This is a genomic window from Pseudomonas sp. GT1P32, from assembly GCF_054897805.1.
This window is the reverse complement of record NZ_CM142704.1, coordinates 973786-1752500: the sequence shown is the minus strand read 5'-3', so window position 1 is coordinate 1752500 and position 778715 is coordinate 973786. Positions and strand designations below refer to the sequence as shown.

At 59.7% G+C, this 778715-nt stretch carries 651 protein-coding genes, 3 rRNA genes, 4 pseudogenes and 2 riboswitches (2 of these 660 only partly in view); of the genes and pseudogenes, 303 read left to right on the top strand and 355 right to left on the bottom strand.

Features of this window, described 5'->3' with window-relative positions; all coding sequences use genetic code 11:
- The 5 genes from ACYZUC_RS07885 to ACYZUC_RS07865 form a co-directional block, all read left to right on the top strand.
- Nucleotides 1-119: ribosomal RNA gene (locus tag ACYZUC_RS07885) — 16S ribosomal RNA — on the top strand (it extends 1418 nt beyond the left edge of the window).
- Between the two features lie 302 nt (nucleotides 120-421).
- A 23S ribosomal RNA gene (locus ACYZUC_RS07880) occupies nucleotides 422-3313 on the top strand.
- A 145-nt stretch (nucleotides 3314-3458) separates the two neighbouring features.
- Nucleotides 3459-3574: ribosomal RNA gene (gene rrf, locus ACYZUC_RS07875) — 5S ribosomal RNA — on the top strand.
- The 16S, 23S and 5S rRNA genes sit together here, the layout of an rRNA operon.
- Nucleotides 3575-3727: 153 nt before the next feature.
- On the top strand, nucleotides 3728-4324 hold the full coding sequence (locus tag ACYZUC_RS07870) for an eCIS core domain-containing protein (RefSeq protein ID WP_461994848.1): 597 nt from the start codon (nucleotides 3728-3730) through the stop codon (nucleotides 4322-4324).
- 106 nt (nucleotides 4325-4430) lie between these two features.
- The gene (locus ACYZUC_RS07865; RefSeq protein WP_461994845.1) at nucleotides 4431-5357 is read left to right on the top strand and encodes a Gfo/Idh/MocA family protein; all 927 of its coding nucleotides are present in this window, start codon (nucleotides 4431-4433) and stop codon (nucleotides 5355-5357) included.
- 39 nt (nucleotides 5358-5396) lie between these two features.
- Here ACYZUC_RS07865 and ACYZUC_RS07860 read toward each other — a convergent pair whose 3' ends face one another.
- From ACYZUC_RS07860 to ACYZUC_RS07850, 3 genes are read right to left on the bottom strand one after another with little or no spacing between them, the layout of a single operon-like run.
- Nucleotides 5397-6725, bottom strand: coding sequence for a TolC family outer membrane protein (locus ACYZUC_RS07860; RefSeq protein ID WP_461994843.1), 1329 nt, complete (start codon nucleotides 6723-6725; stop codon nucleotides 5397-5399).
- Nucleotide 6726: 1 nt separating this feature from the next.
- On the bottom strand, nucleotides 6727-8067 hold the full coding sequence (locus tag ACYZUC_RS07855) for an HlyD family type I secretion periplasmic adaptor subunit (RefSeq protein WP_461994842.1): 1341 nt from the start codon (nucleotides 8065-8067) through the stop codon (nucleotides 6727-6729).
- Nucleotides 8068-8073: 6 nt separating this feature from the next.
- Nucleotides 8074-9810 (bottom strand): type I secretion system permease/ATPase, encoded by a 1737-nt coding sequence (locus ACYZUC_RS07850; protein ID WP_461994840.1) that lies wholly within the window; start codon nucleotides 9808-9810, stop codon nucleotides 8074-8076.
- Nucleotides 9811-10494: 684 nt separating this feature from the next.
- Between ACYZUC_RS07850 and ACYZUC_RS07845 the strand changes: the two genes are divergently transcribed.
- The gene (locus ACYZUC_RS07845) at nucleotides 10495-21327 is read left to right on the top strand and encodes a peroxidase family protein (protein ID WP_461994838.1); all 10833 of its coding nucleotides are present in this window, start codon (nucleotides 10495-10497) and stop codon (nucleotides 21325-21327) included.
- Nucleotides 21328-22222: 895 nt separating this feature from the next.
- On the opposite strand, the gene ACYZUC_RS07840 is transcribed toward ACYZUC_RS07845, so the two are convergent.
- Both ACYZUC_RS07840 and ACYZUC_RS07835 read right to left on the bottom strand, forming a co-directional pair.
- Complete coding sequence (locus ACYZUC_RS07840; RefSeq protein ID WP_461994836.1) at nucleotides 22223-22585, bottom strand: DUF6463 family protein; 363 nt, start codon at nucleotides 22583-22585, stop codon at nucleotides 22223-22225.
- Between the two features lie 108 nt (nucleotides 22586-22693).
- Nucleotides 22694-23734: an alpha/beta hydrolase family protein gene (locus ACYZUC_RS07835; RefSeq protein ID WP_461996681.1), complete on the bottom strand. Its 1041-nt coding sequence runs from the start codon at nucleotides 23732-23734 to the stop codon at nucleotides 22694-22696.
- A gap of 367 nt (nucleotides 23735-24101) precedes the next feature.
- Here ACYZUC_RS07835 and ACYZUC_RS07830 point away from each other — a divergent pair, with 367 nt between their 5' ends.
- Entirely contained in the window at nucleotides 24102-24800 is a 699-nt protein-coding gene (locus tag ACYZUC_RS07830; protein ID WP_461994834.1) for an ion channel, read from the top strand.
- Between the two features lie 96 nt (nucleotides 24801-24896).
- Here the strand turns inward: ACYZUC_RS07830 and ACYZUC_RS07825 are convergent, their stop codons facing one another.
- Together ACYZUC_RS07825 and ACYZUC_RS07820 are read right to left on the bottom strand one after the other, a co-directional pair.
- Nucleotides 24897-25616, bottom strand: a complete 720-nt coding sequence (locus tag ACYZUC_RS07825) for an SDR family oxidoreductase (RefSeq protein ID WP_461994832.1) — start codon at nucleotides 25614-25616, stop codon at nucleotides 24897-24899.
- 117 nt (nucleotides 25617-25733) lie between these two features.
- A complete protein-coding gene (locus ACYZUC_RS07820; protein ID WP_008039554.1) occupies nucleotides 25734-25868 on the bottom strand; it encodes a hypothetical protein in 135 nt (44 codons plus the stop codon).
- Nucleotides 25869-26070: 202 nt separating this feature from the next.
- Between ACYZUC_RS07820 and ACYZUC_RS07815 the strand changes: the two genes are divergently transcribed.
- Nucleotides 26071-26520 carry an anti-virulence regulator CigR family protein gene (locus ACYZUC_RS07815; RefSeq protein ID WP_461994830.1) on the top strand — a complete coding sequence of 150 codons (450 nt, stop codon included), beginning with the start codon at nucleotides 26071-26073 and terminating at the stop codon, nucleotides 26518-26520.
- A 132-nt stretch (nucleotides 26521-26652) separates the two neighbouring features.
- Nucleotides 26653-27144, top strand: a complete 492-nt coding sequence (locus ACYZUC_RS07810; RefSeq protein WP_461994828.1) for a hypothetical protein — start codon at nucleotides 26653-26655, stop codon at nucleotides 27142-27144.
- Nucleotides 27145-27225: 81 nt separating this feature from the next.
- Here ACYZUC_RS07810 and ACYZUC_RS07805 read toward each other — a convergent pair whose 3' ends face one another.
- Both ACYZUC_RS07805 and ACYZUC_RS07800 read right to left on the bottom strand, forming a co-directional pair.
- A complete protein-coding gene (locus tag ACYZUC_RS07805; protein WP_461994826.1) occupies nucleotides 27226-27660 on the bottom strand; it encodes a GFA family protein in 435 nt (144 codons plus the stop codon).
- Between the two features lie 27 nt (nucleotides 27661-27687).
- Entirely contained in the window at nucleotides 27688-28629 is a 942-nt protein-coding gene (locus ACYZUC_RS07800; RefSeq protein WP_461994824.1) for a carbon-nitrogen hydrolase family protein, read from the bottom strand.
- A gap of 103 nt (nucleotides 28630-28732) precedes the next feature.
- Here ACYZUC_RS07800 and ACYZUC_RS07795 point away from each other — a divergent pair, with 103 nt between their 5' ends.
- From ACYZUC_RS07795 to ACYZUC_RS07780, 4 genes are all read left to right on the top strand, one after another.
- A complete protein-coding gene (locus ACYZUC_RS07795; RefSeq protein ID WP_461994823.1) occupies nucleotides 28733-29422 on the top strand; it encodes a winged helix-turn-helix transcriptional regulator in 690 nt (229 codons plus the stop codon).
- Between the two features lie 42 nt (nucleotides 29423-29464).
- Nucleotides 29465-29791: a low molecular weight protein tyrosine phosphatase family protein gene (locus ACYZUC_RS07790; protein ID WP_461994821.1), complete on the top strand. Its 327-nt coding sequence runs from the start codon at nucleotides 29465-29467 to the stop codon at nucleotides 29789-29791.
- Between the two features lie 84 nt (nucleotides 29792-29875).
- Nucleotides 29876-30361, top strand: a complete 486-nt coding sequence (locus tag ACYZUC_RS07785) for a DUF6130 family protein (RefSeq protein ID WP_461994819.1) — start codon at nucleotides 29876-29878, stop codon at nucleotides 30359-30361.
- Between the two features lie 133 nt (nucleotides 30362-30494).
- On the top strand, nucleotides 30495-30707 hold the full coding sequence (locus ACYZUC_RS07780) for a DUF1059 domain-containing protein (RefSeq protein WP_461994817.1): 213 nt from the start codon (nucleotides 30495-30497) through the stop codon (nucleotides 30705-30707).
- A gap of 110 nt (nucleotides 30708-30817) precedes the next feature.
- Here ACYZUC_RS07780 and ACYZUC_RS07775 read toward each other — a convergent pair whose 3' ends face one another.
- The 3 genes from ACYZUC_RS07775 to ACYZUC_RS07765 form a co-directional block, all read right to left on the bottom strand.
- Entirely contained in the window at nucleotides 30818-31705 is an 888-nt protein-coding gene (locus ACYZUC_RS07775; RefSeq protein ID WP_461994815.1) for a DUF2950 domain-containing protein, read from the bottom strand.
- A 26-nt stretch (nucleotides 31706-31731) separates the two neighbouring features.
- Nucleotides 31732-33228, bottom strand: a complete 1497-nt coding sequence (locus tag ACYZUC_RS07770) for a DUF3300 domain-containing protein (protein ID WP_461994813.1) — start codon at nucleotides 33226-33228, stop codon at nucleotides 31732-31734.
- 502 nt (nucleotides 33229-33730) lie between these two features.
- Nucleotides 33731-34210 (bottom strand): phage infection protein, encoded by a 480-nt coding sequence (locus ACYZUC_RS07765; protein WP_223437472.1) that lies wholly within the window; start codon nucleotides 34208-34210, stop codon nucleotides 33731-33733.
- A 340-nt stretch (nucleotides 34211-34550) separates the two neighbouring features.
- Here ACYZUC_RS07765 and ACYZUC_RS07760 point away from each other — a divergent pair, with 340 nt between their 5' ends.
- Nucleotides 34551-35045 (top strand): cupin domain-containing protein, encoded by a 495-nt coding sequence (locus ACYZUC_RS07760; RefSeq protein ID WP_461994811.1) that lies wholly within the window; start codon nucleotides 34551-34553, stop codon nucleotides 35043-35045.
- A 1080-nt stretch (nucleotides 35046-36125) separates the two neighbouring features.
- Nucleotides 36126-36401: a hypothetical protein gene (locus tag ACYZUC_RS07755; protein WP_461996680.1), complete on the top strand. Its 276-nt coding sequence runs from the start codon at nucleotides 36126-36128 to the stop codon at nucleotides 36399-36401.
- 71 nt (nucleotides 36402-36472) lie between these two features.
- Here the strand turns inward: ACYZUC_RS07755 and ACYZUC_RS07750 are convergent, their stop codons facing one another.
- The 4 genes from ACYZUC_RS07750 to ACYZUC_RS07735 all read right to left on the bottom strand — a co-directional run bounded on the left by ACYZUC_RS07750 (nucleotide 36473) and on the right by ACYZUC_RS07735 (nucleotide 39787).
- The gene (locus tag ACYZUC_RS07750) at nucleotides 36473-36745 is read right to left on the bottom strand and encodes a hypothetical protein (RefSeq protein WP_461994809.1); all 273 of its coding nucleotides are present in this window, start codon (nucleotides 36743-36745) and stop codon (nucleotides 36473-36475) included.
- Nucleotides 36746-37217: 472 nt separating this feature from the next.
- Nucleotides 37218-37838 carry an NADPH-dependent F420 reductase gene (locus ACYZUC_RS07745; protein WP_461994807.1) on the bottom strand — a complete coding sequence of 207 codons (621 nt, stop codon included), beginning with the start codon at nucleotides 37836-37838 and terminating at the stop codon, nucleotides 37218-37220.
- Nucleotides 37839-37949: 111 nt separating this feature from the next.
- Nucleotides 37950-38891 (bottom strand): SDR family oxidoreductase, encoded by a 942-nt coding sequence (locus ACYZUC_RS07740; RefSeq protein WP_461994805.1) that lies wholly within the window; start codon nucleotides 38889-38891, stop codon nucleotides 37950-37952.
- 260 nt (nucleotides 38892-39151) lie between these two features.
- Complete coding sequence (locus tag ACYZUC_RS07735; protein ID WP_461994803.1) at nucleotides 39152-39787, bottom strand: NADPH-dependent F420 reductase; 636 nt, start codon at nucleotides 39785-39787, stop codon at nucleotides 39152-39154.
- Nucleotides 39788-39941: 154 nt separating this feature from the next.
- On the opposite strand from ACYZUC_RS07735, the gene ACYZUC_RS07730 reads away from it, so the two are divergent.
- Nucleotides 39942-40394, top strand: coding sequence for a winged helix-turn-helix transcriptional regulator (locus tag ACYZUC_RS07730; RefSeq protein ID WP_461994801.1), 453 nt, complete (start codon nucleotides 39942-39944; stop codon nucleotides 40392-40394).
- 174 nt (nucleotides 40395-40568) lie between these two features.
- Here the strand turns inward: ACYZUC_RS07730 and ACYZUC_RS07725 are convergent, their stop codons facing one another.
- Nucleotides 40569-41168: an NADPH-dependent F420 reductase gene (locus ACYZUC_RS07725; RefSeq protein WP_461994800.1), complete on the bottom strand. Its 600-nt coding sequence runs from the start codon at nucleotides 41166-41168 to the stop codon at nucleotides 40569-40571.
- A gap of 72 nt (nucleotides 41169-41240) precedes the next feature.
- Entirely contained in the window at nucleotides 41241-41975 is a 735-nt protein-coding gene (locus tag ACYZUC_RS07720; protein ID WP_461994799.1) for an SDR family NAD(P)-dependent oxidoreductase, read from the bottom strand.
- Between the two features lie 112 nt (nucleotides 41976-42087).
- Between ACYZUC_RS07720 and ACYZUC_RS07715 the strand changes: the two genes are divergently transcribed.
- Complete coding sequence (locus tag ACYZUC_RS07715; protein ID WP_461994797.1) at nucleotides 42088-42453, top strand: winged helix-turn-helix transcriptional regulator; 366 nt, start codon at nucleotides 42088-42090, stop codon at nucleotides 42451-42453.
- A gap of 208 nt (nucleotides 42454-42661) precedes the next feature.
- On the opposite strand, the gene ACYZUC_RS07710 is transcribed toward ACYZUC_RS07715, so the two are convergent.
- A complete protein-coding gene (locus ACYZUC_RS07710; protein ID WP_461994795.1) occupies nucleotides 42662-43255 on the bottom strand; it encodes an Sbal_3080 family lipoprotein in 594 nt (197 codons plus the stop codon).
- Nucleotides 43256-43487: 232 nt separating this feature from the next.
- On the opposite strand from ACYZUC_RS07710, the gene ACYZUC_RS07705 reads away from it, so the two are divergent.
- The 5 genes from ACYZUC_RS07705 to ACYZUC_RS07685 all read left to right on the top strand — a co-directional run bounded on the left by ACYZUC_RS07705 (nucleotide 43488) and on the right by ACYZUC_RS07685 (nucleotide 48220).
- Nucleotides 43488-44846, top strand: a complete 1359-nt coding sequence (locus ACYZUC_RS07705; RefSeq protein ID WP_461994793.1) for an MATE family efflux transporter — start codon at nucleotides 43488-43490, stop codon at nucleotides 44844-44846.
- Between the two features lie 555 nt (nucleotides 44847-45401).
- Entirely contained in the window at nucleotides 45402-46049 is a 648-nt protein-coding gene (locus ACYZUC_RS07700; protein ID WP_461994791.1) for a hypothetical protein, read from the top strand.
- Between the two features lie 213 nt (nucleotides 46050-46262).
- On the top strand, nucleotides 46263-46922 hold the full coding sequence (locus ACYZUC_RS07695; protein ID WP_461994789.1) for a phosphoribosyltransferase: 660 nt from the start codon (nucleotides 46263-46265) through the stop codon (nucleotides 46920-46922).
- 323 nt (nucleotides 46923-47245) lie between these two features.
- A complete protein-coding gene (locus ACYZUC_RS07690) occupies nucleotides 47246-47698 on the top strand; it encodes an Ohr family peroxiredoxin (protein ID WP_461994787.1) in 453 nt (150 codons plus the stop codon).
- A gap of 69 nt (nucleotides 47699-47767) precedes the next feature.
- Nucleotides 47768-48220 carry an Ohr family peroxiredoxin gene (locus ACYZUC_RS07685; RefSeq protein WP_461994785.1) on the top strand — a complete coding sequence of 151 codons (453 nt, stop codon included), beginning with the start codon at nucleotides 47768-47770 and terminating at the stop codon, nucleotides 48218-48220.
- Between the two features lie 72 nt (nucleotides 48221-48292).
- Here the strand turns inward: ACYZUC_RS07685 and ACYZUC_RS07680 are convergent, their stop codons facing one another.
- Nucleotides 48293-49051, bottom strand: coding sequence for an SDR family oxidoreductase (locus tag ACYZUC_RS07680; protein WP_461994783.1), 759 nt, complete (start codon nucleotides 49049-49051; stop codon nucleotides 48293-48295).
- A 203-nt stretch (nucleotides 49052-49254) separates the two neighbouring features.
- On the opposite strand from ACYZUC_RS07680, the gene ACYZUC_RS07675 reads away from it, so the two are divergent.
- Nucleotides 49255-49824 carry a YceI family protein gene (locus tag ACYZUC_RS07675; protein ID WP_461994781.1) on the top strand — a complete coding sequence of 190 codons (570 nt, stop codon included), beginning with the start codon at nucleotides 49255-49257 and terminating at the stop codon, nucleotides 49822-49824.
- A 362-nt stretch (nucleotides 49825-50186) separates the two neighbouring features.
- On the opposite strand, the gene ACYZUC_RS07670 is transcribed toward ACYZUC_RS07675, so the two are convergent.
- Complete coding sequence (locus ACYZUC_RS07670) at nucleotides 50187-53573, bottom strand: Ig-like domain-containing protein (RefSeq protein WP_461994780.1); 3387 nt, start codon at nucleotides 53571-53573, stop codon at nucleotides 50187-50189.
- A 353-nt stretch (nucleotides 53574-53926) separates the two neighbouring features.
- Between ACYZUC_RS07670 and ACYZUC_RS07665 the strand changes: the two genes are divergently transcribed.
- Nucleotides 53927-54619 (top strand): GNAT family N-acetyltransferase, encoded by a 693-nt coding sequence (locus ACYZUC_RS07665; protein WP_461994778.1) that lies wholly within the window; start codon nucleotides 53927-53929, stop codon nucleotides 54617-54619.
- Between the two features lie 69 nt (nucleotides 54620-54688).
- Here the strand turns inward: ACYZUC_RS07665 and ACYZUC_RS07660 are convergent, their stop codons facing one another.
- The gene (locus tag ACYZUC_RS07660) at nucleotides 54689-55129 is read right to left on the bottom strand and encodes a hotdog fold domain-containing protein (protein WP_461994777.1); all 441 of its coding nucleotides are present in this window, start codon (nucleotides 55127-55129) and stop codon (nucleotides 54689-54691) included.
- Between the two features lie 163 nt (nucleotides 55130-55292).
- Between ACYZUC_RS07660 and ACYZUC_RS07655 the strand changes: the two genes are divergently transcribed.
- Complete coding sequence (locus ACYZUC_RS07655) at nucleotides 55293-55910, top strand: TetR/AcrR family transcriptional regulator (RefSeq protein ID WP_461996679.1); 618 nt, start codon at nucleotides 55293-55295, stop codon at nucleotides 55908-55910.
- A gap of 1260 nt (nucleotides 55911-57170) precedes the next feature.
- On the opposite strand, the gene ACYZUC_RS07650 is transcribed toward ACYZUC_RS07655, so the two are convergent.
- Entirely contained in the window at nucleotides 57171-58286 is a 1116-nt protein-coding gene (locus tag ACYZUC_RS07650; protein ID WP_461994775.1) for a DmpA family aminopeptidase, read from the bottom strand.
- A 127-nt stretch (nucleotides 58287-58413) separates the two neighbouring features.
- Nucleotides 58414-59517 (bottom strand): polyamine ABC transporter substrate-binding protein, encoded by a 1104-nt coding sequence (locus ACYZUC_RS07645; protein WP_461994773.1) that lies wholly within the window; start codon nucleotides 59515-59517, stop codon nucleotides 58414-58416.
- 111 nt (nucleotides 59518-59628) lie between these two features.
- Between ACYZUC_RS07645 and ACYZUC_RS07640 the strand changes: the two genes are divergently transcribed.
- On the top strand, nucleotides 59629-60402 hold the full coding sequence (locus ACYZUC_RS07640; protein WP_461994771.1) for a helix-turn-helix transcriptional regulator: 774 nt from the start codon (nucleotides 59629-59631) through the stop codon (nucleotides 60400-60402).
- A 116-nt stretch (nucleotides 60403-60518) separates the two neighbouring features.
- On the opposite strand, the gene ACYZUC_RS07635 is transcribed toward ACYZUC_RS07640, so the two are convergent.
- Complete coding sequence (locus ACYZUC_RS07635; protein ID WP_461994769.1) at nucleotides 60519-61454, bottom strand: class I SAM-dependent methyltransferase; 936 nt, start codon at nucleotides 61452-61454, stop codon at nucleotides 60519-60521.
- A 269-nt stretch (nucleotides 61455-61723) separates the two neighbouring features.
- Here ACYZUC_RS07635 and ACYZUC_RS07630 point away from each other — a divergent pair, with 269 nt between their 5' ends.
- From ACYZUC_RS07630 to ACYZUC_RS07600, 7 genes are all read left to right on the top strand, one after another.
- Entirely contained in the window at nucleotides 61724-62332 is a 609-nt protein-coding gene (locus tag ACYZUC_RS07630) for a cytochrome b/b6 domain-containing protein (protein ID WP_461994767.1), read from the top strand.
- Nucleotides 62329-63108, top strand: a complete 780-nt coding sequence (locus tag ACYZUC_RS07625; RefSeq protein ID WP_223413950.1) for a molybdopterin-dependent oxidoreductase — start codon at nucleotides 62329-62331, stop codon at nucleotides 63106-63108. The genes ACYZUC_RS07630 and ACYZUC_RS07625 overlap by 4 nt, the downstream gene beginning before the upstream one ends.
- A gap of 71 nt (nucleotides 63109-63179) precedes the next feature.
- Nucleotides 63180-63464 carry a pentapeptide MXKDX repeat protein gene (locus ACYZUC_RS07620; RefSeq protein ID WP_461994765.1) on the top strand — a complete coding sequence of 95 codons (285 nt, stop codon included), beginning with the start codon at nucleotides 63180-63182 and terminating at the stop codon, nucleotides 63462-63464.
- Nucleotides 63465-63821: 357 nt separating this feature from the next.
- A complete protein-coding gene (gene fae, locus ACYZUC_RS07615; RefSeq protein WP_008043405.1) occupies nucleotides 63822-64334 on the top strand; it encodes a formaldehyde-activating enzyme in 513 nt (170 codons plus the stop codon).
- Nucleotides 64335-64344: 10 nt separating this feature from the next.
- A complete protein-coding gene (locus tag ACYZUC_RS07610) occupies nucleotides 64345-65379 on the top strand; it encodes an aldo/keto reductase (RefSeq protein WP_392887898.1) in 1035 nt (344 codons plus the stop codon).
- Entirely contained in the window at nucleotides 65376-66809 is a 1434-nt protein-coding gene (locus ACYZUC_RS07605) for an NAD-dependent succinate-semialdehyde dehydrogenase (protein WP_461994763.1), read from the top strand. Before ACYZUC_RS07610 ends, ACYZUC_RS07605 begins: the two co-directional genes overlap by 4 nt.
- 215 nt (nucleotides 66810-67024) lie before the next feature.
- Complete coding sequence (locus ACYZUC_RS07600; protein ID WP_461994762.1) at nucleotides 67025-68566, top strand: hypothetical protein; 1542 nt, start codon at nucleotides 67025-67027, stop codon at nucleotides 68564-68566.
- Nucleotides 68567-68624: 58 nt separating this feature from the next.
- On the opposite strand, the gene ACYZUC_RS07595 is transcribed toward ACYZUC_RS07600, so the two are convergent.
- The 6 genes from ACYZUC_RS07595 to ACYZUC_RS07570 all read right to left on the bottom strand — a co-directional run bounded on the left by ACYZUC_RS07595 (nucleotide 68625) and on the right by ACYZUC_RS07570 (nucleotide 76141).
- Nucleotides 68625-69500, bottom strand: coding sequence for a LysR substrate-binding domain-containing protein (locus tag ACYZUC_RS07595; protein WP_461994760.1), 876 nt, complete (start codon nucleotides 69498-69500; stop codon nucleotides 68625-68627).
- A gap of 218 nt (nucleotides 69501-69718) precedes the next feature.
- Nucleotides 69719-70900: a hypothetical protein gene (locus ACYZUC_RS07590; RefSeq protein ID WP_461994758.1), complete on the bottom strand. Its 1182-nt coding sequence runs from the start codon at nucleotides 70898-70900 to the stop codon at nucleotides 69719-69721.
- An 86-nt stretch (nucleotides 70901-70986) separates the two neighbouring features.
- Nucleotides 70987-72633, bottom strand: coding sequence for a dipeptide ABC transporter ATP-binding protein (locus ACYZUC_RS07585; protein ID WP_461994756.1), 1647 nt, complete (start codon nucleotides 72631-72633; stop codon nucleotides 70987-70989).
- Nucleotides 72634-72635: 2 nt separating this feature from the next.
- Entirely contained in the window at nucleotides 72636-73472 is an 837-nt protein-coding gene (locus tag ACYZUC_RS07580) for an ABC transporter permease (RefSeq protein WP_008043419.1), read from the bottom strand.
- Entirely contained in the window at nucleotides 73469-74422 is a 954-nt protein-coding gene (locus tag ACYZUC_RS07575) for an ABC transporter permease (RefSeq protein ID WP_461994754.1), read from the bottom strand. The genes ACYZUC_RS07580 and ACYZUC_RS07575 overlap by 4 nt, the downstream gene beginning before the upstream one ends.
- 75 nt (nucleotides 74423-74497) lie before the next feature.
- Nucleotides 74498-76141 (bottom strand): ABC transporter substrate-binding protein, encoded by a 1644-nt coding sequence (locus ACYZUC_RS07570; protein ID WP_461994752.1) that lies wholly within the window; start codon nucleotides 76139-76141, stop codon nucleotides 74498-74500.
- A 370-nt stretch (nucleotides 76142-76511) separates the two neighbouring features.
- Between ACYZUC_RS07570 and ACYZUC_RS07565 the strand changes: the two genes are divergently transcribed.
- From ACYZUC_RS07565 to ACYZUC_RS07535, 7 genes are all read left to right on the top strand, one after another.
- Nucleotides 76512-77444, top strand: coding sequence for a LysR substrate-binding domain-containing protein (locus ACYZUC_RS07565; RefSeq protein ID WP_461994750.1), 933 nt, complete (start codon nucleotides 76512-76514; stop codon nucleotides 77442-77444).
- Nucleotides 77445-77679: 235 nt separating this feature from the next.
- Nucleotides 77680-79104: an aldehyde dehydrogenase gene (gene aldA, locus ACYZUC_RS07560; protein WP_461996678.1), complete on the top strand. Its 1425-nt coding sequence runs from the start codon at nucleotides 77680-77682 to the stop codon at nucleotides 79102-79104.
- Nucleotides 79105-79188: 84 nt separating this feature from the next.
- Entirely contained in the window at nucleotides 79189-80523 is a 1335-nt protein-coding gene (locus tag ACYZUC_RS07555) for an MFS transporter (protein WP_461994748.1), read from the top strand.
- Nucleotide 80524: 1 nt separating this feature from the next.
- Complete coding sequence (locus ACYZUC_RS07550; protein WP_461994746.1) at nucleotides 80525-81742, top strand: mandelate racemase/muconate lactonizing enzyme family protein; 1218 nt, start codon at nucleotides 80525-80527, stop codon at nucleotides 81740-81742.
- A 162-nt stretch (nucleotides 81743-81904) separates the two neighbouring features.
- Nucleotides 81905-83512 carry a GMC family oxidoreductase gene (locus tag ACYZUC_RS07545; protein ID WP_461994744.1) on the top strand — a complete coding sequence of 536 codons (1608 nt, stop codon included), beginning with the start codon at nucleotides 81905-81907 and terminating at the stop codon, nucleotides 83510-83512.
- 112 nt (nucleotides 83513-83624) lie between these two features.
- Nucleotides 83625-84032: a response regulator gene (locus ACYZUC_RS07540; protein ID WP_461994742.1), complete on the top strand. Its 408-nt coding sequence runs from the start codon at nucleotides 83625-83627 to the stop codon at nucleotides 84030-84032.
- Nucleotides 84033-84162: 130 nt separating this feature from the next.
- Nucleotides 84163-84831 (top strand): HAD-IA family hydrolase, encoded by a 669-nt coding sequence (locus ACYZUC_RS07535; protein WP_461994740.1) that lies wholly within the window; start codon nucleotides 84163-84165, stop codon nucleotides 84829-84831.
- Nucleotides 84832-84939: 108 nt separating this feature from the next.
- On the opposite strand, the gene ACYZUC_RS07530 is transcribed toward ACYZUC_RS07535, so the two are convergent.
- Both ACYZUC_RS07530 and ACYZUC_RS07525 read right to left on the bottom strand, forming a co-directional pair.
- Nucleotides 84940-85599 (bottom strand): methyltransferase family protein, encoded by a 660-nt coding sequence (locus ACYZUC_RS07530; RefSeq protein WP_461996677.1) that lies wholly within the window; start codon nucleotides 85597-85599, stop codon nucleotides 84940-84942.
- Between the two features lie 522 nt (nucleotides 85600-86121).
- Nucleotides 86122-87066 carry a GlxA family transcriptional regulator gene (locus tag ACYZUC_RS07525; protein WP_461994738.1) on the bottom strand — a complete coding sequence of 315 codons (945 nt, stop codon included), beginning with the start codon at nucleotides 87064-87066 and terminating at the stop codon, nucleotides 86122-86124.
- 124 nt (nucleotides 87067-87190) lie between these two features.
- Between ACYZUC_RS07525 and ACYZUC_RS07520 the strand changes: the two genes are divergently transcribed.
- Nucleotides 87191-87982 carry an SDR family NAD(P)-dependent oxidoreductase gene (locus ACYZUC_RS07520; protein WP_461994736.1) on the top strand — a complete coding sequence of 264 codons (792 nt, stop codon included), beginning with the start codon at nucleotides 87191-87193 and terminating at the stop codon, nucleotides 87980-87982.
- A 102-nt stretch (nucleotides 87983-88084) separates the two neighbouring features.
- Entirely contained in the window at nucleotides 88085-89014 is a 930-nt protein-coding gene (locus ACYZUC_RS07515; protein WP_461994734.1) for a pyridoxal-phosphate dependent enzyme, read from the top strand.
- Between the two features lie 69 nt (nucleotides 89015-89083).
- On the opposite strand, the gene ACYZUC_RS07510 is transcribed toward ACYZUC_RS07515, so the two are convergent.
- Entirely contained in the window at nucleotides 89084-89401 is a 318-nt protein-coding gene (locus ACYZUC_RS07510; RefSeq protein WP_008043507.1) for a DUF2388 domain-containing protein, read from the bottom strand.
- A gap of 192 nt (nucleotides 89402-89593) precedes the next feature.
- Here ACYZUC_RS07510 and ACYZUC_RS07505 point away from each other — a divergent pair, with 192 nt between their 5' ends.
- Nucleotides 89594-92284, top strand: coding sequence for a C2H2-type zinc finger protein (locus tag ACYZUC_RS07505; RefSeq protein WP_461994732.1), 2691 nt, complete (start codon nucleotides 89594-89596; stop codon nucleotides 92282-92284).
- On the opposite strand, the gene ACYZUC_RS07500 is transcribed toward ACYZUC_RS07505, so the two are convergent.
- Nucleotides 92228-92554: a hypothetical protein gene (locus ACYZUC_RS07500; protein ID WP_461994730.1), complete on the bottom strand. Its 327-nt coding sequence runs from the start codon at nucleotides 92552-92554 to the stop codon at nucleotides 92228-92230. The genes ACYZUC_RS07505 and ACYZUC_RS07500 overlap by 57 nt on opposite strands.
- Before the next feature lie 72 nt (nucleotides 92555-92626).
- On the opposite strand from ACYZUC_RS07500, the gene ACYZUC_RS07495 reads away from it, so the two are divergent.
- From ACYZUC_RS07495 to ACYZUC_RS07485, 3 genes are all read left to right on the top strand, one after another.
- Entirely contained in the window at nucleotides 92627-93415 is a 789-nt protein-coding gene (locus ACYZUC_RS07495) for an SDR family oxidoreductase (protein ID WP_461994728.1), read from the top strand.
- A gap of 24 nt (nucleotides 93416-93439) precedes the next feature.
- The gene (locus tag ACYZUC_RS07490; protein WP_461994726.1) at nucleotides 93440-94549 is read left to right on the top strand and encodes an NAD(P)/FAD-dependent oxidoreductase; all 1110 of its coding nucleotides are present in this window, start codon (nucleotides 93440-93442) and stop codon (nucleotides 94547-94549) included.
- Nucleotides 94550-94620: 71 nt separating this feature from the next.
- Entirely contained in the window at nucleotides 94621-95214 is a 594-nt protein-coding gene (locus ACYZUC_RS07485) for a DinB family protein (protein ID WP_461994724.1), read from the top strand.
- Here ACYZUC_RS07485 and ACYZUC_RS07480 read toward each other — a convergent pair.
- Nucleotides 95135-96055 (bottom strand): LysR substrate-binding domain-containing protein, encoded by a 921-nt coding sequence (locus ACYZUC_RS07480; RefSeq protein WP_461994722.1) that lies wholly within the window; start codon nucleotides 96053-96055, stop codon nucleotides 95135-95137. The genes ACYZUC_RS07485 and ACYZUC_RS07480 overlap by 80 nt on opposite strands.
- A gap of 288 nt (nucleotides 96056-96343) precedes the next feature.
- Nucleotides 96344-97231: a LysR substrate-binding domain-containing protein gene (locus ACYZUC_RS07475; RefSeq protein WP_461994721.1), complete on the bottom strand. Its 888-nt coding sequence runs from the start codon at nucleotides 97229-97231 to the stop codon at nucleotides 96344-96346.
- Between the two features lie 228 nt (nucleotides 97232-97459).
- Between ACYZUC_RS07475 and ACYZUC_RS07470 the strand changes: the two genes are divergently transcribed.
- From ACYZUC_RS07470 to ACYZUC_RS07460, 3 genes are read left to right on the top strand one after another with little or no spacing between them, the layout of a single operon-like run.
- Entirely contained in the window at nucleotides 97460-98476 is a 1017-nt protein-coding gene (locus ACYZUC_RS07470) for an aldo/keto reductase (RefSeq protein WP_461994719.1), read from the top strand.
- 2 nt (nucleotides 98477-98478) lie between these two features.
- The gene (locus ACYZUC_RS07465) at nucleotides 98479-99276 is read left to right on the top strand and encodes an SDR family NAD(P)-dependent oxidoreductase (protein WP_461994718.1); all 798 of its coding nucleotides are present in this window, start codon (nucleotides 98479-98481) and stop codon (nucleotides 99274-99276) included.
- A gap of 27 nt (nucleotides 99277-99303) precedes the next feature.
- Nucleotides 99304-99714 carry an SRPBCC family protein gene (locus ACYZUC_RS07460; protein ID WP_008027266.1) on the top strand — a complete coding sequence of 137 codons (411 nt, stop codon included), beginning with the start codon at nucleotides 99304-99306 and terminating at the stop codon, nucleotides 99712-99714.
- A 641-nt stretch (nucleotides 99715-100355) separates the two neighbouring features.
- Here the strand turns inward: ACYZUC_RS07460 and ACYZUC_RS07455 are convergent.
- Both ACYZUC_RS07455 and ACYZUC_RS07450 read right to left on the bottom strand, forming a co-directional pair.
- Nucleotides 100356-101750, bottom strand: coding sequence for a sensor histidine kinase (locus ACYZUC_RS07455; RefSeq protein ID WP_461994715.1), 1395 nt, complete (start codon nucleotides 101748-101750; stop codon nucleotides 100356-100358).
- Nucleotides 101728-102411: a response regulator transcription factor gene (locus ACYZUC_RS07450; RefSeq protein WP_008028105.1), complete on the bottom strand. Its 684-nt coding sequence runs from the start codon at nucleotides 102409-102411 to the stop codon at nucleotides 101728-101730. The genes ACYZUC_RS07455 and ACYZUC_RS07450 overlap by 23 nt, the downstream gene beginning before the upstream one ends.
- A 174-nt stretch (nucleotides 102412-102585) precedes the next feature.
- Between ACYZUC_RS07450 and ACYZUC_RS07445 the strand changes: the two genes are divergently transcribed.
- Nucleotides 102586-102894 carry a YdcA family protein gene (locus tag ACYZUC_RS07445; protein WP_461996676.1) on the top strand — a complete coding sequence of 103 codons (309 nt, stop codon included), beginning with the start codon at nucleotides 102586-102588 and terminating at the stop codon, nucleotides 102892-102894.
- Nucleotides 102895-103081: 187 nt separating this feature from the next.
- On the top strand, nucleotides 103082-104014 hold the full coding sequence (locus ACYZUC_RS07440) for a hypothetical protein (protein WP_461994713.1): 933 nt from the start codon (nucleotides 103082-103084) through the stop codon (nucleotides 104012-104014).
- Nucleotides 104015-104246: 232 nt separating this feature from the next.
- Here ACYZUC_RS07440 and ACYZUC_RS07435 read toward each other — a convergent pair whose 3' ends face one another.
- Entirely contained in the window at nucleotides 104247-104858 is a 612-nt protein-coding gene (locus ACYZUC_RS07435) for a glutathione S-transferase (RefSeq protein ID WP_461994711.1), read from the bottom strand.
- A 372-nt stretch (nucleotides 104859-105230) separates the two neighbouring features.
- Between ACYZUC_RS07435 and ACYZUC_RS07430 the strand changes: the two genes are divergently transcribed.
- From ACYZUC_RS07430 to ACYZUC_RS07420, 3 genes are all read left to right on the top strand, one after another.
- Nucleotides 105231-105635, top strand: coding sequence for a TraR/DksA family transcriptional regulator (locus tag ACYZUC_RS07430; RefSeq protein WP_007907888.1), 405 nt, complete (start codon nucleotides 105231-105233; stop codon nucleotides 105633-105635).
- Between the two features lie 200 nt (nucleotides 105636-105835).
- Entirely contained in the window at nucleotides 105836-107440 is a 1605-nt protein-coding gene (locus ACYZUC_RS07425; protein WP_461994709.1) for a methyl-accepting chemotaxis protein, read from the top strand.
- A 1096-nt stretch (nucleotides 107441-108536) separates the two neighbouring features.
- Nucleotides 108537-108740, top strand: a complete 204-nt coding sequence (locus ACYZUC_RS07420; protein WP_407015212.1) for a hypothetical protein — start codon at nucleotides 108537-108539, stop codon at nucleotides 108738-108740.
- Here the strand turns inward: ACYZUC_RS07420 and ACYZUC_RS07415 are convergent, their stop codons facing one another.
- The gene (locus tag ACYZUC_RS07415; RefSeq protein WP_192417524.1) at nucleotides 108741-108980 is read right to left on the bottom strand and encodes a DUF2789 domain-containing protein; all 240 of its coding nucleotides are present in this window, start codon (nucleotides 108978-108980) and stop codon (nucleotides 108741-108743) included.
- A 341-nt stretch (nucleotides 108981-109321) separates the two neighbouring features.
- Between ACYZUC_RS07415 and ACYZUC_RS07410 the strand changes: the two genes are divergently transcribed.
- The gene (locus tag ACYZUC_RS07410; RefSeq protein ID WP_461994707.1) at nucleotides 109322-109954 is read left to right on the top strand and encodes a hypothetical protein; all 633 of its coding nucleotides are present in this window, start codon (nucleotides 109322-109324) and stop codon (nucleotides 109952-109954) included.
- Nucleotides 109947-110525, top strand: coding sequence for a hypothetical protein (locus ACYZUC_RS07405; RefSeq protein ID WP_461994705.1), 579 nt, complete (start codon nucleotides 109947-109949; stop codon nucleotides 110523-110525). Before ACYZUC_RS07410 ends, ACYZUC_RS07405 begins: the two co-directional genes overlap by 8 nt.
- Before the next feature lie 177 nt (nucleotides 110526-110702).
- On the opposite strand, the gene ACYZUC_RS07400 is transcribed toward ACYZUC_RS07405, so the two are convergent.
- Nucleotides 110703-110933 carry a hypothetical protein gene (locus tag ACYZUC_RS07400; RefSeq protein ID WP_461996675.1) on the bottom strand — a complete coding sequence of 77 codons (231 nt, stop codon included), beginning with the start codon at nucleotides 110931-110933 and terminating at the stop codon, nucleotides 110703-110705.
- A 158-nt stretch (nucleotides 110934-111091) separates the two neighbouring features.
- On the bottom strand, nucleotides 111092-111340 hold the full coding sequence (locus ACYZUC_RS07395) for a hypothetical protein (protein WP_461994703.1): 249 nt from the start codon (nucleotides 111338-111340) through the stop codon (nucleotides 111092-111094).
- Between the two features lie 413 nt (nucleotides 111341-111753).
- Between ACYZUC_RS07395 and ACYZUC_RS07390 the strand changes: the two genes are divergently transcribed.
- The 3 genes from ACYZUC_RS07390 to ACYZUC_RS07380 all read left to right on the top strand — a co-directional run bounded on the left by ACYZUC_RS07390 (nucleotide 111754) and on the right by ACYZUC_RS07380 (nucleotide 113557).
- Nucleotides 111754-112224 carry a hypothetical protein gene (locus tag ACYZUC_RS07390; protein WP_008035847.1) on the top strand — a complete coding sequence of 157 codons (471 nt, stop codon included), beginning with the start codon at nucleotides 111754-111756 and terminating at the stop codon, nucleotides 112222-112224.
- Nucleotides 112224-112427 carry a hypothetical protein gene (locus ACYZUC_RS07385; protein WP_461994702.1) on the top strand — a complete coding sequence of 68 codons (204 nt, stop codon included), beginning with the start codon at nucleotides 112224-112226 and terminating at the stop codon, nucleotides 112425-112427. Before ACYZUC_RS07390 ends, ACYZUC_RS07385 begins: the two co-directional genes overlap by 1 nt.
- A gap of 116 nt (nucleotides 112428-112543) precedes the next feature.
- A complete protein-coding gene (locus ACYZUC_RS07380; protein WP_461994700.1) occupies nucleotides 112544-113557 on the top strand; it encodes an ABC transporter substrate-binding protein in 1014 nt (337 codons plus the stop codon).
- Nucleotides 113558-114069: 512 nt separating this feature from the next.
- Here the strand turns inward: ACYZUC_RS07380 and ACYZUC_RS07375 are convergent.
- Both ACYZUC_RS07375 and ACYZUC_RS07370 read right to left on the bottom strand, forming a co-directional pair.
- Nucleotides 114070-116202: a TonB-dependent receptor gene (locus tag ACYZUC_RS07375; RefSeq protein WP_461994698.1), complete on the bottom strand. Its 2133-nt coding sequence runs from the start codon at nucleotides 116200-116202 to the stop codon at nucleotides 114070-114072.
- A gap of 85 nt (nucleotides 116203-116287) precedes the next feature.
- Complete coding sequence (locus tag ACYZUC_RS07370; protein ID WP_008029173.1) at nucleotides 116288-116674, bottom strand: DUF2946 domain-containing protein; 387 nt, start codon at nucleotides 116672-116674, stop codon at nucleotides 116288-116290.
- A gap of 91 nt (nucleotides 116675-116765) precedes the next feature.
- On the opposite strand from ACYZUC_RS07370, the gene ACYZUC_RS07365 reads away from it, so the two are divergent.
- Entirely contained in the window at nucleotides 116766-117203 is a 438-nt protein-coding gene (locus ACYZUC_RS07365; RefSeq protein ID WP_461994696.1) for a DUF3995 domain-containing protein, read from the top strand.
- Between the two features lie 101 nt (nucleotides 117204-117304).
- Here ACYZUC_RS07365 and ACYZUC_RS07360 read toward each other — a convergent pair whose 3' ends face one another.
- The 7 genes from ACYZUC_RS07360 to ACYZUC_RS07330 all read right to left on the bottom strand — a co-directional run bounded on the left by ACYZUC_RS07360 (nucleotide 117305) and on the right by ACYZUC_RS07330 (nucleotide 125339).
- A complete protein-coding gene (locus ACYZUC_RS07360; RefSeq protein ID WP_008029177.1) occupies nucleotides 117305-117667 on the bottom strand; it encodes a Na+/H+ antiporter subunit G in 363 nt (120 codons plus the stop codon).
- The gene (locus ACYZUC_RS07355; RefSeq protein ID WP_008029179.1) at nucleotides 117664-117942 is read right to left on the bottom strand and encodes a K+/H+ antiporter subunit F; all 279 of its coding nucleotides are present in this window, start codon (nucleotides 117940-117942) and stop codon (nucleotides 117664-117666) included. Before ACYZUC_RS07355 ends, ACYZUC_RS07360 begins: the two co-directional genes overlap by 4 nt.
- Nucleotides 117939-118427 (bottom strand): Na+/H+ antiporter subunit E, encoded by a 489-nt coding sequence (locus ACYZUC_RS07350; protein ID WP_461994693.1) that lies wholly within the window; start codon nucleotides 118425-118427, stop codon nucleotides 117939-117941. Before ACYZUC_RS07350 ends, ACYZUC_RS07355 begins: the two co-directional genes overlap by 4 nt.
- A complete protein-coding gene (locus ACYZUC_RS07345) occupies nucleotides 118424-120109 on the bottom strand; it encodes a monovalent cation/H+ antiporter subunit D (RefSeq protein ID WP_461994691.1) in 1686 nt (561 codons plus the stop codon). Before ACYZUC_RS07345 ends, ACYZUC_RS07350 begins: the two co-directional genes overlap by 4 nt.
- Nucleotides 120106-120450, bottom strand: coding sequence for a Na+/H+ antiporter subunit C (locus ACYZUC_RS07340; protein WP_008029186.1), 345 nt, complete (start codon nucleotides 120448-120450; stop codon nucleotides 120106-120108). Before ACYZUC_RS07340 ends, ACYZUC_RS07345 begins: the two co-directional genes overlap by 4 nt.
- Nucleotides 120450-123368 (bottom strand): monovalent cation/H+ antiporter subunit A, encoded by a 2919-nt coding sequence (locus ACYZUC_RS07335; RefSeq protein WP_461994690.1) that lies wholly within the window; start codon nucleotides 123366-123368, stop codon nucleotides 120450-120452. The genes ACYZUC_RS07340 and ACYZUC_RS07335 overlap by 1 nt, the downstream gene beginning before the upstream one ends.
- A gap of 951 nt (nucleotides 123369-124319) precedes the next feature.
- Entirely contained in the window at nucleotides 124320-125339 is a 1020-nt protein-coding gene (locus ACYZUC_RS07330) for a DMT family transporter (protein ID WP_461994688.1), read from the bottom strand.
- Between ACYZUC_RS07330 and ACYZUC_RS07325 the strand changes: the two genes are divergently transcribed.
- The 13 genes from ACYZUC_RS07325 to ACYZUC_RS07265 all read left to right on the top strand — a co-directional run bounded on the left by ACYZUC_RS07325 (nucleotide 125334) and on the right by ACYZUC_RS07265 (nucleotide 138324).
- Complete coding sequence (locus ACYZUC_RS07325) at nucleotides 125334-125897, top strand: helix-turn-helix domain-containing protein (RefSeq protein ID WP_008043180.1); 564 nt, start codon at nucleotides 125334-125336, stop codon at nucleotides 125895-125897. The two genes, ACYZUC_RS07330 and ACYZUC_RS07325, sit on opposite strands and share 6 nt — an antisense overlap.
- Nucleotides 125898-126058: 161 nt before the next feature.
- Nucleotides 126059-126379, top strand: coding sequence for a hypothetical protein (locus tag ACYZUC_RS07320; RefSeq protein ID WP_461994687.1), 321 nt, complete (start codon nucleotides 126059-126061; stop codon nucleotides 126377-126379).
- 216 nt (nucleotides 126380-126595) lie between these two features.
- Nucleotides 126596-127798 (top strand): SfnB family sulfur acquisition oxidoreductase, encoded by a 1203-nt coding sequence (locus tag ACYZUC_RS07315; protein WP_461994685.1) that lies wholly within the window; start codon nucleotides 126596-126598, stop codon nucleotides 127796-127798.
- A 10-nt stretch (nucleotides 127799-127808) separates the two neighbouring features.
- The gene (locus ACYZUC_RS07310) at nucleotides 127809-128237 is read left to right on the top strand and encodes an acyl-CoA dehydrogenase (RefSeq protein WP_461994683.1); all 429 of its coding nucleotides are present in this window, start codon (nucleotides 127809-127811) and stop codon (nucleotides 128235-128237) included.
- Between the two features lie 260 nt (nucleotides 128238-128497).
- Nucleotides 128498-128803, top strand: a complete 306-nt coding sequence (locus ACYZUC_RS07305; RefSeq protein WP_461994682.1) for a hypothetical protein — start codon at nucleotides 128498-128500, stop codon at nucleotides 128801-128803.
- A 289-nt stretch (nucleotides 128804-129092) separates the two neighbouring features.
- Nucleotides 129093-130496: an LLM class flavin-dependent oxidoreductase gene (locus ACYZUC_RS07300; protein ID WP_461994680.1), complete on the top strand. Its 1404-nt coding sequence runs from the start codon at nucleotides 129093-129095 to the stop codon at nucleotides 130494-130496.
- Between the two features lie 634 nt (nucleotides 130497-131130).
- A complete protein-coding gene (locus ACYZUC_RS07295) occupies nucleotides 131131-132036 on the top strand; it encodes an AMP-binding protein (protein WP_461994678.1) in 906 nt (301 codons plus the stop codon).
- Nucleotides 132033-132809, top strand: a complete 777-nt coding sequence (locus tag ACYZUC_RS07290) for an ABC transporter ATP-binding protein (RefSeq protein ID WP_192417544.1) — start codon at nucleotides 132033-132035, stop codon at nucleotides 132807-132809. The genes ACYZUC_RS07295 and ACYZUC_RS07290 overlap by 4 nt, the downstream gene beginning before the upstream one ends.
- A complete protein-coding gene (locus ACYZUC_RS07285) occupies nucleotides 132809-133690 on the top strand; it encodes a branched-chain amino acid ABC transporter permease (protein WP_461994676.1) in 882 nt (293 codons plus the stop codon). Before ACYZUC_RS07290 ends, ACYZUC_RS07285 begins: the two co-directional genes overlap by 1 nt.
- Nucleotides 133691-133694: 4 nt before the next feature.
- Nucleotides 133695-134744, top strand: coding sequence for a branched-chain amino acid ABC transporter permease (locus ACYZUC_RS07280; RefSeq protein ID WP_461994674.1), 1050 nt, complete (start codon nucleotides 133695-133697; stop codon nucleotides 134742-134744).
- A 26-nt stretch (nucleotides 134745-134770) separates the two neighbouring features.
- Nucleotides 134771-136111 carry an ABC transporter substrate-binding protein gene (locus ACYZUC_RS07275; RefSeq protein WP_192496355.1) on the top strand — a complete coding sequence of 447 codons (1341 nt, stop codon included), beginning with the start codon at nucleotides 134771-134773 and terminating at the stop codon, nucleotides 136109-136111.
- A 3-nt stretch (nucleotides 136112-136114) separates the two neighbouring features.
- On the top strand, nucleotides 136115-136882 hold the full coding sequence (locus tag ACYZUC_RS07270) for an ABC transporter ATP-binding protein (RefSeq protein WP_461994672.1): 768 nt from the start codon (nucleotides 136115-136117) through the stop codon (nucleotides 136880-136882).
- Nucleotides 136883-136896: 14 nt separating this feature from the next.
- Nucleotides 136897-138324, top strand: coding sequence for an FAD/NAD(P)-binding protein (locus tag ACYZUC_RS07265; protein WP_461994670.1), 1428 nt, complete (start codon nucleotides 136897-136899; stop codon nucleotides 138322-138324).
- Nucleotides 138325-138793: 469 nt separating this feature from the next.
- Here the strand turns inward: ACYZUC_RS07265 and ACYZUC_RS07260 are convergent, their stop codons facing one another.
- The 5 genes from ACYZUC_RS07260 to ACYZUC_RS07240 all read right to left on the bottom strand — a co-directional run bounded on the left by ACYZUC_RS07260 (nucleotide 138794) and on the right by ACYZUC_RS07240 (nucleotide 141972).
- Nucleotides 138794-138928, bottom strand: a complete 135-nt coding sequence (locus ACYZUC_RS07260; RefSeq protein ID WP_461994668.1) for a hypothetical protein — start codon at nucleotides 138926-138928, stop codon at nucleotides 138794-138796.
- A 507-nt stretch (nucleotides 138929-139435) separates the two neighbouring features.
- Nucleotides 139436-139660: a hypothetical protein gene (locus ACYZUC_RS07255; RefSeq protein WP_461994666.1), complete on the bottom strand. Its 225-nt coding sequence runs from the start codon at nucleotides 139658-139660 to the stop codon at nucleotides 139436-139438.
- A gap of 110 nt (nucleotides 139661-139770) precedes the next feature.
- Nucleotides 139771-140505: a substrate-binding periplasmic protein gene (locus ACYZUC_RS07250; protein WP_461994665.1), complete on the bottom strand. Its 735-nt coding sequence runs from the start codon at nucleotides 140503-140505 to the stop codon at nucleotides 139771-139773.
- Nucleotides 140506-140639: 134 nt separating this feature from the next.
- A complete protein-coding gene (locus ACYZUC_RS07245) occupies nucleotides 140640-141032 on the bottom strand; it encodes a hypothetical protein (protein WP_461994663.1) in 393 nt (130 codons plus the stop codon).
- 199 nt (nucleotides 141033-141231) lie between these two features.
- Nucleotides 141232-141972, bottom strand: coding sequence for a response regulator (locus tag ACYZUC_RS07240; RefSeq protein WP_461994661.1), 741 nt, complete (start codon nucleotides 141970-141972; stop codon nucleotides 141232-141234).
- A 228-nt stretch (nucleotides 141973-142200) separates the two neighbouring features.
- On the opposite strand from ACYZUC_RS07240, the gene ACYZUC_RS07235 reads away from it, so the two are divergent.
- Nucleotides 142201-142464 carry a DUF2790 domain-containing protein gene (locus ACYZUC_RS07235; protein WP_461994660.1) on the top strand — a complete coding sequence of 88 codons (264 nt, stop codon included), beginning with the start codon at nucleotides 142201-142203 and terminating at the stop codon, nucleotides 142462-142464.
- Between the two features lie 116 nt (nucleotides 142465-142580).
- Nucleotides 142581-143645, top strand: a complete 1065-nt coding sequence (locus ACYZUC_RS07230; protein WP_461994658.1) for an alpha/beta fold hydrolase — start codon at nucleotides 142581-142583, stop codon at nucleotides 143643-143645.
- Between the two features lie 198 nt (nucleotides 143646-143843).
- On the opposite strand, the gene ppnN is transcribed toward ACYZUC_RS07230, so the two are convergent.
- Nucleotides 143844-145217: a nucleotide 5'-monophosphate nucleosidase PpnN gene (gene ppnN, locus ACYZUC_RS07225; protein WP_461994656.1), complete on the bottom strand. Its 1374-nt coding sequence runs from the start codon at nucleotides 145215-145217 to the stop codon at nucleotides 143844-143846.
- 213 nt (nucleotides 145218-145430) lie between these two features.
- On the opposite strand from ppnN, the gene ACYZUC_RS07220 reads away from it, so the two are divergent.
- Together ACYZUC_RS07220 and ACYZUC_RS07215 are read left to right on the top strand one after the other, a co-directional pair.
- On the top strand, nucleotides 145431-145958 hold the full coding sequence (locus tag ACYZUC_RS07220) for a DUF3087 domain-containing protein (RefSeq protein WP_461994654.1): 528 nt from the start codon (nucleotides 145431-145433) through the stop codon (nucleotides 145956-145958).
- Nucleotides 145959-146036: 78 nt separating this feature from the next.
- Nucleotides 146037-147614, top strand: a complete 1578-nt coding sequence (locus ACYZUC_RS07215) for a sensor domain-containing diguanylate cyclase (protein ID WP_461994652.1) — start codon at nucleotides 146037-146039, stop codon at nucleotides 147612-147614.
- A gap of 2 nt (nucleotides 147615-147616) precedes the next feature.
- On the opposite strand, the gene ACYZUC_RS07210 is transcribed toward ACYZUC_RS07215, so the two are convergent.
- The 4 genes from ACYZUC_RS07210 to ACYZUC_RS07195 all read right to left on the bottom strand — a co-directional run bounded on the left by ACYZUC_RS07210 (nucleotide 147617) and on the right by ACYZUC_RS07195 (nucleotide 151713).
- Nucleotides 147617-148534, bottom strand: coding sequence for a LysR family transcriptional regulator (locus tag ACYZUC_RS07210; RefSeq protein ID WP_461994651.1), 918 nt, complete (start codon nucleotides 148532-148534; stop codon nucleotides 147617-147619).
- A gap of 622 nt (nucleotides 148535-149156) precedes the next feature.
- On the bottom strand, nucleotides 149157-149558 hold the full coding sequence (locus ACYZUC_RS07205; RefSeq protein ID WP_461994649.1) for a DUF2784 domain-containing protein: 402 nt from the start codon (nucleotides 149556-149558) through the stop codon (nucleotides 149157-149159).
- A 60-nt stretch (nucleotides 149559-149618) separates the two neighbouring features.
- Entirely contained in the window at nucleotides 149619-150494 is an 876-nt protein-coding gene (gene dapA, locus ACYZUC_RS07200) for a 4-hydroxy-tetrahydrodipicolinate synthase (RefSeq protein ID WP_461994647.1), read from the bottom strand.
- A gap of 283 nt (nucleotides 150495-150777) precedes the next feature.
- Complete coding sequence (locus ACYZUC_RS07195; protein WP_461994645.1) at nucleotides 150778-151713, bottom strand: GGDEF domain-containing protein; 936 nt, start codon at nucleotides 151711-151713, stop codon at nucleotides 150778-150780.
- Nucleotides 151714-151896: 183 nt separating this feature from the next.
- Here ACYZUC_RS07195 and ACYZUC_RS07190 point away from each other — a divergent pair, with 183 nt between their 5' ends.
- The 3 genes from ACYZUC_RS07190 to ACYZUC_RS07180 all read left to right on the top strand — a co-directional run bounded on the left by ACYZUC_RS07190 (nucleotide 151897) and on the right by ACYZUC_RS07180 (nucleotide 153121).
- On the top strand, nucleotides 151897-152595 hold the full coding sequence (locus ACYZUC_RS07190) for an AzlC family ABC transporter permease (RefSeq protein ID WP_032828797.1): 699 nt from the start codon (nucleotides 151897-151899) through the stop codon (nucleotides 152593-152595).
- The gene (locus tag ACYZUC_RS07185; RefSeq protein WP_167362959.1) at nucleotides 152595-152906 is read left to right on the top strand and encodes an AzlD domain-containing protein; all 312 of its coding nucleotides are present in this window, start codon (nucleotides 152595-152597) and stop codon (nucleotides 152904-152906) included. The genes ACYZUC_RS07190 and ACYZUC_RS07185 overlap by 1 nt, the downstream gene beginning before the upstream one ends.
- Nucleotides 152907-152971: 65 nt before the next feature.
- Nucleotides 152972-153121 carry a hypothetical protein gene (locus ACYZUC_RS07180; RefSeq protein WP_008030251.1) on the top strand — a complete coding sequence of 50 codons (150 nt, stop codon included), beginning with the start codon at nucleotides 152972-152974 and terminating at the stop codon, nucleotides 153119-153121.
- Nucleotides 153122-153191: 70 nt separating this feature from the next.
- Here ACYZUC_RS07180 and ACYZUC_RS07175 read toward each other — a convergent pair whose 3' ends face one another.
- The 6 genes from ACYZUC_RS07175 to ACYZUC_RS07150 all read right to left on the bottom strand — a co-directional run bounded on the left by ACYZUC_RS07175 (nucleotide 153192) and on the right by ACYZUC_RS07150 (nucleotide 158220).
- The gene (locus tag ACYZUC_RS07175; protein WP_461994644.1) at nucleotides 153192-153419 is read right to left on the bottom strand and encodes a DUF6555 family protein; all 228 of its coding nucleotides are present in this window, start codon (nucleotides 153417-153419) and stop codon (nucleotides 153192-153194) included.
- Between the two features lie 191 nt (nucleotides 153420-153610).
- Nucleotides 153611-153883, bottom strand: a complete 273-nt coding sequence (locus ACYZUC_RS07170; RefSeq protein WP_461994643.1) for a hypothetical protein — start codon at nucleotides 153881-153883, stop codon at nucleotides 153611-153613.
- A gap of 274 nt (nucleotides 153884-154157) precedes the next feature.
- Nucleotides 154158-154838 carry an SOS response-associated peptidase gene (locus ACYZUC_RS07165; protein WP_461994641.1) on the bottom strand — a complete coding sequence of 227 codons (681 nt, stop codon included), beginning with the start codon at nucleotides 154836-154838 and terminating at the stop codon, nucleotides 154158-154160.
- Between the two features lie 771 nt (nucleotides 154839-155609).
- Nucleotides 155610-156323 carry an ABC transporter ATP-binding protein gene (locus ACYZUC_RS07160; RefSeq protein WP_461994639.1) on the bottom strand — a complete coding sequence of 238 codons (714 nt, stop codon included), beginning with the start codon at nucleotides 156321-156323 and terminating at the stop codon, nucleotides 155610-155612.
- Nucleotides 156324-156326: 3 nt separating this feature from the next.
- A complete protein-coding gene (locus tag ACYZUC_RS07155; protein ID WP_461994637.1) occupies nucleotides 156327-157169 on the bottom strand; it encodes an ABC transporter permease in 843 nt (280 codons plus the stop codon).
- 64 nt (nucleotides 157170-157233) lie between these two features.
- A complete protein-coding gene (locus tag ACYZUC_RS07150) occupies nucleotides 157234-158220 on the bottom strand; it encodes an aliphatic sulfonate ABC transporter substrate-binding protein (protein ID WP_461994635.1) in 987 nt (328 codons plus the stop codon).
- 354 nt (nucleotides 158221-158574) lie between these two features.
- Here ACYZUC_RS07150 and ACYZUC_RS07145 point away from each other — a divergent pair, with 354 nt between their 5' ends.
- Together ACYZUC_RS07145 and ACYZUC_RS07140 are read left to right on the top strand one after the other, a co-directional pair.
- Nucleotides 158575-159465 carry an ABC transporter substrate-binding protein gene (locus tag ACYZUC_RS07145; protein ID WP_461996674.1) on the top strand — a complete coding sequence of 297 codons (891 nt, stop codon included), beginning with the start codon at nucleotides 158575-158577 and terminating at the stop codon, nucleotides 159463-159465.
- Between the two features lie 100 nt (nucleotides 159466-159565).
- The gene (locus tag ACYZUC_RS07140) at nucleotides 159566-160465 is read left to right on the top strand and encodes a polysaccharide deacetylase family protein (RefSeq protein ID WP_461994633.1); all 900 of its coding nucleotides are present in this window, start codon (nucleotides 159566-159568) and stop codon (nucleotides 160463-160465) included.
- Nucleotides 160466-161137: 672 nt separating this feature from the next.
- On the opposite strand, the gene ACYZUC_RS07135 is transcribed toward ACYZUC_RS07140, so the two are convergent.
- Nucleotides 161138-162034 (bottom strand): LysR family transcriptional regulator, encoded by an 897-nt coding sequence (locus ACYZUC_RS07135; RefSeq protein ID WP_223557094.1) that lies wholly within the window; start codon nucleotides 162032-162034, stop codon nucleotides 161138-161140.
- A gap of 124 nt (nucleotides 162035-162158) precedes the next feature.
- On the opposite strand from ACYZUC_RS07135, the gene ACYZUC_RS07130 reads away from it, so the two are divergent.
- From ACYZUC_RS07130 to ACYZUC_RS07090, 9 genes are all read left to right on the top strand, one after another.
- Nucleotides 162159-163307: a muconate cycloisomerase family protein gene (locus ACYZUC_RS07130; RefSeq protein WP_192229235.1), complete on the top strand. Its 1149-nt coding sequence runs from the start codon at nucleotides 162159-162161 to the stop codon at nucleotides 163305-163307.
- Between the two features lie 10 nt (nucleotides 163308-163317).
- On the top strand, nucleotides 163318-163608 hold the full coding sequence (catC, locus tag ACYZUC_RS07125) for a muconolactone Delta-isomerase (RefSeq protein ID WP_008029082.1): 291 nt from the start codon (nucleotides 163318-163320) through the stop codon (nucleotides 163606-163608).
- A 54-nt stretch (nucleotides 163609-163662) separates the two neighbouring features.
- The gene (gene catA / locus ACYZUC_RS07120; RefSeq protein WP_192417572.1) at nucleotides 163663-164592 is read left to right on the top strand and encodes a catechol 1,2-dioxygenase; all 930 of its coding nucleotides are present in this window, start codon (nucleotides 163663-163665) and stop codon (nucleotides 164590-164592) included.
- Between the two features lie 213 nt (nucleotides 164593-164805).
- Complete coding sequence (locus ACYZUC_RS07115) at nucleotides 164806-165765, top strand: AraC family transcriptional regulator (protein ID WP_461994630.1); 960 nt, start codon at nucleotides 164806-164808, stop codon at nucleotides 165763-165765.
- Between the two features lie 273 nt (nucleotides 165766-166038).
- Nucleotides 166039-167403 carry a benzoate 1,2-dioxygenase large subunit gene (gene benA / locus ACYZUC_RS07110; protein WP_461994628.1) on the top strand — a complete coding sequence of 455 codons (1365 nt, stop codon included), beginning with the start codon at nucleotides 166039-166041 and terminating at the stop codon, nucleotides 167401-167403.
- The gene (benB, locus tag ACYZUC_RS07105; protein ID WP_008029093.1) at nucleotides 167400-167888 is read left to right on the top strand and encodes a benzoate 1,2-dioxygenase small subunit; all 489 of its coding nucleotides are present in this window, start codon (nucleotides 167400-167402) and stop codon (nucleotides 167886-167888) included. Before benA ends, benB begins: the two co-directional genes overlap by 4 nt.
- A gap of 10 nt (nucleotides 167889-167898) precedes the next feature.
- A complete protein-coding gene (benC, locus tag ACYZUC_RS07100; RefSeq protein ID WP_461994627.1) occupies nucleotides 167899-168912 on the top strand; it encodes a benzoate 1,2-dioxygenase electron transfer component BenC in 1014 nt (337 codons plus the stop codon).
- Between the two features lie 152 nt (nucleotides 168913-169064).
- On the top strand, nucleotides 169065-169838 hold the full coding sequence (locus ACYZUC_RS07095; RefSeq protein ID WP_461994625.1) for a 1,6-dihydroxycyclohexa-2,4-diene-1-carboxylate dehydrogenase: 774 nt from the start codon (nucleotides 169065-169067) through the stop codon (nucleotides 169836-169838).
- A gap of 39 nt (nucleotides 169839-169877) precedes the next feature.
- A complete protein-coding gene (locus tag ACYZUC_RS07090) occupies nucleotides 169878-170576 on the top strand; it encodes an alpha/beta hydrolase (protein ID WP_461994624.1) in 699 nt (232 codons plus the stop codon).
- A gap of 6 nt (nucleotides 170577-170582) precedes the next feature.
- Here ACYZUC_RS07090 and ACYZUC_RS07085 read toward each other — a convergent pair whose 3' ends face one another.
- On the bottom strand, nucleotides 170583-170945 hold the full coding sequence (locus ACYZUC_RS07085) for an NUDIX hydrolase (RefSeq protein ID WP_461994622.1): 363 nt from the start codon (nucleotides 170943-170945) through the stop codon (nucleotides 170583-170585).
- Nucleotides 170946-171168: 223 nt separating this feature from the next.
- On the opposite strand from ACYZUC_RS07085, the gene ACYZUC_RS07080 reads away from it, so the two are divergent.
- Nucleotides 171169-171372, top strand: coding sequence for a DUF2188 domain-containing protein (locus ACYZUC_RS07080; protein ID WP_461994620.1), 204 nt, complete (start codon nucleotides 171169-171171; stop codon nucleotides 171370-171372).
- 43 nt (nucleotides 171373-171415) lie between these two features.
- Here the strand turns inward: ACYZUC_RS07080 and osmE are convergent, their stop codons facing one another.
- Both osmE and ACYZUC_RS07070 read right to left on the bottom strand, forming a co-directional pair.
- Nucleotides 171416-171775 carry an osmotically-inducible lipoprotein OsmE gene (gene osmE, locus ACYZUC_RS07075; RefSeq protein WP_461994619.1) on the bottom strand — a complete coding sequence of 120 codons (360 nt, stop codon included), beginning with the start codon at nucleotides 171773-171775 and terminating at the stop codon, nucleotides 171416-171418.
- Nucleotides 171776-171789: 14 nt separating this feature from the next.
- Nucleotides 171790-172029 carry a hypothetical protein gene (locus ACYZUC_RS07070; protein WP_008029106.1) on the bottom strand — a complete coding sequence of 80 codons (240 nt, stop codon included), beginning with the start codon at nucleotides 172027-172029 and terminating at the stop codon, nucleotides 171790-171792.
- 170 nt (nucleotides 172030-172199) lie between these two features.
- On the opposite strand from ACYZUC_RS07070, the gene ACYZUC_RS07065 reads away from it, so the two are divergent.
- Complete coding sequence (locus tag ACYZUC_RS07065) at nucleotides 172200-172418, top strand: hypothetical protein (protein WP_461994617.1); 219 nt, start codon at nucleotides 172200-172202, stop codon at nucleotides 172416-172418.
- Between the two features lie 70 nt (nucleotides 172419-172488).
- Complete coding sequence (locus ACYZUC_RS07060) at nucleotides 172489-172824, top strand: hypothetical protein (RefSeq protein WP_461994616.1); 336 nt, start codon at nucleotides 172489-172491, stop codon at nucleotides 172822-172824.
- A gap of 108 nt (nucleotides 172825-172932) precedes the next feature.
- Here the strand turns inward: ACYZUC_RS07060 and ACYZUC_RS07055 are convergent, their stop codons facing one another.
- The gene (locus tag ACYZUC_RS07055; protein ID WP_461994614.1) at nucleotides 172933-173490 is read right to left on the bottom strand and encodes an RrF2 family transcriptional regulator; all 558 of its coding nucleotides are present in this window, start codon (nucleotides 173488-173490) and stop codon (nucleotides 172933-172935) included.
- 267 nt (nucleotides 173491-173757) lie between these two features.
- Between ACYZUC_RS07055 and ACYZUC_RS07050 the strand changes: the two genes are divergently transcribed.
- The 6 genes from ACYZUC_RS07050 (at nucleotide 173758) to ACYZUC_RS07025 (ending at nucleotide 179350) form a co-directional block, all read left to right on the top strand.
- Nucleotides 173758-174960 (top strand): NAD(P)/FAD-dependent oxidoreductase, encoded by a 1203-nt coding sequence (locus ACYZUC_RS07050; protein WP_461994612.1) that lies wholly within the window; start codon nucleotides 173758-173760, stop codon nucleotides 174958-174960.
- Between the two features lie 146 nt (nucleotides 174961-175106).
- Nucleotides 175107-176396 (top strand): NAD(P)/FAD-dependent oxidoreductase, encoded by a 1290-nt coding sequence (locus tag ACYZUC_RS07045; RefSeq protein ID WP_461994610.1) that lies wholly within the window; start codon nucleotides 175107-175109, stop codon nucleotides 176394-176396.
- 26 nt (nucleotides 176397-176422) lie between these two features.
- Entirely contained in the window at nucleotides 176423-176977 is a 555-nt protein-coding gene (locus tag ACYZUC_RS07040; protein ID WP_192417587.1) for a helix-turn-helix domain-containing protein, read from the top strand.
- 23 nt (nucleotides 176978-177000) lie between these two features.
- Nucleotides 177001-178347: a glutamine synthetase family protein gene (locus tag ACYZUC_RS07035; protein WP_207286238.1), complete on the top strand. Its 1347-nt coding sequence runs from the start codon at nucleotides 177001-177003 to the stop codon at nucleotides 178345-178347.
- Nucleotides 178348-178421: 74 nt separating this feature from the next.
- Nucleotides 178422-178703 (top strand): hypothetical protein, encoded by a 282-nt coding sequence (locus ACYZUC_RS07030; protein ID WP_461994608.1) that lies wholly within the window; start codon nucleotides 178422-178424, stop codon nucleotides 178701-178703.
- 137 nt (nucleotides 178704-178840) lie between these two features.
- On the top strand, nucleotides 178841-179350 hold the full coding sequence (locus tag ACYZUC_RS07025) for a hypothetical protein (RefSeq protein WP_461994606.1): 510 nt from the start codon (nucleotides 178841-178843) through the stop codon (nucleotides 179348-179350).
- A gap of 562 nt (nucleotides 179351-179912) precedes the next feature.
- Here the strand turns inward: ACYZUC_RS07025 and ACYZUC_RS07020 are convergent.
- The 13 genes from ACYZUC_RS07020 to ACYZUC_RS06960 all read right to left on the bottom strand — a co-directional run bounded on the left by ACYZUC_RS07020 (nucleotide 179913) and on the right by ACYZUC_RS06960 (nucleotide 198138).
- Complete coding sequence (locus ACYZUC_RS07020) at nucleotides 179913-180503, bottom strand: helix-turn-helix domain-containing protein (RefSeq protein WP_162130711.1); 591 nt, start codon at nucleotides 180501-180503, stop codon at nucleotides 179913-179915.
- A 53-nt stretch (nucleotides 180504-180556) separates the two neighbouring features.
- A complete protein-coding gene (locus tag ACYZUC_RS07015) occupies nucleotides 180557-180715 on the bottom strand; it encodes a hypothetical protein (protein WP_461994604.1) in 159 nt (52 codons plus the stop codon).
- 341 nt (nucleotides 180716-181056) lie between these two features.
- Complete coding sequence (locus tag ACYZUC_RS07010) at nucleotides 181057-181851, bottom strand: ABC transporter ATP-binding protein (RefSeq protein ID WP_461994602.1); 795 nt, start codon at nucleotides 181849-181851, stop codon at nucleotides 181057-181059.
- Nucleotides 181852-181864: 13 nt separating this feature from the next.
- Nucleotides 181865-182626: an ABC transporter permease gene (locus ACYZUC_RS07005; protein ID WP_461994600.1), complete on the bottom strand. Its 762-nt coding sequence runs from the start codon at nucleotides 182624-182626 to the stop codon at nucleotides 181865-181867.
- Between the two features lie 9 nt (nucleotides 182627-182635).
- On the bottom strand, nucleotides 182636-183397 hold the full coding sequence (locus ACYZUC_RS07000; protein ID WP_461994598.1) for an ABC transporter permease: 762 nt from the start codon (nucleotides 183395-183397) through the stop codon (nucleotides 182636-182638).
- A 228-nt stretch (nucleotides 183398-183625) separates the two neighbouring features.
- A complete protein-coding gene (locus ACYZUC_RS06995; protein ID WP_461994596.1) occupies nucleotides 183626-186088 on the bottom strand; it encodes a TonB-dependent receptor plug domain-containing protein in 2463 nt (820 codons plus the stop codon).
- A gap of 497 nt (nucleotides 186089-186585) precedes the next feature.
- A complete protein-coding gene (locus ACYZUC_RS06990) occupies nucleotides 186586-188856 on the bottom strand; it encodes a TonB-dependent receptor (RefSeq protein WP_461994594.1) in 2271 nt (756 codons plus the stop codon).
- A 491-nt stretch (nucleotides 188857-189347) separates the two neighbouring features.
- On the bottom strand, nucleotides 189348-190406 hold the full coding sequence (locus ACYZUC_RS06985; RefSeq protein WP_008029136.1) for an ABC transporter substrate-binding protein: 1059 nt from the start codon (nucleotides 190404-190406) through the stop codon (nucleotides 189348-189350).
- Between the two features lie 36 nt (nucleotides 190407-190442).
- Nucleotides 190443-191495 carry an ABC transporter substrate-binding protein gene (locus tag ACYZUC_RS06980; protein WP_008029138.1) on the bottom strand — a complete coding sequence of 351 codons (1053 nt, stop codon included), beginning with the start codon at nucleotides 191493-191495 and terminating at the stop codon, nucleotides 190443-190445.
- A gap of 20 nt (nucleotides 191496-191515) precedes the next feature.
- Entirely contained in the window at nucleotides 191516-192676 is a 1161-nt protein-coding gene (locus ACYZUC_RS06975; protein WP_461994591.1) for an LLM class flavin-dependent oxidoreductase, read from the bottom strand.
- Nucleotides 192677-192982: 306 nt separating this feature from the next.
- Complete coding sequence (locus ACYZUC_RS06970) at nucleotides 192983-194851, bottom strand: ABC transporter ATP-binding protein (RefSeq protein WP_461994589.1); 1869 nt, start codon at nucleotides 194849-194851, stop codon at nucleotides 192983-192985.
- Complete coding sequence (locus tag ACYZUC_RS06965) at nucleotides 194844-196625, bottom strand: ABC transporter ATP-binding protein (RefSeq protein ID WP_461994587.1); 1782 nt, start codon at nucleotides 196623-196625, stop codon at nucleotides 194844-194846. Before ACYZUC_RS06965 ends, ACYZUC_RS06970 begins: the two co-directional genes overlap by 8 nt.
- 244 nt (nucleotides 196626-196869) lie before the next feature.
- Nucleotides 196870-198138: an acyl-CoA dehydrogenase family protein gene (locus ACYZUC_RS06960; protein WP_461994585.1), complete on the bottom strand. Its 1269-nt coding sequence runs from the start codon at nucleotides 198136-198138 to the stop codon at nucleotides 196870-196872.
- A gap of 436 nt (nucleotides 198139-198574) precedes the next feature.
- Here ACYZUC_RS06960 and ACYZUC_RS06955 point away from each other — a divergent pair, with 436 nt between their 5' ends.
- The 8 genes from ACYZUC_RS06955 to ACYZUC_RS06920 all read left to right on the top strand — a co-directional run bounded on the left by ACYZUC_RS06955 (nucleotide 198575) and on the right by ACYZUC_RS06920 (nucleotide 207721).
- Nucleotides 198575-199630: an ABC transporter substrate-binding protein gene (locus ACYZUC_RS06955; RefSeq protein WP_192229260.1), complete on the top strand. Its 1056-nt coding sequence runs from the start codon at nucleotides 198575-198577 to the stop codon at nucleotides 199628-199630.
- Between the two features lie 15 nt (nucleotides 199631-199645).
- Nucleotides 199646-200377 (top strand): class II aldolase/adducin family protein, encoded by a 732-nt coding sequence (locus ACYZUC_RS06950; protein WP_207286626.1) that lies wholly within the window; start codon nucleotides 199646-199648, stop codon nucleotides 200375-200377.
- A 167-nt stretch (nucleotides 200378-200544) separates the two neighbouring features.
- Nucleotides 200545-201744, top strand: coding sequence for an LLM class flavin-dependent oxidoreductase (locus ACYZUC_RS06945; RefSeq protein WP_461994583.1), 1200 nt, complete (start codon nucleotides 200545-200547; stop codon nucleotides 201742-201744).
- 10 nt (nucleotides 201745-201754) lie between these two features.
- A complete protein-coding gene (locus ACYZUC_RS06940) occupies nucleotides 201755-203323 on the top strand; it encodes an ABC transporter substrate-binding protein (RefSeq protein WP_461994581.1) in 1569 nt (522 codons plus the stop codon).
- Nucleotides 203316-204377: an ABC transporter permease gene (locus ACYZUC_RS06935; RefSeq protein WP_461994579.1), complete on the top strand. Its 1062-nt coding sequence runs from the start codon at nucleotides 203316-203318 to the stop codon at nucleotides 204375-204377. Before ACYZUC_RS06940 ends, ACYZUC_RS06935 begins: the two co-directional genes overlap by 8 nt.
- A gap of 10 nt (nucleotides 204378-204387) precedes the next feature.
- Nucleotides 204388-205233, top strand: a complete 846-nt coding sequence (locus ACYZUC_RS06930) for an ABC transporter permease (RefSeq protein WP_461994577.1) — start codon at nucleotides 204388-204390, stop codon at nucleotides 205231-205233.
- The gene (locus ACYZUC_RS06925; protein ID WP_461994575.1) at nucleotides 205230-207035 is read left to right on the top strand and encodes a dipeptide ABC transporter ATP-binding protein; all 1806 of its coding nucleotides are present in this window, start codon (nucleotides 205230-205232) and stop codon (nucleotides 207033-207035) included. Before ACYZUC_RS06930 ends, ACYZUC_RS06925 begins: the two co-directional genes overlap by 4 nt.
- A gap of 227 nt (nucleotides 207036-207262) precedes the next feature.
- On the top strand, nucleotides 207263-207721 hold the full coding sequence (locus ACYZUC_RS06920; protein WP_461994573.1) for an REP-associated tyrosine transposase: 459 nt from the start codon (nucleotides 207263-207265) through the stop codon (nucleotides 207719-207721).
- 135 nt (nucleotides 207722-207856) lie between these two features.
- Here ACYZUC_RS06920 and ACYZUC_RS06915 read toward each other — a convergent pair whose 3' ends face one another.
- From ACYZUC_RS06915 to ACYZUC_RS06885, 7 genes are all read right to left on the bottom strand, one after another.
- Nucleotides 207857-208942, bottom strand: a complete 1086-nt coding sequence (locus ACYZUC_RS06915; RefSeq protein WP_461994571.1) for an LLM class flavin-dependent oxidoreductase — start codon at nucleotides 208940-208942, stop codon at nucleotides 207857-207859.
- 33 nt (nucleotides 208943-208975) lie between these two features.
- Nucleotides 208976-211558, bottom strand: a complete 2583-nt coding sequence (locus ACYZUC_RS06910) for a TonB-dependent receptor plug domain-containing protein (RefSeq protein WP_461994569.1) — start codon at nucleotides 211556-211558, stop codon at nucleotides 208976-208978.
- Nucleotides 211559-211766: 208 nt separating this feature from the next.
- Nucleotides 211767-213356 (bottom strand): ABC transporter substrate-binding protein, encoded by a 1590-nt coding sequence (locus ACYZUC_RS06905; protein ID WP_461994567.1) that lies wholly within the window; start codon nucleotides 213354-213356, stop codon nucleotides 211767-211769.
- A 4-nt stretch (nucleotides 213357-213360) separates the two neighbouring features.
- Nucleotides 213361-214569 (bottom strand): LLM class flavin-dependent oxidoreductase, encoded by a 1209-nt coding sequence (locus ACYZUC_RS06900; RefSeq protein ID WP_461994565.1) that lies wholly within the window; start codon nucleotides 214567-214569, stop codon nucleotides 213361-213363.
- 15 nt (nucleotides 214570-214584) lie between these two features.
- Nucleotides 214585-215808 (bottom strand): lipase family protein, encoded by a 1224-nt coding sequence (locus tag ACYZUC_RS06895; protein ID WP_461994563.1) that lies wholly within the window; start codon nucleotides 215806-215808, stop codon nucleotides 214585-214587.
- A gap of 14 nt (nucleotides 215809-215822) precedes the next feature.
- Entirely contained in the window at nucleotides 215823-216896 is a 1074-nt protein-coding gene (locus ACYZUC_RS06890) for an ABC transporter substrate-binding protein (protein WP_008028127.1), read from the bottom strand.
- Between the two features lie 126 nt (nucleotides 216897-217022).
- Nucleotides 217023-217685, bottom strand: a complete 663-nt coding sequence (locus tag ACYZUC_RS06885) for a hypothetical protein (protein WP_461994561.1) — start codon at nucleotides 217683-217685, stop codon at nucleotides 217023-217025.
- 137 nt (nucleotides 217686-217822) lie between these two features.
- On the opposite strand from ACYZUC_RS06885, the gene ACYZUC_RS06880 reads away from it, so the two are divergent.
- From ACYZUC_RS06880 to ACYZUC_RS06870, 3 genes are all read left to right on the top strand, one after another.
- Nucleotides 217823-218896, top strand: coding sequence for a sigma-54 interaction domain-containing protein (locus ACYZUC_RS06880; RefSeq protein WP_008028129.1), 1074 nt, complete (start codon nucleotides 217823-217825; stop codon nucleotides 218894-218896).
- A 49-nt stretch (nucleotides 218897-218945) separates the two neighbouring features.
- The gene (locus ACYZUC_RS06875) at nucleotides 218946-219965 is read left to right on the top strand and encodes an ABC transporter substrate-binding protein (RefSeq protein ID WP_207286617.1); all 1020 of its coding nucleotides are present in this window, start codon (nucleotides 218946-218948) and stop codon (nucleotides 219963-219965) included.
- Between the two features lie 430 nt (nucleotides 219966-220395).
- Entirely contained in the window at nucleotides 220396-221436 is a 1041-nt protein-coding gene (locus ACYZUC_RS06870) for a GGDEF domain-containing protein (protein ID WP_461994558.1), read from the top strand.
- Nucleotides 221437-221451: 15 nt separating this feature from the next.
- Here ACYZUC_RS06870 and ACYZUC_RS06865 read toward each other — a convergent pair whose 3' ends face one another.
- From ACYZUC_RS06865 to ACYZUC_RS06855, 3 genes are all read right to left on the bottom strand, one after another.
- The gene (locus ACYZUC_RS06865; RefSeq protein ID WP_461994556.1) at nucleotides 221452-222048 is read right to left on the bottom strand and encodes an LOG family protein; all 597 of its coding nucleotides are present in this window, start codon (nucleotides 222046-222048) and stop codon (nucleotides 221452-221454) included.
- Nucleotides 222049-222247: 199 nt separating this feature from the next.
- Nucleotides 222248-223666, bottom strand: a complete 1419-nt coding sequence (pdxR, locus tag ACYZUC_RS06860) for a MocR-like pyridoxine biosynthesis transcription factor PdxR (RefSeq protein WP_461994554.1) — start codon at nucleotides 223664-223666, stop codon at nucleotides 222248-222250.
- Complete coding sequence (locus tag ACYZUC_RS06855) at nucleotides 223632-224285, bottom strand: FMN-dependent NADH-azoreductase (protein WP_461994552.1); 654 nt, start codon at nucleotides 224283-224285, stop codon at nucleotides 223632-223634. The genes pdxR (ACYZUC_RS06860) and ACYZUC_RS06855 overlap by 35 nt, the downstream gene beginning before the upstream one ends.
- 199 nt (nucleotides 224286-224484) lie before the next feature.
- Here ACYZUC_RS06855 and ACYZUC_RS06850 point away from each other — a divergent pair, with 199 nt between their 5' ends.
- The 3 genes from ACYZUC_RS06850 (at nucleotide 224485) to ACYZUC_RS06840 (ending at nucleotide 225752) form a co-directional block, all read left to right on the top strand.
- The gene (locus ACYZUC_RS06850) at nucleotides 224485-224940 is read left to right on the top strand and encodes a carboxymuconolactone decarboxylase family protein (protein WP_461994550.1); all 456 of its coding nucleotides are present in this window, start codon (nucleotides 224485-224487) and stop codon (nucleotides 224938-224940) included.
- A 70-nt stretch (nucleotides 224941-225010) separates the two neighbouring features.
- Nucleotides 225011-225331 carry a DMT family transporter gene (locus tag ACYZUC_RS06845; RefSeq protein ID WP_008041149.1) on the top strand — a complete coding sequence of 107 codons (321 nt, stop codon included), beginning with the start codon at nucleotides 225011-225013 and terminating at the stop codon, nucleotides 225329-225331.
- A 91-nt stretch (nucleotides 225332-225422) separates the two neighbouring features.
- On the top strand, nucleotides 225423-225752 hold the full coding sequence (locus tag ACYZUC_RS06840) for a hypothetical protein (RefSeq protein WP_008041150.1): 330 nt from the start codon (nucleotides 225423-225425) through the stop codon (nucleotides 225750-225752).
- Between the two features lie 9 nt (nucleotides 225753-225761).
- On the opposite strand, the gene ACYZUC_RS06835 is transcribed toward ACYZUC_RS06840, so the two are convergent.
- Nucleotides 225762-226550 carry an alpha/beta hydrolase gene (locus ACYZUC_RS06835; protein WP_461994548.1) on the bottom strand — a complete coding sequence of 263 codons (789 nt, stop codon included), beginning with the start codon at nucleotides 226548-226550 and terminating at the stop codon, nucleotides 225762-225764.
- Between the two features lie 1055 nt (nucleotides 226551-227605).
- Between ACYZUC_RS06835 and ACYZUC_RS06830 the strand changes: the two genes are divergently transcribed.
- Nucleotides 227606-228550 (top strand): aldo/keto reductase, encoded by a 945-nt coding sequence (locus ACYZUC_RS06830; RefSeq protein WP_461994547.1) that lies wholly within the window; start codon nucleotides 227606-227608, stop codon nucleotides 228548-228550.
- A 12-nt stretch (nucleotides 228551-228562) separates the two neighbouring features.
- Here ACYZUC_RS06830 and ACYZUC_RS06825 read toward each other — a convergent pair whose 3' ends face one another.
- The 8 genes from ACYZUC_RS06825 to ACYZUC_RS06790 all read right to left on the bottom strand — a co-directional run bounded on the left by ACYZUC_RS06825 (nucleotide 228563) and on the right by ACYZUC_RS06790 (nucleotide 238191).
- Nucleotides 228563-229366 carry a 2OG-Fe(II) oxygenase gene (locus tag ACYZUC_RS06825; RefSeq protein WP_461994545.1) on the bottom strand — a complete coding sequence of 268 codons (804 nt, stop codon included), beginning with the start codon at nucleotides 229364-229366 and terminating at the stop codon, nucleotides 228563-228565.
- Between the two features lie 59 nt (nucleotides 229367-229425).
- Nucleotides 229426-230253 carry a glycosyltransferase gene (locus ACYZUC_RS06820; RefSeq protein WP_461994543.1) on the bottom strand — a complete coding sequence of 276 codons (828 nt, stop codon included), beginning with the start codon at nucleotides 230251-230253 and terminating at the stop codon, nucleotides 229426-229428.
- A gap of 67 nt (nucleotides 230254-230320) precedes the next feature.
- Complete coding sequence (gene yghX / locus ACYZUC_RS06815; protein ID WP_461994541.1) at nucleotides 230321-231208, bottom strand: YghX family hydrolase; 888 nt, start codon at nucleotides 231206-231208, stop codon at nucleotides 230321-230323.
- A 136-nt stretch (nucleotides 231209-231344) separates the two neighbouring features.
- Nucleotides 231345-231746, bottom strand: coding sequence for a heme-binding protein (locus tag ACYZUC_RS06810; protein ID WP_461994539.1), 402 nt, complete (start codon nucleotides 231744-231746; stop codon nucleotides 231345-231347).
- The gene (gene glcF / locus ACYZUC_RS06805; RefSeq protein ID WP_461994537.1) at nucleotides 231743-232984 is read right to left on the bottom strand and encodes a glycolate oxidase subunit GlcF; all 1242 of its coding nucleotides are present in this window, start codon (nucleotides 232982-232984) and stop codon (nucleotides 231743-231745) included. Before glcF ends, ACYZUC_RS06810 begins: the two co-directional genes overlap by 4 nt.
- A 3-nt stretch (nucleotides 232985-232987) precedes the next feature.
- Entirely contained in the window at nucleotides 232988-234052 is a 1065-nt protein-coding gene (glcE, locus tag ACYZUC_RS06800) for a glycolate oxidase subunit GlcE (RefSeq protein ID WP_461994535.1), read from the bottom strand.
- Nucleotides 234052-235551 carry a glycolate oxidase subunit GlcD gene (gene glcD / locus ACYZUC_RS06795; RefSeq protein WP_008043914.1) on the bottom strand — a complete coding sequence of 500 codons (1500 nt, stop codon included), beginning with the start codon at nucleotides 235549-235551 and terminating at the stop codon, nucleotides 234052-234054. The genes glcE and glcD overlap by 1 nt, the downstream gene beginning before the upstream one ends.
- A gap of 876 nt (nucleotides 235552-236427) precedes the next feature.
- Nucleotides 236428-238191 (bottom strand): L-lactate permease, encoded by a 1764-nt coding sequence (locus tag ACYZUC_RS06790; RefSeq protein ID WP_461994533.1) that lies wholly within the window; start codon nucleotides 238189-238191, stop codon nucleotides 236428-236430.
- Between the two features lie 193 nt (nucleotides 238192-238384).
- Here ACYZUC_RS06790 and ACYZUC_RS06785 point away from each other — a divergent pair, with 193 nt between their 5' ends.
- From ACYZUC_RS06785 to ACYZUC_RS06765, 5 genes are all read left to right on the top strand, one after another.
- Nucleotides 238385-238621, top strand: a complete 237-nt coding sequence (locus tag ACYZUC_RS06785; RefSeq protein WP_461994532.1) for a hypothetical protein — start codon at nucleotides 238385-238387, stop codon at nucleotides 238619-238621.
- A 129-nt stretch (nucleotides 238622-238750) separates the two neighbouring features.
- Nucleotides 238751-239368: a transcriptional repressor LexA gene (lexA, locus tag ACYZUC_RS06780; protein ID WP_461994530.1), complete on the top strand. Its 618-nt coding sequence runs from the start codon at nucleotides 238751-238753 to the stop codon at nucleotides 239366-239368.
- Nucleotides 239368-239985, top strand: a complete 618-nt coding sequence (gene imuA / locus ACYZUC_RS06775; protein WP_461994528.1) for a translesion DNA synthesis-associated protein ImuA — start codon at nucleotides 239368-239370, stop codon at nucleotides 239983-239985. The genes lexA and imuA overlap by 1 nt, the downstream gene beginning before the upstream one ends.
- A gap of 7 nt (nucleotides 239986-239992) precedes the next feature.
- Entirely contained in the window at nucleotides 239993-241408 is a 1416-nt protein-coding gene (locus ACYZUC_RS06770; protein WP_461994526.1) for a Y-family DNA polymerase, read from the top strand.
- Nucleotides 241384-244482, top strand: coding sequence for an error-prone DNA polymerase (locus ACYZUC_RS06765; protein ID WP_461994524.1), 3099 nt, complete (start codon nucleotides 241384-241386; stop codon nucleotides 244480-244482). Before ACYZUC_RS06770 ends, ACYZUC_RS06765 begins: the two co-directional genes overlap by 25 nt.
- 702 nt (nucleotides 244483-245184) lie before the next feature.
- On the opposite strand, the gene ACYZUC_RS06760 is transcribed toward ACYZUC_RS06765, so the two are convergent.
- The 7 genes from ACYZUC_RS06760 to ACYZUC_RS06730 all read right to left on the bottom strand — a co-directional run bounded on the left by ACYZUC_RS06760 (nucleotide 245185) and on the right by ACYZUC_RS06730 (nucleotide 252534).
- Nucleotides 245185-245847 carry a flavin reductase family protein gene (locus ACYZUC_RS06760; protein WP_008031517.1) on the bottom strand — a complete coding sequence of 221 codons (663 nt, stop codon included), beginning with the start codon at nucleotides 245845-245847 and terminating at the stop codon, nucleotides 245185-245187.
- A gap of 12 nt (nucleotides 245848-245859) precedes the next feature.
- Nucleotides 245860-247347 carry an amidohydrolase family protein gene (locus ACYZUC_RS06755; RefSeq protein WP_461994522.1) on the bottom strand — a complete coding sequence of 496 codons (1488 nt, stop codon included), beginning with the start codon at nucleotides 247345-247347 and terminating at the stop codon, nucleotides 245860-245862.
- Entirely contained in the window at nucleotides 247344-248540 is a 1197-nt protein-coding gene (locus ACYZUC_RS06750) for an amidohydrolase family protein (protein WP_461994520.1), read from the bottom strand. Before ACYZUC_RS06750 ends, ACYZUC_RS06755 begins: the two co-directional genes overlap by 4 nt.
- Before the next feature lie 131 nt (nucleotides 248541-248671).
- Nucleotides 248672-249724, bottom strand: coding sequence for an extracellular solute-binding protein (locus ACYZUC_RS06745; RefSeq protein ID WP_461994518.1), 1053 nt, complete (start codon nucleotides 249722-249724; stop codon nucleotides 248672-248674).
- 20 nt (nucleotides 249725-249744) lie between these two features.
- Entirely contained in the window at nucleotides 249745-250533 is a 789-nt protein-coding gene (locus tag ACYZUC_RS06740) for an ABC transporter permease (RefSeq protein ID WP_092269384.1), read from the bottom strand.
- Nucleotides 250530-251447, bottom strand: a complete 918-nt coding sequence (locus tag ACYZUC_RS06735) for an ABC transporter permease (RefSeq protein WP_280163778.1) — start codon at nucleotides 251445-251447, stop codon at nucleotides 250530-250532. The genes ACYZUC_RS06740 and ACYZUC_RS06735 overlap by 4 nt, the downstream gene beginning before the upstream one ends.
- Nucleotide 251448: 1 nt before the next feature.
- Nucleotides 251449-252534 (bottom strand): ABC transporter ATP-binding protein, encoded by a 1086-nt coding sequence (locus ACYZUC_RS06730; protein ID WP_461994515.1) that lies wholly within the window; start codon nucleotides 252532-252534, stop codon nucleotides 251449-251451.
- Nucleotides 252535-252674: 140 nt separating this feature from the next.
- On the opposite strand from ACYZUC_RS06730, the gene ACYZUC_RS06725 reads away from it, so the two are divergent.
- The 4 genes from ACYZUC_RS06725 to ACYZUC_RS06710 all read left to right on the top strand — a co-directional run bounded on the left by ACYZUC_RS06725 (nucleotide 252675) and on the right by ACYZUC_RS06710 (nucleotide 258938).
- A complete protein-coding gene (locus ACYZUC_RS06725; protein ID WP_461994513.1) occupies nucleotides 252675-253364 on the top strand; it encodes a GntR family transcriptional regulator in 690 nt (229 codons plus the stop codon).
- Nucleotides 253365-253594: 230 nt separating this feature from the next.
- Complete coding sequence (locus ACYZUC_RS06720) at nucleotides 253595-255706, top strand: hybrid sensor histidine kinase/response regulator (RefSeq protein WP_461994512.1); 2112 nt, start codon at nucleotides 253595-253597, stop codon at nucleotides 255704-255706.
- Between the two features lie 190 nt (nucleotides 255707-255896).
- The gene (locus ACYZUC_RS06715) at nucleotides 255897-258530 is read left to right on the top strand and encodes an excinuclease ABC subunit UvrA (protein WP_461994509.1); all 2634 of its coding nucleotides are present in this window, start codon (nucleotides 255897-255899) and stop codon (nucleotides 258528-258530) included.
- Nucleotides 258531-258704: 174 nt separating this feature from the next.
- Entirely contained in the window at nucleotides 258705-258938 is a 234-nt protein-coding gene (locus tag ACYZUC_RS06710; protein WP_461994508.1) for a DUF465 domain-containing protein, read from the top strand.
- Nucleotides 258939-259093: 155 nt separating this feature from the next.
- Here ACYZUC_RS06710 and ACYZUC_RS06705 read toward each other — a convergent pair whose 3' ends face one another.
- The 6 genes from ACYZUC_RS06705 to ACYZUC_RS06680 all read right to left on the bottom strand — a co-directional run bounded on the left by ACYZUC_RS06705 (nucleotide 259094) and on the right by ACYZUC_RS06680 (nucleotide 266576).
- Nucleotides 259094-260185, bottom strand: a complete 1092-nt coding sequence (locus ACYZUC_RS06705) for an SMP-30/gluconolactonase/LRE family protein (RefSeq protein ID WP_461994506.1) — start codon at nucleotides 260183-260185, stop codon at nucleotides 259094-259096.
- Nucleotides 260182-261321: an SRPBCC family protein gene (locus tag ACYZUC_RS06700; protein ID WP_461994504.1), complete on the bottom strand. Its 1140-nt coding sequence runs from the start codon at nucleotides 261319-261321 to the stop codon at nucleotides 260182-260184. Before ACYZUC_RS06700 ends, ACYZUC_RS06705 begins: the two co-directional genes overlap by 4 nt.
- Before the next feature lie 105 nt (nucleotides 261322-261426).
- Nucleotides 261427-262290 carry a LysR family transcriptional regulator gene (locus ACYZUC_RS06695; RefSeq protein ID WP_461994502.1) on the bottom strand — a complete coding sequence of 288 codons (864 nt, stop codon included), beginning with the start codon at nucleotides 262288-262290 and terminating at the stop codon, nucleotides 261427-261429.
- Between the two features lie 1041 nt (nucleotides 262291-263331).
- Nucleotides 263332-265179, bottom strand: coding sequence for an amidohydrolase (locus tag ACYZUC_RS06690; RefSeq protein WP_461996673.1), 1848 nt, complete (start codon nucleotides 265177-265179; stop codon nucleotides 263332-263334).
- A gap of 307 nt (nucleotides 265180-265486) precedes the next feature.
- Entirely contained in the window at nucleotides 265487-265801 is a 315-nt protein-coding gene (locus tag ACYZUC_RS06685) for an SCP2 sterol-binding domain-containing protein (RefSeq protein ID WP_007976511.1), read from the bottom strand.
- Nucleotides 265802-265865: 64 nt separating this feature from the next.
- Nucleotides 265866-266576, bottom strand: coding sequence for a histidine phosphatase family protein (locus ACYZUC_RS06680; protein WP_461994500.1), 711 nt, complete (start codon nucleotides 266574-266576; stop codon nucleotides 265866-265868).
- A 203-nt stretch (nucleotides 266577-266779) separates the two neighbouring features.
- On the opposite strand from ACYZUC_RS06680, the gene sohB reads away from it, so the two are divergent.
- Nucleotides 266780-267802: a protease SohB gene (gene sohB / locus ACYZUC_RS06675; RefSeq protein WP_192416602.1), complete on the top strand. Its 1023-nt coding sequence runs from the start codon at nucleotides 266780-266782 to the stop codon at nucleotides 267800-267802.
- Between the two features lie 192 nt (nucleotides 267803-267994).
- The gene (locus tag ACYZUC_RS06670) at nucleotides 267995-271840 is read left to right on the top strand and encodes a dermonecrotic toxin domain-containing protein (protein ID WP_461994498.1); all 3846 of its coding nucleotides are present in this window, start codon (nucleotides 267995-267997) and stop codon (nucleotides 271838-271840) included.
- Between the two features lie 54 nt (nucleotides 271841-271894).
- On the opposite strand, the gene ACYZUC_RS06665 is transcribed toward ACYZUC_RS06670, so the two are convergent.
- A complete protein-coding gene (locus ACYZUC_RS06665) occupies nucleotides 271895-272389 on the bottom strand; it encodes a DUF934 domain-containing protein (RefSeq protein ID WP_461994497.1) in 495 nt (164 codons plus the stop codon).
- Nucleotides 272373-274031 (bottom strand): nitrite/sulfite reductase, encoded by a 1659-nt coding sequence (locus ACYZUC_RS06660; RefSeq protein WP_008035698.1) that lies wholly within the window; start codon nucleotides 274029-274031, stop codon nucleotides 272373-272375. Before ACYZUC_RS06660 ends, ACYZUC_RS06665 begins: the two co-directional genes overlap by 17 nt.
- Before the next feature lie 523 nt (nucleotides 274032-274554).
- Here ACYZUC_RS06660 and ACYZUC_RS06655 point away from each other — a divergent pair.
- Nucleotides 274555-275628: an ABC transporter substrate-binding protein gene (locus ACYZUC_RS06655; RefSeq protein ID WP_461994495.1), complete on the top strand. Its 1074-nt coding sequence runs from the start codon at nucleotides 274555-274557 to the stop codon at nucleotides 275626-275628.
- Here ACYZUC_RS06655 and ACYZUC_RS06650 read toward each other — a convergent pair.
- Both ACYZUC_RS06650 and metH read right to left on the bottom strand, forming a co-directional pair.
- On the bottom strand, nucleotides 275625-275843 hold the full coding sequence (locus ACYZUC_RS06650; RefSeq protein ID WP_461994493.1) for a DUF2970 domain-containing protein: 219 nt from the start codon (nucleotides 275841-275843) through the stop codon (nucleotides 275625-275627). The genes ACYZUC_RS06655 and ACYZUC_RS06650 overlap by 4 nt on opposite strands.
- A gap of 170 nt (nucleotides 275844-276013) precedes the next feature.
- Nucleotides 276014-279724 (bottom strand): methionine synthase, encoded by a 3711-nt coding sequence (gene metH / locus ACYZUC_RS06645; protein ID WP_461994491.1) that lies wholly within the window; start codon nucleotides 279722-279724, stop codon nucleotides 276014-276016.
- A gap of 156 nt (nucleotides 279725-279880) precedes the next feature.
- On the opposite strand from metH, the gene ACYZUC_RS06640 reads away from it, so the two are divergent.
- Both ACYZUC_RS06640 and nfuA read left to right on the top strand, forming a co-directional pair.
- Nucleotides 279881-282178 (top strand): fatty acid cis/trans isomerase, encoded by a 2298-nt coding sequence (locus tag ACYZUC_RS06640; RefSeq protein ID WP_461994489.1) that lies wholly within the window; start codon nucleotides 279881-279883, stop codon nucleotides 282176-282178.
- 200 nt (nucleotides 282179-282378) lie between these two features.
- A complete protein-coding gene (gene nfuA / locus ACYZUC_RS06635) occupies nucleotides 282379-282963 on the top strand; it encodes a Fe-S biogenesis protein NfuA (RefSeq protein WP_008035804.1) in 585 nt (194 codons plus the stop codon).
- 159 nt (nucleotides 282964-283122) lie between these two features.
- Here the strand turns inward: nfuA and cobM are convergent, their stop codons facing one another.
- The 4 genes from cobM to ACYZUC_RS06615 all read right to left on the bottom strand — a co-directional run bounded on the left by cobM (nucleotide 283123) and on the right by ACYZUC_RS06615 (nucleotide 285272).
- Nucleotides 283123-283869, bottom strand: a complete 747-nt coding sequence (gene cobM / locus ACYZUC_RS06630; RefSeq protein WP_461994487.1) for a precorrin-4 C(11)-methyltransferase — start codon at nucleotides 283867-283869, stop codon at nucleotides 283123-283125.
- Nucleotides 283870-283939: 70 nt separating this feature from the next.
- Nucleotides 283940-284365: a cobalamin biosynthesis protein gene (locus tag ACYZUC_RS06625; protein WP_461994485.1), complete on the bottom strand. Its 426-nt coding sequence runs from the start codon at nucleotides 284363-284365 to the stop codon at nucleotides 283940-283942.
- On the bottom strand, nucleotides 284362-285066 hold the full coding sequence (locus ACYZUC_RS06620) for a CbtA family protein (RefSeq protein WP_461994483.1): 705 nt from the start codon (nucleotides 285064-285066) through the stop codon (nucleotides 284362-284364). The genes ACYZUC_RS06625 and ACYZUC_RS06620 overlap by 4 nt, the downstream gene beginning before the upstream one ends.
- Before the next feature lie 11 nt (nucleotides 285067-285077).
- On the bottom strand, nucleotides 285078-285272 hold the full coding sequence (locus ACYZUC_RS06615; protein WP_192416590.1) for a CbtB domain-containing protein: 195 nt from the start codon (nucleotides 285270-285272) through the stop codon (nucleotides 285078-285080).
- A gap of 120 nt (nucleotides 285273-285392) precedes the next feature.
- Nucleotides 285393-285620: riboswitch (cobalamin riboswitch) on the bottom strand.
- 178 nt (nucleotides 285621-285798) lie between these two features.
- Nucleotides 285799-286010, top strand: a riboswitch (cobalamin riboswitch).
- Nucleotides 286011-286106: 96 nt separating this feature from the next.
- Here ACYZUC_RS06615 and cobW point away from each other — a divergent pair.
- The 5 genes from cobW to ACYZUC_RS06590 all read left to right on the top strand — a co-directional run bounded on the left by cobW (nucleotide 286107) and on the right by ACYZUC_RS06590 (nucleotide 294658).
- Nucleotides 286107-287174, top strand: a complete 1068-nt coding sequence (gene cobW, locus ACYZUC_RS06610) for a cobalamin biosynthesis protein CobW (RefSeq protein ID WP_192416589.1) — start codon at nucleotides 286107-286109, stop codon at nucleotides 287172-287174.
- Nucleotides 287175-287177: 3 nt separating this feature from the next.
- Complete coding sequence (gene cobN, locus ACYZUC_RS06605; protein WP_461994481.1) at nucleotides 287178-291035, top strand: cobaltochelatase subunit CobN; 3858 nt, start codon at nucleotides 287178-287180, stop codon at nucleotides 291033-291035.
- Between the two features lie 138 nt (nucleotides 291036-291173).
- Nucleotides 291174-292172, top strand: coding sequence for an ATP-binding protein (locus tag ACYZUC_RS06600; protein WP_192416587.1), 999 nt, complete (start codon nucleotides 291174-291176; stop codon nucleotides 292170-292172).
- Nucleotides 292173-292225: 53 nt separating this feature from the next.
- Nucleotides 292226-292837, top strand: coding sequence for a vWA domain-containing protein (locus ACYZUC_RS06595; protein ID WP_461996826.1), 612 nt, complete (start codon nucleotides 292226-292228; stop codon nucleotides 292835-292837).
- 174 nt (nucleotides 292838-293011) lie between these two features.
- Nucleotides 293012-294658 carry a phospholipase D-like domain-containing protein gene (locus ACYZUC_RS06590; protein ID WP_461994479.1) on the top strand — a complete coding sequence of 549 codons (1647 nt, stop codon included), beginning with the start codon at nucleotides 293012-293014 and terminating at the stop codon, nucleotides 294656-294658.
- A 167-nt stretch (nucleotides 294659-294825) separates the two neighbouring features.
- Here ACYZUC_RS06590 and ACYZUC_RS06585 read toward each other — a convergent pair whose 3' ends face one another.
- On the bottom strand, nucleotides 294826-296049 hold the full coding sequence (locus tag ACYZUC_RS06585; protein ID WP_461994477.1) for an NADH:flavin oxidoreductase/NADH oxidase family protein: 1224 nt from the start codon (nucleotides 296047-296049) through the stop codon (nucleotides 294826-294828).
- Between the two features lie 77 nt (nucleotides 296050-296126).
- Between ACYZUC_RS06585 and ACYZUC_RS06580 the strand changes: the two genes are divergently transcribed.
- Complete coding sequence (locus tag ACYZUC_RS06580) at nucleotides 296127-296537, top strand: MerR family transcriptional regulator (protein ID WP_461994475.1); 411 nt, start codon at nucleotides 296127-296129, stop codon at nucleotides 296535-296537.
- On the opposite strand, the gene ACYZUC_RS06575 is transcribed toward ACYZUC_RS06580, so the two are convergent.
- Nucleotides 296521-298062, bottom strand: a complete 1542-nt coding sequence (locus ACYZUC_RS06575) for an MFS transporter (RefSeq protein ID WP_461994473.1) — start codon at nucleotides 298060-298062, stop codon at nucleotides 296521-296523. The two genes, ACYZUC_RS06580 and ACYZUC_RS06575, sit on opposite strands and share 17 nt — an antisense overlap.
- A gap of 165 nt (nucleotides 298063-298227) precedes the next feature.
- Here ACYZUC_RS06575 and ACYZUC_RS06570 point away from each other — a divergent pair, with 165 nt between their 5' ends.
- A complete protein-coding gene (locus tag ACYZUC_RS06570) occupies nucleotides 298228-299094 on the top strand; it encodes a LysR family transcriptional regulator (protein ID WP_461994472.1) in 867 nt (288 codons plus the stop codon).
- Nucleotides 299095-299442: 348 nt separating this feature from the next.
- A complete protein-coding gene (locus ACYZUC_RS06565; RefSeq protein WP_461994470.1) occupies nucleotides 299443-301002 on the top strand; it encodes a TerC family protein in 1560 nt (519 codons plus the stop codon).
- A 50-nt stretch (nucleotides 301003-301052) separates the two neighbouring features.
- Here the strand turns inward: ACYZUC_RS06565 and ACYZUC_RS06560 are convergent, their stop codons facing one another.
- The 4 genes from ACYZUC_RS06560 to ACYZUC_RS06545 form a co-directional block, all read right to left on the bottom strand.
- Nucleotides 301053-302861, bottom strand: coding sequence for a monovalent cation:proton antiporter-2 (CPA2) family protein (locus ACYZUC_RS06560; protein WP_461994468.1), 1809 nt, complete (start codon nucleotides 302859-302861; stop codon nucleotides 301053-301055).
- Between the two features lie 151 nt (nucleotides 302862-303012).
- The gene (locus ACYZUC_RS06555; protein WP_461994466.1) at nucleotides 303013-304032 is read right to left on the bottom strand and encodes a M48 family metallopeptidase; all 1020 of its coding nucleotides are present in this window, start codon (nucleotides 304030-304032) and stop codon (nucleotides 303013-303015) included.
- A 24-nt stretch (nucleotides 304033-304056) separates the two neighbouring features.
- Nucleotides 304057-304662, bottom strand: coding sequence for a LemA family protein (locus ACYZUC_RS06550; RefSeq protein ID WP_461994464.1), 606 nt, complete (start codon nucleotides 304660-304662; stop codon nucleotides 304057-304059).
- Nucleotides 304663-304788: 126 nt separating this feature from the next.
- A complete protein-coding gene (locus ACYZUC_RS06545) occupies nucleotides 304789-305862 on the bottom strand; it encodes a diguanylate cyclase domain-containing protein (RefSeq protein WP_461994462.1) in 1074 nt (357 codons plus the stop codon).
- Nucleotides 305863-306026: 164 nt separating this feature from the next.
- Between ACYZUC_RS06545 and ACYZUC_RS06540 the strand changes: the two genes are divergently transcribed.
- Nucleotides 306027-306365: an FKBP-type peptidyl-prolyl cis-trans isomerase gene (locus tag ACYZUC_RS06540; protein ID WP_461994460.1), complete on the top strand. Its 339-nt coding sequence runs from the start codon at nucleotides 306027-306029 to the stop codon at nucleotides 306363-306365.
- A 124-nt stretch (nucleotides 306366-306489) separates the two neighbouring features.
- On the opposite strand, the gene ACYZUC_RS06535 is transcribed toward ACYZUC_RS06540, so the two are convergent.
- A complete protein-coding gene (locus ACYZUC_RS06535; RefSeq protein ID WP_461994458.1) occupies nucleotides 306490-307521 on the bottom strand; it encodes a D-cysteine desulfhydrase family protein in 1032 nt (343 codons plus the stop codon).
- Between the two features lie 116 nt (nucleotides 307522-307637).
- Complete coding sequence (locus tag ACYZUC_RS06530) at nucleotides 307638-308750, bottom strand: cytochrome P450 (protein WP_461994457.1); 1113 nt, start codon at nucleotides 308748-308750, stop codon at nucleotides 307638-307640.
- Between the two features lie 82 nt (nucleotides 308751-308832).
- Here ACYZUC_RS06530 and ACYZUC_RS06525 point away from each other — a divergent pair, with 82 nt between their 5' ends.
- On the top strand, nucleotides 308833-309663 hold the full coding sequence (locus tag ACYZUC_RS06525; RefSeq protein WP_461994455.1) for an ArsR/SmtB family transcription factor: 831 nt from the start codon (nucleotides 308833-308835) through the stop codon (nucleotides 309661-309663).
- Between the two features lie 181 nt (nucleotides 309664-309844).
- Here the strand turns inward: ACYZUC_RS06525 and ACYZUC_RS06520 are convergent, their stop codons facing one another.
- The 5 genes from ACYZUC_RS06520 to ACYZUC_RS06500 all read right to left on the bottom strand — a co-directional run bounded on the left by ACYZUC_RS06520 (nucleotide 309845) and on the right by ACYZUC_RS06500 (nucleotide 316031).
- A complete protein-coding gene (locus ACYZUC_RS06520) occupies nucleotides 309845-310864 on the bottom strand; it encodes a branched-chain amino acid aminotransferase (RefSeq protein ID WP_461994453.1) in 1020 nt (339 codons plus the stop codon).
- Between the two features lie 213 nt (nucleotides 310865-311077).
- The gene (lpdA, locus tag ACYZUC_RS06515; protein WP_461994451.1) at nucleotides 311078-312460 is read right to left on the bottom strand and encodes a dihydrolipoyl dehydrogenase; all 1383 of its coding nucleotides are present in this window, start codon (nucleotides 312458-312460) and stop codon (nucleotides 311078-311080) included.
- Nucleotides 312461-312463: 3 nt separating this feature from the next.
- Nucleotides 312464-313735 (bottom strand): dihydrolipoamide acetyltransferase family protein, encoded by a 1272-nt coding sequence (locus ACYZUC_RS06510; RefSeq protein WP_461994450.1) that lies wholly within the window; start codon nucleotides 313733-313735, stop codon nucleotides 312464-312466.
- Nucleotides 313736-314794 (bottom strand): alpha-ketoacid dehydrogenase subunit beta, encoded by a 1059-nt coding sequence (locus tag ACYZUC_RS06505; protein ID WP_461994448.1) that lies wholly within the window; start codon nucleotides 314792-314794, stop codon nucleotides 313736-313738.
- A 1-nt stretch (nucleotide 314795) separates the two neighbouring features.
- The gene (locus ACYZUC_RS06500; protein ID WP_461994446.1) at nucleotides 314796-316031 is read right to left on the bottom strand and encodes a thiamine pyrophosphate-dependent enzyme; all 1236 of its coding nucleotides are present in this window, start codon (nucleotides 316029-316031) and stop codon (nucleotides 314796-314798) included.
- Between the two features lie 186 nt (nucleotides 316032-316217).
- On the opposite strand from ACYZUC_RS06500, the gene bkdR reads away from it, so the two are divergent.
- On the top strand, nucleotides 316218-316706 hold the full coding sequence (gene bkdR, locus ACYZUC_RS06495) for a Bkd operon transcriptional regulator BkdR (RefSeq protein WP_008034067.1): 489 nt from the start codon (nucleotides 316218-316220) through the stop codon (nucleotides 316704-316706).
- Between the two features lie 418 nt (nucleotides 316707-317124).
- Here bkdR and ACYZUC_RS06490 read toward each other — a convergent pair whose 3' ends face one another.
- Nucleotides 317125-317988, bottom strand: coding sequence for an MBL fold metallo-hydrolase (locus ACYZUC_RS06490; RefSeq protein WP_461994444.1), 864 nt, complete (start codon nucleotides 317986-317988; stop codon nucleotides 317125-317127).
- A gap of 160 nt (nucleotides 317989-318148) precedes the next feature.
- Between ACYZUC_RS06490 and ACYZUC_RS06485 the strand changes: the two genes are divergently transcribed.
- The 4 genes from ACYZUC_RS06485 to nahK all read left to right on the top strand — a co-directional run bounded on the left by ACYZUC_RS06485 (nucleotide 318149) and on the right by nahK (nucleotide 324533).
- Nucleotides 318149-318955: a sulfite exporter TauE/SafE family protein gene (locus ACYZUC_RS06485; protein ID WP_461994442.1), complete on the top strand. Its 807-nt coding sequence runs from the start codon at nucleotides 318149-318151 to the stop codon at nucleotides 318953-318955.
- A gap of 175 nt (nucleotides 318956-319130) precedes the next feature.
- Nucleotides 319131-320315, top strand: a complete 1185-nt coding sequence (locus ACYZUC_RS06480) for a porin (RefSeq protein ID WP_461994440.1) — start codon at nucleotides 319131-319133, stop codon at nucleotides 320313-320315.
- A gap of 491 nt (nucleotides 320316-320806) precedes the next feature.
- Nucleotides 320807-321970 carry a nitric oxide-sensing protein NosP gene (gene nosP, locus ACYZUC_RS06475; protein ID WP_008024902.1) on the top strand — a complete coding sequence of 388 codons (1164 nt, stop codon included), beginning with the start codon at nucleotides 320807-320809 and terminating at the stop codon, nucleotides 321968-321970.
- Complete coding sequence (gene nahK, locus ACYZUC_RS06470) at nucleotides 321900-324533, top strand: hybrid sensor histidine kinase/response regulator NahK/ErcS' (protein WP_461994438.1); 2634 nt, start codon at nucleotides 321900-321902, stop codon at nucleotides 324531-324533. The genes nosP and nahK overlap by 71 nt, the downstream gene beginning before the upstream one ends.
- 213 nt (nucleotides 324534-324746) lie before the next feature.
- On the opposite strand, the gene ACYZUC_RS06465 is transcribed toward nahK, so the two are convergent.
- The 6 genes from ACYZUC_RS06465 to ACYZUC_RS06440 all read right to left on the bottom strand — a co-directional run bounded on the left by ACYZUC_RS06465 (nucleotide 324747) and on the right by ACYZUC_RS06440 (nucleotide 329940).
- Nucleotides 324747-325412, bottom strand: a complete 666-nt coding sequence (locus ACYZUC_RS06465; RefSeq protein ID WP_084320911.1) for a response regulator transcription factor — start codon at nucleotides 325410-325412, stop codon at nucleotides 324747-324749.
- Between the two features lie 56 nt (nucleotides 325413-325468).
- The gene (locus ACYZUC_RS06460) at nucleotides 325469-326026 is read right to left on the bottom strand and encodes a PQQ-dependent catabolism-associated CXXCW motif protein (protein WP_461994436.1); all 558 of its coding nucleotides are present in this window, start codon (nucleotides 326024-326026) and stop codon (nucleotides 325469-325471) included.
- Nucleotides 326027-326250: 224 nt separating this feature from the next.
- Entirely contained in the window at nucleotides 326251-327042 is a 792-nt protein-coding gene (locus ACYZUC_RS06455; protein ID WP_008024895.1) for an ABC transporter permease, read from the bottom strand.
- Entirely contained in the window at nucleotides 327039-327770 is a 732-nt protein-coding gene (locus tag ACYZUC_RS06450) for an ABC transporter ATP-binding protein (protein ID WP_461994434.1), read from the bottom strand. The genes ACYZUC_RS06455 and ACYZUC_RS06450 overlap by 4 nt, the downstream gene beginning before the upstream one ends.
- Nucleotides 327767-328726: a YVTN family beta-propeller repeat protein gene (locus ACYZUC_RS06445; protein ID WP_461994433.1), complete on the bottom strand. Its 960-nt coding sequence runs from the start codon at nucleotides 328724-328726 to the stop codon at nucleotides 327767-327769. Before ACYZUC_RS06445 ends, ACYZUC_RS06450 begins: the two co-directional genes overlap by 4 nt.
- Before the next feature lie 29 nt (nucleotides 328727-328755).
- A complete protein-coding gene (locus ACYZUC_RS06440; protein WP_461994431.1) occupies nucleotides 328756-329940 on the bottom strand; it encodes an ABC transporter substrate-binding protein in 1185 nt (394 codons plus the stop codon).
- A gap of 157 nt (nucleotides 329941-330097) precedes the next feature.
- Between ACYZUC_RS06440 and ACYZUC_RS06435 the strand changes: the two genes are divergently transcribed.
- Genes ACYZUC_RS06435 through ACYZUC_RS06425 form a run of 3 tightly spaced genes read left to right on the top strand, consistent with a single transcriptional unit; the run spans nucleotide 330098 to nucleotide 332144 of the window.
- The gene (locus ACYZUC_RS06435; RefSeq protein WP_461994429.1) at nucleotides 330098-330220 is read left to right on the top strand and encodes a hypothetical protein; all 123 of its coding nucleotides are present in this window, start codon (nucleotides 330098-330100) and stop codon (nucleotides 330218-330220) included.
- Between the two features lie 2 nt (nucleotides 330221-330222).
- Nucleotides 330223-331485: a sensor histidine kinase gene (locus ACYZUC_RS06430; protein WP_461994427.1), complete on the top strand. Its 1263-nt coding sequence runs from the start codon at nucleotides 330223-330225 to the stop codon at nucleotides 331483-331485.
- Nucleotides 331482-332144 (top strand): response regulator, encoded by a 663-nt coding sequence (locus ACYZUC_RS06425; RefSeq protein ID WP_461994425.1) that lies wholly within the window; start codon nucleotides 331482-331484, stop codon nucleotides 332142-332144. Before ACYZUC_RS06430 ends, ACYZUC_RS06425 begins: the two co-directional genes overlap by 4 nt.
- On the opposite strand, the gene ACYZUC_RS06420 is transcribed toward ACYZUC_RS06425, so the two are convergent.
- The 5 genes from ACYZUC_RS06420 to exaA all read right to left on the bottom strand — a co-directional run bounded on the left by ACYZUC_RS06420 (nucleotide 332125) and on the right by exaA (nucleotide 338821).
- Entirely contained in the window at nucleotides 332125-333552 is a 1428-nt protein-coding gene (locus tag ACYZUC_RS06420; protein WP_461994423.1) for a hypothetical protein, read from the bottom strand. The genes ACYZUC_RS06425 and ACYZUC_RS06420 overlap by 20 nt on opposite strands.
- Before the next feature lie 7 nt (nucleotides 333553-333559).
- A complete protein-coding gene (locus tag ACYZUC_RS06415; protein WP_461994421.1) occupies nucleotides 333560-334747 on the bottom strand; it encodes a caspase family protein in 1188 nt (395 codons plus the stop codon).
- A gap of 1 nt (nucleotide 334748) precedes the next feature.
- A complete protein-coding gene (locus ACYZUC_RS06410) occupies nucleotides 334749-335963 on the bottom strand; it encodes a hypothetical protein (RefSeq protein ID WP_461994420.1) in 1215 nt (404 codons plus the stop codon).
- Nucleotides 335964-336142: 179 nt separating this feature from the next.
- Nucleotides 336143-336790: a pentapeptide repeat-containing protein gene (locus ACYZUC_RS06405; RefSeq protein ID WP_461994418.1), complete on the bottom strand. Its 648-nt coding sequence runs from the start codon at nucleotides 336788-336790 to the stop codon at nucleotides 336143-336145.
- Between the two features lie 138 nt (nucleotides 336791-336928).
- The gene (gene exaA / locus ACYZUC_RS06400; protein WP_461994416.1) at nucleotides 336929-338821 is read right to left on the bottom strand and encodes a quinoprotein ethanol dehydrogenase; all 1893 of its coding nucleotides are present in this window, start codon (nucleotides 338819-338821) and stop codon (nucleotides 336929-336931) included.
- 254 nt (nucleotides 338822-339075) lie between these two features.
- Here exaA and pedF point away from each other — a divergent pair, with 254 nt between their 5' ends.
- The 13 genes from pedF to ACYZUC_RS06335 all read left to right on the top strand — a co-directional run bounded on the left by pedF (nucleotide 339076) and on the right by ACYZUC_RS06335 (nucleotide 352702).
- Nucleotides 339076-339537, top strand: a complete 462-nt coding sequence (pedF, locus tag ACYZUC_RS06395) for a cytochrome c-550 PedF (protein ID WP_150639990.1) — start codon at nucleotides 339076-339078, stop codon at nucleotides 339535-339537.
- 3 nt (nucleotides 339538-339540) lie between these two features.
- Nucleotides 339541-340419: a substrate-binding periplasmic protein gene (locus ACYZUC_RS06390; RefSeq protein WP_461994414.1), complete on the top strand. Its 879-nt coding sequence runs from the start codon at nucleotides 339541-339543 to the stop codon at nucleotides 340417-340419.
- Nucleotides 340416-341177: a quinoprotein dehydrogenase-associated SoxYZ-like carrier gene (locus ACYZUC_RS06385; RefSeq protein ID WP_461994413.1), complete on the top strand. Its 762-nt coding sequence runs from the start codon at nucleotides 340416-340418 to the stop codon at nucleotides 341175-341177. Before ACYZUC_RS06390 ends, ACYZUC_RS06385 begins: the two co-directional genes overlap by 4 nt.
- A 16-nt stretch (nucleotides 341178-341193) precedes the next feature.
- Nucleotides 341194-342126, top strand: a complete 933-nt coding sequence (locus ACYZUC_RS06380; RefSeq protein ID WP_461994411.1) for a quinoprotein relay system zinc metallohydrolase 1 — start codon at nucleotides 341194-341196, stop codon at nucleotides 342124-342126.
- 343 nt (nucleotides 342127-342469) lie between these two features.
- Nucleotides 342470-344245, top strand: a complete 1776-nt coding sequence (locus tag ACYZUC_RS06375; RefSeq protein WP_461994410.1) for a PQQ-dependent methanol/ethanol family dehydrogenase — start codon at nucleotides 342470-342472, stop codon at nucleotides 344243-344245.
- 270 nt (nucleotides 344246-344515) lie between these two features.
- Entirely contained in the window at nucleotides 344516-346036 is a 1521-nt protein-coding gene (exaC, locus tag ACYZUC_RS06370) for an acetaldehyde dehydrogenase ExaC (RefSeq protein WP_461994409.1), read from the top strand.
- A gap of 259 nt (nucleotides 346037-346295) precedes the next feature.
- Nucleotides 346296-346367 carry a pyrroloquinoline quinone precursor peptide PqqA gene (gene pqqA, locus ACYZUC_RS06365; RefSeq protein WP_003253598.1) on the top strand — a complete coding sequence of 24 codons (72 nt, stop codon included), beginning with the start codon at nucleotides 346296-346298 and terminating at the stop codon, nucleotides 346365-346367.
- 55 nt (nucleotides 346368-346422) lie between these two features.
- Nucleotides 346423-347337, top strand: a complete 915-nt coding sequence (gene pqqB, locus ACYZUC_RS06360) for a pyrroloquinoline quinone biosynthesis protein PqqB (protein ID WP_461994407.1) — start codon at nucleotides 346423-346425, stop codon at nucleotides 347335-347337.
- A 133-nt stretch (nucleotides 347338-347470) separates the two neighbouring features.
- Entirely contained in the window at nucleotides 347471-348223 is a 753-nt protein-coding gene (pqqC, locus tag ACYZUC_RS06355; RefSeq protein WP_461994406.1) for a pyrroloquinoline-quinone synthase PqqC, read from the top strand.
- Nucleotides 348220-348492 carry a pyrroloquinoline quinone biosynthesis peptide chaperone PqqD gene (gene pqqD, locus ACYZUC_RS06350; protein ID WP_461994404.1) on the top strand — a complete coding sequence of 91 codons (273 nt, stop codon included), beginning with the start codon at nucleotides 348220-348222 and terminating at the stop codon, nucleotides 348490-348492. The genes pqqC and pqqD overlap by 4 nt, the downstream gene beginning before the upstream one ends.
- A complete protein-coding gene (gene pqqE, locus ACYZUC_RS06345; RefSeq protein ID WP_461994402.1) occupies nucleotides 348470-349612 on the top strand; it encodes a pyrroloquinoline quinone biosynthesis protein PqqE in 1143 nt (380 codons plus the stop codon). The genes pqqD and pqqE overlap by 23 nt, the downstream gene beginning before the upstream one ends.
- 215 nt (nucleotides 349613-349827) lie before the next feature.
- Nucleotides 349828-350991, top strand: a complete 1164-nt coding sequence (gene ercA / locus ACYZUC_RS06340; RefSeq protein ID WP_461994401.1) for an alcohol dehydrogenase-like regulatory protein ErcA — start codon at nucleotides 349828-349830, stop codon at nucleotides 350989-350991.
- Complete coding sequence (locus ACYZUC_RS06335) at nucleotides 350975-352702, top strand: PAS domain-containing hybrid sensor histidine kinase/response regulator (RefSeq protein ID WP_461994399.1); 1728 nt, start codon at nucleotides 350975-350977, stop codon at nucleotides 352700-352702. Before ercA ends, ACYZUC_RS06335 begins: the two co-directional genes overlap by 17 nt.
- Here the strand turns inward: ACYZUC_RS06335 and ACYZUC_RS06330 are convergent.
- The 6 genes from ACYZUC_RS06330 to copC all read right to left on the bottom strand — a co-directional run bounded on the left by ACYZUC_RS06330 (nucleotide 352687) and on the right by copC (nucleotide 358462).
- The gene (locus ACYZUC_RS06330; RefSeq protein ID WP_461994397.1) at nucleotides 352687-353565 is read right to left on the bottom strand and encodes an aldose 1-epimerase; all 879 of its coding nucleotides are present in this window, start codon (nucleotides 353563-353565) and stop codon (nucleotides 352687-352689) included. The two genes, ACYZUC_RS06335 and ACYZUC_RS06330, sit on opposite strands and share 16 nt — an antisense overlap.
- Before the next feature lie 129 nt (nucleotides 353566-353694).
- A complete protein-coding gene (locus ACYZUC_RS06325; protein WP_461994395.1) occupies nucleotides 353695-354582 on the bottom strand; it encodes an SMP-30/gluconolactonase/LRE family protein in 888 nt (295 codons plus the stop codon).
- 52 nt (nucleotides 354583-354634) lie between these two features.
- Nucleotides 354635-355453: an NAD-dependent epimerase/dehydratase family protein gene (locus ACYZUC_RS06320; protein WP_461994393.1), complete on the bottom strand. Its 819-nt coding sequence runs from the start codon at nucleotides 355451-355453 to the stop codon at nucleotides 354635-354637.
- Nucleotides 355454-355702: 249 nt separating this feature from the next.
- Nucleotides 355703-357001, bottom strand: a complete 1299-nt coding sequence (locus ACYZUC_RS06315; RefSeq protein ID WP_461994392.1) for an OprD family porin — start codon at nucleotides 356999-357001, stop codon at nucleotides 355703-355705.
- A gap of 234 nt (nucleotides 357002-357235) precedes the next feature.
- Nucleotides 357236-358093, bottom strand: coding sequence for a copper homeostasis membrane protein CopD (copD, locus tag ACYZUC_RS06310; protein WP_461994391.1), 858 nt, complete (start codon nucleotides 358091-358093; stop codon nucleotides 357236-357238).
- 3 nt (nucleotides 358094-358096) lie between these two features.
- Complete coding sequence (copC, locus tag ACYZUC_RS06305; protein ID WP_008036774.1) at nucleotides 358097-358462, bottom strand: copper homeostasis periplasmic binding protein CopC; 366 nt, start codon at nucleotides 358460-358462, stop codon at nucleotides 358097-358099.
- Nucleotides 358463-358608: 146 nt separating this feature from the next.
- On the opposite strand from copC, the gene ACYZUC_RS06300 reads away from it, so the two are divergent.
- Nucleotides 358609-359229: a TetR/AcrR family transcriptional regulator gene (locus tag ACYZUC_RS06300; RefSeq protein ID WP_008024841.1), complete on the top strand. Its 621-nt coding sequence runs from the start codon at nucleotides 358609-358611 to the stop codon at nucleotides 359227-359229.
- Nucleotides 359230-359337: 108 nt separating this feature from the next.
- Here the strand turns inward: ACYZUC_RS06300 and preA are convergent, their stop codons facing one another.
- From preA to hydA, 3 genes are all read right to left on the bottom strand, one after another.
- The gene (gene preA / locus ACYZUC_RS06295) at nucleotides 359338-360612 is read right to left on the bottom strand and encodes an NAD-dependent dihydropyrimidine dehydrogenase subunit PreA (protein WP_461994390.1); all 1275 of its coding nucleotides are present in this window, start codon (nucleotides 360610-360612) and stop codon (nucleotides 359338-359340) included.
- Nucleotides 360613-361980: an NAD(P)-dependent oxidoreductase gene (locus ACYZUC_RS06290; protein WP_461994389.1), complete on the bottom strand. Its 1368-nt coding sequence runs from the start codon at nucleotides 361978-361980 to the stop codon at nucleotides 360613-360615.
- 158 nt (nucleotides 361981-362138) lie between these two features.
- Nucleotides 362139-363578 (bottom strand): dihydropyrimidinase, encoded by a 1440-nt coding sequence (gene hydA, locus ACYZUC_RS06285; protein ID WP_008036777.1) that lies wholly within the window; start codon nucleotides 363576-363578, stop codon nucleotides 362139-362141.
- Nucleotides 363579-364130: 552 nt separating this feature from the next.
- Between hydA and ACYZUC_RS06280 the strand changes: the two genes are divergently transcribed.
- From ACYZUC_RS06280 to ACYZUC_RS06260, 5 genes are all read left to right on the top strand, one after another.
- Nucleotides 364131-365615 carry an NCS1 family nucleobase:cation symporter-1 gene (locus ACYZUC_RS06280; RefSeq protein ID WP_461994387.1) on the top strand — a complete coding sequence of 495 codons (1485 nt, stop codon included), beginning with the start codon at nucleotides 364131-364133 and terminating at the stop codon, nucleotides 365613-365615.
- Nucleotides 365616-365756: 141 nt separating this feature from the next.
- Nucleotides 365757-367040, top strand: a complete 1284-nt coding sequence (locus ACYZUC_RS06275) for a Zn-dependent hydrolase (RefSeq protein ID WP_008036779.1) — start codon at nucleotides 365757-365759, stop codon at nucleotides 367038-367040.
- 208 nt (nucleotides 367041-367248) lie between these two features.
- Nucleotides 367249-368745, top strand: coding sequence for a helix-turn-helix transcriptional regulator (locus ACYZUC_RS06270; protein WP_461994386.1), 1497 nt, complete (start codon nucleotides 367249-367251; stop codon nucleotides 368743-368745).
- Between the two features lie 176 nt (nucleotides 368746-368921).
- Nucleotides 368922-369173: a DUF1652 domain-containing protein gene (locus tag ACYZUC_RS06265; RefSeq protein WP_461994384.1), complete on the top strand. Its 252-nt coding sequence runs from the start codon at nucleotides 368922-368924 to the stop codon at nucleotides 369171-369173.
- 134 nt (nucleotides 369174-369307) lie between these two features.
- Nucleotides 369308-370024 (top strand): hypothetical protein, encoded by a 717-nt coding sequence (locus ACYZUC_RS06260; RefSeq protein WP_461994382.1) that lies wholly within the window; start codon nucleotides 369308-369310, stop codon nucleotides 370022-370024.
- A 637-nt stretch (nucleotides 370025-370661) separates the two neighbouring features.
- Here ACYZUC_RS06260 and ACYZUC_RS06255 read toward each other — a convergent pair.
- From ACYZUC_RS06255 to ACYZUC_RS06235, 5 genes are all read right to left on the bottom strand, one after another.
- Nucleotides 370662-371429, bottom strand: coding sequence for an SDR family oxidoreductase (locus tag ACYZUC_RS06255; protein ID WP_008036792.1), 768 nt, complete (start codon nucleotides 371427-371429; stop codon nucleotides 370662-370664).
- Nucleotides 371430-371596: 167 nt separating this feature from the next.
- Nucleotides 371597-372664 carry a phosphotransferase family protein gene (locus tag ACYZUC_RS06250; RefSeq protein WP_461994380.1) on the bottom strand — a complete coding sequence of 356 codons (1068 nt, stop codon included), beginning with the start codon at nucleotides 372662-372664 and terminating at the stop codon, nucleotides 371597-371599.
- Nucleotides 372665-372807: 143 nt separating this feature from the next.
- Nucleotides 372808-373773 carry a 2-hydroxyacid dehydrogenase gene (locus ACYZUC_RS06245; protein WP_461994378.1) on the bottom strand — a complete coding sequence of 322 codons (966 nt, stop codon included), beginning with the start codon at nucleotides 373771-373773 and terminating at the stop codon, nucleotides 372808-372810.
- Nucleotides 373774-373884: 111 nt separating this feature from the next.
- On the bottom strand, nucleotides 373885-374469 hold the full coding sequence (locus tag ACYZUC_RS06240; protein WP_461994377.1) for a TetR/AcrR family transcriptional regulator: 585 nt from the start codon (nucleotides 374467-374469) through the stop codon (nucleotides 373885-373887).
- A 29-nt stretch (nucleotides 374470-374498) separates the two neighbouring features.
- Nucleotides 374499-374882 carry a tautomerase family protein gene (locus ACYZUC_RS06235; protein WP_461994375.1) on the bottom strand — a complete coding sequence of 128 codons (384 nt, stop codon included), beginning with the start codon at nucleotides 374880-374882 and terminating at the stop codon, nucleotides 374499-374501.
- 374 nt (nucleotides 374883-375256) lie between these two features.
- Between ACYZUC_RS06235 and ACYZUC_RS06230 the strand changes: the two genes are divergently transcribed.
- Both ACYZUC_RS06230 and ACYZUC_RS06225 read left to right on the top strand, forming a co-directional pair.
- Nucleotides 375257-376537, top strand: a complete 1281-nt coding sequence (locus tag ACYZUC_RS06230; protein ID WP_223414476.1) for a serine/threonine transporter — start codon at nucleotides 375257-375259, stop codon at nucleotides 376535-376537.
- A gap of 1129 nt (nucleotides 376538-377666) precedes the next feature.
- Nucleotides 377667-379328, top strand: a complete 1662-nt coding sequence (locus tag ACYZUC_RS06225) for a SulP family inorganic anion transporter (protein WP_461994373.1) — start codon at nucleotides 377667-377669, stop codon at nucleotides 379326-379328.
- 177 nt (nucleotides 379329-379505) lie between these two features.
- Here ACYZUC_RS06225 and acnB read toward each other — a convergent pair whose 3' ends face one another.
- A complete protein-coding gene (gene acnB / locus ACYZUC_RS06220) occupies nucleotides 379506-382115 on the bottom strand; it encodes a bifunctional aconitate hydratase 2/2-methylisocitrate dehydratase (RefSeq protein ID WP_461996825.1) in 2610 nt (869 codons plus the stop codon).
- 408 nt (nucleotides 382116-382523) lie between these two features.
- Here acnB and ACYZUC_RS06215 point away from each other — a divergent pair, with 408 nt between their 5' ends.
- Entirely contained in the window at nucleotides 382524-382994 is a 471-nt protein-coding gene (locus ACYZUC_RS06215) for a DUF1289 domain-containing protein (protein ID WP_461994371.1), read from the top strand.
- Between the two features lie 102 nt (nucleotides 382995-383096).
- Here ACYZUC_RS06215 and ACYZUC_RS06210 read toward each other — a convergent pair whose 3' ends face one another.
- Entirely contained in the window at nucleotides 383097-383960 is an 864-nt protein-coding gene (locus ACYZUC_RS06210) for a universal stress protein (RefSeq protein WP_461994369.1), read from the bottom strand.
- Nucleotides 383961-384120: 160 nt separating this feature from the next.
- Between ACYZUC_RS06210 and ACYZUC_RS06205 the strand changes: the two genes are divergently transcribed.
- The 3 genes from ACYZUC_RS06205 to ACYZUC_RS06195 all read left to right on the top strand — a co-directional run bounded on the left by ACYZUC_RS06205 (nucleotide 384121) and on the right by ACYZUC_RS06195 (nucleotide 386953).
- Entirely contained in the window at nucleotides 384121-384729 is a 609-nt protein-coding gene (locus tag ACYZUC_RS06205; RefSeq protein WP_008028695.1) for a MiaE family protein, read from the top strand.
- 229 nt (nucleotides 384730-384958) lie between these two features.
- A complete protein-coding gene (locus ACYZUC_RS06200) occupies nucleotides 384959-385666 on the top strand; it encodes a winged helix-turn-helix domain-containing protein (protein ID WP_032828732.1) in 708 nt (235 codons plus the stop codon).
- Complete coding sequence (locus ACYZUC_RS06195; protein ID WP_461994367.1) at nucleotides 385667-386953, top strand: ATP-binding protein; 1287 nt, start codon at nucleotides 385667-385669, stop codon at nucleotides 386951-386953.
- 145 nt (nucleotides 386954-387098) lie between these two features.
- On the opposite strand, the gene ACYZUC_RS06190 is transcribed toward ACYZUC_RS06195, so the two are convergent.
- Both ACYZUC_RS06190 and ACYZUC_RS06185 read right to left on the bottom strand, forming a co-directional pair.
- Nucleotides 387099-387887, bottom strand: coding sequence for a MipA/OmpV family protein (locus ACYZUC_RS06190; RefSeq protein WP_461994365.1), 789 nt, complete (start codon nucleotides 387885-387887; stop codon nucleotides 387099-387101).
- A gap of 158 nt (nucleotides 387888-388045) precedes the next feature.
- Entirely contained in the window at nucleotides 388046-390295 is a 2250-nt protein-coding gene (locus tag ACYZUC_RS06185) for a TonB-dependent siderophore receptor (protein ID WP_461994364.1), read from the bottom strand.
- 377 nt (nucleotides 390296-390672) lie between these two features.
- Between ACYZUC_RS06185 and ACYZUC_RS06180 the strand changes: the two genes are divergently transcribed.
- From ACYZUC_RS06180 to ACYZUC_RS06170, 3 genes are all read left to right on the top strand, one after another.
- Nucleotides 390673-391557 carry a LysR substrate-binding domain-containing protein gene (locus ACYZUC_RS06180; protein WP_008028679.1) on the top strand — a complete coding sequence of 295 codons (885 nt, stop codon included), beginning with the start codon at nucleotides 390673-390675 and terminating at the stop codon, nucleotides 391555-391557.
- Between the two features lie 100 nt (nucleotides 391558-391657).
- Nucleotides 391658-392767 (top strand): agmatine deiminase, encoded by a 1110-nt coding sequence (aguA, locus tag ACYZUC_RS06175; RefSeq protein WP_461994362.1) that lies wholly within the window; start codon nucleotides 391658-391660, stop codon nucleotides 392765-392767.
- Nucleotides 392768-392769: 2 nt separating this feature from the next.
- Nucleotides 392770-393867, top strand: a complete 1098-nt coding sequence (locus ACYZUC_RS06170; RefSeq protein ID WP_461994360.1) for an extracellular solute-binding protein — start codon at nucleotides 392770-392772, stop codon at nucleotides 393865-393867.
- Nucleotides 393868-393997: 130 nt separating this feature from the next.
- Here the strand turns inward: ACYZUC_RS06170 and ACYZUC_RS06165 are convergent, their stop codons facing one another.
- From ACYZUC_RS06165 to ACYZUC_RS06135, 7 genes are all read right to left on the bottom strand, one after another.
- Nucleotides 393998-394615: a DNA-3-methyladenine glycosylase family protein gene (locus tag ACYZUC_RS06165; protein WP_461994358.1), complete on the bottom strand. Its 618-nt coding sequence runs from the start codon at nucleotides 394613-394615 to the stop codon at nucleotides 393998-394000.
- Between the two features lie 5 nt (nucleotides 394616-394620).
- Nucleotides 394621-395433 carry an isocitrate lyase/PEP mutase family protein gene (locus tag ACYZUC_RS06160; protein WP_461994357.1) on the bottom strand — a complete coding sequence of 271 codons (813 nt, stop codon included), beginning with the start codon at nucleotides 395431-395433 and terminating at the stop codon, nucleotides 394621-394623.
- A gap of 31 nt (nucleotides 395434-395464) precedes the next feature.
- On the bottom strand, nucleotides 395465-396547 hold the full coding sequence (locus ACYZUC_RS06155) for a bifunctional transcriptional activator/DNA repair enzyme AdaA (RefSeq protein ID WP_192227382.1): 1083 nt from the start codon (nucleotides 396545-396547) through the stop codon (nucleotides 395465-395467).
- 74 nt (nucleotides 396548-396621) lie between these two features.
- Nucleotides 396622-398283 carry an O-antigen ligase family protein gene (locus tag ACYZUC_RS06150; protein ID WP_461994355.1) on the bottom strand — a complete coding sequence of 554 codons (1662 nt, stop codon included), beginning with the start codon at nucleotides 398281-398283 and terminating at the stop codon, nucleotides 396622-396624.
- 535 nt (nucleotides 398284-398818) lie between these two features.
- The gene (locus tag ACYZUC_RS06145) at nucleotides 398819-400324 is read right to left on the bottom strand and encodes an O-antigen ligase family protein (protein ID WP_461994353.1); all 1506 of its coding nucleotides are present in this window, start codon (nucleotides 400322-400324) and stop codon (nucleotides 398819-398821) included.
- A 473-nt stretch (nucleotides 400325-400797) separates the two neighbouring features.
- Nucleotides 400798-401418 carry a LysE family translocator gene (locus tag ACYZUC_RS06140; protein WP_461994351.1) on the bottom strand — a complete coding sequence of 207 codons (621 nt, stop codon included), beginning with the start codon at nucleotides 401416-401418 and terminating at the stop codon, nucleotides 400798-400800.
- A gap of 91 nt (nucleotides 401419-401509) precedes the next feature.
- On the bottom strand, nucleotides 401510-402406 hold the full coding sequence (locus tag ACYZUC_RS06135) for a DMT family transporter (RefSeq protein WP_461994349.1): 897 nt from the start codon (nucleotides 402404-402406) through the stop codon (nucleotides 401510-401512).
- 101 nt (nucleotides 402407-402507) lie between these two features.
- Here ACYZUC_RS06135 and ACYZUC_RS06130 point away from each other — a divergent pair, with 101 nt between their 5' ends.
- Together ACYZUC_RS06130 and ACYZUC_RS06125 are read left to right on the top strand one after the other, a co-directional pair.
- The gene (locus ACYZUC_RS06130; protein WP_461996824.1) at nucleotides 402508-403839 is read left to right on the top strand and encodes an aminotransferase-like domain-containing protein; all 1332 of its coding nucleotides are present in this window, start codon (nucleotides 402508-402510) and stop codon (nucleotides 403837-403839) included.
- An 85-nt stretch (nucleotides 403840-403924) separates the two neighbouring features.
- The gene (locus ACYZUC_RS06125; protein WP_461994347.1) at nucleotides 403925-404512 is read left to right on the top strand and encodes a LysE family translocator; all 588 of its coding nucleotides are present in this window, start codon (nucleotides 403925-403927) and stop codon (nucleotides 404510-404512) included.
- Between the two features lie 8 nt (nucleotides 404513-404520).
- Here the strand turns inward: ACYZUC_RS06125 and ACYZUC_RS06120 are convergent, their stop codons facing one another.
- The 5 genes from ACYZUC_RS06120 to ACYZUC_RS06100 form a co-directional block, all read right to left on the bottom strand.
- A complete protein-coding gene (locus ACYZUC_RS06120; protein ID WP_461994345.1) occupies nucleotides 404521-405354 on the bottom strand; it encodes an AraC family ligand binding domain-containing protein in 834 nt (277 codons plus the stop codon).
- 35 nt (nucleotides 405355-405389) lie between these two features.
- Nucleotides 405390-405893, bottom strand: coding sequence for a VOC family protein (locus ACYZUC_RS06115; protein ID WP_461994343.1), 504 nt, complete (start codon nucleotides 405891-405893; stop codon nucleotides 405390-405392).
- 93 nt (nucleotides 405894-405986) lie between these two features.
- The gene (locus tag ACYZUC_RS06110) at nucleotides 405987-408473 is read right to left on the bottom strand and encodes a TonB-dependent siderophore receptor (RefSeq protein ID WP_461994341.1); all 2487 of its coding nucleotides are present in this window, start codon (nucleotides 408471-408473) and stop codon (nucleotides 405987-405989) included.
- 103 nt (nucleotides 408474-408576) lie between these two features.
- Complete coding sequence (locus ACYZUC_RS06105) at nucleotides 408577-409560, bottom strand: FecR domain-containing protein (protein ID WP_461994339.1); 984 nt, start codon at nucleotides 409558-409560, stop codon at nucleotides 408577-408579.
- 4 nt (nucleotides 409561-409564) lie between these two features.
- Nucleotides 409565-410089: a sigma-70 family RNA polymerase sigma factor gene (locus tag ACYZUC_RS06100; protein WP_192227371.1), complete on the bottom strand. Its 525-nt coding sequence runs from the start codon at nucleotides 410087-410089 to the stop codon at nucleotides 409565-409567.
- Nucleotides 410090-410382: 293 nt separating this feature from the next.
- On the opposite strand from ACYZUC_RS06100, the gene ACYZUC_RS06095 reads away from it, so the two are divergent.
- Nucleotides 410383-410631 carry a transmembrane sensor/regulator PpyR gene (locus ACYZUC_RS06095; RefSeq protein WP_461994337.1) on the top strand — a complete coding sequence of 83 codons (249 nt, stop codon included), beginning with the start codon at nucleotides 410383-410385 and terminating at the stop codon, nucleotides 410629-410631.
- A 34-nt stretch (nucleotides 410632-410665) separates the two neighbouring features.
- On the opposite strand, the gene ACYZUC_RS06090 is transcribed toward ACYZUC_RS06095, so the two are convergent.
- Complete coding sequence (locus ACYZUC_RS06090; RefSeq protein ID WP_461994335.1) at nucleotides 410666-411586, bottom strand: LysR family transcriptional regulator; 921 nt, start codon at nucleotides 411584-411586, stop codon at nucleotides 410666-410668.
- Nucleotides 411587-411699: 113 nt separating this feature from the next.
- Between ACYZUC_RS06090 and ACYZUC_RS06085 the strand changes: the two genes are divergently transcribed.
- From ACYZUC_RS06085 to ACYZUC_RS06065, 5 genes are all read left to right on the top strand, one after another.
- Nucleotides 411700-412545 carry an oxidoreductase gene (locus ACYZUC_RS06085; RefSeq protein WP_461994334.1) on the top strand — a complete coding sequence of 282 codons (846 nt, stop codon included), beginning with the start codon at nucleotides 411700-411702 and terminating at the stop codon, nucleotides 412543-412545.
- 297 nt (nucleotides 412546-412842) lie between these two features.
- The gene (locus tag ACYZUC_RS06080) at nucleotides 412843-413298 is read left to right on the top strand and encodes a (2Fe-2S)-binding protein (protein WP_461994332.1); all 456 of its coding nucleotides are present in this window, start codon (nucleotides 412843-412845) and stop codon (nucleotides 413296-413298) included.
- Nucleotides 413299-413313: 15 nt separating this feature from the next.
- On the top strand, nucleotides 413314-415482 hold the full coding sequence (locus ACYZUC_RS06075) for a xanthine dehydrogenase family protein molybdopterin-binding subunit (protein WP_461994330.1): 2169 nt from the start codon (nucleotides 413314-413316) through the stop codon (nucleotides 415480-415482).
- 1 nt (nucleotide 415483) lies between these two features.
- A complete protein-coding gene (locus ACYZUC_RS06070; RefSeq protein WP_461994328.1) occupies nucleotides 415484-416062 on the top strand; it encodes a hypothetical protein in 579 nt (192 codons plus the stop codon).
- A gap of 74 nt (nucleotides 416063-416136) precedes the next feature.
- Nucleotides 416137-416718 carry a GGDEF domain-containing protein gene (locus ACYZUC_RS06065; RefSeq protein WP_461994327.1) on the top strand — a complete coding sequence of 194 codons (582 nt, stop codon included), beginning with the start codon at nucleotides 416137-416139 and terminating at the stop codon, nucleotides 416716-416718.
- 154 nt (nucleotides 416719-416872) lie between these two features.
- Here the strand turns inward: ACYZUC_RS06065 and ACYZUC_RS06060 are convergent, their stop codons facing one another.
- On the bottom strand, nucleotides 416873-417298 hold the full coding sequence (locus tag ACYZUC_RS06060) for a VOC family protein (RefSeq protein WP_461994325.1): 426 nt from the start codon (nucleotides 417296-417298) through the stop codon (nucleotides 416873-416875).
- A gap of 114 nt (nucleotides 417299-417412) precedes the next feature.
- On the opposite strand from ACYZUC_RS06060, the gene ACYZUC_RS06055 reads away from it, so the two are divergent.
- Nucleotides 417413-418270 (top strand): LysR family transcriptional regulator, encoded by an 858-nt coding sequence (locus tag ACYZUC_RS06055; RefSeq protein ID WP_461994323.1) that lies wholly within the window; start codon nucleotides 417413-417415, stop codon nucleotides 418268-418270.
- Nucleotides 418271-418447: 177 nt separating this feature from the next.
- Here the strand turns inward: ACYZUC_RS06055 and fabI are convergent, their stop codons facing one another.
- The 8 genes from fabI to gloB all read right to left on the bottom strand — a co-directional run bounded on the left by fabI (nucleotide 418448) and on the right by gloB (nucleotide 429255).
- Nucleotides 418448-419242, bottom strand: a complete 795-nt coding sequence (gene fabI, locus ACYZUC_RS06050; RefSeq protein ID WP_008152082.1) for an enoyl-ACP reductase FabI — start codon at nucleotides 419240-419242, stop codon at nucleotides 418448-418450.
- 21 nt (nucleotides 419243-419263) lie between these two features.
- Nucleotides 419264-420874 carry an ABC transporter ATP-binding protein gene (locus tag ACYZUC_RS06045; RefSeq protein ID WP_461994321.1) on the bottom strand — a complete coding sequence of 537 codons (1611 nt, stop codon included), beginning with the start codon at nucleotides 420872-420874 and terminating at the stop codon, nucleotides 419264-419266.
- Between the two features lies 1 nt (nucleotide 420875).
- Nucleotides 420876-421895 (bottom strand): ABC transporter permease, encoded by a 1020-nt coding sequence (locus tag ACYZUC_RS06040; RefSeq protein WP_008028637.1) that lies wholly within the window; start codon nucleotides 421893-421895, stop codon nucleotides 420876-420878.
- A gap of 1 nt (nucleotide 421896) precedes the next feature.
- Nucleotides 421897-422970, bottom strand: a complete 1074-nt coding sequence (locus ACYZUC_RS06035) for a microcin C ABC transporter permease YejB (RefSeq protein WP_008028636.1) — start codon at nucleotides 422968-422970, stop codon at nucleotides 421897-421899.
- A gap of 3 nt (nucleotides 422971-422973) precedes the next feature.
- Nucleotides 422974-424815, bottom strand: a complete 1842-nt coding sequence (locus ACYZUC_RS06030; RefSeq protein ID WP_461994319.1) for an extracellular solute-binding protein — start codon at nucleotides 424813-424815, stop codon at nucleotides 422974-422976.
- Entirely contained in the window at nucleotides 424812-426626 is a 1815-nt protein-coding gene (locus ACYZUC_RS06025; RefSeq protein ID WP_461996823.1) for an extracellular solute-binding protein, read from the bottom strand. Before ACYZUC_RS06025 ends, ACYZUC_RS06030 begins: the two co-directional genes overlap by 4 nt.
- A 304-nt stretch (nucleotides 426627-426930) precedes the next feature.
- Nucleotides 426931-428388: a transglycosylase SLT domain-containing protein gene (locus ACYZUC_RS06020; RefSeq protein WP_461994317.1), complete on the bottom strand. Its 1458-nt coding sequence runs from the start codon at nucleotides 428386-428388 to the stop codon at nucleotides 426931-426933.
- A 99-nt stretch (nucleotides 428389-428487) separates the two neighbouring features.
- The gene (gene gloB / locus ACYZUC_RS06015; RefSeq protein WP_461996822.1) at nucleotides 428488-429255 is read right to left on the bottom strand and encodes a hydroxyacylglutathione hydrolase; all 768 of its coding nucleotides are present in this window, start codon (nucleotides 429253-429255) and stop codon (nucleotides 428488-428490) included.
- Between the two features lie 65 nt (nucleotides 429256-429320).
- Between gloB and ACYZUC_RS06010 the strand changes: the two genes are divergently transcribed.
- Together ACYZUC_RS06010 and rnhA are read left to right on the top strand one after the other, a co-directional pair.
- Nucleotides 429321-430079, top strand: coding sequence for a methyltransferase domain-containing protein (locus ACYZUC_RS06010; protein ID WP_008038260.1), 759 nt, complete (start codon nucleotides 429321-429323; stop codon nucleotides 430077-430079).
- A gap of 90 nt (nucleotides 430080-430169) precedes the next feature.
- A complete protein-coding gene (rnhA, locus tag ACYZUC_RS06005) occupies nucleotides 430170-430622 on the top strand; it encodes a ribonuclease HI (protein ID WP_008028618.1) in 453 nt (150 codons plus the stop codon).
- A 136-nt stretch (nucleotides 430623-430758) separates the two neighbouring features.
- On the opposite strand, the gene ACYZUC_RS06000 is transcribed toward rnhA, so the two are convergent.
- Nucleotides 430759-431070, bottom strand: coding sequence for a DUF2388 domain-containing protein (locus ACYZUC_RS06000; protein WP_008038263.1), 312 nt, complete (start codon nucleotides 431068-431070; stop codon nucleotides 430759-430761).
- A gap of 190 nt (nucleotides 431071-431260) precedes the next feature.
- Here ACYZUC_RS06000 and dnaQ point away from each other — a divergent pair, with 190 nt between their 5' ends.
- From dnaQ to ACYZUC_RS05985, 3 genes are all read left to right on the top strand, one after another.
- Nucleotides 431261-432019, top strand: coding sequence for a DNA polymerase III subunit epsilon (dnaQ, locus tag ACYZUC_RS05995; RefSeq protein ID WP_461994314.1), 759 nt, complete (start codon nucleotides 431261-431263; stop codon nucleotides 432017-432019).
- A gap of 230 nt (nucleotides 432020-432249) precedes the next feature.
- Nucleotides 432250-434505 (top strand): Orn/Lys/Arg family decarboxylase, encoded by a 2256-nt coding sequence (locus tag ACYZUC_RS05990; RefSeq protein WP_461994313.1) that lies wholly within the window; start codon nucleotides 432250-432252, stop codon nucleotides 434503-434505.
- A gap of 14 nt (nucleotides 434506-434519) precedes the next feature.
- Nucleotides 434520-435134 (top strand): GNAT family N-acetyltransferase, encoded by a 615-nt coding sequence (locus tag ACYZUC_RS05985; RefSeq protein WP_461994311.1) that lies wholly within the window; start codon nucleotides 434520-434522, stop codon nucleotides 435132-435134.
- Here the strand turns inward: ACYZUC_RS05985 and ACYZUC_RS05980 are convergent.
- Both ACYZUC_RS05980 and ACYZUC_RS05975 read right to left on the bottom strand, forming a co-directional pair.
- Nucleotides 435100-435993: a LysR family transcriptional regulator gene (locus ACYZUC_RS05980; RefSeq protein WP_461994309.1), complete on the bottom strand. Its 894-nt coding sequence runs from the start codon at nucleotides 435991-435993 to the stop codon at nucleotides 435100-435102. The genes ACYZUC_RS05985 and ACYZUC_RS05980 overlap by 35 nt on opposite strands.
- A gap of 88 nt (nucleotides 435994-436081) precedes the next feature.
- A complete protein-coding gene (locus ACYZUC_RS05975) occupies nucleotides 436082-436333 on the bottom strand; it encodes a hypothetical protein (protein WP_461994308.1) in 252 nt (83 codons plus the stop codon).
- A gap of 176 nt (nucleotides 436334-436509) precedes the next feature.
- Here ACYZUC_RS05975 and ACYZUC_RS05970 point away from each other — a divergent pair, with 176 nt between their 5' ends.
- The 3 genes from ACYZUC_RS05970 (at nucleotide 436510) to ACYZUC_RS05960 (ending at nucleotide 438868) form a co-directional block, all read left to right on the top strand.
- Nucleotides 436510-437070, top strand: a complete 561-nt coding sequence (locus ACYZUC_RS05970) for an NADPH-dependent FMN reductase (RefSeq protein WP_008028605.1) — start codon at nucleotides 436510-436512, stop codon at nucleotides 437068-437070.
- Between the two features lie 137 nt (nucleotides 437071-437207).
- Nucleotides 437208-437555: a metalloregulator ArsR/SmtB family transcription factor gene (locus ACYZUC_RS05965; RefSeq protein WP_461994306.1), complete on the top strand. Its 348-nt coding sequence runs from the start codon at nucleotides 437208-437210 to the stop codon at nucleotides 437553-437555.
- A gap of 29 nt (nucleotides 437556-437584) precedes the next feature.
- On the top strand, nucleotides 437585-438868 hold the full coding sequence (locus ACYZUC_RS05960; RefSeq protein ID WP_008028602.1) for an arsenic transporter: 1284 nt from the start codon (nucleotides 437585-437587) through the stop codon (nucleotides 438866-438868).
- A 114-nt stretch (nucleotides 438869-438982) separates the two neighbouring features.
- On the opposite strand, the gene ACYZUC_RS05955 is transcribed toward ACYZUC_RS05960, so the two are convergent.
- Nucleotides 438983-439933 (bottom strand): DUF1853 family protein, encoded by a 951-nt coding sequence (locus tag ACYZUC_RS05955; RefSeq protein WP_461994304.1) that lies wholly within the window; start codon nucleotides 439931-439933, stop codon nucleotides 438983-438985.
- A gap of 112 nt (nucleotides 439934-440045) precedes the next feature.
- Here ACYZUC_RS05955 and ACYZUC_RS05950 point away from each other — a divergent pair, with 112 nt between their 5' ends.
- The 8 genes from ACYZUC_RS05950 to ACYZUC_RS05915 all read left to right on the top strand — a co-directional run bounded on the left by ACYZUC_RS05950 (nucleotide 440046) and on the right by ACYZUC_RS05915 (nucleotide 451290).
- Nucleotides 440046-440936, top strand: coding sequence for an NAD(+) kinase (locus tag ACYZUC_RS05950; protein ID WP_007988608.1), 891 nt, complete (start codon nucleotides 440046-440048; stop codon nucleotides 440934-440936).
- Entirely contained in the window at nucleotides 440933-441907 is a 975-nt protein-coding gene (locus ACYZUC_RS05945) for a metallophosphoesterase (protein ID WP_223450454.1), read from the top strand. The genes ACYZUC_RS05950 and ACYZUC_RS05945 overlap by 4 nt, the downstream gene beginning before the upstream one ends.
- On the top strand, nucleotides 441904-442773 hold the full coding sequence (locus ACYZUC_RS05940) for a rhomboid family intramembrane serine protease (RefSeq protein WP_461994301.1): 870 nt from the start codon (nucleotides 441904-441906) through the stop codon (nucleotides 442771-442773). The genes ACYZUC_RS05945 and ACYZUC_RS05940 overlap by 4 nt, the downstream gene beginning before the upstream one ends.
- Before the next feature lie 27 nt (nucleotides 442774-442800).
- Nucleotides 442801-443061: a YeaC family protein gene (locus tag ACYZUC_RS05935; RefSeq protein ID WP_008028592.1), complete on the top strand. Its 261-nt coding sequence runs from the start codon at nucleotides 442801-442803 to the stop codon at nucleotides 443059-443061.
- On the top strand, nucleotides 443058-443888 hold the full coding sequence (locus tag ACYZUC_RS05930) for a DUF2797 domain-containing protein (protein ID WP_461994299.1): 831 nt from the start codon (nucleotides 443058-443060) through the stop codon (nucleotides 443886-443888). The genes ACYZUC_RS05935 and ACYZUC_RS05930 overlap by 4 nt, the downstream gene beginning before the upstream one ends.
- Before the next feature lie 10 nt (nucleotides 443889-443898).
- A complete protein-coding gene (gene pepN, locus ACYZUC_RS05925; protein ID WP_461994298.1) occupies nucleotides 443899-446556 on the top strand; it encodes an aminopeptidase N in 2658 nt (885 codons plus the stop codon).
- A 1247-nt stretch (nucleotides 446557-447803) separates the two neighbouring features.
- Nucleotides 447804-448877: a WD40/YVTN/BNR-like repeat-containing protein gene (locus ACYZUC_RS05920; RefSeq protein WP_461994296.1), complete on the top strand. Its 1074-nt coding sequence runs from the start codon at nucleotides 447804-447806 to the stop codon at nucleotides 448875-448877.
- 28 nt (nucleotides 448878-448905) lie between these two features.
- Nucleotides 448906-451290, top strand: a complete 2385-nt coding sequence (locus ACYZUC_RS05915; RefSeq protein ID WP_461994294.1) for an efflux RND transporter permease subunit — start codon at nucleotides 448906-448908, stop codon at nucleotides 451288-451290.
- 64 nt (nucleotides 451291-451354) lie between these two features.
- Here ACYZUC_RS05915 and ACYZUC_RS05910 read toward each other — a convergent pair whose 3' ends face one another.
- The 3 genes from ACYZUC_RS05910 to ACYZUC_RS05900 all read right to left on the bottom strand — a co-directional run bounded on the left by ACYZUC_RS05910 (nucleotide 451355) and on the right by ACYZUC_RS05900 (nucleotide 458987).
- Nucleotides 451355-456052: a dermonecrotic toxin domain-containing protein gene (locus ACYZUC_RS05910; protein ID WP_461994292.1), complete on the bottom strand. Its 4698-nt coding sequence runs from the start codon at nucleotides 456050-456052 to the stop codon at nucleotides 451355-451357.
- Nucleotides 456053-456330: 278 nt separating this feature from the next.
- The gene (locus ACYZUC_RS05905; protein WP_008030085.1) at nucleotides 456331-457050 is read right to left on the bottom strand and encodes a FadR/GntR family transcriptional regulator; all 720 of its coding nucleotides are present in this window, start codon (nucleotides 457048-457050) and stop codon (nucleotides 456331-456333) included.
- Nucleotides 457051-457250: 200 nt separating this feature from the next.
- The gene (locus tag ACYZUC_RS05900; RefSeq protein ID WP_461994290.1) at nucleotides 457251-458987 is read right to left on the bottom strand and encodes an IlvD/Edd family dehydratase; all 1737 of its coding nucleotides are present in this window, start codon (nucleotides 458985-458987) and stop codon (nucleotides 457251-457253) included.
- Nucleotides 458988-459180: 193 nt separating this feature from the next.
- Between ACYZUC_RS05900 and ACYZUC_RS05895 the strand changes: the two genes are divergently transcribed.
- From ACYZUC_RS05895 to ACYZUC_RS05855, 9 genes are all read left to right on the top strand, one after another.
- Nucleotides 459181-460503 (top strand): MFS transporter, encoded by a 1323-nt coding sequence (locus ACYZUC_RS05895; protein WP_223416617.1) that lies wholly within the window; start codon nucleotides 459181-459183, stop codon nucleotides 460501-460503.
- 142 nt (nucleotides 460504-460645) lie between these two features.
- The gene (gene araD1 / locus ACYZUC_RS05890) at nucleotides 460646-461638 is read left to right on the top strand and encodes an AraD1 family protein (protein ID WP_461994288.1); all 993 of its coding nucleotides are present in this window, start codon (nucleotides 460646-460648) and stop codon (nucleotides 461636-461638) included.
- Between the two features lie 10 nt (nucleotides 461639-461648).
- Nucleotides 461649-463223, top strand: a complete 1575-nt coding sequence (locus tag ACYZUC_RS05885) for an aldehyde dehydrogenase (NADP(+)) (RefSeq protein ID WP_461994287.1) — start codon at nucleotides 461649-461651, stop codon at nucleotides 463221-463223.
- 199 nt (nucleotides 463224-463422) lie between these two features.
- Nucleotides 463423-463719, top strand: coding sequence for a DUF5629 family protein (locus tag ACYZUC_RS05880; protein ID WP_461994285.1), 297 nt, complete (start codon nucleotides 463423-463425; stop codon nucleotides 463717-463719).
- A complete protein-coding gene (locus ACYZUC_RS05875) occupies nucleotides 463712-464881 on the top strand; it encodes a lactonase family protein (protein WP_461994283.1) in 1170 nt (389 codons plus the stop codon). Before ACYZUC_RS05880 ends, ACYZUC_RS05875 begins: the two co-directional genes overlap by 8 nt.
- 155 nt (nucleotides 464882-465036) lie before the next feature.
- Nucleotides 465037-465216, top strand: coding sequence for a hypothetical protein (locus ACYZUC_RS05870; protein ID WP_461994281.1), 180 nt, complete (start codon nucleotides 465037-465039; stop codon nucleotides 465214-465216).
- Nucleotides 465217-465427: 211 nt separating this feature from the next.
- Nucleotides 465428-465553 (top strand): hypothetical protein, encoded by a 126-nt coding sequence (locus tag ACYZUC_RS05865; RefSeq protein WP_262167585.1) that lies wholly within the window; start codon nucleotides 465428-465430, stop codon nucleotides 465551-465553.
- A 115-nt stretch (nucleotides 465554-465668) separates the two neighbouring features.
- On the top strand, nucleotides 465669-465881 hold the full coding sequence (locus tag ACYZUC_RS05860; RefSeq protein WP_461994278.1) for a hypothetical protein: 213 nt from the start codon (nucleotides 465669-465671) through the stop codon (nucleotides 465879-465881).
- Entirely contained in the window at nucleotides 465878-466135 is a 258-nt protein-coding gene (locus ACYZUC_RS05855) for a hypothetical protein (protein WP_008030107.1), read from the top strand. Before ACYZUC_RS05860 ends, ACYZUC_RS05855 begins: the two co-directional genes overlap by 4 nt.
- Before the next feature lie 109 nt (nucleotides 466136-466244).
- Here ACYZUC_RS05855 and ACYZUC_RS05850 read toward each other — a convergent pair whose 3' ends face one another.
- From ACYZUC_RS05850 to ACYZUC_RS05840, 3 genes are read right to left on the bottom strand one after another with little or no spacing between them, the layout of a single operon-like run.
- A complete protein-coding gene (locus ACYZUC_RS05850; RefSeq protein WP_461994276.1) occupies nucleotides 466245-466841 on the bottom strand; it encodes a glutathione S-transferase in 597 nt (198 codons plus the stop codon).
- Nucleotides 466838-470479: an SbcC/MukB-like Walker B domain-containing protein gene (locus tag ACYZUC_RS05845; protein ID WP_461994274.1), complete on the bottom strand. Its 3642-nt coding sequence runs from the start codon at nucleotides 470477-470479 to the stop codon at nucleotides 466838-466840. Before ACYZUC_RS05845 ends, ACYZUC_RS05850 begins: the two co-directional genes overlap by 4 nt.
- Nucleotides 470476-471720 (bottom strand): exonuclease SbcCD subunit D C-terminal domain-containing protein, encoded by a 1245-nt coding sequence (locus ACYZUC_RS05840; protein WP_461994272.1) that lies wholly within the window; start codon nucleotides 471718-471720, stop codon nucleotides 470476-470478. The genes ACYZUC_RS05845 and ACYZUC_RS05840 overlap by 4 nt, the downstream gene beginning before the upstream one ends.
- Nucleotides 471721-471962: 242 nt before the next feature.
- Here ACYZUC_RS05840 and ACYZUC_RS05835 point away from each other — a divergent pair, with 242 nt between their 5' ends.
- Nucleotides 471963-474716: an RHS repeat domain-containing protein gene (locus ACYZUC_RS05835; RefSeq protein WP_461994271.1), complete on the top strand. Its 2754-nt coding sequence runs from the start codon at nucleotides 471963-471965 to the stop codon at nucleotides 474714-474716.
- A 251-nt stretch (nucleotides 474717-474967) separates the two neighbouring features.
- On the opposite strand, the gene ACYZUC_RS05830 is transcribed toward ACYZUC_RS05835, so the two are convergent.
- The 7 genes from ACYZUC_RS05830 to ACYZUC_RS05800 all read right to left on the bottom strand — a co-directional run bounded on the left by ACYZUC_RS05830 (nucleotide 474968) and on the right by ACYZUC_RS05800 (nucleotide 482440).
- Nucleotides 474968-476608, bottom strand: coding sequence for a BatD family protein (locus ACYZUC_RS05830; protein ID WP_461994269.1), 1641 nt, complete (start codon nucleotides 476606-476608; stop codon nucleotides 474968-474970).
- A complete protein-coding gene (locus tag ACYZUC_RS05825) occupies nucleotides 476605-478341 on the bottom strand; it encodes a vWA domain-containing protein (protein ID WP_461994267.1) in 1737 nt (578 codons plus the stop codon). Before ACYZUC_RS05825 ends, ACYZUC_RS05830 begins: the two co-directional genes overlap by 4 nt.
- Nucleotides 478338-479417 (bottom strand): vWA domain-containing protein, encoded by a 1080-nt coding sequence (locus tag ACYZUC_RS05820; protein WP_008042895.1) that lies wholly within the window; start codon nucleotides 479415-479417, stop codon nucleotides 478338-478340. The genes ACYZUC_RS05825 and ACYZUC_RS05820 overlap by 4 nt, the downstream gene beginning before the upstream one ends.
- Nucleotides 479410-479904: a DUF4381 domain-containing protein gene (locus ACYZUC_RS05815; protein ID WP_461994265.1), complete on the bottom strand. Its 495-nt coding sequence runs from the start codon at nucleotides 479902-479904 to the stop codon at nucleotides 479410-479412. Before ACYZUC_RS05815 ends, ACYZUC_RS05820 begins: the two co-directional genes overlap by 8 nt.
- Nucleotides 479901-480845, bottom strand: coding sequence for a DUF58 domain-containing protein (locus ACYZUC_RS05810; RefSeq protein WP_461994264.1), 945 nt, complete (start codon nucleotides 480843-480845; stop codon nucleotides 479901-479903). The genes ACYZUC_RS05815 and ACYZUC_RS05810 overlap by 4 nt, the downstream gene beginning before the upstream one ends.
- A 5-nt stretch (nucleotides 480846-480850) precedes the next feature.
- Nucleotides 480851-481810, bottom strand: a complete 960-nt coding sequence (locus ACYZUC_RS05805; RefSeq protein WP_008030123.1) for an AAA family ATPase — start codon at nucleotides 481808-481810, stop codon at nucleotides 480851-480853.
- A 276-nt stretch (nucleotides 481811-482086) separates the two neighbouring features.
- Nucleotides 482087-482440 (bottom strand): hypothetical protein, encoded by a 354-nt coding sequence (locus tag ACYZUC_RS05800; protein WP_461994262.1) that lies wholly within the window; start codon nucleotides 482438-482440, stop codon nucleotides 482087-482089.
- 503 nt (nucleotides 482441-482943) lie between these two features.
- On the opposite strand from ACYZUC_RS05800, the gene ACYZUC_RS05795 reads away from it, so the two are divergent.
- On the top strand, nucleotides 482944-487848 hold the full coding sequence (locus ACYZUC_RS05795) for an NAD-glutamate dehydrogenase (RefSeq protein WP_461994260.1): 4905 nt from the start codon (nucleotides 482944-482946) through the stop codon (nucleotides 487846-487848).
- A gap of 161 nt (nucleotides 487849-488009) precedes the next feature.
- Here ACYZUC_RS05795 and ACYZUC_RS05790 read toward each other — a convergent pair whose 3' ends face one another.
- The 4 genes from ACYZUC_RS05790 to pdxR (ACYZUC_RS05775) form a co-directional block, all read right to left on the bottom strand.
- Nucleotides 488010-488720 (bottom strand): ATPase, encoded by a 711-nt coding sequence (locus ACYZUC_RS05790; protein ID WP_461994258.1) that lies wholly within the window; start codon nucleotides 488718-488720, stop codon nucleotides 488010-488012.
- 225 nt (nucleotides 488721-488945) lie between these two features.
- Nucleotides 488946-489356 carry a cupin domain-containing protein gene (locus ACYZUC_RS05785; RefSeq protein WP_008030133.1) on the bottom strand — a complete coding sequence of 137 codons (411 nt, stop codon included), beginning with the start codon at nucleotides 489354-489356 and terminating at the stop codon, nucleotides 488946-488948.
- 429 nt (nucleotides 489357-489785) lie between these two features.
- Nucleotides 489786-490079 (bottom strand): putative quinol monooxygenase, encoded by a 294-nt coding sequence (locus ACYZUC_RS05780; protein WP_461994256.1) that lies wholly within the window; start codon nucleotides 490077-490079, stop codon nucleotides 489786-489788.
- A 123-nt stretch (nucleotides 490080-490202) separates the two neighbouring features.
- On the bottom strand, nucleotides 490203-491636 hold the full coding sequence (pdxR, locus tag ACYZUC_RS05775) for a MocR-like pyridoxine biosynthesis transcription factor PdxR (RefSeq protein ID WP_461994254.1): 1434 nt from the start codon (nucleotides 491634-491636) through the stop codon (nucleotides 490203-490205).
- A gap of 202 nt (nucleotides 491637-491838) precedes the next feature.
- Between pdxR (ACYZUC_RS05775) and ACYZUC_RS05770 the strand changes: the two genes are divergently transcribed.
- The 3 genes from ACYZUC_RS05770 to ACYZUC_RS05760 all read left to right on the top strand — a co-directional run bounded on the left by ACYZUC_RS05770 (nucleotide 491839) and on the right by ACYZUC_RS05760 (nucleotide 494023).
- Nucleotides 491839-492279, top strand: a complete 441-nt coding sequence (locus tag ACYZUC_RS05770; protein ID WP_008030139.1) for a carboxymuconolactone decarboxylase family protein — start codon at nucleotides 491839-491841, stop codon at nucleotides 492277-492279.
- Between the two features lie 75 nt (nucleotides 492280-492354).
- A complete protein-coding gene (locus ACYZUC_RS05765; RefSeq protein WP_461994252.1) occupies nucleotides 492355-493335 on the top strand; it encodes a LysR substrate-binding domain-containing protein in 981 nt (326 codons plus the stop codon).
- A gap of 166 nt (nucleotides 493336-493501) precedes the next feature.
- Nucleotides 493502-494023, top strand: a complete 522-nt coding sequence (locus ACYZUC_RS05760; RefSeq protein WP_461994250.1) for a GNAT family N-acetyltransferase — start codon at nucleotides 493502-493504, stop codon at nucleotides 494021-494023.
- Nucleotide 494024: 1 nt separating this feature from the next.
- Here the strand turns inward: ACYZUC_RS05760 and ACYZUC_RS05755 are convergent, their stop codons facing one another.
- Complete coding sequence (locus ACYZUC_RS05755; protein ID WP_461994249.1) at nucleotides 494025-494717, bottom strand: aspartate/glutamate racemase family protein; 693 nt, start codon at nucleotides 494715-494717, stop codon at nucleotides 494025-494027.
- A gap of 78 nt (nucleotides 494718-494795) precedes the next feature.
- Here ACYZUC_RS05755 and ACYZUC_RS05750 point away from each other — a divergent pair, with 78 nt between their 5' ends.
- On the top strand, nucleotides 494796-495563 hold the full coding sequence (locus ACYZUC_RS05750; protein ID WP_461994247.1) for an AraC family transcriptional regulator: 768 nt from the start codon (nucleotides 494796-494798) through the stop codon (nucleotides 495561-495563).
- Nucleotides 495564-495633: 70 nt separating this feature from the next.
- Nucleotides 495634-496128 (top strand): hypothetical protein, encoded by a 495-nt coding sequence (locus tag ACYZUC_RS05745; protein ID WP_461994245.1) that lies wholly within the window; start codon nucleotides 495634-495636, stop codon nucleotides 496126-496128.
- A gap of 94 nt (nucleotides 496129-496222) precedes the next feature.
- Here ACYZUC_RS05745 and ACYZUC_RS05740 read toward each other — a convergent pair whose 3' ends face one another.
- Together ACYZUC_RS05740 and ccoN are read right to left on the bottom strand one after the other, a co-directional pair.
- Nucleotides 496223-496444: a cbb3-type cytochrome c oxidase subunit 3 gene (locus tag ACYZUC_RS05740; protein ID WP_461994244.1), complete on the bottom strand. Its 222-nt coding sequence runs from the start codon at nucleotides 496442-496444 to the stop codon at nucleotides 496223-496225.
- A 14-nt stretch (nucleotides 496445-496458) separates the two neighbouring features.
- Nucleotides 496459-497886 carry a cytochrome-c oxidase, cbb3-type subunit I gene (ccoN, locus tag ACYZUC_RS05735; RefSeq protein ID WP_461994242.1) on the bottom strand — a complete coding sequence of 476 codons (1428 nt, stop codon included), beginning with the start codon at nucleotides 497884-497886 and terminating at the stop codon, nucleotides 496459-496461.
- A gap of 304 nt (nucleotides 497887-498190) precedes the next feature.
- On the opposite strand from ccoN, the gene ACYZUC_RS05730 reads away from it, so the two are divergent.
- The 4 genes from ACYZUC_RS05730 to ACYZUC_RS05715 all read left to right on the top strand — a co-directional run bounded on the left by ACYZUC_RS05730 (nucleotide 498191) and on the right by ACYZUC_RS05715 (nucleotide 502686).
- On the top strand, nucleotides 498191-499186 hold the full coding sequence (locus tag ACYZUC_RS05730) for a glycosyl hydrolase family 18 protein (protein WP_461994240.1): 996 nt from the start codon (nucleotides 498191-498193) through the stop codon (nucleotides 499184-499186).
- A 138-nt stretch (nucleotides 499187-499324) separates the two neighbouring features.
- Nucleotides 499325-500998: a nitrite/sulfite reductase gene (locus ACYZUC_RS05725; protein ID WP_461994238.1), complete on the top strand. Its 1674-nt coding sequence runs from the start codon at nucleotides 499325-499327 to the stop codon at nucleotides 500996-500998.
- Entirely contained in the window at nucleotides 500995-501474 is a 480-nt protein-coding gene (locus ACYZUC_RS05720) for a DUF934 domain-containing protein (RefSeq protein WP_461994236.1), read from the top strand. Before ACYZUC_RS05725 ends, ACYZUC_RS05720 begins: the two co-directional genes overlap by 4 nt.
- Nucleotides 501475-501717: 243 nt before the next feature.
- A complete protein-coding gene (locus tag ACYZUC_RS05715) occupies nucleotides 501718-502686 on the top strand; it encodes a hypothetical protein (protein ID WP_461994234.1) in 969 nt (322 codons plus the stop codon).
- Nucleotides 502687-502801: 115 nt separating this feature from the next.
- On the opposite strand, the gene ACYZUC_RS05710 is transcribed toward ACYZUC_RS05715, so the two are convergent.
- Entirely contained in the window at nucleotides 502802-505156 is a 2355-nt protein-coding gene (locus ACYZUC_RS05710) for a tetratricopeptide repeat protein (RefSeq protein ID WP_461994233.1), read from the bottom strand.
- 214 nt (nucleotides 505157-505370) lie between these two features.
- Between ACYZUC_RS05710 and ACYZUC_RS05705 the strand changes: the two genes are divergently transcribed.
- The gene (locus ACYZUC_RS05705) at nucleotides 505371-506042 is read left to right on the top strand and encodes a DUF3313 domain-containing protein (RefSeq protein ID WP_461994231.1); all 672 of its coding nucleotides are present in this window, start codon (nucleotides 505371-505373) and stop codon (nucleotides 506040-506042) included.
- 117 nt (nucleotides 506043-506159) lie between these two features.
- Here ACYZUC_RS05705 and ACYZUC_RS05700 read toward each other — a convergent pair whose 3' ends face one another.
- From ACYZUC_RS05700 to ACYZUC_RS05630, 15 genes are all read right to left on the bottom strand, one after another.
- Complete coding sequence (locus ACYZUC_RS05700) at nucleotides 506160-507155, bottom strand: DUF3829 domain-containing protein (protein WP_461994229.1); 996 nt, start codon at nucleotides 507153-507155, stop codon at nucleotides 506160-506162.
- Complete coding sequence (locus ACYZUC_RS05695; protein ID WP_461994227.1) at nucleotides 507152-508525, bottom strand: J domain-containing protein; 1374 nt, start codon at nucleotides 508523-508525, stop codon at nucleotides 507152-507154. Before ACYZUC_RS05695 ends, ACYZUC_RS05700 begins: the two co-directional genes overlap by 4 nt.
- Before the next feature lie 121 nt (nucleotides 508526-508646).
- The gene (locus tag ACYZUC_RS05690) at nucleotides 508647-511160 is read right to left on the bottom strand and encodes a spermidine synthase (RefSeq protein ID WP_461994225.1); all 2514 of its coding nucleotides are present in this window, start codon (nucleotides 511158-511160) and stop codon (nucleotides 508647-508649) included.
- A gap of 212 nt (nucleotides 511161-511372) precedes the next feature.
- The gene (locus ACYZUC_RS05685) at nucleotides 511373-512959 is read right to left on the bottom strand and encodes an arylsulfatase (RefSeq protein WP_461994223.1); all 1587 of its coding nucleotides are present in this window, start codon (nucleotides 512957-512959) and stop codon (nucleotides 511373-511375) included.
- A gap of 70 nt (nucleotides 512960-513029) precedes the next feature.
- Nucleotides 513030-514055 carry an HAD family hydrolase gene (locus ACYZUC_RS05680; protein WP_461994221.1) on the bottom strand — a complete coding sequence of 342 codons (1026 nt, stop codon included), beginning with the start codon at nucleotides 514053-514055 and terminating at the stop codon, nucleotides 513030-513032.
- Nucleotides 514052-515455, bottom strand: a complete 1404-nt coding sequence (locus tag ACYZUC_RS05675; RefSeq protein ID WP_461994219.1) for a hypothetical protein — start codon at nucleotides 515453-515455, stop codon at nucleotides 514052-514054. The genes ACYZUC_RS05680 and ACYZUC_RS05675 overlap by 4 nt, the downstream gene beginning before the upstream one ends.
- Nucleotides 515452-517032: a VWA domain-containing protein gene (locus ACYZUC_RS05670; protein WP_461994217.1), complete on the bottom strand. Its 1581-nt coding sequence runs from the start codon at nucleotides 517030-517032 to the stop codon at nucleotides 515452-515454. The genes ACYZUC_RS05675 and ACYZUC_RS05670 overlap by 4 nt, the downstream gene beginning before the upstream one ends.
- 1 nt (nucleotide 517033) lies before the next feature.
- Nucleotides 517034-518026, bottom strand: coding sequence for a vWA domain-containing protein (locus ACYZUC_RS05665; protein ID WP_461994215.1), 993 nt, complete (start codon nucleotides 518024-518026; stop codon nucleotides 517034-517036).
- Nucleotides 518013-518678, bottom strand: a complete 666-nt coding sequence (locus ACYZUC_RS05660) for a DUF4381 domain-containing protein (RefSeq protein ID WP_461994213.1) — start codon at nucleotides 518676-518678, stop codon at nucleotides 518013-518015. The genes ACYZUC_RS05665 and ACYZUC_RS05660 overlap by 14 nt, the downstream gene beginning before the upstream one ends.
- Nucleotides 518675-519622 (bottom strand): DUF58 domain-containing protein, encoded by a 948-nt coding sequence (locus ACYZUC_RS05655; protein WP_461994211.1) that lies wholly within the window; start codon nucleotides 519620-519622, stop codon nucleotides 518675-518677. Before ACYZUC_RS05655 ends, ACYZUC_RS05660 begins: the two co-directional genes overlap by 4 nt.
- Complete coding sequence (locus ACYZUC_RS05650; protein ID WP_461994209.1) at nucleotides 519622-520602, bottom strand: AAA family ATPase; 981 nt, start codon at nucleotides 520600-520602, stop codon at nucleotides 519622-519624. The genes ACYZUC_RS05655 and ACYZUC_RS05650 overlap by 1 nt, the downstream gene beginning before the upstream one ends.
- Nucleotides 520603-520616: 14 nt before the next feature.
- On the bottom strand, nucleotides 520617-521660 hold the full coding sequence (locus ACYZUC_RS05645) for a hypothetical protein (RefSeq protein ID WP_461994207.1): 1044 nt from the start codon (nucleotides 521658-521660) through the stop codon (nucleotides 520617-520619).
- Between the two features lie 12 nt (nucleotides 521661-521672).
- Nucleotides 521673-522620: a SphA family protein gene (locus ACYZUC_RS05640; protein WP_461994205.1), complete on the bottom strand. Its 948-nt coding sequence runs from the start codon at nucleotides 522618-522620 to the stop codon at nucleotides 521673-521675.
- 12 nt (nucleotides 522621-522632) lie between these two features.
- Complete coding sequence (locus ACYZUC_RS05635; protein WP_461994203.1) at nucleotides 522633-524072, bottom strand: DUF1254 domain-containing protein; 1440 nt, start codon at nucleotides 524070-524072, stop codon at nucleotides 522633-522635.
- A gap of 11 nt (nucleotides 524073-524083) precedes the next feature.
- Entirely contained in the window at nucleotides 524084-524875 is a 792-nt protein-coding gene (locus tag ACYZUC_RS05630) for a hypothetical protein (RefSeq protein ID WP_461994201.1), read from the bottom strand.
- Nucleotides 524876-524969: 94 nt separating this feature from the next.
- Between ACYZUC_RS05630 and ACYZUC_RS05625 the strand changes: the two genes are divergently transcribed.
- Both ACYZUC_RS05625 and ACYZUC_RS05620 read left to right on the top strand, forming a co-directional pair.
- Nucleotides 524970-525170, top strand: coding sequence for a hypothetical protein (locus ACYZUC_RS05625; protein WP_461994199.1), 201 nt, complete (start codon nucleotides 524970-524972; stop codon nucleotides 525168-525170).
- 48 nt (nucleotides 525171-525218) lie between these two features.
- Nucleotides 525219-526187, top strand: a complete 969-nt coding sequence (locus ACYZUC_RS05620) for a hypothetical protein (protein WP_461994198.1) — start codon at nucleotides 525219-525221, stop codon at nucleotides 526185-526187.
- Between the two features lie 164 nt (nucleotides 526188-526351).
- On the opposite strand, the gene ACYZUC_RS05615 is transcribed toward ACYZUC_RS05620, so the two are convergent.
- On the bottom strand, nucleotides 526352-526777 hold the full coding sequence (locus ACYZUC_RS05615) for a YciI family protein (protein WP_461994196.1): 426 nt from the start codon (nucleotides 526775-526777) through the stop codon (nucleotides 526352-526354).
- Nucleotides 526778-527036: 259 nt separating this feature from the next.
- Here ACYZUC_RS05615 and ACYZUC_RS05610 point away from each other — a divergent pair, with 259 nt between their 5' ends.
- The 10 genes from ACYZUC_RS05610 (at nucleotide 527037) to ACYZUC_RS05565 (ending at nucleotide 545787) form a co-directional block, all read left to right on the top strand.
- Nucleotides 527037-530318, top strand: coding sequence for a hypothetical protein (locus ACYZUC_RS05610; RefSeq protein WP_461994194.1), 3282 nt, complete (start codon nucleotides 527037-527039; stop codon nucleotides 530316-530318).
- Nucleotides 530319-530421: 103 nt separating this feature from the next.
- Nucleotides 530422-531261 (top strand): hypothetical protein, encoded by an 840-nt coding sequence (locus tag ACYZUC_RS05605; protein ID WP_461994192.1) that lies wholly within the window; start codon nucleotides 530422-530424, stop codon nucleotides 531259-531261.
- A 104-nt stretch (nucleotides 531262-531365) separates the two neighbouring features.
- Entirely contained in the window at nucleotides 531366-532085 is a 720-nt protein-coding gene (locus ACYZUC_RS05600; protein WP_461994190.1) for a hypothetical protein, read from the top strand.
- Nucleotides 532086-532400: 315 nt separating this feature from the next.
- Entirely contained in the window at nucleotides 532401-532901 is a 501-nt protein-coding gene (gene tpx / locus ACYZUC_RS05595; protein ID WP_008030203.1) for a thiol peroxidase, read from the top strand.
- Between the two features lie 441 nt (nucleotides 532902-533342).
- Entirely contained in the window at nucleotides 533343-534659 is a 1317-nt protein-coding gene (locus ACYZUC_RS05590; protein ID WP_461994188.1) for an MdtA/MuxA family multidrug efflux RND transporter periplasmic adaptor subunit, read from the top strand.
- On the top strand, nucleotides 534656-537751 hold the full coding sequence (locus tag ACYZUC_RS05585; protein ID WP_461994186.1) for an MdtB/MuxB family multidrug efflux RND transporter permease subunit: 3096 nt from the start codon (nucleotides 534656-534658) through the stop codon (nucleotides 537749-537751). Before ACYZUC_RS05590 ends, ACYZUC_RS05585 begins: the two co-directional genes overlap by 4 nt.
- Before the next feature lie 169 nt (nucleotides 537752-537920).
- Complete coding sequence (locus tag ACYZUC_RS05580; protein ID WP_253403377.1) at nucleotides 537921-541028, top strand: efflux RND transporter permease subunit; 3108 nt, start codon at nucleotides 537921-537923, stop codon at nucleotides 541026-541028.
- Nucleotides 541025-542500, top strand: a complete 1476-nt coding sequence (locus ACYZUC_RS05575) for an efflux transporter outer membrane subunit (protein ID WP_461994184.1) — start codon at nucleotides 541025-541027, stop codon at nucleotides 542498-542500. The genes ACYZUC_RS05580 and ACYZUC_RS05575 overlap by 4 nt, the downstream gene beginning before the upstream one ends.
- Nucleotides 542501-542817: 317 nt before the next feature.
- A complete protein-coding gene (locus tag ACYZUC_RS05570; RefSeq protein WP_461994182.1) occupies nucleotides 542818-544926 on the top strand; it encodes a putative bifunctional diguanylate cyclase/phosphodiesterase in 2109 nt (702 codons plus the stop codon).
- A gap of 114 nt (nucleotides 544927-545040) precedes the next feature.
- On the top strand, nucleotides 545041-545787 hold the full coding sequence (locus ACYZUC_RS05565) for an SDR family oxidoreductase (protein ID WP_008035597.1): 747 nt from the start codon (nucleotides 545041-545043) through the stop codon (nucleotides 545785-545787).
- A 123-nt stretch (nucleotides 545788-545910) separates the two neighbouring features.
- Here the strand turns inward: ACYZUC_RS05565 and mapR are convergent, their stop codons facing one another.
- The 3 genes from mapR to ACYZUC_RS05550 form a co-directional block, all read right to left on the bottom strand.
- Complete coding sequence (mapR, locus tag ACYZUC_RS05560; RefSeq protein WP_008041055.1) at nucleotides 545911-547320, bottom strand: GntR family transcriptional regulator MpaR; 1410 nt, start codon at nucleotides 547318-547320, stop codon at nucleotides 545911-545913.
- Nucleotides 547321-547440: 120 nt separating this feature from the next.
- Nucleotides 547441-548853 carry a cytochrome c oxidase accessory protein CcoG gene (ccoG, locus tag ACYZUC_RS05555; protein WP_461994179.1) on the bottom strand — a complete coding sequence of 471 codons (1413 nt, stop codon included), beginning with the start codon at nucleotides 548851-548853 and terminating at the stop codon, nucleotides 547441-547443.
- A 195-nt stretch (nucleotides 548854-549048) separates the two neighbouring features.
- The gene (locus ACYZUC_RS05550) at nucleotides 549049-549282 is read right to left on the bottom strand and encodes a DUF3203 family protein (protein ID WP_461994177.1); all 234 of its coding nucleotides are present in this window, start codon (nucleotides 549280-549282) and stop codon (nucleotides 549049-549051) included.
- A gap of 122 nt (nucleotides 549283-549404) precedes the next feature.
- Here ACYZUC_RS05550 and ACYZUC_RS05545 point away from each other — a divergent pair, with 122 nt between their 5' ends.
- Nucleotides 549405-549899 (top strand): MgtC/SapB family protein, encoded by a 495-nt coding sequence (locus ACYZUC_RS05545; protein ID WP_207284273.1) that lies wholly within the window; start codon nucleotides 549405-549407, stop codon nucleotides 549897-549899.
- 242 nt (nucleotides 549900-550141) lie between these two features.
- On the opposite strand, the gene ACYZUC_RS05540 is transcribed toward ACYZUC_RS05545, so the two are convergent.
- From ACYZUC_RS05540 to ACYZUC_RS05515, 6 genes are all read right to left on the bottom strand, one after another.
- Complete coding sequence (locus tag ACYZUC_RS05540; protein WP_461994175.1) at nucleotides 550142-550855, bottom strand: ATP-binding cassette domain-containing protein; 714 nt, start codon at nucleotides 550853-550855, stop codon at nucleotides 550142-550144.
- Nucleotides 550856-551613: 758 nt separating this feature from the next.
- Nucleotides 551614-552813 carry a YcaO-like family protein gene (locus ACYZUC_RS05535; protein ID WP_461994173.1) on the bottom strand — a complete coding sequence of 400 codons (1200 nt, stop codon included), beginning with the start codon at nucleotides 552811-552813 and terminating at the stop codon, nucleotides 551614-551616.
- On the bottom strand, nucleotides 552810-553601 hold the full coding sequence (locus ACYZUC_RS05530; RefSeq protein ID WP_461994171.1) for a SagB/ThcOx family dehydrogenase: 792 nt from the start codon (nucleotides 553599-553601) through the stop codon (nucleotides 552810-552812). Before ACYZUC_RS05530 ends, ACYZUC_RS05535 begins: the two co-directional genes overlap by 4 nt.
- Nucleotides 553598-554458, bottom strand: coding sequence for an McbB family protein (locus tag ACYZUC_RS05525; protein ID WP_461994169.1), 861 nt, complete (start codon nucleotides 554456-554458; stop codon nucleotides 553598-553600). Before ACYZUC_RS05525 ends, ACYZUC_RS05530 begins: the two co-directional genes overlap by 4 nt.
- Before the next feature lie 66 nt (nucleotides 554459-554524).
- Nucleotides 554525-554842: a hypothetical protein gene (locus ACYZUC_RS05520; RefSeq protein WP_461994167.1), complete on the bottom strand. Its 318-nt coding sequence runs from the start codon at nucleotides 554840-554842 to the stop codon at nucleotides 554525-554527.
- Between the two features lie 376 nt (nucleotides 554843-555218).
- Nucleotides 555219-555389: a hypothetical protein gene (locus ACYZUC_RS05515; protein WP_461994165.1), complete on the bottom strand. Its 171-nt coding sequence runs from the start codon at nucleotides 555387-555389 to the stop codon at nucleotides 555219-555221.
- A 217-nt stretch (nucleotides 555390-555606) separates the two neighbouring features.
- On the opposite strand from ACYZUC_RS05515, the gene ACYZUC_RS05510 reads away from it, so the two are divergent.
- The 3 genes from ACYZUC_RS05510 to glgB all read left to right on the top strand — a co-directional run bounded on the left by ACYZUC_RS05510 (nucleotide 555607) and on the right by glgB (nucleotide 563344).
- Nucleotides 555607-557601, top strand: coding sequence for an alpha-1,4-glucan--maltose-1-phosphate maltosyltransferase (locus ACYZUC_RS05510; RefSeq protein WP_461994163.1), 1995 nt, complete (start codon nucleotides 555607-555609; stop codon nucleotides 557599-557601).
- Nucleotides 557602-557768: 167 nt separating this feature from the next.
- Nucleotides 557769-561110 carry a maltose alpha-D-glucosyltransferase gene (treS, locus tag ACYZUC_RS05505; RefSeq protein ID WP_461994161.1) on the top strand — a complete coding sequence of 1114 codons (3342 nt, stop codon included), beginning with the start codon at nucleotides 557769-557771 and terminating at the stop codon, nucleotides 561108-561110.
- A 2-nt stretch (nucleotides 561111-561112) separates the two neighbouring features.
- Entirely contained in the window at nucleotides 561113-563344 is a 2232-nt protein-coding gene (glgB, locus tag ACYZUC_RS05500; RefSeq protein ID WP_008035616.1) for a 1,4-alpha-glucan branching protein GlgB, read from the top strand.
- Nucleotides 563345-563420: 76 nt separating this feature from the next.
- Here the strand turns inward: glgB and ACYZUC_RS05495 are convergent, their stop codons facing one another.
- From ACYZUC_RS05495 to glgA, 10 genes are all read right to left on the bottom strand, one after another.
- A complete protein-coding gene (locus ACYZUC_RS05495; protein WP_461994159.1) occupies nucleotides 563421-566198 on the bottom strand; it encodes an RHS repeat domain-containing protein in 2778 nt (925 codons plus the stop codon).
- A 94-nt stretch (nucleotides 566199-566292) separates the two neighbouring features.
- A complete protein-coding gene (locus tag ACYZUC_RS05490; RefSeq protein WP_461994157.1) occupies nucleotides 566293-567360 on the bottom strand; it encodes an autotransporter domain-containing protein in 1068 nt (355 codons plus the stop codon).
- 418 nt (nucleotides 567361-567778) lie between these two features.
- A complete protein-coding gene (locus ACYZUC_RS05485) occupies nucleotides 567779-568579 on the bottom strand; it encodes an endonuclease/exonuclease/phosphatase family protein (protein ID WP_461994155.1) in 801 nt (266 codons plus the stop codon).
- 414 nt (nucleotides 568580-568993) lie between these two features.
- Entirely contained in the window at nucleotides 568994-569752 is a 759-nt protein-coding gene (locus ACYZUC_RS05480; RefSeq protein WP_461994153.1) for a PIG-L deacetylase family protein, read from the bottom strand.
- 215 nt (nucleotides 569753-569967) lie between these two features.
- A complete protein-coding gene (glgX, locus tag ACYZUC_RS05475; RefSeq protein ID WP_461994151.1) occupies nucleotides 569968-572127 on the bottom strand; it encodes a glycogen debranching protein GlgX in 2160 nt (719 codons plus the stop codon).
- Between the two features lie 198 nt (nucleotides 572128-572325).
- Nucleotides 572326-572652: a DUF2934 domain-containing protein gene (locus ACYZUC_RS05470; RefSeq protein WP_461994149.1), complete on the bottom strand. Its 327-nt coding sequence runs from the start codon at nucleotides 572650-572652 to the stop codon at nucleotides 572326-572328.
- Nucleotides 572653-572654: 2 nt separating this feature from the next.
- Nucleotides 572655-575426, bottom strand: a complete 2772-nt coding sequence (locus ACYZUC_RS05465; RefSeq protein ID WP_461994147.1) for a malto-oligosyltrehalose synthase — start codon at nucleotides 575424-575426, stop codon at nucleotides 572655-572657.
- A complete protein-coding gene (gene malQ / locus ACYZUC_RS05460) occupies nucleotides 575423-577501 on the bottom strand; it encodes a 4-alpha-glucanotransferase (protein ID WP_461994145.1) in 2079 nt (692 codons plus the stop codon). Before malQ ends, ACYZUC_RS05465 begins: the two co-directional genes overlap by 4 nt.
- A complete protein-coding gene (gene treZ / locus ACYZUC_RS05455) occupies nucleotides 577498-579294 on the bottom strand; it encodes a malto-oligosyltrehalose trehalohydrolase (protein WP_461994143.1) in 1797 nt (598 codons plus the stop codon). Before treZ ends, malQ begins: the two co-directional genes overlap by 4 nt.
- Nucleotides 579295-579307: 13 nt before the next feature.
- Entirely contained in the window at nucleotides 579308-580894 is a 1587-nt protein-coding gene (gene glgA / locus ACYZUC_RS05450; protein ID WP_461994141.1) for a glycogen synthase GlgA, read from the bottom strand.
- A gap of 555 nt (nucleotides 580895-581449) precedes the next feature.
- Between glgA and ACYZUC_RS05445 the strand changes: the two genes are divergently transcribed.
- Nucleotides 581450-582262, top strand: coding sequence for a crotonase/enoyl-CoA hydratase family protein (locus tag ACYZUC_RS05445; protein WP_461994139.1), 813 nt, complete (start codon nucleotides 581450-581452; stop codon nucleotides 582260-582262).
- A gap of 7 nt (nucleotides 582263-582269) precedes the next feature.
- Nucleotides 582270-583100, top strand: coding sequence for an NAD(+) diphosphatase (gene nudC, locus ACYZUC_RS05440; protein ID WP_008026265.1), 831 nt, complete (start codon nucleotides 582270-582272; stop codon nucleotides 583098-583100).
- Here the strand turns inward: nudC and ACYZUC_RS05435 are convergent.
- On the bottom strand, nucleotides 583068-583847 hold the full coding sequence (locus tag ACYZUC_RS05435) for a TSUP family transporter (protein ID WP_407013482.1): 780 nt from the start codon (nucleotides 583845-583847) through the stop codon (nucleotides 583068-583070). The two genes, nudC and ACYZUC_RS05435, sit on opposite strands and share 33 nt — an antisense overlap.
- 197 nt (nucleotides 583848-584044) lie before the next feature.
- Nucleotides 584045-585283, bottom strand: coding sequence for an acyl-CoA dehydrogenase family protein (locus tag ACYZUC_RS05430; RefSeq protein ID WP_461994136.1), 1239 nt, complete (start codon nucleotides 585281-585283; stop codon nucleotides 584045-584047).
- Nucleotides 585284-585615: 332 nt separating this feature from the next.
- Between ACYZUC_RS05430 and sfnG the strand changes: the two genes are divergently transcribed.
- Entirely contained in the window at nucleotides 585616-586707 is a 1092-nt protein-coding gene (gene sfnG, locus ACYZUC_RS05425; RefSeq protein ID WP_461994134.1) for a dimethylsulfone monooxygenase SfnG, read from the top strand.
- 120 nt (nucleotides 586708-586827) lie between these two features.
- Here sfnG and ACYZUC_RS05420 read toward each other — a convergent pair whose 3' ends face one another.
- Entirely contained in the window at nucleotides 586828-587304 is a 477-nt protein-coding gene (locus tag ACYZUC_RS05420; RefSeq protein WP_461994132.1) for a nuclear transport factor 2 family protein, read from the bottom strand.
- 56 nt (nucleotides 587305-587360) lie between these two features.
- Entirely contained in the window at nucleotides 587361-587924 is a 564-nt protein-coding gene (locus tag ACYZUC_RS05415; protein ID WP_192227246.1) for a TetR/AcrR family transcriptional regulator, read from the bottom strand.
- Nucleotides 587925-588127: 203 nt separating this feature from the next.
- On the opposite strand from ACYZUC_RS05415, the gene pssA reads away from it, so the two are divergent.
- On the top strand, nucleotides 588128-589471 hold the full coding sequence (pssA, locus tag ACYZUC_RS05410; RefSeq protein WP_461994130.1) for a CDP-diacylglycerol--serine O-phosphatidyltransferase: 1344 nt from the start codon (nucleotides 588128-588130) through the stop codon (nucleotides 589469-589471).
- On the opposite strand, the gene ACYZUC_RS05405 is transcribed toward pssA, so the two are convergent.
- From ACYZUC_RS05405 to ACYZUC_RS05370, 8 genes are all read right to left on the bottom strand, one after another.
- Nucleotides 589466-590644, bottom strand: coding sequence for an MFS transporter (locus tag ACYZUC_RS05405; RefSeq protein ID WP_461994128.1), 1179 nt, complete (start codon nucleotides 590642-590644; stop codon nucleotides 589466-589468). The two genes, pssA and ACYZUC_RS05405, sit on opposite strands and share 6 nt — an antisense overlap.
- A gap of 193 nt (nucleotides 590645-590837) precedes the next feature.
- Nucleotides 590838-591662: an iron uptake system protein EfeO gene (gene efeO / locus ACYZUC_RS05400; RefSeq protein WP_461994126.1), complete on the bottom strand. Its 825-nt coding sequence runs from the start codon at nucleotides 591660-591662 to the stop codon at nucleotides 590838-590840.
- Between the two features lie 25 nt (nucleotides 591663-591687).
- Nucleotides 591688-592986, bottom strand: coding sequence for an iron uptake transporter deferrochelatase/peroxidase subunit (gene efeB, locus ACYZUC_RS05395; RefSeq protein ID WP_461994124.1), 1299 nt, complete (start codon nucleotides 592984-592986; stop codon nucleotides 591688-591690).
- 18 nt (nucleotides 592987-593004) lie between these two features.
- Nucleotides 593005-594204 (bottom strand): iron uptake system protein EfeO, encoded by a 1200-nt coding sequence (gene efeO, locus ACYZUC_RS05390; RefSeq protein ID WP_461994122.1) that lies wholly within the window; start codon nucleotides 594202-594204, stop codon nucleotides 593005-593007.
- A gap of 146 nt (nucleotides 594205-594350) precedes the next feature.
- Nucleotides 594351-595187, bottom strand: coding sequence for an iron uptake transporter permease EfeU (gene efeU, locus ACYZUC_RS05385; protein ID WP_461994120.1), 837 nt, complete (start codon nucleotides 595185-595187; stop codon nucleotides 594351-594353).
- 105 nt (nucleotides 595188-595292) lie between these two features.
- Nucleotides 595293-596294 carry a hypothetical protein gene (locus ACYZUC_RS05380; protein ID WP_461994118.1) on the bottom strand — a complete coding sequence of 334 codons (1002 nt, stop codon included), beginning with the start codon at nucleotides 596292-596294 and terminating at the stop codon, nucleotides 595293-595295.
- Nucleotides 596291-598009, bottom strand: a complete 1719-nt coding sequence (locus ACYZUC_RS05375) for a J domain-containing protein (protein ID WP_461994116.1) — start codon at nucleotides 598007-598009, stop codon at nucleotides 596291-596293. The genes ACYZUC_RS05380 and ACYZUC_RS05375 overlap by 4 nt, the downstream gene beginning before the upstream one ends.
- The gene (locus ACYZUC_RS05370; protein WP_461994114.1) at nucleotides 598006-599709 is read right to left on the bottom strand and encodes a molecular chaperone HscC; all 1704 of its coding nucleotides are present in this window, start codon (nucleotides 599707-599709) and stop codon (nucleotides 598006-598008) included. The genes ACYZUC_RS05375 and ACYZUC_RS05370 overlap by 4 nt, the downstream gene beginning before the upstream one ends.
- 153 nt (nucleotides 599710-599862) lie before the next feature.
- On the opposite strand from ACYZUC_RS05370, the gene ACYZUC_RS05365 reads away from it, so the two are divergent.
- The 7 genes from ACYZUC_RS05365 to ACYZUC_RS05335 all read left to right on the top strand — a co-directional run bounded on the left by ACYZUC_RS05365 (nucleotide 599863) and on the right by ACYZUC_RS05335 (nucleotide 607337).
- The gene (locus ACYZUC_RS05365; RefSeq protein WP_461994112.1) at nucleotides 599863-600879 is read left to right on the top strand and encodes an AraC family transcriptional regulator; all 1017 of its coding nucleotides are present in this window, start codon (nucleotides 599863-599865) and stop codon (nucleotides 600877-600879) included.
- Nucleotides 600880-601130: 251 nt separating this feature from the next.
- Complete coding sequence (locus tag ACYZUC_RS05360) at nucleotides 601131-602795, top strand: AMP-binding protein (RefSeq protein WP_461994110.1); 1665 nt, start codon at nucleotides 601131-601133, stop codon at nucleotides 602793-602795.
- 16 nt (nucleotides 602796-602811) lie between these two features.
- Nucleotides 602812-603573, top strand: a complete 762-nt coding sequence (locus ACYZUC_RS05355; RefSeq protein ID WP_461996821.1) for an SDR family NAD(P)-dependent oxidoreductase — start codon at nucleotides 602812-602814, stop codon at nucleotides 603571-603573.
- A 12-nt stretch (nucleotides 603574-603585) separates the two neighbouring features.
- Nucleotides 603586-604779, top strand: coding sequence for an acetyl-CoA C-acyltransferase (locus tag ACYZUC_RS05350; RefSeq protein ID WP_008038365.1), 1194 nt, complete (start codon nucleotides 603586-603588; stop codon nucleotides 604777-604779).
- Nucleotides 604780-604881: 102 nt separating this feature from the next.
- The gene (locus ACYZUC_RS05345; RefSeq protein ID WP_008026517.1) at nucleotides 604882-606009 is read left to right on the top strand and encodes an acyl-CoA dehydrogenase; all 1128 of its coding nucleotides are present in this window, start codon (nucleotides 604882-604884) and stop codon (nucleotides 606007-606009) included.
- A gap of 13 nt (nucleotides 606010-606022) precedes the next feature.
- Nucleotides 606023-606796, top strand: a complete 774-nt coding sequence (locus ACYZUC_RS05340) for an enoyl-CoA hydratase (protein WP_461994107.1) — start codon at nucleotides 606023-606025, stop codon at nucleotides 606794-606796.
- 271 nt (nucleotides 606797-607067) lie between these two features.
- Nucleotides 607068-607337, top strand: a complete 270-nt coding sequence (locus tag ACYZUC_RS05335) for a hypothetical protein (RefSeq protein WP_008038369.1) — start codon at nucleotides 607068-607070, stop codon at nucleotides 607335-607337.
- A 120-nt stretch (nucleotides 607338-607457) separates the two neighbouring features.
- Here the strand turns inward: ACYZUC_RS05335 and ACYZUC_RS05330 are convergent, their stop codons facing one another.
- Together ACYZUC_RS05330 and ACYZUC_RS05325 are read right to left on the bottom strand one after the other, a co-directional pair.
- Complete coding sequence (locus ACYZUC_RS05330; RefSeq protein WP_461994105.1) at nucleotides 607458-608609, bottom strand: acyl-CoA dehydrogenase family protein; 1152 nt, start codon at nucleotides 608607-608609, stop codon at nucleotides 607458-607460.
- 3 nt (nucleotides 608610-608612) lie between these two features.
- Nucleotides 608613-609719, bottom strand: a complete 1107-nt coding sequence (locus ACYZUC_RS05325; RefSeq protein ID WP_461994103.1) for an enoyl-CoA hydratase/isomerase family protein — start codon at nucleotides 609717-609719, stop codon at nucleotides 608613-608615.
- A gap of 448 nt (nucleotides 609720-610167) precedes the next feature.
- Between ACYZUC_RS05325 and ACYZUC_RS05320 the strand changes: the two genes are divergently transcribed.
- From ACYZUC_RS05320 to astA, 7 genes are all read left to right on the top strand, one after another.
- Nucleotides 610168-610947: a transporter substrate-binding domain-containing protein gene (locus tag ACYZUC_RS05320; protein WP_461994101.1), complete on the top strand. Its 780-nt coding sequence runs from the start codon at nucleotides 610168-610170 to the stop codon at nucleotides 610945-610947.
- Between the two features lie 75 nt (nucleotides 610948-611022).
- Entirely contained in the window at nucleotides 611023-611748 is a 726-nt protein-coding gene (locus ACYZUC_RS05315) for an ABC transporter permease (protein ID WP_008026506.1), read from the top strand.
- Nucleotides 611745-612455 (top strand): ABC transporter permease, encoded by a 711-nt coding sequence (locus ACYZUC_RS05310; RefSeq protein WP_008026504.1) that lies wholly within the window; start codon nucleotides 611745-611747, stop codon nucleotides 612453-612455. Before ACYZUC_RS05315 ends, ACYZUC_RS05310 begins: the two co-directional genes overlap by 4 nt.
- A 51-nt stretch (nucleotides 612456-612506) precedes the next feature.
- Nucleotides 612507-613268, top strand: a complete 762-nt coding sequence (locus ACYZUC_RS05305) for an ABC transporter ATP-binding protein (protein WP_253403408.1) — start codon at nucleotides 612507-612509, stop codon at nucleotides 613266-613268.
- Nucleotides 613269-613280: 12 nt separating this feature from the next.
- Nucleotides 613281-613760 (top strand): Lrp/AsnC family transcriptional regulator, encoded by a 480-nt coding sequence (locus ACYZUC_RS05300; protein ID WP_461994098.1) that lies wholly within the window; start codon nucleotides 613281-613283, stop codon nucleotides 613758-613760.
- A 248-nt stretch (nucleotides 613761-614008) separates the two neighbouring features.
- Complete coding sequence (gene ctlX, locus ACYZUC_RS05295) at nucleotides 614009-614947, top strand: citrulline utilization hydrolase CtlX (protein WP_461994096.1); 939 nt, start codon at nucleotides 614009-614011, stop codon at nucleotides 614945-614947.
- A complete protein-coding gene (gene astA / locus ACYZUC_RS05290) occupies nucleotides 614944-615978 on the top strand; it encodes an arginine N-succinyltransferase (RefSeq protein WP_461994094.1) in 1035 nt (344 codons plus the stop codon). The genes ctlX and astA overlap by 4 nt, the downstream gene beginning before the upstream one ends.
- A 117-nt stretch (nucleotides 615979-616095) precedes the next feature.
- Here the strand turns inward: astA and ACYZUC_RS05285 are convergent, their stop codons facing one another.
- The 9 genes from ACYZUC_RS05285 to argH all read right to left on the bottom strand — a co-directional run bounded on the left by ACYZUC_RS05285 (nucleotide 616096) and on the right by argH (nucleotide 625585).
- On the bottom strand, nucleotides 616096-616803 hold the full coding sequence (locus tag ACYZUC_RS05285; protein ID WP_461994092.1) for an HPP family protein: 708 nt from the start codon (nucleotides 616801-616803) through the stop codon (nucleotides 616096-616098).
- A gap of 159 nt (nucleotides 616804-616962) precedes the next feature.
- Nucleotides 616963-618141, bottom strand: coding sequence for an MFS transporter (locus ACYZUC_RS05280; protein WP_461994090.1), 1179 nt, complete (start codon nucleotides 618139-618141; stop codon nucleotides 616963-616965).
- A gap of 150 nt (nucleotides 618142-618291) precedes the next feature.
- Nucleotides 618292-619641 (bottom strand): MmgE/PrpD family protein, encoded by a 1350-nt coding sequence (locus ACYZUC_RS05275; RefSeq protein ID WP_461994088.1) that lies wholly within the window; start codon nucleotides 619639-619641, stop codon nucleotides 618292-618294.
- Nucleotides 619638-620525: a polysaccharide deacetylase family protein gene (locus tag ACYZUC_RS05270; RefSeq protein WP_461994086.1), complete on the bottom strand. Its 888-nt coding sequence runs from the start codon at nucleotides 620523-620525 to the stop codon at nucleotides 619638-619640. Before ACYZUC_RS05270 ends, ACYZUC_RS05275 begins: the two co-directional genes overlap by 4 nt.
- Complete coding sequence (locus ACYZUC_RS05265) at nucleotides 620518-621366, bottom strand: polysaccharide deacetylase family protein (protein WP_192227227.1); 849 nt, start codon at nucleotides 621364-621366, stop codon at nucleotides 620518-620520. The genes ACYZUC_RS05270 and ACYZUC_RS05265 overlap by 8 nt, the downstream gene beginning before the upstream one ends.
- Before the next feature lie 141 nt (nucleotides 621367-621507).
- Nucleotides 621508-622332, bottom strand: a complete 825-nt coding sequence (locus ACYZUC_RS05260; RefSeq protein WP_461994084.1) for an ABC transporter substrate-binding protein — start codon at nucleotides 622330-622332, stop codon at nucleotides 621508-621510.
- A 38-nt stretch (nucleotides 622333-622370) separates the two neighbouring features.
- The gene (locus ACYZUC_RS05255) at nucleotides 622371-623135 is read right to left on the bottom strand and encodes an amino acid ABC transporter ATP-binding protein (protein WP_461994082.1); all 765 of its coding nucleotides are present in this window, start codon (nucleotides 623133-623135) and stop codon (nucleotides 622371-622373) included.
- Nucleotides 623136-623145: 10 nt separating this feature from the next.
- A complete protein-coding gene (locus ACYZUC_RS05250) occupies nucleotides 623146-624024 on the bottom strand; it encodes an amino acid ABC transporter permease (protein WP_461994080.1) in 879 nt (292 codons plus the stop codon).
- A gap of 133 nt (nucleotides 624025-624157) precedes the next feature.
- On the bottom strand, nucleotides 624158-625585 hold the full coding sequence (argH, locus tag ACYZUC_RS05245; protein WP_461994078.1) for an argininosuccinate lyase: 1428 nt from the start codon (nucleotides 625583-625585) through the stop codon (nucleotides 624158-624160).
- Between the two features lie 296 nt (nucleotides 625586-625881).
- Between argH and ACYZUC_RS05240 the strand changes: the two genes are divergently transcribed.
- The gene (locus ACYZUC_RS05240) at nucleotides 625882-626847 is read left to right on the top strand and encodes a LysR family transcriptional regulator (RefSeq protein WP_461994076.1); all 966 of its coding nucleotides are present in this window, start codon (nucleotides 625882-625884) and stop codon (nucleotides 626845-626847) included.
- A 135-nt stretch (nucleotides 626848-626982) separates the two neighbouring features.
- Here the strand turns inward: ACYZUC_RS05240 and ACYZUC_RS05235 are convergent, their stop codons facing one another.
- The 4 genes and pseudogenes from ACYZUC_RS05235 to ACYZUC_RS05220 all read right to left on the bottom strand — a co-directional run.
- Nucleotides 626983-628362, bottom strand: coding sequence for a UDP-glucose dehydrogenase family protein (locus tag ACYZUC_RS05235; protein ID WP_461994074.1), 1380 nt, complete (start codon nucleotides 628360-628362; stop codon nucleotides 626983-626985).
- Nucleotides 628359-628760 carry a 4-amino-4-deoxy-L-arabinose-phosphoundecaprenol flippase subunit ArnF gene (gene arnF / locus ACYZUC_RS05230; RefSeq protein ID WP_461994072.1) on the bottom strand — a complete coding sequence of 134 codons (402 nt, stop codon included), beginning with the start codon at nucleotides 628758-628760 and terminating at the stop codon, nucleotides 628359-628361. Before arnF ends, ACYZUC_RS05235 begins: the two co-directional genes overlap by 4 nt.
- Nucleotides 628757-629101, bottom strand: coding sequence for a 4-amino-4-deoxy-L-arabinose-phosphoundecaprenol flippase subunit ArnE (gene arnE, locus ACYZUC_RS05225; protein WP_461994070.1), 345 nt, complete (start codon nucleotides 629099-629101; stop codon nucleotides 628757-628759). The genes arnF and arnE overlap by 4 nt, the downstream gene beginning before the upstream one ends.
- Nucleotides 629098-629351 (bottom strand): annotated as a pseudogene (locus ACYZUC_RS05220) (lipid IV(A) 4-amino-4-deoxy-L-arabinosyltransferase); the annotation flags it as partial. The pseudogene ACYZUC_RS05220 and the gene arnE, both read right to left, overlap by 4 nt.
- Before the next feature lie 488 nt (nucleotides 629352-629839).
- Between ACYZUC_RS05220 and ACYZUC_RS05215 the strand changes: the two are divergent.
- Entirely contained in the window at nucleotides 629840-630730 is an 891-nt protein-coding gene (locus ACYZUC_RS05215) for a site-specific integrase (RefSeq protein ID WP_008038408.1), read from the top strand.
- Here the strand turns inward: ACYZUC_RS05215 and ACYZUC_RS05210 are convergent.
- From ACYZUC_RS05210 to ACYZUC_RS05130, 17 genes are all read right to left on the bottom strand, one after another.
- Nucleotides 630727-631797, bottom strand: a complete 1071-nt coding sequence (locus ACYZUC_RS05210) for an ABC transporter ATP-binding protein (RefSeq protein ID WP_461994068.1) — start codon at nucleotides 631795-631797, stop codon at nucleotides 630727-630729. The two genes, ACYZUC_RS05215 and ACYZUC_RS05210, sit on opposite strands and share 4 nt — an antisense overlap.
- Nucleotides 631794-633392: an ABC transporter permease gene (locus tag ACYZUC_RS05205; protein ID WP_461996820.1), complete on the bottom strand. Its 1599-nt coding sequence runs from the start codon at nucleotides 633390-633392 to the stop codon at nucleotides 631794-631796. Before ACYZUC_RS05205 ends, ACYZUC_RS05210 begins: the two co-directional genes overlap by 4 nt.
- A 3-nt stretch (nucleotides 633393-633395) precedes the next feature.
- On the bottom strand, nucleotides 633396-634409 hold the full coding sequence (locus tag ACYZUC_RS05200) for an iron ABC transporter substrate-binding protein (RefSeq protein ID WP_461994066.1): 1014 nt from the start codon (nucleotides 634407-634409) through the stop codon (nucleotides 633396-633398).
- Nucleotides 634410-634600: 191 nt separating this feature from the next.
- The gene (locus ACYZUC_RS05195; RefSeq protein WP_461994064.1) at nucleotides 634601-635356 is read right to left on the bottom strand and encodes an ABC transporter ATP-binding protein; all 756 of its coding nucleotides are present in this window, start codon (nucleotides 635354-635356) and stop codon (nucleotides 634601-634603) included.
- Nucleotides 635350-636411 (bottom strand): FecCD family ABC transporter permease, encoded by a 1062-nt coding sequence (locus ACYZUC_RS05190; protein WP_461994062.1) that lies wholly within the window; start codon nucleotides 636409-636411, stop codon nucleotides 635350-635352. Before ACYZUC_RS05190 ends, ACYZUC_RS05195 begins: the two co-directional genes overlap by 7 nt.
- Nucleotides 636408-637595: an ABC transporter substrate-binding protein gene (locus ACYZUC_RS05185; RefSeq protein ID WP_461994060.1), complete on the bottom strand. Its 1188-nt coding sequence runs from the start codon at nucleotides 637593-637595 to the stop codon at nucleotides 636408-636410. The genes ACYZUC_RS05190 and ACYZUC_RS05185 overlap by 4 nt, the downstream gene beginning before the upstream one ends.
- A gap of 65 nt (nucleotides 637596-637660) precedes the next feature.
- On the bottom strand, nucleotides 637661-640090 hold the full coding sequence (locus ACYZUC_RS05180; RefSeq protein WP_461994058.1) for a TonB-dependent siderophore receptor: 2430 nt from the start codon (nucleotides 640088-640090) through the stop codon (nucleotides 637661-637663).
- Between the two features lie 97 nt (nucleotides 640091-640187).
- Nucleotides 640188-641165, bottom strand: a complete 978-nt coding sequence (locus ACYZUC_RS05175) for a FecR domain-containing protein (protein ID WP_461994056.1) — start codon at nucleotides 641163-641165, stop codon at nucleotides 640188-640190.
- Nucleotides 641166-641681 (bottom strand): sigma-70 family RNA polymerase sigma factor, encoded by a 516-nt coding sequence (locus ACYZUC_RS05170; protein ID WP_008026436.1) that lies wholly within the window; start codon nucleotides 641679-641681, stop codon nucleotides 641166-641168.
- 77 nt (nucleotides 641682-641758) lie between these two features.
- Nucleotides 641759-643003: an MFS transporter gene (locus ACYZUC_RS05165; RefSeq protein ID WP_461994054.1), complete on the bottom strand. Its 1245-nt coding sequence runs from the start codon at nucleotides 643001-643003 to the stop codon at nucleotides 641759-641761.
- Between the two features lie 79 nt (nucleotides 643004-643082).
- On the bottom strand, nucleotides 643083-643643 hold the full coding sequence (locus ACYZUC_RS05160; protein WP_461994053.1) for a PqiC family protein: 561 nt from the start codon (nucleotides 643641-643643) through the stop codon (nucleotides 643083-643085).
- A 17-nt stretch (nucleotides 643644-643660) separates the two neighbouring features.
- On the bottom strand, nucleotides 643661-645316 hold the full coding sequence (locus ACYZUC_RS05155) for a PqiB family protein (RefSeq protein WP_461994051.1): 1656 nt from the start codon (nucleotides 645314-645316) through the stop codon (nucleotides 643661-643663).
- Complete coding sequence (locus ACYZUC_RS05150; RefSeq protein ID WP_461994049.1) at nucleotides 645297-645947, bottom strand: paraquat-inducible protein A; 651 nt, start codon at nucleotides 645945-645947, stop codon at nucleotides 645297-645299. The genes ACYZUC_RS05155 and ACYZUC_RS05150 overlap by 20 nt, the downstream gene beginning before the upstream one ends.
- Complete coding sequence (locus tag ACYZUC_RS05145; protein WP_461994047.1) at nucleotides 645944-646540, bottom strand: paraquat-inducible protein A; 597 nt, start codon at nucleotides 646538-646540, stop codon at nucleotides 645944-645946. Before ACYZUC_RS05145 ends, ACYZUC_RS05150 begins: the two co-directional genes overlap by 4 nt.
- 537 nt (nucleotides 646541-647077) lie before the next feature.
- Nucleotides 647078-648379 carry an NAD(P)/FAD-dependent oxidoreductase gene (locus ACYZUC_RS05140; RefSeq protein ID WP_461994046.1) on the bottom strand — a complete coding sequence of 434 codons (1302 nt, stop codon included), beginning with the start codon at nucleotides 648377-648379 and terminating at the stop codon, nucleotides 647078-647080.
- Complete coding sequence (locus tag ACYZUC_RS05135; RefSeq protein ID WP_008026423.1) at nucleotides 648376-649464, bottom strand: polyamine ABC transporter substrate-binding protein; 1089 nt, start codon at nucleotides 649462-649464, stop codon at nucleotides 648376-648378. The genes ACYZUC_RS05140 and ACYZUC_RS05135 overlap by 4 nt, the downstream gene beginning before the upstream one ends.
- Nucleotides 649465-649651: 187 nt before the next feature.
- Nucleotides 649652-651010, bottom strand: coding sequence for a glutamine synthetase family protein (locus tag ACYZUC_RS05130; protein WP_008026421.1), 1359 nt, complete (start codon nucleotides 651008-651010; stop codon nucleotides 649652-649654).
- Nucleotides 651011-651171: 161 nt separating this feature from the next.
- Between ACYZUC_RS05130 and ACYZUC_RS05125 the strand changes: the two genes are divergently transcribed.
- Complete coding sequence (locus ACYZUC_RS05125; protein ID WP_461994044.1) at nucleotides 651172-652092, top strand: helix-turn-helix domain-containing protein; 921 nt, start codon at nucleotides 651172-651174, stop codon at nucleotides 652090-652092.
- Nucleotides 652093-652104: 12 nt separating this feature from the next.
- Here the strand turns inward: ACYZUC_RS05125 and ACYZUC_RS05120 are convergent, their stop codons facing one another.
- From ACYZUC_RS05120 to ACYZUC_RS05095, 6 genes are all read right to left on the bottom strand, one after another.
- A complete protein-coding gene (locus ACYZUC_RS05120) occupies nucleotides 652105-653025 on the bottom strand; it encodes a MurR/RpiR family transcriptional regulator (RefSeq protein WP_008041565.1) in 921 nt (306 codons plus the stop codon).
- Nucleotides 653026-653145: 120 nt separating this feature from the next.
- Nucleotides 653146-653910 carry an ABC transporter ATP-binding protein gene (locus ACYZUC_RS05115; RefSeq protein WP_008026415.1) on the bottom strand — a complete coding sequence of 255 codons (765 nt, stop codon included), beginning with the start codon at nucleotides 653908-653910 and terminating at the stop codon, nucleotides 653146-653148.
- 18 nt (nucleotides 653911-653928) lie between these two features.
- A complete protein-coding gene (locus ACYZUC_RS05110; protein ID WP_461994041.1) occupies nucleotides 653929-655041 on the bottom strand; it encodes a succinylglutamate desuccinylase/aspartoacylase family protein in 1113 nt (370 codons plus the stop codon).
- A gap of 9 nt (nucleotides 655042-655050) precedes the next feature.
- Complete coding sequence (locus ACYZUC_RS05105; RefSeq protein ID WP_008026413.1) at nucleotides 655051-655749, bottom strand: ABC transporter permease; 699 nt, start codon at nucleotides 655747-655749, stop codon at nucleotides 655051-655053.
- 13 nt (nucleotides 655750-655762) lie between these two features.
- A complete protein-coding gene (locus ACYZUC_RS05100) occupies nucleotides 655763-656452 on the bottom strand; it encodes an ABC transporter permease (protein WP_461994039.1) in 690 nt (229 codons plus the stop codon).
- A 92-nt stretch (nucleotides 656453-656544) separates the two neighbouring features.
- Nucleotides 656545-657321, bottom strand: coding sequence for an ABC transporter substrate-binding protein (locus tag ACYZUC_RS05095; protein ID WP_008026411.1), 777 nt, complete (start codon nucleotides 657319-657321; stop codon nucleotides 656545-656547).
- 275 nt (nucleotides 657322-657596) lie between these two features.
- On the opposite strand from ACYZUC_RS05095, the gene ACYZUC_RS05090 reads away from it, so the two are divergent.
- Entirely contained in the window at nucleotides 657597-658049 is a 453-nt protein-coding gene (locus ACYZUC_RS05090; RefSeq protein ID WP_461994038.1) for a hypothetical protein, read from the top strand.
- Here the strand turns inward: ACYZUC_RS05090 and ACYZUC_RS05085 are convergent.
- Genes ACYZUC_RS05085 through ACYZUC_RS05075 form a run of 3 tightly spaced genes read right to left on the bottom strand, consistent with a single transcriptional unit; the run spans nucleotide 658034 to nucleotide 661702 of the window.
- Nucleotides 658034-659059, bottom strand: a complete 1026-nt coding sequence (locus ACYZUC_RS05085; protein WP_461994037.1) for a DUF2955 domain-containing protein — start codon at nucleotides 659057-659059, stop codon at nucleotides 658034-658036. The genes ACYZUC_RS05090 and ACYZUC_RS05085 overlap by 16 nt on opposite strands.
- Nucleotides 659049-660188 (bottom strand): HlyD family secretion protein, encoded by a 1140-nt coding sequence (locus tag ACYZUC_RS05080; protein ID WP_461994036.1) that lies wholly within the window; start codon nucleotides 660186-660188, stop codon nucleotides 659049-659051. The genes ACYZUC_RS05085 and ACYZUC_RS05080 overlap by 11 nt, the downstream gene beginning before the upstream one ends.
- On the bottom strand, nucleotides 660185-661702 hold the full coding sequence (locus ACYZUC_RS05075; RefSeq protein ID WP_461994035.1) for an efflux transporter outer membrane subunit: 1518 nt from the start codon (nucleotides 661700-661702) through the stop codon (nucleotides 660185-660187). The genes ACYZUC_RS05080 and ACYZUC_RS05075 overlap by 4 nt, the downstream gene beginning before the upstream one ends.
- A 105-nt stretch (nucleotides 661703-661807) precedes the next feature.
- Between ACYZUC_RS05075 and ACYZUC_RS05070 the strand changes: the two genes are divergently transcribed.
- Together ACYZUC_RS05070 and ACYZUC_RS05065 are read left to right on the top strand one after the other, a co-directional pair.
- Entirely contained in the window at nucleotides 661808-662314 is a 507-nt protein-coding gene (locus ACYZUC_RS05070) for a transporter suffix domain-containing protein (RefSeq protein ID WP_461994034.1), read from the top strand.
- Between the two features lie 68 nt (nucleotides 662315-662382).
- A complete protein-coding gene (locus tag ACYZUC_RS05065) occupies nucleotides 662383-662883 on the top strand; it encodes a cupin domain-containing protein (RefSeq protein ID WP_461994033.1) in 501 nt (166 codons plus the stop codon).
- A 111-nt stretch (nucleotides 662884-662994) separates the two neighbouring features.
- On the opposite strand, the gene ACYZUC_RS05060 is transcribed toward ACYZUC_RS05065, so the two are convergent.
- Nucleotides 662995-663606 carry a dTMP kinase gene (locus tag ACYZUC_RS05060; RefSeq protein WP_461994032.1) on the bottom strand — a complete coding sequence of 204 codons (612 nt, stop codon included), beginning with the start codon at nucleotides 663604-663606 and terminating at the stop codon, nucleotides 662995-662997.
- A 513-nt stretch (nucleotides 663607-664119) separates the two neighbouring features.
- On the opposite strand from ACYZUC_RS05060, the gene ACYZUC_RS05055 reads away from it, so the two are divergent.
- Both ACYZUC_RS05055 and ACYZUC_RS05050 read left to right on the top strand, forming a co-directional pair.
- Nucleotides 664120-665490, top strand: a complete 1371-nt coding sequence (locus ACYZUC_RS05055) for a hypothetical protein (protein WP_461994031.1) — start codon at nucleotides 664120-664122, stop codon at nucleotides 665488-665490.
- A 166-nt stretch (nucleotides 665491-665656) separates the two neighbouring features.
- Complete coding sequence (locus tag ACYZUC_RS05050; RefSeq protein ID WP_461994030.1) at nucleotides 665657-666523, top strand: patatin-like phospholipase family protein; 867 nt, start codon at nucleotides 665657-665659, stop codon at nucleotides 666521-666523.
- Nucleotides 666524-666596: 73 nt separating this feature from the next.
- Here the strand turns inward: ACYZUC_RS05050 and ACYZUC_RS05045 are convergent.
- The 6 genes and pseudogenes from ACYZUC_RS05045 to ACYZUC_RS05020 all read right to left on the bottom strand — a co-directional run.
- Nucleotides 666597-667112 (bottom strand): annotated as a pseudogene (locus ACYZUC_RS05045) (methyl-accepting chemotaxis protein); the annotation flags it as partial.
- 342 nt (nucleotides 667113-667454) lie between these two features.
- Nucleotides 667455-668225 (bottom strand): annotated as a pseudogene (locus ACYZUC_RS05040) (cache domain-containing protein); the annotation flags it as partial.
- Between the two features lie 125 nt (nucleotides 668226-668350).
- Nucleotides 668351-669604, bottom strand: coding sequence for an OprD family porin (locus ACYZUC_RS05035; protein ID WP_461994028.1), 1254 nt, complete (start codon nucleotides 669602-669604; stop codon nucleotides 668351-668353).
- Nucleotides 669605-669695: 91 nt separating this feature from the next.
- Nucleotides 669696-671000 carry a CitMHS family transporter gene (locus ACYZUC_RS05030; RefSeq protein ID WP_008041516.1) on the bottom strand — a complete coding sequence of 435 codons (1305 nt, stop codon included), beginning with the start codon at nucleotides 670998-671000 and terminating at the stop codon, nucleotides 669696-669698.
- Between the two features lie 140 nt (nucleotides 671001-671140).
- Nucleotides 671141-672472, bottom strand: a complete 1332-nt coding sequence (locus ACYZUC_RS05025; protein ID WP_461994026.1) for a dicarboxylate/amino acid:cation symporter — start codon at nucleotides 672470-672472, stop codon at nucleotides 671141-671143.
- 44 nt (nucleotides 672473-672516) lie between these two features.
- Nucleotides 672517-673599, bottom strand: a complete 1083-nt coding sequence (locus ACYZUC_RS05020) for a 4-oxalomesaconate tautomerase (RefSeq protein WP_223480008.1) — start codon at nucleotides 673597-673599, stop codon at nucleotides 672517-672519.
- A 167-nt stretch (nucleotides 673600-673766) separates the two neighbouring features.
- On the opposite strand from ACYZUC_RS05020, the gene ACYZUC_RS05015 reads away from it, so the two are divergent.
- Together ACYZUC_RS05015 and ACYZUC_RS05010 are read left to right on the top strand one after the other, a co-directional pair.
- Nucleotides 673767-674657 carry a LysR family transcriptional regulator gene (locus tag ACYZUC_RS05015; RefSeq protein WP_032828620.1) on the top strand — a complete coding sequence of 297 codons (891 nt, stop codon included), beginning with the start codon at nucleotides 673767-673769 and terminating at the stop codon, nucleotides 674655-674657.
- Nucleotides 674658-674838: 181 nt separating this feature from the next.
- Entirely contained in the window at nucleotides 674839-675741 is a 903-nt protein-coding gene (locus ACYZUC_RS05010) for a universal stress protein (protein ID WP_461994024.1), read from the top strand.
- A gap of 50 nt (nucleotides 675742-675791) precedes the next feature.
- Here ACYZUC_RS05010 and ACYZUC_RS05005 read toward each other — a convergent pair whose 3' ends face one another.
- Nucleotides 675792-677579 carry a SulP family inorganic anion transporter gene (locus tag ACYZUC_RS05005; RefSeq protein WP_461994022.1) on the bottom strand — a complete coding sequence of 596 codons (1788 nt, stop codon included), beginning with the start codon at nucleotides 677577-677579 and terminating at the stop codon, nucleotides 675792-675794.
- A 296-nt stretch (nucleotides 677580-677875) separates the two neighbouring features.
- On the opposite strand from ACYZUC_RS05005, the gene ACYZUC_RS05000 reads away from it, so the two are divergent.
- Nucleotides 677876-679498: a methyl-accepting chemotaxis protein gene (locus ACYZUC_RS05000; protein ID WP_461994021.1), complete on the top strand. Its 1623-nt coding sequence runs from the start codon at nucleotides 677876-677878 to the stop codon at nucleotides 679496-679498.
- Nucleotides 679499-679731: 233 nt separating this feature from the next.
- The gene (gene gfa / locus ACYZUC_RS04995) at nucleotides 679732-680310 is read left to right on the top strand and encodes an S-(hydroxymethyl)glutathione synthase (protein ID WP_461994019.1); all 579 of its coding nucleotides are present in this window, start codon (nucleotides 679732-679734) and stop codon (nucleotides 680308-680310) included.
- A 108-nt stretch (nucleotides 680311-680418) separates the two neighbouring features.
- Here the strand turns inward: gfa and ACYZUC_RS04990 are convergent, their stop codons facing one another.
- The 5 genes from ACYZUC_RS04990 to ACYZUC_RS04970 form a co-directional block, all read right to left on the bottom strand.
- Nucleotides 680419-680883 (bottom strand): MaoC family dehydratase, encoded by a 465-nt coding sequence (locus ACYZUC_RS04990; RefSeq protein ID WP_461994017.1) that lies wholly within the window; start codon nucleotides 680881-680883, stop codon nucleotides 680419-680421.
- Nucleotides 680884-680904: 21 nt separating this feature from the next.
- Complete coding sequence (locus ACYZUC_RS04985; protein WP_461994015.1) at nucleotides 680905-681636, bottom strand: hypothetical protein; 732 nt, start codon at nucleotides 681634-681636, stop codon at nucleotides 680905-680907.
- Entirely contained in the window at nucleotides 681633-682727 is a 1095-nt protein-coding gene (locus ACYZUC_RS04980; RefSeq protein WP_461994013.1) for an AI-2E family transporter, read from the bottom strand. Before ACYZUC_RS04980 ends, ACYZUC_RS04985 begins: the two co-directional genes overlap by 4 nt.
- A 74-nt stretch (nucleotides 682728-682801) precedes the next feature.
- A complete protein-coding gene (locus tag ACYZUC_RS04975) occupies nucleotides 682802-683437 on the bottom strand; it encodes a response regulator transcription factor (RefSeq protein ID WP_084323405.1) in 636 nt (211 codons plus the stop codon).
- A gap of 4 nt (nucleotides 683438-683441) precedes the next feature.
- Complete coding sequence (locus ACYZUC_RS04970) at nucleotides 683442-685718, bottom strand: PAS domain-containing sensor histidine kinase (RefSeq protein ID WP_461994011.1); 2277 nt, start codon at nucleotides 685716-685718, stop codon at nucleotides 683442-683444.
- A gap of 230 nt (nucleotides 685719-685948) precedes the next feature.
- Between ACYZUC_RS04970 and ACYZUC_RS04965 the strand changes: the two genes are divergently transcribed.
- The 8 genes from ACYZUC_RS04965 (at nucleotide 685949) to ACYZUC_RS04930 (ending at nucleotide 696395) form a co-directional block, all read left to right on the top strand.
- Nucleotides 685949-687571: an acyl-CoA synthetase gene (locus ACYZUC_RS04965; protein WP_461994009.1), complete on the top strand. Its 1623-nt coding sequence runs from the start codon at nucleotides 685949-685951 to the stop codon at nucleotides 687569-687571.
- Nucleotides 687572-687693: 122 nt separating this feature from the next.
- On the top strand, nucleotides 687694-688020 hold the full coding sequence (locus ACYZUC_RS04960) for a DUF485 domain-containing protein (protein ID WP_008026350.1): 327 nt from the start codon (nucleotides 687694-687696) through the stop codon (nucleotides 688018-688020).
- Entirely contained in the window at nucleotides 688020-689681 is a 1662-nt protein-coding gene (locus tag ACYZUC_RS04955; RefSeq protein ID WP_461994007.1) for a cation acetate symporter, read from the top strand. The genes ACYZUC_RS04960 and ACYZUC_RS04955 overlap by 1 nt, the downstream gene beginning before the upstream one ends.
- A 60-nt stretch (nucleotides 689682-689741) precedes the next feature.
- Nucleotides 689742-691514 (top strand): acyl-CoA dehydrogenase C-terminal domain-containing protein, encoded by a 1773-nt coding sequence (locus ACYZUC_RS04950; protein ID WP_461994005.1) that lies wholly within the window; start codon nucleotides 689742-689744, stop codon nucleotides 691512-691514.
- Between the two features lie 127 nt (nucleotides 691515-691641).
- A complete protein-coding gene (locus tag ACYZUC_RS04945) occupies nucleotides 691642-692910 on the top strand; it encodes an OprD family porin (RefSeq protein ID WP_461994003.1) in 1269 nt (422 codons plus the stop codon).
- A 203-nt stretch (nucleotides 692911-693113) separates the two neighbouring features.
- A complete protein-coding gene (locus tag ACYZUC_RS04940; protein WP_008041483.1) occupies nucleotides 693114-693767 on the top strand; it encodes a hydrolase in 654 nt (217 codons plus the stop codon).
- A 55-nt stretch (nucleotides 693768-693822) separates the two neighbouring features.
- The gene (locus ACYZUC_RS04935) at nucleotides 693823-695142 is read left to right on the top strand and encodes an OprD family porin (protein ID WP_461994001.1); all 1320 of its coding nucleotides are present in this window, start codon (nucleotides 693823-693825) and stop codon (nucleotides 695140-695142) included.
- Nucleotides 695143-695246: 104 nt separating this feature from the next.
- Nucleotides 695247-696395 carry a MalY/PatB family protein gene (locus ACYZUC_RS04930; protein WP_461993999.1) on the top strand — a complete coding sequence of 383 codons (1149 nt, stop codon included), beginning with the start codon at nucleotides 695247-695249 and terminating at the stop codon, nucleotides 696393-696395.
- Nucleotides 696396-697076: 681 nt separating this feature from the next.
- On the opposite strand, the gene ACYZUC_RS04925 is transcribed toward ACYZUC_RS04930, so the two are convergent.
- From ACYZUC_RS04925 to ACYZUC_RS04910, 4 genes are all read right to left on the bottom strand, one after another.
- Nucleotides 697077-698996 (bottom strand): hybrid sensor histidine kinase/response regulator, encoded by a 1920-nt coding sequence (locus tag ACYZUC_RS04925; protein WP_461993998.1) that lies wholly within the window; start codon nucleotides 698994-698996, stop codon nucleotides 697077-697079.
- An 87-nt stretch (nucleotides 698997-699083) separates the two neighbouring features.
- Nucleotides 699084-699992 carry a zeta toxin family protein gene (locus ACYZUC_RS04920; RefSeq protein WP_461993996.1) on the bottom strand — a complete coding sequence of 303 codons (909 nt, stop codon included), beginning with the start codon at nucleotides 699990-699992 and terminating at the stop codon, nucleotides 699084-699086.
- Nucleotides 699993-700120: 128 nt separating this feature from the next.
- The gene (locus tag ACYZUC_RS04915) at nucleotides 700121-702400 is read right to left on the bottom strand and encodes an ATP-dependent DNA helicase (RefSeq protein WP_461993995.1); all 2280 of its coding nucleotides are present in this window, start codon (nucleotides 702398-702400) and stop codon (nucleotides 700121-700123) included.
- A complete protein-coding gene (locus tag ACYZUC_RS04910; protein WP_461993993.1) occupies nucleotides 702397-704049 on the bottom strand; it encodes a VRR-NUC domain-containing protein in 1653 nt (550 codons plus the stop codon). The genes ACYZUC_RS04915 and ACYZUC_RS04910 overlap by 4 nt, the downstream gene beginning before the upstream one ends.
- Before the next feature lie 14 nt (nucleotides 704050-704063).
- Between ACYZUC_RS04910 and ACYZUC_RS04905 the strand changes: the two genes are divergently transcribed.
- Together ACYZUC_RS04905 and ACYZUC_RS04900 are read left to right on the top strand one after the other, a co-directional pair.
- Complete coding sequence (locus ACYZUC_RS04905; protein ID WP_461993991.1) at nucleotides 704064-704261, top strand: hypothetical protein; 198 nt, start codon at nucleotides 704064-704066, stop codon at nucleotides 704259-704261.
- 9 nt (nucleotides 704262-704270) lie between these two features.
- On the top strand, nucleotides 704271-704495 hold the full coding sequence (locus ACYZUC_RS04900) for a YgdI/YgdR family lipoprotein (RefSeq protein ID WP_008026328.1): 225 nt from the start codon (nucleotides 704271-704273) through the stop codon (nucleotides 704493-704495).
- 99 nt (nucleotides 704496-704594) lie between these two features.
- Here the strand turns inward: ACYZUC_RS04900 and ACYZUC_RS04895 are convergent, their stop codons facing one another.
- The 6 genes from ACYZUC_RS04895 to ACYZUC_RS04870 form a co-directional block, all read right to left on the bottom strand.
- A complete protein-coding gene (locus ACYZUC_RS04895) occupies nucleotides 704595-706442 on the bottom strand; it encodes a polyurethane esterase (RefSeq protein ID WP_461993989.1) in 1848 nt (615 codons plus the stop codon).
- 27 nt (nucleotides 706443-706469) lie between these two features.
- Entirely contained in the window at nucleotides 706470-707846 is a 1377-nt protein-coding gene (locus ACYZUC_RS04890; protein ID WP_461993988.1) for a TolC family outer membrane protein, read from the bottom strand.
- 2 nt (nucleotides 707847-707848) lie between these two features.
- A complete protein-coding gene (locus ACYZUC_RS04885; RefSeq protein ID WP_461993986.1) occupies nucleotides 707849-709183 on the bottom strand; it encodes an HlyD family type I secretion periplasmic adaptor subunit in 1335 nt (444 codons plus the stop codon).
- Nucleotides 709180-710946, bottom strand: a complete 1767-nt coding sequence (locus ACYZUC_RS04880; protein ID WP_461993984.1) for a type I secretion system permease/ATPase — start codon at nucleotides 710944-710946, stop codon at nucleotides 709180-709182. The genes ACYZUC_RS04885 and ACYZUC_RS04880 overlap by 4 nt, the downstream gene beginning before the upstream one ends.
- Nucleotides 710947-711026: 80 nt before the next feature.
- Complete coding sequence (locus ACYZUC_RS04875; protein ID WP_461993982.1) at nucleotides 711027-711413, bottom strand: AprI/Inh family metalloprotease inhibitor; 387 nt, start codon at nucleotides 711411-711413, stop codon at nucleotides 711027-711029.
- Between the two features lie 73 nt (nucleotides 711414-711486).
- Complete coding sequence (locus ACYZUC_RS04870; RefSeq protein WP_461993981.1) at nucleotides 711487-712944, bottom strand: serralysin family metalloprotease; 1458 nt, start codon at nucleotides 712942-712944, stop codon at nucleotides 711487-711489.
- 410 nt (nucleotides 712945-713354) lie between these two features.
- Here ACYZUC_RS04870 and ACYZUC_RS04865 point away from each other — a divergent pair, with 410 nt between their 5' ends.
- Nucleotides 713355-714011 carry a hypothetical protein gene (locus ACYZUC_RS04865; protein ID WP_461993979.1) on the top strand — a complete coding sequence of 219 codons (657 nt, stop codon included), beginning with the start codon at nucleotides 713355-713357 and terminating at the stop codon, nucleotides 714009-714011.
- 43 nt (nucleotides 714012-714054) lie between these two features.
- Here ACYZUC_RS04865 and ACYZUC_RS04860 read toward each other — a convergent pair whose 3' ends face one another.
- Genes ACYZUC_RS04860 through ACYZUC_RS04845 form a run of 4 tightly spaced genes read right to left on the bottom strand, consistent with a single transcriptional unit; the run spans nucleotide 714055 to nucleotide 717829 of the window.
- Nucleotides 714055-715140, bottom strand: coding sequence for a polyamine ABC transporter substrate-binding protein (locus tag ACYZUC_RS04860; protein WP_461993977.1), 1086 nt, complete (start codon nucleotides 715138-715140; stop codon nucleotides 714055-714057).
- Between the two features lie 44 nt (nucleotides 715141-715184).
- On the bottom strand, nucleotides 715185-715526 hold the full coding sequence (locus ACYZUC_RS04855; protein ID WP_008026311.1) for a cupin domain-containing protein: 342 nt from the start codon (nucleotides 715524-715526) through the stop codon (nucleotides 715185-715187).
- A gap of 30 nt (nucleotides 715527-715556) precedes the next feature.
- Nucleotides 715557-716963: an NAD(P)/FAD-dependent oxidoreductase gene (locus tag ACYZUC_RS04850; RefSeq protein WP_461993974.1), complete on the bottom strand. Its 1407-nt coding sequence runs from the start codon at nucleotides 716961-716963 to the stop codon at nucleotides 715557-715559.
- A 50-nt stretch (nucleotides 716964-717013) separates the two neighbouring features.
- A complete protein-coding gene (locus ACYZUC_RS04845; protein WP_461993972.1) occupies nucleotides 717014-717829 on the bottom strand; it encodes a helix-turn-helix transcriptional regulator in 816 nt (271 codons plus the stop codon).
- A gap of 262 nt (nucleotides 717830-718091) precedes the next feature.
- On the opposite strand from ACYZUC_RS04845, the gene ACYZUC_RS04840 reads away from it, so the two are divergent.
- A complete protein-coding gene (locus tag ACYZUC_RS04840; RefSeq protein WP_192227150.1) occupies nucleotides 718092-718364 on the top strand; it encodes a DUF1652 domain-containing protein in 273 nt (90 codons plus the stop codon).
- 63 nt (nucleotides 718365-718427) lie between these two features.
- Here the strand turns inward: ACYZUC_RS04840 and ACYZUC_RS04835 are convergent, their stop codons facing one another.
- Entirely contained in the window at nucleotides 718428-720899 is a 2472-nt protein-coding gene (locus ACYZUC_RS04835) for a UvrD-helicase domain-containing protein (RefSeq protein ID WP_461993969.1), read from the bottom strand.
- Between the two features lie 238 nt (nucleotides 720900-721137).
- On the opposite strand from ACYZUC_RS04835, the gene ACYZUC_RS04830 reads away from it, so the two are divergent.
- A complete protein-coding gene (locus ACYZUC_RS04830) occupies nucleotides 721138-721833 on the top strand; it encodes a pirin family protein (RefSeq protein WP_461993967.1) in 696 nt (231 codons plus the stop codon).
- Between the two features lie 142 nt (nucleotides 721834-721975).
- Here ACYZUC_RS04830 and pgm read toward each other — a convergent pair whose 3' ends face one another.
- From pgm to ACYZUC_RS04810, 4 genes are all read right to left on the bottom strand, one after another.
- A complete protein-coding gene (gene pgm / locus ACYZUC_RS04825) occupies nucleotides 721976-723622 on the bottom strand; it encodes a phosphoglucomutase (alpha-D-glucose-1,6-bisphosphate-dependent) (RefSeq protein WP_192416332.1) in 1647 nt (548 codons plus the stop codon).
- Nucleotides 723623-723732: 110 nt separating this feature from the next.
- Nucleotides 723733-725133, bottom strand: coding sequence for an aminotransferase-like domain-containing protein (locus ACYZUC_RS04820; RefSeq protein WP_461993965.1), 1401 nt, complete (start codon nucleotides 725131-725133; stop codon nucleotides 723733-723735).
- The gene (locus ACYZUC_RS04815; RefSeq protein ID WP_461993964.1) at nucleotides 725130-726620 is read right to left on the bottom strand and encodes a hypothetical protein; all 1491 of its coding nucleotides are present in this window, start codon (nucleotides 726618-726620) and stop codon (nucleotides 725130-725132) included. Before ACYZUC_RS04815 ends, ACYZUC_RS04820 begins: the two co-directional genes overlap by 4 nt.
- Nucleotides 726621-727183: 563 nt before the next feature.
- Nucleotides 727184-728206 (bottom strand): zinc-dependent alcohol dehydrogenase family protein, encoded by a 1023-nt coding sequence (locus tag ACYZUC_RS04810; protein ID WP_461993962.1) that lies wholly within the window; start codon nucleotides 728204-728206, stop codon nucleotides 727184-727186.
- A 269-nt stretch (nucleotides 728207-728475) separates the two neighbouring features.
- Here ACYZUC_RS04810 and ACYZUC_RS04805 point away from each other — a divergent pair, with 269 nt between their 5' ends.
- From ACYZUC_RS04805 to ACYZUC_RS04790, 4 genes are all read left to right on the top strand, one after another.
- The gene (locus ACYZUC_RS04805) at nucleotides 728476-729393 is read left to right on the top strand and encodes a LysR family transcriptional regulator (RefSeq protein ID WP_008026287.1); all 918 of its coding nucleotides are present in this window, start codon (nucleotides 728476-728478) and stop codon (nucleotides 729391-729393) included.
- Between the two features lie 326 nt (nucleotides 729394-729719).
- Complete coding sequence (gene mexE, locus ACYZUC_RS04800; RefSeq protein ID WP_461993959.1) at nucleotides 729720-730973, top strand: multidrug efflux RND transporter periplasmic adaptor subunit MexE; 1254 nt, start codon at nucleotides 729720-729722, stop codon at nucleotides 730971-730973.
- A gap of 15 nt (nucleotides 730974-730988) precedes the next feature.
- On the top strand, nucleotides 730989-734171 hold the full coding sequence (locus tag ACYZUC_RS04795) for an efflux RND transporter permease subunit (RefSeq protein ID WP_461993958.1): 3183 nt from the start codon (nucleotides 730989-730991) through the stop codon (nucleotides 734169-734171).
- The gene (locus ACYZUC_RS04790; RefSeq protein WP_461993957.1) at nucleotides 734168-735589 is read left to right on the top strand and encodes an efflux transporter outer membrane subunit; all 1422 of its coding nucleotides are present in this window, start codon (nucleotides 734168-734170) and stop codon (nucleotides 735587-735589) included. The genes ACYZUC_RS04795 and ACYZUC_RS04790 overlap by 4 nt, the downstream gene beginning before the upstream one ends.
- 208 nt (nucleotides 735590-735797) lie before the next feature.
- Here the strand turns inward: ACYZUC_RS04790 and ACYZUC_RS04785 are convergent, their stop codons facing one another.
- Genes ACYZUC_RS04785 through ACYZUC_RS04775 form a run of 3 tightly spaced genes read right to left on the bottom strand, consistent with a single transcriptional unit; the run spans nucleotide 735798 to nucleotide 739105 of the window.
- Nucleotides 735798-736763: an HlyD family efflux transporter periplasmic adaptor subunit gene (locus tag ACYZUC_RS04785; protein ID WP_461993955.1), complete on the bottom strand. Its 966-nt coding sequence runs from the start codon at nucleotides 736761-736763 to the stop codon at nucleotides 735798-735800.
- A gap of 4 nt (nucleotides 736764-736767) precedes the next feature.
- Nucleotides 736768-736968, bottom strand: a complete 201-nt coding sequence (locus ACYZUC_RS04780; RefSeq protein WP_008026537.1) for a DUF1656 domain-containing protein — start codon at nucleotides 736966-736968, stop codon at nucleotides 736768-736770.
- Nucleotides 736958-739105 carry an FUSC family protein gene (locus ACYZUC_RS04775; RefSeq protein ID WP_461993953.1) on the bottom strand — a complete coding sequence of 716 codons (2148 nt, stop codon included), beginning with the start codon at nucleotides 739103-739105 and terminating at the stop codon, nucleotides 736958-736960. The genes ACYZUC_RS04780 and ACYZUC_RS04775 overlap by 11 nt, the downstream gene beginning before the upstream one ends.
- Nucleotides 739106-739284: 179 nt before the next feature.
- Here ACYZUC_RS04775 and ACYZUC_RS04770 point away from each other — a divergent pair, with 179 nt between their 5' ends.
- A complete protein-coding gene (locus ACYZUC_RS04770; protein ID WP_461993951.1) occupies nucleotides 739285-740340 on the top strand; it encodes a tetratricopeptide repeat protein in 1056 nt (351 codons plus the stop codon).
- 196 nt (nucleotides 740341-740536) lie between these two features.
- Here the strand turns inward: ACYZUC_RS04770 and ACYZUC_RS04765 are convergent, their stop codons facing one another.
- The 5 genes from ACYZUC_RS04765 to ACYZUC_RS04745 all read right to left on the bottom strand — a co-directional run bounded on the left by ACYZUC_RS04765 (nucleotide 740537) and on the right by ACYZUC_RS04745 (nucleotide 747081).
- Nucleotides 740537-740914 carry a response regulator gene (locus ACYZUC_RS04765; protein WP_461993950.1) on the bottom strand — a complete coding sequence of 126 codons (378 nt, stop codon included), beginning with the start codon at nucleotides 740912-740914 and terminating at the stop codon, nucleotides 740537-740539.
- Nucleotides 740915-740991: 77 nt separating this feature from the next.
- Complete coding sequence (locus ACYZUC_RS04760; protein ID WP_461993948.1) at nucleotides 740992-742173, bottom strand: hybrid sensor histidine kinase/response regulator; 1182 nt, start codon at nucleotides 742171-742173, stop codon at nucleotides 740992-740994.
- On the bottom strand, nucleotides 742167-742760 hold the full coding sequence (locus ACYZUC_RS04755) for a chemotaxis protein CheB (protein WP_461993946.1): 594 nt from the start codon (nucleotides 742758-742760) through the stop codon (nucleotides 742167-742169). The genes ACYZUC_RS04760 and ACYZUC_RS04755 overlap by 7 nt, the downstream gene beginning before the upstream one ends.
- Entirely contained in the window at nucleotides 742757-743590 is an 834-nt protein-coding gene (locus ACYZUC_RS04750) for a CheR family methyltransferase (RefSeq protein ID WP_461993945.1), read from the bottom strand. The genes ACYZUC_RS04755 and ACYZUC_RS04750 overlap by 4 nt, the downstream gene beginning before the upstream one ends.
- Nucleotides 743590-747081, bottom strand: a complete 3492-nt coding sequence (locus ACYZUC_RS04745; RefSeq protein WP_461993943.1) for a response regulator — start codon at nucleotides 747079-747081, stop codon at nucleotides 743590-743592. The genes ACYZUC_RS04750 and ACYZUC_RS04745 overlap by 1 nt, the downstream gene beginning before the upstream one ends.
- Before the next feature lie 263 nt (nucleotides 747082-747344).
- Here ACYZUC_RS04745 and ACYZUC_RS04740 point away from each other — a divergent pair, with 263 nt between their 5' ends.
- From ACYZUC_RS04740 to ACYZUC_RS04685, 12 genes are all read left to right on the top strand, one after another.
- Nucleotides 747345-747710 carry a response regulator gene (locus tag ACYZUC_RS04740; RefSeq protein WP_461993942.1) on the top strand — a complete coding sequence of 122 codons (366 nt, stop codon included), beginning with the start codon at nucleotides 747345-747347 and terminating at the stop codon, nucleotides 747708-747710.
- A 91-nt stretch (nucleotides 747711-747801) separates the two neighbouring features.
- Complete coding sequence (locus ACYZUC_RS04735; RefSeq protein WP_461993941.1) at nucleotides 747802-749103, top strand: glycosyltransferase; 1302 nt, start codon at nucleotides 747802-747804, stop codon at nucleotides 749101-749103.
- A 50-nt stretch (nucleotides 749104-749153) separates the two neighbouring features.
- Entirely contained in the window at nucleotides 749154-750047 is an 894-nt protein-coding gene (locus tag ACYZUC_RS04730) for a PI-PLC domain-containing protein (protein WP_461993940.1), read from the top strand.
- 119 nt (nucleotides 750048-750166) lie between these two features.
- On the top strand, nucleotides 750167-751042 hold the full coding sequence (locus ACYZUC_RS04725; protein ID WP_461993939.1) for a phospholipase: 876 nt from the start codon (nucleotides 750167-750169) through the stop codon (nucleotides 751040-751042).
- A 95-nt stretch (nucleotides 751043-751137) separates the two neighbouring features.
- Nucleotides 751138-752043, top strand: coding sequence for a helix-turn-helix domain-containing protein (locus ACYZUC_RS04720; RefSeq protein ID WP_461993937.1), 906 nt, complete (start codon nucleotides 751138-751140; stop codon nucleotides 752041-752043).
- Nucleotides 752044-752369: 326 nt separating this feature from the next.
- Nucleotides 752370-753680 (top strand): ABC transporter substrate-binding protein, encoded by a 1311-nt coding sequence (locus ACYZUC_RS04715; RefSeq protein ID WP_461993935.1) that lies wholly within the window; start codon nucleotides 752370-752372, stop codon nucleotides 753678-753680.
- Nucleotides 753681-753834: 154 nt separating this feature from the next.
- Nucleotides 753835-754761, top strand: coding sequence for a carbohydrate ABC transporter permease (locus ACYZUC_RS04710; RefSeq protein ID WP_032828623.1), 927 nt, complete (start codon nucleotides 753835-753837; stop codon nucleotides 754759-754761).
- Between the two features lie 10 nt (nucleotides 754762-754771).
- A complete protein-coding gene (locus ACYZUC_RS04705; protein ID WP_007936731.1) occupies nucleotides 754772-755602 on the top strand; it encodes a carbohydrate ABC transporter permease in 831 nt (276 codons plus the stop codon).
- Nucleotides 755603-755739: 137 nt separating this feature from the next.
- Nucleotides 755740-756843 (top strand): ABC transporter ATP-binding protein, encoded by a 1104-nt coding sequence (locus ACYZUC_RS04700; protein WP_461993933.1) that lies wholly within the window; start codon nucleotides 755740-755742, stop codon nucleotides 756841-756843.
- 16 nt (nucleotides 756844-756859) lie between these two features.
- Nucleotides 756860-758332 (top strand): mannitol dehydrogenase family protein, encoded by a 1473-nt coding sequence (locus tag ACYZUC_RS04695; RefSeq protein WP_461993931.1) that lies wholly within the window; start codon nucleotides 756860-756862, stop codon nucleotides 758330-758332.
- A 155-nt stretch (nucleotides 758333-758487) separates the two neighbouring features.
- Complete coding sequence (gene xylB / locus ACYZUC_RS04690) at nucleotides 758488-759984, top strand: xylulokinase (protein ID WP_461993929.1); 1497 nt, start codon at nucleotides 758488-758490, stop codon at nucleotides 759982-759984.
- A gap of 13 nt (nucleotides 759985-759997) precedes the next feature.
- Nucleotides 759998-760942, top strand: coding sequence for a carbohydrate kinase family protein (locus ACYZUC_RS04685; protein ID WP_461993928.1), 945 nt, complete (start codon nucleotides 759998-760000; stop codon nucleotides 760940-760942).
- Between the two features lie 132 nt (nucleotides 760943-761074).
- Here ACYZUC_RS04685 and ACYZUC_RS04680 read toward each other — a convergent pair whose 3' ends face one another.
- Nucleotides 761075-762376 carry an OprD family porin gene (locus ACYZUC_RS04680; RefSeq protein WP_461993926.1) on the bottom strand — a complete coding sequence of 434 codons (1302 nt, stop codon included), beginning with the start codon at nucleotides 762374-762376 and terminating at the stop codon, nucleotides 761075-761077.
- Between the two features lie 373 nt (nucleotides 762377-762749).
- On the opposite strand from ACYZUC_RS04680, the gene ACYZUC_RS04675 reads away from it, so the two are divergent.
- Nucleotides 762750-764726, top strand: a complete 1977-nt coding sequence (locus ACYZUC_RS04675; protein WP_461993924.1) for a type VI secretion system Vgr family protein — start codon at nucleotides 762750-762752, stop codon at nucleotides 764724-764726.
- Nucleotides 764727-764820: 94 nt separating this feature from the next.
- On the opposite strand, the gene ACYZUC_RS04670 is transcribed toward ACYZUC_RS04675, so the two are convergent.
- From ACYZUC_RS04670 to ACYZUC_RS04660, 3 genes are all read right to left on the bottom strand, one after another.
- Nucleotides 764821-765117 (bottom strand): hypothetical protein, encoded by a 297-nt coding sequence (locus tag ACYZUC_RS04670; protein ID WP_008026572.1) that lies wholly within the window; start codon nucleotides 765115-765117, stop codon nucleotides 764821-764823.
- Between the two features lie 504 nt (nucleotides 765118-765621).
- Complete coding sequence (locus ACYZUC_RS04665; protein ID WP_461993922.1) at nucleotides 765622-765840, bottom strand: hypothetical protein; 219 nt, start codon at nucleotides 765838-765840, stop codon at nucleotides 765622-765624.
- A gap of 187 nt (nucleotides 765841-766027) precedes the next feature.
- Nucleotides 766028-767056, bottom strand: a complete 1029-nt coding sequence (locus tag ACYZUC_RS04660) for a polymorphic toxin type 44 domain-containing protein (protein WP_461993920.1) — start codon at nucleotides 767054-767056, stop codon at nucleotides 766028-766030.
- 444 nt (nucleotides 767057-767500) lie between these two features.
- Here ACYZUC_RS04660 and ACYZUC_RS04655 point away from each other — a divergent pair, with 444 nt between their 5' ends.
- Nucleotides 767501-767767, top strand: coding sequence for a DUF2790 domain-containing protein (locus ACYZUC_RS04655; RefSeq protein ID WP_461993919.1), 267 nt, complete (start codon nucleotides 767501-767503; stop codon nucleotides 767765-767767).
- 129 nt (nucleotides 767768-767896) lie between these two features.
- Here ACYZUC_RS04655 and ACYZUC_RS04650 read toward each other — a convergent pair whose 3' ends face one another.
- Complete coding sequence (locus tag ACYZUC_RS04650; protein WP_461993918.1) at nucleotides 767897-768166, bottom strand: DUF1652 domain-containing protein; 270 nt, start codon at nucleotides 768164-768166, stop codon at nucleotides 767897-767899.
- Between the two features lie 304 nt (nucleotides 768167-768470).
- On the opposite strand from ACYZUC_RS04650, the gene eco reads away from it, so the two are divergent.
- Complete coding sequence (gene eco, locus ACYZUC_RS04645; RefSeq protein ID WP_461993917.1) at nucleotides 768471-768953, top strand: serine protease inhibitor ecotin; 483 nt, start codon at nucleotides 768471-768473, stop codon at nucleotides 768951-768953.
- A gap of 147 nt (nucleotides 768954-769100) precedes the next feature.
- Here the strand turns inward: eco and ilvA are convergent.
- A pseudogene (gene ilvA / locus ACYZUC_RS04640) lies at nucleotides 769101-770102 on the bottom strand (threonine ammonia-lyase, biosynthetic); the annotation flags it as partial.
- Nucleotides 770103-770349: 247 nt separating this feature from the next.
- On the opposite strand from ilvA, the gene ACYZUC_RS04635 reads away from it, so the two are divergent.
- The gene (locus ACYZUC_RS04635; protein WP_461993916.1) at nucleotides 770350-770685 is read left to right on the top strand and encodes a DUF2834 domain-containing protein; all 336 of its coding nucleotides are present in this window, start codon (nucleotides 770350-770352) and stop codon (nucleotides 770683-770685) included.
- A gap of 114 nt (nucleotides 770686-770799) precedes the next feature.
- Here the strand turns inward: ACYZUC_RS04635 and ACYZUC_RS04630 are convergent, their stop codons facing one another.
- Complete coding sequence (locus ACYZUC_RS04630; RefSeq protein ID WP_461993915.1) at nucleotides 770800-771723, bottom strand: magnesium transporter CorA family protein; 924 nt, start codon at nucleotides 771721-771723, stop codon at nucleotides 770800-770802.
- Between the two features lie 7 nt (nucleotides 771724-771730).
- Entirely contained in the window at nucleotides 771731-773305 is a 1575-nt protein-coding gene (locus ACYZUC_RS04625) for a RimK family protein (protein WP_223434350.1), read from the bottom strand.
- A 92-nt stretch (nucleotides 773306-773397) separates the two neighbouring features.
- On the opposite strand from ACYZUC_RS04625, the gene rimI reads away from it, so the two are divergent.
- The gene (rimI, locus tag ACYZUC_RS04620) at nucleotides 773398-774495 is read left to right on the top strand and encodes a ribosomal protein S18-alanine N-acetyltransferase (RefSeq protein WP_461993914.1); all 1098 of its coding nucleotides are present in this window, start codon (nucleotides 773398-773400) and stop codon (nucleotides 774493-774495) included.
- A gap of 115 nt (nucleotides 774496-774610) precedes the next feature.
- Here rimI and ACYZUC_RS04615 read toward each other — a convergent pair whose 3' ends face one another.
- The 3 genes from ACYZUC_RS04615 to lpxO form a co-directional block, all read right to left on the bottom strand.
- On the bottom strand, nucleotides 774611-775762 hold the full coding sequence (locus ACYZUC_RS04615) for a PQQ-dependent sugar dehydrogenase (protein ID WP_461993912.1): 1152 nt from the start codon (nucleotides 775760-775762) through the stop codon (nucleotides 774611-774613).
- A gap of 51 nt (nucleotides 775763-775813) precedes the next feature.
- The gene (locus ACYZUC_RS04610) at nucleotides 775814-776170 is read right to left on the bottom strand and encodes a hypothetical protein (protein WP_280161245.1); all 357 of its coding nucleotides are present in this window, start codon (nucleotides 776168-776170) and stop codon (nucleotides 775814-775816) included.
- A gap of 160 nt (nucleotides 776171-776330) precedes the next feature.
- A complete protein-coding gene (gene lpxO, locus ACYZUC_RS04605) occupies nucleotides 776331-777230 on the bottom strand; it encodes a lipid A hydroxylase LpxO (protein ID WP_461993910.1) in 900 nt (299 codons plus the stop codon).
- 494 nt (nucleotides 777231-777724) lie between these two features.
- On the opposite strand from lpxO, the gene ACYZUC_RS04600 reads away from it, so the two are divergent.
- Nucleotides 777725-778715, top strand: the 5' portion of a protein-coding gene (locus ACYZUC_RS04600) for an ABC-F family ATPase (protein ID WP_084321611.1). Its footprint extends 599 nt past the window's final position; only the first 991 of its 1590 coding nucleotides appear in the window; it begins with the start codon at nucleotides 777725-777727; its stop codon lies beyond the right edge, outside the window.

Sequence of the window (778715 nt, the reverse complement as noted above, 5' to 3'; positions counted from 1 at the left end):
TTGCACCAGAAGTAGCTAGTCTAACCTTCGGGAGGACGGTTACCACGGTGTGATTCATGACTGGGGTGAAGTCGTAACAAGGTAGCCGTAGGGGAACCTGCGGCTGGATCACCTCCTTAATCGACGACATCAGCTGCTCCATAAGTTCCCACACGAATTGCTTGATTCATTGAAGAAGACGAGAGGCCAGCCTTTAAGGTGGTTTGTTTTGTTAGAGTTTAGAAATGAATATTCCAGTGCGAATATTGATTTCTAGTCTTTGGCTAGATCGTTCTTTAAAAATTTGGGTATGTGATAGAAAGATAGACTGGATAGCACTTTCACTGGTGTTTATTCAGGCTAAGGTAAAATTTGTGAGTTTAATCGCGAATTTTCGGCGAATGTCGTCTTCACAGTATAACCAGATTGCTTGGGGTTATATGGTCAAGTGAAGAAGCGCATACGGTGGATGCCTTGGCAGTCAGAGGCGATGAAAGACGTGGTAGCCTGCGAAAAGCTTCGGGGAGTCGGCAAACAGACTTTGATCCGGAGATGTCTGAATGGGGGAACCCACCTAACATAAGTTAGGTATCTTAAGCTGAATACATAGGCTTAAGAAGCGAACCAGGGGAACTGAAACATCTAAGTACCCTGAGGAAAAGAAATCAACCGAGATTCCCTTAGTAGTGGCGAGCGAACGGGGACTAGCCCTTAAGTGGCTTTGAGATTAGCGGAACGCTCTGGAAAGTGCGGCCATAGTGGGTGATAGCCCTGTACGCGAAAATCTCTTAGTCATGAAATCGAGTAGGACGGAGCACGAGAAACTTTGTCTGAATATGGGGGGACCATCCTCCAAGGCTAAATACTACTGACTGACCGATAGTGAACTAGTACCGTGAGGGAAAGGCGAAAAGAACCCCGGAGAGGGGAGTGAAATAGATCCTGAAACCGTATGCGTACAAGCAGTGGGAGCCCACTTTGTTGGGTGACTGCGTACCTTTTGTATAATGGGTCAGCGACTTATTTTCAGTGGCGAGCTTAACCGAATAGGGGAGGCGTAGCGAAAGCGAGTCTTAATAGGGCGTCTAGTCGCTGGGAATAGACCCGAAACCGGGCGATCTATCCATGGGCAGGTTGAAGGTTGGGTAACACTAACTGGAGGACCGAACCGACTACCGTTGAAAAGTTAGCGGATGACCTGTGGATCGGAGTGAAAGGCTAATCAAGCTCGGAGATAGCTGGTTCTCCTCGAAAGCTATTTAGGTAGCGCCTCATGTATCACTGTAGGGGGTAGAGCACTGTTTCGGCTAGGGGGTCATCCCGACTTACCAAACCGATGCAAACTCCGAATACCTACAAGTGCCGAGCATGGGAGACACACGGCGGGTGCTAACGTCCGTCGTGAAAAGGGAAACAACCCAGACCGTCAGCTAAGGTCCCAAAGTTATGGTTAAGTGGGAAACGATGTGGGAAGGCTTAGACAGCTAGGAGGTTGGCTTAGAAGCAGCCACCCTTTAAAGAAAGCGTAATAGCTCACTAGTCGAGTCGGCCTGCGCGGAAGATGTAACGGGGCTCAAACCATACACCGAAGCTACGGGTATCACTTAGGTGATGCGGTAGAGGAGCGTTCTGTAAGCCTGTGAAGGTGAGTTGAGAAGCTTGCTGGAGGTATCAGAAGTGCGAATGCTGACATGAGTAACGACAATGGGTGTGAAAAACACCCACGCCGAAAGACCAAGGTTTCCTGCGCAACGTTAATCGACGCAGGGTTAGTCGGTCCCTAAGGCGAGGCTGAAAAGCGTAGTCGATGGAAAACAGGTTAATATTCCTGTACTTCTGGTTATTGCGATGGAGGGACGGAGAAGGCTAGGCCAGCTTGGCGTTGGTTGTCCAAGTTTAAGGTGGTAGGCTGGAATCTTAGGTAAATCCGGGATTCTAAGGCCGAGAGCTGATGACGAGTGTTCTTTTAGAACACGAAGTGGTTGATGCCATGCTTCCAAGAAAAGCTTCTAAGCTTCAGGTAACCAGGAACCGTACCCCAAACCGACACAGGTGGTTGGGTAGAGAATACCAAGGCGCTTGAGAGAACTCGGGTGAAGGAACTAGGCAAAATGGCACCGTAACTTCGGGAGAAGGTGCGCCGGTGAGGGTGAAGGACTTGCTCCGTAAGCTCATGCCGGTCGAAGATACCAGGCCGCTGCGACTGTTTATTAAAAACACAGCACTCTGCAAACACGAAAGTGGACGTATAGGGTGTGACGCCTGCCCGGTGCCGGAAGGTTAATTGATGGGGTTAGCTAACGCGAAGCTCTTGATCGAAGCCCCGGTAAACGGCGGCCGTAACTATAACGGTCCTAAGGTAGCGAAATTCCTTGTCGGGTAAGTTCCGACCTGCACGAATGGCGTAACGATGGCGGCGCTGTCTCCACCCGAGACTCAGTGAAATTGAAATCGCTGTGAAGATGCAGTGTATCCGCGGCTAGACGGAAAGACCCCGTGAACCTTTACTATAGCTTTGCACTGGACTTTGAATTTGCTTGTGTAGGATAGGTGGGAGGCTTTGAAGCGTGGACGCCAGTTCGCGTGGAGCCAACCTTGAAATACCACCCTGGCAACTTTGAGGTTCTAACTCAGGTCCGTTATCCGGATCGAGGACAGTGTATGGTGGGTAGTTTGACTGGGGCGGTCTCCTCCTAAAGAGTAACGGAGGAGTACGAAGGTGCGCTCAGACCGGTCGGAAATCGGTCGTAGAGTATAAAGGCAAAAGCGCGCTTGACTGCGAGACAGACACGTCGAGCAGGTACGAAAGTAGGTCTTAGTGATCCGGTGGTTCTGTATGGAAGGGCCATCGCTCAACGGATAAAAGGTACTCCGGGGATAACAGGCTGATACCGCCCAAGAGTTCATATCGACGGCGGTGTTTGGCACCTCGATGTCGGCTCATCACATCCTGGGGCTGAAGCCGGTCCCAAGGGTATGGCTGTTCGCCATTTAAAGTGGTACGCGAGCTGGGTTTAGAACGTCGTGAGACAGTTCGGTCCCTATCTGCCGTGGACGTTTGAGATTTGAGAGGGGCTGCTCCTAGTACGAGAGGACCGGAGTGGACGAACCTCTGGTGTTCCGGTTGTCACGCCAGTGGCATTGCCGGGTAGCTATGTTCGGAATAGATAACCGCTGAAAGCATCTAAGCGGGAAACTAGCCTCAAGATGAGATCTCACTGGGACCTTGAGTCCCCTGAAGGGCCGTCGAAGACTACGACGTTGATAGGTTGGGTGTGTAAGCGCTGTGAGGCGTTGAGCTAACCAATACTAATTGCCCGTGAGGCTTGACCATATAACACCCAAGCAATTTGACTACTCGAAAGAGCATCAGATTGCGGTGTGTGAAGACGCAATGAACCGAAAGTTCGAGAGCAACACACAAACTATCGCATACCCAATTCGCTGGAACGTCGCAAGACGCGTCAGCTCAAGAATTTCTTGACGACCATAGAGCATTGGAACCACCTGATCCCATCCCGAACTCAGCAGTGAAACGATGCATCGCCGATGGTAGTGTGGGGTTTCCCCATGTGAGAGTAGGTCATCGTCAAGATTAAATTCCGAAACCCCAATTGCGAAAGCAGTTGGGGTTTTGTTTTGTCCGCAGGAAAGTGGCGTAAAGAAATTTAGGGATACGCAAAAGCTTTGCAGGTTGTCGATCAATTATGGCCCACTGTTCGCGCTGCTTCCGTCCCTGGAGGTCACAATGCCGCCCATCATCACGCGCCTGGTGGCGCTGTTTGTTCTTTGTCTGACGCTTGAAGTGCCAGCCCAGCCCGGCGCCTGCCCAGCTGGCGAGAAACAAGTTTGCCTGGATGGCTGCATCTGCCTGCCAGACCTGGGACAGGTGCTCGGCCCCGTGCCTGATGGTGTCTACCAGCTCGCTGCACCTGCCTTGGCGCTGTGGCTGACCCAGGCCCACGCTGAAGTAGTCAACACCAGCATCCAGCCCATCCCACCGCACATCCGCGAGCAACTGCTGCGTTGGTACGCCCCCGGTGTCCTCGATGCCGCGGGCTATAAAGTCAGCGACAACGGTCAGTTCAGTGCCGCCACTGCCATGCTGCAAAACCCCGATGTCGGAGCCGTGACGCTGATCGACATCATTCTCTTCCGGGACGCTCAAGACGCAGAACAGGATGTCGCGCTCTGGGCTCACGAACTCAAGCATGTGCAGCAGTTTCAGGAGTGGGGAGTTGATGGATTTACCCAGCGGTATACACAGGATTTCAATGCGGTGGAGGCGCCGGCTTATGCCATACAAGCCGAGGTCAGGCGGTTTGTGCGGGGAGGGGCTGACTGAAAGGTAGCGTTCATGAGGCGTCAGCACGTCATCAATGACTTCCCCGCTGTACAAACGTAGTCTTGTCGATTCGCTTCCCAAGACAAGAAAAAAACAGGAGTCATGAATGCAACCGATCCGTCTCGGTCTGGTGGGCTACGGCAAGATTGCCCAGGATCAACACGTTCCAGCGATCAACGCCAACCCCGCGTTCCAGCTGGTCGCTGTCGCAACGCAAGGGAAACCCTGTGCCGGGGTAGAGAACTTTCAGTCCCTGGGAGAGCTGCTCGAAAACGGCCCGCCTGTGGATGCGATTGCGTTTTGCACACCGCCGCAAGGACGTTTCGCGCTGGTGCAACAAGCGCTGGCTGCAGGCAAACACGTACTGGTCGAAAAACCTCCGTGCGCCACGTTGGGCGAAGCGATGGCGTTGGTGCATCAGGTTGCAGAGCAAGGCGTCAGCGGTCTGTTCGCCTGGCATTCACGCTACGCGCCCGGCATTGAAGCGGCTCGTGACTGGTTGGCCACCCGCACCCTGCAAAGCGTACAGATCGACTGGAAGGAAGACGTGCGCAAGTGGCACCCCGGCCAGACATGGATCTGGCAACCCGGCGGCCTGGGCGTCTTCGATCCCGGCATCAATGCCTTGTCGATTGCAACTCATCTGCTGCCACTGTCGCTGTTTGTCGAGTCCGCCGAGCTGCGCGTCCCTGACAACTGCCAGTCGCCTATCGCCGCGTCCATCAAAATGTCCGACGCGCGCCACCTCGATGTCCGTGCGGAGTTCGATTTCGACCACGGCCATGATGAGCTCTGGAGCATCGAGATTCGCTGCGCCGAAGGCATCCTGCGACTGGACAACGGCGGTGCACTGTTGAGTATCGACGGCGTGCGCCAGGCCGTATCGGAGGAGGGCGAGTACGCGGCGGTGTATCGACATTTTCAACAGCTGATTGGCGACAAGGCCAGTGATCTGGATCTCCAGCCGCTGCGACTGGTTGCAGACAGCTTTTTTGTCGGCAGTCGGACGTTGGTTGAGCCGTTCTACGATTAGCGACGGCTCAGGAATGACGCTGTTCATCTGAGCGCCAATTCAATTGGTGACCAACAGCTCCGGGCCGAGGTAGTCGTTGATGTGGTCGATGTCGTCGTCGCCCAGGCTGCCCACCGAAGAGGCCAGGCGCAGACGTGACATCAAGTAGCGCAGCTTCGCTTCGAACAGGTCGTGGCGCGCAACGAAGAGCAGCTCTTCGGCATTGAGGACGTCCGAGTTGGTGCTGGTGCCTCCTTCCTTGAAACCCTTGCGTGTCGACATCAGTGAACGTTCGTTGGACTCTACGGCCCGCTCCAGGGCGTGAATACGTTTGGCGCCGCTCTGTACGCCGGCATATTCGCGGGTGGTGCCGGAGATGACTTCCTGTCGCGTGGCGTCGAGTTCGTCCAGGGCCTTGGAACTATTGGAACTGGCCTGGCGTGCCAGCGCGCTCGTGCCGCCACCGTTGTACAGCGGGAAATTGACTTCCAGCCCGATTGAGCCGTAACGGTTGCGTTGATTCAGCTCGGAGATGGATTGGCTCTCGCCTGCGGTGTAGCCGGCAACGAAATCCAGTGTCGGCCAGTGGCCCGCCTTGACGCGCTTCACTTCTTCTTCAGCAAGGTCGCTGCTATGACGGCGCGCATGGATCAGCGGACTGTCGGTCTGAGCCTTGACCAACCAGTCCTGCAGGTTGCTGGGCAGCAGCGGTGGCGTATCGAAAGTCGGACGCAAAGTGGTCAGCGAATCGGGGGTTTCTCCGATGTACTCCTCAAGCTTGCGGCGCGCATTGATCATGTTGTCCTGCGCTTCGATCAGCTCGGCATCGGCGAGGTCGCGGCGAGCGACCGACTCGTCGATGTCGGTGACGGTGCCGGCCCCCAGCTCCATGCGCCGTTTCGCCGAAGCGAGTTGCTCCTCGAAGGCGTTCAGCTTGGACTTGGCGAGGACGATGGTTTCGCTGGCCAACAGCACGTCGAAATAGCTTTCGGCGAGGCGCACCGCGGCGTCCTGGCTCTTGGCATCGAACACCGCGACGCTGTAGTCGGCACGCTGTTTACCCTGGCGGTACTCGGCCATTTTCTGTTTGTTGAACAGCGGCTGACGCAAACGCACGTTGGCGCCCTTGGAGTCGTAGTCGAGATCCCTGTCGATGCCGCTCTGGCGCTGGGTGCCATTGACCTTGTTGTCGTAGGCCGAGGCACTGATCTGCGGCAGCAGACCGGCCTGGCCGATGGCGCGGTTTTCCAGGCCGGCCTCCTTTTCATGCACGGCGGCGCGATAGATGGGGCCTTGGTACTGCAACAGATCCCACGCTTGTTTGAGGTCAATGGCGCTGGCAGGCAGAGACAGCGATATCAGGCAGGCGAACAGGCAATGACGGTCCATTTCATTGTTCCTTGAAAGAGCTGTCAACACGATCGAGCATTGGTTTCAGAAGATAGCTCATCATGTTGCGCTCGCCAGTTTTGATGGTGACGCTGGCGGGCATGCCGGGACGAATGTGATTGCTGCCAAGCAGGTTCATGCCATCGGGCGTGACTTCTACCTGAGCCAGATAGAACGGTTGCTTGCTTTCCTCGTCCATCAGGCGGTCGGCGGAAATCGTCTTCACGCGGCCGGGGATGTTGGGCGTCTGGGCATGGTTGAAGGCCGGGAAGGCAATGTCCACGGCCAGGCCGGGGACCATCTTGTCGATGGCCTGCACGGGAATCATCGCGTCGACCTGCAGCGGCTCGTTGTCCGGAACGATTTCCATGATCTTGAAGCCGGGCTGGATGATCCCGCCGACAGTCGCAATGCTCAGGGACTGGACCATGCCATCGATGGGCGATCGAATCACCGTGTGGGTCACTTCATAGTCCAGCGCACGCAAGCGGTCGGCCAGGGTGGTGTTTTCCTTGGCTGTGTCGGTGAGCTGCGATTCGACTTCCTTCAGGTAATCGTGCTGGCGCTGCAGGATGCGCAGCTTGATTTCGGTGGTCTGGCTGCGCACGCGAGCGATGTTGTTGAGGTTCTCGGCCTGGCCGGCGGAGAGGTCGGCATTGCTGCGTTCCAGCTCCAGCAGGCGGTTGCGCGGCACATAGCCTTCGGCCGCCAGCACGCGGGTGCCTTTCAGTTCCTGGTTGAGGAAGTTGATCTGCGAGGCGCGGGCGCCATAGACCTGTTGCAGGCCCTTGAGCTGCACCGCCGACGCTGCGAGGTTTTCCTGCAGGATGCTGATTTCGCCAGCGAGGCCGGCGCGCCGCGTGTCCAGCAGGCGTTGTTGCAGATCCATGGCAGCCAGCAGGCGGTGGTCATTCCCGAAGCGCTGGAACAATTCGGGATCGAAGTTCACTACGTCGCGGTCGTCACGTTCCGCCTCCAGGCGGTTTTCCACGGTCTTGCTGACGATGTACTGAGCGCTGACCGCACCCTGTTCGGAAAGGGCGCGCAGCGAATCGAGGCGGACCACCTCCTGGCCTTTTTTCACGGAATCGCCTTCGCGGACAAGAATGGCCTCCACGGTGCCGCCGCTCAGGTGCTGCACGGCTTTGCGATTACTGGTGACTTTTACCGTGCCTGTCGCTACCACGCCGGCATCCAGCGGTGCCAGCCACGACCACAGGAGGAAGCCGCCGAAGCCGGCGAGTACCAGCCACAGGCCCCTGCGCACAGGTTTGGCGACGTCCAGATCTACATCGTTCCTGGGATCGACGTGAATCATCTCGGTGTGTTGGCTCATTTGCATGATCGGTCACTCCCGCGTTTTGACGGAGGCCAGCGGAGTCGACGCGCCTGCAGGCATCACACTGGCCTTGCGCAGCGCTGCGAATACTTCGTCGCGGGTGCCGAGCATCTGCACGCCGCCATCACGCAGCATCAACACCTTGTCGACGGCGCAGAGCACATTGGGACGGTGGGAAATCAGAATGACGGTGGCGCCACGGTCTTTGAGTTGGGCCAGCGCATCGACCAGCGCCTTTTCACCGACGTCGTCGAGGTTGGCGTTCGGCTCATCGAGCACAATCAGATTGGGGTCTCCATACAGCGCGCGGGCCAAGGCGATGCGTTGCTTCTGGCCACCGGAAAGCGGGCTGCCATCGGTGCCCAGGCGGGTCTCATAACCTTGCGCAAAACGCAGGATCATCTCGTGCACGCCCGTCGTTCTGGCGGCGCGGATGACCGCGTCGCTGTCCACTTCGCCAAAGCGCGCAATGTTGTCGGCGATGGTGCCTTCGAACAGCTCCACATCCTGTGGCAGGTAGCCGAGCCAGGGGCCAAGTTCGCCCTTGTTCCAGGTGAATATGTCCGCGCCGTCGAGGCGTACCTTGCCGGCCTGTGCCGGCCAGACGCCGACCAGCAGGCGGGCGAGGGTGGATTTGCCCGAGGCGGATGGGCCGATAATGCCAAGGCTTTCGCCGGGGGAAAGGTTGAAGCTCACCCCGCGCAGAATCGTGTTGTTGGTGCCGGGGGAGCCGGCGTACACATTCTCCACCGCCAGCATGCCCAGCGGCCGTTGCAGCGACATGCTCGGTGGCCGGCGCGGATAGTCGTTGAGCATTTCATTCAACCGGCCCCAGGCCGAACGGCAGCCAAGCAGTTGCTTCCACGACGCGATGACTTGTTCCACCGGGCCCAGCGCGCGGCCGGTAAGGATCGAGCAGGCAATCATCATCCCGGGGGTGATCTTGCCTTCGATCGCCAGCAGCGCACCGGCACCGAGGATCAGCGATTGCAAGGTGATACGCACGAAGCGCCCGGTGCTGCTGATCAGGGCCGCACGGTCTGAGGCCAGGGTCTGCATTTCCAGAATGCGCAAATGGCTTTGGTACCAGCGCTTGCCGATTGACGGCAACATGCCCATGGCCTCGATGACCTCGGCGTTGCGCAGGTTGTTGTTGGCGTAGGTGGCGGAGGAGAGGGCGGCCTGATTGGCTTCGGCCAGCGGCTTTTGCGTCGCCTTCTCGGTGAGGTAAGCCAGGCCCATCAGAATCAGCGAGCCAATGAGCGTGACCAGTCCGAGCAGCGGGTGGATCAGGTAGGCGACCAGCAGGTAGATCGGTGTCCATGGCGCATCAAAGAACGCGAACAGGCTATTGCCGGTGAGAAATTGACGCACCTGCGCGAGATCCTGCAGGGCCTGGGCCGGATTGCCTCCGGCGCGGTTCAGGTTGCGCTCGAATGCGGCGGTGAAAATGCGTCGATTGAGGTCCATGTCGAGGCAGTTGCCGACCCGGATCAGTACGCGGGTGCGGAACATTTCGAGCGTGGACATCAGCAAGAACAGGCCTATCACCAGGATGGTCAACATCGTCAACGTTGTGACGTTGCGACTGACCAAGGCTCGATCATAGACCTGCAACATGTAAACGGCTGGCGTCAACATCATGACGTTAATCACGCCGCTGAAACCCGCCAGTGAGTAAAAACTGCGACGAAGTCGGAAGAGAGCGTCGGCCAGTTCGGATCGAGAGTTCGACTGCTTGTGCATTTGGCTGACCCCCTCTTCAAAAAGCCGTTTGCCCTTGCGGAGCAGCAGCTAACAGATTTAGTCCCACGGGTAGCCGTCGATACTTAGGTTCGCTCTCGGGCGAATCCCATGCTGATTTCTGCGTTGCTCCCGTAGTCAGCAGCGTAGGTGGCGGTGAAACAATCTGAAATAACATTTCGCTCTAATGGTGCATCAAACTTCCTATAAGTCTATTAAAAACAGCTAGTTGAGAGGTTTGGCACCGGTCGTCCGGTTTGTCCGTCGTAAAATTGACAATTTTTTGCTATCCAACTTTAGTCTTACTCATTGACGACAACCGTCCGCCTGAAGTCTGTCAACTCTTTGGCAGCGAAAAGCGCGGTGGTTCTCCGAAGGAGCACAGCATGTCGATCACGTCGTTCTACTGCAGAGGGAAGGGGCTGTTCAGCAAGTTCGCCTTGACCTCAAGTTTCCATGGCCCGCCAAGGGCCCGGGCTCGCTCTGCCTGATCGCTCAGCGAGCCATTCTTTCGCGAGTTCCGCGAATTCCAGGCGCGCATACCGGGGGCCGTATAACGGCTTGCCTTCCCGTGTCAGCTCTCGCCAAAAAAATGAACCAACACACTGCGCAAGCCAGCACCTGACTGGGCGCGGGAGGATTCTTGTCGTCCCGTGCCCTTCACCAAAGAGATCGAGGGCAAGCAAAATGGCCAATTTCAACAAGTCCGACCTGGAGTTCATCCTCAAACAAATTTTCATCGCAGAAGCGCATGCCAGCGGTGCCAGCCTCAGTGATTTGCTACCCAACAGTCAGGTGCCTTTCGGCCTGCGCACTGTCGATGGCAGCTACAACAACTTGGTCACCGGGCAAAGTGAGTTTGGCGCCGCGGACAATGCTTTCCCGCGCCTGCTGGATCCCTCGTTTCTGGCGTCATACTCCGCGTCAGGGACGGTGATCGACCCGCAGCCACGGATTATCAGTAACCTGATCGTTGATCAGACCGCCAACAACCCGGCCGCGGTAGCGGCGAACGGCGGTGCCGACCCGGTCATCAGCCCAGGTCCCGACGGTGTCTTCGGTACGGATGACGACAAGCAAGTGTTCTTCATCCCTAACCAGTCGGCGGACGCCGGCCTGACTGCGGGCTTCAACTCGTGGATGACTTTCTTCGGCCAGTTCTTCGACCACGGCCTCGACCTGGTCAGCAAGAGCGCTACCGATTTCGTGTTTATTCCGTTGCAGCCGGACGATCCGTTGTTCGTGCCGGGCAGTCCGACCAACTTCATGGTGCTGCCACGTGCCATACATACGGCCGGCGCGGACGGAATTCTTGGCACGACGGACGATGGGCAGCCCAACACCACCTCGCCGTTCGTAGACCAGAGCCAGACTTACAGCTCACACCCTTCGCATCAGGTATTTCTGCGCGAGTACGTCGTCAACGCGGCAGGTGACCCTATTGCAACAGGGCGCTTGATTACCAATCGCGATCTGGGCGCCGATGGCAAGTTCGGCACTGCCGATGATGGCGGCGCCGAAAATGGCGGCATGGCGACCTGGGCAGTGGTAAAGGCCCAGGCCCGTGACATTCTCGGCATCAACCTGACCGACGCCGATGTGCACAACGTGCCGCTGCTGGCGACCGACGCTTATGGCAACTTCATCCGTGGCCCGGGCGGTATGCCGCAAGTGGTGATGCGCATCAGCAACGGCGCTGACGGTATCGCCGGTACGGCGGATGACATCACGCAGCTGGTCGAAGGCAACCGGGATGCTCCGATCAGCCTGGCCAACGCCGTGAGCACCGGGCATGGCTTCCTCGACGACATCGCCCACAATGCCGCGCCGGTCCTCGTCGGCGGGGTTTTGCAGGCGGATGGTGACACCGATATCGGCAATGCGCAGCCAGTGGGCGCGGGTGGCAACAACCTGACCTACGACAACGAACTGCTCGACGCCCACTACATTGCCGGCGATGGCCGGGCGAATGAAAACATCGGCCTGACCACTGTGCACCATGTGTTCCATTCCGAGCACAACCGCCTGGTCCAGCAATCCAAGGAAACCATCCTGGCTTCTGGCGATCTGGCGTTCCTCAATGAGTGGCTGGCAAACGACGTCGCGGCAATACCGACTACTCCCGCTGAAATTGCAGGATTGGTGTGGGATGGCGAACGGCTGTTCCAGGCTGCCAAGTTCGGCACCGAGATGCAGTATCAGCACCTGGTGTTCGAGGAATTTGCGCGGACCGTTCAGCCGCAGGTCGACGAGTTCCTTGCCCCCAACGGCTATGACACCTCGATCAACCCGGCCATCCTCGCCGAGTTCGCCCACGTGGTGTATCGCTTCGGTCACTCGATGTTGACCGAGACAGTCGATCGCTTCGACCCCGAGTTCAATCCGGTCCTCTCTGACCCGAACAACCCTGACGCGCAGCTCGGTCTGATCGCGGCCTTCCTCAATCCGCTGGCATTCGCCGGCAGCGGGGCTACCGCGGACGAAGCGGCAGGTGCGATCATTCGCGGCGTGACCCGTCAGCTCGGCAACGAGATCGACGAGTTCGTCACCGAAGCGTTGCGCAACAATCTGCTGGGTCTGCCCCTCGATTTGCCGGCCCTGAACCTGGCGCGTGGTCGCGACACTGGCATCCCTACATTGAATGAGGCGCGGCGTGAGTTTTACCAGGCAACCGGCGACAGCCAACTCAAGCCGTACATCAGTTGGGCTGACTTGGCGGAAAACCTCAAACACCCCGAATCCTTGGTCAACTTCATCGCGGCCTTCGGTACTCACGGTGCATTGACTGCGGCCGATGTGGATACGCTGGTCGAGATGCGTGCGGTCGCTGCTGCCCTGGTGTTTGGCGGCAGCGCGGTGATCAACGCCGGCACTGCCGGTGAGCGTACTTTTACCGCCACTGAAGCGGATCGCCTGGCATTCCTTAACAGCACGGGCACCTACGCCATGATCAATGGCGTCACCACCACCGGCGTCGACGACATCGACTTCTGGGTCGGCGGCCTCGCCGAAGAGAAGATGCCGTTCGGCGGTATGCTCGGCTCGACGTTTAACTTCGTGTTTGAAACCCAGTTGGAGGCGTTGCAGAACGGCGACCGTTTCTACTACCTGTCGCGTACGGCGGGCCTGAACTTCGGCACCGAGCTTGAGAACAACTCCTTCGCCAAGCTGATCATGCTCAACACCGATGTCACCCACCTGTCGAACACCGTGTTCCTGACGCCGACATTCACTCTCGAAGTGACCCAGGCCAATCAGTTCACTGGCCTTGGCGCCGGCGGTCGCGCCGACCCGACGGGCGGCATCATGATCAACGGCGTGGAAATCGTGCCGCTGGTGATCCGCGACAATCCCGACACCGTGGGCACGGACAGTAATTTTCTGCATTACACCGGTGAAGATCATGTCGTCCTCGGCGGCACCGCCGGCAATGACATCATCATCTCCGGTGACGGCGATGACACCGTTTACGGCGACGGCGGCAACGATGTCCTCGAAGGCGGCGCCGGGAACGATGCGGTTCTGGGCGGCGCGGGCGATGACATCATCACCGACTTGTTCGGCGATAACCGCCTGGAAGGCAATGCCGGTAACGATGTGATCGTGGCCGGCAGGATGTCGGTTTTGGGCAACCTGATCCTTGGCGGCGATGGCCAGGACTTCATCGTCACCACCGAGGACATCACCACGACCTTCGGCGGTCAGGGTGACGACTTCATCCTCGGCGCCAAGACCAACCTGCCACCGACCGGCAACGAAGGCGATGACTGGATCGAGAAGGGCACCCAGGACGGTGCGCCTGGCGATAACGCTGCGCCGTTGCTCACTGACGATGTGGTCGGCAACGACATCTTTGTCGGTGGCGGTGGCTTCGACGAAATGATCGGCGAGGGTGGCGATGACATCTTTGTCGGCAGCGATGCCCAGGACAAGATGGACGGCATGTCCGGGTTCGACTGGGTGACCTACAAAAATGACCAGGTCGGCGTGACCGTCGACCTGTCCCTGGCCGCGCTGGCGCAGCCACATGGCAACGCGCCAAACCAGAACACCGGGGTGTTCAATCCGGTGGGCGCTTCGCCGGCCTCGATTCTTGACCGCTTCGCAGAAGTGGAAGGCCTGTCCGGTTCGAAGTTCGGCGACATACTCAAAGGCGATGATGTTGATGCGGTCACTATCGTCAACCACGGTGGTGCCACAGGCAGTGCGCTGACCAACGTGGCGTTGATCCGTGGACTGGAGCAGTTCCTGTCCGATGCCGGCTTGCCGACCACTGGCTTTGCCACGGGCAACATCATCCTCGGTGGCAATGGCAGTGACTTGATCGAGGGTCGCGGTGGCGATGATCTGATCGATGGCGACAAATGGATCAACGTCAGAATTGCAGTTTATGCCCCTGGCGATGTCAACCATACCGGCCCCGAGATCGCCAGCTTCGACAGCATGGTCGACATGATTCCGTTCATGCTGGACCGCACGTATAACCCTGGCCAGCTCAAGGCCGTGCGGGAAATCCTGCCCGGCACCTCGACGGGCGGGGCGGCGTTCGACACCGCGATTTTCTCCGGGCTTCAGTCCGAGTACACGGTGACCCAGGACACCCGTGGCACGGCCAGCCTGGCGGACGATGTCTGGACGGTTGCGGATACCGTTGCGGGTCGCGACGGCACCGATACCCTGCTGCATATCGAGCGTCTGCAATTCGCCGACACCCAGCGGGTGCTGGTACCGGGGCAGAACGCACAACCGACGGGCAGGCCGACTGTCACGGATGGCAACGGCGGCGACATTACAGTGGGCGACACACTGACCGTGAGCATGGCCGGGGTGCGCGATGCCAACAACATCACCGTGGGTAACCTGCAGGGTCTCGTCAACAACACTTCGGTTTCCTACTATTGGCAGTTCGAAGCCAACCCCGGCACCGGTGTGTTCGAAGACATCATCCTGTTGCCTGCGGGTGACCTGGCGTTCCAGAGTGCCGATGGCACTTCCTTCAAGGTCTCTCCGGATCTTGCCGGGCTGTCACTGCGGGTCAAGGCGATCTACCAGGATGGCCATGGCACGACAGAAGTGGTGTTCTCGCAACCAACCGCCGTGGTGGTTCCCGGCGCACCGGTCGTGCCGACGGCACCGACACCGGTAGTCAATGCCACCGAGGGTGGCCCGGGCCTTAATATGGTCCGCTCCGACCTCAACTTCATCCTTGATCAGATCAAGATTGCCGAGGCTGACGCGCATGGTCAGGACATCCTTTCGCTGATCCCGAACATCCGCGCGCCACTGGGCCTGCGTGCGGTCGATGGCTCGAACAACAACCTGATGAACCTCAACGGCATCAATAACACCGAGTTTGGTGCTGCGGATAACACCTTCCCGCGTTTGACCGATCCGGTCTTCAATCCGGCGGAAGGTGCTCCTGCCGGGTTCTTTGGCCCCGGTTCACCGGCCATCCCAGGATCGTCGTATCAGCAGACCAGCGGCAATGTGTTTGACTCGCAGCCGCGCACGATCAGTAATCTGATCGTGGACCAGACGTCGCACAACCCTGCGGCCTACGCCACGGCTTACGACCCGGGTGCGGACGGTGTGCTCAACTTCGGCACGGCGGGTAACGACGACGTCCTCAAGGATGGGGTGCGGATAGTCACCAGTCCGGGCATGGACGGCCAGTTCGGTACGGCCGATGATAAAGACGTGTACATGTTTGAGAACACCGCGCCGGATGCAGGGTTGTCCGCGCCGTTCAACTCGTGGATGACCTTCTTCGGGCAGTTCTTCGATCATGGTCTGGACCTGGTCACCAAAGGCGGGTCGGGGACCGTTTTCATCCCGCTGCAACCGGATGATCCGCTGTATGTACCAGGCGGCAACGCTAACTTCATGGTGCTGACCCGCGCGACCAACCAGCCAGGTGCGGATGGTATTCTCGGCACGGCCGACGACATCCATGAGCACTCCAACACCACCACGCCGTTCGTGGATCAAAACCAGACCTACAGCTCGCACCCATCGCATCAGGTGTTCCTGCGCGGGTATTTGCTGACCGATGACGGACCCATCGCTACGGGCCGGCTGATCACCAACCGTGACCTTGGGACGGATGGCAAGTACGGTACCTCAGACGACAGCGAAATCGGTGGCATGGCCACCTGGAAAGTGGTCAAGGCGCAAGCCAACGACATTCTGGGTATCCACCTGACCGATGCCGACGTCGATAACGCCCCGCTGTTGGCGACCGATGCCTATGGCAATTTCATCAAGGGGCCGAACGGCTTCCCGATGGTCGTGATGAAAGGCGCTGACGGTCTTGGCGGCACGGCGGATGACGTGCTTGTCGAAGGCAATCCGCTTTCCCCGATTAGCCTGACCAATGCTGTGCGTACCGGTCACCAGTTCCTCGTCGACATTGCCCACAATGCCGCGCCGGTGTTCATCGGTGGCGTGCTTGCGCCTGACGTGGGTACCGAGATTGGCAACGCCGTGCCGGTCAATCCGCAGACCGGGGCCAACCTGGCTTACGACAACGAGTTGCTGGATGCGCACTACATCGCTGGCGACGGTCGGGTCAACGAAAACATCGGCCTGACGGCGGTGCATGCGATCTTCCACTCCGAGCACAACCGGCTGGTTGCGCAAACCAAAGACACCGTGCTCGATTCGGGTGACGTGGCTTTCCTGAACGAGTGGCTGCTCAATCCAGTGAGCGCGTTGCCGGTCAATCAGGCGGAGATCGATGCGCTGGTGTGGAATGGCGAGCGCTTGTTCCAAGCGGCCAAGTTCGGCACCGAGATGCAGTATCAGCATCTGGTGTTCGAGGAATTTGCCCGGACCATCCAGCCTAACGTCGATCTGTTTTTCGCACCGACCCAGGTCTATGACGTGGACCTCGATGCCTCGATCGTCGCCGAGTTCGCCCACACCGTGTACCGGTTTGGCCACTCGATGCTGACCGAGACTGTCGATCGCTTCGACGTTGATTTCAACGTGGTGGGCGATCCCAACAGTGCTGATCCCGATCAGCAAATGGGCTTGATCGCGGCGTTCCTCAACCCATTGGCGTACGCCGCCAGCGGTGTGACGCCAGAGGAGGCGACCAGTGCGATCGTGCGGGGGGTGACTCGGCAAGCCGGTAACGAAATCGACGAGTTCGTCACCGAGGCGCTGCGTAACAACCTGCTAGGCCTGCCACTTGACCTGCCGGCGCTCAATATTGCCCGTGGGCGCGACGTGGGCATTCCCTCGTTCAACGCGGTGCGCCGCGAAATCTACAGCCAGACGGGTGATGCCATCCTCAAACCGTACACCAGCTGGGTCGATCTGGTGCAGCACCTCAAGCATCCGGAGTCGTTGATCAACTTCATCGCGGCTTATGGCACGCATGGAACGATCACCGCGGCGACCACGATGGAAGGCAAGCGCGATGCAGCCATGGCGCTGGTATTCGGTGGCGCGGGGGCACCGATTGATCGCCTGGACTTCCTCAACGGTACCGGTGACTGGACCAACGTAACGCGGGCCGGCAAGGATGGAGTGCTGGGAACTGCCGACGACCTGAAGGGTGTGACTATCACGGGGGTCGATGCCATCGACCTGTGGATCGGCGGCCTGGCTGAAGCGAAAACGCCGTTCGGCGGCATGCTCGGCTCGACCTTCAACTTCGTGTTCGAGAACCAGCTGGAAAAACTGCAGGACGGCGACCGCTTCTACTACCTGGAACGTACCGCTGGCCTGTCGATGAATGCCGAGCTTGAAAGCAACTCGTTCGCCAAGCTGATCATGGCCAACACCTCGGCCACGCACTTGCCGGGCCTGGTGTTCTCGGACCCTGCGTTCTATCTGGAAAGGGACCAGAGCAAGCAGTACAACGATGGCCTGGGCAACGCCGATCCGCTTGGCGAAAACGGCGAGAAGGTGGTGTTCCGCGACAATCCGCTGACCGCGGGGCCGGACGCCAACTACGTCAAATACACCGGTGATGAGCACATCGTGATGGGCGGCACCAATGGTGCAGACATTCTCATCGCGGGTGGTGGTGATGACACGGTCTGGGGCGATGCGGGCAATGATCGCATTGAAGGTGGTAACGGCAACGACCAACTGCGCGGTGGCACCGGCGACGACATCATCACCGACCTCGGCGGTGACGATAACATCCAGGGTGGCGACGGCAACGACGTGCTGCACGGAGGTAATGGCGTCAACCTGATCATCGGCGGGTTCGGCAATGACTTCATCGTGACCGGTGAGGATGCTTCCGAAGCCATTGGTGGCCAGGGTAATGACTTCATCCTGGGCAGCAAGGCCAACGAACAGGACATGGGTAACGAAGGCGACGACTGGATCGAGAAGGGCACTTCGGACGGTGCACCTGGCGACAACTTCGACCCGCTTGGTAACGACCCTATCATCGGCCACGACGTGTTCATCGGCGGTAACGAGAACGATAAGTTCAACGGCGAAGGCGGCGATGACATCATGGTCGGCAGTCTCGGTATGGGTGACCGCTACATCGGCGGCTCCGGCTACGACTGGGCAACCTTCAAGGGGCTCGCCCAAGGCGTGACCATCGATTACACGGACCGTTTCTTCGATGTTCCGCCAGTACCGGGTTCGGGTGCTTCGGCACTGGTGCGTTTCGACATCATGGAAGGTCTGTCGGGTTCGTCGCACGGTGACTTCCTGCGCGGTGATAACGAAGACGCCACATCACTGCCCACTGCGGGTGCAACCGGCAGTGTGCTGACCCACATCGACCTGATCAATGGCCTGGCTGCTCTGCTACCTGCGGGAGCGACGTTCTTCGATGGTGGCAACATCATCCTCGGCGGTAGCGGCAGCGACCTGATTGAAGGTCGCGGCGGTGACGACATCCTCGATGGTGACAAGTGGCTGAACGTACGCATCAGCGTACGGGCGAACGCTGACGGCACTGGCCCGGAAATCGCCACGTTCGACAGCATGGAGCCGATGGTGCCGCTGATGCTCAACGGTACTTACAACCCAGGCCAGTTGGTCATCGTTCGGGAAATTCTGAACGGCGATAACAGCTTCGATACGGCGTTGTTCTCCGGCAATTTGGGGGAATACGGTATCGAGATCGATGGCAACACGGTCATTGTGACCGACTCGGTGGCTGGGCGTGATGGCGTCGATCGCCTGACGGGCATAGAGCGTCTGCAGTTTGCTGACGTTGCGGTATCGTCCGGAGTCGGCACCGCGCAAAACAGCGACCCATCGGGTCATCTGGCAATCCTCGATGCGGGTACCGGTGTGCGTGAAGATACGCCTGTCGCCGGCCAGTTGTTGCGCGTCAGTGGTTCGGCGGTACACGACGCAGACAACCAGAGTGCGACCAATCCGACCGGCGCGGTAACCGGTGGGGTAGCTTACTACTGGCAGGTCGAAACCATTCCCGGTACGGGCGTCTATGAAGACATCACCTTCATCGCCGCTGGCGAGGTCGCTCGGGCGACTGGCAGCACCTTCCGGGTGGGACCCGATGAGGCGGGTCTGAACATCCGCGTCCGGGCGGTGTACCAGGATGCCAAGGGTACGCTGGAGATTGTCGATTCCTCCGGGAACAGTGCACCGACCGACGGGGCGACCGTTACCGGGCTTGCCGTGCAGAACCAGCTGTTGACCGCCGACACGTCGACCATCGTCGACGCCGATGGTCTGAGCAGCAATCCGCAGTTCACCTACCAGTGGCAGGCGAACGACGGGCTTGGCTTCGTCAATATCGCCGGCGCTACCGGTAGCACGTTCGCGCTTGGTCAGGCTCAGGTCGACAAGGAAGTGCGCGTGGTGATCGGTTACGTGGATAACTTCGGTGTGGCCGAAAGCGTTTCGTCCAACATCCTGGGGCCGGTGGCAAACGTCAACGATGCACCGACAGGCGCGTTGCTGATCAGCGACACGACACCGGACCAAGGGCAGGTGTTGACCGCGCTGACGGGCGGGATTGCCGATGTGGACGGGCTGGGCACCTTCAGCTACCAATGGCAGCAAGGTATCGGTGCCTCCTTCACCAACATCAACGGCGCGACCGCCTCAACCTTCACCCCAGGTGTGGCGCAGGGCAACCTGCAACTGCGGGTGATCGTGCGCTACACCGACGGCTTCGGCACGCTGGAGTCGCTGACCTCTGCGGCAACGGCAGCGGTTGCGGTACTGAGTGGCGTGGTGCTGCAGGGTAACGCACAGGCGAACACCCTTACCGGCGGCGCCGGTAACGATGTGCTGCTTGGCCTGGGCGGGAACGATACGTTGAATGGCCTGGCCGGTATCGACCAGCTGTTTGGCGGCACTGGCAACGACATCCTCAACGGCGGAGACGACAACGACATCCTCAATGGCGAGGACGGTAATGACACCCTCAACGGCGGGCTCGGCGCGGATGCCATGAACGGCGGTGCCGGCAACGACACCTTTGTGGTCGACAACGTCGGTGACCTTGTCACCGAGGCGCTGGGTGGTGGTATCGATCTGGTGCAAACCAGCCTCACGAGCTACCAGCTCGGTGCCAACGTCGAGAACCTGACCTATACCGGTGCCGGTAACTTCACCGGTGTCGGTAACGCACTGGCCAACACTATCACTGGCGGGGTGGGTAACGATCTCCTCGATGGCGGTGCGGGTGCTGACCGGATGGTGGGGGGCGCGGGCAACGATACCTACATCGTCGATGCAGCCACAGACGTGGTGGTCGAGGTAGGGGGTGGCGGTACGGACACCGTGCAGACTTCGTTGGCTACCTACACGCTGGGCGGTAATGTCGAGAACCTGACCTACACCGGAGTCGGCAATTTCGCCGGCAACGGCAACGGGTTGAACAACGTCATCACCGCCGGGGCGGGTAACGACACCCTCAATGGTGGCGGCGGCAACGACATCCTCACCGGCAACGGTGGTAACGACACACTGAATGGCGACGCCGGTAACGACCAACTGTTCGGTGGCATTGGCACCGATACCCTGAACGGCGGCAATGGCGATGACACCCTCGACGGAGGTGACGGGGCGGATACATTGAATGGCGGGGCAGGCAGCGACACACTGCTCGGCGGGCTGGGTGATGACAGCCTGGATGGCGGTACCGGCAGCGATCTGCTCCAGGGCGGCGATGGCAATGACACGCTGCTCGGTGGAGACGCTAACGACACCTTGCTGGGTGGTATCGGCAATGACTTTATCGATGGCGGTGCAGGCAACGATACGGTCACGGGTGGTGCCGGCAACGACATGATGGTTGCCAGCAATGGCAACGATATCTTCATGTTCGCAGCGGGCTTCGGGGTCGATCAGATCATTGGCTTCGATGCCATCGCGGGAGGAGGGCAGGACCGCCTCGATATCTCCGCGATGAACATCACGGCTGCGACCTTTGCCGGCAGCGTCACCATCGCCGATGTCGGTGCGGATACCCTGGTCAGCTTCGCTGGTGCTGACTCCATCCGCCTGGTCGGTGTGGCCGATGCGACAACCGTCACTGCCACGGACTTCATTCTCGCCACTTGAGGTACTGATCACCACGTTTGAAAAAAAGCGTGGAAAGCGGAAGGGAGGGCAGCGATGCCCTCCCTTTTTTTATGAGAAGCGCCTGGCCGTTTGTTCAACTGACAATGTGTGAACCTACCTGGCACGTCGGTCTGTCAGACAGTGGGAAACACTCAATCAACAAATGACCTGGGAATGGGGAATGGGGAGTGGGGGAGTGGGGGGGTGGGGGAACCAGGCCTGAACATTTCAGCGAACTGCGCGATGAGCAGCCTGTTGGTTTCGCTTGCCGCTTCTGCTATCGGGGGTATTCCCGACTTCAACCGGGACTTCACCCGATCCGCAACACAAACAACGCTTAACTGCTGAACCAGCTGAAGAGACTCCAGAATGCCCCTATGGCAAAGATGAAAAGCATGAGTGCCAACGTGCGGATTAGCGGCTCACTTCGCATGAAGGTAACTCCTCAGAAGGGTTGTGCAGCACAGGTGGAAATCTGTTATCCAGTGATAACAACTTCAAACTTTCAATTAATACGCTAGTGAACGCACAGCATTCTCTGTGCCAAAAACTTAACAGCCAATAATTCCCTGCTGGCGACGCAACTTGATTCCCTGGCCAATGAAAGTTGGCACAGGATTCGGGTAATACAGCCCGTTTATGGGGGATTTCTCTCATCGTGGGGGGAGATATTGCCGGGAGCTTTCAGTGGGGGGGCTCTGAATGCGCCGCTCTCCGACTAGGGGCGCGTAGGTGAAGTAGAGGCAAGCGTCAGCGGATAGGGACCGAATTCACCTGGCGAGCCAGGCTTACTCACTGGCTCGCTGCAGCAAAGCTGGTTTGCTTCAGAGCTTGCGTAGCGGTTAGAAGAGCTTCTAAAGCCTGCAGATCTTCATCAAACGACTTGAACCATTTGTCAGGCGTACAAGCCATACCCTGCCGCGATGAGCAGTGGAGAAACCAGCAGCGTTGCCCAGAACCCCGATTTTGGAACAGCAATGACGCAAATGATCGAGATCATCAGCACATAGATGCCGACTATTTTAAGTAGCGCGAGATCCCCAACGGCTACGGCGTGAATCGCTGTGTGCCCTGCGAGCATAAAAAGCGGACCCAGCAGGGTAAACCAGAGGGCGGTACGCCGATCTTCGTGGGCTCTGAACTGGTCAATGAAGCCCGCGTCTAATGCGGCGGCGAATGCTGTTTTGAACTTGAAAATACCTAACGGAATATGGAGGACGCCCAAGGCGAACAGGGTCCATGCGACGATGTTGGACATATCGTTAATGCTCCGTAACGGTAAGGTTGGATAAAAGAAAAGGGCGGATTAATTTTTGCGTAATCAATCCGTCCCCTTTTGACCTCGCAGTTAATAACATCGTCCTCATTAGTTGCGAGGTGGCTGCGACAGAAACTCTGCTATCAGCGAAGTAACCTGCTGCTGGATCAAATCCCGTGAGCGAGTGCCATCGCCATCCCGGCAAATGATGCCATCGCCTGGTACTTCTTCTTCGAGCATCGCTTCTGCGCCAGGTTTGCACACTGACAAGAAGCTGAAATGGCTTGCGTCGCTGATTTCGACGTAACGGCTTGACGCCGGAGGCAGGCGTTTGGCCAGGTTGGCAGACTCCAGCTCAGCGGGAAGATCGTGCGACGGTACGCCGGCAGCGATCACCAGCGTTGGTACCGGCAGCGCGGCCAGGCTTTCATCGGTCATGCCCCGTGAAAGGCCCAGGTCCAGTGTGACCACCGCCGTGACACGTTCATCGCGCAAATCGGCGGCCAACGCGGTCTTTGATTCTGAGGTGCTGGCGGGATTCATCTTTCCATAGACGGCGCAACTTGCTAACTGCGGGTGGGCTTTGCAGTCTTGAGCGAAGCGGTCTGGATCGAAACGAGCACCGGCGATCTCCAGGGCGGTCCAGCCGCCGAGTGAATGGCCCACTACTGCAATTAGGTCATTGGCGACCAAGCCGAATTTTTCAGGTTGAGCCGTGACCCCATCGATGGCGCGGCTCACATCAACGGGCCGTTGCCCTAACTGCGCTGCTGCTTGAGGGCTACGGTCATGAGTGGTGCTGCCAGGGTGATTGATTGCAGCGACAATGTAACCCCTGTGAGCCAGAGCACTGGCAAGCCAGATCTGGTTGCTCCAGTTTCCCCTGTACCCGTGGGAGAGCACCAATAGTGGATGCTTACCAGCAGCGGGCGGCGCGTCACGAACGGCAGAAGCCCCGACGAACACCACATCGTCGCCAATCAATTGCGTGGCTGCGGTAGTTGCACTGGGGTACCAGACGACCATTTCCAGTGTACGGTCATTGTGCGCGTCCGCCAGTGTGGAAGAGTGGAAGCCGACAGGGTTCTCGCCAGCGAGCGCGATAGTCGTCAGGCAGGTCAATAACAGGGCGCTAAAAGCTATTTTCAATGTCGTTTCTTCCTTGATTGGACAAGTACATGGCAACCGGAGCCCGCCGTCGGGCGCATCCATCTTCGTACGGAGTCGAAGCTCATGGGGTTGCCTATAAGCACGGACATTAAAGCCCACATTCGAACCGCCGCGCACAACTTTCATCATTAACGCTGTTCGCGGTCTTTAGTGAGAAGGCTGAACGTCAACGTTTGGCCGATTGCTCTCAGCCGAGCAGGGTAGAAATTGCCCGATAGCTGTCCGGCTGAATCCTCTCACATGCAATCGCGACTAGAATTCCACTGCCGACACTTCTAAAACCAGGCCAGATTTAAAACCTGTAGCGCCAGGTTTCGAACGTTGTTTCGGCCTATGGGATACCGGTATGACAAACCCGCAAAATAAAACCGAATCCGACGAGGATTTAGGTCAGATGGTCATAGGGCGAGGGCCCTGCACCTATCTGTTGCTGCTCTTACTAGGTTTGATCCTCCTGTTTCCCTTTCTTGAGGAAGGTATATTTGCCCGCACGTTGCTCGGCATTCTGTTTTCAATCGTGCTGCTCGTGGGCGCTTTCGCCACCCGGCAGACTCGGTGGGGGTTCATCCTCAAACTGGGCCTGGCGTTGCTTGGGGTTGGCCTTCAATGGACGGCGTTGTGGGTTGGGAGTATCGCGATTCTTAATCTTGCAGGGATAGCTTATGCGGCATCTCTTGCAGTCTCGTTCACCGGAGTGCTTCGCTATATTCTCCAACGCGGGCCGATTACGGCCGACAAGCTGCATGGCGCGCTTGCGGGTTACATTCTGCTGGCCTTCGTCTGGTCCTTCGTCTATGCCTTGCTCGAGATATCCAGCGCTGGCTCATTCGGCCCAAACCACCTCGACTTTGGACAGCCCGGCACGTTCTTCAAACTGATCTATTTCAGCCTCACGACGCTCACGACCACCGGTTACGGTGATGTTCTCCCGTTGACCAACCATGCCCGCTCACTTGTGATGGTCGAAGAATTTTCAGGCGTCTTTTATGTGGGGGTTGTGATAGCGCGGCTTGCCGGTCTGTATCCGTCTAATCAAACCAAGTGACTCTCCACCGCAAGTAATGCTGAAGTGGCGCGGTAGTGGTATACCCCCGACTTTCGACCCGATGCCGTCAGCCGGGGGAGGGTGAATGACCCCCAATCAGAAGCGCTCGTCGAATATCGCAGGCAAGGTGAGTTCCTTGACGAAGCTTGCCGAAGACAGACTCAAGGCCATGCGTACGACGTGCACGACGTCATGGACGGGGATCAGATGGCCTTCGCCTCTCTGCTCGGCAAGTGCTCGCGACGTGGTCAGCGGATCCTCGGTATTCAGATTGCCCAGGTTCAGGCAGGTCACCCCCAATCGCTGATCCCGGTACCCCTCGCGCAACGCATCGGCAATACCGCGCAGGGCAAACTTGGAGGCGCCGAAGGCAACTTCGGGCCGTCCGCTTTGTGGCAAGCCTGAAGTCGACCCCGTCAGGATGATCCTTGGGTTGGCGCTTTTCAGCAGCACCGGGAGTAGTCGTTTGATCAGCAAAATGGTCGAGGTGATGTTGCAGTTGACGATGGCCTGTAGCTGATCGTCGTGGTCAGCCAGAAAGTCGTACACCGGATCAAAGGCAAACTCTTCCCATATGCCCAGGTTGTAGATCAGCGTATCCAACCCGTCATCGACCACCGCCTGCTCGATGACTTGCGCAGCCTTTGCCGATTCACCCAGGTTGGCTTCAACCCAACGCACATGAACCCCGGCTTTTTGCACCAGGTTTTCGGGGCGGGTACGGGAGATACCAATCAGTGTGTCCCCAGCCTCACCCAGCCCCTCGATCAACGCTCTGCCCAAACCTTTGCTTGCACCTACCACCATGGTTTTCATCGATTGTCTCCTTGACGTGCGTGCTGATCAGGAGCGCTATGCAAGCAGATGACTCACGGAATGACAATCATTCGGCTGTTTCCGGATGTTCCGGAGTTCGCGGATGATCGCTTTTCATCACGACTTCTTCGACGGGTAGTTGCCACGCAAGCCCCCGGACTTGTTGCCGGTTTTGCTGGGCAGATTGGGCACCACCGGGCGGGATCTGGGTTGAGGGTTGGAGCGGCTGCGGGGTTGAGGTTGTTTGCTCATTGTTCACCTCCTGAAAACGCCTGGCCACTTGGCGCTCTGCGTTGACACTTGGCTAGTGTGCAACGAGTTACCAAAATCCGCAGCACTCAAACGCAGACAAAACGGGCGTGGGGCCTGGCCATAAATAAGCGGAACAGGAACTCACATCGTCAATAACGTCTAAATTTCAGAGAGACAACCCGCCACTCTGAGGGAACGACTCATGCGCAGATCACGCTCATTGGTTGCCGCAATGACATGCCTTGCGCTGGTCTGCGGCTCAGCGACCGCATTAGCTGATCCTGGTAATGGAAAGGGCCAGGGAAAACCGCAAAACGATCAAGTCCATGGCAATCAAGGCGGCAAAGGCAAAAACGCCGGAGGCGGCGATTGGAGTCATGGCCCCAGTATCAATCAGGGGAGCATTCTCGGGATCGTTGGCGAATACAGGGACTACTGGAGTCCCGGCCCTGCGTTGCCACCCGGTATTCAGAAAAACCTCGCTCGAGGAAAGCCGCTTCCACCCGGCATTGCGAAAAAGCTGGATGGACGCCTGATTGGCAGGCTGCCGCATTATGATGGATACGAATGGCAGCAAGCAGGCACCGATTTGATACTGGTCGCGCTGGCAACCGGGCTCATCTATGAAGTCCTCAACGGGGCCTTTGACTGATACTTGAACCCCGCGACTGCGGTGCTTTTTCGGGTGGTGAGCGCACCGCTCTCCGTCTGTCGCAGGAGTTGAACTGTCGCCGGGCAATTGCGTCTTAACGCATGCGATATCAACCACCCTACGGAAGCAATCATGCTTTTAAAAAACAAGAGTTTCGTTGCTGTCATGTCATGCGCCCTCATGCTTGCGGCCGCCCCATTGCTCCCTGCTGACCTCTCTGTCATGAACGCCGCCTATGCGAAGGACGGTAACGGAGGCGGTAATGGCGGTGGCGGTGGTAACGGCGGCGGAAACGGTGGTGGTAATGGCGGTGGCCACGGCGGCGGTACAGGTGGCGGTCACAGCGGTTCCGATCACGGCAACGCCAACAGCAACGGCCATGGTAATGGACTGAGCAGCGATCATGCCGGGAAGGCTGTTCGCGACCGTGGCGAAAGCGGAAACCACTACGGCAGTGACCGCAATGGTGAGCGCGGTCATGGCACAACGACGTCTGGCATCGCCCATTCCAAAGACACTCGCGGCGTGGCCAAAGCCTCTGCAATCTCGGCCTCGACACCCGGGGATCACAACACGAAAGGGTTGAGCAAAGCCGGGACGTCGGTTTCAAAGAAATCGCACTGATCAGCGTCACCCGTAGCACGAAACCTTGAACAAAACGGGCGCCCGACAAGGCGCCCGTTTTCTTTTACTCCGGTGTCAGCGCTATTCGTCCACGCTGATACCCGATCCTCCCAGTTCGCTGGGAACATCCTTCAGCTTGGGCAATCCATCCTTGATGCGCAGCACGCTCTCCTGATAGTGCACGTGAACGCCTGGCGAGTACGCGAGATCAGGAATGATCGCGGCATACACGTCGACGAGCCCCATGCCCGGGTGTTCAGTGAAGAGATGCCCGCCACACGTCTTGCACCACTTGCGGTAACTCTGCGGTGTCTTGTTGTAGGTACCGATGTTGTCAGCCCCGCGAGTCACCTGCACCGCCTCGTGTTTCCACAGCGTGAAGGCGTTGACCGGTCCTGCTGACCAATGCCGACACGACTCGCAATGGCAATAACCCATCCCGACCGGCTCGCCACTGACGGTGAGCTCGACTGCGCCGCAAAAACAACTGCCCTTGTAAGACCGTTCACTGTTCATGACACAACTCCCATCAATGGTTTGCCTTCACCCGTCGATATAGCGCACCGCAGTCGCCGGTGTGCGCCGCACCTGCAATTCGAAAATGTCAGGGCGCGCGTAATGCCCGGTGACGTCGAGCGCTCGCCGCGCTGGCGCCACCAGTGCGACGTCGATGTCCGCATACAAAATGCCGGCCTCCCGGTGCAGTGGACCGGCGACGATCCGGCCTTGCGGGTTGACCACCACCGAGTCGCCGTCGTTGATCCATTCCTGCGGATCGGGAAACAGTTGCGCACGCGCCGGAAAGTCTTCGGGGATGTCGCTGCCACGCAACGCGGTGCCACTGCCGAGCACCCAACAGCGTCCTTCGAGTGCAATGTGACGCATCGTGCTGATCCAGCCATCGCCCGTGTCGTACGTGGGGGCAACGTAGATTTCCACCCCTTGGGCATAGAGTGAATAGCGTGCCAGCGGCATGTAGTTTTCCCAGCAGATGAGCGCCCCCACGCGACCGACCGGTGTCTCGACCGTGCGCAGGCCGCAGGCATCACCGAAGCCATGCACCATGCGCTCGGGATTCGTTGGCATCAGCTTGCGGTGTCGGTTGAGCACTGCGCCGTTCGCGCCGATAACGACTACGCTGTTATAGAGCGTGCCGCCGCCATTGCACCGGTCACATTCATTGATGCCGCACACGATCGTCACGGCGTGAGCCCTCGCGGCCTCGCACAAAGGGCTCAGGTCACCGTTCGTAATATCAACGGCGTTGGCCAGCAGCTGCGTGTGCAGCTGGCCCATTACAGCCCCGTCCTTTCCCGCCGCCAGCCGCCAGATCCACGACGGATAACCTGGAATGAACGATTCGGGCAAAACGACCAGCGAAGCTCCCGCCGCCGCAGCTTCGGCGACCGATTGCACGGCCCGGGCGATCGTTGCGCCGCGGTCGAGCAGCACGGGCGGGCGCTGAATAATGGCAACCTTGGTCATGGCGTTCACCTTTGGTACTTGGCTTCGAAGGCTTGAGCGTGCGCGTGGCGAAGTGACGGGGCTAGTTCAAAATCTGAAGCGTTGCAGTCGCGGAGCCCAGGCAATGGAAGAAAGCTACGGTCAGTTCTGCACGGTCGCACGCGGTGCCGAAGCACTGTGCGAGCGCTGGACACCGTTGGTCGTGCGCGAACTGTTGTGCGGCAGCAAACGCTTCAACGAACTGCACCGCGGCGTCCCCCGGATGTCCACCAACCTGCTGACACAGCGGCTGCGTCATCTGGAAGAAATCGGCGTCGTGCACCGCACGGCCACGGGCAAAGTCTGGGAGTACAGCCTGACCGAGGCGGGCAAGGAGTTGCGCCCCATCATCATGGCGCTGGGTCATTGGGGCGCGCGCTGGATCGGCAGCCGCCTTCGCGATGACGAACTCGACGCGGGCTTGCTGATGTGGGACGTGCGTCGGTTCGTGCGCATCGAAACGTTCCCGCCTCGACCGGTGGTCATCCACTTCACGTTCCGCGACGCACGGCCCGGCGAGCAAGCGTGGTGGCTCGTGGTCGAGGAGGGCGTGGCCGATCTGTGCCGTGACGACCCTGGCCGCGAACTGACCCTCGTCGTGGACTCCAGCGTGCGCGCATTGACCGAGGTGTGGACGGGCGACCGCACACCGCGGGACGTTCTTCAGTCGCGAGAGCTGCGTGTGGATGGCGCCGTACAAGACGCGCAAAGCCTGTGGCGCTGGCTTGGCACGAGTGCGTTCGCGGGCACCCGGAGTGCGGCAGTGACCCGGTAATTCGCCTGAGTCCCAGGCGCGTTAACTGTCTGGAGTCATACGATGTTGAACGTACTTTTCATTTGCAGCCAAAACCGCCTGCGTAGCCCCACGGCCGAACGACATTTTGCTGACTGGCCGGGTGTGAAAACCGCGTCGGCGGGCATCAGCAACGATGCGTATGTTTCGGTCAACCTGGAACTGCTGCAGTGGGCTGATCTGATCGTTGTCATGGAGCCCATTCATCGCAACAAACTGATGGCTCGATTTGGTTCGGAACTGGCGGACAAGCGCGTCGTTTGTTTGGACATACCGGATGCTTATCAGTACATGGAGCCGGCGCTGATCAAGCTATTGGATGAGAGGGTTGCGCGGTATTTGCCTTCCTGAAGTGAGAGGCGAAAGACGCCCCGTCAGGCCTGCGATGCCTTCAATAGACTAGTCTTGAGTTACATCACGCGGGAGTAAAACTCCATGTCCATCGCGCTCAGAAATCTGTTTGTCCTGGCCTTGGGGGGCTTTTTTTGCGTGGCCGCATTCGGTGAAGGAGAAGCAGATACCGATCACCCACCGGCAATACTCCCGCTGGAATCCGAGACGCTGCCAAAACTCATTGCCTATCCGCCGCTTGCCGAGCCGTTGGCCCGCGGAGTTGTCATCATCCAGTATCGAACAGAACACGCCAGGATCATGCCGGTTTTTGGCAAGACAGCGGGTGAAGTCTCACCTCGTCTCGGCCACCTCCACGTAACGGTCGATGACTGGAAAGGTACGTGGGCGCATACCAGTGACGGCCCGATTATCCTGGTTGGACTGACGCCCGGTGCTCACAAGGTTCTTCTGGAAGTGGCCGACCCGACTCACAAGATCCTCACCGCTACGACAGTGAGTTTTACCGTTCCCGAGAAGACATCATCGAACGTCACCAACATGGACGCTGGTCACGCGGTAAAACCATGATCGTTGAGTCTCCATCGCTGGAAACTGCGTCTTGTGGCGGGCCTATACTTCAAACGTCAGCACACTCGATGCGACATACGTCGAGTGATCTTTCACGCAGGTCACGACCTGCCTTCATCGAGAGGAGAGGATCATGGCGCGTAAATACATCGACTGCCGAGAGTTTCCAAGCGATACCAAATGCTCGGTCGCGCTCTGCGCAGACTCTGAAAGCGAACTGCTCGAGGCTGCCGCACAGCATGCGGTCAGTGTTCACAAACACACCGATTCACCGGATCTGCGTGCTCAACTGAAAACGATGTTTCACGACGGCACCCCTCCCGTTGAAGCACCGCGTTCGGTTTAGCAAAAAAAAAGGGACAGGCTGCGATTAAAAGAGAATCGTCGTCTGTCCCGTTTTTCTATGGGCGCCCCAAAAGGTACTACCCGGTAACGAACCGGCGGGGCGGATAAATATTACTGCTTCTGATCTTCCACCTCCTTCCAACTGTCGTCTGGATCAAACCGTTTCATCGACTGCGCCAGTTTGTAACCGTCAGGTCCCAAGTCTTTCTCGAACACTTGGCCTTCATGACTGATCATGAAACTCATCACCCCGGTGTCTTTATATTTCGTCGGCCAGGCGATCAGTGCAAAACCCCGACTCATCTTGTCACCGATAAGGTAACTGTAGGCGCCACCCGGTGCCGAAGGGCCCTGGCCTTCAAGGATGCGAAAGTGATAACCGTGCCAGTCTTCGTCGGCAATGCGTTGGCCGAACAAGGGGCCCAGCGGGCTGATCTGACCGCTGTCGTCGTCCGGCCAATAGAGCCCGTCGTGCTTGCCGGCGGTGCTGAAAAATTTCTGCGCATACTCAAGGGCGCCATCACCGTCACGGTCCTCTGACGCATAGTCCATCTGGGCGTCGTGGTACGTCAGCGCCGATTGCAACGCAGCCAGTTCGTTGCGACCAATACGACGGACACGGATTTCTGCGCTGCCGGCCTTGATGTCAAAGCGCCAACCTTTCTCCACTTTTGTCATGGGGATCGGCAATGTCCAGTGGTCACTGCCCACCGACAGGATCGCCTTGCGGTCGCTGGCTTTTTCAATGGCATGCTGCTCGTGGTATTGCTTGATGAACGCATCCACATCACTGCGCTCCACGCCTTCGCGCGGGATGAAACTGCGCCATTCACTGCCCAGCAACTCTGTCAGGCGTGCCTGATCGGCGTGTTCCGTGCCCAATGCGTCGACGAACGCTTGAGCGGCTTTTTCTGGCGTGGGAAATACCTCCTGTGCCGTGACAACGCACGACCATGCCAAGCCAGCAGCGATCACCAAGGCCTGAGCGGGCAGGCCCATGAGCGTATTCATTCGAGGATAGTGTTTCAACGACGGCCCCCCCCCCTTTGACGCGCAGGCGGACTGGATGGCCGACTGACTTGATGGCCCGCTGATCGCGCCGCACTGGGACGTTGCGCGGATGCCTGGCTGGCCCGTCCACGATTGACCTGCGCGTTGGTTTGGGACGGTGCGCGGGCGCCGGCGAATGCATTGTTGCGGGCGCCGCCCTGACTGGCGGCGGGTCGTTGTGGCGCCGTTTGGCGCGCCTGGGCACGCTGATTGGCGTCGGCTGTCTGTCTTCTGGGTTGCTGACTTTCACGAGTGTTTCGGTCTGTGCCTTGGCCCCTGTCAGCCGCCTTCGGTCTGTCTGCGCCTTGGCTCCTGTCAGCCACCTTTGGTCTGTCTGTACCGGCTTGCTTGCGATTGAGGCCCGCAGTCTGGGCGGCACTCGCTCGATCACGGGCTTCGCGGTTACTGGTCGCAGGTCGTTCGATACCGTGCCTGTCCATGGAGCTTCGGGCTTTTTCACGGGCCTCGGCGCGCTGGGCATTGTCCCCGCGATAGGCATCACGCTGGTTGGCACCATCCAGTTGGCGACCGTACTGTTGGCGGCTCCTGTTGTCGCGATAAGGCACGCCATCGCGATGAATGGAGTTGTGCTGCCAATTGTTATTGGTGATCTGGTTATTACGGTTGATGTTGTTGTAGCGGTCGATGTCGATGTCGACATCGTTGTTGCCCCAGTCACATTCACCCCACAAGGAAGCGACGATCGCGACGCCGGTCCCAAACGCCAGCCCGGCCATCAAGGCCGAACCGGGGTAATAGGCGGGCGGCGGAGGGTAGTAAACAGGAGGTGAAGCCGGGTAGGCCCAAGTGCCGTAGGTTGTTGTCGGGTTGTAGGTGGGGACGTACACCACCTGCGGATCGGAGGGCTCAATGATAATGGTGGTGTTGTTGGCTGGGAGCTGAGCCGGCGCTGGCGCAGAGGGTGCTGGTGCGGGTGCGGGTGGCGCCGCTGCCTGAACCGTCACGTTCTGATACTGGTTGCTCTGCAGGTTACCGGCTGCTTGCGCCTGATGACGCAAGCGTTGCACACCCTCCATGACATCGTCGGGCTGCGCCAGGAATGCATCACCCAGGCGTTGTACCCAAACGGGATCCTGTCCCAGCGTTGCAAGGACCTGCGGAAAGGCCACCAACGCCTGCACGCTCGGATCCCACGGCTGGCTAGCCACTTGTTTGACCGCATCATCACCCTTGGCATCGGGGTGCGCCTTGGACCAGGTCACCGCCTCGGTGACTTCCCCAGGGTAAGTGGTGGCCATCAGCACCTGAGCCAGCAACGGGTCCGGGTAAAGCGCAATGGGCGCCAACATTTGATCCAGCTGCTCTTCGGTAAACACCGCGTCTTTGGCCGCCGCCGCCGCGACGGGCGCCGGCTCGGCAGCGTTTGCGGCCGCCTCCACTGGCTGCGCGAGAAGGGCAGGGCTGCTCAGAAACAGTACGGCTGACATCGCGAAAAACAACGGAATGCTCATCGCGCGGCCTCCATGTGGCCAGGCAGGTTTGAAACGACTGGATCAATGTCGGGAAGGTGAAAGCAGGTAGCCTCAATGCCTCAGGCTAAGGGTAGTAGCTGAGATATTTTTCGCCATGAGTTTTGTGTGGTGGTTTTTGAGTTGTCCTTTGCGTAGCGATTTGGAAGCGCATGACCCACGCCTTGCTGACCTGAGCCGATGCACAAACTGTAGGAGCGAGCCTGCTCGCGATGGACCTGAGGATGACGCGTTTATCCAGCAAACACGCGTTTTCGTTAACGTCCATCGCGAGCAGGCTCACTCCTACAAGGGGACGGTCCGAGTTTGACCCTTTGTCGCTTCCCAGATGATCACACCTTTAAGTGTGTTTGTTTCTTGTCAGACCTTGTCTGTACAGAGAAGAGCGCGATGAGGGGAAGCTCGCTGACTGTGTTTTGCGCCCGCACGAAAAAGCCCGGCTGATCAGGCCGGGCTTTTTGGGTATTGCGTTGACGCGATTTGTTTATACAGCGCGGCTTTCGATCAGACGATCCGAGCCACCTTCGGCCACACGATTCTCGATCAGGCGATCAGAGCCACCTTCAGCAACGCGGTTTTCGATCAGGCGGTCGGAGCCACCTTCAGCAACGCGGTTTTCGATCAGGCGATCCGAACCACCTTCAGCAACGCGGTTTTCGATCAAGCGGTCGGAGCCACCTTCGGCTACACGATTTTCGATCAAGCGGTCGGAGCCACCTTCAGCAACGCGGTTTTCGATCAAGCGGTCGGAGCCACCTTCGGCTACACGGTTTTCGATCAAACGATCCGAACCACCTTCGGCCACACGATTCTCGATCAAACGATCCGAACCACCTTCAGCCACACGACTTTCAATCAGACGATCCGAGCCGCCTTCAGCGACAACCGGGTGAGTCGAGGTAGCGGCGAAAGCGTTAACTGCAAAAACCGAGAAAGCGATGCTGAGAATGGTTTGGCGTTTCATGATCGTGTGCTCCGGGGTGTTGTTGGTTGGTATGGAGCAGATGTTACGCCGCGGATTTTTTAAGAGAACTTCATTGACGTGATGGTGACCATTGACGGCATTGATAGGGCGAGCGGCCTACCCCTGGTGAGTGTGATGATGGGTACAGCCCCGGCAGCCGAAACATGACAGCGCATTGATTACATTGCGTATCAACTGTAATGCGCGACAACGCCATTCTCATCACCGCCAGTGACAAATACAGTAAGCCGCACGCGACTCACCTCGAATTGCCCACCAAATTTACTAGTGGCGTAGGTGACGACATCAATTTTTTTACTGCGAAATCAAGGTGCCTTTCATGATTAAGAACATTATGAAAACTGCTTCTCTGGCTGCACTTATTGTCACCAGCGCCACAATGCCGTTCGTCCAGGCACAACCATTGCCACTGGATAAGGTCGGTGCTTTACATAGTGAAGACGTTGAATGGCGCAGCTTTCCAGCATTCCCGAAAGAAGTGAAACTGGCCGTGTTGGCCGGCGACCCGAGCAAGCCAGCACCCTACGTTGTAAGAGTCAAAGTGCCGAATGGCACAAAATTAATGCCCCATACGCATCCTGAGGATCGTATCTATACCGTCATGTCCGGTGTTTTCTATATTGGCTTCGGTACTGTTTTCGATCCGGCCAAGCTGGTTGCTTATGGCCCTGGAAGCGTAGTGATACTTCCGGCCAAAACGCCACACTTTCACTGGGCTAAATCAGGAGAGTACATTTCACAAGTTTACGGAACGGGTCCGCTAGGCCTTGAGTATGTTGATAGCCATGATGATCCTCGTAAGGCGTCGAAGTGAGAAAGGTCTGTAGGTGTCGTCATCAAAAAAAACGGGTGCCATCGCCACCCGTTTTCAGTCATTCCAGTTACTGAATCCGTCGATGCCAATACGGGAAAATATCTTGGGCAGACTAGGCTGGCAGGCTAGGTATGACGATTCGGGATTTGGGCGTTTTGGGCGTACTTAGCGGCTTGTACCGTATGAGAGGCTTCACATTTTATTTCACATATCGACTGGATGAAAAAGCGCTAATTTATTGGCCTTCAGAGGTTTTTTGGGTTTTTTTACGAGATTTATCTTCACATTTTATTTCACATATTTTTTTGTGAAACGGCTTCGCTCAACGGGCTCGAAAATGGATCCCTTCGCCTCAAGGCACAGATTGAAACAGTAGAAAAACGGGTGCTTGTGGGCAATCATCTCAGTCAGCTGCACAAACTGTAGGAGCGAGCTTGCTCGCGATGGACCAAAGAACCCCGCGTTACTCCAGGAACCCCGCGGCTACGTTCAAGACCATCGCGAGCAAGCCCCGGCAACTGAGTCGGCCTGTGCGGCGGGATGGGTAGTGTTAGTCATGGTGACTATGCTGTTGCTGGACCAGTTCACGGTTGAATAGACTGTCTTCTTTGGCGTCTAGCGAGAAGCGCAATGTCTACTTCTTGAATGTTTTTTGCCCCGAGGAATATCTGACCTGTCGTATGGCCGCCCTCAGGTACCACTATGAACCGCCGCCACGTTATCAGCTGATTAGAAAGATGGAGCTTCTGTGATCCCAGGATATCGCACCCGCATTTACCGTTTCATCGGTGCACTGTTATTACTACTCGTTGCTTTGGTGTTGGCTGTGGAACTATATGACGCTCTGACCACTTGGCAATTAGACGCATTGACAGGGCCTCGTCGAAACACGATTAACGAACACCTTGTATTCGACGAACAACCAGAGCGCTTCGTTTTGTATCTGCTGCAAAAAGTCATGTTTTTCATTTTGTCCGTCGTAGTAGGGCTCGTTATGCTATGGGAGGCTCTGTCGGGGCGACGGGCGTACGAGCACCGGCAATAACGGCAGTTTGCTCACCGTTTGCGGTCCGAGCCTTTTTGATTGTAGCGGTGCTTTTAGTGCTTGCCGTTCTCTACATCGGGTACTACGAAGCGCTTGAAGATGGTGACATCGAGACCATCCTGTTTATCAAGAAGCACCCGACTGTTCAGATGAAGTTCTACAACATCCACGCCAATGATGGAGAGATCAGAAGAGTAGAGCGCCTTACGGAGGAGGAGCGGAAGTGGATTATCGACTACTGCAGATACAGATTAGGAATCGACACGGCGTTAAGGACTCAGGACGACGTTGAAGTTTGCAGGAAGAAATAACCAGCGGTTGGGCAACACGGGTGGTCAGATCCAGAGACAAAAAAACGGGCGCTTGTAGCGCCCGTTTTCATTCACTCCTTCGCTTGCGCCCGGAGTCGCCGACCAATCACATCCATCAAGTCACAACCATCGCGCAACGGAATGGCCAGCAATTTGGAGAAGTCCGACAACACCACCGTGTCGCAACCAATCTCGGCGCGAAAGGCAATGTTCTCCAGTACCTGAGTAACTGCGCGAATGCGGTAGTCAGCTGCTGCTTGCAGTACGTCGAGTGGGGCTTGGGTGTCGATTAGCAGGGAGGCCGGGACCAGGTCGATTCCGGTGAGGGGCATGTATCTTTCCATAGGTGAAACTCCGATCAAGGCAAAGTTTGACTGCCCCTCAATCGTCGCCAAACGAATGGGTGACAGCTGTACGCAGGTTGGCGAACCGGGATCGGGATACCGGCAGACCCGAAGGTCTCCCGCGCACAGCTGCCATAAAGACAGCTTTGCGGGCATGCAAAAGCGACTGCATTAAAGCACAGCGCTTTTGCATCCGACCGATCAGGTCGCCAAACCCGAATCGCCATTTTGGGCGACGGGTCGGACTATAGGCTTCATCAGAACGGCGGGGAAGGTGACGCATTCCGAGGTTTGTGTAGGAATTTTTATAGCGTCCTAGGACCTTTACGCCCCTTCCGTGGGCGACTGCTATCGACCCGAAGTGGACATTGGCAGACGCTCATCGAAGTCTCTCCATTTCCTTTACCTGGGATTGTGCCCGATCTAGTCGGACACGTTGTGAACCTGCGGTTGAGGACGTGGTGTCGATGACTCACCCGATATCGACATTCATGGCGATGTCCCAAGTTCCGGCGCCGTTTTTAGCGAGGCCGATCATCATCAGGCCGAGCCACTCTAGCGTCTGGGCCATCTGTAGGCCGCCGACGTCTAACGGACGCAGGCCGAGACTCTCAAGGAAGATCGAGACGCGCGCTTTCGCGTCCGCATCGTCCGCCGCGATGAATGCGTCCAGACGTGCATCTTTGGCAAGCACGTGGCCGAAGAGGGTATTGAACGCCTTGACGACATGCGCGCTAGCGGGGGCGCCCTTGGCGATCTCCTGCGCGCCAGAGCTGCCGTAGGGGGTAACGAGGCCTGAGAGATCGGGAGCGACCGGGTTGGTGATATCGATGATCACCTTGCCGTCGAGCGCTTTCCCAAAGTCGGCCAGCACCGCCACCGCACTGGTGTACGGTACAGCGAGAATGACGATGTCGCCCGCCGGAGCGGCGCCGTAAGTCCCTGTGATTGCTCCGGATGCGAGTTTTTCGGCAAGCGCCTGCGCCTTGGCGGGATCGCGGCTGACCACCTCGATGGTGTGTCCGGCCTTGGCTATTCGGCCGGCGACCGCCGTGGCCATGCCTCCCGAACCTATGATGCTGATAGTGCTCATGAGCAATCTCCGTTCTGAAATTTGGTATTTCTGTCTTTTCTGGAAGGGTTACAGCGTCGCGGCTGTGCCACCCGCCGGGCGCAGTGCGCGCCGACGTGTGACGTCACCTCATCAGTCGGCCGGGAAGTAATGACCGTTATCAAGATCGGCGAAGAGTCCGGGCTGGGTCGGTTCCCAGCCAAGAAGCTGGCGCGTGATGGCGTTCGATGTCGGGGTATCCAGCGTGACCAGATTCGCAAGGAACCCGAAATAGCCAGGCAGCATCAGCACGTCCGCGGGAATAGGCACGGCTGGCAGATTCAACCGGCTGGCAATGGCTTCGGCGATCTGGCGGTACGGGACAGCCACATCGGCGATGGCATGCCAGCTTCTGCCCGCGGGACCTTTCTCCAGCGCAAGGCGAAACACGGTGGCGAGGTCACGGGCGTGCACGGCACCCCAACGGTTGGCGCCTTCTCCGGGGTAGCCGACGACACCCTTTTCCTTGGCCAGCCCGATCAACAGCGGAAGGAAGCCAGCGTTATCGGTGGCGCTGTGCATGATCTCAGGAATCCGCACGATCGAAGACCGTATGCCCTTTTCGGCGAGACCGATTACCGTGGTTTCTACGATGTTCCTAACTCGCAGGGTATTCTTGTACGGGTCGCCGCCGGGAAGGGGCAGATCCTCTTCGGTGGCCGGCCGGCCCAGGCCCTCCCACCCGGGCGAGCCGACGCTTCCAGACACGACCAACGGCTTTCCGCTTCCGGCTAGTGCTTCGCCATAAGCAAGCATGATCTCAAGCTCTGCGGCCGCAACAGCGTTGATCCCGCCGGTTGGTATCAGATCCTGCCGGTGCGCGACGTGGATGACGCCGTCCGAAGCTGCGGCCGCCTCTTTGAGCCCGTCGAGATCCTCAAGATTGCCGCGACGTACTTTGGCGCCAAGTGCAGTAGCCGCCGCTGCGGCCGTATCGGACCGGGCCAGCGCAGTGACCTCATGGCCGGCGGCGATAAGGTCGGTGATGATGTACGGACCGGAATGGCCGGTGCCGCCGGTAACAAAAACGTGCATATGCGCGCTCCTTGTGGGTGATGGGGTGCGGGGAAAAATGCTATGTGATGGTGTTGGTCGCATTTGCGATCCAGGGGCCCGTCGTCAGCTCAAGTCAGTCGGCGCAAAGTAATGGCCGTTGTCCAGGTCCTAGATCAGGCAGGGCTGGACGTGTGATGGTGTTCGCCGCGGGGAGGTCTAGCGTGCCGCCAGTGACGAAAACGAGCATGTTATTGGCCCCTCTGAGCAGTGTGATACGAGACGTGCGGGCCCGCGTGCACTCAACCGGGAAGGCTGATGCCGATCGCGAAATTGGTGTTTTTGACCGAGTGGGTCATTAGGCCCAGCGACAGTAGGCAGACGTGTTCAAGGGTGCGGGCCATGGAAAGTGGCCCTATGTCCATCGGGCGCATTTCGAGGCTCTCGATGAAAGCCGCGACTTGGGCCTTGGCAGTTGCGTCGTCTGCGGCGATGAAAACATCTAGTGGCCGCCCCTTAAGTGAGCCAGCAGCCAGGACGTGGGAGAACTGAGTGTTGAACGCTTTGACGACGTGCGCATTGGTTGGGGCAACGTTGGCGATCTCCCTGGCGCCGAAACTGTCGTCAGGGGTCACAAAACTTTTCAGGTCGGAGCTGACGGGATTGGTGATGTCGATGAGAATCTTGCCAGCAAGCCCCTCCCCATAACGTTTCATCACGTCCAGAACAGCGGAGTAAGGGACCGCCAGGATCACCACGTCCCCAACTGGAGTCGCGCCAAATGTCCCGCTGATCGCTCCGGTGCCGATGTCCTGTACCAGTCCATGTGCTTTGGCCAAGTCGCGACTCATGATCTCCACGGTATGACCGGCTTTGGCGGCAACGCTTGCGATAGCGGCGGCCATGCCGCCTGAGCCGATGATGCTGATAGTGCTCATACGCTGAATCCTCACTGGTAGGGCGTGGAACGATCGACCAAACGATTGGACGGGAGTGTTCGGTGTGGAAATCATGCTGGACTTTTCACTTGCAAAATACAAGTGAAATGCTGAAATTTTACTTGTTATGTGCAATCGATGCTAAAATCCGCCGATGAAAACGACACCTAAAGAGGCCTTCCGGTCTCACTGCGCAGTGAATTACGGGGTGGAGGTGTTCGGTGACCGGTGGTCGCTGTTGATCATCCGCGACATCGTATTTACTGGGAAAAAGACCTATGGCCAATTCCTCAAGTCGGAAGAGAGAATTGCGACCAATGTCCTGGCTTCTCGTCTTGCTTTTCTTGAGGCGCAGGGAGTTCTCTCGAAGGAGCCCAACCCAGATGACCGGCGCAAGGATTTTTATGGGTTGACCGAGAAGGGTATAGACCTCATCCCGATCCTGCTAAATATCGTCCTGTGGAGTGCGAAGTACGATTCGCAATCGTACGTGCGTCCGGGCTCGAAGCTCTTTGAACAACTAAGCCAAAACCCTGCACAAATGATCGAAGAGGTGAAAGCGCTATTGCGTGGGGGCGGATGTATCTTTCCAGCGGGTAGCGAATGAGCAGAAGGCAATCGGGTGTGGTCACCTTGTTTTGATGACTAGGCATCAAAACCCGTGCGCCGCGATTGTCTACCTTGATCGATAGCAGTCAATCGCAGCGCATACATCGCCCATCAAGCTGCGGCAACTCTTTGTCCAAGAGATGCGGTCGAATCGAAATCGGCAATCACGATCTCAGCCGAACTTGACGAGATCCTTGAAGATCAATTGACCCCAGCTTTGCCCGCGCGCTTGTACGAGCAGCCCTCCCTCGGAAAGCCCGCCGAGTTTGATTGGCGCGAAGCCGAGACTTTCTGCGAGCGAACCGATGTCATCAGCGGCAGCGTCATCATCGCTCGCTAAAAACACGACTCTTCTCCCACCCTGTACGGCCGGATCCTGATCCAGGACTGTCGAGCCCAAATGGTTGAAGCCCTTGACCAATCTTGCCCCCATAAACGCCTGAGCAACAACCTTGGACGATGGCTCCCCGCCCAGATTCTCAGGGGATACACCGTATGCATTGGTCACATCGATGATGGTCTTTCCCTTCCAGCTTGGCAGTGCCTTCGCGACCTCAAGGTGTGACTCAAAGCGGACGGCCAAAAAGATGACATCTGCCTTGGCGGCATCCTTCAGCGTTGTTGGAATGATCGAGGGTCCGATGACGGCGGCATCAGCGGTAAAGCTTTCCGGACCGCGAGTGGTTGCAACGGATACCTCAATACCTTTGCGGGCAAACGCTTTGGCAAGCGCGTGCCCGATCTTGCCGAAGCCGATAATTGCATAGCTCATAACTGATGTTCCTTGAGTTTTTCGCGCCCGACCGCGCTCCAAATAATCGAATGACGTGACGGGCTTAGCGGATCAGAGTTGCGCCAGGCCGCCGTCGACGGCAACCTCGCTGGCGGTCATGAAGCTGCTATCTGACGACGCGAGGAAAGCTGCCGCCGCCGCAATTTCGGATGGATCGGCCATACGCTGGAGTGGAGTCATCGCGCCGTAGGCCTTCTGTCCCTCTTCACCCAACGCCTCTTTGGCGAGTTCGGTCGCGGTCGCCCCAGGAGACAGCACGTTGACCCGGATGCCTGTGCCTTTCAGGTCCTCAGCCCAGGTCCGTGCGAGGTTGCGCACTGCGGCCTTGCTCGCGCTGTAGGCTGTGAATGCTGGCGCACCCGTGGTGCCGGCGCTCGATCCTGTGAGGATGATCGAGCCGCCTGGGCCCATCAGCGGCAGCGCCTGCTGGACCGTGAAGATTGTCCCCTTCACGTTGGTGTCAAAGGTTTCATCAATGTGTTCGGCGGTGATCTGGCCAAGTGCAAGCGGGCTCCCCGCCCCGGCATTGGCGAAGACGATGTCGAGGGTTCCGCGTTCGGCTTTAACAGCTGCGTAGAGCCGACCGAGGTCGGCTTCACTGGAGACCGAGCCTTTCACTGCGCGGGCATTGGGCCCAAGTTCTGCCACTGCGGCGTCCAGCGCTTGCTGTCGGCGGCCAAAGATGAAGACGAAAGCGCCTTCTTCGATGAAACGCTTAGCTGCCGCGCGGCCGATGCCGGTAGCGCCACCGGTGATCACGGCGGTCTTGCCATTCAATCTGGTCATGTTGTGCATCCTTGGTTGTAGGTTGGCACAAGCAGAATTGCTTGCTTGAGGGCAAGGATGCATCTCTGGTAACCTAAGGACAAGTATGCACCTTTTGGTAAGTAGGCAAGGTATGACCACATCTGATGAAGTTTGCGGTACTGGTTGCGGGCTCAATGCGACGCTGCGCGTCATTTCGGGTAAGTGGAAACCGCTGATCCTTTTCTTTCTGCGCGACGGTCCCAAGCGCTATGGCGAGTTGAAACGCCTGATCCCAGGAGTGAGTGACAAAGTGCTGATCCAGCAGCTAAAGGATCTTGAATGTGATCGCGTGTTGGCACGCAATGACTACCGGGAAGTACCGCCGCGCGTGGACTACACCTTGACGACGCTGGGTAGCAGCTTGTCTGAGGCAATTCTCCCCCTGTGCGTCTGGGGAACACAGAACGCGGCTGAAATGGCGAGCATCTTTGCCGAGCGCGAGGCGCTGACTGAGTAGTACGCGGAAGAGCTGATGAGTGGGTCCAGCGCGCCATGCATTAGAGCGGAGTAGGTCCAACTCCTAAGCCCGGCAGATCCGGTCGAACGTATTAGGGGTCGAGTGGCTTACTATTCATCAAATGGTCCAATGACAGCTTCTGGCCGTTTTCTGCCTGTGGTGACCGGCTGAAAACGACCCTCAACTGCCGTCAGGACCGGTACGGAGCCTACTCAGCCATGATCAGCTTGTAGCGCTTCTGGTACTCATCATAGGGGAGGCCCTGTTGTTCAAGCTGTTTGAGCTGTCGCTGTTGGTACGCGTCTTTTGTCATGAGTGCGACACCGGTCCCGGAATTTGACTCCTTAACTCCCTTCAAACTTGCGGCACCGTTTGGAAACAGCTGATTGGTCAGCTCTGTGATTTTTTTCTCAGCATTAATGAATTTATCAATGACCCGACCGCCCCCCCAACGCGAGTCATATTCAGCTTGGCCCACCTGCTGGCCGTACTGATAAACGCGGATATCTGCATAGCTCATGTAAATAGCTAAGTCCCACGACCAGGTACCGATATAAGTCGTTGAAAGAGGACAGCTGGACGGGCTACTGCCTGGCGGAAGCTGACGCGTATGGAATCCTTTGTTTTTGAGCTGGTTTTCATAGGCAGTGTTGAATCCTTCTCGCAGTCCTTCGGCGGGGATCAGACAGATCTCTGGCGTCATCTCGGAAGACAGCTCAGCAGGCGTCACGGTTTGCTTGATACTGCAGCCAGATGCCAAAAAAGTTGCCGCCAGGATGATCGGGATATAAAGAGTGCGCATGGCGACCTCCGTGTCATGAATGGGCTTGGGAAGGTATCACAGGCCTTTCCGGTCAAGCTGAGTTGTTTGTGGTTGTGCGTTCACGACCCATAGCTGCCCTTCGTGGAGGGCAGCCAGAGCCGATAGCGGACATTACGCATGCAATCCAAATCTGCGAAATCGAATCGGAAGGTACCCAGCTCCCTAGCGTAGAATTTCCAAAACACGAGCCCCCACCCGAGACGGACCCTCAATGCAAACCGCCACCACCCCAAACCCCCTCTGGAAAACCTACCTCCTTTTCCTCACCCCCATGGTCCTCTCCAACTTCCTCCAATCCATGTCGGGCACCGTCAACAGCATCTATATCGGCCAAATGCTCGGCACCCAAGCCCTGGCCGCCGTCTCCGGGATGTTCCCCATCGTGTTCTTCTTCATCGCCCTGGTCATCGGCCTCGGCGCAGGTGCGAGCGTGCTCATCGGCCAAGCCTGGGGCGCGCGGGAACCGCATCTGGTGAAAACCATCGCCGCTACCACGTTGCTGTTGGGAGCAATCATCGGCCTGACAGCGGCAGTGCTGGGCAGCGTGTTCGCAAGGCCAGCCTTGCAAGGCTTGGGCACTCCGGCCGACGTGCTGGACGACGCCGTGTCCTACGCCCACGTAATGATGTGGATCATGCCGTCGCTTCTGGTCTACGTGCTCTTCACCCAACTGCTGCGCGGGGTGAGCGATACGGTGTCGCCGCTGATCGCATTGGTGGTGTCGACGTGTATCGGGTTGGCGCTGACGCCGGCGTTGATTCGGGGGTGGTTCGGGTTGCCGATGTTGGGGATTCAGAGTGCAGCGTATGCGGGCTTGGTGGGTAACCTGTCAGCAATGGGATGGCTGGCGTGGCGGTTGATTCGGCGGGGGCATCCGTTGGCGCCGGATCGGGAGATGTTTGCGGCGATGCGCCTGGATCGGGTGATTCTCGGCAAGGTGTTGCGCATTGGCTTGCCGACCGGGTTGCAGATGGTGGTGTTGTCGGTGTCGGAGCTGGTGATTCTGGCGTTGGTGAATCAGCACGGTTCGCAGGCGACGGCGGCGTATGGGGCGGTGACGCAGATCGTCAATTATGTGCAGTTTCCGGCGCTGTCGATTGCGATCACGGCGTCGATTCTCGGGGCGCAGGCGATTGGGGCAGGGCGCATTGAGCGGATGGGGCCGATTCTGCGCACGGGGTTGTTGATCAATGTGTGCCTGACCGGTGGGTTGGTGGTGTTGGGTTACCTGTTGTCGCACTGGTTGCTGGGGTTGTTTCTGACGGACGATTTGACTCAGGCGAAGGCCGAGCACTTGTTGCACATCATGCTCTGGAGCCTGTTGGTGTTCGGCTTTCAGGCGATTGTCGGCGGGATCATGCGGGCCAGCGGAACGGTGTTGGTGCCGATGGCGATTTCGATTGTGTGCGTGCTTGGCGTGCAGTTGCCGATGGCGTATGTGCTGGACGGGCAGTTCGGGTTGCAGGGTGTGTGGATGGCGTTTCCGGTGGCGTATTTGGGGATGTTGATGTCGCAGACGCTGTATTACAAACTAGTGTGGCAACATCAGAAGATTGAGCGCTTGGTGTAGATTGGATCCTTTATTTCAATCTTGGCCCTAATAAGTATGACTGTTTTAGTTGGAGAGGCCCTGAATGCGAGTTGGTCTCTGTTGCAGATTTCGTTAGTGAGGTAACAACTAATGGATCCAATAGAAGGATCTAAGGCCCCATGTAATTTACCAGGCCAGTTGTCACGTAGCTTTCAGGGAAGTTGGGTCTTCTCCAACGAGGCGAGTTGTTTCTTCTTAACTAACCGTTTGTCGGTGGTTTGCTTGAAAAATGAACATTTGGGCTTCAAGGCCCTCTGATACTTCAGCGCGTCGCCATGACCTGCTCCTGCAGCCGCAGAAAGAGAAGTGGATCCCGAACCTCATATGCATTGAATGCAAGTGAGGATTTTTTTACCTGAAATTCAGGAGCCAACAAATAACCGATCTTGATTTGCCGGGCAAATTAATCGGTTCAGCCGCGCCAAATCACTGATTTGGCTTGTCTTTTATCAGTCGGATCTCGTAGGGCCTGTAACTCGATTAGAGCCCCGCTGAACTAATGATTCGCACTGTATAATCAGTTGGAGAAGTACCGTGTCTATAAATACAATTATGAGTCTGGTCGAAAACAAAGAGTGTATGGAATTTGTGCGGTTGGGTGTTGTTTATGCTCACTTGGTCGCCTGTTGTGTTGCCATTGGTTTGGTGTTGACCAGTGATATAGCCATGGTTAAGAACTTGTTGAAGGGCAAGGTGTTTTCGGAGCACGATAATGCGCATCTGGAAAGTCTCCAGACGTCTGTCGTCGTAGCATTGATTGCGTTGTGGGTCACCGGTATTGCAATTGTGGGTATTGATTACCTGGACAAAGGAATCGAATACTTCAAGAACCCGAAACTTCAAGCCAAAGTGATCATTGTCATGTTGCTGACGTACAACGGCATCTTGTTGCATCGCCTGGTGTTGCCGGCCATGCAAAAGGCCGGATCGCTGCTCAAGCTCGAGTTTAGCGCACGGATGCTGGCGCTGTTCTGCGGTTCGCTGTCGGCGGTGTCCTGGATGTATGCGGCCCTGCTGGGCGTCGGACGGCCGTTGGCCTGGAAGTATTCACTCTCTGAACTGTTGATGGCGTATCCGCTGTTGATTGCACTGGGTTTCCTGGCAATGCTGGCATTGACTCAACGAGTGATAAAACAGAACGACGATGTGGTGCCGCTGCGGACTGTTGCGAGTGCTTGCTAGGTTGTAACGTTCGCTGAACTTCCCGGACATCTCCGGTTTTAAAAAGAGGGCCACCCGTAACAGGGTGGCTTTTTTTATTTGCGTCAAAAGTTGCTCCAGAAAGTCGAGTCGTCGGTGTAGGCCGGCGGGCTTGCTGTCGTCCACCTTCGGACTGACAATCCAGAGTGACGGTGATGCAAACCGACAGGCCGATCGCCTGGGGAGGTTTTCCACATGAGTCCTTCATCGACAACCATTCTGCAAGACCGCACCGATGCCGGTCGGCGGCTGGTGGCGCCGTTGCTCAAGTACGCGCATCGCCCCGATGTCATCGTCCTCGCCTTGCCCCGTGGCGGTGTGCCGGTGGCGTATGAAGTGGCGACCGCGCTGGACGTTCGCCTCGACCTGATGCTGGTGCGCAAACTGGGCGTCCCGACCCATCAGGAGCTGGCGATGGGCGCGATTGCCAGCGGCGGTATTCAAATCCTCAATGAGCATGCGCTGCGGGCACACCCGATTGATCAGACGACGTTCGAGGCCGTGGTCGCACGGGAAACCCGCGAGCTGCTGCGGCGTGAGCAGGCGTATCGCGGAACGCGCGCGCCGGTGCAGCTCAAGGATCAGGTGGTGATTCTGATCGACGATGGCCTGGCGACGGGCGCTTCGATGAGGGCGGCGATTCACGCGGTGCGCGCACAGGCGCCGGCGCACATTGTCGTCGCGGTACCGGTGGCGCCGGTTGAAACGGCGGAGGCGCTGCGCGGTGAGGTGGATGAATTGGTGTGCCCGATCACTGCTGATTGGTTTATGTCGATCGGGCATTGGTACGTGGATTTTTCTCAGACTGCGGATGCCGAGGTCATCAGGTTGTTGACGCGGGCGTGGCAGCGGTAGGGGAGTGGGGCGGCGTAAACATTTTGGGTTTTAGAGATGGGTCATCCGTTGCAGGGTGGCTCATTTTTTTTGGCTGGAAGTTGCGTTGATCTCGAGGGAGCCATCGCCAGCAAGCCGGCTCCTACAAGGATCGGGTTTGCACGCGCACATTGTAGGAGCCGGCTTGCTGGCGATGGCGGCCTCACGGTTTAAACCGTTCGTCGCACAACACTTAAACGACCTATTGACACCCATCCACATCTGCGTGAATATTCATCCATCGCATACGACACAATCGAATGCGACACTAAATCAAACCTATCGCAATATCGAGGATTCACCCCATGAGCAAGATCGAAAAAGTCCTGGCCACCGGCAAAACCCACACCACCGCCAGCGCTGCCGGCAACACCTCCGGCGGCCACAACGGCAGCCTCGACATCACCCTGTCGACACCCGGCAGCGCCAAACCTGCTCATGTGTTCGCCGGCACCCAGCCGCACCCGGCTGCCGAGCAACTGTTCGCCGGTGCATGGTCGGCGTGCTACACCGCTGCCATCGGTCTGGTGGCCAATGATTTGAACGTGGTGCTGCCAGCGGACTTTTCCGTCGACATCGAAGTCGATCTGGGGCAAACCGGCCCGGCCTACTTCCTTCAGGCTCGTTTGACCCTGCGCGTACCTGGCCTGCCACACGACATCGCCACCACTCTGGCGCACACCGCTGATCAGATCTGCCCATACTCGAAAGCAACACGCGGCAATATTGATGTGGCACTGAACGTCCTCACCGTTTAATTATTGTAAAAACATCGCGTGCGATAAAAGCGCACGCGAAAAACAAATCCCCAATTGAGAGCATTCATCATGAGCAAGATCGAAAAAGTCCTGGCCACCGGCAAAACCCACACCACCCCTAGCGCAGCCGGTAACACGTCGCGCGGCCACAACGGCAACCTCGACATCGTGCTGTCCTCGCCCGGCAGCGCAAAACCGGCACACCAGTTTTCGAACGCTCTGCCGCACCCGACCGCCGAGCAATTGTTCGCCGGCGCATGGTCGGCCTGCTATAGCGCTGCCGTCGGCCTGGTGGCCAAGGAGCTGAACGTGACACTGCCAGCCGACACGGCGGTAGACATCGAAATTGATTTGGGCCAGACCGGCCAGGCGTACTTCATCCAGGGGCGATTGACCCTGTGCGTACCGGGCCTGTCGAACGAGGTCGCAACGAAACTGGCGCATGGCGCCCATGAAATCTGCCCGTACTCCAAAGCCACCCGCGGCAACATCGACGTGACGCTGAACGTCGTCACCGAGTGATGCACCGTACGACCGGTTCGACTTCGCCAGGCGAGTCGAACCGGCCGCCGGCCCGGGCAACATCGATTTGCGTCAAGAGGGCGCCGATCTGCTTTTCAGCCAACTTTCAAAACGTGTCGTGCCCACGATCGGATTCGCTCCCGGCGTCAGCGATTGATCGTTGATGGGCGCACCGAAGTAAGGAACCGTGTCATCCGCGACGACCTCTCGCGGGTCTTTGATGTGCCGCAGGTATTGGCTCACGAATTCAACGATTGGCTTGCGATCCGGCCCGGCAACTTCCAGGGTCTGGTTGTCTGGCGCTTTCAAGGCGATATCCGTCAGGGCCGTGGCGACATCGAGCGAGGCAATCGGTTGCAGCGCAGCGGGGGTCAGGTGGATGGTGTTGCCGTCTTCGCGCCCCGAGTAGGCAATGGCACCGATGAACTCGAAGAACTGCGTGGCGCGCAGGATCGTGTAAGGAATGCCCGAGTGTTTGATGAGTTTTTCCTGAGCCATTTTCGCCCGGAAGTAACCGCTTTCGAGCATGCGCTCGGTGCCGACCACGGACAGCGCAACATGATGTTTGACGCCGTCGGCTTTCTCCGCCGCGAACAGGTTTTTCCCGGCCGTTTCGAAAAAATGCAACGCCGCGTGATCCTCGAATGAGGGCGAGTTCGCCACGTCCACTACCACATCTGCGCCTTTCAAGGCTTCCTTCAGTCCTTCGCCACTGATGACGTTGACGCCGGTACTCGGTGACGCTGCCAGGGCTTCATGTCCCAGTGCCCGCAGGTTTTTGCACAGTTGACTGCCGATCAGCCCAGTCCCTCCGATGACGACGATTTTCATGACCCGTCTCCTGTTGCGGTGAATGGGACACCCATTAAACACCTGCATGACTCAGGCATCCGGTGCGCAATGGGGTTGCGCGACAGGTGGTCGGCCCGCCGGTGCACCCATGGCGGAAACGGCGATTTTTTGCTTTAGTCCACCTGTGGCTGGCCTCTGTGTGCAGCACTTCACTGCACCAGGGCGACCAGCCGGAGAATCCCATGAACCTTCGTTTCCCGCGTTCCGCCGCCGTATTTGTCGCGCTCACGCTCGGCGCGTTGCCGTGCGCCGATGCCATCGAATACAAACAGGTGAATGAGACCGCAAGCACGATCTCTTTCACGTACAAACAGTTCAGCTCTCGGGTCTACGGCACGTTCGGCAAGTTCGAAGGCACGCTCGATTTCGACACGGCGAACCCCTCGGCAGCCCACGCCATGCTCACGATCGAGCTCGACAGCATCGATGCCGGAAGCAGTGACGCCAACGAAGAGCTGAAAAAGCCCGCGTGGTTCGACACGGCCACCTATCCGCAGGCGACGTTTGAATCGACCGCTGTAAAAGCGTTGAGCAACAACCGTTACTTGATCACCGGCAATCTCACCCTCAAGAAAATAACGCGCACGGTGCAAGTGCCGGTCCTGCTGAAGTCCCAGAAAGGCATCGGCATATTCGATGGCCAGCTGACGCTCAAGCGCAGCGACTTCAAAATCGGAGAAGGTGAGTGGGCTGATACGGTGGTTTCCGACGATATCAACATCAGGTTCCGGATGGTTGCGCCGGAGCAATAGCTGTTTAGCGTGCTGCGCAGTGTTCTGATTCACCGCGTCGCCTGAATCGCCAGCAAGCCGGCTCCTACAGGTTCGGTGGTGTGTCAGGTGAATGCAGATCCTTGTAGGAGCCGGCTTGCCGGCGATGGCGGCGTATCTGACACACCGCGTAAACCCTATCGCCAGCAAGCCGGCTCCTACAGGTTCGGTGGTGTGTCAGGTGGACGCAGGTCCTTGTAGGAGCCGGCTTGCTGGCGATTCAGGCGGCGCGATGTGACTGGCCAGGCGCCTTCGCTGGTAAACCGGCTTGCGAAAAATTGACTCCGCAATCGATTGACGCCCGGTCCACAAAAACATGGACCGGGCGTCAAGGCGTGGCCGTTTTAATGCACGGCAACAGGCGCTGTAACGGTCTTCCCGAGCGCTGAGCGAACGGTGATGGTCGGGCTCGGTGTCGGGCCGTTGCCGGTGGTGCTGACGGACAGTCTCCAGCGTGCGCCCGCACCGTTCGGCGTGAGCGTCGCGGTTCCCAGATTGAGCTGGCCGCCCGTGGTCGATGCACTGACGGTGATGCTGTTGCCCGCCGCCCGCGAGGTCGTCCCGGACACGTCCCAGGTGTAGCGATTGTTGCTGCGCACGCTGACGGAAGCGCTGGTGACCAACAACGTTTCATTCACCGCCGCCGCAGCGCTGACCGCCACGGACACCGTCGCCGGTTTGGCCGAGACGGCGCCAAGGTTGTCGCTGGCCTCGTAGGTAAACGTCGCGGTGAACGGCGCCGCAACAATGGTCGGTGGCATATAGAACACTCGAATGCCGTCGGTGCTGACGGAGCCCTGGCCCGAATCCGGCTGGGTCAGGCCGACAACCTTGAGCGGCAGGTTACCGTCCGGGTCGGTGTCGTTGGCCAGCACGCTGATGGTCACTGGCAGGCCGTTACTACTCGTGGCGCTGTCATTGTTGGCCACGGGTTTTTTGTTCTTGCCTTCATTATCATCGCCGTCAACGCCAGTGCGGAAAGTCGGCAGTGCCACGGAGTTGACGAAGGTGACGCCGTCCCAACCCGGAATTGGCGTTGGCATCAACTGGAACTGCCCCGGATGCTCGACATCCCAGCGCAGCAGCATCGACGTGTCCTCGTGCTGAGTGTTGTGACAGTGCTCCATGTAGGTGCCGGCGAACTCGCGGAAGTGGAGCGCCACGTCGACATCCACCGAACTGTCGATGCCTTCGCCGATACGATAGACGTCCTTGCGTGCCCATTTTTCCCATTCCGGCGGTGCCTTGCCGTCGCGACTGAGAATGACGCCTTCTTCGAAATGCACATGTACCGGGTGGTTCCAGCCATTGCCGCCGTTCTTGATTTTCCAGACTTCGAGGGTGCCGTCACCGGAGAACCCGGCGTCCGTGGGGCCGTTGGCCAGTTGCGGTGCGGCACTGATGCGGCGCGGGTCCATATTAAAGCCGGGGCCGCCATCAGTCTTGATCGTCCATGGCGCTTCATCGGTGCCATCGGAACGACCGAAAATGAACTCCCGATGCCGCGCCACTTTGAGCCTGGCCTGGTCGTTCGGGTTGTCGCGGTCGATGGTCAGCGGGATCATTGTCTTGCCGCCAGGCACAAAGGCTGCCGGGTCCATGGCCAGGTCCTGACCGCTGTAGGGCTGAACCAGCAGTTGCAGGAATTTGCCTACACCCGGGTCGCCCCTGTCCCATTTCGGGCCTTTGCTGGTTTGCTTGATGACCGCCTTGTACTTCTCGGACAACACGTCGGCCAGCGACAGCGGGTTTTTCTCAGGCCCTTTGCCGGTTCTGTGTTCCAGCAGGTTGACGAAGTACAGTTTGTCGCCGGCCTTGATCCCGTTTTTCGAGAAGTTGACGATGATGTCGAAGCGTTCGGCGATGCCTTGAACAGGCAGGATTGCATTGTGATTTTGCCGGTCGCCGTCACCATCCAGGTCCATGCTGCCGTCGAACGGCACGGTGTGCTCCAGGATGTTGCCGTCGTTGGCAATCAGGTAGAACGGCACCCGATTATAGGAAACCCCAGAGCCGGCGGGCCCCGGAAATTCACCGCCATTGCCGCTGATTTCCCGTACCAGCGCCAGCTTGAAGTAGCGCGACACCGAGCCGTTGAGAATGCGGAAACGGTAGCTGCGCGCGCGGACTTTCAGGCGCGGCTGGTACTGCCAGTTGACCAGAACCTGATCCCCGAGAAAGCCGTCGGTGTTGAACGGGTTGAACCACAACTGGCCGTTCTCGTCCCAGGCCTTGTCGGCGATCAGCAGGTTCACGTCGTAGTCGCGGTTGCCCCAAGGCATGGCCGAACCGCTGGGAAAACGCAGGTTGACGCCGTCCTCGATCGCTTCGTTGCCGCGATCCAGAGCGCTGTAGTAGTTCATCATTGCCGCATTGCCCTTGTAGACGTTCTGTGCGGTGAAATCGAGCATGTGGTCGTGGAACCAGTGGGTGCTCATGGTCTCGCGCCAGTCGCCACGGATTTTTATGCTGCCGTTTTCGCAGGTCTTGAGGCCCGGACTGACATCGTTGACGAAGAGTTTTTCGCCCGGTGAGCAGGGGAAGGCTGCACGCCGATCCAGCGCCTTGGTGTTGATCGTGTCGTAGCCGGCCAGTTGCAGCGGCCAGCGATAATCGTAGAACTGCCCCGGAAAGAAAAATGCATTGGTAAAGCCATCGCTTTCAGCCGGCGAGTGCCCATTGTGTTCGTGGGTGCTGAGGGTGTGCAGGCCAAAACCGGCGTTGGCTGCGGGGTCGATTGGCAGGGCGTTGTAATGGCGCATCAGCAACGCTTGGCCGTAGCGGACCATGAGCAATTTGGGCGGCACGGTGCCGTCGAACGTCCACAGCGAGTTGTGATTCTGCACCGGCATTCTTGAATGAAAACGCACGTCGATGCCGCTAGTGGTGCCCGCGGTTGCCGGGATGTCCGAGGTTTGGTAGTAGAGCCCGCCGGGGGCGAATTCACCCTTGTTGTAGTGGTGCAATTGTTGGGCGTCACGCAGGCCCAGGTTGGTTCTGGCACCGGCTTGAACCGTCTTGAACTGAACCTGCGGGAAGAACTCGTTCCAGCGTTGATGCGACCAGCCTTTTCCCGGTGGCCGACCCTCCGCCGGCGAGCCCACCGGATGCCGGTTGAGGAAGGCTTCGATCTGCGCCTTCCACGGGTTGCGGTCCAGTACATTGGAAAACTGCGAGGGAAACGGGGACAACCCCGGCTGGCGCAGGAAGGCTTCGAGCGCTGCACTCGATGGGCCGCTGCGAGCGACGTTGTTTGGATCCTGCTGGGGCGCCTGACCGAGGGTTGGCACGGGGAATGTTATCGTCTGCGGCGGGGTAGTCGGGTCGAGTTTTTCCGAACCGAACTCTTCGAACAGCAGCAGTTGCTGAGTGAACGGCTCGGCGCCGAACAAGGGGCTGGGTTTGCCGTTGGTGGGGAAGTTGAACGACGTCTGCGCGGCGGGCGGCAGTACGTTGTCGGCACGCGGCGTGTTTCGGTCGCCGAACACGCCGTTGGGCAAGGCCAGGGCACCTTGATTGGCCGGGGGCAAGTTTTTCAGTGCTTCCAGGGCTGCCGCAGGGTCGGCAGGCGGGTTATGGAAGGCTGACGGATCGGTCGGAGGCGGTGGCCCGAAATCATCGAGCGGAGCGGCATTCACCACAGACAGGCTGAACGTCATCAACAGTAGCGAAGTAATGCCCTGCGCCCGGAAAAAGCCGGGCGACTTGTTCACAGGAACTGAGCTTTTCATGGTGGTTCTCTGGGGGCGTGTCGTGGTGTCGACACTTGCGCCAAAAAACGACGCAAAAGCTGAGCCACTAACGAAATTTTTAGATAAATCATCGTGTTAGGTTCAGTTTGATGCGTGGGCAGTGTTAACGAGAGCTAACAGTTGGGGGATATTCCTCAGTCTTGGGGGAGGGGCATGTTCCCCCATTGCCCTGTCCGGACGGGAGGTGTTGTCGCTGGTCCCATCGCCGGCAAGCCGGCTCCTACAGTTGATCTCCATACCCACTCGGCATGGCTGCCAACTGACACGCCACCCTGGTCTCGTCGGCGCGTTATGATAGGCGCGTCCGCCGCCAGAGTCAGAGCAGAGCCTCAATGCCCCAGATCACCCATTTCAAAACCCCGTGCCCCGAGCACCTCACCAGCCAGATTCTGCAGATGGTGGTCGATAACCTGACCGACATCAGCATGGTCGCCATCCCGCCGAGCAACCTGTTGTACAACGTTTACCAGTACGCGATCGGCTATGAGGTTCACCTCTATCTGGAGGCGCTGAACGGGACGAAAGGGGTGGCGGTGGAGTTGCTGGTCGCGACCGATGTGGACGATCCGGAACAGGTCATCGGCTTCTTGCTGTACCTGCCGATCAAGGACGATCCCGAGGCGTGCGGCGTCGCGTACATGGCGGTGCAGGCCGGCCATCGGCGTCAGGGCGTGGCGCGGCGGATGCTGCGGGAAATGGTCGGCCGCTACCCGCATGCCGAGCTGACCTGCGCGGTGGCCAAGGTGCCGTGGTTTGAATCGATGGGCTTTCAGGTGCTGGGCGCGCGCGGTACGCAGGTGTTGATGAACACCCGCGATCATCGCTCTGACGGGTTGATGGGGCTGCTCGACGTGGCGTCGATCTACAGCTCGCTGGAGGTGCGGCAGATTCATACGTACCTGCTGCAAAAACACGGCAAGCGGGCGATGCTCGATGCGGAAAAACAGCGTGACCGGCATCTGGATCAATTGACGCACAAAGCCAATGAATTTGTCCGCGAGCGGTTGGGCGAGTCGCTGCGCTGACCTCGGCCCACCAGACAACTCAATCAACTGTGGGAGCAAGCCCGCTCCCACATTGGGCCATGGCAAATTTCAGGAAAGCTTCACGTTCATGGTGATCCGCGCCGTGAACACCTTCTTGCCCTCGACGTCGTGAATGTCCACCGGCACGAGCTTGTCGCCTTCCGTGGTCCAGTCCACGGAGCCCCCATCGGCCACCGCCGTCACGTCGGTTTTTGCCTTCGCCAGGTACTCCACTGTCATGCCTTTTGGAATCCAGCGTGCGCCTTCGGGAATCGACACGTCGGTCATCATTCCCGCCGCCAATTCAGCCGCATTGCACATCGCGATCGCGTGCACGGTGCCCAAGTGGTTGGTGATTTCCTTGGCGAACGGCACCTGCACCGTCGCGCAGCCTTTGCGCAACTCTGTGACCAGCGGGTTGATGGTGCTGAAGTAGGGCGCAACCTGACAGGCCATTTTGCTGAATGCTTGCGGGCCGGCGCTGTTGAACATGCTGAGAAACTGACTCATTTTGAAACCTCACTGAGGGGCTGAAAGCAGAATGATGTTCCGTAACAGAATAATGTTCTGTGACGGAACAGTATTCTGTCGGCGGGAAATCTGTCAACCTGTCGCCACGTGTCCGATGGCAGTCATCTGCCTTCTCCATCGATTTTTTGGGACTGTGTTGAGCATGGAAACGTCAGATTTACTCGAGCGCTGCTACCCCGGAAGACGCGCCGAACTCAAGCGCGATATTTTTCGAAAGGCCCTCGCCCTGTTCAACGAGCAGGGGATCGAGGCCACGACCATTGAAATGATCCGCGCCGAATGCGACACCAGCGTGGGCGCGATTTATCACCACTTCGGGAACAAGGAAGGGTTGGTGGCCGCGCTGTTTTTCACCGCCCTGGATGATCAGGCCAGGCTGCGCGACAGCTATTTGAGCGAGGCGAAAACCACGCAAGAGGGCGTGCATGCGTTGGTACACAGTTACGTGGATTGGGTCGACAGCCAACCCGAATGGGCGCGGTTTCAGTACCACGCGCGATTCGCTGTCACGAAGGGGCCTTTCAAGGACGAACTGGCTACCCGTAACAAGATGCGCAACAAGCAATTGCTGGAATGGCTGTCGGATTCGGCCAGAGGCGATGAATTGAAAGGTTTTCCGGGCGAATTGATGCTGTCGCTGATCATTGGTCAGGCAGACAACTATTGCAGGACGTGGTTATCGGGCAGGGTGAAGGGCAGTCCGAAGGTGTACAGGGACGAGCTTGCACAAGCGGCGTGGCGATCGATTTCCGGCGGTTGACCAGCAAAAAGCCTGGTCTGATGCGGCAATGGCGTTCACTTGGGCTCAGGGGGATGCGCTAACGGGAGGCTTTGAATGGGGGCATATCCGTTGCTGCGGTAACGGCGGCTATTGGTTTCGCTTTTACAGCGAGTCACTTGGAAGAGCCCCAAGTAACCAAGGGCTCTTGCCCCTTTCGTTCGGTGCCTCGCCTAGGCTCGGCATGCCCTCGCTCCGGTCCTGCTCCGTGGGCCCGCCGCGATCGGCCATCCCTGGCCGTGCGCGGCTAACCCGGCATCCATGCCGGGTTGCCTACTGCGCAGAACCTGCGCTCGGCCTCTCGAGGGGGCGTGTACCGCCAGATCAAAAGCTGAAGGCGAGCTAACGCTCGGCCTGATGAGTGGTGAAAAGCAAAAGCGCACTCGATTCCCTGTAGGAGCGAGGCTTGCCCGCGAAAAACGACCGGACAACGCGTTCATTCAGACAGCCCGCGTTATCGTTGACCTCCATCGCCGGCAAGCCAGCTCCTACAATTTTGAATCGTGTGAACCCAATCCCCGTGTAGGAGCCGGCTTGCTGGCGATAGCGGTGGGTCAGTCAACGTATGTATTGGCTGAACAGGCGCCATCGCCAGCAAGCCGGCTCCTACAGGGGGAATGTGCAAACATCCAAAATTAGCGGGGCCACCACAGTGTAGGAGCGCACGCACGACTGAACAGCCAGGTCGGCTTTCAGGCCGCCTCGGCGGCTGTGGCGGTAGTCGCCCCCTCGAGAGGCCGAGTGGAGGTTCTGCGCAGTGGGCAACCCGGCATGGATGCCGGGTTAGCCGCCCCCGGCCATGGATGGCCGATGGCGGCGGGCCCACGGAGCAGGACCGGAGCGAGGGCATGGCGAGCCTTAGCGAGGCACCGAACGAAAGGGGCAAGAGCCCTTGGTTACTTGGGGCTTTTCCAAGTGACTCGCTGTAAAAGCGAAACCGCCAGCAGCCGTTACCGCAGCAACGGATATGCCCCCCCATCCAATCCCCCAAACTTCTTAACTAAACAGCATTACGATCAGATGCCGGGCTTTTTCTGATCTTTCACCCGTGCAAAAAAAAAGAGCCTCAAGGCTCTTTGATGGGGAAAAAGTAGAGCCTTTGAGGCTCAAGATGCACGTGAAACAGGCGGTGAGCTTGGTAGGGGTTCAGATCACTCACCACCTACGCAACCGCTCGAGTTGAGCAAACAAACGGCTGCGTAGAATCATCGTAGGAAGATGGCGTTTGGCACTCAAGTACCGCTAGTCGCGTCCCGGCCAGCCGGCACGATGCAAGGCGTTGAGCAGTGTTTCGGCGTCCAGCCCCGGCACCGCATGGCCATTGCCCTCGGCGGTGTCGCAGGCCAGCAGGGCGTTGATGATTGCCTCTTCCACGGCTTCGGTAGCGGCAAGGAACAACTCGCTGATGTGGTCGTTGTTGACCATGCTCAGGTTCTCGGTTGTCGGCGCCTTCTTGCTCTCATAAGCAGCGGGCGGCACATCGTTGCCGGTCGCAAAGGCAATGAAGATATCGCCGCTGTGGTCTTCGTTGCCGCCACCGGTCCGCGCCAGACCGAGGCTGGCGCGCTGGGCGAGGCGGGTGCATTGATGTGGCAGCAACGGTGCATCGGTGGCCAGGCACACCACAATCGAACCCATGCCCGGATGCGGCAGCGATGCCTTGAGGAATGGTGAGTCAGCCTTTTCCATATAGCGCCCGACCGGGTAACCGTCGACGCGTAATTCGTTGCGGATGCCGTGGTTGGCCTGGACGATGGCACCCACCGTCCAGCCACCCTGAGCGGCATTCAAACGCCGCGAAGCGGTGCCGATGCCGCCCTTGAACTCGTGACAGATCATGCCGCTGCCGCCACCCACCGCACCTTCTTTCACCGGCCCGCTTGCCGCCGTGCGCAGGGCTTGGGCCACGTGCTCGGGTTTGACGTGGAAACCGTTGATGTCGTTGAGCAAGCCGTCGAAGGTTTCCAGCACCACCGGCATGTTCCAGTAAAGTCGCCCGTCATCCGGTTGCTGTTCGCGGTCCAGCACAATCAACGCATCGCGCACCACGCCCAGGCTGTGGGTGTTGGTGAAGGCGATCGGGCTGGTGAGCAGACCCGCTTCGCGGATCCATTCCAGACCTGTGGCGTCGCCGTTGCCGTTGAGCACATGGACGCCGGCAAAACACGGTTGCTGGCTGGTGGAACCGGCACGCGGCTCGATCACGGTGACGCCGGTCAGGATGTCGCGACCGTTGGCGGTGCGACCTCGCACATTGCTGTGGCCGACCCGCACGCCGGGTACATCGGTGATAGCGTTGAGTGGGCCGGGTTGCAGTTGGCCGAACTGGAGGTTCAGGTCGCGGGCACGTGGTTTCATTGTTTCTCTCATCTTCAATTCGTGGCAGAAAAATAACTGGAGGCATTCGAACCTGTAGGAGCCAGCTTGCTGGCGAAGCACTCTTGAGGACGCCATCGCCAGCAAGCTGGCTCCTACAAAAGCGGGTTCACTGACCGTTTTTGACCTTGCTCCAGATCCGCGTACGCACGCGCTCGGTAGCCGGCGGCAGTGGCTGGAGGGTGAATAACGTGGCCAAGGCTTGCGCGGACGGGTACACCGCCGGGTTATTGCGAGTCGCTTCGGCCACCAGCACCGTGGCGCTGCGGTTACCGTTGGGGTAGTTGAGGTGATCACTGACCGGGGCAATCACTTCAGGGCGCATCAGGTAGTCGATGAAGGCCAGACCCTGCTGCGGGTGCGGCGCGTCCTTGAGCAACACGAGGGTGTCGAACCACACCGGCGCGCCTTCCTTCGGCAGGCTGTAGGCGATCTTCACGCCGTTGTTGGCCTGCTCGGCGTTGGTCTTGGCTTCCAGCATCGCGCCGGACCAACCCACCGCGACGCAGATGTTGCCGTTGGCCAGGTCGCTGATGAATTTCGATGAGTTGAAATAGGCGATGTGCGGACGCAGTTTGAGCAGCAGCGCTTCGGCCTTCTTGTAGTCCTCGGGATTGGTGCTGTTGGGCGGCAGGCCGAGGTAGTGCAGGGCCACCGGCAGCATCTCCGACGGCGAGTCGAGCATGGCCACGCCGCACTGACCGAGTTTGGCCAGGTTGGCTTCGTTGAACACCAGCTCCCAGGAATCCACCGGTGCCTTGTCGCCCAGCGCGGCGCGGACTTTATCGACGTTGTAGCCGATGCCGTTGGTGCCCCACAGGTACGGCACGGCGTACTGATTGCCCGGATCGTTGTTGGCCAGTTTCGCCAGCAGGTCGGTGTCCATGTTCTTGAAATCAGGCATCTGCGCGTGGGGCAACGGCGCCAGGGCGCCGGCCTTGATCAGCGTCGGCAGGCTGAAGTTGCTGGCCACCACCACGTCGTAGCCGCTGCGGCTGGTGAGCAGTTTTCCTTCCAGCACTTCGGCGCTGTCGAAGGTGTCGTAAACCGGCTCGATCCCAGTGTCGCGCTTAAAGTCGTGCAGGGTGTTGGGGCCGATATAGTCGTACCAGTTGTAAACGTGAACCGTCGGGCCTTCGGCAGCCAACGCCGACAGCGAAACGCACAAACAGGCGCTCAGCCCGAGATTGATCTGTTGATGGCGACGACTCATGATGCGGCACTCCTGGCCTGCTGCAGGCCGGTGATGAACAGGTGCTTGCAGCGTATCGGCAGGCCGGGGACTCACCCATTCCCATCATGGGTTACTCGAAAGGGGTAGAGCGTGGACGCGTTGCTGAAAGAGTTGCCAGTGCACCTGGGCCTGGCACGTGTGTTTGGCGCGTTGGGCCAGGACGGTTTCTGGCGCGCACTGGTCGACATGCTGCGGTTGCTGGTGCCGCTGGACAACGCACTGGTTGCGGTGATGAGGCCGGGGCGAGTGCCGCGCCTGCTGATCGATTTCGACGCCAAGGGCAGCGCCGACGAGCATGAGGAATTGGCCGGTTACAGCGCGGGCATGTACCTGCTTGATCCGTTTTATCAGGCCGCGTGTGCAGGCATTGCCGATGGCTTGCACAGCCTCGAATCGCTGGCGCCAGACCAGTTTCAGCAGAGCGAGTACTACCTGAGTTACTTCCGCTCGGTGGTGGGCGATGATGAGTTGCAGTTCATGATCAACATCGACGATGCCGTGCTCGGTTTGTCACTCGGTCGTTCGACGCGTTTCACCCTGGAAGAGCAAGGCCGTCTGCTCTGTGTGCGTGACTGGGTGTTGGCGGCGATGCGCCGTCACCTGCAATTGATGCCGCCAGAAGGCCCGGTTGCCGAAGCTGTGGCCGGGGATCTGGCGACGTTGCTGGATCGTTTCGATGCGCGTTTGACGGTGCGCGAAATCGAAACGGCGCGCCTGATTCTTCAAGGCTTTTCAAGCAAGGCGATTGCCCAGCAATTGGGGATCTCGCCGGAAACGGTGAAAGTGCATCGACGCAACGTCTATCACAAGCTCAACGTGAACGGGCATGGGGAGTTGTTTGCGTTGGTGTTGCAGCCGCGATAGATGCGTTGGATGTTCAATCGCCTTCGCGAGCAGGTCGAATCGTCGCACCGTCACTCCCACATTGGAACGCGGTCAACTGTGGGAGCGAGCCTGCTCGCGATGGGGGCGACTCGGTATTACTGCCGGAACACCAACGCCTTCAACCCGCACTCGACATCCGCATCCGGAAACTCCGGCGGATTCTCCAGCCGGTGCTCGAACCGCAGGCTCGGTGCCTCGCGCATGACGCCATCAATCAGGAAATCCGCGCCAAACGCCGGGTCGTTCATGCAAGCCAGCACCGTGCCCTGTGGCGTGAGCAATTCCGGTAACCGACGCAGCACGCGCTGGTAATCCTTGGTCAGCAGAAAACTGCCTTTCTGGAAGGACGGCGGATCGATGATCACCAGGTCATAAGGGCCTTTACCGATCACTTTGCCCCAGGACTTGAACAGGTCGTGGCCGAGGAAACTCACCTTGCTCATGTCGTGGCCGTTGAGCCGGTGATTGTCGCGGCCACGGTTCAGGGCCGGGCTGGACATGTCCAGGTTGACCACGTGCTCGGCACCGCCCTCGATGGCCGCCACGGAAAAACCGCAGGTGTAGGCAAACAGGTTCAACACGCGCTTGCCCTCGGCATTGGCGCGCACCCAATCGCGGCCGTAACGCATGTCGAGGAACAGCCCGGTGTTCTGCTTGCGCCCTAGGTCCACGCGATAACGCAGGCCGCCTTCGGTGATGGTCATGTCATCGATGACTTCCCCGACCAGCCATTCAGTGGTGCTTTGCAGCAGATAGCGATGTTGCAGCGCCAGGGTATGCGCACCGGATTGCGTCCACTCGGGTGACTGGGTGATTTCCATAAGCCGTAGTTTCAGCTCATCGAGTTGCACCGCTTCGGGCTCTTTGAACAGCGACACCAGCACCACGCCTTGCAGCCAGTCGACGGTCAATTGCTCCAGCCCCGGCCAGCACCGTCCGCGACCGTGGAACAGTCGGCGGGTTTCTGCGGGTGCCGCGGCCAGGGCGGTCAGCAGATGGTCGTGGAGGATGGTGAGCGCGTCTGAATTCATCGGGCGGTGTCGGTCATTTGAGGGGGCGGCATTTTAACCACAAATGCACAAAAACTGTGGGAGCGGCGGTGCGGCGATCCGACTTGCTCGCGAAAGCGGTGTACCAGGAAACAATGATGTCGACTGACACTCCGCTTTCGCGAGCAGGCTCGCTCCCACAGGTTTTCGGGTTAGTTATCACGATTAATTTAACTTTACGTGAGGATTTGGCGATCTGTCGGCTCCCATACTCGGCTCCAACGAATAACAACAACCGCCGGGAGCCGATCATGTCGCCGATACCTGCTTCATCCCATCCGCGCTGGCTGCGCCTGACCCATTGGCTGAACGCCCTGGCGGTGCTGGTCATGGTCACCAGCGGTTGGCGCATCTACAACGCATCGCCGCTTTACGACTTCAGTTTTCCCAAGGGCATCACGCTGGGCGGCTGGCTCGGCGGGGCGTTGCAATGGCATTTCGCGGCGATGTGGTTCCTCGCCATCAACGGCCTTGTCTACCTGATCATCAACCTCGCCAGCGGTCGTCTCTCTCGACGTTTTTTCCCGGTGTCACCCAAAGGTGTTCTGCAGGACCTGTGGGCTGCATTGCGCGGGCGGCTGGGGCATGCCGACCTGAGTCATTACAACCAGGTGCAACGGCTGGCTTACCTGTTCGTGATGCTCGATATCACGCTGTTGGTGGTCTCCGGACTGGTGTTGTGGAAGTCCGTCCAGTTTCCGCTGTTGCGTGAATTACTCGGCGGTTACGACGCGGCGCGGCATGTGCATTTCATCGCGATGGCGCTGTTGGTGGCGTTTGTCGCGGTGCATCTGGTGATGGTCGCGCTCGTTCCAAAAACGCTGCTGGCCATGATTATCGGTCGCAAGGAGCCCGTATGAAAAAGCCCATCGAAGGCCTGGATGAGTCATCCATCCTCAAAGACGCCCGGAAAATCATTGCGCCGCAGATCGAAGACCGCTCGCGCCGCTCGTTCCTGATGCGTGGGCTGACCCTCGGCGGCGTGGCCATGTTGTCGGGCTGCAACCTGACCGACAACGAAAGCGTCGAGACCGCGTTGTCATCCATGTCGCGGTTCAACGATCGGGTGCAGGGCTGGCTGTTCAATCCCAATGCACTGGCACCGACCTATCCGGCATCGATGATCACCCGGCCGTTTCCCTTCAACGCTTTCTATGGCATCGACGAGGCGCCGACCGTCGAGGAAGAAAGCTATCGACTGGAAGTCACCGGCCTGGTCGCCGACAAGCGCAGCTGGCGCCTCGAAGAGTTGCGCGCGATGGCGCAGAACGAGCAGATCACCCGGCATATCTGCGTCGAAGGCTGGAGCGCGATCGGGCGCTGGGGCGGCGTGCGGTTCAGCGATTTCCTCAAACGGGTCGGAGCCGACACCGATGCCAAATATGTCGGTTTCAAATGCGCCGACGATTACTACACCAGCATCGACATGGCCACCGCGCTGCACTCGCAGACCTTGCTGGCGCTGACCTATGACGGCGCGGTGCTGCCGCGCGAATACGGCTTCCCGATGAAGCTGCGCATGCCCACCAAGCTCGGCTACAAGAACCCCAAACACATTCAGGCGATTTTCGTCAGCAACACCTACAGCGGCGGCTACTGGGAAGACCAGGGCTACAACTGGTTCGGTGGCAGCTGACGGCGCTCGCCAACTTCACCGCGCGGCTCACGCTGCGTTCAATCGCAACCTGTGCTTCAAGGAGTTTCATCATGAAAAAGTTGACCACCGTCGTATTGTCCATGTGCCTCGCCGTAGGCGCCGCTAGCGTGTTTGCCGCCGAGACGACAACCAGTGATGGCATGAGCAAGGACAGCATGAGCAAAGATTCGATGTCCAAGGACGCCATGAAAAAAGACTCGATGATGAAAAAGGATTCGATGTCCAACGACACGATGAAGAAAGACACCATGTCCAAGGACCCCATGAGCAAGGACGGGATGAAAAAAGACGCGATGTCCAAGGACGCCATGAAAAAAGACGCCATGTCGCAATAATCCATTACAACGCGATCCCTGTAGGAGCAGAGCTTGCTCGCGAAAGCGGTGTATCAGGCAACGATGATGTCGGCTGACACTCCGTCTTCGCGAGCAAGCTCTGCTCCTACAGTGTTATGCATTTCAGGGTATGACTTTTAGTCATGGCCCCATGACTTTTAATGGTTACAGCCCTACCAACCCCCAGTGTTAAAAAATCGCAAACACAGCTCATCAACAACAAAAAAGAGCGTTTGCACCCATGACTGATTCCCTCCGCCACGTCCTGCGCTCTTCAACCCCCGACCAACCCCACGCGACTTCCTCAGTCTGCGTGCACTTCTGATCATCCAGAAAATCACTGAAGAGTAACGACCCATGAAAGAACTCGACCTGTACATCGGTGAAGGTTTCGAAGGCCCAGGCGTGAACGCCGCGCACATCAACATTTTGATCGGCCCGCGCAACGGCCCGGCAGGGCAGGCGTTTGCCAACAGCCTGGCATCGCCAAGCCAGGGCCATTGCCCGTTCATGGTGATCGCTCAGCCGAACATCCCGGTCAAGCCGATGACCCTTTACGTGAACAAAGCCGCGATCAGCAGTGACCTGCACGGCAACGCCACCTGGGGCGCGTCGCAGGCCGGCATCGCCAAAGCGGTGCTTGAAGCGCTGCTCGACGGCACCTTGCCGCCGGAAGCCGAAGACGAGTGGGCCATCGTCACCGCGAACTGGGTCAACCCGGCGTGCGACGACCTCGATGCGGTCTACCTGAACAACTACAACGCCTGCCGCACGGCGATCCGTGCCGCGCTGACCGGCAAACCGGAAACCGCGCAACTGGCGGATGTGGTCAATCACATCAGCAACCCTTTCTACACGCCAAAAGCCTGAGGTCCGAGCCATGCAATACATTCGTTTGGGCAACTCCGGCCTTGAAGTCTCCCGCCTGTGCCTGGGTACCATGAACATGGGCACCCCGGATTGGAAACCGTGGATCTTCGACGAGAAGAAAAGCGAACCGATCGTCGCGCACGCGCTGGACAACGGCGTGAACTTCATCGACCTCGCGGACTTCTATTCCGCCGGTGTCGGCGAGGAAGTGGTGGGGCGCATCGTCAAGCGCCTGGCCCGTCGCGAAGACCTGGTGATCACCACCAAAGTCGGCTATGGCACCCGCTCCGGGATCAACGCCAGCGGCCATTCGCGCAAGCACATCATGGACAGCATCGATGCGTCGCTTAAGCGTCTGAACATGGATTATGTCGACGTGTTCATGCTGCATTACTTCGACGTGAACACCCCGGTCGAAGAAACCATGAGCGCGATGAATGACATCGTGCGTTCCGGCAAGGCGCGTTACATTGGCGTGTCGACCATGCTCACCGGGCAGCTGGCGAAAATCCTCATGGCCTGCGAGCGCAACGGTTGGGTCAAACCGATCAACATGCAGCTGCAACTGAACTGCGCCTACCGCGAAGAAGAACGCGAGATGATTCCGTTCTGCCGCGACCAGGGTTTGGGCGTCTCGGTATTCAGCCCGCTGGCCCGTGGCTTGCTGACTGGTGATGCGCAGTCGACCCGCAACCAGACCGACTTCTTCACTCAGCAGATGTACAGCGACGAAGCCTCGTTCGAAATCGCCCATTCGGTACAACGCGTGGCCCGTGCCCGTGGTGTGTCCAACGCACAGATCGCTCAGGCCTGGGTCGCCAACCATCCCGGTGTGGATTGCATGCTCGTCGGCGCTGACACCACCGAGCAGTTCGACAGCGCCCTGGCCGCGCTGGAAACCAAACTCGATGCCGAAGAGCTGCACGAGCTGGAACGCAATTACACCCCGTGCGACGTGATCAACGATTACACCGCCGGCAAACGAATCTTGCGTTCGGCCCGTCCGGGTCTTGAGCGCTTCAACCTGACCGAGGCTGTGGCATGAGCGCGTTGATCCGTCACGGCAATTTCATCGACGGCCAATGGTCCAGCGGTGGTGCCACTTACCCGGTGCTGAACCCAGCCAATGGCGAGTTGATCACCGACGTACAAAAGGCCGGCGCTGAAGAAACCAACCGCGCCATCGACGCCGCCAACCGTGCGTTGCCGGCCTGGCGCAAGTTGACCGCTAAGGAACGCAGCCAGAAGCTCAAGCGCTGGAGCGAGCTGATGCTGAGCAACCAGAAGGATTTGGCCACCTTGCTCAGCCGCGAGCAGGGCAAACCGCTTGCCGAAGCCATGGGTGAAGTGGTCTACGCCGCAAGCTTTCTGGAGTGGTTTGCCGAAGAAGCCAAGCGCGCTTACGGCGACGTGATCCCGAGCCACAAGGCTGACGCGCGGATCATCGTGGTCAAGGAAGCCATCGGCGTGGTCGCTGCGATCACCCCGTGGAACTTCCCGCTCGCGATGGTCACCCGCAAGGTCGGCCCGGCGCTGGCGGCCGGTTGCACGATGATTCTCAAACCCTCGGAAGAGACGCCGTTGTCGGCATTCGCTCTGGCGGTACTGGCCGAGCAGGCAGGCATTCCGGCCGGTGTGTTCAACGTTGTTTCCGGCGATGCCGTGGCGATTGGCGGGGCGCTGCAAGCCTCGGGCATCGTGCGCAAACTGTCGTTCACCGGCTCCACCCGCACCGGCAAATTGCTGATGCGTCAGGCCGCCGACACCCTGAAAAAAGTCTCGCTGGAACTGGGCGGCAATGCGCCGTTCATTGTCTTCGACGACGCCGATCTGGACGCCGCCGTCAAAGGTGCGATGGCCTCGAAATTCCGCAACACCGGGCAAACCTGTGTCTGCGTGAACCGCTTCTTCATTCAGGACGGCGTCTACGAAGCCTTCACCGGCAAACTCGCTGAAGCCGTGGCGGCGATGCGCGTCGGCAGTGCGCTGGACGGCGAAACGGAGCAAGGTCCGCTGATCAACGCGGCGGCGCTGGCCAAGGTTGAACTGCACGTCGGCGACGCGCTGGAGAAGGGCGCCAAACTGTTGTGCGGCGGCCGTCGCCACGCACTCGGCGGGACTTTTTACGAGCCGACCATCCTCGCCGAAGCCAACAGCGAAATGCTGATTGCCCAGGACGAAACCTTCGGCCCGGTGGCCGCTTGTTTCCGCTTCAAGGACGAAGCCGAAGTGCTGCAAAAGGCCAACGACACGCCGTACGGTTTGTCGGCGTATTTCTACAGCCGCGACATTGGCCGCGTGTGGCGCATGGCCGAAGGCCTCGAAGCTGGCATGGTCGGGATCAACGAAGGGATCATTTCCACGGAAGTGGCGCCGTTCGGCGGCATCAAGGAATCGGGCCTCGGTCGCGAGGGGTCGAAGTACGGTCTGGATGACTACCTGGAACTCAAATACCTGCTGATGGGCGGTCTGTAACAGCACGACCCACGCTGTGGGAGCGAGCCTGCTCGCACCCACAGGATTTTGTGTCGTCTCGGATGTCAGGTTTGCAGCTGAGTTTGTGCAATGCCAGTGGATGGCACTGAACGAAAATTTCCGTTGGCAGAATTCACCTGCATCGTGTCGTGAGAGTGGCGTACTGTGTACGCCGCCACATCTCACTTCGCAGCCACTGTCAATGGAGCCATGTTTTGGACGAGACCATCGCTCGAATCAAAACCTCGCGGGAAGCAAAAATTTTTGCCAGCAATGCCAAGCGTCTTGGTGATCTTGACGCCGAGACCAAGGCACTTGATCGGGCGCTGGATCTTCAAGCGAAAGAAGAGGGGTACACGACCCCTGCAGAGATTGCCATTGCCAAGGCACTTTACATTTATGAGGATCTGCAAGGAACAGTTGCCGGCAAAGCGTATCGAGCTAACCGGACCCGAAAGATGATACGAGAACATGGTGCCCTGCTTGCCGCCGAACGAATGGTCATTGCCCAGCGACCCTCTCGTGGATATACCGAACTCGCTCAAGCAGGTCTGGGGGCACACAGTTTCGAGGCGATTATCAATCAGTACCCGGAGGAGTTTTCCAATCAGGCGGTCATGGCGGCGCAAGCCCGTCTCACTGGTGTCAAACACGAAAGCGTTGTTTCAAACAAGGATGTCAGTTTTCGCGAGTTCTATTCTCCGCCCCCCATTCCTGACGCTGAGGCATTACTGCTTATTGAGCGGTTCAAAAACCCGGAAAACAGATTCCAAAGTACTTGGAAGCCTCACTACACCGAGACGATAAACAAGATCCGTCTGGGACTGGAAAGTGGTCGAGTTGTCGATGTTATGGATCTGGTTTGGAGTGAGCGGGATAACGGTGTGAGCAATGCGGCACAGGGTGTGCTGGGAATGGCGAAGATCGACTCCTTGCGAGCTCAATTCGAGGCACTGACGGCGGAAATTTCCGTGGATGGCAGCCCTGAAACCTTTCAGACCATCGTGCGTCGACTAGCGGAGTGGCGTGATGAGGGTTTAATAACAAAGCTGCCTATGCTGTTGATCGCCCGCGCGTTTGCGGCGATTCATCCAGAGCGATATCACACGTTGGTTGTGGAGGAAAAACACGAGCAGGTACTTCCATGGTTCTGTGCTCATACCGGGTTTTCCGTGCCGAGTGGAAACTGGGCGCAGAAGGCTCAGGCATTGATGGCGCATATGGATTCCATTGATGCCTTTGAAGGCGAGAATGTTTTTCGCAGTATGTTTCCATGGTTCGTGTTTGAGCATTTACGTACGGCCGATCGGCGTATTCCTTTTATTCCAGGACATGCGGAGCGCTCCCCAGATACGGTTGTTGATTTGCCCGCGACATCCCGTCAAGTGTTGCTGCGTCATAACAGGCTTCAAACTCACTTGTATGGTTTGTTGTGCGATCAATATGGTAAACAACACGTTAAAACGGAGCACGCGACTGGTTCGGGAGGGTATGCGGACGCTCTGGTTCGACTAGCTGATAACCGTTGTTTTCTATATGAGATCAAGGTGACATTGACGGCGGCGAGCGCTGTTAGAGAAGCTTTAGGGCAGCTGCTTGAATATGCATATCGTCCAGGCGGGTTCGAGCCCGAAAGACTAATTATCGTTGCGGAGCCAGTCCTTGACGAGATTACTGAGCAATTTTTGGCGAGGCTGAATGAAGAGTTTCGATTCAGGCTTGAGTATTTTCAGATCAAGCTGCCAAATGATGACTAAGTTTGACCGGATCCGCAGATTTTCAGATCGATCTTGTTGTGACGGAGTAGTAATGACATCAGGGATTGCTGACCACCCCTAGCCACTCCGTAAACAACCGCACTTTCGACAACCCTTGCTTGTCATTCGCCACATCCAGCCAATAGCCATACGGCCCGATCACTTCCACCGGAGTGATCGGTAACAAACTGCCATTCGCCAATTCCTTCTCGATCATCTGCCGGTCAATCACGGCTAGTCCGCCACCCGCCAGTGCGGTGTGGATCACCTGATCCAGCGTGCTGAATTCCAGCCCTTGCCCCGCATCGACATCGTCCCGGCCCATTGCCGCGAGCCAGTTCTCCCAGACCTTCAACCGTTTGCCGTCATGCAGGATGTGCAGCAAGGGAAACCGCCGCAAGTCCGGCGGTTGGCCGTTGACGAACAACTCCGGACTGGCCACCGCCATGTGCCGTTCCATCACCAGTAACTGGCTGCTGCAGTGGCTGGCCGCTTCGAGGCCGAAGCGAATGTGGCAGTCGATTTCCGCAAGGTTTTCGTGGCCGCTTTGGTTGGTCACGCTCAGGCTGATGTCCGGGTAGCGTTGGCAAAAGGCGCGCAGGTGCGCCGACAACCAGCGCGTGGCCCAGGTCGGCGGTGCGACGATGCGCAGGCGTTGGCGCAGGTTGGGCACGCGCACGGCTTGCAGGGCACGTTCGACGTGGTCGAAGGCGTCGCTCAGTTGCGGGGAGAGGGCGAGACCGGTTTCGGTCAGGGACAGGCCTTGTGGGGTGCGGATGAACAGCGCCACGCCGAGGTAGTCTTCGAGTTGCTTGATCTGACGACTCACCGCGCCCTGGGTGACGTTCAACCCCAAGGCTGCCTGGCTGAAACTACGATGCCGCGCGACCTCTTCGAAGACGCGCAGCATGTTGAGCGAGGGGAGTTGACGCATGGAAGGAGGGCTCCGCACCGGCCTCGGATGCTGCGTTGGGCCGGTTTGTTGTTTTTGGATGGTTTTGTGGTGCCTATCTGACTATCTGGAAGGAGGGGATGCAAGTGTTGTTTGGGCTGACGCTTTCGCGGGCAAGCCTCGCTCCTACAGGTTCGGTGATCCCTGTAGGAGCGAGGCTTGCCCGCGAAGGCGTCCTCAAGGACGCCAAAAATCCCGGATCAGAAGTAATACCCGATGTTCATGTACAGCTGATTCTCCCAATGATCCGTCCCGCCAGCGCCCAGGCTCTGGGTGTAGCTGCTGCCACCGATGTACGGGTCATTCTTGCCGTACAGCCACTCGGTCGCGATCCACAATTTGCTGAAGGAAAACGAGGTGCCGAGAATCATCCGTTGTGAGGTCTTGAACTCATCGGCGGATTTGTCGAAGGCGCTGTAGTTGGCGTACAGCTTCACGCCGCTGACCAGATCGAACAAGTATTTGCCGCTGACGTCGTAGCTCAGGTCCGCCACGTACAAATTGCCGCGACTGGCGACGTTGTAAGTGCCGTCGTAACCGCCCAGCGTCACCAATTCATCGGTGCCGGCGTTGCGCGGCGACATCTGTTGCCGCGCCGCTTGCAGTTGCACACCCCACGGACCGTTCTTGCCCAGGTAGTGCACGGCCACGGCGTTGCGTCGGCCGTCGTTGTCGGTGTCCTTGTTCTCCAGGGTCGAGGTCAGGCCAGAGATCCCGACTTCGGATTTCCACGGCCCCAGGTCTAGCGCCTTGGCCACCCGAAGTACGATGGTGTTGCGTTCCTGGTTGTCGCTGCCGTCGCCCACGTAGCTGTCCGCCCCGGACACCACGCTGGAATACGTCACGCCTTTACTGGTGCCTTTGCCTTGCCACGCCGGGCGCAGGTAGTAGCCGGCCTGGACGTTCCAGTCGCCGCTTTGCTGGATGTACTTGGCGCCGATCTGTTGCACATCTTCCAGGCCGATGACGTTGCCGAGGGTTTCGTAGAAGGTGCTGCCGAAGTACGGCTGCAAACCGAACGGCACGGTGTTCAAACCCACCTGCACTTGCTGGTCCGGGTTGAACTTGTAGCCGGCCCACGCGTACTTGGCGAACTGGATGTCGCCGTAGTCCTTGGTGTACTGGTAAGGGTAGGAGCGTCCGTAGAAACGGTACTGCGCCTCACCGATCCAAGTGTCGGAGTTGTACTTGGCGCTGAGGAACACGGTGTCCAGGCCGAATTTCTGGATGTCGCGGTCCGGGTCATAGTCCCAACGGGCGCGCACGGCGCCGCCGAGGTCGAGGTTGTCGGTCACTTGAACCGCCATGGCCGGGGCGGCGAAGGCGCCGAACACCGGAATCAAAGCAATGGAACGGATAGCACGAGGGGTGATTGCGCGCACTGTGATACTCCCGATTTTCTGATTATTGTTGGCAACAGCAACCCATGCCGCAGCGAACGCTGCGACCTGGGGAAAGGGTTATGGGCTTAGTTGGCTTGAGGCCGGATCAGCCTCAGCGCGGGCTCCGCGACAGGCAACACCGGTATCGCCGAAGCGCCGGGGGCCGCCGCCAGCAAGGTCTGGGTGTAGCTGTTTTGCGGACGCAGCAACACCTGTTCCGCCGTGCCGTATTCCACCACTTCGCCCTGACGCATCACCGCGATGTAGTCACTGATCTGCGCCGCCACGCGCAGGTCGTGGGTGATGAACAAAATGCTCAGGTTCAGTCGCTGTTGCAGCTCGGCGAGCAACTCCAGCACCTGTTTCTGCACCGACACGTCCAGCGCCGAGACGCTTTCGTCGGCGATCAATACTTCCGGGCGCATCGCCAGTGCCCTGGCAATGCCGATGCGTTGGCGTTGACCTCCGGAAAACTGCCGGGGCTTGCGCTTGAGCGCATCACGTTTGAGCCCGACCTGCTCCAGCAAGTCGCCAGCCTCGGTCCACGCATCCTTGGCCGACAACCCGCGCAGTTGCGCGGCGCGGGCAATGATGTCGCCGACCCGGTGACGCGGATTGAGTGAGCCGTAAGGGTCCTGGAAAATCATCTGGATGCGCCGCCGATTGGCCGCCAGTGCCGAGCCGCGCAAGGCGAGGAAATCCGTGTCACCGACCCACACGTGGCCGCTGTCGCTGTCCACCAGACGAATCGCCGCTTTGACCAACGTGCTTTTGCCCGAGCCGGATTCGCCGACGATGGCCAGGGTTTTGCCCCGTGGCAGTTGCAGGGAGACATCCCTGAGCGCCGCCACCGAGCGGCCGCCGACGTTGTAGGTTTTGTTCAGGTGCTCGATGCGCAGCGCCAGTTCACCGTCGGCGCTGGGCACGTGCAGTTCCGGGTGAAGGGCCGGCACGGCGGCGATCAGTTTGCGGGTGTAAGGATGCGCCGGGGCGTTGAGCACCTGATCGCGCTCACCGATTTCCACCAGGCGCCCACCTTCCATCACTGCGATGCGGTCGGCGATTTCCGCGACCACGCCGAAGTCGTGGGTGATGAACAGGATGCCGTGCTGGCCACGCCCGCGCAGTTCGCGCACCAGTTTCAGGACTTGCGCCTGGGTGGTGACGTCGAGGGCCGTGGTCGGTTCGTCGGCGATCAACAGGTCGGGATTCATCGCCAAAGCCATGGCAATCACCACCCGCTGGCATTGGCCGCCGGAGAGTTGATGGGGAAAGCTGTTGGCGATCCGTGGTGGGTCCGGCAAGTGAGTGGAGTCGAGCAGCGCGAGCATGCGTTCGCGGCGCTCGGCGGCGGGCATCTGCGGGGCGTGGATGTCGAAGATTTCCTCGACTTGCTGGCCGATACGGATCGCCGGATTCAACGCGGCCATGGGCTCCTGGAAGATCATCGCGATGCGATTGCCACGCAACTGACGCAGGGCGTTTTCTTCCATGCGGCAGATGTCATTGCCGAGAAAATCGATCACGCCTTCGCTGTGGCGCAGGCCTTTGGCGTAGTCGCCCATGATCGCTGCCGAGAGCACCGATTTGCCGGAGCCGGACTCGCCGATCACACAGAGGATTTCGCCCTTGCGCACATCCAGGCTGATGCCTTGCACGGCGTGGCTGCGGTCGGCGCCGGCCGGCAATTCAATGGAGAGATTCTCCACCTTCAATACTTGTTGTTGACTCATGCTCAGCTCCTTGCGCCTTTCTGGGCGTGTTCGTCCAGACCGTCCGCCAACAGGCTCAGGCCCAGCATCAGGGTGGAGATGGCAATGCACGGGAAGATCACCAGGTGCGGAAACGCGATGGCCATGCTGCGGCCTTCGTTGATCATGCCGCCCCAGTCCGGGGTGGGCGGTGGCAGGCCGAGGCCGAGGAAACCGAGGGCGCCGATCATGATCGCGGTGTAGCCGATGCGCAGGCAGAAATCGACGATCAGCGGGCCGCCGCAGTTGGGCAGGATTTCCACCAGCATGATGCGCAACGACCCTTCACCCTGGGTGATCGCGCTGAGCACGTAGTCCCGGGAGCGGATGTCGATGGTCAGGGCGCGCATGATGCGGAAGATCGCCGGGGCGCTGGTGAAGGTCACCGCAATCAGGATGTTCAGCGCCGAAGCGCCGAGGGCGATGATGATCACGATGTACAGCACCAGCACCGGGAACGACAACACAGTGTCGGCGACGTACGACAGAAAGGCATCGACCTTGCCGTTGAAGTAACCGGCGCACAGGCCCATGGCAATGCCCACGGCAAACGCGGTCAGCGTCGCCAGGATCGACCAGAACAACACGGTGCGCGTGCCCCAGACCAGCCGCGAAAGAATGTCCCGGCCAATCATGTCGGTGCCCAGCAGAAAGCTCTGACCATTGCCGTCGGCGCTCATCGGCGTCAACAGCGGGCTGAAGCTTTCCAGCGGGTCATGGGGTGCCAGCCACGGGGCAAACGTGGCGGTCAGCACCCAGCCGCCCACGAGCAGCAAACCGAGCAGGGCCAGGGGATGTTTGAACGATTGCAGGAAGCTCATTGGCCACCTCCGCCAAGACTGCGCAGGGTGATGCGCGGGTTGAGCCAGGTGTAGGCCAGGTCGGAAAAGATTTTCGTCGCGCCGACTACTGCGCCGCTGATCATCGCGCAGGCTTCGATCAGGTAAACGTCGTGGTTCAGCGAAGCGGTGTACAGCAACGAGCCGAAGCCTTTGTAGGCGAAGAACACTTCGACCACGATCACGTTCGACAGCAACCACGGGATGTACAGCATGATCACCGTGATCGGGGCGATGAGGACGTTGCGCAAGGCATGGCGCAGCACGATGCGCGAGGTCGATGCGCCTTTGAGGCGAGCGGTGCGGATGTACGGCGCCTGCATGACTTCAACCATCGACGCACGGGTGATGCGGGCCAGGTAGCCGATGCCGAACAGGCACAACACCATCAGCGGCAGGGCCAGCTCGGCGGCGTTGAAGCCATCGCTCATGCTGCTCACGCCTGGCAGCCAGTTGAGCCAGAACACGAAGATTGCCGAGACGAACACCGCACTGGCAAAGTCCGGAATCGAGGTGGTGACGATCGACAGGAATGACACCAGGCGGTCTATCGCCGAACCCTGGCGAATGCCGGCCAGAATGCCCAGGGTCAGGGCCACCGGCACCATCACCAACAGGGCCAGCCCGGCCAGGATCAATGTTTGCCCGAGGTTGGGCAGCAGCAGGTTGATCACCGGTTCGCGAAAGTGCACCGAGGTGCCCCAGTCGCCGCTGACGAAATCTTTCAGCCACACCAGGTAACGCCACAGGAACGGCTGGTTGTAGCCATGTTCCACCAGCCACGCGGCGCGCTGGTCGGCGGCGGAGTAGGGGCCGAGGACGTTGATGGCGACGTCTTCGATGTTCAGTTCAAGGGCGACAAACACGATCAGCGACACCGACAACAGGGTCGCGATCAGCGCCATCAATTTGCGTATCAGAAATTCAGCCATGCTGCAGGCTCCGGCTAATCAAGGGATGCCGGCCCGCCGCACCGGTCGGTGGGCGGGCACGTTTGGGGCTGCGCGTCAGGCGCTCAACCAGACTTCATCCATTGGGTAGAAGTCGGAAGGGTGAACCTGGAACCCCTGGACCTTCTTGCTGGTGGCGGTGAACTTGTCACCCCAGAACGGCTGCACCATCACCGCGGCGTCCTGCAAGATGCGCTCGACGTCTTGCATGGCCAGGGCACGTTGTTTCGGATCGATGATGCCCATGGCCTTGTCCAGCGCGGCGTCGAAGGCCGGGTCGCTGTAGTGGCTTTCGTTCCAGGCCGCACCGCTGCGGTAGGCCAGTTCCAGCGACATCACGCCCAGCGGGCGATGCGCCCAATAGGTCAGGCTGAACGCCGCCTTGTCCCAGATCGGCCAGTATTGGGTGGCCGGAATGACTTTCAGGTTGATGCGGATGCCGGCCTCCAGGCAGTTCTGCTGCAGGATCTGTGCGCAGTCCTGTTCGTAGCGGCCCTGGGTGTTGCCGACAATCAGGTCGATGTCGATGCCATTCGGGTAACCGGCGTCGGCCAGCAGTTTTTTCGCCCCGGCGACATCCCGCTCACGCTTGGGCAACGGCGCATATTCCGGATGGGAAGGCGCGACGTGGTGGTCTTCGCCCAGGGTCCCCATGCCGCGATAAGCGATTTTCAGCATCTGCGCATTGTCGGCGCAGAGCACCACGGCTTGGCGGATCCGCACATCGGTGAACGGCTTCTGGTCGCAGGCCATGCGCATGACCACGGTCTGTGCCGACTTGCAACTGAGCAACTGCGCGCCCGGCAAACGCTTGGCCAGGTCCAGTTCGGCCACGGTCACGCGGTACAGCACGTCCACTTGCCCGGCTTGCAGCGCCGCGAGATGGGTGGAAATGTCGGTGCCCATGTCGACGTAGCGCAGCTCGTCGAGGTTGGCCGGTTTGCGCCAGTAATCTGCGCGTTTGGCGAAGGTGGCTTGCTTGTTCACCGCAAACGACACCAGCTTGAATGGCCCGGTGCCAATCGGGTTTTTCGCCCAGTCGTCACCGTTTTTGAAGCTGCGGTGAACCAGAGTGCAGGTGAAGGCGCTGAGCATTTCCGGGATGGCCAGAATCGGCCGCTTGAGCACCAGGCGGAACTGGTACGGGCTGACTTTCTCGAATGCAGCGATGTCCTGGAACGCGGTGCGGTTGACCGACTTGGAATCGGCGGCGATCCAGCGATGGATGTTGTGTTCGACATCGTCGCTGGTGAACTCGTCGCCGTTGCTCCACTTGACGCCCTGGCGCAGGTTGAAGGTCCAGGTCTTGAGGTCTTCGGACGGGCTCCAGCTCTCGGCCAGGTAGGGGTGGGTGATGTTGTCGGCGTCTACCCAGGTCAGGAATTCGAGGGAGTTGCGCAGCAGGTTCGAGGCTTCGATCCAGGTGATCAGCATCGGGTCCTGGATTTCCTGGATGGCGCAGGCAAAACGCAGAGTACCGCCCTGGCGTGGCGGGATGGCCTCGGCGGCGTGGGCGGAATTACCGAGCAGGGCGGAACCGAGGAAGGTGCTGGCGCTGGCGACGGTGATGCCGAGGAGGGTGGCGGTGCGCAAGAATTGCCGGCGGTTGATCTCGCCACTTTTGACTTGGGTGCACAGGTCGTTGACTGCTGGATGCGGCAGGGCGCCGTCCAGAGTTGTTAGCTCGTCGAGATGGGGCATGGGGCAGCTCTCATGTTGTTTTTATTTGAGATGGCCGCAGTTTTGTCATCGGCGCAAAGATCGACAAACGATAAATTCAACGCGCAAACGTTCGATAAATGCATGTTACTGGCGCAGGGCTATGTCAGAGCTTGAAATAGACAGGCTGGACGCAGTCAATGTGGGAGCGGGCTTGCTCGCGAAAGCAGTGTGTCATTCAACATTGATGCGTCCTGATACACCGCTTTCGCGAGCAAGCCCGCTCCCACAGAAAAGCAGTCTGCGGTGCTGCTGGATTGTCCTACACAACACAAAAATGCATGTTACTGGGGAAATTTCCTACAAGGCGTGGGATGCTTAATACCTCGTCAGCCTTCCACGAGTGCCTTTCATGAAACGCAAAATGCCTGGTCTGAATGCCCTCAAAGCCTTCGAAGTGGCCGGCAGCACCGGCAGCTTCACCCGGGCCGCCGAGTTGCTCAATGTCACCCAGAGCGCCGTCAGCCGGCAGGTGCGCCAACTCGAAGAGCAATTGGGCGAAAACCTGCTGGAGCGGCGCCATCATCACCTCGACCTGACCAGCGCCGGGCGGGTGCTGTTACGGGCGCTGCATCAATCCTTCGACAAGATCGAGCTGACGGTGCGCAGCATCCAGCAGAAAACCCATTCCAATCGCCTGCACATCAACGCGCCGCCGACCTTCACCAACCGCTGGCTGATGCCGCGTCTGGGGCGGCTGCGCGAGAAGCATCCGGAACTGGAGTTGAGCATCACCACACGCTTGCAGGACAGCCTCGCGGAAACCAGTACGCTGGATTGCGCGATTCGTTTCGGTGACGGTGAATGGGATGGGCTGGACAGTTCGCTGCTGATCCAGGAACGGCACATCGCGGTGTGCGCGCCGACCTTGTATGCGCGGGAGTGGAGCGAGCAGGGCATCGACCTCAATCGCCTGACCTTGCTGCATGTGCTGGCCCGGGAAGACCAGCGTTACCTGACCTGGAAACACTGGCTGGACGCCGCACGCATCACCGGCGTCGATACCCAGGGCGGCTACGAGTTCGACCTGCTGGACCTGGCCATCCGCGCGGCCGTCGACGGTTTGGGCATCACCATCGCCGATTGGCATATGGTCGCTTCGGAACTGGCCAGCGGGCAGTTGACCCAGGTGCTCAACGTGCACGTGGAAGGGCATCAATCCTACTGGCTGGTGACCCGGCCGGAACAGACGGAGATGCCGCAATTGCAGCTGTTCAGCGAGTGGTTGCAGGAAGAGATCTGGCTGGCGCAACGCAAGCTCGAACCCTCTACCGCCGCCACCTGAACACCACAACCCCTTGTAGGAGCGAGGCTTGCCCGCGAAGGCGGAGTGTCAGGCAACATCAATGTTGACTGACACTCCGCCTTCGCGGGCAAGCCTCGCTCCTACAGGGGCGCGTACCGTTCACATGGGTAACCTGCATTTTTCGAATGTTGCACCGCTCAATAAATCGTTTGTTCAACCCGCGTCCGATGCCAAGACTGCAAGCACTGGATAAAAACAACGATGGGCGATGCACATGCGACTCGAGCGAAATTTTGTTAACGGCCACTTCATTGAACCTGCCAGCGAAGCGCTGATCGCGGTGTACAACCCCGCGACTGAAGTGCTTTTAGGTCATGTTTCAGCGGCCACTGCCAATGAAGCGACCCAGGCGGTCGACGCCGCCGCCGTGGCCCAGAAAGTCTGGGGCAAGCTCACCAGCATCGAACGCGCCGAACACCTGCGCTCGTTTGCCGATGCACTTGAAGCCTGTGCCGAAAATATCGGTGCAGCGCTGGCCGCCGAATCCGGCAAAAGCGTCGCCGACGCCAGCAACGAAGCTCGCTACGCAGCGCAAATCACCCGTTATCACGCCGAATGGGCGCGCCGTATCGAAGGCGAGATCATTCCCAGCGACACCCCGAACGAAAACCTGTTCCTGCACCGCGAGCCGATTGGCGTGGTCGCGTGCCTGATCCCGTTCAACTACCCGGTTTACACCTTGCTGCGCAAAATCGCCCCGGCGCTGATTGCCGGCAACACCGTGGTGGTGCGCCCGAGCAACAACACGCCGATCTCGGCGTTCGAAATCGCCAAGGCTGTGCAGCAATCCGCAATGCCTGCGGGGGTGATCAACATCCTGACCATGGATCACGCCACCGCTGCTGCCGTTTGCACGCACAAGGCCGTCGGCTTGATCACCCTGACCGGCAGCGTCAACGCCGGGCGTATCGTGCTCGACTACTGCAAGGCCAACATCGCCAAACCGTCGCTGGAGCTGGGCGGCAAGACCCCGGCGATCATCGAGGCCGACGCCGATCTTGAAGCCGCCGCCACCGCGATTGTTGCGTCCAAGACCACCCACTGCGGCCAGTTGTGCACGGCGGTAGAGCGGGTCTATGTGCAGGAAAGCGTCTACGAGAAATTCCTTGGCCTGCTGAAAGAAAAAATCAGCGCTGTGGAGTTCGGCGATCGCGCCATGGATCCCGCCTTTATGGGGCCACTGGTCAACGCCAGTTCGCAGCAGAACATCCACGCCATGGTCGAGCGCGCTGTCGCCGACGGTGCTGTACTGGAAACAGGCGGTTTTATCCCGCAAGGCAAAGGCCATTTCTACCCGCCGACCCTGCTCAGCGGTTGCCGTCAGGACATGGAAATCATCCAGGAAGAAATCTTCGGCCCGGTGCTGCCGGTGCTCAAGTACCGCGACATCGACGAAGCGCTGGCCATGGCCAACGACCATCAGTTCGGCCTGTCCTCGGTGCTGTACACCGAGAACTACCGCACCACGATGAAAGTCGCCAACGCCATCGAGGCCGGCGAGTTGTACGTCAATCGCACCCCGGCGGACCCGTACCAGGGCTTCCACGCCGGCTGGAAACGCTCGGGCCTGGGCGGCGACGACGGCAAGCACGGCATGCTCGAATTTACCCAGACACGTTTGGTGGTCATGAAGTATTGATCCACCCGCAACACGCCTCACGCCACACCCATAAAAACAATTATTTGGGGCGCCCGGACCACCGGGCTGCCCGAGGTCTCACAGATGTCCAAGCCTGCAACCACTGTTGCCGCTGTTCAGGGTTCGAACGCGGGTTCAAAAAGCCACAGTGACAAGGGAAGTCGTTACGTCCAGTTGATGCTGTTGGTGCTGGCCGCCGGGGCGATCTACCCGATCCTCTATCTGCGCCAGGTCTACCAGACCACCATGCTCGAAGTGTTCCAGATCAACCACAGCGAACTGGGTTATCTGTACTCGATGCTCGGCACGATTTTCCTCCTGAGTTACTTGCCCAGCGGCTGGCTGGCCGACCGCATTGCCCCGCGTTTTCTGATTTTCTTCTCGCTGGTCGCCACCGGTGCCTTGGGCCTGTGGTATTCCACTGCGCCATCGTTGACCGGGTTGATGATCATCTTCGGTTGCTGGGGCCTGACCACCGGCCTGACGTTCTGGGCCTCGGTGCTCAAACGCGTGAAGATGATTGCCCATCACACTGAGCAAGGCCGGTTCTTTGGCATCCTCGATGGCGGTCGCGGCCTGGTCGAAGCGTTGCTGGCGACCGTTGCGCTGGGGCTGTTTGCCTTCGCCACCGAAACCCGTGGCGAGTCCGCCGCTGAAGGCTTCAAACACGTGGTTTACCTCTACGCCTTCACCTGTATCGCCATCGGTTGTGTGCTGGTGTTGATCAAGGACCCGAAGTCGATGGAAGACACGGCAGCGGTGGAGAAGGGCAAGTACAACCTGCTCACTGACTTGACCACGCTGGTGAAAATCCCCGAGCTGTGGCTGGTGACGGCCATCGTGTTCTGCGGTTATCACATCTTCTGGGCCACCTACAGCTTCTCCGATTACCTGCAGGGCGGCGGCATGACGGCGGTCATGGCCGGCACCATCACCACCATCAAACTGTGGATGCGCCCGATTGGCGGCATCGGCGGTGGCTGGCTGGGTGACAAGTTTTCGAACATTTCGGTGCTGATCGTGGCGTTGTTCTTCGCGACGTTGGCAATGGTCGGCCTGATCGTGTTCCCGGCGCTCAACAGCATGGGCCTGCTGATCGGCACGGTGATCTTCATCGGCCTGATGACCTACGCCATTCGCGGTTTGTACTGGGCGATCCTCGACACCTGCAACATTCCACTGCGCATCACTGGCCTGGCGATTGGGATTGTCTCGGTGGTCGGTTACTTGCCCGACGCCTTCATTCCCTTGATCAACGGCTACCTCACCGAACATTTCCCCGGTGCCTTTGGTTACAAGCTGTATTTCGGCTACATCGCGTTCGTCGGCCTGCTCGGGACCCTGGCGGCCCTGACCCTGCGTGCCCGAATCAATCGTCAATCTTTGAACAAGACTTCTTTGAACAAGACAGGTGCCTGAGATGAAAATCGTCGCCCTTGAAACCCACATTGTTGCCGTACCGCCACCGCACATCGGCGGCATGTACTGGCTGTTCGTCAAGCTCAAGACCGATTGCGGCATCGAAGGCGTGGGCGAAATCTACGCCGCAACCTTCGGCCCGAAAGCCATGCTGCCGATCATCGAAGACGTGTTCGAACGTTACCTGCTCAACCACGACCCGCACCACATCGAACGCTTCTTCCGCCAGGCCTATTCGAGCGGTTTCACCCAGCGTCCGGACCTGACCATGATGGGTGTGGTCAGCGGCCTGGAGATGGCGTGCTGGGACATCATCGGCAAAGCGGCGAACAAGCCGGTCTACGAATTGCTCGGCGGCAAGGTCCACGAACGCCTGCGCTCGTACACCTATTTGTACCCGGTCAACAGCAAGGGCGAGTACGACTACGACGACCCGGACCTGGCGGCCGAATGCGCCATCGAGAACATGAACAAAGGCTTCACCGCCGTTAAGTTCGACCCTGCCGGGCCGTACACCGCGTACTCCGGGCACCAGATTTCCCTGGAAGTGCTGGATCGCTGCGAAACCTTCTGCCGCAAGATCCGCGAAGCGGTGGGGGACAAGTGCGATTTGCTGTTTGGCACTCACGGGCAGATGGTGCCGTCCTCGGCGATTCGCCTGGCTAAACGCCTGGAGAAATACGACCCGCTGTGGTTCGAAGAACCGGTGCCGCCGGGTCAGGAAGAGGCCATGGCGCAAGTTGCGGCCAAGACCAGCATCCCGATTGCCACCGGTGAACGGCTGACCACCAAGTACGAATTTTTCAAGTTGCTGCAGGCTGGCGGTGCATCGATTCTGCAGATGAACGTTGCCCGTTGCGGCGGTCTGCTGGAGGCGAAAAAGATCGCCAGCATGGCCGAGGCCTACTACGCGCAGATCGCGCCGCACCTCTACAACGGGCCGATTGGCGCGGCGGCGAGTTTCCAGCTGGCCACCTGTACGCCGAACTTCCTGATCCAGGAAAGCATCATGACCTGGGGCGGTTTCCATGCCGAAGTCCTGACCAAACCGCTGCAATGGGAGGACGGCTACATCATTCCGTCCACCGAGCCGGGCCTGGGTGTCGAGCTGAACATGGACGTGGTGCGCAAGCATTCGCCGTACACCGGTGAGCGTCTGCACCTGCAAATGGCGCCGACCCCGGCAGACGTCAAAGACACATCGCCAGCCAGGGGCTGACAGGAGAGGGCGCAGTTCTCCTGTAGGAGCGAAGCTTGCTCGCGAAAGCGGCGGGCCAGCCAATACCAATGTTGACTGACTCGACGCCTTCGCGAGCAAGCTTCGCTCCTACAAGGGGGCGGCGCGCGGTTTTTTGTACAACGACTTACGCGGTAACCGTGCATGACTTATGACTACATCATCGCTGGCGCTGGCGCCGCGGGCTGCATCCTCGCCAATCGGCTCTCGGCTTCGGGCGAACATTCGGTGCTGCTGCTGGAAGCGGGCGGCAAGGACAGTTCCCTGTGGTTCAAGATCCCGGTCGGCTTCGCGAAAATGTATTACAACCCGACCTTCAACTGGATGTACTACAGCCAGCCGCAAAAGCAGCTGAACAACCGCGAAATCTATGCCCCGCGCGGCAAGGTCCAGGGCGGTTCGGGTTCGATCAACGCGATGATCTACGTTCGCGGCCAGGCCCATGACTTTGACGATTGGGCGGCCAACGGTAACGAAGGCTGGGGCTTCAAGGACGTGCTGCCGTACTTCCGCAAACTGGAAAACCATCCGCTGGGCGACAGCGAATACCACGGCGGCAGCGGCCCGATCAGCATCACGCCGATGAAGGGCCAGACCCATCCGATCTGCGATGTGTTCCTCAAGGGCTGCGACGAACTCGGTTACCCACACAGCGACGACTTCAACGGGCCGAAGTTCGAAGGCTCGGGCATCTACGACGTCAACACTCGCAACGGCCAGCGTTGTTCCAGCAGCTTCGCGCATTTGCACCCGGCATTGAGCCGGCCGAACCTGACGGTCGAGCATTTCGCCCTGGTGGATCGTGTGGTGTTCGATAACGGCCGGGCGACCGGCATTTCCGTGACCCAGCACGGCGTTGCGCGCACCTTCACCGCCAACAAGGAAGTGATCCTGTGCGCCGGTGCCGTGGACACGCCGAAGATTCTGCAACTGTCCGGTGTCGCCGATCAGGCGCTGCTGGCCAGGCACAATATCCCGTTGGTCAAACACCTGCCGGCGGTGGGGCAGAACCTGCAAGACCACTTGTGCGCCAGTTACTACTACAAGGCCAACATCGAGACGCTTAACGATCAACTGAGCTCGCTGTTCGGTCAGTTCAAACTGGGCCTCAAGTACCTGTTTACCCGCAAGGGTGCTCTGGCCATGAGCGTCAATCAGGCCGGCGGTTTTTTCCGGGGTAACGAGCAACAGGCCAACCCGAACCTGCAGTTGTACTTCAACCCGCTGTCGTACCAGATCCCGAAAAACAACAAGGCCAGCCTCAAGCCTGAACCGTATTCGGGTTTCTTGCTGTGCTTCAATCCGTGCCGGCCGACCAGTCGCGGGCACATTGAAATCGCTTCGAAAAATCCCCGTGACGCGGCGTTGATCGACCCGAATTACCTGAGCACGCAAAAGGACATCGACGAGGTCATTCAGGGCAGCCGCCTGATGCGCAAGATCATGCAGGCGCCGGCACTCAAAAACATCACCGTGGAAGAAGTGCTGCCGGGGCCGGTCGTCGAAACCGACGAACAGATGCTGCAGTACTTCCGCGAAAACAGCGGTTCGATTTATCACCTGTGCGGTTCCTGCGCGATGGGCGCGGACGACCAGCGGTCGGTGGTGGACAAACGGTTGAAGGTGCATGGTCTTGAGGGATTGCGCATTGTCGATGCGTCGATTTTCCCTAACGTGACGTCGGGCAATACCCACGCCGCCGTGTTGATGGTGGCGGAGAAGGGCGCCGATCTGATTTTGCAGGACGCCTGATTTCGTCGACTCCCTGTATCAAAAATGAATTTCCGCCGAGTCCGCTGCTCATACCTGTAGGCAGCGGATTTGAGCCCGCGAATTCATTCGGCAATCAGGGAGTGGCAAAGTCATGTGTCCAGTATCGACGGCGGGCAGGAACCTTCCAGGCGGGTTGATTCTTGTGGTTGAAGATGACCCGCTGATCCTGGAGTTTCTCTGCGAAATTCTTCAGGAGGAAGGTTTCACCGTCGAACCGCAGATCAGCGCGGATGCGGCGGCGGGTTACCTGGAGCAGCACGCAGACAAGGTGGTGTTGCTGCTGACGGACATCACCATGCCCGGCAAACTCAACGGTGCCGATCTGGCCAATCAGTTCGGCGACCGCTGGCCGGGCAAGCCGATCATGATCATGTCCGGCTTCGAAACACCGCAAACGTCTGGCGTGCGGCATGAGGTGTTCTTCATCAAGAAACCCTGGGCGCTGGGGCAGTTGCTCGATTGCGTGGAAGGCGCGTTGAAGTCGCACCGCACTCTGTAGGAGCTGCCGCAGGCTGCGATCTTTTGACCTTAAAAGCAAAGATCAAAAGATCGCAGCCTGCGGCAGCTCCTACCAGTGTCGTGTACATTGCTGACAAACTCGCCCGGCTCTTGCAAAAGGACGCTCATCCTTGTCAGCTCAACCATCGGTTTTCAACAAGCCTTATCGCGCTTTTCTGTTCGATATGGACGGCACCGTCCTCAATTCCATCGCCGCCGCCGAGCGCATCTGGACCGACTGGGCCTTGCGCCACGGTGTGGATGTCGAATCTTTTCTGTCGACCATTCACGGCGCCCGGGCCATCGACACCGTGAATCGCCAGGCATTGCCGGGTGTCGATGCCGAGGCTGAAGCGGCGTGGATTACCCAAGCGGAAATTGATGATGTCGAGGGAATTGTCGAGGTGCGCCGGGCGGCGGATTTCCTGACGTCGCTGCCGGCCAGCCAGTGGGCCATCGTGACATCTGCGCCCAAAGCGCTCGCGCTTCGCCGGATGGCGGCGGCGGGGATTCCCGAACCTGCGGTGATGGTCACGGCGGAAGACGTCAGCGCCGGCAAACCCGATCCGGCGGGTTATCGATTGGCGGCCAGGCGCTTAGGTGTCGAAGTGACCGATTGTCTGATCTTCGAAGATGCCACCGTCGGCATTCTCGCCGCGCAAGCCGCAGGGGCAGACCTTTTGATCATTACCTCGACTCACGATCATCCGATCGAAACGCCGCATGCGACGATGGTCGACTATGGCTCGGTCACCGTCCAGGTAGACCCCGACGGCCAGGTCCTTCTACTTCCTTTGTAACAACACCATCCCCTGTAGGAGCCAGCTTGCTGGCGATGGTCTATCAGCCACATCGATGTCGACTGACACACCATCGCCAGCAAGCTGGCTCCTACAGGGGCGATGTCGTTAGTAGAGACCGGGAATCAACCGCCAGCTACGGCTGCAATACGCCTCATATTCACTGCCAAACTGCGCCCGCAGCAGCGACTCTTCCGCGTGAATGCGGGCAATCAGCGGGATCACCGTCAACGCTGCCAGCAACAGGCCAACGCCCGAACGAAACGCCAGCGCCCAACCCACCGCAATCACCAACATCCCCAAATAGCTGGGGTTACGCAAACGGCGATAAATCCCCTCTGTGACGAGGCTATGCCCCGGCTGAATCGCCACCAGTCCGCTGAAGCGCTTGCCCAGCACAAACACCGGCCACATGCGCAACGCACCGCCGATGATGAACACCAACGCCCCGAGCCAACGCACGCCTTCGCCGCCAAAGGTCCAGAAGTCGATCCGGTCGGTGTAGGCGGGTAGAAAACCGCTCACTATCCCGATCACCCCGAAGGCCGGCAACACCCAGCGATTGGCCCGGTCTTCGCGTTCGCCGGAGCTGAGGTTGACCTCGGTGAACAGCGCTGCGACCGTCATCAGCAGCGTCGCCAAAACAACGACGACAAGCGCCCCATGAGAGAAAAACGCCGACCACCCGCCCAAGCCCCATACGGCGAGCCCGAGGTAGGCGAGGGTGCTGACAATGGCGAAAAACGCCAGCCTGGCCGAGATTTTCATAGTCACCCCGCACATTGAACGAATACACCATTCATTGTAGGAGCCGGCTTGCCGGCGATGGCGTTCTCAAAATCACCACCTGCCTCAAGGGCCAATCGCCAGCAAGCTGGCTCCTACAAGATTTGTGTGTGACCGAGGATCGCGAGAGTTGCCCCGAATCCTGTAGGAGCCGGCTTGCCGGCGATGGCGTTCTCAAAAACACTACCTGCCTCGAGGGCCAATCGCCAGCAAGCTGGCTCCTACAAAATGTGTATGTGACGGAGGTTCGCGAGAGTGCCCCGAATCCTGTAGGAGCTGGCTTGCTAGCGATGGCATTCTCAAAATCCCCCAATTCCTCAAGGGCCAATCGCCAGCAAGCCGGCTCCTACAAGATTTGTGTGTGACTGAGGATCGCGAGAGTTGCCCCGAATCCTGTAGGAGCCGGCTTGCCGGCGATGGCGTTCTCAAAATAACTACCTGCCTCAAGGGCCAATCGCCAGCAAGCCGGTTCCTACAAATGGTGTGCGGGACGAAGAACGGTTCCTACAGGATCTCGGCTCGGGCGTTGCGGCGAATTACTTGTGGCGGTTGGCCGAAGGCTCTGAGGAAGGCTTCACGCATGCGCCGGCGGTCGCTAAAACCGGTTTCGGTGGCGATCTGATCGAGGGTCAACCGCCCGCGTTCCAGCATCTGCCGAGCCGCTTCCAGGCGCAGGTTTTCGATGGCTTTGGCTGGCGACTGCCCGGTTTCGGCGCGAAACGCCCGGCTGAACTGGCGCGGGCTGAGGCTCGCCACGTCCGCCAGGTGTTCCACCGACAACGTTTCGGCGAGGTGTTCACGGGCATAACCGAGCACGGTCTGGATGCGGTCGGATTTCGGCTCCAGCTCCAGCAGCGCCGAGTGCTGGGACTGGCCGCCCGCGCGCCGGTGGTACATCACCAGTTTCTGCGCCACGGCGCGGGCGAGTTCGGCGCCGTGATCCTTCTCAACCATGGCCAGCGCCAGGTCGATACCGGCGGTCATCCCGGCGGACGTCCAGATCGAACCGTCAACCACGTAGATGCGATCCTCTTCCACTTTGATCGACGGAAACCGCGCCTGCAGTTCCCGTGCGTACGCCCAATGCGTGGTCGCCCGCCGTCCTTCCAGCAAACCCGCCTGGGCCAACACAAAGGCACCGGAACAGATCGACGCCGTGCGCCGTGCGGTCTTGATGCTGGCGCGCAGGTAATTCAATACCCCCTCGGGCGCCTGCTCGAGAATGGAATCACCGCCGACCACGATGACCGTGTCGAACTCCCGTTCACCGAACGCCTCGGTGCCAACGCTCAAACCACCGGAGGCGCGCAAGGTGCGGCCGTCTTCGGACACCACACTCACCGTATAAAGCGTCTCGCCAGCGCTGAAGTTGGCGTATTCGAACACTGGCATCGCCGCCAGCGCCATGGACTGGAAGCCGTCAAACACCACAAACGCTACGGAAGTCATTGCCAGCCCCTCAAAAGGAAATGTCCTGAAAACGTACTTTAAACGTCATTTGAGACAAGCGTCAGTCAATTTATAACTGTTCACACCCGGCGAACACCTCGCCTCACTGTGAAGGAAACAGAACATGGCTCTCTCGTCCAAAGGCACCGCCCTGATCACGGGCGCTTCTTCCGGCATCGGCGCGGTCTACGCCGACCGTCTCGCCCGTCAGGGGTATGACTTGATTCTGGTCGCCCGCAGCCAGGCCAAACTGAACGCCCTGGCCAATCACCTGAGCAACGAAACCGGGCGTGCCGTGGAAGTGGTCGCCGCCGACCTGAAAAACCAGGCCGATCTGCGCCGGGTTGAAGGCATTCTGCGGAACGACGCCAGCATTACATTGCTGGTCAACAACGCCGGGGTTGGCGCTGTCATGCCGCTGCTGGGCAGCCCGGTGGATGACATGGAAGACATGATCACCCTCAACGTCACCGCGCTGATGCGCCTGGCCTACGCGGTTGTGCCAGGCTTCGTCGCCCGTGGCACCGGAACCGTGATCAACATCTCCTCGATCGTCGCAATTGCGCCGGAAATTCTCAACGGCGTGTACGGCGGGACCAAGGCATTTGTGTTGGGCCTGAGCCAATCGCTGCACCACGAACTGGCGGATAAAGGCATCCGTATCCAGGCCGTGCTGCCCGGCGCCACTGCGACTGACTTCTGGAGCGAGGCCGGTAACCCGGTGGAAAACCTGCCGCAGGAGATCGTGATGTCCGCTGAGGACATGGTCGATGCCGCACTGGTGGGGCTTGCGAGCGGAGAAGTGGTGACCATTCCGGGCCTGCACGATGGCGAGCAGTGGGATCGTTACGAAGCCCAGCGCAAAACCCTTTCAGGGTTGTTCGGCAACTCCACGGCGGCACCGCGTTATCGTTGAAACCGCAAGCTCGGGCCAGGGTGATCTAAGCTTGGATAAGGATCGTTCGACACCGGCTGGTTGAAAAACTCGACTGGTCGGTGCGCGCCCGAGGAACCCAACATGCTTCACATCAGAACCCCCCTGATCCTGCACCCGGGTTTGTCGACCCCCACTCGGCGGATCTGGCTCAAGCTGGAAAACCTGCAACCCAGCGGCTCGTTCAAGCTGCGCGGCATGGGGCTGTTGTGCAGCCAGGCAAAGGCCGAGGGCAAGCGCAAGGTGGTCTGTCCTTCCGGTGGCAACGCCGGTTTCGCCACCGCTGTCGCGGCGGCCAGCCTGGGGTTGCAAGCGTGCATCGTGGTGCCACACACCACCCCGGAAAGCACGCGCGCGAGGATTCGCAAAACCGGTGCCGAAGTGATCGTTCACGGCAAGGTCTGGGACGACGCCAATCAGCGGGCGAAGGAGCTTTCACAAGGGGCGGACACCGAATACGTACCGGCCTTCGATCATCCGGTGTTGTGGGAAGGGCACAGCACGATGATCGATGAGATTCTCGAGGATTGCCCTCAAGTCGATACGCTGGTGACGTCGGTGGGGGGCGGTGGTTTACTGGCAGGCCTTCTCACGGGATTGATTCGGCATGGCCGTATGGATTGCCGCATCGTCGCCTGCGAAACCGTGGGCGCGGCGTCTTTTTCGGCCGCGATCAAGGCCGGGCATCCCGTCAGGCTTTCGCGCATCGACACCGTTGCCACCTCCCTCGGCGCGGCTCAAGTGGCCGCCTGGCCGGTGCAACACATCCTCGATTTTCCTCACCAATGCGTGGTGCTCGGCGATGACGAAGCGATCATGGGCGTGGTGCGTTACGCCAACGATTTGCGCCAGCTGGTTGAACCGGCGTGCGGTGTTTCGTTGGCAATCGGCTATCTGGACCACCCGGCAATTGCCGATGCCCATGACGTGGTGATCGTGGTGTGCGGTGGCGTCAGCATCAACGCACAACTCGTTGCCGGATGGGCGCGTACATCCACTGAAAGCGCAAAGTAGACGGCAAGCGAAGCAGGGCCGTAAACGCCTGGTCAGGTGTCACAAGCCCCACCGCGAATGTTTCAGCCTTCATTGCCCGGCAGCGGCACCGTCCTGGATCAGAATCGCTCTGGCCAGGTCTTCATCGCTGGCGTTCAGTCCGGGGTTGTCCTGACGGATCTGCTGCATGACCGACTCCAGATACACCCCACGAATCGCACCGCCACTGGCCACAAAGCTGGAGGCATCATCCCGGGCGGGGATCATGAGTTTGTCGTCCTTGAACGTCGAGTACAGCGAAGCGGAAACCCCGGCCGAGGTGGCCACATCGCCCGCATCCACATCCGCGAAAGCCGAGCCGAAGGGTACGCACAACACAAGGGAAGAAATGATGATCAGACGGCGCATGACGGTGTCCTCTGAAAGCGTAATGGAAGTACCACATAATTTAGGATGCGCGGCGGTCGTCAGGAGTTCCTTGCCGCACACATAATCACTTCAATGCGCGGGTTTGGATCCGCTCCGCTGTTGGCATCGGTATGGATTGACCTGTTATTTCTGTCAGTAGTCGCCGTTCGTGTCGCATGTTATTCAACCTGAATGAACAGCCTTGGCGTGGACACCCACACTCCCGATCTCGCGGTCTTTGACCCGCGTAGCCTGGCTGTGCGCGCGGTGGCTTACTGCCGTTCTGCGGCGGGACAACCGGCGCAGCCGCAGATCACCCGGCAGGTGTTTGATCCGTTGGGGCGGGAAGTGGCGTGCTTTGATCCGCGAATGGGGGCTGCGGGGCGTGGGCCGAATCGAACCTCCCTTCGTGGGTTGTCCGGCACCGAGTTGTTGAACGTCAGTGTCGATTCAGGTTGGACCCTGTCGTTGTTTGGCCAGGCGGGGCAAATGCTGCAACGCTGGGACAGTCGCAGCACCGAGCAGCGCGCCTACGACCAACACTTGCGCCCCATCGCGGTGACCGAGCAACTTGAGGACGAAACACCACGGGTGGTCGAACGCTTTCAGTACGGCGACCCCGACGGCATCCCCAAAAATCAATGCGGACAACTGATCCGCCACGACGACCCGAGCACCACCCGGTACATGCCCGACTACAACCTGCGCGGCCTGCCGCTGCTGGAAAGCAGTCACTTTCTGGCGTCGCTCGATCCCGTGCACTGGCCGCTGGAAATCGAAGGCCGCAACGCCTTGCTCGAACCGGCGCCTGGCCTCGAAAGTCGCTGGACCTACGACGCCTTGGGCGAGGTCGCGACGCAAACTGATGCCATGCTCAACCGCCGACGGTTCAGCCGAACCTGCGCCGGGCAATTGCGCGCCGTTTCCTTGCAGCGTCAGGGCGAGGCCGAGGTGACGCTGGTCAGCGAGATCCGCTACAACGCTGGCGGTCTGGTCGAGCAGGAAACGGCGGGCAACGGCGTGGTCACCCGTGCCGAGTTCAACCCGGAAGACGCGCGGCTGGTGCACTTGAGTGCCGGCCTGCCCAATCAACCGCTGCTGCAAAACCTGCATTACACCTACGACCCGGTCGGCAATCCGGTGCGGATCGATGACCAGGCCAAAACCACCACCTATTTCAAAAATCAGCGTGTCGACCCCGTCAGTACCTACGCCTACGACAGCCTGTACCGGTTGATTTGCGCCACCGGCCGAGAGGTCCACCGCGCCGCCAACGACCCGAACGCGCTGGTCAACTACCGCGAAGAATACGACTACGACGCTGGCGGCAACCTGCTGGAATTGCGGCACCTTGGCGCGCAACCGTTCACTCGGCGTTGGGCGGTGGATGTGAACAGCAATCGTCGCGTGATCCAGCACGACGGTGATCCACCGCCGGATTTCACCCGTGAGTTCGACGGCAACGGCAATCAGCTTCACTTGCTGCGCGGGCAAACGCTACGCTGGGATGCGCGCAATCAGTTGAGTCAGGTGTCGCCAGTCACCCGCGAAGACGGTCCGGACGATATCGAGTTGTATCGCTACGGTGGCGGGGGCAAGCGCCTGTGCAAAGTACGCAGCGAACTGACCTCACGCCGCACCTTGATCGCCGACGTGCGTTACCTGCCGGGTCTGGAAATCCACCGCACCGCCGATGGCGCCGAGCGGCATGTGCTGGAGATCGAAGCCGGGCGCAACACGGTGCGGCTGCGGCATTGGGTCGGCTCACCGCCTACCGGGGTCGACAATGATCATTTGAGTTACAGCGTCACCGATCACCTGCGCTCCAGCCAACTGGAGCTGGACGAACAGGGGGCGGTGATCAGTGACGAAGGCTATCTGCCGTTTGGTGACCGCGCCTGGTGGGTGGTGCATCACGCCGCCAAGGCCTCGTACAAAACCAAGGGTTACTCGGGCAAGGAGCGTGACGCGAGCGGGTTGTATTACTACGGTTATCGCTATTACGCGCCCTGGCAACATAGCTGGCTCAACCCTGATCCGGCGGGGGAGGTGGACGGGTTGAATCGGTATGGGTTTGTCGGGAATTCGCCGATGCGCTATTTCGACAGAGATGGGCGGGTAAAAGGTAATGACCAACCGTTTGATCAGAGCGCGCTGCTTGAGTTTTTTAAGGCCTTGGAAGACGACCCCGATACCCTTGAAGTCTTTGCTGCGCTGGTTGGCGAGGGTATGGCGTCAGATCCGGATGATTTGCCAGCCAACGAAATTCATGAACCTCCCCCATCACCACAGCCCGTCATGTCTATGCCACCTGCTTCTACGCCTGTTACGGATTTGGCTCCGGTGTCGCCGATACCCGGAACCAGTCAACCGGCGCCAGTCCTGAGTCAGGCAGAACCCCAGCCCTCGACCTCTGCTTCGGGTGATAGGGGGGAGCACGCGCACGGCAAGAAGATGCGGTTTAGCTGTCCGCGTTGCGCCAAAGGATTTGCGGGTAAAAGTAATTTAGATAATCACCTGCGAACCCACACCGGTGAAAAGCCGTACAGCTGCGCGTTATGCAAAGAACGCTTTGCACAAAAGGGTGGTTTGAAGGCGCATATGCGCATACATACCGGAGAAAAGCCTTATAAGTGCCGGATTTGTGAAACAGGTTTTGCGCAATCGTCTCATTTGAAGACACACATGCGCATTCATACCGAAGAAAAGCCTTATAAATGCTCGACTTGTGACGCAAGTTTTGCCCGGAAAAATGTTTTTGATATTCACATGCGCACCCATACCGGAGAAAAGCCCTACGCTTGCCCGACTTGCGACACACGTTTTTCACATCGCAACGTAATGCTTCGCCATCAGCGGAGCAAACATAGTGCAGTGATCTAGCCATATCCGAACGAAGGAAGTTTGCTCCAGACTTCCCTCATCACCGCGAAAACCGCCTCCGATATTCCCTCGGCGAACCCCCGAATTGCGCTGAAACGTAATCCGCATCCCCAACCCGCCCCCCCAGGCAATCTGCTCAATATTGCGCTCGGACTCTTCCAGCAACCGCCGGGCCACTTCCAGCCTCAGCACTTCAACCGTGAGGTTTTCGTGGCTGAGGTTCTGGGCGATCCACTCGTGATAATCCGGAACAATTGAATTGCCGAACACGCCTGATTCCCTGGGGTATCCCGACGGCGCACGGTGGTAACGTAAGGCTTTCGAACCGTCGGGAGCATCGTCATGGAATTGGGCATATCGGGTCGCTGGGCGATTGTCTGCGCCGCCAGCAAGGGCTTGGGGCTGGCCTGTGCGCGAGCCTTGGCGAAGGAGGGCGTGAACCTGGTGATCAACGCCCGTGGCGACGAAACGTTGCAAGCCGCCGCCGCAGAATTGCGTGGCCTGGCACCGAGCATCGAAGTGCGTACTGTGGCCGGCGACATCAGCGAACCGGTGGTGCGCGAACAAGTATTGGCGGCCTGCCCGCAGGTGGACATCCTGATCAATAACGCCGGTGGCCCGCCGCCGGGTGACTTTCGCGACTGGCAGCGCGAAGACTGGTTGAAGGCGCTGGATGCCAACATGCTCACACCCATCGAGCTGATCAAGGCTTGTGTCGATGGCATGGCCGAGCGCGGTTTCGGACGCGTCGTCAACATCACCTCCGGCGCGGTGAAGGCGCCGATCGATGTGCTGGGCCTGTCCAATGGCGCCCGCAGCGGCCTGACCGGTTTTATCGCCGGGCTCGCGCGGCAGTCGCGGCTGGCCGGGCACAACGTCACGATCAACAATCTGTTGCCCGGCCCGTTCGAGACCGAGCGTCTGCACAAAACCCTGAGCGCTGCCGCCGAGGCCAATGGCTCCAGCGTCGAGAGCATCAGCGCACAGCGGCGCAAAAACGTGCCGGCCCAGCGCTTTGGCCAGCCCGATGAGTTCGGCGCTTATTGCGCCTTTATCTGCAGCGCCCACGCTGGTTTCCTGACAGGGCAAAATCTGTTGCTGGACGGCGGCAGTTATCCCGGCACGTTTTGATCGTTTAAAAGGAGCGCAGGGCAGGTGAGCGTCGATATCGAATGCGTGGTGGTCGGGGCCGGCGTGGTCGGGCTGGCGGTGGCCAGAGCGTTGGCCCGCAGCGGGCGAGAAGTGATTCTGGTCGAAGCCGGCGAGGGCATTGGCGTGGGCATCAGCTCACGCAACTCGGAAGTGATCCACGCCGGCATCTATTACCCGAGCGGTAGCCTCAAGGCGCAATTATGTGTGGAGGGCAAACAGCGCCTTTACGCCTTTTGTGATGAGCGTGGCGTCGGTTATCAGCGACTGGGCAAGCTCATCGTCGCCACTGATGATGACCAGCGCGGGGCGTTGCAGAAGTTGTTGGAACAGGGCGCCCGCAACGGTGTCGATGACTTGCAATGGCTGGACGCCAACCAGGCCCGTGACCTTGAACCGGCGCTGTCCTGCGTTGCCGCGCTCTGGTCGCCTTCCACCGGGATTATAGATTCCCATGCCCTGATGCTGGCGCTTCAGGCGGACGCCGAGGCCGCCGGAGCGTCGATGGCGTTTCATACGCCACTGATATCGGCCCGATGCAGCGAACACGGTTTCGAATTGCAGATGGGCGGCGTCCAGCCGATGACCCTGAGCTGCCGCGAGTTGATCAATTGCGCCGGGTTGTCCGCCCCTGAGGTGGCGAGCCGCATTGAGGGGCTGTCGGCGCGGCACGTGCCAACGGCTCGTTTGTGCAAGGGCAGCTATTTCAGTTTCAGCGGCCGCGCGCCGTTCCGGCATCTGGTTTATCCGGCACCGGAGAGTGCCGGGCTGGGGGTGCACATGACCCTCGATCTGGGTGGTCAGGCGCGTTTCGGACCAGATGTGGAGTGGGTTGATCACGTCGATTACCGCGTCGATCCGCGCCGTGCCGATGGTTTCTACGAGGCCATCCGGCGTTACTGGCCCGCCTTGCCCGATGACAGTCTGCAACCGGCCTACAGCGGCATCCGCCCGAAAATCACCGGCCCGACAGAACCCGCCGCCGACTTCATCATCAGCAGCCCCGCCACGCATGGCGTGCCCGGACTGGTCAATCTGTTCGGTATCGAATCGCCGGGGCTGACCAGTTGCCTGGCGCTGGCCGAGCGGGTAACGCAGGCTCTGGGCGACCGATGATCAGCGTTTGAGCTGCCACGCCCCACGAGGACTATGCTTTGCAGTGCGCCCATCACAATGGGAGACCTCTGATGATTAACGTACGCACAGCCCGCATGCTGGCCGATTACAAACGCTGGGCCGATCAGCGTCTCTTTGACAGCCTGGCCGATTTACCGCCAGGCGAGGTCAACAAAGAACGGGTCTCGGTGTTCAAGAACATGATTGGCACGCTGAACCACATCTATGTAGTGGACTGCATCTGGCAGGCCCACCTCGAAGGCCGGGGGCACGGCTTCAAGACTTCGCACGATCTGCTGCATCCCGACCTCGCCGATCTGCGCATGGCACAAAAAGACGTCGATCACTGGTACTGCGACTGGAGCGAACGCCAGACCGATGCCTCGCTGGATAAACCCCTGGAGTTCACATTCGTCTCGGGCGAAAGCGGGACCATGAGCGCCGGCGCGATGCTGCTGCACGTGGTCAACCACGCCAGTTATCACCGTGGCTGGGTGATTCAGATGTACTTCGACATTCCGGCCATGCCGCCGATGACGGACCTGCCGATCTTCCTGCGCGAAACCGATCCGGATTTCAATTCGTTCAACACCCCGGCAGTGGAGCGGACATGTGTTGGGCAATTCGCGCGCGCAACCAACGTTCTGCCGGATCGTTATCGTTGACCCCGTTCCAGACCATCGACAGTTCGGACAGGTTGATGTCAAACGGTGGGTCATCGGCGCGTAACTGGCTGCTGCCTTCGATCAGCGCACACGCGGCGTAATCCGGCACCGTGGCGAGCATGTCGGTGCCGGCCAGCAAGGCGCGCAGCCCGGCAAACTGCGGCACCGCCAACACCACGCGGCGTGAACGGCCGATGCGCGCCAGGTCATTGTCGATGGCCCCGGTCAGGTCCCCGGAAAACGACACCAGCGCGTGCGGTCGCTCGCAGTAATCATCCAGCGTCAGGACACCGGGCCGACTGTCGCCGCGCAAGATCTTCACGCTCAGGTCGCGCAGTTTTTTGCGCTTGGCGTTGGCCGGCAATTCGGTGGTGTAGCTGATCCCGACGGAAATCTCACCGCTGGCGAGCATCGACGACATCAGCAGGAAATTCACCCGCCGCACCACCACCACGACGTTCTGCGCCTCTTCGCGAATCTGCTTGAGCAGTGGTGGAAACAGGCCGAACTCGGCGTCGTCGGACAGGCCGATGCGGAACACGTCGCGGCTGGTGGCCGGGTCGAAATCCTTGGCCCGGCTGACTGCGCCGGAAATGGTGTCCATGGCTGGCTGCAACTCTTTCAGAATCTGCAGCGCGCGCTGGGTCGGCTCCAGCGCACGACCGTTGCGCACCAGCAGCGGGTCATCGAACAGATCACGCAACTTGGCCAGTGAAGCGCTGACGGCAGGCTGGCCGAGGAACAGCTTTTCCCCGGCCCGGGTCAGGTTCTTTTCGAACATCAGGGTTTCGAAAATCACCAGCAGATTCATGTCCACGCGGCGCAGGTCGTTGCGGTTCATGGCGGGGCTACTCGCAGAGGGCGGGGTCTTTCCAGTAAAGCACCAAACCTTGGCCCTGCGATGATCCCTGTAGGAGCTGGCTTGCCAGCGATGGCGTCCGTGAAATCGCTATCGCCGGAACGCCGGCTCCTACAGGTTTGGCGTGCCTCCCAATCTCGAACACCCCCGCGATTCTGTAGGAGCCAGGCTTGCCGGCGAAGGCGTCTGTGAGATTGCCTTCGCCGGCAAGCCTGGCACCTACATGGGTCGCGTTTGGCGGACGGGTATTCTGATCATCCCCCCCTTTGCTTATGGCTCAGTCAGCACCTTCCTGAACGTCTCCACCAACGGCCGCAAATTCACCCGATGCCACGCCGCCCAAAGCGGCGTGGTAAATGAAATCCACGGCACCTCCCGCAGCACCACGCCCGGCGGTGCATTGCGGCTCAAACCTTTCTGAATCATCGCGATCCCCAGCCCCGACGCCACCAGCCCCAGCGCAGTGAAGGGCTCAGTCGCCTCCATGCGGATGTCCGGGGTGAAACCGGCGCGGATGCAGGCGCTGATGAAGTCGTCGCGGCTCGCGCAGTTCTGGCGGTGTTGCACGCCGATCCATTCCTGATCGGCCAGGTCTGTCGGGGTCAGTTCCGCTTGCAGTGCCAGTGGATGATGCTCGGGCAAGGCCAGCAGCATCGGGTCGTCCAGCACTTGAAAACCCAGCAGGTCTGGATCGTCGGCGACGGGCGGTTCGCTGACCAGTGCGATATCGAGACTACGCTGACGCAGGCCTTCGAGTTGTTCGGTGGAGCTGAGGTTGTACAGCGCGACGTGCACGTTCGGCCGGTCGACCCGCAGCACGCGCAGGGCATTGGGCAGGACGCCAGCGTGCATGGCGTTTTCGATGTAGCCGATGCACAGGCCGCCTTCTTCACCGCGACCCAGGCGTTTGCCGAGGGATTCCAGGCGATTGGCGTGGGTCAGCAGGGCGCGGGTTTCAGCGAGAAACGTCTGGCCGTCGCGGGTCAGGCGGATGCGTTGCTGGCTGCGCTCGAACAGGGTCAGGCCCAGGCGTTCCTCAAGCTGGGCGATCTGTCGGCTAAGTGGCGATTGGGAAATGTGCAGGCGTTCGGCGGCGCGACCGACGTGTTCTTCTTCGGCGACGGCGACGAAGTAGCGCAATTGGCGGATGTCGATCATGTCAGACCTATAGGGACTCAAGTGCTGCGCATTATGTCTTGGACGGTCCGATCCTCGCAATCTAGGATTGGCTCAACGGTAAAGCAAACACCGCTCTTTGTAGGAGCCGGCTTGCCGGCGAAAAGCGTCTAGGCGACGCGTTCATTCAGACAGCCCGCGTTATCGTTGACGTCCATCGCCAGCAAGCCGGCTCCTACAGGTTTACGAGACATTCGAGAGGATTTTTTCATGAGCTTGAAAGACAAACTGCCCGGCGCGCTGGGTTTCGGTACCGCCCCCTTGGGCAACATGTTCCGCGCCATCCCTGAAGAAGAAGCGCTGGCCACCGTGCACGCGGCTTGGGATGCCGGCGTGCGTTACTTCGACACCGCACCGTTTTACGGTTCGGGCCTGTCGGAAATTCGTCTGGGCGCCGCGTTGTCCCAGTACAACCGCGACGATTATGTGCTGAGCAGCAAGGTCGGGCGGGTGATTCTGGATGAAGTCGAAGACGCGGCGGCCCGTGATCTGGGTGAGAAGAGCGGCGTGTTCGAACACGGCCGCCCGAACAAGATAGTCAACGACTACAGCGCCGACGCGACGATGCGTTCCATCGAAGACAGCCTCAAGCGTCTGCAAACCGATCGCCTGGACATCGTTTGGGTGCACGACATCGCGCAGGACTTCTACGGCGATCAGTGGCTGGAATACTTCAATCAGGCCCGCACTGGCGCGTTCAAAGTGCTGACCCGTTTGCGCGAAGAAGGCGTGATCAAGGGTTGGGGGCTGGGCGTGAACAAGGTCGAGCCGTGCGAATTGACCCTTGATCTGACCGAAGCCCAGCCGGACGGCTTTCTGCTGGCGGGGCGCTACACGCTGCTTGACCATGACCGTGCCTTGCAACGCCTGATGGACGCCGCGCTGGCGCAGAACGTCGAGATCGTGGTCGGTGGACCCTACAGCTCGGGGATTCTGGCCGGCGGCGCGCATTTCGAATACCAGAAAGCCAGCCCGGCGATCATCCATAAAGTCGAGCAGATCAAACGTATCGCGGCGGCTTACGGCGTCGACATCAAGGCCGCTGCATTGCAGTTCTCCCTCGCTAACCCGGCCGTTGCCGCCGTGATTCCAGGTTCCAGCCGTCCGGACCGGATTGCTGAAGATGTGGCTGCGTTGTCAGCCGTCATTCCCGCTGCGTTCTGGCAAGCCATGCGCGACGCGAAACTGGTGTCCGAACGCGCTCCATTACCCCTCGCAGGAGTTTGAGCATGAAGATCGATCTGACTGGAAAACTCGCCATTGTCAGCGGAAGCACCGCCGGCATTGGCCTGGGCATCAGCAAGGCACTGGCCGAGTCCGGTGCGACGGTGGTGGTGATCGGCCGCGAGACGTCCAAGGTCGAGCAGGCGCTGGCGAGCATCCGCCAGAGCGTGCCGGGCGCGCAACTGCGTGGCCTGACCGCGGACCTCGGCACCGCCGAAGGCGCCGAGCAATTGTTCGCCGCCGAGCCGCGAGCGGACATTCTGGTGAACAACCTCGGGATCTTTAACGAGGTGGATTTCTTCGACACGCCGGACAGCGAGTGGACGCGGTTCTATGAGGTCAACGTGATTTCCGGTGTGCGCCTGTCGCGGCATTACGTGCCGGACATGGTCAAGCAGGGTTGGGGCCGGGTGATTTTCCTGTCCTCGGAATCCGGGATCGCGATCCCGGCAGACATGCTCAACTACGGCGTGACCAAAAGCGCCAACCTCGCGGTGTCTCATGGCCTGGCCAAACGGCTGGCGGGCACGGGCGTGACGGTGAATGCGATCCTGCCAGGCCCGACGTTGACCGACGGTCTGGAGCAGATGCTCAAGGACGCCACGGCCGAATCGGGGCGCAGTGTGCGCGAAGAAGCCGATGCGTTCGTGCGCAAGGCCCGGCCGACGTCGATCATCCAGCGCGTGGCGGACGTCGAGGAAGTCGCCAACCTGGTGGCTTACATCGCTTCGCCGCTGTCATCGGCCACGACTGGCGCCGCCCTTCGAGTCGACGGCGGCGTCGTCGACAGCCTGGCGATCTGAAATTTTTGATTGAGGAGAGAGGACTACATGGCAACTGCATCAGCGTTTATCGACATCCCGGCTTCGGCCGACAAGGTTTGGCAATTGATCGGCGGTTTCAACTCGCTGCCGGACTGGCTGCCGTTCATTCCCAAAAGCGAACTGAGCGAAGGCGGGCGCGTGCGCAGTCTGCAAACCGCCGATGGCGCGGTAGTGGTGGAACGGCTTGAGTCGTTTGATAACGCCGGGAAGACGTATAGCTACTCGATTTTGCAGGCACCGTTTCCGGCGACTGATTACCTGGCGACGATCCGCGTTGAAGCGCAGGGCGAGGGCGCTCGGGTGACCTGGTCGGGGCGGTTTGCACCGGTCGGTGTGACCGAGGAAGAAGTGGCGGCGCTGTTTGCCGGGATTTACCAGGGTGGCCTCGAAGCCCTGCGGGCCAACTACCCCGTGTAAACCGATCCTCTGTAGGAGCCAGGCTTGCCGGCGAAGGCGTCTGTGAAATCGCCATCGCCAGCAAGCCGGCTCCTACAGGTTTCGCGTCAATCCTAACTCTCGAACATCCCCCAATCCTGTAGGAGCCAGGCTTGCCGGCGAAGGCGTCCGCGAAATCGCCATCGCCAGCAAGCCGGCTCCTACAGGTTTTGTGTTAATCCCAACTCTCGAACATCCCCAAATCCTGTAGGAGCCAGCCTGCTGGCGATGGCGCCCTCAAAATCGCCATCGCTGGCAAGCCAGCTCCTACAGGTTTCGCGTCAATCCCAACTCTCGAACATCCCCCGATCCTGTAGGAGCCGGCTTGCTGGCGATGGCGTCCGCAAGATCGCCATCGCCGGCAAGCCAGCTCCTACAGGTTTCGCGTTAATCCAAAATCTTGAACATCCCCCGATCCTGTAGGAGCCAGGCTTGCCGGCGAAGGCGTCCGCAAGATCGCCATCGCTGGCAAGCCGGCTCCTACAGGTTTCGCGTTAATCCCAACATCTCGAACATCCCCCAATCCTGTAGGAGCCAGGCTTGCCGGCGATGGCGTCCGTGAGATCGCCATCGCCAGCAAGCCGGCTCCTACAGGGAGGCGGTGTCTGTTCAGGGAAATCGTGTCAGCTCTGGGCAATCAGGCTCTGCCGGCAATCGAGCACCAACCGTGCGCCGCCCGATTCGCTGTCACCCACTTCAAGCGTAAACCCATGCAGGCTGACAATCGCCGCGACGATCGACAAGCCCAGCCCGAAGCCGCTTTGCTGATTGCCGCCCTCAGCGCGATAGAAACGCTGAAACACTGCCTCGCGCTCGGCCAGCGCAATGCCGGGGCCGGAGTCGAGCACTTCGATCCGCGTATGCCCACCTTCGTTGATCCCGCGCAAAATCACCTCGCCCCCCGGCGGCGTGAATTTGATCGAGTTACTCAACAGGTTGGCCACCGCCTCGAACAACAACGCCCGGTCGCCGTTCAGCGGCGGCAGGGTGCCAGGCAATTGCAGCTTGAACGTCAGCTCGCCTTCTTCCGCCAACGGCAGATAAAAGTCGTGCAGCTCCTGCAACAAGGGCACCGGATCCAGCTGCACAAAACCGGAACGCCGTTGACGATCCTCCAGCTCGGAGATCCGCAGCAACCCACGAAAACGCGCCATCAGCGTATCCGCTTCGGCAAGCACCGAATCGAGTTGCGTCGCTTCTGCCGACCCTTCGCCGGCCTGTTGCTGCATGCGGTACAACTGCGCCCGCAAGCGGGTCAGCGGCGTGCGCAAGTCGTGGGCAATGTTGTCGCACACGCCCTTGACCTCGTTCATCAAGCGCTCGATGCGTTCGAGCATGGCGTTGACGATGGCGGCGAGCATGTCCAGTTCGTCGCGGCGATTGGACAGCGGCAAGCGTCGGGTCAGGTCACCGGCGACGATGGCCTCGGCGCTGGCCTGAATCCCGCGAATGCGTCGCAACGGTCGACGGCGCAACAGGTGCCATCCGACGATGCCCGGCAAAATAGTCAGGGTCACCCCCCAGAACAGCGCGTGCAGAATGATGCGGGTCACGGCGAACAGCGAACCGTTGTCACGCACCAGAATCAGCCAGCCACCGTCCCGTGTCTGGGTCGCCACGGCGTCGCAGCTGTCGGCGGGCAGCGTCGGGTCATCGGAGTCGGCGCAGTCGCTGAGCATGTGAATCTTGCCGTCCAGCGGCAAACCTTTAGGAATGTGGCGCAGGGCACCGTTGAGGTAGCGATGCTCGGCATCGAACAGACCGTAGGCGTCGATGCCGCGAATATCGAAAGTCATGCTGACGGCGAGGGCGTCCACCAGTTGTTCGCCGGAAAAGCGTGAAAACAAATGCTGACGTTGCATCAGCGAGTGCTTGGCCAGGTTGTCCAGGTAGGCGGACACCTCGTAATACATGACCCCCATGAGAATCCCGCTCCAGAGCACGAACAGCGAACTGTAGAGCGCCAGCAACCGGCTGCTGGAAGAGCGCCAGCCTTTAGAGGGGTTCGGCAATGACATAACCCGAGCCTCGCACGGTCCGAATCAGTGGGACATTGCCGGGCGGGTCGATCTTCTTGCGCAGGCGGCCGATGTGCACGTCGATCAGGTTGGTGCCGGGGTCGAAGTGATAACCCCAGACCTCTTCGAAAATCATCATCCGCGACAGAATCTGCCCGGTGTTGCGCATCAGGAATTCCAGCAACTTGTACTCGGTGGGCAACAGCGTCAGCAACTGGCCGTCGCGGCTGGCTTCGTGGCTGATCAGGTTCAACTCAAGATCTGCCACCCGCAGCGTGGTGGCCTGGGCGGTCACGGTGTTTTGCCGGCGCAGCAGCACTTCGACGCGGGCGGCCATTTCATCGGTGGCAAACGGTTTGGTCAGGTAATCGTCACCGCCGGCACGCAAACCGCGCACGCGTTCATCGACATCGGAGAGGGCGCTGATCATCAGGATCGGCGTCGCCACGCCCATGGTCCGCAGCGTCGTGACGATCGCCAGGCCATCGAGCTCGGGCAACATGCGGTCGAGGGTGATCAAGTCATAGTTGCCATTGACCGCGCGCTCCAGACCTTCACGGCCATTGTCGACCCAATCCACGTCGAGCCCGTGGCTGCTCAGTTCGGCGACGATCTCCCGGGCGGTCACGGCGTCGTCTTCGATGGTCAAGATGCGGGTCATAGGGCGGACCTGATAGTCAGTTCAAGGCAAGTGTGTGGGCATTCTGCCAAGAAATGCCGGCGACTTTTTAAATTAACTTTCATGTGGCTCATGGGACGGCCCGGAACATTGATATCATCTGGCCATACTTTGAGAGGGAGTTCGACTGTGCGCACTTTGATTCGCCGTGGCGGGATGTCGATTGTTGTGTTGTTGCTGTGTGTCATCTGCGGCAGTGCCTTGGCGGGAAACACTCCGTGTTCGGGGAAGAAGGGCGGTATCGATCGCTGTGATGGCGACCTGTTCCTGTGTAATGACGGCTCTATCAGCGCCTCGAAGAAAAGTTGTTCGGCACTCTATGGCGGTTCAAGCCAGGCTCGCCCACAAACCTTAATGCAGAGCTCCGATGGCTGTACTTGCGGCTCAGGTTCGTTTTGCACCGGCCCACGAGGCGGGGTGTATTGCCTGACACCCAGCGGCAACAAGAGCTACAAACGCAAGTAGCTCATCTGCAATGCATAAAACCCGTTGCATCGGTCCGTTCCTTGCAAATTGCATGGGCAGGAGAAGTTCAAACTTTATAAGCCGCTGAAATATATCTATTTATTGAAATCAGGCGACTGGCACGTTGACTGCAATTCCTCTCAAGACGAGTTGTAACAACATCTTTCCTGCCTGGAGCGACATAACAATGAATAGATCCTCCGATGGTTTCTATCCTGCCGCAGAAGAGTCAAGCACGCTGTCGGGTGTTTCCTGGGGGGCGATTTTCGCCGGGGCCGCTGCTGCGGCGGCGTTGTCGCTGATCCTGGTGTTGCTCGGTTTCGGGCTGGGCTTCTCGGCGGTTTCCCCTTGGGCCCATGAAGGCGTCAGCGCCAAGGGCCTGGGCATTTCAACGATCGTCTGGCTGGCCGTCACCCAAATCGTCGCTTCCGGGCTCGGTGGTTACATCGCCGGTCGCCTGCGGGTGAAATGGGCGAACATGCATGGCGATGAAGTCTACTTTCGCGACACGGCTCATGGCTTTTTGGCTTGGTGCGTGGCGACGCTGGTGACCGCGACGCTGGTCGTCGGCTCGGTCAGCAGCATTGTCAGCGGTGGTGTGCAGGCCGGGGCGAGCGTGGTCGGTGGTGCCGCAAGTGTGGCCACGCAAGCGGCGGGCACTGCCGCCGGAAATGTCGACAGCGATCAATACGGCTATTTCGTCGACAGCCTGTTCCGCGATGATCGTCCCGCAGCCATCAGCGATGACGCTGCGCGTGGCACCGTGACCCGCATCTTCGTTCGCTCACTGAGCAACGACGGTCAACTGGCGGCCGAAGACCGCACGTATCTGGCGCAACTGGTGGCTCAACGGACCAACCTGACGCAAGCGGACGCAGAGCGTCGTGTCGACGAAGTCTATGCCCGCGCGCAAAAAGCCGTCGCCGACACCAAACAGGCTGCCCAACAAGCGGCAGACACGGCCGCCAAAGTCGCTGCGTGGACTTCGATGTGGATGTTTATCGCACTGCTGATCGGTGCGTTTTTCGCCAGCCTCGCCGCTACTTACGGCGGCCGTCGTCGGGATGCGGTGGTGTATCTGGAATCCGACGCCTATGTGACCACCGTACCTGTTCGCTAACCCTGGAGAATTATCATGCGCTCATTACTGCTGTTCTTTCTCGGTGTACCGATCCCGATCATTATCCTGATCGCTCTGTTCATGCATTGATTTTCCGAGGCTGATGCCTCTGCCGCTTCTGCCTTGGGTAGAAGCGGCGTTTTTGCGAAGGCCATCGCGAGCAAGTTGACCGCGTTCTCCTGTAGGACCGAGCCTGCTCGCGAAGACGGCAAGTCAGGCGCAACACAACTATCTATTCAATCGGTGTACTCACAAACACCTCAAGCCCCTCGGCATAATCGGTAAACGCACTGATCCGCGGAAATTGCCACGCATCTACCTGATCCGGCACCACCAGACGGGTAAAGCTCCAGGCCACCGCCAATGTAATCCCGTCCTGATCAATCGAACCGTCAGTCTTCAACGGTTGCAGTTCCAGCTCCCGCTCCAGTGCCGAATACGCGGCCGCCAATTGCCCCTCGACCCGTTCCACCCACGGCTCGAATTGAATTTCCGCGGGCCGCAGGTTGCGTTCGTAATAAAGCTGCACCGACTTCTCGCAGGCTGCCAACGCCAGGCCGATCAAGCGCAACGAACGCAGGCGTTGGTTCAGGTCCTCAGGCATCAGGCTGTTACCGGGTCCGGCCAGTGCCTCCAGGTAATCGATGATCAACGTCGAGTCGATCAACACCTCGCCGTCATCCAGCACCAGCGTCGGCGCCTTGACCACCGGGTTGATCTGTTGGAACTGCTCGAAGTGCCGAAACACCGAAACCGACTGATGATCGAGGTCGATGCCCAGGCGTTTGGCAGAAATGGCAACGCGTCGCACGTAGGGCGAATCCAGCATGCCGATCAGCTTCATTGAACCTCTCCTCAAGATTTGCCATTTCGGGAGGACAACCTTAGCTGAGGTTCATTGCCCTGCAAATGTGCTCGGTAAACACCACCGTTGAGGCCATTTGTCTTCTATATACAGCCGCTCGGTTGAATTTCTTGCTATAAACGCACTCCGATAACCACCGTAAAGGCTGACATAGAGCACTTTCGGGGCTTTGTCGGACAAATTCGCTGTCTTTTCAGTTGCTGAGGCCTCAAGTCGGCCTTAGACTGCCGCCCCTCGTAAATTGAGTGCCGGGTGGCGCTTGGAATAAACGGCGCCTTTCCGATGGCCAGACCAGGTCCGCCGGAACGCTCCCTAATTCGCCTTAATGCACGTTTTTTTATAGAGATATCAATGACAAAGGACAAGTTGCTGGCCATGCCGGCGGATGACTACATGAATGCCGAGCAACATGCTTTTTTCTCTGAGCTGTTGCAGAACATGAAAGTCGAAACCCATGAGCGCATCGAACAGAACCGCATCGCCATCGAGAGCCTGGATACCCCGGCCGATCCGGCTGACGCAGCTTCTGTCGAAGAAGAGCGCACCTGGCTGGTGAACGCGATCGATCGCGACCAGCGCATGCTGCCTCAGTTGGAACAGGCGCTGGAGCGCATCAAGGAAGACAGCTTCGGCTGGTGCGACGACAGCGGCGAGGCCATTGGCCTGAAGCGTCTGCTGATCAGTCCGACCACCAAGTACTGCATCGAAGCGCAAGAGCGTCACGAACAGATCGACAAGCACCAGCGTCAGGCCTGATTTCGTAGCGCCCCGCATCGCGGGCAAGCCTCACTCCTGAAGGAGCAAGGCTTGCCCGCGATGCTTTTTTTCGTCTGCGAAAAACCTCGCGCACTTCTATTGATCTGCTGCAACGACCACTACTAATGGACCATGGATAATGGCCCTCTAGTGGCGTTTAATGCAGTCACAACAATTAGAAGACGCATGGGGTGACGAAGATGACGAGAGACGGATCTCTGGTTGGGGCATTGCCTGCACCAGTGTTTGCACCGAAGACCCGCTGGCTGACGCCGACGTTGCAAAGCATCGCCCTGATGCTCTTGCTGTGCGGCATGACGCTGGGTGGCTGGCCGCTTTACGTTGGCTTGCCGTTGGCCGTCCTGATTGTCTGGCTGCCCCGGCTACGTTCTCGTGCCATTCCCGAAGAACCATCTGCCGACAACTCCAGCACCATCGCCGAGCTGACTCGCGATCTTTCCTACACCACCAGTCATAACGCCTTGTCGGCCGCCGGCGTGGCCTTTTCGGTCAAGCAACTGGCCGACAAACTGCAATCGCAACTCGGTGCCGCGGCACAGATTGTCAGCAACGCCGAAGTGATGATCGCCACCGAACAAGCCACCTCGACACTCAGTCGAACGGCCCTCAGTGCCGCCAGCGAAGCGCATCAGAGCAGCGCGGCAGGGCGCACGGAGCTGGTCGAATCCATCACCCGCATGCATCAACTCAGTCAGCGCGCGAGCAACAGCCGTGAACTGATCGAAGCCCTGAGCCTGCGCAGCGACGATATCCAGCGGGTCACGCTGGTGATCCAGTCCATTGCCAGCCAGACCAATCTGCTGGCATTGAACGCGGCCATTGAAGCAGCACGGGCCGGGGAGCACGGTCGCGGGTTCGCAGTGGTCGCCGACGAAGTTCGCGGTCTGGCCGCGCGTACAGCGACGGCGACCGGCGAAGTCGGCGAGATGGTTGCCGATATTCAGCAACGCACCGCGCAAGTGGTGGAGCAGATCCGACAGCTGTCCAGCGACCTCGACATCGGTGTCGAGCAGGTCGAGCACACCGGCCAGCACCTGGAAAACATTGCCCGCCTGGCGGCTGGCGTCGAAAGTCAGGTCGGCGAAATCGCCAAGGGCGCCGACACCAACCGCGAACAACTCGACAGCCTGTTTCACGCCATCGAGCAGATGCGCAGCGATCTGGCGATCAGCGATCAACAGACTCAGCGCCTGGCGCAAGCTGCGGTGCAAATGGAAGGTCAGGCCGAAACCATCAGCGAGCGTCTTGCCGAGGTTGGACTGGATGACTATCACCAGCGGATTTATGACCTGGCCCGTGAAGGCGCGCGTCAGATTACGGCCCGCTTTGAGGCGGATATCGACCAGGGTCTTGTCAGTCTCGACGATTTGTTCGACCGCAGTTATCAGGCCATTCCTGACACCAGTCCGGCTAAATTCAAGACCCGTTTCGACCGCTACACGGATCAGGTCTTGCCAGCGATTCAGGAACCGTTGCTGCCGCGCCATGAAGGCCTGGTGTTTGCCATCGCCTGCACGCAGCAAGGTTATGTGCCGACCCATAACAAGGTTTTCAGTCAGCCACTGACCGGTGATGCGCAGGTCGATACGCTGCAAAACCGCACCAAACGCAAATTTGCCGACCGCACCGGGATTCGTTGTGGCAGTCATCAACAGGCTGTTCTGTTGCAAACCTATACGCGGGACACGGGGGAGTTGATGCACGATCTTTCGGTGCCGATCATGCTCAAGGGGCGGCATTGGGGTGGTTTGCGGTTGGGGTATAAGCCGCAGGGGGCTCGTTGATAGGCATTGTTTTAGCGGCGTGTGTATATCCGTTGCTGCGGTAATGGCTTCTATTGGTTCCGCTCTTACAGCGGGTCACTTGGAAAAGCGCCAAGTAACCAAGGGCTCTTGCCCCTTTCGTTCGCTGCCTCGCTAATGCTCGCCATGCCCTCGCTCCGGTCCTGCTCCGTGGGCCCGCCGCGATCGGCCATCCCTGGCCGTGCGCGGCTAACCCGGCATTCATGCCGGGTTGCCCACTACGCAGAACCTGCGCTCGGCCTCTCGAGGGGGCGACCACCGCCACAGCCGCCGAGGCGGCCTGAAAGCCGGCCTGGCTCTTCAGTCGTGCGCGTGCTCCCGCATTGTGGTGGCCCCACTAATTTTGGATGTTTGCACATTCCCCTGTAGGAGCCGGCTTGCTGGCGATAGCGTCCGTCCAGCCAATACAAACGTCGACTGACCCACCGCCATCGCCAGCAAGCCGGCTCCTACAATGGATTGGGTTCACACGATTCAAAATTGTAGGAGCTGGCTTGCCGGCGATGGACGTCAACGATAACGCGGGCTGTCTGAATGAACGCGTTGTCCGGTCGTTTTTCGCGGGCAAGCCTCGCTCCTACAGGGAATCGCGTTTGCTTTTGATTTCCACCACTCATCAGGCCGAGCGTTAGCTCGCCTTCCGCTTTTGATCTGAGCGCCCCCTCGAGAGGCCGAGCGCAGGTTCTGCGCAGTGGGCAACCCGGCATGGATGCCGGGTTAGCCGCCCCCGGCCATGGATGGCCGATGGCGGCGGGCCCACGGAGCAGGACCGGAGCGAGGGCATGGCGAGCATTAGCGAGCCACCGAACGAAAGGGGCAAGAGCCCTTGGTTACTTGGGGCTTTTCCAAGTGACTCGCCGTAAGGGCGAAACCAATAGCCGCCGTTACCGCAGAAACGGATATGCACCCCAACCCCAACCCCAACCCCAACCCCAACCCCAACCCCAACCCCAACCCCAACCCCAACATTGTTGCGATTCCAGCAATTAATCAATGCAACACAGTTGCTGTTTCCTCACACATGAACTCATTACCATACCCATATAGTTAGGTTGCTAATGAAGTGAAAGAGGTCAGCATGCAAAGCAAAGTCGATGTCGCCGTCATGATCGGCAGCGGTGTGCCCGCCAGTTTGCGAGCGCAGGGGCAAAGCGTCTGCTGGGTCGTGCTGCTGAACGGCGAACGCCGGGGGACGGCGTTCTCCCGTCGCGATGAAGCGGAGGAGTGCAGGGCTGCCTGGTTGGCCCAATTAAGTGCCGAAGCCCCCGACAGCCTGCATTGACTAGTGAACCTGATGCATACGCAGATTCAGGTCATCAACCACCCGTGACCAATCAGCGTCCTCACGCAATTGTTCTTTCAGAAAACCAGCTTGTTGCGGCGTCCAGAACTCGGCATCGATGAGTTTTTTATCATCGGGCATAGGCGAATGACTGGCGATGAAGTCATCGATGGCCTTCTCGCTGGAGTCCAGGCCGAGTTGGTCGAACAAGCCTTTCAAGTCGTGTGTAGGTGAATCCATCTGCATCTCCTTGAGGTTATTCAGTCGCATCGAGTGTGCAACCCACAGTGCAGTGTCATTGCATCTGAGGGAGCCGCGCACCAAGAGTTCGATAGGGGTTTAGCAGCTTTCTCCGGAATCGCTACAATGATGGCAATGGGCTATTGTCTGTCAGGGCATCAACGATTACGATGCTGTCGCGTTTTTGGCGTCACTGAGCCGCCATTCAAAGAGTTCGAACAAGGATGTAGGCGACACTCGCTCCCCAGGATTTCCGCCTTTCAGTGCTGAATTGCCCATCCCTTGCGCGATTTTCTTTCGAGTCGACGCGTCCCCGATCCCGCATGAAAAGGATGTAAGCAGTGAAGCGTCTTGTTTATCTGATGGCCATCGCGCTTGGCCTGTCATTGACTGGTTGTGTGTCGTTCACACCGCTGGGCCCCATTGGCGAACCCTTGAACCCCGCGCCATCCACCCTTGATCGTAGTGCCGAGATCAGCGACGTCGTGATTTCCGCCCCCGATCTGGACGACAAGGTGCGTGTCGCCGGCAGCCGGCAGTTGACCGAGCAGATCAGCGTCTATGTCGACAAAAGCGATTACTTCAAGCGAATCGTGGCGTTCCCGGCCAAGGTCGGTGAGGACGACGTGGTGCTCAAGTTCAACCTGACCTCGCTGGCAGGCAAACGCACCATGCACCCGGCTTACCTTCCTGGTGCGCTGTTGACCTTGACCCTCTGGATCTGGGTCGACGGTCCGATTTACGTCGACAAATACGACCTCGCGGGTGAACTGATCATCGAAGACCGCCAGGGCAAGCAACTGGCCAGGTCGGTCGAGAAGGTGAAACTCGACAAGAATGTCGGCATGTGGAATGCCGATTATCTCAATCCCCGCCTGGGCGGTACTCAGCTGCGCGAATTGATCGCTCAATTGCTGGCCGGTGCCACCCCTCAACTGCGTCCACTGTCAAAGGAATTGGCTGCACATGAATAAGTACCTTTTGGTTTTGCTGTTGATGGCCAGCAGCGCCCTGACGGGCTGCATTTCCTACTCCCAGCAGAACTTGCCACCGGTGGATCAATGGCCACCGGCCCAGGCCAGGCAAGACAAGCCCAGTGCTTATCTGCACGTGACCACTCAGCAGAAGTTCAACGGCGAACTGTCGGGCGACGGGGGCAATGCGGCGGTGGTAGAAAAGAACATGCTGGAAACCTTCAAGGAATCCGGACAGTTCAAAAGCGTGACCACGGACAAAGTTGACTCGAACTTGTACGTCACGAGTACGTTGACCAACAACGAACAAGGCAATATCGCCAGTGCCTGGCTGACGGGGTTCACGTTTTTCGTGATCCCGACTACGTTCAGTAATACCTTCACGCTGGAAACGGTGTTCAAGGATCAGGAAGGCAACGTGCTGGGTAAAATCGTCAAACAGGAGAGCACCCGCACCTGGTTGCAGATTCTGCTGATTGTCGGGGTGCCGTTCAATGAACGAGGGGACGTGTTGCTCAAGCACTTGACCCAAAGCACGCTGGATGAAGCGGTCAAGCGCAAGCTGATCTGATCTGATCGATTGTCTATATGACGGCGTGCAACCTGTGCAAGGTTGGCTCGCCGCTGACACCTCTCGGGCCGAGGTGCCGACCTTGTCGGCGAGGCCCGCTCTGGCCTAATAAAGTGCGCTGGCGGTCATGAATATCTCGCTGTCCAGCGCCGGCTCCCGGACTTGCTTACCCCCACTTCAGGCTTTCAATGCCCCATCATCGACCGCAAGCTTCAGTGCCTTGGCGGCTTCCTTTGCGGCGATATCGGCGACGTCCGAGGTTTTGAACCAGCGATCTTTCTCGACCTGGTGATACGTCACCGTGGTCAGCGGCGGTTTGGCGCGCATGACAATGACCGCCTGGAATTCGCCTTCGACTTCTCTGGCTTCGCCCCGGATAAAAAATTCACCGATATCAAATTCCGTCACGTAGCAGCCTTCCCCTGGAAATGTCCTGTTGTGTTGAACGCCGTCCGACTTGGGAACGGGTTTCATTGGTTCGGCAGTATGGCAGTAGTTGCCTGCCGACGGCTGAGTTAAGTCGTCGGCATGACGAAACGTCTATGAGAAGGGACTGAGCGTAGCGTTTAGCGATGTAATTCGAGCTTGCGGGCGAGTGCACATGCTTCGTTGTGGTCGCTGCGGAAACCTCTGACATGGCCAGTGGAAATTTCTTTGATGTGGAAGAACGCATTACCGGCCAGAACGACCTGAAAACGCGGTGTGGCAAGCGTTTCAGGGGCAAGTTCAGGGTCTTGAAACCGCGCCGCGTACAGCGCCGACGGGTTGCTTGAGTAAGGCGCCAGGGGGCGGGCGAAGTGTGTCAGGGTGCACATATGAAGTCCTTTTCGTTATTTTGCCGACGTGTGTACGTCGTTTTGGGTAGTCTCGATGAGCATCGCTGCTCTAGAATCACCGTCACTGGTGGGCGATTGATGGTTATCTAAAGCAATTTTTTGCCGGCGATATGTCGGAAAAGTGCTTTTTTTAAAGAGTTTTTTCCCTAAGGTTGGTAATCCGTTTTTTCTGGCAGTCAGAAGGGCTTTTTCCTTCAACCTCTGACGAACTCCAGGCAAGACGACGCGAGTGACTTTCCATTAGTCTTCTTACGCCTCGCGATGAATGAGCCCTCTGCTCGTTTCAGGATTTCAACTCGGGTCATTTGGCGACACCTTCGGCATTGCCGCTTTTTTCTGCTGTGCGCTGTTTGCAGGCGTGCAGCATCATTTTCAGATGTGGGGATGTTTCCTTGGCAGTAAGTAATCTCGATATGCATGCTTTGTTCGTGCTGGGTGATTTGCGCGCAAAGCTGGTCAAGCAGTTCCAGTCACGTTTTGTTTACATCACCGAACAGAACGCCGAAGGCATTTACATTGCCGAGATCGACACCGAATCAGCACTGGTGGTGGACGACAAGCCAGGCCTGAAACTTAAAGTCGGCGATCATTTCAGCGCTTCGGTTTTGCCCAGTCGCGAAGGCGGCAAGCTGGACATCAAGTTCCGCGAAATCAAACTGACGGTGTATGGCCTGGGCGATTACGCGTTCGTGACCACCGCCGACGGTCACGGGATCGTGTTCAAGGAAGGTCACAGCGTGGTGATGGTGTTTGCCGCCCACCAACAATTGCAGGAAGGCCTGACCAAAACCCTGAAAGCCGTGACGGCCAAGGCCGCCAAGTGGCGCAAGGGTGAACTGGTGACCTTCAAGGCCAGCGAGTAATGCCCCTGACCCGCGCCGATTTCCACATACAGAACCAGGCCAGCGCTCAAGTGGAGGCCCAGCGGCTGTTCGAGCAGAAGGCCATCCTGCAGGGGGGCTGGCTGGGGTGGGTGGCGTCGCAGATCTACACCTTGCGCCCGGCGGAATACGCCAGCATGGTCAGAAGAGAGCTGGCGCGCTTGCAGGAAATTTCCGAAAAATAATCCTCGCCCCTCGAAAGCAGGAACCTCTACTACAGTCAGTTGACTGAGTATTTTGAGGCTTGCGGTCTTTATCAGGCCATCCTGCTATTGCTGTGAACAGCACGAGGTGCAAAAGCATGTACGGATTTCGACGGTTGCTGGCCACTGTTCTGGTCACTTTCGGTCTGGCTTCGCCCATTCCGGTATTTGCCGCCCAGGCGCCGATCCACTTTGCTGACCTGAACTGGGAAAGCGGCAGTCTGATCACCGATATCCTGCGGATCATTGTCGAGAAGGGCTACGGGCTGCAGACCGATACCTTGCCGGGAACGACCATCACCCTGGAAACCGCCCTGGCCAACAATGACATTCAGGTCATTGGCGAAGAATGGGCTGGTCGCAGCCCGGTCTGGGTCAAGGCTGAAGCCGAAGGTAAAGTCGCGAGCCTCGGCGATACGGTCAAGGGCGCCACCGAGGGCTGGTGGGTGCCCGAATACGTGATCAAGGGCGATCCGGCCAAGGGCATCAAGCCGCTGGCCCCCGGCTTGCGCAGTGTCAGTGACCTGCCGAAATACAAGGACGTGTTCAGTGACCCGGAAAGCCCGGGCAAGGGGCGCTTCCTCAACAGCCCGATCGGCTGGACCTCGGAGGTGGTCAACAAGCAGAAGCTCACGGCCTATGGTCTGAACGACAGCTATGTGAATTTCCGCAGCGGCTCCGGGGCGGCGCTGGATGCGGAAATCAGTTCGTCGATCCGTCGTGGCAAGCCGGTCCTGTTCTATTACTGGTCGCCGACACCCTTGCTCGGGCGCTTCAAACTGGTTCAGCTGGAAGAACCGCCGTTCGACGCCGAAGCCTGGAAAACCCTGACCGACGCTGACAACCCCAATCCGAAACCGACGCGCTCACTGCCCTCGAAGCTGTCGATTGGCGTGTCCGCACCGTTCCAGAAACAGTATCCGCAGATTGCCGAATTCTTCAGCAAGGTCGATTTCCCGATCGGCCCGTTGAACAAGGCGCTGGCTGAAATGAGCGAAAAACACACTCCGCCACGGCAAGCGGCGGAGGCGTTCATGAAGGCGCACCCGGATGTATGGCAGGCGTGGGTGCCGAAGGATGTGGCGGATAAAGTCTCCGCCGAATTGAAATGATGAGGTGCCGCTGATATCACCGGACTGTAGGAGCCGGCTTGCTGGCGATGGCGACCTCCAATTCGATGCAGAACGCTCGGTCCTCATCGCCGGCAAGCCGGCTCCTACAGTGGACGTGTTGTTCACCTTATTCAGGTCTGCAACAAAACCCCTTGTAGGAGCCGGCTTGCTGGCGATGGCGGCCTCCAATTCGATGCAGAACACTCGGGCCTCATCGCCGGCAAGCCGGCTCCTACAGTGGACGTGTTGTTCACATTATTCAGGCCTGCCACAAGATCCCTTGTAGGAGCCGGCTTGCTGGCGATGGCGGCCTCCAATTCGATGCAAAACGCTCGGGCCTCATCGCCGGCAAGCCGGCTCCTACAGTGGGTCGTGTTGTTCATCTTATTCAGGCCTGCCACAAGATCCCTTGTAGGAGCCAGCTTGCTGGCGATGGCGGCCTCCAAATCGATGCAGAACTCTCGGGCCTCATCGCCGGCAAGCCGGCTCCTACAGGGAGTGTGGATCGAGCACTAAAACCGGGTTTGCACCGCCAGCTCGAAAGTCCGCGGTGTACCCAGGTAATACGCCGGCGACACGTGCGCAAACTCGGCATACACCTCGTTGGTCAGGTTGCGTACCCGGCCAGTGACGGTGGTGTGTTGATCGACCTTGTAGCTGAGAAATGTGCCGTAAAGCGTATAAGACGGCACGGTCATCGTGTTGGCGCTGTCGGCAAACACCGAGGCGACGTACCGTGCGTCAACGCCCCCTTGCCATTGCGGCGCAAAATCATAGGTCAGCCACAGATTGCCGACCCGGTCCGGCACGTTGGTCGGTGTGTTGCCCTTGCGTGATACCACCACACCCGCTGCATTCTTCTCGGTGAACTCATCGTACTTAGCGTCAACCCAGGCAAAGTTACCTTCGGCCAACAGCTTGTCGGTGATCCGCAGCGAACTGGCCAGCTCGATGCCTTTGGACGTCTGCTGGCCCACGGGAATGCTAAGCGTCGGGTCCTGCGGATCGGTCACCGCGAAGTCTTTGCGCTCAATTGTGTACGCCGCCAGCGTCGCCGAACCGCGACCGTCCAGGTAGTCGAACTTGCTGCCGACTTCCCATTGTTTGCCGGTCGAGACATCAAAATCCTGTGTGCCGTTGGGTTGTTCGGCGGCGGTGCTGTATTGCACGTAGACGTTGGCGTCAGGGATGAACTGGTAGGTCAGGCCGACGCGACCGGTCACGGGTTCCCAGCTACGTTTGAGATGACGTGGATTGCTGGCAGTCACTACTCGGTGGTTAGTCACGTCCAGATCGATGTCGTCGTAACGCAGGCCGGTCAGCAACGACAATTTATCGGTCAGCGCCAGGCGGTTCTCGGCGAACAGCGCCTTGGTGGTGACTTCGTTGGTCTTGTCGCTGACAAACCCCGGTCGGGTGCCCGGGATGTCGTAGAAATGCCCCGGCTGAAAGTTGTTCGGGTCGACCGTGCTCGCGCCTTTGACGTTCAGCGGCGAATTGGTGGTCTGGTTGACCTTGTACTCGAAACCGCCGGACCAGGTGGTGTCCAGGCCAAACAGCGTGTTGTCGTGACGCAGTTCGAACTGGTTGCCGTTCTGCTCGCCCTGATGGCGCACTTGGTACGCCGTGGAGCGGTTTACCGCGCGGTTGTTGGCGCTGTACTGATAGGTTTCCAGGTTGCGGTAATCACGCTGACTGTCGAGGTGATAAAGGGTGTTGCGCAGGGTGGTGCTGTCGTTGATCCGGTAGTCGATGATCGAGCGTACCCAGATCGTGCGCTGCTCGTAACGGCCGTCCTCGACGTTGTAGTTGTTGAAGCGGTTGTGCTTGTCGATCTTCAATTCACCGGCCTTGGGATTCAGCACTGGCGTGCCCCAGTACGGACTGTCTTCGTGTTCATCCTGGTATTCCAGGGCCAGGGTGTGGGACAGGTTGGGCGTCAGGTCACTGAGCAGCGAAAACGCCACGCTCCACGCATCGCGTTCCTGGCGATCGATGTAGCCATTGCCGGTGTTGTGGCTGACATCCAGCCGCGCGTAATGCTGCACGTCCGCACCGGCTTCACTGAGCGCGTGATTAAGGCCTAAAGCGGTTTCGCTGGTGTCGTAACTACCGTAGCTGACCCGGCCTTCGACCGCTTGCTCTTCACGCGTCGCCATTTTGGTTACGTAGTTCAGCGAACCGCCCACGGAGCCGGCGCCATTGATCAGCGATGACGGGCCGCCCACCAGTTCGACCCGATCATAGATCCACGCATCCACGGGCCGGGCAAGGCCGCCGGAGACGTTGACGCCATTGAACATCTGGGTGATCTGGCTGCTGGTGAAACCACGGTAGGAGACGAACCCGCCGAAACCCGGCGGCGCACTGGTATTCACGCCGGGCAAGGTGTTGGCGGCGTCCTGGAAGTTCTGCGCGCCGTGGCGTTCGATGTCGTTGCGGTTGGCAATCGCCACCGACGCCGGAGTTTCACGCATGCTCAGCCCCAGGCGCGAGGCCATGCCGCTGGATTGGTCCAGGCTCAGACCCGGCTCGGCGGGGGCTTCGCCATCAATGGTGATCGGTGCGAGGTCCACTGTGGATTGTGCCCAGGCGTTAACGGACAGGCAGCCGAACAGGCTGGCCAGCAAAGGAATGGTTTTCATCGATGAATCCTGAATGCTTGCTAGGAAACAGCGCACAGGCGAACGCCTCGCGTTGGCGAAGTGAGCTGATTGAATGGCGAAGGATTCAGGCGAACGGCGGGGCGCGGGGGTTGGCCGAGGGCCAGGTGAAGCGGGCAGGGAGGTCAGCGTTGGCGACGACCGCCAAGGGTGGACTGTGTGTTTGCGGGAGGATCGCCAGGGTCAGGCTGGAATTGAGCGCCGGGCCCATGCCGCCGGTGGAGCACAACGGGCAGCCGAAGGCTTTCGACAGTGTCGGCAGTTGCTCTTCGGACGTGTTTGAGGACGCAGGTGCCTGAGTGCGCGGGTCAACCGTACAGAACTGGCCACCGAGGCCGTTGAGTTGCGCCCCGACCATTTGCCCGTGACCGATGCTGCAGGCGAACACATTGAACAGGACGCAGCAATAAAGCATCCATGCAATGAGTGAGCGATCGGTCCGGGCGAGTTTCATGGGGTGGCACTTTACCACCGTTGATCAGCCGCGCACTTCTAAAAATGCCGACTAGGATGATTCTGTTAATTCACTATCAAGGATCCTCGACATGACGTTTGTGTTGGCTCAATGGCTGGTGACGATCTTCGCGGTGATCAGCCTGATACATGTCTACTGGGCGCTGGGTGGCCAGTGGGCTTTCGTGGCTGCGGTGCCACAAGTGCCGGGGGAGGACGGCGCGCAATCGCGACCCGCATTCAAGCCTTCGAGGTGGCTGACGTTATTGGTGGCTTTCGGATTGCTGCTGATTGCAGCGCTGGTGTGTTTGCGCGTTGGCTGGTGGGTGCCGGCGGTGAACCATCAATCGCTGCAATGGGTGATCAGCGCCATCGCGATGCTGATGTTTGCCCGGGCGATTGGCGATTCGAACCTGGTGGGGTTTTTCAAGCAGGTCAAGGGATCGGAATTTGCCCGGCTGGATACGTGGGTGTATTCGCCGTTGTGTGTGGTGTTGGGGGCAGGGTTGTTGGTCGTTGCGTGGATTTGAAAAGCATCGCCAGCAAGCCGGCTCCTACAGGTGAACACAAACCCCTTGTAGGAGCCGGCTTGCTGGCGATGAGGCCCGAATAATCAACACAAACTCGGGGACTAACTCCCACTCTCAGTCCGCCGACTACTCACCTCCGCCGGAACATCATCCCCCGCCATGCGCTTGCGGAACAACGCCGCCCGCGCCAGCAGCAACGTGGTCACCGGCACCGTAATCGCCAACAGGATCGGGATCAGCCAGGCATGCAGCACCGGCCCGGACTTGAGCGCCGAAAAGTAGATGATCGACCCCAGCGCCACGCACCACGCACCCAATGTCGAGGCCAGTGCCGGCGGGTGCATGCGCTGGAAGTAATCCTTCATCCGCACCAGCCCGATCGCCCCGATCAGCGCAAAAACACTGCTGAGTACCAGCAGGATCGCCACCGGGATTTCCACCCACAGAGACAGTTCAGCGTTCATTCGATCACCTCGCCACGCAGCAGGAATTTCGCCAGCGCAAACGAGCCGACGAAGCCGAACAGCGCGATCAGCAGCGCCGCTTCGAAGTAGGTGTCACTGGCATAACGAATACCCAGTGTCAGCATCATCAGCATCGCGATAATGTATAGGTAATCCAGCGCCAGAACCCGGTCCTGCGCCGACGGGCCTTTGAACAGGCGGATCAGGGTCAGGACCATCGCCAGCGAAAAAATGAACAGGCTCAGCAGAACCGCATTCGACAGCAACGGGCTCATTCGAAAATCTCCATCAACGGGCGTTCGTAGGTCACCTTGAAATGCTCGATGAACAGCGCTTCGTCATCCAGATCGAAGACGTGCAGCAACAAAATGCTGCGGTCCAGCGCCAGTTCGGACCAGACCGTACCGGGCACCACCGTGCAGATCATCGCCAGTGCTGCCAGGCCGTTGGCGTCGCGCAAATCCAGCGGAACCTTGATGAACTGCGAGCGCGGCGGGCGCCGACCGGCGTTCAAAACACCCCAGGCCACAGCAAGGTTGGAGACCAGCACGTCGCGACCGACGATGAAGAACAAACGCAGAATCACGCCGGGACGCCGAATGCGGATCGGCAGGGGGCGCAACTTGCGCATCATCAACGGCGCGCAAAATCCGAGCACTGCGCCCAGCAGCAGGTTGCCGGGGCTTATCGACAGGTTCAGCACCAGCCACAACAACCACAGCGCCAGCGACAACCAAGGTGCAGGAAACAGACGCCTCATGGTTGCACCTCCGCGACGGCCGCTTTGGCTTCCGGACTCGGAACTGCCCGGGTGCCAAGCACCGCCATCACGTATTGCTGCGGATTGTTCAAGGTCTGTGCGGCGGCCTGGGTGTAACGCAGCAGCGGCTCGGCCTTGAAGGTCAGCAGAATGCTCAGGCCCAACAGCGCGATGATCGGCACGCATTCGAGCCGTCGCAGCATGGGTGATGGCCGTTCTTCAGGCGTCCAGAAACGCTGGATGCCCAGACGCGAGAAGGCAATCAACGACGCCAGCCCGGAGAGAATCAGCAACGCCAACAAACCCCACGCGGCGTTCGACACCGGTTCATCCGCGCCATTGCCCAGGCCCAGGGGGTTGAGCAGAGCGTGCAGTAAACCGAGCTTGCCGATAAAACCGGACAGCGGCGGCATGCCGATGATCAGCAACGCGCAGGCAATGAAGCTCAAGCCGAGAAACGCCATGGTCCAGGGAATCACCTGGCCGACCACGGCTTTCTGTTCATCGTCGAGGTTGATGCCTTTGGGTGGTTGCAGGGATTCCACCGGGCGCGCAATCAGGTCGGCGTCATCGAACAGCGGCATTTCGTTGGCCGAACGCGAACGTTCGATCAACTCGGCCAGCAAGAACAACGCGCTCAACGCCAGGGTCGAGCTGACGAGATAGAACAGCGCCGCGCCGATCAGGTTCGGCTGGGCGAAACCGATGGCCGACAGCAGAATCCCCGCCGACACCAGAATGCTCAGGCTGGCCATGCGCTCCAGACGTTGCGCGGCGAGGATCGCCACAGCGGCGCAGACGATGGTCGCCATGCCGCCGTAGATCAACCAGTCGCCGCCAAAATACGCCGACGCGCCGGCCTGACCGGAGAACAGCAAGGTCCACAAGCGCAGCAAGGTGTAGACGCCGACCTTGGTCATGATCGCGAACATCGCCGCCACCGGCGCGCTGGCCGAGGAATAGGCCGGCACCAGCCAGAAATTCAGCGGCCACATCCCGGCCTTGGCCAGGAACGCCACGGCGAGAATCGCCGCGCCGGCATGCAGCAAGCCGCGATCGGCTTCCGGCACCAGCGGGATTTTCAGCGCCAGGTCGGCCATGTTCAACGTGCCGGTGACGCCGTAGATCAGCGCCGCGCCGATCAGGAACAGCGACGAGGCCAGCAGATTGATCGAGATGTAATGCAACCCCGACGACACCCGCGCCCGGCCCGAACCGTGGAGCATCAGGCCGTAAGATGCCGCCAGCAGCACCTCGAAAAACACGAACAGGTTGAACAGGTCCGCCGTCAGGAAGGCGCCATACAGGCCCATCATCTGAATCTGGAACAGTGCATGGAAACTCGAACCGGCGCCGTCCCATCTGGCCATCGCGAACAGCAGGGCGCTGACGCCGATGATCCCGGTCAACACCAGCATCAGCGCGGACAGGCGATCGACCACCAGCACGATCCCGAACGGTACTTGCCAGTTGCCCGGCAGGTAGACGCCGATGGAGCCAGGCACGTCAGTGGTTTGCGTCCATTGCAGCAACAGCACGGCGATGCCCAGCCCCAAGAGGCTGGAGAGCAGGTTGATTTTGGCCTTCAACGGGCGGTGTTTCTCGCCCAGCATCAGCATGATGGCGGCGGTCAGCAGCGGCAACAGAATCGGTGCGGCGATCAGGTGCGTCATCGCATTCATTCTTTAGGCTCCCGGCCATCCACATGGTCGGTGCCGGTCAAGCCACGCGAAGCCAGCAGCACGACGAGAAACAGCGCGGTCATGGCGAAGCTGATCACGATGGCGGTCAGCACCAGCGCTTGTGGCAGCGGGTCGGTGTAATGCAACAGATCTTGCGGCACGCCGTCCTTAATGTTCGGCTCCTTGCCGATGAACAGACTGCCCATGCTGAAGATGAACAGATTGACGCCGTACGACAGCAAACACAGGCCCATGACCACCTGGAACGTCCGTGGCCGCAGCACCAGCCAGACGCCGGACGCGGCCAGTACGCCGATGGCGATTGCGATGACTTCTTCCATCAGACGGCCTCCTTCATGGCGACGGGTTTGGTCTGGGCAGCGGTCTTGTGACCCCGGACCGATTGGTGGGCGAGGGCGGTGAGGATCAACAGCGTCGAGCCGACCACCACCGAGTACACGCCGATGTCGAAGAACAGTGCGCTGGCGATGTGAATGGCGCCCAGCAGCGGCAGTTCGAAATGCCAGGTGTGGGTGGTCAGGAACGGATAACCGACCGCCATCGCCCCGAGCCCGGTGACCGTGGCGAACAGCAAACCGGTGCCCATCCAGCGCAGTGGGCGCAGGCTCATTTGCGCCTCGACCCACTGCGTGCCGGCGACCATGTATTGCAGGATGAACGCCACCGACATCACCAGCCCCGCGACAAACCCGCCGCCCGGCTGGTTGTGGCCGCGCATGAACAGGTAGATCGAAACCACGAACGCAATCGGCAACAGCATGCGCACCAGCACCGCCGGCACCATCATGAAGCCGAGTGCGGTGTCGCTGGCGTGACGCGGGTTGACCAGATCGGTGACCACGTCGGGCGCGAGCAAGCGCTGTTGCGCCGGCAGTTGCAGGCTTTCTTTCGGCGGGCGGAAGCGTCGCAACAGTGCGAACACGGTCAGTGCCACGGCCACCAGCACGGTGATTTCGCCGAGGGTATCGAAGCCGCGGAAATCCACCAGCATCACGTTGACCACGTTACTGCCACCGCCTTCCGGCAGGGCGCGGCTGAGGTAGAACGAGGAAATATCGTTAGGCGTCTGGCGCGTCAGCATCGCGTACGACAGCACCGCCATGCCGCCGCCGACCGCGATCGACAGCAACAAGTCGCGCAGGCGACGAATGCGCGCTTTGCGCAAGCTGCTCGGTAGCGGGGAAACCTCTTCGATCCGTCGTGGCAACCAGCGCAGGCCCAGCAGGATCAGCACCGTGGTCACCACTTCAACCACCAGTTGCGTCAGCGCCAGGTCCGGGGCCGAGAACCAGACAAACGTGATGCAGGTCATCAAGCCGCAAACACTGACCATGGTCAGGGCCGCGAGCCGGTGATACTTGGCTTGCCACGCCGCGCCGAGGGCACAGGCAATCGCCAGGAGCCACAAGGTGACGAACACGATCGAGCCCGGAATCTTCGGCCGGTCACCCCAGCTCAGGCTGCTGTGCAGCATCGGGATCAACCCGGCCAGCACGGCGGCGAGCACCATCAGGAACAATTGGGTTTGCAGGCGTCTGGTGCTGATCCGCCGCTCCAGGCGACGGGCCAGGCGCATCATGATCACCAGGCTGCGCTCGAACAGGCGCTTGCCGTTGAACAGGCCAATCACCGGCGGGTATTTGAAACGTCCGTGCTTGAACTGGTTGCGCAGCAGCAGGTAGAGCACGATGCCGCCGGACATGGCGATCAGGCTCATGATCATCGGCGCGTTCCAGCCGTGCCAGATTGCCAGGCTGTATTCCGGCAGCGTGCCGCCGACGACGGGCAGGGCAGCGGCAGCCAGTAATGAGCCGACCACTTGCGCCGGGAAAATCCCCACGATCAGGCAAGTGAACACCAGCAATTCCACCGGCGCACGCATCCAGCGTGGCGGTTCGTGCGGGGTGTGCGGCAGGTCGGTGGCGGTCGGGCCGAAGAACACGTCAACCGTGAAACGCAGCGAATAGGCAACACTGAACGTACCGGCGATGGTCGCGACGATGGGCAGGGTCATCTCGATCCAGGCGGTCGCGTTGATGAACACGGTTTCGGCGAAGAACATCTCTTTCGACAGGAAACCGTTGAGCAACGGCACGCCAGCCATCGAGGCACTGGCGACCATGGCCAACGTCGCGGTGAACGGAATCAGTTTGATCAGGCCGCTGAGCTTGCGAATGTCTCGGGTGCCGCTTTCGTGGTCGATGATCCCGGCTGCCATGAACAGCGACGCCTTGAAGGTGGCGTGGTTGAGGATGTGGAACACCGCAGCCACGGCGGCCAGCGGACTGTTCAGGCCCAGTAGCAGGGTGATCAGGCCGAGGTGGCTGATGGTCGAGTAGGCGAGCAGGCCTTTGAGGTCGTTCTGGAACATCGCGCAGTACGCGCCGAGTAACAGGGTGCAGGCACCGGCGCCGCTGACGATGTAGAACCATTCCTCACTGCCGGACAACGATGGCCACAGCCGCGCCAGCAGAAACACCCCGGCCTTGACCATGGTCGCCGAGTGCAGATACGCCGAAACCGGTGTCGGCGCCGCCATCGCGTGGGGCAGCCAGAAGTGGAAGGGGAATTGCGCGCTTTTACTCAGGGCGCCGATCAGGATCAGGGGTAGCAGAACAGGGTAGAGGGCATGTGCGCGAATCAGATCGCCGGCGGCCAGGACCTTATCCAGGTCATAGCTGCCGACCACATGGCCAAGCAGCATGACCCCCGCCAGCAGGCACAAACCGCCCGCGCCAGTGACCATCAGCGCCATGTAAGCGCCGCGTCGCGCATCGGCGCGATGGTGCCAATAGCCGATCAACAGGAATGAAAAGAGACTGGTCAGCTCCCAGAAAAACACGATCTGGATCAGGTTGCCGGAAATCACCAGGCCGAGCATGGCGCCCATGAACGCCAGGAAAAACGCGAAGAACCGCGGCACCGGATCATCCGGCGACATGTAATAGCGGGCATACAACGACACCAGCGTGCCGATGCCCAGCACCAGCATCGAGAACAGCCAGGCAAACCCGTCCATGCGCAGAACGAAGTTCAGGCCGAGGCTGGGTAGCCAGAAAAACTCTTCGCGAATGACGCCACCATGGGCGATCTGCGGGTACAGGAGTGCGACCTGGACGGTGCCTATGAGGGCAACGACGCCAGCCAACAAAGATTCAGTGTTACGCGCGTTGTGCGGCAGCACGGCTGCCAGACAGCTGCCGACAAAGGGCAGAAGCAGTAGAACTATCAGGGACATAGGCTTCTAATCTGCGGAAGTTTGTGAAGCATCATACGTGCCAGTCCCCGGATCACCAAACGGCAAGCTGTGGCAGAATCCTACAAGGTAGACGGAAAATGCCTGATTCACATTGTTTCAGAGGGCTGTGTTCAACGGGTATGGCCCCTTCGCGAGCAGGCTCGCTCCCACAGGTTAAGGGGATGTGTCGAGGTCTCTGTAGGAGCCGGCTTGCCGGCGATGGCGTCCTAATGGCTGGCGTGTTTCTTTGATGGTGTACATATCCATTGCTGCGGTAACGGCCGCTAATGGTTTCGCTCTTACAGCGAGTCACTTGGAGAAGCGCCAAGTAACCAAGCGCTCTTGCCCCTTTCGTTCGGTGCCTCGCTGTGGCTCGGCATGCCCTCGCTCCGGTCCTGCTCCGTGGGCCCGCCGCCATCGGCCATCCATGGCCGGGGGCGGCTAACCCGGCATCCATGCCGGGTTGCCCACTGCGCAGAACCTCCACTCGGCCTCTCGAGGGGGCGCTCAGATCAAAAGCGAAAGGCGAGCTAACGCTCGGCCTGATGAGTGGTGAAAATCAAAAGCGTACGCAGATCTCCTGTAGGAGCCGGCTTGCTGGCGATGGCGGTAGGTCAGTCGAGAAATCAGTTGACTGACCCACCGCCATCGCCAGCAAGCCGGCTCCTACAGTAGGGATGTGTACATGGCAACCAGCAGCACCGGAATATCGCAATCATTGTTGGTCATCGGTATGTGCGGGTTCATGCGTCACCTTCCGCTTGAACCGCGTGAATACCGTCAATAGAGGCCTGTACCAGTGAGTGCGCGGTGCCGATCATATGTTTGCTAGCCCAACGCAGGGTAGCGATGTGCCCCGGTAGCGTTGCGTTGGGGGTACGGCATAGAGGTGAAGGTCGACGTGGTCGCAAGGGGCGAAGACGATTTATCAGGCGCTTCAAATCTTGAGGTTTACCCCTGAGTTTCCTGCTCCAACTCTTCCTCGACCGCAGCAGCCTTACCCTTGGTCTTCAACTCACTCACAATCACCGCCGCCACAATCAACCCCGCGCCCACCAACGCAATCGCCGGCAACCGCTCGCCGGCGATCCTTCCGACGATCCCGGCCCATACGGGCTCACCCGCGTAAATCAACGTCGCCCGCGTCGGCGAAACACTTTTCTGCGCCCAGTTCATCGCCACTTGAATGGCCGCGCTCGCCGCGCCGAGGCCCAGCGCGCTGCACAGCAGGAGCCATGAGAAGTCGGGAATCATTTCTTGGGTCGGCACCACCAGCAAGAACGACAACACCGAAGTGGTCGCCAATTGCACCACCGTCACCCGGCGTACATCGACCTGGCCGGCGTAGGTGCTGATCAGAATGATTTCCGCGGCAATCGCGATGGCGCTGATCAGCGTGGCGATTTCACCCGGACTGAAATTGAACGATGCACCCGCTGGCCCCGACAGCAACATCAACCCGGTAAACGCCAGCATGATCCCGATGCTCGGCATCAACCCCGGACGCCGCCCCAGCACCAGCCATTGCAGCAACGGCACGAAGGGTACGTACAGCGCGGTAATAAAGGCCGACTGACTGCTTGGAATGCTCTGCAGCCCGACGGTCTGCAAGCCGTAGCCGAGCATGATCGCCACGCCGATAAAGGCGCCGGCCTTGAGTTCGAACAGGCTCATTTCCCGCAGATGACGCCAGGAGAACAGAGCGACGATGGACGCGGCGGCGGCAAAGCGCAGACCGACGAAGAACATCGGGCCGCTGACCGTCATCGCATGCTGCACCAGCAAGAAGGTCCCGCCCCAGACCATGGTGATCAGCACCAGCACGCACTCGGCCTTGCTGAACTTGCGGGAAGAAGCCGGGGAGGAGTTCAACGACGTCATGACCTTGCACGCTACCTGAGGGCGACGCACAATGCGCCGAATGTTGCGCAGTATACTGCCCAACCCCACCAAGTGAGCAATATAGTGCACAAAGATTCAACGCAGCGGGCTTCGGTCCTTCAGCACGTCAGCCTGAACGTCCGGCGCCTGCGCCACGCCGCCGACATGAGCCAGACCGCGCTCGCGGAAAAGTCCGGGGTCAGCCGCCGGATGCTAGTGGCCATCGAGGCCGGCGAGAAGAACGTTAGCTTGACCACCCTCGACCGCGTGGCCGAAGCGCTGGACGTAGCCTTCAGCGATCTGATCCAGGCACCGGACGCCCGCGACCCGAGCCGCATCAACGAAGTGGCCTGGGCCGGAGTGATTCCGGGCAGCAAAGCCGTGTTGTTGTCCAAAGCCACTGCCACCCGCGAAGTGGAACAGTGGGAATGGTGCCTGCAACCGGGGGAGATTTATCCGTCGCAACCGGATGCAGAGGGTTGGAGCGAACAGATCTACGTGTTCGAAGGTTGCCTGACGCTGATGGTGCGCGACACGCCGCATAACATCGGCGCGGGGGAGTTTTTCATGTTCGCCAGCAACCAGCCTCATTCCTATCGCAACGATGGGGACGTGGCGACGCGATTTGTGCGAAATGTAGTGATCTGATGGCGGATACCGTTTATCTGAAATGATGCGCTACCTGTTACTTATGACAGTAGGCGTGCGGGGTGATTGTTCTTTAAATATCGTTCAGTACGTTGTACTCGTGACTTGGCCTGACTGCCGGGTAGGGTTTGCCCGACCGTCCACTGAACGGAATTGGATAAATGGCTTTATTACCAGCGCTCCAAATGAAAGAGGCTGTAGGTGGGGTGATTAAACTTACAGATGTTCCCGTGGATGGCGCTACGGCCCTCATTCCTAAACCCGACAATAATTTTCCCCGTGACGATGTCAGCGTGTTTGTTGAGCGTCAGGAGTATCTGCTGAAGCTCGGCGAGTCGGCCGATGGCTATTATCGAGTGAAAGTACCAAAAAGTACTTTGCTTGATCATATAGGGCCGAACAAACAGTTCAAATACATCATCTGGTATGCCGGGGCCGGAGACCTCTCTGATTCAATAAATTACGATATCTTGCGTTCTTGATTGAGTGGAATAACAACGCGCTCGACCTCTACGAAAGGGTCGAGCGTTTTGCTGGCAGAAGTGTTTGTCGAGCAACAGTAAATCCACAGATTGTCTCGCTTCATTTAGTTAAGTAATTTAAGTTTTGTCAGTAACATACTGATTAATAAAGATTAAAAATATTGGCACGACTTCTGTAGAGGTGATTGGGTATTCACCTGACGCTGGAGTCGCGTAATGACAATCTCAGCCCAACCCACTCGCACCGTCCACGTCATCCAATCGGATGCCGAGGCAATCGCCGTCGCTCACAAACTCGCTGCACGCTTCGCCGTCGAGGCCAGCGTGCGTGATCGCGAGCGACGTTTGCCGGTCGCCGAGCTCGACGAGTTTTCCGCCAGCGGCCTCTGGGGCATCACCGTTCCCAAGGCATACGGTGGCGCCGGCGTTTCCTACGTGACCGTCGCCGAAGTGATCAAGATCATTTCCGCCGCCGACTCTTCCCTTGGCCAGATCCCGCAAAACCACCTCGGCGTGCTCGACATCCTGCTGCAAACCGCCACCGAAGAGCAGAAGCGTTACTACTTCGGCAAAGTCCTGCAGGGTTACCGCTTCGGCAACGCTTTCTCCGAGTCCAAAAGCAAAAACGCCGGGGCCTTCGAAACCCGCATTCGTTTCGACAAAGACACCGCGCAGATCGACGGCGAGAAGTTCTACTGCACCGGCGCGCTGTTCGCGCACATCGTCCCGGCGGTGGCGGTCAACGAGCAGAACCAGGCGTTCATCGCGCTCATTGAACGCGACAATCCCGGCCTGACCGTGATCGATAGCTGGGACGGTTTTGGCCAGCGCACCACTGCCAGCGGCGGCGTTACTTTGAATGCGGTGAAGGTGCCGTTGAATGCGGTGATCCCGGCTCACAAAGCGTTCGATGAACCCACCGCCGACGGCCCGATTTCACAGATCATTCAAGCCGCAGTGGACACCGGCATCGCCGTCGGCGCGCTGGAAGAAACCAAGCGCTACGCCCGCGAATCCCGGCCATGGATCGACAGCGGACAGGATCACGGTTGGCAGGACCCGTTCAGCATCGCCGCGATTGGTGATCTCGAATGGCGAGTCCACGGCACCGAAGCGATCCTCAAGAAAGCCGGGCAAGCCATCGACGCGGCGTTGCTCAATCCCAATGAAGACACGGTGGCCCACGCCTCGGTGGTGGTCGCCCAGGCCAAAGTTCTCTCGGCCGAAATCGCGCTGCTCGCCAGCAGCAAACTCTTCGAACTGGCGGGCACTCGCTCGGTGCTCGGCAAATACAACCTCGACCGCCACTGGCGCAACGCCCGCACTCATACGCTGCACGACCCGGCACGCTGGAAATACCACCTGATCGGCAACTACCTGCTCAACGGCGTCAAGCCTGCGCGCCACGCCTGGAACTGAGGAGTCCACCATGAATGCCTTGACCCAACCGATCAATGCCGGGCAACCCCTGGCCAAAAGTCAGCACGACTTGCACAACGCGCGCAGTTTGCTTGATGCGACCCTGCGCTTCGTTCGTCAGCAGAGCAAAACCACGGACGATCCGTTTGTCATCAGCCGTTTCGGCGATGTGCACATCCGCATCGAAGTTGCCGCCGCGCTGCTCGAACGTGCGGAAGAGTCTTTGAATCGCCATGAAGACGCCACTGAGGTCAGCATCGCCATTGCCGAGTCTCACCTTGCCAGTGCAGAGGCGCTGAGCACGGTCAGCGATGCTGAATTCGAACTGACTGGGCAACGCACTGTGTTGCCTGGATCGCTGCAAGATCCGTTGCGCTGGAAGCTTCACCTTATTGGTAATTTCCGCCTGAACGGCATTCACCCAGTCACGCTTGCGTAAACAGCATTTGCTGGTCGTTAGTAACTCGATTGTTATTCCTGTACCCGATCTAATGCCTGTCGCAATGACAGGCATTAGATCGGGATTTGTACTTTGCCCACCTTTGCCATTCGTCGAATTTCCTGTCTGACCTGTTACTTTTGACAGTAGATATCTGCTTCAAAAGAATCTTATATAAGCCCTGTGCATTGGCGCACTACAGAGATTGGTTTGCGGCGGAGTCATATGAATTTAATCTGAATGGGCTAAAGGAGCTGCATATGTCTACTAAAAAACCTAGTTTTGCGTTGGAGATTCAACCAGTAAATGGAAATTATAAAGAAGGGTTTAAAGCAGTAGCCAAAATTGGCGCCGGTGACTTTACAGAGCTAGTGCTCCGATACAGGCTCGATGGAGATCAATTTAACTTCAAGGCGTTTGATTCAGACGGGGCGTCGACTACCTGTACTGCTTCGGCGAAGGAAGTGAAACTCCTCGATGGGAAAAAGCCGAAATTTTACGCCGTTGCATCTTTCGCTGCGGGGGGTAAAGAAGAGTCTAATGAAGTGGAGGTTGATCTTAGCTAAATGTATAGAAGATAGAAGCAAGTGCTTCTTTCTTTAGGTTTTTAAAGATTGTGAGCACTTGGTGTTCAAGTGTTGCTCCACAAACAGTGCTTTGACAGTTTGCGCATGTTGCGCTGACTGATTCCCTGTATCGCTTTGTTTTGTCCGCGAAAACTCTACTGTTTAGTATTTGGCCTGACTTGTGCATTAGGACTCTATATCCATCCGGAGTCCAATAACATCATGAACGCCAATACCATCCGAGATTCCTTTCTCTTCAAGTTCTACACGATTTCAGGAGTGCATCCCCATGCCTCGTGAAATCCGCCTCAACGCTTTCGACATGAACTGCGTCGGTCACCAGTCGCCCGGCTTATGGGCGCACCCACGGGACCGCTCGTGGCAGTACAAAGACCTCGAATACTGGACCGACCTGGCGAAAATCCTCGAGCGCGGCAAGTTCGACGGGTTGTTCATCGCCGACGTGCTGGGTATCTACGATGTCTATAACGGCAACGGTGAGGCGGCGATCCGTCAGGCGGCGCAGGTGCCGGTAAACGATCCGCTGCAACTGATTCCGCCGATGGCGCTGGTCACCGAGCATCTGGGTTTTGGCCTGACTGCATCGCTGTCGTTTGAACACCCGTATCCGTTCGCCCGACGCCTGTCGACCCTCGATCACCTGACCAAGGGCCGCGCGGGCTGGAACATTGTCACCTCGTACCTGGAGAGTGGCGCAAAGAACCTTGGCCAGAAAAACCAGACCGAACACGACGCCCGCTACGATTTCGCCGAAGAGTACCTGGAGGTTTGCTACAAACTCTGGGAAGGCAGTTGGGAAGAGGGCGCGATCCTGCGGGATCGCGAGCGTCGGATTTTCAGTGACCCGAGCAAAATCCACGAGATCCGGCACGTCGGCAAACACTTCCAGGTGCCGGGCATTCACCTCTGCGAACCGTCACCGCAACGCACACCCGTGCTGTACCAGGCCGGTGCATCGAGTCGTGGCAAACAGTTCGCCGCTGAACATGCCGAATGCGTGTTTGTGGCGGCGCCGTCGAAAGTGCTGCTGAAAAAGACCGTGGCCGACATCCGTCGTCGCGCCGCCGAGGCCGGGCGCGATCCGTCGAAGATTCTGATCTTCAACCTGCAAACGGTGATCCTCGGCGAGACCGACGCCAAGGCCAAAGCCAAGTTCGAGGAATACAAAACCTGGGTCAGCTACGAAGGTGCGATGGCATTGATTTCGGGCTGGACCGGGATCGATTTCAGTCAGTTCAAGCCAGATGAGCCGCTCAAGCATGTGCACACCAACGCCATCCAGTCGGCGGTGGAAGCGTTCTCCACGGCCGATCCGAACAAGGTCTGGACGCCGAATGAACTGGCCGACTGGGTCGGGATTGGCGGGTTTGGTCCGCTGTTTGTCGGCAGTCCCGAGACGGTTGCCGATCTTTTGCAGGAGTGGGTTGAAGAGACCGATGTGGACGGCTTCAACCTGGCCTATGCGCTGACGCACGAAACCTTTATCGACGCCGTGGAACTGCTGGTGCCGGAGTTGCAGAAGCGTGGCGTCTACAAGACCGAGTACGCACCGGGGACCTTGCGCGAGAAGTTGTTCGGGGAGGGCGCGCGGTTGCCGGAGATTCATCCGGGCGCGGGGTATCGGGATTTGGCGGGGGTGCGGCAGCAGGAGAAGAAAGTGGTGTCGGCGTAGACGCCATCGCCGGCAAGCCGGCTCCTACAGGATTCGTGTTGCCGGTGATTTCCGTGGACGACACAAAACCCTGTAGGAGCGAGGCTTGCCCGCGAAGAGGCCGGTACATCCAGCATTGATGTCGGCTGTCACACCGCCATCGCCAGCAAGCCGGCTCCTACAGGGTTTTGTGTCGTGCACAAATATCGCTGGCGACACGAAACCTGTGGGAGCGGGCTTGCCCGCGAAGAGGCCGGTACATCCAGCATTGATGTCGGCTGTCACACCGCCAACGCCAGCAAGCCGGCTCCTACAGGGTTTTGTGTCGTGCACAAATATCGCTGGCGACACGAAACCTGTGGGAGCGGGCTTGCCCGCGAAGAGGCCGGTACATCCAGCATTGATGTCGGCTGTCACACCGCCATCGCCAGCAAGCCGGCTCCTACAGGGTTTTGTGTCGTGCACAAATATCGCTGGCGACATGAAACCTGTGGGAGCGAGGCTTGCCCGCGAAGGGGCCGGTACATCCAGCATTGATGTCGGCTGTCACACCGCCATCGCCAGCAAGCCGGCTCCTACAGGGGATGGTGGTGTTTTAGAGATTTTGGCCCAGCGGACCACCGCACGCTTTTGCCCATGAACAGGAGGTCAACCCATGAGCGTGCATGAACTCAAACGTCCGCCCTTTGCGGACACCGCCGAGTGGCGGGTCGAGCTGCCCACGGCGCTGGAGCAATTGCGCCACTGGGCGCAGGTCAGTCCGTTGCAGCCGGCGCTGCGGCACAAGCGCCATGGCCAGTGGTTTGTCTGGCGCTGGATCGATGCCCTGCGCGATGTCGAGCGCTTGGCCGACGGCTTGCGCCAACAAGGTTTTACCGAAGATTCGCGCCTGGCCCTCAGCGGTGCGTTCGAACCGAATCTGTTGCTGCTGGCCCTGGCCGCACAACACATCGGCGGGCAGTTGCTGACGCTGCCGGACAACCTCGACCCCGAATCCCTGCACAAAATTCTCTGGCGCAGCGGGCCCACGCACGCCTTCGTTCAAGGCCGGCAGACCCGGCAACTGTGGCTCAATCAGGGCCAAACGCTGCTCAACTTCAACGACCTGCTTGGCCCGGTGGACACTCCGCAGCGCCTCAACCGTTGGCGCCAGAACGCGCAACTCTGGAGCGAAGAGGGCACGCAATGGCAGGCCGGCCTGACGGTGTTGCTTGAGCAATGGCTGAGCAGCGGCCAATCCCTGGCTTTCCCGGAAAGCCCCGGCAGTGCCAGTCGCGACCGTCGTGAAGTCGCGCCTTCGGGGCTGCTGCTGTCGGCCGAACGCCTGCAACTGCTGGCCGAGGAAATCGACAGTCGCCTCGCCGCGCAAGGCACCTGGCGTCGACGTCTTTGCGAGTGGGCCATCGCTCACCCGGAAAAAGGCCTGCAACGGCTGATCAAGAACCGCGTTCGGCGACTGCTCGGTTTTCACAACCTGCATTACATCTGGCAGGCCACACGCACGCCTGAGGTGAAAGCCGCGCCAACCTGGCTCACTGAATTCAAACGGGGCATCGCATGACTTCGACCGATTCCATCCTGCAAGTCAGCGGCATTTCCCTGTCCTTCAAAGGCGTGAAAGCGATCAACGAGTTGTCCTTCGACGTGCGTCGGGGCGAGATCTGCGCGCTGATCGGCCCCAACGGCGCGGGCAAGAGTTCGCTGCTCAACGTGCTGAACGGCGTGTACCGCTTCGATGCCGGTTCGATTGTCTTCGAGCAACAGCCGTTCAAACGCATCGACCCGTTGACCGCTGCGCGCCGAGGCATTGGCCGCACGTTCCAGAACAACGCGTTGTTCAAGAAAATGAGCGTGATCGACAACATCCTCACCGGTCTGTCGCGGCACTTGCGCAGCAGCTTCATCGAACAGGCACTCAACCTGCCGCGAGCACGCCGCGAAGCCGAAGCCTTCCGCCAACAGGCCCAGGGCATTCTCGAATTCCTTGAGCTGCAAGCGCATCGCGATGTGCCGGTGGGCAATCTGTCCTATGGCCTGCAAAAACGCGTAGAACTCGGCCGCGCCTTGATCGCCGGCCCGCGCCTGTTGCTGCTGGATGAGCCGATGGCCGGGATGAACGCTGAAGAGAAACAGGAAATGGCCCGTTTCATCGCCGACATCAACCGCGACCTCGGCACCACGGTGGTGTTGATCGAGCACGATATGAGCGTGGTCATGGGCCTGTCCGACCACGTCGTGGTCCTCGATTACGGGCGCAAGGTCGGTGACGGTACGCCGGCCGAAGTGCAGGCCGATCCCGAAGTGATCGCGGCGTATCTGGGAGTGGTGCACTGATGACGTTCTTCTTCGAAACCCTGCTCGGCGGCTTGCTCGCCGGGACCATGTATTCGCTGGTCGCCATCGGCTTCGTGCTGATCTACAAGGCCAGCGGCGTGTTCAATTTTGCCCAGGGCGCGATGCTGTTGTTCGCCGCGCTGACCTTCGTCAGCCTGCACGATCAGGGCGTGCCGTTTGCCCTGGCGCTGTTGCTGACCGTGGTGGTGATGATCATCGGCGCGTTGCTGATCGAACGGCTGGTGCTGCGGCCACTGGTCAATCGCTCGCAGATCACCTTGTTCATGGCCACGCTCGGGCTGTCCTTCATCATCGAAGGCCTGGCACAAGGCTTGATGGGCTCGCAAGTGCGGGCGCTGGACTTAGGGATAGACGACGTGCCGGTGTTCATCGGCGGAATGATGGTCAGCCAGTTCGACCTGATCGCGGCGGCGGCGGCCATTGTGCTGGTGACGGTGTTGGCGTTGTTGTTCAACAAGACCCGCATCGGCGTGTCGTTGCGGGCGGTGGCGGATGACACCACCGCCGCGTTGTCGATTGGCATCAACCTCAACCGGATCTGGCAGATCGTCTGGGCCGTCGCGGGCATTGTCGGATTAGTCGCGGGTTTGCTCTGGGGCGCACGCCAAGGTGTGCAGTTTTCCTTGTCGCTGGTGGTGCTCAAGGCTCTGCCAGTCTTGATCATCGGCGGCTTCACTTCGATTGGCGGGGCGATTGTCGGCGGGCTGATTGTCGGCGCGGCGGAGAACCTCGCCGAGGTCTACGTCGGTCCGCTGATCGGCGGCGGCATCACCCCGTGGTTCGCCTATGTCCTGGCTTTGGCCTTCCTGTACATCCGTCCCGCCGGCCTGTTTGGCGAGCGCGACATCGAGCGAGTCTGAACCCATGACCAGTTCCCTTACCCGCGAAACCGCGCCGTCGGTGTTGATCCAGCGTCGTATCCCGTTTGGACTGCTTGGCCTGTTATTGATCGCCTTCGTGGTCGTGCCGCTGACCGGCAATGACTATTGGCTGAACGCGATTCTGATCCCGTTTCTGGTGCTGTCCCTGGCCGGGCTCGGCCTGAATCTGCTCACCGGTTACACCGGCCAGACCTCGGTCGGCGCCGCCGGATTCATGGCGGTCGGGGCGTTTGCCACGTATGGGTTTTTGCTGCGTTTGCCGGAGCTGGGCTTGCCCGTCGCGTTGCTCGGCGGCGGGCTGATCAGCGCGGTGGTGGGATTTGTTTTCGGCCTGCCGAGTTCGCGGATCAAAGGCTTTTACCTGATGGTCACCACGCTGGCGGCGCAGTTTTTCCTGGAGTGGCTGTTCGTCAAATTCCCCTGGTTCTACAACTACGGATCGTCCGGGACCATTTCTGCACCGAAACTGGCGCTGTTCGGCCACGACCTGAACACGCCGCTCGGTCGTTATCTGCTGACCCTGACCACCGTATTGTTGCTGACCTGGGTGGCGGTGAACCTGGTGAAAAGCCAGATCGGCCGCAACTGGATGGCGATCCGCGACATGGACACCGCCGCAGCGGTAATCGGCATTCCGGTGGTGCGCTACAAACACCTGGCGTTCGCCGTCAGCTCGTTCTACCTCGGCATCGCTGGCGCGCTGTGGGCCTTCGCCTATCTGGGCACCGCCAGCGCCAGTAGCTTCGATATCAATCGATCGTTCCAGATCCTGTTCATCATCATTATCGGCGGCATGGGCAGCATCGCCGGCAACTTCGTCGGCGCGGCGTTCATCAGCTTGTTGCCGATCCTGCTCAGCCACGCCGGGCAAGCCTTGTTCGGTGGTTCGGTGGACGCCGGGCAGTTGCAGAACCTGCAAAAAATCATCTTCGGCGTGCTGATCATCCTGTTCCTGATCAAGGAGCCGGAAGGCCTGATCCGCCTGCTGGGCAACCTTCGTGAACGGCTGAGTCACTGGCCGCTGCGCTTCTGAATCCTTCCTACTATTAGAGAGACAACATGCGTGCATCCTTGAAACGTTCGTTGGTCGGCGCCGCTTTGACGCTGGCCGTTTTCAGCAGTGCAGTGCCGGTGGTCCAGGCCTCGGCGGACCAGCAATTCTTCCCGTTGGCTACCTATCGCGTCGGCGCCTACGCGTCCAGCGGCGTGCAGGTGTGGGCCGGCATGCTCGATTACCTGAACTACATCAACGATGTGGAAGGCGGAATCAACGGCGTCAAACTGGTGTGGCAGGAATGCGAAACCGAGTGGACGGCGGAGAAGGGCATCGAGTGCTATGAGCGCTTCAAGAAAGGCCTGGATGGCGCGCCGGTGGCGATCTATTCTCCCAACGGCGCACCGGCGGCCTATGCGTTGAGCGAGCGCGCGGAAGTCGACAAGATCCCGCTGATTACCCTCGGCTACGGGCGCACCGAAGCCACCGACGGCACGGTGTTCCCGTACAACTTCCCGGTGATGCTGACCTTCTACAGCGAGGCATCGAGCCTGATCAATTACATCGCTCAGCGCGAGGGCGGTTTCGACAAACTCAAGGGCAAGAAGATTGCCACGGTCTATCACGACTCGGCGTATGGCCGGGAAACCCTCGGCCCGCTGAAACTGTTGGCGGAGAAATACGGCTTCGAGAACATCCAGATTCCGGTGGCCGATCCGGGTAACGAGCAATCGGCGCAATGGCGACAGATTCGCCAGGTCAACCCGGACTGGGTGTTCCTGCGCACCTGGGGCGTGTCGACGCCGGTCGCCGTGAAAACCGCCGCGCGTTTCGGCTTCCCGGTGGACCACATCGTCGGCGACATCTGGGCCAGTTCCAGCGAAGACGTCTTGCCCGCAGGCGCTGCCGCCAAGGGTTATCTGGCGCTGACGCCATACCCCGCAGGCGCTGATTTCGAGATCCACAAACGCCTCAAGCAATTCATCCTCGACAAGGGCAAAAGCGACCTCAAGGACCTGAAGAATTTCGGCAGCGTCTACTACAACTCCGGGCTGGTGAATGCCGCAGTGATGGTGGAAGCAATCCGCACGGCCCAAGGCAAATTCGGCAAGCGTCCGTTGAACGGCGAAGAAGGTCGCTGGGGTCTGGAACACCTGAACATCGATGATGCGCGGCTCAAGGACATGGGCTATTTCGGCTTGATGCAAAACCTCAAATTGTCCTGCAAGGACCACGAAGGTGGCGGTTCGGCGCGGGTTCAGCAGTGGGACGGCGCGAACTGGACGCTGATCAGCGACTGGATCGCCGCCGACCGCGCCTTGTTGCGGCCCTTGATCGATGAAAAATCCGCTGCGTTCGCCAAGGAAAAAGGCCTGACGCCACGCACCTGCACCGGGGATGAATAAACCATGAGCCAAGCCGCCAGCGACATTGCCGCCAATGACCTGTTGCGAGTCAACGACATCGAGGTGATCTACGACGGGGCGATCCTGGCCGTGGCCGGGGTTTCGCTGACGGTGCCCAAGGGCGGCATCGTCGCGTTGCTGGGTGCCAACGGCGCCGGTAAAAGCACCACGCTGAAGGCGATTTCCGGGCTGGTGCGGGCCGAGCGGGCGGAGGTCAGTCGCGGCACGATCGAGTTTCTCGGTCGCGATACGGCGGGTGTCGATCCCAGTCTGCGGGTGCGCCAAGGGATGGTGCACGTGCTGGAGGGTCGCCACGTGTTCCCGCAGTTGACGGTCGAAGACAACCTGCGCAGTGGCGGCTTCGTGCGCGGCTTGAACCGCCAGGAGCTGGCCCGGGACCTGGAGCGGATTTACGCCTGGTTCCCGCGCCTGAAAACCAAGCGCAAGACCCAGGCCGGGCTGACGTCCGGTGGCGAGCAGCAGATGGTCGCCATCGGCCGGGCATTGATGACACGTCCTACTTTGGTACTGCTTGATGAACCTTCCATGGGTTTGGCGCCTATTATCGTCCAGGAGATTTTCGAGATCGTCGCCCAGCTCAATCGCGACGAGCAGGTGAGCTTTCTGATTGCCGAGCAAAACATTAATGTGGCGCTCAAGTACGCTTCACAGGCCTATGTCCTCGACACCGGCCGGGTGGTGTTGTCGGGCAGCAGCGAGGCGCTGTTGGCGCGGGGCGATCTGCATGACTTTTATCTAGGTAAACACTGAGCAGTGAGAACGCCATGACTGAAACCCTACGCGGACAGGCGACCGACGCCATCCGCCACGCGGACATCCTGATCGTCGGCGGTGGCCTTAGCTGCGCGATGCTGGCGGCGCAGTTGTTGCGCCTGCCCGGTAAACGCTCGTTGCTGGTGATCGAACCCCGAGCGGAACTTGGAAGGGGCGAGGCCTACAGCGCGGTTGAGTTGGGCCATACGCTCAACGGCAACGCGGCGCGCATGAGCGTCGACCCGGACAACGCCGACGACCTGACGCAATGGCTGACCGGGTACATCGCCGGCGGTGGCTGGCCGGAGTCCGATGAGCAGCATGTGCCGGTCAGCGAACTGTTTCCGCCCCGGGGGATTTTCGGGTTGTACGTGCAGCAACGGTTGGCCGAAGCGCAAGCGCTGGGCGCGTTGAATGGCTCGACGGTCGAGCATGTGCGGGCCGAGGTGGTGGACTTGCAGACGCTGGATGATTCGGTGTGGCTGAGCTTGAGTGACGGCCAGCGGTTGCAGGGCGCTTATGCGGTGCTGGCCACGGGAATGTTCCCCGCTGCGCGGACGCCGCAGACCGAGTCCAGTGGCTTGAACGCTGCGGCGCTTGATCCTTGGGATGTTGCCGCGATGCGTGAGCTGGATCCGCAATCGACAGTGTTGATCATCGGTTCGGGCCTGACCATGGTCGATGCCGTGGTGTCGCTGGAACAGGCCGGGCATCGCGGGCCGATTGAAGTGTTTTCCCGGCATGGCTTGCTGCCGCACGTGCGTCGACAACCACCGGCGTGGGTGGATTTTCTTGCCGAGGATCACAGCATTCGTACGCCGCGACAGTTGGTGCGAGAACTGCGTCGGCATTGCCGGGATGCCATTGAACAGGGTATCGATTGGCAGGCGCCACTGGATACGGTGCGGGCGCATATCGGTCGGTTGTGGAGTCAGGCGACGGATGGGCAGCGTCGGCAGTTTGTGCGGCATGTGCGGCCGTGGTGGGAAAGTCATCATCACCGGTCGCCGCCGTTGAGTGCGCAGTTGGTTGCTCGCTTGCACGGGGAAGGGCGGTTGCGGATTCAGGCGGCTTCGTTCAAAGGGCTGGAGCCGGCTTCGGGCGGTGTCAGTATCCGTATTCGTCGACGTGGTGAAGCGCAATCGGTTGTCGTCAGTGGCGCGGCGTTGATCAATTCCAGTGGCATCGAGTATGACTGGCGACGGGTGGCGCGACCGTTGCCGCGGCAGCTGTTGGCCCGTGGGTTGGTGCGGCCGGGGCCGTTGGCGTTGGGGATTGCGGCGGCGGTTGATGGCGCGGTGCTGGGTGGTGATGGGCAGGTTGCGAGTCGACTGTTTGCCATGGGGCCGCCGTTGCGGGGGATGTGGTGGGAGAGTACGGCGGTGACTGACGTGGCTAGTCAGGCCAAGGCTTTGGCTTTGCGCTTGGTTGGGGGTTAGGTTGGGGGTATATCCGTTTTTTTTGTGATGGCTGATATTGGTTTCGCCCTTACGGCGAGTCACTTGGAGAAGCGCCAAGTAACCAAGCGCTCTTGCCCCTTTCGTTCGGCCCTTCGCTTAGGCTCAGGGTTCCCTCGCTCCGGTCCTGCTCCGTGGGCCCGCCGCGATCGGCCATCCTTGGCCGTGCGCGGCTAACCCGGCATCCATGCCGGGTTGCCCACTACGCAGAACCTCCACTCAGCCTCTCGAGGGGGCGTGTACCGCAAAAGCCAGATCAAAAGCGGAAGGCGAGCTAACGCTCGGCCTGATGAGTGGTGAAAATCAAAAGCAAACGCGATTCCCTGTAGGAGCCGGCTTGCTGACGATGGCAGTGGGTCAGTCAACCTGTTTATTGACTGGACGGACGCTATCGTCGGAACGCCGCCCGCAGCAAGCCGGCTCCTACAGGGGAATGCGTAAGTGTCCGAAATTAGTGGGCCACCACAAGATCAAATGCCAAAGCCAAAGCCAAAGCCAAAGCCAAAGCCAAAGCCAAAGCCAAAGCCAAAGCCAAAGCCAAAGCGAGGCGGCCAGCCAACCGACCTGTCTCTTTGATCGTACGCATTCCCCTGTAGGAGCCAGCTTGCTGGCGATGGACGCCAACGATAACGCGGGCTGTCTGAATGAACGCGTTGCCCAGACGCTTTTCGCGGGCAAGCCTCGCTCCTACAGGGGGCACGTACGCTTTTGATTTCCACCACTCCTCAGGCCGAGCGTTAGCTCGCCTTCAGCTTTTGATCTGAGCGCCCCCTCGAGAGGCCGAGTGGAGGTTCTGCGCAGTGGGCAACCCGGCATGGATGCCGGGTTAGCCGCCCCCGGCCATGGATGGCCGATGGCGGCGGGCCCACGGAGCAGGACCGGAGCGAGGGCATGCCGAGCCTAGGCGAGGCACCGAACGAAAGGGGCAAAAGCCCTTGGTTACTTGGGGCTCTTCCAAGTGACCCGCTGTAAGAGCGGAACCAATAGCCGCCGTTAAAGAGGAAACGGATATGTACCCAATCAAAAACAAAGAAACCCCGAAAAGACCAAATCCTCTCGGGGTTTCCTATTCACAACCACACAAACCAGCCAATCAATAACGCTGATACTTCGAACCAAACTCAGGACGGTTATCAGCCACATAGAGTTTGCTCGCCTGAGTGTCTTTACGATCAACACCGACCGTATTCACATTCAACGTAGCCGGCTGACTGACCTTCGCCGCCGCCACTACGGGCAACGTAGCATGCGGGGCAGCGATGGCCGATGTAGCACCAAGAACCGAAAGGACGAAACCAAGACCAATAATGCTTTTCATGATGTTGCTCCAGAACCGTGGGAAGAAGATGGGCCCACAGTAGTCCTGGAACATCACGATGAAAAAACACCCTGACGCATAGTCTGTATCGAGAACGTTGATCCACACCGTCAGCGGGGTATGCGGTCCCCCAACCAGCGCTGCTTGAGCTGTTCAAGACGTCCGTCCTGGCGCATCGTGTCCAGCGCCTGTTGCCAGCGCGCAATCTGACGCGGGTCGGTCAACGGCGAAAAAGCGATATACGTGGCTTCCTTCATCAGCGGTATCTGGTAGTGCAACTGCTCGGGTGGCACTCCTTCTTCACGGGCCATGGTGGCGACGGAAAGGGTGTCGGCCACCACGAACTCCGCGCGACCCAGGCGGGCCAGACGCATCATTTGTTCGGGGGTTTCCACGCCGTACAGATTGTTCACATCCTGCTTCTGCAAGTAGCTGTAGACCAGCCATTTTCGCGGAACAACAATGCGGCCCTGATGACCGGCCTCCAGCAGACTGCGCACCGGTTGCCGGGTACTTTCAGTGGAATACAGAGCGGTTTCCACCTCCATCAGCGGACCGACCCACTGATACTGGCCATCACGCTCGGCAGTGCGCATCACGGTGAACACCCCCGTGGCGGGCTCGGTGCTGGCCACGTGCAAGGCGCGCAGCAGCGGGACTTGTTGAAAGTGCACCTTGTCGCCAGCCATGTCGGCCAGTGCCTGCACCACATCCACGCCAAACCCCACCAGCTGTTTACCCTGCTGGAAATGCAGGGGCGGGTGGTTGTCAGTCAGCATGTTCAGGTCTGCCGCGACCGCAGTGAACGTCAAAAGAGACAGCAGGCAAACGGCGATGCGCTTCATGAATCGTCCTTGATCAAATGTGACACAAAGCTTAGTACGAGCGTGCAGTCACTGTCCCGCGCAATTGAGCGGGCTTTTGCGTCAGACCTGAGGATTTATGGGTATCACTCACCCCTGTGTGAGCGAAACCGTGATCAATACCGCTGATATTTCGAACCGAACTCTGCACGGTTATCCGCCACGATCACGCCACCGCGTACGGCGTTGTCCGGGCTGATCAGAGCGACACGTTCACGCAGTTCCTGCAGGCGATCGGCACCGCCTTCGGCGACACGTTCGCGCAGCTCTTGCAGGCGATCGGCACCGCCTTCAGCGACACGTTCGCGCAGCTCTTGCAAACGATCGGCGCCACCTTCAGCCACGCGATTCTGTTGCAGGCGATCCGAGCCACCTTCCACCAGCAGCTGCTGGATCTGGCCGTGGGACAGCGTGCTCACGGTGCTGGCCGAGGCCAGATTCGACAGGCCGAGACCACCGACCAATGCCAGACCGAGTGCCAGGGAAGAAACTTTCGAGAAGTTGATCATGGTAATTCTCCGTGCGTTTAGTTTGAGTGGGTCGGTAGCTGCTGCTATCCGGTGATCACAGTTAAACGCCCGGGTGTATCGGTGATGTGTGCTCGAACCCGGCGAAATCGCTATCTGCGTATCTGCCGCGGGTTCTTATACAGACGGATACAAAACCCTTCGGATGTGAAGGGCGATCGTGTTCAGTGCCAGACACGCTTCATGATTCTGCGCCGAGCATTTCCACCGGGTAGGAGAATACATAGCCTTCGCTGCGCACGGTCTTGATGTAGGTCGACTCGCGCGAGTCATCCATCAAGCGTTGGCGCAAACGGCTCACCAGCAAATCGATTGAGCGATCGAACAGGTCGGCATCGCGTCCCTGGGTCAGGTTGAGCAACTGGTCGCGGCTGAGTACCCGTTGCGGGTGATCGAGGAATACGCGCAACAAGCGGTACTCGGCACCACTGAGGGCGACCATCGTGTTGTCTTCGTCGAGTAGATGGCGGGCAGTCGTGTCGAGGCGCCAGCGGCCAAAACCCAACAGTCGGCCACTTTCGCTGATCAGCAGGTTGGGCGGCAGCATGCGCGTACGGCGCAATACGGCGTTGATCCGCGCCAGCAACTCGCGGGCGGCGAAGGGTTTGGTCAGGTAGTCGTCGGCGCCCATTTCCAGGCCGAGGATGCGATCGGTTTCGTCGTTGCGGGCGGTGAGCATCAGGATCGGCGTCGCTTTATGTTTACCCGAGCGCAACTCGCGGCACAGCACCAGGCCGTCATCGCCGGGCATCATGATGTCCAGCACGATCAGGTCCACCTGATTGGCTTCCAGAAAACTGCGCATCTGCCGGCCGTCGGCAACCACCGTGGTGCGCAGGCCGTTCTTCTTCAGGTAATTGCCGACCAGCTCGCGAATCTCCCGGTCGTCGTCGACGATCAGGATGTGGTTTACATGTTCCATTGCTCAACCCTCTTGTTATTCGCACGTTGGGCATTCTAGGCAGCCACGGTGCACCTGCCCACAGGCTTTGTATCACAGTGTATCCGCTGCCCTGTTTGACACCTTACGCCTTAATTCCGCGGGTTCTAAGACACATGGCAGATACCTCGGGTCGATTAAATGGGCTCCATCGAGACAACACGATCTGTCTCCCGATCATTACCCATTGCACCCCCTGAGGAATTCATCATGAACTGGAACAAACTGATTGCCGCCAGCTTCTTCGCAGTCTTGAACGTTGCCGCATTTTCGGCCCATGCCGATGCTCAAGCACCGGCTCAGACCACGGCGTACGGCACGCACCTGGATATCAAGAAAGTCGTGTCCATCGTCGACAACGGCGGCGGCACCTGCGGCATTGTCGATGCCCGCCTGACCTATCTCGATTCCAATGGCGCGCAGAAAGTCGCCGGTTACAGCAAATTCGCAGACTGCGCAAATCAGGGCGGCTGATCTTTCCACTACGCTCATCGCTGTCGATGTCGAGCAACGCACCGTCTGCTCAGCGCCCCGCGATGGCTGATTCATGTCGTCCAAACCCCCGATCAATGACTTGCAGGGAGATCACCATGAAGATCAATGTGTTGAGCAGTACCTCCGCCTCGCGTCGTCGCCGTTTCCTTGGCCCCTCGGTCCTCGCGTTCGCGCTGACGCAGCTCGGTGCTCTCGGGGCTGCCAGTGCGCAAGCCGCGACTGCCGAGCCCGTGGCGGCCAGTGCTGCGACCCTCAAGGCGGACACGTTCGGCCCGCTCAAGCATGTCAATGCCGGGTTGCTGAGTGTGGCTTATGCCGAAGTCGGCCCCGCCGATGGGCCGGTGGTGATTCTTCTGCACGGCTGGCCTTACGACATTCACAGCTACAGCGAAGTGGCGCCGTTGTTGGCAGCCAAGGGTTACCGGGTGTTGATCCCGTACGCACGTGGCTACGGTGACACGCATTTCCTGTCCGACAAGACTGTTCGCAACGGCCAGCCTGCGGCGTTGGCCGGTGATGTCATCGACTTCATGGATGCACTGAAGATCAAGAAAGCGGTGCTGGGTGGCTACGACTGGGGTGCGCGCTCGGCGGACATCGTTGCCGCACTTTGGCCGGAGCGGGTCGAGGCGCTGGTCGCCGTCAGCGGCTATCTGATCGGCAATCAGGCCGCAGGCAAGAACCCGTTGCCGCCCAAGGCCGAGTTGCAATGGTGGTACCAGTTCTATTTCGCAACCGAGCGCGGTCAGGCCGGCTACGAAAAGAATCGTCACGACTTCGCCAAGTTGATCTGGGAGCTGGCATCGCCAAAATGGCACTTTGACGACGCAACGTTCGACCGCAGCGCGGCGGCCCTGGACAACCCGGATCACGTCGCTATCACGATTTTCAACTATCGCTGGCGGTTGGGCATGGTGCAGGGCGAACCCCAGTATGAAGCGCTGGAGCAGCAACTGGCCAAGGCCCCGGTGATTACGGTGCCGACCATCACCATGGAAGGCGATGCCAATGGCGCGCCGCATCCGGCCGCCGAGGATTACGCCAAGCGTTTTACCGGCAAATACGAATACCGCCTCATCAGCGGCGGCATCGGCCACAACTTGCCGCAGGAAGATCCGCAAGCCTTTGCCAAGGCTGTGATCGACGCGGATCACCTGTAAAACGGAACCGGCTTGATGCGCTGCGCAAGGCTTTAGGGCCCCATCGCCAGCAAGCCGGCTCCTACAGGAATCGCGGCTGTTTGAAGTTTATGGGTCAACCCCAACTCTGTAGGAGCGAGGCTTGCCCGCGAAGAGGCCCTCGACCATTGCTTTGATGCAAGGCTTCATCGCCAGCAAGCTGGCTCCTACAGGGTTTGGTTACGCAACCACCCGATAACACGGCACATACGCCGCGCCGCCCGGCAGTTTCATCCGGTGCTGGGCCACGAAAGCCTTGAGCAACAGATCCAGCGGCTGCATCACCGCCGCATCGCCACGGATCTGGTACGGCCCGTGTTCTTCGATCAGGCGGATACCCTTGTCCTTGACGTTGCCGGCGACGATGCCGGAGAACGCGCGACGCAAGTTGGCGGCCAGTTCATGGGCCGGCAGGCTGCGGCTCAGTTTCAGGTTGGCCATGTTTTCGTGGGTCGGGTCGAACGGGCGCTGGAAGCCCTCGTCGATCTTCAGCAGCCAGTTGAAATGGAACGCGTCGTTGCGCTCGCGGCGGAACTGTTTCACCGCTTTGAGGCCAGCAGTCATCTGCCGCGCGACTTCAGCCGGGTCGTCGATGATGATCTCGTAATGCTGCTTCGCCGCGTCACCCAGGGTGGCGCCGACGAACGCGTCCAGTTGTTCCAGATACGGCGCCGCGTGTTTCGGCCCGGTGAGAATGACCGGGAAGGGCAGGCCCTTGTTGTCCGGGTGCATCAGGATACCGAGCAGGTACAGGAACTCTTCGGCCGTGCCCGCGCCGCCGGGGAAAATGATGATGCCATGGCCGACACGCACGAACGCTTCCAGGCGTTTTTCGATGTCCGGCAGAATCACCAGCTCATTGACGATCGGGTTCGGCGCTTCGGCGGCGATGATGCCGGGTTCGGTCAAACCGAGGTAACGACCACCGTGAATGCGTTGTTTGGCATGGGCGATGGTCGCGCCTTTCATCGGGCCTTTCATCACGCCGGGGCCGCAACCGGTGCAGATGTCGAGGCTGCGCAGGCCCAGTTCGTGGCCGACTTTCTTGGTGTATTTGTATTCTTCGGTGTTGATCGAGTGGCCACCCCAGCACACTACGATTTTCGGCTCGACGCCGGGGCGCAGGGTGCGGGCGTTGCGCAGCAGGTGGAACACGTAGTCGCTGATGCCCTGGGAATTGCTCAGGTCGATGCGCTGGCTGTCGAGTTCGTTTTCGGTGTAGACGATGTCGCGCAGGGCGCTGAACAGCATTTCCCGAGTGCTGGCGATCATTTCGCCGTCGACGAATGCGTCGGCCGGGGCGTTCAGCAGCTCCAGGCGTACACCACGGTCTTGCTGGTGAATGCGGATTTCGAAGTCCTTGTAGGCTTCGAGAATGGTCTTGGCGTTATCGACATGGGCGCCGGTATTCAGAATGGCCAGGGCGCACTGGCGGAAGAGGGTATAGGTGCTGCCGGATCCGGCTTCGCTCAGTTGCTGTACTTCACGTTGAGAGAGGGTTTCCAGGCTGCCTTTGGGGCTGACCGAAGCGTTGATTACTTGTCGTTGGGACATTCAATGATCCTTAAAACGATGTCACCCGCCGAGGACGCATGACATCCGAATAGTATGTATCCACGAAAGAAGATGGCACGAACTGCGCAGTATCGCCATGTTCCCCTTTGACGATGAAAAGATGAAAAGGAGCCCCAGCATAGCTAAATCCCTCACAGAGGCGATAATGCCTCGCAGTCTTTTTGCTCACGCCGCCTGAGGAACCCCGTCGCGATGTTTGAAATCCAGCCACAGAACCCAGAAATCTATCGTAGCCAGACGCGCCGCAGCACGATCATCATCGCCCTGGTTTTCCTCGCCCTGGCGATGGTTTTGTCCACCGCGGCGGTGGCGATGTTCGGCGAACCGGGGGGCGACAACCTACGCTTCAACGTCGGCGGCGTGTTTGTCGCGGTGCTGTTGATGGCGGTGCTGATGCGCGGCAAATTCTGGACCCAGGAATGGATGGCGCCGGCGGTCTATGGCTGGCGGCTCAAACGCAGCCTGATGAGCATCACCAACGTCATGCACCAGGTGACGGCGGCGGTGGACGCGGGTGATCCGAGCGCCATGAAGCTGCTGCGTTTCTATCACCTGGGGCTGAGCCAGATGCACCAACTGGACGGTAACTCCAGTGATCACGGCCAATTGATACGTGAAATGGAGCTGCACAAGGCACGAATGGAAGCGCTGGGCATCGAGACCGAACAGACGCAATTGAACCCGGCGTGGCTTGAGGCCTTGAAGCAGACGCCACGCTAACCGGTACAGGGTCAATGCACATTGATAATAAAAAGGCGAACGGGATCAGTCGCCATTCATCAGGAGTCAGGGAGCGTCATGGGTAACCCGTCTGTCAAAGACCGAATTGAACAATTGCGCCACAGCGTGCCTTTGGTCACCGAACAGGCCGGTGCCAGGATCAAGGTGCGCTCCGCGGTGGTACTGCTTGTTGCGGTGTGCCTGTCCATGATTGTCATTGTGATCTGGGAAACCTGGAGTTCGCGCCAGTACCATCTGCATGACAAGGAAGTGGCGATGTCCAACCTTGCGCAGACCCTGGCCTCGCAAGCGCAGGCGACGATCAAGCAGGCCGATACGCTGCTGTTTACGCTGGTGGAACGCCTCGAAAGCGACGGCTTCGACCCGGCCGGGCTGCCACATCTGGAGCGCTTGCTCAGCGCCCAGCGCAGTGAGTTGAGTCAGTTGCATGGCCTGTTCGTCTATGACGAAACGGGGCGCTGGATTGCCAATTCCAACGGCGCCGCCCTGACCGATGCCAACAATGCCGACCGTGAATATTTCATCTTCCATCGCGATCATCCTGACCGTGGGCCTCATATCGGCCCGTCGATCAAAAGCCGCTCCAGCGGCGAATGGATCATGACGGTGTCGCGCCGGATCAATCATGCCGATGGGAGTTTTGCCGGTGTGGCGCTGGCGACGGTTTATCTCAATCATTTCCTGTCCCTGTACGACAGCATCGACATGGGCCACAACGGCGTGATCAACCTGATCGCCGACGATGCCACCATCATCGTTCGCCGGCCGTTCAAAGAAGCGGATATTGGCACCAGCCTCGCCAACAGCCCGCTGTTCAAGCAGTTGTTGCCCTCGGGTAGTTCAGGGACGGCAACATTCAAATCCATGGTAGATGGCGTTGTGCGGGTGGTGGGATTTCGCCGGGTCGAGGGGTATCCGCTGGTCATTTTTGCTGCGCTCGACAAGCAGGAAGTCCTGGCCGGCTGGCGTGAGGAGTCTTTGCTCAGTGCTGGCATCGTTACGCTTTTGCTGGGTTTTGTCGGTGTACTGGGTTATCGCCTGATCAATCTGATGAAGCAGCAGAACCGCATTCAGAACCAGCTGCTGGACGCTCAGGACAAACTGCTCGAGGTCAATCGCGGCCTGGAATTGCTGGCCCTGGAAGACGCGTTGACGGGGCTGTCCAACCGGCGTCAGTTCGATCTGTTCATCCACTCGGAAATGGGCCGCGCCCGGCGCAGCCTGAGCGGCCTCGCGCTGCTGATGATCGATGTCGATCACTTCAAACTGTTCAACGACCACTACGGTCATGTGGCCGGCGACGAATGTTTGCGCAACATCAGCGCGATCATCACCGACAACATCAAGCGGCCCGGGGATCTGGCGGCGCGCTACGGCGGTGAAGAGTTTGCGGTGGTGTTGCCCGGGACTGACTATGTGGGGGCGTTTCTGGTGGCGGAAAAAATCCGTCGTGCGGTGTTGCACGCCGGTATTCGCCACAGTGAAGGCGCGGAAGGCATGGTGACGGTCAGTATCGGTGTCGCCGCTTACGATCCGGCATCACAGGCCCAGCCGAACGACCTGGTGGGCGCTGCGGACAAGGCGCTTTACGTGGCCAAGGCCAGCGGCAGGAACATGAGCGTCATCGCCAACTGAACTCAAACAAACCCACCGCTGCCCTGAACCAGTTGGGTCGCCAGGTACGATTGCTTGAGTTTTTCCAGCCACCAACCCAGGGCGCGACCGTCATGGTCGCCACGCCAGCCGGCATACAGGATGTTCGGCTCGCGTGGATCGGCCATCTGCTTTTCGACCAGCGTGCCGTTTTTCAGTAACGAGCCGACCCGATGTTTGGGCAGCCACCCCACGCCCAGACCGTCGCACTGAGCGAGGATTTTGGCGCGCATGGTCGGCACGGCGAGCACGGGTTGTCCGCCGGAGACGCCATAAGTGCTGCCTTCGGTGACTTTGGATGAGTCGGCCACGACAATCGCCCGGTGTTGCGTCACCGTTGCCCGTGAGATCGGTTCCTTGGCCTTGGCCAGCGGGTGCTTCGGTGAGACTGCAAACACCCATTCCATTTCCCCCAACTGCATCCAGCGCAAGGACGGGATGGCCGGCGGTTCGTTGGTGGCGCCGATGATCAGGTCCGCCCGGCCTTCGCGCAGGGCTTCCCAAACACCTTTGAGCACTTCCTGGGTGATGCGCAGCGGTACGCCGGATTCCAGCGCGTCGAACTCGTGAATCACCGGGATCAGGGTTTCGAACTCCAGCAGTTCGTCGGTGACGATCCACAGACGACTCTCCCAGCCATTGGCCACTTGCTGCACCCGTTGGGTCAGGCGCGAGACGTCCAGCATCAGCCGCGCCGCCTCGTTCACCAGCAACTCCCCGGCCGGGGTGAGCTGCAAGCGGTAACGGCGGCGATCGAAGAGCAAGGCGTCGAAACGCTCTTCCAGTTGCCGCGCCGCATACGACACGGTCGATGGCGCCTTGCCCAGGTGCACCGCCGCGCGCGACAGGCTGCCGGTTTCCCGAATGGCCTCCAGCAACGCCAGGTCCTCAATCGACAACATGTTCTGAATCCTCGAACGAACGGCCTGGAAATGAATGTCTGGCGCAACGAGAACAAAATCGCGGCCACCTGAAATGTATAGGCCAACCCAGCCCCTGTAGGAGCGAGGCTTGCCCGCGAAGAGGCCCTCGAACACCGCGTTGAATTTGAGGCCGCCATCGCCAGCAAGCCGGCTCCTACAAAATCGCGGGCTGTTTGAAATTTATCGGCAACCCCAACCCCTGTAGGAGCGAGGCTTGCCCGCGAAGAGGCCCTCGAACACTGCGTTGAATGTGAGGCCGCCATCGCCAGCAAGCCGGCTCCTACAAAATCGCGGGCTGTTTGAAATTTATCGGCAACCCCAACCCCTGTAGGAGCGAGGCTTGCCCGCGAAGAGGCCCTCGAACGCTGCGTTATATTTGAGGCCGCCATCGCCAGCAAGCCGGCTCCTACAAAATCGCGGCTGCCTGAAATCTATGGGCCAACCCCAACCCCTGTAGGAGCTGGCTTGCCAGCGATGAGGCCCTCGAACGCTGCGTTGAATTTGAGGCCGCCATCGCCGGCAAGCCGGCTCCTACAAAATCGCGGGTTGTTTGACATTTATCGGCCAGCCCAAACCCCTGTAGGAGCCGGCAAGCCGGCTCCTACAAGGATCGTGTGGTATTTGAAAGGGTGGACGTTCGGCGTGACTTGCGTTGCCTGAACACTCGAACGTAGACCAACACGTTGATCACCAGCACCACGCCGCCGAGTCCCAGCTGAATACTCGGGGTCAACCCGGCGGGATAAATCACCGGCCACACATAATGTTCGATGAAACCACCGCCATAGCCGGTTTGCCCGGCCGCGTTGCGCATGAGGTTTTCCCACTGTGTCAGCGGGCAGGTCAGGTGGAACACCTCGACCGCAACCCCCCACGTTGCGGCCGGCAGGTGCCACCAGGCCAAGTGGCGCCATTTCAGCACCAGCAACCCGCCAAACAGCACGAACAGAATGAACAACAGATGAAACAGCACCAGCCCATCGGCGGCGATCCGGTAAAGCATGTCGACTCCCTGACGCGTGATGCGAATCACTCCATGGTACTCGGACGGGGCGTCGGCGCTCTATCGATTGTTGCTGCCCAGCCCGGCGAGCACGGCCTTCAGACGCAGCACCATGGCCTCACTGCTGCGTTGCATCGGCGCGCGCAGTTCGTCGTCGATCAAGCCTTCAAGGGCCAGTGCGGTTTTCACCGGGGCAGGATTGGGTTCAATGAACAGGCTTTGAATCAGCGGCAGCAACTGGAAAAACGTCGCCCGTCCTTCCGCCAACCGCTGGTCGCGGATCTGTTGATACAGCGTCACGAACAACTCCGGATGCACATGCGCCGAGGCGGCAATCGCCCCTTTGGCGCCGAGGCACAGGGCGCTGAAGATCTGGTTGTCTTCGCCGCACAACACGTCGACCTTGCCGCTGGTCAGCAGCGCCAGGGTGTTGGCCTGATTGCCGCCGCAATCCTTGATCGCGACGATTCGCTCGTGGGCGACAATGTTGAGCAATGTTGCCTGTTCGAAGGCGATGCCGGTGCGATACGGGATGTCGTACAGAATGATCGGCACAGTGGACGCATCGGCAATCGTTTTGAAAAACGCTTCAAGGCCCGCCTGGGACGGGCGAATGTAGTACGGCGGCGGCACCAGCAACCCGGCCAGTGGCCGCTTGAGGATTTCGCTCTGCAATTGCAGCAGTTCGGTCAGGTTGTTGCCGGCCAGCCCCATGACCACCTGATCCGCAGGCACTAACTCAAGCACGGCATCCAGCACCGCCAGTTGTTCATGTTTGCTCAGCGCCGCCGCTTCAGCGGTAGTGCCGCAGACCACCAGGCCATCGACGCCTTTGTCCAGCAAATGGCTGACGAGCCGGCGCAACCCGACGAAATCGATCGCACCGTGTTGAAACGGCGTAACGAGCGGGACCCAGATACCTTGAAACGATGACATGCACTTACTCCTGAAAGTTGACCGATTTCGTCACCGTCAGAAGCGTAGAAGGAAGTAAGCAGGGGGAGGGTGCCCGTCGCGCTCAATGTCCTGTCAGCTCATCTGACGGGACAGCGCGCCCCGGTCACATGAGCGACTGTTTCTTCGATTTGAGGGCGTGCGCAACGCAACCTTGCGCCTTGGCAATCAAGCCAATGACGTCAATGTTGAGGTTGAAGGTTGCGGACATGTTTGCTTACACCCTGAATGAGGCGCTCAGTTTTAAGAGTCGGCGGGAATTTTGTCAATCACGAAAATCGGCGAACTCGGCGCGCATTCTGCCGTTGTGCTTGGCTTTGTAGAGTAATTTGTCGACCAGCTCGACGAACTCCAGCGCTGTTGCCTGCAACGGTGCGCTGGTGGTGCCGATGCCGAGATTCAGGCTCAGCCGTTTCGATACCGCCGAAAATTCGTGAGGGATCTGCTGCTGCCACATCAGGTGCAGGCATTTGTTGGCCACCAGCCTTGCCGATTCGGCGTCGCTTTCCGGCAGCAGCCAGACGAACTCTTCGCCGCCGATCCGCGCGATGAAATCCCGTGGTCGATTGGCCGCCAGCGACAGGATCTGGGCCACCTGGCGCAAGCATTCGTCGCCCTTGATGTGCCCGTAGTGATCGTTGTACTGCTTGAAGTAATCGATATCCAGAATGATCAGCGACAGCGGCAAACCGCCGCGTTGGGCGTTGCCCCATTCGCGCTCCAGCACCGTGTCGAACATGCGCCGGTTGGCGATGCCGGTCAGGCCGTCCTGGAAGGAATACTCTTCGAGTTGCTTCTGCAGGCGAATCAAGTGTTCTTCGGTTTTCTTGCGCTCGCTGATGTCGAACATGAAACCCACCAGCGCTTCGACTTCGCCGTCCTTGCGCACCACATGCACCACATCACGAATCCACACGTAATCGCCGGTATGGGTCAGCGCCCGGTAATCCGCCTCGTGATCCACCCCCGCGCGTGACTGCGAGACGCAGAACTCCACCACGTAATCACGATCATCCGGGTGCATGCGCTCGACCCAATCGTTGACCGACAGCCAACTGTCCTGCTTCCAGCCCAGAAGACGCTCGATCTGCGGCCCGATGTAGCTGAATGTCATGGTTTTCCAGTCGATTCGCCACGGAATCGCCTTGGTCGATTCAAGCAGGGTTTTGTAGACGTCGCTGTCGGTATCGATTGCGCTCATGACGGGCCGATCTCGAGGAAAACAGGCGCCATCATGTTGATATCATTGTGCCGAATCAAGCAGGCAGTCGATGAACGGTATGAATGCGCGGCACCGGTGCGAGGCACAAGTGCGCAAGATTGTTCAAGCCATCGGGCGCGACTGCTGGCACAGTCAGGCGTCTTTTCCTGTTTGTAGAGCGTTATGACTCACTCACTCATGCCGCGCAGCGCCTTTCTTCGCGGCGCCGCGGCGATCATGCCGTTGTCCCTGGCGACCGCGCCGTGGGGATTGCTGGCCGGCTCCATGGCCATCGAAGCCAACCTCACGCCGCTGCAAGGCCAGGGGTTGTCGAGCATAGTGTTTGCCGGGGCGGCGCAATTGGTGGCCATCGGCATGCTCAAGGGCGGTGCCGGAATCTTTTCGATTCTGCTGACCACGTTACTGCTGACGTCGCAGCATTTGCTCTACGGCATGAGCATGCGCTCGGTGATTTCGCCGCTGCCGGGTCGCTGGCGTGCAGGGTTGGGCTTTTTGCTCACCGACGAGCTGTTCGCCTTGACCAGCCAGCATGACAAACAGCAATTCAACCGCTGGTATGCCCTGGGCGTCGGCCTGACGTTTTACATCGCCTGGAACCTCTTCACGCTGGCGGGCATCGTGCTGGGCAGCAGCATTCCCGGCCTGGAACATCTGGGCCTGGATTTCTCCATCGCCGCGACCTTCATTGCCCTGATCACCCCGGTGGTGCGCAACGTACCGACCGTGGTCTGCGTGGCGGTTTCGCTGTTTTGCTCGGTGTTGTTCAGTTACTGGCAATGGGGCTCAGCGCTGGTGCTGTCGGGGTTGGCGGGCATGACGGCGGGCTTCATCTGCAATAAATTCTACGGTGGACGCACATGATGGTCTGGGCGGTGATTGTCGGTATGGGGATTCTGGTGTTCCTCAACCGTTATGTATTTCTCGAGCCACGGCTGCCGCTGCGCCTGAGCAGCAACGCCCGGCAATTCCTCGGCTTTGCGGTGCCGGGCATGTTGACCGCAATCTGCGGCCCGATTGTGTTCATGCCGGATAAACAGCTGAACCTGCAATGGGACAACCCGTACCTGATCAGTTCGCTGGTGGCGGTGGGGCTGGTGCTGTACACCCGCAACACCTTGCTCAGCATGTTGTTGAGCATGGGCTTTTTCTTTTTGCTGCGCTGGTGGCTCTGAGCCGGGAGCCCGAAACTGTTCTACGCTTAAAGTTGATGACTGATCCCTTAGGGAGAGAGGTGAGCATGGCAACTGAACAAAAGCGTCCGGATCCGGAAGATGAAGACATGGATGAACCGACGGAAGAGGAGATCGAGCAGCAGAAACGTTCGACGCCTGACTGGAAGCATCCCGACGACGGGAAGGAACTGTCAGAACTTGATAAAAAGTTTTAGCAGGCGCCCTGACCGATCTGCGCATACAACAAAGCCCCGCCAATGCGCGGGGCTTTTTTTTGCCAGTCAATCAGATCGACACGTTCCAGCGAATCTGGGTAATGCCCAATTGCTGCGCTTTGATGCGTGCCGCTTCGAGGGTGGCGTGTTCGGCGATCTTGCGGCCGGATTCAGGGTAAGCATGCGCGGATGCCGAATGAATCGCTTCGACATCGGAAAAATGCACAGCCAGCTTGAAAAAGTGCTGTCGCACGCCGTCGAACAAGTAATGCACGGCATAGGGAACGAGTTCACTCATACATCTCTCGTGGAGCCAGCCAGGTCAGTGGCTTAGTCGTCGAATAAAAATTCAGAGAGATCTGCGGTGAAAGTGTGATGCAGAAATAGGACTGCTGAAAAAGGAGGAGGCTCAGTGAGCCTCTACCGTTCAGAGTGCGGCGACGACAGGTTCGTTCAGTTCTTTTGCCAAACGTAGGCCTGCGCGTCGTTTCAAGCGTCGTCGAGCTGCAATTCGTCGGGATGTGAGGCCCGATAGCCCAGGGTCTTGTCGATCCATGCGTTCACTTCGTTGACCATGACCGGCGGTTTGCCGGGGTAGTGTTTGAGCGTTGAACGCAAGGTGCCGTCAATCCCCGGAACCGATTGCAGGTTACGGGTCTTTATGTATTGCTCTATGAAACAGTCCAGCCGATAGTGTTCTGTCGTCGAAAGATAAACGCACTCCAGACCAACGACTGGATTGATTGCAAAATCGTCGCGCATTTAATTCTCTGCAAGGCTTGTTGTAGTAGGGATTTCCTTAGTTGTTGACTCTTTGGTCAACTGGGGCGATGCCAATGGAAATGCGGCGCGCATGCTATCCGTAGTTATTCTAAATGTATGTATGACGATCAAATTGTCGGACAAGCGGTTGATACAGCAAAGCGCCCTCTATCCGTAAGTGTTACTTGGGTGAAACAGTCTGTGTAACGTTTAAGTTATTGGTCTGGATAGCTAGCTGTTATTGGCTCCCGTCATGCTGTTGGTATTGATAAGTTCATGCACTCTCGTCAATCAGCGACGCGTCTTGATTCCTCACGTTGCCTACAGCCTTGCCAACCTTGTACCACTCGAAAACTTCGCTGCCTTCGCCTTGAAACAAGGCCATCTGTTCGGCGCGTTCCGGGGGCGTGGCGGGATCGAGCCATTCCCGCGCCAGTTCCGGCGACAACACCACCGGCCGCCGGTCGTGAATGTCGAGCATGCCTCCGGCGCTGTCTGCGGTAATGATCACGAAACCGTTGTCGTCTCTCGGTTCCTCGCCATCTGTGGGAAACCGGCCTATCGCGGCACAGAAAATCGGTTCGCGGTCCTGCCGCCGGATGAGCCATGGCTGTCTCGTTGAGTCCGGCGTATCGACCCATTCGAACCAGTTGTCGATCGGCACAATCGCGCGGTGCGGCCAGATTGCGCGGAAGAACGGACCATGGGCGACTTTCTCCACCCGTGCATTGATCGGCGCCGCACGATCCTTCGCCCAGTGCGGCCGCCATCCCCAGCGCACCTTGTCGGCCTGGAGCCCATTGCTTTGCCGATGAAACAACGCGAGTTGATTCGTCGGCGCGGCGTTGTATCTGGCCAGCGGTTCATCGCCTACATGGTTGATCAGCGCGTCAGGAATACTCAGCACTGCCACGAAGTCATGAATGCCCCGGTATTGCGAGAGTCTTCCGCACATCGAAAGAAACCTCCGACTGGAACCTTCAGCTTAGACGCTTCACCTGCAGGAGCCCGACTTGCCGGCGATGGCGATCTTCCGGACGCCATCGCCGGCAAGCCTGGCTCCTACGGATTGGGGGGTGTTCGGGATTGGGGATTCACGCGAACCCTGTAGGAGCCCGGCTTGCTGGCGATGGCGATTTCACGGGCGCCTTCGCCGGCAAGCCTGGCTCCTACGGATTGGGGGATGTTCGGGATTGGGGTTCACGCAAACCCTTTAGGAGCCGGCTTGCCGGCGATGGCGATTTCACGGACGCCTTCGCCGGCAAGCCTGGCTCCTACGAATTGGGGGATGTTCGGGATTGGGGGTTCACGCGAACCCTGTAGGAGCCGGCTTGCCGGCGATGGCGATTTCACGGACGCCTTCGCCGGCAAGCCTGGCTCCTACGGATTGGGGGATGTTCGGGATTGGGGGTCACGCAAAACCTGTAGGAGCCTGGCTTGCTGGCGATGGCGATCTTACGGACGCCTTCGCCGGCAAGCCTGGCTCCTACGGATTGGGGGATGTTCGGGATTGGGGGGTCACGCAAAACCTGTAGGAGCCTGGCTTGCTGGCGATGGCGATCTTCCGGACGCCTTCGCCGGCAAGCCTGGCTCCTACGGATTGGGGGATGTTCGGGATTGGGGGTTCACGCGAACCCTGTAGGAGCCCGGCTTGCCGGCGATGGCGATCTTACGGACGCCTTCGCCGGCAAGCCTGGCTCCTACGGATCGGGGAACGCTGGGCGATTCAAATGACGTGCGCCCGTTGCAGTTCGGTCAACGACAGGGCCTTCAATTGTGCCAGCAGCGGATCTCGCCGATCACGCGGATGGGGCAGTTGCACCGCCAGTTCCTGGCGAATGCTGCTGGGGCGATTGTCCATGACCAGGACGCGGTCGCTGAGGTACAGCGCTTCATCGACATCGTGGGTCACCAGCAGCAGGGCGATGGCGTGGCGCTCGGCCAGTTGCAGCAACAGATCTTGCAGTTTCATCCGGGTGAAGGCGTCCACCGCGCTGAACGGTTCGTCGAGCAACAGCACGTCGGGCCGTGAGTAGAGGCCGCGAGCGATGGCGACCCGCTGCGCCATGCCGCCGGAAAGTGCCTTGGGTAACGCTTTAGCGAACCCGCTGAGGCCGACTTCATCGATCAGTTGTGCGACCCAGGCCTTGTCATATCGGTTGTCGGCGCTGAAGCCGATGTTTTGCTCGACCGTTAACCAGGGCATCAATCGAGGTTCCTGAAACACGAACGCAACCTCACCGGCGCTGCGATTCAATTCACCCTGAAAATCCTTTTCCAGACCGGCAACGATCCGCAACAACGTGCTTTTACCGCACCCGCTGGGGCCCAGCAGGCTGACGGTTTCCCGGGGCTGCAATTGCAGGTGGATATCCCTCAGCACGGTGGTGGTGGCGAAGGTTTTGCGCTCGACGCGAATGTCCAGCAGGTAATCGGTCATGACTCAGTCCTCCTTGCTTTGGCCGTTGAACGTGTCGCGCCACGCCAGGAAGCGCTTCTCCAGGCCGGCGAGAATGCCATCGCTGAGTTTGCCCAGCAGCGCCAGCACAATGATTGCCGCGAGCACGATGTCCGGGCGGGACGTCTCGCGCCCGTCACTGAGCAGATAACCCAACCCTTTGGTCGCGGCGATCAGCTCGGCGGCCACCAGAAACATCCACGCCAGGCTCATGCCGCTGCGCAACCCGGTAAACAGGCCGGGCAGGGCGGCGGGCAACAAAATCCTCCGGGCCAGCCGTGTGCGACCGAAGCCATACATTTGCCCGACTTCCACCAGTTTGCGGTCGATGTCGCGAATCGCCGCGACGCCGTTGAGGTACACCGGGAAGAACGCGCCGATGGCAATCAGGACGATTTTCGAGGTTTCGTCGATGCCCAGCCACAGCAACAACAAGGGCACCCAGGCCAGGCTCGGAATCGAACGCAGGCCGGCGAAGGTCGGTTCAAGCCAGGCTTCGGCTTCGCGGCTCAAACCGACCCAGGCGGCAAACACCAGTGCCAGACCGGCGCCGATGGCGAAACCGAGCAACACGCGCAACAGGCTGGCGCTGATGTGTTTCCACAGCGCGCCTTCGGCGAGGTCTCTCAAGGTCAGGGCGATTTCGCTGGGCGCCGGCATTTGGTAGGACGGCAACCAGCCGATGCGTACGACAAATTCCAGCACCAGGAGGATCAGCACCGGCAACGCCAGACCCTTGAGACGCAAACGCCAGGCATTGTTCAAGGAAAGAGCGGCACGACGTGGCGTCGGCAGTTCGAGGGGCAGGTCTTTGCTTTTGCTGGTCATGAGATTCTCCGGTCACGACGAATCCGCGACTGGCGCGGATTCGTTGTGACCCGTTGGCGGTTATTTACTGACGAGCCACGGTTTCCTTGAAGCCGGTGTCGATCAACTGATCGATGACCTGATCGACATTCACCCCACGACGCACCAGTTCCTCGGACACCAGAATCGGCGCGGCAGCCTTGGAGGCGATCACATCCTTGGCGGTCAATTGCGGGCTGCTCAGGTCAGTGCGGGACAGTTGCAGCTTGGCCACTTCCAGCGGCAGACCGGATTCGGTAGCGAGCAGTTTCGCCAGTTCGTCAGGGTTTTTTACCGCCCAGTCACGGGCCTTTTCGTACGCGTTCAGTACGGTTTCGATGGTCTGCGGGTGCTCTTTCGCATAAGTGTCAGTAACGCTGACTACGCCATAACTGTTGAAGTTGGTGTTGCGATACAACAGGCGCGAACCGGCCTGGACCTGGCTGGCGGCCATGTGCGGATCGAGGCCGGCCCAGGCGTCGACGTCACCTTTTTCCAGGGCCGTGCGGCCATCCGGGTGCTGCAAGTGCACCAGTTCCACATCGTCCTTGCTCAGGCCGGCCTGTTGCAGGCTGCGCAGGGTGAACAGGTACGGGTCGGTGCCTTTGGTAGCGGCGATTTTCTTGCCTTTCAGGTCGGCGACGGTCTGGTAGGGCGAATCCTTGCGCACCACCAATGCGGTCCATTCAGCGCGGCTGTAGACGTAAACCGATTTGATCGGGCTGCCATTGGCGCGGCTGAGCACGGCGGCGAGGCTGGCGGAGGAGGCGAAATCGACGCCGCCGCTGTTGAGGTACTCCAGCGAGCGGTTGCTGCCCTGACTCAGCACCCAACTGACTTTGGTCTGCGGCAGGGCCTTTTCCAGAAATCCAAAGTGTTTAAGCACCAGGCTCACTGGCGAGTAGTAGGCGTAATCCAGATGCACTTCGGCCGGCGCTGTTTCAGCGGCCTGCGCTACGGGTTGCAGGCTCAAGGCCAGGGCGCAGGCGCTGAGCAGATACCTGACTTTGGGAAAGCGGAAGGTGGATTTCATGGGATCGGCTCCGGACAAGGCGTTGAGTTTCTTATGTCTAAAAATTCATTTTTTATAAATGTTTCCTGCGTAAAAGGAATATTGCAGGCTCTGTGCCATGTCTTGGATATCAGGCGTTTTCAAGGCGTTGAGGCGAGGAATGAAGCAGAAGGGTGTTGCAGGGAAAACAGTCTGTCGGCTCACTGTTGCCGGGCGAACAGTGTTGGCTGACAGTCATGAGCTTATGCGTAAATCGAATTTAAAAAGCGTCCTGTAAGAGCGTTATGGTCTATGCCATTCACTCTCGAGGAGCCCCCGATGAACCTGTCCAGATTCGTTCGCAGTTTGCTGACCAGCGCGTTGTTTGCTGCGCCAATGGCCTACGCCGCTGAGCCCGTTGTCCTGCATGTCGGTGATCAGAACTACTACAATGTGCGCGCTTCGGTGGAGGCTTCGGGGGCGCTGGAAGGGGCGCCTTACACCGTTGACTGGAAGCATTTTCAGGCCGCTGCACCGCTGGCCGAAGCGTTGAACACCGGGGCGCTGGACGTGGGCTTTCTGGGCGATTCAGGCTTCCTGTTCCTCGCCTCAAAGCAGGCACCGGTGAAGCTGATCGGCGTCTCGCGGCAGAACCCGGACACCATTGCACTGCTGGTGCCCAAGGATTCGCCGGTCAAAAGCATCGCCGACCTCAAGGGCAAGAAAGTCGCCTACTGGCCCGGCGCCTGGAGCCAGCAATTGACCCTGCGCGCCTTGCAACAAGCTGACCTGCCGGAGGACTACGTCGACTTCATCAAGCTGATGCCGATCGATGCTGCCGCCGCGCTGCCTCAGGGCAGCATTGATGCATTCCCGGTCTGGGAACCCTACATTTCCCAGCAGATTCTGTTCTCCGGCGCGCGACCGATTCTCACCGCCAAGAACCTCATGCCAGGCCTCAGCGCCATCGCCGCTTCGACACCGTCAATCGACAGCAAGCGCGAAGCCATCGCCGACTTCCTGGTTCGCCTGAAAAAGGCACGGGCCTGGGTCGACAATCACACCGACGAATATGCCGATCTGTGGGCGAAGAAGGCCAATCTTGACCAGAACGTCTCGCGTCACTGGTTACGCCAGGCTCACATGACCGTAGGTCCGGTGGATGCGCAGGCTGCGAAGGACCTGCAAAGCACCGCGGATTTTCTGTTCAAGGTCAAAGCACTGCCGACGGCACTGGCGACCGCGCCGATTATCGACAGCTCGTTCGAGCGGGCGTTTACCCAGTAACCGACAATGCCGGGCAGCACCGGAACCAAACACTGTGTACCCTGATCCAAACCGCGCCCGCACATCTGTGCGGGCTTAACGGTCGGGCTCAAGGCACAACATGAAACAGCTGTTCAAGATTCTCAGCGCACTCGCCATTGCCGTCGGGCTGGCGGGTTGCATCGCTGCTCCCATCGAAATGACGCCGCAAACTGAACAGCGTCTGCACGCGCAAGCCCCGATCCGGTTTCTGCTGACGTTCGACGACGGTCCCAGCGCGTCGAGTTTCTGGAACCCGACGATGACAATCCTCGACAGTCTCGCCACCAACCCGGTGCAGCCGAACCTCAAAGCGGTGTTCTTCGTGCAGACTGGCGCGCCACGGGCGGGCGACAGCGACATCGGCCGCGAGGTCATGCGCCGCGAGCATGCGGACGGGCAGATTCTCGGTTTCCATACGGCCACCCACTGGCACACCAATCACCGGTCCCTGAGTCCGGAAGAACTGGAACAGTCATTGACCAAAGGCAGTGCCGACATCGCCGCCATCACCGGTGCGCCGCCGACCCTGGTACGGCCGCCGTTCTGGAACTACGACAAACGGGTCTTCGCCGCTTATCAAAAGCACGGCATGCACGTGTTGCTGACCGACCTGAGCGCCAACGACGGCAAGATCTGGGGTTTCAACGCCAGCCCCCGGCGCCGGGCCAACATGCTGCGGCAGATGTCGGAGGTGCGCGAGCGCATCGCATTGGGTGAGTTGCCGACGGTGGACGGGGTGATCCCGGTGGTGGTGACCTTCCACGACCTCAATCGCTACACGGCCCGACATGCCCGCGAATACCTGCAAATCCTTCTCGATAGTGCACAGGCGACCGGAGTGAAAACGGCGCAGAAGCCGTTTTACGATGATCAGGCCGAACTGCAACGGGCGGCCATGGCGCGCACCGTTCGCGACAGTGCGCAACCGGTGAAATTGCCTGGGGTCTGGAACTGGATCTGGGACGGAGACGCTCACTGAGTGTTGATCAAAGTAAGTGACGGATAACGTTTGCCGGCAGATGAATATCCGCAAATCCCGAACACCCCACGACCTGTAGGAGCCCGGCTTGCCGGCGATGGCGATCTCACGGACGCCATCGCCAGCAAGCCGGGCTCCTACAGGTTTTGCGTGAGCCCTCAATCCCGAACACCCCCACGATCTGTAGGAGCCGGCTTGCTGGCGATGGCGATCTCACGGGCGTCATCGCCGGCAAGCCGGGCTCCTACAGGTTTTGCGTGAACCCTCCATCCCGAACACCCCCACGATCTGTAGGAGCCGGCTTGCCGGCGATGGCGATCTCACGGGCGCCATCGCCAGCAAGCCGGGCTCCTACAGGTTTTGCGTGACCCCTCAATCCCGAACACCCCCACGATCTGTAGGAGCCGGCTTGCCGGCGATGGCGATCTCACGGGCGCCATCGCCAGCAAGCCGGGCTCCTACAGGTTTTGCGTGACCCCTCAATCCCGAACACCCCCACCATCTGTAGGAGCCGGCTTGCCGGCGATGGCGATCTCACGGACGCCATCGCCGGCAAGCCGGGCTCCTACAGGTTTTGCGTGAACCCTCAATCCCGAACACCCCCACGATCTGTAGGAGCCGACTTGCCGGCGATGGCGATCTCACGGACGCCATCGCCAGCAAGCCAGGCTCCTACAAAGCGTTCAGCTGTTGCGGCAATAATTCATCGATCATCCGCAAGCAATGATTCAACCCCGGCGACACGTCGCCCACGCGTCGGCTGAGGATGATCGGCGAGGTCGCGTTGTCTTCCAGCAGCGGCGTGAAGCCGATGTCGTCGCGGTGCAGCAATTGCACCGAGGCCGGCACCAGGGTGACGCCGATTCCTGCGCCCACCAGGCCGATGGCGGTTTGCAGTTCGTTGGTCCACTGCGCCACGTGAATGCTCACGCCATAGGACTCGAACAACCCGATTACATGGTCGGCGTAGCTGGGGCGCGGGTTGCCGGGGTACAGCACGAAAGGTTCCTTCGCCAGTTCGCGCAGGCTGATCGGCCCGGCCAGTAGCGGATGGCCGGCGGGCAGGGCGGCGACGAGCCGGTCTTCGGTCAACACCGTCTGGATGATGGCCGGGTCGTCGATGCGGATGCGGCCGAAACCGATATCGATCCGCCCGGCCTTGAGCGCCTGCACCTGTTGCAGCGTGGTCATTTCCGAGAGCCCCAGTTCCAACTCCAGAGGCTCGCCGCTGCGCAAGCGGCGGATCAGTTCCGGCAGCACGCCATAGAGTGTCGACGGCGCAAAACCAATCCCCAGCCAGGTTTTTTCCCCCAGACCGATGCGTCGCGTGTTGTCGCAGACCTTGCCCAGTTGCTCCAGCAGGGCAGTGCTGTGTTCATGGAAAAACCGCCCGGCGTCGGTCAGCTTCAGCGGCCGTCCGCGATCCAGCAACAACACCCCGAGTTCATCCTCCAGTTGTTGAATCTGTCGGCTCAGCGGCGGTTGGGCAATGTGCAGCAGTTCGGCGGCGCGGGTGAAATTGAGGGTTTGAGCCAACACCTGAAAATACCGCAGGTGACGCAGTTCCATGAGGCCTCCGCTTAGCAGGTTGCATACCTTAAAGGTATCAAGTCAGACCAATTCTATATTGGCTTCCCGAAAAAAGCCGTACCAGAATCGGTTCCAGAACTTTAAGAACCTGACGGGTATCGACATGCTTGCAACTGCCATTGAATCGATCGAGACGATCATCGTCGATCTGCCGACCATCCGCCCGCACAAGCTGGCGATGCACACCATGCAGAACCAGACGCTGGTGATCATTCGTGTGCGCTGCGCCGATGGCATTGAAGGCATTGGCGAATCCACCACCATCGGTGGCCTGGCGTATGGCAATGAAAGCCCGGACAGCATCAAGACCAACATCGACCGGCACTTCGCGCCGCTGCTGCTGGGTCAGGACAGCGCCAACGTCAACGCTGCGATGTTGCGCCTGGAGCGCAGCATCCGTGGCAACACTTTCGCCAAGTCAGGTATCGAAACCGCGTTGCTCGATGCCCAGGGCAAACGCCTCGGCCTGCCGGTCAGCGAACTGCTGGGCGGCCGCGTTCGGGATGCGCTGCCAGTGGCCTGGACCCTGGCCAGCGGTGACACCGACAAGGACATCGCCGAAGCGGAAAAAATGCTCGACCTGCGCCGCCACCGCATCTTCAAACTGAAAATCGGTGCCGGCGAAGTCAACCGCGATCTGGCCCACGTCATCGCGATCAAGAAAGCCCTCGGCGATCGCGCCAGCGTTCGGGTCGACGTCAATCAGGCCTGGGACGAAGCCGTCGCATTACGCGCCTGCCGGATTCTCGGCAGCAACGGCATCGACCTGATCGAGCAGCCGATCTCGCGCAATAACCGCTCGGGCATGGCGCGCCTGAACGCCATCAGCCCGGCGCCGATCATGGCCGACGAATCCATCGAATGCGTGGAAGATGCGTTCAATCTGGCCCGTGAAGGCGCGGCTTCGGTGTTCGCCCTGAAGATCGCCAAGAACGGCGGCCCACGCGCCGTGCTGCGGACCGCCGCGATTGCCGAAGCGGCGGGCATCGGCCTGTACGGCGGCACCATGCTCGAAGGCGGCATCGGCACGCTGGCTTCGGCCCATGCCTTCGTCACGCTGAACAAACTGGCGTGGGACACCGAGCTGTTCGGCCCGCTGCTGTTGACCGAAGACATTCTCAGCGAGCCGCTGGTCTATCGCGATTTCGAGCTGCACGTGCCGAAAACCCCTGGGCTGGGCCTGAACCTCGATGAAGAACGCCTGGCGTTTTTCCGTCGCGACAAGACATCCACTGCCATTCATCAAGCCTGAGGAGAGCATTATGCTGTTCCACGTAAAGATGACCGTGAATTTGCCGGTCGACATGAACCCCGAACGCGCCGCGCAGCTCAAGGCTGACGAAAAAGCCCTGGCCCAGCGTCTGCAGGATCAAGGCAAGTGGCGTCACCTGTGGCGCATTGCCGGGCTCTATGCCAATTACAGCGTGTTCGATGTCGACAGCGTTCAAGAGCTGCACGACTTGCTCATGCAATTGCCGCTGTACCCGTACATGGCGATCGAAGTCACCGCGATGTGCCGGCATCCTTCTTCCATCCGCGAGGATGACCGCTGAACCCAGCCTGTTCAGTTCGCCACGCTAATAATTACAAGATGAGGAACCCATAAAATGAACGTAAAAATTTCCCACACTGCCAAAGCCCAGAAGTTTCTCGAAGAGGCCAGCGGCCTGCACAACGATGCCGGCAATCCACGCACCAAAGCCCTGATCTACCGCATCCTGCGTGATTCGGTGAACATCATCGAAGACCTCGCCGTGACCCCGGAAGAGTTCTGGAAAGCCGTCAATTATCTCAACGTGCTGGGTGCGCGCCAGGAGGCTGGACTGGTGGTGGCCGGGTTGGGCCTGGAACATTACCTCGACCTGCTGATGGACGCCGAAGACGAACAGGCCGGCAAGGCTGGCGGCACGCCGCGCACCATCGAAGGCCCGCTGTACGTGGCCGGTGCGCCGTTGTCGCAAGGTGAAGCGCGTCTGGATGATGGCGTCGATCCGGGTGTGACGCTGTTCATGCAGGGCCGTGTGTTCAACACCGCCGGCGAACCGTTGGCCGGTGCGATTGTGGATGTCTGGCACGCCAATACCGGCGGCACTTATTCGTACTTCGATACCACGCAATCTGAATTCAACTTGCGTCGGCGCATCGTCACTGACGCCGAAGGTCGCTACCGCTTCCGCAGCATCGTGCCGTCGGGTTACGGCTGCCCGCCGGACGGTCCGACCCAGCAACTGCTCGATCAACTGGGCCGTCACGGCCAGCGTCCGGCGCACGTGCACTTCTTCATCTCGGCGGCGGATCATCGTCACCTGACCACCCAGATCAACCTCGACGGCGATCAATACCTGCACGACGATTTCGCCTACGCCACCCGTGACGAGCTGATCGCGAAAATTACCTTCAGCGATGATCAACAACGCGCAGCGGCGCATGGCGTCAGCGGTCGTTTTGCCGAGATCGAATTCGATTTCACCTTGCAGTCGTCCGCCCAGCCGCAAGAGCAGCAGCGTCACGAGCGGGTTCGCGCGCTGGAGGACTGATTCCAGCTTGGCGATGACTGACACACCGCTTTCGCGAGCAGGCTCGCTCCCACATTCGACCGTGTTTCTTCAGTGGGACTACGGTCAAAATGTGGGAGCGGGCTTGCTCGCGAAGGGGCCAGAATATTCCACATGTCGATCAACTGACACACCGCTGCAAGCACTGCCTTAGAATGACCTGTCGCACCCCATAAAAACAACGAGAGTGACCCGATGATGCAAGCGCAACTGTTGAGTCAGCGCAGCTCCGTATTCGACCATGCCGACCCGTACGCGGTGTCGGGCTACGTCAATCAGCATGTCGGTAATCATTGCATCCTCATGCCGCGCGCCGGGCAACCCCTGGCCAGTCTCAATCATCGCAAGTTTGCCAGCCTCGACCTGTGCCGCATCAGCTATGGCGGCAGCGTGCGGGTCACCTCGGGCGCGCTGGAAAGCATCTATCACCTGCAAGTATTGCTGCGTGGCAACTGCCTGTGGCGCGGGCACGGTCAGGAACATTACTTCGCGCCCGGCGAGTTGCTGCTGATCAATCCCGATGATCCGGTAGACCTGACGTACTCTGACGATTGCGAAAAATTCATCCTCAAAGTTCCCACGACGTTGCTTGAGTCCGTGTGCGACGAGCAGCGCTGGCGCTATCCGGGGCAGGGCGTGCGGTTTCTGGAGAACCGTTACCAGCTCAATGAACTCGAAGGGTTTGTCGGGCTGCTGGCGATGATTTGCCAGGAAGCCGAGGCCACCGAGCAGATTCCCAAAGTGCAGGAGCATTACGCGCAGATCATCGTCAGCAAGATGCTCAGCCTGATGCAGACCAACGTCAGCCGCATCAGCCTCGGCTCACAGACGGCCACGTTCGAGGTGATTGCCGACTACATCGCACGCCACCTCAAGCAGGACATCGACAGTGAAGAACTGGCGCGTCAGGCACGGATGAGCCTGCGCTCGTTGTACGGTCTGTTCGAGCGCAACGCGGGCACCACGCCGAAAAACTACATCCGGCAGAAACGCCTTGAGCGCATCAACGCCTGCCTGAGCGACCCGACCTGTAATGTGCGTAATGTCACGGAAGTGGCGATGGATTATGGGTTCCTGCATTTGGGACGGTTCTCCGACAACTACCGCAAACAGTTCGGCGAGTTACCGTCGGACACCCTCAAACGCCGCGACTGATCGCAGGTACAACACGAACTGTAGGAGCCGGCTTGCTGGCGATTCAAACGACGCGGTCTATCTGACACACCGCATCGCCTGAATCGCCAGCAAGCCGGCTCCTACAGAATGGTGGTGTATCTGGCACACCGCGTTGCGTCGATCGCCGGCAAGCCGGCTCCTACAGTGACCTTTGCACTAAACGGATAAAGGTCTGCACCCAGCGGATAGTCCACCCCATTGCCCCGTCCTAGCATGAGCCTTGCCTGAACAATAACAATGGAGGCGGCGGCCATGACCCTGCGACCCGAATATCTTCAATCCCTGCTTGAGGACGATCCAGAACAAGGCATCTATCGCTGCAAGCGCGAGATGTTCACCGATCCGCGGCTGTTCGATCTTGAGATGGAACACATCTTTGAAGGCAACTGGCTGTACCTGGCGCACGAAAGCCAGATCCCCAACAAAAACGATTTCTACACCACCACCATGGGGCGCCAGTCGATCTTCATCGCGCGCAACAAGGACGGTGAGCTGAACGCCTTTATCAACGCCTGCAGTCACCGTGGCGCGATGCTTTGCCGACACAAGTCCGGCAACAAAAGCTCGTACACCTGCCCGTTTCATGGCTGGACCTTTAACAACTCCGGCAAACTGCTGAAGGTCAAAGACCCGGCAGCGGCCGGCTACCCGGCGAGCTTCAACTGCGAAGGCTCCCACGACCTGACCAAAGTCGCCCGCTTCGAATCCTATCGCGGCTTCCTGTTCGGCAGCCTCAAGGCTGATGTGGTGCCGCTGGTTGAGCATTTGGGCGAGTCGGCGAAGATCATCGACATGATCGTCGACCAGTCCGCCGACGGCCTGGAAGTGCTGCGCGGTTCCTCCAGCTACATCTACGAAGGCAACTGGAAACTCACCGCCGAAAACGGCGCCGACGGTTACCACGTCAGTTCGGTGCACTGGAACTACGCCGCCACCCAGAACCAGCGCAAACAGCGCGAGGCCGGCGACACCAACCCGACCATGAGCGCTGGTAGCTGGGCCAAGCAGGGCGGTGGTTTCTACTCGTTCGACAAAGGCCACATGCTGCTCTGGACCCGTTGGGCCAACCCTGAGGACCGCCCGCTGTACGAGCGTCGCGATGAGCTGGCCAAGGACTTCGGCAAGGCCCGCGCCGACTGGATGATCGAAAACTCGCGCAACCTGTGCCTGTACCCGAACGTGTACCTGATGGACCAGTTCAGCTCGCAGATCCGCATCGCCCGGCCGATCTCGGTCAACCGTACGGAAATCACCATTTACTGCATCGCCCCCAAAGGCGAAAGCGATCACGCCCGTTCGAGCCGGATTCGTCAGTACGAGGATTTCTTCAACGTCAGCGGCATGGCCACCCCGGACGATCTGGAAGAGTTTCGCTCCTGCCAGACCGGTTACCAGGGCAGCGTGACCGCCTGGAACGACATGTCCCGTGGCGCCGAGCACTGGGTCGAAGGTGCCGATGACGCGGCAAAGGAAATTGACCTGCATCCGTTGCTCAGCGGTGTGCGCACCGAGGACGAAGGCCTGTTCGTGTTGCAGCACAAGTATTGGCAGCAAACCATGCTCAAGGCCCTGGCTGCCGAGCAATCGAAGCTGATTGCCGTGGAGACCGTGCAATGACCATCACCTATGAAACCGTGCGCGACTTCCTCTACCGGGAAGCGCGTTACCTCGATGATCGGCAATGGGACGAATGGCTGGAGTTGTACGCCACGGATGCGACGTTCTGGATGCCATCCTGGGATGACAACGACGAACTGACTGAAGACCCGCAACGGGAAATCTCGCTGATCTGGTACGGCAACCGTACGGGGCTGGAAGACCGCATCTTCCGCATCAAGACCGAGCGTTCCAGCGCCACCGTGCCGGACACCCGCACCTCGCACAACATCAGCAACATCGAGCTGCTGGAACAGGCGGACGGCCTGTGCAAGGTGCGCTTCAACTGGCACACCTTGAGCTTTCGCTACAAGACCGTCGACAGCTATTTCGGCAGCAGTTTCTACACCCTCGATATGCGCGGCGAAAACCCGCTGATCAAGGCCAAGAAAGTGATCCTGAAGAACGACTACGTTCGCCAGGTCATCGATGTTTACCACCTGTGAGGCGGCCGTCATGACTCATTCCATCGCATTTAATTTCGAAGACGGCGTCACCCGGTTCATCGACGCCAACGCCGGCGAAACCGTGGCCGACGCCGCGTACCGCCAAGGCATCAACATTCCGCTGGATTGCCGCGACGGCGCTTGCGGCACGTGCAAGTGTTTTGCCGAGGCCGGCCGCTACGACCTGGGCGAGGAATACATTGAGGACGCGCTCACGGCGGAGGAAGCCGAACAGGGTTTTGTCCTGACCTGCCAGATGCGCGCCCAGAGCGATTGCGTGGTGCGGGTACCGGCCTCTTCGGAAGTCTGCCGCACCCAGCAGGCCAGTTTTGAAGCGACCATCAGCGCCGTGCGTCAGTTGTCCGACAGCACCATCGCGCTGTCGATCAAGGGCGATGCGCTGAGCAAACTGGCGTTCTTGCCGGGGCAGTACGTGAACCTCGGGATTCCCGGCAGCGAGCAGACCCGCGCTTATTCGTTCAGCTCGTTGCAGCGCGACGGCGAGGTCAGTTTCCTGATTCGCAATGTGCCTGGCGGTTTGATGAGCAGCTTCCTCACCGGCATGGCCAAGGCCGGCGACAGCATGAGCCTGGCCGGGCCGCTGGGCAGCTTTTATCTGCGCGACATCCGTCGGCCGTTGTTGCTGCTGGCCGGTGGTACGGGGCTTGCGCCATTCACCGCGATGCTTGAAAAAATCGCCGAGCAGGGCAGTGAACATCCGCTGCATCTGATCTACGGCGTGACCAACGATTTCGACCTGGTGGAAATGGACCGGCTGGAAGCCTTCGCGGCGCGAATCCCGAATTTCAGCTTCAGCGCCTGCGTGGCCAGCCCCGATAGCCAGCACCCGCTCAAGGGCTACGTGACCCAGCACATCGAGCCCAAACACTTGAACGAGGGCGACGTCGATGTGTACCTGTGCGGCCCGCCGCCGATGGTAGAGGCAGTCAGCCAATACATCCGCGAGCAAGGCATTGCGCCGGTGAATTTCTACTACGAAAAATTCGCTGCCAGCGCGGCATAAAAATTTGTGGCGACGCAGTTCTGTAGGAGCTGGCTTGCCAGCGATGATCGTTAACGATGACGCGTGTTTACAAAGTGAGCGCGGCGCCTTTGAGTCCATCGCTGGCAAGCCAGCTCCTACAGGTCGAGAGCGATTTTCGATTCGAGGTAGGTATGAACAGATTTCACGAAAAAGTCGCGTTGATCACCGGTGCCGCCCAAGGCATCGGCCGGCGTGTCGCCGAGCGCATGGCGGCGGAAGGGGCGCGGTTGATTCTGGTTGACCGCTCCGAGCTGGTGTTCGAAGTGCAGCAGCAATTGGGGAAGGACAGCCAGGTGCTCGCGCTGACCGCCGATCTTGAGCAATACGGCGAATGCAACCGTGTGATGCAAACCGCCGTTGAGCGCTTTGGTCGTCTCGACATCCTCATCAACAATGTCGGCGGGACGATCTGGGCCAAGCCGTTCGAACACTACGAAGCCGACCAGATCGAGGCCGAAGTCCGCCGTTCGCTGTTCCCGACGTTATGGTGCTGCCATGCGGCGCTGCCGTTCATGCTGGAGCAGGGCAGCGGCGCCATCGTCAACGTCTCCTCCATCGCCACGCGCAGCATCAATCGTGTGCCGTACGGTGCGGCGAAGGGCGGGGTGAATGCGCTGACCGCGTGCCTGGCGTTCGAAACCGCCGGTCGTGGCGTGCGGGTCAACGCCACGGCGCCCGGTGGCACTGAAGCGCCGCCGCGGGTGATTCCGCGCAACAGCGCCGAACAGAGCGCCGAGGAAAAAGTGTGGTACCAGCAGATCGTCGACCAGACGCTCGACAGCAGTTTGATGAAACGCTATGGCACGCTGGATGAGCAGGCAGGCGCTATTCTGTTTCTGGCCAGCGACGAAGCGTCCTACATCACCGGCATGATCATGCCGGTGGGTGGTGGCGACCAGGGCTGACAGCGTTCGCCAACAACCCCATCAAACGGAGTCAACGTGATGAGTGAAAAACCCACGATCGTGCTGGTCCATGGTTTTTGGGGCGGTGCCGCCCACTGGAACAAGGTTATCGCCGAACTGTTGAACAAGGGCTACACCCGCATCCGCGCGGTCGAGATGCCGCTCACGTCGTTGGCCGATGATGCCGAGCGCACGCGCAAAATGGTCGCGCAAGAGGCGGGGCCGGTGTTGCTGGTGGGGCATTCCTATGGCGGTGCGGTCATCACTGAGGCCGGCGATCAAGCGAATGTCGTGGGTCTGGTGTACATCGCCGCGTTCGCGCCGGACGCAGGTGAAAGTCCCGGCGCCATCACTCAACGGCATCCACCCGCTGCCGCCGCGAACCTGGCCCCCGACAGTGATGGTTATTTGTGGGTCAGACCGGAGCTTTACCACGAAAGCTTCTGCCAGGACCTGCCCGCAACCGAAGGACTGGTGATGGGCATCACCCAAAAAGCCCCCTTGGCCGGCACGTTTGGCGATGCGATCACTACGGTGGCGTGGAAGAACAAACCGTCGTGGTATCAGGTGTCGACCGACGACCGGATGATCGCGCCGCAAAACCAGCAGTGGATGGCGGGACGGTTGAACGCCAAAGAGGTCCTGACGTTGCACGCCAGCCACGCGTCCCTTGCCTCGATGCCGGTCGAAGTGGCGGCGTTTATCGACAAGGCGGCAACGGCAGTGGCCAAGGCCTGACCCACCTTACAGGCGACGCTGAAACGCTCTGACGATTCGCAGCGTGGCGTCGCTGGTGTTCAGGTTCTGCACGGCGTCCAGCGGATACCACAGGCAGTCGAAGATTTCATTTTGCGGTCGGGCCTTAGACGAATTGAGCACCGACGCCTCGTAAACGTGGTGTCGGGTGCCGCCGGTTTCCAGTTGCATCAGGTACAGCATGTCGTCGACCCCAAGCCCGGTCTCTTCCTGAAGTTCACGCATGGCGGCGCCTGCCGCGGTTTCTCCGGGCTCGACCTTTCCGCCGGGCAGCGTCCAGCGACACCTTGGCTTGCGCACCAGGAGAACGTGCCGGTCCTGCTCGCAAATGACGGTTGCGCGTACTTTCATGTGTTACCTGATTGATCGCTGTCACAAAAGAGAAATAAAAATGCAATATTCAGGCCGATCAAGGCTGCACGGGGCTCTTCGTTGATTGGAGGTGTCTCAGGGTCTGAAAGTGCAACCGAATGGCGGAATCCTGTCGCGACGTCTGGTCGGCACCCCGGCAAAGGGTGGGTGTAAGGTGGGCAGGTCAATCCTGGACATCAGTACCGAAAAATGGAGGTAGCTTATGAGCGTTACGATGCTGAATAAGATGCACATGAACGGTTATGACGTACTCAGCGTGAGCAATGGCCCCTGGCGGGTGTGCACCCAAGGTGACCAACTGGGCGCTTTTGCCAGCCGGGAAGAGGCACTGGCCTTTGCCGCCGCGCTTCCCGGTTACAAACCCCGGGCCAAAAGGCCGGCAAGCAACCAGACGACGGTTAAGTAAAACGCTTCTAGCCCCGGTTTTTTCCGGGGCTTTTCATTCGGGTTCAGTAACCGCCACCACCGCCGCCGGAGCTATGGGAAGACTCCCTGGCTTTTGTTTGCAGGCGGCTCCATTCCGCACAGGTAATGAAGCTGGTGTGGTCGACCTTGCCCCGGTCATCGAAACTGACGTTGTACGCTTGTTGATGGCCGGCTTTCGTCAGCTTGTAGTCAAAGCACGTGCCGGGCACAGCCGTGCGATCGGTGATGGTATGAGGCGGCCCGCCGATTTGCTCGACCTGATCCTTGCTCATTCCGGTCTCGACTTTGGCGACCAACGGGAGGTCGCCATAGAGGCGTGATTCAGTGCTGCAGCCTGCCAGCGCTGCCAGTACGACAACCAGCGCGAATTGAGGCTTGTTCATGGCTGCGCTCCTGTTCAGTGAGCTTTGTTGCGACTGATGGCCTTGGCTTTCACTTCTTCGGCATAGCCTGCCAATCGCTGTTCGTCGCCCTGAAACAGGTCGCACAGCCTCAGCACCGCCTGCGCATCGACATCATTGCCAGACAGCTTTAACTGATCTGCCAGGCGTAGAAGCTCCACCGCCGACCACCTCAGGTCCGACGCAACGCTTTGCAGGTCACGTCGAAGTTCGTTTTCAGATTCGTTGAGCCACATGACGATCTCCAAAAAAACTCTGCTACGAAATTTTAGTCGCATTTCTCTGGACGGGGCGTTTTGTTCGTCCGAACTGCCAATGCTGCCTTTGGTCGGGAAGATGCACGCGAACGAAAAGATTTGCTGTCGTATTGAAGTGGCGAATTTCCGCCGGGGCGAGGCAATTTCAAATGACGACGACCGATGACTTCAGGTTTCACGCGCATGAGCTGATGGTCGATCTGGACGCGGCGACCACGGAGATGATGAAGCTGATTTCCGCTCATCAACTCAGCGGTCCGGAATGGGAGCGGGTCACTCAATGGCAGCACGAAGCGTATGAGCGATGGATGACTTTCCTGAACGAGCGGCCCGCTGCACATCCCGGCCAGAGCAACGATAAACATTGAGAAAGGCTCAATGAATGGATGTCTGCAAGACGACGCGCTACATTTCCTGTTTTCAGAATACGGGGGCGTCATGCGGACGTTGATTGCGGGAGTCGTGGTGGCGTTACTGGCGGGGTGCTCCTTGCCTGCGTCACTGGTGCCGGGTGAGCCGAATTTCAGCAAATTCAGTGAGAAAGCGCCGAAGGAGTATGCCGCCTGCGTATTGCCGGCGTGGCAGAAAGAGATTTCCAATACGACTCAAACGCCGATTTCCAATGGCTACCGGATCAAGGCGCCGAGCATCATCACGGCCGACGAGATTCTGGATATCGTGAAATCGAAAGAGGGCAGCCGGGTTTCGCTGTATCAAGGGCCGCCATGGGCCAAGTCAGGCGCACTGCGTCAGACGGTTCGGGACTGTTTGTAAGGCTTGGCCGTGAGTGACTGCGGTGTTTGATAGATCGCCATCGCCGGCAAGCCGGCTCCTACAGGGGATTACGGTGCCCTTGTAGGAGCCGGCTTGCCGGCGATGGCGTCAAATGTTGGTAACCACAATGGTCTGTTCGTCAGCGGCCGAGGCAGCGCTTTTCTTGTCCCGGCGATCACTCATCCAGTTATCAACCTGAGCGCTGAACTCCGAGGGCGCCTTTCGTCCGACTTTCCTGGCGAGATCCAGGATGGTCTGCTGGGCGAGGGCGTCTTCCATGCGTTTCTGCGCCGTCATCATGACCGCATGGACCGAGCAATGGCCTGACACCGCCCAATCCGGGGCGGAACCTTCGAACAGGGCGCAACGCCCGCGAATTTCCCGGCAATCGAAAATCAGCTTTTGGCCGTCGATGGCATTGACGATATCGAGCACGCTGATTTCGTCGGAGGGTCGGGCCAGTTTGAACCCGCCGCGCACGCCTTCAGTGGCGACCACCAGTTTTGCCTTGGCCAGTTTGGTGAAAATTTTCGCCAGGTAGTCCAGTGGCACGCCTTGCAGCTCTGCGAGGTCACGCACGCTTGCCTCACGGGTGTCGCCGCAATTGCCCACCAGGAAAATCAGGCAATGAATGCCGTACTCAACGCCAGCGCTGTAAAGAGACATTTGGATCTCCGACTAATCTTGTCGTAAATGTTAGCAGCTGAAGGTTAGGCAGGCAACGAATCCCGTCGGCGCATCTCTCTGTGCATTACGCCTTGTGCATAGGTAAAGGCTCTTTCGGTCGAGCCATCGAACCTGTCGATGGCAACCATCAGAAAAAACCGATTGCGTTAATTAACTAGGATCAATACAGTCGTAGTTGTTCGGTCGGCACTGGCAAACGCACGACCTCTGACGAATTCATTGATCGGCCTTCTCACGGAGTTAAAGATGAAACAGCACATTCTGGTAATCGGCGCAGGTTTCGGTGGCACGTGGACGGCTTTGAGCGCCACGCGGCTGTTCGACATTCATGGTCACAACGACGTAGAAGTCACCGTCCTGGCCCCGCAGGCCGAGCTGCGCGTGCGTCCGCGATTCTATGAACCGAACGCGCACCAACTGGCCGCGCCGATTGGCGAGTTGTTCGATGCGGTGGGCGTGAAGTTCATCAAGGGCGCTGCGGAAACCATCGACGTTGTGCAAAAACGCGTGGGTTATGTCGACGCCTCGGGTGCGAAACAGGTGTGCAGCTACGACAAACTCGTTCTGGCCACCGGCAGCCGTCTGGCGATTCCGGCGACCGCCGGCGTGGCTGAGCACGCGTTCGATGTCGACCAGATCGAAGAAGCCGTGCGCCTGGAAAACCATCTGAAATCCCTGGCCAGCCTGCCAGAAAGCAAAGCCCGCAACACCGTGGTGGTGGCCGGCGGCGGCTTCACCGGGATTGAAACGGCGACCGAGATGACCGCACGTCTGCGTACCATTTTGGGTGATCAGGCCGACGTCGAGGTGATCATCGTCGATCGCGGCGAGAAAATTGGCGGGTCGATGGGGGCTGAAATCGCCAAGTCGATCGAAGAGGCCAGTATTGAAACCGGCGTGAAATGGCACTTGAAAGCTTCGGTACTTTCCGTCGATGCCAACGGTGTCACTTTGAGTGATGGCCAGCGTATCGAAGCCAAAACCGTGGTCTGGACCACCGGCGTGCGCGCCAGTTCGCTGACCGAGCAGATCCCGGCCGAACGCGATCACCTGGGCCGTCTGCACGTGGACAGCCACCTGAAAGTCATCGGTCAGGACGATATCTTTGCCACCGGCGATGTGGCTTACGCGGCCTCGGACGACATCGGCAACTACGCCTTGATGACCTGCCAACACGCCATCGTATTGGGTCGTCACGCCGGCAATAACGTTGCCGCGCAGATCCTGGGCGTGGACCCGACGCCGTACAGCCAACCCAAATACGTCACCTGCCTGGACCTGGGTGCCTGGGGCGCGGTGTACACCGAGGGCTGGGACCGTCAGGTCAAACTGGTGAAACAGGAAGGCAAGAACCTGAAGACGCAGATCAACACCGTGTGGATCTACCCGCCGGCGGCTGACCGCACAACCGCATGGGCCGCAGCGGATCCGCTGATCCCGATCGCTTGAGTCGCTGAGGCGTTCAGCGGACTAAAAATCCCCCGATTCCTTCTGGATCGGGGGATTTTCGTTGTGGAGGATTCACACCTTGCGTTCGTGAAATAACATGTGTATTTTTTCATGAAATTTAAATAATAAAATTTCATGAGGCTCGCATGTTCCAGCAATCCACCCGCCATGTCGCCAGTTACTACGCTCACTCTTGCGCAGATCGCTTGGTGGAACGTGCGGCGTTGGAGGGCGAGCACGACACCGAAGTGTTGATCATCGGCGCCGGCTTCAGTGGTTTGCACACAGCATTGCGCCTGGCCCTGGCGGGCAAGCGCGTGACGCTGCTGGAAGCCAGTCGAGTGGCCTGGGCGGCGTCGGGGCGTAATGGCGGTCAGGCCATTCTCGGTTGGTCGTGCGATATGCCGCCGCTGGAGGCCGCGCTGGGTTATGAGCGCGCACGGCGCTTGTGGGACGGCATGCGCTGGGCTGCGCAGGAGTTGCGCGCGCTGCCTGCCCGGCATGAATTCGATTGTGATTATCGGCCCGGCCACCTCTGGACATCGGTGATGCCGCGACGGGTGAGCCTGCTGACCGAGTGGCAACACGAGGCGAGCCACAAATGGGGCCACGATGGATTGCAATTCATTCCCCGTGAGCAGTTGCCGCAATGGGTCGCCAGCGAGCGCTACCAGGCGGGCCTGTTTGATCCTGAAGGCGGGCACCTGAACCCGTTGAAACTGGCACTCGGCCTGGCGGCTGCCATCGAGCGCGCCGGTGGTCGTATTCATGAACAAAGCAAGGCGCTGAATTACCGCGAGGAGGGTGGCCGGTACGTGGTCACCACTGAGCGCGGGCGCATCCGGGCCGATGTGCTGGTGCTGGCGTGCAACGCCTATCTGGACCGGCTCGATCCGCAGCTATCGAGTTGTGTGTTGCCGGTCGGCACCTATCAGGTGGCCACCGCGCCGCTCTCGCAAGCACAGGCGACCGCGCTCCTGCCGAGCAATGTCTGCGTCACTGACAATCAGTTCGTTCTCGATTATTTCCGTCGTACACCGGATAACCGCTTGCTGTTCGGCGGCGGTTGCACCTACCTGGGGGGCATGCCGAAGGACATCGCCGCCGCGACCCGGCCGTTCCTGCAACGGGTATTTCCTCAGCTCAAGGGCGTCGAACTGGAATTCGCCTGGGGCGGCCATATCGACCTCACGCTCAAACGCACGCCTGACATTGGCCGACGCGGCGATCTCTATTGGTTGCAGGGTTATTCTGGCCACGGTGTGCTGCCGACCCTGGCCGGGGCCCGCGCCGTGTCCGACGCGATACTCGGTCAGGCAGATGAGCTGGGCTTGTATCAGGGCCTGGTCAACGGCAGCTTCCCCGGCGGCAAATACATGGCCGCGCCCCTGGAAGCCATCGGCAAGGCCTGGTATCGGTTGCGCGACAGCCTTTGAAACGCACATTTTCTGGAAGCTTTCAGATGGACATGCAAGAAGAGATTTCGGCGCTGGCGATCCTGATTCAGGACCTGCGCAAACACAAAAAATACACGCTCAAGGAACTGGCGGACAAGATCGGTCGCTCCGTCGGTTTCCTCTCGCAAGTCGAGCGTGGATTGTCACGTCCGACCGTGGCGGACTTGACCGCGATCAGCGAAACCCTCGGCGTGCCGACCACCTATTTCTACAGCCTGCCCAAACCCATGGCCTTGCCGTGGGTGACCCGGCCGGACGAGCGCCGCACGCTGTATTACGCCGACGGCATCACCGACATTCTGGTCTCGCCGAAAATGCGCGCCTCGTTCTCGATGCTCGAAAGCCGTCTCGAACCCGGCGCCAGCAGCGGTGACCGGCACATGAATGACAGCTCGGAGCAGGGCGGTTACGTGCTCGAAGGGCAACTGACACTTTGGCTGGATGACAATCAACCGGTCACTCTGGGGGCCGGGGACAGTTTTCAGCTCGCCAGCCATACCCATTGCCGCTACGGCAATCTCACCGATCAACTCACCCGGGTGCTCTGGGTTTACACCTGATAAAAACAACAAGGAACAACATGATGGATGCTGTCTGCTCTGATCTGGTTGCTGAAGTGCGCGCATTTCGGCAGCGCTTTCCGGATGTGCGCTACGTCGACCTGATTTCCCTGGACATCCCGGGGCATTTCTACGGCAAGCGCTATCCGATCGAGATGCTCGAAAAGGTCGCCGCCGGCAGCGCGCTCAAGCTGCCGCAGAATTGTGTATTGCTCGGCACTCAAGGCGGGCTGTTCAAAATCGGCGACTACTGTTTCAACGACGGCGACCCGGATGCGCCCCGTCGGTTGGTGCCGGGCACGCTGAAAATTGTCGACTGGGAAAAACAGCCGCTGGGGCAGATGTTGATCACCTCCAGCGGCACTGAAAAACCGATCGTCTTCGAGCCTCGGGAAGTACTGGCGCAAGTGCTGGAACGCCTCGCTGGCAAAGGGATCTTCCCAGTGGTGGCTTTCGAACTGGAGTTCTACCTGTTCGATCGCCAGTTGCGTGACGGCTTGCCGCAGTTTGCGCGTGATCCGCTGACCGACGATGCGGACGATCAGCCGAACATGCACATCGAGCGGCTGTCGCGGTTTGCGCCGGTGCTCGATGAAATGGTCGAGACGGCGCGGGCGCAAGGTATCGACACCACGGTGATTACTGCCGAGCTGGGCCCGGGTCAGTTCGAGATCAACTTCGGTCACCTGGATGACGGCCTGCGGGCTGCCGACTGGGCGGCGCTGTTTTGCCGCAGCACCCGTGGCGTGGCGCTCAAGCACAACTACCGCGCCAGCTTCATGGCCAAGCCTTACTTGCAACACCCCGGCAGCGGCATGCATGTTCATGTGAGCCTGTACGACGAGGCGGGCAATAACCTTTTAGCGGCCAATGACCAACAGCCGCTGCGCCATGCCGTGGCCGGTTGCCTTGAACTGTTGCCGCATTGCATGCCGATCTTCGCACCGAACCACAATGCGCTGCGTCGCTTGAGCGGCACCGTGAATGTCGCGACGCGTGCCAGTTGGGGCTTCGAAGATCGGGACGCCTGCCTGCGGGTTCCTGAGTCGGACGCGAAGAATCTGCGCATCGAACATCGCCTCGCCGGTGCCGATGCCAACCCGTATCTGGTATTGGCGGCAATTCTGGTCGGGTTGGAACAAGGACTTGAAACCGGTCGTCAACCGATAGCACCGTTGAATGAAGATCGCAGCAGTGGCATCAACTTCCCGCTGGAGATGCTGGAGGCCGTTCAATCCATGCAACACAACGCGCAGTTACGCGAAGGATTGGGTGCGGAGTTTGTAAATGTCTACTGCGAAAACAAGCGTCAGGACCATTTGGCATTTATGCAGGACATCAATGCGCGTGAATATCGCTGGTACTTGTAGTTGACCGCTTGTCGTCACTCGACCTTAAAAAAAGTGTGGATATTTAAGGACTTGGAAAGATTAGTAACCGGGTGATGAGTCAAAATATCTTGTTACACGGTGAAATATTCCGTAATATTCGCACCGCGTTCACCACCACGGTTTATGCATTTTTAAATCCCAGGCGTCCATCAGCTGCCTGGGATTTTTTTTTGCCTGAAATAAGCGGTGCTTCAAAAATTATTCGTTCAGTTAGAACGATTATTTCTTTCGGTTATTTAAATAGACCTCTTCTGCATATCCATAACCGTGAAATCCGCGTTGTTGATTGGGTTGTGTCTGCAATCAAATCCGAATGGTGGTCATGGCAGAAATAGACGTTCCATCCACCTCGTTAAAGCTGCCCCAGCATCAAATCCCGCTGTTCGATGGTCATCTTGTCGCCCCCGGCCCAATCCTTAGAATCGGCCCCATCAGCTTCGTCCAACTATTCAAACCTTTGGGGAACAACACCATGATGAACGCCATGCAGATGCAAATGCCGATGAACACCAACATGCCGATGATGCCGATGATGGGCATGCCGATGATGATGGCGACCATGACGTGCGAAATGATGGACGACGGCATGATGTGCAAAATGATGCCGGCCGCTGGCATGGACATGGCGATGTTCAAGAACAGCGCAGAAATGATGCAGATGATGATGAACTGCGGCATGCCGATGATGATGCACTGCGGCAACATGAGCATGATGTGCATGTCCCAGGCGGCCATGGCCATGCCGATGATGAACATGATGATGCCAATGCCGATGATGGGCATGCCGATGCCGTCGATGAAGTGCGTGATGGAATGCACCATGATGGCTGACGGCATGATGTGCAAAATCATGCCGATGGCGGGCATGAACATGGACATGATGAAAAACTGCTGCACCCTGATGATGAAAATGATGAACGATTGCAGCATGCCGATGATGATGAGCTGCAATGGCATGCCGCTGATGTGCTGCACCTGCTGATCCCGAGCGACAGCCATTAAAAAGCCCGGCCAATGCAGATTGGCCGGGCTTTTTAATGTCCTGTTTTTGTAGGAGCCAGGCTTGCCGGCGAAGGCGTACTTGAGATCGCCATCGCCAGCAAGCCGGCTCCTACAGTTTGATGTTGTCCGAAAAATTAGCGGTATCCACGACCCTGTAGGAGCCAGGCTTGCCGGCGAAGGCGTATTTGGGATCGCCATCGCCGGCAAGCCGGCTCCTACAGTTTGATGTTGTCCGAAAAATTAGCGGTAACCACTACCCTGTAGGAGCCAGGCTTGCCGGCGAAGGCGTATTTGGGATCGCTATCGCCAGCAAGCCGGCTCCTACAGTTTGATGTCGTTCGAAAAACTGGTGGTATCCACGACCCTGTAGGAGCCAGGCTTGCCGGCGAAGGCGTATTTGAGATCGCCATCGCCAGCAAGCCGGCTCCTACAATGTTTGCGTCGTTCGATGAGTTGGAGTTGGCCACCCACCCTGTAGGAGCCGGCTTGCTGGCGATGACGTCATCAAAAACGCCATCGCGTTCGCCAGCAAGCCGGTTCTGTCAGTCGAGGCGTTCCGGGTAAGTCACCACCAGATACGCCACCGCTTCACTGTCCGCCGGGTTGCGATAGCGGTGGGGCTGGTCGGCGTAAAACAGGATCGAATCGCCGGTGGAAAGCAGGTAGCGTTCGTCGTTGACGCTGATTTCCAGTACGCCCTGGGAAACCACCAGGTTCTCCTGGACGCCGGGGCCATGGCCCTCGGAGACGTCCTCTCCCAATGGGCTCAGGCGCAGTTCGTAAAACTCCGATTGGCGCGCCACGTCAAACGGGAACAGCGCACGGCTGACAAAGGCACCGCTGGCGCTGACCAGGCGTTTGCTCTGGCTCGCCGATAACACGGCCACGCCTTCAAAGGCCCGATGTTCGAGAAACGCGGCCACCGAGACCTTCAAGCCTTTGGCGATTTTGCACAGCACTTTGATCGACGGCACACTACGTCCGGATTCGATCTGCGCAAGCATCGCCCGGCTCACACCGCATTGTCGCGCGAGGGCGTCGAGGGACAGGTGACGCTTGCCCCGTAGGCGTTGCAGGTTTTGCGCGACCCGCTCGCAGATCGGGTCCTCTTCCAGTGATTCGAGGTTGTTCAGGTCCAGCACGGGTTCGTCAGCGCTCGCCAGAAAGCGCGAGGGGTTTTGTGTATTCACGCCTGACGAGTCTCGGTCGAACGCGAAGCCTGAACCCACTGAAAGGCCTGCAGGCCAGCATTGCGTGCGTACATTTCCCACATGGCCCGTGCCCGTTGCTGCGCTTGTTTGCGTTTGCGGTAGCTGGCGAAGTCGATGATGTTGGTCGGATTCATAGGGCTCTTCACTGTCGTGGTGAATGACGGGATGGTCTGAGACTACGCGGATATTTTTATAACGATAAATACTGTTTTTGTATTTATTAATTCATTTTGGTTCTTTTAAAAGCCAGCTGCCAGAAGGGCTCTGGATGCCCCCTGATCCCGTAGGAGCCGGCTTGCTGGCGATCGGATCGACGCGGTGTATCAAGCCAGACGCCATCGCCGGCAAGCCCGCTCCTACAGGATTCTGTGTTTATCTAATGACCTTGTAGGAGCCGGCTTGCCGGCGATGGCGGCGCATCGGACACACCGCGTCGCTTCAATCGCCAGCAAGCCGGCTCCTACAGGTCCAACGTTTAATGCCCCACCAATTCCTCAAGCAATTGTTCCTTGTACCCCTGCAAAACCGTTGAAGCCCGGTCCCGTGGGTGGGGCAGGTCGACCTTGATTTCGTGCTTGATCCGGCCCGGGTGGGCGTCCATCACGATGACCCGGTCGCCCAGGTACAGCGCTTCTTCGATGTCGTGGGTGACCATGATCACCGTGCAGCGCTGTTGCACCCAGATCCGTTGCAACTCGTGTTGCAGGCGCACCCGGGTCAAGGCGTCGAGGGCGCCGAGGGGTTCGTCGAGCAGCAGCACTTTCGGTTGGTTGATCAGTGCACGGGCGATGGCCGCGCGCTGCGCCATGCCGCCGGACAACTGGTGAGGGTAGGCGTTTTCAAAGCCTTCGAGGTTGACCAGCGCAATGTGCTCGGCCACCAAACGGTCCTTTTCTGCCTTGGACAACGGATGGTTTTTCAGCGCCAGGGCAATGTTCTGGCTCAGGGTCATCCACGGAAACAGTCGATGGTCCTGAAACACGATCCCGCGTTCCAGGCTCGTGCCGACCACCCGTTTGCCATCCAGCAGAATATCGCCTTCATAGTCGTCCTCCAGCCCTACGACCAGCCGCAGCAGCGTCGACTTACCGCAACCGCTGGCACCGACGATGCTGACGAACTCACCGGGACGCACGTCGAGATTGATCTGCTGCAGCACCGGCAAAGGCTGGCCTTCGATCCGGTAGGCCTTGCTCAGGCCGCGAATCTGCAGCGCACCAGTGTGTAATGAGGTGCTGTGTGGCACAGCGTGTTGGGCAATTGCGTTCATGGTTATCGGCCTTTCAGCGAATGTTGCGCCAGCGCAGCAGATGGCGGCTAAGAAGAGTGAACAGCAGGGTCATCAGGTAACCGCAGAGGCCGATGCACAGGACGCTGAGGACGATGACTTCCATGCGTGAGCCGGCTTCGGCGTTCATCATCAGGTTGCCCAGGCCGGCCCCCGAAGACAGGAACAGTTCGCTGCCCACCGCAGTGACCCAGGCAAACGCCAGCGCATGCAGCACGCCGGTGGCAATGCTCGGCAGCGCCGCCGGCAGCAGCACATGTCGAAAGCGTTGCCAGCGGCTCAGCACCAGCACCTGGCCGACCTCGCGATAGCGCTTCTCGACATGGCTGAAACCCTGGTACGTGTTGAGGACCATCGGATAGAACGCCGCGAGACTGACGATCAACACTTTGGAAAACTCGCCATTGCCGAACCACATGGCGATCAATGGAATCCAGCCGAGCATTGGCACCTGGCGGATCGAATGAAACAGCGGCCCGGCCAGCCGATTGGCCACCGCCGACAGCGCCATCAGCACCCCCAGCAGCACGCCGAAGACAATGCCCAGTGCCAGGCCGGTACTGGTGCGCGCCAGACTGGCCAGCAGGTTCACCAGCAACTCGCCGTTGGCCAACAGTTCAATCAACGCCGCGCCGATCGCCGACAACGGCACAAAGGCATACGCGCCGGCGGCACCCTGGCGCGACAGGTATTCCCAGCCGCCGATCAACAACAGCGGCAGCAGCAGGCCGCGGGATTTGGCAAGCAATCGAATCATCATCGGCTCCTAGCGGGTCTGCCAGCGGAACAGCCGCTGTTCCAGTTGGCGAAAGGTGAAGTCCAGGGCGAAACCGATAACGCCGGTCACCACAATCCCGACCATCACCACATCAATGCGCAACATCTGACGGCTCATTTCGATCATCTGTCCCAGACCGCTGTCGGCGGCCAGCAACTCGGTGGCCACCAACACCACCCAGGCGCGGGTCAGGCTGATGCGAAAACCGGTGATGATCGGCGGCGCGGCAGCGGGCAGGGCGATGGCGCGAACAAACGTCGGCCAGCGCAGGCGATACACATCGGCGACTTCGAAGTAGCTGCGCGGAATGGCCTTGACCCCTTCGCTGGCGGCCAGCGCCACCGGGAAGAACGCGGTTTTGGCGACGATGATGATCTTGAAGGTTTCATCGATGCCGAACAGCAGCACAAACATCGGGATCAGCGCGATGCTGGGGATCTGGCGCAGGGTATGGAACAGCGGCGAGCAGTAGATCTCGACGTTCTTCGACAACGCCATCAGCACCCCGAACGCGAGGCCCAGCAGCGAGCCGATGCCGAAGCCCAGCCCCAGCCGTGACAGGCTGTTGAGCAAGTGTTCGAGCAGCTCACCACTGGCCGACAGTTCCTCGAAGGTCTGCCACACCTGAGCGGGCGGGACGAGCAGGTTGCGCGGGAAAATCCCGGCCTCGGCCACCACCGCCCAAAGCAACAGCAGGGCGGTAGGGGAGATGAGCCAGGTCAGGGAAAACAACAGACGTCGGGTACGCATGGCGGGTCTTATTTCGGCGAAGTACCGCAGGGGTATCGCAAGAGCTGTGCCATCGCTCAGAGAGTGATTGATCGCACTGACGCCTTCGCGGGCAAGCCTCGCTCCTACAGGGACAATGCGTAACCTGTAGGAGCGAGGCTTGCCCGCGAAGGCGTCAGCCTATGCACCGCACATTGATGCCATGCCAACACCCATTGCTGCCCCAGCAACACCCCATCAGCACCCGCGTCAGAACTCGTAACTGACGCTGGTGTAATAGAACGCACCCTGCGCACCTTCAGGGCTGGTGATCGAGTATTTCGGTACGCCGTACAACTGCGCGCCTTCCGCCTTGTCCGGGTGTGTGTCGAACAGGTTGATCGCGCCCACCGACAGCTTCAGCGCCTTGTTGAAGGTGTACGACACATCCAGGTCCGTGACCCATTGCGGACTGTAGGTCTGGTCCAGGGTCGGGTTGGTGGCGTTGAGGCTTTTCCATTCACCGTAACGGCGCTGAGCCACGGTCACACCCCACTCATCAAACAGCCAGTTGGCGCTCAGCACCAGTTTGGTTTCCGGTGTGCCGTCCTCGATCAGGCCCTGAGTGGTGCGGCCGACAATCTGCGAGCCCTTGATGTTGCCGACATCGCGCAACGCCGTGATTTTCGTGTTGTTCTGGCTGATGCCGCTGCTCAGGTTCAGACGTCCCCATTGCTGCAGGTCGAGCTGATAGTTGCCGGTCAGCTCGACACCGTCGGTGCGCGTATCCGCCACGTTGGTGTAGAAGGCCGCGCTCTGAATGTTCGCGTACGGCGTGCCGGCGAAGATCGGCGACACCACCGATGCCGGCAACTGATCAGAGAGGGTAATGCGGTTGTCGATGTCGATCCGGTAAGCGTCCAGCGTCACCGACGCGTTGGCCAACGGGCGCCAGACCAGGCCCAGGGAGTAACTGGTGGACTCTTCCGGTTTCAGCGACTTGCCGCCCAGCAGCGCCGCTTCCGGGCTGTCGGCGCGCAATGTGCGTTGCTGCACCTCGACAAAGTTGCCGCTGCCCGGCGGCTGCTCGACCACCTGCACGCTGAACGAAGACAAGCCGCTCTGCACCAGCGACGGCGCGCGATAACCGGTACTGGCCGTGGCCCGTGCGGCAATCTGCGGAGTGAAGTCATAGCGCAGCGACAGTTTGCCGTTGGTGGTGTCGCCGAAGTCCGAATAGTGCTCGGTGCGCACCGCGACGCCGGCCTGGAATTTCTCGGTGATCTGCCCTTCGACGTCGACGTAGGCGCCCAGCACGTTGCGGTCCAGGGACGCCGCATCGACCTGGGTGATGCCCGAGTAATAACCTGGAATGCGCCGGCCGGTGATCGGGTCGACGGTGTTAAACAACGGGCCGTTCTGCCAGCCTGCCGCTTCGCCGGCGCTCAGCTCGTAATTCTCCTGACGCCAGGCCAGGCCGGCCGAGAGAGTCAGCGGCTTGAACAGCAGGTCGGTGGGGAAGTCCCGCACCCAGTCCAGCGTGACGTTGGTCTGATCGGCCTCCCGTTCGCCGGTGAAGATTTTTTCCGGGCTGGTGGCGCCCCAGCTGGGGTTGATCGCGTTACGGTCGGTGGACTTCAGGGTGTTGTTGCCATGGTTCACCGCGAAGTCGAATTTGCCCAGAAGGTCGTCTTCGTATCGCAGGCCGCCGGTCAGCGCATAGTCTTCCAGCGAATAGCGCGTGATCGGCAGGCGCCCGTCCGGGAAGCGGCGCAAAGCAGTACTGCCGTAGTTGTTGCGCAGGGTGGTGGGCGGGTCGAAGAAACCTTCGGCATCGGTGTTTTTGTGCGAGTAGGTGGCGAAACCGTAGGCCGTCAGACCGTCGCCGATGCCGACTTCGCTGTTCGCGGCGAAGTTGTACTGGTCCGAGACATTGCCCGAGCCCCAGCGCCAGGTGCGGTAGCGGTTGTTCTGCTCGCGCGGCGTGTTGATGCTGGTGGAGCCGGGGTAGAAGATCCGGTTGTCAGGGTTGGTGTCGCTGGCCGGGTCCTGGCTGCCGGCGTCGAAACTCAGGGTCAGGAAGCCGTCGTTGGGCAGGGCGAAGCCTTTCCAGCCGCTGAGTTTGCGCTGGATGCCGTCACCCTTGTCGTAGCCACCGAAGCGGTAGCCGAGGTTGCCGCCGTCGTCCTTTTCCTTGAGCACGATGTTGATCACCCCGGCGATGGCGTCTGAGCCGTATTGAGCGGCGGCGCCGTCGCGCAGGATTTCGACGCGCTGGATCGAGCTCAAGGGAATCAGACTCAGGTCGACCGCGGCGGCGCCACGGCCATTGACCAGGCTTTGCCGCGTGACGTTGGCGCTGGTGTGGCGACGCTTGCCGTTGACCAGCACCAGCACCTGATCGGAAGCGAGGCCTCGCAACGAAGCGCCCTGAGCGATGGAACCGGCGAACGCGCCCTGGGGTGATTGCGGATAGCTGAACGAAGGCGACAGGGCCGTGAGCGCGCCAGACAAGTCGCTGGCACCGGTCTGCTGCAATTGCTCGCCGGTCAAGACGTCTACCGGCGCGGCGCTTTCCAGTGCGGTGACATCACTGCGCCGGGTGCCGAGCACCACGACAGTGTCCAGGTGATCGCCGCTGGCGGTGGGTTTGGTTTCGGCAGCCGCGACAGGCACGGCAAGGCTGCCAATGACCAGCGCAATAGCGCCGGCCAACGGAGTGCGATGGAACATAAAAGAGTCCTTCCAAAAGTACGCGGACCTTGTAGGAGCCGGCTTGCTGGCGATGGCGTCCTAACCGGCGATGCGCGCCTTCAGGGCCCAATCGCCGGCAAGCCAGCTCCTACAGGGGTAGCGGTGTCACGGAAATTGAAAACAACACCATCTCTGTAGGAGCCGGCTTGCTGGCGATAGCGTCCTCACCGGCGACGCAAGGCTTAAAGGCCCCATCGCCAGCAAGCCAGCTCCTACAGGGGTAGCGGTGTCACGGAAATCGAGAACAACACCATCTCTGTAGGAGCCGGCTTGCCGGCGATAGTGTCCTCACCGGCGACGCAAGGCTTGAAGGCCCCATCGCCAGCAAGCCAGCTCCTACAGGGGGAGCGGTGTCACGGAAATTGAAAACAACACAATCCTTGTAGGAGCCGGCTTGCCGGCGATAGCGTCCTCACTGGCGACGCAAGGCTTGAAGGCCCCATCGCCAGCAAGCCGGCTCCTACAGAGGGGGGGCGTCAGAAACGGCTGGTCACGCTCAGGCCGACGGTGCGCGGGTCGCCGTAGGTGATGACGTACTGACCCAGGGTGCCGTTGGGCCGGCCATGGACCTGGTAGCGACGGTCGGTGAGGTTGTTGACGAAACCGGTGACGCTGAGTTTTTCATCCGGGCTGAACCAGGTCAGGCGGGAGTTGGCCAGGGTGTAATGGGGTTGGCTGAGCGTCTTGTCGGCGCTGCTCTGGCGATCGGCGAGGAAGTATTCCTTGTCGCGGAAACTCACGTCACCACCGGCCACCAGCTTGCCGCCGATTTCCAGCGGGAAGGTGTAATCGGCACCGAGCGACACCACGTTGCGTGGCGAACGTACGAAGCTGTTGCCGCTGTAGTCACCGGTGACGGCGCCTGTGTTCGGGTTGGTGTTTTTGAAGTCGGTGTACTCGGTGTCGAGGAACGACACCGCCGCCCGCAAGTGCAGGTAGTCAGTCGGCTGGCCTTCGAGCTCCAATTCGGCGCCCTTGACCTTTCCCTTGGCGCCGTTGGTCAGCGCGGTGGTCAACACCCCGTTGTTGACCGTCAGCAGGTTCACCTGAATGTCCGAGTAGTCGTAGTAGAAGATGTTGGCGTTGGCCGTCAGGCGATGGTCGAACCACTCGGACTTGAGGCCGATTTCGTAGGCGTCGAGTTGTTCCGGATCAACCGTAGTCAGCTGCGCGAGGCTGGTCGACAACCCGGTGTTGAAGCCGCCGGAACGGAAGCCGTGGGCGTAGCGGAAGAACACGCGCACGTTGTCGTTGATCCGGTATTCCGGCGTCAGGTCGTACGTCCAGGCTTCCCAGGTCTTGTCTTCCTCTCGATTGCCGTTGGTGCCGGCGCCGCCCAGCGGCACCAGCGGACCGTTGGCGGTGGTGCGGGTCAGTTGGGTCAGGTTGAGGTCGATGTCTTTCTTTTCCTGGGTCCAGCGCAGGCCACCGGTGACGCTGAAGTTGTCGGTGAAGTCGTAGGTCAGGTTGCCGAACAACGCATAGCTGTCGGTGGTGTGGTCGAAGTTGAGGTCACGAAAATCGGTGGCGCCGCCGGTCTGGTTCGAACCGGTACCGTTGGGTGTCGGGCCGGGCGTGATGATGCGCTGGGCCGAGCTGTCGAGGTCTTCGTGGAAGTAATGCGCACCGGCGAGCCAGCGCAGGGTTTCCTGCTGCGGCGAGGCCAGGCGGATTTCTTGCGAGTACTGGGTGTATTTGTTATCGGAAATCGCCGCGCCGTTCACCTCAAAAGGTGTGTAGTCGGCATCGCTGGTGGACTGGCCGCGGATGTAGTCATAAGCGCTGATCGACGTCAGGGTGTAATCACCCAAATTCCAGTTCAGGGTCAGCGACGTGCCGTCGTGATCAAGCTTGGAGTCCTCGTTGACGTTCAGCGCGGTGTCGCGTCCGTTGGGTCGTTGATAACCGACGTTGTAGTAACGCCCGACGGCCAGCGAGCCGTTGCTGCCATCGCCTTTGAATTCGCGGCTGTGGATCTTCAGCAGGGCCTCCAGGTCCGGGTTCAGTTGCGCGAGGAATTGCAGGCGTACGGCTTTCTTGTTGACGTCGCCGTAGGTGTTGTCGTCGACGAGGTTTTTCTGGAAACCGTCGCGCTCTTCGGAATACAGCGACACCCGTGCGGCGAGTTTTTCATCCACCAACGCGCCGCCGAGGGCACCGCTGACGATGCGTTCGTTCTTGCTGCCGAAGCCGATGGTGCCGAAACCGTCAGTGTCGAAGGTCGGCTTTTTGGAAATGATGTTCACCGCGCCGGCGGTGGTGTTCTTGCCGTACAGCGTGCCTTGCGGACCGCGCAGAATTTCCACGCGTTCCAGGTCGAACAACGGCCCGCCACCGGCAATCGGCGCGTTCAGGTACACGTCATCGGCGTAGATCCCCACCGGGAACACCGTGGCCGCGCCCGTATCACCGGTGCCGAGGCCGCGAATGTACCAACGCGGCCGGCCATCGCCGTCGGGGTTCTTCGCCGCTACGTTGGGAACGAATGTGGTGATGTCGCCGATATTGCGCACGCCATCGGCCACCAGGCTGGTGCCCTGTACCGCCGACACGGCCACCGGAACCTCTTGCAGGGTTTCTTCCCGGTGTTGAGCGGTGACGGTGATAGTCTTGAGTGAAGGCTCCGTGGTGGTCTTGTCGCTGTCTGCGTCCTTGGATTGCGCCGCCAGCAGCCCCTCGCTGACAGTCCCCCCGGCCAGCAGCAAGGTTAACCAGATACTCTTGGTGATTGGATTAAGCTTATGCATGTGAATCTCCCCCGTTAAAGTTTCGCTAATAGGGGTAGAGCAGAGATCGTGCCAGATTCTTTTGTACGAATATTAGTTTTATTAAGATATTGAAATATAAGGATTAAATTGTACTTAGAAGTTTGGTTTTAAAGCACTTTTTAATGAGCGTGTTAGTTGGATCCAGTCTGGCGCTTAGTGCCTGTCGAGGATTCAGCAGAAAGTTGCTTGGCGGGTGTTGCTGGAGCAGCAGGAGTGGGGCGGGGATGTGTTGCCAGGCGAGCAATGCGGTGATGTTGAATACGCCATCGTCGGAACGCCGTCCGCAGGAAGCCGGCTCCTACACGGGATCGCGGCGCACGCAGATCAATGGTTGGAATCGTGAGACGCCTTCGCGGGCAAGCCTCGCTCCTACGGGGTTTGTGTGTCGTTCAAGTTTATTGTGGCCGACACACATCCCCTGTAGGAGCGAGGCTTGCCCGCGAAGGCGCCCTCACAAACGACAAAAAACCTCAAACCGCCAATCGCGACGTCGAACCAATCACCTTTTCCAACACGCTGAAATCAATCCACTCGCGCACATCGAACCGGCGTGGAATGAAATCCCAGCGATGCAGGAAATCGGTGAAATCCTGCAACGCTTCAATCGAGCGCGCATCCAGGGTCGTGCGCAAACGCCGATGCGCATCTTCACCATACGCAGCGGCGACCCAGTACTCGCTGGTATTGAGCTCCCGCGCCAAAAACCGTCGGGTTTCTTCCGGATTGGCCCACGCCCATTGCTCGGTGCGCAGCACGGTGTCGACGATTTTCACGCTGGCATCGAAATGTTCGTGCAGCAGGTGCGTGTCCACGGTCAGAGTCCGAGGCGTACCGTTGTTCGAGCGAATCAACGGGTCAGGGTGCGAGCCGGTATCGACCACCACCTGCAAGCCGAACTCGTTCGCCAGGTGCACGGCGTGCGCACCCTTGAGGAAAATCGCGTCGATGTCGCCGCGCAGCAGCCCGATCAGTTCGTTGTTGCGCTTGCTGAAACGCGTGACACCGAGGCTGACTTCCGAGCCGAAGACATGCTGTTTTTGATCGTCGCTGTAAGTGCCGCCGTAGGGGTAATCCACCAGCTCGACGTCGGACACCTCCAGGCCTTCAAGCTTGAGGGCGTTTTCCAGTCCGCGCAGGGCCTGGGCGCGGGTGAAATCGATCTGCACGTTGGCCCATTTTGGCAGGCCGAAGCGGCGGTTCTTCAGGTCGCGAATGCTTTTCACGCCGCTTTCCGCGGTGGTCAGGATCAACTGCACCTCGTCGCTCCAGGACAACCCCAATACCCGGGTTTGCACGCCGCTGGCGTAGGCCCAGATCGCTGGAATATTGCCGCCGTGGCGCACCGAATTTTTCAGGTGATGGTCGTAATGAGCTTCGCGAACTTCCCGCTCACTGGACTCGCGCAAGGACTGGATATTGGTGCCGAACGGCAGAAAGGCTTCCGCCAGGCGTCCGGACTGCACGGCGATGCCAAGCCCGGTGGGCACCGGGCTGTGGGTGTACCAAAGGGTATCGAGTGGTTTGCTCATAAGGGTCTTCAGTTCCAATCCATGAAATCCGGCGGGTTAGCCAGCCAGTGCGGTGGGTGTTGCCAGCAGCGCTTGCAGCGGCCGTGGATCGATCCAGTCGCGCACGTCGAAGCTTTTCGGGATAAAGCGCCAGCGATGCAGGAAGTGGGTGAAATCCTGCAACGCGGCGATGGCCTGTTCGTCGAGTTCGGTGCGCAGGCGCAGGTGCGCGTCGTCGCCATACGCGGCGCTGACCCAGTACTCGCTGCTGTTGGTTTCCCGAGCCAGGTAGCGACGTGTTTCTTCCGGGTGGGTGTGCGCCCATTGTTCGGCGCGCAGCACCGAATCAAGAATGCCGGTGGCCACATCGAAATGCTGGTCCAGCAGGTTCAGGTCCACGGCCAGTGTGCGCGGGGTGCCGTTGTTGCTGCGAATCAGCGGTTCCGGGTGCGAGCCGGTGTCGATCACCGTGTGCAGGCCGAACTCGTGGGCCTGCCGGGCGGCACTCGCGCCCTTGAGGAAAATCGCATCGACCTCACCGCGCAGCAGGCCCACCAGTTCCAGATTACGGCCCTCGACCCGCTGCGCGCTGACCGGTGTGCCGTTGACGGTTTGCACCTGCGGGTCGCTGAACGTGCCGTCATAACGGAAGTTCACCAATTGCACGTCGCCGACTTGCAGGCCTTCGAGTTTCAGAGCGTTTTCCAGGCCGCGCAGGGCCTGGGCGCGGGTGAAGTCGATCTGCGCGCCGGCCCAGTCCGGCAGACCGAAACGACGGTCCTTGAGGTCCTTGACGGTTTTGATGCCGCTGTCGGCGCGGGTCAGGATCAGTTGCACTTCATCAGCCCAGGACAGGCCGATGACCCGGGTTTCCCGGCCCTGCGCACGGGCCCAGATCGCCGGGATGTTGCCGCCGTGGCGTACCGAGTTACGCAAGGTGTGATCGAAGTGCGATTCGCGAACCGCTTTGTCAGTGGACTCGCGCAGCGATTGAACCTCGGTGCCGAGTGCGCCGACGGTGTCTTGCAGCCAGCCTTTTTGCACGGCGATACCGAGCCCGGTCGGGACCGGGCAGCGGGTGTACCAGAGGGTGTCGAGGGCTTGCGTCATGAATGATTCTCCCGCCGCGCTCAGGCGCTGGCCTTCAAGTGAGTTTGCGGTTGGGCGACAGGGCGCTGGTGCACCAGCGGCAGCACTTCCTGCCCTATGCGCAGGGCTTCTTCCAGGTGCGGATTGCCGGCGAGGATGAAGGTCGAGAAACCGGCGTCGCGGTATTCCGACAGGCGTTCGGCGATGTTCTGGTGACTGCCCACCAGGCCCACGGTCGGCCCGGGTTTGGCCTTGGCGAAACCGGCCCACAGGTTCGGGCCAATGATCAGGTCATCAAAGCGATCGACGTTCTGGTGGTAAGCCGTTTGCCGTGCGCCGCCGACCGAGTCGGAACCGCTGGTAAAGCCTTTGGCTACTACGCTGCTCTTGCCTTCGAGCTTGTCGAACTGGCGGCGCAGATCTTTCCAGGCCTGCTCTTCGGTTTCGCGGGCGAAGAGGTCGACGCGCAGTCCGAAGCGCACGCTGCGACCTTGTTTGTCCGCCAGTTCGCGGACCCGCTCGATGTGCGGCTTGAGTTTGTCGATCGGCTCGGCCCAGTTCAGGTAAACGTCGGCATGTTTGGCGGCGACATCCAGCGCGGCATCGGAAAAACCGGAGAAATACACGCCGGGTTTGCGTTCGTTTTGCAAACCATGGGGCAGGGCGCCGTTCTCCAGTTGGTAGATATCGCCGTCGTAGGAGAAGCGTTCGTTCTGCCAAAGACCCTGGATGATGTCGAGGAATTCACCGGTGCGCTTGTAGCGCAGGTCGTGTTCGAGGAAGTCACCGTTGGCCCGCTGACTGGCCGGGTTACCGCCGGTGATGATGTTCCACTCCAGACGGCCGCGACTGAGGTTTTGCAGGATGGCCGCTTGTTGCGCGGCATAGGCAGGCAAGGTCCAGGTGGCCTGGAAGGCGATCAGGAATTTGATCCGGCGGGTTTCCCGGGCGAGGGCCGCTGCGGCAATCCACGGCTCCGGGCCGGTGGGCAGCAGGGCGCCTTCAAACCCGGCCAGTTCTGCCGCTTTCGCGACCTGGGCGATGTAGTCGATGTAAGTGAAATCATCCGGTTCGCCGTTGGGCAAGCGCCCCGGTGCGATGTTGCCCGGTCGATACTCCGGATTGCCACGATTGTGTTTGTCGGTGGTCAGTTGCGGACCATCGGTGCCCAGCGGCAGACGCCAGAAAAATTCAGTGCTCATGGGATGCTCCTGATTCAAGTACGCGTTGCGTCGCGCAGGTGCGAGGACGCCTTGGCAGGGGTGGTTGCAACGGACATGCCATGGTCGGCGGGGTGGGTTAGGGTCAGCGGGGGCGGGCGTTTGACGGGGGGAGAAGCGGTATTGGCGGTGGGAGGTGCTGCTGTAGCAGCAGTCTGTCAGCAATGGTTGTTCGGGGTGCAGCAGAGGGTTTTGTGGTGTTTTACAGATCGCCATCGCTGGCAAGCCAGCTCCTACAAGGTCAGCGATAACCTGTAGGAGCCGGCTTGCCGGCGATGGCGGTCTTGATCATGCCGGTGCGATGGCGACGATATCGTCAATCGATGCACCCGCTTCGGCGCTGCGCAGATAGGTCTGGTACAACGCCGCATAGGCGCCGCCCTGATCGATCAATTGGCTGTGCGGCCCTTGTTCGACCAGGCGGCCATGGCGGATCACCGCAATGCGGTCGGCATCGCGAATGGTTGCCAGGCGGTGGGCGATGATGATCGCGGTGCGGCCCTCGCACAGGCGGCGGAACGCGCGCTGAATGCGCCGCTCGGTGTGGATGTCGACCGCCGAAGTCGCTTCGTCCAGCACCAGCACTGCCGGGTCCGCGAGGTAGGCGCGCACCAGGCACACCAATTGCCGCTGGCCGTGGCTCAAGTGCCCGCCCAGCGGCCCGACTTCGGTCTGGTACTGATGCGGCAGGCGTTCCAGCACTTCGTCCGCTCCCAGCTCCCGGGCAGCAGCAATCAGCCGGGCATCGTCCGCCTGGGGCGCGGCGAGGCGCAGGTTGTCGAGGATGCTGCCGCTGAACAGCACATTGTCCTGCAGCACCACGCCAACGTTGCGCCGCAGTTCATGCTGGGTGAGGTCGCGGATGTCTACGCCATCGAGTTTCACCGACCCCGACTGCACCTCATAAAAGCGTGTCAGCAATTGCACCAGCGTGCTCTTGCCATGGCCCGAGGGGCCGACGATCGCCAGCACTTCTCCGGCCGGAATCTGCAGGTCGAGGTCGTTGATCACCGGTGAAGAACTGCCGGCATCGTAGGCAAACCGCACCCGCTCAAAACTGACTTCGCCGCGGGCCTTGTCCAGGCGTTGCGGGGTGGTGCTGTCGCTGATCTCCGGGCGCGTGTCCAGCAGCAAAAAGATCCGCTGCGCCGAGGCCGAGCCTGTGGCGTAACGCTCGAACAGGTCCGACAGTTCCTGCAACGGCCCTAGAAACAGAAACACATAAAACAGGCTTTCCGCGACCTGGCCCACGGTGACATCCGCCTGCGCTAGACCATAGGCGCCCACCAGCAACAGCACCGCCATACCGGCGGAACTGAGCAGCGCGGTGAACGGCGCAAACCAGCTGGATCGCAGGCTGCCGCGAATCAGCGCCTGATTGAAATCATCCAGCAAGCCGCGATAGCGCCGCAGGTTGGGCGCTTGCTGGGCGCATTGCTGCAACATGCGTGCGCCGCTGACGCTCTCCACCAGATGCGCGGTGAAACGGCTGCGGTTTTCCGCGACTTTGGCCCAGTTGCGTTGGGAAATGCGTTTGAAACTCCAGGTCGCCAACACCAGCAACGGCACCGTGGCGGCGAGACTGAGAAAGAATCGCGGGTCGATCCGCCACAACATCACCGAAGCCAGGCCACAGCGTAGCAACGCGCCCAGCAGTTCGGGCGGGCCTTGAATCAGCAGCGGTTCGAGGGCGTCGACATCGCGGTCGGCGCGAGAAATGATCCGCCCGGCCTTGGTCCGGTCGAAGTAGCTGACACTCAAACTCTGCACGTGGGCAAATACGCGCACCCGCAGGTCATTGAGCACGCGAATCGCCGCGCTGCCCGCGACAAACTGCGAGACACCGGCGAGCAGGAAACGCCCGAGCCAACTGGCCGCCAATCCGAGGCCTAGCCACAGCACCAGGCGTTCGTCCAGCAGCCAGTGATCGTTCTGTTGAATCAGCCCGCGGTCGAGCAATTCACGGACAAACCACGGCCGCAGAAACACCGTGAACACCAGCAGCAGTTCAATGCCGATGACGCCGACAATGTGCCGGCGAATCGGTTTCAGCAGCGGCAACAGCCGACTGAACATGCTGCGGTCGAGGGCCTTGCGGGCGAGCATTTCTTCGATTTCGATATCGCTCAAGGCCTTGCCGGCGATTGGGTTAGCCATGGTCGATCCCTAGCAGGTCGCGGTAGTCCGGATGGGTTTTGAGTAAGGCTTCGTGGGTGCCGTTGGCGGCGATTTTTCCGTCCTGCAGCATCAGCACGCGGTCCGCCAGGAGGATGGTCGAGAGTTTGCTGGAGATCACCAGCAATGTGGTGGCCCGGCCCTGATCGCGGCGCAGCTGGCGAATGTTGTTCAGCACCTGGCGCTCACTGATCGCATCCAGCGCGCTGGTGGCGTCGTCCAGGCACAGAATGTCCGGTTCGCCAAGTAGTGCGCGAGCCAGGCTCAGACGCTGGCGCTGGCCGCCGGACAAAGTCACGCCGCGATCCCCCAGTGGCGTGGCCAGGCCGTGCGGCAGGCGTTCCAGCACGTCTTCGGCGGCGGCCAGGCGCAAACCGTGACGCAGTTGTTGATCGCTGGCGTCGGGTGCGGTCAGGCGCAGGTTAGCCGCCAGGGTGTCGGAAAACAGGAAGCTTTCCTGTGGCACTACGTGCACCCGGCGCCGCAATTCGTCGAGGTTCAACTGGCGAATGTCTTGCCAGCCGGCGCTGTCCGAACCGATCAGCAGACGCCCGGAACTGATGTCGCTGAGGCGTGGCAGCAGACTCGCCAACAGGCTCTTGCCAGTGCCGGTGGCGCCGACGAGCGCGACGATTTCGCCGGGCTGCACGGTCAGCGAGCATTCATGAAGAATGTCCAGGCCGCCACCCGGTGCGCTGACGTTGACGTGTTCCAGTTTCAGCCCCAGCGGCGTATCGGGCAGGGTGGCGTTGCCGCTGCGGATCGCCGCAGGCTCATCCAGCAGTTGCCAGATCCGTTCGGCGCTGGAGCGTGCGTCGGCGAAGGTCTGCATCACCCGGCCAATGCCTTCGATGCGAAACACCAGGGTGGTAGCGATCAGCAGCGAGGTCACCAGTTCACCGATGCCCAATTGCGCGGTGGCCACCAGGTGCGCGCCGTACACCAGGATCCACACATGCCCCAGCGCGACGACCGCTTGAGGCAACGGAATCCGCGAACTGGAATAGGCGAGGGCCTGGCGGGCGTGCTCGGCGAACACCGCCACCTGCCCGGCGAAACGCTGGATGCGGCTGTGTTCCAGACCAAACGATTTGATCACCCTCACGCCGCCGATGCCTTCACTGAGGTCCTGATTGACCCGGTCGTAGGCCTCGCCGACGGCGCGGTCGAGGCTGACCAGACGTTCGGTCTGACGCACGAAAATCCACAGGCCGAACACTGTCAGCAACAGCGGCACCAACCCCAGCAGCGGGTTGTACCAGCTCAGCAGGCCGACGGTGGCCAGCACCACCAGCGGGGTTTCCACCACCTGGCGCCAGAAGCTGATCAGCGCATCGCGTACCTTGTCGGCATCGCGGGTGGTGCGGGTGATCATTTCACCCATACCGTGCTGCCAGTGATAACCCAGGTGCAGGGTTTGCACCTGCTGCAGGATGCGCTCGCGCAGGCGCGTCAGCAGTTCCTGGCTGAGCACCAGCGACAGCACGCTGGCGGCGTATTGCAAGACGCCACGGCCGAACGCCACGGCGAGCATCAGCCACAACCAGTACCAGCCCAGGCTGGCGTCGAGACTGCCATCGGCTTGCCGGACAACCGCGCGGCCGGGGCTGACGTCGTTGACGGCGTGGCCGATCAGCCATTGCTGCCAGACCAGCCCGAGGTTCACCGCGATGTACAACGCCGCCACCAGGGCGAAGCGCCAGGGCATTTCCCGGTAAATCGCCAGGCTGCGCAAGAGAGGATGTTTTTCGATCATGAAAAAGCTCTGTGTGGTGTGCGGACACGATCAGGTTGCCGGCGATGGGGCCTTTGAATTTGCATCGATTTCGAGGACGCCATCGCCGGCAAGCCAGCTCCTACAGGGTTTCGTATTTGTTCAGGTGGAACGCCGAACCTGTAGGAGCCGGCTTGCTGGCGATGAGGCCATTGGATTTGCATCGATTTCGAGGACGCCATCGCCAGCAAGCCGGCTCCTACAAGGGGAGGCGGTGTCTGGGGGATCACCGTCCGGGGCTGGTCGCGCCCTGTTTTTCCTTGACGTTGAGAATCGCGGTGTATTCGCCGGGGTCGACGCCGTTGAGGTAGTAGTTGCCGACGTGGTGCAGGCGCCAGCGGATCGGGTCGTGGGTGGTGTGGACCCTTGCGTTGCGCCAGAAGCGGTCGAGGTTCCATTTGCTCAGTGAGGAACTGGCGCCGAGCAGGGAGAAGATGTCGCTGGAGATTTTCAGCGACGCTGCATCGGAGTGGGCGCGGGCGGTGGCCACCGACAGAATCAGCTCGTCCTGCAGTTCCTTGTTGTCCGGGTCCAGTTCGTGCTGATCGAACACCCGCGCCGCGTCGCGCAGCAGCGATTGCGCACCGCGCAGGGCCACGGCGTATTCGCCGATCTGCTTGATGATGTGCGGCTCCTGATTGGCGTGATCGACGCCGCTTTCCACCCACGGCCGCGCATTGTGATTCAGGTAGTCCACCGCAGCCGACAGCGCACCTTCGGCAATGCCGGTATCGATGGCCGCGTGGAGGATCTGCGGGAAGGTCAACCCGGTGCGTTTCATCGGCCCTTTGCGCTGGGAGACAAAACCTTCGTCGAGTTCGATGTTGTCGAAAATCACTGTGCCGCTGACCGAGTTTTTCTGGCCGAACGCTTCCCAGTCATCCACCAGCGTCAGGCCCGGTGTGTTGCGATTGAGCAGCACCCCGGCACCGCCGTCATCGCTGGCGGCGGTCAGGGAAATCCACTCGGCCAGGTAAGAACCCGTGGAGTAGAACTTGCTGCCATTGAGGATCAACTTGCCGTCGGCGCGGCGTTCGACGCGGGTCTTGAGGGCGAATTTGTTCTTGCCGCCGACTTCCGCCAGGGCATTGCCGAAACGCTTGCCGGCTAGTACATCGCGAATCAGTCGGTCGCGAATCTCGTCGGAATACCCGGTAAAAATCCCTCGCAGCATGACGTTGTGGATTTGCAGCAACTGACCGACGCCGCCGTCGGCTACCGAGATGAGGCGCACGGTTTCGACGATGGTTTCCACCGAGGCGCCGAGGCCGCCAAACGCCTTGGGCACGCCAATGGCGGTCAAGCCGCTCTCCGACAACAATTGCGCCTGACGCCGTGGCAGTTGGCCGTTCTGACTGGCGTCGGCGGCGATCTCGGCAATCTCCCGGGCGATGTCCCTGGCCACGGCGATGGCTTGAGCCTCGCTGTCCAGCAGGCGGATCGGCGCCTGTTCTTGTATCAGTTGTCCGGCGGGGTTGTGTTCGACCTTGCTCATTGCTGTACCTCTGATCATTGATCTGATGATGGCCGTGAAACCTGCGCCCCCCTGTAGGAGCCGGCTTGCTGGCGATGGCGGCGGATCAAACAACATTGATGTCGCCTGATGCACCGCCATCGCCAGCAAGCCGGCTCCTACAAGGGGGATCGGTGTTTCACGGGCGTTGAAGGGCCTTGAGCAAGTTCTGCGCCAAGGGCTGGAACGCCCGTCCGGCAAGGGGTTGGGCGGGGTGGTGTTGCTGGGGAAGCAATGCCGGGGAGGCGACTGCTCGGCCAGCAGCAGTCACCGCGCAATGCTGCTGGCAGGCCAGCAATCAACGTCGGTTGTTTGCTCGGTGCCCGGCGTAAAGCCCCGTAACCCGGGCGTTTCAGCTCTTGGCACGGGCGCTGCAATAGCTCTGGCAACAGACACTTGCCCAACCACGGAGCTGCCCATGACGCTTGCTGCCAAACAATCCCGACCCGCTGCCCCGGCTGAACTGGAGCAGATCTGGTTCACCCGTTGCCCGGTGCCGACCGCTTCCGGCATCGCCTACAAACTCGGTTGGCTCAGCGAAGAATTCGCCGCTGACGGCCTGCCGGTGTCGACCTTGCAGGAGGCCCGGCAGCTTGGGCATCACCACTACGATCACGAGTTGCCGGGCCTGTTTCGCGAAGGCGGCAACGTACCGGCCCTGGCGGCACGCGCCGCTGGTGCGCCGAGCCGCCTGATCGGCCTGACCTGGATCGAAGAGTGGCAAACCATCCTGGTTCGCCCGGACTCCGGCATTCGTCGTCCGCAAGACCTCAAAGGCAAGCGTCTGGCGCTGCCGGCCTGGGGTGAAACCCGCCCCGGCAGTATCGCTCGGGCCATGAGCCTGCACGGCTACAAAGGCGCGTTGAGCTTGGCGGGGCTGGGCTTCGATGACGTCGAACTGGTGGAAGTGGCGCTGCAAAACCAGGAGCAGGCGGCGAATCCTCAGGAAGGTTTACAGCGCCTGTGGTCGGGCCTCGATTACCTGGTGCGCGGTGAAGTCGACGCGGTGTACGTCAAAGGCGCGTCCGCCGCCGATGCTGCACGGCGTCTCGGGCTGGTGGTGGGCATTGACCTCGACCTGATCGCCGAGCCGCGTTATCGCATCAACAATGGCACGCCGCGCCCGATCACGGTCCACCAGAGCCTGCTGGACAACCATTTCGACCTGGTCGTGCGCTTTCTCGCGCAAACCCTCAGTGCCGCTGATTGGGCAGCGAACAATCGCGAGGCACTGAACGCGATTCTCGAAGAAGAAACCCGCGCCGGCAGTGCCGGTGTCGCCGAAGCCTATCGCGGTGAATTCCACACCACGCTGGCGCCGGACCTGTCGGCACAGCGTCTGGAATTTCTCGATACCCAGAAAGACTTCCTTTACCTGCACGGCTTCCTCGAACGCGATTTTTCCATCGCCGACTGGGTCGATCCGCGCCCGTTGCAAGCCGCCCATGAACTGTTGGCCAAGCGCCGCGCCTGACTCTGGAGAATTGCCATGACCGTACTCATCAACGAACAACTGATCAGCGAAGAACTGAAGAACTTCATCGACAAGGTGCTGATCGAGGCTGAAGAAGCCTTCACCGTGTTCCGTGAAACCAACACCATCACCGCCAACGGCACCGTCGGTTTCATTGAGCGCGTACCGGGCCAGGAACTGCTGGTGTCGGTGAACTATGGAGGCCCGTGGAATTACCGCAAGCCGCTGCAAGCTACGGTCACCGACTTCGAAGGCAAGGTGATCTACGGCAAAGGCAAGGGCGGGTTGGGGCGTTACACCAAACTGTTCCAGCAACATGCCGATGTGACCACCGTGTCCCATGTGCACTCGCCGTACCTCGGCGCCTGGGCGCAAACCCACCGCACGCTGCCGTTCCACTACGTGCCGGTGCAGCGTTATCAGCTCGCCCGGGAGTTGCCGGTGTACATCGACCGTCGTCAGCCGGAGGTCGATTTCATCCTCGACAAGATTGCCGAAAACCCCTTCAACCTGGCGATTCTCGAAGCCAACGGCGGCTCCACCGTGTGGGGCAAACAGGGCCTGCGCGCCACTGCCGAATTCATCCTGTTGCTGGAGGAGGGCGCGCAACTGCAATTGCTCGCCGACGCCCTCGGCGGCTCCCGCGCCTATGGCCCTGGCGTGTTGACCCAGCAATGGAAAATGAGCGGCCTGTACGACAAAGCCACCGAGCTGGGTCTGGTGCCAGCCATCGACCGCCGCAGCTAACCCGCCGATTCCCCAGCCGGCATACCTCTCCTGTAGGAGCCGGCTTGCTGGCGATTGGGCCTGAAGCCTTGCGTCGATTCAACGGACTCCATCGCCAGCAAGCCGGCTCCTACAAAGACCGTGTTTACAGCGCTGAAAGGTCGTTACACATTTCAAGGAACACACCCATGGCTGTAAAAATTCTCTGGTACCTCACCACCCCCGACGGGCCATATCCTTGGGAACCCGAAGGCCGCTGGACAACCGATTTCGAACATCTGAAACAACTCGCCGTGGCCAGCGACCGGCTCGGTTACTACGGTTCGCTGCTGGGTTCCAGCCCCAACGAAAGCCTCGCTGTCTCGGCCGCGCTGATCGACGCCACGAAACGCCTGCGCTTCCTGGTCGCGCAACACCCCGGCGAACTGTCGCCAGCCGTGTTGGCCAAGTGGGCGCTGACCTTTGATCAATTCTCCAACGGCCGCCTGCTGTTCAACGTGGTCAACGGCAATGACGCCGGCCTGGCCATCCTCGGCGTGCATTACCCCCACGACGAACGTTATGACTTCAGCCTCGAATACTGGCGTGCGTTCCAGAGCTTCTACGCCGGGGACACCTCGGGGTTCGACGGCCAGTACGTCAAACTCGCCCCCCGTTCACCGGCTGCCGCGAATCATCCGTTGGGGGGCTGGCATCCGCCGAAGCAAAAGCCTGGCATTCCACTGTGGGGCGCGGGCACGTCGGGGCCGGGTGTCGCGCATTCGGTGCAATTGCTCGACGTGTACCTGAGTTTCGCCAACACCCCGCCGAAACTCGGTGAGAAATTCCGCAAGGTCGCAGCAGAAGCCGCGAAAATCGGCCGTGAACTGACCTTCGGTACGCGCCTGCAAATCATCGTTCGCGAAACCGAGGAAGAGGCCTGGGCCCACGCCGAGAAACTCTTGCAACGTACCTCGCTGCAAACCGCGCGCACGGCCATCGAACGCCAATTGTCGCCCGGTGAAACCCTGGAGTCCTTCCACAGCGACGATCCGCAGATCCAGCGCAACGTCGAGGCCATTCGCGCCGGCCGTTTGCCCAAGGCCCGGGACCTGGAGATCTACCCGAACGTCTGGCTCGGCCCGAGCCTGTTCGGCTTCAACATCCTCGGCCCGGCAGCCGGCACTTACCTGGTAGGCAGCGCCGAGCAGGTCGCCGAGCGTATTCGCGAATACGAAGCGCAGGGCACATCGGCATTCATTCTGTCCGGTTTCCCGCTGATCGATGAAGCGCACCGGGTGGCTGATCTGCTGTTCCCGTTGCTCGATCTGGATCACGGTTTCGAGGTGCCGAAACTGGGTGTCAGCACACCGGCACCGCAGCGTGCGGCAGCGGTCCAGACAGTCTGAGGAGACAGCGATGAACGAATTTTCCCGTCGCCGGTTTCTCGGCAATGGCCTGGCGGTCAGTGGCGGCCTGTTGCTAGGCAGCAGCCTGCTCAGCGGATGCGACAGCGGGGCACAGGTCAGCGGCGCGGCCGCGTTGTCCAGCACCCCGGTGCGCGGCGGTCGCTTGCGGGTCGGCATCATCGATGGCGATCAGTCGGGCAACCTCGACGCGCACAAACCGGTGGGCGGCGGGATCATTCGCGGCTGGGCGCTGTACAGCAAGTTCTGGGAATGGAACACCGACGTCAGCACGCGCCTGGCCCTGGCCGAGTTTGCCGAACCCAACGCCGACGCCAGCGCGTGGACCATTCGCATCAAACCGGGCCTGGAGTTCCATCACGGCAAGAGCATCGGCGCCGATGACATGCTGTTCTCGATCCTGCGCCTGACCGATCCGAAACTGGCGTCGCCGTTTGCCGGTCTGGTGGGCGCGATCGACCGCAATGCGTTGCGCAAACTGGATGCGCGCACCATCGAGATCCGCTTCAAGGAAGGCCAGAGCTTTTACCCGCTGGATGAAACCCTGATCAGTTTTGGCGGCATCGTCCCCACCGATTACGACCCCATCAGCAACCCGGTCGGCGCCGGTCCTTACAAACTCAAGAGTTTCATTCCCGGCCAGCGCTCGCTTTATCAACGCTTCGAGAATTACTACAAACCCGGCCAACCCTATGCCGATGAACTGGAGATCATCGAGTTCAAGGATCAGGTGTCCCGCGCCGCCGCCCTGCGCGCCGGGCAGATTGACGTGGCCAGCGGCGTGCAAGCCGAACACAGCGCACTGCTCAAGGCAGACTCACGGCTGAGGTTGTACGCGTCGCCGAGCACCTCGTTCACCGGGTTCAATCTGAATCTGGCCAAGGCACCGTTTCAGGATCAGCGGGTGCGCCAGGCGTTCCGCCTGTTGGCCGACCGTCGCGAGTTGGTGGACCGCGGCCTCAACGGTTTCGGGCGCATCGCCAACGACCTGTATTCGCCCCACGACCCCACCTACAACCACAACATTGCCCAGCGTCCCTACGACCTGGAACAGGCGCGTTCGCTGTTGCGCCAGGCCGGGCAGACCGACCTGCGGGTGGAGCTGACCACCACGCCGGGACCGGGTGTCAACGCGGCGCTGGTGTTTGCACAACAGGCAAAAAAAGCCGGGGTCGAGATCAAAGTCACTCAGGTCGATGGCTCGGTGTTCAACGGTCCGCAACGGGAAAACTGGCTGCTGTCGCCGAGCTCCACACCGGCCCGGGGTTTTCTCGCGTCGGCGCTGCACAACGATGCGCCACAGGCCATCTACAACCGCAGCAACTTCCACGATGAACGCTTCAGTGCGCTGTACGGCCAGGCGTTGGCGCAACCCGACCTTGAGCAACGCAAAGTGCTGGTGCACGAAGCGCAAGGCATTCAACACGAACGCGGTGGCTTGTTGATCTGGGGCTTCAACGATGTGCTGGACGCCGCATCGGTGCGTGTCGGCGGTTTGCAGCCTGAACAGACCACATTTGCCTCTTGGCGTTTTGATGAGTTGTGGGTGAACCATGCCTGAGCCTTCTTGCAAAGAACCCCGCACGCCAGCCTGGCTGTCGTGGTTTGTCGGGCGCCTGGCTTACGGATTGCTGACGGCGTGGGTCATCAGTCTGGTGGTGTTCATCGCCACGCAGGCGCTGCCCTCGGACCCGGCCCGGGTGATTCTCGGCCCCGACGCGCCGCTGGAAAGCATCCTCACCTTGCAACGCCAGTTGGGTCTGGACCGGCCGATTCTCGAACAGTACCTGCGCTGGCTCGGGCATGCCCTGAGCGGCGAACTCGGTGTGTCGCTCGACTCCAACGCGCCGGTCGGCAGCATTCTGTTCGGCCGTTTCGGCTACACGCTGGCGCTGCTCTCCGGGGTCATTGCGGTGGTAGTGCCGGCGGCGTTGTTGCTCGGCGTTTCCCTGGCGTTGCGCCGTGACAGTCGGCTGGATCGCTGGAGCCTGTCGCTGCTGATCTTCCTTAAAGCCACGCCGGGGTTTCTGTTGGCCATCGGTCTGGTGCTGCTGTTTTCCATGCCGCACATGGACCTGCTGCCGGCGGTGTCGATCCTCGATCCGGACAAGGCGCTGCTGCGCCAATTGCAGTTCCTGGTGTTGCCGGTGCTGGCCCTGAGTCTGTCGGCATTGCCGTACCTGACGCGCATGGTGCGGGCCTCGATGATCGAGGCGCTGGAGTCCGATTACGTGATCGCTGCGCGCCTGCGCGGCATTCCCGAGTGGCGCATTGTCTGGCGCCACACCTTGCCCAACGCACTGATCCCGGCGATTCAAGGCGTGGCGTTGACACTGAGAACGCTGATCGGCGGCGCGCTATTGGCCGAGGTGATTTTCAGTTACCCCGGCATCGGCACCTCGTTGAATTCAGCGATCCAGATGCGCGACTTGCCGATGGTCCAGGCCATCGTGCTGGTGATCACCCTCGGCGTGGTGTTGATCAACCTGCTCGCGGATCTGCTGACCGTGCTGCTCACGCCGAAACTGCGCACCGCCCGCCGCGTGACCATGATTCAGCGTAACCGCCGGGGCATTCAGCCGTGGTGGCGACGTTCCCCATCCAAGGCGCCTTGAGAGGTAAAACATGACTGACTCCCGACGTTCGCGCTGGCAGGTATGGCTGGCGGAACCGCAAACCCGCAAAGGCGCGCTGATCACTGCGCTGGTGGTGACACTGGCCTTGTCTGGCCCGTGGCTGGCGCCGCACAGCCCGACGGAAATGCTCGGTTCGGTGTACGGCGCCCCGGTTGGCGCGGCGTTGCTGGGCTATGACTTTCTCGGGCACGACGTGGTGTCACGCTTGCTCAGTGGCGGCCTCTCGGTGTTGTGGATGTCGGTGGCGGCGGCCTCGATTGCGCTGTTGGTTGGTAGCACCCTGGGGTTGCTGGCGGGTTTTTCCCGGCGCCGGCTCGACCAGTTGATTACCTGGCTGGCTGACGTGTCGTTGGCCTTTCCCGACCTGATTCTGGTGTTGTTGATTGTCTCCATGCTCGGCCGTGCGCCGTGGTTGATCGTGTTGACCGTGGCCATCGCCTTCACGCCCGGTGTGATCCGCCTGGCCCGTGGCAGTGCGGTGGCGGTGGCGGGGCAGGAGTTCGTCGAGGCCGCGCAGATGATGGGCTACTCGCGGCGGCGGATTCTGTTCAGGGAGATCCTGCCGAACATCCTCACGCCGCTGCTGGTGCATTTCGGCAACATGCTGACCTGGGGCGTCGGCATGCTCTCGGGCCTGAGTTTTCTCGGCTACGGCGTGGCACCGCCGACCGCCGATTGGGGGCTGATGATCAATGAAAATCAGGCCGGTTTGCTGGTGCAGCCGTGGGCGGTGTTGGCCCCGGCGATCCTAATCGGCATCTTCGCCTATGGCACCAATATCCTCGCTGAAGGCATCGGCCGCAGCAGTTCACGGATCGGAGAAAAACAGCCATGAATGCGATTGCCGGGATCGAGTCCCGCCCGCCGGTGACCACTGCCGGGGTGCTGCAGGTGCGGGATTTGCGGGTCGAGTTGGCGGGACAGATTGATGTGCTGTCCGGGGTTTCGTTCAGCCTTGAGGCGGGCGAGATTCTGGGGTTGGTCGGCGAGTCCGGCTCCGGCAAGACGACCCTGGCCACCGCGTTGCTTGCTCATGCCCGACGCGGGGCACGGATTGTCGGCGGCCAGGTCGAGGTGTCCGGCCATTCGCTGCTGACACTGGAGGGCGAAGCGTTGCGGCGGGCCCGTGGCAGCCTGATCGGCTACGTCGCGCAGGACCCGGCGACGGCGCTGAATCCGGCGCTGCGCATCGGCAGTCTGCTGCGCGAAACCCTCGGTGCGCATCAGATTGAACTGGATCGTGCGGCGCAACAGCAGCGCATTGTCGATACCTTGCGTGATGTTGGCTTGCCGGACGATCCGGCGTTTTTGCGGCGCTTCCCCCATCAACTGTCCGGTGGGCAGCAGCAACGGGTGATGCTGGCGCTGGCGTTTGTCCTGCGTCCGCAGTTGATCGTCCTCGATGAACCGACCACGGCGCTGGACGTCACCACTCAGGCGCACATCCTCGCGACCTTGCGCCGCTTGTGCAAAAGCCTCGGCGTGGCGGCGGTGTATGTGTCCCACGACCTTGCGGTGATCAAGGACCTGGTCGACCGGGTGATGGTGATGTATGCCGGGCGCATCGTTGAAGTCGCCGACCGTGAAGCGTTGTTCACTCGGCCGGCTCATCCGTACACCCGAGGCCTGCTGGCGGCAATTCCCGATGTGGCGCAGCGTCGCGATTTGCAGGCAATCCCGGGGCATGCCCCGGCACCGGGGCAGCGACCGCACGGCTGTGCTTTCGCGCCTCGGTGTTCGCGTCGCACCGCCGAGTGCTCGCAGGCTGAGCCGGCCTTGCACGACCTTTCTTCCGCGCAGCGAGTGGCGTGTCTCGATCCGCATCTTCAGGCCTTGCAGCTAGTTGCCCAGGCGCCGGTGTCGGCTGTCGATGTGCCGGTGGAGCGGGCGCCGCTGCTGGAGATCAAAGACTTGAACGTGGCCTACGATCGACAGGTGTTGTTCGACGTTTCTCTGCGGGTGGCCGCAGGGGAATGCCTGGCACTGGTAGGCGAATCCGGTTCCGGCAAGACCAGCCTGGCCCGGGCCATCGCCGGGCTCGGGGAAAACGCCGAGGGCGACTTGCACTATGCGGGTGTGCCGCTGAGCTTGTCGGCCCGCCGGCGTGACGGGCGGCAACGGCATCAGATTCAGTACATTTTTCAGAACCCGTACCGGGCACTGAACCCGCGACAGACCGTTTACCAGACCCTGAGTGCGCCACTGGAACACTTCTTCGGCATCAAGGGCAGTGTTGCGCGCCAGCGAGTGGATGCGGTGCTCAAGCGTGTGTCGCTGCCGGCGTCGGTGGCCGATCTGTATCCGCACAGCCTGTCCGGCGGCGAGCGCCAGCGCGTGGCCATTGCCCGGGCGCTGGTGTGTGAGCCGAAACTGCTGATCTGCGATGAAATTACCTCGGCGCTGGACGTGTCGGTGCAGGCCTCGATTCTGGCGCTGTTGCGGCAATTGCAAATCGAAGGATTGACCCTGTTGTTCGTCACCCACGATCTCGGCGTGGTTCGCGCGATTGCTGACCGGGTGTTGGTGCTGAAGTTGGGAAGGGTGGTGGAGCAGGGGGCGGTGGATGATGTGCTGGATCAGCCGAAGGCGGCGTATACGCGTACGTTGCTGGAGAATTCGCCGACGTTGGGCACGTAGTCGGCTCGCTGGCAATTCGATGGCGAACGTTACGCCGCCATCGCTGGCAAGCCAGCTCCTACAGGGTTATGGGGTGTATGCCGAAATGCGGCTTGGCACAAACCTGTAGGAGCCGGCTTGCCGGCGATGGCGATCAAACAGACACATTCAGAACTGAACTTTGACAACGACCATCCCGCCTGCGCACTAGCCTTGTGTTTCTCCCAACAACACAGGAGGGCAATGGAATGCCCGATCTTCCCCACGCTAACCACCTGCGCGCCGGGCGCTATTCCGAATCCGGCCAAATCTACTTGCTCACTGCCGTCACCCAGCATCGCGAGCCCTTGTTCAGCGATTGGCGGACCGGTCGGTTGTTGGTACGCGAATTTCAACATGCGCACGCCGGGGATCTGGTTGAATCTCTGACCTGGGTCATCATGCCCGACCATTTCCATTGGCTGGTCGAGCTCAAACAGTGCACCTTGCCAACGTTGATGCGTGGCACCAAATCCCGCAGTGCACGGATGGTCAATGCTCACCTCGGACGCTCCGGGCGTTTGTGGCAAAAAAACTTTCACGACCGTGCAATTCGGCGTGAAGAGGATTTACTGGCGGTGGCGCGTTATGTCATCGCCAATCCGATACGTGCTGGCCTTGTCAGGCGTGTGCATGATTACCCGCTGTGGGATGCCAAATGGCTGTAGGCGCACATTTTTCTGGTGATCGTTAAACCGCCATCGCCGGCAAGCCGGCTCCTACAAAGGCATGGTGTGCATGTTGAATTGCGGCACGACACAACCCTGTAGGAGCCGGCTTGCCGGCGATGACGTCGGTGAAGACTACGCCACCCGCGCCTTGCGTCGCCGTGCTTCCTCGCGCACCGCCGGGATGATCCAGCGGCCGTAATCGACGGTGTCGTACAGCGGGTCATAACCACGATTGAGGAAGGTGGTCACGCCCAGGTCGACGTAGTCGAGCAACGCCTGGGCCACGGTTTCCGGGGTGCCGACCAGGGCGGTGGTGTCGCCGTAGGCGCCGACGGCGGTGGCGGTGGGCATCCACAGGGCGCGGTCGTGGCGGTCGCCCAGCGCCGCAGCGGCGAGCAAGCGCTCGGAGCCGGTGCCCTTGATGCGTTTTTGCCAGGGGCTGCCGGCGGCGAACTGTGGATTGGCCTTGATCTGTTCCAGAATCTGCTCCGCCCGCTGCCACGCCAATTCTTCGGTCGCCCCCAGAATCAAGCGCACGGACAGGCTCACCCGTGGCGCCTCCACGCCCGCTGCACTTGCCGCCGCGCGCAGTTTGCCGATCTGTTCGGCGACGCCGCTCAGCGGTTCGCCCCACAGCGCATACAGGTCCGCGTGTTTCACCGCGATCTGATAGGCAATGTCCGACGACCCGCCAAAGGAAATCGGAATGTGCGGATGCTGCAATGGCTTGACCGGCGAGAAGGCGCCCTTGATGTTGAAATACTGCCCCTCGAAGTCGAACGGCTCTTCAGCCGTCCAGGTGCGCCGGACGATCTCCAGGTATTCATCGGTGCGCTTGTAGCGTTCGGTCTTGTCCAGCAGGAAGTCGCCTTCCTGGGGTTCGGCGGTGATGCCGGTAATCGCATGCAGGCGAATTCGCCCGCCGCCGGTGGTGTGATCGAGCGTCGCGAAGGCTCGGGCAGCGGCGGTGGGGGCGTTCAATGCCGGACGATGGGCGATCATGAAACCCAGGCGCTCGGTGTGCGCCGCCGCGTAGGCCGCAATCTGCAAACTGTCCGCGCTGCCCGGGCCGCTGGCGATCAGCACCCGGTCGAAGCCTGCGTGTTCATGGGCGCGGGCGTGATGGCGGATAAAGTCCAGATCGAAATCCGCGCTGCGAATACCACGGGTCTCAGACCACTGGCGGGGGAAAATCATGCCGACAAATTCAATGGACATGGAACACTCCTGATAGCGATAGGTGCCGCTGCGTTAAAACTGGTAATCCACCTGGGCCAGCAATGTGCGGCCAGGCATGGGTTGCAAAAAGGTATTGGTCGAGCCGGCCAGGCCGCTGACGAAGTTCAGCTCGTTGGTCAGGTTGAGCACCCGCAACGTCGTGCTCCATTGCGGCTGGCGGTAGTACACCGCGAGGTCGAGGTTGTACTCGTCGGGGATTTTCACGGTCTTGCTCAGGTTCAAATACCAACTGCTGGTCCACCAACCGGACAGCTCGGCGCCGAAGCCTGAGTCGAAGCGATAGTCGACATAACCGCTGGCGGTGTACTCGGGAATCTGCACCGCGTCGAAGCGCCCGGACGGTCGCTGATTGAGGCTGTTGTTGTCGCCGAACACCGTGCCGTTGTCGGGCACAAACCCGGCCGAGGCGAAACCGGCCTGCGAGGCAAACTCGTTGTAGGCGCTGAGTTTCGACAGGTTGAGGCCGCTGCGCAGGTGATTGTCCGGCTGGTAGCGAAGGGTCGATTCCACGCCCTTGATCACCAGTCGGGCAATGTTGTTATTGCTGTCGGGCGATTGATCCCGCGCCTGCTTGAACGCGGCCAGGGTCATGAACAGTTCGTTGGGCACCACTTCGACCTTCAGCCCGACTTCGTGCAACACGCTGAGGCTCTGGAAGGCCAACGGGTTGAGCTGATTGGCACCGGCGCCGCTGCCCCAGCCGAGGCCGTTGGAGAAGAACCCGGTATTGACCGCCAGTGAGCGATCGAAGGTGTAATACAGCGTGCTGTTTTCGGTCGGTTTGATGTACGGACTGACCTGAAACGCGAACAGCCGATAATTGTCGCTGTCCTTGCGCGGATTGCCGCCGGCCAGCACGAACGGGTTCTCGATTTCAGCGTCGATCCAGCTGCGGCTGGCGCCAATGTTCAGACCGACACTGTCACCGAATCGCAGGTTGTGCTGGCTGAACAGGGTCTTGGTGGTCCAGGTACTTTCGGCGGTGTAGGGCGCCACCGACTCGGCGTACAAACCGTGGCCGGCCGGGTACATTGCCGGCAGATTCAGCCAGCCGTAGTAGTTGGAAAACTGCGCCACGCCGGGCTGGCCGATCCACGCGCCATTACCGCCGGCAGGGTTGGAGCCGGTCAGGCCCAGCAAGGTGCCGGGATTCTTGCCCGACGGGTCCTGGGTCAAGTCATAGGCGTTGATGGTCGAGCCGAAATTGTTGTTGGCGGCGATCGACTGGTTGAACTCGCGGCGGTAGATCACCCCGGTGTTGCTGTCATCGCGCAGGGTCAAGCCGCCGAGTTGCACTTCGTTGCGCGAGCGGAATTCGAAGCGGTTATCAAACAAATTGTCCTTGGACTGCACCTGGAAAGAACCGACCGCATCGGTCATGTCTTTGGAGCGCTGGTAGAAGGTGCTGTTGGCCAAGGTGATGGTCGGTGTCAGATCAGCTTCGACCCGCAGCTGTGTGGTGAAACGTCGCGAGCTATTTTCATCCTCGTCGCGCTGGCCGGTTTGTGACGACAGGCTGGTCAGGCCATTGCCCGTCAACGTCGGGTCATACACCCAGCCGCGCAAACTGCCGGGGCTGCTTTGGGTGTTGGGCGAAGCCGTCTGGAAGCTGCCGTTGACCACACTGTATTGACCCTGTGCGTTGCGCTGGCGTTTGACCCAGCCGAGGGTCGGCGCATCGGCCGCACCGGACGCCAGCACCGGCGACCACAGGGTGTTGCCGTTCTGGATGATCGGCGTGGCGCGCCCGGCGTAGTACTTGCCGCTGTCCACCAGTTCCTGGTTGGCGCGGTTCCAGCCGTGGGTGATGTTGTAGTCGTAGTAATTGTCGTAGCTGGCGTTCCAGTCGACCCGCACATTGTCGTTGCGCCAGGCGAGGGCGCCGTAGAACGCGTCGAAGTTGTTGTCGACGTTGTCGTAGAAGTCTTCCTGGCGCTGCTTGGTGATGCTCAAGCGATAGGCGAGGTTGTCGGTCAGCGGCCCGGTGTTGTCGATGCTGAATTTACTGGAGTCGCGGGATTCACCGTCTGGCACCCAGGCGCCCAGTTCGCCGCTGAGTTTGGTTTTGAATTCGTTGAAATTGGGCTTCTTGCTCAGGTAATTGACGTAGCCGCCACTGCCCGACACTGATCCGTAGGTCACCGAAGACGGGCCGGCGACGATGTCGGCGCCTTCGTAGGCGTTGAAGTTGGCCGGGTGGCGCACGCCGTATGCACGTTGCCCGTCCTGGAATACTTCGGAGCCCTGGGCGCGGAACTGCGGGGCGAGGCCGGCGTTCTGGCCACCGCCGCGGGTAATGCCAGGGGCGTATTTCACCAGGTCATCGGCGCTGCGGATCGAGTCGTTGGCCAGTTGTTCGGCGTTGATCTGGGTGATGGATCGCGGCGTGTCGAGCACCTTGGTTTCGATGCCGCCATAGACCGACGTGGGTGGCCGGGTGGGCAGCGCGTCATCGTCGGACTCGCTGGCACTGGCTTGGACGGTGACCGTTTGCAGTTGGGTGTCGGCGGCGAAGGTCGGCATCGACAGGGTCGACATCACCGCCACGGCCAGGGCGGAGCGTTTTACGGGCAAACGAAAGGCGATAGAGGGCATGGCAAATGAGCCTCGATAGATAAATTTATGGAATTGCCTAAACACAATTCGCCTGACACTCCACCGACTCTGTAGGAGCCAGCTTGCTGGCGATGGCGGCCGTTATGACGCTATCGCCAGCAAGCTGGCTCCTACAGGTCCGCGTGGTATCAGGTGGACCACGCCGTATGATTCGCCGGGGGCAGGCAGGCCGTTTCGCTGGTGCGGATCAGGCCGTGTCTTTCAACCAGAGCTTTTCAAACCGCCAGGTGCTGAACAGCGACTCTTCCGCCGCCGCGCCGCCTACGCGGTTGGCCACGCTGTCGAGCAGGTCGGCGTAGCCCCAGATCAGCATGCCGCCGCGTTCGTACTGGATCTGTTGAACCTGATGCACCAACGCTTTGCGTTTCTCCAGATCGGGCTGGGCCATGGCCGCCAGAAACAGCTCGCTGAACTGCGCATCCTTGAAGTGCGTCTTGTTGGCCACGGCAAACGGCGCGTCGGTGTGGATCGCACTGGCGAGGAACGGTGCGCCGATGCTGCCGCCGGTGCTCAAGGTCCAGTCGGTGCGCAGCGGTCCCTGGAACGTGGCCAGGTCCACTTGCTTGACCTTGAGCGTGACGCCAATGCGCTTGGCCTGTTCAGCCAGAACCAGCGCGGAAGTCAGCCCCGGCCCCGGCGTGGTCACCAGTTCCAGTTCAAGGTTTTCGTAGCCCGCCTCCTTGAGCAATTGCGCCGCGCGCTGCGGATCGTGGGGACGCGGCCCGAGCGTGTGGTTGAAGGTCGGATCGCTCGGCGCATACAGATCGTTGGCCACGCGGCCCTGACCGTTGAGCGCCCGGCGCACCAGTTCTTCTCGATCCGCCAACAGGCGAAAGGCCTCGCGCACCCGTGGATCGTTGAACGGTGGCTTGTCCAGGTTCATGTCGAACGACAACCAGTTGCCGGTCACCGATTTCAGCACCTTGAGCCGAGGGTCGTGCTGCAGCACTTCCAGCTGTTCGGTGGGCATCACGTTGGCCATGTCGATCTGCCCGGAACGCAGGGCCGCCAAGCGCGAAACCTGATCCTTGAAGTCGATGATTTCCAGCTCGTCGGCGTAGGGTTTGCCGTCCTTGTAGTAGTTCTCGAAGCGGGTGAACAGCGAGCGCTGGCCGGGGGTGAAGCTTTTCAGTTTGTAGGGACCGGCGCCCACCGGGTTGCTCACCGGGTGATAGTCCACCGGCACGATGCCGCCGAAGTTGACCCAGGTTTCCGCCAGCGGCATATAGCTGCGGCCTTCGCGGAAGTTCAGGCGCACGGTGCGCGAGTCAAGCTTGACCAGGTTGTCGCGGTCCACCCAGTGCAACAGCGCAGCATAGGGCGAGGCCAATTGCGGGTCAGTGAGACGGCGAATCGAGAAGATCAGGTCATCGGCATCGATGGTCTTGCCATGGTGGAATTCCAGCCCGGGGCGCAGGCGCAACGTCCAGCTGCTGGCGTCGGCATTCGGCTCGGCGAACTCGGCGAGGGCCAGGCGCGGTTGCATCTGCTCGTCCCATTCCCACAGCTTGCTGTACAGCGCAAAGCCGCGAACGATGCCGCTGCCGATGGGTTTGTGCGCATCGAGGTTGCCGCTCTGGTTGCCGTCGAGAATCCCCAGGCGCAGGCGCCCGCCATAACGCGGCTGATCGTCGGCGGTGGCAATGGCCGTCGCCGGTTTATCGCCGCTCGGGCCGCACCCGGCGAGCAGGCCGCCACCGAGCAGAAAACCGCCGCCGAGCAGTGCGCTGTGACCGAGAAAATCCCGGCGACTGAACAATGAAAGATCCTCGCTCATGGCATCAGGCTCCGGCCGGGCCGTTGGCGGAACGCAGTTCCAGCGGCGCCGGCAGCGGGCGGCTCAGTTCGGCGCGCTCGCCGCGAAAGTGCGGCAGGATGTGCTCGCCCAGGCGATAGGCTTCTTCCAGATGCGGGTAACCGGCGAGGAAGAACAGGTCGATGCCGATGGCGTTGTACTCGCGAATCCGTGCCACAACATTTTCATAACTGCCCACCAGCGCGCAGCCCGGCGGAATGCCGATGTAGCCGAAACCGGTCCATACATTCGGGTGGATAAAAAAGTCGTCGAAACTCTGGGTTTCCTCTTTCTGCGCGAACTCGTTTTCATAGCTGAGTTTGCGCGCGGTGCGCAGCCCGGCATGCGCGGCCACGGCCTTGACCGCGCCCCTGGCGATGCCTTCATCGAAGAAGCGTTTGGCTTCAGTGCGCGCCAGTTCCTCGGTCTCGCGGGTGATGACGTCAATCGACAAACCGAAGCGAATGTCGCTGCGTCCGTACTTCAGCGCGCGCTCGCGAATGTCGGCGATCAGCGCGGCAATTTCGTTCGGGTGCTCGGCGCGCATCAGGTAGAAATCAGCGTGTTTGGCAGCGAATTCCCGGGCTGGAATCGACGAGCCGGCGGTGCAGATCAGCGGCAGCTCGGCTTTCTTCAACGGCCCGCGCAGACCACCACCCTCGGCCTTGTAGAATTTGCCCTCGTAGTGGAAATTCTCGTTGTGCCAGTAACCCTTGACCACGTCCATGAACTCGATGGCGCGCTCATAACGCTCGTCGTGATCACTGAAATCGCCGACCTGACGCTGAATCGCATCCGAGCCGCCGTTGATGATGTTCCACACCAGGCGGTTGCCGGTCGCCCGTTGATAGGTCGCGGCCTGCTGCACCGCCACCCACGGCGTGTAGTGATAGGGCTGGAACGCGGTGACGAATTTCAGCGTGCGGGTTTCCCGGGCCAGCAGCGAGCAGACCGTCCACGGTTCCTCGCCGGAGGGTGCGTTGACCATCAGCGCACCGCCGAAACCGTTGATCTCGGCAGCCTTGGCGATCTGCCCGAGGTAGTCGATGTAGGTGAAGTGATCGCCGACGCTGAACCCCGAGACGGCGCCGGTGCTCGGGCCGCCACGGTGCCAGTCGCCGCGGTTGCGCGGGTCGCCGGGGAGGAATTGGGTTTCGCCATGCAGGGGCAGGCGGGTGAAGAATTCAATACTCATGTCGAAGGCTCCGTCTTACTGCACGCTGGGGCTGCAGATCGGGGTGATGGGCTGGTCGTTGATGACCTTGTGCGCGAATGGCACCGAGTCCTTGAGCGAGGCGTTGACCGTTTCGCTGTGGCCCAGTCCTTTGTAGAGATGGCCTTCAACCACCGAGCCGGTCTTGCAGGCGTCCTGCATCAGCGCGACCTGTGTCGAAGCGGCCGGGGTTTTGTCTTCGGCGCCGGTGCCGATGAAGATCGGCTGGGCCAGTTTCAGCGTCGGGTAGGAGACCTGTTTTTGCCACGCCGCGAGTTGGTCGCCCTTGTAGTCTTTTTTCGCATTGGCCGGGGTCAGGCCGACGCCGACCACATCGCTGACCAGCGCCGCCAGGCAGCTGGTGCGCGCCTGTTCGAACAGCGGCAGGGCCTTGTCGGTGTAGAAGTCCTTGGGGTTGATGCTCGGGTCGTATTGCTGGGCCGCGAGCAGGGTGTAGAAGCCGTAGGCGAGTGACGCATCGACTTTGTTGACGTCCTGTTCACCGACGTTTTTCGCGCCGACGGTGTAGATCACGCCAGTGCCGATGCTGCCTTTGACGCCGAGGTCCGGTGCATAGGTCGGTGCATACGCCGCCGAGGCGAAGGCGCCCGCGCCACCCTGGGACTGACCGACGATCAGCACTTTGTTGACCAGCCCCGGAACGCCCGCAACCACGGCTTTTGCCGCGTCGAGAATGCCGTAGGCGGCCATGCGATTGTTCAGCAGCGGGTGACCGCCGGGGACGCCGAGGCCCTGATAGTCGGTGGCGACGATGGCATAACCTTCATCCAGCCAGCGGCTGAGGTATTGCACGTCACGGTAGGAGCGACCTTGCCAGGACGGCGCGCACACATCGGCCACACCGACCGTGCCATGCCCCCAGCTGGCGACCGGCCAACCACCGGCGGGCGCCTTGCCTTTGGGCAGGAACAACGTGCCGGAGACCACGATCGGCGTCTTGTTGTCGATGCCGTCGGTGGAGGTGTAGAGAATCCGCTGCGCGCTGGCGGCGTTGGGCAGGCTCAGGGTTTTTTCCAGCGGCTCGCTGCGCAGCAGTTTGCCTGGCGTGGCCGGGATCACCTCTTGCCAGGTGTAGAACGCCGAGACGCGGCCATCGCCTTGTTGCGGGTCGGGTTTGGGGGCGTGGGCACCGGCGGCCATGGCACTCATGGACAGCGCCAGGACGCTCAGACCGAAAACGAATTGTTGCGGCAGTTTCATCTGGATTTCCCTATTCATGGATTGTTGCTGACCTGGCCGCGCAGGGCCGGCCAGTAGTCGGTGAGTTTCAGATCGATCAGCGCCTGGTTGGTGAAACCGGTGGCCAGCGAAGGGGTGATGTCGTAGGTGTCGCGAATCAGGTGGTTGGCCAGCGCATAGGCGGTCAGCGCCTGATAGTGGGCCTTGAGTTGCTGGTCGCTTTTCGGTGCCCAGCGGTCTTTCCAGGCCACGGGATCGTTCTGGTCGTCGCGGCGCAGCACGCTTTCAGCGGTGCCGGCGCGGGAGGAGAGTTCGTAGTAGGCGTCCTGGTTTTGTTCCTGGGAGATCCACCAGGCGGCTTTGATCCAGGCGGTCGCCAGCAGTTGAGTAATGTCCGGGTGCTGCGCGACAAAACTGTCGGTGCCCCAGAGGTCGGAGACCAGACGCCAGTCGTTGGCGCCTTGCTTGGTCGACCAGATGATTTTGCCGACGCCTTTGTCTTCCAGCGCATAGGCTTCGCTGAGCAATACGGCCGCATCGACTTTGCCGGCGGACACCGCTGCGGCGCCGACTTGCGGATTGAGGTTGGCGATCTTGAAATCGTCGAGCTTCAGGCCCTTGCTGGCGAGGAAGTTGCTGAACGCGAACTCCCACGGACGACCGCGATGCAGGGCCAGGCGTTTGCCCTTGAGGTCATCGATGCTGTTGGCGCTGGAACCGGCGGGCACCACCAGATAGATGTTGTTGCCGCTGCCACCGGGCACGATCAGCTTGCCCGGCACACCGCCAGCCCCGGCAATGACGGAAGGCAGGTCGCCGCGCACGGCAAAGTCGATGCTGTTGTTGCTGAAGCCTTCGTTGATCTGCGGCCCGGCGCCGGCGTGGGGCAGGGCGATCCAGTCGAGCTTCACACCGCGCTGCGCCAGTTGCTGTTCCAGCCAACCGTCCTCGATCACCCGCCCGGCGATCCCGCCGAATACCGGTTTGCCACCCTGCGTATACGCGACGATAGCGATCTTCACCGACGCCGGTGCCTGTCCCGCCAGCGCCGTGGCACTGAGCAGAAACCCGGTCAAGGCGACCAGGCTGTTGCGCCAGAAACGTTTCATTGAACTCTCCCTAAATGGCTATTGGCGAAACACGGTCTTTGTAGGAGCCGGCTTGCCGGCGATCTGGCCTTCAAGTCTGGCGGCGTTTCTGCCGACGCCATCGCCGGCAAGCCGGCTCCTACAGGGTTATGCGGTGTGCTCACGTTCCAGCGTTGTGAACCCAATCCTTGTAGGAGCCGGCTTGCTGGCGATGAGGCCTTCAAGCCTCGCGGCGTTTCCGAGGACGCCATCGCCGGCAAGCCAGCTCCTACAGGGTTTTGCGGTGTGCTCACGTTCCAGTGTTGTGAACACAGTCCTTGTAGGAGCCGGCTTGCTGGCGATGGGGCCTTCAAACCTTGCGGCGTTTCCGAGGACGCCATCGCCGGCAAGCCAGCTCCTACAGGGTTTTGCGGTGTGCTCACGCTCCAGCGTTGTGAACCCAATCCTTGTAGGAGCCGGCTTGCTGGCGATGGGGCCTTCAAACCTTGCGGCGTTTCTGAGGACGCCATCGCCGGCAAGCCAGCTCCTACAGGGTTTTGCGGTGTGCTCACGTTCCAGCGTTGTGAACACAGTCCTTGTAGGAGCCGGCTTGCTGGCGATCTGGCCTTCAAACCTTGCGGCGTTTCCGAGGACGCCATCGCCGGCAAGCCAGCTCCTACAAAGTTTTGCGGTGCACATGGGAGAGAGCAGATTGCATGCCACTGCGCGAAAAACGCGCTGCAGGCCGCGTAGGGCGTGGGTTTCAAGGCTAGGGGAGGGAGCGGCCGAGAGCGTGGGGTGTTGATGTGCAAGCAGGCCGGTGCGTGCCAATTGCTGCTCCAGCAGCAGGCTGGCAGCAGTTGCGTTGCGTATGTATTTTAGGAATATATAAATACTAATTAAGAATTTTTTAGTCTAAACAACTTCATGCACTATTGAGCACGCGCTTTTACTGCCAGGAATGCACCATGTCGCTGATCACTCATCCAAACGCTCGCGAATTGACCAAGTCGGTGCGGGCCACCGTCCTGGTGTTCAAGGACCCGCGCTCCCAGGAATTGCTCAGCCGCATCGAGCGCCTGGCGCCCAGTGAAGCCAACACATTGATCATTGGCGAGACCGGCACCGGCAAGGAACTGGTCGCCCGGCATATCCACAATTTGAGCCGCCGCGGACGCGAACCCTTCGTGGCGGTGAACTGCGGTGCATTTGCCGAAACCCTGGTGGAAAGTGAGCTGTTCGGCCACGAAAAAGGCGCCTTCACCGGCGCCACGACCAACAAGGCCGGGTGGTTCGAAGCGGCCAATGGCGGCACGCTGTTTCTCGATGAAATCGGCGATCTGCCGTTGAACATGCAGGTCAAACTGCTGCGGGTCTTGCAGGAGCGCGAAGTGGTGCGCCTGGGCTCGCGCACGCCGATCCCGATCAACGTAAGGCTGGTGGCTGCAACCAACGTCAACCTCGCGGATGCGGTCGTCGCCGGGCATTTTCGCGAGGACCTGTTTTACCGTCTGCACGTCGCGACCATTCGCCTGCCGCCCTTGCGCGAGCGACCGGGCGACATCCTGCCGCTGGCCGAGTTTTTCCTCGAAGAACATTGCCAGCGCCTGGGCTACAACCGTGCGTCATTGAGCGTTGAAGCCGAACGCAAGCTGTTGGAGCACAGCTGGCCTGGAAACATCCGCGAGCTGGAAAACTCCATTCACCACGCGTTATTGGTGTGCCGCAATCAGCGGGTCGCCCCGGCGGATCTGCACTTGGTGGACATGCGCTCCTCCGGCATCCGCCAGGAACAGGCCAGCCAAACCAGCCATGCCGTTGCCGGCCCGGTGGACCTGGAAGCCGCCCTCAACGCGCTGTTCGAACAGAACATCCCGGACCTTTACGAACACATCGAAGAAACCATTTTTCGCGCGGCGTACCGGTTCTGCCATGGCAACCAGTTGCAGACCGGACGCCTGCTGAACATCAGCCGCAACATCGTCCGGGCGCGGCTGGAGAAAATCGGGGAGTTGAACAAGACACTGGCGGTGGAGGAATAGTCCTCGTCGTCGCTTTATTTCTGATTCGTCCACTTACAGCGAGCATTTCATGGCAACTCCCTACAAGCGTTCAGCGTTGACTCTCCTGGCGGCCTCCCTGGCGGCGATGAGTGCGTTACTCAGTCCCGGCGCGCAGGCCGAAGGCAAGATCAGCATCGCCCAGCAATTCGGCATCGGTTACCTGATTCTGGATGTGGTCCGCGATCAGCAGCTCATCGAGAAGCACGGCAAGGCCCAGGGCCTCGACATCAAGGTCGACTGGAACAGCATCTCCGGTGCCACGGCGATGAACGAAGCGCTGTTGGCCGGCGCGCTGGATGTGGTGTCGGCGGGCGTGCCACCGATGCTGACGATCTGGGATCGCACCAAGGGCAAACAGAACGTCAAGGCGATTGCCTCGCTGGGCTCGATGCCCAACTACCTGCTGACCAACAACCCGAATGTGAAGAGCCTGAAGGACTTCACCGAGAAGGATCGCATTGCCGTGCCTGCGGCCGGGGTAGGGTTCCAGTCGCGCACCTTGCAGATCGAAACGGCCAGGCAGTTCGGCAATGACCACTACAAGAAATTCGACGACATCTCGATCAGCCTGGCCCACCCGGATGCGACGGCGGCATTGATCGCCGGGGGGTCCGAGATCAACGCGCACTTCTCCAGCCCGCCGTTCCAGTATCAGGAATTGCAGAATCCCAACGTGCACAAGGTGCTGAGCTCCTACGACGTGCTGGGCGGCCAGGCCACGTTCAACGTGCTGTACACCACGGAAAAATTCCACGACGAAAACCCGAAAACCTACAAGGCGTTTTACGACGCATTGGCCGAAGCGGAAAAAATCATCAAGGCCGACAAATCCGCCGCCGCCCAGACCTACATCCGCGTCGAACAATCGAAGCTGGCCCTGCCGCTGGTTGAGAAAATCGTCAACGATCCAGAGATCAACTTCACGGTGGTGCCGCAGCGCACGGCGGTTTACGCCGAGAAACTGCAGGAGCTGGGTGTGCTGAAAAACAAGGCCGCCAGCTGGAAGGACTACTTCTTCGAAGAAGCACACGGCGATGCCGGCAGCTAAACACACCACAACCCCCTGTAGGAGCTGGCTTGCCAGCGATGGCGTCCTCAAATCCACCGCAACGTTTGAAGGCCCTATCGCCAGCAAGCCGGCTCCTACAAGACCGTGTTCGCAGCTCCGAAGCATCTGCACACCACAAATCCCTGTAGGAGCTGGCTTGCCAGCGATGGCGTCCTCAAATCCACCGCAACGTTTGAAGGCCCTATCGCCAGCAAGCCGGCTCCTACAAGACCGTGTTCGCAGCTCCGAAGCATTTGCACACCGCAAAGCCCTTGTACGCATGCCGTTGCGGTGGCCAATGCCGGCCATAAAACTGACCTGCATCAACCCGAATGGCACGGCAATACACGGGGGGATGGTCGTTTGTCATGCGTATGGTTATGCTCGCAACGTTTTGCATTTGCCAATCATTAACAACCACAGTGATGTCATGAGCCAATCAGAGACGCGTGCGACTGCCCTTGCGCTGTATCCGGAAGATTCCCGCGAGGCCGCGGCGCTGCTCAAACAAGCCATTCCGCTGATGGTTCGTCACAACATCCCGCCCAATCCGGTGCATTACGCGCTGTGGTACACCTACAGCAAAGGCCAGGACCTGGAGCTCAATCGTCACCTGGACCGGGTGGTGAAGGACTTCGATTGCTTCCCGCCGGAATCCGCCACCCGGCTTTTCCGCGACTACATCATTCGCGACGAGCTGGAAGAGGCCCGCGCCGGGCAGCAACAGGCGATCAATCTGGTGGACGACATGCAGCGCGACGTTTCGCGCAGCGTTGCGGGCAATCTCAACTTTCAGAGCAGTCTGGGACGTTGCCTGGAAATGCTCGAGTCGCCCGTCAACGAGCGCTTGCCGGGCATTTTGAGTGAGCTGCAACAAAGCACCCAACTGATGCAGAGTCAGCAGGAACAGTTCCTCTCTCAACTGCACTCGGCCCAGAGCGAGATCAAGAGCCTGCGCAGCAAGCTTGAGCGTGCACAACTGGCGGCCACGCTCGATGGCCTGACCGAACTGCTCAACCGCACCGCGTTTACCCGCTTGCTGGAGCAGGCGCTGAGCAATGAATCCCAGGGCGTCGCGCTGGTCATGCTGGATATCGATCACTTCAAGCAATTCAATGATCAGTACGGTCACCCGTTGGGCGACCGAGTGCTGCAGCATGTCGGGCAAGTGCTGCGCAGTTCGCTGCCAACCGACGCCACGGCGGCGCGCTACGGCGGAGAAGAGTTCTGCGTGATTCTGCAACACTGCGCCGACCTGGCGAGTGCCGCTGTTTTCGCTGAGCAACTGCGGGTGAAAATCCAGTCGCTGCGAATCAAGGCGCGGGTTGATGGCAAGGTGCTCGACACAATCACAGCGTCCTTCGGCGTGGCCTTCGCGCAACCCGGCGAGCACCTGGACAGCCTCCTGACCCGCGCCGATGACGCGCTCTACCAGGCCAAGCGCGCTGGGCGGAACCGGGTACATCGCTAAGCACTGAAACGACTTTCAAGTCGCCGACCCGATCCATTTGGTGACGGTGGGCGCTTGCCACTGTTCGAGCGCGTCGAGCAGTGCCGCCGGGTCGGTATTGAACATCAGCATCTGGCTGTGTTCGGTCTTCATGAAACCTTCGTTCACCGCATGGTCGAGCAGGCTGCGCACCGGGTTGAAAAAACCACCGATGTTCAGGCAAGCGACGCCTTTGTGATGTTCACCCAATTGGGTCAGGGTTGCCGCTTCAAACAACTCCTCAAACGTCCCCAGCCCACCGGGCAATGCGATGAACGCATCCGCCGATTCGCTCATGCGCGTCTTGCGGCTGCGCATGTCTGGCATCACTTCGTGTTCGGTCAGACGGCCATGAAGATGCCCAAGGTCGAACAGCAAGCGCGTGATGATGCCGAGCACTTCACCGCCCTCGGCGAGTACGGCATCGGCCATCACGCCCATTAAACCCTTGTCGGTACCGCCATAGACCAGGCGTATGCCGCGTCTGGCGATTTCCCGGCCGAGGGCCTGGGCGCCTGCCACGTAGTCGGGGTTGAAGCCATAGTTGGAGCCGCAGAACACAGCGATGCTGTGGAGTGGGGAAGAGCTGGGCATCGGATTATTCCGGGTGGTGGTCAATGCCCCGATGATGCGGTGCCGAGGAGGGCGCAAACAGGTCCAAGAGTTGGCTGTTTGAGTGAGCCATGATGGGTTTTTGTGCCGGCCATGAGGCCCCCATCGTCAGCAAGGGTTTGCGGTGCACGCAAAATTGCAGGAGCCGGCTTGCTGGCGATAGGGCCCTCTAATCTGGCCCCTACATCAACGCCAGAATCCGTTTTCCCAACTGCTCGGCAGTCTCTTGCGAATCAATGTTGGCAAACCCGAGCAACAGCGCGGAATCGGTCTCGTCATGCACACGCCAATCGGTCAACGCTTCAGCGTAGAGACCGTCCGCCAACAAGCGCTCGACCAGCAATCGGTCGGACTGTGCCTCCATCAGCCGCAGAATCAGATGCATGCCACCCGGCTGCGGATCGACGCGGATGCGTTCCCCCAGGACTTTCTTCAATCCGCGCGCCGTCGCTTCCCGGCGTTCGCCGTAGAGCTTGCGCATGCGCTGGATATGGCGAGCGAAATGCCCCTCGGTCATAAACGTGGCGACGATGGCTTGGGTCAGTTCCGGACAACCGCCGAGAAAGGTCTCGCTGACGTGTTCGAAGCGTTCGACCTGCGCTGGCGGCACCACCAGGTACGAAAGGCGAATCCCCGGAAACAGCACCTTGCTGAACGTGCCGGCGTAGAGCACCCGGCCATCACGGTCCAGGCTTTTCAGCGCGGGCAGAGGACGGCTGACGTAACGGTATTCGCCGTCGTAATCGTCCTCGATAATCCAGGCCTGCTGCCGGGTGGCCCACTCAAGCAATTCCAGTCGGCGCGGCAGTGACAGCGACACGCACAGGGGACTTTGATGTGCCGGTGTGACCACCGCCGCTCGTGCGTCCATCGCGCTGCTCACCCCTTGCGCGACCTGCATGCCGTCCTGATCCACCGGCACGGGGGCAACCTTGATCTGAAGATGCGCCAGCAACTGGCGGGTCGGCAGGTAGCCGGGGTCTTCCACGAGCACACGGTCGCCGGGCTTGAGCAGCGTGTGAGCGATCAGTGCCAGTGTGTTGCGGTATCCCGAGGTGATGAACACTTGCGCGGGCGAGCAGGTAATGCCCCGTGAGACTTGCAGGTAAGTGGCAATCGCCGTGCGCAACGACTCCAGCCCCAACACCGACGGATTGGCCATGTCCGGAATGCGCGTGGCGCGCACGCAGCGTGCGCCGATCTGCGACCAGATCTTTCGCGGAAAGGCATCCAGCGCGGGCAAGGCCATTTGAAAGGGCAGGACCGCTGCCTTGTGCCTGATCGAGGCGCTGGCGGTCGCATTAAACGGGTGCTCCGTACGCGCCGAGGGCTTCCTGCCGCTAACCCCCGGCGCCACCACGGTGCCCGCCTGACCCCGCGACAGCAGATAGCCCTCCGCCGTCAGCAGTGAATACGCGGTGTCGATGGTCCCCCGCGCCAGACCAAGCTCTTTTGCCAGTGCCCGGGCCGCAGGAATCCGGTCCCCGGGGGCGAGCAGTCCATCACTGATCGCGCCGCGGAACCGCCAGTAGATTTGCCGGTAGATCGGCTCCGACGAGGTCGGATCAAGGGGTGAGAAGTTTTTGATTTGAAGGGTCATTGGCCTCGCCCGTGTCGTGCGCAGAAAAATGCGCTTTTAGCGCCTGGCCCGCCTTGTCCCTGGCGGCGGCGACGGCCTCCGGGCCCATGGCGGTTCCCTCTACGGAGAAAAAATTCACGTCGTGCAGCCCGATCATACCCAGCACGGCGGTCAGGTACGGCGTGAGAAAATCCGGTTGCCGCGGGGTCATCCCGGAAAACCTGCCGCCAGAGGACACTGCAACATACACCGGGCGGTCCTGCAGCAGGCTGGTTTTGCCTTGCGCACCGACATTGAACGTGCGCCGGACCCGAGCGATGTGATCGATCCAGAGCTTGAGTGTCGAAGGCACGGTGAAGTTATGCATCGGCGTACCAATCACCAGCATATCGGCACTGTGCAGCTCCTCGATCAGCGCTTCGGATCGGGCGATAGAGCCTGTCTCTGTGACATCGGCGGACGCCTGTTGGGAAATCGCGTAAGGCTCGTCGATAGGGGACAGCGCGTCACCACCGACCACCCGCTCGATCACGATTGCCGCTGGATGGGCCTTCAGCAAAAAGCCAATGATGTTTTTCGACAGCCGATAGCTTTCGGACGCTTCGCCGCGAGGGCTGCAAGTAACGTGGAGGATTTTCATGATTCACCCGGTTTGAACTGTGTGGAGGGAATCATTCTATGAAGCTCATGACCCAGGCCAAAGGTCCATGAATCTGGTTAATCACTGGGCCATGATTGCTGAGTCATGGCCCATGACTCAAGGCCGATCATGGACCTTATCAACAAGGCCAAGACACGACACGATGAAGTCCCTCAACCAGCAAACACAAGGACTCATCATGAGTAATCGTCTCGACTACGCCAAGGCTTCGCCTGAAGGTTACAAGGCTTTCGGCGGGGTTTATGTCTACCTGCAGAACAGCGGTCTTTCCCATGAACTGGTCGACCTGGTCTACCTGCGGGTTTCGCAAATCAATGGCTGCGCGTTTTGCATCGACATGCATTCCCGCGATCTGCTCAAGCTTGGCGTCAGCGTAGAAAAACTGGTGTTGGTGCCGGTATGGCGTGATGCCGGTGCAGTCTTCAGTGCCCGCGAACGCGTTGCGCTGAGCTGGGCGGAAACGGTGACTCGCGTGGCGGAAACCGGCGTTCCCGATACCGACTATGCCGCTGCGTCTGCCGAATTCGGCGATAAGGAACTGGCGGACCTGACATACGCGATCGGCCTGATGAACGCTTTCAACCGGTTCGGCGTGACGTTCCGGGCGAAACCCGCCGCTGCCAACAACGCCTGAACCATCCCCTTGAATCAATAGAACTCGCCGAGTGGTCACGCTCGGCGGGTCAACCAATGGAGTTAACACCATGGCTTGGTCACTGCTTGGCATCGCCGGCATTCTCGAAATTGCCTTCGCGTTTTTCATGAAGGGCTCAGACGGATTTACCCGATTGACCCCGGGACTGCTGGCAGCCGCGACCGGTTTGTCCAGTGTCTTTCTGCTTTCACTGTCGCTGCGAACCCTGCCCGTCGGCACCGCCTACGCGGTGTGGACCGGAATTGGCGCGGCGGGCACCGCGATACTGGGGATGGCGGTGCTGGGCGACGCCACCACACTGCTGCGGATACTGTGCATCCTGGTCATCCTGGGCGGCGTTATCGGACTCAAGCTGGTCACGGGAAACTGAGAAGCTTTGAAATAAGGCAATTTGCTGGCCCCGAAGCCCGAAAGTTACAGACAGAATCACTTTAATTTCAGGTGGTTAGGGCTGGCTTTAAATGCGCAATGTATGGATTACGCTGATTTCGTTAGGCTTGGCTGGCATTGCCGTCTCCGCCCAGGCCAAAGACCTTCAAGCCAATGACCGGTATATGTGCAGCTGGGGCGCGGGCACTGCAGCCAGAGCCCAGGAACTCAAACTGGCCGGCGTTTCGCTGTACGCCGCCCGCCAGAAATTACAGACCTACAAGTTCAGCAAGCCGTGGATGCGCATGACGGCCATGGGTATTACCGAGCAAACCTACGACAGCCCGTCGCGGATCAAACCTGCGGCACTGCGCCAGAGTTTCTACGAAGATTGCGTGCGCTTTAAATTGGCGCGCAAATGACCGAGTGATCTACAACCCGTCTTCCATCAGCTTCAGATACTTGGGGCTGTCGGAGATCGAATTGTGCCCCACGCCAGGAATAACCTTCAGGGTCGCCACACCTTTGCCGAAATGCCCGTAGAGTTTTTCCGTGCTGGAGGGCGGGATGACTTCATCCTGTCCGGCCGCCAGCAACAGCGTCGGTATCGAGATGTGCTCGGCGTATTTCCACGATTCGAACTTGTCCTGCAGCAGCCACTTCACCGGGAATATCGGGTACTGGCGGACGGCGAGGTCTTCAAGGCTGTTGTAGGGGGTGATCAGGATCAGTCGGGAGGCCGGGCGCTGGCTGGCGAGGCGCACGGCGACACCCGAGCCCAGGCTGCGACCGACCACGGCGATGTGGGGATGGGTGTCGTAGACTTTATCGAACAAGGTCAGGGCATCGCGGGAAATCGCCTCTTCGGAAGGTGAGCCGGTGCTGCCACCGAAGCCCCGGTAGTGCAGCAAGTACAGGGCATGGTCGGGGAATGCCTGGGAAAACACGGGCAGGTTGCGCGAAACGTCCTCGGCATTTCCACCAAAATAAATCAGTGCATTTGGCCCGTCGTGCGGTTTGACGGTGACCTGCACCTGTGCGTCCGCCACCGATAGCGTGAGCAGCGTTTCGGGCGCCTCGAGCGCGGCGGGTTGCGGGAAGTAGATCAGGGCGCGCTGGAACACGAACAGCGCGACACAGAGCGCCAGGTACAACGCGGTAACGATGATGATGAGATACATCAGGGGGCGCGACATTCGGCTAGCGTGAGTGGGTGGCATTGACTGCTCTGGGCCTGAGGACCGCGACGGCTTGATCGCATTCAGAGTGTAGTTGAATCACGGTGGGGCCCTTGGGGGTGTGGTTTTTGAGGGGGGCATATCCGTTGCTGCGGTAACGGCTGCGTATGGTTTCGCCCTTACGGCGAGTCACTTTCGAAAAGCGCGAAAGTAACCAAAGCGCTCTTGCCCCTTTCGTTCGGTGCCTCGCCTAGGCTCGGCATGCCCTCGCTCCGGTCCTGCTCCGTGGGCCCGCCGCCATCGGCCATCCATGGCCGGGGGCGGCTAACCCGGCATCCATGCCGGGTTGCCCACTGCGCAGAACCTGCGCTCGGCCTCTCGAGGGGGCGACTACCGCCACAGCCGCCGAGGCGGCCTGAAAGCCGACCTGGCTCTTTAGATGTCCGCGTTGTCCTTCTTGGCTGCAACCACTCATTCCGAATCTGTACACCGCTCTCCTGTAGGAGCCGGCTTGCCGGCGATGGACGCCAACGATAACGCGTACTGTCTGAATGAACGCGTTGCCCAGACACTTTTCGCCGGCAAGCCGGCTCCTACAGGGAATCCCATACGCTTTTGATTCTCACCACTCATCAGGCCGAGCGTTAGCTCGCCTTCCGCTTTTGATCTGGCTTTTGCGGTACACGCCCCCTCGAGAGGCCGAGTGGAGGTTCTGCGCAGTGGGCAACCCGGCATGGATGCCGGGTTAGCCGCCCCCGGCCAGGGATGGCCGATGGCGGCGGGCCCACGGAGCAGGACCGGAGCGAGGGCATGCCGAGCCTAGGCGAGGCACCGAACGAAAGGGGCAAAAGCGCTTGGTTACTTGGCGCTTCTCCAAGTGACTCGCCGTAAGGGCGAAACCAATAGCCGCCATCACCAAAATAATGGATATACACCCAAGCAATTGCTGCCGCCCACCAGCACCTGCGACCATGTTCTATTTCAAGCAGGGACGAATTGCCGCCGGCAGCTATTCTCTTGGCTAGCAGAGGACTCGTGGCGCTGGTGATCGCGCCGTTTGCCGCGCAACAAGCGCAAAAGAGTGGAAGGACACCACCATGAGCCACACTGATGGATACACGCGTCGACGAATACTCACGCTGGCTGCCGGTGCTTCGGCGGTGCTCACTTTCGATCCGGCCTTTGCAGCCACCGCGCCGTCGAAGGAAACAGGAGGCAAGAACATGCTGACCCGCGCCATTCCTTCCAGCAACGAGCCATTGCCCCTTGTCGGCGTGGGCACCTATCGCGGCTTTGATGTCGCGCCTGCCGATCCGGCCTACAAGCAACTGCCCGCGGTCCTTAGTGCGTTGTTTGAAAAGGGCGGCACGGTGATCGACAGCTCACCCATGTATGGCCGCGCCGAGCAGACCACCGGTGAACTGCTGTCGATCCACAAGCCGCGTTCGCCAGCGTTCCTGGCCACCAAGGTGTGGACCCGTGGCCGCGAAGAAGGCATCGCGCAGATGGAGCAATCGTTCAAACTGCTGCAGACCGACCGGATCGACCTGATGCAGATCCATAACTTGCTGGACTGGAAAACCCATTTGCCTACATTGCGCAAATGGAAGGAAGAAGGGCGCATTCGCTACATCGGCATCACCCATTACACCGCGTCGGCGTATGACGAAGTGGAAGCGGTGCTGAAAGCCGAGTCACTGGATTTCTTGCAGATCAACTATGCGCTGGACGATCGCGGGGTCGAGAAACGCATCCTGCCGCTGTGTCGTGAGCGTGGGGTAGCGGTGATCTGCAACCGACCATTTGGCGGTGGTGATTTGCTCGCCCGCTTGAAGGGCAAGCCGCTGCCGGGCTGGGCCTCGCAAGTCGGCGTCACCAGTTGGGCACAATTGGCGCTCAAGTATTTGCTGGCGCATTCGGCAGTGACCTGCGTCATCCCCGGCACCAGCAACCCGCGTTACATGGCGGACAATGCCGGTGCCGGTTTCGGCCCGATGCTGACGGGGGCGCAACGCGAGCAGTTGATCGATGTGGTCCGATAACCGCAAGTGCCGTCAGTTTTTTTTCTTGATGAGTTTGTTGAGGTAGTACTTGAGGCTCAAGCGATCCTTGGGCCTTGGTTTGTAGTGGGTTTTGTTTCTTTGCGCAGGATCAGCCGCTACCGTTGCTGCGGTGTAGTAGTAGAGCGCGATGGACCGGCGTGTAATGTGCTCCGGCGTCGTCAGAGGCTCCGGGTGTCCGTGATTGCTGTCCTTGTCGGTGTTGAAAATGACACAGCGGTTGTAGATCGGCAGGACTTTCTTGAGGCAAGTCTTCATCCCGACGTCCCATAGCTCCAGGTTGCCGCCGTACGCCTCTTGCCAATCCTGATTCAGGTAAATAATGGCATTCAGTCTGCGCTCGATATTCAACTTTTTGTTGAGCCGGAAGTCCGAGTGCACCCCCAGAAACCCACCCTTTTTCGTTTCGTGCAGTCCGCCGCCGGTAAAGTAAGGATCGGGAATCAAACCCTCGATACCTGTGAGTTTTTCAAGAAACTGCAACATGGGCGCCGAGTTGAAAGCGTTGAAAACCGTCTTCAAGTAGGGATCGCATTCGTTGGGGCTGACTTGCCGTTTGTGCTGACCCTTATAGCCGCGCTCATAGAGCATTTCGTTGTCGGTTGGCTCGACGGGAAAATGCGCGCAGATGCTCGCAATCAGGTCCTGCGGTAAAAAGTCGTCAATGACGATGTGTGGAAAGGGGGTGGCTTGAGCATAAGTACTGGCTAGCGAGTCACCGAAAGTGCTGGCAGCGTTCTGGTCAAAATCCAGCTCCGGGGTGGTGGTGATGGGGAGTCTCTGAGTGATCGGTGTCATTACCGCTCCAATAGTCTGTTCATAACAACCTGCGACTGCCTCCGACAAGAGAGGGCGCGCTACTTGTGACGCGCTGCCGATACCTGGTTGTTGTCACTCTTCAAACGTTTAAGGATGTCGTTGTACATCTTCGTTCGTCTATGCGTTGTCGCATAACCGCCAGCGGCCGCGACGGTGCCCGCTTGAATATGGTCGAGGTAGCTGAATATCTTGCGCGGGGACAACAGCTCAACAACATAGCCCAACTGGGTCATGCGGTCCTGGAGGGTATAACCGGGTACGCGCTCATCCATCAGGAAGCGCATGCCGTGTTGCTTCATCAGCTTGCAGTTCCATAAGGTACAGAAACTTTTCAAATAAACCTCCCTGTAGGGCTTTGGCTCTCTGGAATGTAGTCCCAGGGACAGTTTCAGGCGTCTGACGTGATGTTTTACCAGCCGTGAGCTAAAGCGCCAAAGGGTTCTGGTGGTGCCGCGGTTAAGTTGTTCTGTGCACCCGACGGCCACGACATTCGGGTTTTTAATGCACTTGTTCAACATCATTGAAAATACATTTTTGTCGAAAATAAACGTATCGGTGTGCAGCAGGAATAGAAAGTCGGTCTCAACCCGTTCCAGCACCAGGTCGAGTGCTTTGCCATGCGCGATATGACCGTGCTCCCGTTCGGGAGCTTTTCGCTCGATCAGGTTGATCCAGTCCAGTGTGCGCAGATAGTCGGTGCTTTCATCGGCCGAGTCGTTATCAACCACCCAGACCGGAATGTTGCTGTCGCCCAGGTGCTGATGTAGCAGGTCGAGGCAAATCCGGGTTATTTCAATGGTTTTGTAATTGACCAGGACAATGCTGAAGGGTGGTTTCTGTTGAGACAGGAAATCATTGTTATTCATGTGTGATGCACTCTTTAAAAACCTGAAAACAGCAATAAAAATTCAAGACCACTTATTGCTTGCGGCGCTAAGACAGGTATCGCCGGAACCAGTTTAACGTTCTTTCCCAGGCAAGTTTGGCTGCGGCCTCATCATATCGAGGCGTGGAGTCATTATGGAAGCCGTGGTTGGCGCCGGGGTAGAGGTAGGCTTCATAGGTTTTGCCGGCTGCTTTTAGTGCCTGCTCGTAGGCGGGCCATCCTTCGTTGATGCGTGTGTCCAGTTCGCCATAGTGAAGCATCACCGGTGCCTTGATCCGGGGGACATCCCTGGCGTCTGGTTGCCGGCCATAGAATGACACGGCAGCCCCGAGTTCGGGATAGGCCACGGCAGCCGCGTTGGCGACGCCACCGCCATAGCAGAAGCCGGTGATGCCGACTCTTCCAGTGGTCGTATCGTGTTTCATCAGCCACTCGATCGCGGCGAAAAAGTCATTCATGAGCTTTTCAGGATCAACGGTCGCCTGGAGCTCCCGGCCTTTGTCGTCGTTGCCGGGATAGCCGCCCACCGACGTCAGGCCATCGGGCGCGAGGGCGATGAACCCGGCCTTGGCCACGCGTCGGGCAACGTCTTCAATATAGGGGTTGAGCCCGCGGTTTTCATGCACGACGACCACGGCCGCCACTTTGCCGGTAACTTTTGCCGGACGCACCCGATAGGCCCGAACCTGCCCGTGGCCCTTGGGCGAGGGGTAGGTGATGTACTCGGCGATGATGTCCGGATCGGTAAACGCCACTTGTTCGGCCAAGGCATAGTCGGGACTCAGGGCGGCGAGGAGCGCACTGGCGGTCAGGCCGCCAAGGGTGAATAGCGCCGCCCGGTCGAGAAACTCTCGCCGGTTGATCTTGCCGTGGGCGTAATAGTCGTAGAGTTCGAGCAGCTCAGGGGCAAAGTCTTTCGCAGTAAGACGATTCATCTTTGCGCTTCCTTTGAAGTGGTCGGTTGCTCTGTCAGTTCGACAAAGCGGCGACAACTATCAATATTAGCCCTGCATAAAAAAAGAGACGGAAGTCTCTTTTTTGTTTCTTCTGATTACAGTCCTCGATCCCTGCTCAGTTCAGGCATTGCGCCCCGGCCCTGGCCACTTGCGCATCGTGCTCGGCCTTGACCCCGGACACGCCGACCGCACCCACCACCTGACCGTCGACGATGATCGGCACGCCGCCTTCCAGGGATGTCAGCAAGGGGGCCGACAAAAACGCGAAGCGCCCGCCGTTGACCATTTCTTCATAACCTTTGGACTCGCGCCGGCCCAGCGCCGAGGTGCGTGCCTTTTCGGTGGCGATGTAAGCGCTGATGGGCGCGCAGCCGTCGAGGCGTTCTAGGGCGAGAGGGTGGCCGCCGTCGTCGACGACCACGATGGTCACGGCCCATTGATTGTTTTGTGCTTCTGTACGGGCAGCCGCGAGGATCTGGCTGACTTCGGTCTGGCTCAGGATGGCTTTGCTTTTCATGGGGAATCTCCGGTGATCGATGAGGGCAGCGCCGCGTCGAGCAGTTCGATCCAGTGCCGGACCGGGGTTCGGCCCGCGCCGTCGAGATGCGACTGACAGCCGATATTGGCGGTAACGATAACTTCAGGATGGCCACTTTCCAGTGCGTTCAGTTTGTTGTCGCGCAGTTGCCGGGACAGTTCGGGTTGGGTGATCGAATAAGTACCCGCCGACCCGCAGCACAAATGGCTGTCGGGCACAGGTGTGAGGTTGAAACCGAGGCGAGCAAGGAGCGCTTCCACCGCGCCGCCGAGCTTTTGCGCGTGCTGCAAGGTGCAGGGGCAATGGAAGGCCAGGCGCTGGTCACTGTGGATGCCGAGTGTTTCCAGTGGTTCGTCGCGCAACACTTCCACCAGGTCACGGGCCAGCGCACTGACCCTTTTTGCCTTCTCGGCGTAGGCCGGATCGCGTTCGAGTAAATGGCCATAGTCCTTGATGAAGGCGCCACAGCCACTGGCGGTTTGCACGATGGCTTCTGCACCGTTCTCGATACTCGGCCACCACGCGTCGATATTGCGGCGAGCGCGGTCGAGGCCGGCGGCCTGAGCGTCGAGGTGATAATCCACGGCGCCGCAACACCCGGCTTCGCTGGACGGGGTGACGCTGATACTCAGTCGATCCAGTACCCGCGCCGCCGCCGCATTGGTATTGGGTGACAGGCTCGGCTGCACGCAGCCTTCGAGCATCAGCACCTGACGGGCATGGCGCGTGGTGGGGCGTGGCCGGGGGAGATAAACATGGCGAGGCAACTTTGCCTGCAAGGTGTTGGGCAGCAGCGCCCGAAACACCTGACCGCTGCTGACCAGCGCTTTGAACAGTCCCGGATTAAGGACGACGCTGCGCAATCCCTCACGCAACAGACGTTGGTCGATGGAACGCGGCACCGCCGCATCGACCACCGCCCGGCCGATGTCGAGCAAGTTGTGATAGTCGACCCCGGAAGGACAGGTGGTTTCGCAATTGCGGCACGACAGGCAGCGGTCCAGATGCTGCTGGGTTTTCTGCGTGACCTCGTTGCCTTCCAGCACCTGTTTGATTAGGTAGATGCGGCCCCGTGGCCCGTCGAGTTCATCGCCGAGCAATTGATAAGTCGGGCAGGTGGCATTGCAGAAGCCGCAGTGCACACAGGTGCGCAAAATGCTTTCGGCCTCTTCGGCGCGGGGCAGGTGCCGGGCGGTTTCGCTCAGGGTCGTCTGCATGGTTCAAAGCTCCGCGTACAAGCGTGCCGGGTTGAAAATGCCCCGTGGGTCGAGTTGTTGCTTCAGGCTGCGGTGGTAGCGCATCAACGCGGCAGGCAAAGGCTGGAACGGGCTGTCGATCAGGCCATGGCTGTAGCAGGTCACATGGCCGCCGACCTCATCCACGACTTGGCGAATGAACGCCGCTTCGGCGTCAGACTTGAGCCAGCGCTGGGCGCCGCCCCAGTCGAGCAGTTGCAGGCCGGGCAGGGACAACCGCGGCGTGTTGTGCGGCACGGACAGGCGCCACAGTGGCTGGCCTTCGTCGAAGAAACTCAGTCGATGTTCGTTGAGATCCGCCCAATACGAGGCGTCCAACCGCTCACCGCCCAATCGGTCATGAGCCGCCGCCACCGAGCCTTCGCCGCCCTCAAGCCGCAAGTGCAGGCGTTGCCCGTCGTGGCACGCGGCACTGATCGGCAACGGCTGCTGGCCCCATTCCGCGAGGCGCAGCAAGGCACGATCGCTGTCCATCTCCAGGCTGATGCTCAGGGTTTGCCGTGGTTTGGGCAGGACCTTGAGCGAGACTTCGGTGATCACCCCAAGGGAGCCGAAACTGCCGGCCATCAGGCGCGACAGGTCGTAGCCGGCGACGTTCTTCATCACTTCGCCACCGAAGCGCAAATGCTTGCCGTGCCCGGTGATGACCCGTGTGCCGAGGACGAAATCGCGCACCGAGCCTGACCAGGGACGACGCGGTCCCGACAGGCCACTGGCAATCATCCCGCCGACGGTGGCATCGTCGCCAAAGGACGGCGGTTCGCAGGGCAGCATCTGCTGCGCTTCATCCAGCACGTGCGCCAGTTCGGACAAGGGCGTTCCGCAGCGGGCGGTGATCACCAGCTCGGTCGGGTCGTAGCTGACGATGCCTCGGTGGCTGCGCGTGTCGAGTACTTCGCCCGCCACGATGCGCCCCAGAAACGCCTTGCTGTTGGAGCCCTGAATACGCAGCGGCGTGGCGTTTTCCAGCGCTTGATTGACCTGCTCCAGCAGCACGCCGCTGTCATCGATATCGAGTTCGTTGCGCATCAGAATCGCTCCAGATCAGGGAAGGGCAACTGACCCAGGTGCACGTGCATGGCGCCAAATTCGGCGCAGCGGTGCAGCGTCGGAATGTTCTTGCCGGGGTTGAGCAAACCGCCGGGATCGAACGCGGCTTTGACGGCATGGAACAGCGTCAGCTCATCGGCGTTGAACTGCGCGCACATCTGATTGATCTTCTCGCGGCCCACGCCGTGTTCGCCGGTGATGCTGCCGCCGACCTTCACGCACAATTCGAGGATCTTGCCGCCCAGCGCTTCGGCGCGGTCGAGCTCACCCGGTTGATTGGCGTCGAACAGAATCAACGGGTGCATGTTGCCGTCACCGGCGTGGAAAACGTTGGCGACGCGCAAGCCATACTCGGCGGACAACGCGGCAATGGCGCGCAGCACGCCGGGCAACTCGCGGCGCGGGATCGTCCCGTCCATGCAGTAGTAATCCGGCGAGAGCCGACCGACCGCCGGAAAGGCATTCTTGCGTCCGGCCCAGAAACGCACACGCTCGGCTTCATCCCTGGCCTGGCGCACTTCGGTGGCACCGGCCTGTTCCAGCACCTGGCGCACGCGGTCGCAATCATCGTGGACATCGGCTTCGACGCCATCGAGTTCGCACAGCAGGATGGCTTCGGCGTCCACCGGGTAGCCAGCGTGGATAAAGTCTTCAGCGGCGCGAATCGCCAGGTTGTCCATCATTTCCAGACCGCCCGGAATGATGCCGGCGGCGATGATGTCACCCACCGCTCGTCCTGCTTTTTCGACGGAATCGAACGCTGCCAACAGCACCTTGGCGGACTGCGGTTTGGGCAACAGTTTGACGGTGACCTCGGTGATCACCCCGAGCATGCCTTCGGAACCGGTGAACAGCGCCAGCAGGTCGAAGCCGGGTGAATCGAGGGCATCGGAGCCCAATGTCAGGTGCTCGCCGTCCACGGTCAGGATGTCGACCTTGAGCAGGTTGTGCACGGTCAGGCCGTACTTCAGGCAATGCACACCGCCAGCGTTTTCGGCGACGTTGCCGCCGATGGAACAGGCGATCTGTGAGGAAGGGTCTGGCGCGTAGTACAGGCCGAAGGGTGCTGCCGCCTGGGAAATAGCGAGGTTGCGTACGCCGGGCTGGACCCGTGCTGTGCGGGCGGCCGGGTCGATGTGCAGGATGTTGTTGAAGCGTGCCATGACCAGCAGAACGCCTTTTTCCAGCGGTAACGCGCCGCCGGACAAACCGGTGCCGGCGCCACGGGCGACCACCGGCACGTGCATTTCATGGCAGAGCCGGAGCACGCCTTGTACTTCGTCGAGATGGCGTGGCAGGACCACCAGCAGGGGCGTGGTGCGATAGGCCGAGAGTCCGTCGCATTCGTATGGCTTGAGTTCTTCTTGCTGATGCAGCACTTCCAGGGCCGGCAAACGGGTTTGCAGGGCTTGCAACAGTGCTGACTTGTTGACGTCGGGCAGCGCTCCGTCAACGCGTTCATCGTAGAGAATGTTCATGGTCGTTTTACGATACTCCGTTCGTGTGTCCGGGCAGCGGGCTGTTTACTCAGGTTTTGTGTGTATATCCATTTTTTGGGTGATGGCTGATATTGGTTTCGCCCTTACGGCGAGTCACTTGGAGAAGCGCCAAGTAACCAAGCGCTTTTGCCCCTTTCGTTCGGTGCCTCGCTGTGGCTCGGCATGCCCTCGCTCCGGTCCTGCTCCGTGGGCCCGCCGCCATCGGCCATCCATGGCCGGGGGCGGCTAACCCGGCATCCATGCCGGGTTGCCCACTGCGCAGAACCTCCACTCGGCCTCTCGAGGGGGCGTGTACCTCAAGATCAAAAGCTGAAGGCGAGCTAACGCTCGGCCTGATGAGTGGTGAAAATCAAAAGCCAACGCGATTCCCTGTAGGAGCCGGCTTGCCGGCGATAGCGGTGGGTCAGCGACACATGTATCGCCTGAACGGACGCCATCGCCAGCAAGCCGGCTCCTACAGGGGAAATGTGCAAACATCCAAAATTAGTGCAGCCACCACAATGTGGGAGTGTGTACACGGCCAAAGAGCCAGGTCGGCTTTCAGGCCGCCTCGGCGGCTGTGGCGGTAGTCGCCCCCTCGAGAGGCCGAGTGGAGGTTCTGCGCAGTGGGCAACCCGGCATGGATGCCGGGTTAGCCGCCCCCGGCCAGGGATGGCCGATGGCGGCGGGCCCACGGAGCAGGACCGGAGCGAGGGTATGGCGAGCATTAGCGAGCCACCGAACGAAAGGGGCAAGAGCGCTTTGGTTACTTTCGCGCTTTTCGAAAGTGACTCGCTGTAAAAGCGAAACCAATAGCCGCCATCACCGAAGAAACGGATATGCCCACCACCCCGTCCACTCACCAGGCAGCTCCGCTCAATGCCCACCCACCACCATATGACTGAACGGCGCCACATAAGCCTGCAACGTCACCAACCCCCCCACCAAAATCGCCAGAATGATGGAATGGAAGAACACATAACGCAGAATTTCCCCCTCATGCCCATACCAACGCGTAGCAGTGGAAGCTACCACGATCGACTGCGCATCGACCATCTTGCCCATGACCCCACCGGAACTGTTGGCTGCAGCCATCAACACCGGGCTCAGCCCCAGTTGCTCGGCCGTCACCCGTTGCAGCCCACCGAACAGCACGTTGGACGCCGTGTCCGACCCAGTCAGTGCCACACCGAGCCAGCCGAGCAAGGTGCCGAACATCGGGTAAAAGATGCCCGTCGCAGCGAACGCCAGGCCCATGGTCGCGTCCAGCCCTGAATAGCGGGTGAGGAAGCCGAGCGCGAGCATCGCGACGATGGTAATCAGCGAGTAACGCACGACCCAGATCGTGCGCAGATAGTGTTTGACCAACTGCGGGATGGAGTACCCCATCAACAACCCGCCAAGGATCGCCGCCAGCAAGATGCCGCTGCCGGTACTGGTCAGCCAGGTGAACTTGTAGACCGCATCCTCGGTTTTAGGCGCAGGCACCACCGGCGGGACCTTTTCGATTTGCTGGTGGATCGTGCCGAAGGTGACGACCGGCGCAAAGATCGGGTTCGCTTCGCGCAGCGGTTTGCCTTGCGGATCGAGCTTGGCCGAGTGGGTCACGGGATCAATCGCCGGGCGGGTGTCGAACATGTTTTTGAAGCCTTGGGTGCCCCAGGCAAACACGAACACCGTGAGGATGATCCACGGCATCCACGCGCGCATGACTGCAGGCTTGGCATCGCTGGCGAAGGTCGCGCTGGCGACGGGTTTTTCATCATGCTCTTCGGCAATTTTGGAGTTATCGACGCGCCCGGACAGCGCGGCGGAGGTGTGCACCGTCGCGGGTTTCCACACCCTGAGAAAACCGGTCAGGCAGGCCATGGAAATCAGCGCGGCGATCACGTCCACCAGCATCGGCCCGTGATAGTTGGACACCAGGAACTGCGGCACGGCGAAACTGACCCCGGCGACCAGGATGGCCGGCCAGATTTCCAGCATCTTGCGCCACCCGGCAAAGGCCCAGATCAACCAGAACGGCACGATCACCGAGAAAAACGGTAATTGCCGACCGACCATCATCGACAGTTCCATTTCGTCCAGGCCGGTCACTTTTGCCAGGGTAATGATCGGCGTGCCGAGGGCGCCGAACGCCACGGGCGCGGTGTTGGCGATCAACGCCAGACCCGACGCCGCCAGCGGCGAGAAGCCCAGGCCAATCAGAATCGCGCCGGTCACCGCCACGGGTGTGCCGAAACCGGCAGCCCCTTCGAAGAAGGCACCGAAGCAGAAGGCAATCAGCAGCAGTTGCAGGCGGCGATCGTCGGTAATGCGCGCCAGCGAGTCCTGCAGCACTTTGAACGAGCCGTTTTCGGTGGTCAGTCGGTGCAGGAAGATGATGTTCAGCACAATCCAGCCGATCGGCAGCAAGCCGTTGGCGGCGCCGTAAAGGGCGGCCGAGCCTGCCATGTTCGCCGGCATGCCGAAGGCGAAAATCGCGATGACCAGTGCCGAGGCGAGGGCGAGCAAGGCCGCCAGATGGGCCTTGATGTGGAAAAAGGCCAGGGCTGCGAGCATCACCACGACCGGTACAGCTGCCATGATGGTTGAAATGACCGGGTTGCCGAACGGATCGTAGATTTGCTGCCAGACCATGTTCCACCTCTGCTTTTTATTGTTGGGATTGCAGACCCCGAGGGGGCGGTGGCTTGTAGTATAGGTGGCATTACGCCGCTGATCGGTTGAGCTTTCACACGCCTGAATTGGCGCTTTTGGTGCGTGGCGCTGAGCTAACATGGCCAATGGGTACAGGCACGACTCAGCCCTCAACGACGAGAGGAATGCAGCAATGACTGAACGTCATCTGGTCCACAAGGAGACGCTTTCCAATGGATGCAGGATCGAGGTCAAGGAGGAGATTCTGCGGGATGGTTCGCTGGGGATGTCCATCGGTGTCTACCGACCGGACGGCACGGTTATTGAGGAGAACCACGATCCGAAACCTCATCTGCTGGACATGGAAGCGGCGCTGGACTGGGGCATCGAGATCGCGAGACGTATCGGTAATAGCCAGAGAACGCTGTGAGACGAAAGCGGGCCAACCCTTTGACCCGATTTGCGCTTGCTCGGTGAAGTTCCAGACGATATTTACAGCGCGCCTGAACAGCAGGAGCTGACTGGCGGTCCTTGCCATAAAAAAGCCAAAAGAGTACAAATGTACTCCATGACGACTTTAACTCCCCGCCGTACCGCCATCCTGACGTTTATCCGTGATCGAATCGCGGAGCACGGTCAGTCCCCGAGCCTCGCTGAAATCAGCGAGGCCTTTGGTTTCGCCTCCCGTAGCGTGGCGCGCAAGCATGTGCTGGCGCTGACCGAAGCCGGTTTTATCGAGGTCAACCCGCATCAGGCCCGGGGCATTCGTTTGCTCGGGCAACCGGCGCGCCCCGAGCTGCTGGACATTCCGGTCCTCGGTCGGGTGGCGGCGGGGGCGCCGATCGGTGCCGATGCCGAGGTGCACAGCCGCTTGCTGCTCGACCCGTCGATCTTCTCCCGGGTGCCGGATTACATGCTGCGGGTCCAGGGTGACTCGATGATCGAGGACGGCATCCTCGATGGCGACCTGGTGGGCGTGCATCGCAACCCCGAAGCGCTCAATGGCCAGATCGTCGTGGCGCGGCTTGACGGCGAAGTCACCATCAAGCGGTTCGAGCGGGTCGGCGATGCGGTTCGCCTGTTGCCGCGCAACCCGGCCTATAAGCCGATCATCGTCGACGCCGATCAGGACCTGGCCATCGAAGGGGTGTTCTGCGGTCTGGTGAGGCAAGGGTGATGGGCGCCGTCGTTGCGCTGGACACGCTGTTCAATGGCGGCCAGGTCTGGAAGGGCCGGCCTGCGCCACCGACGCTCAGCCCGCAACCCACCGGGCATGCGGCGCTGGATGCAGCGTTGCCCACTGGTGGCTGGCCGGAAGCGGCGCTGACCGAAATCCTCTTGGCCGGGCAGGGCGTCGGCGAGCTGCAACTGGTGTGGCCGGCGCTGGCGCGGTTGTCGGCGGCGGGTGAACGCATCGTGCTGGTGGCGCCGCCGTACGTGCCGTATCCGCAAGCCTGGCAGAACGCCGGGGTTGATCTGCGCCAGTTGTCGATCATCCAGGCCTGCGAGCGTGATGCGTTGTGGGCGGCGGAACAATGCCTGCGTTCGGGCAGTTGCGGCGCAGTGCTGTGCTGGCCGCACAAGGCGGATGACCGCGCCTTGCGGCGCTTGCAGGTGGCGGCGGAAACCGGCTCGACCCTGGCATTCGCCTACCGCTCGATCCATGAAGCGATCAACCCGTCACCGGCGGCGCTGCGCATCGCCATCGATGCCAGGCCTGCGCAATTGCGCGTGCTCAAGTGCCGGGGCGGGCTGGCCCGCTCGGCGCCGATTGCCTTCCCTGTGGGGCATTGAGGTTGCCATGCGCTGGGTGTGCATTCTCTTCCCGCAATTGGCGCTGGACGCGGTACTGCGTCAGCGCCCCGACCCCGATGAGCCGCTGGCGCTGCTGACCGGTCCGGCGCAGCGTCGGGTGTTGCAGGCGGTCAACGCTTCGGCGCGGGCGCTGGGCTTGCGCCCCGGTATGTCGATGACCGCCGCGCAGGCCTTGAGCAAAGACTTTGTCACGGCGGAATACGACGCCGCCGAGATCGAGCACTGGCAGCAGTTTCTCGCTGCCTGGGCCTACCGCTTCAGCTCCCAGGTCAGCGTGCATTACCCGCGTGCGGTGGTGTTTGAAATCGAGTCCAGCCTGGGACTGTTTGGCGACTGGCCGCAATTCGAAGCGCGCTTGCGCACCGAACTCGACGAACTGGGCTTTCGTCATCGGATTGTTGCCGCGCCCAACCCGGTGGCGGCGCGGGTATTGGCCAATGCATATGACGGTCTGGTGGTGCCAGACGCTCAAGCCTTGCAGCATCATCTGGGGCAATTGCCTGTCGACCGGATCGCTCTGGAGCCAGCGGTGGCCACGGCATTGTCGCGCATGGGGTTGCGCACCTTGAGCCAGGTGCAGGCGTTACCGCGACAGAGTCTGGCGCGGCGTTTCGAGGCCCAGGTGCTCAAGCATCTGGACGCGCTGTCTGGCGAACGACGGCTGGCGCTGGCGTTCTACCTGCCGCCGGACCGCTTCGATGTGCGCATCGAGCTCAATTTCGACGTGCAATCCCATCAGGCGCTGCTGTTTCCGTTACGCCGGCTGACCGGCGATCTGTCGGCGTTCCTGTGCGGTCGCGACAGCGGTGTGCAGCGTTTTGACCTGCACCTGGAGCATGCCGGCTTGCCGGACAGCGTGATCAAGGTCGGCCTGCTCAGCGCCGAGCGCGATCCGGCGATGCTCTTCGAACTGGCCCGAGGGCGGCTGGAACAGGTTCAGGTTGAGGCGCCGGTACGCGGTTTTCGTTTGCGCGCCGAAGACTTGCCGGCCTTCGTTCCGCAGTATCAGGAACTGTTCGATGATCGCCCGCAGCAGTCCTTGCCCTGGGAACAACTGCGCGAACGCTTGCGCGCACGGTTGGGGGATGACGCGGTGCAGGGCCTGCGGTTCCAGGCCGATCACCGGCCGGAGTGCGCGTGGCAGGCCAGTGCCGAGAGCCAGCGCTGCGCGGTGATGCCTGGCGTGCAGCGTCCGGGCTGGTTGCTGACGGAGCCGCAAGCGGTACACGAAGGTTCGACGCGCATCCTCATGGGCCCGGAGCGTATCGAGTCCGGTTGGTGGGACGGCGCCGACGTGCGTCGCGACTACTACCTGATCGAAACCCGTTCCGGCCAACAGGGCTGGGCCTATCGTACGGTCGGTGAGGACGGCCCGTTGTGGTTGCAGGGTTGGTTCGCATGAGCATTGATTATGCCGAGCTGCACTGCCTGTCGAACTTCAGTTTCCAGCGTGGCGCCTCCAGCGCCCTCGAACTTTTTCAGCGGGCGAAAAAACTGGGCTATCAGGCGCTGGCGATCACCGACGAATGCACGCTGGCGGGCATTGTCCGCGCCTGGCAAGCGGCCAAATCCGTGGAGCTGCCGCTGATCATCGGCAGCGAAGTGCGCATCGAGAACGGTCCGAAACTGGTGCTGCTGGTGGAGAGCCTTGAGGGCTACCAAAACCTGTGCCGGCTGATTACCCGGGCGCGGCGTCGTTCGCAGAAAGGCCGGTATCAGGTGCTGCGGGAGGATTTCAGCGAGCCTTTGCCGGGGCTGTTAGCGTTGTGGGTGCCGGATGCGCTGGATGATTTTCAAACCGGTCACTGGCTGAAGCAAACCTTCGCCGAGCGCCTGTGGCTGGCGGTCCAGTTACATCACGGCCAGGACGATACCCGGCGATTGAGTGCGTTGATGACGTTGGCAAGGGAGCTGCGAGTCCCGGCAGTGGCCAGCGGCGATGTGCACATGCACACGCGGGGGCGCCGCGCCTTGCAGGACACCATGACCGCGATCCGTCATCACCTGCCGGTGGCCGAGGCCGGGTTGCGCCTGCACCCCAACGGCGAGCGGCACCTGCGCAGCCTCGACGTGTTGCAATCGATCTACCCGCAAGCATTGCTCGATGAAACGTTGACCATCGCCCGGCGTTGCACCTTCGACCTTGGCCAGTTGCGGTATCAGTATCCCCGCGAGCTGGTGCCCGAAGGCCAGACGGCCTCGTCCTGGTTGCGTCATTTGACCGAAGAGGGGATCGCATGGCGCTGGCCAAAAGGCCCGCAAGCCAAGGTGCTCAAACAGATCGACAAGGAACTGGAGCTGATTGCCGAACTGGGCTACGAAAGTTATTTCCTGACGGTTCACGACATCGTCCGGTTTGCTCGTGAGCAAAAAATCCTCTGTCAGGGCCGTGGTTCAGCCGCCAACTCGGCGGTGTGTTATGCCTTGGGAATCACGGAAATCGATCCGGATCGCACCACGCTGTTGTTCGAGCGCTTTCTCTCCAAAGAGCGCAACGAGCCACCGGACATCGACGTCGATTTCGAGCATGAGCGACGCGAAGAAGTCTTGCAGTACGTGTTCCAGCGTTATGGCCGGACCCGTGCGGCGTTGACTGCGGTGGTCAGCACCTACCACGCGGCCGGCGCGGTACGCGATGTGGCCAAGGCGTTGGGTTTGCCGCCGGACCAGATCAATGCCCTGGCCGATTGCTGCGGCCACTGGAGTGATGAAACACCACCGGTGGAGCGCCTGCGTGAAGGCGGTTTCGATCCCGAGAGTCCGGTGTTGCGCCGGGTGCTGAGCCTGACCGGGCAACTGATCGGTTTCCCCCGGCACCTGTCCCAGCACCCGGGCGGTTTCGTCATTTCCGAGCAACCGCTGGACAGTCTGGTGCCGGTGGAAAACGCCGCCATGGCCGAGCGCACCATCATCCAGTGGGACAAGGACGATCTGGACGCGGTCGGTTTGCTCAAGGTCGATATTCTTGCGCTGGGCATGCTCAGCGCCATCCGCCGCTGCTTTGATTTGCTGCGACGGCACCGCAACCTTGATTTAAGCCTGGCGACGATCCCGTCCGAAGACCCGCAAACCTACGACATGATTGGTCATGCGGACACTATCGGCGTGTTCCAGATCGAATCCAGGGCGCAGATGTCGATGCTGCCGAGGCTTAAACCCCGGAAGTTTTATGACCTGGTGATCGAAGTGGCGATCGTCAGGCCGGGGCCGATCCAGGGTGGCATGGTGCATCCGTACCTGCGACGGCGGAACAAACAGGAGCCCGAGACTTACCCGTCCCCAGAACTGGAAGCGGTACTCAAGCGCACGCTCGGCGTACCGCTGTTCCAGGAGCAGGTGATGCAGATCGCCATTGTTGCTGCCGACTACAGCCCCGGTGAAGCCGATCAATTGCGCCGTTCCATGGCCGCCTGGAAACGCCATGGCGGACTGGAACCACACAAGGATCGCCTGGCCGCCGGAATGAAGAAAAACGGCTACACACCCGAATTCGCCGCGCAGATTTTCGAGCAGATCAAAGGCTTTGGCAGCTATGGATTCCCCGAGTCCCACGCCGCCAGTTTTGCCTTGCTGACCTATGCCAGTTGCTGGTTGAAATGCCACGAACCGGCGGCCTTCGCCTGTGCGCTGATCAACAGCTGGCCCATGGGTTTCTACAGCCCGGACCAGATTCTGCAGGATGCGCGCCGGCATCATTTGCAGATCCGCCCGGTGGACGTGCGTGCCAGCGACTGGGATTGCAGCCTCGAACCCGTCATCGGTGCGCAGCCGGCGATTCGCATGGGGCTGCGGATGATCAAGGGCTTTCGCGAAGACGATGCGCGGCGTATCGAAGCCGCGAGGTCCAAGGGGGCGTTTATCGACATCGCCGACCTCGGCGAACGGGCGCGGCTCGATGCCCGTGCGCAGGAACAACTGGCCGATGCCGGCGCGTTGCGTGGGCTGGCCGGTGATCGTCATCGAGCACGCTGGGAAGTGGCGGGGGTGCAGAAGCAATTGGGTTTGTTCGCCGGTTTGCCGAGCCAGGAAGAGGACGCGGTGGCATTGCCCAAACCCACGGTGGGCGAAGACCTGCTGGCGGATTACAACAGTCTCGGCACCACCCTCGGCCCGCATCCACTGGCCCTGTTGCGGGGTGAGCTGAAAGCCCGGCGCTGTCGCAGTTCGCGGGAGTTGCTGGACGTCGAGCATGGCCGCCCGGTCAGCGTCGCCGGGTTGGTGACCGGGCGGCAGCGTCCGGGTACGGCCAGTGGCGTGACTTTCGTCACCCTCGAAGACGAGTTCGGCAACGTCAACGTGGTGGTCTGGCGCGACCTGGCCGACCGGCAACGGCAGGTGTTGGTCGGCTCGCAGTTGCTCAAGGTCGACGGGCGCTGGGAGAAGGAAGGCGAGGTGCGACATTTGATTGCCGGACGCTTGAGCGACCTGAGCCCGCTACTGGATGGCATCAACGTACGCAGCCGGGATTTCCATTGAAGTAATCACACACCTGTAGGAGCCGGCTTGCCGGCGATGGCGTCATAACGGCCACCACCGCTTCGCCAGCAAGCCGGCTCCTACATGATTGTGGGTATGCCGTTAATATTTCGCACAACACCGAACCTGTAGGAGCCGGCTTGCTGGCGATGGCGTCATCACGGCCACCACCTCTTCGCCAGCAAGCTGGCTCCTACATGATTGTGGGTATGCCGTTAATATTTCGCACAACACCGAACCTGTAGGAGCCGGCTTGCTGGCGATGGCGTCATAACGGCCACCACCGCTTCGCCAGCAAGCTGGCTCCTACATGATTGTGGGTATGCCGTTAATATTTCGCACAACACCGAACCTGTAGGAGCCGGCTTGCCGGCGATGGCGTCATAACGGCCACCACCGCTTCGCCAGCAAACGGAACGCCGCCCGGCCGCTCCTACATGATTGTGGGTATGCCGTTAATTTTCTGCACAACACCGAACCTGTAGGAGCCGGCTTGCCGGCGATGGCGTCATCACGGCCACCACTGCTTCGCCAGCAAGCTGGCTCCTACATGATTGTGGGTATGCCGTTAATTTTCTGCACAACACCGAACCTGTAGGAGCCGGCTTGCCGGCGATGGCGTCATAACGGCCACCACCGCTTCGCCAGCAAGCCGGCTCCTACAGGTCGAGGTCATCCTCAACCCTGCGATGATCTCGCGGACTATTTAGCCTCTGGCCAAAACCGCTCGCCACCGCCGGGCGCATCCGTCCACGCCTGCAACGACCGGGTCGGCAAATCGAAATAATCCCGCGTACGCGCGTACCCATGCCCACCCATTCGCCCGATCGCATCGAGTCCCAACTGATCGATGTACAGGGTTTTCGGGTCGATCAGTTCATCACGCACATGCGCCATCAGCACTTCGCCGAAGATGATCTCCCGCGACTGCCCGATGGACAACGCCATCATCCGTCGGCATTCCAGCGCCACGGGCGCCTCGCCAATCCGCGGGCATTTGACCGTGGTGCCGGGAATCGCGGTGAGTCCGGCGGCGGTCAGTTCGTCGAAACCGGGAGCGAAAGGCACGGCGCAGACGTTCATCGCTTCCACCAGCGCATCACTGACGATATTGACGGTGAATTCCTGATTGAGCTGGATATTGCGCGTGGTGTCCTTGGGGCTCTGGTCCCCATAGTTTTCCACGCCCAGTGCGAGGATCGGCGGGTCGGCGGACAGCGCGTTGAAGAAGCTGAACGGCGCGGCGTTGATCCGTCCTTCGCCATCAATCGTAGTGACCAACGCGATGGGCCGAGGCACCACGCTGCCGATCAGAATCTTGTATTTGTCCCGCGCACTGAGGGTGCTGAAGTCGAAGCTTTGCATGGGCAGAAATCTCTAAGGAAGGGGATCAATCGCGCTCAGCGGCGCCTGTGCGCTGTAGTCATCGGCGAACGGGATGGCCGGTTTGAACAGGCTTTTCCAGTCCGGTCGACCGAAGGCCCGGTCGCTGTGGCTGCGCATCAGTGTTTCGAATTGTCGTTGGGCCTGGCGTTGCAGGGCGGGGTAGTCGGCGCCTTGAACCTGTCCGTCCTGCATCACGCTGCGGCCATCGATGTAGCTGGCGATGCAGTCGTCACCGCGTCCGGCCAGCACCAGGTTTTTCAATGGATCGAACAGCGGCCCGAGGTGCAGGCCGCGAAGGTTGAACACTGTAATGTCGGCCTTGGCTCCCGGCGCCAGACGACCGATGTCGTCACGCCCCAAGGCCTTGGCGCCCCCGAGCGTGGCGGCGTTGTAAAAATCCAGGGCACTGGTCATCGAACCTCCGCCCTCCATCAAGCGAGCGATGTTCAACCCCTGACGCATGTTCTCCAGCAGGTCCGCCGGCCAGGTGTCGGTGCCCAGCGCAAAGTTGATGCCCTTGGTCCGATAGCGTCCGAACGAGTTCAGCGCCTCGCCGTCCCTGGCAAACACCACCGGGCAATGGACCAGGCTCGCGCCGCCATCCACCAGCCGTTGCAGGTCTGCATCACCTTGGGTGTAAATGCCGTGGGGTAGCAGGCTGCGCGGGGTCAGCAGGTTCAACTGCTCCAGCCAGGCCAGCGGCGAAACACCCCGCAACTGCTCGACCATCGCCACTTCGCCGAGCCCCTGACAGCAATGCAAGCGCATCGGCGCATTCAGCTCGCGGCTCAGCGCGGCAGTGCGTTGCAGCAGCGCCGGGGTGCAGGTCTGGATTCGATCCGGCAGCAGCGCGCCGCGAATCAAACCGTCATGTGCACCGTCGAAATCCTGGAAGAACCGTGCCGCAGCGTCGAGCCCGGCCAGGCCCCGCGCTTCATCCCAGTGATGCCCGAGACTTCCGTCAGCGCGCCAATAACTCATGCCACTCATGTAGCAGGGACCGAGGTAAGTCCGCAGTCCCAGCTCGGCCGCCACGCCGGCCACCGCAGCAAATTCATCGTAGGTCTCGGCCCACTCGCGGTAATACATCGAGGTGATCGGCATGGCGGTGGTGATGCCGTTGCGGATCAGTTGCGTGAAGGCGTAGCGGTATTTGAAAACCTCTTCATCCGCGCTGTAACTCTCGCGCGGACCGGCCGCCAGATAGTCCTCGGACCACATCCGACCCATGTCGCGTTCATCGCCGTTGTCCAGCGTCAGCACCGTGGAATCGAGGTCGCCGAGTGCATCCAGATCGATGAAGCCGGGACCGATCAGCGCGTTGCCGTAATCGACCCACTGATCCACCGGTCCCGAATAACCGCGCCCGACAAACACAATGCGTGAGCCCTCGAACACCACTTCGCCGTCGCGCCACAGCACATGTTGCGTGCCGTCGAAGCCGACCACGCAGCTGCTTTTCAGGGCGATGCGCTTCACAACCGGCTTTCCAGCAGTCGACCACCTGCGGCAATCAGCTCGCCGCGCCGATAGACCTGTCGCGGCAGCCGCGCCACCACGGCTTCACCCAGCGTTTGCACCGGCATCAACAGGAAGTCCGCCGGTTGACCGAGCTCCACGCCATAATCCTCGCAGCCCAACGCCAGCGCACCATTCACCGTTGCTGCTGCAAACGCCGCCGCCAGTTCCTCGTCCTTGTTCAAGTCGAAACGGAACGCCAGCAGCATCGCCCGTTCCAGCATGTCGCCGTTGCCCATGGGCGACCAGGCGTCGCGGATGCCGTCCGAACCCAGGCACACGTTGACCCCGGCCTCGCGCAACGCCAGGAACGGCGGCACCGCACAATCGGCCGGTGCCGAACTCATCAACGAAATGCCCAACGCCGCCAAGCGTTCGGCCACGGGTTTGACCTGGCTCCAAGGCAACATCCCGAGGCAATAGGCGTGGCTGATCATCACTCGGCCATGGCGCCCGAAATGCTCGGTGTAATCGGCGATCAGCGCGATTTGCCACAGGCCCAGTTCACCCTTGTCGTGCAGGTGAATATCGACGCCACGGTCGAATTCGCTGGCCAGTTTGAACACGAAATCCAGTTGGGCGACGGGGTCGTTGTCGATGCCGCACGGGTCGAGACCCCCGACGTTTTCCACGCCAAGGGCCATGGCCTCGCGCATCAGTTCGGCGGTGCCGGGGCGGCTGATCAGGCCGGTTTGCGGGAATACCACCAGTTGCAGGTCGATCAGGTCGCGGTAGCGTTCGCGCAGTTGTTGCATGGCTTCGACGTGACGCAGGCCGAAATCCGGGTCGATGTCGACGTGGCAACGCATGGTCAGCGAACCACGGGCGATGCAGTTTTCCAGCAGGGCGCCGGCCCGCTCGGCGATGGGACTGTCGATTTCACGCAGCACGCGGCGCTCGTTGGCGATGTAGTCCTTGAGCGTCGGCCCGGCGCTGTTCGGGCGCCAGGGTTGGCCCCATAGGGTTTTGTCGAGGTGGACGTGGCTTTCCACCAGGGCCGGGGTGAGCAGTTGGTTCTGGCCGTTGATGTCGGTGGCATTCAGTGGCGAGGACGATGCCGGGCGGCGTTGTTTGAACAGGCCGTTTTCGATCAGCAGGTCTTCGGCGGTGGAACCGTAGGGCCGCACGTTGCGCAGCCAGCGGGGGTGATTCATTGCATACCTCGAATTTTGTGGTGTTCAGGCGGGCCTCTTCGCGGGCAAGCCTCGCTCCTACAGGTCCTGCGCTGCTCTTGTAGGAGCGAGGCTTGCCCGCGAAGGCCGCAACTCGGTCTCAAGCCGAGCAATCAGCCCTTGAGCTTCGACCAGATCCGGTCCTGCAGCTCACGCGCCTTGTTGCTGCACTCTTTCTCAGGACGCAGGCGCGAGGCGAACTCGTCGGGCATGTTGATCGCGTCCATCACCCGCCATTTGGCGTCGATCAATTTGTCGCTCTGAATGCCATTGTCGTAGGCGATCGCGTTGGACACGGCGGCGGCGTTTTCCGGTTTCATCATCCAGTCGATGAAGATCTTCGCGTTGCCGGGGTGCGGCGCGCTTTTCGGTACGGCGAAGTTGTCCTGGAACATCGCCAGGCCTTCACGCGGATATACGTACTTGATGCTGCTCTTCTGCAACGTGGCCCGGGCGGTGGAGCCGTTCCAGTTTTGCATCATGATCACTTCACCAGAGGCCATGCGGTCGACGGTGTTGTCCGAGCTGTACATCTTCAGGAACGGTTTCTGCTTTTGCAGCAGTTCCAGAATGCGCTTGGCGTCCTGCGGGTTTTCGCTGCACTCGTCGACGTTGAGATAGTGGCTGGCGGCGTTGATCACGCTGCTGGAGGTGTCGAGCGCGGCGAGCTGGCCTTGCAGCTCCTTGCGTGGCTCGAAGAACTCCTTCCACGAATCGTCCAGTTTGCCGCCCGGCACGCGCGCGCTGTCATAGGAAAATCCGGTGGTGCCCCACAGGTACGGCGCCGAGAACTTGCGACCGGGGTCGAAGCTCGGGTCGCGGAACGCCGGTTTGACGTGCTGGAAATTGGGCAGGGTCGACGCGTCGATTTCCAGCAGCAGGTTCTGATTGATCAGCGTGCGCATGATCGACTGCGACGGCACGATCACGTCATACGCCGCACCACCGGCCTGCAACTTGGCGAGCAGGGTTTCGTTGCTGTCGTAGCCGTCCATGGTGACCTTGATGCCGGTCTCCTTTTCGAATTTGGCCAGCAGGTCCACCGGGTAGTAATCGGTCCAGTTGTAGAAGAACAACTCCTTGGGCTCGGCGGCCTGGGCGCCGAACGCGGTGAAGCAACTCAGGGCCAGACCGGTGACGGCGAAACACATGTTTTTCATTTTCATGTTTTTGTGCGCTCCAGGATTTATTGGTTTTTGCCGCGCTGTCCCAGCCAGAAGGCCAGCACCACCAGCACGATGGAAATCACCAGCATCAGGGTCGAGATCGCGTTGATCTCCGGCGTCACGCCGGCCTTGATCGCCGAGAAGATGTACACCGGCAAGGTCGTCGAACCCGGCCCGGCAACAAAGAAGGTCATGATGAAATCGTCGAGGCTGACCACGAACGCCAGCACCGAACCGGACAACACCGCCGGCCACAGCAACGGCAACGTCACCCGGCGAAATACCTGCCACGGGTTGGCGTACAAATCGTTCGCCGCCTCCAGCAGGCTTTTGTCGAGGTCGTTGAGCCGCGCGCGAATCGGCAGGTACGCGAAGGGAATGCAGAAGCCGATGTGCGCGACAATCACCGTCAGCAAACCGAGCTTGATCCCCAGCGCCATGAACAGCAGCAGCGTGGCAACAGCGGTGACGATTTCCGGCAGGATCAGCGGCAGGTTGATCCCGCCCTCGACCATTTTCTGTCCATAGAACGGCCGGTAAGTCGCCAGCGCCGCGAGCAGCGCAATGGCCGTGGCGCAGACCGTGGCGATGCTGGCGACGATGATCGAGTTCAGCGCTGCGGTCTGGATCGACGGGTTGGCCAGAATCCGCCCGTACCAGGCGAACGAAAACTCGGTCCACACCGTCGCCGAACGGTTGGCGTTGAAGCTGTAGGCGATCAAGACAAAAATCGGCACGTACAGATAGGCCAGGATCAGCAGGCTGACTTCGCGGGTCAGCGGCAGTTTTTTCAGGTGCAGGGCGATCATGCGGAGGCTCCCCGACGTAGAGTTTTGGCGGCGCTGCGGCTATAGAGGGCGTAACCCACCAGCGACAGCAGCAGAATCCCCAGCAACAGGAACGACAGCGAACTGCCCAGCGGCCAGTTGCGCGCGGTGCCGAACTGTTGCTGGATCAGGTTGCCGATCATCAGCGTCTTGCCGCCGCCGAGAATCGCCGGGGTGATGAAGGCGCCGAGGCTCGGCACGAACACCAGCAGCGCGCCGGCAATCACGCCAGGCATCGACAGCGGCAGGATGATTCGCTTCAGCGCGTGCCAGCGGTTGGCGCCCAGGTCGTAGGCCGCTTCCACCAGGCGCCAGTCGAGTTTTTCCAGGGTCGAATAGATCGGCAAAATCATGAACGGCAGGAAGCTATAAACCAGCCCGACGCTGACGGCGAAGTCGTTGTAGAGCAGGGTGATGCCGCCCGCCTGCGGGAACAGCGTGTTGAGGCTCTGCGCGACCCAACCGTGTTCACGCAGGATGATCAGCCAGGCGTAGTTGCGGATCAGCAGGTTGGTCCAGAACGGAATGGTGATCAGCAAAACCATGAGGTTGCGCCGGCGCGGGGTCAGGCTCGACATCCACAACGCCACCGGGAAGCCGAACAGGAAACATAACAGCGTCGTGCCGCCGGCCTGGAACACCGAGCGCAACAAGGCTTGGGCATAGACCCAGTTCAGCTCCAGTTCACCGTCGAATCCTTCCTGGAAAAACAGCTGCACGTAGCTTTGCAATTGCCAGTTGGCTTGCCAGTCGACGCCGCCGTAGACGTTGCGCGGCAACAGGCTGATGTAGCCCATGATGCCCAGCGGAATCGCGATCAGTGCCAGCAAAGTCAAGACCACCGGGCTGAGCAACAGCGCGCGGTTGAGAGCGGGGGAAGTGCTGCTGACGCTCATCTCAGGCCTCCATCAACAGGCAGGCGTGGGGCGGCAGATTGACCGCGACACGATCACCCACCACCCGGCCACGGTTCAGGCCTTCGTTGTTCTCGCGCAGCATGACCTTGATGTCGTTGTTCAAGCGGCACTGATAAAGCGTCGCGGTGCCGACATACAACACCGCTTCGATCACGCCGCGCAGGTGATGGGGTTGCTCAACGTCGACCAGTTGCGAGCGCTCCGGGCGGAACGCCAGTTGCACGTTGTTGCCGTCGAAACCCTGAGCCGGGCAGGGGATCTCCACCGGCATGCCGCTGGGCACGAAGAGCTTTTCGTTCTGCTGGCCGCGTTTGAGATGACCGGGCAGGAAATTGATGTCGCCGATGAACTGGGCGACGAACTGATGCTGCGGCCGTTCGTAAATATCGTTGGGTGTACCGATCTGCAGGATCTTGCCGGCGGACATCACGGCAATCCGGTCGGACAGCGTCAGCGCTTCTTCCTGATCGTGGGTGACGAAAATGAAGGTGATCCCGGCTTCCTTCTGCACGCGCTTGAGTTCGACCTGCATCTCTTTACGCAGCTTGAGGTCGAGCGCCGACAGGGGTTCGTCGAGCAACAACACTTTCGGTTTTGGCGCCAGGGCTCGCGCCAGAGCCACGCGTTGTTGCTGACCACCGGACAACTCGGCGGGTTTGCGCCTGGCCAGGTGTTGCATTTGCACCAGCGCCAGCATCTCATCGACACGCCGAGGAATAACCTTGTGATCAAGGCCCTGCATCTCGAGCCCGAAGGCGATATTCTGCGCGACGCTCATGTGTGGAAACAGCGCATAGCTCTGAAAGACGGTATTGACCCGGCGCTTGAACGGCGGCAAGTCGTTGACCGGTTCGCCGGCGAGACGGATCTCGCCTTCGCTGACATGTTCGAAACCGGCGATGGTGCGCAGCAGGGTGGTTTTGCCACAGCCGGACGGGCCGAGCAGGGTGAAAAATTCGTTGTCGGCAATGTCGACTGACACGTTGTCGAGGGCTGGAGCCAGCCCCGGATCGTCGGAATACCGTTTTGAGACGTTACGCACTTCGATAGCTATTGGTTGACCCATAATGGTGCAATCCTCTAATTATTGTATGCAATATCTGGATGCAATCTACAAATAACCGGATTAATCTGCTCGTGCAACCCCCTTTTTCAAAGGCTGCTCATCGCCTGGGGCCGGTTGTTTAGCGCTAAAGGAGTGTTGAGATGACCGAGAAGAAACTCGAGACCACGGTCGACCGCGTCTACCAAGGGGTTTACGAGGCGATCAGCAAGCGTTCGTTGCGTCCTGGCATGAAGCTTGGGGAGACTTCGCTGGCCGAACTTTTTAATGTCAGCCGAACGTCGGTTCGTGCCGCGCTCAAGCAATTGGAGGCGGATGGATTGGTGACGACCGAGCCCAATAAGGGTGCATCGGTGTCGTTGCCCAGCGATGAAGAGATCCGTTCGCTGTTTGAAACGCGACGCCTGATCGAGATCGGCATCGTCACCGAGCTCTGCCGGCGTCGTGACACCGCCGTGACCCGTGACCTGCGCGATCACCTGTTGCTCGAGGATGAAGCGCACCGCAGCGGCGACCATGAACGGCTGATTCATCTGCTCGGCGAGTTCCACATCAAACTCGCGCAAAGCCTGAACAATCCGGTGTTGCTGGACTGGTTCCGCAAACTGATCTCCCGCGCCTCGCTGTACGCCGCCGCGCTGGACGACGACAGCCACGAAGCCTGCCGCGACGATGAGCACCTGCGCCTGATCGAGTACATCGAGGCCGGTAACCAGAGCGCCGCCATCGAACTGACCTGCATCCATTTGAACGGCATCGAGAAGGCGATCCTGGACGTCGCCGCCACGTTGAAAACGGGGTATCACCCGCTCAAACATCTGATTGAGGTTTGATCACCAAGCTTGAATTTGACTGGGAAACTGTGGGAGTGAGCCTGCTCGCGATAGCGGTGCAACAGTCGATGAAGATGTCGAGTGTCACGCCCTCATCGCGAGCAAGCCCGCTCCCACAGGGATCTGTGGTTGCCATAGATCCCGTGAGAATCAGCTAACCTCTATGAAACCATTGGCATCCGCAGTGCTCGAAACAAACGGGCGCCAATCACAGGACACAGAGCCAGTCGATGCAGTTTCTAGACGATAGCCACGGGTGTGCTGGATGGAACGGTGAAATGGCCGGACGCATCCGTGCGTTCGACTGGAATCGCACCGAACTGGGAAGCCTGGAGACCTGGCCCGCCAGCCTGTGCAGCGCGGTGCAATTGCTGCTCGCGTCGCCGCTGCCGATGGTGATGCTCTGGGGCCGCCCCGGCTACATGATCTATAACGATGCGTACTCGTCGTTCGCCGGTGGCCGACATCCTTATCTGTTGGGCTCTCCGGTGGAGCTGGGCTGGCCGGAAGTCGCCGAATTCAATCGTCATGTGGTCGACACTTGCCTGGCGGGCGGCACCTTGTCCTATCGCAACAAAGAGCTGGTGCTGTTGCGCGACGGCGTCCCCGAAGACGTCTGGCTGGACCTCTATTACAGCCCGGTGGCGAATGACGAGGGGACGCCGGCCGGGGTCATGGCGATGGTGGTCGAAACCACGGAGCATGTGATTTCCGAACGCCGGCGCCAGGAGGCCGAAGACGCCTACCACGCCGACAATGAACGGGTGCGCCTGGCGTTGAACGCCGGGGCCTTGCTCGGCTCGTTTGTCTGGGACATCAAAGGCAATCGGCTCTCCGGCGATGAACGCTTTGCCCGGACCTTTTCCTTCCCGGCCGAGCATGATCTGGGCAACCTGCCAACGGAATTCGCCGAAGCGCGGATTCATCCCGACGACCGCAGTTGGGTCAATGAGCAAGTCAATCAATCCATCACCACCGGTGAGCCCTTCAACGCCGAATATCGGGTCCTGCGTCCCGACGGCAGTTACCTGTGGGTGCAGGCCAGCGGTTGCTGCGAATTCGATGAACAGGGTGAGCCGTTCCGCTTTCCCGGTGTGTTGATCGACATCCACGAACGCAAGACCGCCGAAGAGTCCCTGCTCAAATTCACCCGAAACCTGGAGCAACGCGTCGCCGACGAAGTCGAAGCGAGGCTGGCGGCGGAAGAGCAACTGCGCCAGTCGCAGAAGCTCGAAGCCATCGGCGGTCTCACGGGGGGCGTGGCCCATGACTTCAATAACCTGCTGCAAGTGATCGCCGGCAACCTGCACCTGCTGGCGCGGCATGAACCGGACAATGCCAACGTGCAGCGTCGGGTCTCGGCGTCGATTGCGGCGGTGGAGCGTGGCGCGAAACTGTCTTCGCAATTGCTCGCCTTCGCCCGCCGTCAGCCGCTGTCGCCGGCGGTCTGCGACCCACGACAGATCTTCGAAGGCCTGGGCGAGCTGCTACAACGGGCACTGGGCGAAACCATCCAGATCGATGTGCGGCTGCCTCAAGCGACCTGGCACATCAATGTTGATCGCAACCAACTGGAAAACGCCATTCTCAATCTCGCGATCAATGCCCGTGACGCCATGGCGGGCGAAGGCACCATTGAACTGAGCGCCGAGAACGTTGACCTCGACCGCAAGTTCTGCGCGGGTAAAGGTATTGCGCCTGGCGATTACGTGCGCGTCGCCGTGGCGGATACCGGCGTCGGCATGTCAGCCGAAGTGCTCGCACAAGCGTTCGAACCGTTTTTCACCACCAAGGCCGACGGTCAGGGGACCGGGCTGGGGCTGAGCATGGTGTTCGGCTTCGTCAAACAGAGCGGCGGGCATATCGAAATGTCCAGCGTCGAGGGGCAGGGCACGCGCGTGCAGTTGTATTTTCCACGCAGCCTGCGACCGTTGCCGAGTGAAACCACGGGCCCTGATGCGCAACATCGCGGCGGCCACGAAACCATTCTGGTGGTCGAGGACAACGAGGCTGTGCGTAGCTCGGCGGTGGAGTTGTTGCGTGAAGAGGGTTATCAAGTCCTGACGGCGGCCAACGCCGACGCCGCCATGCAGATGTTGCTCGAAGGCGTGGTGGTTCAGCTGATTTTCACCGACGTGGTCATGCCCGGCCTGATCAAAAGCTCGGACCTGGCCGCCTGGGCCAAAGTGCAAACGCCACCGGTGGCCGTACTGTTCACGTCCGGCCACACTCGTGACATTATTTCGCGCAATCACCAACTCAGCCCCGACACTTTTTTGCTGAGCAAACCCTACGGCCCCGAGGCGCTGACCCGAATGGTCCGCACCGTCCTCAACGGCTGAACACACAATCGGACGGCTGAACACCGAACCCTGTAGGAGCCGGCTTGCTGGCGATGGCGTCCTGCCAGCCGATAAAGATATCGCCTGACACACCGCCATCGCCAGCAAACGGAACGCCGCCCGGCCGCTCCTACAATTGGATCGCGTAAATTCCCGGTAATCCTTCGAACCTTCTGATCAAGGCCACCTGATGACTTCCAAGCGCACCTCCAATCCTCCTTCCGGCATGGTCAGGGTACGCGGGGCCCGTGAACACAACCTCAAGAACATCGACGTCGATATCCCCCGTGATGCGCTGGTGGTGTTCACCGGCGTTTCCGGTTCAGGGAAGTCATCCCTGGCGTTTTCGACCCTGTACGCCGAAGCGCAACGCCGTTATTTTGAATCTGTGGCGCCGTATGCGCGGCGTCTGATCGACCAGGTCGGTGTGCCAGATGTCGATTCCATCGAAGGCCTGCCGCCAGCGGTCGCCTTGCAACAACAGCGGGGCACGCCGAGCACGCGGTCTTCGGTGGGCAGCGTGACCACATTGTCGAGCCTGATCCGCATGCTGTATTCGCGCGCCGGCAGCTATCCGCCGGGGCAACCGATGCTCTACGCCGAAGACTTTTCACCGAACACGCCCCAGGGCGCCTGCCCTGAATGTCATGGTTTGGGCCGGGTCTATGAAGTCACCGAAGCGCTGATGGTCCCGGATCCGAGCCTGACCATTCGCCAGCGCGCGGTCGCTTCCTGGCCCACGGCGTGGCAAGGGCAGAACCTGCGGGACATCCTCGTGACCATGGGCTACGACGTCGATAAACCCTGGCGCGACCTGCCGAAAAAGCTGCGTGACTGGATTCTCTTCACCGAAGAAACCCCGACCGTTCCGGTGTATGCCGGGCTCACACCCGAAGAAACCAAAGTCGCGCTCAAGCGCAACATGGAGCCGAGTTACCAGGGCACCTTCACCGGTGCCCGGCGCTACATCCTGCACACGTTCACCCACTCGCAAAGTGCGCTGATGAAGAAGCGCGTCTCGCAATTCATGCTCGGCAGCCCTTGCCCGCTGTGCGACGGCAAGCGCCTGAAGCGCGAGGCGTTGTCGGTGACCTTTGCCGGTTACGACATCGGCGAGTTGGCGCAAATGCCGTTGCTGCAAGTGGCCGACGTATTGAAACCAGTGGCGGCGCACAGTTACCTCGATCAGGCCGATGAGGCGGGCGAGGTCTTGACCCATGAGCAGACCCGCGAGGCCCGTGAGCAGCGAGTGGCCCACGGCGCCAGTGGTCACGCCCATGCGCCGGATGTGCGCCACACGCCGAACCTGTCGGTGGAAAAACGCCTGGCTGCGCAACGCATCGCCCAGGATTTGCTGGAGCGGGTCAGCACGTTGACGGACCTGGGGCTCGGTTACCTGGCGCTCGAACGCAGCACGCCGACGTTGTCGTCCGGCGAGTTGCAGCGCCTGCGTCTGGCGACGCAATTGGGTTCGCAGTTGTTCGGGGTGATTTACGTGCTGGACGAACCGTCGGCCGGTCTGCACCCGGCGGATGGCGAGGCGCTGTTCGAAGCCCTGCAACGCTTGAAAGCGGCGGGCAACACGCTGTTTGTGGTCGAGCATGATCTGGAAACCATGCGCCGCGCCGACTGGTTGATCGATGTCGGACCGGCGGCGGGCGAGCATGGCGGCCGGATTCTGTACAGCGGTCCACCGCAGGGCCTGGCCGACGTGACGCACTCGCAGACCCGCGCCTACCTGTTCGCCGATCAGGTCAGGCTGCCGCGAGCCAGCCGCAAGCCGACCGATTGGCTACGGCTGGAAGGCATCACTCGCAACAACCTGAGTAACCTCAGTGTCGAGTTTCCGCTGGGCTGTTTCACCTCGGTGACCGGTGTCTCGGGTTCCGGTAAATCAAGCCTGGTCAGCCAGGCGTTGCTGGAACTGGTGGGCGCGCATCTCGGGCGCGCAGCCAGTGACAGCGAGGCAGAAGAATTGAGCCTTGAGGACGATGCACCGCAAGTCAGTGGCGGTCAGGTCAGCGCAGGGCTGGAGTCGATCAAGCGGCTGGTGCAAGTCGATCAGAAACCCATCGGCCGCACGCCGCGCTCTAACCTGGCGACTTACACCGAGCTGTTCGACAACGTGCGCAAACTCTACGCCGCCACGCCCGAGGCGCAAGCCAAGGGCTACGACGCCGGTCAGTTCTCCTTCAACGTCGCCAAGGGCCGCTGCCCGACCTGCGAAGGCGAAGGTTTTGTCAGCGTCGAATTGCTGTTCATGCCGAGCGTCTACGCACCATGCCCAACTTGCCATGGCGCCCGTTACAACCCCGAGACGCTGGCGATTACCTGGCAGGGATTGAGCATTGCGCAGATATTGCAATTGACGGTGGATGAAGCGGTCGAGGTGTTTGCCGAGCAATCGGGTATTCGCCGCTCACTGGAAGTGCTGCGCGATATCGGCCTGGGTTACCTGCGGCTCGGCCAACCGGCGACCGAGTTGTCGGGCGGCGAAGCCCAGCGCATCAAACTGGCCACCGAACTGCAACGCAACCAGCGCGGGGCAACGCTTTACGTGCTTGACGAACCCACCACCGGGTTGCACCCGCGGGATGTCGATCGCTTGCTCGAACAGTTGAATACGCTGGTGACGGCGGGGCACACGGTGATCGTCGTCGAACATGAAATGCGCGTGGTAGCGCAGAGTGATTGGGTAATCGACATCGGGCCGGGGGCAGGGGATCAGGGCGGCAAGATTGTCGTGGCGGGCCCACCGCAGAAAGTCGCCAGCAGCAAAAAAAGCCGAACCGCGCCGTTCCTCGCCAGAACCCTCAATGCGTAGGGGGCCGGCTTGCTGGCGATGGACGGACAAAGGTTTGTCGCGTTTGCGCCAGGACGACGAACGGACACCGCTGGTCTGATAGGCGGTCGACAGAACCTGCCAACCGAGGCCATTCTGATAGTTGGTGAACGCAATCGATCGCGTTTGCTACCGATCAACAAACGGAGGTGTTCCATGCCGGTGTCACATGACCTTTTTCAGGACCTGAAAATATCAAAGGAAGAGATCCAGCAAAAACGCACCAAGGATCCGTTACTGGATTCGCTGATCAACAAGTATTCGCAGGCGGATGCCGAAGTGGTGAAGGCAGAGCAGGCCAAGTCCAGCGATGATGCGGTGAAGAAGCTCAAGGAGACGCGCTTGCTGGTCAAGGACAAGATCGTCAAGCAACTCCAGGCCTCGTCCTGACGTGTCGCTCCCGAAAGGAAACCGACAACGCAGAACCCCATAGCGAGATGGATCCCCGTTAACATTTCAACGACACCGAACCTGTAGGAGCCAGCTTGCTGGCGAAGCGATGGTGGCCGCGATGACGCCATCGCTGGCAAGCCAGCTCCTACAGGTCAGTTCGACAACGCGGTGGCGAGCGGCAATCGCGCCATGTATCTGGCCTTCAACGAGCCGAAATACAACCACTCCCCATATTCACGCACCGTGGTGATCGGTGAGTAGTTGCCGCTGCTGCCATCCTGCAGATTGGCGATCACCTTTCCCTCCAGATCCAGGCCCAGGACAAACCCGCGTTTCTCTATGGGTTTGGGCAGGACCGTCATCGCCCGCACAATCATCTTGCGCACGAAGGGATGCGGCGCCGTGGCATCGAGCAGTGCGCTGCGCGGTGCATACAGCGCCACCCAGAAACGGTCTCGACCATTGAACGCCAGGTTGTCCGGCAAGCCCGGCAAATTGTCGATAAACAGGTCGTGGGTGCCAGCCTTGGGGCCGCTCAGCCAGTAACGGCTGATGCGATAGGCGCCGGTCTCGTTCACCAGCACAAAGGCATCGTCCGGGCCCAGCGTCACGCCGTTGGCGAATTCCAGCTTATCCAGCAGGACCGTGGTTTTACCGGTCTGGAAGTCATAACGCAGCAAGCGACCGTCGCCGCCATGCTCGATGATCGCCTCGCCATCGCTGCCATAGCCGAAGCGGCTGGAAGCATCGCTGAAATAGGCGTAGTGCCCGGACTTGTCGATGACCACGTCATCAGTGAAACCGAAGGGCACGCTGTTGGCCGCTGTGGTCAATGGAATCAAGCGACCCTGGGCGTCCAGCGACAGCAAGCCCTTGACCCCGTCGGCGATCACCAGCAAACCATTGGGGTGGCGCGCCAGGCCCAGCGGTCGGCCGCCGGTATCGGCCAGCACCTTGGTGACTTTGCCGTCGAGGCTGGTGCGAATCAGACGGCCGTCATGCAGGCCCGTAATGAGCGCATTGTTCTCCAGCAGCAACGCTTCCGGCCCGTCGATATCCGCCGCGCCGACACGCTCCACACCTTTGAGGCGTTGGTTGTCGGCGTAGGGGCCGCTGGTGAGGGACGGCGCCGGCGGCGGAGTCCAGGCCACCGGTTGCACCTTCGTCGGCATCAGCAGCAGAAAGGCCGCGATGGCAACGATCACCAGCAACACGACATGACGAAACTTGACGGTTCGACTCACGCGTTGGCTCCTGCGGTGGCCAGGTGTTTGTGCGCCATCTCGCGCAAGGCCTGCATCGATGCCGCCGATTCACGGTCAATGCGCCGCTTGAGCAACAGTCGATTGGCGATGCGCATTGCCAGGCCGCTGAACTGATAGTCCAGGGTACGGACAAACCGCGTGCCATTGTCCTCGGCCGTGCATTCGTAAGTCACCACCAGCGACAGTCCGTTGTCACCATGAGCCCGCGCGATCCAGCGGCGACCGGGCAGGTACTCGTCGACCGTCCAGCTCAGATGCCCCTCGCGCCCGCCGGCGCGGATGTCTTCCTCGAACCGCGCCCCGGCATGCAGCGAACCGCGCGGACCATCGACCTTGAGCGACGACGGGTGCCATTCGGGCCAACGGGTCACGGTGCTGGCGTAGGCGAGCACGTCAATCGGGTTGCCGGCAATGTTGATCTGATGCTGCATGCTAGTCATGGGCGCTCTCGTCAGGTAAGTCGGCTCAGGCTCCCAATAGAGCGTGCCGAACAGATAGTCCATCAGCGGAAAAACGATGTTGAAGTTGCGTTCCTGCATCAACTCGCGACGGTGATGCAGCTCATGCAGACGACGCATCTGGCGGATCCACGGCAAGCGTGTGACCGGGTTCTCGGGCGGTAGGTGTTCGCAGGCATGAAACACTTCATAAGTCAGGTAACCAAGGACCAGGCAGCCGCCGAACAGCCCGGCGACGTTGGCATCGAACTGCTCAAGCAGCCACCAGACGGGCAGGGTAATGACGAGCGTGTGCAGCACGATCAGCCACGCCGGAAACAGGATTACCCGCCAGTCACGCGCGCTGTCGTAGGTCATGTGCCCGGGCGCAAAGAAGCTGTGATGGTCACCGGCGTGACGGGCATAGAACATCCGCGCGAAGCTCTTTTTGTGATGCCCCAGGTGGCGATGCACCATGTACACGCCAAAGTTGAAGAACAATAACGTCAGCGGCACCGCCAGCCATTCCAGCGGTTGCACCTGGTGCACGGTGCTCCAGAACAACCCGATGGCCAGCAAACCGAACAGCAGCACAAAGGCACCGTGCAACCAGGGGTTGTAGAGGGGATGAATGTCAGCGCGATAGCGGTTGCGAAAAGCCTCGGTGGTCTGCCTCACTGCGGTCACCTGTAGTTATTGTTGTCCCAGCAGATTAGACGATCCCGCGTGCAAGGCGGACCGAAGCTTGAGGACACAAACGCCATGATCCGGTGTAAAGCGGACTCAGGTCAGCGGGTTCCAGCGTTGCGACCAGTCTTCATCTGACTGGATGACTTCACGCAGCAGGTCGAAGGCCCGTTGCAGGGTCGCCGAGTCGCGGTCGCGGGAATAGACCAGATAAGTCGGGTAGCTGAATTCCGGGGCCTTGGGCACCTGTTCCAGTACGCCGCTTTCCAGATAACTCTGCACCACGCGGGTACGGAAATAGCCACTGCCGCCGTTTTCAAGGATGTACTGCAAGCCCAGCGGGCCGAGGTTGAAGCTCAGGGCGGCCTTGGCTTTTTCCGGTAGGGCCGCATCGTGCTGGCGACGGAAATCCGGGCCCCAGTCGATGTAGACATAGGGATCGGGTTTACCGGGAAGCCGCACGAGGACCAGTTTTTCCTCCAGCACCTGTTCGACTTGCAGGCGCGGCCAGTACTCCGGTTGGTAGACCAGCGCCGCGTCCAACACCCCCAGTTCCAGTTGGCGCAGCAGGTTTTCGCCGTCGCGGATCTCCATGCGCAGCGCGTGGCTGGGAATCTTCTCCCGCAGCTCGCCGGCCCAGCTGAGCATCAACGGGTTGCACAGGCTGACTTCGCCACCGATGTGCAATACGTCGTGGTAACCCTCAGGCAGTGGCAAGTCCCGGCGTGCGGCGTCCCAGGTTTCGACCAGCTGATTGGCGTACACCACAAATGCTTCGCCGTTCGGGGTCAGACGGGCACCGGCACGGTTGCGCACGAACAGTGTGCTGCCCAGTTGGCTTTCGAGTTTCTGCACGCGTGCGGTGATCGCGGTCTGGGTGACGTGGAGTTTTTCAGCGGCCGCGGCGAGGCTGCCGTGGCGGACGATTTCCAGAAAGGTGCGGGCGAGGTCGATGTCCATGGGGGGGCCGGTGCGGGAGGTGTGGGCATTGTAAACGGATACTGTGGGGCTCTCATTTTTTGATTGGGTGCATATCCGTTATTGGGGTAACGGCGGCTATTGGTTTCGCCCTTACGGCGAGTCACTTGGAGAAGCGCCAAGTAACCAAGCGCTTCTGCCCCTTTCGTTCGGTGCCTCGCTGTGGCTCGGCATGCCCTCGCTCCGGTCCTGCTCCGTGGGCCCGCCGCCATCGGCCATCCATGCCGGGTTGCCCACTGCGCAGAACCTGCGCTCGGCCTCTCGAGGGGGCGCTCAGATCAAAAGCTGAAGGCGAGCTAACGCTCGGCCTGATGAGTGGTGGAAATCAAAAGCGTATGGGATTCCCTGTAGGAGCCGGCTTGCTGGCGAAAATCGTCTGGGCAACGCATTCATTCAGACAGCCCTCGTTATCGTTGACGTCCATCGCCAGCAAGCTGGCTCCTACAAGGGGAATGCGTATGTGTTTGGATAAATACGATCAACTGTAGGAGCCGGCTTGCTGCGGGCGGCGTTCCGACGATGGCGGTGGGTCAGGCAATGAGTGCGTGACCGAACGGGCGCCATCGCTGGCAAGCCAGCTCCTACAGGGGAATGCGCACGACTGATGAGCCAGGTCGGCTGGCAGGCCGCCTCGCTTTTGCTTTGGCTTTTGATCTTGATCTTGATCTGCCCCGTCGGAAGGCCGAGTGGAGGTTCTGCGCAGTGGGCAACCCGGCATGGATGCCGGGTTAGCCGCCCCCGGCCAGGGATGGCCGATGGCGGCGGGCCCACGGAGCGGGACCGGAGCGAGGGCATGGCGAGCGTTAGCGAGGCACCGTACGTCAGGGGCGCGGGCGCTTGGTTACTTGGCGCTTTTCCAAGTAACCCGCCGTAAGGGCGGAACCAATAGCCGCCGTTACCCCAGTAATGGATATGTACACCAGCAAAAAACTCGTCGCCTGACACGCAGCCATCGCCGGCAAGCCAGCTCCTACAGGGTCCAGGTGAGCCCTGTCAGAGCAACGTCAATCTCAGGCCAGGCATTCAAAACGCAAAACACGAACAACCAAACGCCCCCCAAAACCCCTGAAAATCACTCACCGGCGCCGAAGACAATCGCGCCCGCTCATGGCTATGGGCATGCACGGCACAAGCCCCGACACACTGATGAACCTGCGCCGTCATCGGCACCAACGGTTTCCAATGGCCTGGCACGTTCACCACCGGTGACCATTCCGGCACCACCGGTACGGGCGGCGGCCCGAGTTTTTCGAACTCGGCGGTGCCATAGACAATCTTGCCGTCGACAATCGTCAGCACCGACTCGATCCATTTGACTGCTTCGTCCTCGATGTGGAAATAGTCCGCCGACAGCGCAATCAGGTCCGCCAGTTGCCCGACCTTGATCTGGCCTTTCTTGCCCTGCTCGGAAGAGAACCAGGCGCTGCCGTGGGTGAACAACTCCAGCGCAGTGTCGCGGCTCAAGCCTTGCGGATACAGCGCCAGACCACCGACGGTACGGCCGCTGACCAGCCAATACATTGAAGTCCAGGGGTTGTAACTCGACACCCGCGTGGCGTCGGTGCCGGCACCAACCGGTACACCTTCGGCGAGCATACGCGCGATGGGTGGTGTGTGTTCGGCAGCCTTGGCGCCGTAGCGGTCGACGAAGTATTCGCCTTGAAAAGCCATGCGGTCCTGAATCGCAATGCCACCGCCCAAGGCTTTGACGCGCTCGATGTTCTGTGGGGTGATGGTTTCGGCGTGGTCGAAAAACCATGGCAAACCGTCGAACGGGATGTCGCGATTGACCTTCTCGAACACATCGAGCATACGACTGATGGATTCGTTGTACGTGGCGTGCAGGCGGAACGGCCAACGCTGTTCCACCAGGTGCCGGACCACTGGCTCCAGTTCCTGCTCCATGGTTTGCGGCAGGTCCGGGCGTGGTTCCAGGAAGTCTTCGAAATCCGCCGCCGAAAACACCAGCATTTCCCCGGCCCCGTTGTGCCGCAGGAAATCGTCGCCCTGACCGTAATGCGACGTGCCGGTCCAGTTTTTGAAGTCGGTCAGCTCTTCCTTGGGTTTCTGCGTGAACAGGTTATAGGCGATCCGCACCGTCAGCTGTTGGTCTTTGGCCAGTTGCTGGATCACCTGATAGTCGTCCGGATAATTCTGATAACCGCCGCCGGCATCGATGGCGCTGGTGACGCCGAGTCGATTGAGTTCGCGCATGAACTGCCGGGTCGAGTTGACCTGGTACTCCAGCGGCAGTTTCGGGCCCTTGGCCAGGGTCGAATACAGAATCATCGCATTGGGCCGCGCGATCAGCATGCCGGTCGGGTCGCCGTTGGCATCTCGCTGGATTTCACCGCCCGGCGGGTTCGGCGTGTCGCGGGTGTAGCCGACCACTTTCAACGCGGCGCGGTTGAGCAGGGCGCGGTCGTAGAGGTGCAGCACGAACACCGGCGTATCCGGCGCCGCTTTGTTCAGTTCATCAATCGTTGGCAGGCGCTTTTCGGCGAACTGAAATTCGTTCCAGCCGCCGACCACCCGTACCCATTGCGGCGTGGGTGTGCGGTCGGCCTGATCCTTGAGCATCCGCAAGGCATCGACCAGGGACGGCACGCCTTCCCAGCGCAACTCAAGGTTGTAATTCAAGCCGCCACGGATCAAGTGCAGGTGCGAGTCATTGAGGCCGGGAATCACCGTGCGACCGTGCAGATCAATAATTTGTGTGCCGAGACCTTGCAGGGCCATGGCCTGAGCGTCGCTGCCGACCACCACGAAGCGTCCGTCCTTGATCGCGACGGCACTGGCCTGGGGTTTCTTGCGATCGACGGTGTGCAGGCGTCCGTTGTAAAGAATGAGGTCGGCCGGGGCATCTGGCATGGTTTTACTCCCTGCGATTAGCGGGCTGATCCAGGCGCCGACGGCACCTGCCGTAAGGCCTTGCAGTACACGTCGACGGTTGAAACCGTCGTGCTCGTCAGGTGGGCTCATGCAGTGTTCTCCGCTCGGTTCTTTCATAGAAGAAAAAGGGGACAGAACAGCCGATGTCTGACGCATGCGGCCAGAAGGAATATAGACCGCAAATTCACCGACAGCCGTTTTCCAAAGATGAAAAACGACGAATCCCGCCACAAGGGGCGGGATTCGTGTGCAACCAGAGAGGCTCCCGAGCGCGGGAACCGCCGTCTTAGCTTGGGAACAGCTCGGACAGTTTCATGGCCAGCATCATGTCGCCTTCAGCGCGCAGTTTGCCGCCCATGAACGCTTGCATGCCGTCGGTCGAACCGTCAACGATGCCTTCCAGGGTTTCGCCGTCCATCACCAGAGTGACCTGGGCGTCCGGGTTTTCGCCTTCTTGCAGTTCGCAGGTGCTGTTCTTGACGATCAGCGAGAAGTTCTTGGTGTCGTCGATGCGGAAACCGAAAACCAGGTCCAGGCCGGCAGCAGCGGCTGGGTTAAACTTGGCTTTCATTGCTTGTACGGCATCAGCTACGGAGGTCATGGTTCGATCCTTTCTTGGGTAATTAGAGCTGGGTGATTACAGCCAGGGTCACAATAGTCCGGACTCAGCGAAACGTGATGAGTTCCGGTGCTTTCAACAGTTGCAGGTGCGCATGACTGTTGAAAGAAGCCAGTGCCACCTCGCGACCACGGAATTTCAGTTGGTTGAGCGAGGTGTTGACGATTTGCCAGTTCAGTTCAAAGGCCTGCCTGGCGGGCATTTGCGTAATGAGGTGGAGCAGGGCAGTGATGGTACCGCCGGAGGTGAACACGGCGATTTTCTGGGTGTTGTCGGCGCTTTCGAGGATGCGGTGCAGACCGGCCTGCACCCGCTCGACAAAGCCCAGCCAGCTTTCCAGGCCCGGTGTGTCATACGTACCGGCCAGCCAGCGCTCGATGATCAGCGCGAAAATACGCTGGAACTCGGCGCGGTTTTGCGCGGCGTTGCGCAGGATGTCCAGCGCTTCGGGCTCATCGTCGAGCATGGCCGGCAACAGCGCGCGGATGACCGCGTCGGCGTCGAATTCATTGAACGCGGAATCGATTTCCACGGTAGGCACCGGCAGGCCCACGGCCGCGAACTGCTCCAGCGCGCTGCTGGCCGTATGCTGCTGGCGGCGCAGGTCGCCCGAGAGGCAGCGATCGAAGCTGATACCCAGTTCGGCGAGGTGCCGGCCGAGGACTTCTGCCTGGCGAATACCGGTCGGCGACAGGACGTCATAGTCGTCTGCACCAAAGGAGGCCTGGCCATGTCGAATCAAATAGATAGTGCCCACGTCCGCGTCATCCCGGTACGTTGAAGGTTCGGCGAGGTTATGAGGATGGCGGTGAGCTGTCAATGAAAAAACATACGCTTGTTTGAAATGCCCGTTACAGGCCTGTTGCCAGAGGTTTCACGTCTGGTCGCCAAGCCGGCGCATGGGTATGCTGATGGTATCCCGCGCGCGTTTATGCAGCGCATTGTACTGAAGGAGTCACTGTGGAGTTTTTGTCCGAGTACGCCAGTTTTCTGGCTAAAACCGTGACACTGGTGATCGCCATTCTGGTGGTCCTGGCCAGTTTCGCGGCATTGCGCAGCAAAGGTCGGCGCAAGTCGGCCGGCCAGTTGCAAGTCAGCAAACTCAATGATTTCTACAAAGGGCTGCGCGAACGCCTGGAGCAGACCTTGCTCGACAAGGACCAGCTCAAGGCCTTGCGCAAGGTCGAGGCTAAATCCGAGAAAAAGCAAAAGAAGAAACCCGAAGCAAAACCGCGGGTGTTCGTGCTGGATTTCGACGGTGACATCAAGGCATCGGCCACTGAAAGCCTGCGTCACGAGATCACCGCGCTGCTGACCCTGGCCACGCCCAAGGACGAAGTGGTGCTGCGTCTGGAAAGCGGCGGCGGCATGGTTCACAGCTACGGCCTTGCGTCCTCGCAACTGGCGCGCATCCGCGATGCCGGCGTGCCTTTGACTGTGTGTATCGACAAGGTCGCGGCCAGTGGTGGTTACATGATGGCGTGCATCGGCGAGAAGATCATCAGCGCGCCGTTCGCGATTCTCGGCTCGATCGGCGTGGTGGCGCAGTTGCCCAACGTCAATCGCCTGCTGAAAAAGCACGACATCGACTTCGAAGTCCTGACCGCCGGCGAGTACAAACGCACCCTCACCGTGTTTGGCGAAAATACCGAGAAGGGCCGTGAGAAGTTTCAGGAAGACCTGGACATCACTCACCAGCTGTTCAAGAACTTCGTTTCCCGCTATCGCCCGCAACTGGCCATCGACGAAGTGGCGACCGGCGAAATCTGGCTCGGCATCGCGGCGCTGGACAAGCAACTGGTGGACGAGCTCAAGACCAGCGATGAATACCTCGCCGAGCGCGCGAAGAAATCGGAGCTTTATCACCTGCACTACGCTGAACGCAAAAGCCTGCAAGAGCGCATCGGCATGGCGGCCAGCGGCTCGGTCGACCGCGTATTGCTGAGCTGGTGGAGTCGGTTGACCCAGCAACGCTTCTGGTGATTTTTCAAAACACCATCGCCTGAAAAATGAAACCGTGGATAGCCTCCACGGTTTTTTTTTGCCGCTCGTAAGGCTGCGCTTTCCGTGCGCATACAGCGAAATTTCCTATCGTCACTGTCAATCGGTCCGGCTTTTTCGGCAGCCCGGGTTGGGTAGGGTGGTGTTCCTGAAATGACTGCAATGGAATGCACCATGAAAGAGCTCCTTCATAACAACGCTGCCGGCCCGCATCCTGCGCCCTCTGCACGAATGCGAGACGAACTGAAAGCCGTGCTGGATATTGCGCTGCCCCAAACCCCCGACCAGTTTGGCGAACACCTGATCAAGGAAAAATGGGGCCAGGAGATTGATCCGCAGACAGCCTTGCTGGCCACGCTTGATTACAACTACAAGGGCCATCCTGCCATTGATGGTACTGAGCAAGGGCAAGTGGCGAGCTCACAATCGCTGCTGCAAACGTTGTTATCCAACTATCAGTCTGTGGGTGACGGGCGTTTCGCTGAAACGGCGTTCGGTCTGTACACGCCGCCGGATATCGGGCCTGCCATACGCATTGTGAAAAACGTCGACGAATTCGCCGATCACGGCAGCGGCAATCACCAGACGTATGAAGGCATCTATCGCCAAACCACACCGCAAGTTTACGGGCCTTCAACGCAGATCAACCTGAGACCTGCCGATTACAAGAAATGGGTCTGGGAACTGGAACTGAAGGACTTGTACGAAGCGTATCTCGGTCAGGCCTGGCCAGCCGATGACGTGCTTGTTGCCGCCGAACCTTACGCGCTGAGGACGTCGGTCAAAGCGGCGTTCGTCATGGCCGCCTGGTTGCAGTTTCACGAACAACGCCTGTCGCCAAAAGGCCTGGAACTGGCGATGCAAGCGGCGGGTTTATCAGCGGATCAGCCATGGGAAACACTGGCCACCGAGCAACTGCAAGCACCGACTCACGCGCCTTCCTCGGTCAAGATCGGCCGGTTAAAGCTCAACCGTTATACCGCGACCGATATCTGGGCCTTTCGCGACACCGCAAGCCCCAAAGTGCTGTTGTACATTCCCGGCAACTCTTCTCCGCTGCACGAATTCGCCGATGCCGTTCAACTGCACCAATGGATTGCCGCTCAAGGCCGGGTGAGTGAGACCAAACAGGCATTGGCCGCCCACTTTGCTGAAGATGACCGCGAGGACGGTACGTTTCATGCCGGTGTTCTGACGGCGCTGGATGGCATGGCGTTGTATCCGGCAAAACACTGGCTGACGAACAATGCCGGTTTTTTCAACAACGACGGCTACTGGGACCCGGATGAGTACATTGGCTACGACGATCCGGCATCTGACACCGATCCGTTTGCCCAGTGCGTGCTGTCGATGAAGCAGGCAGCCCGGGCCAGCATCAAAAGCATCCGTGACGATGCCCAGGTCAATCGTGACAACTTAAGCGCGGTCGTTGAGCCGCTTGTGCAGTGGGTCAACCGCTTTGGGCCCTTGGCGTTGTTCGTTCCGGGAGGTGAGGGGATATTGGCGCTGGCCGGGCTTATCGATGCGGGCTACGGCATTGATCAGGTGGTCAACGGCAAGACATCCATCGAACGGTCAGAGGGCGTGACGCGCACTGTTTTTGGCTTGCTCAACGCCTTGCCGATCGTCGCGGAGGTGGCGCAAAAAGGTGACGCGGCCATCGTTGATTCAGCAGAGGAAGGCGCAAGGCCCGTGCCGGAAGTGGCCGTTGCCCCAACGCCAGGCCCTTCGAACGTGGTGCCGGCGACCCGTGTCGAACTCATGCGCGCAATTGGCCCCTCTGTGGCGTCGTTCAGCGATGAGGTGCTGGCGCAGATCGGCAAGGTCAGCACGATTGACGACGACATGCTGCGGTTGATCCAGACTGGCCGCTCGCCGACGCCCTTGTTGGCTGACACCATCAATCGCTTCAGGATCGATCAGGATCTCGGGCCGGTCGGGGACCCAACGATATTCGGCCAGCGTTACGCTGAACTGCAACGCTCGGAGCTTGAATGGGTCCGGTTGTTCCAGGACCAATACCCGGACCTGCCAACCAGCGCAATCGAACAAATGCTCGACCGCTTTGGCGTGGATATCCAACGGACGCCCGAGATAGCCGAGGCCAGGCAAGTTTTCGCACGTCTGGACAGCAAGGCACGGCAATACCAGCAGCATGTGCGACTCAATCGCGCCTATGAAGGCTTTTATCTGCGCTCGGTGGTGAACGCCGAGACGGACAGGCTGGCATTGCACTCCCTGAAAAACCTGCCCGGCTGGCCAAAAGATGTGCGGATCGAGGTCCTCGACGGTTCGTCCACTGGCAGGGTGCTTGACCGTTGCGGGCCACTCGATACCCCGAACTCCCGACACATCATCAAGGTGGGAAACCGTTACCTGCGACAAGGCCGGCAAACGGATTTCTACGACGCGATCCTCGGCGTGTTGTCGGAGGAGGAACTCTCACTGTTGCATCTCACGTCGCTGGATCCAGCCAGCGAGTTGCGGCTCAGCCTCAGCGATCACGCATTGTCCCGAACCGAAACCCTGCTTGGTTTGCAAAGACTCGACTCAGGGCTGACCTTCGAACGGCAGGGACTGCGCGGTGGGGGGTACCCGACGACGCCACAAGGGGACGCCATGAAACTGCAAGCGACCCGATTACAGATCAAGGACATTTACCCGGACTTCACCGATGCGGACGCGGATCAGGTCATACAGCGCGCGGGTGTATCGGTGCAGGCGCACATCGACGGGCTGAATCTGCAGTTGCACCAACTCAACACCGAGTTGTTTGACTGGGTCGATCAAGCCGCGCTAGACATTGCCGACATCGAACTTCCCTTGCTGGTCATGGGCGACGAAGCCGCTGCGGGTATGAGCCATGCGCAAATCGCCGTGCACAATGCACATGTCCTGCAAACGGGCTTGAATGAGGAGCGAGCGATCAGGACTGAGCTTGCCGTAGAGCTTGTCTCTATTTGGCAAAAACGCGGGCCACCGCTAAATCGCCTGTACTCAGGCGAGCAACTGCGCGGCGTCAGGCTCGATCTCAACTTCGAGAACTATCACCGATTGCCCACCCTGAGCGTCCGGTTGGATGATGTGGTCGAATTGTCGATGCAGGGCTTTCATCTGACCGAGGCGGCCAGCTTGAATGGTTTTCTCGAGAGCTTCCCGAATCTTGAGACGTTGAATCTGGAAAACGTCGACTTGCGTCATTTCTCCGAGGACGGTCACGAGGGGTGTGCCTTGCCGCCTGCGCTCTGCGGGCTGAGACACTTGTCCTCACTCAACCTGCGCGCCACCCAACTGGTATTCAGTGAACGCGCCGCTTCACAACTGACCGATCTGACCAGTCTGCAAAGCCTCGACCTGAGCGACAACCCGTTGGGCGTGCCGCCGATGGTGCTCGGCTTGAATAACCTGCGCCAGCTCAACCTGAGGAATACCGGAATAAGTCGATGCCCGGTCGGGATCATGCATGAGCCGTACCTGACCTCCCTTGATTTGCGCGATAACCAGATCACGCGGGTTCCCCAAGCGGTGCTGAATCAGGCCATCGCCAGGGATCGGGTGCTGCTGTGGAACAACCCGTTGACCGACGAAGACACGTTGCGGCGACTGATTACGCATCGAGAACAAACGGGGATCAACTTGTGGTTGAGTGCGGCGGGGCCTGACTATGCAAATCCGGCGGCCTGGCTCAACGGGACTGAAGCAGGACTGCGCGATGCCCGGCTGCAAATCTGGCAGCGACTGGCGCTCAAGCCAAGAGGAGGCCGGTTTTTAGGGACCATGAACACATTGACGCTCACCCCGGATTTCCAGGTCAATTATCTGGACCTTCAGGCACGGGTATGGCGGATGTTGACGGAAGCAGATGCTTCGGAAGAGTTGTGGGGGCGGTTGGCGCGGGATGTGTCGATGCCGGAGGGCGCTTTCGATAACCCTTTCGCGGTTTTCGCGGCACTGGAAAACCGTGTGCAGCTATACCGGGACTGGGTGGCCTTGGGGCAACCGATTCCGATCGAGCAATAGCAGATTGGTGGAGCTGATAAAGCCCTGATCCCATGAGATCAGGGCTTTACGTGGTCAGCGGCGACGGAACAGCGGCAGCGGTTCGTCGGTGGCGGCCTGATAGGTCACCGAGAAGTCCTTGAGACCTTCCAGGGCTTCGTACGGGTCTTTATCGGCGCGCACTGCAAACGCATCGAAACCGCAGCGATGCATGTAGAACAACTGGTCGCGCAGCACATCGCCAATCGCCCGCAGTTCGCCTTTGAAACCATAACGGTCACGCAGGAGACGGGCGTTGGAGTAGTTACGGCCATCGGTGAAGGCCGGGAAGTTCAAGGCGATGACCTGGAAACTCGCCACGTCTTCACCGATTTCTTCGGCTTCTTCATCGGCATCCAGCCACACACCCAGACCGCCATCGCGGGCCTTGAGCATGCGGCTGTGTTCGCGCCACAGCTGCAGCGGGACGATCAGGTCGTCGCAGTTGCTGATCTCGTCGATGTTGAAGTCCTTGGGCAGCAAGTGCCAGGTTTCGTCGACGACTTCGTTGTTCTTAATTATTCGCTGCATAGACGCGTTCCTTGAAGAGGTCGATGCCAATACGCTGATAGGTGTCGATGAAACGCTCGTCTTCGGTACGTTGTTCGATGTACACGTCGATCAGCTTCTCGATCACGTCTGGCATGGCGTCCTGGGCAAAGGACGGGCCGAGGATCTTGCCCAGGCTCGCATCACGGCTGGCGCTGCCGCCGAGAGATACCTGGTAGAACTCTTCGCCTTTCTTGTCCACCCCGAGAATGCCGATGTGGCCGACGTGGTGGTGACCACAGGCGTTCATGCAGCCGGAGATGTTCAGGTCCAGTTCACCAATGTCGAACAGGTAATCCAGGTCGTCGAAACGGCGCTGGATCGACTCGGCGATCGGGATCGACTTGGCGTTGGCCAACGAGCAGAAATCGCCGCCAGGGCAGCAGATGATGTCGGTCAGCAAACCGATGTTCGGCGTGGCGAAACCTTGCTCGCGCAATTCGCCCCACATGGCGAACAGTTGGGACTGTTCGACGTCGGCCAGAATGATGTTCTGCTCGTGGGACGTGCGCAGTTGACCGAAGCTGTAGCGATCGGCCAGGTCGGCCACGGCGTCGAGCTGCTTGTCGGTGATGTCGCCCGGCGCAACGCCGGTCGGTTTCAGGGACAGGGTCACGGCAACATAACCCGGCTTTTTGTGCGCCAGGGTGTTACGGGTACGCCAGCGGGCGAAGCCCGGGTGCTGCTTGTCGAGTTCGGCCAGCTCGGCGGTCTGGTTGTCCAGCGCCTTGTAGTCCGGGTCGACGAAGTGTTTGGCGACGCGATGCACTTCGGCTTCGGTCAGCGTGGTCTGGCCACCGCGAAGGTGTTCCATTTCCGCATCGACTTTCTGCGCGAAGACTTCAGGCGTCAGGGCCTTGACCAGAATCTTGATCCGCGCCTTGTACTTGTTGTCACGACGGCCATAGCGGTTGTACACACGCAGAATGGCGTCGAGATAGCTCAACAGGTCTTGCCACGGCAGGAATTCATTGATGAATGCCCCGACCACTGGCGTACGACCGAGGCCGCCACCGACCAGCACACGGAAACCCAGTTCGCCAGCGGCGTTGTGCACCGGCTCAAGGCCGATGTCGTGGACTTCGATGGCCGCACGGTCGGAAGTCGAACCGTTGATGGCGATCTTGAACTTGCGTGGCAGGTAAGCGAATTCCGGGTGGAACGTGGTCCACTGGCGGACGATCTCGCACCATGGGCGCGGATCGATCAGCTCGTCGGCAGCGACACCGGCGAACTGGTCGGTGGTGACGTTGCGCAGGCAGTTGCCGCTGGTCTGGATCGCGTGCATCTGCACGGTCGCCAGTTCGGCAAGGATGTCCGGGATGTCTTCCAGCGCCGGCCAGTTGAACTGCACGTTCTGGCGGGTGCTGATGTGGGCGTAGCCCTTGTCATAGTCGCGGGCAATCTTCGCCATCATTCGCGTCTGGCGCGAAGTCAGCTGGCCGTAAGGCACCGCCACTCGCAACATCGGCGCGAAGCGTTGGATGTAAAGCCCGTTTTGCAGACGCAGAGGGCGGAATTCTTCTTCGCTCAGCTCGCCTGCCAGATAGCGTCGGGTCTGATCACGGAACTGCTTGACGCGGTCCTCGATGATCCGCTGATCGTACTCGTCGTATACGTACATATAAGTCCTGTTCTCAGGCTTGGGCCGGTCGGATCCAGTTGCGTTTTTCGCCTGGAAAGTCTCCGATACTGCCTCGGCAATTCTGCGCGCACGGCCGCGCACTCCCAACGGAGCCGGGGCAAGATACCAGTTTGGAGTTATGCGCAAAAGTGATGTTTGAGTATATGTAAAGAACCAAATCGACTAACGAGAATTGTTATTACTAAACCCGTATTTGTGGTGTGGGCAATCATCGTCTTAACTGTGGTCGAGTCTTTATGCAATCACCGATAAAACCGACAAGAGGCGATGCAATGAGCAACCCTACCAAAGTTTCAAAACCTGACAGTACGGTCGATGCCTGGGCCATTCTGTTTCTGATCATTCTGGTCGTGGGGACAGCGGTATTCTGGGTCAGCCATCAATAACCGACCCCGTCCGGGCCCGGTCCCGACAATTGTCGGACAAAAACTGTAATAAACGCCGTTTTACGGGCGTTCGCTGGCTATAATGCGCGGCGAATTTCCGGGGGCTCGGACGATCAATGTTGAAGTTTTTCTACACCTTCCTGTTGCTGCTCGGCACGGTTTACGGCCCTGCTGCGCGTGCGGAATCGGTGTTGTTCCTGAACCCGGGGAATGTTGACGAGGCCTTTTGGGTCAGCTATTCGCAGTTCATGCAGGCGGCCGCCACGGACTTGGGCATCGACCTGCGGATTGTCTATTCCCGACGCATGCCCGAACTCACATTGGCACAAGCGCGCCTGGCGCTACAGGGTCCCGATCGCCCGGACTATCTGCTCTTCGTCAACGAACAGTACATTGCCCCGCAAGTCTTGCGCATGGCGCAAGGCAGTGGCGTGAAACTGTTTATGGTCAACGCGTCGCTGACGGCCAACCAGTTGAGCCTGATGGGCGAACGCCCTGATCGACTGGGCAGCCTGGTGCCCAACGACGAGGAGGGCGGTTACCTGATGGCCAAGGAGCTGATTCGCCAGCATCCGCCCGTGGCGCCTGGTCAGGTGATCGAATTGCTGGCCTTCTCCGGCCTGAAGATCACACCGTCGGCGCAACTGCGTGAGCAAGGCATGATGCGAGCGCTGGCCGAGCACCCGCAAGTGCGTTTGCGGCAACTGGTTTATAGCGGTTGGACCCGCGAACGTGCGTATGAACAGGCAAAGTTGCTGTTCCGGCGCTACCCGAAGGTCTCGCTGGTGTGGTCAGCCAATGACGAAATGGCGTTTGGCGCCATGCAGGCGTACTCGGAAACGGGCGGTGTGCCCGGAAAGGACGCGTTGTTCAGCGCGGTCAATACCTCGACGGCCGCGTTGCAGGCAAAGGTCGACGGAAAGTTGAGCGTATTGTTGGGCGGGCATTTCACTTTGGGTGGTTGGGCGCTGGTGCAGGTGCACGACCTTGATCGGGGCGTGGACATCAGCCGGTACGGCGGCCGTGACCGTCAGATCCCGCTGCTGCAACTGGTCGACAGGGCAACCGCCAAGCGAATGCTGGCCATGGGTGAATCGCCGGACTACGGCGTGAACTTCCGCCGACTGTCGGCCAAGGGCCGGCCTGCGTCCTATCGCTATCCGTTCAGCCTGCAAACCCTGATGCGCTAAACCCCTGCCAGCATGATCACCAGTTGCACGATGCCGTAGAGCGTCAACGCAAACACCGCCGTGAACAGAACCCCCAGAATCACGAAATGACTGGGCTTGCCGTGGGTGAAGTCCCGCGCGCGGTTCTTCCCGCTCTGCACCCCGAACGCCGCCGCCATGACGCTGTGCAGCATCTGCCAGAAAGTGGGCGGCTTGTTGTCGACTGGATCGTCCATAAACCCCTCGTCACTTGAGTGTGAGTCGTAAGCATAGACATTCCAACCGGATCCTGTAGGAGCGAGGCTTGCCCGCGAAGAAGCTACCGCAGTCCTACAGGAAAACCGCGTCATCGTTCTTCGCGGGCAAGCCTCGCTCCTACAGAGGCGATGCCCAGCGCGAAGAGTGGTTAGTTGTCGTAACCCAGGTTCGGCGCCAGCCAGCGTTCGGTCACGCTCAATTCCTGACCTTTACGCGAGGTGTAGCTCTGCACCTGATCCTTGTCGATCTTGCCCACCGCGAAGTACTGCGCCTGCGGGTGAGCGAAGTACCAACCGCTGACCGCCGCTGCCGGGAACATCGCGTAGTGTTCGGTGAGGAACACGCCGCTGCGGCCGGCACGCATTTCGGCGGCTTCGGGGTCGAGCAGCGCAAACAGCGCGGCCTTCTCGGTGTGATCGGGGCACGCCGGGTAGCCCGGAGCAGGGCGGATGCCGGTGTATTGCTCTTTGATCAGCGCCTCGTTGTCCAGCGTCTCGTCCTTGGCGTAACCCCAGTAATCCTTACGAACCTGCTGGTGCAGCCATTCGGCGCAGGCCTCGGCCAGGCGGTCGGCCAGGGCCTTGACCATGATCGAGTTGTAATCGTCGCCGGCGTCCTGATACGCCTTGGCCACTTCTTCGGCGCCGATGCCGGCGGTGGTGATGAAACCACCCACGTAGTCGGTGATTTCGCTGTCCTTCGGTGCAACGAAGTCGGCCAGGGAGAAGTTCGGCTTGCCGTCGGTCTTGATGATCTGCTGACGCAGGTGATGCAGCTTGGCCAATGGCTTGCCGTCATCGCCGTAGACTTCGATGTCGTCGTCACGCACCTGGTTGGCTGGCCAGAACCCGAACACTGCGCGGGCGCTGATCAGTTTCTCGTCGATCAGTTTGGCGAGCATTTCCTGGGCATCGGCGTACAGCGCGGTGGCGGCTTCACCGACCACTTCATCCGTGAGGATGCGCGGGAACTTGCCGGCCAGGTCCCAGGAGATGAAGAACGGCGTCCAGTCGATGTATTCGGCCAGGACTTTGAGGTCGATGTTGTCCAGCACTTTGGAGCCGGTGAACGTCGGTTTGACCGGCGCGTAGGTGCTCCAGTCGAACTGCGGCTTCTTGGCGATGGCCGCAGGGTAGCTCAGGCGTTCGGTGCGGGCGCTGCGGTTGGCAGTGCGTTCGCGAACGTCGATGTATTCCAGGCGGGTCTTCTCGACGAAACCGGCTTTCAATTCCTTGGACAGCAACTGCGTCGCCACGCCCACTGCGCGGGAGGCGTCGGTCACGTAGATCACTGCGTCGTTGCTGTACTTCGGCTCGATCTTCACCGCCGTGTGTGCCTTGGAGGTGGTCGCGCCGCCGATCATCAACGGCAGGTGGAAGTCCTGACGCTGCATTTCGCGGGCGACGTGGACCATTTCATCCAGCGACGGCGTGATCAGGCCGGACAGGCCGATGATGTCGCACTTCTGCTCCTTGGCCACTTGCAGGATCTTCTCGGCCGGCACCATCACGCCGAGGTCGACGATGTCGTAGCCGTTGCAGCCGAGTACCACACCGACGATGTTCTTGCCGATGTCGTGCACGTCGCCTTTCACCGTTGCCATCAGGATCTTGCCCTTGGCTTCCGGCTTGTCGCCTTTTTCCAGTTCGATGAACGGGATCAAGTGGGCCACGGCCTGCTTCATCACGCGAGCGGATTTCACCACCTGCGGCAGGAACATTTTACCGGCACCGAACAGGTCGCCGACGATGTTCATGCCAGACATCAGCGGGCCTTCGATCACTTCGATCGGGCGGGCGAACGACTGGCGGGACTCTTCGGTGTCTTCGACGATGTGCGTGGTGATGCCCTTGACCAGTGCATGCTCCAGGCGCTTGTTGACCTCCCAGCCGCGCCATTCTTCGGTCTCGGCTTCCTTGACGCTGCCGTCGCCCTTGTACTTGTCGGCGATGGCGAGGAGGGCGTCGGTGCCGTGCGGGGTTCGGTTGAGCACCACGTCTTCGACGGCGTCGCGCAATTCCACCGGGATCTGGTCGTAGATCTCCAGTTGGCCGGCGTTGACGATACCCATGGTCAGGCCGTTGCGGATCGCATACAGCAGGAACACCGAGTGAATCGCCTCGCGCACCGGGTTGTTGCCACGGAACGAGAACGACACGTTTGACACTCCGCCCGAGGTCAGCGCGTACGGCAGTTCGTCACGGATGTAGGCACAGGCGTTGATGAAGTCCACAGCGTAGTTGTTGTGTTCTTCGATACCGGTGGCCACGGCGAAGATGTTCGGGTCGAAGATGATGTCTTCCGGCGGGAAGCCGACTTCGTTGACCAGAATGTCGTAGGAGCGTTTGCAGATCTCTTTCTTGCGCGCTTCGGTGTCGGCCTGGCCGGCTTCGTCGAAGGCCATCACGACGACTGCAGCGCCGTAGCGCTTGCACAGCTTGGCGTGATGGATGAACTGCTCGACGCCTTCTTTCATGCTGATCGAGTTGACGATGCCCTTGCCCTGGATGCATTTCAGGCCGGCTTCGATCACTTCCCATTTCGAGGAGTCGATCATGATCGGTACGCGGGAGATGTCCGGTTCGCCGGCAATCAGATTGAGGAAGGTCACCATGGCCTTCTTCGAATCGAGCATCCCTTCGTCCATGTTGATGTCGATCACCTGGGCGCCGGCTTCGACCTGCTGCAGGGCGACTTCCAGGGCTTCGGTGTAGTTGTCTTCACGGATCAGGCGGGCGAATTTGGCCGAGCCGGTGATGTTGGTGCGCTCGCCGACGTTGACGAACAACGAGCTGCGATCGATGGTGAACGGCTCCAGGCCGGAGAGGCGGCAAGCCTTCGGAATGTCCGGGATTTCACGCGGTGCATAACCGGCCACGGCTTTGGCGATGGCTTCGATATGGCCCGGCGTGGTGCCGCAGCAGCCGCCGACGATGTTGAGGAAGCCGCTTTGGGCGAATTCTTCGATGACCTTGGCGGTTTGCGACGGCAGTTCGTCGTACTCACCGAATTCGTTTGGCAGACCGGCGTTCGGGTGCGCCGAAACGTGGGTGCCGGCCTTGTTCGACAGCTCTTCCAGGTACGGGCGCAGTTCGCTGGCACCGAGGGCGCAGTTCAGGCCGACCGAAATCGGTTTGGCGTGGGCCACGGAGTTCCAGAACGCTTCGGTAGTCTGGCCGGAAAGGGTACGGCCGGAGGCGTCGGTGATGGTGCCGGAAATCATGATCGGCAGTTCGATGCCCAACTCTTCGAACACGCCTTGCACGGCGAAGATCGCGGCTTTGGCGTTCAGGGTGTCGAAAATGGTTTCGATCAGGATCAGGTCGGCGCCGCCTTCGATCAGGCCTTTGGTGGCCTCGGTGTAGTTTTCCACCAGTTCATCGAAGGTCACGTTGCGATAGCCGGGGTTGTTCACGTCCGGGGACAGCGAGCAGGTGCGGCTGGTCGGGCCGAGCACGCCGGCGACGAAGCGTGGCTTGTCCGGGTTCTCGAGGGTCTTCGCATCGGCGATCTTGCGGGCCAGGCGAGCGCCTTCTACGTTCAGTTCGTAGGCCAGTTCTTCCATGCCGTAGTCGGCCATGGAAATCCGCGTGGCGTTAAAAGTGTTGGTTTCCAGAATGTCAGCGCCGGCATCCAGGTAGGCTTTTTCGATGCCACCGATCACGTCCGGGCGCGTCAGCACCAACAGGTCGTTGTTGCCTTTGACATCGCTTGGCCAGTCGGCAAAGCGTTTGCCACGATAATCCTGTTCCTCGAGCTTGTAGCTCTGGATCATCGTGCCCATGCCGCCATCGAGAATCAGAATGCGCTCTTTGAGGGCGTGCTTGAGGGCTTGAAGGCGAACACTGCGATCGGACATTGGGACTACTCGGAAAGACCATGACGAAGGGGCGGGATCATAGCAAACCTGTGCGGTTTTAGAGCATGTCGGGGAATTGCATGAATATCGCTCATGTTGGTCTGGGCGCTGTCCCGGTAGAATCGCTGCGTTTTTTCAAGGATCGGGAACAGGGACATGTCGTATCGCGTCGTCATCAGCAGCGTATTGCTGTTTTTAAGCTGGGGCGCCGTGGCGCAGGGGCTGGCGCCTTCCGCTGCCATTTCCTACACCCGCGACATCCAACCGATCTTCACCGAAAAGTGCGTGGCCTGCCATGCCTGCAATGACGCCGCCTGTCAGCTCAACCTGGGCAGCGGCGAAGGCGCGGCGCGCGGCGCGTCGAAAGTCCCGGTCTACGACGGCGAACGCAGCCAGGCAGCCGCGCCGACCCGGCTGTTTTATGACGCCTTCGGCAAGCACGCCTGGCAGCAAAAGGGCTTCTATCCGGTACTCGACGCCCAGGGCAGCCAGGCTGCGTTGATGGCGCGGATGCTGGAACTGGGTCACAAAACGCCTCTGACGCCCAATGCCAAATTGCCGGAAGACATCGTCCTGGGCCTCAATCGTGAAAACATGTGCGCGATGCCGGCCGAGTTCGACGGTTACGCGGGCGCTCATCCGAAGGAAGGCATGCCGCTGGCGGTCACCGGCCTGACCGATCAGCAGTACCAGACGCTGCAACGCTGGCTGGCCTCGGGTGCGCCGATCGATGAACAAGGCCTGGTGCCTTCGGCGAAAGAAGCCTTGCAAGTGGTGCAGTGGGAAAATCTGCTTAACTCGCCGGGCGCCCGGCAGAGTCTGGTAGGGCGCTGGTTGTTCGAGCACTGGTTCCTTGCCCACATTTACTTCAAGGACGGTGAGCCGGGGCATTTCTTCCAGTGGGTGCGTTCACGCACGCCGACCGGCCAGCCGATTGACCTGATCAGCACCCGTCGCCCGAATGACGATCCGGGCACGCAGGTGTATTACCGCTTGTGGCCGGTGCAGGGCGTGATCGTGCAGAAGACTCACATCACCTACCCGCTAAGCGCGGCGAAGATGGCGCGGGTCAAAAGCCTGTTCTACAACGGTAACTGGCAGGTCCATGCCTTGCCGGGCTACGGTCCGGAACGCCGGGCCAATCCGTTTGCCACGTTCGAGGCGATTCCGGCGCAGGCGCGCTATCAATTCATGCTCGATAACGCCGAATACTTCGTGCGTACGTTTATCCGCGGGCCGGTGTGCCGTGGGCAGATCGCCACGGATGTGATTCGCGATAACTTCTGGGCGCTGTTCCAGGCGCCGGAACATGATCTCTACATCATCGACCCGATCTACCGCGGCCAGGCCACGCCATTGCTGGCCATGCCGGGGCAGAACGACGATGTCGGCAGCGTGCTGAGCCTGTGGCATGACTACCGCGACAAACGTAACGAGTATGAAGTGCTGCGCCGCGACAACTACGCCGACGCGCCCGCGCCGAGCTGGTCGACTTTATGGGCCGGCAACGACAACGCGCTGCTGACCATCTTCCGGCATTTCGACAGCGCCTCGGTGAACAAGGGCCTGATCGGCGATGTACCGCAAACGATGTGGCTGTTCGATTTCCCGTTGCTGGAGCGCACGTATTATCAGTTGGCGGTCAACTTCGATGTGTACGGCAACGTTTCCCATCAAGCGCAGACGCGCCTGTATTTCGACCTGATCCGTAATGGCGCCGAGCAGAATTTCCTGCGCCTGATGCCCGCCGATTCACGCGACGACTACCTCGACGACTGGTACCAGAGCAGCGGCAAATTCAAGATGTGGCTGGATTACGAGTCCATCGACAACGACAAGCCGACGGCACTGAACCTCGACGAAAAAGACCCGAAACGCGACTTTTCCATGCAACTGTTGGCCCGTTACGGCGAGCTCAATGCCAAGCCCGATCCGATCAATCGCTGCGACGGGGCCTATTGCTCGCGGCCGAACATCGACCCGGATTTGCAGAGTGCCGAGCAGGCCTTGAGTCGCCTGACCTCACGGCCCGCCGCCGGGTTGAAGGTCATTGATCAACTGCCGGAAGCGACGATGCTGCGTATCGAAGCCGCGAGCGGCAAACGCGAGGTTTATAGCCTGTTGCGCAACCGCGCGCACAGCAACGTCGCATTCCTGCTCGGTGAGTCGCTGCGTTATCAGCCGGGGCTCGACACGCTGACCATTTTTCCGGGTGTGCTCAGCACCTATCCGAACTTCATGTTCAATATTCCCGCCGATCAGGTGCCAGCCTTTGTCGAGGCGATGGAAAACGCCAAGGATGCCAATCGCTTCGAGAAAATCGTCGAGCGCTGGGGGATTCGCCGCAGTCATCCGCAATTCTGGTTCTATTTCCACGACCTGAGCCAGTACGTCCACGAAACCGACCCGGTGGAAGAGGGCGTGCTGGACATGAACCGCTACGAAAACCTCTGAATCCCCCTATCTAACGTAGGAGCGAAGCTTGCTCGCGAAGGTGTGTCAGGCGACATGTATGTAGCTGATACACCTTCGCGAGCAAGCTTCGCTCCTACATTAGGCAGAGGTATTGTCGTAATCTTTCCCGACAAAAACACTAGGACTTTGTGCGGCGCGATGATTGGCGTAAACTGCGCCCAAGCCTGCGAGGAGTTTCCATGACCGCTATTACCATTACCGACGCCGCCCACGATTACCTGGCTGATCTGCTCTCCAAGCAGAACACCCCGGGCATCGGCATCCGCGTCTTCATCACCCAGCCTGGCACCCAGTACGCCGAAACCTGCATTGCTTATTGCAAGCCGGGCGAAGAAAAACCTGAAGACACCGCGCTGGGGCTGAAAAGCTTCACTGCTTACATCGATTCGTTCAGCGAAGCTTTCCTGGACGATGCGGTTGTCGACTACGCCACCGACCGCATGGGCGGCCAGCTGACCATCAAGGCGCCAAACGCCAAAGTCCCGATGGTCAACGCCGACAGCCCGATCAACGAGCGCATCAACTATTACCTGCAAACCGAGATCAACCCGGGGCTCGCGAGCCACGGCGGTCAGGTCAGCCTGATCGATGTGGTCGATGATGGCATCGCCGTGTTGAAGTTCGGCGGCGGTTGCCAGGGCTGCGGCCAGGCAGACGTCACCCTGCGTGAAGGCATCGAGCGCACCTTGCTCGAGCGCATTCCCGAGCTCAAGGGTGTTCGTGACGTGACTGACCACACGCAGAAAGAAAACGCCTACTACTAAGGTGTTCGCTGCGACATGAAAAACGGCGCCCCGTGAGCGCCGTTTTTTTATGCGTTAGATTCGTTGGCCCTTTCGCGAGCAAGCCCGCTCCCACATTGGACCGCGTTCTCATGTTGAACTCGGTCCAATGTGGGAGCGGGCTTGCTCGCGAAGAGGCCGCTATGGCCGATACAAATGCGCATGTCCGGCGCGATACAGCGATGACTCACTGAACTGATCACTGCCCAACACCCGACCCACCAGAATCAACGCCGTGCGCCGAAACCCCTTCGCCTCAACCTTCCCGGCAATGTCCGCAATCGTCCCCACCACCCAATCCTGATCCGGCCAGGTCGCCCGATGAATCACCGCGATCGGGCAGTCCGCGCCGTAATGCGGCAGCAATTCAGCCAGGATCTTCTCCAGGTGATTCACCCCCAAATGAATGGCCATGGTCGCCCCATGCTGCGCCAGGCTGCCCAGCTCTTCACCGGCCGGCATCGCGGTCTTGTCGGCGTAGCGAGTCAGGATCACGCTTTGTGACACGTCCGGCAACGTCAGCTCCGCGCCCAACAGCGCCGCACACGCCGCCGTCGCGGTAACACCGGGAATGATTTCAAACGCAATATCGAGTTCGCGCAGGTAACGAATCTGCTCGCCAATCGCGCCATAAAGACTCGGATCGCCGGAATGCACCCGCGCCACATCCTGGCCGTTGGCATGGGCGATTTTGATCAGCTCGATGATCTGTTCCAGGTGCAGTTCGGCGCTGTTGACCACCTGTTCGGCGTTGTGGCCTTCCAGTACGGCGGCGGGCACCAGTGAGCCGGCGTAGATGATCACCGGGCAGCTGCGAATCAGCCGCTGGCCTTTGACGGTGATCAGTTCCGGGTCGCCGGGACCTGCGCCAATGAAATAGACGGTCATCGTCGTTTCCTGTCAAAAAAGGGGCTGGGCAAGGCTTCAGATGAAGATTGCTCATGATCGAAGGCGAGGATTATCGGGGATTTTGCGCAGCGCAGGCCAATGCCAGGGTCGCCTGGGCATATTTTTGTCGGGAAATCAGCAGTTTTGCCGGCGCCTGGGCCAGTTGTTCGGCAAGGGCGAGGGCGGCGCTTTCTGCTACGCCGTAGCAGCCGGTGCGCTCAAAAGCGATGTCCGAATGGTGGCTGAGTCGCGGTTTGTAATCTTTCAGTTGTTCACTGCTGAAGTACTTCAACGGCAGTTCGAGTTGTTTGGCAAGCTCGATCAGGCCCGGTTCGTCGCGCTTCAGGTCGATGCTGGCCAACGCCGTGATCTGCTGAAGTCCGATTTGATGCGCCTGTAACGCCTGATCGAGTAACGCCCGAAGCGTGCTGACGGGGCAGCCGCGCTGGCAGCCCAGGCCGACCACTAACGTCGGCGCTGTGCTGGTGTCGGTCATGCGTGGTATTGACCATCGCTTTTGCGGCGGAACAACCAGGCGCTGATCAGGCCCAGGGCCAGCCAGAATCCGAGGTTGGTCAGCTGCGAAGCGATTTTGAATTGCGCTTCCAGGGCTTCCGGCGCGAGCATCGAGTGCACTTCCGGTTGTGGTGCGCCGATCACGTGAGGGACGGCGAGAATCGCCACGCCCAGGATCTTCATCAGCCAATGACGGCTGAAAGCGATCAGCGCGATGCCGACGGCGGTGGACGCTGCCGTGCCGATCCACCAGATTTGCCGTTGTGCCAGGTCAGCTGCTGCCGTGCCCGGCAGTTCCGGCGGCAGGCCGAGGGTCGGTGCCAGCACGAAAGTGGCGTAACCGGCCAGGCCCCAGAGCAGACCCTGCGAGGTTTTGGTCGGCGAGCGCAGCGTGTAGAGGCCCGCGAGCATCAGGGCGAAACCGACAGCCACCACCAGGTTGCCGCCAGTCGTCGACAGCACGCGCTGCCAGCCGTCTTCCGGCTCCCAGGCTTCGGCATCGTGGGTGTGAGCGGCGGCACCGGCGGCGTGTTCATGAACTTCAACAACGGCCGGCTCGGATTTTTCGTAAGTCTCGGCCTGCAGAATCAGCGGAGCGACCCAGAAGCTTTGCAGCAGGGTCAGCAACAGAGCGGCCAGCAGCCCTGTGAAACCTGCGGTTTGCGCAATACGCTTGATCATGTCGGCAGGTCTCAATGGCACGGGAAGGCGGAGCTGTGACGGGTATCGTGCGCAGCGTTGTGCACCGCTTCGATGTGCGAGAAACCGGCGAAATACACCAGGCACGCGCCAAGGATCGATGCGCAGACGGCAGCGGTCAGGCGTTGAGCCAGGGTGGTCGTGGTGGTGCTGGCGGATGTGTGGCCGGTGCTGCTGATGATCGACATGGCGCTTCCCTCTGGTCTGTCAGCGGGTGGATAGAGCGCATGGAAGACCCCTGCGAATCGGGCTCGCAGAGATTCAAACAGCGCCCGCCCGCCGCGGGTTTGTTATTCAGTGAACGTAATCGTCACTTTGTGTTGCGGGCCGGTCTCCGGGCTCACGAGGGGTTTTGGCGTCAGCCGAAACCTGCAAGCGTCACCTTCCCATGCCGAACTGCTGGCACAGTGGATCTGACGCTTCGCTCGCTTACCGTTGCGGGGGCAGCACCGGACTGACATGGCTTTGAGTAAAGCACATGAATCACCGGTTTCCCGTTTCACCCTGTGAAGGGCACCCGTAACTAGGTGTGTAGGAGAGCATGGGCGGGGGTTGGGCGTCAATTGGCAAGGGTTCTCAACTTGGAACCGAGTCGCTCCCTTCGCGGGCAAGCCTCGCTCCTACAGGAAACACCGCCAACCTGTAGGAGCGAGGCTTGCCCGCGAAGGCGTCCTGGTGGACGCCACAAGACATTGACCCGCCCCCACACCATGCGTAGCCTTGCGCATTCGAGGTTCTTCGGCGTTTGCCGGAGCTAAGAAGGGAACGCGGTCGATGCCGCGGCTGCCCCCGCAACTGTGAACGGTGATGTTCGCTGCCACGCCACTGCAAACCTGTCCAACGGGTTCGCGGGAAGGCGCAGCCAACGCCAGTCTCGCGACAGGCACACCGTCAGCCAGGAGACCTGCCTCGACACGAATTCTCACTACAACCGGGCGGGGTGATCCGGTGGCGAACTCTTCCGCGCGCCTGTCGCTGCGGTCGTCGTCCCGTATGCCCGCCACCTTGCCAAAGGGCATCCGATGAAAACACTGGCCAAACTTCCCGTCACCATCGTTACCGGCTTCCTCGGCTCGGGCAAAACCACCTTGCTGCGGCACATGCTCGATAACGCGCAGGGCCGTCGCATCGCGGTGATCGTCAACGAGTTCGGCGAGCTGGGCATCGACGGCGAAATCCTCAAGCAGTGCTCCATCGGTTGCACCGAAGAAGAAGCCAACGGCCGCGTCTACGAACTGGCCAACGGCTGCCTGTGCTGCACCGTCCAGGAAGAATTCTTCCCGGTGATGCGCGAACTGGTCGCCCGTCGCGGCGACCTCGATCACATCCTGATCGAAACTTCGGGTCTGGCCCTGCCAAAACCTTTGGTCCAGGCCTTCCAGTGGCCGGAAATCCGCAGCGCCTGCACGGTTGACGCGGTGATCACCGTGGTCGACAGCCCGGCCGTGGCGGCCGGCACGTTCGCCGCGTTCCCGGACCAAGTGGATGCCCAGCGCAAACTTGACCCGAACCTGGATCACGAATCGCCGCTGCACGAGCTGTTCGCCGACCAACTGGCCAGCGCCGACCTGGTGATTCTCAACAAGGCCGACCTGATCAGCGCCGAAGACCTGGCCCGCGTACGCCTGGAAGTCGCCGAAGAACTGCCGCCCGCCGTCAAAGTCATCGAAGCCAGCAGCGGTCGCCTGCCACTGGATGTGCTGATCGGCCTCGGCGCCGGCTCCGAAGAACACATCGACAGCCGTCATAGCCACCACGATCATCACCACGACGGCGATGACCATGACGACCACGATCACGACGCGTTCGACTCCATTTCCATCGAACTGCCACAGGCCGACGAAAGCCTGCTGATGGACGCGCTGACGCAACTGGTGGTCAAGCACGGCATCCTGCGGGTCAAGGGTTTCGCGGCGATCCCGAACAAGCCGATGCGCCTGTTGATCCAGGGCGTGGGCACGCGCTTCGACAAGCATTTCGACCGTCAGTGGGGCGTCGACGAAGCGCGCACCACGCGTCTGGTGCTGATCGGCCAGGCGCTCGACGCCGCGCAACTCGAAGCGCAACTGCGCGCCGCGCTCAGCGTTTAACCCATGCACCTGCTCAGGACCCAGCCCGGCGGTTTCGTCTCGGATGACAACATTGCCGACCTTGGACAAACCCCTGCCGAGCTGGTGATCCTGTGCAGCGGCGATTCCAGCCTCGCGCTGCTCGCCGAAGCCGCGCAACAGTTGCCGGACGATTACCCGAGCGTGCGTCTGGCCAACCCGATGCAGGTGCAGAACCACGCCTCGGTCGATTTGTATGTCGACGAAGTGCTGCGCCACGCCAAGGTGATTCTGATCTCGCTGCACGGCGGCATTGCGTATTGGCGCTACGGCGTCGAGCGGTTGGTCGAGCTCTCACAGCGCGGCGTGCAGCTGATTCTGGTGCCCGGCGATGATCGCCCCGACCCGGAACTCAGCGACCTGAGCACGGTGGTTGCCGAAGACCGCGACCGGCTTTGGCATTACTTGCGTCAGGGCGGCATGGCCAACGCGCTCGATCTGTTTCGCTGCCTCGCCACTCGTTGGCTGGAGCGCGACTACAAGTGGGCCGAACCGCAAACCCTGCCACGCACAGCGATTTACCACCCACAAAAAAGCCCCGTCGAACTGAAAGACTGGCAAGCCGACTGGCAGGCCGATCAACCGGTGGCGGCGGTGCTGTTTTACCGCTCGCATTTGCAGGCGGCGAACACCGCGTTCATTGATGTTTTCTGCCAGCGTTTGCAAGCGGCGGGGTTGAATCCCTTGCCGATTGCCGTGGCCAGTCTCAAAGAACCCGGCTGCCTCTTGGTGGTCGAGGACTGGCTGGATGAAGTCGAAGCCTCGGTGATTCTCAACACCACCGGTTTCGCCCAATCCAGCCCCGAAGCGCCGCACTTGCGACCGTTTCGACGCAACATCCCGGTGATCCAGGCCATCTGCGCCCAGGACAACGAACCCGGTTGGCGTGCCAGCGAACAAGGCCTCGGCCCGCGGGATCTGGCGATGCACATCGCGCTGCCGGAGCTGGACGGGCGGATCATCAGTCGCCCGATCAGCTTCAAGGACCTGGCGTGGCGCAGCGAGCGCAGTCAGTCCGACGTGGTGTGCTACCGACCACAACCGGAACGCATGGACTTTGTGGCCGAACTGGCGCGGCGCTGGATCGAACTGGCGCGGGTGCCAAACAGCGAGAAACGCATCGCCCTGATCCTCGCCAACTACCCGACCCGCGACGGGCGCATCGGCAACGGCGTGGGCCTCGACACACCCGCCGCTGCACTGAATATTCTGCGTGCGCTGCATCAAGAAGGTTACCCGCTGCCGGCCGAACTGCCGGGCAGCGGCACCGAACTGATCCAGCAATTGCTCGGCGGCGTCAGCAATGACCTCGACACCCTCGATCAGCGCCCGTGCCAGCAAAGCCTCGCGCTGGATGATTACAACCTGATGTTCAACGCCTTGCCCGAGGCTAATCGCCAGGCAGTGCTGGAACGTTGGGGCACCGCGCAAAACGATCCGATGTTCCGTGACGGGCGAATGATGATCGCCGGCCTGCGTTTCGGCCTGACCTTCGTCGGCATTCAACCGGCGCGCGGTTATCAGGTGGACCCGAGCGCGGTCTATCACGACCCGGACCTGGTGCCGCCTCATGGTTATCTGGCCTTCTATTTCTGGTTGCGCAACACCTACGGCGCCCACGGCGTGATCCACGTCGGCAAGCATGGCAACCTCGAATGGCTGCCGGGCAAAGGCGTCGGACTGTCCGAGCATTGCTGGCCGGACGCATTGCTCGGGCCACTGCCGAACATCTATCCGTTCATCGTCAACGATCCGGGCGAGGGCGCCCAGGCCAAGCGCCGCACGCAAGCGGTGATCATCGATCACCTGATGCCACCGCTGACCCGCGCCGAAACCTACGGCCCGCTACGAAACCTCGAACTGCTCGCCGACGAGTATTACGAAGCGCAATTGCTTGACCCACGCCGCGCCCGTGAGTTGCAGCGCGACATTCTGCAATTGGTGCGCGACACGCACATCGACCGTGAACTGCAACTGGACGAGAAGCTCGACAGCGACGCCGATGCAGCGATCTGGCTGCCGCGTCTGGACACGTATTTGTGCGATCTGAAGGAGTCGCAGATCCGCGATGGCTTGCACATCTTTGGCGAATCGCCGACCGGGCGTCTGCGCATCGACACCTTGTTGGCTTTGTTGCGGATTCCACGCGGCGATGGCCGTGGTGCGCAGTCGAGTCTGCTGCGGGCGTTGGCCAAGGCGTTTGGGTTGGGCTTTGATCCGCTGGATTGCGCGTTGGCCGAGCCTTGGATCGGGCCACGACCGGATGCCCTGCAATCTGTCAGTGACGAAGCCTGGCGAACAGCCGGCGATACTCGCGAACGCCTCGAACTGTTCGCCGCTCAACTGATTTCCGAAATTTTGAATACCAACCCCGATCCCTGTGGGAGTGAGCCTGCTCGCGATAGCGGAATGTCAGTCGACATTGATTTGCCTGACACACCGCATTCGCGAGCAGGCTCGCTCCTACAGGGGGCGGATTGGTCTGATGTGAGCGCCATCCTCGACAACCTGCGCGAAGTGGTTGCGCCAAGGCTCGACGCCTGCGGCCCGGCGGAAATGCGCGGCCTGCTCGACGCCCTCAGCGGTCGTTTCGTCCCCGCAGGCCCCAGCGGCGCGCCGAGTCGCGGGCGTCTGGACGTGCTGCCGACAGGACGCAATTTCTATTCGGTGGACGTGCGCAACCTGCCGACCACCACCGCGTGGCGCATCGGTTTCCAGTCGGCGAACCTGATTCTCGAGCGGCACTTGCAGGACCACGGCGATCACCTGCGTCAGCTCGGCCTGTCGGTCTGGGGCACCGCGACCATGCGCACCGGCGGCGACGACATCGCGCAAGCCATGGCGCTGATGGGTGTGCGCCCGGTCTGGGCGACGGGCAGTCAGCGGGTCGATGACTTCGAAATTCTGCCGCTGAGCCTGCTCGACCGCCCACGCGTGGACGTGACCTTGCGCGTGTCCGGGTTCTTCCGTGATGCCTTTGCCAATCTTATTCGCCTGTTCGATGCAGCGGTGCGGGCAGTCGCTGCGCTGGATGAACCGGACGACCTCAATCCATTGGCGGCCAAGGTCCGCGCCGAACGCGAGGCGTTGCTGCAATCGGGCCTTGATGAAGAAGCGGCCAAACGACAGGCCGGTTGGCGCATCTTCGGCGCCAAACCCGGTACTTACGGTGCTGGCGTGCAAGGGGCAATCGATGGTCGTTTGTGGCAGAGCCGCGAGGACCTGGCCGAGGTTTACCTCAACTGGGGCGGCTACGCTTACGGCGGTGCCGACGAAGGCACGGCGGCCCGCGAGCAGTTCGCCCAGCGCCTGAGCCAGGTTCAGGCCGTGCTGCAAAATCAGGACAACCGCGAGCATGATTTGCTCGACTCCAACGACTATTACCAGTTCCAGGGCGGTATGCTCGCGGCCGTGGAAAGCCTCAGCGGTGCAGCGGCGGCCAGTTACCATGGCGATCACAGCCAGCCGGACTTGCCGAAAGTCCGTACGTTGAAGGAAGAGCTGAACCGGGTGATCCGCTCGCGGGCGGCCAATCCGAAATGGATCGACGGCGTGAAGCGCCACGGCTACAAAGGTGCGTTTGAACTGGCGGCGACGGTCGATAACCTGTTCGCCTTCGACGCGACGACGCAGTTGATCGACGATCACCAATACGCGTTGCTGGCCGATGCGTATTTGCTGGACCCGGCGACCCGGGATTTTGTGCGCGAGCACAATCCTCATGCGTTGCGCGACATGACCGAGCGCATGCTGGAAGCGCAGCAGCGGGGGATGTGGCAGGAGCCCGGAGCTTATAAAGAGGCTCTGGAAAACCTGCTGCTGGACATAGAAGAAGACAGTTAGATCAGAAATCGCTGCGAGGACTTCGTCCTCGATCGCGGGCAAACCTCGCTCCTACAGATTGGCGTAAATCTGTAGGAGCGAGGCTTGCCCGCGAAGACGTACGAAAAGACACCACCGACCACACTGAGAAACCCCGACATGACCGACACCCCGCATTTCCCCTTATCCGCCGTGGTCGGCGCCGACGATCTCAAACTCGCCCTGTACCTCACCGCCATCGACCCGAAAATCGGCGGTGTGCTGATCGAAGGCCCGCGTGGCATGGCCAAATCCACCCTGGCCCGAGGCCTCGCGGACCTGCTCGCCAGCGGTCAGTTCGTCACCTTGCCGCTGGGTGCCACTGAAGAACGGCTGGTCGGCACCCTCGACCTTGACGCTGCCCTGAGCGAAGGTCGTGCGCAGTTTTCTCCCGGCGTACTGGCCAAGGCTGACGGCGGCGTGCTCTACGTCGATGAAGTCAATCTGCTGCCCGATCACCTGGTGGACTTGCTACTCGACGTCGCCGCCAGCGGCACCAACCTGATCGAGCGTGACGGCATTTCCCATCGGCATTCGGCAAAGTTCGTGTTGATCGGCACCATGAATCCGGAAGAGGGCGAGTTGCGTCCGCAACTGCTCGACCGCTTTGGCCTGAACGTCGCCCTCAGCGGTCATACCGAACCCGCTCAGCGTGGGCAGATTATCCGTCGGCGGCTGGATTTCGACAGCGATCCGCAACGCTTCTGCGCCGAGTGGGAAAGCCAGCAGCAGTCATTGCGTGAGCGTTGCCAGACAGCGCGCAGCACACTGGCGAGCATCCCCCTCGACGATGAGGCGCTGGCACAGATTACCGAGCGCTGTTTCGCCGCCGGTGTCGATGGCCTGCGCGCCGATCTGGTCTGGCTGCGTGCCGCCCGTGCCCATGCGGCTTGGCGGGGGGCGAGCGCCATTGCCGAGGAAGATATCGATGCCGTTGCCGAGTTCGCCTTGCGCCATCGTCGTCGCGAACAGTCGCCACCGGCGCCGCAACAGGCCCGACAACCCGCCCCGCAACAATCCAGCCCGAGCGAAGGCCAGGGCCAATGGGGTGAAATGCCGGCGCAGGCGCTGCCGGTCGGCGCTCGACGTGAAGTGCCGAGCTGGCCAAAAAAGCCCTAGGCATTCGCCCTCGATCTGACGCGGGGGCGAATGCCAGGCCCCGCGCCGGACGGCTGGACCACGGCAAACAGGGTAAGCGTCATGCCGCCCGCAGCGGCTCGATCAATTGGCCCGGCACCTTGCTCAACGGCCGCCCGCGCCAACGCCAGGATGTGCTGTTTCAATTGCGCACCCGTTCGCCCCATGAACTGTGGCTGGTGATCGTCGACGCCTCGGCCTCGACGCGCCGCCACCAGGCCTTGAGCGACGCCAAGGGGCTGTTGGCGCAGTTGTTCGACGACGCTTATCGCCAGCGTGCGCACCTGGCGTTGCTGACGGCCAGCGGCCATGCGCCGAAGTGGCAAGTGCAAGGGTTGAAAGCTTCCAGCGGGTTGCGCCACTGGCTCGATGGCCTTGGCGCGGGCGGCGGTACGCCGTTGCTGGCGGCATTGGGCGAAGCGGGGCGATGGCTCGCGGTCCGGCAAAAACGCTTTCCGGCGGAGCAGCAACGGTTGTTGCTGGTGACCGATGGCCGGTTGAAGGAGTGGTCGGGGTTGCCGGAGCTGGCGTGTCCGGGGCTGCTGATCGACATCGAGCGTGGCCCGATCCGGTTGGGGCGGGCGCGGCAGTTGGCGACGGAGCTGCAAACGGATTATCGGCATATCGATGAGCTGGTTTCAGGCTGATTTTTACAGTGTCTGTGCTGGCCTCTTCGCGGGCAAGCCTCGCTCCTACAGGGACAATGCGTAACCTGTAGGAGCGAGGCTTGCCCGCGAAGGCATCACCTCGGTAACGAATACTCACGATCAATCTGCAGCGCTGCCCTATGCTATCCAGGCAGCCATTCACAGGAGTGAAGCATGCGTGTTCTAGCCACAAACAGTCAGGACGATTTCCGTGTCAAAGCCTACGCCGGCACTAACGGCGTGCTGCTGGCCATGGACCTGGCCGAATCCCGCCGTAAAGGCCTGCTGGGTTTTGCCATCGAAAAACAGCAAGGCAGCAAGCCCTGGTTGTTCCTGTTCAATAGCCTGACGTTCCCCGGCAAGGCTCATACGTTCCCGCAGTTTCATGCCACCCCGAGCGACCTCGCGCCGTTGCAGAAATTTCGCTGGGCCGATTACGCGGTCAATCCTGGGATGACGATCCATTACCGAATCCACCTCGCCTATGGCAGCGCTGATGCACCGCAACTGGGCGAATATCTGGAAGTGACCGTCACGTCCGACAATGGCCTGCCGCACAATCAGAGCGTGATTTTCAACCGCGCGGTGGCCGCCAGCCAGGCATTCCAGCGCAAGTTTCCCGACCTCGACGCGTTGATCAGCGCCAACAAGAACCTGCCCATCGAGGCCTGGCCCGATGCGCCGCGCCAGTGGCTGGAAAACGGTTTGCTCGGGCGCTTGCTGGGGTTTATCGAACGGGCGGTGGATGGTCAGTGGGCACTGGACATTGCCATTTACGAGTACGAGTTGCAGGTGATCGTCGATGCCGTCAACGCGGCGTTCGAACGGGGTGTGGAGGTTCGCGTGCTGTATCACGCACAACCCGACGATGACGACACCGTCATCAACCAGGCCAGCCTGGAAAAAATCCCGGCGGCGAACAAGCGCGGGCGTGTCACTCACAACATCTTCCACAACAAATTCATGGTGCTGAGCCGGGTCGATGCCGCCGGGCAGCTTCAGCCTGAAGCGGTGCTGTGCGGCAGCACCAATTTCACGCCCAATGGCGTTTATCGCCAGGCCAACGTGGTGCATGTGCTGGACGACGCGCGCATCAGCGCCAGCTATCTGCAGACCTTCGAGCAAGTCTGGGCGACACCGGACGACGTCGGCGCCACCCGGCAATGGATCACGCAACACAACCCGATGGACCCGCAGCAACCGCTGTTCGCCGGGTTTTCACCGCGTTCGGGGCAGGGTGATTTGCGGGCGTTTGTCGAGATCATCAACGCCGCGAAAAAGGACGTGCTGTTTGTCACGGCGTTCGCCTTGCCCGACGACATTCTCAACGCGCTGCTCGGCCAGCCCCACGACGACATTTTGCGTTACGGCCTGCAAAACACCGCCAGTCGCATCACCGGTTTTCACGCTGATCGCAGCGCCGAATTTGCCGCGACTGCGCTGCTTAACACCGGGTTGGAAGGTTGGCTTCGAGAGAACATGAAGGGCCAGAAGGGCAATTTGCTGGTGCACACCAAAGCCGTGGTCACCGACTTCACCAGCGATGCGCCGACGATCATCAGCGGCAGCCACAACCTCAGCGCTGCGGCCAGTAACGGCAACGACGAGAACTACCTGATCGTGCGCGGCGATACCGATCTGGCTGATCGTTATGGTTTGGAGTTGCTGCGGTTCTACGAGCATTACCGCTTTCGCTACTTCGCCAAGAAACTTGCGCTCAAACAGGTGCAGCCGTTGAAGGCGGATGATAGCTGGACTGATGATTACTACCTGGCGGGGGATTTGCGGGAGCTGTCGAGATTGCGATTCTCCGGACGGTAAAACAGTGAATTTAATGGCCCCATCGCGGGCAAGCCCGCTCCCACAGGTATTGTGAAAACCTTGTGGGAGCGGGCTTGCCCGCGATGGGGGCGACACGGTCCCCGCGGGTCAGCGAAACAAATGCGCCCGCACCCACTCAAACACCGCATCCCCACGCCCGCTCCCGATTACTTCCCCATCGCCTGTCGGTACTGCCGCGTACGCCGGCCAATGTACAAACGGTCAAGGATCAGCGCCCAGACCGCCGACACCTCAGGCCGGGGCTTGCGCCCACGGCTCAGGCGCTGGAGCTGGAATTTCACCACAGCCATGCTCGCCAACGCGGCCAACGGTTTGCGTTTCCAGTGGATCGGCGGCAGTTGCGGATGGCTGTTCCGGCCCTCGCGCCAGTGTTTGACCAACTGCGGTTCGAGGGCCAACGCCGTGCCGATGCCGGCCATGGCGATGCCGCTGTCGAGCACCTGTTCGACGATCGCCAAACGCCGAATCCCGCCGGTCACCATCACCGGCATACGCGCCACGCTCGCCAATTCACCGGCCATTTCCAGAAAGTACGCTTCCCGCGCCAGGGTCCGGCCATCGCGTGCTTCGCCCTGCATGGCCGGTGCTTCGTAGCTGCCGCCCGACAACTCAAGCAAATCGATCGGCTTATCGTTGAGCCACTGGATCACTTGGCGGGCATCGTCGGCGTCGAAGCCACCGCGCTGGAAGTCCGCCGAGTTGAGTTTTACCGAGACGCAGAATTTCGGTGATACGGCCTGGCGGACGGCGCTGATCACTTCGAGCAACAAGCGTGCGCGATTCTCCAGGGATCCGCCCCAGCGGTCGGTGCGGCGATTGGTCAATGGCGACAGGAACTGGCTGATCAGGTAACCGTGTGCCGCATGAATCTGCACGCCGGTGAAGCCGGCCTTTTCGGCGAGCGCAGCGCTGGTGGCGAAGCGTGTGATTACCTCGGCGATATCGTCTTCGGACATCGGTTTGGGTTCGGCAAACATCTTGGAAAATGAACCGAGATCCAGCGCCACCGCCGAGGGCGCCCACGCTTGCTGGCCGAGGTTGGCCATGGTCTGGCGCCCCGGATGATTGAGCTGCATCCAGAATTGCGCGCCACCGGAGCGGCCAATCGTTGCCCATTGGCGAAAGCGTTCCATGTCTCGATCATCTTCCAGCACCACGCCACCGGGGCCGGTCATGGCGCGGCGGTCGATCATCACATTGCCCGTCAGCAACAACCCGGCTTCGCCCCCGGCCCAGGCCTGGTACAAGCGAAACAGTGCATCGGACGGCGCTTGCCCGGTGTCGGCAAGGTTTTCTTCCATCGCCGCTTTGGCAATGCGATTGCCGATCGTCTGGCCGTTGGGCAAATTCAACGCTTGGAAGGGCGACATGCTTGACTCCTCATCAGTGAAGAGCAGAGGCTAAGCTTAAAGTTAACTTTAATGTCAAGCAGGCAAACGAGGCCAGGATGAAGATTGGTGAATTGGCGCAGCTAAGCGGGTTGAACGCGTCGCGCATTCGGTTTTACGAGGCCCAGGGCCTGATCCAGAAAGTGGAGCGCCGGGCGAACGGTTACCGGCATTACCCCGAGCAGGTTTTACAAACGCTGTATCTGATCCAGTGCGCGCAGCAAGCCGGGTTCAGCCTGGAAGAGCTGAAGCAGTTGTTGCCCGACACCGCGACCGGTGAATTCAAGCACGACGAACTGGTCGCGGGTCTCCAGCGAAAAATCGACCAGATCGAAGAAATGCAGCGACACCTGGCGCAGAGCAAGGCGAAGCTGTTAGCGGTGCTCGACGATATCCACGCCCGCCCCGACGGCATGGGCTGCGATGCAAATGCCGAACGGGTGCTGGCGTCCTTCAAGCATTCGCGTTGATGGCGGCAGCCGATGGTACGGGAATCGGATTGCGCATCAGCGTGCCCACCACCAACGCCCCCAGCAATGCGAGTAATCCGGCGACCAACAACAAGAGACTGAAGCCGCCGACGAACGCCTGTCGAGCCAACGGTTCGACCACGCTGCGCGCGGCTTCCGGCAACAGGCCCAGCGCTGCCGGCATGTCACCGGCCACCACCCGCGACGCGATGCCCTGGGTCTGGGCGAGCCATTGCGCGCCTTGTGCCGACAAATCTGCGCGCAACAACTGTTCGGCATGGCTGGACAGCAACGCGCCGTACACGCCGATGGCCAGCACGATCGCACTGAAACGCATGGTGGTGCTCATGCCCGAGGCCATCCCGGTGCGTTCCCTGGGCACGCAGGCCATGATGTTTTTCTGCGTGTCGCCGTTGAGCAGCCCGGCCCCCGCGCCGGTGACGGCAATCGCCAGGGCAAAAGGCAGGTAACCGCCGCTGCTGACCGCCCAGGCACTGAGCAGATTGCCGCCGCCGACCAGGGTCAAACCGGTCGCCATCAACGTAGCCGGGGCAAATCGACTGGCCAGACGCACGCCGATACGCGGGCAAATCAGCATGGTCAGGGCAAACGGCAACATGCCCAGCCCTGAGGCGATGGCCGAGAAACCCAGGCCGTTTTGCAGATAAAACGGCAGCAATGTCATCATCACCTGCGCGCAGCCGGCGTAGGCAAACATCCCCAGCAGCGCGCCAATGAAGCGCGGATGTTTGAACAATTGCAGGTCGACCATCGGCCGCCGCTGCATCCGCTCGATCACGACGAACAACCCCAGTAACAGCGCGCCGCCGATCAGTCGGGCGTAAGTGAGCGGGTTGTTCCAGCCGATCCGGTTGGCCTCGATCAGGCCCCAGATCAGGCACAGCAAACTGCCACTGAACGCCAGGCTGCCCCACGGATCGAGGCGCGCGGATTGCGGGTCGCGGGATTCCGGCACCGCACGCCAGACCATGACCATCAGGAACAGGCCCACCGGCAAATTGAGGTAGAAGATCCAGCGCCAGCCAATGAATTCAGTGATCAAGCCGCCGACCGTGGGCGCGGCTGTCATCGCCACGCCCATGCACGCGCCCCAGAACGCCCAGGCCTTGGCCCGTTCCACTTCATCGTGAAAGGTGTGGCCGATAGAGGCCAGGGCTGAGGTCAGCAACAACGCCGCGCCGACCCCCTTGATCGCCCGTGCGATGTCGAGGAACAACGCGTTGGGCGCAGCGCCGCACCCGATGGACGCCAGAATGAAAATGCCCAGGCCACAGAGCAGGGTTTTCTGCCGGCCGAAGCGGTCGGCGATACTGCCCGCCGGCAGCAACAGGGCGGCGAAGGCGAGCATGTAGGCGCTGACCACCCATTCGATATCGGCAAAATTTGCGCCCAGGTCCCGGGCGATCGTCGGCAGGGTGACGGCGACGATGTTGGTATCGAGGACGATCAACGAACACACGCCAGAGGCGGTCAACAATGTGAGGCGTGGATTGACGCGGCTCATGAGCGGATTGCCTTTTGCGCAAGGCTGCTTGCAGTAACGGCGATAAGGGGTTTGACGTACATGCTGTGGGCTCTCTACTGTGATTGCCAAATGAGCTTATCGCGACCGCTTGCGCGCTTCGTTAGCCGAAAACCGGCACTTCATTACCTTTGAGCTAATGCTTCCATGGATATACGGCATTTCCGCTACTTTCTGGCCGTTGCCCGGCAAGGCAACTTCACGCGTGCTGCCGAACAACTCGGTATCGCACCGCCGACCTTGACTCGACAGATCCAGGACATGGAGAACGAACTCGGCACACGACTGTTCGTGCGCCAGACCCGTGAAGTCAGCCTGACCGAAGCCGGCGCCGCACTGCTGATCGAAGCCGAGGCGACGGTGCGGCAATTCGAGTACGCCCAGCGTAACGCCCAGCGCGCCGGGCGAGGGGATATCGGTCATATCGAGCTGGGTTACGTGGCTTCTGCGGTGTACTCGGGACTGTTGCAAAAGCAGGTGCAAGCGTTCAGTCGCGAATGCCCGGACGTCAGCCTCAACGTGCGCGAAAGCCCGATGGCGAGCTTGCCGGCGATGGTCCTCGAAGGCCGGTTCGATATCGGTTATGTGCGTTCACCCATGACATTGCCCGAGGGGCTGGAAGCCATTCGCCTCGACGCGGAAGGTTTTGTGCTGGCGCTGTCGAGCGAGTCGTGGCTGTGCCGTTTGACTGAGCTCGGCCCGGAGCATTTGCAGGGCGAGACGTTCATCCTGCCGGAGCAGATCAGCGGCACCTTGCAAGTCGCCGCCGAGGGCGGGTTTGCGCCGAAACTCGGGGCGCAACCCGGCGGGTTGGTGGCGGTGCTGGCGCTGGTGTCGCTGGGGCAGGGCGTGGCGGTGGTGCCGGAGTCGGTGGTCGGGCACGTCGGGTTGCCCGGTGTGGTTTACCGCTCGATCAAAGGGTGTGAGGTGAGCTCGTGGTTGTCGTTGGTTTATCGGCGGTTTGAGAAGTCAGCGGCGGTGGTGCGGTATATCGAACGGGTGAAAAACCGTTAAAAGATCGCAGCCTACGGCAGCTCCTACAGTCGTTCGACGATGTTCTGTAGGAGCTGCCGAAGGCTGCGATCTTTTGACCTTCTACAGATTTTGTAATGATTTCTGGCTGTAGGAAAAGTCGCTTTCACCTGTACGCTCCAAGGCCTTTTTCCTTTCAGGACTTGCATGAACACCCTCTCGGAGCCCCCCAGTTATCCTTCCTCTCAGCGCCATCGTGCGCGCCTGATACACGCGAAACACCCGGTCTTTCGCCTTCCGAACACCCTTGTCATTGCAGCTCCACGGCCTCTGCGCCGCGCCTTGCCGTGCCCGGCATTCTGAATTCACTGAAGAGATCGAGACGTTTTTATGGAATGGATAGCTGACCCCACCGCGTGGCTGGGCCTGTTGACGTTGATCGTGCTGGAGCTGGTGCTCGGTATCGACAACCTGGTGTTTATCGCGATCCTGGCGGACAAACTGCCGCCCGAGCAGCGTGACCGTGCGCGAATCATCGGTCTGTCCCTGGCCTTGCTGATGCGCCTGGGCCTGCTGGCGAGTATTTCCTGGCTGGTGACCCTGACCCAGCCGCTGTTCGAGGTGTTCGAGCACAGTTTCTCCGGCCGTGACCTGATCATGTTGTTCGGTGGTGTGTTCCTGTTGTTCAAAGCGACGATGGAATTGCACGAGCGACTCGAAGGCCATGTCGGCCAGCGCTCGTCCAACACGGCTTACGCGCTGTTCTGGCCGATCGTCGCGCAGATCGTGGTGCTCGATGCGGTGTTCTCCCTCGACGCGGTGATTACCGCCGTGGGCATGGTCGATGAGCTGGCGGTCATGATGATCGCGGTGATCATCTCCATCGGTTTGATGATTGTCGCCAGCAAGCCGCTGACCCGTTTCGTCAACGCACACCCGACGGTGATCATGCTTTGCCTGGGCTTCCTGATGATGATCGGTTTCGCGCTGACTGCTGAAGGCCTGGGCTTCCATATTCCGAAGGGCTACCTGTACGCGGCCATTGGTTTTTCGATCCTGATCGAGCTGTTCAACCAGATCGCCCGGGCGCGCCGCAAAAAGTCCATGCAGGGCCTGCGACCGATGCGCGAGCGCACGGCCCACGCGGTCTTGCGTTTGCTGGGTGGTCGCAAACTGGCGGTGGAGGAGGTCGGCGAAGAGATTGCCGACTTGCTCGACAACGGCGAGGCGCCAAGCGAAGAGCTGTTCGACCGTCGCGAGCGGGTGATGATCAGCGGCGTGCTGCAACTGGCCGAGCGCCCGATTCGCACGTTAATGACGGTCCGTGCCGACGTCGATCACATCGACCTGTCCGACGACGCAGAAACCATTCGTACACGGCTGATGCATTCGTCCTATTCGCGCCTGCCGTTGATACGCGACGGTGCGGTGGATGAGCCGCTGGGCTTCGTGCACAAGAAGGAATTGCTCAAGGAATACCTGGCCGGCAACGAGCCGGACCTTGAGCATCTGGCGCGCAAGACCATCAACTTGCTGGACAGTTATTCGATCCTCAATGCCCTGGAACAGATGCGCAAAGCCTCGACGCACATCGCCTTTGTGGTCAATGAGTTCGGTGACTTCGTCGGCGTGCTGACCATGACCGACATTCTCGAATCGATTGCCGGCGAGTTGCCCGACGCCAGCGAAATCGAGGGGCCGGACGTGGTGGAAGAGCCGGGCGGGTTCAGGGTCAATGGTGCGTTGAACCTGATGCGGGTTCGCCAGCGGACCGGGTTCGCCGCAGAGCCGACCGAGGACTATCAGACCTTGGCGGGTCTGGTGATGAGCTTGCTGGATCGTCTGCCGATGATTGGCGACAGCCATGAGTGGGAAGGCTGGCGCATGACGGTGATGGCGGTTGAAGAGCGGCGGGTGACGCGGGTGTTTCTGACGCGGATCGGCGGGTGATTACTCGCTGAGTTTGAGGGCCTCATCGCGGTGAGGCCCTCACATTCACCTCAACTCTTCGCGGATTGCTCTTCCAGCTGATCCGACTCAAACAGTTTCGCCAGTTCCGCCCTGGCTTCCTGCGCGGTCTGCAATACCTTCGCCGCATCGTCGTACACCGCATGCTGCGCTTCCAGCACTTGCTCGTCGTGATGCTGGAAACGCTTGATCCGCGCATCTGCCTGCGCCTGGGTAAGGCCCAATCCCACCAGCGTGCGCCGGCTCATTTCCAGGCTCGAATAATAGGTTTCCCGAATCGCCTCGGCCCCCAGGTCCACCAACCGGTGTACATGCTGACGGTTACGGGCGCGGGCGATGATCTTGATGTGCGGATACAGCCGGTGCACCACCTCGGCGGTCTTGATATTGGTGTCCGGGTCGTCGGTGGCGATGATGAAGTATTCCGCGTGCTCGATCTTGGCCGCGCTGAGGATTTCCGGGCGCATCGGGTCGCCGTAGAACACCGGCACGCCGCCAAAGCTGCGCGACAGTTCGATGGTTTCCACCGAGGTGTCGAGGGCGACGAACTTGATGTTCTGCGCGCGCAGGATACGGGCGACGATCTGCCCCATCCGGCCCATGCCGGCAATCACCACACGCGGCTCGTCGGTGTCGATCTCGCGGAATTTCTCCGGCACCACCACCGGCTGCACCTTGGGGCTGACCAGTCGCGCGCAGATCAGCAACAACAAAGGCGTCACCGCCATGGACAGGGTGATGGTCAGCACCAGCAGATCGTACAGGCGCGGTTCGAACAAACCCTGGTCGCGACCGATCTTGAACACCACAAATGCAAACTCACCGCCCGCCGCCAGTACGATGCCGAGGCGAATCGCACTGACCTTGCCCAAACCGCCAGCCAGCCGCCCCACGACAAACAGCAGCGGCAGCTTGATGGCGATCAGCAACAGGGTCAGGCCCAGCACCGTGATTGGCGCGCTGAGCAGCAGGCTGAGATTTGCGCCCATGCCGACGCTGATGAAAAACAGCCCCAGCAGCAGGCCCTTGAACGGTTCGATCTGCGCTTCCAGTTCGTGGCGGTATTCGGAATCCGCCAGCAGCAAACCGGCGAGGAACGCGCCCAGTGCCATCGATACGCCGACCAGATCCATCAGCCACGCCGTGCCGATCACCACCAGCAACGCAGTGGCGGTGGAAACCTCCGGCAGACCGGTGCGGGCCACCACGCGGAACACCGGTCGCAGCAGATACCGTCCGCCGATCACCACCACGGCGATGCTGCCCAAAACGCGCAAGCCGTGGTTCAAATCCTCGGTCGCGGTGGTGGTGTGATCACCGCCCGCCAGCAACGGCACCATGGCGATCAGCGGGATCGCTGCGATGTCCTGGAACAGCAGAATCGCGAATGCCAGGCGCCCATGGGGACTGGTCAATTCCTTGCGTTCGGCCAGGCTTTGCAGGCCGAAGGCCGTGGAGGACAGTGCCAGGCCCAGCCCCAGCACAATCGCGCTGTTCAACGGCTGGCCAAACACGAACAGCGCCACCACGCCAATCACCGATCCGGTCAGCAGCACCTGCGCCAGACCGACGCCAAACACCGATTTGCGCATCACCCACAAGCGTCGCGGCGACAGCTCCAGGCCGATGATAAACAGCAGCAACACCACACCGAGTTCGGAAATATGACTGACGCTTTGCGGGTTGCCGATCAGCCCCAGCACCGACGGCCCGATGATCACCCCGGCAAACAGATAACCCAGCACCGCCCCGAGTTGCAGACGCTTGGCTAAAGGAACGGTGAGCACCGCCGCGAACAGGAACACGACAGCGGCTTGCAACAGGTTGCCTTCATGGGGCATGGCGAAACTCCAGAACTCGGTACGGCGGGGGGTACAAGGATAAGGGCTGAGACGACGGGCGCAAGCCAGGCCTGCAATGATTGTATAGATGGCGCGTTGTTGCGTATTTCACTTGCAACAAAGCCGATGAGCAGAAACCCCCAATGTTTATTCAGTTCCTTTTTAGTTGAGAACGAGGGATTTCAACGTGAGGAAAAATGCCGTCCCATTGCGCATCGATCCGCCAGATCCGCTCACTCAAATCAGGATGGGTTGCAAACAAGCGATCCATTGCCGACGACACGCCAGTATTGAAATACAGATGACTGAACTCACCCGCCCTGGCGGCATTGATGTGCGAACCTTGTGTATGACCGCCAATCTTTTTCAGTGCGCCGGCAATGCTTTGCGGATTTCGGGTGTACTGCACCGCCGTGGCATCGGCCAGAAATTCACGTTGCCGACTGACGGCAGCCTTGATCAGACTGCCAAAAAAACTCCCGGCGAATCCGGCTATACACAAAAAAATGCCGATCAGTACACCCGCCAGTTTTAGTCGTTGGTCACGGTGGTTGCTCTGACTCGCTTTGACCAATATCAGGCTGCCCGCCAGTCCGAGTACCAACAGTCCGCTAATGATTGCCAGCATGTGCATGTTGAGACGCATGTCCCCGTTGTAGATATGGCTGAACTCATGGGCAATCACGCCTTGCAGCTCTTCTCGCGTGAGCAGCGATATCGCACCCTGCGTCACGCCGATCACTGCATCTTCGGGGGTGAACCCGGCCGCGAAGGCGTTGATGCCTTCATCCGGTAACAGATAGACCGTCGGCACAGCGATGCCTGAGGCAAGCGCCATTTCCTCGACGATGTTGATCAGGCGTTGCTCTTCGAGCGTTCGCCCGCCGTGATTGATCTGACGTCCGCCCAATTTTTCTGCGATGACCTTGCCGCCGGCCCGGAGCTCTGCGTACTTGACCAGACTGCCCAGCAGAACAACGCCGATGATTAACGGCGCCACAACCCCGACGGCTTGCCAGTTGAGGGTCAATCTGCGGCTGCCGTCATTCGCATGCTCAAGACTGAATGCGAGGCAGGTTATGGTGATCAGGCTCAGCACCGACAGGATCATCAACAGGACGAGCAGCGCCGTTCGGTGTCTGGCCTGGCGCTGTTGCTCAAAAAAATTCATCGGATCATCCGTGGGCAAAGCGTTTTAGAAGGAGACCTGAGGGGCTTGTTGAATAGACGCGGTGTCGGAGAATTCCAGCGGGGTGGCATCGGCGGCATGGCCGAAGCGAGCGGCCAGTAGCACGGCGGGGAAGCTTTGTTTGAGATTGTTGTAGGTCAGCACCGCATCGTTGAACACTTGGCGCGCAAAAGTCACTTTGTTTTCAGTGCTGCTGATTTCTTCACTGAGTTGCTGCATGGTCTGCAAAGCCTGGAGTTCTGGGTAGGCTTCCAGGGTTACATTCAGTCGCCCCATGGCGCTGCTGAGTACACCATCGGCCAGACTCAGTTGAGCCATATTTCGCGCGTCGCCCGGTTGAGCCTGGGCGGCCTTGAGCCCGGCCAGTGCGTTGTTGCGCGCGGCGATGACGGCCTCGAGCGTCTCGCGCTCATGGGTCAGATAACCTTTGGCAGTTGCTACCAGATTGGGGATCAGGTCATAACGGCGCTTGAGTTGCACCTCAAGCTGCGCGAAGGCATTTGCTATTTCATTGCGGCGGGCGACCAGGCTATTGAAGAGCCCGATGACGTACAGAATGCCTAGAACCAGAACGGCCAAAATGACCAGCAAGACGATGCTGTTAGTGCTCATGGTGTGATGTCCTTGTTCACGGAAGGAGATTTTGCGCAGGATGTTAACGGAAAACCCAAGGCTTGAATGCTTTCGGCCAAGTCAGGTTGATCGTGTAGCTTCATGTCGGCAGTGGAGCGTCAAACCCTATTCGCTGTGAACCCGCACCGGGGGCTCGGTGCCCAACCGATACTGATTATTCCCGCTGCGCTTGGCCTCATACATCGCCAGGTCCGCAATATGAATCAACCGGTCCATGCTCGGCGCATGATCGGGGAACACCGCGACGCCCAGGCTGGTGCCGATGTGGCGCAGGTCATTGCCGATGGTCACGGGTGGCGAGAGTTCGACGAAGATTTTCTGGCAGATGCTGCGGGCTTCGTCTTGCAAACAGCCGCCTTTTGGCAGGCCCTGGAGGATAACCACAAACTCGTCGCCACCGATGCGGGCGACGGTGTCGGTTGAGCGCAGGATTCGCTTCAGGCGTGTGGCGGTAGTGACAAGTACGCGGTCGCCTGCGGCATGGCCGTAATGGTCGTTGATCGCCTTGAAACCGTTGAGGTCGACGAACACCAGCGCCACTCGCGTGGCACTGACGCGTGCCTGTTCCAGTGCCTCGGACAAACGCTCTTCGAGCACCAGCCGGTTGGGCAGGCCGGTCAACGGGTCGAAATGGGCCAGGTGCTGCAGGTAACTGGCGGAGGCTTTTTCCTCGGTGATGTCGCGGACCACGCCCATCATCTTGATCGTTTCATCGTGGTCGTTCTTCACCACATTGCCGGTCTCGCGTAGCCAGCGAATGGTGCCGTCGGACCAGATGACCCGGTATTCCTCATCATGGTTCTCGCCGGTTTCCAGGCAACGCAGCTCACCGGCCCGCACCCTGACCCGGTCGTCGGGATGCACGCAAGCGCAAAACAAGGCGTAGGAGGGCGTCACTTCGCCGATCTTGAAGCCGAACATGCCGTAAATCGCGTCCGACCAGTAGAGCCGATCGGTGTCGACATCCCAGTCCCAGGTGCCGATGCGGGCGAAATACTGGCTGCGTTTGAAGCGTTCGGCGTCGCCGTCCTGATGGATGTTTTGTCGTTCGGACAGATGGGTGATGAGCACGCGATATTCGTCGAGCTGCTTTCGCAGCGAACGTTCGCGACAGATCAGCGCGATAATCAAGGCAAGCAGCAACGCGCAAATGGCTGCGCCGGTCCAGACATAAATCATGCAGAGGTTGCCATCATGGCGGTTTGATCCCTAGGGTAGGTGCTGCATATCTTAGTTCACGGCTAATGGCGAAAACAGATCGTACGGGTTGCCAATCGTGCACGTTTCTGGGAAAACGGCGCACGTTACGTCCAATTGGGCGAGTGCACAATAGAGTGAACGTGATGAATGATGAACTGCAGATAATCGAACTTGAAGCGGGCGACGGAAAAATTGCCGTCAAAGGTGCGCTGATCACCACCCAGTATCGTGGCTGGCTGGAAGACGGTAGCGAGTTCGATTCTTCCTACAGCCGGGGCAAGCCTTTCCAGTGCGTGATCGGCACCGGACGCGTGATCAAGGGCTGGGATCAGGGGATCATGGGGATGCAGGTCGGTGGCAAGCGCAAATTGCTGGTGCCGGCGCATCTGGGCTATGGCGAGCGCACGATGGGGGCGATTCCGCCGAACTCGAACCTGATTTTCGAGATTGAATTGCTGGAGGTTTTGACGCGGGATGATTGATTGGCGCGTCAGGGGGAGGTGTGTTGTTTGTCAGAACGCCATCGCCGGCAAGCCGGCTCCTACAAAGGGTGTTGTAGGAGCCGGCTTGCTGGCGATGAACGATGACGCGGTCAATCTGGCATGACTAACCCTGAAACGTCTCCCGGTACGCATACAGCCCCGGTGTCCCGCCCGTCATCACAAACAACACGTTGTCCCCGGCGCGAAAACGTTCTTGCTTGAGATCCGCCACCAGGCCGGCAAACGCCTTGCCGGAGTACACCGGGTCGATCAACAGACCTTCAGCACGAGCCATCAGGCGTACGGCGTCTTGCATGGCTTGGGTCGGCAGGCCGTAACCCTCGCCCAACTGACTGCCGTCGATCGCAATCTCTTCTGGCCGCACGGTGGCGGTGCTGCCCAGTAAAGCCAGGGTGTCCTGAGTCAATTTCAGGGTACGGTTCGCTGACGATTCCCGATCCGACAACACCGAATAAGACTTGACCATCGAGGCCCCTCGGTCCAGCAACTGGAAGCCGGCCGCGAGCCCGGCGTGGGTGCCGGCGCTGCCGTTGGGCACCACGACCTGATTGAAGAGCAGGCCGAGTGCCGTCTCCTGATGCGTGATTTCTGCGGCGCAACGCGCATAGCCGAGACTGCCGAGGGGCGTTGAACCGCCCATGGGAATCACCAGCACCTTGTGCCCCGCGTCCCGAAGTTGCGCCGCGCGAGCCTCGGCCCGGGCGAGCGAGTCGGTGCCTCCCGCGAGCACTTGCAGTTGCGCGCCAAACAATTGGTCGAGCAGCACATTGCCGTTGAGTTCGTAATCCACATCAGCCTTGGGGACCGAGCGGGTCAGGATCAATTCGCAGGCGATGCCTAAACGTGCGCAGGCTGCGGCGGTCAGGCGCGCATGGTTGGACTGCACGCCGCCGACGGTAATGACCGTATCAATGCCTGCCTGCTGCGCTGCGCCGATATGGAATTCAAGTTTGCGCAGTTTGTTGCCGCCACCGCCCAGCAACATGTGATCGTCGCGCTTGAGAAACAGGCGAATTCCCCGCGTCTCCAAGCCCAATAGCTGCTCGAGGCGTTCGGCTCGTTGAATGGGCGTGGGGCCTTGCAGGAGGTCTGCTCGCGCAAAAGCACTCAGGGATTTGTCCAGTTGGGTTTGCATCGGTGGCGCCTCGCTGACGTTTATCAGAGTGACTCTATGGAGAAAGTCACCCGCGATAAACGCATTGCCAGTCATTACACCCTTAACCTGATGTAACTAATGTGCTGCGATGCGCTTCATGAGAACAGTGGAATTCGGCCATTCAGGGAAGGGCGGTAGCGCCAGGTCAATCGCTCCAGGTCGGGCTTCAATGCCAGAATTTGCATCAGCGTGGCGCTGGCGATACTCAAGGCCAGCATCTGCCCGGGACATTGATGGCGACCGGCGCCGAAGGTGAAGCTGCGACGCTGCGGGCGTTCGAGCATGAATGCATCAGGCTGCTCATTGAGCTGCGGGTCGCGATTGGCCGACGCCAGCAGCACCAGGATCACATCGCCCGCATTGAAGTTCACGCCATCGATTTCACAGGTGGCGGCGACGAAACGACGGGTGTTCTGTACCGGCGGATCGAAGCGCTGGACTTCGGCCAACAGGTCGTCAATGTTGATCGAATCGTTCAGCCACTGCGGATGTCGAATCAACGCCAGTAACGCATTGCCGATCAGCCCGGCGGCGGCTTCATAGGTCTGGGAGAACAGGCCGATGAGATTGGCGATCAAGGCATCGCTGTCGGCGGAGCTTGCCGCAAAACGCTGGCGGATACCGGCAAGAAGGGCGCTTTGATTGTCCGGGTCATCCAGCAACTCAATGAAGTAACCGCGCAATTGTTCCGCCGCCGCATGAGCAGCGTCCAGGTGTGCCTGAGCGCTGAGGGGTGACAGGCACGCGACGAAATCGCCGGTCAGCTTGCTGATCACCCGAGCCTGAGCGGGCGAAAACCCCAGCAACGCCGCCACCACGCACACCGGGCCAAGGAACATTGCCTTGTGCAGACCTTCGGCGTCCGGACTGAGCAAACGTGCGCCGACCAACGCGTTGACTTCCTCCCCGTCAATAAGCGCCAGCCCCGGCTGGATCGCCGATCTTGGGCAACGTTGGCGTTCGCCCTCGTTCATCCGCATCAACTGACTGAAGACCTTGCCGGCCATGCCACTGGCAATGGCCTTGGGCACTGGTTCGTGAGTCGGCCGAACGTGACAGTCAGGATGCGCCAGCACCGCCGTCACGGCCTTGGCGCTGCTGGCCACCCACAGTTTCAGTCCCTGGTGAAAAACCAGTCCGCCTTGAGCGCGCAACTGCGCGTAATAAGGATAAGGATCGACATGAGTCGCAGCGATGATCGGGTCCATGGGTCGCAGCCTTGTTCGTGGTGGGAAAAGTGTTGCTACTATCTCCAGTCCGAAAGGGGCTTGATTCGTCCGGGAGCGAAATATGAACGCAGAACCACTCGACCTCGGTGTTTCACAGGTGGCGGCGGCCATTGCCGAACCGGCGCGGACCAGAATCTTGTGTTCTTTGATGGACGGCCACGCCCGCACCAGCACTGAGTTGGCGGCGATTGCCGAAGTCAGCGCTTCCACCGCCAGCGCGCACCTGGCCAAACTCAAGGAACTGGCGCTGCTGCGTCTGCACGTTCAAGGGCGTCATCGCTACTACAGCCTCGCGGACAAACGCGTGGCCCAGGCGCTGGAAGCGTTGATGGTGATCGGCCAGAACAGCGCGCCGACCTTCAACCCGCGAACCCCGGACCGCCTGCAATTTGCCCGCACGTGCTACGACCACATGGCCGGCACGCTGGCGGTGTTGCTGCATGACCGGCTGCTGGAAAAAGGCTGGCTGCTGGAAACGGATGAACAGGCTTATCGGCTGAGTGACAGCGGCGAGACGTTGTTCGAAGGGCTGGGCATTGAAGTCAACGACCTGGCCACGCAGCGCCGACGGTTTGCCTGCCCGTGTCTGGACTGGAGCATGCGCCGCCCGCATCTGGGTGGTTCGTTGGGCGCGGCGTTGCTGCAAACGGCGATCAAGCGCAAATGGGTGACGCAGGATCTGGACAGCCGGGCGCTGACGTTGACCGCGATGGGCAGCAAGGAAATCGGCGCCCGGTTTGACCTGCAGCAAAATCTGCCCGTAGGCGCGCTGATTCCGGGATTGATCACCCAGGCCGATCAGGTCAGCGGCATCAAGGGCAGGGTGGGCAAGCGCCTCACACTGGCAAACGGAGTTCCTGACACGGACTCTCGGGAAACACAGAACCTGTAGGAGCCGGCTTGCTGGCGATGAGCTCAAGCGCGTCACGGTGAACCCGTCCGTACGCGTTATCGTTAACGACCATCGCCAGCAAGCTGGCTCCTACAATGGACCGGGCTAAGCCAGTGAAAGCCCCAAAAAAAAGCCCCCCATCGCCAAGACGATGGAGGGCTTGGATGCAGCAGATGTCAGATCAAACCTTGACGATCCAGCCTGCTGGCGCTTCGATGTCGCCGGTTTGCACGCCGGTCAGCTCTTTGTAGAGCTTCTGGGTGACCGGGCCGACTTCGGTTTCACTGTGGAACACGTGCAGGTGGTCGTTGTAGCTGATGCCGCCGATCGGGGTGATCACGGCAGCCGTACCGCAAGCGCCGGCTTCCTTGAAGTCGGACAGCTTGTCGATGAACACATCACCTTCAACCACTTCCAGGCCCAGACGTGTCTTGGCCAGTTCGATCAACGACAGGCGGGTGATGCCTGGCAGTACCGACGGCGAGTTCGGGGTGACGAACTTGTTGTCGTGGGTGATCCCGAAGAAGTTGGCCGAACCGACTTCTTCGATTTTGGTGTGGGTCATCGGGTCCAGGTAGATGCAGTCGGCAAAATGCGCCTTCTTGGCTTGGGAGCCAGGCATCAGGCTGGCGGCATAGTTGCCACCGACCTTGGCTGCGCCAGTGCCTTGTGGGGCGGCGCGGTCGTAGCTGGAGATCAGGAAGTTGTGCGGGGTCAGGCCACCTTTGAAGTAAGCGCCAACCGGAATGCAGAAGATCGAGAAGATGAACTCGGGGGCGGTACGCACGCCGATGTTGTCACCCACGCCGATCACGAACGGGCGCAGGTACAGCGCGCCGCCAGTGCCGTAAGGCGGGATGAAACGCTCGTTGGCGCGGACCACTGCCTTGCAGGCTTCGATGAACTGCTCGGTTTCCACGAATGGCATCAGCAGGCGTGCACAGCTGCGCTGCATGCGCAGGGCGTTCTGGTCCGGGCGGAACAGGTTGATCGAGCCGTCCTTGCAACGGTAGGCCTTCATGCCTTCGAAGCATTGCTGGCCATAGTGAAGGGCAGTCGAACCTTCGCTGATGTGCAGCACATTGTCTTCGGTCAGGGTGCCTTTGTCCCACTCACCATTACGATAGTGCGACAGATAGCGCTTGTCGGTCTTGATGTAGTCAAAACCCAGCTTGTCCCAATTGATGCTTTCGTTACCCATGACACCCTCTATCACTTAACAACCGCCGAAACGGTTCAAGGCTTCTGACGTTTTTTGGATGGGGACAACAATACTTCATTCCGGGCCCAATTCGCAGCCCGGAATGCAATCCTTGTAGGAGCCGGCTTGCCGGCGATCGCTACGACTCGGTGTGCCAGATGTACCGCCATCGCCGGCAAGCCGGCTCCTACAGGTTCGGCGTACGCTTTGGTTTTACAGGTGCAGCGCGTGGCCAAGAGCCCGCAACGCCGCTTCCTGCACCGCTTCGCCCAAGGTCGGATGCGCATGGATGGTGCCGGCGATGTCTTCCAGCCGGGCGCCCATTTCCAGGCTTTGGCCAAACGCGGTCGACAATTCCGAAACACCCACGCCAACGGCCTGCCAGCCAACAATCACGTGATTGTCCCGACGAGCGACCACTCGCACGAAGCCGCTTTTCGATTCCAGCGTCATCGCCCGGCCATTGGCCGCGAACGGGAAGCTTGAAACGATGCAGTCCAGGCCCGCTGCCTTGACCTCGTCCGGGGTCTTGCCGACCACCACCAGTTCCGGGTCGGTGAAGCACACGGCAGCGATAGCCGTCGGGTTGAACTCGCGGGTTTTACCGCTGATCAGCTCGGCCACCATCTCGCCCTGAGCCATGGCCCGGTGCGCAAGCATCGGTTCACCGCTGAGGTCGCCGATGGCGTAGACGTTGCGCATGCTGGTCTGGCAACGGTTGTCGATCTTGATTGCCGAGCCGTTCATGTCCAGATTCAGCGCTTCGAGGTTCCAGCCCTGGGTGTTGGGTTTGCGGCCAACGGCGACCAGTACTTGATCGGTTTCCAGGTTCAGGGTTTCGCCGTTCGGTTCAAGAACCTGCAATGTATTGTTATTAGAATCAAAGTCTTGGACGCTATGCTTCAAGTAAAGCTTCACGCCGAGTTTTTTCAATTCATCATGAACAGGCTGGGTCAGTTCAGCGTCGTAGGCCGGCAGGATACGATCCTGTGCCTCGACCACACTGACGTCGGCGCCGAGCTTGCGATAGGCAATCCCCAGTTCCAGACCGATGTAACCGCCACCGACCACCACCAGCCGTTTTGGCACCGACGTCGGCGCCAAGGCTTCGGTGGAGGAAATGATCGGCCCGCCAATTGGCAGCATCGGTAGATTGACGCTTTTCGACCCGGTGGCCAGCACCAGGTGTTCGCACTGAATACGCGTGTCGCCGACTTCTACGGTTTTACCATCGATAACTTTCGCAAAACCTTGAATAACCTGAATTTTGTTCTTTTTCAGCAGCGCCGAAACGCCGGTGGTCAGACGATCAACGATGCCGTCCTTCCATTCAACACTTTTGCTGATATCGAGCGTCGGCGCCGACACGCTGATGCCCAACGCCGAGTGCTGGCTGTGGTGCTGCGTCTGGTGGAACTGCTCGGCGACGTGGATCAACGCCTTCGACGGAATGCAGCCGATGTTCAGGCACGTACCGCCCAACGATTCGCCTTCCACCAGAATGGTCGAGATGCCCAGCTGACCGGCACGGATCGCCGTCACGTAACCGCCAGGGCCGCCGCCGATGATCAGCAGCGTGGTGTTCAAAATCTGCATGCCTTACTCCACAAACAAGGTAGCGGGTTGTTCGAGCAGGCCACGAACGGCCTGGATGAATTGCGCCGCGTCCATGCCATCGACCACGCGGTGATCGAAGGAGCTGGAGAGGTTCATCATCTTGCGAATCACGATCTGGCCTTTGACCACCATCGGGCGTTCGACGATTTTGTTGACGCCGACGATCGCCACTTCCGGCAGGTTCAGCACCGGGGTGCTGACGATGCCGCCCAAGGCGCCGAGGCTGGTCAGGGTGATGCTCGAGCCGGACAATTCATCGCGGCTGGCCTTGCCATTACGCGCGGCGTTGGCCAAACGGGAGATCTCGGCGGCGTTGTCCCACAGGCTGCGGGCTTCGGCGTGACGTACCACGGGCACCATCAAACCGATGTCGGCTTGAGTGGCGATGCCCACATGCACCGCGCCGAGGCGGGTGATGACCTGGGCTTCGTCGTCGTAACGGGCGTTGATCTGCGGGAAGTCGCGCAGGGCGACAACCAGGGCACGGACCAAAAATGGCAACAGGGTCAGCTTGCCACGGGTCGCACCGTGTTTTTCGTTCAGGTGCGCACGCAGTTCTTCCACGGCGGTCACGTCGATTTCTTCGACATAACTGAAGTGGGCAGCGCGCTGAGTGGCGTCCTGCATGCGCTGGGCGATCTTGCGGCGCATGCCGATCACCGGGATCTGTTCTTCGTCGTTGCGCTGGGCGTAAGCGGCGGTGGCGGTCGTTGCATTCGACTGACCTTGCGCCAGATAGGCGTCCAGGTCTTCGTGCAACACACGACCGGCAGGGCCGGTGCCACGCACCAGGCGCAATTGAATGCCGAGGTCCAGTGCATGTTTGCGCACGGCCGGGGAGGCCAGCGGACGCTCGTCGGCTTCGCGAGCCACCATCGGGCCCTGGCAGACGGCCGCTCGCGGCGCTGCGGCAGGAGCCGGTTTGGTCACTACAACAGCTTCGACTTTGGGTGCCGGTGCTTCTTTCGCGGCGGCAACTGCAGGCTGGGCCGACTCTTTAACGTTGCCCGCGCCTTCGACTTCAATGCTGATCAGAATGCTACCAACCGCCATGACTTCGCCGGGCACGCCGCCCAGCGCAATCACCTTGCCGTGCACCGGCGAAGGGATGTCGACCATCGCCTTGTCGGTCATGACATCGGCCAGCACCTGATCTTCGACGACCATGTCGCCGACCTTGACGTGCCACACCGACAGTTCAACTTCTGCAATGCCTTCACCAATGTCCGGCATTTTAATAACGTGCGTGCCCATTCAGACCTCCATAACCCGTTTCAAAGCCGCGCCCACTCGGGACGGGCCAGGGAAATACGCCCACTCTTGCGCGTGCGGGTAGGGGGTGTCCCAACCGGTGACGCGCTCGATTGGCGCTTCCAGGTGATGGAAGCAGTGCTCTTGCACCAGGGCAGCCAGTTCGGCACCGAAACCGCAGGTGCGGGTCGCTTCGTGAACGATCACGCAACGGCCGGTTTTCTTCACGGACTTGGTGATGGTTTCCAGGTCCAGCGGCCACAGGCTGCGCAGGTCGATGACTTCAGCGTCGATACCGGTTTCTTCAGCAGCGACCTGCGACACATAAACGGTGGTGCCGTAAGTCAGGATGGTCACGTCCTTGCCCGGACGGGTGATGGCGGCGACGTCCAGCGGCACGGTGTAGTAACCGTCCGGGACTTGCGCGGCCGGGTGTTTCGACCATGGCGTGACCGGACGTTCGTGGTGACCATCGAACGGGCCGTTGTAAAGGCGTTTTGGCTCCAGGAAGATCACCGGGTCATCGTTTTCGATGGAGGCGATCAGCAGGCCTTTGGCGTCGTACGGGTTGGACGGCATCACCGTGCGCAAACCGCAGACCTGAGTGAACATCGCCTCGATACTCTGGCTGTGCGTCTGGCCGCCATAGATGCCGCCGCCGCAAGGCATGCGCAGGGTCATCGGGGCGGTGAACTCGCCGGCCGAGCGATAACGCAGGCGGGCGGCTTCGGAAATGATCTGGTCCGACGCCGGGTACACGTAGTCGGCGAACTGGATTTCGGCCACCGGACGCAAACCGTAGGCGCCCATGCCCACGGCAACGCCGACGATGCCGCTTTCGGAGATCGGCGCATCGAACACGCGGGAGGTGCCGTACTTGTTCTGCAAACCTTCGGTGCAACGGAACACGCCGCCGAAGTAGCCAACGTCCTGACCAAACACCACGACGTTGTCGTCACGTTCAAGCATCACATCCATGGCCGAGCGCAGGGCCTGGATCATGGTCATGGTGGTCGTGGTCATGGCGGTTTCCGGTTGAATATTGTTGTTGTGATCGTTCATGTCAGATCCCCAACTCTTGACGCTGGCGCTTCAAGTGCTCCGGCATCTCTTTATAAACGTCTTCGAACATGGTCGCGGCGCTCGGAATCTGGCCGCCGGCGAGGGTGCCGTACTGCTCGGCTTCTTTCTGTGCGGCGATCACTTCGGCTTCCAGTTCGGCGCTGACAGCGACGTGTTCCTCTTCGGACCAGTGACCGATTTTCACCAGGTGCTGCTTCAGGCGCGCAATCGGGTCGCCCAACGGGAAGTAGCTCCAGTCATCGGCGGGGCGGTATTTGGACGGATCATCGGACGTCGAGTGCGGGCCGGCGCGGTAGGTGACCCATTCGAGCATGGTCGGGCCGAGGTTGCGGCGGGCGCGTTCGGCGGCCCAGGCAGAGGCGGCGTAGACCGCGATGAAATCGTTGCCATCGACCCGAAGGGAGGCAATACCGCAACCGACGCCACGACCGGCAAACGTGGTCGCTTCACCACCGGCGATTGCCTGGAAGGTGGAGATAGCCCACTGGTTATTGACCACGTTGAGGATCACTGGCGCACGGTAAACGTGGGCGAAGGTGAGGGCGGTGTGGAAGTCGGATTCAGCTGTGGCGCCGTCGCCGATCCACGCCGAAGCGATTTTGGTGTCGCCTTTGATTGCCGAGGCCATGCCCCAGCCCACGCCTTGTACGAATTGGGTGGCGAGGTTGCCGGAAATGGTGAAGAAACCGTGGTCTTTCACCGAGTACATGATCGGCAACTGACGGCCTTTGAGCGGATCGCGCTCGTTGGACAGCAACTGGCAGATCAGGTCCACCAGCGGCACTTCACGTGCCATCAGGATGCTTTGCTGGCGGTAGGTCGGGAAGCACATGTCGTCGATGTTCAAGGCCAGGGCCTGGGCGCTGCCGATGGCTTCTTCGCCAAGGCTTTGCATGTAGAACGACATTTTTTTCTGACGCTGGGCGACGACCATGCGGTTGTCAAAGATCCGCGTCTTGAGCATGGCGCGCATGCCTTTACGCAGGATTTCGACCGGGACGCCTTCGGCCCACGGACCGAGGGCATTGCCCTCATCGTCGAGCACGCGAATCAAGCCCTTGGCCAGGTCGGCCGTGTCGGCGGGTTCTACGTCAATGGCGGGTTTGCGCACCGTGCCGGCGTCGGTCAGACGCAGGTAGGAGAAGTCGGTTTTGCAGCCTGGGCGGCCCGAAGGTTCAGGGACGTGCAGGCGCAGCGGTTCGTACGCTTGGTTCATGGCTTCTACGCTCGATCTTGTGAATTTCTTGTAGTGAGCTGACCGTCATTCCACGTGTTATGGAAATCTTGTCCTACAAACATCATAGGCCCGGCGCAGGAGAATATTTATCTGTGTTTCGTTGCGTTGGTGGTCATTTGAGGTTAAAAAATCTGCATAAACAAAAATAACAGGTGGTTTTTTCTCATGCGCAAATTGGACCGTACCGATATCGGCATTCTCAACAGCCTTCAGGAGAACGCGCGCATCACCAACGCCGACCTTGCGCGCTCGGTGAATCTGTCGCCGACGCCGTGCTTCAACCGGGTCAAGGCGATGGAAGAATTGGGCCTGATTCGCGAGCAAGTGACGCTGTTGGATGCCGACCTGCTGGGGCTGCATGTGAATGTGTTCATTCATGTCAGCCTGGAGAAACAGGTGGAGGAGGCGTTGCAGCATTTCGAGGAAGCGATCTCGGATCGTCCGGAAGTGATGGAGTGTTATTTGATGGCGGGTGATCCGGATTATCTGATCCGGGTGCTGGTGCCGACGATTCAGTCGCTGGAGCGCTTCATGATGGACTTCCTCACCAAAGTGCCCGGTGTGGCGAACATCCGCTCAAGCTTTGCACTGAAGCAGGTGCGCTATAAAACCGCGCTGCCGCTGCCGGCAAATGGATTGACCCTGACCAATTGACCGCCCCCTCAACACCACATAACTGTCTGAGCCGGCTTGCTGGCGATGGCGGCGCATCAGCCACCTTCATTGTTGCCTGACACACCGCTATCGCCAGCAAGCTGGCTCCTACAGGTTTTGTGGTGGGTTCGGGTTGGTGTGACACCGCGCAATTGTAGGAGCCTGGCTTGCCAGCGATGGCGGCTTCGGAATCGCCAGCAAGCTGGCTCCTACGGGTTTTGTGGTGGGTTCGGGTTGGTGTGACACCACGCATTTGTAGGAGCCTGGCTTGCCAGCGATGGCGGTTTCGGGATCGCCATCGCCAGCAAGCTGGCTCCTACAGGTTTTGTGGTGGGTTCGGTTTGGTGTGACACCGCGCAATTGTGGGAGCCTGGCTTGCCAGCGATGGCGGCTTCGGAATCGCCATCGCCAGCAAGAGTCAGAGTTTGTTCAGGGGGATTTTCAGGTAGGTGACGCCGTTTTCTTCGGGTGGCGGCAAATTCCCGGCTCGTACGTTGACTTGAATCGCCGGCAACAACAGCGTGGGCATGCCCAGCCCCGCATCGCGTTGGGTGCGCATGGCGACGAATGCCGCTTCGTCGATGCCGTCATGGATGTGGATGTTGCTCTTGCGCTGCTCGCCTACCGTGGTCTGGCACTGGGGTTTGCGATTTTCAGGCGGATAGTCGTGGCAAACGTAAAGCCGCACGCTGGCCGGAAACGCCAGCAGCTTCCGGATCGAGGCGAACAGTTGATTGGCATTCCCGCCGGGAAAGTCGCAGCGCGCAGTGCCGACATCCGGCATGAACAACGTATCGCCCACCAGAATGACGCTGCTGTCGATCAAATAGGCCATGTCCGCCGGCGTGTGACCGGGCACGTGCAGCGCTGTGGCCTTGAGGTTGCCGATCATGAACGATTCGTCGGGGGCGAACAGGTGATCGAACTGCGAACCGTCCACGGCAAATTCCGGCTCAAGGTTGAACAGGCCTTTGAACACGCCCTGCACCTTGCTGATCGAATGACCAATCGCAATCCTGCCGCCCAGCTCCCGACGCAGATAAGGCGCGGCAGACATGTGATCGGCGTGGGCGTGGGTTTCCAGCAGCCATTGCACCTGCAACTGATGTTCACCCACAAAGGCGATGATTTTATCGGCTTGGGTGGTGGCGGTGCGCCCGGCGGCCGGGTCGTAGTCGAGCACCGGGTCGACGATTGCACACTGGCCGCCGTCGGCCTCGTAAACGACGTAACTGTAGGTCGATGAGGCGGGGTCGAGGAAGGCTTCAATCAAGGCAGGCATGGTGGCCGTTTCTTTTGGGACAGATGTTCAGGGTAGTTTCATTTTCCCTGCGCTGACCAGCCCCGATCAATTCAATGCAGGAAAAAAGCTGCGCGGGCTCTATCCTGTCAGTCATCGATACCGGGCGTTCCCGGCTCTTCTCACGGATCACGAGCGTTTTATGTTGCTGGCAAGTTTATTTGGTGTGGCCATGGGCCTGGTCCTCGGATTGACCGGCGCCGGTGGCGGAATTCTTGCGGTTCCGGCCCTGGTGCTGGGGTTGGGTTTGACCATGACACAAGCGGCCCCCGTTGCATTGTTTGCGGTGGGCAGCGCGGCGGCGGTCGGCGCCGTCGATGGGTTGCGCCATGGCCTGGTGCGTTATCGCGCGGCGTTGTTGATCGCCTTGCTGGGGGCGATTTTTTCCCCGGTCGGCATCTACTTTGCCCATCAACTGCCGGAAAAAATCCTGATGATTCTGTTCAGCCTGCTGATGGTCATGGTGGCCTGGCGGATGCTGCGGCGCGAGCGCCAGGAAGAAGGGCCGAGCGACCACGGCCACGCCAACTGGGGCCAGAAAAACTGCATGCTCGATCAACAGACCGGGCGATTTTCCTGGACCGCCAAATGCACCGCAACCCTGGCCGCACTTGGCGCGGTGACCGGCGTGGTCTCCGGGTTGCTCGGGGTCGGCGGCGGGTTTCTGATCGTCCCGGCGTTCAAGCAACTGACCGATGTGCAGATGCGCGGGATCGTCGCGACGTCTTTGATGGTCATCAGCCTGATTTCTGCCATCGGCGTGATCGGTGCATTTCATGCCGGGGTGCGGATCGATGGTCTGGGCGTGGCGTTCATCGTCGCGAGCGTCATCGGCATGATCGTTGGCCGACAGCTGTGCGCCCGAGTCCCGGCCCGGGCCTTGCAGATCGGCTTCGCCAGCCTCTGCGTGGTGGTCGCGGCCTACATGCTGTTCAAGGCCGGCGTCTAGCCGTCTTACACCCTAAGTTCCGGGCCCTCGTCGTGGCCCGGTCTTACACCGAACTTGCTGCACGCCACCGGCCACGCCAAAGCACTTCACAACCACCCCCAAGGCAGCGTATGACGCCGCCGGTCCGCTTTCGATAATCGCCTCCGACATCCAGTCCCCCGCTGCGGAGCGCGTCATGCACAACAATAAGAATTTCAAGCACCGTTACTTGCCAGCCTTCATCGCCAGCCTGTCGACCCTGGGTTTGAGCTCAATGGCCGAAGCCGAAATCATGCTGTACGACAAGGACCAGACCACGTTTTCCACGGATGGCTACATCAACGCCTTCTATGTGAACAGCGATGTCGACCGTGCCGGCGAGCAGTTCGACCGTCGACAGGCGCGGGTGAAAATGGGCTTTTTGCCCAACTACCTTGGCTTCAACATGGGCAAGCAGGTCGACGACCTCAAGCTCGGCGCCCGGGCGTCGTTCTGGGTGACCATCAACGATAGTGAAACCAACGGCACCGACACCGCCATCGACGTGCGGCAGTTCTACGGCACGGTGGCCAACCCGGAATGGGGCGAAGTGCTGATCGGCAAGGACTTCGGTCTGTTTGCCCGTTCCAACATTCTGCTCGATGAGTTGCTGGCCGGTTACGGCCAGGTCAGCGATACGCTCGGGTTGGTGGATGGCGGCGGGGTGTCGTTCGGCAACATCGGCAGCGGCTATCCGTACCCGTTCCCGACGTCGCAGATCACTTACCGCACCCCGGTGATGGACGGCTTGCGAGTCGCGGTCGGGATCATGGACCCGGTGGACACCAACGACAGCAGCGCGACCGGCAAGGCCTATCAGGAAAACCCGCGCACCGAGAGCGAGATCACTTACCAGTTCGACCTTGCCGGGGCGAAGATTTATAGCTGGCTCAACGGCAGCTACCAGACTTCGGACAACACCGATTCCACGGTGCAGTCCGTCACCTCCAAAGGCGTTGGCTATGGCGTGCAGGCGAAAATGGGTGGCTTGTCGCTGACCGGTTCCGGTTTTCAGGCCAAGGGCATCAACCCGTTCTTCACCAACAACGCCGGCGAACCGACGTTGCGTAATGTCGACAGCGACGGCTACCTGTTGCAGGGCTCGTACAAATTGGGCAAAAACCGCCTGGCCTTGTCCTACGGCAAGACCAAGGACGACGGCAACGGCGTGGTGGGCAGCGGCGCGGACTATGAGACTCGCGGCATTGCGCTGTTCCATGACGTCAACGACAACCTGAAACTGGTGGCCGAGTACAACCAGTTCGAAATCAATGGCCACCAAACCAGCGCGCAAAACGAAGACACCGACACCTTCGCGGTGGGGGCGGTGTTGACCTGGTAACCCCCAATCCCTTGTAGGAGCCAGCTTGCTGGCGATGACGGACTGTCAGCCACCATCATTGTTGCCTGACCCACCGCTATCGCCAGCAAGCCGGCTCCTACAGGTTTTGTGTCATGGCAGAAAACGGCGCGCCGGGCGCGGAATTGTAGGAGCCGGCTTGCCGGCGATGGCGGACTGTCAGCCACTATCATTGTTGCCTGACCCATCGCTATCGCCAGCAAGCTGGCTCCTACAGGTTTTGTGTGATGCAGAAAATGCCGCGCCGGGCGCAGATTTGTAGGAGCCGGCTTGCTGGCGATGACGGACTGTCAGTCACCATCATTGTTGCCTGACTCACCGCTATCGCCAGCAAGCCGGCTCCTACAGGTTTTGTGTGTTTGCTGGAACTCTCATCCCATCGAAGCGCCTGACCGCTACCCAAGTAGCATACGTCGCTGACCGCTGCCTTCGTACACTCCAACCTCACACATGCGCACCTGCGGGAGGCGACGATGCAGCAGGTTCAGAGCGACGGGGTCGTCAGTGCGATGTCCCAGGCGACCGATGCCCAGCAGGTGGCCCAGGAGCTGGCGCGGCAGTTGCTGCACCCGCATTTGGGCTTTGTGCTGTTTTTCTGCTCCGCCGAGTACGACTTGCAGGCGCTGGGCCAGGCCTTGCAGCAGAGCTTCGGCGGTATCCGTCTGGTCGGTTGCACCAGCGCCGGGGAAATCACCCCGCTGGGTTACGGGCGCAACTGCGTGACAGCCGTGGGTTTCGACCATCGGCATTTTTCCATCGACGCCGAATTGATCGACGAGATGGAGCGCTTCAGCCTGATCGACGCCCAGCAAATGGTCGAGCGTCTGGTCAGTGGTTGTCGCAGCAACACCCTGGCGCCGATCAAGGGCAACAGCTTCGCCCTGACCTTGCTCGATGGTTTGTCCAGTCGTGAAGAAATGGTGCTCGCGGCGTTGAGCGCTGCGTTGGGTGACATCCCGCATTTCGGTGGCTCGGCCGGCGACGACAATTACCTGACCCACACCCACGTTTACTTCGGCGGCGAGTTCCACAGTGGCGCGGCGGTGGTGGTGCTGGTCAACACCTGGCTCGACTTCGAAGTCTTCACCACCCACCACATCCTGCCGAGAGCGGAAAAACTGGTGGTCACTGGCGCCGACAGCGCCTCGCGCCGGGTCTTCGAACTGAATGCTGAACCGGCCGCCGAGGAGTACGCCCGACACATCGGCGTGCCCGTGGCTGAACTCGATCACCGGATCTTCGCCGCCCACCCGCTGGCGGTGCGAATCAACGATCAGTATTACGTGCGGGCCATCCAGCAGGTGCATCCGGACTTGAGCCTGAGTTTCTACTGCGCAGTGGAGAACGGCATCGTCCTCACCGTCATGACGCCAGGGCCGATGCTGCCCAATCTGCAAACCCTGTTCGACGGTTTGCAGGAACGCCTCGGTGACCTGTTGTTGACCATCGGCTGCGACTGTTTTCTCAGGCGCCTGGAACTGGAAGACGGCGGCAATCTGGAGCAGATCGGCAGGTTTTTGCGCGACCAGCGGGTGATGGGTTTCAACACCTACGGAGAACAGTTCAATGGCATGCACATCAACCAGACCTTCACCGGGGTTGCCATTGCCCGAGGCCGCTCCCCTGGACATCGCTGAGCTTGCGGCTCAAGTCGCCAGCCTGCGGCACGAAAACCACAAATTGCAGCGCATCAATAGTGCGCTGATCGAACGTATCGAGTCCGGAATCACCCGCGGCAACGACCCGTACGCGGCGTTCCAGCATTCGGTGGTGCTGGCCGAACAGGTGCGTGAGCGTACCGATGCCTTGAACCAGGCCATGGCTGAACTGAAGTCAGGCAATCACTTGCTCAGCGAAGCGCGTCTGCGCGCGGAAACCGCGCATCAACACCTGATCGACGCCATCGAGAGCATTTCCGACGCCTTTGTATTGTTCGACGCGGAGCAGCGGATCGTGCTGTTCAACAGTCGCTTCAAGGCGTTCTGGGGTAACAGCCGGGTGCGGATCAACGCCGGCATGCGCCTGGCCGAGGTCAAGCGGTTGATGCTGTCCACCGGGCTGTTCACCGAAGAACCGCGCGGGCAGGCCGATGAGAACCTGCTGTTCCGCTTGCAGGACGGTCGCTGGCTGCAAGTCAGCGAACGGCCGACCCAAGAAGGCGGGCGGGTGATCCTGTTCACCGACATCACCGACGTCAAACTCAGTGAAACCGTGCGCCGCGAGCAGGCCGTGGCGCAGAAATCGCATTTGTTGCAACGGGCCGTGGACAACCTGTCCCAAGGCGTAGCGATGGTCAACGCCGAGGGCATTCTGGAGTTGTGGAACCGACGCTTCCTTGAGCTCAGCGGCCTGGCGCCGGTGGCGGCGCACCGACCGTTCGCCGAAGTGATCGCCGACAGCGAGTTGAACCTGCTGACCCCGGCCAGCCGCGACGGCAATGGGCGCCCGGTGCAGGAATGCGAGCAGCGTCTGTACGATGGCCGGGTCCTGGAAATCCGCACGCATCCGTTGCCCACCGGCGGCTTCGTCAACACCTTCACCGACATCACCGAACGCTACCAGCACGCCGAAGCGCTGAGCGAAAGCGAGCGCTGGATTCGCCTGATCACCGACCACGTACCGGCGCTGATCGCCTACCTCAATGCCGATCTGGTCTATGAGTTCACCAACAAGGTCTACGAAGAATGGTACTGCTGGCCACGTGGCGTGATGCTCGGGCAGAGCCTGCGTGAAGTGCACAGCGAGCAGCATTACCAGCGCCTGGAAGCCTATGTGGCACGAGCGTTGGCCGGTGAAAGCGTGACGTTCGAGTTCGCCGAAACCAACATCAATAATCAGGAGCGCTACATGCTGCGCTCCTACGTGCCCAATCGGCTGGTAACCGGCGAAGTGGTGGGGATTTTCGTGTTGATCCGCGACATCACCGAACGCCGCCGCACGGCCGAGGCGTTGCACCAGGCCTATCAGAACCTCGAACTGCGAGTGCGCGAACGTACGGCGGAACTGACGACCCTCAATGACCAGTTGCTGCGCGAGATCGACGAACGTCGGCGGGTTGAATCACGCCTGCGCGAGGCCAAGCTTGAAGCCGAGCAGGCCAACCTGTCGAAGACCAAGTTTCTTGCCGCCGTCAGCCATGACTTGCTGCAACCGCTGAATGCCGCGCGCCTGTTTACCAGTGCCTTACTCGAACGCCGGGAGCCGCTGGCCAACGAGATTCTGGTGCGCAACGTCAGCAATTCCCTGGAAGACGTGGAGAATCTGCTCGGCACGCTGGTCGACATTTCCAAACTCGATGCCGGGGTGATCAAGGCCGACATTACGCCGTTCGCCTTGAGCGAGTTGCTGGAAAACCTCGCCGCCGAGTACACCCAGGTCGCGCGCAGTGAAGGGCTTGAGCTGCATTTCATCGGGTGTTCGGCGCTGGTGCGCAGCGACATTCAATTGCTTGCGCGGATCTTGCGCAACCTGTTGAGCAACGCGATTCGCTACACCTACAGCGGCCGCGTGGTGCTCGGTTGCCGACGGCATTATCAGCGGCTGTCGATCGAGGTCTGGGACAGCGGCATGGGCATCGTCGAAAACCGTCTGGAAGAGATTTTTCAGGAGTTCAAACGCGGTGATGTGCAACGTCCGGATCAGGATCGCGGGTTGGGGCTGGGGCTGGCAATCGTCGAGAAAATTGCCGGGATTCTTGGGCACCGCATTCACGTGCGTTCGTGGCCGGGCAAGGGCTCGGTGTTTTCCGTCGAGGTGCCTTTGAGCGCGACGGCACCCAAGGCACTGCCGAGCCTGTTGATGAGTGAGCCGATGCTTGAGCGCCTGCGCGGTGCGCGGGTATGGGTACTGGATAACGATGCGGCGATTTGCGCCGGCATGCGCACCTTGCTCGAAGGCTGGGGTTGTCTGGTGGTGACGGCGCTATCGGAGCAGGACCTGGCGCGGCAAGTGGACAATTATCACGCCGAGGCGGATTTGCTGATTGCCGATTACCACCTGGATGACGATCAGAACGGCGTGGATGCCGTGGCGCGGATCAACGCCCGGCGCGGCTCAGCCATTCCGGCGATGATGATCACCGCCAATTACAGCAATGAACTCAAATTGCAGATTCGAGAGTTGGGACACACCTTGATGCATAAGCCGGTGCGGCCGATGAAGCTGAAGACGGCGATGAGTCACTTGCTCGGCCGACCTTGATATTTTTGTTGATGTTGAGGGCCTCATCGCCGGCAAGCCGGCTCCTACAGGGGATTGCGTTGTTCCTGTAGGAGCCGGCTTGCTGGCGATTTGCTCGGCCGGCCCTGAAATTTGTGCGGGTGCTGATGGCCTCATCGCCGGCAAGCCGGCTCCTACAGGGGATTGCGTTGTTCCTGTAGGAGCCAGCTTGCTGGCGATGGGCGCGACGCGGTCTCAACGTCGTAGATAAGAGCCAAAATCAATATCCCCGGCACTCAGAATCGCCTGCACCCGATTGTGCACATTGAGTTTGCGCAAGATCGCCGAAACGTGGGCCTTGACCGTGGTTTCTGCGATTTCCAGGGTATAGGCGATCTGTTTGTTCGACTCGCCTTTGGTCATGCGCTCCAGCACCAGCAACTGTTTGCGGGTCAGGGCCTGGAGCAGTTCCGGCGGGAAGCTCGGGGTGTCGTTCATCCGGCGGTGGGTGCCGCTTTTCTGCGTGCGGATGATGTCCGGCGGCAGGTAGACGTTGCCATTGAGAATCTGCTGGATCGCCTCGGTCATCTGCACCCGTGGCGAGGACTTGGTGATGAAACCCACCGCGCCATAGGTGATGGCTTGCAGCACGATCTGTTTGTCCTGTTCCGCCGAGACAATCACCACTGGAATGGTCGGTGCCTCGTTGCGCAGGTTGATCAGGCCATTGAGGCCGTGCATGCCGGGCATGTTCAGGTCGAGCAGGATCAGGTCCAGGTCGTCGTGGTCCTGAGTCAGCGCGAGGGCGCTGTCGAGGTCGGCGGTTTCCATGACCTCGCTGCCCGGGAATCCATCGCTGATGACGTTATGAATGGCTTCGCGAAACAGCGGGTGATCGTCGGCAATCAGAATTTTGTACATAGCCTTTCACCTCATTATTTTGATTATGGTGTGGCAACAACACGCACGCGTAAAGGTCAGGGGAAAGGTTCGGGCAGGGCGGGTGTCACGGGCAGGTTCGCCGCTTGCCAGGCATCCAGGCCATCGCGATACCAATACAGAGTCTTATAGCCCATGGCGGCGGCGCGTTTGACCGCGTTCCAGCTCAACCAGCAATCGGATCGGCAATAAAAGACCAGTGGTTGCCGGGCATTGCCGGCGGTGAATTTATCCAGGTTACGCGCGAAATAGTCCTGCCAATCGGGCGCCAGGTCGCCGTCGCCGGTGTTGGCCAGCCAGTGGCTGCCGGGCAGGTTTTCGTGGGGCTGGTCCTCGATGAAACGCCCTTGCAGCCATTGGCGGCGGTAGACATCGATCAACACCGGGCGAGGCGTCTGGGTGAGCAGGGTTTGCAGGGCGGCGGTGTCAATGATGGCGGCGCCCTCGGCCTGATTCGGCGTGGGGCTGCGGTACAGGCCGATGCGGTAGCCATCAGCGGAGAACAGCGGTGTTTCGGCGTGTGCGACGCCCAGCAACAGGCTCAGCGATAACACAGCGAGGGAAGGGCGCAGCAGAACACGTCGGGCACGCGGCATGGGTTCAGTCCTTATAGTTATGGACCCATTACATGCCAGTCGCGGTGCGTTGGGAATGCGACGATAGACAGGAAAACCAGTACTAAAGTAGTAATTTCCTCAAGTTTGTTGGAGATCCAAATGTGGGAGCGAGCCTGCTCGCGAAGAGGCCATTACATCCAGCATTGAAGTCGTCTGATACTCCGCCTTCGCGAGCAGGCTCGCTCCCACAGGGATCCGTGGGATCAGCTGGATTTGCGCAGGGCGGCGTGTTGGGGGTTGAAGGTGAGGACTGCCAGTAGCGAGAACAACAGCGTCAGGCCGATGCATACCGCCAATGCCAACGGGTTGAAGCGCTCGTACAAGGCAAACCGCACCAGTTCCACTGCATGCGTAAACGGGTTCACGGCACACAACCAATACAACCACTCGCTCGACTCGCGCATCTTCCACAGCGGGTACAGCGCCGACGACAGGAAAAACAGCGGGAAGATCACGAAGTTCATCACCCCGGCGAAGTTCTCCAACTGGCGGATCGCGTTTGACAGCAACAACCCCAACGCACTGAGCATCAACGCCACCAGCAACAACGCCGGCAAGGCGATCAACAGGCCCATGGCCGGTGGCTGCACGCCGTATACCCAGGCAATCGCCAGGAAGGCGTACACCTGCAACAGCGAAATCAGCGACGTGGCCAACAGTTTGCTGCACAGCAGAAACGTGCGGGGCAAGGGACTGGTGAGCAGCACGCGCATGCTGCCCATCTCCCGGTCATAGACCATCGACAGCGAACCTTGCATGCCGTTGAACAACAGGATCATGCAGGCCAGCCCCGGAATGATGTAGACCTCATACGGAATGTAGGTGTCGTAGGGCTCGATGATCGCGATGCCAAGTGCCGCGCGAAAACCGGCGGCGAACACCAGCAACCACAGCAGCGGGCGCACCAGTGCACTGAGAAACCGCGTGCGCTGCAACACAAACCGCAGCCATTCACGCAGCACGATGCCGCTGAAACATTGCCAATAAGCATTCATCGCACGGCTCCCGAGGTCGTCAGGCGAGCGAAGGCCGAGCCGAAGTCTCCGCCGTGTTCCAGGCTCAATGCATCGGCCTGGCCACTGGCGACCAAACGGCCTTGATGGAGAATCAGCAAGTCATCGCTCGGCTGCACCTCGTCCAGCAAGTGCGTGGTCCAGAGCACGCTGAGGCGGTGCTCGCGGCACAGGCTGCGGATGTGTTGATTGAGCGCCAGGCGACTGGCCGGATCGAGGCCGACACTGGCCTCGTCGAGCAGCAACAGGCGTGGCTCATGCAGCAGCGCGCGAGCGATTTCCACCCGGCGACGATGACCGCCATTCAGCTCGCGTACCCGCTCGCGACGGCGTTCGGTCAACGACTGACGGGCCAGTTCGGCATCGACCCGAATTGCGGTTTCACGCCGCGACATTCCGTGCAGCGCGGCGTGATAACGCAGGTTCTGCTCGACGCTGAGGTCCAGGTCCAGCGTACTTTGCTGAAACACCACACCCAACTGCTTGAGCGCCGGGCGCGGCGCATCCCGCAACGAACAAGCGCCGACACGGATATCACCCCGTTGCACATCGTACAGCCGGGTCAGCAAGGCAATCAGCGTCGACTTGCCGGCGCCGTTTGGCCCCAGCAGCGCCGCAAAACGACCGGGCGCCAGGCTGAAACTCACTTGGCGCAACGCCTCCCGCGCACCGTAGGCGAAACTCAGGTCGCTGACTTCCAGTGCGTTCATGGCGTCACCACCACGCCCCACGGATAACGCCCGACCTTCACCGATTTGCTCACTTTGAGGCTGTCGACATCAATCACCGACACATCGCCGCTGACGCCATTGGTGGCGAGCAATTGCTTTTGATCCGGGGTGAACGCCATCTGCCACACGCGGCGGCCGACCAGCAGATAATCGAGGACTTCGAAGGTTTTGGCATCGATCACCGCGACATGGTTGGCCGGGCCCAGCGCAACGAAACCGTACTTGCCATCGGCGCTGAGTTTGATGCCCACCGGTTGCACCTTGTCCGGGTGCACGCCCTTGATTTGGAAGGTCAGGGTCTTGAGAACCTGCCGGGTGGCGACGTCAAGAATCGTCACCGTGCCGCCGATTTCCGCCGAGGCCCACAACTGTTTGCCATCGGGCGCGAACTCGACGAAACGCGGGCGCTGATCCACCAGTGTGCTGTCGGCCAGGGACTGGGTGCCGGTGTCGATCCAGTGCAGCATGTTGGTGGTTTCGCTGGTGTTCACGGCCCATTTGCCGTCCGGGCTGACGGCCATGCCTTCGGGCTCGACGCCGACGTTGATCTGGCTCAGCACCTTGGAGGTTTCGGTGTCGATCACCGTCACCAGCGCATCGTCCTCGTTGGAAACATAGAGCCAGCGATTGTTCGGGTGCAGGGCGAATTGCTCGGGGTCTTTGCCCGATGGCAATTCCTTGATGATCTTGCGCGTGGCCACGTCCATCACCTGCACCCGGTCCGAATCGCTGGCGCAGATGTACAGCAGCTTGTTGTCGTGGGACAGCAACAGACCGCGCGGGCGCTGGCCGACGGGCAGGGTGTCGGTGACTTGCAGGGTCTGCATGTCGATCAGGCTGAGGCTGTTGTCTTTTTCGTTGGAGACCCAGGCGGTGCTGGCCGCGGCGTGCCCGGCAGCGAGTAACAGGGCGCATGAAAGCAGGGTGCGGCGCATGGCGGATTCCTTATTGTTGTTGTGGAAGATCAGGGAAAGCGGCAGTTGACCTCGGGTTTGTCGTAACCGAGGCTGTCCATTTCGTTGAAGGGGTGCAGAAAGCCGTCCTGTGGCGAGGTGCTGACCAGCGCCCTTGGCTGCACGATGGGGATCGGCTGGCGCAACTGGCCGTTCCACGGGCGATAACTGAGCTTGCGACCCTTGAAGCCATCGAGCGGCAATTGGTCGCTGATTTCCAGGTTGCGGATCGCCATTGGATCGGTCTGACGCAGTTTGCTCACCGCGCTGGCGATGCTGCGCACGGCCATCCACGCGGCAAAGTCGCGGTCGTTCATCCAGCGCCCGGCCATGGCTTCGAAGCGTTTCTGCAATTGGGCGGCGCCATAGGTTTCCACGGTCTTGTGCCAGCCCACCGGGGTCAGGCCTTGAGTGCCGGCCACCGGGCGCGGATACCAGGTCTGGTAGGGCACGTATTCACCGAAGTCACCGCGTTCATCGGCCACCAGTACCACGTCGTACTCGGCGGTCTGGGTGAACAGCGGCATGTCGGCCTGGGCGCTGCGGCGTTGATCGTTATCGAAACTCCAGGCTTTTTCCGCCACCAGTTGCACGCCGAAGCGTTTCGCCGCGCGGCGCAGGGCGGCGGCATAGGCTTGATCGTCGGCGGTCGGGCCGACGATCAGCAGCGCCCGTTGCCATTTGCGCACCACCAGAAACTGCGCCAAGGCATCAGCGAGCATCGCCCGGCTCGGCAGCGTGTGCAGCACGTTTGGCAGGCAATCGGTGGTGCGCAGACTGTCATCCGGGCTGCCGGCGTTGAACAGCAAACTGTCGGGCAGGGCGGCGCTGAGTTGCCGCAGGCTGGCCACCGGCGCGTTCACCACAAACAGGCGCAGACCTTGCGCGTGTTGCGCCCTGGCCGCATCAAGCAAGGCCTGCGGGTTGTCGACGTTGGCGTTGGCCAGGCTGTAACTGTGATTGAGAAAGCGCCCGGTGCTGTTGCTGTCGGTGATCGCCAGTTCGGCGCCACGCAGGCCGGCATCGACGGGCTCGGGAATGATGTTCGACAGCAATGGTCCCGAGTCGGGGCGATAACCCAGGTAACCGATCTGCACTTGCAGCGGTGCATCGGCCGCCTGACTTTGCATCGCCAGCCCGGCGGCGCAGGCAATCGCCAGCAGGTAGATCAGGGCATATGGGGCAAGCTGGCGCATAGGGCACTCCATCACGGGTAGCGCCAGCATAGGAAGCCTGAGGACGGGATGAAATATGCAGAAAGTACCAGTGAGGCAGTACCAAGGTAGTAACTCGCCGAGGGCGGCGCGGTTTTAGCATGGGCAACAACGGCCATCACTCTGAAGGAGATCGACCATGCGTATTCTCAAGGCGCTGCTCCTGCCGTTGCTGCTCATCCTGAGTCTGATTGGCGTCGACAAACTCCACGGCCCGCGCCCCGCGTCGCTGCTGGTGATGCCTGCGACACCGGGGCACTAGGTGTGTCGGCCCTGTGGCGGATCAACCTCTGGGTCTGCGGGTTTTTCGCGCTGGTCACTTTGGCGTGCATGGGCTTGCTGGTGCACCAGGCGCTGGCGGATGTGGAGCGTGAGCTGCAATCCGCCGAGGCGGTGGTCGAGTACTTGAGCGAAACCGCCGCGCGCGATCCCGCCAGCCTGCAACCACGGTTGACGCAAAGTCTGCGTCACGTGCGGGTGCGCTGGCTCGAACCGGGCGAAGCGGCACAACCGCCAATGCAGGACGGGCTCGACGCCTGGCTCGGGCGATTGCTGTTTGCCGAGGCCCGGCACAGCGCACGGGTGCTGGATTTGCAGGATGGCCGTCGAGTGCAGATTGCGGTCGACCCACGGGATGAAATCGATGAAGTCTGGGATTCCCTCCAGCAATTACTGAGCCTGTGTGGCCTGGCGTTGTTGTTGAGTCTGTTGACCATCCGCTGGGCCGTGCGCCGGGGTATGGGCCTGCTCGATGAGTTGCTGCGCGCATTGCGGCAGGTTTCCGGCGGCCAGCTCAAGGTGCGACTGCGTGCGCAAGGGTTGCCGGAATCGCGGCAACTGGCGGTGCACTTCAATCGCATGACCGAAGCACTGGAACAGGCGCGCGCCGACAACACGCAACTGACCCAGACCTTGCTGGCGGTGCAGGAGCAGGAACGCACTCATCTGGCGCAGACCCTGCACGACGACCTCGGTCAATACTTGGCGGGGATTCGCGCTCAGGCCTGTCTGTTGCGCCTGGTCGCCGATCAACCGGACACCGTGGAGCGCACGGTGCGTGAGCTGGAACACAACTGCGAGCACCTGCAACAAGGTTTCAGAGCGCTGGTGCACGACCTCTATCCGGTGGTGTTGCAACACCTGCCGTTGGCCGAGGCTTTCGCGTTGCTGGTGGAGCAGTGGCAAGGCCGACAGGGTGTCGATTGTCAGTTGCGCGTCAGCGCTTCGTTGCCGCCATTGTCTGCGCCGGACAAGACCCATCTCTACCGCCTGTTGCAGGAAGCCTTGACCAACGTCGCCCGCCACGCCGATGCAAGCCAGGTGCGGGTTCGCCTGCAACACTGCGGCGGCCACTTGCGCTTATTGATTCGTGACAACGGATGCGGCGCCCACCAGCCACAGCGACCAGGTGTCGGTTTGTATTCGATGTTAGAGCGCGCCCGCAGTCTGGGCGGCGAGTTACGCATCATCAGCCACCCCGGCGCCGGTTGGGCGCTGGCCTTGAGCATGCCTTTGGAGGCGTCATGAATATTCTGCTGGTGGATGACCATGCGGTGGTCCGTCAGGGCTACGCGAGTTTGTTGCGCGCGTTGCTGCCGGCGATGGAAGTACGTGAAGCCGCGACGGGTGAAGAAGCGCTGATCAGGGTTCAGGAGGCCGTGCCGAATCTGGTGATCATGGATTTCGGTTTGCCGGGGATCAGCGGGCTGGAAACCACGCGCCGGTTGCGACAGCGTCTGCCGCAACTGCGCGTGCTGTTTTTCAGCATGCACGATGAGCTGCCGCTGGTGCGCCAGGCACTGGAGGCGGGCGCTTCAGGCTATCTGACCAAAAGCTCGGCGCCCGAAGTGCTGATCGAGGCGGTGCGGCGGATTCTCGCGGGCCACGCCTACATCGAACAGCCCCTGGCCACTCAACTGGCGTGTCACCCGCAACAGGACGCCAGCGACCCGCGTTTGCAGAGCATGACCCAGCGCGAACTGGAGATTTTCGTGATGCTCGCCAAAGGCACCCCGGCCCGGTTGATTGCCGAACAGTTGAGCATCAGCAGCAAGACCGTCTCCAATCACCTGACGTTGCTCAAGAGCAAATTGCAGGTGAGCTCCCATGCCGAGCTGGTGCATCTGGGGATTGATATGGGGGTGGTTAGGTTGGCGTCGAAGAGGGTCAATTCTCTCCAGGGATAATGACGGCTGCTTGATTGATGCGAATCTCATCCAGCGGTTCATCAGGCTCTAGATTCAGTGTCACTTCGGCATTGCCGATTTCCGGTAGATTCAGCGCGATACGAGCTTCACGGTTGATCAGGTCCAGGGACACTTCTCCTGCAATGCCTGCGCCGCGAGATTCAAGCAGCGTTTGGACGGATGTCTGTATGGATCTACGGAGGGCTTCGATTTCTTCTACCCAATCCAGTGGTGTCGATGTAGCTGAATCTTGTAGGCCATAGGTAGGTCGCGTTGAGGGGGCTTTGGGGTTGCGGCCATAGAATGCAAAGTAGGCGCCTTGAGTGCAAATCGCTCTAGCATAGGTCTTGGCCAGCAGGTAGTCGGTCTGGAATTCGGGCGACTCATTCTCACCGCGGTGAATGGCCGCCATGGTTTCGACCAGGAGCTTCGCGCCCAGTGCGAAAACAGGTAATCCGTTTGTCAGGGCCTGCTTGATACGGACACGTATCAGCGTCTCGTCAGGTGCGTCATCCTGCAGCAAAGAAGCGGCGGAAACGATGGCGGCGTCTGCAAGGTGAGGGAATGAATCCACCAGGTTTTCAATCCACCCGCGGCGCTGGTCCAAGCGACGCAATTTAAGCAGTACGTAGGCGCCCGCCACTGCACCCACTGGGTCTCGATATTTTCCTTGCAGCATTTGATCGGCAGTTTGCCATGCGTCGGCGAGGCTTGTTACTTGCTCCATGGCACCGCGTGCCAAATAAGACATGATCAGTTCGTTGTCAGCATTCTCGCGTCCAATGGTGATATCCAGCGAGTTACCGATGGTCTTGTCACTGGGGGTCAGTGCCACACGAACTTCTCCGCCAGGCGGCAGTGAAACAAGGCGCCAAGCGACGTCTTCTCCGCCGATCTGTAGCAAGTGAGGCTGGTCAGGAACATCGAACCAGTATTGTTGGATATCGCCTTCGCTTTCTGTCTTCGACGGTTGGAGGTCAGATGCATCCCATTGGCCATTTTTCAGGGTCCAGACCAGCCTCCACACCTTTCCGACTCGGCGCAGTGGCGCGGCGGGTGAGAATTCGACCTGGACCGTGGCTTTGAGGTGCTCCAGAGAGCGAAAGGGTTTGAGCCACTCCAGCCAATCACTTGAGCTGTCGGCACTTTGCAACAGAGTTACATTGCCTTGGCCGTCCTGTAGTTGAGCAACCTCCTGTACCTGGCTGCCGTTTGGCAGTTTGGCCAATACATAAACTCGCCCTGATGCAGTAGAAGGCCCGTCTCTGAGCTGTATTTTGGCCGGCTCGGCGGGGGAGGCCGTACCTTTGCCCAATCGTTCGCCACTGATGGAAAACACCTCAAAGGGTAACGTCAGTAGTCGTGAATCACTCACCCGACCTGCGACAGAAACGGTCAATATATTCATGATGGATTCACACGCTTTTGGCTTCGAGATAGTCGCGAAAGATTACTTTGTTCATATAGCGATGTTTTGGCGTGACCTGATAGCCAATCTGATTAATTTCAGCGCCATATTGCCACTCACCTCGCGGCACTCTAAAAGATGCGGGGCCATTGCTGAGAGCCTTGAGTTGACGAGGTGTCACTGAGTTCTCTAGGTAAGCTTGAGATATCTGACGCAGCACCGCAGGATCTATATCCATTTCAACTAGTACGTCCGGAATACGATCCAGCACATTCAAGGCGATCAGATGGGTTCCGTCGCTTTCAAAGGCGACGTGCTGTTGCAGACTAGGTAGCGGGAGCAACAGGTGATTTAACAATGCTGCTGTTGCCACTTGCAGTTCCGAGGGTCTGACATCGAACACTCCAGGGGCATTGTCACGTTCCTCTCCGCAGTGACCACACAGTGCCTGTAGCAGCGCTTGCGTAAAATAGGTCACACCTTCGTCGGGCGTGTAAGCCAGACGGTTGGCGGAAGTGGATCGCAGAATTGCTGATCCGGCGCTGGTGATCGTGCCTTTTTTGGAGCCATCGGTCAGTCCCCGGGGGATGTCCAATTGTTCCTGAACCTCATCATTGAATTCACGGCAGGCATCGAGCACATAGACTAGTCGCGCGCTCGTTGCTCTGATAGTTGCCTGATGGGTATTGGAGACATGAAAGGCGTTCGACCAAGTGACATCGTTTTCGCCGAAGTCATCAGCGATGAGAAATTGAGTGACGCCATCACTGACGCCATGCCCGCAAAAATAAAAAACGCCGACACTTTCGGGATTTGCCCCTAATCGTTCATACCACTGTTTATAAGCAATTCGGATATTGGCGAGCGTCGGTCGCGGACAGGTAACACTGCCTCCTGGCGGGGTTTGAATGTTGATCGATGGAGAGACCAGAGCCGTGAGTGATCCCAGCGGAGCGTCGGGGTTGGAAAAGGCTTCGTGAGGGGATTTTCCCTGACCTGCTGGCATAGCGTGTGCGCCACTCAGATACCAGTTTACCATCTCCTGAACAGAGGTATGCGGTGAGTTTAACGGCTTCACATATGAATAGGCCGTTTGCCCCATTGCCGGATATTCGCCGCAGCCCACAAGTAAAACGTGGGTCGCCGTCGAGTCAGGTTTGTCTTTGACTGCTTGCGATAGAAATAGAGGTTCCATCTCATTTGCCCTTCATGCGTAGGGCGAGCTTTTTATAGAAACTGGGTCTGGTGAAGTATCCACCGTGGGCTTCCAGAAGCCCGTAGCCAGTATCGAATTTATAATCCTCCACGCCGTTGAACACCCCTTCTGCCCGGAAGGAAAAGATGTCATTTGTGTCGAAGACGTTGACCCACTTTTCAATATTGCCTGGCTTGCTCAAACGGTCCGTAGGAGGGTTGGCAGGCACGCCTTGCTGGCTGACGCGGAAAAGTGTCATTTCTTCAAACACCGGAACTTGCGAGCCGATCGTGGCAAAGAGATCGACTTTGATGCCTGGAGCAAAGTACGTGAGGATGTCGTAAAGAATGACGCCGCCAAGGCTATGGCCAATGACTATCAGTTTGTCGTCACCCGGCCTGCGGTTTTTATCAGCTTGCTCCAAGGCCTTCTTGACCACATCAACGATGGCGCCGGGGGCGTTTGCTCCTTGATGTGAGTTGAGGTAGACAAAGATATCGCCCAGGAAACGGGTCGCTTTGGTATGCAACGATTCGCGAGCCTTGGCCAAGGCCAGAGCAGTGATTGCGTCGCTGGGAGCCGAGCCCAGGCGATTGACGGCTTCACCCAGCGATTGCCACCAGTCCTTCAACCCCATTGCCTGTACTGCCAGGGCGCCAGGTGCGTTGACGAGAGGGGCAATTTCCTGATTGAGTTTGTCGATGAACTGTTGATTGGTTAATGGCGGCTGCTGGATCGCCCAGGCGGGGATAGTGCTTGCTGCATATCTACGCGACGCATCATAACGTTCGAGTACTTGCTTGTAGTCTGCTTCGGTCTGCGCGACTATCGATGCAGCATCCCACACCAGATCTACAGCTTTTTCAAAACCCTTGTCTTGTCGGCTGATATCGCCCAGTACCACGGGCTTTCCACCATTTTGTGCCTGTACTTCATGTATCCACAGTTCGTATTCGGCTGCCCGTGATCCCGTCAGCTTGAGGTTCAGCGCCTTGACCGGTGTCTTGTTCGTTGGAAGCGAAGCCTGATTCCAGCGAAATTTCACGCCGTCGCCGCCCCAGTAAGGGAATAAAACGCTCAGCAGTTTTGGATCGATATCCAAGTCGAGATCAGCTGCCAGGATGCTGCGCAGGGATTGTTCAATGCGAGCACGGGACGGTTCGTAGTCCGCATCTTCCTTTCGATTATTGACCCCGTGAACGAAAACAATCGGCATGTCGCTACTTCCTTGAGTGAGGGATGTTTAAGTACAAACTGTTGGTGAAGCTATAGCCCAACTTCCGCGTTTTGGTAGTTGAATCTTGATATTTCTTTAAACGGCGGGATGAGTGAGAGCAAAGCGACTCAGAGTTGAAACAAAGCCCCTCGCTTTTGCACAATCCGAGCGTTTTACCTTCACTTGTTCCACGTCGTCGGGCAACCTGTGCAGCCGTCCATATTCGCATCCTGAAAGTTCGCATAATGCTGGCGCGAGCCGCTTAGGTTTGCTTGCTCCAGGTTGCTTTCACCGAACTTGGCTTCCTGCAGATTGGCATCACTGAGATTCGCGCCTTTGAGGTCGGCTTTGCTCAACCAGGTCATTTCCAGGTCGGCCGCCCGCAGGTTGGCGTTGTGCAGTTTGGCGCCGGAGAGGCGGGCGAATTGCAGGTAGGCGCCGCTGAGGTTGGCGTCCTGAAACTGCGCACCCTGTGCAAACAAGCCCCAGCCCTGGACCGCCATCAACGTGGCACCGCTGAAATCGGCCAGGCGCAGGTTGCTTTGTTGCAGGCTGGCGCGGGTCAGGTTGGCGCCTTGCAGTTGGGCTTTTTCCAGGTTGGCGAGGTCGAGGCGGGCGTGACGCAAGTCGGCCTCGCGCAGGTCGGCGCCGCTGAGGTTCATGTTGCGCAGGTCCAGATTGCTCAGGTTGGCGCCTTTGAGATTGGCGCCGGGGCACTGGCTGTGTTCGGCGAGGGTGCAGCCGTTGATGATCAGGGGGGCGTCGTCGCTGTCGTCCGCGAAAACCGGAAGGGCGGCGAGCAATAGCATTAGAGGCAGGTATTTCATGGCAAGGTCTCTGGCTTCCCTTGTGGGAGCGAGCCTGCTCGCGATGGTCGTCAACGATGACGCGGGGTGTCTGGTGCCCCGCGGCGGTCTCAGGTTAATCGCGAGCAGGCTCGCTCCCACAGAGGTGGGTGGGGAGAATTACTTCTGCGCGGTCTGGTTATCCCAGCTCGGAATTTTGAACACCCAGAACGACCCGCCCTGAGCCACCGGTTTGGTCAGCTCGGCCATGTCGCCGCCCCACAACGGCACCGCGCCGCCATAGCCGACGGTCACGCCGATGTACTGCTCGCCGTCCTGTTCCCAGGTGATCGGCGGCGAGACGATGCCGCTGCCGGTCTGGAACTTCCACAGCTCCTTGCCGGTTTTGGCGTCGAAGGCCTTGAAGAAACCGTCGCCGGTGCCGGTGAACACCAGGTTGCCCTTGGTCGCCAGCACGCCGGCCCACAACGGCAAGTGCTCCTTGTGTTCCCACACCACTTTGCCTGTGGTCGGGTTCATCGCCCGCAAGGTGCCGACGTGATCGTCATACATGCGCTTGATGCGGAAACCCATGCCCAGATAGGCCGAGCCTTTCTTGTAGTTGACCTCTTCGGTCCAGTATTCCTCTTTCCATTGGTTGCCCGGAATGTAGAACAGGCCGGTATCCTGACTGTAGGCCATCGGGTTCCAGTTCTTGCCACCAAGGAACGGCGGCGAAACTTCCACCGGTTTGCCTTTGGTTTCCCCCGTCAACGGCTTGGCCGGACGCTGGCCTTCATTCTCGACCGGTCGCCCGGTCTTCAGGTCGATGTGGCTGGCCCAGGTGATGTTGTCGACGAAGGGGAACGCGTTCTGCAATTTGCCGTTGTTGCGATCGACCACGTAGAAGAAACCGTTGCGGTCCGCATGGCCGGTGGCCTTGACCGTTTTGCCGTCCTTGTCCTTGTAGTCGAACAGCACCAGCTCGTTGTTGCCGGAGAAATCCCAGGCATCGTTCGGCGTGTGTTGGTAGAACCATTTCACCTCGCCGGTGCTCGGGTCGACGCCGACCTGGCCCGAGGTGTAGAGGCTGTCGAAATCGTGCGGGTTGCCGTCCTTGGCGGTGCGCGCCCAGGTGTTCCAAGGGCCGGGGTTGCCGGCGCCGACGATGATGGTGTTGGTTTCCGGATCGAAACTGGCGCTCTGCCAAGGGGCTCCGCCGCCGTGGCTCCAGGCTTCGACCTTGCCGGTTTCAGTGGTCGGGTCGTTCGGCCAGGACGGCGCCTTGACGTCGCCGGTCGGTGTGCTGTCCTTGCCGTTCAAACGGCCCATGTGGCCTTCGACGAAAGGCCGCATCCACACTTCTTCGCCGGTGTCCGGGTCGCGGGCATAGAGCTGCCCGACCACGCCAAACTCATCGCCGGAACTGCCGTGAATCAGCAACACCTTACCGCTGGTCTTGTCTTTGATCAGCACCGGGGCGCCGGTCATGGTGTATCCGGCGGCGTGATCGCCGAATTTTTTGTTCCAGACCACTTTGCCGGTGTTCTTGTCCAGCGCGATCAGGCGGGCGTCGAGGGTGCCGAAGTAGATCTTGTCGCCGTAGATCGCCGCCCCGCGATTGACCACATCGCAGCACGGACGAATGTTGTCCGGCAGGCGATGGTTGTAGGTCCACAGGCGCTTGCCGGTCTTGGCGTCGAGGGCAAATACCCGCGAGTAGGAACCGGTGACGTACACCACGCCGTCACTGACGATGGCCTGGGATTCCTGGCCGCGCTGCTTCTCGTCGCCGAACGAATAGGACCAGGCCGGCGTCAGCTTGAACACGTTCTTGTCGTTGACCTGGGCCAGCGGGCTCCAGCGCTGGGCGTTGGTGCCCATGCCGTATTGCAGAACGTCCTTGGTGGTCAGGTGATCGTTGGCAATGTCTTCCCAGCTCACGTTGTGCGTCGGCGTGGCGGGTGCGGTCGCGGCTTGACCGGCAGCGCTCAGGGACAGGCTGCTCACCAGCAAAAAGGTTTGCACGGCGAGGGTTAAAGGGGAAAGGGCGGGTAGCGATCTTATTGTCATGGTTGCAGTTCCCAGTGGAGGTTTTGGCCTGCACAGGGTGGTGCGTCCGACGGGGTGGCGAATACGGAAAAAGTCCCGCTGTTGCCGGGAAGATTTCCCAGGCAGCACCTGATTTGGATGTGCGTCGCAAGCCCTACTACCAAGGTACTGGGTGGCGGCCACCAAAGCAGCATGGGGCTTGCGCGAAGCGCTTCCTAAGATAGCTGCCATAGCCTCTGTAAAGAGGTTTTGCGTGCAATCCTGAGGGCATAACAATGACAACAAAACGCAACGCCTTGCTCGTCGCCGGGCTGCTGGCCGGCTTTATCAGCGCAGGTTCGGTCTGGGCCCACGGCAATGTCGTGCCACAAGCCGTCGAAACCAAGGGACTGACCCCGATCAAGGACGCCGGCGTGCAGGTCGATGGCGATGGCTGGGCGGCGGTGAACCCTTACCGCACGTCCCCGGAACACGATAAGGCCATCGAGATCGGCTCATCGGCCTACAACCAGAACTGCGCGGCCTGTCATGGCCTGGAAGCCAAGTCCGGCGGCATCGCACCTGATTTGCGCATGCTTGATGTCGGCGAGGCCGGTGATGAATGGTTCGTCGAACGGGTGCGCCATGGCGCGGTGCGTGACGGCCGGGTGTACATGCCGAAAATGGCGGACTACCTGAGCCAGGAAGCCCTGTGGGCGGTGCGCACTTACCTGGACAGCGTCCGCGTCGAGGAGTAATGCATGCGCCTGCTCGCGGTGTTGATCAGCGCTGTGTTGCTGTGCTGCCAGACGGTGCAGGCGCAGGTCCGTAGCTATGACGAAATGATCGCTGCCGGGGAGCTGAAGGTGGCGGTCTACAAAGACTTCGCCCCCTACAGTTTCGAAGACGCCGGCCAACCCCGTGGCGTCGATGTCGACCTCGCCGAGGCGCTGGCCAAAGCGCTTGGCGTGCGCCTGACGCTGATCTGGGCGCCCGCCGGCGAGAAGCTCGACGACGACCTGCGCGACTACATCTGGCGCGCCAGTCCGTTGCACGATCTGCAACTGGCGGACCTGATGATGCGCGTGCCCTATGACCAGGATTACGCGCGCAAACGCAACGAACTGGGCGAACTGGAAAACAGCCATGTGGTGATGTTCGGTCCGTATCAGAACGAACAATGGCAAGTCGCCTATGACCGTCGTCGACTGGAGTCGGTGGCCAGCGTCGCGGTGTTCGAGCATCACCCGATCGGCGTCGAGGTCGACAGTGTGCCGTCGTTCTACCTGACCTCGGTGTTCAGCGGCATGCTCGCTGGCAAAACCCATCACTACCCCGGCGTGCCCCAGGCATTCGCAGCGATGAAGGCGGGCGAAGTCGACGCGGTCATGGCCATGCGCGGCGAGATCGACTGGCAGGTTCATCAAGCCGCCGACCCGCAAGTGGCGCTGGCGGAAAACGCCTACCCGAACATGGGCAAGCAACTCTGGGAAATCGGCATGGCCGTGCACGAGAGCAACCGGCAACTGGCCTATGCCGTGGAAGAGGCGCTGGAAACCTTGATCCGCGAGGGTTCGGTGAAGGCCATTTATGCCCGATACGGCCTGCGCTATGACGTCCCGGAGATGTATCAACAGTGAACTGGAGCGCGTGTTGCCTGTTGGCCTGTTGGCTGCCTTTGGCCGCGCACGCGGCAGCCGTCGAACCGGGTAAAGACCCGGTGCCGTCGGTGATGTGGGCCTTCTATCACAAGCAGATGCTCGGCGACGCGCCGTTCGTGTTCGATGAGCGGGTCAGGCTGCTGGCGCCACCGTTTGCCGAAGACGCCCGGCAAGTGCCGCTGGAAATCGATGCACGGGCGTTCAAGGGCGACGTGGTGAAAATCCTCGCCTGGGCCGAGCTCAATCCCTTGCCGAGAATTGTTGATTTCCAGCCGCTGGATCGGGTGTTGCCCTGGCTGTCGATCCGCATTCGTGTCGAACAAGCCACGCCGCTGCGCGCGGCCGTCCTGACTCGCGACGGTGTGTGGCATGTCGGCTCGACCCTGATCGATGCGGCGGGCGGCGGATGCACGGCGCCGAGCGTGGTGCGCACCCAGCCGGGTTGGGAGGAGCACATCGGCGAAGTGCTGGGCGGACGTTATCCCCGTGGCGAATTCAGCCGCTTGCGTTTGCAGGTGGCGCACCCGATGGATAACGGCATGGTCGGTGGCATCCCGGAATTCTTCATCAACCATGCCGAGCTGCGGGATCAGAACGATCAAGTGCTGGCCCGCCTCGAACTGTTTCCCGCCGTCAGCGAAAACCCCAACCTGGCCTTCGACATCGAAGGGGCAGGGCAGACGCGCCTGTTGCTGCGCGACAACAGCGGCAACGAATTTGATGCGGCCATACCCTGACTCAAAGGAGCGCGCGATGCGCTGGATGCTGCTGTTGTTCATCAGCCTGAGCCTTCCGGCGCTGGCCGAACTCGACTATTCACTCAAGCCCCGGCAGATCGCCGCCGACACCTGGTTGCTGGAAGGCAGCACCGACAATTTTGCCAAGGCCAACGGCGGCAATATCGTCAACACCGCGTTCATCGTCACCGAACGCGGCGTGGTGGTGATCGACACCGGGCCGTCCAGGCGATACGGCGAAGCGATGCGCAAAGCCATTGCCGCGACCACCGACAAACCGGTGATCCAGGTGCTGCTGACCCATCATCATCCCGATCATGTGCTGGGTAATCAGGCCTTCAGCGATGTGCCGATCAGCGCGCTCGCGGGCACCTGCGAGTTGTTGAAACAGCAGGGCGACGCCATGGCCGAGAACATGTATCGGTTGGTGGGCGACTGGATGCGGGGCACCGAAGTGGTGTTGCCGACTGAGACGCTGACGCCCGGCGTGCGAAATTTTGGGGATCACGATCTGCGCCTGCTGAGCCTGGGTGGGCACACCGGCGCGGATCTGGCTATTCTCGACCAGCAAACCGGCGTGCTGTTTGCCGGGGATCTGGTGTTTTACCAGCGGGCGCTGACCACGCCCAACAGTCCGGGTTTGTCGGTGTGGCTGGCGGACATTGCCACGCTTCAGGGGTTGGCGTGGACGCTCATCGTCCCCGGTCACGGCCCGATCTCCACGGATGCAAAACCGTTCGAACAAATGCGTGATTACCTTGGCTGGCTCGACCAGTTGATGCGCGACGGTGCGGCCGACGGCAGCGACATGGCCGAGATGATCCGCAGCCCGATTCCCGAACGCTTCGCCGGGATCAGCCTGAGTCGCTACGAACTGATCCGCAGCGTCAGCCATCTCTATCCGCGCTACGAGCGCACACAAATGAAACGCGTTGACTCAAACCTGTAGGAGCCGGCTTGCTGGCGATCGGGACGCCTCGGTCTGTCTGATACACCGCGTTGCCTGGATCGCCAGCAAGCCGGCTCCTACGGATCTCGGGTGTGTTCGGGATCGGGGGTAACGCAAACCCTGTAGGAGCCAGCTTGCTGGCGATGGCGATTTCATTGGCGCCATCGCCAGCAAGCTGGCTCCTACAGGGTTGGGGCGTTCAAAAAACCGATGTCCGACCCGGTACTAAGGAACTAGCAATCTCAGCACTGCGGGCAATTGTTGCAAGGGCGGCGGCGCCCAAGAATCTGCACCAGACCGGGAAAATTTCCCGGGTATAACAAAAACCGCAGAGGCAGCCGTCATGACCCAACCCGCACGTCGCCAACCCTTCGTCTTGAGCCTGTTGCTCAGTGCCATGCTGTTGTCCGGCACGGCATTGGCCGCCGTCACCGACCAGGACATTCTCCAGGACCCCAAGAACCCGGAGCAGATCGTCACTAACGGTCTGGGCGTCCAGGGTCAGCGCTACAGCCCGCTCGACACCCTCAACGTCAACAACGTGAAGGACTTGCGGCCGGTCTGGGCCTTCTCCTTCGGTGGCGAAAAACAACGCGGTCAGCAAGCGCAGCCGATGATCAAGGACGGCGTGATGTACATGACCGGCTCCTACTCGCGGGTGTTTGCGGTGGATGCGCGCACTGGCAAGAAACTCTGGCAATACGATGCACGCCTGCCTGATGACATCCGTCCGTGCTGTGACGTGATCAACCGGGGCGTGGCGCTGTATGGCGACCTGGTGATTTTCGGCACCCTCGACGCCAAGCTCGTGGCCCTGAACAAAGACACGGGCAAAGTGGTGTGGAGCAAGAAAGTCGCCGACCACAAGGAAGGCTATTCGATCAGCGCCGCGCCGCTGGTGATCAACGGCAAACTGATTACCGGCGTGGCCGGTGGCGAGTTCGGCGTGGTGGGCAAGATCGAAGCCTACGACCCGAAAAACGGTGATCTGCTGTGGACCCGACCAACCGTCGAGGGCCACATGGGCTACGTCTACAAGGACGGCAAAGCGGTAGAGAACGGCATTTCCGGTGGCGAAGCAGGCAAGACCTGGCCCGGCGATCTGTGGAAAACCGGCGGTGCCGCGCCTTGGCTCGGCGGTTACTACGACCCGGAAACCAATCTGCTGCTGTTCGGCACCGGCAACCCGGCGCCGTGGAACTCGCACCTGCGTCCTGGCGACAACCTTTACTCGTCGTCACGCCTGGCGCTGAACCCTGACGACGGCACCATCAAATGGCACTTCCAGAGCACGCCTCACGACGGTTGGGACTATGACGGCGTGAACGAACTGGTGTCGTTCAACTACACCGAAGGCGGTAAAGAAATCAAAGCCGCCGCGACTGCGGACCGTAACGGCTTCTTCTACGTACTGGATCGCACCAACGGCAAGTTCATTCGCGGCTTCCCGTTCGTGGACAAGATCACTTGGGCCACAGGGCTCGATAAGGATGGCCGGCCGATCTACAACGAAGCCAGTCGTCCGGGCGCACCGGGCACCGAAGCCAAGGGCAGTTCGGTGTTCGTCGCCCCGGCGTTCCTCGGCGCGAAAAACTGGATGCCGATGGCCTACAACAAGGACACCGGGTTGTTCTACGTACCGTCCAACGAGTGGGGCATGGACATCTGGAACGAAGGCATCGCCTACAAGAAAGGCGCAGCGTTCCTCGGTGCCGGTTTCACCATCAAGCCTTTGAACGAAGACTACATCGGCGTGCTGCGCGCCATCGACCCGAAAACCGGCAAGGAAGTCTGGCGTCACAAGAACTTCGCGCCGCTGTGGGGCGGGGTGCTGACCACCAAGGGCAACCTGGTGTTCACCGGCACGCCGGAAGGTTTCCTCCAGGCATTCAATGCCAAGACCGGCGAGAAAGTCTGGGAATTCCAGACCGGCTCCGGCGTACTCGGCTCGCCGGTTACCTGGGAAATGGACGGCGAGCAGTACGTCTCGGTGCTGTCCGGATGGGGCGGCGCGGTTCCGCTGTGGGGCGGCGAAGTGGCCAAGCGCATCAAGGACTTCAACCAGGGCGGCATGCTCTGGACCTTCAAGTTGCCGAAAGACCTGGTGGCCAAGCACTAACTCCCAACCCACCACATAACCCCTGTGGGAGCGAGACCGGCTTGCCGGCGATAGCGGTGTCTCATTCAACCAATGTGTTGAGCCTGATACCGCCTTCGCGAGCAGGCTCGCTCCCACAAGGATTTGTTACACCGCAAGATTTGCGGCAAACCTACTACCAAATAACGAGAGCCCCCCTGCCAACGGCGCATTCGTCTGGCACGCGGGGCTCTCTACTATCGGTTCATCGCCTGTTTGCCCGACAGGCATCGACCCAGACAGAGGCCCATCATGATCTACGCACAACCTGGAACACCCGGCGCCGTCGTTTCCTTCAAGCCGCGCTACGGCAACTTCATCGGCGGCGAGTTCGTCGCACCGGTCAATGGCGAGTACTTCACCAACACCTCGCCGGTAACCGGTGAAGTGATCGCCGAGTTCCCGCGCTCCAGCGCCGCCGACATCGAAAAGGCGCTCGACGCCGCCCACGCCGCTGCCGATGCCTGGGGCAAAACCTCGGCGCAGGACCGCTCGCTGGTGCTGCTGAAAATCGCCGATCGCATCGAACAAAACCTCGAAATACTCGCCGTCACCGAAACCTGGGACAACGGCAAGGCCGTGCGCGAAACCCTCAACGCCGACGTGCCGCTGGCCGCCGACCACTTCCGTTACTTCGCCGGTTGCATCCGTGCACAGGAAGGTGGCGCCGCCGAAATCAACGAGCTGACCACCGCCTATCATTTTCACGAGCCATTGGGCGTGGTCGGGCAGATCATCCCGTGGAACTTCCCGCTGCTGATGGCCGCGTGGAAACTCGCCCCGGCCCTGGCGGCAGGCAACTGCATCGTGCTCAAGCCTGCCGAGCAGACGCCGCTGTCGATCATGGTCTTCGCCGAACTGATCGCCGACTTGCTGCCGGCCGGTGTACTGAACATCGTGCAAGGTTTCGGTCGCGAAGCCGGTGAGGCACTGGCCACCAGCAAACGCATCGCCAAGATCGCCTTCACCGGCTCCACTCCGGTGGGCGCGCACATCATGCATTGCGCCGCCGAGAACATTATTCCGAGCACCGTCGAACTGGGCGGCAAGTCGCCGAACATCTTCTTCGAAGACATCATGAACGCCGAGCCACAGTTCATCGAGAAAGCCGCCGAAGGCCTGGTGCTCGCTTTCTTCAACCAGGGCGAAGTCTGCACCTGCCCGTCGCGTGCGCTGGTGCAAGAGTCGATCTACGAACCGTTCATGGCCGAGGTGATGAAGAAGATCGTCAAGATCAAACGCGGCAACCCGCTGGACACTGAAACCATGGTCGGCGCCCAGGCGTCGGAGCAGCAATACGACAAGATTCTCTCGTACCTGAAAATTGCCCAGGAGGAGGGTGCCGAGCTGCTCACCGGCGGCGCGGCGGAACGTCTTGAAGGCGACTTGTCGAGCGGCTATTACATCCAGCCGACCCTGCTCAAGGGCCACAACAAGATGCGCGTGTTCCAGGAAGAAATCTTCGGCCCGGTGGTGGGCATCACCACGTTCAAGGACGAAGCCGAAGCCCTGGCGATTGCCAACGACAGCGAGTTCGGCCTCGGTGCCGGCCTGTGGACCCGCGACATCAACCGCGCGTACCGCATGGGCCGGGCGATCAAGGCCGGGCGTGTCTGGACCAACTGCTACCACCTGTACCCGGCGCATGCCGCGTTCGGTGGCTACAAGAAATCCGGTGTCGGCCGTGAGAACCACAAGATGATGCTCGACCATTATCAGCAGACCAAAAACCTGCTGGTGAGCTACGACATCAACCCGTTGGGGTTCTTCTAACCCCGCAAAATCACCACAATCCCCCTGTGGGAGCGAGCCTGCTCGCGATGGCGGCGTGACAGTCAACATCAATGTTGAATGTAATGGCCTCATCGCGAGCAGGCTCGCTCCCACATTGGATTTTTGTGTGCCTGACGACCTCGCCATACCCCCTACCAACGCACCCCACAACCTCCTTCGAAAGTAGCATTCGGGCGTCTGCCGCCCCGTGCATTAATGGCTTTACCGGAATCGTCCGGCACAAGAAGAGGAATGACCCATGTGGACTAAACCCGCGTTTACCGATCTGCGCATTGGCTTCGAAGTGACGATGTATTTCGCCAACCGCTGATCGTCCACCCGGCCAGCCGCAGCGTTGGCCGGGCCTGCCTTCTGGAGCATCGCCCATGCACATTCGCGTTCTCGGTTCCGCCGCTGGCGGTGGTTTTCCGCAGTGGAACTGCAACTGTCGCCAGTGCGCCGGTATACGCAATGGCAGCCTGCGCGCGCAACGTCGCACGCAATCTTCCATTGCCCTGAGCGACAACGGTGTGGACTGGGTGCTGTGCAACGCTTCCCCGGATATCCGCGCGCAACTCGAGAGTTTCGCGCCGCTGCAACCGGCACGTCGCTTGCGCGATACGGCCATTGCCGGCGTGGTCCTGATGGACAGCCAGATCGACCATTGCACCGGCCTGTTGAGCCTGCGCGAAGGTTGCCCGCATTCGGTGTGGTGCACCGAGCGGGTACATGAAGACCTGAGCAGCGGCTTTCCGTTGTTCACCATGCTCAAGCACTGGAATGGCGGTTTGCAGTGGCAACCGATCGGACTCGATCGCCAGCCGTTCAGCATCGCGGCCTGCGAGCATTTGCAGTTTCGGGCCATTCCACTGGTCAGCAACGCACCGCCGTATTCACCGAACCGGGGCAACCCGCAACCGGGTGACACCATCGGCCTGTTTATCGAAGACCGGCGCACGGGCGCTTCGTTGTTCTATGCGCCGGGCCTTGGGCAAATCGATGACGAGGTGTTGAGCTGGATGCAGCGTGCCGATTGCCTGTTGCTGGATGGCACGTTGTGGCGAGATGACGAAATGCGCGTCTGTGAAGTCGGCCAAAGCCTGGGCAGCGAGATGGGGCATCTGCCGCAGAGTGGGGCGGGCGGCATGCTGGAGGTGTTGGAGGGTTTTACGCGTCAGCGCAAGGTGCTGATCCACATTAACAACACCAACCCGATCCTCGACGAAGATTCGGCTGAGCGGGCGTTGCTGGAGCGGCGCGGTATCGAGGTGGCCTATGACGGCATGGATATTGTGCTGTAGCGGATGACGCCTTCGCGGGCAAGTCGGATCGCCGCACCGCTCGCTCCTACAGGCGATGCGCAAACCTTGTAGGAGCGAGGCTTGCCCGCGAAGACGCCAGACCAGACACCGCAAATCCTCCAGGAGACCTGCAATGACTGATACAGCGATGACCCCCACCGAATTCGAACAGGCCCTGCGCGCCAAAGGCGCGTACTACCACATCCATCACCCGTTCCACCAAGCCATGTACGCCGGTCGCGCCAGTCGCGAGCAGATTCAAGGCTGGGTCGCCAACCGCTTCTACTACCAGATCAACATTCCGCTCAAGGACGCCGCCATCCTCGCCAACTGCCCGGACCGCGACGTGCGCCGCGAATGGCTGCAACGGATTCTCGACCACGACGGTGTGCCTGGCAGCGAAGGCGGTATCGAAGCCTGGTTGCGCCTCGGTGAAGCGGTGGGTCTGGATCGTGAGCAGATTCTGTCCCAGGAACTGGTATTGCCCGGCGTACGTTTCGCCGTGGACGCCTACGTCAATTTCGCCCGGCGCGCCTGCTGGCAGGAAGCGGCGAGCAGTTCGCTGACCGAGCTGTTCGCCCCGCAGATCCACCAATCGCGGCTCGACGCCTGGCCAACGCATTACCCGTGGATCGACGTCGCCGGTTACGACTATTTCCGCACACGCCTGAGTCAGGCGCGGCGCGATGTCGAGCACGGTTTGCGCATTACTCTGGCGCACTACGTCACCGTCGAAGCCCAGCAGCGGATGCTGGAAATCCTCCAGTTCAAGCTCGATGTGCTGTGGAGCATGCTCGACGCCATGAGCATGGCCTATGAGCTGGAACGCCCGCCGTATCACACGGTGACCACCGAGAAAGTCTGGCACCGAGGGATCGACCTGTGAGTCTGATTAACCGCGAAAAATCACCGTCCTTAAGGCAGGGTTTTCGCTTGCAGTGGGAACCTCGTCAGGATTGCCACGTGCTGCTGTACCCCGAAGGCATGATCAAACTCAACGCCAGTGCCGGGCAGATTCTCGATCTGCTGGACGGTCAACGCAGTGTGGCGGCGATCATCGATATGCTCTCCGCGAGTTTTCCCGGTGTGCCGGGGATCGACGAGGATGTGCTGGCGTTTCTGGAGGTGGCCCATGCTCAATTCTGGATCGAATGATGCGCCTCCGGGGCCACCGCTGTGGCTGCTGGCGGAGCTGACTTATCGCTGCCCGTTGCAATGCCCGTATTGCTCCAATCCACTGGATTTTGCGCAACAAGGCGCGGAGTTGAGCACTGAAGAATGGATTCGCGTGTTTCGCGAGGCGCGTGCGATGGGTGCGGCGCAACTGGGGTTTTCCGGCGGTGAGCCGTTGGTGCGCCAGGACCTGGCTGAGTTGATCAAGGCCGCACGGGACATGGGTTATTACACCAACCTGATCACCTCGGGCATCGGCCTGACCGAGCAGAAAGTCCATGATTTCAAACTCGCCGGGCTCGACCATATCCAGATCAGCTTCCAGGCCGCCGACGAAGCGGTCAACAACATGCTCGCCGGTTCGCGCAAGGCGTTCGCACAGAAGCTCGCCATGGCCCGCGCGGTGAAAGCCCAGGGTTATCCGATGGTGCTGAACTTCGTCACCCATCGGCACAACATCGACCGTATCGACCGCATCATCGACTTGTGCCTGGAGCTGGAAGCGGATTTTGTCGAGCTGGCTACGTGTCAGTTTTATGGGTGGGCCGAGCTCAATCGCGTGGGCCTGTTGCCGACCCGCGAGCAATTGCAGCGCGCCGAACGCATCACTAATGAATACCGCGAACGGCTTGAGGCGCAGGGCCACCCGTGCAAGTTGATCTTCGTCACCCCGGATTACTACGAAGAACGCCCCAAGACCTGCATGAACGGCTGGGCCAATCTGTTTCTCGACATCACCCCGGACGGCACGGCGTTGCCCTGTCATAGCGCCCGGCAATTGCCGGTGACGTTCCCGAATGTGCGCGAACACAGCATCGAGCACATCTGGAACGACTCCTTCGGTTTCAACCGCTTCCGTGGCGACGACTGGATGAAGGAGCCGTGCCGCTCCTGCGATGAAAAACACAAGGACCTGGGTGGCTGCCGCTGCCAGGCGTTCATGCTGACCGGCGATGCCGCCAATGCCGACCCGGTGTGCAGCAAGTCGCCGCACCATGGCGTGATCCTCAAGGCTCGCGAGGAAGCCGATGCGCCGGGGCAGGGCATGGAACATTTGACCTTGCGTAACGAGAAGGCTTCCCGCTTGATCTACCGCGGATAACCCACCCAACACACAATCCCCTGTAGGAGCCGGCTTGCTGGCGATGGCGGCCGCACTTGCGACGCATAGCTCGCGGGCCTCATCGCCAGCAAGCCGGCTCCTACAGGGGATCTCCAGTGACCTCGGAATCTGACTACCCATTGGTCTGATTGCATTCACAGCCGGATGGGTTAGTGTGGTTCTTACCTTCCAAAACAATAAAAACAGGCTTTCCAATGAGCCAGAGTCTCAGCCAGCTGCGTAAATTCGTTTCGCCTGAAATCATCTTCGGTGCCGGTTGCCGGCACAACGTCGGCAACTATGCCAAGACCTTTGGCGCGCGCAAGGTCCTTGTGGTCAGTGACCCTGGCGTCATTGACGCCGGTTGGGTTGCCGATGTCGAGGCCAGCCTGCAGGCCCAGGGCATCGATTACTTTTTGTATAGCGACGTTTCGCCCAACCCGCGTGTCGAGGAAGTCATGCTCGGTGCCGAGTTGTACCGGGAAAACCATTGCGACGTGATCGTCGCCGTCGGTGGCGGCAGCCCGATGGATTGCGGCAAAGGCATCGGCATTGTCGTCGCTCACGGGCGCAGCATTCTCGAGTTCGAAGGGGTGGACACCATCCGCGTGCCCAGCCCGCCATTGATCCTGATCCCGACCACCGCCGGCACCTCGGCGGACGTCTCGCAATTCGTGATCATCTCCAACCAGCAAGAACGCATGAAATTTTCCATCGTCAGTAAAGCGGTGGTGCCGGACGTGTCGCTGATCGACCCGGAAACCACCCTGAGCATGGACCCGTTCCTGTCGGCCTGTACCGGCATCGACGCGTTGGTGCATGCCATCGAAGCCTTCGTTTCTACGGGCCACGGGCCACTGACCGACCCCCACGCGCTGGAAGCCATGCGCCTGATCAACGGCAACCTCGTGCAAATGATTGCCAACCCGACGGACATCGCACTGCGCGAGAAAATCATGCTCGGCAGCATGCAGGCCGGGCTGGCGTTTTCCAATGCGATCCTTGGCGCGGTGCACGCCATGTCTCATAGCCTCGGTGGCTTCCTCGATTTGCCCCATGGCCTGTGCAACGCGGTGCTGGTGGAGCACGTGGTGGCCTTCAATTACAGCTCGGCGCCGGAACGCTTCAAGGTGATTGCTGAGACGTTCGGCATCGATTGCCGTGGCCTCAATCACCGGCAGATCTGCGGGCGGCTGGTTGAACATCTGATCGCGTTGAAACACGCCATCGGCTTCCACGAAACCCTTGGCTTGCACGGCGTCAGCACGGCGGACATCCCGTTCCTGTCGCAACATGCCATGCACGACCCATGCATCCTGACCAACCCGCGTGAATCCAGTCAGCGTGATGTCGAGGTCGTCTATGGCGAAGCCCTCTGACGAACAACAACGGGCGCTGGCCGGGTTACTCGGGTTAGGCAGCCATTCGGCGCGCAAGAGCCATTACCCGGAACTGGCCGCCCGCCTGGAAGACCTGGAAACCGAGCGCAATCGTTACAAGTGGCTGTTCGAGCACGCGGTCTACGGGATTTTCCAGGCCAGCCTCGACGGCGGCATGCGTGCCGCCAACACGGCGCTGGCACGCATGCTCGGCTATCAGGACCCGCAAGACGTGATGTTTTCCAAGGCAGACCTGGCCAGCCAGCTGTTCGTCGGCGGTGAGCAGGAGCTGGAAAACATCGGCGAGATCCTTCGGCATCAAGGCAGCCTGCATGGCTACGAAACCCAGTTGCGCCGCCAGGACGGCAGCAGCGTCGATGTGCTGATGAACCTGTTGCTCAGGCCCGATAAGGAACAACTGGTGGAAGGTTTTGTCGCTGACATCACCGAACGCAAACAGGCCCAGCAACGGTTGCAACAGCTCAATGACGAACTGGAACAACGTGTCACCGCGCGCACCGACGAATTGCTTGAAGCCAACCGCAACCTGCAGCAACAGATCACCCAGCGCAAACAGATCGCCGAAGCCTTGCGCGATGCCCGTGATGCCGCCGAGGCCGCCAATCGCAGCAAGGACAAATACCTCGCCGCCGCCAGTCATGACCTGCTGCAACCGCTCAACGCCGCGCGTTTGCTGATTTCGACCTTGCGTGAGCGCAAACTGCCGGACGTCGAGCAGGTGCTGGTCGAGCGCACGCATCAGGCCCTGGAAGGGGCGGAAGATTTGCTCACCGATTTGCTGGATATCTCCCGGCTCGATCAAGCGGCGGTCAAACCGGATGTCGCGTTGTACCGCCTCGATGAATTGCTCGGGCCGCTGGTGTCGGAATTCCACTCAGTGGCCGACGCGGCCGGGCTGCGCTTGCGCGTGCACATGGGCGATTACGCCATTCGCACCGACCTGCGTCTGATGACGCGCATCCTGCGCAATTTCCTCAGCAACGCCTGTCGCTATACCGACCAGGGCAGCATCCTGCTCGGGGCCCGGCGTCGCGGTGAAATGTTGCGTCTGGAAGTCTGGGATACCGGGCGCGGGATCCCGGCGGATCGCCTCGACTCGATCTTCCTTGAATTCAATCAACTGGACGTCGGCCGCGCCGCCGACCGCAAAGGTGTGGGGCTGGGGTTGGCGATCGTCGAGCGCATCGCCAAGATCCTCGACTACCGGATCCAGGTGCATTCGCTGCCGGGACGCGGCTCGATGTTCAGCATTGAGGTGCCGATTTCCCATGAGGTTCCGTTGCCCATCAGCCTCGCGGCGCCCCAGCCGAGTACCGGCAACCCGCTACCGGGCCGGCGTTTGCTGGTGCTGGACAACGAGGTCAGCATTCTGCAAAGCATGAGCGCGTTGCTCGGGCAGTGGGGCTGCGAAGTGGTCACCGCCACCGATGAAGCCTCGGCGCTGGCCGCGTTGCAGGGGCATGCGCCGGAGCTGATTCTGGCGGATTACCACCTCGATCATGGGGTGGTGGGGTGCGAGGTGGTCCGGCATTTGCGCGAGCATTTCAGTCAGACGATTCCGGCGGTGATCATCACCGCCGACCGCACCGATCAGTGCCGCCGCTCCTTGCAGCGACTGGATGCGCCGTTGCTGAACAAGCCGGTGAAACCCGGCAAGTTGCGTGCGGTGCTGAGTCAGCTGTTGGGGTAGGCGCGGTATTGCAGGCTGAAACCCAGCTCGGCGGATTGACCTTGTTCCAGCAACACCAGTCCCGGCCGACCGGGCAAGTGGTGCGCATTGACTGGATGGCTCACCGGTTCGATGCAGAAAAACGCCAGGTCCACAGGGCAGTAGAGCAGGTAGTAATCGCTGCCGCTGGCTTGGCATTCCAGTTCATAACCGAGGTCGGGTTGCTGGATCAGGCAATGGCCATCCCATTCGCAGAAACCGTTGTCGACCAGCGTGTCGGGCAGGGCCTTGAGCTGGCGAAAATCCCACTCGGCAGGCAACGAACCGAGTCGGGTCGGCAGTTTGGAGGCGTCGCACCACCACACCTGCTCGGCCTTGGCCTGTAACCGAGTGCCGGCGGTACGCGGCAAGTACGGATGCAGCCCCAAACCTTGCCACGCGGCGCGCTCGGCCAAGTGCGTGACGTGCAACTCGATGCTCAGTTTGCCCTGGCTCAAATGAAAACGCTGCCGGGTGCGATAGGCGAACGGCCTGGTGCTGTCGAGTTGCAGGACGACTTCATCACGCTCCTGCGAAACCACCTGCCACGGTTGTTGCCAGGCGCTGCCGTGAATCGGCAGGGGATCGGTGAGGCTGTTGGGCTCGAGCGCGAGCCAGCCGTCCGGGCGATCGAAACCACCGTCGGAAATACGGTTGGACCATGGCACCAGCGGAAAACAGCCGAGCTTGCCCGGCAGACCGGTGTTCAGCGCGTGCGCGTCACTGTGGCGCAACAGCGGCTGCCCCGAACTGATCACGGTCCAGTTGACGATGCTGCCACCGGTTTCGGGGGCGAGGGTGAGGTGGGTGAATTCGTCTTCGAGTTCGAGCAGTGTTGGCGTCATGTTGACCTGCGAAATCAATGAATGCGTGGACTATCTGTAGGAGCCAGGCTTGCCGGCGAAGGCGTCCTTGAGATCGCCTTCGCCGGCAAGCCTGGCTCCTACAGGTACAGCGTTGTCTGGCGAATTCGGTCAGTGGCTGAAAAGGGCTTCCGGCAAACCTTTTACCCCAGGATCAAGGGCGAACACACCGCCCGCCAGTGACTGTTCGTCATGGTCGTCGCCGGGGCGGATCGAGGTCACGAACAGGGTGTCCAGTCGACTGCCACCAAAGGCGCACATGGTCGGCTTTTTCACCGGTACGGTGAGGGAGCGGTCCAGACGTCCATCGGGGGTGAAACGGTGAATCAGCCCGGCATCGTTGGCGCAAATCCAATAGCAGCCTTCGGCATCCACGGCCGCGCCATCGGGGCGACCGCAGAAGTGATTCATGTCGACGAACAGCCGGCGGTTTGTCGGCGTGCCGCTGTCGATGTCGTAATCGAAGGCCCAGATTTGCTGGGCCAAGGGATGCGAGTCAGACAGGTACATCGTGCGCCCGTCCGGGCTGAAACCCAGGCCGTTGGGGACGATGAATCCTGAAAGTCGGGCGTCGAGCGGCCCGCGCTGGCCATTGGTGTAGCGATACAGCGCACCGTCGGCCGCGTTGGCGCCCATGTTCAACACCATGCTGCCGGCCCAGAAACGCCCCTGACGGTCACAGCGACCATCGTTGAGGCGCATGTCGGTGCGCGGGTGATCGACGTGGGCCAGCAGTTCGCTGTCGAGGCTGCCGTCATTGTGCGGCTGGAGGCGGAAGAATCCGCTTTCCATCCCGGCGACCCAGCTGCCATCGTGGTGACGCGCGATGCAGGCGAGCATCTCCGGCGCCGTCCAGGCCTCGACATGCCCGGTTTCGGCGCTCCAGCGTTGCAGGCCCCCGGCGGGAATATCGACCCAGTACAGGGCGTTTTCCTCGGGAACCCAGACCGGGCTTTCACCGACCGTGTTGCGGGCATCGACAATCAATTCGGCTTGCATGGCAACTCATTCCCTGGGTTTTTGTTGTGGGGATCAAGTGAACAGCGCTGACTCAATCGCCGAACGGACCGGACGCGACAAACGCGCCACCCTGGTAAACCATGGCCGGGTCATCGGCGGCCGGCATCGGCTGGGCGTCGATTTTTGCACGGAACACTTCAGAGGTGTCCTGCGGTGCATAACCCAGCGCGGTGGCGTAGCGGTTGTCCCACCAGAGATTCTTGTTGTCGGAAGCGCCATAGACCACGGTGTGGCCGACGTTCGGCGCGTACAGGGAGCGTTCGATCAATTGGGTCAGGTCGCCAAAGCTCAGCCAGGTGCTCATCATTCGACGATTTAGCGGTTCCGGGAACGACGAGCCGATACGGATGCTGACGGTCTCGATGCCGTAGCGATCGAAGTAGAAGCTGGCCATGTCTTCGCCGTAGGACTTGGACAAACCGTAGTAGCTGTCCGGGCGGCGAGGGGATCGGCCGTCAATCACTTCATCCTGTTTGTAGAAACCGATGACGTGGTTGGAACTGGCGAAAATCACCCGCTTGACGCCATGACGGCGCGCCGCTTCGTAGATGTGGAACACGCCGCAGATGTTGGCGCCGAGGATGTCTTCGAACGAATGCTCTGTCGACACACCGCCGAAGTGCAGGATCGCGTCCACGCCTTCGACCAGGTGATGCACGGCTTGCTTGTCCGCGAGGTCGCAGGTCACGACTTCTTCGCGGTCATCAATGGCGGGAGCGATGTCAGCGATGTCCGACAGGCGAATGACCTTGGCGTAAGGGCGCAGGCTTTCGCGCAGCACTTTACCGAGGCCACCGGCGGCACCGGTCAGCAGCAGGCGATTGAAAGGGGCTTGGGAAGTGGTGGTCATGGAAGTTCCTGGGCGCGAAATTATTGTTGTTGAATTTGTTGTAGGTTGTCGTACGACTGTGCCGAAGTATCGTTAGGGTTTCCGGGTCTTGTCAACGCGACTTTGGGCAAAAAAGACGGAGGGTTAACCACTACCCCTGTAGGAGCCGGCTTGCTGGCGATGCAGGCACCGCGGTGTATCAGGAAGACCGCGTCGTCTGGATCGCCAGCAAGCCGGCTCCTACAGGTTTTGGATCAGCCGGGAAACGTATTACAACAACGAAATCGGGTAGTTGATGATAATGCGGTTTTCATCGAACTCGTTGTTGCTGAAGTCTTTGCGAATGCTCGCGTTGCGCCATTTGACGTTGAGGTTCTTCAGCACGCCGCTCTGCACGGTGTAGGCCAGTTCCGATTCGCGCCCCCATTCCTTGCCGTCGGTGATGGCGCCGGTGTGCACGTTATCGCCGCTGATGTAGCGGTTCATCATCGTCAGGCCGGGAATACCGAGCGCGACGAAGTTGTAGTCATGACGCAGTTGCCAGGATTTTTCCCGTGCGTTGTCGTAGCTGGAGTTGTAGCTGTCGTTGGCCAGGGTGCCGCCGCTGGTGCCGTTGACGCGCATCCAGGCATTGTCACCGGTGAGCTTTTGCAGGCCGACGTAAAAGGTGTTGCCGCCGTATTTGGCGGACAGCATGGCGAACGTGGTTTTGTTGTCCAGGTCGCCGGCGAGGGCACTGCCATCTTCCTTGCCGTTGAAGAAACCGAGGTTGGCGCCGAGGGTCCAGTCGCCGATGGGTTGGCTGTGGCTCAGGTTGAAATACTGCTGCTGATAAATGTCGCTGAGTTCCGAGTACCACACGCCGACCTGCGTGCGCTTCTCGTTGAACAGGTATTCACCACCACCGAAGTTGAAACGGTCCGAGGTGAACGCCGCTTTGCCGTTCATGGACATGTCTTCCATGCTCGCATCGTTGCGCGGGCTGTTCTGGCGGAACTGGCCGCCGTAGAGCGTCAGGCCGCTGATCTCGGTAGAGGTCACCTGGCCACCGCGGAAGGTTTGCGGCAGGGAGCGGCCGTCATCCGAGCGCAGGATTGGCAGTACTGGCATCCATTCGCCGACCTTCAATTCGGTTTTAGAGATTTTGCCTTTGAGCGCCACCCCCATCCGACCGAAGTTGTCGGCAGGGCGACCGTCATCGTGGATCGGCAGCAGTTGTGTACCGCCGGTACCTTTGCCGCCATCGAGCTTTTGCGAGTACAGGCCCAGCACATCCACACCAAAACCGACCGGGCCTGGCGTGAATCCTGACTTGGCGTCGAGGATGAAGTTTTGCGTCCACTCTTCAGCCTTGCCTTGTGGGTAGGTCGGGTTGGTGAAGTTGCGGTTGATGTAGAAGTTGCGCAGGTTCAGCGTGGCCTTGGCGTCATCGACGAAACCTTCGGCGTGGCCGATCACAGGCATGGCGAGTACGGCCAGGCTGCTGCAACCGATCAGGCTCAGGGTATGACGGCGTGCGAAAACAGGGCGAGAGGTGCGGATGGAGGAATTGCGGGCGAGTTTGCTCACTGTGACGTTCCCTGGGTATTTGTTGTTTTTATTTTTTGTCATACGTCGTCGTACAACATCGGGGCGATTATTTGCGAGTGTTTCAGGGTATGTCAATCAGAAGTTATACGATGACTTGAATGGCTCCACACGATCCTTGTAGGAGCCGGCTTGCTGGCGATTCAGGCACCGAGGTGTATCAGGAAGACCGCGTCGCCTGGATCGCCAGCAAGCCGGCTCCTACAAAAACGGTGTTTATCCGGTAATCATCGGGGGCATGGTGCCCAGGAGGGAGACTGCCGCCACCGCGCCAATGCCCAGCAGCCACTCCATAATCACGCTGGTTTTGAGCGTCGCCATGCGCTGCTCGCAATCCTTGATCCGCTGCCGATTGAACAGCGCCAACCCCAGCATCGCACTCACCAGCAGCACCTTGATCAGCAGAATCAAGGCAAACCCGGACAGCAACGGGGTCGGCCAGAACTGCCCGGTCAGCACCCGTACATTGATCAGCCCGGTGATCACCAATCCCGCCACCAGCGCATAACCGACACCGCTGAAGCGTTGCAGTATTTCGCGAACAGCATGGCCGCCCGGTTGCCGCAGGATCATCACCAGCAGCAACAACCCACCGAGCCAGGCGCCGACGCAGGTCAGGTGAATGATTTGATTGAGGATCAGCAACTGCCCGCTGAGGCCATCGAGCATCGCGCCGTGACCGACCGGCGCCAACGTTGCCAGCAGCAGGCCGCCGAGGACCAGGCGCAAGGGCAGGCTGGCGTGAAGCGGCGTCAGCAGCACAACCATCAGCAAACCATTGAGCAGCAGATGCCAGCGCCAGACCTGGCCGAAAAACGTATTGCCCAGCACCAGGCGCAAGGTCGACGGATCGAACGCCGCCTCCCACGCACCGGCCATGCTGACGGTGATCAGCAGCAGCCAGGCGATGCCGCTGACCAATGCGACCGAGGCGAGCCAGCGGCTGACTCGCGCCAGCGTTTTGTCCAGCAGCGCCTCATGACCCAACAGCAGCGGCCTGAATACCCAGACCCCGAACAGCATCAGCACCACGGTGAAATGCAGGAAGCGGCACAGCACCATCGCGCTCGTCATGAATTACTGGCCGACCTTGAAGCTGTAGGCGCCTTCGCTTTTGTGGGTATCGACCGACACCGCATGCCATTCGACTTTGTAGGCGCCCGCTGCCAATGGCGCTGCCGGGGTCACGACCAGGGTCTTTTTATCGCTGCCTTCGGTGGCCAGGCTTTTCACCTCTACGTTGGCGCCGTCCTTGCTGATCGTGACTTTGGTGAATGCCGCTTCGACACCTTCGGAGAACACCAGGCGCAATTCCGACGGTGCACTGACGGTGCTGTCGGCAGCCGGCGTCTGGCTTTTCAGGTGAGCGTGGGCAAACACCGACGAAGCGGCGAGCAGCGAGCCGAGCAGGGCGGCGGCGGTCAGGGTTTTCTTGAAAAGCATCGTGGATACCTCAGAGGCAGGTTCGAAGAAGGGCGACAGTTTAACTGCGAGCGCGAGCGGGCGGGTGTACGAAGTTTCGTTTTCCGCTGTCGCCGCGATGTAGGGCGGATGCTAGTCTTGAGCAACGCTGTTGTCAGGGAGCCCTCATGGGCAATCACAAGATCGAGATTCGCCGCAGTAACGTCGAAAAAATTCTGCTCGGGGCCGAAAAGGTCTTTGCTGAAAAAGGTTTCGGCGGTACCGCCATGGCGGATATCGCCGCCGAAGTGCAACTGCCGCGCTCCAATCTGCATTACTACTTCAGCACCAAGACCGAGCTCTACAGTGCCGTGCTGTTCGATTTGCTTGAGGTGTGGAAGCAGGATGCGCTGTGCTTCGAGATGTTCGATGACCCGCGCGTGGTGCTCAGCAGCTACATCCGCGCCAAGATGAACCACTCGCGCAGCCGGCCTTACGGCTCGAAAGTCTGGGCCAACGAAATCATCCACGGCGCGCCGACGCTGGGTGAGAAACTCGACGCCAGCCTGTACGACTGGGCCAAGATGAAAGAAGCGAAAATTCGCCAGTGGGTGGACGACAAACGCATCCTGCCGGTGGAGCCTTCCAGCTTGCTGTACATGATCTGGGCGTCGACTCAGCATTACGCCGACTTTGATCATCAGGTGAATATTCTGAACGATCACCAGCCGCTGTCGGACATGCAGTTCGAGCGGGCGGTGCAGACGGTGACGAGCGTGATTTTGCGGGGGATCGGGTTGGAGCCTTGAGGTTTGCGGTGTGGCTGACGGCCTCTTCGCGGGCAAGCCTCGCTCCTACAAGGACCGCTGTAGGAGCGAGGCTTGCCCGCGAAGGCGTCAGACCAGACAACGCATCACTTAAACGGCGACATGATACGGATTCCTCGGATCATGATTCCAATCCAGAAACGGCTTGCCGTTCTCCATCGGCACCATCTCGATGCAATCCTGCACCGGGCAAGTGATCTGGCACAAATTGCAGCCCACACACTCATCATCGATCACTTCATATTTGTGCGTCCCATCCGCCTGCCTGACGCTGGCCACCGCCTGGTGCGAGGTGTCTTCGCAAGCGATATGGCAGCGACCGCAACCGATACACGCCTCCTGGTCAATTTTCGCGATCACCTGATAGTTGATGTCCAGGTACTTCCAGTCCGTGGTATTGCCCACCGCCCGCCCGGAAAATTCCGACACGCTGGCATAACCCTGACTGTCCATCCAGCGTGACAAGCCGTCCTTCATGTCCTCGACAATCCGGAAACCATGCAGCATCGCCGCCGTGCACACCTGCACCGAGCCGCTGCCCAGCGCGATGAATTCCGCTGCGTCGCGCCAGTTGCCGATGCCGCCAATACCGGAGATCGGCAGGCCTTGCGTCTGCGGATCGCGAGCGATCTCGGCGACCATGTTCAACGCAATCGGCTTCACCGCCGAACCGCAATAACCGCCGTGAGTGCTTTGGCTGCCGACGATGGGATTGGCGACCATGCGTTCCAGGTTAACGCTGGTGATCGAGTTGATCGTGTTGATCAGCGACACCGCATCGGCGCCGCCGCGATGGGCCGCGCGGGCGGCGACGCGGATGTCGGTGATGTTCGGTGTGAGCTTGACGATTACCGGCAGCGAGCAATACGTCTTGCACCAGCGGGTGACCTGCTCGACATACTCCGGCACCTGACCGACCGCCGCGCCCATGCCCCGTTCCGGCATGCCGTGAGGGCAGCCGAAGTTCAGCTCGATGCCGTCGGCGCCGGTGGCTTCCACCAGCGGCAGGATGTGTTTCCAGGATTCTTCGACGCAGGGCACCATCAGCGACACGATCAATGCGCGGTCCGGCCAATCCTTTTTCACCTGGGTGATTTCCCGCAGGTTGATCTCCAGTGAGCGGTCGGTGATCAGCTCAATGTTATTGAAGCCCAGCACTTCACGGTTGGCGCCGAAATGCGCCGAGTAGCGCGACGACACGTTGACCGCCGCCGGGTCTTCACCCAGGGTTTTCCAGACCACGCCACCCCAGCCGGCCTCAAAGGCGCGGACCACGTTGTAGGCCTTGTCGGTCGGCGGCGCAGAGGCCAGCCAGAACGGGTTGGGGGATTTGATGCCAGCGAAGACAATCGAAAGATCGGCCATTTACGCAGCCTCCACATTGAGCATCAATTGAGCGTTGATCGCCTCGGCAGCCAGCTTGCCGTGCTGCACGGCTTGCACGGTGAGGTCCTGATCGAGGCTGGTGCAGTCGCCGCCGGCATACACGCCGGGGATGCTGGTGCGCAGCTGTTCATCGACGGCAATCCGATCACCCTGACGCTTGAGTTCACGGGCCAGCGGGTCGCTGAGGGCGCTTGAGTCAAAGGCCTGGCCGATGGCTTTGAAGATCGCATCGGCGACCAGTTCGAAGGTTTCGCCGGTGGTTTGCAGGCGACCTTCCACTAAATGTGTGCGGGCGAAGCGCATGCCGCGCACGTGGCCTTGATCATCGAGCAACACTTCTTCGGGTTGCGCCCACGTCAGCAAACGCACCTGATTGGCTTTGGCGATGTCTTGTTCGTGGTGGGTGGCGCCCATGTCCTCGACACCGCGGCGATACACCAGATTCACGTCATGCGCGCCGAGGCGGGCCATTTGCACGGCCATGTCGATGGCGGTGTTGCCGGCGCCGAGTACGATGCAGTGGTCGGCCAAAGGCAGTTGTGTCAGGTCATCGGCCTGGCGCAATTCTCGGATGTATTCGGTGGCGGCGAGCAGGCCGGGTGCGTCCTCGTGATTCAGTCCAAGCTGTTTGCTGGCATTAAGACCGAGGCCGAGGAACACCGCGTCGAATTGCTGATGCAGGTCGCTCAAGGTCAGGTTTTCACCGAGTTTGTGCCCGTGACGGATTTCGATGCCACCGATCTGCAACAGGAAATCCAGCTCCTTTTGTGCGTAATCGTCCACCAGTTTGTACTTGGCGATTCCGTATTCGTTGAGGCCGCCAGCCTTTTCCCGTGCTTCGAAAATCACCACGTCATGCCCGTGCATGGCACTGCGATGAGCGCAGGACAAACCGGCCGGACCGGCCCCTACCACCGCGATGCGTTTACCGGTTGCGGCGGCGCGCGGGAAGGGGTGTTCGCTAAAGTGCGCGTTGTCCACGGCGTAACGTTGCAAGAGGCCGATCAAGACGGGCGCGCATTCATGGTCGTTGTTGCGCACACACGCTTGCTGGCAGAGGACTTCGGTCGGGCAGACCCGGGCGCAACTGCCACCGAGGATGTTCGCCGAGAGAATTTTCTGCGCCGCGCCTTGCACGTTGTCCTGATGGATATTGCGGATGAACGAGGGAATGTCGATGTCGCTCGGACAGGCATTCACGCACGGCGCGTCGTAGCAATACAGGCAGCGCGAGGCTTCCTGGTGCGCCTGGCGATCGTTGAGCGGCGGTGCCAGATCGGTGAAGTGGCCGGCGAGGGCGGCCGCATTCTCAACGGGATGCGGGAGGTGGGTCAGGGTCTTGATCACGGTGTTGGCCTCACGGTTATTTGAGGTAACTGCCTCTGATGGGCATTGGTTTTTTGTCGCCTGGGCCGGCCTCTTCGCGGGCAAGCCTCGCTCCTACGGTGGATCGCATTTCAAACTGTAGGAGCGAGGCTTGCCCGCGAAGGCCGAAGGCCACGATCTCAGCGTTTCACAGCAACCGGCTGATTCAACTCCGCCCGCTTGCTCAGCAAATCAAACACCGCCGGATACGCCGGCCGTTCGACATAGCGCCCGGCTCCACGCTCGGCGCGCAAATCACCGTCCGCCCAGACCACCCGGCCCTGGCTGATCGTATGGCTCGGCACACCGCGCACGGTCTTGCCTTCGAAGATGTTGAAGTCGACCTGCTGGTGATGAGTCTTCGCCGAAATCGTCCGTGTGCCCTCGGGATCCCACAGCACCAGATCCGCATCGGCACCCACGCGAATCGCACCTTTACGCGGGTAGAGGTTGAAGATCTTCGCGGTGTTGGTGGAGGTGAGCGCCACAAAGTGCTGCATCGAAAAACGCCCGGTGTTCACCCCTTCATCCCACAGCACGGCCATGCGGTCTTCGATCCCGGCGGTGCCGTTCGGGATCTTGCTGAAGTCGTCACGGCCCGCGGCTTTTTGCTCGGCGCAGAAACAGCAGTGGTCGGTGGCGGTGGTGTGCAGGTTGCCGGACTGCAAGCCATGCCAAAGCGCTTCCTGATGACCGCGAGGACGGAAGGGCGGGCTCATCACGTAACCGGCGGCGGTCTGCCAGTCCGGATGCTGGTAGACGCTGTCATCCAGCAACAGATGCCCGGCCAGCACTTCACCGTAGACTTGCTGGCCTTTGCTGCGGGCATAGGTGATTTCGTCGAGGGCTTCCTTGGTCGACACGTGCACCAGGTACAGCGGCGTGCCCAGGGTTTCGGCGATACGAATCGCCCGGCTCGCCGCTTCACCTTCGACTTGCGAAGGGCGCGACAGCGGATGCGCTTCAGGGCCGGTAATGCCTTGGGCCATCAACTTGCGTTGCAGGTGATAAACCAGTTCACCGTTTTCCGCATGCACGGTCGGCACGGCGCCCAATTCCAGGCAGCGCTCGAAACTCGCCACGAGGGTGTCATCGGCCGCCATGATCGCGTTCTTGTAGGCCATGAAATGCTTGAAGCTGTTGACCCCGTGATGGCTGACCAGCTCGGCCATTTCCTCACGGACCTGCTCGCTCCACCAGGTGATCGCCACGTGGAAGCCATAGTCCGACGCTGACTTTTCGGCCCAGCCGCGCCACTGATGAAACGCTTCCATCAACGACTGCTGCGGGTTGGGAATCACGAAGTCGATGATCGACGTGGTGCCACCGGCAAGTCCCGCCGCCGTGCCACTGAAAAAGTCTTCACTGGCCACGGTGCCCATGAAGGGCAGTTGCATGTGCGTATGCGGGTCGATGCCGCCGGGCATCAGGTATTGGCCGCTGCCGTCGAGCACTTCGGCACCCGCCGGAACATCAAGATTGTCACCGATGGCTTTGATCACGCCGTCGGCGCAATAGACGTCGGCGCGATAACTTTCATCATGGGTAATAACGGTGGCGCCACGGATCAACAGAGACATTCCGAGTTCCTCGCAGGCAATGACTGACTGGTGTCAGTTCTAACTGTTTTATATGCAGCTGGCGTCAACGGTCGTATTCCTGTCAACGCTGTCAGGATTAGAAGCTAGTATGAGTTCAAGGATTGAGCAAGAATATTTTTTATAAGCATATAACCGTTTTAAGTTATTGATAAATAATAACTAAATCGATTAATCACCAAAATGGTGAGGCCTCTCACCATTTTGACGCACTTGACAGGTTCCAAAAATAGACGAGATTTCTTATGTGAAATCAGCCGCTTGAGAATGGTCTATGGTTGATGCGCAACTTTGAAAAAAAGATCGATGCACCAGATTGAGTCCTGACGGTTCGGACAACTTGCCTGGCTTTTAGCCTGAGAGAACAGACAAGTCGCCGAGCACTTGCTGGAGATAGATATAAAACTGATCAACATCAGTTAGTTGCAAAGTTTTTATGGAACTGCCCGATGCGTATTCGGAGTGCCCGGCACGTTTATTGATGCCGCCAGCCCCCGATGAGCAAAAAATAATTCAAAGAACAGTGGAGCGGCCATGCAACAGATCAGATCGCAAGTGACCGAACGCGACGGCTTGTTCGAGCTCGAAGCCGGCAGCGATGTCCTTGACAGTCCCCGATACAACCACGACATGGCACCGACCAAGGTGCGCGAACGGACCTGGAACAAATGGCACATCACCGCGCTGTGGGTTGGCATGGCGATCTGCGTGCCGACCTACACCCTCGGCGGTGTGCTGACCGCCTATTTCGGTCTGACGGTCGGCGAAGCGCTGGTGGCGATTCTGCTCGCCAACATCATTGTGTTAATCCCGCTGACCCTGAATGCGTTTCCCGGCACTAAATACGGCATTCCGTTCCCGGTATTGCTGCGTTCGTCCTTCGGCATCCTCGGTTCCAATATTCCCTGCCTGATCCGTGCGCTGGTGGCGTGTGGCTGGTTCGGCATCCAGACGATGTTCGGCGGACTGGCGATTCACCTGTTTCTGGGCTCGGTGTTCGAGGGCTGGAAGTCCCTCGGAGGCACCGGCGAAGTCATCGGTTTCATGGTCTTCTGGGCGCTGAACCTGTGGGTGGTGATTCGCGGCGCCGACTCGATCAAATGGCTTGAAACGCTGTCCGCGCCGCTGCTGGTGCTGGTGGGTGTCGGTCTGCTGGTGTGGGCGATGCCGAACGTGTCGATGACCGAGTTGCTGGCGATCCCGGCCAAGCGTCCGGAAGGCGCCAGTGTGGTCAGCTATTTCGCCGCCGGGCTGACCGCGATGGTCGGGTTCTGGGCGACGTTGTCGCTGAACATTCCCGACTTCAGCCGCTACGCCAAAAGCCAGAAAGACCAGATTGTCGGGCAGATCATCGGCTTGCCGCTGACCATGTTCCTGTTCGCCTCGCTGGGCGTGGTGATGACTGCCGCGTCGGTGAAACTGGTGGGCGTGACCGTCTCCGATCCCGTGACGTTGATCGGCCATATCCAGAGCCCGGTCTGGGTGGCGCTGGCCATGGCGTTGATCATCATCGCCACGCTGTCCACCAACACCGCGGCCAACATCGTGTCGCCGACCAACGATTTCCAGAACATCGCGCCGAAGGTGATCAACCGCACCAAAGCGGTGTTGCTCACCGGGCTGGTGGGGTTGTTGCTGATGGGCCATGAACTGCTGAAGAAGCTTGGGTTGATTGTCTCGGACCTGAGCCTGGAAACGGTCTATTCGAACTGGCTGCTGGGTTATTCGAGCCTGCTCGGGCCCATCGCCGGGATCATGGTGGTGGACTATTTCCTGATCAAGAAACAGCAACTGGACCTGGCCGGGTTGTATCGCGATGACGTGTACCCGGCGTGGAACTGGTTTGGATTTATCGCGTTCGGCGTGCCGGTGGTGCTGACGTTGTTGTCGTTGGGCAGCGATGCGTTCAGCTGGTTTTACAGTTATGGCTGGTTCACTGGCTCGGCGTTGGGCGGGTTGATTTATTACGGGTTGTGCTCGATGCGGCCCAGCCCGTCTATCGCGAAATCTCCGGTGTGAGGGATGGCCCCATCGCCGGCAAGCCGGCTCCTACAGTTGAAATGCGTCCCCCTGTAGGAGCCGGCTTGCCGGCGATGGCGGCCTCAAACACACCAAGGAATTGCCTGAAAAAACCTATAACAACAGCCTGAGGAGATCACCATGAACGCGGCCGTAGACGTTCTGCAATCCACCCATCAGCACATCAACCGCGACCGCCTGTGGCAGTCGCTCATGGACCTGGCCCGGCTTGGCGCCACGGTCAAGGGCGGCGTCTGTCGCCTGGCCCTGACCGACCTCGATCGCCAGGCCCGGGACATTTTCGTCAGGTGGTGCGAGGAGGCTGGGTGCACCGTCAGCATCGACGCCGTCGGCAACATCTTCGCCCGCCGCCCCGGCCGCAACCCGAACCTGCCACCGGTGATGACCGGCAGTCACATCGATACCCAGCCCACCGGCGGCAAGTTCGATGGCTGCTTTGGCGTACTGGCCGGGGTCGAAGTGCTGCGCACCCTCAATGATCTGGGCGTGGAAACCGAAGCGCCGCTGGAAGTGGTGGTCTGGACAAACGAAGAAGGCTCGCGTTTCGCCCCGTGCATGATGGGCTCTGGCGTGTTTGCGGAAAAATTCACCCTCGAAGAAACCCTCGCCAAGGTCGACGCCGAAGGCATTACCGTCGGTGAAGCGCTGAACGCCATCGGCTATGCCGGGCCACGAAAAGTCAGCGGTCACGCGGTCGGCGCGTATTTCGAAGCCCACATCGAACAAGGCCCGATCCTTGAGGACGAACACAAAACCATTGGGGTGGTGATGGGTGCCCTCGGGCAGAAATGGTTCGACCTGAAACTGCGCGGCGTCGAAGCCCACGCCGGCCCGACCCCGATGCACCTGCGCAAGGATGCACTGGTCGGCGCCGCCGTGATCGTCGGTGCGGTCAACCGTGCCGCCCTCGGCCATCAACCCCACGCGTGTGGCACCGTCGGTTGCCTGCAAGCCTATCCCGGCTCACGCAACGTCATCCCCGGTGAAGTGCGCATGACCCTCGACTTCCGTCATCTGGAACCGGCGAGGCTGGACTCGATGATCGCTGAAGTCCGCGAGGTGATCGAAACCACCTGCGAAGAACACGGCCTGACCTACGAGCTGACCCCCACCGCCGACTTCCCGCCGCTGTACTTCGACAAGGGCTGTGTCGAAGCCGTACGCGGTGCCGCGCAAGGTCTCGGCTTGTCGCACATGGACATCGTCAGCGGAGCAGGGCACGACGCAATCTTCCTCGCGGAACTCGGCCCGGCCGGGATGATCTTCGTCCCGTGCGAAGGCGGCATCAGCCACAACGAAATCGAAAACGCCGCGCCGGATGACCTGGCGGCCGGGTGTGCGGTGTTGTTGCGGGCGATGCTGGCGGCTTCGGCGGCGATTGCCGGGGGGCAGCTCGCGGCATAAACGTCAGAAATTCGCGTAAGCCCATGTAGGAGCGAAGCTTGCTCGCGAAGACGTCTGTTCAATCGACAGAGATAGTGACGTCGACGGCCCCTTCGCGAGCAAGCTTCGCTCCTACAGATTCGGATGTTTGCCGCACGATCCCCACCCCTCGCGGTCGTAATCTTCACAGAGCGCCACACGTTGGCGCGGCCGCCATTGTGGAGATCCAATGAGCCAGGACGTCCTGACCACCGAAACCAATCGCCGCCAGTTGCAGCAGATCATCGCCGGTTTGTCCGACGGGGTGATTCTGCTGGAGCTCGACCAGACCATTCTGTGGGCCAATGATGCTGCGCTGGCCATGCACGGCGTAAGCCAAATCAGCGAGTTGGGCGCGAACGCCACGGAATATGCCGGGCGTTTCGCGTTGCGCTATCGCAATAACCACCCGGTGGCGGCCGACAATTACCCGATCAACCGGGTTGCCCGGGGCGAGACCTTCAGCGATGTGTTGGTGGAGGTGACGCCGACCGCCGACGAGGAACGCACCTGGGTCCACAACGTGCGCAGCATGGTCCTGGCCGACAGTGCCGGGGCGCCGGAGTCGCTGGTGCTGATCATGGACGATGTCACCGAGTGGGCCAGCGCCGAGCAGCGCTTTGAAAGGACCTTCAACGCCAACCCGGCCCCGGCGGTGATCTGCCGCCTCAGCGATTTGCGCTACATCAAGGTCAATTCGGGTTTTCTGGAAATGACCGGGTATGCCCGCGATCAAGTCATCGGTGTTTCGACCTATGAGCTGGACATCCTTGAAGGCGCCGAGAAGAAAGACCTGGCGATCGAGCGTTTGCGCGAGCACACCACCATTCCCCAGATGCAGGCAGAGCTGAAGTTGTCCGACGGCAGCAGCAAACAGGTCATCGTCGCGGGTCAGCCGCTGGAACTGAACGACGAAGACTGCATGCTGTTTTCTTTCGTCGACATGGAGCCACGGCACAAGGCTGAAGTTGCCCTGCGCCAGAGCGAGGAACGTTTCGCCAAGGCCTTTCGATTGACCCCGGTGCCCACCCTCGTGTGCGGTGCTGGCGATCAGGTGGTGATCGACGTCAACGAAGCCTTTCTCGATACGCTCGCGTACCCCAGCGAAGACGTATTGGGCAAGACCCTCGCGGAGATCGATTTCATCCACGACCAAGGCGACCGCACTCGGCTGTTTGCGGCGCTGGAGAAAACCGGTCGCCTGGATCGCATCGATGTGCGTATCCGTAAAAAAGACGCTCAACTGATCGATTGCGCGATTTGCGCCGACACCGTGAACATTCAGGACAACCCTTGTTATCTGCTGGTGTTGATGGACATTACCGAGCGCAAACGCACCGAACTGGAGTTGGTGGCGGCCATCGAAGAAGTGATGAAAGACGCGTCCTGGTTCAGCCGCACGCTGATAGAAAAACTCGCCAATGTGAAGAGCGTCAATTCGCCGAAATTGCCCAGTGCGTCGTTTACCGACCTGACGGCCCGAGAGCGCGATGTGCTTGGCCTGATCTGCGAAGGCCTGGCCGACAAGGAAATCGCCGCGCGCCTGAAACTGGCGCCCAACACCGTGCGCAATCACGTATCGACCGTGTATTCCAAGCTGGATGTGCACAGTCGCAGCGAGGCGATTGTCTGGGCGCGCGAGCGGGGATTATTCTCCAGCGAACGCCGACCGAATGGACAGAGGTAAGGTGCAAATGCACTAGTTGAGGCAGTGCAAATGGATGTTTTGATCGGGCTCGGCGGTTCTTAGGCTGTAAGGGTGAGATACGAGTCTTCGCGTCCCCCTCGATACAGGAAAAGGAACCGTCACATGGTCACGTTCAGAGCGCACAGGTTTATGCGCCGTCGCCAAGGTGAATCGCAATGATTTCCCTGGTGCAATTACGTCTGCAACTGGAACGCAGTTTTTCGCCGCTGGCCTGTGAGTGCACGCTTACGGGGGATCATTCGTTGACGGTGAAACTCTATCACCCAGTGTCGGGGCAGGTAGATCTGGTGGTCAGCGGGTTGAGCTTAACAACACTCGGAACGCCGGAGGCTGTGCAGGCGCTGGTCGAAGAACTGCGTTATGAGCTTGAAAGCAATAATCTGGGCCGACCGAATGCGATCCTGTAGAGGATTATCAAAAGTGAAAGGGGTTATAGCATTTTGTTCTAGATGAACTGTCATGTTTGACAGTAGCTCTCTTGCCCGTTCTTTCTGATAGTGGGCCGTGTCTTTTAACACGGCGTTATCAGAGGGGTTTCATAATGGAAATCGAAACGAGCCGAAATTTTTCAGAGCCTGACTCGTGGGAGGGCTCAAAGATATTTATAGATGACATCGAACATCTGCCGGGTTCGACGATTGCGCTGAAGGCGCCTGAGTTACATGTTTTGAAGATCGTTTCGAACTTATTGGACGGTAAACAAATCAGGCTGGAGGTGGTCGACGTCGAACTGGCTAACATCGATATAGCTCCGAAGGGTTGGGTGACAGTGAGCGGTGGCGTTGCGGAGTTTACAATCACCCCACAATCTATTATCGGAAAAGCCACGTTGATATTGTTCGCGATGGACTTTACAGAGGTTTTGACGTTTCCATGTAATGTCACGCCGCCTCCTCATCCTTGGTATTCGGTTTCTTCAATTTTCCTGGAATCATCGTCTTGGAGCGGGCTCGTGCCGCACACAGGACTTATACCCGGTGTAAAGGCTGGCAGTAGTTTTAAAATTACGTTGATGCCGGTAGGGGATAGTTTGCTTGGCAAGCACGTGACGATGAAAACGTTGGATTCATGGCTTCCACCTGTTGTGACGCCGACGGAACCTCAGGTGATGGTAAAAGACGGTATTACCTGGCGTGTTGTCTTCACAACACCTGCGTTCGTAACGGCAAGGATTTTTTCCCCTGATGTTCCATCGTGGACCGGAATCACCTTCGTACCCTCTGGGTACAAAGTAGGAATATCTTCTTCTGAAGAGTAGGGCTGCGCAGTGATATCAAGCGGGGGGTGGAGCTACGATTGCATGGGCAGCATTCCAGGATTACTGCATGACGTGTCCACCCTAATGGTCGTAGGCATTTGCACTGGCAGATTGGGTAAGAAACATCGATGTTGGGTGGAATAAGCGGTCGAGTGGGCTATAAGCAATAAGTGGGTAAAACTCTGTGACCGGACCGTGAATAGGCGGAAATCCATTTGTTTCACAGATATCTGACAATCAGTTGCCACGGGCCAACCTATGAACAGTCTTGGGAAATGCACGTTTGCGCCTTTGTCGCTTGCCTTCTGCATAACGATACTCAGCGGTTGCGCCAGTCCACCGCCGCCACCTCCCGCCGCACCACCTCCGATACCTCAACGCACGTGTGACACGTCTGAAAAAACCGATGTGTTGGGTGACGCAAGAGCCGAAGGGCAGGTGACAAGGGATACCACGTTGACTCGGTGCGTGACTCAATAGCTCCCTATACCTGAGTTGTGCGTGAAAGTTATCCCGACTGAAAAGACGTAATTTAAATTCGGGTATGTACAAGCTTATCGGCGATGGCGTTTTGGAGAGCGCCATCGCCGGCAAACCGGGCTCCTGCAAAAGCAACTCACAGGCTTGACGGATTTCCTCAGGAAAGAAAACCGCCATCCACATTCAACGAAACCCCCGTCGTATAACTCGACGCATCACTCGCCAGATACAACACTGCCCCCGCCATCTCGCTCGGATCCGCCACGCGCTTGAGCGGGATCTGCGCCAACGCAGTCTTCAAAATCGCATCGTTCTTCACCAGTGCCGAGGCAAACTTGGTGTCGGTCAGGCCCGGCAGCAGGGCGTTGCAGCGAATCCCGAACTGCGCACATTCCTTGGCGAACACCTTGGTCATGTTGATAACCGCAGCCTTGGTCACCGAGTAGATGCCCTGGAAAATCCCCGGCGAGATGCCGTTGATCGATGCCACGTTGATGATGCTGCCACCACCGTTGTCGCGCATCAGTTTGCCCGCTTCCACGGACATGAAGAAGTAGCCGCGGATGTTGACGTCGACGGTTTTCTGGAAGGCGCTGAGGTCGGTGTCCAGCACGTTGCAGAACTGCGGGTTAGTCGCGGCGTTGTTGACCAGGATGTCCAGGCGGCCGAACTGTTCGCGGATGCCGGCGAAGACCTGGCTGATCTGTTCCATTTCACCGATGTGGCACGCAACGGCGGTGGCTTTGCCGCCCGCAGCGATAATGGCGTCGGCGACGTGCTGGCAGCCCTCGAGTTTGCGACTCGAGACGATGACGTGGGCGCCTTGCTGGGCCAGGAGCTTGGCGATGGCTTCACCGATACCGCGGCTGGCGCCGGAGACGAAAGCGATCTTGCCGTCGAGGTCGAACAACTGGGTCTTGGACATGGGAGTTCCTTGTTATAGGCCTGACATTTGTACCGTAGGAGCCAGCGATGCGGCGACCCGACTTGCCGGCGAAGAACGATTACGCGGTATTACAGATACACCGCAGTGTCCAATTCGCCGGCAAGTCGGGTCGCCGCATCGCTGGCTCCTACAAGTGGTGTGTTGTATCAGAGGCTGGATTTCTGGATGACCTGCAAACTCATCTGCTCCAGCAGTTTGTTCATGTGAATGAACTGCGCGAAGCGTTTGTCCTGGGTCTGACCATGGAAGAAGCGGTAGTAGATCTGCTGCACGATGCCGGCAAGACGAAACAGGCCGTAGGTGTAGTAGAAGTCGAAGTTGTCGATCTGGATGCCCGAACGCTGGGCGTAGTAATCGACGAATTCGCGGCGGGTCAGCATGCCCGGTGCGTGGCTCGGCTGGCGGCGCATCATTTGCACCGGGGCCGGGTCGCTAGCTTCGATCCAGTAGGCGAGGGTGTTGCCCAAATCCATCAGCGGATCGCCGAGGGTGGTGAGTTCCCAGTCGAGCACGCCGATGATCTGCATCGGGTTGTTCGGGTCGAGGATCACGTTATCGAAGCGGTAGTCGTTGTGCACGATGCTTGAGGTCGGGTGATCGGCCGGCATTTTGTCGTTGAGCCAGGCTTTGACCACGTCCCATTGCGGGGCGTCCGGGGTCAGGGCTTTTTCGTAGCGATCGCTCCAGCCTTTGATCTGCCGCGCCACATAACCTTCGGGTTTGCCGAGATCGCCGAGGCCATAGGCCTTGTAGTCGACCTGGTGCAGTTCAACGAACTTGTCGATGAAGCTCTTGCACAGGGCTTCGGTTTTCGCCGAATCCAGGCCCAGTTCCGGCGGCAGTTCGGAGCGCAGGATGATCCCGTTGACCCTTTCCATCACATAGAACTCGGCACCGATCACCGATTCGTCGGTGCAGTGCACGTAGGCTTTGGGGCAGTACGGAAAACCGTCGCGCAGTTGATTGAGGATGCGGAATTCGCGACCCATGTCATGGGCGGATTTGGCTTTGTGGCCAAACGGTGGCCGGCGCAGGACAAATTCCTGCTCGGGGTATTCCAGCAAATAGGTGAGGTTCGACGCACCGCCGGGAAACTGGCTGATCTGCGGCAAACCGCTGAGGCCCGGAATGTGTGCCTTGAGGTACGGATCGATCAGGCTGGCATCGAGTTCTTCGCCGGAGCGGATACGGGTGGACTGGTCAGTAAGCGCCATGCTTATCCCTTCTGCTTATTCTGGAGGCCTGAAACTATTGGCTAATCTAATGCGCGCACCCGGCACCGACAACCACGATCAGCCCTTATAGGTGAGCGTGTTGCCGGGCAATCATTGCTTTTGATACACCTGTTTGAATGTTGTCACAGCGCTGCCTGATTCGCATTGGTCGGCAGGGCGACGGGGGTGAGCACCGGTTCGCCGGAAAAGAACGCCATCAGGTTGCGCCCGACCAGTTCGACCGTGCCCTGGGTCGCTTCCGGAGACAGTCCCGCGACGTGCGGTGTGAGGATGACGTTGCTCAAGGCTTTCAAGGCCTCCGGCACCTGAGGTTCGTGGTCGAAGACATCCAGTGCCGCGCCGGCAATGCGTCGCTGTTCCAGTGCGCCGATCAAATCGGCGGTGACCACAACACTGGCCCGAGCGATGTTGACGAGAAAACCGTTGGGACCCAAAGCGTCCAGCACCGGGCGATTGATCAGGTTTTTGGTGCCGATTCCGCCGGGCGTGGCCACCACCAGGAAATCCGAGACGCGGGCCAGTTCGGTAGGCGTCGAACAGAAGCTGTAGGGCACATCGCTGCGATGCTGGCGGTTATGGTAGCTGACCGTCATGTCGAAACCGTTGGCCGCGCGCCTGGAGATGGCCATGCCGACGGCACCGAGGCCGAGGATGCCAAGGCGTTTGCCGGCGAGGGAAGGGCGCATGATCTTCGGCCACTCGCCCCGTCTTACGGCGGCGTCGCAGCGCGGGATATCACGCACCAGCGAGAGCAGCATCGCCATCGCATGGTCGGCGACCGAAGAAGCGTTGACGCCGGCGCCGTTGGTGACGGTCAGGCCCCGGTCGGCGGCGGCTTGCAGGTCGACGTGTTCGTAGCCGGCACCGATCACGCAAATGATCTTCAGCGTCGGCAGCGCAGTTATTTCGTCAGCGTACAAACCTAACGGGCCGCGGGTCAGGACCGCATCGATCCGGGCGCCGTGGGTGGCAATGGCCTCGGCGCGCTCGGCGGGGGTCGGTGCCAGAATCAGGTGAAACCCCTGATGCTCCAGAATCGGCAAGTAATCATTGATTGTTTCAACCAGTACCAGAACGGTTGCGGGCATGCTGGGCTCCTGTGACTTGAAAATCCCTAGAGATTGCTGGCTTCAAAGTGCATTGGCAACGACCAACGTCGCAGCACTACCAGATGATCATAGCGGAACAGGAGGGAGAGGTTATGGCACTGTCAGAAAGCTGCGCGCCGCGTCCAGAATTTCATCGGACAACGGTTCGCCACGGGTAGCGCGGGCCAGCGTCAGGGCGCCGACCATCAAGGAGAACTGCACCAGCGCCTGCTGTCGATCGCGGGCGTCATCGCCGGTGTCCATCAGGGGCGCGAGCGTGCCGAGCAACGAGTCGAGACCTTCCATGAACGTTTGGCGCAAGCCGCTTTCGGCGCTTTCGTGGCACATGTCACCGGCAAACGCCACCACCGGGCAGCTGTCACCCGGATTATCGCGGCTGGCTGGAGACAGGTAGGGTTTGATCAAGGCCTGACGGGCGGCGTTCTTGTCTTCATGGGCCGCGATCCAGTCTTTCCAGCGGTCTGCCGATTGCTGGAATGCGCGGCTACTGGCCTCCTGGGCCAAGGCGTCCTTGGACTCGAAATGCCCATAGAAGCCGCCATGGGTCAGGCCCGCTGCCGCCATGACGTCGATGACGCTGATGCCATGCACGCCCCGTTCGCGAAACAGCCGCGTGGCCGCCTCGACGATAATCTCGCGGTTGAGTTCAGCTTGTTTGCGGGAAACACGGGGCATTGGCGGCTCACAAAGATAAAGGATGGCGATCAGAGGGCGTACTGGGCAATTCCGTTGCCGAACGACCAGTTCTCTTTTTTCACTTCGACCAGATTAATGAAAACGTCCTCGAGGCGCACCGCCAGTTCAGCGTTAAGGCTCTCGGCGATGGTTTTATAGAGCAGTTTCTTCTGGTCGACGGTGCGGCCTTCGCTCAGGGTGATCTGAATCACCACCAGCTTGTCGCTGCGGTTGATCCCCAGGTATTGCGGGTCAAAGATGAAGTGCTGCTCGTCGTGTTCGGCGAGGATCTGGAAGTTATCGTTTTCCGGCACGCCGATGGCGCTGTGCATGGCGGCGTAGATCAACTGCCCGATGCGTTTGGCGTGGGTGGGGTCCTGATGCTTTTTGATGTCGACGCGAACCAGTGGCATGGAAGGTCTCCGGAAGGGATGCAGGTTTACTTAAAATACATGATGACAAACCTTTATCAAGTCGAAGCTGGCTTTGGCGATGAAGCGTTTGTGCGTGATTGAGGCTCACCCGAAATTGTAGGAGCCGGGTTGCTGGCGAAAGATTTTGGATATTGCGGTGTTCTTCCGACCGCCATCGTTGGCAAGCCAGCTCCTACAGGGTTGTGTTCGCTCCAGATTTGCTGATCCGCACAACCATTCCTCAGCTAAGTCTTTGCTTCTGTTCATTAATCCCGGAGAATCGCGCCCCTGTTTCGGCCAGGGCGCTGCCTGTCGGATTTTTCCGACTCGTCCTGACCGGGTAGCAACTGACCGGAATGTGGAGATCCCACCGGATGAATGATCAGGCCAATAGCGTCAACGAACGCTATGTAGCGGCGAACCCTGTCAGCCTTGAGGGCTGGAATCGTCATGACACCACCTGGATGCTCGGCCTGTTTGGCACGGCCATCGGGGCCGGTACCCTGTTTTTGCCGATCAACGCGGGTCTGGGCGGTTTCTGGCCGTTGCTGGTCCTGGCGCTGCTGGCGTTCCCCATGACGTTTTACGCGCACCGTGGCCTGACCCGCTTCGTGTTGTCCGGTCGCGAAGGCGCGGACATCACTGAAGTGGTGGAAGAGCATTTCGGCATCAAGGCCGGTGCGCTGATCACCTTGCTGTACTTCTTCGCGATCTTCCCGATCCTGCTGATCTACAGCGTGGCCCTGACCAACACGGTGGGCAGTTTCCTTGAGCATCAACTGCACATCATGCCGCCACCGCGCGCCGTGCTGTCGTTTGTGCTGATCCTCGGCCTGCTGGCGGTGGTGCGTTGCGGCGAGCAGGTGATCGTCAAGGCGATGAGCCTGATGGTGTATCCGTTCATCGTGGCGTTGCTGTTCCTGGCGGTGTTCCTGATTCCGCACTGGAACGGCGGCATCCTCACCACGGCATCGACGCTGCCTGAGCCGTCGGCGCTGTTGCACACCTTGTGGCTGGCGATTCCGGTAATGGTGTTTTCGTTCAACCACTCGCCGATCATCTCGGCGTTCGCGGTGGACCAGAAGCGTCGCTACGGCGAGCATGCCGAAGAGCGCAGCTCGCAGATCCTGTCTCGCGCCCATGTGTTGATGGTGGTGATGGTGCTGTTCTTCGTGTTCAGCTGCGTGCTGACCCTGTCGCCGGCGCAACTGGCAGAAGCGAAGGCGCAGAATCTGTCGATCCTGTCGTACCTGGCCAACCACTTCAGCAACCCGACCATCGAGTTTGCGGCGCCGTTGATTGCGTTTGTGGCGATTTCCAAGTCGTTCCTCGGGCATTACATCGGTGCGAGTGAAGGTCTGAAAGGCCTGATCGTGAAGAGCGGCAAGCGTCCGGCACCGAAGACGCTGGACCGTATGACCGCGGCGTTCATGCTGGTGGTGTGCTGGATTGTGGCGACGCTGAATCCGAGCATTCTGAGGATGATCGAGACCCTCGGTGGCCCGATCATTGCGGCGATTCTGTTCCTGATGCCGATGTATGCGATCCGCAAGGTGCCGGCGATGGCACGTTTCCGTGGTCAAGCGTCCAATGTGTTTGTGACGGCGGTTGGTTTGGTGGCTATTTCGGCGTTGATTTATTCGCTGAGTGCTTGATTGCTGCTGTTTGCTTGATTGGCTGAGATTACGGCTGATCCGCTTTGCGGGTTGGCCGTTTTTTTTGTGCGTTGGGTTTTTGAGGGGGTACATATCCGTTGCTGCGGTAACGGCTGCTAATGGTTTCGCTTTTACAGCGAGTCACTTGGAAGAGCGCCAAGTAACCAAGCGCTTTTGCCCCTTTCGTTCGGTGCCTCGCCATGGCTCGCCATACCCTCGCTCCGGTCCTGCTCAGTGGGCCCGCCGCCATCGGCCATCCATGGCCGGGGGCGGCTAACCCGGCATCCATGCCGGGTTGCCCACTGCGCAGAACCTGCGCTCGGCCTCTCGAGGGGGCGCTCAGATCAAAAGCGGAAGGCGAGCTAACGCTCGGCCTGATGAGTGGTGAAAATCAAAAGCGCACGCTGACCCCTGTAGGAGCCGGCTTGCCGGCGAAAAACGCCTGGGCGACGCGTTCATTCAGACAGTACGCGTTATCGTTGGCGTCCATCGCCAGCAAGCTGGCTCCTACAAGGGAAATGCATGTGTGTTTGGATAAATACGATCAACTGTAGGAGCCGGCTTGCTGGCGATGGCGGTGAGTCAGTCAACGTATGTATTGGCTGGACGGACGCCATCGCCAGCAAGCCGGCTCCTACAGGGGAGCGGTGCACATGTCCGGAATGAGTGAACGCAGCAGAGAAGGACAACGCGTACACAAAATGAGCCAGGTCGGCTTTCAGGCCGCCTCGGCGGCTGTGGCGGTAGTCGCCCCCTCGAGAGGCCGAGTGGAGGTTCTGCGCAGTGGGCAACCCGGCATGGATGCCGGGTTAGCCGCCCCCGGCCATGGATGGCCGATGGCGGCGGGCCCACGGAGCAGGACCGGAGCGAGGGCATGCCGAGCCACAGCGAGGCACCGAACGAAAGGGGCAAAAGCGCTTGGTTACTTGGCGCTTCTCCAAGTGACTCGCCGTAAGGGCGAAACCAATAGCCGCCGCAACTAAAAAACGGATATGCACACCATCAAAAAAACGCCTCTCACACAGCTCTTATGCCGCAGCACCTGATCCAGAACACCTGTCCCCAGGGATAAACAGCTAAGCTGCGGCTGCATCGGCGCGCCGTAAAGCGCCGTCTCTGGAGACGCAACATGGCTCGTGCCCCCGGCGCATCGGCGCAACCCCGTGCCGATACACCTGACCGTTGGCTGGACGTACTGGCCGGCCTGTCGATTGCCGGTTTGTTGCTGCCCGAGGCAGTCGCCTATTCCAGCATTGCCGCGTTGCCACCACAGGCCGGGGTGATTGCCTTGTTTGCCGGGCTGCTGTGTTACGGACTGTTCGGCACCAGCCGGTTTGCCATCGTGTCCGCGACCTCGTCGTCAGCGGCCGTTCTGGCTGCCGCCACCGCCACGCTGGCCAATGGCGATTCGGCCTTGCGCATGAGTCTGGCGATCGGTCTGGTGCTGGTGACCGGAGGTTTCTTCCTGTTGGCCGGGTTATTCAAGCTCGGCAGCGTCACCTCATTCATCGCCAAACCGGTGCTGCGCGGCTTTGCAGTGGGGCTGGCCGTGACCATCATCCTCAAGCAAGTGGCGAGCATCGTCGACGTCCACTTGAGCACCGGCAACTTGATCCGTTTCCTGCCGCAACTGCTGGAACAGTGGCCGCAGTGGAATAAAGTCGGGGCATTGGTCGGGGCGGTGGCGTTGCTGGTGTTGTGGCTGTGCGCACGGGTCAGGCGTTTGCCTGGCGGTTTGCTGGTGGTGGCGCTCGGCATCGCGGCGGGCCAATGGCTGAACCTGCCGGCTTACGGGGTCAAGCTGATTGGCGTCATCGATCTGAGTCTCGAAGTACCGCAGCTCCCAGTGTTGCCGTTCACTGACTGGTTGCGCTTGGGTGAGCTGGCGTTCGCCATGGTGATGATCCTGTACGCAGAGTCTTACGGCTCAATCAGCTCGTTTGCGCTCAAACACGGCGACCGGGTGTCTTCCAACCGCGATCTGCTGGCCCTCGGTGCGGCCAATCTTTTATCGGGACTGTTTCATGGTATGCCCGCAGGCGCCGGTTACTCGGCGACGTCGGCCAATGAAGCGGCGGGGGCCGGTTCGCGTCTGGCCGGGACTGTGGCGGCGGGGGTGGTGCTGCTCATCGTCCTGACGGTGTTGCCGTGGATCGCCCTGACTCCCGAGCCGGTGCTGGCCGCCATCGTCATTCATGCCTTGGCCCGTGGCTTGAGCCTTCAACCGTTGGGTCGGTATTTCATCTGGCGTCGCGACCGCCTGCTGGTGATTTGCGCGGTGGCGGCGGTGCTGGTGTTGGGCGTGCTGGACGGCTTGCTGCTGGCAGTGGCGATCAGCGTGGTGCTGATGCTCAAGCAGATGTCGTCGGCGGACATCCAGGTGTTGGGGCAAATGGCCGGAGGTCACGATTTTATTGACCTGCAACGACATCCCGACGCGAAGGAAATCCCCGGTGTGCTGATCGTGCGGCCCAGCGAGGCGCTGTTTTTCGCCAATGTGGAGCGCATTCTCGGTGGTGCTTTGCGCCTGGCGCGGCACGCACAGCCGCCGGTGCATACGGTTATCCTCAGTCTCGAAGAGTCGCCCGATCTGGACGGCACCAGCATCGAAGCACTGGAAGCGTTCTTTTTGCAGGTGCGCGCCGAGGACAAGCTGCTGATCCTGGCGCGGCTCAAGCACCAGGCAAAAGCGGTGCTGTCGAAGTTGCCGGCGCAGGAACTAGAGCAGGTGATTCTCAGCGGCTTGAGTGTCGATGTTGCCGTCCAGCAAGCCCTCAAACCAACCACATAACCCCCTGTGGGAGCGGGCTTGCTCGCGAATGCGATGTGTCAGCAGACAAATATGTTCAATGACACACCGCATTCGCGAGCAAGCCCGCTCCCACATGGAGGATGGTGCAAACCTTTCGGGCATAAAAAAAACGCCGCTCATCTCACGATGGGCGGCGTTTTTTACAGCGTTGTAACGTTAGGCTTGAACGACCGGGATATTGGCGTTCGCAGCAACTTCACGGAACTCGGCGATCTGGTCGAAGGACAGGTAGCGGTAAACATCAGCCGCCATGCTGTCGATCTTGCCAGCGTATTCCATGTATTCCTCGACGGTCGGCAGGCGACCCAGGATGGACGCAACGGACGCCAGCTCAGCCGAAGCCAGGTAGACGTTCGCGCCGTCACCCAGACGGTTCGGGAAGTTACGGGTCGAAGTCGACACAACAGTCGAGTTCGGCTCTACACGTGCCTGGTTACCCATGCACAGCGAGCAGCCTGGCATTTCCATGCGTGCGCCAGCCTTGCCGTAGATGCCGTAGTAGCCTTCTTCGGTCAGTTGGTGAGCGTCCATCTTGGTCGGCGGCGACAGCCACAGACGGGTTGGCAGCTGACCCTTGACCTGATCCAGCAGTTTACCGGCAGCGCGGAAGTGACCGATGTTGGTCATGCACGAACCGATGAACACTTCGTCGATCTTCTCGCCAGCAACGCTGGACAGCAGACGGGCGTCGTCCGGATCGTTCGGCGCGCAGAGCACAGGCTCTTTGATGTCGGCCAGGTCGATTTCGATGACTTCAGCGTATTCGGCGTCAGCATCGGCAACCATCAACTCTGGGTTGGCAACCCAGGCTTCCATCGCTTGAGCGCGACGTTCCAGGGTACGTGCATCGCCGTAGCCTTCGCCGATCATCCAGCGCAGCAGGGTGATGTTGGAGTTCAGGTACTCGGTGATCGACTCTTTCGACAGCTTGATGGTGCAACCGGCAGCCGAACGTTCAGCCGAGGCGTCGGACAGCTCGAAAGCCTGTTCGATGCTCAGGTTGTCCAGGCCTTCGATTTCCAGGATGCGGCCGGAGAAGGCGTTCTTCTTGCCTTTCTTCTCGACGGTCAGCAGGCCAGCCTGAATCGCGAAGTAAGGAATGGCGTGAACCAGGTCACGCAGGGTGACGCCCGGTTGCATTTTGCCTTTGAAGCGCACCAGGATCGATTCCGGCATGTCCAGTGGCATAACGCCAGTGGCGGCGGCGAACGCTACCAGGCCGGAACCGGCCGGGAACGAAATGCCCATCGGGAAACGGGTGTGCGAGTCACCACCGGTACCGACGGTGTCCGGCAGCAGCATGCGGTTCAGCCAGCTGTGGATGATGCCGTCGCCCGGACGCAGGGAAACGCCGCCGCGGGTCATGATGAAGTCTGGCAGGGTGTGGTGGGTGGTCACGTCGATTGGCTTAGGGTAAGCCGCGGTATGGCAGAAGGACTGCATTACCAGATCGGTCGAGAAGCCCAGGCACGCCAGGTCTTTCAGTTCGTCACGGGTCATCGGACCGGTGGTGTCCTGAGAGCCGACGGTGGTCATTTTCGGTTCGCAGTAGGTGCCAGGACGAACGCCTTTGCCTTCTGGCAGACCGCAAGCCTTGCCGACCATTTTCTGTGCCAGGGTGTAGCCCTTGCCGGTGTCGACAGGTGCTTCAGGCAGTTTGAACAGATCGGTAGGGCCCAGGCCCAGTTCGGCACGGGCCTTGTCGGTCAGACCGCGACCGATGATCAGCGGAATACGACCGCCGGCACGAACTTCGTCCAACAGAACCGGAGTCTTCATTTCGAAGGTGGTCAGGACTTCGTCGGTGCCGTGTTTGCAGACTTTGCCAGCATGCGGGTACAGGTCGATCACGTCGCCCATGTTCATGTTGGTAACGTCGAATTCGATCGGCAGTGCGCCGGCATCTTCCATGGTGTTGTAGAAAATCGGAGCGATCTTGCTGCCGAAGCAGAAGCCGCCAGCACGCTTGTTCGGCACGTAAGGAACGTCGTCGCCGAAGAACCACAGCACCGAGTTGGTGGCGGATTTACGCGAAGAACCGGTACCGACCACGTCACCGACGTAGGCGATAGGGAAGCCTTGACCGCGCATTTCTTCGATCTGCTTCATCGGGCCGGTGACACCCTGGGCGTCAGGCACGATGCCTTCGCGGGCCATTTTCAGCATGGCGAGGGCGTGCAGCGGGATGTCCGGGCGGGACCAGGCGTCCGGAGCAGGGGACAGGTCGTCGGTGTTGGTTTCGCCGGTGACCTTGAACACGCGCAGGCTGATCTTGTCAGCCAGGACAGGGCGGTTGCGGAACCACTCGCCGTCAGCCCAGGACTGGATCACGCCTTTGGCGTGTTCGTTGCCGTTGCGGGCTTTTTCCGCGACGTCGTGGAACGCATCGAACATCAGCAGGGTGTGCTTGAGCTGAGCGGCAGCGACAGGGGCCAGTTCGGCGTTGTCGAGCAGGTCAACCAGGGTCACGATGTTGTAGCCGCCCTGCATGGTGCCGAGCAGTTCTACAGCGCGTTTCTTGTCGATCAGAGGGGAAGTGGCTTCGCCTTTGGCCAGGGCAGACAGGAAACCTGCCTTTACATAGGCCGCTTCGTCCACGCCAGGCGGAATGCGATTGGTGATCAGGTCAACGAGGAAAGCTTCTTCGCCAGCCGGGGGATTCTTCAGCAGCTCAACCAGGCCTGCAGTTTGTTCGGCGTTAAGCGGCTGGGGAACGATACCCAGTGCTGCACGCTCTTCGATATGTTTGCGGTAGGCTTCAAGCACAGTTATTACCCTCATCAGTGGTCCCAAATGGGTGTCCGGGACGCTCATCCCGAAATTGCCGTACTCATGCGCTGCGTGGCGTTGTGGGCCACTTAGCCAGAATTACCGACAATTCCTTACAGAAGCTGCTTTCAAAGTTTTACGCCTGCAGAACGGGGAGCTGATGAGGGTTGGCGTTGGGCTTTTCCCCGCTGGAAAAACCCTTCGCCAACACCGCTCTGAAGGAACGACTGTGCTCGTGACGCTTTGAAAACAGCTTCTAACGGACATTGGCGCCTTAAAAGGCTGGCTGATTCTACGGCAAAAAAAATTTAAAGGTAAGTTGGGCTCTCAACTTTGAGGGGTGATGAATGTTAGACAAAGGGCTAACATGCCGGCCTGTTCTGCTTTCCCGTGCTTTGTTGACCTATGCCCAATCAGACCATCAAGACCCCCTGCGTCGGCCTTTGCTCCACTGTTTACGGTGACTTGGTCTGCCGTGGCTGCAAGCGTTTCCACCATGAAGTGATCAACTGGAACGGTTACAACGAGGAGGAAAAGCGCGCGGTATGGCTGCGGCTGGAGCAACTGTTGTCCCAGGTGATGGCCAGCAAACTGGAGGTTTTCGATCCCCAGCGCCTGCGTCTGCAACTGGAGCAGCGCAAGATTCGCTTCGTGCCGCATCAGTCGGAATATTGCTGGGCCTATCAATTGATCGCCCGTGGCGCGCGGGTGATCAACAATCTGGACGCCTACGGGATGGTGTTGATGCCGGAGTTTCGCGACTGGAACCTGCCGGAGCTGCGGGATGCGATTGATCGGGAGTTCTTTTTGCTCTCCGAGGCGCATTACCAGCGTTACATCGCGCCCGGGTTCCTCAAGGATGCGTTCGGTGGTTAACCCTTAAAAGCTTCGCGGGCAAGCCTCGCTCCTACAGGTGAACACGTAACCCTGTAGGAGCGAGGCTTGCCCGCGAAGGCGCACGGATGGGCACCACACATCTCAATGATGCGACACCATCTCCTCCAGATGATCCTCAATCTCCAGCGGCTTCAACACCAGCACATCGCTTTCCACCGCATCCAGCACCACTTCCGCCGTATTGCCGATCAACGCGCCGGATAACCCGGACCGCGCCACCGTGCCAATCACCGTCACCGCCGCGCCCAGTTTATGGACCATGAACGGAATCAACACATCCGCCGGACCTTCCTCGATGTGCAGGTGCTCATTGTCGATGTCGAACTCGGCTTGAAACGCGATGCACTGTTCGCGATAGCGCGCCTCGATGGTTTCGCTGAGCTGCAGCGTAGGGTCCGCCGCCGACAACATCGGTGATGGATGAGCGCTGACCACATGCAGATGCGCCTTGGCCAGGCTGGCGATGTCATAACCGTGATCGATGATGATGTTATGCAGATGGCGATGTTCGTCATCGGTATTGCCCACGTCGATCGCCGCCAGAATCACACCGCCCGTCCAGGGTTTCGAGGTTTTCACCAGCAGCACCGGGGTCGGACAGTAACGCAACAGTTTCCAGTCCGCCGGGGTCAGCAGGGCTTTTTTCAATGAGCTGTCGGGGTAATGCTGCTTGATCACCAGCCCGCAACCTTCGGCCTGCTGCACATCGACGATGGTTTCGTGCAGGCTTTCGTTCCAGGCCTGCTCGGTCGTGACGCTGTAGCCGTCCTGAAGCAGCGCAGCCTTGAGCACGCCGAGCATGGCGCTGTGGTCATGCTTGCGGTCGCACACCAGCAGATGCAGGTGCGCCTGGGTTACCCCGGCAATCAGCTTGGCCCGTTTAAGCGCCAGGCTTTCCGAGTGTTCGGGTTCGATGACCACCAGAATGCTGCGAATGGCTTGCATGATCGGGATCTCCAGAGGGTAAAAAAGCATGGCGTTGCACAACTATAGTTGCTGGTCGCGCATCCGGGACTTGATGCATATCAACGGTCGTGGCTGGTGGTCTGGCGGCGGGCCGGTATAATCGGCGCCCTTCGTTTTGAACCTTTTGTCCGTGAGCCCCATGATCCTTCCCGAAATTCACGAGTTCCTCGGTTGCCGCACCCCTGACGGCTGGGTCCAGGCCGCACTGGCCGATCAGGAAACCTTGCTGATCGACCACAAGAACTGCGAATTCAAGGCGGCCAGTACGGCATTGAGCCTGATCGCCAAGTATCACTCCCACGTCGATCTGATCAACCTGATGTCGCGGCTCGCCCGGGAAGAACTGGTGCACCACGAACAAGTCATGCGCCTGATGAAAAAGCGCAAGATCGAGCTGCGCCAGCTGTCGGCCGGGCGTTACGCCTCGGGTCTGCGCAAAGTAGTGCGCAGCCATGAACCGGTCAAGCTGGTCGATACCCTGGTCGTCGGTGCGTTTATCGAAGCCCGCAGCTGCGAGCGGTTCGAGGCGCTGGTGCCGCACCTGGACGAAGAACTCGGCAAGTTCTACTTCGGTCTGCTGAAAAGCGAGGCGCGGCACTTCCAGGGTTACCTGAAACTGGCCTACCAGTACGGTGACGCCAAGGACATCGCTCAGGTGATCGAGCGGGTCCGCGCTGCCGAGCAGGAACTGATCGAATCGCCGGACGTGGAGTTCCGTTTCCACAGTGGTGTCCCAGCCGCCGCATAACCCGTAGGAGCCGGCTTGCCGGCGATGGCGGCCCTGAGATTGCCATCGCCGGCAAGCCGGCTCCTACAAATGTCGGTTTTGGTTTGGAATTGTTAAAAACTCTTAAGAGTATGAAACATCACTGAAAACCGGCCCCAGAGGCCGGTTTTTGCTGCCTGCAATCGCCGCCCCGGCGCTGATTGACGCCATAATGCCGCCCACTTCACACAAGAGTTGGCACGCGTTCGTTATGGATAACCTGGGTTTTGGCAAAGTTCTGCTGGTGGAAGACGACGAAAGGCTTGCCGGGCTGATCGCGCACTTCCTGTCCCAACATGGCTTTGAAGTGTTACAGGTGCATCGCGGCGACCTCGCGTTGGCCGCGTTCCTCGACTTCAAACCGAAAATCGTTGTACTCGACCTGATGCTGCCGGGCCAGAGTGGCCTGCACGTGTGTCGCGAAATTCGCAGCGTGTCCGATACGCCGATCGTCATTCTCACCGCCAAGGAGGACGACCTCGATCACATCCTCGGCCTGGAATCCGGCGCCGACGACTACGTGATCAAGCCGATCAAGCCACCGGTATTACTGGCCCGTCTGCGTGCGCTGCAACGCCGGCAAACGCCGGACAGCACTGTCTGCAGCTCGCTGGAATTCGGCCATCTGAGCATCGACCGCAGTTGTCGCGAAGTGCGCCTGGCAGGTGAGGGCATCGAACTGACCACCATGGAATTCGAATTGCTGTGGTTGTTGGCCAGTGCGGCGGGCAAGATTTTGTCCCGCGACGATATCCTCAACCGCATGCGCGGGATCGCCTTCGACGGTCTCAACCGCAGCGTCGATGTCTACATCAGCAAGTTGCGCGGCAAGCTCAAGGACAACCCGCGTGAACCGGTGTGCATCAAGACCATCTGGGGCAAGGGTTACCTGTTCAATCCGTTCGCGTGGGAGCTGTAAATGCTGCGGTTATTTCTCGGTCTGTTTGTGATGATGACGGTTGGCCTGGTATTGGGGCTGCAAACCGTCGAGCGCACGTTCGATGCGCTGCTTGCTGGTCAAATGCAGAGCTACAACCGCGAGGCGGTGCGAGGTCAGGCCTGGTCGCTGGTGGAGCAGTTGCGTGGCCTGGACGGTCCGGCCCGGGAACGCCAATTGGAAGCCGTGCGCCCTCACTACGGTTTGGGCCTGAGCCTGGTCGAAGCGGATCAACTGGCCCTGACCGATCAGGAAAAAGCCGAGTTGGCCCAAGGCCTGCTGGTGCTGCGTGACAAGTACACGCAGTTCATCTCGCGCATTGACGACGGCTCGCAGGTGCTCAGCATCAAGCTGCCGGCCGAGCCGAGTCTGATGCCGTTCTACATTGCCGCGGCCTATTTGATGATCGCGGTGATGATCGGTTTCGTGTTGTTATTCTGGGTGCGCCCACACTGGCGAGATCTGGAGAAACTGCGCCTCGCCGCCGAACGCTTTGGCGACAACAACCTGTCGGCGCGGATCCAGCTGTCCAAGCGCTCGAACATTCGCGACCTGTCTGAACATTTCAACCTGATGGCTGCGCGTATCGAAGGCCTGATCGCCAATCAGCGTGAGCTGACCAACGCGGTGTCCCATGAATTGCGCACACCGATTGCCCGGCTGTCGTTCGAGCTCGATCAGCTCAAGCAACAATCCGATCCGAGCCAGCGTCGTGAACTGATTGCCGACATGTACGCCGACCTCGGCGAGCTGGAAGAAATGGTCTCGGAGCTGCTGACCTACGCTAGCCTTGAGCGCGGTGCCACGGTCATTACCCGGGAGAATATTCAGGCCAACAGTTGGCTCGACAGCGTGGTCGGCAGCGTGGCGTTGGAGGCCGAGGCGGCCGGGGTGCAACTGCTGATTGTCGAGTGCCGGGTCGATGAGGTGCGCATCGAGCCGCGCTTCATGGCGCGCGCGGTGATCAACCTGCTGCGCAATGCCATTCGCTATGCCGAAGAGCGAGTGGAGGTGTCGTTGGTGCGCACCGGTGATCAATACGAAGTCCAGGTCAACGACGACGGGCCGGGCGTGCCGGTGGACGGGCGGGAGAAAATCTTCGAACCGTTCTCGCGCCTGGACGCCAGTCGGGATCGCCGCACGGGTGGCTTCGGCCTGGGCCTGGCCTTGGTGCGGCGGGTGTCGCAGTCTCATGGCGGGCAAGTGCAAGTGGCGGATTCGCCGTGGGGCGGGGCGTCGTTTCGCATGACTTGGGTGCATCAGGATTAGTTGTGTGTTGCTCTTGCGGACCCCTTCGCGGGCAAGTCGGATCGCCGCACCGCTCGCTCCTACAGGTTATGAGTCGATCATGAAAACACCGACAACCTGTAGGAGCGAGGCTTGCCCGCGATGGCGTAATTCGCATCACCTCAAATCAGAAGCTGTACACGACCTGCCCAGCCACCGACGTCTGCATCCGCTTCTCGACAATCGGACTGTCCCCCGCCTTATCACTCAGGTATTGCACCGCCAGCACCGTCGTAAAACTCCATTCATCATTGATCGGCAGCGACCAGGTCAGATCCGCCCCCCGACTCACCAGGCCACCCTTGGTGTCATACGCCTTGAACTTACTGCGTGACGCCTGAGCGCCGCTCACGCCATACCAGGTGCGCATGTAATTGCTGTCGCCGAACTGACTGTTCAGGCTGCCGACGAGCTTGCCGTAGTCACCTTCATAAAACGGCGCGCTGATGCTCAGCTTCAATCGGTTCCAGGCTGAGCCGGTGTCTTCTTCGTCCTTGTCTTCTTCAAGCGCATGTTCATAACTGGCGCCGAGAATGATCGGCCCCATGTGATAGGTCCCGTCCAGCCCGAGCAAGGGACGCGACTTGATCGAGCCCATACCGTTCAGCTCATCCGAGCCCTTGAGCCCGCTTTTACGGTCCTTGCGCACATCACTTGCGCCGACGTAGACGCTGAGACCGAAGTCGTCTTCGTCAAACGCCCAGCCAAGACCCTTTTGCGTGTCGAGAAAGAAACCATAAGGGCTGACGATTTCGCCGCCCAGCAGCGGCCCCGTCACGCGCTCAGCGCTGCCGCTGTAACGCGGCGCACTGGCGGCGCCAGCGCGCAAGGTGTAGTGCCAGTCTTCGGCATACAAGGAAGTGGAGGGGAGGAGCAGGCAAAAAGAGGTCAACGGCAAATACAGCGAACGAAGCATGGGAGCACCCTGGGTGATAGTGGATGCGCCCATGCTAGGCGGGTGACGCCCGGCAATCTTTGGCAGCTTTGTCGCAAAACTGTCAAAGACTGTGAACGGGTTTGGTGAGCAGTGAGTCGCCTGTGGCGAGGGCGTAAATCCCTCGCCACAGGTTCAGCTTAGAAGTCCCACTTGGTGGTCAGCATCAAGTTGCGCGGCTCGCCGTAGAACGTGGTGTCGAAGTTGCCCAGGCCGGTCAGGTATTTCTTGTCGAAGACGTTGTTGGCGTTGGCGGTGAAGCTCAGGTGCTCGTTGTACTGGTAACGGGTCATCAGGTCCACGAGGGTGTAGCCGCCCTGTTTGATCCGGGTGTAGTCGCCAGCGGGAGCGCTGTAGATTTTGCCGTAGAAAGCACTCTGCCAACTGATGCCGCCGCCGACGGTCACTTTGTCCAGGGCGCCAGGCAGGCGATAGGTGGTGAACGTGCGCACAACGTGCTCAGGCTTGCTGGTGGACAGCGGGTAACCGAAGATCCGCTGTTCGTCTTTATCACGGGTGCGTGCGTAGGTGTAACCGGCCGTCAGGTTCCAGCCCTCGGTCAGTTCGCCGGCCAGTTCCAGTTCCACGCCTTTGGTGGTGGTGCCGTCCACGGCTTTGTAGATGCCTTCGTTGGTGATTGCGTTGGTGCCGGTCTGCTCGGCGACGCCGTCCTGTTCGATGCGGAACAACGCCAGGCTGGCATTCAGCCGGCCATCGAGGTAAGCGGCTTTCAGACCGGTTTCGTAGCTGTCGCCTTCAACCGGCGCCAGGGTCATGCCACTGGCATCCTTGTTGGTCTGTGGCTGATAGATTGAGGTGTAGCTGGCGTACACCGAGTACACGTCGTTCAGGTCATAGATCACGCCGGCATAAGGCGTGACGATGCCGTGTTCCTTGTAGCTCGCTTGGGTGTCGTCCAGCGGTGAATCCGCGTTGTAGCGGTAGTCTTCGTTGTACTTGAAGGTGCTCAGGCGGCTGCCGAGGATCACCGACAGATCATCGGTCGGACGCAGGCGAGTGGCGAGGTACACACCGTTCTGGCTCTGGGTGCGTTCGTATTTGCCGTTTGCCGGGAATTCCTGTTTCGGCAGATGGCCGTCCCAGTCGTAGATGCTTCCCGGGACCATTTCGAAGGCGCTGGTGTCGTAGGTGGAACCGGTCTGGCGGGAGTGGGACGCCATGACGCCGGCTACCAGGTCATGCTCGCGACCGCCCAGGGAGAAGGGGCCGGAGACGTTCACGTCGGCGGTGTCCTGCACGCGATGACCTTCCCAGCGACCCCAGAAAAGGAACATGCCGTCGCCGGTGGCGCGGTTCGGATTGCCGCCGCTGGCCGAGGCCAGTTGGGTGTCGTGATCGGTGGTTTTCTCGCTGAGGCTGGCCTTGACTTTCCAGTCGTTGGCCAGCGCTTGTTCCAGCGAGGCGAAGTAGGTGATTTCGTCGAAATCACGGCGGCTCCAGTCGGCTGCCGGGTTGAAGCTGCGTGAAAAGTCGGTACGGCCGCCGTCGGAGAAATACGTCGGGTTGCCGGTCCAGGAACTGCCGCGAGGTGTGGCGCTGGACTTGTCGATGCCGAATGTCAGCAGGGTATCGTCGGTCAGGTCGGCTTCGAGGATGCCGTAGTACAGGTCTTTCTTTTGGCTGTAGTGGTCAATGTAGGAATCCTTGTCCTGGTACACGCCGACAAAGCGCCCGCGCACGTTGCCCGAGTCAGTCAGCGAACCGGAAATATCACCGGTGGTGCGGTAGCTGTCCCACGAACCGACGGTGCCGCTGATCGAGGCCTTGAACTCTTTGGTCGGCTTCTTGCGGATCAGATTGACGGTAGCGGACGGGTCGCCCGAGCCGGTCATCAGGCCGGTCGCGCCCTTGACGACCTCGATGCGGTCAAGGCTGGCGGAGTCGTCGCTGTTGTTCGGGTTTTCCCCATAAACACCGTCGTACGGCTGGTTGACCCCGTCGTACTGGAAGTTGGTGATGGCAAAGCCGCGGGCGGAAAACTCGGTACGGTCGCTGTCGTATTTCTGCGTCGAAACACCGGGGGTGTTACGCAACGCGTCGCTGATGCTTTGCACACCGCGATCGTCCATTTGCTGGCGGGTAATCACCGTGACCGATTGCGGTGTTTCACGCAGCGACAAGGGCAGGCCCGTGGCCGAAGACGTTGAGCCAGTGGTGTAGGAATGGGTGTCCTCGGTGGTCGCGCCCAAGGCGACACCATTGATGTTCGTCGCACCCAGTTGCAGCACGCCATCGTCCTTGGCTGCCGTTTTGCCGGTGGCCGTTTCGGCGGCATGGGCGGAGGAGGCAAGGCTCAGCAGAGCGGCCGGAAGGGCCAGTGCCAAGGGGCACAGGGCAAAACGAAAACGCGCAGCAATTGGGTGCGACATGGAGATCCCTTTGTATCGAATCGATCGGTAAGTGAAAGGCTTCTGAGGGTTAACCGAACGAAAAACGCAAAGGGGAACTGCCCTGTGAAAAAAATCGAGGTTTTGATTAGCGAGCCAGACCCAGTCGCTCGTGCCCCACTGACCCCAAACCGATCCTGTAGGAGCCGGCTTGCTGGCGATAAACGAAAACACGGTCCCACTGGCCCCAAACCGATCCTGTAGGAGCCGGCTTGCTGGCGATAAACGAAAACACGGTCCCACAGACCCCACACCGATCCCGTAGGAGCCGGCTTGCTGGCGATGAACGATAACGCGGTCCCACTGGACGCCCACCGCCCGCCAAGTCAGCATGAGCACCTCGAATCGGGAACCGACCCATGCGACGATTACCTTCCCTTGCTGCCCTCAAAACCTTCGAATGCGCCGCCCGCCACGCCCACTTCGGCCGGGCCGCCGCAGAGTTGTGCGTCACCGACAGCGCTGTCAGCCATCAGATCCGCCAGCTCGAAGAGCAACTGGGTGTGTCGCTGTTCATCCGCGAAGGCCGGCAAATCCGTCCGACCATGGCCGCCGGGCGCCTGATGCAAAGCCTGCAGCAAGCCTTCGAACTGATTGGTGAAGCTTGCGATGAACTGCGCGATCCGTCGTCGCTGGCGGTGTTGCGCCTGGCGGTGACGGCCGAACTGGCGCAAAAGTGGTTGATGCGTCGCCTCACGGATTTCTACGCGCGCTATCCGCATATCACCTTGCATCTCTACGAACAGCCAATCGACGCCACCGCGCCGGGGGAAGACATCGACCTGGCGATCACCTATGGCACCGGCCCGGTGGACAGCAGCGCGTACTTCGTTCGGCCGTTGCCGGCATTGCAGTTTTTCCCGGTGTGCAGCCCCGGCCTGTTCAACCAGGGCGCCCTGAAAACCCCGAAGGACCTGGCGCGCCACTGCCTGCTGCACGACGATCAGGACGGCAAGACCTGGACCGCGTGGCTCACCAGTCATGCCGGCGATCAACGCCCCGAACGACAGTTGTATTTCGCCCATGCCGGCCTGGCGCTGGAGGCCGCGGCCCAAGGACAGGGCGTGGCCATGGGCGATAACCTCACGGCGCAGGAAGACTTGCTCAGCGGTCGACTGGTCCGCCCGTTTACCTCAAGCATGACTGCGCTGGGCCAATACGCGCTGGTGTGTGAACGAGTGCGCCTGGAGCGTCCGGCTGTGGCGCAGATGCTCGAATGGTTCAACGATCAGTTGATCGATTGATGAGTTTAATTCAACTATTCCGCAATTATCATCGTTGGCGAGGAGGGCGCCGACGACCTTAGCCTGTGGTCATTCCAATCCCCGTCAACGAGGTTTGACCATGGCACGTTCGCTCGACACCACCCCAAAAAAAGACGGCTTCCGCCTGCCCGGCGAATTCGAAACCAAGGCCGGTTGCTGGCTCGGCTGGCCGGAGCGCACCGATGTCTGGCGCAACGGGGCCAAGCCGGCGCAGAAAGTCTGGGTGCAGATCGTCACCGCCATCTCTCAAAGTGAACCGGTCACCGTGTGTGCCTCCGCCGCGCAATTCGCCACGGCGCGCCGTCAGTTGCCGCCGCAAGTTCGCGTGGTAGAAATGACCTGCAACGACACCTGGTTCCGGGACAGCGGTCCGTGCTTTGTGGTGAATGACGCCAGCGGCGAAGTACGCGGCGTCGACTTCGAATTCAACGCGTACGGCGGCCTCGATGGTGGCTTGTACTACCCGTGGGACAAGGACGACCAGATCGCCAGCAAGATCCTTGAAATCGAACGTTTCGACCGCTACCGCGCACCGCTGATCGCCGAACTCGGTGGCATCCAGAGCGACGGCCAGGGCAGCATCCTCACCACCGAACAATGCCTGCTCAACCGCAATCGCAACCAGCACCTGGGCAAGGAAGAAGTCACCCGGCGGCTGACGGACTACCTCGGCGCAGAGCAAGTCATCTGGCTGCCGCGCGGTTGCAAGTTCGACGAAACCGACGGTCACGTCGACGACCTCGCGTGCTTCGTGCGTCCCGGTGAAGTGGTGCTGCAGTGGACCGACAACCGCGATGACCCGCAATGGGAAATCTATCAGGAAGCCTACGATGTCCTGCGCAGCACCCGTGACAGCCGTGGCCGCGAGTTGATCGTACACAAACTGCCACAACCCGACGTGCTGGAATGGACTGCAGAAGAAGCCGAAGGTCTGGACCAGCAAGACAGCACCCACACCCGTCAGGCCGGTACCAAAATCTGCGCGTCGTATATCAACTACTACGCCGGCAACACCTCGATCGTGGTGCCGTTGTTTGGTGATCGTAACGATCAGGTGGCACTGGCGACACTGGCTGAGCTGTTCCCGCAGCACAAGGTCGTCGGCATCGAAAACTCCCGGGAAATCCTGCTCGGCGGCGGTAACGTCGCGTGCATCACCATGCCTCAATACGCTGGTAAAGGAGTGTGATCATGGGCCTGCACAAACTGACTCAAGCGTTATTGCTGGTGCTTGCACCCTTGTGTGTGCAGGCCGCCGACAGCGCCAGACCGGTGGTGAACCTGTACATCTGGGGCGAATACCTGGCCCCGGATACCCTGACCAATTTCGAGAAAAAGACCGGCATTCATGTGGTCGCCGATCATTTCGATTCCCTGGAAACCGTCGAGACCAAACTGCTCACCGGCCGCAGTGGCTACGACTTGGTGCTGACTGCCGGGCAGCACCTGTCCCGGGCGATCCAGAGTGGGGCGATTCAAACCTTGAACCCGCAACAACTGCCGCACTTTGCCGGCGTCGGTGACGAGTTCCGCCAGCACATGGCGGTGTTCGATCCGGGCAATCGTTACGCCGGGATTTATGCCTGGGGCACGACCGGTGTGGGTTATCAGGAAGAGGCCGTCAAAAAGCGCCTGCCGGAGGCGCCAACGGACAGTTGGGCGATGCTGTTCGATCCGGCGGTGGTCTCGAAATTTGCCGATTGCGGCGTGAGTTTGCTCAACGATCCCAACGAGGTGTTCGCCGCGGTGATGAAGTACATGGGGCTGGACATCAACCGCCAGAACCTCGATGACCTGAAGCTGGCCGAGCAGCAACTGGCGAAGATCCGGCCGTACATCCGTTACTTCGACAATGACCTGAACATCAGCGACCTGGCCAATGGCAATACCTGCGTGGCGATGTCGTGGAATGGCAACGTGGCCATTGCGGCGGGCCAGGCAGAAGCCGCGAAAAAACCGTTCACGTTGACCTACCGGATACCGAAGGAGGGCACGTTGATCTGGTTCGACGCCATGGTCATTCCCAAGGATGCGCCGCATCCCGAGGCCGGGCTGGCGTTGATGGATTACCTGATGACACCGCAAGTCATTGCGCCAATCACCGACACCATTCACTACGCCAATGCGATCACGGCGGCGGATGACTTGATCGCCCCGGCGATTCGTAATGATCCGGGGACGTATCCGTCGGCGCAGGTAAGGGCTTCGTTGTATAGCAAGAATGACAATGGCAAGGCGTTCAACCGGGCGTTGATTCGGGCGTTCAGTCGGTTGAAATCCGGGTTGTGACTGGCTTTGGATGATGTATTGAATGGGCTGGCGCCATCGCGAGCAGGCTCGCTCCCACAGGGGATCTCCAGCGTTCACAAAATCCCTGTAGGAGCGAGACCGGCTTGGCGGCGAATTACGATAATGCGGACTATTTGGCTGGCACCCGCCACAAATACCAGGAAGCTACTGTCCGATAAGGGCTCCAGCCCAAGCCGATCTCGACCATCTGCTTGCGCGTCGGCTGTACCTCAAGGCCCTTCAACCGCCGATAGCCCTCACGCACCCCAAAGTCATCAGCCGGCAGGATGTCCGGCCGCTCCAGGCTGTAGATCAGCAGCATCTCCACGGTCCATCGCCCAACGCCGCGCAAGGTAATCAACTGCTCGATCAACGCCTCATCGTCCATGGCCAGCGCCGTCGCATAGTCCGGCACCACGCCGTCCAGCGCCGCTTGAGCGATGCCCTGAATGGTCGCGATTTTGCTGGCGGAAAAGCCGCAACTGCGCAGTTGATCAAACCCGCTCGCCAGAATCTGTTCGGGCCGCGGAAACGAGGCCGAAGGAAACAACGCCAGCAGCCGCCCGACAATCGCATCACCGGCCCTGGCGTGCAGTTGCTGATAGGCAATTGCCCGCACCAGCGACTCATACGGGTCGCGAGCCGCATGAGGCTGATGCAGGCAAGGACCGATGGTCGCGATATGGCGCGCCCAATCGTCGTCAATGGACGCCAGAAAACGGGTCGCAGGCTGATAGGGATCGGACATGAGGATCAAGCGTTTCCGACGGATTTCAGCAGGGCGTTCACTTCCCCGTACGTGAAGGCCTTGAGCTGGCTGCTGTCGAGTTTGCCGGTCTCCAGAAACCCCTTGGCCAGGCCGGCCATGGCGCCGTACAGAAACTCGGCGATTGCGGAACCCGCGCTCAAACGCCGTACACCCAGCGCTTTCAACGTTTCAGGGGCGGGTAACCCCGGCAACGCGAGTACGTTCACCGGCAGCGTGGTGCCACGGCACAGCGCGGCAATCTCGTACTCCGCCGAAACACCTGCCGCGAACAGCCCGTCCGCCCCGGCCGCTTGATACAGCGCGGCGCGTTTCAGTGTTTCCGCGACGCGGTCTTCGGCCGGCACCAAGGCCTTGAGGTACACGTCGGTGCGGGCGTTGATGAACAACTTCACCTGACGGCGCTCCGCAACCTGGCGTGCGATGGCGATCTTGCGCGCCAGCAGCTCGGGCGGCGCAGCACCGTCCTCGATGTTGATCCCGACAGCGCCAGCGGCGAGCACTGCATCAACCACTTCGGCAACCCGTGCCAAGTCATCGGAATAGCCGGCTTCGATGTCCACGGTCAACGGCAGCGAAATCACGCGGGCGATGGCCTCGACGCTCGATACCAGGCGTTCGAGCGGCAGGGTGTTGCCGTCTGCGTAACCATGCGCCCAAGCGACTGCCGCGCTGCTGGTGGCCACGGCTTTGCAGCCCAGTTGTTCAACGATGCGGGCCCCGGCGGCATCGGCAACGTTGGTGAGAATCAGCAGGCCGTCCTGATGCAGCCTGTGGAATGAGTGGTCGAGCGTGTCCATCGATTTCCTTCCTTATGAAAACACCGAGTGATCAGAACGCGAGTTGATGGGTGATCTGCACCGCCGCTTTTTCCAGCCTGAGCAGAAACGCCTTGCGCGGTTGTCCTCCACCATAGCCCGTCAGCGAGCCATCTGCACCGATCACCCGGTGGCAGGGCAAGACAATCGAAAGGCGGTTGTGCCCGTTGGCCAGGCCCACGGCGCGACTGGCGCCAGGCTTGCCCAGTCGTGCGGCGATGGTGCCGTAGGTGCTGGTCTGGCCGTAAGGGATTTTCGCCAGTTCGGCCCAGACTTGCCGGGAGAACTCGCTGCCGGGCAGGTGCAGGGGTACCTTGAATTCGGTCAGTTTGCCGGCGAAATAGTGCGCCAGTTCGTCTTCGATTTGCTGCAGGTGAGCGTTGTGACCGGGCGCCACTGCGTAGCCGTAACGGTTCTGCAAGGCCTCGACTTCACGGGTCAGCGCCGGCCGATCCAGAAACTCCAGCAGCACCAGCCCACGCCGTTCGGCCATGGCGATCATCGGCCCCAACGGGGTGGTCAGGCGTGTGAACAACAGTGGTTCGCTGTGGGCCGCGCGGCCGGGTGTGATGTGAAAGGATTTTTGAAACGCATCGCGAAATCCACTCAGCGATTCGTATCCCGAATCGAACGCCGCGCTGTCAATGGAGTCGCCTTGTCTGATCCCGCCCAGCGCCATGCCAAGGCGTCGGGTACGCAACCATGCGTGAAAGGTCATGCCGAAATGCTGTTTGAACCAGCGGCGCAGCTTCAGCGGCTCAATGCCCTCGGCCAGCAGTTGCACATCGGTCCAGCGCCGTTCGGGATCGGCGTCCACCGACTTGAGTAGCCTTTGCACCCAGTCCGGAGCAATGGCGGCAGCGTCCAGCGGTTTGCATCGCAGGCAGGCTCGATAACCGGCGGACAGGCACTCATCCGCATGGGCGAAGAACTCGACATTCTCCGGTTTCGGCTTGCGCGCCGTGCAGCTGGGGCGGCAAAAGATCCCGGTGGTTTTGACCGCGGTAAAAAACACCCCCTCGTACGCGGTATCGCGCTCGAGCATGGCGCGGACCATCTCGGCATGGGGAGGGAGCAAGGTGTCTTGTAAGTTCATGGCATGAGCATAAGACGCGGCGCTCGGCACCTCCACCGGAAAATCGACAGTGAATTCCAGTAAGCAGTCGGGCTCTACGTGTTCTCGATTCCAGACTTGTTCTTCTGACGGTCGATTAGTACCTGGGTAACGAGGATTCCCCATATAGCCGCTAACAAAAGATTGAACGTGATGAGCCTGAACACTGCAAAAAAAGCTCCGTATATCGCCATGGTCAGGATAGCCATACGAATGAGTGTCCAGTGAATGGGCTCCGATCTGATCGACGACAGTTTGAAAATGACAGGGCCAAAAAGCAGAGCCGAATACACTAGCAATCCGCTTAATCCCCCGACCATCAACATATAAAATGGCCAGTTGTGCACGTAGGCCACTTGTTTGGTCTCCGAAACGTTGTCAGCGGTTTCCCAGCGCATTTCGTGTTTGACTCCCAATCCATTGCCCATTATCGGGCGAGGCACAAACATTTCCCACGCGATCTGATATTCATTCAGGCGTGAAGAGATGTTGAAGTCTTTTGTCGTTTTATTGTCTGAAGATGCTTTTGATTGAGTTGAGTGATAGTTGTTGGGTGCGGACATTTTTGCTTCAAATATTCCGGTATCGTTCGGGGTTGCCTCTGTCGATATATTTTGTTCTGGGGTGAAAAGTACGGTTGTCGAAATAAGTGCGTCGGGCTCGACATTATTGTCAGCAGGCGTGATGTCGAATTCCGATGTTGGCAGGGCGATCAGGTGGCTCATTCGGCCAATCCAGATATCCTGAATGCCCGTAGAGTAAATGAATATCAAGCCCGTCGCGCTCAGGGTCGTGAGTATCGTAATAAATTTTGGTAGCACTTTTTTTCGGTAAACGATGAGGTAAACCAGAAATATAAACATCGCCACAATCGAGCTCAGTAACATGCTTCTGGTAAACGTGATAAGTATTGCGAACATGCAGGACAAGGCCATCAGGAAACCTGTCGTGACTGCGGCCTTCGGCTGCGCCAAGGAGGCCAGGGTCACGCCGATGACAAGCCCGACAGGCAAGAGGGCGTCCGTGGCCTGTGCGATCGACATTGTTATTCTGTCGCGCATGGGGCCAATGGCGCCGGCATGTTCAATGGCAACGGCTTCCGGGATTCTGAGTGTCTGGTCATCGACCGAAAGAAGCCAATAAGGCCGCCATATGTCGTTGTGAAAATAATGAAAAATAATAAATCCTGCGAGGAGGAATATTGACGTTGCGATTGAAACTCCAATCCAGCGAATCCGGTTTTCGTCTTTGCCGGTCAATACCGCAACAGGTAAAAAATTCAATATGAAAAGAAAGGGAATAATTCCCCTGATCCAGTCCCTGAGCGGGATGTTGTTGTTCAGCGCTACTGTCAGGTTTATCGTTATTGCTGCCGTGACTGCCAGTAATGTAAAACCCCAAAATTTCAAGTGCGAGCGAGCGGTGGGAGCGCGTAGGCACTCAAGAAAGGTGCCTGTCGTAATGACAACCAAAAGAACTGCAAATGAAAATTCTTGCAAACCAATTGTAGTGGGGGCCGGAGGTAGCGCAAATGCGAGTGGGAATAGTGCCAGCATCCCTAGCCATGGAGAAAAAACCGCCATTATGATAACTGAGGTCATGCCGGCGGCAGCGATGAAAAGAATAGTGTCGTTTTCTTGTATTAGACCAATAGCGGTCAGCGCTGCAATAAGAATTGCAGCGCTATTTTTAAAACGCATCATAGTGTTCAATACCATGAGTCACTCTCCCTCAGGAGAGCGTCTTTAGGATGGTTTGAAGCGGTTTGATATGACCAAATCGCCCCCGTCCATGATTCAACTTGCAACGAACCGGTCGATGCGATTAATTCAGCCGTTCAGCACAATTGAATTGCACATTCATGGGAGTTGTCTGCTCTGTGCTTATGAATTGGACCTTGACCAAAGACTGGGCAGGCGTGACTGCTGCCCGACGCGCTGAATAGATCATGAGGTGTCCTCGTTGGCATTCTTGGGAGCCCGTGCTTCAGGCTGCGGGCAGAAGAAGATACCGACACGCTCGGTTGCTGAATGTAGGAAAGTTCCTGAAATGGGTACTCCGCTTTCCCTGTATCAAGCGCCAGCGTCTGAAGCTGCGGAGCAGGCATCAAAACCCTGGGCAGGTGGTCAGCGGAGGAGGTGCAAGGCGAGGTGTGTGGGGAGTCACCAGTATCGTGGCCCGGCGGCGCCCAAGGCTAAGGGCATCGCGGTTTTCAATGCCGTGGACTCAAAAAATGGCGACCTGACCGCTTACTTATAAAGCCACCTCTTCCTTTATAGAGGACTGGCTTTTTCGACGATCGGCAAGTATCTGAGCAAATATCACTCCCCAGATAACGGAAATCAAAAGATTGAAGGTGATGAGCCGGAAGACAGCGAAGAAAGCACCATAGACAATCATGGTCAGTACGGCCGCACGAATAATGGTCCAGTGTGTCGATTCAGACTTGATCCTGGACAACCTGAAAAACAACGGCCCCATCAGTACGACCGAATAAACAAAGAAACCAGCGATGCCGCCGACCATCAAAATATAAAAAACCCAGTTGTGCACATAAGCAACCCATTTGGTTTGCAGCTCATTCTCAGCGGTCTGCCACTGCATTTCGTGCTTGATACCCAAGCCGTTGCCTAATAGGGGATGACTGACAAACATGCTCCAGGCGATTTTGTACTCTTCCAGTCTGGACGAAACGTTAAAGTCCAGTTTTCGTCTCAAGGAAGGGTCTCTGCTGTAAAAATCGTTCAGGTTGCCAGTTCTTATTTCCGTCAGTTGGCTCATTCGCCCGGTCCATACGTCCTGCATGCCAGTGGCGAACATGAAGACCACGCCAGCTACGCCCAACGCAGTTCCAATTTTCACGACTTTAAGCCGCAGTTCCTTGCGAAACATGAATATAAAAGCCGTAAACACAAATGTGATGAGCAGCGAACTCAGTAACATGCTTCGGGTGAAGGTGGTCAGTACGGCGAACAGGCAGGTCAAGGCCATCAATAAGCCGATGGTGACGATACTTTTGCGTCGAGCCAGTGTTGCCAGGACGACACCCAGCACGACCCCGACAGGTAATAAGGCATCCGTCGATTGCGCTACCATCATTGTCACCCTGTCGCGCATCGGGCCAAGGGCCTCGGAATAATGCAGGGCCGCAGTTTCGGACATTCTGACGACCCTGTCGTCTACCAGCACAAGCCAGTAGGGTCGCCAGATGTCGTTATAAAAATAGTAAAAAACAATATAGCCGGAGAGCATGAAGATTAACGTGGCAATGGATCCGCCCAACCAACGAATTCTGTTTTCATCGTTGCCTACGAGTATCGCGACAGACAAAAAGTTATAAATGAAGAGGAACGGAATTGCGCCACGCGCCCAATCTACCAACGGCACGCCGTTTTTTACCGCGACGAACAGGTTGACTGCCAATACAAGTAATCCGACAAGTAATGCCAGGCCGAAATATTTTAATGCCACCCGCATGCTGGCGGATCGTGAAAGTTTTACCAGTGCACCCACAAAGATGACAGCCAGTAGCAGGGCGAACGAAAGTTCGGTGATGCCGATGGTGGCAGGTGCCGGGGGAAGGGAAAACAGAAGGGGAAATAGCGCGAGTAACCCCAGCCAGGGAGAAAAGGCCGCCAGAATGATGAGTGAGTAAATTCCGGCGACACCCAGATAAAAAATAAAACCGTGTTGTTGTATCAGGCAAATAGCGGTAAGTGCTGCGACGGCAATTGTTGCGTTATTTTTATTGAATACCATATGTCTGCTACCTTGATTACCCCCGTGTCAGTAAAGGGGACCGCTTTAAGCGAGGGCCTCAAGTAGCTGACATTTTCAGTACAGCCTGAGTTCCATCGAGTAAAAGCGAGAGCCAGTCAAAACGATAATTCAGCCGGTTAACCTGATATTGACCAAGTTTCGGAATCGCACTGTTGGCGTGGCCAAATTGCCGTTAAATCACCCGCAGTGAGGCTAGACGCGGAGGGGTAGTGGCGCCACGACCATAGGTCGGAACAATTCTGAAGTGTCAGGACGTTGATATTCGAGCCAGTGTGGCGATGCCGCGCGAGGGTGGGGCATGGTCATTCGAGGCGGGAAGCATGACGCGGACACCTTTGTCCGCTCATGCAGAGGCTCAGCTTGAAGCGCAGCGAGGGGCGTTACCGGTAGCTTGAATGCCTGGATGCGGGATGGACCTGAAATGAATGATAAATCACCAGGCGTGAAACACTTCAACCACGGCGTGCCATCAGCAACACCGAAGCCGCCGCCGACAGCAACCCCGCACAGCAGCGATTGAAAATCCGCTTGCCCCGAGGTTTCGCAAACCAGCGGCGCATGTGCAGGCCCATGTAGGCGTAGGCGCCGATGGCAATCCATTCCAGGATCAGGAACAGCGCACCCAGCACCGCAAATTGCGGCGTCACGGCCTGGTTCGGGTCAACAAACTGCGGCAGGAAAGCAGTGAAAATCAGGATCGCCTTCGGGTTGCCGGCGGCCACCAGGAACTCTTGCCGCGCCAATGTCAGCATCCCCGCCGGCGCGCCGGTCACAACGTTTTCAGCCCCCGGATCCGCGCGCCACAATTGCCAGGCGAGGTAGAACAGGTACGCCGCGCCGATAATCTTGATCGCGTAGAACAACAACTCCGACGTTTGCAACACCACCGCCAGTCCCGCCGAGGCAAGGGCGATCATCCCGGCGAATGCCAGCAGTCGACCGATCCCGGCCACACACGCGGTGCGGTAACCGTAACGCGTCGAATTGCTGACCGACAGCAGGTTGTTCGGACCCGGTGCCATGTTCAGGGCGAAGCAGGCCGGGAGGAAAAGGGAAAGGGTGGCGAGGTCCATGATCGGCTCCAGAAGCGAGAGCGATATTTTTATCACAGGTGCCGTACGGCTCGACCCATACAGTGGCGAACGGCACGCCCCGTACAATCGCTTACTTCGCGAACTTCTTCGCCCCCGCCACACACAGAATCACCGCCACGGTCACCACCAGCATGCCGATGCTGACCTGCTCGTGAAGCAAGGTCGCCGCCAGCGCCAGGCCAAAAAACGGCTGCAGGAGCTGAAGTTGCCCGACCGCGGCAATCCCGCCCTGAGCCAGCCCGCGATACCAGAAAACGAAGCCGATCAGCATGCTGAACAGCGACACATAACCGAGGCTGAACCAGGCCGGTGTGCTGATACCGGAGAACGATGCGGGGGCGAGCCACCCGGTCAACAGCGCCATCACCGGCAGCGACAGCACCAACGCCCAGCAAATCACCTGCCAGCCGCCCAGTGTTCTGGACAGTTTCGCTCCTTCGGCATAACCGAGGCCGCACGCGAGGATGGCCAGCAGCATCAGGATGTCGCCTTCAGGCGAGGCGGTCAGGCCTTGGGAGGCCGCAAATCCCACCACCAGCAGGCTGCCCAGGACCGAGAAAAACCAGAACACCGGCCGCGGCCGCTCACCACCGCGGATCACGCCGAACACGGCGGTCGCGAGCGGCAGCAGGCCAACGAAGACGATGGAGTGCGCTGACGTCACGTATTGCAACGCCAGCGCCGTCAACAGGGGAAAGCCGACCACCACGCCCATGGCCACGATGAACAACGGCAGCAGTTGGCTCCTTGCAGGGCGTTTTTCCTTGAACAGCCACAGCATGCACAACGCCAGAACGCCGGCGATGGTTGCCCGGGCAACGGTCAGGAACACCGGGTCGAATTCCAGCACCGCCACTCGCGTGGCCGGCAGCGAGCCGCTGAAGATCACTACGCCGATCAACCCGTTGAGCCACCCGCTGGTGGTCTTTTCCCGGGGCTCGATGTGCAGGTTCGATACGCGTTCCATTGAGGTCACACTCCATGATTGTTTTCGCGGCGGGTTGCCTTGAGCGCATCGTATGGCTGACTATGAAGACAATCAAAAAATTGTCATGGATACATCTCGAGATGCCGCGCTCCCGATACAAGTCGCTGGTTGACACCTTTGCCACTGATATCCGTTGTGGACGTTTGCCGCCGGGCACTCGCTTGCCCACGCACCGTCAGTTGGCCGAGTCAGAAGGGCTGGCCCTGGTCACGGCCAGCCGGGTGTATGCAGAGCTTGAGGCGATGGGGCTGGTGAGTGGGGAAACCGGGCGGGGCACGTTCGTTCGGGAAACGTCGCTGCCGCCCGGCCATGGTGTTGATCAACCCGAAGTGGCCGCGGGCGTGATGGACCTGAATTTCAACTACCCTTCATTGCCCGGCCAGGCCGATCTGTTGCGCAACGCCTTGCGTCAGCTCGCGTTGTCCGGCGATCTGGAATCCCATCTGCGCTACCAGCCGCATGGCGGGCGCCTGCATGAGCGCGCGTCGGTCGCCAGCCATTTGCGCATGCGAGGGCTGAGCGTAGAAGCCGGGCAGGTATTGATCGTCAGCGGTGCTCAGCACGGCTTGGCGGTGACGATGATGGCGCTGCTGAAGCCGGGCGATGTGATCGCGGCAGATGCGTTGACCTACTCGGGTTTCAAAGTGCTGGCGCAAGCGTTGCACCTGGAAATCGTGCCCATTCCCGTCACGGAGACGGGACCCGATCTCGATGCGCTCGACACGCTCTGCCGGCGTCGTTCGGTGCGGGCCGTCTACACCATGCCGACCTTGCACAACCCGCTGGGCTGGGTGATGGACGCGGGGTGGCGGAACCAGCTCGTATCGATAGCGCGCGCCCACGACCTGTTGATCATCGAGGACGCCGCCTACGCGTTTCTCGCATCAGACCCGCCACCACCAGTGGCCCAATTGGCGCCGGAAAGGACTGTCTACGTTTCAGGGTTTTCGAAGAACGTCGCCACCGGCCTGCGTGTCGGCTTCGTTGCCGCGCCGGCTGAAAAGGTGCCGGCACTGGAACGCGTGATCCGGGCGACCACCTGGAATACGCCTGGCGTGATGACCGCGATTGCCTGCGCATGGCTCGACGATGGAACCGTCAGCAAACTTGAGGCGCAAAAGCGCGCGGACGCACAGGCTCGGCAAACCCTGGCAGCGGAGCTTCTGAAAGGGTTGCCCTGCATCACTCATCCTTCTTCCTACTTTTTGTGGCTGCCACTGGCGGAGGACGCCAGGGCGGACCAGATCGCCGTGGAGTTGATACAAGAGCAAGTGGCTGTTTCCACCGCCGAACCCTTTTCCGTCGCTGCCAATGCGCCCCATGCGATCCGGTTGGCGCTGGGGTCGGTGGACATGGATTCTCTTCGAGTAGCGCTGATCAAGGTGAAGCGGGTGCTGGGCGCTTATTCCTAGAACGGTTGGGCAGTTTTCTTCAATACGCGGACCAACCCGCACCTTACCGTGAGGCCTGGTTCAACTGAATTGAAGAAGGTATGCAATGAGTCTGATTATTTCGATGGCGGCGTTTGCCCTGGTGGCCTCGATTACGCCGGGGCCGGTCAACATTGTGGCGTTGAGTTCTGGTGCGCAGTTCGGTTTTCGCGCCAGTCAGCGCCACGTGGCCGGCGCAACGCTGGGTTTTGTGTTGCTACTGGTGTTGATGGGGTTGGGGTTGCATGAAGTGTTGCAGGCATGGCCGGCGCTGACGCGGGTGGTGCAACTGGCCGGCGTGGCGTTTCTGTTGTTCATGGCGTGGAAACTGGCGGCGGACAACGGGCAACTTGATGCAAAAGATTCTGCGCGTGCGCCGTCGATGGTGTACGGCGCGGTCATGCAGTGGCTCAACCCGAAAGCCTGGCTGGCCTGCGTGGCCGGCATGGGCGCGTTCGTCGCCGATGGCGAGGCGCGGCTGGTCTGGCAGTTTGCCGCGGTGTATCTGGTGATCTGCTACCTGTCCGTCGGCTGCTGGGCGTACGCCGGGACTTTTCTGCGCGGCTATCTGAACAACCCGGCAGGGATGCGCGTGTTCAACCGGATCATGGCGCTGTTGCTGGCGATGAGTGCGGTTTACCTGTTGCTGCCCTGATCGATCATTCAGCCGCGATACTGCCCCGGTGTCGCCGCCAGATGCTGTTTGAACGCCCGCTGAAAATGCGCCTGATCGGCAAACCCGGCTTCCAGCGCCACGTCGGCGATCAGCTTGCCGCTGCGCAGACGATCCTGGGCAAACTGGATGCGTCGGTTGACCAGAAATGCGTGGGGGGTCATGCCGTAATGCTGTTTGAAGGCGCGGATCAGGTAGGACGGCGACAGTTGCGCGGCGTCGCAAATATCTTCGAGCTTGAGCATTTGCGTGCAGTTGTCGCGGATGTAGTCAGCCGCGCGCTCCAGTTTGAAATTGGGCTCGCGCAGCGGTTGATCGCCGGGGTTGAGTCGTTGCTGCACTTCGGTGAAAAACTCGACCGCCGCGCTGTGTTTGCTCAGCACGTCCTGCTCGCTATCGACCAGTGTTTCAAACAACGCCTTCAGGCCGGCAAACAGGCTGGCGTCAGACGTATGGGTGATGGAAAACCGCCGAAACGCCAAATCGCTGCCGAACCCGAGCTGATGCTGCAAATCGGTGAGCCACGGCGTATCGACGTACAACATCAAGTACGACCACGGCTGGTCATTGATTGGATTACAGGCGTGGACGTCGCCGGGATTCATCAGCACTACGGTGCCGGCGCTGACCTCAAACTCCGATTGTTCATGGATATAGGTACTTCGCCCGGCGGTAATCGCGCCGATGGAAAAGTGTTCGTGGGCATGCCGGGTGTAACAGACCTCGCGCCCATCGGCGATGGAGCGGGCTTCAATGAAGGGCAGGGCATCGTCGCGCCAGAAGCGGGGGGCCTTGTCAGCGTCTTTGCCAGCGGTGGGCTTCATCGTCGGTGTCCTCGGCAGGTCAGCACCGGAGTGTATTAGCTCTCGCCGTCAAAGGCTCGTTGCAGTGCTGCGATATCGAGTTTTTTCATTTGCAGCATCGCCTCCATGGCGCGCTGTGATTTTGCCGTGTCGGGGTCTTTCATCATGTCCATCAGGGCGATCGGCACGATCTGCCACGACAGGCCGAATTTGTCCTTGAGCCAGCCGCATTGCTGGGCCTGAGGGACGCCCCCCGCGCTCAGGGCGCCCCAGAAGTGATCGACTTCCTCCTGGGTCTGGCAGTTGACCTGAAACGAGATTGCCTCGCTGAACTTGAACATTGGGCCACCGTTGAGGCCAGTGAAACTCTGCCCGTCGAGCTCGAAGCTGACCGTCATGACGGAGCCTTCAGGGCGGCCATGGAAGTCGAAACCGGCGTGGCCATAGTAGGTCGTGGCAGTGATTTTTGAATGATCGAACACCGAGCAGTAAAACTTCGCGGCGTCCTCCGCCTGATCGTCGAACCACAGGCAGGGCATGAGCTTCTGAACGCGTTGCATGGCGGTAATCCTCTGCACGGGGCACTCGTGCTGAACTTTCAGCGTAGTCAGCCGGGAGGGGCACGGAAGTACCGCAGATCGACAAGTTACCGTTCAGAAATCCCAGCGGGTGGTCAGTTGCACGTTGCGAGGCTCGCCGTAGAACCCGGTGCCAAAGTTGCCGAGCCCGGTGTAATAGGTCTGGTCGAAGAGGTTTTTCACGTTCAGCGTGGTGCTCAGGTGGTCGTTGAAGCGGTAACGCGCCATGACGTCCACCAGGGCATAGCTTTGCTGGGTGATTTTCGAAGACTGGCCGAAGTTGACCGGGTCGTTGGGGTTGGGCTGGAACACATTGCCGAAGAATTCGCTCTGCCAGTTCACGCCGCCGCCGACGGTGAGTTTTTCCAGTGTTCCTGACAACCGGTAGGTGCTGAACACCCGAACCACTTGTTCCGGCGCGGTGGTTTGCAGGATCGAGCCGTAGACGTAATCGCCCTTGGCATCGCGGGTGTGGTTGTAGCTGTAGCCGGCCGACAGATTCCAGCCTTCCATCACTTCACCCGCCACTTCGACTTCAAACCCTTTGGTCGTGGCGCCTTGCACCGGGCGGTACACCGACTCGGTATCGACACCGCTGACGTACTCGGCAACGTTGTTCTGCTCGATGCGGAACACCGCGAAGCTGGCGTTCAAGCGCCCGTCAAGGAATTCGGCCTTGAGGCCGGCCTCGTAGCTGTCGCCTTCCACCGGGTCGAGCAGTTTGCGCTCGGCATCCTTGCTCATCTGCGGCTGATAGATGCTGGTGTAGCTGGTGTACACCGACCAGGTGTCGTCGAGGTCGTAGACCAGCCCGGCATATGGGGTGACCACGCCGGTCTGGCGGTAGCTGTCGCGCACATCCTTGGTGGTCGGGGCGCTGTAGTCCAACTCATCGCTGGCAGTGAAGCGGCTGACCCGGGCGCCGAGGATCACCGCCAGGTCGTCGGTTGGCTTGAGCCGGGTGGCCAGGTAGGCACCGGTCTGGCGCTGGTCGATGTCGTTGTCGCCGACCTTGGCAATGTCCGGTTTCGCGAACTCGCCGCGCCAGTCGTAGATGCTGCCGTCGAGGGGCGGGTAGACCGAACCGTGCACCGGGATGTCCTGGCGCGTGTGCATCGACATGAAACCGGCGATCAGCTCATGCTCGCGACCCAGCAGGCTGAACGGGCCGATGAAATTGACGTCAAGGTTGTCTTGCAATTGATCGCCCTTGAACCGGCCCATGTACATGAACATGCCGTTGCCGGTGAGCGGGTCCGGATTGCCGCCGCTGGCCGAGGCGAGGAAGGTGTCGTGCTGGCGATGTTTGCGGTCGTAGCTGACCTTCAGTTTCCAGTCATTCGCCAGTTGCTGTTCCACCGAGGCGAAGATCGTCTGGTTGGTGAAGTCGCGCCGGCTCCAGTCGGTGGCCGGGTTGAACGAACGGGAAAAACGCGTGCGCGAACCGTCGCTGTTGTACATCGGGAAACCGGTCCAGCTGGCGCCACGGGAGCGGGTATTTTGCTGATCGATACCGAAGGTCACGAGAGTGCCCGGTGTCAGGTCGGCCTCGAGGATGCCGTAGGCGATGTCGCGGGTGTTGCGGTAGTTGTCCAGGTACGCGCTGCGGTCTTGATATGCCCCGACGAAACGTCCGCGCACGTTGCCGCTCTCGGTCAGCGGGCCAGCAATGTCGCCGGTGCTGCGAGAGTTGTCCCAGGAGCCGACGGCGCCGGTGATCGAGGCCTTGAATGCTTTGGTCGGGCGCTTGCGGATCAGGTTGACGGTGGCCGATGGGTCCCCTGAACCGGTCATCAGCCCGGTGGCGCCCTTGATGATCTCGACGCGGTCGAAGGTCGCCATGTCGGTGCTGGTGGTGCCGTAATCGTAGACGCCGTCGTAGTCGGTGTTGACGCCGTCGTACTGGAAGTTGGTGATCGGCAGGCCACGGCTGGAAAACTCCCAACGCTCGCTGTCGTAGTTCTGCACACTGACGCCGGGCACCCGGCGCAGGGCGTCGGCGATGCTGGTGGAGCCCTGATCGTCCAGTTGCTGGCGGGTGACGACCGACACCGACTGCGGGGTTTCACGCAAGGACAGCGACAGCCCGGTGGCTGAAGAGGTCGATCCGAGGGTGTAGGCGTGGCTGTCTTCGGTGATGGCGCCGAGCGCCTGGCCGGAAACGTTGGTGGTGCCCAGTTCCAGCGGCCCATCTGCTGCGGGGGCGAGCTGCAGGACATAGCCGCGGTCGCCCTGAGGCTGGGCTTGCAAGCCACTGCCTTGCAACAGTCGCTGCAAGCCCTGTTGCACGGTGAATTCGCCTTCAAGCCCCGGGCTGTATTTATCACTCGCCAGATCGTTGCGGCCGGCGAGGAATATCCCCGCCTGTTCGGCGAAACGGTTGAGTGCGCTGACCAACGAGCCGGCAGCGATCGTGTAATAACGCTTCTGGCTGGTGGACTGTTCACGGGTGCCGGCTGTTCCGGCGTGGGCGAAGGTCGGGGCAAGACTCAGCAGCGCGACCGGAAGGGCCAGTGCCAACGGACGCAAGGCAAAACGAGTGCGAGCGAAGGAGTCGCGCAAAAGGGTGTTCCCTGGAATCAGATCGGACGGCAATTGAAGTGCTTCACAGGGTTAACCGGACGAAAAACCAAAAAGGGAACTGTGGCGTTGAAATGTTTTTGGTTCACGCTTTCGGCGCGACGTTGACCCACCAGTCCATGGTTTTTTCGACGCGTATTGGTAGCGCCGCTTCCAGCAGGCGCAAGGCTTGATCGGTGTCCTTGAGCGGAAACGAACCCATCACCGGCAAACCGGCGATGGCCGGGTCGCACGCCAGATGCCCCGGTCGGTAGCGGCTCAATTCTTCGATCAACTGCCCCAGCGGCAGGTTGTCCGCCAGTAACAGACCACGGCGCCAGGCTTCGCGGCCCGCTGCTGCTTCGGTGGAAGGTGGCGTGTGGTTTTGCGTGAACGCCAATTGTCGTCCGGCCTCGACCACCTGCACCTGGCCCGCCGTGGTTCGAACTTCGACCGCGCCTTCGTAGACGTTCAGCAATGTCCGCTGTTGTTCCTGCCGCACGCTGAAACGAGTGCCGAGCGCGCGCATCCGGCCTTCGGCGGTTTGCACCAGAAACGCTCGGCTGCTGTCCTTGGCGGTATCGATCAACACTTCCCCGGCACTCAACAGCAGCAGGCGTTGCGTGGTGTCGAAACGCACATTCAGCGCGCTGAGGGCGTTGAGCCAGATGCGGCTGCCGTCACTGAGGAGGCTTTCCCGGGTTTCGCCGGTGCCCGTAGAAAGATCGGCGGTCCATCGGCCCAGAACGTCCGGCAGCGAAGATTCCCGCCAGGCGTTCCAGCCCAGTAGCCCGCCCGATGCGAGAATGAGCAGGCTCTTGACTGTCTGCCGACGGCTGATCGGCGAGCGCGTGGTATTACGCAGCACAAGTCCGGCGGCCTGCGGGTGATCATCCTGTAGCGCGGCGAAGCGCTGGCCAACACGCTCGACATAGCGCCAGGCCGCCTGATGATCGCCACTTTGCGCCAGCCAGGCTTGCCAGCGCTGACGTTCCTGATCGCCGACGTGCTGATCGTTGAGTTGCACATACCATTGCGCCGCTTGTTCGAGGCTGGCATGGCTGATCGAGTTGGAAGAAGTGGCGGGCATGGCGCTACTCGATCAACAGGCCATCGAGTTCGGCCTCAAGCATCGCGCAGTGCATCAGCGCCTGTGCCAGGTACTTTTTCACCATGCGCTCGCACACACCGATTTCTTCGGCGATGGCGCGGTAGGGCAGGCCATGCAACTGGGCGAGGATGAACGCGTCGCGAACATTCTTTGGCAGGCGCAGTAGCATGGCGTCCACTTCGTACAAGGTCTCGACGATGATTGCCCGTTGCTCCGGCGACGGTTGAACCGCCTGCGGACGTGCAGCCAGTGTTTCCAGCCACGCCTGTTCCAGCTGTCGACGGCGCCAGTGATCGATGCACAAGCCACGGGCAATGGTCGCCAGGTAGGAGCGCTCGCGACTTTCGCAGTCGAACACTTGAGGGCGCTTGAGCACGCGGATAAAGGTGTCATGGGCCAGGTCGGCAGCATCGAACGCATTGCTCAAGCGGCGGCGCAGCAGCTCATGCAGCCAGCGGTGATGCGTGACGTAGAGGTTCTGAACGCTGGAAGAATCGGCGACCATCATCGTGAACAGATATCCATGGGCGACAGGCGCCGTTGGTGCAAATAAGAATTGGTCGCGATTAAAACAAAAGGTTTTGCTGTGTGCAAATGATATTGGTTTGCTTTTAGGTTGTGCGGCCAGGTAGAAGGCCTTGGTTGTGTCAAATTGACTCTTGTCGTAGTCGTTTTGACTGTTCTGGCGTTAGGTCAAATTGACTGCCTTCGTCGTAGCGTGTTGATTTTTATAACTTAAAAAACTGGCACGAAATCTGAAGTAACAAACGTACAACTGGTCTGATTCGGGAGTACGGAAAAATGTTCGCTTACTTCAGCAATCCTCAGAATGTCTTGCACCTGTCGAGCAACATGCTGGGCGCGGGCCTGGCGCTGCTGCTGGCAGGCATCTACGGCGCTTATCTCTACGCCGGATACCTGCCGATCGTGGTGTTGGTCGCGATGCATGCCATGACCATCATCGGGCCTACCCTGATCAAGATTGGCTATGTCATGCGCCTGCTGGCCCAGCATCGGATGGGCAAAGGCTTGGTCACCGCAGCGGTTTGAGGCATCAGACCGGCATTTTGCTTGTGCCGAGACTCTAGCCTCGCCCCAGGCCGCCCTGTTCGGCGATCCAGCGGGTGGCCAGGTCGATAAAGGCGCGCAACTTCGGTTGAGTCTGGGTTCTGCTGGGGAAATACAGGTACAGCGCCGAACTCAGTGGCACGAACGGCTGCAGCACCCGCTCCAGTCGGCCGTCCGCCAACTCATCGGCGATTTCCAGATCGCAGGCATACGCCAGGCCCGAACCGCTACGGGCGGCCGCCACCAGCAACCTTCGGTCATTGACGATCACGCCGCCCTCGACACCCACCGTAAAATCGCGCCCCTCGCGGCGAAACTCCCAGCGGTGCGCGCTCCCCGAGGTCGAAAAGCGAAAACCGATGCATTGATGACGGGTCAGGTCTTCAGGGCTGGCCGGTTTGCCTGCCTTGGCGAAGTACTCCGGCGCACCCACCACCGACCATTGCAGATCCGGCGTGAGGCGCACTGCGACCATGTCTTTTTCGATGGACTCGCCCAGGCGGATCCCGGCATCGAAACCGCCAGCCATCAGGTCCACCGTGGCGTCATCAAGGGAGATGTCGAGGGTGACTTGCGGATAAGCCTCGCGAAACAGCGGAATCAGCGGCTCCATCAACAAGGCCCCGGACAGCCTCGGTGCAGTGAGGCGCAGCGTGCCCATGGGCTGATCGCGAAAGCCGCTGAGCACCGCCAGCGCCTCATCGATTTCACTGGCCGCAGGGCGCAACCGCGCAAACAGGCTGGCCCCGGCTTCAGTCAACGCCACTCGGCGTGTGGTGCGCTGGAATAGCAACACGCCCGTACGGCGCTCGAGCAATTTGATCGCATGGCTGACGGCGGTGGGGGTGACCGCCAACCGAGTCGCGGCGAGGGTGAAACTCTTGTGCTCGGCTACCGCCAGAAACTCGGTCAAGCCATCGAAAGGATCTTGATTCATTGCGGCGCCATTATGAAAGAGCGTTTCATAGTGCTTGTAACACGAGGGCATTTTTCCGGGCAATCTTCCTGCGTACCTTGTGCCTACCCCCACTGCACACAAGGAACACGCTCATGACCACTTCCAACAACTTCAAACGTATCTGGCTCATCACGGGCGCTTCTCGCGGTATCGGCGCAAAAATCGCCGCCGCCGCTCTGGCCAACGGTGACGCGGTGGTTGCCACCGCCCGCGATGCCAACAGCATCACTCAGCGTTTTGGCGATCAACCCGGTTTGCTGGCCGTCACCCTCGACGTCACTGACGAAGCGCAGGGCGTTGCAGTCGCCAAAGCCGCCATCGAGCACTTCGGACGCATCGACGTGCTGGTCAACAACGCCGGTTTCGGTTTGCTCGGCGCAGTAGAAGAAGCCACTGCCGATGAAATACGCCGCGTGTACGAAACCAATGTCTTCGGTTTGTTGAACGTCACCCGCGCCGTCCTGCCGCACATGCGCGCCGCTCGCAGCGGGCATGTGATCAACCTGTCATCGGTGGGGGGTTACAGGTCCGGGGCGGGTTTCGGTGTTTACTGCTCGACCAAATTTGCCGTCGAAGGCTTGAGTGAAGCGCTGCATGCCGAGCTGGAGCCGCTGGGCGTCAAGGTCACCATCGTTGAACCCGGCTATTTCCGCACCGAATTCCTTGAGGGCAACTCGCTGGTCGAGTCGCCGTCCTCGATTGCCGACTACGACGGCACTGCGGGCGAAGTGCGCAAGATTGCCAAGGCCGTGACCCTGAATCAGCCTGGTGATCCGGACAAACTGGCCCAGGTCATGATCACCTTGGTGGAAGCGCAAAAGGCACCGCTGCGCCTGCCGCTGGGCAGTGACTGCGTCGCGGCGATCGAAGCGAAAAACAGCTTTGTCGCCGGTGAGTTGCAGGCTTGGCGCGAAGTGTCGGTTTCCACCGATTTCTAAGCCCCGACGCAACCTGTAGGAGCCGGCTTGCTGGCGAAGCAGCAGTGGCCATACTGTCGCCTTCGCCAGCAAGCTGGCTCCTACAGGTTTGAGGTGGTTTTGAGAGTACCGGTGGTCGATGAACCGGTCTCGCCCGGCAATTTGCGCTTAGCTATAGGGATAACCCAAACAGCGCTACCTGTAGGAGCGAAGCTTGCTCGCGAAGGGGCCGTGTCATTTGACATGGAAGTCGTCTGTCACACCGCCTTCGCGAGCAAGCTTCGCTCCTACATGGGCCGTGAGTCTGAGGAATTCGCCATGCTGACCCTCAACATCAATGGCAAGGATCAGGCACTGGATGTCCCTGCGGACATGCCGCTGCTTTGGGTCCTGCGCGATGTCGCGCACCTGACCGGTACCAAATTCGGTTGCGGCATGGCCCAGTGCGGCGCCTGCACCGTGCATGTCGACGGGGCGCCGTTGCGCTCCTGCATCACGCCCGCCACGGCGGTGGCCAATGGGCAAAAAATCCTCACCATCGAAGGCCTGTCCACCGACGGTTCGCACCCGGTGCAACAAGCCTGGGCCGAACTCGATGTGGTCCAGTGCGGCTACTGCCAGTCCGGGCAGATCATGTCAGCGGCGGCGCTGCTGGCGAAAATCCCCAAGCCCACCGACAGCGATATCGACCAGGCGCTCTCCGGCAACATCTGCCGCTGCGGCACCTACCCGAGGATTCGTGCCGCGGTCAAACGCGCCGCCGACATCGGTTGACGGGAGTCATGCACCATGAACAGCATCAATCCGTTATCGCGCCGTGGTTTTCTCAAGGGCAGCGCAGTGCTGGGCGGTGGATTGGTAATCGCCTTTGTCATCCCCGGTGCCCACCGTTTTGCCATGGGCGCCGAGAGTCAGGGCAACGTCTTCGCGCCCAATGCATTTTTACGAATCGGTAACGACAACAGCGTCACCGTGCTGCTCGGCCATTCTGAAATGGGCCAGGGCATCTGGACCGGCCTGACCATGCTGATCGCCGAAGAACTGGACGCCGACTGGTCGAAAATCCGCGTCGAACACGCCCCTGCTTCGGCCGCCGACTATGGTCTGGCCGGGTTTGGCGGGATGCAAATCACCGGCGGTTCGACCTCGACCTGGATGGAATTCGATCGCTACCGTCAGGCGGGCGCGGCGGCGCGGTTGATGCTGATCGATGCCGCCGCCAAGCGCTTCAATGTTGCGCCTTCGCAGATTCGCACCGAGTCGGGTGTGGTCATTGCCGGCGACAATCGCGCCACGTACGGCGAACTGGCCGATGACGCGGGGCAGTTGCCGGCACCGGACCCGGCATCGATCAAATTCAAGGAGGCGAAAGACTGGAAGGTCATCGGCAAACCGACCAAACGCCTGGACACACCGGAGAAAATCACCGGGAGAGCCAAATTCGGGATGGACGTGCAGTTCGACGGACTCATGACCGCGATGGTTGCCCGCGCGCCGGTGTTCGGCGGCAGTGTCAAATCCTTTGAAGGCGCCGAAGCGCTGGCGATCCCGGGCGTGCACAAAGTGGTGCAGGTGCCGACGGGTGTCGCGGTGATTGCCGATCATTACTGGGCGGCGAAACTGGGGCGCGATGCGCTGAAGGTCGATTGGGATCTGGGGTCGAACACCGGGCTCGACAGCCAACATCTGTTGGAGAGCTTTCGCAAACTTGCCGCCACACCGGGCACTTCGGCCAGCAAGGCCGGGGATGCGCAGGGCGCTTTGCGCAAGGCCGCGAAGACGATTGATGTCGAGTACAGCGTGCCGTACCTGGCTCATGCACCGATGGAGCCGCTCAATTGCACGGTGAAAATCACCCAGGACAAATGCGAGATCTGGACCGGTACGCAGTTCCAGACGCTGGATCAAATGATCGCGGGAAAAATCACCGGGCTCAAACCCGAGCAGGTCGAGATTCATACCGAGTTTCTGGGCGGCGGTTTCGGCCGGCGGGCCAACCCGACTTCGGACTTTGTCGCTGAGGCGGTGGAGGTTGCGAAGGCGGCGGGCGGCCCGGTGAAAACGGTGTGGTCGCGTGAGGACGACATCCGTGGCGGCTATTACCGCTCGGCATTCCTGCATCAGGCGCGTATCGGCCTGGATGCCGGTGGAATGCCGATTGCGTGGAAGCACGTGATGGTCGGGCAGTCGATCATGGACGGCACGGCGTTTGCGGCCACCATGGTCAAGGACGGTATCGACAAAACGTCGGTCGAAGGCGTTGTCGACAGTCCTTACATCGAGGGCTTGGCCAATCATCAAGTGGAACTGCATTCGCCGAAGACCGGCATCACCGTGTTGTGGTTGCGTTCGGTAGGGCACACCCACACGGCGTTCGTGATGGAGTCGCTGATCGATGAGCTGGCCGAGGCGGCTGGCAAGGACCCGGTGGAGTACCGGCGAACCTTGCTCAAGGACCATGCGCGGCATCTTGGTGTGTTGAACCTGGCGGTCGAGAAGGCCAATTGGACAGCGCCATTACCGGATGGGCATGCACTGGGTGTCGCGGTGCATGAGTCGTTCGGCAGCTACGTCGCGCAGGTTGCCGAGGTGTCCCAGGACAACCTGAAGATCCGCGTGCACCGGGTGGTGTGCGCGGTGGACTGCGGGATTGCGGTCAACCCGATGAGCATCGCGGCGCAAATGGAGTCGGCCATCACCTTCGGCCTCGGGTTTACCTTGCACAGCAAACTGACCTTCAAGGATGGGCAGGTGGTGCAGTCCAATTACCACGACTATCAAGTGCTGCGCCTGAACGAAATGCCCGTGGTTGAAGTGCATATCCTGCCCAGCACCGACAAACCCGGCGGCATCGGTGAAGCTGGCGTGCCGCCCACGGCGCCGGCGGTGGCCAACGCTGTGTTTGCCCTGACCGGGCAACGGTTGCGCGAACTGCCCTTGCAACTGTCGGGGGTGTGAGATGAGGCGACATCTGATTCTGGGCGCAGTGGTGCTGATCCTCCTGACGATCTACGCCACGGACCTGTTCTCAGAGGATAGAGAAGCGTTGAAGGCTTTCGATACCGTGCAGAAAGTGTTTCAGAGCCCGCGCTGCCAGAACTGCCATATCCCGGGTGATTCATCGTTGCAGTTCGATGCCGGAACGCCCCACGCGATGAGCGTCGTACGCGGCATGGACGGCAAGGGCGCGGCCGGTTTGCCGTGCGCCACCTGCCACGCCGACAGCAATCCGCCGGCCAGTTACGGCCCGCATACGCCGCCGGGTGCACCGCACTGGAGCCTGCCGCCTGCGACGCACAAAATGGCCTGGATCGGGCTGCCGGCCGACAAATTGTGCGCAATGATCAAGGACCGCTCCAGCAATGGCGACCGGGATTTCGCCGCGCTGATCAAGCATGTCAGCGACGACAAACTGGTGCTGTGGGGCTGGAGTCCGGGTGAAGGGCGAGCGCCGGTGCCGGTGCCGCACGATGTTTTCGTCACTCAATTCAAGCGCTGGGCCGAGGCCGGAGGGCCTTGTCCGATGGTGGGCAGTTGACCGGCGGTCCGTTAACCGGGAGTCAAACCGGGTACGGACCACTCTAAAGAACATACCCGCCAATGGAGTGAGTCATGCTGAACTCAGGCAAACCGGTAAAACACGGCGCTAACGCAGATCCTTTGCTGTCGCCCCAGCAAGCGCGTCAATTGCTGCGTGATCAGGCCCGTAAGGCCGAGCAGGAAGTGATTGGTGTGCAGATGGCGAGCATGGATGAGTTGACGCTGCTGTCCAACCGTCACGGCTTCACGACACTGGCCCAACTGGGGCTGGACGCCTGTCAGCGACTGGAAAAACCGGCCACGCTGCTGTTTTTCGACCTCGATAATTTCAAGCACATCAACTATTTGTACGGCCGCGCCGAGGGAGATGACGCCCTGAAAACCTTTGCCGACGTGCTGCGCATCGCGTTTCGCGAAAACGATGTGATTGGCCGGCTCGGCGATGACGAGTTTGTGGCTTTGTTGACTGGTTCAAGTGCCGTCGAACTGAGCGCGATCAAGGCGCGACTCGAAGAAATCCTCGACGAGCGCAACGCCACGATGCGTCGCGGTTATGACATTCGATTCAGCATTGGCCAGGTCGAGTACGACATTAATCTGCATCACTCGATCGATGAACTGCTGATTGAAGCGGAGAGCGCGTTGCACCGGTAGGCTGAGGTTTCAGTGGTGTATGTGCGGGCCAAATCGCCGGTAAGCCGGTCTCGCTCCCACAGTGGATCCTCGCAGAATACAAAACCTGCATCCGGCACAAATCCTTGTGGGAGCGAGCCTGCTCGCGAAGGCGTCCTCACAGTCGCCATCAAGCTCACTTGGCGAACAGCTGGCTAATGTCCTTGAACGCCTTGAACTCCAGCGCATTGCCGCATGGATCAAACAGAAACATCGTCGCCTGTTCACCCACCAACCCCTGAAACCGAATGCCCGGTTCAATCACGAATCGTGTTTCACGCGCCTTCAGCCGTTCAGCCAAACCCTCCCACTCATCCATCCCCAGCACCACGCCAAAATGCGGCACCGGCACGTCATGCCCGTCCACGGCGTTGGTGTGCGCCGCTTCCTGTGAGGCGTTTTTGGGCGCCAGGTGAATCACCAGTTGATGGCCGAAAAAATTGAAGTCGACCCAATGATCGCTGGACCGGCCTTCCTCCAGGCCGAAGACATCACGGTAAAAAGTCCGGGCTGCCGCGAGGTCATATACCGGGATGGCCAAGTGAAAAGGGGAGAGTTGCATCGTTGTGCCTCGCAGATTGACGGTGGTAGAGGTGGAGTTTAGCGCTGTGCTTTTCGATTGAAAGACGATAGTTTTTGCGTCGAGCTCAAATTATTTCGATCAATCGAGGCCGTCATGCTGCGTGAACTGAAAACCTTCATCGCTGTTACACGCTACGGCACATTCGCCGCCGCCGGCATGCACATCGGCCTGACGCAGTCGGCGGTCAGCGCGCAGATGCGCAATCTGGAACAGGCGCTGGGCATTCGTTTGTTCGATCGCACCGGGCGTCAGGCGATTCTCAATGCGGCAGGGCAACGGGCGTTGCCGATGGCTCGGGAGATGCTGGAAACCTTCAGTCGCATGGCGGTCAGCGATGACGTCAGCGAGTACCGTGGCGAGTTGAAGATTGGCGCAGTGGCCACGGCCCAGACTGGGTTGCTGCCCCAGGCGTTGTTGCGCTTGCGCCAGCAAGCGCCGTTGCTGGAACCGAAACTGGTGCCGGGCGTTTCACTCAACCTGCTGAGCCAGGTCGATACCGGGGAGGTTGATCTGGCCATTCTGATCAAGCCGCCGTTCGAGTTGCCCAAGGAGTTGTCGGCGCAGGTCATTCGCAAGGAACCGTTTGTGCTGATCGTGCCGCCGGAGCTTGAGGGTGATGACCCGTTGCAGATCCTCGCGAGCCATCCCCATGTGCGTTACGACCGCAATTCATTCGGTGGGCGCCTGGTGACGCGGTTCCTGCGTGAGCAGCAGGTTGATGTGCAGGTGGCTTTGGAACTGGATGAACTGGAGGCCATCGTCAAAATGGTTGAATGCGGATTGGGAGTGTCGTTGCTTCCCGAGGCCGGGTTGTGGCTTGAGTATGGCGCGAAGGTGCGGATCATCCGGTTGGGGGAATTGACGTTCTACCGCGAGATTGTGCTGTTACAGCGCTACAGCCAACGCTTGCAGCCAATCCAGCAGCTATTTGCCGACTGTCTGAGCCAATAGATGATCCCTGTAGGAGCCGGCTTGCTGGCGATGGCGGTGTGTCAGTCGATATATTGATTGTCTGGACGGACGCTATCGCCAGCAAGCCGGCTCCTACAAGGGTTGCGTTGAGTCTGAAATCGCAGGCACAAAAAAACCCGCCTACAGAGGCGGGTTTTTTAGTTGGCCAGTCGAAGATTACTCTTCGAGGCTGCCCATGGCCGTGGTGTTGAAACCACCGTCCACGTACATGATTTCACCGCTGATGCCGGACGCCAGGTCCGAGCACAGGAAGGCGCCGGCGTTGCCGACTTCGTCGATGGTGACGTTGCGACGCAGCGGGGTTTGCGCTTCGTTGGCGGCCAGCATCTTGCGGAAGTTCTTGATGCCGGAAGCGGCGAGGGTGCGGATCGGGCCAGCCGATACGCAGTTGACGCGAGTGCCGTCCGGGCCCAGGGAGCCGGCCAGGTAACGTACGCCGGCTTCCAGCGAAGCCTTGGCCATGCCCATTACATTGTAGTTAGGCATGGTGCGCTCGGCGCCCAGGTACGACAGGGTCAGCAGGCTGCCATTGCGGCCTTTCATCATTTCGCGGCCAGCTTTGGCCAAAGCCACGAAGCTGTAGGCGCTGATGTCGTGAGCAATGCGGAAACCTTCACGGGTGGTGGCTTCGGTGAAGTCGCCGTCCAGTTGGTCGCCCGGGGCGAAGCCGACGGAGTGCACGATGCAGTCCAGGCCATCCCACTTCTTGCCCAGCTCAACGAAGACCTTGGCGATTTCTTCATCGCTGGCCACGTCGCACGGGAAGCACAGGTCCGGGTTGGAACCCCAGCTTTGTGCGAACTCTTCGACACGACCCTTGAGTTTGTCGTTCTGATAAGTGAAGGCAAGCTCAGCGCCCTCGCGATGCATGGCGGCAGCGATGCCGGATGCGATGGACAGCTTGCTGGCGACACCGACGATCAGTACGCGCTTACCGGCGAGAAAACCCATGTGTTGCTCCTCTCTTTCAGGTTATTGCGCAGTGGCTGGTGCCAGAAAAGCGGCTTCCAGCAACTGCTGTGTATACGGATGTTGGGGGGCGGCAAAGATACTTTGCGCGTCTCCCTGTTCGACCACTTGGCCATGCTTGACCACCATCAGCTGGTGGCTCAGCGCTTTGACGACAGCCAGGTCATGGCTGATAAACAGATACGTCAGGTTGTACTTGGTTTGCAGTGAACGCAAAAGCTCCACCACTTGGCGCTGCACTGTCCGGTCGAGGGCCGAAGTCGGCTCGTCCAGCAGAATCAGCGCCGGTTTTAGCACTAATGCCCGGGCAATGGCGATTCTCTGCCGCTGCCCGCCGGAAAATTCGTGGGGGTAGCGGTGCCGGGTTTCCGGATCCAGACCTACCTCCCTGAGTGCCGCAATAATCGCTTGTTCCTGTTCTGCCTCGGTGCCCATCTTGTGAATCCGCAGGCCTTCGCCGACGATCTGGCTCACGCACATTCGCGGGCTCAGGCTGCCGAACGGGTCCTGAAACACTACCTGCATCTCCCGACGCAGCGGCCGAACCTGTTGTTGCGTCAGGCAGTCTAGCTGCTTGCCTTCAAAACGGATCGCACCTTTGCTGCCAATCAGCCGCAAAATCGCCAAACCGAGTGTCGACTTGCCGGAACCGCTTTCTCCCACAATCCCCAGGGTCTGTCCCTGAGGCAGGCTGAAATTGATCCCGTCCACCGCTTTGATGTGATCGACGGTCTTTTTCAGCAAGCCTTTCTTGATCGGGAACCAGACTTTCAGGTCCTCGACCTGCAGCAAAGGCGGCCCGATAACATTGGTCGCCGGTTTGCCGCTGGGCTCCGCTGCCAGCAGTTCCCGAGTGTACGGATGCTGCGGCGCGCGGAACAACTCTTCGCACGATGCCTGTTCGACGATGCAACCGCGCTGCATGACACATACGCGATGCGCAATTCTTCGCACAAGGTTCAAATCGTGACTGATCAGTAACAATGCCATGCCCAGACGGGCCTGCAATTCCTTGAGCAATTCGAGGATTTTCAGCTGGACGGTCACGTCCAGCGCGGTGGTCGGTTCGTCCGCGATCAGCAGTTCCGGCTCGTTGGCCAGGGCCATGGCGATCATCACCCGTTGGCGCTGGCCGCCGGACAATTCGTGGGGCAGGGCTTTCAGGCGCTTCTCGGGTTCCGGAATACCGACCATTTCCAGCAGTTCCAGCGTGCGTTTGGTCGCGACTTTGCCGATCAAACCTTTGTGGATGCTGAGAACTTCGTTGATCTGCTTCTCGATCGAGTGCAGCGGATTGAGCGAAGTCATCGGCTCCTGAAAGATCATCGCGATCCGGTTGCCGCGGATGTGGCGGATGGTTTTCTCTTTCAGGCTCAGCAGGTCTTGCCCGGAATACTCAATGGTGCCGGACGGATGCCGGGCGAGCGGGTAGGGCAGCAAGCGCAGGATCGAGTGCGCGGTCACCGATTTGCCGGAACCGCTTTCACCCACCAGCGCCAGGGTCTCGCCGCGCTTGATGTCGAAACTGACACCTTCGACCACGCGCTGACAGCGATCACCGACGACGAATTCGACGGACAGGTCGCGCACTTCGATCAGATTGTCCTGATTCATATCACTTCCTCGGGTCGAAGGCATCGCGAGCGGACTCGCCGATGAACACCAGCAGACTCAACATCAACGCCAGCACCGCAAACGCGCTCATGCCCAGCCACGGCGCTTGCAGGTTGGATTTGCCCTGGGCCACCAGTTCACCCAGCGACGGCGCGCCCGGGGGCAAGCCGAAACCCAGGAAGTCCAGCGCCGTCAGCGTGCCGATGGCGCCGGTCAGGATGAACGGCATGAACGTCATGGTCGAAACCATCGCGTTGGGCAAGATGTGGCGGAACATGATCGCACCATTCTGCATCCCCAGCGCCCGGGCCGCGCGCACGTATTCGAGGTTGCGTCCGCGCAGGAACTCGGCACGGACCACGTCCACCAGGCTCATCCACGAAAACAGCAGCATGATCCCCAGCAGCCACCAGAAGTTCGGCTGGACGAAGCTGGCGAGAATGATCAGCAGATACAGCACCGGCAACCCGGACCAGATCTCCAGGAACCGCTGCCCGGCCAGGTCGACCCAGCCGCCATAGAAACCCTGCAAGGCGCCGGCAATCACGCCGATGATCGAGCTGAGAATGGTCAATGTCAGCGCGAACAGCACCGAAATCCGGAAGCCGTAAATCACCCGCGCCAACACATCGCGCCCCTGATCGTCCGTGCCCAGCAGGTTGTCGGTCGACGGCGGCGCCGGTGCCGGGACTTTCAGGTCGTAGTTGATGCTTTGGTAGCTGTAGGGAATCGGCGCCCAGAGCACCCACGCGTCCTTGGCCTTGAGCAGTTCGCGGATATACGGGCTCTTGTAGTTGGCTTCCAGCGGGAACTCGCCGCCGAACGTAGTCTCCGGGTAGCGCTTGAGCGCCGGGAAGTACCAGCTGTTGTCGTAATGCACCACCAAGGGTTTGTCGTTGGCGATCAGCTCGGCGCCGAGGCTCAGGCCGAACAGCACGAGAAACAGCCACAGCGACCACCAGCCGCGCTTGTTGGCCTTGAACAGTTCGAAACGCCGACGATTGAGAGGGGACAGGTTCATCTCAATGCTCCCGGCTTTCGAAGTCGATGCGCGGATCGACAAAGGTGTACGTCAGATCGCCGATCAGTTTCACCACCAATCCCAGCAGGGTGAAGATGAACAACGTGCCGAAGACCACCGGGTAATCGCGGTTGATCGCCGCTTCGAAACTCATCAGGCCGAGACCGTCGAGGGAAAAGATCACTTCCACCAGCAACGAACCGGTGAAGAAAATCCCGATGAACGCCGATGGGAAACCGGCAATCACCAACAGCATGGCGTTGCGGAACACGTGGCCGTAGAGCACACGGTGATTGGTCAGGCCCTTGGCCTTGGCGGTGACCACGTACTGCTTGTTGATTTCATCGAGGAAGCTGTTTTTGGTCAGCAGGGTCATGGTCGCGAAGTTACCGATCACCAGCGCCGTCACCGGCAATGCCAGGTGCCAGAAGTAATCGAGAATCTTGCCGCCCATGCTCAGTTCATCGAAGTTGTTCGAGGTCAGTCCCCGAAGCGGGAACCAGTCGAAATAGCTGCCGCCGGCAAATACCACGATCAGCAAAATGGCAAACAGGAACGCCGGGATCGCGTAGCCGACGATGATCGCCGAGCTGGTCCAGACGTCGAAGTGGCTGCCGTGCCGCGTGGCCTTGGCGATCCCCAGCGGGATCGACACCAGGTACATGATCAGCGTGCTCCACAGCCCGAGGGAGATCGACACCGGCATCTTTTCCTTGATCAGGTCGATGACCTTGGCGTCGCGAAAGAAACTGTCGCCGAAATCCAGGGTGGCGTAGTTCTTGACCATGATCCACAAACGTTCCGGCGCCGATTTGTCGAAGCCATACATGTGCTCGATTTCTTTCACCAGCGCGGGGTCCAGGCCCTGGGCGCCACGATAGGCGGAACCGGCCACCGACACCTCGGCACCACCGCCGGCAATGCGGCTGGTGGCGCCTTCGAAACCTTCGAGCTTGGCGATCATCTGTTCCACCGGCCCGCCGGGGGCAGCCTGGATGATCACGAAGTTGATCAGCAAAATGCCGAGCAACGTCGGGATGATCAGCAGCAGTCGCCGAAAAATATACGCCAGCATCTATTACTCCGTGCCCGCAGGGTCGGCTTGCAGTTTGGTTTCGACTTCTATCGCCGGTGTCACGTTGGGCTTGATCCACCAGGTGGCCGTGCCGATGTCGTACTTGGGTGAGATTTTCGGGTGGCCGATATGGTTCCAATAAGCCACGCGCCAAGTCTTGATGTGCCAGTTGGGGATGACGTAATAACCCCATTGCAGCACGCGGTCCAGTGCACGGGCGTGAGCCACCAGGCTTTTGCGCGAATCGGCGTTGATCAGTTGCTCGACCAGTTGATCCACCACCGGGTCTTTCAGGCCCATGGAGTTGCGGCTGCCGGGTTTGTCGGCAGCGGCAGACATCCAGAATTCGCGCTGTTCGTTACCCGGCGAGTTGGATTGCGGGAAGCTGCCGACAATCATGTCGAAGTCCCGCGAACGCACGCGATTGATGTACTGCGAGACGTCGACCCGGCGAATCACCAGGTCGATCCCCAGGTCGCTGAGGTTGCGCTTGAACGGCAGCAGCACCCGCTCGAATTCGGTCTGGGCCAGCAGGAACTCGATGTTCACCGGTTTGCCGTTGGCGTCGACCATCTTGTCGTCGACAATCCGCCAGCCGGCTTCCTGCAACAGTTGATAAGCCTTGCGCTGCTGCGTGCGGATCATGCCGCTGGCGTCGGTCATCGGGTTCTGGAAGGCCTCGGTGAACACCTGTTCGGGGATCTTGCCGTGGAACGGATCGAGTATTGCCAACTGATCGGCATCCGGCAAACCGCTGGCGGCCATTTCCGAGTTCTCAAAGAAACTGCGAGTACGCACGTAGGCGCCGTTGAACAGTTGCTTGTTGGTCCATTCAAAGTCCAGCAACAGCGTCAGCGCCTGGCGCACGCGCACGTCCTGGAACACTGGACGGCGCAGGTTGAACACAAAGCCCTGCATACCGGTCGGGTTGCCGTTGGGGATCTGTTCCTTGTTCAGCCGGCCTTCGGTAACCGCCGGGATGTTGTAGGCGTTGGCCCAGTTTTTCGCGCTCATCTCCAGCCAGTAATCGAACTGACCGGCCTTGAGTGCTTCCAGGGCCACGGTGTTGTCGCGGTAGTAATCGGTGGTCATCACGTCGAAGTTGTAGAAGCCACGGTTGGCCGGCAGGTCCTTGCCCCAGTAATCCTTGACCCGCTCATAGCGAATCGAGCGCCCGGCCTTTACTTCGCTGACCTTGTACGGGCCGCTGCCCAACGGCATTTCCAGGTTGCCCTTGTTGAAATCCCGGGTCGCCCACCAGTGTTTGGGCAGTACCGGCAACTGGCCGAGGATCAATGGCAGTTCGCGGTTATTGGTGTGCTTGAACTTGAACAGCACGGTCAGCGGGTCTTCGGCGACGGCTTCGGCGACGTCGCTGTAGTAACCGCGATACAGCGGTGCGCCGTCCTTGATCAGGGTCTCGAAGCTGAACACCACGTCTTCGGCACGGATCGGATGACCGTCGTGGAAGCGCGCTTCAGGGCGCAGGTAGAAACGCACCCAGCTGTTGTCCGGGGCCTTTTCGATCTTGCCGGCAACCAATCCATATTCGGTGAACGGTTCATCGAGTCCCTGTTTGGCCAGGGTGTCGTAGATCAGCTCGATGTCGCCGGCAGACACGCCTTTGCTGATGAATGGGTTGAGGCTGTCGAAGCCACCGAAACCGGCCTGACGGAAGACCCCGCCCTTGGGCGCGTCTGGATTCACGTAGTCGAAATGTTTGAAGTCGGCCGGGTATTTTGGCGGCTCGTTGTACAAGGTCAGGGCGTGTTGCGGTGCGGCGCAGGCCAGCCCGGCGAACAACAGGCCGCTGGCCTGCAAGAGCAGGGCGCGTACGGGTTTCATCGATCTTTCTCCGAAGATTTCAGCCACCACGCGCTCAGGCCCAGCGTATAGGGCGGCGTGGTGACGAAGGCGAACCGGTTGCGGTAGGCCAGGCGGTGATAATTGAGGTACCAGTTGGGAATGATGTAGTGCTGCCATAACAACACGCGGTCCAGGGCTTTGCCGGCGGCAACCTGTTCATCGCGGGTCTGGGCGGCGAGCAGTTGCTCGAGTAAATGGTCAACCACCGGGTTGGCGATGCCCGCGTAATTTTTGCTGCCCTTGACCCCGACCTGGCTGGAATGGAAATACTGCCATTGCTCCAGACCGGGGCTGAGGGTCTGGTTCAGGGTCATCAGAATCATGTCGAAATCGAACTGGTCGAGGCGCTGTTTGTACTGGGCGCGATCCACCGTGCGCAGCCGGGCGTCGATGCCGATACTGGCGAGGTTCTCGACATAAGGCTGGAGAATGCGTTCCAGGTTCGGGTTGACCAGCAGGATCTCAAGCGAGAGCGGTTGGCCCTTGGCGTTTTCGACCCGCTGACCGTTGAGCTTCCAGCCGGCCTCGGCGAGCAGGCTCAGGGCCTGGCGCATGGTTTCCCTTGGAATGCCGCGCCCTTGGGTCTGCGGCAGGCTGAACGGCTCGGTGAGCAGTTTGGCGGGCAATTGCTCGCGGTACGGCTTGAGCATCAACCACTCATGACCGACTGGCAGGCCGGTGGCCGAGAACTCGCTGTTGGGGTAGTAACTCATGGCGCGCTTGTAAGCGCCGCTGAACAGCGTGCGATTGGTCCACTCGAAATCGAACATCAGCCCCAGCGCTTCGCGCACCTTTGCGTCGGAGAAGGCCGGGCGCCGGGTGTTCATGAACAGGCCCTGGCTCTGGGTCGGGATCTGGTGCGGGATTTGCGCCTTGATGACATCGCCTCGTCGCACGGCCGGGAAGTTGTAACCGTTATCCCAGTTCTTCGCCTGATGCTCGATGTAGATGTCGAACTCGCCGGCCTTGAAGGCTTCGAACGCGACGTCGCTGTCGCGGTAGAACTCGACTTCCATGCGGTCGACGTTGTACTTGCCGCGATTCACCGGCAGGTCCTTGCCCCAGTAATCCTTGACCCGTTCAAACACAATCTGGCGCCCGGGCGTGACCGAGGTCATGCGGTAAGGGCCACTGCCCAGCGGCGGCTCGAAGGTGGTGGCCTTGAAGTCGCGATCTTTCCAGTAATGCTGCGGCAGCACCGGCAACTCGCCCAGGCGCAAGATCAGCAGTGGATTGCCTGCGCGCTTGAAGACGAAACGGATGCGCTGCGGGTTGAGCACGTCGACCCGCAACACTTCCTGGAGATTGGTGCGGTATTGCGGATGGCCTTCCTTGAGCAGCAATCGATAAGAGAACGCAACGTCATACGCGGTGATCGGCGTGCCATCGTGAAAGCGGGCTTCGGGGCGCAGGTTGAACACCACCCAGCTACGGTCTTCGCTGTATTCCACCGATTGGGCGATCAAGCCATAGCTGGACGTGGGTTCGTCGCCGGATGGCGCGTATTGGCCGGTGCCGACCATCAGCGGTTCGTTGAGCTCGTTGATGCCGTACTGCAGGAAATTCGCGGTGGAAACCGGGCTCGAGCCCTTGAAGGTGTACGGGTTGAGCGTATCGAAGGTGCCAAACGCCATCACCCGCAACGTACCGCCCTTGGGCGCTTGCGGGTTGACCCAGTCGAAGTGGGTAAATCTGGCCGGGTACTTGAGCGTGCCGAACTGCGCATAACCATGGCTTTCGCTGATCGTCGCACTTGCGGAGGAGCTCAAGGCCAGGCTGATGAGGAGCAGGAGGAGGGGACGCTTCAAGTCAGAGATCCGATCCAGGCGGCTTGGGCTTTGTGGGCCGTACAGTAACAGCTTGTATGGACAGGAAAAAGACGCTGGCTTAATGCGCTGTTAATGGCTGGCTTGAGGGGGCGGCAGGACGCAGGATATGTGGGAGCGGGCTTGCTCGCGAAAGCGGTATTACATTCAACATTGATTTGGCTGACACACCGCTTTCGCGAGCAAGCCCGCTCCCACAGGGACTGCATTTTTGCCATGCAAATCGGGTTGCAGGCAAAAAAAAGCCCCTGAAGTCAGGGGCTCGTTTTTAGTGCGGCGAAGCAACCGTCAACATCTGACCCGGCTTCAGCGCCTGGCCGACACGCGGGTTCCAGCGCTTGAGGTGCTGCATCTCAACGTTGAAACGCTTGGCCACGATGTACAGCGAGTCACCTTGCTGGACCTTGTATTGGGTCTGCGGTTTCTTGGTGTCCGTCTTGCCAGTCGTCTTGGTGTTGGCGGCCACTACGGTGTTTACGCGTCCGGAGCTGCGCTTGGTCTTGTCCTGCATCACCAGCGTCTGGCCAACCTTGAGGTCCTTGCCGGTCAGCTTGTTCCAGCGTTGCAGGTCTTTCACGTCGACCTTGTTGGCCTTGGCGATGGTGCCGAGGTTGTCACCACGTTTCACGCGGTAGGCGCGTTTGAGGCTGGCGAGCTGGGTATCGTCTGCGCCTTCGAATACCGGCTTGAGCGACTTCTTGCTGATCAACTCTTCGGGGCGCATGGTCGACAGGCTGGCGGTCAGCAGTTGCGCCTTGGACGTCGGCACCAGCAAATGCTGAGGACCGTCCAGAGTGGTGGTGCGCTGCTTGAAGGCCGGGTTGAGCTGGAACAGCTCGTCTTCGTCGATATTGGCCACCGCAGCCACCTTGGACAGGTCCATGCGCTGGTTGATTTCGACGGCCTGGAAATACGGTTCGTTGGCGATCGGGTTGAGGTTCACCCCGTAGGCTTCGGGCGCCAGGACCACTTGCGACAGCGCCAGCAACTTCGGCACATAGGCCTGGGTTTCGGACGGCAGTGGCAGGTTCCAGTAATCGGTGGGCAGGCCAAGTCTTTCGTTACGTTCGATGGCCCGGCTGACCGTGCCTTCACCGGCGTTGTAAGCCGCGAGGGCCAGCAGCCAGTCGCCGTTGAACATGTCGTGCAGACGGGTCAGGTAATCCATCGCGGCGGTGGTCGACGCGGTAATGTCGCGACGGCCATCGTAGAAACGGGTCTGGCGCAGGTTGAAGTAACGCCCGGTGGAAGGAATGAATTGCCACAGGCCAACCGCGTCAGCCCGGGAATAGGCCATCGGGTTGTAGGCGCTTTCAATCACTGGCAGCAGCGCCAGTTCCAGCGGCATGTTGCGTTCTTCAAGGCGTTCGACGATGTAGTGAATGTAGAGACTGCCGCGTTCGCCGGCGTTTTCGAGGAAGGAAGGGTTGCTGGCGAACCACAGGCGCTGTTGCTCGATGCGCGGGTTGACGCCCAGGCCTTCCTGCAACTGGAAGCCTTGGCGCATGCGCTCCCAGACGTCCTGTGGAATTTGCGGAGTAGGCTTTTCGCTGAGCCAGATGGGCTTCTGTTTGGCTCGCGCTGCGATGTTCGGGGTATGTGCCGCGTCGGTCTGCGGCACATGGCTGGAACAGCCCGCCAGAGTGGCGGACACAGCCACCGCTATGGCTTGAGCCAAGCGGGTCAATGCGTCTGAATTGATGGCTTTACGAATAGATGACGACATTGGCTGGAAGTAAGTTCCGGGCAAAAATGTCGGGCGATTCTAGAAAGCGTACCCCCTGCGGTCAACCATTCAGATTTTTCGCACCAACGGCAAGCCCTCTCAGAACTTATCCTTCCAAGCGCGCAGAGCAGCAAAAACCGCACTCGGAGCCCGGTTATAGGTGCCATTCCGTTCGTCCACTTTTTCTTTAACGGATGTTTCGCCGGTACGCAAAAACGGGTTTGTCAGCTTTTCCAGAGCGATCGACGAAGGCAGCGTGATGATGCCTTTGGCGCGTTGTTCGGTGACTTTTGCCAGCCGTTCGGCCGTGTGCGGATTACTCGGTTCGACCGCTGCGGCGAAGCGCAGGTTGCTCAGGGTGTATTCATGCGTGCAAAACACCTGCGTATCCTCGGGAAGGGATGCGAGGCGTGTCAGCGAGGTGTGCATTTGCTCTGGCGTGCCTTCGAACAACCGCCCGCAACCGGCAGCGAACAGGGTGTCGCCGCAAAACAGCAGGCCCTGATGATAAAAAGCGATGTGTCCCAACGTGTGACCGGGTACTTCGATGACTTCAAAGTCGCAGCCGAGCACGCTGATACGGTCGTTGTCCTTGAGCGCGACATCCCGCGCCGGGATGGTTTCACTGGCTGGACCGTAGACCTTCGCGTCCGTCGCTTTTTTCAACTGCTCGACGCCGCCGACATGGTCGTGATGATGGTGAGTGATCAAAATATCACTCAGTGCCCAACCCGGATTCGCCGCGAGCCAGGCCTGGACCGGCGCGGCATCGCCGGGATCGACCACCGCACAGCGTCGTGTGTCGGGGTCTTGCAACAACCAGATGTAGTTGTCGGTGAAGGCGGGCAGGGCACTGATCTGTATCATCGTCGGATTCGCCAAGCGGAAAACAATGGCGCATCTTAGAACTTCCTGGCGCGTTGGAGAATGCAATGACTGATAAAGCGTTCGCTCAGGCTGATCCTGACTGGCTGGCCCTGATCAGCGCGGCCCGTGAATGGCTGTCCGGCCCCATCGGGCAATTTCTGCTGGACGAAGAACGACGCATGCTCGAAGACGAGCTGGGGCGTTTCTTCGGTGGCTATCTGGTGCATTACGGGCCTTCGGCCGAGACACCGCCGTCGGCGCCGCAGGTCCAGCGCAATGTGCGGCTGGGTGCGCCATTGCCGGGTGTCGAGATTGTGTGTGAAGAGCAGGCCTGGCCGTTGAGCGAGCATGCTGCCGATGTGGTGGTGTTGCAGCACGGCCTGGATTTCTGCCTGTCGCCCCATGGTTTGCTGCGCGAAGCGGCGAGCAGCGTGCGGCCCGGCGGGCATTTGCTGATCATCGGGATCAACCCCTGGAGCAGCTGGGGCTTGCGCCACGTGTTTGCCCATGACGCCTTGCGCAAGGCTCGATGCATTTCGCCGTCGCGGGTCGCCGACTGGCTGAACCTGCTGGGCTTCGCGCTGGAGAAACGCCGCTTCGGGTGCTATCGTCCGCCGCTTGCGTCCCCCGCCTGGCAAGCCCGTTTGGCCGGTTGGGAACGCAAGGCCGGTGACTGGCAACTGTCGGGTGGCGGCTTCTATTTATTGGTCGCGCGCAAGATCGTGGTCGGCCTGCGGCCGGTTCGTCAGGAACGTCGCGAGCCGATGGGCAAGTTGATTCCATTGCCGATGGCCAAGGTCAACCGCCGCAACATCGAGCCGTAACACTTTTTATATTCCCGGCCGGGCGCGTCCCGGCCTCGGGCATCGTCGATCAACGGTCGGCGGGCCACCGCATTTTCTGGATAGATTGGCATGAGCGATAGCGTAGAACTCTTCACCGACGGCGCCTGCAAGGGCAATCCTGGCCCAGGCGGCTGGGGCGCATTGCTGGTGTGCAAGGGCGTTGAAAAAGAACTCTGGGGTGGCGAAGCCAACACCACCAACAACCGCATGGAGCTGATGGGCGCGATTCGCGGACTGGAAGAACTGAAGCGTTCCTGCGACGTGCTGCTGGTGACGGACTCGCAGTATGTGATGAAAGGCATCAACGAATGGATGGACAACTGGAAGAAGCGCGGCTGGAAAACGGCGGCGAAAGAACCGGTAAAAAACGCTGACCTGTGGAAATTGCTGGACGAGCAGGTCAACCGCCACAACGTCACCTGGAAGTGGGTGCGCGGGCACATCGGGCATCACGGCAACGAGCGGGCCGACCAGTTGGCTAACCGTGGCGTGGATGAAGTGCGCGGTTACAAACAAGCCTGATTTTGGCACTGTCGATATACCGCGTCGCGGCATTCGCGAGCAGGCTCGCTCCCACATTAAATTTCTGCCTGATGGAGATCCAATGTGGGAGCGAGCCTGCTCGCGAAGAACGATAACGCGGTGCACCTGATCACAATCACAGCATCAAAATGGCGTTGGCCAGTTGTTGGTCTGAATACTGATCGCTCAGTCCGCCCCGAATCCTCTCGAATGCCGCTTCAATCCGCGCCCCGCGAATCTCCCCGTCACTCGCCACAAACGCTGCGGCATCGTCCTTGGCTGCCAGCACAATCTTGTCGTCCTTGAATGATCCGCTCGTGCCCTTGGACGAGCTCAAGGTCAGGCTCAACGTGATATCGGTGCTGATTACAAAACTGGTGGCCTGGGCGGTGGTTGCGATCAGGCAACCGCCCAGGACCAGCAGGCGTAGCGATTGTGTGGTGGTCATGACGAACTCAAATCCATCGGAAACAAGCCGCGCACGCTATCAAGCCGTTCTCTGCCAGACTTTATGAACATTGCTAATGATTGTTAAAAACTGCATGAGCTTCAGTCATTTGCCTGTGCGCACGCCTGATCCCGTGGGCGTGTTAACATCGCCGCTTTTGCACGATTGACCCGTTGAGAGCTGAGCACTGATGGCCACCAGATCCGTTGTACTCGATACCGAAACCACCGGCATGCCGGTGACCGACGGCCACCGGATTATCGAAATCGGTTGTGTCGAGTTGATCGGTCGGCGCCTGACCGGCCGGCATTTTCACGTTTACCTGCAACCGGACCGCGAGAGTGACGAAGGCGCCATCGGCGTTCACGGCATCACCAACGAATTCCTGGTGGGCAAGCCGCGCTTCACTGAAGTGGCTGATGAGTTTTTCGAATTCATCAAGGGCGCGCAGCTGATCATCCATAACGCGGCGTTCGACGTTGGCTTCATCAACAACGAATTCGCCCTGATGGGCCAGCACGATCGCGCTGACATCACGCAACACTGCTCGATCCTCGACACCCTGATGATGGCCCGGGAACGTCACCCGGGGCAGCGCAACAGCCTCGACGCCTTGTGCAAACGTTATGGCGTCGACAACTCCGGTCGTGAACTCCACGGCGCCTTGCTCGACTCCGAGATTCTCGCCGACGTTTACCTGACCATGACCGGCGGCCAGACCAGCCTGTCGCTGGCCGGCAATGCGTCCGACGGCAACGGGGCCGGCGAAGGGGCGGACAACTCCGCCACGGAGATCCGCCGTTTGCCGGCCGATCGCCAGCCAACCCGTATCATCCGCGCCAGTGAAGATGATTTGGCGCAACACATGGCCCGTCTGGAAGTCATCGCCAAATCCGCTGGTGCGCCATCGCTGTGGCAGCAACTGGCCGAGGCTGAAGCTCAGGCGTAAATCTCGAGATAGACATCAAAACTGTAGGAGCCGGCTTGCTGGCGATGGCGGTGGGGCAGTCGATACGTTCATCGCCTGAACGGACGCCATCGCCAGCAAGCCGGCTCCTACAGGGTTGTGCGATCCACTTGTGACCCATTTCGGGGCATTGCACTCGCCACATGCGCCTCAACCCTCTACCCTGAGGTTATTGGCAGGCCACGGCCTGCCGCCTCAGGACACTGAGCCCCATGTATAAAGATTTGAAATTCCCGGTCTTGATCGTCCATCGCGACATCAAGGCCGACACGGTTGCCGGTGATCGCGTGCGTGGCATTGCCCGGGAGCTGGAGCAGGAAGGTTTCAGCATTGTCTCGGCAGTGGATTACACCGAAGGGCGGTTGGTCGCGTCGACCCATCATGGCCTCTCGTGCATGTTGATCGCCGCCGAAGACCCGAGCGCCAATTCCCATCTGCTGCAGAACATGGCCGAACTGATCGGCCTGGCGCGGGTGCGTGCGCCGGATTTGCCGATCTTCGCGCTGGGCGAGCAAGTGACGCTGGAAAACGCTCCAGCCGATGCGATGGACGAGCTCAATCAGCTGCGCGGCATTCTCTATTTGTTCGAAGACACCGTGCCGTTTCTGGCGCGGCAGGTCGCGCGAGCTGCGCGCAAATACCTGGATGGCCTGCTGCCACCGTTCTTCAAGGCGTTGGTGCAACACACCGCCGACTCCAATTATTCCTGGCACACGCCCGGCCATGGTGGCGGAGTGGCCTATCACAAGAGCCCGGTGGGGCAGGCGTTTCACCAGTTTTTCGGGGAAAACACCCTGCGTTCGGACTTGTCGGTGTCGGTGCCGGAACTTGGTTCGCTGCTCGACCACACCGGCCCTCTGGCCGAGGCAGAAGCGCGAGCGGCGCGCAACTTTGGCGCCGATCACACCTTTTTCGTGATCAATGGCACCTCGACGGCCAACAAGATCGTCTGGCATTCGATGGTCGCCCGCGATGACCTGGTGCTGGTGGACCGCAACTGCCACAAGTCGGTGTTGCACTCGATCATCATGACCGGCGCGATTCCGTTGTACCTGTGCCCCGAGCGCAATGAACTGGGGATCATCGGTCCGATTCCGCTGAGTGAATTCAGCCGCGAATCGATTCAGGCCAAGATCGACGCCAGCCCGTTGACCAAGGGCCGTGCGCCCAAGGTCAAACTGGCGGTGGTCACCAATTCGACCTACGACGGGCTCTGTTACAACGCCGAACTGATCAAGCAAAGCCTGGGCAATAGCGTCGAAGTGCTGCATTTCGATGAGGCCTGGTATGCCTATGCGGCGTTTCACGAGTTTTTTGCCGGACGTTATGGCATGGGCACTTCGCGAAGTGCGGAAAGCCCGCTGGTGTTCACCACCCATTCCACCCACAAACTGTTGGCGGCGTTCAGTCAGGCCTCGATGATTCACGTCCAGGACGGCGGCGCGCGGCAACTGGATCGCGACCGTTTCAACGAAGCGTTCATGATGCACATCTCCACGTCGCCGCAGTACAGCATCATCGCCTCTCTGGATGTGGCCTCGGCGATGATGGAAGGCCCGGCGGGTCGCTCGCTGTTACAGGAAATGTTCGACGAAGCCCTGAGTTTTCGTCGGGCACTGGCGAATTTGCGTCTGCACATTGCCGCTGATGACTGGTGGTTCTCCATCTGGCAGCCGCCGTCGGTGGAAGGCATCGAGCGCGTGGTGACAGAAGACTGGCTGCTGCAACCCGACGCCGACTGGCACGGCTTTGGCGGCGTGACCGATGACTACGTGCTGCTCGATCCGGTCAAGGTCACGCTGGTGATGCCGGGCCTCACCGCCGGTGGTGCGTTGAGCGAGCGCGGGATTCCGGCGGCGGTGGTCAGCAAATTCCTCTGGGAGCGCGGGTTGGTGGTCGAGAAGACCGGGCTCTATTCATTTCTGGTGCTGTTCTCCATGGGAATCACCAAGGGCAAATGGAGCACGCTGCTGACCGAGTTGCTGGAGTTCAAGCGCAGTTACGACGCCAACGTCAGCCTCGTGACCTGCCTGCCCTGCGTGGCGCAGCAGGAAGGCGCGCGTTACAAGGGTATGGGGCTGCGCGATTTATGCGATCAACTGCACGCCTGTTATCGCAGCAATGCCACGGCCAAACATCTCAAGCGCATGTACACCGTGTTGCCGGAAATCGCCATGAAGCCGGCTGACGCTTATGATCATCTGGTGCGTGGCGAGGTGGAAGCGGTGTCCATCGATGCACTGGACGGCCGCATCGCCGCCGTGATGCTGGTGCCGTACCCGCCGGGGATTCCGTTGATCATGCCCGGCGAACGTTTCACCGAGTCGACGCGCTCGATCATCGATTACCTGGCGTTTGCCCGCACGTTCGATAGCAGTTTCCCGGGGTTTGTCGTCGATGTGCACGGCTTGCAACACGAAGACGAGGGCAATGGGCGGCATTACACCGTCGATTGCATCAAGGAGTGAGGACCTTTCCCAGTATGCAACCGGTCATGAATCCGAAATACCCAGGGCTGTCGGTCCGCGTTGCCGACGACGGCTTTGCGGCTTACATCTGGGGCAGTGATTTCAGTTTTGAAGTCACGGCCTATGTCGCAGCCGAAATCGGCAAACCGGTGGAGCAATGGCCGGTCACGCCAATTACCCCTTACCGCAAGTGCTATGGCATCGATCCCGAGGAATTCAGCAGTTTCCGCGACGCCGCCGACAGCGCGATTTTCATGGCTTATCTCGATGATGAGCCGGTGGGCCACCTGGTGGTCAGCACCAACTGGAACGGCTTTGCCCACATCGACGAGTTGGCGGTCCACGCGCCGGCCCGCCGGCATGGCGTGGCCAAGGCGCTGCTGGATGTGGCGCAGTTCTGGAGCCGCAAGAAAAAACTGCCGGGCATCATGCTCGAAACCCAGAACAACAATCTGGGCGCGTGTCGGCTGTATGAGCGCTGCGGTTATGTGCTGGGTGGTGTCGATCATCTGCGCTATCGCGGCATCGACCCGAACACCGCCGAAATTGCCTTGTTCTGGTATCGATTATTCGACGATCCGCTGGAAAGCCCGATCAGCTCGCCAACATCGCCACGGCTTGTTCCGTGACGATGTCCAGCAGTGCCTGAAGAGCGGGGGAAGGCTCGCCGTTCTTCAGGGTCAGGGCGTAGACGCTGATCGGCACGGCGGGCGCCAGCGGGCAGGCATCCAGGCCAGCGGATTTGGCCCCGAGCGCGGTGAACGGGTCGACAATCGCCAGGCCTTCACCGGCTTCGACCATGCTGCGCATCATCTGGTGAGTCTGAACCCGGGTGTGAATCACCGGGGCAGGGCGCAGGGCGTGCAGTTTGTTGTCGAGTGCCGGGCTCAGCGGGTCATGACCTTCCAGGCCGACCATCGACTGCCCCGCCAGGTCTTGCAGCGAAATGTACTTTTGCTTCGGTTGCAGCCAGCCATGGGGTGCCAGCAGCTGGAGTTTGCCCTGGGCAATCACCTGGCAATGAACATCGGCGTGGTCGGGATCGTGCAGGCTCAGGCCCAGATCGCTTTCGCGCAGCAGCAGGCTTCTGACGATGTCGCGGGTGGGTTGACTCAGGAGACTGCAAGGCACGTCGGGGAGACGCCGGCGCAACGCCGCGATGCTCTGTGGCAACAACTGTTGTGCCAAAGGCGGCGTGCAAATGATGCGAAGGGGTGGGGCCTGATATTGCTTGAGGCTGCTGGCCAGTCGCAGGACCGGCTCGAGCGCATCGTAGACGTGGGCGATTTCGACCTGTAGTTCCCGCGCCTCGCGCGTGGCCTGCAAGCGTCCACGCACGCTGGAAAACAGCATGAAACCCAACTGACTCTCAGCGTCACGCAGAATGCCTTCGACCTCGGCCACTGGCAGCTGCAGCCATTCGGCGGCGGTGCCAAGGTGACCGGTCTGCAGGAGCGCCTGGATCACTTCGATATGACGTAAACGCATGCGTGAAGTCCATGTTCAGCAGGTGAGGGAGTCAGTGGCTGAATCCTAACCCAAGTCCGCGCATAAGACTTCTGCTCATAACGCGAGGTTATGAAGCGACGTTGGTTTCCGGTACGGCGGCAATGACGGCTTCGGGCTCACGAGTGAGGGTGACGCCCGATTGCACCAGCAGAAACTCGTTTTCATCGAGCTTGTTGACGCGATCGCCAATGGCCAGCTTGTAAGTGGTGACAGCGGTGAGGCCGTCTGCCGAAGGGGTGGATTCCTGGAACTCATGCACGGAATAGACACGGCCTTCCGCGTCTCTTGCATGGAACTGACTGACGAGTACTGCTGCCATCTGCTTAGAACCTCTGGAGATAAATCACTCAATTTGCGGTTCTGTAGACCGTGGTTGGGCGAGGTAAGTTTTCCTACAGGAAAAAAATAGTCAGGGGCGGCGTTTTTCGGTCGCCCACTGCTTGAATCGTCATCTATAACTACAAGCTCTTTCCATCGGACAGTCGAGAATTTTCCATGAGCAATGTCTACACGATCGCCGTTCTGGTCGGCAGCTTGAGAAAGGAATCGATCAACCGCAAGGTGGCGTTGGCCCTGGCCGATCTGGCGCCTGCAAATCTCAAGCTCAACATCGTCGAAATTGGCGACTTGCCGCTCTACAACGAAGACATCGATGGCGAATCACCGCCGGCAGCCTACAGCACTTTCCGGCAACAAGTGAGTTCATCCGACGCGTTGCTGTTCGTCACCCCGGAATACAACCGTTCGGTTCCTGCCCCGTTGAAGAACGCAATCGACGTCGGTTCGCGTCCGTATGGCAAAAGCGCCTGGGGTGGCAAGCCGGGTGCGGTGATCAGTTGTTCACCGGGGGCTATCGGCGGGTTTGGCGCCAACCATCATTTGCGCCAGTCCATGGTGTTTCTCAATGTGCCTTGCATGCAGCAACCGGAAGCCTATTTGAGCGGTGCCGGTTCGGCCTTCGATGAAGCGGGCAGATTGTCCGAGACGGTGAAGCCGTTTTTGCAGAGTTTCATCAATGCTTACGGGCAGTGGGTCGAGCAGCATAAGAAAGTCTGAAAACCACTTTGATAGCCGCTGCCGAGTACAGGCTCGGCAGTTGCTGCATCAAACAAACGTTTCCAGACTTTGCTTTACTGAATATTCGAAATTCCATATATTTGCGCCTCGTTCGTCCTCCAGAGGCGTTTCCCCGTATGTCCGACTCTCACAACCCCGTCGATGTTTTCAAGGCCCTGGCCGATGACACGCGCAGCCGTATCGCGCTGTTGATCGCACGCGAAGGCGAGTTGTGCGTGTGCGAGTTGACCGCCGGGCTGGACTTGAGTCAGCCGAAAATTTCCCGTCATCTGGCGCTCTTGCGCAGTAATGGCCTGTTGGCGGACCGCCGTCAGGGGCAATGGGTGTTCTATCGCCTGCACCCGGACCTGGCGCCTTGGGTCGTCACTCTGCTGCACGGCGCGCTGGCTGAACATCAAGGCTGGCTGGCTGCCGATGTCGCACGCCTTCAAGCCATGACCGATCGACCTGTACGTTGCTGCTAATCCCTGATTTCTGTTGAAGGCTGCTTTGCATGCTCATTGCGTCGTTGATTTTCCTGCTGACCATCACCCTGGTGATCTGGCAACCCAAAGGCCTCGGTGTCGGTTGGAGTGCGGTGTTCGGCGCCGTGCTGGCGCTGATTTTCGGTGTGGTGCACCTCAGTGATATTCCGCTGGTGTGGCAGATCATCTGGAACGCCACCGGCACTTTTGTCGCGCTGATCATCATCAGCCTGTTGCTGGATGAGGCGGGGTTCTTTGCCTGGGCGGCGCTGCACGTCGCGCGGTGGGGGCGGGGCAGTGGGCGCAAGTTGTTTGCCTATATGGTGCTGCTCGGCGCGCTGGTCTCGGCCTTGTTTGCCAACGACGGGGCGGCGCTGATCCTCACGCCCATCGTGATTTCCATGTTGCTGGCGTTGCGCTTTTCCCCGGCGGCGACCCTGGCGTTTGTGATGGGCGCCGGGTTTATTGCCGACACTGCCAGCCTGCCGCTGGTGGTGTCGAACCTGGTGAACATCGTTTCCGCCGACTTCTTCCACATCGGCTTCAATCGCTACGCGGCGGTGATGGTTCCGGTCAACCTGGTGAGCGTTGCGGCGACACTGGCGGTACTGATGTGGTTTTTCCGGCGCGACATTCCGAAGGATTACGACCCTGAGCAACTGGAGCATCCGTCCAGTGCGATCCACGACAAGGCGACGTTTTATGCCGGTTGGGCGGTGTTGCTGATCCTGTTGATCGGGTGTTTTGCGCTGGAACCGCTGGGTATTCCCATCAGTGCCATTTCGGCGGTGTGCGCGGCGTTGCTGCTGGCCATCGCTGCCCGAGGCCACAAGATTTCCACGCGCAAGGTGCTGAAAGAAGCGCCATGGCAGATCGTGATTTTCTCGCTGGGCATGTATCTGGTGGTCTACGGCCTGCGTAACGCCGGGCTCACCGGGTATCTGGCGGGGTGGCTGGACGGTTTTGCCGGTTACGGCGTCTGGGGCGCGGCCATGGGCACGGGTGTGTTGACGGCGCTGTTGTCGTCGATCATGAATAACCTGCCGACGGTGCTGATTGGCCTGCTGTCGATTGACGCGAGTCAGGCGAGCGGAGTGGTGAAGGAGGCAATGATCTACGCCAATGTGATCGGCAGTGACCTGGGGCCGAAGATTACGCCGATTGGCAGCCTGGCGACGTTGTTGTGGCTGCATGTGCTGGAGCGTAAGAGCATTCGGATCGGCTGGGGGTATTACTTCAAGGTCGGGATTGTGTTGACGGTGCCGGTGTTGTTGGTGACGTTGGCGGCGTTGGCTGTGCGGTTGTCCGTTTAGACCGCATCGACCCCATCGCGAGCAGGCTCGCTCCCACAGGGATTTTGTGAACGCCGCAAATCCAATGTGGGAGCGAGCCTGCTCGCGATGGGGCCAGTCTAGTCACTACAAAAACTAACCACTACCCGGCACATTCGGCCAAAGATCCGCCACCAGAAACAACCGCTCCGCTTCCTCCCACTCCCCATTGGCATTCTCGACCAACCGCACCAGCAACCGCGCCGGCGCAAGCGGTTCCAGATCGCTCAGCCACGCGTCCAGCTGTTCTGTGCTCCAGGTCTGCTCGACCGGGTAGTGCGCCGGCGCCAGCCAGGCATGGCGGGGCAGGGGTTGCCAGCGACCGAACGGGCGCTGCGTGACAAAATCATTCCAGTCTTTTTGATGCAGCCAGCTACCGCGCAAATGCTGTGGGTGCGCACCGCTAGGGGCTTCGGATTGCCCTGGCCACGGATAAAGCAGATAGCCGCCCAGCCACAAATGCGCACTGAACTGCTGGATGTCCAGCGCCGCCAGGACCTCGCGGCTCTCCGGTCGCGCGGAAATCGGCAGCTGATGCTGGCTCAGGTGCGCCAGTTTGCGGTCCAGCCGATCATGGCAGCCCGGCCCCAGCCATTGCGCGGTGTTATGCCCCGCGCCATTTTGTGGGCCGAGGTAAAGCTTGATCGCCAGTTCCAGGTGATGCACGCCGTCGCGATCGCGCAGCAGCATGTCCAGTTCGCCCAGCGTGTGGCCTTCGCGACGGATTGGCATGTTCGCGGCAATCAGATCGATGCCCGGAGCATGGCGCACCGCGTATTGCCACAGCCGTTCGTAATACAGCCCCAGGCGCCGGGTCCGGGCCTGGGCAAGCCAGTGCAGCAAGTCGTAGCTGTCGCGATCCAGTTGCCGTAGCCAAAGCTCCAGCCGTTCCGGCGCCTGCACCCAGTCACTGCCGGCCAGTGGATGGCGTTGCGGCCACGGCGTGACCTCCAGCATCGGCGGCGCGAGGATGACCCAGGCCAGGTCGCGGACCTCGGGGTGGCGCAACTGGTGGGGTAACTGCAGCAAATCGGGAAATAGGATCATCTTGCGAGCATAGCCCTAAACCTGAGTGCGCCCTTGTGGCTGAAAGGATTTTGTCTATCCCGCGCTTTCGCCCATAATCGTGGTTTTCGCCGTCGCAAACCGTAGGGGCACCATGGAGCAATTTCGTAATATCGGCATCATCGGTCGCCTGGGCAGTTCGCAGGTGCTGGATACCGTCCGCCGACTGAAACGGTTTCTGCTCGATCGTCACCTGCACGTGATCCTCGAAGACACCATCGCTGAAGTCCTGCCGGGTCATGGCCTGCAAACTTCGTCGCGCAAGATGCTCGGTGAAGTCTGTGACATGGTGATTGTGGTCGGCGGTGACGGCAGCCTGCTTGGCGCCGCACGCGCACTGGCCCGACACAATATTCCGGTGCTCGGCATCAACCGTGGCAGCCTCGGTTTCCTGACCGATATTCGCCCCGATGAACTGGAAGTCAAAGTCGCCGAAGTCCTCGACGGCCACTATCTGGTGGAAAACCGCTTCCTGTTGCAAGCCGAAGTCCGTCGCCACGCCGAGGCCATTGGCCAGGGCGATGCGCTGAACGATGTGGTGCTGCACCCCGGCAAATCGACGCGCATGATCGAGTTCGAGCTGTACATCGACGGCCAGTTCGTCTGCAGCCAGAAGGCCGACGGCCTGATCGTCGCCACGCCGACCGGCTCGACCGCTTACGCGCTGTCGGCGGGTGGTCCGATCATGCACCCCAAGCTTGACGCTATTGTGATTGTGCCGATGTACCCCCATACCTTGTCGGGTAGACCGATTGTGGTCGATGGCAACAGTGAGCTGAAAATCGTCGTGTCCAAGGATATGCAGATCTACCCGCAAGTCTCCTGTGACGGGCAGAACCACTTCACCTGCGCGCCGGGTGACACCATCACCGTGAGCAAGAAAGCGCAGAAGCTGCGGCTGATTCATCCGCTCGACCACAACTACTACGAAGTCTGCCGGACCAAACTCGGCTGGGGCAGCAAGTTGGGGGGTGGAGGCGACTGATGCTCGATCCCGCGCGAAGTTATGACCTTATCGGTGACGTGCACGGTTGCGCCCTGACCCTTGAGCACTTGCTCGACCTGCTCGGTTATCACAAACAGGGCGGCGTCTGGCGGCATCCGTCGCGCATGGCGGTGTTCGTCGGTGACATCATCGACCGCGGCCCGCGGATTCGCGAGGCGCTGCACATCGTCCACGACATGGTCGAGGCCGGCCAGGCGTTGTGCATCATGGGCAACCATGAATTCAACGCGCTCGGCTGGAGCACGCCAGCGCCGCCGGGCAGCGGCAAGCAATTCGTCCGTGAGCACACGCCACGTCATGCGCGCCTGCTGGGTGAAACCCTGACCCAGTTTGAAGACCATCCCGCGGACTGGCATGACTTCCAGCAATGGTTCTACGAACTGCCGCTGTTTGTGGATGCCGGGCGTTTCCGCGTGGTCCACGCCTGCTGGGATGCGGGCCTGATCGAGCCGCTACGCGCGCTGTTTTCCGATGGTTGCGTCGATGAACATTTCCTCCAGGCCTCGGCCGTGCCGGGCAGTTTTGCCTGCACCGTGTTCGACCGTTTGCTGCGCGGCACCGACATGCGTTTGCCTGACGGGTTGACCATGACCAGCGGCGATGGCCTGACGCGCTCGTTCTTCCGCACCAAATTCTGGGAAGACGACCCGCAAACCTACGGAGACATCGTGTTCCAGCCTGACGCTTTACCGGAACCCGTGGCCCGAACGCCGCTGTCGTCCACCGAAAAAAACACCTTGCTGCGTTATGGCGTTGACGAGCCCTTGTTGTTCGTCGGCCACTACTGGCGCAGCGGCAAACCGGCGCCGATCCGCCCGAACCTGGCCTGCCTGGATTACAGCGCGGTGCTTTACGGCAAGCTGGTCGCTTATCGACTGGACCAGGAAACCCGGCTCGATCCGCACAAATTCGTCTGGGTCGACGTCGAACGGCCGGAGGCATTGCGATGAGCGCCGTGGCCGTTTTACGCCTGCCGCTGGCGGTGGATCTGAGCGGGTTCGTCAAACTGCTGCAACGCATGCAGGTGCCGCATCGGGTCAGCGAAGAGCAGGGCGAGCAGGTGTTGTGGGTGCCCGCCAATATCAGTGAAGACGTGCGTGCGTTGTACGAGCGTTTTCCGGCGGGTGATCCCGATCAGCAACTGGACATCCCGGTGGCGATAACCACGAAGCGTCCCGGCTTCGTCGAGCAATTGCGCCACGCCAAAGCGACGGCGGCGGTGCTGCTGCTGAGCCTGATTGTCGGTGCGGTGACGCTGCTGGGCGAAAACCTCGACACGATGCGTTGGTTGACCTTCCTCGATTTCCGGGTGGTCGGCGAATACATCCATTTCACGCCATTGGCCGACAGCCTGGCAGCGGGGCAGTGGTGGCGTCTGGTGACGCCGATGCTGATCCACTTCGGCATCCTCCACCTGGCCATGAACGGCATGTGGTATTGGGAACTGGGGCGACGCATTGAGTCGCGTCAAGGCAGCATCAACCTGATCGGCCTGACCCTGCTGTTCGCTCTGGTGTCGAACTACGCGCAGTTTTATTTCAGCGGCCCGACCTTGTTTGGCGGGTTGTCCGGCGTGTTGTATGGCTTGCTCGGGCATTGCTGGATCTTTCAGATCCTGTCGCCGAACCGCGCTTATCGCCTGCCTCGCGGGGTGCTGGTGATGATGCTGGTGTGGCTGCTGCTGTGCCTGTCCGGGCTGGTCTCGATGATCGGCTTCGGAGAAATTGCCAACGCCGCCCACGTCGGCGGGTTACTCATCGGATGCTTCACCGGTTTGTTGGGTGGTTTGTACAACCGCCGTAAACTGGCCGCCTAAAAAAGTTATGTAAGTTCGGAGACCTTGATGTCCTCTTTTAACGAAATGATCAAAAACATCACCCCCGATATCTACCAGAGCCTGAAACTGGCGGTGGAAATCGGCAAATGGTCCGACGGTGGCAAACTCACCGCCGAGCAACGCGAATTGTCGCTGCAAGCGATGATCGCCTGGGAAATCCAGAACCTGCCCGAAGACCAGCGCACCGGTTACATGGGCGTGCAGGAATGCGGCTCGAAGTCGATTGAAGTGCCGAATATCCTGTTCAAGTCGGATGCCATCCATTGATCGAGATTGGCCGCGGTGCAATCAGTAAAATGTCGGCCCGCCTGGACGGGTCCGACGTGCAGTACGCGTTTCGTCTGGACGATGTCGAAGTGCCGGTCAACCCGTTGATCGGCACCACGGTACGTCTGGAATACCTGGGGGCAATCCATTGCACCCATTGCGGGCGCAAGACCAAAACCAGTTTCAGCCAGGGTTACTGCTACCCGTGCATGACCAAACTGGCGCAGTGCGATGTCTGCATCATGAGCCCGGAGCGCTGCCACTACGACGCCGGCACCTGCCGTGAGCCGGAGTGGGGTGAGAAGTTCTGCATGACCGATCACATCGTGTACCTGTCGAACTCGTCCGGGGTCAAAGTCGGGATCACCCGCGCGACCCAACTGCCGACGCGCTGGATCGACCAGGGCGCTCGTCAGGCGTTGCCGATCATGCGCGTCTCGACCCGTCAGCAGTCAGGCTTCGTCGAAGACCTGTTCCGCAGTCAGGTGGCAGACAAGACCAACTGGCGTGCTTTACTCAAGGGCGAAGCGGTTTCGGTGGACCTGGCCGAAGTTCGCGATCAGCTGTTTGAAAGCTGCGCCGAAGGCCTGCAAACCTTGCAGGAACGATTTGGTCTGCAGGCGATCCAGGCTATTAGCGATGTAGAACCGCTGGAAATCCGTTATCCGGTGGAGCAATACCCGGCCAAAATCGTCAGCTTCAACCTGGACAAGAACCCGATTGCCGAAGGCACGCTGCTGGGGATCAAGGGCCAGTACCTGATCTTCGACACCGGCGTGATCAATATTCGTAAATACACGGCTTATCAGCTCGCCGTGCATCAGTAAGGACTCCAGCATGCGCACCGAACAACCGAAGATGATCTATTTGAAAGACTATCAGGCGCCTGAGTACCTGATCGACGAGACGCACCTGACCTTCGAGTTGTTCGAGGACCACAGCCTGGTCCATGCACAACTGGTGATGCGCCGCAACCCTGAGCGTGGCCCGGGCCTGCCGCCGTTGGTGCTGGACGGTCAGCAACTCGATCTGCTGTCGGTGACCCTGGCCGACCGCGAACTGACAGCTGCCGACTATCAGTTGACCGAGAACCATCTGACGCTGCATCCGACCAGCACCAGCTTCACGGTCGACACCAGCGTCCGCATTCACCCGGAAACCAACACCGCGCTGGAAGGCCTGTACAAGTCCGGCACGATGTTCTGCACCCAGTGCGAGGCCGAAGGCTTCCGCAAGATCACCTATTACCTCGACCGCCCGGACGTGATGAGCACGTTCACCACCACGGTCGTCGCGGAACAGCATAGCTACCCGGTGCTGCTGTCCAACGGCAACCCGATTGCCAGCGGTCCGGGCGAAGACGGCCGCCATTGGGCGACCTGGGAAGACCCGTTCAAGAAACCGGCGTACCTGTTCGCACTGGTGGCCGGTGATTTGTGGTGCGTCGAAGACACCTTCACCACCATGACCGAGCGCTCCGTGGCGCTGCGCATCTACGTCGAGCCGGAAAACATCGACAAGTGCCAGCACGCCATGAACAGCCTGAAGAAGTCCATGCGCTGGGACGAAGAGGTCTACGGTCGTGAATACGACCTGGACATCTTCATGATCGTTGCGGTCAACGACTTCAACATGGGCGCCATGGAGAACAAGGGCCTCAACATCTTCAACTCCAGCGCCGTGCTGGCCCGCGCCGAAACCGCGACCGACGCCGCGCACCAACGTGTCGAAGCGATCGTCGCTCACGAATACTTCCACAACTGGTCGGGCAACCGCGTGACCTGCCGCGACTGGTTCCAGTTGTCGCTGAAGGAAGGCTTCACCGTGTTCCGCGATTCCGGTTTCTCCGCCGACATGAACTCGGCCACCGTGAAACGCATCCAGGACGTGGCTTACCTGCGTACTCACCAGTTCGCCGAAGACGCAGGTCCCATGGCTCACGCCGTGCGCCCGGACAGCTTCATCGAGATTTCCAACTTCTACACCCTGACCGTGTACGAAAAGGGCTCGGAAGTGGTCGGCATGATCCACACCTTGCTCGGCGCCGACGGTTTCCGTAAAGGCAGCGACCTGTATTTCGAGCGCCATGACGGCCAGGCCGTGACCTGCGATGACTTCATCAAAGCCATGGAAGATGCCAACGGTGTCGACCTGACTCAGTTCAAACGCTGGTACAGCCAGGCTGGCACGCCTCGTCTGGCGGTGAGCGAGTCCTACGACGCTGCAGCGAAAACCTACAGCCTGACGTTCCGTCAGAGCTGCCCGGCGACCCCGGACAAGGTTGAAAAACTGCCGTTCGTGATCCCGGTTGAATTGGGCCTGCTGGACGCCAAAGGCGCGCCTGTTGCCTTGCGCCTGTCCGGCGAAGCCAGCGCCCAGGGCACCTCGCGTGTCATTTCGGTGACCGAAGCCGAACAGACCTTCACCTTCGTCGATATCGCTGAGCAACCGCTGCCTTCGTTGCTGCGCGGCTTCTCGGCGCCGGTGAAACTGAGCTTCCCGTACAACCGCGACCAACTGATGTTCCTGATGCAGCACGACAGCGACGGTTTCAACCGCTGGGATGCCGGTCAGCAGTTGTCGGTGCAAGTGCTGCAAGAGCTGATCGCCCAGCAGCAGAAGGGCGAGAAACTGGTGCTGGATCAGCGCTTGATTTCGGCCTTGCGTACCGTGTTGTCGGACGAGACGCTGGATCAGGCGATGGTCGCCGAAATGCTCTCGTTACCGGGTGAGGCGTATCTGACCGAGATCAGCGAAGTGGCTGATGTTGATGCCATCCACATCGCTCGCGAGTTTGCCCGTAAAGAATTGGCAGACGGTTTGTTTGAGGCGTTGTGGCTGCGTTATCAGGCCAACCGCGATCTGTCGAAACAAACCCCGTACATTGCCGAAGCCGAGCACTTCGCCCGTCGCGCCTTGCAGAACATTGCGCTTTCGTACCTGATGCTCAGTGGTCAATCGCAAGTAATGGCGGCGACGCTTGAGCAGTTCGAGACCAGCGACAACATGACCGAGCGCCTGACGGCATTGGCGGTGTTGGTGAATTCGCCGTTCGAAGAAGAAAAAGCCCTGGCGCTGGCGAGTTTTGCCGAGCACTTCAAGGACAATCCGTTGGTCATGGATCAATGGTTCAGCGTTCAGGCGGGCAGCACGCTGCCGGGTGGGCTGGAGCGTGTGCGTCAGTTGATGCAGCATCCGGCGTTCAACATCAAGAACCCGAACAAGGTGCGGGCGTTGGTCGGCGCGTTTGCCGGGCAGAACCTGATCAACTTCCATGCGGCGGATGGTTCGGGGTATCGCTTCCTGGCGGATCTGGTCATCGAACTGAACGGGTTCAACCCGCAGATTGCTTCTCGCCAACTGGCGCCGCTGACGCGCTGGCGCAAATACGACGATGCTCGTCAGGCGTTGATGAAAGGGGAGCTGGAGCGGATTCGTGCTTCGGGTCAACTGTCCAGCGATGTGTTTGAAGTGGTCAGCAAAAGCCTGGCCTGAGTCTGGCGTTGCTCCCGCAGGGTTCACCCCGGACCCTGTAGGAGCGAGGCTTGCCCGCGAAGGCTGTGTGTCAGGCGCTTTTTTTGATGGTGTACATATCCGTTCCTGCGGTAACGGCTGCTAATGGTTTCGCTCTTACAGCGACTCACTTTTCCAGACGCCGAAAAGTAAGCAAAAGGCTTTGCCCCTGACGTACGGTGCCTCGCTAATGCTCGCCATACCCTCGCTCCGGTCCTGCTCCGTGGGCCCGCCGCCATCGGCCATCCATGGCCGGGGGCGGCTACCGCGGCATCCTTGCCGCGGTGCCCACTGCGCAGAACCTCCACTCGGCCTTCCGACGGGGCAGATCAAAATCAAAAGCCAAAGCAAAAGCAAAAGCGAGGCGGCTGCCAGCCGACCTGGCTCTTTGATCGTACGCATCCCCCTGTAGGAGCCGGCTTGCTGGCGATGGCGTCCGTTCAGTCACGCACTCATTGCCTGACCCACCGCTATCGTCGGAACGCCGCCCGCAGCAAGCCGGCTCCTACAGTTGATCGTATTTATCCAAACACGTATGCATTTCCCTTGTAGGAGCCAGCTTGCTGGCGATGGACGTCAACGATAACGCGGGGTATCTGAGTGAACGCGTCGCCCAGACGCTTTTCGCCAGCAAGCCGGCTCCTACAGGAGATCTGCGTACGCTTTCGCTTCTCACCACTCATCAGGCCGAGCGTTAGCTCGCCTTCAGCTTTTGATCTGAGCGCCCCCTCGAGAGGCCGAGCGCAGGTTCTGCGCAGTGGGCAACCCGGCATGGATGCCGGGTTAGCCGCCCCCGGCCATGGATGGCCGATGGCGGCGGGCCCACGGAGCAGGACCGGAGCGAGGGCATGCCGAGCCTTAGCGAGGCACCGAACGAAAGGGGCAAGAGCGCTTGGTTACTTGGCGCTTCTCCAAGTGACCCGCTGTAAGAGCGGAACCAATAGAAGCCGTTACCGCAGAAATGGATATGTACACCACCAACCACAAACCCCGAATCACCCCACCTGATACCTCATCATTCAGAAAAACCCCATCCCCCTCAGGTTAACAAAAGATAACGTGGCGTCGATTGTCAGACCTTTCCAAACCCCGATAGGATAAGCCAGCTTCCGAAGGGGCTCTGGATTGCGGGTTTCAGGACTATGCTCCTAACCATCCAATCCCGATGAGCACCCCTAACGGCGCCCTGAAAGGTTGAACGACCTAACAATAATAATGGGGGAAGGTCTATGAGTGAGCCTGTCATGGGTGTGGGTATCTGCCGCCCGCCGGCACTGCGCAAATTCGCATTGCTGGCTACAGCGCTCTCGCTGTTGGGCTGTGCCGTGTTGTCGGCACCTGCGCTGGCCAATGCGGCGCCAGCCACCGACGTTGTCTATTCCGTTGAATCCGCCAAAGCCAGCAAAAGCCTGATGCTCGACGTCGTGCACGCCGGCAAGCGCCTGGTGGCAGTCGGGGATCGCGGGCACATTCTGTATTCCGATGACCAGGGCAAGACCTGGACCCAGGCCAAGGTGCCGACCCGGGCACTGCTGACCTCGGTCTATTTTGTCGACGACAAACACGGCTGGGCCGTCGGGCATGACGCGCAGATCCTCGCCAGCGAGGACGGTGGCGTCACTTGGACCAAACAATATGAAGACCTGAAACGCGAATCGCCGCTGCTCGACGTCTGGTTCCAGGATGCCAGCAACGGCTTTGCCGTGGGCGCTTACGGCGCGCTGGTGGCCACCACCGACGGCGGCAAGACCTGGGAAGACGCCAGCGATCGCCTGGACAACGAAGACCAGTACCACCTCAACGCCATTGCCGCGATCAAGGATGCCGGGCTGTTCATCGTCGGTGAGCAGGGCAGCATGTTCCGTTCCTCCGACTGGGGGCAGACCTGGGAAAAACTCGAAGGCCCCTATGAAGGCTCGTTGTTCGGCGTGATCGGCACTGCCGAGGCCAACACGCTGCTGGCTTACGGGCTGCGGGGCAACCTGTTTCGCTCCACCGATTTCGGTACCACCTGGGAGCCGGTCGAGTTGAAAGCCACCCGTGGTGCGCTGGAGTTCGGTCTGTCCGGTGCGACCTTGCTCGACGACGGTTCTATCGTGATCGTCGGCAACGGCGGCTCGGTGATCCGCAGCAACGACAACGGCGAAACCTTCAGCGTGTTCAACCGTCCGGATCGCATTTCCGTTTCGGCGGTGACTGCGGCGGGCGACGGCAATCTGGTTCTGGCAGGACAGGGCGGCGTTCGCGTCACCTCGCCAACCGGTGCCGGTGCAGAGAATGGAAAAAACGGGTCGTCCAAATGAGCCGGGCAAATAATAAGAAGGCGGGTCTATGACATCCTTGAGCAGCCATCACCAAGACAAGGCGACGTTTCTTGAACGCCTGATTTTCAACAACCGCCCGGCAGTGATCGTGATCTGTCTGTTGGTGAGTATTTTCCTGTTCTGGCAAGCGACGCTGATTCGGCCGTCCACCAGTTTCGAAAAGATGATCCCGCTCGAGCATCCGTTCATTCAAAAGATGATGGAGCACCGCAACGACCTGGCGAACCTGGGCAACACCGTTCGCATTTCGGTTGAAGCCACCGACGGCGACATCTTCTCCAAGGAGTACATGGAGACCCTGCGTCAGATCAACGACGAGGTGTTCTACATCTCCGGCGTCGACCGTTCCGGCCTCAAGTCGCTGTGGAGTCCGAGCGTGCGCTGGACCGAGGTGACGGAGGAGGGCTTCGCCGGCGGTGAAGTGATCCCACAGAGCTACAACGGCTCCCAGCAAAGCCTCGATTTGTTGCGCAACAACGTGCTCAAGTCCGGGCAAGTCGGGCGTCTGGTGGCCAACGACTTCAAGTCGAGCATCGTCGATATCCCGCTGCTGGAGTCCTACCCGGACCCGCAGGACCAAGGCAAGTTGCTGGCCCTGGACTACCGCAAGTTCTCCCACGAGCTGGAAGAAAAGATCCGCGACAAGTTCGAGAAACAGAACCCCAACGTGCAGATCCACATCGTCGGTTTCGCCAAGAAAGTCGGCGACCTGATCGATGGCCTGGTGATGGTGGTGATGTTCTTCGGTGTCGCCTTCGTCATCACCCTGATTCTGTTGTACTGGTTCACCAACTGCATGCGCAGCACCGTGGCGGTGTTGAGCACGACGCTGGTGGCAGTGATCTGGCAGCTCGGCCTGATGCACTTCTTCGGCTTCGGGCTGGATCCGTACTCGATGCTGGTGCCGTTCCTGATCTTCGCCATCGGTATTTCCCACGGCGTGCAAAAGATCAACGGTATCGCCTTGCAGTCCAGTGAGGCCGACAACGCGTTGACTGCGGCGCGGCGCACCTTCCGCCAATTGTTCCTGCCGGGGATGATCGCGATCCTTGCGGATGCGGTGGGCTTCATCACATTGCTGATCATCGACATCGGCGTGATTCGCGAGCTGGCCATCGGCGCATCCATCGGTGTGGCAGTGATCGTGTTCACCAACCTGATCCTGTTGCCAGTGGCGATTTCCTACGTCGGCATCAGCAAGCGCGCCGTCGAGCGCAGCAAGAAAGACGCGCACCGCGAACACCCGTTCTGGCGCCTGCTGTCCAACTTTGCCAGCCCGAAAGTTGCCCCGGTGTCGATCGTGTTGGCCCTGTTGGCCTTCGGTGGCGGCCTCTGGTACAGCCAGAACCTGAAAATCGGCGACCTCGATCAAGGTGCTCCAGAGCTGCGTCCGGATTCGCGCTACAACAAGGACAACAACTTCATCATCAGCAACTACTCCACCAGTTCCGACGTGTTGGTGGTGATGGTCAAGACCAAGTCCGAAGGTTGCTCGCGCTATGAAGCGATGGCACCCATCGACGAGCTGATGTGGAAGATGCAGAACACCGAGGGCGTGCAGTCGGCGATCTCGCTGGTGACCGTGTCCAAGCAGATGATCAAGGGCATGAACGAGGGCAACCTGAAATGGGAAACCCTGTCGCGCAACCCGGACGTGCTGAACAACTCCATCGCCCGCGCTGACGGCCTGTACAACAACAGTTGCTCCCTGGCGCCAGTGCTGGTGTTCCTCAACGATCACAAGGCTGCCACCCTGGATCGCGCGGTCCATGCCGTGCAGGACTTCGCCAAGGAAAACAACAAGGAAGGCCTGGAGTTCATCCTTGCGGCGGGTAACGCCGGCATCGAGGCGGCCACCAACGAAGTGATCAAGGAATCCGAGCTGACCATCCTGATCCTCGTCTACATCTGCGTCGCGACCATGTGCATGATCACCTTCCGTTCCTGGGCGGCGACCTTGTGCATCGTGTTGCCACTGGTGCTGACGTCGGTACTCGGCAACGCCCTGATGGCCTTCATGGGCATCGGCGTCAAAGTCGCGACCTTGCCGGTGGTGGCATTGGGCGTGGGGATTGGCGTCGACTACGGCATCTACATCTACAGCCGTCTGGAAAGCTTCCTGCGTGCCGGTCTGCCGTTGCAAGAGGCGTATTACCAGACGCTGAAGTCCACCGGTAAAGCCGTATTGTTCACCGGCCTGTGCCTGGCGATCGGCGTGTGCACCTGGATCTTCTCGGCCATCAAGTTCCAGGCCGACATGGGCCTGATGCTGACCTTCATGCTGCTCTGGAACATGTTCGGCGCGTTGTGGCTGCTGCCAGCGCTGGCTCGGTTCCTGATCAAACCGGAGAAACTGGCGGGGCAGAAGGGCAACTCACTGTTCGCTCACTAAACCTCAGGCAAAACCAAAAAGCCGCAACCTTGGGTTGCGGCTTTTTTATGGGCGATTGAAAAACTCAGCGGGGTTGCAACGGTAGAAAATCGCTGTTCGCCAGTTCCTTGCTGATGATGCCGTGATGAATATCGATTTTTTGTTTCGGGTCCTTGGCCTTGGCCATGGCCGATTCGTAGGTTTCGAAGCGTTGCTCCCTGGTTTTCAGATGCGCCTGGGTGTAGTCGGCCTTGGCATCATCCGCGTTGGCGTAGTGAAAATGCCCGTACCACCAGGGTTGATTGTCTTTATTCAACAAAGCGTACTCTTGCATGAAGTCACGCCGTCCGGTTTTCAACTGAACCCGCTGGCCGTTGATTCGCGCAAAAATTTCATTGCGCCGCAACAGATACTCCACCCCCTCGCTACTGGGCGGCCGGGCCAGAGTCATGTGGGTGCGAAGTTCGGTGGCCTTGGTGTCGAGGGCGTGCGCCTTTTCGCGGAGTCCGCTGATCAGCGAAACGTCTGGATCGCGGTTGGCCGGAGGGCTTTCGTGTTGTTCCAGTCCATTGGCGTACCCGATCAGCTTTTGTGCCTCGCGTTGCAATTGCTCTTCGATTTCCTTGGGAGAACTGGCGCGTTGCGCGTAACCCTCGATCTTCTGCACGTTTTTATCGACATCGGCCAACGCCTTGCGGGCATCGCCCTTGAGCTGCTGATAGGGGCGCGTTGCCTTGGGAGCTGCGGGTCTGGCATCGACGATTTCTACCCAGACATTGGGTTCGTGCTCGTGGAACGAAGCCAGTGGCCTTTCTTCGAACGGATGGTTGATGTCGACAATGTCTCCTTCCTGGTGAGCGACCCGTTGTCGAAGATCGCCGATCAATGTGCCTTTAGCGGTTTTGATCACCCGCTTGCGACTGGACCATGAATAGGGACGCTTCACTGGCGGCTTGGCGCCGGATGCCGACGTTGAAGGCTCCTCCGCTTGCGGTAGCAGTTGAAGCGCTTCCGCCAGGCGTCGTTCGGCATCGATACGCAGCTGGTCAATGAGCTCGCGCAGCCGATTGAAAGGGTGTGCCTGCAGTTCATCCGTACTGAAAATACCGATCGCCTCAAGACCGTCCTGTGCCTTGTTGTACTGATCAACCAGGTTCTCCAGAACGGCGATCCGGTCGCTGTTGGTGTAGGTGTGTTCCGTTTGCAGTTCGGCATGCGAGCGCGACAGTAGCAGCAAAGGGCTGAGGGTGCGTTCGAGCACACCCATGGTGTTACTGCCAAGGGCCTTGAGACTGAGCAGGCGCAAGATACTCAGCTGATAGCACTTGACGCGCAGTGCCGTCATTTCATTTTCGGGCCTGTTGCCCGTCAGTCTCTTCCAGTACTCGATGCCCTGGCGAGGGATCTGCTTGAGTTCCTGCAGTCGGCTGTCTACCTGATCTAGACACTTGATCATGGATTCGTTGATGTCGGAGGTTTTACGCATGAACTCAAAGTAGCGATCCAGTACCGCGTCGCCTTCGCGGATCAACGCGTCATGCAAATGCCCGACGCCATTTCTCAAGTCCGCATACGTTTGATTGACAGCTTCTCGCTCCCAGTCAGCAATGACGATCCGTTTGCGGGCATTGTTGATGAGGTTTTCCGACAGGTTGCACAACTGCACAGGATCGGGATCGGATTTGGTCAACTCGGCCAATTCCCTTTTCTCGGCCAGCAGCGTGGCGTAGCTTTCGGTCTGTTTGTCCAGCTCATCAACGAACCGTTGCCTGTACGTGGCGCGATCGAGCTCTGTACTGGCGGCGTCGTTCCTTTTCAGCTGCATCAGGTTTTCAGCGATGTCGACACGCTTCTGCACCCGTACTTGTTGGTCCACGAACTCCTGACGGTTCAGTTCCAGCAGGCTGATGCGTTGTTGCGCTATTTCACGTTGGGCGCTGATTCTCGAGTTGCGTCCGCCGCCAAGCAGTTTCAACCCTTGATCCAGAGTCCATCGGCCATCTCCATTAGTCTTGAGCTTGATGCCGGGATGATCCGGGTGCTCCGGATGTATCAGATACACCTCGCCGAACCCGGGGACGATACTCACGCGAAACAGCAGGCCGGCGATGGTAGCGTGCCAAAGATTGCCGATCCGGTACAACCCTTTGAAGGCGCCGGTGGTAACGGGCTCTGGCAAAGGTGTCGGCCATGGCACCTGAACTTCCCGTAACGTGTTGAACAGTCGGGCCGCTGCCGAATCACGCGCGCTCGACTGGTTGAAGTCGAGCAGGGTCTTGCCACTGCCCGGCGGCTCGGAAGGCAGCCCCGGAGTGTCCTGGACGATGGTCGATTCGGTGGGCCACGAAAATGTTTGCGCAGGACGGCGCAAGGGGGCGAGGGCATCCGGAACTGCTGTCGCTGTGCTGTCGGAAAGTGCCGGGGCTCCTTCCTCTCGAGCGACATGCAGAACCAATAGGCCAATGTTCAACAGCACATCGATCCATGCCTGATTCCGCGCCTTCGGGTCATCACTGTCCAGCGCTGGCAGATCGTTGATCAGGCTGTGGGCGATTTGCAGCATCCAGCCCACCACCATGGCGGGGCCGCGCAACAACGGCAGAATCAGGTTGTTGAACACCAGCCAGCCACCCTCGAGGATGATCGCCCAGCGGCTCTCGGCATTCGACACTGATTGCCGATCCGCCAGATCGATCAGTGTGCGTGCATTGCTGAGGAACAGACTGGCCAGCAATCGACCCTCTTCCAGCGCGGTGAGCCAGTCACCAGCCGCTTCGTCGCCGGCCAGAATTGCCGGTTGGGGCTTTTCAGGCAGTGTGAATTCGTCCCCTGCATGGAAGTGGACAATATGGGGTTCGGTGAACCCGCTGTTGTCGTAGATCGGCCGTGCGCGATCCGGCAGCCAGGTCAGCACACTGGTTTGCAACGGGCCGGTTTGCGCAATGGCACTCAGCAAGTCTTGGCGGCTGGGGTACTGGTGCAGGGGTTCTGAGTACAGTGGTCGGTAAAGAATATGCGGGCCGTCCGACTTCAGGTCTTTCGGCTCGATGATGAACATGTTGCTGACCACATCGCACGTGGCCCCGGCCTTGCGTTGAAACGCCAATGGCCTGATGACGACGGACTGTTCCTCGACGATGCGCTCGGCGGCCAGCGATTGGAACACTGCATCGACATATCGATAGCCCAGGAAGGTGAAGCCGTGCTCACCTTTGATCGAATGTTCAAGGGCTCGCAGCGGTAAATGCAGGCTCAGTTCCAGGCCGAAGAGTCGCAGCCGTTCATTGGCCTCGGGACTGTTGCCAAGCAACTGCGCTTCGATGTACTCGGGGTAATGTTTTCCGATATCAACCCGGCCCACCAGATCCAGCAAATAGGCCTCGGTGGTCCAGTCTTGAATCAGCTGGTTTTCGGTGTGACGCAGGGTCATCCGACCTTTGGGTTTGCCGGCCAGGTTTTTGATCGCCAGGTCGGTCAGGGACATTTTGACGGGTTCGAGGTAGCCGCTGCCCAAATCGCCGACAGGCACATGAAAGGTCAGTTCCAGTTCATCGGACTTGTAGCCGGGCGCCAAAGGCTGGTCTTTGAGCATTTGCTCATGCAGCGCATTTCTGGCGAACGTACGAAGGTCAACGACATCGTCGGGCAACGAGCGCCCCAGTGTCTGCTGTTTGACACTGGCCATCGACAACGTGTGTTTACGCCAGGCCATGCGGTCAGTGGCGCTGGCGCCCTGCAACCACTCGGGAATTGTTGTCTGTAGGGCGTGAAGGTGCGTTGGGTGGTTGTCGCTGCCGATAAACAGTGCGGCGACATCAGTGATTGCGTCAAAACGCTTTTCAAGATCAGTCAGGCTTTGGCGTGCGGGCAGTTTGAGCGACTCCAGATCTTCCAGTTGCCGGTTCAGCAGCAGAGCTGCCTGGGTATCAAAGATGTTGCCGTCCGGAGCAAAACGTTTCCAACTGATCGAATCCGCCATGAAGTCCTGCTGAAACCGCTCGCCCCATGCGGCACCGAAGGCTTGCAGGGACGGGAACGATTCGATGTTGCCGGTCACACTGCACAACAAATGAGTCTCGCCGCAAATCACCAGGATATCCGGTGTCTGCAGCGTGAAAGACACTTCGCCTCTGCTCAGCGTGACTTGAAGCGTGCAGGCTTCAATTGCACCTTTGGCCCAAGGACGCTGAAGGCGTTCGCGGTTGTCGGGTTGGCGGGCCAGTTCCACGAGAATCTCGGCTTGTGCCGCATTGCTTGCCGCGAGGCGCGTCGCGGATGTTTTCAACACGCCGGCGAGCAGATCTCCCAGCCATTGCCAGCGGCTGACGGCGGTTTCGTCCTGTTCGTTCCAGCAGGCGGCCAATGATTCCTGAGCGCCGATGTAGAAAATGTCGGGTAATTCACGGATGACCTGCGCGATCACTTGCAGGTCGGGCAGTCGCGATGTCGTGTTGTCGACGGTAAGTTGCGCGGGTGCACGGTTTGTCAAAAAACAGCTGCGACCGTATTGCTCGCTGAGATCGGGGAATGTGCCGCTGGCCAGATAGTCGAGCACCACGTCCAGAAGCAGCGTGAGCCGCCAGGCGCCATCCGGGATCGGTTGGGCAACCTTGGTTTGCTCGGGGTCGAATGCCAGTTGCGGGTATTTTTCTAGAATGCCGTCCTTGAGCAGGCGAGCGGTTTGCGAGCGTAAGGTCGGCCGGGTGTTGAATCGGGTGTGAACCGCCCGAGCGATGATGTCGGTGTCGCTTGCGGTGGTAGGGGGTGATGCAGGTGTGGGCATGATGCAATCCTTTGCATGTGTGGTTCCTCAACGTAAACCGAATCGAAAGGGATGTGCGGTAGCCGGGTACCGCACATTGGGCGAAGCGATAGGTTAAGGCCTGTGTTCAGGCCAGAAACGAGAAAGCCGCAACCAGGGTTGCGGCTTTTTTATCTCAGAAGATCAACGTATCCCTTGTAGGAGCCGGCTTGCTGGCGATGGCGGTGGGTCAGCCAACATATTTATCGTGTGAACAAACGCCATCGCCAGCAAGCCGGCTCCTACAGTGGAACGTGTTTTTATGATGGATCGGCGCCGAGCACCACATTCAGCGCACTGCGAGCATCGTCCAGCTGCACCAGCGTTGCATGTCGGGCACCCAGCGCATCGCGGTTCTCGATGGCGGTGAGAATCGCCTTGTGCCGTGGCAACGCCAATTCATGCAGGTTCGGCCGCTGGTTGGAATGCTTCAACGCTTCGGCAATCGCGACCGACAGCATGTTGCACAGGTTCGCCAACAGGTCGTTGTGAGTGGCGTCGGCGATGCGGCTGTGGAAATCCAGGTCCGGTTGCAACAGGGCTTCAGGTGTCGGCGCGGCTTCCATGCGTTGGTAGGCTTCACCGATAGAGGCAATGTCTTCGTCGGTGGCGAATTGTGCGGCGAGGGCCGCCGCTGCCGGTTCGATGATGCTGCGCACGCTGGTCAGCAGATCGAAGAACTGATTCTGCGGGCTGCTTTGCATCAGCCAGTGCAGCACGTCCGGGTCGAGCATGTGCCATTCCTTGCGCTGCTTGACCACCGTGCCGACACGCGGACGGGAATACACCAGGCCTTTGGCGACCAACACGCGAGTGGCTTCGCGCAGCACCGGACGGCTGACCGCGTACTCCTCGCACAACAGGGCTTCGGCGGGCAGTTTGTCGTCCGGTTTGAAGCGTCCCGAAACGATCTGCATGCCCAGTTCCTGGACAATGCGCGAGTGCATACTTTTGCGGTCGGAGGGTTTGCGGTAATCCATGGGGAACGGCGCGATCCTGTGCGGGGGAGGTGCCGCGCATGATAGCAGGCGCGGCGAGGACGGTCGCCAGAGCAAGCAATCCTGAATCCTGTGAAGATCAAAAACTGTAGGAGCCGGCTTGCTGGCGATGGTGTGTCAGTCGACACAATAGTGCCTGACCCACCATCGCCAGCAAGCCGGCTCCTACAGAGGTTGCGGGGTTAGTGGGAGTGGCGGGGGACTTCGGCACCTCGGCAACCGACCAGGAAGTCGAAGTCGCAGCCCTGATCCGCCTGCAACACATGGTCGATGTACAGCTGGCGATATCCACCGAGGATCATCTTCTGCGGCGGTTGCAGATCAGCCATGCGCGCAGCCAGTTCGGCGTCCGGAATGTCCAGGTGCAGACGCCCGTTGGCGCAATCGAGTTCGATCCAGTCGCCTTCTTTCACTGTCGCCAAAGGCCCGCCGGCCGCCGCTTCCGGTGCTACGTGCAACACCACTGTGCCGTACGCGGTGCCGCTCATGCGCGCATCGGAAATACGCACCATGTCCGTCACACCCTGGGCCAGCAGTTTGGCCGGCAAGCCCATGTTGCCGACTTCAGCCATGCCCGGATAACCCTTCGGCCCGCAGTTTTTCATCACCAGAATCGAGTTGGCATCCACGTCCAGCTCCGGATCGTTGATCCGCGCCTTGTACATGTCGAAGTTCTCGAACACCACCGCACGCCCGCGATGCTGCATCAGCTCAGCCGTGGCGGCGGACGGTTTGAGCACCGCGCCGAGTGGCGCCAGGTTACCGCGCAATACGCAGATGCCGCCGTCAGCGCGGATCGGGTTGTCGAGGGTGCGGATCACTTCGTCCTGACCGTAGATCGGCGCGTCCTTGGTGTTCTCGCCGAGGGTCTTGCCATTGACGGTGAGGGCGTTCGGATGCGGAATCAAATTGGCTTCGCCGAGGCGACGCAACACCGCAGGCAAGCCACCGGCGTAGTAGAACTCTTCCATCAGGAAGCGCCCGGAGGGTTGCAGGTCGACGATGGTCGGCATGCCACGACCGATGCGGGTCCAGTCATCCAGCTCCAGTTCCACGCCGATGCGGCCGGCGATGGCTTTCAAGTGGATCACGGCGTTGGTCGAACCACCGATGGCGGCGTTGACCCGAATAGCGTTTTCGAAGGCTTCCTTGGTGAGGATTTTCGACAGTTTCAAGTCTTCGCGAACCATCTCCACCGCACGCATGCCGGACATGTGCGCCAACACATAACGGCGCGCATCCACCGCCGGAATCGCGGCGTTGTGGGGCAGGGAAGTGCCGAGTGCTTCGGCCATACACGCCATGGTCGATGCGGTGCCCATGGTGTTGCAAGTGCCGGCGGAACGGGACATGCCGCCCTCGGCCGCGAGGAAGTCATCGATGGAGATGGTGCCCGCTTTCACTTGTTCGCTGAGCTGCCAGACCACGGTGCCCGAGCCGATGTCCTGGCCCTTGTGCTTGCCGTTGAGCATCGGTCCGCCAGTGACGACGATGGCGGGCACGTCGCAACTGGCTGCGCCCATCAACAGCGCCGGGGTGGTTTTGTCGCAACCGGTCAGCAGCACCACGCCGTCAATCGGGTTGCCGCGAATCGCTTCTTCGACGTCCATGCTCGTCAGGTTGCGGGTGAACATGGCGGTCGGGCGCAGGTTCGATTCGCCGTTGGAGAACACCGGAAATTCCACCGGGAAACCACCGGCCTCGATCACGCCGCGTTTGACGTGGTCGGCGATCTGGCGGAAATGCGCGTTGCACGGGGTCAGTTCCGACCAGGTGTTGCAGATGCCGATGATCGGTTTGCCGTGGAACTGGTGGTCGGCGATGCCCTGATTCTTCATCCAGCTGCGGTACATGAAGCCGTTCTTGTCGGCCGTGCCAAACCATTGGGCGGAGCGCAGGGTGGGTTTCTTATCAGACATGATCGATTCTCTTATTGTATGACTATATTGTTCGAGCTGAGGCGTAACATAGGCGCAATTCGATCTGTTTGGAAGTGTTGTTGCTCAAATAGTATTACTATATAGTCCGCTTCAACGGAGGGATGGCCCTGGCGGTTTTTGGCGAGAGGCGTCCCCCGAGGTTCTATAACAACAACAATCGGAGACCGATCTCATGAGCCAGGAACTGCGGCTTATTCGTCGCATCACGCTGAAACTGATTCCCTTCCTGATCCTGCTGTACCTGATCGCCTATGTGGATCGCTCCGCCGTGGGCTTCGCCAAGCTGCACATGGGCGCCGACATCGGTATCGGCGATGCGGCTTACGGCCTCGGTGCCGGGCTGTTTTTCATTGGTTACTTCCTGCTGGAAATTCCCAGCAACCTGATGCTCGAACGTTTCGGCGCGCGGCGCTGGTTTGCGCGGATCATGGTCACCTGGGGCGCCATCACCATCGGCATGGCCTTCGTTCAGGGGGCGCACAGCTTCTACGTGATGCGCTTTTTGCTCGGCGCCGCCGAAGCCGGGTTCTTCCCGGGCGTTCTGTACTACATCACGCAGTGGTTCCCGGTTCGCCATCGCGGCAAGATCCTCGGGCTGTTCATCCTCTCCCAACCGATCGCCATGCTGATCACCGGCCCGGTGTCCGGCGGGCTGCTCGGCATGGACGGCATCCTCGGATTGCACGGCTGGCAGTGGCTGTTCATCGTCATCGGTTCCCCAGCGATCCTGCTGACCTGGCCGGTGCTGCGTTGGCTGCCTGATGGTCCGCAACAGGTGAAATGGATGGATCAGCCCGAGAAAGACTGGCTGGCCGGCGAACTGAAAAAGGACTTGGAAGAGTACGGCCAGACTCGCCACGGCAATCCGTTGCATGCGCTCAAGGACAAACGCGTGTTGCTGCTGGCGCTGTTTTATCTGCCTGTCACCCTGAGCATTTATGGCCTGGGCCTGTGGTTGCCGACGCTGATCAAGCAATTCGGTGGCACTGACCTGGTGACGGGTTTCGTGTCGTCGGTGCCGTACATTTTCGGGATCATCGGCCTGCTGATTATCCCGCGCAGTTCCGACCGTTTGAATGATCGATATGGCCACCTGGCGGTGCTGTATGTGTTGGGTGCCATCGGCCTGTTTCTCAGCGCCTGGTTGACGGTGCCGGTGCTGCAACTGGCGGCGCTGTGCCTGGTGGCGTTCGCCCTGTTTTCCTGCACTGCGGTGTTCTGGACCTTGCCGGGCCGGTTCTTTGCTGGCGCCAGTGCGGCGGCGGGGATCGCGCTGATCAACTCGGTGGGCAACCTCGGTGGCTATATCGGTCCGTTCGTGATTGGGGCGCTGAAGGAATACACCGGCAACCTGGCTTCGGGGCTTTATTTCCTCTCGGGTGTGATGGTGTTCGGGCTGATTTTGACCGGCGTGGTGTATCGGTTGCTGGAGCGTAAACACGTGCTGCCGGCGGACCAGTTTGCCGCCAGCGCACGTGGCGCTTCCCGCACCTGACGCAAACCCTGTAGGAGCCGGCTTGCCGGCGATGGCGTCAGCACATTCAACATCATTGTCGACAGGCCGATCGCTATCGCCGGCAAGCCGGCTCCTACAAGGTTCTGCGGTGTTTTTGAGATTTGCTTACAGGAGAAAATTCATGCGTTTGGTTCAATTCGAATTGTTTAACGGCGAGCGTCGGGTTGGCGTGGTCGAGGACGGTCTGGTCCGCGAGGTGCAGGACGCGCGCACGGTGCGCGATCTGGCGTTGGCGGCGATCGAGGCGGGCGTCAGCCTTGAGCAGCAGGTGAACACCCTGGGCCTGGGCATCAGCCACGACTATGCAGAACTGCTGGCGAAACTGCGCATCCTGCCGCCGCTGGATCATCCGGACCCGGCACACATGCTCGTCAGCGGCACCGGCCTGACCCATTTGGGCAGCGCCTCGGCGCGGGACAAGATGCATCAGCAGGCCGGCGACGAAGCGGCGATGACCGACACCCTGCGCATCTTCAAGTGGGGCGTGGAGGGTGGCAAACCGGCAGCGGGGCAGGCCGGTGTGCAACCGGAATGGTTCTACAAAGGTGACGGCAGCATCGTGGTGCGTCCGGGAAAACCGTTCCCGCTGCCGCCGTTTGCCGAAGACGCCGGAGAAGAGCCCGAGCTCAGCGGTCTTTACGTCATCGGCCACGACGGCAAGCCGTATCGCCTCGGTTATGCGGTGGGCAACGAGTTTTCCGATCACGTCATGGAGCGCAAGAACTACCTCTATCTGGCGCATTCCAAACTGCGCAGTTGCAGCTACGGGCCGGAACTTCGGGTCGGTGAGCTGCCGGAGCATCTGGCGGGCACCAGCCGCATTTTGCGCGACGGCGAAGTGCTGTGGCAGAACGAGTTTCTCACCGGCGAGGCCAACATGTGCCACAGCCTGGAAAACCTCGAATACCACCATTTCAAATACAGCCAGTTCCTGCGTCCGGGGGACGTGCACATTCACTTCTTCGGCACCGCGACCCTGTCCTTTGCCGACGGCATTCGCACCCGGCCGGGGGATGTGTTCGAGATCAGTCAGGCCGAGTTCGGTGCGCCGTTGATCAACGGCATCGCGCCGGTTGAAGTGGCCTTCGAGCCCGGCACCATCGGCATTCTTTAAGGAGCAACCCATGATTCTTGGTCACAACTATATTGGCGGCCAGCGCAGTGCCTGCGGCACCGTCAAACTCCAGAGCGTCGACGCCAGCACCGGCGAGGCATTACCTCACGACTTCTATCAGGCCACGCCGGAAGAAGTCGATGCCGCCGCCAAGGCTGCCGCTGCCGCGTACCCCGCTTATCGCAGCCTGAGCGCCGAGCGCCGCGCGCAATTCCTCGATGCCATTGCCGATGAGCTGGACGCGTTGGGCGATGAGTTTGTCGCCTTGGTCTGCCGCGAAACCGCGTTGCCCGCCGCTCGCATTCAAGGCGAGCGCGGTCGCACCAGCGGTCAGATGCGCCTGTTCGCCAAGGTGCTGCGGCGTGGTGATTTCTATGGCGCACGCATCGATCTGGCCCTGCCGGAGCGCAAGCCGTTGCCGCGTCCCGACCTGCGTCAGTACCGCATCGGCCTCGGCCCGGTCGCGGTGTTTGGCGCCAGCAACTTCCCGTTGGCGTTTTCCACCGCCGGCGGCGACACCGCTTCCGCCTTGGCCGCTGGTTGCCCGGTGGTGTTCAAGGCGCACAGCGGTCACATGGCCACGGCCGAGCAAGTGGCAGATGCAATTTTGCGCGCTGCGGAAAAAACCGGCATGCCGGTCGGTGTGTTCAACATGATCTACGGCGGCGGGGTCGGCGAAGCGCTGGTCAAGCACCCGGCGATTCAGGCAGTCGGTTTCACCGGCTCGCTCAAGGGTGGACGAGCGTTGTGCGACATGGCCGCGGCGCGTGCGCAACCGATCCCGGTGTTTGCGGAGATGTCGAGCATCAACCCGGTGATCATCCTGCCCCAGTCCCTGGCCGTTCGCGCTGAAAGCGTGGCCCGCGACCTGACTGCTTCGGTGGTGCAAGGCTGTGGCCAGTTCTGCACCAACCCTGGCCTGGTGATCGGCATTCGCTCGGCGCAGTTCAGTGCGTTTGTGCAGCAGGTGGCGGGGTTGATCAACGATCAGCCCGCGCAAACCATGCTCAATGCCGGGACGTTGAGCAGTTATGGCCAAGGCCTGCAAAAACTCCTCGCGCATCCGGGCGTGACGCACCTGGCGGGTAATCCGCAGCAAGGTAATCAGGCGCAACCGCAGTTGTTCAAGGCCGATGTCAGTCTGTTGCTCGACGGCGATGAAGTGCTGCAGGAAGAGGTCTTTGGCCCGACCACGGTGTTTGTCGAAGTGGCGGATCAGGCGCAACTCAGCGCTGCGTTGAATGGCCTGCACGGACAACTCACGGCGACGATCATTGGCGAACCGGCAGACTTCGAGCAGTTCGGCGAATTGACGGCGTTGCTGGAGCAGAAGGTCGGGCGAATTCTGCTCAACGGCTATCCGACCGGTGTGGAAGTTTGCGATTCGATGGTCCATGGCGGGCCGTACCCGGCGACGTCCGATGCGCGTGGCACCTCGGTGGGCACGCTGGCGATTGACCGCTTCCTCCGGCCGGTGTGCTTCCAGAACTACCCCGACAGCCTGCTGCCGGACGCGTTGAAGAACGGCAACCCGTTGCGTATTCAGCGGCTGGTGGATGGACAGCCGTCGCGTGATGCGCTCTAACGGCTGAACGCGATCCCCTGTAGGAGCAAGCTTGCTCGCGATAGCAGTGTGACAGGCGCATTGATACTGAATGTGCCACCGTCATTGCGAGCAAGCTTGCTCCTACAGGGGCTGTGTGGTGTGGGAGTTTTGTGGTCGGCTCTGAGCTGCTTCCACATTGCGCTATCATTGCGTCTTTCCCCTTCAAAGATTGACTGCCATGACTGCCCCAACCGACACCTTGCTCAACGCCCTCGAACACTGCGGAATGGTGGAAATCGACGGGTTGCATGCCTTTGAATTTGCTCTCGATGAGGAAGACAACCTGCATATCGAATGCATGGATGGCAGAAACGCACTGCATTGGGAATTCACCCCCGCTCAGATTCAAGCGGCAACTTTCGATCCGACTTTGCAAAGCTGGCTGATCAAGGACAACGGTGGCGAACACCGCCTGGTCTGCCTCGGCGACGTCGTCAGCGGCGACAACGAAGACGACGAACAAGAGGATGCGTAACCTCTGGCCGTTGTTGATCGCCGGCAGCATCGGTGCAATGGGTGTTCAGGCCGCATCCGCCGACGACTTTCAACTGCTCGTGGGTTCCTACACCGCAGGGCAAAGCCAGGGTATTTATCGCCTGAATTTCGACAGCGCCACCGGGCAGCTCGACGCCAAGCCGTTGCAAGTAATCAACAGCGAAAACCCGTCCTGGTTGACCCTGTCCAACGACCAGCGTCACCTGTTCGTGGTAAACGAAAACGGCCCGGGACAGAAAGACCCGGTTGGGCGCGTCAGCAGTTATGCGATCGACGCCAAATCCCATGCGCTGCGCCTGGTCAATCAGGTCCAGAGCCTAGGCACCGAACCCACCCATTCAAGCCTCAGTGGTGATGCCAGTCACCTGTTCGTCAGCAATTATTCAGTGAGTGAAGACCCTGGCGGCACGCTGGCGGTGTTGCCGGTGGGCGCCGATGGCGCGCTCAAAACCGTGGTGCAAATGAGCAGTCATCCGTCCAGCCGGGTCAACCCCGAGCGGCAGATGTCGGCGCATGTGCATTCGACGGTGTCCTCGCCGGATGGCAAGTTTGTGTTCTCCAATGATTTGGGCGCGGACAAGATCTTTGTCTATCGCTTCGATCCGAAGGCCAACCCGGACTTGCCGTTGATCGCGGCCACACCCGCATCGGTCCAGTTGCCGCCCGGCAGCGGACCACGGCATTTGCTGTTCAGCGCCGATGGCAAACACGCGTGGCTGACCATGGAAATGAGTGCGCAGGTCGCGGTGTTCGATTACCGGGACGGCACGCTTGAGCAAACGCAAATGGTCGATCTGGCGGCCGGGCAACCGACGTCGGACAAAGCCGCCGCAGCGTTGCATGCATCAAAGGATGGCAAATTCCTCTACGTCAGCAACCGTGGCACTGCCAATCAGTTGCTGGTGTTTGCCATTGATCCTGCGACCGGTCACCTCAAAGAGCTGCAACGCCGTTCGGTGGAAGGGGATCACCCACGCGAGTTCAGCCTCGATCCGAGTGGCCGGTTCGTGTTGATCGCCAATCAGAAGAGCAACCAGATTGTCGTCGTCGAACGCGATGCCAAGAGCGGTCTGCTGGGCAAAACCGTGCAGAAACTGCCGATGGATGCCCCGAGCGATCTGAAGTTCCTGGTGCGTCAATAGGCCGCAGGCCCCGGTTGATGGGGCCTGCATCCTTCTATTAATGACGCTGATATCTGCTACTGCTACAAAAGATTTCAAGGCGTCAGCCTCGGCAGTTAAGTTTGCTTCACGGCCCCACCGGGCAAGCAAGCCAACTGAATCCGAGGAATACCGCCATGAACTTCAATCTCTTCTCTGTTATCGCCGCATCCGCCATCTCTGCCACCGTTGCTCTGCCAGCCAGCGCCAACGTTGAAATCAGCGACAAAAAATCCCACTCCCAGAGCTACACCCAAAAATACCTGCAACAGAGCGCCAACTTCTACGCAGCCCTGGATCACAAAACCCAAGCCTGAAAAGTAAGCCCTGCACCCTTTATGCAGGAGCGAAGTCACTTGCGCGGATCAAGCTGAAAAGCTTCGAGAAAGCCTGAGTGATGTCGCTCCTGCATAACGCGTTTACGACAGCATCATATTGCTATTAATGCTGCGCTTGATATCACATGGCCATGAGTTTAAATTTGACGCTGATTTATTGACTCCTTCTACTATAAAAAGGATCGACAGCATGGCGATGCGTCTGGCCGTGGTACTTCTGTTCCTCTATTCAACCCCCATTTTATCTGCCGCAACGCCCGTTCCAGGCGAGCCTGACGCTGCCCGAGAGCGCTTGATGAGTTTTATCGAAGGCTGAAATAGACTGGCTTAATGATCAACGAAGCTGATGGTGACTATGGATAACCCTGAGTGGTTATCACAGCTTTTTTGATCGATTCTGTGGGCACTGAAACATGCCCACGGAGAACACCATGGCCAGCACAATCCTCACTTCTGCCAAACACGGCGCCTACCTGGCCATCGGTCTTTACGTGGCGCTGGTGTTGGTTGTCAGCATTACCGCGCAATCGCAACACGAAATCGACGCACCGATTCAGGTCGCTTATCCCGCCATTCAGTTCGAGCACCGCGCACAAAACGCCGTGATCGATCACGCAGACGTGGCGGGAGTGGCAGGGGCATGAAAGGGGGCAAACTCTGGGTCATCGCCTTCCTGGCGTTCATGACCAATGGCTCATCACTGTTGGGCATCGGACAAGCCTCGGCAGGTTCCGTGGCTCGCGCTATCGAAGCCAATCACAACCTCGCTCGCAGCATCGAAACCGAAAAGGCCATGGGCCTGCTGGCTGGTAATCCACCGATCAAACGCCAAGGCGATTTCTTCGGACCGTTCCAGGTCGATTGCTCGGTGCTGCAGATGTGTGAAGTGTTCGCCTGAATCCTCAATACACCACCGCCCCCTGTAGGAGCGAGGCTTGCCCGCGAAGCTTTTGGCGGTCTTGATGACCCCTTCGCGGGCAAGCCTCGCTCCTACAGGGGGGCGGTGGTTATTTCTTCATGATTGATGTGAACAGGTCCGACTCCAGGAATCGCTGCAGCCACGCCTGCAACCGCACGTAAGGCGTCTGCCCGAACCACTCGCGATCGACATGGGCGAACTGCCTTACGAACGGCATCAACGCCACATCCGCGAGGCTCGGATGCGCCGCCAGCAAGTAATCGCGGCCCTCCAGCAACGCCTCCAGCCTGCGCAAGAACACCTCACCCTCGCTACGATAAAACGCCATTGGCTGCTCGGGATAACGCTCGGCGTACTTGTAGCGATTCAGATGCACCTTGAACACCTGATCGTTCTCTTCGATCAGCGCGGCGATCTGCGTTTGCCCCGCCGGATCATCCTTGAGCAACCAATCCTGCGGATCGTTCTGCGCCAATGCCCAGTGCATGATCGCGAGGCTTTCATCGATGACCTGGCCGTCGACGCTCAGCACCGGCACCGTGCCTTTGCTCGACAGCGCCAGCATCTCGGCAGGCTTGGCCTTCAGGCTGACCTCGACGATGTTCACGGCAACGTCCGAGTAACGCAGGGCCATCCGCGCCCGCATGGCGTACGGGCAGCGGCGGAAGGAGTACAGCGTGGTCATTTCACCTCCAGGGTACTCAGGCCGTTGCCCTGACGATGGACCTGAATCTGCACCGGGATCCGTTCGTGCATTTCCTGGACGTGGGAAATTACCGCGACCTTGCGGCCCTGAGCCTGCAAGCCATCGAGGGCGTCCATCGCCAGTTGCAGGGATTCCGGATCGAGGCTGCCGAAGCCTTCGTCGATGAACAGCGATTCGATTTTCAGCGTACTCGACGCCATCGATGCCAGGCCCAATGCCAGGGCCAGCGACACCAGGAACGTCTCGCCACCCGACAGCGAATGCACCGAACGCAGCTCATCGCCCATCTCGGTGTCCATCACCAGCAAGCCCAGCATGCTGCCGCCGCGTTTGAGGCGATAGCGCCGCACCAGTTGCCGCAACTGCACGTTGGCGTGATGCACCAGCAGGTCGAGGTTGTAGGCCTGGGCGATCTTGCGGAAGGTGTCGCCGGTCGCGGAGCCGATCAAGGCATTCAAGCGCGCCCAGCGCTGATACTCGCTGTAAGCGTCGGCGATCTGTTGCGCCAGGGCCTGATTGGCGTTCTGCCGGCGCTGATCCTCGGTCTGTTCGGCGCGCAGTTCGGCGCAGCGGTGCTCGCTGGCGGCAAACTGGTTTTGCAGCTCGGTCAGGGCGGTGGCCAGTTGCGCGGTATCGAGATTACCGTTGTGCTGCGCCTGATGGCTGGCCAGACGCTTATCGCGTTCCTGCAACAACACCTTGGCTTGTTCGATAGCTTTTTCGTTGTGCTGCAACCGTTGGCGCAATTCGCTGACCTGCTGGTCGTCGACGCTCAGCAACTGCTCAAGGCCGCCGTCATCCAGTTCCGGATGCAAGGCGCGCCAGTCGGCAATCTTCGCGCTCAGCTCACGATCTTCGCTTTCAAGGGCGAGCAGGCGGTCTTGCTGCGCTTTCAGTTCCGCAGCCAGTTGCACCAGGCGCGTGCGCACCGATTGCAGTTCCTGACTGACGGTCGCTTGGGCATTGCGCGCCTGTTCGACGGCTTGATCCAGTTGCTGTTGCCAGTGTTCGGCGCTGCTGTGTGAACCGATCAGTTGCGTCAGTTGCTGCTGGCAAACCTGTTGCTGCTCGGTGAGCGTGGTGAACTGACGCTGAGCCGTTTCCAGCTGCTGGACGCGGGTCAGTTGACGATCCTGTTCCTTCTCCAGCGTCTGCTGGCGTTGTAGCTGTTCGCTCAGTTCATCGCGTTGCTGGTCGAGTTGCTCCAGGCGCTGGGCGATCTGCCGGTCGAGCTGCATGAAAGTCGCAGCCGGTTCGTTGCGCAAGGCGTCCAGTGTGTCGGCCGGGAGCAGGGTGCTGAACGCGATCAGCTCTTCGTCGAGGCGCTGACGGTCATTGCTCAACTCGCGTTGCTGGTTGGCCAGATGCTGGGTCGCCTGCTGACTCGCGGTTTCGGCGTTGCGCAGTTGCTGTTGCAGGCGTGTGGCGTCCTGCTGCAGGGTGAGCAGGGCGGTTTGGCGCTGTTCGTCCTGCGTGATGCTTTGGTTCAACTGGCTGTTTTGCTGGTTCAACCAGGCATCGCGTTTGGCGCTGTCCTGGGTGAAAAGCTGCGCGGATAACGGGTGCGCATCGAGGCTCGGGGCCAGGCTTTGCTGCTGAGCGATCAGTTGTTCCTGCTGTTGCAGCAATTCCTTCTGTTGCGCAATCACGCCGCCGACTTCGGTACGCAGGTCGGTGAGTTTTTCCTTGAGCGAATCCACCGCTTTTTGCGCGTTGGCCTGTTCGCTTTCATCATGGCGGCCGAGGCTTTGCAGCAGTGCTTCGGGCTGATGATAAGGATGGTCCGGGCTGCCGCAGACCGGGCAGGGCTGATCATCCTGCAGTTGCTCGCGAAGTTCTTCGACACTGGCGCTGCGTGCCAGACGCTGACGTTCCAGCAGTTCGCGGGTCACCGTCAGGGTCTGTTCGGCCACGGTCAATTCGTTTTTGGTTTTCACCCCGTCCTGGGTCAGGCGGTCGCGTTCCTGCTGGGCAACGGTTTGACGTTGCTGCAATTCGGCGATGCGCTTGTCCAGTTCCTGCTGGTTAGTCCACAGTCGCGTCAGCTCTTCAATGGCGCGCAGTTGCTTGCGGTTGTCCTGCAACAGAGTGCCCAGCAGCTGGATCTGTTCGGCCACCGCATCAGGCTCCGCGCCGGCCTCTTTGTAGAGCACTTCCAGATTCTGTTTTTGCGCCGCCAACTCTTCGGCGGCATGGGTGGCGTTCTGCTCCAGAGAGGTTTGTTCCGCCTGCCCCTTGTTCAATCGATTGCCGATCAGCATCAATTGTTGCAAGCGGTCGCGGTAGGCGTTCCAGGCATCGCTGAGCGGCGCCAGATGGGTGCTTTGCTCAAGCTCGGCGGCAATCCGTTGCAGGCGCTCGGCAACCCGGTTCTGTTGCTCAAGCAAACCTTGAATCGTCTGTTGGCCTTCGGAGCAGGCCTGTTCGGCTTGCTGCTTGAGGTCGGCGCTGAGGCCGGTGTCCTTGATCAGGCGGGCGAGGGTGCTTTGCGCCTCAAAGGCCTGGCGCAGCAGTGGCGCGCTTGAAGTGTGTTGGCTTTGTGCCTCGACCAGCGCGGTTTGCGCTGCGCTGAGACTGTGTTCGAGTTGCGTCTGACGGGTTTGCAGATCCTGTTCTTGCCCGGTGTGCTGCTGAATCTGCGCGGCCAGCGGCGTGAGCTGGGCGGTCAGTTCGGTCTTGCGGGCGAACTGGTGCCGTTGTGGTGCCAGTTGTTCCAGTCGGGTCAGTTTCAAGCGTTCGCCGGCCAGGTTTTCCCAATCCTGCCGGGCGCTGGTCAGTTGCTCGGTGGCGCTGAGCTGCTCGTCCTGCAATTGGCGCAGCTCTTTCAGCCAGGTGTGCTGCAACTCCAACTGTTTGAGTTGTGCCTGTTGAGTCTTCAGTTGCTGCTGTGCTTCGTTGAAGCGTTCATCCAGTTCTGCGCGGGCTTCGGTCGACAGCGGCGTCACGCCGGTGGCCTGATCCTGCAACAGCTTGTGCGCTTCACGGGCCTCTTTGGCCTTGTCGAAGGCGCGACGGCCGAGACGCGTGTAGAGCGCGGTGTCAGTGAGTTTTTCCAGCAGTTCGCTGCGTTCGTTGTCGTTGGCCTTGAGGAACGCACTGAATTCGCTTTGGGCCAGCAACACGGCACGGGTGAACTGCTCGAAGTTTAGGCCCAGGACAGCTTCGAGCTGGACCTTGAATTCAACCTTCTGACTGGCCAGCAGTTGATCCAGATCGATGTCGCGCAGGCTCTGACGGCTGTGTTGCAACTTGCCGCCGGCCTTTTCCCGGGCGCGATTGGCTTCCCAGCGCGCACGGTAGCGACGGCCATCGATGCCGACGAAATCCACTTCGGCATAGCCTTCGCCCGTACCGCGACGCAGCAACGTGCGCGGGTCACCGGTGCTGATTTCGCCATCGGCGTCCGGCGCTTTGGCCGACACTTGCGCGTTGCTCAGACGCGGCACGGCGCCGAATAGCGCCAGGCACAAGGCATCGAGCAAGGTGCTTTTGCCGGCACCAGTTGGCCCGGTAATCGCGAACAAACCGGCGCTGGCCAACGGTTCAGCGGTGAAGTCGATTTCAAATGGTCCGGCCAGGGAGGCGAGGTTTTTCAGGCGGATCGCGAGAATTTTCATGGCTGTTCGCTCTCCATCTGCACGTCTTGCAACAGCTCGGCGAAGTCCTTCAGCGTTTGCTCATCGACCTCGCTGCCGTAGTTGTCCTGCCAGGCGCGGCTGAACAATTCCTGGGGCGTGAGCTGGTCCAGTTCAACGAGGGTCGCACCGTCATCAAGGCCATCACGGCTCCCGTTGCCGGCGTATTCAGCCGCGATGCGCACCAGGCGCACGGCTTTGCCTTGCAGGGCAGTTTCGACCTGATGGCGCAAGTCCGGTTGCGGCTCGTCGAGGCGCACCCGCACTTCCAGCCACGGCTGACGCTGAATGTCGGCGAGCAAGTCGATGTTCGGCAGGTCGGCCAGTTGTAGCAGGATGTCGGCCAAAGGCGCCGGGCCGATACGTTGCAGGTTGACGGCGCGGGGAATCAGTTTCGGTTCGACGCTGACCAGGGTTTCGCCGTCGAGCTGGACGTCGAGAATCTGATGCTGATAACCGATTTCGGAGAACGACAATGGAATCGGCGAGCCGCTGTAGCGAATGCGCTCTTCACCGTTGACCTTCTGCGGTTTGTGCAAGTGGCCAAGGGCAACGTAGCTGATGCTCGGGCCGAAGAGGCTGGCGGGCAGCGCTTCGGCGTTGCCGATGATCAGGCTGCGCTCGGAATCTTCGGACACCGAACCGCCGGCCATGTGCGCATGACTGATGGCAATCAGCGCCTGACCTTTCTTGCGCTTGGCGTTGGCGGCTTCGATCAGCCATTCGTGAACCTGGCCGATCCCGCGCAGGTAGTTGTCGCCCAGGTGCGCGCCGGTCACTTCGGCAGGTCGCAAAAATGGCAACGCCAGGCACCAGGCGACGGTTTTGCCCTTGGCGTCCGGCAGTGGCAGCAGCAGGCGCTCGGCGTCGAGTTGGCCGTCATCCAGCCACAAGACACGACCCAGCGCATGCGTGCGCAAACGGCGCATCAACGGTGCAGGCAATTCGATGCGCGAACCGGAATCATGATTGCCGGCGATCATCACGATGGTCAGCTTCGGCTGTTGTTCGTGGGCGCTGACGATGAAATCGTAGAGGCGTTCCTGGGCTTTGACCGGTGGATTGACCGTGTCGAAGATATCGCCGGCGATCAACAGCACATCGGGCTGGTCCAGTTTCAGTTGATGCAGCAGCCACTCGAGGAAACAGCCGTGCTCGAAATCGCGTTCCTGGCCGTGCAGGTTCTGCCCAAGGTGCCAGTCGGAGGTGTGAAACAGACGCAAGGCGAGCTCCGTAGGAAATAAGGTGATGGCCGCGTGGGAATTGAAGGCGGCTAAAGGACAGGGAGTTTACTGGCAAACAAGATCGACGGCGCGGTGGATATCATCAAACTGCAGGTTGGCGGAAGGTGCAGCGGGAAAAGGTGTGCGACCCGCTGGGATGCATCCGACTGTGGCGGTTTTTAAGAATCTACCTGTAGTTTCTGAAAGTAGTTTCAAGTGGGGGGGCATGTTATATCCGATTAATGAACAGATCCCAGGTGTGCAGCGCTACGCCCGCGCTGGAAGTTATCGACCCCCGTGGCTTGCGCCATCGTGAAGTTTTGTACTGCCGCTCGCAAACCGGTCAGGTGCCTGACGCACGGATTACGCGCTACCGCTACGATTCAGGAAATCGGGAAATCGACTGCTGGGATCCCAGGCTATGGGGGAATACAAGGCAAGGAACGACCTCATCGTCCATTTACAGTCTGTCGGGCAATGCGTTGTTGACTGAGAGTGCTGATGCCGGCTGGCGTATCTCATCACTGAGTTCTGCCAGCGTTGAGCTTCAACGTTGGGACAGCCGCGGTTGCGAACGCCGTAATAGTTACGATGAGCAACTTCGCTTGGTGGCTGTGCAAGAAGGCGAGGCAGGCGAGGCGCTAAAGTTTGTCGAGCGATTTACTTACGGAGGCGCATCTGTCTCGGCGGCCGGTAATCAATCTGGCCGCCTCATGCGCCAAGATGATATGGCAGGAACGTTGGGGGGGCACCAGTACTCACTGGATGGCCTTCTATTGAGCCAAACGAGACAGTTCCTCAACACCCTCGATTCCCCCGACTGGCCATTGGACTGTGCGTTGCGTGACGGTTTGCTGGACAGTGAAACCTTTGTGACGACGTCCTTTTATAATGCGATTAGAGAATTACGAGCTCACGTTGATGCATTAGGCAATACCCGGATCTTCAAAATTTCAGTGTCCGGGGAGTTAAAAGAGGCTCGCTTGAGACTGTCCAATGTCGGACATTCGGCGCATCTGTTGGTCAGTGAGATTCACTACAACGCTTGGGGGCAGGTCGAAAGCGAACGTCTGGGGAACGGTACAAAAATCATCGCCGAGTATGAGGATGAAAACGGGCGGCTTCGTCGACTCGCCGTCCTGCACCCGTGTGCATACCTCTTGCAAGATCAGCATTACCTTTATGATCCAGTGGGCAATGTCCGGAGTATTGACGATAGAGCCCAGCCCGTTCGTTTTTACAAGAATCAACGTATTTACTCTGTTAGTTGCTACCGCTATGACAGTCTGTATCAACTCGTTGAAGCTTCTGGCCGGGAAATAGAACCGCCTGTTTATGGACCTCAATTGCCGACAGGACAACAGGCGCCCTTAGACCCTCAACGTCTGCGCAACTACGCTCAAACTTTCGAATACGACGCTGCCGGTAACCTTTTGTTTCGCCATCATAGCCGCGCCCCAACCATCAGAATGGCTGTGTCCGAATTCAGTAATCGAAGTTTGGGGGAGTACGAGGGCGGGTCGCTGCCGGACGAGCAGGATATCGTTAACGGCTTCGACGCCAATGGAAATCAACGTGAGTTGTGGCAGGGGCAACAGATGAGTTGGAATAGTCGTAACCATCTGAGTCGTGTGACGATGATTGCTCGGAAGGAGGGCGTTGATGACGATGAGCGATACAGCTATGACAGTTCAGGCCGCCGCGTGAGAAAAGAACATCGCAACCAGGCACATAGCCGAACAATAACCAGACAGACACTATATTTTCCAGGGTTGGAAATTCATCGATCCAATACAGGCGGCCCCCATAGTTTTGTTGACATTGATTTAGGGCGATTCCGGGTTCGGGTGAAACATTGGGTTGGATTATCGACATCGGGAACAAGTAGTGCCCCATTGCTTTATTGCCTGAAAGACAGTCTTGGCTCAGGTGTTCTGGAACTTGACGAGAATGCCGGACTGGTGAGTCAAGAAAGTTACTACCCATTTGGCGTGACGGCATGGCGTGCCAGTAGGACGGATCTGGATGCTCAATACAAAACGGTTCGTTTTTCAGATAAGGAGCGTGATGCGACGGGGCTTTACTATTATGGTTTCAGGTATTACGCACCTTGGTTATGTCGCTGGATAAGTCCTGATCCCGCCGGCCCTGTCTATGGGCAGAACCTTTATCGAATGACTGAAAACCGACCCACTACGCTCGTTGACAGGCAGGGGTTGAAGCCTGTCTTGCCGAGTGCTGAAAACCGCTCTTCTTGGCAGGGTGACGTGAGCGAGCGTCTTGACGGACTCAGTGAGCCTCGTCAAAGAGCCCAGCTTTTTATCAAGGAAAATTTTATAACAGATGAAATTCAACAAGGTTCCAATGAGGTCAGTTCGACCTACATCAATGAAGTAGACGGCAATCGATATGAGAGTTGGTTCGTGAACGAGTTTCACGAGGGTATCTGGATTTTCAAACAAAACTACAAGACTAAACCGCCAGGAGAAGGCGCATCCAAATCTGTTGTGTCTGACCGGTTTTATGCCAGCGATGTTGCCCGGTACCAATACGAATTAGTCGCCAGTAAACGTGGTTTTTTTGGGCGGCTTCCTTCGATCATTAAAAGAGAGAACGTCTTGAACTACGAGGCACTTATTCGCACAGGTAGTTCCGAAAGTGACGCGGCGGGCATGATGAATGCATTTTTTACTCAAACACCCAATGGCAAAAGTACACTGCGTATCCTGGAAGACTTCGATCTTGAGCCCGTCAGCGTGGAAAGAGTCAAAGGAAACAGCGGCCAAGTTGATTTTTTGATTCATGTGCGGCCCAGAACACATATTTCGGCGCAACAACAGGAGAATAAAGAGAATCATGAAACGCTTGCTCAAGAGCGCCGTGAGGCAAATCCATACTCACGTTTCTTCGGAGTTGAGCCTTTAAAAGGCTCCATTCGCAGGGGATCAATCGATATGGCGCGGATGGAACACAGAGGTAGTGACGGGCGCCTCTGAGCAGATGCACACGCCGTGCTTCCAAGGCGGCAGACGCAAGGCGAGCTTCGTAGGAAAGAGGTGATAGCCGCAAGTGAAATGCAGGCGGCGAAAGGGGAGAGAGTTTACTGGCAAACGCATTGGCCTGATCCGCCCAAACTGCCAGGCAACCCCGTAACTTGTAGGAGCTGGCTTGCCAGCGATGGCGGCCTCAAGCCCGACGCAAGGCTCAAGGCTCGATCGCCGGCAAGCCGGCTCCTACAGGATTGGGGTTACTTCGGATAGAGCGGTGGCAGGCCGCTGTCGCCGATCGGGTCTTGAACCCGCTCGGCAATCGGGATCGCCTTGATCGCGCGCCACAGTTCTTCACCTTGCCAATGCTGGCCGGTTTCGCTGTACAGCGCCCCATTCAATCCATCCAGCGCGTCCGACAACGGCACAAATCGCGCCGCCATGTCGGCCAGGGTTTCCGGTTGTTGCCGGGCCCAGGCGTCGAGGGCCTGGCGGGTGGCGTGGGAGTCGTTGGCCTGGCAGGCGCGCTTGAGGTCGTCGAGCACGGTGCGCGGGCTCGGACCGGCCTGCGCCACTCGCGAAATCGCCGGTTGCCAGCGCGCACGCCACCAGAGGCCGAAGCCCAGTAGGGTGGTGCAGGCGAGAATCACGGTGCTGAGTTTCCACCACCAGAGCGCTTCATTGTCGGCAGGGGAAATGACCTGCGTCGCGCCGGCCGGGGTATCGACCATCAAGCCCGGATTGTTCGCCACTTGCAGCGTCCGCGCCGGCAGGCTGCTGTGCTCCAGATGATCTTCGAAGGTGTTCCACCAGACCACATCCACAGCCGGCAACTCGACGTTTCCCCGCTGCACAGGCACCAGTGCCTCACGGTCCTCACGGCTGCCGATCAGGCCACGCTCGCTATTCTGGTTGACCAGCACTGGCTGATCCGGATAACGCCGCAAGCCGTTGACGTCGGTGGCCGGCAATGGCGGCAGTTGTGAACTGGCCAAACCTTCGGCTTTCAAAATCAGGCTGCGAGTCAGCGAATCACCCACTTGCGTGTGATCCGGTTCCGGATTCCAGCTCTCGCTCAGGGTCAGGCTGCGGGCCGGCAGCCAAGGCACGTCAGCCGGGTAAGTGGCAGGTTTCGGCTTGACGGTCAGCGGCAGTTCGACCGAGCTGACACGCATCAATTTTCCGGATTTCGGCACCTGGGACTCGACGTCCTTGGCCGGCTGCGCGTCCACCAGCGTGGCGCTGAAGATCTGCGCCGGAATGGTCAACTGGCCACTGTGTTGCGGGTAGATCGCGTAGCGCAATTCGATCACGCCATGGCGCAGGCCATTGATGTCTTTTTCGTAAGTGCGCGACTCGCCCAACTGCTCGATGCGCGCATCGGGAATCTGCAACGGAGTCAGGCTGCTGTCGTCATACAGCGACACGGAATGGTAGATGCGTAAGGTCAGGATCGCCTGGGCCTGCACATAGACGCTGTTTTGATCGAGGCTGGCGTCGATGAATACCGGGGCCAGTTTTTGCTTGCTGTCCTGGGTTTCGCTCTCGACCACTTGCAAGGTGATCGGCTGGCTCTGCACATCGCCCAGTTGCAGCGACGGAATCACTACGCTGCCGTTCTGACGAGGCAGCAAGGTGATGATCCAGCGGGTGGTGGCGCCGTTGCCGCCGTTAAGGGTCGTCAACTGGTTGACCTGGCGGGTGCCGCGCACTTCAAACAGCGGCTCCAGCGCCGTAAGGTCGGGCTTGCCGAACTGGGTGACATCGTTGGACTCCAGGGTCAGCTCGACCGTTTCGCCGGAGTTCAGGCGACTGCGGTCGACACTGGCGACCAGCTGCGCAGCCTGGGCCTGTACGGTCCAGAGAATCGTTGCAAGCAAGAAAGCGGTGAAGCGGGTCATCGGGTTTTTTCCTGATCCTGATGTTGTTGCTGTTCGTACCAGAATTTGCGTCTGAGCAGTTCGCCCGGGTCGTCCGGGATCTTGCGCAGCCATTGCTCCAGCGCCTGGCGCTGTTCGCCATCGATGGTATCGCTGGCAGGACGCAACGGCGGGGTAGTGCTTTGTTCGTCGCCCAACTCGCTGCCGGGCACCTCATTGGTGCCGGGGCGCGCCGATGCCGTATCCGACTGCTCTGAATCGGGTGCCGACGTCTGGGCATCGGACTTCGGTTCGCCACTGTTCGACTGTTGGGTGGCTGCACCCGGCGGTGGCTCCTGCGGGGTCCCGGCCTCGTCGCCTTCGGTTTTGTCCGGTTCAACGGGCGCCGGTGTGTTTTTCTGCTTGATCAAGCTTTCCACCAAGGCCTTGTTGGTCTGCGCCGGACGCAGATCCGGTTGCCGCTCCAGTGCCTGTTCGTAGGCATCCAGCGCAGCTTCCAACTCACCACCTTTGGCCAGGGCGTTGCCACGATTGTAGTGGGCGTGGGCGTCATTGCCTTCGGCGAACCGCTGGGCGGCGCCACTGTAGTCGCCGGCCTCGTAGAGCGCCACGCCTTGCCATTGCCGATCCTGGAAATGTTGCGCGGCCTCGGCCGGACGCTTCTTTTTCAACAGATGCAGGCCTTGCTGGTCAGGACGCAACCACAAGTCTTCGAAGTCGAAGGCGTAGCTCGGCTGCGGCAACAGGAACAGCAGCGGCAGGCAGAGCAGCCAGCCGCGCCGGCCAGCGCAGGCCGCCAGCAACAACAGCGGCAACAACAGCCAATAACCCTGATCGGCCCAGCTATCGAGACGCAGGGTCTGGCCGTCATTGCGCAAGTTGCGCGGGCCATCGAGCAAGCCGAGGGCGCGCAGGTCGGCATCGTCCAGGCGCGCGTGGCGATAACGTCCGTCGAGGCTGTTGACGAACGCTTTCAGGTTCGGCTCGTCGAGGTGCGGCACCAGAATTGCGCCCTGATCATCCTTGAGGAAACTGCCGTCCTCCTGAGTGATCGGCGCGCCTTCGGCGGTGCCGATGCCAAGCATCAAAAACCGGGTCGACTTGCCGTCCAGCGCCTGTTGAATGCCTTCGCGTTCCAGTTCGGTCAGGGACGAGCCGATCAGCAGAATCCGGCCGTCACCCAGTGCGCCCTGACTCAGCAGCGTAAGGGCCTTGGTCACCGCGAGATCAGCGCGATGACCGGTCTGGGGCATCAACGACGGCTTTAGCGCCTCCAGCAGATTGCGGCTGGTAGACAGGTCATCCGACAGCGGCACCAGCGTGTGTGCGCTGCCGGCGTAGACGACGATGGCGGTCTGGGCGTCGCTGCGGTTTTGCAGCAGGTCGAACAGCTTGCGCCGGGCTTGTTCCAGTCGGTTTGGCGTCACGTCGGTGGCGAGCATCTCCGGGGTCAGCTCAAGGATCACCACCAGCGGGTCGGCCGGTTTCTGACTGGCTTGCTCGACGCGCTCCCAACTCGGCCCTAACAGCGCCAGAATCGTCAGCAGCCACGCCACACCGAGGGCGACCCACGGCAATTTGCTGTCGCGACCGTTGCCGCCACTGAGCAACGCAGAATGAAAGGCCGGCGGCAGAATCATCTGCCAGCGCCCGGCGCGCTTCTGTCGATGCCAGAGTTGCCAGAGCAACCAGCCGAGCAGCGGCAACAGCAGCAGCCACCAGGGGCGGAACCAGTAAGGCCACAGCGCACTCATCGGCGCCTCCGCAGGCGCAGGCGCTTGAGTCGCTGGCGCCAGTCAGGCAATTGCGTTTGCAAGAACAGATCCTTGGTAAACAGGCGCTGCAACGGGTTATCCGGCCAGCGTTCGCGCGCCACCAGCAACAGACTCAACAGCAGCGCCATTGCCAACGGCCAGTGATACAACGCCTGCGCCGGGCGGGCCTGGGTCGGTTGCTGGGTCACGGGTTCCAGTTGATCGAGGGTTTCCTTGATCGTTTGCAACTCCTTGCCGTCGCGAGCGCGGAAATACTGACCGCCCGTGGCGGCGGCGATGGCCTTCAGCGCAGGCTCGTCGAGGTCCAGGCTCGGGTTGATGCCGAGGAATCCTGCGGTGCCGCTTTGCTCGGGATCGGCGCCGATGCCGATCGGGTAGATTTTCACGCCTTCCTTGGCCGCCAGCCGCGCGGCGGTCAGCGGGTCGATTTCGCCGCCGTTGTTAGCACCATCAGTGACCAGAATCAGCACACGGCTTTGCGCCGGACGCAGGCGCAGGCGTTTGAGCGCGAGACCGATGGCGTCGCCGATGGCGGTGTTTTTGCCGGCGATGCCGATGCGCGCTTCGTCGAGCCAGACCCGCACGGTGCGCCGGTCAAAGGTCAACGGGGCTTGCAGGTAAGCTCTGCTGCCGAACAGGATCAGGCCGACACGGTCGCCTTCGCGTCGCTCGAGAAAATCACCGAGCAAATGTTGCACCAGCGTAAGGCGGCTGACTTCATCGTCCTGCCACTGCATGTCGGGGAAATCCATGGAGCCGGAAACATCCACCGCCACCAGCAGATCACGGCCACTGGCGGCAATCGGCAACGGTTCGCCGAGCCATTGCGGGCGCGCTGCAGCGATCAGCAAAAACAGCCACAGCAGGATGAACGGCGCTTGTTGCCGCCAGGCTGGCAGGTTGGCCCGGGCACGGCGTCTTGCCAGGCCTTCGAGGTCACTGAGGAAACTGACTTTTAGCGCCGGTTCGCCGCTGTCGGCCACCGGCAGCACGATGCGCATCAACCACGGCAGCGGCAGCAGCGCGAAGATCCACGGCCAGGCGAACTCAAACATGTTTGCGAATCCACGTGTCGACGGCTTGGGTCAGGCCGGCGATGGCCTTGTCGTCGAGTTTGCATTCGGGTTTGTAGGCGCCTTCGACCAGTACCATCCAGCGCGTCAGCCCGGCGGCCGGGCAACGGTTGTCGAGAAACGCCAGCCATTTGCGCCCGTTGAGGGTGTGGCTCTGGCTGTAGGGGTAATGGTTGCGGCACAGGCGTTTGAGCAAACCGTTGAGTTGCTGCAGCCAGGCACCGGCCGGCGCGCCGTCGTAAGGTTTGGGCATCAGCGCCAGTTCGGCCAGTGCGGCGATGCGCACCGGGTCCAGCGGTTGTTCGGCGCGCACGATGGGGCGCTTGTTCGGCAGGAAACGCCGCGCCTTCCACAGGCCGTAGCCGATCAGCGGCAGCAACAACAGCAAAAACCACCAGCCCGGCGCCGGTGGCCAGAAGCCAATCGGAGGCGGGGAAATCAGCGGTTGCAGTTGATCGAGGCTGCTCATCGATGTTTCCCCGGTTTTTGCGGGTTCAGATACTCGCGCAGTTGTTCGACCATTTCGCTCTGGGTGCTCAGAGGCATTAACAACACCCGCAGTTTTTGCGCGAGCAATTCCCAATGGGCGATGCGCGCTTCGGCCTGGGCGCGGTAGGTCTGGCGCAGGTCGAAATTCAGGGTGTCGAGTTCCAGTTGTGCGCCGCGTTCGGCAAAGCGCAAAAGACCGGCAGCGGGCAGGGCGTGGTCCAGTGGGTCGGACAGTGGCAGCAGCAACAGGTCGCAATGTCGCGACAGCAGGCTCAGTTGCTGCTCGGAGCCCTCAGTCAACGCGCGCTCGTCGCAGATCACGATCACCAGGCTGCCGGGGCGTAGCACCTCCCGGGCACGACGCAGGGCCAGGTTGAGGGAATCGCGGTTCTGCTCGCTTTCGGTGTGCAACGACTGATTGACACGCACCAGCCGGTTGAGAAATTGCAGCAGGCTTTGTTTGCTGCGCCGGGGCTTGATTTCGTAGTGTTCGTTATCGCCGAACACCAGCCCGCCAACCCGATCGTTATGGCCGAGCGCGGCCCAGCCGATCAGGCTGGCAGCCTGGGCGGCGAGCACCGATTTGAACATCAGCCCGGAACCGAAAAACAGCCGTCGGCTCTGTTCGACCATGATGAAAATCGGCCGCTCGCGTTCTTCATGGAACAGCTTGGTGTGCGGCTCCTGCGTTCGGGCGGTGACGCGCCAGTCAATGCTGCGCACGTCGTCGCCGGCCTGATAGACCCGCACCTGATCGAAGTCGACGCCACGGCCACGCAGCTTGGAGTGGTGCAGGCCGATCAGCGGGCTGCGCTGGCTCGGCGTGGAAAACAGCTGCACTTCACGCACACGATGGCGCATTTCGATCAGCTCGGCGAGGCTGACGCGGATGCCCGGCTCGGGCGGCAGAATGGCGTTCATCGGGGTCAAGCGACGGCTACGACGTCGAGAATCCGCTGGACCACCCGGTCCTGGTCGATGCCAGCGGCTTCGGCTTCAAAGGACAGAATGATGCGGTGACGCAAGACGTCGAACAGCACCGCTTGAATGTCTTCCGGGCTGACGAAGTCGCGACCGGCCAGCCAGGCGTGGGCGCGGGCACAGCGGTCGAGGGCAATCGAACCGCGCGGGCTGGCGCCGTAGGCGATCCACTCGGCCATCTCCGGGTCGAACTTCGCCGGCGTGCGCGTGGCCATGACCAGTTGCACCAGGTATTCCTCCACGGCGTCGGCCATGTACAGACCGAGGATTTCCTTGCGGGCGGCGAAAATGGCCTGCTGGCTGACCCGGCGCTCCGGTTTGGTTTCGCCGTTCAGGGCTTCGCCACGGGCCTGTTGCAGGATACGGCGTTCGACGGTGGCGTCCGGGAAGCCGATTTTCACGTGCATCAGGAAGCGGTCCAGCTGCGCTTCGGGCAGTGGGTAAGTGCCTTCCTGCTCGATCGGGTTTTGCGTGGCCATCACCAGGAACAGCGGCGACAGCTCGTAGGTGCTGCGCCCGACACTGACCTGACGCTCGCCCATAGCTTCAAGCAAAGCCGACTGGACCTTGGCCGGGGCACGGTTGATTTCGTCCGCCAGCACGAGGTTGTGGAAGATCGGGCCTTGCTGGAACACGAAACTGCCGGTTTCCGGGCGATAGATTTCCGTGCCGGTGATGTCGGCAGGCAACAGGTCAGGGGTGAACTGGATGCGATGGAACTGGGCTTCGATGCCTTCGGCGAGTTCTTTGATGGCCTTGGTCTTGGCCAGGCCGGGAGCGCCCTCGACCAGCATGTGGCCGTCGGCAAGCAGGGCGATGAGCAAGCGCTCGATGAGTTTTTCCTGGCCGAGAATCTGCGTTGAAAGAAAGGTTCGCAGCGCGAGCAGCGCTTCACGATGTTCCATCGATGACTGTTCCTGGAAAGGGTGACCGAAGACGTTCGAATAACGCCAGGGCTGGGGGCATTACTTTAATCTATCGCGGGGGGCGGCGACTAACGGCATTTTGTGCAAATGTGCGCAGGAGGTGGGTTATCGATGTTGTTTCGGAGAATGTGGCGATTTTGCGGACGCCTTCGCGGGCAAGCCTCGCTCCTACAGGATCAGGGCAGCCGCGATATTGCGCTCGGCCTAAACCTGTAGGAGCGAGGCTTGCCCGCGAAGAGGCCCGTCCAGGCAACATCAAATCTCGCTGATGTAAGTCCCGGTCCCCTTGAGAATGTTCTGCAATGTTTCTTCCACTTCCGCCAAATCACCCGCATCCGTGCTATGCGTAATCTCCAGCGAATCATCGCCATTCAACGCATCCGCATCCGCCGCCGCGATTTCGATCAGCAAACGGGTAGGGCTCAGCGTCACTTTCACGCCGTCCAGCGTCGAAGGCTCACCATCAAGGGTGATCTCCAGCTCGTCCTCGTCCGGGTAGCGGCTCATCAGGAACATTTCACCCTGATCGCTGTGGCAGGCGAGCATGGCCATGTCGTCTTCTTCCTCGTCACACGGGTTGACGATCAACAGGGCGGTGGTCATTTTCATGGGGAATTCCTGGCTCGGCGAGCGTTGTGAACACAACAAAAGGCAATTCTGCCAGCCCTCGGGAATTTCTGCTCGGCTGACTGTCAGAGAATGTGACGTGAACATTCGGGGCGCTGTTGGTCATTTCTGGCACGGAGGTGCTGTAAATCCGGGCATAAAACGCCCAATTTCCTACACGACTGCTAGTGTTGTCCGATGCACAAGGCGCGAGCTGCGTGCCGATGACCGAATATGTCGCAGCGCTGCAAGCACGGGCCTTGCCGCACTGGTTAAGCTGCGCAACGGATGAGCACCTGTAAAGACATTGCGCTGAAGGTTCGCCAGTCGTTTTTGCAGATGCCCATTCATGGAAGGTGAATGTGACCTGAGTGTCTCGTCCAGCTTCACCCACCTGTCACCCTGTTTCCTCTGCCCGAGAATCAGGAACCGGGTGACGGATCGCCCCGAAAGGGGTTTTGCACGCGACGCTTCCATCAATAACAAGCCCAAGCGGAGTACCACAGATGGCGTTCTTCACCGCAGCCAGCAAAGCCGACTTCCAGCACCAACTGCAAGCGGCACTGGCGCAGCACATCAGTGAACAGGCACTGCCACAAGTGGCGCTGTTCGCTGAACAATTTTTCGGCATCATTTCCCTTGACGAGCTGACCCAGCGTCGGCTGTCCGACCTCGCCGGCTGCACCCTTTCTGCGTGGCGCCTGCTTGAGCGCTTCGATCACGCGCAACCGCAGGTTCGCGTCTTCAACCCTGATTACGAACGCCACGGCTGGCAGTCGACCCACACCGCGGTCGAAGTGCTGCACCACGACCTGCCTTTCCTGGTGGACTCGGTGCGCACCGAGCTGAACCGTCGCGGCTACAGCATTCATACCCTGCAAACCACTGTGCTGAGCGTGCGTCGCGGCAGCAAAGGCGAGTTGCTGGAAATCCTGCCTAAAGGCACTCAGGGCGAAGGGATCCTGCAAGAATCCCTGATGTACCTGGAAATCGACCGTTGCTCGAACACCGCAGAACTGAATGTTCTGAGCAAAGAGCTGGAACAGGTTCTCGGTGAAGTCCGCGTCGCGGTCGCCGATTTCGAACCGATGAAAGCCAAGGTCCAGGAAATCCTGACCGGCCTCGACAACAGCAAATTTGCGGTCGACGGCGAAGAAAAAGCTGAAATCAAAAGCTTCCTGGAATGGCTGGTGGGCAACCACTTCACCTTCCTCGGCTACGAAGAATTCGTGGTTCAGGATGAAGCCGATGGCGGCCACATCGTTTACGACCAGAATTCCTTCCTCGGCCTGACCAAACTGCTGCGCACCGGCCTGACCTACGATGACCTGCGCATCGAAGACTACGCCGTGAACTACCTGCGCGAACCGACCCTGTTGTCGTTCGCCAAGGCTGCGCACCCAAGCCGCGTACACCGTCCGGCTTACCCGGACTACGTGTCGATTCGCGAGATCGACGCCGACGGCAAGGTCATCAAGGAATGCCGTTTCATGGGCCTGTACACCTCGTCGGTGTATGGCGAGAGCGTGCGGGTCATTCCGTACATCCGCCGCAAGGTCGAAGAGATCGAACGCCGCTCCGGCTTCCAGGCCAAGGCTCACCTGGGCAAGGAACTGGCGCAGGTGGTCGAAGTGCTGCCGCGTGATGACCTGTTCCAGACCCCGGTCGACGAGCTGTTCAGCACTGTGATGTCGATCGTGCAGATCCAGGAGCGCAACAAGATTCGCGTGTTCCTGCGCAAAGACCCGTACGGCCGTTTCTGCTACTGCCTGGCCTACGTGCCGCGTGACATCTACTCCACCGAAGTGCGCCAGAAGATCCAGCAAGTGCTGATGGATCGCCTGAAAGCCTCGGACTGCGAGTTCTGGACCTTCTTCTCCGAGTCCGTACTGGCACGCGTGCAACTGATTCTGCGCGTCGATCCGAAGAACCGTCTGGACATCGACCCGCTGCAACTGGAAAACGAAGTGATCCAGGCCTGCCGCAGCTGGCAGGACGACTACGCCAGCCTGGTGGTAGAAAGCTTCGGCGAAGCCCACGGCACCAACGTGCTGGCGGACTTCCCGAAAGGCTTCCCGGCCGGTTACCGCGAGCGTTTCGCTGCGCATTCGGCTGTGGTCGACATGCAGCACCTGCTGAGCCTGAACGAAAAAAATCCATTGGTGATGAGCTTCTATCAGCCACTGGGTCAGGTCTCCGGTCAGCGCGAGCTGCACTGCAAGCTGTATCACGCCGATACCCCGCTGGCCCTGTCCGACGTGTTGCCGATTCTGGAAAACCTCGGCCTGCGCGTGCTGGGTGAGTTCCCGTATCGCCTGCGTCACAACAATGGCCGCGAGTTCTGGATTCACGACTTCGCGTTCACCGCCGCCGAAGGCCTGGAACTCGACATCCAGCAACTCAACGACACCTTGCAGGACGCCTTCGTCCACATCGTGCGTGGCGATGCCGAGAACGATGCGTTCAACCGTCTGGTGCTGACCGCCGGCCTGCCATGGCGCGATGTTGCGCTGCTGCGTGCCTATGCACGCTACATGAAGCAGATTCGCCTGGGCTTCGACCTCGGCTACATCGCCAGCACCCTGAACAACCACACCGACATCGCTCGCGAGTTGACCCGGTTGTTCAAGACCCGTTTCTACCTGGCGCGCAAGCTGGCCACCGATGATCTGGAAGACAAGCAGCAACGTCTGGAACACGCGATTCTGGCAGCACTGGACGACGTCCAGGTGTTGAACGAAGACCGTATCCTGCGTCGCTACCTTGACCTGATCAAAGCGACCCTGCGGACCAACTTCTACCAGACCGATGCCCACGGTCAGAACAAGTCCTACTTCAGCTTCAAGTTCAACCCGCACCAGATTCCAGAGCTGCCGAAGCCGGTACCGAAGTTCGAAATCTTCGTCTACTCGCCTCGCGTCGAAGGCGTGCACCTGCGCTTCGGCAACGTGGCTCGTGGTGGTCTGCGCTGGTCTGACCGTGAAGAAGACTTCCGTACCGAAGTCCTGGGCCTGGTAAAAGCCCAGCAAGTGAAGAACTCGGTCATCGTGCCAGTCGGCGCGAAGGGCGGCTTCCTGCCGCGTCGCCTGCCACTGGGCGGCAGCCGTGACGAGATCGCGGCCGAGGGCATTGCTTGCTACCGCATCTTCATTTCGGGCCTGTTGGACATCACCGACAACCTGAAAGACGGCGCACTGGTACCGCCGGCCAACGTCGTGCGTCATGACGACGATGACCCGTACCTGGTGGTCGCTGCGGACAAGGGCACAGCAACCTTCTCCGACATCGCCAACGGCATCGCCATCGACTACGGTTTCTGGCTGGGTGACGCGTTCGCGTCCGGCGGTTCTGCCGGTTATGACCACAAGAAAATGGGCATCACCGCCAAAGGCGCGTGGGTTGGCGTACAACGTCACTTCCGCGAACGCGGCATCAATGTCCAGGAAGACAGCATCACGGTAGTGGGCGTCGGCGACATGGCCGGTGACGTGTTCGGTAACGGCTTGCTGATGTCCGACAAGCTGCAACTGGTCGCTGCATTCAACCACCTGCACATCTTCATCGATCCGAACCCGACACCTGCGAACAGCTTCGCCGAGCGTCAGCGCCTGTTCGATCTGCCGCGTTCGGCATGGTCGGATTACGACACCAGCATCATGTCGGAAGGCGGCGGGATCTTCTCGCGCAGCGCGAAAAGCATCGCGATTTCCCCGCAGATGAAAGAGCGCTTCGACATTCAGGCCGACAAGCTGACCCCGACCGAACTGCTGAATGCCTTGCTCAAGGCACCGGTAGACCTGTTGTGGAACGGCGGTATCGGTACTTACGTCAAAGCCAGCAGCGAAAGCCACGCCGATGTCGGCGACAAGGCCAACGATGCGCTGCGCGTGAACGGCAACGAACTGCGCTGCAAAGTTGTGGGCGAGGGCGGTAACCTCGGTATGACCCAATTGGGTCGTGTCGAATTCGGCCTCAATGGCGGCGGTTCCAACACCGACTTCATCGACAACGCCGGTGGCGTGGATTGCTCCGACCACGAAGTGAACATCAAGATCCTGCTGAACGAAGTGGTTCACGCCGGTGACATGACCGACAAGCAACGTAACCAGTTGCTGGCGAGCATGACCGACGAAGTCGGCAGCCTGGTGCTGGGCAACAACTACAAGCAGACTCAAGCGCTGTCCCTGGCGGCACGCCGTGCCTTCGTGCGGATTGCCGAATACAAGCGCCTGATGAACGATCTGGAAGGCCGTGGCAAGCTGGATCGCGCCATCGAGTTCCTGCCGTCGGAAGACGCGATCAACGAACGCCTCGCGGAAGGCCACGGCCTGACCCGTGCCGAGCTGTCGGTGCTGATCTCCTACAGCAAGATCGACCTCAAGGCGCAGTTGCTCGACTCCCGTGTACCGGACGACGACTACCTGACCCGCGACATGGAAACCGCTTTCCCGCCAACACTGGTGAGCAAGTTCTCCGAGGCCATGCGTCGTCACCGTCTGAAGCGCGAGATCGTCAGCACCCAGATCGCCAACGATCTGGTGAACCACATGGGCATCACCTTCGTTCAGCGACTCAAAGAGTCGACCGGCATGAGCCCGGCGAACGTGGCCGGTGCGTACGTGATCGTGCGTGACATCTTCCATCTCCCGCACTGGTTCCGTCAGATCGAAGCCCTGGATTACCAGGTTTCCGCTGACGTACAACTGGAGCTGATGGACGAGCTGATGCGTCTGGGCCGTCGCGCTACGCGCTGGTTCCTGCGTGCCCGCCGCAACGAGCAGAACGCTGCCCGTGACGTTGCGCACTTCGGTCCGCACCTGAAGGAGTTGGGTCTCAAGCTCGACGAACTGCTGAGCGGCGAGATCCACGAAAACTGGCAGTCCCGTTATCAGGCGTACGTCGAAGCCGGTGTGCCGGAGTTGCTGGCGCGCATGGTGGCTGGTACTTCGCACCTGTACACGCTGCTGCCGATCATCGAGGCCTCCGACGTGACCGGCCAGAACCCTGCGGACGTGGCGAAAGCTTACTTCGCCGTGGGCAGTGCGCTGGATGTCACCTGGTACCTGCAACAGATCAGCGCTCTGCCGGTTGAAAACAACTGGCAGGCCCTGGCCCGTGAAGCGTTCCGCGATGACGTCGACTGGCAGCAACGTGCGATCACCATCTCTGTCCTGCAACAGGGCGGCGGCACTCAGGATGTGGAAACACGCCTGGCGCTGTGGATGGAAGAGAACGAAAGCATGATCGAACGCTGGCGCGCCATGCTGGTGGAAATCCGTGCAGCGAGCGGTACTGACTACGCGATGTATGCGGTAGCCAACCGTGAGTTGCTGGACCTGGCGTTGAGCGGGCAAGCGGTGGTGCCTGCCGCTGCTGTCACCGCCAGTGCCGAGCTGGAACCGGCGGCCTGATCTGTCGCTGAATGAAAAAGCCCCGCATTGAGAGATGCGGGGTTTTTTTTGTTCGGAGGTTTTGTGGTGTTTGGGCGGGCCTCATCGCCAGCAAGCCGGCTCCTACAAAGTTTCGCATTTCTACTGTAGGAGCCGGCTTGCCGGCGATGGGGCCATCTGCCTCAATACAACTTCTGAACTGATGTGTTATCAATCATCGACACTTTATCTGTCGGTCCGGTCAATAAATTACTGAGCGATTGGTCAAACTTTTGCAATGCCCGAACTTGCACATTCTGCTGTTCATTAATATCCGCCACAATCTCTTCGCTGCGTTTATAGTCCGCCCACACCGGGCTCAATGCTTTGGCATCATGCCCTTGTGCAGTCCCGATGTAATTGAAGTTGGCATCATAAAAGTCCGCACTTACATCGGCCTTGATATCCGAACTGCGTGAGGTGATCAATTGGCTGCGGGTGTCGACAATCGCGACCACGTCCGGTTTCGCCGCCCTGAGGCTTTGCATGTCCGGGTACACCGTGACCGAACCGAACTGGCGTTGCAACGAGGCCTTGACCCAATCCACCGCCAGATCGGGTTTGGAGGTGGCGACATAGGCATCATGAATCGGCTGCACCAGCAGGCTTTGGCCGAAACCGGTGCCGGCATTGGCCTGATAGTCCTGCAGGTAGGCGCGGTTGGTCTGGGTGTTGCGGCTGTAGACGATGCCCAGCGAGACCTGACCTCCGTTGGCAACATGGGTGGCGCTGCTGCGGCCGACGGGCGCGCTGAAGATTCCGTCGAGTGAAGAAACTGCCGTCGGTGCAGTGGGAATTGAGCAACCGGTTAAAACAGCGGCAAACGACAAGGTGCTGACAAGTGCAAGTTTCATGGGTGTTTCTCCAGTGAAACAACTTGAGTCGGAAGTTAAAGTTGCCGGTATCGGCAGTGACTTCAGACTAAACCTGTGACGGCTGAATGAAATAGCCAATTCATGAGCTTGTCAGGTGGCCAATAGTATTGTTTGGTTTAAAAGTTATCGGCTAATTGCATCGAGAAATAAACAGGCCCGAACTTACGATTCGGGCCTGTTTATTTATGGCTGTACGTTCAGCTATCAGTTTTCCAATGGGATCAGCACTTTCTCGTCGGGGGACAACACCATGAACACCAAGAGTTTGGCCGGCTTGGTTGCGCTGGCATTTTTCGAGACCAGATGCTCCGAACCGGCGGCTTCATACCAATACTCGCCAGCCTTGTAGGTTTTCGGTTGCTCGCCTTTCACCTGGGAAGTGATCGAGCCCGAAATCACATACGCCATTGCGGTGCCTTCGTGCTTGTGGGCGATGGAGGACTGGCCCGGCTTGTAGTCGACTTCGATCATCAGCGCCTTTTTGCCCGGGACGTTCTTCAGTACTTCATCTTGCAGAATCGTGACTTTTTCCGAAGGGTCATGGGCGAATGCCGAGGCAGAAACGCTCAGGGCGAGGACGGCAAGCGGGGTGGCCAATAAACGCAAAACTTTCATGATTCATCACCTGCGGGGGGTTAGTTGTCGCAAACAACGTTAGTCCGCCAGTGACCGCAATCAAACAGCCAATTCAGCAGAAGGTCAGGGGACCAATCCGTATTTACGCAGACGATGCAAAACCCGTAGGAGCCGGCTTGCCGGCGATAGCATCACCGCAGTGCATCAGGCACACCGCGGTGAATGGATCGACTTGTAGGAGCCGGCTTGCCGGCGATCGCATCACCGCGGTGCATCAGGCACCCCGCGGTGAATGGATCGCCTGTAGGAGCCGGCTTGCTGGCGATCGCATCACCGCAGTGCATCAGGCACACCGCGGTGAATGGATCGCCTTGTAGGAGCCGGCTTGCTGGCGATAGCATCACCTCGGTGTACCTGATGCACCGAGGTGAATGGATCGCCAGCAAGCCGGCTCCTACAGGGGGGTGTTTAACGGATCGGGAAGCTGTTGAAGTCCACGGCGTTCGCCAATTGGCAATCGATCAGGTCGATGAAACCTTGCGCCTGTGGGGTGTTGAAATGCGATTGCATGGCCGCTTCCGATTGCCAGCGGGCGCTGACGTTCCAGCGGTTGCTGTCCTCGGGGCAGCGGTCGACCATATAGGATTCGCAGCCCGGTTGTTCACGCAGGGTTTCGACAATCTTTTGCAGTTGCTTACCCAGTTCGTCCGAGCGGCCGGCTACGGCCTGCACCTTTACGGTGTTGATCACTTCGTTGGACATTGCTCACACTCCTGAATCAGGCCGGACGAATCCTGCTCATTGAGGGATAACGCTTATGCAGGATAGGCCTGCACTTGCGGACCGCCAATAGCCAATCACCGGATAAAAACCCAGACCAATCGCTCAGGCGATTTGCTGAAAAATGTCGCGCAAGCGGTCCAGCGCGGTATCGATGTCCAGGGTTTCAATGGCGCCAAACCCCATGAGAAGCCCGGCCTGTGGCGCCCGCTGGTAGTAAAAGGTGTCGATGGAATACAGCCCGACTTCGACCTTTTTCGCCAGTTCGATCAGCAATGGCATATCGATAGGCACTTTGCACATAAGCACCATGTGGAAACCCGCCGTGCACGGGATCGCTTCCAGCCAAGGTGACAGGTCACCTGCGATACGCGTGAGGATGCGTTCGCGACGCCCGGCGTAGATCGTGTGGCAGCGCCGGATGTGCTTGAGCAGGCAGCCTTCGGCGATGAATTTGGCCAGCGCCCATTGGGGCAGGGTGGAGGTGTGCAGGTCGGTGAGTTGCTTGGCGCGGATCACCGCTTCGAGAATCGCCGGCGGCAAAATCGCGTAGCCGAGGCGCAGTTCCGGCAGCAGGGTTTTCGAAAAGGTCCCGACGTAGGCGACGATCCCGCGTTCATCCATGCTTTGCAGCGAGTCGGTGGGTCGCCCTTCGTAGCGGAATTCGCTGTCGTAATCGTCCTCGATGATGATCGCGCCCAACTCGTAGGCGCGCTCCAGCAGCGCCACGCGACGTGCCTGGCTCATCGGCATGCCGAGCGGAAACTGGTGGGACGGCGTGACATAAATCAGCCGGGTGCCGAGGGGGATTTTGTCGACCTGGATGCCGTCTGCGTCGACCGGTACGCCGATCACCGTGGCGCCGTGGCTGCCGAACAGCAGGCGCGCGGGCGGGTAACCGGGGTCTTCCATGGCGACGATGCTGCCGGGGCGCGTGATCACGCGGGAGATCAGGTCCAGCGCTTGTTGCGCACCGTTACACACCACCACGTCTTCGTCCTGGCAATTCACCCCACGGGAAAACGCGATGTGCCGGGCGATCGCATTGCGCAGCGCGGGCAGGCCTTCAGGCAAGCTGTAGAAGCCTTTGGAACCGGACATCTGACGCAGCGCGTGGGAGGTACAGCGCCGCCAATCGTCCTGCGGAAACTGGCCCTTGCTGGTGGCGCCACCGATGAAGTCATAACGCAGCGAGCCTTCCAGCGTCGGGTGACGCAAAAACACCGGCAAATTGCGCCACGACTCGATGACCTCGGCACTCGCCAACTGCGAATGGCTTTGCTTGGGCTGCGCTTTTGCCGTCCGTGCATTGACGTAGGTGCCTTTGCCGATCACCCCGGTCAGGAAGTTTTCATAGGTCAGTTGCGCGTAAGTGTCGGAAATGGTCTTGCGCGAGATGCCCAGCTGTTCGGCCAGCAGACGGCTGGGCGGCAGTTGCGTCCCGGCTGCCAGACGACCGGATTCGATGGCGCTGCGCAGTTGGTTGTACAACTGGCCTGCCAGGTCCTTGCGGCCGTTGATGACAACATGAAGTTCCATACCGGCGAGGCTCCTGGGCGGTTAAGGCGCGTGTGCGTCGGGCCAGATTACCCGCATGCGCCGCCGTGCAGAAGTTGCGTGGGGGAAAAACTGCGGATTGGTCTGCTTCCGAGTGGTCCACCGGTATTTCGCGCAATTGGATCTGTAACGCCGGCGCATCAGCGCCTACCGTGAAAACATCGATCAATCCACGAGGCACGCCATGACTTCCCGTCTGGATTACTACAGCGCGTCGCCCAAAGCGATGAAAGCGATGATTGCCATGGAGGCGTTGACCAGCAACCTGAGCATCGAACCGGCGCTGCTGCACCTGATCAAGATCCGCGCCTCGCAGCTCAACGGCTGCGCCTTCTGCACCGACATGCACTCTGTGGACGCGCGACGCCTCGGCGAGACCGACCGGCGTCTGTATTCGATTGTGGTCTGGCGCGACAGCGGCTTTTTCAACCCGCGCGAGCGCGCGGCGCTGGCCTGGACCGAAGCGGTCACCTTGCTCTCGCAAAGCCACGTGCCGGACGACGTCTACGCCCAGGCCCGGGAGCAGTTCAGCGAGAGCGAGATGGTCGACCTGACCATCGCCGTCACCACCATCAACAGCTGGAATCGCCTGGCGGTGAGTTTCCGCCAATCCCCCAGCGCGTGATGCTGCTGTCACATCAGGTTCATGAACGTTGCGCAGGATGAGGTTTTCAAAGGACAGATCGACAGGGAGTCATTGATGTCATTCATGGAAACCGTTGGGCGCCAAAGCCCTGCCGAATACCGCTCGCCGATAGACACCTCGTCATCCAAACATGCGCAGGCCGCCGCGCTTGACCCGCAACTGGCGCAAGCGTTCATGGTCAGTGCCCGTTGCGGCTGTTACATGCAGGCGTCGCGCAGTCTCAACATCAAGGCGACGTTGCTGCGCAAGCAGTTGGCGCAACTCGAAGCGCACCTGCAGTGCTCGCTGTTCAGCCATGGCGACAATGGCGTCGCCCTCAGTCGTGAAGGCCTGCAACTTCAGGCGCAGCTGATTGCCTTGGCCCATGAACGCGACTTGCCGGTGATCGAACAGCCCTTGGTGCGCCTGGCCGTCGCCGAATCGATCCTGCATGACATCCTCGGTCGCGATCTGGTGGCCTTGCTGCGCCGCAACGCCAGCGTGCGTCTGGAGATCATTTCCCTCGACAGCGAACTGGCCCTGCGCGCCGTCAGCGCCGATGTGGTGGTGTGGCTGGCTGGCACCGATTCACCGCTGCCGGGCCCGAGCTTTGCCGTCGGCGAGCCGCGACGCCTGGCGCGGCTCGACTACCTGCCGCACATAGCCAAGCGTTATTCACGCACTGCCTCGCGCCCGGACAGCCTCGATGACCTCGCCGATTTCCTGCTGGTGCAATGGCAGCCTCATCGTCAGGTCGAGAGCTTTGTGCCGTGGAATGCACTGGTGGATCAGCGCCTCGCCGGGGTGGTGCAGTTGCATGCCTATGAGCTGATGCTCGAGATGATCCGTTGCAGTGCCTGTATCGGTTTGCTGCCTGGATACATCAGTCACTTCGACCGTGGTCTCATCGCGCTACCGGGGTTGTTTGGCCAGCCGATGCAGCGCCAGGTGTGGATGGCGGTCAATGCGCAGTCGCAGGATGAGGCGCAGGTGCAGATGATCGTCGAGCTGATCCAGAGCACCTTCGATGAGCGCCGGGATTGGTTTGAAGCCTGAGCAATATCAACTGTAGGAGCGAGCTTGCTCGCGATGGTGCATCACGCGACACCGATGTGAGTGACCCAACATCGCGAGCAAGCTCGCTCCTACAGTAGTTTCTCGCCATGCTGGAAGTTTGCGTTGTAGAGTGAGCGGCCATGTCTGTATCAAGGATGAATCACCCATGTCGGTCACTGACGCTGTCATTACCCTGGAACGCTTCAACGAATCCCACCTCGAAGGCATCACCGCGCTTTACAACGAGCCATCCATTACCCGGCAAGTGCTGCAAATGCCGTTTCAGTCCATTGAGGTCTGGCGCAAACGCCTGGATCCGGGCAACGAACGGCATGTGCAACTGGTGGCGCTGAGTCAGGGGAGGGTGATCGGCAGCATCGGCCTCGAGCAGTTTTCGCGCATCCGCCGCAGCCATGCCGCCAATTTCGGCATGGGCGTCTCTGAGGCGTGGCAGGGCAAGGGTGTTGGCTCGAAGCTGCTGGCCACCGCGCTGGACATCGCCGACAACTGGATGAACCTGCAACGGGTTGAGCTATCGGTGTACGCCGACAACGAAGCGGCCATCGGTTTGTACCGCAAGTTTGGTTTTGAAACCGAAGGCCTGTTTCGTGACTACGCCGTGCGTGACGGAGTGCTGGTGGATACCTTGAGCATGGCGCGTCTGCGCCGCACGCCCAAGGCCGGTTGACTCACTCGCCCAGTGCAAACGCCACCGCCGCCTGCGCATGCAGTTCGGTGGTGTCGAGCAGGGGCAGGGTGCTGTGTTCGGGTTTAATCAGCAGGCCGATTTCGGTGCAACCGAGGATGACGACCTGGGCGCCGCGCTGGCTCAGGGATTCGATCACCTGCTGATAAATCCGGCGTGAGTCCTCGCTGATCACCCCGACGCACAACTCGTCGTAGATGATCCGGTGCACGGCTTGACGCTCCTCGGCGTCCGGCACCAGTACGGTCAGCCCCATCGACGTCAGGCGCTCCTTGAGAAAGTCCTGCTCCATGGTGAACGCAGTCCCCAGCAACCCGACGTTTAGCGCGCCGGCATCGACCGCCGCCTGTCCGGCCGGGTCGGCGATGTGCAGAAACGGAATGTTGATCGCCGCCTGAATCTGCCCGGCGACCTTGTGCATGGTGTTGGTGCATAGCACCACGCAATCGGCGCCGCCAGCCTCCAGCCGCCGCGCGGCATCCACCAGGATCAGCGCCGCATCGTCCCAGCGACCGGCATGCTGGGCCTGTTCGACAGGCCCGAAGTCGACGCTGTACATTAGCAATTTCGCCGAACGCAACGGCCCGAGCCGGTCGCGTACCTGTTGGTTGATGAGGCGGTAATACTCGGCGCTGGACTCCCAGCTCATGCCGCCGATAAGGCCGATGGTGCGCATGGCGTGCTCCTGTTGATGGCAACCCTTTGTCTGGGAGTATCCCGTGGCGCTTCACGGCTTTCTATCAGGAAATTTCACATGCTGAGCCAACGGCTAACGGGCGCTAAATTCAGCCTGCAACTTCTGCCCCGTGCCGCTTACAGCGCACGCGATCCGGCGCAGTCGCGAACCCTTGGGGTGACGCTGGAGCGCCAGCAAGGTGTGCACGCGATTGACTCGGATCGGCGGGTGGATTTCGATACGTTGCCCGGTGTTCTGGCGTATACCCCGGTGGGCGTCGAAGTGTTTTCCGAATCGTCCAGCGGTGGCGAATATTTGCTGATGCAGCTGGACGAATCGTTTGCCGATGAGCATTTGCCCTCCATTGGCCACCGCGTACAGTCTTGCGGCAATCGACAGGCGCTGAGCCTGGCGCGCGAAGTGCGGCGTTTGTTACTCGCGCCACAACCCGACTTTCTGGCACTGGAGCAATGTGCCCTGGGATTCGTGGGGTTGGCGCAACCGCAGGTCGAAATGGCTCATCGGCCCACGCCAGCCGCACTCGCACAAGTGCTGGACCTGATCGCAGGACAATTCCACCAGCCCCTCACGCTGCAACAACTGGCGGCGGCCTACGGCCAGAACGAGCTGCGCTTTCTGCGCGACTTTACCCGCGCCATCGGCCTGACACCGCACGCTTACCTCGTTGAAGTACGACTGCAGGCGGCACGGCGGATGATCGAGCACACCGGGCTGAGCCTGGCCGACATCGCCCTTGATGCCGGTTTCACCCATCAGTCGCACATGGGCAGCGCCTTCCGCAAATTCCTCGCCATGACCCCCAGCCAATACCGCTCACGCTTTTAGTCGTACGCCCGCCGCGCGCATCTGCCATGCTCAAAGTCCGCAGCACTGCTTCAACCAAAGGAACACCGCAATGGACGACGTACAGCAACTGGGCGAGATGCTTCGCCACTACGCAGACAGCGAAGCGCACAAAAAACAACTGTTCGAGTCGCAATCGGCCGTGTGGACGACGCGCATTGGCGAGCTGTTCGATCAGATCCAGCAATGGCTGGAACCGGTACAGGCGCCGAACCTGCTGGAAGTCAGCCGCGAGGCGTATGTCGCCTCGGGGCCGAGCGTTCCGGTCGAGACGTCAACGTTCAAGACCGAGAAACTGGGCATCGTGATCGCCGGCAAACCCGTGGAGTTCGTGCCGGACGTGATGGGCACCGGTGGGCAGATTTCCCTGGCGGTGATGGGCCTGACTGCCGCGCGGTATGGCAGCATTTCGCTGGTGTGCCTGCCGCCGTCGAGCAGCTGGCAATGGCGCAAGACCAATGGTTTGAAGGACCCGGACACCTTTGCCTTCGATGCGAATTTTCTGGCGCAGCAGTTGCAGAGTCTGATCCCCCGCGATCGCGGTTGATCCGAGACCGCCATCGCTGGCAAGCCAGCTCCTACAAGGGATGCGTTGCACTTGTAGGAGCTGGCTTGCCAGCGATGGGGTCATCAGCTTCGAATCACATATCCAGATTCACCCAACCGGGCTTTGCCACTTCCGGCGCAACCGCTTTCACCACTTTCCCCGTCGCCAACTCCACCCGTCGCGCCACCTCCGGGTCATCGGCAAACGGGATCAGGCTCGCTTCCTCCAGACTCTGCGCCGTCTGCTGCTTCAGGCAGCACTCGATCGCCAGCCAAAGCCCCGCAACACCCACGATATTCAATACGATCTCGAACATCTCAGCTCCTCGCCTCAGGCAATCCGCGCATCACGTTCAGCCAACGCCACGTCGGATACCCGCACGGTGCGCCAGGCGTTGTAAGCCATCAGCAGCATGCCACTGAGGAAGAACACGCCGCCGGCAAACCGCACCACAAATCCGGGATGACTGGCCTGCAAGGCTTCGACGAAGGAATAGGTCAGCGTGCCGTCGTCGTTGATCGCGCGCCACATCAGGCCCTGGGTGATGCCGTTGACCCACATCGAGGCGATGTAAAGCACGGTGCCGATGGTCGCCAGCCAGAAATGCAGGTTGATCAGCGGCGTGCTGTACATCTGCTCGCGACCGAAGACTTTCGGAATCATGTGGTAGACCGCGCCGAAGGTGATCATCGCCACCCAACCGAGGGCGCCGGCGTGCACGTGGCCGATGGTCCAGTCGGTGTAGTGGGAGAGGGCGTTTACGGTCTTGATCGCCATCATCGGCCCTTCGAAGGTCGACATGCCGTAGAAGGCCAGCGACAGCACCAGAAAACGCAAAATCGGATCGGTGCGCAATTTATGCCAGGCGCCCGAGAGCGTCATCATGCCGTTGATCATGCCGCCCCAGCTCGGCGCCAGCAGGATCAGCGACATAGCCATGCCCAACGACTGCGCCCAGTCCGGCAACGCGGTGTAGTGCAAATGGTGCGGGCCGGCCCAGATGTACAGGGTGATCAACGCCCAGAAATGCACGATGGACAAGCGATAGGAATACACCGGCCGCCCGACCTGTTTCGGCACGAAGTAATACATCATCCCGAGGAATCCGGTGGTCAGGAAGAAACCCACCGCGTTATGCCCGTACCACCACTGCACCATGGCGTCCGTGGCGCCGGAATACACCGGGTAGGACTTGAACCAGTCCACCGGAATCGATAGGTGATTGACCACGTGCAGCATGGCGATCACCACGATGAACGCACCGAAAAACCAGTTGCCGACGTAAATGTGATGGGTCTTGCGTCGCACCACCGTGGTGAAAAACACCACGGCGTACGCCACCCAGACCACCGTCATCCACACTGCGCCGGAGAACTCGATCTCGGCGTATTCCTTGGTGGTGGTGTAGCCCAGCGGCAGGGTGATCAGCATCACCACGATGACCGATTGCCAACCCCAGAAAGTGAAGGCGGCAAGGGTGTCCGAGTACAACCGCACCTGGCAGGTACGCTGCACTGCGTAATAACTGGCGGCGAACTGCGCGCTGCCGGCAAAGCCGAAAATCACCAGGCTGGTGTGCAGCGGACGCAAACGCCCGAACGAGGTCCACGGCAGGTCGAGGTTCATCTCGGGCCACACCAGTTGCGAGGCGATCCACACCCCCATCGCCATCCCCACGACGCCCCAGAAAATGGTCGCCACGACGAATTGGCGGACGACCTTGTAGTTATAGGCCTGTCCGATTGTTGCTGTGCTCATGGTCAATGCTTCCACGGTTGCAAAGTCTTGCCAGGCCACCCGGACTGGCATGCCGTGAACTGTAGAAACCTCATCGAAAACAAAACAGATTCAGGAAAGCGCAATTAATACGGATCAGATAAAGGCGCCGTACCTGTCAGAGTTGACAGTATCGGCGGATTGAATCCAGCGGTTTAATAAACCCGCTGACGCATTGGGTAGTGGTGAGTTCCAGTGGTTGCGTTCAAGGCAAGTCAGCCCTGCCGGTCATGGCGATCAGGAGGGGCACTTTCATACAGGATGTTCTGAACTCAAGGGTGAACCAATGACAACTTTCACTTATACAGGCCCCAAGGCGCCTGCCGATGATGCGTCCGAGATGCCTGATATTCGCGGTAAAAAGATATTCATGGGTTTTTGGCATAACTGGGGACCGAGTGCCGGGTATCAAGGCGGATTGACGGGTGAAGTGCAACTGGAAGACATCCCCGTCGAATACAACGTTGTGGCCGTCGCGTTCATGAAGGGGGCCGGTATTCCGACATTCAAGCCATACAACCAAACCGATGTGGAATTTCGGCGTCAGGTCGGCGTACTCAACAAGCAAGGTCGCGCGGTGCTGATTTCACTGGGTGGCGCCGATGCTCACATTGAGCTGCGTAATGGTCAGGAACAGGCGCTTGCCACTGAAATTGTCCGATTGGCGGAGGTCTATGGTTTTGATGGGCTGGACATCGATCTGGAGCAGGCCGCTATCGACTTTGCCGATAACAACAAGGTAATTCCCGCCGCGCTGAAGCTGGTCAGGGAGCACTACGCGAAAGAAGGCAAGCATTTCATCATCAGCATGGCGCCGGAGTTTCCGCACTTGGTAACCAGTGGCAAGTACGTACCGTATTTGACTGCGCTGAAGGATCATTACGACTTCATTGCCCCGCAATACTACAACCAGAACGGTGATGGACTTTATGTGCCAGGCCTTAATCCACCTTGGCTGGCGCAAAACGATGGCGTGCGCAAGGAAGAGTTCCTCTACTACCTGACCACCGCATTGGTAACAGGTGATTATGGTTTCACCAAAATCCCTGCCGACAAATTCGTTATCGGCTTGCCCAGCAGTATCGATGCAGCCGCCAACGGGTATGTAGTTGATCCCGCTTTTGTGAAAAATGCACTCAAGCGACTGGTAAAAGACGGCAACGGGATCAGAGGCTTGATGACGTGGTCGTGCAGTTGGGACTGTGGCACCAACAAGGCCGGTGATAAGTACGATTGGCGCTTCAAAAGGATTTACGCACCGATCGTTGATGAGATGTCGTAACAACCTCATTAGTGATCCCGTCAAACTGATATGGTTTTTTTGAAGTCCCCTGAATCTGTAATGTTTTGCCCGTGCCCGTCATAGTCGCCTCATCGAAAACGAGCCACAGAGCCCGTCCCATCCTGATGAGGTAGTTACATGTATCAGTACGACGACTATGACCGGGCGCTGGTCTTCGAGCGGGTTGCGCAGTTTCGTGATCAGGTCGAACGCTTCACGGCAGGCGAGTTGAGCGAAGAAGAATTCCTGCCGTTGCGCTTGCAGAATGGCCTGTACATGCAAAAACACGCGTACATGCTGCGCGTAGCCATTCCCTACGGCACGCTCAGCGCGCAACAGATGCGTACGCTGGCGAGCATCGCCCGGGATTACGACCGTGGCTACGGCCACTTCACCACCCGGCAGAACATGCAGTTCAACTGGATCGAACTGGCCCAGGTGCCGGAAATCCTCGAACGCCTGGCCCAGGTAGAAATGCACGCGATCCAGACGTCCGGCAACTGTGTGCGCAACATCACCACCGAAGCCTTCGCCGGGGTCGCGGCGGACGAGTTGATCGACCCGCGACCGCTGGCGGAAATCCTGCGCCAATGGTCGACGATCAACCCGGAGTTCCTGTTCCTGCCACGCAAATTCAAGATCGCCATCTGCTCGGCCGTACAGGACCGCGCGGCGATCATGATGCACGACATCGGACTTTATCTTTACCCCGGCGCCGACGGACAAATGCTCCTGCGGGTGATCGTTGGCGGTGGTTTGGGACGCACGCCGATTCTTGGCCTGCAGATTCGCGAAGGCTTGCCGTGGCAGCATTTGCTGTCGTATGTCGAAGCGGTGCTGCGGGTCTACAACCGCCACGGCCGGCGGGACAACAAATACAAGGCGCGGATCAAGATTCTGGTCAAGGCACTCGGGATCGACGCCTTTGCCAGGGAAGTGGAGGAGGAGTGGCAGCACCTCAAGGACGGTCCGGCGCAGTTGACCGGTGATGAATATGCGCGCGTCGCCAGTGCCTTCGTGCCGCCCGATTACCGTTCGCTGTCCAGCACCGACCTGGAGTTCGGCACCCGTCTGGCCGAAAACAGTGCATTCGCTCGCTGGGTCTCGCGCAACGTCCAGCCGCACAAGGTGCCGGGCTACGCCAGTGTGGTGCTGTCGACCAAACCGGGCAGTGCTTCGCCGCCGGGAGATGTCACCGACGAACAAATGGATGCCGTGGCCGCGTGGTCCGAACAGTTCGGCTTTGGCGAAATCCGCATTGCCCATGAACAGAATATCGTTCTGCCGGACGTGCCGAAGTCGGACCTGTTCGCGCTCTGGCGTGTGGCTTGCGAGCATGGGTTGGGCAGTGCCAATGTCGGTTTGCTGACCGACATCATCGCCTGCCCCGGTGGCGACTTCTGTGCGTTGGCCAACGCCAAGTCGATCCCCATTGCGCAAGGCATTCAGGCGCGTTTCGACGACCTGGATTATCTGCATGATCTGGGCGACATCAGCCTCAACATTTCCGGTTGCATGAATGCCTGCGGCCACCACCACATCGGCAACATCGGCATTCTTGGCGTCGACAAGAACGGCAGCGAGTGGTACCAGATCACCCTCGGCGGCGCTCAGGGCAAGCACAGCGCGTTGGGCAAAGTCATCGGACCGTCCTTCAGCGCGGCTGAGGTGCCCGACGTGATCGAACGAATCATCGCCACGTTCGTACGTTACCGCGAGAGTGAGGAACTGTTCGTCGACACGTTGCAGCGCCTTGGTCTGGAGCCGTTCAAGGAAGCGGTTTATCCGAAGTTGCTGGAGGTGTCGGCATGAACAATCTGCTGCGACTGGAGGCCGGTGTGGCGCGGATCGATGACGCAGATCCGTGGACCCTGGTCAGGGATCTTTCCGCCGGATTACCTTCAGGTCCGGCGATAGTGCCGCTGGCCTGCTGGCTGGAGGAACCCGGGCAGCAGGGCGTGTGGCTGGGGCCGGACGATGAGGTGGAAAGCCTCAAGCCGTGGTTCGACCAACTGCCGCTGATTGCGCTGGATTTCCCGAGTTTTCGTGACGGTCGTGGTTACAGCCAGGCGTATCTGCTGCGTACCCGAATGGGCTGGGCCGGCGAATTGCGTGCGATTGGCGATGTCCTGCGCGATCAACTCAGCCACATGCGCCAATGCGGTTTCGACAGCTTCGCGGTGCGCGAGGACAAGTCCGCCGAAGACGCGCTCAAGGGCCTCGCCGGCATGAGCGTGTTGTATGGCCGCTCGGTGATCGAGCCGCGACCGTTGTTTCGGCGCCGTTAGAAAATGCCAAAGTTCAAAGGATCACCGCCTTCAATAGCCTTCGCGAGCAGGCTCGCTCCCACATTTTGACCTGTGCAGGACACCGATTTTGCGTCCGATGAAGATCTACTGTGGGAGCGAGCCTGCTCGCGAAGGCGGTTGAAGGTTCTGGCCGCGTTCGGACGACTTTTTGCTTTGGCCGGGGACCCCGTTTTGATAGAGTCCGCGCCTCATAAGGGAGCTGGTCAAAGAAAGGAGTCTGGTTTGAGCGCGGGCAAGAAAGTTTTAGGGCTGGTCGCAGTGTTGCTGATGGCGGCTCTGTGGGGCAGTTATGTGTATCTGTTCCAGGAGAACCGTGACGGGCAACTCGGGGCGTCAGCCGACAGTTCCGCCTGGTGCGGCACGCCACCGGCCAGCGATGCGGCGGCGTTGGGCAAGGATCACCTGACCCTGCGTATCACCAACAACGTACGGGGCGATTTCATGCTCTCGGGTGCGGTCATCGTCTCCGAGCGCACTTTCGATCGGTATGACCTGGGCCGCAATGAGTTGCGCCTGCGCCTGGAACCTCTTCAATGGTCCTACGGCGTCACGCCGATCTTCCTTGAGCAGGTCAGGATCAAACCGCTGAGTCGCAACCTCTCTTCGCTCGACAAAAGCGCCTACGCCGAGCTTGAATCCCGGCCTATCGGCGTGCAGGGGCGGGCGGCGACGTTTCCGTTTGACACCTGGCGCTACGGCTACAAACCGGTGCTGTACATCCTCAAGGGCAATGAGCGGATCGACCTGAAGTTCAAACGCATCACCACCCTCATGGAGATGTCCAATACCTTCACGCCGATTCAAAAGTACAACCGGGTCGAGTACATCAACGAGAAAAATTCATTGGTTCGCGAGGACGATTACAAGCCCTACGCGGCCAATGAGTGCGCCTTCAGTGTCGAGCGCAAAGGCTCGTTCAAGGTGATCGTGCTGCTGTTGTTGCTGGTGATCTGCCTGCCAATCATGCACGTGTTTTACCGCGACGAACCGGGCATCGATTTTCTCGCGACACTGGTGAGTATCGGCGCGATCCGCGTGCTGTTGGTGGGACCGCTGGAGGACTTCCAGTTGTACAACATCGACTTCCTGTTTGGCGCCGCGATTCTGCTGGTGGGCACGGTGTCGTTGATCAAGGCGATGCGGGCCAATAGTCGGCGGGAGTTGGCGTTGAAGAGTGGTTCTTCGTGGTGATGAAAGGTTAAGACCGTGGCGACGCTTTCGCGGGCAAGCCACGCTCCTACAAGGATTACGCAATACCTGTAGGAGCGAGGCTTGCCCGCGAAGGGGCTCTCGGATCAACCCCGGATCACTTCAACGCCGGATCCCCCATGTTCATCTTCTTCCAGCCTTGCAACAGCACCTGGGCCTTGGGCTCCTGTCCGTTTTCCAGGTAGTACTGGATCAACGATAACCGCGCATTGCGGTTCGCCGGCTGCACCTTCAACAACCGTTCCAGTTCCTCGCAGGCCTCATCGACCTTGCCACTGTCATGCAGCGCCACCGCCAGCACGTAGCCGAACTGCGCGCTCTGGGGTTCCAGCCCGGCGGCTTTGCGCAGCACCGGCATGGCCTGGGCCGTTTTACCCGCTCGTATCAGCGACAACCCTTGGGTATGCAGCAGCAAAGCGGCGTCCGGATGCTCCTTGAGGCCCTGTTCCAGCAGGGCCTGTGCCTCCTGACCGCGCCCACTGGCTTCCAGCCACTGCACCAGCGTCACCAGCGCCGGGTAAAAGTCCGGATCGCGCTGGAGGGCCGTGCGCAGCAGCGCTTCAACTTCAGCGCTGCGACCGCTGGCCTGATACAGCATGGCGAGGTTGAGGTTGGCTTCTGCGCGTTCGGCCAGGCTCTTTTGCACCTCCTCATACTCGGCGATGGCGGCGTTCCAGTTCGCCTGAGCGCTGCCCAAACCATCGCGGGCGACGCTGAGCAGATCCCGGGCGGCAACGATGCGTACCGCTTTGACCGAATCACTCAGTAACGGTGTCAGCAGTGGTGCGCGCTCCGGCGGCGGGAGGAACGCGCTGATCGCCCGAACGGCGCTTTCACGCACTTGCGGTGCCGGATTGCGCAAGTCCTGAGTCGCCAGTTTCAACGCCTGTTCGCTGGGGTACAGCGGCAACTCGGCCAGCAGCGTTGCGCGCTGGATCGCTGGCAGGTTGCTGCGTTGCAGCTGTTCGTACAAGGCTTGCGCCGCGCCGGGCTGACCGTTGCGAATCAGCCACAGGCTTTCGTCGTAACGCGGCGCCTGGACGGCGGGGGTTGCGGTGTTCCAGAGCTTGAATTGTTCAGTGACTTTGTCACCGGCCTTGCCCTGATGGCAGGTCAGGCAGGCGTCCGGCGTGCCGAGTTTTTTCGCCCGCTCAGGGTTGGGAATGCTGAAGCTGTGGTCATGCCGAAAGTCATTGCCCATGTAGAACTTGCCGGGCATGTGGCAATCCACGCACTGTGAACCCGGTTGCCCCATGGCGTGGCGGGTGTGCTCGACCGAATCGTAGTTTTTCGCCTGCAAGCCCTTGCCCTCGACACCGGCCACCGAGGTTTTGCCGGCGCTGTTGTGGCATTGCAGGCAGACGCCGTTGCCGGGGGCCTTGAGTTCGTTGCTGTGAGGATTGTGGCAGTTGCTGCAGCGCACGCCCTTGTCGAACATTTTGCTCTGGGCGAAGGAGCCGTGTTCGAACACTTCGTCCTTGATCTTGCCATCCAGCGCATACAACTCGCGGGTCAGGGGGCTGGGCAGATAGTCATCCATCAGCCGCTTGCCGACGGTGAAACCATCGCCCAGCGGCGCGCGCCGGGAGTGGCAGCGGGCGCAGGTTTCGATCTCGACGGTCGCGTCCTTGTCCTTGAGGTCGACGGCGAAACCGGCGTGGATCAGATCGGTCTTTTTCACGGTCCATTCCAGGTGACTGGATGCCGGACCGTGGCACGCCTGGCAACCCACGCCAAGGCTGTTCCACTGACTGTCAAAGGTGTTTTTAGCTGCATCGAAGTTGCGTTTATAGCCGGTGGTATGGCACTCGACGCACATGAAATTGGCGTTCTGGCTCGGCTTGCTCCAGTGCAACGGGTTCTTGAAGTTCACACCCTGGCCCGGATAGAGGTGAAACCAGCGGTGTTTCTCGGTATCCCAGGCGACGCCCAACGCCTGCAACCGACCGTCACCGACCTCAATCAAATACTGCTGCAACGGTGCGATGCCAAAGGTGTAGGCGACCTTGAAGTCAGCGTTGTTGCCATCAATGCCCGGCGTGTTGACCCAGAATTCGTCGTTCTTGCGCGAAAACCGGGTCGTCTCGTTTTCGGCCTTGAAGGTGACGTTGTTGAAGTCGCCAAGCATCGTCCCGACGCTGGCTTCCTGCATCGCCAATTGGTGATGCGAGCCTTGCCAGTCCTTCACTTGTTCACTGTGGCAAGCCTGGCACTGTTGCTCATCGACCATCTTCGCCGGCGCGGCGAGCACGGGTTTTTCAGGTGCAATGACCGGCGTAATGACCGGCGGCGCATAGGTCACCGAGGCCGGTTGGCTGCTGAACAGAAACCAGCCAATGCCCGCGATCGCCAGGAGCAACACGCTGATGAGGACGGGAAACAGATAACGAGAAAACGAAGTCGGTGACGAATCAGGGTTTGGGGCTGCTGTTTTGTTCTTATGTTTCGGCATTGCGACTTCCATAGTCCGGGTGCGTTTGCCGTCAGGCGCGCGTTCTAGCTCGATGCAGCTTTGACGGATGCCGGGCGTCTGTCAAATGACAGGTGTGATCCTCTGCGCGGCGATAGATGAATGTTGTGATTCTGCACAACAAAACGCGCTGCATTAGCTATACCTGTTAAACCCGTTTCCAAACCGTAGTCGACCGCCCTACAGGAGTTACCGCATGAAGCTTGCATTGATGATGAGTACACTGTGTATTGCCTCGATCGGCGTAGTTGGCTGCGCCAGCAAAAAGGTCGAGCCAGACGAGTATTCAGGCTTCCTCAAAAATTACAGCCAGCTCCAGGAAGCCAAGTCACCTTCGGGTGCCGTAGTGATGCGCTGGATCGATCCGAAAGTTGACATCAAGAAATTCACAAGCGTGTACATCGAGCCGACCCAGCTGTATCCCAAGCCTCAGCCGACGGCAAAAATCCCTCAGACCACCCTGAGCGGAATCACCAATTATTACGATCAGGCGCTCAAACGCGAAATCGGCAAATCCCTGCCTCTGGCCTCAGGCCCTGGCCCGGGTGTGATTGTGGTGCGCGCCGCGATCACTGCCGTCAGCAGCAAGACTGAAAGCCTGAAGCCTTATGAAGTGATCCCGATTGCGCTGGTGGCAGCGGCGGTGAGTACCGCCAGCGGTATTCGTGATCAGCAGACCGACCTGGCCACCGAAGCGGTATTTCTGGACGGTGGCAGCAATAAAGTCGTGGCCCAGGTAGTGCGCAAGGGCACCGGCAAACCGCTGGAAAATGAATCGCAGGTGATGAAGGCCGATGACGTGAAAGGCGTGATTGATGGCTGGGCTGCGGATATGCATCAGTCGTACTTGAAGCTCAAATCCAAATGATACGGCGGAGCTGAGGGCCTTTTCGCCAGCAAGCCGGCTTCCACATCAAGGTCAGGTCAGATGTGGGAGCGGCGGTGCGGTGATTGGACTTGCCCGCGAAAGTGATCCGGCATGCACTCAATACTCGGCTCGCGCCTGCCGGTTGTAATGGCTTATCAACGAGTCATACCCTCGCGTTACCGCATGAAAATCGTCACTCAAGTGTTGCGGCTCGGCCTTGTTCCGCCAGTCCTTGTGCAGCGTGTTTAACGCGTCCAGGTACTTCTGCGCCGGCCCGGCAATGTGCGACCAGAGATAACGCGGCACTTCATCGCGTTTCTGCGTTTGCGGGAACTGGTGCCGAGTGAACTGCTGCCGGTAATCCCAGGCCAGTTGCAGCTCAGCGGTGGTCTTCGCCAGCGCCTGGGGCGTCAGGGTCCGGTTTTTCACCCCCTCACTTACAAGGTTCAGCGTGTCTCTGGCCTGAATCATGTAAGCCAGCAAATACCAGTGAATGTCCTTGCCCAGACGCGCCTCTATCCGGTTGAGCTGCACCCGTCGTTGTTCAACGTCCAGCGATTCGACGCGCTGTCTCAACGCTGCAGAAGCATTCAGATACGCCTCAGCCTTGGGCGCGAACTGCGTGGCAAACCCGGTTGGCAATTCAAAGGAGGGCGGCGAGAAAGCTGCCTGGCGGTAAAAGAGCATTTGTTCGGTCAGAGGCGTCACTTGCAGCAGCGTCTGCACATAAGCGTCGGCCTTCAGCGTTAACGGCGTGTCGTACTCCAGAAGCTTGAGTTTTTCGCTGATTTTCGGCGAACAGATGTCCCGTTGAATGCTGCGCGCATCACTGGCACCGTCGTCGTCGAAGTCATGCCGGTTGGCGATCCAGTCCTGGACCGGATCCGCTGCTTGTTTCGGCGATTTGTACAGTTCGTACGCCACGCGCCAATGCACGTCGACGCGATTGATGCAGTCGATCACCGGGCTCAGTGAATTGGCCTGCGCGGTGATTGGCGCGTCGTATTTGTCCAGCCACAAATCAATACGGGCGACGGGTTTTGAGGCACCGGCCAGGCCCATCAACATCAACCCCAAAAAGAGCGCCACCGGGAGAAGCCATTTCGGATTCATCGCTGTTTCTCCTGGCCATACCACTGCTCGACGGTGGCCGGTGCGTTGCACTCTTTGGCGGTGACCGGCATCCGACTGCACAAGCGTTCGGTCCACTGTTGCAAACCCTGATTGCGGTTGACCGTGGCCTGGCTGGAGATCACTTTGAACACGCCGAGCAGCAAGACCAGCACCAGAATGCCGGCGCCCGCCAGACACCGTTTGAACAAGGGATGGGTACGTTGCCAGGACACCCGCGGATTGACCTCGCGACGGCGTATGAACCCGACACCCATCCGTGTGGCGACGTACACCACGCTGCCGACTACGCCATACACGTGGCCAATGCCCACCGCCATGATTGCGTCGGGAATCAGGTCGCGCAAAACGCCAAACGGCAGCGGCTTGAGCGAGGGCGACAGGCGTGCACTCAGTCGATCGTCCAGCAGCCAATAACGATGAACGGCGTGACCCATCAGCCAGTTGAGCACCCAACCGCCGACGGCGAATATCACTGACCAGAACACCGCAACGCCGATCAATCCGCCCAGGCGCGTACCCAGCGGCGCGAACTGCACGAAGCTTCCGACCAGGCAGGCGAGGGCGACGCCCAGGTACATCGGCCAACTGTCGTAGCTGTATTCCCAGTCACACCAGAAGAACGGCGTGCCGCCGGGCAGGTTTGCGCAGATGTCTGGGTGGTTGGCATTCAGCGCCGAGCTCAGAAGCCGGCATTGCGCCCAGTCTTCGTCACGCAGCCGTCGGGCCAGGGCGCGGCGCTGGCTGAAACTGGACGGCGCCAGCAACAGGCGGGCGGCGCGATGTTCGGGTGTGGCGGCGGGTTGCGACGCCAGAAGTTGTTGTCGCGCGAGAAATATCGGCGCTTCACGACGCTCCCGCGAACGTTGCCGCTGTGTCAGCAACTGCTCGACCATGTCTTCATCCAGCTCCAGCCGTTGCTGGAAACTGAACCAGTGGAAGGTGTCGATCGCCCACTCAATCAGGGCTTCGGACGTGTCAGTGTGCTCAACGCAATGGCGCAACACGGCGTCTTCCATGGCAGCCACCGCGCCCCGTTCAAAGGCAGTGGCGTAACGTTGATCAAGTTCGCCGTGGCTGACCTCGTGCAACGAATGCGTGACCACTTGCAGAGGGTTGACCTCGATGACCGACAGGCCCGTCAGGTCCCACGACGCATCATCGCCCGAGGTTTCTTCGCGCGATTGCTCCCATTCCTTGATGTTCAGTGCTTGTTCGTAGGCTTCGCGCAAACACTGGAAACCTTCGGGGTCTTCATCCGGGCGGGTTTGTTTGAGCAGGGTCGCGTATTGGCGTTTGATACGGCGCGTATCGGCGTCGGCCGGCAGGCCAAGGACGGTCCAGCAACTCATTGCGTGTGCAACTCCATGAAAACCCGCGACGCGACAACTACCCTAAAACCGAGGGGAATGATGGCAAATTGATTTTGCGCACCCTACCTGTTTCGCGTCGAAAAGTCCCCAGGTCTTACGGTCACTCCCCGACAAACCACCGATAATACGGATTCCCCCCATCCCCGCGCATCACCTCGCGAATATCCCTGGCCCACGCATCACGGTCGCCGTCATAGGCATGCAGGCTCGCCCGATAGAACTGCATCAAGCGTTGCTGGTGCGCATTCATCCGCTCGATGAATCCCGCATCGGCATTCACTAACGGTGGTGCGACGTGCAAGTCCAGCAGGGCCGGGAGCACCCGACTGATCTCCTTGGCCCGCACCCACGGCGCATATTCGATACGCGGCTGGTCGTCGGTCACTGGCGGGGCATCGGCGGCGAAACGCTCCAGCCCCGTGCGATCGGTGACCCACGTGGCGAGCAAGGCGTTGGCAGAACCGATGCCCACGTCCTGCAACGCGCTGCGCACGCTGTCCTGCTGGAAGCGCTCGCTGATTTTCGCCGCATCCAGCGCAATCGGTTCCATCGAACCCACCAGCAGCATTTCGTGGAACTCGCTGGTCCACACGTTGGCGTACGGGAAGACATCGAGAAAGCTGCGCACCAGGGCGCGCGAATCGTCGATGTTCTGCGTGGGCAGCGGCAGCCACTGTGCGACTAACCCCTGTTTCTCCAAACGACTGGCGGCCAGTTGGTAGAAGTCCCGGGAGTAAAGATTGACCACGCCGGCCGCGGAGGGCGGTGGCGGTTCAAGGGTGATCAAGTCATAGCGTTGCGGGTTGCGCAGCAGCTCCTGGCGCCCGTCGCGCAGGCGTACGTCGACGCCGGGATCGGCGGCGGCATTGAAGTTGCCTTTGAACAGGGGCGCAGCTTTGACCACCGAAGGCAGCAACTCGGCCACCACCCGGTGTTCCAGCCCCGGATAACGGGTCAATGCGCCTGCGGTGATGCCGGTGCCAAAACCGATCACCAGCGCCGAGCGCGGTTCGCCGTTGTGGATCAGCAGCGGCAGCAGCGCCTGAATGCGCATGTAACGCAGGGACGGCATGGCGTCGCCGGTGTTGGACACGCCTTGAATGTACAAGCGCTGGAAGGCTTTCTGCCCCTTGCCCTGGGTGACCACCGCCACGGTCCCGCCGCGTCCTTCTTCATAGAAGGCCAGCGTGGCGTTGCGAGCACCGGGGAGCAGGCTGGCGAGTTTGTTCACCGGGGTAAATACCGCGACCGCCACCGACAACAGACCGATAGTCACCACCGCTTGCCGCCGACCTTTCTTGACCCCGTGACCCTTGCGCACCGCGAAGTACCCGATCCCGGCGGCGACGATGGCCAACAGCCCCAATGTGCGTACCAGGCCCAGCCACGGGATCAGCACAAACCCGCAGAGCATCACCCCGACAATCCCGCCCAGCGTATTGAACGCCACGACAGCGCCGACATCCTGGCCGATCCGCTCGCGGCCAACGCTCAGGCGCAGGGCCAGGGGGAACGCCGCGCCCAACAACAGCGTCGGCACAAACACGATGCTCAACGCCGCCACCGCAAACCGCGCGCTCATACCCGTCAGTTCACTCGCACCCAGCGACAACACCCAGGCTTCGGCGCGGCTTTGCGCGACCACCAGCCACTGACCGAGCAGGGCGATTTCCAGCAACGCGACCAGCCCGGCGCCGGCGATCAGCAAACCGAATACTCCCCAGGGATCACGAATGCGCTCCACCCGACGGGCCAGCAGCACACTGCCGAGAAACAGCCCGGTGAGGTACGTCGCCAGCACCACGGCAAAGGCGTAGGTGCGGGTGCTCATGAACTGTACGATCGATTGCGACCAGACCACCTCATAACCGAGGGCCACGCCGCCGGCAATCGAGTACAGCCACAAGGCCAGTCGGTCGGGCGCTTTGCTGGACGTGTGTTTCGCCGGCACAACGACCGGTAATAAACGGTGACGCTGAAACCACAAGGCGCCGGCCGCGGCCAGCAGGTTCAGCATCGCGGCGGCCAGGGCACTGCCGCGCACGCCGAGGGTGGCAATCAGCACGAACGCGGCAAGCAGGGTGCCGGCGATGGCCCCAGCGGTGTTCGCCGCGTAGAGCTGGCCGCCAGCCTTGCCCAGATGCTGCGGGTCGGTGGCCAACGAGCGCACCAGCACCGGCAAGGTGCCGCCCATCAACAGCGCCGGGATGCCGACTAAAGCGAAGGGCAACACCCACGCCACCACGCCGACCTGTTGCTCCAGCCAGGCAAACGGGCTGGCCGCGAGGCTCATGGCAAAGGTCGCGCCGACACCCAACACGGCCACCACCACTTCCAGCCCTGCATACAGCAGAACGGGCTGCTGCAAACGATCCGCCCAGCGCCCGAACAGCCATCCACCCAAGGCCAGCCCGGCAAAAAAAGCGCTGATACCGGTGGTGATTGCATAGACCTCGACGCCGACCACCAGCGACAGTTGCTTGATCCACAACACCTGATACACCAGCGCCGCGGCACCGGAGACGAACAGCAACAGGGCCGGGATCAGCAGCGCGGGGGAGGCGGCATGAGAAACAGGAATGGCCGACGACTTGCTGGCGACACGTGAGGACATAGGGCTATTGCCTTGTACAAAAATTCAATTAAACACAAAACCATTGTAGGAGCCGGCTTGCTGCGGGCGGCGTTCCGACGATAGCGGTGGGTCAGACACCTATTGATTGACTGGAAGACCGCTATCGCCAGCAAGCCGGCTCCTACAAGGTTTGTGTTTGCATCTGGGAATAGGGCCGCTCGCCGTAGCGGGCGAGCGGCGGTCAAACGGTCTTACTGTGCAGGTTGATTCTTCATTTTTTCAGCGATTTTGGCATCCACAGCAGCACGGACCTGGTCGATGCTGAAGCTGGCCGGTTTCTGGCTTGGTGGGTACTCGACGAAGGTCTCCAGGAACTTCGCCGCTTTCATGGTTGCCAGTCCAGTCAGGTAGACGTTTTTGGCTGTCCAGTCGTAATACTGGTCGGAAACCACGTCGGCACGTTCATACGGATCCATGCGCAGATTGAAGACTTTCGGTACCCGCAGGCAGACAAACGGCTCGCTCCATACCTCGAACCCGCCTGGTTTGCGTTGTTCGCAGAAAACCGCTTTCCAGTTATCAAAACGCATGGCGACCAGCACACCGTCGTCGTTGAAGTAGTAAAACTCCTTACGCTCACCCTTCGGCGCCTGGCCGGTCAGATACGGCAGTTGGTTGTAACCGTCCAGATGCACCTTGAAGTTGGTGCCTCCCGACGTCGGTGCCCAGCCCTTCAGGAGTTTGTCCTTGACCCCGGTGTCGCCGGCAGCTGCCAGCAAGGTGGGGAACCAGTCCAGGCCCGAAAACATTTCATTGGAGACTTCCCCCGGCTTGATTTTGCCCGGCCAGCGCACCATCGCCGGAACGCGGTAGGCACCTTCCCAGTTGGAGTTCTTCTCGTTACGGAACGGCGTGGTGGCGGCGTCCGGCCAGGACCACTGGTTAGGGCCGTTGTCGGTGGTGTAGACGACGATGGTGTTGTCGGTGATTTTCAGGTCATCGAGAGTTTTCAGCAGTTTGCCGACGTCACCGTCGTGCTCAAGCATGCCGTCGGCGTAATCGTTGCCGGGCATACCGCTCTGGCCGGCCATCGACTCACGGACATGAGTGAAGGCGTGCATGCGGGTGGTGTTCATCCAGACGAAAAACGGTTTGTCCGCCTTGGCCTGTTTCTCGATGAACGCTTGGGCCGCCGCTGTGGTTTCGTCGTCGATGGTTTCCATGCGTTTTTTGTTCAACGCGCCGGTGTCTTCGATCTTGCCATCGGCATAGCTATGAATCACGCCACGCGGAGAGTTGGCCTTTACGTACTCGGGATCATCCTTGGGCCAGTACGGACGCTCTGGCTCTTCTTCGGCGTTGAGGTGATAGAGGTTGCCGAAGAACTCGTCGAAACCGTGGTTCGTCGGCAGGTACTCGTCCTTGTCGCCCAGGTGATTCTTGCCGAATTGTCCGGTTGCATAGCCTTGGGACTTGAGCGCCTGGGCAATGGTGATATCACGTTTTTGGAGCCCTACGGGTGCACCGGGAATGCCCACTTTCGACAGACCGGTTCGCAAAGGCGCCTGGCCGGTAATGAAAGTGGATCGTCCGGCCGTGCAGCTGTTCTCCGCGTAATAGTCGGTGAACAGCATGCCTTCCTTGGCAATCCGGTCGATGTTCGGAGTCTTGTACCCGACCACGCCCATGGAGTAGGCACTGATGTTGGTCTGGCCGATGTCATCGCCGAAGATCACCAGGATATTGGGTTTTTCGGCGGCCCCGGCAGTCGCCGAAATCGCCATCACCGAGGCCGCCACCAGGGCGAGTTTCGGTAGCCACTTGCGTATGCGAGTCATCTGACTTGCTCCTTTTGCGCTAGTGTCGCGTGGTGCGACAAACGTTTATTGCAGTCCTGCGTCACGCTCTTTATTGCACTTGCTCGGGAGTGGCGGCCGCCTCGAACGGATAGATCCGGCGCCATTCGGACGCCATGTCGACGATAGTCCAGCCACGGGTTTTTGCTTCGTCCAGGGCTTTGTCCAGGCGCCCGATATCGGACTTGCGGTCATAGGCCCATTCGCGTTTGGCGTCGGTGTGATGCACCAACCCCATGAATCGTTTACCGGGGCCGGCGGCAGTCCACTGCAACATTTGCAGGTCGCCGTCGGAATTGCCGAACGCCAGGATTGGCCGCTTGCCGATCACCGCGTCGATGCTTTCCGGTTTGCCCGGGCCATCGTCGTTGTGGGCCAGTTTGGGCGTGCGCACGATCGAGGCTTTGCCATCCTTGAACTGGAACGCCGTGACGAAGGTGGTGCCGATCACTTGCTCGGGCGGGATGCCGTAGACCTTCTCGGCGAAGGCGCGCATGAACCCGGTGTCGCCACCGGAGACGATGTAGGTTTTGAAGTCCTGGCCGCGCAGGTAGTCGAGCATTTCCAGCATCGGCTGGAAGATCATCTCGGTGTACGGCTTGCCGGTCTTTGGATGCCGGGCCTGGCTCAGCCAGGTTTTGGCGTAGTCGTCGAAGGCTTCGGTGGTCATGCCGGTGTGGGTCGCACCGAAAATCTTCATGATGCCGTCCATGCCGGCGGCGGCGAGTGCCTGGTGATCGTTTTCCAGGACGGCCTTGAAGGGCTGGGTGGTTTTCCATTCCGGGTGCTGCGGCGCGGTGCGCTTGACCTCATCCAGGGCAAACAGCAGTTCGAAGTACATCGGCTGCTCGCTCCACAAGGTGCCGTCGTTGTCGAACACGGCGATGCGGTCAGCGGGTTTGACGAAGTCCCTGCTGGATTGGTCGGTGACCGTCTGGACGAACTCGATGATGTGCTTTTTCGCCGGGCCGTCATTCCACGACGGCAATGGCTCGTTGGCGTGCGCCAGCAGCGGCAGGACCAGCGCGAAGAGCAGCGTGAGCCCGAAACGTTGGTGGCTTGATGTCGCGTTCGTCATGGGAATTCCTTCTCGTGGACGGGGTTGAGCGGTCGCAGTGCGGGAACGGTCCGGACGTTGCTGCCTCGCGCCTGACTATGCAGCGTAGACAAGGATTGCCCGAGTTGGCGCAGCGCCTGATCTTCGGTCGATTGACGGCTGTAACAGGCGCGTAACAGGTCCTGCAGGCGCGGGCCGAGGGCGTTCAATTTCAGGCCTCCGCGGCTACGTTTGAGCCACAGGTACAGGGCGCTGAGTTGCGCCGGTCGGGCGTTGATTTGCCGTGGAATCTGCCGCCAGGCGTAGCCGGCGGATTGCAGCCACGCGGCCTGTCGGGCACGGCGCCGGTCGCGCACGGACAGGTAAGCGCGACGCATGAAAGGCCTTGCGAACCAGCCCAGTAGCAGCACTGCGGGCAGCAGCAGGACAACCAGCCAGTGCCTGGAAAAACGCACGCGACTGTGTTCGCCCATTTGTTTCAGGTCTTCGGCAATCGAGAACACTGGCGTGTAAGCGCTGTTGGCGATGGCCTCGAAGCTCACTGCCGGCACTTGCGCGGTGCGGGTTTGCTGGCTGCTGGCGTCCCACCATTTCAGCTCGATCGCGGGCAGGCTGTGATGGCCTTCGCTGTCGATACGGTAAGTCACGGTGTCGATGCGTTGGCCGCCGGTGAAGTTGCCTCGGCCGTCGTCCAGGCTGCTGATTTGCGGGTTTTTCGGGTAACGGCTCAGGCCGCTGACGTCGCCCAGTGACGGCGCGGGCAGCGACATGGCCATGGCGTTGTCGGCCTGCAAGGTCAGTTGCCGGGTCAGGCTGTCGCCGACCTTCAAAGGCGCTGCCGAGTCGATGACTTTTTGCGTGAACCGCAGCCCTTGCGCCACCAACACCGGTTCGCCAGGTTTGAACCCCGGCGGCTGTGTGGCGGTGAAATGCAGTGGCTGGCTTTGCGCGCTCAACGGGGCGCTGGCCTGACCCGGGGTGGCCTGCACGGTCAGCGCCGGAATGTCGAAACCCCGGGCCAGATTCGGGCTGATCCGGTAGCTGTAGCGCATGCCGTTGTACGCCTTGCCGTCCAGCGTCTGGTTGATGTGCTCGGCGTGGCCGTCGGGCGGCAGCACCAGCGCGCCGGGCAGTTTCAGGTCGGGCAGGGCGGGGGCGTCGGTGAACCAGCTGTCGGTGAGGACGTCGAGTTGCAGTTCGAGGAGGCCGCCGACCATGACCGGGTCAGCGTGTTGCAGGCGCGTCTGGATACGCAGTTCGGGTTCGGCGGCGAGGGCGGATGTGGTGATCAGGCAGCAGAGCAAGGCGGCAAGTTTTGTGGTGATTGAGCGGGCGCTATCGCCAGCAAGCCGGCTCCTACAGATTGAAATGCATTCCCCTGTAGGAGCCGGCTTGCTGGCGATGGCCGCGACTCGGTTCATGGCTTGCCCCCCGCCTGATCCTGCAAGCTGAACTTCTGCTTGAGGAATTTTGCTGGCGATGTCGTCAGGTTCTGCAACCACAACGCGTCCGACGTCGCCTGCTCGGTCTCCACGGCTTTGCTTTGTCCCTTGCCCGGTGCCTTGTCCATCTTGATTTCGTCGGGTTTGACCTCGGGCGCGTTCTGTTCGGCGCTCTCGGTGTCTTTCTCCAGGGCGATGGCCAACGCCAGATTGGCCGTGGCCTCCGGGAACTGTGGTTGCAGCTTCAACGCCTGGGTGTAGGCCGCGATGGCCTGATCAAACTTGAAACGGCGCACGTAAATATTGCCCAGGTAGAAATACGCCTGGGGTGTTTCCAGTCGCGCAAAACTCGCCAGCGCGAGGTCAAAATCCGCCGCGTTATAGGCCGCGATGCCCTTCCAGTACGGATCGACAAAAAGGGCGGCAGCCTTCGGGAAATGCTCATGTTCGAAGGCCCAGCGACCTTGCTGGTCAGGGGTGAAAAATGCATCGGTCAAAGCGTTGGCCAGGGCATTTGTCGGCTGAAAACCGACACCCAGCGCCAGCAGCAAACCGGCCGTCCAGTTCAGGCTCCAGCCTTTGCGCACGCTGAAAAACGCGATCAGCAACAGCGGCCAGCACAGCCAGTATCCGGCGTCTTTCCAGTGCAATTCACGCTGCTCGTCACTGGCCGCCTGGAAATGTTGCCGGGCGTGCAGTTCGATCCAGTCCAGATCGTTGTCATTGAGCGTCAGGCTGCCCAGCGGCGCCGCCATGGCTAATGCCAACTGCTTGAGCGCTGCCTGGTCGAAACTACCGAGGGCCGGGCGACCGTTGCTGTCGGTGCGCGGCTGGCCATTGGCATCACGAATGATCCCGCCATCCTCGCTGCCAACGGCGAGGATCAACACTTGCAGCGTGCTGTCGTTCAGTTGCTTGTCCAGGCCACCGAGTTGCGAGGTGTCGGCACCGTCGGTGATCAGCAACAACGTGCCCGGCGTTTTCTCCGCCGCCAACAGGCGTTTGGCCTCGTCGATCACCGCGCCGACATCCTTCCCCGGTTTGCCGATCAGGTCGCTGCTCAATGCCTGGATAAACGTATCGAGCAACGCCGGATCGTCGGTTGGCGGCAACACCAGATGCGCGCTTCCGGCGTAGGCGATCAGCGCGTTGCGGGCACCGGCGCGGCGCTGGATCAGGTCGTGCAGTTTGTGTTTGACCGCTTCCAGGCGACTGGGCGGCACGTCGCTGGCGTCCATCGAGGGCGAGAGGTCGATGGCAATGATCAGCGGCGCACGATTTTCCAGAAAGTCCGGCCGGTCCTGCTCCCAGGTCGGCCCGGCAGCGGCGAGGGCGCCCAACATCAACAACGCGCACACCAGATGCACCGGCCGCAAGCGCTGTTGGTCCTGCGGGGTCATCAGCAAGTGCGGCAGCAAGTGCTCGGCAATGTTGCTGCGCAAACGCCGCTGCACATCCCGGCTGCGGCGCCAGAGCCACGGCAGCAAGGCAGCCAACGGCACGAGCAAGAGCCACAGCGGACGGAGGAAGTGCAAGTCGCTGAGGTTGATCTCCATCTCAAGCCTCCTGCCGCTGACGTGCGAGGGTCAGATGCGGACGCAGCAGGGCGCCAAGATGATAGAGCGTGAGCAAACCTATAGCGGCGCCGAGCGGCCACCAGAACAGATCCTTTTTCGGTTGATGACTGAGGGTTTTCACCTGGTGCGGGGTCAGCGTGTCGAGGGTGCTGTAGACCTGATCCAGCGCGGTGCGGTCTTCGGCGCGGAAGAACTTGCCGCCCGTGGCGTCGGCGATCTGCTGCAAGCCTTGCAGGTTGACCTTGGCTTCGCCTTCGGCGCTCGGGTCGCCAATGCCGATGGTGTGAATCACCACACCCTTGGCGGCGGCCATCGACGCCGCGTGATCCGGGGTGATGGCGCTGCTGGTGTCGTTGCCGTCGGTGAGCAGGATCAGGACTTTTTCCTGTTCATGGGCCTGATCCAGCAACTTCAGGCTCAGGCCAATCGCATCGCCAATGGCGGTGTTGGGCCCGGCCATGCCGATGCCGGTGTCGTCCAGCAACAGCGACAGGCTGGCGTGATCCAGTGTCAGCGGCGCCTGCGGATACGCGCCACTGCCGAACACGATCAGGCCCAGGCGATCTTCTTTACGCTTGTCGATAAAACCGTGGACCACGTCTTTGACCGCCGCCAGACGATTGATCTTCTGCCCGTTGGCATCGGTGAAATCAGTGGTTTCCATTGACTGGGAGATGTCGATGGCCAGCATCAGATCGCGTACAGGTTGCTGGCGTTCGATGGGTTTTTCCACGTACACCGGGCGTGCGGTCGCAAGCAGCAACAGCGCCCAGACCAGCAGGTTCAGGAGCAATTGCCAGCGATTGTTGCGCGTGCCGGCGGCGCTCGGCGCCTGACCGACCGCGCGGCTCATGGCGCCGAAAAACGGCACCCGCACGGCGCTGCGGGCTTCGCGGTAATCGGGCAAGTAGCGGTAACCCAACCAGGGCAACGGCAGGAGCAGTAACAGCCAGGGGTAATCAAGCTGCCACATGATGCGACTCCACCCAGTGTTTGCAGGTGTCGAACAGCTGCTGGCGCTGATCATTGGGCAACGCCAGCAATGCTTCATCCGGCGCATAGGCCAGCAACGCCAATTGCTGGCTGAAATCCGCCGGCAACGGCTGCGCACTGTGCTGCGCCAGAAATGCCTGCCAATCCTCGCCCCCGAGTGCACCCACATCCCCCTGTGGGAGCGAGCCTGCTCGCGAAGGCGTCCGTCCATTCACCCTTGAAACCGACTGACTCTGCGCTGAACCCTGTAGGAGCCGGCTTGCTGGCGATCGCGTCCGGTCAGTCACTATTGAAGGCGCCTGACACACCGCTATCGCCAGCAAGCCGGCTCCTACAGAGGTTGTATTCCAACCCATAGGCATCGATAGCGCGACGCGTTTGAGCAGCTCCGGGAGTTCGCGAAGGGCGCTGATTTGATCATCGCTGCTTTGCAGTTCAGCCAACCGCTCCAACGCCTCGCGCCGATACCGATCCCGCCGCCACTGCCAATACCGCCGCGCACCCACCAGCAACACAGCAGCCATCAAGAGCGCCAACAACACCCACCAGCCCCACGTCTGCGGCGCATAACTGACGGGCGCCGGCAGGGCCATTTCCTTGAGTTGCTCAATGCTCGGCACGTTGGGATTCATCGCCGCCCCCCGCCGAGTTTGCCCAGTTCCGCGCGCAGTTGTGCCTGCGCCTCGGTCGCCGTACTGAACATCATCAACGGCACCTGACTGCGCCGCAGCAGCGTGGCGACGTCCTTGAGCCGACCGCTGAGAAAATCCCCCAGCGGCTGATGAACGCTGCGTTGCTCGACCGCCAGCTCGACTTGCAACTGGCCTTGAGTAATCAGCAACCGGCCATTTTTCGGCAGGTTCAACGCCAACGGATCGTACACCTGCATGGCGATCACATCGTTGTGCGCCGCCAGTTGCCGCATCAGTTGCAAGGTGCGTTCGCCCGCGCCGGCAAAGTCGCTGACGATGCAGATCAGGTGATCGTGACCGGCGACTGCCAGGCACTGTTGCAGGACTTTATCGAGTTGATCCTCGCCTTCGGCGTCCGGGTTGGCCGCGCTCAATGCCTGATTCTGCTGGACGATGCGACTGCACAGCGCTTCGATCCGTTTGCGGCTGCGCAACGGGGCAATCGCGTCGATCCGTGAATCGTTGAATACCAACCCTCCAACCCGATCGCCCGCGTTGAACACCATCCACGCCGCCAGTGCGCCGAGTTCGGCGGCAACCGCGGATTTGAAACTGCGTTGCGAGCCGAAAAACATCGACATGCGCTGGTCCACGAGGATCAACGCCGGGCGATCCCGCTCCTCGGTGAACGTGCGCACCACCGGTTTGCCGGTGCGCAGCGAGGCGCGCCAATCGAGGTGGCGCAAGTCGTCACCCGGTTGATAGTGGCGCAGCTCATCGAAATTCAGCCCGCGCCCCCGCAGCCGCGAGGCGTGGTTGCCGGCGAGGATGCTGCCTTGCGGCTGGCGTGCGAGGAAACTCAGGTCACGGGCCTTGAACTCCAGCGCCATCAATTGCGCCAGAGAGACATAGACCAGACCGTCGACACTTTTTATTTTCAACATCAGGCAGGAATCGCAACGTTATCGAGCAGGCGATCCAGCACCTGATCGGCCGTGACGCCATCAGCGACCGCTTCATAACTCAGCTGCAAACGATGACGCAGCACCGGATGCACCACGGCGCGCACGTTGTCCGGCGAGACAAAGTCCTGCCCCTGCAACCAGGCATCGGCGCGGGCGCAACGGTCCAGGCCGATGCCGCCGCGCGGGCTGGCGCCGATGGCGATCCAGCGGCCCAGGTCCGCGTCGTAATCCGTCGGATGGCGGGTGGCGTTGATCAGGTCGATCAGGTAACGATCGATGGCCGGGGACACATGGATGGCGCTGACTTCCCGGCGTGCAGCGAAAATCACTTCCTGCGACAGCGCGAAACCCTGCACCGGCGCGGTCTTGGCACCCGTCGCAAACTCCTCTTCACGCAGCAGCCGCAACACTTGGCTCTCGTTTTCCGCGCTCGGGTAATCGAGCAGTACCTTCATCAGAAAACGGTCCATCTGCGCTTCCGGCAGCGGGTAGGTGCCTTCCTGTTCGATGGGGTTTTGGGTGGCGACTACGATGAACAACTCCGGCAGCCCATGGCTGTTGCCGGCCACGGTGATTTGCCGTTCTTCCATCGCTTCCAGCAGGGCCGCCTGGACCTTGGCCGGCGCGCGGTTGATTTCGTCGGCCAGAATCAGGTTGCCGAACAGTGGGCCTGGCTGGAACCGGATCTCGTTTTTGCCATCGATCTGGTGCAGCACTTCGGCGCCGGTGATGTCCGACGGCAGCAAATCAGGGGTGAACTGGATGCGGCTCATTTTCGCGTCCAGGTGTTTGGCCAGCGCTTTCACCGTGCGGGTCTTGGCCAGCCCGGGCAAGCTTTCCAGGAGCAAATGGCCGTTAGCGAGGAGGCCAAGCAGAATCTGCCGGATCACTTGATCCTGGCCCAGCACCGCTTCGGCGATGCTGGCTTGCAGGGCATTGAGATCATTGAGTGCGGTCATAAGCGGTCCCTGCCTCAGAACATGAACGTCGGAATGACGGGAATGAACGACAAGCGGAAATTCCAGCGGCTGCTGATCAGGTCGTCCGGGTGAATCGCCGAGTACTGGATCTCCCCGGAAATCCGTACCGGCAGCTTGCCGAAGTTGAAGATCCGCCCGGCGCCGATGCCGATGGGGAAGGTCACCTTGTTGCCGCCTTCGGCCTTCCAGTTGACCGTGACGTTTGGCGTCATGCCGACCCGCCATTGCTCAGGGCCGGGAATTGTGCGCTGGATGAAGTACTGAATATTGGTCAGGCTGACGTCCTTGCGCTGGCTGTCGCCACCCACTGACCACCAGTGCTGCGGGAACACGCCCAGGGTCCAGTCTTCGCCGAGGTAGGCGGCAACGAACGCCGGGCCGAGTGCGTATTTGCCGGTGCCGAGCACGTCTTCTTCGGCGGTGGGAAACATGGCGGTCGGGCCGAATCCCCAGACCATCTTGCCGCCACCAGCGAAGCGGATCGGCTCCTTGGGCGAGAACACGCCCACGTAGGCCAGGTCGCCGAAACCGCTGGTGCGGTCGAACGGGTCCTGCACCACCGAAGTGAAGTCGCTGCGGTCATGCAGCAATTCATTGGGACCCATGCCGATCAGGTTGCCGGCCTTGCGGTTGACCGGCGCGCTGACGTAGCTGATGGGCAAGCGGTTGATCAGGTTCCAGTCTTCGCCAAGGGATATCGGAAAGGTCGGCATGAAACTGTATTTGCCCAGCATGCGCGTGCCGTTGCTGTGCGGGCCTTTGAGCGCGGTGTAGTCGAACTGATTGAACAGCAACACCAGATTGCCCACCGGGTTGTCCATCAGTTTGGCGATCTGTTCCGTGGACGGATCGCACCCGGCCGCCACGACTTTTTTCAGGTCGATGTCGAAGTCCTGTTGCAGTCGATGGCAGGTCTCGGGGTCACCTTTGGGGGCGGGTGGCGCCGGTGTAGTGCCGAGGGTCGGCAAGTCACCGCTGGCGCAGGCGAAACCGCTGAACAACACGCTGCATAAAGTCATTCTGGAGCCGATGGCCATCCCTGGTCACTCCTAGAAGAACGCCAAGGTCAGGTTGACGCTGAACCCGTTGCCTTCAGGTCGGTTCTTGGTGTCGAACTCCGGGATCCAGCGGGCGTTGACGCTGGCCTGGGCGTCGGCAAATTTGCCCGCCCAGCCCACCGTCGGTCCGGCACCCACTGAACGTCCGCGAAAGCCGCCGTTGGCGCCTGACCCGGTGTCGTCGGTGACCTGCTGGATGTAACCCGCGGCCATGCCGGCGTTCCAGCCGTTGCCGAAGCCGTGGGTCCATAGCGCATCGAGGGTGAAGAGGTTGCCGTTCTTGTAGTTCGTGGCGTCGTTTTCGGTGTAGAACTCCAGCCCGCCAGACAGGGTGAACTCGCCGCCCTTGCCGTCGAGGTGAGTGAAGGCCACGGTGGGCATGAAGGTGTAATTGTTCTGCCCGGCGTTGGCCAGGCGATCATCGTTGTAAGCGCCGGTCGGCAGGTAGATTGGCAAGGACAACGAGAGGTGGTTGACCTCGTCGAAGTGGTAGCCGGCGGCAATTGGCGTCACCAGCATATCGGCGAACTGGGTACCGGTGTCCTCCCTCCCCAGCGTCCGGCCACGAGGCCCGGTGACGCTCGCGGTAATGTCGGTGTACTGCACCGGCACGCCAATCGCCGACGCGTAGTTCCAGCGACCCTTGCCGGTATCCCAGACATGGGTGAAGTTGGCCATGGTGTAAGACACTTTCAGGTCCAGGCCGGCACTCAAGGCGCCAACGATAGGCACTTGTACGTTGCCCTTGAGCTCACCGTCGTACCAGAAACTGCTCAACGACATCACCCAGCCGGGTTCCGGTGGCACGATCCCGGCATTGGAAAATACCTGCAAGCCGGTCATCGGCCGACCACCGCCACCTTCTGCCGCCAAAACCAGTGGGCTGCTGCCGACCACGCAGAGGGCCAACAAAGGACGTACTACAAAAGACCTGACCATGGCTGGCTCCGCTTATTGATTTTGTGGGATGACAGGCGTCAGCAAGGGCATTTTCCACTCGCCGCTGGAGACTTCCGGTCTCGGCAGGTACAGGCGCAGGACGCCGTAGAAAGGCCCGTTCGGCGCTGGCAGCCAATTACTTTGCAGGTCTTTGGCCGGGGCTTTGTGCTGCACATAAAGGGTCAGGCCGCCGTCGGCATCCAGCTTGAGATCCGGCAGCATTCGCGAGTTGATCAGGTAGCGATTCAGCGGGTTGGCGACCAGCAATTTGTTCTTGCCGTCGTACATCGTCAGCGACCAGAACGCGTCGGCCGGGGGCAGGGCGCCTTTGTCGAAATGCAGCGTGTAGTCGTGTTTCGAGGCGTCGACCGGCTGGCCGTCCTTGTCGACGAAATAGCCGATGTAATTCGCCTCTTCGGCAGAGTTGCCGAAGATCCCCATGTTGGCGCCGGCGTAGCGGTACAGGTAGTTACCGTTGAGGTGGTCGCGGGTGCCGAACAAATCGCCGCTGCTGACCTGATGGCTGTCGACCTTGTCCTTTTTGAACTGGGCGAATTCGGCCTTGGCGTCGGCGATGCCGTCTTCCAGGGCTTTGCGCTGACTGGCAGGCAGCTCGTTGGGTTTGAACGGCTTGCCGGCTTCGATGCCGATTTTGGCGAAACGCGCCAGCAAGTCTTTCTCCGCATCCTGGGGCGGGGCAAACGACAGCATGAAATTCAGGTAGCCGAACAGCTCCGGGGTTTCGCTCATGGTCGGCGTGGGTTTGGGCCAGTCGACCTTCGGCGCGGCAGGCGGGGCCTTTTGTTTAACGTAGCGGCTCAGCGGCTCGATCTTGTAGCCCTTCTGGATGCCCTTGACCTTGCCCAGGTCTTTATCGTCGAACAACTGCGTGCGGTACAGCGCGTAGGCAATGTTGGTTTCACTGCGCAGCAGGCGGTCGATTTCAACCGGTTGCTGACCTTGCCAGTTCGGCCCGGCGATCATGAAATGCCCGCCGGCGTTGCCCGTGCTGCGGGTGCCCAGATACGCAAAATTCTGCGTGTAGGCGTCGATCAGTTGCACCGAGTAGTAACGGTGTTCTTCGATGGGCGGCAGGGTCAGCACCACCGGTTCGGCGCGCAGGTCCATCCAGATAAACGAGTAGGGCGTGTCGGCGTTAGGCGTGACGAAGGCCGTGTCCTTTGCGGTGAATGCCTGTGCTGTGTTGCCGATCTGATTGAACGGTGCCTTGAAGTTCGGGCTCTTCTTGTCGACCGCCTGGGTGTAGAGGGTCTTGTACATTTCCACCACCGGGTAGCCGTACAAATAAGCTTCCTTGGCGATGGCCCGCGCTTCTTCCGGGCTGGCGGTGAATCCGGTCTTTTGACTGACGTTGACGTCTTGAGCTCCAACGCCGCAACTGACAAACATGCTCATCAAGCTGTAACCGGCTGCGCGAATTGCACCGTGCATAAATAAGGTCCTTATTTGCCGAAGGTGACGTTGATCCCCGCGAACAGCGTGAACTGCGGCAAGCCATCGCCCTTGTGCTCGACGGTCCACTGCGGCTCGATGAAGGCGTTGAGAATATTGGACCCGGATTTCCAGACCTTGCCGGCACCCAGACCGAGGGGGATGTAATGGGTGTCGTTCTTCAGGTCGAAGGTCCAGGTCGCGGTGGAGCGCAGGTACCAGCCTCTATCGAGGTTGTGAATGACAAACGGCTGCAGGGTGGCCGATTCAACATGCGGGCGGTCGCTGTCGCCGGCGAAAGAGCTCTGGTATTGCACCAACGCACCAAGCAAGCCACGAGGCGATGAATCAATCGCAATGGCCGCCAGCCCCGCTTGCCACTTGCCGGTGCCGAGTTCGTCCCGATCGGCGTAGGGCGCGGTGATCATCGGGCCAATGCCCAACTGCACGCCCTCGGTCTTGAGCAGGAAGATATCGAACAGGTTCAGATCGCCTTCGCCGGTGCTGTAGCCACCGTGCGGATCGGGACGGGTGCTGATCGGTGCGGTGGCGCGCAGCAATTGCGGGACGCCGATGAAGTCGTTGGGCGCAATCGGCAGCGTCCCGCGCACCAGCAAATCGTTGGTGTGGATATTCGAGTCGTAGTACTTCGGGGTGTAGTAGTCCTGCAGGTTCATCCCCGGTGCGAGGTTCAACGGGTTGTTACTTTTGTTCGCCGTGTCGGCGTTGTCCGCCTGGGCACACACGGCGGACGTTATTGAGGCCGCCAACAAAAGGGCGCTCGCTCCTGGAGTGTTCGACATGATTCCCCGGTTCCTTGGTGGCTCATTGGTCTACTCGGCACTTGGCGGCCGTTATGCGTAATCTCTTTCCTATCAAGCCTGTAGGACATGTCTGATGACGTTAGCAGTTGTCGGTGGGTTATCCAGTCGAAAGGCGCATTTCTCCGCCTGTGAAGTGGTTGTTGATGATGATCATGCGCATCAAACAGAACGCGGGATGGCATTCCGTATTCGAATAAAAAGCAGCCGGCATATTGCCGATCAGTCTTTGCGACCTGTGATTTGTGACAGTTTTCGGCGGCGTGTTTTTCGCTGATAGTTAAATGCCCAGTTTTCAATCACCGACGATTATCGAGAACACACCATGATGAACCAGCCCAATAAAAAAACAGCTTCCGATCGTTCCTGGGACGAAGCCACGATACTCTTCAACGGCAAGCCGGTATTGCCGAACGAGACCCTCGCCCTGCTTTATGGAGAAGACAGTACTTTCGAAATAGAAGCTGCACCGGAAGTTGCTGAAGAGATTTATCTGGCGGTCGTTGATAATAAAGAGGGTGTTGAACTCCGGGTGGAGCCGGCATTGGAATTTTGGCACACGCTGGTCGATGGAAAGTTAAGTTATAAGATCAGTCCGGAGGTTGGAAAGAGCGGTGCTCTTGCGTTCGTTCTAATGAGCCGGCAATTGATTATGCCGTTGGAAATCCCTTGTCAGGTCATGTCACCCAAGCCAATTGAACAGTTAGTCATCCGGATTAATGGCGAAGAGCTCAAGTCTGGGGATGTTGTTTATGCGGTGAGAAATAGCAGCAATTTAATTGAGGTGGAACCTCTTCCTGGTAGCCCGCTAATAGGCCAGAACATTGTATTGTCATCGGATGCAGTGACACCCCCGAACCTGATTCCAGTGTTCGAACCGCCAGAAGGATCTCAAACACTCAACCCCGTTGCTCGTTGGAGCCTGGATTGCGGTGACGATACGGATGGAAACTTATCAATCAAATTGAGTCTGGAGAGTGGCCCGCAAGAATTTATTCATCTGCCAGTGGACGTGGGCTATCAAGGCGGTGGTGTCATACTGACAACCATTATTCTGCAGACGGTTGGCAGTTCAAGAACATTGACGACTAGATCCATGAAGGGGGTTCAGTTGAAGAAGGGGGTTAAGGTTGAATGGCTTAGGGCAGACGGTAGTCGTCTGAAACTTGAATTCACCGGTGAAAATGCATTCAGCTCTGTACAGTTTAAACAGGGGGAGTTGGTTGGTGTGATTACTGCCCACACCTTTGTTCGCGGAAAACCTGGTTCTCCAAGAACCATTAATATCGTTTAGCCGTGAAAAAGCTGCAGCTATAGCGGGGGGGAGCCCATACCCACGCGTAAGATTGCTCATCGAGTATGCCGCCCCGATAAATATCAGGTTAAACGGGTACTCCCGATCACGTCCGTTCAATGGCACAGGACCTGGACGTGATCGTGGCGCTATGGTGGGGGGGCTCAGAGTTTGTTCATCTGCTCTCGTTGCCGCTCCTCCTGCTCCCGCAGTTCCGGCGTGAACTCTGCGCCAAAATCCTCCGCCTCGAACACTTGGCGGATCTCGATTTCAGCTTCGGTACCCGGCATCGGGTTGGGGCAGCGCTTGACCCATTCGATCGCTTCCTCTTTCGACTTCACTTGCCACAGCCAGTAGCCGGCGATCAATTCCTTGGTCTCGATAAACGGGCCGTCGATCACCGAGCGCTTGTCACCGGAAAAACGCACGCGCGCGCCTTTACTGCTGGGGTGCAGGCCTTCTCCGGCCAGCATGATCCCGGCCTTGACCAGTTCCTCGTTGTAATTGCCCATCGCGGTCAACAGTTCTTCGCTGGGCATGACGCCGGCCTCGGAGTCGGGGCTGGCTTTGACAATGATCATGAATCGCATGGGGTTGTCTCCAATGGATGTGAGTGACTCACAGCATGGTCGATTGGCCGACGTTTAAATCGACAGCGCTTCCCAAAGATATTGCCCGTCATCGGAATAACGTGGCTCAAGCCGCTTATTCCAATACAACGGTTTTTATCGCGTACTTATTGTGAATGGATCTTGTTAACTGTCATTTCTGACAGTGCCCGCAGCTGCTTTTTTTCTCGATAGTCGAGTGGCCAGTTTTTTGTCCACTTCCAACTATCGGAAACGCGTCATGACCTCGAACCTTAAAATCGGAGCCACCGAAACTTCTCCCGTTTATTTTTGTTACGGGGCTTCAGGCGAACGCGGGCATACGCTCACCGCAGTCGGCGAAGCCATCAGTCCGTGGGTCGGACACGGCGTCAGCGTAAATCCCGCTGCCGGGCAAACCCTTCCGTTCCAGGCCGTCCCCGCGTCTGGCGAGTACCAGACGTTTTCGGAGCAGGGATGTGAGTGGACGGTCAATTGCCCGGACGACGGCGAAGAGCTCGCCTTCGATTGCCGGATACAGACCGAGTTCACCGCAGAGCCCTTCGTTATTGCGGTGCAGTTGGGGCATTACCTGCGTGAATTCCTGGGCAAACGCAATCCGATCGGTGCGCCACTGATAAATGAAGTTGTCACCGCCGAGGTCCAGGTAGTGTCTGCCTACACCCAAAAACTACTGAAAGACATCGAGGTTCAATGGTTCGTCGGTGGGCAACCCGCAAGCCCGAAAAAAACCAACGATCTGGGCTGGAGCACGTTCAGTCACACCTTCACAGCGGACGGCGAACAGTCGATTACGGCCAAGGTGTTCAACCCCTATGACGGCACCACGGTCGAACACAGTTTTCCAATCAAGGTGTATGCCGAGAGTCCCTGGAAGCAGGCGGACCTTAAAGTCAACGGTTTGCCCGTGGCGTGGCGCTCACCCGTTCTACTGCGTCGTGGGCAAGCGAACGAAGTAACCGTGAAAGTCGAGCCGGCAATCGCAAAAACACTCAGGTTAGCGTTGATTAATGAGGGGGGGCTGAACATTGTTGCCGTGCCTGCAGACACTGTATGGCAGCAACCGGATCTAGTGTCTGGAGAGTTCAAATGGTCCGTCACCTCGAACGAGGAGAAGAGTGGTCGGGTCAAGTTAGTCATCTATAGCCAGGAAGTGGCTCAGCCTTGGGAGCACGACGGACGGGTGCTTGCAGGCGATCTCACAGATGAGGTGGAGGTCCGGATTGACGGTAAACCTGTCACGTTGGACGGCAACTTTTTCTTCCGCAGTCGGCCTGGCGTTATTACGTTGGTGCCCAAAGAGAGCAGTTCGGTGGTAGAGGGCCTTGCGGTGACGCTGACACGCGTGATCACCAGCGGTCTCGATGAAGCAGACTTGGTGTCCAGCCCTGGTTTTGGCGTTTCAACGCCAGATCATCGCTGGAGCGTCACCGGATCCAACAAGAGCGGTACTTTCCAGCTGATATTCACGTGCCTGGGCATTGCCCTGCCGCTTACGGTGGCACTCAACGCCTTGTTGTCGACTGATCTGAATGATGAAGCCGAAGTGCGGATCGGCGGCGTGGAAATCCCGGCAGAAGGGCAGGTCTTCTTCAGGAGCGAGGCACAAACGCTGACAGTGGTTGCCAAATCGGGCAGTCCACTGGGCCGCCTGCCTCTGAAGTTGAGATGGATCAAAGGGGAAGGGCTGCGGGCCGAAGAATTTACTTGCGAACCCGCCCTCGACACCTATACCGCAGACCACAGCTGGAGCATCACCGGCCCCGCAGACAAGAGCGGCACGTTCCAGTTCGAGTTGGTTGGCGAGGGCATGACTACGCCAGTTAAATTGCCAGAGTGTGTATTGCTGTCGAAAAACTTCGCCGATGAGGGCGAGTTCCTGGTCGACGGTGTGAAACTGTCGGAAAGCACGGTTTTCACCAGAGGCGTTGCAAGAACCCTGACCCTTGTGCCGAACGCGGGCAGCCCGGTCGCCAACTTGATGAAAAGTTTGCAATGGCATGCCGGCACGGGATTGGTCAAAGCAGATCTGACATGCACCCCGGCGCTTGACCTGCCAACAAAACTCAATAGTTGGCAAATTACCGGCTCCGCCACCAAGAGCGGTACGTTCCAGCTGAAACTGGTCGGCCCGGGTGGGGTGGCGCTGGGGCAACTGGCAATTTGCATGTTGTTGTCGCGCAACCTTGCGGACGACGTGACCGTCAAGCTTGATGGCGCCGTCATCCCGGCCGAAGGCAAGGTGTTCATCCGGGGCAAACCGCGTACGTTGACCCTGGAGCCGAAAGCGGGCAGTCCGGTGGCCAATCTGCTGATGAGTTTGCGATGGGGCAGTGGCACCGGTTTGGTCGCAGGGGACTTCCAATGCGTACCGGCACTGGGGCAGGCGACCAAGCCTCATAGCTGGAGCATCACGGGCCCCGCGGCCAAAAGCGGCACCTTCCACTTTACAGTGGCCGGTCCAAGCGGCGTTACGTTGATCACCTTCGCGCTCAGCACCGTGCTGTCGGCCAACCTGCGCGACGAAGCCGACCTCCTGTTTGCCGGCCAGCCGCTGCCGGCTCAAGGCGTTGTGCTGTTGCGTGGCCAACCGGGAACGTTTTCATTGGTGCCCAAGGCAACCAGCCCCATTGCCGGTAAACCCCTGGCGATGAAGTATGGGGGAGGCACGCTGCCTGTGAGTGATGTGACTTGCCGGCCTGCATTTGGCCAGCCGACCACCGTGTATGAATGGGCGTTTACCGGCCCTGTTAGCCGAAGCGGTACATTCATTGCGGAAGTTGGTTACGGGCAGGATGCGAAGCTGGTTATGGAGCCGGTTGTTGTTCTGTCGCCCAAATTAAACGATGAATTGAGTGCCTTCGAGATCACCCCTCAGGGTGGAACTGCAACTCCGGTCGACTTGGAGATTGAGGGCCTGACGCTCACCAAAGACTCCGCAAGTTTGACGTTGAAAGTGCCCGATTCCAGCCTGCTTATTGGAAGGACAGTTGCATTCAAGTGGGCGGGCGACGCCGAAAATCCCTCAGTCGTGTTGCCTGCTCCGTTTGTAATGAAGGCTTCCACTGTCGCCGAAATCAAGGGAGTGGATAATCCCGCGTCGCTCAAGCGCCATCAGTTGTGTCTGGACTACGGTGGCGCGGTTACAGCGTCCTGGACGTTCAGGTACCTCAGAGGGTTGCCTTCGGGCGGACTGAGTATCTGGTGCGACGGCGTGAATCATGGGGCGAATTCCTTATTGCTTAAATTCAATAAAAGCTACGAACTTTCTATCAGGCCGAAAACTGAAGACAGCGCTTTTGTGGGCTGGAAGTGCAAATTTGTCGGCGTTGAAGAACAAGGGATTGCTATCGAGTTGTTACCTCCTTCTGACGAGTTTGTGGCGATTGGTTCGCCTGCGGCAGGGGGGGCGAAGAAGACTATACGGGCCAGAGATACTGGAGGGGGCGTAGGTCGGAAGGTTTATATGGATGTGCAGGTTAAAGATTTTGGTGTGTTGAAAGTTCCAGTTGAAACTATCTAGGTATTTTTGGTGTAAGCGGGTTTCTAGAAAAGTTCTATGCGGTGGCGATGCGCGCTGGGCTTTAGTGTTTCAGTGCTCCTTAAACGAAAGTGAGGAAGCGGTCATGAGTAATAAAACACCTGAGAACAAATATGAGTTGGGGGCCGGTAGTGGTCAGTTCAACGTAGATAAAAGTAGTAATGCTTCGGATTTTTTTGAGTCGTGTACTTCATTTGAGGTTCTGAGGGGGGATTGGGGTCGTCCGGATTTTCGATACCCGGTTGACTATAGAACCGGCAGCATGATTGTAGCTGCACTAGGGACGCCCAAGTTGTTTAAGTTGAGGATGAAAGCACCGCTGAATTCAAAGGTTGTTTATGTCTTTGCTCCCGGTCTTTCTAATGATCATTGGTATGGGTATCCGAACGACCAGGGTGAGCCTGTTACAGTTAGAGCTGATTTTGACGATCGCCGTATAGGGAAGTATGTTTTGGAATTTAGTGCGGAAGGTGCAACATCTTCCTTGGGGCTTTTTATTGTGCCTTATGATCTGACGTATTTTACGTCATACAAATTGAACGGCGAAGATTATGGCCGGCAAGATTTGTTATTGTATTACAATGAGTTTTACACCTTGGAGTTCTATAATCTGGAAGATGAGAATTATAAATTTCTTGAGTCGAGCAAGATTGTAAGTGTTTCATATCCTGAGGGTGCGCCTTACGATATTGATTTTATCGAGGAAGAAGAATTAGTAGAAAACATATTTGGCAAGTCGAGCCTTGACGGTTTGTCGTCAGCGACAAATAAGACGGCGAAGATGACCGGTGGGGTCAAGGGGTTGAGAGTACGTTATAAAAATCCGGACAATCCATATTTTGGACCGCTTGACGTGACCTTGCGTTTTCAAGAGGGGATGGTGCTTAAGCCTCCTATCGAGGTCGTAAAGAGAGTTGAAGTGTAAACAGTTCGGCTCGCCCCTGCGATTCGGGAGGGCTAGCAGTATTGTTTTTAATGTTGTCGCGTCAGCCATAATTAATTTTCAAGCGAGAATACAAAGGTGATGCTATGAGTAATAAACCCGACTTTTTTGAAGCGACTTCAGGTATTGAAATCATGTCGAATTTCAATCCGGATTATAATTATGTACGGTATCCATTTGATTATAGAACTGAAAAAATGGTTTTGAGCGGTGCTTCCGAGATAAGCATTGTAATCCCGGCAGAACAGGCGGGGGCAGCTTGTCTCATCAGCAGAAAACGTCATGATGGGGGGTATGGCAATGGTCAGACTCACATAAGCGTGTATGGTGAGGCGTCAGATAAGCCAGAGATTATTTCTTCTGCGTTCGAGACAAATACTTTGTCCTCCTTGATTGATATTCTTTATATTCCTGACGATATGACACGTTTCGCTTCATACATTTTTGATGGCGTGGATCATGGGGATAAAATTCTGCAACTGAACTACAGTAAATTCTACCCATTAAATGTCAGTTTCTTGGACGATGAAGTGAGTGAGCGTCTTGCTTTTTCCGAGTTGAAAAGAATTTCATATCCCCAAAACTCACCCTATGATGTGGATGTGGTAATCAATGGTGAGCTAGTTGAAAATGTGGGTGGTAAGTCATTGGCTGATGGTGTTGATGCACTGGAGGCGGAAGGTGTTTATGTCAGGGTTCGCTACAGGAGTGTCGATTATCCTTATTATGGCTCACTTAAAGTTACGTTTATTTTAAAGCAGGGGGCGACATTGGCACCTTCTATGGAAGTGGTGAAGCCGATTTGAGTTTGGCTGGATCTATAAGTGTAGTGAATAGCTTTAGAAACTCTACGAAGGGGGCTGTAATAAGCCTCCTTTTTGCTGAGGGTATGCGTTACGCTTGTTGCAATTTCTGGAATAAGTTTCCCTGTAAAAACATCATCGATAGCGGCCCACTTTTTGTATGTTGTCGCTCGTCTCGCTGCAACGGATTATCTGCTCGTGCCCATTTGCGCAGGGACTACACATGATTTGTATCCACCCATAGGCCCTCACCCCCATTTCATGGTTAACTTCTGCCTCGTCGAATTTTCCACATCAACGTTCAGAAGGACTCCGTTCATGGCTCAAGTCACTCTTAAAGGCAACCCGGTTCAAGTCAACGGCCAACTGCCACAAGCCGGTTCCAAGGCGCCAGCCTTTTCCCTGGTTGCCGGCAATCTGTCCGACGTGACCCTGGCGAGCTTCGCCGGCAAGCGCAAAGTGCTGAACATCTTCCCAAGCGTCGACACCCCGACCTGCGCCACGTCGGTTCGCAAGTTCAACGCCCAGGCCAACGATGTCGCCAACACTGTCGTGCTGTGCATCTCCGCTGACCTGCCGTTCGCCCAGGCCCGTTTCTGCGGTGCCGAAGGCCTGGAAAACGTACAAAACCTGTCGACCCTGCGCGGTGCCGAGTTCATCGAGAACTACGGCGTTGCCATTGCCGATGGTCCGCTCAAAGGCCTGACCGCCCGTGCCGTTGTGGTACTGGACGAGAACGACAATGTGCTGCACAGCGAGCTGGTCAAGGAAATCGCTGAAGAACCGAACTACGAAGCGGCGCTCGCTGTTCTGAAATAAGCAGTTCATTACAATTGTTAACGGCCTAGGGGGCGTTCTCACTGAATTTCCCCGCCGCGTTGTCGCCTTAAAGCGGGCCAGGCAAGGCGCAGGCCGCCGGGAATGTCGTTTCCTTTCCAAGGCCTGCAACGCAGCCTGGCCCGGTTTAAGGCACAACCCGAAGGGCCGGGCCTGCTGTTGTGCAGGGCTGCGTTACTCGAAGCTTATTTGGAATGACCAAACCACGCTTCTCGCGCCTTGCCCTGCACAACAGCAGACCCGGCGCGGCGGGGAAATTCAGTGAGAACGCCCCCTCTGTCCAGGCCGTTTTCATTTGTGCTTCAGTGCCTTAGATAAATCTCCTGTTACGTAAGCCGAAGGTAAATTGCCGGTAAAGGCGCTTTGCTAAATACCCGCCAGTGCTTATCGTTCAGCCTCCCGTAGAAAAAGCCCACGCGCCCAATGGTTGATCATTCAATGCAATCCTCTGCTCCCCGTAGTCCTCGTCGCTGGCTGTTCGGCCTGCTTGTCTTGTTGGTCATCGCCGGCCTGTGCTGGAAATTCTGGCCTGGCAGTGCTGCGCCGAAAGAAGGCAACGGACAAAAAGCCGTGGCGGGGCACACTGGCCGCTCGGGTGGCATGCGTCCGGGTTTCGGTGGGGCGACCGGGCCGGTTCCGGTGCGTGTGGCGCCGGCGGTCAAGGGTGACTTCCCGCTGTATTACAAGGCGTTGGGCACCGTGACGGCGCTGAACACCATTAATGTGCGTAGTCGGGTGGGCGGTGAGCTGATCAAGGTGTCGTTCGAAGAAGGGCAGATGGTCAAGGCCGGTGACTTGCTGGCGGAAATCGATCCGCGCCCTTACCAAAATGCTTTGCTGCAAGCCGAAGGCACTTTGTTGCAGAATCAGGCGCAATTGAAAAACGCTCAGGTCGATGTCGAGCGTTATCGCAACCTGTACCGCGAAGACAGCATCGCCAAGCAAACCCTGGATACCGCCGAAGCGCTGGTCGGCCAGTACCAAGGCACGGTCAAGACCAATCAGGCGGCGGTCAACGACGCCAAACTCAATCTCGAATTCACCAAAATCCGCGCGCCGATTACCGGACGTGTGGGCCTGCGTCAGCTCGACGTCGGCAACCTGGTGGCGGCCAACGACACCACGGCACTGGCGATCATCACCCAGACCCAACCGATCAGCGTGGCGTTCACCTTGCCGGAAAACAGCCTCGACGTGGTGCTGACCCGCTATCGCAGCGGCGCCAAGTTGCCCGCCGAAGCGTGGAACCGTGGCGACACCCAAATACAGGCCACCGGTGTATTGCAGAGCCTCGACAACCAGATCGACGTCACCACCGGCACCCTGAAATTCAAGGCGCGCTACGAAAACCGTGATCAGGCGCTGTTCCCCAATCAGTTCGTCAACGTCCACCTGTTGGCCGACACCCTCAAAGGCGTGGTACTCGCGCCGTCGGCAGCGATTCAATTCGGCACCAACGGCACCTTCGTCTATGCGATGGATGGCGACAAGAAAGTCACGATCCGCCAGTTGAAAGTCGGCGCTAGCGATGGTGACAACACCGTGATCACCGAAGGTCTGGCTGCCGGCGATCGTGTCGTCCTGGAGGGCACCGACCGTCTGAAGGAAGGCAGCGAAGTAGAAGTGGTCAACGACACCAAGGATGTGCCGACCACCCCGACCGGGCACCTGCAAGGTAAATCGGCGGCCGATGCGACTGAGCCGGCGACCACCGACAAGGCGAAAAAGGGCGGCGCATGAACATCTCGCGGCTGTTCATCCTTCGCCCGGTCGCCACGACCCTGAGCATGCTGGCCATTATTCTGGCCGGTGTGATCGCCTATCGGCTGTTGCCGGTATCGGCCTTGCCTCAGGTCGATTACCCGACCATTCGCGTGATGACCCTTTATCCCGGCGCCAGCCCGGACGTCATGACCAGCGCCGTCACCGCGCCGCTCGAACGTCAGTTCGGGCAGATGCCCGGCCTCACGCAAATGGCCTCGACCAGTTCCGGCGGCGCTTCGGTATTGACCCTGCGGTTCAGCCTCGACATCAACATGGACGTGGCCGAGCAGCAGGTGCAAGCCGCGATCAACGCTGCGACCAATCTGCTGCCCAAGGACCTGCCGGCGCCGCCGGTGTACAACAAGGTCAACCCGGCGGACACCCCGGTGCTAACCCTGGCGATCACCTCCAAAACCATGCTGTTGCCCAAGCTCAATGACCTGGTCGATACGCGCATGGCGCAGAAAATCGCCCAGATCAGCGGCGTCGGCATGGTCAGCATTGCCGGCGGTCAGCGTCAGGCGGTACGGATCAAGGTCAACCCCGAGGCCCTGGCGGCCAACGGCCTGAACCTGTCGGACGTGCGCACCCTGATCGGCGCCTCCAACGTCAACCAGCCCAAGGGCAATTTCGACGGCCCGACCCGGGTCTCGATGCTCGATGCAAACGATCAACTGACCTCGCCCAAGGATTACGCCAACCTGATTCTGGCTTACATCAACGGCGCGCCGTTGCGGCTCAAGGACGTGGCGGAAATCGTCGATGGGGCAGAGAACGAACGCCTCGCGGCCTGGGCCAATGAAAACCAGGCGGTGTTGCTGAACATTCAGCGTCAGCCGGGGGCCAACGTCATCGAGGTGGTCGACCGGATCAAGGCTTTGCTGCCGAGCATCACCGACAACCTGCCGGCCGGTCTTGAGGTCACTGTGCTGACCGACCGCACCCAGACCATTCGCGCGTCCGTCACCGACGTGCAACACGAGCTGCTGATCGCCATCGCGCTGGTGGTGATGGTCACGTTCCTGTTCCTGCGTCGGGCCAGCGCCACGATCATTCCATCGGTGGCCGTGCCGCTGTCGTTGATCGGCACCTTCGGCGTGATGTACCTCGCCGGTTTCTCGGTGAACAACCTGACCCTGATGGCGCTGACCATCGCCACCGGTTTTGTGGTGGACGATGCGATCGTCATGCTGGAGAACATTTCCCGGTTCATCGAGGAGGGCGACAGCCCGCTGAATGCGGCGCTCAAGGGCGCCAAGCAGATTGGCTTTACCCTGATTTCCCTGACGCTGTCGCTGATCGCGGTACTGATTCCGCTGCTGTTCATGGCCGACGTGGTAGGGCGCTTGTTCCGCGAATTTGCCATCACCCTGGCGGTGGCGATCCTGATTTCCCTGGTCGTGTCGTTGACCCTGACACCGATGATGTGCGCGCGGTTGCTCAAGCGTGAACCCAAGGAAGAAGAGCAGGGCCGTTTCTACCGGGCCAGCGGCGAAGCAATTGATTGGATGATCGCGGCTTACGGGCGCAAGTTAAAGTGGGTTCTCAAGCATCAACCGCTGACGTTGCTGGTGGCCATCGGCACTCTGGCGCTGACCGTGTTCCTGTACATGGTCGTGCCGAAGGGCTTCTTCCCGGTGCAGGACACCGGGGTGATTCAGGGTATTTCCGAGGCGCCGCAGTCGATTTCCTTTGCGGCGATGAGCGAGCGGCAGCAAGAACTGGCGAAGGTGATCCTCGCGGATCCTGCCGTCGAAAGCCTGTCGTCCTATATTGGCGTCGACGGCGATAACTCGACGTTGAACAGCGGTCGCCTGCTGATCAACCTCAAGTCCCATGGCAACCGAGACCTGAGCGCCACCGAGGTGATTGCCCGCCTGCAACCGGAACTCGACAAACTGGTCGGTATCCGTCTGTTCATGCAGCCGGTGCAAGACCTGACCATCGAGGACCGGGTCAGCCGCACGCAGTACCAGTTCAGTATGTCGTCGCCGGATTCCGAGCTGCTCAGCCTGTGGAGCAGTCGATTGGTCGAGGCTTTGGCCCAACGGCCGGAACTGACCGACGTCGCCAGTGACCTTCAGGACAAAGGCTTGCAGGTTTATCTGGTGATCGACCGCGATGCCGCGTCGCGGGTCGGCGTATCGGTGTCGAACATCACCGACGCGCTGTACGACGCCTTCGGTCAGCGGCAGATTTCGACCATTTACACCCAGGCCAGCCAGTACCGCGTGGTCCTGCAGTCGCAGTCCGGCGAGAAAATCGGCCCGGACGCGCTGAACCAGATTCACGTCAAGACCACCGATGGCGGGCAAGTACGCCTGTCCAGCCTGGCGCACATTGAAGAGCGTCAGGCACAACTGGCGATCACCCACATCGGCCAGTTCCCGGCGGTGATGATGTCCTTCAACCTCGCACCCGGCGTGGCGCTGGGGCATGCGGTGCAAATCATCGAGCAAGTGCAAAAGGACATCGGCATGCCGATTGGCGTGCAGACCCAGTTCCAGGGCGCGGCCGAGGCGTTCCAGGCTTCGCTGTCGAGCACCTTGTTGCTGATTCTGGCGGCGGTGGTGACCATGTACATCGTGCTCGGCGTGCTCTACGAGAGCTACATCCACCCGATCACCATCCTCTCGACCTTGCCCTCGGCGGCGGTCGGCGCCTTGCTGGCGTTGCTGTTGAGTGGCAATGACCTGGGGATGATCGCGATCATCGGCATCATTTTGCTGATCGGTATCGTGAAAAAGAACGCGATCATGATGATCGACTTCGCCCTCGACGCTGAGCGCAATCAGGGCATGGACCCGGAAACGGCGATCTATCAAGCCGCGCTGCTGCGGTTCCGGCCGATTCTGATGACGACGCTGGCGGCGTTGTTCGGCGCGGTGCCGTTGATGCTCGCCACCGGTTCTGGCGCTGAATTACGTCAGCCGTTGGGTCTGGTGATGGTCGGTGGTTTGTTGGTGAGTCAGGTACTGACGCTGTTCACCACGCCTGTGATTTACCTGTACTTCGATCGCCTCGGTCGTCGTTTCGGCAAATCCGACGCCCAAGAGGTCGCGGTATGACGGCTCGCCGAAATTTCATCCCCGCAAAGCGCATTCCTTGTGGGAGCGAGCCTGTCTCCGGGCGGCGTTCCGACGAAGGCGTCCGGTCAGTCGACATCAATGTTGAATTTGAAGGCCTCATCGCGAGCAGGCTCGCTCCCACAGGGGTGGATGTTGGGAGCTGCCGTCGATGAACCTCTCCGGACCTTTCATCAAGCGCCCGGTCGCCACCATGTTGCTGAGCCTGGCGATCATGCTGCTGGGCGGGGTGAGCTTTGGTTTGCTGCCGGTGTCGCCGTTGCCGCAAATGGACTTCCCGGTGATTGTGGTCCAGGCCAGTCTGCCCGGCGCGAGCCCGGAGGTAATGGCCTCGACCGTGGCCACGCCGCTCGAACGCTCCTTCGGCGCCATTGCCGGGGTCAACACTATGAGCAGCCGATCCAGCCAGGGCTCGACCCGGGTGATTCTGCAATTCGACCTCGACCGCGACATCAACGGCGCGGCGCGGGAAGTGCAAGCGGCGATCAACGCCTCGCGCAACCTGCTGCCGAGCGGGATGCGCAGCATGCCGACCTACAAGAAGGTCAACCCGTCCCAGGCACCGATCATGGTGCTGTCGCTGACCTCGGACGTTTTGGAAAAGGGCCAGCTCTACGATCTGGCCTCGACGATCCTGTCCCAGAGCCTGTCCCAGGTGCAGGGCGTGGGCGAAGTACAGATCGGCGGCAGCTCCTTGCCGGCGGTGCGTATCGAACTCGAACCGCAAGCGCTCAACCAGTACGGCGTGGCGCTGGACGATGTGCGCAACACCATCGCCAACGCCAACGTGCGCCGGCCCAAGGGCTCGGTCGAAGACGGTCAGCGCTTGTGGCAGGTTCAGGCCAACGATCAACTGGAAAAGGCCAAGGACTACGAATCGCTGATCATCCACTACAACGGCGGTGCAGCACTGCGCCTGAAGGATGTGGCGAAGGTCAGCGACGGCGTCGAAGACCGCTACAACAGCGGTTTCTTCAACGACGACGCAGCGGTGTTGCTGGTGATCAACCGCCAGGCCGGCGCCAACATCATCGAGACCGTCAACGAGATCAAGGCACAGCTCCCGGCACTGCAAGCCGTGTTGCCGGCCAGCGTCAAACTGAACCTGGCCATGGACCGCTCGCCGGTGATCAAAGCAACCCTGCACGAAGCGGAAATGACCCTGCTGATTGCCGTGGCGCTGGTGATTCTGGTGGTGTTCCTGTTCCTCGGTAACTTCCGCGCCTCACTGATTCCGACCCTCGCGGTGCCGGTGTCGCTGGTCGGCACCTTTGCGGTGATGTACCTCTACGGGTTCTCGCTGAACAACCTGTCGTTGATGGCATTGATTTTGGCCACCGGGCTGGTGGTGGACGACGCCATCGTGGTCCTGGAGAACATTTCCCGGCACATCGACGAAGGCGTGCCGCCGATGAAGGCCGCTTACCTCGGGGCACAGGAAGTCGGCTTTACGCTGCTGTCGATGAACGTCTCGCTGGTGGCGGTGTTCCTCTCGATCCTGTTTATGGGCGGGATCATCGAAAGCCTGTTCCGTGAGTTTTCCATCACGCTGGCGGCGTCCATCGTGGTGTCGCTGGTGGTCTCGTTGACGCTGACACCGATGCTGTGTGCCCGTTGGCTCAAGCCACATACGCCGGGTCAGGAAAACCGTTTGCAGCGCTGGAGCCAGCGTGCCAACGAGTGGATGGTCGGCAAATACGCCACCAGCCTTGACTGGGTGCTGCGTCACCGTCGTCTGACGTTGCTCAGTCTGATCGTGACAGTTGGCGTTAACATTGCGCTGTATGTGGTTGTTCCTAAAACGTTTTTACCTCAGCAAGACACCGGCCAACTGATCGGTTTCGTGCGCGGTGACGATGGTCTGTCGTTCAGCGTCATGCAGCCGAAAATGGAAATCTTCCGCCGTGCTGTGTTGAAAGATGAAGCAGTGGAAAGCGTCGCCGGCTTCATCGGCGGCACCAACGGCACCAACAACGCCTTCATGCTGGTGCGTCTGAAGCCGATCAAGGAACGGGCCTTGTCCGCGCAAAAAGTCATCGAACGCCTGCGCAAGGAAATGCCCAAGGTTCCCGGCGCACAGTTGATGCTGATGGCGGATCAGGACCTGCAGTTTGGCGGTGGTCGTGAACAGACCAGCTCGCAGTATTCCTACATCCTGCAAAGCGCCGACCTTGGCGAGTTGCGCCAGTGGTACCCGAAAGTCGTCACCGCGCTCAAGGCGTTGCCGGAACTGACTGCGATTGATGCCCGTGAAGGGCGCGGCGCGCAGCAAGTGACCTTGATCGTCGATCGCGATCAGGCCAAACGCCTCGGCGTCGACATGGACATGGTCACCGCCGTGTTGAACAACGCCTACAGCCAGCGGCAGATTTCGACGATCTACGACAGCCTTAACCAGTATCAGGTGGTGATGGAGGTCAATCCGAAATACGCCCAGGACCCGATCACCCTCAAGCAGGTCCAGGTGATCACCGCCGACGGCGCGCGGATTCCGCTGTCGACCATCGCCCATTACGAAAACAGCCTGGAAGATGACCGCGTCAGCCACGAAGGCCAGTTCGCCTCCGAAAGCATTTCCTTCGACATGGCCGAAGGCGTGACCGTGGAGCAGGGCACTGCGGCCATCGAGCGGGCGATTGCCAAGCTCGGCATGCCGGAAGACGTCATCGTGAAAATGGCCGGCACAGCCGATGCTTTTGCCGCCACGCAAAAGAGCCAGCCGTGGATGATTCTTGGCGCGCTGGTGGCGGTGTATCTGGTGCTGGGCGTGCTGTATGAAAGCTACATTCATCCGCTGACCATTCTCTCGACGTTGCCGTCGGCCGGGGTCGGCGCGTTGTTGTCGATCTATGCATTGGGCGGCGAGTTCAGCCTGATCTCGTTGCTCGGGCTGTTTCTGCTGATCGGGGTGGTGAAGAAGAACGCCATTCTGATGATCGACCTCGCGCTGCAATTGGAACGGCAAAAGGGCCTGGAACCGTTGGAGTCGATTCGCAGTGCGTGCCTGCAACGTCTGCGTCCGATTCTGATGACCACGCTGGCCGCGATCCTCGGGGCGTTGCCGTTGCTGCTGAGCCGTGCCGAAGGTGCGGAAATGCGCCAGCCTCTGGGCCTGACGATCATCGGCGGGCTGATCTTCAGTCAGGTGCTGACCCTTTACACCACCCCGGTGGTTTACCTCTATCTCGACAAACTGCGCCATCGTTTCAATAAATGGCGTGGGGTGCGTACTGATGCTGCTCTGGAAACTCCGCTATGACTGACCGTTCGCTTATCAACCTGTCTGCACCGCTGATCACGGCCAGAGGCTCGCGTTTGTTGAGCCTGTCGCTGTGCGTGGCGCTGCTCAGTGCCTGCGCCATCGGCCCGGATTATCAGCGCCCGACGGCCGCCGCGCCGGTGCAGTACAAGGAAGCGGCCGGTTGGCGTCAGGCCAACCCGAGCGATTCCCTGGCCCGCGGTGCCTGGTGGGAGCTGTATGGCGATCAACAGCTCAACGGCCTGATCGACAAACTCAACAGCGCCAACCAGACCGTTGCCCAGTCCGAAGCCCAGTACCGTCAGGCCCAGGCTCTGGTGCGCAGTGCCCGCGGCGCTTTCTTCCCGACGGTGGACCTGACCGCCGGGAAAAACCGTTCCAGTCAGGGCACCGGCAGCAGCAGTTCGAGCCTGAGCAGTTCCTCCAGCGGTATTCGCAACACCTACACGGCCCAGGCCGGGGTCAGTTGGGAAGCCGATGTCTGGGGTAAATTGCGCCGAGGCCTTGAGGCGGACACTGCCAACGCCGAGGCGAGTTTTGCCGATCTGGCGGCGATGCGTTTGAGCCAACAGTCGGAGCTGGTGCAGAACTACCTGCAATTGCGCGTGATCGATGAGCAAAGGCGCCTGCTGCAAGCGACGGTCGAAGCCTATCAGCGCTCGCTGAAAATGACCGAAAACCAATACCGCGCTGGCGTTTCCGGCAAGGACGCGGTGGCACAGGCCACCACCCAGCTCAAGAGCACCGAAGCCGAGTTGGTCGATCTGATCTGGCAGCGCGCCCAGTTCGAAAACGCCATTGCCGTGCTGATCGGACTGGCGCCCGCTGAGTTCAACCTCGCAGAAACCACGGACATCCCGCTGCTGCCCGACGTGCCGCTGAACCTGCCTTCGCAATTGCTCGAACGTCGCCCGGACATCGCCTCCGCCGAGCGCTCGGTGATGGCCGCCAACGCGAACATCGGTGTGGCCAAGGCCGCTTATTACCCGGACCTGACGCTGAGTTTGAACGGCGGTTACAGCAGCAGCACGTCCTCCAACTGGTTCAGCGTGCCGAACCGCTTCTGGTCGGTCGGCCCGCAACTGGCGATGACCCTGTTTGACGGCGGTCAGCGCTCGGCGGAAGTCGACCGCAGCGAAGCGGCCTACGACGAAACCGTCGCCAAGTACCGCCAAACCGTGCTCGACGGTTTCCGTGAGGTGGAAAACTACCTGGTTCAGCTCAAGGTCCTGGAAAACGAATCCACCGTGCGTCAACAGGCACTGGACGCGGCGCGTGAATCCCTGCGCCTGACCCAGAACCAGTACAAGGCCGGGTTGATTGCTTATCTGGATGTGGTCGTGGTGCAGGCCACGGCGCTGAACAATGAACGCAACATGCTGGACTTGTTGCAGAGCCGGCTGATCGCCAGCGTGCAATTGATTGCGGCGCTGGGCGGCGGATGGGACGGCCAGCTCGAACTCAACAACTGACCCCGGTATTCCCGTATTCCCCCGTAACCCTGTAGGAGCTGTCGAGTGAAACGAGGCGGCAATTTTTGATCTTGCTCCAGATCTTCATTTCCTGAAAGAATCGCCGCCTCGTTTCACTCGACAGCTCCTACAGAAGAGCGGGAGACGGGGTTCAGGGGTAGAGATTCAGAGGTATTTCGGGCGATCAAACAAGCGTTTCATCGGCTTGATGGCCCTTTGCTAATTTTCCCAGTGCGTTCTTTTGTGCAATCAGTACAATCGCCCGATTTGCCCCCCGAGAACGGAAGCAGTACGGCGGGGTAGTCGCGAGAAATCCAATGCTCATCGGTAGCTATTCACCCACGCTGGTTATCATCTCGCTCTTCGTAGCGATTCTCGCCTCCTATACTGCACTCGACATGACCGGGCGCATTGCCACTGCCCGAGGTCGGGCCGTGCATTTGTGGACGGCGGGCGGGGCTTTTGCGATGGGCATTGGTGTGTGGTCGATGCATTTCATCGGCATGCTCGCGTTCAAATTGCCGATTGACCTTGGCTACGATGTCACGCTGACGTCGCTGTCGCTGCTGACCGCGTTCCTGTCCAGCGGCTTTGCCCTGTGGCTGGTCAGCCAGCCACAATTACCGGCCTGGCAACTGGCGTTCGGCGCACTGGTGATGGGTGCCGGCATCAGCGCCATGCATTACACCGGCATGGCCGCCATGAGCATGCAGCCGGGCATCGATTACGACCCGACGCTGTTCAGCGCATCGCTGCTGATAGCCGTTGGCGCCTCGGGTGCGGCGTTATGGATCGCCTTCCGCCTGCGCAAGCACACACCTTACGTCCGGCTGATTCGCGGCGGCGCGGCGGTGATCATGGGCATCGCCATCGTCGGCATGCACTACACCGCCATGGCTGCGGCGCAGTTTCCAGACGGCAGTTTCTGTGGCGCGGCGGTCAACGGTTTAAGCGGCAAGGGCCTGGACAGTCTGGTCTTGATCACCACGCTGGCGGTGTTGAGCATCGCCTTGCTCACCTCGATTCTGGATGCGCGTCTGGAGGCGCGCACCGCCGACCTGGCCCGCTCGCTGACCGAAGCCAATCGTGAGCTCACCCAACTGGCGCTGCACGACACCCTGACTGGTTTACCGAATCGGGTATTGCTGGCCGACCGCATCGGCCAGGCCATGTCGAGGGTGCAGGAGCAGGGCGGTTGTTTTGCGTTGATGTTCATCGATCTGGACGGTTTCAAACCGGTCAATGATGCCTTCGGCCATCACATGGGCGACCTGCTGCTGCGGGAAGTGGGCTTGCGCTTGCGCGAGGATCTGCGCAGCCAGGACACCCTGGCGCGGATCGGCGGTGACGAATTTGTCTTGCTGGTGCAACTGCGTGACGAACATGACGCCCTGAACCTGGCGGCCCGTCAGGTCGGAATGATCGCGCGCTCGTTCCGCGTCGCCGAACATGATTTGCAGATATCCGCCAGTGTCGGCATCGCCCTTTACCCGGGCAACGGCCACACGGCCGAAGAGCTGCTGATGAATGCCGATGCGGCGATGTATCACGCCAAGGGCGCGGGCAAAAACGGCTACAGCTTCTTCGACGCCTCGATGAACAGCAACGCGCGCAAACAACTGCAATTGCTGCAAGACCTGCGTAATGCCGTGGACCAGCAACAGTTCAGCCTCTATTACCAGCCCAAGTTCGACGCCAGCAATGGCCGGCCAGTCGGCGCCGAAGCGCTGTTGCGCTGGGTGCACCCGACTCAGGGCATGCTGCTGCCGGACAAATTCATCGAGCTGGCGGAGAAGACCGGGCTGATCATTCCGATTGGCGACTGGGTGCTCAACGAAGCCTGCCGCCAGATGCGCGAGTGGTACGTGCTCGGCTACACCGACTGGCGCATCGCGGTGAACCTCTCGGCGTTGCAGTTCTGCCATACAGGCCTGGTTCAGAGTGTCGCCAAAGCCCTGGCCACGCACCATTTGCCCGCCAACAGCCTGACCCTGGAAATCACCGAAACCACCGCCATGAGTGACGCCGATGCGAGCATGACGGTGCTTAATGAGCTCTCGGAGATGGGCGTCGACCTGTCCATCGATGATTTTGGCACCGGCTATTCAAGCTTGATGTACCTCAAGCGTTTGCCGGCCAACGAATTGAAGATTGACCGTGGTTTTGTCCGCGACCTGGAACGCGACAGCGACGACGCCGCGATCGTTTCCGCCATCGTCGCGCTGGGCCAGGCACTGGGTTTGCGGATTGTCGCCGAAGGGGTGGAAACCGACGTGCAGCAGGATTTCCTCACCCAGCTGGGCTGTGATTCGTTGCAGGGTTACCTGCTGGGGCACCCGCTGCCGGCGGAGCGCTTCATGGTCGACATCCTTCGAGCGGAGCGTGCGACCGCGTTACCGCTTACCGCCGAGTCACTCCCCCTGTAGGAGCCGGCTTGCCGGCGATGGGGCCCGTCCAGTCTCCACACACCCCATGCAAAAACCCTCAATGGCGGTTATTCTTTGCCCCGACTGCTTAAGCTAGTACGGGGAACAGCTCGCATGGACAAAGTCATCGTCATCACCGGCGGCAGCCGCGGCATCGGCGCCGCCACAGCCTTGTTGGCCGCCGAACAGGGCTATCGGATCTGCATCAACTATCAATCCGACGAAGAAGCTGCGCACCGTGTGCTCGAGCAAGTCCGCGCCCTCGGCGCCCAAGCCATCGCAGTCCGTGCCGACGTCAGCATCGAAGACGAAGTGATCGCCTTGTTTCACCGGGTCGACACCGAACTGGGCCGGGTCACCGCACTGGTCAACAACGCCGGCACCGTGGGGCACAAATCCCGCGTCGACGAAATGTCCGAATTCCGCATCCTCAAAATTCTCAAAACCAACGTCCTGGCGCCGATCCTCTGCGCCAAACACGCGATCCTGCGCATGTCGCCCAAACATGGCGGCCAGGGTGGCAGCATCGTCAACGTCTCCTCGGTAGCCGCACGCTTGGGCGCCCCCAACGAATACGTCGACTACGCGTCCTCCAAAGGCGCGCTCGACACCTTCACCGTTGGCCTGTCCAAGGAAGTGGCCGGCGAGGGTATCCGCGTCAACGCCGTGCGACCTGGCTACATCTACACCGATTTCCATGCACTGAGCGGCGATCCGGACCGGGTCAGCAAACTGGAATCAGCGATTCCGATGGCACGCGGTGGCCGGCCGGATGAAGTGGCGGAAGCGATTGTGTGGTTGTTGTCGGATAAGGCGTCGTATGCGACGGGGACGTTTGTTGATCTTGGTGGCGGACGCTAGCCCTCAAGTGTTGTGATTCCTGTTCTGGTCTCATCGCGAGCAGGCTCGCTCCCACAGTGGAACACGGTCAACTGTAGGAGCGAGCCTGCTCGCGAAGGCGATAGACCAAACACTATCAAACCTTCAAAACGACCGCACAATCCGCCCCAACGTCTCCATCGCTTTCTCCGATGCCTCATCCCAAGGGCTGCCATAATTCAGCCGAATACAATTCCTGAACCGCTGCGCCGGTGAAAAAATCGGCCCCGGCGCAATGCTGATACCTTGCGCCAATGCCATCTGAAACAACTTCAACGAATCCATCTGCGGCGGCAATTCCAGCCACAAAAAATACCCGCCGGCCGGTTGGCTGACGCGAGTCTGCGCCGGGAAATAGCGCGCAATCGCCGCCAGCATCGCACTCTGCTGTTCTTCCAAGGCATAACGCAGTTTGCGCAGATGCCGGTCATAGCCGCCATGTTGCAGGTAATCGGCAATCGCCGCCTGCGCCGGCATCGACGCGCACAGCGAGGTCATCAACTTCAACCGCTCAATCTTCTGCGCATAGCGCCCGGCAGCCACCCAGCCAATTCGATAACCAGGGGCGAGGCTCTTGGCGAACGAGCCGCAGTGCATCACCAACCCTTCGGTATCGAACGCCTTGGCCGGTTTCGGTGCCTGTTGCCCGTAATAGAGCTCGGCGTAGACATCATCTTCGATCAGCGGCACCTGATGGCTGCGCAACAGCTCCACCAGTTCCTGTTTCTTCGCCTCGGGCATGGTGGCGCCCATGGGGTTCTGGAAACTGGTCATGCACCAGCAGGCCTTGATCGGGTGGCGTTCCAGGGTTTGCGCGAGCACGCCGAGGTCGATGCCGTCGCGTGGGTGCACGGGGATTTCCACGGCTTTGAGTTTCAGCCGTTCGAGGATTTGCAGGCAGGCGTAGAACGCCGGGGCTTCGATGGCCACCAGGTCGCCGGGTTCGGTGACGGCTTGCAGGCAAAGGTTGAGCGCTTCGAGGGCGCCGTTGGTGATCAGCAGTTCTTCCATGGGCAGCATCAGGCCGCCGACCATGTAGCGCAGGGCTATTTGTCGGCGCAGTTGCGGGTTGCCTGGCGACATGTCGGTGACGACCATGCGCGGGTCCATGTCCCGGGCAGCGCTGGCCAGGGAGCGGGACAAACGTTGTAACGGAAACAGGGTCGGGCTGGGGAACGCCGAGCCGAAGGGCACGGTGTTGGGGTCTTTGATCGAGTCGAGGACCGAGAACACCAGTTCGCTGACGTCGACTTCGGTGGACTCGTTGACCTGACTGCTGATCACCGGTTCTGAAAACGGGCTCGGCGCATGGGTGTTGACGAAGTAGCCGGAACGCGGGCGGGCGCGGATCAGGCCACGGCGCTCCAACAGGTAATAGGCCTGGAACACCGTGGACGGGCTGACACCGTAGGTCTGGCTGGCGTAGCGCACCGAGGGCACGCGCTGGCCGGGGCCGAGGACGCCGGAGCGGATCAGTTCAGCGATGTCGTCGGCGAATTTTTCGTAGCGTTTCATCGAGTGCCCTGGGGTTGCGGTATTCAGAGAAATTGGGGGGCCTTCTTCGCCGGCAAGCCGGCTCCTACAGGTCTGCGCGATTCTGTAGGAGCCGGCTTGCCGGCGATGCAGTCTAAGGGATCAACGGTTCATCGGCGCAACAAACCGGCTTTTGGCCACGCTATAAATCTCAGGTTCATCGCTGTCGACGATCTTGAAACTGATGCTCTGCGAGCTGCTGCTCGGCCGTTCGGTGGTCATCGCCACGGACACCGGCACGTCGACGATTTCCCCCGGCGCCAGGCTCAGTTCGGTCTTGCCTTGCAACTGGAAGCCGTCGCCATCGACCAGGGTCAAGCGGTAGTCCTGACGTTGCTGGGTCTTGTTGATGACTTTAAGGCTGTAGATGTTTTCGATCTGCCCCTGGCTGTTCTCGCGGAACAGACCACGGTCCTTGCTGACGTCCAGCGACACCATCGGCCGCTCCACCAACGCGAGGGCGAGGGCGCCGATCATCACCAGCAACACCGCGGTGTAGCCGATCAGCCTTGGCCGCAGCAGATGCGTCTTGCCACCTTGCAACTCGTGCTCCGAGGTGTAGCTGATCAGGCCACGGGCATAGCCCATTTTGTCCATGATCGAATCGCAGGCGTCGATACACGCCGCGCAGCCGATGCATTCCATCTGCAAGCCATCGCGGATGTCGATGCCGGTCGGGCAGACCTGCACGCACAGTTGGCAATCGATGCAATCACCGAGGCCGACGTCGGCAGGTTTTACCTCACGCTTGCGCGGGCCACGGTTTTCGCCACGGGCGACATCGTAGGAAATGGTCAGCGTGTCTTTGTCGAACATCACGCTCTGGAACCGTGCATACGGACACATGTGCATGCACACCGCTTCGCGCAGCCAACCGGCGTTGATGTAGGTCGCGCCGGTGAAGAACAGCACCCAGAACAGGCTGACACCGCCCATCTGCAAGGTCAGCAACTCTTCGGCCAGCGGGCGGATTGGCGTGAAGTAACCGACAAACGTCAGGCCCGTCAGCAAACTGATCGCCAGCCACAGCGTGTGTTTGGCCGAGCGACGCATCAGTTTGTTCACGCTCCAGGGCGCGGCTTGCAGCTTGATTCGCTGGTTACGCTCGCCTTCGGTGATCTTCTCGCACCACATGAAGATCCAGGTCCAGGAACTCTGCGGGCAGGTGTAGCCGCACCAGACCCGGCCGGCAAACACGGTGATCGCAAACAGACCGAACGCGGCAATGATCAACAGTGCCGACAACAGAATGAAATCCTGCGGCCAGAAGGTCGCGCCGAAGATGTGGAATTTGCTTTCGGAAAGGTCCCAGAGCACAGCCTGACGGCCACCCCAGTTCAACCACACGGTGCCGAAAAACAGCAGGAACAGAAATCCCGCACCGCTCAGGCGCAGGGTACGGAACAGGCCGGTGAAGCTGCGGGTGTGGATCAGGTTGTCGCTGGACTTGGCCTTCATCTTTGGACGCGAAGGTTCAAATGTTTCTACGGTTCGGACGGGGATTCTTTCGCTCATGGTCTTTCGCTCATCAGCCTCCATCAGGCATGAGCACTATGAGCGGCGATCTGTTTGCATAACAGACTCAGGTATCGCAATAAAAAGCGGATCAGATGAGCGTTGAGCCGCACCCTGCGACAAGTTGATGCACCCGTCAAGACGGGGCGCGGGCGCCTATATCAGACGTCCGCGCGTGATGTTGATCCGGGTCAGTCAAATCACCGAATCACTGTCGGTGGCCTTCAAATGCCGTCGACCGTCCACTGCGCCTGCTACGGTCAATGCATCGGCTTCTGCTTCGGTGATGTAAATGCGCTGGCCGTCGATGTCTACCGCCGACATGGCTTTGGCGCCGTCGGTGACGATGGTGACGTCGGAGCACAGACGGATTTCTTCGCCGTTCTGCGTGATGAAGAAGCAGGTCTGGTTTTCGATACGCACAGTCATGGAGAGGTCCTTTTTTCTGTGGATTCTTGACTGTTAGGGCACCTGCGGCCGCCATCGTTCTGTGCAACCGATTAATGGTCGGCGCGGTCCATCCTCTATCGAGCATCTACAAGGATTGCGCCATGAACGCCTGGTGGCATGAGGTTTGGGTGACGCTTCAAGCGGAGTTCGCCGACATCGGCGACGCCTCACAACTGACACGAATTACCGTCAGATTGCTGATAGCGGCGATTTTGGGCGGGATTCTGGGATTCGAGCGTGAACACAAGGGCAAGGCGGCCGGAGTGCGAACGCACATGTTGGTCGCGCTTGGCGCCGCATTGTTCGTGCTGGTGCCGCAAATGTCCGGTTCTCAGGCTGATGCCATGAGCCGCGTGGTGCAGGGCGTGATCGCCGGGATCGGTTTTCTCGGTGCCGGGACCATCCTGAAAAACCAGGACGGTGATGAAGGCCACGTGAAAGGCCTGACCACCGCCGCCGGGTTGTGGATGACGGCGGCGATTGGTGTTTCCGCCGGGTTGGGGCGTGAGGCGACGGCGGTGTTCAGTACGTTGCTGGCGTTGGGGATTTTCAGTGTGATGCCGAGGATCGTGAAGCTACTCGAAAACAAAGACTGACACGGTCCTGTAGGAGCCGGCTTGCTGCGGGCGGCGTTCCGACGATAGCGGTCGTCCAGATAACACCATGTTTAATGTACGGACGCCATCGCCAGCAAGCCGGCTCCTACAGGGGGCGCGGCGGGCATCATTCGGGAGTGACGATCACTGGCGGCATCGTTTCCGGCGGATCTTCACGCTACTCGATAAAAATCACACGTCGTAAAAGTGGTAAATTGCAAGCTTTCGTATAAATGGCTCTCCTAGAAGCTTCCTCTGGTTGCTGACGAGATGAATGCTTCGTCAAGGCTAGTGGCATCGTAATACTTCTTGAATTCTTCTCCGGATTCAAAAGACTTAAACGTACGGTCAGTAATCATGTAGAAGCGATCGCAATTAGCGGCGATTTCTTCGATATTATGCGAAGAGACCAGTATTGCCACACCTTCTCGTGCTGCACCTCTCAGGCACTTCCATATATAGTGGCGAAACTCTGCGTCAACTCCTGCGCTTGGTTCATCCAAAATAACTAGATCTGCATTTAGAGCAAGCAAAGTCAGCGTGAAGAACCAACGTTTCTCTCCATAACTGCAAATCGAGGATTTTTTGTTCCATATTGCAGTGTAACGTTCGATAATTTCAGGGCTCCACGCTTGAAGTTTTTCAACGGCTTTCTGTTGGCTGAGAATTTCTGATGAGCACAGGAGGGTGGTCATTTTGAAAATATCAAACATGCGCAAAGAGTGTGGAGTGCTGAGGGATTGAGATAAATATAATTGGTTTTTGAATGTGCTGACTATTTCGATATTTTTTATATTTGTTAGCCCGCATAAAATATCAAAAAAGGTAGTTTTTCCACTGCCGTTTGGGCCGAGCAGCCCTATGATAGAACCTGAGTTCACGGTTAATGATGCATTGGCGAATATGGGAGTGTTCTTGTAGCTGAAGGAAAGGTTGGTAACTATCAATGAGCTCATCAATATCTGCTCCATACTGGATTTATTCTCAAGAGCCGAAAAGTTGATAGTAGGGTGCCCGTAAATACAATGACTATTGTAAATGTTAATGCTTTGTTATCTGTCACTCCCTGTAAAAGGATATTGTTTGCCATGGCTAAGGGGTTTATGCGTCGGATGATGCTTGATATGTCTGACAAGGAGCTACTAGCCCCATAAATTCCAAGAATCAGCATTGAAAATGCAGCGATTGAAAAAAGAGTATTTGCATTTTGGAATGTAATGGGCGGCAGCGTTAATAAAAGCCCCGGTATGCTGAATAGCAAAAAGCAAAGATAAAATCTACCAGAAATAAATAATATCTCTTCAATGAATAATGATCCAAACGCTGGTCGTGTGAGGCAGTAAAACGTCGCGCAATAAAGTATTGATATGAGCGAGTACGCAAAAAACTGTCCTAGCAGGAACACGACTCGCGACTCAAATTTGTATATAAACGATCTGATAAACCCACTTTCCCTCCGGCCGATTATATAAAACGAGAAACCAAAAAAAGCTACACTTGAGGAGATGTAAGCATAAAACCAGGATGTGGCTTCGATATAATCAGTGTTGTATGGCGGTGTATTTCCTCTGGAGTAGTTTAGTAGATAGAATAATGCCGCAGGAGACAAGATGGTCCAAAAAAAAGCAGTCGGCTCCTTAGCTTGTTCTTTTATGAAAATCAAACCAAGTCCAATTGCGCGTTTAACTTTGTGATCTGGCATGATTTATTCTTCTCAGGGGAATGGAACCATAACATTTTTACGAGCGTCATCGATTTCATGAAAAAATGAATCTGAGTAGCGGTTGCGAATATTTATATTTTTTGAGTTATTCATGTGTAGAAATAAGTCGGGTGATAAGTACTTGCTGGCAAAATAGTTGGAGCTTTCAATTGTTATAGGTTTTATATAGATAAAGCCAGCAATACCCTGGGTTTCGAGCGCTTTTAACAGGCTCGGTGCGTTAAAGTGTTCTTTGTGACTTGGCGCTGATTCATGGCATTGTAGTGTTGTGGTTATTTCTTGGTAGGTTTGATAATTGTTGCAGTTTAAAAAGTGTCTTAGGTAGGGGTCTTCTATTTCTTTTTGCTCGCTGTTGGTAGAACTGAATAAATCTATAAATCGAAATGTTTGCCATAACTCACGAATCGATTTGTCCAGCGCCTCTTCAACGCTGGCTGCATATGCCATTCCTGCGCAGTATTTGACATTTCTATTTTTGGCCGCGCTTCCATAAACGATGAGTACGCAAGCTCCAGGAAACGAAGGGTCGGTAATATCGATAACGGTCGTGTCCCCAGCCAGTACGAGATACCGATACAGCTTCGCTGAGTGTGCATTTTTTAGTTTTGCGGTCGCTATTTTTATAGGTATTATTATTCGACATTTCTTTGTAAGCCAGAATTTTGTCAGAAATTGTCTTTCGAGTTGCTCCTTTAACGAACCAAATATAGCGATCATAGGGTCCCAGTGGAAGCTGCAACCACATGTGTCTCGTAAAGGGTATATTGTGCTGTCGCTTTCAGTTTTATGCGCACTCAGAGATATACAGGCAGTTGGCACATGGCATTGTGAAAAATCGCTAGCTCGGTAAACTTCAGATAATTGGAACTGATGGTTCAAGATGTCATCCAGTGGTTTATTGCCTTCACATGTTTGATAGAGGGCCTTGCAAAAATCACGGCATTCTGTCTTAAACATGGAAAGGTCAAGGCGGCCTGTCAAGTCAGGCATGACTTCCATGTAAAAATGCCGTCTTTCAAAATATTCACCTAGTGCGGCTCGTATCGCTTCGGATCCGGTGCCAATGCCCGACCCGCCGTTCCCCCATGAATCATTAGTTTCTGCTGATGTTGGTATAGAAGTAAGGCATGATGGCTGATATACAATTGAGTTCGGTAGCGATGAAGTATTGTTTTGATTGTGAATATTCATTTTGCTTTACCTACAAAATGTACGCATAGAGGCAGGAAGATAGCAGGATTCAATCCAATGGCTTTGCATACCATCGTATCTGTATAAGCCGACCATAGACGGCTTCGTAGTTTAAGTTTTTTTGCCTGTAACTCGATCAGCATATATATGGATCCTGCCTCCATTAGGGCCAAACGGTATCCGCGATATCGATACTTAAACATTGTTTTTGGAATATAGGCAGCATAAATGATTGCCAGGCTAGGTGAGCCAATATTTCCTGGTGCGGAGAGCATTGAGGTGCGTAGGTCTTTTGTGCATTCCGTATTTTGCATGATTTCGAATTTTGCAGATTGCGGCAATAGATGCAAAATTTTTTCCGGACATGGCCAGGTTGATTCTTCATCCATTAACGAGCAAACAAATACTTCTATTGGATAAAGGGCGCCGCCGCTTGGGTATCCTCGTTTATAACTAGTTCTATTTTTTGCGGTAAGTGGGCTTACTAGTTTTTCTATTATGCTGAAATCTATGTTTTGGTTGATGAATGACTCGCACGAATCATTTCTATGTAGGTGGTCGGATTTTTCGGTTGTTTTTAATGGTATGCATATATCCAAATCTGGATAAAGCTTGAGCTCGTTCCCTGTTAATTCGGCCATATATTTAGCTTCAATAGAATGCAGGGCGGTTGAATTTTTGAAAGCCTCATGAATTACATAATTTCCTTTGCTGTGGAAGTCCAAGACCTGCTCGTGAACAATAGGATCCAAAAATCTAAGGTAATAGTCATGCGGAATATTTTTCATGCGTTAACCTTTAAGCAGTCACACATACACCAGTGTGAAATTAATGATTCTGATATATGTCCATTACTAAGGGATAGGTTGGTTTCCTGAAGTATATTGTCTTGGAATCGGCAAATACCATTTGAACCTGTTATGAGTTTTATTTTCTGTATAATTGCGCCGATAATTAAACATTTCTGATATAGGGAGTGGCGCGGTGTCGGAATGGGTATGTGTTTATTTTTACAAAAACTCAAAAGGCCCGACCAAGTATTTTTGCTTGGTTTGTACGTCTCATGATTAATTAGCCTGTCTATCGAGCAGAAATGACAAGGGCTTCCTATTTTTGGAAAGTAGGGTTGCCCTATTACATAATTGTCTCCATTTGAATAACAGATGCTGATTGCATTTTCTGGGTGATTAGATGTGATCTGAAAATAGGTTTTCTTTAAATCGTTATACTCGTAATTGTTGCAAGCCAATATAATATAGTTGCAAGCGTCTCCAGTTATTCTTTGTTCCAGTTCAGATATTTTGCAGAGGCTTGTCGAGCTTGGTAGTTCGTCTAGTACAAAAGATTCAAATTGAGCGGTATCATCCCAGTCATGAGCTATTATGATTTTTTTAAAATAAAAAGCATCTTTCTCTGTTTTTATGTCGATTATCCCTTCAAGGGATTTGTATGCATCTTCTTGATCTAGATTGTGTTCGCTGAACAAGCCAGAAAGCTCAATGTCAGTTATGCTGCTTCTATTGTTTAGCCTTCTAATTACCTCTAGTAGTGAAGGTGAGTTTATGCGCGACACCCCTTTTTGAGAGATGACGATGTGGTCACAGTCAAAATTCAGAAGGTTATAGTTCTGTATGCTAAGTTTCATGTCTTTCCCTGTCGAGGCCTTTCCATTTCGGGGCGGAAAGACCTCGTCTCCCTTTAATATAAAGTCTTATTGTTTTGAGTGCTCATTCTTGACGTCGGAAGTAACTGCATTGCCGCCAGAACCGCCAGAGCCACCGCTTCCACCGCTACAACCACCGCCACCACCACAGCCTCCACTTCCTCCGCAACCACCTGCACCGCCGGATCCGCCAGCAATGTGTGAGAACGAATCGCCACCAAATTCTTTTTTGAAGCTGAAGATTGTTTCGGTCAAGTTTTCAATTTTCATTTTCAAACTCCGTCTAGGAAAGAAGTCACCGTTTAGTAAGTGACGAACAATTTCTAACTCGTTGAGCGGTGTGTTGCAAATTTGAATTTTTTTCATTGTAGGAGACTTCATACGAGCTTTGGTAAAGAGTCTTTCGTGATGGGCGACGTATTGTGCGAGTGTCAACTTAATGGTTAAACAGTATTGTTGTTTGGGGAAAAGCGAGGAAATTCCGCACGTTGCAGCCTGTTGTTATATGGTCCGAGACTATGTATTGGCTCATTATTGGATAAATAGTCTGAGGACGCTTGTAGTACGCTTCCTGAACGTCTGCGGGCATTGTTTTGATATTTGAGTTGGGCAGCGTTGGATATTGCGACGAGCGGTATATTTTTGTTGGACGTTCCTCGCAGACTGATTCCAAGCCCGTGCTTCATGGCCAATAGATTGGCTTCAAGATTGTTACTGCTACGACGCAGTTAATGATCTCTCCCTAAGCCTCCGGCCCGACGATCACCGGCGGCATCGTTTCCGGGGGATCTTCCCTCGGTGGTGGTGTGGTCCCTGGCGGGTCCTGCTCGGGTACAGGCTGCGGTTCAGTCGGCGGAATGGTCGGACTGTCGATGTTCGGATCTGGCGTTTCTGCCGGGATTGGAATACTCATCGTTGAAGCCTCCAGTGGCACATGGCGCAAGTCGTGCTTAAGTGTGTTGACCACTTCGTGCAGGAATTGATTCCACCGGATACCCAGGCAAATCCCCGTGAACTTTTACCGGCGCCCGTCGCTCGGAACTTAAGTGAGTTCATTCCGGGGCCGCTGGCCTTGCGCGAATGACGACCAGGTACAAGAGCGTCCATGGGGCGTGAAGGAGAGATGCTCGATGACTGCTGAAAAACCCACAGAGCTCAACTACAACCCTCATATGCCGCTGTCGCAGGCGTTACTGCTGCCGCGCATCGCCATCGAAAACACCATGCCGACCCTCGATGGCGGGCAATTCGCCGTTAAAGCGGTGGTGGGGCAAGACGTGGTGGTGACCAGCAAAGTCTTCGCCGACGGTCATGACAAACTGGCCGTCCGGGTCCGCTGGCATGCTGCCGACGATGATGTCTGGCAGAGCGAAGTCATGGGCGAGTTGGGCAACAACGGTTATCAAGGCCAGTTCCGCGTCGACCGCCAGGGCCGTTATGTGTTCTGCATCGAAGCCTGGGTCGATCAGTTCGCCAGCTTCTGTTATGAGCTGGAAAAAAAGTACACGGCCCGAGTGCCGGTCAGTCTTGAGTTGCAGGAGGGGCGCAATCAGGTCCAGCAGGCGGCCGAGCGCACCGAAGGACCACTCAGCGAAGCGCTGGCCGCGCTGCACCATGAATTGTCCGGGTTGCTCGAAACCGAGCAGGTCGCACTGTTTTTGCACCAGCGTAGCGCGGACCTGATGGCCGAGGCCGATCACCACGCTTATTTGAGCCTGAGCGCCGAGTATCCGCTGGATGTCGAACGCGAACTCGCACAGTTTGCCAGTTGGTATGAGTTGTTCCCGCGTTCGATCACCGATGACCCGGCCCGTCACGGCACCTTCAACGACGTGCATTCGCGGTTGCCAATGATCCAGGACATGGGGTTCGACGTGCTGTACTTTCCGCCGATCCACCCGATCGGGCGCAGCTACCGCAAAGGCCCGAACAACTCGCTCACCGCTGGCCCCGACGATCCGGGCAGCCCCTATGCCATTGGCAGTGAAGAGGGCGGGCATGAGGCGATTCATAAGGAATTGGGCACCCGCGAAGACTTCCGTCAGCTGGTGGCTGCAGCGGCTGACCATGGCCTGGAAATCGCACTCGACTTTGCCATCCAGTGTTCCCAGGATCACCCGTGGCTCAAACAGCGCCCCGGCTGGTTCAACTGGCGCCCGGACGGCACGATCAAATACGCCGAGAACCCTCCGAAGAAATACCAAGACATCGTCAACGTCGATTTCTATGCCGTCGAGGCGATCCCCAGCCTGTGGGTCGAGTTGCGCGACATCGTGGTCGGCTGGGTCGAGGAAGGCGTGAAGATCTTTCGCGTCGACAACCCACACACCAAACCGTTGCCATTCTGGCAGTGGCTGATCGCCGATGTGCGGGCGCTATACCCGGAGGTGATTTTCCTCGCCGAAGCCTTTACCACGCCGGCGATGATGGCACGCCTGGGCAAAGTGGGTTATTCGCAGAGCTACACCTACTTCACCTGGCGCAACACCAAGCATGAACTGTCGACGTACTTCACCGAGCTCAACGAATCGCCGTGGCGCGAATGCTACCGGCCGAATTTTTTCGTCAATACGCCAGACATCAATCCGGCGTTTCTGCATGAGTCGGGGCGCGCCGGTTTTCTTATCCGTGCGGCGCTGGCGACCATGGGCTCCGGGTTGTGGGGCATGTATTCCGGGTTCGAACTCTGTGAATCCGCGCCTGTGCCGGGGAAGGAGGAATACCTCGATTCCGAGAAGTACGAGATTCGCCCAAGGGACTTCAATGCGCCCGGCAACATCATCGCCGAGATCGCGCAGCTCAATCGCATTCGTCGGCAAAACCCGGCTCTGCACACGCATTTGGGGCTAAGGGTCTACAACGCCTGGAATGACAACATTCTGTATTTCGGCAAGCGCAGCGCCGATGGCAGCAATTTCATTCTGGTGGCCGTCAGCCTCGATCCGCACAACGTTCAGGAAGCGAACTTCGAATTGCCGCTGTGGGAAATGGGTTTGCCCGACGACGCCAGCACCCAGGGTGAGGATTTGATGAACGGGCATCGCTGGACCTGGCACGGCAAGTACCAGTTCATGCGGATCGACCCGGCGCATCAGCCGTTCGGGATCTGGCGCATCACCGTCTAAACGCAGGATCTGTAGGAGCCGGCTTGCTGGCGATGGCGGCGGGTCAGTCAACGGAACTGTTGAATGCAATTGCGCTATCGCCAGCAAGCCGGCTCCTACAGGGGAATCATCGCGTCGGAGGATTGTGTACGGCCCAGCGACCTTCTCGAACTCAACAGGAGTTTCAAATGGCGAAGAAGCCCAAGGCAGCCACTTTTATCAAGGACCCGCTCTGGTACAAGGATGCGGTGATCTATCAGGTTCACGTTAAGTCTTTTTTCGACTCCAACAATGACGGGATCGGCGACTTTCCCGGCCTTATCGCCAAACTCGATTACATTGCCGACCTCGGCGTCAACACCATCTGGCTCCTGCCGTTTTACCCGTCGCCACGACGCGATGACGGTTACGACATTGCCGAATACCGTGGCGTGCATCCCGATTACGGCACCATGGCCGACGCCAAACGCTTTATCTCCGAAGCGCACAAACGTGGCTTGCGAGTGATTACCGAACTGGTCATCAATCACACCTCGGACCAGCACGCGTGGTTCCAGCGTGCGCGCAAAGCCAAGCCCGGCTCGGCCGCGCGGGACTTTTACGTCTGGTCCGATGACGATCAAAAGTACGACGGCACCCGCATCATTTTTCTCGACACCGAGAAATCCAACTGGACCTGGGACCCGGTCGCCGGCCAGTACTTCTGGCACCGCTTCTATTCCCACCAGCCGGACCTGAACTTCGATAACCCGCAGGTCATGAAAGCCGTGCTTTCGGTGATGCGCTACTGGCTGGACATGGGCATCGACGGTTTGCGTCTGGATGCGATTCCGTACCTCATTGAGCGCGATGGCACCAACAACGAGAACCTGCCCGAGACCCACGATGTCCTCAAGCAGATCCGCGCCGAAATCGACGCCAATTATCCCGACCGCATGCTGCTGGCCGAAGCCAACCAATGGCCGGAAGACACCCAGTTGTACTTTGGTGACACCGATAAAAAAGGCCTGAACGGTGACGAATGCCACATGGCCTTTCACTTCCCGCTGATGCCGCGGATGTACATGGCGCTGGCCCAGGAAGACCGTTTCCCGATCACCGACATTCTGCGTCAGACCCCGGAAATCCCGGCCAATTGTCAGTGGGCGATTTTCCTGCGCAACCACGATGAGCTGACCCTGGAAATGGTCACCGACAAGGAGCGCGATTATCTGTGGAATTACTACGCCGCCGACCGTCGCGCGCGGATCAACCTGGGGATTCGCCGTCGCCTCGCGCCGCTGATGGAGCGTGATCGTCGTCGCGTCGAATTGCTAAATAGCCTGTTGCTGTCGATGCCCGGCACACCGACGCTGTATTACGGCGATGAAATCGGCATGGGCGACAACATCTACCTCGGTGATCGCGATGGCGTGCGTACGCCGATGCAATGGTCGATCGACCGTAACGGCGGGTTTTCCCGCGCCGACCCGGCGAGCCTGGTGCTGCCGCCGATCATGGACCCGCAATACGGTTACCTGTCGGTCAACGTCGAAACCCAGGCCGGCGACCCGCATTCGCTGCTGAACTGGACCCGCCGCATGCTCGCGGTGCGCAAGCAGTCCAAGGCCTTCGGCCGTGGCACCCTGAAAATGCTGTCGCCGAGCAACCGCCGGATTCTGGCCTACACCCGTGAATTCACCGGGGCCGACGGCAAGCACGAAATCATCCTGTGCGTGGCCAACGTGTCCCGCAGCGCCCAAGCGGCAGAGCTCGACCTGTCGGCCTACGTCGGCATGGTGCCGGTGGAGATGCTCGGCGGGAATGCGTTCCCACCGATTGGGCAATTGAATTTCCTCCTGACCCTGGCACCGTACGGCTTCTATTGGTTTGTACTGGCCGCCGAAAACCAAATGCCAAGCTGGCACGTCGAACCGGCGCAAAGCCTGCCGGACTTCACCACGCTGGTGCTGAAGAAACGCATGGAGGAACTGCTCGAAGCGCCGTCCCGTGACACGCTGGAGCAGGGCATCTTGCCAAACTGGTTGCAGAATCGGCGCTGGTTCGCCGGCAAGGACGCGGCCATCAACAAGGTCAATCTGGCCTACGGCGTGCGTTTCGGTGATGCGCAGCATCCGGTGCTGTTGAGTGAAATCGAAGTCACCAGCGGCGGCCAGATCAGTCGTTACCAGTTGCCTTTCGGCTTCATTGCGGACGATCAGGTCGGGCCGGCATTGCCGCAGCAACTGGCGTTGTCGCGCGTGCGACGCGGACCTCAGGTCGGATTGATCACCGATGCCTTCAGCCTCGAGCACTTCATCCGCGCTGTGCTGTCAGCCATGCAGGACAACACAGTGTTGCCTTCCGATGGCGGCGAAATCCGTTTCGAGCCGACTGCCGCACTGGCCGGCCTGGGGCTGACGGCGGAATCGCAAGTGCGTTACCTGTCCGCCGAACAGTCCAACAGTTCGGTGGTGGTGGGCAAAACCATGGTGCTGAAGCTGATCCGCAAGATCGCCTCGGGCGTGCACCCTGAACTGGAAATGAGCGCCTGCCTGACCAACGCAGGCTTTGCCAATATCTCGCCGCTGCTGGGTTCGGTGGTTCGCCGCGACGCCAAGGGCGAAGACAATCTGCTGATGATCGCCCAAGGCTATTTGAGCAATCAGGGCGATGCGTGGGAATGGACGCAGAACAACCTCGAACGGGCGCTGCGCGATGAACTGGCCGACGCCATGTCCGAGCAGGAGCAGCATTACAACGCCCTCGGCGAATTGAAAGACTTCGCCGGCATGTTAGGCCAGCGCCTGGGCGAAATGCACTTGGTGCTGGCGGTGTCTACCGACGACCCGGACTTCGCCCCGCACGTCACTACGCAAAAAGACGCCCTGGCCTCGGCCAAGGATGTCGCGGCGCAACTGGAGCACGCGCTGAAGTTGCTCAAACAGCATCAAAGTGAACTGAACCCGGCGGACAAAACCCTGGTCAGCCGTTTACAGGACAACAAAAAAGCCATCCTCGGCCACGTCCAGGAACTGGGTAAAAAAGCGGTTGGCGGCCTGCGGATTCGCGTCCACGGCGACTTGCATCTCGGGCAGGTGCTGGTGATCAAGGGTGATGCGTACCTGATCGACTTCGAAGGCGAACCGGCGCGGCCACTGGCCGAACGTCGCGGCAAACACAGCCCGTACAAAGATGTCAGCGGCGTGTTGCGTTCCTTCGACTACGCTGCGGCGATGACGATCAACGTGCACAACGCTGATCACACCAGCGATGTGCAGGCGGCTCGTCAGCGCGTTGCCGATCGCTATTTAAGTGAAGCGCGACAGGCATTTGTCGACGCTTATCGGCTGGCGGCAGCTAGTCTTGCTCATGCGTGGCAAGATCCGGAAGGCGAGGACGCCGCGCTGGCGTTGTTCGGTCTGGAGAAAGCGGCGTATGAGGTGGCCTATGAGGCAGAGAATCGGCCCACCTGGTTGCCCGTGCCGTTGCACGGTTTATATGGATTATTGAGTGGGCTTAAACCCTTTTCCGATCTTGGTGGAGAGTAGTCATGAGTTTCTCGAACAAGGAACAGGGTCACGCTAGAGAGGCATTACTGCCCAGATCCCGGGACATCGATGCGCTGGTACGCGCTGAACATCACGACCCCTTTGCAATCCTCGGCCCCCATGGCGATGGTGCTGGCGGGCAATTCATTCGGGCTTATCTGCCTGACGCGTTGAGCGTGCAGGTGCTGGCCAAGGACTCCGGCGAAGAGCTCGGCAGTCTGGAAGCCACCCAGACGCCGGGGTTGTTTGTCGGGCATTTCGAGCACGCGCAGCCGTACGTGCTGCGCACCCGTTGGGCCGGCGGGGAACAGGTGTCCGAGGACCCATACAGCTTCGGCCCGTTGCTCGGTGAAATGGATTTGTACCTGTTCGCCGAGGGCAATCACCGCGACTTGAGCAGTTGCCTCGGTGCGCAGCTGAAAAACGTCGACGGCGTCGACGGCGTGCGTTTCGCCGTGTGGGCACCCAACGCCAGACGGGTGTCGGTGGTCGGCGATTTCAATAACTGGGATGGGCGTCGCCACCCGATGCGCTCGCGTCACCCGACCGGCGTCTGGGAAGTGTTCATCCCGCGCATGCAGGCAGGCGAGGCTTACAAGTACGAGATCCTCGGCGCCCACGGCATTCTGCCGCTCAAGGCCGATCCGATGGCCCTGGCCACCGCGCTGCCGCCGGACACCGCGTCGAAAGTCGCCTCACCCCTGAGCATCGAATGGCAGGATCACGCGTGGATGCAGGCACGCGTCGAGCGTTCACAACCGAGCGCGCCGCTGTCGATCTACGAGTTGCACGCAGGCTCTTGGCAGTGCGAACTGGACGATCTGGGCGAAGTCGCGCGCCAGTACACCTGGCACGAACTGGGTGAACGGTTGATCCCGTACGTCAAGGATCTGGGCTTCACCCACATTGAGCTGATGCCGATCATGGAGCACCCGTTCGGCGGTTCGTGGGGCTATCAACTGCTCTCGCAATTTGCCCCGAGTGCACGCTACGGTTCACCGGATGACTTCGCCGCGTTCGTCAACGCCTGTCACCTGGCCGACATCGGCGTCATCCTCGATTGGGTGCCGGCGCATTTCCCGACCGATGTCCACGGCCTGGCGCAATTCGACGGCACCGCGCTGTACGAATACGGCAACCCGCTGGAAGGTTTTCACCAGGATTGGGACACGCTGATCTACAACCTCGGCCGCACCGAAGTGCACGGCTACATGCTGGCGTCGGGGTTGCACTGGCTCAAGCATTTCCATGTCGATGGCCTGCGCGTCGATGCGGTGGCGTCGATGCTGTATCGCGATTACTCGCGCAAGGCCGGCGAATGGGTGCCGAACCGTCACGGCGGGCGGGAGAACCTTGAAGCGATCGACTTCCTGCGTCACCTCAACGACGTGGTCAACCTCGAAGCCCCTGGCGCACTGGTGATCGCCGAAGAGTCCACCGCGTGGCCAGGCGTGAGCCAGAGCACGCAACAGGGCGGCCTGGGTTTCGATTACAAATGGAACATGGGCTGGATGCACGATTCGCTGCATTACATCCAGCAGGATCCGGTGTACCGCGCACACCATCACAACGAACTGAGTTTCGGCCTTGTGTATGCCTGGTCCGAGCGTTTTATCCTGCCGATCTCCCACGACGAAGTGGTCCACGGCAAGCACTCGCTGATCGACAAAATGCCCGGCGACCGCTGGCAGAAATTCGCCAACCTGCGCGCGTACCTGAGCTTCATGTGGGCGCATCCGGGCAAGAAACTGTTGTTCATGGGCTGCGAGTTTGGCCAGTGGCGCGAGTGGGATCATGATCAGCAGCTGGATTGGTACTTGCTGCAGTATCCGGAACACCAAGGTGTGAAGACATTGGTCGGAGACCTGAATCGGTTGTACCGCGAAGAACCGGCGCTGCATGAGCAGGACGACGTGCCGCAAGGGTTCCAGTGGCTGATCGGCGATGACGCGATCAACAGCGTTTACGCGTTCCTGCGCTGGAGCAAGGATGGGCGGCCGGTGTTGGTGGTGGCCAACTTTACGCCGGTGCCGCGCCAGGCTTATCGCATTGGCGTGCCGTTTGCGGGGCGCTGGACTGAGGTGATCAACAGTGACGCGGCGACGTATGCCGGGTCGAATTACGGGAACAGCGGCGGGGCGTCTACCGAGGAAGAGGCGAGCCATGGGCAGGCGCTTTCCTTGGTGCTGAATTTGCCGCCGTTGGCGGTGTTGATGTTGCGGCCGGAGGGGTGATCAGGGAACGTTGATTGTAGGCAGGCCCTTTCCTGCAGAGGGTGATCTGTAGGAAAGGGGGCTTATGGCATCGGGACTATCGACGACGTGTTGTCGCTCCGGGATATCCGTTCTCTTTCCAATTTGAAATAATCTTAAAGGCTTCACCGGCCGTTTTTTCAACTTCAGGCACTTCCTCCAGTTTTAGTTTGTCTGGATGAATAAGTAGTGCGATGTCCCTGAATTTTCTATTCCTACTGCTTTCGTCTTCGTCAGGGAAAATAGCGAGGATGTTATTTTTATTATTGATGATCTCGATCGCCATGCTGTATCCCTTGACGATTTTTTCATCCGTTTGCGATGGCAACGTTATGGGAGTTATAAACGAATTTTCCGTTGGTCTCTGGCTATCGCGCGAATGGAATGTCCCAGTGCGATGGTTTGATTCAGATTGCTGCGGTCCCGGCTGTGTTCCTTGGGTGCTACTCGGCCTGTTAGCTCTTGAAGAGTGGGGGGCGCTCCAACCTGCCCCTTCAAACAAATTGAAAGCAGGTGCCTTCCAGGCTACGTAAGAGCTACTAGTCGTAGGATTAAAACCTAATGCAGATTGGAAAAGTTCGTCGGCCATTCTATAAATATCCGGGCCAAGATTTTTTCTTTCATTTTTTAGCTCGGCGCGAAGCAGAATTATTCTTTTTGCAAATTTCCCATAATGCTCGGGTTTAGATATCGATTTTGTTTTGTCTATTTTTTTAAGAATTTTTTGTATTTCTTTATTGTCTTTGATGGCGCTTGTTATTGTGGTGGATTCTTCAAGCTCTTTTTTGAAGTTGCTTAAATCTTCATCGTTGTATTTCTCACCTTTCTCTCCCAGTACGTCCATTAAGATAATCGGGTTATTGCTGACCATGCAGTAATAGTTGAGACCGTCGATTGGTCCCGCCGGGTCCGGATTGATCCAGTGCTGCAACCACGGCGCGTAATAGCGGAACCCATAATAATAAAGCCCTGTCGCATCCCGCTCCTTGCCGGAGTAGCGCACGGTTTTGTACTTGGCCTCGGTTACGTTTCGACCTGCCCAACACGCCGTGCCGCCAAACGAGTAATAGCATTCCTGACTGATCAGGTTGGCATGCTGGTCCAGTTCCAATGCGCTGGACTTCAGGTGGTCGTTGAGGCTGTAACGCACCTGATCCTGAGTCATTTGATCGGGTGGTTCCGACACCCAGTGCAGCACCTGCACGCTGTTGCTGCCGGCGTTGGCGGTGATGACGTGGAGGATTTCACCAGTGCCGCTGTGACTGCGGACCTCCACACCGGGCAGGTAGCGCACTTCACGGATCACGCTGCGCGCATTGGTCTGGCTGGAATGCACTTTGCGCACCCGTTGGCCGCCGCCGTCGTAGAGGTAGCATTCGCAGTCGTCTTCTTTGTCCTTGCGCACGACCGGCCGCACCTCCCGCAGCTGGTTACGCAAGTCCCAGATCAGTGATTGGCCGGCTTGCAGTTCTCGCAGATTACCGTAGGCATCGAAGCCGTTGACCAGTTCTTCCTCGGTCGGCGGCCGGTTGTCGCGCTCGGGCAAACACCGGTTGCTGTAGCGCGCTCGAGTCAAGGTGCGGCCATGGGCTTGCGCGCCGACGTGTACCAGGTCCAGCAGATTGCCGCCCGCGTCGTAATAAAAGGTTTGTGTGTAGTTGGCGATCTGGCTCGGGGCGAGCGGCAGGGATTGAAAATCGGGCAGGGCGGGGCCGCCGGATCCGGTTTTGGCTTCACAGCCCGTGGCTTCGATCAACTGATAAAGCGTGTCGTAGCAGTAGGTCTTGAGCGGCAAGATGCTCTGGTTGGCGAAGTAGCGGATCGGTTGCGCGGCGTCCACGATGCTCAGCACATTGCCCGCGGCGTCGTAGCAGTAATTCAGGTCTTGCAGCGGCGTGCCATCGGCTTTGTGGGCGCTCAGTTCGATCAGTCGGCCGTTGGCTTCGTCGTAACGGTGGCGGGTGATGACGCCGTTGCCGGCGGTTTCCGCTTCGATCTGGCCAATGACGTTGTAGCGGATATCGTGGACCAGCAACTTCTCGACCTGTCCGTCGCCCGCCAGGGTTAGCCGAGTGTTTTCCAGCTGGCCGGCGAGGGTGTAAGCAAAGGCTTGAACATTGCCGAAGGCGTCAGTCTGGCTGAGCAGTTCGCTGCCGGGTGCAAAGGTGTAAGCCGTGGTCGCGCCGTCTCCTAGTTCGAGTAGCGCATCCCGCCCGGCAACGTCGGCCGGCCAATCGGGCGCATCGGTGCCGGTCAAAAACTTCCGCGTGTGGCTCAGCACATTGCTGGTGATACTCAGGTTACCAATATGAACGGTGCCGGCCGGGTCATCGTGACGGATCGGTTGGCCACACAGGTTGCGCGCCGCAGATTCCCCGCTGGCATCGGCATAGGTAAAGCGCTCCAGCGTGTGCTCGGCCACTTCCCGACCATATTCATGCACGGCCACCGGGCGCAGCAGTTCATCGTACTCGGTCAGCGAATGGCTGCCGCGACCGTCCCAGTGCTCCAAAGGCTGCCCGGCGTCACCTGGCAACACAACGCGCCATCCGGCATCCACGCTGTCGGTCATCAATGCGCCACCTGACAGGCTCGTCACTTGGCTCAGGTTAAAAGGGGCCGATGCATCGGTGTGAGCCAGATCGAACAGATACGGATCACGACTGGCCATCAATCGACCCACCGCATCGAAGGCTTGCTGGGTCACCCGTGTGTCAACCGGGTCGGCTGCCTCCCGCCGATGAAACTGCACTGTCCTGAGCAACAGGCCACGCGCATCCGACACCACCAAGGTCGGCGTGCCGGTATGCGCGTATGACGAAGCTCCGGTTGGCATCCCTGCTGGCCTTGATCAAAGTGAACTGCCCATCACAATGCACGACCATCAATCGCCTGCCTACTGTAAGAAGTAACAGGTGAATCAGGTGTTTTCACCAACGCATCCGCACACCCAAACTGCCAATCAGCCCATTCAAATCATTTTCATCCACACTGCTGCTGTAATCCGCGCTGACATACAGGCTTACAGCGGGTGTCACTCTGGCCACCAGGCCCAAACCCACTTCGACCGTCGATGAATAGCGGCTGGTGCTTATCTTGTCGACCTGATCCAGGGTCACGGTATTGCCGGTGTACACCGTGTGCCACAAGTTGGTCCGCACATACGGTTCGACCCCGAGGCCGTTGATGTCGTAGCTACCTTTCAACCGTGCACCGACTCGGCCGCTCCAGGATGTCAGGTCGCTGGAAGACGCATTGCCGGAACCGGCGTACGGGGTGTCCAGGGTGATGCGCTGATTGATCAACTGCGCCTGGGGTTCGACTACCCAGTTGTCGCCCAGGCCAATCGGAAAGCCACCTTCCACCGAGAAGGTGACTGCGCTGCCTTCGGTGGCTTGTCGGGCGCCCTGTTCATTACGGCTGAAGCCGTTGACCCGACCGCCACTGGCCGTCAAGTCGACGTGCCAGCCCTGTGGGCCGGTCAGGCTGTAGTAGGCGCCGAGGCTCTGGCCTTGCAGGTTGAGGGTGTCGGTGTCGGGGTCGGCAAGAGCGCGACCGGTCAGCAGGCCGTTGCTGTTGCCTTGAAACTGGTTCATCCCGCCGATCAGCCCCACCTGCTGGGTATGGCCGCTACCGCTTTGCAGGGTGAGGATCGCCGGGCCTTTGAATTCGTTGGCGCCAGGAATGCTGAATCCCTGGGACAGATAATCGGTTTGTGCCTGGCGCGACGCCTGTCCATAGAGCTGATCCCAGGCCGAGGGCGCAGCGTCTTCGATGGTCAGGTGTGAACTTCGCAAATCAGGCTTGGCGCTGAAGCGGCCGGGGTAGTTTGTAGCGAGCGCAGGCAAGGAGAGCACCGGAACCTCCTGGTCATACCAGGGGGTTGTTTCTTCCTCTGCAGGCGAAGCCTGCACTTCCATGGATGAGCACAGCAAGAGTGAACTCGAGACCGTGCAAAAAGTAACTTTGATCTCATGTGGGGTGAATGAAGTTTTCATGGAGGTCTACCTTGCAGTCGCATGCGGTATCTCGCTCTGGCGTCTCTCCTACCCCTGATTGAGGGGCGACCGAATGAATTGGGGCAAGCCGCTGGCGGCCCGTTCTGACGGGTGTCTGGGGGGTTGCTCCGGGTGGTACTTCCGGGGGTAGTAACGTGAAGTCAAGAAGACTGATGGCGCTGCGTCAAGAAAATGAACGATGAGCGGTATGGCCAATTTAGCCAATGCAACTGATTGTTTTTTGGCGCTTATCTAAGTTCTTGTTTGTACGAAAAATCATCGTGGAAGTGCTGTGCCAGAGGCGTTTGAGCAGCCGACGGTCGGTAAGAAAGTCGATGTGAACGGCGAGATTTGCGATCGCATCCCGCAGAGCATTACTGTCAATATCAATGATGCCTGCCGGATCATGCCTGAAACACTAAAGGCGCACTTCCACCGCCAACGGCAAATGATCCGACAGATGCGTCCACGGCTTGCTGCCCAATATCCGCGGCTCATGGCTGCTGGCATTGCGCAGATAGATCCGGTCCAGTCGCAGTAACGGAAACCTTGCTGGATAGGTTTTTGCCGGGCGACCATGGTGGCGCTCGAAGGCTTCGTGCAGGTAGTCGTGGCGGGCGAGGGCGGCGTTGCCTTGTAGCTGCCAGTCGTTGAAGTCGCCGGCGATGATCACCGGTGCATCGTCGGGTAAAGACTCAAGCAGTTGGCAGAGTAACTGAAGCTGCAACTGGCGATGACTTTCCAGCAAGCTCAGGTGCACGCAAATCGCGTGGACTTCGGCGTGGCCCGGTACGTCGAGCAGGCAATGCAGCAGACCGCGACGCTCGGGGCCGGTGATCGAGACGTCGAGGTTGCGGTATTCGCGGATCGGGTATTTTGACAGCAGCGCGTTACCGTGGTGACCGTCGGGGTAGACCGCATTGCGGCCGTAGGCGAAATCGCTCCACATGCTGTCGGCCAGGAACTCGTATTGCGAGGTCTGCGGCCAGTTGTTGAGGCGGGAAGAATGGCGTTCGTGTTCACCGACGACTTCCTGCAGGAACACCAGGTCGGCGGACGTACTGCGTACCGCTTCACGCAGTTCCGGAAGGATGAAGCGTCGGTTGAACGCGGTGAAGCCCTTGTGGGTGTTGACCGTCAGCACTCTGAGTCGATGAATCGCCGGCGGCGTGTTCAATGGCGTCGATTCGATGGTCTGGTGCTTGGAATCGCTGGTCACTTTGACTCCTCTGAATCAGGCTTGCTTATGTATGCGACTGATGCGGGGGCGGGCAGTTCAGTTTAAGCATTTGCAGGGGGCCGACTTGCCAGTGATGGCGTCTTCAAGATTAGTGCAAGGTTCGAGGGCCTCATCGCCAGCAAGCTGGCTCCTACAGGGGTGGGGGCAATTTCGAGCGTGTGATCGACACAAACCTGTAGGAGCCGGCTTGCCGGCGATGGCGTCCGCAAGATTAGCGCAAGGTTCAAGGGCCTCATCGCCAGCAAGCTGGCTCCTACAGGGATGAGGGCAATTTCGAGCGGGTGATCGACACAAACCTGTAGGAGCTGGCTTGCCGGCGATGGCGTCTTCAAGATTAGCGCAAGGTTCAAGGGCCTCATCGCCGGCAAGCCGGCTCCTACGGGGGGTGTTGGTTTAGACGAAGACTATTTCATAGGGCAACCGCATGCGTTCCAGCAGCACCCGGGGCAGCAGCGGGGCGATACCGATGGCGGGTTCGCCGTCGAGCTGGCTGGCGTAGGCGTGGGTGGCGTGGCTTTTGCGCGCGACGGTCCAGGTGTCGAGGCGAACCTTGCGGGCGCGGTGCCACGGGATCAGCCCTCGATCACGCGTGGGCCAATGCCACGCCCAGACGGGCACTTCGTTGAACGCTGCACCGACCGAGGCGGCGGCTTTGGCACTGGCGCGGCCGACGACGTCGTGGTCGACATTGCCGTCCTCGCACCAGGTGCTGAACACCACATCACCAGGCCGCAAGTACCGCGCGATGAATTGAGTCAACTGAAGTTCACGCTCGGCCAGGGCGTTGTCGGTGAACCCGCCGCGAATCCACTTCAGACTGTGCATCGGCAAACCGAGGCGGCGCAAGGCTTCGACGCTTTCCTGGGGGCGAAACACGCTGAGGCGTTTCTCCGACCATTGCTGTGACCCCGGATGGCTGGCGCTGCCGTCGGTGATCGAGATCAATTGCAGGGGATGGCCCAGAGCGCTGAGTAATTGCAGTAGTCCGCCGCAGGTCACTACTTCATCGCCGGGATGCGGCGCGATCACCACGGCGCGGGCTCCGGGCGGGACCAGGGTCTGGGTGTTGATAACGGAAATGTTGTCGAGCTGAGGCGCGTTGTTCCAGATCTGTGCAGTAAGGCTGCTGTCGCTGATGGAAACGGATTTCATCGGGCTACGTCCTTGTTCTAATTGATAGCAATGTGCCGCTCTCCGAACCCTGGATTGCCGCGAGCAGAGTATTGCTCAAGTCACGCTATTCGTCGCGTCGATGTTCCCACCGGTACATATTTTTCTCCGGGCTGTGCCAGGTCGCGCAGTTTTCGCTGGAGTCGCTCCAGTGTCCGGCCGCTGCCTGGCAATGTAGAAACGCCCGTAGTTTCACTTCATTCTTCTTCTTCACGCTGCAATTCGAACAGCAGCAGCGATCGGCCGGTGACCGAATATTCGTGGCCGAACTCAAAGCGCTCCTGACCGCGGATCGATGGCTGATTGGTGTCGACCATGCAGGTCCAGAACCTGCCATCCGGCACTTGCGGCAAGGTGAAGTTGACGATGTCGTGGTGCGCGTTGACCACCAGTAACAAGGTGGCGTCACCGCCCTTGCGACGAATCCCGGTTTCCTGGGCTCGACCATCAAGCAACATGCCGAGGCATTTGCCGTGGGATTCCTCCCATTGTTCGGTGCTCATCTCGCTGCCATCCGGCGCCAGCCAAGTGACGTCCTTGACGCCGATGTCCTCGTTGTAATTGCCCACAAGAAAGCGACCGCGTCGCAGGATCGGGTAGGCCAGGCGCAACTTGATCAGGCGTTTGACGAACTTCAGCAACGCCTTGCCATCTTCGCTCAGGTCCCAATTGACCCAGCCGATTTCACTGTCCTGGCAATAGGCGTTGTTGTTGCCGTCCTGGGTGCGGGCGAACTCGTCACCGGCCACCAGCATCGGCGTGCCCTGGGACAGCAGCAGGGTGGCGAAGAAGTTGCGCATCTGCCGCTGGCGGAGCGCGTTGATCTCGGGATCGTCAGTCGGGCCTTCGACGCCGTGGTTCCAGGACAGATTGTTGTTGCTGCCGTCCTGGTTGTTCTCGTCGTTGGCTTCGTTGTGTTTTTCGTTGTACGACACCAGGTCGTTGAGGGTGAAGCCGTCGTGAGCGGTGACGAAGTTCACCGACGAGTAGGGCCGCCGACCACGCTGATTGAACATTTCACCGGAGGCAGTCATCCGGCTGGCGAAGTCGGCGAGTTGGCCGTCGTCGCCTTTCCAGAACGCGCGCACGGTGTCGCGGAATTTGTCGTTCCATTCGACCCAGCCCGGTGGAAAGCGACCGACCTGATAACCACCGGGACCAATGTCCCACGGTTCGGCAATCATTTTCACCTGGCGCAGTACAGGGTCCTGGCGGCAGGCAACGAGGAAGCTGTGACGTTCATCGAAACCGTCGTGGTAGCGCCCGAGAATAGTCGCCAGGTCGAAGCGGAACCCGTCCACGTGCATTTCCGACGCCCAGTAACGCAGGGAGTCAGTGACCATTTGCAGCACGCACGGGTGACTCAGGTCCAGGGTGTTGCCGGTGCCGGAATCGTTGATGTAGAAGCGCTTGTCGTCGGGCATCAAGCGGTAATACGAGGCGTTGTCGATGCCGCGCATCGACAGGGTCGGGCCCTGTTCGTTGCCCTCGGCGGTGTGGTTGTACACCACGTCGAGAATCACCTCCAGATTGGCTTCGTGCAGGTGCGCGACCATTTCCTTGAACTCGGCGATCTTGCCGCTGGCCAGGTAGCGCGGGTCCGGGGCGAAAAACGCAATGCTGTTGTAGCCCCAGTAATTGGTCATGCCTTTGTGCAACAAGTGCTGGTCATTCACGAACGCGTGAATCGGCAGCAATTCCACGGTCGATACACCGAGCTTGCGGATGTGTTCCAGCATGTCATCGACCATCAACCCGGCGAAGGTGCCACGCACGTTCTCGGGGACGGATGGGTGACGCATGCTGAAGCCGCGCACGTGAGTTTCGTAAATGATGGTTTTGTCCCACGGCACGCTGACGCGGTGGTCGTGGCCCCAGGTGTGCGCCGGGTCGATCACCTTGCATTTCGGTACAAACGGCGCGCTATCGCGTTCGTCAAAACTGAGGTCGGCGTCGGGATGGCCGATGGTGTAGCCGAATAGCGCTTCGGACCATTTCAACTGGCCGACCAGTTGTTTGGCGTAGGGGTCGATCAACAGTTTGTTGTGATTAAAGCGATGGCCGTTGGCCGGGTCATACGGGCCATAAACACGGTAGCCGTAGATCAGCCCCGGATGAGCGTCGGGGAGGTAGCCGTGGTAGATCTCGTCGGTGTATTCCGGCAGTTCGATACGCTCCAGTTCAACTTCGCCGGCGTCATCGAAGATGCACAGTTCGACCCTGGTCGCGTTGGCGGAGAACAAGGCGAAGTTGACCCCCAGACCATCCCAGGTGGCGCCCAGCGGGAAGGGCAGGCCTTCCCGGATTCGCGAAGCCTCGGCTTGAGGTTCTGGCGCGGCTTTTTTTGGACTGGTCATAGATGCTCCTGCAATTGGGGGAATCCCCTGTAGGAGCGAGGCTTGCCCGCGAAGACGGCGTGTCAGTCGATTCGAATGTTGAATGACACACCGCCTTCGCGGGCAAGCCTCGCTCCTACAGGTTTTTCGGGGGCGAACGTGCCCACGGTGGCGAGAGGGCGCTCGCCACAAGGTCAGTCAGGACAATGCCGGGAAGCGTCAGACCGCAGGCGGTTTACGCGCTGCGCGAGGTTTCTTCTCGGTGGATTTTTCGCCGGGAGGGATCACCTTTGCCGCAGCGGCCGGTTTCGCCTTGGCTTTGGTTTTCGGCTCGCCAGCCTTGCCGTTGGCTGTTTTGCTGGCGGCAGGCTTGGTGCCTGCCGCTTTGCTGCTGGCCGCCTTGGGCGATTTGCTGGGAGCGAGGGCTTCGGCTTCTGCCAGTTTTCGAGCCATCTCCCAGTGCCGGGCTTCATGGCCCACGGGTTTTCCTTCCGATTCCCAGATCTGATAGGCAAATTCGCGGATGCGTTTATCGTCGGTACTCATCGCTATGCTCCTGAACTGAACTCAAAGTTTTGGATAAAGAGATTGACCGGGAAATCCCCCAGCGCGACGCCAATCATCAACTCCTTGTGTTCTGTGACTGCGACGCTGGAAAAAAGTCCCTTCAGATTTTCGGCAGGGGTGGTAAACGGTAATTTGACTCGCGTATCGCCCCACTGCGGCGCGCCGACATGGGGTTCGGCACTGTTTTTCAGCAGGCCTGCACAGCGTATCGGGACGATCACGATGGCCTGCTTCTGGTTGTACGAGCGCGCAAATGCCAGCACCCGGTGTGCCTCGCTGCCGACCACTTCCAGCGCTTGATACGTCCCGCGTTGAAACAGCTCGGCATGTTTGGCGCGCAGGCTTAATGTGCGCGCGATCAGGGTTTGTTTGATGCGTCCGTCACGCCAGTTGGCCAGCAGCTCTGGCAGTTCCGGCGAACGTTGCATGGTGTGTTGGCGACTCGCGTAATCCACCGGGCGACGGTTGTCCGGATCGACCAGCGAGAAGTCCCAGTACTCGTTGCCTTGGTAAAGGTCCGCAATGCCTGGCACGGTCATGCGCAGCAAGGTTTGCGCCAATCCGTTAAGTGCGCCGGATGCAGCGATGGACGTCACGGCTTTGCTCAGGGCTGCGCGCAGCAGATCACCTTCGGGGCTTAGCAGAAGTCGTTCGATGAACGCCTGGGTCGCTCGTTCATATGCATCGTTCGGCGCGCTCCAGCTGCTTTGCAGCTTGGCTTCACGCAAGGCTTTCTGCTGCCACTGCCAGAGACGTATGACGTAGTCCTCAAGCGCGGGCCGATCGTCGTCGCGCAGTTCCAACGGCCAACTGCCGAGAATCGTCTGATACAGAATCAATTCATCGCCCGCCGAAGGCATCGCATCGTCGTCGCGCACCGGCCGGGCCAGCGTCTGCCAGAGCGGCACCTGCTCGGCGAACCACGCGCTGCGCTCGCTCAACACCGCCAGCCTGGCACGGGTGTCTTCGCCGCGTTTGTGGTCGTGGGTCGCGGTGGCCAGCAGGTTGTCGGGGAATTCTTCGAGACGATTGAGGCACGCGGCATGGAAGTCAGCCACCGGGGCGCTGAATTGTTCCGTGTTGAACCCCACGTCATTACGCGACAGCAAAACCGCCGAGCGATAAAACGCGGTGTCCTCGACTGCTTTCGCTGCTGCCGGTGAAGTCAGTTGCTGAAAACGCACGCAGGCATGCTTGAGCATCTTGCGCGGGCGACCCACCGGGCGTTTGCGCCAGGGTTCGCCACCCAGCCATCGGGCCAGGCAATCGAGCACCGGCCAATCCGCTTCGCCGAGGGTTTGTCGCGCGCCGTCCATGGCTTGCTGAAAAAACCCATCGTCCTCGGCGGAGCGTCCACGAGGGCTGATGTAGGTGCGATACACCGGGAAGTGCACGATCAGTTCCTGCAACGCCCGACGAATCGCGCCGAGGGTCAGGTCGCGGGTCATCACATCATCCCGGGCCACTTGCAGCAGCGCCTGGGCGACACTTTCGAAGTCGCCGGCAAGCGAGCCGTTGAGAATTTGCTGACGGGCCAGGTGTGCTTCCTGGCGGAAATCGGCAGGCCGCTCGCTGAAGCGGTTCCACACTTCGCCGAGGGTTTGCGCACCGGCGGGATCATGTTGCAGCAGCGACACCTGGTTCATGAATTCATAACCGGTGGTGCCGTCCACCGACCAGTCACGGTGCAGGGTTTCACCTTCGCCGAGAATTTTCTCGACGTAGATCGGCAGGTGTCGGCCCGGCGCCAGGCTGTCGACCCGGCGCCGCAGTTTGCGGCAATAACCGCGTGGATCGGCGAGACCATCGATGTGGTCAATGCGCAAGCCGTCGATCAGCCCCTCGGCGACCAGTTCGAAGATTTTTGCGTGAGTCGCTTCGAACACAGCCGGGCGCTCGACACGCAGACCGCCCAGCTCGTTGATATCGAAAAAGCGCCGCCAGTTGATGTCATCCGCCGCCGTGCGCCAACTGGCGAGGCGATAGCTTTGACGTTCCAGCAACCGGTGCAGGCGCTGGAAACCGTCTGGTGTAAGCGAATCGTAGGCTTGCAGGTTCTGCTCGATGACTTGAAGCAGGGCCGGGTCGCTGGCCAATTCGCGCAGCTCGTCTTTCAGCGGTTTCGCCAGGCGGTGGGCGTCCGTCTGGTAACTCAAAGCGCTGAAACGATCGGCCAGTGACTTGAATCGCTCGGTATCGTCTTTGAGCAATTCGCCGTAGTTCATCGGGCAAATCGGGAAGTGATGATCGTAGTGTTCGACGTAAAAAGCGCCGTGCTGCGCATCGAAGCGCAAGGGCAGGGTGCCGTCCTGCAACGCCACGCCATAGTCGCTGCCGAGGAATGGCAGCAAGAGCTGACCCTCCATCAACGGATCGGGCGAATGCCATTGGATGTCGAAAAACTCGCCGTACGGGCTCAAACGACCCCATTCCAGCAAGTCCAGCCACCAGGGATTATCGCCGCCACCGACGGCCATGTGGTTGGAGACAATGTCGAGGATCAGCCCCATGTTCTGCTCACGCAACGCGCTGACCAAACGGCGTAACGCCGCTTCGCCGCCCAGTTCCGGGTTGACCGTGGTCGGGTCCACCACGTCATAGCCGTGCATGGAACCTGCGCGAGCGCTCAGCAGCGGCGAGGCGTAGACATGGCTGATGCCGAGGCGGGCGAAATAGGACACCAGCGGCACCGCATCGTCCAGCGTGAAGCCCTTATGAAACTGCAAACGCAGGGTCGCGCGTGGTTGATTCATTGGTCACGCTCGGCCGCCTGAAGCCGCGCGCAGGCAAGCAATTCCAGGCGCCGGGCAGCGTCCAGGTCATCGAGCAAGGCTTCGCTGGCGCCGGGCAAGCGACGCGACCAATTCGGATGGGTGTCGATGGTGCCGGGCAGGTTGGCCTGCTGCTCGATGCCCAGTGCATCCTCCAGCGGCAGCAACACCAGCGGCGCGCGGGTATGGCCGAGGAAGCGAATGGCTGCGTCGAGTATCTGATCGGTCTCATGGGACTCTTCGCGGAAGTTCTGCGGGTCCTGGCTCAACACCCGGCGCAGGCCTTCGCGCTCCCGTTCACGGTGACGGCGCCACTCGATTTCACCCGTGGCGTCGACCAGGCCCAATCGGGCATTCCAGTCGATATCGTGGCCATGCCACCAGCCGTTGAGCGTCGGCAAATCGTGGGTGCTGGTGGTGGCCAGTGCGTTGTCCGGCCAGTCGAGGATCGGCTTGAAATGTGTGTTGTCCTGCTCGAACAGCAACACGCGCATGCCGAGTATCGAACGGGCGATGAGTTTTTCCCGCAGCCCGTCCGGCACCGTGCCGAGGTCTTCGCCAAGGACGATGGCCTGATGTCGATGGGACTCGAGGGTCAGCAGGCGCAGCAGATCGTCCACCGGGTAATACAGATAAGCACCATCGGCGGGTGACGCGCCGTTGGGGATCACCCACAGCCGTTGCAGGCCCATGACGTGATCGATGCGCAGGCCGCCGGCATTGGCGAAGTTGGCCCGGAGCATTTCGATGAACGCACGAAATCCGTGACGCACCAGGCCTTCGGGCGAGAACGCAGAAATCCCCCAGCCCTGGCCCGCGCGATTGAGAATGTCCGGCGGCGCACCCACCGTCAGCGAGGCGAGCAATTCGTCCTGGCGACTCCAGGCCTGGCTACCACCGCCGTCGGCACCGACCGCCAGATCGGCGATCAGGCCGATGCTCATGCCGCTGCTGCGCGCGGCGGTTTGTGCGCGCTCCAGGCAACGGGTCATCAGCCACTGGCAGAAGGCGAAGAAGCCGATGCGCCCGGCGTTCTCTTCGGCAAATTCAGCCAGCGCGGCGCTGCGTGGGTCGCGCCATTGCTCGGGCCACTCGCGCCAGTCGAGGTTTTCACCTTTGGCGGCACGGGCTTCCTGAATGGCTTCGAAACGACAGTGGTTCTCCAGCGCTTCGCCAGCCGCGTGGCGGAAGCTGCTGAAATCGGCGTGCAACGGGTGTTCGCCCTGGACAAATCCTTCGTACAACGCCTGCAACAGACGGTGCTTGGCGTCGGCCGCCACGGGCCAATCAACCAGCGGCTGTTGCTCCAGATGCTTGAGCTCGGCGGCGAGCCCGGTGGTGTCAATCGCCGTGCGCATCGCTCGCTCGCCAAGGATCGCGCCGGGCGCCGCGTACAGGCTGTTGAGGAACAGGCGGCTGGACGGCGAATAAGGGCTATAGCGTTGGGTGTCGCTGCTGAACATCGCGTGCAGCGGACTGATGGCCAGCGCTTCGGCGCCACGCTCACCGGCCACGCGGGCCAGATCTTCCAGCGCCTGGGTGTCGCCAAAACCGCCATCGCCGGGACGGCGCAGCGAGTACAGCTGCACGCTCAGCCCCCAGGCGCGAGGGATCGGGCTGTCGACCGCATCGCCGACGCTGTAGCAGCGCGCCGGCGCCACGGCCAGCGTAAAGGATTGGCCATCGATACTGACGTGCTGATAACCGACGGGAATCAGGCCGGGCAACATCGCCTGGGCATCCAGTTTCAGGTTGAGCCGCGAGCCGTCTTCAAGGTGGATCTCGCAGGGTGTCTGCGGCTCGAAATAATGCGCGAGGTTGAGGCCCACACCAAAGTCCGCGGTCAGCAGCGGCGGCAGATGCCGGGTTTGTTGAACCTGTAGCAGTTCTTGCAGGCTGGCATCGATTTCCTGGGCGCTGCCGGCCGGGTGGCCGAGCCCGGTCAGGACATTGCGTAACACCGATGGCGCGACTTTTTGTGGGCGGCCGTTGGCATCGATCCAGTCGACGGCCAGGCCAGCTCGGCTGGCCAGTATTTCCAATTGCGCATCGCTCATGGGCGCTCTCCATCCGGGGGTAGCAAAGGGGCTGCGGCCGTGAGGCTGACTAGCGCGCAATACGGGGCAAGGGTGCCCTGATTCAGCAGGTCGGCGGACTTCGGCGGGTGTTCGAACAACAACGAAGTGCCGGCCTGTGGGGAGTGGACCACCGGCTTGTCGCTGAGGTTCAGGTCAATGCGCAGCAGGCTGCCATCGCCCAATTGCCAGCGTGCGCTCACCGCGCCTGGCGCCAGTACCTCGGCACCCAACGGGTGTGCACCAGGCAGTCGCGCGATGATCTGCTCGTGGCGGATTTTCAGCAGTTGGCGATACAGCGCGTAAATGGCCGACTGCCCGCTCGCCGTCAGATTCGGCCGAGAGTCTTCGAAGGTCTGCTGCGCGTTCGGGTCGGGAATCTGTTGACGCTTTGCCGGATCGGCAAATGCGTCGAATGCGCAAAATTCGTTACGCCGACCTTCACGAACAAGTTCCGCCAGTTCGCCATGATGGCTGGTGAAGAACAGGAACGGTTGCTCGGCGGCAAACTCGTCGCCCATGAACATCAGCGGGATCATCGGCGATAACAGCAACAATGCCGTCGCGGCTTTTAAGGCGTCGGGGTGGGCGAGTTGGTGCAGCCGTTCGCCGAATGCGCGATTGCCGATCTGGTCATGGTTCTGCAAGAACAGCACAAACGCCGTGGGCGGCAAATGACCGCTGGGCTCGCCGCGAGCTACGCCGTGGCGGTTGGTGTGGCCCTGGAACACGAAGCCCTGGCTCAGGCAGCGTGCCAACTGCTCGGTAGGGTTGTCGGCATAGTCGGCGTAATAGGCCTCGGTTTCACCGGTCAGCAGCACGTGCAAGGCGTTGTGGCCGTCGTCGTTCCACTGCGCGTCGTAACCTTCCTGCAGCAGGCTGGCCTGGTTGTGTTCGTTTTCGACTGTCAGCCACACGTGGCGCGCCGGGTCGATTTGCTGCCGGATGCGTTGCGCCAGTTCCTGTAGAAAGTCCGGGCTTTTGATCGCGTGCACCGCGTCGAAGCGCAAACCGTCAAAACGGTATTCCAGCAACCACATCAACGCATTGTCGATAAAGAAGTCGCGCACCTCGCGTCGACGGAAGTCGATGGCCGCTCCCCAAGGCGTGTGCTTGTCTTCATTGAAGAACGCCTTGGCGTAGCGATGCAGATAATTGCCGTCCGGGCCGAAGTGGTTGTAGACCACGTCGAGCATCACCGCCAGACCATGGCCGTGGGCGCTGTCGATCAGGTGCTTGAGTTGCTCGGGCGTGCCGTAGGACGCCTGGGGCGCGTAGGGCAGAACCCCGTCGTAGCCCCAATTGCGATCACCGGGGAACTGCGCCAGCGGCATCAGTTCGATGGCAGTAATGCCCAGTCCGGCAAGCCGCGCCAGGTGCTGCTCGACCTCGACGAAACCGCCGAGCGCACCGACATGCAACTCGTAGATCACCGCCTCGTTCCAGGGCCGTCCCAGCCAGTCGCGGTGTCGCCACGTGTAGGCGAGGGGATCGACCACCACGCTGTGCCGATGAATGTCACCGGCCTGAGCGCGGGAGGCCGGGTCGGGCACCTCGAGTTCGCCATCAATGTTGTAGCGGTAACGCGTGCCCGCAGGACAGCGCGTCTTGATCACGAACCAGCCATCGGCCTGAGGCAGCAACGGCAAGGACTGTCCATCTTCCAGTTCGACACTGACAAAAAAAGCATCCGGCGCCCACAAGGCAAAACGCGTGTGCTCTGCGTCCAGCATGATTGCGCCGTGGGGCCAGGTCTCAAGGGTCCGTAACGGCATCGTTGAAAACCTCTTACTGTTTGTTCGATTTCCCCAGCGCTTTAGCCACCAGCTGTTCGTAGAGTTCGGCGTAGGGTTCGACGGCTTTGCACCAGTTGAACGGTGCGGCCATGGCCCGGCAACGCATGGCATTGAGCAAGCCAGGAAAGGCGAACACCTTGAAGGCACGGCTCAGGGCTTCCTGATAACTCTCGACCGTGGATTCGTCGAACAGGAAACCGGTCACGCCATTTTCGATGGTGTCGGCCAGGCCGCCGGTGTTGCGTGCCACCGGCAACGAACCAAAACGCTGGGCGTACATCTGGCTCAAGCCGCACGGTTCATAACGCGAGGGCATCAGCAGGAAATCGCTGCCGGCGAACATGCGGCGGGCGTCGGTTTCGTTGAAGCCGATGCGCACGCCGATCTGCCCTGGAAAGCGCAGGGCCAGTTCACGCATTGCCTGTTCTTCTTCCGGCTCGCCGCGCCCGATGATCGCGATCTGTCCACCGGATTTGACGATGTACTCGGACACGCCTTCCGTCAGGTCCAGGCCTTTCTGATAGACCAGACGCGAGACCACGGCGAACAGCGGACCTTCGGAGTCGTCCAGCCCGAACAACTCGCGCACGTGCGCCGCGTTGACCGCTTTGCCTTCCCAGTCACCGATGCTGAACGGACGGAACAGGTGGGTGTCCGTGGCGGCGTCCCAGCTCTCATCGATGCCATTTGGAATGCCGCTGAGCAGGCCTTGCTGGGTCTTGGCGTCAAGAAAACCGTCGAGGCCGCAGCCGAAGGCCGGCGTGGTAATTTCCTGGGCGTAGGTGGCGCTGACAGTGGTGATGTGGCTCGAATAAGCCATGCCGGCCTTGAGGAACGACATCTTGCCGTAAAACTCCATGCCTTCCTGTTGCAGGGCATGTGCGGGAATGCCCAGCTCGGGGCACGACCCCAGGCTGGTCACGCCTTGATAAGCGAGGTTGTGAATGGTGAACAGCGTCGGCGTGCGTTGACCGCGCCAGTGCATATAGGCAGGGGCCAGGCCGGCGGGCCAGTCATGGGCGTGCACCAGGTCCGGGCACCAGTGGATTTGTGCGAGGTTGGCGGCGATGTCGGCAGCCGCCAGGCCCAGGCGGGCGAAACGAATATGGTTGTCCGGCCAGTCGCGGCCGTTATTGGCGCCGTAAGGTGAACCTTCGCGCTCGTACAGTTCAGGACAGATCAACACGTAAATAACCAGACCGTCGGGCATGTCCATGCGCCCGATCTTGCAGGCAGGCAGCGCGGCATGACCACCGAGTTCACCAATAATGTGAATCGGGTTTTCGCTGTGCAGCACTTGCGGGTAACCGGGGATCAGCACACGCACATCGTGCAATTGCGCCATGGCCCGGGGCAGCGCCGCGGAAACATCACCCAGACCGCCGGTCTTCACCAGGTCGGCGATTTCCGAGGTCACGAACAACACTTTCTTTCTGTTGGGATTCTGACTGACCACCGGCGTCAACGTCTTGGTGCCCGTAACGCTGATCGATTGGGCACTTGGGGCGCTCACGGCGCTCGTTTCGCCGACCTGCTGATGAGCACGTTCTCCCTGAATATCTAAAGCCGTACTGATCATATGAATCTCCCGTGTTGTTGATCTAGTTCTAGGTCTGGCAAACGGTACTTCGTGGCCAAATCCTGTGGCCGGGCGCAAACGCGCTACGCATCGGTGAGCAAACGCTGCCCATGCGTTAAAGCAGAATGGCTGGAGTGGCCGTTGCAAGGATTGCACCAGTCGCAACGCACCTACCTTTCAGAGGACCGGCCACAAATGGCAAAAGTTTCGATTTTTTTGGCACTTTGTGACCGACCGGTTTTGCCCCGCGAAAAGGAGTCTAGGCCAGAACTTAGAGCGGTGAAGGCCATATGGCAAAATTGTTCGACAATCGGTTAAAAGCGGTACGAACGTGCCGGATAGAGGGCAGAACGCTCCGACGAAGTGCATGTTTTTCCGCGATTCAGCCCCAAAAAGTAACCTGGCAGTCACATGAATGTGCGAGAGCGATTACGGCTGCGCACTGTTGTGGTGCGCTCGCAGGTCCCGCTTTTGGCCGAACCGCTGCCTTACTGCGGCGCGGGTTGCCTTGTTATAGTTCGGGCCTCATTTTTTGCCCGGTAAAGGATCACTGCCATGTCTCAGTACACTGCGTTCACCGTCGAACTGGCCGATAAAATTGCCCATGTGCAGATCAATCGTCCGGAAAAGATCAACTCGATGAACGCCGCGTTCTGGAGCGAGATCATCGAGATCTTCCAGTGGATCGATGACACCGACGAAGTCCGGGTGGTGGTGCTCAGCGGCGCCGGCAAACACTTTTCCTCCGGTATCGACCTGATGATGCTGGCCGGTGTGGCCAATGAACTGGGCAAGGACGTCGGCCGCAATGCACGCCTGCTGCGCCGCAAGATCCTCGCGCTGCAAGCGTCTTTCAATGCCGTCGACAACTGCCGCAAGCCGGTGCTGGCAGCGATTCAGGGTTATTGCCTGGGTGGCGCGATCGACCTGATTGCATCCTGCGACATGCGTTATGCCGCCGAAGACGCGCAATTCTCGATCAAGGAAATCGACATCGGCATGGCCGCCGACGTTGGCACCTTGCAACGCTTGCCGCGGATCATCGGTGACGGCATGCTGCGTGAACTGGCTTACACTGGTCGCTCGTTTGGCGCCGAGGAAGCGCGCAGCATCGGCCTGGTCAATCGCGTCTACAGCGACGCCGCCAGCCTGCTCGACGGTGTCATGGGCATTGCCCGGGACATCGCCGGCAAGTCGCCGATTGCGATCACCGGCACCAAAGAGATGATCAGCTACATGCGCGACCATCGCATTGACGACGGCCTCGAATACGTCGCTACCTGGAACGCCGCCATGCTGCAATCCACTGACTTGCGCGTGGCCATGGCCGCCCATATGAGCAAACAGAAACCCGAATTTCTGGATTGATTGAAAAATGACTTCACGCTGGACCACCGCAGTACTGGACACCGATCAACCGGGCGGCTGGGCCGTCGCGCGCAGCCCCGAAGGCTTCCTGTTCGACGACAATGGCGCGCTGTTCCCGCGTGAATGGCTCAAGCGTCAGGACCTGCCGGTTCTGGCCGAGCACGGCATCGGTCATCTGGATGGCGAACCGGTCTACCTGCTGGAGCTGCGCAGTCACAGCGAAGTACCGGGCTGCAACTGGAAAGGCTTGCGGGCGTTCATGCTCGATGGCGATCACGCGGTTTACAAAGTGCTGGGTTATGCCGCGCAGATCGGCACCTGGGCCCGTGAACACCGTTTTTGCGGTAACTGCGGGCAGGCGACCTTGCAGGTGCCGCGTGAACGGGCGATGTATTGCGAGCCGTGCAATTTGCGCTATTACCCGCGGATTTCGCCGAGCATGATCGTGCTGATCACCCGTGGCGATGAAGTCTTGCTGGCGCGTTCGCCACGGTTTGTCACCGGGGTCTACAGCACGCTGGCGGGTTTTGCCGAGCCGGGCGAGTCTGCTGAAGACTGCCTGATTCGCGAGGTGCGTGAAGAGGTGCAGATCGAGGTCAAGAACATCCAGTACATGGGCAGCCAGTGCTGGCCGTTCCCGCACTCGATGATGCTTGGCTTTCACGCCGAATACGCCGGCGGCGAGATTGTCTGTCAGGAGGACGAGATCGAGGACGCCCAGTGGTTCAACGTGCACGAGCTGCCGCCGTTGCCGGCGTCACGCTCGATTGCCCGTTACCTGATCGACGTCTATGTGGCGCGGCGCTTAGGCCACGCTGAACCAGTGCTGCCAGGCTAGGCGCACGGTCAGACCCAGCACTACGGTGATGAACACCGGACGAATGAACTTGGCTCCGCCGCTGATGGCGGAGCGCGCACCGAAGAACGCACCGACCATCACCGACAGGCCCATGCTCAGGCCGATGATCCAGTCCACTTGCCCGGAAAAGATGAACACCGACAGCGCCGCAATGTTGCTGACGAAGTTCATGCTGCGCGCCACGCCGCTGGCCTTCACCAGGTCGATGGGGTACATCAGCAGGCTGCTCACGGTCCAGAACGCTCCGGTGCCGGGGCCGGCCACACCGTCGTAGAAACCGAGGCTGAAGCCTTGGGTCGATTGCCACTTTTTCTTGATCGGGGCGTCGCTGTCCAGCGGCGCTTTCGGCGTGCCACCGAACAACAGGTAGAGGCCGCAGGCGAACACGATCACCGGCAGCATTTTGTTCAGCCACTCGGCGGGCAGGTAATGCGCGACTACGGCACCGGTCAGCGCGCCAACCAAGGTGCCGACGATGGCGTGCACCCACTGCCGGGGATGGAACAGTTTGCGCCGATAGAAGGTGAAACTGGCGGTGGCCGAGCCGAAGGTCGAACTGAGTTTGTTGGTGCCCAGCACCAGGTGCGGCGGCAGGCCAGCGGTCAACAGCGCCGGAGTGGTCAGCAGACCGCCGCCACCGGCAATGGCGTCGATGAAACCGGCAATGAAGGCGACGACGGCCAGGATGGCGAGGGTGGTGAGGTCAACGCTGAGTTCGAAAGGCATGGAAATGGGCTTATTCGGCGGGGTGCAGCAAAGGGCTGCGGGGAAGGGCCGGTATCTTACCTAGATCCAACTTTTGCTGCGACTGGTGTGGCCTCTTCGCGGGCAAGTCGGATCGCCGCCCGCTCGCTCCTACAGGGGGAATGCGCTTAACCGTAGGAGCGAGGCTTGCCCGCGAAGACTGACTTGCAGGCGCTACATCACTTGGAGGCAGGCCCATTCCCGATCTGCCACACAAACGGCGGTTCAGTCCCGTTAATCTCCCAATCCCCGACAATCCGCGCCTTGTAGATCACCGGATTATGCGAAGACACGGTCCGCGCATTACGCCAATGCCGGTCCAGCGATTTGCCCTGACGCACATCCGAAGCCCCCAGCGCATTGAACAGCTCGGTGGTCGCCCGCTGAATCAGCTCCGACACCACCACCTGCGCTTTCGCCGATTCGAGCTCCGCCGCAACATTCGCCGCCCGCTCCAGCGCGTCATCGCCCGAAAACCGCGCCAGATACGCTCGCTGCGCCGGTTGCGCGGCCTTCAACGCGCTCGCTTCGGCGGCGTATACCAGCGCCGCCACTTCACCGACGACTTGTTGAACTTGCGAGTCCTCGCTGACGCGCTGGGCATTGCCATGGCTGTAAATACGTTTGCGCTCACGTACCTGATGCGCCACGTCACGTAACGCAGCGCGACCGATCCCGGCCAGCGTGGCCAACAGCACGAGCTGATAAAACGCCGTTTGGTATTTGAAACGGGTGGCGAAGTCGATGATGTTTTCGACGTCCACCTCGGCGTCGATAAACCGCGACGTGCCGCTGCCCGTGGTGCGCTGACCGAAACCGTCCCAGTCATCGCTTTGCACGATCCCCGGTTGCCGGGTGCGCACCGCTGCGATGACATCGCCACCGGTGTCACTGCGCTGGGCGTAGACGTCGATCCAGTCGGAAAACAGGCTGCCGGTGCTGTAAAACTTCTCACCGTTGAGCCGCCAGCCGTCGCCATTGGGCGAGACTTTGGTGATCACATCGCCAATCGCCACATTGCCGATTTCAGTCCAGGCGCAGCCGACAATGTCGCCGTCGACAAAGCGTTTGAACCACAGGTCCCGTGCAGGCCCTGGCGTGGCGTTCAAGCGGTCCTCGGCAAACGCGAAATGTCCGCGCAATGCCTGGGGCACGTTGGAATCGGCTTCGGCCAGTTCGATCAGCAACTCAAACAGCTGAGGCAGGGAGGCGCCGCCACCACCGTATTCCACCGGCACGCACACCGCGCCGAAACCTGCTTCCTTCAGCCACTGGATGGGCTCGTAAGGCAGGCTGCGCGACTGTTCACGCTCAACGGCACCGGCGGCGATGCGCTGGAAAATCGGGCGGAATCTCGCGGCCAGCGCTTCATAGTCAGTGCCAATGGACAGCGGATTGATTACCTGGTGTTCGGTCATGGGACAGCTCCTTGGATCGGCAGTGGATGCCAAGGGGGATTGCATGGTCCATGCCGGGTAGAGGCCGCCAGGATTTGCGGGGGTGAGCAGGCCTGCATATGGCCCAAGTGTTGCTGGGTCAACAGCAACACAGCAAATTGCCCTGACACACACCGATTCCTGTGGGAGCGAGCCTGCTCGCGATGGCGGTGTGTCAGCCAACACATATGTTGAATGTTCAACCGCTATCGCGGGCAAGCCCGCTCCCACAGGGGATTTCGGTCGGTACAGGAAAGCACTGGCACGGTTGCTGCTCTCACCCAAGGACTTCCTAACGTCCCGAGGACACGCCAATGAGTCAGCAAGCCGTCAAATTTGCCTACTGGGTGCCGAACGTCAGCGGCGGGCTGGTGGTCAGCAAGATCGAGCAACGCACCCACTGGGGCATCGACTACAACCGCAAACTGGCGCAACTGGCCGAAGAGGCGGGGTTCGAATATGCCCTGACTCAGATTCGCTTCACCGCCGGTTACGGTGCCGAGTACCAGCATGAGTCTGTCGCCTTTAGCCACGCGCTGCTCGCCGCCACCACCACATTGAAAGTCATCGCGGCGATCCTGCCCGGGCCCTGGCAACCCGCGCTGGCGGCCAAGCAACTGGCGACCATCGATCAACTGACCAACGGCCGCATCGCGGTGAACATCGTCAGTGGTTGGTTCAAAGGTGAATTCCAGGCGATCGGCGAACACTGGCTGGAGCACGACGAGCGCTATCGCCGCTCCGAAGAATTCATTCGCTCGCTCAAAGGCATCTGGAGCCAGGACAACTTCACTTTTCGCGGTGACTTCTACCGCTTCGACAATTACAGCCTCAAACCGAAACCGCTGGGCCAACCGGAAATCTTTCAGGGCGGCAGCTCCCGTGCAGCACGGGACATGGCGGCACGAGTTTCGGACTGGTACTTCACCAACGGCAACACACCGGAAGGCATCAAGGCGCAAGTCGACGATATCCGCAGCAAGGCCGCCGCGAACAATCACTCGGTGAAGGTCGGGGTCAACGCGTTCGTCATCGCCCGCGACACCGAAGAAGAGGCACGCGCAGTGCTGGCGCAGATCATCGATCAGGCTGATCCGGAAGCGGTGAATGCCTTTGGCGATGCGGCGAAACAGGCGGGCAGGGCATCACCGGAAGGCGAGGGCAATTGGGCCAAATCGACGTTCGAGGATCTGGTGCAGTACAACGACGGCTTCAAGACCAACCTGATCGGCACGCCGCGGCAAATTGCCGAGCGGATTGTGGCGTTGAAAGCGGTGGGCGTGGATTTGGTGCTGGCGGGATTTTTGCACTTTCAGGAAGAGGTGAAGTATTTCGGCAAGCGGGTGCTGCCGTTGGTGCGGGAGCTGGAGGCTGAGGCCCGCGTGAAACAAGCCGAAGTCGCCTGACCACCACAAACCTTTGTAGGAGCCGGCTTGCCGGCGATGGCGGTATCACAGACAACATCTTCGTTGAATGTGAGGACGCTATCGCCGGCAAGCCGGCTCCTACAGGGGTGCGATGTGTGTTTACAGACCCAGGTCGGACAACCCCGGATGATCATCCGGGCGACGCCCCAGCGGCCAGTGGAACTTGCGCTCGCTTTCCTTGATCGGCATGTCGTTGATGCAGGCGAACCGGTTGGCCATCAGGCCGTTCTCGTCGAACTCCCAGTTTTCGTTGCCGTAGGAACGGAACCAGTTGCCCGAGTCGTCGTGCCATTCATAGGCGTAGCGCACGGCGATGCGGTTGCCGGTGAACGCCCAGAGTTCCTTGATCAGTCGATAGTCCAGTTCCTTGGCCCATTTGCGCGTCAGGAAACCTTTGGCTTCTTCACGGTTGTAGGCGAATTCGGCGCGGTTGCGCCATTTGGTGTCCAGTGTGTAGGCCAGAGACACGCGCTCTGCGTCACGGGAGTTCCAGCCATCTTCGGCCAGGCGAACTTTTTCGATGGCCGATTCACGGGTAAACGGCGGCAATGGCGGACGAACTTCGGCGTTAGACATTTAAAGTCTCCCTATAAAGTTAAAGTTCAAGCAAGTTGTCGGGCTTGTTTAAAGTGTTACAGGTCCAATAACTTTCGCGCCATGCATTGCGCATTATCGGCGGCACTGTGATCACCCATGACAAGCGCCACGGTAATGGCGCCATCGATCAGGATCAGCAGCTGTTTGGCCAGCGTCTCCGGGTCGGTTGCGCCATGTTCGGTGCAGAGCTCGCGCACGTAGTCGAGCAGCTTCTGTTTGTGTTCTTTGGCGACCAGCCGGACCGGGTCTTGCGGGTCGCCGGTTTCACCGCTGGTGTTGATGAAAGCGCAGCCACGGAAGCCTTCGGAGGCAAACCAGGCCTTGAGCACGGTAAACAGGTTGAGCAGCCGGTCGGCCGGGGTTTCGGCCTGGTCGACGGCACTTCTGTACCAGAGCATCCAGCGCACGTCGCGGCGTTGCAGGGCAGCGACGGTCAACTCCTCCTTGTTGGCGAAGTAGCGGTAGATGCTTTTTCTGGAGACGCCGGCGGTTTTCACCAGAAGATCCATGCCCGTGGCAGCGATGCCACTTTTGTAGATCAACTTTTCGGTGACATCCAGAATGATGTCGCGTGTGTCGTTGCTAGTGATTTCGTTCATGTGGCACACAGTAGAACGATCGTTCTCCTTTGTCAAATATTATTTTGTGTCGGTCTTGAAATCGCCATCGCCGGCAAGCCAGCTCCTACAGTTGACCGCATTCCCATGTGGGAGCGATGGGGTTATTACAGACCGTAACAAGACCCAAACCCCTCCATGGTGTAAGCTCTCAACCTCTCCGGATTCGACCCATTGCGAGCCCTATGCCGTCGCTTTTCAAACGCTCTCTGCTGCCCAAACTGCGCAGTTTTCCGCTGACCGCCGATGCCGTCACCATCCTCTCTGGCGCTGCCGAATTCCGTCGTTGCCTGTTGGAAAAAATCGCCACAGCGACCCAGCGCATCTACATCGTTGCGCTGTACCTGCAACAGGATGAAGCCGGCCAGGAAATTCTCGATGCCTTGCACGCCGCCAAACTGGCGCGTCCGGAACTGGACGTGGTGGTGGTCGTCGACTGGCTGCGCGCCCAGCGTGGCTTGATCGGTGCCGGCAAACAGCCGGGCAATTCGGCGTGGTATCAGGAAACCACCCGCACCCGCGCCAGCGTGGTCCCGGTGTACGGTGTGCCGGTGCAGACCCGCGAGCTGTTCGGCGTGCTGCATTTGAAAGGCTTCGTGATCGATGACTGCGTGATCTACAGCGGCGCGAGCCTGAACAACGTTTATCTGCACAAATTCGACAAATACCGGTACGACCGTTATCACCTGCTGCACAACGGCGCCCTGGCCGATTCGATGCAGCACCTGGTTCAGCACGGCCTGGTCGCCTCGAAAGCGGTGCATCGCCTCGATTTGCCGAACCTGCCGACCACCCGCAGCCTGCGCCACGACATCGGCGACCTGCGCAGCCGCCTGAAACATGCGGCGTACGACACCACGACGGGCACCACGGTTAAAGACGGTTTGTCGGTCAGCCCATTACTTGGGGTCGGCAAGAACAACCCGTTGAGCCGGGTAATCTGCGAGTTGATTGCCAGTGCCCAGCATCAACTGACGATCTGCACGCCGTACTTCAACCTGCCGTTGGCGGTGACCCGGGAGATCAACCGGGCATTGGCCCGTGGTGTGAAGATCGACATCGTGGTCGGCGACAAAACCGCCAACGACTTCTACATCCCGCCGAGCGAGCCGTTCAAGGTGATCTCGGCGTTGCCGTACCTCTACGAGATCAGCCTGCGGCGTTTCGCCAAGCGTCATCAACGCAACGTAGACAGCGGTCAGTTGAACCTGCACCTGTGGAAGGACGGCGATAACACCTATCACCTGAAAGGCATGTGGGTCGATCAGCGTTACACCTTGCTGACCGGCAACAACCTCAATCCGCGCGCATTCCGTCTCGACCTGGAAAACGCGCTGCTGATTGATGACCCCAAAGGTGAATTGCTGCAGCCGCGTCGCAGTGAGCTGGCGGAGATCTTCCAGCACACCACGCGCATCGAGCGTTATCAGGACCTGCAAACCCTGCCGGATTACCCGGCGGGCGTGGCCAAGTTCCTCAAGCGTGTCAGTCGTGTGCGCATTGAACGCTTGCTCTATCGCATCCTATAAAGCCTGACGCTGCCGGGGCCCTGGCCACAGGGCCACCAGCAGCAACAACGCAGCGGCCACCAGATACGGCAAGCGCGGTTCGATGCCGTAGATCAGCGTGGCGGTCAACGGCCCGATCACCACACCGAACCCTTGCGCGGCGCCGATGGAACCTGCGGTCGCGCCTTGCTCCGAGGCCTCGACCGCATTGGCGGCAAGCGCGGCGAAGGACGGGAAAATCAGGCCCATGCCGCTCGCCGAGACAAAGAACCCCAGCCATAACCCCCACGCCGAATCGACCATGATGCTGCCGGAAAACCCCAGCGCAGCGACCATCGCGCCGACCCGGATCAGCCGTAGCGGCGGCCATTCCAGTCGACGCACAACCAGCTGCGAACAGATCAACGCGAAGCCGACCATGGTCAGGGCGATACCGGCCGTTTGCGCGGCGTCGGCCGGGCTCATGCCCAGTCGATCGATGGCGAAGAAGCCGACGGTGATCTGCGCGACAGAAACGCACAGCATCGCCACGAACGCGACCGCCATGGGCCGGCGCAACCGTGGATCGTTGAGGTGCACCTTGCGCGGCGCCTGACGCAAGTGCAATTCCTGAGCCTTGAGCTTGTAACGCAGCACGAGGAACGCCAACAACGGTAAAAAAGCCATGGCGTAGAACGGCAGACTCAGGCTGTAGCGGGACAGCAGGGCGGCGATTGCCGGGCCGACCACCAGCCCGCAGGCGTTGGCAGCGCCCAATGCGGCCATGGCTTTGGCGCGGTGTTGCGGTTCGACGTTGTCGGCAATCAGTGCATTACAGCCGACCGGGATCGCCGCATAGAACACGCCGATCAGCCCGCGTCCGAACATCAGCCCGATAAACGCCAGCGCCGCTGAAGGCAGGAATCGCAAAGACGTGTCGATGAACAGGCACAAGGCCCAATAGGCGAGGGTGAATCCCGCAGTGCCAAGCAACAGAATGCGTCGTCGTCCGAAGCGGTCGCTGGCCTGACCCCATGGACGCGCCAGCACCATCCAGATCACCCCGGACACCGTCACCGCCGCACCGGCCTGCCAGGTGGCCAGACCCAACACCCGGGCGATGGGCCCGATCAAAGAAACGAACGCCATCATTGCCATGGTGCAGGCCATGTTGGCGACCATGAGCGGGCGCAGGTCGAAGGTTGAAGCGGACATGGGTGAGTCTTCCGTGAGCATTATTATTGGCGGGGGATGGTAGCAGGAGGGGGATGTGTCGGGGCTGAAAATGCCTTCGCGGGCAAGCCTCGCTCCTACAGAATGCGCGTGCGGGTGAAAATATCCCGTACGACATAAATCCCGTAGGAGCGAGGCTTGCCCGCGAAGGGGCCCGCCTAGACGTTACAAAAAATCAATTCAAACCCAATTTCCCACGCAACGTCGACAAATCCTCAGCCAACGTATTCACCGGCCCGACCAGCGCCTTACGATCGTTGTCTTTCACCTTGTCATAGGTCTCAAAACCGCCATCCCTGGTTTTGTACTTCGCCAGCGTCTTGTTCACCGTGGCAAAGTTTTTGTCGACCTTGGCAATGAACGCCGCGTCCTGCTTCTCGATCTGCGAACGGAACAGGTCGACGATTTTCTTCGCGCCGTCGATGTTGCCCTGGAAGTCATACAGGTCGGTGTGGCTGTAACGATCCTCTTCACCGGAGATCTTGGTCGCGGCGACTTCTTCCAGCAGCGCCGCCGCGCCGCCCACCACTTTTTCAGGCGGGAAGGTCAGGCCGGCCACGCGGGTTTGCAGGTCCTTGACGTCTTTGTTCAAGCCATCGGCCAGTTCGCCCAGGCCCTTGGTGCTCTTCTCGGAGAACAGCGAGTATTCGATGCGGTGGAAACCGGTGAAGTCTTCGGCTTTCACGCCTTTTTCGTGGTCGTCGACACGGGAGTCGATGGAGGCGTCGAGGTCACTGAACAGCTCGGCAATCGGCTCGATCGATTCGTAGTAAACCCGGGTCGGCGCGTAGAGTTTTTGCGCGGTGGCCAGATCACCTTTCTTCACCGCATCGGTGAATTTCTGAGTGTGGCTGGCCAGTTCGTCCAACTGCTCGGTGACGTAGATCTTGTAATCCGAAATCGGCCCCACCAGTTCCAGCGGCGCCGTCGCCGCGAAAGCCGAAAACGGGGTGTTGAGCAAACCAAGGGTCAGCAATAACGCGAGTGGCGACTTTTTCATGGGACGGTTCCGTGTTGGGGGTTGGTTAGGCGGTGGCTGTTGTTTGTGTGGCGTTGAGCAGCGAGCGACCGATGAAATCCTGGTCGCCCGTCACACCCGGCAGTGTGAAGAAGTACCCGCCGCCGACCGGCTTGAGGTACTCCTCGAGCGGCTCGCCGTTGAGACGGGTTTGCACGGTGATGAAGCCTTTTTCCAGGTCGGCCTGGTAGCAGATGAACAGCAAACCCATGTCCAGCTGACCGTTCTTGTTCACGCCGTTTGAGTAGTTGAACGGCCGGCGCAGGATCAGGTTGGCCTGACTCGCGGCGGTGCGCGGGTTGGCCAGGCGGATATGTGCGTCGAGCTTGGTCAGCTTGCCTTCCGGGTCCTTGGCGTAGTCCGGCACCTCTGTTTCGTGGGCACCACCCATGGGCGCGCCGGTGCTTTTGATCCGGCCGAGAATGCTTTCCTGTTCCTGCAACGGTGTGCGGTCCCAGCGCTCGACGAAGTTGCGGATGATCCGCACCGCTTGGTAGCTGCCATTGACGGCCCACGCCGGTTCGTCGCTGCCGGGCTGGACCCAGACGATGCGGTCCATGGCCTTGGCGTCGTTGGAGTCGGGGTTGGCCGAGCCGTCGCGAAAGCCCAGAAAGTTACGCGCACTCTGCGCCGGCACACCGGGTTTCGCTGGTGCCTGGGGCGGTACGCTGCCTTCCTGTTTCCAGCGCACCAGCAGCAAGTCCGGCAGGTTTTTCACGATGTCACGCAGGGCGTGGATGTTGGTGTCGGTGGTGTTGGAGCAGAACTGCAAACTCAGGTCGCCGTGGCAGCAATCGGCCTCCAGCGCATCGTTGGGGAAACCGACCATGCGGCTCAGCCGTTTCGGTTTGGCGTGGGTCAGGCCGAAGCGTTCGTCGAATAACGATTCACCCACCGAGACGGTGATGGTCAGATTGTCCGGCGTGACCACCGGGCCAAGAATCCCAGAATCCACCGGTGGCAGTTTCGGGTCGACCTGCGCCACCGGGCCGCCCTTCATCAGGAACGCGATGCGCTCATTGAGCGTGCGGAACAGCCGTTCGAGGTCTTCGCGGTCACTGGCCAACACATCAAACGACACCAACATGCCCGACGCCGGGCGCGGGGTGACGATGCCGTTTTGGTGCTGGCCGTGGAAGTCGTGGCGGTCTTCGGTCCTGTCGCTGCTTGGCGCTTCGGTGACTTGCGCGGGGCTGGCGGCCATGGCCGGGCAGCTCAAGGCCGAACCGGCCAACGCCACACCGGCGGCGCCCATGCCCATCAAAACCCGGCGACGCTGGAGGTTGAATTGCTCTGAATCGTTCATCTGAATGTCGTCTTCTGCTTACAGGCCGGAAAGGCCAAGGGCGGGATCGATTCCATCGAGTGCATCGGCCAGTGCCTTGGCCTTGTCGGCGATCTGTTTGCGTTGCGCGGCGCTGACCGTGTCGTAGCTCGCATAGCCGTCCTTGACCTTGAAACCGTTGAGTTCGGCATCAAGGCTGGCGACAGCGCTGTCGAGGGCCGGCAGCAGTTCGGCGGCGGACTTGGTCAGCAACGGGCGCAACAGGTCGACGACTTTGCGGGCAGCTTCGAGGTTGCCGGCGAAACCGTTCAAGTCGGTGTGGCTGTAGCGTTCTTCTTCACCGCTGCTGGCGCGCACATCGCCGAGGTTATTGAGGTTGCGCACCACGATGCTGACCAGTTGTTCCGGCGGCAGCGATTGCGCAAGCAGTTGTTGCTTGAGCGTGGTGACGTCGGTCAGCAGCTGTTGGGCTACCGGTGTCAGGCCGTCGAGGTTGCGTTGCTGGAACAACGCATATTCCAGGCGATGGAAACCCACGAAACCGGGGTCCTGCTCGCGCTTTTCAAAGTAATCGGCACGGGCGTTGATGGTGTTGTCCAGTTCCGCCAGGCGTTGTGTGGCCGGGGCAATGCGTTGATAGGCACTGCGCGCCGGGACGTACAACGCTTGCGCCTGGCTCAGGTCACCGGCTTCGATGGCTTGTTCAAGCGCGGTGACGGCCTTGATCAGCGCGGTACTTTGGCTGCTCAGGTAAACGCGGAATTCCGACAACGGCCCGACGAAAGCCACCATCGACGGCTTGGCCTTGGCCGCGGCATCGGACGCCTCGGTCGGTGTCACGTGCAACGTGCCACGCGGATTGCTCAGCAGGCCGCAGGTGATCGCGTAATCACCGGGCAACAGGTTGGCGTTGATCACCTGACTCAGGCCGGGCGCGATGTTTTCCCGTTCTTCGACCACCAGCACGCCGTCAAGAATTTCCCATTCAACGGCGCGGTCCGAGCGGTTGACGATGCGGAAACTGGCGCGACCGGCCGGCACCGTCAGCGCGTTCGGTTCGCAGCTGTGGGGGTGAATGGTCACCAGCACTTCGTCATGGTTGGCCTGGCGTTTGGCCGAGGCCATTTTCGAGGCGTAGTAGAACAGGCCGCCGGCGGCGATCATCACGATCACCGAACCGGCCACCGCCCAGCGCAAGGCGCGGGGAGGGGAGGCCTGAGGAGGGGCTTGATTTGACATGGGTGCCCTTACTGACTGGAAAAAATGCATTGGCGCACGCCTACCCTGTGGGAGCGAGCCTGCTCGCGATGGTCGTTAACGATCACGCGGGATATCTGGCACCCCACGGCGTTCTCTGGTTTATCGCCGGCAAGCCGGTCTCGCTCCTACAGGGGAAGGGAGGAAGATTGTTTAGCGGGTGCCGGCGCCGGGAGAAAAAACATCACCAACGCCACCAGCAGATAAATCAGATAAGCGCCAAGGGTGCTGACGGTGGGGGCGTCCTGGTAACCGAACATCCCGGCCAGCACCGAGCCCAGCGGGCCGTCCATTGGCAGCGTGGCGCTGAAGTCGAACAGCACGGTTTGCAGGTGATTCCAGACCCCGGCTTCATGCAGCGCCTGTACCGAGTTGGCGAGAATGCCGGCGGCCACCACGAGGATGAACAGACCGGTCCAGCGAAAGAACGCGCCGAGGTTCAGGCGCATGCTGCCGGTGTAAATGAGGAAACCAACGATGATCGCCAGGATCAGGCCGAGCAGGGCGCCAATCGGTGCCGCCGGGCCTTCGCTTTGCTGGAACACCGCGAGCAGGAAAAACACCGTTTCCAGGCCTTCCCGGGCGACGGCGAAAAACACCATGGCGATCAGCGCCGTGACCTGATGTTTAGAGCCAGTCAGCGCCTGATCGAGGGACACATGCAGCGAATGCTTGATCGAACGCGCCACCTTGCGCATCCAGAACACCATGGAACTGAGGATGCCGACCGCCACCAGGCCGACCACACCTTCAAACAGTTCCTGTTGTTTCTGCGGGAATTCGGCACTGACCAGTTCCAGACCGCCGCCTACCAGCAGGGCCAGTGCCGCAGCGAGAAACACACCGATCCACACGGCGGGCATCCACTGCCCGCGACCGGTCTGTTTGAGGTAGCTGGCGATGATGCCGACGATCAATGCGGCCTCGATGCCTTCGCGCAGCATGATCAGAAAAGGAACAAGCATTCAGCACCGTCGTGGAATTAGATAGGGTGCTAATTTGTAACATAATGACACTCATTCCCAAATGCCAATAGTTGACATTTACCTGAACCTAACCTGAACGCACGTCTAAAAGAGTGGTTCGACTTGCTCGTTGTAGACCCCCACCAACCAGTCGTAGCGACGTCCGATAATCTCGAAATCATCGCTTAATTGTTGCGGTGACGCCTTGGCTGTCCAGTCGTCGCGCAGTTTTTCGATGGCTTTCAGATAACTTTCGCCCGGTGAACGCATGTGTTTCCAGATTTTTTCCGGGTAGTCGGCGGTACTGGTTGCAGGGTTGGCTTGCAGGTAACGGGTGCCATTGTCCCAGGCCAGTTGCAGGTTTTTTGAAGCGTCGCTCAGGTCATCGACGGACAAGGTCTGCTCGCGAATGTGGTTGTCGAGTTTGAGCATGAGGGTTCGTGCTTCCAGCATGTAGGTCAGGATATGGGCGTATTTGAGTTCATCCCGGACCTTGAGCTGCTTAAGCTGAACCTCACGAACATTCAGGTCCTCGATATCCAACTGACGGCGCAGTGCGTCTGACGCCTTGAGGTATTCATCTACCAACGGCAAAAACACGCTGTCACGTTGCGCTTTTTCCGCAGGACTGACCGGATAGGCAGGCACGGTATTGAAAAAGTCGAACAGTTGCGCCGCCTCGTTGGCGGCCAGCAGGGACGATTCGAGGCGATTCTGCAACGGCAGCAGCAGAGGTGCCCACTTCTGCAGATTGTTTTTTTGCAGCAAGTTCAGTCGACAGCCATACGCATCGAGATTACGCACAAAGTCCAGTCGCTCCCGTAGCGCAGCCATCGACCCGAAGTCCTCGGGAAATCGCTCTTTCAGAGTGGGATCGGTCTTCCGGTCCCGATTCAGGTAACGGGTATAGGCATGACGCCAAGGACTGTCGACGGAATTCAGGCAGGCAATCACCGGGCGCAGGGCGCTGGCTTTTTCCTGCTCGGCGAGATCGGGTTGATCGATCCAGCGTTTGATCGGCGTCAGAAGGACGCTTCGGTATTCGTTCAATGCACCCAGAAATGTCAGGGTCAGCACCGCAGTGAAGGCCATTGTACTTTTGTTCATGGATGAGCCTTTCCCGCGTTCAATTGTCCATACCATTGCTGTCGAGTCGGCGCTACCCGGCACTCCTGTCGACTGTCGAGGGGACCGCTGCATCCGCGTTTGGCAAACGGCTGCAATCCTTGGTCGCGTCCCATCAACTGGTTGCTGGCGATGATATAGAACAGCACGGTCAGGCCGATCACACACACCATCAGCGCAATCGATAGCGCCGGCCCCAACACTGGAGTTCGCAGTTTGGGTGGTGCTACACGCAGTGTTGCGGGCCAGGTAATACGGCTCAAGGCGCTCAGCAGCACGAGCACCCCGGCGTAGGCGGCCAGTGCTTCGGCGCCCAAAACGGTCCATGTCAATCCACCCATCAACCAACAGGGAAGAAACTCACGCAAGAGCAACGGCGGTGGATCCCTGAAGCTGAGCTGACGGGTTACGGGGCGGCTCAAGCGCACGTCCAGTGACCAAAATCGATCCGCCAGCGGACGGCAGACTACCAGCACGAAAGTGCTGAATACGATCAACAATACAGAGCAGGGAATTGCCTGGGAGTAGAGCCCGTATAGCATGTCTGAAACACTGTCGCCGGAGCCGGCTTTTCCATTGTCATTACCGGCAGCCCAGGCCAGCGAGGCGGCAAGCAGCCCGACGTTGACCGGCCAGGTCCGCCCGGACGGGACCAAGGCTTGCCAGAAGTAAGGATCGGAGTCCGGCAACACGCGGCACAGCTGTGGATGCCGCCGTTTGATCCTTTCGCTGAGGTAGCGACAAGCGTTCCAGTCATCTTCAAAAAAGCGCTGGGCAAAGGCTTTTCGTTCGGCGGTCGTCATCGGTGTCAGAAACAGTCGCGCAGCGCGGCTCTGGGGATTGCGCTGGTTCAAGCTGGCGAGGTGTCGCTGCTCGTCGAGAAATGCCTGGTAGGGGTGACGCTCCAGCAGCATCGACCAATAAGGTTCTGGGCCGCGTCTCTGATTGTCGCCGGGGTTCCACTGCTGATGCGCACACAGCGTTTCGAACAGCTCCGTGGACCAGAAATCCGATTCCACCAGAACCTGGGCAAGGGTTGCGTTAAACCAGTCGTGACGTTCAAAGGACTGCAACCAATCGGCGCGCTTGAGCGCCAGAAAGGTTTCGATAAACCCATCGACGTGCCCAGCCTCCAACTGCTCTCGCAGGCGTTTTTTGACTTCACGGCAGTAAGCTTGATGAAGAAACTGGAGGGCATGGGGGGGCAAATCCTCGCGCTGCCAGGTCGTCAACCAGTTGAAACGCTCCAACCCCCATTGCGCGAGCAACATGCCGTCTTCGCGTGGTTCGAGGCACATCATCAACAACAGTTCTTCGAATTCTCTGCTGCAATGGGTGGCCTGCGCCTGATCCAGGCGCTGATCGAGCAAGTCGGGCGTAACGTCCTCCAGTAACTGTTTCGCCCGCTGCTGCGCGGCGCTCGGCCCGAACGGCGCGAGGTCAGGCTCGACTTCGAGCGTGCCGCGAAACGAGGTATCCGGTGACGGTGCTTCGCCCGCTTGCTCGCCGTCGCTGAACGCGGGCATCACCGACTCACGACGGCTCCGTGCCAAGGCCTGTTCGTACGCTTCGCGCAGGCGTTGAAAACCGCTCGGGTCTTCATCCGGACGGTGCACTTTGAGCAGCGTCGCGTACTGACGCTTGATGCTGCGGGAGTCAGCGTCGGCCTCCAGCCCCAGAATGGCCCAGCAGTTCATCGCCATAGGCCTTGTTCGAGCTCATCGAGTTGTTGCATCAGTTGCACACGCAGCTCACGGATGGCCCGATCATCCTGACTGTCGAGCGTCTGCTTGAAGCGGTTTGCCATGTGATCGAGGTGCTGACGCAAGTCGCCGAGGCTTTCCTGGTATAGCCGTTCGAGGCGTGCGGTCAGCAGGCTGTTGACCTGTTGTTCCCGGGGGTGAACCTTGAGGCTCGCGAGCGCGACCAAACGTTGCTGAATCTCTTCGGGGCTGAGGACTCCCGGATTGTTCTCGATCACCAGCGTGCGACGCTCGCCGGTACGCGTTATCAAGGCTTCGGCTTCAAGCAGGCCGTTGGTGTCGTAAGTGAAACGCACGTCAATGCCGACCTCGCCAGCCGGTGCCAATGGCACGTCCAATTCCATTTCGCCCAGGTGAATGTTTTCTCTCACCCAGCGGCTTTCGCCCTGATAAACCTTCAATTGCACCTTGCGTTGATTGTCGCGCAAGGTATAGACCGACTTGACCCGGCTCACCGGTACGACGCAGTTACGTTCGATAATCGGCAGGTAATGGCCGGCTTCTACGCCTTCGCCGACCGTGATCCCGGTTTCAATTCCAAGTGTGTAAGGGCAGACGTCTGTCAGCACCACTTCTTCCAGCGCAGCGTCTCTGGCCTTGAGCGCCGCTTGTACCGCGGCCCCCAGGGCAATCGACTCATCCGGGTTAAGCGTGATCGACGGAAATCGTCCGAACAACCCGGCGACCATCCGCCGAATCAGCGGCATGCGGGTCGTGCCGCCCACCAACAGGACTTCATCAAGCTCTGATGGCCGAATACGAGCGTCGCGCAGCGCCGTTTCGATGGGGGTGCGCAAGCGTGCGAGCAACGGGCCGTATAGGTCGGCCAGCTGGGTCTGGGTGAACGTCTGCTCCCATTGCCCGGAGCCATGGCGCAGGACGAACGTTGCGCTGTCGGCTTGCCCCAGTGCGTGTCGAACCCGTTCGGCTTCACGGCGCAGGCGATGGGCGATGTTCGGCTCGGTCAATGACGGCATGTCGCTGCGGTTAGCGTGGGCGGCGACAAACGCCTGAACCAGCACGCTGTCGAAATCCTCACCGCCGAGAAAATTGTCGCCCGCGCTGGCACGGACTTCCATCACGCCATCAAACAGCTCAAGAATCGACACATCGAAGGTCCCGCCACCGAGGTCGAACACCAGAAACGAACTGGTCGTGTCCCGTTGATGCAAACCATAGGCGAGGGCGGCGGCAGTCGGTTCGTTGATCAGGCGCTCGACCTTGAGGCCTGCCAGTTCGCCCGCGATTTTCGTGGCTTTGCGCTGAGCGTCATTGAAATAGGCGGGTACGCTGATCACCGCTTCGGTAACTGTTTCGCCATAGCGGCGTTCGACATCTTCCTTGAGGCTGCGCAGCACCAGTGACGACAGTTCTTCCGGACGGAACCGTCGAGTCCCGAGTTGAAGCTCGTGGGCACTGCCCATGTGGCGCTTGAACAATGCAGCGGTCAGATGTGGATGGGTCTGTAAACGCTCTTTCGCGGCCCGACCCACTAAAATCCGACCCTCATCGTCGAGACCGACCACGCTTGGGGTCAGCAGACTGTCCAGCGCATTGGGAACCAGTTCGGGGGCGCCGTTGTGCCAAACGGCAACCAGACTGTTGGTGGTGCCCAAATCAATGCCGACGATCATAACGTTTACAACTCCATGTCATTTCCGGATTTCTGCCCACAGCCTATCGGCCACGGAACACCGGAATTGAGCCTCCTTGCGCGCAATACTGGCTTTTTGTGGAGCGCTGCCTAAGATGGCCGACAGATTGTTCAGTGCACCCGAGCGAGTCCAATGTCGGAAAAAGACACCATCTCCATTCAACTGGTGCGTGAAGCGCTGTTGCAAAGTTGCGCCCCTGGCGCTGCCACCGATGAGGTGTTGAACAAGGTCGGCATCGATCCGGCGCTACTGGAGTCCGCCGTTGCCCGCGTCCCGGCCACGGCCTATGCGCGTTTGTGGCGGTTGCTGGCCCGGCGTGGCGACGATGAGTTTTTTGGCATGGACCCGCGCAAGCTCAAATCCGGCAGCCTGGAGTTCCTGTGCCGCTGCTCGATGGTCCAGCCGAGCCTGGCCGCCGGCCTGACTTCGGGGCTGGGGTTTCTGTCGTTGATGCTCGAACACCTGCCCGCGCAGTTGGTTCGTCAGCAAAGTCTCGCGGAAATCGTCTTGCTGGAAGACGACCAGGACCCTCGCCGCGCGTTCACCTATTTCACCTACTGGATGATCGTTCACGGTGTTGCGTGTTGGCTGGCCGGGCGGAGGATTCCGATTCTGGCCATCGAGTTGCGCTGCCCGGCGCCGGACTTTTGCGATGACTATCAGGTGATGTTTTCCGAGAACCTGCGTTTCGACCGGCCGCGCACCCGAATGATTTTTTCGGCTGATTGCCTGGACCTGCCGATCAAGCGTAGCGCGGAAGAACTCAAGCGGTTCCTGGCCCATGCGCCGGCCAATATTCTGGTCAAGTACCGCGACCCGGAGAGTCTGGCGAGTCGGATCAAGCACGATTTGCGGCAATTGCCTGCCGAGCAGTGGCCGGAAACCGAACCTCTGGCGCAACAACTGTGCATGTCGGCCTCGACTTTGCGTCGGCGACTGGCGGAGGAGGGGCAGACCTATCAAGGCCTCAAGGACAGTGTGCGCAAGGAATTGGCCATTGTCTGGCTGGCGGAGCCGAGTATCAGCTTCGCCGAAATCGCCACGCGGCTGGGGTTTGCCGATGCGAGCTCGTTCTACAAGGCGTTTCGCAAGTGGTCGGGGTCGAACCCGGGGCATTATCGGAGTTTGATTCTGACCGAAGCGAGCTGATCCAGGCTTTGTCGCGATTGGGTGGGCCTCTTCGCGGGCAAGCCTCGCTCCTACAGAGAAATGCGATCCCCTGTAGGAGCGAGGCTTGCCCGCGAAGGCGTCAAACCAGGCGCCACATCTGTTGGATCTTGGCCAAACCAGTCAGACAACTTGATAGCTTTGACCATTGCCCCACCCCCCGCGCAGAGCGAGTATTTCCTTGTTGGTTACGGTTCCCCCAAACCTAATAAAAATACCGAGGGATTCTGGCAATGCGCGATTACTTGTCTGCCACGTCACAGTTCAATTATCAGCACACCGTCGATGCCGTACTCGCGGGTAACCTGACGGCCCTCAATGCCTGTGTCGAGTGTTGCGACCGGCATGCGTTGCCAGGTCGCATCGCGCTGTTCTGGGAAGGTCGCGACGGTTCCAGCGCGACGTACACCTTCAGCGACTTGCAGGACAAGGCTGCACGTTTCGCCAATTTCCTGCTGGCGCAGGGCGTGAAAAAAGGCGACAAGGTCGCCGGCCTGCTGCCGCGCAATATCGAATTGTTGATCACCGTGTTCGCCACCTGGCGCATCGGCGCGGTGTATCAGCCGCTGTTCACCGCGTTCGGCCCCAAGGCCATCGAGCATCGTTTGAGCAGCTCCGGCGCCAAAGTGGTGGTGACCGACGCGGTCAATCGCTCGAAACTCGCTGAAGTCGCCGACTGCCCGACCATCGTCACCGTCGGTGGTGCAAAAGGCCAGGGCATCGTCCGTGGCGATTTCAGTTTCTGGGCCGAGCTGGCCAACTATTCCGCTGATTGCGAACCGGTGTTGCTCACCGGCGAAGACCCGTTCCTGCTGATGTTCACCTCCGGCACCACCGGCCCGTCGAAAGCGCTGTCGGTGCCGCTCAAGGCCATCGTCGCCTTCCAGAGCTACACCCGCGACGCCGTGGACCTTCGCCCTGAAGATGCGTTCTGGAACGTCGCCGATCCGGGCTGGGCCTATGGCATCTATTTCGGCGTCACCGGGCCGATGGCGATGGGGCATCCGATCACCTTTTACGATGGCCCGTTCACCCTCGAAAGCACCTGCCGGGTGATCAACAAGTACGGGATCACCAACCTCACTGGCTCACCGACTGCCTATCGTCTGTTGATCGCCGGTGGCGATGAGTTTGCACGCTCAATCAAAGGCAAGCTGCGCATCGTCAGCAGCGCCGGCGAGCCGTTGAATCCGGAAGTGATCCGCTGGTTCGCCGACAACCTCGGCGTAGTCATTCATGACCATTACGGCCAGACCGAATTGGGCATGGTCCTGTGCAACCACCACGGCATCGAGCATCCGATCCACATGGGCGCCGCCGGTTTTGCTTCGCCGGGCCATCGCATCGTGGTGCTGGACGACGAGTACAAAGAGCTGGGTGTCGGCCAACCCGGCATCCTCGCCATCGACCGGACTCAGTCGCCAATGTGCTGGTTCAACGGCTACGAAGGCGCACCGACCAAAGCCTTCGTCGGCAACTATTACCTGAGCGGCGACACCGTCGAGTGGAACCCGGACGGCAGCATCAGCTTCGTCGGCCGCAGTGACGACGTGATCACCACCTCCGGCTATCGCGTCGGCCCGTTCGACGTCGAAAGTGCGTTGATCGAACACCCGGCCGTCGTCGAAGCCGCCGTGGTCGGCAAACCCGATCCGGAGCGCACCGAACTGGTCAAAGCGTTCGTCGTGCTCAGCGCGCAATACCGCGCCGCGCCGGAGTTGGCCGAAGAGTTGCGTCAACACGTGCGCAAACGTCTGGCCGCGCACTCGTACCCCCGTGAAATCGAATTTGTCAGCGAGTTGCCGAAAACCCCAAGCGGCAAATTGCAGCGCTTTATCTTGCGCAACCAGGAAATCACCAAGGCTCAAGAGGCCGCGGCGAAGAACGTTTCAGCTTGAATCCAAGGAAACAATGATGCAGATCGAAAACAAGGTTTTTCTCGTCACCGGCGGTGCCTCCGGGCTCGGTGCGGCCACCGCTGAAATGCTGGTCGCGGCCGGCGCCAAAGTGATGCTGGTGGACATGAACGCCGAGGCGGTCGCGGCCCAGGCTGAACGTCTCGGCGCGCAAAGCGTCGTTGCGGACATCAGCAACGAAGCAGCGGCGGAAGCGGCGGTGCAGGCCACGGTCAAAGCCTTCGGTGGCCTGAACGGTCTGGTCAACTGCGCCGGCATCGTGCGTGGCGAGAAAATCCTCGGCAAAAACGGTCCGCATGCACTGGCCAGTTTCAGCCAGGTGATCAACGTCAACCTGATCGGCAGCTTCAACATGCTGCGTCTGGCATCGGCGGCCATCGCTGAAACCGAGCCGGACGCCGATGGCGAGCGCGGAGTGATCATCAACACCGCTTCCGCCGCAGCCTATGACGGCCAGATCGGCCAGGCGGCTTATGCGGCATCGAAAGGCGCGATTGTCAGCCTGACTTTGCCGGCGGCTCGTGAACTGGCGCGCTTCGGTATCCGTGTGATGACCATCGCTCCGGGCATTTTCGAGACGCCGATGATGGCCGGCATGACCCCGGAAGTCCGCGATTCCCTTGCCGCTGGCGTGCCGTTTCCACCACGTTTGGGCAAACCGACCGAGTACGCGCAGCTGGTCAGGCATATCATTGAAAACAGCATGCTCAATGGCGAGGTGATCCGTCTCGACGGTGCCTTGCGCATGGCCGCCAAGTAAGGAGGATTTGTCATGACCCTTTCTCACGATCCAATCGTTATCGTCAGCGCCGTCCGTACCCCGATGGGCGGTTTCCAGGGCGAACTGAAAAGCCTGACTGCACCGCAATTGGGTGCCGCCGCGATTCGCGCCGCTGTTGAACGCGCCGGTGTTGCGCCGGACGCGGTTGAAGAAGTGCTGTTCGGCTGCGTGCTGCCCGCCGGCCTCGGCCAGGCCCCGGCGCGTCAGGCTGCACTGGGCGCTGGGCTGGATAAATCGACCCGCTGCACCACCCTGAACAAGATGTGCGGTTCCGGTATGGAAGCAGCCATTCTGGCTCATGACATGCTGCTCGCCGGCAGCGCCGATGTTGTCGTCGCCGGCGGCATGGAAAGCATGTCCAACGCGCCGTACCTGCTGGACCGCGCCCGCAGCGGTTATCGCATGGGCCATGGCCGTGTGCTCGATTCCATGTTCCTCGACGGCCTGGAAGACGCCTACGACAAGGGCCGTCTGATGGGCACGTTCGCCGAAGATTGCGCTGAAACCAACGGCTTCAGCCGCGAAGCGCAGGATGCGTTTGCCATCGCTTCGACCACCCGCGCGCAGCAGGCGATCAAGGACGGCAGCTTCAAGGACGAGATCGTGCCGCTGACCGTGACCGTCGGCAAAGAGCAAGTCGTCATCAGCAATGACGAGCAGCCACCAAAAGCCAAACTGGACAAGATTGCCTCGCTGAAACCGGCGTTCCGCGAAGGCGGCACGGTGACGGCGGCGAACTCTAGTTCGATTTCCGACGGTGCGGCGGCGCTGGTGCTGATGCGTCGTTCCGAAGCGGACAAGCGCGGCCTGAAACCGCTGGCGGTGATCCATGGTCACGCGGCATTCGCCGACACGCCGGGCCTGTTCCCGGTGGCACCGATTGGCGCGATCAAGCGGCTGATGAAGAAAACCGGCTGGTCGCTGAATGACGTGGACCTGGTGGAAGTCAACGAAGCCTTCGCCGTGGTCGGCATGGCAGCGATGACCCATCTGGAAATCCCCCACGAGAAACTCAACGTGCACGGCGGCGCGTGCGCCTTGGGCCACCCGATCGGTGCGTCCGGCGCGCGGATCCTCGTGACCCTGCTCTCGGCCCTGCGCCAGAAAGGCCTGAAACGCGGCGTTGCGGCGATCTGCATCGGCGGCGGCGAAGCCACGGCGATGGCCGTGGAATGCCTGTACTGATCTGACTCTGTAGGAGCCAGCTTGCTGGCGATGGCGATTTCAAGTACGCCATCGCCGGCAAGCCGGCTCCTACAGAGGCGATTACATTTTTAAGGATTTGCCATGATTCCCAATGACGAACAACTGCAGATCAGCGAAGCGGCCCGGCAGTTTGCCCAGGAACGGCTGAAACCGTTCGCCGCCGAATGGGACCGTGAGCACCGTTTCCCCAAGGAAGCCATCGGCGAGATGGCTGAACTGGGCTTCTTCGGCATGCTGGTGCCCGAACAGTGGGGCGGGTGCGACACCGGTTACCTGGCCTACGCCATGGCCCTGGAAGAAATCGCTGCCGGCGACGGCGCCTGCTCGACCATCATGAGCGTGCACAACTCGGTCGGCTGCGTGCCGATTCTCAACTACGGCAACGACGACCAGAAAGAACGCTTTCTCAAACCGTTGGCCAGCGGTGCGATGCTCGGCGCTTTCGCCCTGACCGAACCGCAGGCCGGCTCCGACGCCAGCGGCCTGAAAACCCGTGCGCGCCTGGAAGGCGATCATTACGTCCTGAACGGTTGCAAACAGTTCATCACCTCCGGGCAAAACGCCGGCGTGGTGATCGTGTTTGCGGTAACGGACCCGAGCGCCGGCAAACGCGGGATCACCGCACTGATCGTGCCCACCGATTCACCGGGCTACAAAGTCGCCCGCGTCGAAGACAAACTCGGCCAGCATGCGTCCGACACCTGCCAGATTCTGTTCGAAGACGTCAAAGTGCCGGTGGCCAACCGCTTGGGCGAGGAGGGCGAAGGCTATCGAATTGCCCTGGCCAACCTTGAAGGCGGCCGCGTCGGCATCGCTTCGCAATCGGTGGGCATGGCCCGTGCCGCGTTTGAAGCGGCGCGAGATTACGCCCGTGAGCGCGAGAGTTTCGGCAAACCGATCATCGAGCATCAAGCAGTCGCGTTCCGCCTGGCGGACATGGCGACCCAGATCGCCGTCGCCCGGCAAATGGTGCATTACGCCGCCGCGCTGCGTGACAGCGGTAAACCGGCGTTGGTCGAAGCGTCCATGGCCAAGCTGTTTGCCTCGGAAATGGCCGAAAAGGTCTGCTCCGCTGCATTGCAAACCCTCGGCGGTTACGGTTACCTGAACGACTTCCCGCTGGAGCGGATCTACCGCGACGTGCGGGTGTGCCAGATTTACGAAGGCACCAGCGATATTCAGCGCATGGTCATTTCGCGCAGTCTTTAAGAAGGAGTCCATTGTGAATTACGAAACGATTTTGCTGGAAATCCATGGCCGTGTCGGCCTGATCACCCTGAACCGTCCGCAGGCGCTGAATGCGTTGAACGCGCAGATCGTCAGCGAACTGAACCATGCCCTCGATGGCCTGGAAGCTGATTCGAACATCGGTTGCATCGTGCTGACCGGCTCGAAAAAAGCCTTCGCCGCCGGTGCCGACATCAAGGAAATGGCCGAGCTGACCTACCCGCAGATCTACCTCGACGATCTGTTCAGCGACAGCGACCGCGTGGCCAACCGCCGCAAGCCGATCATCGCTGCTGTGAACGGTTTTGCCCTGGGCGGTGGTTGTGAACTGGCGTTGATGTGCGACTTCATCCTGGCCGGCGATAACGCCCGGTTCGGCCAACCGGAAATCAACCTCGGCGTATTGCCGGGCATGGGCGGCACCCAGCGCCTGACTCGCGCAGTCGGTAAAGCCAAGGCGATGGAAATGTGCCTGAGCGGTCGCCTGATCGATGCGGTTGAAGCAGAGCGTTGCGGGATCGTCGCGCGGATCGTTCCGGCGGATGAATTGCTGGAGGAAGCGCTGAAAGTCGCCGCTCTGATCGCCAAGAAGTCGCTGCCGATTGCGATGATGGTCAAGGAAAGCGTCAACCGCGCCTTCGAAGTGAGCCTGTCGGAAGGCGTTCGCTTTGAGCGTAGGGTGTTCCATGCGGCGTTTGCGACGCAGGATCAGAAGGAAGGGATGGCGGCGTTTATTGCCAAGCGTGAAGCGGAGTTCGTCGGTAAGTGATGTAGCGCTCTCACGGACGCCTTCGCGGGCAAGCCTCGCTCCTACAGGGGAATGCATATCCCTGTAGGAGCGAGCGGTGCGGCGATCCGACTTGCCCGCGAAGCTTTTTCAGCGCCCATGAAATGCATTGAAAGAATTCAGCGAAGCAGGGCCATTACTCCGCCCGTATCCGATCCCATGTACCTCGACTATGGTGAATTTGCCCGGACGCTAACCGAGGCTTCAGGACGAAGCCGTCGTTTCAGGCTCAATCACTTTATTCGAGGTTTACATGAGCATTTGTCATTTTGTGCACGCCCAGTGCGGTACGCCGGTATCGCACGTTCCCCAAGGTTATGTTCTGGCCAACGAGCCCATGAAAGACGACATTGTCTATTGGCCGCAAAACCCCAACACAGCCTTGCTGGTGACCCGACGAACCGTTGTGATCGAGGAAGACGGCACGACATCGGTGTTTTTTGCGGTGCAGGAAATGCCGTCCAGCGAACCCGATTTGAGCGTGGCAATTCAGACCGTACGCGCCACAACGTCGGTGGTTTAAACCATTGACGCCTTCGCGGGCAAGCCGGATCGCCGCACCGCTCGCTCCTACAGGGATACGCATATCCCTGTAGGAGCGAGCGGTGCGGCGATCCGACTTGCCCGCGAAGCTTTTCAAGGTTCACACCAGATAATTTTTCAACTCTCGGGCAATCACCATCCGCTGAATCTCGCTCGACCCTTCATAAATCTGCGTGATCCGCGCATCCCGGTAATAACGCTCCACCGGGTAATCCTCCAGATACCCGTACCCGCCATGAATCTGCATCGCTGACGAGCAGACCTTTTCAGCCATTTCCGAGGCAAACAGCTTGGCTTGCGAAGCCTCCGACAGACACGGCTTGCCCGCACTGCGCAACCGCGCGGCATGCAGGATCATCAACCGTGCAGCGTTGAGTTGCATGTGCATGTCGGCCAGCATATTGGCGATGCTTTGGTGCTCGATGATCGGCTTGGCGAACTGCACGCGATCACGGGAGTAGGCCAATGCCGCTTCGAATGCGGCTCGAGCGATACCCAAGGCCTGCGCGGCGATGCCGATGCGTCCGCCTTCGAGGTTGGAGAGGGCGATGGCCAGGCCTTTACCGCGTTCACCCAACAGATTGGCTTCGGCAATGGTGCAGTTGCTCAGGGTGACTGCGCAGGTATCGGACGCGCGAATGCCCATCTTGTGTTCGGTGCGATCAACGATGAAACCGGCGGTATCGGTCGGCACCAGAAATGCCGAGATGCCGCGCTTGCCCAGATCCGGATCGGTCACGGCAAACACAATCGCCAGTTTCGCCCGTTTACCGTTGCTGACGAATTGCTTGGCGCCGTTGATCACCCACTGGCCGTCGCGCAGTTCGGCGCGGGTGCGCAGGTTATGCGCCTCGGAACCGGCTTGCGGCTCGGTCAGGCAGAAGCAGCCGATGGCCTTGCCGCTGGCCAGATCCGGCAACCAGGTCTGTTTCTGTTCGTCGGTGCCGTAGTTCATGACCGGCCCGCAACCCACGGAATTGTGGATGCTCATCAGCGCGCCCGTAGCGCCGTCGCCAGCGGAAATCTCTTCCACCGCCAGGGCGTAGGCGACGTAATCGACATAAGTGCCACCCCATTCCTCGGGCACCACCATGCCCAGCAGACCCAGTTCGCCCATCTTCGCCACCAGACCGTCGTCGATCCAGCCGGCCTTTTCCCAGGCTTGCGCGTGGGGCGCGATTTCGCCACGGGCAAAGTCCCGGGCCATGTCGCGGATCATGACTTGCTCTTCGCTCAATTCGATATCGTGCATGGCTCAGCTCCCGCTCCGGTCAAACCCTGTGAAAAAACTCGCGACGTGCCCGGCGTCCAGCGCCTGCAAGGTCGGCGGGTTCCAGCGCGGGGTCTTGTCTTTGTCGATCAGCAAGGCGCGCACGCCTTCGATCAGGTCGCCGCGCTCGAACCACTGACGGTCCAGGTGCAGCTCCAGGGCAAAACAGTCTTCCAGACTCAGGTGCCGACCGCGCCGCAGCATTTCCAGGGTCACGCCCATGGCCAGCGGTGAACGGCTTTGCAGCAGGTCGGCGGTGGTGGTCGCCCATTCATGGCTGTCGGCAACCGTGACGTTGCGCAGTTGTTCAACAATACCCGGCACATCGGGCAGGGCGAAGAAGTGATCGATGGCCGGACGCAGCGCTTCCAATGGCGCGTCCGGCAGTTGCTGCACGGCGAGTTGGGCCAGCAGGCCTTGCAGGTCCTTGAGCGGCGTGTCGTGCCATACCATCTGATCGAGTTTTTCGTCCAGCGTGGTCAGTTTGCTGCTGTCCAGATACCAGTCGGCCAGGCCGCAATAGAGCGCATCCGCCGCACGGATCTGCACGCCGCTGACGCCCAGGTAGATCCCCAGTTCACCGGGGATGCGCGGCAGGAAGTAGCTGCCACCGACGTCCGGGAAATAACCGATGGCCACTTCCGGCATCGCCAGGCGGCTTTTCTCGGTGACCACGCGCAGATCGGCGCCTTGCACCAGGCCCATGCCGCCGCCGAGGACGAAGCCGTCCATCAGGGCGAGAACCGGTTTGCGGTAATGGTGAATCGCGAGGTCGAGGGCGTATTCCTCGACGAAGAACTCTTCGTGCAGGGTGTCGCCGTTTTTGAAGCTGTCATACAGCGAGCGGATGTCGCCGCCGGCACAAAAGGCTTTTTCGCCGGCACCGCGCAAGACCACCGCGTGAATGTTCGAATCCTGCGCCCAGGCGTCGAGCTGACGCTGCAGATTGCGCACCATGTCGAGGGTAATGGCGTTGAGGCCGGCGGGGCGGTTGAGGGTCAGGTGACCGATATGGTTGCGAACCTCGGCCAGCACGTCGTTTTGCGTGGCATCCATGGACGAAGTCCGCGGAGAAGAAACCTGAGCAGTCATCACTAACTCCCTGCTTTTATTGTTCTTTATAGAGAAGCTCGCGCGCGAGCGATGCTGGATCGTAACAGTGCAAATTTGCCTAGTACAACCCGGATATGTGCAGGTCTCGTGTGCATTTTTGTAATAGCGCTGAAGGATTTCCCTCTCAAGACCACCGCGGGCCGCGCTCACGACCGAATCGGCTGTGAAAACAGTCTTATCAGCGCAATCGGGGCGTCTGGAGCGGCCCTTACGACACCTGCAACAGGTTATCTGTTGGCATTCTGGCCGTGGTTTTGAAGCCGTCTGTGCCGAGGGTTTCAGGCTGGAGGCTGCAACGTGCGGCCCCTCGAACAAAACAATAAGAACGCTGTTGCGGCTCGCGCCGCACCGACTCTCTGTTCCTGCCCATAAAGGCGGTCCGGTTCGCCAGGCCGCGATAACTCCAAACAAATCGGGACTCAAGAAGATGAATATCAAATGGCTGACTTTGCCGACACTCGCGCTGCTGTGCTGCACCACCGGCGCCCATGCCAAGGAATGGAAGGAACTGCGATTCGGCGTCAACCCAAGCTACCCGCCTTTTGAGTCCACCACCGCCGATGGCGGCGTGCAGGGCTTTGGCGTGGACCTGGGCAACGCGATCTGTGCCGAACTGAAACTGACCTGCGTGTGGGTCAGCAATGATTTCGACGGGCTGATTCCAGCTCTCAAGGCCGGCAAGTTCGATGCCATCGAATCGTCGATGACCGTGACCGAGCCGCGCAAAAAGCAGATCGACTTCACCGACCGTCTGTACGCCGGGCCGACCGCCATCGTCACCCGCAAGGACTCCGGGCTGCTGCCCACCGCCGAGTCGCTGCGGGGCAAGACCATCGGTTACATGCAGGGCACGATTCAGGAAACCTACGCCAAGGCCAAACTGGGGCCGGGCGGCGTGAAGCTGCGCGCTTATCAGAATCAGGATCAGGTGTACGCCGACCTGGTTTATGGCCGTCTCGATGCGTCGATCCAGGACAAGCTGCAAGCGCAGATGAGCTTCCTCACATCCCCACAAGGGGCTGACTTCCAGAACAGCGAAGGCATCAGCGACCCGTTGGTACCGGCGGAAATCGCCATCGGCGTGCGCAAGGACAACGAAGAACTCAAAGGCATGCTCAATGCCGCCATCAAGGCCCTGCACGACAAGGGCATCTACGCACAGATCCAGCAGAAGCATTTCGGCGATCTGGACCTCTACAACAACTGATCCTCGCGCCCCAAGACACTGTGCCGTGAACCGGCACAGTGTTTCATCGTGGGCGCCTCAAGACAGGTGACTGGCGTGAATTCCTTCCTGAATCTGATCGGGCTCGATGTTTCGGCCCTGCAAGGCTATGGCCCATTGTTGCTGCACGGCACCTGGGTCACGCTGAAACTGTCGGCGCTCTCGCTGTTGGTGAGCATGGCGCTGGGGTTGCTCGGCGCGGCGGCAAAGCTGTCGCCGCTGAAGCTGTTGAACCTGCCGGCAACTTTCTACACCACGTTGATTCGCGGCGTACCGGACCTGGTGCTGATGCTGCTGATTTTCTACAGCCTGCAAGGCTGGCTGAGCAGCCTGACCGAAGCGATGGGCTGGCCGTACATGGAAATCGACCCGTTCGTGGCCGGGATTATCACCCTCGGGTTTATCTATGGCGCGTATTTCACCGAGACCTTTCGCGGCGCGATCCTCAGCGTGCCGCGTGGACAGCAGGAAGCCGCGGCGTGTTTCGGTTTGAACCGCTGGCAGCGGTTTCGCTTTGTGGTGTTTCCGCAAATGATGCGCTTTGCCTTGCCGAGCCTGGGCAACAACTGGCTGGTGTTGCTCAAGGCCACGGCGCTGGTGTCGATCATCGGCCTGTCGGACCTGGTCAAGGTCGCGCAGGAGGCCGGTAAAAGCACCTTCAACATGCTCGATTTCCTGCTGATGGCGGGGGCGCTTTATCTGCTGATTACCAGCGCGTCGAACTACGCCTTGCGTGTGTTGGAGCGACGTTACAACCAGGGCGTACGGGGGATGGCGAGATGATCGAGTTGATTGCCGAATACTGGAAACCCTTTCTGTTCAGCGACGGCGAGACCCTCACTGGCCTGGCGATGACCCTGTGGTTGCTGGTGGCGAGCATCGCGATGGGCTTTGTCCTGTCGTTGCCGTTGGCGATCCTGCGCACCTCGCGCTGGGGCTTGCTGCGCTGGCCGGTTCAGCTGTTTACCTACGTGTTTCGCGGTACGCCGCTGTATATCCAGCTGCTGATTTGCTACAGCGGGATCTACGGCATCGCCGTGGTGCGCTCGCAGCCGCTGCTCGAAGCGTTCTTTCGTGACGCGATGAATTGCACGCTGCTCGCGTTCACCCTCAACACTTGCGCCTATACCGTGGAAATTTTCGCCGGGGCGATCCGCAGCATTCCCTACGGTGAAATCGAGGCAGCCCACGCTTATGGCTTGAGCGGCTGGCGCCTGTACCTGCGACTGATCCTGCCCTCGGCGTTGCGCCGGGCGCTGCCGTATTACAGCAACGAAGTGATTCTGATGCTGCACGCGACATCGGTGGCGTTCACCGCAACCATTCCGGACATTCTCAAAGTCGCCCGCGACGCCAACGCCGCGACCTTCATGACCTTTCAGGCGTTCGGCATTGCCGGCCTGCTGTACCTCGCGTTGTCGTTTGGCCTGGTCGGCGCATTTCGCCTCGCGGAAAAGCGCTGGCTGAGCTTTCTCGGACCGACTCATTAATCCATTTATCCAGAGCAGCGCCGAATCGGCTGCTGCTGCAGGGGTGTCTGCATGTACAAACTCACGGTTGAAAATCTGTATAAACGTTTTGGTGACAATGAAGTGCTCAAGGGCGTCTCGTTGAATGCGCGGGCAGGGGACGTGGTGAGCATGATCGGTGCCAGCGGGTCGGGCAAAAGCACCATGCTGCGTTGCATCAATTTTCTGGAACGGGCAGACGAAGGCGCCATCGAACTCGACGGCGAACGGGTCATCACTCGCCCGGGCGCGGGTGGCATGCGCGTCGCCCATCCGGCACAGTTGCAGCGTTTGCGCACGCGCCTGGCGATGGTGTTCCAGCATTTCAACTTGTGGAGTCACCTGACCGTCCTGGAAAACATCGTATTGGCACCGTGTCGGGTGCTGGGCATCAGCCGCAAGGCGGCTGAAGAAAGTGCGCGGGCTTATCTGGACAAGGTCGGCTTGCCGCTGCGAGTCGCCGATCAATACCCGGCATTTCTGTCCGGCGGCCAGCAGCAACGGGTGGCGATTGCCCGGGCGCTGGCGGTGGAACCGGAAATTCTGCTGTTCGACGAGCCGACCTCGGCCCTTGATCCGGAATTGGTCGGCGAAGTGCTCAAGGTGATTCAGGCACTGGCGGAAGAAGGCCGGACCATGTTGATGGTGACCCACGAAATGGGCTTTGCCCGGCAGGTGTCGAGCCAGGTGTTGTTCTTGCATCAGGGGCGGGTCGAAGAGCAGGGTGATGCGACTATCCTCGACCGGCCAAACAGTGAACGTTTGCAGCAATTCCTATCGGGTCGTTTGAAGTGAGGCAAGACGTACATGGCGGACATCCGCGATCTGTCGATCGTGCTTGATCGTATCGATCAGGCAATCATTGAAGTGCTGCGCCATGAAGGGCGCATCACTTACCAAAAGCTTTCGGAGCGCGTGCACCTGACCCCCAGGCCATGCCTGGAGCGGGTGCGCAAGCTTGAACAGCTCGGGGTCATTCGCGGTTACGGGGCGATCCTCGATGAGAAAAAACTGACACCGGGGCTGTCTTTGCTGGTGTTGGTGGCGCTGTCGAACCAGAGCGGGCGGGCGGCGCAGAAAGCCTTCGAAGCCAAGGTCCGTGCTTGCCCGCAGGTGCTGGAATGTCGCTTGATCAGCGGTGCGTTCGACTACAGCCTGCGCATGCGTTGCCGTGACATGGAACATTACCGGGTGCTGACCGAATTCTGGTTCGACGACCCGGAGCTGCACATCGACAAACTGGTCAGCCACCCGGAACTGGCGATGGTCAAGACCACGATGGAGTAATAAACACCCCGGTTCCCCGTGGGAGCGAGCCTGCTCGCGATAGCGGTGTATCAGTCAATTCATTAGTGACTGATACACCGCTATCGCGAGCAGGCTCGCTCCCACAGTGGTTTTTGGTGTTTGCCGAATCGGCTGGAGGGGCCTGAATCTTCAGCCGTTTTCCTCACCACCAACCCCGTTATCAACCGGGTTTTCCCGCTCCCGAAACAGACAATGAGCCTCTCTCAACCCTCATTGAATCTGTGCCCATGCAAACCACCAATACCGTTTTGATGATTCGCCCGACACGTTTCTCTTTCAATCAGGACACGGCGGCGAACAACCGTTTTCAGCAGCCGGCCGCCGTGTCCGAAGACGTTCAGCTCAAGGCCCTGCAAGAATTCGATGGCTACGTTGCCGCACTGCGCGGGCAAGGCGTTGAAGTCCTTGTGCACAACGACATTGAAGCGCCGCACACGCCGGATTCGATTTTCCCCAACAACTGGTGGAGCAGCCACCCCGACGGCACGTTGGTGCTGTATCCGATGCAGGGCCACAACCGGCGCCTGGAGCGGGATAAAGGTGTGCTCGACTGGCTGCGCGACGAGTACCGGGTCGAGCAGTTGCTGGACCTTTCCAGCCTCGAACAGCAGGAAGTCTTCCTTGAAGGCACCGGCAGCATGGTGCTGGATCGTCAGCAGCGGATTTGCTACGCCGGCTATTCCACCCGCACCCACGCCCGGGCGCTGGATCAGGTGGTCAACCATCTGGGTTACGAGCTGTGCGCGTTCACGGCGGAAGACCGTCAGGGCGTCGCGATTTACCACACTAACGTGATGATGAGCGTCGGTACGCGGCTGGCCATTGCCTGCCTGGCATCGGTCACGAACCCGAGCGAACGCCGGGTCCTGCGCTCTCGGCTGGAAGACAGCGGCAAGCAAGTCATCGCGCTGAACTGGAGCCAGCTGGAATCCTTTGCCGGCAACATGCTGGAAGTTCAAGACAGTGCGGGCGACCCCGTGCTGGTGATGTCACGTACCGCCTGGCAAGCGTTGGACACCAGCCAGCGTCGATTGATTGAAGCCCACACCACGCCTCTGCCAGTGAACATCGACACCATCGAACGCATCGGCGGCGGCAGCGCCCGCTGCATGTTGGCCGAAGTCTTCCTGCCCAAACACCTGACCGCCAAGGAGCAAGTGCAATGATCGTCCGTCCCGCCACACCGGCTGACCTGCCGGCACTCCTGGCCCTGGCCCATAGCGCCGGGACCGGTTTGACCACCTTGCCTGCCGATGCGCCGCGTTTGCGCCAGCGTCTGGAATGGGCCGCGAAAACCTTTGCCGGCGACGCCGAGCGTGCCGATGCCGACTACTTGTTTGTGCTGGAGAACGACCAGCAAGAGGCGATCGGTATTTGTGCGCTGGCCGGTGCCGTCGGCCTGCGCGAGCCCTGGTACAACTATCGAATGGGTTTGTTTGTCGCAGCGTCAAAAAACCTCGGGATCAATCAACAACTGCCGACGTTGTTCCTGGGTAACGACATGACCGGGCAATCGGAGTTGTGCTCACTGTTCCTGCACGCCGATCATCGCAGCGGCCTGAACGGACGTTTGTTGTCGAAGGCGCGGTTCCTGTTTCTGGCAGAGTTCCGTCAGTACTTCGGCGACAAGGTTATTGCGGAAATGCGCGGCTACTCGGACGAAGCGGGCATTTCACCGTTCTGGGAAGGGCTGGGGCGGCACTTTTTCAAGATGGACTTTGCCGATGCCGATTACCTCACCGGCCTGGGCAACAAGACCTTCATCGCGGAACTGATGCCCAAGTTTCCGCTGCCGACCTGCCTGTTGCCGGAAGCGGCGCGTTCGGTGATTGGCCGCGTTCATCCCAACACCGAGCCGGCGCTGGGCATGCTGCAGGCGGAAGGATTCGAACACCGCGACTACATCGACATTTTCGACGGCGGGCCGCTGATTGAATGCGCCACCGCCGACATCCGTGCGGTGCGTGACAGTCAGGTGCTGCAATTGAGCATTGGCACCCCCGGAGAACAGGCGGCGACTTACCTGATTCACAACCGCCAGTTTGCCGATTGCCGGATTACCGCAGCACCGGCGCGGGTGGCGGCGGGCACGTTGATTGTCGATGCGCAAACGGCGAAAACGCTGGGGTTGAGTGCAGGTGCATCGGTGCGGGCGGTGAGTCTGGCGGTACCGGCCAAGCAATTGTCTGCGGCTTGAGTCGATCCTGTGGGAGCGAGACCGGCTTGCCGGCGAAAGCGGTGTGTCATTAACATCAATCTCGACTGACATGGCCACTTCGCGAGCAGGCTCGCTCCCACAAGGGACTGTGTTACGTCAGGTCCTGCCGCTGAGGACTTCAGCAATACTGCGCCGTTTGGCGTGCAACTCACTGGCCTGAATCAACTGCTCAAGGTCTTCCGGCGTGACGTCAAAGAAAGCTTCCATGTCCGCCAGCGCCCGTTTCAGATCCTGGGCCGTGATCGCCTGGCTGTCGATTGGCGGGTGATCGGCCGGCACCATCGCCACCGGTTCACTGGCGCGTCTTGGGTAACGAATGCGCGTCAGGTTGTTGTACGCCAGCGCGCTGAGCAACATCGTCGAGGCACCGAGCATTACCGGGCCGAGGGCTTTCCAGTCCAGCGCGATGGTCGCGGGGTCGGCCAATACCAACAGCAACGCCAAGGCACCGGCCGGCGGATGCAGGCAACGCAGCCAGCACATCAGGATCAGCGACATGCCCGCGGCCAGGCAAGCGCTGCCAAGCGTTCGCCCGAGCACGTGGGCGACCAACAATGCGACCACTCCTGCGCTCAAGTAGCCGCCGAGAATCGACCAGGGTTGCGCCAACGCGCCGGAGGACACCGCGAACAACAGCACTGCCGAGGCGCCCAGCGGACCGATCAGGTGCTGCGCCACTTCGATGCCGAAAACCTGTGAGCACAGCCAGACGCTGAACATCGTACCGAGGGCCATGCCGATGGCGGCGCGGCTCCATTCAGAAGGTCGAGTATTGATGGCGGCGGGGAACCAGCGAGCAAACATGAGGTGAACGGTCCGTTGCAAAAGTCGAGGCAAAAAAAAGGCTTAGCTGGGATACCCAGAAAGCCCTTGAAGTCGTTCCAACTATTGGGGGAGGAACGAGGCACAGTGTGCCGCTCATTCCGGACGGAGACAAATTCATATTAATGCAGTTTCAGTGCATTAATTTTGCTGTAAAGCCACCCGACGTCCGCTCATGAAACACAGGAAACCGCCCATGGCGGTCAGCGCGCTCAGGGCATAAAACATCGTCGGCGCCGGGGTGTGCATCAACAGGAAACCGCAAATCACCGGGCTCAGGGCACCGCCCAGGGCCGCCAGGTTTTGCGCGCCGTAGTAGCTGCCGCGCAGTTCTTCCGGGGCCAGGGTGTCGACGAACAGGAATTCGGCGGGGTAAATGATCATTTCGCCGAGGGTGAAGATGAACATGGCGATGCACCACGACACCAGGCTATCGGCCAGGCTGAAGCCGATCAGGCCGAGGATGAACAGGCTGGTGCCACCGGCAATCCAGTAGCGCAGTTGTTCACGCTTGAGGAAACGGCCGATCTGGTATTGCAGCAGGATCACGCTGATGGCGTTGCAAGCGAGCAGGGCGGCCATGGTTTCCAGGGCGCGTTTGGAATCGTGGGTCACCAGCAGGTATTGCGACAGGTACAGGGTGAAGCGCCCATGGACCACGGTGCTGAGCAGACAGCCGCAAGTGAACATGATCAGCGTGCGGTCGTTTTTCAGGGTGATCAGGGTTTTCAGAAAGCTTTGCGGCTGGCCGATCACGGGTGTCGGGCTCGAATCTTTCGGGATCCCGCTCATCAGGAAGATGCTGAAAAACGCAATGCCGCCGGCAATCAGGAACGGCGCTATCGGGTAGACACCGGCGATGACCACGCCGAGCATCGGCCCCGTGGCGTAACCGATGTTGGTCAAGGTGTAGCGCAGGGAAAAGGCCTTGGCGCGCTGGCCCATGGGCAGGTTTTCGCTGAGGATCGCCTTCGAACCGATCAGGAACAGCGCCGAAGCGGTTTCGGTGATCACCAGGGTCAGGGTGGTCAGGTAGAGGTTTTCGGCGAAGGTCAGCAGCACGAAACCGATGGCGCTGGAGAGCATGGCGAGGATCAGCAACCGGCGCTTTTCGAGGCGGTCGATGATGTAGCCGCCGTAGAGCGCGAGCAGGGTGGCGATGAACACCGCGATGCCCAGCAGCAAACCAACGTCCTGTTGGTTGAGGCCCAGTTTGTTGCTCAGGAACAACGTGAGCAACGGGCTGGTGATGGCGCGGCTGACGACGATGGTCAGCGAAACGATCATCAACCGGCGGATAACAAGCGAGTAAGTGGCCACGGTGGGGCAAATGTCCTTATTCAGATTCAGTAGTGTTCAGCGTGGGACCGTGTCGCGGCTATTCGCGAGCAGGCTCGCTCCCACAGGGTACGCATTTCAAATGTGGGAGCGAGCCTGCTCGCGAAGAGGCCCGCACAGGCAACGCAAAATTCAACTCAACCACCGATCCAGCGAACCAACCGATTCCAGCGTTTCCAACCGCCACAACTGCCCGATCAGTTCCTCTGCCTGCGACCTCGGCATCACCCGCACCGCCAGACTGAAAAACTTCTGTTCCAACGCTTCATCACTCAACGGATTACCCGGCGCACCCAGCGGCGGGTCGACGCACAGGCTGGCCTGCCGACCGTCCACCGTCCGCACGCTCACCACGGGCTCGCCATCCTCTGACAGTTGCGGGTCCACTTCAAGACGAATGCGCGACATCCACAGCGCAATCTGCGGATCACGCCGTTGCTCGTCGTCATACGCCTCCAGTCGGCAATGCCCATGAACCAAGCGTGCGGCGAGGGCATACGGCAAGCTCATCTGCGCCGCCGCGAGGCTGCTCACCTCCTGACCGCCGCACATGTCCTGCAGAAAGCCGCACAGCGAAACCTCAAGGTCTTCAACCTGATCGACATCCACCTGCAGTTGATCCAGCAACAACCCCAACGCGTCGATGGCCGAATGCGTGCCACGGCATGAGGCGTACGGCTTTATCGAACAGCGGGCGAGCTTCCACACAATCCCGAGATCGGCATCCAGCGCCTCAGGTTGTGCCGTCTCGCCAGCCAGGGTTTTCAGGAAACCGCCCCAGACATCATCGAACAGCTTCGACGGCCCGGTGATGCCTTGCTGCGCAAACCGTGCCGCCAGCAATCCACCTTCGGCGGCGCGCCCGCTGTGCAGTTTTTTACTCTGCGAGCCGTCGTGGATGAAGGCCCACAAGCCGCCGCTGAAACTGCCCGCGATACCGAGTGCCGAGAGCATTTGTCCGGCGTTCAAACCCAGGATCCGTGCACTTGCCGCTGCCGCGCCAAACACGCCGAAGGTCGCGGTGGAATGCCAGCCGGCGCCGTTGTGCGCCGAATAACCGCCACAGGCTTCAAGCACGCGGCGGCCGACTTCGTAACCGATGACCACCGCCGTGATGAACTCGCGACCACTGACTGGTCGTGCGGACATCGAAACAGCGGCCATGACCGCCGGCAGCACCACCGCGCCGGAATGGTCACAGCCACCGGTGTCGTCCAGTTCCAGCGCATGCGCGGCGACGCCATTGAGCATCGCAGCCTGAGCGGCGCCGACCCGCAGGTCCGCGCCCCAGACCAGCGTGCCGCCGGTTTCGCCCGCGAACACCAGACGCGCCTGTTTCGCCACATCGCTATCACCCCCGGCCAGCGTCGCACCAAAGGTGTCGAGAATGTGTCGTTTGGCTTGTCCAACCAGTGCCGGGGGCAAGTCTTCAAATCGTGTGTCGACGCAAAACTGCGCCAGTCGTTGCAAGCGCTCGGTCATAGGAGGTAGTCCCGATAATGCCGTTCGTACACTGACGCTGGGTGATCCTCGGTCACAGGCGTCGCGGAATCGGCCCACCACTGAGCGACTTCGGCTCCGGTGGCGATCCACACGTCGCTGTGTTGCTGAATGCCCTGCAGCAATTCGCGCAACACGCCGATCCGTCCCGGCGTGGCAATGATTTCCGGGTGCAAACGCAGCACGTAACACAGCCCGAAGCGGTGAAACCCGGCGAAGTCCATTTGCAGGTTGCCCAGGGTGTGGCTGTAAGAGGCGATCCGCGATTGCGCCGGCGGCACCGCCGGGCTCAGGTTGAAGGCGAAGTAGGGTTCGTCTTCCAGCTCGTAGTGCAAGGGCAGTTCGATCACCTGCGGCGCCGTGGGATGCGCGAACGGCAAGTCATCGCCGCGCCACGAGGATGACCAATGAATGCCTTGATCCCTCAGCGCCTCGATGAACCCCGGCGCGCCATTGCCGGCGGGGATGCGAAACCCCGTCGGGCGCTGGCCGGTCAATGCTTGCAGAGCCTCGCAGCCGGCGGCAATTTCAGCGCTCTGCTGCGCCAGATCGAGGGTGTCGTAGTTTTGATGGCGATACCCGGCGCAGGCAATTTCATGCCCATCGGCCTGAATCGCCTGAAGGTGTTCGGGGTTTTCTTCGGCGACGATGCCGGGGACAAACCAGCTGCTGCGAACCCCCAGTTCCTTGAACAGACCAAGCAAACGCTCGACACCGCGTTGGCTGCCATAGCGCCACACCGACAGTGTCTTGTCGCGCCCGGCGACTTCCGGCGCCTGGGTGAGAATCCCGTGAATGTCGTTGTAATCGACGGTCAGCACCACCGCGCAGCGATAGCCGTCGGGCCAGACGATGGAATCAGCCATGGTGATGCTCCTTCAGCCACCACTGGGCGACGTCGCGGCAAGTGGCAAACCACACGTCGTCGCGCTGACGCATGTGTTCGAAAAGTTTTTCCAGCAACAGGATGCGTCCCGGTTTTCCGGTGATCTTGGGGTGGAACAGGGTGGTCAGGCACAACCCTTCATTCATGGCGCCGTCGTACTCGCGGCACCAGTTGTCCAGAGTCAGCTCGTAGCTGGCCGTGCGGTCCAGTCCCGAAGGAAAGTCCGGCGCGCGGGTGTAGGCGAGGGAGGCGTAGTCGTCCATTTCCCAACGACCGGGGATTTCCACCAGTGGCGTGTCGAAGCCGGGGACGTTGACTAGATAAGGCCGGTCGTCGCCGCGCATGCTGCTGGAGTAGGTCACGCCGGCTTCCACCAGCATCGCCGGGGTCTCGGCGCGCCAGTCGCCGGACGGCGTGCGGAAACCTTCTGCGCGGATGTTCAGGTGTTTCCAGAACACCTCGCGGGATTTCTTCATCACGTCCTTTTGCTGGTCCAGCGTCAGGGCGTAAAAGGATTCGTGTTTGTAGCCGTGGTACGCCACTTCATGCCCGCGCTCGACAATCGCCTGGCACTGTTTCGGCCAGTTTTCCACGACCCAGGCCGGAACGAAAAACGTGGTCGGGATGCGGAATTCGTCGAGCAGGTCGAGAATCCGTGGCAGCGCCCGGTATGGGCCGTATCCACCAAAGCCGAAGTACTCGGGCTTGTGCCATATCGAGCCGTTGAGCATCGCATCGCCGGTGGGGCCGTCGAGGTCGAAGGCCAGGGCAAGGCAGGCCTTGTGCTGGTCGGGCCAGGTGGGTTGGGGTGAGGAGGACATCAGTGGTGCTCCGTACACAAATAGTGATAACGCAACTGAACTTGTAGGAGCCGGCTTGCCGGCGATGGCGGCGTGTCAGTCAACATTGATAGTGACTGATCCACCGCTATCGCCAGCAAGCTGGCTCCTACAGGGCAAGCATTACTTGCCGGCGTTGATGGTTGCCGTCTTGATTGCGCCGAGCTCCAGGTCCCATTTTTTCAGGATGGTCTGATAGCTGCCGTCATCGATCATGCTCTGCAAAGCAACCTTCACCGCTTCGCTCAGCTCAGGCTTTTTGTTGCTCAGGCCCATGCCGGAGAACTGCACGGAAATCGGCTGGCCGACCGTTTTGTACATGTCCTTTTCCTGAGTCTTCAGGTACGACAAGGTCTCGCTGCCTTGCATCGCGGCATCGATACGGCTCTGACGCAGTTGCGCACGGGCATCCGCCGAGCCTTCGGTGCCGATCACCACGATGGCCGGTTTGCCGGCAGCTTCGCAGTTGGCCTTGCTGTATTCAGCGATTTCCGCCGGGAACGTGGTACGGCGGCTGGTGCCGACTTTCTTGCCGCACAGGTCGATGATTTCGTTGAAGTCCTTGTTCTTCTGCAGGGTGTAGAACTGCGGACCGCTGGTGAAGTAGTCGACGAAGGTCACGCTGGCCTGACGCTCTTTGGTGTCGGTCATGCCCGACAGCACCATGTCGACGCGGTCGGTGGTCAGGGCGTTGATCATTTGCTCGAAGCCGGTTTCCTGCCATTTGATCTTCACGCCCAGACGTTCGGCCAGGGCGTTGCCCAGATCAACGTCCACACCGGTGAGGGTATTGGTGGCCGGGTCCTTGAAATCCATCGGCGGGTAGTTCGGCATGATCGCGACGACGATCTCGCCTTTTTCCTTGATGCTGGCCGGCAATTCGGCGGCGAAGCTGACGCTGGAAGCCATCAGGCCTGCGAGTACTGCGGGGATAACGAAGTTCTTCATGGTCGTTCTCTTATGTGTGTTGTTACGCCAGCCGGCGCTTAGGTTCGAACGGCAGAAATGAAGCTTTGGGTGCGCGGGTTTTGCGGACTTATTAGTATTTCTTCGGGGCTTCCTGCCTCCACGATCTGCCCGCCGTCCATGAACACCATGCGGTTGGATACTTCGCGAGCGAAGCCCAGTTCATGGGTGACGACGATCATGGTCATGCCGGATTGCGCGAGATCGCGCATCACCGACAGCACCTCACCGACCAGTTCCGGGTCGAGTGCCGAAGTGGGTTCATCGAACAGCATCAGCTTGGGCCGCATGGCCAATGCGCGAGCAATGGCGACACGTTGTTGCTGGCCACCCGAAAGCTCGATCGGGTAGCTGTTGCGCTTGTCGGCCAGGCCGACGCGGGCGAGCAGTTCCAAGGCTTCTTCGTGCGCCTCCTTGGGCGAACGCTTGAGCACCTGGCACGGCCCTTCGATGATGTTTTGCAGCACAGTCATGTGCGGAAACAGGTTGAAACGCTGGAACACCATGCCGGTGGCCAGGCGTTGACGGGCGATCTGTGACTCGTTGAGCTCGTGCAGTTTGTTGCCGACGATGCGGTAACCCACCAGCTCGCCGTCGACCCACAGGCCGCCCTTGTCGATCTTTTCCAGCTGGTTGACGCAACGCAGCAAGGTGCTTTTGCCGGAGCCGGACGGGCCGATGATGCACAGCACTTCGCCTTGCTCGACTTCGATGTTGATGTCCTTGAGGGCGTGGAACTGGTCGTAGTATTTGTTCAGGCTCACGGCCTTGACGATGCTTCTCATGTTCGACTCCTCAAGAACGCTTGCCGGCGCCGCGAGCGAAACGACGCTCCAGACGGCTTTGACCAAAGGACAGCACGGTGACCGTGGCCAGGTACCAGATACCCGCGACGATCAGCAGCTCCATCACCCGGGCGTTGGCGTAGTAGATGTTCTGAGCGTTGTAGAGCAGCTCCGAGTACTGGATGACGCTCGCCAGCGAGGTCATCTTCACCATGCCGATAAACTCGTTGCCGACCGGTGGAATGATGATCCGCATGGCCTGCGGCAAGATGATCCGGCGCAGCGCTTGCAGGCGTGGCATGCCGATCGACTTGGCGGCTTCGTACTGCCCGGTGTCCACCGACAGCAGACCGGCGCGCACCACTTCGGCGGTGTAGGCGCCCTGGTTGATGCTCAGGCCGAGGAGGGCGGCCACGAACGGCGTCATCAGGCTCACGGTGTCCATTTCGAACACGCCGGGGATGCCGATGGTGGGAAAAATCAGCGCCAGGTTGAACCACAACAGCAGTTGCAGGATCAGTGGCGTGCCACGGAACAGCCAGGTGTAGGTCACCGCCACGTAGCGCAGGATCGGGTTGGCCGACATGCGCATGATCGCCGTGATCACCCCGAACACAATGCCCAGCCCCATCGCCAGCACGGCCATGACGATGGTATTGAGCAAGCCCCACATAATCGCCTGGGACGTGAGGAACTGGCCGATATACGACCACTCGATCTTGCCTTCGGCGAAGGCCCGCACCAGGCCGATGATCGCGATGACGATCAGCGTGGCGAAAAAGATCCGCCCGTAATAGCGCCGTGGCACGTGATCGTACTGGGTGATATCGAACTGGTTTTCTGCCAGTTTGCGCTCCGCCTGGAGTCGTTCTGCCTGAGTCTGGCTCATGTTGTTTCTCCGAACACTGGTATTGCATTCCCTTTGTAGGAGCCGGCTTGCCGGCGATGGTGTGTCAGCTGAATTGATGTTGACTGACACTCCATCGCCAGCAAGCTGGCTCCTACAGGGGGGGCGTGCTGTTTTAGAGGCGGAAGCCCTGATAGTTCTCGGTCCATTCGTGTTGCGCGGCGAGGGCGGTCTTCAACCGGCCGATCTGTTCGCGCACCTGTTGCGGCGCAGTACCGCCCCAACCGCTACGGGCGGCGATGGCGGCTTCTAGCGTCAGGCTGTCGCGCACTTCCGGGGTCAGGCGCGGATCGATTTCGGCCAACAGTGCCGGCGAGGCTTCCCACAACTCGATGTCGTGTTTCTCACAGGCCTGAACCAGCGCGCCGGTGATTTCATGGGCTTCCTTGAACGGCACGCCGCGCACCGCCAGCCAGTCGGCCACTTCGGTCGCGAGGGTGAACCCGAGCGGTGCCTGACGGCGCAGCTCTTCAACGTTGACCTTCATGGTCGCGACCATCCCGGCCATGGCGGGTAGCACCAGCAGCAAGGTGTCGACGCTGTCGAGCACGCCGTTCTTGTCTTCGCTCAAGTCGCGGTTGTACGACAGCGGCAGGGATTTCAGGGTGGAGAGCAGGCCGGTTAGGTTACCGATCAGGCGACCCGCCTTGCCCCGGGCGAGCTCGGCGATGTCCGGGTTTTTCTTCTGCGGCATGATCGAGCTGCCGGTGGCGTAGGCATCGTCCAGTGCAACCCAGCGAAATTGCCGCGAGGACCACAGGCAGAATTCTTCCGCGAGGCGCGAAATGTTGATCCCTAGCATGCTGGCGATAAACAGGAACTCGGCGACGTGGTCGCGGCTGGCCACGGCGTCGATGGAGTTTTCGCAGACGCCGCTGTAACCCATTTCCTTGGCCGATTGTTGCGGCAGGCGCGCGATGGCGGAACCAGCCATGGCCGCCGCGCCGAGTGGCGACAGCGAGGTGCGGATGTCCCAGTCCACCAGCCGTTGCACGTCACGCAGCATCGATTGGGCGTGAGCGAGCAAGTGGTGAGCAAAGACGATTGGTTGCGCCTGTTGCAGGTGAGTGAAACCGGGGCAGATGCTTTCGATGTGTTGTTCGGCCTGGTCGACCAGCGCTTGTTGCAAGGCCAGCACTTCGACGGCCAGGGTGCGCACGTGGTCCCGCAGGAACAGACGCAGGTCGTTGGCGGTCTGGTCGTTGCGCGAACGGCCGGCGCGCAGCTTGCCGCCCAATGGGCCGAGGCGCTCGGTCAGCAGGCGTTCGATGAAGGTGTGGACGTCTTCGTCATCCAGCGTTGGCGCGATGTTGCCGGCTTTAAAATCAGCGCCGATACCTTCCAGCGCGCCCAGCATGGTGTGGGTTTCCTGCTCGCTCAACAGCCCGGCGCGTTGCAGTTCACGGGCATGGGCCTTGGAACCGGCGAGGTCGTACGGGGTCAGGCGAAAGTAGCGCTCGGGGCAACGGGACAGGGCCGCCAGGGCTTCGGATGGACCGCTTTTGAAGCGGGCACCCCAGAGACGGTCGGTGGTTTGAGACATTGTTGTTTTCCTCGTCGGTAAAGCGAACTGAAATTGATGCGTAGAGCCGGGAATACCCGCCGGAAATAATTCGGGCGTGGTTCGGCCTAAGCAGTTTTCAAGAGGGCAGTTGCAGCGTTGCGAGAGCTGATCGAAGTGTCAGCTTTTAGTAGTTCGAAATCAGTGAGTTGGCACTGAAGTACGGGGATTATTAGCGGTTGCCAAGCCTGGTTTTCTGTGTTCATTATTATTGGCCAGCTATGTTTTTGTTGTTGGACACAGGTTGTTGAATAGAGCGCCAGAGGTAAATAAGCATTATGGAAACCCCACTTTCCAATTCCGGAAACCCGGCGCCAAAAACGGCGCATCGGGCGCCGCTGGCCCTCAGCGGGCTGGATTTCAAACTGCTCAAAGTGTTCAAGGCCGTGGTCGAGGCTGGTGGTTTCAGTGCGGCGCAGAACGAGCTGAATGTGGGGCTGGCGGCCATCAGCAAACAGATCTCCGACCTTGAGATTCGCATCGGTATGCGCTTGTGCACCCGAGGTCGCGAGGGCTTTCATCTGACCGAAGAAGGCCGTCTGGTGTATCAGGCGTCGATTGACTTATTTGCCTCGGTCGACAACTTTCGCGACCGGCTTAGTTCGGCACAGAATGAACTTATTGGCGACTTGGGTGTGGGTGTTATTGATAGCACCATTTCCGACTTTAATTCGCCATTAGTTGCAGCGCTTAGACGGATAAATCAAGAGTCGCCGAAAGTAAGGTTTCAACTTCAGGCGTCACAACTCGATGAAATTGAAAGAGGGGTCGTAGAGGGACGCCTTGTTGCCGGTATCGTGCCGGTTTATCAGAAACGCGAAGAGTTCGACTATTACACGCTGTATGAAGAACGTTCGGAGGTTTACTGCGCGATCGGCCACCCGTTGTTCTCGGTGCCGGACGCAGAAATCGGCAGCAACGTGCTCAAGGATTACGAGTGCATCAACCACCGCTACGCGATCCACCGCGACAAACTGAATTTTGCCCGCTACGACAGTTTTTCCGCCTCGGCGACCCAGGTGGAAGCTGTGGCGCTGCTGATCAAGACCGGGCGTTTCGTGGGTTTTCTACCGCAGCATTACGCCGCGTCGATGGTCGCCCAAGGGCAATTTCGTGCGGTGCGGCCGGACCTCATTCACATCAGCACGCCATTCAATCTGATCCTGCGGCACAACACCGTGCGTAGTCCGTTGGTGAAGGCGTTTGCCCAGGCGTTGGGCGTTGATTTGAAGGTGCCGGTTTGATAATCAAACTTTACTGACACCATCAAACTGTAGGAGCTGGCTTGCCAGCGATAGCAATCAAAAGATCACCGCAAAGTCCAAGGTCCTCATCGCCGGCAAGCCGGCTCCTACAGTGTTATGCGTACTCCCTGATAATCACGCAACAACCGAAGCCACCGGCCATTGTTGATGCGGAATCGGTAACTTGCGCGAGTCGCCGCGCCCCATCGGAAAGTACATAAACCCGCTGCGCGCCAACCGGTCCGCGTCATACAGATTGCGCCCGTCGAATATCACAGGCGCTTTCAATCGCTGCTGGATCAGGTTGAAATCCGGCGCCTTGAACTGTTGCCACTCGGTGCAGATGATCAACGCATCAGCGCCGGACAGCACCGATTCCGGGGTGCCCATGAGCATCAGTTTCGCTTCGTCGGGATACAAATGCTGGGTTTCCTGCATCGCTTCCGGGTCGAACGCCCTTACGCTGGCACCGGCAGCCCACAGCGATTCCAGGAGTACCCGGCTCGGCGCGTCGCGCATGTCGTCGGTGTTGGGTTTGAACGCCAAGCCCCACACAGCAAACGTCTTGCCGCGCAAATCGCCCTTGTAGAACGCGTTGATGCGCTCGAACAGCTTGTGTTTCTGCCGCTGGTTGATGGCTTCCACCGCTTGCAGCAAGTCGCTGGAGCAATGCGCTTCCTCGGCGCTGTGGATCAGGGCGCGCATGTCTTTGGGGAAACACGAGCCGCCATAGCCGCAGCCGGGGTAGATGAAGTGGTAGCCGATGCGTGAATCGGCGCCGATGCCCAGGCGCACCGACTCGATGTCGGCGCCGAGGTGTTCGGCCAGTTCGGCGATCTGATTGATGAAGCTGATCTTGGTCGCCAGCATGCAGTTGGCGGCGTACTTGGTCAGCTCGGCACTGCGCACGTCCATGAACATGATCCGGTCATGGTTACGGTTGAACGGTGCGTAGAGGTCGCGCATCACATCGCGCACGTCATCGTTTTCGCAGCCGATGACGATGCGGTCCGGTCGCCGGCAATCGGCGACGGCCGAACCTTCCTTCAAAAACTCCGGGTTGGAGACGATCTCGAACTGCAGTAATCGGCCGACCTTGATCAGGCACTTGTCGATGTGCGCACGCAAGGTATCGCCGGTGCCCACGGGAACGGTGGATTTCTCCACCAGAATCACCGGCTGCTCGCGGTGACGGGCCACCGCTTCGCCCACCGACAGCACGTACCGCAAGTCCGCCGAACCGTCGTCCCGGGACGGCGTGCCCACCGCGATGAACAACACCTGGCCGTGTTGCACCGCGAATTTTTCGTCGGTGGTGAACTGCAACCGCTTGGCCTCCAGGCTTTCGCGCACCAGGCTGGCCAGCCCCGGCTCGAAAATGCTCACGTGGCCTTGTTGCAGCAACTCGACTTTCTTCTCGTCAATGTCCATGCAGACCACGTCGTGGCCGACTTCAGCCAGGACAGCGGCCTGCACCAGGCCGACATAGCCGCTACCAAATACACTGATTTTCATAGGTCACTCCTGAGTGTGGTCGCTTGAGCAGGTCGAGCGTTAATGGTGATGACGCCCAGAATGACCAGGGCCACCCCCAGGCTTTTGGAAAGGCTGAAATCTTCGTTGAACACCGGCAGGACGGCGGCCAGCAGATACACCAACGCGTAACTGATGCTCAGCAGCGAGTAAGCCCGGCCCAGCGGTACATCGCGCAGGGCCATGAGCCAGCTGAGCATCGACAGGGCGTAAGCGAGAATGGCGGCCAGCACCACGGCGACGGCGCTCGGGTCGAGGCGGGTGGTCAGCAAGTGCTCCGGTGACGGCAGGCGCGTCATGCTCCAGCGCATGCCCAACTGCGCGGCACTGCCGAGCAGTACGCTGCCCAGGGCGAAGCTGATACCCCGGCGCAGGCTCATGCGTTCAACCCCAGCAAAATCACGCCACCGATCACCAGCGCCACGCCCAACCCGTGGCGGCGATCGATGGTTTCGTGGAAGACAAAGCGAGCGATCAGGGTGATCAGCACGAAATTGAGGCTCAACATCGGATAGGCGACGCCGACTTCAAGTCGCTGCAACACCAGCAGCCATACCAGCAAACCAGCGCCCAGCGCGGCGAGGGCAAGCCACAGCCATGGCGAGCGCAATTTTTCGCCCCAGCCCGACGGCGTATCACGCCAGCTCTCCACGGCGTACTTCTGGGCGATCTGGCCCAGGCAAGTCAACAAGCAGGCCGCCAATACCAGCAACAGGCTCATGACGAACCCTGAGGGAATATCAAAATCACAAAGTAGCCTTGTTCATAGCGTTTGCCATCCTGGGCAAACGGTCGATTTCATGCAGCTCATCTTCACCCTTGACCCGCATCAGCACGCCCACCGAGCCACGCTGACGGGCGTCGTGCATCCACTGTTGCACGCGATCAGGGTCGACGCGTTGCGATGCGCCGTCAGGATAAGCGAGGCCATATTTCAGTTCGCCTATCGTGTTGTACAACGCCACGTCCGGGACGGCGTGATCACTTCATCGCCGATAATGGGGCGGGAGAAGGGGAGAAAAGCCTGACTCATGGGCACCTCAAGGCTGTTGGCTCAGGGATATGGTTCTCTCGGATCCAACGCAAGCGTAGCCGAATAATTAAAAGCTGCATCAATGAGTTGGCTCATCATGCTGACAATTCGCTTTCATTGACTTTTCCTGCCTGGACCGGCAGGTTGGAGGCCTGTTGCAGCTCACCGGATGCACAAGAGGTTAGGCGCGCTTTTGTGAAAGGAACATGAAAAGCCGGTCGGCGAATCGTTTATCTGAAGGCTATTAAGCCAGCGCTCAGACTCCTGCCATTCATCGTGTTGTTAAGTAGAAAGGTCCTACAGAAGTGGCCCGCTTTATATGAAGGATGTTTCAATCCTTAGTTGTTTTAATGATCTGTTTCCACTCAAGGCCGTTTTGTTTTGATTGACTTACCTGTTGCTGATTCAACTGCTGCAAAGAGCCCGATGACCGTGTATCTGGCGCGACTGGCGCCGTCCAGCCAACTGACCATGCGTTACGTGTTGCAGGATGCCGCCGACCGTCTGGGCTTCGAAGACATGAACGTCGAGGAAATTCCCTGGCACGAGCTTCAGCCCGAGGATGTGATCGCGCTGGTCGCGGCACTGCGTGAGGATGGCTACGCGCCGAATACGTCGTCGCTGTACGTCAACGCTGTGCGCGGGGTGATGAACGAAGCCTGGCGCATGAGCCTGATCAGCCAGGAACACTTGCTGAAAATGCGTTCGGTCAAGGGGATTGCTGGTACGCGCCTGTCCCAGGGGCGCAACCTGCGACGCTCGCTGATTCAGGAAATGATGGCGGTCTGTGCCGCGGACCCTCGGCCACAAGGCCTGCGAGACGCGGCGATCATCGGGATTCTGTATGGCTCGGGCATGCGCAAGTCGGAATCGGTGAACCTGGACCTCGATCAGGTGGATTTCACCGAGCGCAGCCTGCGGGTGACCGCCAAAGGCAACAAGCAGTTGATCAAATACGCGCCGGCCTGGGCATTCGCCAAACTGGATGCCTGGCTTGAGTTGCGCCGCTCGCAACTCAAGGAAGGCGAAGTGGACGATCCGTTCCTGTTCAATCGCATTCGCCGTGGCAGTCACATCACCCGCGAGCGCATCACCAAACACGCGATCTATTACATCGCCCGCCAGCGCGGCGCGCAGGTTGGGGTGAAGATCATGCCCCACGATTTTCGCCGCTCGTTCATTACCCGGGTGATCGAGGAACATGACTTGTCGATCGCGCAGAAACTCGCCCATCACAGCAATATCCAGACAACCGCCAACTATGACGTGCGGGATGACAACGAGCGGCGACGGGCCGTGGATCGTTTCGACCTTTAAGCTTCGCTCAACACGTGGGCGTGACCGATGGTCGAGACGTGCACCGCACTGCCGGTAGGTGGCGCGTAGAGGCCCGAACTGCGCACCATGAGCGTGCGGCCGGGCTGCTCGGCGGATGGCAACGACTCCAGTTCCACGGTCAAGGTGCAGGTATTGCCGCTGAAGTCCCGCTCGGTCACCACCGCGCGACACCCCGTGGCCTCCACCGCGCTCGGCACGATGCCGACCACTTGCAGCTGCTCGGGCCGCAGCATGATCTGCGCGCAACGGTTGTTGCGATGGTTGTTGACCGGGATCCGCCCCAGATCACAATGCGCCCAGCCAGCCTCGATCCTGGCGGGCATGACCACCGCATCGCCGAGGAACAGCGCGGTTTGTTCGTCACCGGGGTAGCGGTAGAGGTCCAGTGGATGACCTGACTGTACCAGTTGGCCCTCACGCATGACCGCCAGTTGATCGGCAAACGACAGCGCCTCACTCTGGTCATGGGTCACCAGGATGGTGGTGACCCCGGCGTCTGCCAGCAACCGCGCGACCAGTTTGCGCATGGTCGCGCGCAAGCCGGTGTCGAGCGCGGAGAACGGCTCATCAAGCAACATCAGGCGCGGCTGTTGCGCCAGTGCCCGCGCCAGAGCCACACGTTGTTGCTGGCCGCCGGAAAGCTCGTGGGGCCAACGATTGGCCATACTGGAATCCAGCGCCACGCTGTCCATCAGTTCAGCAATACGCTCCTGTTTTTTGGCACCCTTGGTCGACAGGCCGAAACCGATGTTGGCGGCCACGGTCATGTGCGGGAACAGGGCGCCGTCCTGCGGGACATAACCTATCTGGCGTTGATGCGCCGGGACTTCGTGGGTGTCGTCCACCAACGTCTGGCCGTTGAGCGTCAGGCGACCCCAGTCCGGAAACTCAAAACCGGCGATCATGCGCAACAAAGTGGTTTTGCCCGAACCGGAAGGCCCGACGATCACCGTGCGGCTGCCCGTTGGCACCGACAGGCTGATGTTTTCCAGGGCGCGTTGCGAGCCATAGGATTTGCAGATCGAATGCAGTTCAAGAGCGTTCATCGGCCAGCCGTTTTTTTGGATTGGTGATAGAGGAGCCCGGTCAACGGAAGTGACAGCAGGATCATCAGCAAGGCATAAGGCGCCGCAGCGACGTAGTCGATCTCGCTGGTCAACGCCCAGAACCCGGTCGCCAGCGTGCGTGTGCCGTTCGGTGCGAGCAGCAGGGTGGCGGTCAATTCATTGGTGATCGCCAGAAACACCAGCGCGGCACCGGCGGCCGCACCGGGCGCGGCGAGGCGCAGGGTAATCAGCCACAATGCGCGACCGGGCGAGCGACCGAGACTGCGCGCGATGTTCTCCAGTTCCACCGGCGCTTGGGCGATGCCCGCCCGCAAGCTGACCAGCGCACGGGGTAAAAACATCAGCAGATACGCCAGCAGCACGGTGATCGTGGTCTGATAAATCGGCCGGGCGAAATGTACCGTGACCGTCACCAAGGCCAGGGCGACCACAATGCCCGGCAAGGAACTGGTGATGTAGTTGCAGCTTTCGAGGACCCGTTGCAGCCGCCCCGGCGAGCGGATCGACAGCCAGGCAATCGGAATCGCCGCGCACGTGGTGAGGGCCGCACCCGCAATCCCGAGCAGCAGCGTCTGTTGCAGCGCCGGCATCAACTCGGCCATCTGCCAGACGTGCACACCACCGGCGATCAGCCACTTGCCCAAGGTGATCAACGGCACCCCGAGCGCGAGGGCGCAGGTCACGATTTGCAAGGTCAGCGCGAGCACAGTGGGCACCTTTTTCAGGCGCACGAGCTGCTGCTCCCGGGCGCTTCCGGAACCGACGCGGGCATAACGCGCATTGCCACGCGCCGTCGATTCGACGGTGAGCATCGCCAGGCAGCACAGCGCGAGAACACTGGCCAGCATGTTCGCGGCAGGTCCGTTGAAGGTGGACTTGAACTGATCGAAGATCGCCGTGGTGAAGGTGTCGAAGCGGATCATCGCGTACAGGCCATATTCGGCCAGCAGGTGCAGCCCCACCAACAAGGCACCGCCGCAAATGGCCAGGCGCAACTGCGGCAGCACGACGCGAAAAAACACGGCCCAAGGCTTTAGCCCCATCGATTGCGCGACATCTTCAATGGCCGGATCGAGCCGACGCAAGGTCGCCGCAATCGGCAAGTAGAGGAAGGGGAAGTAGGCGATGACCGACACCAGAACCCCGGCAAACAGCCCGTGAATCGGCGGCACCAGGCTGACCCAGGCATAGCTGTGGACGAATGCCGGAACTGCCAGCGGCGCTGTTGCCAGCAACGACCACCAGCGTCGCCCCGGCAGATCGCTGCGTTCGGTCAGCCAGGCCAGTGTCACGCCCAGCGCGATGCACAAGGGGATCGTGATCAACACCAGCAACACCGTATTGATCAACAGCTCGCCAACCCGTGGCCGAAACACCAGCGCCAGCAAGGTCGACCAGCCGGTTTGCACGGACACGCCAATGACAAAGGCGATGGGCAGCAGCGCCAGCAGAGAAACCAGCACCGACAAACCGATCACCCACGCACCGCCGCGACCCACGAAAAATCCGCGGGGGCGGCGGCGTAAAGTTGCGGGTATCGCCTCAGCGACGCCCGCCGGTAATGTTTCAGGTATCAATTAGAGCAGTCCGGCCTGAGTCATCAGCTCCACGGCTTTTTTACTGTCGAGTTTCGAAGCGTCGACTTTCGGCGCGTCGAGCTGCTGCAGCGGCACCAGTTTGGGGTTGGATTCAGCGTTCTTGCCTACAGCGTATTCATAGGAGTTGCCGGTCTTGAGGATCGCCTGGCCGTCTTTGCCGGTGACCCACTTCAGGAACGCCTGTGCTTGATCCTTGTGTTGGCTGGACGCCAGGACACCGCCACCGGAAATACTCACAAACGCGCCCGGGTCTTTGTGCTTGAAGTAGTGCAGGGCGGTGTTCTTGCTGTTCTCGCCGGTCTTGGCCTGATCACCGAAGCGGTAATAGTGATAAATCACGCCGCTGTCAATTTGCCCGGCGTTGACCGCTTTGAGCACCGAGCTGTTGCCCCGGTACGCGGTAAAGTTGTTTTTCATGCCCTTCAGCCACTCAAGCGTGGCGGCTTCGCCCTTGAGCTCCAGCACGGCGGCAACAATCGCCTGGAAGTCGGCACCGGCCGGCGAGGCCGCCCAACGGCCTTTCCACTTGGCGTCGGCGAGGTCCATCAGCGACTTCGGCAATTCGGCTTCAGGCAGTTTGCCCGGGTTATAGACAAACACCGTGGAGCGCGCCGCGATCCCGACCCATTTGCCATGGGCCGGACGGTAGGCTGCGTCGATCTGTTCCAGGGTGGTCGGTGCCACGGGTGCAAACAGCCCGGCGTTGTCCACCAGCACCATGGCCGGGGAGTTTTCGGTCAGGAACACGTCAGCCGGGGAGGCCGCGCCTTCCTGCACGATCTGATTGCCCATTTCCGTGTCGTCGCCATTGCGTATCGTGACCTTGATCCCGGTTTCCTTGGTAAAACCTTCGACCCAGGCTTTGGTCAGGCTTTCGTGCTGGGCGTTGTAGACCACGATACCGTCGGCATCGGCGGCGTAGACGTGGCCGGCGCTCAGCAGGGCAGTAGCCAGCAGGGCTTTTTTCAGGAAAGAGGGGATATGGCGATTCATGCTTCGGGCAGCTCCTGTTTTTTGGGCGTCATGCGCAGGAATTCGCGGTTCAACCAATGCGAATCATTTGCATGTTTCGAGTCGCTGGAATGTAGTGAGTGCAATGAGAAAAAAACGTTAAAAAAACCGTTAATACATGTCATTTTCATTCAGATTAGCAGCGACTCAGCCCCTTGCCCGGTCGATCTGATTCAAACGATGTCGTCGATCAGGATATGGCGCTGGCCACGGCTGCAAATCTCGATCCTGGCCTCGACGCCGTAGACATCGCGCAGCATCTGTTCGGTGATCACTTCATCGCTGGGACCGCTCCCCCGGGACGTTCCATTGGCGATGACCAATACCTGATCGGCAAAGCGTAGCGCTTGATTCAGGTCATGGATGGCAATAAACACAATGACCTCGCGTTTGCGTGCCAGCGCGCGCATGAAGTTCAGCACTTGCACCTGCCGATGCATGTCCAGTGCGCTGGTCGGTTCGTCCATCAGCAGGATTTCCGGCTCGCGCACCAGCGTTTGTGCGATCGATACCAATTGCTGCTGCCCGCCACTGAGTTCGCCGAGGTTGCGAAAGGATAGTTCGGTGATGCCTAGCGCGTCGAGAATCTGGTCCACGAGTTTCAGTTCGTCGTCGTGAACGACCCACCCCGGCGTCAGTTGTTTGCGTGCCAGCAGCACGGATTCGTAGACGGTCAGCCGGGCACTGGCATTCAAGCCCTGAGGCATGTAGCTGATGCCCTGCGGCCCCTTTTTCGAGCCCTGCAAGTTGACCTGTCCCGGGCCGTCAATCAGCCCGGCCATGCGTTTGAACAGGGTGGATTTGCCCGCTGCATTGGGCCCGACCACTGCGACCACCTGGCCACCGATAAACGTTGCCGTAGTCACGCCGCTAATGATCTCGCGCTGGCCATAGCGAGCACCAAGGTTTTCAAGCTGGAGCTTCACCATGTGTTTTTCTTCCCGCCGAGGATCAAAGAGATGAAGAAGGGCACGCCGATCAGCGAAGTGACCACGCCAATGGGGAAAATCGCGCCGGGGATCAGGGTTTTGCTGACCACCGAACTGGCGGACAGAATCAGCGCACCGGTCAGCAGTGACGCCGGCAAAAAGAACCGTTGATCTTCACCAATCAGCATCCGGGCAATGTGCGGGCCGACCAGCCCGATAAAACCGATGGTGCCGACGAAGGCCACCGGAAACGAGGCGAGCAGGCTGACCATGATCAGCGTCTGGAAACGCAGGCTGCGCACGTTGATCCCGAAGCTCGCGGCTTTATCGTCGCCCAGACGCAAAGCGGTCAGGGCCCAGGCCCGTTTGGCGAAAATCGGCAAGGTAATGAGGATCACCGCGCAAATCACCCCGAGTTTTGGCCAGGTGGCTTTGGTCAGGCTGCCCATGGTCCAGAACACCACAGCCGCCACCGCTTGTTCGGTGGCAAAAAACTGCACCAGTGCCAACAACGCGTTAAACGTAAACACCAGGGCAATGCCGAGCAGCACGATGGTTTCAGCGGTTACGCCGCGACGCATGCTCAGAAAGTGGATCAGCAGCGCGCAGAGCATGGCCATGATGAACGCGTTCAGCGGCACCATGTACTGCGCCGCCAACGGGAACAGCGCCACCCCGAAAGCCAGCCCCATTGCCGCGCCAAAACTGGCGGCGGCAGAAAGGCCCAGGGTGAATGGACTGGCCAGCGGGTTGTTGAGGATTGTCTGCATCTGCGCACCGGCCAGCGACAGCGCCGCGCCGACCGCAACCGCCATCAGCGCGACCGGCAAACGGATGTCCCACATCACCACCCGCACTTGCGCCGGTGCCGTGTCCGGTGAAAACAGGGCGCCAAGCACCTCCCTCAGGCTGTAACTGGCCGGCCCCAGCGCCAGATCGAGCAGCACGCTGAACACCAGCAACACCGCAAGCGCAACAAGGATCAGCCGTTTTCGCAGGACCCGTTGGCGGTACGTCGCGCTCTGCGCAATAGGCATTTCACCTAGCGAACTCATGGCTTGTCCTCGGTTTTCTCAAGGCTGACGAAGTAGCCCGGCTGGTAGGGCACGGGCAGGAAACGCTCGTGGAGTTCGCGAAACGAGGCGTCGGGATCCAGATCGGCAAACAGCGCCGGATGAAACCACTTGGCCAATTGCTGGATGGCAACGAATTGATAGGGGCTGTTGTAGAACTGATGCCAGATGGCATGAAACGCTTGATCGTTCTGCGCCTTGATACCCGCGTAAGCTGGGCGCTGGGTGTACCAGGCCAGTTTGTGTCGCGCTTGTGCCAGGTCCGCCCCCGGTCCGACGCCCACCCAGCGACCGCCTGGCGCAAAGGCTTGCCAGTTGGCGCTGGTGACGACCACTTGATCCGGGTTGGCGACGATCACCTGCTCCGGGTTCAACTGGCCAAAGGTGTTCGCAATAATGCTTTTGGCGATGTTGTTGCCACCGGCCATGTCGACAAACAGGCCGAAATTTTCGTTGCCGAAACTCAGGCAACAATCGTCGGTGTACCCACCGATTCGCTCGATGAATACATTGGGCCGCGCAGGGTGTTTGGCCTCGATGACGTCGGTGACACGACGGATCTGTTGATTGCGAAAGTCGATAAACGCCTCGGCGCGATCCTCCTTGCCAAACAACTGGCCGAACAGGCGCATGGTCGGCTCGGTGTTTTGCATCGGGTTGTTGCGAAAATCGACGTAGACCACCGGGATCCCCAGCGCGTCGAGCTTCTCGATGTAGCGCGCATCTTCGGTGGCGTGTTGCGCCTCGATGTTCAGGACGATGACGTCCGGTTGTTGCGAGATCGCTTGCTCGATGTCGAAGGTGCCGTCCTCAAAGCCGCCGAAGGTGGGAATCCTGGCGATGTCGGGGAACTTGCGCAGGTACGCGCCGTAAGTGTCCGGGTCGGACTGAATCAAGTCCTTGCGCCAACCGACGATGCGCTCGATGGGGTTTTGCGTATCCAGCGCGGCGACCAGGTACAACTGGCGACCTTCGCCGAGTATCACCCGTCTGACCGGGATGTGAACCTTGACCTTGCGGCCCAGCAAGTCAGTGACCGTAACGGCGGCGGGATCCGGATTCGCCGCGAGCGCGGTGCGTGGAGCCAGAGAAAACCCCACCACGCCCAGCAGCCCCGCCAATAGCAGGGCCGCAAAAGCGTGGCGGCGTGGATGAACAGATGCCATGGTTGAAACCTTTGCAGGGAGCCCGACCGGACAACGGCTCAGACCGTTTTCCGGGGCTGATCGTTTCAGAAGTCGACGGTGGCCGACAGTTGCAGGGTGCGTGGCGAACCTTGTGAGAAGGCGCCATAGGACGCGACACCAGACCAGTACTCACGGTCAAAAACGTTCTGCACCGTGGCCCGGAACGTGGTCGGACGCTCCGCGATGCGCGTGGCGTAGCGTGCGCCTACATCGAAGCGGGTCCATGGGTCGAGTTCCTGGGTGTTGGCCTGGTTGACGTATTGGCTGCCGGTGTAGATCGCGCCGCTGGTCAGGGTCAAACCTTCGATCCACGGCGTATCCCACTCGGCCCAGAGATTGGCCTGGACTTCGGGCACGCCCACCGGTTTGTTGCCGCGATTGGCCGCGGTACCGGTCTTGGTCAGTTCGGCGTCGAGGACGGTGACGCCACCGAGCAGGCGAGTGCCTTGGGCGATCTCGCCAAACACGTTCAACTCCACGCCCCGGTTGCGCTGTTCACCTTGTACCGAGAACACACCGGAGGCCAGTTCGCCGCTGGGCTTCTTGATCTGGAACAGGCTGAGCGTGGAGGTGAAGGTGCCGTAGTCGACCTTGACCCCGACTTCCTGCTGGCGGGAAATGTACGGCGCGAAGATCTCGCCGGAGTTCGACGCAGTGGCCGGCGCGATGTCGCCCTTGCTCAAGCCTTCGATGTAGTTGTAGTAGAACGACACGTGGTCCCAGGGTTTGACCACCACCCCGAACAGCGGCGTGGTTTCGCTTTCGTCGTAAGACGTGGTGACGGCGCCGGCCGCGTTGAAGTTATCGGATTCGATGTTCTGCTTGCGCAGGCCGACAGTGACCTGCAAGCGTTCATCCAGTACCGAAAGGGTGTCGGCCAACGCCACGCCCGACAGCTCTGTCTCGGAGACTTTGAGGGCATCCGGTTCGGCAATGGTCGGTTTCGGACGGTCGATCGGGTGGTACATGTTCGACAGCACGGCCGGCCCGGAAATGATGCCGCGTTTCAGTTCGTCGCGATAACGGGTGACCTGCAACGTGGTGCTGTGGCTTATCGGGCCAGTGTCGAAGCGCAGGCGGGCACCGGCGTCGACGGTGTAGCGCTCGACTTCGAACTTGTAGTAACCCGGGATTGAAGAGGTATCACCCGCGTTGTTGAGAATGGTCGGGGTCTGATCAGACATCCGCTTCACGTCCGACCGGCCGCCACCGGCGTGGGCGAACACGGTCAAGGCGTCGTTGAGGTCGTACTCGGCACCGAGCAGTGCCGATTTATCGCGGGTTTCGGCCCAACCCCAGTCCTGGCTCACGTTGGTGCGGCCATTGGCGGCGGAGGGAATCTCCACGCCCGAGGCGATGAGAAACGGACGGGACGCGGCGTCGAATTGTTCTTTCTGGCTGATCAGGTCCAGGGTGGTTCGCAAGCGATCACCCTGATAGTCCAGGGAGATGGCGCCGATGTCGACGTCCCGGGATTGATCGTCGATGGCCGTGTCACCTTGCTGGGTGCTGCCGTTGACGCGCACACCGAAGCGACGTTCTTCGCCGAAGCGCCGGCTGACATCGATGTGGCCGCCGATCTGCGAATCCATGGCGTAGCTGGCGGTGAAGCGGGTCAGGTCCTCGTCGAGGGAACGCTTGGGGACTACGTTGATCACGCCACCGACACCGCTGTTCGGCGACATGCCGTACAACAGGGCGCCGGGGCCTTTTATCACTTCAATACGTTCAGCGTATTCGGTGAAGACCCGGTAGTTGGGCGCAACGCCGTACACCCCGTCGAACGCCAGTTCGCCGAGGTTGCCTTCGCCCACCGGGAAACCGCGAATGAAGAAGGAATCGACAATGCCGCCGGCCTGACCCGTGGAGCGTACCGAAGAGTCGCGCTCCAGCACGTCGGCCACTGTCACGGCCTGCTGATCTTTCATCAACGTCGAGGTGTAGTTGCTGACGCTGAACGGCGCGTCCATCACGTCCTTGTTGCCCAGCATGCCGAGACGCCCGCCACGGGCGACCTGACCGCCCGGGTAGGCTGGCGGCAAGCTGCCTTTGCGACCGTCGGTGCCATTGACCGTGGTTTCGGAAAGGGTCAGGTCACCCTCGCTGTTGGCCGGGATCGGCGCCAGGGTGTAGCTGCCATCACTGCGCAGCACTATTTGCAGACCGCTGCCGGACAACAGTCGGGTGACCGCTTCCTGGGTCGAGTACGTGCCGGAAAGGCCCGGACTCATCAGGCCTTCGGTCATCGATGGTCGGAATGACAGCGCAACGCCGGCGTCCACCGCGAACCTCGACAAGGTTGCACCCAGCGGGCCGGGGGCAATGCTGTAGGCACGGGTCGCGGTGGCATCCAGTGAAGCTGGCGCGGCAAGGGCAACGGGGCTGGCGACGCCGGTCAGGGCAAGGCTTAGCAACGCGCTGCGGATAGCCAGCTTGAGTGAGCGATCCGTACGCAGAGGTCGTGCAACGAACATGAAGTGATGACCCTTTCGACGAGAGAAGTTCTTCCTTTCCTTGCCAGTCGAGATCAAAAAAAGTATCACCCGCTCAGCGATTTTTTTTGCGCGAGGTTCAGGCGGGGGAGAGCGTCACCCAATAACCGCTCAAGTGGCCGGTAGCGAGCACCGGGTAGGTTTGCACCAGCATGTTCAAGGTGCGCTGGGTATCGCTGATGGGGAACGCGCCAGAAATGCGCAGATCGGCAATGGCCGGATCACAGCGCACGAAGCCTTTGCGATAACGCGCCAGTTCCGCGATGAAGTCGGCCAGACGCATGTTGTCGGCCATCAGCATGCCTTGGGCCCAGGCGCTGACGGAGCGATCCACCGGGTTCAGCAGGCCGAAAGCCTGTGATGAAAAATCAGTGCGTTGCCCTGCATTGACGATCAAGGGCGTTACGCCGTTGCCACCGGGCAGTTCCACCCTGACAGCGCCGTCCAGCACCGCGAGTTGAGTGCGGGCTTGCAGTTCGCGCACCGTAAACCGTGTGCCCAATGCCTGCATTCGCCCTTGACGGGTGGTCACCAGAAACGGTCGTGACTGGGGGGCTGCATCCGGCGCGGTCTGCACCAGGATTTCACCTTCACGCAAATTGATCAGCCGTTGACGGGCGTCGAACAGCACATCGATCGCCGAGTCGGTGTTGAGGGTAATGCGCGAGCCATCGGCGAGCGTCAACTCACGTTGCTGGCCCACGGCGGTCCGGTAGTCGGCCGACCATTGCTGCGATTCGACCAGTTTCCAACTGCCCCAGCCGGCGGGCAACACGGCCAGCATCATCGCCAGTTTGCCCAAGGCAACGCGGCGTTCGGGATTGCTCGGGCGATCCAGCGCCGACATCGCCAAGGACGGGGGCAGGCCGCCCAGCTTGCTTTGCAGCAGTTGGGCGCGGCCCCAGGCGCGGCTGCGTTCAGGGCTGCTGACGCGCCAGCATTCCCATTCGGCGCGCTCGGCATCATCAAGGTCGCCTTCGCTGATGCGCATCAGCCACTCGGCCGCTTCGTCGAGTACTTGCGGATCAATCTGGGCGGGCGTGGCGTAGGTCGACATTCACTCCACCAGCATCAGGCATTGAACGAAGGCCTGTTTCATGTAGCGCTTCACGGTGATCAGCGACACGTCCAGTTGCGTGGCGATGTCGTCGTATTTCAGCCCGCTGATCTGCGACAGCAGGAATGCGCGTTTGACCAGCGGCGGCAGGGCGTCGAGCATCGCGTCGATTTCATGCAGGGTTTCCAGCACGATGAAACGCAATTCGGGCGAGGGCGCTTCAGGCGCAGGCAACAGCGCCAGGGCATCCAGATAGGCGCGTTCAAGCGCCTTGCGCTGGTACCAATTGACCAGAATGCCCTTGGCCACACAGCTCAGGTAGGCGCGGGGCTGTTCAATGACCGCGACCCTGGAAGCCAGTATGCGTGTGAAGGTGTCTTGCGCCAGGTCCGCCGCATCCATGGCGTTGCCCAGTTTTTTACGCAGCGTGGCGTACAACCAGCCGTGATGGCCGGTATAGAGAGCCTCGATCGCGCGCAGATGATTGTGATGAGTCGCGGGCAGGGTATCGCTCATGGATGATAATTTTTAGCGATTGAGAAGTATTCCCAATACTAAGTTACTGCACCCCTGCGGCGCAAGAGGGAGGCTGATCAGTCGCAGCGTGGCGCTTCGTCCGCTTGCAACAGTACTGATCGATAACGCAAGGCGACAATGAACACCAAGGCCGTTGCGTAGGCCAGGCAAACGATCAGATAGGTGTATTGCAGGCCGTAGACCTGACTGAGCAAACCGCCCAAGGAAATACCAGCGATGGAGGTCAGTTGCGCGGTGCTCTGAGCCACTCCCAGTACGTAACCCTGTTGCGAACTGTCGACCGTTTTGGAAATCAGCGCCATCAGCACCGGCGTCGTGGCACCCAGCAACACGCCCCACAGGAAGTAGGCCATGACAAAAACGGCCGGGTTTCGGGTAAGGCCGGCGACGCCGGTCAGGCCGATGCAGCCAATGACAACCCAGGACATTCGCTGCAGGGTTTGCTGTTGGGTCCGGTGTTCGAAGTAGTGTGCCCAGCGCGTCGCCGAAAGGATGAAACCCAGTGCCAGCAAGCCGTAACACAGGCCCGTGACCGAATTGCCGACCTCAAAAACCGAGCTGACGTACAACGAAAACGAGGTCTGCGGCAGCATCCGCGCCAACAGCAGAATGCCCATTACGCCCAACAGTGGCATCAGAGGTGAACCCTGCCACACGCCGCGTGCCCGACCTGTCTGCGGCGCCGCATCCACCACGGGCGTTTTTTTCACGGGCGGCACATCCGGCAACGTCACGGCCGCCACCACGGTGCACACCGCACAGAGCGCCGAAGCGATGAGATTGATCCAGAAAAAAGTCGCGTAATCGAGAATCAGACCGCCGACCACTGCGCCTAGCAACGAGCCGACGTTGGTGGAGATTTGCAGGATCGCAAACAGGCGGGCCCGCCGTGAAGGCGCCTCGATACTGACCCCGTAAGCCTGGGCTGGCGCGATATACCCGGCAAAGGCGCCTTGCAGGAAGCGCAGCAGCAGAATCACCCAGATATCACTGCACAGCGCCAACCCCAACTGAGTCAACGACAAACCGGCCAAGGCACGAATCATCATCAACTTGTGGCCATAACGGTCGCCGATCCGGCCCCAGAAGGCGCTGGTCAGCATGATGCCCAGCATCGGGCCGACATACACGGCGATGCTGGCGAAACTGAATAGCGATTCCGACGTGGTCAGCCCGCGCAGGTAGACCGGCCAGAACGGGCCGCTCATTTCCATCGCACCCATGGAGATGAGCTGGATCGTGAACAGAAGATAAATCAGGATTCTGACGCTGGAACCCTGAAAAGTGCCTGAATGGAACATCGGTCAGCCTCGGTGGTTGGCCGGCATCCTACGTGCTTTGCCATCGAGGGAAAACCATAGCGGGCGTTCTGTATCGGAGTCAGTTGGCAGACGGACAGCCTCGCTGCGCAGTGGTTGCCGCCTGGCTGATCAACGCGGCCAGGCGTTTGACGTTGTTTTGCTGGGCCAACACCAAGTCATCGATGGCGGGGCCTGAAGGCGTCTGCAAGGTGCTGCGGCACGTAATCAGCGTGCTATCTCCTTCACCGGGATTGCGCAGGCGCCATTTGACGTCGATCAAACCGTACTGCCCGGGAATCGAGTCGAAGCGTTGCACATCCAGGCGTACCGACACTCTTCGCTGCGGACTGCTGTTGGCCAGTTGATCCACCAGAGCGCTGCGCAACTCGTCCACCAGACTCGCGGCCCACCATTGGTTTTCGAGAATCGCCAAGCCACTGTTGCCCTGACGAATGACGATCTGCGGGCGATCGACCTGGGGCGGTACGCTGAGGCCTTCGATCTGGATTTCCCCGCCGTTGCTTCGTGCGGTGCCGCTCAATTGTGCCGGGGTCAGGGTGTGGAACTGAATCGGGTCACTGCGGCAGGCGGCGAGCAGTAGACACGCAGTGACCAAGGTAATCTTCAGCGAAAAAGCCATGGGTGTTGCTCCTGTGGTCAGTTGCGCGGTGGGCCCTGTAGGTCCGTCGGTGCTGCGTTATTGGGACGACCGCGAATCAGCGACTCCGGATGCCGGCCCAGGTAATCCGAGAGCTCGCGCAGGGAGCGCGACATGCGCCCGAGTTCGTCCAGGGTCTGGGTCAATTGCTCGCGTTGCGGCGAGTCTTCGGCAAGGGTCGAGCTGGCCGACTGCAGGGTTTTGCTGACGTCTGCCAGGGTGGTTTGCACGCCAGGCAGGGTCTTGGCGTTGAATTGCGCGAGGCCCTTGCGCAGCTCGACGAGGTTGCTGTCGAGGTTGCCGGCGATGCGCTCGATGGGCAGTTGGTTGATCTTGGTGACCATGCCTTCGAGTTTTTCCTGCAATTGTTCGAGGCTGCCAGGAATGGTGGGAATGCTGACAGGACGGGCGGTCGGGTCGAACACGACTTTCTCCGCTTTGGGGTAGAAGTCGAGTGCGATGTACAACTGGCCGGTCAACAGATTGCCGCTGCGAGCCTGGGCCCGCAGACCGTTTTCGATGAAGCTGCCCATCAACCGTACGCCGGCGGCTTCGTCATTGGGGTCATGCTTCAACGCCTCAAGCATTCTGGCGTGGGCCTGGCCGAGCCGTTGCGGGTAGATCACGATGCCGACGTTAACCGGAAAGCTGCGTTTTTTCGGGTCGAAATCCAGATTGACCGACACAACCCTGCCGAACTCGATGCCAAGGAACTCCACCGGCGCACCGACCTTCAGCCCTCGTAATGCCTGGTCGAAACGCAAACTCAGGAACTGCGCCTTGCCGCTGGGTGGGGCGAGGGCGGTTTGCTGGTCTTCGAACAGTTCGAAGCCTTGGTCCTCTAGCGCCGGTTTATCGTTGGGACTGTATTCCGGTGCCCTGAACGCGATGCCGCCCACCAATATGGACGAGAGCGACTCGGTCTTCACCGAAAAACCGTTGGCGCCGACGTTGACATCGATGCCGCTGGCATTCCAGAACCGGGTGTTATCGGTGACGTAGGCGTCGTTGGGCGAATGGATGAAGACTTCGAGGTTCACCCCTTTGCCGTCGGCATCCAGGGCATAGGCGACCACTTGGCCGACCGGAATTTTGCGGTAGTAGACGGGGGAACCGATGTCGAGCGAGCCCAGGTCCTGGGTGTGCAGCGTAAAGCGCTTTCCGGGTTCGCCATAGGTAATGGGTGGCGGGTTTTCCAGCCCGGTGAAATTCTTCGACCGGGCATTGGCCTGGCCGATGTCGGCGCCAATGTAGTCCCCGGACAGCAGTGTATCGATGCCCGACACGCCGCCAGCACCGATGCGGGGCCGCACCACCCAGAATTGCGAATCTTCGCGGGTGAAACTTTCCGCCTGCTTGGACAGTTTGATGGTGGCGTTGACGCTTTTCTGGTCGTCGCTCAGTTCCACGTCGGAGACATGCCCGATCACCACGTTGCGGTATTTGACTTCGGTCTTGTTGGCGGTCAGGCCGCTACCGGTCTTGAACGTGACGGTGATGGTCGGTCCTTCCTGCAAAATGCTGTGCACCACCAGCGAAATGCCCACCAGCACCGCGACAAGCGGCACGATCCACACCAATGAAACACTGAAACGGCGGGTCTTGATGGGGGCCTGTCCGGGAGCTTGCGGCCCGTCAGCGGCTTGCGACTTCATCCTTGACCTCCTCGTTTTCGGAATTTTGCTGATCCCAGATCAGACGCGGGTCGAAACTCATCGCCGCCAGCATGGTGAATACCACCACCAGACCAAAAAACAGAATGCCCGCGCGCGGTTCGATATCGGCCAGCGCCTGGAACTTCACCAACGAAGCCACCAGGGCGACCACGATCACGTCGAGCATCGACCAATAACCGATGAGCTCGACGAAACGGTACATTTTTGAGCGCTCCTTGCGCGCCCAATCACTGTCGCGCTGAACGGTCACCAGCAGTAACGTCAGGGCGACGAATTTGATGCCCGGCACCGCGATGCTGGCAATGAAAATGATCAGGGCGATGTCCCAGGCGCCGTGCTGCCAGAAATCCAGCACACCGCCCATGATTGTGCTGTCAGCACCGTTGCCGACCATTTTGGTGTTCATCACCGGCAACACATTGGCCGGGATGTAAAACACCAACGAGGTGATCAAGTAGGCCCAGGTTCGGGTCAGGGCGTTGGTTTTGCGCCAATGCAGCGGTGCGCCGCAGCGTTCACATTCGTGGGGGTCGCCGGTCATGTCACAGGCCAGGCCGCAGCTGTGGCAGAGGCACAGGTAGAGTTCGCTGGCGACCGGTGGCCTGGTCATAAGACATCCCACAGTTCACGGACATCGCGCCCGGCGATGCGGATCATCATCAGGCTGAGAATGGCCAGGGCGAACAGGCCGATGCCGGGCAGGACGTCGAGCAACCCGGCGAGCTTGATCACCGCGACCATCGCCCCCAGCAGGCAGACTTCCAGCATGCTCCAGGGCCGCAGGGTTTCCAGCCAGCGCATACAGAATCTGAAACCCGGCGAGCGCCGGGAGGCGAGGGCGAAACTCAGGACCCAGATCAGCAGCAGTAACTGGAAAATCGGCGCGATGATCATGGCGATCGCCGCCACCATAGCGATGAAGGTAATCGGGCCGAGACTCAGGGCCTGCACGGAATCCCACAGCGTCGCGCTGTTTTTCAGGCCTTGCAGGCTGATGCTCATGACCGGGTAGAAATTGGCGAACACCCACAGCATCAACGCGGTGACGGTCAGCGCCAGCCGCTGCTCCACCGTCAGGCCGTTATAGCGTTGAAGCACGCCGCCGCAGCGCGTACAGAGGGTTTTCTGATGTTTGGCGAGCGTGACTTTTTGATACACGCAGTCGCAGTGCTCGCAGATGATCAGTTGGTCAGTCGTAGCCATAGGCCGCACTCGCCAGGAGGCAGGAAAGTCAGAGCACATCCTCAATATAGAAGTGCCTTGCGATTGAGCAAATTAAAAGGCGGACTTAAAGCTGACTTGCTGGTGATCGGGCCTCGAGTCCTGCACTGATCTTGCGGCCGCCATCGCCAGCAAGCTGGCTCCTACAGGGGTTGGTGTTTACCCGGTGGATCGGCTGCGCACGGACATTGTAGGAACCGGCTTGCCAGCGATCGGGCCTTGAGGCTGGCGGTTATGTCGAGGCCGCCATCGCCAGCAAGCCGGCTCCTACAGGGTTTGGTGTTTACCCGGTGGATCGGCTGGGTAGGGCCATTGTAGGAGCCGGCTTGCCGGCGATCGGGCCTTGAGGCTGGCAGTTATGTTGCGGCCGCCATCGCCAGCAAGCTGGCTCCTACAGGGTTTGGTGTTTGCCCGGTGGATCGGCTGGGTAGGGCCATTGTAGGAGCCGGCTTGCTGGCGATTGGGCTTTGAGGCTGGCGGTTGTGTTGAGGGCGCCATCGCCAGCAAGGGGAGTGTGTTTTAGCCGAGGATTTCGCGCAGGCGATACCAGAACATGCCGAGGGCCAGCAGCGGTGAACGCAGCTTCGGGCCGCCGGGGAAGGTCATGTGGGGCACGGCGCTGAATACGTCAAAGCCTTGGCTGTGCCCGGCATGAATCGCTTCGCCCAGCAGTTTCGCGCACCAGTGGGTCACGTTCAGGCCGTGACCGGAATAACCCTGTGCGTAGAACACGTTCGGATGCTGGCTCAAGCGACCGACCTGGGGGAAGCGATTGGCGGTGATACCAATCTTGCCGCCCCATTGATAATCAATGCGCACATCGGCCAGTTGCGGGAACACCTTGAGCATTTGCGGGCGCATGTAGGCGGCGATGTCTGCCGGATCACGCCCGGAATAATGGCAGGCTCCGCCGAACAGCAAACGCCGGTCCGCCGAGAGCCGGTAGTAATCCAGGCCGACCTTCTGGTCGCACAGCGCCAGGTTCTGCGGGATCAACTGCGTTGCGACGTCAGGCGCCAACGGCTCGGTGGCGATGATGTAGCTACCCGCCGGAAGCACCTTGCCGCTAAGCTTCGGTTCGAGTTCGTCCAGATGCGCGTTACAGGCCAGCACCAAACTGCCGGCGCGCACCGTGCCACCGGCACAACGCACCTGCACGGTATTGCCATGAATCAACTCCAGCACCGGGCTCTGTTCGAAGATCTGCACCCCAAGCGATCGCGCAAGTCGCGCCTCACCGAGCACCAGATTGAGCGGGTGCAAATGCCCCGAACCCATGTCCACAAGGCCACCGGCATACACGCCTGAATTCACCACCTGCTCACGGATCTGCTCCGGCCCGACCAAGCGCGTTTCATGGGCGTAACCCGACTCGACAAGCCCTTCCTGCTCAGCCTTGAACGCCGCGAACTGTGCCTTGGTGTTGGCCAGCTCGCAAAAACCCCAGCGCAAATCGCAATCGATGCCGTGCTCGCGGATGCGCTTGCCCACCAGCTCGACCGATTCGGTCCCCGCGCGTTCCAGGTAACGCACGCCTTCAACGCCGACATGCCGGGCGAAACCGCTGACGTCATGCCCGATGCCGCGGATCAACTGACCACCGTTGCGCCCGCTGGCGCCCCAGCCGATCCGCCGGGCTTCCAGCAAAATCACCGAGAGCCCGCGCTGAGCCAGTTCGATGGCCGTGTTGACCCCGGTAAACCCGCCGCCGATCACACAGACATCGGCGACAAGATCCTCTTGCAGCGCAGGGAAGGGCGCCAGCGTATGGGCCGATGCTGCGTAATAGGAACGCGCATGTTCGTGGTTGTACTGATTCATTTGTTGGACTTCACTTTGCTCCAGGAACGTGTCATCAACCGCATGATCGCCTGTGGCGGGGTGGTCGAGATGTAGAGCTTGTCGAGCACTTCCTGAGGCGGGTAGACCTCGGGATTGTTCACCAACTCAGGGTCCATGAATTGCTTGGCGGCCGGGTTGGGGTTGGCGTAACCGACCGAGGCGCTGACCTTGGCGATCACTTGTGGGTCGAGCAGATAGTTGATGAAGGCGTGCGCCTCCTTTGTATTACTGGCGTCGGCAGGAATCGCCAGCAAATCGAACCACAGGTTGCTGCCTTCCTTCGGAATCGCGTAGGCGATGTTCACGCCGTTCTTGGCTTCCTTGGCGCGGTTGGCGGCCTGGAACACGTCGCCGGAATAACCGAACGCCACGCAGATGTCGCCGTTGGCCAGGTCCGACACGTACTTGGATGAGTGGAAGTAAGTGATGTAAGGCCGGATGCTCAGCAGCTTGGCTTCGGCCTTCTTGTAGTCCTCGGGATTTTCGCTGCGCGGGTCCATGCCCATGTAGTTGAGGATCGCGGGGAAGACTTCATCCGCCGAGTCCATCATCGACACGCCACACTGGCTGAGCTTCTTGATATTTTCCGGTTCGAACAGCACGGCCCAGGAGTCGATGTGATCGATGCCCAGCACTTGCTTGACCTTGTCGACGTTGTAGCCGATGCCATTGGTGCCCCACAGGTAAGGCACCGAATGCTCGTTACCCGGATCGTTTTTCTCCAGTAGCGCCAGCAGTTTCGGGTCAAGGTTCTTGAAGTTCGGCAGCTGTGCGCGATCCAGCTTGAGGAACGCGCCGGCCTTCACCTGGCGCGCGAGGAAGTGGTTGGACGGCACCACCACGTCATACCCGGTACGACCGGCGAGCAGTTTGCCCTCCAGGGTTTCGTTGGAATCGAAAACGTCGTAGATCACCTTGATTCCGGATTTGGCCTGGAAGTCGGCGAGGGTGGTTTCGCCGATGTAATCGGTCCAGTTGTAGACGCTGACCTGTGGTTGAGCCTGGGCAACGGCGCTGAACAGCAGGGCCAGCGCGACCGGGACCACGGATTTCAATAGACGCATATCGACACCTCTTGGAGTTATTGGGGTTTTTCCTGAACGTTCCTGTCCCTCTGTAGGAGCCGGCTTGCTGCGGGCGGCGTTCCGGCGATGGCGGCGCATCAAGCAACATTGATGACGCCTGACACAACGCTATCGCCAGCAAGCTGGCTCCTACAGGGGCAGCGTGATCTCATATGACGTGTGGTTTTCAGACACTAAGAAGCAAGAATTCCCGCTCCCACGAGCTGATCACCCGCTTGAAGTTCTCGTGTTCGGCACGCTTGACCGCGACATAACCGCGGACAAACTTGCTGCCCAGATAACGCTCGATGGTTTCGCATTCTTCCATCTGCGTCAGCGCGTCCTCGATGGTGATCGGCAGGCGCAGGTTGCGGCGCTCGTAGGCCCGGCCCTGTACCGCAGCGCTCGGCTCGATGCGTTCGACCATGCCGAGGTAACCGCACAGCAGGCTGGCGGCGATGGCCAGATACGGGTTGGCATCCGCGCCGGGCAAACGGTTTTCCACGCGCATCGCCTCAGGACTGGAGGTCGGCACACGCAGGCCCACGGTGCGGTTTTCTTCGCCCCACTCGACGTTCACCGGTGCCGAGGTGTCCGGCAGGAAACGGCGGAACGAGTTCACGTTGGGCGCAAACATCGGCAGCACTTTGGGGATGTATTTCTGCAGGCCGCCGATGTAATGCAGGAACAGCTCGCTCATCTGCCCGTCGGCATTGGCGAAGATCGGCTGGCCGGTGGCGATGTCCACCACACTCTGGTGGATGTGCATGGCGCTGCCCGGCTCGTCGCCAATCGGCTTGGCCATGAACGTCGCCGCGACATTGTGCTTGAGCGCTGCCTCGCGCATGGTGCGTTTGAACACGGTGATCTGGTCGGCCAGATCCAGCGCGTCGCCATGACGGAAGTTGATTTCCATCTGCGCCGGGCCGTCTTCGTGGATCAGCGTGTCGAGGTCCAGGCCTTGCAATTCGCACCAGTCGTAGACGTCTTCAAACAGCGGGTCGAATTCGTTGGCGGCGTCGATGGAAAACGACTGACGCCCACTTTCCGCACGGCCCGAACGGCCCATCGGCGCTTTGAGCGGCAAGTCCGGGTCTTCGCAGCGCTGGGTCAGGTAAAACTCCATTTCCGGCGCGACAATCGGCTTCCAGCCTTTGTCGGTGTACAACTGCAGGACTTTCTTCAGCACGTTGCGCGGCGACAGTTCGATCGGGTTGCCGAACTTGTCGAAGGTGTCGTGGATCACGATCGCGGTGGGCTCGATGGCCCATGGGATCACGTACACCGCATCGGAAACCGGCTTGCACACCATGTCGATGTCGGCCGGGTCGAGCAGGTCGTAGTAGATGTCGTCGTCGACAAAGTCCCCGGTTACCGTTTGCAACAGCACACTTTCCGGCAGGCGCATGCCTCGCTCATGCAGGAACTTGTTGGTGGGCGCAATTTTGCCGCGTGCAATGCCGGTCAGGTCGCTGACGACACACTCGACTTCGGTAATCTTGTGATCTTTCAGCCACGTGAGCAGCTGATCGAAAGGGACATTCATAAAGACCTCGTTATTGGTTTTATTAACGCCGGGGAGGGTGGTTTCATCCGCCACACACTTCCCCTGGGACGCGTTGACGACTATCTTGGGCGAGCCTTGACGTTCCATCTATCCACTTTCAGCAGCACCAAAACGCACCAAACGAGTGCGTAAGGTCACCCATGACAGCGTGCAATCCATTACAGGTCCAAGCGTTCAACACCGCCGATGTCGCCGAGCAAATCCGCGCCACACCCGGTTGGGTCCAGCATTACCAGCAGATGTCGCCGGGGCATTTCGCCGGGCGGGTGCGTTACCTCGACCTGCAGGGCGTAGAGATTTACGAAGAACACATGAACACCCGGGTCGAGCAGAATTTCAGCGCGCCCGAGGGTTCACTGGCGTTCTGTTTCGATCGCAGTGACAACGCGCTGTACGTGCTGAATGAAGAAAGCCGCAACATCTGGATCACGCCGGAGAACTACCAGGAAATCGCCGTGGTGTTCGGGCCGGAGTTCGTTCAGCGCCACGGTCTGAATGTCGCCAGGCTCGAAGGGCTGTTTATGGCGCCGCTGAATTCGGGGCAGAACGCGCTGTTCAGCCGCTGGCTGAGCGGGACTCTGACCCGGTTGGCGCAAACCCTCGATCCGCCGAGCAAAGAGGCCTTGACCCAGCAGTTGCTGGAAGACTGTCTGTACATCCTCGACAACGCCTCGGTCTGCCTGGATCGCGGCGGTTTGCAGCGCCGCGCTGAAGAGCGGGCGGTGATGAAGCGCATTGGTGAATGGGCGGCCGATTCCCCGGAAGAAACCCTGAACCTGCTGGAGCTTTCCCGGGTTGCCGGGGTTTCATTGCGTCAGTTGCAGCACGCGTTCAAGGCTTACACCGGCATGACGCCGACCCATTGGCTGCGTCTGCGCCGACTCAACAGCGCCCACCGCGAACTGCTGAATCGCTCGCCCTTGGAAACCACTGTGGCCGAAGTGGCGATGCAGTGGTCGTTCTGGCATCTGGGGCGGTTTTCCAGCAGCTACCGAGCGTTGTTCAAAGAGCTTCCCAGTCAGACCCTCGCGCGTAAAACCGGCCGGGCATCAAGCCGCTGAGCCGATCACTGCTCAGCGTGGCTTGGTTGCTTTGGGCGATTTAGTGCTGCCGGGGATGTGCAGGTAAGCCATGACGCTTTCGGTCAACTCGGTCGCCAGTTTGACGGCTTCCTTGTTGCGCGCCATCACCCCTGCGACCAACCCTTCGATCAAGGCAAGTACAGCGATGTTGGAACTGGTCATGACCGGGTGATCGGCCGGGGCGAACAGAACGTGATCGGCAACGCTGGTCAGCGGCGATGCCGGCGAATCGGTGATTGCCAGCACCTTGGCCCCGCGTTCATGGGCGAAACGGGCGAGTTGCAGGGTGTCGAGTGAGTAACGCGGCAGGGCAATTGCCAGCAAGACGTCCTGGTCGGTAATCGCGGCCAGACGGTAAGCGGCGTTTTCGTTACCACCCTCCATGCTGATAGCGGTGGCGTCCGCACAGAACGGCATCAGCGTCGAGGCGGCGAGGCCGGCAAAGTAGACACTGTTGCCAAACCCCAGAATGTAGATTTTGCGTGCGTTGATCAGGCTGGTGACGAACGCTTCAAACGTGTCTTCATGGTTGTTGGTTGCCGCCGTCGCCAGGTTACTGGTGGCGCTCTGGATTTGTTCCTGCAGCCCAAACGCGCCGTCGGGGCGATGCGCCAGTTCGTTGCGCAGCTTGTCGACGGGCGAGACCATTTGCTGCAACGTCGCCACCAGCTCGGCCTTCATGCCGGTGTAGCCGCCGAGGTTCAGGGCTTTGGCCAGGCGGTTTACCGCTGCGGGTGAGGTGGACGTGACGTGAGCCATCTCTTCAATGGTCAGCGTCGCCGCCTTCAGCGGGTGGCGCAGAATGAAGTCGGCCACCTTGCGCAGTGACGGCGGCAATTCGGAAACGGTTTCCGCCAGTTTGCGCATGACCGGCGCGGCATAGACCGTGGTGTCTTTCGATGGGGTCGGCATATCCGGCTCAACATTTCCTGAGAATTAGAGAAGGCCTGGCATGAGGTTGGCGCGAGTGTATCCGAAGCCGACCCTCGGCGTGCAGCGCAAGGGCGAGGGTCGGTGACGCAAACGCGCGGATTACTTCAAGCTGCCGGCCAAAAACTGTTGCAGCCGTTCGGACTGTGGTTTTACCAGCACCTCACGTGGGTCACCGCGCTCTTCGACCAAGCCCTTATGCAGGAACACCAGTTGATTGGAGACTTCCCGGGCAAACCCCATTTCGTGGGTCACCACCACCATGGTGCGGCCTTCCTGTGCGAGGTCCTGCATGACCTTCAGCACTTCGCCGACCAACTCGGGGTCGAGTGCCGACGTCGGTTCATCGAACAGCATCACTTCCGGTTCCATGGCCAACGCACGTGCGATCGCCACGCGCTGCTGCTCGCCACCCGACATATGCGCCGGCCACGCGTTCATGCGGTGCGCCACGCCGACTTTGTTCAAGTAATGCTCGGCCTTTTCCCGCGCTTCTTTCTTGCCCAGCCCCTGGACATGCACCGGGGCTTCCATGACGTTTTCAAGGGCACTCATGTGCGACCAGAGATTGAAGTGCTGAAACACCATCGACAGTCGCGAACGCATGCGCTGCAACTGCCGGGGTTCGGCAGCCTTCAGGCCGCCGAGTTTGTTGTTCACCAGTTTGAGCTGCTCGCCATTGAGCACGATATTGCCCGCGTTCGGCTGTTCCAGCAGATTGATGCAGCGCAGGAAGGTGCTTTTGCCTGAGCCGCTGGAACCGATGATGCTTATGACGTCGCCCGCTTTCGCTTCCAGGGATACGCCCTTGAGCACTTCGTGGGTGCCGTAGCTTTTGTGCAGGTTCTGGATTTCAAGTTTGTACATTCTGTTCACTCTCTGGTGTCAGTCGCTGAGTAAGCGGCCCTGGCGAATCAGGCGGGTGCCGGCGACTTTGGCCAGCCACAAACCGGGTTGGGCAAAACGCAGACGCTCGCGGGCATAAAGAATGCCGTCGGTGCTCGCGCGCACGATGCTGTGGCGATCGTTCAGCGGATCAAGCACTTCAAACAGCGGATCGCCAACCTTGACCCGGGCGCCCAGCGGTTGCAGGAAACTCACCACACCGGGGTGCGGCGCGTAGGCGTATTGCGTCCCGGCGAATGGCGTTGCTTCACAAGCGGATATCGGGGCCTGAGGCCAGTCACCGCTGATCAGGCCTTGTTCGGCGAGATAGCCGAGAATGGCCTCGGCGCTGTCGACACATTGCTCGCGCTCGGTGTCGGCCATGCCACGCAATTCGATGGTTGTAGCCACGCACGCCATGGGGATAGCCGCTTCGGGAAACAGCTCGGCCAGGCGTAACCAAGGAATCGCACAGGCTTCATCGAAAGCGCTGCCGCCAGCATCTTCGGCCAGCAGGGCGGCACCGGCGCCCAGGCGTGCGGCCAATGAGCGCAAGCGTGGCCAGTGTTGCGGCATGGCATAAAGCAGCATGATCGACTCGAAGTCGCAGTGCAGGTCCAGCACCACGTCGGCGTCACACGCATGCTGCAACAGCAAGCGACGCAGGCCATCGAGTTCCGAAGTGGCTGGCGGTATGTCGGCGAGGACATCGGCCATGGCGCGACGGATCAGCGCGGTGTTGACGTCGGCGTCGTCACCCAGTTGGCCTTTCACCAATGCGGCCACGGCTTCGGTCAACTCGGGGAAATCACGATTGAAATTCTTGCCGCTGGAGAACTCGAAGCGACCTTGATGGGTCGCCTGGAACATCTGGGCGATGCCGATGGGGTTGGACATCGGCACCAACTCGACGACACCGTTCAGGCGACCTTGCTCTTCCAGCACTCGCAGGCGACGTTTGAGTTCCACCGCCACGCGCATCCCCGGCAACTCGTCGGCATGCAGGGAAGCCTGGATGTATGCCTTGCGCGGCCCGCTGCCAAAGCGAAACAGTGACAGGCGCCGCTCGGTGCCCGAAGCACTCCACGGCAACAGGTATTCAATGTGCTCCATAACAGCTCCTTAATGCTTGCGCGGTGCCAGGTAGGCCAGCCAGCGGCGCTCGGCCAACTTGAACAGACGAACCAGGATGAAGGTCAGGGCCAGGTAGATAAGACCGGCAGTGATGAACGCCTCGAACGGCAGGTAGAACCGCGAACTGACTGTTCGCGCGGCCCCGGTGATATCCACCAGCGTGACGATCGACGCCAGGCTGGTGGTTTGCAGCATCATCAGCACTTCGTTGCTGTACTGCGGCAGCGCCCGGCGCAAGGCCGACGGCAGCAGAATGCGGCGGTACAAGGTCACGCGCGACATGCCCATGGCTTTGGCCGCTTCGATCTCGCCGTGAGCCGTGGCCTTCAAACTGCCGGCCAGTAACTCTGCGCTGTAGGCACTGGTGTTGATCGCGAAGGCCAGGCAGGCGCAAAAGGTGGCACTGGACAGGTAGGGCCAGAGCGCGCTTTGGCGTACCGACTCGAATTGCGCCAGGCCGTAATAGATCAGGAACAACTGCACCAGCATGGGTGTGCCGCGGATCACGTAGGTGTAAAGCCAGGCCGGAAAGTTGATCAGCGGTGATCGAGACACGCGCATCAGCGCCAGCGGAACGGCCAGGACCAGGCCGAATGCCAGGGAAATCAGCAGTACTTTCAGCGTCACCAGAATGCCGTTGAAATACAGCGGCAGGTTTTCCCAGATCAGGTTGTAGTCGAGCATCATTGGTTGCTCCCCATCACAATTCGGCGGCTTTGATGCCGACCGAGTAGTGTTTTTCCAGATAGCGCAGTACCAGCAATGACAGGCTGGTCAGCATCAGATAGAGCGCCGCCACCGCGAGGAAAAAGGTAAACGGCTCGTGGGTGGCGTCCGCAGCGTTCTTGGCTTTGAACATCATGTCCTGCAAGCCGATGACCGAGATCAGCGCGGTGGATTTGGTCAGCACCAACCAGTTGTTGGTGAAGCCGGGAAGGGCGAAACGAATCATCTGCGGCACCAGAATTCGCCAGAACACCTGCGCGCCGCTCATGCCATAAGCGGCACCTGCCTCGGCCTGGCCTTTAGGGATCGCCATAAACGCGCCGCGAAAGGTCTCCGACAGGTAGGCACCAAAAATGAAACCCATGGTGCAGACACCGGCGATAAAGGGATTGATATCGATGTAGCGGGTGTAACCGAGCGCAAGCGCGATGCGGTTCACCAGATCCTGGCCGCCGTAGAAAATCAGCAGGATCAACACCAGGTCGGGAATGCCCCGAATCAGGGTGGTATAACTTTCGCCCAGCATCGCCAGCCATTTCAGTGGCGACAAACGAAAGGCTGCTCCCAGCAGACCCAATGCTATCGCCATGGCCATGGAAGTCAGGGCCAGGTTAACGGTCAGCCAGGCGCCATCGAGAATGCTCGATCCGTAGCCGTGAAGCATGATGAAGTTCCTCAAGCGAGCGCGGTGAGGCGCGCAAACAAGCCCAAAGCGACGCCTGCCCGGGGGCCGGCGCCAGAGTGGCGGGTGAAGGCTTATTCGCCGTAGATATCGAACGCGAAGTACTTGCTCATCACTTGCTGGTACTTGCCATTTTCGCGGATGGCGTCAATGGCGGCACTCAGGCGGGCAACGTTGGCACTGTCACCTTTACGCACCGCGATCCCGGCGCCCCGGCCGAAATATTTCGGGTCGTTGATGTCCGGCCCCACCAGGGCGAAATCCTTGCCCGCCGCGGTTTTGATAAAGCTTTCGTTGGTGTTGACGATGTCGGCCAGCGTCGCGTCCAGACGGCCCGACGCCAGGTCGAGGAACGCCTCATTCTGCGAGGAATAACGCACCACCTCGATCCCGCGTTCCGCCAGCTGTTCGGTGGCGAAACGGTCGTAAGTCGAGGCACGTTGCACGCCGACTTTCTTGCCTTTGAGATCAATCAGCGGGTCGTTGATCACGTTGCCGGCCTTCATCGCGAACTTGCCCGGCGTGTGGTAGTACTTTTTGCTGAAGTCGACCGACTTCATCCGGTCCTCGGTAATCGACATCGACGACAGCACGGCATCGATCTTGCGCACTTTGAGTGACGGGATCATGCCGTCGAACTCCTGGATGACCCACTCGCATTTGATCTTCATTTCTTCGCACAGGGCATTGCCGATGTCGTAGTCGAAACCGCTGACGTTGCCCTCCGGTGTCTTGAAGGAGAAGGGTGGGTAAGCGGCTTCGATACCGATACGCAGGCTGTCTTCGTCGGCATGCGCCAGGAAGCTTGTTGCGCACAGTGCCATGGCGCCTAGAAGTGCTCTTTTGTTCATTTTGTTGACTCCTTGAAGGGGCGTTTGGGTGGTCCGGGTAGAAGCCGTCCGATCTGGCGATGTCGCAGTCCCTGAAATGTGTGCGGCTATAATTGACACGTTTTATTTCATAATGCAACTGTGTGAAAATAAACGTATCAATACGAGGCGCACAAATTCTCGACGTGCATGACCCAAAACCGGTGTGTCGTGAGGGCCGTCAGTCACCGGTCGGAGGAGGGGGAGCGGGGGTGATCTACACTCTTGATGGCTGAGAAAAATGCCAGGAGGTTTTCATGAACAGGTTGTCTTGCATTGGCCTGTGTCTCGCGCTGTCGGTTGTCGCTACTCAGAGTCGGGCCGAAACGGTTGTGCCGATGAAGGGGCAGAACTCGCAACAGACACAGCTGGACATCGATGAATGCCACAACGTGGCCGCCGGCCAGAGTTCATCTACGCCGCCAGCATCCGGTGGCCGCCTGAAAGGTGCGGCGGTCGGTGCCGCTGCAGGAGCCGCTGGAGCTCAGGTTCGCGGGCGCCAGCACGACGAGTTTTATGACCGCGTCGATGACGATGTAAAGCAGGATTATCGGCAGAATCGAGCCAAAGAAACGGCAGCGGCAGGCGCGGTGGTCGGTGGCTCGCGTCAACGCCAAGAGCGCCGGGCGCAGCAGAAAACCGCCGCTTCGACCAGCTCGACGGCCTATACCAGCTGCCTGCAAGGAAAGGGGTATCAGGTCAATCCCTGAGCGTGTTTTGGCGGTCGCTGATCCAGCAGATACACCATCAGGCAGGCATACAGCGTCACCAGAATGAACAGTCCCATGCGCACGGCGAACGCGGTGTAGACGTCCTTGCCTGCAAGACTGTCCTGCACCGACTGGCCCAGCAGAATGATCATCGTGATCAGGCTGTTGAGCCAGAACCCCGGGCTTAAACGTGTCGGGCTCAGTGCGTAGAGCTTGCGCGCAATGATCAGACCGAACAGCAGCATCCACAGAAAAAACATCCAGAGGTGCACAAACAGGCTGAGTGCGCTCCAGAACAGCACCGCCAGCACACCGGCGAGCAGGGTCGAACCGACCAGTTCGCGACCGGCGTTGCGGGCCGTGCTGGAACTTTGCTGACCCAGGCCGACCGCCTTCAGGATGATCGGCAGATAGCTTGCCGGATCGATCAATGCCAGCAAAAACGCCGGCAGCACAATCAGGGTTGCACGCAACGCTACCCGACTGACTTCTTCGGCCGGCATCGGCGGCGCGACCGGTGGCGACGGCGCGTTGGCAGGTTCAGGAAACAGCCAATGACTCAGCCCGACCACCATCACGGCCAGTAGTAATCCTTTGACCAGCGCCCCGATGACCGTCGCCGCGAGGTCGAACTCGGCGACGCCGGCCGAGGAAATCATGGTCAGGCCGATTACCAGGAATGTGACGATCAAATTGTTGCCGCCGCGCAGTCCAAAACGAAACACCAGAAACAGGCACACGCCGATCAACAGCACGCCGCTGACCGGGTAATAACGCAGGATCGGAATCAACAACAGGCCGATGCCGGTGGTCAACATTGCGATCAGCGCGAGCGCCAGTCCAGCCTTCAGCGGCAGCGGACGATTGACGCTGGCGAGCAGCAACAGCGCCAGCACCGGAGCGATAAACGGAATCGGCAATCCCAAACCGAAACTGGCCGCCAGACACATCGCGGTGCCGGTCGCCAGGCGCAATGCGCGCTGCTCCCGGGGGGTGCGCTCAGTAGGCATACGACAGCCAGCTCATCAGGCCCACGAACAAACGGCCAAGTGGATTCAACGGATTGCCCTCGGTGGGGAACGCCATGACTTCAGCCTGACCGCCGGTACGAATGGCGCGACTGTCTTGCAGTTTGGCCATCGAGTCTTTGGAAAATTCGATGATCACTGGAAAGCGTTGGGCCGGGCGCAGCCAGTCGCGGCTGTTCTGCACAGTGGGCAATGTGCCGGGCGGCGGCGTCTGACCGACACTGACGCCGTAACCGACACTGCGCACGCGCCCGTCGAATACCTCGCCCGGCAGCGCATCCAGAACGATTGCCACCGGCGTATCGACCCTGACCTGCCCGAGGTTGTTTTCGGTCATGTCCGCGCTGATCCAGACATCGTGGATCGCGATCAGCGTCATCACCGGACTGCCTACGGCGGCGAACTGCCCGGCGTCAGTGCGCAGGTCGGTGATCAAACCGGCCGAACGCGCACGAATCTGCGTATTGGCCAGATCCAGTTCGGCTTTCGACAACGCGGTGGCGGCACTGCGCAGCAAGGCGTTCTCTTCCTCGCTGCCACCTTCCTGCTCACGCGCGCGCTGGACTTCGGCACGCGCAGCGGCGACCTGGCTGACCGCTTGTTCGCGGTTGGCCCGAGACACTTCGAGCAGGCGCACGGAAATGGTCCCGGGGTCGTCGCGGTACAAATCTTCAAGGCGCTGATTGTCTTGGCGAGCCTTGAGCTCGTTGGCTTGCGCGGCGCGCAGATTGGCCTGGGCCGAGGCAATGCCGGCGGTACTGGCGCCGATCTGGCGACGTGTCGACTCAAGGTCTGCGCGCGCACGGTCGACGGCAATCTGATACGGCTGGGGATCGACCTCGAACAACACGTCTCCCGCCTTCACGTCCTGATTGTTGCGCACGTTGACGCGAATGACCCGACCGGCCACTTCCGCGGCCACCGGAATGACAAAGGCACCCACGCGAGCCTGTTGCGTGTAAGGCGTGTATCGGTCGGCCAACAGATACCAGGCCAAGCTCAGGACGATCAACAGCAGCACCCACTTGAGCCCTTTTTTCGCCGGGTCGGCAGGCGGTTCCGGCGCCTTGGAGGAGGGCGCCTCAGGGGAGGGTTGCGCGACATCACTCATGGTCCGTTACCTTTTTTGGCGGCTGCGGGCTCATCCAGTAAATCGCCCCAGTCCGTGCGTTTTTTCATGTCCTGGCGGGTGGCCGGATCAACGATCGGCTGGTCGCTGTACCAACCGCCGCCCAGCGCCTTATACAGCGCGATCACATTGCTCACGGCATTGCTGCGACTGACCAGGTAATTATCCTGTTGCTCCAGCAATGCGCGTTGCGCGTCCAGCACCCGCTGGAAATCCGAATAACCTTCGCGGTACTGAGCGCTGGCCAGCACCAACGAACGCTTGGCGGCGACTTCAGCCTCACGCAGGATGCTTTCGCGCTCCAGGGATTTGATCAGCCCATAGGCGGCGTCATCTGCCTCGCGAGCCGCCTGGCGAACCTTGTCGCGGTAAGCCTCGATCAACTGCTGCAACCGCGCATCCTGCACGCGCACGTTGTTGCTGATCTGGCCATGGTCGAACAGGTTCCAGCGCAGGCTGGGGCCACCGATCAGGTCCAGGCTTCTCGAGGTGCCATTGAGCGTGTCGGCCGACCAGACGATGCTGCCCAATAAGGTCAGCGACGGGTAGAAATCGCTTTCGGCCACACCGATCAAGGCCGACTGGGCCGCGACATTCAGTTCAGCGGCACGCACATCGGGGCGGCGCAGCAGCAGATTGGCCGGGACGTCCTGCAGCACGGCGCGGTCAACCAGCGGAATCAGTCCTTCATTGTCGATGAGTTGCGGTAGCGCACCGGGCGGCTGGCCAATCAACACCGCCAACGCATTGCGCGTGCGCAGCAACTGATCCTCGAAGCTGGGGATGGTGCTCAGGGTGCCCAGGTATTGGGTTCTGGCTTGCTGCAAGTCGAGTTCGGCTTGTTGGCCGCTGTTGAACAGCTTTTCGGTGATCTCGAAGTTACGCTTTTGCTGTTTGGCGTTTTCCCTTGCGACCCGCAGGCGTGCCTCGGTGGTGCGCAGCGAGAAGTAGGTGTCCGCCAGCTGCGCGCGCAGCAGCACGAGCACGTCTTCATAGTTGGCCTGAGCGGCGAAGTAACTGGCATCGGCCGACTCGATGGCTCGGCTGAAACGCCCCCAGAAGTCCAGCTCCCAGCCAATGTCGAACCCGGCACTGTGCTGCCAGAAATGACTGTCCTGAGGATTGTTCCCGCCGGATTGTCGGCGGTTGATGTACAGGCTGTCGGCGCTGGCTTGCTGCAGTTGCGGATAGCGTCCGCTCTGGGCAATCCCCAGTTGGGCACGAGCCTCCATGACCCGCAGACCGGCGATTTTCAGATCCGAATTGTTCATATCCGCTTCGGCAATCAGACGATCGAGGACGGGATCGCCGAAGACTTGCCACCACTGACGCAAATCCGGGTTCAGGCTGCGTTGACTTGATTGCTCAAGGGCAGGGGAGCTCCAGCGCTCGATCCACGTGGGCTTCGGCGACTGAAAATCCGGCCCCAGGCGTACGCAGCCACTCAAGCCGAGCACACCCAGCAGCAACAGTTGTCCCGATCGCGTCAGATGCATGCGTGTTTTCCAGTCAAGGAAGTTCACAGGAGCATAGACGTCCAAATGATCAACTGACTGCTAAGCTGTTCAAACGTCTTGACCCTTTTAACAGGTACGACAGCCATGAATGCACCTCATACCGCTGGTTGGCGATTCAAACTAGGCATCGCGATTCTTTGTCTGATGCTCGGCTCCTGGCTGTTGGTGCCGATCATGGCGGCAGCCGGCCTGCCGGGTTCCAGGATCGCCGCGCTGACTGGCGTCCTGTTTATCAGTAACAAAGTGCTGTTGATTATCGTCATTGCTGTCATGGGCAAGGCGGGGTTTCAGCAGCTTAAAAGCACTGTATTTGGCTACATGTCTAAACTGGCACCTGCAACCGACACCGAAGTTGGGCCGTGGCGTCATGGGATCGGTGTGGTGATGTTTTGCCTGCCGCTGATTTCGGCATTTCTGGAGCCCTACGTAGATAGTATCTGGCCTGGACTCAGGCCAAACATCTGGCAGCTTCAGGCGTTGGGCGACTTGATGTTGATCGGCAGCTTTTTTGTACTGGGGGGAAACTTCTGGGAAAAAGTGCGTGCGTTGTTCATTCGAACAGCGCGAGTGGTGAACACCAGTGCGGTGTGATTATTGATTAACTTAACTAAAGGGCTATTTAGTATAGCTATTTGCCATCATGGCGTTCGGAGCAGCAATTGCAGCTAAACAGTGAAGCACTCGTGACCGCGCTTAACCTTGAACCGCATGTCGAGGGTGGCTACTACCGAAGAACCTATCAGGCTGATCAACAGCCTTTGGTCGAGACGATTGGTGGTCCACGTTACACGATGAGCTCCATCTATTACCTGTTGACCACAGATTCGCCCATCGGCCAGTTTCACCTGAACCGATCCGACATCATGCATTACTACCACTTGGGCGACGCCATTGAGTACAGCCTGATTTTCCCGGACGGCACATTAAAAACTGTCGTGATGGGCAGCGACGTTATAGCCGGAGAATGTTTACAGCTGCATGTACCGGGCGGCATCTGGAAAGCTTCGCGGTTGATGAAGGGATCGGCGGGATTCGGTTTGATCAGTGAAGCGGTAACACCAGAGTTTCATTTTGCGGACATGGAAATGGGCGACAGGAAAAAGCTCAGTGAAGAATTTCCAGAGCATGGAGGGTTGATTGAGCAACTGACGAGAGATTGAGGATCGAGGGGGGAATCAGTGCTTCAAAATCTGCGTGCAACCGGGCTGATCTCGAAACATATTGTTACGTGTAATGTATATTATGTTAAATGATGTATTACGCTATACGTGTCACCCAGCGACTTTATAGATCTCAGCAATCACCTGCATCGCTGCGTCTTCGATCGTGCCTTCATTACGGCACAACACCCAGCCGTGATCCGCAACCGCTTGCTCGAACATCTCGGTACACGCGACATGTTCTGAGTGCTTCCGGATCACAGTGCCGCCCAGTCCTCGCGATCGTGCCGTTGCTCTTGCCCATGAAATATCCGGCGCGGTGACGACTCCGACATGCAGATCCGGCACTCGCACGTTTCGCTCCAGGTTCAACTGGAGGATCTCTGCAAACGGTATGGTTTGTCGAAACGCGGCATCAGACGGATACCAGCGATCAATCAAGATAATGCTGCCCAACGGCTGCTTAGTCAGCACGTTCCGGGAAATCCAGCTACGACTATCAGCAAAGCGCTCACACACAGCCCATTCCAGATCCCGTGAGGAATTTCTGGCAAGTTCATTAACAAGGGCCATGGTTTCCCCCCTGTACGGATCGCTTTTTCTCTCGCAAAGTCGGATAACTTTCTTGTTGTCAGCCCTCAGCGCTGCCGTTACGGCCTCCAACAGCGTGGTTTTGCCGGTGCCTTTGGGCCCATCCAGAGAAACAAAAAGCGGAGGATTCATTTTTCACACAGCGATTGAGGCGATGATGACCACTTTAACTGCATTTCTGGAATTCAATTAGCTCACCCCTGCCCTTTACCTACACTTTCTTCCCGACGATGTTCACCCAGTCTCTCGACTGCCTTGGTTTGAAGGCCTGTTCTCCGGGTTCGTGCGCTTCGACGGCCATAAAGCAATTGTCGAAACCAATGCCGTGATTGTTGCCAAAAAAAGGCACACCGCCACATTCGCTTCTACTCTTCGGGCTACCCTGTTGAAGATTGAATGAGCAAGCAAGATGCAAGCAAGATGGCGAGGCCAGTCCAAATGTCCTGGACCGGTACGCACTTCGCGGTTTAGGTGCATAGATTACTAAAGGAGATGAGCATGGCTCGGTTCAGGCAGGCAGTCATTCTGATACATGGAGTTGGCGAACAGAGACCAATGGAAACGCTGCGAGGCTTCGTCGATTCCACGCTCCATTCTCCACTTGATCAGGCCACCCCGCCCACGCAGCAAACGCGAGCGTGGACCATGCCCAAGTTTTACAGCAGGCCCGACCTTCTCGCGGATAATCTTGAGCTTCGGCGGCTAGTCAGCTCCGGGTCAAAGATTGATCGGACGGATTTTTACGAGTTTTACTGGGCCCATCTGATGCCCACCTCCACGTGGAGTCGTTTGGTGAGCTGGTTCTGGATATTGATGTGGCGCCGCGGGCAGGACGTGCCGAAGCCGCTGAAGCCGCTCTGGGTAATTAGTTGGGTAGTTGCTATAGCTGTGTTTTTCTCTGGTTCAAGCGAAACGATACGGCTCCTCTTTGGCAGCAACGTTGAGTCTCATACCGCCTGGACAGTGCCCTGGTTGGTTATCCTCGTTGGTACGGGCATCTCGCTACTCGTGCGCAGCTATGCCGGGGACGCGGCTGTGTACCTTAGCCCCAGACCAGAGAACATTGAGGCCCGGCAAAAAATACGTGCAGCGGGGTTAGCCTTGCTGGACAAGCTCGCGAAGAGCAAACGATATGATCGGATCATCGTCGTGGGCCATAGCCTTGGAAGCGTGATTGGCTATGACATTTTGACCTTTGCCTGGCAACGCCATATGAACGGCGTTCGTACAGGCATCAACGAAAAATGGAAGCTGGGCGAATTTCCCCCTAGAGCAAGAGATGCTATCCAGAAGGCCGAACAACTGGCGATGGAGATCGCGAAAAAGAAAAATCCGACGGTCGAAGAAATGAAAAAGCACGCGGAAGAATGGCAGGCGGAGACCCGCGCTGTGGATCTCGAACAGAGGTCGAACGACGCTGGCTGGCTGGTCACAGACTTCGTTACGCTCGGCTGCCCACTCACCTATAGCAGCATGCTGCTTGCGAAGGACGTAAAGGACTTCCATCAGCGAGCCGAAGAGCGCGAATTACCGCTTTGCCCGCCGGTTTTGGAGAATGATCAGTATTTTTCGTTCGATCATAGGAACAAAGAAGACCAGACGCTGCAAAAGGATGTGACCGTACTCAACGACGCTGCGGTATTCGCTGTCGTTGCCTGGACTAACCTTTATTTCCCCAGCCGATATGTTTTCAAGGGGGATATCATCGGTGGACCGATCGCGCCGCTCATGCCCGGTGTTCGTGACTTGATTGTGAAAACCCACAAGTGGTCCGGTTGGATCTCGCATACCAATTACTGGGAGTTCAACGAGCTGGACAAAGATCAGTCGATCGCTCCACTGGATCAACTAAGGGCAGCTCTCGATCTCAACAGGAACCATGCAATACCTGGAGCGCAGAAGGCACCGAAGGCTGCTTCTACGACCGCCCAGCCTACCAATGCGGCTCCAGCCGGAAGCGCCGCACCCGCCCCGCCAAAAGTTGGAGCGCAGGAACTCAACAAAAACGCAGACTGAGAGCACCGTCTGCGCCAGATACTTGCGGACACCCGCGCCAATTCAAACATCCCTCAAACGGCTTACACGGGCTCGCACCGCTTCAATCATGTGGCGAGCCCCCCGTAAGTAACGCCGACCCGTCAGCTACACTCATTCGATACATCTCCGCACAGAGACTTCGACCATGGTCACCAAAACCGCAATCGTATTCGCTGGCGGCGGCAGTTTGGGTGCGGTGCAGGTGGGAATGTTGCGGGCCCTGGTCGAGGCCAATGTTCGATTCGACATGGTCGTCGGCGCGTCGGTAGGCGCTATCAACGGTGCCTACTTTGCCGCAAGGCCTGATTCCGAGGGTGTCGAGGCGCTCGCCGGATTCTGGCGTGGGCTGAGTAAAGCTGACATCTTTCCCCTCTCCTGGATCGACACCTGCAAAGGACTGATCAAGCGGCGTGGTTTTTTATTGCAGCCGGCGGCGTTACACCGATTGCTGGGGCAGGCACTTCCCATACATCGCATTGAAGAAGCGACGCTGCCCCTGTACATCGTCACCACCGACCTGCTCAGTGGTGCCGAGACGGTTCTGTCCAGTGGCAACCTTGAGCAGGCGTTACTGGCCAGCGCTGCCATCCCGCTGGTGTTTCCGTGCGTGCAAATCGCCGATCAGTTTCTGGTTGATGGCGGCGTGGCGAGCAATACACCTATTGCGACGGCCGTAGCCTTGGGAGCCACCAACGTCGTGGTCATCCCCACCGGCGTGAGTTGCGCCCTGACACAACCGCCCCGGGGCCTGGTCGCCTTGGCCCTGCACACCGTCAACCTGATGAGCATGCGTCAACTGGTGAGCGACATCGAACACTTCCGCGCTGTCACCAGCTTGCACATCGTCCCGCCCTTGTGTCCTGTGGATGTCTCGGTGTTCAACTTTGACCAGACCGAGTCTTTGCTGCAGCGTGCCTATGTGCAGACCCTCCGGTGGCTGGAACGTGGGGGGCTCGAGCGCACCAAAGTACCGGGTGCACTGACCCTCCATTCACATGCCCATGAGCATTGAGTGATGTAAATGACCTGTAAAAGGGCCCCTGCCCCGTCTAACCGCCCTGCTCCCGCTCGTCTGCAACACGGCATCAAATTTTGAATTGCCCCAGCAAGCTTTGAAGACGATTGCCGATCATATACAGCTCATCGACGGTCTTGACCCCGCTCTTGGTCTGGGTGGCAACGGAATCAATGGCGCGCGCGATCTGATGCACCCCGCGGTTGATTTCTTCAGCCACTGAGGTCTGCTCCTCCGCAGCGCTCGCGATTTGTGCGTTCATCGCGTTGATGGTCGCGATCAGTTCGACAGTGTTGCCCAGGAACTCACCCGCCTGATCGGCCTGAGCGTTAGCGCCTTGAGCAGCTTTGGTGGATTGATGCATCGCACTGACCACGCCATCAGTCGTGCCCTTGAGACGCTCAACCATCGCCTGGATTTCCTGGGTGCTGCGCTGAGTACGACTGGCCAACGCGCGCACTTCATCGGCAACCACCGCAAACCCTCGCCCGGCAGCGCCGGCACGAGCGGCTTCGATAGCCGCATTGAGTGCCAGGAGATTGGTCTGCTCGGCAATCGAGCGGATCACATCCAGCACGGTGACGATAGAAGCCACATCGTTTTGCAGGCTCTTCATGGAGAAACCACTCTCATCAAGCTCCACGGTCAGTGCCTGAATTCGAGTCATGCTGCCATTGACGATTTGCCTCGCGTGCCGGGACTGTCTGTCAGTTTCGACGGCAGCGTCGGCAGCGTTTTGTGCGCTGACCGATACTTCTTGTGCCGCCGATGACATCTCATTTATCGCCGCGGCCACCTGGTCGGTTTCCTGGCGCTGCTTATCCATGGCACGGTCAATATGTCTGCTCTGCTCGGCCACATGGCTCACAGATCCATTCAACTGCTCGCTCATGGCGACGATCTGGCTGACGAGGCTGTGAATCTGATCGATAAACGCATTGAACGAACCGGCAAGTTGCCCCAGCTCATCTCGACTGACCACCGGTAGACGCCGCGTCAGATCCCCCTCGCCCGCAGCGATTTCATCAAGGTGTGCCCGGATCAGGGTCAAGGGACGCAAGCTGCGCTTGACCAGCAGTAAAGCCAACACACCGATAATGCCGACCAGCACACAAGCAATGATGGCGATGCTGTACATCAAACTGTGCACCCGCGCATCAACATCAGCCCGCACCTTGGCGACCTGAACGTCAATACTGTCCAGATTGATCGCCGTGACCACGACCATGTCCCACTTGGGCAAATAAAAACTGTACGCGAGCTTCGCCACCACCTTATCGGTGTTGACCAGCCCACCTGAATAGGTGACGAAGTGAGTCTCATTTTTTGCCGCAGCGACCATTTCACGGTTCAGGTATTTCCCGTTGATGTCTTTGCGATCACTCATGTTGGTGCCGACGCCTTCGCTGCTGTCACCGCGAAACAGGCGTACAACCTGGCTGTCATAACCGATGAAATAGCCGTCATCGCCATACTTCATTTTCGACAAGCGGCTGATCGCCAAGGCTCGGCTGGACGGGTCCCCGGCAGCAGCCCGATCATAAAGTTCGGCTATGGAAGTGCGAGCAATGCTCGCGTAATCCTTGAGCCGAGTGCGGCTCTCTTCAAGCAGTCGCTCGCGGGTCTGAGCGACTTCTTGCTCGGCCTGGGACTGCAAAGTGCTGCGGGTGCTCAAACCTGAAATCAGGGCAAACAGCATTACCGGAAACAAGGTCAGCAACAGTATTTTGGTTTTAAACGACATCGTTGAAATCCTTCACCCAATCCTGTGAGGCCGAGGCTTAAAAGGCGGCCTGCGAATATCGCGAGGCCGCGATCAGGGAATCACCAGAGCGCGATGTCGTAGGTAAAGTAGATCCGGTTGCTGTCTCGGCCGCGGGAATAATCAGAGCGATAAACATAGTTACGCAACCGCACACCCAAGCCTTTGAAGGTGCCTTGTTGCACGACATAAGCCAGTTCGGCGTCACGTTCCCACTCTTTTACCGTGGTGTTGGACTTACCGTCGTTGCCGCTCAGATAGCGAGTAGAGAAAGTCAGGCCCGGCACGCCAACGGCGGCAAAGTTATAGCCGTAATTAAGCATCCAGGTTTTTTCATCCTCCTCGATGAACTTGCCTATCCCGGCGTTGCTGAACGAATAAACCGTTGCGCCACTGATAAAGGGCAATCCTGCATCACCACTGAGGGTCTGATAGCCGCCGCCGAATGTATGGCCGGAAATGGCGTAGGACAGTTGCCCGCTCAGCATGTTGTTGTCGATCTTGCCACCGTAGGCCGAGCCGGTATCGACACTGTTGAAGTAGCGCAAGTCACTGGTCAGCACGCCGCCGCCCAAGGGTAGATCGTGCTGGATACCTGCAAAATTCTGACGGTAAAAGTTTTCCAGTTCGCCGTAGAAGTAACTTAAACGAACGTTTTTCCCCAGCTTGTATTCGGCCCCTGCATAGCTGAAGTCCCCCGATTTATCTCCGCCGTAACCGTCGGGCACAATCGGCATGCTGTCGGTGGAATCGCGCAGTTTGAATCGATCCAGGTAGCCACCGGTGAGGGTGAGGTTTTCGATGTCGACGCTACTGATCTGTGTGCCTTGGTACGTTTGCGGCAACAGACGCGCATCGTTATAGATCAGCACCGGAGTCTTGGGTAACAAGGTGCCGTATTTGACTGTGGTCTTGGCCAGTTGGGCCTTGGCAGTCATACCCAGGCTTGCAAATTCGTCAGCCGCGCGACCGTCATCATGGACGGGCAGCAGGCCCGTACCGCTGCGGCCACGGCCGGAGTCGAGCTTGACCCCGACCAGGCCAAGCGCATCAACACCAAACCCGAGGGTGCCGGGGGTAAATCCCGACTGGTAATCCAACAGGAATCCCTGGGCCCATTCGGTTCGTTCGCTCTTCGCCGTCCTTGCCGACTTGGCACTCAAGCCATGCTCGTCGCGGAAATTTTCATTGAAATAGACGTTGCGCAATTGCAGCTTGAGCTTGCTGTCATCGATAAATCCTTCTGCGCTGGCACTGGCCAGCGGCAACAAACCAAGAAGTGAAAACAGCGCCCGGTGGGTATGCAAAGTGGTCATGGCAAACTACTCATTGTTGTTATTTGGAGTGCAGGACAGCGCGCGCCTCGTTGGCGAGGCGCCTTGGGAGAAAACAGGTGACTTGGGTGAATCAGGTGAAGAGACTGATCGCCCCGGTCAACAGGGCTAGCGCGGTGATGACCAGTGAAGTGAGCACCGCCCATTTGACGGTGGCTTTCTGGAAGTCGCCGATATCACGATCGACCATCCCCACCAGCAACAGGGTTGAGGCGACCAGCGGACTCATCAGGTGTACTGGCTGCCCGAGAATCGACGCCCGGGCGATTTCCACCGGGTCAATGCCATACGCCGCAGCGGCATTCGCCAGAATGGGCACCACGCCGAAGTAATAAGCATCGTTGGACAGGACGAATGTCAGTGGCATGCTGGTAATCGCCACCACTAGCGGGAACAGATGCCCCCAAGACGGCGGAATCCAGTCAACCAGGGTTTGCGCCAGAGAATCGACCATCTTGGTGCCGGAGAAAATCCCGGCAAAGATGCCGGCGGCAAACACCAACAGTACGACGGTCATGGCGTTGCCCGAATGGGCGAGGATGCGTTCCTTCTGAATATCCAGTTGCGGATAGTTGATCATCAGCGCCAGTACGAAGCCGATCAGGAACAGGATCGCGGAATGCATGATCCCCATCACCAGTGCAACCATCACCGCGATCACCAACAGCAGATTGACGTAGGCCAGTTTCGGTCGCTTGTGTGGCGTGTCTTCAAGAATCGCCTTGATGTAGCAATCTCCCCCGCCGCTTTCCAACTGGATATTGCCGATCCGTTTGCGCTCGGCACGGCCCAGCAGAAACGCGGTGAACACCACCCACATGGCGCCGCCAATCATGGTCGGCAGCAACGGCACGAAGTATTCACCGGCATCCAGGCCCAGCGCCGCGATCGCTCGGGTCGCCGGCCCTCCCCAAGGGGTCATGCCACTCATGATGCTCAGAGAAAGCATGGCAATGGTCGCCAGAATCATCGGGTTCATCCCGATACGTTTGTACAGGGGAAGCATTGCCGCACAGGTGATCATGTAGGTGGTGGTGCCATCACCGTCCAGGGCCACCAACAGCGACAGCAATGCTGTGCCGACAGCGATTTTCATCGGGTCGCCGTTGACGCGTTTGAGGATCTTGCGAATCAGCGGGTCGAACAGGCCGGCGTCGATCATCAAGCCGAAAAACAAGATCGCGAACAGCAGGAGCGCGGCCGAAGGCGCGACCATTTTCAAGCCGTCGAGCATCATCTTGCCGGTAGTGCCACCGAAACCGCCAATGACGGCAAACACTATCGGCACCACCGTCAGCGCGACAATCGGCGATAACCGTTTGGTCATTATCAGGACGGTGAAGACCACCACCATGGCCAAGCCAAGCAATGCGAGCATAGGTCAGTTCTCTTGTTCTTATGAGTAGCGTGGCCGACGCACAGGCGCGCGACCCCGTCCCCGCCAGACGGCACGATCAACGGTGCCTGGCGGGAGTTATTCATTGAGGTATTTAAGGGGCTGGATTCAGCCGCGAACGGTCAAGCGTGTTCGGTGACCTTCAAGCCATCCCAATCGGGGTTCTGGACTTGGGTTGGGGGTGCAGCAGGCGAAGGTTTGCCGTCCAGAGTCCGCATCAGTGTTTCGCGATCACAGGCGTTCTCCGAGATGGACATCACCACGGTAGCCACGGCGTTGCTTGCCAGACTGGTCAAAGCCCGGGCTTCCGACATGAAACGGTCGATCCCGATCAGCAAGGCAAGGCCGGCCAAGGGAATGTCATGGATCACTGTCAGCGTCGAAGCCAGTGCGACAAAACCGGCACCGGTGACGCCCGCTGCACCCTTGGAGGACAACAGCATGATTGCCAGCATGGTCACGGTCTGTGTCAGGCTCAGTTCGATGTTGCAGGCCTGAGCAATGAACACCGCTGCCAGCGAGAGGTAGATGGCCGTACCGTCGAGATTGAACGAGTACCCCGTTGGCAACACCAGCCCCACCACGCCTTTATTGCAACCCAGGGCTTGCAGCTTTTCCAGCATCCGCGGCATCACCGGCTCGGTGGAGGAAGTCCCGAGCACCACCAGGAATTCTTCGCGCAAGTAGCGCAGCAACTTCCACAGACTGAAGCCATTCGCCCGGCAGATGCTCCCCAGCACCACAAAAACGAAGAAGGCGCAGGCGATGTACAACGTCATGATCAGCTTGGCCAACGAGCCCAGCGATGTAATGCCGTACTGGCCCACGGTGAACGCCAAAGCGCCAAAGGCACCGATCGGAGCGAAGCGCATCAGGTAGGAGAAGATCTTGAACACCATGTGCGAGGCGGATTCCAGTACATCCAGTACCGGCTTGCCACGCTCGCCTATGGCCGACAGCGCAAAACCGCAAAGCACCGCGATGAACAACACCGGCAATACTTCGCCTTTATTGAAAGCGCCGATGAACGTGTCGGGGATGATGTGCATGAAAAACTCGACCACTCCCAGCTTCGCGGCCGAATCGGTGTACTGCGACAAGCCCTTGGTGCTCAACTGGGTGGGGTCAATGTTCATGCCCACACCGGGTTTGAACAGGTAGACCGACACCAGGCCAATAATCAGACTGATCACGGTCAACGCCAGGAACAGCAGCATGGTCTTGCTCAACAGGCGTCCGAGGGAGCGTTTATCGCTCATACCCGCGATACCCGTGACGATGGTGCAGAACACCACCGGAGCGATCATCATCTTGATCAGTTTGATGAAGGCATCACCCAGCGGCTTCAAGGCGATGGCCTGCTGCGACCAAAAATGTCCGACCAGTACGCCCAACAGCACGGCGCAGAGAATCTGAAAGTAGAGCGATTTTACAACTTTCATGGCATCACCCATTTTTAGAATTGTGCTGATGCAAAAACGGCAATGACTAGGGGAAGTTATCCGGCGAGTCGTTGAGAAGCCGCGGCGTAGACAAAACCGGAGAACAGCCTGCGCGATGTACGCACTACCGAAGCACGAATGGTCTCACCCTGAGCGCCGGTGTAGGACAATACGACATCTATTCCACCACTTGGGTGTTCAATGCGTACTTGCTGCAAGCGCGGCTCGCTAACCCCGCCGAGTAATTGCGCGACCACACTGCCTTCAGTGACACAAGCAGTGGCCAGGCCAATGGAGCCGGTGATCGCCAAGGCCCGGTGGCAATTGTGTGGCATGAAGTAGCGCACCTGGATTGTGCCGCCAGCCTTGGCCGGTGAAACCAGTACTGGCTTGGGAATCACTTTGTCGCTGACATCACCCAGGCCCATTGCCAGGCCAGCTTGCAGTCGCAAGGACTCCAGGCGACGCAGAAACTCTTTGTCCGCATCCAGCTCAGCAGGACTTTCATCACCGCGCTTACCCAACTGGCCGGCTTCGACGATCATCATCGGCATCGCCATGTCGATGCAGGTCACTGCAATACCGTCGATCAGATCCTGCGTTTGCCCAGTCGGGAAAAGCTTGCCCGTCTTGCTGCCCGCCGCATCCAGGAAGGTCAGTTGTACAGGAGCGGCGGTACCCGGCACACCATCGATGGCGGTGTCGCCTTCATAGCTGACCTTGCCACCCGGGGTTTGCACCTCGGCGTTCACAAAAGTCCCCGTGTTGAGGTTGCGAATACGCACACGGGTCAGGTCTTTGGTGCCTTTTACCAGCCCCTGCTCGATGGCGAACGGGCCAACGGCGCAAAGCATGTTGCCGCAATTGGGCGCAGTGTCGACTCGACGCTGGGAGACCATGACTTGAACGAACAGGTAGTCGACATCCGCGTCAGGATGCAGCGACGGGCTGACGATCGCCACCTTGCTGGTTTGTGGACTACCGCCACCGATGCCGTCAATTTCCAGCTCATGGCCAGAACCCATAAGGTTGAGCAGCAGCTCATCACGGTCTTCGATCGCAACAGGTAGATCCCAGGCGAGAAATACCGGGCCCTTGGAAGTACCACCGCGCATTAGCACACAGGGAATTCGTTGCATGAATACTGACTCTTGTTGATCAATGGGGGTTATTGATGTCTTGTGAGCAAGAGTCGCAGGCTTTAAAAATTGTTTCCAATGCAAATATCAGCCTGATTATTGCGTTTAACGCATGACGAATCTAGGATGACCGGGCTGAATAACGCTCGTCTGCAGAGAGAAAAAAAGTGAATTATGAGCTCAATGACATCCGATCTTTCGTGAAGATCGCAGAACTTGGAAGCTTCCACGAAGCTGCCGATGCATTGCATCTCTCTCAACCTGCGTTGAGTCGGAGAATGAAAAAGCTTGAAGAGGGATTGGGAACAGCGCTTCTTGATCGCACGACAAGAAGGGTAAGCCTCACCAGCGTTGGGCGAGACTTCCTGCCCAAGGCACGACGCTTACTGGATGACTTCGACGATTCGATACTTAACATCCGAGAGTTGGCGGAGCGGCAGAGCGGTCGTGTCACCCTCGCCTGCATCCCCACCGCAGCCTTCTACTTTCTTCCTTCGGTCATCCGCCTCTACAACGAGCGCTATCCGCAAATCCGCATTCGCTTGCTTGATCTCAGTGCGAACGAAGGTCTGGAGGCTGTTCTGCGTGGCGAGGCCGACTTTGGCATCAACATGATGAGCGGCCAGCACCCGGACATTGAGTTTGTGCCGTTGGTCAACGAGCCTTTTGTTTTAGCGTGTCGACGCGATCATGAGCTGGCCGGGCGCAGCTCGGTCACCTGGTCTGAACTGAGCAACTACCGCCTTATCGGGGTCGGTCGCCTGAGCGGCAACCGCATGTTGCTGGACCACGCTTTGTCGGGCTTGAGCTGGCGTCCACAGTGGTTCTATGAGGTGCAACACCTGTCTACATCGCTGGGCCTGGTAGAAGCCGGACTAGGCGTTTCGGCAATGCCGAGCCTCGCAATGCCGGCGGTGGATCATCCAACCTTGGTGAGCGTCCCCTTGATAGAGCCTATCGTGAACCGATCGCTGGGACTGGTTTACCGAAGAGGTGCCTCACTCTCTCCGGCAGCGGAAAAGTTCGTCTCGATACTGCTGGAACAGTGGGAACAATGACCCCTCTCGTCCTGCCAGCTTTAATAAGTGCATAGGGCAACTCGTCCCGCGCGCTCACTGAATGCAGGCGTATATTGGTATTGGCGATCCAGGAAGTTGAGGCCGTAGAGGTCGCCAATGGTGTGGCGGACGAGAGTGCTGGCAAAAACCAACGGATAACCCGGAATGCTGGAGGTGCGACATGAGCCAATATCAACGCCTCTTTCTGATTGTCGGTCCCACCATGCGTCACACGCCGGCGATGGAGCGGGCAGTCGCACTGGCCAAAGCCGCTGACGCAGTGCTGCATATCGCGGTGTTCATTGAAGACGTCGACATCTTGGGGTTGATGAGCGGGGATGAGCAATTTCGCGAGATCTGTCAGCAAGAGAACCAGAAGTGGTTGCAAGATGAAGCCCAACTGATACGTGGCAATGGCATTGCGGTGACCACCGAAGTTGTATTGGCTCGGGACGTACTTCAAGAAATTCTTCAGCATGTGAAGGACTTGCAACCGGACCTGGTTATCAAGGACGTACACCACGAATCAGCACTCAACCGCGTATTCGTCACGCCCCTGGATTGGCATCTGCTGCGCGATTGCCCGGTTGCTGTTCATCTCGTCAGCGAAGTCAGGTGTCCACTTCCACGGGTGATAGTGGCGGCAGTAGATTTGTCGCATCCAGAGCACCAGATTAACGACCTCAATGAACGGATCATCGTGGCTGCGCAGCGGATGGCCATGCAGTGCGATGCAGAGCTGCACCTGCTGCACGCCTTCGATCCATCGCTGACACATATCTCTGACGCCGGTGCCGGCGCCGTGACGATGCCGGGTTTCAGCACCGATGTACGTCGGTCACTGCACAAGTCCTTCATTACGCTGGCTGAAAACTACCGCGTGCCCTCTGAACAACAACACTTCATTGAAGGGCCGCCCACCAAAGTGATGTCCGACTTCGCGGCCCACAGCCGAGCCGATGTGATCATCATGGGCGATACGCATCGAAAAGGACTGCACAAGCTGCTTGGCAGTACTACAGAGCACGTGCTGTACAAGGTGCCCTGCAATGTTTTGGCAATAAAGGCGCAAGTAGATCAGTGATGGATCTGCACAGTGATGCCGGTAGCTCTATAGCGTGCCCACACCATTGTCTAATCGCGGTCCTCCTCCTGCCCTTCCCTCCTATCCTCGGGATGGACCTTGAGATAGCTGCTGACGGCGACGGCTAATGTCGGAAAAAACGCAGCTTCGCCAAACCGCTCGAAAAGTCCGAAGCGCTTCAACTTGTCTTTGACGGGGTCCTTCATCTCGGCCACGCACAACGTGATGCCAGCCTCGTTCAAGGTTTCGTCCAGCTCGGCCAGCATGTCGGCGGAAGTCACATCCACGCTGGTGACCGGTTCGGCTGCTACCACCAGCCAACGAACCGGCGTGGGTGATGTCGCCACGGCGTCCAGCACTCGGTCATGGAACAGTTCTGCGTTGGCAAAAAACAACGGCGCATCCCAGCGAAACAGCACCAGGCCGGGAATAAGACGCGCATCCGGATAACGCGTGATGTCGTGATAGCCCTGGACGCCTTTGGCGCGACCCAACACCGCAGAATACGGCCGCCAGCCATCCCACAGAAACTCGATCACCGCGACGACAATGGCAAGGCCAATGCCTTCGATGGCGCCGAATACGGCCACACCGACCGTACAAACGATCGATAACCAGAATTCCCAGCGCTGGATACGGTAAATCCGTCGCAAGTCGGCGACCTCGATCAGGCCGATAGCCGAAGCGATGACCACCGCCGCCAGTGCGCTGGTGGGCAGGTTTTTCAGCAAATCCGGGGCAAACACCAGCAATAAAGCAACAGCCAGCGCTCCAACCACGCCGGCAATTTGTGTTTGGGCCCCCGCAGCCTCGGCCACAGGCGTGCGTGACGAACTGCTGCTGATTGGAAACCCCTGGAACAAACCACCGGCAAGGTTGGCGACGCCGAGCCCTACCATCTCCTGGTTTGGATCGACATAGCTCTTGGTCCGCGCCGCATAAACGCGCGAGAGCACACTGGTGTCGGCGAACGAGACAAGCGCAACGGCGCAGCCTCCGATCAGTACCGGAACGATATCGGCACGGCTGATCCAAGGGATGGCAAACGCCGGCAAGCCTTGGGGCAGCGAGCCGAGGACCGCGACATTGTGGGTTGTCAGGTCCAGAACGCCGACGGCGACGGTGGCGCCTGCCACGGCAATCAGAATCCCCGGCACGCGTTTTTTGTCCTTGAGCAACAAGATGACCACCACGGTGGCCGCACCGATCATGAAGGTGGTCCAGTTGGTTTTCCCATCCATCACCGAGGTGGCAATGGCCCACAGGTTGCGCAGCGGTCCGTCGGATTCAATCGAAAAGCCGAAAAACTTGGGTAGTTGACTGATCAATACCGTCAGTGCGATGCCGTTCATGTAGCCATAGCGGATCGGTTTGGATAGCAGCTCGGTGACAAAGCCCAGCCGTGCGACACCGGCCAGGATGCACACTATTCCCGAGACGATCGCCATCATGCCGGCAAGGGCGATTGCGCGATGCGGGTCACCACCGGACAACGGCAGGACTACGGCGAGAATAATGGCTGCCAATGAGGAATCCGGCCCCAGCACCAGGATTCGGCTGGGGCCGAACAACGCATAAGCGAGCAATGGAACAATGGTCGCGTAAAGGCCATAAATGCCGGGGACTCCCGACGCCACCGCGTAGGCGATGCCGACGGGCACCAGCATGGTGGTGAGCACGAGTCCGGCCACAATGTCGTGCCGCAACCATGCCATCTTGTAACGGCTCAACATCCGCAGCCCCGGCAGCCAACGGCTCAAGCCGGCTTGATCGCCAGTATGCCTGTGCGTAATCCGGCCCGGTTCGGGAACGGGGGGTGGAGCATCCGAATCGCTCATGGGACTTTAGCCCTCAGGGATAACAAACAGCGCGCAGTAGATTCATTCTGGGTCAAGTCTGCGATCTTGCTCAGTAGTGAGTGAAAAATTCAGCGATGGACCAGGCAACCTGCACACTCATCATCGACCGCGCCGACTCCAATAGCGTGTCTCCCAATGTCGCAAATTCATAAATTCTCGCCGATCACACGATGTTTTTTCTTCTGGGTCTCAGCCAATGATGCCAATGTGCCTTTATTGCACCTTACGCTGACCTCTTGATCGCCATCGATTAGCTGACTCAGGAATTACGGACTATGGGAAGCTGGAAAATCAGGACTCATCTGCTTGTGCTCACCAGCACTTTGCTCCTGGGTTTGTTGTGCGTCGGCGGGCTTGGACTCTTGGGAATGCAATCCGCTGTACGCAGTCTGGAGACTGTGTACCTCGATCGGGTCGTGCCGCTGCGGGACTTGAAAAAAATCGCCGACCTGTACGCCGTGGACATCGTCGATGCCACCCACAAGGCACGCAATGGCAACTTCACCAACGCTGAATCGTTGACCCGAATAGAGCAAGCGCAGAGGGAAATCGATCAGACGTGGCGCGCGTACAAATCAACGGAACTGATCCCCGCAGAAACCCGTTTGATCGCGCAAATCGACCCGCTGATGGCCGCTACCCACGGGCCATTGCAAAACTTGCAGGGCCTGCTGCGCCAGAACGACGCCGCCGGTCTCGCGCGTTTCGCGACAGATCAGCTGTATCCACTGATCGATCCCTTGTCAGGCAAGTTTTCCGAGTTGATCGAGGTTCAACTGGTAGAGGCCAAGAACCAGTTCGAGCAGAACCAAAGCGCCTATACCTCCAGTCTCCAGCTCAGCCTGTTGATTCTGGCATTGGCCCTGATCGCGGGCGTGGCCTACACGGTCTTGTTCTCCCGCCTGTTGAGCCGCCAGCTCGGTGCCGAACCGGCAGAACTGGCGGCCATCAGTTCGAACATCGCCGAGGGGAAACTCGCCGCGACACAGTTTGATCAGCAACTGTCGACGGGAGTGCTGCACTCCGTCCAGGCGATGCGCCATAGCTTGAGCGAGATGATCGGCAAGATCAGCCAGGCCTCCGGGCAGATCGAGGGTGCCACGCTGCAATTGTCTGCGTCCTCCGAACAAGGATTGAGCAGCGCCGCACTGCAAAGCGAGACAGCCTCCTCCATGGCGGCCACGGTAGAAGAGCTTTCCGTCAGCATCACTCACATCGCCGACAATGCTCGACAGGCTCAAAGCACCGCACAGAAAGCCGGCGAAATCACCAGCGAAGGCATGGAGGTCATGCAGGCATCCATCCAGGAAATGGGCCAGATTGCCGACCTGGTGACACAAAGCTCATCGGACATCGATCAACTGGCGATTCAGTCCAACGACATCAGCCTGATTGTCGGTGTGATTCGGGGCATCGCCGAACAGACCAATCTCCTTGCCCTCAATGCCGCCATTGAAGCGGCACGCGCGGGCGAGCAAGGTCGCGGCTTCGCCGTGGTCGCCGATGAAGTGCGCAGCCTGGCCGCCCGCACAGCCCAATCCACCACGGAAATCGTTGCCTTGGTCAATGCCATACAAAGCGGCATGGTCAAAGCCAAAGACAGCATGGCCGCCGGCTGTGAACGCGTGACGCATGGTCAGAAACTGGTCGAAAGCGCGGGCCTTTCCATGGGCAGGATCAAGGGTGCACTGGACGAATCCCTTGCGGCCGTCAGTTTCATTTCGGTGTCGCTCCAGGAACAACGCGCCGCCAGTGAACAGGTCGCCTGCAACGTCGAGAAAGTAGCGCAAAGTGTGGAAGAGAACGCCACCGCCCAAAGCGGGATCGTGCGCACAACCCAGGAACTAAAGGCAATGTCCGACGGACTGGGCGTCATGCTGCAGCGGTTCAGTTTCTAAAAGGCCTGGCCCCCGTCAAACCAGTCAACGGCAGTTTGAAGGTTATGACGGGGGCGGCAACTCGAGAAGGTTTTCCCCATAGACAGTCATCGGCTGCACCTTGAAGGTCTCGGCACTTGAAGGCTTCCAGGGCCGCACCCGGTTGCCGAAGTTGGTCTAGGATTTATGTGAACGACCGGCCCGGGTAAGGCCCCAGGCACTTTTGTCTGACCCATTCAAAGGGAGACGCCAACGTGAGCACCTTGAAGCTTCATCCTGTCCTGGACAATGGCATCCAACCCGCCGACGCGAATTTCACAGGTGGCACCCTGCAATGCCTGTGTGCGACCGACAAAGTCGAGGTCCGGATCGACGCGCAAACCCTGCATAACCACGCGTGCGGTTGCAGCAAATGCTGGAAACCGCAAAACGCGATCTTCGCCGTCATTGCCGTGGTGCCTCGGGACAAGGTCAGCGTGACTGCCCACGGCGAAAAACTGGCCATTGTCGACGAAAAAGCCACCATCCAGCGCCATGCCTGCAAGCAGTGCCACGCCCATCTCTTTGGGCGCATCGAGAACAAGGACCATGCGTTTTATGGCCTGGACTTCGTCCACACCGAGCTCTCTCCCCAACGAGGATGGGCTGCGCCAGGCTTCGCGGCGTTCGTGTCCTCCATCATCGAAACCGGCACACCGCCAGCACAAATGAAAGCCATCCGTGAGCGCCTGCGCTCTATCGGCCTGGAGCCCTATGACTGCCTGTCACCGGACTTGATGGACGCAATGGCGACTCATGTCGCCAAACAGAAAGGCCTGCTCCCTGCCGCCTGATTGATCGGCCGCCGCGGTTTCTTCGCCGGGCCGCGGCCCCGGGCAGCTTGTTTGGGGATCTGTAAGTCGAGGAAAGGCGAACACAGGCAGCACTCACCGGTTTGCTCTTTAATCCTCTGGCGGCTTTCTGAACACCAGCAACTTCCCGGTCGCACGCTGCACCACCTTGTCATTCTGATTCAGCGTTTCCATGAACAGCGTCACCACGCCCCGATCCGGTTTGGAGGCCGACGGCTCGATGGCCTGTACCGTGCTGAACAGGCGCAACACGTCATCCGGATAAGTCGGTGTCGGCCAGCTCAGCTCGATGCCCAGGCCAATGATGCCGTCCGCCAGGGGGACGCTGGCCACGAGCATCTTCATGGTCAGGGCCGCAGTGTTCCAGCCGCTGGCCGCCAGACCGCCGAACAGACTCAACTCGGCCTCTTCGGCACTCAAATGGAAAGGTTGCGGGTCGTATTCGCGAGCAAACGCCAACATGGCTTCCTGATGGACGCGAACAGGGTCGCTTTCAAACTCCTGACCCAGACTCAGGTCATCGAGATAGAGTTTTTCCCAGGCATGCAGGGTCATGATTCATTCCTCCGCAGTGCATTACGAATAGCCGATGTCGCTGAGATCAATGGCCACCAGCAAGGCGTGCTCATCCGCCTGACCGTCGGCCTTGCGTCGATAGGCGCGCCGCTTGCCGGGCATGCGCAAGCCGTCGGTTTCAACATAGCCATGAACGTACTGCGCGGCAGCCAGGCCACCGCTGACATCCACGTTGTAGTCGTGACGACGTAACAGAAAGTCTGCACCGAAGTAGAAATCCTGCACCGCGCAGTGCGTGGCGATTGTCTCGGGGAAGGTCACCCGCAAACGACGCCAGCGCTCCGCGCCCTCATGCCAGGGCTCGACTTCCTCGGTCACGACACCCGACCAGGTGAACTGGAAAGGCATGGTCAGGTACGACCAAAGCGCGTAACCGTTGAAGTACGCTCGGTGCAAGGGATCCCAGGGACTGTTTTCCCCATGGTCGCGAAAGGATTCTCTGGGCTTCGATCGCTCGGCGATCACCTTGCCGGCGGTATTTTCGATGGCGATTCGATCCGGAGTGTAGGCGGTGAATTGATCGGCCCCACCAAAGGGCGTCACCGAGGCCCGCTGCTCATGCAGCCAGACGGTCATCTGCCGTGGCGCGCTGTCCTGGGTCAACCCTTTCATTGCCCAGAGCGAGCCACCGGTCACGATAGTGGCGCGTACCTGGTTGAAACTGCTCCAGCGCTCCAGACCACCATGGGCGATCAGTACGCGAGCCAGCAGTTCATCACCCGGTGCATTCATAGTGGCGGCCCCCCTCCTTCCGACGGCCGATCCCGGACCCATTGCCAGAATAATTGATACCCGACCGCCAACACCACCGGACCGATGAACAACCCGATGATGCCGCTCGTGACCATCCCGCCAAGCGCGCCGATCAGCACCACCGGCATCGGCACATCGACACCGCGCCCCAGCAGCAGCGGTTTGAGCACGTTGTCCACCAGGCCGGCAACGAAGACGAAGATGGCGAACACGATCGTCGAGGTGTTGGCGCCTTCGGTGGCGAACACGAAGGCAATCACCGGAACCGTAATCAGCGTCGCCGGCAATTGCATGATGCCTAGCAACAGCACCCCAAGGGCCAGCAAACCGGCGCCGGGAATGCCCTTGAAGACAAAGCCGAGTCCCACCAGCAGCATCTGGATGAACGCGATCCCGACCACGCCCAGCGCGACCGCACGGATCGTTGCGGTGCACAGCGCAGCAATTTTCGGCCCTTTGGTCGGGTCGCTGACCCGCGAGGCAATCTGCACCGCGCTGCGATTGCCGCTCTCGCCATAGGCCATGAAAATACCGGCGATGATCAAGGCGAAAATAAAGGTCAGGAAACCCATGCCGACGCCGGCCAATTTGCTCAACAGGGACAGGCTGAAGTGCTTGATCTGCGGGAGGTATTTGGCGGTCAGGTCGGGAAGATTGGTTGAGGCCTCGAGCCACAAGTCAAACAGCGGCTGCCCCACCAATGGCCAACTGGCGATGGATTCGGCGGGTGGTGGCAGGTGAAAGTCGCCGCCCTTGACCACTTCCATCACACGTTGGACCGAGTCGGCTATCGAGGTGCCCAGAAAGTAAATCGGCAACACCAGGATGACGATGGCGATCAGGATAATCAGCGTCGCAATGCGCCCGTCATTCTGCCCCAGGGGCCCTTTCAGCCGCGCCTGCAGCGGGTAAAGGGTAATCGCCAGGATCAGCGCCCACAGCATAAGGTCGCGGAACGGGCTGAATATTTCAAAGCAGAACAGCACCAGAACCGCGATCAACCCAGCCCGGATAAGGACATCGAGCAGCGTGCGCGTCAGCGTTTTCTCGGAGAACGAAGTGGGCTCCATGGAGGCCTCCTGATCACTGCAACGGTACGGGATCGGTTAGCCCAGCATAGACGTTCGGCGGAAAACGCGTGGATTCAACGCAGCTTCAATGGATCAACCAGTCCGGCGGCAATGGCCATGCCGACCAGGTCCGGCAGGGTATTGGCCTGCATGCGTTTCATCACGCGTGAGCGGTAGAGGTCGACGGTTTTTGCGCTTACCCCCAGTTGCTCGGCGATTTCGCGCGTGGTGTAACCCTGCACCAGCGGCAACAAGACGTCGCGTTCCCGTGGGGTCAGCGTGAGCAAACGCGCCTGCAACGCTTCATGCCCTTGATTACCCGAGCGGTGGGTCGCGCAATTGCTGAGGGCCTGTTGCACGCTGTCCAGCAGCAGTTGTTCGTTGTAGGGCTTTTCAATGAAGTCGTGAGCGCCGGCCTTGAACGCACGCACCACGATCGGCACATCGGCGTGACCGCTGACGAAGATGATTGGCAGGTTCAGTTCGCGCAATCGCATTTCTTCCTGCACGTTCAAGCCGCCCATGCCGGGCATGCGTACATCCAGCAGCACACAGGCCGCCAGGCTGGCATCGCAGGCATTGAGGAACTCAACACCGCTGGTAAACGGCAACGCCTTGAGGCCGACTGATTCCAGTAACCAGACCGTTGAATCGAGCATGCCTTGATCGTCATCGACCACATACACCACGTGCTCCGTCACACCCGCCATTGCATTATTCCTGTTGTTGTTTTGTTGGACCGGCAAGCGGCAAGCGACAGCACATCAGCAGCCCGACTGGTTGGCGGTGGGCCTGCAATTCACCGCCGAAACCTTCAATGATGCTGCGGCTCATGGACAAACCGAGCCCCAGGCCATCGGCCTTGCTGGTATAGAACGGGGTAAAAATCTGCTCCAGTTCGGGCTCGCTCACACCGGGCCCCTGGTCCTGCACAGTGATGTCCACGGTGGCGGCACTGCCCTGCCCGGCGGTCATCATAATCAGCGAGGGCTGGCCGGGATGTTGTTCGCGGTTGGCATCGATGGCATTGCGCAACAGATTCAGCAGGACTTGTTCCAGCAACACTCGATCGGCATAAACGGGCGGCAGATTATCCGGCAGACGATCCTCGATTGTCACTTGGCAATTACTCGCTTCCCAGGCGCACAAACGCACGGCTTCGCGGGCGACATCGGTGACGTTCAGCGCCTGCATGCGGCGCTGGCCTTTGCGCAGAAACGCGCGCAGACGGCGGATGACTTCCGAGGCGTGCGTGGCGTGATGGGTGATGCGTTCCAGCCCTTGCGCAACCCGGGCGGCCGCCTGGGGATTGGAATCCACAGTCTGCAAATAACGCTGGCTGGCGTTGGCGTAATTGACCACCGCGGCCAGCGGCTGATTGATTTCGTGGGCGATGCCCGAGGCCAGTTCACCGAGGGTGACCAGGCGCGCGGTGTGCGCCAGTTCATCCTGATGGCGGCGCTGCTGCACTTCGCGCAGCTCACGTTCGGTCATGTCCCGCGCCACCAGTGAATAGTAGCGCTCGCCGCCGGCCGATCGATGCGCCAACAGCACCAGCGACACCGGCACCGACGCGCCACCGCCCGGTGGTTGCAAGCGCGCATCGGTGCTCCAGACGCCGTCGCGTTCGGCGCCGCTCCAGCCGTCACGTTGCAGACGGGTCAAGTCTGCGCTGGCGAACAGTTGCGCCAGGACCGGCATCGGCTGTTGCTCGCCTATGCCGAGGATGCGGCGTGCCGCCGGGTTGAGGTAAGTGACTTGACCCTCGGGGTCGATGAACAGCACCGGATCGGTGTTGACCTCGACGACTTCGGCCAGGCGCCGCTTGTTCTCTTCGGCCTGCACTCTGGCAGTAATGTCCCGGGAGACGCTGACCACCTCGACCACCGTGCCGGTATAGGTTTCACGAATCGCCCGACTGGCGGTTTCGAACCACAGGTAATGCCCGTCCCGATGGCGAATGCGATAGGTCATGGTGTGATAACCGTCCTGCTCCAGCGCATCGCGGGCACGCTGCACCAGGCTGGCCAGGTCCTGGCCATGGAACAGGCCCTGGGCCATTTGCCCGCGCAGTTCTTCCGGCCAGTAGCCGAGCAACGTCCATGATGCGGGGGAGGCATCGAGAAAACAGCCGTCCGGTGTGTGCCGGGAAATCAAGTCGGTGGTGTTCTCGATGATCAGCCGGTACAACCGCCGCGCCTGAGTCGCTTCGCGCTCGGCCAGCACTTGCGTGGTGGCGTCGCGGCAACGGGCGAGAACACGGTTGTCCTGGGGATCGGGAATGAATGTCCAGATCAGAATCTGCGTTTCGAGCTGGGCTTCGACCCCTTCAATGGCGCGTTGCTGGTCCAGACACGCGCGCACCAGTACCCGATGGTTGACCGGCAGAAAACCCAAAACGTCGGTCAGCGGCTTTTCCGCCAGCAGCGCCAGCAACGCCGCGTTGAATTCCTGCGGCCGTCCCTGCGCGTCGAGCAACAGGCTCGGTTGCGGATCGTGGCCCAGCAGTGGCGAGCCACGCAGCATGCCGTTGACGCTGCTGAGCAAAGTCGTGAGCAAATCCTGCACCCACCCCAGCCAATCGAAACTCACGCCTTCGCAGACTTCCACCAGCAACAACCCGGCCTGCCCAGGCGTCAACGCCAGATCGAACACTTGGCCATGGCTGATGGCGGCGCGGCGCAGTCGACCGGCCAACCAGCAATCCAGTTGCCGCACTTGCGCCAGGTCGAGGCGCCCGGCTTCCAGCAAACGCTCGAACAGCAACTGATCGCTGGCCAGCGAAGGGTCGCCCTGGCCCGGGGGAAAATGCTGGGCGGCACCTTCATGGCTGTAGATTCGCGCCTGGGGTTGCCAGCTCAGGTAAACCGCGCGACGCACCTCGGGGCAATCCTGCAAGGCCCGGCACAACGCATCGGCCCGGGCGGCCAGAGGCACGGCCTCACGCTGCAGGCGCAACCAGCTGTGCAATCGAACGGGAGTCAGGGTCATCACGGGTCCGCTTCGTTGGGGAAGCCAAGGATATACCGGCCTTGGCGATTTGACGGTAGTCATTTAGTTCAGCACGAATCAAATATAGTACATATACCATACACAATAGGTTGTACTTCCATATCGATGGAGGATTGTTATATAAAGCACACCGGACATATAAAGGTGACCTCAGCAGCGACGCTGAAAGGCCACCGATAGAGCTAACAATCAGCCACCGAGTACTGCACATGTCGATCTATGAACAAGGGCTAGGCCCTTCGGCTGTCAATCACATCGCCTTGTCTCCGCTCAGCTTCCTCGAGCGCACGGCCAATGTTTACCCCGACTACCCCGCCGTCATCCACGGCTCGATTCGCCGTACCTGGGCGCAGACCTACACCCGTTGCCGACGCCTGGCCTCGGCGCTGGCTGGTCGCGGCATCGGCAAAGACGACACCGTGGCGGTGATGCTGCCCAATATCCCGGAAATGCTGGAAGTGCATTTTGGCGTGCCGATGATTGGCGCCGTGCTCAACCCGCTCAACGTGCGCCTGGATGCTGAAGCCATTGCGTTCATGCTCCAGCATGGCGAGGCCAAGGTGCTGATCACCGACCGCGAGTTCCATGACGTGATTCACGCCGCCATCGGCATGCTTGATCACCCGCCTCTGGTCATCGACGTCAACGACCCGGAATACGGTGAAGGCCAGGCCGTCAGCGATCTGGACTATGAAGCGTTGCTGGCCGAAGGCGACCCGGCGTTCGCCTGGCAATGGCCAGCCAACGAGTGGCAAGCCATCTCGCTGAACTACACCTCCGGCACCACCGGCAATCCGAAAGGCGTGGTCTATCACCACCGCGGCGCTTATTTGAATGCCTTGGGCAACCAGATGACCTGGGCCATGGGCAACCATCCGGTGTACCTCTGGACCCTGCCGATGTTCCATTGCAACGGCTGGTGCTACCCGTGGACCATCACCGCGCTCGCCGGCGTTCACGTGTTCCTGCGCCGGGTCGATCCGCAGAAAATCCTCACGCTGATTCGCGAACATCAGGTCACGCACCTGTGCGGCGCGCCGATCGTGCTCAACGCGCTGGTCAACATGCCGGAATCGGCGAAGGCGGCCATCGACCACCCGGTCAACGCCATGGTCGCCGGTGCTGCGCCGCCGGCCAAAGTCATCGGTGCCGTGGAGGAAATGGGCATCAAGGTCACCCACGTCTACGGCCTGACGGAAACCTATGGTCCGGTGACCCTCTGCGCCTGGCATGCGGAATGGGACGAACTGCCGCTGGAACAACGGGCGCAGATCAAATCTCGTCAGGGCGTGCGCTACCCAACGCTCGAAGGTGTGATGGTCGGCGATTCGAAGACGCTGGAACCGACCCCGCGCGATGGCCAGACCATCGGTGAAGTGTTCATGCGCGGCAACACCGTGATGAAGGGCTACCTGAAAAACCCGACGGCCACCGCCGAAGCATTCGAGGGTGGCTGGTTTCATACTGGCGACCTGGCGGTGTGTCACCCCGACGGTTATGTCGAGATCAAAGACCGCCTCAAAGACATCATCATTTCCGGTGGCGAGAACATTTCCACCATCGAACTCGAAGGCGTGCTCTATCGCCATCCGGGGGTGATGGAAGCCGCCGTGGTCGCCCGCCCCGATGAAAAATGGGGCGAAACGCCCTGCGCCTTCATCACTTTGAAGGCTGATCACCAGGACGTTCGCGAGGCCGACATCATCAGTTTCTGCCGCGAGCATCTGGCCGGTTTCAAAGTCCCGCGCACGGTGATTTTCACCCTCCTGCCGAAGACATCCACCGGCAAGATCCAGAAGTACGTGCTGCGCGACAGGGCCAAGGCCCTCTAACCCTCACCGACGTTTCACCTATCAGGCGGCAGGTGTCTTACCTGCCGCCTCGGGCTCGTGCAGGCCGAATTCGGCCTGCCCTGCCCCCACACACCGATAACAACAACAATGTGGAGCGCACCATGATCGACATCCATGCAACCGATACCCAACGCTGTGAACGTATTCGGACCAACCCGAAATTCCTGCAACTGGTCAGCAGTCGCTCGCGCCTGGCCTGGTCGTTGAGTGCTGCGGTGCTGGGCACTTATTACCTGTTCATGTTCGTGGTGGCGTTTGCCCCGCAATGGCTGCACGCGCCGCTCGGCGAGCACCGGATGTTGACCCTTGGCATGCCGGTTGGCGCGGCGATCATTGTTTTTTCCTGGTTGCTGACCGGTTGGTACGTCTACAGCGCCAACACGCGCTTCGATGCGCTGGGTGCGGCCATTCTTGAGGAGAGCAAGTGATGCGTAAACTCATCCTCGCCGCAGCCTGCCTGTTGCCGGCATCCGTTGCATTCGCTGCACCCGCGTTGGGTGCCATAGAAAAACAACCGCTGAACCTGCATGCGATCGGCATGTTCTTCGTGTTCGTTCTCGGCACGCTGGCCATCACCTGGTGGGCCGCGCGCCAGACCAAATCCACCTCGGACTTCTACACTGCCGGCGGTGGCATCACCGGGTTTCAGAACGGCCTGGCAATTGCCGGTGACTACATGTCCGCCGCAACGCTGCTGGGACTGTCCAGCCTGGTGTTCGCCAAGGGTTACGACGGTTTCATCTACACCATCGGCTTCTTTGTCGGTTGGCCGATCATCACCTTCCTGATGGCCGAGCGGCTGCGCAATCTGGGGCGCTACACCTTTGCCGACATCGTCTCCTACCGACTGGACCAGAACAAAGTGCGGATATTCGCTGCGTTCGGTTCGTTGACGGTGGTGTGTTGCTACCTGATCGTGCAGATGGTCGGTGCCGGCCAGTTGATCAAATTGCTGTTCGGTCTCGACTACCCGGTAGCGGTGGTGATCGTCGGCGCGTTGATGCTGGTGTATGTGATCTTCGGCGGCATGATCGCAACCACCTGGGTGCAGATCATCAAGGCTGTGCTGCTGCTCGCCGGCGGCACGACTCTCGCGGTCATGGCCATGTCGCAATTCGGTTTCAGCTACGAAACCCTTGCCACCAAAGCGGTCGAGGCGCATGCCAGCGGCTGGAACATCATGGGCCCCGGTTCAATGCTCGCCGACCCGATCAACACCGCTTCGATGTCCCTCGGACTGGTGTTCGGCATCGCCGGTTTACCGCACATTCTGATGCGTTTCTTCACTGTGCCCAACGCCAAGGAAGCGCGTAAATCGGTGTTCTACGCCACCGGCTTCATTGGTTTCTTCTTCCTCGTGGTCTGCACCCTGGGCTTCGCCGCGATGGTGATCATCGGCACCGATCCGCAGTACTACGTCAACGGTGAAGTTGGCGGCGCCTTGATTGGCGGCGGCAACATGGTCGCGATGCACCTTGCCAAAGCGGTGGGCGGCAACCTGTTCTTCGGGTTCCTCTCGGCCGTGGCGTTCGCCACCATCCTTGCGGTGGTCTCCGGGCTGGCACTGGCCGGTGCTTCGGCGATTTCCCACGACCTCTACGCCACCGTGTTCAAGAAAGGCAAAGCCACCCAGAAACAGGAAATGCGCGTCACCCGCATAGCCACCGTGGGCCTGGGCATCATCGCAATTCTGCTGGGCATCCTGTTCGAGAAGATGAACGTCGCGTTCCTGGTGGGCCTGACCTTCGGCATCGCCGCCTCGACCAACTTCCCGGTGCTGATCATGGCCATGTACTGGAAAGGCCTGACCACCAAAGGCGCGATTATCGGCGGTTTTGCCGGCCTGATCTGCGCGCTGGTGCTAGTGATCCTGTCCCCGGCCGTGTGGGTGACCGTACTCGGTCATGCTCACGCCATCTTCCCGTACGACCACCCGGCGCTGTTTTCCATGCCGCTGGCGTTCCTGGTGATTGTCGTCGTGTCCCGACTCGACCGCAGTGTGCGGGCCGACAAGGAGCGTGACGCCTACGCCGACCAGTTCGTGCGCGCCCAGACCGGTCTCGGTGCTGCCAGCGCTTCCAGTCATTGATTGAAAGGCACGGCGCCCGGTTGCGGCGCCGTGCACAACCGTCCTGTCGAGGTTCACGTTATGCCCGAATTCAAAGCCCCCTTGCGCGATCTGCGCTTCGTCCTGCATGAGGTGTTCGACGCCCCGGCCCTGTGGGCGCGCCTGCCTGCCCTGGCTGACAATATCGATGCCGACATCGCCGACGCGATCCTTGAGGAAGCGGGGAAAGTCACCGCGCACTTGATCGCACCCTTGAACCGCAGCGGAGACGAAGAAGGCGCACAATGGCATGAAGGTCGGGTGACCACGCCCATCGGTTTCAAACAGGCTTATGCCACATACATCGAGGGTGGCTGGGTCGGCCTGTCCGGTAATCCCGAGTACGGCGGCATGGGCATGCCGAAAATGCTCGCCGTGCAGTTTGAAGAAATGCTCTACGGCGCCAATTCCAGTTTCGCGCTGTATTCGGCATTGAGTTCCGGTGCGTGCCTGGCGCTGGATGTCCACGCCAGCGACACCTTGAAAGACCTTTACCTGCCGCCGATGTATGAAGGTCGCTGGGCCGGCTCCATGTGCCTGACCGAAGCCCATGCCGGCACCGATCTGGGGATCATCCGCACTCGCGCCGAACCTCGGGCGGATGGCAGTTTCAGCATCACCGGCAGCAAGATATTCATTACCGGCGGCGATCAGGACCTGACCGAAAACATCGTCCATCTGGTGTTGGCAAAACTGCCCGACGCGCCGGCCGGACCCAAAGGCATCTCGCTGTTTGTGGTGCCCAAAGTGCTGGTCAATGCCGACGGTTCCCTTGGCGAGGCCAACGCCGTAAGTTGCGGTTCGATCGAACACAAAATGGGCATCAAGGCCTCGGCTACCTGCGTGATGAATTTCGACGGTGCCAGCGGCTGGCTGGTGGGCGAAGCCAACAAAGGCCTCGCAGCGATGTTCACCATGATGAACTACGAACGCCTGTCCATCGGTATTCAGGGCATTGGCTGCGCCGAAGCGTCCTATCAGAGTGCGGTGGCCTACGCCCGTGAACGCATTCAGAGCCGCGCCCCAACCGGCACCGTGGCCGCGGACAAAGTTGCCGATCCGATCATCGTCCACCCCGATGTGCGCCGCATGCTGCTCAGCATGAAAGCCATGACTGAAGGTGGCCGCGCGTTCGCCAGTTATGTCGGGCAGCAGCTCGATCTGGCGAAGTTCTCCGACGATGCGCAAGAACGCGAGAGCGCCCAGAGCCTGGTCGCGTTGCTGACGCCGATTGCCAAGGCCTTCTTCACCGACACCGGTCTGGAGAGCTGCATCAACGGCCAGCAAGTGTTCGGCGGCCATGGCTACATCCGCGAATGGGGCCAGGAACAATTGGTCCGCGACGTGCGCATCGCGCAGATCTACGAAGGCACCAACGGCATTCAGGCGCTGGACCTGCTCGGGCGCAAAGTGCTGGCCGATAACGGTGTCGCGTTGCGTCAGTTCACCGGCGAGATTCGGCATTTCGCCCACCAGCCTGACGCGCCCTACAGCGCGCAACTGTTCGATGCCGTGCAGCGCCTGGAAGACCTGAGCGACTGGCTGCAGGACCGGGCAGCGACCAATCGCAACGAAGTCGGCGCCGCTTCCGTGGAGTATTTGCACCTGTTCGGATATGTGGCCTACGCCTGGTTGTGGGCGCGCATGGCGCAGGTTGCCCGGCAAAAGCGCAGCGACGACGAAGTCTTTTACGGTGCGAAGATCGCCACCGCCGACTTCTACATCCATCGCCTGCTGCCGCGCATTTTGAGCCTCGAACAATCGATTCGCGCCGGCAGTGCCTCGTTGTTCGGTCTGAGCGCCGAGCAGTTCTAACGATTGAACCGCACGCGGCGCCGCGCTCCTCTCTTTTCGGCGCTCGCGTTTTTTCTTGATAAGCCCTCGCCCGGTTGGCGAGGGTCGCGCAAGCCGTCATTTCATAATAAAAACAAAGGGGCTTCACATGGATCGCAACACCCGCACTCTCGCTACCCGACTGTTGCTGGCCGGCAGCGTCATCAGCCTCTCGGCCCCCGCCGCTGCTGACTTTATCAAGGACAGCAAGGCCAGCCTTGAGCTACGCAACTTCTATTTCAACCGTGACTATCGTCAGACCAACGCGGCACAATCAAAACAGGAGGAATGGGCGCAGGGCTTCCTGTTGCGCTACGAATCCGGCTTTACCGAGGGGCTGATCGGGGTCGGTTTCGATGCGATCGGCCTGGTAGGCGTCAAACTCGACTCCAGCCCGGATCGTGCCGGTTCCGGCGTGCTCCAGCGCCATCGCGACACGCGCAAAGGTGCGCAGGACGAGTACGGTGAACTGGGCCTGACCGCCAAACTGCGTGCGTCCAAGAGCACATTGAAACTGGGCACGTTGCTGCCCAAGCTGCCGACGGTGCTGGCCAACGATTCACGGCTGTTGCCGCAAACCTTCAAGGGCGGCCAGCTGACATCGCTGGAAGTCGAAGGCCTGACCGTGGATGCCGGACGACTGACACAGGTCAACCAGCGCGACTCCTCGGACTATGAGGACATGGGCATCACCCGAACCGGCGCCAAGGGCATCACCAGCCGCCATTTGGACAGCGACAGCTTCGATTTCGCCAGCCTCAACTACAAATGGACCAGTAACCTGGCTACTGGTTATAGCTACGGCCACCTCGACAATTTCTACAGCCAGCACCTGGTCAACCTGACCTACGTATTGCCGGTCACCGTCGGTCAATCGTTGAAGACTGATCTGCGGTTCGCACGCTCCATCGATGATGGCGGCAGTAATGTCGACAACAAGGCAATTGGCGCCATGTTCACCTACAACCTCGGAGGGCATGCGTTCGGCCTGGGCTATCAAGGCATGAGCGGCGATACCGGGTATGCCTACGTCAATGGCACCGATGCGTTCCTGGTGAACTTCGTGCAGATCGGCGACTTCGCCAGCAAGGACGAAAAATCCTGGCAGGCCCGTTACGACTACAACTTTGCCGCCCTCGGCATCCCCGGCCTGACGTTTATGACCCGCTACATCAACGGTTCCGATATCGACCTGGGCAACAACCGCCCTGAAGGCAAGGAATGGGAGCGCGATACCGATATCGGATATGTCGTGCAGAGCGGACCGTTGAAAAACGTCGGCGTGAAATGGCGCAATGCGACAGTGCGCTCGACAAATTTTGGTAGTGATCTGGATGAAAACCGTTTGATCGTCAGCTACACGTTGCCGATCTGGTAAGACGGCGCAACGGCCACCACCGTTTCGCCAGCAAGCCGGCTCCTACAAGGGTGGTGTCGTCTACAAATAACGGCACACTCCGATCCTGTAGGAACTGGCTAGCCTCGCCCCGCAAGAAAGTCAAAACACAGCACATCGGTTCAATATCCCCGCCCGACTCTACGCCACCATGGCCTCCTCACTCACCCCGTAAGGACATCGCCATGGCTATCGCAAAAGCAGTACCCGGCAAAACCCTGCTGACCCCAACCGACCACACGCTGATCATGATCGACCACCAGTCGCAGATGTCCTTTGCGACCAAGTCGATTGATGCTGTCACCCTGCGCAACAACGCCGCGCTGGTGGCCAAGGCGGCGCGCGGCTTCAAGGTCTCGACCATCCTCACCACCGTTGCCGAAAAGAGCTTCTCCGGCCCGATTTTCGACGAAATCAAATCGGTGTTCCCGGAACACAACGTCATCGACCGCACCAGCATGAACACCTGGGAAGACGAGCGCATTGCCGTTGAAGTGAATAAGTTCGGCAAACAGAAAATCGTCCTCGCCGGCCTGTGGACCTCCGTGTGCATCGTCGGCCCGGCGCTGTCGGCCATCGACCAGGGTTTTGAGGTGTACGTGATTGCCGACGCCTGTGGCGACGTCACCACCGAAGCCCATGAAATGGCGATGCAGCGCATGATCCAGATCGGTGCGCGGCCAATGACTTCGTTGCAATATCTGCTTGAATTACAGCGTGACTGGGCACGTACCGAGACCTACGACGAAACCGTGAAAACCTCGATTGCCAACGGGGGTTCTTACGGTCTGGGCCTGATCTACGCCAAGACCATGTTCGGTGCCTCCGAAGGTCATTAAGTAACAACGCGGCTCCGGGGTTCCGGAGCCGCTTCCCTTCGCGGTGGACTGATCGATGACGTTTTCCTCACGAGACCTCAGTCGCGGGTTGTGCGTGTGTTTGCCGGCGCTGTTATCAGGCGTGGTCCTGGCAGATGAATCGCAGGGCTTGCTGGCCGGCGCGAAGCTTGAAGTGCTGAGCCGAAATTTCTATCTCAACAACGACTATCGATCCCCGACGCCGGCAGGCAAAAGCTACAAAGCCGAATGGGCTCAGGGCTTTATCAGCTCTTTTGAATCCGGTTTCACCCCCGGCACCCTCGGATTCGGACTCGATGCCCACGGGTTCCTAGGATTGAAACTGGACGGTGGCAAGGGCCATTCCGGAACGGGATTATTGCCGCTGGACAGTGACGGTCGCAGCGAAGACAACTATTCCAGTGCTGGCGGCGCGTTGAAAATCAAGGCATCGAAAACCACGTTGGCCTTCGGTGAAATGATGGTCGAAACCCCGGTGTTCGACACCGCGGATAAACGCCTGCAACCCGAGTACGCCAGCGGTTTTCTGGTGAACAGCCACGAGATTGAGGGAATGAATCTGGTCGCCGGCCACTTCACGGCGTTCAAGAATCAGGACGGTGCTTCGGGCAAGGACAACTTTTACGGCTACGGCGCTAACACTGAAGCGGGCGGCATTTCTATTCTGGGTGTCGACCTGTTTACGCAAAGTCCGCTCGGCGCTGCCCTCTATGCTTCAGAGCTGACCGACACCTGGCATCAGTACTACGCCAATCTGCACCTGAAACAGTCCGGCTGGTTCCTCGACGCCAATCTCTATCGCACGCAGGACACAGGCCAGGCGTTGGCCGGTGCTATCGACAACACAGCGTTCAGCCTGTCAGGCAAATACACCGTCGATGCCCACGCCTTCACGTTGGCCTATCAAAAGGTCAACGGCGATACCCCGTTCGATTTCGTCGGTGGCGACTCGATCTACCTCGCCAACTCGATCAAATACGCCGACTTCAACGGTGCCCACGAGCAGTCCTGGCAAGCTCGTTACGACCTTGATCTGGGTCTCTATGGCATTCCCGGGCTGAAATTCATGACCCGTTATGTCAAAGGCAGCCAGATCGACGGTACGCACGCACCCAAGGGCGGAGCCTACAACCCGTTCGATGAGTCGGTCGGTGCGTACAGGCCGCTGCAAGGTGATGGTGGACGGCATTGGGAGCGAGACATCGACTTGCGCTACATCGTGCAGTCTGGGTCGGCCAAGGGCTTGTCGCTGCAACTGTCCCATGTCTCGCACCGGGCCAACAGCGCCCAGGCGGGCGATGATATCGACAGGGTTTATGTCGTTATCGAGTACCCGCTGAGTTTCGGCCGTTTCTGATAATGGTCAGCGGGCGTGCTCGCACTCTCAAGCAGGCTCGCTCCCACAGGGGTTGGCGTTTATCATGAGCGCCGAAAACAACCCTGCCTTGTATGAGAATGAGCATGACCTTCGATTTTGATCAGGTGTTCGACCGCCACAACACTGGCAGTACCAAGTGGAGCCGCTACCCGGCCGACGTATTGCCGATGTGGGTTGCCGACATGGATTTTGCCGCGCCACCGGTGATCATCCAGGCCCTGCAAAAACGTCTGGAACACCCGTTGCTCGGCTACAGCGTGGCGCAGGATGACTTGCGCATTGCCATCGTGGCCGACCTCTGGAACAAGTACGCCTGGCGCGTCGAGCCACAGGAACTGATCTTCCTGCCGGGCGTGGAATCGGGTTTCAACATGGCCCTGAATGCGCTGGTCCAGCCGCAACAGAACGTCGTGGTGCAAACGCCCAACTACCCACCGCTGCGTCATGCACCGGGGCATTGGGGGCTGAACAAGGTTGAACTGAATTTCGAGACGATGGCTGATGGCACGTACGCCACGCCGCTTCAGGCCTTGCGCCAGTCGCTGGAAGGCGGCGGTGCGCTGCTGCTGAGCAACCCGCACAACCCGCTGGGCAAGGCGTTCCCAAGGGAAGAACTGCAAGCCGTGGCCGATATCTGCGTGGCACAGGGCGCCTGGATCATTTCCGACGAAATTCACGCCGAACTGTGCTTCGACGGGCGCAAACATATTCCCACCGCGTCGTTGAGCCCGGAAATTGCCCAGCGCACCATCACGCTGATGTCGGCGAGCAAGGCCTACAACATCGCCGGTCTGAAGACCTCGTTCATGATCATTCAGGACCGCGCCCTGCGCGAACGCGTCAACCATGCGCGCTGCGGTATGGTCGACAGCATCAATCCGCTGGGCATGGAAGCGACACGCGTTGCTTACGCCGAAGCCGGACCTTGGCTGGTTGCGCTCAAAGACTACCTGCAAAGTAACCGCGATTATCTGGTGGATGCCGTTCGCACGCGCTTGCCCGGCATCAGCATGAATGTACCTCAGAGCACTTACCTGGCCTGGCTCGACTGTTCGGCGCTGGGGTTGGAGAACCCGCAGCAGTTCTTCCTTGAAAAGGCGAAAGTCGGGCTTAGCCCTGGCCTGGATTTCGGCGATGACAGCCAACAGTTCGTACGCCTGAACTTCGGCTGCCCGCGCGCGTTGCTGGAGGAAGGCATCGCGCGGATGGAACGCAGTTTGCGCGACCTCTAACAAACGCCCCCCCTTGTAGGAGCTGGCTTGCCGGCGATGACGTCCGCAAGATCACCGCAAGGCTCAAGGGCCAATCGCCGGCAAGCTGGCTCCTACAGGAATTGGTCGCGACACACATCCCTGCCAACCACCCCGTACCTTGTAGGAGCTGGCTTGCTAGCGATGACGTCCGCAAGGTCACCGCAGGGCTCAAGGGCCAATCGCCAGCAAGCCGGCTCCTACAGGAATTTGTCGCGGCACACATCCCTGCCAGTCACCTCGTACTTTGTAGGAGCTGGCTTGCCGGCGATGACGCCCGCAAGGTCACCGCAAGGCTCAAGGGCCAATCGCCGGCAAGCCGGCTCCTACAGGAATTTGTCGCGGCACACATCCCTGCCAGTCACCTCGTACTTTGTAGGAGCTGGCTTGCCGGCGATGACGTCCGCAAGGTCACCACAAGGCTCGAGGGCCAATCGCCAGCAAGCCGGCTCCTACAGGATTTTGTTGCGGCACACATCCCTGCCAGCCACCTCGTACCTTGTAGGAGCCGGCTTGCCGGCGATCACGTCCGTAAGGTCACCGCAAGGCTCGAGGGCCAATCGCCAGCAAGCCGGCTCCTACAGGATTTTGTTGCGGCACACATCCCTGCCAGCCACCTCGTACCTTGTAGGAGCCGGCTTGCCGGCGATCACGTCCGTAAGGTCACCGCAGTGTCGAGGCGATGATTTCCACCAGGTTGAGTTGCGTGAATGGTTTGGACAGGCGCGGGAGCCGGGTCGCAAAGCCTTCCAGCCGCTCGGCGTAACCCGTGGCGAGGATGATCGGCAGGTCGGGCCTGATGCTTCGGATCGCCTGCGCCAGTTGCGCACCGTTCATTTGCGGCATGGCCATGTCGGTAATGACCAGATCGATGACCTGTTCGCTGTCGAACACTTTCAGCGCTTGAGCCCCGGATATCGCACTGACCACCTGATGCCCCAAATCTTCGAGCAACAGGCAGGTACTGGTCAGCACCAGGCTGTCGTCATCCACCACCAGCACGCACAGACGAGGCACCGGCGGTGCGGCTTCCTCCTGGGCAGGCTTGGCGATCGAACCCTGTGTGGCGACGGGAATCCACAATTCAGCCGTGGTGCCCTTGCCCTTCTGGCTCTTGAGAATGAATCGCCCGCCCAATTGTTCGATGAAGCCATGCACCATCGACAATCCCAGCCCCGTACCTTTGCCGACCCCTTTGGTGGTGAAGAACGGGTCCATCGCCACGGCGAGTGTGGCGTCGTCCATGCCCTCCCCTGTGTCATTGATGCTCAGGCAAACATAACGACCTGTCATTGGCGTGAGCGAGGAATGATCGCCGGCGTCTTCAGACCGGGCGCTGATCAGGAGCGTTCCGCCATGGGGCATGGCGTCGCGGGCATTGGTCGCCAGGTTCAGGACTGCCAGTTCGAGCTGGTTTTTGTCGGCCCAAACGGGTTCGATTGTTTCCGTAAAACGGGCTTCAAGGGCTACGGAAGGCCCGAGGGAACTGCGTAACAGGCCGGTGATGCCTTCCACCAGCGTCGGTATCTCGACGGACTCGGTCTTCAGTTCCTGGCGCCTGGCAAAGGCCAGCATGCGCTGGGTCAGCGCCACTCCGCGCAAGGCGCCTTGAGTGGCGTTGTCCAACAATCGGGTGATCTTCGAATCGTCCCCGATTCGCTTGCGCACAATTTCCAGATTGCCAAGGATCACCGTCAACAAATTATTGAAGTCATGGGCAATCCCCCCGCTCAGTTGCCCGATGGCTTGCATTTTTTGCGCCTGGAAAAGCGCTTCACGGGTTTGTTCGAGCGCCTGCTGAGCGCGGGTCGCTTCAGTGATATCCCGGGTGATCTTGGCGAAACCGAGTAACGTCCCGGTATCACCCCAGATCGGGTCGACCACGACATGCGCCAGGAACCGTGTGCCGTCCTTGCGCAATCGCCAGCCTTTGTTCTCGAATCGCCCCTCACGGACGGCAATGTCCAGGGTGCGCTTCGGTTCGCCGGCTGCGCGGTCTTCCGGGGTGTAAAAGATCGAAAAATGCTGGCCGATCACTTCTTCGGGCAAGTAACCCTTGATGCGCTGGGCACCAGGGTTCCAGTTGGTCAGCCGTCCGTTAGCGTCGAGCATGTAGATGGCGTAATCCGTGACGCTTTGCACCAGCAGCCGGAACTGCTGTTCGCTTTGCTTGAGCACCTCTTCAGCCATTTTGCGGTCGGTAAGATCCCGGGTGATCTTGGCAAACCCGAGCAACTTGCCCGTCGGATCGAGGATCGGATCGATCACCACATGGCACCAGAAATGCGTACCGTCCTTGCGCACCCGCCAGCCTTCCCCTTCGAAACGCCCTTCCCGAATGGCGGTGTCCAAGGCTCGTTGGGGCATCCCCTTGAGACGGTCCTCTTCGGTGTAGAAACGCGAAAAATGCTGACCGAGGATTTCCGCTTCCTCATAGCCTTTGAAACGTCGAGCGCCGGCATTCCAACTGGTAATGATGCCGTCGGGATCAAGCATGTAGATCGCATAGTCAATCACCGCATCGATCAACAGGCGAAAGCGCCCGTCCTCGATGGTGCTGGCTTTGCCTCGATCTTCGTTCATTGAGCCCTCGCGTCGGGAATGCTTTTTGAGGAGTATGCGACAAACCCCGAGTTTGGAAAGCCGAAATGCGCAGCTCGACGCAAAGTCTTATCGGTTTGCGTATCTGACAATGCAGGCATACAGATCGTTGTATACGAAACTCGGAACCTGTTGGGTATGACCCGCGATCTTGATCAGCGCCAGATGGCACTCCTTGATGATTTCGTGGTGACCATTCACCGCAAAAACAGGGTTATCAATAATCCGCGAGTAAACGATGTGCTCAAAATGCCTCAGGGTTGTCGTTTTGGTCAGCGAGCCGTTGGCATCCAGGGTGTACGTGCTCTGAGCCCGTATCGCTCGTTCTTTCAACACGCCGAATCCGCGTTCGTACACGGTGATTTGTGAACCGCTGATCGCTTTTGAGGCCGTCTCGATGGCCAGGATGATCGCTTGTGCATACCTCATGCTGGCAGCCAGTGTTGATCCCGTCAGAAATCTTTCCATTTCCTGGTTTTCGAGGCTGTTTAGTGCTCTCTTGATGCTCGACACATGAGCGAACTCTTGGGTACAGCCAACGATATGGGTCTCGAACTGATAACCGGCGGCTGTTGCCGTCGGCGGAAAAGCCGCGAAATCGAGGCTGTCGAACGCGCATTCCATGACGATGTTGTATTTGCCGACGAATGCCTGCGTAAAGATCATCGCGCTGACTTCACGCACAAACGCCTCTGTATGCTCATACGCATGCAGAACGCCGTGTTTGATCATCTCAGTGTATTGAGGGTGTTTTTTCCGGTATTCGGGCAGGTACAGGCGCACGTAGTTTTTGTAGCGCCCCGAAGGCAGAAGACTTTTTTCAAGCAGATACGTTTTGCCCGATCCCTGCAGCCCGGCAACGATCAGCATTTTCGGGGTTGTCTCGGCAGTGATGCCGTTGAACAACGTCGCTTTTATTTCATCGAATGCGGCCGTGACCTGCTCTTGGGTGTACGTATAGTTCGGTGCTGCTGACATACCTTGATTTCCTTATCAAAGACTGGCTTGAAAGTGATGATTGCCTCTATGAATAAAGCGGGCATTCGCCACTTGTTCAAATGCCTGAGTTTTTCAAGGTATGTCGATGTTTTTTAAGGTAAAAAATCCTACTCAATCGAGAGCGAAATCGCTGGAGCAACCGACCACCAGCGTGGCAGCAGTTGCTTGACCTTGCTGTCGCCAAACCGGTCATCGATCAGCATCACCACCCCCTCATCCTGCTGGGTGCGGATCACTCGCCCCGCGGCCTGCACCACTTTCTGCACGCCGGGAAACAGGTAGGTGTAGTCGTAACCGGCACCGAAAATCGCGGCCATGCGATGTTTCAGCTGTTCGTTGACCGGGTTGAGTTGCGCCAGGCCCAAAGTGGCGATAAATGCACCGATCAACCGCGCGCCGGGCAAGTCGATGCCTTCGCCAAATGCCCCGCCCAGCACTGCGAAGCCGACTCCCTGGCTGTCTGCGGTGAATTGATCGAGAAAGTCCTGGCGCCGGACTTCTCCCATGCCCCGCGATTGCGCCCACACAGTGATGTGTGGGTGTTTTTCGGCCAGCAGCTGCGCCACTTGCTGCAAGTAATCGAAACTGCTGAAAAACGCCAGGTAGTTGCCGGGGCGTTGACTGAACTGCCGAGCAATCAGCTCGACGATCGGCGCCAGGGACGACTGTCGATGGACGAACCGCGTAGAGATCTGATTTACGATATGGACCTTCAACTGGTCAGCGTGAAACGGTGATTCGACATCGATCCACACCGTGTTCACCGGCGTCCCGAGGAGATCCCCATAGTAATGACGCGGGCTCAACGTCGCGGAAAACAGCACGGTACTGCGTGCAGCCGTCAGGCGCGGGCGGATGAAACCGGCAGGCACCACGTTGCGCAGGCACAGTTGCGAGAGCGGTTTTTTGCGCTCGAGGTCGCGCTTGCTGATGTCGAACAGAAACTGTTCGTCGAAGAGTTCGGCAACGCGGCAGAACTGCAGCATGTCGAAGTAAAACGTCTGCAATGCGCTGTCCAGGCCCTGCGGGTGATCATTGAGGTAATCGCCGATGCTCGCACTGCACGAGGACAGCGCCTGAAGCAATTTTTCCGGAGGCTTGTCGTAGGCCTGATACGCACCAAGTTGCAGGTTATGCAGGGCGTTCCACTCACGATTGACCCGTTGCAGGGATTTTTTCAACGGCTCGGGCGCGGTTTTACGCACGCCGTTGAGGGCCGACTGGTCGAGGCTGGCGCTGTACATCTGCCGGCCGCGCTCCACCAGGTTGTGGGCTTCGTCCACCAGCACCGCGACTTTCCAGTTGTTGGCCTGGGCCAGCCCGAACAGCAGCGCACTGAAATCGAAATAATAGTTGTAGTCGGCGACCACCACGTCTGACCAGCGGGCCATTTCCTGGCTCAGGTAATACGGGCACACCGCATGTTTCAGCGCCACCTCGCGCAAGGCATTCTGGTTCAACAGTGACAGCTCGCTGGCGGCCTGGCGCGCGGCCGGCAAGCGGTCATAGAAGCCTTGGGCCAATGGGCAGGATTCGCCGTGGCAGGCTTTGTCCGGATGTTCGCAGGCCTTGTCCCGGGCGATCATCTCCAGAACCCGCAGCGGCGGCGCATCAGCGCTGTCGAGGATCACCTGCGCAGCATCGAGCGCCAGTTTGCGCCCCGGCGTTTTTGCCGTGAGAAAGAACACCTTGTCCAGTTGCTGCGGCGCCAGCGCCTTGAGCATCGGAAACAGCGTGCCGAGCGTCTTGCCAATGCCGGTCGGCGCCTGCGCCATCAGGCAGCGGCCGGTGCTGACCGCCTTGAACACCGACTCGGCCAGATGCCGTTGGCCCGGACGAAAACCGGCATGGGGAAACGCCAGTTGCTGCGCCGCGCCGTTGCGCGCCTCGCGATGGGCCATTTCCTGTTCGGCCCAATGCAGGAACAGTCGGCAATGTTGCTCGAAGAACACCTGCAGTTCCTCAGCGCTGAAGGCCTCGACCAGACAGGTTTCCTTTTCGCTGACGATGTCGAAATACACCAGCGCCAGGCTGATCTGCGCCAGGCCCAGTTTCTGGCACATCAACCAGCCATAGACCTTGGCCTGCGCCCAATGCAGTTGACGATGGTTGGCCGGTTGTTTGCTCAAGTCCCCGCGATAGGTTTTGACTTCTTCCAGGCAGTTTTGCGCCGGGTCGTAGCCGTCCGCCCTGCCCTTGACCTTCAACGTCTGGTACAGACCTTCAAGCGCGACCTCACTCTGGTAACCCTCGCTACGCCGGGACGCCACCGTACGGTGGCCGACGATACCTTCCAGTGCCGTCGGCGAGGGCGTGAAGCGCAGGTCGAGGTTCCCGACCTTGGCGGTGAACTCACACAACGCCCGCACCGCGATGCTGTAGCTCAAGCGCCCTGCTCCGCCCACTGCACGTAGCAAACAGCAATCGGCATCTGGTGTTCATGGCAGAACTCGAGCCAGCGCAACTGGTTGTCCTGCAGACGATCACCGGGGCCTTTGACTTCGATCATGCGGTAGGTCTTTTGCTGCGGCCAGAACTGAATCAGGTCCGGCATGCCGGCGCGGTTGGCCTTGATGTCCAGCAGCAGGCGGTTGAACCAGTGTTTGAGGTGCTCGGCGGGCAGGCAATCGAGGGCCTGTTCAAGCAGTGCTTCGCTCAACGCGCCCCAGAAAACGAAAGGCGACTGCACGCCCCACTTGGCGGCATACCGCTCTCGGATGGTCTGGCGGTAACGCCCGTCATCCAGCTCGGCGAGGCAGGCCTGAAACAGTTCGGCCCGGCGCGCCTGGAAGTCTTCATTGAGCAAGTCCGCCGGCCCCCGCTGGAACGGGTGGAAAAACGCCCCCGGTAACGGCGCAAAGATTGCCGGCCAGCACAGCAACCCGAACAATGAGTTGATCAGGCTGTTTTCGACGTAATGCACCGGCGCCGAATCCTCCGCCAGATGCGCCTGAACGTAAAACTCCACCGACAGCGTCGGGTCGGTTCTGGGCAGTTGCAGATCGAGACGCAGCATTTCCCGTGGAGAGGATCGTTTCACTGCCGGCCCGCCGAGTTTGCGCCGCAGCCTGGGCACCACACGCAGCAATTGCTGTTGTTCGGCGGCGCTTTCCGGCGATTGCCCGGCAGCAACGGCCAGGTCCATGGCCAACTGATACTCGCCACAGCGCTCCAGCACACGAATCAATCGCGACCGTGCGCCAGGCCAGGCGCACTCGCGGTATATGCCCAGGGCATTGGCAAAATCCGCCACGCGTTCGCAGTGCTGACCGATCTGGAACAGCAATTTGCTGCGCCGTTTTTGCAGCCACGGATTGCTCAGCGCCAGTCCGTTGATCTGCTCGACAACCGCCTCCACCGCTTCACCGGCCTCGAACTGTTGCTGACAGTCATGGAGAAACAGGCAGGCGTCCACGTCCTCGCGACTGCGCAAGCCGCGTGATTCGGCGCAGAACTCGACTTTTTCATAGGTAAAGATGCCGAGATCGGCAAGCACGAACTCCGACCAGTCCTGGTAAAGATTGCCGAAAAACATCAGGCGCAGGCGATCGCACAAGCCCATGATAGTCAGGGTGAACAACCGATCATTCAGTGGCGCGCACCACTGATTGAAGGGTTGTACCTCGGGAAACCGTTCGCTCAAAGCAGGCAGCCAGTCGGACTTTTTCCCTTTGGGCTGATCGATGGCGGCGCCGAAACATTGAAGGATTTCGGCCTTGAGCAACGCCTCGAACACCACGTCGAGCGGCAGCGGCGACTGCTCATCGATCCAGCCCTGGGCCAACAACGGCTCAGCGGCCATGGCAATGTCGCCGATCTCGACGTAATGCAGTTTGCTCGCCCGGAAGTGAACGCCCTTGCGCATGACCATCCGGACCAGAAGCGCACGGGGTTCCCGGGGCAGTCGATTGAACTCACGGATGAAGCATTGCTCCTCGACACTCAATACATCGGCATAACGATGTTCAAGCCAATCAAGCACTTGCATGAAGTTGTTCAAGTAATAGAACGGATCGTCGAGGGGATTTGTAGTCACAGGAAAACAGGGCCATGGCGAGCGAATACTGGTTATGCGTACAGATACCAGCTACGACCCGTCCGGTGCAAACGGAAAAGGATAAGCGGCGGCGCGATCCGGTTTTTTTGGGTGACCCGTCGAACTTTCTGCGGATCCGTCGCACCAACGGCGGTAGAAGTGCAGCGGCGATTGAAGGATTCGAAGCAGTCGCGCTGATTTTTGGAGGATGAGAGGTGGTTATGAATATCAAGACGCTGGGTTTGCCACTGGTAGCGGCAGCCCTTCTGGCCCTGGCCGGTTGCTCGACGCCAACGGTGGTGACGCTGCAGAACGGCACTCAATATTTGACCAAGGACATGCCAAAAGCCAATACCAAAGAAGGCTTTTACGAGTTCGAAGATATTTCCGGGGCGAAAGTGAAGGTCAAGGTTAATGACGTGGCCACGGTTCGCAAGGAAGACTGAAGACCGCGTTATCGTTCATTGCCGGCAAGCCAGTTCCCACAGAAATCTTGTAGGAGCTGGCTTGCCAGCGATGAGGCCCTTACAGGCGCTACATCACCTTCAGGCGATGACGACATTGGCCAGGCTATCCAGCCCAACCCCGACCAACGTCACCGAATCACCACCAAACGTCAGCACCGTGTCTTGCCCCACAACCGTGGCATGGGCGCGTATATCATCGTTCGGCGCGACACCCTGAACCCCGAGAAACACCAGTTTGTCGTTCGCCTGATAACCCACGATCCGATCCTGGCCAAACGCGCCACTGAACAGGAACGTATCGATCCCGCCACCCGCCTCCATCAGGTCATTTCCTGCCCCGCCCACCAACACGTCGTTGCCTTGGCCGCCCACCAGATGGTCGTTGCCGTCCAGACCAAACATCCAATCACCGCCGGGATGCGCCTTCAACGTATCGGTCCCCGCTCCGCCCTTCAGCGTGGACGCGTACTGCGTCAGGTCGTTACCCGTCGCAAGGCCGTTGGCGGTGACCTTATGGGTCACATCATCCTTGAACAGCCCCCAGAGAAACCCCGGCTCCTTCGTAACAATGCTGCCGATGTCGCGGGTGATGCTGATGCCGCCCTGCGCATCGCGGATGTACAGGTTCCCCGCGCCGTCATTGGCGAAATCGAAGTTTTTCACTGACTGCTGCAGATCCAGCACGTTACTGCCCTTGCCACCCAGCACGATGTTGTAGCCGCCGCCGTCGCGGAAGGTGTCGTTGCCGTCGCGGCCTTCCAGGTAATCGTTGCCCTTGCCGCCCTGGATCAGGTCGTTGCCGTCGCTGCCAATGATGAAGGTGCTGCCCTTGTGGGTTTCGGCGTTGCGATTGAGATCCTGAACCCAGGTGCTGCTGCGCGCCGGGTCAGAGAGGTTGGCAACAATGACGGTCGAGTCCTTGCTGGTGAGGTCGTAGAACTTCGACTCCAGCACCCGCGTCATGCCATCGCCATACCCCGTGGGCAGGTGGGAAATCCAGGTCGGAATATTGAGGATGGAATACGGCAGCACATTCCACGCCGTCGAGGCGTAATGATCGTTGAAGCTGACAATGTTGTTGGTCGCCGAGTCCTGATGCGCATCGTGCACGCCCAGCGACGACAAGTTGAAGGACGAGCCGTCGAGCGCGCGGAACACCGGGTCGTTTTCATAACCGACGTTCAGCACTTTATCGGTGCTGCTTTGCGTCGGCGAGGCGTAGGCGATGTAGTTGGCATCCTTGTAGAACCCGGCCCACTTGTCGTTGCTCAGGTCTGCCAGACTGTTGACCGCCAGGCCGCCAAGGCTGTGTCCGCTGACCAGCACGTCCTTGCCCGACAAGCCATTGGCCCGGGCGAACGCGGCAACATCGCCAAGCAAGTCGCCGAAGGCCTCGCCCACGTAGTTTTTCGCGTAATCCTTGGGCCCCAACGCGGCCAGCACGTCGTTGATCACGTCGGCGATCGAATCACTGATCAGGCTTTCCCGCGGGCCACTGGTGCCGCGAAAGGCCACGCCGATTTCGCTGAGATGGCCCTGCGCATCGTACTTGCCGAGGATCTCCACTTGCGCACTGGTGTACCCGGCCTTTTCGCCGAAGAACGTACCGCGTGCATCAACCTTGCCGTCGTAACCCAGCTGCGCAGCGGTAATCGGCGTCCAGCCGGCTTTCTGCACCGCCGCCAGCGCGGCTTTTTCCGAATCCGGATTCCACGGCACGCCGGGAATCACGCCCTGCGAGTCAGTACCGCCAATCAACGCGGTCACCAGCGTCGCCGGCAAACCCAGGCCGAAGCCATTGTGCTGATAACCGGCGGCAACGCCGTTATCGAGGTTGTGATAGGAGTACAGCGTGATTGCCATGGCGTCGGTGAACAACGCCTTTGAATCTACTGTGCCGAAGTTTTTGTAGTCGTACACACCCATGGTAAAGCCTCTCTTTTGTTGGAATTGTCAGAGATCTTTCCGGCGTTCCTTCGGGCCTTGCCCAAATGCTTCGTCAACCTTGGCCAGGTCTTGCTCGTTCAAGGTGCCGGCGTAGTAATGCAACTTGGTCCATGCCATCAAATAGTCGTAGCGGCTCTGCGCGAGATCGCGGCGTGTGGTGTAGAGCTGTTGTTCGGCGTTCAGCGCATCGAGGTTGACCCGTTCACCGCCGAGAATGCTTTGCCGGGTCGACACCACCAGCGCTTCGGCGGACGTCAGTGCTTTCTGATAGGCCCGCAGCTTGTTCACCCCCGACAGGCACGCGCTGAACTGGCGACGCAACTCAATCAGGGTTTCTCGCGTCTTGCCGTCCAGTTCGTATTCGGCCTGCTCCATCGCGCGGCTGGCCTGACGGGTCGACGCCGAGACACCGCCACCGGCGTACAGCGGGACGTTGACCTCAATGCCGATGGTGTTGGTGTCGTAGCGCTGGTTGTAGGTGTTGCCGCTTTCCGATTCGTTCTGGCGCACCGTTGCGTAGGCGCTGACTTTGGGCAGGTGCCCGGCACGATTGCGCTCCACCTCGTAGCGCGCCACTTCCAGCGCCTGACGTTGCGAGGCCAGGACCGGATTGTTGGCGACCGCCATCTCATGCCAGGTGTCGTAATTGGCCGGTTGCAGGGTGAAGGTCTGGAACTGCTGATCCAGCGGCGCGAGATCGCTGATGTCGACGGCCGGCACGCCGATCAGCGCACCCAGTTCCCGCAGGGACGCGTCCTGTTCGTTGCGGGCTTCGATTTCTTCGGCGATTGCCAGCTCGTAGCGTGACTCGGCTTCGAGGATGTCGGTGCGCGTACCCTCGCCCTGACGGAACAGTTGCTCGTTCTGCCGGAACTGTTGCTCAAAGGCTTTTTTCCTCGCCTGGGCGATGTCGATCTGGTCCTGGGCGAACAGCGCCTGGGTGTAGTTCTCCAGCACCCGCACCAGCAATTGCTGGCTCTTGCCGCGAAAGTTTTCATCGGCGAACAGCGACTGCGCCACGCCTTTGCGGTACGTCGCATACGCCTCGTAGTCCAGCAGCGGTTGTTGCAGGGTCAATGACGAACCGTAACTGCTGTAGTTGCGGTCATCGCTCTGGTTTTGCCCGCGCTCGTTGAGGTAAGTGACCTTGGAGGTGTTGCGGCCCTTGTTGTAGTTGTAACCCAGTTTCGGCAGCAGCCCGGCGCGGCCGATCGCGCGGTTTTCAAGGCCGGCGTCGCGCTCCTTGATCGCGCCGAGGAACACCGGATCATTGCGCAACGCTTGCTCGTAGAGGTCGAACGGTCCCATGGCCATGGTCGGGTTACAGGTCAGCAGCACAAGGCTCGCCGCAAACACAGACAGCTTATTCATACAGCGCAACATCCTTATTCCTCGGTCAACGCGGAACCTGCCCGGTCGAGCAGCGGCTTGAACAGATAGTTGAGGAGCGAACGCTCGCCGGTGCGCACGAACATTTCCGCGGGCATGCCGGGCTTGATCACCAGGCCGTTGAGTTTTTCCATGCCGTGTTCGCTGACGCTGCTGCGCAGTACATAATACGGAGCGCCGGTTTTCTCATCGACCATCTGATCGGCGGAAATCAGGCTGACTTCGCCAGGAACCCGTGGCGTGCGGCTCTGGTTGAACGCGGTGAACAAAATGTCCACCGGCAAGTGTGTTCCGACCTTGTCGATCAGGTTGATCGGCAGATGCCCTTCCACTTCCAGGCGAGTTCCCTGCGGAACGATTTCCAGCAAGGTTTCGCCCTGGCGCACCACCGCGCCTTCGGTATGCACCCCAAGATTGACCGCGATGCCGTCGGCGGTGGCGATGATTTCGCTGTGCTGCAAGTCGAAACCGGCGGAGGTCAGTTGCTCCTCCAGCGTCACGCTTTTGAGCTGCGCGTCGGCCAGTTGGGTACGGACTTCTTTCTGGTATTCCTCGATGTGTTGTTGCAGTTTCAGCCGCGATTCGAGGATGCCCTGCTCCAGCCGGCCGCTTTCGCCGGTGTTTTCTGCCAATTGTTGTTGCACCTGCGACAGTTGGCGCTGGTACTCCATCAGCCGATTGCGCGGGATGTAGCCGTTGTCCGCCAGCGGCTGAAGGTTGCTCAGTTGCTGTTGCAGGGAGCTGGCCTGGGCGGTCAAGTCCGAGCGTGCGCGGCGCATGCCGGCCAGTTGCGCGCCAGCGCCTTCGATGCTGGCGCGCAAGGCAGCCTGTTCGCGGGAAAACGCTTCACGGCGGCTGCTGAACAACTGGCGCTGGCCTTCCAGTACCAACGCCAGGCGTGGGTCGGGATCGTTGCTCAGTTCGGCGGGGAAACTCACTTGTTTGAGGTTGTCCCGTTCGCTTTGCCAGCGCGCCAGGCTGGCCCAGGCCATGCGGTATTGCGCTTGCAGGGATTGCACGTCGGCGGCGACTTGGGTCTGGTCGAGTTGAAACAGCGGCTGCCCCTGCTTCACCGCTTGCCCCTCGCGCACCAGAATCCGGCTGACCACCCCGCTGCTCATCGATTGCACCGCTTTGCGCTTGCCCGAGACCACCACGGTGCCTTGCACCGGAATGCCTTGGTCGAGCGGCGCCAGACTGGCCCAAGTGAAGAAACTGCCGGCGCCGACGATGGCCAGAATCCAGCCGATGCGCGCAAAAAAACGCGCATCGCGCTCGGGGCGTTCGGCGATGTAGTTGTGTTCCATGCTCGCTTCGCTGAGGTTGCTCATACACCCGAACTCCTTGTCGAGGGCTGATACTGCCGACTCATGCTCAACCCGCCCGGTGCCTGCGCAGGCTTTTGTTCCTGGGCACCGGACAGCGCCTTGAGCACGTCATGGCTCGGGCCGAACGCTTGCAAACGACCGTCGTTGAGCACCAGCAACTTGTCGGCCTGGGCCAGCGCCGAAGAGCGGTGAGTCACCAGGATCACGCTGGTGCCCTGGGCTTTCATGTGCGCGATGGCGCTGGCCAGCGCCGCTTCGCCCACGGTGTCGAGGTTGGAATTCGGTTCGTCCAGCACCACCAGGCTCGGCTTGCCGTACAAGGCACGCGCCAGTGCCACGCGCTGCTTCTGACCGCCGGACAAACCACTGCCGTCCTCGCCGAGCAGCGTGTCGTAACCCTGAGGCATGCGCAGGATCAGCTCATGGACACCCGCCTGTTGCGCGGCGGCGACGACGGTTTGCGGATCGGCCTCACGGAACCGGGCGATGTTTTGCGCGATGCTGCCGCTGAACAGTTCGATGTCTTGCGGCAGATAACCGATGTAGGGACCGAGTTCGTCGCGATTCCAGCGATGGATATCGGCACCGTCGAGGCGCACCGTGCCACCAAGGGTCGGCCAGACGCCGACCAGCAAGCGGGCCAGGGTCGACTTGCCGGAACCGGAAGCGCCCAGCACGCCGAGCACTTCGCCGGCATCGAGACTGAAATTGACCAGGTGCAACGTCGCACCGCGCTGCCCGGGAGGACCGGCGCTGACTTGTTCAAAACGGATGTGGCCCTTCGGTGCCGGCAGCGCCATGACGTCGTCGCTCGGCGGGAAGGCTTGCAGCAAAGCATCGAGACGGCGGTAAGCGAGCTTGGCGCCGCTCCACTGTTTCCAGACCGCGATCAGTTGATCGATGGGGCTCAGAACGCGGCCCATCAGGATCGAACCGGCAATCATCATCCCGGCGGTCATGTCGCCCTTGATCACCAGCAGCGCGCCCAGTCCCAATACGAGGGATTGCAGGCACAGCCGCAGGGTTTTGCTCAGGGAACTGATGACCGCGCCGGTGTCGCTGGCCTTGTTCTGCTGGCCGAGGAAACGCGAATGCACCTGAAACCAGCGATGACGCAAGGCGCCAAGCATGCCCATGGCTTGAATGGTTTCAGCGTTATGCAGGTGACTGGTGGCCATCTGGCTGGACTTCTGGGAAAAAACCGCCGCTTCCCCCAAAGGCTTTTTGGTCATGGCCTCATTGAGGCACGCCAGCCCGATCAGCATTACCGCGCCCGCCGTGGCAAACACGCCTAGCCAGACGTTGAACAGATAGATCACGAGCAGGTACACCGGGAACCAGGGGGCATCGAAGAAGGCGAACAGCGCCGGGCCAGTCACGAATTGGCGAATGTGAGTCAAATCCCCCAGCGACTGCCCGGCGTTGCCTTCGCCTCTGAACAAATTGCGCTCGAAAGCGGCCTGATAAACCCGCAGGTTGAAGCGGCGCTCCAGTTGGCTGCCGATACGAATGACGATAAAACTGCGAATAATCTCCAGCAAGCCGATAAACGCAAAGAATCCCACGACCATCAGCGACAACATGGCCAGCGTGGTTTCATTTTGCGATGACAGCACCCGGTCATAGACCTGGAGCATATAAATAGAAGGCACTAACATCAGAATGTTGATTAGCGCCGTAAAACAACCGACGCTGATCAGAATGCTCTTGTAATCACCCAGCGCCCTTATTAACGGCGTGGAAACCGGGTTGTTCGCCATCTTCATGGGCTCTTCCTGAGGTATTATCCCTCGCCTGCCTGGCGAGGTCGTTACTTACACTTTAATAACAACTTTGCGCATCTCGATTAATCAAGCGGGTGCTCAAGTATTATGATCAGCCCGGACTTTGAAGTGCCTCGATACAGCCCGTCGCGCTGACGACTGAAAAACACAATCTTCGACCCTTCCTTGCCGGTGAGCGCGATGCCGTCAGGCTCAGGGAACCAGCCGATCGGCTGTTCCTCCAGCCAGGCTGCGAGGCATTCGGTGCCGTCGCCCAACGTCTGGTTGGCTTTGAATTCGAGGGGGCAAACGTCCGACGGGTTGTCTTGCTGCGTCACCCGCCATTTACCCGCCAGCTCCGACGGGTCTGCCAACTTCAGGCTGCTTGCCATGGCTACATCTCCAAAAAACATCATGAACGCGGCTAACAGCCACACGTTTGTTTTGCAGGTAAAAGCGTTACAAATCATAGGCGTTTCACTCAGGGGCGTGGCTCAAGTGACAAAGGGCGGCGCATCGGCGCCGCCCTCCTTTTGCCTTGAATCAGGCCACGATGTCCGAGTACGCCGCCTGGCCGACGGTGCTGACCAGGAAGTCCGCCACGCCATGCCCGGAGAAGTCCACCGACAGCAGGCTGTTACCACCGGAGGTCGTCAGCACGGCATCGCCCGCCGCACCCGTGAATGCGCTCACGAAATGCAGGCCTGCACCGTTGGTGATGCCGGTCAGGTCGATCTTGTCGAGGCCGCTGACAAAATCGAGGATCTGGTCGACTGCACCCGGTTTGGAGTCGCTGCTGGCGGCGAACACGAAGGTGTCCGAACCGGTGCCGCCCCACAACTTGTCCGCACCGCCCGCGCCGTAAAGGATGTCGTTGCCGGCACCGCCCTTCAGCTCGTTGGAAACACCGTTACCGATCAGCAAATCATTGCCCGAACCGCCAATGGCGTTTTCGACGGTGACGCCCTTGGTGATGGACACGTTACCCACCAGGCCACCAACGTCGGAGAACGAGGTCTCATTGAGGTTGATCTTCTGGTTTTGGGTAAACCCGGAGAAATCCAGGGTGTCCTTGCCGCCCGCATCCCACACCGAAAACACGACCTTGTCCGCCGACGAAGACGCGCTCAGGAAATCGCGACCGGTGTTGGAGTTGAAGCCGTAAGTGGTGTCACCGGTGCGGGTGGTGGTGTTGGCGCCGTAGAGTTTCTGGATGGCCGCGATATCGTCGATCAACGGGCCCGACGCATAAGCTTCGACGCCGCCCTTGCTGAAGTTCTGGCTGGTGTTGCTTTCACTCCAGTAACTCATGACGCTGTAGCCGCGGGTGTCTTGCCCGTAGGACGCGTCGTTGTAGGTCGGTGCGCCTTCACCGGCGTTGTAGTCGCCGGGGTGAGCCAGACCAAGGGTGTGCCCGATTTCGTGGGTCAGGGTTTGCCGGCCATAGTTGTTCAGGTCCGGGGTCTTGTTGGGCGTGTAGCTGCTGTTGATCAGGTACCAGGAAGTCCCGTCGTAACCTGCGCCCGTGCCAGGCAAATAAGCGAATGCCGCTGCGCCGTCCTGGCCGCCGCTGTAGTTGCCGAAGGTCATGTGACCGTCGCCGCCGGTGGCCTTTTCCGTGAAGGTGACATTGGCGACGTCGGCCCAGGATTGCAGGGCGAGCACGGTCTGGCCTTTCTGCTGGGCATTGAACTGACTGAACCCGGTAATCCCGTGCTTGTTCAGGGTGCTCGACGAGGCCGAGGTCAGGAACGTGTAGGTCAGTTCGATTTTGCCGCTGCCGTCCTTGTCCTGGTAGGCAGCTCCGTCGCGCAGCAATTGGGTGGCTGCCTGGTCGACGGAAAACGAGGGTTTGCCATTGACCGTCAGATTGCCGCCACGGTCATATTGATGGCTGAAACTATTGATCTGGTTGAACGCAGAACTGGGAGCCGCCAAGGCTTGCAATGGCTGGAATGCCTGTTCAGCGGAATCAATAGCACTGTCTTTTACTTTCGACATAAACACACTTCCTTGTTTTGCTATGGAACAGTTTTTTTAGATAGCAACAATCTCTGGCGAGATCGTCCTATCACTCGCCCAATGAAGGCGAAAGAAAACTGACACAATTTGAAATCAATCGTCCACTACTTTTTTGGCGTCAAGTTTGCGCACTTCAGAATATGCCCGAAAACAATAGGCGCGATTAGAAGTCGGTGTACTTAAAATAATAATCAGGCGTTATTGTCGGACAATCGACAATTTAAATATTAAATAAAGGTAAGTTGCCGAGATCAAAATCGTCCGACTATTGGTGTTTTGATATGCGCACTTCGATGGGTAAAAATTAGACTTTTCGAAGAATGAGACCACACTGAATACCGGGTTAACTTTCTTCGCGGGCCTCATGAAATGATCCGGGTGAAGCCGAGATGAAAAGGGTCACGCCCTTGTGGGTCACGCTCATTACCGCCAGTGCGTGTGCGGCAACGAGCCTGTGTGCGAATGCCGGGACTTCTACGGTCCTGGCAACCAGCTTCGACTGCGCCAGGGCCAGCGCAGCCATCGAGAAGCTGATCTGCCGCACCCCACAACTGAAACAGATGGATATTGAATTGACGCGCCTCTATCGCCTCGCGCTCACAGACGTTCATTCAGTTCCGCGGCCTGACAAAGTCGAGATCGAACAACGGTTCTGGGTGGACGCCCGCAATCGCTGCTCTACCGAGGCGGAGCCCAAGGCCTGCACGATCCGCAGTTATGCCGAGCGTGCGCATCAGCTTCGCCAGGGCTCGTTGATTGCACGAACCAAGGACCCGAGCAGGCTCACGGACGGCCCGGTAGCCTTTCGTTGCACCGGGCTCAACGCGCTGATCGCCGTCACTTACTTCAATGTCGAGCCGCGTGTCGTGTACCTGAAATGGGCGAATACCTCTGCCACCCTTATCCAGGTGCCGAATGATTCCGCAACCCAATTCAACGGCAAGGATTACCGGGGGAGCTACAGCTTCTTGCAGAACGGTAGCGATGCCTTGTTCCAGATACCTGGCTCAGGGCAAATGAGTTGCACGGTCGAGCCGGTCGGCTGATTGCGCAACGGGACATCCTGTCCCGATGCCTTGGTGCAGCCGGTCAGCTACCCGTGCGAATCTTGTTCCACACCCGTGTCCGAATCCGGTCGATGTTCAGCGGCATCGCTTCCAGCGCGAACAGTTTCCCCATCATTTCCGGGCTCGGATAAACCTTGGTGTCGTTCTTGATTGCCGGGTCGATCAGGCTGTCAGCCTGTTCGTTGCCATTGGCGTAGTGCACGTAGTTGCTGATGCTGGCCATGACGGCCGGGCGCAACAGGTAGTCCATGAAGGCGTAGCCGGCTTTTTCGTCCGGGGCGTCGGCGGGCATGGCGACCATGTCGAACCAGATGGCGGCGCCTTCCTTGGGAATCGCATAGCCGATGTCCACGCCGTTCTTGGCTTCCCTGGCGCGATTTTCGGCCTGCAGGATGTCGCCGGAGAAACCGACCGCTACGCAGATGTCGCCGTTGGCGAGGTCGCTGGTGTACTTGGACGAGTGGAAATAGCTGACGTAAGGCCGGACTTTCATCAGCAGCGCTTCAGCCTTCTTGTAGTCTTCCGGGTTCTTGCTGTGATGCGGCAGCCCCAGGTAATTCAGCGCGGCGGGCAGCAGTTCGGGTCCGTTGTCGAGGATGGCCACCCCGCACTTCTGCAGTTTTGCCATGTTTTCGGGTTTGAAGATCAGGTCCCAGGAATCCACCGGCGCGTTATCGCCCAACACCGCTTTGACCTTGGCAATGTTGTAGCCGATGCCGGTGCTGCCCCACAGGTACGGGAAGCCGTGCTCGTTGCCCGGGTCGTTGGTTTGCAAGGCTTTGAGCAGTACCGGGTTGAGGTTCTTCCAGTTCGGCAACTGGTTCTTGTCGAGCTTCTTCAGCGCCCCGCCCTCAATCTGCCGGGCCATGAAGTGGTTGGACGGGAACACCACGTCGTAACCGGATTTGCCAGTCATCAACTTGCCGTCGAGGGTTTCGTTGCTGTCGTAGACGTCATAGCTGAAGCCGATGCCGGTTTCTTTCTGGAAGTCTTTGGTGGTGTCCGGGGCGATGTAGTCCGACCAGTTGTAGATCTTCACGGTGTCGGCGGCGTGACTGAGGCTCACGACGAGCGCCAGGGGAGCGAGTGCCAGGGTCTTTCGGATCATGAGTGGATTCCTGTGTGAGTTTTTGTTGGCAGGCAATCAGAGGATCAAAAAATCAAAACGTAGGTCTTGCGCACGGTTTCCTGGATGTCCCAGATACCGAGGCTGTTGGCTGGCAACATCAGTGCGTCGCCGGCTTCTATGTGAAGGGTTTCACCGTCATCCGGGGTGAAGGTGCAGCGCCCCTGGATGAAATGGCAGAATTCCTGGGCCACGATCTGCCGACGCCAACGGCCGGGGGTGCATTCCCAGACGCCGGTTTCGACACCGTCGTCGCGTTCGACGCTGGTGGTGGACGCCACCGCCACGGGAGTTCCCAACGGCACGGCGACCGGGTTTGATTCGTCCAGCTTCAGGGTTGCGGTGTTCTTGAACTGCGTGATGCCCATGGGAGTACCTGTCTATGGAGAAAGCGTCGATTACTGCATGAAACCTTCCATGAACCCGGCGACCCCGCTGGCCAGTTTGCGTCGCCAAGGCGCGGTAGCCGGGTTGGCCAGGGTCTGGTCTTCATGAACGAAGCTGCGGATGATCGCGTTGTAACCGAGCCAGCGGCAGGGTTCCGGCTCCCAGGGTTTCAGTGCATCGAGACCGCCCTGAGGGATGACCCATGGCTGGCGAACCAGCTCGGTATCGCGTTGCAGGATCAAGTCGGCCAAGGTCCGTCCACCCAGGTTGCTGGCACCAACGCCCTCCCCGCCATAACCGCCGGAAATCGCAATGCCGCTCGCTTGATCGCACAACATGTGCGGCTTGAACCGCCGCGACATGCCGAGGTTGCCGCCCCAGCCATGGGTGATACGTACGTTCTTGAGTTGCGGGAAGAGCTCGCCGAACAGGTAACGCCGCAAGTCGACTTCACTGGCGGTCAGGTCGAAGTCATGGCGCAGCTTGCCGGCAAACTGATAGCCGCCCCGCGCGCCGAACACCAGGCGGTTATCCGCCGTTCGCTGACCGTAAGTGACTTGACGGCTGCTTTCGCCGAACGCCTGCCCGTGGCTCAGGCCGATTTCGTCCCAAGTGGCGGCCGACAGCGGTTCGGTGGCGACGATCAGGCTTTGCACCGGCAACTGATAGCGCCCCAGCGGAGGCAGCGTGGTCGCATACCCTTCTACCGCCGGAACGATCCAGCGGCTGCGCACCATGGCCTTCGCCGTGCGCAGGCTGCCCGATTGCCAGTGGGTGACCGGACTGTTTTCGTAAATCCTGACGCCCATGCGTTCGACCGTCCGGGCCAGACCTCGCACCAACTTTGCCGGGTGCAGGGTCGCCACGTGCGGTGCATAGATACCGCCATAAGGCTTGGCGATTCTGATCTGTTGCGCCAACTGCTCGGGGCTGAGCCAGCGGTAATGGCTTTCCGTCAGGCCCTGGCCATACAGCTTGTCCAGATACTGTCGAAGGCTGGCTTCCTGTTCCGGGTAACGCGCAGCGCAATACAGCGCCCCACCTTTACGGTAATCGCAGTCGATGCCTTCACGTTCGAGGACAACTTCAACTTCATCGGGAATGCTATGCAGCAGGTCATACGACGCTCGCCGCTGCCCGGCCGGTAAATCAGCGAGCAGTCGATCTTCGCCCAGGAGATTGCCCATCAACCAGCCGCCATTACGCCCGGAGGCGCCAAAACCGGCGGTCTGCGCTTCAACGATGGCAATGTTCAGGCCCGGCGCCAGGCGCTTGAGGTAGTACGCGGTCCAGAGCCCGGTGTACCCCGCGCCGATGATGGCGACGTCGACGTCAAGATCGTGTTCCAGCGCCGGACGCGCCAGCAACGGCTCGTCGAGTTGATCCATCCACAAACTGATAGTGCGCCACGCCGGCATGCAAGACTCCGCCACTCAAACTTCGATGGCGTTGATCCTAGTGCGTGGGCTCAGAGGCTGTCTTGCGCGCGTGCACGCAAAGAAATTTGTTTGACGTAGGCCTTGGGCGACAGACCGGTGTGTTGGCGGAAACAGCTATAGAACGCCGAGAGCGAATTGAAGCCGGCGGCAAACGCCAGATCGTCGATACGCAGTGGCGGCGCGGCGTTTTCCAGGGCGGCGAGCACATGTTGCAAGCGTGCTTGGTTAACGTAACGGTAGAAACTCTGGCCCAGCACCTGGTTCAGCAGATAGGACATCTGATTGCGGCTGTACCCGCACGCCTTCGCCACCCGTTGCAGGTCGAGCTCCGGGTCCAGATAGGGTTGCTGGCGCTGGAAATACTGTTGCAGGTCTTGCGCCATGAAACTCAGCTGACGCGGCGACAACCCGAGCCGACTGACGGCTGGGCGCGCACTGCTTGCGGTTTTGCTGACGGGCTGCTCATGGACCAGCGAGGCGTATTCGTTAACCCGCCAGATCAGACCGTCGCGAACGGTAATCGCCTCGCTGGCCCGAAATGACACCAACCCTTCACCGCCGCGCAGGGTAATGCGGTACTGAATGAACGCGGTGTTGCCGTCCAGACGGATGCGGTCCGAGTGCTCCAGCGCTTCATCGGGATCACGCGGCATGCTGCTGCGCACGTACTCGCGCAATTCGTCCAGCCCCATCACGCGGTTCTGGAAGAAGTCGCTGTACTGGATGTCCGGGTGATACAGCGCCATGACACCGTCCAGGTCGCGGTGCTTCCAGCGCAGGTGATAGCGCATGACCGTCTCGCTCGTGGCCTGGGTTTGCAGCGGACCATCATCATCGGCATGCATAAAGGACTCGACGAGAAAAAGGCGAGCTTGCCGAAATTCCTCACCGGCTTCAATGAGCAAGCAGTGCTGGCCTTTTGCTGAAAGGTCACAGCGCTGTGGCCCGAATCAAAAAAAAGCAACCAATTGCCAATCGGCCTGAAAAATCCACATTATTTTCACATCCGGATGCTACTTTTAAAGACAGTCAACGGTTGAGCCAATGAAGGCTCTTCCCTCCTAACATGAGCTAACGGAAGCGCTCGATGAATCAGGCGGGCAACATATGAATAAAGGGTTCAGTAAAGTCACCTTTCCAAACGCCTGCCAGCTGATGCGCTGGCATTTTCATCCCATGGGTTTTGAGGCGAGCATGGACGCACCGGGCAGCATGATTGCCCGTCTTTTTGACCGTGCCACGGGCGAGACCATGATCGCCATTGCCGGCATTCCATGCGCCACTGTCATGAACGCAGCGGACGTAGAACGAATCATCGAAGCGGTGGAGGATGAGCTTGAGTCTTTCATTCCTCCGGTGGCACTCAAGAGTTATGCCTGAAGGTTGAAGCGCAGCTGCCATAAAAAAAGCCCACATCTTGTGGGCTTTTTTGTGAGTACGGGTTTACGCCGATGTCTTGCCCCGGTGATCGGCAAAGAACGCCTTGCCCTTGCCGATCCGGTCGGAAGCCTTGGGCATGTTCGCCGCCTGGGTGTCCTGGCCATCGACATACCAGTAGCAATGGCTGACCGCCCGGGTGATGCCAACATAGGCCAGCCGCAGAATCTCGTCTTTTTGCGCGTTATCGTAAGCTTCGTTGTCACCAGCCTTGCCCAGACCCGCCATGCGGTAAACCTGATTCTTGTACGGCGAGCTGGTCAGGTGCTGACAGTCTCCCAGCAGGAACACAGCGTCGGCTTGAAGGCCCTTGGCGCTGTGATAGGTCAACTGCTTCAGTCGTCGCGACTCGTACGGCAAGCTCGAATCTACATTAACTACAGACTTAATATGCTCTTCTATCAATGACTTATCGCTGCTTTTTCGATAAAGCATCAAGATTGTGTCGCCCTGTCTGTAGTGCTCCATCAACCGCTTGGCCAAGCCTTGATCGTCCCGATCGAGCACGTTGACTGGCAGCAGCGCTTTCGACTCGCCACTGGCCTTGGCCTTCTTTCCGGCGATGGCCGGCGCGGCGCGTACGATGTGTTCGGCGGCATCGATGATGTGTTGATGGCTGCGATAGTTGTCGCTGAGCATGACCCTGGTCGTGCTCGGCGAAGGGAACTCCTTGTTGAACTCCATGAAATAAGTCGGCGAACTGCCGCGCCATCCATAAATGGACTGCCAGTCATCGCCCACGCACAGCAGCGACGAACGCTGAGCACCACGTCCCACGTGCATGGCCGGGCCACGACTGCGAATCTCGGCGAGGCTGGCACGAATCCAGGAGACAATCTGCGGCGATACGTCCTGAAATTCGTCGATCATCAGGTGCGACAGCGGTCGCAGCAGTTCATCGCTCAACAGCTTCTGGTTTTCCGGGGAGTGCTCGCTGAACAAAGCGAACATGCGGTTGTAGGTCATCACCGGCGGCTTCTGATCCAGCAGATGATCTTCCAGGGCTCGCCAGAACAGGCTCAAGGCCTCGAAGAAAAACCGGTCCGGGTCGTCCTTGGCGAAACTCATCTGGCCCACGGCATTCGGAACATCCAGGCCAAGGTTTTCGATGAACCCGGCCGCCGCGACAAAACAGTCCAGCAACGGCGCGGAACCGAGCTCGCCCTTGACCTTGTAATCAAACCCCGGCCCGGCACTGGCATCGCCTGCAAGGGAGGCCAAAACACGCTTTGAAGCCTCATAACTATCTAGCCATATCAACGGCTTACGACAGAAAGCTTGAAACAGGGTTCGCTTTACTGCCCATTCCGCGCGGACGCTGAGCTTGGCATTAGGGCGGCTGACTTGCGGGTTTTCCCGAGGATCAAAGCCCAGCACGACCCACGCGTCCAGGCTCGGGATATAGCCATGGCAATGAAAGGTCGAGCCGTTGATATCAAACGACTGGCGATTGGGCTCGATGCCTTTGATGGGCCAGGCACCCGCGCGAAACCACAAATCTTCAATCAAGTCGCACAGCTCTTCATCACGCTTCGCGGCCAGCTCGGTCACGGCCATGCGTTTCTGTACGTCCGGGTGATCGCGCTCCAGCTCCTTGAGCTGCAAGGCATGACGCGACAACGGCTTGATCAGTTCGCGAAAGCGCTCATCACGCGTGTGCAGGTTGTGATAGCAGGCGTTGAGCTGCTGACGCTGGGCGTCGTTGATGCGCAAGTCGAAAGGATTGCTGTCGGCCTCCTCATCAGCGCCTTGCACACGGTTGCTGAGGTTTTCGAACGCTTGCAGCCGCTCGAAGCCCGGCAGGCTGCGCACCATGGGCAGGATTCGCGAATGGAAGGTGCGCACCAGGTCCCGCGCCTCCTTGAAACCGAGCGGCCGCCCCCAGAGCGCAAACATCTCGATCAGTTTGTTAATGAAGTCCTTGCGCGACTCCCGTGTAAAGGTCACGACGGTCATTGAGCTCAGCTCGAAGCCCAGATAGTGGGTCAGCAGCAAAATACGCAGCACCAGGGTGGTCGACTTGCCCGCCCCCGCGCCGGCGATGACCGACGTCGACGGCGTATCGCTGAAGATCATTTTCCACTGCGCGGCGCTGGGTTGAGCGTGCGGCGCGAGCAAACGAGCGACATCGGCTTTCATGCGCTTCTTCAGCTCGGCGCTCAACGGCAAACGCCAGTCGTCGAACAGGTTGTCATCGACGTTGGGGGGCCGGTGTTCGGTGGAGCGCGAGTCACGAATCAGCAACACCTGCCGACCTTCCTCCAACCCTTCGAGCTTGCCTTCCTTATAGCCGTAATCCACCCCGGCGCTGTGACCGCTGCGAAAACCGTCGGCCTGGCCATGCAGCCATGACGCCCGATGTTGTGCACGCAGACGCGTCAGCCCGTGGCCAAAGAATCGGGCGGCCAGGCGCTTGAGCAGCGGCATTTCGGCCAGGGGACGAAGTTCAGGAGGAAGATCGGGGGTGTGTTGCGGCACGCGGGCTGACTCCAGGGTGTGAGGCTGTTGAGGGCTATGGTGTCTGCATTTGCCGTTCAGTTCTAGTGAAATGCTTACAGGTCATTGGCTTATGCGATGAAGTGAAGGCTGGATGAGAATGTTTCGAAGTGATTTGATATCAGTTTATTCGATTGTATTGAGGCATTTTTTACGCTTTTTATCGATCAGTGCCTGATAGATGATGCTCGCCATAAACCACCCCTTTCAGGAGACGATCATGCTCGAACTCAGACCCTTCAACTCCCTGGGCGGCGCCCACCATGGCTGGCTGGATGCTCATCACCACTTTTCGTTTGCCGAATACCACGACCCCAAACGCATGAACTGGGGCAACCTGCGGGTGTGGAACGACGACGTGATCGCCTCGGGTACCGGTTTCCCGAAACACCCGCACCGGGACATGGAAATCATCACGTATGTCCGTGAAGGTGCGATTACCCACGAGGACAACCTCGGCAACAAGGGCCGCACCGAAGCAGGCGACGTGCAGGTCATGAGCGCCGGCACCGGGATCGCCCACAGTGAGTACAACCTGGAAGCGACTGAAACCAGAATCTTCCAGATCTGGATCATCCCGAACGAGACAGGCCTGGCACCGTCCTGGGGTGCGAAACCGTTCCCTAGAGGCCAACGCGAAGGCTTCGTGACCCTGGCCAGCGGCAAGGCCGGCGACGATCAAAGCCTGCGGATCCGTGCGGATGCGCGCCTGGTTGCGGCAAACCTGAAGGCTGGCGAGTCTGCGGAGTATCGTCTGGACAATGGCCGCCGTGCTTACCTGGTTCCGGCGACGGGCGTGATTGAAGTCAATGGCTTGCGAGCACAAGCTCGAGATGGTGTTGCGGTGGCTGATGAGCAGGTGTTGCGCGTGACGGCCATTGAAGACAGTGAGATTGTTTTGGTGGACCTGGCTTGATTGGGTAAATGCCGGGCAAAAAAAGGGGCGACTGTCATAGTCGCCCCTTTTTTTGCCGATGGCTTTACTGACGCCTTCGCGGGCAAGCCTCGCTCCTACAGGCTCTTGTAGGAGCGAGGCTTGCCCGCGAATGGGCCCTCACTTATTTCGCAGAAATAGCGCCATCCACCAATGTTTGAGCTTCGGCAACCAACTGCTTGAGGTGTTCGTCACTGACGAAACTCTCGGCGTAGATCTTGTAGATGTCTTCGGTACCCGACGGACGCGCCGCGAACCAGCCGTTTTCGGTCATGACTTTCAAACCGCCGATCGCCTGGTCATTACCCGGCGCGTGGCTGAGGATGCTCTGGATCGCTTCGCCCGCAAGCTGGGTCGACGTGACCTGCTCCGGCGACAACTTGCTCAGCAACGCTTTCTGTTGCGGATTGGCCTTGGCATCGACCCGCACCGAGAACGGTTCGCCCAGTTCATCGGTCAACGCGCGATACGCCTGGCTCGGGTCGCGACCGGTGCGGGCGGTCATTTCCGCGGCCAGCAGCGCCGGGATCAAGCCGTCCTTGTCAGTGCTCCACACGCCACCGTCCTTGCGCAGGAACGAGGCGCCGGCGCTTTCTTCGCCGCCAAAACCCAGCGAGCCGTCGAACAGACCGTCCGCAAACCATTTGAAACCGACCGGCACTTCATACAAACGACGGCCCAAACGCTTGGCCACGCGATCGATCAAGCCACTGCTGACCACGGTTTTACCCACGGCTGCATCGGCGCGCCATTGCGGGCGGTTCTGGAACAGGTAGTCGATGGACACTGCCAGGTAGCTGTTCGGCGCGAGCAAACCACCGGACGGCGTCACGATGCCATGGCGATCGTGATCCGGGTCGCAGGCGAACGCGACGTCAAAACGCTCTTTCAGGCCGATCAGGCCTTGCATGGCGTGGCTGGACGAAGGGTCCATGCGGATCTGACCATCCCAGTCGACTGTCATGAAGCGGAAGGTCGGATCGACCTGCGTGTTCACCACGTCGAGATCCAGCTTGTAATGCTCGGCAATCGCCGACCAGTAACGCACCCCTGCTCCGCCCAGCGGATCGACGCCCAGACGCAGTTTGGCGTCGCGGATAGCGTCAAAGTCGATCACGTTGATCAGGTCGGCGACATAGGTGTTGAGGTAATCGTGACGGTGTGTGGTGCTGGCCTTCAGCGCCTGCTCGTAGCTGATGCGCTTGACGCCGGCGAGCTTGTTGCCCAGCAGTTCGTTGGCCTTGGCTTCGATCCACTTGGTGATGTGGGTGTCGGCCGGGCCACCGTTGGTGGGGTTGTATTTGTAGCCACCGCTTTGCGGCGGGTTATGAGACGGCGTGATGACGATGCCGTCTGCCAGGCCCGAGGTGCGGCCACGGTTGTAGCAGAGAATCGCGTGGGAAATCGCTGGTGTCGGGGTGTACTCGTCACCCTCGGCAATCATCACCGTCACGCCGTTGGCGGCCAGCACTTCGAGGGCGCTGGCGCCCGCCGGGGTGGACAGCGCGTGGGTGTCGATGCCGACGAACAGCGGACCATCGATGCCCTGGGCTTCGCGGTACAGGCAGATCGCCTGGCTGATCGCCAGAACGTGCCATTCGTTGAAACTCAAGTCGAACGAGCTACCTCGGTGCCCGGACGTGCCGAAAGCGACACGCTGGGTGGAGATCGCGGCATCGGGCTGGCCGGTGTAATAAGCCGTTACCAGTCGCGGGATGTCGACCAACAACTCTGCCGGTGCCGGTTTGCCCGCAAAAGGACTGAGTGTCATGCAAAACCTCTGAATAGAGTGGTTCAGGAATAGGGACGCAGTTTACTGGCAGTTTGACCGCAACGCGATGGGATCGATCCACGGACGCAAAGGATGTTTTGCGGACATGCTCAGTCTACCGATTCCAGGCGCAAGGCATCGCCGAGCAGACTCAGTGCAGCGGCCAGATCATGATCACCGCCAAAGCTGTGACTGAGGCGCAAGTGCTGCGTGTGCAGGCCCTGCAAACTGAACAGCTCGCCCGGCGCAATCACCACCTGATGCTTGAGCAGGCGCTGAAACACCCGCCGCACATCAACCTGACGCAGGGAGCGCACCCAAATCGTTGCCCCACCCTGAGGCTCGACAAAATGCAAGGCATCGCCCAGGCGCTCTTGCAGCAACTGCGTCATCTGCACCTTGCGGTCCTTGAGCAACCTGCGCAGCACATGAAGGTGCTGATCGATCCGTCCGTTACCGTACAAACGGGCGATGGCTTTCTGGCGAATCGGCGACAGGCGAAAGGCTCGCAGCAAAAAGTGCCGCTGCAGTTCGGCGCTGAAATGCCGCGACAACAGAAAGCCGTAGGGTGCTTCCGGGCCGATGATTTTCTCGAACGTGGAAAACACGATCAGCCGGTCAGGGTCGAGCAGATCACGAAACCGCAAGCCGCCCGGTTCGAATTCGAGTTCGCCGTAGCAATCGTTTTCCAACACCCAGCTGCCATGTCGCTCGAGGAGCTGCGCAATGGCTCGCCGGTTGTCGTCATCTGCGAGGCTGCCTCGCGGCATGTTCAAAGCGGATGACAGCACGACCAACCGCACCGGGTGGGTTTCCAGCAGCTCCTTGAGCTGTTCGACGTCTAGCCCGCCATCGGTTTGCAGCGGCAACTCGATCACCTGGACATCGGCGGCCTGGAGCAAGCGCAGAATCGCCCAGTCACACGGAGACTCAAGGACCACCGCGGCGTCTTTGAGGCTCAACACGGCGATCAGTATTTCCAGGACGCCGCGCAAATCGGCGCCAATGTAAACGTCATCGGCATGCCAGCAGCGTATCGGTGTTGTGGTGTAACGCGCTGCAAGGGCGGTACGCAGCTCCAGTTCGCCGCAGGGCTGCGAAGGCGGTTGCGGCTGGCGCGGATACTGGCGCAGCAGTTCCCGTTCCAGCAGCAATAACGGACTGTCGAGGGGTTGCAACAATGCCGGCTCATCGGCGCTCAACACCAGCATGCCTGGGCACCTGGCACTGAAATAAACGCTTTCGAGCAGGTCATTGCCATTGCCGGGCGTGTTGATAGCGGACACCGGCAACGCGTAATAGCCGGATTTGGCGACCGAATACACGCGCCCTTCTTTCTCCAGCAACGAATACGCGTACTGAATCGTCGAGATCGACACGCTCAAACGATCCGCCAACTGACGCAACGACGGCAGGCGCACGCGCGTGTCGCTGACCGGTTCATTGATCAGGTGCGTCAGGTATCGGTACACCGCCTGATAAGCAAAGTCGGTCTCGCGTGGTCCTTTCAATGTCCCGCTGACCCTTCACCCGCCACCGCGGCATCATCGCCAAAGTCGACGGCTTCCGATGGCAGGTCCACGCCATCAGCATCCGGGTCAGCCACCCTGCCCTCGGCCCCCGGCACAGGCCCCATCCGGTAGAGTGTGCCGAGCAGGCCGACGGGCAACCCGCTGACGTCGACCATCCATTGCAGAATCTGCTCCGACACCGGATTGCCCTGCATTGCCCGGTGCAAATCAGGCATCGCCACCAGCATTCCGGGATGACACTGACGCAGAAAACGCTCAAGGGCAGCACCGTTTTCGACAAAGGGAGCGAAGAGCAGACATACCAGCTGAGCCTCGGTCAAACCGAGGTTTTTTTGCGCCTCGGCCGCAGCCAGCCCACGCTGTTCGGACAGCCTCGCCGGGTTACCAAAGACCGCCACTGCTTGCTCGCACAACCGCTCCGGGAGTCGCTTGCGGCGCATCATCACCAACGCCCGTTGCAAGTATTCGGCGACACCCGCTTCATAGCTGCGACCGTGCACGAAGCATGCTTGCAGCCCCCGCACGTGTGCGGATATCGACAGGCTGACGAATTCGTTGTCGCTGAGCTGAGCCGCCAGTTCGTCAGGTTGAAAACCGAGAAACTCGGTGAGCAGCGGCCAGCGCTCTTCGAGGTTGCTGACCAGCATGTCGTGAATGTCGATAAACGTGGTACGGCGACAGGCCTCGAAGCGCTCGGCCGGCCGCCATGCCGCCTGCCCCTGTTCGGCATAAAACGCGCGATAGCAGTCACTGCCGATCTCATCGAGCAAGGCGAACAGTTCATCGAAGCCTGTTTCAACCGGACTGGAGGTCTTGAGCCCAGCCTTGGCCGCCGCCCGCTTCAAGCCTTCGAGAAATTGCTTTTGCTGACGTGACGTGTCACTGCTGACCAAGGCATCGACGCCGCCGTCCCAGCGCGCGATCTGCCCATAGAACTCGCCGGTCGCCAGATAGCCGTCGTCCCACAGATCGATTGGCCCGTTCCAGGTTCGACGGTGGCCCACCATCAGCACATTGAGCCGATTGGCTTCTCGACCGGCATCAGAGATCGGTGCCGGGTGGCTGAACGGCAACACTTCGCGGTTATCCACCATCAGCACTTCGACCCGTGGATCGTCGTAGAGAAACAACGAACTGTAGCTGCGATGGATGTTTTCCTGAGCCATCGAGCTGGCACCGTTCATTCGCAGGGAGGCCACGCGCAACTGGAACGTGGCAGGCGCCCGGCCGGCAATGCTCAGTTGTGCGGCGCGCAGCAGCGCCAGGGTGTAGCAACTGTCCCGCGAGCCGGACTGGATCGCCAGCACCTTGTAATCGCCAATGCGCTCCATGCCCCCCGCGGCGACCACCAGACGCTGAATCATCAGTTGCAATGCCGTGCGTTCGGCCCGAGAGAAAAAACTCAGCAAGCGTTGCAGCATTTGCTGATAGACATAGTTCATCGCCTGGTCATGGATATGGGTCATCTTTATTTACCTGATGCTCGTAAGTTCAGTACTGCATAAACAGCGATATGCACTGCACAGCGGATTGTCTGACACGGATGAAGTGCTGGACATTATTGTCAAATGCTAGCACTTATACTTTGGGTAATTATTTGAAATGGTTGAGCGCCGACGTTGCACCCGTCGAGACCAGACGACGCCAAAGCCCCGTACCACCGGTATCTGGCGACTTAACAGAACATCCTAGGAAATGTCCGACAACGTCCCACAGATAGGTAGCACAAGAAATAAAGATAGAAGCCGCACATATCTTTTTGAAAGCTGCGCAAATATTTACTGTTGGTCGGATATCTATTAACGATGTGCGTTGAAAAGTATCAGCCTGACACCCAGACATGACTCATTCCTTGAGATGAAAGTAATCATTCAATTATCAAGGCTTAGATGCTGATTAGAAGATACAGATCGAGAGCAAAAACCAGTTCAGTTGCTGAACTGACCCATCGACAGATCGATGAGACGTCTCAATGTTTTGCGAGGGGCAATAAAAAAGTCCGTGCAGGCACGGACTTTTTCAGGGGCTGTTACGCAGGTTCGACCTGAAGGGCGACCCGCTCGCGGCATGGGCATTCGTCCATGTAGCGGTGTGCTTCGACAAACTCGGAAAACGGGAAGACCCGAGTCTTGAGCGGCAGCAGCACGCGATCGGCGGTCATCTGGTTGATGTCGCGCAAGGCCCGTTGCAGTGCGACCTGGTCCTGAATGATGCCCAACTCCGGCTTGCCGGTGAAATTGCCGATGCAGTGTACAAAGAACTGAATGTTCTTCTGGAACGCTGCGCAGGCCGGGAATGGCGTCTGGTTACCACCTTGCAGGCCATACAGCACCAGGCTGCCGCGAGGAGCGAGCACATCGCCGAGCAGCGACATCTGCGGGCCGCCCAGGCCATCGAACACCACATCGACACCGCGGTTATCGGTGATCTTGTTGATCCGCATGAGCAGATCTTCTTCCTCGGTGACGATGACTTTCTCGGCACCCAGCGACAGCAGGTATTCACGCTCTTCGGCCGTTTTCGTGGCGGCAATCACCCGTACACCCAAGGCTTTACCCAATTGGACGAATGAAGGCCCGGCGCAGTGGCTTGCGTCAGTCACCAGAGCAAATTGCCCAGGCTTGACCCGTGCCAGATCGGCATAGCCAAAGTAAGCAATCAACAGCGGCGTGTAGTGCACCGCCGCTTCAATCGGGCTCAGCACGTCCGGATAACGGGTCAATGCCGAGCGCGGCAGAACGATTTGCTCGCCATAGACGGGATAGTCGTTCGGACTTTCAGCCGGGAAACTGGCGACCTTGTCGCCAACCGACAGGTCATCGACACCATCGCCAACCGCCGTCACGACGCCGGACATTTCATGGCCAAGGCCTGAAGGCAAGCGAGCATGGGAGGACGCCAGGTTCTGGCGCCAGAGTATGTCGTACCAGCTGATGCCAATCGCCTCGACGCGCACCTGCACTTCGCCCGGTGCAGGGAGAGCGGCCGCATGCTCTTCGCATTTGAGCACCTCGGCTGGACCAAACTTGTGAAAACGGATCGTGCGGGACATCGCAAACCTCGTCAAAGAAACCTCTAATGCCCTGAACTCTATCTGGGCTTTCTACCCAAGACCATCAGTGGCTATTAATAGTCGACATGCCTGTCATTGATTCCGCAGCGCCGGCGACATCTTCAAATGTCGTAAGAAACCGAAGCATCCTTTGTAGGAAAACTGAATTACTCGGTGCAGAGTAGCAGCCTTTGCCCGTAATATTCATGCCGGCCATTGTTCTCATATGGCCGCTCTCGTCAAGCTTGATGACTCTGCCAGGACTCCAGATGAATCGTAATGACCTGCGTCGTGTCGACCTGAACCTGTTGATCGTTTTCGAAACATTGATGCACGAACGCAGTGTGACCCGCGCTGCGGAGAAATTGTTCCTCGGTCAGCCGGCGATCAGTGCGGCGCTCTCGCGCCTGCGCGGGCTGTTCGATGATCCATTGTTCGTGCGAACCGGGCGCAGCATGGAACCGTCCGCGCGGGCGGTGGAGATCTTCGCCCTGCTCTCCCCGGCCCTGGATTCGATTTCCACGGCCGTCAGCCGCGCAGCGGAATTCGACCCGGCGACCAGTACTGCGGTGTTCCGCATAGGTCTGTCGGACGATGTCGAGTTCGCTTTGTTGCCGATGCTGCTCAAACGCCTGCGCGCCGAATCGCCAGGGATTGTGCTGGTGGTCCGGCGGGCCAACTACATCCTGATGCCGAGCCTGCTGGCCTCGGGCGAGATTTCAATCGGCGTCAGCTACACCGCCGACCTGCCGGCCAACGCCAAGCGTAAAGTGCTGCGCCGCAGCATGCCCAAACTGTTGCGTGCCGATACAGTGCCGGGCCCATTGAGCCTGGATGATTTCTGCGCCCGCCCCCATGCGCTGGTGTCGTTCGCCGGTGACTTGAGCGGCTTTATCGACGAGGAACTGGAAAAGCTCGGGCGCAAACGTCACGTGGTACTCGCGGTGCCGCAGTTCAACGGACTCAGCACGCTCCTCAGCGGGACGGATATCGTCGCGACGGTGCCGGATTACACGGCTGACGCGTTGACGGCAGCGGGCGGTGTGCGTGCGGAAGACCCGCCGTTGCCGGTGCGCAGCTTTGAATTGCACATGGCCTGGCGTGGGTCGCAGGACAATGATCCGGGTGAGCGTTGGTTAAGGTCGCGGATTCAGATGTTTTTTGGGGATCCGGATAGTCTGGCCTGATCCTGATCTTCTATTGGCGCCGATGGCCTCTTCGCGGGCAAGCCTCGCTCCTACAGGAATACGCAACTGCCTGTAGGAGCGAGCGGTGCGGCGATCCGACTTGCCCGCGAAGGGAGCAACTCGGTCCCACTCCGATTCCTTGCATTCCCCGCAACACAGAATTGCCGTCAAACACATTGATCGCGTTCCAACCCGAGGCGCATGCTAGAGGGCTCGCCCGGCGCTCATATCATTCCGAATGATAGTTACCTTCGCTTCATTCGATTCGTGCGATACCAACCCGCCGAGCATCATCCGCCCATCTCAATACATTGGCGGATGCATCCATGGAACAGTCACTCAAACATTTGCGCTTCCCGTTGGCCCTGCTGGCCGTAGTGGTGATGAGCGCTTGCGGCAAGGCTCCGGAGTCTGCCGCGACCATGCCTGCGGCGAAAGTCAGCGTCGCCAAGGTGCTGGAACAACCGGTCAATGAGTGGGACGAATTCACCGGGCGCCTTGAAGCGCCGGAAACGGTAGAGATTCGTCCACGGGTCTCCGGTCAGATCGATGACGTTGCCTTCACCGAAGGCGCGCTGGTCAAGAAAGGCGACTTGCTGTTCCAGATCGACCCGCGTCCCTTCCAGGCCGAGGTCCGCCGTCTCGAAGCGCTGGTCGCTCAGTCGCGCGCCAACGCGACCCGCAGCGAAAACGAAGCCCAGCGCGGTGAGCGTCTGCGTACCAGCAACGCGATTTCCGCCGAGCTGGCCGATTCGCGCACGAGTGCCGCACAAGAAGCCCGCGCTGCGGTCGGTGCCCTCCAGGCACAACTGGACCTGGCGAAACTGAACCTGAGCTTCACCCGCGTCACCGCACCGATCAGCGGCCGTGTCAGCCGTGCCGAAATCACCGCCGGCAACCTGGTGACCGCCGATACCACCGCGCTGACCAGCGTCGTGTCTACCGACAAGGTCTACGCCTACTTCGACGCTGACGAGCGTGTGTTCCTCAAATACACCCAACTCGCTCGCCAGGGCAAACGTGGTGCAACCACTCCGGTTTACCTCGGCCTGTCCAACGAAGACGGCAACCCGCATCAGGGCGTGATGAACTTCGTCGACAACCAGGTCAACCCGAAAACCGGCACCATCCGTGGCCGCGCCGTGTTCGATAATACCGATGGCACCTACACCCCAGGTTTGTATGCCCGCTTGAAACTGGTCGGCAGCGGCACCTACTCCGCCGTGTTGATCAACGATGAAGCGGTCGGTACCGACTTGGGTAAAAAGTTCGTGCTGGTGATGGATGCAGACAACAAAACCGCCTACCGCGCGGTCGAGCTGGGTCCGAAAATCGAAGGTCTGCGCATCGTGCGCAACGGCCTGAACAAGGACGACACGATCATCGTCAAGGGCCTGCAACGGGTACGTCCCGGTTCGCCAGTCACCCCTGAAGTGATCCCGATGGCCAGCGAGCAAACCCTCGCGGCACTCGCACAACAACGACAAGCGCTGGAAGCCAGCAACCTGCCCCAAGTCGCACCTGCCAAGGTCGCGCCGGGTTCGGTTGTGAAACTGGCTGCTGCAACCCCACGCGGTTAAGGGATAACGACTCCGATGAATTTTTCCCAATTCTTCATTTCACGGCCGATCTTTGCAGCGGTGCTGTCGCTGCTGATCCTGATCGCCGGTGCCATCTCGCTGTTCCAGTTGCCGATCAGCGAATACCCGGAAGTCGTGCCGCCGACCGTTGTGGTCCGTGCCAACTTCCCGGGCGCCAACCCAAAAGTCATCGGTGAAACCGTGGCCGCTCCTCTGGAGCAAGCCATCACCGGCGTCGAGAACATGCTGTACATGTCCTCGCAGTCCACCGCTGACGGCAAGATCACCCTGACCATCACCTTCGCGCTGGGCACCGACCTGGACAACGCACAGGTGCAGGTGCAGAACCGCGTGACCCGCACCGAGCCGAAACTTCCAGAAGAAGTGACGCGCATCGGTATTACCGTGGACAAGGCATCGCCCGACCTGACCATGGTCGTGCACTTGACCTCGCCGGACAAACGCTACGACATGCTCTACCTGTCCAACTACGCCTTGCTCAACATCAAGGATGAGCTGGCGCGCCTGGGCGGTGTCGGTGACGTGCAGCTGTTTGGTATGGGCGACTACTCGCTGCGGGTATGGCTCGATCCGAACAAAACCGCTTCGCGCAATCTGACCGCGACCGATGTGGTGACCGCGATCCGCGAACAAAACCGTCAAGTCGCTGCCGGTGCATTGGGTGCCCCGCCTGCGCCGAATGCCACCGCGTTCCAGCTGTCGGTCAACACTCAGGGTCGTCTGGTTTCCGAAGAAGAGTTCGAGAACATCATCATTCGCTCCGGCGACAACGGTGAAATCACCCGTCTGAAAGACATTGCGCGCGTCGAGCTGGGTTCCAGCCAATACGCCCTGCGTTCCTTGCTGAACAACCAGCCGGCGGTGGCGATCCCGATCTTCCAGCGTCCGGGTTCCAACGCGATCGAAATCTCCAACGAAGTGCGCGACAAGATGGCGGAGCTGAAGAAGAGCTTCCCGGAAGGCATGGACTTCAGCATCGTCTATGACCCGACAATCTTCGTGCGCGGCTCCATCGAAGCGGTGGTTCACACCCTCTTCGAAGCACTGATTCTTGTTGTTCTGGTAGTGATCCTGTTCCTGCAAACCTGGCGTGCCTCGATCATTCCGTTGGTGGCGGTGCCGGTTTCGTTGATCGGTACGTTTGCGGTGATGCATTTGTTCGGCTTCTCGCTGAACGCCTTGTCACTGTTCGGCCTGGTATTGGCCATCGGTATCGTGGTGGACGACGCCATCGTGGTGGTGGAAAACGTCGAGCGAAACATCGGACTCGGACTGACGCCGGTCGAAGCGACCAAGCGTGCCATGCGTGAAGTGACCGGTCCGATCATCGCCACGGCGCTGGTGCTGTGTGCAGTGTTTATCCCGGCGGCGTTCATCTCCGGGTTGACCGGGCAGTTCTACAAACAGTTCGCCCTGACCATCGCGATCTCGACAGTGATCTCGGCCTTCAACTCGCTGACTCTGTCGCCGGCACTGGCCGCCGTGTTGCTCAAAAGCCATGACGCACCGAAAGACCGTTTCTCCAAGGTCCTCGACAAGATCTTCGGTGGCTGGTTGTTCCGTCCGTTCAACCGCTTCTTCGACAAGGCCAGCCACAGTTATGTCGGCACCGTCGGCCGGGTTATCCGCAGCAGCGGTATTGCCTTGCTGTTGTATGCAGGCTTGATGGTACTGACGTTCTTCGGTTTCTCCAGCACCCCGACCGGTTTCGTACCTGGCCAGGACAAGCAATACTTGGTGGCCTTCGCGCAATTGCCGGATGCTTCGAGCCTGGACCGCACTGAAGACGTGATCAAACGCATGTCCGACCTGGCCCTGAAACAGCCTGGTGTGGAAAGTGCGGTAGCGTTCCCGGGCCTGTCCATCAACGGTTTCACCAACAGCCCTAACGCCGGCATCGTGTTCGTGACCCTGAAGCCGTTCGACGAGCGTAAAGACCCGAGCATGTCCGCCGGTGCGATTGCCGGTGCATTGAACGGCCAGTTCGCCGGGATTCAGGAAGCCTACATGGCGATCTTCCCGCCGCCGCCGGTACAAGGCCTGGGCACCATCGGTGGTTTCCGCCTGCAGATCGAAGACCGGGGCAACCTGGGCTACGACGAGCTGTACAAAGAAACCATGAACATCATCACCAAAAGCCACGGTGTGCCGGAACTGGCAGGCCTGTTCACCAGCTACACGGTGAACGTGCCGCAAGTCGATGCCGCCATCGACCGGGAAAAAGCCAAGACTCACGGCGTGGCCGTCAGCGACATCTTCGACACCCTGCAGATCTACCTGGGTTCGCTGTATGCCAACGACTTCAACCGCTTCGGTCGTACCTATCAGGTCAACGTCCAGGCCGAGCAGCAGTTCCGCCTCGAACCTGACCAGATCGGTCAGCTGAAAGTGCGTAACAACAAAGGCGAGATGATCCCGCTGGCGACCTTCATCAAGGTCAGCGACACCTCGGGCCCGGACCGCGTAATGCACTACAACGGCTTCATCACCGCTGAAATCAACGGTGCGGCAGCCCCAGGCTACAGCTCCGGCCAGGCCGAAAAAGCCATCGAGAAACTGCTCAAGGAAGAACTGCCGAACGGCATGACCTACGAATGGACCGACCTGACCTACCAGCAGATTCTGTCCGGCAACACCGCACTGTTCGTGTTCCCGCTCTGCGTATTGCTGGCGTTCCTGGTACTCGCAGCGCAGTACGAAAGCTGGAGCCTGCCACTGGCGGTGATCCTGATCGTACCGATGACCCTGCTGTCGGCCATCACCGGTGTGATTGCTTCGGGAGGCGACAACAACATCTTCACCCAGATCGGCTTGATCGTACTGGTGGGACTGGCCTGTAAGAACGCGATTCTGATCGTCGAGTTTGCCAAGGACAAACAGCAGGACGAAGGTCTCAGCCCGCTCGCGGCGGTATTGGAAGCGTGCCGCCTGCGTCTGCGGCCGATTCTGATGACCTCCTTCGCGTTCATCATGGGTGTGGTGCCACTGGTGTTCTCCAGCGGTGCCGGTGCTGAAATGCGTCACGCCATGGGTGTGGCCGTGTTCTCCGGGATGCTCGGGGTGACTTTCTTCGGTCTGTTGCTGACGCCGGTGTTCTACGTACTGATTCGTAACTTTGTGGAGCGCGGTGAGAAACGCAAAGCGGCCAAGGCCCTGAAACTGGAGGCGCAACAATGAGCCTGAAAGCCTTCCTGCCGAGCCTGCTGGTACTGGCCCTGAGTGCCTGTGCCGTCGGCCCGGACTACAAGACCCCGGCCACTGAACCGGCGAACATCACCACCGCCACCGATGGCGCTGCCGGTCAGAAAAACTTCGACCGCTCGCGTTTCGAAGGCATCTGGTGGCAGCAGTTTGAAGACCCGACCCTCAACCAGTTGGTGACGCAGTCGCTGCAAGGTAACCGTGATTTGCGCGTCGCCTTCGCTCGCTGGAAAGCAGCCCGGGCGATCCGCGATGACGTCAGCAATGACGCCATGCCGACCATCACCAGTCGCGTCAGCAGTGATCTGGGCAAAGGCCAGATTCCGGGCCAGACCACCAAACGGGTCAATAGCGAACGCTATGACCTGGGTCTGGACATGGCCTGGGAACTGGACCTGTTTGGTCGCATCCAGCGCAACCTGGAATCCAGCGACGCCGAACAGCAAGCGGCCGAAGCGGATCTATACCAACTGCAAGTCACCATGATTGCTGAGCTGGTGGACGCCTACGGTCAGCTGCGCGGTGCGCAACTGCGGGAAAAAATTGCCCTGGCCAACCTGAACAACCAGCAGGAGTCGCGCAAGATCACCGAAAGCCTGCGCGATGCCGGCGTCGGCGATCAGCTCGATGTGGTCCGCGCCGACGCACGCCTGGCGTCTGTCGAAGCCAGCGTGCCGCAATTGCAGGCCGAACAGGTTCGGCAGAAAAACCGTATCGCCACCTTGTTGGGTGAACGTCCGGACAAACTGACCGTCGACTTGAGCCCGAAAGACTTGCCGGCGATTGCCAAGGCACTGCCGATTGGTAATCCGGGCGAACTGCTGCAGCGTCGTCCGGATGTTCTCAGCGCCGAGCGCAAACTGGCTTCGGCCACGGCGCGTATTGGCGTGGCCAAGGCGGATCTGTTCCCGCGAGTCAGCCTCAGCGGCTTCCTCGGCTGGACCGCCGGACGTGGTTCGCAGATCGGTTCCTCGGCGGCCAACGCCTGGGCACTTGGCCCAAGCATTACCTGGGCCGCATTCGACCTGGGCAGCGTGCGCGCTCGTTTGCGCGGCGCCGATGCCGATGCCGAAGGCGCTCTGGCGACTTACGAGCAGCAAGTGTTACTGGCGCTGGAAGAATCGGAAAACGCCTTCAGTGATTACGGCAAACGCCAGCAACGCCTGATTTCGCTGATTCGTCAGAGTGAATCAAGCCGCGCGGCAGCCGACCTGGCTGAAATTCGCTACCGCGAAGGCACGGCGGACTTCCTTGTCCTGCTCGATGCCCAACGCGAACGTTTGGCGGCGGAAGACACTCAGGCCCAGGCCGAAGTCGATCTGTATCGCGGCATCGTCGCGATCTACAAGGCCCTGGGTGGCGGTTGGCAACCAGAGACGGTCGCCAGCAAGTAACACGTTATAGAGCTCTTTTGGCTGGTCGCAACCAACCAATTTTTTAGCCCTGCGCCTCATTCGGTTGCGGGGCTTTTTTTTGCCAGCATGATTAGTGAAATTACCAGAGTCCCTGTGGGAGCGGGCTTGCCCGCGATGACGGCCGCACATTCAACATGAGTGGTGACTGATCCACCGCTATCGCGGGCAAGCCCGCTCTCACAAAGGATTAGCGGTGATCTTGGGCATTGCGGGTTTCCTGCACGGTCACGGTGGCCGTTGTCCCCGCCCGCAATTTGTCTTTGCCGGCATAGTCGGCGTCGATTTTTATCCGCACCGGCACCCGTTGCGCCAGTTTGACCCAGGTGTAACTGGGGTTGATGTTGGCCAGCAAACGGCCGCCGGGCAGGTTCTCGCGGTCAGCGATGGCGAAGGCAATGCTTTGCACCGTGCCGCCGAAGGTTTCGCCGCTCATCAATTCGATCCTGACCCGATCACCCTCCCCGATTCTCGGCAGCTTGGTTTCTTCGAAATAGCCGCTGACATAAAACGAGTCGCTGTCCACCAACGCCAGCAATGCGCCCCCGGCCGCGGCATAGTCGCCCTGTCGGGTCAGCAGGTTGGTGACGTAACCGCTGACGGGCGCTTCGACCCGGGTACGCTGCAGATCCAGTTCCGCTTGGGTCAAGGCCGCGACGGCCAATTGCACATTGGCCTGCGCCAGCCCCAGGTTGGCCTGATTACGCAGCAACTCGGCCTGTGCTACCGCCACCTCTGTGCTGGACTTTTCCCATTCTTCGCCCGAAATCGCGAAGCGTTGCTTGAGCGTGCGCCGCCGGCGCTCTTCACTCTGACGCTGGCGCAGCAGCGCTTCGCTGGCGACAATCGTTGCTTCGGATTGGCCGAGAGTAGCCTTCGAAACCTCCACCGAACGCTTGGCATGCTCCACTGCGAGGACGTAGCGAGCCGGGTCGATCTCCAGCAGTAACTGGCCCTTATCGACATGCTGATTGTCCTGAACCCTCAACGTGACAATGCGCCCCGAGACATCGGCGGACAAGGTCACCACATCAGCCCGCACCCGTGCATCGCGAGTCCAGGGTGCGCGTGTGTAATGCTCCCAGGCGAACCAGCCGAGCACAAAGGCCAGCAGCACCACCGCCACCGTTGTGAGCCGGGCAAGGATCTTCTTCAAGGCATCAAGCTCCCATCACCAGAATCAGCGTCGCGCAAACGCAGGCGTACAACGCACCTTCGAACAAGGCTTCGTGCCAGACGAACCGCAACACACCGAGGCGGCGCAAGGTCCAGTCCAGCAGCAGGAAAATCGGCAGGGCCAGCAGCAGCGCCTGCGCGATCGGCGGCAAATAGACGCCGCCTACTTCCAGGTCAATGGGCAAGGATGGGGTCTCCTTCCTGTTTGGCGGGTTGAAACCAGGCGCGATATCGCTCCAGAAACGACACCACAATCAATAGCGCCACGCGCATCCTGAAGACCGACCACAGGTGTTCATGAACGTCCAGATGCAAGTCGTCCATTTCATCACCCAGGACATGCAGGTTCTCCAGCAACCGTTCAACGTCGATCCCGGCGCGCCCGGCAATCAATCGCCCTGTTTCGCGGACCGCCGCCAGCAAACGGTTCAATTGATCCGTACTCAGCAACGTGTTGCTTTGCGCCTGTTGCCTGAGTTGATTCAATGCCACGCCCAGTGCCATGCACCCGAGACTGACTTCAAACAGGTCTCTGGAGTGCTTGTCACTGATGGCAGGCAACAACCCCAACATCATGGTCAGGCGGTCGACCATGCGGCTTTCAAACGCAAATTGTTGCTCGTCGGTGGCCGGGGTCTTCAGCAAAGCGTAGACCTGCTGGCAGTTCTCATTGAACAGCCGACGCATCCGCAAGACGGGCCGGAACGGGAAGATCAGGGCATAGACACTGAGAGCGAGTGCGGCGGCACTGATATAGGCGCCGGCAAACTCGAACCACTGAATCGCGGTGTTTTGCCCGACGCCGACGTTTTGCGGGCCCAGCAACAGCATCGTCGTCAATCCGAGGCCGATGCCGGTGCCGGTGGTTGGCGGGCTCGACAGCCCCACCGCGACGGCATACAGCAACGGCGCGAGCAGCAAGGCCAGCAGCTCGAAGCCATTGATCATCGGAATCAGCAAGAACAGGTAGAGCGCCGATACCACCAACGACAGACCCAACCCCCTGGCAAAGCTCTGGCTGGCCAGTAATGGCCGGGGGAAAGTCGCCATCAGCGAACAGAGAATCCCCACCACAATCATCCCGCCCCGAGCCCCGTCCCAACCGGTCTCGATCCAGATGAACCCGGCCACCACCAACGCAGTAAAGGCGCGGATTGCATTCATTGCCGCCAGCGTAAAGTCCAGATGCAACGGATTATCCTGTCCGCGAAAGACGCTACTGGCCGCACGCTCTTCCTGGATCGCGTCACTCAGCTCCAGCATCTGCCCCAGTTGCTCCAACATCCGGGCCTGCTCCCAACGCAGTGCCCAGGCCAGGGAGCGCAATGTGGCAGGCATCGTCTCGGTGAGTTGTTCAGCCTTGTAGGCCTGATCATCGAAACGCTGTTGCAGCGCCGCGAAATGGTGCCGCGCCTCGCTCGACAGCGAGCGCCCTTGCAGGGCCAGTTGATCAAGGAAGGCCAGCTCTTCGGCGCGCAAACGCTGAATTTCCTCGGGTAATGCCCCTTTCCAACGCTCGGTCAACAGTTCTCGCTGGTGACGCAGCGCCGTCAGCCGCGAGGTCAGCAGCACGAGCTGATTGCCCAGTAGCTGCACGAGACCATTGGCGCTGCGTAACCGTGGCGCGTCGAAATACAAATGCCGGCGCACGCCTTCGAGGGCGCTGATTTCCCCCAGCAGTTGCATCTGCCGGCGGTGAAAGTCAGCCTCGCTTTCTTCGGTGCGAATGACCGCAGCGGCATGGGTTGCCAGCAGCTTGATGACTTGATCGATTTTGGCGAAATAGTCCCGGGCCACGGTTTCCGGGCGCGCGGTGAGCAGACTGACCACACACACGCAGGCCACCGCCAACAAGGTTTCGGTGACGCGGGTCACGGCCAACAGGAACGTGCCGTCCTGATCAGGGACTGCCAGCAGTGCCACGACCACCGCCGTGTAGCCGCTCAAGACAAATGCCTGGGAACTGGTGTAGCGCAACAAGGTGCCGCCAGCGGTACACAACGCCAGCCACAGGGCCAGGGTCACGATGAAAGGCAACGGCGCCTGGGGAAAAATCGCCATGATCACCACCGCGACGACGGCCCCGAGTGTGGTGCCGATGACCTGACCGAAACTGCGGGCCAGGGCCATTCCGCCCAATGGTTGACTGACAATGACCACCGCCATGATCGACCACTTGGGTTGGTCGAGGTCGAACAGGAACGCCAGGTACAGCGTCAACAGCCCGGCCGCGATGGTTCTCAAGGCGAACAACACCACCCCTGGGCCAGGGTTGAGTATTGCCTTGAAGTATTGAAGCAGCGGTTGCATGGGAACGCTCATCGAGTCATCTCCAGCAAGCGTAGTCACTGCTTCGGCGGCTCGACAGGGTTTCAGTGTCGACAGCACTTGTAGGAAAAATACTGACAATTCGCTGCCGGATGACCTCAGGGTTTGACTCACGGCCCGGCCTGACCGAAGCTGGCACCCTTGCAAAAGCTTGCCAGCTCCCGGATTCCTGCATGCCCCAGTCCCGCCGTTACCTGATCATCAGCCTCTGCGTCCTGTTTGCCATCGGCCTTGCGTGGCTGTTACTGCGCAGCACAACGCCCGTGGTGCCGGAGGCGATCAAGCGCGGTTTCAGCGAAGCGCTGACCCAGGCACGGGCCGGGCAACCGGGCGCAGCGCGGGTTTTGTACCAGCAATTGGGTCGCCCTGACATTTCGCCCAAACGCCGCATCTGGCTGCATGCCGAACTGCCCAATTATCCCAGCCCGCTCGCCCTGAAACTGGCGGACGCAGACCTGCAACACCCGGCGGCCGAGGTGCGCATCGCTGCGATCAAAAGCATCAGCGGTTTAGTCCCCAGCGGGCAACGCAGCCTGCTGTTGGGCCCGTTGCTCGATGACAGCGAACAAAGCGTGCGGTTTGCCGCCGTGAACGCATTGCTGGGACTGTCGCCGGACGACCTTGGTTTGTACTTTGGGCCGTTGCAGCAGGCGATCGACGCGTGGGAGCAGGTGCTCACGAGTGCGCCCGACAGCGCGGACAACCAGTACCAATTGGCCCGGTTGCATCTGCACAACGGCGAATTCAAGGCGGCGCAACAGGCGCTGGAGAACACTTTGCGCCTTGCGCCTGACAATCTGCCAGCACTGGTGATGCAGATCGAGGTGCTGGACAAACAGGGCCAAGGCGAAGCCGCCCGGTTGCTATTGGCCAAACAATTGAAGGCTCAACCCGATTCCGCCTACCTGCAACATGCACTGGGGCTCTGGTTGCTGCATCACGGGCAGAGCGAGTTCGCCCTGCTCGGCTTGTCCAAAGCCGTGGAACTGGAACCAGACAACAAGGATTACCGCTACGACCTCGCCACCACGCTACACGGCGAACAAGAGCTGGAAGCGGCGCAGAAACAGTTGCAGGAAATCGTCCAGCGCCATCCGGCCGACCGCAAGGCACGGGTGTTGTTGATCAACTACTGGAAAGAAAGCGGGCAACTGCAAAACGTGCAGATTCTGTTGGCGCAACTTGAACAGCTCAATCCGGATGATCCCGCCCTGCAGCAAGGGCTTTAAATCATCGTTGATCTTGCGGTCGCCATCGCCAGTAAGCTGGCTCCTACAGGATCGGGGCAACCTTCACTCTGCTGAACGACGCAGCATTGTAGGAGCGAGGCTCGCCCGCGAACAACGATAACGCGCAGTGTCAGAACTTACGCCATCGCCAGCAAGCCGGCTCCTACAAGGTCTGCGACAACCTGTCGAGCCATGCTCAGGACAGCATGTCCTGCATCATTTCCTGCAACACATCCAGATCAAACGGCTTGGCCAGAATCGGCGCCGTGCGCGTGATCGGACTGTCGGTCTCGCGGATTTCCTGCGGGTAGCCGCTGATGAAAATCACTTTGAGCTCGGGCCGCAGTTTCACGGCGGGTTCGGCGATCTGCACGCCGGAGATCCCGCCTGGCAGGCGGAAGTCGGTGATCATCATGTCCAGATGCGGCTTGCTCGCCAGAATCTCGAACGCCTGCTCGCCGTTTTCGGCCTGCAATACCCGGTAACCCTCACCCGACAGGTAGGCCGACAACACCATCAGGATCGAAGGGTCATCTTCGACGATCAGTACGACATCTTGTGCATCTTCACTCATGGGAAGCCTTTGTTCGGTCAATAGCTGCTGATACGACCGTGGGGTCGATCAGAGGTTGCGTTTAAATGGCTGTTTTCCTACAGCGGCAGACAAACGCGAAACAAGGCGCCTTCGCCAATCCGGCTCTCGACGGTAATGGTACCGCCGTGGGCGGTAACAATCTGTTCTGAAATAAACAACCCCAGGCCCAGCCCGGCAACGGCGTGTTTAGCCGTCACACGTTCGAACTGCTGGAAAATGCGCTTCTGGTTTTCTTCACCAATGCCGATCCCCTGATCGCGTACTTCCACCCGCGCCTGATCGCTCTCACTGTACACCTTCACGGTGATCGGGCTCTTCGCGCCGTATCGCAAGGCGTTGGTCAGCAGGTTGGAAATCACCTGTTCTATGCGAAATTCGTCCCAATTACCCTCCACCGGATGCTCGGCATCCAGGGTGACCGAGGACTCGGCGGCATCGATCTGCGGCGCGAAATTTTGCAGCAAATTGCGCACCAGCGCCGACAGATCGAAGCGTGTCGGTCGGATCGACAGCTTGCCAGTGCGAATGCGCGACACATCAAGCATGTCTTCAATCAGGCGAATCAGGCTTTTGATCTGCCGCTCGTCGCGGTCGACCATCGCGTGCATCTTTTCCAGGGTGAACGCTGCGGCGTTGTCGCGCGCCAGGTGCATCTTGCGCAGCTGGGTTTCGAGGATCAGGCCGTTGAGCGGCGTACGCACTTCGTGGGCGACGATGGACATGAAGTCATCGCGCATGCGCACCGCCTGCTCCAGTTCCAGCTGGGTGCTCTGCAACTGTTTAAGCAGCGCTTCCTGCTCGCGGCGGCTCTGCTCCAGCGCTTCGACCTGTTGCTTCATGGCCTTGCTCTGACGGAACAGATCGACGAACACGTTGACCTTGCTCTTGACCGCGTGGATATCCAGGGGCTTGTGCAGGAAGTCTACGGCGCCGCTTTCGTAGCCCTTGAACGCATAGTTCAGCTCACGGCCAGCGGCACTGACAAACACAATCGGAATGTTCTTGGTTTTTTCCGTGCCGCGCATCAACTCGGCCAGTTCGAAGCCGTTCATGCCGGGCATCTGCACGTCAAGAATGGCCATGGCGAATTCGTGTTGCAGCAGCAGCGACAAGGCTTCGTCGGCGGACAAGGCTTTGTAGACGATGCGGTCTTCGCGTTTGATCAGCGCTTCGAGCGCCAACAGGTTCTCCGGCAGATCGTCGACAATCAGCAGTTTGGCCTGGATGTTACTTAGCATGCTATTCGTTCCAGCTCGACAAGCAGACGGCCGATGTCGTTGATAGGGAGAACATGGTCTGGCTGGTGAACATCCAGCGCCGCCAGGGGCATGGTCGCGACTTGGGCTTCTTTCGGATCCTGGACGATGGTCAGACCGCCATGCTGTTTGACCTGGGCCAGGCCGCTGGCGCCATCGCGGTTGGCGCCGGTCAACAGCACGGCGGCCAGGGCGGGACCGTAGGCATCCGCCGCCGACGAGAACAGAAAGTCGATGGCGGGCCGCGAATAATGCACGCGGTCTTCCAGGCTCAGGGAAAAGCTGCGGTCCTGCTCCACCGACAAGTGATAGCCCGGCGTGGCGAAATACAGCGTGCCCGCTTCAATCAGCGTCTTGTCATGCGCTTCGACAACGCGCATGGCGACTTTTCGGGCAAACACTTCGGCGAGATGGCTGCGACGCTCGTCCGGCAGGTGCAGCACCACGATGATCGGCAGCGCGAAGCCTTCGCGCAGAGGGCTGAGAATGCTCAGCAACGCCTCTACACCCCCGGCTGAAGCCCCGATCACGATAGCCTCCACAGAAGGCAAATCCGCTGCACTGTTCATGATTTTCGGTAGATCCGTTCTTGTTTGACCAACGGCTCGAACTGGTCGCCGAAGGCCGAAAAATCCGGGGTTTCCTTGCTGCCCAGCACCAGAAAACCGCGATGACAAAGGGATTCGTGGAACAACCCGAACGCCCTGTCCTGAAGCTTTTTATTGAAATAAATCAAAACATTACGGCACGAAATTAATTGAGTTTCTGAAAAGACACTGTCGGTCGCCAGACTGTGGTCGGCGAAGGTCACGTTCTCGCACAAACTCTTGTCGAAAATCGCATAGCCGTAGGCTGCCGTGTAGTAGTCGGCGAACGAGCGCTGGCCACCGGCCTGCTGATAGTTAGAAGTGTAGGCGCGGACATTTTCCATGGAGAAAATCCCCTGCTTGGCCTTGTCCAGCGAGCGCGGATTGATGTCGGTGGCATAGATGATAGTGCGATCGAGCAAACCTTCCTCGCGCAGCAGAATCGCCATCGAGTACACCTCTTCTCCGGTGCTGCAACCGGCGATCCAGATCTTGATCGAGGGGTAAGTCTTGAGCAGCGGCACCACTTCCTGGCGAATGGCGAGGAAGTGCGAAGGGTCGCGGAACATCTCGCTGACCGGGATCGTCAGCAATTGCAGCAACTGCATGAACGCGGTTGGATCGTGCAGCACCTTTTCCTGCAACGCCGAAATGGTCGCGCACTCGAACTGGCTCAACGCATGCTGGACGCGGCGTTTGATCGACGCGCCGGAATAGTCACGAAAGTCGTAGCTGTATTTGAGGTAGATCGCCTCGATCAACAACCGCAATTCGATTTCGCTACTTCGCTCCACTGAATAATTGCGTTCCACTAAATGCGTTCCATCTTCGGTAACCACACGCGAATCAGCGAGAACAGGCGATCCAGGTCGATGGGCTTGGCCAGATAGTCATTGGAGCCGGCCTGCAGGCAACGCTCCTGATCGTCCTTCATGGCCTTGGCCGTCACCGCAATGATCGGCAGCTTGCGCCAGCGCGGGTCCTTGCGGATCTCGATGGTGGCTTCGAAACCGTCCATCTCCGGCATCATCACGTCCATCAACACCAGATCGATGTCCTCCACTTCATTCAGTTTTTCAATCGCCTCACGACCGTTCCGGCCAATGACCACGATTGCGCCCTTTTGCTCCAGCGCGCTGGTGAGGGCGAAGATGTTGCGTACATCGTCGTCCACCAGCAGCACTTTGCGACCCTCGAAGACCTTGTCGCGGCTGCGCGCGGTCTTGAGCATCGTCTGCCGTTCATGGGACAACCGCGATTCGACTTTGTGCAGAAAGAGTGTGACCTCATCCAGCAGACGCTCCGGCGAGCGTGCACCTTTGATGATGATCGAGCGCGAATACTTGCGCAGCTCAGCCTCTTCGTCGCGAGTCAGATTGCGCCCGGTGTAGACGATCACCGGCGGGAATGAACAGATGTCCTCGGTGGACATGCGCTTGAGCAAATCATTGCCCAACATGTCCGGCAGTTTCAGGTCGATGATCATGCAGTCGAAAACGGTGGTGCGCAGCAGGTTCAGTGCATCCTGCGCGAGGCCGACGGCGGTGATCTCGATGTCATCATCGCCGATCAACCGGGCAATGCTGTCGCGCTGCAAGTCGTCGTCTTCCACCAACAGCACGCGTTTGACCTTCTGGGTCAGCTTGGCTTCGAGGCGGGCAAACACGTCCTTGAGCTCTTCGCGGGTGGTCGGCTTGACCGCGTAACCGATGGCGCCCATGTGCATCGCGGCTTCGACCCGGTCTTCGACCGAGATCACATGCACCGGGATGTGTCGGGTTTCCGCGTGTTCCTTCAGGCGCTGCAACACGGTCAGGCCGGAGTGGTCCGGCAGGCGCATGTCCAGCAGGATGGCGTCGGGAATGTATTCCTTCGCCAGGTCATAACCTTCGTCGGCGCCGTGGGCCACCAGGCACTGATAACCCAGTTCGTGGGCCAGATCGTAGAGGATTTGCGCGAAGTTCGGCTCATCTTCCACCACCAGAATGCAGCGAGTGGTAAAGGGTGCCTTGCCTCGATCGTCGTCGAAACGCGGGATATCGACTTCGGCGATCAGCGGCACCAGGGCAGGCGCCGGTGCTCTCGGCGCCATCGCAACCGGTGAGGCCTGCATCGGCTCGACCGGCGTCTCGCCCGGTTCAACGTATTGCTGCGGCAAGACCAGGGTGAACACACTGCCCTGCCCCGGTTCGCTGGTGACGCTGATGGAACCGCCGAGCAGTGCCGCCAGATCGCGGGAAATCGACAGGCCCAGCCCGGTGCCGCCGTAACGGCGATTGGTGGTGCCGTCGGCCTGGCGGAACGCTTCGAAAATGCTTTCCTGTTGCTCCTGTGCGATACCGATCCCGGAATCGCGGACGATAAAGGCAATGCCGTCGCCGGGCTGGCTGGCGACGGTCAGGCTGACCGTGCCTTTCTCGGTGAACTTCACCGCGTTGGACAGCAGATTCTTCACCACCTGCTCCAGACGCTGGCGGTCGGTGAACATCATCATCGGTGCGCCGGGCTGCACATCGACGTGGAAATCCAGCTGCTTGTCCGTCGCCAATGGCTGGAACATCCCGCGCAAACCGTCCACCAGGCGGGCGACGCTGGTGTTTTCCGGACGCATATCCAGCTTGCCGGCCTCGACCTTGGAAATATCGAGAATGTCATTGATCAGGTTCAGCAAATCATTACCGGCCGAATAGATCGACTCGGCGAATTTGACCTGTTCGGCGCTGAGGTTTTCCTGCGGATTTTCCGCCAGCAACTTGGCCAGGATCAACGAACTGTTCAGCGGCGTGCGCAATTCGTGGGACATGTTGGCGAGGAATTCGGACTTGTACTTGCTTGAGCGCTGCAACTCTTCGGCGCGCTCTTCGAGCTGGGCCTGGGCCTGGTTGAGTTCGGTGTTCTTCAGGTCCATGGCATCGCGTTGCTCGGCCAGAGTCAGGGCCTGTTCGGCGAGCTGTTCGTTGGTCTGCTCCAGTTCGACCTGCTGGGTTTCCAGATGCGCCTGGGACTCCTTGAGAACCCTTGATTGCTCTTCGAGCTCTTCGTTGGCGGTCTTGAGTTCTTCTTGCTGAACTTGCAGTTCTTCGTTGAGTTGCTGGGTTTCGGCCAGCACTTCCTGCAGGCGTTGGCGATAGCGCGCGGCCTCAATGGAAGTGCCGATGTTGCCGGCAATCAGTTCGAGCAGTTCGATATCGCGATCGTTCAACGGGCGCAGGAAACCGAGTTCGATGACCCCGTTGACCCGATCGTCATCGCTGGTCGGCACCACCAGCACGCTGTGCGGCAAACCTTCACCAAGGCCGGAACTGACCTTGAAATAATTGCTTGGCACGTTGTCGAGGCGTATCAGCCGCGCCTGTTGCGCCACTTGCCCGACAATCCCTTCGTCGCTGTAAATCTGTTGCTCAAGGGCTTCCTGCTCACGGGAAAAACCGTAAGAGGCAATACGCTTGAGGCCGCCATGTTCTTCACGCACATAAATAGCCGCCACCGCCGTGCCGAGGTATTGCGCGCAAAACTGCAGAATGTTGCGGCCCAGCAGATTGAGCGACAGTTGCCCCAGCACTTGCTCGGCCAGCTCGGTCTGGCCGTTGCGCAGCCAGGCTTGCTGTTCCAGACGATGGGCACTGGCGTGTTGCGCGGCCAGGTTGGCGCTGTAGCTTTGCGAAAGGTTGAGCAGATCCCGACGGCCAATGTAGGCGAGCAACGCGCTGATGCCGACAATGAACAGCAGATAAAGGCTGATGCTCCAGATCGTGGTGCGGCGCACGTCTTCGTTACGCGTGGCGCGCAACTGCTGCTCCATGTCGATCACGTCTTCGAATTGCTTGCGGATTTCATCGGTCAGGCGTTTGCCGCGTCCGGCCTTGACGACGCTGCGGTAGTCACCGCCCGCACGCTGCATGTCGATCAGGTTCTGCGCGTAAGTCGCCCATTCATCCTGCAACGCCTTCAGCCGTTGCAGGCGGTCGGTTTGCACCGGGTTGTCCGCCGTCAGTTCGAGCAAGGTCTTGACCGCTACCGCGACTCTTGGCTTGGCGGTTTCGTAGGGTTCAAGAAATCTCTCGTCGCCACTGAGCAGGAAACCGCGCATGCCGGTTTCCAGATCGACGGTCAGCTTGACCGCTTCATTGGCGTTATTGATCACCCGGTCGGTGTGCTCGACCCACTGGATCACCGACAGCAGATAGGTGATCAGCGAGACAAAGAACACCGCGCTGAGTACACCGACACCCAACGGCAGGCTGACGTTGCGACTCAGGAGTTTACGAAATCGTTGCTCGTCAACCGAAGACGCAGTGGGCATGGGAGGGCCTTGTCGAACTGTTGGAATCCAGGGAGTCTGCCTCAAATCTGCCGCATTGATCCAATTTTCTGACGTGATTATGGGCGAAATCCTACATTCAACTGCCCCAACGCAAAGGAGCGGTTATCCTTGTCCACCCTGGTACGGCTATTCTTTTTCCAGTGGGGTCGGGAACTTGTCGGGTTCCGTTACTTACTCATGCTAGAGCCCGGCGTTTTTGATCGACCGGTCACTGCGAATTCAACTGTTGAGAACCCCCCATTATGTCCGCTGAAACATCCATCATCCTGGTCGTTGAAGACGACGACATTGTGCGCATGCTGATCGTCGATGTGCTGGAAGAGCTGGAATTCAAGGTACTGGAAGCGAACGGATGCGAGCAGGCGCTGGAATTTCTCAATGACGAAGATCAATACATCGATCTGATGATGACTGACGTCGGTTTGCCGGTCATGGATGGCCGCGAACTGGCCACGCAGGCGCGCATGGTTCGCCCTGAACTGCCCGTCCTGTTTGCCAGCGGCTACGCCGAAAGTATTGAGGCGCCCGCCGGAATGCATGTGATCGGCAAACCGTTTTCCATTGATCAATTGCGCGACAAGGTCAAAGGCATTCTCGGTAATGCCTAGCCGTCGTTGAGCGGGCTGAGGAATCGTCCTCGGCTGTGGTTTAATTGCGCCCCGCTTTTACTCCCCTGCCCGCTTCAAGGAATCTCCCTGCATGAGTCAGCCCCGCGCCACCAAAGTCCTGGTCATCGGTTACGTCTGGCCCGAGCCTCGGTCTTCAGCGGCCGGTGGGTATGTGATGCAACTGCTCGGGACGTTTCTGCAACAAGGCTGGGACGTGACCTTCAGCAGCCCGGCCGGCGCTGGCGAACATCAGGAAGACCTGACGGCGCTGGGCATTCGTGAAGTGCCGATCGAACTGAACAACAGCAGTTTCGATGTGTTTGTCCGCGAACTGGCGCCGGACATCGTGCTGTTCGAGCAATTCATGATGGAAGAACAGTTCGGCTGGCGTGTCGAGAAGCACTGCCCCGATGCCTTGCGCGTGCTCGGAACGCAGGATTTGCAAAGCCTGCGCCATGCCCGGCATCAACGGCTCAAGGACCGGTTGAAGGCCAGTGACGACGACAACGACTTCAGCGGGCTGTTCGCTCCGGCCTTGCGTGAAGAATTCGAACTGATGGCCGACACCGACCTGGCGAAACGGGAAATCGCCGCGTTGTATCGCTGCGACTTGAACCTGATGATTTCCGAAACGGAAATCGAGTTGCTGGTCGAGCAGTTCAAAGTGCCACGCAACCTCCTGCACTGGTGCCCGTTGATGGTCGATCCACCGAGCGCGCCGCCGGCGGGTTTTGAGGCGCGCGCGGACTTCCTCAGTATTGGCAACTTCCGTCACGCGCCCAACTGGGATGCGGTGCTCTGGATGAAAACCACCATTTGGCCACTGATTCGCGAGCAATTGCCCACCGCTCGTTTGCTCATCTACGGGGCCTACACGCCACCCAAGGCGACCGCGCTGCACAATGCGGCGCAAGGTTTCCACGTGATGAACTGGGCAGAAGATGCGTTGCAAGTGATGTCGGCCGCTCGCGTGTGCCTGGCGCCGTTGCGTTTCGGTGCGGGCATCAAGGGCAAAATCGTCGATGCGATGATTTGCGGTACACCGAATGTCACCACGCCGATCGGTGCCGAAGCGATGTATGGCCAAAGCCCGTGGCCGGGCGCCATAACCCGCACCGCGCGCGAGTTTGCCGATTGCGCGGTGCAACTTTATAAAGACCAGGCGCAATGGTCGAACGCCCAGGCTGCTGGTCTGGAACTGCTGGCCGAACGTTACCAGCTGCAGACTCACGGCCCGGCATTGATTGCAAAACTCGAATATTGCCAACAGCACTTGTCGACACTAAGACGGGACAACTTTACCGGCAGCATGTTGCGCCACCACCAACATAAAAGTACTCAATACATGGCGCAATGGATTGAAGCGAAAAACCGAACTAAAGATGACACTTGATCGTTAGAATCGTCTCATCCGACGATTAACCTACTGTGCAAGGACGCACAATGAATAACGATCTAACAGCAACTAAGCTTAATCTCCTCTACAACAACCAATCCTTTACAACCAATAGTTGGATGACCCAACTTCCGGTCATTGATTCACTCTCGCTTGCGGAACTGGTTTTACCTGGCGCGCATAATGCCGGCGTGGACAAAAAGGCCTCGTATGCGGCGCCAGGCATCAGTCACTGGGCCGCTTGCCAGACCCATACGTTCTACTATCAATTGACCCAAGGCGCCCGCGCGCTCGATGTCAGGCTGGAGTATGCAATCGGCAGCAATGGCGTGGGAACATTCTGGTGCCAGCACAACGGTTTTCGCTCCTCCCGCTCCCTGGAAGACCTGATCACGAGCGTGATCCGGTTTCTGCAGGAAAACCCCGATGAGTTCATCGTGCTGGATTTTCATCAGTTGAATGCGGGTGACCAGGCCTTTGACTATCGGGAGTTCAACCGCCTGCTGATGACTCATTTGGGTGACCGGATAATTCCTTACAGGAACGCGGGCCTGACGCTCGGTCAATTGAAACGGGCCAGTCATGCCCGGCGTGTACTGGTTGCCGCCGAATATCACCCGAGCTTCGATGCAACCTTGTTTTGTCGCTCCATCCCGCACGAATGGAGCGGAATCGGGACGACCAGCATTAGTGAGCTGAACGCGCATATCACGCAGGTCATGCGATACCCGCCAACCAGTGACATGCCATGGTCGCTCTCCGCCACCAGCTACCACGCCGTGGGCGGTCCGGTGAACATCGGCGAGCAGCTTGATCAATGGTTTGACCCGGCCGTCAGCGAGTGGATTCTGAAGTGCAGCATTATCAATGCGGACTTTTTTGAAACGTCGAATCTGGTCAGCCATTGCCGGATGGCCAATCTGATCAAAGCCAACGCCTGACACTATTAATTTGTGCAGATGTTTCCGTCACTGGCAATGTCGGAGCGCACCTCTATGCTTGAAATTACATATATCCACTTCATCCCACGGACGGGCTGAAGCCACTATCAGGAATGACAATGACCCAATCTTTACAAGGTACATTCGACAAAAATAAATGGATGAGTAATGTGCTCGACATCGATCGCCTGAAGTTGACCGACTTGATCTGGCCAGGCACTCACAACAGCGGCATGGACAAAAAAGCCCCCAACTATGATGTCGTGATTGGTAACTGGACCACGTGTCAGAACGATTCATTTGCGTGGCAACTGGCCAATGGTGCACGGGCATTTGATATCCGTCTTGGTTACACCGAGGGACGCGATCAATCGATCTTCTACTTTCATCACAATGGCTTTCAGTCTCATCGTGTCCTTGATGAGCTGATCGACGCGACAACAGCGTTTCTTGATCAAAACCCGGACGAGTTCATCGTCTTCGACTTCCACCAAATGGGCGACGGTGCCAAGCGTTTTGACCACAAGAAACTCAATGACCTGCTGGTGAGTCGACTCGGGCACCGAGTCATACCGCCCTACGACGCGTCGAAAACGGTGGGTCAACTCAAACGCATGAGCACCCGCCGCAGACTGGTGCTGGCAGCGCACGTTGTGGCGGGGCTGGACGATGATTATTTCTGGCCGCGCATCCCGCACAAATGGAGCGGCGAAACCTTCACCGACACAGCCGAACTGGAACGCCACATTGCCAATGAGCTGCAAGACGCACCGTTCGAGACCTTTCTCTGGTCGTTGTCGGCCACCAGCTACGGCTTTCTGGGCGGGCCTCAGGACATCAAGAACCAGATCAACGCCTGGTTCAACCCGACCCGGGACTGGGTGACACGATGCAGCATTGTCAGCACCGACTTTTTCGATGAGTCAGACATCGTGCGTTACTGCTGGAGCGCGTCGAGCATGAAGGCGGTTTATGGCAGCGCCCTGCATCCGTAAGCGGGCGCATGACGTCGGTCGACATGCCCCAGGCTGGCAATGTCGGCCGGTAAAGAGGCATGATCAGGGCGCAATAACAATAAAAGCGCCCTGATATGACCCGGACTGCCAGAGTCACCGATCCTTCCTACGAACTGATGGACGACCATAACGGGTTGTCGATCATCTATCGCCAGCACGGTTTTCCCTGCCCCTTGGTGCGCTGGCATTTTCACAAGGAATACGAACTGCACCTGATCGTCGCCAGCTCCGGCAAGGTGTTCATTGGCGACTACATCGGTAACTTCTATCCGGAAACGCTTTTCCTCACCGGCCCCAACCTGCCCCACAACTGGATCAGCCAGGTCGCCGAGGATGAAGTGGTGCCCAAGCGGGACATGCTGGTCAACTTCACCGATGAGTTGTTCGAAACCGGCCACCAGGTGTTTGCCGAACTCAAGACACTGGCGCCCTTGCTTGAGCGCGCGCAGTACGGCATCGAATTTCGCTGCAAACACACCATCCGCCAGGCGATGACCTTGATGCAGCGGATCGCCGACACCAAAGGCATGACCCGCCTCGGGCACTTTTTCATTTTGCTGGAGTTGCTCGCAGCCACCGACGACTACCAACTGCTGTCCGGTGCCACAACGCCGCAACTGGCGGATGAACACAATATCGATCGCACCAACCGCGCGGTGGATTACATCTTTGCCCACTACGCCCGTGAACTGCCGCTGGAGGAAGTCGCCGAGCACCTGGGCATGAAGCCGACCTATTTCAGTCGCGTGTTCAAGCAAGCCACCGGGCGCTGCTTCATCGAGTTCGTCAACCGGCTGCGCATCAGCAAATCCTGTGAACTGCTGGCCGACGGCGACAAACCGGTGACCGATGTGTGCTTCGAGTCGGGCTTCAACAATATCTCCAATTTCAATCGGCGTTTTCAGCAGTTGAAAGGCATGACGCCATCGCACTATCGGCGGTTGGCGGTGCAGCGGTTGACTGAGCAGAATCTGGGTTGAAGTCGCGGTAATGTGTTGATTTCCAGATCGCCTTCGCGGGCAAGCCTCGCTCCTACAGGAATTGCGCAACCCCTGTAGGAGCGAGGCTTGCCCGCGAATGGGCCCTCAAAACCTATACAAATCCTATCCCCGCACACCGCTGCGACGCCTGTCCCTGCATCCCCCACCCCTGACAGCAGTGCAAAATAGTATCGATTCAAGTGCGATGGATGATTTGTCTCATCCTCAATTGAAGGCTGTAATCAGTGCACATTCTTCCTGCCCCGGAAGACACAAAAACAATAACTGTCCTTCTGTCCCCACCGGGTGCAGAAAAGGAGTGCACGATGCAATCTTCTGTAAAAGCTCTGCTAGCCCTCACCTGCATGACCCTCAGCAGCGTCAGCCTCGGCGCTCAGACCCTGACCATCGCCACCGTCAACAACAGCGACATGATCCGCATGCAAAAGCTCTCGAAAACCTTCGAAGCCGAGCACCCGGACATCAAGCTCAATTGGGTGGTGCTCGAAGAAAACGTCCTGCGTCAGCGCCTGACCACCGACATCGCCACCCAGGGCGGGCAGTTCGACGTGCTGACCATCGGCATGTACGAAGCTGCACTCTGGGGCGCCAAGGGCTGGCTAGAACCGATGAAGGATTTGCCGGCCACTTATGACCTCGACGACGTGTTCCCCTCGGTGCGTGAAGGCCTGTCAGTCAAGGGTTCGCTGTATGCCTTGCCGTTCTACGCCGAAAGCTCCATCACTTATTACCGCACCGACCTGTTCAAGGACGCCGGGCTGACCATGCCGGAACATCCGACCTGGGAACAGATCGGCGAATTCGCCAGCAAACTCACCAACAAGGATAAAGAGCAGTACGGCATCTGCCTGCGCGGCAAGGCCGGCTGGGGCGAGAACATGGCGCTGATCACCACCGTCGCCAATGCTTATGGCGCGCGCTGGTTCGATGAGAAGTGGCAACCGGAATTCACCGGCCCCGAGTGGAAAAACGCCCTGAATTTCTACGTCGACACCATGAAGAAGTCAGGCCCGCCGGGCGCGTCGAGCAACGGTTTCAACGAAAACCTGGCGCTGTTCAACAGCGGCAAATGCGCGATCTGGGTGGATGCCAGCGTCGCCGGCTCGTTCGTCACCGACAAAACCCAGAGCAAGGTCAGCGAGCACGTGGGCTTCACCTACGCACCGCACCAGGCCACCGACAAAGGCTCGGCCTGGCTCTATTCCTGGGCACTGGCGATTCCGACCAGCTCCAAAGCCAAGGACGCGGCGAAGACTTTCAGTGCCTGGGCAACCTCCAAGGAATACGGCGCACTGGTCGCGGAAAAGGACGGCATTGCCAACGTACCGCCAGGCACTCGGGCCTCGACTTACAGCGAGGCGTACATGAGCGCCGCGCCATTTGCCAAGGTCACGCTTGAGTCGCTGAAAACGGCGGACCCAAGCAAGCCGACGCTCAAGCCTGTGCCTTACATCGGCATTCAACTGGTGACCATCCCCGAGTTCCAGGGCATTGGCACTCAGGTAGGCAAGTCGTTCTCGGCGGCGCTGATCGGTCAGACCACGGTCGACCAGGCCCTGACCGCCGCCCAGCAAACCACAGAGCGTGAGATGAAGCGCGCGGGTTATCCCAAGTAACCCCTGCCTCCCCGCTCTCGCCTTATGTGGGAGCGGGCTTGCTCGCGAAGGGGCCGGCAGCCTCAACATCAACGTTGACTGACACACCGCTTTCGCGAGCAAGCCCGCTCCCACATGGGATCTTCTCAGGTCTGTACGACTCGGTTTTAACGCCATGAATATTTCAACTGCCAAAGCTCACATGGACATTCCCCAGCCGGTGCGTAAAAGCCGGTTGGCCAACCCTGGCTGGTTTCTGGTCAGCCCCTCGGTGGCCTTGCTGCTGCTGTGGATGATCGTGCCGCTGGGCATGACTGTTTACTTCTCGATGATCCGCTACAACCTGCTCAACCCGGGTGAAAACGAGTTCGTGGGGCTTGAGAACTTCACCTACTTCCTGACCGACTCCGGGTTCATGCCCGGCGCCACCAACACCTTGTTGCTGGTGGGCAGCGTATTGCTGATCAGCGTGGTGCTCGGGGTGTTGATCAGTGCGTTGCTGGAGGCCAGTGATTTTCTCGGTCGCGGCGTCGTGCGGGTGATGCTGATCTCGCCGTTCTTCATCATGCCCACCGTCGGTGCGCTGATCTGGAAGAACCTGATTTTCCATCCGGTGTCGGGGATTCTCGCCTACGTCTGGAAACTGTTCGGCGCGCAACCGGTGGACTGGTTGGCGCACTACCCGCTGCTGTCGATCATCATCATTGTGTCCTGGCAATGGCTGCCCTTCGCGATCCTGATCCTGATGACCGCCATGCAGTCCCTCGACCAGGAACAGAAAGAAGCCGCGCGCCTCGACGGTGCCGGGCCGATTGCGATCTTCTGGCACCTGACCCTGCCGCACTTGGCACGGCCGATTGCCGTCGTGGTGATGATCGAAACCATCTTCCTGCTCTCGGTGTTCGCCGAAATCTTCACCACCACCAACGGCGGCCCCGGCTACGCCTCGACCAACCTCGCCTACCTGATCTACAACCAGGCGCTGGTGCAGTTCGACGTCGGCATGGCGTCCGCCGGCGGTTTGATTGCGGTGGTGATCGCCAACATCGCGGCCATCGTGCTGGTGCGCATGATCGGCAAAAACCTGACAGACAAAGCCTGAGGCCTGCGCCATGACCCTTCAACAATCCCGTCGCCTGCAAAGCCTGCTACTCGGCACGCTGGCCTGGGCCATCGCGATCCTGATCTTCTTCCCGATCTTCTGGATGGTGCTGACCAGTTTCAAAACCGAAATCGACGCGTTCGCCACGCCGCCGCAATTCATCTTCACGCCGACGCTGGAAAACTACCTGCACATCAACGAGCGCAGCGACTACTTCAGCTTCGCCTGGAACTCGGTGGTGATTTCCTTTAGCGCCACGGCGTTGTGCCTGCTGATCGCGGTGCCGGCGGCCTACTCGATGGCGTTCTACGAAACCCAGCGCACCAAAGGCACGCTGCTGTGGATGCTCTCGACCAAGATGCTGCCGCCGGTGGGCGTACTGATGCCGATCTACCTGCTGGCCAAGAGCTTTGGCCTGCTCGATACACGCATCGCGCTGATCGTGATCTACACGCTGATCAACCTGCCGATCGTGGTCTGGATGATTTACACCTACTTCAAGGATATCCCCAAAGACATCCTCGAAGCCGCGCGTCTGGACGGCGCCACGCTGTGGCAGGAAATGGTCCGCGTGTTGTTGCCAATCGCCAAGGGCGGCCTGGCTTCCACGGTGTTGCTGTCGCTGATCCTGTGCTGGAACGAAGCCTTCTGGTCGCTGAACCTGACCTCGTCGAAAGCAGCGCCACTGACCGCATTGATCGCTTCGTACTCAAGCCCCGAAGGGTTGTTCTGGGCCAAGTTGTCGGCGGTATCGACCCTGGCCTGCGCGCCGATCCTGATCTTCGGCTGGATCAGCCAGAAACAACTGGTCCGCGGCCTGTCGTTTGGCGCCGTGAAATAATCCGGTAACCGATCCCTGTAGGAGCACGGCTTGCCGGCGAATGCGTCCCTGAGATCGCTTTCGCCGGCAAGCCTGGCTCCTACAAAAAAAGCCCGATCTCGGTTCAACTGAATAAAAACAAGCGGAGGCCCATCACCATGGCCAACCTGAAAATCAAGAATCTGCAAAAAGGCTTCGAAGGCTTCTCCATCATCAAAGGCATCGACCTGGAAGTGAACGACAAGGAATTCGTGGTCTTCGTCGGCCCGTCCGGCTGCGGCAAGTCCACCCTGCTGCGCCTGATCGCCGGCCTCGAAGAAGTCAGCGGCGGCACCATCGAACTCGACGGCCGCGACATCACCGAAGTCAGCCCGGCCAAGCGTGACCTGGCCATGGTGTTCCAGACCTACGCCCTGTACCCGCACATGAGCGTGCGCAAAAACATGTCGTTCGCCCTCGATCTGGCCGGCGTACCAAAAGCCGAAGTCGAGAAGAAAGTCGGCGAGGCGGCGCGCATCCTTGAGCTCGGGCCGATGCTGGAGCGCAAACCGAAGCAGCTGTCAGGCGGCCAGCGTCAACGCGTGGCCATCGGTCGCGCCATCGTGCGCAATCCGAAAATCTTCCTGTTCGACGAACCACTGTCGAACCTCGACGCGGCGCTGCGCGTACAGATGCGTCTGGAACTGTTGCGCCTGCACAAAGAACTGCAAGCCACGATGATCTACGTGACCCACGACCAGGTGGAAGCCATGACCATGGCCGACAAAGTGGTGGTGTTGAACGGCGGCAAGATCGAGCAGGTCGGCTCACCGCTGGACCTGTATCACCAGCCGGCCAACCTGTTTGTCGCAGGCTTTCTCGGCACGCCGAAGATGGGCTTCCTGAAGGGCAAAGTCACCCGTGTCGACAGCCAAAGCTGCGAAGTATCGCTCGATGCCGGCACCCGCATCACGTTGCCGCTGACCGGAGCCAACCTGAGCGTCGGCGGCGCGGTGACGCTGGGCATTCGCCCGGAACATCTGGAGCTGGCACAAACCGGCGACTGCACCTTGCAGGTCACCGCCGACGTCAGCGAACGCCTGGGCAGCGACACCTTCTGCCATGTCCGGACCTCGTCGGGTGAAGCGCTGACCATGCGGGTTCGCGGCGATCTGGCCAGCCGTTATGGCGAGGCGCTGAGCCTGCACCTGGACGCCGGACACTGCCACTTATTCGATGCCGACGGCGTGGCGCTGACCCGCCCGTTGCGCGCAGCGGCCTGATTTCAGAGAGCCTGTGATGAAACTGAATAAACAGAACCTGCACCACCTCGCACCCGAAGTGGTCCTGCCCGCCTACGCCCTGAGCGACACTCGCCAAGGCATCGCGCACATTGGCGTCGGCGGCTTCCACCGCGCCCATCAGGCGTATTACACGGACGCCTTGATGAACACTGGCGAAGGCCTGGACTGGGCGATTTGCGGCATCGGCCTGCGCGCCGAAGACCGCCGCGCCCGGGACGACCTGAAGGAGCAGGATTACCTGTTCACCCTGTTTGAACTCGGCGACACCGACGACACCGAAGTCCGGGTCATCGGCGCGATCCGCGACATGCTGCTGGCCGAGGACGGCGCGCAAGCGTTGATCGACAAGCTCGCCAGCCCCGAAATCCGCATCGTCTCGTTGACCATCACCGAGGGCGGTTACTGCATCGACGACAGCAACGGCGAATTCATGGCCCACCTGCCGCAGATCCAGCACGACCTCGCGCACCCGGATTCGCCGAAAACCGTGTTCGGTTTTCTCTGCGCCGCGTTGGCCAAACGTCGCGCTGCGGGTACGCCGGCGTTCACCTTGATGTCCTGCGATAACCTGCCGCACAACGGCGCGGTCACCCGCAAAGCGTTGCTGGCCTTCGCCGCGTTGCGCGATGCAGACCTGCACGACTGGATCGCCGAAAACGTCAGTTTTCCGAATGCGATGGTCGACCGCATCACGCCAATGACCAGCACCGAACATCGCCTGCAACTGGCCGACAAACACGCCGTCGACGACGCCTGGCCGGTGGTCTGCGAACCGTTTGTGCAGTGGGTACTGGAGGACAAGTTCGTCAACGGTCGCCCGGCCTGGGAAAAGGTCGGCGTGCAATTCACCGACGACGTCACACCGTACGAAGAGATGAAAATCAAACTGCTCAACGGCAGTCACCTCGCGTTGACGTACCTGGGTTTTTTGAAGGGTTACCGCTTCGTTCACGAGACCATGAACGACCCGCTGTTTGTGCGGTACATGCGCGCGTACATGGACCTGGACGTGACGCCGCAACTGTCGTCCGTGCCGGGGATCGACCTGACTGATTACAAGAACACCCTGGTGGAGCGCTTTTCCAATCAGGCGATTGCCGATCAGCTGGAGCGTGTGTGCTCGGACGGTTCGTCGAAGTTTCCCAAGTTCACCATTCCGACCATCAACCGCTTGATTGCCGATGGCCGGGAGACCAAGCGTGCGGCGCTGGTGGTGGCGGCTTGGGCGTTGTATTTGAAGGGTGTGGATGAGAATGGTGATACCTACGCCATTCCCGATCCGCGGGCGGCGCTTTGTCAGGCGCTGGTGACTGATGATGCGTTGATCACCCAGCGGCTGCTGGCGGTGGAGGAGATTTTTGGTACGGCGATTGCGCATTCGCCGGAGTTTGTCGCGGCGTTTGAGTGGTGCTGCAACAGTTTGCGCGAGGTGGGTGTGACGCGGACGTTGGAGCGGGTGTTGGCATAAGTTTGTAGTGGATTTGAGGCCGCCTTCGCGGGCAAGCCTCGCTCCTACAGGATCAGCGTGATGCCACAATTAAATGAACGACATCAAACCTGTAGGAGCGAGGCTTGCCCGCGAATGGCTTCACCCAGATCGACCTGACACACCAAGGACCTCCCATGGCAAACCAACAACTATTCCTCGGCATCGACTGCGGCACCCAAGGCACCAAAGCCATCATCCTCGATGCCTACAGCGGTCAGGTCCTCGGCCAAGGCGCCGCCGCGCACACGTTGATCAGCGGCGCCAATGGCCGTCGCGAGCAGGACACCTCGCAATGGCTGGAAGCGTTCACTTCAGCCACGCGTCGTGCACTGATCGCGGCAAACGTCGACGGCCAGGACATCCTCGGCATCGGCGTTTCCGGTCAGCAACACGGCTTGGTCCTGCTCGACGACCAAGGCCAGGTACTGCGCCCCGCCAAGCTGTGGTGCGACACCGAATCCACACCGGAGAACGACCGCCTACTGGCTCACATTGGCGGTGAAAAAGGCTCGCTCGAACGGCTCGGCGTGGTCATCGCACCGGGCTACACCGTGTCAAAACTGCTCTGGACCAAAGAACAACACCCGGAGGTTTTTTCCCGAATCGCACGCATCCTGCTCCCCCACGACTACCTCAACTACTGGCTGACCGGCCGCAGTTGCAGCGAATACGGCGACGCCTCGGGCACCGGTTATTTCAACGTGCGCACCCGCCAGTGGGACTTGCAGCTGCTGCGCGACATCGATCCCACTGGCCGTTTGCAAGCGGCGCTGCCGGAGCTGATCGACGCCCATCAAGCGGTCGGCACGATCCTGCCGGGCATCGCCGAGCACCTGGGCATCAACCCCAAGGCGCTGGTGTCCAGCGGCGGTGGCGACAACATGATGGGCGCTATCGGCACCGGCAACATCCGGCCCGGCGCGATCACCATGAGCCTCGGTTCCTCGGGCACGGTGTACGCCTATGCCGATCAACCGACCGTCAGCGCTGACGCGTCGGTCGCGACGTTCTGTTCCTCCAGCGGTGGCTGGTTGCCGCTGATCTGTACCATGAACCTGACCAACGCCACCGGAGTGATTCGCGATCTGTTCGAGCTGGATATCGAGCAGTTCAACGCCCTCGTCGCGCAAGCACCGATCGGCGCCGAAGGTGTGAGCATGCTGCCGTTTCTCAACGGCGAGCGCGTCCCCGCCCTGCCCCACGCCACCGGCAGCCTGCTCGGCTTGACCATGACCAATCTGACGCAAGCCAATTTGTGCCGCGCCGTGGTCGAAGGCACGACCTTCGGTTTGCGTTATGGGCTGGACCTGCTGCGCCAGAATGGCTTACAAAGCCGCACCATCTGCCTGATCGGCGGCGGCTCGAAAAGCCCGGTGTGGCGCCAGATCGTCGCCGACATCATGAACACCAAGGTGATCTGCACCGAACAAAGCGAAGCCGCCGCCCTCGGCGCGGCGATTCAGGCGGCGTGGTGCAAATCCTGGGCAAACGGCCACGAAGACAGCCTCGCGGACTTGTGCGAGCGCTGCGTGAAGTTCGATCCGGCCAGCGAAACCCTGCCGATTGCAGAGAATGTAACGGCCTGTCAGCAGGCCTATGAACGCTATCAACAGCATGTCGCAACCCTTTAAAGAGTGAACAACTATGTATCTGGTGTGTGGCGAAGCGCTGTTCGATTTCTTCAGTGAAGACGACGCCAGCGGCCTGGCTTCAAAAGTGAATTTCAAGGCGATTGCCGGCGGCTCGCCCTTCAACGTGGCGGTCGGTTTGCGCCGCTTGGGCGTGGACGCGGCGCTGTTTGCCGGGTTGTCGACTGACTATCTGGGCCGGCGTTTGCGCCAAGTGCTGCAGGATGAAGGCGTACGCCTGGATTACCTGGTGGACTTCGCCGCACCGACCACCCTGGCGATGGTCGCGGTTGGCGCCAACGGTTCACCGCAATACAGCTTCCGTGGCGAAGGTTGCGCAGATCGGCAGTTGAAACCGGAGCATTTGCCGGAACTGGGGCCAGAGGTGCGCGGCTTGCACATTGGCTCGTTCTCGCTGGTGGTGCAGCCGATTGCCGACACGCTGCTGGCCCTGGTGCAGCGGGAAAGTGGCAAGCGTCTGATCAGCCTTGATCCGAATGTGCGGCTCAATCCTGAACCGAACATCGAGCTATGGCGTTCGCGGGTTGCGATGCTGGTTGAGCTGGCCGACCTGATCAAAGTCAGCGATGAGGACCTGAGCCTGTTGTATCCCGGGCAGGATCCGCAACAGGTGATTGAAGGCTGGTTGCAGCATCGCTGTCAGGTGGTGTTCCTGACCCGTGGCGGCGAAGGGGCGACGGTGTTTAGCCGCAATCACGGTTCGTGGTCGGTGCCGGCCTGTAAGGTGAAAATTGCCGACACCGTGGGCGCTGGCGATACGTTCCAGGCGGCGTTGATTACCTGGCTGACCGAGCAGCAGCTGGATTCGGTCGAGGGCGTGCAATCGCTGGCGCGCGAGCAGATCGACGGGATGTTGAAGTTTGCGGTGCAAGCGGCGGCGCTGACGTGCAGCAAGACCGGGCCGGATTTGCCGTATCGGCAGCAGTTAAACTTTCGCTGAAGCTGATGGCCTCTTCGCGGGCAAGTCGGGTCGCCGCATCGCTCGCTCCTACAGGGTTAGCGTCGTAGCGTGATTCAACGAACGACATAAAACCTGTAGGAGCGAGGCTTGCCCGCGAAGGCGGCCTCCCTGTCACAACACCGAAAAGCTGTAACTCACAATCAACCGCGTCTCATCCACATCCCGCGCAAACTTCTCGTAGTTGGTCCGGTATGTCGCGTTACGCAGCCGCAGGCTGACATCCTTGAACGTCCCGCTTTGCACCACGTACTTGAGCTCGCTGTCGCGCTCCCATTCCTTGCCTTCCTGATCGCTGCCCAGCACTTTGATGTGGTCACCGTTCACGTAACGGGTCAGGAAACTCAGGCCGTTGATGCCGATCGACTTGAAGTCATAGTCATAACGCAGTTGCCACGAACGCTCCTGCGCGGCGGCGAAGTCATTGACCTGCACGTAGTTCACCAGGTACGGATTGGTGCCATCCAGGTAAGGCATCGAATTGTCGCCGTTCATGCGCTGCCAACCGGCGCTGAAGGTGTGGCCGCTGATGGCGTACGCGAGCATGCCGCTCAGTGCGCGGTTGTCGATGGAACCGGCACGCTCGGCGCCGCTGTCGGCACTCTTGAGCACGCGCAGATCCGCCTTGAGCACGCCCTCACCCAGCGGCTGACTGGCCAGCAAACCCACGAAGTGCTGGCGATAGATGTCTTCCAGCTCGGCGTAGTGATACTGCGCGGTCAGGCGCTCATTGATCTTGTAGTCGAAGCCGTACATGTCGAAGTGATCGGCCGTGACGTTGCAGGCGTAGCGCTTGTTCTTGCAGTGCACGCGGATGTCCTGGGCATCGGTGGAATCCCGGGCGGTGTACTGGTCAAGGCGCGCGGCCATGAACGTCAGGTCCTTGATCTCTTTAGAAGTGAGCTGCGCGCCGTTGAACATGGTCGGCAGCAAACGCCCGTCGTTATACTTGAGCAGCGGCACGTCCGGCAGCAGCGCGCCGTACTTCAATACGCTGTCGGACACGCGCACTTTGGCGGTCAGGCCAAGTTTGGCGTACTGGTCTTTCGAGCCACGCGGGTTTTCACCCGACGATGGCAGCAAGCCGCTGTTACTGCTGTCGGCGCTGGAATCAAGCTTGAACCCGAGCATGCCCAGCGCATCGATACCGAAGCCGACGGTGCCTTCGGTGTAACCCGATTGCAGATTGAGAATGAAGCCCTGCGCCGACTCTTCGCGCTTGGACGCGCCCTGCTCGGTGGACGTATGACCATCACGAAAGTCACGGTTGAAATACACCGTGCGCGATTCGATCTTCGCCGTGGTGTCATCGAGAAAACCGCTCGCCTGGGCCTGGATGGTAAAACCGGCGCACAGGACTAAAGCGCCGAAGCCGAGTGACTGGCGCGCGGAGATGAGTTGAAAAGGGGGACGCATGAAAAAGCTCCAACAGTGCAGCGTTTGCGCAAGGCGCAATAAGCCAGAAAATAGCTTCGCCCCGGACCAGGAACTGGCCAGGATGAAGGCGACACACGGGGGTGAGCGGCAATGATGGCAGAAGGCTTTTATCGGCTACAGACGACTTTAGTCGGAAAATGACTCCCTGTTCTGGCACGGCGCTGACCAGCGGGGGGGCAATTGCTCGATAAGCCCGCAGGCAAAGAGCCCCCGTGTTTATTGGTCGAAACCGTGCCATTAGGGGTTTTCCCGATGCCGGGGCACGCCCTCATCTACGGCATTTGCGCCTTGAACGAGGCGGTTTAATCCTGCACCATCCGCTCCTGCTTATCCAAAGGACGGAATTCAAGGCATGCTGGACGCAAACGCAATCCATATTTCCCTCACGCTGGAAGGCGTTTCCGCTGACCTTCAGGTACTCAGTTTCGTCGGTCGCGAAGCCCTCAATCAGCCCTTCTGCTTTAACATCGAACTGGTCAGCGCGCGCCCCGACCTGAAACTCGAAGAGTTACTGCACAAGCCCGGTTGCCTGACCTTCGGCGCCACCGGCGAAGGCATGATTCACGGCCTGGTCTATCGCATCGAGCAAGGCGACTCCGGCAAAAGCCTGACCCGCTACAGCATCAGCCTGGTGCCGCAACTGGCCTACCTGCGCCACAACCATGACCAGCAGATTTTCCAGCATTTGACGGTGCCGAAGATCATCGCCCAGGTCCTTGAGGCCCGCGGCATTCTGGCCGACGCCTATGACTTCCAACTCGGTGCGATCTACCCCGAGCGTGTCTACTGCGTGCAGTACGATGAATCCGACCTGCATTTCATTCAGCGTCTGTGCGAAGAAGAAGGCATTCACTTCCACTTCCAGCACAGCAGCAGCGGCCACAAACTGGTGTTCGGCGATGACCAGACGGTGTTCCGCAAACTGGCGCCCGTGGCCTACCAGCAAGACTCGGGCATGGCCGCCGAAAAACCGGTGATCAAGCGCTTCAACCTGCGCCTGGAAACCCGCACCAGCCGCGTCAGCCGTCGCGATTACGACTTCGAAAAACCGCGCATCCTTCCCGAAGGCGCCGCTTCCAGTGCGTTCGCTCCGGACCTGGAAGACTACGACTACCCCGGCCGTTTCACCGACCGTGCCCGAGGCAAGCAACTGGCAACCCGCGCCCTCGAACGCCACCGCTGCGACTACAAACTCGCGGAAGGCAAAGGCGATCAACCGACACTGGTCAGCGGTCACTTCATGGCCCTGAGCGAACACCCGCGCGCCGAATGGAACGACCTCTGGCTGCTGCTGGAAGTGGTCCACGAAGGCAAGCAACCGCAAGTGCTCGGCGCCAACGTCACCAGCGACGTCACCCACAACAAAGACGATTTCCACCAGGGCTACCGCAACCGCTTCCTCGCCACGCCGTGGGACGCGCACTACCGCCCTGCCCTCGAACACCCGAAACCGCAAGTCCTCGGCAGCCAGACCGCCATCGTCACCGGCCCGCCCGGCTCGGAAATCCACTGCGACGAGTACGGCCGCGTCAAAGTGCAATTCCACTGGGACCGCGACGGCCAGGCCAACGACAACACCAGTTGCTGGCTGCGCGTCGCCACCGGCTGGGCCGGCAGCGCCTACGGCGGCATCGCCATCCCGCGTGTCGGCATGGAAGTGCTCGTCACCTTCCTCGAAGGCGACCCCGACCAACCGCTGGTCACCGGCTGCCTGTACCACAAGGAAAACGTCGTCCCCTACGACCTGCCGGCCAACAAAACCCGCAGCACCTTCAAGACCCTCAGCTCACCGGGCGGCAAGGGCTACAACGAATTTCGCATCGAAGACAAAAAAGGCGCGGAACAGATCTACCTGCATGCCCAGCGCGACTGGGACGAAAACATCGAACACGACCAGAAAATCCGCATCGGCAATGAGCGGCACGACACGGTTGAGGCGAAGGTGTTCAGCGAGTTCAAGGTTGAAGAGCATCGGATCACGCATCTGGATCGCAAGACCGAAGCGCGGGCGGATGATCACTTTACGGTTGGTGTAACCCAGCATGTGAAGGTCGGGACGGCGCAGTTTGTTGAGGCTGGTGAAGAGATTCACTACCACGCGGGCAATAAAGTGGTGGTTGAAGGCGGGATGGAACTGACGGCGAAGGCTGGCGGGAGTTTCGTCAAGGTCGATGCGGGGGGTGTGACGATTAGTGGTGCTGAGGTGAAGGCCAACTCGGGTGGTGCGCCGGGTTCGGGCACGGGGATTGCTCAGTTGCCGCCGGTGGTGCCGACACCTGCCGATCAGGATCGTGCGGGGAATGTGGTGCAGGCGAAGACGGTTCACTGACAACTTGAAAGCCGCAACAAGCCATTCAAGTTGCGTCGCCCCCATAAAAAATCCAGCGCCTATGGGCGCTGGATTTGTTAGTAAAGATTAAACGTCAGGCAGGCGCCTTCCAACCCAGCATCCGTTGCTGCGCAACCTTGAGCAAATCGCAACCGTCCTGCGTCAATAGGTAAAGGGCATGCGTGATGTGCGGAATGTCCTGCACGTCGCCGTCTTTGAAACATTGGAGGTGGAGTGTTTCAAGTAGCTCGCTGGAAGCGCGGATGCGCTGGAGGGCGGCTTCGAGGATGTCTTGGGGGTTGGCTTCTGTGTCGATGACCAGAGGAGAGGTTTCGGTGACGCTGCTTTTGATTGAACGGTGACGTTCGGGGAACGGATTAATCGTTGTCATAGTTAGTTACTCGCCTGTTTTGAAGTAACCGCCAGCACCGTGACCAAACGATGGGAGGCGGACCGTGTACAGGTTTGGTCAACTGAGAACAGTAACTCAGCTCGCCCGAAGGCGTCCTGCACACAGCCGCCACAGCATTGCGCCATGCGAACAGAGATGTCCGCAAAGCGAATGATGTCACACTTGTATGCACTGTTTAATTATTCAGGTGACCAAACCTGTTCGCTGATTTTGCAGCGAGCCCAAACAGTAATCGCTATGCACCATCAGCCGAAAGTCGACAAAGCATCCATCCTTGTAGGACGAAGCCGAAGCTACCGAAGATTCTTGCCCCAACGAAACGCCTTACAGAATCGCCCCTCACGACAGGCGGCGTTCAGCCGGGAAATCGATGCCCGACCGGGCGATGGCGGGAAAGAGATCAGCCTTCTGAAAGTAGAAGATTGGGCAGTTCTGTGGAGCAAAAAAACACCGACCTAGGCCGGTGTATTCGCGCCTATACATCTATGGAACGGTAGACTCCAGATCAAATTTGACGATATTGAGTTCGCCATCGACCTTAAAATACGCAGTGTTGTGGAAATCGTATATGGTTTCTTCGCACTTTAGTTTAACCCTATCGCCTGAAACCCCACGAACAGCCTCAGTACCTTTTGTGACAAGAAATGGTGTTGTTTTCTTGGACTTTTCAAGAGCGTCCTCGTCAGTACGCTGAAGATCCATGAGGAAATACCGATAAATATACGGCACAGTAGCGCCCCCTGAATCATAAGAGATTTCATATATAGCCCCACCTTCACCGACTTTCGTGACTGAGACAACACTGGCAGGTTCCGGCCTGCTTGGAGCAGATACATATATATATAGCGCCTGACCAAGACATATAACCAGAAGCCCCCAAATACGCCATTTAGTACCCTTTCGACTTTGCATACTCTATGCCTGCCTTAATCCATACTTGATCAACAGGATCATCGCCAAAAGGCGATTCCGACCACCATTTATCAAATGCTGCCTCCGAGGTTCCTGCTACGGACTGTGCTGCCCCAGCAGCCCTCAAAAGTATCCCCTCTGAAATGCCTGCCGCTGTACCAACAGCACCATAGTTAAAGTTACCAAAACTTTCATACTGACGACCATGTTGTTTGTAGTCCCAATCACCTCCATTTCGGACTTTTTTATAAAACCAGCTAAACAGAAACGCAGAACCGCCGGTGCTAAAATACTCGTTCTGCTCCTTGGATTCCTGCAGGTTTTGGTCTATAGAAACCTCCGGTGGGGCAACAGGATACTGCTTGAGGTTAACCAGTTCTTTTGCAGTCATTAGCTGATGTTCCGCCTGAGCTATTTGCGCGGCTTGAGCTTCTTCAATGCTTGCCAAAAACTGCGCTTTTGCTTTCAAGCGACGAGCTATTTCCGAGTACACCTGAGCCAGTCTCGCAGCTTCATAGCTGTTGGCCCAGTCAACGAGCCGGTCTTTTTTGACATAGACTCTCGCTAAGCTGCTTTGTATAAAGCTCCCGGCAATTTTACTGTCGGAAGCGAGAACATCATAACCTCCAAATAAGGATTTCGAGCGTTTTGATTTATCATCGGCTTCCGATTGTTTCGCAAGATAAAGTTTTACAACAATATTTTTCTCTTTAATTATCGTTTGATTCGGGGTGCTTGAATCCATTTGCACATTCAATCCACCTTCCGCCTTGATTTCCAAATCTATATCCGAGTCAATGGCGGCAATATTCTTTTCGTGCTGCTGATCTAGCCTGGCCTTATTATCCGTAATCCATTGCCCTACATTGTCTCGGACGACGATAAGACGACTAAGTATGTCTTCATGCATTAGAGGGCCACCGCGTATTGCAGTGTTGCGGGTCGTTAGCAGAGAGAAGTCATCTCGCCTTCCTACTATATCTGTTGTTCCGAGCTCTACGGTCATGCTTCAAACTCCTTTTGAACTGAATGAACGTATATAAAGCAGAGCCCCGTATCGGGATCTCCCAGACTTACGGGGCATCTCGTTTTTTTTAACATTAACCGAGCGAATAATGGCGCATATGTATGTGGTGGCATCAGCTAGCCAACCCCGTTCGCTGATTTGCAGCGAGCCCAAACGGTAATCGCTACGCCCCATCAGCCGAAAGTCGACAAAGCATCCATCCTTGTAGGACTAAGCCGAAGCTACCGAAGATTTTCACCCCAACGAAACGACTGACAGAATCGTCCCTTACGACAGGCGGCATTCAGCCGGGTTAACCATTGCTTAACCCTGCGGTCCAAAACTTTACTGGACCGCACGCCCTCAGGTTCCTCTGACGCCCAGTGCGGCAGGTTCGACGTTCACTACGTCGAACTCTCGTTCCGTCCGCACCGGAGATTGCTCATGAATACGCGCATTTTGCTGGTCACCGCCACCCTCGCCTGCACCGGGTTTACCGGGTTTGCCCAGGCCGACGACACCACTTCCTCACAAGCCGTGCCCTACGAATACGGGATGCCGCTGCACGTGGCCAAGGTGGTAGCGCTGACCGAACCTACGACGCTGGACTGCAAAGTCATTACGGCTGAGATGAAGTACATCGATACGTCGGGCAAACCCGCCGAGATCACGTATCGCAAATGGTCGGATGCGTGCAGTTATCAGAATTGATGACGCGACACTCATGTTTCTGCGGGAGCGAGCTTGTTCGCGAAAAACGTTCGGATAACGCGTTTATTCAGAAAGCACGCGTTATCGTTCACGTCCATCGCGAGCAAGCTTGCTCCTACAGGAGAGGGCTTAAAGCGCTTGCCGGTCGGGATGCAGTGTTCGCAGCTCTGCCCGATGCTGAATTTCGGTGCGCAGCCCAGCAATCAGGTCATTGATTTCCCGACACCCATTGAGCGATTTGGCATTGATGCCCGTCTTCAATAGATCCACTTGATCGGTTTCAAGATCTGAATACACCTTGATGCTCATCGACAAGTCAGGCGACAGCGTGCATTGACAACGTTTCGGTAGAAAACTGCTTTCGATGATGTTGCGAAGTTCCAAGGCAGAAAGAAACATGGCGACCCTCTCCTTATGTGAGATTGCCAATCAGCTATCAATGCCGACTCAATTCATTCGCGGCCAGCTTCAGGACCAGATGAAGCATAAAACATGCCCCGGATTTCGCCGTGCAGCTCATCGGTAATTCAAAGGTTTAATGTGTCTTCAAGTAAATGGACTCATGCAGTCTGCAAGACCGCCGGTTCTCGCCCCTGCAAATTGCAACCTGATGAGTCCGGGTTTGCATTGACCGCCCATGGCAGTAAAAATGCGGCCAGTCCTTTCAGTATCCGCTGACCCTACTCACACGCAAGGAGGCATCATGGGTTCATTGACCCGAATCACTACCGTCGGCCTGATTGTTGCCGGGCTATCGACCGTTGTTCACGCGGCGAAACTCGAAGACGTTGCACCGTTCCCCAAAGCCGAAAATGGTTTCACTCGCCAGGTCATTCACCTCGCCCCGCAATCCGCTGAAGACAACTACCAGGTCGAAATTCTCGCGGGCAAGACCTTGACCGTTGACTGCAATCGGCAACGCCTGGGGGGCATGCTCGAGGAGAAAAACCTTGAAGGCTGGGGCTACCCGTTCTACCGACTGGAAAAAGTGATCGGCCCGATGAGCACGCTGATGGCCTGCCCGGATGGCAAAAGCAAACAGGACTTCGTCCCGGTAGTCGGTGACGGTTTCATGTTGCGTTACAACAGCAAGCTGCCGATCGTGCTGTATGTGCCCAAGGACGTTGAAGTGCGCTACCGGATCTGGTCGGCGTCAGGCAAGGTTGAAAAAGCGATTCAGGAATAACTTCGATCCAGAACCTGTGGGAGCGGGCTTGCTCGCGAAAGCGGTTTATCAGTCAACATTAATGTTGAATTTGAAGACGCCTTCGCGAGCAAGCCCGCTCCCACAGGGGAATGGTGGTCGGCTTCTCAAACTTGCTCACGCCGGGGCTTCGCTCAGCGCGGCGCGTTCGGCGACGTGACGCAAGCTATCGAAGTTGATGTTGGCGCCGGAATCGATGGCCACCAGCGTCTGACCACGCACGCCAGTCCGCGCCACGTACTTCTTGATTCCCGCCACGGCCAACGCGCCCGAAGGTTCGGTGATCGAGCGGGTATCGTCGTAGATGTTCTTGATGGCGGCACAGAGTTCGTCGTTGCTGACGGTCAGCACCTCATCCACGCAAAACCGACAGACCTCGAAACCATAAGCGCCGATCTGAGCGACGGCGACGCCATCGGCGAATGTGCCGACGTTGGGCAGGACAACACGCTCGTCTGCCTGTAAGGCGGCGCGCAGGCACGCGGAATGTTCCGACTCGACGCCAATGATGCGGATTTCAGGTCGCAGGTATTTGACGTACGCGGCGATGCCCGCGATCAGGCCGCCACCGCCCACCGGCACGAAGATCGCGTCGAGCGCTCCTTGGTGCTGACGAAGAATTTCCATGGCGACGGTGCCCTGCCCCGCGATCACGTCCGGGTCGTCGAAGGGCGAAACAAAGGTGCGGCCGGCTTGCTCTGCCAGGTTCAATGCGTACGCCAGGGCAAACGGAAAACTCTCCCCGTGCAGCACGGCATCGGCGCCACGACTGCGCACCCCGAGCACCTTCAATTCCGGCGTTGTGGCGGGCATGACGATGGTCGCGGCAATCCCCAATTCACGCGCCGCCAACGCCACGCCCTGGGCATGGTTGCCTGCTGAGGCGGTGATCACGCCGTGCGCCTTTTGCTCATCGCTGAGCTGTACCAACTTGTTGTATGCGCCACGGATCTTGAAGGAAAAAGTCGGTTGCAAGTCCTCGCGCTTGAGCAGGATCTGATTGCCGAGGGCTTCGGACAGCGCCGGCGCGGCTTGCAACGGCGTGCGCACCGCCAGTTCGTACACCGGCGCGGCGAGGATCTTTTTGACGTAATGCTCAAGCAAGCTCTGCTGGGCGGGTGTGCTGTTCATGGTCGTCTCCTGACGTTGATCAGAACCCAAGAGACAGAAAGTAAAAACCCGCCTCTAGGGCGGGTTGGGTGCTGCAGTCGTGAGCTAGCCCGCCAAATAAGGAATGGCGGTAATAATGCTTGGCTGGCAGCGCAATACGGTGGAAGTCATGGCTGGAAATTAGCCGGGCACGAACGGCAAGTCAATGGCCAAATTTTCCCGGCCTGTGTAGGCTCGCTGTTCTGCTCATCGTCCAAGGAAGGAAACCATGAAGTCTGTCGCCCTGCCCCTGATTGCCCTGCTCGCCTTCGCTGGCTACACCGTTTCGGTGATGCTCCAGGCTGAACAATCGTTGATCGAGTTTGGCATCAGCCTGATGTCGCGACCTGATACGGCGCAGGTGGTGATTGATCTTTACCTACTGGCGACGCTGGCCGGGGTGTGGATGTACAGAGATGCGCGCAAGCGTGGACGGTCCGGGTGGTCGGTGGTGCCTTATCTGGTGATTACGGCGGTTTTTGTGTCGATTGGGCCGTTGTTGTATCTGGTGGTTCGGGGTTTGCGAGATCGGAAGAGGTCCGTGGGTGCCACGCAAGAAGTCTGATCCGAAGTGTTTGGGGTTATTGAGGCCGCCATCGCCGGCAAGCCGGCTCCTACAAGTGGTGCGCGCTGCTGTAGGAGCCGGCTTGCCGGCGATGGCGGCCTGACATTCAACGCATCATTTGGCCAACCGCCGCAGCCCCAGCACCATCACCCCCGCCCCCAGCATCATAGCCGTGAGAAACAACGGGTATGAAACCCACCACGGCGTCCCAGCCGTCATCATGCTGAACTCGGACATGCCGCCGATGCTCGCAATCAGGTTCAGCGGCAGAAACACCACGTTGATCAGCGTCAGTTTGCGCAGCAGGTTGTTCATGCTGTTGTTCATCAGGTTGCCCCGGGCGTCGATCAGCCCGGAGAACACCGTGGAATAGATTTCCGCCTGTTTGTAGCACTGGTTGTTTTCAATGATCAGGTCGTCGATCAGGCCGATGGCCTCGGCGCCGAAGTGCTCCTTTTCCGCGTGGTTGCGCAGCCGGGTCAGGACCGCGCCGTTGCTGTGAATCGCATTGATGTAATAGATCAGGCTTTCGCTGAGGTTGAACATCTGGATCAGGTGCTGGTTCTGCATCGACGCGTTGAATTTCTGCTGCAACTCCCGCGCAACCAGCTTGATCACCTTGAGGTGGCCCAGGTAGTGATGGATGTTGTTGAACAGCAAATCCAGCAACACATCCAGCGGCGTGTTCAGTTTCTGCCGGGTGCCGAGCCCGTGCAGCGGCGAATCGTCGGTGGCGATCACCAGCAAACGCTGGGTAGAAAACAGCAAACCGCAGGACGACACTTCAAAGGCCAAGCTGCCGGCACCGGAGTAGTTCTCCGGACGCTTCCAGATCAGGAACAGGTTATCGGGGTGAAACTCGATGCGCGACACCTCGTCCGGGTCCAGCGCCGACGCCAGGGCGTGTTCATCGAGTTTGAAATGGCTGTGCAGCAAGTCGCGCTCAGCCGCGTCGGGATTGCTGAACAGCATCACCTCGGCGTCCAGCCGTTCGACCTTGTGCAACGCGCCGTGGGTCAGTTGAAAGCTCTTGATCATTGGCCGTTCACCAGGCCTGGCCGCGGCGTTTGAGTTCCAGTCGGCGGACGAACTCTTCCAGCACCAACGAGTACAAATCGTCCTGCAGATACGCGTCTTCGATGCCGGCGTCCATGTTCGGGTTGTCGTTGACCTCGATGACTACCACCTTGTCGCCGGACTGTTTGAGGTCGACGCCGTAGAGGCCGTCGCCGATAAGGTTCGCGGTTTTCACTGCCAGCTCCACTACGGCGCGCGGTGCTTCGTGAACCGCCAGGGTACGGCATTCGCCGTTGATGTCCTGCCCCTTGGCCTTGTGGTTGTAAATCTGCCAATGGCCCTTGGACATGAAGTACTGGCAGGCAAAAATCGGTTTGCGGTTGAGCACGCCGATGCGCCAGTCGTACTCGGTGTAGAAGAACTCCTGAGCCAGCAACAGCACCGAGTGTTCGAACAGTTCGGCGGTCGCTTCAAGCAAGGCTTGCTGGCTTTCGACCTTGATCACGCCACGGGAGAAACAGCCGTCGGGAATCTTCAACACCAGCGGAAAACCCAGGCGCTCGCCGACCCGTTCGAAGTCTTCCGGTCGTTCCTTGTAGAGGATTTCGGTGGCGGGCATGCCCAATTGATGGCTATTGAGCAGGTCGGTCAGGTAGACCTTGTTGGTGCAGCGCAGGATCGAGGCCGGGTCATCCATCACCACCAACCCTTCGCTCTCGGCTTTTTTCGCGAAACGGTAGGTGTGGTTGTCGACGCTTGTGGTCTCGCGGATCAACAGCCCGTCGTACTCGGCGATGCGTGCGTAGTCCTTGCGTTCTATCAGCTCCACATCAATGCCCAAGGTCTTGCCCACGCGTACGAAATTTTCCAGCGCCTTGGGGTTGGACGGCGGTAACGCTTCCTGCGGATCGTGCAGGATCGCCAGGTCGTAACGGGCCAGGCGTCTCGACCGTGGCACACGCCAGATCTTGCGGCTGAACGTGTCGAGTGAGTGGGCGAACTGATCTTCCTGATCTTCGCGCAATTTGTGCAAGGCGCCAGACTTTATCCCTTCGATGTGCCAGCCGTTAGTTCGACGAAACTCAACTAATAATATCGGACACGGAAACACTTCAAACAACTGTCGCGCCAAGTCCTGCAACGGCTCTATATGCGTCTTGCCAAAATACAGGGTCAGGGTAAAACCTTCGGTATCACTGTAAAGGTGATGACTGAGGGCTTTTTCCAGGGTTTTATCCAGGTCATCCAGCGCCAGACCGTACAGGGCTTTGCGCGTCAGTTCGCTGATGGTGCGCACCGATGGAATAACCTTGTGCCCCCGCGCCTCGGCCAGCAGCGAGCAGTAATAACCGTGCCCGAGGTACTTGTAGCTGCGGCACAGGTTGATCACCTGGACCCGTTTGCCCTGCTCGTTGTCGCGGGTCTGCTCGAGGTATTCCTGAGCCGTGACGATGTCTTCGCTGGGAAAGTAGGACGCCCAGTCTTCCTTGCGTTCGACGATGATAATCAACTGACTTGAAGTTCTAACCGTGTCATTTAAATAAGTTGCTGCCGGCAAACTTTGCTCGGATACTTCGCGCCAATGACCTTGTACCGCTGACATAGTGATTGATCCGTTGGAGAACAAGACCTTTCCTATTAAGCACGAACTTTTTCGAAAGTCCCGTTTCGTTACGCAACTTTTACGGCGGTCATATGAATCCTGTCTTTCGCTTGGCGGTAGTTGAAGACTTACCCGCGTTGCTGGCACTCGAACAGCAATGTTTCACCACGGACCGGCTCACCAGCCGCAGCTTTCAATGGATGATCACCCGCGCTCACGGACGACTGCTGGTGGCCCAGCGTGGCGAGCAATTGCTGGGTTACGCGGTGGTGTTGTTTCACCGGGGCACATCGCTGGCGCGGCTCTACTCGATTGCCATCGCCGAACAGGCTCGCGGCAGTGGGCTCGGCAAGCAATTGCTGGAACGCATCGAGGCCTGCGCCCTGGAACACGACTGCGCGTACCTGCGGCTGGAAGTGCGCATCGACAACCCCGCCGCCATTGCCCTGTATGAGCGCAACGGTTACCGGCGCTTCGCGTTGATCCATGATTATTACCAGGACCATGTCGATGCGCTGCGCCTGGAGAAACGCATCCTTCAACACCGTGACTCGCGCAATATCAACGTGCCCTGGTACGCCCAGACCACCGATTTCACCTGCGGCCCCGCGTGCCTGTTGATGGCAATGGGCGCACTTCAAACCGGTCGCGTGCTGGAGCGCCGCGAAGAACTGCAGATCTGGCGCGAAGCAACCACCGTGTTCATGACCTCTGGCCACGGCGGGTGCAGCCCTCAAGGCCTGGCATTGGCGGCGGCGCGACGCGGGTTTCGTGTGCGCCTGCAAGTGAGCATGGCCGGGCCGTTGTTTCTCGATGGCGTGCGCGATGAGCATAAAAAAGACGTCATGCGGTTGGTGCACGACGAGTTCGCTGCACAGTTGAATGCCACTGACGTCGAACAGGTGCTCGGTGGTCCGCTGGACCTGCCTCGGTTACTGAACGACGGCGGACAGCCGCTGGTGCTGATCAGCAGTTACCGGTTGACCCGCTCCAAGTCGCCGCACTGGGTGATCGTCACCGATTGCGATGAGGAATTTGTGTACCTGCACGACCCGGATGTCGACCATAGCCAGCATCGTCAGCCCATGGACTGCCAGCATTTGCCGGTCAGCCATGGGGAGTTCGAGAAGATGTGCAGTTTCGGGCGCGGCAAGTTGCGGGCGGCGGTGATTCTTTATCGCCGTGAGTAATCAATGCATTTATGTTGTGTCTACCGCCGCCATCGCGAGCAGGCTCGCTCCCACATTAGATTGCGGTCAAATGTGGGAGCGAGACCGGCTTGCCGGCGATGGCGGTGCATGATTTTTACATCAGCCCGACCTTGTACAACACGCCATCATCTTCATCGGTGAGCACATACAAATACCCGTCCGGCCCCTGCCGCACGTCGCGGATGCGCTTGTTCAGCTCGCCCATCAAGCGCTCTTCGTGAACCACCCGGTCGCCGTCGAACTGCAGGCGTATCAACTCCTGACTGACCAGCGCACCGATGAACACGTTGTGCTGCCACGCCTTGAAGCGGTCAGCGTCGTAAAACGCCATGCCGCTCAGGCCGGGAGATTTTTCCCAGACGTGGCGCGGTGCAACAGTGCCTTCGGCGGTCTTGCCCGTGGCTTCCGGGATCGGTTGACCGGAGTAGTTGATGCCATGGGTCGCCAGCGGCCAGCCGTAATTCTTGCCACGTTCGATGATGTTGATCTCGTCACCGCCACGCGGGCCGTGTTCGTTTTCCCAGAGCTCGCCGGTCCAGGGATTGAGCGCCGCGCCTTGTGGATTGCGCTGGCCATACGACCAGATTTCCGGACGCACGCCCGCCTGGCCGACAAAGGGGTTGTCGTCGGGCACCTTGCCGTCCGGGTAGATCCGCACGACCTTGCCTTGCAGCTTGTCCAGATCCTGCGCGGTTGGCCGGTCATTGTTCTCACCGAGGGTGATGAACAGGTAGCCGTCACGGTCGAACACCAGTCGCGAACCAAAGTGATTGCCGACCGAGAGTTTGGGCTCCTGACGGAAGATCACTTTGAAATTGTTGATTGCTGTCAGGTCTTGCGACAGTTGCCCGCGACCGACCGCCGTGCCGGCCTTGTTCCCCTCTCCGCCTCCCTCTGCATAAGACAGATAGACCGTGCGGTCCTGTTTGAAATCCGGCGACAGCACCACATCGAGCAGGCCACCCTGCCCTTTGGCCCAGACTTTCGGCACGCCACTGAGCGGTGCCGAAAGTTTGCCGTCGACGCTGACCACGCGCAGGTTGCCGGGCCGTTCGGTCACCAGCATCCCTTGGCGATCCGGTAGAAACGCCAAGGCCCACGGATGATCCAGCCCCTTGGCGATAGGCGTGACCTCAAGGGTGCCCTGTTCACTTTTCAGCGCTTGCACGGACGCCGCGAAAACGGGTGCGGCGGCGCTGATCAGTGCGCTGGCACACACCGTGGCCAGGAGGGTTTTACGCAACATGCACGATTCCTTTTGTCGTCTGAATGGCTGGCAAGACCTGCGTCCTGCTGCTCAACGGTTGCTGGTGCCTGCGTCCCGATGGGGCGGATTGGGGATGAATTTCGGTGGGCTGACAGGCGCCGACCGATCCTGGGGATAGCGGTTGCCAATGCCACCGTTGTCCAGCGTCGGTGGCCGCGGAACGGGAACCGTGTTCGGCCCGCGGATCGCCGGCGCACTGGGTTGTGTGCCTTGCATGCTATTGGGGTTGGCCCGGCGAATCGGGCTGTTGTAAGGATTGCTGGCGGCGCCCGTCGGGCTCTGAGCCAACAGCATCGGGAATGCGGGTAACCGGGTGTCGGCCTGGGCCAGTTGGCTCAGCACGCCCGTCAATGCCATCGTGATGATGCCAAACGCTAATCGGTTCATGACCAGCCCCTCCAGGTGATACAGCCTTCGATAGCACGCTACGCCGAGGGTTCGGATTTGTTAACCAAAACCATGTAACACGAAGTTGATCCCCTGCCAGGACTGGCTTGTACGCCGCTGAAAACTTTGCGCCGGGCCATGGGCAGCCGCGACGCCTCAATCAGATCCAGACAAATATCGCCAGCAACCCGGCAAAAATCGCCCACTTCTCCAGGTAATAGAGTGTGCGGTTGCGCTTCTTCAACGCTTTGCCACGCAGGCGAATCTTGTAGATCCTGGTGAACAGACGATTGATGCCACCCGTCTTGTCGCCCACATCGTTCGGCGCGCCCGCCGCCGACATCACGTTACGGCTGAACCAGCCATTGAACGCCGCCGCCCAGCGATACTTCATAGGGCGCTCGATGTCGCAGAACAAAATGATTCGGTTCTGCTGCGTAGTGTTTTCGGCGTAATGAATGAAGGTTTCGTCGAACATCACCGCTTCACCGTCACGCCAGTGATAGTTCTCGCCATCGACGTTGATGTAGCAACCAGTGTCGTTCGGCGTCTCCAGGCCCAGGTGATAGCGGTAGGAACCGGCATACGGGTCGCGGTGACGCACCAGTTTCGAACCGGGCGGCAGTTCGGCGAACATCGCCGCCTTGATCGAACCGATGCTCTGCACCAGTTCGGTGGTGCGCGGGCAAAGCTTCGTTGCCGAAGGATGGCTGTCGCCGTACCACTTCAAGTAGAAGCGCTTCCAGCCGGTTTTGAAGAACGAGTTGAAGCCGACGTCGTCGTACTGGTTCGAGCGCTTGATCTCACCCGCCCTGAGCAGGTTCTGGCCTTCGGCGCGGATTTCTTCCCAATGGGTCTGCAACGGGCTCAGGTCCGGGAAGTCGGCCGGATCGAGGTACGGCTTGTTGGGAATTTTCGAGAACAGGTACAGGAAGCAATTGATCGGCGCGAGAAACGTCGAGTGATCGCTCAGTTGGCGGCCCAGCTTGTGGCGCACCCGACCGCGCAGGTGGACGTACGCAATCGATACAACATAAACAGCGGCAATGATGAGTTTCACGAAAATCGTCACACGTCAGAAGTGAACAAACTGCGTCCCCTGACAGGCCCGACGGCCCAAGGGTCTTGTGCAGCGTCTGAATACGAAACAGCGTCCCTGAGGCGCGTCCTAGAGCATGCCGGCGCCCGGCATCCGGTTAGAAGATGGCATTTTAGCCACGAGCTGTAACAAATGGTTAGCATTCAGGTGTGAAAATCTGTCCACTTGTACCGCCAAAGCATCCGTGCGGCCTAAACGCCCTATCGTTTAAAGAGCCAGACCAGTACAATCGCCGCCAAACATTACGCGCCCCCCTTGGTTGATGACGGGAATGAACCCCGTCTCAGCGCGCTTCGACTCGGGCCAAGCGCTCCAACTGCTGCTGTCCACTTATTGCCAGATGGACCTTCCGCTTCTGACCGGGATGTATTTCCCGTGGTTTGAATACCGGAAACGGGTACTGAATCGGTACTGCCGCAACCCTAGCTACTCTGAATGCTTCGCAGGAAAAACCTTTGATCTCTACAGCTAACATCACGATGCAGTTCGGCGCCAAGCCGCTATTCGAAAACGTTTCGGTCAAATTCGGCGCGGGCAACCGCTACGGCTTGATCGGCGCCAACGGCTGCGGCAAGTCGACTTTCATGAAAATCCTCGGTGGCGACCTCGAGCCTTCCGGCGGTCAGGTCATGCTCGAGCCGAACGTGCGTCTGGGTAAATTGCGCCAGGACCAGTTCGCCTACGAAGAATTCACCGTGATCGACACCGTGATCATGGGTCACGAAGAACTGTGGAAGGTTAAAGCCGAGCGCGACCGCATCTACTCGCTGCCGGAAATGACCGAAGAAGACGGCATGGCTGTGGCCGAGCTGGAAACCGAATTCGCCGAAATGGACGGCTACACCGCCGAATCCCGCGCCGGCGAACTGTTGCTGGGCCTGGGTATCGGCATCGAGCAGCACTTTGGCCCGATGAGCGAGGTTTCCCCAGGCTGGAAACTCCGTGTATTGCTGGCGCAGGCGCTGTTCTCCGATCCTGAAGTGCTGTTGCTCGACGAACCGACCAACCACCTGGACATCAACACCATCCGCTGGCTGGAAAACGTGCTGACCCAGCGCTCCAGCCTGATGATCATCATCTCTCACGACCGTCACTTCCTGAACAGTGTGTGCACCCACATGGCTGACCTGGATTACGGCGAGCTGCGCCTGTTCCCGGGCAACTACGACGAGTACATGACCGTGGCGACCCAGTCCCGCGAGCAACTGCTGTCGGACAACGCCAAGAAGAAGGCACAGATTTCCGAGCTGCAATCGTTCGTCAGCCGCTTCTCGGCCAACGCCTCGAAAGCCAAGCAGGCCACTTCCCGCGCCAAGGCGATCGACAAGATCCAGCTGGCCGAGGTCAAGCCTTCGAGCCGAGTGAGCCCGTTCATCCGTTTCGAACAAACCAAGAAGCTGCACCGCCAAGCGGTCATCGTCGAGCGCATGGCCAAGGGCTTCGACG

Bases quoted from the DNA above. Each gene is read 5' to 3' on its own strand.
- ACYZUC_RS07870 (WP_461994848.1), top strand. From the start codon at position 3,728: ATGCCGCCCATCATCACGCGCCTGGTGGCGCTGTTTGTTCTTTGTCTG.
- ACYZUC_RS07865 (WP_461994845.1), top strand. From the start codon at position 4,431: ATGCAACCGATCCGTCTCGGTCTGGTGGGCTACGGCAAGATTGCCCAG.
- ACYZUC_RS07860 (WP_461994843.1), bottom strand. From the start codon at position 6,725: ATGGACCGTCATTGCCTGTTCGCCTGCCTGATATCGCTGTCTCTGCCT.
- ACYZUC_RS07855 (WP_461994842.1), bottom strand. From the start codon at position 8,067: ATGCAAATGAGCCAACACACCGAGATGATTCACGTCGATCCCAGGAAC.
- ACYZUC_RS07850 (WP_461994840.1), bottom strand. From the start codon at position 9,810: ATGCACAAGCAGTCGAACTCTCGATCCGAACTGGCCGACGCTCTCTTC.
- ACYZUC_RS07845 (WP_461994838.1), top strand. From the start codon at position 10,495: ATGGCCAATTTCAACAAGTCCGACCTGGAGTTCATCCTCAAACAAATT.
- ACYZUC_RS07840 (WP_461994836.1), bottom strand. From the start codon at position 22,585: ATGTCCAACATCGTCGCATGGACCCTGTTCGCCTTGGGCGTCCTCCAT.
- ACYZUC_RS07830 (WP_461994834.1), top strand. From the start codon at position 24,102: ATGACAAACCCGCAAAATAAAACCGAATCCGACGAGGATTTAGGTCAG.
- ACYZUC_RS07825 (WP_461994832.1), bottom strand. From the start codon at position 25,616: ATGAAAACCATGGTGGTAGGTGCAAGCAAAGGTTTGGGCAGAGCGTTG.
- ACYZUC_RS07820 (WP_008039554.1), bottom strand. From the start codon at position 25,868: ATGAGCAAACAACCTCAACCCCGCAGCCGCTCCAACCCTCAACCCAGA.
- ACYZUC_RS07815 (WP_461994830.1), top strand. From the start codon at position 26,071: ATGCGCAGATCACGCTCATTGGTTGCCGCAATGACATGCCTTGCGCTG.
- ACYZUC_RS07810 (WP_461994828.1), top strand. From the start codon at position 26,653: ATGCTTTTAAAAAACAAGAGTTTCGTTGCTGTCATGTCATGCGCCCTC.
- ACYZUC_RS07805 (WP_461994826.1), bottom strand. From the start codon at position 27,660: ATGAACAGTGAACGGTCTTACAAGGGCAGTTGTTTTTGCGGCGCAGTC.
- ACYZUC_RS07800 (WP_461994824.1), bottom strand. From the start codon at position 28,629: ATGACCAAGGTTGCCATTATTCAGCGCCCGCCCGTGCTGCTCGACCGC.
- ACYZUC_RS07795 (WP_461994823.1), top strand. From the start codon at position 28,733: ATGGAAGAAAGCTACGGTCAGTTCTGCACGGTCGCACGCGGTGCCGAA.
- ACYZUC_RS07790 (WP_461994821.1), top strand. From the start codon at position 29,465: ATGTTGAACGTACTTTTCATTTGCAGCCAAAACCGCCTGCGTAGCCCC.
- ACYZUC_RS07785 (WP_461994819.1), top strand. From the start codon at position 29,876: ATGTCCATCGCGCTCAGAAATCTGTTTGTCCTGGCCTTGGGGGGCTTT.
- ACYZUC_RS07780 (WP_461994817.1), top strand. From the start codon at position 30,495: ATGGCGCGTAAATACATCGACTGCCGAGAGTTTCCAAGCGATACCAAA.
- ACYZUC_RS07775 (WP_461994815.1), bottom strand. From the start codon at position 31,705: ATGGGCCTGCCCGCTCAGGCCTTGGTGATCGCTGCTGGCTTGGCATGG.
- ACYZUC_RS07770 (WP_461994813.1), bottom strand. From the start codon at position 33,228: ATGAGCATTCCGTTGTTTTTCGCGATGTCAGCCGTACTGTTTCTGAGC.
- ACYZUC_RS07765 (WP_223437472.1), bottom strand. From the start codon at position 34,210: ATGAAACGCCAAACCATTCTCAGCATCGCTTTCTCGGTTTTTGCAGTT.
- ACYZUC_RS07760 (WP_461994811.1), top strand. From the start codon at position 34,551: ATGATTAAGAACATTATGAAAACTGCTTCTCTGGCTGCACTTATTGTC.
- ACYZUC_RS07750 (WP_461994809.1), bottom strand. From the start codon at position 36,745: ATGGAAAGATACATGCCCCTCACCGGAATCGACCTGGTCCCGGCCTCC.
- ACYZUC_RS07745 (WP_461994807.1), bottom strand. From the start codon at position 37,838: ATGAGCACTATCAGCATCATAGGTTCGGGAGGCATGGCCACGGCGGTC.
- ACYZUC_RS07740 (WP_461994805.1), bottom strand. From the start codon at position 38,891: ATGCACGTTTTTGTTACCGGCGGCACCGGCCATTCCGGTCCGTACATC.
- ACYZUC_RS07735 (WP_461994803.1), bottom strand. From the start codon at position 39,787: ATGAGCACTATCAGCATCATCGGCTCAGGCGGCATGGCCGCCGCTATC.
- ACYZUC_RS07730 (WP_461994801.1), top strand. From the start codon at position 39,942: ATGAAAACGACACCTAAAGAGGCCTTCCGGTCTCACTGCGCAGTGAAT.
- ACYZUC_RS07725 (WP_461994800.1), bottom strand. From the start codon at position 41,168: ATGAGCTATGCAATTATCGGCTTCGGCAAGATCGGGCACGCGCTTGCC.
- ACYZUC_RS07720 (WP_461994799.1), bottom strand. From the start codon at position 41,975: ATGACCAGATTGAATGGCAAGACCGCCGTGATCACCGGTGGCGCTACC.
- ACYZUC_RS07715 (WP_461994797.1), top strand. From the start codon at position 42,088: ATGACCACATCTGATGAAGTTTGCGGTACTGGTTGCGGGCTCAATGCG.
- ACYZUC_RS07710 (WP_461994795.1), bottom strand. From the start codon at position 43,255: ATGCGCACTCTTTATATCCCGATCATCCTGGCGGCAACTTTTTTGGCA.
- ACYZUC_RS07705 (WP_461994793.1), top strand. From the start codon at position 43,488: ATGCAAACCGCCACCACCCCAAACCCCCTCTGGAAAACCTACCTCCTT.
- ACYZUC_RS07695 (WP_461994789.1), top strand. From the start codon at position 46,263: ATGAGTCCTTCATCGACAACCATTCTGCAAGACCGCACCGATGCCGGT.
- ACYZUC_RS07690 (WP_461994787.1), top strand. From the start codon at position 47,246: ATGAGCAAGATCGAAAAAGTCCTGGCCACCGGCAAAACCCACACCACC.
- ACYZUC_RS07685 (WP_461994785.1), top strand. From the start codon at position 47,768: ATGAGCAAGATCGAAAAAGTCCTGGCCACCGGCAAAACCCACACCACC.
- ACYZUC_RS07680 (WP_461994783.1), bottom strand. From the start codon at position 49,051: ATGAAAATCGTCGTCATCGGAGGGACTGGGCTGATCGGCAGTCAACTG.
- ACYZUC_RS07675 (WP_461994781.1), top strand. From the start codon at position 49,255: ATGAACCTTCGTTTCCCGCGTTCCGCCGCCGTATTTGTCGCGCTCACG.
- ACYZUC_RS07670 (WP_461994780.1), bottom strand. From the start codon at position 53,573: ATGAAAAGCTCAGTTCCTGTGAACAAGTCGCCCGGCTTTTTCCGGGCG.
- ACYZUC_RS07665 (WP_461994778.1), top strand. From the start codon at position 53,927: ATGCCCCAGATCACCCATTTCAAAACCCCGTGCCCCGAGCACCTCACC.
- ACYZUC_RS07660 (WP_461994777.1), bottom strand. From the start codon at position 55,129: ATGAGTCAGTTTCTCAGCATGTTCAACAGCGCCGGCCCGCAAGCATTC.
- ACYZUC_RS07655 (WP_461996679.1), top strand. From the start codon at position 55,293: ATGGAAACGTCAGATTTACTCGAGCGCTGCTACCCCGGAAGACGCGCC.
- ACYZUC_RS07650 (WP_461994775.1), bottom strand. From the start codon at position 58,286: ATGAAACCACGTGCCCGCGACCTGAACCTCCAGTTCGGCCAACTGCAA.
- ACYZUC_RS07645 (WP_461994773.1), bottom strand. From the start codon at position 59,517: ATGAGTCGTCGCCATCAACAGATCAATCTCGGGCTGAGCGCCTGTTTG.
- ACYZUC_RS07635 (WP_461994769.1), bottom strand. From the start codon at position 61,454: ATGAATTCAGACGCGCTCACCATCCTCCACGACCATCTGCTGACCGCC.
- ACYZUC_RS07630 (WP_461994767.1), top strand. From the start codon at position 61,724: ATGTCGCCGATACCTGCTTCATCCCATCCGCGCTGGCTGCGCCTGACC.
- ACYZUC_RS07625 (WP_223413950.1), top strand. From the start codon at position 62,329: ATGAAAAAGCCCATCGAAGGCCTGGATGAGTCATCCATCCTCAAAGAC.
- ACYZUC_RS07620 (WP_461994765.1), top strand. From the start codon at position 63,180: ATGAAAAAGTTGACCACCGTCGTATTGTCCATGTGCCTCGCCGTAGGC.
- fae (WP_008043405.1), top strand. From the start codon at position 63,822: ATGAAAGAACTCGACCTGTACATCGGTGAAGGTTTCGAAGGCCCAGGC.
- ACYZUC_RS07610 (WP_392887898.1), top strand. From the start codon at position 64,345: ATGCAATACATTCGTTTGGGCAACTCCGGCCTTGAAGTCTCCCGCCTG.
- ACYZUC_RS07605 (WP_461994763.1), top strand. From the start codon at position 65,376: ATGAGCGCGTTGATCCGTCACGGCAATTTCATCGACGGCCAATGGTCC.
- ACYZUC_RS07595 (WP_461994760.1), bottom strand. From the start codon at position 69,500: ATGCGTCAACTCCCCTCGCTCAACATGCTGCGCGTCTTCGAAGAGGTC.
- ACYZUC_RS07585 (WP_461994756.1), bottom strand. From the start codon at position 72,633: ATGAGTCAACAACAAGTATTGAAGGTGGAGAATCTCTCCATTGAATTG.
- ACYZUC_RS07580 (WP_008043419.1), bottom strand. From the start codon at position 73,472: ATGAGCTTCCTGCAATCGTTCAAACATCCCCTGGCCCTGCTCGGTTTG.
- ACYZUC_RS07575 (WP_461994754.1), bottom strand. From the start codon at position 74,422: ATGGCTGAATTTCTGATACGCAAATTGATGGCGCTGATCGCGACCCTG.
- ACYZUC_RS07570 (WP_461994752.1), bottom strand. From the start codon at position 76,141: ATGCCCCATCTCGACGAGCTAACAACTCTGGACGGCGCCCTGCCGCAT.
- ACYZUC_RS07565 (WP_461994750.1), top strand. From the start codon at position 76,512: ATGAAACGCAAAATGCCTGGTCTGAATGCCCTCAAAGCCTTCGAAGTG.
- aldA (WP_461996678.1), top strand. From the start codon at position 77,680: ATGCGACTCGAGCGAAATTTTGTTAACGGCCACTTCATTGAACCTGCC.
- ACYZUC_RS07555 (WP_461994748.1), top strand. From the start codon at position 79,189: ATGTCCAAGCCTGCAACCACTGTTGCCGCTGTTCAGGGTTCGAACGCG.
- ACYZUC_RS07550 (WP_461994746.1), top strand. From the start codon at position 80,525: ATGAAAATCGTCGCCCTTGAAACCCACATTGTTGCCGTACCGCCACCG.
- ACYZUC_RS07545 (WP_461994744.1), top strand. From the start codon at position 81,905: ATGACTTATGACTACATCATCGCTGGCGCTGGCGCCGCGGGCTGCATC.
- ACYZUC_RS07540 (WP_461994742.1), top strand. From the start codon at position 83,625: ATGTGTCCAGTATCGACGGCGGGCAGGAACCTTCCAGGCGGGTTGATT.
- ACYZUC_RS07530 (WP_461996677.1), bottom strand. From the start codon at position 85,599: ATGAAAATCTCGGCCAGGCTGGCGTTTTTCGCCATTGTCAGCACCCTC.
- ACYZUC_RS07525 (WP_461994738.1), bottom strand. From the start codon at position 87,066: ATGACTTCCGTAGCGTTTGTGGTGTTTGACGGCTTCCAGTCCATGGCG.
- ACYZUC_RS07520 (WP_461994736.1), top strand. From the start codon at position 87,191: ATGGCTCTCTCGTCCAAAGGCACCGCCCTGATCACGGGCGCTTCTTCC.
- ACYZUC_RS07515 (WP_461994734.1), top strand. From the start codon at position 88,085: ATGCTTCACATCAGAACCCCCCTGATCCTGCACCCGGGTTTGTCGACC.
- ACYZUC_RS07510 (WP_008043507.1), bottom strand. From the start codon at position 89,401: ATGCGCCGTCTGATCATCATTTCTTCCCTTGTGTTGTGCGTACCCTTC.
- ACYZUC_RS07505 (WP_461994732.1), top strand. From the start codon at position 89,594: ATGAACAGCCTTGGCGTGGACACCCACACTCCCGATCTCGCGGTCTTT.
- ACYZUC_RS07495 (WP_461994728.1), top strand. From the start codon at position 92,627: ATGGAATTGGGCATATCGGGTCGCTGGGCGATTGTCTGCGCCGCCAGC.
- ACYZUC_RS07485 (WP_461994724.1), top strand. From the start codon at position 94,621: ATGATTAACGTACGCACAGCCCGCATGCTGGCCGATTACAAACGCTGG.
- ACYZUC_RS07480 (WP_461994722.1), bottom strand. From the start codon at position 96,055: ATGAACCGCAACGACCTGCGCCGCGTGGACATGAATCTGCTGGTGATT.
- ACYZUC_RS07475 (WP_461994721.1), bottom strand. From the start codon at position 97,231: ATGATCGACATCCGCCAATTGCGCTACTTCGTCGCCGTCGCCGAAGAA.
- ACYZUC_RS07470 (WP_461994719.1), top strand. From the start codon at position 97,460: ATGAGCTTGAAAGACAAACTGCCCGGCGCGCTGGGTTTCGGTACCGCC.
- ACYZUC_RS07465 (WP_461994718.1), top strand. From the start codon at position 98,479: ATGAAGATCGATCTGACTGGAAAACTCGCCATTGTCAGCGGAAGCACC.
- ACYZUC_RS07460 (WP_008027266.1), top strand. From the start codon at position 99,304: ATGGCAACTGCATCAGCGTTTATCGACATCCCGGCTTCGGCCGACAAG.
- ACYZUC_RS07455 (WP_461994715.1), bottom strand. From the start codon at position 101,750: ATGTCATTGCCGAACCCCTCTAAAGGCTGGCGCTCTTCCAGCAGCCGG.
- ACYZUC_RS07450 (WP_008028105.1), bottom strand. From the start codon at position 102,411: ATGACCCGCATCTTGACCATCGAAGACGACGCCGTGACCGCCCGGGAG.
- ACYZUC_RS07445 (WP_461996676.1), top strand. From the start codon at position 102,586: ATGTCGATTGTTGTGTTGTTGCTGTGTGTCATCTGCGGCAGTGCCTTG.
- ACYZUC_RS07440 (WP_461994713.1), top strand. From the start codon at position 103,082: ATGAATAGATCCTCCGATGGTTTCTATCCTGCCGCAGAAGAGTCAAGC.
- ACYZUC_RS07435 (WP_461994711.1), bottom strand. From the start codon at position 104,858: ATGAAGCTGATCGGCATGCTGGATTCGCCCTACGTGCGACGCGTTGCC.
- ACYZUC_RS07430 (WP_007907888.1), top strand. From the start codon at position 105,231: ATGACAAAGGACAAGTTGCTGGCCATGCCGGCGGATGACTACATGAAT.
- ACYZUC_RS07425 (WP_461994709.1), top strand. From the start codon at position 105,836: ATGACGAGAGACGGATCTCTGGTTGGGGCATTGCCTGCACCAGTGTTT.
- ACYZUC_RS07420 (WP_407015212.1), top strand. From the start codon at position 108,537: ATGCAAAGCAAAGTCGATGTCGCCGTCATGATCGGCAGCGGTGTGCCC.
- ACYZUC_RS07415 (WP_192417524.1), bottom strand. From the start codon at position 108,980: ATGGATTCACCTACACACGACTTGAAAGGCTTGTTCGACCAACTCGGC.
- ACYZUC_RS07405 (WP_461994705.1), top strand. From the start codon at position 109,947: ATGAATAAGTACCTTTTGGTTTTGCTGTTGATGGCCAGCAGCGCCCTG.
- ACYZUC_RS07395 (WP_461994703.1), bottom strand. From the start codon at position 111,340: ATGTGCACCCTGACACACTTCGCCCGCCCCCTGGCGCCTTACTCAAGC.
- ACYZUC_RS07385 (WP_461994702.1), top strand. From the start codon at position 112,224: ATGCCCCTGACCCGCGCCGATTTCCACATACAGAACCAGGCCAGCGCT.
- ACYZUC_RS07380 (WP_461994700.1), top strand. From the start codon at position 112,544: ATGTACGGATTTCGACGGTTGCTGGCCACTGTTCTGGTCACTTTCGGT.
- ACYZUC_RS07375 (WP_461994698.1), bottom strand. From the start codon at position 116,202: ATGAAAACCATTCCTTTGCTGGCCAGCCTGTTCGGCTGCCTGTCCGTT.
- ACYZUC_RS07370 (WP_008029173.1), bottom strand. From the start codon at position 116,674: ATGAAACTCGCCCGGACCGATCGCTCACTCATTGCATGGATGCTTTAT.
- ACYZUC_RS07365 (WP_461994696.1), top strand. From the start codon at position 116,766: ATGACGTTTGTGTTGGCTCAATGGCTGGTGACGATCTTCGCGGTGATC.
- ACYZUC_RS07360 (WP_008029177.1), bottom strand. From the start codon at position 117,667: ATGAACGCTGAACTGTCTCTGTGGGTGGAAATCCCGGTGGCGATCCTG.
- ACYZUC_RS07355 (WP_008029179.1), bottom strand. From the start codon at position 117,942: ATGAGCCCGTTGCTGTCGAATGCGGTTCTGCTGAGCCTGTTCATTTTT.
- ACYZUC_RS07350 (WP_461994693.1), bottom strand. From the start codon at position 118,427: ATGAGGCGTCTGTTTCCTGCACCTTGGTTGTCGCTGGCGCTGTGGTTG.
- ACYZUC_RS07345 (WP_461994691.1), bottom strand. From the start codon at position 120,109: ATGAATGCGATGACGCACCTGATCGCCGCACCGATTCTGTTGCCGCTG.
- ACYZUC_RS07340 (WP_008029186.1), bottom strand. From the start codon at position 120,450: ATGGAAGAAGTCATCGCAATCGCCATCGGCGTACTGGCCGCGTCCGGC.
- ACYZUC_RS07335 (WP_461994690.1), bottom strand. From the start codon at position 123,368: ATGTCCCTGATAGTTCTACTGCTTCTGCCCTTTGTCGGCAGCTGTCTG.
- ACYZUC_RS07320 (WP_461994687.1), top strand. From the start codon at position 126,059: ATGGCTTTATTACCAGCGCTCCAAATGAAAGAGGCTGTAGGTGGGGTG.
- ACYZUC_RS07315 (WP_461994685.1), top strand. From the start codon at position 126,596: ATGACAATCTCAGCCCAACCCACTCGCACCGTCCACGTCATCCAATCG.
- ACYZUC_RS07310 (WP_461994683.1), top strand. From the start codon at position 127,809: ATGAATGCCTTGACCCAACCGATCAATGCCGGGCAACCCCTGGCCAAA.
- ACYZUC_RS07305 (WP_461994682.1), top strand. From the start codon at position 128,498: ATGTCTACTAAAAAACCTAGTTTTGCGTTGGAGATTCAACCAGTAAAT.
- ACYZUC_RS07300 (WP_461994680.1), top strand. From the start codon at position 129,093: ATGCCTCGTGAAATCCGCCTCAACGCTTTCGACATGAACTGCGTCGGT.
- ACYZUC_RS07295 (WP_461994678.1), top strand. From the start codon at position 131,131: ATGAGCGTGCATGAACTCAAACGTCCGCCCTTTGCGGACACCGCCGAG.
- ACYZUC_RS07290 (WP_192417544.1), top strand. From the start codon at position 132,033: ATGACTTCGACCGATTCCATCCTGCAAGTCAGCGGCATTTCCCTGTCC.
- ACYZUC_RS07285 (WP_461994676.1), top strand. From the start codon at position 132,809: ATGACGTTCTTCTTCGAAACCCTGCTCGGCGGCTTGCTCGCCGGGACC.
- ACYZUC_RS07280 (WP_461994674.1), top strand. From the start codon at position 133,695: ATGACCAGTTCCCTTACCCGCGAAACCGCGCCGTCGGTGTTGATCCAG.
- ACYZUC_RS07275 (WP_192496355.1), top strand. From the start codon at position 134,771: ATGCGTGCATCCTTGAAACGTTCGTTGGTCGGCGCCGCTTTGACGCTG.
- ACYZUC_RS07270 (WP_461994672.1), top strand. From the start codon at position 136,115: ATGAGCCAAGCCGCCAGCGACATTGCCGCCAATGACCTGTTGCGAGTC.
- ACYZUC_RS07265 (WP_461994670.1), top strand. From the start codon at position 136,897: ATGACTGAAACCCTACGCGGACAGGCGACCGACGCCATCCGCCACGCG.
- ACYZUC_RS07260 (WP_461994668.1), bottom strand. From the start codon at position 138,928: ATGCGTACGATCAAAGAGACAGGTCGGTTGGCTGGCCGCCTCGCTTTG.
- ACYZUC_RS07255 (WP_461994666.1), bottom strand. From the start codon at position 139,660: ATGAAAAGCATTATTGGTCTTGGTTTCGTCCTTTCGGTTCTTGGTGCT.
- ACYZUC_RS07250 (WP_461994665.1), bottom strand. From the start codon at position 140,505: ATGAAGCGCATCGCCGTTTGCCTGCTGTCTCTTTTGACGTTCACTGCG.
- ACYZUC_RS07245 (WP_461994663.1), bottom strand. From the start codon at position 141,032: ATGATCAACTTCTCGAAAGTTTCTTCCCTGGCACTCGGTCTGGCATTG.
- ACYZUC_RS07240 (WP_461994661.1), bottom strand. From the start codon at position 141,972: ATGGAACATGTAAACCACATCCTGATCGTCGACGACGACCGGGAGATT.
- ACYZUC_RS07235 (WP_461994660.1), top strand. From the start codon at position 142,201: ATGAACTGGAACAAACTGATTGCCGCCAGCTTCTTCGCAGTCTTGAAC.
- ACYZUC_RS07230 (WP_461994658.1), top strand. From the start codon at position 142,581: ATGAAGATCAATGTGTTGAGCAGTACCTCCGCCTCGCGTCGTCGCCGT.
- ppnN (WP_461994656.1), bottom strand. From the start codon at position 145,217: ATGTCCCAACGACAAGTAATCAACGCTTCGGTCAGCCCCAAAGGCAGC.
- ACYZUC_RS07220 (WP_461994654.1), top strand. From the start codon at position 145,431: ATGTTTGAAATCCAGCCACAGAACCCAGAAATCTATCGTAGCCAGACG.
- ACYZUC_RS07215 (WP_461994652.1), top strand. From the start codon at position 146,037: ATGGGTAACCCGTCTGTCAAAGACCGAATTGAACAATTGCGCCACAGC.
- ACYZUC_RS07210 (WP_461994651.1), bottom strand. From the start codon at position 148,534: ATGTTGTCGATTGAGGACCTGGCGTTGCTGGAGGCCATTCGGGAAACC.
- ACYZUC_RS07205 (WP_461994649.1), bottom strand. From the start codon at position 149,558: ATGCTTTACCGGATCGCCGCCGATGGGCTGGTGCTGTTTCATCTGTTG.
- dapA (WP_461994647.1), bottom strand. From the start codon at position 150,494: ATGTCATCGTTTCAAGGTATCTGGGTCCCGCTCGTTACGCCGTTTCAA.
- ACYZUC_RS07195 (WP_461994645.1), bottom strand. From the start codon at position 151,713: ATGAGCGCAATCGATACCGACAGCGACGTCTACAAAACCCTGCTTGAA.
- ACYZUC_RS07190 (WP_032828797.1), top strand. From the start codon at position 151,897: ATGACTCACTCACTCATGCCGCGCAGCGCCTTTCTTCGCGGCGCCGCG.
- ACYZUC_RS07185 (WP_167362959.1), top strand. From the start codon at position 152,595: ATGGTCTGGGCGGTGATTGTCGGTATGGGGATTCTGGTGTTCCTCAAC.
- ACYZUC_RS07180 (WP_008030251.1), top strand. From the start codon at position 152,972: ATGGCAACTGAACAAAAGCGTCCGGATCCGGAAGATGAAGACATGGAT.
- ACYZUC_RS07175 (WP_461994644.1), bottom strand. From the start codon at position 153,419: ATGAGTGAACTCGTTCCCTATGCCGTGCATTACTTGTTCGACGGCGTG.
- ACYZUC_RS07170 (WP_461994643.1), bottom strand. From the start codon at position 153,883: ATGCGCGACGATTTTGCAATCAATCCAGTCGTTGGTCTGGAGTGCGTT.
- ACYZUC_RS07165 (WP_461994641.1), bottom strand. From the start codon at position 154,838: ATGTGCGGAAGACTCTCGCAATACCGGGGCATTCATGACTTCGTGGCA.
- ACYZUC_RS07160 (WP_461994639.1), bottom strand. From the start codon at position 156,323: ATGACCGATTACCTGCTGGACATTCGCGTCGAGCGCAAAACCTTCGCC.
- ACYZUC_RS07155 (WP_461994637.1), bottom strand. From the start codon at position 157,169: ATGACCAGCAAAAGCAAAGACCTGCCCCTCGAACTGCCGACGCCACGT.
- ACYZUC_RS07150 (WP_461994635.1), bottom strand. From the start codon at position 158,220: ATGAAATCCACCTTCCGCTTTCCCAAAGTCAGGTATCTGCTCAGCGCC.
- ACYZUC_RS07145 (WP_461996674.1), top strand. From the start codon at position 158,575: ATGGCCTACGCCGCTGAGCCCGTTGTCCTGCATGTCGGTGATCAGAAC.
- ACYZUC_RS07140 (WP_461994633.1), top strand. From the start codon at position 159,566: ATGAAACAGCTGTTCAAGATTCTCAGCGCACTCGCCATTGCCGTCGGG.
- ACYZUC_RS07135 (WP_223557094.1), bottom strand. From the start codon at position 162,034: ATGGAACTGCGTCACCTGCGGTATTTTCAGGTGTTGGCTCAAACCCTC.
- ACYZUC_RS07130 (WP_192229235.1), top strand. From the start codon at position 162,159: ATGCTTGCAACTGCCATTGAATCGATCGAGACGATCATCGTCGATCTG.
- catC (WP_008029082.1), top strand. From the start codon at position 163,318: ATGCTGTTCCACGTAAAGATGACCGTGAATTTGCCGGTCGACATGAAC.
- catA (WP_192417572.1), top strand. From the start codon at position 163,663: ATGAACGTAAAAATTTCCCACACTGCCAAAGCCCAGAAGTTTCTCGAA.
- ACYZUC_RS07115 (WP_461994630.1), top strand. From the start codon at position 164,806: ATGATGCAAGCGCAACTGTTGAGTCAGCGCAGCTCCGTATTCGACCAT.
- benA (WP_461994628.1), top strand. From the start codon at position 166,039: ATGACCCTGCGACCCGAATATCTTCAATCCCTGCTTGAGGACGATCCA.
- benB (WP_008029093.1), top strand. From the start codon at position 167,400: ATGACCATCACCTATGAAACCGTGCGCGACTTCCTCTACCGGGAAGCG.
- benC (WP_461994627.1), top strand. From the start codon at position 167,899: ATGACTCATTCCATCGCATTTAATTTCGAAGACGGCGTCACCCGGTTC.
- ACYZUC_RS07095 (WP_461994625.1), top strand. From the start codon at position 169,065: ATGAACAGATTTCACGAAAAAGTCGCGTTGATCACCGGTGCCGCCCAA.
- ACYZUC_RS07090 (WP_461994624.1), top strand. From the start codon at position 169,878: ATGAGTGAAAAACCCACGATCGTGCTGGTCCATGGTTTTTGGGGCGGT.
- ACYZUC_RS07085 (WP_461994622.1), bottom strand. From the start codon at position 170,945: ATGAAAGTACGCGCAACCGTCATTTGCGAGCAGGACCGGCACGTTCTC.
- ACYZUC_RS07080 (WP_461994620.1), top strand. From the start codon at position 171,169: ATGAGCGTTACGATGCTGAATAAGATGCACATGAACGGTTATGACGTA.
- osmE (WP_461994619.1), bottom strand. From the start codon at position 171,775: ATGAACAAGCCTCAATTCGCGCTGGTTGTCGTACTGGCAGCGCTGGCA.
- ACYZUC_RS07070 (WP_008029106.1), bottom strand. From the start codon at position 172,029: ATGTGGCTCAACGAATCTGAAAACGAACTTCGACGTGACCTGCAAAGC.
- ACYZUC_RS07065 (WP_461994617.1), top strand. From the start codon at position 172,200: ATGACGACGACCGATGACTTCAGGTTTCACGCGCATGAGCTGATGGTC.
- ACYZUC_RS07060 (WP_461994616.1), top strand. From the start codon at position 172,489: ATGCGGACGTTGATTGCGGGAGTCGTGGTGGCGTTACTGGCGGGGTGC.
- ACYZUC_RS07055 (WP_461994614.1), bottom strand. From the start codon at position 173,490: ATGTCTCTTTACAGCGCTGGCGTTGAGTACGGCATTCATTGCCTGATT.
- ACYZUC_RS07050 (WP_461994612.1), top strand. From the start codon at position 173,758: ATGAAACAGCACATTCTGGTAATCGGCGCAGGTTTCGGTGGCACGTGG.
- ACYZUC_RS07045 (WP_461994610.1), top strand. From the start codon at position 175,107: ATGTTCCAGCAATCCACCCGCCATGTCGCCAGTTACTACGCTCACTCT.
- ACYZUC_RS07040 (WP_192417587.1), top strand. From the start codon at position 176,423: ATGGACATGCAAGAAGAGATTTCGGCGCTGGCGATCCTGATTCAGGAC.
- ACYZUC_RS07035 (WP_207286238.1), top strand. From the start codon at position 177,001: ATGGATGCTGTCTGCTCTGATCTGGTTGCTGAAGTGCGCGCATTTCGG.
- ACYZUC_RS07030 (WP_461994608.1), top strand. From the start codon at position 178,422: ATGAGTCAAAATATCTTGTTACACGGTGAAATATTCCGTAATATTCGC.
- ACYZUC_RS07025 (WP_461994606.1), top strand. From the start codon at position 178,841: ATGATGAACGCCATGCAGATGCAAATGCCGATGAACACCAACATGCCG.
- ACYZUC_RS07015 (WP_461994604.1), bottom strand. From the start codon at position 180,715: ATGAATCCGACCAACATCATCGACTTCGCCAGCTACCGCAAACGCAAA.
- ACYZUC_RS07010 (WP_461994602.1), bottom strand. From the start codon at position 181,851: ATGAACGCAATTGCCCAACACGCTGTGCCACACAGCACCTCATTACAC.
- ACYZUC_RS07005 (WP_461994600.1), bottom strand. From the start codon at position 182,626: ATGATTCGATTGCTTGCCAAATCCCGCGGCCTGCTGCTGCCGCTGTTG.
- ACYZUC_RS07000 (WP_461994598.1), bottom strand. From the start codon at position 183,397: ATGCGTACCCGACGTCTGTTGTTTTCCCTGACCTGGCTCATCTCCCCT.
- ACYZUC_RS06995 (WP_461994596.1), bottom strand. From the start codon at position 186,088: ATGTTCCATCGCACTCCGTTGGCCGGCGCTATTGCGCTGGTCATTGGC.
- ACYZUC_RS06990 (WP_461994594.1), bottom strand. From the start codon at position 188,856: ATGCATAAGCTTAATCCAATCACCAAGAGTATCTGGTTAACCTTGCTG.
- ACYZUC_RS06985 (WP_008029136.1), bottom strand. From the start codon at position 190,406: ATGAGCAAACCACTCGATACCCTTTGGTACACCCACAGCCCGGTGCCC.
- ACYZUC_RS06980 (WP_008029138.1), bottom strand. From the start codon at position 191,495: ATGACGCAAGCCCTCGACACCCTCTGGTACACCCGCTGCCCGGTCCCG.
- ACYZUC_RS06975 (WP_461994591.1), bottom strand. From the start codon at position 192,676: ATGAGCACTGAATTTTTCTGGCGTCTGCCGCTGGGCACCGATGGTCCG.
- ACYZUC_RS06970 (WP_461994589.1), bottom strand. From the start codon at position 194,851: ATGGCTAACCCAATCGCCGGCAAGGCCTTGAGCGATATCGAAATCGAA.
- ACYZUC_RS06965 (WP_461994587.1), bottom strand. From the start codon at position 196,625: ATGATCGAAAAACATCCTCTCTTGCGCAGCCTGGCGATTTACCGGGAA.
- ACYZUC_RS06960 (WP_461994585.1), bottom strand. From the start codon at position 198,138: ATGAGCAAGGTCGAACACAACCCCGCCGGACAACTGATACAAGAACAG.
- ACYZUC_RS06955 (WP_192229260.1), top strand. From the start codon at position 198,575: ATGACGCTTGCTGCCAAACAATCCCGACCCGCTGCCCCGGCTGAACTG.
- ACYZUC_RS06950 (WP_207286626.1), top strand. From the start codon at position 199,646: ATGACCGTACTCATCAACGAACAACTGATCAGCGAAGAACTGAAGAAC.
- ACYZUC_RS06945 (WP_461994583.1), top strand. From the start codon at position 200,545: ATGGCTGTAAAAATTCTCTGGTACCTCACCACCCCCGACGGGCCATAT.
- ACYZUC_RS06940 (WP_461994581.1), top strand. From the start codon at position 201,755: ATGAACGAATTTTCCCGTCGCCGGTTTCTCGGCAATGGCCTGGCGGTC.
- ACYZUC_RS06935 (WP_461994579.1), top strand. From the start codon at position 203,316: ATGCCTGAGCCTTCTTGCAAAGAACCCCGCACGCCAGCCTGGCTGTCG.
- ACYZUC_RS06930 (WP_461994577.1), top strand. From the start codon at position 204,388: ATGACTGACTCCCGACGTTCGCGCTGGCAGGTATGGCTGGCGGAACCG.
- ACYZUC_RS06925 (WP_461994575.1), top strand. From the start codon at position 205,230: ATGAATGCGATTGCCGGGATCGAGTCCCGCCCGCCGGTGACCACTGCC.
- ACYZUC_RS06920 (WP_461994573.1), top strand. From the start codon at position 207,263: ATGCCCGATCTTCCCCACGCTAACCACCTGCGCGCCGGGCGCTATTCC.
- ACYZUC_RS06915 (WP_461994571.1), bottom strand. From the start codon at position 208,942: ATGTCCATTGAATTTGTCGGCATGATTTTCCCCCGCCAGTGGTCTGAG.
- ACYZUC_RS06910 (WP_461994569.1), bottom strand. From the start codon at position 211,558: ATGCCCTCTATCGCCTTTCGTTTGCCCGTAAAACGCTCCGCCCTGGCC.
- ACYZUC_RS06905 (WP_461994567.1), bottom strand. From the start codon at position 213,356: ATGAGCGAGGATCTTTCATTGTTCAGTCGCCGGGATTTTCTCGGTCAC.
- ACYZUC_RS06900 (WP_461994565.1), bottom strand. From the start codon at position 214,569: ATGAGTATTGAATTCTTCACCCGCCTGCCCCTGCATGGCGAAACCCAA.
- ACYZUC_RS06895 (WP_461994563.1), bottom strand. From the start codon at position 215,808: ATGAAACTGCCGCAACAATTCGTTTTCGGTCTGAGCGTCCTGGCGCTG.
- ACYZUC_RS06890 (WP_008028127.1), bottom strand. From the start codon at position 216,896: ATGAAACGTTTCTGGCGCAACAGCCTGGTCGCCTTGACCGGGTTTCTG.
- ACYZUC_RS06880 (WP_008028129.1), top strand. From the start codon at position 217,823: ATGTCGCTGATCACTCATCCAAACGCTCGCGAATTGACCAAGTCGGTG.
- ACYZUC_RS06875 (WP_207286617.1), top strand. From the start codon at position 218,946: ATGGCAACTCCCTACAAGCGTTCAGCGTTGACTCTCCTGGCGGCCTCC.
- ACYZUC_RS06870 (WP_461994558.1), top strand. From the start codon at position 220,396: ATGAGCCAATCAGAGACGCGTGCGACTGCCCTTGCGCTGTATCCGGAA.
- ACYZUC_RS06865 (WP_461994556.1), bottom strand. From the start codon at position 222,048: ATGCCCAGCTCTTCCCCACTCCACAGCATCGCTGTGTTCTGCGGCTCC.
- pdxR (WP_461994554.1), bottom strand. From the start codon at position 223,666: ATGACCCTTCAAATCAAAAACTTCTCACCCCTTGATCCGACCTCGTCG.
- ACYZUC_RS06855 (WP_461994552.1), bottom strand. From the start codon at position 224,285: ATGAAAATCCTCCACGTTACTTGCAGCCCTCGCGGCGAAGCGTCCGAA.
- ACYZUC_RS06850 (WP_461994550.1), top strand. From the start codon at position 224,485: ATGAGTAATCGTCTCGACTACGCCAAGGCTTCGCCTGAAGGTTACAAG.
- ACYZUC_RS06845 (WP_008041149.1), top strand. From the start codon at position 225,011: ATGGCTTGGTCACTGCTTGGCATCGCCGGCATTCTCGAAATTGCCTTC.
- ACYZUC_RS06840 (WP_008041150.1), top strand. From the start codon at position 225,423: ATGCGCAATGTATGGATTACGCTGATTTCGTTAGGCTTGGCTGGCATT.
- ACYZUC_RS06835 (WP_461994548.1), bottom strand. From the start codon at position 226,550: ATGCCACCCACTCACGCTAGCCGAATGTCGCGCCCCCTGATGTATCTC.
- ACYZUC_RS06830 (WP_461994547.1), top strand. From the start codon at position 227,606: ATGAGCCACACTGATGGATACACGCGTCGACGAATACTCACGCTGGCT.
- ACYZUC_RS06825 (WP_461994545.1), bottom strand. From the start codon at position 229,366: ATGACACCGATCACTCAGAGACTCCCCATCACCACCACCCCGGAGCTG.
- ACYZUC_RS06820 (WP_461994543.1), bottom strand. From the start codon at position 230,253: ATGAATAACAATGATTTCCTGTCTCAACAGAAACCACCCTTCAGCATT.
- yghX (WP_461994541.1), bottom strand. From the start codon at position 231,208: ATGAATCGTCTTACTGCGAAAGACTTTGCCCCTGAGCTGCTCGAACTC.
- ACYZUC_RS06810 (WP_461994539.1), bottom strand. From the start codon at position 231,746: ATGAAAAGCAAAGCCATCCTGAGCCAGACCGAAGTCAGCCAGATCCTC.
- glcF (WP_461994537.1), bottom strand. From the start codon at position 232,984: ATGCAGACGACCCTGAGCGAAACCGCCCGGCACCTGCCCCGCGCCGAA.
- glcE (WP_461994535.1), bottom strand. From the start codon at position 234,052: ATGCGCAACGAACTCGATATCGATGACAGCGGCGTGCTGCTGGAGCAG.
- glcD (WP_008043914.1), bottom strand. From the start codon at position 235,551: ATGAACATTCTCTACGATGAACGCGTTGACGGAGCGCTGCCCGACGTC.
- ACYZUC_RS06790 (WP_461994533.1), bottom strand. From the start codon at position 238,191: ATGGTCTGGCAGCAAATCTACGATCCGTTCGGCAACCCGGTCATTTCA.
- ACYZUC_RS06785 (WP_461994532.1), top strand. From the start codon at position 238,385: ATGACTGAACGTCATCTGGTCCACAAGGAGACGCTTTCCAATGGATGC.
- lexA (WP_461994530.1), top strand. From the start codon at position 238,751: ATGTACTCCATGACGACTTTAACTCCCCGCCGTACCGCCATCCTGACG.
- imuA (WP_461994528.1), top strand. From the start codon at position 239,368: ATGGGCGCCGTCGTTGCGCTGGACACGCTGTTCAATGGCGGCCAGGTC.
- ACYZUC_RS06770 (WP_461994526.1), top strand. From the start codon at position 239,993: ATGCGCTGGGTGTGCATTCTCTTCCCGCAATTGGCGCTGGACGCGGTA.
- ACYZUC_RS06760 (WP_008031517.1), bottom strand. From the start codon at position 245,847: ATGCAAAGCTTCGACTTCAGCACCCTCAGTGCGCGGGACAAATACAAG.
- ACYZUC_RS06750 (WP_461994520.1), bottom strand. From the start codon at position 248,540: ATGAATCACCCCCGCTGGCTGCGCAACGTGCGGCCCTACGGTTCCACC.
- ACYZUC_RS06745 (WP_461994518.1), bottom strand. From the start codon at position 249,724: ATGAAAATGAAAAACATGTGTTTCGCCGTCACCGGTCTGGCCCTGAGT.
- ACYZUC_RS06740 (WP_092269384.1), bottom strand. From the start codon at position 250,533: ATGATCGCCCTGCACCTGAAAAAACTGCCGCTGACCCGCGAAGTCAGC.
- ACYZUC_RS06735 (WP_280163778.1), bottom strand. From the start codon at position 251,447: ATGAGCGTCAGCAGCACTTCCCCCGCTCTCAACCGCGCGCTGTTGCTC.
- ACYZUC_RS06730 (WP_461994515.1), bottom strand. From the start codon at position 252,534: ATGGGTCAACCAATAGCTATCGAAGTGCGTAACGTCTCAAAACGGTAT.
- ACYZUC_RS06725 (WP_461994513.1), top strand. From the start codon at position 252,675: ATGACCGAGAAGAAACTCGAGACCACGGTCGACCGCGTCTACCAAGGG.
- ACYZUC_RS06720 (WP_461994512.1), top strand. From the start codon at position 253,595: ATGCAGTTTCTAGACGATAGCCACGGGTGTGCTGGATGGAACGGTGAA.
- ACYZUC_RS06715 (WP_461994509.1), top strand. From the start codon at position 255,897: ATGACTTCCAAGCGCACCTCCAATCCTCCTTCCGGCATGGTCAGGGTA.
- ACYZUC_RS06710 (WP_461994508.1), top strand. From the start codon at position 258,705: ATGCCGGTGTCACATGACCTTTTTCAGGACCTGAAAATATCAAAGGAA.
- ACYZUC_RS06695 (WP_461994502.1), bottom strand. From the start codon at position 262,290: ATGGACATCGACCTCGCCCGCACCTTTCTGGAAATCGTCCGCCACGGC.
- ACYZUC_RS06690 (WP_461996673.1), bottom strand. From the start codon at position 265,179: ATGCCAGATGCCCCGGCCGACCTCATTCTTTACAACGGACGCCTGCAC.
- ACYZUC_RS06685 (WP_007976511.1), bottom strand. From the start codon at position 265,801: ATGACCTCCGTAGCTGATGCCGTACAAGCAATGAAAGCCAAGTTTAAC.
- ACYZUC_RS06670 (WP_461994498.1), top strand. From the start codon at position 267,995: ATGAAAGAGCTCCTTCATAACAACGCTGCCGGCCCGCATCCTGCGCCC.
- ACYZUC_RS06665 (WP_461994497.1), bottom strand. From the start codon at position 272,389: ATGCAGCGAATAATTAAGAACAACGAAGTCGTCGACGAAACCTGGCAC.
- ACYZUC_RS06660 (WP_008035698.1), bottom strand. From the start codon at position 274,031: ATGTACGTATACGACGAGTACGATCAGCGGATCATCGAGGACCGCGTC.
- ACYZUC_RS06655 (WP_461994495.1), top strand. From the start codon at position 274,555: ATGTTGAAGTTTTTCTACACCTTCCTGTTGCTGCTCGGCACGGTTTAC.
- ACYZUC_RS06650 (WP_461994493.1), bottom strand. From the start codon at position 275,843: ATGGACGATCCAGTCGACAACAAGCCGCCCACTTTCTGGCAGATGCTG.
- metH (WP_461994491.1), bottom strand. From the start codon at position 279,724: ATGTCCGATCGCAGTGTTCGCCTTCAAGCCCTCAAGCACGCCCTCAAA.
- ACYZUC_RS06640 (WP_461994489.1), top strand. From the start codon at position 279,881: ATGTCGTATCGCGTCGTCATCAGCAGCGTATTGCTGTTTTTAAGCTGG.
- nfuA (WP_008035804.1), top strand. From the start codon at position 282,379: ATGACCGCTATTACCATTACCGACGCCGCCCACGATTACCTGGCTGAT.
- cobM (WP_461994487.1), bottom strand. From the start codon at position 283,869: ATGACCGTCTATTTCATTGGCGCAGGTCCCGGCGACCCGGAACTGATC.
- ACYZUC_RS06625 (WP_461994485.1), bottom strand. From the start codon at position 284,365: ATGACCGACACCAGCACAGCGCCGACGTTAGTGGTCGGCCTGGGCTGC.
- ACYZUC_RS06620 (WP_461994483.1), bottom strand. From the start codon at position 285,066: ATGATCAAGCGTATTGCGCAAACCGCAGGTTTCACAGGGCTGCTGGCC.
- ACYZUC_RS06615 (WP_192416590.1), bottom strand. From the start codon at position 285,272: ATGTCGATCATCAGCAGCACCGGCCACACATCCGCCAGCACCACCACG.
- cobW (WP_192416589.1), top strand. From the start codon at position 286,107: ATGAAAACACTGGCCAAACTTCCCGTCACCATCGTTACCGGCTTCCTC.
- cobN (WP_461994481.1), top strand. From the start codon at position 287,178: ATGCACCTGCTCAGGACCCAGCCCGGCGGTTTCGTCTCGGATGACAAC.
- ACYZUC_RS06600 (WP_192416587.1), top strand. From the start codon at position 291,174: ATGACCGACACCCCGCATTTCCCCTTATCCGCCGTGGTCGGCGCCGAC.
- ACYZUC_RS06590 (WP_461994479.1), top strand. From the start codon at position 293,012: ATGCGTGTTCTAGCCACAAACAGTCAGGACGATTTCCGTGTCAAAGCC.
- ACYZUC_RS06585 (WP_461994477.1), bottom strand. From the start codon at position 296,049: ATGTCGCCCTTCCAAGCGTTGAATTTGCCCAACGGCCAGACGATCGGC.
- ACYZUC_RS06580 (WP_461994475.1), top strand. From the start codon at position 296,127: ATGAAGATTGGTGAATTGGCGCAGCTAAGCGGGTTGAACGCGTCGCGC.
- ACYZUC_RS06575 (WP_461994473.1), bottom strand. From the start codon at position 298,062: ATGAGCCGCGTCAATCCACGCCTCACATTGTTGACCGCCTCTGGCGTG.
- ACYZUC_RS06570 (WP_461994472.1), top strand. From the start codon at position 298,228: ATGGATATACGGCATTTCCGCTACTTTCTGGCCGTTGCCCGGCAAGGC.
- ACYZUC_RS06565 (WP_461994470.1), top strand. From the start codon at position 299,443: ATGGAATGGATAGCTGACCCCACCGCGTGGCTGGGCCTGTTGACGTTG.
- ACYZUC_RS06560 (WP_461994468.1), bottom strand. From the start codon at position 302,861: ATGCCCCATGAAGGCAACCTGTTGCAAGCCGCTGTCGTGTTCCTGTTC.
- ACYZUC_RS06555 (WP_461994466.1), bottom strand. From the start codon at position 304,032: ATGAATTTTTTTGAGCAACAGCGCCAGGCCAGACACCGAACGGCGCTG.
- ACYZUC_RS06550 (WP_461994464.1), bottom strand. From the start codon at position 304,662: ATGAGCACTAACAGCATCGTCTTGCTGGTCATTTTGGCCGTTCTGGTT.
- ACYZUC_RS06545 (WP_461994462.1), bottom strand. From the start codon at position 305,862: ATGATTTATGTCTGGACCGGCGCAGCCATTTGCGCGTTGCTGCTTGCC.
- ACYZUC_RS06540 (WP_461994460.1), top strand. From the start codon at position 306,027: ATGAATGATGAACTGCAGATAATCGAACTTGAAGCGGGCGACGGAAAA.
- ACYZUC_RS06535 (WP_461994458.1), bottom strand. From the start codon at position 307,521: ATGCAAACCCAACTGGACAAATCCCTGAGTGCTTTTGCGCGAGCAGAC.
- ACYZUC_RS06530 (WP_461994457.1), bottom strand. From the start codon at position 308,750: ATGGACCCGATCATCGCTGCGACTCATGTCGATCCTTATCCTTATTAC.
- ACYZUC_RS06525 (WP_461994455.1), top strand. From the start codon at position 308,833: ATGAACGCAGAACCACTCGACCTCGGTGTTTCACAGGTGGCGGCGGCC.
- ACYZUC_RS06520 (WP_461994453.1), bottom strand. From the start codon at position 310,864: ATGGGTAACGAAAGCATCAATTGGGACAAGCTGGGTTTTGACTACATC.
- lpdA (WP_461994451.1), bottom strand. From the start codon at position 312,460: ATGCAGATTTTGAACACCACGCTGCTGATCATCGGCGGCGGCCCTGGC.
- ACYZUC_RS06510 (WP_461994450.1), bottom strand. From the start codon at position 313,735: ATGGGCACGCACGTTATTAAAATGCCGGACATTGGTGAAGGCATTGCA.
- ACYZUC_RS06505 (WP_461994448.1), bottom strand. From the start codon at position 314,794: ATGAACGATCACAACAACAATATTCAACCGGAAACCGCCATGACCACG.
- ACYZUC_RS06500 (WP_461994446.1), bottom strand. From the start codon at position 316,031: ATGAACCAAGCGTACGAACCGCTGCGCCTGCACGTCCCTGAACCTTCG.
- bkdR (WP_008034067.1), top strand. From the start codon at position 316,218: ATGCGCAAATTGGACCGTACCGATATCGGCATTCTCAACAGCCTTCAG.
- ACYZUC_RS06490 (WP_461994444.1), bottom strand. From the start codon at position 317,988: ATGCCTGCCTTGATTGAAGCCTTCCTCGACCCCGCCTCATCGACCTAC.
- ACYZUC_RS06485 (WP_461994442.1), top strand. From the start codon at position 318,149: ATGTTGCTGGCAAGTTTATTTGGTGTGGCCATGGGCCTGGTCCTCGGA.
- ACYZUC_RS06480 (WP_461994440.1), top strand. From the start codon at position 319,131: ATGCACAACAATAAGAATTTCAAGCACCGTTACTTGCCAGCCTTCATC.
- nosP (WP_008024902.1), top strand. From the start codon at position 320,807: ATGCAGCAGGTTCAGAGCGACGGGGTCGTCAGTGCGATGTCCCAGGCG.
- nahK (WP_461994438.1), top strand. From the start codon at position 321,900: ATGGCATGCACATCAACCAGACCTTCACCGGGGTTGCCATTGCCCGAG.
- ACYZUC_RS06465 (WP_084320911.1), bottom strand. From the start codon at position 325,412: ATGTACAAAATTCTGATTGCCGACGATCACCCGCTGTTTCGCGAAGCC.
- ACYZUC_RS06460 (WP_461994436.1), bottom strand. From the start codon at position 326,026: ATGCCGCGTGCCCGACGTGTTCTGCTGCGCCCTTCCCTCGCTGTGTTA.
- ACYZUC_RS06455 (WP_008024895.1), bottom strand. From the start codon at position 327,042: ATGAATGCTTATTGGCAATGTTTCAGCGGCATCGTGCTGCGTGAATGG.
- ACYZUC_RS06450 (WP_461994434.1), bottom strand. From the start codon at position 327,770: ATGAACGCACTGGAAGTCAGCGACCTGAGTTTCGCCTACGGTGCGCGG.
- ACYZUC_RS06445 (WP_461994433.1), bottom strand. From the start codon at position 328,726: ATGCGCCGCACCCTGCTTTCATGCGCCCTGTTACTCGCTGCCGGGCAC.
- ACYZUC_RS06440 (WP_461994431.1), bottom strand. From the start codon at position 329,940: ATGCGCCAGCTTGCCCCATATGCCCTGATCTACCTGCTGGCGATTGCC.
- ACYZUC_RS06435 (WP_461994429.1), top strand. From the start codon at position 330,098: ATGCGTATTCTCAAGGCGCTGCTCCTGCCGTTGCTGCTCATCCTGAGT.
- ACYZUC_RS06425 (WP_461994425.1), top strand. From the start codon at position 331,482: ATGAATATTCTGCTGGTGGATGACCATGCGGTGGTCCGTCAGGGCTAC.
- ACYZUC_RS06420 (WP_461994423.1), bottom strand. From the start codon at position 333,552: ATGAATATATTGACCGTTTCTGTCGCAGGTCGGGTGAGTGATTCACGA.
- ACYZUC_RS06415 (WP_461994421.1), bottom strand. From the start codon at position 334,747: ATGGAACCTCTATTTCTATCGCAAGCAGTCAAAGACAAACCTGACTCG.
- ACYZUC_RS06410 (WP_461994420.1), bottom strand. From the start codon at position 335,963: ATGCCGATTGTTTTCGTTCACGGGGTCAATAATCGAAAGGAAGATGCG.
- ACYZUC_RS06405 (WP_461994418.1), bottom strand. From the start codon at position 336,790: ATGAAATACCTGCCTCTAATGCTATTGCTCGCCGCCCTTCCGGTTTTC.
- exaA (WP_461994416.1), bottom strand. From the start codon at position 338,821: ATGACAATAAGATCGCTACCCGCCCTTTCCCCTTTAACCCTCGCCGTG.
- pedF (WP_150639990.1), top strand. From the start codon at position 339,076: ATGACAACAAAACGCAACGCCTTGCTCGTCGCCGGGCTGCTGGCCGGC.
- ACYZUC_RS06390 (WP_461994414.1), top strand. From the start codon at position 339,541: ATGCGCCTGCTCGCGGTGTTGATCAGCGCTGTGTTGCTGTGCTGCCAG.
- ACYZUC_RS06380 (WP_461994411.1), top strand. From the start codon at position 341,194: ATGCGCTGGATGCTGCTGTTGTTCATCAGCCTGAGCCTTCCGGCGCTG.
- ACYZUC_RS06375 (WP_461994410.1), top strand. From the start codon at position 342,470: ATGACCCAACCCGCACGTCGCCAACCCTTCGTCTTGAGCCTGTTGCTC.
- exaC (WP_461994409.1), top strand. From the start codon at position 344,516: ATGATCTACGCACAACCTGGAACACCCGGCGCCGTCGTTTCCTTCAAG.
- pqqB (WP_461994407.1), top strand. From the start codon at position 346,423: ATGCACATTCGCGTTCTCGGTTCCGCCGCTGGCGGTGGTTTTCCGCAG.
- pqqC (WP_461994406.1), top strand. From the start codon at position 347,471: ATGACTGATACAGCGATGACCCCCACCGAATTCGAACAGGCCCTGCGC.
- pqqE (WP_461994402.1), top strand. From the start codon at position 348,470: ATGCTCAATTCTGGATCGAATGATGCGCCTCCGGGGCCACCGCTGTGG.
- ercA (WP_461994401.1), top strand. From the start codon at position 349,828: ATGAGCCAGAGTCTCAGCCAGCTGCGTAAATTCGTTTCGCCTGAAATC.
- ACYZUC_RS06335 (WP_461994399.1), top strand. From the start codon at position 350,975: ATGGCGAAGCCCTCTGACGAACAACAACGGGCGCTGGCCGGGTTACTC.
- ACYZUC_RS06330 (WP_461994397.1), bottom strand. From the start codon at position 353,565: ATGACGCCAACACTGCTCGAACTCGAAGACGAATTCACCCACCTCACC.
- ACYZUC_RS06325 (WP_461994395.1), bottom strand. From the start codon at position 354,582: ATGCAAGCCGAATTGATTGTCGATGCCCGCAACACGGTCGGTGAAAGC.
- ACYZUC_RS06320 (WP_461994393.1), bottom strand. From the start codon at position 355,453: ATGACCACCACTTCCCAAGCCCCTTTCAATCGCCTGCTGCTGACCGGT.
- copD (WP_461994391.1), bottom strand. From the start codon at position 358,093: ATGACGAGCGCGATGGTGCTGTGCCGCTTCCTGCATTTCACCGTGGTG.
- copC (WP_008036774.1), bottom strand. From the start codon at position 358,462: ATGCTTTTCAAGAAAACCCTGACCGCCGCCGCCCTGCTCGGCTCGCTG.
- ACYZUC_RS06300 (WP_008024841.1), top strand. From the start codon at position 358,609: ATGGGCAATCACAAGATCGAGATTCGCCGCAGTAACGTCGAAAAAATT.
- preA (WP_461994390.1), bottom strand. From the start codon at position 360,612: ATGGCCGATCTTTCGATTGTCTTCGCTGGCATCAAATCCCCCAACCCG.
- hydA (WP_008036777.1), bottom strand. From the start codon at position 363,578: ATGTCTCTGTTGATCCGTGGCGCCACCGTTATTACCCATGATGAAAGT.
- ACYZUC_RS06280 (WP_461994387.1), top strand. From the start codon at position 364,131: ATGCAACAGATCAGATCGCAAGTGACCGAACGCGACGGCTTGTTCGAG.
- ACYZUC_RS06275 (WP_008036779.1), top strand. From the start codon at position 365,757: ATGAACGCGGCCGTAGACGTTCTGCAATCCACCCATCAGCACATCAAC.
- ACYZUC_RS06270 (WP_461994386.1), top strand. From the start codon at position 367,249: ATGAGCCAGGACGTCCTGACCACCGAAACCAATCGCCGCCAGTTGCAG.
- ACYZUC_RS06265 (WP_461994384.1), top strand. From the start codon at position 368,922: ATGATTTCCCTGGTGCAATTACGTCTGCAACTGGAACGCAGTTTTTCG.
- ACYZUC_RS06260 (WP_461994382.1), top strand. From the start codon at position 369,308: ATGGAAATCGAAACGAGCCGAAATTTTTCAGAGCCTGACTCGTGGGAG.
- ACYZUC_RS06255 (WP_008036792.1), bottom strand. From the start codon at position 371,429: ATGTCCAAGACCCAGTTGTTCGACCTCGACGGCAAGATCGCTTTCGTC.
- ACYZUC_RS06250 (WP_461994380.1), bottom strand. From the start codon at position 372,664: ATGGCGCTTACTGACCAGTCCACCCGTATCCGCTCCGGCGAAGAACTC.
- ACYZUC_RS06245 (WP_461994378.1), bottom strand. From the start codon at position 373,773: ATGCCCGCAACCGTTCTGGTACTGGTTGAAACAATCAATGATTACTTG.
- ACYZUC_RS06240 (WP_461994377.1), bottom strand. From the start codon at position 374,469: ATGCCCCGTGTTTCCCGCAAACAAGCTGAACTCAACCGCGAGATTATC.
- ACYZUC_RS06235 (WP_461994375.1), bottom strand. From the start codon at position 374,882: ATGCCACTGGTTCGCGTCGACATCAAAAAGCATCAGGACCCCACCCAC.
- ACYZUC_RS06230 (WP_223414476.1), top strand. From the start codon at position 375,257: ATGAATGATCAGGCCAATAGCGTCAACGAACGCTATGTAGCGGCGAAC.
- ACYZUC_RS06225 (WP_461994373.1), top strand. From the start codon at position 377,667: ATGGCTCGTGCCCCCGGCGCATCGGCGCAACCCCGTGCCGATACACCT.
- ACYZUC_RS06215 (WP_461994371.1), top strand. From the start codon at position 382,524: ATGCCCAATCAGACCATCAAGACCCCCTGCGTCGGCCTTTGCTCCACT.
- ACYZUC_RS06210 (WP_461994369.1), bottom strand. From the start codon at position 383,960: ATGCAAGCCATTCGCAGCATTCTGGTGGTCATCGAACCCGAACACTCG.
- ACYZUC_RS06205 (WP_008028695.1), top strand. From the start codon at position 384,121: ATGATCCTTCCCGAAATTCACGAGTTCCTCGGTTGCCGCACCCCTGAC.
- ACYZUC_RS06200 (WP_032828732.1), top strand. From the start codon at position 384,959: ATGGATAACCTGGGTTTTGGCAAAGTTCTGCTGGTGGAAGACGACGAA.
- ACYZUC_RS06195 (WP_461994367.1), top strand. From the start codon at position 385,667: ATGCTGCGGTTATTTCTCGGTCTGTTTGTGATGATGACGGTTGGCCTG.
- ACYZUC_RS06190 (WP_461994365.1), bottom strand. From the start codon at position 387,887: ATGCTTCGTTCGCTGTATTTGCCGTTGACCTCTTTTTGCCTGCTCCTC.
- ACYZUC_RS06185 (WP_461994364.1), bottom strand. From the start codon at position 390,295: ATGTCGCACCCAATTGCTGCGCGTTTTCGTTTTGCCCTGTGCCCCTTG.
- ACYZUC_RS06180 (WP_008028679.1), top strand. From the start codon at position 390,673: ATGCGACGATTACCTTCCCTTGCTGCCCTCAAAACCTTCGAATGCGCC.
- aguA (WP_461994362.1), top strand. From the start codon at position 391,658: ATGGCACGTTCGCTCGACACCACCCCAAAAAAAGACGGCTTCCGCCTG.
- ACYZUC_RS06170 (WP_461994360.1), top strand. From the start codon at position 392,770: ATGGGCCTGCACAAACTGACTCAAGCGTTATTGCTGGTGCTTGCACCC.
- ACYZUC_RS06165 (WP_461994358.1), bottom strand. From the start codon at position 394,615: ATGTCCGATCCCTATCAGCCTGCGACCCGTTTTCTGGCGTCCATTGAC.
- ACYZUC_RS06160 (WP_461994357.1), bottom strand. From the start codon at position 395,433: ATGGACACGCTCGACCACTCATTCCACAGGCTGCATCAGGACGGCCTG.
- ACYZUC_RS06155 (WP_192227382.1), bottom strand. From the start codon at position 396,547: ATGAACTTACAAGACACCTTGCTCCCTCCCCATGCCGAGATGGTCCGC.
- ACYZUC_RS06150 (WP_461994355.1), bottom strand. From the start codon at position 398,283: ATGGTATTGAACACTATGATGCGTTTTAAAAATAGCGCTGCAATTCTT.
- ACYZUC_RS06145 (WP_461994353.1), bottom strand. From the start codon at position 400,324: ATGGTATTCAATAAAAATAACGCAACAATTGCCGTCGCAGCACTTACC.
- ACYZUC_RS06140 (WP_461994351.1), bottom strand. From the start codon at position 401,418: ATGGACCTCGCCACCCTTTCCCTTTTCCTCCCGGCCTGCTTCGCCCTG.
- ACYZUC_RS06135 (WP_461994349.1), bottom strand. From the start codon at position 402,406: ATGGAACGCGTATCGAACCTGCACATCGAGCCCCGGGAAAAGACCACC.
- ACYZUC_RS06130 (WP_461996824.1), top strand. From the start codon at position 402,508: ATGCCGCGCTCCCGATACAAGTCGCTGGTTGACACCTTTGCCACTGAT.
- ACYZUC_RS06125 (WP_461994347.1), top strand. From the start codon at position 403,925: ATGAGTCTGATTATTTCGATGGCGGCGTTTGCCCTGGTGGCCTCGATT.
- ACYZUC_RS06120 (WP_461994345.1), bottom strand. From the start codon at position 405,354: ATGAAGCCCACCGCTGGCAAAGACGCTGACAAGGCCCCCCGCTTCTGG.
- ACYZUC_RS06115 (WP_461994343.1), bottom strand. From the start codon at position 405,893: ATGCAACGCGTTCAGAAGCTCATGCCCTGCCTGTGGTTCGACGATCAG.
- ACYZUC_RS06105 (WP_461994339.1), bottom strand. From the start codon at position 409,560: ATGCCCGCCACTTCTTCCAACTCGATCAGCCATGCCAGCCTCGAACAA.
- ACYZUC_RS06100 (WP_192227371.1), bottom strand. From the start codon at position 410,089: ATGATGGTCGCCGATTCTTCCAGCGTTCAGAACCTCTACGTCACGCAT.
- ACYZUC_RS06095 (WP_461994337.1), top strand. From the start codon at position 410,383: ATGTTCGCTTACTTCAGCAATCCTCAGAATGTCTTGCACCTGTCGAGC.
- ACYZUC_RS06090 (WP_461994335.1), bottom strand. From the start codon at position 411,586: ATGAATCAAGATCCTTTCGATGGCTTGACCGAGTTTCTGGCGGTAGCC.
- ACYZUC_RS06085 (WP_461994334.1), top strand. From the start codon at position 411,700: ATGACCACTTCCAACAACTTCAAACGTATCTGGCTCATCACGGGCGCT.
- ACYZUC_RS06080 (WP_461994332.1), top strand. From the start codon at position 412,843: ATGCTGACCCTCAACATCAATGGCAAGGATCAGGCACTGGATGTCCCT.
- ACYZUC_RS06075 (WP_461994330.1), top strand. From the start codon at position 413,314: ATGAACAGCATCAATCCGTTATCGCGCCGTGGTTTTCTCAAGGGCAGC.
- ACYZUC_RS06070 (WP_461994328.1), top strand. From the start codon at position 415,484: ATGAGGCGACATCTGATTCTGGGCGCAGTGGTGCTGATCCTCCTGACG.
- ACYZUC_RS06065 (WP_461994327.1), top strand. From the start codon at position 416,137: ATGCTGAACTCAGGCAAACCGGTAAAACACGGCGCTAACGCAGATCCT.
- ACYZUC_RS06060 (WP_461994325.1), bottom strand. From the start codon at position 417,298: ATGCAACTCTCCCCTTTTCACTTGGCCATCCCGGTATATGACCTCGCG.
- ACYZUC_RS06055 (WP_461994323.1), top strand. From the start codon at position 417,413: ATGCTGCGTGAACTGAAAACCTTCATCGCTGTTACACGCTACGGCACA.
- fabI (WP_008152082.1), bottom strand. From the start codon at position 419,242: ATGGGTTTTCTCGCCGGTAAGCGCGTACTGATCGTCGGTGTCGCCAGC.
- ACYZUC_RS06045 (WP_461994321.1), bottom strand. From the start codon at position 420,874: ATGAATCAGGACAATCTGATCGAAGTGCGCGACCTGTCCGTCGAATTC.
- ACYZUC_RS06040 (WP_008028637.1), bottom strand. From the start codon at position 421,895: ATGAACCTGTCCCCTCTCAATCGTCGGCGTTTCGAACTGTTCAAGGCC.
- ACYZUC_RS06035 (WP_008028636.1), bottom strand. From the start codon at position 422,970: ATGCTGGCGTATATTTTTCGGCGACTGCTGCTGATCATCCCGACGTTG.
- ACYZUC_RS06030 (WP_461994319.1), bottom strand. From the start codon at position 424,815: ATGAAACCCGTACGCGCCCTGCTCTTGCAGGCCAGCGGCCTGTTGTTC.
- ACYZUC_RS06020 (WP_461994317.1), bottom strand. From the start codon at position 428,388: ATGTCGTCATCTATTCGTAAAGCCATCAATTCAGACGCATTGACCCGC.
- gloB (WP_461996822.1), bottom strand. From the start codon at position 429,255: ATGATACAGATCAGTGCCCTGCCCGCCTTCACCGACAACTACATCTGG.
- ACYZUC_RS06010 (WP_008038260.1), top strand. From the start codon at position 429,321: ATGACTGATAAAGCGTTCGCTCAGGCTGATCCTGACTGGCTGGCCCTG.
- rnhA (WP_008028618.1), top strand. From the start codon at position 430,170: ATGAGCGATAGCGTAGAACTCTTCACCGACGGCGCCTGCAAGGGCAAT.
- ACYZUC_RS06000 (WP_008038263.1), bottom strand. From the start codon at position 431,070: ATGACCACCACACAATCGCTACGCCTGCTGGTCCTGGGCGGTTGCCTG.
- dnaQ (WP_461994314.1), top strand. From the start codon at position 431,261: ATGGCCACCAGATCCGTTGTACTCGATACCGAAACCACCGGCATGCCG.
- ACYZUC_RS05990 (WP_461994313.1), top strand. From the start codon at position 432,250: ATGTATAAAGATTTGAAATTCCCGGTCTTGATCGTCCATCGCGACATC.
- ACYZUC_RS05985 (WP_461994311.1), top strand. From the start codon at position 434,520: ATGCAACCGGTCATGAATCCGAAATACCCAGGGCTGTCGGTCCGCGTT.
- ACYZUC_RS05980 (WP_461994309.1), bottom strand. From the start codon at position 435,993: ATGCGTTTACGTCATATCGAAGTGATCCAGGCGCTCCTGCAGACCGGT.
- ACYZUC_RS05975 (WP_461994308.1), bottom strand. From the start codon at position 436,333: ATGGCAGCAGTACTCGTCAGTCAGTTCCATGCAAGAGACGCGGAAGGC.
- ACYZUC_RS05970 (WP_008028605.1), top strand. From the start codon at position 436,510: ATGAGCAATGTCTACACGATCGCCGTTCTGGTCGGCAGCTTGAGAAAG.
- ACYZUC_RS05965 (WP_461994306.1), top strand. From the start codon at position 437,208: ATGTCCGACTCTCACAACCCCGTCGATGTTTTCAAGGCCCTGGCCGAT.
- ACYZUC_RS05960 (WP_008028602.1), top strand. From the start codon at position 437,585: ATGCTCATTGCGTCGTTGATTTTCCTGCTGACCATCACCCTGGTGATC.
- ACYZUC_RS05955 (WP_461994304.1), bottom strand. From the start codon at position 439,933: ATGATCCTATTTCCCGATTTGCTGCAGTTACCCCACCAGTTGCGCCAC.
- ACYZUC_RS05950 (WP_007988608.1), top strand. From the start codon at position 440,046: ATGGAGCAATTTCGTAATATCGGCATCATCGGTCGCCTGGGCAGTTCG.
- ACYZUC_RS05940 (WP_461994301.1), top strand. From the start codon at position 441,904: ATGAGCGCCGTGGCCGTTTTACGCCTGCCGCTGGCGGTGGATCTGAGC.
- ACYZUC_RS05935 (WP_008028592.1), top strand. From the start codon at position 442,801: ATGTCCTCTTTTAACGAAATGATCAAAAACATCACCCCCGATATCTAC.
- pepN (WP_461994298.1), top strand. From the start codon at position 443,899: ATGCGCACCGAACAACCGAAGATGATCTATTTGAAAGACTATCAGGCG.
- ACYZUC_RS05920 (WP_461994296.1), top strand. From the start codon at position 447,804: ATGAGTGAGCCTGTCATGGGTGTGGGTATCTGCCGCCCGCCGGCACTG.
- ACYZUC_RS05915 (WP_461994294.1), top strand. From the start codon at position 448,906: ATGACATCCTTGAGCAGCCATCACCAAGACAAGGCGACGTTTCTTGAA.
- ACYZUC_RS05910 (WP_461994292.1), bottom strand. From the start codon at position 456,052: ATGCCCACACCTGCATCACCCCCTACCACCGCAAGCGACACCGACATC.
- ACYZUC_RS05905 (WP_008030085.1), bottom strand. From the start codon at position 457,050: ATGGATTACCGCAAACCCTCCGACCGCAAAAGTATGCACTCGCGCATT.
- ACYZUC_RS05900 (WP_461994290.1), bottom strand. From the start codon at position 458,987: ATGTCTGATAAGAAACCCACCCTGCGCTCCGCCCAATGGTTTGGCACG.
- ACYZUC_RS05895 (WP_223416617.1), top strand. From the start codon at position 459,181: ATGAGCCAGGAACTGCGGCTTATTCGTCGCATCACGCTGAAACTGATT.
- araD1 (WP_461994288.1), top strand. From the start codon at position 460,646: ATGCGTTTGGTTCAATTCGAATTGTTTAACGGCGAGCGTCGGGTTGGC.
- ACYZUC_RS05885 (WP_461994287.1), top strand. From the start codon at position 461,649: ATGATTCTTGGTCACAACTATATTGGCGGCCAGCGCAGTGCCTGCGGC.
- ACYZUC_RS05880 (WP_461994285.1), top strand. From the start codon at position 463,423: ATGACTGCCCCAACCGACACCTTGCTCAACGCCCTCGAACACTGCGGA.
- ACYZUC_RS05875 (WP_461994283.1), top strand. From the start codon at position 463,712: ATGCGTAACCTCTGGCCGTTGTTGATCGCCGGCAGCATCGGTGCAATG.
- ACYZUC_RS05870 (WP_461994281.1), top strand. From the start codon at position 465,037: ATGAACTTCAATCTCTTCTCTGTTATCGCCGCATCCGCCATCTCTGCC.
- ACYZUC_RS05865 (WP_262167585.1), top strand. From the start codon at position 465,428: ATGGCGATGCGTCTGGCCGTGGTACTTCTGTTCCTCTATTCAACCCCC.
- ACYZUC_RS05860 (WP_461994278.1), top strand. From the start codon at position 465,669: ATGGCCAGCACAATCCTCACTTCTGCCAAACACGGCGCCTACCTGGCC.
- ACYZUC_RS05855 (WP_008030107.1), top strand. From the start codon at position 465,878: ATGAAAGGGGGCAAACTCTGGGTCATCGCCTTCCTGGCGTTCATGACC.
- ACYZUC_RS05850 (WP_461994276.1), bottom strand. From the start codon at position 466,841: ATGACCACGCTGTACTCCTTCCGCCGCTGCCCGTACGCCATGCGGGCG.
- ACYZUC_RS05845 (WP_461994274.1), bottom strand. From the start codon at position 470,479: ATGAAAATTCTCGCGATCCGCCTGAAAAACCTCGCCTCCCTGGCCGGA.
- ACYZUC_RS05835 (WP_461994271.1), top strand. From the start codon at position 471,963: ATGAACAGATCCCAGGTGTGCAGCGCTACGCCCGCGCTGGAAGTTATC.
- ACYZUC_RS05830 (WP_461994269.1), bottom strand. From the start codon at position 476,608: ATGACCCGCTTCACCGCTTTCTTGCTTGCAACGATTCTCTGGACCGTA.
- ACYZUC_RS05825 (WP_461994267.1), bottom strand. From the start codon at position 478,341: ATGAGTGCGCTGTGGCCTTACTGGTTCCGCCCCTGGTGGCTGCTGCTG.
- ACYZUC_RS05820 (WP_008042895.1), bottom strand. From the start codon at position 479,417: ATGTTTGAGTTCGCCTGGCCGTGGATCTTCGCGCTGCTGCCGCTGCCG.
- ACYZUC_RS05815 (WP_461994265.1), bottom strand. From the start codon at position 479,904: ATGAGCAGCCTCGATCAACTGCAACCGCTGATTTCCCCGCCTCCGATT.
- ACYZUC_RS05810 (WP_461994264.1), bottom strand. From the start codon at position 480,845: ATGAACGCCATTCTGCCGCCCGAGCCGGGCATCCGCGTCAGCCTCGCC.
- ACYZUC_RS05805 (WP_008030123.1), bottom strand. From the start codon at position 481,810: ATGGAACATCGTGAAGCGCTGCTCGCGCTGCGAACCTTTCTTTCAACG.
- ACYZUC_RS05800 (WP_461994262.1), bottom strand. From the start codon at position 482,440: ATGAAAATGACCACCGCCCTGTTGATCGTCAACCCGTGTGACGAGGAA.
- ACYZUC_RS05795 (WP_461994260.1), top strand. From the start codon at position 482,944: ATGGCGTTCTTCACCGCAGCCAGCAAAGCCGACTTCCAGCACCAACTG.
- ACYZUC_RS05790 (WP_461994258.1), bottom strand. From the start codon at position 488,720: ATGAAACTTGCACTTGTCAGCACCTTGTCGTTTGCCGCTGTTTTAACC.
- ACYZUC_RS05785 (WP_008030133.1), bottom strand. From the start codon at position 489,356: ATGAAAGTTTTGCGTTTATTGGCCACCCCGCTTGCCGTCCTCGCCCTG.
- ACYZUC_RS05780 (WP_461994256.1), bottom strand. From the start codon at position 490,079: ATGTCCAACGAAGTGATCAACACCGTAAAGGTGCAGGCCGTAGCCGGC.
- pdxR (WP_461994254.1), bottom strand. From the start codon at position 491,636: ATGGAACTTCATGTTGTCATCAACGGCCGCAAGGACCTGGCAGGCCAG.
- ACYZUC_RS05770 (WP_008030139.1), top strand. From the start codon at position 491,839: ATGACTTCCCGTCTGGATTACTACAGCGCGTCGCCCAAAGCGATGAAA.
- ACYZUC_RS05765 (WP_461994252.1), top strand. From the start codon at position 492,355: ATGTCATTCATGGAAACCGTTGGGCGCCAAAGCCCTGCCGAATACCGC.
- ACYZUC_RS05760 (WP_461994250.1), top strand. From the start codon at position 493,502: ATGTCGGTCACTGACGCTGTCATTACCCTGGAACGCTTCAACGAATCC.
- ACYZUC_RS05755 (WP_461994249.1), bottom strand. From the start codon at position 494,717: ATGCGCACCATCGGCCTTATCGGCGGCATGAGCTGGGAGTCCAGCGCC.
- ACYZUC_RS05750 (WP_461994247.1), top strand. From the start codon at position 494,796: ATGCTGAGCCAACGGCTAACGGGCGCTAAATTCAGCCTGCAACTTCTG.
- ACYZUC_RS05745 (WP_461994245.1), top strand. From the start codon at position 495,634: ATGGACGACGTACAGCAACTGGGCGAGATGCTTCGCCACTACGCAGAC.
- ACYZUC_RS05740 (WP_461994244.1), bottom strand. From the start codon at position 496,444: ATGTTCGAGATCGTATTGAATATCGTGGGTGTTGCGGGGCTTTGGCTG.
- ccoN (WP_461994242.1), bottom strand. From the start codon at position 497,886: ATGAGCACAGCAACAATCGGACAGGCCTATAACTACAAGGTCGTCCGC.
- ACYZUC_RS05730 (WP_461994240.1), top strand. From the start codon at position 498,191: ATGACAACTTTCACTTATACAGGCCCCAAGGCGCCTGCCGATGATGCG.
- ACYZUC_RS05725 (WP_461994238.1), top strand. From the start codon at position 499,325: ATGTATCAGTACGACGACTATGACCGGGCGCTGGTCTTCGAGCGGGTT.
- ACYZUC_RS05720 (WP_461994236.1), top strand. From the start codon at position 500,995: ATGAACAATCTGCTGCGACTGGAGGCCGGTGTGGCGCGGATCGATGAC.
- ACYZUC_RS05710 (WP_461994233.1), bottom strand. From the start codon at position 505,156: ATGCCGAAACATAAGAACAAAACAGCAGCCCCAAACCCTGATTCGTCA.
- ACYZUC_RS05705 (WP_461994231.1), top strand. From the start codon at position 505,371: ATGAAGCTTGCATTGATGATGAGTACACTGTGTATTGCCTCGATCGGC.
- ACYZUC_RS05700 (WP_461994229.1), bottom strand. From the start codon at position 507,155: ATGAATCCGAAATGGCTTCTCCCGGTGGCGCTCTTTTTGGGGTTGATG.
- ACYZUC_RS05695 (WP_461994227.1), bottom strand. From the start codon at position 508,525: ATGAGTTGCTGGACCGTCCTTGGCCTGCCGGCCGACGCCGATACGCGC.
- ACYZUC_RS05690 (WP_461994225.1), bottom strand. From the start codon at position 511,160: ATGTCCTCACGTGTCGCCAGCAAGTCGTCGGCCATTCCTGTTTCTCAT.
- ACYZUC_RS05685 (WP_461994223.1), bottom strand. From the start codon at position 512,959: ATGACTCGCATACGCAAGTGGCTACCGAAACTCGCCCTGGTGGCGGCC.
- ACYZUC_RS05680 (WP_461994221.1), bottom strand. From the start codon at position 514,055: ATGACGAACGCGACATCAAGCCACCAACGTTTCGGGCTCACGCTGCTC.
- ACYZUC_RS05675 (WP_461994219.1), bottom strand. From the start codon at position 515,455: ATGAACCGAGTCGCGGCCATCGCCAGCAAGCCGGCTCCTACAGGGGAA.
- ACYZUC_RS05670 (WP_461994217.1), bottom strand. From the start codon at position 517,032: ATGGAGATCAACCTCAGCGACTTGCACTTCCTCCGTCCGCTGTGGCTC.
- ACYZUC_RS05665 (WP_461994215.1), bottom strand. From the start codon at position 518,026: ATGTGGCAGCTTGATTACCCCTGGCTGTTACTGCTCCTGCCGTTGCCC.
- ACYZUC_RS05660 (WP_461994213.1), bottom strand. From the start codon at position 518,678: ATGAATCCCAACGTGCCGAGCATTGAGCAACTCAAGGAAATGGCCCTG.
- ACYZUC_RS05655 (WP_461994211.1), bottom strand. From the start codon at position 519,622: ATGTTGAAAATAAAAAGTGTCGACGGTCTGGTCTATGTCTCTCTGGCG.
- ACYZUC_RS05650 (WP_461994209.1), bottom strand. From the start codon at position 520,602: ATGACCGCACTCAATGATCTCAATGCCCTGCAAGCCAGCATCGCCGAA.
- ACYZUC_RS05645 (WP_461994207.1), bottom strand. From the start codon at position 521,660: ATGGCCATCGGCTCCAGAATGACTTTATGCAGCGTGTTGTTCAGCGGT.
- ACYZUC_RS05640 (WP_461994205.1), bottom strand. From the start codon at position 522,620: ATGGTCAGGTCTTTTGTAGTACGTCCTTTGTTGGCCCTCTGCGTGGTC.
- ACYZUC_RS05635 (WP_461994203.1), bottom strand. From the start codon at position 524,072: ATGCACGGTGCAATTCGCGCAGCCGGTTACAGCTTGATGAGCATGTTT.
- ACYZUC_RS05630 (WP_461994201.1), bottom strand. From the start codon at position 524,875: ATGTCGAACACTCCAGGAGCGAGCGCCCTTTTGTTGGCGGCCTCAATA.
- ACYZUC_RS05625 (WP_461994199.1), top strand. From the start codon at position 524,970: ATGACGTTAGCAGTTGTCGGTGGGTTATCCAGTCGAAAGGCGCATTTC.
- ACYZUC_RS05620 (WP_461994198.1), top strand. From the start codon at position 525,219: ATGATGAACCAGCCCAATAAAAAAACAGCTTCCGATCGTTCCTGGGAC.
- ACYZUC_RS05615 (WP_461994196.1), bottom strand. From the start codon at position 526,777: ATGCGATTCATGATCATTGTCAAAGCCAGCCCCGACTCCGAGGCCGGC.
- ACYZUC_RS05610 (WP_461994194.1), top strand. From the start codon at position 527,037: ATGACCTCGAACCTTAAAATCGGAGCCACCGAAACTTCTCCCGTTTAT.
- ACYZUC_RS05605 (WP_461994192.1), top strand. From the start codon at position 530,422: ATGAGTAATAAAACACCTGAGAACAAATATGAGTTGGGGGCCGGTAGT.
- ACYZUC_RS05600 (WP_461994190.1), top strand. From the start codon at position 531,366: ATGAGTAATAAACCCGACTTTTTTGAAGCGACTTCAGGTATTGAAATC.
- tpx (WP_008030203.1), top strand. From the start codon at position 532,401: ATGGCTCAAGTCACTCTTAAAGGCAACCCGGTTCAAGTCAACGGCCAA.
- ACYZUC_RS05590 (WP_461994188.1), top strand. From the start codon at position 533,343: ATGGTTGATCATTCAATGCAATCCTCTGCTCCCCGTAGTCCTCGTCGC.
- ACYZUC_RS05585 (WP_461994186.1), top strand. From the start codon at position 534,656: ATGAACATCTCGCGGCTGTTCATCCTTCGCCCGGTCGCCACGACCCTG.
- ACYZUC_RS05580 (WP_253403377.1), top strand. From the start codon at position 537,921: ATGAACCTCTCCGGACCTTTCATCAAGCGCCCGGTCGCCACCATGTTG.
- ACYZUC_RS05575 (WP_461994184.1), top strand. From the start codon at position 541,025: ATGACTGACCGTTCGCTTATCAACCTGTCTGCACCGCTGATCACGGCC.
- ACYZUC_RS05570 (WP_461994182.1), top strand. From the start codon at position 542,818: ATGCTCATCGGTAGCTATTCACCCACGCTGGTTATCATCTCGCTCTTC.
- ACYZUC_RS05565 (WP_008035597.1), top strand. From the start codon at position 545,041: ATGGACAAAGTCATCGTCATCACCGGCGGCAGCCGCGGCATCGGCGCC.
- mapR (WP_008041055.1), bottom strand. From the start codon at position 547,320: ATGAAACGCTACGAAAAATTCGCCGACGACATCGCTGAACTGATCCGC.
- ccoG (WP_461994179.1), bottom strand. From the start codon at position 548,853: ATGAGCGAAAGAATCCCCGTCCGAACCGTAGAAACATTTGAACCTTCG.
- ACYZUC_RS05550 (WP_461994177.1), bottom strand. From the start codon at position 549,282: ATGACTGTGCGTATCGAAAACCAGACCTGCTTCTTCATCACGCAGAAC.
- ACYZUC_RS05545 (WP_207284273.1), top strand. From the start codon at position 549,405: ATGAACGCCTGGTGGCATGAGGTTTGGGTGACGCTTCAAGCGGAGTTC.
- ACYZUC_RS05540 (WP_461994175.1), bottom strand. From the start codon at position 550,855: ATGAGCTCATTGATAGTTACCAACCTTTCCTTCAGCTACAAGAACACT.
- ACYZUC_RS05535 (WP_461994173.1), bottom strand. From the start codon at position 552,813: ATGAATATTCACAATCAAAACAATACTTCATCGCTACCGAACTCAATT.
- ACYZUC_RS05530 (WP_461994171.1), bottom strand. From the start codon at position 553,601: ATGAAAAATATTCCGCATGACTATTACCTTAGATTTTTGGATCCTATT.
- ACYZUC_RS05525 (WP_461994169.1), bottom strand. From the start codon at position 554,458: ATGAAACTTAGCATACAGAACTATAACCTTCTGAATTTTGACTGTGAC.
- ACYZUC_RS05520 (WP_461994167.1), bottom strand. From the start codon at position 554,842: ATGAAAAAAATTCAAATTTGCAACACACCGCTCAACGAGTTAGAAATT.
- ACYZUC_RS05515 (WP_461994165.1), bottom strand. From the start codon at position 555,389: ATGAGTATTCCAATCCCGGCAGAAACGCCAGATCCGAACATCGACAGT.
- ACYZUC_RS05510 (WP_461994163.1), top strand. From the start codon at position 555,607: ATGACTGCTGAAAAACCCACAGAGCTCAACTACAACCCTCATATGCCG.
- treS (WP_461994161.1), top strand. From the start codon at position 557,769: ATGGCGAAGAAGCCCAAGGCAGCCACTTTTATCAAGGACCCGCTCTGG.
- glgB (WP_008035616.1), top strand. From the start codon at position 561,113: ATGAGTTTCTCGAACAAGGAACAGGGTCACGCTAGAGAGGCATTACTG.
- ACYZUC_RS05495 (WP_461994159.1), bottom strand. From the start codon at position 566,198: ATGCCAACCGGAGCTTCGTCATACGCGCATACCGGCACGCCGACCTTG.
- ACYZUC_RS05490 (WP_461994157.1), bottom strand. From the start codon at position 567,360: ATGAAAACTTCATTCACCCCACATGAGATCAAAGTTACTTTTTGCACG.
- ACYZUC_RS05480 (WP_461994153.1), bottom strand. From the start codon at position 569,752: ATGAAATCCGTTTCCATCAGCGACAGCAGCCTTACTGCACAGATCTGG.
- glgX (WP_461994151.1), bottom strand. From the start codon at position 572,127: ATGACCAGTCCAAAAAAAGCCGCGCCAGAACCTCAAGCCGAGGCTTCG.
- ACYZUC_RS05470 (WP_461994149.1), bottom strand. From the start codon at position 572,652: ATGAGTACCGACGATAAACGCATCCGCGAATTTGCCTATCAGATCTGG.
- ACYZUC_RS05465 (WP_461994147.1), bottom strand. From the start codon at position 575,426: ATGAATCAACCACGCGCGACCCTGCGTTTGCAGTTTCATAAGGGCTTC.
- malQ (WP_461994145.1), bottom strand. From the start codon at position 577,501: ATGAGCGATGCGCAATTGGAAATACTGGCCAGCCGAGCTGGCCTGGCC.
- treZ (WP_461994143.1), bottom strand. From the start codon at position 579,294: ATGCCGTTACGGACCCTTGAGACCTGGCCCCACGGCGCAATCATGCTG.
- glgA (WP_461994141.1), bottom strand. From the start codon at position 580,894: ATGATCAGTACGGCTTTAGATATTCAGGGAGAACGTGCTCATCAGCAG.
- ACYZUC_RS05445 (WP_461994139.1), top strand. From the start codon at position 581,450: ATGTCTCAGTACACTGCGTTCACCGTCGAACTGGCCGATAAAATTGCC.
- nudC (WP_008026265.1), top strand. From the start codon at position 582,270: ATGACTTCACGCTGGACCACCGCAGTACTGGACACCGATCAACCGGGC.
- ACYZUC_RS05435 (WP_407013482.1), bottom strand. From the start codon at position 583,847: ATGCCTTTCGAACTCAGCGTTGACCTCACCACCCTCGCCATCCTGGCC.
- ACYZUC_RS05430 (WP_461994136.1), bottom strand. From the start codon at position 585,283: ATGACCGAACACCAGGTAATCAATCCGCTGTCCATTGGCACTGACTAT.
- sfnG (WP_461994134.1), top strand. From the start codon at position 585,616: ATGAGTCAGCAAGCCGTCAAATTTGCCTACTGGGTGCCGAACGTCAGC.
- ACYZUC_RS05420 (WP_461994132.1), bottom strand. From the start codon at position 587,304: ATGTCTAACGCCGAAGTTCGTCCGCCATTGCCGCCGTTTACCCGTGAA.
- ACYZUC_RS05415 (WP_192227246.1), bottom strand. From the start codon at position 587,924: ATGAACGAAATCACTAGCAACGACACACGCGACATCATTCTGGATGTC.
- pssA (WP_461994130.1), top strand. From the start codon at position 588,128: ATGCCGTCGCTTTTCAAACGCTCTCTGCTGCCCAAACTGCGCAGTTTT.
- ACYZUC_RS05405 (WP_461994128.1), bottom strand. From the start codon at position 590,644: ATGTCCGCTTCAACCTTCGACCTGCGCCCGCTCATGGTCGCCAACATG.
- efeO (WP_461994126.1), bottom strand. From the start codon at position 591,662: ATGAAAAAGTCGCCACTCGCGTTATTGCTGACCCTTGGTTTGCTCAAC.
- efeB (WP_461994124.1), bottom strand. From the start codon at position 592,986: ATGAACGATTCAGAGCAATTCAACCTCCAGCGTCGCCGGGTTTTGATG.
- efeO (WP_461994122.1), bottom strand. From the start codon at position 594,204: ATGTCAAATCAAGCCCCTCCTCAGGCCTCCCCTCCCCGCGCCTTGCGC.
- efeU (WP_461994120.1), bottom strand. From the start codon at position 595,187: ATGCTTGTTCCTTTTCTGATCATGCTGCGCGAAGGCATCGAGGCCGCA.
- ACYZUC_RS05380 (WP_461994118.1), bottom strand. From the start codon at position 596,294: ATGAACAAAAGTACAATGGCCTTCACTGCGGTGCTGACCCTGACATTT.
- ACYZUC_RS05375 (WP_461994116.1), bottom strand. From the start codon at position 598,009: ATGAACTGCTGGGCCATTCTGGGGCTGGAGGCCGACGCTGACTCCCGC.
- ACYZUC_RS05370 (WP_461994114.1), bottom strand. From the start codon at position 599,709: ATGATCGTCGGCATTGATTTGGGCACCACCAACAGTCTGGTTGCCGTT.
- ACYZUC_RS05365 (WP_461994112.1), top strand. From the start codon at position 599,863: ATGTCGGAAAAAGACACCATCTCCATTCAACTGGTGCGTGAAGCGCTG.
- ACYZUC_RS05360 (WP_461994110.1), top strand. From the start codon at position 601,131: ATGCGCGATTACTTGTCTGCCACGTCACAGTTCAATTATCAGCACACC.
- ACYZUC_RS05355 (WP_461996821.1), top strand. From the start codon at position 602,812: ATGCAGATCGAAAACAAGGTTTTTCTCGTCACCGGCGGTGCCTCCGGG.
- ACYZUC_RS05350 (WP_008038365.1), top strand. From the start codon at position 603,586: ATGACCCTTTCTCACGATCCAATCGTTATCGTCAGCGCCGTCCGTACC.
- ACYZUC_RS05345 (WP_008026517.1), top strand. From the start codon at position 604,882: ATGATTCCCAATGACGAACAACTGCAGATCAGCGAAGCGGCCCGGCAG.
- ACYZUC_RS05335 (WP_008038369.1), top strand. From the start codon at position 607,068: ATGAGCATTTGTCATTTTGTGCACGCCCAGTGCGGTACGCCGGTATCG.
- ACYZUC_RS05330 (WP_461994105.1), bottom strand. From the start codon at position 608,609: ATGCACGATATCGAATTGAGCGAAGAGCAAGTCATGATCCGCGACATG.
- ACYZUC_RS05325 (WP_461994103.1), bottom strand. From the start codon at position 609,719: ATGACTGCTCAGGTTTCTTCTCCGCGGACTTCGTCCATGGATGCCACG.
- ACYZUC_RS05320 (WP_461994101.1), top strand. From the start codon at position 610,168: ATGAATATCAAATGGCTGACTTTGCCGACACTCGCGCTGCTGTGCTGC.
- ACYZUC_RS05310 (WP_008026504.1), top strand. From the start codon at position 611,745: ATGATCGAGTTGATTGCCGAATACTGGAAACCCTTTCTGTTCAGCGAC.
- ACYZUC_RS05305 (WP_253403408.1), top strand. From the start codon at position 612,507: ATGTACAAACTCACGGTTGAAAATCTGTATAAACGTTTTGGTGACAAT.
- ACYZUC_RS05300 (WP_461994098.1), top strand. From the start codon at position 613,281: ATGGCGGACATCCGCGATCTGTCGATCGTGCTTGATCGTATCGATCAG.
- ctlX (WP_461994096.1), top strand. From the start codon at position 614,009: ATGCAAACCACCAATACCGTTTTGATGATTCGCCCGACACGTTTCTCT.
- astA (WP_461994094.1), top strand. From the start codon at position 614,944: ATGATCGTCCGTCCCGCCACACCGGCTGACCTGCCGGCACTCCTGGCC.
- ACYZUC_RS05285 (WP_461994092.1), bottom strand. From the start codon at position 616,803: ATGTTTGCTCGCTGGTTCCCCGCCGCCATCAATACTCGACCTTCTGAA.
- ACYZUC_RS05275 (WP_461994088.1), bottom strand. From the start codon at position 619,641: ATGACCGAGCGCTTGCAACGACTGGCGCAGTTTTGCGTCGACACACGA.
- ACYZUC_RS05270 (WP_461994086.1), bottom strand. From the start codon at position 620,525: ATGGCTGATTCCATCGTCTGGCCCGACGGCTATCGCTGCGCGGTGGTG.
- ACYZUC_RS05265 (WP_192227227.1), bottom strand. From the start codon at position 621,366: ATGTCCTCCTCACCCCAACCCACCTGGCCCGACCAGCACAAGGCCTGC.
- ACYZUC_RS05260 (WP_461994084.1), bottom strand. From the start codon at position 622,332: ATGAAGAACTTCGTTATCCCCGCAGTACTCGCAGGCCTGATGGCTTCC.
- ACYZUC_RS05255 (WP_461994082.1), bottom strand. From the start codon at position 623,135: ATGAGAAGCATCGTCAAGGCCGTGAGCCTGAACAAATACTACGACCAG.
- ACYZUC_RS05250 (WP_461994080.1), bottom strand. From the start codon at position 624,024: ATGAGCCAGACTCAGGCAGAACGACTCCAGGCGGAGCGCAAACTGGCA.
- argH (WP_461994078.1), bottom strand. From the start codon at position 625,585: ATGTCTCAAACCACCGACCGTCTCTGGGGTGCCCGCTTCAAAAGCGGT.
- ACYZUC_RS05240 (WP_461994076.1), top strand. From the start codon at position 625,882: ATGGAAACCCCACTTTCCAATTCCGGAAACCCGGCGCCAAAAACGGCG.
- ACYZUC_RS05235 (WP_461994074.1), bottom strand. From the start codon at position 628,362: ATGAAAATCAGTGTATTTGGTAGCGGCTATGTCGGCCTGGTGCAGGCC.
- arnF (WP_461994072.1), bottom strand. From the start codon at position 628,760: ATGAGCCTGCGCCGGGGTATCAGCTTCGCCCTGGGCAGCGTACTGCTC.
- arnE (WP_461994070.1), bottom strand. From the start codon at position 629,101: ATGAGCCTGTTGCTGGTATTGGCGGCCTGCTTGTTGACTTGCCTGGGC.
- ACYZUC_RS05215 (WP_008038408.1), top strand. From the start codon at position 629,840: ATGACCGTGTATCTGGCGCGACTGGCGCCGTCCAGCCAACTGACCATG.
- ACYZUC_RS05210 (WP_461994068.1), bottom strand. From the start codon at position 631,797: ATGAACGCTCTTGAACTGCATTCGATCTGCAAATCCTATGGCTCGCAA.
- ACYZUC_RS05200 (WP_461994066.1), bottom strand. From the start codon at position 634,409: ATGAATCGCCATATCCCCTCTTTCCTGAAAAAAGCCCTGCTGGCTACT.
- ACYZUC_RS05195 (WP_461994064.1), bottom strand. From the start codon at position 635,356: ATGGTGAAGCTCCAGCTTGAAAACCTTGGTGCTCGCTATGGCCAGCGC.
- ACYZUC_RS05190 (WP_461994062.1), bottom strand. From the start codon at position 636,411: ATGAGTTCGCTAGGTGAAATGCCTATTGCGCAGAGCGCGACGTACCGC.
- ACYZUC_RS05185 (WP_461994060.1), bottom strand. From the start codon at position 637,595: ATGGCATCTGTTCATCCACGCCGCCACGCTTTTGCGGCCCTGCTATTG.
- ACYZUC_RS05180 (WP_461994058.1), bottom strand. From the start codon at position 640,090: ATGTTCGTTGCACGACCTCTGCGTACGGATCGCTCACTCAAGCTGGCT.
- ACYZUC_RS05175 (WP_461994056.1), bottom strand. From the start codon at position 641,165: ATGTCGACCTACGCCACGCCCGCCCAGATTGATCCGCAAGTACTCGAC.
- ACYZUC_RS05170 (WP_008026436.1), bottom strand. From the start codon at position 641,681: ATGAGCGATACCCTGCCCGCGACTCATCACAATCATCTGCGCGCGATC.
- ACYZUC_RS05165 (WP_461994054.1), bottom strand. From the start codon at position 643,003: ATGTTCCATTCAGGCACTTTTCAGGGTTCCAGCGTCAGAATCCTGATT.
- ACYZUC_RS05160 (WP_461994053.1), bottom strand. From the start codon at position 643,643: ATGGCTTTTTCGCTGAAGATTACCTTGGTCACTGCGTGTCTACTGCTC.
- ACYZUC_RS05155 (WP_461994051.1), bottom strand. From the start codon at position 645,316: ATGAAGTCGCAAGCCGCTGACGGGCCGCAAGCTCCCGGACAGGCCCCC.
- ACYZUC_RS05150 (WP_461994049.1), bottom strand. From the start codon at position 645,947: ATGACCAGGCCACCGGTCGCCAGCGAACTCTACCTGTGCCTCTGCCAC.
- ACYZUC_RS05145 (WP_461994047.1), bottom strand. From the start codon at position 646,540: ATGGCTACGACTGACCAACTGATCATCTGCGAGCACTGCGACTGCGTG.
- ACYZUC_RS05140 (WP_461994046.1), bottom strand. From the start codon at position 648,379: ATGAATCAGTACAACCACGAACATGCGCGTTCCTATTACGCAGCATCG.
- ACYZUC_RS05135 (WP_008026423.1), bottom strand. From the start codon at position 649,464: ATGCGTCTATTGAAATCCGTGGTCCCGGTCGCGCTGGCCCTGCTGTTC.
- ACYZUC_RS05130 (WP_008026421.1), bottom strand. From the start codon at position 651,010: ATGAATGTCCCTTTCGATCAGCTGCTCACGTGGCTGAAAGATCACAAG.
- ACYZUC_RS05125 (WP_461994044.1), top strand. From the start codon at position 651,172: ATGACAGCGTGCAATCCATTACAGGTCCAAGCGTTCAACACCGCCGAT.
- ACYZUC_RS05120 (WP_008041565.1), bottom strand. From the start codon at position 653,025: ATGCCGACCCCATCGAAAGACACCACGGTCTATGCCGCGCCGGTCATG.
- ACYZUC_RS05115 (WP_008026415.1), bottom strand. From the start codon at position 653,910: ATGTACAAACTTGAAATCCAGAACCTGCACAAAAGCTACGGCACCCAC.
- ACYZUC_RS05110 (WP_461994041.1), bottom strand. From the start codon at position 655,041: ATGGAGCACATTGAATACCTGTTGCCGTGGAGTGCTTCGGGCACCGAG.
- ACYZUC_RS05105 (WP_008026413.1), bottom strand. From the start codon at position 655,749: ATGATGCTCGACTACAACCTGATCTGGGAAAACCTGCCGCTGTATTTC.
- ACYZUC_RS05100 (WP_461994039.1), bottom strand. From the start codon at position 656,452: ATGCTTCACGGCTACGGATCGAGCATTCTCGATGGCGCCTGGCTGACC.
- ACYZUC_RS05095 (WP_008026411.1), bottom strand. From the start codon at position 657,321: ATGAACAAAAGAGCACTTCTAGGCGCCATGGCACTGTGCGCAACAAGC.
- ACYZUC_RS05090 (WP_461994038.1), top strand. From the start codon at position 657,597: ATGAACAGGTTGTCTTGCATTGGCCTGTGTCTCGCGCTGTCGGTTGTC.
- ACYZUC_RS05085 (WP_461994037.1), bottom strand. From the start codon at position 659,059: ATGCCTACTGAGCGCACCCCCCGGGAGCAGCGCGCATTGCGCCTGGCG.
- ACYZUC_RS05080 (WP_461994036.1), bottom strand. From the start codon at position 660,188: ATGAGTGATGTCGCGCAACCCTCCCCTGAGGCGCCCTCCTCCAAGGCG.
- ACYZUC_RS05075 (WP_461994035.1), bottom strand. From the start codon at position 661,702: ATGCATCTGACGCGATCGGGACAACTGTTGCTGCTGGGTGTGCTCGGC.
- ACYZUC_RS05070 (WP_461994034.1), top strand. From the start codon at position 661,808: ATGAATGCACCTCATACCGCTGGTTGGCGATTCAAACTAGGCATCGCG.
- ACYZUC_RS05060 (WP_461994032.1), bottom strand. From the start codon at position 663,606: ATGAATCCTCCGCTTTTTGTTTCTCTGGATGGGCCCAAAGGCACCGGC.
- ACYZUC_RS05055 (WP_461994031.1), top strand. From the start codon at position 664,120: ATGCCCAAGTTTTACAGCAGGCCCGACCTTCTCGCGGATAATCTTGAG.
- ACYZUC_RS05050 (WP_461994030.1), top strand. From the start codon at position 665,657: ATGGTCACCAAAACCGCAATCGTATTCGCTGGCGGCGGCAGTTTGGGT.
- ACYZUC_RS05035 (WP_461994028.1), bottom strand. From the start codon at position 669,604: ATGACCACTTTGCATACCCACCGGGCGCTGTTTTCACTTCTTGGTTTG.
- ACYZUC_RS05030 (WP_008041516.1), bottom strand. From the start codon at position 671,000: ATGCTCGCATTGCTTGGCTTGGCCATGGTGGTGGTCTTCACCGTCCTG.
- ACYZUC_RS05025 (WP_461994026.1), bottom strand. From the start codon at position 672,472: ATGGGTGATGCCATGAAAGTTGTAAAATCGCTCTACTTTCAGATTCTC.
- ACYZUC_RS05020 (WP_223480008.1), bottom strand. From the start codon at position 673,599: ATGCAACGAATTCCCTGTGTGCTAATGCGCGGTGGTACTTCCAAGGGC.
- ACYZUC_RS05010 (WP_461994024.1), top strand. From the start codon at position 674,839: ATGAGCCAATATCAACGCCTCTTTCTGATTGTCGGTCCCACCATGCGT.
- ACYZUC_RS05005 (WP_461994022.1), bottom strand. From the start codon at position 677,579: ATGAGCGATTCGGATGCTCCACCCCCCGTTCCCGAACCGGGCCGGATT.
- ACYZUC_RS05000 (WP_461994021.1), top strand. From the start codon at position 677,876: ATGGGAAGCTGGAAAATCAGGACTCATCTGCTTGTGCTCACCAGCACT.
- ACYZUC_RS04990 (WP_461994017.1), bottom strand. From the start codon at position 680,883: ATGACCCTGCATGCCTGGGAAAAACTCTATCTCGATGACCTGAGTCTG.
- ACYZUC_RS04985 (WP_461994015.1), bottom strand. From the start codon at position 681,636: ATGAATGCACCGGGTGATGAACTGCTGGCTCGCGTACTGATCGCCCAT.
- ACYZUC_RS04980 (WP_461994013.1), bottom strand. From the start codon at position 682,727: ATGGAGCCCACTTCGTTCTCCGAGAAAACGCTGACGCGCACGCTGCTC.
- ACYZUC_RS04975 (WP_084323405.1), bottom strand. From the start codon at position 683,437: ATGGCGGGTGTGACGGAGCACGTGGTGTATGTGGTCGATGACGATCAA.
- ACYZUC_RS04970 (WP_461994011.1), bottom strand. From the start codon at position 685,718: ATGACCCTGACTCCCGTTCGATTGCACAGCTGGTTGCGCCTGCAGCGT.
- ACYZUC_RS04965 (WP_461994009.1), top strand. From the start codon at position 685,949: ATGTCGATCTATGAACAAGGGCTAGGCCCTTCGGCTGTCAATCACATC.
- ACYZUC_RS04960 (WP_008026350.1), top strand. From the start codon at position 687,694: ATGATCGACATCCATGCAACCGATACCCAACGCTGTGAACGTATTCGG.
- ACYZUC_RS04955 (WP_461994007.1), top strand. From the start codon at position 688,020: ATGCGTAAACTCATCCTCGCCGCAGCCTGCCTGTTGCCGGCATCCGTT.
- ACYZUC_RS04950 (WP_461994005.1), top strand. From the start codon at position 689,742: ATGCCCGAATTCAAAGCCCCCTTGCGCGATCTGCGCTTCGTCCTGCAT.
- ACYZUC_RS04945 (WP_461994003.1), top strand. From the start codon at position 691,642: ATGGATCGCAACACCCGCACTCTCGCTACCCGACTGTTGCTGGCCGGC.
- ACYZUC_RS04940 (WP_008041483.1), top strand. From the start codon at position 693,114: ATGGCTATCGCAAAAGCAGTACCCGGCAAAACCCTGCTGACCCCAACC.
- ACYZUC_RS04935 (WP_461994001.1), top strand. From the start codon at position 693,823: ATGACGTTTTCCTCACGAGACCTCAGTCGCGGGTTGTGCGTGTGTTTG.
- ACYZUC_RS04930 (WP_461993999.1), top strand. From the start codon at position 695,247: ATGACCTTCGATTTTGATCAGGTGTTCGACCGCCACAACACTGGCAGT.
- ACYZUC_RS04925 (WP_461993998.1), bottom strand. From the start codon at position 698,996: ATGAACGAAGATCGAGGCAAAGCCAGCACCATCGAGGACGGGCGCTTT.
- ACYZUC_RS04920 (WP_461993996.1), bottom strand. From the start codon at position 699,992: ATGTCAGCAGCACCGAACTATACGTACACCCAAGAGCAGGTCACGGCC.
- ACYZUC_RS04905 (WP_461993991.1), top strand. From the start codon at position 704,064: ATGGCGAGCGAATACTGGTTATGCGTACAGATACCAGCTACGACCCGT.
- ACYZUC_RS04900 (WP_008026328.1), top strand. From the start codon at position 704,271: ATGAATATCAAGACGCTGGGTTTGCCACTGGTAGCGGCAGCCCTTCTG.
- ACYZUC_RS04895 (WP_461993989.1), bottom strand. From the start codon at position 706,442: ATGGGTGTGTACGACTACAAAAACTTCGGCACAGTAGATTCAAAGGCG.
- ACYZUC_RS04890 (WP_461993988.1), bottom strand. From the start codon at position 707,846: ATGTTGCGCTGTATGAATAAGCTGTCTGTGTTTGCGGCGAGCCTTGTG.
- ACYZUC_RS04885 (WP_461993986.1), bottom strand. From the start codon at position 709,183: ATGAGCAACCTCAGCGAAGCGAGCATGGAACACAACTACATCGCCGAA.
- ACYZUC_RS04880 (WP_461993984.1), bottom strand. From the start codon at position 710,946: ATGAAGATGGCGAACAACCCGGTTTCCACGCCGTTAATAAGGGCGCTG.
- ACYZUC_RS04875 (WP_461993982.1), bottom strand. From the start codon at position 711,413: ATGATTTGTAACGCTTTTACCTGCAAAACAAACGTGTGGCTGTTAGCC.
- ACYZUC_RS04870 (WP_461993981.1), bottom strand. From the start codon at position 712,944: ATGTCGAAAGTAAAAGACAGTGCTATTGATTCCGCTGAACAGGCATTC.
- ACYZUC_RS04865 (WP_461993979.1), top strand. From the start codon at position 713,355: ATGAAAAGGGTCACGCCCTTGTGGGTCACGCTCATTACCGCCAGTGCG.
- ACYZUC_RS04860 (WP_461993977.1), bottom strand. From the start codon at position 715,140: ATGATCCGAAAGACCCTGGCACTCGCTCCCCTGGCGCTCGTCGTGAGC.
- ACYZUC_RS04855 (WP_008026311.1), bottom strand. From the start codon at position 715,526: ATGGGCATCACGCAGTTCAAGAACACCGCAACCCTGAAGCTGGACGAA.
- ACYZUC_RS04850 (WP_461993974.1), bottom strand. From the start codon at position 716,963: ATGCCGGCGTGGCGCACTATCAGTTTGTGGATGGATCAACTCGACGAG.
- ACYZUC_RS04845 (WP_461993972.1), bottom strand. From the start codon at position 717,829: ATGCATGCCGATGATGATGGTCCGCTGCAAACCCAGGCCACGAGCGAG.
- ACYZUC_RS04840 (WP_192227150.1), top strand. From the start codon at position 718,092: ATGAATAAAGGGTTCAGTAAAGTCACCTTTCCAAACGCCTGCCAGCTG.
- ACYZUC_RS04830 (WP_461993967.1), top strand. From the start codon at position 721,138: ATGCTCGAACTCAGACCCTTCAACTCCCTGGGCGGCGCCCACCATGGC.
- pgm (WP_192416332.1), bottom strand. From the start codon at position 723,622: ATGACACTCAGTCCTTTTGCGGGCAAACCGGCACCGGCAGAGTTGTTG.
- ACYZUC_RS04815 (WP_461993964.1), bottom strand. From the start codon at position 726,620: ATGACCCATATCCATGACCAGGCGATGAACTATGTCTATCAGCAAATG.
- ACYZUC_RS04810 (WP_461993962.1), bottom strand. From the start codon at position 728,206: ATGTCCCGCACGATCCGTTTTCACAAGTTTGGTCCAGCCGAGGTGCTC.
- ACYZUC_RS04805 (WP_008026287.1), top strand. From the start codon at position 728,476: ATGAATCGTAATGACCTGCGTCGTGTCGACCTGAACCTGTTGATCGTT.
- mexE (WP_461993959.1), top strand. From the start codon at position 729,720: ATGGAACAGTCACTCAAACATTTGCGCTTCCCGTTGGCCCTGCTGGCC.
- ACYZUC_RS04795 (WP_461993958.1), top strand. From the start codon at position 730,989: ATGAATTTTTCCCAATTCTTCATTTCACGGCCGATCTTTGCAGCGGTG.
- ACYZUC_RS04790 (WP_461993957.1), top strand. From the start codon at position 734,168: ATGAGCCTGAAAGCCTTCCTGCCGAGCCTGCTGGTACTGGCCCTGAGT.
- ACYZUC_RS04775 (WP_461993953.1), bottom strand. From the start codon at position 739,105: ATGAGCGTTCCCATGCAACCGCTGCTTCAATACTTCAAGGCAATACTC.
- ACYZUC_RS04770 (WP_461993951.1), top strand. From the start codon at position 739,285: ATGCCCCAGTCCCGCCGTTACCTGATCATCAGCCTCTGCGTCCTGTTT.
- ACYZUC_RS04765 (WP_461993950.1), bottom strand. From the start codon at position 740,914: ATGAGTGAAGATGCACAAGATGTCGTACTGATCGTCGAAGATGACCCT.
- ACYZUC_RS04760 (WP_461993948.1), bottom strand. From the start codon at position 742,173: ATGCTAAGTAACATCCAGGCCAAACTGCTGATTGTCGACGATCTGCCG.
- ACYZUC_RS04755 (WP_461993946.1), bottom strand. From the start codon at position 742,760: ATGAACAGTGCAGCGGATTTGCCTTCTGTGGAGGCTATCGTGATCGGG.
- ACYZUC_RS04745 (WP_461993943.1), bottom strand. From the start codon at position 747,081: ATGCCCACTGCGTCTTCGGTTGACGAGCAACGATTTCGTAAACTCCTG.
- ACYZUC_RS04740 (WP_461993942.1), top strand. From the start codon at position 747,345: ATGTCCGCTGAAACATCCATCATCCTGGTCGTTGAAGACGACGACATT.
- ACYZUC_RS04735 (WP_461993941.1), top strand. From the start codon at position 747,802: ATGAGTCAGCCCCGCGCCACCAAAGTCCTGGTCATCGGTTACGTCTGG.
- ACYZUC_RS04730 (WP_461993940.1), top strand. From the start codon at position 749,154: ATGAATAACGATCTAACAGCAACTAAGCTTAATCTCCTCTACAACAAC.
- ACYZUC_RS04725 (WP_461993939.1), top strand. From the start codon at position 750,167: ATGACCCAATCTTTACAAGGTACATTCGACAAAAATAAATGGATGAGT.
- ACYZUC_RS04720 (WP_461993937.1), top strand. From the start codon at position 751,138: ATGACCCGGACTGCCAGAGTCACCGATCCTTCCTACGAACTGATGGAC.
- ACYZUC_RS04715 (WP_461993935.1), top strand. From the start codon at position 752,370: ATGCAATCTTCTGTAAAAGCTCTGCTAGCCCTCACCTGCATGACCCTC.
- ACYZUC_RS04710 (WP_032828623.1), top strand. From the start codon at position 753,835: ATGAATATTTCAACTGCCAAAGCTCACATGGACATTCCCCAGCCGGTG.
- ACYZUC_RS04705 (WP_007936731.1), top strand. From the start codon at position 754,772: ATGACCCTTCAACAATCCCGTCGCCTGCAAAGCCTGCTACTCGGCACG.
- ACYZUC_RS04700 (WP_461993933.1), top strand. From the start codon at position 755,740: ATGGCCAACCTGAAAATCAAGAATCTGCAAAAAGGCTTCGAAGGCTTC.
- ACYZUC_RS04695 (WP_461993931.1), top strand. From the start codon at position 756,860: ATGAAACTGAATAAACAGAACCTGCACCACCTCGCACCCGAAGTGGTC.
- xylB (WP_461993929.1), top strand. From the start codon at position 758,488: ATGGCAAACCAACAACTATTCCTCGGCATCGACTGCGGCACCCAAGGC.
- ACYZUC_RS04685 (WP_461993928.1), top strand. From the start codon at position 759,998: ATGTATCTGGTGTGTGGCGAAGCGCTGTTCGATTTCTTCAGTGAAGAC.
- ACYZUC_RS04680 (WP_461993926.1), bottom strand. From the start codon at position 762,376: ATGCGTCCCCCTTTTCAACTCATCTCCGCGCGCCAGTCACTCGGCTTC.
- ACYZUC_RS04675 (WP_461993924.1), top strand. From the start codon at position 762,750: ATGCTGGACGCAAACGCAATCCATATTTCCCTCACGCTGGAAGGCGTT.
- ACYZUC_RS04670 (WP_008026572.1), bottom strand. From the start codon at position 765,117: ATGACAACGATTAATCCGTTCCCCGAACGTCACCGTTCAATCAAAAGC.
- ACYZUC_RS04665 (WP_461993922.1), bottom strand. From the start codon at position 765,840: ATGGATCTTCAGCGTACTGACGAGGACGCTCTTGAAAAGTCCAAGAAA.
- ACYZUC_RS04660 (WP_461993920.1), bottom strand. From the start codon at position 767,056: ATGACCGTAGAGCTCGGAACAACAGATATAGTAGGAAGGCGAGATGAC.
- ACYZUC_RS04655 (WP_461993919.1), top strand. From the start codon at position 767,501: ATGAATACGCGCATTTTGCTGGTCACCGCCACCCTCGCCTGCACCGGG.
- ACYZUC_RS04650 (WP_461993918.1), bottom strand. From the start codon at position 768,166: ATGTTTCTTTCTGCCTTGGAACTTCGCAACATCATCGAAAGCAGTTTT.
- eco (WP_461993917.1), top strand. From the start codon at position 768,471: ATGGGTTCATTGACCCGAATCACTACCGTCGGCCTGATTGTTGCCGGG.
- ACYZUC_RS04635 (WP_461993916.1), top strand. From the start codon at position 770,350: ATGAAGTCTGTCGCCCTGCCCCTGATTGCCCTGCTCGCCTTCGCTGGC.
- ACYZUC_RS04630 (WP_461993915.1), bottom strand. From the start codon at position 771,723: ATGATCAAGAGCTTTCAACTGACCCACGGCGCGTTGCACAAGGTCGAA.
- ACYZUC_RS04625 (WP_223434350.1), bottom strand. From the start codon at position 773,305: ATGTCAGCGGTACAAGGTCATTGGCGCGAAGTATCCGAGCAAAGTTTG.
- rimI (WP_461993914.1), top strand. From the start codon at position 773,398: ATGAATCCTGTCTTTCGCTTGGCGGTAGTTGAAGACTTACCCGCGTTG.
- ACYZUC_RS04615 (WP_461993912.1), bottom strand. From the start codon at position 775,762: ATGTTGCGTAAAACCCTCCTGGCCACGGTGTGTGCCAGCGCACTGATC.
- ACYZUC_RS04610 (WP_280161245.1), bottom strand. From the start codon at position 776,170: ATGAACCGATTAGCGTTTGGCATCATCACGATGGCATTGACGGGCGTG.